This window comes from Pseudomonas marginalis (assembly GCF_024169655.1).
Classification (GTDB): domain Bacteria; phylum Pseudomonadota; class Gammaproteobacteria; order Pseudomonadales; family Pseudomonadaceae; genus Aquipseudomonas; species Aquipseudomonas paraveronii.
Genome location: NZ_JALJWV010000001.1, coordinates 1,762,774 through 2,675,287 on the forward strand (window position 1 = coordinate 1,762,774; position 912,514 = coordinate 2,675,287).

793 protein-coding genes, 11 tRNA genes, 3 rRNA genes, 24 pseudogenes and 2 riboswitches (2 of these 833 running past the window's edge) are annotated in these 912,514 nt (G+C 61.7%); of the genes and pseudogenes, 426 read left to right on the forward strand and 405 right to left on the reverse strand.

Going from position 1 to position 912,514, the window contains the following annotated elements; genetic code table 11:
- Together J2Y83_RS07935 and J2Y83_RS07940 are read right to left on the reverse strand one after the other, a co-directional pair.
- Nucleotides 1-526: the beginning of a 3-deoxy-7-phosphoheptulonate synthase gene (locus J2Y83_RS07935; RefSeq protein WP_247401696.1), read on the reverse strand. The gene continues 551 nt to the left of window position 1, outside the view; the window shows 526 of its 1,077 coding nt (coding positions 1-526); its start codon is at nt 524-526; the stop codon falls past the left edge of the window.
- Between the two features lie 131 nt (nt 527-657).
- Nucleotides 658-1,092, reverse strand: a complete 435-nt coding sequence (locus J2Y83_RS07940; RefSeq protein ID WP_253394304.1) for a PilZ domain-containing protein — start codon at nt 1,090-1,092, stop codon at nt 658-660.
- Between J2Y83_RS07940 and J2Y83_RS07945 the strand changes: the two genes are divergently transcribed.
- The 5 genes from J2Y83_RS07945 to cysB all read left to right on the forward strand — a co-directional run bounded on the left by J2Y83_RS07945 (nt 1,091) and on the right by cysB (nt 5,010).
- A complete protein-coding gene (locus tag J2Y83_RS07945) occupies nt 1,091-1,477 on the forward strand; it encodes a thioredoxin (RefSeq protein WP_253394306.1) in 387 nt (128 codons plus the stop codon). The two genes, J2Y83_RS07940 and J2Y83_RS07945, sit on opposite strands and share 2 nt — an antisense overlap.
- Nucleotides 1,474-2,427, forward strand: coding sequence for a putative 2-dehydropantoate 2-reductase (locus tag J2Y83_RS07950; protein ID WP_253394308.1), 954 nt, complete (start codon nt 1,474-1,476; stop codon nt 2,425-2,427). The genes J2Y83_RS07945 and J2Y83_RS07950 overlap by 4 nt, the downstream gene beginning before the upstream one ends.
- A gap of 15 nt (nt 2,428-2,442) precedes the next feature.
- A complete protein-coding gene (locus tag J2Y83_RS07955) occupies nt 2,443-3,360 on the forward strand; it encodes a 5'-nucleotidase (RefSeq protein WP_247401690.1) in 918 nt (305 codons plus the stop codon).
- Nucleotides 3,361-3,430: 70 nt separating this feature from the next.
- Nucleotides 3,431-3,931, forward strand: a complete 501-nt coding sequence (locus J2Y83_RS07960) for a universal stress protein (RefSeq protein WP_253394310.1) — start codon at nt 3,431-3,433, stop codon at nt 3,929-3,931.
- Nucleotides 3,932-4,035: 104 nt separating this feature from the next.
- The gene (gene cysB / locus J2Y83_RS07965; protein ID WP_017849520.1) at nt 4,036-5,010 is read left to right on the forward strand and encodes an HTH-type transcriptional regulator CysB; all 975 of its coding nucleotides are present in this window, start codon (nt 4,036-4,038) and stop codon (nt 5,008-5,010) included.
- A 5-nt stretch (nt 5,011-5,015) separates the two neighbouring features.
- Here the strand turns inward: cysB and J2Y83_RS07970 are convergent, their stop codons facing one another.
- Together J2Y83_RS07970 and J2Y83_RS07975 are read right to left on the reverse strand one after the other, a co-directional pair.
- Nucleotides 5,016-5,504: a GreA/GreB family elongation factor gene (locus tag J2Y83_RS07970; RefSeq protein WP_253394312.1), complete on the reverse strand. Its 489-nt coding sequence runs from the start codon at nt 5,502-5,504 to the stop codon at nt 5,016-5,018.
- A gap of 12 nt (nt 5,505-5,516) precedes the next feature.
- Entirely contained in the window at nt 5,517-5,885 is a 369-nt protein-coding gene (locus tag J2Y83_RS07975) for a hypothetical protein (RefSeq protein WP_253394314.1), read from the reverse strand.
- A gap of 132 nt (nt 5,886-6,017) precedes the next feature.
- Between J2Y83_RS07975 and earP the strand changes: the two genes are divergently transcribed.
- The gene (gene earP, locus J2Y83_RS07980; protein WP_253394316.1) at nt 6,018-7,151 is read left to right on the forward strand and encodes an elongation factor P maturation arginine rhamnosyltransferase EarP; all 1,134 of its coding nucleotides are present in this window, start codon (nt 6,018-6,020) and stop codon (nt 7,149-7,151) included.
- 49 nt (nt 7,152-7,200) lie between these two features.
- Entirely contained in the window at nt 7,201-7,773 is a 573-nt protein-coding gene (locus J2Y83_RS07985; protein ID WP_247401685.1) for an elongation factor P, read from the forward strand.
- A 105-nt stretch (nt 7,774-7,878) separates the two neighbouring features.
- Here J2Y83_RS07985 and J2Y83_RS07990 read toward each other — a convergent pair whose 3' ends face one another.
- The 3 genes from J2Y83_RS07990 to J2Y83_RS08000 form a co-directional block, all read right to left on the reverse strand.
- Nucleotides 7,879-8,298 (reverse strand): organic hydroperoxide resistance protein, encoded by a 420-nt coding sequence (locus tag J2Y83_RS07990; RefSeq protein WP_010211852.1) that lies wholly within the window; start codon nt 8,296-8,298, stop codon nt 7,879-7,881.
- Nucleotides 8,299-8,475: 177 nt separating this feature from the next.
- Nucleotides 8,476-8,928, reverse strand: coding sequence for a MarR family winged helix-turn-helix transcriptional regulator (locus J2Y83_RS07995; protein WP_026140352.1), 453 nt, complete (start codon nt 8,926-8,928; stop codon nt 8,476-8,478).
- Between the two features lie 79 nt (nt 8,929-9,007).
- Nucleotides 9,008-9,958: a LysR family transcriptional regulator gene (locus J2Y83_RS08000; protein WP_253394318.1), complete on the reverse strand. Its 951-nt coding sequence runs from the start codon at nt 9,956-9,958 to the stop codon at nt 9,008-9,010.
- A gap of 108 nt (nt 9,959-10,066) precedes the next feature.
- On the opposite strand from J2Y83_RS08000, the gene J2Y83_RS08005 reads away from it, so the two are divergent.
- Nucleotides 10,067-10,816 carry a sulfite exporter TauE/SafE family protein gene (locus tag J2Y83_RS08005; protein ID WP_247406231.1) on the forward strand — a complete coding sequence of 250 codons (750 nt, stop codon included), beginning with the start codon at nt 10,067-10,069 and terminating at the stop codon, nt 10,814-10,816.
- Here the strand turns inward: J2Y83_RS08005 and J2Y83_RS08010 are convergent.
- Nucleotides 10,806-11,687 carry a LysR family transcriptional regulator gene (locus tag J2Y83_RS08010; RefSeq protein ID WP_253394320.1) on the reverse strand — a complete coding sequence of 294 codons (882 nt, stop codon included), beginning with the start codon at nt 11,685-11,687 and terminating at the stop codon, nt 10,806-10,808. The two genes, J2Y83_RS08005 and J2Y83_RS08010, sit on opposite strands and share 11 nt — an antisense overlap.
- A 70-nt stretch (nt 11,688-11,757) precedes the next feature.
- Here J2Y83_RS08010 and J2Y83_RS08015 point away from each other — a divergent pair, with 70 nt between their 5' ends.
- Both J2Y83_RS08015 and J2Y83_RS08020 read left to right on the forward strand, forming a co-directional pair.
- On the forward strand, nt 11,758-11,964 hold the full coding sequence (locus J2Y83_RS08015; RefSeq protein ID WP_247406222.1) for a DUF1127 domain-containing protein: 207 nt from the start codon (nt 11,758-11,760) through the stop codon (nt 11,962-11,964).
- A gap of 45 nt (nt 11,965-12,009) precedes the next feature.
- Nucleotides 12,010-13,233, forward strand: coding sequence for a winged helix-turn-helix domain-containing protein (locus tag J2Y83_RS08020; protein WP_253394322.1), 1,224 nt, complete (start codon nt 12,010-12,012; stop codon nt 13,231-13,233).
- Nucleotides 13,234-13,264: 31 nt separating this feature from the next.
- Here the strand turns inward: J2Y83_RS08020 and J2Y83_RS08025 are convergent, their stop codons facing one another.
- Entirely contained in the window at nt 13,265-14,611 is a 1,347-nt protein-coding gene (locus J2Y83_RS08025) for a class II 3-deoxy-7-phosphoheptulonate synthase (RefSeq protein WP_253394324.1), read from the reverse strand.
- A 125-nt stretch (nt 14,612-14,736) separates the two neighbouring features.
- Between J2Y83_RS08025 and J2Y83_RS08030 the strand changes: the two genes are divergently transcribed.
- Nucleotides 14,737-15,492 carry a spermidine synthase gene (locus J2Y83_RS08030; RefSeq protein ID WP_253394325.1) on the forward strand — a complete coding sequence of 252 codons (756 nt, stop codon included), beginning with the start codon at nt 14,737-14,739 and terminating at the stop codon, nt 15,490-15,492.
- Between the two features lie 117 nt (nt 15,493-15,609).
- On the opposite strand, the gene J2Y83_RS08035 is transcribed toward J2Y83_RS08030, so the two are convergent.
- The gene (locus tag J2Y83_RS08035) at nt 15,610-16,401 is read right to left on the reverse strand and encodes a crotonase/enoyl-CoA hydratase family protein (RefSeq protein WP_253394326.1); all 792 of its coding nucleotides are present in this window, start codon (nt 16,399-16,401) and stop codon (nt 15,610-15,612) included.
- A gap of 423 nt (nt 16,402-16,824) precedes the next feature.
- On the opposite strand from J2Y83_RS08035, the gene J2Y83_RS08040 reads away from it, so the two are divergent.
- Both J2Y83_RS08040 and J2Y83_RS08045 read left to right on the forward strand, forming a co-directional pair.
- A complete protein-coding gene (locus J2Y83_RS08040) occupies nt 16,825-18,498 on the forward strand; it encodes a DEAD/DEAH box helicase (protein WP_247398418.1) in 1,674 nt (557 codons plus the stop codon).
- A 429-nt stretch (nt 18,499-18,927) separates the two neighbouring features.
- Nucleotides 18,928-19,932 carry a hypothetical protein gene (locus J2Y83_RS08045; protein ID WP_253394327.1) on the forward strand — a complete coding sequence of 335 codons (1,005 nt, stop codon included), beginning with the start codon at nt 18,928-18,930 and terminating at the stop codon, nt 19,930-19,932.
- A gap of 67 nt (nt 19,933-19,999) precedes the next feature.
- On the opposite strand, the gene J2Y83_RS08050 is transcribed toward J2Y83_RS08045, so the two are convergent.
- The gene (locus J2Y83_RS08050) at nt 20,000-20,767 is read right to left on the reverse strand and encodes a DODA-type extradiol aromatic ring-opening family dioxygenase (protein ID WP_253394328.1); all 768 of its coding nucleotides are present in this window, start codon (nt 20,765-20,767) and stop codon (nt 20,000-20,002) included.
- 102 nt (nt 20,768-20,869) lie between these two features.
- Here J2Y83_RS08050 and J2Y83_RS08055 point away from each other — a divergent pair, with 102 nt between their 5' ends.
- The gene (locus J2Y83_RS08055) at nt 20,870-21,526 is read left to right on the forward strand and encodes a thiopurine S-methyltransferase (RefSeq protein WP_253394329.1); all 657 of its coding nucleotides are present in this window, start codon (nt 20,870-20,872) and stop codon (nt 21,524-21,526) included.
- A gap of 71 nt (nt 21,527-21,597) precedes the next feature.
- Here J2Y83_RS08055 and htpX read toward each other — a convergent pair whose 3' ends face one another.
- Both htpX and J2Y83_RS08065 read right to left on the reverse strand, forming a co-directional pair.
- Nucleotides 21,598-22,485 carry a protease HtpX gene (gene htpX, locus J2Y83_RS08060; protein WP_253394331.1) on the reverse strand — a complete coding sequence of 296 codons (888 nt, stop codon included), beginning with the start codon at nt 22,483-22,485 and terminating at the stop codon, nt 21,598-21,600.
- Between the two features lie 304 nt (nt 22,486-22,789).
- Nucleotides 22,790-24,001 (reverse strand): pyridoxal phosphate-dependent aminotransferase, encoded by a 1,212-nt coding sequence (locus tag J2Y83_RS08065; protein WP_017849409.1) that lies wholly within the window; start codon nt 23,999-24,001, stop codon nt 22,790-22,792.
- 202 nt (nt 24,002-24,203) lie between these two features.
- Between J2Y83_RS08065 and msrB the strand changes: the two genes are divergently transcribed.
- The 3 genes from msrB (at nt 24,204) to J2Y83_RS08080 (ending at nt 25,670) form a co-directional block, all read left to right on the forward strand.
- A complete protein-coding gene (gene msrB / locus J2Y83_RS08070) occupies nt 24,204-24,596 on the forward strand; it encodes a peptide-methionine (R)-S-oxide reductase MsrB (RefSeq protein ID WP_253394332.1) in 393 nt (130 codons plus the stop codon).
- A 127-nt stretch (nt 24,597-24,723) separates the two neighbouring features.
- The gene (locus tag J2Y83_RS08075) at nt 24,724-25,209 is read left to right on the forward strand and encodes a glutathione peroxidase (protein WP_253394333.1); all 486 of its coding nucleotides are present in this window, start codon (nt 24,724-24,726) and stop codon (nt 25,207-25,209) included.
- Nucleotides 25,206-25,670: a MarR family winged helix-turn-helix transcriptional regulator gene (locus J2Y83_RS08080; protein WP_253394334.1), complete on the forward strand. Its 465-nt coding sequence runs from the start codon at nt 25,206-25,208 to the stop codon at nt 25,668-25,670. Before J2Y83_RS08075 ends, J2Y83_RS08080 begins: the two co-directional genes overlap by 4 nt.
- Here the strand turns inward: J2Y83_RS08080 and J2Y83_RS08085 are convergent.
- Nucleotides 25,651-27,960, reverse strand: a complete 2,310-nt coding sequence (locus tag J2Y83_RS08085; RefSeq protein WP_253394335.1) for a response regulator — start codon at nt 27,958-27,960, stop codon at nt 25,651-25,653. The genes J2Y83_RS08080 and J2Y83_RS08085 overlap by 20 nt on opposite strands.
- A gap of 170 nt (nt 27,961-28,130) precedes the next feature.
- Between J2Y83_RS08085 and J2Y83_RS08090 the strand changes: the two genes are divergently transcribed.
- A complete protein-coding gene (locus J2Y83_RS08090; protein WP_253394336.1) occupies nt 28,131-29,021 on the forward strand; it encodes an ATP-binding protein in 891 nt (296 codons plus the stop codon).
- Entirely contained in the window at nt 29,018-29,500 is a 483-nt protein-coding gene (locus J2Y83_RS08095; protein ID WP_247398444.1) for a GAF domain-containing protein, read from the forward strand. The genes J2Y83_RS08090 and J2Y83_RS08095 overlap by 4 nt, the downstream gene beginning before the upstream one ends.
- Nucleotides 29,501-29,539: 39 nt before the next feature.
- Here the strand turns inward: J2Y83_RS08095 and J2Y83_RS08100 are convergent, their stop codons facing one another.
- The 4 genes and pseudogenes from J2Y83_RS08100 to J2Y83_RS29785 form a co-directional block, all read right to left on the reverse strand.
- Nucleotides 29,540-33,175, reverse strand: coding sequence for a transporter substrate-binding domain-containing protein (locus J2Y83_RS08100; RefSeq protein ID WP_253394338.1), 3,636 nt, complete (start codon nt 33,173-33,175; stop codon nt 29,540-29,542).
- Nucleotides 33,176-33,183: 8 nt separating this feature from the next.
- A complete protein-coding gene (locus J2Y83_RS08105; RefSeq protein ID WP_253394340.1) occupies nt 33,184-33,807 on the reverse strand; it encodes a response regulator transcription factor in 624 nt (207 codons plus the stop codon).
- 249 nt (nt 33,808-34,056) lie between these two features.
- Entirely contained in the window at nt 34,057-34,449 is a 393-nt protein-coding gene (locus J2Y83_RS08110; RefSeq protein ID WP_247398453.1) for a response regulator, read from the reverse strand.
- A gap of 194 nt (nt 34,450-34,643) precedes the next feature.
- Nucleotides 34,644-34,770: pseudogene (locus J2Y83_RS29785) on the reverse strand (hypothetical protein); the annotation flags it as partial.
- 234 nt (nt 34,771-35,004) lie between these two features.
- On the opposite strand from J2Y83_RS29785, the gene J2Y83_RS08115 reads away from it, so the two are divergent.
- Entirely contained in the window at nt 35,005-36,357 is a 1,353-nt protein-coding gene (locus J2Y83_RS08115) for a deoxyguanosinetriphosphate triphosphohydrolase (protein ID WP_247398459.1), read from the forward strand.
- A gap of 165 nt (nt 36,358-36,522) precedes the next feature.
- Here J2Y83_RS08115 and J2Y83_RS08120 read toward each other — a convergent pair whose 3' ends face one another.
- The 4 genes from J2Y83_RS08120 to J2Y83_RS08135 form a co-directional block, all read right to left on the reverse strand.
- Nucleotides 36,523-37,686 carry an EAL domain-containing protein gene (locus J2Y83_RS08120; RefSeq protein ID WP_253394342.1) on the reverse strand — a complete coding sequence of 388 codons (1,164 nt, stop codon included), beginning with the start codon at nt 37,684-37,686 and terminating at the stop codon, nt 36,523-36,525.
- 91 nt (nt 37,687-37,777) lie between these two features.
- The gene (locus J2Y83_RS08125) at nt 37,778-38,119 is read right to left on the reverse strand and encodes a hypothetical protein (protein WP_253394344.1); all 342 of its coding nucleotides are present in this window, start codon (nt 38,117-38,119) and stop codon (nt 37,778-37,780) included.
- Nucleotides 38,116-38,505, reverse strand: a complete 390-nt coding sequence (locus J2Y83_RS08130; protein WP_247407249.1) for a phage holin family protein — start codon at nt 38,503-38,505, stop codon at nt 38,116-38,118. Before J2Y83_RS08130 ends, J2Y83_RS08125 begins: the two co-directional genes overlap by 4 nt.
- 4 nt (nt 38,506-38,509) lie before the next feature.
- Nucleotides 38,510-38,824, reverse strand: coding sequence for a DUF883 family protein (locus tag J2Y83_RS08135; protein WP_017849423.1), 315 nt, complete (start codon nt 38,822-38,824; stop codon nt 38,510-38,512).
- A gap of 346 nt (nt 38,825-39,170) precedes the next feature.
- On the opposite strand from J2Y83_RS08135, the gene J2Y83_RS08140 reads away from it, so the two are divergent.
- Nucleotides 39,171-40,379: an ammonium transporter gene (locus tag J2Y83_RS08140; protein ID WP_253394345.1), complete on the forward strand. Its 1,209-nt coding sequence runs from the start codon at nt 39,171-39,173 to the stop codon at nt 40,377-40,379.
- On the opposite strand, the gene J2Y83_RS08145 is transcribed toward J2Y83_RS08140, so the two are convergent.
- Nucleotides 40,366-42,102: a cation:proton antiporter gene (locus J2Y83_RS08145; RefSeq protein ID WP_253400360.1), complete on the reverse strand. Its 1,737-nt coding sequence runs from the start codon at nt 42,100-42,102 to the stop codon at nt 40,366-40,368. The two genes, J2Y83_RS08140 and J2Y83_RS08145, sit on opposite strands and share 14 nt — an antisense overlap.
- 146 nt (nt 42,103-42,248) lie before the next feature.
- Here J2Y83_RS08145 and J2Y83_RS08150 point away from each other — a divergent pair, with 146 nt between their 5' ends.
- The 3 genes from J2Y83_RS08150 to J2Y83_RS08160 all read left to right on the forward strand — a co-directional run bounded on the left by J2Y83_RS08150 (nt 42,249) and on the right by J2Y83_RS08160 (nt 43,857).
- On the forward strand, nt 42,249-42,485 hold the full coding sequence (locus tag J2Y83_RS08150) for a glutaredoxin family protein (protein WP_253394346.1): 237 nt from the start codon (nt 42,249-42,251) through the stop codon (nt 42,483-42,485).
- 74 nt (nt 42,486-42,559) lie between these two features.
- Complete coding sequence (locus tag J2Y83_RS08155) at nt 42,560-42,895, forward strand: transcriptional regulator (protein WP_253394347.1); 336 nt, start codon at nt 42,560-42,562, stop codon at nt 42,893-42,895.
- Nucleotides 42,896-42,966: 71 nt separating this feature from the next.
- Entirely contained in the window at nt 42,967-43,857 is an 891-nt protein-coding gene (locus J2Y83_RS08160; protein WP_253394348.1) for a pseudouridine synthase, read from the forward strand.
- A 54-nt stretch (nt 43,858-43,911) separates the two neighbouring features.
- Here the strand turns inward: J2Y83_RS08160 and J2Y83_RS08165 are convergent, their stop codons facing one another.
- On the reverse strand, nt 43,912-44,133 hold the full coding sequence (locus tag J2Y83_RS08165) for a YgdI/YgdR family lipoprotein (protein WP_253394349.1): 222 nt from the start codon (nt 44,131-44,133) through the stop codon (nt 43,912-43,914).
- A 79-nt stretch (nt 44,134-44,212) separates the two neighbouring features.
- Nucleotides 44,213-44,815, reverse strand: a complete 603-nt coding sequence (gene mobA, locus J2Y83_RS08170) for a molybdenum cofactor guanylyltransferase MobA (protein ID WP_253394350.1) — start codon at nt 44,813-44,815, stop codon at nt 44,213-44,215.
- A gap of 76 nt (nt 44,816-44,891) precedes the next feature.
- On the opposite strand from mobA, the gene moaB (J2Y83_RS08175) reads away from it, so the two are divergent.
- Both moaB (J2Y83_RS08175) and J2Y83_RS08180 read left to right on the forward strand, forming a co-directional pair.
- A complete protein-coding gene (gene moaB, locus J2Y83_RS08175; protein ID WP_017849430.1) occupies nt 44,892-45,431 on the forward strand; it encodes a molybdenum cofactor biosynthesis protein B in 540 nt (179 codons plus the stop codon).
- Nucleotides 45,415-46,641, forward strand: coding sequence for a molybdopterin molybdotransferase MoeA (locus tag J2Y83_RS08180; RefSeq protein ID WP_253394351.1), 1,227 nt, complete (start codon nt 45,415-45,417; stop codon nt 46,639-46,641). Before moaB (J2Y83_RS08175) ends, J2Y83_RS08180 begins: the two co-directional genes overlap by 17 nt.
- A gap of 129 nt (nt 46,642-46,770) precedes the next feature.
- On the opposite strand, the gene J2Y83_RS08185 is transcribed toward J2Y83_RS08180, so the two are convergent.
- The gene (locus J2Y83_RS08185; protein ID WP_065939955.1) at nt 46,771-47,100 is read right to left on the reverse strand and encodes an EscU/YscU/HrcU family type III secretion system export apparatus switch protein; all 330 of its coding nucleotides are present in this window, start codon (nt 47,098-47,100) and stop codon (nt 46,771-46,773) included.
- Nucleotides 47,097-48,680 (reverse strand): flagellar hook-length control protein FliK, encoded by a 1,584-nt coding sequence (locus J2Y83_RS08190; protein WP_253394353.1) that lies wholly within the window; start codon nt 48,678-48,680, stop codon nt 47,097-47,099. The genes J2Y83_RS08185 and J2Y83_RS08190 overlap by 4 nt, the downstream gene beginning before the upstream one ends.
- 200 nt (nt 48,681-48,880) lie before the next feature.
- Between J2Y83_RS08190 and ccmA the strand changes: the two genes are divergently transcribed.
- From ccmA to phnN, 12 genes are all read left to right on the forward strand, one after another.
- Nucleotides 48,881-49,516, forward strand: coding sequence for a cytochrome c biogenesis heme-transporting ATPase CcmA (ccmA, locus tag J2Y83_RS08195; protein WP_253394355.1), 636 nt, complete (start codon nt 48,881-48,883; stop codon nt 49,514-49,516).
- Nucleotides 49,513-50,181, forward strand: a complete 669-nt coding sequence (ccmB, locus tag J2Y83_RS08200; RefSeq protein ID WP_017849435.1) for a heme exporter protein CcmB — start codon at nt 49,513-49,515, stop codon at nt 50,179-50,181. Before ccmA ends, ccmB begins: the two co-directional genes overlap by 4 nt.
- Nucleotides 50,182-50,271: 90 nt before the next feature.
- Nucleotides 50,272-51,027, forward strand: coding sequence for a heme ABC transporter permease (locus tag J2Y83_RS08205; protein WP_253394358.1), 756 nt, complete (start codon nt 50,272-50,274; stop codon nt 51,025-51,027).
- On the forward strand, nt 51,024-51,200 hold the full coding sequence (gene ccmD / locus J2Y83_RS08210; protein ID WP_253394359.1) for a heme exporter protein CcmD: 177 nt from the start codon (nt 51,024-51,026) through the stop codon (nt 51,198-51,200). The genes J2Y83_RS08205 and ccmD overlap by 4 nt, the downstream gene beginning before the upstream one ends.
- Nucleotides 51,197-51,652 carry a cytochrome c maturation protein CcmE gene (gene ccmE / locus J2Y83_RS08215; protein ID WP_253394361.1) on the forward strand — a complete coding sequence of 152 codons (456 nt, stop codon included), beginning with the start codon at nt 51,197-51,199 and terminating at the stop codon, nt 51,650-51,652. Before ccmD ends, ccmE begins: the two co-directional genes overlap by 4 nt.
- Before the next feature lie 3 nt (nt 51,653-51,655).
- The gene (locus J2Y83_RS08220) at nt 51,656-53,644 is read left to right on the forward strand and encodes a heme lyase CcmF/NrfE family subunit (protein WP_247403086.1); all 1,989 of its coding nucleotides are present in this window, start codon (nt 51,656-51,658) and stop codon (nt 53,642-53,644) included.
- A complete protein-coding gene (locus J2Y83_RS08225; protein ID WP_253394363.1) occupies nt 53,641-54,177 on the forward strand; it encodes a DsbE family thiol:disulfide interchange protein in 537 nt (178 codons plus the stop codon). Before J2Y83_RS08220 ends, J2Y83_RS08225 begins: the two co-directional genes overlap by 4 nt.
- Nucleotides 54,174-54,647: a cytochrome c-type biogenesis protein gene (locus tag J2Y83_RS08230; protein ID WP_253394365.1), complete on the forward strand. Its 474-nt coding sequence runs from the start codon at nt 54,174-54,176 to the stop codon at nt 54,645-54,647. The genes J2Y83_RS08225 and J2Y83_RS08230 overlap by 4 nt, the downstream gene beginning before the upstream one ends.
- Complete coding sequence (gene ccmI / locus J2Y83_RS08235) at nt 54,640-55,824, forward strand: c-type cytochrome biogenesis protein CcmI (RefSeq protein ID WP_253394367.1); 1,185 nt, start codon at nt 54,640-54,642, stop codon at nt 55,822-55,824. Before J2Y83_RS08230 ends, ccmI begins: the two co-directional genes overlap by 8 nt.
- 15 nt (nt 55,825-55,839) lie before the next feature.
- A complete protein-coding gene (locus J2Y83_RS08240; protein WP_253394370.1) occupies nt 55,840-56,235 on the forward strand; it encodes a hypothetical protein in 396 nt (131 codons plus the stop codon).
- Nucleotides 56,236-56,590: 355 nt separating this feature from the next.
- Nucleotides 56,591-57,187 carry a LysE family translocator gene (locus J2Y83_RS08245; protein ID WP_253394372.1) on the forward strand — a complete coding sequence of 199 codons (597 nt, stop codon included), beginning with the start codon at nt 56,591-56,593 and terminating at the stop codon, nt 57,185-57,187.
- A gap of 191 nt (nt 57,188-57,378) precedes the next feature.
- Nucleotides 57,379-57,942, forward strand: coding sequence for a phosphonate metabolism protein/1,5-bisphosphokinase (PRPP-forming) PhnN (phnN, locus tag J2Y83_RS08250; protein WP_253394374.1), 564 nt, complete (start codon nt 57,379-57,381; stop codon nt 57,940-57,942).
- On the opposite strand, the gene J2Y83_RS08255 is transcribed toward phnN, so the two are convergent.
- Entirely contained in the window at nt 57,931-58,812 is an 882-nt protein-coding gene (locus J2Y83_RS08255; protein WP_253394376.1) for a LysR family transcriptional regulator, read from the reverse strand. The two genes, phnN and J2Y83_RS08255, sit on opposite strands and share 12 nt — an antisense overlap.
- Nucleotides 58,813-59,273: 461 nt before the next feature.
- Here J2Y83_RS08255 and J2Y83_RS08260 point away from each other — a divergent pair, with 461 nt between their 5' ends.
- Nucleotides 59,274-60,794: a M57 family metalloprotease gene (locus J2Y83_RS08260; protein WP_253394378.1), complete on the forward strand. Its 1,521-nt coding sequence runs from the start codon at nt 59,274-59,276 to the stop codon at nt 60,792-60,794.
- Nucleotides 60,795-60,824: 30 nt separating this feature from the next.
- Here the strand turns inward: J2Y83_RS08260 and J2Y83_RS08265 are convergent, their stop codons facing one another.
- The 6 genes from J2Y83_RS08265 to gcl form a co-directional block, all read right to left on the reverse strand.
- A complete protein-coding gene (locus tag J2Y83_RS08265) occupies nt 60,825-62,021 on the reverse strand; it encodes an MFS transporter (protein ID WP_253394380.1) in 1,197 nt (398 codons plus the stop codon).
- Nucleotides 62,022-62,343: 322 nt separating this feature from the next.
- Nucleotides 62,344-63,348 carry a sulfate ABC transporter substrate-binding protein gene (locus J2Y83_RS08270; protein ID WP_253394382.1) on the reverse strand — a complete coding sequence of 335 codons (1,005 nt, stop codon included), beginning with the start codon at nt 63,346-63,348 and terminating at the stop codon, nt 62,344-62,346.
- Nucleotides 63,349-63,443: 95 nt separating this feature from the next.
- On the reverse strand, nt 63,444-64,268 hold the full coding sequence (locus J2Y83_RS08275) for an ion transporter (protein ID WP_253394384.1): 825 nt from the start codon (nt 64,266-64,268) through the stop codon (nt 63,444-63,446).
- Nucleotides 64,269-64,471: 203 nt separating this feature from the next.
- On the reverse strand, nt 64,472-65,362 hold the full coding sequence (locus tag J2Y83_RS08280) for a 2-hydroxy-3-oxopropionate reductase (protein ID WP_253394386.1): 891 nt from the start codon (nt 65,360-65,362) through the stop codon (nt 64,472-64,474).
- Between the two features lie 84 nt (nt 65,363-65,446).
- The gene (gene hyi, locus J2Y83_RS08285; RefSeq protein WP_253394388.1) at nt 65,447-66,229 is read right to left on the reverse strand and encodes a hydroxypyruvate isomerase; all 783 of its coding nucleotides are present in this window, start codon (nt 66,227-66,229) and stop codon (nt 65,447-65,449) included.
- A 10-nt stretch (nt 66,230-66,239) separates the two neighbouring features.
- Nucleotides 66,240-68,015 (reverse strand): glyoxylate carboligase, encoded by a 1,776-nt coding sequence (gene gcl, locus J2Y83_RS08290; RefSeq protein WP_253394390.1) that lies wholly within the window; start codon nt 68,013-68,015, stop codon nt 66,240-66,242.
- Between the two features lie 265 nt (nt 68,016-68,280).
- Here gcl and J2Y83_RS08295 point away from each other — a divergent pair, with 265 nt between their 5' ends.
- Entirely contained in the window at nt 68,281-68,721 is a 441-nt protein-coding gene (locus tag J2Y83_RS08295; protein ID WP_253394392.1) for a GlcG/HbpS family heme-binding protein, read from the forward strand.
- Between the two features lie 135 nt (nt 68,722-68,856).
- On the opposite strand, the gene J2Y83_RS08300 is transcribed toward J2Y83_RS08295, so the two are convergent.
- Nucleotides 68,857-69,462: a TetR/AcrR family transcriptional regulator gene (locus J2Y83_RS08300; protein ID WP_253394394.1), complete on the reverse strand. Its 606-nt coding sequence runs from the start codon at nt 69,460-69,462 to the stop codon at nt 68,857-68,859.
- Nucleotides 69,463-69,597: 135 nt separating this feature from the next.
- Between J2Y83_RS08300 and J2Y83_RS08305 the strand changes: the two genes are divergently transcribed.
- From J2Y83_RS08305 to J2Y83_RS08325, 5 genes are all read left to right on the forward strand, one after another.
- Nucleotides 69,598-70,512 carry a DUF808 domain-containing protein gene (locus tag J2Y83_RS08305; protein ID WP_253394396.1) on the forward strand — a complete coding sequence of 305 codons (915 nt, stop codon included), beginning with the start codon at nt 69,598-69,600 and terminating at the stop codon, nt 70,510-70,512.
- Nucleotides 70,513-70,699: 187 nt separating this feature from the next.
- Complete coding sequence (locus J2Y83_RS08310) at nt 70,700-71,452, forward strand: transporter substrate-binding domain-containing protein (protein ID WP_253394397.1); 753 nt, start codon at nt 70,700-70,702, stop codon at nt 71,450-71,452.
- A gap of 17 nt (nt 71,453-71,469) precedes the next feature.
- A complete protein-coding gene (locus J2Y83_RS08315; protein WP_253394399.1) occupies nt 71,470-72,186 on the forward strand; it encodes an ABC transporter permease in 717 nt (238 codons plus the stop codon).
- Nucleotides 72,183-72,905, forward strand: a complete 723-nt coding sequence (locus J2Y83_RS08320; RefSeq protein WP_253394401.1) for an ABC transporter permease — start codon at nt 72,183-72,185, stop codon at nt 72,903-72,905. Before J2Y83_RS08315 ends, J2Y83_RS08320 begins: the two co-directional genes overlap by 4 nt.
- A 29-nt stretch (nt 72,906-72,934) precedes the next feature.
- Nucleotides 72,935-73,699: an amino acid ABC transporter ATP-binding protein gene (locus J2Y83_RS08325; protein ID WP_253394403.1), complete on the forward strand. Its 765-nt coding sequence runs from the start codon at nt 72,935-72,937 to the stop codon at nt 73,697-73,699.
- 71 nt (nt 73,700-73,770) lie between these two features.
- Here J2Y83_RS08325 and J2Y83_RS08330 read toward each other — a convergent pair whose 3' ends face one another.
- Complete coding sequence (locus J2Y83_RS08330; RefSeq protein WP_253394405.1) at nt 73,771-74,559, reverse strand: MlaA family lipoprotein; 789 nt, start codon at nt 74,557-74,559, stop codon at nt 73,771-73,773.
- Nucleotides 74,552-75,850 carry a serine/threonine protein kinase gene (locus J2Y83_RS08335; protein WP_253394407.1) on the reverse strand — a complete coding sequence of 433 codons (1,299 nt, stop codon included), beginning with the start codon at nt 75,848-75,850 and terminating at the stop codon, nt 74,552-74,554. The genes J2Y83_RS08330 and J2Y83_RS08335 overlap by 8 nt, the downstream gene beginning before the upstream one ends.
- A 235-nt stretch (nt 75,851-76,085) precedes the next feature.
- On the opposite strand from J2Y83_RS08335, the gene J2Y83_RS08340 reads away from it, so the two are divergent.
- On the forward strand, nt 76,086-76,454 hold the full coding sequence (locus J2Y83_RS08340) for a hypothetical protein (protein ID WP_253394409.1): 369 nt from the start codon (nt 76,086-76,088) through the stop codon (nt 76,452-76,454).
- 47 nt (nt 76,455-76,501) lie between these two features.
- Here J2Y83_RS08340 and J2Y83_RS08345 read toward each other — a convergent pair whose 3' ends face one another.
- On the reverse strand, nt 76,502-78,055 hold the full coding sequence (locus J2Y83_RS08345) for a glycosyl hydrolase family 17 protein (RefSeq protein ID WP_253394411.1): 1,554 nt from the start codon (nt 78,053-78,055) through the stop codon (nt 76,502-76,504).
- 331 nt (nt 78,056-78,386) lie between these two features.
- On the opposite strand from J2Y83_RS08345, the gene J2Y83_RS08350 reads away from it, so the two are divergent.
- The 3 genes from J2Y83_RS08350 (at nt 78,387) to J2Y83_RS08360 (ending at nt 81,465) form a co-directional block, all read left to right on the forward strand.
- Complete coding sequence (locus J2Y83_RS08350; protein WP_253394413.1) at nt 78,387-79,238, forward strand: glycine betaine ABC transporter substrate-binding protein; 852 nt, start codon at nt 78,387-78,389, stop codon at nt 79,236-79,238.
- A gap of 260 nt (nt 79,239-79,498) precedes the next feature.
- Entirely contained in the window at nt 79,499-79,810 is a 312-nt protein-coding gene (locus tag J2Y83_RS08355; protein WP_253394414.1) for a DUF485 domain-containing protein, read from the forward strand.
- The gene (locus J2Y83_RS08360; RefSeq protein ID WP_253394415.1) at nt 79,807-81,465 is read left to right on the forward strand and encodes a cation acetate symporter; all 1,659 of its coding nucleotides are present in this window, start codon (nt 79,807-79,809) and stop codon (nt 81,463-81,465) included. The genes J2Y83_RS08355 and J2Y83_RS08360 overlap by 4 nt, the downstream gene beginning before the upstream one ends.
- A 391-nt stretch (nt 81,466-81,856) precedes the next feature.
- Here J2Y83_RS08360 and gltA read toward each other — a convergent pair whose 3' ends face one another.
- Nucleotides 81,857-83,146, reverse strand: a complete 1,290-nt coding sequence (gene gltA, locus J2Y83_RS08365; protein ID WP_253394417.1) for a citrate synthase — start codon at nt 83,144-83,146, stop codon at nt 81,857-81,859.
- Between the two features lie 363 nt (nt 83,147-83,509).
- Here gltA and sdhC point away from each other — a divergent pair, with 363 nt between their 5' ends.
- From sdhC to J2Y83_RS08420, 11 genes are all read left to right on the forward strand, one after another.
- Nucleotides 83,510-83,884 carry a succinate dehydrogenase, cytochrome b556 subunit gene (sdhC, locus tag J2Y83_RS08370; RefSeq protein WP_253394419.1) on the forward strand — a complete coding sequence of 125 codons (375 nt, stop codon included), beginning with the start codon at nt 83,510-83,512 and terminating at the stop codon, nt 83,882-83,884.
- A complete protein-coding gene (gene sdhD / locus J2Y83_RS08375; protein WP_247396440.1) occupies nt 83,878-84,246 on the forward strand; it encodes a succinate dehydrogenase, hydrophobic membrane anchor protein in 369 nt (122 codons plus the stop codon). Before sdhC ends, sdhD begins: the two co-directional genes overlap by 7 nt.
- Nucleotides 84,247-84,249: 3 nt before the next feature.
- Nucleotides 84,250-86,022 (forward strand): succinate dehydrogenase flavoprotein subunit, encoded by a 1,773-nt coding sequence (gene sdhA, locus J2Y83_RS08380; protein ID WP_247396442.1) that lies wholly within the window; start codon nt 84,250-84,252, stop codon nt 86,020-86,022.
- 11 nt (nt 86,023-86,033) lie between these two features.
- Nucleotides 86,034-86,738 carry a succinate dehydrogenase iron-sulfur subunit gene (locus tag J2Y83_RS08385; RefSeq protein ID WP_247396444.1) on the forward strand — a complete coding sequence of 235 codons (705 nt, stop codon included), beginning with the start codon at nt 86,034-86,036 and terminating at the stop codon, nt 86,736-86,738.
- A 261-nt stretch (nt 86,739-86,999) separates the two neighbouring features.
- Entirely contained in the window at nt 87,000-89,831 is a 2,832-nt protein-coding gene (locus J2Y83_RS08390) for a 2-oxoglutarate dehydrogenase E1 component (RefSeq protein WP_253394421.1), read from the forward strand.
- A gap of 44 nt (nt 89,832-89,875) precedes the next feature.
- Nucleotides 89,876-91,102, forward strand: coding sequence for a 2-oxoglutarate dehydrogenase complex dihydrolipoyllysine-residue succinyltransferase (odhB, locus tag J2Y83_RS08395; RefSeq protein ID WP_253394423.1), 1,227 nt, complete (start codon nt 89,876-89,878; stop codon nt 91,100-91,102).
- A 101-nt stretch (nt 91,103-91,203) separates the two neighbouring features.
- Nucleotides 91,204-92,640 (forward strand): dihydrolipoyl dehydrogenase, encoded by a 1,437-nt coding sequence (lpdA, locus tag J2Y83_RS08400; RefSeq protein WP_253394425.1) that lies wholly within the window; start codon nt 91,204-91,206, stop codon nt 92,638-92,640.
- 203 nt (nt 92,641-92,843) lie between these two features.
- The gene (gene sucC, locus J2Y83_RS08405) at nt 92,844-94,010 is read left to right on the forward strand and encodes an ADP-forming succinate--CoA ligase subunit beta (protein ID WP_053255233.1); all 1,167 of its coding nucleotides are present in this window, start codon (nt 92,844-92,846) and stop codon (nt 94,008-94,010) included.
- Nucleotides 94,010-94,891: a succinate--CoA ligase subunit alpha gene (gene sucD / locus J2Y83_RS08410; protein ID WP_003172813.1), complete on the forward strand. Its 882-nt coding sequence runs from the start codon at nt 94,010-94,012 to the stop codon at nt 94,889-94,891. Before sucC ends, sucD begins: the two co-directional genes overlap by 1 nt.
- A gap of 369 nt (nt 94,892-95,260) precedes the next feature.
- Nucleotides 95,261-96,574 carry a branched-chain amino acid transport system II carrier protein gene (brnQ, locus tag J2Y83_RS08415; protein ID WP_253394428.1) on the forward strand — a complete coding sequence of 438 codons (1,314 nt, stop codon included), beginning with the start codon at nt 95,261-95,263 and terminating at the stop codon, nt 96,572-96,574.
- Between the two features lie 158 nt (nt 96,575-96,732).
- Nucleotides 96,733-97,473: a DUF599 domain-containing protein gene (locus tag J2Y83_RS08420; RefSeq protein WP_253394430.1), complete on the forward strand. Its 741-nt coding sequence runs from the start codon at nt 96,733-96,735 to the stop codon at nt 97,471-97,473.
- Nucleotides 97,474-97,594: 121 nt separating this feature from the next.
- Here J2Y83_RS08420 and J2Y83_RS08425 read toward each other — a convergent pair whose 3' ends face one another.
- Nucleotides 97,595-97,846: a hypothetical protein gene (locus J2Y83_RS08425; RefSeq protein WP_253394432.1), complete on the reverse strand. Its 252-nt coding sequence runs from the start codon at nt 97,844-97,846 to the stop codon at nt 97,595-97,597.
- A gap of 157 nt (nt 97,847-98,003) precedes the next feature.
- On the opposite strand from J2Y83_RS08425, the gene J2Y83_RS08430 reads away from it, so the two are divergent.
- The 4 genes from J2Y83_RS08430 to J2Y83_RS08445 all read left to right on the forward strand — a co-directional run bounded on the left by J2Y83_RS08430 (nt 98,004) and on the right by J2Y83_RS08445 (nt 101,716).
- Complete coding sequence (locus J2Y83_RS08430; protein ID WP_253394435.1) at nt 98,004-98,480, forward strand: PaaI family thioesterase; 477 nt, start codon at nt 98,004-98,006, stop codon at nt 98,478-98,480.
- On the forward strand, nt 98,477-98,929 hold the full coding sequence (locus tag J2Y83_RS08435) for a PaaI family thioesterase (protein ID WP_247396466.1): 453 nt from the start codon (nt 98,477-98,479) through the stop codon (nt 98,927-98,929). The genes J2Y83_RS08430 and J2Y83_RS08435 overlap by 4 nt, the downstream gene beginning before the upstream one ends.
- Before the next feature lie 89 nt (nt 98,930-99,018).
- A complete protein-coding gene (gene htpG / locus J2Y83_RS08440; protein ID WP_253394437.1) occupies nt 99,019-100,923 on the forward strand; it encodes a molecular chaperone HtpG in 1,905 nt (634 codons plus the stop codon).
- A gap of 64 nt (nt 100,924-100,987) precedes the next feature.
- Nucleotides 100,988-101,716, forward strand: a complete 729-nt coding sequence (locus J2Y83_RS08445; protein WP_253394439.1) for a dienelactone hydrolase family protein — start codon at nt 100,988-100,990, stop codon at nt 101,714-101,716.
- Nucleotides 101,717-101,813: 97 nt separating this feature from the next.
- On the opposite strand, the gene J2Y83_RS08450 is transcribed toward J2Y83_RS08445, so the two are convergent.
- The 7 genes from J2Y83_RS08450 to J2Y83_RS08480 all read right to left on the reverse strand — a co-directional run bounded on the left by J2Y83_RS08450 (nt 101,814) and on the right by J2Y83_RS08480 (nt 110,278).
- The gene (locus tag J2Y83_RS08450; RefSeq protein WP_253394440.1) at nt 101,814-102,680 is read right to left on the reverse strand and encodes a pirin family protein; all 867 of its coding nucleotides are present in this window, start codon (nt 102,678-102,680) and stop codon (nt 101,814-101,816) included.
- Nucleotides 102,681-102,744: 64 nt separating this feature from the next.
- Nucleotides 102,745-103,161 (reverse strand): OsmC family protein, encoded by a 417-nt coding sequence (locus J2Y83_RS08455; protein WP_253394441.1) that lies wholly within the window; start codon nt 103,159-103,161, stop codon nt 102,745-102,747.
- Between the two features lie 170 nt (nt 103,162-103,331).
- Nucleotides 103,332-104,552, reverse strand: coding sequence for a beta-ketoacyl-ACP synthase I (gene fabB / locus J2Y83_RS08460; protein WP_253394442.1), 1,221 nt, complete (start codon nt 104,550-104,552; stop codon nt 103,332-103,334).
- 11 nt (nt 104,553-104,563) lie between these two features.
- On the reverse strand, nt 104,564-105,079 hold the full coding sequence (gene fabA, locus J2Y83_RS08465; protein WP_247396474.1) for a 3-hydroxyacyl-[acyl-carrier-protein] dehydratase FabA: 516 nt from the start codon (nt 105,077-105,079) through the stop codon (nt 104,564-104,566).
- Nucleotides 105,080-105,328: 249 nt separating this feature from the next.
- A complete protein-coding gene (locus J2Y83_RS08470; protein WP_253394443.1) occupies nt 105,329-107,230 on the reverse strand; it encodes an ATP-binding protein in 1,902 nt (633 codons plus the stop codon).
- Nucleotides 107,227-108,156: an ABC transporter substrate-binding protein gene (locus tag J2Y83_RS08475; RefSeq protein ID WP_253394444.1), complete on the reverse strand. Its 930-nt coding sequence runs from the start codon at nt 108,154-108,156 to the stop codon at nt 107,227-107,229. The genes J2Y83_RS08470 and J2Y83_RS08475 overlap by 4 nt, the downstream gene beginning before the upstream one ends.
- Nucleotide 108,157: 1 nt before the next feature.
- On the reverse strand, nt 108,158-110,278 hold the full coding sequence (locus J2Y83_RS08480; RefSeq protein ID WP_367399735.1) for a TonB-dependent receptor plug domain-containing protein: 2,121 nt from the start codon (nt 110,276-110,278) through the stop codon (nt 108,158-108,160).
- Between the two features lie 195 nt (nt 110,279-110,473).
- On the opposite strand from J2Y83_RS08480, the gene J2Y83_RS08485 reads away from it, so the two are divergent.
- The 9 genes from J2Y83_RS08485 to J2Y83_RS08525 all read left to right on the forward strand — a co-directional run bounded on the left by J2Y83_RS08485 (nt 110,474) and on the right by J2Y83_RS08525 (nt 118,342).
- The gene (locus J2Y83_RS08485; protein ID WP_247396483.1) at nt 110,474-111,499 is read left to right on the forward strand and encodes an NAD(P)H-dependent glycerol-3-phosphate dehydrogenase; all 1,026 of its coding nucleotides are present in this window, start codon (nt 110,474-110,476) and stop codon (nt 111,497-111,499) included.
- Nucleotides 111,500-111,509: 10 nt separating this feature from the next.
- Nucleotides 111,510-111,857, forward strand: a complete 348-nt coding sequence (locus J2Y83_RS08490) for a DUF4389 domain-containing protein (protein ID WP_253394447.1) — start codon at nt 111,510-111,512, stop codon at nt 111,855-111,857.
- On the forward strand, nt 111,854-112,303 hold the full coding sequence (gene sixA / locus J2Y83_RS08495; protein ID WP_253394449.1) for a phosphohistidine phosphatase SixA: 450 nt from the start codon (nt 111,854-111,856) through the stop codon (nt 112,301-112,303). The genes J2Y83_RS08490 and sixA overlap by 4 nt, the downstream gene beginning before the upstream one ends.
- A gap of 85 nt (nt 112,304-112,388) precedes the next feature.
- The gene (locus tag J2Y83_RS08500) at nt 112,389-114,044 is read left to right on the forward strand and encodes an AMP-binding protein (protein WP_253394452.1); all 1,656 of its coding nucleotides are present in this window, start codon (nt 112,389-112,391) and stop codon (nt 114,042-114,044) included.
- A gap of 29 nt (nt 114,045-114,073) precedes the next feature.
- Complete coding sequence (locus tag J2Y83_RS08505; protein ID WP_253394454.1) at nt 114,074-114,517, forward strand: hotdog fold thioesterase; 444 nt, start codon at nt 114,074-114,076, stop codon at nt 114,515-114,517.
- Nucleotides 114,518-114,614: 97 nt separating this feature from the next.
- Nucleotides 114,615-115,418, forward strand: a complete 804-nt coding sequence (locus tag J2Y83_RS08510; RefSeq protein ID WP_253394455.1) for an alpha/beta fold hydrolase — start codon at nt 114,615-114,617, stop codon at nt 115,416-115,418.
- Nucleotides 115,415-116,269, forward strand: coding sequence for an alpha/beta hydrolase (locus J2Y83_RS08515; RefSeq protein ID WP_253394456.1), 855 nt, complete (start codon nt 115,415-115,417; stop codon nt 116,267-116,269). Before J2Y83_RS08510 ends, J2Y83_RS08515 begins: the two co-directional genes overlap by 4 nt.
- A gap of 114 nt (nt 116,270-116,383) precedes the next feature.
- Nucleotides 116,384-117,202: a DUF4892 domain-containing protein gene (locus J2Y83_RS08520; protein WP_253394457.1), complete on the forward strand. Its 819-nt coding sequence runs from the start codon at nt 116,384-116,386 to the stop codon at nt 117,200-117,202.
- A gap of 72 nt (nt 117,203-117,274) precedes the next feature.
- Nucleotides 117,275-118,342 (forward strand): AI-2E family transporter, encoded by a 1,068-nt coding sequence (locus J2Y83_RS08525; protein WP_253394458.1) that lies wholly within the window; start codon nt 117,275-117,277, stop codon nt 118,340-118,342.
- 63 nt (nt 118,343-118,405) lie between these two features.
- Here J2Y83_RS08525 and J2Y83_RS08530 read toward each other — a convergent pair whose 3' ends face one another.
- Nucleotides 118,406-119,440 carry a sensor histidine kinase gene (locus J2Y83_RS08530; RefSeq protein ID WP_253394459.1) on the reverse strand — a complete coding sequence of 345 codons (1,035 nt, stop codon included), beginning with the start codon at nt 119,438-119,440 and terminating at the stop codon, nt 118,406-118,408.
- Nucleotides 119,440-120,204, reverse strand: a complete 765-nt coding sequence (locus J2Y83_RS08535) for a response regulator (protein ID WP_253394460.1) — start codon at nt 120,202-120,204, stop codon at nt 119,440-119,442. Before J2Y83_RS08535 ends, J2Y83_RS08530 begins: the two co-directional genes overlap by 1 nt.
- 259 nt (nt 120,205-120,463) lie before the next feature.
- Here J2Y83_RS08535 and pyrF point away from each other — a divergent pair, with 259 nt between their 5' ends.
- The gene (gene pyrF / locus J2Y83_RS08540; RefSeq protein ID WP_253394462.1) at nt 120,464-121,162 is read left to right on the forward strand and encodes an orotidine-5'-phosphate decarboxylase; all 699 of its coding nucleotides are present in this window, start codon (nt 120,464-120,466) and stop codon (nt 121,160-121,162) included.
- A 59-nt stretch (nt 121,163-121,221) separates the two neighbouring features.
- Here the strand turns inward: pyrF and J2Y83_RS08545 are convergent, their stop codons facing one another.
- On the reverse strand, nt 121,222-122,229 hold the full coding sequence (locus tag J2Y83_RS08545; protein WP_253394464.1) for an NADP-dependent oxidoreductase: 1,008 nt from the start codon (nt 122,227-122,229) through the stop codon (nt 121,222-121,224).
- 227 nt (nt 122,230-122,456) lie between these two features.
- Here J2Y83_RS08545 and J2Y83_RS08550 point away from each other — a divergent pair, with 227 nt between their 5' ends.
- The 4 genes and pseudogenes from J2Y83_RS08550 to J2Y83_RS29795 all read left to right on the forward strand — a co-directional run bounded on the left by J2Y83_RS08550 (nt 122,457) and on the right by J2Y83_RS29795 (nt 126,915).
- Nucleotides 122,457-123,218, forward strand: coding sequence for an SDR family oxidoreductase (locus tag J2Y83_RS08550; protein WP_253394466.1), 762 nt, complete (start codon nt 122,457-122,459; stop codon nt 123,216-123,218).
- A gap of 202 nt (nt 123,219-123,420) precedes the next feature.
- Nucleotides 123,421-124,833 (forward strand): PLP-dependent aminotransferase family protein, encoded by a 1,413-nt coding sequence (locus J2Y83_RS08555; RefSeq protein WP_253394468.1) that lies wholly within the window; start codon nt 123,421-123,423, stop codon nt 124,831-124,833.
- Nucleotides 124,834-125,892: 1,059 nt separating this feature from the next.
- Nucleotides 125,893-126,054: pseudogene (locus J2Y83_RS29790) on the forward strand (HAMP domain-containing protein); the annotation flags it as partial.
- A gap of 18 nt (nt 126,055-126,072) precedes the next feature.
- The gene (locus J2Y83_RS29795; protein WP_425262846.1) at nt 126,073-126,915 is read left to right on the forward strand and encodes a methyl-accepting chemotaxis protein; all 843 of its coding nucleotides are present in this window, start codon (nt 126,073-126,075) and stop codon (nt 126,913-126,915) included.
- A 38-nt stretch (nt 126,916-126,953) separates the two neighbouring features.
- Here J2Y83_RS29795 and J2Y83_RS08565 read toward each other — a convergent pair whose 3' ends face one another.
- Both J2Y83_RS08565 and J2Y83_RS08570 read right to left on the reverse strand, forming a co-directional pair.
- Complete coding sequence (locus tag J2Y83_RS08565) at nt 126,954-127,766, reverse strand: alpha/beta fold hydrolase (RefSeq protein ID WP_253394473.1); 813 nt, start codon at nt 127,764-127,766, stop codon at nt 126,954-126,956.
- 117 nt (nt 127,767-127,883) lie between these two features.
- A complete protein-coding gene (locus J2Y83_RS08570) occupies nt 127,884-128,654 on the reverse strand; it encodes a hypothetical protein (RefSeq protein ID WP_247398767.1) in 771 nt (256 codons plus the stop codon).
- Between the two features lie 357 nt (nt 128,655-129,011).
- On the opposite strand from J2Y83_RS08570, the gene J2Y83_RS08575 reads away from it, so the two are divergent.
- The 4 genes from J2Y83_RS08575 (at nt 129,012) to J2Y83_RS08590 (ending at nt 129,424) form a co-directional block, all read left to right on the forward strand.
- A tRNA-Glu gene (locus J2Y83_RS08575) sits at nt 129,012-129,087 on the forward strand.
- Between the two features lie 2 nt (nt 129,088-129,089).
- Nucleotides 129,090-129,165, forward strand: a tRNA-Gly gene (locus J2Y83_RS08580).
- A 104-nt stretch (nt 129,166-129,269) separates the two neighbouring features.
- Nucleotides 129,270-129,345 (forward strand) — tRNA-Glu (locus tag J2Y83_RS08585).
- Nucleotides 129,346-129,348: 3 nt separating this feature from the next.
- A tRNA-Gly gene (locus tag J2Y83_RS08590) sits at nt 129,349-129,424 on the forward strand.
- Between the two features lie 283 nt (nt 129,425-129,707).
- On the opposite strand, the gene J2Y83_RS08595 is transcribed toward J2Y83_RS08590, so the two are convergent.
- Nucleotides 129,708-131,330: an acyl-CoA synthetase gene (locus J2Y83_RS08595; protein WP_253394475.1), complete on the reverse strand. Its 1,623-nt coding sequence runs from the start codon at nt 131,328-131,330 to the stop codon at nt 129,708-129,710.
- 261 nt (nt 131,331-131,591) lie between these two features.
- On the opposite strand from J2Y83_RS08595, the gene J2Y83_RS08600 reads away from it, so the two are divergent.
- The gene (locus J2Y83_RS08600) at nt 131,592-133,091 is read left to right on the forward strand and encodes a PAS domain-containing sensor histidine kinase (protein ID WP_253394477.1); all 1,500 of its coding nucleotides are present in this window, start codon (nt 131,592-131,594) and stop codon (nt 133,089-133,091) included.
- A 16-nt stretch (nt 133,092-133,107) separates the two neighbouring features.
- A complete protein-coding gene (locus J2Y83_RS08605; protein WP_017846815.1) occupies nt 133,108-133,743 on the forward strand; it encodes a response regulator transcription factor in 636 nt (211 codons plus the stop codon).
- 6 nt (nt 133,744-133,749) lie between these two features.
- Here J2Y83_RS08605 and J2Y83_RS08610 read toward each other — a convergent pair whose 3' ends face one another.
- Nucleotides 133,750-134,364 carry a TetR/AcrR family transcriptional regulator gene (locus J2Y83_RS08610; RefSeq protein ID WP_253394479.1) on the reverse strand — a complete coding sequence of 205 codons (615 nt, stop codon included), beginning with the start codon at nt 134,362-134,364 and terminating at the stop codon, nt 133,750-133,752.
- Nucleotides 134,357-135,208, reverse strand: coding sequence for a 3-hydroxybutyryl-CoA dehydrogenase (locus J2Y83_RS08615; protein WP_253394482.1), 852 nt, complete (start codon nt 135,206-135,208; stop codon nt 134,357-134,359). Before J2Y83_RS08615 ends, J2Y83_RS08610 begins: the two co-directional genes overlap by 8 nt.
- Nucleotides 135,209-135,369: 161 nt before the next feature.
- Between J2Y83_RS08615 and J2Y83_RS08620 the strand changes: the two genes are divergently transcribed.
- Nucleotides 135,370-136,416 carry an AraC family transcriptional regulator gene (locus J2Y83_RS08620; RefSeq protein WP_253394484.1) on the forward strand — a complete coding sequence of 349 codons (1,047 nt, stop codon included), beginning with the start codon at nt 135,370-135,372 and terminating at the stop codon, nt 136,414-136,416.
- A 1-nt stretch (nt 136,417) separates the two neighbouring features.
- Here J2Y83_RS08620 and J2Y83_RS08625 read toward each other — a convergent pair whose 3' ends face one another.
- Nucleotides 136,418-137,437 carry an AraC family transcriptional regulator gene (locus tag J2Y83_RS08625; RefSeq protein WP_253394486.1) on the reverse strand — a complete coding sequence of 340 codons (1,020 nt, stop codon included), beginning with the start codon at nt 137,435-137,437 and terminating at the stop codon, nt 136,418-136,420.
- A 259-nt stretch (nt 137,438-137,696) separates the two neighbouring features.
- On the opposite strand from J2Y83_RS08625, the gene J2Y83_RS08630 reads away from it, so the two are divergent.
- Both J2Y83_RS08630 and J2Y83_RS08635 read left to right on the forward strand, forming a co-directional pair.
- Nucleotides 137,697-139,475: an acyl-CoA dehydrogenase gene (locus J2Y83_RS08630; RefSeq protein ID WP_253394488.1), complete on the forward strand. Its 1,779-nt coding sequence runs from the start codon at nt 137,697-137,699 to the stop codon at nt 139,473-139,475.
- A 43-nt stretch (nt 139,476-139,518) separates the two neighbouring features.
- On the forward strand, nt 139,519-141,024 hold the full coding sequence (locus J2Y83_RS08635; RefSeq protein ID WP_253394490.1) for an acetyl-CoA hydrolase/transferase family protein: 1,506 nt from the start codon (nt 139,519-139,521) through the stop codon (nt 141,022-141,024).
- Between the two features lie 52 nt (nt 141,025-141,076).
- Here J2Y83_RS08635 and J2Y83_RS08640 read toward each other — a convergent pair whose 3' ends face one another.
- Nucleotides 141,077-142,816 carry a dipeptidase gene (locus tag J2Y83_RS08640; RefSeq protein WP_253394492.1) on the reverse strand — a complete coding sequence of 580 codons (1,740 nt, stop codon included), beginning with the start codon at nt 142,814-142,816 and terminating at the stop codon, nt 141,077-141,079.
- 215 nt (nt 142,817-143,031) lie between these two features.
- Nucleotides 143,032-143,658 carry an alanyl-tRNA editing protein gene (locus J2Y83_RS08645; protein WP_253394495.1) on the reverse strand — a complete coding sequence of 209 codons (627 nt, stop codon included), beginning with the start codon at nt 143,656-143,658 and terminating at the stop codon, nt 143,032-143,034.
- Between the two features lie 89 nt (nt 143,659-143,747).
- On the opposite strand from J2Y83_RS08645, the gene J2Y83_RS08650 reads away from it, so the two are divergent.
- Complete coding sequence (locus J2Y83_RS08650; protein ID WP_253394497.1) at nt 143,748-144,698, forward strand: LysR family transcriptional regulator; 951 nt, start codon at nt 143,748-143,750, stop codon at nt 144,696-144,698.
- Between the two features lie 71 nt (nt 144,699-144,769).
- Here J2Y83_RS08650 and J2Y83_RS08655 read toward each other — a convergent pair.
- From J2Y83_RS08655 to J2Y83_RS08665, 3 genes and pseudogenes are all read right to left on the reverse strand, one after another.
- Nucleotides 144,770-144,967, reverse strand: a pseudogene (locus J2Y83_RS08655) (PA2817 family protein); the annotation flags it as partial.
- A gap of 81 nt (nt 144,968-145,048) precedes the next feature.
- Nucleotides 145,049-145,456, reverse strand: coding sequence for a PA2817 family protein (locus tag J2Y83_RS08660; protein WP_017846829.1), 408 nt, complete (start codon nt 145,454-145,456; stop codon nt 145,049-145,051).
- Nucleotides 145,457-145,530: 74 nt separating this feature from the next.
- Nucleotides 145,531-147,978, reverse strand: a complete 2,448-nt coding sequence (locus J2Y83_RS08665) for an acyl-CoA dehydrogenase (protein ID WP_253394499.1) — start codon at nt 147,976-147,978, stop codon at nt 145,531-145,533.
- Nucleotides 147,979-148,180: 202 nt separating this feature from the next.
- Here J2Y83_RS08665 and J2Y83_RS08670 point away from each other — a divergent pair, with 202 nt between their 5' ends.
- The 4 genes from J2Y83_RS08670 to J2Y83_RS08685 all read left to right on the forward strand — a co-directional run bounded on the left by J2Y83_RS08670 (nt 148,181) and on the right by J2Y83_RS08685 (nt 151,357).
- A complete protein-coding gene (locus J2Y83_RS08670) occupies nt 148,181-148,840 on the forward strand; it encodes a transglutaminase-like domain-containing protein (RefSeq protein WP_253394502.1) in 660 nt (219 codons plus the stop codon).
- 56 nt (nt 148,841-148,896) lie between these two features.
- Complete coding sequence (locus J2Y83_RS08675) at nt 148,897-149,514, forward strand: glutathione S-transferase family protein (RefSeq protein ID WP_253394504.1); 618 nt, start codon at nt 148,897-148,899, stop codon at nt 149,512-149,514.
- A 134-nt stretch (nt 149,515-149,648) separates the two neighbouring features.
- On the forward strand, nt 149,649-150,581 hold the full coding sequence (locus J2Y83_RS08680; RefSeq protein ID WP_253394506.1) for an ABC transporter ATP-binding protein: 933 nt from the start codon (nt 149,649-149,651) through the stop codon (nt 150,579-150,581).
- Complete coding sequence (locus J2Y83_RS08685; RefSeq protein WP_253394508.1) at nt 150,578-151,357, forward strand: ABC transporter permease; 780 nt, start codon at nt 150,578-150,580, stop codon at nt 151,355-151,357. The genes J2Y83_RS08680 and J2Y83_RS08685 overlap by 4 nt, the downstream gene beginning before the upstream one ends.
- 133 nt (nt 151,358-151,490) lie before the next feature.
- Here the strand turns inward: J2Y83_RS08685 and J2Y83_RS08690 are convergent, their stop codons facing one another.
- Nucleotides 151,491-152,033 (reverse strand): TetR/AcrR family transcriptional regulator, encoded by a 543-nt coding sequence (locus tag J2Y83_RS08690; protein ID WP_253394510.1) that lies wholly within the window; start codon nt 152,031-152,033, stop codon nt 151,491-151,493.
- 91 nt (nt 152,034-152,124) lie between these two features.
- Here J2Y83_RS08690 and J2Y83_RS08695 point away from each other — a divergent pair, with 91 nt between their 5' ends.
- From J2Y83_RS08695 to J2Y83_RS08705, 3 genes are all read left to right on the forward strand, one after another.
- The gene (locus J2Y83_RS08695) at nt 152,125-153,318 is read left to right on the forward strand and encodes an MFS transporter (RefSeq protein WP_253394512.1); all 1,194 of its coding nucleotides are present in this window, start codon (nt 152,125-152,127) and stop codon (nt 153,316-153,318) included.
- 107 nt (nt 153,319-153,425) lie between these two features.
- Nucleotides 153,426-154,574, forward strand: a complete 1,149-nt coding sequence (locus J2Y83_RS08700; protein WP_253394514.1) for a TDT family transporter — start codon at nt 153,426-153,428, stop codon at nt 154,572-154,574.
- Nucleotides 154,575-154,632: 58 nt separating this feature from the next.
- Nucleotides 154,633-156,507 (forward strand): MFS transporter, encoded by a 1,875-nt coding sequence (locus J2Y83_RS08705; protein WP_253394516.1) that lies wholly within the window; start codon nt 154,633-154,635, stop codon nt 156,505-156,507.
- Between the two features lie 117 nt (nt 156,508-156,624).
- Here the strand turns inward: J2Y83_RS08705 and sugE are convergent, their stop codons facing one another.
- From sugE to rdgC, 3 genes are all read right to left on the reverse strand, one after another.
- The gene (sugE, locus tag J2Y83_RS08710; protein WP_017136389.1) at nt 156,625-156,939 is read right to left on the reverse strand and encodes a quaternary ammonium compound efflux SMR transporter SugE; all 315 of its coding nucleotides are present in this window, start codon (nt 156,937-156,939) and stop codon (nt 156,625-156,627) included.
- A 106-nt stretch (nt 156,940-157,045) separates the two neighbouring features.
- Nucleotides 157,046-158,011 carry a bile acid:sodium symporter family protein gene (locus J2Y83_RS08715; protein WP_253394518.1) on the reverse strand — a complete coding sequence of 322 codons (966 nt, stop codon included), beginning with the start codon at nt 158,009-158,011 and terminating at the stop codon, nt 157,046-157,048.
- 154 nt (nt 158,012-158,165) lie between these two features.
- Nucleotides 158,166-159,086, reverse strand: a complete 921-nt coding sequence (gene rdgC, locus J2Y83_RS08720) for a recombination-associated protein RdgC (protein ID WP_247405496.1) — start codon at nt 159,084-159,086, stop codon at nt 158,166-158,168.
- A 159-nt stretch (nt 159,087-159,245) separates the two neighbouring features.
- Here rdgC and J2Y83_RS08725 point away from each other — a divergent pair.
- Nucleotides 159,246-159,321, forward strand: a tRNA-Val gene (locus J2Y83_RS08725).
- A 19-nt stretch (nt 159,322-159,340) separates the two neighbouring features.
- Nucleotides 159,341-159,417: transfer RNA gene (locus J2Y83_RS08730), tRNA-Asp, on the forward strand.
- Nucleotides 159,418-159,540: 123 nt separating this feature from the next.
- Here the strand turns inward: J2Y83_RS08730 and J2Y83_RS08735 are convergent.
- The 5 genes from J2Y83_RS08735 to J2Y83_RS08755 form a co-directional block, all read right to left on the reverse strand.
- The gene (locus J2Y83_RS08735; RefSeq protein WP_169864037.1) at nt 159,541-159,933 is read right to left on the reverse strand and encodes a hypothetical protein; all 393 of its coding nucleotides are present in this window, start codon (nt 159,931-159,933) and stop codon (nt 159,541-159,543) included.
- A 68-nt stretch (nt 159,934-160,001) separates the two neighbouring features.
- Complete coding sequence (locus tag J2Y83_RS08740) at nt 160,002-161,735, reverse strand: FAD-dependent oxidoreductase (protein WP_253394520.1); 1,734 nt, start codon at nt 161,733-161,735, stop codon at nt 160,002-160,004.
- 68 nt (nt 161,736-161,803) lie between these two features.
- Nucleotides 161,804-162,124 (reverse strand): NIPSNAP family protein, encoded by a 321-nt coding sequence (locus J2Y83_RS08745; protein ID WP_079443204.1) that lies wholly within the window; start codon nt 162,122-162,124, stop codon nt 161,804-161,806.
- Nucleotides 162,093-163,871, reverse strand: coding sequence for an FAD-dependent oxidoreductase (locus tag J2Y83_RS08750; RefSeq protein ID WP_079443205.1), 1,779 nt, complete (start codon nt 163,869-163,871; stop codon nt 162,093-162,095). Before J2Y83_RS08750 ends, J2Y83_RS08745 begins: the two co-directional genes overlap by 32 nt.
- 35 nt (nt 163,872-163,906) lie before the next feature.
- Nucleotides 163,907-164,725, reverse strand: a complete 819-nt coding sequence (locus J2Y83_RS08755; protein ID WP_079443206.1) for a shikimate dehydrogenase family protein — start codon at nt 164,723-164,725, stop codon at nt 163,907-163,909.
- Between the two features lie 145 nt (nt 164,726-164,870).
- Between J2Y83_RS08755 and J2Y83_RS08760 the strand changes: the two genes are divergently transcribed.
- Nucleotides 164,871-165,644: an IclR family transcriptional regulator domain-containing protein gene (locus J2Y83_RS08760; protein ID WP_169864044.1), complete on the forward strand. Its 774-nt coding sequence runs from the start codon at nt 164,871-164,873 to the stop codon at nt 165,642-165,644.
- A gap of 29 nt (nt 165,645-165,673) precedes the next feature.
- On the opposite strand, the gene J2Y83_RS08765 is transcribed toward J2Y83_RS08760, so the two are convergent.
- Both J2Y83_RS08765 and J2Y83_RS08770 read right to left on the reverse strand, forming a co-directional pair.
- Entirely contained in the window at nt 165,674-167,431 is a 1,758-nt protein-coding gene (locus J2Y83_RS08765; protein ID WP_253394522.1) for an FAD-dependent oxidoreductase, read from the reverse strand.
- On the reverse strand, nt 167,428-168,282 hold the full coding sequence (locus J2Y83_RS08770; protein WP_079443209.1) for an IclR family transcriptional regulator: 855 nt from the start codon (nt 168,280-168,282) through the stop codon (nt 167,428-167,430). Before J2Y83_RS08770 ends, J2Y83_RS08765 begins: the two co-directional genes overlap by 4 nt.
- A 384-nt stretch (nt 168,283-168,666) precedes the next feature.
- Here J2Y83_RS08770 and J2Y83_RS08775 point away from each other — a divergent pair, with 384 nt between their 5' ends.
- The 6 genes from J2Y83_RS08775 (at nt 168,667) to J2Y83_RS08800 (ending at nt 172,368) form a co-directional block, all read left to right on the forward strand.
- Nucleotides 168,667-169,491: a sugar phosphate isomerase/epimerase family protein gene (locus tag J2Y83_RS08775; RefSeq protein WP_253394524.1), complete on the forward strand. Its 825-nt coding sequence runs from the start codon at nt 168,667-168,669 to the stop codon at nt 169,489-169,491.
- A gap of 70 nt (nt 169,492-169,561) precedes the next feature.
- On the forward strand, nt 169,562-170,491 hold the full coding sequence (pcaQ, locus tag J2Y83_RS08780; RefSeq protein ID WP_253394526.1) for a pca operon transcription factor PcaQ: 930 nt from the start codon (nt 169,562-169,564) through the stop codon (nt 170,489-170,491).
- A gap of 130 nt (nt 170,492-170,621) precedes the next feature.
- Nucleotides 170,622-171,341 carry a protocatechuate 3,4-dioxygenase subunit beta gene (pcaH, locus tag J2Y83_RS08785; RefSeq protein ID WP_247401654.1) on the forward strand — a complete coding sequence of 240 codons (720 nt, stop codon included), beginning with the start codon at nt 170,622-170,624 and terminating at the stop codon, nt 171,339-171,341.
- A gap of 12 nt (nt 171,342-171,353) precedes the next feature.
- Nucleotides 171,354-171,956: a protocatechuate 3,4-dioxygenase subunit alpha gene (pcaG, locus tag J2Y83_RS08790; protein ID WP_253394528.1), complete on the forward strand. Its 603-nt coding sequence runs from the start codon at nt 171,354-171,356 to the stop codon at nt 171,954-171,956.
- Nucleotides 171,957-172,196: 240 nt separating this feature from the next.
- Nucleotides 172,197-172,272 (forward strand) — tRNA-Val (locus J2Y83_RS08795).
- Nucleotides 172,273-172,291: 19 nt separating this feature from the next.
- Nucleotides 172,292-172,368: transfer RNA gene (locus J2Y83_RS08800), tRNA-Asp, on the forward strand.
- Between the two features lie 222 nt (nt 172,369-172,590).
- On the opposite strand, the gene J2Y83_RS08805 is transcribed toward J2Y83_RS08800, so the two are convergent.
- The 10 genes from J2Y83_RS08805 to J2Y83_RS08855 all read right to left on the reverse strand — a co-directional run bounded on the left by J2Y83_RS08805 (nt 172,591) and on the right by J2Y83_RS08855 (nt 186,580).
- Complete coding sequence (locus tag J2Y83_RS08805; RefSeq protein WP_253394530.1) at nt 172,591-173,544, reverse strand: sensor domain-containing diguanylate cyclase; 954 nt, start codon at nt 173,542-173,544, stop codon at nt 172,591-172,593.
- Between the two features lie 3 nt (nt 173,545-173,547).
- Nucleotides 173,548-174,561 carry a response regulator gene (locus J2Y83_RS08810; protein WP_301294948.1) on the reverse strand — a complete coding sequence of 338 codons (1,014 nt, stop codon included), beginning with the start codon at nt 174,559-174,561 and terminating at the stop codon, nt 173,548-173,550.
- Between the two features lie 324 nt (nt 174,562-174,885).
- Complete coding sequence (locus J2Y83_RS08815; RefSeq protein WP_247401650.1) at nt 174,886-175,578, reverse strand: response regulator; 693 nt, start codon at nt 175,576-175,578, stop codon at nt 174,886-174,888.
- Nucleotides 175,575-178,226 carry a sensor histidine kinase gene (locus J2Y83_RS08820; RefSeq protein WP_253394534.1) on the reverse strand — a complete coding sequence of 884 codons (2,652 nt, stop codon included), beginning with the start codon at nt 178,224-178,226 and terminating at the stop codon, nt 175,575-175,577. Before J2Y83_RS08820 ends, J2Y83_RS08815 begins: the two co-directional genes overlap by 4 nt.
- A 130-nt stretch (nt 178,227-178,356) precedes the next feature.
- Entirely contained in the window at nt 178,357-180,426 is a 2,070-nt protein-coding gene (gene kdpB, locus J2Y83_RS08830; protein WP_253394537.1) for a potassium-transporting ATPase subunit KdpB, read from the reverse strand.
- Between the two features lie 12 nt (nt 180,427-180,438).
- Nucleotides 180,439-181,098, reverse strand: a complete 660-nt coding sequence (kdpC, locus tag J2Y83_RS08835; RefSeq protein WP_247405546.1) for a K(+)-transporting ATPase subunit C — start codon at nt 181,096-181,098, stop codon at nt 180,439-180,441.
- A 10-nt stretch (nt 181,099-181,108) separates the two neighbouring features.
- Nucleotides 181,109-182,815 (reverse strand): potassium-transporting ATPase subunit KdpA, encoded by a 1,707-nt coding sequence (gene kdpA, locus J2Y83_RS08840; RefSeq protein ID WP_253394539.1) that lies wholly within the window; start codon nt 182,813-182,815, stop codon nt 181,109-181,111.
- A gap of 107 nt (nt 182,816-182,922) precedes the next feature.
- Nucleotides 182,923-183,021 carry a K(+)-transporting ATPase subunit F gene (kdpF, locus tag J2Y83_RS08845; protein ID WP_074851717.1) on the reverse strand — a complete coding sequence of 33 codons (99 nt, stop codon included), beginning with the start codon at nt 183,019-183,021 and terminating at the stop codon, nt 182,923-182,925.
- A 587-nt stretch (nt 183,022-183,608) separates the two neighbouring features.
- Nucleotides 183,609-184,739 (reverse strand): catalase family protein, encoded by a 1,131-nt coding sequence (locus J2Y83_RS08850; RefSeq protein WP_373423732.1) that lies wholly within the window; start codon nt 184,737-184,739, stop codon nt 183,609-183,611.
- A gap of 29 nt (nt 184,740-184,768) precedes the next feature.
- Nucleotides 184,769-186,580: a di-heme-cytochrome C peroxidase gene (locus tag J2Y83_RS08855; protein ID WP_253394543.1), complete on the reverse strand. Its 1,812-nt coding sequence runs from the start codon at nt 186,578-186,580 to the stop codon at nt 184,769-184,771.
- A gap of 247 nt (nt 186,581-186,827) precedes the next feature.
- Here J2Y83_RS08855 and J2Y83_RS08860 point away from each other — a divergent pair, with 247 nt between their 5' ends.
- From J2Y83_RS08860 to J2Y83_RS08875, 4 genes are all read left to right on the forward strand, one after another.
- Nucleotides 186,828-187,559, forward strand: a complete 732-nt coding sequence (locus J2Y83_RS08860) for an FKBP-type peptidyl-prolyl cis-trans isomerase (protein ID WP_247404708.1) — start codon at nt 186,828-186,830, stop codon at nt 187,557-187,559.
- Nucleotides 187,560-187,874: 315 nt separating this feature from the next.
- Nucleotides 187,875-188,333, forward strand: a complete 459-nt coding sequence (locus J2Y83_RS08865) for a YkvA family protein (protein ID WP_253394545.1) — start codon at nt 187,875-187,877, stop codon at nt 188,331-188,333.
- A gap of 92 nt (nt 188,334-188,425) precedes the next feature.
- On the forward strand, nt 188,426-188,764 hold the full coding sequence (locus J2Y83_RS08870) for a helix-turn-helix domain-containing protein (protein ID WP_253394546.1): 339 nt from the start codon (nt 188,426-188,428) through the stop codon (nt 188,762-188,764).
- Complete coding sequence (locus tag J2Y83_RS08875; protein ID WP_247404699.1) at nt 188,761-189,132, forward strand: hypothetical protein; 372 nt, start codon at nt 188,761-188,763, stop codon at nt 189,130-189,132. The genes J2Y83_RS08870 and J2Y83_RS08875 overlap by 4 nt, the downstream gene beginning before the upstream one ends.
- Here the strand turns inward: J2Y83_RS08875 and J2Y83_RS08880 are convergent.
- Both J2Y83_RS08880 and J2Y83_RS08885 read right to left on the reverse strand, forming a co-directional pair.
- Entirely contained in the window at nt 189,129-190,898 is a 1,770-nt protein-coding gene (locus J2Y83_RS08880; protein ID WP_253394548.1) for a bifunctional diguanylate cyclase/phosphodiesterase, read from the reverse strand. The two genes, J2Y83_RS08875 and J2Y83_RS08880, sit on opposite strands and share 4 nt — an antisense overlap.
- Nucleotides 190,899-191,022: 124 nt before the next feature.
- Nucleotides 191,023-193,104, reverse strand: coding sequence for a carboxy terminal-processing peptidase (locus J2Y83_RS08885; protein ID WP_253394549.1), 2,082 nt, complete (start codon nt 193,102-193,104; stop codon nt 191,023-191,025).
- Between the two features lie 138 nt (nt 193,105-193,242).
- On the opposite strand from J2Y83_RS08885, the gene J2Y83_RS08890 reads away from it, so the two are divergent.
- Nucleotides 193,243-194,205, forward strand: coding sequence for a zinc-binding dehydrogenase (locus tag J2Y83_RS08890; protein ID WP_253394550.1), 963 nt, complete (start codon nt 193,243-193,245; stop codon nt 194,203-194,205).
- A 143-nt stretch (nt 194,206-194,348) separates the two neighbouring features.
- On the opposite strand, the gene J2Y83_RS08895 is transcribed toward J2Y83_RS08890, so the two are convergent.
- The 6 genes from J2Y83_RS08895 to J2Y83_RS08920 all read right to left on the reverse strand — a co-directional run bounded on the left by J2Y83_RS08895 (nt 194,349) and on the right by J2Y83_RS08920 (nt 199,636).
- The gene (locus J2Y83_RS08895; RefSeq protein ID WP_253394551.1) at nt 194,349-195,002 is read right to left on the reverse strand and encodes an HAD family hydrolase; all 654 of its coding nucleotides are present in this window, start codon (nt 195,000-195,002) and stop codon (nt 194,349-194,351) included.
- 31 nt (nt 195,003-195,033) lie between these two features.
- Nucleotides 195,034-196,023 carry an ABC transporter ATP-binding protein gene (locus tag J2Y83_RS08900; protein WP_253394552.1) on the reverse strand — a complete coding sequence of 330 codons (990 nt, stop codon included), beginning with the start codon at nt 196,021-196,023 and terminating at the stop codon, nt 195,034-195,036.
- Nucleotides 196,020-196,820 (reverse strand): ABC transporter permease, encoded by an 801-nt coding sequence (locus J2Y83_RS08905; RefSeq protein WP_253394553.1) that lies wholly within the window; start codon nt 196,818-196,820, stop codon nt 196,020-196,022. Before J2Y83_RS08905 ends, J2Y83_RS08900 begins: the two co-directional genes overlap by 4 nt.
- A complete protein-coding gene (locus J2Y83_RS08910) occupies nt 196,807-197,643 on the reverse strand; it encodes an ABC transporter permease (RefSeq protein ID WP_247405200.1) in 837 nt (278 codons plus the stop codon). Before J2Y83_RS08910 ends, J2Y83_RS08905 begins: the two co-directional genes overlap by 14 nt.
- Before the next feature lie 5 nt (nt 197,644-197,648).
- Entirely contained in the window at nt 197,649-198,455 is an 807-nt protein-coding gene (locus J2Y83_RS08915; protein ID WP_253394554.1) for an alkaline phosphatase family protein, read from the reverse strand.
- 113 nt (nt 198,456-198,568) lie between these two features.
- On the reverse strand, nt 198,569-199,636 hold the full coding sequence (locus J2Y83_RS08920) for an ABC transporter substrate-binding protein (protein WP_253394556.1): 1,068 nt from the start codon (nt 199,634-199,636) through the stop codon (nt 198,569-198,571).
- Nucleotides 199,637-199,987: 351 nt separating this feature from the next.
- Between J2Y83_RS08920 and J2Y83_RS08925 the strand changes: the two genes are divergently transcribed.
- Nucleotides 199,988-200,713 carry a UTRA domain-containing protein gene (locus J2Y83_RS08925; RefSeq protein WP_253394558.1) on the forward strand — a complete coding sequence of 242 codons (726 nt, stop codon included), beginning with the start codon at nt 199,988-199,990 and terminating at the stop codon, nt 200,711-200,713.
- Here J2Y83_RS08925 and J2Y83_RS08930 read toward each other — a convergent pair.
- The 7 genes and pseudogenes from J2Y83_RS08930 to soxR all read right to left on the reverse strand — a co-directional run.
- Nucleotides 200,694-200,831, reverse strand: a pseudogene (locus J2Y83_RS08930) (metal ABC transporter substrate-binding protein); the annotation flags it as partial. The gene J2Y83_RS08925 and the pseudogene J2Y83_RS08930 overlap by 20 nt on opposite strands.
- A pseudogene (locus tag J2Y83_RS08935) lies at nt 200,809-201,089 on the reverse strand (DUF6162 family protein); the annotation flags it as partial. The pseudogenes J2Y83_RS08930 and J2Y83_RS08935, both read right to left, overlap by 23 nt.
- Nucleotides 201,086-201,415, reverse strand: a complete 330-nt coding sequence (locus J2Y83_RS08940; RefSeq protein WP_253394560.1) for a hypothetical protein — start codon at nt 201,413-201,415, stop codon at nt 201,086-201,088. The gene J2Y83_RS08940 and the pseudogene J2Y83_RS08935, both read right to left, overlap by 4 nt.
- Nucleotides 201,412-201,948 (reverse strand): thiamine pyrophosphate-binding protein, encoded by a 537-nt coding sequence (locus J2Y83_RS08945; RefSeq protein WP_253394562.1) that lies wholly within the window; start codon nt 201,946-201,948, stop codon nt 201,412-201,414. The genes J2Y83_RS08940 and J2Y83_RS08945 overlap by 4 nt, the downstream gene beginning before the upstream one ends.
- Nucleotides 201,945-203,147, reverse strand: a complete 1,203-nt coding sequence (locus tag J2Y83_RS08950) for a PepSY-associated TM helix domain-containing protein (protein ID WP_253394564.1) — start codon at nt 203,145-203,147, stop codon at nt 201,945-201,947. Before J2Y83_RS08950 ends, J2Y83_RS08945 begins: the two co-directional genes overlap by 4 nt.
- Before the next feature lie 279 nt (nt 203,148-203,426).
- On the reverse strand, nt 203,427-203,888 hold the full coding sequence (locus J2Y83_RS08955; protein ID WP_253394566.1) for a VOC family protein: 462 nt from the start codon (nt 203,886-203,888) through the stop codon (nt 203,427-203,429).
- 187 nt (nt 203,889-204,075) lie between these two features.
- Nucleotides 204,076-204,516 carry a redox-sensitive transcriptional activator SoxR gene (soxR, locus tag J2Y83_RS08960; RefSeq protein ID WP_253394568.1) on the reverse strand — a complete coding sequence of 147 codons (441 nt, stop codon included), beginning with the start codon at nt 204,514-204,516 and terminating at the stop codon, nt 204,076-204,078.
- Nucleotides 204,517-204,616: 100 nt separating this feature from the next.
- Between soxR and J2Y83_RS08965 the strand changes: the two genes are divergently transcribed.
- Nucleotides 204,617-204,982, forward strand: a complete 366-nt coding sequence (locus tag J2Y83_RS08965; RefSeq protein ID WP_253394570.1) for an antibiotic biosynthesis monooxygenase — start codon at nt 204,617-204,619, stop codon at nt 204,980-204,982.
- On the opposite strand, the gene J2Y83_RS08970 is transcribed toward J2Y83_RS08965, so the two are convergent.
- The 4 genes from J2Y83_RS08970 to msuE all read right to left on the reverse strand — a co-directional run bounded on the left by J2Y83_RS08970 (nt 204,971) and on the right by msuE (nt 209,062).
- Nucleotides 204,971-206,074 carry a sigma-54 interaction domain-containing protein gene (locus J2Y83_RS08970; protein ID WP_247402608.1) on the reverse strand — a complete coding sequence of 368 codons (1,104 nt, stop codon included), beginning with the start codon at nt 206,072-206,074 and terminating at the stop codon, nt 204,971-204,973. The two genes, J2Y83_RS08965 and J2Y83_RS08970, sit on opposite strands and share 12 nt — an antisense overlap.
- A gap of 10 nt (nt 206,075-206,084) precedes the next feature.
- Nucleotides 206,085-207,272 carry an acyl-CoA dehydrogenase family protein gene (locus J2Y83_RS08975; RefSeq protein WP_253394572.1) on the reverse strand — a complete coding sequence of 396 codons (1,188 nt, stop codon included), beginning with the start codon at nt 207,270-207,272 and terminating at the stop codon, nt 206,085-206,087.
- Nucleotides 207,273-207,349: 77 nt separating this feature from the next.
- Nucleotides 207,350-208,489 carry an FMNH2-dependent alkanesulfonate monooxygenase gene (ssuD, locus tag J2Y83_RS08980; RefSeq protein WP_078833079.1) on the reverse strand — a complete coding sequence of 380 codons (1,140 nt, stop codon included), beginning with the start codon at nt 208,487-208,489 and terminating at the stop codon, nt 207,350-207,352.
- A gap of 9 nt (nt 208,490-208,498) precedes the next feature.
- On the reverse strand, nt 208,499-209,062 hold the full coding sequence (gene msuE, locus J2Y83_RS08985) for an FMN reductase (protein WP_253394574.1): 564 nt from the start codon (nt 209,060-209,062) through the stop codon (nt 208,499-208,501).
- Nucleotides 209,063-209,461: 399 nt separating this feature from the next.
- Here msuE and J2Y83_RS08990 point away from each other — a divergent pair, with 399 nt between their 5' ends.
- From J2Y83_RS08990 to J2Y83_RS09000, 3 genes are all read left to right on the forward strand, one after another.
- Nucleotides 209,462-209,728, forward strand: coding sequence for a hypothetical protein (locus J2Y83_RS08990; RefSeq protein ID WP_253394575.1), 267 nt, complete (start codon nt 209,462-209,464; stop codon nt 209,726-209,728).
- A gap of 231 nt (nt 209,729-209,959) precedes the next feature.
- On the forward strand, nt 209,960-211,120 hold the full coding sequence (locus J2Y83_RS08995; RefSeq protein ID WP_253394576.1) for a cysteine desulfurase family protein: 1,161 nt from the start codon (nt 209,960-209,962) through the stop codon (nt 211,118-211,120).
- Nucleotides 211,121-211,169: 49 nt separating this feature from the next.
- Complete coding sequence (locus tag J2Y83_RS09000) at nt 211,170-212,978, forward strand: aminopeptidase P family protein (protein ID WP_253394577.1); 1,809 nt, start codon at nt 211,170-211,172, stop codon at nt 212,976-212,978.
- A gap of 133 nt (nt 212,979-213,111) precedes the next feature.
- Here J2Y83_RS09000 and J2Y83_RS09005 read toward each other — a convergent pair whose 3' ends face one another.
- Both J2Y83_RS09005 and rhtA read right to left on the reverse strand, forming a co-directional pair.
- Nucleotides 213,112-213,393: a hypothetical protein gene (locus J2Y83_RS09005; protein WP_253394578.1), complete on the reverse strand. Its 282-nt coding sequence runs from the start codon at nt 213,391-213,393 to the stop codon at nt 213,112-213,114.
- 166 nt (nt 213,394-213,559) lie between these two features.
- On the reverse strand, nt 213,560-214,447 hold the full coding sequence (rhtA, locus tag J2Y83_RS09010; RefSeq protein ID WP_253394579.1) for a threonine/homoserine exporter RhtA: 888 nt from the start codon (nt 214,445-214,447) through the stop codon (nt 213,560-213,562).
- Nucleotides 214,448-215,146: 699 nt separating this feature from the next.
- On the opposite strand from rhtA, the gene J2Y83_RS09015 reads away from it, so the two are divergent.
- The 7 genes from J2Y83_RS09015 (at nt 215,147) to mrdA (ending at nt 223,082) form a co-directional block, all read left to right on the forward strand.
- Nucleotides 215,147-216,683: ribosomal RNA gene (locus J2Y83_RS09015) — 16S ribosomal RNA — on the forward strand.
- Between the two features lie 82 nt (nt 216,684-216,765).
- Nucleotides 216,766-216,842, forward strand: a tRNA-Ile gene (locus tag J2Y83_RS09020).
- 27 nt (nt 216,843-216,869) lie between these two features.
- Nucleotides 216,870-216,945, forward strand: a tRNA-Ala gene (locus J2Y83_RS09025).
- 247 nt (nt 216,946-217,192) lie between these two features.
- Nucleotides 217,193-220,083: ribosomal RNA gene (locus J2Y83_RS09030) — 23S ribosomal RNA — on the forward strand.
- Between the two features lie 157 nt (nt 220,084-220,240).
- A 5S ribosomal RNA gene (rrf, locus tag J2Y83_RS09035) occupies nt 220,241-220,356 on the forward strand.
- Together the 16S, 23S and 5S rRNA genes with 2 tRNA genes alongside form the textbook arrangement of a ribosomal RNA operon.
- Nucleotides 220,357-220,579: 223 nt before the next feature.
- Nucleotides 220,580-220,960, forward strand: coding sequence for a cupin domain-containing protein (locus tag J2Y83_RS09040; RefSeq protein ID WP_253394580.1), 381 nt, complete (start codon nt 220,580-220,582; stop codon nt 220,958-220,960).
- A 229-nt stretch (nt 220,961-221,189) separates the two neighbouring features.
- The gene (mrdA, locus tag J2Y83_RS09045; protein ID WP_253394582.1) at nt 221,190-223,082 is read left to right on the forward strand and encodes a penicillin-binding protein 2; all 1,893 of its coding nucleotides are present in this window, start codon (nt 221,190-221,192) and stop codon (nt 223,080-223,082) included.
- A gap of 1 nt (nt 223,083) precedes the next feature.
- On the opposite strand, the gene J2Y83_RS09050 is transcribed toward mrdA, so the two are convergent.
- Nucleotides 223,084-223,485, reverse strand: a complete 402-nt coding sequence (locus J2Y83_RS09050) for a GFA family protein (protein ID WP_253394584.1) — start codon at nt 223,483-223,485, stop codon at nt 223,084-223,086.
- Nucleotides 223,486-223,583: 98 nt separating this feature from the next.
- On the opposite strand from J2Y83_RS09050, the gene J2Y83_RS09055 reads away from it, so the two are divergent.
- From J2Y83_RS09055 to J2Y83_RS09070, 4 genes are all read left to right on the forward strand, one after another.
- Entirely contained in the window at nt 223,584-224,057 is a 474-nt protein-coding gene (locus tag J2Y83_RS09055) for an SRPBCC family protein (protein ID WP_253394586.1), read from the forward strand.
- A 93-nt stretch (nt 224,058-224,150) separates the two neighbouring features.
- Nucleotides 224,151-226,508, forward strand: a complete 2,358-nt coding sequence (locus tag J2Y83_RS09060; RefSeq protein ID WP_253394588.1) for a DNA polymerase II — start codon at nt 224,151-224,153, stop codon at nt 226,506-226,508.
- A gap of 79 nt (nt 226,509-226,587) precedes the next feature.
- The gene (locus J2Y83_RS09065; protein ID WP_253394591.1) at nt 226,588-227,220 is read left to right on the forward strand and encodes a glutathione S-transferase family protein; all 633 of its coding nucleotides are present in this window, start codon (nt 226,588-226,590) and stop codon (nt 227,218-227,220) included.
- A gap of 164 nt (nt 227,221-227,384) precedes the next feature.
- Nucleotides 227,385-227,969 (forward strand): DUF4174 domain-containing protein, encoded by a 585-nt coding sequence (locus J2Y83_RS09070; RefSeq protein ID WP_253400361.1) that lies wholly within the window; start codon nt 227,385-227,387, stop codon nt 227,967-227,969.
- Between the two features lie 3 nt (nt 227,970-227,972).
- Here J2Y83_RS09070 and J2Y83_RS09075 read toward each other — a convergent pair whose 3' ends face one another.
- Nucleotides 227,973-229,427, reverse strand: coding sequence for a mannose-1-phosphate guanylyltransferase/mannose-6-phosphate isomerase (locus J2Y83_RS09075; RefSeq protein WP_253394593.1), 1,455 nt, complete (start codon nt 229,425-229,427; stop codon nt 227,973-227,975).
- Nucleotides 229,428-229,593: 166 nt separating this feature from the next.
- Nucleotides 229,594-230,274 carry an isonitrile hydratase gene (gene inhA, locus J2Y83_RS09080; protein ID WP_253394595.1) on the reverse strand — a complete coding sequence of 227 codons (681 nt, stop codon included), beginning with the start codon at nt 230,272-230,274 and terminating at the stop codon, nt 229,594-229,596.
- Between the two features lie 89 nt (nt 230,275-230,363).
- On the opposite strand from inhA, the gene J2Y83_RS09085 reads away from it, so the two are divergent.
- Nucleotides 230,364-231,332, forward strand: coding sequence for a GlxA family transcriptional regulator (locus tag J2Y83_RS09085; protein WP_253394597.1), 969 nt, complete (start codon nt 230,364-230,366; stop codon nt 231,330-231,332).
- Here the strand turns inward: J2Y83_RS09085 and J2Y83_RS09090 are convergent.
- Both J2Y83_RS09090 and J2Y83_RS09095 read right to left on the reverse strand, forming a co-directional pair.
- A pseudogene (locus tag J2Y83_RS09090) lies at nt 231,329-231,580 on the reverse strand (alpha/beta fold hydrolase); the annotation flags it as partial. The gene J2Y83_RS09085 and the pseudogene J2Y83_RS09090 overlap by 4 nt on opposite strands.
- Nucleotides 231,581-231,755: 175 nt before the next feature.
- The gene (locus tag J2Y83_RS09095; RefSeq protein WP_253394598.1) at nt 231,756-233,582 is read right to left on the reverse strand and encodes a glycoside hydrolase family 15 protein; all 1,827 of its coding nucleotides are present in this window, start codon (nt 233,580-233,582) and stop codon (nt 231,756-231,758) included.
- Between the two features lie 479 nt (nt 233,583-234,061).
- Here J2Y83_RS09095 and J2Y83_RS09100 point away from each other — a divergent pair, with 479 nt between their 5' ends.
- Nucleotides 234,062-234,901, forward strand: a complete 840-nt coding sequence (locus tag J2Y83_RS09100) for a hypothetical protein (protein ID WP_253394600.1) — start codon at nt 234,062-234,064, stop codon at nt 234,899-234,901.
- Between the two features lie 554 nt (nt 234,902-235,455).
- Here the strand turns inward: J2Y83_RS09100 and J2Y83_RS09105 are convergent.
- On the reverse strand, nt 235,456-236,607 hold the full coding sequence (locus J2Y83_RS09105; protein ID WP_253394601.1) for an MFS transporter: 1,152 nt from the start codon (nt 236,605-236,607) through the stop codon (nt 235,456-235,458).
- 352 nt (nt 236,608-236,959) lie between these two features.
- On the opposite strand from J2Y83_RS09105, the gene J2Y83_RS09110 reads away from it, so the two are divergent.
- Nucleotides 236,960-237,964: a diaminopimelate epimerase gene (locus J2Y83_RS09110; protein ID WP_253400362.1), complete on the forward strand. Its 1,005-nt coding sequence runs from the start codon at nt 236,960-236,962 to the stop codon at nt 237,962-237,964.
- A 53-nt stretch (nt 237,965-238,017) separates the two neighbouring features.
- Here J2Y83_RS09110 and codA read toward each other — a convergent pair whose 3' ends face one another.
- The 5 genes from codA to J2Y83_RS09135 form a co-directional block, all read right to left on the reverse strand.
- Nucleotides 238,018-239,253, reverse strand: a complete 1,236-nt coding sequence (gene codA, locus J2Y83_RS09115) for a cytosine deaminase (protein WP_253394602.1) — start codon at nt 239,251-239,253, stop codon at nt 238,018-238,020.
- An 84-nt stretch (nt 239,254-239,337) separates the two neighbouring features.
- Nucleotides 239,338-240,606 (reverse strand): cytosine permease, encoded by a 1,269-nt coding sequence (gene codB / locus J2Y83_RS09120; protein WP_253394603.1) that lies wholly within the window; start codon nt 240,604-240,606, stop codon nt 239,338-239,340.
- Nucleotides 240,607-240,797: 191 nt separating this feature from the next.
- Entirely contained in the window at nt 240,798-241,421 is a 624-nt protein-coding gene (locus J2Y83_RS09125; protein WP_253394604.1) for an NUDIX hydrolase, read from the reverse strand.
- A 31-nt stretch (nt 241,422-241,452) separates the two neighbouring features.
- Nucleotides 241,453-241,809 carry a 6-carboxytetrahydropterin synthase QueD gene (gene queD, locus J2Y83_RS09130; RefSeq protein WP_017736453.1) on the reverse strand — a complete coding sequence of 119 codons (357 nt, stop codon included), beginning with the start codon at nt 241,807-241,809 and terminating at the stop codon, nt 241,453-241,455.
- A gap of 77 nt (nt 241,810-241,886) precedes the next feature.
- A complete protein-coding gene (locus J2Y83_RS09135) occupies nt 241,887-242,966 on the reverse strand; it encodes a patatin-like phospholipase family protein (RefSeq protein ID WP_253394605.1) in 1,080 nt (359 codons plus the stop codon).
- A gap of 155 nt (nt 242,967-243,121) precedes the next feature.
- Between J2Y83_RS09135 and J2Y83_RS09140 the strand changes: the two genes are divergently transcribed.
- From J2Y83_RS09140 to J2Y83_RS09155, 4 genes are read left to right on the forward strand one after another with little or no spacing between them, the layout of a single operon-like run.
- On the forward strand, nt 243,122-243,424 hold the full coding sequence (locus J2Y83_RS09140) for a PepSY domain-containing protein (protein ID WP_253394606.1): 303 nt from the start codon (nt 243,122-243,124) through the stop codon (nt 243,422-243,424).
- Nucleotides 243,424-243,735 carry a PepSY domain-containing protein gene (locus J2Y83_RS09145; RefSeq protein ID WP_253394608.1) on the forward strand — a complete coding sequence of 104 codons (312 nt, stop codon included), beginning with the start codon at nt 243,424-243,426 and terminating at the stop codon, nt 243,733-243,735. Before J2Y83_RS09140 ends, J2Y83_RS09145 begins: the two co-directional genes overlap by 1 nt.
- Nucleotides 243,735-244,403 carry a response regulator transcription factor gene (locus J2Y83_RS09150; protein ID WP_253394610.1) on the forward strand — a complete coding sequence of 223 codons (669 nt, stop codon included), beginning with the start codon at nt 243,735-243,737 and terminating at the stop codon, nt 244,401-244,403. Before J2Y83_RS09145 ends, J2Y83_RS09150 begins: the two co-directional genes overlap by 1 nt.
- Complete coding sequence (locus J2Y83_RS09155) at nt 244,400-245,713, forward strand: sensor histidine kinase (protein ID WP_253394612.1); 1,314 nt, start codon at nt 244,400-244,402, stop codon at nt 245,711-245,713. Before J2Y83_RS09150 ends, J2Y83_RS09155 begins: the two co-directional genes overlap by 4 nt.
- Before the next feature lie 737 nt (nt 245,714-246,450).
- Here J2Y83_RS09155 and J2Y83_RS29800 read toward each other — a convergent pair.
- Both J2Y83_RS29800 and J2Y83_RS29805 read right to left on the reverse strand, forming a co-directional pair.
- A complete protein-coding gene (locus J2Y83_RS29800) occupies nt 246,451-247,206 on the reverse strand; it encodes a methyl-accepting chemotaxis protein (RefSeq protein WP_373423798.1) in 756 nt (251 codons plus the stop codon).
- Between the two features lie 102 nt (nt 247,207-247,308).
- Nucleotides 247,309-248,598: pseudogene (locus J2Y83_RS29805) on the reverse strand (HAMP domain-containing protein); the annotation flags it as partial.
- 242 nt (nt 248,599-248,840) lie between these two features.
- On the opposite strand from J2Y83_RS29805, the gene J2Y83_RS09165 reads away from it, so the two are divergent.
- The 3 genes and pseudogenes from J2Y83_RS09165 to J2Y83_RS29815 all read left to right on the forward strand — a co-directional run bounded on the left by J2Y83_RS09165 (nt 248,841) and on the right by J2Y83_RS29815 (nt 251,912).
- On the forward strand, nt 248,841-250,160 hold the full coding sequence (locus J2Y83_RS09165) for a Na+/H+ antiporter family protein (protein ID WP_253400363.1): 1,320 nt from the start codon (nt 248,841-248,843) through the stop codon (nt 250,158-250,160).
- A 72-nt stretch (nt 250,161-250,232) separates the two neighbouring features.
- Nucleotides 250,233-251,054, forward strand: a pseudogene (locus J2Y83_RS29810) (cache domain-containing protein); the annotation flags it as partial.
- A gap of 102 nt (nt 251,055-251,156) precedes the next feature.
- Nucleotides 251,157-251,912: a methyl-accepting chemotaxis protein gene (locus J2Y83_RS29815; protein WP_373423800.1), complete on the forward strand. Its 756-nt coding sequence runs from the start codon at nt 251,157-251,159 to the stop codon at nt 251,910-251,912.
- Nucleotides 251,913-251,918: 6 nt separating this feature from the next.
- Here the strand turns inward: J2Y83_RS29815 and trhP are convergent, their stop codons facing one another.
- Nucleotides 251,919-253,241, reverse strand: coding sequence for a prephenate-dependent tRNA uridine(34) hydroxylase TrhP (gene trhP, locus J2Y83_RS09175; RefSeq protein WP_253394618.1), 1,323 nt, complete (start codon nt 253,239-253,241; stop codon nt 251,919-251,921).
- A 161-nt stretch (nt 253,242-253,402) separates the two neighbouring features.
- Between trhP and J2Y83_RS09180 the strand changes: the two genes are divergently transcribed.
- Nucleotides 253,403-254,470, forward strand: coding sequence for an AI-2E family transporter (locus tag J2Y83_RS09180; RefSeq protein WP_253394620.1), 1,068 nt, complete (start codon nt 253,403-253,405; stop codon nt 254,468-254,470).
- A 3-nt stretch (nt 254,471-254,473) separates the two neighbouring features.
- Here J2Y83_RS09180 and J2Y83_RS09185 read toward each other — a convergent pair whose 3' ends face one another.
- The 3 genes from J2Y83_RS09185 to J2Y83_RS09195 form a co-directional block, all read right to left on the reverse strand.
- Nucleotides 254,474-254,647, reverse strand: a complete 174-nt coding sequence (locus J2Y83_RS09185) for a hypothetical protein (RefSeq protein WP_247406673.1) — start codon at nt 254,645-254,647, stop codon at nt 254,474-254,476.
- 91 nt (nt 254,648-254,738) lie between these two features.
- Nucleotides 254,739-254,933 (reverse strand): hypothetical protein, encoded by a 195-nt coding sequence (locus J2Y83_RS09190; protein WP_247406676.1) that lies wholly within the window; start codon nt 254,931-254,933, stop codon nt 254,739-254,741.
- 245 nt (nt 254,934-255,178) lie between these two features.
- Complete coding sequence (locus J2Y83_RS09195) at nt 255,179-255,532, reverse strand: hypothetical protein (protein WP_065907126.1); 354 nt, start codon at nt 255,530-255,532, stop codon at nt 255,179-255,181.
- A gap of 156 nt (nt 255,533-255,688) precedes the next feature.
- Between J2Y83_RS09195 and J2Y83_RS09200 the strand changes: the two genes are divergently transcribed.
- Entirely contained in the window at nt 255,689-256,507 is an 819-nt protein-coding gene (locus J2Y83_RS09200) for a shikimate 5-dehydrogenase (RefSeq protein WP_253394622.1), read from the forward strand.
- 60 nt (nt 256,508-256,567) lie between these two features.
- Here J2Y83_RS09200 and J2Y83_RS09205 read toward each other — a convergent pair whose 3' ends face one another.
- Nucleotides 256,568-257,218: a YceH family protein gene (locus J2Y83_RS09205; protein WP_253394624.1), complete on the reverse strand. Its 651-nt coding sequence runs from the start codon at nt 257,216-257,218 to the stop codon at nt 256,568-256,570.
- A 116-nt stretch (nt 257,219-257,334) separates the two neighbouring features.
- On the opposite strand from J2Y83_RS09205, the gene J2Y83_RS09210 reads away from it, so the two are divergent.
- Nucleotides 257,335-257,844: a DUF1993 domain-containing protein gene (locus J2Y83_RS09210; protein WP_253394627.1), complete on the forward strand. Its 510-nt coding sequence runs from the start codon at nt 257,335-257,337 to the stop codon at nt 257,842-257,844.
- 79 nt (nt 257,845-257,923) lie between these two features.
- On the opposite strand, the gene sstT is transcribed toward J2Y83_RS09210, so the two are convergent.
- Nucleotides 257,924-259,144 (reverse strand): serine/threonine transporter SstT, encoded by a 1,221-nt coding sequence (gene sstT, locus J2Y83_RS09215; protein WP_253394629.1) that lies wholly within the window; start codon nt 259,142-259,144, stop codon nt 257,924-257,926.
- Nucleotides 259,145-259,374: 230 nt separating this feature from the next.
- On the opposite strand from sstT, the gene J2Y83_RS09220 reads away from it, so the two are divergent.
- Nucleotides 259,375-260,529: an MFS transporter gene (locus tag J2Y83_RS09220; protein WP_253394631.1), complete on the forward strand. Its 1,155-nt coding sequence runs from the start codon at nt 259,375-259,377 to the stop codon at nt 260,527-260,529.
- 4 nt (nt 260,530-260,533) lie between these two features.
- Here the strand turns inward: J2Y83_RS09220 and nhaR are convergent, their stop codons facing one another.
- A complete protein-coding gene (gene nhaR / locus J2Y83_RS09225; protein WP_253394633.1) occupies nt 260,534-261,436 on the reverse strand; it encodes a transcriptional activator NhaR in 903 nt (300 codons plus the stop codon).
- Between the two features lie 134 nt (nt 261,437-261,570).
- On the opposite strand from nhaR, the gene J2Y83_RS09230 reads away from it, so the two are divergent.
- The 4 genes from J2Y83_RS09230 (at nt 261,571) to mnmH (ending at nt 264,835) form a co-directional block, all read left to right on the forward strand.
- Nucleotides 261,571-261,822 carry a hypothetical protein gene (locus J2Y83_RS09230; RefSeq protein WP_247404422.1) on the forward strand — a complete coding sequence of 84 codons (252 nt, stop codon included), beginning with the start codon at nt 261,571-261,573 and terminating at the stop codon, nt 261,820-261,822.
- 28 nt (nt 261,823-261,850) lie between these two features.
- Nucleotides 261,851-262,600: a TerC family protein gene (locus tag J2Y83_RS09235; protein ID WP_253394635.1), complete on the forward strand. Its 750-nt coding sequence runs from the start codon at nt 261,851-261,853 to the stop codon at nt 262,598-262,600.
- A 97-nt stretch (nt 262,601-262,697) separates the two neighbouring features.
- The gene (gene selD / locus J2Y83_RS09240; protein WP_253394636.1) at nt 262,698-263,732 is read left to right on the forward strand and encodes a selenide, water dikinase SelD; all 1,035 of its coding nucleotides are present in this window, start codon (nt 262,698-262,700) and stop codon (nt 263,730-263,732) included.
- Nucleotides 263,732-264,835 carry a tRNA 2-selenouridine(34) synthase MnmH gene (gene mnmH / locus J2Y83_RS09245; RefSeq protein ID WP_253394639.1) on the forward strand — a complete coding sequence of 368 codons (1,104 nt, stop codon included), beginning with the start codon at nt 263,732-263,734 and terminating at the stop codon, nt 264,833-264,835. The genes selD and mnmH overlap by 1 nt, the downstream gene beginning before the upstream one ends.
- 38 nt (nt 264,836-264,873) lie before the next feature.
- Here mnmH and J2Y83_RS09250 read toward each other — a convergent pair whose 3' ends face one another.
- Both J2Y83_RS09250 and J2Y83_RS09255 read right to left on the reverse strand, forming a co-directional pair.
- Nucleotides 264,874-265,929 carry a permease gene (locus tag J2Y83_RS09250; RefSeq protein WP_253394640.1) on the reverse strand — a complete coding sequence of 352 codons (1,056 nt, stop codon included), beginning with the start codon at nt 265,927-265,929 and terminating at the stop codon, nt 264,874-264,876.
- A 58-nt stretch (nt 265,930-265,987) separates the two neighbouring features.
- Nucleotides 265,988-266,689: a histidine phosphatase family protein gene (locus J2Y83_RS09255; protein ID WP_253394642.1), complete on the reverse strand. Its 702-nt coding sequence runs from the start codon at nt 266,687-266,689 to the stop codon at nt 265,988-265,990.
- Nucleotides 266,690-266,939: 250 nt separating this feature from the next.
- On the opposite strand from J2Y83_RS09255, the gene J2Y83_RS09260 reads away from it, so the two are divergent.
- The 3 genes from J2Y83_RS09260 to hemB all read left to right on the forward strand — a co-directional run bounded on the left by J2Y83_RS09260 (nt 266,940) and on the right by hemB (nt 269,576).
- The gene (locus J2Y83_RS09260) at nt 266,940-267,638 is read left to right on the forward strand and encodes a glutathione S-transferase N-terminal domain-containing protein (protein WP_253394644.1); all 699 of its coding nucleotides are present in this window, start codon (nt 266,940-266,942) and stop codon (nt 267,636-267,638) included.
- A gap of 4 nt (nt 267,639-267,642) precedes the next feature.
- Complete coding sequence (locus J2Y83_RS09265) at nt 267,643-268,485, forward strand: PhzF family phenazine biosynthesis protein (protein WP_253394646.1); 843 nt, start codon at nt 267,643-267,645, stop codon at nt 268,483-268,485.
- A gap of 116 nt (nt 268,486-268,601) precedes the next feature.
- On the forward strand, nt 268,602-269,576 hold the full coding sequence (hemB, locus tag J2Y83_RS09270) for a porphobilinogen synthase (protein WP_253394648.1): 975 nt from the start codon (nt 268,602-268,604) through the stop codon (nt 269,574-269,576).
- A 58-nt stretch (nt 269,577-269,634) separates the two neighbouring features.
- Here hemB and J2Y83_RS09275 read toward each other — a convergent pair whose 3' ends face one another.
- Nucleotides 269,635-270,249, reverse strand: coding sequence for a LysE family translocator (locus J2Y83_RS09275; protein WP_253394650.1), 615 nt, complete (start codon nt 270,247-270,249; stop codon nt 269,635-269,637).
- A 145-nt stretch (nt 270,250-270,394) separates the two neighbouring features.
- Here J2Y83_RS09275 and J2Y83_RS09280 point away from each other — a divergent pair, with 145 nt between their 5' ends.
- Nucleotides 270,395-271,480 (forward strand): DUF1615 domain-containing protein, encoded by a 1,086-nt coding sequence (locus J2Y83_RS09280; protein WP_253394652.1) that lies wholly within the window; start codon nt 270,395-270,397, stop codon nt 271,478-271,480.
- 126 nt (nt 271,481-271,606) lie between these two features.
- The gene (locus tag J2Y83_RS09285; protein ID WP_253400364.1) at nt 271,607-272,023 is read left to right on the forward strand and encodes a PaaI family thioesterase; all 417 of its coding nucleotides are present in this window, start codon (nt 271,607-271,609) and stop codon (nt 272,021-272,023) included.
- Nucleotides 272,024-272,082: 59 nt separating this feature from the next.
- Here J2Y83_RS09285 and J2Y83_RS09290 read toward each other — a convergent pair whose 3' ends face one another.
- From J2Y83_RS09290 to J2Y83_RS09300, 3 genes are read right to left on the reverse strand one after another with little or no spacing between them, the layout of a single operon-like run.
- Nucleotides 272,083-273,264, reverse strand: a complete 1,182-nt coding sequence (locus J2Y83_RS09290; RefSeq protein WP_253394654.1) for an acetyl-CoA C-acetyltransferase — start codon at nt 273,262-273,264, stop codon at nt 272,083-272,085.
- Between the two features lie 11 nt (nt 273,265-273,275).
- Nucleotides 273,276-273,935 carry a CoA transferase subunit B gene (locus J2Y83_RS09295; protein ID WP_253394655.1) on the reverse strand — a complete coding sequence of 220 codons (660 nt, stop codon included), beginning with the start codon at nt 273,933-273,935 and terminating at the stop codon, nt 273,276-273,278.
- A 36-nt stretch (nt 273,936-273,971) separates the two neighbouring features.
- Nucleotides 273,972-274,670, reverse strand: a complete 699-nt coding sequence (locus J2Y83_RS09300; protein ID WP_010566044.1) for a CoA transferase subunit A — start codon at nt 274,668-274,670, stop codon at nt 273,972-273,974.
- Between the two features lie 134 nt (nt 274,671-274,804).
- Between J2Y83_RS09300 and J2Y83_RS09305 the strand changes: the two genes are divergently transcribed.
- Complete coding sequence (locus J2Y83_RS09305) at nt 274,805-275,707, forward strand: LysR family transcriptional regulator (RefSeq protein WP_046384021.1); 903 nt, start codon at nt 274,805-274,807, stop codon at nt 275,705-275,707.
- Between the two features lie 57 nt (nt 275,708-275,764).
- Here J2Y83_RS09305 and J2Y83_RS09310 read toward each other — a convergent pair whose 3' ends face one another.
- The 6 genes from J2Y83_RS09310 to J2Y83_RS09335 form a co-directional block, all read right to left on the reverse strand.
- A complete protein-coding gene (locus J2Y83_RS09310) occupies nt 275,765-276,094 on the reverse strand; it encodes a hypothetical protein (protein WP_253394657.1) in 330 nt (109 codons plus the stop codon).
- Between the two features lie 518 nt (nt 276,095-276,612).
- A complete protein-coding gene (locus tag J2Y83_RS09315; protein ID WP_253394659.1) occupies nt 276,613-277,458 on the reverse strand; it encodes an NAD-dependent protein deacetylase in 846 nt (281 codons plus the stop codon).
- Nucleotides 277,459-277,466: 8 nt separating this feature from the next.
- Nucleotides 277,467-277,907 (reverse strand): CBS domain-containing protein, encoded by a 441-nt coding sequence (locus tag J2Y83_RS09320; RefSeq protein ID WP_253394661.1) that lies wholly within the window; start codon nt 277,905-277,907, stop codon nt 277,467-277,469.
- 131 nt (nt 277,908-278,038) lie between these two features.
- Entirely contained in the window at nt 278,039-279,988 is a 1,950-nt protein-coding gene (locus J2Y83_RS09325) for a DNA topoisomerase III (protein WP_253394663.1), read from the reverse strand.
- Nucleotides 279,989-280,154: 166 nt separating this feature from the next.
- Nucleotides 280,155-281,777, reverse strand: coding sequence for an MFS transporter (locus tag J2Y83_RS09330; protein ID WP_253394665.1), 1,623 nt, complete (start codon nt 281,775-281,777; stop codon nt 280,155-280,157).
- A 115-nt stretch (nt 281,778-281,892) separates the two neighbouring features.
- Complete coding sequence (locus J2Y83_RS09335; RefSeq protein WP_253394667.1) at nt 281,893-283,560, reverse strand: GMC family oxidoreductase; 1,668 nt, start codon at nt 283,558-283,560, stop codon at nt 281,893-281,895.
- Nucleotides 283,561-283,689: 129 nt separating this feature from the next.
- Here J2Y83_RS09335 and J2Y83_RS09340 point away from each other — a divergent pair, with 129 nt between their 5' ends.
- Nucleotides 283,690-284,583 (forward strand): LysR family transcriptional regulator, encoded by an 894-nt coding sequence (locus J2Y83_RS09340; protein ID WP_253394669.1) that lies wholly within the window; start codon nt 283,690-283,692, stop codon nt 284,581-284,583.
- Nucleotides 284,584-284,806: 223 nt separating this feature from the next.
- Here J2Y83_RS09340 and J2Y83_RS09345 read toward each other — a convergent pair whose 3' ends face one another.
- Genes J2Y83_RS09345 through J2Y83_RS09355 form a run of 3 tightly spaced genes read right to left on the reverse strand, consistent with a single transcriptional unit; the run spans nt 284,807 to nt 287,838 of the window.
- Nucleotides 284,807-285,904: a DNA alkylation repair protein gene (locus J2Y83_RS09345; protein ID WP_253394671.1), complete on the reverse strand. Its 1,098-nt coding sequence runs from the start codon at nt 285,902-285,904 to the stop codon at nt 284,807-284,809.
- 18 nt (nt 285,905-285,922) lie between these two features.
- Entirely contained in the window at nt 285,923-287,269 is a 1,347-nt protein-coding gene (locus J2Y83_RS09350) for a glutamine synthetase family protein (RefSeq protein WP_253394673.1), read from the reverse strand.
- A gap of 11 nt (nt 287,270-287,280) precedes the next feature.
- On the reverse strand, nt 287,281-287,838 hold the full coding sequence (locus J2Y83_RS09355; protein ID WP_253394676.1) for a helix-turn-helix domain-containing protein: 558 nt from the start codon (nt 287,836-287,838) through the stop codon (nt 287,281-287,283).
- A gap of 133 nt (nt 287,839-287,971) precedes the next feature.
- Between J2Y83_RS09355 and J2Y83_RS09360 the strand changes: the two genes are divergently transcribed.
- Nucleotides 287,972-289,165, forward strand: a complete 1,194-nt coding sequence (locus J2Y83_RS09360) for an MFS transporter (RefSeq protein ID WP_253394678.1) — start codon at nt 287,972-287,974, stop codon at nt 289,163-289,165.
- Here the strand turns inward: J2Y83_RS09360 and J2Y83_RS09365 are convergent.
- Together J2Y83_RS09365 and J2Y83_RS09370 are read right to left on the reverse strand one after the other, a co-directional pair.
- Nucleotides 289,128-289,400 carry a DUF1652 domain-containing protein gene (locus J2Y83_RS09365; RefSeq protein WP_253394679.1) on the reverse strand — a complete coding sequence of 91 codons (273 nt, stop codon included), beginning with the start codon at nt 289,398-289,400 and terminating at the stop codon, nt 289,128-289,130. The two genes, J2Y83_RS09360 and J2Y83_RS09365, sit on opposite strands and share 38 nt — an antisense overlap.
- A 130-nt stretch (nt 289,401-289,530) precedes the next feature.
- Nucleotides 289,531-291,027: a PAS domain S-box protein gene (locus J2Y83_RS09370; protein ID WP_253394681.1), complete on the reverse strand. Its 1,497-nt coding sequence runs from the start codon at nt 291,025-291,027 to the stop codon at nt 289,531-289,533.
- Nucleotides 291,028-291,194: 167 nt separating this feature from the next.
- On the opposite strand from J2Y83_RS09370, the gene J2Y83_RS09375 reads away from it, so the two are divergent.
- The gene (locus tag J2Y83_RS09375; protein WP_247398239.1) at nt 291,195-291,815 is read left to right on the forward strand and encodes a transglycosylase SLT domain-containing protein; all 621 of its coding nucleotides are present in this window, start codon (nt 291,195-291,197) and stop codon (nt 291,813-291,815) included.
- 12 nt (nt 291,816-291,827) lie between these two features.
- Here J2Y83_RS09375 and J2Y83_RS09380 read toward each other — a convergent pair whose 3' ends face one another.
- The gene (locus J2Y83_RS09380; RefSeq protein WP_253394683.1) at nt 291,828-292,715 is read right to left on the reverse strand and encodes a nitrilase family protein; all 888 of its coding nucleotides are present in this window, start codon (nt 292,713-292,715) and stop codon (nt 291,828-291,830) included.
- 313 nt (nt 292,716-293,028) lie between these two features.
- Here J2Y83_RS09380 and J2Y83_RS09385 point away from each other — a divergent pair, with 313 nt between their 5' ends.
- From J2Y83_RS09385 to J2Y83_RS09420, 8 genes are all read left to right on the forward strand, one after another.
- Nucleotides 293,029-293,280, forward strand: coding sequence for a hypothetical protein (locus J2Y83_RS09385; RefSeq protein WP_253394684.1), 252 nt, complete (start codon nt 293,029-293,031; stop codon nt 293,278-293,280).
- 281 nt (nt 293,281-293,561) lie between these two features.
- Nucleotides 293,562-293,906, forward strand: coding sequence for an FKBP-type peptidyl-prolyl cis-trans isomerase (locus J2Y83_RS09390; RefSeq protein WP_247398250.1), 345 nt, complete (start codon nt 293,562-293,564; stop codon nt 293,904-293,906).
- A 12-nt stretch (nt 293,907-293,918) separates the two neighbouring features.
- Nucleotides 293,919-294,518: a GNAT family N-acetyltransferase gene (locus tag J2Y83_RS09395; protein WP_253394685.1), complete on the forward strand. Its 600-nt coding sequence runs from the start codon at nt 293,919-293,921 to the stop codon at nt 294,516-294,518.
- A 582-nt stretch (nt 294,519-295,100) separates the two neighbouring features.
- Nucleotides 295,101-297,806, forward strand: a complete 2,706-nt coding sequence (mgtA, locus tag J2Y83_RS09400; protein ID WP_253394686.1) for a magnesium-translocating P-type ATPase — start codon at nt 295,101-295,103, stop codon at nt 297,804-297,806.
- 84 nt (nt 297,807-297,890) lie between these two features.
- Complete coding sequence (locus tag J2Y83_RS09405) at nt 297,891-298,607, forward strand: MgtC/SapB family protein (RefSeq protein ID WP_253394687.1); 717 nt, start codon at nt 297,891-297,893, stop codon at nt 298,605-298,607.
- A gap of 300 nt (nt 298,608-298,907) precedes the next feature.
- Entirely contained in the window at nt 298,908-299,534 is a 627-nt protein-coding gene (locus J2Y83_RS09410; protein ID WP_253394688.1) for a response regulator transcription factor, read from the forward strand.
- A gap of 1 nt (nt 299,535) precedes the next feature.
- A complete protein-coding gene (locus J2Y83_RS09415; protein WP_253394689.1) occupies nt 299,536-303,153 on the forward strand; it encodes a transporter substrate-binding domain-containing protein in 3,618 nt (1,205 codons plus the stop codon).
- Between the two features lie 133 nt (nt 303,154-303,286).
- Nucleotides 303,287-303,709, forward strand: coding sequence for a chemotaxis protein CheY (locus tag J2Y83_RS09420; protein ID WP_253394690.1), 423 nt, complete (start codon nt 303,287-303,289; stop codon nt 303,707-303,709).
- Here the strand turns inward: J2Y83_RS09420 and dkgB are convergent.
- Together dkgB and J2Y83_RS09430 are read right to left on the reverse strand one after the other, a co-directional pair.
- Entirely contained in the window at nt 303,706-304,524 is an 819-nt protein-coding gene (gene dkgB / locus J2Y83_RS09425; RefSeq protein WP_253394691.1) for a 2,5-didehydrogluconate reductase DkgB, read from the reverse strand. The two genes, J2Y83_RS09420 and dkgB, sit on opposite strands and share 4 nt — an antisense overlap.
- A gap of 172 nt (nt 304,525-304,696) precedes the next feature.
- A complete protein-coding gene (locus J2Y83_RS09430; protein WP_253394692.1) occupies nt 304,697-305,773 on the reverse strand; it encodes a 3-deoxy-7-phosphoheptulonate synthase in 1,077 nt (358 codons plus the stop codon).
- 619 nt (nt 305,774-306,392) lie between these two features.
- Between J2Y83_RS09430 and J2Y83_RS09435 the strand changes: the two genes are divergently transcribed.
- Nucleotides 306,393-307,160 carry a carbon-nitrogen hydrolase family protein gene (locus J2Y83_RS09435; protein ID WP_253394693.1) on the forward strand — a complete coding sequence of 256 codons (768 nt, stop codon included), beginning with the start codon at nt 306,393-306,395 and terminating at the stop codon, nt 307,158-307,160.
- Between the two features lies 1 nt (nt 307,161).
- A complete protein-coding gene (locus J2Y83_RS09440; RefSeq protein ID WP_253394694.1) occupies nt 307,162-307,611 on the forward strand; it encodes a GNAT family N-acetyltransferase in 450 nt (149 codons plus the stop codon).
- Between the two features lie 52 nt (nt 307,612-307,663).
- Here the strand turns inward: J2Y83_RS09440 and J2Y83_RS09445 are convergent, their stop codons facing one another.
- Nucleotides 307,664-307,903, reverse strand: a complete 240-nt coding sequence (locus tag J2Y83_RS09445; protein WP_253394695.1) for a DNA-binding protein — start codon at nt 307,901-307,903, stop codon at nt 307,664-307,666.
- 83 nt (nt 307,904-307,986) lie between these two features.
- Between J2Y83_RS09445 and J2Y83_RS09450 the strand changes: the two genes are divergently transcribed.
- The 6 genes from J2Y83_RS09450 to J2Y83_RS09475 all read left to right on the forward strand — a co-directional run bounded on the left by J2Y83_RS09450 (nt 307,987) and on the right by J2Y83_RS09475 (nt 312,092).
- The gene (locus tag J2Y83_RS09450; RefSeq protein WP_253394696.1) at nt 307,987-308,343 is read left to right on the forward strand and encodes a helix-turn-helix domain-containing protein; all 357 of its coding nucleotides are present in this window, start codon (nt 307,987-307,989) and stop codon (nt 308,341-308,343) included.
- 165 nt (nt 308,344-308,508) lie between these two features.
- Entirely contained in the window at nt 308,509-309,150 is a 642-nt protein-coding gene (gene gacA, locus J2Y83_RS09455) for a response regulator transcription factor GacA (RefSeq protein ID WP_247407148.1), read from the forward strand.
- 1 nt (nt 309,151) lies between these two features.
- Nucleotides 309,152-310,975, forward strand: coding sequence for an excinuclease ABC subunit UvrC (gene uvrC / locus J2Y83_RS09460; protein ID WP_253394697.1), 1,824 nt, complete (start codon nt 309,152-309,154; stop codon nt 310,973-310,975).
- Nucleotides 310,976-311,007: 32 nt separating this feature from the next.
- On the forward strand, nt 311,008-311,568 hold the full coding sequence (gene pgsA / locus J2Y83_RS09465; RefSeq protein ID WP_247406081.1) for a CDP-diacylglycerol--glycerol-3-phosphate 3-phosphatidyltransferase: 561 nt from the start codon (nt 311,008-311,010) through the stop codon (nt 311,566-311,568).
- A 63-nt stretch (nt 311,569-311,631) separates the two neighbouring features.
- Nucleotides 311,632-311,707, forward strand: a tRNA-Gly gene (locus J2Y83_RS09470).
- Between the two features lie 64 nt (nt 311,708-311,771).
- Nucleotides 311,772-312,092, forward strand: a complete 321-nt coding sequence (locus tag J2Y83_RS09475) for an Arm DNA-binding domain-containing protein (protein ID WP_094989695.1) — start codon at nt 311,772-311,774, stop codon at nt 312,090-312,092.
- Between the two features lie 208 nt (nt 312,093-312,300).
- On the opposite strand, the pseudogene J2Y83_RS29820 reads toward J2Y83_RS09475, so the two are convergent.
- From J2Y83_RS29820 to J2Y83_RS09540, 14 genes and pseudogenes are all read right to left on the reverse strand, one after another.
- A pseudogene (locus J2Y83_RS29820) lies at nt 312,301-312,399 on the reverse strand (type II toxin-antitoxin system RelE/ParE family toxin); the annotation flags it as partial.
- Nucleotides 312,400-312,522: 123 nt separating this feature from the next.
- Nucleotides 312,523-312,729: a helix-turn-helix domain-containing protein gene (locus tag J2Y83_RS29825; protein ID WP_373423801.1), complete on the reverse strand. Its 207-nt coding sequence runs from the start codon at nt 312,727-312,729 to the stop codon at nt 312,523-312,525.
- A gap of 145 nt (nt 312,730-312,874) precedes the next feature.
- The gene (locus tag J2Y83_RS09485; protein ID WP_253394699.1) at nt 312,875-314,257 is read right to left on the reverse strand and encodes an LLM class flavin-dependent oxidoreductase; all 1,383 of its coding nucleotides are present in this window, start codon (nt 314,255-314,257) and stop codon (nt 312,875-312,877) included.
- Between the two features lie 232 nt (nt 314,258-314,489).
- Nucleotides 314,490-316,976: a TonB-dependent receptor plug domain-containing protein gene (locus J2Y83_RS09490; RefSeq protein WP_253394700.1), complete on the reverse strand. Its 2,487-nt coding sequence runs from the start codon at nt 316,974-316,976 to the stop codon at nt 314,490-314,492.
- Nucleotides 316,977-317,012: 36 nt separating this feature from the next.
- Nucleotides 317,013-317,510, reverse strand: a complete 498-nt coding sequence (locus tag J2Y83_RS09495) for a RidA family protein (protein ID WP_253394701.1) — start codon at nt 317,508-317,510, stop codon at nt 317,013-317,015.
- Nucleotides 317,511-317,535: 25 nt separating this feature from the next.
- On the reverse strand, nt 317,536-319,110 hold the full coding sequence (locus J2Y83_RS09500; protein ID WP_253394702.1) for a flavin monoamine oxidase family protein: 1,575 nt from the start codon (nt 319,108-319,110) through the stop codon (nt 317,536-317,538).
- A 62-nt stretch (nt 319,111-319,172) separates the two neighbouring features.
- The gene (locus J2Y83_RS09505) at nt 319,173-321,305 is read right to left on the reverse strand and encodes a TonB-dependent receptor (RefSeq protein WP_253394703.1); all 2,133 of its coding nucleotides are present in this window, start codon (nt 321,303-321,305) and stop codon (nt 319,173-319,175) included.
- Between the two features lie 418 nt (nt 321,306-321,723).
- A complete protein-coding gene (locus J2Y83_RS09510) occupies nt 321,724-322,683 on the reverse strand; it encodes a D-isomer specific 2-hydroxyacid dehydrogenase family protein (protein WP_083333794.1) in 960 nt (319 codons plus the stop codon).
- Nucleotides 322,680-323,867, reverse strand: coding sequence for an acyl-CoA dehydrogenase family protein (locus J2Y83_RS09515; RefSeq protein ID WP_253394704.1), 1,188 nt, complete (start codon nt 323,865-323,867; stop codon nt 322,680-322,682). The genes J2Y83_RS09510 and J2Y83_RS09515 overlap by 4 nt, the downstream gene beginning before the upstream one ends.
- Before the next feature lie 36 nt (nt 323,868-323,903).
- The gene (locus J2Y83_RS09520; RefSeq protein WP_083333792.1) at nt 323,904-324,920 is read right to left on the reverse strand and encodes an ABC transporter substrate-binding protein; all 1,017 of its coding nucleotides are present in this window, start codon (nt 324,918-324,920) and stop codon (nt 323,904-323,906) included.
- Entirely contained in the window at nt 324,917-326,263 is a 1,347-nt protein-coding gene (locus J2Y83_RS09525) for an LLM class flavin-dependent oxidoreductase (protein WP_253394706.1), read from the reverse strand. The genes J2Y83_RS09520 and J2Y83_RS09525 overlap by 4 nt, the downstream gene beginning before the upstream one ends.
- A 12-nt stretch (nt 326,264-326,275) precedes the next feature.
- A complete protein-coding gene (locus J2Y83_RS09530) occupies nt 326,276-327,244 on the reverse strand; it encodes an ABC transporter substrate-binding protein (protein WP_083333790.1) in 969 nt (322 codons plus the stop codon).
- A gap of 127 nt (nt 327,245-327,371) precedes the next feature.
- Complete coding sequence (locus J2Y83_RS09535) at nt 327,372-328,970, reverse strand: rhodanese-related sulfurtransferase (protein WP_083333789.1); 1,599 nt, start codon at nt 328,968-328,970, stop codon at nt 327,372-327,374.
- The gene (locus tag J2Y83_RS09540; RefSeq protein WP_253394708.1) at nt 328,967-329,575 is read right to left on the reverse strand and encodes a cysteine dioxygenase; all 609 of its coding nucleotides are present in this window, start codon (nt 329,573-329,575) and stop codon (nt 328,967-328,969) included. Before J2Y83_RS09540 ends, J2Y83_RS09535 begins: the two co-directional genes overlap by 4 nt.
- A gap of 230 nt (nt 329,576-329,805) precedes the next feature.
- Here J2Y83_RS09540 and J2Y83_RS09545 point away from each other — a divergent pair, with 230 nt between their 5' ends.
- Nucleotides 329,806-330,711, forward strand: a complete 906-nt coding sequence (locus J2Y83_RS09545; protein ID WP_253394710.1) for a LysR family transcriptional regulator — start codon at nt 329,806-329,808, stop codon at nt 330,709-330,711.
- 127 nt (nt 330,712-330,838) lie between these two features.
- Nucleotides 330,839-331,633 carry a class II aldolase/adducin family protein gene (locus J2Y83_RS09550; RefSeq protein ID WP_169886297.1) on the forward strand — a complete coding sequence of 265 codons (795 nt, stop codon included), beginning with the start codon at nt 330,839-330,841 and terminating at the stop codon, nt 331,631-331,633.
- Between the two features lie 127 nt (nt 331,634-331,760).
- On the opposite strand, the gene J2Y83_RS09555 is transcribed toward J2Y83_RS09550, so the two are convergent.
- Both J2Y83_RS09555 and J2Y83_RS09560 read right to left on the reverse strand, forming a co-directional pair.
- On the reverse strand, nt 331,761-332,708 hold the full coding sequence (locus J2Y83_RS09555) for a Dyp-type peroxidase (protein ID WP_253394711.1): 948 nt from the start codon (nt 332,706-332,708) through the stop codon (nt 331,761-331,763).
- A 266-nt stretch (nt 332,709-332,974) separates the two neighbouring features.
- Nucleotides 332,975-334,063, reverse strand: a complete 1,089-nt coding sequence (locus tag J2Y83_RS09560) for an LLM class flavin-dependent oxidoreductase (protein ID WP_253394713.1) — start codon at nt 334,061-334,063, stop codon at nt 332,975-332,977.
- A gap of 362 nt (nt 334,064-334,425) precedes the next feature.
- Here J2Y83_RS09560 and J2Y83_RS09565 point away from each other — a divergent pair, with 362 nt between their 5' ends.
- The 7 genes from J2Y83_RS09565 to J2Y83_RS09595 all read left to right on the forward strand — a co-directional run bounded on the left by J2Y83_RS09565 (nt 334,426) and on the right by J2Y83_RS09595 (nt 339,832).
- Nucleotides 334,426-335,298: an ABC transporter permease gene (locus J2Y83_RS09565; RefSeq protein WP_094989689.1), complete on the forward strand. Its 873-nt coding sequence runs from the start codon at nt 334,426-334,428 to the stop codon at nt 335,296-335,298.
- Nucleotide 335,299: 1 nt separating this feature from the next.
- On the forward strand, nt 335,300-336,088 hold the full coding sequence (locus tag J2Y83_RS09570; RefSeq protein WP_083333782.1) for an ABC transporter ATP-binding protein: 789 nt from the start codon (nt 335,300-335,302) through the stop codon (nt 336,086-336,088).
- Nucleotides 336,089-336,125: 37 nt separating this feature from the next.
- The gene (locus J2Y83_RS09575) at nt 336,126-337,151 is read left to right on the forward strand and encodes an ABC transporter substrate-binding protein (RefSeq protein ID WP_169886298.1); all 1,026 of its coding nucleotides are present in this window, start codon (nt 336,126-336,128) and stop codon (nt 337,149-337,151) included.
- A 47-nt stretch (nt 337,152-337,198) separates the two neighbouring features.
- A complete protein-coding gene (locus J2Y83_RS09580) occupies nt 337,199-338,020 on the forward strand; it encodes an energy transducer TonB (RefSeq protein ID WP_253394715.1) in 822 nt (273 codons plus the stop codon).
- A gap of 86 nt (nt 338,021-338,106) precedes the next feature.
- On the forward strand, nt 338,107-338,829 hold the full coding sequence (locus J2Y83_RS09585) for a MotA/TolQ/ExbB proton channel family protein (protein ID WP_083333779.1): 723 nt from the start codon (nt 338,107-338,109) through the stop codon (nt 338,827-338,829).
- Between the two features lies 1 nt (nt 338,830).
- Nucleotides 338,831-339,232, forward strand: a complete 402-nt coding sequence (locus tag J2Y83_RS09590) for an ExbD/TolR family protein (protein ID WP_083333778.1) — start codon at nt 338,831-338,833, stop codon at nt 339,230-339,232.
- A 234-nt stretch (nt 339,233-339,466) separates the two neighbouring features.
- Entirely contained in the window at nt 339,467-339,832 is a 366-nt protein-coding gene (locus tag J2Y83_RS09595; protein WP_253394717.1) for a hypothetical protein, read from the forward strand.
- Nucleotides 339,833-340,664: 832 nt separating this feature from the next.
- On the opposite strand, the gene J2Y83_RS09600 is transcribed toward J2Y83_RS09595, so the two are convergent.
- The 4 genes from J2Y83_RS09600 to J2Y83_RS09615 all read right to left on the reverse strand — a co-directional run bounded on the left by J2Y83_RS09600 (nt 340,665) and on the right by J2Y83_RS09615 (nt 346,998).
- Nucleotides 340,665-342,833: a TonB-dependent siderophore receptor gene (locus tag J2Y83_RS09600; RefSeq protein WP_095021391.1), complete on the reverse strand. Its 2,169-nt coding sequence runs from the start codon at nt 342,831-342,833 to the stop codon at nt 340,665-340,667.
- 92 nt (nt 342,834-342,925) lie between these two features.
- The gene (locus tag J2Y83_RS09605) at nt 342,926-343,945 is read right to left on the reverse strand and encodes a GNAT family N-acetyltransferase (protein ID WP_247406075.1); all 1,020 of its coding nucleotides are present in this window, start codon (nt 343,943-343,945) and stop codon (nt 342,926-342,928) included.
- A 160-nt stretch (nt 343,946-344,105) separates the two neighbouring features.
- A complete protein-coding gene (fhuB, locus tag J2Y83_RS09610) occupies nt 344,106-346,094 on the reverse strand; it encodes a Fe(3+)-hydroxamate ABC transporter permease FhuB (RefSeq protein ID WP_253394718.1) in 1,989 nt (662 codons plus the stop codon).
- Nucleotides 346,087-346,998, reverse strand: a complete 912-nt coding sequence (locus J2Y83_RS09615; RefSeq protein WP_253394719.1) for an ABC transporter substrate-binding protein — start codon at nt 346,996-346,998, stop codon at nt 346,087-346,089. The genes fhuB and J2Y83_RS09615 overlap by 8 nt, the downstream gene beginning before the upstream one ends.
- Before the next feature lie 199 nt (nt 346,999-347,197).
- Here J2Y83_RS09615 and J2Y83_RS09620 point away from each other — a divergent pair, with 199 nt between their 5' ends.
- The 10 genes from J2Y83_RS09620 to fhuF all read left to right on the forward strand — a co-directional run bounded on the left by J2Y83_RS09620 (nt 347,198) and on the right by fhuF (nt 384,892).
- Nucleotides 347,198-348,844: a cyclic peptide export ABC transporter gene (locus J2Y83_RS09620; RefSeq protein ID WP_253394720.1), complete on the forward strand. Its 1,647-nt coding sequence runs from the start codon at nt 347,198-347,200 to the stop codon at nt 348,842-348,844.
- A 171-nt stretch (nt 348,845-349,015) separates the two neighbouring features.
- Nucleotides 349,016-349,759, forward strand: coding sequence for a thioesterase II family protein (locus tag J2Y83_RS09625; protein ID WP_253394721.1), 744 nt, complete (start codon nt 349,016-349,018; stop codon nt 349,757-349,759).
- 39 nt (nt 349,760-349,798) lie between these two features.
- Entirely contained in the window at nt 349,799-350,779 is a 981-nt protein-coding gene (locus J2Y83_RS09630; protein WP_198865928.1) for a TauD/TfdA family dioxygenase, read from the forward strand.
- Nucleotides 350,780-350,828: 49 nt separating this feature from the next.
- Entirely contained in the window at nt 350,829-355,304 is a 4,476-nt protein-coding gene (locus J2Y83_RS09635; RefSeq protein WP_253394722.1) for a condensation domain-containing protein, read from the forward strand.
- Between the two features lie 11 nt (nt 355,305-355,315).
- A complete protein-coding gene (locus J2Y83_RS09640; protein ID WP_253394723.1) occupies nt 355,316-358,462 on the forward strand; it encodes a non-ribosomal peptide synthetase in 3,147 nt (1,048 codons plus the stop codon).
- A 48-nt stretch (nt 358,463-358,510) separates the two neighbouring features.
- Nucleotides 358,511-366,244, forward strand: a complete 7,734-nt coding sequence (locus J2Y83_RS09645; protein ID WP_253394726.1) for a non-ribosomal peptide synthetase — start codon at nt 358,511-358,513, stop codon at nt 366,242-366,244.
- Nucleotides 366,241-378,558: a non-ribosomal peptide synthetase gene (locus J2Y83_RS09650; protein WP_253394728.1), complete on the forward strand. Its 12,318-nt coding sequence runs from the start codon at nt 366,241-366,243 to the stop codon at nt 378,556-378,558. Before J2Y83_RS09645 ends, J2Y83_RS09650 begins: the two co-directional genes overlap by 4 nt.
- Before the next feature lies 1 nt (nt 378,559).
- On the forward strand, nt 378,560-382,618 hold the full coding sequence (locus J2Y83_RS09655) for an amino acid adenylation domain-containing protein (protein WP_253394730.1): 4,059 nt from the start codon (nt 378,560-378,562) through the stop codon (nt 382,616-382,618).
- A gap of 72 nt (nt 382,619-382,690) precedes the next feature.
- A complete protein-coding gene (locus J2Y83_RS09660) occupies nt 382,691-384,046 on the forward strand; it encodes a lysine N(6)-hydroxylase/L-ornithine N(5)-oxygenase family protein (protein ID WP_253394732.1) in 1,356 nt (451 codons plus the stop codon).
- A gap of 90 nt (nt 384,047-384,136) precedes the next feature.
- Entirely contained in the window at nt 384,137-384,892 is a 756-nt protein-coding gene (gene fhuF, locus J2Y83_RS09665) for a siderophore-iron reductase FhuF (RefSeq protein ID WP_253394734.1), read from the forward strand.
- A gap of 161 nt (nt 384,893-385,053) precedes the next feature.
- On the opposite strand, the gene J2Y83_RS09670 is transcribed toward fhuF, so the two are convergent.
- Entirely contained in the window at nt 385,054-385,821 is a 768-nt protein-coding gene (locus tag J2Y83_RS09670) for an ATP-binding cassette domain-containing protein (RefSeq protein ID WP_095021401.1), read from the reverse strand.
- 175 nt (nt 385,822-385,996) lie between these two features.
- Nucleotides 385,997-386,221 carry a hypothetical protein gene (locus J2Y83_RS09675; RefSeq protein ID WP_253394736.1) on the reverse strand — a complete coding sequence of 75 codons (225 nt, stop codon included), beginning with the start codon at nt 386,219-386,221 and terminating at the stop codon, nt 385,997-385,999.
- Between the two features lie 241 nt (nt 386,222-386,462).
- On the opposite strand from J2Y83_RS09675, the gene J2Y83_RS09680 reads away from it, so the two are divergent.
- Nucleotides 386,463-386,849 (forward strand): hypothetical protein, encoded by a 387-nt coding sequence (locus tag J2Y83_RS09680; protein WP_098952667.1) that lies wholly within the window; start codon nt 386,463-386,465, stop codon nt 386,847-386,849.
- A gap of 524 nt (nt 386,850-387,373) precedes the next feature.
- On the opposite strand, the gene ppk2 is transcribed toward J2Y83_RS09680, so the two are convergent.
- Complete coding sequence (ppk2, locus tag J2Y83_RS09685; protein WP_253394737.1) at nt 387,374-388,291, reverse strand: polyphosphate kinase 2; 918 nt, start codon at nt 388,289-388,291, stop codon at nt 387,374-387,376.
- Nucleotides 388,292-388,475: 184 nt separating this feature from the next.
- Between ppk2 and pstS the strand changes: the two genes are divergently transcribed.
- The 6 genes from pstS to J2Y83_RS09715 all read left to right on the forward strand — a co-directional run bounded on the left by pstS (nt 388,476) and on the right by J2Y83_RS09715 (nt 393,688).
- Complete coding sequence (gene pstS, locus J2Y83_RS09690; protein WP_253394739.1) at nt 388,476-389,504, forward strand: phosphate ABC transporter substrate-binding protein PstS; 1,029 nt, start codon at nt 388,476-388,478, stop codon at nt 389,502-389,504.
- Between the two features lie 73 nt (nt 389,505-389,577).
- A complete protein-coding gene (gene pstC / locus J2Y83_RS09695; protein WP_253394741.1) occupies nt 389,578-390,543 on the forward strand; it encodes a phosphate ABC transporter permease subunit PstC in 966 nt (321 codons plus the stop codon).
- Nucleotides 390,540-391,457: a phosphate ABC transporter permease PstA gene (pstA, locus tag J2Y83_RS09700; RefSeq protein WP_373423791.1), complete on the forward strand. Its 918-nt coding sequence runs from the start codon at nt 390,540-390,542 to the stop codon at nt 391,455-391,457. Before pstC ends, pstA begins: the two co-directional genes overlap by 4 nt.
- A gap of 76 nt (nt 391,458-391,533) precedes the next feature.
- Nucleotides 391,534-392,295: a phosphate ABC transporter ATP-binding protein PstB gene (pstB, locus tag J2Y83_RS09705; RefSeq protein WP_244652093.1), complete on the forward strand. Its 762-nt coding sequence runs from the start codon at nt 391,534-391,536 to the stop codon at nt 392,293-392,295.
- Nucleotides 392,296-392,399: 104 nt separating this feature from the next.
- Nucleotides 392,400-393,101 (forward strand): hypothetical protein, encoded by a 702-nt coding sequence (locus J2Y83_RS09710; protein ID WP_253394743.1) that lies wholly within the window; start codon nt 392,400-392,402, stop codon nt 393,099-393,101.
- Nucleotides 393,098-393,688, forward strand: coding sequence for a hypothetical protein (locus J2Y83_RS09715; RefSeq protein WP_253394746.1), 591 nt, complete (start codon nt 393,098-393,100; stop codon nt 393,686-393,688). Before J2Y83_RS09710 ends, J2Y83_RS09715 begins: the two co-directional genes overlap by 4 nt.
- A 316-nt stretch (nt 393,689-394,004) precedes the next feature.
- Here J2Y83_RS09715 and J2Y83_RS09720 read toward each other — a convergent pair whose 3' ends face one another.
- On the reverse strand, nt 394,005-394,460 hold the full coding sequence (locus J2Y83_RS09720) for a VOC family protein (protein ID WP_253394748.1): 456 nt from the start codon (nt 394,458-394,460) through the stop codon (nt 394,005-394,007).
- Between the two features lie 56 nt (nt 394,461-394,516).
- Complete coding sequence (locus J2Y83_RS09725; protein ID WP_253394750.1) at nt 394,517-395,908, reverse strand: NAD-dependent succinate-semialdehyde dehydrogenase; 1,392 nt, start codon at nt 395,906-395,908, stop codon at nt 394,517-394,519.
- A gap of 375 nt (nt 395,909-396,283) precedes the next feature.
- Between J2Y83_RS09725 and adhP the strand changes: the two genes are divergently transcribed.
- On the forward strand, nt 396,284-397,294 hold the full coding sequence (adhP, locus tag J2Y83_RS09730) for an alcohol dehydrogenase AdhP (RefSeq protein ID WP_253394752.1): 1,011 nt from the start codon (nt 396,284-396,286) through the stop codon (nt 397,292-397,294).
- 193 nt (nt 397,295-397,487) lie between these two features.
- Entirely contained in the window at nt 397,488-398,249 is a 762-nt protein-coding gene (locus J2Y83_RS09735; RefSeq protein WP_253394754.1) for an SDR family NAD(P)-dependent oxidoreductase, read from the forward strand.
- Between the two features lie 86 nt (nt 398,250-398,335).
- On the opposite strand, the gene J2Y83_RS09740 is transcribed toward J2Y83_RS09735, so the two are convergent.
- Both J2Y83_RS09740 and baeS read right to left on the reverse strand, forming a co-directional pair.
- Complete coding sequence (locus tag J2Y83_RS09740) at nt 398,336-399,019, reverse strand: response regulator (protein ID WP_253394756.1); 684 nt, start codon at nt 399,017-399,019, stop codon at nt 398,336-398,338.
- Between the two features lie 3 nt (nt 399,020-399,022).
- Nucleotides 399,023-400,408 carry a sensor histidine kinase efflux regulator BaeS gene (gene baeS / locus J2Y83_RS09745; protein ID WP_253394758.1) on the reverse strand — a complete coding sequence of 462 codons (1,386 nt, stop codon included), beginning with the start codon at nt 400,406-400,408 and terminating at the stop codon, nt 399,023-399,025.
- A gap of 144 nt (nt 400,409-400,552) precedes the next feature.
- Between baeS and J2Y83_RS09750 the strand changes: the two genes are divergently transcribed.
- The 4 genes from J2Y83_RS09750 (at nt 400,553) to J2Y83_RS09765 (ending at nt 407,053) form a co-directional block, all read left to right on the forward strand.
- Nucleotides 400,553-401,737, forward strand: a complete 1,185-nt coding sequence (locus J2Y83_RS09750) for an efflux RND transporter periplasmic adaptor subunit (protein WP_253394760.1) — start codon at nt 400,553-400,555, stop codon at nt 401,735-401,737.
- Between the two features lie 2 nt (nt 401,738-401,739).
- Nucleotides 401,740-404,874, forward strand: a complete 3,135-nt coding sequence (locus J2Y83_RS09755) for an efflux RND transporter permease subunit (RefSeq protein ID WP_253394762.1) — start codon at nt 401,740-401,742, stop codon at nt 404,872-404,874.
- A complete protein-coding gene (locus J2Y83_RS09760) occupies nt 404,871-406,265 on the forward strand; it encodes an efflux transporter outer membrane subunit (protein WP_253394763.1) in 1,395 nt (464 codons plus the stop codon). Before J2Y83_RS09755 ends, J2Y83_RS09760 begins: the two co-directional genes overlap by 4 nt.
- 86 nt (nt 406,266-406,351) lie before the next feature.
- The gene (locus J2Y83_RS09765) at nt 406,352-407,053 is read left to right on the forward strand and encodes an MlaA family lipoprotein (protein WP_253394764.1); all 702 of its coding nucleotides are present in this window, start codon (nt 406,352-406,354) and stop codon (nt 407,051-407,053) included.
- Between the two features lie 95 nt (nt 407,054-407,148).
- On the opposite strand, the gene J2Y83_RS09770 is transcribed toward J2Y83_RS09765, so the two are convergent.
- The 9 genes from J2Y83_RS09770 to J2Y83_RS09810 form a co-directional block, all read right to left on the reverse strand.
- Nucleotides 407,149-408,147: a helix-turn-helix domain-containing protein gene (locus J2Y83_RS09770; protein ID WP_253394765.1), complete on the reverse strand. Its 999-nt coding sequence runs from the start codon at nt 408,145-408,147 to the stop codon at nt 407,149-407,151.
- A 71-nt stretch (nt 408,148-408,218) separates the two neighbouring features.
- Nucleotides 408,219-409,697, reverse strand: coding sequence for an aldehyde dehydrogenase family protein (locus J2Y83_RS09775; protein ID WP_253394766.1), 1,479 nt, complete (start codon nt 409,695-409,697; stop codon nt 408,219-408,221).
- 72 nt (nt 409,698-409,769) lie between these two features.
- The gene (locus J2Y83_RS09780; protein ID WP_253394767.1) at nt 409,770-410,618 is read right to left on the reverse strand and encodes a VOC family protein; all 849 of its coding nucleotides are present in this window, start codon (nt 410,616-410,618) and stop codon (nt 409,770-409,772) included.
- 22 nt (nt 410,619-410,640) lie between these two features.
- A complete protein-coding gene (locus J2Y83_RS09785) occupies nt 410,641-412,287 on the reverse strand; it encodes a bifunctional 3-(3-hydroxy-phenyl)propionate/3-hydroxycinnamic acid hydroxylase (RefSeq protein WP_253394769.1) in 1,647 nt (548 codons plus the stop codon).
- 30 nt (nt 412,288-412,317) lie between these two features.
- Nucleotides 412,318-413,130, reverse strand: coding sequence for an IclR family transcriptional regulator (locus tag J2Y83_RS09790; RefSeq protein ID WP_253394771.1), 813 nt, complete (start codon nt 413,128-413,130; stop codon nt 412,318-412,320).
- 3 nt (nt 413,131-413,133) lie between these two features.
- The gene (locus J2Y83_RS09795; protein ID WP_253394773.1) at nt 413,134-413,985 is read right to left on the reverse strand and encodes a fumarylacetoacetate hydrolase family protein; all 852 of its coding nucleotides are present in this window, start codon (nt 413,983-413,985) and stop codon (nt 413,134-413,136) included.
- 232 nt (nt 413,986-414,217) lie between these two features.
- On the reverse strand, nt 414,218-415,663 hold the full coding sequence (locus tag J2Y83_RS09800) for a carotenoid oxygenase family protein (RefSeq protein WP_253394775.1): 1,446 nt from the start codon (nt 415,661-415,663) through the stop codon (nt 414,218-414,220).
- 45 nt (nt 415,664-415,708) lie between these two features.
- On the reverse strand, nt 415,709-416,890 hold the full coding sequence (locus tag J2Y83_RS09805) for an MFS transporter (RefSeq protein WP_253394777.1): 1,182 nt from the start codon (nt 416,888-416,890) through the stop codon (nt 415,709-415,711).
- Between the two features lie 15 nt (nt 416,891-416,905).
- A complete protein-coding gene (locus J2Y83_RS09810; protein WP_253394781.1) occupies nt 416,906-417,898 on the reverse strand; it encodes a SphA family protein in 993 nt (330 codons plus the stop codon).
- A 385-nt stretch (nt 417,899-418,283) separates the two neighbouring features.
- Between J2Y83_RS09810 and J2Y83_RS09815 the strand changes: the two genes are divergently transcribed.
- The 3 genes from J2Y83_RS09815 to J2Y83_RS09825 all read left to right on the forward strand — a co-directional run bounded on the left by J2Y83_RS09815 (nt 418,284) and on the right by J2Y83_RS09825 (nt 422,144).
- Nucleotides 418,284-419,546 carry a serine hydrolase domain-containing protein gene (locus J2Y83_RS09815; protein ID WP_253394787.1) on the forward strand — a complete coding sequence of 421 codons (1,263 nt, stop codon included), beginning with the start codon at nt 418,284-418,286 and terminating at the stop codon, nt 419,544-419,546.
- Nucleotides 419,547-419,662: 116 nt separating this feature from the next.
- Nucleotides 419,663-421,000, forward strand: a complete 1,338-nt coding sequence (locus J2Y83_RS09820) for an alginate export family protein (protein WP_253394792.1) — start codon at nt 419,663-419,665, stop codon at nt 420,998-421,000.
- A gap of 40 nt (nt 421,001-421,040) precedes the next feature.
- Nucleotides 421,041-422,144: a polyamine ABC transporter substrate-binding protein gene (locus J2Y83_RS09825; RefSeq protein ID WP_253394794.1), complete on the forward strand. Its 1,104-nt coding sequence runs from the start codon at nt 421,041-421,043 to the stop codon at nt 422,142-422,144.
- 26 nt (nt 422,145-422,170) lie between these two features.
- Here the strand turns inward: J2Y83_RS09825 and J2Y83_RS09830 are convergent, their stop codons facing one another.
- The 3 genes and pseudogenes from J2Y83_RS09830 to mhpT (J2Y83_RS09840) all read right to left on the reverse strand — a co-directional run bounded on the left by J2Y83_RS09830 (nt 422,171) and on the right by mhpT (J2Y83_RS09840) (nt 424,431).
- Nucleotides 422,171-422,782: a TetR/AcrR family transcriptional regulator gene (locus J2Y83_RS09830; RefSeq protein ID WP_253394796.1), complete on the reverse strand. Its 612-nt coding sequence runs from the start codon at nt 422,780-422,782 to the stop codon at nt 422,171-422,173.
- A 95-nt stretch (nt 422,783-422,877) separates the two neighbouring features.
- Nucleotides 422,878-423,017: pseudogene (locus tag J2Y83_RS09835) on the reverse strand (helix-turn-helix domain-containing protein); the annotation flags it as partial.
- Nucleotides 423,018-423,201: 184 nt separating this feature from the next.
- Nucleotides 423,202-424,431 carry a 3-(3-hydroxy-phenyl)propionate transporter MhpT gene (mhpT, locus tag J2Y83_RS09840; RefSeq protein ID WP_253394801.1) on the reverse strand — a complete coding sequence of 410 codons (1,230 nt, stop codon included), beginning with the start codon at nt 424,429-424,431 and terminating at the stop codon, nt 423,202-423,204.
- A 310-nt stretch (nt 424,432-424,741) separates the two neighbouring features.
- On the opposite strand from mhpT (J2Y83_RS09840), the gene J2Y83_RS09845 reads away from it, so the two are divergent.
- A complete protein-coding gene (locus tag J2Y83_RS09845) occupies nt 424,742-426,067 on the forward strand; it encodes an OprD family porin (protein WP_253394803.1) in 1,326 nt (441 codons plus the stop codon).
- A gap of 5 nt (nt 426,068-426,072) precedes the next feature.
- Here J2Y83_RS09845 and J2Y83_RS09850 read toward each other — a convergent pair whose 3' ends face one another.
- Nucleotides 426,073-426,561, reverse strand: a complete 489-nt coding sequence (locus J2Y83_RS09850) for a MarR family winged helix-turn-helix transcriptional regulator (protein ID WP_253394808.1) — start codon at nt 426,559-426,561, stop codon at nt 426,073-426,075.
- A gap of 213 nt (nt 426,562-426,774) precedes the next feature.
- Here J2Y83_RS09850 and J2Y83_RS09855 point away from each other — a divergent pair, with 213 nt between their 5' ends.
- The 6 genes from J2Y83_RS09855 (at nt 426,775) to J2Y83_RS09880 (ending at nt 434,905) form a co-directional block, all read left to right on the forward strand.
- Nucleotides 426,775-427,605 carry a p-hydroxycinnamoyl CoA hydratase/lyase gene (locus J2Y83_RS09855; RefSeq protein WP_046483783.1) on the forward strand — a complete coding sequence of 277 codons (831 nt, stop codon included), beginning with the start codon at nt 426,775-426,777 and terminating at the stop codon, nt 427,603-427,605.
- A 109-nt stretch (nt 427,606-427,714) separates the two neighbouring features.
- Complete coding sequence (locus J2Y83_RS09860) at nt 427,715-429,163, forward strand: aldehyde dehydrogenase (RefSeq protein WP_253394815.1); 1,449 nt, start codon at nt 427,715-427,717, stop codon at nt 429,161-429,163.
- A 62-nt stretch (nt 429,164-429,225) separates the two neighbouring features.
- A complete protein-coding gene (locus J2Y83_RS09865) occupies nt 429,226-431,100 on the forward strand; it encodes a feruloyl-CoA synthase (RefSeq protein ID WP_253394819.1) in 1,875 nt (624 codons plus the stop codon).
- Nucleotides 431,097-432,338 carry a thiolase family protein gene (locus J2Y83_RS09870; RefSeq protein ID WP_253394821.1) on the forward strand — a complete coding sequence of 414 codons (1,242 nt, stop codon included), beginning with the start codon at nt 431,097-431,099 and terminating at the stop codon, nt 432,336-432,338. Before J2Y83_RS09865 ends, J2Y83_RS09870 begins: the two co-directional genes overlap by 4 nt.
- Nucleotides 432,339-432,381: 43 nt before the next feature.
- Nucleotides 432,382-434,136, forward strand: coding sequence for an acyl-CoA dehydrogenase family protein (locus J2Y83_RS09875; protein WP_253394823.1), 1,755 nt, complete (start codon nt 432,382-432,384; stop codon nt 434,134-434,136).
- 55 nt (nt 434,137-434,191) lie between these two features.
- The gene (locus J2Y83_RS09880) at nt 434,192-434,905 is read left to right on the forward strand and encodes a GntR family transcriptional regulator (RefSeq protein WP_247406362.1); all 714 of its coding nucleotides are present in this window, start codon (nt 434,192-434,194) and stop codon (nt 434,903-434,905) included.
- A gap of 6 nt (nt 434,906-434,911) precedes the next feature.
- Here the strand turns inward: J2Y83_RS09880 and J2Y83_RS09885 are convergent, their stop codons facing one another.
- The 10 genes from J2Y83_RS09885 to J2Y83_RS09930 form a co-directional block, all read right to left on the reverse strand.
- Nucleotides 434,912-435,862 (reverse strand): PDR/VanB family oxidoreductase, encoded by a 951-nt coding sequence (locus tag J2Y83_RS09885; protein WP_253394825.1) that lies wholly within the window; start codon nt 435,860-435,862, stop codon nt 434,912-434,914.
- 29 nt (nt 435,863-435,891) lie between these two features.
- Nucleotides 435,892-436,953, reverse strand: a complete 1,062-nt coding sequence (locus tag J2Y83_RS09890; RefSeq protein WP_253394827.1) for an aromatic ring-hydroxylating oxygenase subunit alpha — start codon at nt 436,951-436,953, stop codon at nt 435,892-435,894.
- Between the two features lie 256 nt (nt 436,954-437,209).
- The gene (locus J2Y83_RS09895; protein ID WP_253394829.1) at nt 437,210-438,481 is read right to left on the reverse strand and encodes an OprD family porin; all 1,272 of its coding nucleotides are present in this window, start codon (nt 438,479-438,481) and stop codon (nt 437,210-437,212) included.
- Nucleotides 438,482-438,549: 68 nt separating this feature from the next.
- On the reverse strand, nt 438,550-439,755 hold the full coding sequence (gene mhpT / locus J2Y83_RS09900) for a 3-(3-hydroxy-phenyl)propionate transporter MhpT (protein ID WP_253394831.1): 1,206 nt from the start codon (nt 439,753-439,755) through the stop codon (nt 438,550-438,552).
- An 84-nt stretch (nt 439,756-439,839) separates the two neighbouring features.
- Nucleotides 439,840-440,850 carry a 4-hydroxy-2-oxovalerate aldolase gene (gene dmpG, locus J2Y83_RS09905; RefSeq protein ID WP_247408211.1) on the reverse strand — a complete coding sequence of 337 codons (1,011 nt, stop codon included), beginning with the start codon at nt 440,848-440,850 and terminating at the stop codon, nt 439,840-439,842.
- Between the two features lie 10 nt (nt 440,851-440,860).
- A complete protein-coding gene (locus tag J2Y83_RS09910; RefSeq protein ID WP_253394833.1) occupies nt 440,861-441,796 on the reverse strand; it encodes an acetaldehyde dehydrogenase (acetylating) in 936 nt (311 codons plus the stop codon).
- 32 nt (nt 441,797-441,828) lie between these two features.
- Nucleotides 441,829-442,635, reverse strand: coding sequence for a 2-keto-4-pentenoate hydratase (gene mhpD, locus J2Y83_RS09915; RefSeq protein ID WP_253394835.1), 807 nt, complete (start codon nt 442,633-442,635; stop codon nt 441,829-441,831).
- Nucleotides 442,636-442,649: 14 nt separating this feature from the next.
- Nucleotides 442,650-443,513, reverse strand: coding sequence for an alpha/beta fold hydrolase (locus J2Y83_RS09920; RefSeq protein WP_253394837.1), 864 nt, complete (start codon nt 443,511-443,513; stop codon nt 442,650-442,652).
- A gap of 17 nt (nt 443,514-443,530) precedes the next feature.
- The gene (gene mhpB / locus J2Y83_RS09925) at nt 443,531-444,484 is read right to left on the reverse strand and encodes a 3-carboxyethylcatechol 2,3-dioxygenase (protein ID WP_253394840.1); all 954 of its coding nucleotides are present in this window, start codon (nt 444,482-444,484) and stop codon (nt 443,531-443,533) included.
- 1 nt (nt 444,485) lies between these two features.
- A complete protein-coding gene (locus J2Y83_RS09930) occupies nt 444,486-446,144 on the reverse strand; it encodes a bifunctional 3-(3-hydroxy-phenyl)propionate/3-hydroxycinnamic acid hydroxylase (RefSeq protein WP_253394842.1) in 1,659 nt (552 codons plus the stop codon).
- 133 nt (nt 446,145-446,277) lie between these two features.
- Here J2Y83_RS09930 and J2Y83_RS09935 point away from each other — a divergent pair, with 133 nt between their 5' ends.
- On the forward strand, nt 446,278-447,054 hold the full coding sequence (locus tag J2Y83_RS09935; RefSeq protein ID WP_253394844.1) for a DNA-binding transcriptional regulator: 777 nt from the start codon (nt 446,278-446,280) through the stop codon (nt 447,052-447,054).
- Between the two features lie 24 nt (nt 447,055-447,078).
- On the opposite strand, the gene J2Y83_RS09940 is transcribed toward J2Y83_RS09935, so the two are convergent.
- Nucleotides 447,079-449,478, reverse strand: coding sequence for a DUF3772 domain-containing protein (locus J2Y83_RS09940; protein ID WP_253394847.1), 2,400 nt, complete (start codon nt 449,476-449,478; stop codon nt 447,079-447,081).
- Nucleotides 449,479-449,718: 240 nt separating this feature from the next.
- Here J2Y83_RS09940 and J2Y83_RS09945 point away from each other — a divergent pair, with 240 nt between their 5' ends.
- On the forward strand, nt 449,719-451,236 hold the full coding sequence (locus J2Y83_RS09945) for a trypsin-like serine peptidase (RefSeq protein ID WP_253394849.1): 1,518 nt from the start codon (nt 449,719-449,721) through the stop codon (nt 451,234-451,236).
- Between the two features lie 6 nt (nt 451,237-451,242).
- Here the strand turns inward: J2Y83_RS09945 and J2Y83_RS09950 are convergent, their stop codons facing one another.
- A complete protein-coding gene (locus tag J2Y83_RS09950; RefSeq protein WP_253394851.1) occupies nt 451,243-452,181 on the reverse strand; it encodes a LysR family transcriptional regulator in 939 nt (312 codons plus the stop codon).
- A gap of 110 nt (nt 452,182-452,291) precedes the next feature.
- On the opposite strand from J2Y83_RS09950, the gene J2Y83_RS09955 reads away from it, so the two are divergent.
- Nucleotides 452,292-453,791, forward strand: coding sequence for a CoA-acylating methylmalonate-semialdehyde dehydrogenase (locus tag J2Y83_RS09955; RefSeq protein ID WP_253394853.1), 1,500 nt, complete (start codon nt 452,292-452,294; stop codon nt 453,789-453,791).
- A gap of 420 nt (nt 453,792-454,211) precedes the next feature.
- Here J2Y83_RS09955 and J2Y83_RS09960 read toward each other — a convergent pair whose 3' ends face one another.
- A complete protein-coding gene (locus tag J2Y83_RS09960) occupies nt 454,212-454,520 on the reverse strand; it encodes a DUF6124 family protein (RefSeq protein WP_102719507.1) in 309 nt (102 codons plus the stop codon).
- A 467-nt stretch (nt 454,521-454,987) separates the two neighbouring features.
- Between J2Y83_RS09960 and J2Y83_RS09965 the strand changes: the two genes are divergently transcribed.
- The 3 genes from J2Y83_RS09965 to J2Y83_RS09975 are packed head-to-tail and all read left to right on the forward strand — an operon-like array spanning nt 454,988 to nt 457,762.
- Nucleotides 454,988-455,935, forward strand: a complete 948-nt coding sequence (locus J2Y83_RS09965) for a TauD/TfdA family dioxygenase (RefSeq protein WP_253394855.1) — start codon at nt 454,988-454,990, stop codon at nt 455,933-455,935.
- 55 nt (nt 455,936-455,990) lie between these two features.
- Nucleotides 455,991-456,839: an EamA family transporter gene (locus J2Y83_RS09970; RefSeq protein WP_017847904.1), complete on the forward strand. Its 849-nt coding sequence runs from the start codon at nt 455,991-455,993 to the stop codon at nt 456,837-456,839.
- Nucleotides 456,839-457,762, forward strand: a complete 924-nt coding sequence (locus tag J2Y83_RS09975; RefSeq protein WP_017847903.1) for a LysR substrate-binding domain-containing protein — start codon at nt 456,839-456,841, stop codon at nt 457,760-457,762. The genes J2Y83_RS09970 and J2Y83_RS09975 overlap by 1 nt, the downstream gene beginning before the upstream one ends.
- A 186-nt stretch (nt 457,763-457,948) precedes the next feature.
- Here J2Y83_RS09975 and J2Y83_RS09980 read toward each other — a convergent pair whose 3' ends face one another.
- From J2Y83_RS09980 to xylA, 4 genes are all read right to left on the reverse strand, one after another.
- On the reverse strand, nt 457,949-459,085 hold the full coding sequence (locus J2Y83_RS09980) for a sugar ABC transporter permease (RefSeq protein ID WP_253394857.1): 1,137 nt from the start codon (nt 459,083-459,085) through the stop codon (nt 457,949-457,951).
- The gene (gene xylG, locus J2Y83_RS09985) at nt 459,086-460,630 is read right to left on the reverse strand and encodes a D-xylose ABC transporter ATP-binding protein (RefSeq protein WP_253394859.1); all 1,545 of its coding nucleotides are present in this window, start codon (nt 460,628-460,630) and stop codon (nt 459,086-459,088) included. It lies immediately after the preceding gene.
- 135 nt (nt 460,631-460,765) lie between these two features.
- Nucleotides 460,766-461,764, reverse strand: coding sequence for a D-xylose ABC transporter substrate-binding protein (xylF, locus tag J2Y83_RS09990; protein ID WP_253394861.1), 999 nt, complete (start codon nt 461,762-461,764; stop codon nt 460,766-460,768).
- A gap of 101 nt (nt 461,765-461,865) precedes the next feature.
- On the reverse strand, nt 461,866-463,182 hold the full coding sequence (xylA, locus tag J2Y83_RS09995; protein ID WP_253394863.1) for a xylose isomerase: 1,317 nt from the start codon (nt 463,180-463,182) through the stop codon (nt 461,866-461,868).
- 139 nt (nt 463,183-463,321) lie between these two features.
- On the opposite strand from xylA, the gene J2Y83_RS10000 reads away from it, so the two are divergent.
- The 3 genes from J2Y83_RS10000 to J2Y83_RS10010 all read left to right on the forward strand — a co-directional run bounded on the left by J2Y83_RS10000 (nt 463,322) and on the right by J2Y83_RS10010 (nt 465,594).
- Entirely contained in the window at nt 463,322-464,509 is a 1,188-nt protein-coding gene (locus J2Y83_RS10000; RefSeq protein WP_253394864.1) for a XylR family transcriptional regulator, read from the forward strand.
- Nucleotides 464,510-464,597: 88 nt separating this feature from the next.
- The gene (locus tag J2Y83_RS10005; protein ID WP_253394865.1) at nt 464,598-464,876 is read left to right on the forward strand and encodes a hypothetical protein; all 279 of its coding nucleotides are present in this window, start codon (nt 464,598-464,600) and stop codon (nt 464,874-464,876) included.
- Nucleotides 464,863-465,594 (forward strand): zeta toxin family protein, encoded by a 732-nt coding sequence (locus J2Y83_RS10010; RefSeq protein ID WP_253400366.1) that lies wholly within the window; start codon nt 464,863-464,865, stop codon nt 465,592-465,594. The genes J2Y83_RS10005 and J2Y83_RS10010 overlap by 14 nt, the downstream gene beginning before the upstream one ends.
- Before the next feature lie 21 nt (nt 465,595-465,615).
- Here the strand turns inward: J2Y83_RS10010 and J2Y83_RS10015 are convergent, their stop codons facing one another.
- From J2Y83_RS10015 to J2Y83_RS10025, 3 genes are all read right to left on the reverse strand, one after another.
- Nucleotides 465,616-466,893 (reverse strand): carbohydrate porin, encoded by a 1,278-nt coding sequence (locus tag J2Y83_RS10015; protein WP_253394866.1) that lies wholly within the window; start codon nt 466,891-466,893, stop codon nt 465,616-465,618.
- 57 nt (nt 466,894-466,950) lie between these two features.
- Nucleotides 466,951-469,359 carry a glucose/quinate/shikimate family membrane-bound PQQ-dependent dehydrogenase gene (locus J2Y83_RS10020; RefSeq protein ID WP_253394867.1) on the reverse strand — a complete coding sequence of 803 codons (2,409 nt, stop codon included), beginning with the start codon at nt 469,357-469,359 and terminating at the stop codon, nt 466,951-466,953.
- A gap of 164 nt (nt 469,360-469,523) precedes the next feature.
- On the reverse strand, nt 469,524-470,567 hold the full coding sequence (locus J2Y83_RS10025) for an LLM class flavin-dependent oxidoreductase (RefSeq protein ID WP_253394868.1): 1,044 nt from the start codon (nt 470,565-470,567) through the stop codon (nt 469,524-469,526).
- A 188-nt stretch (nt 470,568-470,755) separates the two neighbouring features.
- Here J2Y83_RS10025 and J2Y83_RS10030 point away from each other — a divergent pair, with 188 nt between their 5' ends.
- Complete coding sequence (locus tag J2Y83_RS10030) at nt 470,756-471,034, forward strand: hypothetical protein (protein WP_253400462.1); 279 nt, start codon at nt 470,756-470,758, stop codon at nt 471,032-471,034.
- A 10-nt stretch (nt 471,035-471,044) separates the two neighbouring features.
- Here the strand turns inward: J2Y83_RS10030 and J2Y83_RS10035 are convergent.
- The 9 genes and pseudogenes from J2Y83_RS10035 to purU (J2Y83_RS10080) form a co-directional block, all read right to left on the reverse strand.
- Nucleotides 471,045-471,119 (reverse strand): annotated as a pseudogene (locus J2Y83_RS10035) (flavin reductase family protein); the annotation flags it as partial.
- Between the two features lie 160 nt (nt 471,120-471,279).
- Nucleotides 471,280-471,354: pseudogene (locus J2Y83_RS10040) on the reverse strand (flavin reductase family protein); the annotation flags it as partial.
- Nucleotides 471,355-471,735: 381 nt separating this feature from the next.
- Nucleotides 471,736-472,221, reverse strand: coding sequence for a flavin reductase family protein (locus tag J2Y83_RS10050; protein WP_253394869.1), 486 nt, complete (start codon nt 472,219-472,221; stop codon nt 471,736-471,738).
- A 335-nt stretch (nt 472,222-472,556) separates the two neighbouring features.
- Entirely contained in the window at nt 472,557-473,126 is a 570-nt protein-coding gene (locus tag J2Y83_RS10055) for a sarcosine oxidase subunit gamma (protein WP_253394870.1), read from the reverse strand.
- Between the two features lie 3 nt (nt 473,127-473,129).
- A complete protein-coding gene (locus J2Y83_RS10060; protein WP_253394872.1) occupies nt 473,130-476,027 on the reverse strand; it encodes a 2Fe-2S iron-sulfur cluster-binding protein in 2,898 nt (965 codons plus the stop codon).
- A complete protein-coding gene (locus J2Y83_RS10065; RefSeq protein ID WP_253394874.1) occupies nt 476,024-476,323 on the reverse strand; it encodes a sarcosine oxidase subunit delta in 300 nt (99 codons plus the stop codon). Before J2Y83_RS10065 ends, J2Y83_RS10060 begins: the two co-directional genes overlap by 4 nt.
- A gap of 13 nt (nt 476,324-476,336) precedes the next feature.
- Entirely contained in the window at nt 476,337-477,578 is a 1,242-nt protein-coding gene (locus tag J2Y83_RS10070; protein WP_253394875.1) for an FAD-dependent oxidoreductase, read from the reverse strand.
- A complete protein-coding gene (folD, locus tag J2Y83_RS10075; RefSeq protein ID WP_253394877.1) occupies nt 477,560-478,465 on the reverse strand; it encodes a bifunctional methylenetetrahydrofolate dehydrogenase/methenyltetrahydrofolate cyclohydrolase FolD in 906 nt (301 codons plus the stop codon). The genes J2Y83_RS10070 and folD overlap by 19 nt, the downstream gene beginning before the upstream one ends.
- A complete protein-coding gene (purU, locus tag J2Y83_RS10080; RefSeq protein ID WP_247405642.1) occupies nt 478,462-479,328 on the reverse strand; it encodes a formyltetrahydrofolate deformylase in 867 nt (288 codons plus the stop codon). Before purU (J2Y83_RS10080) ends, folD begins: the two co-directional genes overlap by 4 nt.
- Before the next feature lie 311 nt (nt 479,329-479,639).
- Between purU (J2Y83_RS10080) and J2Y83_RS10085 the strand changes: the two genes are divergently transcribed.
- A protein-coding gene (locus J2Y83_RS10085; RefSeq protein WP_253394879.1) for an IS3 family transposase occupies nt 479,640-481,015 on the forward strand; the annotation gives its coding sequence in 2 pieces (ribosomal slippage) (nt 479,640-480,140 and nt 480,143-481,015; 1,374 coding nt in all).
- A gap of 117 nt (nt 481,016-481,132) precedes the next feature.
- On the opposite strand, the gene J2Y83_RS10090 is transcribed toward J2Y83_RS10085, so the two are convergent.
- Entirely contained in the window at nt 481,133-481,732 is a 600-nt protein-coding gene (locus J2Y83_RS10090) for a helix-turn-helix domain-containing protein (RefSeq protein WP_046383917.1), read from the reverse strand.
- A 282-nt stretch (nt 481,733-482,014) separates the two neighbouring features.
- On the opposite strand from J2Y83_RS10090, the gene glnT reads away from it, so the two are divergent.
- The 5 genes from glnT (at nt 482,015) to J2Y83_RS10115 (ending at nt 487,801) form a co-directional block, all read left to right on the forward strand.
- Nucleotides 482,015-483,349 (forward strand): type III glutamate--ammonia ligase, encoded by a 1,335-nt coding sequence (gene glnT / locus J2Y83_RS10095; RefSeq protein WP_253394881.1) that lies wholly within the window; start codon nt 482,015-482,017, stop codon nt 483,347-483,349.
- 22 nt (nt 483,350-483,371) lie between these two features.
- Nucleotides 483,372-484,277: a class II glutamine amidotransferase gene (locus J2Y83_RS10100; protein ID WP_247405636.1), complete on the forward strand. Its 906-nt coding sequence runs from the start codon at nt 483,372-483,374 to the stop codon at nt 484,275-484,277.
- 11 nt (nt 484,278-484,288) lie between these two features.
- Nucleotides 484,289-484,963, forward strand: a complete 675-nt coding sequence (locus tag J2Y83_RS10105; protein ID WP_253394883.1) for a protein glxC — start codon at nt 484,289-484,291, stop codon at nt 484,961-484,963.
- A gap of 15 nt (nt 484,964-484,978) precedes the next feature.
- Nucleotides 484,979-486,301, forward strand: a complete 1,323-nt coding sequence (locus tag J2Y83_RS10110; RefSeq protein WP_253394885.1) for an FMN-binding glutamate synthase family protein — start codon at nt 484,979-484,981, stop codon at nt 486,299-486,301.
- 174 nt (nt 486,302-486,475) lie between these two features.
- Nucleotides 486,476-487,801 (forward strand): ammonium transporter, encoded by a 1,326-nt coding sequence (locus J2Y83_RS10115; RefSeq protein ID WP_253394887.1) that lies wholly within the window; start codon nt 486,476-486,478, stop codon nt 487,799-487,801.
- 548 nt (nt 487,802-488,349) lie between these two features.
- Here J2Y83_RS10115 and J2Y83_RS10120 read toward each other — a convergent pair.
- The 9 genes from J2Y83_RS10120 to J2Y83_RS10160 form a co-directional block, all read right to left on the reverse strand.
- The gene (locus J2Y83_RS10120; protein ID WP_253394889.1) at nt 488,350-489,297 is read right to left on the reverse strand and encodes a bifunctional 5,10-methylenetetrahydrofolate dehydrogenase/5,10-methenyltetrahydrofolate cyclohydrolase; all 948 of its coding nucleotides are present in this window, start codon (nt 489,295-489,297) and stop codon (nt 488,350-488,352) included.
- Nucleotides 489,298-489,360: 63 nt separating this feature from the next.
- Nucleotides 489,361-491,040, reverse strand: coding sequence for an APC family permease (locus J2Y83_RS10125; RefSeq protein WP_253394891.1), 1,680 nt, complete (start codon nt 491,038-491,040; stop codon nt 489,361-489,363).
- Between the two features lie 88 nt (nt 491,041-491,128).
- Nucleotides 491,129-493,438: a DUF1989 domain-containing protein gene (locus J2Y83_RS10130; RefSeq protein ID WP_253394893.1), complete on the reverse strand. Its 2,310-nt coding sequence runs from the start codon at nt 493,436-493,438 to the stop codon at nt 491,129-491,131.
- Between the two features lie 13 nt (nt 493,439-493,451).
- On the reverse strand, nt 493,452-494,819 hold the full coding sequence (locus tag J2Y83_RS10135) for an NAD(P)-binding domain-containing protein (protein ID WP_253394895.1): 1,368 nt from the start codon (nt 494,817-494,819) through the stop codon (nt 493,452-493,454).
- 21 nt (nt 494,820-494,840) lie between these two features.
- The gene (purU, locus tag J2Y83_RS10140) at nt 494,841-495,707 is read right to left on the reverse strand and encodes a formyltetrahydrofolate deformylase (RefSeq protein WP_253394897.1); all 867 of its coding nucleotides are present in this window, start codon (nt 495,705-495,707) and stop codon (nt 494,841-494,843) included.
- A 30-nt stretch (nt 495,708-495,737) separates the two neighbouring features.
- Complete coding sequence (locus J2Y83_RS10145; RefSeq protein ID WP_253394899.1) at nt 495,738-496,868, reverse strand: aminomethyltransferase family protein; 1,131 nt, start codon at nt 496,866-496,868, stop codon at nt 495,738-495,740.
- 27 nt (nt 496,869-496,895) lie between these two features.
- Complete coding sequence (locus J2Y83_RS10150; protein ID WP_253394901.1) at nt 496,896-497,912, reverse strand: heme-dependent oxidative N-demethylase family protein; 1,017 nt, start codon at nt 497,910-497,912, stop codon at nt 496,896-496,898.
- Nucleotides 497,913-497,923: 11 nt separating this feature from the next.
- Nucleotides 497,924-498,853 (reverse strand): PDR/VanB family oxidoreductase, encoded by a 930-nt coding sequence (locus J2Y83_RS10155; protein ID WP_253394903.1) that lies wholly within the window; start codon nt 498,851-498,853, stop codon nt 497,924-497,926.
- Entirely contained in the window at nt 498,850-499,296 is a 447-nt protein-coding gene (locus J2Y83_RS10160; RefSeq protein WP_253394905.1) for a dimethylamine monooxygenase subunit DmmA family protein, read from the reverse strand. Before J2Y83_RS10160 ends, J2Y83_RS10155 begins: the two co-directional genes overlap by 4 nt.
- 248 nt (nt 499,297-499,544) lie before the next feature.
- Between J2Y83_RS10160 and J2Y83_RS10165 the strand changes: the two genes are divergently transcribed.
- Genes J2Y83_RS10165 through J2Y83_RS10175 form a run of 3 tightly spaced genes read left to right on the forward strand, consistent with a single transcriptional unit; the run spans nt 499,545 to nt 501,963 of the window.
- Complete coding sequence (locus J2Y83_RS10165) at nt 499,545-500,591, forward strand: sensor histidine kinase (protein ID WP_253394907.1); 1,047 nt, start codon at nt 499,545-499,547, stop codon at nt 500,589-500,591.
- Nucleotides 500,560-501,219: a response regulator gene (locus J2Y83_RS10170; protein WP_253394909.1), complete on the forward strand. Its 660-nt coding sequence runs from the start codon at nt 500,560-500,562 to the stop codon at nt 501,217-501,219. Before J2Y83_RS10165 ends, J2Y83_RS10170 begins: the two co-directional genes overlap by 32 nt.
- Entirely contained in the window at nt 501,220-501,963 is a 744-nt protein-coding gene (locus tag J2Y83_RS10175) for a PAS domain-containing protein (RefSeq protein WP_253394911.1), read from the forward strand.
- 105 nt (nt 501,964-502,068) lie between these two features.
- Here J2Y83_RS10175 and J2Y83_RS10180 read toward each other — a convergent pair whose 3' ends face one another.
- From J2Y83_RS10180 to ribBA, 5 genes are all read right to left on the reverse strand, one after another.
- Nucleotides 502,069-503,223 (reverse strand): ABC transporter ATP-binding protein, encoded by a 1,155-nt coding sequence (locus tag J2Y83_RS10180; RefSeq protein WP_253394913.1) that lies wholly within the window; start codon nt 503,221-503,223, stop codon nt 502,069-502,071.
- A gap of 17 nt (nt 503,224-503,240) precedes the next feature.
- Entirely contained in the window at nt 503,241-504,050 is an 810-nt protein-coding gene (locus J2Y83_RS10185) for an ABC transporter permease (protein WP_247406707.1), read from the reverse strand.
- 6 nt (nt 504,051-504,056) lie between these two features.
- Complete coding sequence (locus J2Y83_RS10190) at nt 504,057-504,974, reverse strand: ABC transporter permease (RefSeq protein WP_253400367.1); 918 nt, start codon at nt 504,972-504,974, stop codon at nt 504,057-504,059.
- Entirely contained in the window at nt 504,971-505,996 is a 1,026-nt protein-coding gene (locus J2Y83_RS10195) for an ABC transporter substrate-binding protein (protein ID WP_247408482.1), read from the reverse strand. Before J2Y83_RS10195 ends, J2Y83_RS10190 begins: the two co-directional genes overlap by 4 nt.
- Nucleotides 505,997-506,222: 226 nt before the next feature.
- The gene (ribBA, locus tag J2Y83_RS10200; protein ID WP_253394915.1) at nt 506,223-507,332 is read right to left on the reverse strand and encodes a bifunctional 3,4-dihydroxy-2-butanone-4-phosphate synthase/GTP cyclohydrolase II; all 1,110 of its coding nucleotides are present in this window, start codon (nt 507,330-507,332) and stop codon (nt 506,223-506,225) included.
- A gap of 68 nt (nt 507,333-507,400) precedes the next feature.
- Here ribBA and J2Y83_RS10205 point away from each other — a divergent pair, with 68 nt between their 5' ends.
- Nucleotides 507,401-507,694: a DUF1330 domain-containing protein gene (locus J2Y83_RS10205; RefSeq protein WP_046383894.1), complete on the forward strand. Its 294-nt coding sequence runs from the start codon at nt 507,401-507,403 to the stop codon at nt 507,692-507,694.
- Between the two features lie 652 nt (nt 507,695-508,346).
- Here the strand turns inward: J2Y83_RS10205 and J2Y83_RS10210 are convergent.
- The 10 genes and pseudogenes from J2Y83_RS10210 to J2Y83_RS10250 all read right to left on the reverse strand — a co-directional run bounded on the left by J2Y83_RS10210 (nt 508,347) and on the right by J2Y83_RS10250 (nt 516,767).
- A complete protein-coding gene (locus J2Y83_RS10210) occupies nt 508,347-508,910 on the reverse strand; it encodes an NUDIX hydrolase (RefSeq protein WP_253394917.1) in 564 nt (187 codons plus the stop codon).
- Nucleotides 508,911-508,912: 2 nt separating this feature from the next.
- Entirely contained in the window at nt 508,913-509,665 is a 753-nt protein-coding gene (locus tag J2Y83_RS10215) for a GntR family transcriptional regulator (RefSeq protein ID WP_247407890.1), read from the reverse strand.
- A gap of 23 nt (nt 509,666-509,688) precedes the next feature.
- Nucleotides 509,689-510,078, reverse strand: coding sequence for a carboxymuconolactone decarboxylase family protein (locus tag J2Y83_RS10220; RefSeq protein ID WP_247407889.1), 390 nt, complete (start codon nt 510,076-510,078; stop codon nt 509,689-509,691).
- A gap of 13 nt (nt 510,079-510,091) precedes the next feature.
- The gene (locus tag J2Y83_RS10225; protein ID WP_010567340.1) at nt 510,092-510,577 is read right to left on the reverse strand and encodes a flavin reductase family protein; all 486 of its coding nucleotides are present in this window, start codon (nt 510,575-510,577) and stop codon (nt 510,092-510,094) included.
- Between the two features lie 12 nt (nt 510,578-510,589).
- A complete protein-coding gene (locus J2Y83_RS10230) occupies nt 510,590-512,071 on the reverse strand; it encodes an aldehyde dehydrogenase (RefSeq protein ID WP_253394919.1) in 1,482 nt (493 codons plus the stop codon).
- The gene (locus J2Y83_RS10235) at nt 512,068-512,901 is read right to left on the reverse strand and encodes an alpha/beta fold hydrolase (protein WP_253394922.1); all 834 of its coding nucleotides are present in this window, start codon (nt 512,899-512,901) and stop codon (nt 512,068-512,070) included. The genes J2Y83_RS10230 and J2Y83_RS10235 overlap by 4 nt, the downstream gene beginning before the upstream one ends.
- A 41-nt stretch (nt 512,902-512,942) precedes the next feature.
- Nucleotides 512,943-513,533 (reverse strand): amino acid synthesis family protein, encoded by a 591-nt coding sequence (locus J2Y83_RS10240; protein WP_253394924.1) that lies wholly within the window; start codon nt 513,531-513,533, stop codon nt 512,943-512,945.
- A 267-nt stretch (nt 513,534-513,800) separates the two neighbouring features.
- Nucleotides 513,801-514,337: pseudogene (locus J2Y83_RS29830) on the reverse strand (methyl-accepting chemotaxis protein); the annotation flags it as partial.
- A gap of 327 nt (nt 514,338-514,664) precedes the next feature.
- Nucleotides 514,665-515,744: pseudogene (locus tag J2Y83_RS29835) on the reverse strand (HAMP domain-containing protein); the annotation flags it as partial.
- A 132-nt stretch (nt 515,745-515,876) separates the two neighbouring features.
- Complete coding sequence (locus tag J2Y83_RS10250; RefSeq protein ID WP_253394928.1) at nt 515,877-516,767, reverse strand: bestrophin family protein; 891 nt, start codon at nt 516,765-516,767, stop codon at nt 515,877-515,879.
- 179 nt (nt 516,768-516,946) lie between these two features.
- Between J2Y83_RS10250 and J2Y83_RS10255 the strand changes: the two genes are divergently transcribed.
- Both J2Y83_RS10255 and J2Y83_RS10260 read left to right on the forward strand, forming a co-directional pair.
- The gene (locus J2Y83_RS10255; RefSeq protein ID WP_253400368.1) at nt 516,947-517,210 is read left to right on the forward strand and encodes a hypothetical protein; all 264 of its coding nucleotides are present in this window, start codon (nt 516,947-516,949) and stop codon (nt 517,208-517,210) included.
- Nucleotides 517,207-517,965: a Fic/DOC family protein gene (locus J2Y83_RS10260; RefSeq protein WP_253394931.1), complete on the forward strand. Its 759-nt coding sequence runs from the start codon at nt 517,207-517,209 to the stop codon at nt 517,963-517,965. Before J2Y83_RS10255 ends, J2Y83_RS10260 begins: the two co-directional genes overlap by 4 nt.
- 45 nt (nt 517,966-518,010) lie before the next feature.
- Here the strand turns inward: J2Y83_RS10260 and J2Y83_RS10265 are convergent, their stop codons facing one another.
- A complete protein-coding gene (locus tag J2Y83_RS10265; RefSeq protein ID WP_373423807.1) occupies nt 518,011-518,346 on the reverse strand; it encodes an ArsR/SmtB family transcription factor in 336 nt (111 codons plus the stop codon).
- A 53-nt stretch (nt 518,347-518,399) separates the two neighbouring features.
- On the opposite strand from J2Y83_RS10265, the gene J2Y83_RS10270 reads away from it, so the two are divergent.
- Complete coding sequence (locus J2Y83_RS10270) at nt 518,400-519,491, forward strand: NADH:flavin oxidoreductase/NADH oxidase (protein WP_253394935.1); 1,092 nt, start codon at nt 518,400-518,402, stop codon at nt 519,489-519,491.
- A 164-nt stretch (nt 519,492-519,655) separates the two neighbouring features.
- On the opposite strand, the gene J2Y83_RS10275 is transcribed toward J2Y83_RS10270, so the two are convergent.
- Entirely contained in the window at nt 519,656-520,378 is a 723-nt protein-coding gene (locus J2Y83_RS10275; RefSeq protein ID WP_253394937.1) for a FadR/GntR family transcriptional regulator, read from the reverse strand.
- A gap of 47 nt (nt 520,379-520,425) precedes the next feature.
- The gene (locus J2Y83_RS10280) at nt 520,426-522,162 is read right to left on the reverse strand and encodes an IlvD/Edd family dehydratase (protein WP_253394940.1); all 1,737 of its coding nucleotides are present in this window, start codon (nt 522,160-522,162) and stop codon (nt 520,426-520,428) included.
- A gap of 193 nt (nt 522,163-522,355) precedes the next feature.
- Here J2Y83_RS10280 and J2Y83_RS10285 point away from each other — a divergent pair, with 193 nt between their 5' ends.
- From J2Y83_RS10285 to araH, 7 genes are all read left to right on the forward strand, one after another.
- Complete coding sequence (locus J2Y83_RS10285; RefSeq protein ID WP_253394942.1) at nt 522,356-523,678, forward strand: MFS transporter; 1,323 nt, start codon at nt 522,356-522,358, stop codon at nt 523,676-523,678.
- Between the two features lie 15 nt (nt 523,679-523,693).
- Nucleotides 523,694-524,686 (forward strand): AraD1 family protein, encoded by a 993-nt coding sequence (gene araD1 / locus J2Y83_RS10290; RefSeq protein WP_253394944.1) that lies wholly within the window; start codon nt 523,694-523,696, stop codon nt 524,684-524,686.
- A gap of 11 nt (nt 524,687-524,697) precedes the next feature.
- Nucleotides 524,698-526,278 (forward strand): aldehyde dehydrogenase (NADP(+)), encoded by a 1,581-nt coding sequence (locus J2Y83_RS10295; protein WP_253394946.1) that lies wholly within the window; start codon nt 524,698-524,700, stop codon nt 526,276-526,278.
- Nucleotides 526,279-526,314: 36 nt separating this feature from the next.
- Nucleotides 526,315-527,178, forward strand: coding sequence for an SMP-30/gluconolactonase/LRE family protein (locus J2Y83_RS10300; RefSeq protein WP_253394947.1), 864 nt, complete (start codon nt 526,315-526,317; stop codon nt 527,176-527,178).
- 153 nt (nt 527,179-527,331) lie between these two features.
- Nucleotides 527,332-528,336, forward strand: coding sequence for a substrate-binding domain-containing protein (locus J2Y83_RS10310; protein WP_253394950.1), 1,005 nt, complete (start codon nt 527,332-527,334; stop codon nt 528,334-528,336).
- A complete protein-coding gene (araG, locus tag J2Y83_RS10315) occupies nt 528,333-529,835 on the forward strand; it encodes an L-arabinose ABC transporter ATP-binding protein AraG (RefSeq protein ID WP_253400369.1) in 1,503 nt (500 codons plus the stop codon). The genes J2Y83_RS10310 and araG overlap by 4 nt, the downstream gene beginning before the upstream one ends.
- A 9-nt stretch (nt 529,836-529,844) precedes the next feature.
- Entirely contained in the window at nt 529,845-530,813 is a 969-nt protein-coding gene (gene araH, locus J2Y83_RS10320; protein WP_253394952.1) for an L-arabinose ABC transporter permease AraH, read from the forward strand.
- A 15-nt stretch (nt 530,814-530,828) separates the two neighbouring features.
- Here araH and J2Y83_RS10325 read toward each other — a convergent pair whose 3' ends face one another.
- Nucleotides 530,829-531,617, reverse strand: a complete 789-nt coding sequence (locus J2Y83_RS10325; RefSeq protein ID WP_253394954.1) for an AraC family transcriptional regulator — start codon at nt 531,615-531,617, stop codon at nt 530,829-530,831.
- 85 nt (nt 531,618-531,702) lie between these two features.
- Between J2Y83_RS10325 and J2Y83_RS10330 the strand changes: the two genes are divergently transcribed.
- The 3 genes from J2Y83_RS10330 (at nt 531,703) to aqpZ (ending at nt 534,849) form a co-directional block, all read left to right on the forward strand.
- The gene (locus tag J2Y83_RS10330) at nt 531,703-532,701 is read left to right on the forward strand and encodes a bile acid:sodium symporter family protein (RefSeq protein ID WP_253394956.1); all 999 of its coding nucleotides are present in this window, start codon (nt 531,703-531,705) and stop codon (nt 532,699-532,701) included.
- Between the two features lie 137 nt (nt 532,702-532,838).
- Nucleotides 532,839-534,023, forward strand: coding sequence for a sugar transporter (locus J2Y83_RS10335; RefSeq protein WP_253394958.1), 1,185 nt, complete (start codon nt 532,839-532,841; stop codon nt 534,021-534,023).
- Nucleotides 534,024-534,144: 121 nt separating this feature from the next.
- A complete protein-coding gene (aqpZ, locus tag J2Y83_RS10340; RefSeq protein WP_253394960.1) occupies nt 534,145-534,849 on the forward strand; it encodes an aquaporin Z in 705 nt (234 codons plus the stop codon).
- 102 nt (nt 534,850-534,951) lie between these two features.
- Here aqpZ and J2Y83_RS10345 read toward each other — a convergent pair.
- Both J2Y83_RS10345 and J2Y83_RS10350 read right to left on the reverse strand, forming a co-directional pair.
- Nucleotides 534,952-535,347 (reverse strand): annotated as a pseudogene (locus J2Y83_RS10345) (thioesterase family protein); the annotation flags it as partial.
- 182 nt (nt 535,348-535,529) lie between these two features.
- Nucleotides 535,530-535,676, reverse strand: a pseudogene (locus tag J2Y83_RS10350) (thioesterase); the annotation flags it as partial.
- Between the two features lie 108 nt (nt 535,677-535,784).
- On the opposite strand from J2Y83_RS10350, the gene J2Y83_RS10355 reads away from it, so the two are divergent.
- Nucleotides 535,785-536,744, forward strand: coding sequence for a GlxA family transcriptional regulator (locus J2Y83_RS10355; protein WP_253394962.1), 960 nt, complete (start codon nt 535,785-535,787; stop codon nt 536,742-536,744).
- Nucleotides 536,745-536,804: 60 nt separating this feature from the next.
- Here the strand turns inward: J2Y83_RS10355 and J2Y83_RS10360 are convergent, their stop codons facing one another.
- Together J2Y83_RS10360 and J2Y83_RS10365 are read right to left on the reverse strand one after the other, a co-directional pair.
- The gene (locus tag J2Y83_RS10360) at nt 536,805-537,191 is read right to left on the reverse strand and encodes a hypothetical protein (protein WP_253394964.1); all 387 of its coding nucleotides are present in this window, start codon (nt 537,189-537,191) and stop codon (nt 536,805-536,807) included.
- 144 nt (nt 537,192-537,335) lie between these two features.
- Nucleotides 537,336-538,058, reverse strand: a complete 723-nt coding sequence (locus J2Y83_RS10365) for a pirin family protein (protein WP_253394966.1) — start codon at nt 538,056-538,058, stop codon at nt 537,336-537,338.
- A gap of 180 nt (nt 538,059-538,238) precedes the next feature.
- Between J2Y83_RS10365 and J2Y83_RS10370 the strand changes: the two genes are divergently transcribed.
- Together J2Y83_RS10370 and J2Y83_RS10375 are read left to right on the forward strand one after the other, a co-directional pair.
- A complete protein-coding gene (locus J2Y83_RS10370; RefSeq protein WP_253394968.1) occupies nt 538,239-539,189 on the forward strand; it encodes a GlxA family transcriptional regulator in 951 nt (316 codons plus the stop codon).
- A gap of 150 nt (nt 539,190-539,339) precedes the next feature.
- Nucleotides 539,340-540,791, forward strand: a complete 1,452-nt coding sequence (locus J2Y83_RS10375; protein ID WP_253394970.1) for a winged helix-turn-helix domain-containing protein — start codon at nt 539,340-539,342, stop codon at nt 540,789-540,791.
- Here the strand turns inward: J2Y83_RS10375 and J2Y83_RS10380 are convergent.
- Together J2Y83_RS10380 and J2Y83_RS10385 are read right to left on the reverse strand one after the other, a co-directional pair.
- Entirely contained in the window at nt 540,738-543,500 is a 2,763-nt protein-coding gene (locus tag J2Y83_RS10380; RefSeq protein ID WP_253394972.1) for an ATP-binding protein, read from the reverse strand. The genes J2Y83_RS10375 and J2Y83_RS10380 overlap by 54 nt on opposite strands.
- A 58-nt stretch (nt 543,501-543,558) precedes the next feature.
- Nucleotides 543,559-543,954 carry a helix-turn-helix domain-containing protein gene (locus J2Y83_RS10385; protein WP_253394974.1) on the reverse strand — a complete coding sequence of 132 codons (396 nt, stop codon included), beginning with the start codon at nt 543,952-543,954 and terminating at the stop codon, nt 543,559-543,561.
- A 203-nt stretch (nt 543,955-544,157) separates the two neighbouring features.
- On the opposite strand from J2Y83_RS10385, the gene J2Y83_RS10390 reads away from it, so the two are divergent.
- The 5 genes from J2Y83_RS10390 (at nt 544,158) to J2Y83_RS10410 (ending at nt 549,717) form a co-directional block, all read left to right on the forward strand.
- The gene (locus tag J2Y83_RS10390; protein WP_253394977.1) at nt 544,158-545,069 is read left to right on the forward strand and encodes a LysR substrate-binding domain-containing protein; all 912 of its coding nucleotides are present in this window, start codon (nt 544,158-544,160) and stop codon (nt 545,067-545,069) included.
- A 110-nt stretch (nt 545,070-545,179) separates the two neighbouring features.
- Nucleotides 545,180-545,770 carry an antibiotic biosynthesis monooxygenase gene (locus J2Y83_RS10395; RefSeq protein ID WP_253394978.1) on the forward strand — a complete coding sequence of 197 codons (591 nt, stop codon included), beginning with the start codon at nt 545,180-545,182 and terminating at the stop codon, nt 545,768-545,770.
- The gene (locus J2Y83_RS10400; protein ID WP_253394979.1) at nt 545,767-547,605 is read left to right on the forward strand and encodes an amidohydrolase; all 1,839 of its coding nucleotides are present in this window, start codon (nt 545,767-545,769) and stop codon (nt 547,603-547,605) included. Before J2Y83_RS10395 ends, J2Y83_RS10400 begins: the two co-directional genes overlap by 4 nt.
- A 24-nt stretch (nt 547,606-547,629) precedes the next feature.
- The gene (ycaC, locus tag J2Y83_RS10405) at nt 547,630-548,247 is read left to right on the forward strand and encodes an isochorismate family cysteine hydrolase YcaC (RefSeq protein WP_159935861.1); all 618 of its coding nucleotides are present in this window, start codon (nt 547,630-547,632) and stop codon (nt 548,245-548,247) included.
- 582 nt (nt 548,248-548,829) lie between these two features.
- Nucleotides 548,830-549,717 (forward strand): LysR family transcriptional regulator, encoded by an 888-nt coding sequence (locus tag J2Y83_RS10410; RefSeq protein WP_253394980.1) that lies wholly within the window; start codon nt 548,830-548,832, stop codon nt 549,715-549,717.
- On the opposite strand, the gene J2Y83_RS10415 is transcribed toward J2Y83_RS10410, so the two are convergent.
- Together J2Y83_RS10415 and J2Y83_RS10420 are read right to left on the reverse strand one after the other, a co-directional pair.
- Complete coding sequence (locus J2Y83_RS10415; RefSeq protein WP_253394981.1) at nt 549,704-550,741, reverse strand: AraC family transcriptional regulator; 1,038 nt, start codon at nt 550,739-550,741, stop codon at nt 549,704-549,706. The two genes, J2Y83_RS10410 and J2Y83_RS10415, sit on opposite strands and share 14 nt — an antisense overlap.
- A gap of 1 nt (nt 550,742) precedes the next feature.
- Entirely contained in the window at nt 550,743-551,657 is a 915-nt protein-coding gene (locus tag J2Y83_RS10420) for a GGDEF domain-containing protein (RefSeq protein WP_253394982.1), read from the reverse strand.
- A 379-nt stretch (nt 551,658-552,036) separates the two neighbouring features.
- Here J2Y83_RS10420 and J2Y83_RS10425 point away from each other — a divergent pair, with 379 nt between their 5' ends.
- The 5 genes from J2Y83_RS10425 to J2Y83_RS10445 all read left to right on the forward strand — a co-directional run bounded on the left by J2Y83_RS10425 (nt 552,037) and on the right by J2Y83_RS10445 (nt 558,521).
- Nucleotides 552,037-554,550: a TonB-dependent receptor gene (locus J2Y83_RS10425; protein ID WP_253394983.1), complete on the forward strand. Its 2,514-nt coding sequence runs from the start codon at nt 552,037-552,039 to the stop codon at nt 554,548-554,550.
- A gap of 144 nt (nt 554,551-554,694) precedes the next feature.
- Nucleotides 554,695-556,560: a phytase gene (locus tag J2Y83_RS10430; protein WP_253394984.1), complete on the forward strand. Its 1,866-nt coding sequence runs from the start codon at nt 554,695-554,697 to the stop codon at nt 556,558-556,560.
- A 49-nt stretch (nt 556,561-556,609) separates the two neighbouring features.
- The gene (gene tolQ, locus J2Y83_RS10435; protein WP_253394986.1) at nt 556,610-557,302 is read left to right on the forward strand and encodes a protein TolQ; all 693 of its coding nucleotides are present in this window, start codon (nt 556,610-556,612) and stop codon (nt 557,300-557,302) included.
- 14 nt (nt 557,303-557,316) lie between these two features.
- Complete coding sequence (gene tolR / locus J2Y83_RS10440) at nt 557,317-557,763, forward strand: protein TolR (RefSeq protein ID WP_253394988.1); 447 nt, start codon at nt 557,317-557,319, stop codon at nt 557,761-557,763.
- Entirely contained in the window at nt 557,760-558,521 is a 762-nt protein-coding gene (locus J2Y83_RS10445; protein ID WP_253394990.1) for an energy transducer TonB, read from the forward strand. Before tolR ends, J2Y83_RS10445 begins: the two co-directional genes overlap by 4 nt.
- Before the next feature lie 185 nt (nt 558,522-558,706).
- On the opposite strand, the gene J2Y83_RS10450 is transcribed toward J2Y83_RS10445, so the two are convergent.
- The 5 genes from J2Y83_RS10450 to J2Y83_RS10470 all read right to left on the reverse strand — a co-directional run bounded on the left by J2Y83_RS10450 (nt 558,707) and on the right by J2Y83_RS10470 (nt 565,467).
- Complete coding sequence (locus tag J2Y83_RS10450) at nt 558,707-560,332, reverse strand: methyl-accepting chemotaxis protein (protein ID WP_253394992.1); 1,626 nt, start codon at nt 560,330-560,332, stop codon at nt 558,707-558,709.
- A 198-nt stretch (nt 560,333-560,530) separates the two neighbouring features.
- Nucleotides 560,531-561,874, reverse strand: a complete 1,344-nt coding sequence (locus tag J2Y83_RS10455) for a TolC family outer membrane protein (protein ID WP_253394994.1) — start codon at nt 561,872-561,874, stop codon at nt 560,531-560,533.
- A gap of 23 nt (nt 561,875-561,897) precedes the next feature.
- Nucleotides 561,898-563,415: a DHA2 family efflux MFS transporter permease subunit gene (locus J2Y83_RS10460; RefSeq protein ID WP_253394996.1), complete on the reverse strand. Its 1,518-nt coding sequence runs from the start codon at nt 563,413-563,415 to the stop codon at nt 561,898-561,900.
- Nucleotides 563,412-564,479 carry an HlyD family secretion protein gene (locus J2Y83_RS10465; protein ID WP_253394999.1) on the reverse strand — a complete coding sequence of 356 codons (1,068 nt, stop codon included), beginning with the start codon at nt 564,477-564,479 and terminating at the stop codon, nt 563,412-563,414. Before J2Y83_RS10465 ends, J2Y83_RS10460 begins: the two co-directional genes overlap by 4 nt.
- A gap of 259 nt (nt 564,480-564,738) precedes the next feature.
- On the reverse strand, nt 564,739-565,467 hold the full coding sequence (locus tag J2Y83_RS10470; protein WP_253395001.1) for an AraC family transcriptional regulator: 729 nt from the start codon (nt 565,465-565,467) through the stop codon (nt 564,739-564,741).
- Between the two features lie 300 nt (nt 565,468-565,767).
- Between J2Y83_RS10470 and J2Y83_RS10475 the strand changes: the two genes are divergently transcribed.
- A complete protein-coding gene (locus J2Y83_RS10475) occupies nt 565,768-566,418 on the forward strand; it encodes a hypothetical protein (protein ID WP_247398601.1) in 651 nt (216 codons plus the stop codon).
- Here the strand turns inward: J2Y83_RS10475 and J2Y83_RS10480 are convergent.
- A complete protein-coding gene (locus J2Y83_RS10480; protein ID WP_253395003.1) occupies nt 566,380-566,589 on the reverse strand; it encodes a phosphomannomutase in 210 nt (69 codons plus the stop codon). The genes J2Y83_RS10475 and J2Y83_RS10480 overlap by 39 nt on opposite strands.
- Nucleotides 566,590-566,925: 336 nt before the next feature.
- Between J2Y83_RS10480 and J2Y83_RS10485 the strand changes: the two genes are divergently transcribed.
- The 18 genes from J2Y83_RS10485 to J2Y83_RS10570 all read left to right on the forward strand — a co-directional run bounded on the left by J2Y83_RS10485 (nt 566,926) and on the right by J2Y83_RS10570 (nt 586,250).
- On the forward strand, nt 566,926-567,366 hold the full coding sequence (locus J2Y83_RS10485) for a low molecular weight protein-tyrosine-phosphatase (protein WP_247398609.1): 441 nt from the start codon (nt 566,926-566,928) through the stop codon (nt 567,364-567,366).
- Nucleotides 567,367-567,404: 38 nt separating this feature from the next.
- Nucleotides 567,405-569,624 carry a polysaccharide biosynthesis tyrosine autokinase gene (locus J2Y83_RS10490; protein ID WP_253395005.1) on the forward strand — a complete coding sequence of 740 codons (2,220 nt, stop codon included), beginning with the start codon at nt 567,405-567,407 and terminating at the stop codon, nt 569,622-569,624.
- 6 nt (nt 569,625-569,630) lie between these two features.
- Nucleotides 569,631-570,968, forward strand: coding sequence for a hypothetical protein (locus J2Y83_RS10495; protein ID WP_253395007.1), 1,338 nt, complete (start codon nt 569,631-569,633; stop codon nt 570,966-570,968).
- The gene (locus tag J2Y83_RS10500; RefSeq protein ID WP_253395009.1) at nt 570,965-572,155 is read left to right on the forward strand and encodes an O-antigen ligase family protein; all 1,191 of its coding nucleotides are present in this window, start codon (nt 570,965-570,967) and stop codon (nt 572,153-572,155) included. The genes J2Y83_RS10495 and J2Y83_RS10500 overlap by 4 nt, the downstream gene beginning before the upstream one ends.
- On the forward strand, nt 572,152-573,315 hold the full coding sequence (locus J2Y83_RS10505; protein WP_247398587.1) for a polysaccharide pyruvyl transferase family protein: 1,164 nt from the start codon (nt 572,152-572,154) through the stop codon (nt 573,313-573,315). Before J2Y83_RS10500 ends, J2Y83_RS10505 begins: the two co-directional genes overlap by 4 nt.
- Nucleotides 573,312-573,863 carry a putative colanic acid biosynthesis acetyltransferase gene (locus J2Y83_RS10510; RefSeq protein WP_247398584.1) on the forward strand — a complete coding sequence of 184 codons (552 nt, stop codon included), beginning with the start codon at nt 573,312-573,314 and terminating at the stop codon, nt 573,861-573,863. Before J2Y83_RS10505 ends, J2Y83_RS10510 begins: the two co-directional genes overlap by 4 nt.
- A 14-nt stretch (nt 573,864-573,877) precedes the next feature.
- Nucleotides 573,878-574,837, forward strand: a complete 960-nt coding sequence (locus J2Y83_RS10515; RefSeq protein WP_247398581.1) for a nitroreductase family protein — start codon at nt 573,878-573,880, stop codon at nt 574,835-574,837.
- Between the two features lies 1 nt (nt 574,838).
- Nucleotides 574,839-575,774: a glycosyltransferase family 2 protein gene (locus tag J2Y83_RS10520; RefSeq protein ID WP_253395011.1), complete on the forward strand. Its 936-nt coding sequence runs from the start codon at nt 574,839-574,841 to the stop codon at nt 575,772-575,774.
- A 69-nt stretch (nt 575,775-575,843) separates the two neighbouring features.
- Complete coding sequence (gmd, locus tag J2Y83_RS10525; RefSeq protein WP_247398576.1) at nt 575,844-576,965, forward strand: GDP-mannose 4,6-dehydratase; 1,122 nt, start codon at nt 575,844-575,846, stop codon at nt 576,963-576,965.
- 2 nt (nt 576,966-576,967) lie between these two features.
- A complete protein-coding gene (fcl, locus tag J2Y83_RS10530; RefSeq protein WP_253395013.1) occupies nt 576,968-577,945 on the forward strand; it encodes a GDP-L-fucose synthase in 978 nt (325 codons plus the stop codon).
- Nucleotides 577,945-579,153, forward strand: a complete 1,209-nt coding sequence (locus J2Y83_RS10535) for a glycosyltransferase WbuB (RefSeq protein ID WP_253395015.1) — start codon at nt 577,945-577,947, stop codon at nt 579,151-579,153. The genes fcl and J2Y83_RS10535 overlap by 1 nt, the downstream gene beginning before the upstream one ends.
- A 5-nt stretch (nt 579,154-579,158) precedes the next feature.
- Entirely contained in the window at nt 579,159-579,617 is a 459-nt protein-coding gene (locus tag J2Y83_RS10540) for a GDP-mannose mannosyl hydrolase (protein ID WP_247398568.1), read from the forward strand.
- Nucleotides 579,618-579,639: 22 nt separating this feature from the next.
- Entirely contained in the window at nt 579,640-581,049 is a 1,410-nt protein-coding gene (locus tag J2Y83_RS10545) for a mannose-1-phosphate guanylyltransferase/mannose-6-phosphate isomerase (RefSeq protein ID WP_253400370.1), read from the forward strand.
- Between the two features lie 251 nt (nt 581,050-581,300).
- Nucleotides 581,301-581,540: a hypothetical protein gene (locus J2Y83_RS10550; RefSeq protein ID WP_253395017.1), complete on the forward strand. Its 240-nt coding sequence runs from the start codon at nt 581,301-581,303 to the stop codon at nt 581,538-581,540.
- Between the two features lie 88 nt (nt 581,541-581,628).
- Nucleotides 581,629-582,741 (forward strand): polysaccharide biosynthesis/export family protein, encoded by a 1,113-nt coding sequence (locus J2Y83_RS10555; protein WP_247398547.1) that lies wholly within the window; start codon nt 581,629-581,631, stop codon nt 582,739-582,741.
- A gap of 13 nt (nt 582,742-582,754) precedes the next feature.
- The gene (locus J2Y83_RS10560) at nt 582,755-583,414 is read left to right on the forward strand and encodes a YjbF family lipoprotein (RefSeq protein WP_253395019.1); all 660 of its coding nucleotides are present in this window, start codon (nt 582,755-582,757) and stop codon (nt 583,412-583,414) included.
- Complete coding sequence (locus J2Y83_RS10565; protein ID WP_253395021.1) at nt 583,411-584,178, forward strand: capsule biosynthesis GfcC family protein; 768 nt, start codon at nt 583,411-583,413, stop codon at nt 584,176-584,178. Before J2Y83_RS10560 ends, J2Y83_RS10565 begins: the two co-directional genes overlap by 4 nt.
- Nucleotides 584,175-586,250 carry a YjbH domain-containing protein gene (locus J2Y83_RS10570; protein ID WP_253395023.1) on the forward strand — a complete coding sequence of 692 codons (2,076 nt, stop codon included), beginning with the start codon at nt 584,175-584,177 and terminating at the stop codon, nt 586,248-586,250. Before J2Y83_RS10565 ends, J2Y83_RS10570 begins: the two co-directional genes overlap by 4 nt.
- 37 nt (nt 586,251-586,287) lie before the next feature.
- Here the strand turns inward: J2Y83_RS10570 and J2Y83_RS10575 are convergent, their stop codons facing one another.
- From J2Y83_RS10575 to J2Y83_RS10590, 4 genes are all read right to left on the reverse strand, one after another.
- Nucleotides 586,288-587,679, reverse strand: a complete 1,392-nt coding sequence (locus J2Y83_RS10575; protein ID WP_253395025.1) for an undecaprenyl-phosphate glucose phosphotransferase — start codon at nt 587,677-587,679, stop codon at nt 586,288-586,290.
- 251 nt (nt 587,680-587,930) lie between these two features.
- Nucleotides 587,931-588,602 (reverse strand): winged helix-turn-helix domain-containing protein, encoded by a 672-nt coding sequence (locus tag J2Y83_RS10580; protein ID WP_253395027.1) that lies wholly within the window; start codon nt 588,600-588,602, stop codon nt 587,931-587,933.
- 29 nt (nt 588,603-588,631) lie between these two features.
- Nucleotides 588,632-589,387, reverse strand: coding sequence for an EAL domain-containing protein (locus tag J2Y83_RS10585; protein WP_253395029.1), 756 nt, complete (start codon nt 589,385-589,387; stop codon nt 588,632-588,634).
- 4 nt (nt 589,388-589,391) lie between these two features.
- Entirely contained in the window at nt 589,392-590,108 is a 717-nt protein-coding gene (locus J2Y83_RS10590; protein WP_253395031.1) for a winged helix-turn-helix domain-containing protein, read from the reverse strand.
- A 449-nt stretch (nt 590,109-590,557) separates the two neighbouring features.
- Between J2Y83_RS10590 and J2Y83_RS10595 the strand changes: the two genes are divergently transcribed.
- From J2Y83_RS10595 to J2Y83_RS10630, 8 genes and pseudogenes are all read left to right on the forward strand, one after another.
- The gene (locus J2Y83_RS10595) at nt 590,558-591,589 is read left to right on the forward strand and encodes an isopenicillin N synthase family dioxygenase (RefSeq protein WP_253395033.1); all 1,032 of its coding nucleotides are present in this window, start codon (nt 590,558-590,560) and stop codon (nt 591,587-591,589) included.
- 16 nt (nt 591,590-591,605) lie between these two features.
- Nucleotides 591,606-592,397 carry a MetQ/NlpA family ABC transporter substrate-binding protein gene (locus tag J2Y83_RS10600; RefSeq protein ID WP_253395036.1) on the forward strand — a complete coding sequence of 264 codons (792 nt, stop codon included), beginning with the start codon at nt 591,606-591,608 and terminating at the stop codon, nt 592,395-592,397.
- A complete protein-coding gene (locus J2Y83_RS10605; protein ID WP_253395038.1) occupies nt 592,394-593,140 on the forward strand; it encodes a methionine ABC transporter ATP-binding protein in 747 nt (248 codons plus the stop codon). The genes J2Y83_RS10600 and J2Y83_RS10605 overlap by 4 nt, the downstream gene beginning before the upstream one ends.
- Nucleotides 593,137-593,802 (forward strand): methionine ABC transporter permease, encoded by a 666-nt coding sequence (locus J2Y83_RS10610; RefSeq protein ID WP_253395040.1) that lies wholly within the window; start codon nt 593,137-593,139, stop codon nt 593,800-593,802. Before J2Y83_RS10605 ends, J2Y83_RS10610 begins: the two co-directional genes overlap by 4 nt.
- A gap of 190 nt (nt 593,803-593,992) precedes the next feature.
- Nucleotides 593,993-594,115 (forward strand): annotated as a pseudogene (locus tag J2Y83_RS29840) (LysE family translocator); the annotation flags it as partial.
- Between the two features lie 82 nt (nt 594,116-594,197).
- Nucleotides 594,198-595,256 carry a diguanylate cyclase gene (locus J2Y83_RS10620; protein WP_253395042.1) on the forward strand — a complete coding sequence of 353 codons (1,059 nt, stop codon included), beginning with the start codon at nt 594,198-594,200 and terminating at the stop codon, nt 595,254-595,256.
- A gap of 47 nt (nt 595,257-595,303) precedes the next feature.
- Nucleotides 595,304-596,533, forward strand: coding sequence for a M20/M25/M40 family metallo-hydrolase (locus J2Y83_RS10625; RefSeq protein WP_253395044.1), 1,230 nt, complete (start codon nt 595,304-595,306; stop codon nt 596,531-596,533).
- Between the two features lie 130 nt (nt 596,534-596,663).
- Nucleotides 596,664-597,530 carry a pirin family protein gene (locus tag J2Y83_RS10630; protein ID WP_253395046.1) on the forward strand — a complete coding sequence of 289 codons (867 nt, stop codon included), beginning with the start codon at nt 596,664-596,666 and terminating at the stop codon, nt 597,528-597,530.
- Nucleotides 597,531-597,730: 200 nt separating this feature from the next.
- Here J2Y83_RS10630 and J2Y83_RS10635 read toward each other — a convergent pair whose 3' ends face one another.
- The gene (locus tag J2Y83_RS10635) at nt 597,731-598,957 is read right to left on the reverse strand and encodes an MFS transporter (protein ID WP_253395048.1); all 1,227 of its coding nucleotides are present in this window, start codon (nt 598,955-598,957) and stop codon (nt 597,731-597,733) included.
- A 224-nt stretch (nt 598,958-599,181) separates the two neighbouring features.
- Between J2Y83_RS10635 and J2Y83_RS10640 the strand changes: the two genes are divergently transcribed.
- Nucleotides 599,182-600,627, forward strand: a complete 1,446-nt coding sequence (locus J2Y83_RS10640) for a mechanosensitive ion channel family protein (protein WP_253395049.1) — start codon at nt 599,182-599,184, stop codon at nt 600,625-600,627.
- Nucleotides 600,628-600,632: 5 nt separating this feature from the next.
- Here J2Y83_RS10640 and J2Y83_RS10645 read toward each other — a convergent pair whose 3' ends face one another.
- Entirely contained in the window at nt 600,633-601,070 is a 438-nt protein-coding gene (locus tag J2Y83_RS10645; protein ID WP_253395051.1) for an Rrf2 family transcriptional regulator, read from the reverse strand.
- A 143-nt stretch (nt 601,071-601,213) separates the two neighbouring features.
- Here J2Y83_RS10645 and J2Y83_RS10650 point away from each other — a divergent pair, with 143 nt between their 5' ends.
- Nucleotides 601,214-602,098, forward strand: coding sequence for an NAD(P)/FAD-dependent oxidoreductase (locus J2Y83_RS10650; RefSeq protein ID WP_253395053.1), 885 nt, complete (start codon nt 601,214-601,216; stop codon nt 602,096-602,098).
- Between the two features lie 28 nt (nt 602,099-602,126).
- On the opposite strand, the gene gudD is transcribed toward J2Y83_RS10650, so the two are convergent.
- Together gudD and J2Y83_RS10660 are read right to left on the reverse strand one after the other, a co-directional pair.
- The gene (gene gudD, locus J2Y83_RS10655; protein ID WP_253395055.1) at nt 602,127-603,476 is read right to left on the reverse strand and encodes a glucarate dehydratase; all 1,350 of its coding nucleotides are present in this window, start codon (nt 603,474-603,476) and stop codon (nt 602,127-602,129) included.
- Between the two features lie 12 nt (nt 603,477-603,488).
- The gene (locus J2Y83_RS10660; RefSeq protein WP_253395057.1) at nt 603,489-604,838 is read right to left on the reverse strand and encodes an MFS transporter; all 1,350 of its coding nucleotides are present in this window, start codon (nt 604,836-604,838) and stop codon (nt 603,489-603,491) included.
- Between the two features lie 319 nt (nt 604,839-605,157).
- Between J2Y83_RS10660 and J2Y83_RS10665 the strand changes: the two genes are divergently transcribed.
- Both J2Y83_RS10665 and J2Y83_RS10670 read left to right on the forward strand, forming a co-directional pair.
- A complete protein-coding gene (locus tag J2Y83_RS10665) occupies nt 605,158-605,859 on the forward strand; it encodes a FadR/GntR family transcriptional regulator (protein WP_253395058.1) in 702 nt (233 codons plus the stop codon).
- A gap of 78 nt (nt 605,860-605,937) precedes the next feature.
- Nucleotides 605,938-606,525: a LysE family translocator gene (locus J2Y83_RS10670; RefSeq protein WP_247396973.1), complete on the forward strand. Its 588-nt coding sequence runs from the start codon at nt 605,938-605,940 to the stop codon at nt 606,523-606,525.
- On the opposite strand, the gene J2Y83_RS10675 is transcribed toward J2Y83_RS10670, so the two are convergent.
- Entirely contained in the window at nt 606,467-607,360 is an 894-nt protein-coding gene (locus J2Y83_RS10675; protein WP_253395059.1) for an AraC family transcriptional regulator, read from the reverse strand. The two genes, J2Y83_RS10670 and J2Y83_RS10675, sit on opposite strands and share 59 nt — an antisense overlap.
- Nucleotides 607,361-607,613: 253 nt before the next feature.
- Between J2Y83_RS10675 and J2Y83_RS10680 the strand changes: the two genes are divergently transcribed.
- Nucleotides 607,614-608,171, forward strand: a complete 558-nt coding sequence (locus tag J2Y83_RS10680) for a hypothetical protein (protein ID WP_253395060.1) — start codon at nt 607,614-607,616, stop codon at nt 608,169-608,171.
- A gap of 11 nt (nt 608,172-608,182) precedes the next feature.
- On the opposite strand, the gene J2Y83_RS10685 is transcribed toward J2Y83_RS10680, so the two are convergent.
- The 5 genes from J2Y83_RS10685 to J2Y83_RS10705 form a co-directional block, all read right to left on the reverse strand.
- Entirely contained in the window at nt 608,183-608,608 is a 426-nt protein-coding gene (locus J2Y83_RS10685) for a GNAT family N-acetyltransferase (protein ID WP_253395061.1), read from the reverse strand.
- A 258-nt stretch (nt 608,609-608,866) separates the two neighbouring features.
- Entirely contained in the window at nt 608,867-609,004 is a 138-nt protein-coding gene (locus J2Y83_RS10690) for a hypothetical protein (RefSeq protein ID WP_253395062.1), read from the reverse strand.
- A gap of 172 nt (nt 609,005-609,176) precedes the next feature.
- Nucleotides 609,177-609,518, reverse strand: a complete 342-nt coding sequence (locus J2Y83_RS10695) for a hypothetical protein (protein ID WP_253395063.1) — start codon at nt 609,516-609,518, stop codon at nt 609,177-609,179.
- A 322-nt stretch (nt 609,519-609,840) separates the two neighbouring features.
- Entirely contained in the window at nt 609,841-610,332 is a 492-nt protein-coding gene (locus tag J2Y83_RS10700; protein WP_253395065.1) for a GNAT family N-acetyltransferase, read from the reverse strand.
- Between the two features lie 259 nt (nt 610,333-610,591).
- Complete coding sequence (locus J2Y83_RS10705; RefSeq protein WP_253395067.1) at nt 610,592-612,007, reverse strand: purine-cytosine permease family protein; 1,416 nt, start codon at nt 612,005-612,007, stop codon at nt 610,592-610,594.
- 216 nt (nt 612,008-612,223) lie between these two features.
- On the opposite strand from J2Y83_RS10705, the gene J2Y83_RS10710 reads away from it, so the two are divergent.
- Nucleotides 612,224-613,135: a LysR substrate-binding domain-containing protein gene (locus J2Y83_RS10710; RefSeq protein WP_247396955.1), complete on the forward strand. Its 912-nt coding sequence runs from the start codon at nt 612,224-612,226 to the stop codon at nt 613,133-613,135.
- Between the two features lie 83 nt (nt 613,136-613,218).
- Here the strand turns inward: J2Y83_RS10710 and J2Y83_RS10715 are convergent, their stop codons facing one another.
- From J2Y83_RS10715 to J2Y83_RS10735, 5 genes are all read right to left on the reverse strand, one after another.
- Nucleotides 613,219-613,542 (reverse strand): hypothetical protein, encoded by a 324-nt coding sequence (locus J2Y83_RS10715; protein ID WP_253395069.1) that lies wholly within the window; start codon nt 613,540-613,542, stop codon nt 613,219-613,221.
- Between the two features lie 203 nt (nt 613,543-613,745).
- Nucleotides 613,746-614,888, reverse strand: a complete 1,143-nt coding sequence (argE, locus tag J2Y83_RS10720; protein ID WP_253395070.1) for an acetylornithine deacetylase — start codon at nt 614,886-614,888, stop codon at nt 613,746-613,748.
- Nucleotides 614,885-615,562, reverse strand: a complete 678-nt coding sequence (locus J2Y83_RS10725; protein WP_253395071.1) for a DUF1028 domain-containing protein — start codon at nt 615,560-615,562, stop codon at nt 614,885-614,887. Before J2Y83_RS10725 ends, argE begins: the two co-directional genes overlap by 4 nt.
- A gap of 10 nt (nt 615,563-615,572) precedes the next feature.
- Nucleotides 615,573-615,983, reverse strand: coding sequence for a RidA family protein (locus tag J2Y83_RS10730; RefSeq protein ID WP_253395072.1), 411 nt, complete (start codon nt 615,981-615,983; stop codon nt 615,573-615,575).
- Nucleotides 615,984-616,005: 22 nt separating this feature from the next.
- Nucleotides 616,006-617,337: a flavin-containing monooxygenase gene (locus J2Y83_RS10735; RefSeq protein ID WP_373423808.1), complete on the reverse strand. Its 1,332-nt coding sequence runs from the start codon at nt 617,335-617,337 to the stop codon at nt 616,006-616,008.
- A 194-nt stretch (nt 617,338-617,531) separates the two neighbouring features.
- On the opposite strand from J2Y83_RS10735, the gene J2Y83_RS10740 reads away from it, so the two are divergent.
- The 3 genes and pseudogenes from J2Y83_RS10740 to J2Y83_RS10750 form a co-directional block, all read left to right on the forward strand.
- Nucleotides 617,532-618,329 (forward strand): helix-turn-helix transcriptional regulator, encoded by a 798-nt coding sequence (locus J2Y83_RS10740; protein WP_253400371.1) that lies wholly within the window; start codon nt 617,532-617,534, stop codon nt 618,327-618,329.
- A gap of 46 nt (nt 618,330-618,375) precedes the next feature.
- Nucleotides 618,376-619,749: an aspartate aminotransferase family protein gene (locus tag J2Y83_RS10745; RefSeq protein ID WP_253395074.1), complete on the forward strand. Its 1,374-nt coding sequence runs from the start codon at nt 618,376-618,378 to the stop codon at nt 619,747-619,749.
- A pseudogene (locus J2Y83_RS10750) lies at nt 619,736-620,008 on the forward strand (aldehyde dehydrogenase family protein); the annotation flags it as partial. The gene J2Y83_RS10745 and the pseudogene J2Y83_RS10750, both read left to right, overlap by 14 nt.
- A gap of 81 nt (nt 620,009-620,089) precedes the next feature.
- Here J2Y83_RS10750 and J2Y83_RS10755 read toward each other — a convergent pair.
- A pseudogene (locus tag J2Y83_RS10755) lies at nt 620,090-620,251 on the reverse strand (LuxR C-terminal-related transcriptional regulator); the annotation flags it as partial.
- An 88-nt stretch (nt 620,252-620,339) separates the two neighbouring features.
- Between J2Y83_RS10755 and J2Y83_RS29845 the strand changes: the two are divergent.
- Both J2Y83_RS29845 and J2Y83_RS10765 read left to right on the forward strand, forming a co-directional pair.
- Nucleotides 620,340-620,483 (forward strand): hypothetical protein, encoded by a 144-nt coding sequence (locus J2Y83_RS29845; RefSeq protein ID WP_373423809.1) that lies wholly within the window; start codon nt 620,340-620,342, stop codon nt 620,481-620,483.
- Between the two features lie 200 nt (nt 620,484-620,683).
- The gene (locus J2Y83_RS10765; RefSeq protein ID WP_253395075.1) at nt 620,684-621,013 is read left to right on the forward strand and encodes a DHCW motif cupin fold protein; all 330 of its coding nucleotides are present in this window, start codon (nt 620,684-620,686) and stop codon (nt 621,011-621,013) included.
- Between the two features lie 15 nt (nt 621,014-621,028).
- Here J2Y83_RS10765 and J2Y83_RS10770 read toward each other — a convergent pair whose 3' ends face one another.
- Together J2Y83_RS10770 and J2Y83_RS10775 are read right to left on the reverse strand one after the other, a co-directional pair.
- Nucleotides 621,029-621,496: a copper chaperone PCu(A)C gene (locus J2Y83_RS10770; protein WP_253395076.1), complete on the reverse strand. Its 468-nt coding sequence runs from the start codon at nt 621,494-621,496 to the stop codon at nt 621,029-621,031.
- Complete coding sequence (locus tag J2Y83_RS10775) at nt 621,496-622,101, reverse strand: SCO family protein (RefSeq protein WP_253395077.1); 606 nt, start codon at nt 622,099-622,101, stop codon at nt 621,496-621,498. Before J2Y83_RS10775 ends, J2Y83_RS10770 begins: the two co-directional genes overlap by 1 nt.
- A 181-nt stretch (nt 622,102-622,282) precedes the next feature.
- On the opposite strand from J2Y83_RS10775, the gene J2Y83_RS10780 reads away from it, so the two are divergent.
- From J2Y83_RS10780 to hemN, 6 genes are all read left to right on the forward strand, one after another.
- On the forward strand, nt 622,283-622,666 hold the full coding sequence (locus J2Y83_RS10780; RefSeq protein ID WP_253395079.1) for a DUF2946 domain-containing protein: 384 nt from the start codon (nt 622,283-622,285) through the stop codon (nt 622,664-622,666).
- A gap of 62 nt (nt 622,667-622,728) precedes the next feature.
- Nucleotides 622,729-623,274: a putative natural product biosynthesis protein gene (locus J2Y83_RS10785; protein WP_253395081.1), complete on the forward strand. Its 546-nt coding sequence runs from the start codon at nt 622,729-622,731 to the stop codon at nt 623,272-623,274.
- Nucleotides 623,275-623,497: 223 nt separating this feature from the next.
- Nucleotides 623,498-624,814, forward strand: a complete 1,317-nt coding sequence (locus J2Y83_RS10790; protein ID WP_253395083.1) for an OprD family outer membrane porin — start codon at nt 623,498-623,500, stop codon at nt 624,812-624,814.
- Between the two features lie 95 nt (nt 624,815-624,909).
- Complete coding sequence (locus J2Y83_RS10795) at nt 624,910-625,353, forward strand: CopD family copper resistance protein (RefSeq protein ID WP_247405576.1); 444 nt, start codon at nt 624,910-624,912, stop codon at nt 625,351-625,353.
- Between the two features lie 90 nt (nt 625,354-625,443).
- Nucleotides 625,444-626,763, forward strand: coding sequence for a coproporphyrinogen III oxidase (locus tag J2Y83_RS10800; protein WP_253395085.1), 1,320 nt, complete (start codon nt 625,444-625,446; stop codon nt 626,761-626,763).
- Complete coding sequence (gene hemN / locus J2Y83_RS10805; protein ID WP_253395087.1) at nt 626,750-628,135, forward strand: oxygen-independent coproporphyrinogen III oxidase; 1,386 nt, start codon at nt 626,750-626,752, stop codon at nt 628,133-628,135. The genes J2Y83_RS10800 and hemN overlap by 14 nt, the downstream gene beginning before the upstream one ends.
- Before the next feature lie 68 nt (nt 628,136-628,203).
- On the opposite strand, the gene J2Y83_RS10810 is transcribed toward hemN, so the two are convergent.
- Genes J2Y83_RS10810 through nirS form a run of 11 tightly spaced genes read right to left on the reverse strand, consistent with a single transcriptional unit; the run spans nt 628,204 to nt 637,038 of the window.
- Nucleotides 628,204-629,658, reverse strand: coding sequence for a cytochrome D1 domain-containing protein (locus J2Y83_RS10810; protein ID WP_253395089.1), 1,455 nt, complete (start codon nt 629,656-629,658; stop codon nt 628,204-628,206).
- Nucleotides 629,655-630,479 carry a uroporphyrinogen-III C-methyltransferase gene (cobA, locus tag J2Y83_RS10815; RefSeq protein ID WP_253395091.1) on the reverse strand — a complete coding sequence of 275 codons (825 nt, stop codon included), beginning with the start codon at nt 630,477-630,479 and terminating at the stop codon, nt 629,655-629,657. The genes J2Y83_RS10810 and cobA overlap by 4 nt, the downstream gene beginning before the upstream one ends.
- Nucleotides 630,480-630,523: 44 nt before the next feature.
- Nucleotides 630,524-631,705 carry a heme d1 biosynthesis radical SAM protein NirJ gene (gene nirJ, locus J2Y83_RS10820; RefSeq protein WP_253395093.1) on the reverse strand — a complete coding sequence of 394 codons (1,182 nt, stop codon included), beginning with the start codon at nt 631,703-631,705 and terminating at the stop codon, nt 630,524-630,526.
- Nucleotides 631,706-631,717: 12 nt separating this feature from the next.
- A complete protein-coding gene (gene ahbB, locus J2Y83_RS10825) occupies nt 631,718-632,218 on the reverse strand; it encodes a siroheme decarboxylase subunit beta (RefSeq protein ID WP_253395095.1) in 501 nt (166 codons plus the stop codon).
- On the reverse strand, nt 632,193-632,636 hold the full coding sequence (locus J2Y83_RS10830; protein WP_247407493.1) for an Lrp/AsnC family transcriptional regulator: 444 nt from the start codon (nt 632,634-632,636) through the stop codon (nt 632,193-632,195). Before J2Y83_RS10830 ends, ahbB (J2Y83_RS10825) begins: the two co-directional genes overlap by 26 nt.
- Nucleotides 632,629-633,117, reverse strand: coding sequence for a siroheme decarboxylase subunit beta (gene ahbB / locus J2Y83_RS10835; RefSeq protein WP_301295142.1), 489 nt, complete (start codon nt 633,115-633,117; stop codon nt 632,629-632,631). The genes J2Y83_RS10830 and ahbB (J2Y83_RS10835) overlap by 8 nt, the downstream gene beginning before the upstream one ends.
- Before the next feature lie 23 nt (nt 633,118-633,140).
- Nucleotides 633,141-633,599: an Lrp/AsnC family transcriptional regulator gene (locus tag J2Y83_RS10840; protein WP_247407497.1), complete on the reverse strand. Its 459-nt coding sequence runs from the start codon at nt 633,597-633,599 to the stop codon at nt 633,141-633,143.
- A gap of 1 nt (nt 633,600) precedes the next feature.
- Nucleotides 633,601-634,770 carry a cytochrome D1 domain-containing protein gene (locus J2Y83_RS10845; RefSeq protein ID WP_253395097.1) on the reverse strand — a complete coding sequence of 390 codons (1,170 nt, stop codon included), beginning with the start codon at nt 634,768-634,770 and terminating at the stop codon, nt 633,601-633,603.
- Nucleotides 634,767-635,084, reverse strand: coding sequence for a c-type cytochrome (locus J2Y83_RS10850; RefSeq protein WP_301294963.1), 318 nt, complete (start codon nt 635,082-635,084; stop codon nt 634,767-634,769). The genes J2Y83_RS10845 and J2Y83_RS10850 overlap by 4 nt, the downstream gene beginning before the upstream one ends.
- Before the next feature lie 16 nt (nt 635,085-635,100).
- A complete protein-coding gene (locus tag J2Y83_RS10855) occupies nt 635,101-635,415 on the reverse strand; it encodes a c-type cytochrome (protein ID WP_253395099.1) in 315 nt (104 codons plus the stop codon).
- A gap of 24 nt (nt 635,416-635,439) precedes the next feature.
- Entirely contained in the window at nt 635,440-637,038 is a 1,599-nt protein-coding gene (gene nirS / locus J2Y83_RS10860) for a nitrite reductase (RefSeq protein WP_253400374.1), read from the reverse strand.
- Between the two features lie 270 nt (nt 637,039-637,308).
- Here nirS and J2Y83_RS10865 point away from each other — a divergent pair, with 270 nt between their 5' ends.
- The 14 genes and pseudogenes from J2Y83_RS10865 (at nt 637,309) to J2Y83_RS10925 (ending at nt 653,281) form a co-directional block, all read left to right on the forward strand.
- Entirely contained in the window at nt 637,309-638,085 is a 777-nt protein-coding gene (locus J2Y83_RS10865) for a CbbQ/NirQ/NorQ/GpvN family protein (protein ID WP_253395101.1), read from the forward strand.
- Nucleotides 638,069-638,632 carry a cytochrome c oxidase subunit 3 gene (locus J2Y83_RS10870; RefSeq protein ID WP_253395103.1) on the forward strand — a complete coding sequence of 188 codons (564 nt, stop codon included), beginning with the start codon at nt 638,069-638,071 and terminating at the stop codon, nt 638,630-638,632. The genes J2Y83_RS10865 and J2Y83_RS10870 overlap by 17 nt, the downstream gene beginning before the upstream one ends.
- 7 nt (nt 638,633-638,639) lie before the next feature.
- Nucleotides 638,640-638,870, forward strand: a complete 231-nt coding sequence (locus tag J2Y83_RS10875) for a cytochrome C oxidase subunit IV family protein (protein WP_253395105.1) — start codon at nt 638,640-638,642, stop codon at nt 638,868-638,870.
- A gap of 265 nt (nt 638,871-639,135) precedes the next feature.
- Nucleotides 639,136-643,479 (forward strand): RHS repeat-associated core domain-containing protein, encoded by a 4,344-nt coding sequence (locus J2Y83_RS10880; protein ID WP_253395107.1) that lies wholly within the window; start codon nt 639,136-639,138, stop codon nt 643,477-643,479.
- Nucleotides 643,464-644,138, forward strand: a complete 675-nt coding sequence (locus tag J2Y83_RS10885; protein WP_132849943.1) for a hypothetical protein — start codon at nt 643,464-643,466, stop codon at nt 644,136-644,138. The genes J2Y83_RS10880 and J2Y83_RS10885 overlap by 16 nt, the downstream gene beginning before the upstream one ends.
- 6 nt (nt 644,139-644,144) lie before the next feature.
- A pseudogene (locus J2Y83_RS10890) lies at nt 644,145-644,503 on the forward strand (RHS repeat-associated core domain-containing protein); the annotation flags it as partial.
- A gap of 77 nt (nt 644,504-644,580) precedes the next feature.
- The gene (locus tag J2Y83_RS10895) at nt 644,581-645,144 is read left to right on the forward strand and encodes a hypothetical protein (RefSeq protein ID WP_253395109.1); all 564 of its coding nucleotides are present in this window, start codon (nt 644,581-644,583) and stop codon (nt 645,142-645,144) included.
- 128 nt (nt 645,145-645,272) lie between these two features.
- Nucleotides 645,273-645,371: pseudogene (locus tag J2Y83_RS29850) on the forward strand (hypothetical protein); the annotation flags it as partial.
- Between the two features lie 135 nt (nt 645,372-645,506).
- Nucleotides 645,507-646,882 (forward strand): IS3 family transposase gene (locus J2Y83_RS10900; protein ID WP_253395110.1). Its coding sequence is split into 2 segments (ribosomal slippage): nt 645,507-646,007 and nt 646,010-646,882, totalling 1,374 coding nucleotides; the frame shifts between segments, so codons are not numbered across the junction.
- Nucleotides 646,883-646,971: 89 nt separating this feature from the next.
- Nucleotides 646,972-648,918 (forward strand): type VI secretion system Vgr family protein, encoded by a 1,947-nt coding sequence (locus J2Y83_RS10905; protein ID WP_253395112.1) that lies wholly within the window; start codon nt 646,972-646,974, stop codon nt 648,916-648,918.
- 15 nt (nt 648,919-648,933) lie between these two features.
- Complete coding sequence (locus J2Y83_RS10910) at nt 648,934-649,368, forward strand: DcrB-related protein (RefSeq protein ID WP_253395114.1); 435 nt, start codon at nt 648,934-648,936, stop codon at nt 649,366-649,368.
- Nucleotides 649,369-649,508: 140 nt separating this feature from the next.
- On the forward strand, nt 649,509-649,949 hold the full coding sequence (locus J2Y83_RS10915) for a c-type cytochrome (protein ID WP_017849342.1): 441 nt from the start codon (nt 649,509-649,511) through the stop codon (nt 649,947-649,949).
- Nucleotides 649,950-649,952: 3 nt separating this feature from the next.
- Nucleotides 649,953-651,374 (forward strand): cbb3-type cytochrome c oxidase subunit I, encoded by a 1,422-nt coding sequence (locus J2Y83_RS10920; protein WP_253395116.1) that lies wholly within the window; start codon nt 649,953-649,955, stop codon nt 651,372-651,374.
- Between the two features lie 65 nt (nt 651,375-651,439).
- Nucleotides 651,440-653,281, forward strand: a complete 1,842-nt coding sequence (locus J2Y83_RS10925; protein WP_253395118.1) for a nitric oxide reductase activation protein NorD — start codon at nt 651,440-651,442, stop codon at nt 653,279-653,281.
- On the opposite strand, the gene J2Y83_RS10930 is transcribed toward J2Y83_RS10925, so the two are convergent.
- The 3 genes from J2Y83_RS10930 to J2Y83_RS10940 form a co-directional block, all read right to left on the reverse strand.
- Nucleotides 653,275-653,466, reverse strand: coding sequence for a hypothetical protein (locus tag J2Y83_RS10930; protein ID WP_017849339.1), 192 nt, complete (start codon nt 653,464-653,466; stop codon nt 653,275-653,277). The two genes, J2Y83_RS10925 and J2Y83_RS10930, sit on opposite strands and share 7 nt — an antisense overlap.
- A complete protein-coding gene (locus tag J2Y83_RS10935) occupies nt 653,463-654,146 on the reverse strand; it encodes a Crp/Fnr family transcriptional regulator (RefSeq protein ID WP_253395121.1) in 684 nt (227 codons plus the stop codon). The genes J2Y83_RS10930 and J2Y83_RS10935 overlap by 4 nt, the downstream gene beginning before the upstream one ends.
- A gap of 132 nt (nt 654,147-654,278) precedes the next feature.
- The gene (locus J2Y83_RS10940) at nt 654,279-654,878 is read right to left on the reverse strand and encodes a hemerythrin domain-containing protein (protein WP_373423815.1); all 600 of its coding nucleotides are present in this window, start codon (nt 654,876-654,878) and stop codon (nt 654,279-654,281) included.
- Nucleotides 654,879-654,942: 64 nt separating this feature from the next.
- On the opposite strand from J2Y83_RS10940, the pseudogene J2Y83_RS10945 reads away from it, so the two are divergent.
- The 7 genes and pseudogenes from J2Y83_RS10945 to J2Y83_RS10975 form a co-directional block, all read left to right on the forward strand.
- Nucleotides 654,943-655,908: pseudogene (locus J2Y83_RS10945) on the forward strand (sigma 54-interacting transcriptional regulator); the annotation flags it as partial.
- A 134-nt stretch (nt 655,909-656,042) separates the two neighbouring features.
- The gene (nosR, locus tag J2Y83_RS10950) at nt 656,043-658,175 is read left to right on the forward strand and encodes a transcriptional regulator NosR (RefSeq protein WP_253395124.1); all 2,133 of its coding nucleotides are present in this window, start codon (nt 656,043-656,045) and stop codon (nt 658,173-658,175) included.
- A gap of 11 nt (nt 658,176-658,186) precedes the next feature.
- Complete coding sequence (gene nosZ, locus J2Y83_RS10955) at nt 658,187-660,088, forward strand: TAT-dependent nitrous-oxide reductase (protein ID WP_253395126.1); 1,902 nt, start codon at nt 658,187-658,189, stop codon at nt 660,086-660,088.
- Nucleotides 660,089-660,229: 141 nt separating this feature from the next.
- A complete protein-coding gene (locus tag J2Y83_RS10960) occupies nt 660,230-661,495 on the forward strand; it encodes a nitrous oxide reductase family maturation protein NosD (RefSeq protein ID WP_373423814.1) in 1,266 nt (421 codons plus the stop codon).
- Nucleotides 661,495-662,418: an ABC transporter ATP-binding protein gene (locus tag J2Y83_RS10965; RefSeq protein WP_253400377.1), complete on the forward strand. Its 924-nt coding sequence runs from the start codon at nt 661,495-661,497 to the stop codon at nt 662,416-662,418. The genes J2Y83_RS10960 and J2Y83_RS10965 overlap by 1 nt, the downstream gene beginning before the upstream one ends.
- Nucleotides 662,415-663,245 carry an ABC transporter permease gene (locus J2Y83_RS10970; RefSeq protein WP_253395128.1) on the forward strand — a complete coding sequence of 277 codons (831 nt, stop codon included), beginning with the start codon at nt 662,415-662,417 and terminating at the stop codon, nt 663,243-663,245. Before J2Y83_RS10965 ends, J2Y83_RS10970 begins: the two co-directional genes overlap by 4 nt.
- A 30-nt stretch (nt 663,246-663,275) precedes the next feature.
- The gene (locus J2Y83_RS10975) at nt 663,276-663,791 is read left to right on the forward strand and encodes a nitrous oxide reductase accessory protein NosL (RefSeq protein ID WP_253395130.1); all 516 of its coding nucleotides are present in this window, start codon (nt 663,276-663,278) and stop codon (nt 663,789-663,791) included.
- 13 nt (nt 663,792-663,804) lie between these two features.
- Here the strand turns inward: J2Y83_RS10975 and J2Y83_RS10980 are convergent, their stop codons facing one another.
- The 3 genes from J2Y83_RS10980 to J2Y83_RS10990 all read right to left on the reverse strand — a co-directional run bounded on the left by J2Y83_RS10980 (nt 663,805) and on the right by J2Y83_RS10990 (nt 667,462).
- A complete protein-coding gene (locus J2Y83_RS10980; RefSeq protein ID WP_253395131.1) occupies nt 663,805-664,485 on the reverse strand; it encodes a Crp/Fnr family transcriptional regulator in 681 nt (226 codons plus the stop codon).
- A gap of 530 nt (nt 664,486-665,015) precedes the next feature.
- Nucleotides 665,016-665,663, reverse strand: coding sequence for a two-component system response regulator NarL (gene narL, locus J2Y83_RS10985; protein ID WP_247401775.1), 648 nt, complete (start codon nt 665,661-665,663; stop codon nt 665,016-665,018).
- On the reverse strand, nt 665,660-667,462 hold the full coding sequence (locus tag J2Y83_RS10990; RefSeq protein WP_253395132.1) for a HAMP domain-containing protein: 1,803 nt from the start codon (nt 667,460-667,462) through the stop codon (nt 665,660-665,662). The genes narL and J2Y83_RS10990 overlap by 4 nt, the downstream gene beginning before the upstream one ends.
- Before the next feature lie 311 nt (nt 667,463-667,773).
- Here J2Y83_RS10990 and J2Y83_RS10995 point away from each other — a divergent pair, with 311 nt between their 5' ends.
- The 12 genes from J2Y83_RS10995 to J2Y83_RS11050 all read left to right on the forward strand — a co-directional run bounded on the left by J2Y83_RS10995 (nt 667,774) and on the right by J2Y83_RS11050 (nt 683,971).
- A complete protein-coding gene (locus tag J2Y83_RS10995; RefSeq protein ID WP_253395133.1) occupies nt 667,774-669,030 on the forward strand; it encodes an MFS transporter in 1,257 nt (418 codons plus the stop codon).
- Between the two features lie 2 nt (nt 669,031-669,032).
- Nucleotides 669,033-670,430, forward strand: coding sequence for a NarK family nitrate/nitrite MFS transporter (locus J2Y83_RS11000; RefSeq protein WP_247401779.1), 1,398 nt, complete (start codon nt 669,033-669,035; stop codon nt 670,428-670,430).
- A 57-nt stretch (nt 670,431-670,487) separates the two neighbouring features.
- Nucleotides 670,488-674,261 carry a nitrate reductase subunit alpha gene (locus J2Y83_RS11005; RefSeq protein WP_253395134.1) on the forward strand — a complete coding sequence of 1,258 codons (3,774 nt, stop codon included), beginning with the start codon at nt 670,488-670,490 and terminating at the stop codon, nt 674,259-674,261.
- Between the two features lies 1 nt (nt 674,262).
- Complete coding sequence (narH, locus tag J2Y83_RS11010; protein WP_017849323.1) at nt 674,263-675,801, forward strand: nitrate reductase subunit beta; 1,539 nt, start codon at nt 674,263-674,265, stop codon at nt 675,799-675,801.
- A gap of 3 nt (nt 675,802-675,804) precedes the next feature.
- Entirely contained in the window at nt 675,805-676,560 is a 756-nt protein-coding gene (gene narJ / locus J2Y83_RS11015) for a nitrate reductase molybdenum cofactor assembly chaperone (RefSeq protein ID WP_253395136.1), read from the forward strand.
- Nucleotides 676,553-677,233, forward strand: a complete 681-nt coding sequence (gene narI, locus J2Y83_RS11020; protein WP_253395138.1) for a respiratory nitrate reductase subunit gamma — start codon at nt 676,553-676,555, stop codon at nt 677,231-677,233. Before narJ ends, narI begins: the two co-directional genes overlap by 8 nt.
- A 10-nt stretch (nt 677,234-677,243) precedes the next feature.
- Nucleotides 677,244-678,170 carry a peptidylprolyl isomerase gene (locus J2Y83_RS11025; protein WP_253395140.1) on the forward strand — a complete coding sequence of 309 codons (927 nt, stop codon included), beginning with the start codon at nt 677,244-677,246 and terminating at the stop codon, nt 678,168-678,170.
- Between the two features lies 1 nt (nt 678,171).
- Nucleotides 678,172-679,158 carry a GTP 3',8-cyclase MoaA gene (gene moaA / locus J2Y83_RS11030; protein WP_253395141.1) on the forward strand — a complete coding sequence of 329 codons (987 nt, stop codon included), beginning with the start codon at nt 678,172-678,174 and terminating at the stop codon, nt 679,156-679,158.
- A gap of 243 nt (nt 679,159-679,401) precedes the next feature.
- A complete protein-coding gene (locus J2Y83_RS11035; RefSeq protein WP_253395142.1) occupies nt 679,402-681,402 on the forward strand; it encodes a ribonucleoside triphosphate reductase in 2,001 nt (666 codons plus the stop codon).
- A 31-nt stretch (nt 681,403-681,433) separates the two neighbouring features.
- Nucleotides 681,434-681,589, forward strand: a complete 156-nt coding sequence (nrdD, locus tag J2Y83_RS11040; RefSeq protein WP_253395143.1) for an anaerobic ribonucleoside-triphosphate reductase — start codon at nt 681,434-681,436, stop codon at nt 681,587-681,589.
- Complete coding sequence (locus tag J2Y83_RS11045) at nt 681,586-682,281, forward strand: anaerobic ribonucleoside-triphosphate reductase activating protein (protein WP_301294966.1); 696 nt, start codon at nt 681,586-681,588, stop codon at nt 682,279-682,281. Before nrdD ends, J2Y83_RS11045 begins: the two co-directional genes overlap by 4 nt.
- A 70-nt stretch (nt 682,282-682,351) precedes the next feature.
- Nucleotides 682,352-683,971, forward strand: coding sequence for a methyl-accepting chemotaxis protein (locus tag J2Y83_RS11050; RefSeq protein ID WP_253395145.1), 1,620 nt, complete (start codon nt 682,352-682,354; stop codon nt 683,969-683,971).
- Nucleotides 683,972-685,433: 1,462 nt separating this feature from the next.
- Here the strand turns inward: J2Y83_RS11050 and J2Y83_RS11055 are convergent.
- The 4 genes from J2Y83_RS11055 to J2Y83_RS11070 are packed head-to-tail and all read right to left on the reverse strand — an operon-like array spanning nt 685,434 to nt 688,491.
- Nucleotides 685,434-686,786, reverse strand: coding sequence for a 4Fe-4S binding protein (locus J2Y83_RS11055; RefSeq protein ID WP_253395146.1), 1,353 nt, complete (start codon nt 686,784-686,786; stop codon nt 685,434-685,436).
- Nucleotides 686,783-687,622, reverse strand: coding sequence for an FTR1 family iron permease (locus J2Y83_RS11060; RefSeq protein WP_253395148.1), 840 nt, complete (start codon nt 687,620-687,622; stop codon nt 686,783-686,785). Before J2Y83_RS11060 ends, J2Y83_RS11055 begins: the two co-directional genes overlap by 4 nt.
- Before the next feature lie 15 nt (nt 687,623-687,637).
- Nucleotides 687,638-687,961, reverse strand: a complete 324-nt coding sequence (locus tag J2Y83_RS11065) for a cupredoxin domain-containing protein (protein ID WP_253395150.1) — start codon at nt 687,959-687,961, stop codon at nt 687,638-687,640.
- Nucleotides 687,961-688,491: an iron transporter gene (locus J2Y83_RS11070; RefSeq protein WP_247406847.1), complete on the reverse strand. Its 531-nt coding sequence runs from the start codon at nt 688,489-688,491 to the stop codon at nt 687,961-687,963. The genes J2Y83_RS11065 and J2Y83_RS11070 overlap by 1 nt, the downstream gene beginning before the upstream one ends.
- Before the next feature lie 178 nt (nt 688,492-688,669).
- On the opposite strand from J2Y83_RS11070, the gene J2Y83_RS11075 reads away from it, so the two are divergent.
- Together J2Y83_RS11075 and J2Y83_RS11080 are read left to right on the forward strand one after the other, a co-directional pair.
- Complete coding sequence (locus tag J2Y83_RS11075; protein WP_017849308.1) at nt 688,670-688,879, forward strand: DUF3079 domain-containing protein; 210 nt, start codon at nt 688,670-688,672, stop codon at nt 688,877-688,879.
- A gap of 78 nt (nt 688,880-688,957) precedes the next feature.
- Nucleotides 688,958-690,118 carry an alpha-hydroxy acid oxidase gene (locus J2Y83_RS11080; RefSeq protein WP_247406829.1) on the forward strand — a complete coding sequence of 387 codons (1,161 nt, stop codon included), beginning with the start codon at nt 688,958-688,960 and terminating at the stop codon, nt 690,116-690,118.
- A 193-nt stretch (nt 690,119-690,311) separates the two neighbouring features.
- Here the strand turns inward: J2Y83_RS11080 and J2Y83_RS11085 are convergent, their stop codons facing one another.
- Entirely contained in the window at nt 690,312-691,508 is a 1,197-nt protein-coding gene (locus tag J2Y83_RS11085; RefSeq protein ID WP_253395152.1) for a GGDEF domain-containing protein, read from the reverse strand.
- Between the two features lie 113 nt (nt 691,509-691,621).
- Between J2Y83_RS11085 and J2Y83_RS11090 the strand changes: the two genes are divergently transcribed.
- The 6 genes from J2Y83_RS11090 (at nt 691,622) to J2Y83_RS11115 (ending at nt 701,113) form a co-directional block, all read left to right on the forward strand.
- Nucleotides 691,622-692,209: an NUDIX domain-containing protein gene (locus tag J2Y83_RS11090; protein ID WP_253395154.1), complete on the forward strand. Its 588-nt coding sequence runs from the start codon at nt 691,622-691,624 to the stop codon at nt 692,207-692,209.
- Between the two features lie 506 nt (nt 692,210-692,715).
- Nucleotides 692,716-693,333, forward strand: coding sequence for a transcriptional repressor LexA (lexA, locus tag J2Y83_RS11095; protein ID WP_253395156.1), 618 nt, complete (start codon nt 692,716-692,718; stop codon nt 693,331-693,333).
- Entirely contained in the window at nt 693,333-693,947 is a 615-nt protein-coding gene (gene imuA / locus J2Y83_RS11100) for a translesion DNA synthesis-associated protein ImuA (protein ID WP_253395158.1), read from the forward strand. The genes lexA and imuA overlap by 1 nt, the downstream gene beginning before the upstream one ends.
- A gap of 7 nt (nt 693,948-693,954) precedes the next feature.
- Nucleotides 693,955-695,370 carry a Y-family DNA polymerase gene (locus J2Y83_RS11105; protein WP_253395160.1) on the forward strand — a complete coding sequence of 472 codons (1,416 nt, stop codon included), beginning with the start codon at nt 693,955-693,957 and terminating at the stop codon, nt 695,368-695,370.
- Nucleotides 695,346-698,438 carry an error-prone DNA polymerase gene (locus J2Y83_RS11110; RefSeq protein WP_253395162.1) on the forward strand — a complete coding sequence of 1,031 codons (3,093 nt, stop codon included), beginning with the start codon at nt 695,346-695,348 and terminating at the stop codon, nt 698,436-698,438. The genes J2Y83_RS11105 and J2Y83_RS11110 overlap by 25 nt, the downstream gene beginning before the upstream one ends.
- 155 nt (nt 698,439-698,593) lie before the next feature.
- On the forward strand, nt 698,594-701,113 hold the full coding sequence (locus J2Y83_RS11115; RefSeq protein ID WP_253395164.1) for an excinuclease ABC subunit UvrA: 2,520 nt from the start codon (nt 698,594-698,596) through the stop codon (nt 701,111-701,113).
- A gap of 125 nt (nt 701,114-701,238) precedes the next feature.
- Here J2Y83_RS11115 and J2Y83_RS11120 read toward each other — a convergent pair whose 3' ends face one another.
- Nucleotides 701,239-702,417 (reverse strand): integrase core domain-containing protein, encoded by a 1,179-nt coding sequence (locus tag J2Y83_RS11120; RefSeq protein ID WP_425262813.1) that lies wholly within the window; start codon nt 702,415-702,417, stop codon nt 701,239-701,241.
- Between the two features lie 445 nt (nt 702,418-702,862).
- Nucleotides 702,863-703,114 carry a hypothetical protein gene (locus J2Y83_RS11125; protein ID WP_253395166.1) on the reverse strand — a complete coding sequence of 84 codons (252 nt, stop codon included), beginning with the start codon at nt 703,112-703,114 and terminating at the stop codon, nt 702,863-702,865.
- 174 nt (nt 703,115-703,288) lie between these two features.
- On the opposite strand from J2Y83_RS11125, the gene J2Y83_RS11130 reads away from it, so the two are divergent.
- Nucleotides 703,289-703,513 carry a DUF465 domain-containing protein gene (locus tag J2Y83_RS11130; RefSeq protein ID WP_253395168.1) on the forward strand — a complete coding sequence of 75 codons (225 nt, stop codon included), beginning with the start codon at nt 703,289-703,291 and terminating at the stop codon, nt 703,511-703,513.
- 174 nt (nt 703,514-703,687) lie between these two features.
- On the opposite strand, the gene hglS is transcribed toward J2Y83_RS11130, so the two are convergent.
- The gene (gene hglS / locus J2Y83_RS11135) at nt 703,688-705,064 is read right to left on the reverse strand and encodes a 2-oxoadipate dioxygenase/decarboxylase HglS (protein WP_253395170.1); all 1,377 of its coding nucleotides are present in this window, start codon (nt 705,062-705,064) and stop codon (nt 703,688-703,690) included.
- 194 nt (nt 705,065-705,258) lie between these two features.
- Between hglS and J2Y83_RS11140 the strand changes: the two genes are divergently transcribed.
- Complete coding sequence (locus tag J2Y83_RS11140; protein WP_253395172.1) at nt 705,259-707,889, forward strand: MGH1-like glycoside hydrolase domain-containing protein; 2,631 nt, start codon at nt 705,259-705,261, stop codon at nt 707,887-707,889.
- A gap of 139 nt (nt 707,890-708,028) precedes the next feature.
- Here the strand turns inward: J2Y83_RS11140 and J2Y83_RS11145 are convergent, their stop codons facing one another.
- Both J2Y83_RS11145 and J2Y83_RS11150 read right to left on the reverse strand, forming a co-directional pair.
- The gene (locus tag J2Y83_RS11145) at nt 708,029-708,343 is read right to left on the reverse strand and encodes an SCP2 sterol-binding domain-containing protein (RefSeq protein WP_253395174.1); all 315 of its coding nucleotides are present in this window, start codon (nt 708,341-708,343) and stop codon (nt 708,029-708,031) included.
- A gap of 56 nt (nt 708,344-708,399) precedes the next feature.
- The gene (locus J2Y83_RS11150) at nt 708,400-709,110 is read right to left on the reverse strand and encodes a histidine phosphatase family protein (RefSeq protein ID WP_253395176.1); all 711 of its coding nucleotides are present in this window, start codon (nt 709,108-709,110) and stop codon (nt 708,400-708,402) included.
- A gap of 195 nt (nt 709,111-709,305) precedes the next feature.
- On the opposite strand from J2Y83_RS11150, the gene sohB reads away from it, so the two are divergent.
- Nucleotides 709,306-710,331, forward strand: coding sequence for a protease SohB (gene sohB, locus J2Y83_RS11155; RefSeq protein WP_247405249.1), 1,026 nt, complete (start codon nt 709,306-709,308; stop codon nt 710,329-710,331).
- A 115-nt stretch (nt 710,332-710,446) separates the two neighbouring features.
- On the opposite strand, the gene J2Y83_RS11160 is transcribed toward sohB, so the two are convergent.
- Nucleotides 710,447-711,955, reverse strand: a complete 1,509-nt coding sequence (locus tag J2Y83_RS11160) for an MFS transporter (protein ID WP_253395178.1) — start codon at nt 711,953-711,955, stop codon at nt 710,447-710,449.
- A 150-nt stretch (nt 711,956-712,105) separates the two neighbouring features.
- On the opposite strand from J2Y83_RS11160, the gene J2Y83_RS11165 reads away from it, so the two are divergent.
- Nucleotides 712,106-712,978 carry a LysR family transcriptional regulator gene (locus J2Y83_RS11165; RefSeq protein ID WP_253395180.1) on the forward strand — a complete coding sequence of 291 codons (873 nt, stop codon included), beginning with the start codon at nt 712,106-712,108 and terminating at the stop codon, nt 712,976-712,978.
- Nucleotides 712,979-712,982: 4 nt separating this feature from the next.
- On the opposite strand, the gene dhaL is transcribed toward J2Y83_RS11165, so the two are convergent.
- The 7 genes from dhaL to J2Y83_RS11200 all read right to left on the reverse strand — a co-directional run bounded on the left by dhaL (nt 712,983) and on the right by J2Y83_RS11200 (nt 720,257).
- Nucleotides 712,983-713,627, reverse strand: coding sequence for a dihydroxyacetone kinase subunit DhaL (dhaL, locus tag J2Y83_RS11170; protein ID WP_253395182.1), 645 nt, complete (start codon nt 713,625-713,627; stop codon nt 712,983-712,985).
- Between the two features lie 3 nt (nt 713,628-713,630).
- Nucleotides 713,631-714,632: a dihydroxyacetone kinase subunit DhaK gene (locus J2Y83_RS11175; RefSeq protein ID WP_253395184.1), complete on the reverse strand. Its 1,002-nt coding sequence runs from the start codon at nt 714,630-714,632 to the stop codon at nt 713,631-713,633.
- A 59-nt stretch (nt 714,633-714,691) separates the two neighbouring features.
- A complete protein-coding gene (locus J2Y83_RS11180) occupies nt 714,692-715,807 on the reverse strand; it encodes an MDR/zinc-dependent alcohol dehydrogenase-like family protein (RefSeq protein WP_253395186.1) in 1,116 nt (371 codons plus the stop codon).
- Between the two features lie 27 nt (nt 715,808-715,834).
- Entirely contained in the window at nt 715,835-716,590 is a 756-nt protein-coding gene (locus J2Y83_RS11185; RefSeq protein WP_253395188.1) for an SDR family oxidoreductase, read from the reverse strand.
- 160 nt (nt 716,591-716,750) lie between these two features.
- Nucleotides 716,751-717,758: a substrate-binding domain-containing protein gene (locus tag J2Y83_RS11190; RefSeq protein ID WP_253395190.1), complete on the reverse strand. Its 1,008-nt coding sequence runs from the start codon at nt 717,756-717,758 to the stop codon at nt 716,751-716,753.
- A gap of 37 nt (nt 717,759-717,795) precedes the next feature.
- A complete protein-coding gene (locus J2Y83_RS11195; RefSeq protein ID WP_253395192.1) occupies nt 717,796-718,773 on the reverse strand; it encodes an ABC transporter permease in 978 nt (325 codons plus the stop codon).
- Nucleotides 718,770-720,257, reverse strand: coding sequence for a sugar ABC transporter ATP-binding protein (locus tag J2Y83_RS11200; RefSeq protein WP_253395194.1), 1,488 nt, complete (start codon nt 720,255-720,257; stop codon nt 718,770-718,772). Before J2Y83_RS11200 ends, J2Y83_RS11195 begins: the two co-directional genes overlap by 4 nt.
- A 283-nt stretch (nt 720,258-720,540) precedes the next feature.
- On the opposite strand from J2Y83_RS11200, the gene rpiB reads away from it, so the two are divergent.
- The 3 genes and pseudogenes from rpiB to J2Y83_RS11215 all read left to right on the forward strand — a co-directional run.
- On the forward strand, nt 720,541-721,002 hold the full coding sequence (rpiB, locus tag J2Y83_RS11205; protein ID WP_247401295.1) for a ribose 5-phosphate isomerase B: 462 nt from the start codon (nt 720,541-720,543) through the stop codon (nt 721,000-721,002).
- A 63-nt stretch (nt 721,003-721,065) separates the two neighbouring features.
- Nucleotides 721,066-722,046, forward strand: a complete 981-nt coding sequence (locus J2Y83_RS11210) for a sugar-binding transcriptional regulator (RefSeq protein WP_253395196.1) — start codon at nt 721,066-721,068, stop codon at nt 722,044-722,046.
- A 371-nt stretch (nt 722,047-722,417) separates the two neighbouring features.
- Nucleotides 722,418-723,713: pseudogene (locus J2Y83_RS11215) on the forward strand (TerC family protein); the annotation flags it as partial.
- Between the two features lie 44 nt (nt 723,714-723,757).
- Here J2Y83_RS11215 and J2Y83_RS11220 read toward each other — a convergent pair.
- Nucleotides 723,758-724,078 carry a thioredoxin family protein gene (locus J2Y83_RS11220; protein ID WP_253395197.1) on the reverse strand — a complete coding sequence of 107 codons (321 nt, stop codon included), beginning with the start codon at nt 724,076-724,078 and terminating at the stop codon, nt 723,758-723,760.
- A gap of 359 nt (nt 724,079-724,437) precedes the next feature.
- On the opposite strand from J2Y83_RS11220, the gene J2Y83_RS11225 reads away from it, so the two are divergent.
- The 8 genes from J2Y83_RS11225 to J2Y83_RS11260 all read left to right on the forward strand — a co-directional run bounded on the left by J2Y83_RS11225 (nt 724,438) and on the right by J2Y83_RS11260 (nt 731,028).
- Entirely contained in the window at nt 724,438-725,286 is an 849-nt protein-coding gene (locus tag J2Y83_RS11225; protein WP_247401362.1) for a transporter substrate-binding domain-containing protein, read from the forward strand.
- A 52-nt stretch (nt 725,287-725,338) separates the two neighbouring features.
- A complete protein-coding gene (locus J2Y83_RS11230) occupies nt 725,339-726,001 on the forward strand; it encodes an amino acid ABC transporter permease (protein ID WP_247401364.1) in 663 nt (220 codons plus the stop codon).
- 11 nt (nt 726,002-726,012) lie between these two features.
- On the forward strand, nt 726,013-726,675 hold the full coding sequence (locus tag J2Y83_RS11235) for an amino acid ABC transporter permease (protein WP_253395198.1): 663 nt from the start codon (nt 726,013-726,015) through the stop codon (nt 726,673-726,675).
- On the forward strand, nt 726,672-727,454 hold the full coding sequence (locus J2Y83_RS11240) for an amino acid ABC transporter ATP-binding protein (RefSeq protein WP_253395199.1): 783 nt from the start codon (nt 726,672-726,674) through the stop codon (nt 727,452-727,454). Before J2Y83_RS11235 ends, J2Y83_RS11240 begins: the two co-directional genes overlap by 4 nt.
- Nucleotides 727,455-727,477: 23 nt before the next feature.
- The gene (locus tag J2Y83_RS11245) at nt 727,478-727,867 is read left to right on the forward strand and encodes a RidA family protein (RefSeq protein ID WP_253395200.1); all 390 of its coding nucleotides are present in this window, start codon (nt 727,478-727,480) and stop codon (nt 727,865-727,867) included.
- Between the two features lie 152 nt (nt 727,868-728,019).
- A complete protein-coding gene (locus J2Y83_RS11250) occupies nt 728,020-728,784 on the forward strand; it encodes an IclR family transcriptional regulator (RefSeq protein ID WP_253395201.1) in 765 nt (254 codons plus the stop codon).
- A gap of 9 nt (nt 728,785-728,793) precedes the next feature.
- Nucleotides 728,794-730,002 carry an amino acid deaminase gene (locus J2Y83_RS11255; protein WP_253395202.1) on the forward strand — a complete coding sequence of 403 codons (1,209 nt, stop codon included), beginning with the start codon at nt 728,794-728,796 and terminating at the stop codon, nt 730,000-730,002.
- Nucleotides 730,003-730,119: 117 nt separating this feature from the next.
- Entirely contained in the window at nt 730,120-731,028 is a 909-nt protein-coding gene (locus J2Y83_RS11260) for a sugar kinase (protein WP_253395204.1), read from the forward strand.
- A 105-nt stretch (nt 731,029-731,133) separates the two neighbouring features.
- Here the strand turns inward: J2Y83_RS11260 and J2Y83_RS11265 are convergent, their stop codons facing one another.
- The 11 genes from J2Y83_RS11265 to J2Y83_RS11315 all read right to left on the reverse strand — a co-directional run bounded on the left by J2Y83_RS11265 (nt 731,134) and on the right by J2Y83_RS11315 (nt 745,424).
- Nucleotides 731,134-731,409, reverse strand: coding sequence for a peptidylprolyl isomerase (locus tag J2Y83_RS11265; protein WP_247401393.1), 276 nt, complete (start codon nt 731,407-731,409; stop codon nt 731,134-731,136).
- A 31-nt stretch (nt 731,410-731,440) separates the two neighbouring features.
- On the reverse strand, nt 731,441-733,246 hold the full coding sequence (locus J2Y83_RS11270; protein WP_253395206.1) for a response regulator: 1,806 nt from the start codon (nt 733,244-733,246) through the stop codon (nt 731,441-731,443).
- Between the two features lie 139 nt (nt 733,247-733,385).
- On the reverse strand, nt 733,386-735,341 hold the full coding sequence (locus J2Y83_RS11275) for an acetoacetate--CoA ligase (protein WP_253395208.1): 1,956 nt from the start codon (nt 735,339-735,341) through the stop codon (nt 733,386-733,388).
- Nucleotides 735,342-735,514: 173 nt separating this feature from the next.
- Nucleotides 735,515-736,288 (reverse strand): 3-hydroxybutyrate dehydrogenase, encoded by a 774-nt coding sequence (locus J2Y83_RS11280; protein ID WP_253395210.1) that lies wholly within the window; start codon nt 736,286-736,288, stop codon nt 735,515-735,517.
- 7 nt (nt 736,289-736,295) lie between these two features.
- A complete protein-coding gene (locus J2Y83_RS11285; protein WP_253395212.1) occupies nt 736,296-737,687 on the reverse strand; it encodes a GntP family permease in 1,392 nt (463 codons plus the stop codon).
- Between the two features lie 285 nt (nt 737,688-737,972).
- Nucleotides 737,973-739,373, reverse strand: coding sequence for a sigma-54 interaction domain-containing protein (locus tag J2Y83_RS11290; RefSeq protein WP_253395215.1), 1,401 nt, complete (start codon nt 739,371-739,373; stop codon nt 737,973-737,975).
- A 108-nt stretch (nt 739,374-739,481) separates the two neighbouring features.
- Nucleotides 739,482-741,059, reverse strand: coding sequence for an ABC transporter ATP-binding protein (locus tag J2Y83_RS11295; protein WP_253395217.1), 1,578 nt, complete (start codon nt 741,057-741,059; stop codon nt 739,482-739,484).
- 10 nt (nt 741,060-741,069) lie between these two features.
- Nucleotides 741,070-742,092, reverse strand: a complete 1,023-nt coding sequence (locus J2Y83_RS11300) for an ABC transporter permease (RefSeq protein ID WP_247407106.1) — start codon at nt 742,090-742,092, stop codon at nt 741,070-741,072.
- Nucleotides 742,092-743,153 (reverse strand): microcin C ABC transporter permease YejB, encoded by a 1,062-nt coding sequence (locus J2Y83_RS11305; RefSeq protein ID WP_253395218.1) that lies wholly within the window; start codon nt 743,151-743,153, stop codon nt 742,092-742,094. The genes J2Y83_RS11300 and J2Y83_RS11305 overlap by 1 nt, the downstream gene beginning before the upstream one ends.
- Nucleotides 743,153-745,012, reverse strand: a complete 1,860-nt coding sequence (locus J2Y83_RS11310) for an extracellular solute-binding protein (protein ID WP_253395219.1) — start codon at nt 745,010-745,012, stop codon at nt 743,153-743,155. The genes J2Y83_RS11305 and J2Y83_RS11310 overlap by 1 nt, the downstream gene beginning before the upstream one ends.
- A 130-nt stretch (nt 745,013-745,142) precedes the next feature.
- A complete protein-coding gene (locus tag J2Y83_RS11315) occupies nt 745,143-745,424 on the reverse strand; it encodes a peptidylprolyl isomerase (RefSeq protein ID WP_247408156.1) in 282 nt (93 codons plus the stop codon).
- 161 nt (nt 745,425-745,585) lie between these two features.
- Here J2Y83_RS11315 and J2Y83_RS11320 point away from each other — a divergent pair, with 161 nt between their 5' ends.
- The 8 genes from J2Y83_RS11320 (at nt 745,586) to ubiT (ending at nt 752,188) form a co-directional block, all read left to right on the forward strand.
- A complete protein-coding gene (locus J2Y83_RS11320) occupies nt 745,586-746,776 on the forward strand; it encodes an NnrS family protein (RefSeq protein WP_253395220.1) in 1,191 nt (396 codons plus the stop codon).
- A 9-nt stretch (nt 746,777-746,785) separates the two neighbouring features.
- Complete coding sequence (locus J2Y83_RS11325) at nt 746,786-747,205, forward strand: hypothetical protein (RefSeq protein ID WP_253395221.1); 420 nt, start codon at nt 746,786-746,788, stop codon at nt 747,203-747,205.
- Nucleotides 747,206-747,305: 100 nt separating this feature from the next.
- The gene (gene pdxH, locus J2Y83_RS11330; RefSeq protein ID WP_253395222.1) at nt 747,306-747,953 is read left to right on the forward strand and encodes a pyridoxamine 5'-phosphate oxidase; all 648 of its coding nucleotides are present in this window, start codon (nt 747,306-747,308) and stop codon (nt 747,951-747,953) included.
- An 84-nt stretch (nt 747,954-748,037) separates the two neighbouring features.
- Nucleotides 748,038-748,592 carry a molybdenum cofactor biosynthesis protein B gene (moaB, locus tag J2Y83_RS11335; protein WP_253395223.1) on the forward strand — a complete coding sequence of 185 codons (555 nt, stop codon included), beginning with the start codon at nt 748,038-748,040 and terminating at the stop codon, nt 748,590-748,592.
- Complete coding sequence (locus J2Y83_RS11340; protein WP_253395224.1) at nt 748,589-749,821, forward strand: molybdopterin molybdotransferase MoeA; 1,233 nt, start codon at nt 748,589-748,591, stop codon at nt 749,819-749,821. The genes moaB (J2Y83_RS11335) and J2Y83_RS11340 overlap by 4 nt, the downstream gene beginning before the upstream one ends.
- A gap of 9 nt (nt 749,822-749,830) precedes the next feature.
- Nucleotides 749,831-750,826, forward strand: coding sequence for a ubiquinone anaerobic biosynthesis protein UbiU (ubiU, locus tag J2Y83_RS11345; protein ID WP_253395225.1), 996 nt, complete (start codon nt 749,831-749,833; stop codon nt 750,824-750,826).
- Between the two features lie 10 nt (nt 750,827-750,836).
- Nucleotides 750,837-751,727: a U32 family peptidase gene (locus J2Y83_RS11350; protein ID WP_253395227.1), complete on the forward strand. Its 891-nt coding sequence runs from the start codon at nt 750,837-750,839 to the stop codon at nt 751,725-751,727.
- Nucleotides 751,721-752,188 carry a ubiquinone anaerobic biosynthesis accessory factor UbiT gene (gene ubiT, locus J2Y83_RS11355; RefSeq protein WP_253395229.1) on the forward strand — a complete coding sequence of 156 codons (468 nt, stop codon included), beginning with the start codon at nt 751,721-751,723 and terminating at the stop codon, nt 752,186-752,188. Before J2Y83_RS11350 ends, ubiT begins: the two co-directional genes overlap by 7 nt.
- 49 nt (nt 752,189-752,237) lie before the next feature.
- On the opposite strand, the gene J2Y83_RS11360 is transcribed toward ubiT, so the two are convergent.
- The 7 genes from J2Y83_RS11360 to gloB all read right to left on the reverse strand — a co-directional run bounded on the left by J2Y83_RS11360 (nt 752,238) and on the right by gloB (nt 762,110).
- Nucleotides 752,238-753,842, reverse strand: a complete 1,605-nt coding sequence (locus J2Y83_RS11360; protein WP_253395230.1) for an ABC transporter ATP-binding protein — start codon at nt 753,840-753,842, stop codon at nt 752,238-752,240.
- A 1-nt stretch (nt 753,843) separates the two neighbouring features.
- A complete protein-coding gene (locus tag J2Y83_RS11365; RefSeq protein ID WP_253395231.1) occupies nt 753,844-754,863 on the reverse strand; it encodes an ABC transporter permease in 1,020 nt (339 codons plus the stop codon).
- 1 nt (nt 754,864) lies between these two features.
- The gene (locus J2Y83_RS11370; protein ID WP_253395232.1) at nt 754,865-755,938 is read right to left on the reverse strand and encodes a microcin C ABC transporter permease YejB; all 1,074 of its coding nucleotides are present in this window, start codon (nt 755,936-755,938) and stop codon (nt 754,865-754,867) included.
- Nucleotides 755,939-757,771 (reverse strand): extracellular solute-binding protein, encoded by a 1,833-nt coding sequence (locus tag J2Y83_RS11375; protein WP_253395233.1) that lies wholly within the window; start codon nt 757,769-757,771, stop codon nt 755,939-755,941.
- A complete protein-coding gene (locus tag J2Y83_RS11380; protein ID WP_253395234.1) occupies nt 757,768-759,597 on the reverse strand; it encodes an extracellular solute-binding protein in 1,830 nt (609 codons plus the stop codon). Before J2Y83_RS11380 ends, J2Y83_RS11375 begins: the two co-directional genes overlap by 4 nt.
- Nucleotides 759,598-759,831: 234 nt before the next feature.
- Nucleotides 759,832-761,244 (reverse strand): lytic transglycosylase domain-containing protein, encoded by a 1,413-nt coding sequence (locus tag J2Y83_RS11385; protein WP_253395235.1) that lies wholly within the window; start codon nt 761,242-761,244, stop codon nt 759,832-759,834.
- Nucleotides 761,245-761,342: 98 nt separating this feature from the next.
- The gene (gloB, locus tag J2Y83_RS11390) at nt 761,343-762,110 is read right to left on the reverse strand and encodes a hydroxyacylglutathione hydrolase (RefSeq protein WP_253395237.1); all 768 of its coding nucleotides are present in this window, start codon (nt 762,108-762,110) and stop codon (nt 761,343-761,345) included.
- A gap of 65 nt (nt 762,111-762,175) precedes the next feature.
- On the opposite strand from gloB, the gene J2Y83_RS11395 reads away from it, so the two are divergent.
- The 5 genes from J2Y83_RS11395 (at nt 762,176) to J2Y83_RS11415 (ending at nt 767,333) form a co-directional block, all read left to right on the forward strand.
- Nucleotides 762,176-762,934, forward strand: a complete 759-nt coding sequence (locus J2Y83_RS11395) for a class I SAM-dependent methyltransferase (RefSeq protein ID WP_247399351.1) — start codon at nt 762,176-762,178, stop codon at nt 762,932-762,934.
- A gap of 87 nt (nt 762,935-763,021) precedes the next feature.
- Nucleotides 763,022-763,474 carry a ribonuclease HI gene (gene rnhA, locus J2Y83_RS11400; RefSeq protein ID WP_069075857.1) on the forward strand — a complete coding sequence of 151 codons (453 nt, stop codon included), beginning with the start codon at nt 763,022-763,024 and terminating at the stop codon, nt 763,472-763,474.
- Between the two features lie 70 nt (nt 763,475-763,544).
- Complete coding sequence (dnaQ, locus tag J2Y83_RS11405) at nt 763,545-764,285, forward strand: DNA polymerase III subunit epsilon (RefSeq protein ID WP_253400378.1); 741 nt, start codon at nt 763,545-763,547, stop codon at nt 764,283-764,285.
- Nucleotides 764,286-764,487: 202 nt separating this feature from the next.
- Nucleotides 764,488-766,743: an Orn/Lys/Arg decarboxylase N-terminal domain-containing protein gene (locus J2Y83_RS11410; RefSeq protein ID WP_253395239.1), complete on the forward strand. Its 2,256-nt coding sequence runs from the start codon at nt 764,488-764,490 to the stop codon at nt 766,741-766,743.
- Between the two features lie 20 nt (nt 766,744-766,763).
- Nucleotides 766,764-767,333, forward strand: a complete 570-nt coding sequence (locus tag J2Y83_RS11415; RefSeq protein WP_253400379.1) for a GNAT family N-acetyltransferase — start codon at nt 766,764-766,766, stop codon at nt 767,331-767,333.
- A 5-nt stretch (nt 767,334-767,338) separates the two neighbouring features.
- On the opposite strand, the gene J2Y83_RS11420 is transcribed toward J2Y83_RS11415, so the two are convergent.
- A complete protein-coding gene (locus tag J2Y83_RS11420) occupies nt 767,339-768,232 on the reverse strand; it encodes a LysR substrate-binding domain-containing protein (RefSeq protein ID WP_253395241.1) in 894 nt (297 codons plus the stop codon).
- Nucleotides 768,233-768,402: 170 nt separating this feature from the next.
- On the opposite strand from J2Y83_RS11420, the gene J2Y83_RS11425 reads away from it, so the two are divergent.
- On the forward strand, nt 768,403-768,747 hold the full coding sequence (locus tag J2Y83_RS11425) for a hypothetical protein (RefSeq protein WP_253395243.1): 345 nt from the start codon (nt 768,403-768,405) through the stop codon (nt 768,745-768,747).
- 64 nt (nt 768,748-768,811) lie between these two features.
- On the opposite strand, the gene J2Y83_RS11430 is transcribed toward J2Y83_RS11425, so the two are convergent.
- Nucleotides 768,812-769,048, reverse strand: a complete 237-nt coding sequence (locus J2Y83_RS11430; protein WP_247399382.1) for a hypothetical protein — start codon at nt 769,046-769,048, stop codon at nt 768,812-768,814.
- Nucleotides 769,049-769,275: 227 nt separating this feature from the next.
- Here J2Y83_RS11430 and J2Y83_RS11435 point away from each other — a divergent pair, with 227 nt between their 5' ends.
- Nucleotides 769,276-769,833: an NADPH-dependent FMN reductase gene (locus tag J2Y83_RS11435; protein WP_247399385.1), complete on the forward strand. Its 558-nt coding sequence runs from the start codon at nt 769,276-769,278 to the stop codon at nt 769,831-769,833.
- Nucleotides 769,834-769,937: 104 nt separating this feature from the next.
- Here J2Y83_RS11435 and poxB read toward each other — a convergent pair whose 3' ends face one another.
- Both poxB and J2Y83_RS11445 read right to left on the reverse strand, forming a co-directional pair.
- Nucleotides 769,938-771,662, reverse strand: coding sequence for a ubiquinone-dependent pyruvate dehydrogenase (gene poxB, locus J2Y83_RS11440; RefSeq protein WP_253395245.1), 1,725 nt, complete (start codon nt 771,660-771,662; stop codon nt 769,938-769,940).
- 77 nt (nt 771,663-771,739) lie between these two features.
- Entirely contained in the window at nt 771,740-772,972 is a 1,233-nt protein-coding gene (locus J2Y83_RS11445; RefSeq protein ID WP_253395247.1) for an NADH:flavin oxidoreductase/NADH oxidase family protein, read from the reverse strand.
- 70 nt (nt 772,973-773,042) lie between these two features.
- Here J2Y83_RS11445 and J2Y83_RS11450 point away from each other — a divergent pair, with 70 nt between their 5' ends.
- Entirely contained in the window at nt 773,043-773,447 is a 405-nt protein-coding gene (locus tag J2Y83_RS11450) for a MerR family transcriptional regulator (protein ID WP_253395249.1), read from the forward strand.
- Between the two features lie 41 nt (nt 773,448-773,488).
- On the opposite strand, the gene J2Y83_RS11455 is transcribed toward J2Y83_RS11450, so the two are convergent.
- The gene (locus J2Y83_RS11455; RefSeq protein ID WP_247397716.1) at nt 773,489-773,983 is read right to left on the reverse strand and encodes a DUF934 domain-containing protein; all 495 of its coding nucleotides are present in this window, start codon (nt 773,981-773,983) and stop codon (nt 773,489-773,491) included.
- Nucleotides 773,967-775,625, reverse strand: a complete 1,659-nt coding sequence (locus J2Y83_RS11460; RefSeq protein ID WP_253395250.1) for a nitrite/sulfite reductase — start codon at nt 775,623-775,625, stop codon at nt 773,967-773,969. Before J2Y83_RS11460 ends, J2Y83_RS11455 begins: the two co-directional genes overlap by 17 nt.
- A gap of 421 nt (nt 775,626-776,046) precedes the next feature.
- On the opposite strand from J2Y83_RS11460, the gene J2Y83_RS11465 reads away from it, so the two are divergent.
- A complete protein-coding gene (locus J2Y83_RS11465; RefSeq protein WP_253395253.1) occupies nt 776,047-777,114 on the forward strand; it encodes an ABC transporter substrate-binding protein in 1,068 nt (355 codons plus the stop codon).
- On the opposite strand, the gene J2Y83_RS11470 is transcribed toward J2Y83_RS11465, so the two are convergent.
- Nucleotides 777,111-777,329 carry a DUF2970 domain-containing protein gene (locus J2Y83_RS11470; protein WP_247397725.1) on the reverse strand — a complete coding sequence of 73 codons (219 nt, stop codon included), beginning with the start codon at nt 777,327-777,329 and terminating at the stop codon, nt 777,111-777,113. The two genes, J2Y83_RS11465 and J2Y83_RS11470, sit on opposite strands and share 4 nt — an antisense overlap.
- Before the next feature lie 51 nt (nt 777,330-777,380).
- The gene (gene metH / locus J2Y83_RS11475; protein ID WP_253395255.1) at nt 777,381-781,091 is read right to left on the reverse strand and encodes a methionine synthase; all 3,711 of its coding nucleotides are present in this window, start codon (nt 781,089-781,091) and stop codon (nt 777,381-777,383) included.
- Nucleotides 781,092-781,257: 166 nt separating this feature from the next.
- Here metH and J2Y83_RS11480 point away from each other — a divergent pair, with 166 nt between their 5' ends.
- The gene (locus tag J2Y83_RS11480) at nt 781,258-783,552 is read left to right on the forward strand and encodes a fatty acid cis/trans isomerase (protein WP_253395256.1); all 2,295 of its coding nucleotides are present in this window, start codon (nt 781,258-781,260) and stop codon (nt 783,550-783,552) included.
- A gap of 94 nt (nt 783,553-783,646) precedes the next feature.
- Nucleotides 783,647-784,231: a Fe-S biogenesis protein NfuA gene (gene nfuA / locus J2Y83_RS11485; protein WP_253395257.1), complete on the forward strand. Its 585-nt coding sequence runs from the start codon at nt 783,647-783,649 to the stop codon at nt 784,229-784,231.
- 248 nt (nt 784,232-784,479) lie between these two features.
- On the opposite strand, the gene cobM is transcribed toward nfuA, so the two are convergent.
- The 4 genes from cobM to J2Y83_RS11505 all read right to left on the reverse strand — a co-directional run bounded on the left by cobM (nt 784,480) and on the right by J2Y83_RS11505 (nt 786,590).
- Entirely contained in the window at nt 784,480-785,226 is a 747-nt protein-coding gene (gene cobM / locus J2Y83_RS11490) for a precorrin-4 C(11)-methyltransferase (RefSeq protein WP_253395258.1), read from the reverse strand.
- Nucleotides 785,227-785,296: 70 nt separating this feature from the next.
- Nucleotides 785,297-785,689: a cobalamin biosynthesis protein gene (locus J2Y83_RS11495; protein ID WP_253395259.1), complete on the reverse strand. Its 393-nt coding sequence runs from the start codon at nt 785,687-785,689 to the stop codon at nt 785,297-785,299.
- Complete coding sequence (locus J2Y83_RS11500; protein ID WP_253395260.1) at nt 785,686-786,390, reverse strand: CbtA family protein; 705 nt, start codon at nt 786,388-786,390, stop codon at nt 785,686-785,688. The genes J2Y83_RS11495 and J2Y83_RS11500 overlap by 4 nt, the downstream gene beginning before the upstream one ends.
- A gap of 11 nt (nt 786,391-786,401) precedes the next feature.
- Nucleotides 786,402-786,590, reverse strand: coding sequence for a CbtB domain-containing protein (locus J2Y83_RS11505; protein WP_138815786.1), 189 nt, complete (start codon nt 786,588-786,590; stop codon nt 786,402-786,404).
- A gap of 96 nt (nt 786,591-786,686) precedes the next feature.
- A riboswitch (cobalamin riboswitch) is annotated at nt 786,687-786,896 on the reverse strand.
- A 41-nt stretch (nt 786,897-786,937) separates the two neighbouring features.
- Nucleotides 786,938-787,137: riboswitch (cobalamin riboswitch) on the forward strand.
- Between the two features lie 92 nt (nt 787,138-787,229).
- Here J2Y83_RS11505 and cobW point away from each other — a divergent pair.
- From cobW to J2Y83_RS11530, 5 genes are all read left to right on the forward strand, one after another.
- Entirely contained in the window at nt 787,230-788,291 is a 1,062-nt protein-coding gene (gene cobW, locus J2Y83_RS11510; protein ID WP_301294970.1) for a cobalamin biosynthesis protein CobW, read from the forward strand.
- 3 nt (nt 788,292-788,294) lie between these two features.
- Complete coding sequence (gene cobN / locus J2Y83_RS11515; RefSeq protein ID WP_253395265.1) at nt 788,295-792,056, forward strand: cobaltochelatase subunit CobN; 3,762 nt, start codon at nt 788,295-788,297, stop codon at nt 792,054-792,056.
- Entirely contained in the window at nt 792,056-793,057 is a 1,002-nt protein-coding gene (locus tag J2Y83_RS11520) for an ATP-binding protein (protein WP_253395267.1), read from the forward strand. The genes cobN and J2Y83_RS11520 overlap by 1 nt, the downstream gene beginning before the upstream one ends.
- A gap of 53 nt (nt 793,058-793,110) precedes the next feature.
- On the forward strand, nt 793,111-793,713 hold the full coding sequence (locus J2Y83_RS11525; RefSeq protein ID WP_253400380.1) for a vWA domain-containing protein: 603 nt from the start codon (nt 793,111-793,113) through the stop codon (nt 793,711-793,713).
- 111 nt (nt 793,714-793,824) lie between these two features.
- Nucleotides 793,825-794,529 carry a type VI secretion IcmF C-terminal domain-containing protein gene (locus J2Y83_RS11530; protein WP_253395268.1) on the forward strand — a complete coding sequence of 235 codons (705 nt, stop codon included), beginning with the start codon at nt 793,825-793,827 and terminating at the stop codon, nt 794,527-794,529.
- 32 nt (nt 794,530-794,561) lie between these two features.
- Here the strand turns inward: J2Y83_RS11530 and J2Y83_RS11535 are convergent, their stop codons facing one another.
- Nucleotides 794,562-795,509, reverse strand: coding sequence for a DUF1853 family protein (locus J2Y83_RS11535; protein WP_253395269.1), 948 nt, complete (start codon nt 795,507-795,509; stop codon nt 794,562-794,564).
- A 143-nt stretch (nt 795,510-795,652) separates the two neighbouring features.
- Here J2Y83_RS11535 and J2Y83_RS11540 point away from each other — a divergent pair, with 143 nt between their 5' ends.
- The 10 genes from J2Y83_RS11540 to J2Y83_RS11585 all read left to right on the forward strand — a co-directional run bounded on the left by J2Y83_RS11540 (nt 795,653) and on the right by J2Y83_RS11585 (nt 805,169).
- Complete coding sequence (locus J2Y83_RS11540) at nt 795,653-796,543, forward strand: NAD(+) kinase (protein WP_003217892.1); 891 nt, start codon at nt 795,653-795,655, stop codon at nt 796,541-796,543.
- Nucleotides 796,543-797,514: a metallophosphoesterase gene (locus J2Y83_RS11545; RefSeq protein WP_253395270.1), complete on the forward strand. Its 972-nt coding sequence runs from the start codon at nt 796,543-796,545 to the stop codon at nt 797,512-797,514. The genes J2Y83_RS11540 and J2Y83_RS11545 overlap by 1 nt, the downstream gene beginning before the upstream one ends.
- Complete coding sequence (locus tag J2Y83_RS11550; protein WP_253395271.1) at nt 797,511-798,383, forward strand: rhomboid family intramembrane serine protease; 873 nt, start codon at nt 797,511-797,513, stop codon at nt 798,381-798,383. The genes J2Y83_RS11545 and J2Y83_RS11550 overlap by 4 nt, the downstream gene beginning before the upstream one ends.
- 12 nt (nt 798,384-798,395) lie before the next feature.
- Nucleotides 798,396-798,656 carry a YeaC family protein gene (locus J2Y83_RS11555; protein ID WP_253395272.1) on the forward strand — a complete coding sequence of 87 codons (261 nt, stop codon included), beginning with the start codon at nt 798,396-798,398 and terminating at the stop codon, nt 798,654-798,656.
- Nucleotides 798,653-799,483 (forward strand): DUF2797 domain-containing protein, encoded by an 831-nt coding sequence (locus J2Y83_RS11560; RefSeq protein ID WP_253395274.1) that lies wholly within the window; start codon nt 798,653-798,655, stop codon nt 799,481-799,483. The genes J2Y83_RS11555 and J2Y83_RS11560 overlap by 4 nt, the downstream gene beginning before the upstream one ends.
- Nucleotides 799,484-799,496: 13 nt before the next feature.
- On the forward strand, nt 799,497-802,154 hold the full coding sequence (gene pepN / locus J2Y83_RS11565) for an aminopeptidase N (RefSeq protein WP_253395276.1): 2,658 nt from the start codon (nt 799,497-799,499) through the stop codon (nt 802,152-802,154).
- A gap of 132 nt (nt 802,155-802,286) precedes the next feature.
- Entirely contained in the window at nt 802,287-803,003 is a 717-nt protein-coding gene (locus J2Y83_RS11570; protein WP_247395734.1) for a helix-turn-helix transcriptional regulator, read from the forward strand.
- 51 nt (nt 803,004-803,054) lie between these two features.
- Entirely contained in the window at nt 803,055-803,390 is a 336-nt protein-coding gene (locus J2Y83_RS11575) for a nuclear transport factor 2 family protein (protein WP_247395736.1), read from the forward strand.
- A gap of 15 nt (nt 803,391-803,405) precedes the next feature.
- Nucleotides 803,406-804,512 (forward strand): cell division protein ZapE, encoded by a 1,107-nt coding sequence (zapE, locus tag J2Y83_RS11580; protein ID WP_253400381.1) that lies wholly within the window; start codon nt 803,406-803,408, stop codon nt 804,510-804,512.
- 165 nt (nt 804,513-804,677) lie between these two features.
- Nucleotides 804,678-805,169 (forward strand): GNAT family N-acetyltransferase, encoded by a 492-nt coding sequence (locus J2Y83_RS11585; RefSeq protein WP_247395738.1) that lies wholly within the window; start codon nt 804,678-804,680, stop codon nt 805,167-805,169.
- A 73-nt stretch (nt 805,170-805,242) separates the two neighbouring features.
- Here the strand turns inward: J2Y83_RS11585 and J2Y83_RS11590 are convergent, their stop codons facing one another.
- From J2Y83_RS11590 to J2Y83_RS11600, 3 genes are all read right to left on the reverse strand, one after another.
- The gene (locus tag J2Y83_RS11590; protein ID WP_253395278.1) at nt 805,243-807,480 is read right to left on the reverse strand and encodes a TonB-dependent siderophore receptor; all 2,238 of its coding nucleotides are present in this window, start codon (nt 807,478-807,480) and stop codon (nt 805,243-805,245) included.
- Between the two features lie 127 nt (nt 807,481-807,607).
- Nucleotides 807,608-809,350, reverse strand: coding sequence for a phosphoethanolamine transferase CptA (locus J2Y83_RS11595; RefSeq protein WP_253395280.1), 1,743 nt, complete (start codon nt 809,348-809,350; stop codon nt 807,608-807,610).
- A gap of 152 nt (nt 809,351-809,502) precedes the next feature.
- The gene (locus J2Y83_RS11600; RefSeq protein ID WP_301294971.1) at nt 809,503-809,679 is read right to left on the reverse strand and encodes a DUF6026 family protein; all 177 of its coding nucleotides are present in this window, start codon (nt 809,677-809,679) and stop codon (nt 809,503-809,505) included.
- Nucleotides 809,680-809,948: 269 nt separating this feature from the next.
- On the opposite strand from J2Y83_RS11600, the gene gnd reads away from it, so the two are divergent.
- From gnd to J2Y83_RS11615, 3 genes are read left to right on the forward strand one after another with little or no spacing between them, the layout of a single operon-like run.
- Nucleotides 809,949-810,932, forward strand: a complete 984-nt coding sequence (gnd, locus tag J2Y83_RS11605; protein WP_253395282.1) for a phosphogluconate dehydrogenase (NAD(+)-dependent, decarboxylating) — start codon at nt 809,949-809,951, stop codon at nt 810,930-810,932.
- Nucleotides 810,929-812,452, forward strand: a complete 1,524-nt coding sequence (zwf, locus tag J2Y83_RS11610; RefSeq protein ID WP_247395748.1) for a glucose-6-phosphate dehydrogenase — start codon at nt 810,929-810,931, stop codon at nt 812,450-812,452. Before gnd ends, zwf begins: the two co-directional genes overlap by 4 nt.
- On the forward strand, nt 812,449-813,297 hold the full coding sequence (locus J2Y83_RS11615; protein WP_253395284.1) for an HAD family hydrolase: 849 nt from the start codon (nt 812,449-812,451) through the stop codon (nt 813,295-813,297). The genes zwf and J2Y83_RS11615 overlap by 4 nt, the downstream gene beginning before the upstream one ends.
- A gap of 74 nt (nt 813,298-813,371) precedes the next feature.
- Here the strand turns inward: J2Y83_RS11615 and J2Y83_RS11620 are convergent, their stop codons facing one another.
- On the reverse strand, nt 813,372-813,632 hold the full coding sequence (locus J2Y83_RS11620; protein WP_253395286.1) for a hypothetical protein: 261 nt from the start codon (nt 813,630-813,632) through the stop codon (nt 813,372-813,374).
- A 345-nt stretch (nt 813,633-813,977) separates the two neighbouring features.
- On the opposite strand from J2Y83_RS11620, the gene J2Y83_RS11625 reads away from it, so the two are divergent.
- Nucleotides 813,978-815,303, forward strand: a complete 1,326-nt coding sequence (locus tag J2Y83_RS11625; RefSeq protein WP_253395288.1) for a sigma-54 dependent transcriptional regulator — start codon at nt 813,978-813,980, stop codon at nt 815,301-815,303.
- 64 nt (nt 815,304-815,367) lie between these two features.
- Here J2Y83_RS11625 and J2Y83_RS11630 read toward each other — a convergent pair whose 3' ends face one another.
- The 7 genes from J2Y83_RS11630 to J2Y83_RS11660 all read right to left on the reverse strand — a co-directional run bounded on the left by J2Y83_RS11630 (nt 815,368) and on the right by J2Y83_RS11660 (nt 821,366).
- The gene (locus tag J2Y83_RS11630) at nt 815,368-816,678 is read right to left on the reverse strand and encodes a hypothetical protein (RefSeq protein WP_253395290.1); all 1,311 of its coding nucleotides are present in this window, start codon (nt 816,676-816,678) and stop codon (nt 815,368-815,370) included.
- 50 nt (nt 816,679-816,728) lie between these two features.
- The gene (locus J2Y83_RS11635) at nt 816,729-817,478 is read right to left on the reverse strand and encodes a hypothetical protein (protein WP_253395291.1); all 750 of its coding nucleotides are present in this window, start codon (nt 817,476-817,478) and stop codon (nt 816,729-816,731) included.
- 41 nt (nt 817,479-817,519) lie between these two features.
- Nucleotides 817,520-818,197: a C39 family peptidase gene (locus J2Y83_RS11640; RefSeq protein WP_253395293.1), complete on the reverse strand. Its 678-nt coding sequence runs from the start codon at nt 818,195-818,197 to the stop codon at nt 817,520-817,522.
- Nucleotides 818,198-818,259: 62 nt separating this feature from the next.
- Nucleotides 818,260-818,964, reverse strand: coding sequence for a heme utilization protein (locus J2Y83_RS11645; RefSeq protein WP_108526584.1), 705 nt, complete (start codon nt 818,962-818,964; stop codon nt 818,260-818,262).
- 67 nt (nt 818,965-819,031) lie between these two features.
- Nucleotides 819,032-819,595: an adhesin gene (locus J2Y83_RS11650; protein WP_253395295.1), complete on the reverse strand. Its 564-nt coding sequence runs from the start codon at nt 819,593-819,595 to the stop codon at nt 819,032-819,034.
- Nucleotides 819,592-820,029, reverse strand: a complete 438-nt coding sequence (locus J2Y83_RS11655) for a hypothetical protein (protein WP_253395297.1) — start codon at nt 820,027-820,029, stop codon at nt 819,592-819,594. The genes J2Y83_RS11650 and J2Y83_RS11655 overlap by 4 nt, the downstream gene beginning before the upstream one ends.
- A gap of 341 nt (nt 820,030-820,370) precedes the next feature.
- The gene (locus tag J2Y83_RS11660; RefSeq protein WP_253395299.1) at nt 820,371-821,366 is read right to left on the reverse strand and encodes a FecR family protein; all 996 of its coding nucleotides are present in this window, start codon (nt 821,364-821,366) and stop codon (nt 820,371-820,373) included.
- Between the two features lie 266 nt (nt 821,367-821,632).
- Between J2Y83_RS11660 and J2Y83_RS11665 the strand changes: the two genes are divergently transcribed.
- Nucleotides 821,633-822,667, forward strand: a complete 1,035-nt coding sequence (locus J2Y83_RS11665) for an Ldh family oxidoreductase (RefSeq protein WP_253395301.1) — start codon at nt 821,633-821,635, stop codon at nt 822,665-822,667.
- Nucleotides 822,668-822,725: 58 nt separating this feature from the next.
- Here J2Y83_RS11665 and J2Y83_RS11670 read toward each other — a convergent pair whose 3' ends face one another.
- Nucleotides 822,726-823,046 carry a DUF883 family protein gene (locus J2Y83_RS11670; RefSeq protein ID WP_253395303.1) on the reverse strand — a complete coding sequence of 107 codons (321 nt, stop codon included), beginning with the start codon at nt 823,044-823,046 and terminating at the stop codon, nt 822,726-822,728.
- Between the two features lie 162 nt (nt 823,047-823,208).
- On the opposite strand from J2Y83_RS11670, the gene J2Y83_RS11675 reads away from it, so the two are divergent.
- The gene (locus tag J2Y83_RS11675) at nt 823,209-823,463 is read left to right on the forward strand and encodes a hypothetical protein (protein ID WP_017848398.1); all 255 of its coding nucleotides are present in this window, start codon (nt 823,209-823,211) and stop codon (nt 823,461-823,463) included.
- Here J2Y83_RS11675 and J2Y83_RS11680 read toward each other — a convergent pair.
- On the reverse strand, nt 823,435-824,355 hold the full coding sequence (locus J2Y83_RS11680) for a LysR family transcriptional regulator (RefSeq protein WP_253400383.1): 921 nt from the start codon (nt 824,353-824,355) through the stop codon (nt 823,435-823,437). The two genes, J2Y83_RS11675 and J2Y83_RS11680, sit on opposite strands and share 29 nt — an antisense overlap.
- 92 nt (nt 824,356-824,447) lie before the next feature.
- Here J2Y83_RS11680 and J2Y83_RS11685 point away from each other — a divergent pair, with 92 nt between their 5' ends.
- Nucleotides 824,448-825,374, forward strand: a complete 927-nt coding sequence (locus tag J2Y83_RS11685; RefSeq protein WP_253395305.1) for a carbon-nitrogen hydrolase family protein — start codon at nt 824,448-824,450, stop codon at nt 825,372-825,374.
- 16 nt (nt 825,375-825,390) lie between these two features.
- Here the strand turns inward: J2Y83_RS11685 and J2Y83_RS11690 are convergent, their stop codons facing one another.
- Together J2Y83_RS11690 and J2Y83_RS11695 are read right to left on the reverse strand one after the other, a co-directional pair.
- Nucleotides 825,391-825,852: an LEA type 2 family protein gene (locus J2Y83_RS11690; RefSeq protein WP_253395307.1), complete on the reverse strand. Its 462-nt coding sequence runs from the start codon at nt 825,850-825,852 to the stop codon at nt 825,391-825,393.
- 13 nt (nt 825,853-825,865) lie between these two features.
- On the reverse strand, nt 825,866-827,293 hold the full coding sequence (locus J2Y83_RS11695; RefSeq protein WP_253395310.1) for a nucleobase:cation symporter-2 family protein: 1,428 nt from the start codon (nt 827,291-827,293) through the stop codon (nt 825,866-825,868).
- Between the two features lie 234 nt (nt 827,294-827,527).
- Here J2Y83_RS11695 and J2Y83_RS11700 point away from each other — a divergent pair, with 234 nt between their 5' ends.
- On the forward strand, nt 827,528-829,153 hold the full coding sequence (locus J2Y83_RS11700) for a methyl-accepting chemotaxis protein (RefSeq protein ID WP_253395312.1): 1,626 nt from the start codon (nt 827,528-827,530) through the stop codon (nt 829,151-829,153).
- Between the two features lie 114 nt (nt 829,154-829,267).
- Here the strand turns inward: J2Y83_RS11700 and J2Y83_RS11705 are convergent, their stop codons facing one another.
- The 10 genes from J2Y83_RS11705 to J2Y83_RS11750 all read right to left on the reverse strand — a co-directional run bounded on the left by J2Y83_RS11705 (nt 829,268) and on the right by J2Y83_RS11750 (nt 841,015).
- Nucleotides 829,268-830,245 carry a 2-hydroxyacid dehydrogenase gene (locus J2Y83_RS11705; RefSeq protein ID WP_253395314.1) on the reverse strand — a complete coding sequence of 326 codons (978 nt, stop codon included), beginning with the start codon at nt 830,243-830,245 and terminating at the stop codon, nt 829,268-829,270.
- On the reverse strand, nt 830,242-831,540 hold the full coding sequence (locus tag J2Y83_RS11710) for an MFS transporter (protein ID WP_253395316.1): 1,299 nt from the start codon (nt 831,538-831,540) through the stop codon (nt 830,242-830,244). Before J2Y83_RS11710 ends, J2Y83_RS11705 begins: the two co-directional genes overlap by 4 nt.
- Nucleotides 831,541-831,585: 45 nt before the next feature.
- Nucleotides 831,586-832,527 (reverse strand): sugar kinase, encoded by a 942-nt coding sequence (locus J2Y83_RS11715; protein WP_253395318.1) that lies wholly within the window; start codon nt 832,525-832,527, stop codon nt 831,586-831,588.
- Nucleotides 832,520-833,302 (reverse strand): sugar phosphate isomerase/epimerase family protein, encoded by a 783-nt coding sequence (locus J2Y83_RS11720; RefSeq protein ID WP_253395320.1) that lies wholly within the window; start codon nt 833,300-833,302, stop codon nt 832,520-832,522. Before J2Y83_RS11720 ends, J2Y83_RS11715 begins: the two co-directional genes overlap by 8 nt.
- A gap of 68 nt (nt 833,303-833,370) precedes the next feature.
- Nucleotides 833,371-834,390: a LacI family DNA-binding transcriptional regulator gene (locus J2Y83_RS11725; protein WP_253395322.1), complete on the reverse strand. Its 1,020-nt coding sequence runs from the start codon at nt 834,388-834,390 to the stop codon at nt 833,371-833,373.
- 103 nt (nt 834,391-834,493) lie between these two features.
- Nucleotides 834,494-835,093 (reverse strand): LysE family translocator, encoded by a 600-nt coding sequence (locus tag J2Y83_RS11730; RefSeq protein WP_253395324.1) that lies wholly within the window; start codon nt 835,091-835,093, stop codon nt 834,494-834,496.
- A 54-nt stretch (nt 835,094-835,147) separates the two neighbouring features.
- On the reverse strand, nt 835,148-835,987 hold the full coding sequence (locus J2Y83_RS11735) for an AraC family transcriptional regulator (RefSeq protein WP_253395326.1): 840 nt from the start codon (nt 835,985-835,987) through the stop codon (nt 835,148-835,150).
- A gap of 74 nt (nt 835,988-836,061) precedes the next feature.
- Nucleotides 836,062-836,703: a DUF1345 domain-containing protein gene (locus J2Y83_RS11740; RefSeq protein WP_253395329.1), complete on the reverse strand. Its 642-nt coding sequence runs from the start codon at nt 836,701-836,703 to the stop codon at nt 836,062-836,064.
- Between the two features lie 52 nt (nt 836,704-836,755).
- Nucleotides 836,756-839,845 (reverse strand): efflux RND transporter permease subunit, encoded by a 3,090-nt coding sequence (locus J2Y83_RS11745; protein WP_253395331.1) that lies wholly within the window; start codon nt 839,843-839,845, stop codon nt 836,756-836,758.
- A gap of 12 nt (nt 839,846-839,857) precedes the next feature.
- Nucleotides 839,858-841,015 carry an efflux RND transporter periplasmic adaptor subunit gene (locus tag J2Y83_RS11750; protein ID WP_253395333.1) on the reverse strand — a complete coding sequence of 386 codons (1,158 nt, stop codon included), beginning with the start codon at nt 841,013-841,015 and terminating at the stop codon, nt 839,858-839,860.
- A 224-nt stretch (nt 841,016-841,239) separates the two neighbouring features.
- Here J2Y83_RS11750 and J2Y83_RS11755 point away from each other — a divergent pair, with 224 nt between their 5' ends.
- From J2Y83_RS11755 to J2Y83_RS11770, 4 genes are all read left to right on the forward strand, one after another.
- Nucleotides 841,240-841,941: a response regulator transcription factor gene (locus tag J2Y83_RS11755; protein ID WP_253395335.1), complete on the forward strand. Its 702-nt coding sequence runs from the start codon at nt 841,240-841,242 to the stop codon at nt 841,939-841,941.
- 3 nt (nt 841,942-841,944) lie between these two features.
- Nucleotides 841,945-843,249 (forward strand): ATP-binding protein, encoded by a 1,305-nt coding sequence (locus J2Y83_RS11760; RefSeq protein WP_253395337.1) that lies wholly within the window; start codon nt 841,945-841,947, stop codon nt 843,247-843,249.
- A 58-nt stretch (nt 843,250-843,307) separates the two neighbouring features.
- On the forward strand, nt 843,308-844,078 hold the full coding sequence (locus J2Y83_RS11765) for a class I SAM-dependent methyltransferase (RefSeq protein WP_253395339.1): 771 nt from the start codon (nt 843,308-843,310) through the stop codon (nt 844,076-844,078).
- Between the two features lie 91 nt (nt 844,079-844,169).
- Nucleotides 844,170-844,955: a sulfite exporter TauE/SafE family protein gene (locus tag J2Y83_RS11770; RefSeq protein WP_017848418.1), complete on the forward strand. Its 786-nt coding sequence runs from the start codon at nt 844,170-844,172 to the stop codon at nt 844,953-844,955.
- Nucleotides 844,956-844,998: 43 nt separating this feature from the next.
- On the opposite strand, the gene J2Y83_RS11775 is transcribed toward J2Y83_RS11770, so the two are convergent.
- Complete coding sequence (locus J2Y83_RS11775) at nt 844,999-846,099, reverse strand: peptidase C39 family protein (RefSeq protein WP_253395341.1); 1,101 nt, start codon at nt 846,097-846,099, stop codon at nt 844,999-845,001.
- A 94-nt stretch (nt 846,100-846,193) separates the two neighbouring features.
- Between J2Y83_RS11775 and J2Y83_RS11780 the strand changes: the two genes are divergently transcribed.
- Both J2Y83_RS11780 and J2Y83_RS11785 read left to right on the forward strand, forming a co-directional pair.
- Nucleotides 846,194-847,780, forward strand: a complete 1,587-nt coding sequence (locus J2Y83_RS11780; RefSeq protein ID WP_247407095.1) for a RimK family protein — start codon at nt 846,194-846,196, stop codon at nt 847,778-847,780.
- 6 nt (nt 847,781-847,786) lie between these two features.
- The gene (locus J2Y83_RS11785; protein ID WP_253395343.1) at nt 847,787-848,725 is read left to right on the forward strand and encodes a magnesium transporter CorA family protein; all 939 of its coding nucleotides are present in this window, start codon (nt 847,787-847,789) and stop codon (nt 848,723-848,725) included.
- Between the two features lie 24 nt (nt 848,726-848,749).
- On the opposite strand, the gene map is transcribed toward J2Y83_RS11785, so the two are convergent.
- Together map and J2Y83_RS11795 are read right to left on the reverse strand one after the other, a co-directional pair.
- Complete coding sequence (map, locus tag J2Y83_RS11790; protein WP_253395345.1) at nt 848,750-849,505, reverse strand: type I methionyl aminopeptidase; 756 nt, start codon at nt 849,503-849,505, stop codon at nt 848,750-848,752.
- Complete coding sequence (locus J2Y83_RS11795) at nt 849,505-849,705, reverse strand: ParD-like family protein (protein WP_247407098.1); 201 nt, start codon at nt 849,703-849,705, stop codon at nt 849,505-849,507. Before J2Y83_RS11795 ends, map begins: the two co-directional genes overlap by 1 nt.
- Before the next feature lie 272 nt (nt 849,706-849,977).
- Between J2Y83_RS11795 and ilvA the strand changes: the two are divergent.
- Nucleotides 849,978-850,979 (forward strand): annotated as a pseudogene (ilvA, locus tag J2Y83_RS11800) (threonine ammonia-lyase, biosynthetic); the annotation flags it as partial.
- A 264-nt stretch (nt 850,980-851,243) separates the two neighbouring features.
- Nucleotides 851,244-851,513, forward strand: a complete 270-nt coding sequence (locus J2Y83_RS11805; RefSeq protein ID WP_247408013.1) for a DUF1652 domain-containing protein — start codon at nt 851,244-851,246, stop codon at nt 851,511-851,513.
- Nucleotides 851,514-851,596: 83 nt separating this feature from the next.
- Here the strand turns inward: J2Y83_RS11805 and J2Y83_RS11810 are convergent, their stop codons facing one another.
- The 9 genes from J2Y83_RS11810 to J2Y83_RS11850 all read right to left on the reverse strand — a co-directional run bounded on the left by J2Y83_RS11810 (nt 851,597) and on the right by J2Y83_RS11850 (nt 862,440).
- A complete protein-coding gene (locus tag J2Y83_RS11810) occupies nt 851,597-852,535 on the reverse strand; it encodes a carbohydrate kinase family protein (protein ID WP_253395349.1) in 939 nt (312 codons plus the stop codon).
- Between the two features lie 12 nt (nt 852,536-852,547).
- Complete coding sequence (xylB, locus tag J2Y83_RS11815) at nt 852,548-854,029, reverse strand: xylulokinase (protein WP_253395351.1); 1,482 nt, start codon at nt 854,027-854,029, stop codon at nt 852,548-852,550.
- A gap of 136 nt (nt 854,030-854,165) precedes the next feature.
- Nucleotides 854,166-855,647, reverse strand: a complete 1,482-nt coding sequence (locus J2Y83_RS11820; protein WP_253395353.1) for a mannitol dehydrogenase family protein — start codon at nt 855,645-855,647, stop codon at nt 854,166-854,168.
- 16 nt (nt 855,648-855,663) lie between these two features.
- Complete coding sequence (locus tag J2Y83_RS11825; protein WP_253395355.1) at nt 855,664-856,767, reverse strand: ABC transporter ATP-binding protein; 1,104 nt, start codon at nt 856,765-856,767, stop codon at nt 855,664-855,666.
- 38 nt (nt 856,768-856,805) lie between these two features.
- Complete coding sequence (locus J2Y83_RS11830; RefSeq protein ID WP_017848429.1) at nt 856,806-857,636, reverse strand: carbohydrate ABC transporter permease; 831 nt, start codon at nt 857,634-857,636, stop codon at nt 856,806-856,808.
- Between the two features lie 10 nt (nt 857,637-857,646).
- The gene (locus tag J2Y83_RS11835) at nt 857,647-858,537 is read right to left on the reverse strand and encodes a carbohydrate ABC transporter permease (RefSeq protein WP_253395358.1); all 891 of its coding nucleotides are present in this window, start codon (nt 858,535-858,537) and stop codon (nt 857,647-857,649) included.
- Between the two features lie 134 nt (nt 858,538-858,671).
- Nucleotides 858,672-859,994 (reverse strand): ABC transporter substrate-binding protein, encoded by a 1,323-nt coding sequence (locus J2Y83_RS11840; RefSeq protein WP_253395360.1) that lies wholly within the window; start codon nt 859,992-859,994, stop codon nt 858,672-858,674.
- 178 nt (nt 859,995-860,172) lie between these two features.
- Complete coding sequence (locus J2Y83_RS11845) at nt 860,173-861,078, reverse strand: AraC family transcriptional regulator (protein WP_253395362.1); 906 nt, start codon at nt 861,076-861,078, stop codon at nt 860,173-860,175.
- Between the two features lie 72 nt (nt 861,079-861,150).
- A complete protein-coding gene (locus J2Y83_RS11850; RefSeq protein ID WP_253395364.1) occupies nt 861,151-862,440 on the reverse strand; it encodes a glycosyltransferase in 1,290 nt (429 codons plus the stop codon).
- A 170-nt stretch (nt 862,441-862,610) separates the two neighbouring features.
- On the opposite strand from J2Y83_RS11850, the gene tpx reads away from it, so the two are divergent.
- The 5 genes from tpx to J2Y83_RS11875 all read left to right on the forward strand — a co-directional run bounded on the left by tpx (nt 862,611) and on the right by J2Y83_RS11875 (nt 872,309).
- A complete protein-coding gene (tpx, locus tag J2Y83_RS11855) occupies nt 862,611-863,111 on the forward strand; it encodes a thiol peroxidase (protein ID WP_253395366.1) in 501 nt (166 codons plus the stop codon).
- Between the two features lie 231 nt (nt 863,112-863,342).
- Nucleotides 863,343-864,641 (forward strand): MdtA/MuxA family multidrug efflux RND transporter periplasmic adaptor subunit, encoded by a 1,299-nt coding sequence (locus tag J2Y83_RS11860; protein ID WP_253395368.1) that lies wholly within the window; start codon nt 863,343-863,345, stop codon nt 864,639-864,641.
- Nucleotides 864,638-867,739: an MdtB/MuxB family multidrug efflux RND transporter permease subunit gene (locus tag J2Y83_RS11865; RefSeq protein WP_253395370.1), complete on the forward strand. Its 3,102-nt coding sequence runs from the start codon at nt 864,638-864,640 to the stop codon at nt 867,737-867,739. The genes J2Y83_RS11860 and J2Y83_RS11865 overlap by 4 nt, the downstream gene beginning before the upstream one ends.
- On the forward strand, nt 867,736-870,843 hold the full coding sequence (locus J2Y83_RS11870; protein ID WP_253395372.1) for an efflux RND transporter permease subunit: 3,108 nt from the start codon (nt 867,736-867,738) through the stop codon (nt 870,841-870,843). The genes J2Y83_RS11865 and J2Y83_RS11870 overlap by 4 nt, the downstream gene beginning before the upstream one ends.
- Nucleotides 870,840-872,309 (forward strand): efflux transporter outer membrane subunit, encoded by a 1,470-nt coding sequence (locus J2Y83_RS11875; RefSeq protein ID WP_301294975.1) that lies wholly within the window; start codon nt 870,840-870,842, stop codon nt 872,307-872,309. The genes J2Y83_RS11870 and J2Y83_RS11875 overlap by 4 nt, the downstream gene beginning before the upstream one ends.
- Before the next feature lie 65 nt (nt 872,310-872,374).
- Here J2Y83_RS11875 and J2Y83_RS11880 read toward each other — a convergent pair whose 3' ends face one another.
- A complete protein-coding gene (locus J2Y83_RS11880; RefSeq protein WP_253395374.1) occupies nt 872,375-872,833 on the reverse strand; it encodes a hypothetical protein in 459 nt (152 codons plus the stop codon).
- Entirely contained in the window at nt 872,823-873,749 is a 927-nt protein-coding gene (locus tag J2Y83_RS11885; protein WP_253395376.1) for an NAD synthetase, read from the reverse strand. The genes J2Y83_RS11880 and J2Y83_RS11885 overlap by 11 nt, the downstream gene beginning before the upstream one ends.
- 500 nt (nt 873,750-874,249) lie before the next feature.
- On the opposite strand from J2Y83_RS11885, the gene J2Y83_RS11890 reads away from it, so the two are divergent.
- Nucleotides 874,250-874,996, forward strand: coding sequence for an SDR family oxidoreductase (locus tag J2Y83_RS11890; protein WP_253395378.1), 747 nt, complete (start codon nt 874,250-874,252; stop codon nt 874,994-874,996).
- 14 nt (nt 874,997-875,010) lie between these two features.
- On the opposite strand, the gene J2Y83_RS11895 is transcribed toward J2Y83_RS11890, so the two are convergent.
- The 5 genes from J2Y83_RS11895 to J2Y83_RS11915 all read right to left on the reverse strand — a co-directional run bounded on the left by J2Y83_RS11895 (nt 875,011) and on the right by J2Y83_RS11915 (nt 879,073).
- Nucleotides 875,011-875,388: a hypothetical protein gene (locus J2Y83_RS11895; RefSeq protein ID WP_253395380.1), complete on the reverse strand. Its 378-nt coding sequence runs from the start codon at nt 875,386-875,388 to the stop codon at nt 875,011-875,013.
- A 154-nt stretch (nt 875,389-875,542) separates the two neighbouring features.
- Entirely contained in the window at nt 875,543-876,952 is a 1,410-nt protein-coding gene (gene mapR / locus J2Y83_RS11900) for a GntR family transcriptional regulator MpaR (RefSeq protein ID WP_253400385.1), read from the reverse strand.
- Nucleotides 876,953-877,046: 94 nt separating this feature from the next.
- Nucleotides 877,047-878,462 carry a cytochrome c oxidase accessory protein CcoG gene (ccoG, locus tag J2Y83_RS11905; RefSeq protein WP_253395382.1) on the reverse strand — a complete coding sequence of 472 codons (1,416 nt, stop codon included), beginning with the start codon at nt 878,460-878,462 and terminating at the stop codon, nt 877,047-877,049.
- Nucleotides 878,463-878,646: 184 nt separating this feature from the next.
- Nucleotides 878,647-878,886 carry a DUF3203 family protein gene (locus tag J2Y83_RS11910; protein ID WP_253395384.1) on the reverse strand — a complete coding sequence of 80 codons (240 nt, stop codon included), beginning with the start codon at nt 878,884-878,886 and terminating at the stop codon, nt 878,647-878,649.
- 13 nt (nt 878,887-878,899) lie between these two features.
- On the reverse strand, nt 878,900-879,073 hold the full coding sequence (locus tag J2Y83_RS11915; RefSeq protein ID WP_253395386.1) for a hypothetical protein: 174 nt from the start codon (nt 879,071-879,073) through the stop codon (nt 878,900-878,902).
- Between the two features lie 205 nt (nt 879,074-879,278).
- On the opposite strand from J2Y83_RS11915, the gene J2Y83_RS11920 reads away from it, so the two are divergent.
- From J2Y83_RS11920 to J2Y83_RS11935, 4 genes are all read left to right on the forward strand, one after another.
- The gene (locus tag J2Y83_RS11920) at nt 879,279-881,267 is read left to right on the forward strand and encodes an alpha-1,4-glucan--maltose-1-phosphate maltosyltransferase (protein WP_253395391.1); all 1,989 of its coding nucleotides are present in this window, start codon (nt 879,279-879,281) and stop codon (nt 881,265-881,267) included.
- 70 nt (nt 881,268-881,337) lie between these two features.
- Entirely contained in the window at nt 881,338-884,685 is a 3,348-nt protein-coding gene (gene treS, locus J2Y83_RS11925; protein ID WP_253395393.1) for a maltose alpha-D-glucosyltransferase, read from the forward strand.
- Nucleotides 884,682-886,919 carry a 1,4-alpha-glucan branching protein GlgB gene (glgB, locus tag J2Y83_RS11930; RefSeq protein WP_253395395.1) on the forward strand — a complete coding sequence of 746 codons (2,238 nt, stop codon included), beginning with the start codon at nt 884,682-884,684 and terminating at the stop codon, nt 886,917-886,919. Before treS ends, glgB begins: the two co-directional genes overlap by 4 nt.
- Nucleotides 886,920-886,970: 51 nt before the next feature.
- Nucleotides 886,971-888,137 (forward strand): GGDEF domain-containing protein, encoded by a 1,167-nt coding sequence (locus J2Y83_RS11935; protein WP_253395396.1) that lies wholly within the window; start codon nt 886,971-886,973, stop codon nt 888,135-888,137.
- 3 nt (nt 888,138-888,140) lie between these two features.
- Here J2Y83_RS11935 and J2Y83_RS11940 read toward each other — a convergent pair whose 3' ends face one another.
- The 3 genes from J2Y83_RS11940 to J2Y83_RS11950 all read right to left on the reverse strand — a co-directional run bounded on the left by J2Y83_RS11940 (nt 888,141) and on the right by J2Y83_RS11950 (nt 892,738).
- On the reverse strand, nt 888,141-890,327 hold the full coding sequence (locus J2Y83_RS11940; protein WP_253395398.1) for a GAF domain-containing hybrid sensor histidine kinase/response regulator: 2,187 nt from the start codon (nt 890,325-890,327) through the stop codon (nt 888,141-888,143).
- A 160-nt stretch (nt 890,328-890,487) separates the two neighbouring features.
- Nucleotides 890,488-891,342 (reverse strand): CAP domain-containing protein, encoded by an 855-nt coding sequence (locus tag J2Y83_RS11945; RefSeq protein WP_253395400.1) that lies wholly within the window; start codon nt 891,340-891,342, stop codon nt 890,488-890,490.
- A 193-nt stretch (nt 891,343-891,535) separates the two neighbouring features.
- Entirely contained in the window at nt 891,536-892,738 is a 1,203-nt protein-coding gene (locus J2Y83_RS11950) for an MFS transporter (RefSeq protein ID WP_253395402.1), read from the reverse strand.
- Nucleotides 892,739-892,850: 112 nt separating this feature from the next.
- On the opposite strand from J2Y83_RS11950, the gene J2Y83_RS11955 reads away from it, so the two are divergent.
- Complete coding sequence (locus J2Y83_RS11955; RefSeq protein ID WP_253395404.1) at nt 892,851-893,732, forward strand: LysR family transcriptional regulator; 882 nt, start codon at nt 892,851-892,853, stop codon at nt 893,730-893,732.
- A gap of 117 nt (nt 893,733-893,849) precedes the next feature.
- Entirely contained in the window at nt 893,850-894,527 is a 678-nt protein-coding gene (locus J2Y83_RS11960; RefSeq protein WP_253395406.1) for a GNAT family N-acetyltransferase, read from the forward strand.
- A 10-nt stretch (nt 894,528-894,537) separates the two neighbouring features.
- Here J2Y83_RS11960 and J2Y83_RS11965 read toward each other — a convergent pair whose 3' ends face one another.
- On the reverse strand, nt 894,538-895,149 hold the full coding sequence (locus J2Y83_RS11965; RefSeq protein WP_253395408.1) for a TetR/AcrR family transcriptional regulator: 612 nt from the start codon (nt 895,147-895,149) through the stop codon (nt 894,538-894,540).
- A gap of 69 nt (nt 895,150-895,218) precedes the next feature.
- On the opposite strand from J2Y83_RS11965, the gene J2Y83_RS11970 reads away from it, so the two are divergent.
- Nucleotides 895,219-895,818 carry an NAD(P)H-dependent oxidoreductase gene (locus tag J2Y83_RS11970; protein ID WP_253395410.1) on the forward strand — a complete coding sequence of 200 codons (600 nt, stop codon included), beginning with the start codon at nt 895,219-895,221 and terminating at the stop codon, nt 895,816-895,818.
- Between the two features lie 73 nt (nt 895,819-895,891).
- On the forward strand, nt 895,892-896,155 hold the full coding sequence (locus tag J2Y83_RS11975) for a hypothetical protein (protein WP_253395412.1): 264 nt from the start codon (nt 895,892-895,894) through the stop codon (nt 896,153-896,155).
- A gap of 67 nt (nt 896,156-896,222) precedes the next feature.
- On the opposite strand, the gene J2Y83_RS11980 is transcribed toward J2Y83_RS11975, so the two are convergent.
- The 3 genes from J2Y83_RS11980 to J2Y83_RS11990 all read right to left on the reverse strand — a co-directional run bounded on the left by J2Y83_RS11980 (nt 896,223) and on the right by J2Y83_RS11990 (nt 898,544).
- On the reverse strand, nt 896,223-896,609 hold the full coding sequence (locus J2Y83_RS11980) for a hypothetical protein (RefSeq protein ID WP_253395414.1): 387 nt from the start codon (nt 896,607-896,609) through the stop codon (nt 896,223-896,225).
- Nucleotides 896,610-896,641: 32 nt separating this feature from the next.
- On the reverse strand, nt 896,642-897,898 hold the full coding sequence (gene aroA, locus J2Y83_RS11985) for a 3-phosphoshikimate 1-carboxyvinyltransferase (protein ID WP_253395416.1): 1,257 nt from the start codon (nt 897,896-897,898) through the stop codon (nt 896,642-896,644).
- A 91-nt stretch (nt 897,899-897,989) separates the two neighbouring features.
- The gene (locus J2Y83_RS11990; protein WP_253395418.1) at nt 897,990-898,544 is read right to left on the reverse strand and encodes a UPF0149 family protein; all 555 of its coding nucleotides are present in this window, start codon (nt 898,542-898,544) and stop codon (nt 897,990-897,992) included.
- A gap of 203 nt (nt 898,545-898,747) precedes the next feature.
- On the opposite strand from J2Y83_RS11990, the gene J2Y83_RS11995 reads away from it, so the two are divergent.
- Both J2Y83_RS11995 and nudC read left to right on the forward strand, forming a co-directional pair.
- The gene (locus J2Y83_RS11995) at nt 898,748-899,560 is read left to right on the forward strand and encodes a crotonase/enoyl-CoA hydratase family protein (RefSeq protein WP_253395420.1); all 813 of its coding nucleotides are present in this window, start codon (nt 898,748-898,750) and stop codon (nt 899,558-899,560) included.
- 5 nt (nt 899,561-899,565) lie between these two features.
- Nucleotides 899,566-900,399, forward strand: a complete 834-nt coding sequence (nudC, locus tag J2Y83_RS12000) for an NAD(+) diphosphatase (protein ID WP_253395422.1) — start codon at nt 899,566-899,568, stop codon at nt 900,397-900,399.
- On the opposite strand, the gene J2Y83_RS12005 is transcribed toward nudC, so the two are convergent.
- The 5 genes from J2Y83_RS12005 to J2Y83_RS12025 all read right to left on the reverse strand — a co-directional run bounded on the left by J2Y83_RS12005 (nt 900,367) and on the right by J2Y83_RS12025 (nt 905,275).
- The gene (locus J2Y83_RS12005; protein ID WP_253395424.1) at nt 900,367-901,146 is read right to left on the reverse strand and encodes a TSUP family transporter; all 780 of its coding nucleotides are present in this window, start codon (nt 901,144-901,146) and stop codon (nt 900,367-900,369) included. The genes nudC and J2Y83_RS12005 overlap by 33 nt on opposite strands.
- A gap of 119 nt (nt 901,147-901,265) precedes the next feature.
- Entirely contained in the window at nt 901,266-901,982 is a 717-nt protein-coding gene (pcsA, locus tag J2Y83_RS12010; RefSeq protein WP_247406854.1) for a phosphatidylcholine synthase, read from the reverse strand.
- 148 nt (nt 901,983-902,130) lie between these two features.
- Nucleotides 902,131-903,057, reverse strand: coding sequence for a class I SAM-dependent methyltransferase (locus J2Y83_RS12015; RefSeq protein ID WP_253395425.1), 927 nt, complete (start codon nt 903,055-903,057; stop codon nt 902,131-902,133).
- Nucleotides 903,058-903,481: 424 nt separating this feature from the next.
- The gene (locus J2Y83_RS12020) at nt 903,482-903,970 is read right to left on the reverse strand and encodes a DUF1289 domain-containing protein (protein WP_253395426.1); all 489 of its coding nucleotides are present in this window, start codon (nt 903,968-903,970) and stop codon (nt 903,482-903,484) included.
- A 54-nt stretch (nt 903,971-904,024) separates the two neighbouring features.
- Nucleotides 904,025-905,275, reverse strand: coding sequence for a ribonucleotide-diphosphate reductase subunit beta (locus J2Y83_RS12025; RefSeq protein WP_253395427.1), 1,251 nt, complete (start codon nt 905,273-905,275; stop codon nt 904,025-904,027).
- 359 nt (nt 905,276-905,634) lie between these two features.
- On the opposite strand from J2Y83_RS12025, the gene J2Y83_RS12030 reads away from it, so the two are divergent.
- From J2Y83_RS12030 to J2Y83_RS12040, 3 genes are all read left to right on the forward strand, one after another.
- Nucleotides 905,635-906,153, forward strand: coding sequence for a sigma-70 family RNA polymerase sigma factor (locus J2Y83_RS12030; protein ID WP_017847246.1), 519 nt, complete (start codon nt 905,635-905,637; stop codon nt 906,151-906,153).
- Nucleotides 906,150-907,070, forward strand: coding sequence for a FecR domain-containing protein (locus tag J2Y83_RS12035; RefSeq protein WP_253395428.1), 921 nt, complete (start codon nt 906,150-906,152; stop codon nt 907,068-907,070). The genes J2Y83_RS12030 and J2Y83_RS12035 overlap by 4 nt, the downstream gene beginning before the upstream one ends.
- Nucleotides 907,071-907,238: 168 nt before the next feature.
- Nucleotides 907,239-907,454 carry a TOBE domain-containing protein gene (locus tag J2Y83_RS12040; protein WP_003173733.1) on the forward strand — a complete coding sequence of 72 codons (216 nt, stop codon included), beginning with the start codon at nt 907,239-907,241 and terminating at the stop codon, nt 907,452-907,454.
- Between the two features lie 54 nt (nt 907,455-907,508).
- Here the strand turns inward: J2Y83_RS12040 and J2Y83_RS12045 are convergent, their stop codons facing one another.
- Nucleotides 907,509-908,654 (reverse strand): MalY/PatB family protein, encoded by a 1,146-nt coding sequence (locus J2Y83_RS12045; protein WP_253395429.1) that lies wholly within the window; start codon nt 908,652-908,654, stop codon nt 907,509-907,511.
- Nucleotides 908,655-908,834: 180 nt separating this feature from the next.
- Here J2Y83_RS12045 and ggt point away from each other — a divergent pair, with 180 nt between their 5' ends.
- Entirely contained in the window at nt 908,835-910,559 is a 1,725-nt protein-coding gene (ggt, locus tag J2Y83_RS12050; RefSeq protein ID WP_253395430.1) for a gamma-glutamyltransferase, read from the forward strand.
- 109 nt (nt 910,560-910,668) lie between these two features.
- Here ggt and J2Y83_RS12055 read toward each other — a convergent pair whose 3' ends face one another.
- The 3 genes from J2Y83_RS12055 to J2Y83_RS12065 all read right to left on the reverse strand — a co-directional run.
- Nucleotides 910,669-911,187 (reverse strand): AAA family ATPase, encoded by a 519-nt coding sequence (locus J2Y83_RS12055; RefSeq protein WP_247396943.1) that lies wholly within the window; start codon nt 911,185-911,187, stop codon nt 910,669-910,671.
- The gene (pnuC, locus tag J2Y83_RS12060; protein ID WP_253395432.1) at nt 911,184-911,750 is read right to left on the reverse strand and encodes a nicotinamide riboside transporter PnuC; all 567 of its coding nucleotides are present in this window, start codon (nt 911,748-911,750) and stop codon (nt 911,184-911,186) included. The genes J2Y83_RS12055 and pnuC overlap by 4 nt, the downstream gene beginning before the upstream one ends.
- A 107-nt stretch (nt 911,751-911,857) precedes the next feature.
- A protein-coding gene (locus tag J2Y83_RS12065; protein WP_253395434.1) for a methyl-accepting chemotaxis protein crosses the window boundary here: on the reverse strand, nt 911,858-912,514 show its 3' end. The gene runs 978 nt beyond the window's last position; 657 of the gene's 1,635 nt are visible here — the last part of the coding sequence; its start codon lies beyond the right edge, outside the window — the gene reads right to left on this strand; its stop codon occupies nt 911,858-911,860.

Consider the following 912,514-nt stretch of genomic DNA (forward strand, 5'->3'; position numbering starts at 1 on the left):
TTTCGCGGTGGGTTTGCGATTCGGTGGTGCGCGCGCCGATGGCCGACCAACTGATCAGGTCCTGCAGGTACTGCGGGGAGATCGGGTCGAGGGCTTCGGTGGCGGTGGGCAGGCCCATTTCGGCCAGGTCCAGCAGCAGCTTGCGACCGATGTGCAAGCCGTCTTGGATCTTGAACGAGTCGTCCAGGTACGGGTCGTTGATCAGGCCTTTCCAGCCCACGGTGGTGCGCGGTTTCTCGAAATAGACGCGCATGACCAGGTACAAGGTGTCGGACACTTCTTCGGCCAGCGCCTTGAGGCGCTCGGCGTATTCGTGGGCCGCCTTGAGGTCGTGGATCGAGCACGGCCCGATTACCACGAAGAGGCGGTGGTCGGTACCGTCGAGAATGTCACGAATGACTTCGCGACCCTTGGTGACGGTCTGCAGTGCAGCGTCGCTCAGGGGGATTTCGCGCTTGAGCTGATCGGGCGTGATCAGGGTCTCGTTGGATTCGACGTTCAGGTCGTTGATCGGTAAATCAGCCATCGTGTTACTCGTCAGGGTCACGGGTGCCGGCCGCCAGCCATTCCCGTGCGGCGGAGCACAGCATGATTTGAATGCAGGGGGGAGGAACCTTAGCGCGTAATACCGGCCCGCGACAATGGGCAAAGCCCGCTTTAATCCAGCGCTGGCGCCACAAACGCCTCATGGGAGAACTCACCGGCATGCCGCGCCACCCACTCGCGGGCCATGGTTTCGAACTGCGCGGGCGTCGACTCGGCGTCTTCGTGCTGGCGGCAGTAACGCTCTATCCGGCATGCTTGCTCACCCATGCGTGCGCCGAACAACGCATGTTCATCGGTGAACGAGATGCCGACACGATAGCCGTTTTCCACCTTGCGGCACCATGCCACATAGCCCGGATAGCGGGCCCCGGCGCCCAGGGATGGGATATGCAGATCAACCGCCGTACCTTGGCGCCAGGCACGCGGGCAATTGCAGGCGATGCCGCCCAGGCCGATAGTGTGCAGGCGTTGGCGGGGAATGGGAGGGGAGGGACGTTGGATCAATAGGGCAGCGACATCATCAGGATGAGGTAAAAAACGACCCATGTACACGGACTCCGAGCACCGTCCAGTCGACGGCGGTGGCAGCAGTATAGTGAAGGAACAGGCATTGACCGACCTGGATATTGACCAGCAACTGCTGGGATTACCAGGCATTTCGCTCGTGGTGTTCACCAGCGTGGGCTGTTCCAGTTGCCGTTGGGCGCATCAGCAACTACCGGGCTGGCATTTGCCGGTGGATCGGCTGTGCTGGGTGGATGCCGGGCACAACGGCGGTGCGGTGGAACGCTATCAGGTCTTTCATTTGCCGGCGTTGTTCGTGGTGTGCGAGGGTCAATTCCTTGGGCAAATACAGACACGCCTTACGCCTTCCGACCTTACCGACGCTATTCATCAAGCGCTTACCCGTACTCCAGAGGATTTGCCATGACAGCATTGTCGCCACGCATTGGCATTATCGGCACCGGCGCCATCGGTGGTTTCTACGGCCTGATGCTGGCGCGTGCCGGCTTCGACGTGCATTTCCTGTTGCGCAGCGAATATGCAGCGGTCAGTGAGCGCGGCCTGCGCGTCAACAGTCGCGTGCATGGCACTTTGCATCTGAACCCGGTGCAGGCCTACGCCCGCGCGGCCGACATGCCACCGTGCGACTGGCTGCTGGTGGGCACCAAATCCACGGGCAATGTCGACCTGGCCCCGACCATCGCCCAGGTCGCGGCGCCCGACGCCAAGGTGGTGTTGCTGCAAAATGGTCTCGACGTCGAAGACAGCCTGCGTGAACACCTGCCGGCGTCCCTGCATCTGCTCGGCGGGCTGTGCTATATCGGCGTACACCGTTCTGCCCCCGGCGTCGTCGAGCATCAGGCGTTGGGGCGGGTCAACCTGGGTTATCACAGCGGCACCGCCGCCAACGACGAAGCGCGCCAGAAGGCGATTGTCGAAGCGGGCGCCGCGTTGTTTCATCAGGCCGGCATCGAGTCCCAGGCCATGGCCAACGTACACCAGGCGCGCTGGCACAAGCTGGTGTGGAACGTGCCTTACAACGGTCTCTCCGTACTGTTGGGCTGCGGCACCACAGCGATGATGGCGGATGAGTCCAGCCGCGAACTGATCCAGGCGCTGATGGCCGAAGTGGTGAAGGGCGCCCACGCCTGTGGCCACGACATCCCGGCCAGCTATGCCGAGCAGATGTTTGCCATGACCGAAACCATGGACGACTACCTGCCCAGCATGTACCACGACCATATCCATAAACGCCCGCTGGAACTGGCGGCGATCTACGCCCGCCCACTCGCCGCCGCCAAGGCCGCCGGCTGCGAGTTGCCGCGAATGCAGGCGTTGTATCAGGCCTTGAGTTTTATTGATCGGCATAACCGCTGATTGGGGGGAACCACCATGGCAAAGGGATTGGGCGACAAGCTGGTACTGGCGATTTCATCGCGGGCGCTGTTCGACTTGAGTGACAGCCACAAGGTCTACCTGGCCCAAGGCGTGGAGGCCTACCGCAAATACCAGATCGAGCACGAAGAAGAAACGCTCGAACCGGGCGATGCCTTCCCGCTGGTCAAGAAGCTGCTGAGCCTCAACGCCAGCCTGGGCCGGGCCCGGGTCGAGGTGGTGCTGGTATCGCGCAACAGTGCTGACACCGGCCTGCGCGTGTTTAATTCGATCCAGCATTACGGCCTGGACATTTCCCGCGCCGCTTTCGTAGGAGGGCGTAGTCCATATCCTTATTTGGCGGCGTTTGGGTGCCATCTGTTCCTTTCGACCCATGCTGAAGATGTGCGCAGTGCGCTCGATGCCGGGTTTGCTGCCGCGACGATTCTGTCAGGCGGCGCGCGCAGGGCATCGAGCGAGGAACTGCGGATCGCATTTGATGGCGATGCGGTGTTGTTTTCCGACGAGTCGGAGCGCGTTTATCAACTGGGTGGGCTGGAAGCGTTCCAGGCCAGCGAGCGCGAATCGGCACGCCAGCCGTTGCATGGCGGCCCTTTCAAGGGCTTCCTCGCGGCGCTTAACTTGTTGCAGCGTGAGTTCCCGGACGAGGCATGCCCGATTCGCACCGCGCTGGTCACGGCGCGGTCGGCGCCGTCCCACGAGCGGGTGATTCGCACCTTGCGCGAGTGGGATATCCGCCTGGACGAGTCGTTGTTCCTCGGCGGCCTGGAAAAATCCGCGTTCCTGGAGGCGTTTGCCGCCGATGTTTTTTTCGATGACCAGGCTGGCCATTGCGAGAAAGCCAGGGAGGTGGTGGCCACCGGGCATGTGCCCCATGGCATCAGTAATGAGGTGAAGATTCAGACGTCGAGCTAAGTCAGTCAAACTCCCCGAGGCGCTGCTAAGCTCATTCAATCTCCGCCATCCTGGCTGTCCAGGAGGTTTTATGATCCGGTCGATGCTGTATGCCACGGACCTCGGTCTGTATGCGCCTTATGTGATGCAACATGCGCTGGCGCTGGCGCGAACGTTCAAGGCTGAGCTGTCGGTGGTTCATGTGGTCGAACCCATGGGCCTGTTCGCCGAGTCGGTGTTGCAGAGCTACCTTGATGAAAAGGCCCTGAACGAATGGCAGAGCCAGGGCCTGAATACGGTGATGGCGACGATCGAGCAGCGGGTGCTCGACAGTTTTCGCGAGGAGCTGGGGGACGGCGCGCAAGACTTGCAACTGATCCACTCGGTGCGGGTGATCCAGGGTGACCCGTGCGAGGTGATTCTCGACCAACTGCGTAAACTTTCCGTGGATCTGTTGATCGTAGGCAGTCACAGCCACGCAACTGCCGCGGCCACCCCCCTTGGGCGCACCGCTGCACGGGTGTTGCAGCTGTCTCCGGTGCCGGTTTACCTGGTGCCGTCGTTACAACGTCAACGCAGTGATGACGTGTGAAGGGAAAGGGTAGATAAAAAGTTCTAGATTTATCTGTCTAACCTTTAATATAGTTATATACCGTCGCTGATACCCGTGGCGTCTATCTGCTTTGAGGGACACATATGAAGCTTCAACAACTGCGCTACATCTGGGAAGTGGCGCACCACGATCTCAACGTTTCCGCTACCGCTCAAAGCCTCTACACCTCGCAACCGGGTATCAGCAAGCAGATCCGCCTGCTCGAAGACGAGCTGGGTGTCGAAGTGTTCGCCCGCAGCGGCAAGCACCTGACCCGCGTCACCCCGGCCGGTGAACGCATCATCACCACCGCCGGCGAGATTCTGCGCAAAGTCGAGAGCATCAAGCAGATCGCCCAGGAGTTCTCCAACGAGAAGAAGGGCACCCTGTCGATCGCCACCACCCACACCCAGGCCCGCTATGCGTTGCCGCCGGTGATCCGCGACTTCATCAAGCAATACCCGGATGTGGCCCTGCACATGCACCAGGGTTCGCCGATGCAGATCGCTGAAATGGCCGCCGACGGCACCGTCGACTTCGCGATTGCGACTGAGGCCCTGGAGTTGTTCGGCGACCTGGTGATGATGCCGTGCTATCGCTGGAACCGTTGTGTGGTGGTGCCCCAAGGTCACCCACTGGCCAAGCTGCCGAAGCTGACCCTGGAAGCCCTGGCGGAATACCCGATCGTGACTTATGTGTTCGGTTTTACCGGCCGCTCCAAGCTCGACGAAGCCTTCAGCCATCGTGGTCTCACGCCGAAAGTGGTGTTCACCGCAGCCGACGCCGACGTGATCAAGACTTACGTTCGCCTGGGCCTGGGCGTGGGAATCGTCGCCAAGATGGCGGTCGACACCCAGCTCGATAAAGACTTGGTCGTGCTCGACGCCAGCGAGTTGTTCGAGTCCAGTGTGACCAAGATCGGTTTCCGTCGCGGCACGTTCCTGCGTGGTTTCATGTGCGACTTCATCGAGAAATTCGCCCCGCACCTGACGCGCGAAGTCATGGCCAAGGCGATCCAGTGCCACAACAAGCAGGAACTGGAAGAGTTGTTCGACGGCGTAGAACTGCCCGTCCACTGAGTGGTTTATTTGGCCTCGGTAACCGTAAAGTGTTGCCGGGCGCCCGCCACTAGAATCTCCACCTCATCACCGTCGAACTTGCCCAGCAGGCTGTTGCCCAGGGGCGAGCGCGGGGTGATGACGGTGACCGGTTGCCCCACCACCTCCACTTTCAAGCCCGCAGCATCCGGCGCCAGGAACAACCATTGCTGGCGACCGTTTTCGTCTTCCAGGCCTACTAGCGCGCCGACTTCTATGCCCCGTTGCGCATCGTATGCACGCAGTTGCAGTTGCAGGTTCTGGCACAGCGTCAGCGACTGCTTGATTTCCTCCACCCGCTTGGCTTGCCCGGCCGCCAGGTAAGACGCTTCCAGCCCGAGGGTGTCGTATTTGTTTTCCGCGATGTTTTCTTCGTGGGTCGCGGTTTCGTAGGCGGTTTGCGCGGCGCGTTGGGCGATGTCGAGGTCGACGCTGAGTTTTTCCAGGATCAACTGGAGGACGGCGTGTTTATTCATGGTTGGGTTTGATCATTCGCAAAATTGCAGGACATTCGCCCGGCTCTTTTCATTGGGCGCGTTCTGGTCCTGTTGCAGCCAGAACTGGCATTTGGGGTTGGACAGGTTGCGCGCGTTGTTGCGGGCCTGATCCAGGGTTTGCTGTTGTTCCTGCTTGCGCAGGTTCTCTTGATACTGCTCAAACATGCGGTTCGGCGGTTCCGGTGCAACCGGCCTGGGTTTGCCGAGTTGTTGAACGGCCTGGGCGACGGGCGCCAGGCTTTGCGGGAACAGATAGCGAGACGCCAGCCAGGTGGTCAGCGCAATGGCGATAAACCCCAGCCACACGCCCAGGGCGATGGCGAGACAGAGTTTGAACAGCGACAGCGGGCGGTCAGACATGGCGGTCTCCTGGTGGGCATTTGCGGCGTGGCGGCGATTGTCGCACAGCCACCGTGCAGAATAATCGCGATCAAGCCTTCTGCATCGGGGCATTTATGCGGACAATCGAGCCTTTGAGCGTTGGAGCCCGGAATGAAAGCCCGCTGGGATATTTTTTGCAGCGTCGTCGACAACTACGGCGACATTGGCGTGACTTGGCGCCTGGCCCGGCAATTGGTGGTGGAGCACGCTTGTGACGTGCGTTTGTGGGTCGATGACCTGCGGGCCTTCGAGCGCATGTGCCCGCAGATTGATGTGCAACGGGAGCAGCAATGGCAAGAGGGCGTCGACGTGCGCCATTGGCCGGCGCAGTGGTTGGCCACGCCATCGGCGGATGTGGTGATCGCCGCGTTTGCCTGCCAGTTGCCGCCTGAGTACATGGAGGCGATGGCCGCGTGCGAGCGTGCGCCGTTGTGGATGAACCTGGACTACCTGAGTGCCGAAGACTGGGTGGTGGGGTGTCATCGCCTGCCGTCGGTGAAGTTCAAGGGCGTGCAGAAGTACTTCTTTTTCCCCGGCTTTCGGTCGGGCACCGGTGGCCTGTTGCGTGAGGCGGGGTTGCTGCAACAGCGCCAGGCGTTTCAACAGGATGCGCGCGCACAGCAACAATTCCTGCAAAGCCTGGGCGTATTTCCCGCAGCCGGTGCGCGGTTGATGTCGCTGTTCGCCTACGAAAATGCCGCGCTTGCCGGTTGGCTGGACGTGTTGGCGACGGACGGGCGCGCCACTCATCTGCTGGTGCCGGAAGGGCGCATCCTCGGCGATATGCAGCGCTGGCTCGGCGTGGATCGGCTGGCGGCTGGCGATATACACCGGCGCGACGGCCTCACCGTGCAGGTGCTGCCGTTCGTGCGCCAGGAGCAATATGACCGCCTGCTGTGGTGTTGCGAGTTCAACGCCGTGCGCGGTGAAGACTCCTTCGTTCGCGCTCAATGGGCCGGGCGCCCGTTGCTGTGGCACATCTATCGCCAGGACGAAGACATCCATCTGGACAAGCTCGACGCCTTTCTGGAACTGTACACCGCAGCCCTCTCGCCGGCGGCAAAAGCCGCAGTGGTGGCGCTTTGGCAGGCCTGGAACACCGAGGGCGATATGGCCCAGCCGTGGAAAAAGCTGCTGGAACACTGGCCGGAAGTGGCTGCACACGCCGAAACATGGTGTCTGGAACAGGCCTTGCAGGCGGATCTTGCGACGGCGCTGGTACAGTTTTATGAAAGTTGGATATGATACGCGACCTTGATTTTTGTAAACCCCATCCAAATTTCGGATATCTGCAATGAAAACTGGTAAAGAACTGAAACCCGGTATGGTAATCCGTATCGACAACGACCCTTGGTTGGTTCAGAAAGCTGAGTTCACCAAGTCGGGCCGTAACAGCGCGATCATGAAGACCAAGCTGAAAAACCTGCTGACTGGTTACAAGACCGAAACCGTTTACAGCGCCGATGACAAGCTGGACGACGTGATCCTCGACCGTAAAGAAGCGACCCTGTCCTTCATCAGCGGCGACGCTTACACGTTCATGGACACCACTGACTACACCATGTACGAGCTGAACGCTGAAGATATCGAAGCCGTTCTGCCGTTCGTTGAAGAAGGTATGGACGACGTCTGCGAAGCTATTTTCTTCGAAGACCGCCTGGTTTCCGTAGAGCTGCCGACCACTATCGTGCGTAAGGTTGCCTACACCGAAGGTTCCGCTCGCGGCGACACTTCGGGCAAAGTCATGAAGCCTGCCAAACTGGCTAACGGTACCGAACTGCAAGTGGCCGATTTCATCGAAATCGACGACATGATCGAGATCGACACCCGTGAAGGTGGTTCGTACAAAGGTCGCGCCAAGAAGTAATTCTGGCCCCTCCGATACGAAAAAAAGCCCGACCTTGAGTCGGGCTTTTTCGTGGGCGTTTAGTTGTCACTTCAGGTGTGGCTTCAGCATCATCAGCAGTACGGGTCAGACGGTGACGTGCAGACGCACATCGACGTTGCCACGGGTGGCGTTTGAGTACGGGCAGACTTGGTGGGCGGCGTCGACCAGGCTTTGCGCATCATCCTGGGCCAGGCCCGGCAGGCTGATATGCAGGTCGATATCCAGACCGAAGCCGCCGGGGATTTGACCGATGCCGACATGGGCAGTGATCGACGCATCATCCGGGATTTTGCGTTTGGTCTGGCTGGCGACGAATTTCAGTGCGCCGATAAAGCAGGCCGAGTAGCCGGCGGCGAACAGTTGTTCCGGGTTAGTGGCCTGACCGCCAGCGCCGCCGAGTTCCTTGGGGGTGGAGAGTTTGACGTCGAGGATGTTGTCGTTGGAAACGGCACGACCATCACGGCCGCCGGTGGCGGTGGCTACTGCGGTATAGAGCGTTTGCATGGTGTTGTCCTCTTGGTGTTTTGCGCTAAATATTTGCGCGCTAAGTAGTTGGTGAGATGAATGTATAGCGCTAATGTTTAGTGCGCAAGATAAATTTCAGGATTTTTTCGTAAGGGCACCTCAAAACCACCTGTGGGAGGGGATTGCCCCCTCCGCAGGTATTGGGCTTGGGTGTGTTTAGACCGCGCCTTGCAGATTGCCCCGCAACGCAATCAAATCAGCTTGCAGCTTGCGCAGTTGCTCCAGCTCCAGGCCGCTGGCGCCGAGGATGCACTGAGGAATGCCCTTGGCCTTGTCTTGCAAGGCACGGCCAGCGTCGGTCAGTTCCACCACCACCACTCGCTCGTCTTCGCGACTGCGCGTGCGGCTGAGCAGGCCTTCGGCTTCCAGGCGCTTGAGCAGGGGGGTCAGGGAGCCGGGATCGGTCAGCAGGCGGCTGCTGATTTCGCCGACGGTCAAGCCATCCTCTTCCCACAGCACCATCATGGCCAGGTACTGCGGATAGGTCAGGCCCAAGGCTTGCAGCAGCGGTTTGTAGACCTTGGTCATCAGCAATGAGGTGGAGTGCAGGGCGAAGCACAGCTGGTTATCCAGCAACAGGGATTGGCAAGGATCGGGATTTTTGCTCATGGCGCGGCCTCAAAAAAACGTGTCTGGCTGGAATCTAGCGGGCAAGTCTTTAATGCGCCAGATAATTCTGTGCGAGTGGTCAGACCAAGCCGCTTTGCAGCGCCAGGTCCCAGGGCGGCACCGGGCTGAAGCGCGATTTCAGGTATTCGAGCAACAAGCGACTGCGTGCGTTCGGCTGTTGTTCCAGGCGCAGTGCGTAGATGCCGGTGGTTTCCGGGCTGGGCAGGCCGTTTTCGCAAAACAGCGGCAAGAGTTCGCCGCGGACCAGGTATTCACTGGCCAGCCAGGTGGGCAGGTGCGCGATGCCCAGTCCGGCCAGGGCGCCGGAGAGCAGGGCTTCGGCGTTGTTGGCGCTCATGCGGATGCGTTGCGGGCGATAGGTGGCGCGGCGCCCGTCCAGTTCGAAGCGCCAGGCGAACATTGGTGCCAAGCCATCCCAGTCCAGCCCGTCGTGTTCGCTGAGGTCTCGCGGATGGGTCGGCGTGCCACGGTTTTTCAGGTAGGCCGGGCTGGCGCAGGCAATGCGCACGATACTGGCCAGCGGCGTGGCGATCAGCCGGGTGTCGACGATATGCCCGGCGCGCAGCACTAGATCGACCTTGCCCAGGTGGGCGCCCTGCATGTCCACAAAGCTATCGATCAAGTGCAGGTGTACATCCAGCCCGGGGTAGACGTTCAGGAAGTCGGCGATCACCGGCGCCAGATGCCGTCGACCGAACGCCGCCGGTGCATCCACGCGAATCAGGCCCTCCGGCGCATGGCTCAACGACACCGCTTCCGCCCGCGCCAATTGCAACTCGGTGACGATGCGCCGCGCCCGCTCGGCGAACGCCAGGCCGGCCGGTGTCGGCAGCACCGCATGGGTGCTGCGCTGGAACAAGCGGCTGCCCACCGAGCTTTCCAGGCTGTCGATGCGTCGGGCCACGGCCGAAGGTGTCAGCGGATGGCGACGTGCGGCGGCGGAAAAACTGCCGGTTTCCAGTACATCGAGAAACAGGCTGAGTTGATCGGTCAGAATATTCGGGTTCATCGGTCGATGCTTATGCGAGATTGGCACAGCCATTGTGCGTTGCTGTGCGTATCCGCGCCAGAGCGGACTGCGTAGCATGCAAGGCTTGGGATGGTGGAGTAATGCGTGGTGTTGGATTTAGCGATGTACCTGGTATTAGGCGCGGCATTGGGCACGGTGGGCGGCCTGTTTGGCATTGGCGGCGGGTTGATTGCCATCCCGGTGCTCGGCGTGCTGTTCGGCCTCGATCAGCAGATCGCCCAAGGCACCGCGCTGGTGATGGTGGTGCCCAACGTGATGCTCGCGCTGTGGCGTTATCACCAGCGCAATCGCATTGAACTGCGCCACGCGCTGCCGCTGGGGGTGATGGGTTTCAGCTTTGCCTGGCTCGGCTCGATCTGGGCCGTGGGCCTGGATGCCGGCGCGATGCGCATCGGCTTTATTGCTTTTCTGGTGGCACTGTCGGCCTACAACCTGTTGCGCATGTTTACCCGCAATGCGCCGCCGACGGCACAGATGCGCCATGCCTGGCCGTGGCTCGGCGTGTTGGGCGCGGTCTCCGGCTCCATGGGCGGTTTGTTCGGTGTCGGTGGTGCGGTGGTCGCCACGCCGGTGCTGACCAGCGTGTTCGGCACCACCCAGGTGGTGGCCCAAGGCTTGTCCCTGGCCTTGGCGTTGCCCAGCACCGGGGTGACCCTCGTCACCTACGCCTGGCACCACGAGGTGGACTGGATGATCGGCATCCCCCTGGCGGTCGGCGGCCTGCTCAGCATCAGTTGGGGGGTGAAAGTCGCCCACGCCCTGCCGGAGCGCCTGTTGCGCGGTTTGTTCTGCGGTTTCCTGGTGGTGTGCGCGGTGATGCTGACGTTTAAAGTTTGAAGCCTTCGATGATGTACTCCGCCAGGCAGTCGGTGATGGGCGACGTCATCAGCGGGTTACGCAACAAGCGCAGATTCATCGACGGCAAGGGTGGGAAACCATCGTCGCTGCCGAGCACGCGCAGGTCATCGGTCACCAGGCTTTCCATGCTGACCATCGCCGCCAGGCCGGCGCTGACCACGGCCTGGATCGCCGCGCCGTTGGAACTGTTGTAGGCCAGGCGATAATTGCGCCCGGCGGTGTCCAGTGCGGTACGGGCCCACTGGTTGTAAAGGCAGTCGGCGCCAGGCAACGCCAGCGGCACGGCGTCGTGTTCGTCCACGCAGAAGCACGGCGCCGCCGCCCACACGATGCGCTCGGTGCGCAACAACTCGCCGATATCATTGCCGGGCTCGCGGCTGATTACCGTCAACGCGAGGTCCCGCCGTTGCATCAGCACCGTTGACGCCTCGCAGTGCATCTCGATCTGGATCAGCGGGTACGCCTTGGAAAACTGTTTCAGAATTCCCGGTAGGAAGCGCATCACATAGTCGTCCGGGGTGCCAATGCGCACCAGCCCGACCATATGCGGTTCGCGCAAGGTATTGAACACCTCGCTGTGCAGTTTCAGGATGCGCCGCGCATACCCCAGCAGCACCTGGCCCTCGGGTGTCAGCCGCACTTGCCGACCGTCGCGTTCGAACAGTTTGCGCTGCAGCACGTCTTCTTCCAGACGCTTCATCTGCATGCTCACCGCCGATTGGGTGCGGTTGACCTGCTCGCCGGCACGGGTAAACCCGCCCTGGTCGGCGATGGCGACGAAGGTGCGCAGCACGTCGGTGTCGATGCTTGGGTAGGGAGCCAAATGATCAATCTCCGAGATGTATTTCATAAGAAACATTCGTTGGATTGATCATAGCCTCCGACACACACTTGCGTCATCCCCATGGGAGGGCGAGAAGATGAAAGGTCAAACAGGTTTTGTAGTAGTGGCGAAGCGGCCGTTTCGCGGGCTGTTCCAGGCGATTGCACGGTGGCAGACGCTGCATCACGAGCGGCGGTTGCTGGCCACCTTGAGCGATGCGGCGCTCAAGGACATCGGGCTGAGCCGCGCCGACGTGGAGCGCGAAACCCATCGGCATTTCTGGGAAGATCCGCTGCGAAAATGACCGAGGATGCAGTAGGGTAGTGGGCAGGCTCATACGGAGATGCCCATGCCCGCCGACCTGTCTTTTTCCCTCAAGCAAGCGCGCCGCATGGCACTGGCGGCGCAGGGGTTTTCCGGGCGCCAGGCGCCCGCGTTGATCAAGGCCACGCACCTCAACCGCTTGATTGAACGCCTGGGCGTGGTGCAGATCGATTCGGTCAATGCCGTGGTGCGTTCCCATTACCTGCCGTTATTTTCCCGCCTTGGCCAGTACCCCCCGTCATTGCTTGAGCAGGCCGCGTGGAGCCAGGGCCGACAGCGTTCGTTGTTCGAATATTGGGGGCATGAGGCCTCGTTGTTGCCGATGGCACTGTACCCCTTGATGCGCTGGCGCATGGAGCGGGCAAAACAGGGGCAGGGCATCTATGCGCAGATGGCGCGCTTTGGTCGCGAGCAGCAGGCCATCATCCAGCGCGTCTTGAACACCGTCGAACAACAGGGCGCCCTGGGCGCGGGCAGTCTGTCGACCCGCGAAGAGCGCGCCGGCCCCTGGTGGGACTGGAGTGATGAAAAGCACGCGCTGGAATGGCTGTTCGCTGCTGGCCTGGTCACGGTTGCCGGTCGGCGCGGGTTTGAGCGGCTCTACGATTTACCTGAGCGCGTCATTCCCGGCGACAGGCTTTACCACGCCCCGCTGAGCGAGGCCGAGGCTCAGCGCGGTTTGCTGCTGCACAGCGCGACCGCGCTGGGCGTCGGCAGCGAAAAAGACCTGCGCGATTACTTCCGTCTGGAGCCTGCCGACACTCGCAACCGCTTGGCCGAGCTGGTCGAAGACGGCCAATTGCTGACGTGCCGGGTGCAGGGCTGGAAGCAGCCGGCCTATTGCCTGCCGGAGCCGAAAGTACCGCGCAAGGTGCCGGCCAGCGCACTGCTGTCGCCGTTCGATTCGCTGATCTGGGAGCGCAGCCGCACCGAGCGTTTGTTCGATTTCCGTTATCGGCTGGAGATCTACACCCCGCAAGACAAGCGGGTGTACGGCTACTACGTGCTGCCGTTTCTGCACAACGAGCGCATCGCCGCGCGCGTCGACCTGCGCGCCGAACGTGCGCACGGGCGCCTGGCCGTGCATGCGGTACACGAAGAAGAGCCGGGGCTGGATGAGGAGGGGATGCGTGCGTTGGCGCTGAACTTGCGGCAAATGGCCGACTGGCTGGGCCTGGAACAGGTGCAGCTCAATTGTCAGCGGCCGAGTGCCGACCGACTAAGGGCGGCGATGCTCACACAACTGTAGGAGCGAGCAGGCTCGCTCCTACAGAATGCGCTCACCGTTTTACTTGCTTCAACGTTTCGGCGATCAGGAACGCCAGCTCCAGCGACTGGTCGGCATTCATCCGCGGGTCGCAGTGGGTGTGGTAGCGGTCCGACAAGCCGTCTTCGGTGATTGGCCGCGCACCGCCGATGCATTCGGTGACGTTCTGCCCGGTCATCTCGATATGAATCCCGCCGGCATAGGTGCCTTCGGCTTCGTGTACCTGGAAGAATTCCTTCACCTCGCCGAGGATCTGCGCAAAGTCGCGGGTCTTGTAGCCGCTGCTGGCCTTGATGGTGTTGCCGTGCATCGGGTCGGAGCTCCACAGCACCTGCTTGCCCTCGCGCTGCACGGCGCGAAGCAGCGCCGGCAGGTGGTCGCCGACCTTGTTGGCGCCCATGCGCGCGATCAGGTTCAAGCGGCCGGGGTCGTTGTCCGGGTTGAGGATGTCGATCAGGCGGATCAGGTCGTCCGGATTCATGCTCGGGCCGACCTTGACCCCGATCGGGTTGTGTACCCCGCGCAGGAACTCGACGTGGGCGCCGTCCAACTGACGGGTGCGATCACCGATCCACAGCATGTGGGCCGAGCAGTCGTAGTAGTCGTTGGTCAGGCTGTCGCGGCGCACGAAGGCTTGTTCATAGTTGAGCAGCAGCGCTTCGTGGGCGGTGAAGAAGCTGGTTTCGCGCAGTTGCGGCGAGCTGTCCATGCCGCAGGCGCGCATGAAGGCCAGGGTTTCGTCGATGCGGTTCGCCAGTTGGCTGTACTTCTCGGCCAGTGCGGAGTTGGCGATGAAGTCCAGGTTCCACTTGTGTACCTGATGCAGGTCGGCAAACCCGCCCTGGGCGAAGGCGCGCAGCAGGTTAAGGGTGGCGGTGGACTGGTGGTAGGACTGCAGCAGGCGGTCGGGGTCCGGCACGCGGTTTTTTTCGTCGAAGCCGATACCGTTGACGATATCGCCACGGTAGGCCGGCAGGGTGACGCCATCGATGGTTTCATCGTTGGACGAGCGCGGCTTGGCGAACTGGCCGGCCATGCGCCCGACTTTCACCACCGGGCAGCCGGCGGCGAAGGTCATCACGATGGCCATCTGCAGCAGCACCTTGAAGGTGTCGCGGATTTTTGCGGCGGAGAACTCGGCAAAACTCTCGGCGCAATCGCCGCCTTGCAGCAGGAAGGCGCGCCCCTGGGTCACCTCGGCAAACTGACGGCGCAACTCGCGGGCCTCCCCGGCAAACACCAGCGGCGGGTAGCTGGCCAGGCTCTGCTCCACCTGCAACAGGTGCGCAGCGTCCGGGTACTGGGGTTGTTGCTGGATCGGCAGGGCGCGCCAGCTGTCGGGGCTCCAGGGTTGGCTCATCGTGAACTCGATAGGGTGATTGACGGTCGGGCGCCAATGTTATCAGCAATTAGTGCGTGACCTGTTGCCGCTGGTTGGCCGACAATCGCGCCTTTGCCGTGGGGTTAGACCCTTTAGGAGTTGAGATGACCGAGGAGCGTGTCGAGCGCCTGCTGGCCGAGGTCCATGATGACTTCGGCATTGTCCGTGTGCTCGAAGTGGCCGATTACCGTTTTCTCGAGTTTGGCGACGCCATCGAGCAAAGCTGCGTGTTCACCGCCGACCCGAGCTGGCTGGAGTACGACTACACCCGTGCGATGCTGATCGGTGCGTTGTGCCATGAGCAGCCGGAGAGCGCGTTGTTCCTCGGCCTGGGCGCCGGCACGCTGACCCAGGCGTGCCTCAAGTTCCTGCCGCTGGAGGATGTCGAGGCCATCGAGCTGCGCCCCGATGTGCCGCGCCTGGCCATTGAGTACCTGGGGCTGGACGACGATCCACGCTTGTACATCCGCATTGGCGACGCTCTGGAATTGCTCGAAACCGCCGAAACTGCCGACCTGATTTTTGTCGACCTGTACACCGACGTCGGCCCCGGCGTCGGGCACCTGGCCTGGACCTTCCTGGAAAACTGTCAGAAGAAACTCAACCCCGGCGGTTGGCTGGTGATCAACCAGTGGGCCACCGACGATGGCAAGCCTTTGGGTGCGGCTTTGTTGCGCGGGTTGTATCACCGGCATTATTGGGAGCTGCCGGTGAAGGAGGGCAATGTGATCCTGCTGGTGCCTTCGGAGTTGGATCAGGAGCTGGACCATGCCGCGCTCTCGGCCCGCGCCGAAGCGCTGGCGCCGCGACTGGGCTATTCGTTGCAGCCATTGATCAAGGCGATTCGGCCGGCAACCTAGTTGTCTGAACGGGCGTCATCGCAGGCAAGCCCACTCCCACATTTGACCGAGCACATCCTGAAGGAATGCGGTCGATGTGGGCGCGGGCTTGCTCGCGATGACGGCGGCACGGCCAACTCAAATTCCCCTGAATACCCCTGGGCGCTTCTCGAGCATGGCGCGCACGCCTTCCTTGGCGTCTTCGCTGTTGAGCAATTGCTCGACCACCGGCGGCAATGCGGCCGCCGCGACGGCTTCGCCCTCCATGCGCGCCAGGCGGGCCGACATCAAGGTGGCCTGCACGCCGAGCGGCGCCTGGCGTGCGATGCGGCTGGCCAGTTCGACGGCGCGCGGCAGCAAGTCTTCGCTGGCCATCACCTCCTGCACCAACCCTAGGCGCAGGGCTTCGTGGGCATCGAACTCATCGCCGGTGAGCAGCCAGCGCATCGCGTTGCCCCAGCCGGCAATCTGATGAAAGCGCAACGTCGCACCGCCAAATGGAAAGATCCCACGCTGTACTTCCATTTGCGCGAAGCGGGTGTTGCTCGCGCAAAGATTGATATCCGCCGCCAGCATCAACTCGATACCAAGAGTCAGGCAGTAGCCCTGGGCGGCGACGATCACCGGTTTGCTGACCCGTGGGCCGGCGAATACGCCCCAGGGATCGCAGCCCCCGAGTGGCGGTTGCCAACCTCCTGCCATCACCCCACTGACGTTGGCCAGGTCCAGCCCGGCGGTGAAGTGGTCGCCGTGGGCGAACACCACGGCCACCCGCGCATCGTCATTTCGATCAAATTCGCCATAGGCCAGGCTCAGTTCGTTGAGTAGCTCCAGGTTAAAGGCATTGCGCTTGGCGACCCGATCCAGGCCCAACAGCAGGACATGGTCCTTGTATTCACGGCTGACGAGGCTGCTGCTGGCTTGATTCATCGGGTGTGCCCTCGGGCGCAGGGAAGGGTTTCGGACCAAAGGAGCTGAGTGGGCGGGTGAACCGTTTAAGCGTTTTAACCCACAAGGCCGGGCACTTGAAAAATAGACCTTGGCGCTCATCTGCGCAAAGACGGTGAAGCAGCGCGGTTTATCGGCGCTTTGCGATAAAAAAAGCTCCCTTTTTCAGCTATTTCCGGTATAGTGCGCGCCGGCCTTTAACCGGGCCGCGTTTAGGTAGCGCAATTCCCCGAAGTCAGCTTCGGCTGCACGTCCGTACAGCGGACTCTTCCTTGACGAATCTTTTTCATTCATTCGTTTTCGCAAATCCCCGCCGACAAAGCAGCCAGGGCGACTCTTGAGTCTCAACACGGCATGCGCAGCTTTGGAGCATGGGTCTTTGCGGATGCACTTAGAGGCAGACCCATGACCCAGGAAACCGGCGGCTTCGCCGCTTTTAATCTTAACCCGAACATTCTTGCTGCCGTCATTGCGACTGGCTACGAAGAACCTTCGGCGATTCAGCAGCAATCGATCCCGATCATCATGGCCGGCCAGGACATGATTGGCCAGGCGCAAACCGGTACCGGTAAAACCGCCGCGTTCGCCCTGCCTATCCTGCACTGCATCGATCCTGCCAAGCGCGAACCGCAAGCCCTGATCCTGGCGCCAACTCGTGAGTTGGCGCTGCAAGTAGCAACCGCTTTTGAAACCTACGCCAAGCAAATGCCAGGCGTAACCGTTGTGGCCGTCTACGGCGGCGCGCCGATGGGCCCGCAACTCAAGGCTATCCGTAATGGTGCACAGATCGTTGTCGCCACCCCGGGTCGTCTGTGCGACCACCTGCGTCGTGACGAGAAAGTCCTGTCGACCGTGAACCACCTGGTTCTGGACGAAGCTGACGAAATGCTGAAACTGGGCTTCATGGATGACCTGGAAGTCATCTTCAAAGCGCTGCCAGCGACCCGTCAGACCGTGCTGTTCTCGGCCACCCTGCCGCAGTCGATCCGTGCCATTGCCGAACGCCACCTGCGCGATCCGCAACATGTGAAGATCCAGACCAAGACTCAGACCGTTACCGCGATCGAACAGGCTCACCTGTTGGTTCACGCTGACCAGAAGACCTCGGCTGTATTGAGCCTGCTGGAAGTCGAAGACTTCGACGCGCTGATCATGTTCGTGCGCACCAAGCAAGCGACCCTGGACCTGGCCAGTGCCCTCGAAGCCAAAGGCTACAAAGCCGCTGCGCTGAACGGTGACATCGCCCAGAACCAACGTGAGCGCGTGATCGAGTCCCTCAAGGATGGCCGTCTGGACATCGTTGTGGCGACCGACGTTGCTGCGCGTGGCCTCGACGTTCCGCGTATCACCCACGTGTTCAACGTTGACATGCCTTACGATCCAGAGTCCTACGTTCACCGTATCGGCCGTACCGGCCGTGCCGGTCGCGAAGGTCGCGCACTGCTGCTGGTGACGCCACGTGAGCGCCGCATGCTGCAAGTGATCGAGCGTGTGACCGGTCAGAAGGTTGCTGAGGTCCGCCTGCCGGATGCCCAGGCCGTTCTCGATGCCCGCATCAAGAAACTGACCAACAGCCTGTCGCCGCTGGTGGCTGACGCTGAATCGACCCACGGCGAGCTGTTGGATCGCCTGACTGCCGATATCGGTTGCACCCCGCGTGCCCTGGCTGCAGCCCTGCTGCGCAAGGCAACCAACGGTCAGGCCCTGACCCTGGCAGCGATCGAGAAAGAACGCCCACTGGTACCGAACAACGCTCCGCGCGGTGATCGTCCAGAGCGTACTGGCGACCGTCCGGACCGTGGTGATCGTGAGCGTCGCGCTCCGGTGCCATTGGCTGAAGGCCGTGCTCGCTGCCGTACCGCGCTGGGCGCGCGTGACGGTATCGCCGCCAAGAACCTGCTGGGCGCTATCCTCAACGAGGGTGGCCTGGCACGTGAAGCCATCGGTCGCATCCAGGTCCGTGACAGCTTCTCCCTGGTGGAGCTGCCGGAAGACGGTCTGGAAAAACTGCTGACCAAGCTGAAAGACACTCGCGTTGCCGGTAAGCAGCTCAAACTGCGTCGCTACCGCGAAGATTGATCCGCCTCTGGGCTGATTGATCGCACATAAAAAATCCCCGACTGGTTCGGGGATTTTTTTTGCCCGGCGCTTGGCCAGAGGAGGCCGCTGGAAAGACCGGGGGAGGGCGGCGTTTTCACCAATGCAGTCGCGACTGTCAGCTGCCGATCTCGCTGGTTTTAGGAAAAGTCCGGGCGTCTGAGCGGTTTTTCTGGCTGCCTACTTGGGTGTAAACCACTTATTGTTGAGTGATGAAGTGTTGCGGATAAGTGAGCATTGCATCGATCAAGATTGTTGAAATATCTGGGCATTACGGCGGTTGTTGAGCCGATGTATATCGAGCATGTTAGGGATGCAACTGGGAAAGGTTGGTGTGTCGTCCTGCCGACGGACAGGCAGCGAATTTGAAGTCTATTGATTGTTTTTTTCCGGAAAAGGTTTGTAGCTGTTATGCGTGTTAATTATTCACAGTTTTTTCCACAAGTAATTCCTGAACCTGTTGTTTATCCGCCCACGTTGCCGCCAGTTAATGGGGCGGGAGTACAACGAAGCGACCACAACGAAGAACGCAGTTTGCAGCAGGCAAAGCGCACGTTCATTTCGGATGCTGTGCCCACTCGCTTGACAAGAAGTACGCCAGCAGTGCCTGTGGAGCGTACGACCACGACCTCAACGCTGAATAGGGTGAGCGATCCAAAACCCGAAATTAAGAATGTGTCCACGTCACCCAATGGGCTGTATTACGTGAAGTATTCACTTCCCGCGCCTGGCGCCGGGTTGAGCAATATCACATTTCCAATGAGTATCGACGAGGGCCAGCAGCGAAAGGGTAGCGAGGGTGCGGGGATTTATTATGCGATGCATTTCCGCGTTAACGATGAGCAAGGTGCGCGTCTGGGCCGTGGTTATATTGGCCTGCAGCCACGGGGGGATGGCAAGGCGCTGATTGTGTTTTCTGGAAACGGCGAGCATTTCAAGGCGCCACAAGGCCGCGACGAGTTTGATGGAGGAGTGGGGGCCAGCAATAGCACACTGGTAGATTTTAAGTTTGGGAACAAATATAACCTGACCGTGGAGCGCGATGCTGAAAATCCCCGGAAGCTGAGAGGGTTTATTCAGGATGTCACGGACCCCGATAAGCCAGGGCCCAAGCAACATGTTAAAGATATTTATGTCGATCAGAACGCGGCGTTGGCCGGTAATGAGGTAGGGTTCGTGGAACACTACGGCGCGAAAATAAACCAGAGTTCACAGATTGCCCCCACTCGCGGTAGTTTTTCCGCACCCTTCACTCAAGATGATAAGGGCAATATCAAGGTTGGCGAAATCAAGAGTGGTGGACTCTATGGCAGGTACAAGAACTCACTGGTAGGTAACCAGCAGGTTATCAGCGAAGGCGGTAAAGGTAAGGAGATACACTTTTCTTTACAGGGAGCGGGTTATGAGAAAGCCTGAAAACCCTCGAAGATGAGGGCTTCCGGTTTTTCCCTGGCGTTTCGCCGCTGTCACCGTGGGCGTGGTGTCAGCCGAAGCGATAGATGTCCATGCCCAGCGCCCCCATCGTGAACCCCTGGTGCGCCACGCTGAAGTCACCACCGGCGCCCCGCGCAAAGTACAGCGGCAACAGATGCTCATCAGTGGGATGACTACGCACGGCGTGGGGCGCCTGGCGCCGATAATCGTGCAATGCGGCCTCGTCGTTGGCCGCGAGCTTGTCCACCATCCAGTCACGGAACGCCCGCGCCCACGGTTCGATGCTTTCGGGCCCGGCGTGCCAGTCCAGTTCACCGAGATTGTGGGTGATGCTGCCGGAGCCGATCAGCAACACGCCTTGTTCGCGCAGGCCGGCGAGGGCGTGACCGACCCGGGTCTGCAGGGCCGGGCCCATACGGCTGGGCAAGGACACTTGCACCACCGGGATATCCGCCGCCGGGTACATCAGCGACAGCGGCACCCAGGTGCCGTGGTCTAGGGGGCGGCGGTCATCGATGCGCGCACTCAAGCCATCGGCGTGCAGCAATTCGACGATATCGCGCGCCAATTGCGGGTCGCCCGGCGCTGGGTACTGCACGGCAAACAGTTCGGCGGGAAAGCCGCCGAAGTCATGCAGGGTTTCCGGTGCGGCGCTGCCGCTGACCAGCAATTCCTGACTTTCCCAGTGCGCCGACACCACCACAATCGCCTTCGGCCGTGGCAGTTCAGCCGCCAGGCGCTGAAGGGCCGGGCCGCTGGCGCCGGGTTGCAGGGCGAGCATGGGCGAACCATGGGAGATAAACAGAGTGGGGAGCATAGGACGGGCCCTCAGGGTTAACATGCCCTATCTTCAATCAGATCAATGATCTAAATCTAATATAAGTTTTAGCGCTTTTTGATCGAATTTTTAGGGTGATGTATGGATTCTCAGTTTTGGCGGGAACGCTGGGCGCGTAATCAGATCGGCTTTCACTTGCCCGAGGTCAACCCGTACCTGCAACGGCACTGGCCGCAGCTGGCCCTTGCGCAAGGGGCAAAGGTGCTGGTGCCTTTGTGTGGCAAGAGCCTGGATCTGGTATGGCTGGCGAGCCAAGGGCATCGTGTGCTCGGGGTGGAGCTGTCGGAGCAGGCGGTTGAGGCATTTTTCAGCGAGCAGGGGCTGACACCACGTATCAGCCAGCGCGGCGTGTTCAAGGTGTACCGGGCGGATGTGATCGAGGTGTGGTGCGGTGATTTTTTCGCGCTGGACGCGGATGCGTTGCGCGATTGCACGGCGCTTTATGACCGCGCGGCGTTGATCGCGTTGCCGCCGCTGATGCGCGCGCGTTACACCGAGCACCTCAATGTTCTTCTGGGGGCTGGTTGTAAGGGGTTACTGATTACCCTCGACTATGACCAGGCGCAAAAGGCCGGCCCACCGTTTGCGGTGACCGATGATGAGGTGAAATTGCTGCTGGGGGCACACTGGGCGCTCGAAGTCCTTGAGGAACAGGATGTCCTGGGTGAGAGCTGGAAGTTCGTTCAGGACGGCGTAACCCGGTTGGAAGAGCGAGCCTACCAACTCACAAGGCGCTGATTAGGGGGCTGGCGCGGCGCGCACAAAAAAGGGGCGATCAGATCGCCCCTTTCCGTTTCGCTGCCAAGCGGTCAGCCGCGACGACGCAGTGCGTCAATCCGCTCTTCCAGCGGCGGGTGGCTCATGAACATGCGTGCCAGGCCCTGCTTGATGCCGCCGTTGATGCCAAAGGCGGTCAGGCTGTCCGGCATATGCACCGGCAGGCCCTGTTCGGAGCGCAGGTGCTGCAAGGCCGCGATCATTGCTCCGGTGCCGGCCAGGCGGGCGCCGGCTTCGTCTGCGCGGAACTCCCGTTTGCGCGAGAACCACATCACGATCGCGCTGGCCAGGAAGCCCAGCACCAGTTCAGCGAAGATGGTCGCCCCGTAGTAGGCAATGCCGCGGCCTTCTTCGTTCTTGAAGATCACCTTGTCGACGAAGTTGCCGATGATCCGTGCGAAGAACATCACGAAGGTGTTCACCACGCCCTGGACCAGCGCCAGGGTGACCATGTCACCGTTCGCCACGTGGCCGATCTCGTGGGCCAGCACCGCCTTCACTTCATCGTAAGAGAAGCGCTCCAGCATGCCCTGGCTCACTGCAACGAGCGCGTCGTTCTTGTTCCAGCCGGTGGCAAAGGCGTTGGCTTCATAGGCCGGGAAGATCCCGACCTCGGGCATCTTGATACCGGCCTCACGGGACAACTGCTCGACGGTCTGCAGCAACCATTGCTCATGCCGGGTGCGTGGCTGAGTGATGACCTGGGTGCTGGTGCTCATCTTCGCCATCCACTTGGAGATGAACAGCGAGAACAGCGAGCCGGCAAAACCAAAGACCGCACAGAAGATCAGCAGCTGATTGAGGTTCAGATCAACCCCGTTGGCCGCCATGAACCCGTTGAAGCCGAAAAGGCTCAGGGTGATGCTGGCAATCAGCACGACCGCCAGGTTAGTGGCCAAGAACAGCAGGATGCGCATCATGGTTGTAGAGTTCTCCTCATGCTAAATATGTCGCGTACTGCGGGGTATATAAGGTGCGGCCTGGGGCGATTCAACCGAGCGACTATTTCAAACTGTGTCCTACAGCCTGAAGGTAGAGTCTTGAAGGGAATTTCCCACCTGCAATCCTCCGTCTGATCAGCCTCTTGTTGCCCCGCGGCCCTTTGATTATAGGGGTCAAGCGCCGGGAGAGGGGCAACCGCAGTGCTGCGCGGGAGAATGGGCAGAGAAGTGTTGCCAGATAATCGCTGTACGACCAGATCCCGGTCGTACAGCGGCATAGTCGTTACTGGCGATAGGACTTGAGGAAGTTGCCGATGCGACCGATGGCCATGTCCAGGTCATCCACACGCGGCAAGGTCACCACGCGGAAGTGATCCGGCCACGGCCAGTTGAACGCCGTGCCTTGGACCACCAGCAGCTTTTCCGACAGCAGCAGGTCGAGCACGAACTTCTCGTCGTTGAGGATCGGGCAGACTTTCGGGTCGATGCGTGGGAAGGCGTACAGCGCACCCATCGGTTTCACACAACTGACGCCGGGAATATCGTTGAGCAGTTCCCAGGTACGGTTGCGTTGCTCCAACAGGCGGCCCTGAGGCAACAGCAGATCGTTGATGCTCTGGTAACCGCCCAGGGCAGTCTGGATCGCGTGCTGGCTCGGTACGTTGGCGCACAGACGCATATTGGCCAGCATGTCGATGCCTTCAATGTAGCTCTGGGCGTTGTGCTTAGGCCCGGAGATGGCGACCCAGCCGGAGCGGAAACCCGCCACGCGGTAAGACTTGGACAGGCCGTTGAAGGTCAGGCACAGCAGGTCTGGCGCCAGGGAGGCGGTGCAGATGTGGACGGCATCGTCGTAGAGGATCTTGTCGTAGATCTCGTCGGAGAACACCACCAGGTTGTGCTGGCGCGCCAGCTCGAGCATGCCCAGCAGCACTTCCCGCGAGTACACGGCGCCGGTCGGGTTGTTCGGGTTGATGATCACCAGGGCCTTGGTGTTCGGGGTGATCTTGGCCTTGATGTCGGCCAGGTCCGGGAACCAGTCGGCGCCTTCGTCGCACAGGTAGTGTACCGGGCGGCCACCGGCCAGGGTCACCGCAGCGGTCCACAGCGGGTAGTCCGGTGCCGGCACCAACACTTCGTCGCTGTTGTTGAGCAAGGCCTGCATCGACATCACGATCAGTTCGGACACGCCATTGCCCAGGTAGATGTCTTCGATGCCGACCCCTTCGACCTGTTTCTGCTGGTAGTACTGCATCACCGCCTTGCGCGCACTGAACAGGCCTTTGGAATCGCTGTAGCCCTGGGCGGTGGGCAGGTTGCGGATCACGTCCTGGAGGATTTCGTCTGGCGCTTCGAAACCAAAGGGCGCCGGGTTGCCAATGTTCAGCTTGAGGATGCGATGGCCTTCCTCTTCCAGGCGTTTGGCGTGCTTGAGCACTGGGCCGCGAATGTCGTAGCAGACGTTGGCGAGCTTGTTCGATTTGCTGACCTGCATGGCGATGTGATCCTGAAAATGAACGATCCAGACGGTGCGGCGCCTACCGTGCTGAGAATCCTGCGTTGGTCGCACCCATAAATACGTTTGAATGCAGCTAACGCGGGTGCCAGACTGCCGGGTTGAAGAGGCGCAATCATACGTGCCGCCTGATCCCTGGAAAAGACACAGATCAGGGTTTTTCAGTTGCCGAGGTGTACTGATGGAAAAGCTGCAGAAAACCATTGATGAATGGAAAGCGATGCTCGATCCGGAGCAATACAACGTGTGCCGCCTGAAGGGCACCGAACGGCCGTTTTCCGGCAAGTACAATGCCACCAAGACCGACGGTGTGTATCACTGCGTCTGCTGCAATGAGCCGCTGTTCGACTCTACGACCAAATTCGATTCCGGCTGTGGCTGGCCTAGCTTCTACGCACCGATTGGCAAAAACGCGATGATCGAGATCCGCGATATCAGCCACGGCATGATTCGCACCGAAGTCACCTGCGCCAAGTGCGATGCCCACCTGGGGCATGTGTTCCCGGACGGCCCGCAGCCGACCGGCCTGCGCTATTGCATCAATTCGGTGTGCCTGGACCTCGTACCGCGCTGAGCATGAGTCGCCCCTGTGTCTTGTGCAGGGGCGATGTATACCGGGTTATCAGTTTGATCAATTCAATTGCACACAATTAAATTGCTCGCTATGTTTTTCCTTCTTTCCCCATATTCGAGGCATTGCCATGAGCGACAACCTGCTGAGCATCCCTTGCACCACCATCAAGGGTGAGCAAAAGACCTTGGCCGACTTCGCCGGCAAGGCCATTCTGGTGGTCAACACCGCCAGCAAATGCGGCTTCACCCCGCAGTACAAAGGCTTGGAGCAACTCTGGCAGCAGTACAAGGACCAGGGCCTGGTGGTGCTGGGGTTTCCGTGCAACCAGTTCGGCAAGCAGGAACCGGGCAATGAAAGTGCGATTTCCGAGTTCTGTGAGCTGAATTTCGGCGTCAGCTTTCCGTTGTTCAAGAAGATCGACGTCAATGGCAGCGCTGCTCATCCGCTGTTCGTACAGTTGAAAAAGCAGGCTCCGGGTCTGCTGGGTTCCAAGGGCATCAAGTGGAACTTCACCAAGTTCCTCATCGGTCGCGACGGCTTGGTGGTCAAGCGTTTTGCGCCAACCACCAAGCCCCAGGAGTTGACCCAAGCGATCGAAGCCCTGCTCAAATGACCCACCTGCCCACCGTGTCCCTGGCCCTGGACAACCAGCTGTGTTTCAAGCTCTACGCCGCGTCACGGGCGGTGACCCGCGCCTACAAGCCAATGCTCGATCAGTTGGGCCTGACCTACCCGCAATACGTGGTGATGCTGGTGTTGTGGGAATGGCACCAAGCAGCCCCGGCCCAACCCACGGTCAAGGCCCTGGGCGAGCGCCTGATGCTTGATTCGGGTACGCTGACGCCGCTGCTCAAGCGCCTGGAGCAGCTTGGGTTAGTGAGGCGCCAGCGCAGCGCGCAAGATGAGCGTGAAGTGCATTTGAGCCTGAGCCAAGCCGGTGTGCAACGGCGCGACCAGGCCCATCAATTGAAAACCCGCTTGCTGTGCGACAGCGGCGTCGACCTCAACCAGGCCGACGCCCTGCGCGAGAGCTTGGACCAATTGCTCGCGCAGATCAGAGACTTGTCGTCTTAGGCACCCACAGGTCCAGCAACGCGTTGAGTTCTTCGCGGCGAAACGGCTTGGCCAGGTAGTCATTCATCCCCGCCGCCCGGCAACGCTCGCGTTCTTCCGACAGCGCGTTGGCGGTCAAAGCCACAATGGGCAGGTCCGGCCAACGCCCGCTGCGACGAATCTGCCGACTGGCCTCGTAGCCATCCATCACCGGCATGTTGCAGTCCATCAGCACCATGTCGAAGCGCTGTGCTTCGAGGAGTTTGAGCGCTTCGCCACCGTGGGCGGCGACGATCACTTCGCAGCCCAACTTGCTGAGCATGCCCTTGGCCACCAGTTGATTGACCGGGTTGTCCTCCACCAGCAGGATACGTGCCCGCTGGGCGAGGGGCGCGGCGTCCAGCGGGATTGGATCTTGGATCAAGCGCGCATCGCTGCGCAGATTGCGTTGCAGGATCTGGTACAGCGCGTTGCGGCTCAAAGGGCGCGCCTGTTGCTGCAACGGCGCGAAGGCCGCGACTTCCTCGCTGGGCATGAAATTGCCATAGGCGGTCACCAGCAGGATCGGTGCCGTGATGGTCGGCCGCAGGCGAAACAGGCACTCCGGGCAGTCTGTGATGAGTAAATCAGGGGTTTTTCCGCTCAAGTCCTCATCAAGAGAATAGCAACGCGGTGTCAGCCCCCAGTGAGGTAGCAGGGTGTTGAGCAGCTCCGCCAGGCCGCTGTCGCCGCTGGTGATTGCAATGACTTCGCCCACCAGCGGCGCGAGCCGGGTCGCGGGCAAATGGGCGGGCAGCGGCAGGTCGGCGCAGAACTGGCTGCCGAAGCCGACTTCGGAACTGATGCTCAGCCGGCCGTGCATTGCTTCGCACAGGTTGTGGGTCAACGCCAGGCCCAGGCCGGTGCCGCCAAACTGGCGGGTGATGCCCGCACCGGCCTGTGTGAACGGCTGGAAGATCTTCACCTGCGCGTCCTGGGCAATGCCGATCCCGGTGTCGCACACTTCGACTTTCACTCGGCCGTCCTGGGCGCTGAGGCGCACATCCACGCGGCCGAAGCGCGTGAACTTCAAGGCGTTGGACAGCAGATTACTGACGATCTGTCGCACACGTGTCGGGTCGCCGAGCACCTGGGCCGGAAACTGCGGATCGATCAGGCACGTCAGTTCGACACTCGGCGCGGCGTTCTGCGACAACAGGTTGGCAGTGTCTTCCACCAGCGAGCCGAGGTCGAACGGGATGCGTTCCAGCTCCAACTGGCCCGCGTCGAACTTGGACAGGTCGAGGATATCGTTGAGCAGTTCCACCAGCACCTTGCCGGAGTCGTGGGCGATCGACAGTTGCTGGCGCTGTTCCGCGTTGAGCGGGCTGTCCAGCGACAGCGCGATCATGCCCAGCAACCCGTTGAGTGGCGTGCGGATTTCGTGACTCATATTGGCCAGGAACGCCGCCCGCGCTTGAGCCATGCCGAGGGCGGTCATTTTCGCCGCTTCCAGCTCATCGTTGGACTGACTCAAACGTTGGTTGCTGGCCTTGAGCTCCAGTGTGCGCGCCGAGACGATGTCTTCCAGTTGCCCCAGGTATTCGGTGAGGCGGTCTTCGGCATGGCGGCGTTGCTGGATCTCGGTTTCCATGCTGTCGAATTGCTGGTTGGCAACGCTGACCAGCACGCCGATTTCATCGTGTTCATGCCCTGGCGGGCAATCCAGGCGTGTCTGTCTGCGCGTGCTCAGCTCGCGAATGATGCGCACCAGGGGTTGGGTCAATATCACGTAGAACAGGCCCAGCAAGATGCCGCTCAGCAACAGGCTGCGCGCAAACCCATTGAGCAGGGTTATCTCGGCGCGGCGCAGGAAGCGGCTGCCAAAAGCGTAGGTGTCTACGTCCAGGTGCAGTACGCCAAGGGATTCGTTGGGCATATGGCTGAGATACAGCCGGTCTTCGAACTGGCGGTTGGCGCCGAACAGGAAATCGCTGAGGGGCCGGTAGGTACTTTCCTTGCGCGGCCGTTCGACGTCGGCCAGTACCACGCCGTTGTTGTCGGTCAAACGCGCCTGAATGATGGCGGGGGAGTGCAACAGGCCGAGGGTCAGCTCCTGGGCCAGTTCGGTGTCGATGTTGTAGGCGATGCGCGACGCCGGGTTGTGGCTGATTTCAATCAGTGAGCGAATTTCACGGTTGATGGACGCGTCTTCGCTGGCATAATCAATGCCGATCTGGATCAGGCTGAGCAAGGTTCCCAAGACGAGACCGACCAGCACCGTCAATCTGGCTTGTTTATAAGACAAGCGGTGGGCGAACTTGATATCCATCGAGTGTTGAACCACTTCACGTTTCCCTTCGCCCGGCAAGCATAGTTGAACATCCACAAGCTCACGCTTGCCCGGCACGTATCGTCAGTTTTTTGGAGGGTAGCCCGGAGCGCTTAGCCACAGGGTTGCCAATACGCCATCTTTTGCAAGAAGTTGCCAGAGGAATAGTCGTGGATTCTCGATTGAATGCCTTTCTTGAGCGTGCCGACGCTGTACTCGCCCGCCTGGAACCCTTGTTGCCCGCCCCACGCCAAGTCATAGACTGGAACCAGTGTCTCGCCGCCCGTTGGCAGCGCGAAGGCCGTAGCGGCTTCCTGTTGCCGCTGGAGGTCAGCCTGGACATGCGCCTGTCCGATCTGATCGGTGTGGACAAGCAGCGTGAAACATTGGCGCGCAACACCCAACAGTTCCTCGACGGCCTGCCCGCCAACCATGCGCTGCTGTGGGGCTCGCGGGGCACGGGGAAATCGTCCATGGTGCGCGCCTTGCTCGCCCAGCATGCCAGCGCCGGTTTGCGCTTGATTGAAATCGAACGCGATCACTTGGCCGATCTGCCGCGTGTGGTCGAACAACTGCTCAAGCTGCCGCAGCGCTTCATCCTGTTCTGCGATGACCTGTCGTTCGAGGCCGGTGAAGGCGATTACCGTGTGCTCAAGAGCGTGCTGGACGGCTCCCTGGAACAGGCGCCGGAAAACGTGCTGCTGTATGCCACATCCAACCGTCGTCACCTGGTGCCGGAAAACCAGAGCGACAATGACAACTGGAAGCGTGTGGATGGCGAGCTGCACCCGAGTGAGGCGGTGGAAGACAAGATCGCCTTGTCCGACCGTTTTGGCTTGTGGCTGTCGTTCTACCCGTTCACCCAGGAGCATTTCCTCGACGTGGTGGAGCACTGGATCGGCGAGCTGGCGCGCAAGGCCGGCCTGCAGTGGCAGCGTGATGAAGCCCTCGATATTCTCGCCGTGCGCTGGGCCACCGGGCGTGGCAACCGCAACGGCCGTTGCGCGTATCAATTCGCCCGTTACTGGGTGGGCCTCAAATTGCTGGAGCGTCAACCATGATCGATTTGCAACAGGCCGGCACCGGCCTGGATGGGTATGCCATGTTGTGCGCGCAGTTGGAGTCGCTGCTGGCCGATGAGCGAGATTTCATCGCCAACAGCGCGCAGTTCTCTGCGTTTTTGTTCAACCAGTTGGATGATCTGAACTGGGCCGGTTTCTACCTCAACCGTCATGAAGAATTGGTGTTGGGGCCGTTCCAGGGCCAGATCGCATGTGTGCGCATTCCGTTCGGTCGTGGCGTGTGCGGTGCGGCGGCCGCGTCGCGCCAGACCCAGCGGGTGGAGGATGTGCATGCGTTCCCCGGGCATATTGCCTGCGACAGCGCGTCGAACAGCGAACTGGTGGTGCCGCTGGTCAAGGATGGCCAACTGATTGGCGTCCTTGACCTCGACAGTCCGTCGCTGGCCCGTTTTACCGCGCAGGACCAGGCCGGTATCGAGCAGTTGGCGGCAATTTTCCTGCGCTTGACCGACTGCTGATCGACCGTTGCGGGGGCGAGCCGACCGGTGCGCCCCTGCCTATCCTGGAGAACCCAGGCCGTTGAGTTGCATGTGCAGCAGGCGCTCCAGTTCCAGCATGCACTTTTCCAGGGCCTTGATACCGGTTTCGATCACCACCCGATCATCGTCGCGGGCGCAGGCCTGCTCCAGCGCTTCGCATTGCGCCGCCAGCACACCGGCCTGGACGATGCGCGCGGCGCCCTTGATCTTGTGGGCCTGCTCGATGATGTCCTGCGGTGGGGCCTGCTGGGCCCACAGCGTGACCAATATCTGGCGATCGTGACAACTGCTGCTCAGCAGTTCCTCAAGCAGCCGCCGACTCAGTTGTGGGTCGCCGCCCGTCAGCGCATCCAGGTTGCTGAGGTCTAGCCGCGAGCCGGACGGCTGCGGCGTGATCTGCGCCAGTTGCCGTTCCAGCGCTGTGAGGCTGATCGGTTTGAACAGGCAGTCGTTCATCCCGGCTTCGGCGCAGCGCAGTTTCTCTTCGGGCTGGGCATTGGCGGTAAACCCCAGCACCACGCAGGGTGTCAGTTGTTCCCGCTGTTCGTACTCGCGGATCGAGCGGCTCAACTCGTAGCCGTTCATGATGGGCATGTTGCAGTCGGCGATCACCAGGTCGAAGCGCGCCTGGCGCCAGGCCTGGAACCCGGCGGCACCATGCTGGGCCGCGGTGAACTGGTGGCCCAGGTAACCTAGCTGCTGGCACATCAGCAGGCGATTCGCCGGATGATCATCCACCACCAGCACGTTGAGCACCGGCGCCGGTGCGGGCGCGGCCGGCTTGGGTTCGTCTGCGGCCTGGATGGGCTGCAGGCAGTTCATCTTCAGGCTGACATGCACCTGGGTACCGACCATGGGCACGCTGCTCAGGCTGAGTTGCCCGCCCATCATCGCGCACAGGCTGCGGCAGATCACCAGCCCCAGGCCCGCGCCGCTGCGGGCCAGGTGCCCGGAATTGTCGGCCTGGGCAAAGGGTTCGAACAGACGCAACTGGTCGTCGCGGCTGATACCGATCCCCGTGTCTTCGACCACCAGCTTCATTTCGACCTGCTGCGGCAACTCGGTGGCTTGCACCTGTACCTTGATCTTCACCTGCCCGCGCTCGGTGAACTTGATCGCATTGCTCACCAGGTTGGACAGCACCTGCTTGAAGCGCAGCGGGTCGATCAGCACATCGGTGTCATCGAGCTCAGGCTGGAACTCCAACAGCAAACTGAGGGTTTTCTGGCGCGCCAGGCCGTCGAATACCCGCACCACCGACTCAATCACTTCCCGCAGGTTCACGCGTTCCGGTGCGAGGCTCAGGCGACCGGATTCGATCCGTGCAATGTCCAGGATATCGCCGATCAGCTCCAGCAGGTCTTTGGCGGAGTGGTAGGCCACTTCGATCGCCGGACGGTCAAGGTGTCCCTGGTCAGCGCGCTTGAGGGTCAGTTCCAGCATGCCGATCACCGCATTCATGGGGGTGCGGATTTCGTGGCTCATGGTCGCAAGGAAGGTGCTCTTGGCGCGGTTGGCTTCGTCGGCACGCTCCTTGGCGGCGCGCAGCTCATCGAACAGCTGGCGTCGTTCGCTGATGTCGATCCAGCCGCCGATGACGCCCTGGACTTCGCCGGTGGAGTCGCGGTAGGGCAGTATCCAGTGGTAGATCGTCAGTTTTTTGCCATTGATCAGCAGGGTGCGATCAAGGATCAGCGGGTTGCCCTCGGCGACCACGCGCAGATAGTCGGCGTGATACTGAGCCGCTTCGGTTTCCAGGGCCGTGCTCATCTGCATCGCACTTTTGCCGATGACCTCTTCGCGCTTGACGCCGAACACTTGCAGGTAGCTGTCGTTGCAGGTTTGCAGCAGGCCATCGCGGTCGCGCACGTAGATCGGGTGCGGGGTTTCATTGACCAGCGCGCGCATGAATTCGAACTGGTCGTTGAGGGCGCGTTCGGCCATCTTGCGGTGTTTGATCTCCCGGCGCATGTACGCGTTCCAGGTCAGGGAAATCAGCAGCAGCAGGCCGGTGACGATGATGATCTGGGCAATCAGGTGGTGGTAATTGCGCCAGTAGCTGTCGGAGGCGGCGGTGTAGCCTCGCCAGCGGCTGTTGATCACGCCGAGTTCATCGGGGGCGATGCTGAGCAGTGCCTTGTCCAGGATTGAGCTCAACTCGGTGGCGCGCCGTGACGTGGCCAGTGCGAAGACCGCGGGAAGGGTGCCGATGCTGCTGCTGATCTGCAGTTTGTCCTGAAATACTTGGGAGGACAGGAAATAGTTGGCGATCACCAGCGAATTCACCGCGCCTTCCACATGCCCTTGGGCCAGCAGTTCCGAGGCCTTGAAGGTGTCACTGGTTTCCACCAAGTGAATGTGCGGGAACTCCTTGCGCAGAATGGTTTCCAGGGGGTTGCCCTGGGTGATCGCCAGACGCTTGCCTGCCATCTGTTCAAGATTCGATGGGGCGCCGGGCTCTTTGCGCGTGAGCAGTACGTAGGAGTTTTCCAGGTAGGGACGACTGAAGTTCAGTTGAGCTTCCCGTTCCGTGCTGGGAATGATGGCGCCGATGAGATCGGTTTTGCCGGCTTCGACTTGCTCGATCATCGCGTTGACATCACGCGCACGCTGGACCTCGAAGCGCAACCCGGTGCGCAGGCGGATCAGCTCCAGGAGGTCGGCCGTGATACCGCGGAAGTTGCCGTCGGCATCGAAGAAGGTCAATGGCGCGAAGGTTTCGTTGGCGATCACCCTGACCACCGGGTGCGCTTTCAGCCAGCGCTCCTCGCGTTGCGTCAGTTGCAGTTTTTGCGCAGTGAGCAGGACATCGCTGCCCGCACTCCAGCGTTTGGCAATGCTGTCCTGTTCATTGGTCGGCACCGCCGCCAGCACGGCGTTGAGGATGCTCAAGAGGGTGTGTTGGTCCTGGCGCACGGCGAAGCTGAAGCCATAGGCCTCGTGCTTGCCGAAGTTGGCCATGCGGATATTTTTCAGGTAGCCCTTGTTGATCATGTAATGGGTGGAAATGGTGTCGCCAAGAAACACATCCGCCTGGTCGAACGCCACCGCATTCAGGGCGTTCTGATAAGACGGGTAGGCGCGAATCATCGCTTCGGGATACAACTTTTCGACTTCGCCCAGGGGCAGGTAGTGATAGACCAGGCTCAGACGCAGTCCCGCCAGGCCGTCACTGAGGCTGCGGGTTTCGCCCTCACGCGTCACCAGCACGGGCTGGTCCACGGCATACGGTGCTGAAAGGGTGAGCAGCGGGTTGGCGGCCTCAAAGCCATTGGACGAGCCCAACAGGTCTATTTCACCGGCTTCGAGCGCCTGGATGGACGCTTCCCGGTTGGGGTAGCGCAGCACTCTGATCGGTAGCGCCAGCGCCTTGGCCAACAGCCCGGCGTAATCGGCGGTGAGCCCCTCATAATCGCGTCCGCTGGACGTGAGGTCGAAGGGCGGGTAGTCGGGAGCCGCGGTGCCGAGCACCAGTTCGCGTTTGTTCTGCAACCACTGGCGTTGCGTCTTGTCGAGTTGAGTGTCCAGTTGAACGGCGCCTGCGCGGCTCAATAAGGTGAAGTGTTCCGGTTCCGTTTGAGCAGCGAGCACAGAGGTGCTCAAGCACACGCCTGCGCTCAATATGATCAGATAGTCCTTTATACGCCTGGGCATCCGCTTTCTCACACTAGCGCGTTTCGTTTTGCCAACTCGATAAGTTCTACCAAGGACTTGGCTTTGAGTTTTTGCATAAGCCTCTTTTTATAGGTGCTGACCGTTTTGTTACTGAGAAACATACCCTTGGCAATTTCCTTGTTGGTGCGACCTTGTGCAAAAAGTTGCAAAACCATTAACTCACGGTCATTCACTGCCTTAAACAATTCCAGTTCCTGGGAGTTGCCTTCCGGGCCGCTGGCATTCAATGCCTGGCTGGGGAAGTAGTTGTAGCCGGATAATACCGCGCGTATCGCACTCAGCAGCTCACTCAGGTCGCCCTCCTTGCACACATAGCCATCGGCGCCCGAGCGCATGCAGCGTGTAGCGAACAGCGTTGGACATTGAGCCGTCAGAATGAGGGTTTTCATCGAGGTGTTCATTGCGTTAAAACGGCACAGCACTTCGAGGCCATCAAGTTTCGGAATACTGATATCCAAAATGATCAAGTCTGGAAGGCATTCGCGAACCATTTGTATCGCATCACAACCATTATCCGTTTCGCCGACGACTTTATAGCCTTCGTGTTCCAACAACATTCGAATCGCCAACCTGATAACAGGGTGGTCGTCAATGATGAAAACTGTGTTCATAATCACATTCCATGCAAGTGCAAATAAAGCGGGCACATTAGCTCAGAAGGCGAGGGGGTAGCATGAAGGTCAGGGGGTGTAAGTACAGAACAGGAAATTTCCTACATCAAAAAAAGTATTGCCTTACGATCTGTCAAGGCTTTGTGGGCGTTTGTGTCAGAATTCGGTCGGCAGCGAGGAACACGACCTCTGTCCACGTTTTAGACGCTTTTTCTGGTAAGTTTTTCCTATAGGTGGGTGTTTAAATTCCTACATGTTTAGCGGGTTTATCAGTGTCATTAAATCGTCCCGGTTTAATGGTTTTGATAAGTAGCCAAGTAACGGTAAGTTGCGTTTAAATGCTTGAGCCTTCAGATTCGCCAGTTCGAGTAGGGGCAGCCCGCTCAGCAAGATAGCCCCTGCGATAAAACCTCGACGACTGGCGATCTCGACTAACTCAAGCCCAGGCAGATCAGGCAGGCATTGGTCGCACAGCATGAGGTCGAAGGGCCGCTCAGACTGGATCATCAACCGGATCGCCTGTTCGGCGTTTTCCGCCAGTGTCAGGTGCTCGAAGCCGAAGCTGTTGAGCAGACACCGGGTTGCCAGGAGCTGAAAGGGGTGATCCTCCACCAGCAGGATGCGAAGGCAGTTCTTGAACATAGGAAGGGCACACGGTGAGTCAAGCGGCGATTGGGCGGGGCGTAGGAAGGTGCCCCATGCCCTTTAAGAGCGTGCGTGATTATTCATCGGGTGTTTGTACTGATTCGATCAGGCCGCTCTGTTCCCCTCGTAGGTAGATTCTGTTCAGGGAACAGGCCGCTGGATCAGTCATCTATTGCGGGCTGGAACGCCCGGTCGATTAGTGCGTAGCAGATGTCGTCCGCAGCCTCCATCAAGTGCACCGAGGGATGGCGCGCCCAGCGTTGTTCTTCCCGTTGCGGCAGACCGAGATTGTGCGGCGATCTGCTCAAGGATCGGCAATCCATTACATGCAACCAAGCAATTAGTTTGGGTTTTTTAATATATTTTTGGTTTGTGTCATGTGTGACGTGGTTGAGTACTTCGCGCTGTCACAATATTACAATGCTGGGTTCTTAGAGTTGCGATCGCTTTAGATCGATTTTTTAGACTGGATTTTTATGATGGGTTGAATTTTTGCTATTTGCGAAAGATAACTATAGTGTTGGAGTTTTTGCGGGGGGTTCTATGGGAAGCATGAGCTGGGACAGGTTGTTGAATAATACTCGCCTTGGTGGTCGGCCTCCTAAATCTGAGCTAGGCCGCTCACCTTTCCACTCAGACCATGACAAGGTCATCTTCTCCGGGGCTTTCAGGCGCCTTGCAAGAAAGACACAGGTTCATCCTCTCGCCACTAATGACCATGTTCATAATCGCCTCACACATAGCTTGGAAGTCGCTTGTGTCGGTCGGACGCTGGGCGTGAGAGTGGGCCAAGAACTTCTAAATGAAAGACTTATCCCTGAGCAACATTCAGCTTCTGATATTGGTGATATCGTCCAAACTGCTTGCCTGGCTCATGACATTGGCAACCCTCCCTTTGGACATACTGGTGAAGAAGCTATTCGTCACTGGTTCTCCAATGATGTGGGGGCAAAGATGATTGAGCAGTTGCCATTCCATGAGGCTACTGACTTGCGCAGGTTTGAAGGTAATGCCCAAGGGTTCAGGGTTTTAACGACCTCGGAATATCATCCCAATGAAGGGGGAATGCGTCTGACCTATGCGTCACTCGGGGCTTTCATTAAGTATCCTTGGCTGGCGGGTGATGCTGTTAACATGCAACGGCCTATCCAGAACAAATATGGCATTTACTGCTCTGAATTGGGTTTGTTCAATGAAGTGGCCGATGCGACTGGTTTGATAAAATTGGGTGAAAGTTGGCGGTGCCGCCATCCTCTGGCTAATTTGATGGAAGTCTCCGATGACTTCTGCTACGCCATTCTTGATTTAGAAGATGGTGTAGAGATGGGTATCCTTGAATGGGATAAGGTCTTTGAAATCTTGTGCCTTGTCCTTGGTGACCATCAGAAGAATCAGCTTGTCAAAGAAATACAGGGCATGAAAGTTGGCCGAAGACTTTCTATGGTGCGTGGAAAAGTCATTTCAGCTTTTGTAGATGCTGGGGCGACAGCGTTCATGAGCAACCACAACGAAATCATGACTGGCAAGGTGTTAGGCATCTTGGATCTTTGCGATAAGAACGTGCGTGAATGTGTAACCGCCGCCAAAGGTCTTGCGCGTGATGAAATCTTCCAACATCCAAGGAAAGTTGAGTTGGAAATCGGAGCTTACAGCACGATTTCTACGTTGCTCAGCGTTATCTGTTCTGCTGCTTTGGATTACGTCAAAAAGGGCGGTGTAGCGGATTCCAAGACTAGAAGGGTGGCAGAGCTTATTGGTCTGGATCTGAAAGCGCTAGATGATAATGTTGGCGTGTCAAAAGAGTACGGCGCAATTATGCAGGTTTTGGATTACGTGAGTGGTATGACGGATAACTATGCTATCCACTTGGCTCGCCAGTTCAGTGGGATGGGTGGGGAACGTTGAGTTTTGAGTACTGATCTATTTATATATTTATTTTGTTATCGCTATCTAGCGGCGGAGAAAATGATGCGGTCGTGGTCCTTGTGACACGAGCTACGGCTTAATGCTTCTCTGCGCGAAATGACCCGCCCAGATTCCCGGTGCCGGGTGGGCGGGGCAAGCGAAAATCTACAGGCCGACCGCGTCGATATCGATTAACAGCAAGCGCTGGCCGTTATCGAAGAATTGTCCGGCGGTCAGGCAATACTGGTTGGTGGTGGCGTCGCGGTAGGTCGAAGACAGCGTCAGGCGACGCTCCTCCCAGCCTTCGGCCAGCAGATGATAGAAGTATGGGCGCCATGACCAGTTGTGACCGAGGTAGCGGCTGTCGGCTTGCCAGGCATCCTGGCGCCATTCGAAGTTGGGGGTCAGTTGGGTGCCATGTCGGTCGCACTGGTAGAAGCGCAGCAGCCAGGGAAAATCCGGCAATTGCGGCAAATGGCTCAGCGGTGCCTGGCCCTGGGCCCAGGTCTGGAGGATTTTCATCAGTTCGGTCAATTGCTGGCGTAACTGCATGATGCGTCCGCGTTCGGCGAGTTTTTTCTGCACGTAAGCGCTACGCAGTTGGGCAAAGCGCGGTACGAAAGCATCGGCGGCGAACCAGTCCAATTGCGCCTGGGCAAACAGATAACCCTGCACGTACCGCGAGCCGCACTCCAGCGCAAAGCTCAACTGCGCTTCGGTCTCCACGCCTTCGGCAATGATCCAGCAGCCGGTTTTTTCCGCCATTTGCGCGAGTGCCCGCACGACTTCACTGCTGGGGCCACCTTTTGCAGCTTCCTGAAACAGGCGCATGTCCAGCTTGAGAATGTCCGGCTGCAACGCCAGCACGCGGTCGAGCTGCGAATAGCCGGCGCCGAAGTCATCGATGGCGATGCGTGCGCCGGCCTCGCGATAGCGCGCCACCACGTCGGCCAGGCGTTGGATATCGCCGCCCAGTTCAGTGATCTCGAACACGATGCGCTGTGGGTCGACGCCGTGGGCCTGCACCTGTTGCAGGCTGGGCAAGGCTTGGCCGGCACGCAGGCGATTGATCCAGCGCGGCGAGATGTTCAGGCTCAGAAACCAGTCCTGCGGTGCCTCGTGCAGACGGCTTAACGCGTTATCGCGGATCTGCCGATCCAGGCGGCGCAAGGCCACGCCTGGGGTGCGCGGGTCGGCGAACAACGGGCCGACCGACAGCAGGCGACCGTCAGCCTGGCGCAGGCGGCCAAGGGCTTCGACGCCGGCAATGCGCCCGGTGGCGGTGTCAATGAAGGGTTGGAAGCAGGCGAGCGGTTGCCCGTCGATCACGGGGCCTCCTTAACGCGTTGGCAAGAAAAGACCCGGCCTTCGTTGACGAGGGCCGGGCCGATTGTGTTTGCAAGAATGCAGCCAGCAGGCCTCAACCTTTGCGTGAGGCGCCCTGCATGGCCAATTTGATCAGCGGGATCAAGCCGGCGCCCAGCCGCACCAGGCGGGTCAGGCTGCTGAGACTGCCACCCTTGGCGCCCTTGCCGGTGAAGAAACCGATCAGCGTCACTGCCGCCACGCCCCACAGCGGCGCGTGCTTGATACCCAGGCTGTCCTGCCAGTTCTGGCCCATGTTGCGCACTTTGTGCAGGGGCGCCATCAGTTGCTGGGACTCATGGCGGATTTCCTGGCGGTGCATTTCCATGCGCAGGCGGATCAGCGCCTTGCGCATTTCCTGGCGCGAGTGGGTGTGCGGGAATTCAGTCAGGCTCATGGCAGCAGGCGCTCCCGGTCATTGGCCAGCTCTTCGAGCGTGGCGTGGAACGGCGTGGATTCATCGAATACCGCCGCCTTCAAGCGCACAGCGCAGAACACAGCGGCCAGGGTATAGAACACACAGAGGCAGATGATTCCGGTCAGGCGGTAGCCGGTGTCCCATACCAGAATCATCACCAACGTCGACAACCCCACCAGCAATAGCAGGGCAAACACCAGGGCCAGCCCGGCAAACAGCAGCAGGCTGACGGTGCGGGCCTTCTGCTCCTGCAACTCGATGCCGAACAGTTCGACATGGCTGTGCAGCAAGCCCAGTACGGCTGCGCCCAGGCGTCGGGACGTTGAACTTGGGCCCGTGGACGAGCCGGATTCGCCGATAGACATAGGATTAGCGCCTTGTAGCAAGCAGGCCGATCAAAAAGCCCACGCCAGCGGCAATGCCCACCGACTGCCAAGGGTTGGCCTGCACATAATCTTCGGTCGCGGTGACGGCGGCCTTGCTGCGGTCGCGCAGGGAGTCTTCGGTCAGTTGCAGGGTTTCACGGGCCTTGAGCAGGCTGTCGTGGATCTTGGCGCGCAGTTCGTCGGCCTGGTCGCCGGCCAGGATGGCGGTGTCGTCCAGCAACTTTTCGGTGTCACTGACCAGGGTCTGAAAATCCGCCATCAGTATTTCTTGAGCCGTCTGTGCTGTTTTGCTGGCCATGGATATCTCCGTGAGTGGCTGATCGGTACGTGTGGTTTCGAGTCACCGGCATCGGTGAAGGTTCATTGCAATTGTCTGGTACAACTTTTGCTTTTCCTTGGTGCGCAGGCTCCGGGGCCTGCGCTGAATCTGGGCGGTTGGGCCGCAAACCGGTGAAAACCTTACCCTATATAACTGAAACTCGCGGAAAAACCCTGTCGGGAATGCCCGGTTGTGCTGATCGCTGCGCTAAAGCGGTTCACGCCCTCAGAAGAGGGGCGGAGCCGGTGGTACCAATTTAGTGCGCGAAACGCCGGCTTGAACCGCTTTGGTGCTTTTTGCCTTTATCGCAGGCCTGCCAACCTCCATGGAAAATCTGCAAAGCGCAGTGGACACCCTCGTCCACAGTTCTAACACCCTATTTATTCTGATTGGTGCGGTCATGGTCCTCGCCATGCACGCCGGTTTCGCCTTCCTCGAAGTCGGCACCGTGCGCCAGAAGAACCAAGTCAACGCTCTGTCGAAAATCCTCAGTGACTTCGCGATCTCCACCCTGGCCTATTTCTTTATAGGCTATTGGATCTCTTATGGCGTGAGCTTCATGCAACCGGCAGCGGTGATCAGTGCCGATCACGGTTATGGCCTGGTGAAGTTCTTCTTCCTGTTGACCTTTGCCGCGGCGATTCCGGCGATCATTTCCGGGGGCATTGCCGAACGTGCACGATTTGTTCCGCAACTGTGCGCTACCGCGCTGATTGTGGCGTTTATCTACCCGTTTTTCGAAGGCTTGGTGTGGAACGGCAATTTCGGCGTGCAGGCCTGGTTGCTGGCGACCTTCGGTGCCAGCTTCCATGATTTTGCCGGTTCCGTGGTGGTACATGCCATGGGTGGCTGGCTCGCGTTGGCGGCGGTGCTGTTGCTCGGGCCGCGTAACGGGCGTTATCGCGAAGGTCGCCTGGTGGCCTTTGCACCGTCGAGCATTCCGTTCCTGGCGCTGGGTTCGTGGATTCTGATTGTCGGCTGGTTCGGCTTTAACGTGATGAGCGCGCAGACCCTGAATGGCGTCAGCGGCCTGGTGGCGGTCAATTCGTTGATGGCCATGGTCGGCGGTACAGTCGCGGCGCTGGTGATTGGCCGCAATGACCCGGGTTTCCTGCACAACGGCCCGCTGGCCGGGCTGGTGGCGATCTGTGCCGGCTCCGACCTGATGCATCCGGTGGGTGCATTGGTCACGGGCGTTGTCGCCGGCGGTCTGTTTGTGTGGTGCTTCATTGCTGCTCAGGATCGTTGGAAGATCGACGACGTGCTGGGTGTCTGGCCGCTGCATGGCCTGTGTGGCGTGTGGGGCGGGGTTGCCTGTGGCATCTTCGGCCAGACTGCCCTTGGTGGGTTGGGCGGGGTCAGCCTGATCAGCCAATTGATCGGCACCGCGTTGGGTGTGGCGGTGGCGTTTACCGGCGGCCTGCTGGTGTACGGCGTGATCAAGCGCGTACACGGGCTGCGCCTGAGCCAGGAAGAGGAGTACTACGGCGCGGACCTGTCGATCCACAAGATCGGTGCGATCAGTCAGGATTGATCGGCGCCTCTTCGTCAGGGGTCGCCCGCGGGTAAAAACCGTGTAGCAGACGGTAGCGGTTATGCCGCACGTCATCGACCCGCGCTTGCACCTGCTGGTCTGGTATGCCCAGCAGGATCAGGGCGTGGGAGGCGAGCATCAGGCTCGACTCCAGAAGTTCGGGCACCACTTCGCTGGCGCCCGCGGCTTTCAGCTCGGCCAATTGGCTGTCGTCGCGTGTGCGCACCAGGATCGGTACGTCGGCGTTGATCCGGCGGGCCTCCTTCAGTACCACGAGAGCGACCTCGGTGTTATCCACGGCGATCACCACCAGGCGCGCACGGTCCAGGCCGACCGCACTGAGCAGGGCGCCACGACGGCAGTCGCCATAATGCACGCTGCTGTCTTCGGTAGCGGCTTCCTGCACCCGTTCCGGGTTGTCATCCAGTGCGATAAACGCCTGTTGTTCAAGGTGCAGAAAGCGCCCGATCGATTGCCCGACGCGGCCATAGCCGCAGATCACCGCATGGTCACGTAACTCGGCGTTGAGCGCGGTGATGGCTTCGAGTTGCACCTGTTGGTTGGGCTTGCGGTGCAGGCGCAGGGCAATGCTCGGTGCCGCCCGCAGCAACAGCGGGGTCAGCAGCATCGAGCAGAAGGTGACGGCCAGCAGCAACCCGTTGAACTCATCCGGTATCAGTCGGCTCTGCTGCATCTGCGCCATCAGCGCAAAACAGAACTCGCCGCCCTGAGCCAGGGCCAGGCCGCTGCGCCAGGCGGTTTCTCGGTCGCTGCCGCGCAGTTTGACCAGTGCCGCGACCACGCAGCCCTTGGTCAGCATCAGCGCCAGGGTCAGGCCGAGGATCAGCAGGCCGTGGCTGATGAACAATTGCAGGTCGATGAGCATGCCGATGCTGACGAAAAACAGCCCCAGCAGAATGTCGCGAAACGGTCGGATATCCGCCTCGATCTGATGCCGGTAATGGCTTTCCCCCAGCAGCATGCCGGCCAGGAACGCACCTAGCGCAGGGGAGAGGCCCAGCAGGTGAGTGAGCCAGGCGGTCAGCAACACGATCACCAGCGCCAGCAGCACAAACAGCTCGGCCGAATGGGAGGCGGCGACTTCACGGAACAAACGCGGCAATAACCAGCGGGCGGCGAGCAGCAGGCCGACGAACAACAACAGCGTCTTGCCCAGCGTCAACGGCAGAGCCCAATACCAGGCCTGCTCGCTGCTGCCGGCGAACACCGGGACCAGGGTCAGCAGCAACACCGCTACCACATCCTGGAACAGCAGCACCCCAATCGCGTTCTGGCCATGGCTGCTGAAGATTTCCCCGAGGCTGCCCAGCTCTTTGCTGACGATGGCCGTGGACGACAACGCCAGCCCCGCACCGAGCAGCAGGGCGATGTTCGGCGACACGCCAAAGGCCATCAACAGGCCCCCCAGCAGCACCCCGCACCCCAGCACCTGCAGGCTGCCCAGGCCAAATACCACGCGGCGCAGGGCGAACATTTTGCTCAGCGAGAACTCCAGGCCCAGGGAAAACAGCAGGAACACCACGCCCAGTTCGGCGAGGTCGGGCAGGTGTTCGCTGTCATTCACCCAGTCGAGGGCGGTCGGCCCCACGGCCAGGCCCACGCACAGGTAGCCCAGCACGGGCGGCAATTGCAGCCGGCGAAACAGCGCAATCACCACCAGGGATGAGGCGAGAATGATCAGCAGGTTGGCGAACACAAGCATCTCCATTGTAGGGCGCGCGGACAAAAAGCCGCGAGAGTCGCTGAATCAGTTATAGGCCGTGGTGACCTGGGTCAGGGTTTATCGGCTCGCCAGCGCTATTGAGTCGGCCTAAAATGGGCGCCTATCCCTGATCAGGTTCTATCGTCATGCCTCCTGAATGCCAGTTGTTCACTACTCTGGGCTGCCATCTGTGTGAGCTCGCCGAAGAAGAAATCATGCCGTTGGTCGAACACGGGTTGATGGTGGAACTGGTGGACATCGCCGATTCCGAAGCCCTGTTCGAAGCCTACGGCCTAACGATTCCGGTGCTGCGCCGGGTAGACACGGGGGCTGAACTGGCTTGGCCGTTCGACACCAAGCAGGTCGTGTCCTTCCTACTCTAGCGCTTGGGCGATGGCAGCTTTCTCAATATTGGGTTACTGTATGTTTGTACAGCGATTGAATAGAGGGAACGCCCGTGGTGAATGTTGAACAACTGAAAAGCAGCGTTAATCGCATGTCCGCCGATATCGTGCGCGACGCGGTGAACGAGCTGCGCCTCGATGGCCTGGTCACGGAAGGCAAGACGCCGTTTAACAAAGTGCATTTCAATACCTGCTTTGCCGAGATCGAAGCGTTGTTCCAGCGCGCCGGTTATCACAGGCAGTTGGATGTGGTGGGTTACCAGGGCTTGCTGTACGCGCTGTATGATCCGGGCCGTTGGGAAGCGGTGGACGTATTGCGCTGGCTCAAGGAATTTACCGAGGCCGCCAGTGCTTCGCCGATCCTGCGGGCACAGTTAGCCAAGGCCTGAGATCCGCCCTAGGCTCAATCCCGCTTCATGCGGGATAATGCCGGCCTGTTTCCCAGGCTTCGAGCATCTGCATGTCCACTTCCGGTTTTTCTGCGTCCCAGCATCAAGCCAGCACCTTGTATTTGCCGCCTGGCCCTTGGGCGACGGTGCTCGATTGCCTGTGCGAGCATTTCCCGGCGATCGGCCGCGCGCAGTGGCTGGACCGCATCGCCCGTGGCCGCGTGCTGGATCTCCAGGGCAGTCCGATCCGTCTGGACCTGGCCTACAAGGAAGGTCTGTGCATCTATTACTTCCGCGAAGTGCCGAACGAAAAAGCCATCCCGGTGCAGGAAACCATCCTGTACGCCGACGAACACCTGGTGGTGGCGGACAAACCGCACTTTCTGCCCGTCACCCCGGCCGGTGAGTACGTCGAGCAAACCCTGTTGCGCCGCCTGATTCGCCGCCTGGACAATCCGTCCCTGGTGCCCCTGCACCGCATCGACCGGCATACGGCGGGGCTGGTGCTGTTCTCGGCCAACCCGCGAAGCCGCTCGGCCTATCAGCAGTTATTTCCCACTCGTAAAATCGACAAATTCTACGAAGCTATCGCCCCGGCCTTGCCGAACCTGACCTTCCCCCTGGTCCATAAAAGCCGCCTGGTGGATGGCGAGCCATTCTTTCGCATGCAGGAAGGGCCAGGCACCAGCAACACCGAAACGGCCGTGGAAGTGCGCGAAACCCACGGCGATTTATGGCGCTATGGCCTGTTCCCCGTGACCGGCAAGAAGCACCAGTTGCGGGTACACATGACGGCCCTCGGGGCGAGTATCTGCAATGACCCGTTCTACCCCGACGTGATCAAGGATGCCGTGGACGACTACGCCAACCCCTTGAAGCTGCTCGCCCAGGGCGTGCGTTTTATCGATCCGGTAACGGGTGAAGAACGCAGTTTCCGCAGCCAAATCACCCTCGACTGGTAACCCCGGAAACGACAAGGCCCGCGCGAGGCGGGCCTTGTGTGCAAGCGTTGCGGCTTACAGGTCTTTAACGGTACGCACTTGATCTTTGTTGATGCGGGTACGCTTGCCGTCAAGCTGTTCGAATTCGTAGAAGCCCGAAGTCTTGTCATATTCTGGGGTGTCGACAGCCTGGATTTCGCGACCGTCATTCAGGGTGATCACTGTTGGCGAGGCGCAACCGGCAAGGGTAGCGAGGCCCAGTGCAAGCATGAGAGCGGCGATGGTCCGTTGAGTCATGGGTGTGTCTCCGAGAGAATTCTTTTTGAGTGCTGACTGTGTGACGCGTGGCGCGTCGACAAAGTTCCTTGTGCGAGGTTCATTCTGACATGCCAGGCCCTGTGTGTAACAGCGCAGGCGTGTTCAGGTTGGCCAGGCGCGGATCATCTGCCGGGCATTCCAGCCCGACGCCACCCAACTGCAGGAAAATCTTGCGCGGGCTGCGCTCACCGGCTTGCCAGGCCTGTTCTACCGCGCTTTGCAGGTAGGTGGGGATGATGCAGATCAACGGTTCCCAGAATTCTCCGTGGCGCACCATCACCGGCAGCCGCGGATTGCGCTGCGCCGTCTCGCGCAGATCGGCGAGCAGTCGGGCGTCAAGGTGCGGTACATCGCACGGTAAGATCAGCACGTGCCCATGGCGGGCGGCGCTCAATCCTGCGCGGATACCGGCCAGCGGTCCGGGGAAATCCGCGCTGTCGTCACTCACCAGCTGGTCGGCATAGGGCGCGTACCGCTCCAGGTTGCGGTTGCACGAGATGATCAGGTCGTCGGTCAGTGGGCGCACCAAGTGTTGCAAGTGCGCAATCAGCGGCTGGCCGTGCCATTCCAGCAAGCCCTTGTCTTGTCCGCCCATGCGTTGGCCGCGGCCACCGGCCAACAGCAGAATCGAACAGGGCAGGGGCGAAGAGTCGTCGGGCATGTGGGTTCCGCTGCGGCAGGTAAATAGGGGCCTGTGATATAACATCGGGCTGTTCCTTCGACAACCGGACCGTGCCATGAAAGCCAAGGCAGATGCGCCCTTCGTACCCCTGAATATCGCTGTACTGACCGTCAGCGACACCCGCACCCTGGACACCGATACCTCGGGCCAGGTTTTTGTCGACCGCCTGATCGCCGCCGGCCACCTCCTGGCCGAGCGCGTGCTGCTCAAGGACGACCTCTACAAGATCCGCGCCCAGGTGGCTCACTGGATCGCCGAAGACGTGGTGCAGGTCGTACTGATCACCGGCGGCACCGGCTTCACTGGCCGCGACAGCACGCCTGAAGCGGTGAGCTGTCTGCTCGACAAGCAGGTCGATGGTTTTGGCGAGCTGTTCCGTCAGATATCCGTGGCCGACATCGGCACCTCCACCGTGCAATCCCGCGCCCTGGCCGGCCTGGCCAATGGCACCCTGGTGTGCTGCCTGCCGGGTTCCACCAACGCCGTGCGCACCGGCTGGGACGGCATCCTCGCCGAGCAACTGGACAACCGTCACCGTCCCTGCAACTTCGTACCGCACCTGAAACAGGCCGAACCCTGTGAATCCCGTGGATAAGCCGGGCAAGACCGGCGCCTTGATGCCGGTGGAAGAAGCCCTGCAACGCTTGCTCGAGATAGCCGAAGCCGCACCGATCCGCGAGCAGCAGGTGTTGCCCCTGGCCGCGTGCGATGGCCGCGTATTGGCGCAGGATCTGATCGCCACCCTCGACCTGCCGCCCTGGCCCAACAGTGCCATGGACGGTTATGCCCTGCGCCTTTGCGACTGGGTCGGCGAGCCGTTGGTGGTGAGCCAGCGCATCTTCGCCGGTCAAGCACCCGCGCCATTGGCCGCTGGCACCTGCGCGCGCATCTTCACCGGAGCGCCCGTGCCGGAAGGCGCTGACTGCGTGGAAATGCAGGAAAACGCCGTGGTCCACGCCGATGAGCGGGTGAGCTTTACCGAGCCGTTGCATATCGATCAGAACATTCGCCCGCAAGGGCAGGAAACCACCGTCGGCGAATTGGTGTTGGCCGCGGGCACGCGCCTAGGCCCGATCGAACTCGGCCTGGCCGCGTCCCTCGGTCTCGACCATTTGGCTGTGGTACGCCGCGTGCGGGTCGCGGTGCTGTCCACCGGCGATGAGTTGATCGAGCCCGGTTTGCCCCTCGGTCCGGGGCAGATCTACAACAGCAACCGCCGCGTGCTGTGCAGTTGGCTGGAGCGCCTGGGGTGTGAAGTGATCGATGCCGGCATTCTTCCGGATGACCTGGAACAGACGCGCACGCGCTTGGCCGGCCTGGGCGCAGTTGACCTGATTCTGTCGACCGGCGGTGTGTCGGTAGGCGAGGCGGATTTTCTCGGCATTGCTCTACGTGAAGAGGGCGAGCTGGCCTTGTGGAAGCTGGCGATCAAGCCCGGCAAACCGCTGACCTTCGGCCATTTTCGTGGCGTGCCGGTGATCGGCCTGCCGGGCAATCCGGCGTCGACGTTGGTGACGTTTGCCCTGTTGGCGCGCCCCTATCTGCTGCGCCGCCAAGGTGTGGCTGAAGTCCAACCGCTGCGGTTTGAGGTGCCGGCAGGGTTCGTCTGGCCCAAGCCGGGCAACCGCCGCGAGTACCTGCGCGGGCGCATCGAGCAGGGCAAGGCGGTCATCTACCGCAACCAGAGCTCCGGCGTGCTGCGCAGCGCGGCGTGGGCGCAAGGGTTGGTGGAGGTGTTGGAGGGCACTACGCTGGAGATGGGGGATCGCGTCAATTTCATCCCGCTGAGCGAAGTCCTGAACTAAACATCGATTCAAGTGTGGGAGGGGGCTTGCCCCCGATGGCGGTGTATCAGCCACAGATGTGTTGACTGAAACACTGCCATCGGGGGCAAGCCCCCTCCCACATTTGGATTGGTGTCTGTCTGGGGCTACTCAGTAGTCGTCGCCACGCTCGGTGACATCGCGCTCGACCGGCCCCGCGTCCGGGTCGTACCCCACCGGAAACTTGCCCTTCAACGTCCAGGCAAACGCGATGATCTCGGCGATCGTGCGGTACAACTCTTCCGGGATACTGTCGCCCAACTCCATGCGCGCCAGCAGCTTCACCAGCTCGGCGTTTTCATAGATGGGCACTTCATTTTCCCGCGCCAGCTTGAGGATCGCTTCGGCCAGGGCATCGTCGCCCTTGGCGGTCAGGGTCGGCGCTTGTTGGCCGTCATACTTGAGGGCGATGGCCTGGCGCGGCGGGTTGGCGTTGTTCATGCGGTTTCGTCCACCCAGCGTTGCTCCAATCCGGTTTTCGGCCCGCGTGGCGGGGTGCCGAGGTGGCAGTCGAGGTCGCCGACATTGATGCCCGACGTCACCAGGCGCTCGCGCAAACTGCCCAAGTGACTTTCGATCAAGCTGGCGGTGAACGGTCGGGTCGCCCACAACTGGCTCGACAGTTTGCCCTGCGACAATTGCGCCTGGACCTGTAACGGGCCCAGCGGCTCCATGTCGAAGGCCAGTTCCACGCGCCAGAGCATCTGTTTCGGGTCTTTTTTGTCTTTGCGTTCGGGCTGGTCCTTGTCCGGCGCGGGGTCTTCGCGCTGGAACTTGACCTGCAGCGGCACGATGTCCTGCAGGGTACGCATGGGGATTTCCAACTGCCAGGTGGTTTGCAGGCGGCCATCGGCAGTGGTGCCGGTCTGTTCCAGGCTCGACAGTTGATGGCTCTGTAGTCGCGAGATGGCACCGGCGGCCAGGCGCAGCAGGTTTTCCAGGTCGCCTTCGCCCTCCAGGCGTTGCATCAGCCGCGCCGGCAATGGAAAACCGGCGGGTGCCTGGCGGGCGCTGACTTGCCCGAGGGTGTTCAGCGGGCTGCGCACGAAGTTGGGCAGCATCTGGGCCAGGGTGTTGGCGGCGAGTATGGCATTGAGGTTGGTGCTGGCGGGCAGGGCGGGCATCAGATCGGCGACCAGGCGCAGCAGGGCACCTTTCATATCCAGTGGTGGGATTTGCGGGTTTTGCCCGGCCAGTAACTTGGCTTCAAGAAACGCGCCGCTGTTCTGGATCACTTGAGCCAGCACCTTGGGATTGCTGACTTGTGCGAGGTCGGGCAACGCGGCGAGCAAACGGTCGGCGGCCGCGCGCAGCTCGACGGAAGTGCTGTCGCCCCGGGGCAGGGTTTGCAGCGCGGTGAACACCGCATCCAGCGAGCCCTGGCGACTTTGCTGGGTGGCGAGTTGCTGGGTCACGGCCAGTTGATCCTTGAGCCCGCTCAAAGGCACGAAGTTCAGGGTCTGCGCATCCTGCACCACGGCGCTGAGCAGGCTGCCGATACGCAGGGGTTGCGGGCTCTCCACGGTCAGGGTCGTACCGGCCAGGGCGTTGTTGAGCACCGTCACCAACGAGCGGTAGATCGTCGGTTGCGTGGTGCCTTGGGGCAGCATTTGGCTGGTCAGGACTTTGGCTTGCAGCAAGGTGCCCGCCGGCATTTGCGTGGTGTCGATGCGGGTGAGGGCGGCGACGTTGGCACTCAAGGCTTGCTGCAGGCTGAGGGTCAGGTTGCCGGCAGGCGTCTGGCTCACCGCCACATTGCTGCCCAGCGGCAAGGGTTGCGGGCTGCTGGCCTGGACCAGCGTCTGGCGGCCACCGTCGAGGGTCAATTTGAGTAGCAACTGAAAGGCTTCACCGCCTTGTTTAAGTGCGATGACTTCGGCGTTCGCGGTTTTTCCCGGGTCGATCAAGCCGATCTGCGGCTCCAGCAGTTTCAGCAACTCACCGCTTGCCGGCGCTGGCGCAGGGGCCGGCCCGGCTGTCGGGGCAGGAGGAAGCGTAGGAAGGTTGATCTCACCGGTCATCGTGCGCGTCGTCTCAGGGGAAATAGCCCTCTTTAGCGTAGGGCATCGCATGTATAATGCGGCCCGTCTGCCATGAGAGCGGTAAAAACCTCACAACTATTTGATCCAGCTCTCTAAAATCGGTCGCCAAAGTCGTTATTGTGCTCCTTTCTATAACGGCCGCCGCACCGCCGACTTGAACCGTAAAGGCCCGCGATCTTTTGACCAGCCCTCTTCTTGAAGCCGTAGCGCTTGCCTGTGAACGTGACCTGCGCCTGCTGTTCGAGCACCTCGACCTGCGCCTGGCGGGCGGCGACATGGTGCAGATCAGTGGTCCCAACGGCAGCGGCAAGACCAGCCTGCTGCGTTTGCTGGCCGGGTTGATGCAGCCTACGGCGGGCGAAGTGCGGCTCAACGGCAAACCGTTGAACGAACAACGCACCGAGCTGGCCCGCAATCTCACCTGGATCGGCCACGCCGCCGGGATCAAAGACGTGCTCAGCGCCGAAGAAAACCTCAGTTGGCTCAGCGCCCTGCATCATCCGGCCAGCCGCGAGGCGATCTGGCAGGCACTGGCCGCCGTCGGCCTCAAGGGCTTCGAAGACGTGCCCTGTCACACCCTGTCCGCCGGCCAGCAGCGCCGCGTGGCCCTGGCGCGCCTGTATCTGCCCGGTCCGCCGCTGTGGATTCTCGACGAACCCTTCACCGCCCTCGACAAACAAGGCGTCGCCCAGTTGGAAGAGCATCTGGCCCGGCATTGCGAGCAGGGTGGCCTTGTCGTGCTGACGACGCACCACAGCCTGACGCGCCTGCCCGCCGGTTACCGCGACCTGGACCTGGGGCGGTGGTCGGTATGAGTGTGTTCGCCCTGTTGGTGGCCCGCGAGGCGCGGCTGTTGTGCCGTCGTCCGGCCGAGCTGGCCAATCCGCTGGTGTTCTTCGCGATTGTCATCGCGTTGTTCCCGCTGGCGGTCGGCCCCGAGACTAAACTGTTGCAAACCTTGTCTCCGGGACTGGTGTGGGTGGCGGCCCTTTTGTCCGTGCTGCTCTCGCTGGACGGGCTGTTTCGCAGTGATTTCGAGGATGGCTCCCTGGAACAGTGGGTCCTTTCGTCGCACCCCCTGCCGCTTCTGGTATTGGCCAAGGTACTGGCACACTGGGCGTTTTCCGGCTTGGCGCTGGTGTTGCTCTCGCCGTTGCTGGCAATGATGCTAGGGTTGCCCAGCGAATGCCTGCCGGTATTGCTTATGTCCTTGTTGCTCGGCACGCCGGCGCTCAGCTTGTTGGGCGCGGTGGGCGCGGCGCTGACGGTGGGTTTGAAACGTGGCGGCCTGTTGCTGGCCCTGTTGATTCTGCCTTTGTATATCCCGGTGTTGATCCTCGGCAGCGGCGCTTTGCAAGCCGCGCTCATGGGCATGCCGGCGACCGGTTACCTCTTGTGGCTTGGCAGCCTGACCGCCCTGGCGGTAACCCTGACACCCTTTGCCATAGCGGCCGGCCTGAAGATCAGCGTCGGCGAATAATGAAGTCGGGTTACGCGTAACCCGTTCTTCAACATAAGAAAGGCCCTACGCTTCTTGCAACCACAAGACGCAACCGTGATGGAAACAGCAATGAACTGGACCTGGTTTCACAAGCTCGGCTCGCCCAAATGGTTTTACGGCATCAGCGGCAAGCTGCTGCCGTGGTTGAGCGTCGCCGCCGTATTGCTTATCGGCCTCGGCCTGGTCTGGGGCCTGGCCTTCGCACCGCCGGATTACCAGCAGGGCAACAGCTTTCGCATCATCTATATCCATGTGCCTGCCGCGATGCTCGCCCAGTCCTGCTACGTGATGCTGGCGGTGTGCGGCATCGTCGGCCTGGTGTGGAAGATGAAGCTCGCGGACGTCGCCCTGCAATGCGCTGCGCCCATCGGTGCGTGGATGACCGCCGTGGCGCTGGTCACCGGCGCGATCTGGGGCAAACCCACCTGGGGTTCGTGGTGGGTGTGGGATGCGCGACTAACGGCCATGCTGATCCTGCTGTTTCTGTACTTCGGTCTTATTGCCCTTGGCAATGCGATCAGCAATCGTGACAGCGCCGCCAAGGCCTGTGCGGTGCTGGCGATTGTCGGCGTGATCAACATCCCGATCATCAAATACTCGGTGGAGTGGTGGAACACCCTGCACCAGGGCGCCACCTTCACCCTGACCGAAAAGCCGGCCATGCCCGTGGAAATGTGGGCGCCGCTGTTGCTGATGGTACTGGGGTTCTACTGCTTCTTCGGCGCTGTGCTGCTGATGCGCATGCGCCTTGAAGTGCTCAAGCGTGAAGCCCGCGCCAGTTGGGTCAAGGCCGAAGTGCAAACCAGCCTGGGAGCGCGTGGATGAGTTTTGCTTCTTTCAGTGATTTTCTCGCCATGGGCCACCATGGCCTGTATGTCTGGACGGCCTATGGCATCTGCCTGGCAGTACTGGCCCTCAACGTCGCCGTGCCGATCCTGGCCCGCAAGCGTTACCTGCAACAAGAGGCGCGTCGTCTGCGCCGGGAGACCGATAAGTGAATCCGCTGCGTAGAAAGCGTCTGTTGATCATCCTTGCCATTCTGGCCGGCGTAAGTATTGCCGTGGGCCTGGCGATGAGTGCCCTGCGGGAGAACATCAACCTGTTCTACACCCCGACCCAGATCGCCAATGGCGAAGCCCCGCAGGACACGCGCATCCGCGCCGGCGGCATGGTGGAGAAGGGCTCCTTGAAGCGTTCCGGCGACTCCCTGGACGTCACCTTCGTGGTCACCGACTTCAATAAGGCCGTGACCATTACATATCGCGGCATCCTCCCGGACCTGTTCCGTGAAGGCCAGGGCATCGTCGCCCTGGGCAAACTGAATGCCGATGGCGTGGTGGTGGCCGATGAAGTACTGGCCAAGCACGATGAGAAATACATGCCGCCGGAAGTTACCAAAGCGTTGAAAGACAGCGGCCAATCCGCCCCAACTCCAGCCAAGGAGGGCTAAGTGATGACGTCCGCATTGTATATTCCGGAGCTGGGCCACTTGGCGATGATCCTCGCCCTGTGCTTCGCCATCGTCCAGGCCGTGGTGCCGTTGCTCGGCGCGTGGCGTGGCGACCGTCTGTGGATGAGCCTGGCGCAGCCCGCCGCCTGGGGCCAGTTTGCCTTTCTGGTGTTCGCGTTCGGCTGCCTGACCTACGCCTTTATGACCGACGACTTTTCCGTCGCCTATGTGGCCAGCAACTCCAACAGCGCCTTGCCCTGGTATTACAAATTCAGCGCCGTGTGGGGCGCCCACGAAGGTTCGCTGCTGTTGTGGGCCCTGATCCTCGGCGGTTGGACCTTCGCCGTGTCGATCTTCTCCCGGCAACTGCCGCAAGTCATGCTGGCGAGGGTGCTGGCGGTGATGGGCATGATCAGCATCGGCTTCCTGCTGTTCCTGATCATGACTTCCAACCCGTTCAGCCGCATCCTGCCGCAGGTCCCGGTGGACGGGCGTGATCTCAACCCGCTGCTGCAGGACATCGGCCTGATCGTCCACCCGCCGATGCTCTACATGGGCTATGTCGGCTTCTCCGTGGCCTTCGCCTTCGCCATCGCCGCCTTGCTCGGCGGGCGTCTCGATGCGGCCTGGGCGCGCTGGTCGCGGCCATGGACCATCGTCGCCTGGGCCTTTCTCGGCATCGGTATCACCCTGGGTTCGTGGTGGGCTTATTACGAACTTGGCTGGGGCGGCTGGTGGTTCTGGGACCCGGTGGAAAACGCGTCCTTCATGCCTTGGCTGGTGGGCACCGCGCTGATTCACTCGCTGGCCGTCACCGAAAAACGCGGCGTGTTCAAGAGCTGGACCGTGTTGCTGGCCATTGCGGCGTTTTCCCTCAGCCTGCTCGGCACTTTCCTCGTGCGTTCGGGCGTTCTGACTTCGGTGCATGCGTTTGCGTCCGACCCTGCGCGCGGCGTGTTCATCCTGATCTTCCTGCTGTGTGTGGTCGGCGGTTCCCTGACCCTGTTCGCCCTGCGCGCGCCGGTGGTCAAGAGCCAGGTCGGCTTCAACCTGTGGTCGCGGGAAACCCTGCTGCTGGGCAATAACCTGGTGTTGGTGGTGGCTGCGTCGATGATCCTGCTCGGCACCCTGTACCCGCTGGTGCTGGATGCGCTGACCGGCGCCAAGCTGTCGGTCGGCCCGCCGTATTTCAACGCCTTGTTCATTCCGTTGATGGGCTTGTTGATGGTGGTCATGGCCATCGGCGTGCTGGTGCGCTGGAAAGACACCCCGGTGAAATGGCTGGTGGGCATGCTGACCCCGGTGCTGCTGGGCAGCGCCGCCTTGGCTGTGATCGCCGGTATTGCCTATGGCGATTTCAACTGGGCGGTCCTCGCCACGTTCATGCTCGCCGCCTGGGTGTTGCTGGCCGGTATGCGCGACATTGTCGACAAGACCCGCCACAAAGGCCTGATCAAGGGCCTGCCCACCCTGACCCGCAGCTACTGGGGCATGCAGGTCGCGCATATTGGCATCGCCGTGTGTGCCCTCGGCGTGGTGCTCTCCAGCCAAAACAGCGCCGAGCGTGACCTGCGCATGGCCCCCGGCGAGTCCATGGACCTGGCCGGTTACCACTTCATCTTCGAAGGCGCCAAGCACTTCGAAGGGCCGAACTTCACGTCCGACAAAGGCACCGTGCGCGTGGTACGCAACGGTAAGGAAATCGCCGTGCTGCACCCGGAAAAACGCCTGTATACCGTGCAGAGTTCGATGATGACCGAAGCCGGGATCGACGCTGGTTTCACCCGTGACCTTTACGTCGCCCTGGGTGAACCGCTGGGTGAGGGCGCCTGGGCGGTGCGCGTGCATGTCAAACCGTTCGTGCGCTGGATCTGGTTCGGCGGTTTGATCACCGCTTTTGGTGGTGTGCTCGCGGCGCTGGACCGGCGCTATCGGGTCAAGGTCAAGAGCCGGGTGCGCGAAGCTCTCGGTCTGCAAGGAGCGGCGGTATGAAGCGTTGGTTGATGGTCGTGCCGCTGGGGTTGTTTCTGCTGATGGCGGTGTTCCTGTATCGCGGGTTGTACCTGGACCCGGCCGAGTTGCCCTCGGCCATGATCGGCAAGCCGTTCCCCGCCTTCAATCTGCCGACGGTGCAGGGCGACAAAACCCTGACCCAGGCTGACCTGCTGGGCAAACCGGCGCTGGTCAACGTGTGGGGCACCTGGTGCATCTCCTGCCGAGTCGAGCACCCGGTGCTGAACAAACTGGCGGAGAAGGGCGTGGTGATCTACGGCATCAACTACAAGGACGACAATGCGGCGGCCTTGAAATGGCTGGCGGAATTCCACAACCCGTACCAACTGGATATCCGCGATGAAGACGGCAACCTCGGTTTGAACCTTGGCGTCTACGGCGCCCCGGAAACCTTCTTTATCGACGCCAAGGGCGTGATCCGCGACAAGTACGTCGGCGTCATCGATGAAACGGTCTGGCGCGAACAACTGGCCGCCAAGTACCAGGCTCTGGTCGACGAGGCCAAGCCATGAAGCGCTGGTTAGCTGCTGCCGTATTGGCCCTGGGCCTGGCGGGCGTGGCCCACGCCGCCATCGACACCTACGAATTCGCCAACGACGCCGAGCGCGAGCGTTTCCGCGACCTGACCAAGGAACTGCGCTGCCCCAAGTGCCAGAACCAGGACATCGCCGACTCCAACGCCCCCATCGCCGCCGACCTGCGTAAAGAGATCTTCCGCATGTTGGGGGAGGGCAAGGACAACCAGCAGATCATCGACTTCATGGTCGACCGCTATGGCGATTTCGTTCGCTACAAACCGGCGCTCACCGGCAAGACCGCGCTGCTCTGGTTCGGCCCCGCCGGGCTGCTGCTGGCCGGCGTTGTGGTGATGGTGGTGATCGTCCGCCGTCGCCGCGCCGCCCCTACCGATGGTTCCGACGCGCTATCCCCCGAAGAGCGCCAACGCCTCGACCAATTGCTGGACACCAAGACTGATGATTGATTTCTGGCTCGCAGCCGGCTTGCTGCTTCTGATTGCCCTGAGTTTCCTGTTGATCCCTGTATTGCGTGGCCGTCGTGCCCAGCGTGAAGAGGATCGCACCGCGCTGAACGTGGCGCTCTATCAAGAACGCGTGGCCGAACTGCAAACCCAGCAGGACGAAGGCGTACTCAACGCCGCGCAACTCGACACCGGCCGTGCCGAAGCCGCGCGCGAATTGCTGGCCGACACCGAAGGCGCAGAAAAGCCTCGCGAATCGCGTTTGGGCAAGCCGCTGCCGTTGCTCGCTGCGGTTTTAGTGCCGGTGCTGGGCCTTGGCTTGTACATGCACTTCGGCGCCAGCGACAAGGTCGAACTGACCCGCGAATTCTCCCAGCCGCCGGTGTCCATGGAAGACATGACCCACCGCCTGGAACGCGCCGCGGCGGCTCAACCGGATTCCGCGGAAGGCTTGTACTTCCTCGGCCGTGCGTACATGGCCCAGGACCGTTCCGCCGATGCCGCCAAGGTCTTCGAACGCACCGTGGCCCTGGCCGGGCGCCAGCCGGAGCTGTTGGGGCAGTGGGCTCAGGCCCAGTACTTTGCCGACAACAAGCAATGGTCGCCCAAGGTTCAGGCCCTGACCGACGAAGCCCTCAAGCTCGACCCGAGAGAAGTCACCAGCCTCGGCCTGCTCGGCATCGTGGCCTTTGAAGGCCAGCGCTACCAAGAGGCGATCGATTACTGGAGTCGCCTGCTGGCGCAATTGCCACCGCAAGACAATTCCCGCGTCGCCCTGCAAGGCGGGATTGATCGCGCGGCAGAAAGGCTGAAAGCGAACGGTGGCACCGTCGCCCAAAAGGCCGTGATGAAAGTGCGTGTGGACCTGTCCGCCGACATCAAGGCCAAGGCCCTGCCCGGCGATAGCGTGTTCATCTTCGCCCGCGCCGTCTCCGGCCCGCCGGCGCCGCTCGCGGCCAAGCGCGTGACCGTCGCCGACCTGCCCGTCACCGTCGAACTGGGCGATGCCGACGCAATGATGCCGCAGTTGAAACTGTCCAACTTCCCCGAAGTCCAACTGGTTGCGCGCATATCCCGGGCCGGTAAACCGACCAGTGGCGAGTGGATCGGCCGCAGCCAACCCTTGGCCAGCACCACCACTGCGCTGCAGCAGCTGACCATCGACAGTCCGGACAAGTAATTCGAGGAAACGCCTATGACCGCCCTTGCACGCATCACCCTGCTCAGCCTGGTATTGGGCTTGAGCGCTTGTGCGGTCCACCGCCCACCTCCCGCGCCCACCGGCCCGACCATCCCACCGTCGGGCCCGTCGACCCAACCCGGCACCAGACCTTCCAGCCCGGTCACCGCCCCAGCGAAAGCGCCACCGAGCAAGTCGCCAACCTTCGCCCCACCACCGGGCGCGGCCAGCCACTGGGACGGCAAGATGCAGGTGTACGTGCTGGAAGACCAGCCCGACACCTTCTACCGCCAGCGCACTTACTACCGCTGGAGCAACGGCTGGAGCCGCTCCATCAGCCCGGACGGGCCGTGGGAAGAGACCGACGTGCAGGGCGTGCCGCCGGGGTTGAGCAAGCACTACGCGCAGTGACAAAAGGCGACCTTTGGGTCGCCTTTTTTTCGTAGGCTTCGTAGGGTGGTCGTTCAAACACTGGAGAGCCAATGCCGGGGCCGGACTTGCCCGAGATAGATGCCTGTCAGATAAAAATGATTTCCGAAGTCAGCGCTAGGCGTGCGTGGCATTAGGTGTCTTCAACGTGCATTTAGCGACGAGGATTGCCAGCACTGCCAAACTGAAGGTTGCCCAGGCCATCATCCACGGTCACCAGCAAGACCGGTAGCATCAGTATCGCTAGAGCCAACCACCGCCCGGAGAGTGGTTGCTGGTTTAAACGTCAGCCGTTAATGACATCAGCGACACCTTATCAAGAAAGGTTCTGAGTTAGATGCAGGGATTTTTGAGTTCCATGCTATTCGCCATAATGCTTTCCATAGGTTTTGGACCGATAGCCTTGATCATCCTGAGGCAATCCATCGCCGGTGGCTTTCGCAGCGCGTTACCTGGGGCTCTAGGTGCGGCAGTTGCAGATGCGGTTTTTGCGGCTGTCGCATTTTCTGGTTTGCAGACAATTAAGGCATTTTGGTTAGCCAACAACCGTCTATTGACCTGGGTGGCAATTGCTTACCTGTTTTATCTGGGGGCCATCACATTTGCAAAACATGCAGTTGTGGCACAACTAAGACCTACCGCAGGATTTATCCCAGTCTTTTTACTGACACTAACGAACCCACTCACGATCGTAGCGATCTCCTCCTATGTGATTGCCAGCGGCACGGTGCTTGAGGGGCAGGGACTGTACCTGAGCCTTGCAGGTTTTCTGGTGGGCTCATTTTCAGGTCAGATGTTATATGCGCTGGGCGGCAACGTTATCAGGACTGCGCTGGTCGATCATCCTGATCTCGGTTTGATCAATCGCATCAGCGGTGGGCTATTGATTGGCTTTGCGGCCTGGCAATGTGCGCGCATTTTGTCTGGAGGCTGATCCTCTGCCATCCGCGAAACCCTGCGCAGTTGCCTGCAACCGAACATGAAATTGCTGACAGGCACGCCTGACCGGGTGCGTGGCGCATCGCAATCCGATACTGTGGCCGCCGCCGGGCTGGTCCAGGTCAGGCGCCGTGATGCGTAGCCGGCCAGGTAACAAATCTGCAGATAAGCGAAGAGGGTGTATTGATGGCGGGCAGGTTGATCTATCTCATCGGGCCATCGGGTTCGGGCAAGGACAGCCTGTTGGACGCTGCACGATCACGTTTGGCCGAGCGTGGCTGCCGTATTGTGCGTCGGGTGATTACCCGCTCGGCGGAAGCGCTGGGCGAGGCGGCGCAGGGGGTGAGCGCCGAGCAGTTTGTCGCGATGCAAGCCGAAGGTGGGTTTGCGCTGAGTTGGCAGGCCAATGGGTTGTCCTATGGCATTCCCAAGGAGATCGATGCGTGGCTGGCGGCGGGGGCGGATGTGCTGGTCAACGGCTCTCGTGCCCACCTGGCGCAGGCCCGCGAGCGTTACCCGACGTTGCTGGTGGTGTTGCTGAGTGTTGATCAGGCGGCACTGCGCCAGCGCTTGCTGGCGCGGGGGCGTGAGTCGGTGGCGGATATCGACGCGCGCCTGGCGCGCAATGCGCGGTTTACGGCGCAGTTGCTGGCCGGCATGGAGGCGGGGTTGCTCGTGCTGGATAACTCCGGCCCGCTGGAGCATACGGTCGAGTGTTTGCTGCGTTGCCTGGACCCGTCAGCGGTTTAACAACCGTTCCACATACTCCACAAACGCCCGCGCCTTGGCGCTCGCCATCCGGCCTGTCGGAAACACGGCCCATAAGTCCCGCGCCGGCAAATGCCAGTCGGTCAGCACCGGCTTCACCGCGCCACTGGCCAGTTCCGGCGCGAACATCCAAGCCGACGCCAGGGTCAGGCCCAGGTGGTTCAGCACGGCTGCGCGTACCCCTTCCGCCGCCGTGACGTGCAAGCGACCATGGGCGACGATCGGGTATTCGCGGGCGTCTCGGGTAAACGTCCAGCGCGCACCTTCGCCCTGGGTATAGATGACCGCCGGGTGTTGCAGCAGATCGGCGGGCGTAGCGGGTTCGCCGAAGCGTTCGAAGTAGGCCGGGGTGCCCAGGATATGGCAGGGCGAAGCCCCGATCTTGCGTGCAGTCAGCCCCGAATCGCTCAGGTTGCCCATGCGCAGGGCGACGTCGATGCCTTCTTCCACCAGGTTTAGGCTGCGATCGTCGAGCACCACTTCGATGTTCATCCCAGGGTACTGCTCCAGAAACGGCCCCAGGTGCGGCAGGATATGCAGGCTGGCAAAGGTCACGGCGGCGCTGATGCGCAAGTTGCCCGACAGCCCGGCGCCCGCGCTGCGGGCAGCGTCGTCGGCCTCGTTGGCCTCATCGATGGCGCGCTTGGCTTTTTCGAAATACGCCAGGCCCGCTTCGGTCGGCGTCAGGCCTCGGGTTGAACGCAACACCAACCGCACTGCCAGGCGCGCTTCCAATTGCGCGACGCTCTTCGACACGGCGGGCTGGCCGATGCCCAGGCGTTTGGCGGCGGCGGAGAACGAGCCGGTTTCGACAACGTGGACGAAGGTTTCCATGGCGGTCAGGCGGTCCATCGGGTGTCCCTTGCTTGTGATTGAGCGCATCGCGACGCAGTACGGCGCACAAGCCTACGGGGAATAACCATGACTTGTCATCCGCTCCTAAACGGCGTTTATCGTATTGAAGAAGGTTGAATGGTTATGTCCTTGTCAGTGGAAGATTGGCGTAACTCACCTGCGGGTATTTCTTTAGATAATATTTTTTTAGTGTAAAAACAACCTGATATTCGCGAGGTATTTGTGTGGTTGAATATTTAAATTGCAAATGAAATCTTAGTTATCTAACTGGGTGTTACGTAGCGCGGGGATGTTGCGGCTGAAACTAAAATGGAGTTGGTCTGATGTTTTTCACTGTGCGAGATTGTCAGCGATGACGATGAGCCTGGCTCAACTAGTTTGCGTCTATCGATACTTGATCTCCGGGTCGATTTGATTCGGTCTCTTTATTTATTCGTTAACAAAGCGAGTGCCGCACAATGAATGGATTTGATCTGCGTTCTGTTACTTCCCGTGCTGGTTTACCGATATCGGACCCCGGCCCGTTTGGTGCGGGCGCCACTCAGAAACCGTCCTTTACAACTGACCAGGCAGCCAAACAAATCACCCGGGAAAATCATCGTTTTCGCGACCGTAACGGCGATCAGAAGATCGACTTGCACTACACGGTCGACGCAAGTTTCACCGCCCAGCAGAAACAGCGCGTGCGCCAGGCAGTGCAAGCCTGGCAGGATGTGGCCAATATCAATTTCCGCGAGCAGTCAAACGGTACGGACGGAACGCTCAGTATCCGCAACAACCCTCGCGGCGACCGGGGAGTTGCCGACATGCCTCATGGCGGCACGACCCGTACATCGGCCACGATCGGCACCGCGGGAAGTGCGAGTTCGCCTGCGCTGGGCAGTCACTTTTCGGTCACGGCTATTCATGAAATCGGTCACGCCATCGGCCTGCAACATCCGGGAAACTATAACGGCGGCGGCGCCAACTACCAAAACGGCGCGGCCTATGCGCAGGACACCAAGGCACGCACCGTGATGAGTTACTGGTCGGAACGCCATCAACCCGGCCATGACTTCAAGTCGCTCAATCCGTCCGCTCCGATGATGGACGATATCGCTGCGGCACAACGCCTGTATGGGGCCAATCACCAGACCCGCAAGACCGACACCGTCTATGGTTTCAACTCCAATACCGAGCGCGAAGTGATGAGCCTTACCAGCGCCAGGGACAAACCGGTGTTTTGCGTTTGGGATGGCGGCGGTGTGGATACGCTGGATTTTTCCGGGTTTTCCCAGGATCAGAAGATCGACCTGAATGCGGAGTCGTTCTCTGACGTGGGCGGCTTGAAGGGCAATGTGTCCATCGCCAAGGGGTGCATTATTGAGAATGCGATCGGCGGTGCCGGCCGTGATGCTTTGATTGGCAATGACGCGGCCAATCGGCTCAAGGGCGGTGGCGGTGCTGATACGTTGAGAGGCGGAGGCGGGGCGGATACGTTTGCCTACGATAACGCCAGCGACTCTACCGCGCAGAGCCCCGACCTGATCGAGGACTTCACCAGCGGCACCGATAAGATTGACGTCTCGGGTGCGTTAAAAGCGGCGGGTATGCGTGCCCTGGTGTTTACCGACCGGTTCAGCGGCCGTGCCGGTGAAGCGGTGCTAAAACATGATGCCAGTACGGGACGGTCGAGCCTGGCCATTGATCTGAAGGGAACGGGCAACGCGGACATGGTGATCAACAGCAAGGGGCAGATCAAACCGAGCGATGTACGGTGGGGTGGACCGCAGCCTGTGCCATCGCCATCGCCATCGCCATCGCCATCGCCGACGCCGACGCCGACACTGACACCGACGCCAACCCCAACCCCGCCGCCGGGTGAAACCCCAAACGGGCCGTCCGCACTGATCGAAATGCTTGCCAAGACACTGTCAGCGCTCGTGTTACAGCTGCTGCAGTTTATCGCCCCATCGTCCAGTGGAAGGCCACGGTCGTAACCCCACCTACGATCCCGGCGCATCATGCCGTCAGGCAGTGACCACCGAGGTGTGGCGCGAAGCACTGAGAAAGCGCAGCAACGCCACCAGCGGGAACGCACTGCCCACCAGCATCACGCCCAGCCAGCCGCCGTGTTCGTACACGCTGCTGGCAATCGCCGAGCCGAAGGCACCGCCGATGAAGATGCTGGTCATGTACAGCGCGTTCAGGCGGCTGCGGCTGTTGGCATCGAGGGCGTAGATGGCGCGTTGGCCGAGGACCATGTTCATCTGCACGCAGAAGTCGAGGACCACGCCGGTCACTGCCAGGCCGATCACGCTGTACAGCGGGTGGATGAAGGCCGGCAGGAAGCTCAACACCGCAAACACCATGGCCAGCAGCGACGCACGGTGGGTGTGGCCGGCGTCGGCCAGACGCCCGGCGATGGGCGCGGCGATGGCGCCGATGGCACCGACCAGGGCGAAGATGGCGATCTGGGTCTGGCTCAGGCCATGATTGCGCACCAGCTCCAGCGGCGCGGCGGTCCAGAACAGGCTGAAGGTGGCAAACATGCAACCTTGATAAAAGGCGCGCTGGCGCAGCAGCGGTTGTTCACGCAGCAGGGTGCCGAGGGAGCGCAGCAATTGGCCATAGCTGGCGCTGTGGTCGGGCTGGCGCTTGGGGATGGTCATCAGCAAGACCACGCTGATAACGGCCATCAACGCGGCGGCGGCCATGAACATTGCACGCCAGCCGAAGTGGTCGGCGACCACGCTGGACACCGGCCGTGCCAGCAGGATACCCAGCAACAGGCCGCCCATGATGCTGCCGACCACGCGGCCACGGGACTCGGCAGGTGCCAGGTGCGCCGCCAGCGGGATCAGGATCTGCACCGACACCGAACTGAAACCGATCAACAACGAGACCAGCAGGAACAGGTTCGGTTGCTCGGTAAACGCCGCACCCAGCAGGCTGGCGATGGCGATCACCGTGGTGCTGATCATCAGCTTGCGGTTTTCCAGCAAGTCACCCAGGGGCACCAGGAAGAACAGGCCCAGGGCGTAGCCGATTTGTGTCAGCGATACGATCAGGCTGGCCATCGCAGGCGTCAGGCCGATGTCCGGTGCGATCAGTTCGATGATCGGCTGCGCGTAGTAAATGTTGGCGACGATGGCGCCGCAGCAAAACGCAAACAGCATCACCATCCCGCGGGTCATGGTGCTCGTAGCGTGGGGAGTAGCGTTCATGGTGTTCTCATAAAAGCGAAGGAAGATGGCGAGCGAGAGTAAAGACAAGACTCGGCGGCGAGTAGGCTGTTGGCGGTGATATCACTCATGCCGTGAAATGATGACTGAAGCCTTGGCGTTGGCTTCGAGCCCCCATGATACATTCAGACACACCTGCCGAAACAGGCTATCCGGCAGCCTGAGAAACACGCTGAACACCAAACAAATGTGGGAGCTGGCTTGCCTGCGATGTGGACACCCCGGTGTATCTGACACACCAGGGCGACGCTATCGCAGGCAAGCCAGCTCCCACACGTGCTCGCCTTCCTTCAGTGGGCGCGGCTTACTGCCCGCTGTAGATCTGGTCAAACACCCCGCCATCGTTGAAGTGGGTTTTCTGCACGGTGCGCCAGTCGCCAAAGGTCTTCTCGACCGACAGGAAGTCGACTTTCGGGAAACGATCGGTGTACTTGGCCAGCACTTTCGGGTCACGCGGGCGCAGGTAATTGTTGGCCGCGATTTCCTGGCCTTCCGGCGACCACAGGTACTTCAGGTAGTCTTCGGCGACTGCACGCGTGCCTTTCTTCTCGACCACTTTGTCCACCACCGTGACCGGCGGCTCGGCTTCGGCGGAGACGCTTGGGTAGATCACTTCGAACTGATCGCGGCCGAATTCGCGGGCGATCATTTCCGCTTCGTTTTCAAAGGTCACCAGCACGTCGCCGATCTGGTTGGTCATGAACGTCGTGGTGGCGGCACGGCCACCGGTGTCCAGCACGGGCGCTTGTTTGAACAGCTTGCCGACAAAGGCCTTGGCCTTGTCTTCGTCGCCACCGTTCTTCAGCACATAGCCCCAGGCCGACAAGTAGGTGTAGCGGCCGTTACCCGAGGTTTTCGGGTTGGGCACGATCACTTGCACGCCATCTTTGAGCAGGTCCGGCCAGTCTTTCAGGGCTTTCGGGTTGCCCTTGCGCACGATAAACACGGTGGCCGAGGTGAACGGCGCGCTGTTGTTCGGCAAGCGGGTGACCCAGTTGTCTGGCACCAGTTTGCCATTGTCGGCCAGGGCGTTGATGTCGGTGGCCATGTTCATGGTGATCACATCAGCCGGCAGGCCGTCGATCACCGAGCGTGCTTGTTTGCTGGAGCCCCCGAAGGACATCTGCAAGGTCAGCTTGTCGTTCGGGTGCTCGGCTTCCCAGTGTTTCTGGAAGGCGGTGTTGTAGTCCTTGTAGAAATCGCGCATCACGTCGTAGGAGACGTTGAGCAGGGTGGTCGGTGCGGCCTGGACGACGCCGGCCAATGCAAGGCCGGCGGCCAGGAGAGAGGCGCTAACGAGTTTTTTCACTGCTCATTCCTTGTTGTTCGAGAGTAGAGAGACGCACTTTGCCAGCGACTATAGCTGGGGGGGCATAGTCGTTTAAAGATTAAAAAGATCTTTGCTTATTCCTGCTTCTTAAACAGCGCGTTGCCACACCGCGAACAAAACGCCGCGTTCGCGTCATGGGTGTTTTTCTTGCACACCGGGCAGTCCGTTTGCAACTGTTCACCGCGCATGGCATTGGCCAGTTCGGCGGTGAAAATCCCGGTGGGCACGGCGATGATCGAGTAACCGGTGATCATCACCAGCGACGAAATCACCTGGCCCAGCGGGGTTTTGGGCACGATATCGCCAAAGCCCACGGTGGTCAGGGTCACGATCGCCCAGTAGATGCCCTTGGGGATACTGGTGAAGCCGTGCGCCGGCCCTTCGATCACGTACATCAAGGTGCCGAACACCGTTACCAGGGTGCAGACGCTGAGCAGGAACACCACGATCTTCTGTTTGCTGCCGCGCAACGCCGACATCAGGTAGTTGGCCTGCTTGAGATACGGCCCGAGCTTGAGCACCCGGAAGATCCGCAGCATGCGGATGATGCGGATGATCAGCAGGTACTGGGCGTCGCTGTAATACAGCGCGAGGATGCCGGGGACGATGGCGAGCAAGTCCACCAAACCATAGAAACTGAAGGCATAGCGCAACGGCTTGGGCGAGCAGTACAGGCGCAGGCCGTACTCGATGGCGAAGATGACGGTAAAGCCCCACTCGATGTAGGCCAGCACGTTGGCGTAGTTGTCGTGGACTTCCTGAATGCTGTCGAGGATCACCACCACCAGGCTGGCGAGAATGATCAGCAGCAGGGTGCTGTCGAAACGCCGCCCGGCGGGTGTGTCGCTCTGGAAAACCATGACGTAGAGACGCTGGCGCCAGTCGTTGTTGCTGTCCATAACTCTCGCCCCTATCGGATATCGGGCAAGCCTAGGGGGATTCGAACGGGCTGTCCACGCAGGCTTTGTGCCGCATCCGGCGGCCGGCGCTGTAGGATAATCTGGCTGAACCCGGGGGGCGCATGATGGGTAAGTCAATGAGCCCGAGTTGTCCTCATCGCAGGCAAGCCAGCTCCCACACTGGCTCGCATTTCACCGCGCGCTTACTGATCGCGAATCGAAAAATTCGCCATATGCTCCAGCCCCTTGATCAGTGCCGAATGGTCCCAATTACCGCCACCGAGGGCGGTGCAGGTGCTGAACACTTGCTGGGTGCCGGCGGTGTTCGGCAGGTTGATCCCCAGCTCCTTGGCCCCGGCCAGCGCCAGGTTCAAATCCTTCTGGTGCAGGTTGATGCGAAAGCCCGGATCGAAGGTGCCCTTGATCATGCGTTCGCCGTGTACTTCAAGGATCTTCGACGCGGCGAAGCCGCCCATCAGCGCTTCACGTACCTTGGCCGGGTCGGCGCCGTTTTTCGCGGCGAACAGCAGCGCTTCGGCCACCGCCTGGATGTTCAGCGCGACGATGATCTGGTTCGCCACTTTCGCCGTCTGGCCGTCGCCGTTGCCACCGACCAGAGTGATGTTCTTGCCCATGCTCTGGAACAGCGGCAAGGCACGCTCGAAGGTCTGCGGCTCGCCGCCGACCATGATGCTCAAGGTGCCGGCCTTGGCCCCGACTTCACCGCCGGACACCGGCGCATCGAGGTACTGCGCGCCGGTCTGGTTGATCCTCGCGGCGAACGCCTTGGTCGCGGTGGGGGAGATCGAACTCATGTCGATCACCACTTTGTTCGGCGACAGACCGGCGGCTACACCATCGGCGCGGAACAGCACGTCATCGACCTGCGGGGTATCGGGCACCATGACGATGATGAATTGCGCTTCCTGGGCAACTTGCTGCGGGCTGGCCAGCGCGATGGCGCCGGCCGCGATCAACTCGGCTGGCGCCTTGCCGTGGTGTTCGGACAGGAACAGTTGATGACCGGCTTTCTGCAGGTTGGCGGCCATGGGTTGGCCCATGATGCCGGTGCCGATAAATCCGATTTTAGCCATGAAGACATCCTCTTTTTATTAGATAGAGCGCGGTCCGCCAAACACAGGGGTTCCCAATGTGGGAGGGGGGGCGTGTCGTGCCTCTCAGATCGCGTTGTGGGTCTTGAGCCAACCCAAACCCGCTTCGGTGGTGGTCAACGGCTTGTATTCACAACCGACCCAACCCTGGTAACCGATGCGGTCCAAATGCTCGAACAGGAACCGATAGTTGATCTCCCCGGTCCCCGGCTCGTTGCGACCCGGGTTATCCGCCAGTTGGATATGGTTGATCTCATTCAAGTGCGCGGCCAAGGTCCGGGCCAGATCGCCTTCCATGATTTGCATGTGATAGATGTCGTATTGCAGGAACAGATTGTCACTGCCCACCTGCTCGCGAATCGCCAGGGCCTGCGCGGTGTTGTTCAGGTAGAAGCCAGGGATGTCGCGGGTGTTGATTGCTTCCATCACCAGCTTGATACCCACCGCTTGCAGCGTGTCGGCGGCGTATTTGAGGTTGGCGACAAAGGTCTTTTCTACGGTGGCATCGTCCACGCCTTGTGGCCGGATACCTGCCAGGCAGTTGACCTGGGTGTTGCCCAGCACCTGGGCGTAGGCGATGGCCAGGTCGACCCCGGCGCGGAATTCCTCGACCCGGTCCGGGTGGCACGCCAGGCCCCGTTCGCCCTTGGCCCAGTCGCCGGCCGGTAGGTTGAACAACACTTGGGTCAGGCCGTTGGCGTCCAACTGCGCCTTGATTTCGGCAGAGCTGAATTCGTAGGGGAACAGGTACTCGACGCCTGCGAAGCCGGCATCGGCGGCCGCTTTAAAACGAGCGAGAAAAGCCTGTTCGGTGAACAGCATGGACAGGTTGGCGGCAAAGCGCGGCATAGGGTTCTCCTTAATCGAGCAGGGAAATGGCAGTCGGCGCATCGTTGCCGACCAGGGCCAGGTCTTCGAATTCGTTGACGGCGTTGATCTCGGTGCCCATGGAAATATTGGTCACGCGCTCCAGAATAATCTCAACGATCACCGGAACCTTGAATTCTTCGAGCATTTCCTGGGCACGGCGCAGTGCCGGCTGGATCTGGCCCGGCTCGAACACGCGCAGGGCCTTGCACCCCAGTCCTTCGGCGACCGCGACGTGGTCGACGCCATAGCCGTTGAGTTCCGGAGCGTTGAGGTTGTCGAAAGACAACTGCACGCAGTAGTCCATTTCGAACCCGCGCTGGGCCTGGCGTATCAATCCCAGGTAGGAGTTGTTCACCACCACGTGGATATACGGCAGCTTGAACTGCGCACCCACGGCCAGTTCTTCGATCATGAACTGGAAGTCATAGTCGCCGGACAGCGCCACCACCTTGCGGCTCGGGTCGGCCTTGACCACGCCGAGCGCCGCCGGGATGGTCCAGCCCAACGGGCCGGCCTGGCCGCAGTTGATCCAGTGGCGTGGCTTGTAGACGTGCAGGAATTGCGCACCGGCAATCTGCGACAGGCCGATGGTGCTGACGTAGCAGGTGTCTTTGCCGAACACCTGGTTCATCTCTTCGTACACCCGTTGCGGCTTGACCGGCACGTTGTCGAAGTGGGTCTTGCGCTGCAGGGTGGCCTTGCGCTGCTGGCAGTCATGCAGCCAGGCGCTGCGGTCCTTGAGTTTGCCGGCGGCTTTCCACTCGCGGGCGACTTCGATGAACATCGTCAGCGCTGCACCGGCGTCGGAAACGATGCCCAGGTCCGGGGTGAATACGCGACCGATTTGCGTCGGCTCGATGTCGACGTGGATAAATCGGCGCCCCTCGGTGTACACCTCCACCGAACCGGTGTGGCGGTTGGCCCAACGGTTGCCGATGCCGAGCACCATGTCCGATTTCAGCAGCGTCGCGTTGCCATAACGGTGGGAGGTTTGCAGGCCGACCATGCCCACCATCTGCGGGTGATCGTCGGGGAGGGTGCCCCAGCCCATCAGGGTCGGGATCACCGGGATGCCGGTCAGCTCGGCGAACTCCATCAGCAGGTCGCTGGCATCGGCATTGATCACGCCGCCACCGCTCACCAGCAGCGGGCGTTCGGCCTGGTTGAGCAGGGCCAGGGCTTTTTCCACCTGGATGCGCGTGGCCACGGGTTTGGCCAGGGGCAGCGGCTGGTAGGCGTCGATGTCGAATTCGATCTCGGCCATCTGCACGTCGAACGGCAGGTCGATCAGCACCGGGCCAGGGCGGCCGGAACGCATTTCATAAAAGGCTTTCTGGAACGCATACGGCACCTGGCCGGGTTCGAGGACGGTGGTTGCCCACTTGGTCACCGGCTTGACGATGCTGGTGATGTCCACGGCCTGGAAATCTTCCTTGTGCATTCGCGCCCGGGGGGCCTGGCCGGTGATGCACAGGATTGGAATCGAGTCGGCCGAGGCGCTGTACAGGCCGGTGACCATGTCGGTGCCCGCCGGGCCCGATGTGCCGATGCACACGCCGATATTGCCGGCCTTGGTGCGGGTGTAGCCCTCGGCCATGTGCGAGGCGCCTTCAACATGGCGAGCAAGGACGTGATCGATGCCACCCACCTTCTGCAAGGCCGAATACAGCGGGTTGATCGCGGCGCCTGGAATACCGAAGGCGGTGTCGACTCCTTCGCGGCGCATCACCAGAACGGCGGCTTCGATTGCTCTCATTTTGCTCATTATTTTGGTGCCTCTTGCGTTTTGTAATTGTATACAAGTTGCGTCTGCGTAAAGTGTATTCATGGCGAGCGGCGCAGGTCAATGCATTTTATTCGGCGGTCTTTGCGTTTGTCTTGGTGCATTTTTAGGCTGGTTTTCCGACGATACGCGGACAATTTTGATTTTTTGTATACATAAAGCGTGATTATTGTGTTCTATTTATTGTGTTTTGTGGCTGCTGAAGAAGAGCCCACGGCTTTCCCATAACAAGATAAGGACGGCACCCATGAGCGCGTTAACCTTGAACATCGCAGTCAACCTGGCCGGCCAGGCCCTCGCCGCAGGCCGCGCCATTGCCGCAGCACCGCTGACCATTGCCGTGCTCGACGGCGGCGGCCACCTGATCACCTTGCAACGGGAAGACGGCGCCAGCCTGCTGCGCCCGCAGATCGCCATCGGCAAGGCCTGGGGCGCGATTGCCCTGGGCAAAGGTTCACGCCTGCTCGCGCTGGATGCGCAGCAGCGCCCGGCATTTATCGCTGCGTTGAACAGCCTGGGGCAGGGCAGCGTGGTGCCGGCGCCGGGCGGGGTGTTGATTCGGGATCAGGAAGGGTTGGTGCTGGGGGCGATCGGGATCAGCGGGGATACGTCGGATATTGATGAGCAGTGCGCGATTACGGCGATCGAGGGGGTGGGGTTGTGGGCGGATGCGGGGGTGTCAGCCTGATTTTTGGATGATTGCCAGGGCCTCATCGGGAGCAAGCTCCCTCCCACCTTTGACGGTATTCACAAATAGACATGTGTAAACCCGATCAAATGTGGGAGGGCGCTTGCCCCCGATTGCCACAGGCGCCTCGGTGTCTCAGTCCGGCGCACAGCCCTTGAGCACCAACCGAATAATCGTCTGCGCCGCCGCCTCGTAATCCGCCTCATCCAGCTTGGCTTTACCCGTCACCGCCGAAATCTGCCAATCAAAATCCGCATACGTCTGGGTTGCGGCCCAGATGCTGAACATCAAGTGATTGGGCTCAATCGCAGCGATCAGCCCGCGATCGACCCAGTGCTGGATACAGTCGATATTGTGCTTGGCCTGGGCGTTGAGTTGCTCGACCTGCTCGGCGCTCAGGTGCGGGGCGCCGTGCATGATTTCGCTGGCGAACACCTTGGAGGCGAAGGGCAGGTCGCGGGAGATGCGGATTTTCGAGCGGATGTAGTTGCTCAGCACCACCGCCGGCTCGCCCTCCCGGTTGAACGGCGTGGAGGCCGCCAGGATCGGCTCGATAATGCTCTCGAGCACTTCGCGGTAGAGGTTGTCCTTGGACTTGAAGTAGTAGTAGACGTTGGGCTTGGGCAGCCCGGCCTTGGCGGCGATGTCGCTGGTTTTGGTCGCGGCGAAGCCCTTGTCGGCAAACTCCTCGCTTGCCGCCCGCAGGATCTTTTCTTTATTGCGCTCGCGAATGCTGCTCATAAACCAGAGGGTTCCTTGCCATGACAGGCGGTTGCGCATGGTAGCACCGGCCATCCGCGAGCCTCAACAATGTGCCCGCAACGCCCATGGCCGCGTTATGCTCGCGCCATCTCACCCTTGATGGAAGCCCGATTCATGGCAGGAAGCAGCTTGTTGGTTTTGATCGACGATATCGCCGCAGTACTCGATGACGTTGCACTGATGACAAAGATGGCCGCCAAGAAGACCGCCGGCGTGCTCGGCGATGACCTGGCGCTCAATGCCCAGCAAGTCTCCGGGGTGCGCGCCGAGCGGGAAATCCCGGTGGTGTGGGCGGTGGCCAAGGGGTCGTTTCTCAACAAGCTGATCCTGGTGCCGACGGCGTTGTTGATCAGTGCGTTTGCGCCCTGGGCGGTGACGCCGTTGTTGATGCTCGGCGGCGCCTATTTGTGTTTCGAGGGCTTTGAGAAGCTCGCTCACACGTTTCTGCATAGCAAAGCCGAAGACCAGGCCGAACACGCCCAGTTGGTCGCCGCCGTGGTGGACCCGGCGACCGATCTGGTGGCGTTCGAAAAGGACAAGATCAAAGGCGCGATCCGCACCGACTTCATCCTCTCGGCCGAAATCATCGCCATCACCCTGGGCACCGTTGCCGATGCGCCGTTGACGCAGCAGGTGATCGTGCTATCGGGCATTGCCATTGTGATGACCATCGGCGTCTACGGCTTGGTGGCCGGCATCGTCAAGCTCGATGACCTGGGCCTGTGGCTGACCCAGAAGCCTGGGCAGATGGCGCGCAGTATCGGCGGTGCGATCTTGCGCGCGGCACCGTACATGATGAAAAGCCTGTCGGTGATCGGTACAGCGGCGATGTTCATGGTGGGCGGCGGCATCCTCACCCATGGCGTGCCGGTGGTGCATCACTGGATCGAGGCGGTCAGCCAGAGCACCGGTGGCCTGGCGTGGTTGATGCCGACCTTGCTCAACGCGGTGGCCGGCATTATTGCCGGGGCGCTGGTGTTGGCACTGGTCGCTGTGGCGGGCAAAACCTGGCGCGCCGTGCGCGGTTGATTGGGTATTCAGGGTTTTGCCTACAAAAAACTCAGAAATGGACCATCTGTAAAAAATAGATTATTTGTGCAAGTTGGCGTAGTGTCCGCTTGGTCAGTGACTGAGCCTGCGTCAATTACCCGTATCCCTTCAGGTTAATCAGGCCTCAGGCACTACCCAGAATAAAAATAATTCGGTAGGTGCCTTCATGAAACACGTCAAACAGACGCTCTATGCCGTAACGATCACCCTCGGGCTGCTGTCGGTGGCCCACGCGCAACCGCTGCGTTTCGCCACGGAGGGCGCTTATCCGCCGTTCAACTACGTGGACTCGAATAACCAACTGCGTGGTTTTGACGTCGATATGGCGAACGCCCTATGCGCCAGGCTCGGCGTCGAATGCACGATTGTTGCCCAGGACTGGGAGGGCATCATCCCGGGCCTGCTCGCGAAAAAGTACGACGCGATCATCGCCTCGATGGCCATCACCGAAGAGCGCCAGAAGACCGTCAGCTTCACCCAGCCCTACAACCGCACGCGCATGGTCCTGGCAGTGCCCAGGGGCAGCGACATTCAGGACACTGCACCGGCCACGCTGGCCGGCAAGACGGTCGGCGCTCAATCGTCCTCGACCCAGGGCATCTACAACCAGGATGTCTATGGCGCCAATGGCGCGCGGGTCAAGTTGTATGTCGGGCAGGACGAGGCCAACAGTGACCTGCTCAATGGTCGCCTGGATGCGGTGGTCAACGACAGCGCGCCGATGCAGGAGTGGTTGAAGAGCACCGACCCGCAGTGTTGCCGGGTGCTGGCTATCCCCGGTACGCAAAGCGATGCCGGTATTGCCGTGCGCAAGGCTGATGAGGCGTTGCGCATCAGGCTGAACCAGGCCATCGCGGATGTGGTCGCCGACGGCACGTATCGACAGCTCAAGTTGGCCCATGGCCTTGAGGATGATTAAGCACGGGAGTGTCTTCCATGTTCGAGTCATTGGGGTTGTTGTCGTTGGGCGCGGGCGGTTGGGGCGGCGCGCTGCTGGCGGGCGCTGGGGTCACGATGGCGCTGGCATTGGCGTGTGTGCCGCTGGGGTTGCCATTGGGCTTGTTGGTGGCGTTGTGCAGCAAATCGCCTAACGCAACGGTGAGGGCGATGGCGGCACTGTTCTCCACGTGTTTTCGTGGCTTGCCGGAGTTGCTGACGTTATTGATCGTGTATTACGGCATCCAGATCGCGCTACAGAAATTCCAGGCGTATTGGGGCGGTTCGGCCGAGTTTTCCATCAACGCGTTTGTGGCGGCGGTGATCGCGTTCAGCCTGGTGCTGGCGGCCTTTTCCAGCGAAGTGTGGCTGGGTGCGCTGAAGACCGTGGCACGCGGTCAGTATGAAGGCGCCCAGGCACTGGGCTTGAGTCGCAGGCAGACGTTTTTCAAGGTGGTGCTGCCGCAGGTGATGAGGATCGCCTTGCCGGGGCTGTCGAACAACTGGTTGAGCCTGCTCAAGGACACGGCGTTGGTGTCGACCATTTCCCTGGTGGACTTGATGCGCCAGACCAGCCTGGCGGTGAATGCCACCAAGGAGCCGATGCTGTTTTATCTGGCGGCGTGTTGTCTGTACCTGCTGCTGTCATCGATCTCGGGTTTTTGCATCGCGCAGCTTGAAAAGCACTACGGCCAGGGCCGGGAGCGTGCCTCATGACGGCGGGCGAGCGCTTTGCCGAGTGGCTCGGGCTTGAACTGTTTCAGCGCTATGGGGCGCAGTTGCTCGATGGTTTGTTGCTTACCCTGCAATTGGTGGCGCTATCGAGCAGCGTCGGGATGGTGCTCGGCGTGCTGTTGGCGTTGGGCAGGACTTCGCGCTGGCGTTCGTTGCAGTACGCGTGCAGGGCCTATGTCTACTTTTTCAGGGGCTCTCCACTGCTGGCGCAACTGTTCCTGATTTATTACGGCTTGGGTTCCTTCCATGGTTTTTGGCGCGACCTTGGCCTGTGGGGGTGGTTCGGCGACCCATGGTTTTGCGCTTTGCTGGCGTTCACCTTGAATACGGCGGCCTACCAGGCCGAGATCTTTCGTGGCGGGTTGCTCTCCGTGCCGCGTGCCTACTATGAGGCCGCGACGGTGTTGGGGTTGAACCGCACCACCACGTTTTTCAAGGTGACTTTGCCGCAGGTGCTCATCGTGACGGTGGGGCCACTGGGCAATGAACTGATTTTGATCATCAAGGCCAGCGCGATTGTGTCGCTGGTGACCTTGCTGGATTTGATGGGCGTGGCGAAGCTGGCGTTCTCACGCACTTTTGATTTCCAGGTGTATGTGTGGGTGGCGCTGGTTTACCTGGTGGTGGTCGAGTGTGTCCGGCGCGGGGTGAAGCGTCTTGATCGTCGACTTACCCAGCATCTGCGGCCAACTGACGAATGATAGAAGAGGGCGGGCACATGGGGTCATCAATGGAGTTAAAGCAGTTGATCTGCCCACCTGCGCCGGTGGTCATCGACGTCGAAGGGCTGAGCAAATGGTACGGCCCGTATCAGGTGTTGCACGGCATCGACCTGCGGGTGGTGCAAGGCGAACGCATTGTGCTGTGCGGTACCTCGGGCTCCGGCAAGTCCACGTTGATCCGTTGCCTCAATCGTCTGGAGCCGGCGCAGCAGGGCCGAATCCAGGTGCTGGGCACCGACTTGAGCGCTTCGCCGACGCTCTGCCGGGCAGCCTTGCGTGAGGTCGGCATGGTGTTTCAGGGCTTCAACCTGTTTGCGCACCTGACCGTCTTGCAAAACTGCATGCTGGCGCCGATGTCCGTGCGCGGCATGCCCCGCGACAGTGCACAGGACCAGGCCATGGCGCTGCTGAAAAAAGTCGGGATTGATCAACACTGGAAAAAATACCCGTCGCAACTGTCGGGCGGCCAGCAACAACGGGTCGCGATTGCCAGGGCATTGTGCATGGCCCCAAAAATCATGCTGTTCGATGAGCCGACGTCAGCGCTGGACCCGGAGGCTGTCGGCGAGGTGCTGGACGTGATGGTCATGCTCGCCGAAAGCGGCATGACCCTGCTCTGCGTCACTCACGAAATGGGCTTTGCCCGGCAAGTCGCCGGGCGTGTGCTGTTTCTCGATGGCGGGCGGATCATCGAAGACCAGCCGCCGGAGGCGTTTTTCACTGCGCCGCGAACGCCACGTGCCCAAGCGTTTCTGGCGCAGGTGCTGGGGTAGGCGGCTGGCATCGAGCAGGCAAAAAAAAGCCATTCGAGCGCGTCGAATGGCTTGTTTACCGCGCGCTGCGCTTATTCGGCAATCTGCAATTTGCGCGATTCCGTATAGATGTAGCGCACCTTTTCGTACTCGAACGGCGAGTTCAACTGACCGTAGCGGAAGCTGGTCTGATAACGCTTGTCGACCACGCGCAGGGCCCAGATCTCCGGATGGTTGGAGCTGACTTCGGAGACGTTCAGGAAGTTGATTTGCGATTCGGCGCTGTAGTCGACCACCAGGCCGGTGGTATCGCGCAGGTTCGACGGGCCCAGGATCGGCAGCACCAGATAGGCGCCGCCAGGCACGCCATAGAAGCCCAGGGTCTGGCCGAAGTCTTCGCTTTGGCGCGGCAGGCCCATGGAGGTGGCCGGGTCCCAAAGGCCGGCGACGCCGAGGGTGGTGTTGACCAGCAGGCGCCCGGTGGTTTCCAGGGAACGGTGGCCCTTGAGTTGCAGCAGGCTGTTCAACAGGTTGGGCACATCGCCCAGGTTGTTGAAGAAATTGCTCACGCCGGTACGCAGGAAGCTCGGCGTGACGTAGCGGTAACCGTCGACTACCGGCAGAAACACCCATTGGTCGAAGCGGTAGTTGAAGTGGTACACGCGGCGGTTCCACGACTCCAACGGGTCATACACGTTGAGGGCGGTCAGCGACGAGCGTTCGAATTCGCGCTGGTCCAGGCCTGGGTTGAACTTGAGCTTGCTCAGCGGCTCCTTGAAGCCGTCGGCACCTACTACGGTGGGCGCGTGAGCCTTGCTGTTGTCGGCATTGGCCACGCTTGCGCACATCAGGGCGGCAAGCAGCAGAAGATATTTAGCCACGGAAAAACTCCAGCATGGCGTCGGCGTTGACGCGGTAATTGAGGTTGCCGCAATGGCCGCCCAGCGGGTAGACGGTCAAGCGATCGCCGAAGGTTTGACGCAGGAAGCCGAGGTCGCCCGGGCCGAGGATCACGTCGTCGGCGTTGTGCATGACGGCGATTTTCGGGCTGGTGTGCAGGTAGTCCTTGAGGGCGTACAGGCTGACCTGATCGACCAGTTGCAACAGGCTGCCGCCATCGGAACGGGCGCGCCACATCGGGATGACCTGTTCGGTGAGGTAGCAATCGAAGTCACATTGCAGCGCGCGCTTGAGGAACGGCGTGAGGCTGGTGCCTTCGGTGATCGGGTACTTCGGTGGGATGATCAGGCCACGGCGATTGATCAGGTCCGAGGTGAACGCGATGTCGGCCGACGAAAAGCGGAACGTGGTGCCGATCAGCATGGCCATTTGTTCGTTGGTCAGGTGTTGCTTGGAGTTCTGGAAGTCGTAGAGCAGGGCGTCGTTAAGGTCTATGTAGCCCTTTTGCTGGAAGTAACGGGTCAGTTTGTTCAACACCAGCTCATAAAAGGTTGTGGTGTTGTTGATGCCCTTGACCTCGGTTTGCACCAGCTTGTCGAGGTTGGTGATTGAGGTGTACAGGTTGACCGGCGGGTTGAGCAGCAGCACTTTCTTGAAGTTGAAGCTGCGGCGGGTTTCGTCGAGTTTGCTGACAAAGGCCGCATCCAGCGCGCCGAGGCTGTAGCCGCTGAGGTAAAAGTCGGTGACCGGCAGCGAGGCGTTCTGCGCGCGCACTGCTTGCATCACGCGGTACATATCTTCGGCGTCTTCCTGGGTGATGCCAGGCGTGGCGAAGCGCGAGGCGGCGCTCATGAAGTCGAAGCTGGTCGGCGATGACAGTTGCACGACGTGGTAGCCGGCCTGGTAGTAGAGTTTTTTCAGGTACTCGTTGATGCTGCTGTCAAACCGCGCACCGGTGCCCGCGATCAGGAAGATCAGCGGCGCAGCGCGGTCTTGCTTGGCGATGCGGTAGGTGAGTTTCTTCACCGCCCAGAAGTTGTCGGGCAGGCTGAATTCTCGCTCGGGGCGCATGTTCAGGGTGTAGTCGGACTGGTTGATTTCGTCGTTGCTCGGCAAGCTGGGCCGAAGGTCAGGCGGCGTGGTGGCAATGGTCGCTTCGAACGGGTTGGTCAAAGGGAAGCCATAGCTGGCCTGGTCGATGTCGACGGCCAGTGCTGACGCACTCAAAAAAAGGCTGCCTAGCAAGGCAGCGCAGCGCAAGGAACGGAGCATGACTTAATCCCTAAGAGGAAACGTGCTGAATGAAGTTCGCAGGCTATGACCACCGCGTTGCCACCGAAGTGCCAGCCTTCGGCACGAAAAATCGGAAAAAAACGTCGGAATCGGGGTGATAGTCGCCAGAAGATACACTTTGCGACGCAATGATGGACACTTATCTGCGTACACATCTTGCTAACGGCCGCCGGGGGATTAAGCTGAGCGCCGTTTTTGCCTATCGGAGTGCTCCATGTCCCGCCGCTTGCCGCTGATCCTGCTGCTTATTGCCCTGCCGTTATGGCTGGCCGCCAGTTATGCCGCACGTTACGGCTTTATGGAGGATGGCCGGTGGGTCGGTATTTGTGCGGATGAAGCCAGCCGCTGGGAATGCCAGGTGCGTTCGAACCTCGGTTTGATGATTCACTTCAAAATGATGGGCTGGGCGGCGCTGATGACGTCGATGCTGGCGTTTTTCGTGCCGGGGCGCGCGGGGTGGGGGTTGGCGGTGCTGGGGCTGGTGTTCGGGTTGCCAGCGCTGGCGTTGTACAACACCACGTTTGCGGTGTTTGCAGTGGTGATTGCGGGGTTGCGGTTGGTCCGCAAGCCTCGGGGCGCCTGATAGGGCCAATCGGGGGCAAGTCGAATCGTCGCACCCCGATGGCGCTCTTAAGCCTTGCGCATCCGCAAGCAGCGCCACAAAGCCACAACCATCAACCCGCTGACCAGCGCCCAACCCCACGCCTGCTGGTTCAGCAGACCTTCGCGGAACAGCTGAGGCGCAATGCCGGCACCGATGATAAAGGTCAGTAGGGCGATTTCCCGACGTGGCCCGGTCACGGGGCGAACCAGATAGACCAAGGCGGGCAGTACCAGCGCCGCACTTGGGAAGCTGCGATAACGTGGGTCAAACACCAGCGCCAGCATCATGACCGCACCCGCGAACCCGGCGATTGCCACCAACCAGCCTGCGCGCTGCTCCAGCCAGTTGAATGCCTGTGCACGCCAACCCTCGCGGTCGCTCAAGGCCAGGGCTGCGTGTGCCAGTACCAACAGGTTCAACGCGACCAGCAGCCCCGCCCACACCCATTCATCATTGAAGCGTGCAGTTACGCGGGTCAGTTCGGCCCAGGTGCCGATGGAGCAGGCGGCGACGGCCCCGAGCAGCGGTAGCAGCCAGGCGGCGCGCAGGCTGCGCACCCGCCCACCGAGCGCCAGCGTGCCCAACAGGATGATTCCGCCCACGCCCAGCCACAGCGGCCAGTACGGCACGTTGGTCACTGGGCCGGCGAGGATGCCCTTGTCCTGGCGGTCGGCATCGAACAAGCCCCAGTACCCCCCGACAGCGCCTTCACTGGCACGCTTCCACGGCTGATCAAAGGCTTCGATCAGGTTGTAGTGCCAACCATTGGCTTCGGCCATGGCCACGAAGCCGCGCATGAACTTGGCCTCATTGACCCGGCTCGGCACCGCAGTTTCGCGCTGGCGGCCTTCGCTGGGCCAGCCGGTCTCGCCGATCAGTACGTCCTTGGGCGCAAATTTGTTGCCGAAGGTCTGGCGCACATCGCCGACATGCTTGAGTGCCTGGTCGATCCCCGCGGGATCGTCTTCCCAGTAGGGCAGCAAGTGGATGGTCAGGAAATCCACCGCCGGGGCTATTTCCGGGTGTTGCAGCCAGAACTCCCAGACGTCGGCATACGTGACCGGTTGCTTGATCTGGCTTTTGACCTTATGGATCAGCTTCACCAACTGTGCGGCCGTGACTTCCTTGCGCAGCAGGGTTTCGTTGCCGACGATCACCGAGGTGACCACGTCGGCGTTGGCGTTGGCCGAGGCGATCAAGGCATCCACTTCTTTCTCGGTGTCGAGCGGGTTGCCGTTGACCCAGGCGCCGATCATCAGTTTCAGCCCGTGCTTGCGCGCCAGGTCCGGCAAGGCTTCCAGGCCGGTCATGGAGTAGGTGCGGATGCATTCGAAGCGAGTGGCCAGCAGGGCCAGGTCGGCGTCCATGCGCTCGGGACGCAGCGTGAACGGCTGGTCGAACGGCGATTGGTCCTTGTCGAAGGGCGTGTAGGAGGCGCATTGCAGCTTGTGGCTGGCGCTGGCCACGTCCGGCAACACCACCGGCCGGCCGAGGCCGTACCAGTACCCGATCAGCGCGAGCAGGCCGAGGATCGAGGCGAAAAAATAGGGCAGGGCAGGGAAGCGGGCAGTCGCGGGCATGGTCGGCTTATCTGGGGAGCAAAGGCGCGCATCTTACCCGGATTTGTCGGGTCCCAGTGGGGCTGCATGATTTAGACATGCAAAGTTCGGGCGGGGTATGCGGCGAGTGTCCCATAAAAGCGCTAGCTGGCGATGTGATGTCGTTTCTTGCTTAGCTGAGGTCGCTGACAGAGCAGGACAAAGGCCCCGGCAGGTTGATGATCGAAGTGTCAGCACTCCACTGATGTCGTAGCGGCCGGAAAGATGCGCGTGAAGGGGGCGCGGCGCACCACATAACAACAGGTTGACGTCGCTCGACATCCGTCGGGCGCAGCACTTTCGGGGAAGTACGATGAAGATGCGACGACTCTTGGGCGCAGTTGCCACTCTGGTAGTTGCGATGAGTTCCACACTGGCCAGCGCCGACAGCAAAACCCTGAGCATCGGCTATGTGGACGGTTGGTCCGACAGCGTTGCCACCACCCATGTGGCGGCAGAGGTGATCAAGGCAAAGCTCGGTTATGACGTCAAACTGCAAGCGGTCGCCACCGGGATCATGTGGCAAGGCGTTGCCACGGGCAAGCTCGACGCCATGCTCTCTGCCTGGCTGCCCGTGACCCATGGTGAATACTGGGCCAAGAACAAGGACAAGGTGGTCGACTATGGCCCCAACTTCAAGGATGCGAAGATCGGCCTGATCGTGCCGGAGTACGTCAAGGCCAAGTCCATCGAAGACCTCAAGACCGATACGACCTTCAAGAACAAGATCGTCGGTATCGACGCCGGTTCAGGTGTAATGCTCAAGACCGACGAAGCGATCAAGGCCTATGGCCTGGAGTACAAGCTGCAAGCCAGTTCTGGCGCCGCGATGATCGCCGAACTGACCCGTGCCGAAGACAAGCAGGACTCCATTGCGGTCACCGGGTGGGTGCCGCACTGGATGTTCGCCAAGTGGAAACTGCGTTTCCTGGACGATCCAAAAGGGATTTATGGCGCGGCTGAAACCGTCAACAGCATCGGCAGCAAGGGCCTGGAGACGAAAGCGCCGGAAGTCGTGGCGTTCCTGAAGAAATTCCAATGGGCTTCCAAGGACGAAATCGGTGAAGTCATGCTCGCCATTCAGGAAGGCGCCAAGCCTGATGCAGCCGCCAAAGACTGGGTCGCCAAGCACCCTGAGCGGGTTGCCGAGTGGCTCGCCAAGTAACCCTCCTTTGATGTAACCCCTTGTGGGAGGGGGTTTGCCCCCGATAGCGATGGATCAGTCAGATCATCAGCGACTGACACACCGCAATCGGGGGCAAGCCCCCTCCCACATTATTTTCGCCGCCCGCAAATGTTTCTGCGCCCTCGCAAACCCTCGCTACACTCCCTCCTAATACTAAGGTCGTCTGGAACGTGTCCCGCAGTCGCATACAGTGGATATTGTTTCAATAATAACAAAGCTGTGCTGCGAGGATAAAAACAATGAACGACAGCATTTACCTCTCGATTCAAAACAGCCCGCGCTTCAAGGAGCTGGTTAGAAAAAGGGAAAGGTTCGCCTGGATTCTCTCGGCGATCATGCTAGGGCTTTACTCCGGATTCATCCTGTTGATCGCCTACGGGCCACAATTGCTGGGGGCTAAGATCAGCCCCACTTCGTCCATCACCTGGGGAATCCCTCTCGGTGTCGGGCTGATTCTTTCGGCCTTTGTCCTCACTGCGATCTACGTGCGACGCGCCAACGGCGAATTCGACGACCTGAACAATGCGATTCTCAAGGAGGCTGCGCAATGATCCGTCGTCTATTGGCTGTACTCGGTGCTTCGGTCTTCGCGCCTGCTGTATGGGCGGCGGAGGCATTGACGGGTGAAGTGCAAAAACAACCGCTGAATATTCCAGCGATCCTGATGTTCGTGGTCTTTGTCGGCGCGACGTTGTGCATCACCTACTGGGCGTCCAAGCGCAACAATTCGGCGGCCGACTATTACGCGGCCGGCGGCAAGATCACCGGTTTTCAGAACGGCCTGGCGATTGCCGGCGACTATATGTCTGCCGCGTCCTTCCTGGGTATTTCCGCACTGGTATACACCTCCGGCTACGACGGCCTGATCTACTCGATCGGCTTCCTGGTGGGCTGGCCGATCATTCTGTTCCTGATCGCCGAGCGCTTGCGTAACCTGGGCAAATACACGTTTGCCGACGTGGCGTCCTACCGCCTCGGGCAAACCCAGATCCGCAGCCTGTCGGCGTGTGGTTCGCTGGTGGTGGTAGCGTTCTACCTGATCGCGCAGATGGTCGGCGCGGGCAAGCTGATCCAACTGCTGTTCGGCCTCGATTACCACATAGCGGTGATCATGGTGGGTATCCTGATGTGCATGTACGTGCTGTTCGGCGGCATGCTGGCGACCACCTGGGTGCAGATCATCAAGGCAGTATTGCTGCTGTCTGGTGCTACGTTCATGGCCGTAATGGTGATGAAGCACGTCAACTTCGACTTCAGCACGCTGTTCTCCGAGGCGATCAAGGTTCACCCTAAAGGTGAGGCGATCATGAGCCCTGGCGGCCTGGTGAAAGATCCGGTCTCCGCGTTCTCCCTGGGCTTGGCACTGATGTTCGGTACCGCCGGCCTGCCGCACATTCTGATGCGCTTCTTCACCGTGAGCGACGCCAAGGAAGCCCGCAAGAGCGTGTTGTACGCCACTGGCTTCATCGGCTACTTCTACATCCTGACCTTTATCATCGGTTTTGGTGCGATCCTGCTGGTCAGCACTAACCCGGCGTTCAAGGATGCTGCAGGCGCCTTGCTCGGTGGTAACAACATGGCAGCGGTTCACCTGGCCAACGCGGTGGGTGGCAGTATCTTCCTGGGCTTCATCTCGGCTGTGGCGTTTGCCACCATCCTCGCGGTGGTTGCGGGCTTGACCCTGGCCGGTGCTTCGGCGGTGTCCCACGACCTGTATGCCAGCGTGATCAAGAAAGGCAAGGCCAACGACAAGGATGAGATTCGCGTCTCGAAGATCACCACTATCGCTTTGGCGGTGCTGGCAATCGGTCTGGGTATCCTGTTTGAAAGCCAGAACATTGCGTTCATGGTCGGCTTGGCCTTCTCCATCGCGGCTAGCTGTAACTTCCCGGTGTTGCTGCTTTCCATGTATTGGAAGAACCTCACCACCCGTGGCGCAATGATTGGTGGCTGGCTCGGTTTGATCAGTGCCGTGGGCCTGATGGTCCTGGGGCCGACCATCTGGGTGTCGATCCTGCATCACGAAAAAGCCATCTTCCCGTATGAGTACCCTGCGCTGTTCTCGATGATCATCGCGTTTGTCAGTATCTGGTTCTTCTCCATCACCGACAAGTCGGCGGCGGCAGTCAAGGAACGGGCGCTGTACTTCCCGCAGTTTGTGCGTTCGCAGACTGGCCTGGGGGCGAGTGGGGCGGTTGCTCACTAAGGTTGTAGCTCAATAGGAAATGCCCCGGTCGAAAAACCGGGGCATTTTTTTGGCTGGGGGTTTGTGTTGGCCGGGCTATTGTCATCGGGAGCAAGCTCCCTCCCACATTTGACTGCATTCCAAGGTGGGTAGTCGGGCAAATGTGGGAGGTTGTCGCTCAATAGGAAAAGCCCCGGTCGACAGGCTGGGGCATTTTTTTGCCTGGGCATTGCCATCGGGAGCAAGCTCCCTCCCGCATTTGACTGCATTCCAAGGCGGGTACTCGGTCAAATGTGGGAGGGGGCTTGCTCCCGATAGCGGCGTTTCAGACAAAACAGTTTCTCGGTTCCTGCACAAATAAAAACGGCCTCCATGAAGGAGGCCGCTTTTTTATTACGCGTCAGTCAGATGCTTACTTGCGATCTTCCAACTTGGTAATGTCACGCGACTCGTAGCCGGTGTACAGCTGGCGCGGGCGGCCAATCTTGTACGGGCTGGAGAGCATTTCTTTCCAGTGGGAGATCCAGCCCACGGTCCGCGCCAGGGCGAAGATCACGGTGAACATGCTGGTTGGAATGCCGATCGCCTTGAGGATGATCCCCGAGTAGAAGTCGACGTTCGGGTACAGCGAGCGTTCGATGAAGTACGGGTCGGTCAGGGCGATCTCTTCCAGGCGCATGGCCAGTTCGAGTTGCGGATCGTTCTTGATGCCCAGTTCTCTCAACACTTCGTCGCAGGTTTTCTTCATGACGGTGGCGCGCGGGTCGCGGTTCTTGTAGACCCGGTGACCGAAGCCCATCAACTTGAACGGATCGTTCTTGTCCTTGGCCTTGGCGATGTATTTGTCGATGTTCGAGACATCGCCGATTTCATCGAGCATGGTCAATACGGCTTCGTTCGCACCGCCGTGGGCAGGGCCCCACAGTGCGGCGATACCGGCGGCGATACAGGCGAACGGGTTGGCACCCGAAGAGCCGGCCAGGCGCACGGTAGAGGTGGAGGCGTTCTGCTCGTGGTCGGCATGGAGGATGAAGATCCGGTCCATTGCCTTGGCGAGCACCGGGCTGATCGGTTTGATCTCGCACGGGGTGTTGAACATCATGTGCAGGAAGTTTTCCGCGTAAGTCAGGTCGTTGCGCGGGTACATCATAGGTTGCCCCATGGAGTACTTGTAAACCATTGCGGCCAGGGTCGGCATCTTGGCAACCAGGCGGATCGCGGAAATTTCGCGATGCTGCGGGTTATTGATGTCGAGGGAGTCGTGATAGAAAGCCGACAGGGCGCCGACTACGCCGCACATGACTGCCATTGGGTGGGCGTCGCGACGGAAGCCGTTGAAGAAAGTCTTCAACTGCTCGTGAACCATGGTGTGGTTCTTTACGGTACTGACGAACTCGGCTTTCTGCTCGGCGGTTGGCAACTCGCCATTTAGTAGCAGATAGCAGGTTTCCAGGTAGTCCGATTTTTCAGCCAGTTGCTCGATCGGGTAGCCCCGATGCAGCAAAATGCCATTGTCGCCATCGATATAGGTAATCTTCGACTCGCATGAAGCGGTCGACATGAAGCCTGGGTCGAAAGTGAAACGGCCCGTGGCCGTAAGGCCCCGTACGTCGATAACATCAGGACCAACGGTGCCGGTTAAAATGGGCAGCTCGACGGGGGCTACGCCCTCGATGATCAACTGCGCTTTTTTGTCAGCCATGTGGCCTCCTATTTATGCTTCAAATCATCAGACAGACCCCCCACGCAGGGCCCGGACCACTATAGTGAGATAAATTCAGATGTCAATTTGCCTAAAGTCTTGCTCCAGAAGGCTTTCACAGGACTTTTTCCTCGAAATTTACCGCCATTTACGCCTTTTATTCCGCCAGCGCAATGCGCTATTAGCGTGAGGTCAGCGCGTTGTCATTAGTAGCCTAACTGTCTATACTCGGCCACCGACCGCCAAGGGCTTTTGGGCTTGCTTTCATTGGGGGTCGCACTCCCTGGGTGGCGTTACCTGACCAGTACACTCCCCAACAACTTTGCCCTGATTGTTAGGGGCTCTTCAGTGTGAAAAAAAGCCGTGAATAGCCAACGACCTGTAAACCTAGACCTAAGGACCATCAAACTCCCCATCACCGGCGTTACGTCGTTCCTGCACCGTGTTTCCGGCATCATCCTCTTCCTGGGCTTGGGCTTCATGCTTTACGCATTGAGCAAATCCTTGGGTTCCGAGGAAGGTTATGCCGAGGTGAAGGCATGCTTGACCAGTCCGCTGGCCAAGTTCGTAGCATGGGGTCTCTTGTCCGCTCTGCTGTATCACTTGGTAGCCGGCGTGCGCCACTTGATCATGGATATGGGCATCGGTGAGACGCTGGAAGGCGGCCGCCTGGGCTCGAAAATCGTCATCGCCATTTCCGTGGCGCTGATCGTTCTGGCAGGAGTTTGGATATGGTAACCAGCGTAACGAATCTGTCGCGTTCGGGCCTCTATGACTGGATGGCACAGCGTGTGTCTGCGGTCGTTCTCGCGGCTTATTTCATTTTCCTGATCGGATACCTCGTCGCAAATCCGGGCATCGGCTATGAACAATGGCATGGCCTGTTTTCCCACAATGCGATGCGAATCTTCAGTCTGCTGGCCCTTGTAGCCCTGGGCGCTCACGCCTGGGTCGGCATGTGGACCATCTCGACCGACTACCTGACGCCAATGGCGCTGGGCAAGTCTGCGACAGCAGTACGGTTTCTCTTCCAGGCAGTATGCGGCGTCATGATGTTCGCTTACTTCGTCTGGGGTGTGCAGATTCTTTGGGGTATCTGATCCATGGCTAACATTCCAACTATTTCCTTCGACGCCATCATCATTGGTGGCGGCGGCGCCGGCATGCGCGCAGCGCTGCAACTGGCTCAGGGCGGTCACAAGACTGCCGTGATCACCAAGGTGTTCCCGACGCGTTCCCACACCGTATCGGCTCAGGGTGGCATCACCTGCGCCATCGCCTCCGCCGACCCGAACGATGACTGGCGCTGGCACATGTACGATACCGTCAAGGGTTCCGACTATATCGGTGACCAGGACGCTATCGAATACATGTGTCAGGAAGGCCCGGCCGCCGTGTTCGAGTTGGACCACATGGGTCTGCCGTTCTCGCGTACCGAGCAAGGTCGTATCTACCAGCGTCCATTCGGCGGTCAGTCGAAGGATTACGGTAAAGGTGGCCAGGCTGCCCGTACCTGCGCTGCGTCCGACCGTACCGGTCACGCGCTGCTGCACACCCTTTATCAGGGCAACCTGAAAGCTGGCACCACGTTCCTGAACGAGTACTACGCGGTTGACCTGGTGAAAAACCAGGACGGCGCATTCGTCGGCGTGATCGCTATCTGCATCGAAACCGGTGAAACCACCTACATCCGCGCCAAGGCTACTGTTCTGGCGACTGGCGGTGCAGGTCGTATCTACGCATCGACCACCAACGCCCTGATCAACACCGGTGACGGCGTTGGCATGGCGCTGCGTGCTGGCGTGCCGGTGCAAGACATTGAAATGTGGCAGTTCCACCCAACCGGTATCGCCGGTGCCGGTGTACTCGTCACCGAAGGTTGCCGTGGTGAAGGTGGCTATCTGATCAACAAGCACGGTGAGCGTTTCATGGAGCGTTATGCTCCGAACGCGAAAGACCTTGCTGGTCGTGACGTTGTTGCCCGCTCCATGGTCAAGGAAATCATCGCCGGCAATGGCTGTGGCCCGAATGGCGACCACGTAATGCTGAAGCTCGATCACCTCGGCGAGGAAGTGCTGCACAGCCGCTTGCCAGGTATCTGCGAGCTGTCCAAGACCTTTGCTCACGTTGACCCGGTGGTTGCTCCGGTTCCGGTTGTTCCGACTTGCCACTACATGATGGGCGGCGTGCCGACCAACATTCATGGTCAGGCGATCACCCAGAACGCCGAAGGTGTGGACGAGATCATTCATGGTCTCTTCGCAGTAGGCGAAGTGGCTTGCGTATCGGTACACGGCGCCAACCGTCTGGGCGGCAACTCGCTGCTCGACCTGGTGGTATTCGGCCGCGCTGCCGGCCTGCACCTCGAGAAGGCGCTGACCGACGGCATCGAATACGATGACGCCACTGACGCCAACATCGAAGCTGCCCTGGCCCGTCTGAACGCTCTGAACGAGCGTACCGATGGCGAAGACGTGGCTACCCTGCGTCGCGAGCTGCAAAGCTGCATGCAGAACTACTTCGGTGTATTCCGTACCGGCGAATACATGCAGAAGGGTATCGCCCAGTTGGCCGACCTGCGCACGCGCATCGCCAACGTCAAGATCAACGATAAGAGCCAGGCGTTCAACACCGCTCGTATTGAAGCCCTTGAACTGCAAAACCTGTTGGAAGTGGCTGAAGCGACTGCGATCGCCGCCGAGGTTCGTAAAGAATCCCGTGGTGCTCACGCTCGTGAAGACTTTGAAGATCGCGACGACGAAAACTGGTTGTGCCACACCCTGTACTTCCCGGGTGACAAGCGCGTAACCAAGCGTGCCGTTAACTTCTCGCCGAAGACGGTTCCGATGTTTGAACCGAAAATTCGGACTTACTAAGGGTGGCTGCCATGTTGAAAGTCAGTGTGTATCGCTACAACCCTGATCGGGACGCTGCGCCGTTCATGCAGGATTTCCAGGTCGATACCGGTGGTAAAGACTTGATGGTGCTGGATGTGCTGGCCCTGATCAAAGAGCAGGACGAAGGTTTCTCCTATCGTCGCTCTTGCCGTGAAGGTGTTTGCGGTTCCGACGGCATGAACATCAACGGCAAAAACGGCCTGGCGTGCATCACGCCGCTGTCCGCCGTGGTTAAAGGCAACAAGCTGATCGTTCGTCCTCTGCCAGGTTTGCCGGTTATCCGTGACCTGGTCGTCGATATGAGCATCTTTTACAAGCAATACGAGAAAGTTAAGCCATTCCTGCAGAACGACACGCCGGCTCCGGCCATCGAGCGTCTGCAGTCCCCGGAAGAACGCGAAAAGCTCGACGGTCTGTACGAGTGCATCCTGTGCGCTTGCTGCTCGACTTCCTGCCCGTCCTTCTGGTGGAACCCGGACAAGTTCCTGGGCCCAGCCGCTCTGCTGCAAGCGTATCGCTTCCTGGCAGACAGCCGTGACACCCATACGTCCGAGCGCCTGGCTTCACTGGATGACCCGTTCAGCGTATTCCGCTGCCGCGGGATCATGAACTGCGTCAACGTATGTCCCAAAGGCCTGAACCCGACTAAGGCCATTGGTCACATCCGTAACATGCTGCTGCAAAGCGGCGTGTAATAGACGTTGTAGCAAAGCAGGACCGTTGTGCCCGTAAATGCTACGGCGCAGGCTTCAACCGGCGCCGTAGTCTTAACTTGAGCAGCGACTTACAAAGCCGCGGCTCTTATTTTGAAGAAATGAGACAAGCAGGGGCATTCGGGTTGGTACCCGAACTATCAGCGTGATCCTAAGTGGCTTGTTTTGGTCGCTGCACTGGGCCTTTTGCAAGCAAACTCGGTGTCGCCGCCGGTGGTGTCCCCAAATCGAGGGTGACCAAGCATGCAAGAAAGCGTGATGCAGCGCATGTGGAACAGCGGCTATCTTTCAGGTGGTAACGCTGCCTATGTGGAAGAGCTTTATGAGCTCTACCTGCACGACCCTAACGCTGTGCCAGAAGAATGGCGCACCAAATTTCAGACGTTGTCTTCAGACGGCAACGCTGCCACCGATGTATCGCACGCAACAATTCGCGATCAGTTCGTGCTGCTGGCAAAGAACCAGCGCCGCGCCCAACCGGTTTCAGCCGGGAGCGTGAGCAGTGAGCACGAGAAGAAGCAAGTTGAAGTACTGCGACTGATCCAGGCCTACCGTATGCGCGGCCATCAGGCGGCCCAGCTCGATCCGCTGGGCCTCTGGAAGCGTCCTGCACCTGCAGACCTGTCGATCAATCATTACGGCTTGACCAATGCCGATCTTGATACGATCTTCCGTGCCGGCGACCTGTTCATCGGCAAAGAGGAAGCGAGCCTACGTGAAATTCACGAAGCGTTGCAGCAGACATATTGCCGCACCATTGGCGCTGAGTTCACGCACATCACCGACTCCGAACAGCGTCACTGGTTCCAGCATCGCCTGGAAGGCGTGCGTGGCCGTCCGGTGCTGTCCGCCGATGTGCGCAGCCACCTGCTGGAGCGCGTGACCGCAGCCGAAGGCCTGGAAAAATACCTGGGCACCAAATACCCGGGTACCAAGCGTTTCGGCCTGGAAGGCGGCGAGAGCCTGATTCCGATGCTCGATGAGCTGATCCAGCGTTCCGGCTCCTACGGCACCAAGGAAATCGTGATCGGCATGGCCCACCGTGGCCGTCTCAACGTGCTGGTCAACACCTTCGGCAAGAACCCGCGCGACTTGTTCGACGAGTTCGAAGGCAAGAAAAAGGTCGAGCTGGGTTCCGGTGACGTTAAATACCACCAGGGCTTCTCGTCCAACGTGATGACCACCGGCGGTGAAGTTCACCTGGCCATGGCCTTCAACCCATCCCACCTGGAAATTGTTTCTCCAGTGGTCGAGGGTTCGGTGCGGGCTCGCCAGGACCGTCGTAACGACACCACCGGTGAGAAGGTTCTGCCGATTTCCATCCACGGCGACGCGGCATTTGCCGGTCAAGGCGTGGTTCTGGAAACCTTCCAGATGTCGCAGACCCGCGGCTTCAAGACTGGCGGTACCGTTCACATCGTCATCAACAACCAGGTGGGCTTCACCATCAGCAACCCGTTGGACGCGCGTTCCACCGAGTACGCCACCGACGTTGCCAAGATGATCCAGGCACCGATCCTCCATGTGAATGGTGATGATCCGGAAGCCGTGCTGTTCGTGACCCAACTGGCTGTCGACTACCGCATGCAGTTCAAGCGTGACGTGGTGATCGACCTGGTTTGCTACCGCCGTCGCGGTCACAACGAAGCGGACGAACCAAGCGGCACCCAGCCGTTGATGTACCAGCAGATCACCAAGCAGCGCACTACCCGTGAGCTGTACGCCGAAAGCCTGACCAAGGCCGGTGTGGTTGACGAAGTGCGTGTTCAGGCGAAAGTCGACGAATACCGCAACGCGTTGGACAACGGTCTGCATGTTGTAAAAAGCCTGGTCAAAGAGCCGAACAAAGAGCTGTTCGTCGACTGGCGTCCGTACCTGGGCCACGCCTGGACTGCGCGTCACGATACGTCGTTCGATCTGAAGACTCTGCAGGAACTGTCTGCCAAGCTGCTGGAAATTCCGGATGGCTTCGTCGTACAGCGCCAGGTTGCGAAGATCTACGAAGACCGTCAGAAAATGCAAGCCGGCGGCCTGCCGATCAACTGGGGTTACGCTGAAACCATGGCGTACGCGACCCTGGCGTTCGAAGGTCACCCGATCCGCATGACCGGCCAGGACATCGGCCGTGGTACGTTCTCGCACCGTCACGCGGTTCTGCACAACCAGAAAGACGCGGGCACCTACATCCCGTTGCAACACCTGTACGAAGGCCAGCCACGTTTCGACCTGTACGATTCGTTCCTGTCCGAAGAAGCCGTGCTGGCGTTCGAATACGGTTACTCGACCACCACGCCTAACGCGCTGGTGATCTGGGAAGCCCAGTTCGGCGACTTCGCCAACGGTGCCCAGGTGGTTATCGACCAGTTCATCACCAGCGGCGAGCACAAGTGGGGCCGTCTGTGCGGTCTGACCATGCTGCTGCCACACGGTTATGAAGGTCAGGGTCCGGAGCACTCCTCGGCCCGTCTGGAGCGTTACCTGCAACTGTGCGCCGAGCACAACATCCAGGTGTGCGTGCCGACTACCCCGGCCCAGATCTACCACTTGCTGCGTCGTCAGGTCATTCGCCCGCTGCGCAAGCCGCTGGTAGTGCTGACACCGAAATCGCTGCTGCGTCATAAATTGGCCATCTCGACCCTGGAAGATCTGGCGGAAGGCTCGTTCCAGACCGTGATTCCAGAAATCGATGCACTGGATGCGGCCAAGGTCACTCGCCTGGTCCTGTGCAGCGGCAAGGTCTATTACGATCTGCTGGAAAAACGCCGTGCCGAAGGCCGCGAAGATATCGCCATCGTGCGTATCGAGCAGCTTTACCCGTTCCCGGAAGATGACCTCATGGAGATCATCGCGCCTTACACCAACCTCACTCATGTAGTGTGGTGTCAGGAAGAACCGATGAACCAGGGCGCGTGGTACAGCAGCCAGCATCATCTGCGTCGCAGCATTGGTAACCACATCAAGGGCTTGGGCCTGGAGTACGCCGGTCGCGATGCTTCTGCCGCGCCTGCATGTGGTTATGCATCGATGCACGCTGAGCAGCAGGAAAAACTCCTGCAAGATGCTTTCACTGTCTAACGCCTTCGCGCTGACTGAAACCGAATTTTAAGGACCCACAGATAATGGCTATTGAAATCAAAGCCCCGACATTCCCGGAATCGGTTGCCGATGGCACCATTGCCACTTGGCACAAGAAACCAGGCGAGGCTGTAAAACGTGACGAACTGATCGTCGACATCGAGACCGACAAAGTCGTTCTGGAAGTGTTGGCCGAAGCTGACGGCGTGCTGGGCGCGATCATTGCCAATGAAGGCGATACCGTCCTGTCCAACCAGGTACTGGGCTCGATCGAAGCGGGCAGCGCTGCTGCTGCTGCTCCGGCCGCCGCACCGGCTGCTGCTTCTGCTCCAGCTGCTGCTGCTGCTCCGGCTGCTGGTGGCGAAGATCCAATCGCCGCACCGGCTGCTCGTCAACTGGCCGAAGAAAACGGCATCAACCTGGCTTCCATCAAAGGCACCGGCAAAGATGGCCGTGTGACCAAGGAAGACGTGGTTGCTGCAGTTGAAGCCAAGAAAAACGCTCCAGCAGCTGCACCTGTCAAGGCTGCAGCGCCTGCTGCCGCTGCTCCTGTGTTCGCCGCTGGCGACCGCACCGAGAAGCGCGTTCCGATGACCCGCGTGCGTGCCACCGTGGCCAAGCGTCTGGTTGAAGCCCAGTCGAACATGGCGATGCTGACCACCTTCAACGAAGTCGACATGACCGAAGTCATGGCCCTGCGTTCGAAGTACAAGGATCTGTTCGAGAAGAGCCACAACGGCGTGCGCCTGGGCTTCATGTCGTTCTTCGTGAAAGCGGCCACCGAAGCGCTGAAACGCTACCCGGCAGTCAACGCTTCCATCGACGGTAGCGACATCGTTTACCATGGCTACGCAGACGTCGGCGTTGCCGTGTCCAGCGACCGTGGCCTGGTGGTTCCGGTTCTGCGTAACGCCGAGCTGATGAGCCTGGCTGAAATCGAAGGCGGCATCGCCGGCTTCGGCAAGAAAGCCCGTGATGGCAAGCTGACCATCGACGAGATGACCGGCGGTACCTTCACCATCACCAACGGTGGTACCTTCGGTTCGATGATGTCGACCCCGATCGTCAACCCACCGCAAGCCGCGATCCTGGGCATGCACAACATCATCCAGCGTCCGATGGCTATCAACGGCCAAGTCGTGATCCGCCCAATGATGTACCTGGCGCTGTCTTACGATCACCGCCTGATCGATGGTAAAGAAGCCGTGACTTTCCTGGTGACCATCAAGAACCTGCTGGAAGACCCAGCTCGTCTGCTGCTGGATATCTGATAGAAGCAGCTGCCGGCCTCAAGTGACAGGCTGCCGGAAACGGCAGTCGGGCTTGGGGCTTGCGGCTTGAAAGCTTGCTGCTAAATAGAGGAACTATTTTCATGTCGCAGAAATTTGACGTTGTAGTGATTGGTGCAGGTCCTGGCGGCTATGTTGCCGCCATCAAGGCCGCACAACTGGGCCTCTCGACTGCTTGCATCGAAAAATACACCGACAAGGAAGGCAAACTGGCACTGGGCGGTACTTGCCTGAACGTTGGTTGCATTCCTTCCAAGGCGCTGCTGGACAGCTCCTGGAAATTCCACGAAGCGCAAAGCGGTTTTGCCATCCACGGCATCAACCACGCTGGCGTGACCATGGACGTACCCGCGATGGTCGGCCGTAAAGCCAACATCGTTAAAGGCCTCACCTCCGGCGTTGCGACCCTGTTCAAGGCCAACGGCGTAACTTCCCTGCAAGGTCACGGCAAACTGCTGGCCGGCAAGAAAGTTGAAATCACCAAGCCGGACGGTTCGGTAGAAATCATCGAAGCCGAAAACGTGATCCTGGCCCCAGGTTCGCGTCCAATCGACATTCCACCAGCACCTGTTGACCAGAACGTGATCGTTGATTCGACCGGCGCCCTGGAATTCCAGGCAGTTCCTAAGCGTCTGGGCGTGATCGGCGCTGGCGTGATCGGCCTGGAACTGGGTTCGGTCTGGTCCCGTCTGGGTTCCCAAGTCACTGTTCTCGAAGCCCTGGATACGTTCCTGCTGGCTGCTGACACCGCAGTGTCCAAAGAAGCGCTGAAAACCCTGACCAAACAAGGTCTGGACATCAAGCTGGGCGCTCGTGTGACCGGCTCGAAGGTTAACGGCGAAGAAGTTGTCGTGACCTACACCGACAAGGATGGCGAGCAGACCATTACTTTCGACAAGCTGATCGTAGCCGTTGGTCGCCGTCCAGTGACCACCGACCTGCTGGCTTCCGACAGCGGCGTGAACATCGACGAGCGTGGTTTCATCCACGTTGACGATCACTGCGCTACCACCGTTCCAGGCGTCTACGCCATTGGCGACGTGGTTCGCGGCATGATGCTGGCGCATAAGGCTTCCGAAGAAGGCATCATGGTTGTCGAGCGCATCAAGGGCCACAAAACCCAGATGAACTACGACCTGATCCCATCGGTTATCTACACCCACCCGGAAATTGCATGGGTCGGCAAGAACGAACAGCAGTTGAAAGCTGAAGGCGTTGAAGTTAACGTCGGCACCTTCCCGTTTGCTGCTTCTGGCCGTGCCATGGCAGCCAACGACACCGGTGGTTTTGTCAAAGTCATCGCTGATGCCAAGACTGACCGCGTATTGGGCGTCCATGTGATTGGCCCAGGCGCAGCAGAACTGGTCCAGCAGGGCGCAATCGGTATGGAATTCGGCACCAGTGCCGAGGACATTGGCATGATGGTTTTCTCCCATCCGACTCTGTCCGAAGCATTGCACGAAGCCGCGCTGGCAGTGAATGGTCATGCCATTCACATCGCGAACAAGAAGAAGCGCTAAAACGAGATAATAAGAAACCACGGCGGCTGCCCGTCGTGAGCCTTGCGCGCAAGACTCACCGCGGAATGTCCGCTGGACGCAGTCTTGCGCAGCTTGACCGGGCTTAAGTCCGGCAAGTTGCGTAAGCAGCAGTCACAGGTGGCGCGGCACTCATAATGAGCGCAGCGCCGAATGCGCAGTACCTAACGAAGACGGTAAAAAGCATGAATCTTCACGAGTATCAGGGTAAGCAGCTGTTCGCTGAATACGGCCTGCCAGTATCCCAGGGCTACGCAGTAGACACCCCGGAAGCAGCAGCAGAAGCTTGCGATAAAATCGGCGGGACCGAATGGGTTGTAAAAGCCCAGGTTCACGCAGGTGGTCGCGGTAAAGCGGGCGGCGTTAAGCTGGTTCGCAGCAAAGAAGACGCCAAGGCCTTCGCACAACAGTGGTTGGGCAAGCGTCTGGTGACTTACCAGACTGATGCCAATGGCCAGCCAGTCACCAAGATCCTGGTTGAATCGTGCACTGATATCGCTAAAGAGCTGTACCTGGGCGCTGTCGTTGACCGTTCGAGCCGTCGTATCGTGTTCATGGCTTCCACCGAAGGTGGCGTGGACATCGAGAAGATCGCTCACGACACTCCAGAAAAAATTCTCAAAGCCACTATCGACCCACTGGTTGGCGCTCAGCCATTCCAGGGTCGCGAGCTGGCTTTCCAGTTGGGTCTGGAAGGCAAGCAAGTTGCCCAGTTCGCCAAGATCTTCGTAGGTCTGGCCAAACTGTTCCAGGATCACGATCTGGCCCTGCTGGAAGTGAACCCGCTGGTGATCAAGGCTGACGGCGATCTGCATTGCCTCGACGCCAAGATCAACATCGACGCCAACGCCATGTACCGTCAGCCTAAGCTGAAGACTTTCCACGATCCGTCGCAAGACGATCCGCGCGAAGCGCACGCTGCCAAGTTCGAACTGAACTACGTAGCGCTGGAAGGCAACATCGGCTGCATGGTCAACGGTGCTGGCCTGGCCATGGGTACCATGGACATCGTCAACCTGCATGGCGGCAAACCAGCCAACTTCCTCGACGTGGGCGGTGGTGCTACCAAAGAACGCGTAACCGAAGCCTTCAAGATCATCCTGTCCGACGCCAACGTCGCTGCAGTACTGGTCAACATCTTCGGCGGCATCGTTCGTTGCGACATGATTGCCGAAGGCATCATTGGTGCAGTGAAAGAAGTCGGCGTGAAAATCCCGGTGGTTGTTCGCCTTGAAGGTAACAACGCTGAACTGGGCGCTAAAGTACTGGCAGAAAGCGGTTTGAACATCATCGCGGCTACCAGCCTGACCGACGCTGCTCAACAAGTTGTCAAAGCTGCGGAGGGCAAATAATGAGCGTCCTGATCAATAAAGACACCAAAGTTATCTGCCAGGGTATTACCGGTTCGCAAGGTAGTTTCCACACCCAGCAAGCCATCGAATACGGCACCAAGATGGTGGGTGGTGTAACTCCGGGCAAAGGCGGCACCGAGCACCTGGGCCTGCCCGTGTTCAACACCGTGAAAGACGCTGTAGCAGCCACTGGCGCCACCGCCAGCGTGATCTATGTTCCAGCTCCTTTCTGCAAGGACTCGATCCTGGAAGCGGCATTCGGCGGCATCAAGCTGATCGTGTGCATCACCGAAGGCATTCCTACCCTGGATATGCTGGACGCCAAGGTCAAGTGCGACGAGCTGGGCGTGGTCCTGATCGGCCCTAACTGCCCAGGCGTGATCACTCCAGGCGAATGCAAGATCGGCATCATGCCCGGTCACATTCACTTGCCAGGTAAAGTCGGTATCGTTTCCCGTTCCGGCACCCTGACCTACGAAGCTGTGAAGCAGACTACTGACGCCGGTTTCGGTCAGTCGACTTGCGTCGGCATCGGCGGTGACCCGATCCCAGGCTCGAACTTCATCGACATCCTGAAGCTGTTCCAGGAAGACCCGAAGACCGAAGCGATCGTAATGATCGGTGAGATCGGCGGTTCGGCTGAAGAAGAAGCGGCTGCCTACATCAAGGCACACGTGACCAAGCCGGTTGTTTCCTACATCGCTGGTGTGACTGCCCCTGCTGGCAAGCGCATGGGCCATGCTGGCGCAATCATCTCTGGCGGCAAAGGCACTGCAGACGAGAAATTCGCTGCACTGCAAGACGCAGGCGTAAAAACCGTGCGTTCGCTGGCAGACATCGGCAAGGCCTTGGCCGAGCTGACCGGTTGGGCAGTCAAGTAAGCCTCGCGCTTAACTGACGCTTCACCAGCAAAGGCCACCTTCGGGTGGCCTTTGTGCATTCTGGGCGGCCCATTTATTGAAATGTACTTGGTCCCATGTGGGAGGGAGCAAGCTCCCTCCCACATTTTTTGTCTGTATCGCCACATTAAGTATGAAAACACGACATTCCAATGTCGCTTATCGGACAGTCCGCCCTGCAACAGTGCGTTTATCGGCCAAATTCTGTACCCTTGCCGCCTCTTTAAAGCGTCCGCATCCCAAAAGGAAGCCGCGCTAGACCGGTTGGTGCCCATAAGGGCCGACAGCATTTCCCTCATCCATAGGGAAGCCCTCTCTAAATTCCGATTCAGTAGTGTGGTATTTCCTCAAATGAAAGTGTTGAAAAGCCAGGACATCCTGGCGTTGGGCTTTATGACCTTTGCCCTGTTCGTGGGCGCCGGCAACATCATCTTCCCGCCTATCGTTGGTTTGCAGTCCGGGCCCCATGTCTGGATGGCGGCGTTGGGTTTCCTGATCACTGCAGTCGGGCTACCGGTGGTCACGGTAATCGCCCTGGCCAAGGTCGGCGGCGGTATGGACGCGTTGAGCAGTCCGATCGGCAAGATCGCCGGTGGCGTGCTGGCGGCGGCGGCGTATCTGGCGGTAGGGCCGCTGTTCGCCACCCCGCGTACCGCGACCGTGTCCTTTGAAGTGGGCCTGGCGCCGTTGACCGGCGAAAGCCCGCTGGCCCTGTTCCTCTACAGCTCTGTGTACTTTCTGGTGGTGTTTTTCGTCTCCCTGTACCCCGGCCGCTTGCTGGACACCGTGGGCCGTTTCCTGGCACCGCTGAAAATTATCGCGCTGTCCATCCTCGGTATCGCCGCGTTTGCCTTGCCGGCCGGTGAAGTGGGGGTCGCGACCCCGGAATATGTGTCTGCGCCGTTCTCCCAAGGCTTTATCAATGGTTACCTGACCATGGATACCCTGGGCGCGCTGGTGTTCGGCATCGTGATCGTCAACGCGATCCGTTCCCGTGGGGTCGAATCGCCCAAGCTGATCACCCGTTACGCGATCATTGCCGGGTTGATCGCCGGCGTCGGCTTGGCGCTGGTGTACATCAGCCTGTTCCGCCTTGGAGCGGGCAGCCATGAAGTCGCTGCCGGTGCCGCCAATGGCGCCGCTGTTCTGCATGCCTACGTGCAACACACCTTTGGCTCCCTGGGCAGCGGCTTCCTGGCTGTGCTGATCTCCCTGGCCTGCCTGGTCACCGCCGTCGGCCTGACCTGTGCCTGTGCCGAGTACTTCAGCCGAATCCTGCCGCTGTCCTACAAGACCCTGGTGGTGATCCTGGCGCTGTTCTCGCTGTTCGTGTCCAACCTGGGCCTGACCAAACTGATCGCGTTCTCGATCCCGGTGCTCACCGCGATCTACCCGCCGTGCATCGTGCTGGTGGCTTTGAGCTTCTGCAAAGACTTTTGGCAGGAGCAGAGCCGCATCGTTGGCCCGGTGATGCTGGTGTCGTTCATCTTTGGCTGCATCGATGCGCTCAAGGGCGCCGGCCTGGCGGGCTGGATGCCGTCGCAATTGGCCAACCTGCCGTTGAGTGAGCAGGGCCTGGCGTGGCTGGTGCCATCGGTGATGATCCTGGTGGTTGCTGTGGTGGTGGACCGTATGCTCGGCAAGCGCAGCGAAGCCATCGCGTAACGCACGCTTCAGGCTGTACCGAAATGCCCCGTATCAATCGATATGGGGCTTTTTTCTGCGTGACGGGCAGTGTCTTTTCCAGTGGGCTAACGTCGAAGGGGTAACGAAAAGCTCCAGCCAGCTCCCACAGTTTCCCTCTGCTGTGTATAAGGACCCGCATGCCGTTTATCGAAGCCAATCTGATCCACCTGCTTGCCGCACTTTGGTTTGTTATCTGTTGGGGCGGCTACACCCGTTACGCGACCTGGAAAGCCCGCGACACTGCCTGCCTGGCCAGTGTGTTGCACCTGTATCGCGAAGACTGGATGCGTCGCATGCTGCTACGCGACAACCGCATCGCCGACGCCAGCGTGATCGGCAACCTGGAGCGTAACGCCTCGTTCTTCGCTTCGAGCACCTTGATCATCCTTGCCGGCATTCTCACGGTGCTGGGGGCGTCCGAGCGAGCCGTGTCGTTGTTGGCGGACATCCCCATGGTGCAGCAGGCGTCCCAGGGCATGTCGGAGATCAAGTTGCTGTGCCTGGCGCTGGCGTTCGTCTACGCGTTCTTCACGTTCAGCTGGTGCATGCGCCAGTACAACTTCGCGGCCGTGCTGGTGGGGTCGGCGCCGATGATCGGTGAGCGGCACGTGTCGGAGCAGGAGCGCAAGGCGTTTGCCCTGCGGGCGGCGCGGGTCATTTCGATGGCGGCCAACCAGTTCAACTTTGGCCTGCGCGCTTACTACTTCGGCATGACCATGCTGGCGTGGTTTGTCAGCCCCTGGCTGTTCATGTTGATGAGTGCCGGGGTGGTATTGGTGCTGTATCGCCGGGAGTTTCATTCCGACGTACTGCAAGTGATGGTGTATACGCAGACCGACGCGCCGCTGCCGGACGTGGCGAAAGAACCGCTGGTATAGAACACTGCGGGTTTTGTCCGACTTATCGCGCCTCGCCCAAGTGCTAAATACATCAGGCAAAGTAAAGCCCGCTATCTAAGCGGGCTTTCTTTTTGCAGCCAAGCTATTTCAAGCCCCGGTATCAAGAACCGGTTGCTGGGGTAGCAGGGGCTGCTTCTTGTGTTGCAGCTTTGTTCGATTCGGCCTGAGCTTTGGCAGCATCGGCGTTTTCTTTCGCAGCGTCGTTCACTTTATCTTGTGCGTTCGCCATATCTTTCTGAGCTTGCTCGGAATGCGCGGCGGCATCTTGGGCTTTGTCTTCGGATTTTTTATCGCAGGCAGCCAGACCGAGGGCGGCGGCCAACATCATGGAAATAGCTAAAGTCTTGCGCATGGGTGTTTCTCCTTAGTGAAGATATCTACTGGCCTTTCGAGCATATGGGGCCAGCATTAGTTCCTTTTATCCCACAGATATATAAAGCATTTTTCCAAGGAACTTTCCCCGACGGTCCATACTCCGCCGGACCCACACTCATAAGAGCCTGAACCGAATGACCGAAAACTCCTTGTTGGAGCGTGCCAAACGCTTTATTTCGGCTCTGCGCCATTGCCAGGTGCTGGGCATTACCGTTCATCATGCCAGCGAGGAGGGGATCACCCTGGTCCTGCCCTACGGCCCGACGATCGTTGGCGACCCCCAGACGGGCGTCATCCATGGTGGCGCGTTGACTTCATTGATGGACACCGCCTGCGGCATGGCCACCCTCTGTGTGTTGCCGGAGTTCGAGGTGTGCCCGACCCTGGACCTGCGCATCGACTACATGCATCCCGCCGAACCGCACAAACCGGTGTATGGCTTCGCCCAGTGTTACCGCGTGACCACCGACGTGATTTTTACCCGTGGTTTCGCTTACCAGGACGACCCGCAACAACCCGTCGCTCACGCGGTGGGCACGTTCATGCGCATGGGCAAGCGCCTCAAGGGCGCACAAGGGTTGGGCAACACGATCAAGGGAGTGCAGGCATGACTCATTCATTCAAGACGCGTCTGGAGCAGGCCCATCAGTGCGGCAACTATGAGGCGCTGCTCGACCTGATCCCCTATGCCAAGCTGATCGGCATCGAATGCACGCGGATAGGCGATGAGCTGCTGTTCCGCCTGCCGGCGAACAAGGACAACATTGGTAACCCGATATTGCCGGCGCTGCACGGCGGCGTGATTGCAGGCTTTATGGAGCTCTGCGCTGCGTTGCACCTGCTGGTGTTCACCGGCGCTCCGGGTCTGCCGAAAATCATCGACTTTTCTCTGGATTACCTGCGTGCCGGCCAGTTTCGCGACACATACGCCAAATGCCAGGTCTGGCGCCAAGGTCGACGGGTGGCAAATGTGGCGATCACCGCCTGGCAGAGCACTGCGGCCGAACCCATTGCCACCGCTCGCGCGCATTTCAAGATCGAGGAAGTGCCCCGCCCTTGAAATTCTGCTCTTAGCCCCCAACTTTGATGACAACCCGCCGCCAACCCTCTAGGGCGCGGCCACTGCCATCCAATTGGAGTTTGATGACCATGAGTGTGGAAACTCAAAAGGAAACCCTGGGCTTCCAGACCGAGGTGAAGCAACTGCTGCACCTCATGATCCATTCGCTGTATTCCAACAAGGAAATTTTCCTTCGCGAATTGATCTCGAACGCCTCTGACGCTGTCGACAAATTACGTTTCGAAGCCCTGTCCAAGCCGGAGTTGCTGGAAGGCGGCGCCGAACTGAAAATCCGCGTGAGCTTCGACAAAGACGCCAAGACCGTCACCCTCGAAGACAACGGTATCGGCATGAGCCGCGAAGAGGCGATCACCCACCTGGGGACCATCGCCAAATCCGGCACCGCCGACTTCATGAAGCACCTTTCGGGCGACCAGAAGAAAGATTCGCACCTGATCGGCCAGTTTGGTGTGGGCTTCTACTCGGCTTTCATCGTCGCCGACAAGGTTGAAGTGTTCAGCCGCCGCGCAGGCCTCGCCGCCAGTGAAGGTGTGCATTGGTCTTCGAAAGGCGAGGGCGAGTTTGAAATCGCCACCGTCGAAAAGGCTGATCGTGGTACGCGCATCGTGCTGCACCTCAAGGCCGCTGAAGATGAATTCGCCGATGGCTGGCGCCTGCGCAACATCATCAAGAAGTACTCCGACCACATCGCCCTGCCGATCGAGCTGCCGAAAGAGCAAGCAGCCGCCGAAGGCGAAGAAGCGCCAGCCGTTGAGTGGGAAACCGTCAACCGTGCCAGCGCCCTGTGGACCCGTCCGCGTACCGAGATCAAGGACGAGGAATACCAGGAGTTCTACAAGCACATCGGGCACGACTACGAAAACCCGCTGAGCTGGAGCCACAACAAGGTCGAAGGCAAGCTGGAATACAGCTCGCTGCTCTACGTACCGGCCCGCGCGCCGTTCGACCTGTACCAGCGCGAAGCGCCAAAGGGTCTGAAGCTCTACGTGCAGCGCGTGTTCGTGATGGACCAGGCGGAATCGTTCCTGCCGCTGTACCTGCGCTTTATCAAAGGCGTGGTCGACTCCAACGACCTGTCGCTGAACGTGTCGCGGGAAATCCTGCAGAAAGACCCGATCATCGACTCCATGAAGTCGGCGCTGACCAAGCGCGTTCTCGACATGCTGGAAAAACTGGCGAAGAACGAGCCTGAGCAATACAAAGGTTTCTGGAAAAACTTCGGCCAGGTCATGAAAGAAGGCCCGGCGGAAGATTTCGCCAACAAGGAAAAAATCGCCGGCCTGCTGCGCTTTGCGTCCACGCTGGGCGAAGACGGCGAGCAGGTGGTGTCCCTGGCCGAGTACCTGGCACGCGCCAAGGAAGGTCAGGACAAGATCTACTACCTGACTGGCGAAACCTACGCTCAGGTCAAGAACAGCCCGCACCTGGAAGTCTTCCGCAAGAAAGGCATCGAAGTGCTGCTGCTGACTGACCGTATCGATGAGTGGCTGATGAGCTACCTCAGCGAATTCGACGGCAAGACCTTTGTCGACGTGGCGCGTGGTGACCTGGACCTGGGCAACCTGGATTCCGAAGAAGACAAAAAAGCCGCTGAAGAAGTGGCCAAGTCCAAGGAAGGCCTGGTTGAGCGGATCAAGGCTTCCCTGGGCGATGCCGTCAGCGAAGTGCGGGTTTCCCACCGTCTGACCGACTCCCCGGCGATCCTGGCCATCGGCGAGCAGGACCTGGGCATGCAGATGCGTCAGATCCTCGAAGCCAGCGGGCAGAAGGTGCCGGACTCCAAGCCGATCTTCGAATTCAACCCGGCTCACCCGCTGATCGAGAAACTCGACGGCGAACAGAGCGAAGAGCGTTTTGGCGACCTGTCGCACATCCTCTTCGATCAGGCGGCCCTGGCCGCTGGCGACAGCTTGAAAGACCCGGCCGCTTATGTGCGCCGACTGAACAAGCTGTTGGTTGAACTGTCAGTTTAAACCCGCTGTAGAAAAACCCGCTTCGGCGGGTTTTTTCATTTGTGCCCCTCAACTGGAGTAAATGATGAGCCAAGTCACTGTGCGTTCCGTGGTCTATCAGATTGATGGCCAATCCTATGAAAGCCGCCTGGCCTTCGATGCCAGCCAAACCGGCCCGCTGCCGGGACTGCTGATGGCGCCGAACTGGATGGGGGTGAGTGCGGGGGCCGAAGAGATTGCCAAGCGCGTCGCCAGCCAAGGCTACGTGGTGCTGATCGCCGACCTGTACGGGCAAACCGTGCGCCCGTCGAATAACGATGAAGCCGGTGCGGCGATGATGCCGTTGAAGAATGACCGCCCGTTGCTGAACAAGCGCATGCAGGCCGCGTTAGCGCAACTGCAAGGCCAGAGCGAAGCTGCGGTGGATACGTCCAGGTTGGCCACCTTCGGTTTCTGCTTCGGCGGTTGCTGTGCGCTGGAGCTGGCGCGCACCGGCGCACCGTTGAAGGCTGCGGTGTCGTTCCACGGCACCCTCGACACACCAAACCCGGCGGATGCGAAGAACATCAAGGGTTCCGTGCTGGTGTTGCATGGTGCTTCCGACCCGCTGGTGCCAAAAGCGCAACTGCCGGCGTTCGAAGATGAGATGAACGCGGCCGGTGTGGATTGGCAACTGCTGAGCTATGGCGGTGCGGTGCATTCCTTCACCGACCCGCAGGCCAATGTGCCGGGCATGATGATGTACGACGCGAAGACCGCTGCGCGGGCGTTCCAGTCGATGCATAACTTGTTGGATGAAGTGTTCAAGGGCTAAGTCTCTAGCGTCTGTCCTGGCCTCGTCGCGAGCAAGCCCGCTCCCACATTTAGCCGCGTTATGCGGTGGAATGTGGAAGCGGGCTTGTTCGCGAATGCTATCTCACCGGCAACTCAATTCTTTCGGTTTCACCGGGAACCGTCGGCCAATCCCCCGCCGCCCAACGCTGCCTGGCCTGCTCGATCACGGCCGGATCGCTCGCCACAAAATTCCAGTTGATCCGGCGTGGCCCATCCAGCGGCGCGCCGCCGAACACCATCAGGTGACAATCGGTCTCGGCAGACAGAGTCATCTCCTGTCCGCTCGGCAACACCACCAGGCTGTGTGCCTCAAGCGGCTCACCGTCCAACTGCGCGTCACCCTCCAGCACGTACACCGCGCGTTCCTCATGCTCGTCTGGGATCAGCAGGGTGGTGGCCGTCTGCATCTGCACGTCGGCATACAGCGTGGGCGACAGGACCGGCACCGGTGATTTGAGGCAGAAGCCATTGCCCGCGATCAGGCGGATCTGCACGCCCAGGTTGTCACTGGCCGGCAAGCTAGCCGCCGGATGGTGGCTGTAGTGCCCTGGCCCGGTCTCGTGGTCCTTGGGTGAGGCGAGCCACACTTGCAGCCCATGCAGGCTGAATCCCTTGGCCTTGAGTGCTTCGGGCGTGCGTTCGACATGGGCAATCGCGCTGCCGGCAGTCATCCAGCTCACGTCGCCGGCCGCCACCAACTGGTCCGAACCGAGGCTGTCCTTGTGCTGCAAGGCGCCTTCAAACAGGTAGGTGAGGGTCGACAGGCCGATATGCGGGTGCTGGCGGATATTCATACCGCTGCCCGGCGCATAGCGGGTCGCCAGCATATGGTCGAAAAACACGAACGGCCCGACGCTGCGACATTCCCGCGATGGCAGCGGGCGCAGGATGGGCTGGCCTTCGACATCTTCGAGGCGAGGGCGGATCACGGTGAGGGTGGTCATGGTGCGTCCCTGTCGGAGCGGGTTGGATAGCCCAGAGCATAACCCGCTCGACCGGAGGTTGCCGCTATTGGCTGAAGGCACCTTCCGACAATTTCGTTTCGATACTCACCTCGGCGGAGGTCATCAGCTTGTGTATCGGGCAGCGGTCGGCGATGCGGTGCAGTTCGTCGCGTTGCTGATCGGTGAGCACGCCCTTGAGCGTCAGCTTGACGTTGAGCACGTACTTGCCCTTTTGCTCTTCGCTGTCGTCGTGGGTGACTTCCACGGTTACGCCGGTCAGCGGGATGCCCTTTCTCTGCGCATACAGCTTCAGGGTCAGGGCCTTGCATGACGCCAGGGCCGCATCGAAATAGTCATGGGGCGAGGGGGCGGAGTCGTCACCGCCCAGGCTTTTGGGCAGATCGGTGAACAGCTCGTGGTTATCGATGTTGAGGCTGTGGCGGAAGTTGTCGGCATTCAGGGTGTTGACGGTAACGGTCATGGCGAACCTCTCAAGCGTGGCAGGAAGAAAGTCATGCAGTTATAGAACATGCTGGCACTCAGGTGTTCCAGGATTTTTTCCAGGACGCGGCGGGCATTACTCCCGTCATCAAGCCCAAAAAAAACGCCCCGAACCAGTCGGGGCGTTTTCATCTGATCAAGCTGCGGGGCTTACTTGCCCTGCCAGCGTTTCAGCACCAGGGTGGCGTTAGTGCCACCGAAGCCGAAGCTGTTGCTCATCACGGTGTCGACTTTTACGTTTTCAACGGTCTTGGTCAGGATCGGCATATCGGCGACGACCGGGTCGATCTCTTCGATATTGGCCGAGCCGGCCATGAAGTTGCCTTCCATCATCAGCAGGCAGTAGATCGTTTCGTGAACGCCGGCGGCGCCCAGGGAGTGACCGGACAGGCTCTTGGTGGAGCTGATGGCGGGTGCCTTGTCGCCGAATACCGCGCGCACACCTTCCATTTCCTTGGCGTCGCCGACCGGAGTCGAGGTGCCGTGGGTGTTCAGGTAGTCGATCGGGGTATCCACGGTGGACAGGGCCATCTGCATGCAGCGGATGGCGCCTTCACCGCTTGGCGCAACCATGTCGTAGCCGTCGGAAGTGGCGCCGTAGCCGACGATTTCCGCGTAGATCTTCGCGCCACGGGCCAGAGCGTGTTCCAGCTCCTCGACCACCACCATGCCGCCGCCGCCGGCGATGACGAAACCGTCACGCTTGGCGTCGTAGGCGCGGGAGGCCTTTTCCGGGGTGTCGTTGTACTGGGTGGACAGGGCGCCCATGGCGTCGAACAGGAACGACTGGCTCCAATGTTCTTCTTCACCACCGCCAGCGAACACGATGTCCTGCTTGCCCAGCTGGATCTGCTCAACCGCGTTACCGATGCAGTGAGCACTGGTAGCGCAGGCGGAGGAGATCGAGTAGTTCACGCCCTTGATCTGGAACGGCGTGGCCAGGCAGGCGGAAACGGTGCTGCCCATGGTCCGTGTGACACGGTACGGGCCAACGCGCTTCACGCCTTTCTCGCGCAGGATGTCCAGCGCTTCCATCTGGTTCAGGGTGGACGCGCCGCCGGAGCCGGCGATCAGGCCGGTACGCACGTTCGAGACCTGATCGTGGCTCAGGCCGGAATCGGCGATGGCGTCCTTCATGGCCAGGTAGGCGTAGGCGGCAGCGTGGCCGACGAAGCGGTAGATCTTGCGATCTATCAATTCTTCGAGGGGCAGGTCGATGGAGCCGGAAACCTGGCTACGCAGACCCATTTCGGCATATTCCGGGTTGAAGCGGATGCCAGGGCGACTTGCACGCAGGTTAGCGGTGACGGTCTCTTTGTCATTGCCCAGGCAAGAAACGATGCCCAGACCAGTGATAACGACGCGGCGCATGCGGATAACCCTTAAAAGTTTTCAGTGGAAGTGAATACGCCGACCCGAAGGCCTTCGGCAGTATAGATCTCGCGACCGTCGACAGTCACCGAACCGTCGGCGATGGCCAGGTTCAGCTTGCCCTTGAGGACGCGCTTGATTTGAATGTTGTAGGTGACTTTCTTGGCGCTTGGCAGAACCTGGCCAAAGAACTTCACTTCGCCCGAACCCAGGGCGCGACCGCGGCCCGGCAAGCCTTGCCAGCCGAGGTAGAAGCCGACCAGTTGCCACATGGCGTCGAGGCCCAGGCAGCCCGGCATGACAGGGTCACCTTCAAAATGGCAGGCAAAGAACCACAGGTCCGGAGTGATATCCAGCTCGGCGACCAATTCACCTTTGCCGTACTTGCCACCCTCTTCGCTGATATGGGTGATGCGATCCACCATCAGCATGTTCGGGGCGGGCAGTTGCGCGTTACCTGGGCCGAACAGCTCACCGCGACTGCAGCGCAGCAGGTCTTCCCGAGTAAAGGCGTTTTGTTTGGTCATGCGAGCTCCTCAATAATCCCATGCGGCAGGGTAGGGCAAATCTTCCCGGTACCGACGACGCGTTCATGCCTCATATCGGCAGCCTACACATAGACTATTGCGTTGTAGTGAAAGTCACAGCGTCAAGGCACTCAATGTACACTTGTTCACTGAAATTATAAACCGGGCCTGTTTAGCGGTCCGTTCGGGTGCCTAAGACTGCCGCACTTTCGTCTTTCACGCCAGTCGCAGTTGGCTAATGGCGTGGCGCTATTGCACCCAGCGCTGCAGGATTTGCTGCAAATCCGTGCGTTTGAACGGCTTGGCCAGGTAATCGTTCATTCCGGCGGCCAGGCAGAGTTCGCGGTCACCCTGCAAGGCGTTGGCGGTGAGGGCGATGATCGGCAGGTCGGCACAGCCCGGCAGGTGGCGAATCTGCCGGGTGGCTTCGTAGCCGTCGATCAGCGGTAACCGGCAGTCCATCAGGATCGCGGTGAAAATCAGGCTCTCGGCGCTGCGGATAGCCTCGGCGCCGTCGGTGGCCAGGCTCACTTCAAAACCCAGGCTGCGCAGCATCGCTTCGACCACGGTACGGTTGACCGGGTTGTCTTCCACCAGCAACACATGCCGGCCATTGCCCGCGCTGGCTTTGCCTTCGGCGTTGGCGGCAATGGCCGGCACGCTGTGCTGGTCGATGGCCAGCGGGATTTCCAGGGTGAACACCGAACCACGGCCTTCTTCGCTCTGCGCGCGCAGGGTGCCGCCCATGCGTTCGGCCAGGGTCCGGGCGATGGGCAGGCCCAGGCCGGTGCCGCCGTAACGTCTTGAAATGGAACTGTCGGCCTGCTGGAAGGCATCGAACATCAGTTCCAGGCGCTCGGCGGAAATGCCAATGCCGCTGTCGCGCACGGTGCAGGTGAACCACACCAGTTCATGGTCGAGGGGTTGCCAATGGGGCTCGACGCTGACGCTGCCGTGCTCGGTAAACTTGAGCGCGTTGCCGATCAGGTTCACCAGAATCTGGCGGATACGCGTCGGGTCGCCCTTCACGCGCAACGTGTCCAGGCCCTGCGGGATCGGCAATTCAAGGCTCAGCCCGCGCTGCTGGGCGCTGTGCTGGAAGGCCTGGGCGCAGCTGTTGATCAGGTCCGCGAGGTTGAACGGAATGTGTTCCAGCTCCAGAGCGGCGCGTTCGATGCGCGAAAAGTCGAGGATGTCATTGATGACCTTGAGCAAATGCTCCGTGGACTCGGAGGCCAGCGCCGCATATTCGGTCTGCTCTTCGGTCATCTCGGTGGTTTCCAGCAGTTGCAGCATGCCCAGCACACCGTTCATCGGCGTGCGCAGCTCGTGGCTCATCATCGCCAGGAAATCCGACTTGGCGTTGTTCGCCCGCTCGGCTTCCTCGCGGGTCTGGATCAACTGGGCCATGGCCTGTTGCTGTTCGCGGCTGGCCTGGTTGAGGCCTTCGGCAAGGTTGTTGATGTGTCGCGAGAGGTCGCCGAGCTCCGAGTCATCGACAATCGGCAGCGGGGTCTTGTAGTCGCCTTGCTGGATCGCCTTGACCGCATGGCCCATGGCGCTGATCGGCTGCGACAGGCTGGCGGCCAGGCGCCGCGCGAGCAGGAAGGTAAACAGCAGGGCGAACAGCGCGAGCACGCCGGCCTTGAACAGAATCTCCTGCTGGCGCTGGCTGAAGGCATCGTTGGACATGCCGACGATCACCCGGCCCAGGTAGTCGGCACGCGGCGCCTTGGGTTCGTTGAGGTTGTCCTGGAAAAAATCATTGCCCAGTTGGATATGTTGCAGGCGGATCGGTGCCTGGAACACTTTGACCGACAGCGAACGGTCGTGATTTTCCGAGGGTTGCTCGACGTACACCAGAATGTTCTCGGCGCTGTCCTGAATCTCCAGAAAACGCACATGGGGCGTGGCCAGCGTCGCGCGCAGCAGGCTGTCGAGCACGTCGTTGTTGCCGGAGATCACCCCATATTCGGTGGCCGGTGCCAATTGGTTGGCGATCAGTTGGCCGGTGTGGTCCAGTTCCTGGCGCAGGTCCTGGATGCGCACGAAGGTGAAGAAGCTGATCAACAGCAACGTCAGTAACAGTGCCGGGCCCAGGGTGATGAGCTGGGTGCGGGTGTTGATGTCCCAACGACGACGCAAGGTCATGGGCGTTTTTCTCCTTCGGCCAGGCGGGCGGCGACGTTGGCTTCGTCGACCTGTTCGATGCCCAGTGAGCGTGCGACTTGCGGGTTGCCCATGACTTTGAAGTGTTCCGGGTACAACGTGCGCGGCCAGCCAGCGGGCGGGTGGTCGAGCAGGCGGTCGAGCACGGCCAGCCAGTCGGTCTGGTCGCTGTAGGTGCTGGCCAGGCTACCGGCCTTGACGAACCCGGCATTCGGCCCCACCAGCGGCAGTTGCCGGGCGTAACTGCTCAGCAGCAGGTTCTTCGCGGTTTTCGGGTTGTATAGCTGCGGGTCGTCAAGGCCGAGCAGCACATCGCTGTTTCTGAACAAATGCAGCAGTGGGCGGCTGTCGTTAGTGTCGTCCCAGCGTTGGGGCACGATCTCCAGGCCCATCGGCGCGGCGTACTGGCGCAACTCGCGGAGCAGGAACTCACTGTCGGCGCCGTAGAGCACGCCGATGCGCCTGGCCTGGGGCAGGATTGTGGCGATCAGCCGCAGTTGGCGCTCCAGCGGCGGGTCACTCCACAGCAGGCTGATTTTGGCCGGTACGCCCTGGCCCAGGCGCTGGCGTGCCTGCAGGCGGCTGATGCGCAACACCAGGGTCGACGGGCCTTGGGCATCCTGCAGGCGCCAGTCGAGGCTGGGCAGGTCCAGCAGGATCAGGCGCGTACCGGCGGGTAATTGGCTTGGGCCGGGTAGGTCGGTGAGCGGCGTGAAGGTCACGTGGTCGTCGGGGCGCTGCAGGGCAAGCGCCTGGACGAACGCCTGCACCCCGGCGCCGTCTTCGGCGGCGGTCAGCAGGATATCGGCGCTCCAGGCCGGTACGCTCAGCAGCAGGCACAGCAGCAGCAGGCCGCGTTGCCAGCGTCTGGGGAGAGAGAGGAGGATCGTCCGTGACTGATCGCCCATGTCAGAACTCTAACTCCGCGCTGAAGTAGAGCACTTGGCGATGGTCGTAGTTGTTGTCGGCCCAGGTGGTGGGCTGGTCATCCAGGCGTTGTTGCAACATGCCGGCCAGCTCCACGTTGGCTTTGCCCAAGGCGATGCGCTTGGCGACGCGCAGGTCGACCCGTTCGAAGCGATAGCGGTTAAGGGCGTCGTCGCCATAGTAGAACAAGGCGCTGGACCAGCCTTGCCCCCATTCGCGCAACCAGCCGGCTGAACCGCTGTTGCGTGCGGTTTGCGCCTTGTCCAGCGGGTTGGTGGAGCTGGCGTCGACGTAAGCATAGGTCAGCCGCAGGCGATCGGCGTTGCTCATGCGCCAGTCGAATTGGGATTCCGCGCCGGTAAAGCGCGAGCTGTTGGCGTTGCTGGCAATGTACTGATTGTTGCGCAGCGGCGAGCTGATCATGTCGGTGATTTCGTCGTAGAACAGTTTCACGTCCATGTTCAGCCCGATGTCGGCAAAAAAGCCGTTATAGCCCAATTCGCGGGATTTCATCAGCTCTTTATCGAGGTTGCCCGGGCCGCGTGTCGCGACGAAGTACTGTCCGGAATTTTGTCCGTAGGCCGGCGAGCTGAGGTTGGTGACGCGGTAGCTCCAGTTGACGTTGTTCTCGAACATGTCCGGCGAACGGATCGCTTCGGAGTACACCGCGCGCAGGCCGTGGCGCGGGTTGATCAGGTAGTTGACCGCCACCCGCGGCGTCAGCGAGTTGCCGCTCAGGTGGGTGTCTTCGTACATGGTGCCGCCCTGCAGCAACCAATGCTCGCTGGCGCGCCATTCAAGCTGGCCGAACAGGCGCCAGGTGGTGTCATCCAGGGTGCCGTTGAAATAGGTGTCGGAGTCGGCGCGGTCATAGCGATAGTTCATACCGCTGACCAGGCGCAAGCTGTCGGACAGGCTCAGGGTGTCCTGGACCTCCAGGTCGTAGCGGCTTTCGCGGGTGCTTTGGTCGATGTCGCCGCACACCGGGTCTTTACCGCCATTGCCCCATTGCTTCAGCACTTGCTCGGCTAGTGCCTGCTCGGCGCTACTGCCGGGCGGCGGTTTGTCTGGGGTGTAAGCGTCCATGTGCCGGGCCAATCGCTCGGCGTAATTGGGGTTGAGCTGCCACAGTCGGGTCAGTTCCGGGCTGAACGACACCTTGGCATCACAGGCTTTCCAGATCTGCCGGCGGTCCCATTGTTGGGCCGAGCCCTGGATATACAGGCTGTGTTCGGGATTGAAATCGAAATTCCAACGCAGGGAACCGGCATAGTCCTTGGCGGCGACGTCGGAATTGTTGCCGCCTTCGGTAATCCCGGCGAATACCGGCGCGTAGGTATAAGGACGCTGATTGGTCCCTTCCTTGGCATTCAGTTGCCAGTCGATGCTCTGTTGCGCGTTCAGCGTCTGGCTCACCGCCAGACTGAAGCGGTTGAGACGCCGACCGTCACGGCGGTCGGCGCCCACCGCGTCGTTGTCAAAGCCATCATCCTGCTGCCCGGACATCGACAGGCGCAGGTCGCCGGTTTCCCAGCCCACGCCCTGGCTGGCATAAAAATCATTGATCCCGCGCTCGCCGCGTACCACTTTTATCCTTGAGCCGTGGCTGTTAGCCGGTGACCGCGTGAGGATATTCACCACCGCCATCAACGCGTTGGCGCCGTAGCTGACGGTGTTGGGCCCGCGAAACACTTCGATCCGCTCGATATCTTCCATGGCCACGGGAATATCACTCCAGTCCACCGTGGCCAGGCCGGCACGGTAAACCGAGCGGCCATCGATCAAAACCTGCATGCGTCGCGCATCACTGGCATTGGTGCCGTGGTAGTTCACTGCCGCCTGATTGCCGCTGGTGTAGCCGACCATCATGCCCGGCACCAGCCGCAGCAGCTCGGCGATGTCGCGTGCGCCGCTGGCCTTGATCAGTTCGCTGTCGATCACGGTCATGCTGCCGGGCACGGCGGCGGCCGATTGTTTGAGGCGTGTGGCGGTCAGCACCTGCGGCAGCGGTTGGTTGTCGAGGAACAGGTCGTCGGCGAGCGCCGCACCGCTGCACAGCAACATCAACCACAGAGATGAACGGGGAGTAGGGCCCAAATACACGACACGGCCTTGATAATTACGAATAGCCGACCATGTTAACCGAGGCTGGGCCATTTGCCAGTCGTTGTCCTTGCAATTCCCCCGCGCCGGTATGGCATTTTCCGACAGGCATGTGAATTGATACGAGGGCTGGCCGCAAGCGGGGGGCTCCGTATAATGCTGCCATCGCCACTGGTATGGATTAACGGATTGCATATGACTGAACAGCGCCCTATTGCGGTCCTGGGAGGCGGAAGTTTTGGTACCGCCGTGGCTAACCTGCTGGCTGAGAACGGTCATCCGGTGCGCCAGTGGATGCGCGATCCCGAACAGGCCGAGGCCATTCGCGTCCATCGAGAAAACCCGCGCTACCTTAAAGGCATCAAGATTCATCCGGCGGTCGAGCCGGTCACCGACTTGCAGGCGACCCTGGAGGCCTGCGAGCTGTGTTTCGTCGCGCTGCCTTCCAGTGCCTTGCGCTCGGTGCTCGCGCCCCACGCCGAACGCCTGGCGGGCAAGCTGCTGGTCAGTTTGACCAAGGGCATCGAGGCGCACACCTTTAAGCTGATGAGCGAAATCCTCGCAGAGATCGCCCCGCAGGCGCGCATCGGCGTGCTGTCCGGGCCGAATCTGGCGCGGGAAGTGGCCGAACATGCACTGACCGCCACTGTGATCGCCAGTGAAGACGAAGCCCTGTGCGAGCGGGTCCAGGCCGTGCTGCATGGCCGTACCTTTCGCGTGTACGCCAGTGGCGATCGCTTCGGCGTCGAGCTGGGCGGTGCGCTGAAAAACGTCTACGCGATCATTGCCGGCATGGCGGTGGCGTTGGGCATGGGCGAGAACACCAAGAGCATGCTGATCACCCGCGCCCTGGCGGAAATGACCCGCTTTGCGGTGAATCAGGGTGCCAACCCGATGACCTTCCTGGGGTTGGCGGGCGTGGGCGACCTGATCGTCACCTGCTCGTCGCCGAAAAGCCGCAACTATCAGGTCGGTTTTGCCCTCGGCCAGGGCTTGAGCCTGGAAGACGCGGTGACGCGCCTGGGCGAAGTGGCCGAGGGGGTCAATACCCTCAAGGTGCTCAAAGCCAAGTCCCAGGAGGCGGGTGTGTACATGCCGCTGGTCGCCGGGCTGCATGCGATCCTGTTTGAAGGGCGCACCCTGAACCAGGTCATCGAATTGCTGATGCGCGCCGAGCCGAAAACCGATGTCGACTTTATTTCCACCAGTGGTTTCAACTGAGGAACGCGTCATGAACGATCCGAAAGCAGCCCCCAAGTACGAGTCCATTGTCCTGCGCATCCTGTGGATGCTGGTGTTTGCCCTGGTGTGGCAAGTGGCGCAGTTCCTGCTCGGTGCGCTGGTGGTGGTGCAACTGATTTACCGGCTGGTCTACGGCGCGCCGAACCTGGGCCTGATGAATTTTGGCGACAGCCTCAGCCAGTTTTTCGCGCAGATCGGCCGCTTCGGCAGCTTTCACACTGAGCAAAAGCCCTGGCCATTCGCCGACTGGCCGACGCCGCGTGCGCCGGACGGCGAAGCCGCCCACAGCGTGCCGCCGGCACCGCACCCGGTACGTGATGAAGAGCCAAAACTGTGAAACTGTGGATTTTGCGCCACGGCGAAGCCGAAGGGCACGCCCGCACCGATGCTGAGCGCAAGCTGACCGAGCAGGGCCGGGCCGAAGTCTTGCGCAGCGCGGCGCACCTGATCGGCCAGCCCGTCAGCGCGATCATTGCCAGCCCGTATGTACGGGCGCAGCAGACCGCGCAGCTGGTGCGTGAGGCGCTGGGCTTCGCGTCGGACATCCGCACCGTGCCCTGGCTGACGCCGGACTGCAACCCGCAGCAGGTGCTGGAGAAACTCGACACGGATGACAATGTGCTGCTGGTTAGCCATCAGCCGCTGGTCGGCAGCCTGATCAGCTTTTTGCAGCATGGCCATCAGCGTCAGCCGTCGCCGATGTACACCGCCAGCCTGGCGGAGTTGGAGGGGGAATTCCCGTTGGCGGGGCTGATGAGCCTGGTCAGCGTGAAGCATCCGTAGGCACTTTCGCTGCTTTGTGTGTGCTATATAGTCAACCGAGCAAGTGCTTGGTTGGCTATCATCGGATCACAAAGGAGCGCGTCCCATGCCCGTCGCTTTTCGTTTGCCGTTGCAGGTCTTCTTCGAACGTGAAGCGCGGCATCCGCGCAAACCCTTCCTGGTGCAGCCTGTCGGCGGCGGCGAGGTGCAGACCCTGACCTGGGGCGAGGTCGGCCACCAGGCCCGCTGCGCCGCCCACTGGCTGCGCGCCAGGGAACTGCCCCAGCGTTCGCACATTGCCCTGATCTCGAAAAACTGCGCGCACTGGATCATTGCCGACCTGGCCATCTGGATGGCCGGGCATGTCTCGGTGCCGCTCTATCCCAACCTCACCGCCGATTCCGTCGCCCATGTGCTGAAGCACTCCGAGGCGGTGCTGGTATTGATCGGCAAGCTCGATGACTGGCCCGCCATGGCGCCCGGGGTTCCAGCCGACGTGCCAACCATCAGCCTGCCGCTGTGCCCGGCGGGCGACTTCGATTTCAGTTGGGCCGACCTGCAAGCCTATTCACCGATCCAGGATGAGCCGCGACCTGCCGCTTCGGACCTGGCCACCATCCTCTACACCTCCGGCACCACCGGTCTGCCCAAAGGCGTGATGCACAGCTTTGATGCCTTGGGCTTTGCCGCCACGCGAGGCACCGAATTGTTCGGCCTGGGGGAGGACGACCGGCTGCTGTCGTACCTGCCCTTGTGCCATGTGGCGGAGCGGATGTTTGTGGAGATGGCTGCGATCTATACCGGGCAAACCGTGTATTTCGCCGAAAGCCTCGAGACTTTTCTGGCGGACCTGCGTCGGGCGCGTCCGACGGCGCTGTTCGGGGTGCCGCGTATCTGGACTAAATTCCAGATGGGCGTCTACAGCAAGATCCCGGCAAAACGCCTGGACCGCCTGTTGCGGCTGCCTTTCATCGGCAAGCGCGTGGGCCGCAAGGTGCTCGCCGGTCTGGGCCTGGACGCGGTACGCATTGCGCTGTCCGGTGCGGCGCCGGTGCCTGAGGCCTTGCTGCGCTGGTATCAGCGTCTGGGGCTGGATGTGCTGGAGGTGTATGGCATGACCGAGAGTTGCGGCTATTCCCATGTGTGTCGTCCCGGCCAGCAGACGATCGGCTGGATCGGCCTGCCGTGTCCGGGCGTTGAAGTGCGCATCGACCCGCAGGGCGAAGTGCAGGTGCGCAGTGGCGCGACCATGCTCGGCTACTTCAAGGACCCGGAAAAAACCGCCGAAACCCTCACCCCCGACGGCTTCCTGCGCACCGGCGACAAGGGCGAGCAGGACGCCGAGGGCCGGCTGCGCCTGACTGGGCGCCTCAAGGAGATCTTCAAGACCAGCAAGGGCAAGTACGTGGCCCCGGCGCCGATTGAAAACCGCCTGGCCGAACATGCGCGGATCGAACAGGTGTGTGTGGTCGGCGACGGCCTGCCCGCGCCGATGGGCCTGTGCGTGCTGTCGGCGGTGGGGCCGGCGGATGTGCGCCAGGCTTTGCACAGTAGCCTTGAGCGCTGGCTGGAACAGGTCAACGCGGCGCTGGACAAGCATGAGCAACTGCGTCAATTGGTGGTGGTGAAAGACAGTTGGGCGGTGGAGAACGGCTTTCTGACGCCGACCTTGAAGATCAAGCGCAACGTGATCGAATCGACCTACGGCCCGCAGTTTCAGGTGTGGAGCGAGCGCACCGAAGTCATTCTGTGGCAGGATTAGGGCCATCATAAAACCAATAGGACAACGGTATGAGCCTGTGGCGCACCCAACCCGATATCGAGCAACTCAACGCCCAGCAGAAAAACACCATCGGTGAGCTGCTGGATATTCGCTTCGAAAGTTTCGACGACGAGTCCCTGACCGCCAGCATGGTCGTCGATCACCGTACCCATCAGCCCTACGGCCTGCTGCACGGCGGCGCGTCGGTAGTCCTGGCCGAAAGCGTTGGTTCAGTGGCGGCCTACCTGTGCATCGATACGAGCAAGTTCTATTGCGTCGGCCTGGAGGTCAACGCCAACCACTTGCGCGGGGTGCGCAGCGGGCGGGTGACGGCGGTGGCCAAGGCGATTCATATCGGCCGCACCACCCAGGTGTGGGACATCCGCCTGACCAATGATGATGGCAAGTCCAGCTGCGTCTCGCGCCTGACCGTGGCCGTGGTGCCCCTGGGCGAGAACCCGCCGGCGCGATAGGTGTGGCGTGAGTGTCATCATTCCTGGCGGTTACGGTCATTGCTGTAACGGCCAGGCGTGGTGACAATCAGTGTCTGTTTTTATAGATGGAACCGGTATGTCGCAGCACGTGTTTTTTGCCCACGCCAATGGCTTCCCTTCGGCCACCTACGGCAAGTTGTTTGCCGGCCTGGCCCCGGAATATGCAGTCGCGCACCTGCCGCAGCACGGCCACGACCCCAGGTTTCCGGTGGACGACAACTGGCAGAACCTGGTGGACGAACTGATCCACCATCTGGAGCAGCAGCCCGAGCCGGTGTGGGGCGTGGGCCATTCCCTCGGCGGCGTATTGCATTTGCACGCGGCCATGCGCTGCCCGCAGTTGTATCGCGGCGTGGTGATGCTCGACTCGCCGGTGCTGACCCGGGCCGACCGCTGGGTGATCCGCGCCGCCAAGCGCTTTGGTTTTATCGACCGCCTCACCCCGGCCGGGCGCACCCTGGGCCGCCGTGAAGAGTTCGCCGACCTGGACGCCGCGCGCAGTTACTTCGCCGGCAAGACCCTGTTTCGCGGCTTCGATCCGGAATGCTTCGACGCTTACCTGCAACATGGCCTGCATCAGGTCGGCGATCGCCTGCGCCTGCGCTTCGACCCGGCCACTGAGATCAGCATCTACCGGGGCGTGCCCCACACCAGTCCAGGCCAGGTGCGCCAGTTGAAAGTGCCGCTGGCGGTGGTGCGCGGGCGCCAGAGCCGGGTGGTGATGCGTCACCACGCCAGCGGCGTCGGTCGCCTGCCCATGGGGGAAATGCTCACCATGCCCGGCGGGCACATGTTCCCCCTCGAACGCCCCCAGGACACTGCGACCTTGCTCAAGCAACTGTTCGCCCGCTGGGAAGCTCGTGAGCGCAGTTGCGCATGAGTACGCCGGTCGAAGAAGTGCGCCTGAGCTTGCCGCATATCGAATTGGCCGCGCATCTGTTCGGTCCCGAAGACGGCCTGCCGGTGATTGCCCTGCATGGCTGGCTGGATAACGCCAACAGCTTCGCGCGGTTGGCGCCGAAACTGCAGGGGATGCGTATCGTCGCCCTCGACATGGCCGGCCACGGGCATTCGGCGCATCGTCCGACGGGGGCCGGTTATGCGTTGTGGGATTACGTCCACGATGTGCTGCACGTCGCTGAACAACTGGGCTGGAAACGTTTTGCATTACTTGGTCACTCCCTCGGCGCCATCGTCTCCCTGGTATTGGCCGGTGCCTTGCCGGAGCGGGTGACGCACCTGGGTTTGATCGACGGTGTGATCCCGCCGACCGCCACCGGCGAGAACGCCGCCGAGCGGCTGGGCATGGCGTTGCAGGCGCAAATGAACCTGCAGGGCAAGCGCAAGCCGGTCTACAGCAGCCTTGATCGCGCCGTCGAAGCGCGGATGAAAGGGCTGGTGGCCGTCAGCCGCGAAGCCGCTGAACTGCTGGCCCAGCGCGGTTTGATGCCAGTGCCGGGCGGTTACACCTGGCGCACGGACAGCCGCTTGACCCTGGCATCGCCGATGCGTCTGACCGACGAACAAGCCATGGCTTTCGTGCGCCGCGTAGGTTGCCCTACACAGCTGGTGGTCGCCGCTGACGGCATGCTGGCGAGGCATCCCGAGTTGCTTTCCCAGCTACCCTTTACGGTGACGACCCTGCCCGGTGGCCATCATTTGCACTTGAATGACGAGGCTGGCGCGGTCCTTGTTGCAGACTGTTTCAATCGGTTCTTCTCTGCGCCTTGACTTGACGCGGTCAACTGCCGAGGCTGGGCGGATTGAAAGGGAGTCAACCATGAACGATCTCAACACCGATCTTGAAACTGCTGCGACCTCCGATGGCCAGGGCTCAACTATCCGATGAGCGTGCGTAAAGGCTGTATCCGTGTCCTGGGCCTGTGTGTGTTCAGCCCGTTGGTGTTCGCCGCCGACGTGCCGGGTAGCCAGGACTTGCCTGCCGTGGCCCGCCAGGTCGACGCGCAAATCGTCGATTACCGCCCCGCCGAAGCAAAAGAGCGCATTTACCCCATGGGCGCGGTCCGCAAGATCAGCGGCCAGTTGCGCTACGAGGCCCAGGCCACCACGCGCGGCCAGGCCACTGCCATCACCTATGAACTGCCCGCCGAGCACACATCCAGCGCTGCGTTCACCGCCACGCGTGAAGCGTTGCAGCAGCAGGGCGCGCAACTGTTGTTCTGGTGCCAGGCCCGCGACTGCGGTGAAAGCAGCCTGTGGGCCAATGAAGTGTTCGGTAACGCCAAGCTGGTCGGCGCCGATGGCCAGCAGGAATACCTGCTGCTGCGTCTGGCCGCCCCGCAGGACAATTCCCTGGTGGCGTTGTACGGCATCACCCGCGGCAATCGCCGGGCTTACCTGCATGTCGAACAGATCGATGCCAGCGCACCGCTCGGGGAGCTGCTGCCGACCTCCGCCACGCTGTTGCGCGAACTCAAAAGCACCGGCGAGCTGGACTTTCCGGCATTGGGCGCGGACCCGGATGCCACCTGGTTGACCCTGATTTCCCGCGGGTTGAACCTCGACACCACCCTGCGTGTCAGTTTGACCGGCCCTCATGCCGAAGCGTGGCGCCAGGCCCTGGTTGACAAGGGCGTGCGGGCCGCACGCCTGGAAACCGGCACTGAGCCAGCCAAAGGCCTGCACCTGCATCTGATACGCTGACCGTAACAGGGCGAACGGACCCGCGCCGTTCGCCTAAACTAGCTGCCTACAGCCTTATCCTAGAGAAAATCCATGCTCAATAACGATCGCCTGCTGGTGCAAATCCTGCTGCTGGTGCTGTTTGGTGCCAGCTTCTGGGTGATGGCGCCGTTCTGGTCGGCGCTGTTCTGGGGCGCGGTGCTGGCGTTTGCCAGTTGGCCGCTGATGGTGTTGCTGACCCGCTGGTTGGGCGGCCGTGAATCCCTGGCCGCCGGCATTCTGACCTTGGGCTGGATGCTGCTGGTGGCGGTGCCGCTGGTATGGCTGGGGTTCAACCTCGCGGACCATGTGCGCGATGCGGTGGCGTTGATCAAGGATATTCAGGTCGACGGTTTGCCTGCGGCGCCGGCCTGGTTGGGGTCGATTCCCTTTGTTGGAGAACGGCTGGTGGCGATGTGGGGCAGTATCGACGAGCAGGGCGCGGCGCTGATGGTCAGCCTCAAACCGTACCTGGGGCAGGTGGGTAATTGGCTGCTGGCGCGCAGCGCGCAGATCGGCGGCGGCATCCTCGAACTGACCCTCAGCCTGGTGTTCGTATTCTTTTTCTATCGCGACGGGCCGCGCCTGGCGATGTTCGTACACCGCCTGCTGGAGCGCTTGATCGGCGACCGTGCCGGTTACTACATCGAGCTGGTGGCCGGCACCGTGCAACGGGTGGTCAATGGCGTGATTGGTACGGCGGCGGCCCAGGCCGTACTGGCGCTGATCGGCTTCCTGATCGCCGGTGTGCCGGGCGCGCTGGTGTTGGGTATTGTCACTTTCCTGCTCAGCCTGATCCCCATGGGGCCGCCACTGGTGTGGATTCCGGCCACGGCCTGGCTGGCGTGGAAGGGCGATTACAGCCACGCGGTGTTCCTCGGCGTGTGGGGCACGTTCATCATCAGCGGCGTGGACAACGTGCTCAAGCCGTACCTGATCAGTCGTGGCGGCAACCTGCCGCTGGTGATCGTGCTGCTCGGGGTGTTCGGCGGCTTGATCGCGTTTGGTTTCATCGGCCTGTTTATCGGCCCGACCTTGCTCGCGGTGGCATACAGCCTGCTGATGGATTGGAGTGCGACCCAGGCCCAGGCCCAGGGCCGCCGCGAAGACAAGCCGCTGTAGCTGATTGGCGACGGCCGGTGTGGGGGCGAGCAAACCCGCGCCCACATTGACTGGCATTGGCCTTCAGGCGCGGGGCAACCACATCACCGCGGTCAACCCGCCGCCAGGGGTTTCCTCCAGGCTCAAGCGCCCGCCCAGGCGCTCCACCGCGTCCTTGGCGATGGTCATGCCCAGGCCCACGCCGCCGGAGTTGCGGTTGCGCGAGCCTTCCAGCCGATAGAACGGCTCGAATACCGCCTCGCGCTTGTCGGCGGCAATCCCGGGGCCGTGGTCGATCACACGGACGACCAGGGCCTCGCGGCCGTCTTCCAGCTCCACGCGGGCGGCGCCGGCGTAGCGCAAGGCGTTGTCGATCAGGTTATTGAGGCACGAGCGCAACGCCATCGGTTGTACCTGCAACGGCGCACTGGTACCGGCACATTGCACATCCGCACCTTGGTCCTGGGCGTTCTCACTGATCGACTCGACCAGCGCCTGCACATCCAGCCAGTGTCGGCTTTCGCTGGTGCGTTGTTCGTGCAGGTAGCTCAAGGTGGCGTCGAGCATGCCGATCATGTCGTTCAGGTCCTGGCGCATCTGGCCTTGCAGCTTGGTGTCTTCGATCTGCTCCAGGCGCAGCTTGAGGCGCGACAGCGGGGTGCGCAGGTCATGGGAGACCGCGCCGAGCATGCGCGCGCGCTGGCCGACTTGTTCGCGAATGCGTTTTTGCATCAGGTTGAAGGTCGACGCGGCCTGCCGTGCTTCGCGGGGGCCGGATTCGTCGAGGGGCGGGCTGTCGAGGTCCAGGCTCAAGCGCTCGGCGGCCTCACTCAGGCGCTGGATCGGCCGGCTCAACAGTTTGGCGCCATACCAGGCGGCGATGATCAGCGAGAAAAACTGAAACGTTAGCGGCACCACTGGTCCGCCAAACCGCGGGCGAGGACGTATATGCAGGGGCTTCATCGTACCGTCCGGTTGCTCGACGAAGGTTTCCTGGGGCGGCGGAGGCGGCGGGCCGTAGTGGACGTACCAGAAAAATGCCAGCGCATGGGCCAGTACAATCGCCACCAGCAACACACCGAACAGCCGCCCGAACAGCGTGTTGAAGGCGTTGCGCATCAGCCGATATCCCGTGCGTCGAACAGATAGCCTTCACCGCGCACGGTCTTGATCAACTGCGGTGCTTTCGGATCATCGCCCAGCTTCTGGCGCAGGCGCGAGACCAGCAGATCAATGCTGCGATCAAAGGCCTCGATGGAACGACCGCGGGCAGCATCCAGCAACTGTTCGCGGCTCAATACCCGGCGCGGACGCTCGATAAACACCCACAGCAGGCGGAACTCGGCGTTGGACAGCGGCACCACCAGGCCATCGTCGGCCACCAGTTGGCGCAACACGCTGTTGAGCCGCCAGTTATCGAAGCGGATATTGGCGCGCTGCTCGGTGCGGTCATCGCGCACCCGACGCAGGATGGTCTGGATGCGCGCCACCAATTCACGCGGCTCGAACGGCTTGGACATGTAGTCGTCGGCGCCCAGTTCCAGGCCGATGATGCGGTCGGTGGGCTCGCAGCGGGCGGTGAGCATCAGGATCGGGATGTCCGACTCGGCGCGCAGCCAGCGGCACAGCGTCAGGCCGTCTTCGCCCGGCAGCATCAGGTCGAGCACCACCACATCAAAGGTTTCGGCTTGCATCGCCACGCGCATCGCGGCGCCGTCGGTGACGCCGGTGGCGAGAATATTGAAGCGTGCCAGGTAGTCGATCAGCAGTTCGCGGATCGGCACATCGTCGTCGACAATCAGCGCGCGGGTGTTCCAGCGCTTTTCATCGGCGCTCACTGCACCTTTGGGCTCGTCGTTCAGCGGGACGGAAGGGATATGCATAGTGCGATCATCTGCCTGGTGGTGGCGGTCAGCATAGGCGCCCAGCCACATGGCTGGAAGTGCTGGTCGGTGGGTCGTGCGGGCGAGGCTAGCGGTAGGGCGTGTTGGGGGCATGTCGTGAATGTATCTGTTTTGATACAAATAGCTGAAATGTCCGCTTGAGCGCGCTTGGTCAGTATTTACCGATCATCGGATCCCGCAACGGCGTCGCTTGCGCTACAATCCGCGCCGATTTCGACTTGCCTGAGAGCCCATTCCAATGTCCGTCTGCCAGACTCCTATCATCGTCGCCCTGGATTACCCCACCCGTGACGCCGCACTGAAGCTGGCTGACCAGTTGGACCCGAAGCTGTGCCGGGTCAAGGTCGGCAAGGAACTGTTCACCAGTTGCGCGGCTGACATCGTCGGCACCCTGCGTGACAAAGGCTTCGAAGTGTTCCTCGACCTGAAATTCCACGACATCCCCAACACCACCGCGATGGCAGTCAAGGCCGCCGCCGAGATGGGCGTGTGGATGGTCAATGTACACTGCTCCGGCGGCCTGCGCATGATGACCGCCTGCCGTGAAGTGCTGGAACAGCGCAGCGGCCCTAAACCCTTGCTGATCGGTGTGACCGTGCTGACCAGCATGGAGCGCGAGGACCTGGCCGCGATCGGCCTGGATATCGAACCGCAGGAGCAAGTGCTGCGCCTGGCGGCCCTGGCGCAGAAAGCCGGCCTCGACGGCCTGGTCTGTTCGGCGCTGGAAGCCCGGGCCCTCAAGACCGCCCACCCGTCGCTGCAATTGGTCACCCCGGGGATTCGCCCGGCGGGCAGCGCCCAGGATGACCAGCGCCGTATCCTCACGCCGCGTCAGGCGTTGGACGCGGGCTCGGACTACCTGGTGATCGGTCGCCCGATCAGCCAGGCGGCCGATCCAGCCAAAGCGTTGGCCGCGGTCGTCGCCGAAATCGCCTGATCGATCACCGATCAACAATGTGGGAGGGGGCTTGCTCCCACATTTACATCTGCTGTGTATCAGCTGACTTTCAGTACCAGCTTGCCGAAGTTCTCCCCGTTGAACAGCTTCATCAACGTCTCTGGGAACGTCTCCAGCCCCTCCACGATATCTTCCTTGCTCTTGAGCTTGCCCTGCGCCATCCAGCCGGCCATTTCCTGCCCGGCGGCGGCAAAGTTCGCCGCGTGATCCATCACCACGAAGCCTTCCATGCGTGCGCGATTGACCAGCAATGACAGGTAGTTGGCCGGGCCTTTTACGGCTTCCTTGTTGTTGTACTGGCTGATCGCGCCGCAGATCACCACGCGGGCTTTCAACGCCAGGCGGCTGAGCACTGCGTCGAGAATGTCGCCGCCGACGTTATCGAAATACACATCCACGCCCTTGGGGCACTCGCGCTTGAGTGCGGCGGGCAGGTCGTCGTGTTTGTAATCGATGGCGGCGTCGAAGCCCAGTTCATCGACCAGGAACTTGCACTTGTCGGCGCCACCGGCAATGCCCACCACGCGGCAGCCTTTGATCTTGGCGATCTGTCCGGCAATGCTGCCCACCGCCCCCGCTGCGCCGGAGATCACCACGGTGTCACCGGCTTTCGGTGCGCCGGTGTCGAGCAGCGCGAAATAGGCGGTCATGCCGGTCATGCCCAGCGCCGATAGGTAGCGCGGCAGGGGCGCAAGCGTGGGGTCGACCTTGTAGAAACCACGCGGCTCGCCGAGGAAGTAGTCCTGCACCCCCAGGGCACCGTTCACGTAGTCGCCGACGGCGAATTTCGGGGTGTTCGAGGCGATCACTTTGCCCACGCCCAGCGCCCGCATCACTTCGCCGATGCCGACCGGCGGAATGTAGGATTTGCCCTCATTCATCCAGCCGCGCATCGCCGGGTCGAGGGACAGGTATTCGTTGCGCACCAGTACCTGGCCGTCCTGTGGGGTGCCCAGCGGCACTTCCTGGTAGGTGAAGGTCTCCCGCGTGGCCGCGCCGACCGGGCGTTTGGCGAGCAGGAACTGGCGGTTGGTCTGGGCAGTCATGGCAAGGACTCTTGAGAAATGAAGCCTGATTGATAGACCCATACTGGCGTGCGGGCAAGGTCGGCCGAGGGCTGCGAATGCTCGTCGATAGGCCTCGATGATAGTGACGCAGGCGGTCTTATCATTGTGATTCATGCAGCGCTAACCGGTCTTCTGATAGTGCTGACGCGCGCGTCCCGGGGTTGGCTAGACTCGCGCCACGGCTATTTCTCCCATAGGACATCCCCATGAGCATGACGTTTTCCGGCCAGGTCGCCCTGGTCACCGGCGCCGCCGCCGGTATTGGCCGCGCCACCGCGCAGGCGTTTGCCGCCGAAGGTTTGAAGGTAGTGGTTGCCGACCTCGACGTGGCGGGCGGCGAAGGCACTGTCGCGCTGATCCGCGAGGCCGGTGGCGAAGCGCAGTTCGTGCGCTGCAACGTCACGCTGGAAGCCGACGTGCAGCAATTGATGGCGCAGACCATCGCCACGTATGGCCGCCTGGACTACGCCTTCAACAACGCCGGGATCGAGATCGAGAAAGGCAAGCTGGCGGACGGCACCCTCGATGAGTTCGACGCGATCATGGGCGTCAACGTCAAGGGCGTGTGGTTGTGCATGAAATACCAATTACCGTTGCTGCTGGCCCAGGGTGGCGGAGCGATCGTCAACACCGCGTCGGTGGCGGGGCTGGGCGCCGCGCCAAAGATGAGCATCTACGCCGCGTCCAAACACGCTGTGATCGGCTTGACCAAATCGGCGGCCATCGAATACGCGAAAAAGAAAATCCGCGTTAACGCGGTATGCCCGGCAGTGATCGATACCGACATGTTCCGTCGTGCCTATGAAGCTGACCCGCGCAAAGCTGAATTTGCCGCCGCCATGCACCCGGTTGGGCGCATTGGCAAGGTCGAGGAAATCGCCAGTGCCGTGTTGTACCTGTGCAGCGACGGTGCGGCTTTCACCACCGGCCAGGCTCTGGCGGTGGACGGCGGCGCCACCGCGATCTAGGACTCCAAGCCGCACCGCTCTCGAAAAAGTTTGAGGTGCTGTGGGGCGTTTCCATAGCTGGCAAAACGCCGTGATCCAATGTGTATCAGGAGGTAAATAAGTCAATAAAATCAATACTTTAGTAACTGTTGGTGGCCTGTTTTGGCGGGCTTCTGTGCTTAACTGTTTTGGGTTGAATAACAGATAGTTAAGTGAGTGGCTCATGGATTTAGGGATCGATCGACAAGCCCTTGTACCGGTGGTGCAGCAAATCGTCAGCGCGGTGGCGGAATGGATTCGCAAGAGCGGGGTCAGCCCCGGCACACGCTTGCCGTCCATCCGCCAACTGGCCCTCGACAACCTGCTCAGCCAGTCCAGCGTGATCGAGGCATTCGAGCGCATGGAGGCCCAAGGCCTGCTGACCTCGAAGCAGGGCTCTGGGTTTATGGTGGCGCAGCCGCCGGTGACTCAGGAACGCCACTGGTATGAAGGCGCGGAGCGAGAGTGGGGCGCTTTTACCGACAGCCCGGTGGGCGAGTTGAAATTGGGCTGCGGCTGGTTGCCGGACGCCTGGCGCGAAAGCGATGACATCAGCTACGCGATCCGCGAAGTCAGCCGCACCGATACCGAGGGCCTGTTCAACTACAGCACGCCACTGGGGCTGCCGGCGCTGCGCGAGCAATTGCTCAAGCGCCTGACCCGGATTCACGTGGTCACCAGCCTCGACCGCATCCTCACCACCCATGGCGCCAGCCACGCTCAGGACCTGTTGATCCGCACGTTGCTCAAGGCCGGCGACACCGTGGTCGTAGAAACCCCTGGTTATGGCAACCTGTTTCGTCAGTTGGCCTTCCACGGCGTCACGCTGCTGGAAGTACCGCGCACCCAGGGCGGCCCGGATATCCCGGCGCTGGAAGTTCTGCTGCGCCGTCATCGTCCCAAGTGCCTGTTTATCAGCAGCCTGTATCACAACCCCACCGGCACCAGCCTGTGCCGCAAAGTGGCCGAACGTTTGCTGGAGCTGGCGCACAGCGAAGACTTTCTGATTATCGAAGAAGATGTCTACGCCGACCTGCAACACGCCAGTTGCACGCGACTGTCGGCGCTGCCCCATGAAGATCGGGTGATCTATGTCTCGAGTTTCTCCAAGACCCTCAGCAGTGCCTTGCGCGTCGGCTACCTCAGCGCCAGTTCGCCGATCATTGCGCAATTGGTACACCTCAAGACCCTCACCGGCATCGGCACCTCGCGTTTTGCCGAAGCGGTGATGGCCACGTTGCTGGCCAACGGCACCTATCGCAAATGGGTGCAGCGCCTGCGCAAACGTCTGAACACGCAAATGGCCGCGACCTTGCAGGTATTGGAGGATGAGGAATGGCAGGTGTTCGCCGTGCCCGCCGGGGGCATGTTTGTCTGGGCACGGCCCTGCGTGGGCGACCGTTCGCGGTTGCAGGCGTATGCACGGCAACTGGGTGTGCTGATGTCACCGGGGGCGCTGTTCAGCCCTACGGGTGAACACAGTGAGTGGCAGCGCATCAATGTGGCCTATGCTGCTGATCAGCGGGCCCTGGCGTTGTTCCGCGCTACGGGGCCTGCCAGATCGACCTCGACCATTCTGAAAACGACGAGAGTGTAGCTTTTTGCCATTATTGTGGCGCCAACGACTTGTGTTCAGTGCCTCGTGGTTGCGAATCTCGCTGCTGGGAAACCGGGCTTGATGGCATCCGCCATTGCAAGAGGATTCAAGCGCATGATTTCGGCCGTGCAACGACGTTTCGCCAACCTCGGTATGGCGAAAAAACTGGGTTTGGGCTTCAGTCTGGTGCTGCTGTTGACTGCGTTGGTGGCAGCGATCGGCGTGTGGTCCCTGCAAACCGTTGGCCTGCGTTTCGAGGGCCTCAAGACCATGTCTGCGCTCAACAGCGGGCTGCTCAAGGTGCGTTTGATCGAGCAGGACTACGCGCTGCACGCCGACCCCAAGTCCGTCGACGCCCTACATGAGCGTGTCGACGCCTTGGCTGCCCTGGCCGGCAGCCTCAAGGCCGGGTCCGCGGCCAACGTGCCGCTGATGACCGAGGTCGAGCAGGCCTTGGCCGCTTACCGCAAGGCGTTCGATGAGTTCGTCGAACTGACCCAGACCAAGGACCTGGCGCTGGAAATGGCCAGTTGGTCGGTGTCCAGCGTGGCCAATAACCTCGATGTGTTGCAGGCCGGTCTGGCCGACGATGGCGCCTATGGCCTAAAGGAAAGCCAGGGCAAGGAGGGCGCCGAGTTTATCGAGCAGGCGGGGCAGGTCAGCCAGGTTTCACGGTTGATGTTGCAAGCCATGAACGAAGCCCATGTGCGCCTTGATCAGAGCCGCAAAGGCGAGGATGACAGCGCCGAACAAGGCAAAATCGAACAGGCCGAGCAGGCGCTGGCCCAGGTCGAGCTATTGAAAACTTCGGTCAAGGACTCCGGTTACCAGACGGTGCTCAATGAGGTCGCCGGGCATATCGCCGCGTTCAGCGAAAAACTCGGCGAATACACCGGCCTGCTGGCCCAGGAAAAAGTGGTCTACAAACAATTGCATGATCGCGCCGACCAAGTGGTCAGTCAGGTCGACCAGGCGTATGCCGCTGAAGACCAGTCGATGCAAGCACAACTGAAGGAAAGCGCGCTGCTGATCATCGGCTCGTCGGCCCTGGCGCTGTTGATGGGGTTGATTGCCGCGTGGGTGATTACCCGGTTGATCGTCGCACCGCTGCGCCGTGTGATCGCGGTGGCCCAGCAGATTGCGGCCGGCGACTTGAGCGGGCGCATGGAAGTCAGCCGCCGCGATGAAATCGGCCAGTTGATGCAGGCGATGCAACAGATGGGCAGCGGTTTGAGCCAAATGGTCAGCGGGCTGCAAGCGGGTATCGAGCAATTGGCCAGTTCGGCCCATTCGCTGTCCAGCGTCACCGAGCAGACCAACATCGAGGTCAGCAGCCAGAAGGAAGAAACCGAACAGGTTGCCACGGCGATGAACCAGATGACCGCCACGGTCCATGATGTGGCGCGCAACGCCGAAGAGGCTGCACAAGCGGCGCAGACCGCCGATGACAAAGTCGACAGCGGCCAGCAGGTGGTGCGCCAGAGTTTGCAGCGCATCGAATTGCTGGCCACCTCCAGTACCCGCGCCAGTGCCAGCATCGAAAGCCTCAGCGTCGAAATCCAGAACATCGGCAGCGTGTTGAGCGTCATCAAAAGCGTGGCCGAACAGACCAACCTGCTGGCACTCAACGCGGCCATCGAGGCCGCGCGCGCCGGTGAGCAAGGCCGTGGTTTTGCGGTGGTGGCCGATGAAGTGCGGGCGCTGGCCAAGCGCACCCAGCAATCGACCGAGGAAATCGAACGCCTGGTCGGCACCTTGCGCAGCGCGGCGCAATCGTCGGTGCAGCAGATCCAGCAGAGCGGCGAGTTGGTGAAGCTGGCCGTCAGTGATGCGCTGGAAACCGAAAGCGCCCTGGGCAGCATTGCGGTCGCGGTGTCATTGATCCAACAGATGAATCAGCAGATTGCGGCGGCGGCCGAGCAGCAGAGCTCGGTGGCCGAAGAGATCAACCGCAGCGTCACCAGCATTCGGGCGAGTGCCGATCAATCGGCGTTGAGCATGCAAGGCAATGCCGCGTCGAGTATTGAACTGGCGCAGTTGGGCGCGGAACTCAAGGGCATGGTGGGGCACTTCCGCCTTTGATCGCCGCTGGCAGGCCGCGATCAAAGGGCAGGGGGCAATCAGGCATGGTTGGCGAGGAAGGTCAGCAGCGCTTCATTGACGAAGTCCGGGTTCTCGCGACTGGAGATATGCCCGGCGTCGGGAATCAGGCTCAGGCTGCAGCCGATCAGGCTGGCCATCTGCTCGGATTCGGCGGGCGGGCGCGGTGTGTCCTGTTCGCCGCACAGCACCAGGGTGGTGTCGGCGTCCAGGCGTGACAACTGCTCCAATGCATCTTCACGGCTGAAGATCAGCCGGCCCAGGGGCACGATGCTGTCTAGCAGGCGCGCCGCGGGGTAGTCCTGCAAGACCTTGCGGAAATTTTGGTACAGCGCCGATTCGCGGTCGATGCCCGGGCGGAAAAAGATCGGCGCGACCCCATCCAGCAGCGGCTCCGGGATAGCGCCGGCGTCTTCAATCATCTTGAACAGCGAGAAGTAGTGCTGGCGCGTGGCCTCGGGCTCGGCGCCGAGGTAGGTGTCCATCAGCACCAGGCTGTTGACCCGCTCGGGTGCCCACAGGGCCAGGCGCGCGCCCCACATGCCGCCGACCGACAAGCCCACCAGGTTGACCCGGGTAATGTGTAACTGGTCGAGCAGTGCCAGGGCCTGGCGCGCCAGGTCGTCCAGGGATCGCGTGTATGTCGGCAGCGGCCCGGACTCGCCATGGCCCCATAGCTCGGGGACGATCACGCGATACTGGTGCGACAGCGCTTCGATCTGCGGTGCCCACATGTCGCGGTCCCACAGGTAACTCGAACCCAGCAGGACGACCGGGCCGCAGCCCTGGTCAACATAGTGCAGCGGTTGTCCATCAATCACGGCGACAGGCATAACAGGCCTCCAACTTCACGAAGTGAGGGACACTTTTGTACGCGAGTCGACGGCCAGCGGATAGGTACTAAATGATGGCATGTGGCGAGGGAGGGCTCGCCACATGGGGAGGGGCGGTCAGTCGTAGATGACTTTTTTCTTCCACTCGGCGTCGGTTTCGGCGACTTTCAGGCCTTCGGTCAGTTCGTTGACTTCGTCTTCCGCAGGCTTGCTGTTGGTCAGCACCGTAGAGTTGGCGCGCACCAATTGACTCTCCAGCAATTGCAGTTGCTCTCTGTAGAGCGCGGGCTCGGGCTGCTTGCGCAGGTACTGCACGCCGCGCTCGAAGGCCAGGCGCGCCTGGCCAGGCTGGTTCTGTTGCAAGGCATGCTGGCCGAGGTTGTTGAAGAACTCGATGTGCAGCAGTACCAGGATGTGGCGAATTTCCCGGATCCAGTGCTTGGCTTCATTGGTCGGCAGGAAACCGTCCTGGGCGGCGCGGGTGACTTGGCCGTGCAGGGCTTCCAGCAGGAACCGCACGTCCTTGGCCTTGGCTTCGGTCTGGATCGGGCCGGGCGGGTTGTTGATCGGGATCGATTCGCCTTGGGCCACCAGCGCATTCAGTTCGGCGATCCGCGCCTTGAGCGGTGCGCTGGTCTTGTTGAGGTGCAACAAGCGTTGGTTGACGTTGAGCTCCAGGCGGGTCAGCAGCAGCTTGAGCGCTGGGGTCATCAACTGGCCAGGGAAGGTCTCGGTGATCTCACCACAGCGACGCAGCCGGTCATTAAGCTCGATCACGGCGCGTTGCTTTTCCAGTTTGTTGTTTTCCACCGCGTGGTTCATGTAGCCAATGGCGATCAGTATTACGATCCCGGCTATTACCAGCAGGGTGATCATGAGTGGTGTCACCGGTGTGACCTCTTTATAGGGTTTGCTGTGGAGTGTAGTGACTGGGACATCTGTCGGATAGGACTGTTCGACCAGTTGCCCAGGTAGTTTCTTCTATATACGTAAGCATTCCCTGCGTAGATGCACAATGCCATCAGTTGCTGGATGAACTATAGCGTCTTGTCGGGCGCCAGAATATAGGCGTCAAGGCGCGGACATGCAGAATGCCAGCGCGGGCCGGAAAACGGGGGCGAAGTCATTGATTTAAATAAATTTATCCTTGGGGGTTGACGACCTTTCAATCCATCCATAGAATGCGCGCCACTTACAGCGTAAAGCACACAGCGAAACGCGGTAGGGAGTGAATGTTGTACGTGTGTCCCCTTCGTCTAGTGGCCTAGGACACCGCCCTTTCACGGCGGTAACAGGGGTTCGAGTCCCCTAGGGGACGCCAATGCGGGAATAGCTCAGTTGGTAGAGCACGACCTTGCCAAGGTCGGGGTCGCGAGTTCGAGTCTCGTTTCCCGCTCCATTTTTAAGCAGTGTTGCCTTCGGGCGGCATTGAGTGAAACCAGGACCAAGTCTTCGGACAAGGCCTCTGGGCACTGAAATACACACCATGTGTTTCAGTAGCGTGTCCCCTTCGTCTAGTGGCCTAGGACACCGCCCTTTCACGGCGGTAACAGGGGTTCGAGTCCCCTAGGGGACGCCATTTGCGGGAATAGCTCAGTTGGTAGAGCACGACCTTGCCAAGGTCGGGGTCGCGAGTTCGAGTCTCGTTTCCCGCTCCAATTTTTGATTCGCAGTGTCCATTGGACCTGGGGGTCAGCGAAAAAAAGACGCTTCGGCGTCTTTTTTCGTTTCTGCGATAAATCAAATATTGCATCTGCTGAGGGTGGCTTGAGCGCTTCGGGCTATCCGACACACCTCAACCGCGCCTGCACAAAAAACAATGCCCTCCATAGAGGAGGGCATCTGTTTAAGGTTGGCTGCATCAATCCCGTCAGCTAGCGTCCATGCCGTTCAATCGGACACGAGCGTGTGCGCGCAGCGTTCAGGCTTGATGGAAATGGCCTAGAGCTCTTTCGCCATGTCACGCAGCAAAAACTTCTGGATCTTACCGGTCGAAGTCTTCGGCAGCTGTGTGAACACCACCGTGCGCGGCACCTTGAAGCCTGCCAGGTGTTCGCGACAGAAGCTGATGATGTCGGCTTCGCGGATGTTCTGGTGGTCGGCCTTGAGTGTGACGAAGGCGCACGGCGTTTCACCCCATTTTTCGTCGGGGCGGGCGACGACGGCGGCTTCCAGGATTGCCGGGTGCCGGTACAGCACACCTTCAAGTTCGATGGTGGAGATGTTCTCGCCGCCGGAGATGATGATGTCCTTGAGCCGGTCGCGGATTTCGACATAGCCGTCGGGATGGGTCACCGCCAGGTCGCCGGTGTGGAACCAGCCGCCTTCGAACGCTTCAGCAGTTGCCGTTGGGTTCTTCAGGTAGCCCTTCATCACCGTATTGCCGCGCATGAAAATCTCACCGATGGTGTGGCCATCATGAGGGGTTGGCTCGAGGGTTTTCGGGTCGGCGACCATCACGCCTTCCAGGGTCGGGTAGCGCACGCCCTGACGCGCCTTGATCTGCGCGCGTTCGTCCAGGGGCAGTGCATCCCATTCCGAGTGCCAGGCGCACAGGGTCACAGGGCCATACACTTCAGTCAGGCCGTAGACGTGGATCACCTTGATGCCCATTTCTTCCACGGCGCCGATGACTTTGGCGGGTGGCGCCGCGCCGGCGACCATGGCGTTCACCGGGTGGTCGATGGTGGCCTTGGCCGAGTCGGGCATGTTCACCAGAGCGTTGAGCACAATCGGCGCACCGCACAAGTGAGTGACCTGGTGCTCGCGGATCAGGTTGAGGATTTTCTGTGGGTCGACGCGGCGCAGAAACACATGGACCCCGGCCAGGGCCGTGATGATCCAGGGGTAGCACCAGCCGTTGCAGTGGAACATCGGCAGCGTCCACAGGTACACGGGGTGGTTGCCGATCGCCCAGATCATTTGGTTGCCCAGGGAATTCAGGTAAGCCCCGCGGTGGTGGTAGACCACGCCCTTGGGGTTGCCGGTCGTGCCTGAGGTGTAGTTCAGCGAGATGGCCTGCCATTCATCTTCAGGCCACTGCCAGGCGAAGTCCGGATCGCCCTCGGCGAGAAACGCCTCGTAGTCCAGGTCGCTGACGGGCTGGCCTTCGCCGTATTCCGGGTCATCGACATCGATGACCAGGGGCGGATGGTCAAGCATGCCGATGGCCGCATGCACCACGTCGTGGAACTCACGGTCGGCAATCAGTACCTTGGCTTCGCCGTGCGCGAGCATGAAGGCGATGGCCTCGGCATCCAGGCGCACGTTGAGGGCATTGAGTACTGCGCCAATCATCGGCACGCCAAAATGCGCTTCGAGCATGGCCGGGATGTTGGGCAGCATGACGGCCACGGTGTCGTTTTTGCCGATCCCGCGACCGGCCAGGGCCGAGGCCAGGCGCCGGCAACGGCTGTAGGTTTGCGCCCAGGTGGCGCGTATCGATCCGTGGATCACGGCAGGGTAATCGGGATAGACGCTGGCAGTGCGTTCAATGAAGCTTAAAGGCGAAAGAGCAATGTGATTAACGCTGGTCGGCTCGAGGCCTTGGTCGAAAATTGACATGGTGCGGATACCCGGTGGCTGATTATTAGCTCTATTGTTCGAGACGCTGGTAACGGCAGTTAAGCTGACGGTGCCGGCCTTGAGGCTTTATCGTTGGCACGCCGGTCCCTGCGGGAAAAGCGCAATGACTTCTCCGGCGGCTTTTATATACTGTCCGCGCGGATGTATGGAAGTACTACCTGTGTTGTATAGTATATGTACTATATCTTGCTTAAACGCTTCCGCTGACCTCGACGTCGCCCTCCCTGTATAGGTTTCAAGATGATCGGCAATTCCGTGCGCTTACCAAGCGGCTCGCCGCTGCTCGGGCATGACCCGCAGCCGAGTCTCCTGCTGGATGCCGAGGCTCGGCCGCTGGAGCTCAACGCGGCGCTGTTGGCGTTGCTTGAGCAGTTGTCCCTGGCCGATTGTGTGAGCCTGTTGCCGGTCAATTGCTTGCCGCTGGTGCAGGCGTGCCTGGGGCAGCAGCGGGCGATCGAAAACGTCGAGGCGCAGTTCGCCGAGCGCATTCTGGTGTGGACGTTTATTCCCGACCCTGGCGAAAACCGCGTGCTGGCGCGTTGCCGGGACTCCAGCGCGCAGATCGTCGCCGAGCGCGAATCCACCAAGGCCCGGCGCCTGTATCGGCTGATCATCGAAAACACCACCGACCTGATTTCCCGGCACACCCCGGATGGCGCTTTTCTCGACGCTTCTCCGGCTTCCTGGGCCTTGCTGGGCTATTGGCCGGGGGAATTGCGCGGGACTCGGGCACAGCGCCTGTTCCATCGGCAGGGCTTGGCGGGGTTGGTGCGGCGCGCGCGGGAGGGCCTGGAGCAGGACGGTTATTACACCATGACCTATCGCATCCGCCATCGCGAGGGCCATTACCTGTGGTTCGAAACCGCCTGCCGGGCGATCCGCGAGACCTACACCGGCGCGGTGGTGGAGGTGGTCAGCGTGTCCCGCGACATCACCGCCAGGGTCCAGGCCGAGGAAACCACCCTGACCGAGCGCAAGCTGCGCGAGGCCCAGCAGCGTCATCACCAGGACGAACTGGCGCACACTGCGCGCCTGGTGACCCTGGGCGAACTGGCGTCGGGTATCGCCCATGAAATGAATCAGCCGCTGGCGGCGGTGGTCAATTACGCCAATGCCAGCCAGCGTTATCTGGCCGCGATGGGCAGCGATTCGCCGGCGGCCGAGCGGGTGGCTCAAGGCCTGGAGCGGATCTCGGTGCATGCCAACCACGCCGCGCAAGTGATCAAGCGCTTGCGCGCGTTTCTGCGCAAGGGGCGCAGGCGCATGGAGGCGCTGAACCCCGGCGAGGTCGCCCGCGAAGCCGTCCGCCTGTGTGCCTGGGAGGCCAGCGATTGCCAGGTGACGATCGAGGATCGCTTGCCGGATAATCTGCCGCTGATTTACGCCGACCGGGTGCTGCTGGAGCAGGTGCTGCTGAACCTGCTGCGCAATGCCATCGATGCGAATCGCGAAGCCCATCCCGGCCAGCCTTCGCTCATCGTCATGAGTGCGCTGGCGCAGCGTGACGGGTGGGTGCAGATCGACGTGAGCGATCAGGGCCCCGGTGTCTCGCCGGCGCAGTTGGAGCAGATATTCACGCCGTTCTATACCAGCAAGGCCAATGGCCTGGGCCTGGGCTTGTCCATGAGCCGCAGCATCATCGAAGGCTTCGGTGGCGAGTTGCAGGCCGAGCCGATGCCGGTCGGGCTGCAAATGTGCTGCCGCCTGCCCGCACTCGCCCAGAGCGGTGCCCCACAATAAGAAGAGGAATCAAGCGATGGTGAGCGTGACGGAGCAGGTGGTGTATGTGGTGGATGACGACCAGGGGATGCTCGATTCGACCGTCTGGTTGCTGGAGTCGGTGGGCCTCAAGGCGCTGCCGTTTACCAGTGGCCGCGAGTTTCTCGACGCCTGCGACAGCCGCCTCAACGCCTGCGTGCTGCTGGATGTGCGCATGCCGGGGATGGGCGGTCTGAATGTGCAGGAGCACATGCGCAGCCGCGACCTGCACCTGCCGGTGATTTTCGTCAGTGGCCACGCCGATGTGCCGATTGTGGTCCGTGCGTTCAAGGCCGGGGCGCATGACTTTATCGAAAAACCCTACAACGAACAGTTGCTGCTCGACAGTGTCCTGCAGGCCCTGAGCAAGGCCGATCATCGCCAGAGCCTCGGTGAAGGACCGGCGCGGGTGCAGGCGCGGCTGCAGCAACTCACGCCACGCGAGCGTGATGTGCTACTCCCGCTGGTGCAGGGTTATACCAATCGGGAAATTGCCGAGCAGTTGGGCGTCAGCGTCAAGACCATCGACCTGTATCGCGCGCGGGTCATGAAACGCATGGCGGCCAGCCATTTGCCCGAGCTGGTGGGCATGGCGATTGCCGCCGGCCTGGTGGACCCCCTGCAATTGCGCTGATCGGCCTCAGGCCACGGCAATCTGCAGGTTCGGCCGCTCGCTGGCCCGTGTTGCCAGTACGCGCTCGATGGCGCCGGTCAGCAGGTTTTCCAGTAGCTCGGTGCGTTCTGCATCATCCAGCGTCTGCCCGGCCAGCCAGCTCGGCGCATTGTTCAGCAGTGTGGCGATGGCGTGGCCGGCGGCTTGCAGGGCGTGCGCACTCAGCCGCCGCGGTCGCCCGAGCATTTGCAGCAGGCGCTGCTCGTATTGTTCGCGCAACTGCCGGACCCGCAGTTGCTGGTCCTCCGTGAGGCAGCCGCAATCACGCTCCACCAGGCGGAAATGCCACGGCATCTCTTGATGCAAGTTCAGGTGGGCATGAATCAGCCGCTGCAGATTGTCCTGGCGTGAGCGCGGCCGTTGTTCGACGCGCCCCAGGGTGGTCAGCAGTTCTTCGTAGAACTCTTCGATCCAATCCAGCAGCAGGTGCTGTTTGCTGGGGTAGTGGTGGTACAGCGAGCCCGGGGTCAACCCCAGGCTGCTGGCCAGCTCGCGCATGCCGACTTGACCGAAGCCTTTACTGGCGAGCAACTCCAGGGCCTTGTTGCGGTGTTCGCACAGGCGCGAGCGATACTCAGCCATAGGTATGGAAGCCGCGCCCGGTCTTGCGCCCCAGGTAACCGGCGGCGACCATTTCCTTGAGCAGCGACGCGCTGCGGTATTTGCTGTCCTGGAAGCCCTCATAGAACGCCTCGAGGATCGCCAGCAAGGTGTCCAGGCCGATCAGGTCGGCCAGGGCCAGCGGGCCGATAGGCTGGTTGCAACCCAGGCACATGCCGGCGTCGATGTCTTCGGCACTGGCCAGGCCTTCCTGGAACACCAGGATCGCTTCGTTGATCATCGGCACCAGAATCCGGTTGACCACAAAACCTGGGCGGTTGCCGGCGGTGATCGCGGTTTTGCCCAGGTGCTGTGCCAGCTTAATGGCCTGGGCGTGGGTCTTATCGCTGGTCTGCAGGCCACGGATCACTTCGATCAGGCCCATCACCGGCACCGGGTTGAAAAAATGCAGGCCGATAAAGCGCTCGGGGGCGTTAACGCCGGCCGCCAGTTCGGTGATGGACAGCGAAGACGTATTGGATGCGATCACGCACTGCTCATCGACGTGAGCGGCGATCTGTTGCAGCACGCGCCGTTTCAGTTCGAGGTTTTCCGTGGCCGCCTCGATGACCCATTGGGCATTTGCCAGGCTGGCGTAGTCGGTGCTGGTGCGGATCTTGTCCAGGGCCGTATGCTTCTGGGATTCGCTGAGGGTGCCCTTGCTGACTTGGCGATCGAGGTTCTTGCTCACGGTGGCCAGGGCTTTTTCCAGGGCGCCGGCGGAGATATCCAGCAAGGTCACGTTGATGCCGGCCACCGCGCAGATCTGGGCGATGCCGTTACCCATGGTGCCCGCGCCGATCACGCCGATATTTTGCAGATTCATCGTCAGTCTCTCTTCAAATGTGCGGTGCCGTTGCACGGCAGACATGCCTTGCAATACGGTCCATTGGGCGAGAGTCTAGGGCCCGACAATGGGGCGGCCTATGCCGAAACCTGTCAGTTGTATTGGCGTTTATTACCATGTGTACGCTACAGGAACTCAGAATGATGCCCACGCGGGAAAAGGATTCGGTTGCCGTCTACTTCGTGCAGGTCATGATCCATGCACTGCGCGATCAGCCCGAGCGGCTGGCTGCGGTGCTGTGCGAAGCGGGCATCGAGCCTGCGCTGTTGACCCAGCCCGAGGCCCGGGTGCCGGCCAGCGCGTTTGCGGCGTTATGGCTGATTCAAATTCGTGAGTTGAACGACGAGTTCTTCCGCCTGGATTCCCACGGCATGCCGCCGGGCAGTTTCGCCCTGATCTGCCGTGGCCTGATCCAGGAGCCGAACCTGGGCAAGGCGCTCACCCAGTGCCTGGCCAGTTTCGCCCTGTTCCTGCGCGACTTTCGCGGCCGCCTCAGCGTGCATGGCAAGCGTGCGGTACTCAGCCTGGAAGTCGGCGGCGGCGATGAGGACACACGGCGTTACGGTGAGGAAACCTTTCTGGTGCTGATGATCAGCCTGCTGTGCTGGCTGGGCGGACGCCGCGTGCCCATCGATCGCGCCGACTTTCGCCATGCGCGTGCGCCGCTCAGCGACGATCAGTTGCTGTGGGGCTACAACCTGACGTTTGGCGCGGCCCGCACCGAAATCGAATTCGCCAGCAGCTACCTGCGTCTGGCCGTGGTGCAGGACCTGGCGTCGCTCAAGGTGTTTCTGCGCAGCGCGCCGCAATGGCTGGTGATCCGGTTTCGCAACCAGGACGGCGTGGCGACTCAGGTCTATCAACGCCTGCGTGGCAGCCACTACAGCTTGTGGCCGGCGCTGGAGGACTTGGCCGTGGACTTGCACATGAGCCCCAGCACTTTGCGCCGGCGTCTGGAGCGCGAAGGTTGCTCGTTTCAGGAGATCAAGGATGAAGTGCGCCGCAGCCTGGCGCTGGAACTGCTCTGTCAGACGCGGGCGAGCATCGGTGAAATCGCCGCGCAATGCGGTTTTCAGGAGCCCAGCGCGTTCCATCGGGCGTTCAAGAAGTGGACCGGCGAAAGCCCTGGGCGTTATCGCGAGCGGGTCCAGGGCAAAGTGTCTCGGCCTGCGCGCCTGGACGCCTGAGTCATTTGCGGTTGAGTGCCGCGTCGCGGTAAGTCCTGGGTAACTCGCCGGTCCATTGGCGAAAGGCCCGGGTGAACGCCGACGGGTCCGAGAAACCCAGCTGTTGCGAGGTTTGATTGATCGACATCGACGTCTGGCTCAAGTAATGAATGGCCATGTCGCGGCGTACCCCGTCCTTGAGTTTCTGAAACTTGCTGCCTTCGGCCAAGAGCTTGCGCCGCAGTGTTCTTTCCGTCAGGTGCAGCTCGCTGGCGGTGCTCTGGATGGTGGCCTTGGCGAGATCGTCGACGTTCTCCAGGTGGTCCAGCACCCGCCGTGTGTAAACCGGGTAATAGGCGGGGCGGGTGAACCAGTCCACCGGCGCTCGCTGCAGGTGATAGGCCAGGGTTTCTGCGGTTTGCACCAGCGGCGCGGTGAGAATCGCGGCGTCGAACACCAGGCAAGTCTCGGGTTGGTCGAAGTGCGCGGGGCACGGAAACATCAAGCGGTATTCCGCTGAATGGGCGGGCTCGGGATGATCGAACGTCACCCGCTTGAGCGTGATCCGCTGGCCAATCAACCAGCTTGGGAACCGATGCCAGAGCAACAGTAAAAACCCCCTCAGCAGGTAGCCGGCGTCCAGGCTCGGGTCACTCAAAGCCATTGAAAACAGGGCCTCATCACCGACGACTTTCAGCTCCAGGTGCAGGGAGTCGTTCATCACGTTGTAGAAATGGCTGAGCTTGTAATACACCGAATGCAGGTTGTGCGAGTGGATCACTTGCTTGGCCATTATCGCGAAGCAGCCCTTCGGACAGCGCTGTGAACCCGCGCCGAAAAACTCGTCATCACTCAAGCGCCAGACGGCCTGCATCAAGCGACTGAACTGGTCGGGGGTGATGCGCAGGTGCAGGTTGTCCAGGCGCTTGCGGCTGATGCCGGCTTCCTTGAGCAAGACGTCTTCGTCCAGCGCGAGGCGGCGTGCGGCCGTCATCAGGATGTGGGCGAAGTACATGGAAATGGAATAGCGCTCGATGCCCATCGTTCAGCAGTCCGGCAGCAGGGGAGGCTAGTTTAGCCAAAAGTGACTGTCCGTTTATGTCTGTTTTTCGACTGATTTGGTAATTGCCACCCAGGGCCGGATCGGAGGAAGCTGAATAGAGCTATGCACTACGGGCTCCGTCCCTGCTTGCAACCGTCCCAGGTTTTTTGGGTAATGGCCGTTTTGGTTAATTGCCCTGCATGGGGGAGTGGGCGAGGGGTGTAGCGGCCTGTCTAACGAGTGAATGAGGAAAATAACAATGAGTGGTTATGCCCATCCGTACCGCGACACCGAATTCGTGCTGGAGGCGTTGGTCGGATTTGAGCAGTTGTGCGCGAGCGCCCAGCTTCAGGATGTCAACAGCGAGCTGGTCAGCGCCATCTTGAGCGAGGCAGGCCGCTTGGGCTCCGGCGTGCTGGCGCCGCTCAACCGGGTCGGTGATACCCAAGGTACGCACCTGGGGGAACAGGGCGTGCAAGAAGCACCGGGGTTTGCCGAGGCGTATCGGCAATTCCAGGAAGGCGGCTGGCCCTCGTTGACCGCTGCGGAACAACACGGCGGGCAGAACCTGCCGAACGTGATCGGCACGGCCGTCAATGAGATCTGGCACTCAGCCAACATGGCATTCGCCTTGTGCCCCATGTTGACCCAGGGCGCCATCGAAGCCATCGCCCATCACGGCTCGGCCGAACTGCAAGGCGCCTACCTGGAAAAACTGGTGAGCGGCGAGTGGACCGGGACGATGAACCTGACCGAGCCGGATGCCGGCTCCGATCTGGCGGCCATCAAGAGCCGCGCCGTGCCCCAGGGCGACCACTATCTGATCACTGGCCAGAAGATTTTCATCACCTGGGGCGATCACCAGATGACCGACAACGTCGTGCATTTGGTCCTGGCACGCCTGCCGGATGCGCCGGCGGGCGTCAAAGGCATTTCGCTGTTCGTGGTGCCTAAGTTCTTGCTCGATGCCCAAGGCCAGCCGGGCGTGCGCAATAACGTCCAGTGCATCTCCCTGGAACACAAATTGGGCATTCATGGCAGCCCGACCTGCGTGATGAATTTCGGCGACCCCGAGGGGGCGGTCGGGTATCTGCTCGGCGAGCCGCACATGGGCCTGACCTGCATGTTCACCATGATGAACCATGCCCGCCAGAGTGTTGGCTTGCAGGGCTTGTCGATTGCCGAGCGCGCTTACCAGCAGGCCCGTCAATACGCCAAAGACCGTCTGCAGGGCACGCGCAAGGACGGCAGCCGTTTCTCGATCATTCGCTTTCCCGATGTGCGCCGGATGCTGTTGCAGATGAAAGCGTCCATCGAAGCGATGCGCGCGTTGTCGCTGGTGGCCGCCGCCGAAGTCGACCGTGCCGCGCATGCGCCCACGCCGGAACTTGCGCGCCATCACCAGGGGCGCGTCGATGTGTTCACCCCGATCGTCAAAGGCTGGCTGACCGAACTGGCTCAGGAAGTCACCTCCCTCGGCGTGCAAATCCACGGCGGCATGGGCTTCATCGAAGAGACCGGCGCGGCGCAGCATTATCGCGATGCACGCATCCTGACCATTTATGAAGGCACCACCGGCATTCAGGCGCTTGACCTGGTGGGGCGCAAGACCCTGCTGAACCAGGGCGCGTTGCTGAACAGCCTGCTCGAGGAAATGGATCAAACCGTCGAGCAACTGCGTCACATCGACGCCCTCGACTATCAGGCAGTGGCGTTGGCCGCCGCGCTTGGCGCCGGGCGCGAGGCCTTGTCGCGGTTACTCGACAACGCCAAGCACGATGCGGATTGGGCCGGCAGCGTCAGCGTCAACTTCCTGATGCTCTTCGGCTACCTGTCGGGCGGCTGGCTCATGGCGCGTTCTGCCGTGCAGGCGCACGCACAGCTGCAAGCCGGCACGGGCGATGCGGCCTTCCTCAAGACCAAAGGCGTCAGCGCACGCTTCTACGCGGAGCAATTGTTGCCGCGGGTACATGCGTTGTTGGCGGCGATCAGCGCTGGGAGCGCGAGCATCATGGCGCTGGATGAAGAACAGTTCTGACACCGCGTTGGTTTTTGTGCCTAACTTTTTTGAGGTTCACCCCATGCATCACCAGCGCATTCGCCTGGATTCCTTGCACGAAAAAATCATGAGCGCGGCGCAGGCCGCCGCGTTCATTCAAGACGGCATGACCGTGGGCATGAGTGGTTTCGGTGGCGCAGGGGACGCCAAGGCCGTGCCACTGGCGCTCATCGAGCGCGCCCGGCAGTGTCCGCTCAAGATCAACCTGATCACCGGCGCGAGCCTCGGGCGTGGCCTGGACGGGCAGATGGCCGAGGCCGGGCTGCTGGCGCGGCGCATGCCGTTTCAAGGCGACCCGGTGCTGCGCAAGGCGATCAACGAAGGCCGCGTGGTGTTTATCGACCAGCACCTGAGCGAAGTGGTCGAACAACTGCGCGACGGTAGCCTGCCGACTCCGGATGTCGCGGTGATTGAAGCGGTGGCGATCACCGAACAGGGGCATATCGTGCCGACGTCTTCGGTCGGCAATTCGGCCAGTTTCGCCCAGACGGCGCGGCAGGTCATCGTTGAGCTGAACCTGGCCAGCAGCCCTTATTTTGAAGGGATGCACGATATTTATCAGCCCCACGGGCGCCCTGGCCGCGGGCCGATTCCGGTCATCAGCCCGGATGATCGCATCGGCACCCAGGCCATTGCGATTGACCCTGCCAAGATCGTCGCCATCGTGCTGTGCAATACGCCGGAATCTGCGATTCCCATGCTGCCGCCCGATCATGAGACCCAGGCGATTGCCGACCATCTGGTGGCGTTTTTCGAGCAGGAAGTGGAGCACAAACGCTTGGGCAGAAGCCTGGCGCCGTTGCAAGTCGGCGTCGGCTCCATTGCCAACGCCGTCATGTGCGGGCTGATCGATGCGCCGTTCACCGACCTGGTGCAGTACTCGGAGGTGTTGCAGGATTCGACCTTTGAATTGCTCGACGCGGGCAAGCTGAAGTTTGCCTCCGGCTGTTCGATCACCCTGTCCGGCCCCTGTGGCGAGCGGGTGTTCGGCAACCTGGAAAAATACGCCGACCGCCTGGTGCTGCGCCCCCAGGAAATCTCCAATCACCCGGAAGTGATTCGACGGTTAGGCGTGATTGCCATCAACACCGCGCTGGAATTCGACCTGTACGGGAACGTCAACTCCACCCACGTCTGTGGTACGCAGATCATGAATGGCATCGGTGGCTCGGGAGACTTCGCCCGTAACGCGCTGCTGTCGATTTTCGTGACCAAGTCGATCGCCAAGGACGGTGCGATTTCCCGCGTGGTGCCGATGGTCAGCCATGTCGACCACACCGAGCATGACGTCGATATCCTGGTGACGGAACAAGGGCTGGCGGACCTGCGTGGTCTGGCGCCGAAAGAACGGGCCGAGTTGATCATCAACCACTGCGTGCACCCGGATTATCGCGAGGCGTTGCGCAGCTACTTCAAGGCCGCGTGCGCCAAGGGTGGGCATACGCCGCATGTGTTGAGCAAGGCCTTGAGTTGGCACATCAATCTGCAGGAAACCGGTTCGATGCAGGCGGCCGCCGTCGGCGTCTAGGCTGGGTTTGCACTTGAAACAAGCCCGCCATTGCGGCGGGCTCCTGCCACACTCAGAGCTTCGGTAGCTGACCGACTCGGCCCATCATTTCGGTGACGATCTGCAGGTCGAGGAGGAACTGCTCGACGGTCTTGAACTCATTGTCGGTGTGCCCGGTGTACTTCACTTCCGGGCGTGCCAGGCCGAACTGCACGCCGTTGGGCAGTTCATGCACGGAGGTGGCGCCGGCCGAACTGCCGAACGCGTGTTTCATGCCCAGGTTTTCCGTGGACACCGCCAACAAGGCCTTGACCCACTCACCTTCCGGGTTGCGGTACATCGGTTCGGCGACCGAGTAGGTGAAGTTCACGTTGACCTTGGTTTTCTTGTCCCAGGCGCTGAGCTTGTCGGCAATTTGCGCTTTGAGTTTCTCCGGCGATTTACCCTTGGGTACGCGCAGGTTCACCGCCAGCTTGAAGGTTTTGTCGTCCAGGTCGACGAACGTCAGCGAGGTGGTCAGCGGCCCCATGAAGTCATCGGCGAAGCCCACGCCCAATTTGCCGCCCAGGTAATCCAGGCCCCAGTTGTCGGCGGCATAACGCGCCGCGTCGGTGATGTGGTTGTGCTTGAGGGCGATCTTGCCGTCGACGCTGTGGATCAGCTCCAGCATGCGCGCGACCGGGTTCACCCCGGATTCCGGTTCGGACGAGTGCGCGGAGACCCCGGTGACTGTCAACTGCACTTCTTTGCCGACCACCTTGGCGCTCACCTGGAAGTCAGCGCCATTGCGCTGGGCGTATTGCGCACCGGCCTCTTGCAGGCTGGCGGCCAACTCGGCGGGTTTGTCGCTGAGCAACGTGGCGACCGACGCCGAGGGAATCTGGTTGGTCGCTTTGCCGCCGGTCATGGCGATGATTTCCGCGCCTTTGCCTTCACCTTTGCGGCGCGGGAAAGTGGCCATGACCGTGCCGTAGCCTTTTTCGGCAATGACCACCGGGTAGCCGCCATCCAGCGCCAGGTTGTACGGCGGCGTCGGGTTGCGTTCGAAGTAATAGGGGATCGCGTCGCCGGAAGTTTCCTCGGTGGTGTCCACTAGCAGCTTGAACGTGCGCGCCAGCGGCAGCTTCTCTTCCTTGATCACCTTCATGGCGTACATCGCCACCACGATGCCATTTTTGTCGTCTTCAGTCCCGCGGCCGTACATGCGGTCGCCGATCAGCGTGACCTTGAACGGATCGAGCTGGGTGCCGTCTTTCAACACCCAATTTTCCGGCGTCACCGGCACCACATCCGCATGCGCGTGGATGCCCACCACTTCATCGCCGCTGCCTTCCAGGGAGATTTCGTACACGCGGTTGTCGATGTTACGGAAGTTCAGGTTGAAGTCTTTCGCCAGGCCCTGCAGCTTGTCGGCGATCTTGAGGAATTGCGGGTTTTTGTACTGCGGCACGCCGTCGACGTTGAACGTCGGAATTTCCACCAGCTCGCGCAGAGTCTCGGTGGCGGCCTTGGCGTATTTCACTCGCGCATAAATGCCCAGCAGGCGATTGATTTCGTTCTGTTGCTCAGCGCTCAGGGTTTTGTGCCCGAGAAAGGCGCTGATCGCCGGGCCGACATCGCTGGTTTTACCCAGCTCGCCCTGGGCCAGGGTGCCGAGGAAACTGTTGAAGTCAGTCACCGAGGTTTCGCTGAAACCCTTGAGAATCGCCGTGCTCTGCTGTGGGGTGATGTTGGCGAAAGCGGGGCTGACGAAGGTCGAGAGGCTCGCGGCGAACACGCTGGCGGCAGCCAATTGCTTGAGTGGAAAGTACATGGCGGGACGCATTCCTTTGCTGGTAGTGAGTAGGGCGTTTCTGATCGTTAGATCAGAAACATTTCCACACACTACCATCACCTTGCTTGAGAGTGGCAGACCTTGGTGTAGGAAATTTCTTGGTCAAGCTGCCCAGTTGGCGAGAACCGTCCACATGGGTTTGTGGTGGGTGTTCAGTCACGTTTAGGTCAAGGGCGCGCCGGCGCGAGCGCGGTTTAATCCAGGCTATAACGCACCGACAGCGTGCCCTTTTTCTCCGACAGGGCCAGGATCGTCACCTGGCCCAATTCGCCTAACGCCTGCACATGCGTGCCACCACAGGCATACGCGGGCAATTCGCCGAAGCCGACTTCGCGGGTGCCGTCTTCCAGGCGCATCTGGCGCGGGTAGTCGGCGGCGATCCATTGGTTGATCTGCTGTTGAATCGCGTCGGCGTCCATCGTGTGTGCGCTTTCACCGCGGATAAAGGTGATCTTGCCTTCGCCCGGCCAGTGGTGGGCCTTGATCGGCATCCAGCCCAAGGCCTCGCCAGCGTTGCCGATCAGATGCCCGGCGGAATGCAGGCGGGTGTGCAAGGCGCGGCGCTCGGCATCGACCCGTGCGTTGATCGGGCCAGGTTCTACGGGCTGGTCGAGGTAATGCACCACGCGCTCCGCCTCTTGGGTGACCCGCAGCACCCGGCTGTCGCCCAGCCAGCCGGTGTCGAATGGCTGGCCGCCGCCCTGGGGGTGGAAAATCGTCGACTGCAGCGTGACCGCAAACTGCTCTTCGTGGGCGGTGCAGCTCAGCACTTCAAGCTCGGCGGTCAGGTGGTCGTGGGTGAAAAACAGGCGCTCGGTCATCGTCTACATCCGCATCAAGGTTCTGCGGGCAGTATAAATAGTGCGCAGATGGGTGATAATCCGTTCAATTATCAATGGACTTGTGCGTCATGAGCATCAATCTTCCTTTGTCGCTGCTGGGTGAAATGGCGATTTTCGTCAAAGTGGTGGAAGCCGGCAGTTTTTCTGCGGCAGCGCGACAATTGAGCGTGTCGCCTTCGGCGGTGAGCCGCAGCATCTCGCGTCTCGAACAGGCGTTGGCCACGCGCCTGCTGCAACGCACCACGCGCAAGCTGCGTTTGAGCGAGGGCGGCGAAGAGGTGTTCAAGCGTTGCCAGGAGATGGTCAACGCGGCGCGTTCGGTGATGGAAATCAGCGGCCAGTTCACCCACGAGGCCGAGGGCCTGGTGCGGGTCAGCGTGCCCAAGGCGGTGGGGCGGTTCGTGGTGCATCCGCATATGCCGGAGTTTCTGCGGCGCTATCCCAAGGTCGATGTGCAACTGATCCTTGAGGATCGGCAGGTGGACCTGATCGATGACAATGTCGACCTGAGTATCCGTATCACCGACAGCCCGCCGCCGGGTCTGGTGGGGCGGCAATTACTGTCCATCGAACACGTGGTGTGTGCGACGCCGCAGTACCTGGCCGAGCACGGCACGCCGAGTCATCCCCATGATCTGCTGGCGCACAGCTGCATCTACCTGGGCGAAACCCCGGGGGACTCACGCTGGAAGTTTCGCCGGGCGGCGGGCAAGGCGGTCACCGTGGCGGTGCGTGGGCGTTATGCGGCGAACCACACCGGCGTGCGCCTGGATGCGGTGTTGCAGCATGTGGGGATTGGCAGCTTGCCGTATTTCACGGCGCGGCATGCGTTGGATGAGGGGCGCTTGGTGCAGGTGTTGCCCGAGTGGGATTTTATTGCGTCCTACCATGGCGAGGCCTGGTTGCTGCATTCGCCGACGCGTTACCTGCCGCCGAAGGTGCGGGTGTTCATTGATTATCTGGTGGCGTGCATGGCCACCGAGCCGACGCTGGTGTGGGAGGGGGCTTGCCCCCGATAGCGGTGGATCAGTCATGCATGTATTGGCTGACACACCGCCATCGGGGGCAAGCCCCCTCCCACATTGAATGATCAGTGCTTGCTCTGGTCCTGCGGCATGGCCAGCAGTTGCTTTTCCTGGTTCCAGTCGAACGGTTCGTCGTTCTGTTCGGCTTCAAAGCGCCGCTCTTCCAGGGCCTGGTACAGGTCCAGTTCTTCGTCGGGCAGGATGACCTGGCTCATCATGTCCTGGCCCAGGTACTGGCTCTCGGTAGTGTGGGAGGGGGCTTGCCCCCGATAGCGGTGGATCAGTCATGCATGTACTGGCTGACACACCGCCATCGGGGGCAAGCCCCCTCCCACATTGAATGATCAGTGCTTGCTCTGGTCCTGCGGCATGGCCAGCAGCTGCTTTTCCTGGTTCCAGTCGAACGGTTCGTCGTTCTGTTCGGCTTCAAAGCGCCGCTCTTCCAGAGCCTGGTACAGGTCCAGTTCTTCGTCGGGCATGAAGTGCAGGCAATCGCCGCCGAAGAACCACAGCAGGTCGCGTGGCACCAGATGGGCAATTTGCGGGTAGCGCAGGATGACCTGGCTCATCATGTCCTGGCCCAGGTACTGGCTCTCGATCGGATCGATCGGCAGCAGGGCGCGCAGTTCATCGAAACGTTCCAGGAACAGCAGGTGGCTTTCCTCGGGCACCTGTTCGGCTTCGCCGACGGCAACCAGGATGCTGCGCAGGTGGTCGAGCAAGACGAGATGATCGGCAACGACGTTGGACACGAGATAAGTCCTCAAAGCAAAAACGGGCGCGAGAGTATATAGCCCAAGCGCCCGTAATTATATGGCCTGTGGGATCAGCGGACTTTACCCGCGGCCTGGGTCAGCTCTTCCTTGCTGAAATCATCCACGTCGATCACCTTGCGCCGTGCCGCTTCGGCATCACGCAGGCTTTGCGCTTCGGCCGGTTGCAGTACGCCTGCGTGCAGGGCAGCGTCGATCGCATGTTCGCCGGCAGCCGGTTTGACCTGGCCGCTTTTGAGGGCAGCGTGCAGTTTTTTCTGCAGCGGATGGCTGGCGCCGAGCAGGTCGCAGGCATGTTGCAGGGCGCCCACCGGGTCTTCCACCGCTTGCGGGCGGTAGCAGCCGGCGAGCATTTCTTCCAGGGTCGGGTCGCCTTTGGCGCGGCCCATAACGGCGGCCACTTCGGCATCCAGTGCATCGGACGGCCCGGTATGGCGACGCCCGAACGGAAACACGATGACTCGCAGCAAGCAGCCGAGCAGCTTGTTCGGGAAGTTGCTGAGCAGTTCATCCAGCGCGCGTTCCGATTCTCCCAGGCTTTCTTCCATGGCCCAGGTGAACAGCGGTTCCAGGTGATCCGGCGAATCCAGGTCGTGATAACGCTTGAGCGCCGCCGATGCCAGGTACAGATGGCTCAGCACATCGCCCAGGCGTGCCGACAGGCGTTCGCGGCGTTTCAACTCGCCGCCGAGCAGCATCATGCTCAGGTCGGCGAGCAGGGCGAATGCGGCAGCCTGGCGGTTCAATGCGCGAAAGTAAGCCTGGCTCAAGCGGTTGCCGGGGGCTTTTTCGAAGTGGCCGACACCCAGGTTAAGCACCAGGGTGCTGGCGGCGTTGCTCACGGCAAAACCGATGTGCTGCATGAGCAGGCTGTCGAATTCCTTGAGCGCCTGGTCGTGGTCTTCGCGACCGGCCAGGGCCATTTCCTTGAGCACGAAAGGGTGGCAACGGATCGCACCCTGGCCAAAGATCATCAGGTTGCGCGAGAGGATATTCGCGCCTTCCACGGTGATGAAGATCGGCGCGCCTTGCCAGCTACGGCCCAGGTAGTTGTTCGGGCCCATGATGATGCCCTTGCCGCCGTGGACATCCATGGCGTGGCTGATGCACTCGCGCCCGCGCTCGGTCAGGTGGTACTTGAGGATCGCCGACAGCACCGACGGCTTTTCGCCGAGGTCGACGGCGTTGGCCGTGAGCATGCGCGCGCTGTCCATCAGCCAGGCGTTGCCGCCGATGCGCGCGAGGGCTTCCTGAATACCTTCGAAGGCCGCCAGCGGGACGTTGAACTGTTCACGCACCTGGGCGTATTGGCCGGTCACCAGGCTGGTGAACTTGGCCGCGCCGGTGCCGACCGCCGGTAGGGAAATCGAGCGGCCGACCGACAGGCAGTTCATCAACATCATCCAGCCCTTGCCGAGCATGTCCTGGCCACCGATCAGGTAGTCCAGGGGGATGAACACGTCTTTGCCGGAGTTGGGCCCGTTCATGAACGCTGCGCCCAGCGGCAGGTGACGACGGCCGATGTGGACGCCGGGGGTGTCGGTGGGGATCAGCGCGAGGCTGATGCCCAGGTCTTCTTCTTCGCCCAGCAGGTGGTCCGGGTCATGCGCCTTGAACGCCAGGCCGAGCAGGGTCGCGACCGGGCCCAGGGTGATGTAGCGTTTTTCCCAGTTCAGGCGCAGGCCGAGGGTTTCCTTACCTTGCCATTCACCTTTGCAGATCACCCCGGTGTCGGGCATGGCGCCGGCGTCGGAGCCGGCCAGTGGGCCAGTCAGGGCGAAGCAGGGAATATCGTCGCCACGGGCCAGGCGCGGCAGGTAGTGGTTGCGTTGTGCATCGGTGCCGTAATGCAGCAGCAGCTCGGCGGGGCCGAGGGAGTTGGGGACCATCACGGTGGACGCCAGGTCACCGCTGCGCGTTGCGAGTTTCATCGCCACCTGGGAGTGGGCATAGGCGGAGAAGCCCTTGCCGCCATACTCCTTGGGAATGATCAGCGCGAAGAAACCGTGGGTCTTGATGTGTTCCCAGGCGGCGGGCGGCAGGTCCATGGCCTGGCCGATTTCCCAGTCGCTGACCATCGCGCACAGTTCTTCGGTAGGACCGTCGATAAACGCCTGTTCTTCTTCGGTCAAACGTACCTTGGGGTACGCCAGCAACTTGTCCCAATCGGGGCGGCCGCTGAACAGCTCGCCGTCCCACCAGACGGTGCCAGCGTCGATGGCATCGCGCTCGGTCTCGGACATGGGTGGCAAAACCTTCTGAAACCAACTGAACAGCGGTTTGGTGAAGTATTGGCGGCGCAGGTCGGGCAGCAGCAGGGGCGCGGCCACGATCGCAATCAACACCCAGAAGATCAGTAGCAGCCAACCCGGTGCGTGGCTCCAGGCGCCCATCGCCAGCAGGTAAACGGCGACCACGCCCAGGGCGGGCAGGGGCGCGGTGCGCCGGTGTGCCAAATAGGCAATGCCGACCACCAGAACCAATATCCACAACAACAACATATTCAATCCTCCATGAAACCAGGGGCGAAACCACCAAAGAGCTTAGTCGGCATCCGAGAAAGCGCGGTGATCAGGGTGTGGCGAGTTGCACTGGGAGCGCCTTGGGATCACCGATCACCAGGCGCTGGCATTTGGCCGAATCGTCGTTATCTCTGTGGCAGACCTGTCGTTAGACTTAAGGCTTCCCCCGGAGATCAAACGCATGGAAACCTACCTGAATCCCAGCCGCTTCATCGATAGTGACCACCCAGCGGTGGTGGAGTTCGCCGAAAAACATCGCGGTTCCAGCGCGAATTCAGGTGACCAGGCAGTCAGTCTTTATTACGCCGTGCGTGAGGCGGTGCGCTACAACCCCTACACCTTCAGCCGCGACCCCAACACCCTGAACGCCAGCTTCGCCCTGGCTGCCGGCCAGAGCTACTGCGTGCCCAAGGCCACCTTGCTCGCCGCCTGCGCGCGGCACTGCGGCATTGCGGCGCGCATCGGTTTGGCGGATGTGCGCAATCACCTGTCGACGCCACGCCTGATCGCATTGCTCAAAAGCGATGTGTTCGCCATGCACGGTTATACCGAGCTGTACCTGAACGGTCGCTGGGTCAAAGCCACGCCGGCGTTCAACCAGCAATTGTGCGAACTGTTCGATGTGCCGCCGCTGGCGTTCGATGGGATCAACGACAGTGTGTTCCACGCGTTCAATCGCCAGGGCCAGCGCTCGATGGAGTACGTGGTGGACCATGGGCAATTTGCGGATGTGCCCGAAGATTTCTTCTTTGCCCACCTCGAGAAATGTTACCCGCACCTGTTTGGCGAGCAGATGCCGAGCGTGCTGGGTGACATGCAGAGCGATTTAAGCCGCCCATGAACCGGCGTATGCTGCTGCGTTCATCAAGCCATGTTCATCAACAATAAGGCGCGGTCATGCTGAAGATCTGGGGGCGTAAAAATTCATCGAACGTCAGGAAAGTCCTGTGGTGCGCCGAGGAACTCGGCCTGGACTATGAGGCCATCGATGCGGGCGGCGCTTTTGGTGTGGTCGACACGCCGCAATACCGTGCATTGAACCCCAATGGCCGGGTGCCGATGATCGAAGACGGCGACTTCGTGCTGTGGGAATCCAACACCATCGTGCGTTACCTCTGCGCCAAGCAGGCGTCGAATTGGTACCCGAGCGATGTAAAGGCGCGGGCCAGCGCCGAAAAATGGATGGACTGGACCACCTCGACCCTCGCCGAGCCGTTCAAGGCGGTGTTCTGGGGCATGGTGCGCACCCCGGCGGAAAAGCGTAATTGGGACGCCATCAACGCCGGGCGCCAGGCCTGCATCGATGCGCTCGGCACCGTGGAGAAGGCGCTCGCCGCACAGCCCTACCTGTCGGGCGATGACATCGGCATGGGCGATATCCCCTTGGGCAGCTTTATTTACGCCTGGTTTGAAATGCCCATCGAACGGCCTGCGATGCCCAACCTAGAGGCCTGGTACCAGCGCCTGCAACAGCGGCCGGCTTACCGCAAAACGGTGATGACCGCGTTGACCTGATACTGACTATTAATACAGGTGACTGTACTTGTGCGGCGCGGGCAAGCACCATGCTCGTCTTGCGCCGCCGTTGAACGACGTGCGGTGTAGCCTCATCTATTGTTTCTATTCCCTTCTTTGGTGCGTATTCCGATATGAGTTCCGCTCTGTCCATCCGGCAGCTAACCAAAACCTACGGCAACGGTTTCCAGGCCCTGAGTGGTATCGATCTGGACGTTGCCGAAGGTGATTTCTTCGCCTTGCTCGGCCCCAACGGCGCCGGCAAATCCACGACCATCGGCATTCTCTCGACCCTGGTCAACAAGACCAGCGGCACGGTGAATATCTTCGGGCATGACTTGGACAAATCCCCGGCGGCGCTCAAGCGTTGCATCGGTGTGGTGCCCCAGGAATTCAACTTCAACCAGTTCGAAAAGACCTTCGACATCGTCGTGACCCAGGCCGGCTACTACGGCATCCCGTCGAAAATCGCCAAGGAACGCGCCGAGCAGTACTTGACCCAACTGGGCCTATGGGACAAGCGCGACGTGCCTTCGCGCTCGCTCTCCGGCGGCATGAAGCGACGCTTGATGATCGCCCGCGCGCTGGTTCACGAACCGCGCCTGCTGATCCTCGACGAGCCGACCGCCGGGGTGGATATCGAACTGCGTCGCTCGATGTGGACTTTCCTCACCGAGCTGAACCAGAAAGGCATCACCATCATCCTCACCACCCACTACCTGGAAGAGGCTGAGCAGCTGTGCCGCAACATCGGCATCATCGACCACGGCACCATTGTCCAGAACACCAGCATGCGCAACCTGCTGGGCCAGTTGCATGTGGAAACCTTCCTGCTCGACCTGAAGAACGAACGGTCGGCGCCGCCGCAACTGCTCGGCTATCCATGCCGCCTGGTGGACAGCCGCACCCTGGAAGTCCAGGTGGATAAAGCCATGGGCATCACCGCGCTGTTCGGCCAGTTGGCCACACAGAACGTCGAAGTGTTGAGCCTGCGTAACAAAACCAATCGCCTTGAGGAGTTGTTCGTGTCCCTGGTGGAAAAAAACCTGGCGAAGGTGGCGGTATGAGTTCTGAACTGCAACCCAACCTCATCGCCCTGCAAACCATCGTCTACCGCGAAGTGAAACGCTTTACCCGGATCTGGCCGCAGACCCTGCTGCCGCCGGCGATCACCATGGTCCTGTACTTCGTGATCTTCGGTAACCTGATCGGCCGGCAGATCGGTGGCATGGGCGGTTTCACCTACATGGAGTACATCGTGCCGGGCCTGATCATGATGTCGGTGATCACCAACTCCTACGGCAACGTGGTCTCGAGTTTCTTCGGTAGCAAGTTCCAGCGCTCCATCGAAGAACTGATGGTCTCGCCGGTCTCGCCGCACACCATTCTGATCGGCTACACCCTGGGCGGCGTGCTGCGTGGCTTGATGGTCGGCGTGATCGTGACCTTGTTGTCGCTGTTCTTCACCCAGCTGCAAGTGCATCACCTCGGCATCACGCTGGTGGTGGTGCTGCTGACGGCGACGATCTTCTCGTTGCTGGGCTTCATTAACGCGGTGTTTGCGCGCAACTTCGATGACATCTCGATCATCCCGACTTTCGTGCTGACGCCGCTGACCTACCTGGGCGGGGTGTTCTACTCCATCACCTTGCTGCCGCCGTTCTGGCAGACCGTATCGCTGGCCAACCCGGTGCTGCACATGGTCAATGCCTTCCGCTACGGCATCCTCGGGGTGTCGGATATCCGGATCAGCGTGGCGATCACCTTCATGGTCGTGGCCACGGCGGTGTTGTACATCGGTTGCGCACGGTTGCTGGTGAGCGGGCGCGGGATGCGCACGTAACACCGGATTGCACGCGGTAAAAAATGTGGGAGCGCGCTTGCTCGCGATAGCAGTGGATCAGTCAGCGATACAGTGACTGACCTCGCGCAATCGCGAGCAAGCCCGCTCCCACATTGGGTTCTGAGTGCAGTGTTTACCCCTGCAGCGCCAACTCGATCAGTGCGTGCAGCTCGTCCACCGCCAGCGGCGCGGTGGAGAATAGAATGCGAAACACCGTCGGCGCCGCCAGCAGGTTGACCAGGCGGTCCACGCTCGGCAGCGGTGTAGTGTTCGGGTAGCGCTCGACAATCGCTTGAAGCTGCCCGCTCAGGATGCTCACGCAATACCCTGGCGTCTGGCTGGATTGCACATCGCGCATCATGTTGCGCCCCGGCGCCGAACTCATCTCATCCAGGTATTGCTCGGCCCACGCCCGCAAGTCGCCGCGCAGGCTGCCGGTGTTGGCCGGCTCGCTGTCCGGGCGCATGCGCGCCAGGGCCACATCGGCGAGCAGTACGGAGAGGTCGCCCCAGCGGCGGTAGATGGTCGAAGGCGTGACACCCGCACGCGCCGCAATCATCGGCACAGTCACGCTGGAACGCTCATGGGCTTCCAGCAGTTCGCGCACCGCCGAATGGACGGATTCTTGTACCCGGGCACTACGGCCCCCCGGGCGGAGGCCTTCTTTTATCGCCATGCGTGTGACCTTAACACAAAGAATTTGCTTTAAGCGTCGGCCAGTAGCACACTCAGCAAAAGCAAAATATTAGCTTTAGCGGAGCGTGCCCATGTCCAGCCTCACTTCTCATCGTTCCAGCCTGGTGTTCCTGGCGATCACCTTGCTGACGTTCCTGGCGGCGTCCAGTGCGCCGACGCCGTTGTATCACCTGTACCAGGAAGGCCTGCATTTTTCCTCGGGCATGCTCACATTGATCTTCGGGGTTTACGCCTTGAGCTTGTTGGCGGCGCTGTTGACCGTGGGCTCGCTGTCGGATCACCTCGGGCGCAAGCCGGTGATTTTTGCCGCGCTGGTCCTGAATATGCTGGCGATGTTGCTGTTTATCAATGAGAGCGGCGTGGCCTGGCTGATCGCTGCGCGGACGCTGCAGGGGTTCGCCACCGGCATGGCCACCGCGGTGTTGGGCGCGGCTTTGCTCGACACCGACCGCCAGCAGGGGCCGCTGGTCAATAGCGTTGCGCCCTTGCTGGGCATGGCTTGTGGTGCGATGGGCAGCAGCCTGCTGGTGGAATTCGCGCCGCTGCCCACCCAGTTGATCTACTCGACGCTGCTCGCGCTGATGTTCGGGCAGGCCGTGTATGTGTGGCGCCTGCCGGAGACCGTCAGCCGCATCCCCGGCGCGCTGGCGTCATTGCGTCCGACCCTGCACGTGCCGCCGCAAGCGCGCCGCGCGTTATGGCTGTCGTTGCCGGTGGACGTGGCGGTGTGGGCCATGGGCGGCTTCTATCTGTCCCTGGCGCCGTCGCTGGTGCGGGCGGCGACTGGCTCGACTTCCAACCTGATCGGTGGCGGCTTGGTCGCGGTGTTGACCTTGAGCGGCGCGCTGATGATCTTCAGCCTGCGCAATCGCCCGGCCAATAAGGTCCTGCGGTTGGGCGCCAGCCTGCTGGCCGTTGGTGTGGCGCTGATCCTCGTGGCGGTCCACAGCGCCAGCCTGCCGCTGTTTTTCATTGCGACGTTGATCGCCGGCAGTGGTTTTGGCGCGGGCTTCCTCGGGGCCTTGCGCAGCGTGGTGCCGCTGGCCTTACCCCATGAGCGGGCGGGGTTGATGTCGGCATTTTATGTGCTGAGCTACCTGGCGTTCTGCCTGCCGTCTTTGCTGGCGGGCAATCTGATCCGCAGTTTTGGCCTCATCGCTACCACGGACGGCTACGGCGCCGTGCTGATCGTGCTGACCCTCGGCGCCCTGGCCGGGTTGCTGCGCCAGGACGTGCTGCGCGTCGGGTGCAAGGGCAGCGCCTGATGCTATATTGGTAAAATAGATAACAGTTAGAGATATTACCCGTTATATAGATATACGCTCAGGTTCTACCATGGCCTCAACCTCATGCGAGGAAGAGGATTGCCATCATGACCTGCTCGACCACCCTGAACTACAAACCCTTCAGCCACCTGACCCGACCGCGGGAAGTGATTCGCCAGTTCACCCCGAACTGGTTCGCCGCCACCATGGGCACCGGAGTGCTGGCGTTGGCCCTGGCGCAACTGCCGGTCAAACTGCCGGGTGTGTACGCCATCGCCGAAGGATTGTGGCTGTTCACCATCGGCCTGTTCATCCTGTTCAGCGCCTTGTATGCGGCGCGCTGGGTGATGTTTTTCGACGAGGCGCGGCGGATCTTCGGGCACTCTACGGTCTCGATGTTCTTCGGCACCATTCCCATGGGCCTGGCCACGCTGCTCAACGGTTTGCTGTTGTTCGGCCTGCCGCGCTGGGGCGCTGGCGTGGTGCCGCTGGCCGAAGCGCTGTGGTGGCTGGACGTGGCGATGGCAGTCGCCTGCGGCGTGCTGATCCCGTTCATGATGTTCACGCGCCAGGAACACAGTATCGACCAGATGACCGCCGTCTGGCTGTTGCCGGTGGTCGCCGCCGAAGTCGCCGCCGCCAGCGGTGGCCTGTTGGCGCCGCACCTGGCGGATGCTCACGGGCAATTGGTGATGCTGGCGACCAGCTACGTGCTGTGGGCATTTTCGCTGCCGGTGGCGTTCAGCATTCTGACCATCCTGATGCTGCGCATGGCCCTGCATAAGCTGCCCCACGCCAACATGGCCGCGTCGAGCTGGCTGGCGCTTGGCCCGATTGGCACCGGTGCCCTCGGTATGTTGCTGCTGGGCGGCGATGCGCCGGCGATCTTCACCGCCAATGGCTTGCCCGCTGTCGGTGAAATCGCCAACGGCCTGGGCCTGATAGCCGGTATCACCCTGTGGGGCTTCGGTTTGTGGTGGATGCTGATCGCGGTGCTGATCACCCTGCGTTACCTGCGCGCCGGTATCCCGTTCAACCTGGGCTGGTGGGGCTTCACTTTTCCGCTGGGGGTCTACGCCCTGGCCACGTTGAAGCTGGCGAGCGTGTTGCACCTGGGGTTCTTCAGCGTATTTGGCGGTGTGCTGGTGCTGGCGTTGGCGCTGATGTGGCTGATCGTCGCCAAACGCACGGTGCAGGGCGCCTATAAAGGTGAGCTTTTTGTTTCACCGTGTATTGCAGGATTAGCGAATAAGTAAGCGGGATTAGGTAAAGTCGTGGCCTGAAAAAAAACCAGGCCACGCAGGAACACGGACGATGAGCCACCCCTCACAATTCACCTTGCTGCGCACGCGGCGCTTTCTGCCGTTCTTCATTACCCAATTGCTGGGTGCCTTTAACGACAACATCTTCAAGCAATCGCTGATCCTGGCGATTCTCTACAAGTTGACCATCGACGGCGACCGCGCCATCTGGGTCAATCTGTGCGCCTTGTTGTTTATCCTGCCGTTCTTCCTGTTCTCGGCGCTGGCCGGGCAGTTTGGCGAGAAATTCAACAAGGACGCGTTGATCCGCGCGATCAAGGTCGGCGAGATCATGATCATGGCCGTCGGCGCCACGGGCTTTTTGTTCAATCATCTGGAACTGATGCTGCTGGCGCTGTTTGCCATGGGCACCCACTCGGCGCTGTTCGGCCCGGTGAAGTACTCGATCATGCCCCAAGCCCTGCACGAGGAAGAGCTGGTGGGCGGCAACGGTCTGGTGGAAATGGGCACGTTCCTGGCGATCCTGGCTGGCACCATCGGCGCGGGGATCATGATGTCGTCCACCAACTACGCGCCCGTGGTGGCGGTGGCGATTGTCGGCGTGGCGGTGTTGGGCTACCTGGCCAGCCGCAGCATTCCGCGGGCCGCAGCGTCTACGCCGCAACTGCGGCTGGACTGGAACATCTTCAGCCAGTCCTGGGCCACCCTGCGCCTGGGCCTGGGGCAGACCCCGGCGGTGTCGCGTTCGATCGTCGGCAACTCGTGGTTCTGGTTTGTCGGCGCGATCTACCTGACGCAGATCCCGGCCTACGCCAAGGAATGGTTGTACGGCGACGAAACCGTGGTGACCCTGATCCTCACGGTGTTCTCAGTGGGTATCGCGCTGGGTTCGATGCTCTGCGAAAAACTTTCCGGGCGTAAGGTGGAAATCGGCCTGGTGCCGTTCGGCTCCTTCGGCCTGACGGTGTTTGGCCTGCTGCTGTGGTGGCATTCCGGCGGCATGCCGCAGAACGTGCAGGCCAACGACTGGCTGGCGGTGCTCGGGTACGGCCAGGCCTGGTGGGTGTTGTTCGATATTCTGGGCCTGGGGGTGTTCGGCGGCTTCTATATCGTGCCGTTGTACGCGCTGATCCAGTCGCGCACCGCCGAGAACGAACGGGCGCGGGTGATCGCCGCCAACAATATTCTCAACGCGTTGTTCATGGTGGTCTCGGCGATTGTGTCGATCCTGCTGCTGAGCGTGGCCAAACTGTCGATCCCCGAACTGTTTCTGGTGGTGTCGCTGCTCAACGTCGCGGTCAACGCCTACATCTTCAAGATCGTCCCCGAGTTCACCATGCGTTTCATGATCTGGCTGCTCAGCCATTCCATGTACCGCGTCGAGCATCGCAACCTGGAGCTGATCCCGGACGAAGGCGCGGCCTTGCTGGTGTGCAACCACGTATCGTTCGTCGATGCGCTGTTGATTGCTGGCGCGGTGCGTCGGCCGATTCGCTTTGTCATGTACTACAAAATCTACCGCTTGCCGGTACTCAACTTTATCTTTCGCACCGCCGGGACGATTCCGATTGCCGGGCGCAATGAAGACATCCAGATCTACGAAAAAGCCTTCACACGGATTGCGCAGTACCTGAAGGACGGCGAGTTGGTGTGCATCTTCCCGGAAGGCAAGTTGACCGCCGATGGCGAGATGAACGAGTTCCGTGGCGGCGTGACGCGCATTCTGGAAGAGACGCCGGTGCCGGTGATTCCGATGGCGTTGCAGGGGTTGTGGGGGAGCTTTTTCAGCCGCGATCCTGACAAGGGCTTCTTTCATCGGATCTGGTCGCGGGTGGTGTTGGTGGCGGGTGAGCCTGTTGCGGTAGAGGCGGCGACACCTGCGCAGTTGCAGGCGGTGGTTGGTGTTCTGCGTGGGGGAGTCAGGTAGTTCTGTGCTGGAGGTACCGGCCTCATCGGGGGCAAGCCCCCTCCCACACTAGACCGCGCTCGTCAGAACAACTCGGTCAAATGTGGGAGGGGGCTTGCCCCCGATGGCGGTAGCGGCCTAAGCGCTGATCTTAAGCCCGACAAGCCCGCAAATGATCAACGCCACACTGGCCAGCCGGAACAACGCCATGGATTCCCCAAACAGGATAATCCCGGCGATCACCGTGCCCACTGCACCCACGCCGGTCCAGATGGCGTAGGCGGTGCCCAGCGGCAATTCCTTCATGGCCAGCCCCAGCAGGCCGAGGCTGATGGCCATGGCGGCAATCGTCAGGGCGGTGGGCAGTGGCTTGCTGAAACCGTCGGTGTACTTCAAACCGACGGCCCAGCCGACTTCAAACAGCCCGGCGAAAAACAGAATGATCCAGGACATGATGACCTCCCTCTCTAAAAGCGGGGTCGTCCCCTGATGTGTACGCGATAGCGTCGCGAGGTCGTCCCCGCGGCGCTCGGTAGAGTGCCGAAGATTGATCGGTCGATCAAGTTTTCGCGGTGTTCTCCAGTGCGCGGCGGTCTTGCTTTTCGCTCATGCGGCGGAAGTAAGTCGACAGCAGCGCCCCGGAAATATTGTGCCAGACGCTGAACAGCGCACTCGGCACCGCAGCCAGCGGTGAAAAATGCGCGCTGGCCAAGGCCGCGCCCAGCCCGGAGTTCTGCATGCCCACTTCCAGCGCCAGCGACTTGCGTTGCGCCAACGGCAGCTTGAACAGGCGGCCGGTGAAGTAGCCCAGCACGTAACCGAAGCTGTTGTGCAACATCACCACGGCCATGATCAGCAGGCCCGACTCGGCGATCTTCGCCTGGCTGGCGGCCACCACGGCGGCGACGATGATCACGATGCTGACCACCGACACCAGCGGCAGCACCTCCACCGCATGGCGGACCCGCTCGCCGAGCACGCGTTGTGCGACGACGCCGAGCACGATCGGCAACAGCACCACTTGCAGGATCGACCAGAACAACTCCATGAACGACACCGGCAGCCAGGCCGAAGCCAACAGCCAGATCAGCGCCGGGGTCAGTAGCGGGGCGAGGAGGGTGGTGACGGCGGCGATGGCCACCGACAGCGCCAGGTCGCCACGGGCCAGCCAGGTCATCACGTTGGACGAGGTGCCGCTTGGGCAGCAGCCGACCAGGATCACCCCGACGGCAATTTCGGGCGGCAGGTTGAAGGCCTGGCACAGCAACCAGGCCACGCCCGGCATGATTACAAAGTGCGCGACCACGCCCAGGGCCACACGCCACGGATGGCGGGCGACTTCGGCGAAGTCTTCGAGTTTGAGGGTCAGCCCCATGCCGAACATCACCAGGCCCAGCAGCGGGACGATGGCGCTTTTCAAGCCGATGAACCAGCCGGGTTCGAAGAAGGCCAGCACGGCAAAGATCAACACCCAATAGGCGAAGGTATTGCCGACGAAGCGGCTCAAGGCGGCGAGTGCGCGCATGGGGCGGTCCTTATTATTAGGTGTACGGAAAAACCATTGTAGGAGCGAGCTTGCTCGCGAAAATCGTCAACGATGACGCGGGCATGTTGAATGCACGCGGCGCGCTCAGGTTTTTCGCGAGCAAGCTCGCTCCTACAGTAAGGCGATAGTGCGCTTAGATACCCTGTGGGGTCTCTTCGCCGCCCAGTGCTTCGATCAGCGCCGGCAGGAATTCGCCGAAGGTCAGCATCATCAGGGTAAAGCTGGCGTCCAGTTGGCCCAGCGCTTCGTCGCCGCCGTCCTGTTCAGCCTGGTCCTGCAGCAGGTCTTCGAACTTCAGGCGCTTGACGGTCATCTTGTCGTCGAGCATGAAGGACAGCTTGTCCTGCCAGGCCAGCGACAGTTGGGTCACCACTTTGCCGGTGGTCAGGTGCAACTGGATTTCTTCGCCGGTCAGGTCCTGGCGCTTGCAGCGCACGATGCCGCCGTCTTCGTGGGTGTCGCGCAGTTCGCATTCGTCGAGGACGAAGAAGTCATCGGCCGGTTTCTGGGTGGTGACCCAGTCGGTCATGATCGCGGTTGGCGCGGTTTTCACGGTGAGTGGGCGCACCGGCAGGGTGCCGATCACTTCACGCAGGGTCGACAGCAGGTCTTCGGCGCGTTTCGGGCTGGCCGAGTTGACCAGGATCAGACCCTGTTTCGGCGCGATCGCGGCGAAGGTCGACGAGCGACGGATAAACGCGCGCGGCAGGAAGGCCTGGATGATTTCATCCTTGATCTGGTCCCGCTCCTTTTTATAGACCTTGCGCATTTGCTCGGCTTCGATCTCTTCGACTTTCTCTTTCAGTGCGTCACGCACCACGCTACCCGGCAGGATGCGTTCTTCCTTGCGCGCAGCGATCAGCAGGAAGTCACCGCTGACGTGAACCAGGGGAGCGTCTTCGCCTTTACCGAAAGGCGCGACGAAACCGTAAGTGGTCAACTCCTGGCTTGCACAAGGGCGCGCCAGTTTGGTGGCCATTGCAGTTTCCAACGCCTCGGCATCAACAGGCAGATCTTGGGTCAGGCGATAGATAAGCAGGTTCTTGAACCACATGGGGTGAGTCTCTCCTTTATACAAAGGGGGGCATTATTGTCTTGATAGCGGCTCAGGCCAACCCTGCCTAAGCCATTGGAAGGGCTGAAAAAAAAGATTTAAGAAAGTGCTTGCCAGACCTTGGGTCGCTCCGTAGAATGCGCGCCACACCGAAACGAAGGGTGATTAGCTCAGCTGGGAGAGCATCTGCCTTACAAGCAGAGGGTCGGCGGTTCGATCCCGTCATCACCCACCATTCGCTTCATGTGTTACGCGCAGCGGTAGTTCAGTCGGTTAGAATACCGGCCTGTCACGCCGGGGGTCGCGGGTTCGAGTCCCGTCCGCTGCGCCATATTCGGTCACCTGGAACGCTGAACGCCAGGTCACCACAGAAAGCCCGCTCATTGAGCGGGCTTTTTTTTGCCTGGGATTCAGCTCGGCGATCTCAAGGTCAGCTTATCGCCGTTTATTGGATCTAGAAGAAATCAGCAATCACCAAGATTTTTTCCGTGGCGAAAAGTGACTCATATATCGCTTCATGTGGAACTTCACGCGCTAACCAAGCGCTTGCGTTGTAGACCCGCGCCTTGTTGAAAAACACTAGGTGCGTCTCGTCTCCACGCTCAAACAGTTTGAATTGTTGCTCCTCCATGTCGGCGCAAAGCTCGTCGAATAGCGTGGGGTCTCTTTTTGACAGCGCGACGAGGATATCGGCCCTGTCCAGGCCGGCTTCACTGGCCGCCCATAAGACGATACGCGTTGCCACCTCCATTTTTTCGCTTGGGGTGCCAGCGTTCAAAGCGTGTTGGACATCGGGGTAGCTGGAGGCCAGGCGCGAAGCAATGGTCTTTTTTCTCGTGGCGCTCATGACTGACTCCCGATGACTTTTCTCGATGACTTCGCGTGCGTTCATCTACCCCGGCGATCTGTTCCCCTTTAGACAGGGTCCGGTTGACCGGCTGGCTTTCCGTCTACGGCCTGGCCGGCAAGAACGCGTGCGGCGATATAACCGAAGGTCATGCCGGGACCGAGTGTGATGCCGCCGCTGGGGTAATGGCCGTTCATGATGCTGTTCATATCATTGCCCACAGCGAACAGCCCCGGAATCGGCGTGCCGTGTTCGTCCAATGCGCGGGCATAGGCGTCGGTGTTCAGGCCGGCGAAGGTGCCGAGGCTGCCGGGCACCAGCTTCACCGCATAGAAGGGGCCTTTGTGCAGGCTGCCGAGGGACGGGTTCGGCCCGTGCAGAGCGTCGCCCTGTGCTCTGTTGTACAGCGATTCACCGCGCTGGAAGAGCGGGTCGTGACCTTGTTCCGCACCCAGATTGAAGGCGCTGACGGTCACTTCCAACTGTTGCGCATCGATGCCGCATTTGTGTGCCAGTTCGATCAACGTCGGCGCCTTGAACAGGTAGCCCGCGCGCACGTACTTTGCGGTCGGAAACGGAAAGGGTTTGGACCAGCCCAGGCCATAGCGACGTTGGGCGCGGTGATCGCAGATCAGCCAGGACATCGGCGTTTCTGCTGGCCCCGTGGCGTTAAACAGTGCGCACATGTAGTCGTGGTAGGAGTCAGCTTCGTTGACGAAGCGTCGGCCATCCTGGCGCACGGCAATGAAGCCGGGTTTGGCACGTTCCATCAGGTGCGGAAAACCGCTGAAACCACCGTCTTCGCGCGGCACCCGGGACACGGGTGCCCACGCGGCCGCATGGGCGAAGTCGGACGCCACGCAGGCCCCGACGCGCTCGCCCAGTCGCAGGCCATCGCCGGTATTGCCCTTGGGCGCTGCGCTCAAGTGTTCGGTGCCGTTGGGAGCCTGCTTGAACAGGCGGGCGATGCGCTGCTGGTCGTGGGGGAACCCACCGCAAGCGAGCACCACGCCACGTCGAGCGCGGATCTCGATCAGGCGCCCGGCAGATTCGACGCGAGCCCCGAGCACGCGCTCGCCGTCACGCAGCAGTTCGCGCACGGGCGTGTCAGTCAGCAGGCGCACCTTGCGATCCAGCGCGCTTTTGAGCAGCCGGGCAACCAGCGCGTTGCCGTTCACCAGGTGCAGACCACGGCCATGAAGCAGCAGGTCGCGGGCATGGCGTAACAGGCGCTTGCCGGCGTAGAGCAATGAGGACGGCGACTGGCGCGCGTTGAGAAAATGATTGAGGTCGGCACCGCCGGCGATGCCCATTCCTGCCAGGCTGATCACGTCGAGCGGGCGTCGGAGTTTATTGATCCAAGGGCCGAGGCGACGACCGTCGAACGGTTGCGCACAGACCGAACGGCCGCCTTTTGCGTAACCTTCGCTGGCGTGAAAATCAGGCATTTTACTGCCGGAGAAAAACTGCACCTCGGTGTGGCGTTGAAAAAAATCGACCATCTGCGGGCCTTGTGCGAGGAACATCTCCACGCGCGGGTCGAGCACTTCGCTGCGCAGTTCATGGCGCAGGTAAATCCGCGATTGTTCCAGGTCTTCAACGATACCGTCGGCGACGGCCAATGGGTTGCGCGGAATCCACAGCCAACCGCCCGACCAGGCGCTGGTGCCGCCTAACTGCGGCTCCTTCTCCACCACGATGACGTCGAGGTTCAGGTGCGCGGCGGTCACCGCCGTTGCCAGGCCGGAGGCGCCGGAGCCGACGACCAGAACATCACACAGTAGGGGAGCGTTGATGGGCATAGGCATTACCGCGAGAAGAAATGAGGTTGGCCGCTCCCGATCAGAAGCGGCGCAACGCTGCGATGGGGTTATTTGAGCGGCGAAAAATCGGTCGGACGCAGCAGCCGTGATTCCAGCGTCACCACGGCGTCCAGTTCCTTGTTCTGCCGTGCGAAGTCCTGCCAGCGGGGATCGGCCGCCATGGCATTGCGGCGGGTCATGCGCTCGTCAAGGCTGGCGTAGCCCCAGATGTGCACCACTTGATTGACTTCACCGATTTCGGTGGTGAAAAAGCCGACCAGATTGCCCAAGTGCTCTTGCTGCACGGCTAAGGCGGCGCTTTTGTACAGGGCCAGCCAGTCGCCGAGCTTGGTGGGTTTAATCGTGTAGGTGCGCAGTTCGTAATACATGCTGTTCTCCAGTGTGGGATGGGTGTGCGCGGCTGTGGTCGAGCCGCTGAGCGATATCGCTGGCGGCGAGGTAACCGAACGTGATGCCTGGGCCGAGGGTGATACCGGGGCCGGGGTAAGTGCCGTCCATGATCGAATTCATTTCGTTGCCCGCCGCGTAGAGGCCGGGGATCGGTGCGCCGCTGCGATCCAGCACGTTGGCCTGGGCGTTGGTGACCAGGCCGCGTGCCGAACCGAGGTCGCCGGTAAATAAACACACGGCGTAGAAGGGCGCCTTGCGCAGGGCTTTCAGGCAGGGATTGGGCTGATGCAGCGGGTCACCCATGTAGCGGTTGTAGGCCGTACTGCCCTTGCCGAATTGGCGGTCGACGCCTTGATCGGCATCCGCGTTGTACTGCGCCACGGTCTGCTCCAGCGTGTTCGCCTCCAGGCCGGCGATGAGTGCCAATTCGCCGAGGCTGTCGGCACGCAGCAGATAACCGGCGTCGATCAGTGCGCTGTTGTCGACGGGGCGCGGACGCGCCAGGCCCATGCCGTAGCTGTTCATCGCTTCGCTGTCACAGATCAGCCAGCAGGGCGCATTGGCGCCGCCATTGGCGAACATGGCTTCGACGAAACAGTGATAGGAGTTGGATTCATTAACGAAACGCCGCCCGGCCCGGTTGACCGCAATAACGCCGGGTTTGGCGCGGTCGGTGACCAGATGCGGAAAGCGCTCCACGCTGCCGTCGCTCTTGTGCAGCACCGAAACCGGGGCCCAGAAGAAATTCGCCGCCAGGTTGTCGCCGATTGCCGCGTTGACCGAGGCCGCCAGGCGTTGCCCGTCACCGACGTTGGCCGGCGGCGACATGCTCCAGTGCTCCGAATCAGTCGATGGCCGCTGTTCGGCGGCGTGTGCGCTTGCGGCAAACCCCCCCATGGCCAGCACCACACCGCCACGCGCGAACACGGAATGAGTTGTTCCGCGCCTGGAAATCTGCACGCCCTTGACCGAACCCTGTTCAACGATCAAGGCCTCGGGGGTTGCTTGCAGCCACAGGTCGACACCCTTGGCCAGCGCAGTGGTGGCCAGGCGTGCGATCAAGGCATTGCCCACGGTCAGGCGGGTGCCGCGTGGATGGTTGAGGCGGTCGACGGCGTAACGTCCTATCAGTTTAAGGCAGTGCCAGAGGGATTTGGGCGAACGCTTGAAGCTGAGGAAGTGCTGGATATCGACACGATTGACCATCATGCCGCCGAAAAGCAGCATGCCGTCCGGCGGGCGTTTGAGGTCTTTGAAATGCTCACCGAGGTGGCGGCCGTCGTACTCGTCGATTTCCAGCGCGCGACCTGTTTGCGTGCCACCCGGCAAGTCCGGGTAATAGTCGGGCGACAACGGTCGCAGGCTGTACTTGAGTTCGCTGTGGGTTTCCAGGTAACGCAGGGCTTCACGGCCGTGTTCGATGAAGGCATCGATCAATGGCGGGTTGTAGCCGCTGCCGATCACCTCTTTCAGATAACGGCGCATCTGTTCGGCAGGCAGGCAATGCCCGGCGGCTCGGGCCTGGTCGGTGTCGTGCAGCCACACCGCACCACCGGAAATCGCCGACGTACCGCCGAAGGCCTCGGTCTTTTCCACCAACAACACCTTGAGGCCGCGGCAACTGGCAGTCACCGCTGCGGCGAATCCGGCCGCGCCGCTGCCCAGGACAATCACGTCATAGGTCAGCTCGGCATGGGCGGAGGGCAGGGAAGTCTTCGTGTTCATTATTGTTATCGCCTGTTAAGGACGCCCCCGGAGAGTCAGATCTCCAGCGGCGTCACGCCCATGAAGTGACCGAGGTTGCCCAACTGCGCCAACGCCATTTCCGGCCCGGTCTGGATCGGGCAGCCGAGGCGTCGGGCCATGGCGAGAAACGGGGTCACCGCCGGCGATGTCACGACATCCGCCACCAGGGTTTTGCCGTTCAGGGTTTCCATCAGCGCAGTCGGCAACGGCATCGGGCCGTTGTCATTGGTTGCACTCATGCCGACGGGCGAGGCGTTGACGACCAGGTCGAAATGCTCGAGCGACGCCGGGCTGGCGCTGATCACAATCTGCGGGAAGGCACTGCGTAGAAGGTCGCCGAGCACCTCGACGCGCGCGTCGTTGATGTCGCTGATGACCAAATGGCTGACCCCGGCCTGGCACAACGAATACGCAATCGCGCTGCCGACGCCGCCGGTACCGATCACCAGAACCTGTTGGTCCTTGGGGTTGAAACCGTGTTTGCGCGCAGCGTTGAGAAAGCCTTCGCCGTCGACGATATCGCCCACCAGTCGACCGTCGGTCTCGCGGCGGATCACATTGACCGAGCACAGCGCCGCCGAGCGTTCACTGACGCCGTCCAGGCGGCTGGCCAGCAGTTGCTTGTAAGGAACGGTGACCACGCATCCGCGCAGGTTTTGCCAGCCGCGCAGGGTCTGGACGAAATCATCCAGGGCGCTCTGTGCAAGGTCGATGGCAAGCATGGCGACGTTCTGCTGGTGGTCGGCGAACCAGCGATTGAAGTTTTCCGGCGATTTCACCTGGGCTACAGGTGAGCCGACGATGGCGACCAGTTCAGTCGAACCCTGAATCATGGGAGGTACCCGCTTATTAGCTGTGTTGTGCCGCTGATACTGCAAGCGGTGAAGGCAGCGAACAATCGAGCTTGTGAGGGATTAGGTTGATAATCGCAGTGTCAGTGCGATAATCGCAGTCTATGCGCGATAAAGAATCCGAGTGATGAAAAAACCCACCATCCACCCGCGGGATTTGATCGTCGGCCTGCAAAAAGGCCTGGCGCTGCTGCAGTTGTTTTCCCAGGAGCATCCGCGCCTGAGCGTGCCGCAAGTGGCGCGCATGGCCGATATGACCCAAAGCGCCGCGCGGCGTTTTTTGCTGACCTTGGTGCATGACGACTTTGCGCAGACCGATGGCCGCCATTACTGGCTGACCGCGAAGGCCTTGCGTATTGGCCAGGCTTACGTCGATTCCGCGATACTGCCGCGCATGCTGCGGCCCATCGTCGAGCAGGTGGCGCGGACCACCCAGGAGCATGTGTCGGTGGGTGTTCGCGACGGTGATGACATTGTGCATGTGGTGCGCAGTCGCTATAGCCACATCACCTCGATGTCGATTCGTCCCGGTTCACGGGTGCCGATGTATTGCACCGGCAGCGGACGGCTGTGGTTGGCGAGTTTTTCGCCAGAGGCGCTGTGCGCTTACTTCCAACGCAACCCGCCTCGAGCCATCACGCCTTATACGCTCACCGACGAAGCCCTGATCCGCCGCGAAATCGCCCTGGCGGGCGAGCGTGGTTACGTGATGGTGGATCAGGAATATGAAGTGGGCATGCGGGTGCTGAGCGTGCCGCTGCTGGATCGGGAAGGGCAATTGCAGGCAACGCTGACGCTGACGACTCACGCGTCGCGCATGACGGTTGAGGACATGCGCGAGCGGTATCTGTCGCCACTGTACGAAGGGCAGGCGCTGCTGCGGCCGATCATGACACTTTGAATGTCAGAACAGGCTTCAGTTGAACGGCGTTACGCGACGTCCTGGGCGTTCGAACTCGCATCGGTTGAATGCTGCGCAGCGGCCGCATGAAGCCCGGCGATATAGCCGAACGTCATGGCCGGCCCGAGGTTGATCCCACCGGAAGGGTAGTAACCGCCCATGACGCTCGCCATGTCGGTGCCGACTGCGTAGAGCCCGGTGATGGCGGCTCCACTGCGGTCCACTACCTGGGCATGGCCATTGGTCTTGAGGCCCGCGAATGTGCCGAAGCTGCCAGGGCGGACCTTCACGGCATAGAACGGGCCGTGTTCGATCGGGGCCACACAGGGGTTGCCTTCGGTAATGAGGGGATCGCCTTGTTTGCGGTTGTAAGGCGTGGAGCCACGACCGAACGCAGGGTCCTGACCGTTGCGGGCGTGCTCGTTGAAGTTGCGTACCGTTTCAGACAACCCCGCCGGATCGATACCGCAGGCTTCGGCCAGCGCGTGGATGGATGCGGCGCGGTGTAAATACCCACTGCGTACCGACGGCCCCACCGGCAGCGGGAACGGCCGCGAATGACCCAGCCCGAAGCGGCGCTGGAAGCGGTGATCGCAGATCAGCCAGGACGCCACTTCTTCACCTTCAGGCGCCGCGGTCATCATGGCCGCGGTGTAATCGTAGTAGCCGTCGGCTTCGTTGACGAAGCGCTTGCCGGTGGACAGCACGCCAATCAGGCCGGGTTTGGCGCGGTCGATGATGTGGGGGAAATGCCCCGTGCTGCCGTCCGCGTGCGGGACCAACGAAACCGGGGCCCATGCGGCGGGTGATGCAACGTCTACCTCCAGCACGCCGCCGGCAGATTCGCCCAGTGAAATGCCATCGCCCGAACAATCGACAGGGGGCAAGGCCAGGTGGTCGTTGTCTGTCGGCGTGCGCGGGAAAAGCGCCTTGCGCCGACGCATGTCGTTGGGGAAACCACCGGCTGCCAACACGACGCCTCGGGTGGCATAGATGTGCGTGGTGCCGTCGGGCGTGTCGACGATAGCCCCCAAGACGGTGCCTTGATCCAGGATCAATTGGCGAGCGGGGGCGGACTCGATCAGCGTCACGCCGCGATCGATCGCCGATTTGGCCAGGCGTGCGACCAACGCCTGGCCGTTGACCAAGTGCATGGCCCGACCGTGGAGGGCCAGATCTCGCAGGTGGCGTAGAAAACGCTTGCTGACATGGATAAAGGATTTGAGCGATTGGGTCATGCTCAAAAAGGCCGCCAGATCAGGCCCGGCCATGATCGGCATGCCGAGAAAAGACGTCTCTCTCATGGGTTTGCGCATGCGTCGGATCAACCGCCCCATGTTTCTCGCATCGTAGGGCGCCGCGATCACCTGATGGCCTTGAACGGCGGCGCCGGGAACATGCCCATGAATGTCGGGGATGCCGTTGCCATCGACCCATTTTAACGCGGTGTTTTCTTCAAAAAACGCCACCATCCGTGGCGCATTGTCCAGAAAAGCATCGACCCGTTCGGCGTTGTAGCGTGAACCCAGTTCATTCTTCAAATAGGTGCGCGGTTGCTGTGGATCTTCATCAATACCCGCGCGCTTGGCCAATGGATTGCCGGGAACCCACAGCCATCCACCCGACCATGCTGTCGCGCCGCCGAATGTTGCATGCTTTTCCACCACGATGACCTTAAGGCCCTGGGACGCGGCGGTCACGGCGGCGGCAAGGCCGGAAGCGCCGGAGCCGATCACTAACAGATCACAATCGAGACGTCTTGACCTGGGGTTGTTCTGGGTGTTCACACTGAGTCACCTTGACTGATATTAATTGCGGTGAGCCCTGGACTCATCAGGGCGGGAGACCCCGGAATCAACTGCTGGATTTCTGCTACGGCAGCGATGAGTGACGGGGCGATTTGATGCAGCCGCGCTTCGGAAAGCCGGAAAACCGGGCCCGCAACACTGACCACCCCAATCACCTTGCGGCTGATTGGGTGAAACAGGGGGACAGCGATGGCTGACATCCAGTCGGCAAATGTCTGAATGGCCATCGCATAGCCGAGGGTCCGTGCCGATTCGATTCTTGGCAGCAATGCCTCAACGGTTTGCGGGGCAGAGGGGCCATAGTCCTGGACCAGACCGAAGCCCTGTCGACCGACCAGCGCCAACGCCTGCTCGTTATCCATGCTTGCCAACCACGCATAGCCGCTCGCGGAGCATGAGAGCTTGGCCGCCATGCCCATGTCCGGGTCATAACGCAGCCCGGAGCGTGCGCCTTGCGCACGCGCAACCCATGTCAGGCGATCCTCGTCCACCACGGACAACCGCACCAGCTCACCGACGTCTGCCGCCAGACGATTGAGCACCGGCTGCACCGCATCAACCGTGCCGTCGGCGCTCAGGTGGGTGAAGGCGAGGACCTGCAACTTGGAGGTCAGCACATACGTGCCACGTTCCTGCTCCTGGCGTGCATAGCCGGTTTCACACAAGGTGTTCAGCAGACGATGGGTTGCGCTTCGAGGGATGCGCAGCTGTTCCGCAATCGCGGTCAGGGGAATCCCTTCACCGCTGTTGGCCAGCATTTCCAGAATGGCCAGACCACGGTCAAAGCGCCCTACATAACTGCTTTCGGTGTGACTCGCTGCGCTTGGCATAACCTGGCTCCTCATTGGTTTTGTGACGCCCGTCGTTTCGCTGGAATTGGTTTTTGGTAATTCTGGAAAACTATTCCAGTTCCAGCGGCAGTGTCAATTCGCCCCGTTGCGCCGACAGGGCGCAAGTCCCGGATTACGGGGGCTTCGGGGGGGAGTCTTATTTAGTGTTCGGTTTTTAAGGAAGAATGATCAATCGGAAAATCAGGCTTTTGTGCGGTTATCGAACACAAACCAAGCGCGAAAATCGCTTTGCTCCACGCGTGTTTTTTCCACTTGATTTAAAACTGGAACTCAGTTCTAACTAAAAAAGACAGCGGCTCAGGTCGTCACTTTTCGTGACCGAAGCACGTCGCTTTTTTTGGAATTCGAGAACGAGAGTCGACCATGAGCGAACAGATATTTTCCCTGGCTGCCCTGACCGTGCTGGAGCTGTCGCCTCCGGACATGGTCGAGGTCGCTGCCCGCGCCGGATATAGCCATGTCGGCTTGCGGCTGGAACCGGCAACGCCGCAAGAACATCACTTCCCCTTGATGGCAGATGCCGAGTTGCGGCATCGAACGCACCAGCGTCTGCGCGACACCGGGATCAAGGTGCTGGACATTGAGATCCTGCGATTGAAGCCGGAAACCCGCGTGCAGGATTTCCTTGGCCTTCTGGAAGTCGGTGCCGAGTTTGGCGCGACTGAATTGTTGATCGCCGGCAACGACCCGGACGAAGCCCGCCTGCGCGATAACTTCGCGGCGCTGTGCGACATGGCGGCACCGCTCGGCATCCACCCGCACCTGGAATTCATGCCTTGGACAGACGCACGCGATCTTTCGCAGGCATGGCGCATTGTCGAGAGCGCTGCACGTCCCAACGGTGGGGTTCTGATTGACGCGTTCCACTTCGATCGGTCTGGCTCATCGCTCACGGAACTGGCCGACGCCACGGCCAAGGCGCCGCATCGTTTCCGCTACGCACAGCTGTGCGACGTAGCGGGACCGCGCCCCGACGATATGGATGAAATCCTGCGTCAGGCGCGTAATGAACGACGTTTCCCGGGTGACGGCGATTGTGACCTGGACGGTCTGTTGAGCGCGCTGCCCGCCGGTATCCCGCTGAGCCTGGAGACCCCCTCTCGACAGTTGTTGGAGCAAGGCGTTAGCGCGTTCGACCGGGCGAAGAGGGCGCTCGACAAGGCTCATCACGTATTGCAACGGCGCTGATCGGCAGCGTCGCCCGGACATCGGGCGTACACTTTCGCGGCACCGAACACCTCGAAGGCGGCTAAATACGTTGAATATCGACACCCGAATCAAATTCCGCCATCTGGTGTGCTTTCTCGAAGTGGCGCGCCAGGGCAGCCTGGCGCGCGCCTCGGAAAAACTGGCGATCAGCCAACCGGCGCTGTCCAAGACCCTCAAAGAACTCGAAACCCTGCTGACCGCCACGTTATTCGTGCGCAGCAAAAGTGGCGCGGCGTTGACTGAAGCCGGAGTGGCTTTCCTGCGTTATGCCGGGCCGAGCGTACAAGCGCTGCGGGAAGGGGTGAATAGCCTGCGTTCCGGCGAGCATGAGCCCTTCACCGCGCGGCTCGGCGTGCTGTCCACCGTGGAAAGTTTGCTGGTGCCCGAGGTCGTCTGTCGTTTGCATGCCCGGCATCCGGCGTTGGTCGTGAGCGTGGTGACCGGGCCAAGCGCGTACCTGTTGTCGCAATTGCGTGTGGGGGAACTGGACCTGGTGGTCGGCCGCATGACCGATAGCCCGCAGATCCTGGGGCTGATGTTCGAACATCTGTACAGCGAATCCATGACCCTGGTGGTGCGTAACGGCCATCCGCTATTGGCTGACCCACAGGCGCATGAACACATCGAAAATTATCCGCTGGTATTGCCGCTGGCGGGGACGACGATTCGCAAATTCGCCGACAGCCTGTTTGTGCAGCACAGCATCAGCCCACCGCGCCAGCGTCTGGAAACCCTGTCGTTGATCTTGAGTCGGCGTTATGTGCAGTGCAGTCAGGCGATCTGGGTCGCGCCTTTTGACGCGGTCAGGCAGGACCTGAGTCGAGGTGACCTGGTTGAGTTGGAGTTGGGTATTCGCGAACCCGGTGGTTCTGTGGGGCTGTGCAGCAATCCTGCGTTGACGATGTCCATGGCGGCTCAATGGTGCGTGGAGGTGTTGCGCGAGGTGGGCGAGGAATATCGCGAGGGTTGTTATCCATAACCATTCGGATATGGATAGGGTCGGTTTTTTCAGTTTTGGATGGCGTCTTATCAAGGGAGACTAGGTCGTTGATTGCTGTTTAGGCAGCGTTAACCGCTGATTTTTATCCATAACAAAAAAGGAAACCGACATGTCTGATGCGGACAACAGCCGTTTCGTCATTCGTGACCGTAATTGGCACCCCAAAGCCCTGACGCCTGACTACAAAACCTCAATCCTGCGTTCCCCGCGTCAGGCGTTGGTGAGCATCCCTCTATCCCAGTCGGAAACCAGCGGCCCGGACTTTTCCCACCTGAAGATGGGGCAGCACGATAACGATCTGCTGCTGAACTTCAATCACGGGGGCTTGCCCATCGGCGAGCGCATCATCGTCGCCGGTCGGATCTGTGACCAATACGGCAAGCCGATTCCCCATACCCTGGTGGAAATGTGGCAAGCCAATGCCGGTGGTCGCTATCGGCACAAGAAAGACAGCTATCTGGCGCCCATCGACCCTAACTTCGGCGGCGTCGGCCGGGCCTTGACCGACCGCGATGGCAACTACAGTTTCCGCACGGTCAAGCCCGGCCCGTATCCGTGGCGCAATGGTCCCAACGACTGGCGCCCGGCGCATATTCACTTCTCCATCAGTGGCCCGTCGATTGCCACGCGATTGATCACCCAGCTGTATTTCGAAGGTGACCCACTCATCCCGATGTGCCCGATCGTCAAGTCGATCGCCAATCCGGATGCGGTGCAGAGCCTGATCGCAAAGCTTGATATGAGCATGGCCAATCCCATGGATTGCCTGGCTTATCGCTTTGATATCGTTCTGCGCGGTCAGCGCAAGACCCACTTCGAAAACCGTTGAGGAGGCACGCCCATGCCCGTTGAACTTCTGCCTGAAACCCCGTCGCAAACCGCCGGTCCTTACGTGCATATCGGCCTGGCGCTGGAGGCGGCGGGCAACCCGCCCCGCGAGCAGGAAATCTGGAACGAAATGGCCAAACCCGGCGCGCCGGGGGAGCACATCCTGTTGCTGGGCCATGTCTATGACGGCAACGGTCACCTGATCCGCGATGCGTTCCTGGAATGCTGGCAGGCTGACCACGAAGGTGTTTACGACAGCGACTACAACCTGGAAAAGCCCTTCAACAGTTTTGGCCGCACGGCGACCACGGACACTGGCGAGTGGCAGGTCCATACCGTCAAGCCGGGCACCGTGAAGAACGCTGCGGGTGTGCGGATGGCGCCGCACGTCAATGTTTCGCTGTTCGCGCGGGGCATCAATATTCATTTGCAGACCCGCGTGTACTTCGACGACGAAGCCCAGGCCAATGCGGTCGATCCGGTGCTGAATCTGATCGAGCAGCCGCAACGTCGGGAGACGCTGGTCGCCAAGCGTTGCACGGTTGATGGCAAGTTGGCTTATCGTTTCGATATCCGCATACAAGGCGAAGAAGAAACGGTGTTCTTCGACTTCTGATGGGGCACCACGGGAAGCCCGCTGATTGAGCGGGCTTTTTGCGGTCTTGGCTTTGGAAAACCCGGTGCGGGGTGGCCTGATAACGGGCCATCGGGTAAACGCAATAGCGCCGCGTTTGGCCCAGCAGAAGCCCGTTTTTACCGGGGCGCGCCGCTCATTGGAAAATATTTAAAATAAATTGCATTTAAATCAACACATTGCAGATTTTTCGTATATGATGCGGCCCACACCGAAAGTGAAGGGTGATTAGCTCAGCTGGGAGAGCATCTGCCTTACAAGCAGAGGGTCGGCGGTTCGATCCCGTCATCACCCACCATTCGCTTTATGTGTTACGCGCAGCGGTAGTTCAGTCGGTTAGAATACCGGCCTGTCACGCCGGGGGTCGCGGGTTCGAGTCCCGTCCGCTGCGCCATATTCGGTCACCTGGAACGCTGAACGCCAGGTCACCACAGGAAGCCCGCTCATTGAGCGGGCTTTTTTTATGTCTGGGATTCAGCTCGGCGATCCCATTTTCTATTGGCGGGACAAGCAATTGCGTATTTCCCTGGGCACCTATCGCCGACGCGAGCCTCAAGTCGGCTAGTCGATGCAGAAAAGCCGCGCAGCCGGCGTAAAACCAGGCACTACGATCACGCTACTCATACACCGACACCCGATTGCGCCCGGCCTTCTTCGACGCAAACAGCGCATGGTCCGCCCAGGCGATCAGGTCGGCGTAGTTGATCGAGGGCTGGCTCAGGTCGGCCACCCCCAGGCTGATGGTGAAACGGATGCTCTGGCCGTTGTGCAGCACTTCCAGCCCTTCGACTGCCTTACGCAGACGCTCGGCGAACACCCATCCGTTGGTCTTGTCGGTGTCCGATAGCACCACGCCGAACTCCTCGCCACCATAACGCCCAGCCATATCGGTTTCGCGCACATGCTCGTGGATCAGCCTGGCGATTTCCTCGATGACCTTGTCGCCCGCCTGATGACCATAGGTGTCGTTGATCCGCTTGAAGTGGTCGATATCCAACATCACCAGGCTGGTGGCATTGCCGTAACGCTGGTGCCGCGCATAGGCACCTTTCAGGCTTTCTTCCCAGTGACCGCGGTTGTACAAGCCCGTCAGCCGATCGGTCCTCGAGAGTTGCTGCAATTGCGTATTGGCGGCCTGGAGTTGATGCCGGTTGGTGGCGACGTCGGTGACGTCATAGATCACCAGGCAAATATGCTTGATTTTGCCGTCGGTGGAGCGCAGCGGTAAAAATGTGGTGTTCTGGTACATGAACTCTTCCTGGCCGGTGATCGGCTGGTAGTTCTTGAACCGCACCAGATACGGGCGCTGCTCCCAGATAGTGAACGCGGGTGTGCCCAGGGTAGCGACGCTTTCCACCTTGCGGCTGAACCATTGCGGGTCGATTTCGGGAAACAGATTCAAAAAATTCTGATTTTGGGCGTCCTTGGGCTGCAACCCGGAGCGATTCTCCATGAAGGTGTTCCAGACCTGCACGCAATAGTTACGGTCGAGTACCACAACACCGACGTCGATGTTCTGGACGATCGCCAGCAACCAGTGAAACTCGTTCAGATCGAGAGAATCGTTCATGGCTCAGTTCGTCAAGTAGGCGAGTTTGTGGGTCAATCGTTCGATTGAGTCTTCTGTGAACAGCAACAGCAGGTCGAAACGAATGTCATGCCCTTCCAGGCTGTAGCTGATTTCCACGGCCAGGGTCTTTTTCCAGCGCTTGCGGTTGACCTGGATCAGCTCATCGATGCTCGCGTGCTGGCCGAGGATCTGCGGGTGACCTTGAGAAAACACCACATCGATTTGCTCGGCAATGCTGCTCAGGCAAGCACCGATCAGAACGCTGGAGAGGTCTAGCAGCATTTCCAGGTCCGAATAATCGCTGCTCTGGCGCTGCATCAATTGCGCTATGTCGGTGATTTCCGCGTCGTGAAACATCAGCAGAGCTTCGCCAGCGATGCCACTGCCGATAAAGCCCTGGCAAATGGCTGTGAGTTCCTTGCAACTGCTGGCGTCGGTCAGCGCCATGTGCAACTCGCCGACTTCGAGGATGTTCACGTTCGGTACTGGCAACTGCACAAAGACGCCCAACACCTTGGCTATCAGGGCGGCCGCCCGGCCGATGGCAACGTTGATCGTTTCGCGGAACACATCGTGAAAACTGATGACCGTGTTCGCTGCCCGATGATTCCCCGGTGAAGGGTGGCCGGGTTCTGTCAGTAGCCCCACCTGACTGAGTGTCTGGCGCAGTTCGCTTTCGTCGAAAGGCTTTTTCAGGAACGCCAGCGCGCCCAGCTCAAGCACGCGGCGCACCGCTTCTTCCTGAATGTCACCGGAGATCACGATGACTAGCGCCTTCAATCCTTCGGCGCGTAAGGCGCTCAATACCTGATAACCATCCATCTCTGGCATGGTCAGGTCGAGCAGCACCACCTGTCCCAAACCCCGGCGTATGGCATCCATAGCCTCGCGACCGTTCCCTGCCTCGGTGACCGAAACCGGCCAGTCCGCCGGTAGCGCCCGTAATACCTGCTTACGGGCCATGATGGAGTCGTCACATATTAGTAGGGGAATCACTGACAAAAGATAGGCACTCATCGGTGTTGAATATCAGGCGAAGCACAACAGCCCATCATGCCCCATAAGCACACCAATACCACCTTATTAAACAGTGCTTTATTGAGCGCGACATCCTAGCCAGTCACTATTGGCCCGCCAACCCCGGCGCCAAACGAATGATGAAGTGATCCAAGTTTTCAATAAAGGCCCTGAACGTCTGCTTGCATGTCCGGATTTTTCGATTACACCGGGTCATCGTGCGCACGGTTGAGTCTGATGATGTGAGGTTCTGATAGACGCTCGGGCATTGCATCAAGACGCTGCGGTGCGCACATTGCTGTCTGGGGTTTGATCGCTGTCAGCTCAAGGCGCAATCAGCCGGTAGCCCACCTGCAACTCGGTAATGAAGTACTGCGGCTGCGCCGGGTCCTCCTCCAGTTTTTGCCGCAAATGCGCCATATGCACACGTAGATAGTGAGCGCGGTCGACGTAATCCAGGCCCCACACTTCCAGCAGCAGTTGCCGGTGAGTCAGTACCCGGCTCTGACCGCGAATCATCGCGCAGAGCAAGCGGTATTCAATGGGCGTCAGGTGTACCGGCTGGCCCGAGCGCGACACTTCATGGGTGGCCAGGTCGACCTCGATCTCGCCAAACGTCACCTTGCTGGTCGCCACCACGGTGCCGGTCTGCCCATGCCGACGCAGTTGGGCACGGATGCGTGCCAGTAGCTCGGGCACGCCGAACGGCTTGGTCAGGTAGTCATCGGCACCCGCGTCCAGGGCGGCGACTTTTTCTTCTTCGCGGTCACGCGCCGACAGCACCAGGATCGGCACTGCGAGCCAGCCGCGCAGTTCGCTGATCAGTTGTTTGCCATCGCCATCCGGCAAGCCGAGGTCGACGATCACCAAGTCCGGCTGACGGCTGGCGGCGTGGATCAGCGCACGTTTGACGCTGTCGGCCTCGAACACCTGAAAACCTTCATCTTGCAGGGCAATGCCGACAAAGCGGCGGATGTTGGCCTCGTCTTCAACAATCAGAATGCGTGCAGTGCTCATAGGAGTTCCATGGACGGCGGGGTGCCCGCCGGTAGCGTGATGATGAAATGCATGCCGCACACGCGGCCGGGGTTGGCGTCGATGCGTCCGCCGTGGGCCTCGACGATGCGTTTGGCCAGCGCCAGGCCCAGGCCGATGCCGGCGACGGACGATTCCTGCTGGCCGCGCGTGAAGGGTTCGAACAGATTGGCCGGGGCGCTACCGGGGCCGGTGTCGCTGACCTCCAGCACAATGCTCTCGCCGACCTGGCTGGCGGCCACGCTGATGAGCGTGCCCGGCGGGGTGTACTTGGCGGCGTTGTCCAGCAGGTTGACCAGCACCCGCTCGATCAACAGCGCGTCGACTTCCACCAGCGGCAAGTGTGCGTCGAGCGTGGTGTTTACGCGGTGCTGCGCCAATGGCTCGCGCAATTGGCGCAGGGCGCTGCCGACGATTTCTTCCAGCGAGTGCCATTGGCGGTTCAGGCGCACGCCGCGCTCTTGCATGCGTGCCATGTCCAGCAGGTTTTCGATCAGGCGCTGCATGGACGTGGCTTGTTCGTGAATGCCGTGCAGCAGTTCGGTCAGTGGCCCCGGCGGGGCGTGGGGCAGGGCGGTGTCGGCGGCGCCGATCAGCGTGGTCAGCGGTGTGCGCAGGTCGTGGGAAATTGCTGCGAGCAGGGTGTTGCGCATTTTTTCGCCTTCCATCTGCACCAACGTGCTTTGCGCCACTTCAACGAAATGCACGCGCTCCAAGGCAATCGCCAACTGGCTCATGCAGGCTTCCAGCAGGCGGCGTTCCTGCGGATCGCTCAAACGTTCGCTCTGGGCCAGTTCCAGCACCAGCACACCGCGCACGCGCATCGGCGCTTTGAGCGGCAAATAGCAGCCCTTGGCCGCCGACAGGGTGTCGGTGCCGTGGCCGGCGGGGTGGCCGTGGTCGTAAGTCCATTGGGCGATGCTGTCGTCGATCGGCAGCCCGCCCGCGCTGACGCTGTGTACGCCATCGGCGGCGTCCGGCAGGGCCAGGCCGACCCGTGCTTCGAACACGCCGCTGAAGGTGCGCAGCGCGACTTCGCTGATTTGCTCCACGGTCAGCGCGGCCGACAGGTCGCGGGCCAGGCGCGCCAGGGAGGTCGCGCGGCGTTCGCGCGCGGCGGCGGTGCGCGCTTCGTGGCGCAGGCGCGCGGTGAGTTGGCCGGTGATCAGGGCGATGCCGAGCATCAACGCAAAGGTGAAAAAATACTGGGTGTCGTTGACGGTGAATGAATAGCGCGGCTGTACGAAAAAGAAGTCGAAACACAGCACCGCGAGCATCGCGGCCCACACGCCGGGGCCGCGTCCATAGCGCAGCGCCACCAACACGACCGTGAGCAAAAACAGCATGACCACGTTGGCCAGGTCGAACACCTGCAACAGCAGGGCGGCGACGGCGCTGGCGGCGAAACAGGCGAGGCTGGCCCAGACGTAGGCCAGTCGAATGCCGGGCCGCGCGGCGGGTTTTTCGAGCACGGCGGGCTTGCCCGGCAGCAGGCCGTGGGCGATCACGATCTGATCGATTTGCGGATGGTGGCGGCTGATCCGGTCGCTGACCGACTGATGCCAGAACTGCCACCTGCGGCGCGGATGATGGCCGAGTACCAGGCGATTGGCGTTGTGCTCGCGGGCGCAGGCAACCAGGGCTTCGGCGACGTCCATGCCCGGCAGTGTGGCCGTATCGGCGCCGAACTCGCTGGCCAGGGCCAGGGTTTTCATTGCGCTCAGGTAGCGCTTGGCGCCGCGCCCTTTGGCCGAAGCGACGTGGACGACAATCCAGTCCGCTTCCAGTTTCTGCGCCAGGCGCGCCGCTTCACGCACCAGGCGTTCATCGCCGGCGTCACCGGCCACGCCGACCAGCAGCCGTTCGCGGGCCGGCCACAGGGTCTTGATCGATTGTTCGCGGCGGTACACGCGCATCTGCGTGTCGACCCGGTCGGCCGTGCGCCGCAGTGCCAGTTCGCGCAGCGCCAGCAGGTTGCCTTTGCGGAAAAAATTTTTCGACGCACGCGCAGCCGCCGGGCCCAGGTACACCTTGCCGTCCTTGAGGCGTTGCAGCAGATCGTCCGGCGGCAGGTCGATCACCACCACTTCGTGGGCGTTGTCGAACACATGGTCGGGCACGGTTTCCCGCACGCGGATGCCGATGATCCCACTGACCAGGTCATTCAGGCTTTCCAGGTGTTGGACGTTGAGGGTGGTCCAGACATCGATGCCGGCGCTGAGCAGTTCTTCCACGTCTTGCCAGCGTTTGGGGTGGCGTGAGCCGGGCACATTGCTGTGGGCCAGTTCATCCACCAGCACCACGGCGGGGTGGCGGCGCAGGGCGGCGTCGAGGTCGAATTCACTGAGTGCGAACTCGCGATGCTGCAGTTCGGCGCGGGGCAGTTGTTCCAGGCCATGCAGCAGCTCGGCGGTTTCTGTGCGGCCATGGCTTTCCACCACCCCGGCCAGCAGGTCGCGGCCCAGGGCGACTTCGCGTTGCGCTGCAGCGAGCATGGCGCAGGTCTTGCCCACCCCGGCGTTGGAGCCGAAGTAGATACGCAATTTGCCGCGCAAGGCGGCCTGTTCTTCTTGTTGTACCCGCGCCAGCAGGGCGTCGGGGTCGGGGCGTTCGTCGTTTAAGGCGGGCATATTCTTCCTCTAGTTGTCTGTAGGAGCGAGCTTGCTCGCGAAAAACCTGAGGGTGCCGTTGGGTGTCAGGTTTCCCGCGTTATCGTTAACGCCCTTCGCGAGCAAGCTCGCTCCTACAGTGGATGGGGCGCTATACGAGGCCCAACCCCGTCAGCAACAGGTCGATGAGCTTGATCCCGGCGAACGGCACCAGCACCCCGCCCAGGCCATAGATCAGCAGGTTGCGGTTGAGCAACGCCGCCGCGCCGATCGAGCGGTAAGTCACGCCGCGCAGAGCCAGGGGGATCAGCGCAACAATGATCAGTGCGTTAAAAATCACCGCACTGAGAATCGCCGAGTTGGGGCTGGTCAGGTGCATCACGTTCAATGCGCCGAGCTGTGGATAGGTCGCGACAAACGCCGCCGGGATGATTGCAAAGTACTTCGCCACGTCGTTCGCCACGCTGAAGGTGGTGAGGGCGCCGCGGGTCATCAGCATCTGTTTGCCGACCTCGACCACTTCGATCAGCTTGGTCGGGTTGCTGTCGAGGTCGACCATGTTGCCGGCCTCTTTGGCGGCCTGGGTGCCGCTGTTCATCGCCACCGCCACGTCAGCCTGGGCCAGTGCCGGTGCGTCGTTGGTGCCGTCGCCGGTCATGGCCACGAGCTTGCCCTGGGCCTGGTAGTCGCGGATCAATTGCAGCTTGTCTTCCGGGCGGGCCTCGGCGAGGAAGTCATCCACGCCAGCCTCCACCGCAATGGCGGCGGCGGTCAGGCGGTTGTCGCCGGTGATCATCACGGTCTTGATGCCCATGCGCCGCAGTTCGGCGAAGCGCTCCTTGATGCCGCCCTTGACCACGTCCTTGAGTTCCACCACACCCAGCGCCTTGGCGCCATCGCTGACCACCAGCGGCGTGCTGCCGCGCCGCGCGACTTCATCGACCTTGGCTTGCAAGGCTGTCGGAAAACTGCCGCCCAAGGCCTCGATATGGCTGCGAATCGCGTCCGCCGCGCCCTTGCGAATCGCCCGGCCTTCGGGCAGGTCGACGCCGCTCATGCGGGTTTGCGCGGTGAAGTGGACAAAGCTGGCGCCGAGCTGGTTGATGTCCCGCGCGCGGATGTCGAACTTCTGTTTGGCCAGGACCACGATGCTGCGGCCTTCCGGGGTTTCATCGGCCAGGGATGCCAGTTGCGCGGCGTCCGCCAACTCGGCCTCTTTTATCCCTGGCGCCGGCAAAAAGCTGCTGGCCTGACGGTTGCCCAGGGTGATGGTGCCGGTCTTGTCCAGCAGCAATACGTCGACGTCGCCCGCCGCTTCGACCGCCCGCCCGGAGGTGGCGATGACATTGGCCGACATCATCCGGCTCATGCCCGCCACGCCGATGGCCGAGAGCAGGCCGCCGATGGTGGTGGGGATCAGGCACACCAGCAACGCCACCAGCACCGTGGCGCTGACCACGCTGCCGCTGCCGCTCATGGCCACGGCGAAGATCGAGTAAGGACTGAGGGTGGCGATCACCAGCAGGAACAACAGGGTCAGGCCCACCAGCAGGATGTTCAGGGCCACTTCGTTCGGGGTCTTCTGGCGCTTGGCCGATTCGACCATCGAGATCATGCGGTCCAGAAACGACTCGCCGGGGTTGACGCTGATGCGCACCACCAGCCAGTCCGACAGCACGCGGGTGCCGCCGGTGACCGAGGAAAAATCGCCACCGGCCTCGCGAATCACCGGCGCCGATTCGCCGGTGATCGCGCTTTCGTCCACCGACGCCACGCCTTCAATCACGATGCCGTCCAGCGGCACCAGGTCGCCGGCTTCGATCAGCACCACCTGATCTTTGCGCAGCAGCGTCGCTTCCGTTGGCAGCCACGCCGCGCCGTGCTTGGGCTGTTGCAGCAACTTGGCCAGGGTCTGGCGTTTCATGCCGCGCAGGCTCGCGGCCTGGGCGCGGCTGCGTCCTTCGGCCAGGGCCTCGGCGAAGTTGGCGAACAGCACGGTGAACCACAGCCACAAGGTGATGCTGAGGATAAAGCCGCTGGGCGCTTCACCCTGGCCACCCAGGGACTGGAACCACAGCAGGGTGGTGAGGATGCTGCCCAGGTAGACCACGAACATCACCGGGTTTTTCCATTGCGCCTGGGGCAGCAGTTTCTTCAGCGCATCCCCACACGCGGTGAGCACGATGGCGCGATCAAACAGAGGTAAACGAGCATTCTTCATGAGGGAAATCTCTTACTCACTGGCCGCAATAGGGGGCTGACGCGATGGCAGGCGGGCGTCCAGCGCAAGGTTGAGTTGCAGCACATTGACCCGCGGTTCGCCGAGCAGGCCGAAGGTGCGCGCGCTGGTGTGTTGGTCGACCAGTTGCAGCAGCTCGGCTTCGGGGATTTGCCGCAGGCGCGCCACCCGTGGCAATTGCAGTCGCGCATTGGCCAGCGAGATATGCGGGTCGAGGCCTGAAGCGGAAGCGGTGACCGCGTCCACCGGCACCTGGGCGTCGGCGGCCAGGCCGTTGTCCTGGCGATAGGCCTGGACGCGTGCGGCCACCTGGTCCAGCAGTTTCTGGCTGGTCGGCCCCAGGTTGCTGGCGCCGCTGGAACCGGCGTTGTACGGCTGCGACACGCTTTTGCTTGGGTCTTGCGGGTCGGCGCCGAGGGTCATGCTCGGGCGGCCATGGAAGTACTCCGGCCGGGTGAAGTGCTGGCCGATCAGGGCCGAGCCCATGACCAGGCCGTCGCGTTCAATCAGCGAGCCACGGGCCTGGAACGGGAACACCAGTTGTGCAGTCACGGTGGTGAGCGCCGGGTAGGCGAACCCCGTCAACAGCATGAAAAACACCGCCGAAACCAGCACCGGGCGCAACAGCCCTTTGAATATCGATTGAGTCGTCATCCACGTGTCCTCAGTTGTACGTCTGGCCGGACAGCAACTGCAGTTGCTCCACCAGCGGGCCGAGCGCGAGCGCTGGCAAAAAGGTCAGGCCGCCGACCACCAGCACCACGAACACCACCAGCAGCATGAACAGCGGGGTCGCGGTGGGAATGGTGCCGGCACCGGCAGGTACGGTTTTCTTCATTGCCAGGGAACCGGCCACGGCGAGCATCGGCAGCATGGTGAAGAAGCGGCCGATCAACATCGCCAGGCCGATAGTGGTGTTGAAAAACGGCGTATTCGCGTTCAAGCCGGCGAAGGCCGAGCCGTTGTTGGCGGTGCCGGAGGTATAGGCGTAGAGCACCTCGCTGAAACCGTGGGGGCCGAGGTTGTTCAGGCTGGCCATGGTGTCGGGCCACAGGGCGGCGAGGGCGGTGAAACCGAGGATGCTGATGGGGTGCGCGAGCACCGAGAGCATCACCAGTTTCATCTCCCGCGCCTCGATTTTCTTGCCGAGGAACTCGGGGCTGCGGCCGATCATCATGCCCACCAGGAACACCGTCAGCAGGGCGTATTGGATCAGGTTGATAAAGCCCACGCCGTCGCCGCCGAACACGCAGTTGAGCATCATCTGCGCCAGGGGCACGAAACCGCCCATGGGGGTCAACGAGTCGTGCATGGTGTTGACCGAGCCGGTGGTCGCCGCTGTGGTGGTGGCGATGAACAGGCTGCTGTCGGCGATGCCGAAGCGCAGTTCCTTGCCTTCCATGTTGCCGCCGCTTTGTTCCAGCGACAGGCTCTGGTTGGCGCCGGCCTGGGTCAGCAGCGGGTTGCCGTTTTGCTCGGCGCCGTAGACCAGGGCGAGGAAGCCGATGAACATCACCAGGAAGGTGCCGAAAAACACCCAGCCCTGGCGACGTTGCAACAGCATGCTGCCAAAGGTGTAGGTCAACGCCGAAGGGATCAGCAACATGCTGAGGATGTGCAGGGCGTTGGTCAGCGGCGTCGGGTTTTCGAACGGGTGCGCAGCGTTCATGCTGAAGAAGCCGCCGCCGTTGGTTCCGATGTGCTTGATCGATTCAAAGCTGGCCACTGCGCCGACAATCAACTGTTGCTGCGCGCCTTCGAGCGTGGTGACCAGGGCCTGGGAGGCGAAGGTCTGCGGCATGCCCTGCCAGACATACACCAGCGCCATACCCACGCACAGCGGCAGCATCACGCGGTAAAGCGTGCGGGTGAAGTCGACCCAGAAGTTGCCGATATCGCCCGAGCTGGAGCGGCTCAAACCGCGAATGAAGCCGGCCGCGGCGACCACCCCGGAGGTGGCGCCGACGCACATCAAAAAGGTGATGACCGCCATCTGGCTGAAGTTCGACAGGCTGGTCTCGCCCGAGTACGCCTGCCAGTTGGTGTTGGTAATAAAGGAAACGGTGGTGTTGAACGCCAGGTCCGGCGTTTGTGCGGCCAGCCCCAGCGGGTTGATCGGCATCACCGCCTGCAGGCGCAGGACCACATAGCCGAGCAGCATCATCGCCGCGTTCGACAACAACAGCGCCGAACCGTAGCGGGCCCAGCCCATGGTTTCCCGTGGGTCAATGCCCAGCAGGCGATAGGTATAACGTTCCGGCAAGGCATGCTGAGCCCCGGTGAACACCCGGGTCAGCCATTTGCCCATCAGTACCGCGAGTCCCGTCATTACCCCCAGGACCAGCGCAAATTCCAGCAGCGTGCTTAACATGTCGTGGCTCCGTTCAAATCTTGCCCATGGCGACAATGGCCATGGCAGTCGCAACAAAAAACACCAGGGAAAGGCCAATAAACATCAGGTCGTACATGGCGAACTCCCTAGAATTTTTCTGCGCGAATAAGGGCGTAGCCCAAGTAAGCGAACAGCCCCACGGCGCAGAGGCCGCTGGCGATATAAATGAACGTGAGTGTGAGCACGGTGTAACTCCCCTGAATGAATAAGCCGCAATGGCGGACGCGGGGAGGTTAATCGCTGGGGTATCAAGCCCAGGCACTGATTACAGGCGGCGGTATTAAGACGGTATATAGGTGGATTTATACGGGGCGAACGAAAAAAAGGGATAGCCCGCCGCCCGGGTATCCCTTGAAAAACTGGGGTTCTGCTGATGTTGACGCGCCGCTTATTTGGCTTTCTTTTTCTTCTCGCTGCGGGTAGCGAGGTGTTCGAAGCAAAACGCGGCGGTGCCGAAGAGCGCAATCATTGACAGGACGATCATGCCTAAAGTTGAACTTTCCACGATGACTTCCTACGGCTGTTTGGGGGTAGGAAGTGACGGTAAAGTGTTCGGGCTTAGTGACTCAATAGAGTCGACGTAATCGTTATGTCGAATCGGAAAACTATACGAACTCTTTACGGGGGAGTGGGTAAGTACACAACTTTGCTGCTGTATTGGCTCGGTCCATGTGGGACATCAGCTAGATGTCCATCAATCTTCAGGCCGCCGCGGGAGCAAGCCCCCTCGCCACAGGTCCTGTGGAGGCCTGGGCGCTGATGACCGCCGGCCTTACAAATTTCGGCTGTGCCGGTAATCGCTGACTGCCTCATACACCGCTTTACGCAACCGGTTGATCCCGCCGATGGGACGGTGCGCTTCCAGCCCGAACCACGGGTTGAAGGACTGGTTGTCGCATGCCAGGTTCAACGCCGGCGTATCGAAATCCTGAGCGGGAATCGTCACCTTGGCCACAGTTTCATAGGGCGCATCGCTTTCTTTCCATTCGATGCTGGTGTCTTCGATCGGCATGAACTTCTGCGGGTTCTGTCGCTGGATCTGCAGCACGAAACACGCTGGCACGCGGTCGGTGGACAGTTGCTGGTTCAGGGCGCTGCGCAGGAAGTTCGGCAGGTCCTGGTTCTGTTTGGGCGGCACATAGTCCGGGCAGCTTTGCGGGTCGGGCGCGACGCGGAACTTGGCGTTGGCCGCGCCGAACTTGTAGGGCGAGACGGAAAAGTATGTGGTCTGGGTCGGGCTGGCCGGTGCGGGGGCCAGGGTCGCCAGGGCGATGAACAGGTGGCGCACCTGCCAACTGCGGGGGTCGAGCTTGGGGAAAAACGCCAGGACTTTCTTGCCGTCCGCCTGGGCGCCGATGTTCTGCGCGTACTCGGCCACGTCGCTGACAAAGAAGTTCGGGTGGCTGAACATCACAAAGTCCTGCTCGGCCCGCGCTTGCTGGTCGGCGAGCAACTGTGTGCCCGGCACGTCGAGCAGCTTGATGGCCATGCCGCGCGCATCGCGGATGCTGTCGAATTGCGGGTAGGCGTTGCCGTTGGACAGCCGCATCATCGCGTGCCAGGTCTTGCCCGGTTCGGCGAATACGCCTTGGCGCAACGCCGGGTCGAGGTCGGCCAGCACACTGACTTCGGCCTTCACGCAACCGTGGGCCTTGGCATGGGCATCGCGTAGGTAACGTGTGCCTTCGCGGTGTTGGTCAACGATACGCACTGCCGTCTGGATAATGCCTTGGGTCATTGCGGCTTCACCGGACGGAATCTGCTCGTCCGGCGACACCGGGCCGCTGTGCTGCCAGGCGTACCAAGCAGTGGCCGCCAGCCAGCCGAGCAGGCCAAGGGCCGCCAGCCATAACAGGGTTTTGCCGAGCACGGCGCCGAGGCGCAGCCACAGGCGAGCAAGCATGGACGGTTGCGGGTTATGCGAGTGGATAATCATGGCAGTTGTTGCTCCAGCGGGCCGCCGAGGACTTTGAGGTATTCCAGCAGTGCCCAGCGTTCCTGCGGCAACAAGCCGCGGCCGATGACGCCGTTGCCACGTTGGCCAGCGCGGAATTCATGGCCGCTGTTGTGGTTGCCGGTGATGCGCGTATCGAACAGGAAGGCATTGTTGAACGCACCGGTCTCAAAGCCCAGGTGGCGCGGGTCGTAGTTGAAGGTGCCTTTATAGAAGGTGGTGTTGCGCTCGTCCTGGGGCGAGAGCAACTGGTAAATCGTCGGTACCGAGCCGTTGTGCAAAAACGGCGGGGTGGCCCACACGCCGGCCAGCGGCCGCGCTTTGTAGGCGCGCAACTCGCGCACGCCGATGGGCAGGCCGTAACCGTCCAGGCGCGGGCGCTCGGCCGGGGTGACGCCGGCGGCGCGGTAGGCGTGGTCCTCAACGAACGCGGTGACGTAGGCCAGCCCCTTGGCCACGGAGATTTTTTTCAGGTCCAGCGGTTCGGTGGGCGTGGGGTGCAACTCGACGTTCAACTGGGCCAATTCTGCCGGGTCCCACTTCAAGGCGCTGAGGTCATAGCGCTGGTCGGCGATATTGCTGGCGGTGCTGGGGTCGGTGCCGATGTAGTCCACCGGGAGCATTTTCAGTTGCTGCACCGGGCGGCCATTTTGCTGGGTGACGGCCGGCACATGGCAGCCGGCGCAGTTTTCGGCGAACAGCGTGCGGCCCTGGGCGGCGAGGGGCTTGTCGATGGCACCGAACAGGTCTTCCGGCCAGGTCGGCGGCTTGAGACGCTGCAGGGTTTCTTCGATCAGGTTCAGGTCGCGCACCCGCACGCTCGACGGGTAGCGTGCGTCGCCCTGAAGCGGTTGGCCGGCGCTGTCGAAGAAGCCCAGGGTCGCCCCCACGCCGAGGGCTTCGCCGATATTGCGGGCCATCGGTTGTTGCGCCGAACCGTTCCATTGCACCCAGTCGAACGTCCAGATATCCCACAGCTGCGGGTAGTCCACGGGCGCGTTGGCAACGCGGTAATTGTCCGGCGAGATCGCGTCGCCGAAGCTGGCGTTGGCGATGCGGCCGAAGGCATCGGTGCGCCCCGGGCCTTCCTCGGTGGGGTAGAGGCCACGGTGGGTATCGTTCCAGGCGACTTTGATGAACTGGTTCAGCGACTGTTTGAAGTCTTGGCGCAGCAGGTCTTCATTGTGGTCATCGTAATCGTGGCCGAGCACCTGGCGGGCGAAGCGTTCGAATTTCCACGGGTTGTAATACGTCGCGGCGAGGCTGGCCACCAGGGCCTGGCCGAAACTGCCGCCGCGCAAGGTCGGCACGCTGGAGGGCAGCACGTGCTGGGCCGAACCGCCGTCGATGCGCAGGGCCTGGCCGTTGAAATGCAGTTCGCCGGTGTGGCAGGCGGCGCAGGTGATGTCCAGGTATTCGGTGTTGCTGCCGGCGTTCTTGTGCCGGGCGAAGCCGACCGGCAGGTTGCCGGGGTTTTGTGGGCTGGGCACTTGCCTGGGGTCGACCAGGAAACCGAAGCGTGCCAGGTACTCCGGCGTGGCGAAGCGCTGTTCGGAAAACGGCAGTTCCAGGGCGGTGAACCAGTCGTAATGCAGGCCTTTTACCTGGGTGCCCTGGGGCGTGAAGTAGTAGGTCTGGCGGTCGGCGGCACTCCATTGATCCTGGTAATGCACCTGTTCCACGGGGACGTAGTCCGGCAGCCTGGGGTTGGCGGTGTAATAGAGCACCACTGCCAGGATCAGGCCCAGCAGGGCGAGGATCAGCAGTGAAACACGGGAAAAAATGCGCAAGATAACTATCCTTGTCGAGTGATTGCGTTGTTATGCCACTACGCCACAGGTGCGGCAAGTGGCCATGATCTTGGTGGCTGGCGGTCCCGCGATCCGTCGCGGGCGTCCATCATGAATGAAAATGCTTTTAAACACGTGAACTTATCAGAAGTTTCCTGCTCAGATGCCGGTAGCCATTGGTCGTGGCCGCCTGATAAGCTCGCGACTTTATTCGATTGCCCTTTTGGCGCATGAACAAGGAAATAGCATGAAACAGCATCGGTTGGCGGCGGCGGTGGCCCTGGTTAGCCTGGTACTTGCGGGTTGTGATTCGCAGACCAGCGTAGAGCTGAAAACCCCGGCGCAGAAAGCTTCCTACGGTATCGGCCTGAACATGGGCAAAAGCCTTGCCCAAGAAGGCATGGACGATCTGGACTCCAAAGCGGTAGCCCAGGGCATTGAAGATGCCGTCGGTAAGAAAGAGCAGAAGCTGAAAGACGACGAACTGGTTGAAGCGTTTGCCGCACTGCAGAAGCGTGCTGAAGAACGCATGACCAAAATGAGCGAAGAGTCGGCAGCCGCCGGCAAGAAATTCCTCGAAGACAACGCCAAGAAAGACGGCGTAGTCACCACGGCTTCCGGCCTGCAGTACAAGATCACCAAGAAAGCCGACGGCGCCCAGCCTAAGCCGACCGACGTGGTCACTGTGCACTACACCGGCAAGCTCACCAACGGCACTACCTTTGACAGCTCCGTGGATCGCGGCAGCCCGATTGACCTGCCGGTCAGCGGCGTGATTCCGGGTTGGGTCGAAGGCCTGCAACTGATGCACGTCGGCGAAAAGGTCGAGTTGTACATCCCATCCGACCTGGCCTACGGTGCCCAGAGCCCGAGCCCGGCGATCCCGGCCAACTCCGTGCTGGTATTCGACCTGGAACTGCTGGCCATCAAGGACCCAGCCAAGGCTGAAGCCCCTGACGCACCAGCCGCCAAGAAGTAATCGGCGCCTGAACACCCAACGCCCCGTCTCGACGGGGCGTTGTTGTTTGTGCAGGGTGCTTTCACACTCAGCCTGTGCAAATCCAAACGAACAACCGTCACTTGCAACAGTCTGATAAAAGACTCGAGTGCGGGTAGCCGGACGCAAGCGCCAAGTCAATGAATTCTTGGGTTTTTTTGATGTGCGCAAAAAACGCCCGATCTGACTAAGAGCCTTGTAAACCGTGGCTTTCAGCCATGAAAATGGGCTCTGTTCACAAGGTTATCCACAATTTGTGTGGATAACCTTCTCTGACCCATGGAACTGGAGTGCCGAATGAAACCACCCTTCAATTTCGCCCGTTTCCTGCCCATGGCCGCGCGCCTGCTGGGGCGTGGGCGCTTGCCGACGTTGTTGTTCGCCGTGGCGGCCAAGGGCGCAAGCCAGGGCAACCGCCTCGGTAAGCTCAAGGATGACCTCAAGTTGCTCCAGGCCCTATGCCTGGCCTACTGGCGGGGCGAGTACCGGGCGATCAGCCCGAAGGCGCTGGTGTCGGTCGTGGCAGGACTGATGTATTTCCTCAGCCCGATCGACGCGATACCGGACTTTATCCCCATGTTCGGCATGCTCGACGACATCGCCGTGCTGGCCTGGGTCATGAAGAGCCTGAGCGCCGAACTGAGCGCCTTTCGCGCCTGGCGTGAGGCGCAGCGTCCGGAAAAGCTCGCCGTGGTTGAGCGCCTGCCGGCGACGCCCGCGCTGCTGGCCCAGGAAAACCCGCAAAAAGCCCCATGACACGGATATCCCCCTGCGACCTTTGTGGCTGTTAGGATTACACTCCTAAGAAAGTGCTTACTTAGTAAGTGTTGTTATCCTACGGGGCTGTCATGGATATTCAGATAATTTCACGGAATGGCGAGCCCGAGTATGCGGTGTTGCCATGGGATCAGTACCAGGCGCTGCTAAAAGCCGCCGGTCAGCAGCAACCTGCGCCAACACCTTCTTCTACTGCCCAAGTCGCGCCTCCTCAGGACCTGCACCCGCTTGCAGACCTGCGCGGCTTGCGCGAAGCCAAGGGGCTGGCCATCGAAACCCTGGCCCGCACCGTGGGGATCAGCCCCTCGTACCTCGGATTGATCGAAAGTGGTGAACGCCAGCCGGATGCCGCGATCCGCCGCAGCCTGGCCTGGGAATTGGGCGTGGCAGGTTGGAGGGATGAATCTTGAGCCTACGTATCAGCCGTCAACACTGGGATGGGTTACTCAACGAACTGGACCAGGCGCGCCGCCAGCGCCACTTGCTGACCTACCGTGCGCTGCTGGAGCGCCTGCAATTTCCCACGCCGGCGATGCAGACACTCACCGCGGCCCTGGAACACCTGGCGGCGCTGGACGCCAAAGCCGAGCAGCCATTGCGCAGTTCCCTGGTGATCAGCCAAGGCGCCAGCCGCCTGCCGCGTACCGGTTTCTTTGAATGCGTGGAGCGCCTGGGACGCTTTTGCGGGCCTTCCGATGGCGTGGCCGCTGCGTCCTGGCACGCTTCGGAAGTGGTGCGCGTGTTCGAGTACGAGTACCCGGAATCTGCCGAGGCTTAAATCGGCAGGGGCAGCATGTCCAGGCTGTCGATCACATGGATGCTGTAACCGGGCACATCCTTGGCATGATGCTTGGCCTGGGATGCCAGCTCCGCCAATTGGCTGGCATCGAGTTGTCCACAGGCCTGTGGATACAAATGCACCACGCCGATGGACAGCGACAGCAGTGCGTATTCCTGGCGCACACCCTGGCGGTTCGAGGCCACAAAACAGCCGGCGTCCAGGTGTTCTACGCGATAAAAGCGCCGGCATTGGGTGTGGAAATCATCCAGCAGTTGATTGAGCCGTTTGCGCCAATCCTGCGGCCCGAGCACCAGCAAAAAATCATCGCCGCCGATATGCCCGACAAAGTCGCGGCTGGGGTCGACCCGGTCGTTCAGGCATTGCGCCAGGCACAGCAACACTTCGTCGCCACGCCCGTAGCCATAGATGTCATTGAACGGCTTGAAACTGTCGATATCCACGTAGCAAATCACCGACTCGCGTTGTTGTTGCAACAGCCGCGTCAGGCATTGCTGGATCGGCACGTTGCCGGGTAGCAGGGTCAGCGGGTTGGCGTAGCGTGCCTGCTGGATTTTCAGCTCGGTGATCAGTTTGAGCACATCGATCACCCGACCCAGGCCGAGGTAGTCGCCGTTCAGCGTGATGATGAAGTCTTCCTCGATGCGTTGCCGGGCGCGGCTGGTCAGCAGCCGGCTGACCTGTTGCAGGGACTGGCTCAACTCCACCGCGAGAAAATCATCGCTCATCAAGCGGCTGATCGGCTTGCGCGCAAACAGGTCGGTGGCGAACGGCTTGAGCAGGGCGTCGGACAACGAGTGGCGATGCACAATCCCGACCGGCCGGCCGCATCCATCCAGCACTGCCAGGGAGTTGAGGTTGGCCTGGCGGCGGAAGGACTCCAGCACCAGGGCGGTGGCGGTGTCCTGATCCACTGCCGGCTGCTCGTTGAGCAGGGCACTGAGGTCACTGCCTTCTTCGCTGAGGGCAATGTTGGCGTTGTCGGGTTTGGGTAGCATTAGGCGCGCTTCCTGCGGCGGGTGTTCTTGGGGACGACAGAGCAAGTAACCCTGGACCAGATCGACGCCCATCTCGGTCAACACCGCCAACTCTTCCGGTAGCTCGATGCCTTCGGCAATCACCTGGGCGCGCGACGCCCGGGCGATCTGCAGGATGGAGCCGACAAATTCGCGCTTGAGCGCGTCCTGGTGGATGCCGTCGATAAAGTGCCGATCGATCTTCACGTAGTCCGGACGCAGTTCCGACCACAAGCGCAGGCTGGAATACCCCGCGCCCAAGTCGTCGAGCGCGATGGCGAAACCCATGTCGCGGTAGTGATGCAGGGCGGTTTGCAGCAGGTCGAAATCGTCGGTGGGCGTCTGCTCGGTGAGTTCGATCACCACCTGGCTGGGTGGGATGCCGAAGTCCCGCAACAGTTGCAGGGTGCGGCCGGGTTGGTGCGCGGTTTCCATCAGGGATTCCGGCGAGATGTTGAGAAACAGCTTGCCCGGCAACTTCTGCGCGCTGAACCGCCGACACGCGCTTTCGCGACAGGCTATTTCCAGTTCGCTGAGGCGCCCGGCATGCCTGGCCACGGCAAACAGGGCGACGGGGGAGTGCAACGGGCTGTTGGACGGGCCACGGCTCAGGGCCTCGTAGCCGAGGATGCGCCGTTCGGACAGGCAGATGATCGGTTGGAACAGGCTGTGCAAACTGCCTTGAGCCAGGATAGAGCCCAATGCATTCAGCTGTTCGGTCATGGTCATGGCGATCTCGATCTCGATCGAAAAAAAAGGACCGCAGGCGGTGAGCCAGCGGTCCTATATTTCACGACAGAATGATGTCTATATGATGACACTCCGCAGAGCGATCACATTAAATCGCCATCATCTACTGCTTGGCCACCTGTTTGGTCACTTTCAGGTAGTCCAGCAGAATCCGGCCTGTCTCGGCCAGGTAGGCGTCGTCTTCCGGCTTGGTTTTGTCCGCCTCGGTCGGCAGCGCGTCTTCATCTTCTTTCTTCAGTTCCTTGAGTGGGTCTTCGCCCTTGGCCTTGCGGCGGACGTTCTCCAGCACCAGTTGCTGATTCTCGATGTCGGTGTGCTGCTTGCGGCGATCGATTTCGTTGAGGCTGACGGTTTTTTCTTCCATCAACTTCTTCCCCAGGGCCAGCTTGTCGCGGATAAACACGAACTCGGCATCCTTGGCGGAGCGGGTGTCGTGGTCAGCCTTCAACTGCGCCAGGAACGGTTTGAACGGGTCCGACGCCGGCTTGATCGCAGGACGGATGGTGTCCCACGGCATGGCTTCGGGCAGGGCGCTCTCGCCGATTTCCTTGGTGTCGATGATCGACGGGAAGTCGATGTCCGGCAGTACGCCCTGATGCTGGGTGCTCTGCCCGGAAACCCGGTAGAACTTGGCCAGGGTCAGCTTCAGCTCGCCATGGTTCAGCGGCTGGATGGTCTGCACGGTGCCTTTGCCGAAGGTCTGGCCGCCGATGATCAAGGCGCGGTGATAGTCCTGCATGGCACCGGCGAAAATCTCCGAAGCCGAGGCCGACAAGCGGTTGACCAGCAATGCCATCGGGCCTTTGTAGAAGGCACCCGGGTTCTCGTCTTCGAGCACGTCGACGCGGCCGTCAGCGTTGCGTACCAACACGGTCGGACCCTTGTCGATAAACAGACTGGTCAGCTCGGTGGCTTCCTGCAGGGAGCCGCCGCCGTTGTTGCGCAGATCGATGACCACGCCGTCGACTTTTTCTTTCTGCAGCTCGGTCAGGATTTTCTTAACGTCGCGCGTGGTGCTCTTGTAGTCCGGATCGCCGGCACGGAAGGCCTTGAAGTCCAGGTAGAAAGCCGGGATTTCAATCACGCCCAACTTATAGTCCTTGCCATCCTGCTTGAGGCTGAGGACTTTCTTCTGCACGGCCTGGTCTTCGAGCTTCACCGCTTCACGGGTGATGGACACGATTTTGCTGGTCTGGTCGTTCGGTGCATTGGTGTGCGGAATCACTTCCAGGCGCACCACGCTGCCTTTCGGCCCACGGATCAGCTTGACCACTTCGTCCAGGCGCCAGCCGACCACATCTACCATCTCTTTGTCGGCCTGGGCCACGCCGATGATCTTGTCGGCAGGTGCAACCTGCTTGGTCTTGTCCGCCGGACCTGCCGGAACCAGACGCACGATCTTCACTTGGTCATTGTCGCTTTGCAGGACGGCACCGATGCCTTCCAGCGACAGACTCATATTGATATCGAAATTTTCCGCGTTATCCGGCGACAGATAATTGGTGTGCGGATCGTAGGACATCGCGAAGGTGTTGATGTAGGCCTGGAAGATATCTTCGGCACGGGTCTGGTCCAGACGTGCCAACTGATTCTTGTAGCGCTTGGTCAACAGCTCTTGAATGGCCTTCGGCTCTTTGCCGGCGATCTTCAGGCGCAGCACTTCGTCCTTGACGCGTTTGCGCCACAGGTCATCCAGGGCGGCGGTGCTGGTCAGCCAAGGGGCGTCCTTGCGATCCACCAGAAGGCTTTCCTTCTCGGCGAAGTCGAGCTTGTCGACGCCTTTGTTCAGCTCACCGAGGGCGAAGTCCAGACGCGCTTTGACACGGTCCAGGTAGCGCTTGTAGATGGTGAAGCCGGGCTGCAGGTCGCCGCTTTTGAGGAAGTCGTCGAACTGGGTCTTCCACTTGTTGAACTCAGCGATATCGCTGGCCAGGAAGTAGCTGCGCGACGGATCCAGCAGCTTGAGGTAGCTGTCATAGATGATCACCGAGCGAGCGTCGTCCAGCGGCGGCTTGCTGTAGTGATGGCGCTTGAGCAACTCGACGACGTTAAGGCTCGCAATCACCTCGTCGCGATCAGGCTGAAGGTTGTCCCAGCTGTTGGCTGCGAACGTATTGGTCGACATCGACGACAGGCCGAGACCAATGAAAAGAGCTAGGGCGGTGCTTGGGAACAAATGCTTCATGCTGATTCGACGCGGGGGCAATTGATAACGCATATTAGGCCGTCTTTGAAGTCGCCGGTTCCATATGGGCCGGTCGCATAATGCAAAAAGCCCGGCGATACAGCTACGGGCTCAGTCCAGACTCACTATGGAGGCACTGTGAAAGCATTGCAAGGCGTTGAAGGTCATGTGGAGTGGTTGGAAGAGCCAAGTCCTACATGCGATGTAGGTCAGGTTCGCATTCGGGTGGCGGCTGCGGGACTCAATCGCGCCGATTTATTGCAGCGAGCGGGGCTTTATCCGCCACCGCCGGGCGTCAGCACGGTGTTGGGCCTGGAGTGTTCCGGGGTGATCAGCGAGGTCGGCGCGGGCTCGTCCTGGCAGGTCGGCGACCGCGTCTGTGCGCTGCTGGCCGGGGGCGGCATGGCCGAGGAAGTGGTGGTGGACGCCCGCCATGTGCTGCCGGTGCCGGAAGGCCTGTCGTTGACCGAAGCGGCGGCCTTGCCCGAGGTATATAGCACCGCGTGGTTGAATCTGTTCCAACTGGCGGGCCTCAGGCCCGGTGAAAAGGTGTTGCTGCATGCCGGCGCCAGTGGCGTGGGCTCGGCGGCGATCCAGCTGTGCAAGGCGTTTGGCAGCCCGTGCTGGGTCAGTGTCGGCTCGGCGGATCGGCTGGCCTACTGCGAAGCGCTCGGCGCCCAGGGCGGTGTGGTGCGCACGGACGGTATTGAAGGGCTGCGGGATTTCGGGCCGTTCGATGTCATCCTCGACCCGGTTGGCGCCAGCTACGCGGCGCTGGACCTCAAGCTGCTTGCCCTGGACGGTCGTTGGGTGTTGATCGGCCTGATGGGCGGGCGCGAGGCGCAGTTGGACCTGGCGCAGGTGCTGGGCAAGCGAGTGCAACTGCTGGGCTCGACCCTGCGCAGCCGCGACGATCAGTTCAAGGCCGACCTGTTCAGTGATCTAAGCCAGCATGTCTGGCCGTTGTTTGCCGAAGGCCGCTTGAGCCCGCAACTGGCCAAGACCTTCCCGATCAAGGATGCCGAGGCGGCGTTTGCCGAGCTTGCGACCAACCAGATTTCCGGGAAATTGGTGTTGGTGATCGACGACAGCCTGATCTGACCTCGAATTGGAATGTGGTCAATGTGGGAGGGGGCTTGCCCCCGATGGCGGTGGATCAGATGAAATATTCTTCACTGACACACCGCCATCGGGGGCAAGCCCCCTCCCACATTTGATTGGATTTCAAGTTGAGAGGCTCGGCGTCAGGCCCAGTGGTGGATTGGCCAGCCGGCTTTTTCGGCGTGCTCGCGCAATACCGGGTCGGGATTCACCACCTGCGGATGATCCACTTTCAGCAGTAACGGCAAATCATTGCGCGAATCCGAATAGAAGTACGCGCCTTCCAGGGTTTCACCTTGCTGTTCCAGCCATTCGAGCAAGCGCGTGATCTTGCCTTCGCGGTAGGTCAGGACGCCGACGGTACGGCCGCTGTACACGCCGTGGCTGACATCCAGTTCAATCCCCAATACTTCATCGATACCGATACGCGCCGCAATCGGCGTGACCAGGTGGGTGCCCGACGCGGAAATCACCAGGACCCGGTCGCCGTTCGCGCGGTGGCGGGCGATGGTGCGGGTGGCGTCGCTGTAGATCAGCGGTTCGATCACGTCCTCGACCCATGGCTCCACCAGATGCTCGATCTCCTCCGGTGTGCGGCCGATCATCGGCTCCAGGCTGAAGTCCATGAACGTTTCCATGGCCAGCTTGCCCTGGCTGTAGGCGTCCATCAGTTCGTTGTTCTTGCGCATGAACGACTCGGGGTCGACCCAGGCCAGGCGGCCCATCTGCTCGCTCCACAGGGTGGCGCAGTCGCCGTGGATCAGGGTGTCGTCCAAATCAAAAATTACCAATGCCATCCGTTACGCTCTCTCATTAATGCAATGCCGCTCAGGCTACTTCACACAGTGCGCTTGGGTCGATGGAAAGTGCCAGGCGCTGGCCGTCAGGGTGCAGATCGTCCGCCGAGCGGTTGAGCACGTCCACCACCAATTCCACGCCGCGCGCTTCGATGCGGTAGCGAATCACGTTGCCCAGCAGGCTGTGGCTGCGCACCAGGGCGTCGAGTTCGCCGCTGCGGCTCAGTTCGATGGCTTCCGGGCGAATCGCGATGCGCCCGCTGATCGGCCGTTGCAGCAGTTGGCTGGCCTTGTCCGCGTCGAGCAGGTTGTAGTTGCCGATGAACCCGGCGGCAAACGCATCCACCGGCGCGGTGTAGAGGGTTTCGGCATCGCCGCTTTGGACGATCTTGCCCTGGTTCATCAGGAAGATCCGGTCGGACATGGTCAGCGCTTCTTCCTGGTCATGGGTCACGAAGATCGTGGTCAGCCCCAGTTCGCGCTGGATCTGGCGGATCTGCTCGCGCAGGTGCTTGCGAATGCGCGCATCCAGCGCCGACAGCGGTTCATCCAGCAGCAACAGGCGCGGGCGGGTGACCAGGGAGCGGGCGAGGGCCACGCGCTGGCACTGGCCGCCGGACATCTGGTGCGGATAGCGCCCGGCCAGGTCCTTGAGTTCCACCAGTTGCAACACGTCCTGCACGCGTGTGTGGCTGTCGTCGGCGTTGACCTTTTGCATGCGCAGGCCGAAGGCGACGTTTTGTTCCACGGTCATGTTGGGGAACAGCGCATAGCTCTGGAACACCATGCCGATCTGCCGTTTCTGCGGGCTCAGGGGCACGATGTCGTGGCCGTCGAGGAGGATCTGGCCACTGTCCACCGACGTCAGGCCGGCGATGCAGCGCAGCAAGGTGGACTTGCCACAGCCGGACGGGCCGAGCAGGGTGACGAATTCGCCCTTGGCGATCTCGCAATTGATGTCACTGAACACCGGGGTGCCGGCGTAGCCTTTTTGCAGGTGTTGGACGCTGACGAAGCTCATTGGCTTTTGTCCTTGTTCAAGATGTTGGCGGCCCAGGTCAGCACCAGCACAAAGAAGAAATAGGAAATGACCACGGCACTGGTGAAATGGCCGCTGCTGTTGCGCATGTTGTTCAGGTACACCTGCAGGGTTTCGTAGCGCGTGCCGACGAGGATATTGGCGAACACGAACTCACCGAACAGGAACGAAAACGACAGCAGCAACGCCACCATCAGGCCCTTGCGCAGGTTCGGCAGCACCACCAGGATCGCCGCCTGCCAGGTGCTGGCGCCGAGCAGTTGCGCGGCGTCCATCAGGTCGCGCAGGTTGATGGCTTGCAGGTTGTTGGTGATCGCGCGGTACATGAACGGCAGCGCCACGGTGAAGTAGCAGCCGATCAGAATCCACGGCGTGCCCACCATCGCCAGCGGCCCGGAACCATAGAGTTGCAGCAGGCCCACCGACGACACCACCGGCGGCACCGCGAAGGGCAGCAGGATCAGGATGTTCATCAGCGCGTCGAGCCTGGGGAAGTGGTAATGCACCACGAACAGCAGCGGCAGGATCAGCACCACCGATAAAATCAACGCGCCCACGCAGACCAGCAGGGACTGGCCGAAAGCCATCAGAAAGCGCGGGTCACTCCATAGCTGCACGTACCACTTCACGGTAAAACCGGCCGGCAAGATCGTCGCCGACCAACTGCTGGCAATGGAGTAGACAAAGGTGCCGATCAGCGGCAGCACCAGGATCGCGAACAACAGGTACACCACCACCCGGTGGTAGAGGGTGGCTGGGCCGGCTTCAGCGCGAGACATGGTAGCTCCTCTTGAGCAGCAGTTGATGGACCACGGTGACCACGGTCATCAGCGCCACCAGCACAACGGCCAGCGCGCTGGCCATGTTCGGGTCCAGGGAGATGTCGCCGGAGACCATCGCCGCGATCCGGATCGGCAATACGTTGAAGTTGCCGGTGGTCAGCGCGTAGACCGTGGCGTAGGCGCCGAGGGCGTTGGCCAGCAGGATCACGAAGGTGCCGAGCAGCGCCGGGGTCAGCACCGGCAGGCCGATGTGGCGCCAGAACTGCCAGCCGTTGGCGCCCAGCAGGGCGGCGGACTCGCGCCAGTCTTCGCGCAACGCATCGAAGGCCGGGTAGAGCAGCAGCACGCCCAGCGGGATCTGGAAGTAGGTGTAGAGAATGATCAGGCCGGTCTTGGAGTACAGGTTGAAGTCCTGAATGATCCCGGCTTGCTTGAGCATGAGGGTGATACTGCCGTTGAAACCGAGCAGGATGATGAAGGCAAAGGCCAGGGGCACGCCGGCGAAGTTGCTGGTCATGTTGGCGAAGGCGGTGACGAAGTTGCGCAGCGGCGAGTCCACGCGGCGCAACGAGTAGCTGCCGAGCACCGAAATGATGATGCCGAACACGCTGGAGTAGAAGCTGATCTCCAGGCTGTACTGGATCGCCTGCAGGTAGAACTTCGAACTGAAGATTTTGCTGAAGTTGGCCAGGCCCCAGCCGAACTCTTCCGATTGCAGGCTGTTGATCATCACCCACGCCAGCGGGGCGATTTCAAACACGATGAAGAACAGTGCGAAGGGCACCAGGCAGAGGATTGCCAGCCATTTACTGCGGGTCATGGCACTCACTTCAACAGCTCCCGGCAGACAGGTTTGTCGTGGGGCACGCCGAGCAACGCGCAGACGGTGCCGCACAGCTCGGTTTGCCTGGGCGTGGCGTCGGGATCGAACGTGAAGGCCGAGCCGAGCACGAACAGCGGCACCTCGCGTTCTTCCGGCAGCAGGCCGTTGTGGGAGCGGTCGTTGTTCATGCCGTGGTCGGCAGTCACCAGCACCTGATAGCCGGCGTCGAGCCAGCCTTGCAGGTAATCGGCGAGGAGGATGTCGGCCGAGCGTGCGCTGTTGCGGTATTGCGCGCTGTCGAGGCCGTGCTTGTGACCGGCATCGTCGATGTTCATCGGGTGGACCACCAGCAGGTTCGGCGCGTGTCTGCAGCGCAGGCTTTCGGCGTCGGCGAACAGGTGCGAATCCGGGTAGTGGTCCTGCCAGTAGAAGTGCCCGTGCTGGATCGCCAGGGTTTTGTCGTCGGTATGCCGGTCACGGGCGGCGATAAAGGGCGTGCGGTTATACAGCTCGCTGACCCAGTGATAGGCCGCCGCCGCAGTGGTGAGACCGGCGTCGCGGGCGTAATGGAACAGGCTGCGCTGGTTGGACAAGCGCGAGACATGGTTGTGGACGATGCCGCTGTCGATCGGCGGCACGCCGGTGAAGATGCATTCGTAGAGCGGCCGGGAAAGGGACGGCAGTTCGCATTCGAGTTTGTACAGTGCTGCGCGTCCTGCGCCGACGTAGGCTTGCAGATGCCCCATGGCATGACGGGCAACCTCGAAGTTCAGGCCGTCGAGCACCACAAGGATGACGTTGTGCTTCATAGGGGGAGACGCTCCGCAACAGATGGGGTTGGATCGGGTTTGCGGTTGGAACCGGAACAAATGTGGGAGCAGGCAAGCCTGCTCCCACACTGACCGCATCTACAGTTCAGGCATTACTGCATATTGATGATGACTTCTTCCTGCCACTTCTGCGGCAGTGCCTTGGAGCTCTTCTCCCAGGCGTCGGCATCCTTGATCGGGGTGACGTGCTTGTATTGCTCGTTCGGCAGCAGCTTGTCCTGTACTTCCTTCGGCAACGTCAGGTGTTCGGCGCGAATCGGCCGCGCATTGCCCTTGGCCAGGTTGATCTGGCCGGCGTCGCTGAAGATGTATTCGCGGGCCAGTTTGGCGGCGTTCGGGTGCTTGGCGTATTTATTGATGATGGTGGTGTAGCCGGAAATCACCGAACCGTCCGATGGGATCAGCACCACGTAGTCATCCGGGTTGGCCATCTTGGCTCTGTAGCTCAAACCGTTGAAATCCCAGACCACGCCGACTTCCACTTCGCCTTTTTCCATGGTGGCGATGGTCGGGTTGGCGAGGGACAGGCGACCTTGCTTGGCGATGTCGGCGAACATCAGCAGGGCGGGTTGCAGGTTTTTCTCGTCGCCCTTGTTGGCGATGGCGGCGGCCAAGACACCGTTGGCGGCTTGGGCGGCGGTGCTCACGTCACCGATGGAGACTTTGTATTTACCGCCCTTCAAGTCAGCCCAACTGGTTGGCACGTCCGAGCCGTGCAGCAGTTTTTTGTTGACGATAAAGGCGATGGTGCCGGTGTAGGCCAGGGCCCAGTTGCCGTCTTTATCTTTCGCCCAATCCGGGACCTGGGCCCAGGTGCTTGGCTTGTACGGCTGAACCACGCCCTGTTTCACCGCGATCGGGCCGAAGGCGGCGCCGACGTCGCCGATATCGGCACTGGCGTTGTCTTTCTCGGCGGCGAACTTGGCGATTTCCTGGGCCGAGCTCATGTCGGTATCGATGTGCTTGAGGCCGTAGGTCTTGGCCAGGTCATCCCAGGTGCCTTTCCAGTTGGCCCAGTCATCGGGCATGCCGACGCTGTTGACTGCGCCTTCCGCTTTCGCGGCGGCTTCGAGCGTTTTTAGATCGGTATCAGCGGCCATGGCGGCGGTGCACATGGCAATGGTCGAGCCTAACAGTGATGCCAGGAAAAGCTGTTTCATCCGAAGCTCCTTTGGGCGTTTTCAACGCGGCGTTTTATATGAACGTTAGCGGTGGTGTTGGTCTAGGTCAGCAATACCTGAGCCAATCTAGGCGGGATGGATGACAGTTTCGTGTCGATGTCGTTTTTAGCGCGCCGATGTCGCTCAGCGCAGGTTTAGCGTAGACCATGCCAAAGCGCCCGCAGGCCTTGGACTTGGCCGATGGATTGCAGGGTTCGTCGCAAGGCTCGACAGGGGCTGTCATCTGTCGGTCATCTGCAATGCCTAGGCTGGCACGCAGAAGCACAAGCCCAAATATCGAGCGATTTATGCACCTGAACGGTGCTGGTCTAGTCCAGGTAGGTAACGTTGATGCGTGATGAGGCAATCAAGGCGGTGACATCCATCGGCCTGGCGCTGCAAGAGCAGATCGACCACGGCCTGTTGCCGCCAGCCAGCAAGCTGCCCGCCGAGCGCAAGCTCAGCGAGTTGTTTGGTACCACCCGGATTACGGTGCGGGAAGCCTTGTTACAACTGGAGGCCCAAGGGCAAATCTATCGCGAGGAGCGCCGTGGCTGGTTTGTCTCGCCGCCGCGCCTGGCCTACAACCTGATGCAGCGCAGCCACTTTCACGCAATGGTCAGCGACCAGGGGCGCGTGGCGTCGACCGAGGTGATCAGCGCACGGCTGCAACCGGCGTCGGCAGCGGTGTGCGCGTGGCTGCAATTGCCGGCGCTGTCCAGCGTGATCCAGATTTGCCGCCGGCGCAGGATCGACGGGCGCCTGGTGCTGTATGTGGAGCACTACCTGAACCCGCAGTATTTTCCGGGGATTCTGGCGTGCGACCTGAACCAGTCGATGACCGAGCTGTACGCCCGCAAGTACGACTTGCACTACGGGCGGGTACGTTTCGAGATTGTGCCGACCTCACTGCCGGTGGAAGCCGCCGCCGCGTTGCGCGTGTCGGTGGGCAGCCCGGGTTTGCGCATCGCGCGGGTCAACTATGACCAGCATCAGCGCTTGATCGACTGCGACCTGGAGTTCTGGCGGCATGATGCCATCCATGTGGGCGTGGATGTCATGGGCTCAGCGTCTTGATCAGTTGATCCACATTGCTTTCCAGCGCCGTCACCGGGTCGGCGCCGTCGACGTTCAATACCAGCAGTTGCGCGCCGCCGGCCGTCACTGCGGTTTTCACCGCCGCGCTGGGCGGGCGTCGGCAGGGCGTTTTGTTCCTGCTGCAGCCAGTGGATCTCATCCAGGCTCACGCGCAGGTCGGCGTAGATGCCTTGCTCGGCGGCGCTGAGGTCGCGGCGGGCGTCCAACTGGTGGCTGGGCACGGCGACCACGGTCTGGGTTTCACCGTGCAGGGCCATCACCGTACCGGCCACCGCCAGGATGATCAGGCACAGCAGCAGCACATAGAGGTTTCGTGGCCGGCACCGGCGGGGCGTACAACCTGTGTCGTGCTCATTGAGGCTGGATATCCGCTTGGTCGATTTCAACCACGTGACCGGGGCCTGCGTCGAACAGCACATAGAACTCAGCGGACGGCTTCTTGAAAGTCAGCGTCGAATCCGCGCCGAGCTTGCCGGGCACCAGGATGGTTTCGTCGTAGCCGATCACATCCAGGGTCACGCCGGGGGCGCCGCTGCCGTCGGAAAAACCGCCGCTGCATTCGATCTGTTCGCCGGGGATTTCCTTGCATTCGCACATCGGGTTGTGGGCCACGGCTGTGGGACAGAAACCGGCGCACAGCAACAGCGCGGCGCAGGCGCGGCTCAGGCGTATCAACGTCATGGTTTGACTCCTTGCTGGTTCAGCCAGGCAATGGTGGCAGGCGAGGCCTGGCTCAGCGCAATGGAACCCTGGTGCATCGTGCCGTCCCAGCCTTCCATGGTGACCCACAGTTCGGCGTCGGCCGGCGTGCGCTCGGGCACCGGCAGCAGCGCGCCCATGCGGTATGGCGTGCCGAAGAAGATCACCCCGGCGGCGCGCAGGCTGCGGGGTTTGCCGATGCGCAGGTAGGTTGCCTTGACCTGGTCGGCACAGGCGGCGCACAGGGCGGCGTTGAAGAATTTCATCGGGCCGGCCGGGTCCGGGCGCGGGCCTTCGTTGCGAAACTCGGCGAGGGTCAGGCTCCAGGGGCCTACCTGCACCTCGCCGGCCACCCGCTCGCCGATGCCGCTGTCACCGCGAAACAGTGCGGCGTCGGCAAAGTACTTGGGCATGAAGCACAGGGGCACCAACAACAGCAGGACGTTGATGTGGAAGCGCCATTTCAGCCAAACGGCCCGCAGCGGCGAAGGCGTTGCAGCAGCGAGCTTGCTCATCGGTTGCCCTCCGAAGTTTCAGCCCGCATGGCCGGGATGGATGCCGCTTGGCGTGGCGCCTTATGGCTGCGCTTGAAGGCGTGGAGGGTGGCCAGGGCTGTGCGTTTGGTCCAGATCAGCAGGCCGCTCAATACCATCATGCTCAGCACCAGGCCGAAGAATGCCCAGATCAGCTTGATCCACAGCCCGCCAAAGTCGCCGGTGTGCAGCGGGCGCATGGACTCGGTGACGAACTCCAGCGCCGAGCGGTTGGACAGCAGGTGCGAAACCGCCACTTCGCCGGTGTAGGGGTTGATCTGCGCGGTCTGGAACATCAACGGGTACCAGCCCCGCCCGCCGATCTGCAGATGGCTGTAGGCATTGAGTGGCAGGAACACAAAACTGGTCTCCAGCCCCGGAATCCGTTGGCTGGCGATTTCGATCGCGTCGTCCAGGGCAATCATCGGCGCCGGCACGCCGGGGGCGGACGTTGGCACGTTCTCCCGGGCAATCACCGGCACGACGGGTTCGCTGGAGATGGAAATCTGATTATCCCCCAGGATCGCTTGAATCAGGAACCAGGTGCCGGTGATGGAAATGACCGCGATAAACCAGATCGACCAGATACCGCTCAGGCGGTGGAAGTCGCCCCAGAAGATTCGCGCGCCCTGGCGGATGCGCAGGGTCGGGCGCAAAAAGCCCTTCCAGAAGCGTTTGTACACCACCAGCCCGGTGATCAACGACGCCAGTAACGGCAGGCCGAGCGCGGAGACCAGGTACCAGCCCCAACTGAACCCATTGCTGAACGGCACCAGCCACCAACCATGCAGGGCGCGGGTGAATTGTTTGAAGTCGAACGCCGGGCTGATGCCCTGGATCGCCCCGGTGTACGGGTTAACGTAGACCTCCACCGAGCGCCCGTCGGGGTAGCTGAGGTCGACACTCAGGGCGAAGTGCGACTCGTCCGGGCGGACGATGGATTGCACGATCACCTGGGGCTCGGCGCGTTTGATGGCGCTGATCACCTGGTCATAGCTCAGCGGCTCGGCATCATCTGACGGCTGGCTTGCGCGAATTTCCGGGTTGGCCAGCCAGACGATTTCCTGGCTGACCACCGCCAGGGTGCCGGTGACGCAGACGATCAGTACAAAGAACCAGATGGGTAAGGCCAGCCAACTGTGTACGAGGAACCAGAGTTTTGAGCGCGACTTCTTCGACATGTGAATGGGGGTCTTGATCGGAGGGGGCAATGAGCGCCCGAAAAAGGCCGGTCGTAGCTTTTGCTGACGCGACGGGCTGTATCTAAGTTAAGACGGATGAGAATGAGAAATCCCTAACCGAGATATGAAAGCAAATGTTTCAGGTTCACATTTAGGGCGCTTAAGGTAACGCCGACCCTCGATCAAACGGTGGAGGTCGGCTTGCCCGCGATAGCAGTGGGTCAGGCACCGAATGCATCGACTGACACGCCGTCATCGCGAGCAAGCCCGCTACCAGGCTCAGCCTTGCTTGAACATCTCTTCGGCACGCTGGCGGATTTGTGCTTCGCTCAGATCCTCTTTGCGCGTGGCCAAGAACCACACATGACCGAACGGATCTCTCAACGTGCCGGAGCGGTCGCCGTAGAACTGGTCCTTGGGTTCGGAAATGGATATACCGCCGGCAGCGATCGCTTGTTTGTACTGCGCGTCCACATCGCCCACATATAAATGCAGGGCGACACTGGTGTGGCCATCGCTTGGGCTGCCAAAGGCCATTTCACCGCAGGGCGAGGCGAGCATGATCGCCGAGTCTCCGATACGCAGTTCGGCGTGGCCGACCGTGCCGTCGGGCATGTCCAGGCGCATGACTTGCGTGGCGTTGAAGGCTTTTTTGTAGAACTCGATGGCTTCGGCAGCTTTTTCGACGCCCAGGTAGGGCGTGATGCTGTGATAGCCCTCGGGGATAGGTTTTACGCTCATATCGTTCTCCTTGAATTATGGTTATGGGGGCAGGCTCTTTCACTATAGGCCACGCCAACCGTGGCTTGCGGCCAACCGACGAGGTGTTGCCCCGGCAACAGCGAACAGGCAGATCGTTTCGCCATCAGTGCTGCGGCGGGCGCTGTCCCAGGGTTTAAGGTGAACATTTCCCACAGGGAGCGGTTTTTCAGCTGGGCTCCAACAACTGAGCCCCCGGCCCACGCGCACCGAGTTGGTCGCCCTGGTTGCGCAACGGGCATGCCTCCAGCGACAAACACCCACAACCAATACAGCCATTGAGCTTGTCGCGCAGGAGCATCAGCTTGTTGATGCGTTCGTCCAAATCCTGCCGCCACGAGGCCGACAAACGCTGCCAATCTTTAGCGGTAGGCGTGCGTCCATCCGGCAGGGTCTGCAATGCTTCACCAATTGTCGCCAGCGGAATCCCCAGGCGCTGGGCGATTTTGATCACCACCACCCGGCGCAGGACGTCGCGGGGGTAACGCCGTTGATTGCCGGCATTGCGATTGCTTTTAATCAGCCCCTTGGTTTCGTAAAAATGCAGCGCCGTGACCGCCACGCCGCTGCGGGCCGACAGTTGGCCGACAGTGAGCTCCTTGGTAACCATGAAAAACTCCAGATAGACGCTTGACCTTGACTTAACTAGAGGTTTTACCCTGCGTGGCATCGAATCGCAAGATTCTGCCTACGTAGAAAGGGGAGTGTTCATGCAGGTATCAGAGAAGAATCTCAGTTTCACTCAATTGATTGAGTTTCAGGTCGAGCCCCAACAACAGCTCGCCCTGGTCGCGGCGTTATCCACCCAGAGTGAGCGCCTGGCCCAGGGGCACGGCGGCTTTCTCAACGCGAGTGTGCAGGTCAGCGATGACGGGCGGCGGGTACTCAATTACCTGCAATGGCGCTCACGCGAGGACGGCGAGGCGGCCTTGCAGTGCTTTGAGCACGGCGAGGAAAATTTCTGGACACTGATACGCGCCCACCAGGCCACGGCCGTGACCTTCGGTTCGTTCCAAGTGCTGCACAGTTTCGAGCGCAGCCATGACAATGCGTTGCACTGCCGTCTAAATGGATAGGTGCAGCATACGCTCACCTTGTACGTTTTCCCCCGGACGGCGCTTGTTCACCGCCAGCTCGCCGATTTTGATCAGGCGCGTGCGCGTGACGTTGCGGCTCAGGCCCAGCAGGTTGGCGGTGTGGACCTGGTTGTAGTGGCTGAAGCGGTAGGCGGCACGCAGCAACGCGTCCTCGACTTTTTCATGCAGGGCGCCGGCCTGTTCCTCGAACAGCTTTTGAAAGGCCCGTTCAAGCAAGGCTTCGGCACTGTTGTCGGTGCTGTGCTGGCTGTCGTCCTGACGCTCGATGCGCAGGTTCGACAGGCGCAAATCGTCGCGTTCGATCAGACCATTCCGGCAGATCAGCAAGGTGTGGTGAATCACGTTTTCCAGCTCGCGGATATTGCCCGGCCAGCTGTAGCTTTTTAGCTTGTGTTCGGCCTCGCGACTGAGGGTGATCGGGCCGTAGCCCAGGCGCTGGCTGTAGGCTTGGATGAAGTGGCGGGTCAGCGGCAGGATGTCGCCGGGACGCTCGCGCAACGGGCTGAGCTCCAGGCTGACCACGTCGAGGCGGTAGTAGAGGTCTTCGCGGAAATGCCCGGCGTTGATGGCTTTTTCCAACTGCACGTTGGTCGCCGCCAGCACGCGCACATCGATGGGAATGCTCTTGCGCGAGCCCAGGCGCACCACTTCCCGCTCTTGCAGCACGCGCAATAATTTGACCTGGATCGCCATCGGCAAATCGCCGATCTCATCGAGAAACAAGGTGCCGCCGTCGGCCTCTTCGAACCAGCCGGCCTTGGCGCTGAGGGCGCCGGTGAAGGCGCCTTTTTCATGGCCGAACAGTTCGGCTTCCACCAGCGATTCGGAAAACGCCCCGCAGTTCACCGCTACAAAGGGCCGGTTACGCCGTGCGCTGAGGTTATGAATATGACGCGCCACCAGCTCTTTACCGGTCCCGGTTTCGCCGATGATCAACACGCTGGCTTCGCTGGGCGCCACTTGCTGGATATGGTCGAGCAGCGCCTGGGATTTCGGGTCTTCGAAGACCTGGGCCGTGGCGCGGATCGAGGTGGCGAGGGCGGGCGAGGGCGGTAAGGTTAAAAGCTGCATGGGCACCTCTTTATGAATAGAACGTAGGAGTCGGCAGGGACTGGTTCAACGCCCAGTCCCCCAGTTCGTGGAGTTTGTAGTCCACCGGATCGTGCAGGCTTTGCGTGCGCAGGTTGCGCCAATGGCGATCCAGGCGCAGTGACGCATGGGTGGAGCGCGCGCCGGTGACTTCAAATAGACGGCTGCACAACTCCAGGCCCTGGCGGCTGGCGGCGACCTTGGCGGTGGCGATGGCGATGGCCAGTTGGCCGCGTTCGTTTTCGCTGAGGTTCGGCCCCTTGGCCCAGGCTTGATCGAGCAGCGTGGCGGCGCGTTCCACCAGTAGGCGTACACCTTGCAAGGCCACCCAGAATTCGCCGTAGTGGTGCAGTACGTAAGGGTCCTGGCGCACATCCTCGGCGGTGGATTTGTGCCACGCGCGGGTTTCGGTGAGGGTGTAGTTGCGCGCTTCGTCAAAGGCACCTTCGGCGATGCCGAGGAACATGTGCGTGAAGGTCAACTGTGCGATCAGTGGGCGTAGGCAGGCGAAGGGTGTGCTCAGTGGACCCGGGTCGAGCAGCAACTCCGATTCCTCGACGCGTACCCGTTCGAAACTGGCGCTGCCGCTGTCGGTCTGGCGCTGGCCGATATTGTTCCAGTCGTTGTGCAAAGTGATGCCGCTGCGTCCACTGGGGATGGCGGCGATCAGCAATTTGCCGCCGGCGCTCTCATCCACCGCCGAGGCGATCAGCATTTCCGAATCGCTGGCGCCGGAGCAGAAACTCTTCTTGCCGGAGAACTCACGCCAGCCGCCGAAATCCTTGACCAGTGTGCGCGTGTCCAGCGGGTTGAGGGCGTTGCCCCAGAACCAGTTTTTGCGCGCGGTCTGTTCGAACCAGGGTTGCCATTGGTCCGGGCGCGAAAACAGACGGACCGTGGCGAGCATCAGGTGGTGGAAACCGAAGACGTGGGCGATGGAGCTGTCGACCTTGGCGAATTCACGCACGATGCCCAGGGTGTCGCTCCAGCGTCCACCGAGGCCGCCGTATTGAGCGGGAATGCTCAGCGCCAGCAGACCGCTTTGGCGCAGGGCATCCCGTTCGGTTTTTGGCGTGCCACCGCGCTCGTCGCGTTCGACGGCGGTGAGGGCGAATTCGGCGGCGAGCTGTCTGGCGGTCTGCAAAGGTGAGGGCAGGACGCTGTGGGGTTTGGCTGTCACGCGGTATTCCTCATAGGGCTCTAATGCCGTGTGCGATCTATTGGGCAATGAAGATCAAAGGTGGGATCTCAGCGTTCTCAGGCCTTGGCTGGCAGCACATCATTGGCAATCATTTCGCCAAACGGCCCCGTCAGATTGGTGACGCCGCGTCCGGCCAGGCTGGCGTAGGGCTCCGGTAATAGCGGGAACACCAACTCGGCGAAGCGATAGGCTTCTTCGAGGTGCGGGTAGCCGGAGAAGATGAAACTCTCGATGCCCAAGTCCGCGTATTCCTTGATCCGCTCAGCCACTTGCTGCGGGTTGCCCACCAGCGCCGTACCGGCACCGCCACGTACCAGGCCGACACCAGCCCAGAGGTTGGGGGCGATTTCCAGGTTGTCGCGGCGCCCATCGTGCAAGGCGGCCATGCGGCGCTGGCCTTCGGAGTCAAAGCGCGAGAAGGATTTTTGCGCGGCGGCGATGGTCTCGTCGCTGATGTGTTCGATCAGTTTGTCGGCGGCTTTCCAGGCGTCTTCTTCGGTCTCGCGCACGATCACATGCAGGCGGATGCCGAATTTCACGGTCCGCCCGTGGCGCGCGGCACGTTCACGCACATCCGCGAGCTTTTCGGCGACGGCGGCAGGTGGTTCGCCCCAGGTCAGGTACACGTCCACCTGTTCGGCGGCGAGGTCGTGGGCGGCGTCGGAAGAACCGCCGAAGTACAGTGGCGGATAAGGCTTCTGCACCGGTGGGTAAAGCGCCTTGGCATTCTGTACACGCAGGTGCTTGCCTTCGAAGTCCACCGATTCGCCCTGCAACACGCGGCGCCAGATCCTGAGGAATTCGTCGGAGACTTCATAGCGTTCACTGTGGTCGAGGAAGCTGCCGTCGCCGCGGTTTTCGTCGGGGTCACCGCCGGTCACGACGTTGATCAGCAGGCGGCCGTTGGACAGGCGATCCAAGGTCGCCGCCATGCGCGCCGACACCGTGGGCGAGATGATGCCTGGGCGAATTGCCACCAGATAGCGCAAGCGTTCCGTCAGCGGCACCAGTGCCGAGGCGATTACCCAGGAGTCTTCGCACGAGCGCCCGGTAGGAATCAGCACGCCGTAGTAGCCAAGGCTGTCAGCAGCCTGGGCGACTTGCTTCAGATAATTGAGGGTGACCGGGCGAGCACCTTGGGTGGTGCCCAGGTAATGACCGTCACCGTGAGTGGGCAGAAACCAGAAAACATCCATGACGAATCCTTAAGCGATTTTCAGCAGAGAGGGGGAGTGCGCGGCGAACAAAGGCGCTGCGCGTTCTGCCGCAAGGCGAATACGGCTTTTCAAGGCTTCGTTGGTGATTTGGTAATCGGTGAAATCGGCTTCGGTGGCATACACGCCGATCGGCAGGGTCAGGGCCTGGAAGAAGCTGAACAGCGGGCGCAACTGGTGATCGAGTACCAGTGCGTGACGTTCACTGCCACCGGTGGCGGCCAGCAGCACCGGGGTGTCGATCAACGAATTTAGGCCAACCAGGTCGAACAGGTGTTTGAGCAGGCCTGGATAAGAACCGCGATAGACCGGTGCGGCGACGATCAGCAGGTCGGCCTGTTCGATGGCCAACAGTTGGGATTCGACCTCGGCCGGCAACTCATCGCGCGAGAGTGCGCCGCCCAGTGGCCGGGCGATATCGCCGAGCTCGATAAGAGTGGTCTGGATCGGCAATACTTTTGCCAGTTCGGCCAGCACGGCCTGGGTCAACACCAGGGTGCGGGACGGGCGCCAGGTTCCGCCGGAGAGGGCAACGACATTCAGGGGACGGGTCATGAACAGTTCCTTTTTCAACAGTGGTTCATCGCAGGAGAAGTGAGTCGGTCTGAGCAAGAGCTGTACCAACGGCTGCAGGCCTTGAATCGCTTGGGCTGCGTGCTTACTGCTGAAAACGGTGCTGTTGTCTGCCTGGTGTTTTGTTGAATGGCTGTTGCCTGGGCAACAGTTGCGTGGCGAACAGTGTCGGGTTCGCGTGGAGCCATTTATAGAGGGTTCCTTTTATTCCGTAAATGAACGTATTTCTATATTTATAGATCTTATTGGAATATGTGTGCTGCCCTATCGAGGGTGTGGCCTCGGTTGATAGCGACTATCACGGATGATGATTTTTCTCCGTTCAAGGTCGGGAGTAGCCTGTGTTCATTGACTTGAGACCTCCTTCGCAGAGCCACCGCCATGAACCGATTTCTTGCTGTTTGCGTATTACTTGTCACTTCTGTCGTTGCCGGTTGTGCGACCCATCCCTCGCCTGAATTGCGCCCTTACACGGCACAAGAAACCCGGGAACTGGCGCTGGAGGCGTTGAGCCGTCGCGGGTTGTCGTTTGACGAGTATCAACAGCAGCGGGCTGCCCTGACCCAGGCACAGAAGCCTTTCGGCTTTGATCACCAGGGTGAAATGAACGCCGAACGTAATGTGACCCTGCATGGTCGTCCCAGTTGAGCCGGTGCTCAGTGCCAAAAAGCCCGAGGTTTCTCAAGAAACCTCGGGCTTTTTGTTTGCCATGGCGCTACTTCAGCCTGTTAAGCTGAATTTCAGGAGCGTTCCTACGCACATTTACGTCAAGTGGTCCTTTTTTAATGGCATTCGATCGGGTAAACCTGACGACCTCTGTTCCGGTCGATGCCCCTGAGACGTTGCTCTCGGGAACCAGCTCTGCGAGTCCCCAAGGTTATGAATAAACGTCCGTTGTATTTCGACTATGCCGCCACCACCCCGGTGGATGAGCGGGTCATCCAGGTGATGATCGAGTGCCTGGGCTTCCATGCCAATTTCGGTAACCCTGCGTCCAGTTCCCACGCATTCGGCCAAGCGGCCCGGCAAACGGTTGAGCGGGCGCGTCGCCAGGTGGCCGAGTTGGTCGGTGCCGAGTCGGAGCAGATCGTCTGGACGTCCGGCGCGACCGAGTCCAACAACCTCGCGATCAAGGGTGTAACTCAAGCACGGGGCGTGGCGGGTGGGCATATCATCACCAGCCAGATCGAGCACAAGGCCACGCTGGATACCGCGCGGCAGATGCAGGAAGCCGGTGTAGCCGTGACCTACCTGGTGCCGGACGCCGATGGGTTGATCAGTGCCGAGGCGGTGAGTGAAGCACTGCGTGAAGACACCTTCCTGGTCTCGCTGATGCTGGTGAACAACGAATTGGGCACGCTCAACGACATCCCCGCCATCGGCGCGCGGGTGCGTGAACACGGCGCGTTGTTGCATGTGGACGCGGCGCAAGGAGTGGGCAAGGTGGCAATCGACCTGGCGCAATGGCCGGTGGATTTGATGTCGTTTTCCGCGCACAAGGTGTATGGCCCCAAGGGGATCGGCGCGTTGTATGTCGGGCCGCGGGCGCAGCAGAAGGTGATGGCGCAGATTCACGGCGGTGGTCATGAGGGCGGCTTGCGCTCAGGCACCCTGGCGACCCACCAGATCGCGGGCATGGGCGCGGCGTTCGCCCTGGCGGCGCAGGCTTTTAGCGAAGAGCAGGCGGCAATCGTGGCCTTGCGCCAGCGCTTGCTGGATCAACTGGCGACGGTTGCCGGTGTGCGTCTCAATGGCAGCGCCACCCAGCGCATTCCTCACACCCTCAGCCTCACGTTCGGTGAAGGCGAGTTCGACGCTGCAGCCTTGAGCGCGGGCATGGCTTTTTCCGCGACCTCGGCCTGCAATTCGGCAAGCAATGCGCCTTCCCACGTGCTGCTGGCGCTGGGGCATGACGCCCGCAGCGCCGGTCGAACCGTTCGCTTGAGCCTGGGGCGGTTCACCACCGAGCAGGACATCGACCAGGCCGTGCAATTGATCAAGGTCGCCCTTGCCAGTGCGCCGGCGTTCTGGGCGGTTTGATTCTTCATTCGCAACACATAACAATTATTCGTGGTTAGCAGGAGACACAATGAGTACTCAGCCTTTGACCCATGGAGCGGTTCCCCAGCGCCTGGCGCATACCCGTGAACTGATGCGCCGCGAAGGCATTCACGCCTTGCTGGTGCCGTCGGCTGACCCGCACTTATCCGAATACTTGCCGGGCTACTGGCAGGGGCGTCAATGGTTGTCGGGGTTCCACGGGTCAGTGGGGACGCTGATCGTCACCGCGGATTTCGCCGGTGTCTGGGCCGACAGCCGCTACTGGGAACAAGCGACCAAGGAGCTCAAGGGCAGCGGTATCGAACTGGTGAAACTGCAGCCGGGTCAACCAGGTCCGCTGGAATGGCTGGCCGAGCAGACGCCGCATGGCGGTGTGGTGGCGGTCGATGGTGCGGTGATGGCCGTGGCTTCGGCGCGTACTTTGGGCGGTAAACTTGCAGAGCGCGGCGCACGCCTGCGTACCGATATCGACCTGTTGAATGAAGTCTGGAACGATCGCCCGACGTTGCCGAATCAGCCGATCTACCAGCATCTGCCACCGCAGGCCACCGTCAGCCGTGGGGAAAAACTCGCTGCGCTGCGCGCCAGTTTGAAAGAAAAGGGCGCCGACTGGCATTTCATCGCGACCCTGGATGACATCGCCTGGTTGTTTAACTTGCGCGGTGCCGATGTATCGTTCAACCCGGTGTTTGTGTCCTTTGCCCTGATCAGCGCACAACAGGCCACTTTGTTTGTGGCGCTGAGCAAAGTCGATGCCGAGCTGCGCGCTGTGCTTGAGCAGGATGGCGTGATCTTGCGCGATTACAGCGAAGTCGCCGATGCGCTGCGGGCGGTGCCGTCGGGCGCGAGTGTGCAGGTTGATCCGGCACGCGTGACCGCCGGCTTGCTGGAACACCTGGATGCCAGCGTCAAGCTGGTGGAAGGGATGAATCCGACTACGCTGGCCAAATCCCGCAAGAGCCTGGCCGACGCGGAACATATCCGCCAGGCCATGGAACAGGATGGCGCGGCCCTGTGCGAATTCTTCGCCTGGCTGGAGAGTGCGCTGGGCCGTGAACGCATCACTGAACTGACCATCGACGAACACCTGACGGCTGCACGTACCCGCCGGCCCGGTTATGTGTCGCTGAGTTTCAACACCATCGCCGCGTTCAACGCCAATGGCGCGATGCCGCATTATCACGCCACCGAAGAAGAGCATGCGCTGATCGAAGGTGATGGCCTGCTGTTGATCGACTCGGGCGGCCAGTACTTGGGTGGTACTACCGATATCACGCGGATGGTGCCTATCGGAGCGCCGAGTGATGAACAGAAGCGTGATTGCACCCGCGTGCTCAAGGGGGTGATTGCGCTGTCCCGTGCTCACTTTCCCAAGGGCATTATGTCGCCATTGCTGGATGCCATCGCACGAGCGCCGATCTGGGCCGAAGGTGTCGACTATGGGCATGGCACAGGTCACGGCGTAGGTTATTTCCTCAATGTGCATGAAGGTCCGCAGGTGATCGCCTACCAGGCGGCCACTGCGCCGCAAACCGCGATGCAGCCGGGCATGATCACTTCCATTGAGCCGGGTACGTACCGTCCGGGGCGTTGGGGCGTGCGTATCGAGAACCTGGTGTTGAATCGCGAAGCAGGCAAGACCGAGTTTGGTGAGTTCCTCAAGTTCGAAACCCTGACCTTGTGCCCTATCGACACCCGTTGCCTGGAGCCGTCGTTGCTAACGGCGGAGGAGCGCCAGTGGTTCAATGCGTACCATGCAGAGGTGCGTCAGCGTTTGAGCCCATTGCTCAGTGGCGCCGCGTTGGAGTGGTTGCAGGTGCGGACTGCGGCGATTTGATCGGTCGCTGCTCGGCAGATGCCGCTTGCGATCTGCGCGCAAGCGGTTAGCCGCAGCGTCGCGAAGGGCTGCGTCGGTTCGAGGCGTTCAAGGTGGGCGGTGCGGAGCAGTCGGAAGTGGACTGCTCAGGCCGTCATTTACAGATGACGATCATGCTCCGGCTGGTGTAGCCGGCAGGGTTGAGGCCGAAGGGATAGTCCCCAGGCTCCTCGGAGTTGTCACCGGACTTGGCGATAACCCGGTAGCCTTTGGCACCGCATGAATTGACTGCACTGGTGTAGCACTGGTCCCAGGAGGAGGACAGGCCGGAACAGTTGATATGCAGCCCTTTTTTGCCCCGTTTCACTTCTGTTTTGGTGGTCGCGGCACAGCCAGCAATGGCCATGACCATTAACAGTATCAAAATTCGCTTCATTCCTATCCTTAATAGCGGCTTCGAAAAAATGCATGAAGCCAGCTTTACTCGCTCTCGATTGTAGCGTTCGCGCTGTCCTTGTCGAAACTCTCCATGAATGACATTTGGTTGCGGCCTAAACATGGCCTAAATGAGCGGCAAATACCAGAGCTACCGTCAAAGATGATTAATCGGCTGGTACCAGAGGTTTAGCCTCGTTTCGCATGGTCAGCGTGGCGCCAACGGAGGCCAGGATAATGCAGGCGATGGCCATCCACTGTGCAAGCGACAAATGCTCCAGCAGGAAGAACAGGCCCGAGAGTGCGCCGAATGCGGGTTCGATGCTCATCAACGTGCCAAAAGTACGGGCGGGCAGGCGAGTCAGCGCGACCATCTCCAGGGTGTAGGGCAGCGCGGTGGACAGGATGGCGACGCCGATGGCGACCGGAATCAGCGCGGGCGTCAGCAGCGTCACACCCGCATGGACGATGCCGATGGGGGCGACGAACAAGGCAGCGATCATGACGCCCAGGGCCGCCGTTTGTACGCCGTTATCATTCCCCGCCTTTTGGCCGAATAGAATGTAGAGCGCCCAGCAAACACCTGCGCCTAATGCATAAGCCGCCCCGACCAGGTCGATGCCAGTGCTGGCTTCTCCCATGGGAACTAACAGCAGAAGACCGACGACTGCGAGGGCGATCCACAGAAAGTCCACCGCCCGGCGCGATGCGTAGAGGGCGACCGCGAGCGGCCCGGTGAATTCCAGGGCTACCGCAATACCAAGGGGGACTGTGCGCAGCGACATATAGAAGAGGAAGTTCATGCCGCCCAGGGCCATTCCGTAGACGATCACGGTGCGCAGGGATTTGGCCGTCAGCGTGGCGCGCCATGGGCGCAATATAAGCAACATGATGATGCTGGCGAAAATCAGACGCAGCGTGGTGGTGCCTTGGGCGCCTACGATAGGGAACATGCTCTTGGCCAGCGAGGCGCCGGACTGGATGGAAGCCATGGCGATCAACAGCAGACCGACGGGAAACAGTGCCGAGGCCAGGCTGCGGGGGGAGGTGGTCATTGGGGGTGTTCGTCCGAGGTCATATTTGAGTAGCAGAGAGCCCTATGATGCTTAACTGTGCGGCATTGAGCAATATATTGCTCAATCATCAATCGGCGGGCCTCTATATATAGAGGGAGTTCAGAGGTTTTCGGCTGTTTGATAGAAAAACCAAATTAAGGGTTGACGGCAAATCCTGGACGTCTATAATTTGCCCCACTTCCGGCGCAGTCGAAACGGAAAACTCCTTGGTAAACAAAGAGTTATGCGAGATTCGACAGCGGCCTGCTTCAGTTCATCGAGGCCTGGAAGGAGTTGGTAGAGCAATGTTGTTTGGCTCTATTAACGTTTCGATCTTCTCGGTCGAAAGCGGAGAAAAAGAGGTGTTGACAGCAGCGTGTAACGCTGTAGAATTCGCCTCCCGCTAACGAGAGATCGGAAGCGCAAGTGGTTGAAGTTACAAAGGAAACTTTGAAAACTTCTTAAAATAATCACTTGACAGCAAATGAGGCTGCTGTAGAATGCGCGCCTCGGTTGAGACGAAAGATCTTAACCAACCGCTCTTTAACAACTGAATCAAGCAATTCGTGTGGGTGCTTGTGGAGTCAGACTGATAGTCAACAAGATTATCAGCATCACAAGTTACTCCGCGAGAAATCAAAGATGTAACCAACGATTGCTGAGCCAAGTTTAGGGTTTCTTAAAAACCCAAAGATGTTTGAACTGAAGAGTTTGATCATGGCTCAGATTGAACGCTGGCGGCAGGCCTAACACATGCAAGTCGAGCGGTAGAGAGAAGCTTGCTTCTCTTGAGAGCGGCGGACGGGTGAGTAATGCCTAGGAATCTGCCTGGTAGTGGGGGATAACGTTCGGAAACGGACGCTAATACCGCATACGTCCTACGGGAGAAAGCAGGGGACCTTCGGGCCTTGCGCTATCAGATGAGCCTAGGTCGGATTAGCTAGTTGGTGAGGTAATGGCTCACCAAGGCGACGATCCGTAACTGGTCTGAGAGGATGATCAGTCACACTGGAACTGAGACACGGTCCAGACTCCTACGGGAGGCAGCAGTGGGGAATATTGGACAATGGGCGAAAGCCTGATCCAGCCATGCCGCGTGTGTGAAGAAGGTCTTCGGATTGTAAAGCACTTTAAGTTGGGAGGAAGGGCAGTTACCTAATACGTGATTGTTTTGACGTTACCGACAGAATAAGCACCGGCTAACTCTGTGCCAGCAGCCGCGGTAATACAGAGGGTGCAAGCGTTAATCGGAATTACTGGGCGTAAAGCGCGCGTAGGTGGTTAGTTAAGTTGGATGTGAAATCCCCGGGCTCAACCTGGGAACTGCATTCAAAACTGACTGACTAGAGTATGGTAGAGGGTGGTGGAATTTCCTGTGTAGCGGTGAAATGCGTAGATATAGGAAGGAACACCAGTGGCGAAGGCGACCACCTGGACTGATACTGACACTGAGGTGCGAAAGCGTGGGGAGCAAACAGGATTAGATACCCTGGTAGTCCACGCCGTAAACGATGTCAACTAGCCGTTGGGAGCCTTGAGCTCTTAGTGGCGCAGCTAACGCATTAAGTTGACCGCCTGGGGAGTACGGCCGCAAGGTTAAAACTCAAATGAATTGACGGGGGCCCGCACAAGCGGTGGAGCATGTGGTTTAATTCGAAGCAACGCGAAGAACCTTACCAGGCCTTGACATCCAATGAACTTTCTAGAGATAGATTGGTGCCTTCGGGAGCATTGAGACAGGTGCTGCATGGCTGTCGTCAGCTCGTGTCGTGAGATGTTGGGTTAAGTCCCGTAACGAGCGCAACCCTTGTCCTTAGTTACCAGCACGTCATGGTGGGCACTCTAAGGAGACTGCCGGTGACAAACCGGAGGAAGGTGGGGATGACGTCAAGTCATCATGGCCCTTACGGCCTGGGCTACACACGTGCTACAATGGTCGGTACAGAGGGTTGCCAAGCCGCGAGGTGGAGCTAATCCCAGAAAACCGATCGTAGTCCGGATCGCAGTCTGCAACTCGACTGCGTGAAGTCGGAATCGCTAGTAATCGCGAATCAGAATGTCGCGGTGAATACGTTCCCGGGCCTTGTACACACCGCCCGTCACACCATGGGAGTGGGTTGCACCAGAAGTAGCTAGTCTAACCTTCGGGAGGACGGTTACCACGGTGTGATTCATGACTGGGGTGAAGTCGTAACAAGGTAGCCGTAGGGGAACCTGCGGCTGGATCACCTCCTTAATCGACGACATCAGCTGCTCCATAAGTTCCCACACGAATTGCTTGATTCATTGAAGAAGACGATAAGAAGCAGCCCGAAATTGGGTCTGTAGCTCAGTTGGTTAGAGCGCACCCCTGATAAGGGTGAGGTCGGCAGTTCGAATCTGCCCAGACCCACCAATTTTGTGTGGGAACCTGTAGAAATACGGGGCCATAGCTCAGCTGGGAGAGCGCCTGCCTTGCACGCAGGAGGTCAACGGTTCGATCCCGTTTGGCTCCACCACTACTGCTTCTGAAGTTTGAAAGCTTAGAAATGAGCATTCCATCGTGATGATGGTGAATGTTGATTTCTAGTCTTTGATTAGATCGTTCTTTAAAAATTTGGGTATGTGATAGAAAGATAGACTGAACGTTACTTTCACTGGTAACGGATCAGGCTAAGGTAAAATTTGTGAGTTCTCTTAATTGAGAAATTCGAATTTTCGGCGAATGTCGTCTTCACAGTATAACCAGATTGCTTGGGGTTATATGGTCAAGTGAAGAAGCGCATACGGTGGATGCCTTGGCAGTCAGAGGCGATGAAAGACGTGGTAGCCTGCGAAAAGCTTCGGGGAGTCGGCAAACAGACTTTGATCCGGAGATGTCTGAATGGGGGAACCCAGCCATCATAAGATGGTTACCTTACACTGAATACATAGGTGTAAGGGGCGAACCAGGGGAACTGAAACATCTAAGTACCCTGAGGAAAAGAAATCAACCGAGATTCCCTTAGTAGTGGCGAGCGAACGGGGACTAGCCCTTAAGTGGCTTTGAGATTAGCGGAACGCTCTGGAAAGTGCGGCCATAGTGGGTGATAGCCCTGTACGCGAAAATCTCTTAGTCATGAAATCGAGTAGGACGGAGCACGAGAAACTTTGTCTGAATATGGGGGGACCATCCTCCAAGGCTAAATACTACTGACTGACCGATAGTGAACTAGTACCGTGAGGGAAAGGCGAAAAGAACCCCGGAGAGGGGAGTGAAATAGATCCTGAAACCGTATGCGTACAAGCAGTGGGAGCCTACTTGTTAGGTGACTGCGTACCTTTTGTATAATGGGTCAGCGACTTATTTTCAGTGGCGAGCTTAACCGAATAGGGGAGGCGTAGCGAAAGCGAGTCTTAATAGGGCGTCTAGTCGCTGGGAATAGACCCGAAACCGGGCGATCTATCCATGGGCAGGTTGAAGGTTGGGTAACACTAACTGGAGGACCGAACCGACTACCGTTGAAAAGTTAGCGGATGACCTGTGGATCGGAGTGAAAGGCTAATCAAGCTCGGAGATAGCTGGTTCTCCTCGAAAGCTATTTAGGTAGCGCCTCATGTATCACTGTAGGGGGTAGAGCACTGTTTCGGCTAGGGGGTCATCCCGACTTACCAAACCGATGCAAACTCCGAATACCTACAAGTGCCGAGCATGGGAGACACACGGCGGGTGCTAACGTCCGTCGTGAAAAGGGAAACAACCCAGACCGTCAGCTAAGGTCCCAAAGTTATGGTTAAGTGGGAAACGATGTGGGAAGGCTTAGACAGCTAGGAGGTTGGCTTAGAAGCAGCCACCCTTTAAAGAAAGCGTAATAGCTCACTAGTCGAGTCGGCCTGCGCGGAAGATGTAACGGGGCTCAAACCATACACCGAAGCTACGGGTATCACTTAGGTGATGCGGTAGAGGAGCGTTCTGTAAGCCTGTGAAGGTGAGTTGAGAAGCTTGCTGGAGGTATCAGAAGTGCGAATGCTGACATGAGTAACGATAATGGGTGTGAAAAACACCCACGCCGAAAGACCAAGGTTTCCTGCGCAACGTTAATCGACGCAGGGTTAGTCGGTCCCTAAGGCGAGGCTGAAAAGCGTAGTCGATGGAAAACAGGTTAATATTCCTGTACTTCTGGTTATTGCGATGGAGGGACGGAGAAGGCTAGGCCAGCTTGGCGTTGGTTGTCCAAGTTTAAGGTGGTAGGCTGGAATCTTAGGTAAATCCGGGATTCTAAGGCCGAGAGCTGATGACGAGTTATCTTTTAGATGACGAAGTGGTTGATGCCATGCTTCCAAGAAAAGCTTCTAAGCTTCAGGTAACCAGGAACCGTACCCCAAACCGACACAGGTGGTTGGGTAGAGAATACCAAGGCGCTTGAGAGAACTCGGGTGAAGGAACTAGGCAAAATGGCACCGTAACTTCGGGAGAAGGTGCGCCGGTGAGGGTGAAGGACTTGCTCCGTAAGCTCATGCCGGTCGAAGATACCAGGCCGCTGCGACTGTTTATTAAAAACACAGCACTCTGCAAACACGAAAGTGGACGTATAGGGTGTGACGCCTGCCCGGTGCCGGAAGGTTAATTGATGGGGTTAGCTAACGCGAAGCTCTTGATCGAAGCCCCGGTAAACGGCGGCCGTAACTATAACGGTCCTAAGGTAGCGAAATTCCTTGTCGGGTAAGTTCCGACCTGCACGAATGGCGTAACGATGGCGGCGCTGTCTCCACCCGAGACTCAGTGAAATTGAAATCGCTGTGAAGATGCAGTGTATCCGCGGCTAGACGGAAAGACCCCGTGAACCTTTACTATAGCTTTGCACTGGACTTTGAATTTGCTTGTGTAGGATAGGTGGGAGGCTTTGAAGCGTGGACGCCAGTTCGCGTGGAGCCAACCTTGAAATACCACCCTGGCAACTTTGAGGTTCTAACTCAGGTCCGTTATCCGGATCGAGGACAGTGTATGGTGGGTAGTTTGACTGGGGCGGTCTCCTCCTAAAGAGTAACGGAGGAGTACGAAGGTGCGCTCAGACCGGTCGGAAATCGGTCGTAGAGTATAAAGGCAAAAGCGCGCTTGACTGCGAGACAGACACGTCGAGCAGGTACGAAAGTAGGTCTTAGTGATCCGGTGGTTCTGTATGGAAGGGCCATCGCTCAACGGATAAAAGGTACTCCGGGGATAACAGGCTGATACCGCCCAAGAGTTCATATCGACGGCGGTGTTTGGCACCTCGATGTCGGCTCATCACATCCTGGGGCTGAAGCCGGTCCCAAGGGTATGGCTGTTCGCCATTTAAAGTGGTACGCGAGCTGGGTTTAGAACGTCGTGAGACAGTTCGGTCCCTATCTGCCGTGGACGTTTGAGATTTGAGAGGGGCTGCTCCTAGTACGAGAGGACCGGAGTGGACGAACCTCTGGTGTTCCGGTTGTCACGCCAGTGGCATTGCCGGGTAGCTATGTTCGGAATAGATAACCGCTGAAAGCATCTAAGCGGGAAACTAGCCTCAAGATGAGATCTCACTGGGACCTTGAGTCCCCTGAAGGGCCGTCGAAGACTACGACGTTGATAGGTTGGGTGTGTAAGCGCTGTGAGGCGTTGAGCTAACCAATACTAATTGCCCGTGAGGCTTGACCATATAACACCCAAGCAATTTGACTACTCGAAAGAGCATCAGATTGCGGTGTGTGAAGACGAAACGAACCGAAAGTTCGACTCTTACAAAACACCGAAAGCTATCACATACCCAATTTGCTGAAGCGAGGCCAACTGGTCACGACTCAGTACCCGAATTTCTTGACGACCATAGAGCATTGGAACCACCTGATCCCATCCCGAACTCAGCAGTGAAACGATGCATCGCCGATGGTAGTGTGGGGTTTCCCCATGTGAGAGTAGGTCATCGTCAAGATTAAATTCCAGAACCCCTGTTTGCTTACGCAGACAGGGGTTTTGTTTTGGGCGCTTGGAAAGTGCGAAGAGGCTCATCGCGATAGTCTTCAGTGCGTCCTTGCCGTGGTTTAGTAAAGGTCCTTTGAGCATTTGTGCCGCGATCTTCAAGCTGCAAGATCATACAAGAACGGTTGACCCTTCCTTCGATAGCCTGACAATTCTCACCTACCAGAGGATTGGTCATGGCTCAGCAACAGCACTCAGCACAACCTGTAAATCTCGCGCAAAAGGCTTCGCTCATCAGTGAACAGTGGAGCCCGAGAGTCGTAGCCGAGATGAACGACTACCAGTTCAAGGTTGTACGCATCGAAGGCGAGTTCATCTGGCACTCACATCCAGAAACCGACGAGGCGTTTCTCGTGCTTGAAGGGATACTGCGTATCGACCTTCCGGAAGGTCCCGTGTATGTGGCGCCGGGGGAGTTGTATGTCGTTCCTCGCGCAATAGAACACCGGACGGCCGCCGAAGGCGAAGCCAAACTGATGATGATCGAACCTCGCGGCATCTTGAACACCGGCCATGAAGGGGGAGACCGCACCGCCATGAACGACCAGTGGATCTGAAATCCATCTGCTGTTCGAGGCCACCGTCGTCATCTGGCAACAGTGGCCTCATCCCCCGATGCTCGGTGCCGCCTGACTCAACGGCACCACAAGGCCCTTCCAGGCTACCGTTTGGGAAATCGATGCAAAGTGTTTCTGCATTTTTGCTATGGTTCAGCACATTTTCACAAGGATTGATCTTTCATCCGCAGGACGCGGCGTCGACCTTTTTCAACGAGATGCTGTAGAAATGCCTGAACCGATACCGATCAAAGACCACGAAAACGAAAACCGCCTGGTCAACAAACGCCTGCTCGCCTGCGCCTTGTTGGTGATCGGCATCACCTGCGCCCTGGTGGGCCGCCTGTATTTTCTGCAGGTCGTGCAATTCGACTATCACTCGACGATTTCTGAAAACAACCGTGTCCACGTACTGCCCATCACGCCGACTCGTGGCTTGATCTACGACCGCAACGGCGTTGTGCTGGCTGACAACCGCCCAAGTTACAACCTGATCATCACCCGCGAGCGCACCACCGACCTCAAGGGCGAGCTGGACGCGATCGTCAGTCTGCTGCACCTACCAGCAGAAGACCGCGCCGTGTTCGACAAGGCGCTGAAGCAGGCGCGGCATCCTTTTGTGCCGGTTACGTTGTTTTATGAGCTGACCGAAGAACAGATCGCCGAACTCGCCGTCAACGAATTCCGCCTGCCCGGCGTAGACGTCGAACCGCAATTTGTTCGCCACTATCCCCTGGGCGCGCACTTCGCTCACTCCATCGGTTACGTTGGCCGCATCAACGAAAAAGAATCCAAGACCCTCGACTCGGTGGAGTACCGCGGCACGCAGTCCATCGGTAAGACTGGCATCGAGCGGTTCTACGAGTCAGAGCTGCATGGCCATGTCGGCTATGAAGAAGTCGAGACCAACGCCCAGGGACGCGTACTGCGCGTGCTCAAGCATACCGACCCGATCCCCGGCAAAAACATCGTGCTGAGCCTCGACGTCAAACTCCAGGAAGCGGCTGAAGAAGCCCTGGGCGATCGCCGTGGCTCCGTGGTGGCCCTCGACCCGCAAACCGGCGAAGTACTGGCCATGGTCAGCAAGCCCAGCTTCGACCCCAACCTGTTCGTCACCGGCATCAGTTTCAAGGAATATGCCGCCCTGCATGATTCTATCGACCGTCCGCTGTTCAACCGGGTCCTGCGCGGTCTCTATGCGCCGGGCTCGACCATCAAGCCGGAAGTGGCCATCGCGGGTCTCGACAGCGGGGTAGTGACCGCCCAGACCCGTGTGTTCGACCCCGGTTACTACCAATTGCCCGACTTTGACCACAAATACCGCAACTGGAACCACAGCGGTGATGGTTGGGTGGATATGGACGCGGCCATCATGCGCTCCAACGACACCTATTTTTACGACCTGGCCCACAAGCTGGGCATCGACCGCCTGCATGACTACCTGGCCGAATTCGGCCTGGGCCAGAAAGTCTCCCTGGACATGTTCGAGGAGTCAGCTGGCCTGATGCCGTCCCAGGCCTGGAAGCGCGCGACACGGCGCCAACCCTGGTTCCCGGGCGAAACGGTGATCCTCGGCATCGGCCAGGGTTATATGCAGGTCACGCCGCTGCAATTGGCCCAGGCCACCGCGTTGATTGCCAATAAAGGCGTGTGGAATCGACCGCGCCTGGCCAAGACGATCAACGGCGTGGCGCCAGTGGACGAGCACCCGATGCCCAACGTGGTCCTCAAGGACCCGCGTGACTGGGAACAGGTCAACCACGGGATGCAACTGGTGATGCACGATCCCCGCGGGATCGCCCGGGCGGCCGCGCAGGGTGCTCAATACCGGATTGCCGGCAAGAGTGGTACCGCGCAGGTGGTGGCGATCAAGCAGGGTGAGCGCTACAACCGCGACAAAACCCTGGAGCGCCACCGTGACAACGCGCTGTTTGTCGGGTTTGCGCCGGCGGAGCACCCTCAAATCGTGATTTCGGTGATGATCGAAAACGGCGAGGCCGGTGGCCGGGTCGCAGGCCCGGTGGTGCGCCAGATCATGGACGCCTGGCTGCTCGACCACGAAGGCCACCTGAAGCCGCAATATGCGACGCCGAGCAAAGCCCCCGGCGATCCCCACGTCTGACTCACACCTGCCATTCGTCCCACTGCGCCACGCCCTCATGTGCCAGCCACGGCACATCATGGGCCGTCCAGATATGCGCGGTGGGCCTGACACCCGGATCATCGTCCAGCGTCGCCACCCGCACAATCACATGGGGCTGATGCCCACGCTCGGCCATCAGATGTGAGCCACAGCGGGAGCAGAAGCGCCTGAATTTGCCTGGCGAAGATTCGAAGGCCGCCAACAGTTCCTCGCCCTGCGTCCAGCGAAAATGTTCACGCATCACGCCTGCGGTGCTCACAAACGCCGCCGCATGCGCCTTGCGGCAGCTATCGCAGTGGCAGTGGCTGATGGGCATGTCCAGGCTGTCCACCTGGTAGCGCACGGCTTTACACAAGCAACTTCCATTCAACGGGTCAGTCATAACCTATGGCCGGGTCAACAATGGGGGCATCATCATCGCGCAGAACCCAAGGTTGCGCATTGGTCGATGTCGCCTACTGTCAATGGAGGAGGTGACGTATGCACGTATCAGATCGAATCGAACGGAAAGTCCTACTGAACGCTCCACGCAAAAAGGTGTGGGAGGCGCTCACCGATGCCGAGCAATTCGGCCGCTGGTTTGGCATCGCCCTCAAGGGCAAGACCTTTGTCGCCGGGGAAACGATCGAAGCGCCGATCACTTACCCAGGTTACGAACACGTGATCTGGAAGGCCAGGATCGAACACATCTTGCCGCAGACGCGGTTTTCGTTCTCGTGGCACCCCTTCGCCGTAGAAAAAGGCATCGACTACGACAAGGAAACACCGACGCTGGTGGAGTTCACCGTTGAAGACCGCGCCCCGGGCATTTTGCTGCGGGTTGTTGAATCCGGCTTCGACGCAGTGCCCGAAGCCCGCCGCCTGAAAGCCTTCAAAATGAATTCCCGCGGATGGGACGAGCAAATGCGCAATATCGAAGGCTACCTGAGCCACTTCCACCAAGGCATCGCCTGAGGCGATTGCGCGCTGTGTGCGCGTTAACGTGCCGCGTTTGGCCGGATGCCGGGTAGAATCACGCCCTGAAAGTGATTCCTGAGGTGCGGCACGGTGGATTTACAGCAGGGTTTTGTCCTGACCCGGCATTGGCGCGATACCCCGGCGGGGACGCAGGTCAGCTTCTGGCTGGCCACCGACCAGGGGCCGAGGTTCATCCGCCTCCCCGTGCAAAGCTCGGTGATGTTCATCCCCGAAGCCCATCGCAAACCGCTGGATTGGCTGCTCAAGGGCGAGCGCGATATCGAATTGCGCCCGCTGGAGCTGTGCGATTTCCATCACCGCAAGGTCTTGGGCCTCTACACCCGCCAGCATCGGCAACTGATGGACCTGGAAAAGCGCCTGCGCGCCGCCGGTGTCGATGTCTACGAAGGTGACGTGCGCCCGCCCGAGCGTTACATGATGGAGCGTTTCATCACCGCCCCCGTGTGGTTCGACGGCACGCCCGACGCCACGGGCGCGCTGCTCGACGCGCAGATGAAACCCGCGCCCGACTATCGCCCGCCGCTCAAACTGGTGTCCCTGGACATCGAGACCACCGCCCAGGGCGATCTGTATTCCATCGCCCTCGAAGGCTGCGGCGAGCGCCAGGTGTACATGCTCGGCCCGCCGAACAAAACCGATGCGGTGGACTTCAAGCTCGACTACTGCGACACCCGTGGCCAATTGCTCGAACGCCTCAACCAATGGCTGGCCACGCATGACCCCGACGCGATCATCGGCTGGAACGTGGTGCAGTTCGACCTGCGCGTGCTCCACGAACACGCCCAGCGCCTCAACGTGCCGCTTCTGCTCGGCCGTGGCGAAGAGCCCATGACCTGGCGCGAACACGGCAGCCGCAATCATTACTTCGCGGCCGCGGCGGGGCGGCTGATCATCGACGGTATTGAAGCGCTGCGCTCGGCCACCTGGAGTTTTGAATCCTTCAGCCTGGAAAACGTCGCGCAAACCCTGCTCGGCGAAGGCAAAGACATCTCCACGCCCTACCAGCGCATGGACGAAATCAACCGCATGTTCGCCGAGGACAAGCCGGCCCTGGCGCGTTACAACCTCAAGGACTGCGAACTGGTCACGCGGATTTTCGAGAAGACCGAGCTGCTTAAGTTCCTGCTGGAACGGGCCAGTGTCACCGGCTTGCCGGCCGACCGCAACGGTGGCTCCGTGGCCGCATTCACCCACCTGTACCTGCCGCTGATGCACCGCCAAGGCTTCGTCGCGCCGAACCTGGGCGACAAACCGCCCCAGGCCAGCCCCGGCGGGTTTGTCATGGATTCGCGCCCCGGCCTCTACGAATCGGTGTTGGTGCTGGACTACAAAAGCCTCTACCCGTCGATTATCCGCAGCTTCCTGATTGATCCGGTGGGCCTGGTCGAAGGCCTCAAGCACCCCGATGACAGCGCGTCGGTGGAAGGCTTTCGCGGCGCCCGGTTTTCCCGTACCCGACACTGCCTGCCCGCCATCGTCGCGCGCATCTCCGAAGGCCGCGAAGAGGCCAAGCGCGAACACAATGCACCGTTGTCCCAAGCGCTGAAAATCATCATGAACGCCTTCTACGGCGTACTCGGTTCCAGCGGTTGCCGGTTCTTCGATACGCGCCTGGCGTCGTCGATCACCCTGCGCGGCCATCAGATCATGCGCCAGACCCGCGAACTGGTCGAAGCCCAGGGCTATGAAGTGATCTACGGCGACACCGATTCCACTTTCGTCTGGCTCGGCAGCGCGCATTCCCAAGAGGACGCCAGCCGCATCGGCCAGGCGCTGGTGCAGCACGTCAACGATTGGTGGCGCGCGCATTTGCACACCGCATTCGGCCTGCACAGCGCCCTGGAGTTGCAATACGAAACCCACTTCACGCGCTTCCTCATGCCGACCATTCGCGGCGCCGAGGAGGGCAGCAAGAAACGTTACGCCGGGTTGGTGGTGCGCGGCGATGGCAGCGAAGAAATGGTCTACAAAGGCCTGGAAACCGTGCGCAGCGACTGGTCGCCCCTGGCCCGGCAATTCCAGCAGGAGCTCTACCATCGTATCTTCCACCGCCAGCCCTATCAGGATTACGTGCGCGACTACGTGCGGCGCACCTTGAGCGGCGAATTCGACGAGCTGCTGATCTACCGCAAGCGCCTGCGCCGGCGGTTGGACGACTACGAGCGCAACGTCCCGCCCCACGTGCGCGCCGCGCGCCTGGCCGACGACTACAACGACGGCATGAACCGCCCGCGCCAGTACCAGCGCGGCGGTTGGATCAGCTATGTGATCAGCGTCAACGGCCCGGAACCGCTGGAAGTGCGCCAGGCCCCGATCGACTATGACCACTACGTCACCCGGCAATTGCAGCCTGTGGCCGATGCGATCCTGCCGTTTGTGAATGACGACTTCGGTACCCTGGTCGGCGGGCAAATGGGCCTGTTCTAAACTGTTTGCCTCGCGCGGGTGAGCGTCTACGCTGTTGGCGTGCTCGGCAATTGCTACGCGACACCAAGGAGGAAACCCCATGTACACGCTCTATGGCACCGACGACTCCGGCTCATGCATGATCGAAATTGCTCTGCAGCGTTGCGCGGTGCCATGGCATCGGGTAGACGCCAGCTCCTGGCAGGACGGCGAGGGCAGCGAAGCGCTCGCGCGTATCAACCCGCTCAAACAGATCCCCACGCTGGTAACCCCCGATGGCCAGGTGCTGACCGAAAGCGCGGCGATCCTGATCCACCTGGGCCTGGAATTCCCTGCCGCCAACCTACTCGCCGGCAACCGCGGCCAGATCCTCCGCGGCCTGGTGTACATCGCCGCCAATTGCTACTCGGCAATCGGCATCATTGACTACCCGACACGCTGGCTGGGCGACGCCGATGAGGCCGCGCAAGCACAATTGATCAGCGGCACGCGCTGCTACCTGCACCGGGCCTGGTTGGTGTTCGCCGATCAGTTTGCCGACCAATTGTTCGCCGCCGATCAGCAGCCGAATGCCCTGGGCATCATGGCGGCGGCGGTGTCGCGCTGGGATGCGGCGCGAGAAGCGCTGCACGCCTCGCGGCCGGCGTTTGCGCAGACCCTGGACAGGGTGGATGCCGATCCGCTCGTGGCGCCTGTGTTTGCTCGGCATTGGCCGGAGTGGGAGGTCTCTTAATGTTTCGGCAACCAAAAGAAACAATGGCCGCCAAACCGCCCCATCCCTTGCGTAGCCGGCGTCCTGGCCTACGCTTTCTCAAGGTGGTGTAGGAATCATCCTTGAATTTGGCTGTCGCAGACATGAAACTCAAGAACCCTGCATGGAATTCAAAGGAGGTGCGCATGCTCATCCGGTCGCTGACCCTGGCTACCTTGATGGCTTTTACGGGGCCGCTGTTGGCTGCTGCTGATATCAACCCGCTCAAGCAGGATTTGGGCAAAGCCCGGCCGCTGGTGGTGGTGGAGCTTGATTCCGGCAATGAAACATTGGTCAAGCTCAAGAAACAGCTGGACGAGCCCGCCACCAAGCAGTCCTTTGAAGAGCGCGGCATGGTGTTGTACACCGTGAAGTTCGGCAGCATCGGTGCCGAAGGGGAGATGTTCGCCAAAGACCCGAAGGACAACAAGAAGCTCACACCGCCTGAAACCAACGCGCTGATCCGCGCCCTCAAATTAGGCGCTGGCAGCGGCACCAAAGTGATCCTGGTGGGCAAGGATGGTGAGAAGAAAGTTGAGAAGACCGTGCCACCGGATGCCCTCGACTTGAAGGACTTCTTTAGCGCCATCGATCAGATGCCGATGGCCGAGAAAGAAGCGGCTGCCGCTGCAGAGCCCGAACCTGTCGCACCCGCTCCGGCCAAGGGCGCCAAGCCCGCCAAACCGGCAAAACCTGGCAGCAAACCGGCCCCTCAGCCATTGGATGACTGAGGCCTATCCTTCTGCGGGCGCGCGCCCGTAGATATCGTCAAAACGCACAATGTCGTCTTCGCCCAGGTACTCGCCGCTCTGCACCTCGATCATCACCAACTCGATGATGCCGGGGTTGGTCAGGCGGTGTTTGTGCCCGGCCGGAATGTAGGTGGACTCGTTGGCGTTGATCAGCAATTCCCGCTCGCCATTGGTGATCTGTGCGGTACCGCTGACCACCACCCAGTGTTCGCTGCGGTGGTGATGCATCTGCAACGACAGTGACGCCAGCGGCTTGACCACAATGCGCTTGATCTTGAAGCGCGCACTTTCCTCCAGCACGGTGTAGGTGCCCCATGGTCGCGTCACTGTGCGGTGCAGATTGTACGCCGGATGGTTCTGGCGCTTGAGCTCGGCCACGATGTGGCGCACATCCTGGCTGCGATTGGCATCGGCGATCAGCAGGGCGTCGGCGGTGTCGACGATGATCAGATCGCGCACGCCCACCGCGCCGAGTACGCGCTTGGGCGAGTCGATGTAGCAGTTGTGTACGTCATGCAGAATCGCTTCGCCATTGACCTGGTTGCCCTGGGCATCGCTGGGGGTGAGCTGGCGCAGCGCTTCCCAGGAGCCGATATCGCTCCAGCCAATGTCACAGGGCACCACGGCCACCTGCGCGGACTTCTCCATCAGCGCCACGTCGATGGACAGGTCCGGTGCGTGGCCGAAGCCTTTGGCATCCAGTTCACGCTGGCGCGAGGTTGTATTCTGCAGGCTCTGGCTGTGCGCCAGCGCAGCCTTGGCGGCCGCCAGCACCTGCGGGGCGTGGGTGGTCAGCTCGTTCACCAGGGTGCTGGCCTTGAAGCAGAATATGCCGGCGTTCCACAGGTGCTTGCCGCCGTCGAGGTAGCCTTGCGCGGTGGCGAGGTCGGGTTTTTCGACAAAGCGGTTGACCCGGTTTCCCACACCCAGCGCGGCACCTTGTTCGATATAGCCGAAGCCGGTTTCGGGGCGATCAGGCTCAATACCAAAGGTCACCAGATAGCCGGCTTCGGCCAGCTCGCGGGCCTGGCTCACGGCCACGGCAAACGCGGTTTCATTGAGGATCAAATGGTCGGCGGGCATCACCAGCAACGGGGCGTCGTCGCCAAAGTGCTCCTGCACATGCAGCGCCGCCACGGCAATCGCCGCTGCCGTGTTGCGGCCGAAGGGCTCCAGCAACAAGTCCAGGCGCAGTTGTGCGTTGTTCACCAGACGGTAGTCATCCAGGGTGCGAAACAGCAGGTCACGGTTGGTGACGGTGAGCACGCTTTCCACACCGGGCAGGCGGCTGGCGCGCAGGAAGGTTTTCTGCAGCAGGCTCTGGCCATCGCGCATGTGCATGAACGGCTTGGGCATGTTCTGTCGGGACACTGGCCACAGTCGGGTACCCGAACCGCCGGAAATGATGCAGGGAATTAATCCGTCGTGGGTATTCATCAATGGACTTCTTGGGTGGAAAGGACGGCCCACGCCTTTGGGATCAAGTGTGATCGCAATCGCGCTGACCCGCATCATCGGCGACTAGCCGCGCAGCGGCAACTGCGACGTGTTGAGCATCAGGCAGGTGTTCAGCGCGCCTGCCCGCGCTGAACGGCGACGCGTGTCAACCCAGTCGAGCTGCCGCCCGCGCAGTGATCTCGCCCCGGACCTTGCGCGACTCGGTCGTGCGCTTGTTGGCTTCTTCCAGCACAGACGTGGGCGCGGTATCCGGCCGGCCTGAATTGAACGGCGGCGCCGGTGCGTATTCGATCTGCAACTGCACCAGTTGCGCGGTCGCTTCGTCGTACAGCTCAGCCGCCAGGGTCAGGGCGAAGTCGATCCCTGCGGTAATCCCGCCGCCAGTGAACAGGTTGCCGTCACGCACCACGCGCGCCTGAACCGGGATGGCGCCGAGCGGGGCGAGCAGGTCGTGGTAGGCCCAATGGGTGGTGGCCTTGCGACCGCGCAGCAAGCCGGCTGCACCGAGCACCAGCGAACCGGTGCACACCGAGGTGACATAACGCGCGGTGAGCGCCTGGGCCTTGAGGAAGTCGAGGGTCTGCGGGTCTTCCATCAACGGGCCGACGCCGCTGCCGCCGGGGACGCAGAGCACATCCAGGTGCGGGCAATCGGCGTAGGTCATGGTCGGCGTGAACACCAACCCGGTGCTGGATGTGACCGGCGCCAGGTCTTTCCACACCAGGTGCAATTTCACATCCGGCAACGAACCCAATACGTCATAGGGGCCGGTGAGGTCGAGTTGTTGGATGCCGGGGAACAACAAAAAGCCGATCTGCAAGGTCATGAACGAAGCTCCGATAAAGGGTGGACGGCTTCACTCTAGAGGCCTAGGCTTTGGCGAATACGCCATTGAACCCACATATCACGCCAATCATGCCTCGACTCATTTACGTACTCGCTTTTGATAATGCCCAAGTGCTCGACGTGACCGGGCCTTTGCAGGTGTTCGCCTCGGCCAACGACCTGGCGCGCCAGCGCGGTGCGCCGTTGCCCTACGCGGTCTCGGTGATCGCCGCCCAGGCAGCGCCGGTGATGACCTCTGCCGGCCTGGCGCTGGTGGCCGAGCCGTTGCCGGCCGTCGACACGCCTTGCGACACCCTGATCATCGCCGGCGGCTGGGGCGTGTACGGCGCCGCCGAAGATCCGGCGCTGGTGGACTGGGTGCGCGAAAAAGCCCGGCACACCCGGCGTATGGCGTCGGTGTGTACCGGGGCTTTTCTGTTGGCGGCCAGTGGCTTGCTCGACGGCTGCCGCGTGGCGACCCATTGGACGCGCTGTGAAGAGCTGGCGCGCAAATTCCCGGCGCTGACGGTGGAGTCCAACCCGATTTTCATCCAGCAGGGCGCGGTGTGGACGTCGGCCGGAGTGACCGCCGGTATCGACCTGTGTCTGGCCCTGGTGGAAGAAGACCTGGGGCGTGCCGTGGCCCTGGAAGTGGCGCGGCACCTGGTGGTGTTCCTCAAGCGTCCCGGGGGGCAATCGCAATTCAGCGTGACCTTATCATTACAAAAAGGCGACAGCCGCTTCGCCGAGTTGCACGCGTGGATCGCGGAACACCTGACCCTCGACCTGAACCTCGCTACCCTGGCCGCCCAGGCCGGCATGAGCGAGCGCAGTTTCGTGCGCCATTACCGCGCCGAAACCGGCCAGACCCCGGCGCGCGCGGTCGAGTTGATCCGCGTTGAAAGCGCCCGCCGGCAACTGGCGGACAGCAGCGCATCGATCAAACGCATCGCCGTGCAGTGCGGGTTCGGCTGCGAAGAGACCTTGCGGCGCAGCTTCCTGCGGGTCTTGTCAGTGACGCCGCAGGCCTATCGCGAGCGCTTTTCGCCAGTGGCCTAGGCGAGTAATTCCAGGAGCGCCGCAAGGGTCGCTTGCGGCGCTTCCTGGGGAATATTGTGGCCCACGCCGGGCAGCACCTGCCGCCGATAGACGCCGCTGAAGTGCTGCGCGTCTTCATCCTCCAGCGGCGGGGGGCCTACGCCATCGTCGGCGCCGCACAGCGAAATCGTCGGCACCGTGATCGTCGGTTGCAGCGCCAGCGCCTGTTCGATGGACGCCAGTGCGGGATCGCCCGGCGCGTACATGAGCATAGAGGTGCGTATGTGAAGCAGCGGAGGGGCGATGCGCATGGTGGGCTCCTGTCGGCTGGGCGATGATTGCTGATGAAACTAGTGCCGATCCGCTCAAGCCACAAGTCTGAGAGCGTCGAGGATCAAGTGTGTCCTGCATCCAGGTTGGCTGACTCACCGCCAGCGTTGGCGTTCAAGGTTGCCACACCGTCTTCTCGCCGCTCAATTTGCGGTCCAGAAACGTCGCTGCGCTGATCAGCGCCAAATGGCTCAACGCCTGAGGCATATTGCCCAAGTGCCGCGCCTGGTTGTCGAACTCTTCGGCGTACAACCCCAGCGGGTTGGCATACCGCAGCAACTGTTCAAACTCCAGATGCGCCTTTTCCACCTGCCCGGCGCGGGCCAGGCATTCGACGTACCAGAACGAGCAGGCGGCAAACGCGCCTTCGGTGCCTGGCAGGCCGTCGATCTGGCTGTCGTCGTTGCGATAGCGATAGACCATGCCGTCGCGCACCAGGCTTTTCTGGATCGCTGCGAGGGTCGAGAGCCAGCGCGGATCGGTGGCGGCGACGAAGCGCACCAGCGGCATCAGCAGCATCGACCCGTCCAGCGCGGTGCTGCCGGTATGCTGCACAAAGTGCCCGCGTTCTTCGTTCCAGAAGTTACCCCAGATATCCGCGTAGATCGCCTGGCGCGTCTGGTCCCAGCGCGCGAACGGCGCCGGTAGCGAGCGCTTGGACGCCAGGCGAATCGCACGGTCCAGCGCGACCCAGCACATCAGTCGCGAATGCAGGAAGTGGTGCTGCTCGCCGCGCATCTCCCAGATACCCACGTCTTTGCGGTTCCAGATGTCGCAGACCTGATCCGCGAGCTCGACCGTGTGTTTCCAGCCTTCGTGGGAAATGGCTTCGCCGTATTTGTTGACCAGGTAAACCGCGTCCATCAACTCGCCGTAGATGTCCAGTTGAACCTGGTCGAACGCCTCGTTGCCGATACGCACCGGCGTCGCACCGCCATGCCCGCGCAAGTGCGTCAGTTGGGCTTCCGGCAGTTCCTGGCGGCCGTCGATGCCATACAGGATGTTGATCTTGGCGGGCTGGTCGCTGCAGTCGCTGACCCGGCCTCTGAGCCAGCGCATGTAGTGATTGGCCTCTTCGACAAAACCCAGGCGCATGAAGGCGTAGACCGTGAACGAGGCGTCGCGTATCCAGGTGTAGCGGTAGTCCCAGTTGCGCTCGCCGCCGGGCGATTCCGGCAGGCCGAAGGTGGCGGCGGCGATGATCGCGCCATGCTTGCGCGAGGTCAAAAGTTTCAGGGCCAGGGCCGAGCGATTGACCATTTCGCGCCAGCGCCCGCGGTAGTTCGATTGCGCGATCCAACCTCGCCAGAATTTCAAGCTATGCGCCAGCGCCAGGTCGGTGCAACTGCTGTCGACGCGTGGGTCGTCTTGCCCGCCGAGGACGAATTCGGCGCCTTCTTCCTGGGCCAGGACGAAGCTGGCCACTGCGGCGTTGTCGTCTATCTGCATGGGGTGGCTGCTCGACAGGCGCAGGCCGGGCTGGCCGTCGGCGGCGAAACACACGGTGCCGTTGTCGAGGCTGGCATGGGTGGGCGTGCGCGCATAGTCGTGACGCACGGCGCAGCGCAGGTGGATCGTCACCCGGCCGCTGACCGCACGCACGCGGCGAATCAACAGGGGCAGGTCGTCGATCTCCTCACTGATGGTCAAAAAGTCAGTGATTTCCACCACGGAGTCATCGCTGAGCCAGCGGGTTTGCAGCACGTTGGTGTCGGGCAGGTAGATCTGCTCGCGGCGGGCGTTGGGCAGGTCCGGTGTCAGTTGGAAAATGCCGGCGTCGGGGGTGTCGAGGAGCGCGCAGAAAATCGAGGGGCTGTCGAACTCAGGCCAGCAGAAAAAGTCGATGCTGCCCTTGTCGTTCACCAGTGCGGCACTGCGCATGTCGCCGATGATGCCGTGGGCATCGATGGCGCTCTGAGGCTCGTTCTTGAAATCAACCATTGCCGCGATACTCCGGGAAAAGGCGCAAGCCGCCCTCGATAAACAAGGTGCTGCCAGAACGGGCAGCGGTGACCCAAGCGACTTGTTGCTCCAGCGAGAAATGCATCAGCTACCGACCTTTGAGTTGCGTTCAGTTAGCTGACTGGCAGGGCACCGCACAAGTTCACGTAAAAAAGCCCGTCAGCTCAGCCGGCGGGCATTCGCCGATTGAGCACGCTCTTGATGACTGAGCCTTTACGCCGACCCCGGCGATGGGGCGGGTTGCGCCGAAACCGCTTGGGAGGGGGATGAGTTCCTTATCCCGGCAGATGCTCTTCCTACCCGGCAGTTGGAAACTTTCAGCTCTCTCAGGAACCGACTCCCACAGTTCTGCCACACAGGATAAGCCTGCTTCCGCTGGTTTCCTTTACGATTTGTCGATCGTTGGGCGGCTGGGACGGTGAGGTAAGGCGTCTGATCAAACCGAACTGGAGAACTAAATGTCGGTATCAGTATTCCATCAGTCTGTCGCTCATTCCTCTGATGAGAAGTCTCTCAGAGGCCACATGTCCACTGCCGAGTGGTCTACGACCTCGTCAGCCAGCCAGAGCTCGTTCTGGGATTCGTATCACTTCGGCTCGGCATTCGGCAGCGCGGCGTCACGCCCGCACTTTGGCCACGGTCATTTTCACCCGGGGCCGCCGCCACGTCCGCTGCCTGATGCTGTGCGCCCGAACCCAGGCCCACCTCCGCGCCCAACTCCCGAGCGGCCGGACCCGTATTACTCGAAGCAAAGCAACCAACAACTGGCCCAGGCGCTGCTGAGCAATTATGGCGCGTTCAAGGGGGGACAGTATTCGCGGAAAGTCACGCTCGAAAGCGTGAAACAAATGGCCAATCGACCGTTGACCGGTAATCCCCAGATGGACGCCAATATTCGGCTGGCGAAGGAACTGATGCGGCGTCCCGATCTGCTGCGGGCGCTCGATCGAAACATGAGTACCGGGGCTTCGGATGGTCGCTTGTCCAAGGACGATATTCTGAGCCTCATTGGTTCAGATAACCCCTTTAAACTCAAAGACGACAAACAACTGGTCAAAGAAATGCTCGGCCATTTCCATCAGTTGAAGGGGAGCAGCCGAGGCGACACCATAAAGCTCGACAAGCTCAAAGAACTCGCGGCGCAACCATTGACGGGCAAACCCTCCACTGACCATCTCATCCAATTGGCCAAGGAAGTCATGTCCCGTTCGATTCTGCAGGGGCGGATGGATAACGTTGACGAGTGGCAGCGTGACGGCAAGATTTCGCGACGCGAATTGCTGAAACTGCTGCGTTAACTCTGGCACAGCCGAATGCCGCGTCACCCGCGGCATAGGTTGGCGAGCGTGTTGAGCAGGAAGCACCACTTCAACCAGGCAGGAACCGCTTGCGAGGTTTTACCACGAGGACATTGCCTTCAGCCGTTGAATGGCTATTGGTGTCTTCATCTACCGAATCAGGTGTGGACGATGAATCCGACATCATTTGAATCTCAACCCTCCCAATACACTGTTGCGACCTTGGCGATACCTGCACGGGAAGCCGGAGTCCAAAGCAAATCCCGTTCGCAGGCGCTCAACCTCACGTCGTCGCCGAAGTTCAGCTTCAGGGCGCCCACTGCCGAAGATTTCGATAAAGGTTCTCGAGCGCTCATGGAAGAACCGGTGTCCAACCCAGTGCTTTCAACGCTCGCCGGTTTATGGAGCAAGTTGTCCTGCCGTCCCGCCAATAACGCCGACCGGCATTTAGGCTAGCCGTTGTACCGTTCTGCCCGGGAAAACGATAAGGCAGAGAAAAAGCGATCAGGCGTGCATGAGCTACTTGAAGGATTCAGGCCGCTCATGTCTTTTGTTCATACCCGCAGTATTTTGCCGCTGACCGCCACCGCTGCCAGCAATCCCCCGATCAGCAGGAAGGCGGTCGCCAGGCTGCTGCCATGGGCAATGAAGCCGATCACCGCAGGCCCGGCCAGAATGCCGGCATACCCGAGGGTGGTGATGGCCGGCACGGCAATGTGTTCCGGCATGACGGTCTGCTTGCCGACCGCGGAGTAGAGTACCGGGACGATATTTGAGCAGCCGGCGCCGACCAATGCGTAGCCCAGCAGAGACATTTCCCAGGCTGGCGACAGGGTGGCGAGGAAGATCCCGGCCGCCGCCAGCGTTCCGCCTGCGACGATCACCCGCGCAGCTCCCAGTCGACGCACAATCCGGTCACCGCTCAGACGGCCGGCGGTCATGGTCAGGGCAAAGGCTGCATAACCCAGGCCGGCATAGGCTTCATCCAGGCCGCGTTCAGCGCTGAGGAACACCGCGCTCCAGTCGAGCACGGCGCCTTCGGCCAAAAATACGATGAAACACAAGCAACCGATAAACAGCACCACGCCATGGGGAATGGCAAACGGCGGCCCTGAGCTTTCACTGCCGTAGGGCAACCAATGCGGGCCGGCCTTGAGCAGCGCCAGCGCCATGATGACGATCACCACCAGAGTCGCCTGCAGCGGCGAAAACCCCAACCCCAGCAGCCCGGAGACCCCCGCGGCACCGACGATGCCCCCCAGGCTGAACAACCCGTGGAAGCCCGACATCATGGTTTTGCCGCTGGCGCGCTCAACGATTACCGCTTGCAGGTTGACCGTGGAATCGACCGTGCCCAGGCCCGCGCCGAACAGGAACAGAGCGGCGATCAGCAGTGGGATCGAACTGACGGTGGCCAGCATGGGCAGGGCCAGACAGAGCAGAATCGTCCCGGCGCTCAGTACGCGCCGGCAACCATAACGAGAGGCCAGTGCGCCGGCCATCGGCATGGCGATGATTGATCCGACGCCCAGGCACAACAGCAACAGGCCCAGGGTGCCCTCGTTGAGTTGGGCGCGGGCCTTGGCATACGGCACCAGCGGTGCCCAGGCAGCGATGCTGAAGCCGGCGATGAAGAAGGCAATACGGGTCGACATTTGCTCCAGCCGCCCGGGAACCACGGGCGCTGGGGTGGGGATGGCAGTCATGGAAAATCCTTGGTTTTGCGTTCAGCGAACGATGTCCGGCGCGACATCCTTGCACATCAGGCCCCAGCGAGCGAGCCAGGTTCGCGCGGGGTTCACGCCGACTGCGGATTTTATTTTCTCCATCACGGAACGCTCTGGCCGCTCGCAGCCACCTAGAGGTCATCGCGCTGTAGGAGGTGTTCTGGAAGGTGCGTAATCCCCGTGAGAATTGCTGAACCCCAGGCTTCTTGCGGCGGATGACGCACCTTCCAGACCACTTCCCACACGTCGACCGTTCTGTAATACGCTGCTGCTTCTGTGTGCAGGTGACTTGACGGACGAAGCGATGAAGGACTTTCAGGCAGGCGACAACATGACCCGGTTCTACGATGCCCGCGGCAATATCTATGGGGTGGTCAGCCCGGCCTGTTTGCGCCGCCACGGTGTCGAGGTGCCCGACAATGCAGCGCTCGCGGCGAGCAGGCGGGACGCGTGGGCACTGCCGGCGATTGCCGCCGAATGTGGCTGGGGGCTTTCGCCGCGTCCGGCCGGTGCCAAGGCGCACCGGTGTGATGGGTTGTTGGTGGGACCGTTTCAGGCGGCGCCGCCGTTTGATCTGTTGATCGTCAACACGGACGGCTCCCTCGCGGAGCGCAGTGGCAATGGTCTGACCATCTTTGCCCAGGCGCTGAGCGATCAGGGTTTGATGACGCAGGGCTGCGAGCTGCGGGTGCATCACGACAAACCGGATGCGAGGTCGCCGCTGGCGACTTATGTGGAGCCGGCGCTGTACGAGCAGGTTCGCGGGTTCTGGCTGGCCTTGGGGCAGCCGGCGTTCGGCCCGCTGGCGGTCGGCGCGGTGGGCGTAGACCCGCTTGTCGCCGAGGGTTGTGCGTTCAGCCATGTGCCCGCGCTGGCGGCAATCAACCCGCAATGGACGCGCAGCCAGTTTGTCCGGGTGGGCAACCCCCATTGTGTGACGTTGGTGACGCAGGCCGCTGCACTGCCGGACAATCAGCCGATGCTCCAGCCCGCGCTGTTCGAGCCATTGCAGGCGATTGCATTTGCGCCACCTGCCGGGCGTGGCCAGCCCTGCGTGGCCGGGGTCAATTTGCAATGGGCCGCCCGGGCGTCCGGCAATCGAGTACTCGCGCGGGTGTTCGAGCGGGGAGAGGGGCCGACGGCATCCTCCGGGACCAGCGCCTGTGCCGTGGCGTGCGCGGCGTGGCGCGCTGGTTGGGTCGAGGGCGCGGAGGTCGCGGTGGTGATGCCGGGCGGTACGGTGCCGGTTCGGTTGCAGACGCAGGCTGAGACAGTGCTGAGCGTCAGCCTGTTCGGGGCTGCACGGGCGCAGATCGAGGCAGGGCCGCGCGGCTGATCGATTCGAGTCGCAAACACAGCGTACTCGATTCGATCGTCGCCCCCCGCGTTCTACAAAAACGCCACCTGCGCGGGCTGGCGCTTCATCAATACCTTGCCGTTGCGGATCGAGTACAGCGCCAGGCCCTGGCTGCGAATCACCTCGTAGTCGCTGTCTGCCGAAAGGATCAACAGATTGGCCGGCCGGCCGGGCTCCAGGCCGTAGCGATCACCGAGGGCCATGGCCTTGGCGCTGTTGTCCGTGACTAGGTCCAGCGCGCTTTGCAGGTTGCGGTAACCGAGCATGTGGCAGATGTGCAACCCGGCTTCGAGCACCCGCAGGATGTTGCCGTTGCCCAGGGGGTACCAGGGATCGACGATGGAGTCCTGGCCGAAGCACACGTTCATGCCGGCTTCCAGCAGCTCGTTGACGCGGGTCACGCCGCGCCGTTTCGGGAAGCTGTCGAAGCGCCCTTGCAGGTGAATGCTTTCGGTGGGGCAGGAGACAAAGCTGATACCGGAATGCCCGAGCAGGCGGAACAGTTTGGCGCAGTAGGCGTTGTCGTAGGAGCCCATGGCCGTGGTGTGGCTGGCGGTGACGCGGGCGCCCATGTCGCGGCTGCGGGCTTCTTCGGCCAGCACTTCGAGGAAGCGTGAGTGCGGGTCGTCGGTTTCGTCGCAGTGAACGTCCACCAGGCAGCCGCTGCGTTCGGCCAGGTCCATCAGGAACTTCACCGAACTCACGCCTTGGTCGCGGGTGTATTCAAAGTGAGGGATGCCGCCGATCACGTCGGCGCCCAGGCGAATGGCTTCCTCCATCAACTCGCGGCCGTTGCGGTATGACTCGATGCCCTCCTGGGGAAAAGCGACGATTTGCAGGTCGATCAGGTGCGTACTGTCTTCGCGCACTTCGAGCATGGCTTTGAGCGCGGTGAGGTTCGGGTCGGTGACGTCGACGTGGGTGCGCACGTGCTGGATGCCATGGGCGGCGAGGGCCTGGATGGTTTTTTTGGCGCGGGCCTTGGTGTCTTCGTGGGTGATGGTGGCTTTGCGTTCGCCCCAGCACTCGATCCCTTCGAACAGGGTGCCGCTCATGTTCCAGCGCGGTTCGCCGGCGGTGAGGGTGGCGTCGAGGTGGATGTGCGGTTCGACGAAGGGCGGTATCACCAGGTTGCCGGCGGCGTCGAGGTCGTCGGGCGCGGCCGTGAGCGCTGTCGTTTGCGGCGTGATGCTGGCGATCCGGCCGTGTTCCAGGTGCAGATCATGCAGGCCTTCACGGTTGCGCAGGCGGGCGTTGATGATGTGCATGGGCAAGTTCCTCTTGGCTAAAATCAATCAGGCAGGCGGCCGCCAGGTTACCATTTTGGTGAAACCGGGCGTCGAGGGTCGGTATCATGCCTGGACGTCAGCCAACGCTGCCCGCCCGCGCAGTACGGCGCTGAGTAGCATGTAGGTCAGCGACGCGGCCACGATCCCCACCAGCGGTGCCACCCAGGGCGAATTGAACGCCAGTACGGTGCCCACGGCGTAGGCCGTCAGCCCCGGCCAGTTGAACGCGGGCAGGCGCGCCTCGGCCAGGCGCGGGTAGCGGCCGCGATAGCGATAGAAGAAGTCCGCCATGATCACCCCACCAATCGGTGGAATCACCGTGCCCAGCAGGATCAGGTACGGCACCAGCATGTCGTACATGCCGAGCAACGCCAGCAGCGTGCCAATCACCGCACCGGCCAGGGTGACTGTCTTGCGGCGGCGGGTGCGCAGCAGGTTGCAACCGGCCACGGCGAAGTTGTAGATGGTGTTGTCCTGAGTGCTCCAGATATTGAGCAGCAACATGGCCATCGCGGCCGTGGCAAAGCCTTGCAGCAGCAACACCTCCACCACGTCGGGCTGTTGATAGACGATGGCGCCATAAGCCCCGATCAGCACCATCAAGCCGTTGCCGACAAAGAAACCGATCAGGCTGGCGAGCACCGCGACCTTGGCCGAGCGCGAAAAGCGCGTCCAGTTGGTGGCCTGGGTCGCGCCGCTGACAAAGGTGCCGAACACCAGCGTAATCGCCGTCGACAAGTCCAGCTCCGACGTCGGCACCACCGCCAGCAACCCCTGCAGCCCGCCGACTTTCACCGTGGCGACCCACATCGACAGGCACAACAGAATGCCCATGGCCGGCACCGCGATGTAGGACAGAATCTCCAACCCGCGATAGCCCACGTAGGCCGTGGCGCAGAACAGCAGGCCAAACAGCACCATCAGCACCAGCACGTTGCCCTGGCTCAGCTCGAAATATTTGCCCAACACCACGGCGGCGGTAGCGGTGCCCCAGGCGTACCAGCCGATCTGGGTGAAACCGAGGATCAAATCACTGAGCTTGCTGCCGACTTCGCCAAAACAGAAGCGCCCCATCAACACCGAGTTCAGGCCGCTCTTGAATGCGATGTAACCCAAGCCTGCGGCATAAATGCCCAACAGCAGGTTACCCAAGGCCACGACGCCGAGCATGTCGACGAAACTGAACGCCACGCCCAGCTTGCCGCCGGCAAACATGGTCGCGGTAAAAAAGGTAAAGCCCAGCAGCACCATGGCGGTGGACGCCAGGCCCTTGCGTGCATGCATCGGGACTTCGCTGAGGGGGTAATCGTTGCCCGGTTCTTGCTGCGTCATGTGCCTTGCTCCCTGAATGAGTGACGCAGGCCTATTGCACCGCGCGTGCCAATTCAGCCGCAGTGACGGGCGCACGGTGGGCGTTGTGCAGCGTGCACAGGATTTATTGCCAAACAGGCGCGGAGCACGGGCGGGAGTGGTCGCGGTGCCCAATCGGGCACGAAAGCGGTGCAGCGGTGATACACATTGGATCAGTCGAACAGCGTTTGCGTGGTCTCGCCGCGATGAAAGGCAAAGGCCGCCTCAAGATCACTTTCGATGGTGCGCCCACGGGACAGCGGCGGCAGGTCGTCGAGGGCGAAGAACCCCACCTCGGTGGTTTCGAACCCGGCCGTCGGCGCCAGTTGGTCGACCCGTTCACACAGGAAATACAGCTTGTAGAAGTCCCGCACATCCGCGCGGTACAAGCCCTTGGCTTTGTGCGTGACGCTGTAGAGCGCCCGCGCGGTCACCGTCAGCCCGGCCTCCTCGCGGATCTCCTTGACGATGTTTTCCGCCGCCGACAGACCGATATCGGCATAACCCCCCGGCAGCGCCCAGCAACCATCGGTCGCCTCGCGCACCAGCAGAATGCGCTCGCCGTCGATCACCGCGCCGCGTACATCGATCATCGGCGTCGAGTAGCGCTGGGCGAAATCCGAGACCAGCCCGGTGATGCGTTCCAGCGGCACATTGCCCAATTGCGCGAGCATGCTGTGGGCGATCTCGGCAATTTCCTCCAGGCGCTCGCGTTCGAAGTCGTCGGTGCAAAAATGCAGCCCCGTGGAAGCCAATGCCTGCAAGCGTTTGGCCTGGGCCAGCCAGGTGTTTTCCATAGGGCGCTCCGACAGGGCGTTGACGTGAGGTTTACTCGCCGCGATAGATGCAGCCGCTGGTGCAGGTTTCATGGATGCGAATCGCGCTGAGTTCGGGCAGCAGGGGTTTCAATTCGGTCCAGATCCACTTGGCCAGTACTTCGCTGGTGGGGTTTTCCAGGCCGGGGATGTCGTTCAGGTAGTTGTGGTCGAGGCGTTCATAGAGCGGCTTGAAAATCGCCTTGATCTCCGAGAAGTCGCGAATCCAGCCGGTATGGGGGTCCAGGTCGCCGCTCAGGTGGATCGCCACCTTGAACGAATGTCCATGCAGGCGCCCGCACTTGTGGCCGTCTGGCACGTGGGGCAGGCGGTGGGCGGATTCGAATGTAAATTCCTTGAAGATTTCCACAGTATTTTTCAGCTCGGTCAGGTTTCTGGCAGGCGGCGAGTTTAACAGCTACATCGCGCCTCGCGCATACCGCTGGGTCAAAGCGTCTGCAAGCGCTCGCCCAGGCCACCCTGGTCGGCCAGTTGCAGAAACTCATCGCCCAGGCGCCGGCTCTCGCTCATTGCGGTTTGCCAGTACTTGTTGCGACTCGCGTCATCGCCCAGAAAGCGCTTGAAGTCGCTGCGGTCCGGCAGTTTGCCGTGGGGCAGGCGGGCCAGGTAGTCCTTCGACGGTGCCAGCAGCAACACGTCCTGCAAGCCTTGTTGATTGCTGCGTCGCCATGGCAGGCTCTTGTCGAACCAGCCGGGGATGACGCGGTCGGTGAAGTGCGGGTACAGCACGATGTCATCGCCGTGGTAGGGCAGGTCGAGGTGGTAATCCAGCAGGCCGCCGTCGCGGTAGGTGCCCGCGCCCGCGCCAGGCAGGTCGCGCACGCCTTGCATCACCATGGGGATTGAGCCAGACGCCAGCAGCGCCTGGCGCAGGTTGCCCAGGTTCAGGTCGAGGAAGCGCGACGGGAAATCCTGCAGCGCATGCACCGGCGGCGCCTGGCGTGGGTCGTGGAGGATCAGCCGTTCGAAATGCCGCGCCAGCCGTGCGCGGCCGCGCAGGTTGTCGGCAATTACCGACGATAAGCCCAGGCCCAGGCGCCCGCGGTGATCGTCGGCGAGCAGGCCGTGGCTCTTGACCACCATGATGTTCAGCCGATAGTCGGGGTTGTCCAGCACCCGCGCATCGCGCCCGGCCAGCAGGTCATCGAGCATGCGCCGGCAGCTCTGGCTGACCTCGGCCATGGTCACGCCTTTGGCAAAGCGCTGTTCGTTGTACAGGCGGCCGAGGTCGAGCAGGCCTTGCACCGGGTCGGGCAGGCAGGCGCTGGCAAACCGCCAGGAACCGATGGAGGCACCGATCAGCGCGCGTTCGCGCGGCGAGCGGGGTAGCCAGTCGCCGAACAGCGCCAGGTCCAGGCCCTGGATGCCCAAGGCCTTGGGCCCGCCCGCCGCACCGGGAAGGATACCGACATCGGCAGGCGTGAGGCCTTGCTCGCGAATGCGCGCAAAGGCGCGCTTGCCGGCCTTGAGTGTCAGGGCGGGAAACTTGATGTGGATGGCTGTCATACCGGTCTCTGTTGAAGCGAGCGGGGCAGTATAGAAAATCTCGCCGGGTGAAGGAAAACGCGGGTGACGCGAATTGCCATGGTGGCAATTCAGCTTCAGTTAAGTTGCCGCGGGTATGGTGGCGTAGGACAAATATCGTGAAGCGGAGACTTATCATGAAGCGCCTTACAGTGCTGGTCGCCGCCGGGATCGTCGCCTCTTTGGCGGCACAGGCCCAAGGAGTGGACCCCGACAAACCACTCCGCGTGCCCGGCACTGTTACTATTGTCGCCTTCGACCAGCTTGAAGCCACGGCCCTGGCCCTGCATCCCGGTTCTACCCTGCTGGACACCGACCTGGATGAGGAATATGGCAAGTACCTCTACCAGGTCGAACTGGAGGATGCCGACGGCATCGAATGGGAGGTTGAATTGGACGCGCTCACCGGGCATGTTCTCAAGAATCATCAGGATACGTAATGAAGGTATATCGACGCGCCGTTGGCTGGGTGGGGCTGGTGCTCCTGGCGTTTTGCTCAAGCCTGCCAGCCCGCGACCTCAACCAGGATGAAGCCCTGGCTCTGCGCCAGCAGGGGGTGATCCTGCCGCTCGAGCAACTGTTGCAGCAGGCCATGGCGCGCCACCCCGGCTCGCGGCTGCTGGAGGCTGAGCTTGAGAAAAAGGACGGCCAATATGCGTATGAAGTGGAACTGGTGACGACCGAAGGCGTGGTGCGCGAGATCAAACTCGACGCGACCAGCGGTGCGCTGATCAAAGACGAGGAAGACTGATGCGCCTGCTGTTGGTGGAAGACAATGTACCGCTGGCCGATGAGCTGATGGCCGGCCTGCAGCGCCAGGGCTATGCCGTCGATTGGCTGGCCGATGGGCGCGATGCTGCGTACCAGGGCCGCAGCGAACCCTATGACTTGATCATCCTTGACCTCGGCCTGCCCGGCTTGCCCGGGCTTGAGGTGCTGGCGCAATGGCGCGCGGCCGCGCTGGCCACCCCGGTGCTGATCCTCACCGCCCGCGATTCCTGGGCCGAGCGCATCGAAGGGCTCAAGGCCGGGGCCGACGATTACCTGAGCAAGCCGTTTCATCCCGAAGAGCTGCACTTGCGCGTCCAGGCGCTGTTGCGCCGCTCCCACGGCCAGGCCAACCAGCCGACCTTGCAAGCGGCCGGCCTGCACCTGGATGAAGGGCGTCAATGCGTGCTGCGCGACGGCGACGAAATCCAGCTGACCGCCGCCGAGTTCCGCCTGCTGCGCTATTTCATGCTGCACCCGGAACAGATCCTCTCGAAAAGCCATCTGGCCGAGCACTTATATGACGGCGAGACCGAGCGCGATTCCAATGTGCTCGAAGTCCACGTCAACCACCTGCGCCGAAAATTGGGCCGCAGTGTGATCGAAACCCGGCGCGGCCAGGGGTATCTGTTTGGCGCCAGTCCTGCATGAGGTCGATCCAGCGGCACCTGAGCCTGGGGCTGATCAGCGTGATGGTGGTGGTTGGCGTGGTGCTGGCGCAAACCAGCCTATGGTTGTTCGAAGCCGGTTTGCAGCGCTATTTGGAAGCCGGTTTGCGCAACGACAGCGAGAACCTGCTGGTCGCGCTGGTGCGCGGGCCGAATGGTGTGCAACTCGACGAGCAACGCTTGTCGCCGGCCTATCAGCGGCCGTTCTCGGGGCATTATTTCCGTATCGATTTCGCCGACACCCGCTGGCGCTCCCGCTCATTGTGGGACCAGGAGCTGCCACGCCTGCCCGAGGTCGGGCTCAAGGGCAACCTGCAACTGGGGCCGGAAGGCCAGCAACTGTTGGTACTGCGCTCGGACTACAAGCGCTTCGGCCAATCGATTTCCATCAGCGTGGCCCAGGACTACACGCCCGTGCGGGAAAGTTTTCGGCTGATGCGTCAGATCGGCCTGGTGCTGGGGGTGGCGGCCCTGTTGCTGGTGTTGATCCTGCAACGGGTCACGGTCCGTCGCGCTTTGCGCCCGCTGGAAGTTGCGCGCAACCAGATCGCCCAGCTGCAACAGGGCCAGCGCTCGCAACTCGACACCCAGGTGCCGCTGGAGCTGGAGCCGCTGGTGGCGCAGATCAACCACCTGCTGGCCCACACTGAAGACAGCCTCAAGCGTTCACGCAATGCCCTGGGCAACCTCGGCCACGCGCTGAAAACCCCGCTGTCGGTGCTGTTGAGCGCGGCGTCGAGCGAAGCGCTCAAGGATCAGCCGCACTTGCGCACGCTGTTGCGCGAGCAGCTTGAACAGGTGCAACAGCGCCTCAACCGCGAACTCAACCGCGCGCGCCTGGCCGGCGAAACCCTGCCGGGCGCCTTGTTTGATTGCGCAAAAGAACTGCCGGGCTTGCTGGCGACCCTGAACATGGTCCACGGCGACCACCTGGACTTGAGCCACCACGCCGCTCCAGGCCTGCAATTGCCCTGGGACCGCGAAGACTTGCTGGAGCTGCTCGGCAACCTGCTGGACAACGCCTGCAAATGGGCGGATGCCGAGGTGCGCCTGAGCGTCAGCGAGACGCCGCACAGTTACCTGCTGGCGGTGGAAGACGACGGCCCCGGCATTCCCAAAGCCCAGCGTGACCAGGTGTTCAGCCGTGGCACGCGCCTGGATGAACAGATCGACGGCCACGGCCTGGGCCTGGGGATCGTGCGCGATATCGTCGAGGTATGGGGCGGGGTGTTGCAGTTGCAGGAAAGCCAACTGGGTGGGCTCAAGGTGCTGATCGAACTGCCCAAGCGCTGACGCCGATCAAAAAGGTGGGAGGGGGCTTGCCCCCGATAGCGGTGAATCAGTCGATGTAGCCTTTGACTGACCCACTGCAATCGGGGGCAAGCCCCCTCCCACATTGGATCTCCTTCAGTGTCGGCGTTGATCACTCACACTTGGAAATGATCCATCAACCCCTGTTGCTGATTGGCCGGGCGGTGAGTCACCAAATGCTGGCCCCGATCAAAAAGGTGGGAGGGGGCTTGCTCCCGATAGCGGTGAATCAGTCGATGTAGCCTTTGACTGACCCACTGCAATCGGGGGCAAGCCCCCTCCCACATTGGATCTCTTTCAGAGTCGGTGGCGGTCACTCATACCCGGAAATGATCCATCAACCCCTGTTGCTGATTGGCCGGGCGGTGAGTCACCAAATGCTGACGCCGATCAAAAAGGTAGGAGGGGGCTTGCCCCCGATAGCGGTGAATCAGTCGATGTAGACTTTGACTGGCACGCTGCAATCGGGGGCAAGCCCCCTCCCACATTGGATCTCCTTCAGTGTCAGCGTTGATCACTCACACTTGGAAATGATCCATCAACCCTTGTTGCTGATTGGCCGAGCGGTGAGTCACCAAACGCTGACGCCGATCAAAAAGGTGGGAGGGGGCTTGCCCCCGATAGCGGTGAATCAGTCGATGTAGCCTTTGACTGACTCACTGCAATCGGGGGCAAGCCCCCTCCCACATTGGATCTCCTTCAGAGTCGGTGGCGGTCACTCACACTTGGAAATGATCCATCAACCCTTGTTGCTGATTGGCCAAACGGTTCAACGCCTGGCTGACCCGCGCCGATTCGTTGGCCTGTTCCGACAGCGACTCGGTCACATCGCGGATCGTCGCCACGTTGCTGTTGATCTCTTCGGCCACCGCGCTTTGCTCTTCGGCGGCACTGGCGATTTGCAGGTTCATGTCGCTGATCACCGTGACCGCTTCGCCGATCTGGCGCAGGGCGGTGACTGCCTCGCCGACTTGTTCGACGCTGCCCTGGGCCTGGCGATAGCTGTTGCCCATGGCGCCGACCACATCGGTGGTGCCGCTTTGCAGTTGCTCGATCACCAGGCGGGTTTCTTCCACCGATTCCTGGGTTCGTCGGGCGAGGTTGCGCACTTCGTCGGCCACCACCGCAAACCCACGGCCGGCCTCACCGGCGCGGGCGGCTTCGATGGCGGCGTTGAGGGCCAGCAGGTTGGTCTGCTCGGCGATGCCACGAATCACTTCGAGCACTGAGCCGATCTTCGCGCTGTTGGTCGCCAGGCCTTCAACCTGGGTCATGGCGGTGCTCATGTCCGCTGCCAGATGGCCGATGTTGGTGGTGGTGCGGTCGATGACTTTCAGGCCGTCACGGGTGGCCTGGTCCGCATCGCGTGCGGCTTGGGCGGCCTGGGCCGCACTGCGGGCGACGTCCTGGGCGGTGGCGCTCATTTCATGGGAGGCGGTGGCCACCTGGTCGACCTGGCGGTATTGCTGTTCCATGCCGGCGCTGGTCTCGCTGGCGATCGCGGCGGATTGGTCGGCGGTGCCACGGGCGTCCTGCACCGAGCGTTTGACCTCGGCGATGATCGGCTGCAGTTTGTCGAGGAAGCGGTTGAACCAGCCGGCCAGTTGCCCCAACTCGTCCTGTTTGTCGTAGGCCAGGCGGCGGGTCAGGTCGCCTTCGCCGCTGGCGATGTCTTCGAGCATGTGCGCCACGCCCAGGATCGGCCGGGTCACGCTGCGCGCCATCAGCCACACCAGCCCCAGGCCGATGACGGCGGCGAGCAGGCCCAGGCTCAATTCGAGCAAGGTGCCGCGGGTGTTATCGGCGTCCAGTTGCGCCTTGAGCGCTTCGGCCGGGCCCACCAGGATTTTTTCCGGCACATCCAGCAACACGCCCCACGGTTTGCCGTCGGGGATCGGCGTAAACGGCGCCAGGACCTTGAGTCGATGGTCGGCCCGCAGGCTGCTGATCCGCGTACTGCCGGCCAGGGCGCTGATCAATTGCGCGCCGCTGGCGGGGTCGACCTGGTCGAGGCGCTGGCTGAGTTTGCTCGCATCCGCGCTGTAGCCGGCCAGCAAGCCGGTGGGGCTGAGAATGCTGACCTGGGTCTGGCCGTCATACAGCTTGTGGCTCGCCTGTTGGCTCACCGCCTGCAGGCTGTTGAGGTTGATGTCCACCGACAGCGAGGCGATGACTTTGCCATTCACCGTCAGCGGGAACACGATGCTGGTCATCAGCACGTTTTGGCCGTCGATGACATAGAAGTACGGTTCGATCACGCACGGTTTGAGGGTGGTGCGCGGGCAGGTGAACCAGGCGTTGGCCTTTTCCCCACTCGGACCGATGCTGGTGTCGGACATGTCGCTTTCGGGCAGCGACATGGCGGTGAGTTTGCCGGGCGTCGGCTGTGACCAATAGAGGGCGAACCGGCCTTTGTCGTTGCTGCCCAGCTCTGCCTGGTTGACGAACAGCTCATCCTTGCCGTCCAGGGCATTGGCTTCGAACACCAGGGACAACCCGAGCAGGTCGGGGTTGGCCTGCAAGGCGGCCTTGACCTGGCGGGTCAAGTCTTCACGGGTGTCGAAGGCATCGATGAAGCGCTTTTCTGCCTGTTCACGCAGGAACAGCACCTGGCGGGAAAACCCATGACCGTATTGATAGGCATCCATGAACTGCCGGCGGATGCCCAGCGCCTGCGCTTCGCCCTGGGCTTCGATACGCGCCTGGGCCGCTTCATCGAGCATGTGCATGCTGGAGGCTTTGACCCGTTGCGAACTCTGTTCCATGCGATACAGCGACAGACCCACCAGCAGGGTCACGATTCCCAGCAGGCAGAGGCCTGCGAGCAGGGTGATTTTCCATTGAATGGACAGCTGTCTGAGGGACATCGCGGGGCATCCTTAACCTGAAAACATAGAGAGCCTTGTATCGGCAGCTATGGGTTTTTCTTTATTCAAACGTTCAATTTAAATCTGTAAGCGACGCCGTTTTTTGACATGCGAGCGCGCCTGCTGCAAAGTGCGCGCCCTCTAATAAGACCTCCTTTAAGCCTGCACGCCGGCAGTCATCCTCGATGGCCGCCAGCGCGCGGGCATGCCTGTTGTTTGTTTTTTTGCTTGAGGTAACCATGATTAACGCAGTCATCGCCGCAGTCGGCACCATGCTGGTGCTCAGCCTGTCCCGCGTGCATGTGGTCATCGCCATTATCGTCGGCGCCCTGGTGGGCGGGCTGACCGGTGGCCTGGGCATCGACGCTACGCTCCAGGCCTTCAACGGTGGGCTGGGTGGTGGCGCGACGGTGGCTTTGTCCTACGCATTGCTCGGTGCTTTCGCGGTGGCGATTGCCAAGTCCGGCCTGGCCCATGCCCTGGCGGACAAGGCGCTGCTGCTGGTTGATCGCCAGGAAGCCAGCGGCGGCAGCCATGTCAAATGGTTACTGATTGGCCTGCTGTGGGGGGTGGCGATTGCCTCGCAAAACATCCTGCCGATTCATATCGCGTTTATTCCGCTGCTGGTGCCGCCGTTGTTATACGTGCTGACCAAACTGCAACTGGACCGCCGCCTGATCGCCTGCGTGATGACCTTCGGTTTGATCACGCCTTACATGTTCCTGCCGGTGGGCTTCGGCAACATCTTCCTCAACCAGATCCTGCTGGCCAACGTGGCCAAGAGCGGCGTGGACATCAGTCAGGTCAACGTGACCCACGCCATGGGCCTGCCGGCGCTGGGCATGGTGGTCGGCCTGCTGGTGGCGGTGTTTGTCAGCTACCGTAAAAAACGCGTGTACGACCTGGAGAAAATCGAGCGAGTCGAACAGGTCGCGGTGCAGTACAACCCGCTGACGCTGCTAGTGGCCGGCCTGGCGATTGCCTCGGCGTTCATCATTCAACTGTGGCTGGACTCGATGATCATCGGCGCCTTGGCCGGGTTCCTGATTTTCTCGGTGTCGGGCATCGTGCGCTGGCGCGAGACGGACGACTTGTTCACCGAAGGCATGAAGATGATGGCGATGATCGGCTTCATCATGATCGCCTCCTCAGGGTTTGCCGAAGTGCTCAAGGCCACCGGTGACGTGCGCTCGCTGGTGGAAACGTCGGCGGCGTTCATCGGCCATAGCCGTGGGGTAGGGGCGTTGCTGATGTTGCTGGTGGGGTTGCTGGTGACCATGGGGATCGGCTCGTCGTTTTCCACGGTGCCGATCCTGGCCGCGATTTTCGTGCCGCTGTGTGTGCAATTGGGCTTCAGCCCGCTGGCGATCGTCTGCATCGTCGGCACGGCCGGTGCCTTGGGCGATGCCGGTTCGCCGGCGTCGGATTCGACCCTGGGCCCGACCTCCGGCCTGAATATCGACGGCCAGCACCACCATATCTGGGACACCGTGGTGCCGACGTTCCTGCATTACAACATCCCGCTGCTGGTGTTTGGCTGGGTGGCGGCGATGACGCTCTGACGAGGCCGTCCTACAGAATCCGCGCAGTTGGCCGTTAACCTCTCAAGCCGCCACTAATAAGAGAGAAAAGCCATGCGTCTGAGCCTGAAGGTCAAAGTCCTGTGCCTCGCCATAGTGCCGGTGCTGTTGTTTGCGTTGGTGATCAGCCTGACCACGGTGTGGATCCTCAAGGGGCAAGCGCGCAACGAGGTGGATGAGACCCGCCAGCACTTGCTCGACGCCGCCAAAGCCACTCTGCAGAGTTATGTGGAAGTGGCCATGAGCACCATCAAGCCGCTCTACGACGCCGCCGCCCCGGGTGATACGGCGGTGCGTGCCGAGGTAGTCAAGCTGCTGTCCAATACCAGCTACGGCAAGGACGGCTACTTCTTCGGCTACGACTCCGAGACCATCCGCCTGTTCAAGGGCAACAGCCCGGACGGCGTGGGCAAGAGCTTCAAGGACAACCGCGACCCCAATGGGGTCTACGTCAACCGCGACCTGGTCAAGGTCGGCAAGGATGGCACTCACTACCTGCAATACAGTTCGACCCAGCCCGGGCAGACCGAATTGGTGCCCAAACTGGGTTATACCGAGTACCTGCCCAAGTGGGACATGGTCATCGGCACCTCGGTCAACCTGGATGGCATCGACGCCCAGGTCGCGGTGGTCGAGGCCAAGGTCCAGAAGCGCATGGAGGGCGTATTGCTGAGTATCCTCGGCGTGGCTGTGCTGGTGTTGCTGGTGATTGCCGCAGCGGGCATGGTCCTGGCCAATACCATCCTGCGTCCGCTGCACCTGATGAAAGCCAACCTCGACGACATCGCCGCCGGCGAAGGCGACCTGACGCGGCGCCTGGCTATCACCAGCCAGGATGAGCTCGGCGATCTGGCCGGGGCGTTCAACCGTTTTGTCGACAAGATCCACGGCCTTGTACGCCAGATCACCGAAATGACCGCGCAACTCACCGGGCTGGTGGGCCAGGTGTCCGACCAGGCGCAGCGCTCGGAACAGGCCATGGAGCGTCAGCGTCACGAGACCGACCAGGTGGCCACCGCGATCAATCAGATGTCCGCCGCCGCCCAGGAAGTTGCGCACAGTGCCCAGGGTGCCTCCGTCGCGGCGCAACAGACCGACGCCGAGGGCCAGGCCGCCAAGCGCGTGGTGGACCGCAGCATCGCGCAGATCCATGCGTTGGTGAACGATATCCGCAGCAGCGGCGTGTCCCTCGACAGTCTGCAGCAGGACGTGTCGTCGATTGTCAGCGTGCTCAGCGTCATCCGCTCGATTGCCGAACAGACCAACCTGTTGGCCCTTAACGCCGCGATCGAAGCGGCGCGGGCGGGGGAGGCCGGTCGCGGGTTCGCCGTGGTTGCCGACGAAGTGCGCGCCCTGGCCAGCCGCACCCAGACCAGCACCCAGGAAATCCAGGGCATGATCGACCGCCTGCAAAAAGGCACCGTAGCCGCCGTGGAGGCTATGCGCCGTTCCAGCGACGCTGGCGACGGCACCTCGGTCCAGGCCAACGAAGCCGGGGCGTCGTTGGACACCATCGCGCAGTTGATCGGCACCATCAACTCGATGAACGCGCAAATTGCCAGCGCCGCCGAAGAGCAGACCGCCGTGGCCGAGGAGATCAACCGCAGCGTGCATCAAATTGCCGTGGCGGTAGACAGCGTGGCCGATGAAACCCAGTTGGGCGCCCAGACGTCGCGCAGCCTGGCGGACCTCGGCCAGCGCTTGGGCCAACTGGTGGCCCAGTTCAGGATCTGAGGGGGGTTACTCGACGTCGCGCATCAACAGGCCGAAACGCAGATCCATCTCCGTCGGCAAGGGCACATACACCGTGTGCCCATCCCCCGGCGCCACCTCGATGGCTTCGCCCTTGGCGTTGTGCAGTGTGGCCAGGTCGAAGTGAAAATTGCCGGCGGGGGTCATCAATTCCAGGTGATTGCCCAGCGCAAAACGGTTTTTCACCTTGACCTCGGCCAGCTCGCCCCGGCGCTCGCCGGTCAATTCCCCGACGAACTGCTGACGCTCCGACACCGAACTGCCGTTCTGGTAGTTCTGGTATTCGTCGTGTACATGGCGGCGCAGGAAACCTTCGGTGTAGCCGCGTTGCGCGAGTGACTCCAGGTTGGTCATCAGGCTGCGGTCAAACTCGCGACCCGCCACCGCATCATCGATGGCCTGGCGATACACCTGGGTGGTGCGCGCGCAGTAGAAGTGGGACTTGGTACGGCCTTCGATCTTCAACGAATGCACACCCATGCGCGTCAGGCGCTCCACATGCTGCACCGCGCGCAGGTCCTTGGCGTTCATGATGTAGGTGCCGTGCTCGTCTTCGAAGGCGGGCATCTGTTCATCCGGGCGGTTGGCCTCCTGCAACAGGAACACCTGATCGGTCGGTGCGCCAATGCCCAGTGTGGGTTCCGGCCGGTATTGCTGGACAATATCGCCGGTGGCGTTTTCCACTGCCGGCGTGGCCTGGTATTTCCAGCGGCAGGCGTTGGTGCAGGTGCCTTGGTTGGCGTCGCGCTTGTTCATATAGCCCGAGAGCAGGCAGCGCCCGGAATAGGCCATGCACAAGGCGCCGTGGACAAACACTTCCAGTTCCATGGCCGGCACCTGCTCACGGATTTCGCCGATCTCTTCCAGGGACAATTCCCGCGACAGAATCACCCGGCAGATCCCTTGCTGTTGCCAGAATTCCACACTGGCCCAGTTCACTGTATTGGCCTGCACCGACAAGTGGATGGGCATCTGCGGGAAGTGGCGACGCACCAGCATGATCAGCCCCGGGTCGGACATGATCAGCGCATCCGGGCCCATGGCGATCACCGGGGCCAGGTCCTTGAGGAAGGTCTTCAGCTTGGCGTTGTGCGGCGCGATGTTGACCACCACGTAGAAACGCTTGCCCAGTGCATGGGCTTCCTCGATGCCCAGGGCCAGGTTGGCGTGGTCGAATTCGTTGTTGCGCACGCGCAGGCTGTAGCGCGGCTGGCCGGCGTATACCGCATCGGCGCCGTAGGCAAAGGCGTAGCGCATGTTTTTCAGGGTGCCCGCGGGGGCAAGCAGTTCGGGGGCAAGGACGAGAGACATGGGGAGTGGGACCCAAAAGGTCGCGAGCGTAGCCGAAGGCGAACAGGGATTTATTGATCCAGGTCTACGCTTGCTGCAACAAAGAGGGCACTCCCAGCGATTGCGACGGACTAAGCATTTGGACGCAAACGCGCGTCCGGCTTTTTTGACATGGATCGGACATGAATCAAACCAACCTGCAATTCAAAACGCTGCTGTTACTGCTGGTCCTGGTGACCGTCGCCTTTATCTGGATATTGCTGCCGTTTTACGGCGCGGTGTTCTGGGCCGTCATCCTGGGTATCATCTTTGCCCCGATGCAGCGGCGTCTGCAGGTGAAAGTCGGCTGGAACCGCAACCTGACCTCCCTGGCCACCCTGATGGTGTGCCTGGTGATTGCGATTCTGCCGGTGATCATCACCAGCGCCTTGCTGGTGCAGGAGGGGGCCACGCTGTACAAAAATGTCGAAAGCGGCAAGCTGGACGTGGCCGGGTATATCGAACAGTTCAAGAACTTCCTGCCACCTTACTTTCAGCACCTTCTGGACCGCTTCGGCATGGGCAACCTGGAAGGCCTGCGCGAGAAAATCGTCAAGAGCGCGATGCAGGGTAGCCAGTTCTTTGCCAGCCAGGCGTTCAGCTTTGGCCAGGGTACGTTCGATTTCCTGGTGAGCTTTTTCATCATGCTGTATCTGCTGTTTTTCCTGCTGCGTGACGGCCCGGAGCTGGTGCGAAAAGTCCGCACGGCGGTGCCGCTGGCCGAGCCGCAAAAGCGCCGTCTGCAACTCAAGTTCAACCGCGTGGTGCGCGCCACGGTCAAGGGCAACGTGCTGGTTGCCGTGACCCAAGGGGCGTTGGGCGGTTTGATCTTCTGGTTTCTGGACATTCCCAGCGCGTTGCTCTGGGCGGTGTTGATGGCGTTTCTCTCGCTGCTGCCGGCGGTGGGCGCAGGGATCGTGTGGGGGCCGGTGGCGGCATACTTCCTGTTGAGCGGGGCGATCTGGCAAGGCGTGGTGCTGGGCCTGTTCGGCGTATTCGTCATCGGCCTGGTGGATAACGTGCTGCGCCCGATTCTGGTGGGCAAGGACACCAAGATGCCGGACTACCTGATTCTGATCTCGACCTTGGGCGGCCTGTCGGTGTTCGGCCTGAACGGCTTTGTGATCGGGCCGCTGGTGGCGGCGTTGTTCATGTCCAGCTGGGCGCTATTTGTCGAAAGCAAGCCACGGGTCAAGTTGCCGTTGCCCTAGGCCTCAGGCGCGGAGCCTGAAGGTTGCCGCTTGTTGCTCGGCAGCCGATAACGAAGTGAGTGGGCCGCTGACGGGCTCGCCATCGTGCATCAGGTACCAGCAGGCGAGTACACCCAGCTTGCGCAGGGGGGCAGGAACGGCGCTGCCGATGACGGACATGATCTGAACAGTGGGCATAAGGACCTCCAATCGCTATGGGGGTCACCTTACGGGGTGCCAGCGTCGAGGAAAAATCACCCGGCTTGATAGTCGACATCAACGCCAGGTGTCACTCCACCACTTGGTCGAGCATGTTCACCACTTCCTGCTCATTGAGCAGGCCTTTGCGCACCAGGCTTTCGGCCAGCAGTGCGAGGAATTTTGCGTTGCGGTGGCCTTCCAGGTGCTTGAGTTCGGTCAGTGCGCTGTAGACCTTGCTGGACGTACAGAGTCCGGCAACGTGGTGTGGGTTTTGCGTGGGCATGGTCAGCCGTCCTTGTTGTTATCGGGTTCAGAGGTGGGATAGTGAAAGTGAGTCGTGACATAAACATGACAGCGCGAGACCCGGTCGGGCAAGTAGACTTTCGGCTTCAATGATGTGGGATTGCGGCGCGGCCATTGTCCTCATAGCGACCTTGGTGCGATCAAACCGGACGATTTTCGATAAACCGCTGCGCAAAAAAAGGCCCCGCGGGTGGGCGAGGCCTGTTCAGGCAGATCGATTCAAACTTACCAGCCGCGGCCATAGTAGCCGTGGGGAGGGCCGTAATAGCCACGCGGTGGGCCGTAATACACCGGCGCCGGGCGGTAATAGACCTGTTGTTGCACATACACCGGCGGTGGCGGTGCGTAGTACACCGGCGGTGGTGCGGCGTAAACCGGTTGCGGTTGCACATACACTGGCTGCTGCACGTAGACCTCACGAGGTTGGCTGGCAACCACGGAGCCCACGACAGCGGCGCCGACTAACGCACCCAAGACGGCCGGACCACCCCACCCACCACCGTGGGCGGAGGCTTGGCCTGCCATAGCGAGTGCACCGATAAGCAAGGCGATCTTGGGGATTTTACGAATCATGGTCATTCCTCGGTTAGCCCCTGCGCTTGTGGCCTGCAATCAATTAGCTCAAGTAATGTCGCGGGGATACTTTTAAGACAACGTATTTCTGAAAAACAGCACGGCCGATAGGTAAAGGTTGTGTAAGGTCTGTACCGATTTGCTTACTTCAAGGAGTTACCCATGCAGATGCACCCCAACAAGGATACCCAACTGTGCATGTCACTGTCGGCGCGTCCCGGGAATTTCGGCCTGCGATTTCATAACCATTTGTATGAACAACTGGGTCTGAACTTCTACTATAAAGCCTTCAGCAGCCAGGATTTAGCTGGTGCGATCGGCGGTATCCGGGCGTTGGGGATTCGCGGTTGCGGGGTGTCGATGCCGTTCAAGGAGGCCTGCATTGCCCTGGTGGACGAACTGGACAGCTCGGTCAAAGCCATCGCATCCCTCAACACCATCGTCAACACGGCCGGCCACCTCAAGGCCTACAACACCGACTACATCGCCATCGAGCAACTGCTGAAAACGCACGCAGTACCGACAGAATCGACCTTTGCCCTGCGCGGCAGTGGCGGCATGGCCAAGGCCGTGGCCAGTGCCCTGCGTGACGGCGGGTACGCCAATGGCGTGATCGTGGCGCGTAACGAAGCGGCGGGCAGGGCGCTGGCGCAGAGCCTGGGCTATCAATGGCAGGCGCAATTGGGCGATCTGCGCCCGCAGATGTTGATCAACGTGACGCCGATCGGCATGACCGGCGGGGCCGAGGCCGATCAGCTGGCTTTCGAGGCGGACGCCGTGGACCAGGCGCAGACCGTGTTCGATGTGGTGGCGATCCCGGCGGAAACGCCGTTGATCGTGCGTGGACGTGCCCAAGGCAAGCGTGTGATCACCGGGTTGGAAGTGATCGCGATCCAGGCGCTGGAGCAGTTTGTGTTGTACACCGGCGTGCGGCCGACCCAGGCACAGTTCGAAAAAGCCGTCGCTTTTGCGCGAGGCTGAAGAACATTGCACATCAACTGTAGGAGCAGGCAAGCCGGCTCCTACAGGGTTTTGACCGTGTCAGGCCTGTTCCAGCTGTGCCAGCCGTTCTTCGAGCGCCGCAATCCGCGCTTCCAGCTCTTCGATGCGCTCGACTGAGACCCCGCCGGCCCCGCGCTCCACCGGGCTGCCGCGCGCGGCGATAATCGCCTCGATATCCGCTGGATCGCCGAGCGCGTGGGTATAGCGATCCTCGCGCTGCCCCGCCTGGCGCGGCACCAGCACGGCCAGCCCGCGCGCAATCAGGCGTTCCAGTTGGTGGACGACCTGGTCGGCGTCTTCGAAATCATGCATGCGCCCGCTGCGGGTCAGTAACTCGTTGACCGTCTGCGGCCCACGCAGAAACAGCAGCCCGGTCAGGATCACCTGGGCCGGCACCAATTCCAGGGCCTTGTCGACCCGGTGTTCCCAGCGGTCGGCGCGGCTGCCCATGACCAGGCGGGTGAACCCCTGGCCTTCCAGCACACGCAGGCTTTGGCCGACCTGGCCTTGGCTGAGGTTCATCACCGGCTCGCGGCTGGTCTTCTGGTTGCAGGCCAGGACCAGGGCGTTGAGGGTCAGGGGGTAGGTTTCCGGGTTGGTCGCCTGTTTTTCGATCAGGCAGCCCAGGATGCGGATTTCCGTGCTGTTCAGGCGCGGCTCAGGGGTGTCGGTGTCGTGCTCAGCGGTCATCGCGCTTTCCCTATGCAGTGAACGCACTAGCCTAATCCTGAAAAAATAAAAGACAAGCGGCCGGCACGGCTATAATCGCCGCTGGTTCCAACCCCGCCCTTATCGATGAGACTGTCATGACTATTTCCCTGTACGCCGCTTCCGTCCCAGTCTTCAAGCAAATGCTCACCGCCCTGAGCGGTGTGCTGGACAAAGCCGAAGCCCACGCCACCGCGAAAAACATCGAACCCAACGCCTTGCTGCAAGCGCGCCTGTTCCCGGACATGTTCCAACTAGTGCGCCAGGTGCAGATCGCCGTCGACTTCGCCAAGGGCGTTTCCGCGCGCCTGGCCGAGATCGAACTGCCGAAATACGAAGACAACGAAGTGACCTTTGCCGACCTGCAAGCGCTGATCGCCAAGGTCCTGGCGTTTATGGACAGCATCAAGCCCGAGCAAATCGACGGTAAAGAAGGCATCGAGATCATCACGCGCCCAGGCACGCCGAAAGAGAAGCGCTTCAGCGGCCAGTCCTACCTGCTGACCTACGGCCTGCCGCAGTTCTTCTTCCACGTCACCACCGCCTACGCACTGCTGCGTCACAACGGTGTGGAAGTGGGCAAGCGTGATTACATGGGCGCGTTCTAAATAACCGTGTTTTAAGCGCATAAAAAAAGCCCGGGGTCGTTCCTTTGAGAGCGGCCCCGGGCTTTTTTGCGAGCGCTGTTTAAACCGGCTGCTCGTCCTTGCCCAGGCACGCTGCCGCAGTAAACAGCACATCGGTGGACGAGTTGAGTGCGGTTTCCGCAGAGTCCTGCAACACGCCGATGATGAAACCGACCGCCACTACCTGCATGGCGATATCGCTGGGAATGCCGAACAGGCTGCATGCCAGTGGAATCAGCAGCAGCGAACCACCGGCCACGCCCGACGCACCGCACGCGCAAATGGCGGCGACCACGCTGAGCAGCACGGCGGTGGGCAGGTCTACGCTGATGCCCAGGGTGTGTACGGCCGCCAGGGTCAACACGGTGATGGTGATCGCCGCACCCGCCATATTGATGGTGGCGCCCAGGGGGATCGACACCGAGTAGGTGTCTTCATGCAGACCCAGGCGTTTGCTCAACGCCAGGTTCACCGGAATGTTCGCCGCCGAACTGCGGGTGAAGAACGCCGTGATGCCGCTTTCGCGCAGGCACAGCAATACCAGCGGGTAGGGGTTGCGGCGCAACTTCCAGAACACGATGGCCGGGTTGATCACCAGCGCCACGAACAGCATGCAGCCGATCAGCACCACCAACAGGTGGGCGTAGCCGAGCAGGGCACCGAAGCCGGAAGTGGCCAGGGTCGAGGCTACCAAGCCGAAAATCCCCAGGGGCGCGAAGCGGATCACCACGCGCACGATCAAGGTCACGCCGTTGGACAAGTCATCGAGCACCGTGCGGGTGGTTTCGCCGGCATGGCGAATCGCTATACCCATGCCGATGGCCCAGGCCAGAATGCCGATGAAATTGGCGTTCATCAGCGCGCTCACCGGGTTATCCACCACGCTCAGCAACAGGCTCTGCAACACCTCGCCGATGCCGCCCGGAGCACTCACAGTGGCGTCGTGGGTGGCGAGCACCAGCGGCGAGGGAAACAGCGTGCTGGCGATCACCGCAACCACGGCGGCCGCGAAGGTGCCCAGCAGGTACAGGAACAGGATCGGCTTGATGTGGGTTTCCTGGCCGTGTTTATGGTTGGCGATTGACGCCATCACCAGCACAAACACCAGGATCGGCGCCACGGCCTTCAGCGCGGTGACAAACACTTTGCCAATGAAACCGGTGGCCTTGGCCGCCTCGGGCAACACGAGGGCCAGCAGAATGCCGGCGATCAGGCCGATGACGATTTGCGTGACCAGGCTGACGCGCGCGAGTCGTTGGAAAAGGGAAGGAGCAGCAGTCATAAACGGTTGTCTCTGGTTTTTTTAGTAGGACGCAGCATTGCAGGTGGAGCGCGCTGTAGGAAGCGGGCGCGGAGTCTATCATGCTGTAGGAAATGTCCCGATTGGTGCGGCATTCCGTCACCCATTTGCGGCCAATTCGCACAGATCCTGTTAATATCGCCGTCTCTCATCTTTCCTCTTCGTCAGCGGGCCTCCGGGCTTTCGTTGATGTTGTCGTTTCTGGAGTTTTCATGCTGTTTCCCATCCTGCTGCTGTCGGCCGCCGGTTTTACCGTGCTGACCACAGAATTCATTATCGTCGGCCTGTTGCCGTCGATTGCCCGGGACCTGAATGTCAGCGTGTCCCAGGCCGGGCTGCTGGTGACGCTGTTTGCGTTCACCGTGGCGGCGTTCGGCCCGTTTCTCACGGCCTACTGCGCGCGGTTCCAGCGCAAGCGCCTGTTCATCACGATTTTGATCATGTTCGCCGTGGCCAATGGCGTGGCGGCACTGGCACCGAACATCTGGGTGATGTCCCTGGCGCGCTTGATTCCGGCGTTGGGTTTGCCGGTGTTCTGGGCCTTGGCCAGTGAAACGGCGGTGGACATCGTCGGCCCGGAATACGCCGGCCGGGCCATCGAGAAGATCGGCTTCGGGATCGTCTGCGCCACCGTCTTCGGCATTCCGGTGGGCACGCTGATTTCCGATATGTTCGGCTGGCGCAGCGCGTTTGCCATCCTCGCGGTGATTGCGTTGGCCAAGGCACTGCTGCTGTATGTCTACCTGCCGGTGACACAGGCGAAGAACGCGCAGGTGACGTTGCGCTCGCAATTCAAGCTGTTGCGCAGCCCGTTGATGCAGGGGCACATCCTGCTGTCGATCCTGGTCTTCAGCGGCATGTTCACCGCCTACACCTACCTGGCGGACATCCTTGAGCGCCTGGCCGGGTTCGACGGTACGCTGGTCGGCTGGTGCCTGATGGGCTTTGGCGCAGTCGGGCTGATCGGCAACTCCCTGGGCGGCCGCGCGGTGGATCGCCACCCCTTGATCGCATCGATGGTGTTCTGCGGGTTCATGATCGGCGGCATGGTTGCGGTGGTGCCGGCGATTCATTCCACCATCGGCCTGGCGGCGGCGATGGCCGTGTGGGGCGTGACCCAGGCGGCGATGTTCCTGGTCAGCCATGTGCGGCTGATGAAGGCCGCCCCGCATGCGCCGGCGTTTGCCGCGTCGTTGAATATTGCCGGGGGTAACCTGGGTATTGGTCTCGGTGCCTTGGTCGGAGGGCATGTGATCGACACTCTGGGCCTGGCCAGCCTGGGCTTGGCCGCGTCCGGGTTTATCCTGGTGTCGATGCTGCTGGCGTTGTGGCTGATGGGCGTCAAACCGTTGCCGACCAGCGCCTGAACCCTCAGGGCAGGGCGGTGAACAGTTCCCGCCTGGCACCTTCGGTAATTGCCACGATGCCGGGGTGCTTGACCTTGCGTTCTACCGAAATTGCATAGAACGACTCGGTCACCGCATCCGTCTGGCCAATCAGCGCGACGCCATACTGGCGCACCACCTCATCGGCGATCACGCTGGGGGCGATAAAGATCCCGCTGCCGGATTGGCCGAATGCCTGCATCAAGGCGCTGTCGTCGAACTCGCCGATGATCTTCGGTTGGATCTGCTGTTCGGCAAACCAGCGTAGCAAGCGGCTGCGCACCACCGTCTCCGCCCCCGGAATCAGCAATGGCGCCCCCTGTAAACACTGTGGGAAAACGCCGCGGTGTCGGTCAGCCAACGCTTGAGTGGCGAAAAAACTGATGCCACATTCGCCCAACTTCTGGCTGTAGCCTTTGATGTCCAGATGCGTGGGCATGGGGCTGTCGGAAATCACCAGATCGAGGCGCTGGATCGCCAGGTCGGCGAGCAGGCGTTCGAGTTTGTCTTCGCGGCAGGTGATGCGGATCGGCTCGCTGAGCTCCATGGTCGGCGCGATCAGCCGGTAGACGATGGATTTGGGCACCACATCCGCCACCCCGACCCGAAACAGGATCTGCTGTTCATCCGGCTGCGCGCGCAACATCGCCTCCAATTCATTGCCGGTCTGGAACATCTGCTCGGCGTAGGGCAGGGCCTGGCGCCCGGCCTCGGTCAGCTCCAGCTGGCGGCCGACCCGCTGAAACAGGGCGATGCCGAAGGTTTGCTCGAGCAGACTGATTTGTCCGCTGATGGTCTGGGGCGTGAGGTTCAATTGCTCACAGGCGCGCACGATGCTGCCGGTCTTGGCTACCACCCAGAAGTAATGCAATTGTCGGTAATTGAGCATGCCGGCCTACACTTCGTTAAAACCGAAGTATACGCGAGAAAAATACGAATTTTCCTGAAGTGTCCCTCTGCCTAGAATGCGTCGCTATCGAGGGGCCACTATTTGGACCCAATGGTTCTAACGAGGAAAACATCATGAAACTCAATTCCCTGGGCGCGGCATCGTTGCTTGCGCTTTCATTGGTGGTGGTCAGCGGCTGTGATCAGGTCGAAAAAAGCGCACAGCAGGTGATGGGCAAGGCCACCGAATCGGCCAAGCAAGTGATCGATGAAACCCACAAGGCCGCCGAGCAGGCGTTGAGTGAAGCGACCCAGGGCCTGATCAGTCCGCAGAAAAAAGACGATCAGCCGCAAAATGAGTCTGAATCGACACGTAAAGAAGCCTAATTTTCCAGCACAACGTCAGGATTGATCTATGGACTACCTTGTACAACTGGCCGCCAGCCCCACCGCCTGGGTCGCATTGGCCACCTTGATCGTGATGGAAATCGTGCTGGGCATCGATAACCTGATTTTTATCTCGATCCTCACCAACAAATTGCCCGAGCAGCACCGTGCCAAGGCGCGACGCATCGGTATCAGCATGGCGTTGGTATTGCGCCTGGGTCTGTTGAGCACCATTGCGTTCATCGTGCAGTTGACCACGCCGGTGTTTGAAATCTTCGGCCAGGCGTTTTCGTGGAAGGACATGATTCTGATCGCCGGCGGCCTGTTCCTGGTCTGGAAGGCAACCACCGAGATCCATCACAGCATGGACCCGGAGCCTGAAGAGAAGACCAGCACCGGCAATGCCGTGTCCATCGGCTTTGCCGCAGCCATCGGCCAGATCCTGATGCTCGACCTGGTGTTCTCCATCGACAGCATCGTCACCGCCGTGGGCATGACCGAGCATTTGCCGATCATGATCGTTGCCGTGGTGACCTCGGTCATCGTGATGCTGGTGGCGGCTGAACCGCTGGCCAAGTTCATCAACGACAACCCGACCGTGGTGATGCTGGCCCTGGGCTTCCTGATCATGATCGGCATGACCCTGATCGCCGAAGGCTTCGGCGCCCATGTGCCAAAAGGCTACGTGTATGCGGCCATGGCGTTCTCGGCGGCGATCGAGTGCTTGAACATCGCCCGGCGCAACCGTCACAAGCGTTTGCTGGCCGCTCGTCAGTAATCGCAGCAACCCCAAAAAGGCCGGCTGGGCTCGTAAGAGCCCCGCCGGCTTTTTGCCGTCTGTTAGAATCCGCGCACTTGATAGCTTGAGGTCCACCATGAACGAGCCGATTCGCCTTACCCAGTACAGCCATGGCGCGGGGTGTGGCTGCAAGATTTCGCCCCAGGTATTGGAAGTGATCCTCGCCGGCAGCGGCGCACAGAACCTTGACCCCAACCTGTGGGTGGGCAACGCCTCGCGCGACGATGCGGCGGTGTATGCCATCGACGACGAGCGCGGTGTGGTCTCCACCACTGATTTTTTCATGCCGATTGTCGACGATCCGTTCGACTTCGGCCGGATTGCCGCCACCAACGCGATCAGCGACATCTACGCCATGGGCGGCGACCCGTTGATGGCTATCGCCATTCTGGGCTGGCCGGTAAATGTATTGGCGCCTGAGGTTGCTCGCGAAGTGATCCGTGGCGGCCGCTCTGTGTGCGACGAGGCCGGTATTCCCCTGGCCGGCGGTCACTCCATCGATGCGCCGGAGCCCATCTTCGGCCTCGCCGTGACCGGTATCGTGCAAAAGCGCCATATGAAGCGCAACGACACCGCCACCGTCGGCTGCCGTTTGTACCTGACCAAACCCCTGGGCATCGGCATCCTGACCACTGCGGAAAAGAAGGGCAAATTACGCGAGGCGGATATCGGCCTGGCTCGTGACTGGATGTGTACCCTCAACAAGCCTGGCAGCCGCTTCGGCAAATTGGCCGGTGTAACGGCAATGACTGACGTCACCGGCTTCGGTCTTTTGGGCCATTTGGTGGAAATGGCTGACGGCAGCGGCGTGACGGCGCGCATCGAATACGACAAAGTCCCACGCCTGCCCGGGATCGAGGACTACCTTGACCAGGGCTGCATGCCGGGCGGCACCTTGCGCAACTTCGACAGTTATGCGAGCAAACTCGGGCGCCTGCAAGAGCTGCACAAACGCGTGCTGTGTGACCCGCAGACCAGCGGCGGCCTGTTGATCGCCGTTACGCCCGCGGGCGACGCCGAGTTTCATGCGGTCGCCCGCGAACTGGGCCTGACCCTTGAGTCCATCGGTGAATTGGTTGAGCGACAGACCCACGCGGTAGAGGTGTTTTGATGGCGACTGACATCACCGACTACCGCGACATCTTCCTCAACGACCGGCCGATGATGGATACCCGTGCGCCCGTCGAGTTCGCCAAGGGCGCCTTCCCGGGCGTGGTCAACCTGCCACTGATGACCGACGACGAGCGTCAGCGGGTCGGCACTTGCTACAAGCAGCAGGGCCAGCAAGCGGCTATCGTGCTCGGACACGAGCTGGTGTCCGGGGCAATCAAGGCCGGGCGCATTGAGCAATGGGCGCGGTTCGCCCAGGCCAATCCGGACGGCTATCTGTACTGCTTTCGTGGTGGGCTGCGCTCGCAGATCGTGCAGCAATGGCTGAAAACCGAAGCCGGTATCGAGTATCCCCGCGTCGGCGGCGGCTACAAAGCCATGCGCAGCTTTTTGCTGGACACCGTCGAACAGGCTGTCACCGAGTGTGATTTCGTGTTGCTGGGCGGCATGACCGGCACCGGCAAGACCGAAGTGCTTGGCCAACTGCGCAACGCCCTGGACCTGGAAGGCCACGCCAATCATCGCGGTTCCAGCTTTGGCAAGCGAGCTACGGTGCAACCGTCCAACATCGACTTCGAGAACCGCCTGGCAGTGGACCTGCTGAAAAAACGTGCGGGCGGCGTCGAGCAGTTTGTGGTCGAGGATGAGAGCCGCATGATCGGCAGTTGTGCACTGCCGTTGCCGTTGCACAAGGGCATGCAGACCTTTGCGATGGTGTGGCTGGAAGACAGCATCGAAGGCCGTGTCGAACGTATCCTGCGTGATTACGTGGTCGACCTTTGCGCCGAATTCATCGCGGTATTTGGCGAAACCGGCTACGCCCTGTTTGCCGAGCGCCTGACCCAGAGCCTGGCCAATATCCACAAGCGCCTGGGCGGCGAGCGCTTCCAGCGGTTGCAGGCGATTCTGCAGGACGCCCTGGCGGAACAGGCCCGTAGCGGCGCCGTGGACCTGCACCGCGTATGGATCGAAGGGTTGCTGCGTGAGTATTACGACCCGATGTACGCCTTCCAGCGCGAAAGCAAAGGCGCACGCATCGAGTTTGTCGGGGAGCAGGCGGCGGTGGTGGAGTATTTGCGCGAGCGTGGTGCTTTGCGAGGTTGATGCTTGCCTGTGACAAGGCCCTCAACCTCACCCATTACCTAAAGGATCGCCGCTCCAATCAAACCGCAGACCACGCCCACCAGCATGGTCAAGCCTGCCACCGTGAGCAGCACCCGCGCGTCGAAATCCTTGCGCAACATGAGCAGTGACGGCAGGCTCACGCTCGGCAGGGTCATCAACAAGGCCACGGCCGGGCCGCTGCCCATGCCCAGCGTCATCATGGTTTGTACGATCGGTATCTCCGCGGCGGTCGGAATTACGAACAGCGTGCCGACAATCGCCAGCGGCACCAGCCACAGCAGGCTGTCGGTCATCGCCCCATCCACGTGGGGAAACAGCCAGACCCGCGCCGCGCCCAGCACCAGCACCGCCAGGATGTAGACCGGGATCGTGCTCCAGAACAGTTGCCACAGGGTGCGCAACCAGCGGCTGAAAAACGGTTGCGACTCGATCACGCTGGCCTCGGCCACCGCCCCCAGCGCCGCTTCCGGCACTTGCTCCGGGCGTGCGATCCGCTGGGCCACCAGGGACACGCCGACCACCAGCACAATCCCTGCCACCAGCCTTAACGCCGTGAAGCCCCAACCCAGCACAAACCCCATGAATACCAGGGTGGCCGGGTTCAGTACCGGGTTGGCGATCCAGAACGCCAGCGCCGCGCCTACTGACACTTGCTGCCGACGCATGCCTGCCGCCACCGGTGCCGCGCAGCAACTGCACATCATTCCGGGCAAGGCGAACAGCCCGCCGCGCAGGGTCGAACCCAGCCCGGCACGACCAAACAGGCGCAGCAGCCAGTCGCGGGGGATCAACACTTGCAGCAACGAGCCGAGGATCACCGCTAGAACGGCGGCTTTCCAGATCGCCAGGAAATACACCTGGGCATAGGCCAGCGCCGCCGCCAGTGGCGAGGTTTGCTGGTCATTGAGAATTGAGGCGCCGATGCTGTGGTTGTCGGCGGCGACAAACGCCTTGAAGTAGTAGGGCGACCACTTCACGTAGTAAAGGCCGATGCAGGCGACCAGCAGGAACAGCGCTGGTTTCCACCAGAACGACCAGCCCCGGTTGGGCTGGGTGGAGACGAGGTTGGACATGGTGTTGATCCGCAGATGAGTCAATAGCCGCGCATCATACGCCCCTATCGCTCAGGCTTCAGAGATCTGCGCTGACCTGGGTCGCATCCGGGCAGGTTTGTTCGCCATTATTCAGGCCCTGCTTATAGTTGCGGCTCAGCAACGATGCCTTGCCGTTGTGCCAGGTGAGTGTCAGTACATACAGCGTGTCGTAGTCATTGCCGGACCAGTCTTCGGTGATGGTGTGCTTTTCGCCCACCGCTTCACTGGCCACCTTGTTGATCAACTCCGGCAGATAGCCGTGGGACCAGGCAGTGTAGATGATGGCGTTGTGATACTTGTTTTCCACCAGTTCGTCGGCGAGGGCGTTGGTGTCATTCGCCGAAAACTTGATGTTTACCGGCAACCCGAGCTTGATTGCGCTGGGGCTGATGGTCATCAGAGGGCGAATGTAGCTGTAGGAATTGTCTTTTTCGCCTTCCTCGACATTGCGCGTCGGGTTGGCGGCGAAGACGAAGTTGGCCTTACCGAACTTTTCCGGCAGCACGGTGGCCAGGTTCATCGCGCGGTTCAGGCCCTGGCAATTGAGCTGGCCCAGGCCGCCGGCGGGTTTTTCGCCGTGGCGCAGGAACACCAGGGTTTGCACGCCGTCCACCGGCTCGGCGCTGCTGATGCGCGATTGCAGGGTCAGGTCGAGGACGCCGCCGACCAGCAACAGCGGCAATATGATGTATGAATATCGTTTGAGGCGTTGCGCAAGGCACAGAGGCTTGATTGTCATTAGGTTTGAGTCTTCAGTGCATCGGATTAAGGCGGACAAGCCCGGCCCCAGTGACGCATGCTGCGTCCTGCGGTGTTCCGTGTGGTTCTGCAAGGTGCCTCCATTCACCGTTCAGGCGCACTTAAGAGTCCGCGAGGTCACTTTGGTTCGCCCGTGGGGGAGATTAGCGAGGGGATGTTGCGCAATGATGACCCATGCAGGATGCCGGGCAGATGATTATCATGGGGGTTTTCCGCCGAGGGATATCCCGATGAATTCACTCGCCGCTTTCCCGATCAACCGCAAATGGCCCGCCCAGCATCCGGAGTGTCTGCAACTGTATTCGTTGCCCACGCCCAACGGGGTAAAAGTCTCGATCATGCTCGAAGAACTGGGCCTGCCCTACGAGGCGCACAAGGTCAGCTTCGAGACCCAGGACCAGCTGTCGCCCGAGTTCCTGTCGCTGAACCCGAACAACAAAATCCCCGCGATCATCGACCCCGACGGCCCCGGCGGCCAGCCGTTGGCGCTGTTCGAATCCGGTGCGATCCTGCTTTACCTGGCGGAAAAAACCAGCCAATTGCTTTCCGAAGACCCGGCGACACGTTATGAAACCATTCAGTGGCTGATGTTCCAGATGTCCGGTATCGGCCCGATGTTTGGCCAGGTGGGGTTCTTCAACAAGTTCGCTGGCAAGGCCTACGAAGACAAGCGCCCGCGTGACCGCTACGTCGCCGAGTCGCGGCGCTTGCTGGAGGTCTTGGAAAAACGCCTGCTGGGCCGCACCTGGATCATGGGCGACGACTACAGCATCGCGGACATCGCGACGTTTCCGTGGATCCGTAACCTGATCGGGTTCTACGAATCCGGCGACTTGGTCGGCATCGCCGATTTCCCCAATGTGCTGCGCGCGCTGGACGGCTTTATCGCACGTCCGGCGGTGATCCGTGGCCTGAACATTCCGAGCTGAGCCCATGCCGACTTTCGATTTTAAACAACTGGATGTCTTCAGCAGTGTGTCGCTCAAAGGCAACCCGCTGGCAGTAGTGCTGGGGGCCGACAGCCTCAGCGAGCAACAGATGGCCGACTTCGCCAAATGGACCAACCTCAGCGAAACCACGTTTTTACTCACGCCCCGCGATCCACGGGCTGACTACCGGGTAAGAATCTTCACCACCTTGCAGGAACTGCCGTTCGCCGGGCACCCGACGCTGGGCAGTTGCCACGCGTGGTTGCAGGCGGGGGGGATTGCGCAAGGGGAGGAGATTATCCAGGAGTGCGAAATCGGCCTGGTGCGTATCCGTCGCCAAGGCGATGAGCTGGCGTTCATCGCGCCGCCGTTGTTGCGCTCGGGCCCGCTGGAGGCGGCGTTGCTGGAGCGCGTGCGGCTGGGCTTGGGCCTGGCGCCCGAGGCCATTGTGCGCAGCCAGTGGGTCGACAACGGCGCGGGTTGGCTGGCGGTGATGCTGGCCGACCGCCAGGCGGTGCTCGATCTGCAGCCCGATTATGCGCAATTGCTCGGCCTGGCGGTGGGCGTGATTGCACCCTGCGATCCCGAACGCGACGCTGTAGACGCGCACTTTGAAGTGCGCGCGTTCATTGCCGGCGACGGGTTTCCCGAAGACCCGGCCACCGGCAGCTTGAATGCCGGGGTGGCCCAATGGTTGTTGGGCGAAGGCCTGGCGCCGAGCCGCTACGTGGTCAGCCAGGGCACGGCGATGGGGCGCGCGGGGCGTATCCGCATCGAGCGCCAGGGCGATGAAATCTGGGTCGGCGGTGCCGTGGCGGTGTGCATCGAAGGGCGTCTACAGCTCTAGATCAATGCAATTGTTGTGGGCCTTGCCATAAACTATTGTCTGCCTGGCATTTGCGCTGCCGGGGTCGGGGGGCATACGCTTTCGCCCCAACGTTTTTAGCCTTATTCAGGACAGCCATGACCAGCCAGTTCCCTCAAGCCCGCCCACGCCGTCTGCGCCGCTCCCCGGAGTTGCGTAGCTTGTTCCAGGAAACCGAGTTCACCCTCAATGATCTGGTGCTGCCGATTTTCGTCGAAGAAGAAATCGATGATTTTGTGCCAATCACCAGCATGCCGGGTGTGCTGCGCATCCCTGAGAAAAAGCTGGCCGGGGAAATCGAGCGTTATGCCCGCGCCGGGATCAAGTCGGTGATGACCTTTGGCGTGTCGCACCACCTGGACGCCACTGGCAGCGACACTTGGAAAGAGCGTGGCCTGGTCTCGCGCATGTCCTCGATCATCAAGGACGCGGTGCCGGAAATGATCGTGATGTCCGACACCTGTTTCTGCGAATACACCGATCACGGCCATTGCGGCGTGATGCATGGCGCCCATGTCGACAACGACGCGACGTTGGTCAACCTCGGCAAGCAAGCTGTGGCGGCGGCCCGTGCCGGTGCCGATGTGATCGCGCCGTCGGCGGCGATGGACGGCCAGGTCCAGGCGATTCGCCGGGCGTTGGATGACGCCGGTTTCACGCATATCCCGATCATGGCCTACTCCACCAAATTCGCTTCGGCCCTTTACGGTCCGTTCCGTGAAGCGGGTGGCAGCGCGCTCAAGGGCGACCGCAAAAGCTACCAGATGAACCCGATGAACCGCCGCGAAGCCGTGCGTGAATCGCTGCTCGACGAGCAGGAAGGCGCGGATGCGCTGATGGTCAAACCGGCCGGTGCCTACCTCGACATCATCCGCGACATCCGCGAAGCCTCGCGCCTGCCGGTGGCGGCGTATCAGGTCAGCGGCGAGTACGCGATGATCAAGTTCGGTGCCCAGGCAGGCGCGATCGATGAGGACCGGGTGGTGCGGGAAACTTTGGGTTCGATCAAGCGCGCTGGCGCGGACCTGATCTTCACTTACTTCGCCATGGACCTGGCGCTGGCAGGCATCTAAAGCACCCAACTTGTGGGAGCGGGCAACCCCCCGCTTCCACAGTGGGTTGTAGCGTTTTTCAGCGCTGTGCAAGCGCCAGGTTCAACCCCAACCCTGCAAAGGCCGCCGCAAAACTGCGCCGCAGCCAATTCTGAACCCGTGGTGACTCGATCACCGCGCGGCGAAACACATTGGCCAGCAAGCCATACACCACAAACACCGCAAACGTCATGGCCATGAACACGCCGCTCAGCACCAGCATTTGCAAGGCCGGCGCCGTGCTGGCCGGTGTGACGAACTGAGGCAGGAAGGCCAGGAAGAAAATCGTCAGCTTGGGGTTGAGAATATTCAGCAAAAACCCGCGGAGCATCAGGCCACGGGCCGTGGTTGCCGTTGGCGTGTCATTCATCGCGAAGGCCGAACGATCGCGCCACGTGGCGTAGGCCAGGTACAGCAAGTAGGCGGCTCCGGCGAATTTCAGCGCTTCGAACGCCAATGCGCTGGTGTGCAGCAGCGCGGAAAGGCCGAGGATGGATGCCAATAAGTGCGGGATGATCCCGGCGGTACAGCCCAGCGCGGCGAACACGCTGGCGCGCTTGCCGGCCATGAGGCCCGTGGACACGGTAAAGATCACGCCGGTGCCGGGAATCAGCACAACGATCAGGCAGGTGATGAAAAAGTTCATGCTGAGCATGGCATTCAAACTCCTTGTACGAATGGTTGATGAAAGATCCTGTCATATTCGCATTACGTTGGCGAGGGGAGCACAGGGCGAACCCGCGTTAGACTTACCGGTCGATATCAGCAATGCCCGGCTCATCGCCCTTCAAGGAAGCCCCATGTACCTACGCCACCTGATCCTGTGTCTCATGCCCTTGGTGGTGCTGGCAGGTTGCTCGACCGCACGCGGCCCGCAACAGCCGGAGCGCAGCGAAGCCGAGGTCAAAGCGCAGATCGTGCGCCTGCTGCCCGCCAAGGTCGCCGATCGCAACGGTTGGGCCAAGGATATCTACACCGCGTTCGACACCCAGCACATCTACCCCAGTACCGAAAACATCTGCGCCGTGCTGGCGGTGACCGAGCAAGAGTCCACTTACCAGGTCGATCCACCCGTGCCGAATATGGGCAAGATCGCCCAGGATGAAATCCTGCGCCGTGCCGGTAAGGTGCATGTGCCAGCGGTGTTGGTCCGCACGGCACTGCAACTGCGTTCGCCCACCGGTAAGTCCTACGCCGATCGCTTGAACGCTGCGCGCACGGAGAAGGACTTGAGCGGGATCTTCGATGACTTCATCAGCATGGTGCCCTTGGGCAATACGCTGTTTGGCGGCTTCAACCCGGTACACACCGCCGGCCCGATGCAAGTGAGCATCGAGTTTGCGCAGAAGCAGGCGCGGGGTTATCCCTACACGGTGGACGGCACGATCCGACGGGAAGTGTTCACCCGACGTGGCGGTATGTACTTCGGCATCGCTCATTTGCTCGGTTATCCGGTGAGTTATGACCGGCCGCTGTACCGGTTTGCCGACTTCAACGCCGGTTGGTACGCCAGCCGCAACGCGGCGTTCCAGGCCGCCGTCAGCCGCGTCTCAGGCACCGAGTTGGCGCTGGACGGGGATTTGATCCGCTACGGCTCGCTGTTGCCCGGCAGCACCGAATTGGCGGTGCGTTCCCTCGGCGCCAGGCTGGACATGCGCAACCCCAGCATCCGCAGTCAGCTGGAGCAGGGCGAGCAATTGGATTTTGAGCAGACCACGCTCTACAAACGCGTGTTTGCCCTGGCCGACACAGCGGCGGGCAAACCGCTGCCGCGGGCGATCCTGCCGGGCATTGTGCTCAAAAGCCCGAAGATCACCCGCAACCTGACCACCGCCTGGTTCGCCCAGCGGGTGGATGAGCGCTATCAGCGCTGTATGAGGCGCTGAGGCCAGCCCTGAACGGGGTTGGTGAATCAGCCCCAGGCATCGCAACGGATATGCGCGGCTGATGGTAATGGTCGCCGCGTGGGGGCTGGAGTACACCTCATGCCTGACTCCAAGGAAGAACCCGCGATGATCGCTCACGCCGTGCCCGAAGGTTTTGTCTCACTGCCGCGCAGCAGCCCGCTCCTCGACTTGTTAGGTCCGGCCTATTGCCGGGGTGACGGCTTGCAACTGGAAATCGGCCTGCGCGCCGACAACCGTCACGCCAATGGCCGTGGCACGGTGCATGGCGGGGTGTTGGCAACCTTGGCGGATATCGGCATGGGCTATGCGATGGCGTTTTCCAGTGAGCCGCCGTTGCCGTTGATTACCGCGAGCATGACCGTGGATTACCTGGGCGCGGTGCAAGTGGGGGAGTGGATTGTGGTGCGCCTTGAGCATCACAAGCGTGGCCGGCAAATGGCATTTGCCACGGTGAGTCTGCAGGTGGGGGACAAAATCGTGGCGCGGGCGAACGCGGTGTTTGCGGTGCCGCGTGCGGACTGAAAGCGAAAAAAAGGCCCGGTTTTTCGTGGAACCGGGCCTTTTCGTGTGTTGCTCTTGAATCAGCTGCGCTCAAGGGCCAGGGCTACGCCTTGGCCGCCACCGATGCACAGCGTCGCCAGGCCTTTCTTGGCGTCGCGTTTGATCATTTCGTGCAGCAGGGTCACCAGAATGCGGCAGCCTGACGCGCCGATCGGGTGGCCAATGGCGATCGCGCCGCCGTTGACGTTGACCTTATCGGCGTCCCATTCCAGCTCTTTGGCCACCGCCAGGGATTGCGCGGCAAAGGCTTCGTTGGCTTCGACCAGATCCAGGTCGGCCACATTCCAGCCGGCTTTCTCCAGGCAACGGCGGGTGGCCGCGACCGGGCCGATGCCCATGATGGCCGGGTCGACGCCGGCATTGGCGTAGCTGGCGATACGCGCCAGCACGGGCAGGCCGAGGGCCTTGGCCTTGTCGGCGCTCATCAACAGCACGGCGGCCGCGCCGTCGTTGAGGCTGGACGCGTTGCCAGCGGTGACGCTGCCGTCTTTCTTGAACGCGGGTTTGAGCTTGGCCAACGACTCGGCGGTGGTGCCGGCGCGCGGTTGTTCGTCCACGGCGAAGGCCACCGGGTCGCCCTTGCGCTGCGGGATCAGAATCGGGGTGATCTCATCGGCAAAGCGGCCGGCTTCGATAGCGGCGGCGGCTTTTTGCTGGGACGCGGCGGCGAAGGCGTCCTGGGCTTCACGGCTGATGCCGTACTTGTCCACCAGGTTCTCGGCGGTGATGCCCATGTGGTAGTCGTTGAATGCATCCCACAGGCCGTCGGTGATCATGCTGTCGATCATCTTGGCGTGGCCCATGCGCAAACCGGTGCGCGCGGCGGGCAATACGTAGGGGGCCAGGCTCATGTTCTCCATGCCGCCGGCAATGATCACGTCGGCATCGCCACAGCGGATGGCCTGGGCGCCCAGGTGCAGGGCCTTGAGGCCCGAACCGCAGACCTTGTTCAAGGTCATCGCGGGTACGGCATGGGGCAGGCCGGCGAGGATCGACGCCTGGCGCGCCGGGTTCTGGCCTGAGCCTGCAGTGAGCACGTGACCGAGGATCACTTCATCCACCTGGGCCGGGTCGAGGCCGGTCTGCTCCAGCAGGCGACGGATCACGGCAGCGCCCAACTCCGGTGCCGGGATGTTCGCCAGCGAACCTTGAAAGCTGCCTACCGCGGTACGGGTGGCAGCAACAATCACAACGTCTTGCATGGAATGTGTCCTCACTGGAATTGCATTTCTGGAACATGGTCGGGGACGATCAGTTTACCGGCTGTCTTGCTGACAATCTCTTCAATACTGACCCCTGGGGCACGCTCCTTTAGGATAAAGGCGCCGTTGTCGATTTCCAGGTAGGCGAGGTCCGTCAGCACACGCTTGATGCAGTGGGCACCGGTCAGCGGCAGGGTGCATTGGCTGAGCAACTTGGACTCACCGTCCTTGGACGCGTGGGTCATGATCACGATGATGTTTTCCGCGCCGGCCACCAGGTCCATGGCGCCGCCCATGCCCTTGACCAGCTTGCCGGGGATCATCCATGAGGCGATGTTGCCCTGTACGTCCACTTCAAACGCGCCGAGCACGGTGAGGTCGACATGGCCGCCGCGAATCATTGCGAAAGATTCGGCGGAGGAGAAGATCGAGGCGCCGATGCGCGCGGTCACGGTTTGTTTGCCGGCGTTGATCATGTCGGCATCGATGGTCTCTTCAGTGGGAAACGGGCCCATGCCGAGCAGGCCGTTTTCCGATTGCAGCATCACTTCCATGCCTTCGGGGATGTAGTTGGCCACCAGGGTCGGAATGCCGATGCCGAGGTTGACGTAGAAACCGTCCTGCATTTCGCGGGCGACGCGTTGAGCCATTTGTTCGCGGGTGAGAGCCATGGTGCTGTTCCTCTTATTCTCTTCGGGCTGGAGGGATTATTTGCGGACGGTGCGCTGTTCGATGCGCTTCTCGAAGGTGCCGCAGATGATCCGGTCGACGTAGATGCCAGGGGTGTGGATCTGCGACGGTTCCAGCTCGCCCGGTTCGACGATTTCCTCGACTTCGACCACGGTGATCTTGCCGGCGGTGGCGGCCAGCGGGTTGAAGTTCTGGGCGGTGTGGCGGTAGATGACGTTGCCAAAGTGGTCGGCTTTCCAGCCTTTGACAATGGCGAAGTCGCCGGTGATGGATTCTTCCATCAGGTACGGGCGACCGTTGAATTCGCGGGTTTCCTTGCCTTCGGCAACCGGGGTGCCGACGCCGGTGGCGGTGAAGAAGGCCGGAATGCCGGCGCCGCCAGCGCGCATTTTTTCCGCCAGGGTGCCTTGAGGGGTGAGCACCACTTCGATCTCGCCGCTGAGCAGTTGCTTCTCGAACAGGGCGTTTTCGCCCACGTAGGACGCGATCACTTTGCGGATCTGCTTTTCTTCCAGCAGCACGCCCAGGCCAAAACCGTCGACGCCGCAGTTATTGGAAACCACCGTCAGGTCGCGGGTGCCTTTGCGTTTGATCTCGGCGATGAGGTTTTCCGGGATGCCGCACAGGCCAAAGCCGCCGGCGAGTACGGTCATGCCGTCTTCCAGGCCTGCCAGTGCCTCTTCATAGGACGCAACGCGTTTATCGAAACCTGCCATATAGCACCTCTTTTATTGTTTGTGGGCCAGTCAATGTTCCGAGTGTTGCGCCGACGGATTGATTTGTTAAGTTGTTTTTTAAGGTTGATTGATTTAAAAAACTGCATAGTCGAGCCGTCATCCGGAGTAACGTCATGACCGTCAAACAGATGCGTGCCTTTCTGGCCGTGGCACAGAGCCTGAGTTTTGCTGCTGCCTGCGAGCGGCTGCACCTCTCTCAATCGGCACTGAGCCTGACCATCAAAGGCCTGGAAGAAGGGCTGGGCGGGCGCTTGTTCAGCCGCAATACCCGCAATGTCGCGCTGACCCCTGAAGGGGAATCTTTGTTGCCGCTGGCGCGTCGGTTGATTGCCGATTGGGACAACGCCGAGGATGAACTGCGCCAGCGCTTCACCCTGCAGCGCGGGCGGGTAACGGTGGCAGCGATGCCGTCGTTTGCAGGCAACCTGTTGCCGCCGATCCTGAAGATATTCCGTGCGCGTTACCCTCATGTGAACGTGACGGTGCATGACCTGATCAACGAACAGGTGCTGGAGATGGTCCGTGATCGCCAGGTCGAGTTGGGCGTGGCGTTCGAACCGTCCGAAGGTTCGTCGCTGGCGTTTACGCCGTTATACCTGGACCGTTTCATTGCCGTGGTGCCCATGGATTCACCCTTGGCACTGCGTGCTGAAATCGACTGGAAAAGCCTGTTGGAACAACCGTTCATTGCCCTGCAACGACCCTCGACGGTACGGGTGATGCTGGAGGAGCATCTGGGCGCCTTGCAGATGAAATTGCCGGTGGCGCTGGAGAGTCATCAATTGGCGACGGTGGGCAAGATGGTTGCCAGTGGCCTGGGGGTCAGCGCCGTACCGGCATTATGTGCGCAGCAGATGCAGGAGGCGGGCGCCCATTGCATCACCTTGACCGATCCGGTGATCGAGCGGCCGATTGGTGTGTTGACCAAACCGGGGCATGAACTCTCGGCGGCGGCACAGGTGTTGTTTGATATTTTTCGCGATGAGGCGGGGAAAGGCCGTTACCCCAACTTTTGAAGTTGCATAAAAAATGTGGGAACTGGCAAGCCAGTTCCCACATTAGTTGAGTTGTACTTAGGAGTAGCGGTCGATTACTTTAACTTGTGCGCTGTCTTTGAAAGACGCCCACGCGTGGTTAAGTGTGTCGAACACCTGCTCGATAAAGTTACGATCGGCCGCCGCTTTCTTGCCGACATAACCCTGGCCACGACGATACACCTTCAGGCGCGCCGCCAGTTCACGGTTATTTCTGTCGAACTCGGCTTCTTCGGTGTGGGGCGCCAGGCAGTCAATTTGGACTTTGCCCGATTTACCAATCCACAGGATATGGTCGTCGAGTGTGTCTTTCTGCGCTGCGAACATCTCAGCCAATTGTTCGATAGTTGGTTGGTTGTTCAGATTCATGTGTAAGCCCCTTGACCAGTTGGCGATCTATCAATTGATTCGTTAAAACTGCTTAGTTGTCTCCGGTTCCGAAAACCGGGCGTCAGTGACGGTCTGCCGAATACGGGCAGGGTCTTGAACCTGATGCATGTAGTCTTGCTGATGAACTGCTACGCAATGGTTTCATAACGAAGACAAGCAGCGTTTGAGCTCCTTGTACCGAACCCTTTGGGTCGGTCAGCTTCATCAATCTGCCTTGTGGGCAGTGCACATCCGGAAAAAACAGCTCGGCGGTCAGACGAGCTTGTTCAAAACGCTTGTTACCAACGCTCCCGATCCGGGAGACGTCTAGATCATGCAAGGACAAAAAGGTTACGTCAACGGTTATGTAGTGATTATTTTTGATCACTACATAAATCGTCGTGGGGACGGGGCCGTGCGGGGAAGTGTGACTTGGGCGTCATTTTTTGTGCGGTGGGTCGCCGGAGCTCGTTAGCCTGGCCGGGTTGCCCACTCATTTTTGATGCGCAGTGTTCTGGTTATCCCAGGCGCTCTGCCAATAGCGGCAACAACCGCTCGCAGGACGCCGCGATCTTCATCTGCAACAACTCATCCCCACGGGTCTTGCCCAGATTGATGGCAATCACCGGCTTGCCTTGCTCGACCATCGCCTTGCACAGGCGAAACGCCGAGTAGGCCATCAGCGACGACCCCACCACCAATAAACCCTCGGCTTGCTCCACCGCCGCCATTGCCCTGGCGGCGGTGGCCTGGGCAACGTTCTCGCCGAAGAACACGAGGTCCGGTTTCAGCCGTTCGCCGTTGCAGTGGGGGCAGCGGGGCACGCGAAAGCGTTGTTCAAAAGCAGGATCAAGCAGGGTATCGCCGTCGGGTGCCTGCACGGCATCGACGCCGGCCAGGTAGGGGTTCTCGGTTTCCATCAACCGTTGGATCACATCGCGTGCGCAGGGCCGCTGGCAATCCAGGCATAGCACGCGATGCAAGCTGCCGTGCAGCTCGATCACATCATGGCTACCGGCCTGGTCATGCAACGTGTCGACGTTTTGCGTGATCAGCCCGCTGATACGCTGGCGGTGTTGCAAGGCGGCCAGCGCCAGGTGGGCCTGGTTCGGCTGCGCAATGCGCACCCGTGGCCAGCCCAGCATCGCCCGCGCCCAATAACGGCGGCGCGCTTGTGGGGTGGCCAGGAACTCCTGGTACATCATCGGCGCCTTGCCCCGGCGTATGCCCTCGCTGTCCCGGTAGTCCGGGATACCCGACGACGTGCTGATTCCCGCCCCGGTCAGCACCAGAAAACGCCGTTCGGCCATGGTCCGGTGCAGGATATCGAGGTGGTCTTCCTGATGTTCGAGCATGTCGAGCATGGGGTCTCCTATTCGCCGCGAATGTATTGCTCCAGTTGCTTGATCAGGTTGGCTTGTTCGGCAATGGCCTCCTTGACCAGATCGCCGATGGAGAGCAAACCCAGCAGTTTTCCGTCGACGACCACCGGCAAGTGGCGCAGGTGACTGTCGGTCATGATGTTCATGCATTCTTCGACCGTTTTATGGGCATCAACCGTTATGACTGGAGAACTCATGACCTCATGGACTTTGGTGGTGACTGAAGAGAGGCCTTTGAGTATCAGTTTTCGTGCGTAGTCACGTTCGCTGATGATGCCAACCACCTCGCCCTGCTTGACGACCGGCAAGGCCCCGACATTTTTCGATGACATCACCACCAACGCTTCGAATACGGTGTGGTCCCATTCAATGGTGTGGACTTCCTGGTTTTGCTTGTCTTTGGCTTTGAGTACTTCTGAGACGGTTTTCATGGCGGCCACTCCGATGTTGTTGTTGGGAAGTCTGCAATCCCCTACAGAATCCTAGACGGCTCGCGCGGGAGCAAGGACCAAAGCGGCGTTAAACCCGTCAAAAAACGTCATACCCCGGATTTATTCATGGTTTACCCGGTACTTGTCGGCTTTTTCGCTCGCTTCGGGCTGGCCGCCGTCTTGCGGGGTGCGGCCGTGCGTTTCTTTTTCCACGGTGTGGCGCCGCGGCCTGCCGGGCTGGCAGGGCCGGTGATGGTCATGCGCATACCGTTGCAGCGGGCCACTTGCTTGCTCATCCAGGCCGCTTGTTTGGCGACGAATTCTTCCAGGCTCATTTCGCCGCTTTGCACCATGTCCAGCGCCTGTTCCCAGATCGCGGTGGTGCCCGGGTCGGCGATGGCGCGGGGCACTGCGTCGATCAGGCTGAACGCCGCCGGGGTGGCCGAGAGTGCCTTGCCGTTCTTCATCAGGTAGCCCCGGTCCAGCAGGCCCTGGATGATCCCGGCGCGGGTGGCTTCGGTGCCGATGCCGGTGGTGTCCTTGAGCTTTTGCTTGAGCAGCGGATCTTCCACCAGCTTGGCGACGTTTTTCATCGCCTTGATCAGGTCGCCCTCGGTGAAGGGTTTGGGCGGCTGGGTCCACAGGTCCTTGAGATTGACCTTGGCGACGGCGTAATCCTGGCCTTGCACCAGTGCCGGCAGGGCTTGCGGTGCTGGCGCCTCACGGCCTTTGGCCGGTGTAAGGGCTTCGGGCAGCGCGCGCTTCCAGCCCGCTTCGATGACGACTTTGCCCACCGCGCGCAGCGCCTGGCCTGCGCAGTCGAAATCCGCCTGGGTGCGATCATATTCGTGGTTGGGCAGAAACTGCGCCAGGTAACGTGCGCGAATCAGTGTGTAGACCGCCCGATGCTTGCCGGTGAGCTGCCCGACATCCTTGCCGGCGCCGGTGGGAATGATGCCATGGTGGGCGCTGACCTTGGCGTCGTTCCACGCCCGCGAGCGGCGTTGGGGATCGATATGCGGCATCAGTTCGTTGACGGCCGCGTCGGCACGGCCCAATGCGGCAAGGATCTTCGCCGCGTCGCCATGTTGACTCAAGGGCAGGTAGCCGCAATCGCTGCGCGGGTAGGTGATGGCCTTGTGGGTTTCGTACAGCGATTGGGCGATGTCCAGGGTTTCCTGGGCGCCGAGGCCGAGCTTCTTCGAACAGATTTCCTGCAGCGTACCCAGGTCGAAGGGCAGCGGGGCGACCTCGCGCATGCGTTCGGTGCGCAACTTCACCAGTCGCGCGCTGGCAGCGCGGGTCATGGCGTCGGCGGCATCCCGGGCGAGTTGCGGGTTGAGGCAGCGGCCTTGGTCGTCACAGGCATCGTCGACGGCGCGCCATTGGGCGGTGAAGATCATGTGCGCGTGGCGCAGGTCGACATCGATGGCCCAGTAGGCCACCGGTACGAAATCGGCGATGCTGCGGTCACGGTCCACCACCAGGCGCAGGGTCGGAGTTTGCACGCGACCCACCGGCAGCACGCCCTGGTAACCGGATTGACGGCCGAGCAAGGTAAACAGGCGGCTCATGTTCATGCCGATCAGCCAGTCGGCGCGAGACCGGCCGAGGGCCGAGTGGTACAGACTGAAGGTTTCGGCGCCGGGTTTGAGCGCGGCCAGGGCCTTGCGAATGGAAGCGTCGTCCAGCGCCGACAGCCATAGCCGCTGGATCGGCCCGCGATAGCGGCAATGCTCCACCAGCTCGCGGGCGATCATTTCACCCTCACGGTCGGCGTCGGTGGCGATCACCAGCTCCTGGGCTTCGCCCAGCAGGCGCTTGACGGCCTTGAACTGGCTGGCGGTCTTGGGTTTGACCCGCATCTTCCATTTGTCCGGGATGATCGGCAGGTCGGCGAGCACCCAGCGCTTGTACTTGGCGTCGTAGGCATCGGGCGGGGCGGTTTCCAGCAGGTGGCCGATGCACCAGGTGACGGTCACCCCGTTGCCCAGCCAGCAACCGTCGCCACGGCGAGTGGCGCCGAGCACGGCCGCAATATCCTTGGCCTGGGAGGGTTTTTCACAGAGGAACAGCCGCATGGTCATCACATCAGATCAGGTTGATGCCTTGCAGGATGCGGAGTCCGAGGGATTTGAGCAACCATTATCTGTATGGATGTACAGCAATTTGTGTGGCGCCGCAGAGCAGATGTGGGAGGGGGCTTGCTCCCTCCCACAGGGGACCTGCGGTGTTCAGGCGGTCGGGTCAGTTGTTATCGATATCCACGTGCCGCGTTTCCTTGAGGCAGAACATCCCGACAATCAGGCTCACCCCGGTCACGACCACCGGATACCACAAGCCGTAGAAGATATCGCCGGTGTACACCACCAGCGCAAACGACACGGTTGGCAGGAACCCGCCAAACCAGCCGTTGCCGATGTGGTAGGGCAGGGACATCGAGGTGTAGCGGATGCGTGTCGGGAACAATTCCACCATCAGCGCCGCCAGCGGGCCGTAGCACATGGCCGCGATCAGGATCAGCACAACGATCAGCACCACCACCATCACCTTGTTGACCTGGGCCACATCCGCCGATGTCGGGTAGCCGGCCAGGGTCACGGCAGCGCGCAGGGCCGCCTCGTCAAAGCCATCGATGCGCACGTCGCCCACGCTCACCTGCACCGGGCTGCCCGCGGGGGCGGCGGCGCTGCTGTAGGGCAGGCCTTGCTTGACCAGGAAGGTCTTGACCTTGTCGCACGGGCTATCAAAACGCGCCTTGCCGACCGGGTCGAACTGGAAGGTGCAGGTGGCCGGGTCGGCCAGCACGGTGATCGGCGCCTGGCGACTGGCCTGGTCCATCGCCGGGTTGGTGTAGTGCGCCAGGCCCTTGAAGATCGGGAAGTACAGCGCGGTCGCCAGCAGCAGGCCGAGCATCAGCACCGGCTTGCGTCCGACCTTGTCCGACAGCCAGCCGAAGAAGATAAAGAACGGTGCCCCAATCACCACGCTGATGATCAGCAGCATATTGGCCAGGGCCGGGTCCATCTTCAGGAACTGCGTGAGGAAGAACAGCACATAGAACTGTGCCGCGTAAAAGGTCACCGCTTGTCCGCCGTTGATGCTGAACAGCGCAATCAGCACCACCTTGAGGTTTTCCCATTTACCGAAGGACTCACGGATTGGCGCCTTGCTGGCCTTGCCTTCCTCTTTCATTTTCAGGAACGCCGGCGATTCATGCAGGCTCATGCGAATCCAGGTGGAAATGCCCAGCAATACGATGGAAAACAGGAACGGAATGCGCCAGCCCCACACTTCGAACTGGTCACCGGTGAAGTAGCGGCAGGCCAGTACCACCAGCAAAGACAGCAGCAACCCGAGGGTAGCGGTGGATTGAATCCAACTGGTGTGCAGGCCGCGCTTGCCGGCGGGGGCGTGTTCGGCCACATAGGTGGCTGCGCCGCCGTATTCACCGCCCAGCGCCAGGCCTTGCAGCATGCGCAGGACGATCAGAATGATCGGCGCCGCGATGCCGATGCTGGCATACGTCGGCAACAGGCCGACACAGAACGTCGCCACGCCCATCAGGATAATGGTCACGAGGAACGTGTACTTGCGCCCGATCATGTCGCCCAGCCGGCCAAATACCAGCGCACCGAACGGGCGCACTACAAAGCCGGCCGCGAAGGCCATCAAGGCAAAGATAAACGCCGTGGTGTCGTTGACCCCGGCAAAGAACTGTTTGCTGATCACCGCCGCGAGGGCGCCATAGAGGAAAAAGTCATACCACTCGAACACCGTCCCCAGGGACGAGGCGAAGATGACTTTTCTCGATTCGCTACCGGTGCTCGCGCTGACCGCCGAGCCCAGGGTTTGAGCATGTTCTGACATTGGGTATCCCTCACAGTGATTATTTATTGTTGTTCCACTGTCGGCGCCAACCTCAGCGCCGGTCTGTTTTCCGTTCCCCTGTAGGAGCGAGCTTGCTCGCGAAAATCGCCAACGATTACGCGGGAAATCTGGATGAACGCGGCGCCTTTGTGCTTTTCGCGGGCAAGCTCGCTCCTACAGTGTTCGGCGAAAGGATCAGTTGCGCGGCTTTCTCCGCGATCATCAGCGTCGGTGAGCAGGTATTGCCGGACGTGATGCGGGGCATGATCGACGCATCGGCGATGCGCAGTCCCGGCACGCCGTGGACCCGCAGTTGCGCGTCGACCACCGCGTCCTGGTCACTGCCCATGCGGCAGGTGCCCACCGGATGGAAAATCGTCGTGCCGATGCGCGCTGCGGCTTCGTGCAGTTGCTCTTCGGTTTGCAGTGCATCGCCGGGCAAGTATTCCACCGGTTTGAACGCACTCAGGGCCGGCGCGGCGACGATGCGTCGAGTCAGGCGAATCGCATCGGCGGCCACCTGCAGGTCTTGCGGATGGCTGAGGTAATTGGGCTGGATCAGCGGCGCATCTGCCGGGTTGGACGAGCGAATATCGATACGCCCACGGCTTTGCGGGCGCAGGTCGCAAACCGACGCGGTAAACGCCGGGAACGCGTGCAACGGCTCGCCAAAGCGCTCCAGGGACAGCGGTTGCACATGGTATTCAAGGTTGGCCGAGGTTTGTTCCGGGCCCGAGCGCGCAAACGCGCCGAGCTGGCTGGGCGCCATCGACAGCGGGCCGCTGCGGTCATACAGGTAGCGCAGGCCCATGCCCATCTTGCCCCACACGGTGCCCGCGATCTGGTTCAGGGTGCGCGCGTTTTCCAGCTTGTAGATCAGGCGCAGTTGCAGGTGGTCCTGCAGGTTGCCGCCGACGCCCGGCAATTCATGCAACACATCAATGCCGAGCGGTTTGAGCACGTTGGCCGGGCCAATCCCCGAGCGTTGCAAAATGCCAGGCGAGCCCACCGCGCCTGCGCACAACACGATTTCCTTGCGCGCCTTCCAACTGAGCTGTTGGCCGTGCTGACGCCCGAGCACTGCCGACGCGCGGCCGTTTTCCAGCAATACGCGGTCGACTTCCACCTCGGTCAACACGGTCAGGTTCGGCCGTCGGCGGATCGGCTTGAGGAACGCCTTGGCCGCATTCCAGCGCACGCCGGCCTTCTGGTTGACCTGGAAGTAACCGCAGCCTTCGTTATCGCCCTGGTTGAAGTCGCTGATGTTGGCGATGCCGCTTTGCGCCGCAGCCTCACGGAAGGCATCCAGAATCGGCCACGACAGCCGTTGTTGTTCAACCCGCCATTCGCCGCCATCGCTGTGAAATTCCGAATCGCCGGCAAAATGGTTTTCACTCTGCTTGAACAGCGGCAGCACGTCTTTCCACGCCCAGCCGGCGTTACCTTCCGCCGCCCAGCCATCGTAATCCTGGGCCTGGCCGCGCATGTAGATCATGCCGTTGATCGACGAACAACCGCCGAGCACCTTGCCCCGTGGGTAACTCAGGGCGCGGCCTTGCAGGCCGGCCTGGGCTTCGGTCTTGAAGCACCAATCGGTGCGTGGGTTGCCGATGCAGAACAGGTAGCCGACGGGGATATGAATCCAGGGGTAGTTGTCGCGTCCACCGGCTTCAAGCAACAGCACACGGTGGGCGGGGTTGGCGGACAGTCGATTGGCCAGCAGGCAGCCTGCGGGGCCGGCGCCTACGACAATGTAATCGTATTCAGCAGTTGCAGTGGGCATCTGAGGTCTCGCTTGTTTTTCTTATTGGCTCCATCCTAGTTGTTAGTTTTCGTCTTAAAAATGTTAGTTTTTACCCAGCCGCTGTGCGTTTTTAAACAGCGCGGCCCAGGCTCACGGATTGGAGGCGCTATGTTCGACTGGAATGACCTGCGGTATTTTCTCGAGTTGCAGCGCAGCGGCCGCCTGCTCACCGCCGCGCACCGTCTGAAAACCACCCACGCCACCGTGGCGCGGCATATCGAGGCCATCGAGAAAAGCCTCGGCACCGCGTTGTTCGTGCAGCACGCCCACGGCTATGAGTTGACGCCGTCCGGTGAGGCTCTGCTTAAACATGCCGAAGCCATGGAAAACGTCGCGCTGCTGGCTGAAGACGAACTGACCCACACCGCCGCGCCCCTGGGCAAGATCCGCCTGGGCGTGGCCGAAGGGCTGGGCGTGATGTTCCTCGCCAGCCGCATGGGCGGGCTGTTTGAGCGCTACCCGGGGTTGGAAGTGGAACTGGTGGCCGTGCCGCGCTTCGTCAGCATCCTCAACCGCGAAGCCGAGATCAGCATCCACCTCGAACGCCCCAGCGTCGATCAACTGGTCACGCGCAAACTCACCGACTACCGCCTGGCGCTCTATGCCAGCCGCGCTTATCTGGCGCGTAACCCGCCGATTGAAAAACGTGAAGACCTTGCCGGCCATGCCTGGATCGATTACGTCGACGACCTGCTGTTCAGCCAGGAACTGAAATTCCTCAGCAGTTTCTGTCGCAACCCCAAGGTGGTGTTCCACAGCACCAGCGTGATCGCCCAGCACCAGGCGGCGCGTTCCGGCCTGGGGATTGCTGTGTTGCCGTGCTTTATGGCGGCCAGTGACCCGGACTTGGTGTCGTTGCTGCCGGGGGAGGGGATTCAGCGCAGTTATTGGATCAGCTCGCGCAGGGAATTGCACAAGTCGGTGCGGCTGCGGGTGCTGTGGGATTACGTGGTGGAGTTGTGCGCGCGCGAGCAGCCACTGTTGCTCGGCGAGTCCACCTGAAGAAACCGGATCAAAAATGTGGGAGGGGGCTTGCCCGCCGATAGCCGTGTGTCAGCCAAAACATGCATGACTGAAGCACCGCTATCGGGGGCAAGCCCCCTCCCACATTTTTGACCTGGTTCAGCTTCCAAGATCAGGTCGGCTATAAGGCCAAGCAAGAGCAAAAGCAGATCAGGGTCTATCTGATCTATGGAGATCCAAATGTGGTGTTGCTTGAACTGAGTCAATCGCGCAGTTCGAATTCCGCACTGCCCAGCCGTTCGCCGTTTACCAGCACATGCACCGCGTGCTTGCCGGGGTAATGTTTGCGCGTGGTCAGTTCACGGATATGTTGTTCGCGGCTGATGCGCTGGTGCTCGCCTGCGCCAAGGGTAAAGGCCTTGAGTTTGAACACTTTGGCCGCGCTGTGGCCGGCGCTTTTTACATAGTCGATGGCGTAGTCCACCACCAGTTTCTGTGGCGCAGCGGCGGTGGATTCGAGGCTGAAGGTCAGGTTGATCCGCTCCCCCAGTTTGATCACCGCCGGGGTGACGCGCAGGTGATGAATCTTGACCTCGGCCTTGGCTCCTGCGCCGATGATCGTCAGCGCGCGGGTGTTGCCTTGCTTGATCAGGCTGCGCAGCGCATGGCGGGCGATCCACGCAGTGTGCGGGTTATCCAGCGACCAGCCTTCGATCCGGCTGAGCACCCAATCGGGGTGGTCCTTGGTGATGTCGTTGAGGTGGTTGGCCACGGACTTGCGCACATAGAGGCTGCTGTCGGCCTTGAGGCTGTCGAGGATCGACGCGCATAGCTCGGGGTTGGCCTGCACGTCGGCCAGGCGAAATGACCACGGCAGTCGCGGTCGCGAGCCTTCGCTGGCGAGACGGCGCACGTGTTCGTTGTCATCCAGCGCCCACTCTTGCATCACCGCCAGGGTGCGCTCGAAGTCGTGCAGCAAGAAGTGCCGGATCGCGAATTCGGAGGAACCAAAGGTCGTGAAGTATTTGAGCGCAGCCATGGAACGCTTGAAGTCATCCCGGCCATGACTTGCCACGTAGTGTGGCAGGAACAGGCTGACAAACCCGCTGTTCAAGCGCGGTGCGAGCGCATAGAGCAGCTTGAGGGTCTGCGGGTAATCCAGCGGGATCACCGCATGCAGGCTGTCGCTGACCCGCGCCATGCGCTGCATCACCGACAACTCGGCCAGCCCGGCCTTGGCGTGCTTGAGAAACCCCGTGGCGTCGAACGCCGGGTACACCGCCGTCATCTCGGTGGCAATGTGTTGCAGGCGTTCGAGGTTGAAGATTTCCTTGAGGGCCGGGGCGCTTTGGTCGGTCATCGGTGATTCCAGGGGGGGTTAGAGAAACCAGCGGTATTCCCGCGTGTTGATCTCCTGTTGAAACGCCAAGTGGTCCTGGCGTTTGTTCTCGCAGTACACGTCGACAAATTCTGCGCCCAGCTTATCGCGCAATACCGCTTGATGTTGCATGGCGCGCACGGCTTCGAGCATTTCCAGGGGGAAGTCGGTGCCGCTGTTGCGGTCGTCGTTCAGTGGGGCGATGGGTTCGCGCTGGGCTTCAAGCCCGTGCTCCAACCCCGCCAGAATCGCCGCCAACACCAGATAGGGGTTGGCATCGGCGCTGGCCAGGCGGTGTTCGATGCGCAGGTTGCGCGGGTCGGATTCCGGGATGCGCACGCACGCATCGCGGTCTTCAAAGCCCCAGCTCGCACGGGTGGCGGCGTTGACCGTACCGCCCAGGCGGCGGAAGGCGTTGTGGTTCGGCGAGAAGATCGGCATGCAATGCGGCAGCAGCTCCAGGCAACCGGCCACGGCGTGGCGCAGGGGCTGCTGTTGATGGGCGGCGAGCAAGTTGTTGCCGGCGCCGTCGTACAGGCTGACATGCACGTGCATGCCGCTGCCGGGGAATTGCAGGTAGGGCTTGGCCATGAAGCTGGCGCGGTAGCCGTGCTTGAGCGCAACGCCACGGGTGCTGCGGCAGAACAGGGCGGCCCAGTCGGCGGCGCGCAGGCCATCGTCCAAGTGGCCGAAGTTGATCTCGAACTGGCCGGGGCCGAGTTCGGCGGTGATCACCGTGATGTCGATGCCTTGGTCCTTGGCGGTTTGTGCCATATCGTCGAGCACCTCGCTGAAGCGCGACAGTCGCTCGATATGCAGGTTGGGCTGGTCGTCGGCGTCTTCACTCAACGGGTCGCGGGCGAATTGCGGCAGGCCGTTGTCGAGCTTCTTGTCGAACAGGTAAAACTCCAGTTCGAAGGCCACCACCGGATGAATGCCCTTGTGGTGCAGGCGTTCCAGGACTTTGGCCAATACTTCTCGCGGTTCGAATTCGATAGGCGCTTCGGTGCCGTCCGAGGTGATCAGCATCTGGCCCAGTGGCTGCGATTCCCAGCTCACCGGCATGAGTGTGCCGGGCACCAGGCGGCGGTTGGCATCGGGGTCGCCGTCGTTGAAACAGTAATCGCCGATCTTGAACAGCCCGCCCTGAACCCCCAGCAGCACGGCGTTCTGCGGCAGCTTCAACGGGCCGCCGGCGGCGACTTTTTCCAGCATCTCCACTGGGTAGCGCTTGCCGTAGAAATGCCCGGGGATGTCCAGGGCGATCAGGTCAACGTAACGCACGTCGGGGTGGTTCTGGCGAAAGCTCCGTACTTCGGCCAGCAGCGTGGAGGAATGGCTTTTCACGGGTGTAGCTCCTAGTTGTAAACCCACAGCACGCGGGCGGGCAGTTCGGTCAGGTTGGCGTAGCGGCAGCGGGCGAAACTGGCCAGGTGGAAGCTGTCGCCCTGGCGCAGGGTGACCGAATCGGCTTCCCCTTCCACCCACAGCGTCAGCTCGCCCTCCAGCACAAACCCGGCCTGTTCGGCGCGGTCGCTCATGGTCTGCTCACCGCTGTTGGCGCCGGGGGCCAGCAGGCTGTCGAGCATCGAAAACGCACCGTTCATGTTGGGGGAGACCAGGATGTCGGTGATGCCATTGGCGTAATACACCGTGCGCCGCTCGTTGGGGCGCGTCACCCAGTTGATGGCCTTGGGCTTGCTCAGGCTGTAGAAATAGGTGGTGGGTACGTCAAGGGCGTGACTGATGGCGGTCAGGTCCGCCACGGTCGGGCGTGACAGGCCACGCTCGACCTGAGACAGGAAACCCACCGAGCGCTCGATCTTTTGCGCCAATTGCGCGAGGGTGAGTTTCTTGTACTTGCGCAGGTCGTGGATCAGGATCGCGAGGGCTTCGAGTTCTTCTTGTTGGCTCATGAAATTTATTTCGTTAAATTTCATGAAAAACTACATGAATATTTTCACGATGGCAACGCCTGCTTTTTTTCAGGTTCCTGAGGTAAGGTAACCGGCTGCAATGGTCGCGTTACCTTCATGGAATGAGAGCAGGATGCTTGCCACCCTAAGACACTACCCCCGCACCGTGAACCTGTTGCTGTCGGCCACGTTGATGCTGACGCTGGCCAAGGCGATCACCTTTCCATACCTGGTTATCTACCTCACCCGTCACTTTGCCCTGGACATCACCCAAGTCGGCCTGGTGATCGGCAGTTCGCTGATCGTCGGCTCGTTGCTCAGCGTGTACGGCGGGTTTCTCGTCGATCGCATCAGCAGCTATCGGTTGCTGCTGGGCTTGAGTGCGCTGTTTATGGTGGGCTTTATCGGCACGGTGCTCGCGCAGAATATCTGGGCGTTCTATGGCTGCCTGATCCTGATCAACCTGGCTTACGCGGTCATCGATATTGCGATCAAAGCCGGCTTTGCCAGCCTCCTGCCGGAAGACGCGCGCAGTGAAGTGTTTTCGATCAAGTACACCCTGACCAATATCGGCTATGCGCTGGGGCCGTTCTTTGGCGCGATGGTGGCCAAGCTGGATATCAGCTTGCCGTTTATGCTCTCGGCGCTGTTGGGGGCGGGGTTTTTCCTGGTGTACTGGCGCTGGGGCGATCGTGCGCTGGCGACTGTCGATACCACGCAAAAGCCGGTGTCGTTCCTGGCCGTCGGCCGCGTGTTGTTAAAGGATCGGCGGCTGGTGTGCTTCACCGTTGGTGGCTTGCTTAGCGCGGTGGTGTTCGGCCAGTTCACGGCGTATCTGTCGCAATACCTGGTGACCACCACCACTGCTGAATACACCTACAAGGTCATCAGCGCCGTACTTACGACCAACGCCGTGTTGGTGATTGCCCTGCAATACGTGATTGGCCGCCGCATCTCGCACCGTTACTTGAGCCAGTGGCTGATCTTCGGCTTGAGCATGTTCATGCTGGGGTTGATCGGCTTTGCGCTGTCCACCAGCGTGCTGTGGTGGGTGCTGGCGATGGCGGTGTTCACCGTGGGGGAAATCGTCGTGTTCCCGGCCGAGTATATGTTTATCGACCGCATTGCCCCGGACCACCTGCGTGGCATGTATTACGGGGCGCAGAACCTGTCCAACCTCGGCGCCGCGCTGGGGCCGGTGCTGTGCGGGCTGGTGTTGGCCAGTCAGCCGGCTCCGTTCATGTTCTACATGCTGGGGGCGTTTATCATCGGCGGTGGGGTGTTCTATTTCATGGGTGCGAGGCTGAAGGCAAGTCATCCAGGGTGAGTTTGCCCAGGTGGTTGCTCTGCAGCTCGTAGCGTAATTCTTCGACCATCTTGTCCACTTCTTGCGGGGTCTGCAGCCGTTTGGTGCTGATCCCGGTCACTACCAGGTCGACGCGGCCGGTTTCGGCGTCGAAGACTTTGAGGGTCAGCGAGGCGTCGCGGCACAGGGTGAATTCGCAGGTCAGCGGCGACAGGCCTTCTTCGATGCAATTTCGCAGTTGAGACAGGGTAAACATGCTAATTCCTTCCGGGTGTCGAGTAGGACGACACAGCCTCTAAACCCTGTGTCCACCTCCGGAAGGTTAAGCATTACGCCCACGCGCAATAAGGCGAATTCGCACTAGCGGCACTAGTGCATTTGCACGTTCAACGTTTGTTTTTAAGGCGCAATTCACCGGCGAACAGCCCGCGTTCACGGGCCCAGACGATCGCCGCGCTACGGCTATGCACCCCCAGTTTTGAATACACCGTGGCCACATGGTTGCGCACCGTGTTGGGTGCCAGCTTCAGGCGCGAGGCGATCTCTTTGTCGGCCAGGCCTTCGCAAATCAAACCCAGTACATCGCGCTCGCGCGCGGTGAGGTCGGTGAAGGCAATGCCCGGCACGTTGGGGCGGTTGACGCTTTTGGCGTTGGCCAGTTTTTCGATCAGGGTCTGGCTGAACCAGGAGGCGTCCTGCATCACTTCCTCGATGGCCGCCACCAGCTCCAGTTCCGAGCGTTTGCGTTCGGTGATGTTCATCAATACCAGCAGGTAGCAGGGCACATCCTGGATGCTTACGGTATCGGCGGACACCACGCAGTCGATCACCTCATCGCCTTTCTTGCGCACCTTCAGATCCAGCCCGTCGAGGTTGCCGGCTTTTTCCAGGGTGGCGAACAACTGCGCGCAGGCCTGGGCGCTGTCGATGAAGTTGATGTCTTCGATGGCTTTGCCGATCAGCTCTTCGCTGGTGTAGCCGGTCATGTTCATGAAGGCTTCGTTGATATCCAGTACTTGCTGGTTGGCGGCGCTGCACACCAGGGTCGGCACGGGCGAAAGGCGGAACGACTTGGCGAAGCGCTCCTCACTCTGGCGCAGGGCGATTTCCGCCTTGCGCCTAGGTTCCAGGTCGGTGAAGGAAAACAACATGCAGTCTTCCTCGTTCATGTCCAACGGCTGGCCGGCCACGATCACCAACTTGCTGCCGCCCTCGGGCAATCTCAATTCGGCCTGCATCTGCGGGATGGTTGCACCTTCGGCCAGGCGCTGGATGGCCAGGTCCTTGCGCTCGGCGTGTTCCAGTACGTCGAGTTCGTACACCGAACGGCCGATCACCTGGTCGCGGTTGAAGCCGGTCATCTCCAGAAAGCCCTGGTTGACCTTGATGTAGCGCAGGTCGCTGAGGCGGCAGATCACGGCGGGGGCGGGGTTGGCGTTGAACGTCTTCTCGAAGCGCTGCTCGGCGCTCGCCCATTCGGTGGCGTCGCTGAGGATCAACACCAGCAACTCCGGTTCACCGCGTGAATCGGTCAGCACCAGGCTGCGTAGGCGATGGACCCAACTGCGCTCGCCGTCGCCGGTGGACGTGACTTCCACGACCACGTCGCTGAACGCTTCGCCGGCCGCCAAACGGCTGAGGGGGTAGCTGTCCAGCAACAGCGGGTGGTTATTGCGATAGCGCAGGGCGAACCGCTCGGCATACGCCTGATTGTTCGCGCCCAGGTGCTCGACCGCGCTGACCCCGTGCATGCTCAGCGCGGCTTCGTTGGCCCAGAGGATGGTCTGGTCGAGCTCGGCCAAGATCACTCCGTCGGACAACCCGGAGATGATTTGCTGCAATTGGCGGCGATTGGTTTCTTTGGCGAGGACGTCCTGGCTCATGGTTTCTCCGGGGAATGGGCGCATGGGAGTTACGACACCCGGGCTTTGGGATAGTGCAGAGCAATTGTGCCGTGCGACCTGGCACACGTTGGCGAGGCTGTTTTTCCACCGGCCGCATTGAAGGCGTAAGATGCCGGCCTTTTTAGCGTATCCCGCAAAGGTGCATCTTGAGCGCAGGCAAAGCCGTCGGATTGTTAATACTCACTTCTCTACTGGCGGCCTGCGGCACCTCGCCGCCACGCACGCCCAACGACCTCTGCGGCATCTTTCGCGAAAAGGCGGACTGGTACGACGCCGCCCAAGTCACCCAAAAGCGCTGGGGTGTGCCGATCCAGTTGCCGTTCGCCATCATGTACCAGGAGTCGGCCTTCCGGCAGGACGCCAAGGCCCCGCGCAACTACCTGTTGTGGATCATCCCCTGGGGCCGCGTCTCCACCGCCGCCGGCTACGCCCAGGCCAAGGATGAAGTGTGGAACGACTACCGCAAAAGCACCGGCCGCAGCGGGGCCAGTCGCCAGGACTTCGACGACGCCATCGACTTCGTCGGTTGGTACATGGACAAGACCTACACCCTCAACGGTGTGTACAAGTACGACGCCTACGGCCAATACCTGAATTACCACGAAGGCTGGGGCGGCTATCGCCAGCGCACCTACGCCGGCAAAGCCTGGCTACCGCCCGTGGCCAGCAAGGTGCAGGCCCGCTCGCAGTTGTATGCGCAGCAATATGCGGGTTGCAAGAATGACTTGGGGCGCGGGTTTTGGAGCCGGTTTTGGCATTGGTTGTGAGGCCAGTCGTGCTCAACGCGGTAATGCACGATGCTGCATGTAGCCCAGCATCTGATCGTACAGGTCAACCCGCCGATCCCTTTGCAGATCATTGAGGCTGTTCCAGATGGGCGCACTGCGCGCGCTGCTCAGGTCGATATCGGCGAACAGAATCTCCTGACGATTGGCCGACGCCACCTTGCCGATCGGCCACCCATTGGTCCCGGCAATCAACGAACACCCCAGGTAACGGGCATCGCGTTCTTCGCCGATTCGGCTGGCGGCGGCGATAAACACGTTATTGACGTGCGCAGCCGTCATCGTCAGGTAAGACGCCATGCACTTGCCGGCGTCGTCGAACAATGGGGGCGGCGTCCAAACCCAGTTGTTCAGGCTGCAAATGATATCGGCACCTTGCTGGCTCAGAATGCGCGGCACTTCGGGGAACCAGATGTCCCAGCAGATCAGCATGCCGATCCGCCCGATGGGTGTCTCAAAGACTGGAAAGCCGGTGTTTCCAGGGGTGAACCACAGCTTCTCGAGGTTCCATAAATGGGCCTTGCGGTACTTGCCGATAAAACCATCCGGGCCGAGCAGCACCGCCGTATTGAATAATTGCATGCCGTCGATTTCGCTCAGGCCCGCCACCAGATAGACCTGGTACCTGCGGGCAAAGTCGATCCATGCCCGCATACTCGACCCGCCCGGCACTGCTTCGGCGTGATCGAAGGCATCTTTGCGACAGGAAAAGAAGTAACCGCAGTTGGAAAGCTCCGGCAGCACGATCAGATTGGCGCCGCCGTTCGCCGCCTCGGCTGCCAGCTCCAGGCTGCCTCGCAGGTTTGCGGCACGGTGGTCCACGCCGACCTGGGGATCGAATTGCACGACAGAAACACGTACAGGGCTTGTGGTTTGGTTCATTGCGGGTGACCTCTTTGGGTGGATACCGCCGGAGTGGCTGGCGCTCCATAAGAGGTGATCTGACGGGCGAGAGAAAATCGGGCGCTTCCGGTTGAGGTGTCAGTGGGCTCTTGATAGTTCGCTGCCCCTATTCGTGGAGAGAGGTCAGGTCTTTCGGTCCCTGCGAAATTGGATCGACACGCACTGGCATTGGTTGTGAGAACGACACCCGGCAACTGGTACAGACCTGTGAACTCTGACAGTAGGCAAGATGCAGTGAGCTTCTTAAGCTGCTGCGTGTGCCCTCACGGATTGTTGAAGAAGGAAACTGGCAATGAAAAAGTCTGAATTTAGCGCTTACCTTGATAAAGAGATTAATACTGTCCAGGGCCGTATCTCACCCAAGGACAGCAAGTCCGATAAGGTCGATTCGGGCCGGGTGGAGTTTTTGACAGCGTTGAAGGATGTTGTCGATGGGAAGCCCCAGCCTAAAAATGTGGGCGTTGTCGGCGCCGTCAATGACGTGTTGCAGACACTAGGTCTGCTCTCTCGCGACAAAACCTTACTGTCCGGCCTTGAGCTTTGAGGCGGTGATTGCTTTTGTTGTGGTGAGGCAATCATCCCTCATCACAACGCGTGCCGCCGGTGCAGCGCGGCTGCATGCACTCCAGTGATCAATTCACCGCCCCCCCGATTATATTCACCGAGTGCGATCTCGAAATAGCGCCTGTGCGCGAGGTGCTGCCCAGCCGGCGGAAACGCCCCGCAGGTTAAAGAGAAATGTCATTGATCTGACGCTTCCTACACTTGCCAAACCCCGCTGATTCTGGGAAAACCCAGCCTTTGCGCAGTCAACGAGAGCCCCCCATGAGCGACGAACAACTCCAGATCACCGACATCCGCCCCGGCACCGGCAAGGCCGTGGTCAAGGGTGCGTTGATCACCACCCAATACACCGGCACCCTGGAAGACGGCACGGTGTTCGATTCGTCTTGGGAGCGGGGCAAGCCGTTTCAGTGTGTGATTGGAACGGGTCGGGTGATCAAGGGCTGGGATCTGGGGTTAATGGGCATGCAAGTTGGCGGCGTGCGCACATTGTTCGTGCCGGCGCACCTGGCGTATGGCGAGCGCTCGATGGGCGCGCATATCAAGCCCAACAGCCCTTTGCGCTTTGAAATTGAATTGCTGGAAGTGCTGACGCGCGATGATTGAGGGCGGCTGAACATGGACGTTGATTTGCACGCGTTACCTGGCTGTTCCATCGAGGGCGTCGCGGTGGTTGAGCTGCTGGACGCTGATGAAGCCGAGCTGCAGGATTTTTTTGAGCGGTCGCCGAGTTACTTCCTGGCGGTGAATGGCGAACCGGCCACGTCGACCGAAGCTCGGGACGAATTACAGGGCCAGTTGCCGGCCGGCTGGAGTTGCCGCCGGATGTATTGGCTGGGCTATCGCGACAGCGAACAGCAACTGGTGGCCGTGGTGAATATCGCGGCGGATATGCTCGCGAGCGGGGTGTGGCATATCGGCTTACTGCTGGTGGATACGCGCCTGCATGGCAGCGGGCTGGCGCAACGGTTGCACGCCGACCTCGAAGCATGGGCCGTCACGCAGGGTGCCGAGTGGCTGCGCCTGACGGTGGTGGTCGGTAATCGCAAGGCCGAGCGCTTCTGGCCGAAACTGGGGTATGTGCCGGTGCGTATTCGCGAGGGGATCAGGATGGGGCGACAGCTGAATACGGTGTCGATTCAGGTCAAGGCGCTGGTGGGTGGGCAGGTGGATGATTACCTGATACGGGTGCCGCGAGATCGACCTGTTGCACCTTAGCTGCGGATAGACACATTCAACCTGTGGGAGGGGCGGTGCGACGACTCGACTTGCTCCCGATGGCGGTGGGGCAGTTAGCTTATCTCTAGCTGCACCATCGCCATCGGGAGCAAGCTCCCTCCCACATTTAAGCGTCGGAGGGCTTCAAGATAGGGGTTCCTGAACCCATCCTGAAGAATTCTCCTATTCATGATGTAGGTACTTTCCTGCGGTTTACTCTCCTGTAGTCGGGGCGTAAGCTTCGCGCGTTTTCATCAATAGCGGAGACCCTCAGTGGGTACTTGTTCAAGTGACAGTTGTCGGCCGGTTTCGGTAACCGGCACAGACTTGGCAAGGTAACGCGCATTGTTCCGATGCCGTTGTCTCGCCAAACAGCGAGAAGCGGCATCCCGGCGGCGACCAGTTCTGGCGCCTGTCTTGATCCCCTCTCATCGACGCTGACCAGCACCTGACTCACCTCAGGCTGCTACGGACGCGCCTGCCTTTTTGCGGCAGGCGGGCCCGGCTGGCTGTGCCTTCTTAATCGGGCGCGGTTTAGCTGGCCGTACCTGCACGACGGTTTCCTCGCGCAGGAGTAACACCATGAACTTCACTCTGTTGAAAGAGTTCTTCGCCGGCTTCCTACGGACCCGGCATATCGCCCGGCATTTCCGTCGCCTGGCACTGCTCGACAGCGTCACCGACGCCAGCGTCAGCCGCGAAGTCCCGCCGACTCTGGCACAGACCCTGGTGGTCGCCGCCAACAGTAGCGCGGAGCAACTGCTGGGCACCCTGGGCAGTCATGCCGAAGGCTTGAACGCCCAGGAAGCCGACGCGCTGCGGGAGCAATACGGCCTCAACGAAGTCGAGCATGAGCAGCCGCTGCCCTGGTGGGTGCATGTGTGGCACTGCTACAAAAACCCCTTCAACCTGCTGCTGACCTTGCTGGCGGTAATCTCCTGGCTGACCGAAGACATGAAGGCCGCCACGGTGATTTTTTCCATGGTGGTGCTGTCGACCCTGCTGCGGTTCTGGCAGGAGGCCAAGTCGAACAAGGCTGCCGATGCGCTCAAGGCCATGGTAAGCAACACCGCGACGGTGTTGCGTCGCGAGGTAGGCAAACCCATCGAACTGCCGATCAAGCAACTGGTGCCGGGCGACCTGGTCGTGCTGTCGGCCGGCGACATGATCCCCGCCGACTGCCGCGTGCTCAACGCCAAGGACCTGTTCGTCAGCCAGGCGGCAATGACCGGCGAATCGATGCCGGTGGAGAAGTTCGCCCAGCAGCAGGACGCCAAGACGCGCAACCCGCTGGACCTGGAAAACATCCTGTTCATGGGCACCAACGTGGTGTCCGGCGCGGCGACGGCGGTGATCCTGACCACCGGCAACAGCACCTATTTCGGCGCGTTGGCCCAGCGTGTCACCGCCACTGACCGTGCAACCACCTCGTTCCAGCAGGGCGTCAACAAAGTCAGCTGGCTGCTGATCCGCTTCATGTTCGTGATGGCACCGCTGGTGCTGTTCATCAACGGTTTCACCAAGGGCGACTGGACCGAAGCGCTGCTGTTCGCGCTGTCGATTGCCGTGGGCCTGACCCCGGAAATGTTGCCGATGATCGTCACCTCGACGTTGGCCAAGGGCGCGGTGTTTCTGTCGCGCAAGAAGGTCATCGTCAAGCGCCTGGACGCGATCCAGAACTTCGGTGCCATGGACGTGCTGTGTACGGACAAGACCGGCACGCTGACCCAGGACAAGATTTTCCTGGCGCGCCATGTGGACGTGTGGGGCGAAGAATCCGACGACGTGCTGGAAATGGCCTACCTCAACAGTTACTACCAGACCGGCCTGAAAAACCTGCTGGACGTGGCGGTGCTGGAGCATGTGGAGGTGCATCGCGAGCTGAAAGTCGCCACCGCGTTCCAGAAGGTCGATGAGATTCCGTTCGACTTCAACCGTCGCCGGATGTCGGTGGTGGTGGCCGAGCAAGGCCAGCCGCACCTGTTGATCTGTAAAGGCGCGGTGGAGGAGATTTTGTCGGTGTGCGGCCGGGTGCGCCACGGCGACACCAATGAAGCGCTGACCGATGAGTTGCTGGCGCGCATCCGCCAAGTGACCGCGGCCTTCAACGAAGAAGGCTTGCGGGTGGTCGCGGTCGCCGCGCAGCCGATGTCCGACGGGCGCGATACCTACAGCCTGGCAGATGAAAACAACCTGACGCTGATCGGTTACGTCGCCTTCCTCGATCCACCGAAGGAAAGCACCGCGCCTGCCCTCAAGGCTCTGAAAGCCCACGGCGTGACCGTCAAAGTGCTGACGGGCGATAACGAACTGGTCACCGCCAAGATCTGCCGCGAAGTGGGCCTGGAGCAGCAAGGTCTGCTGATGGGCAACGACATCGAGGACATGACCGACGCCGAGTTGGCCAAGGCCGTGGAAACCACCAACGTGTTCGCCAGGCTGACGCCGTCGCACAAGGAGCGCATCGTGCGCTTGCTCAAGGCCAACGGCCATGTGGTGGGCTTCATGGGCGACGGGATCAACGACGCACCCGCGCTGCGCACTGCCGATATCGGTATTTCAGTGGACAGTGCGGTGGACATCGCCAAGGAAGCGGCTGACATCATCCTGTTGGAAAAGAGCCTGATGATCCTGGAGGAGGGCGTGCTCGAAGGCCGGCGCACCTTCGCCAACATGCTCAAGTACATCAAGATGACCGCCAGCTCCAACTTCGGCAACGTGTTTTCGGTGTTGGTCGCCAGTGCGTTCATTCCGTTCCTGCCGATGCTGCCCATGCACCTGCTGGTGCAAAACCTGTTGTACGACATTTCGCAGATCGCGATTCCATTCGATCACGTCGATGAAGAAATGCTCGCCAAGCCGCAACGCTGGCAACCGGGGGACGTGGGCCGTTTCATGCTGTTTTTCGGGCCGATCAGTTCGATCTTCGACATCACCACGTTCGCACTCATGTGGTATGTGTTCGATGCCAACACGCCGGACCACCAGACCCTGTTCCAGTCGGGCTGGTTCGTGGTGGGGCTGCTGACCCAGACGCTGATCGTGCACATGATCCGCACCCCGAAAATCCCATTCCTGCAAAGCCGTGCGGCGATGCCGTTGATGGTGATGACGGGGGTGATCATGGCCGTGGGGATTTTCCTGCCGATGGGGCCGCTGGCGCACTACTTCAAACTGCAGGCGCTGCCGTCGCTGTACTTTGTGTTCCTGCCGGTGATTCTGTTGGCGTACATGGCGTTGACCCAGGCGGTGAAGGGTTACTACATCCGCAAGTTTGGCTGGCAATAACACGCGCTATCAAACGCTCCTGGACCCGGTTCCCTGCGGGTCCAGGGGTGGTTTCAATTTGCCGCAGCATTCATGGAGTTTTTTATGCAGGCAATCAACAACATCAACCTCAACTCCCTGATCGATACCGTGGTCAGCCTTACCGCGGCGTTTATCCTCGGTGGCTTGATCGGCTTCGAGCGCCAGTACCGCCAGCGCACGGCGGGCTTGCGCACCAACGTGCTGGTCGCAGTGGGCGCGGCGATTTTCGTCGACATGGCCAACCGCCTGGGCGGCGCGGAAGGCGCGGTGCGGGTGGTCGCGTATGTGGTGTCGGGCATCGGCTTTCTGGGGGCCGGTGTGATCATGCGCGAAGAGGGCAATGTGCGCGGGCTCAACACCGCCGCCACCCTCTGGGCCTCGGCGGCGGTGGGCGCCTGTGCCGGTGCCGACCTGATCCTCGAAGCGCTGCTGGGCACGCTGTTTGTGCTGGCGGCGAACACGTTGCTGCGGCCGATCGTCAATAACATCAACCGCCAGCCGCTGGATGTGGTGTCGGCGGAGGTGACCAACATCCTCTATGTGATTGCACAGCGCAGCCAGCAACAGGCGGTCATGGTGTTGCTGGAAGCCGAGCTGGCGCGTAGCAACTACCCGGCCAGTGATGTCGATGTGCGATCGTTTGGCAGTGAAGAAGTGGAGATCGAAGCCACCCTGGTCGCCACCTCGGTGGACGGTGACGAGCTGGACGCCCTGGTGGCGCGTATTTCCACCTCGAGTCTGGTGGTGCAGGCTTTCTGGAGCCCAAGTACCACCGATTGATCGACCCTAGCCAAGCCTGGACCTGCCAAGGGTTGGCTATGCTCTTGTGAGGAAAGGTCCTACACGCAGCCAGGATTATCCCTTCGTATGAAACGTCACTCCATTGCTAAGGTTGATCGCTGCGGCTTTCCAGCAGCAATGATATGGCTTCAAGTGTTCGTGGTGGTTTTCAAAGGAAGGGACCAGGCACCCGCCTTCTGGCGAGCTGAGGGGCAGTACCGTTTGTCGGAACTGTCAATTCTCACAGGTGGCTGGGTTCCGTGTGATGTGTCAGCGTACTTTGTCCTGTCAGGGGTTTTTATGAGCAAAGCGTTAATAGTGGATGACCACCCGTTTATCCGTGCCACTGTCAAATTTCTGTTGAAACAGGAAGGTTTTACTGAAATCGATGAAGCCGGTAATGGTGCGGATGCCGTGCAGAAGGCCAGGGAAGGGCGCCCGGACCTGGTGATTCTCGACCTGGCGATGCCCAAGTTGGGTGGCCTGGAGGTCATCAGTCGGATCAAGGCCTTGGGTCTTCCATGCAAGATCCTGGTGCTTACATCCTATTTGGCGGTGTTTTTTTCTACCCGTTGCATGCGGGCGGGCGCCATGGGGTTTGTCGCCAAGACCGGTGAGCTGGACGAACTGCAAAAAGCAATCAAGGCCGTGATGTCCAACTACAGCTGCTTTCCCAGCCTGCCCACCAGTTCGGTGCGCCGCGATGATTTGCAAACGACTGAGTGCGAGTTGGTGGAAGCCCTCTCGGATCGCGAGTTGACGGTGCTGCAGAAGCTGGCCCTGGGCCTGAGCAACAAGGAAATCGCCGAGGACATGTTGCTGAGCCACAAGACCATCAGCACCTACAAGACTCGGCTCAAGGAGAAGTTACGCATGTCGTCGGTGGTGCACTTATCCAAGTTTGCCCAGCGCAATCATCTGATCTGAAATGACCGCCACTGCGTTTAAGCGGTTCGCCGCGATCTTGTTGATGGGCCTGTTGCCCATGATCGCAGTGGCCGTCGATGAGTCACACGCACTGCGCTTGTTGGGGCACTCTCAGCTCGAAAACGCCAGCCTGATGCTGGATGAAACCGACTGGCGCTGGCTACGTGAGCGGCGCACGTTGGTGATGGGGGTGTCGGCGCCGGATTATGCGCCATTCGACCTGAGCAACAACAACGACGAGCTTGAAGGCATTACCGCCGATTATGCGGCGCTGGTGGCGCAGGCGTTGAATGTCACCGTCGAAGTGCGGCGCTACCAAACCCGCGATGAAGTGATTGAAGCGCTCAAGCAAGGCGCGGTGGATTTCGTTGGCTCGGCCAACGGCTATGAAGCCGCGGACCCGCAGTTGGTGCTGTCGCGTTCATACGCCAACGATCAACCCACCCTGGTCACCCGTATCGGCGACACCCAGGCCCTGAGCGCAGACTTGGCCGGTAAGCGTGTGGCCATGCTGTATCACTACATGCAGCCCGATGCCGTGCAGCAGTTCTACCCCCACGCGCAGTTGCAGCTATTTGCCTCGACCTTCGAAGCCATCGGTGCGGTGGCGTTCGGTCGGGCCGATGTCTACCTGGGGGATGCCATCAGCACCCGGTACCTGATCAACAAGAACCACCTCAATAATGTGCGCGTGGCAGATTTTTCCGGCCTGGAGGTCAACCCTTTCGGGTTCGCGTTCACCAAGGATAATGTTCGCCTGCGCAACATCGTCAACACCGCGTTGGCCACCGTGCCGGTCAACCAGCAGATGGATATTCTGCGCCGCTGGAGTGCTGGCGGCAGCGGTTACATGGAAGCGGAACGGCTGCGCCTGAGTGACAGTGAGCAGCGCTGGCTGGAGAAACACCCGCGTGTGAAAGTGGCGGTGCTCGACAAGTTCGTGCCGTTGTCGTTTTTCAATGAGCGAGGGCAATTCGAAGGGTTGAGCTCCGAGGTGCTGTCGCGGATCAGCTTGCGCACGGGCCTGAAGTTCGATGTGGTGAAGGGCAGTTCGCTGCCTCGACAAATTGACGAGGTCAACGCTGGCCAGGCGGACATGTTGGCGGTGATTACCCCCAGCGTCGAGCGAACCGAGAAGCTGCGCTTCACCCGGCCTTACCTGTCCAACCCGTATGTGTTGGTGGTTCGCGCCGAAGACGAGCGGCTGGTGACCCTGGAAGACTTGCCCGGAAAACGCCTGGCGTTCATTCGCAGCAACAGCCTGGGTGAGCAAATCGCGCGGGATTATCCCAGCATCGAGTTTGTCGACAGCGCGAACCCTGAGGCGGCCATGGAACTGGTGGCCAATGGTGGGGCCGATGCGACCGTGATTTCGCTCATCAGTGCGCGCTATATGATCGCGCGTCACTACCGTGACCGCTTGCGTATGACCAGCACCGTCGGCACGGAGCCGGCGCGGATCACGTTTGGCGTCAACCGTAGCCAGTTGGAGTTGTATTCGATCCTCGACAAGGCGTTGTTGAGTATCACGCCTGAAGAGCTGGATGAGCTGACCAATCACTGGCGCAGCGAGATCATCATTGAAGACAGCTACTGGCTGCGCCATCGCAACGCAATCATCCAGGGCTTCAGTCTCGCTGCGGTGCTGTTGTTGATTACCCTGTGCTGGGCCTTTTACCTGCGCAGCCTGATTCGCAAGCGCGCCCAGGCCGAGCGCGCGTTGAGCGATCAGATGCGCTTTATGAGCGTGTTGATCGACGGCACGCCTCACCCGATTTACGTGCGCGATCGCCAGGGGCGGTTGATGGCCTGCAACAATGCCTACCTCGACGTATTCGGTTTCAAGCTCGAAGACGTGATCGGCAAGACCGTGGTGGAAACCGACACTGGTAACCCGCCGCAAGCCCAGTCGTACCATGACGACTACCTGAAGTTGATGGCGCGGGGCGAGCCGCAGATTCATGACCGGATCCTCAGGGTGCCGGGCGGCGAAGTCCTCACGATTTACCATTGGATGCTGCCGTACCGCGACGGCGACGAGAAGGTCGTGGGCATGATTGCCGGCTGGGTGGATGTGAGTGAGCGCCACCGCTTGCTGGGCCAGTTGCAGGAAGCCAAGGACGATGCCGACGCCGCCAACCGCGCCAAGACGACGTTCCTGGCCACTATGAGCCACGAGATCCGGACACCGATGAACGCGGTGATCGGCATGATCGAGTTGGCGCTCAAAAGCGCCGAGCAAGGTCGGGCGGATCGCGATGCGCTGGAGGTGGCGTCGGTGGCATCGCGGGGCATGCTGGAATTGATCGGCGATATTCTGGATATCGCACGGATCGAATCCGGGCATCTGTCCCTGGCCCAGGAGCCGGCCAACCTGCATGAGTTGCTGGCTTCGGTGGTGCGGGTATTTGAAGGACTCGCGCGAGCCAAGGGGTTGGCGCTGCGCGTGACACTCGATCCGGCGCTTGATCGCCCGGTGCTGATCGATCCGCTGCGCTTCAAGCAGGTGGTCTCGAACCTGCTCAGCAATGCCATCAAGTTCACCAGCAAAGGCCAGGTGCAACTGGGCGCCCAGGGGGACGTTTCGGAGGATCGACTGCTGCTCAGGTTGTGGGTGCAAGACACGGGTATGGGAATCAGTGCTCAGGATCAGCAGCGGCTGTTCAACCCGTTTATCCAGGGCAGCAACGCTGAACAGTCGGCACGCAGCGGTTCAGGACTGGGGCTGGTGATCAGCCGCAGTTTATGCGAGATGATGGGTGGTCAGTTGCACCTGAGCAGTGTGCTGGGGCAGGGCACCCGAGTGGACGTGAGCGTGGCGCTGACCCTGGCGGCCGCGATGCCGGCGCCGGCTTCGGCGCCTGTCCCGCACGGCCCGCCGACGCGCGCGTTGAGTATCCTGGTAGTGGATGACTACCTGGCCAACCGTTTGCTGCTGGCCCGGCAATTGAGCTTCCTGGGGCATCGCATCACCACGGCGGAGGACGGTGTTCAGGGGCTGGCGTTGTGGCAGGCCGGGCACTTCGATGGGGTGATAACCGACTGCAATATGCCCCTGAAGGACGGTTACACATTGGCCCGGGATATTCGTACACAAGAGCGCGAGCGAGGCCTGGTGCCGTGTCTGCTGCTAGGGTTTACCGCCAATGCCCAACCCGAAGAAGCCGAGCGCTGCCGCCAGGCAGGCATGGACGGGTGCCTGTTCAAGCCCACCGGGCTCGAAGATTTGCGATCGGCCCTGGTCCCGCGCATGGCAAGCCCATGCGAGCCGCAAGCCGAACCGGCGTTTGATCTGGGGACGCTGATCATCCTGACAGGGGACGATCGCGCCGCGCTCAACGAATTGTTGATGCCGCTGCTCGACAGTCTGGAAGCCGATCACAGGCTATTGCCGTCGTTGCGACGCCAGGCCGACTTCGCCAAGTTGCATGATCTGGCACACCGCGCCAAAGGCGGTGCGCGGATGGTCAAGGCGCACGTGCTGATCACCTGTTGCGAAACCTTGGAGGCCGTGTGTGAACGGCACGACCTCCAGGCGCTGGGTGGGGCGGTTGAGGGCGTCGACCAGGCGATCAATGATTTGCATCACAGCCTGAGCGTTTATTGCAATCAGCCTTGACGCAGGGAGATGTCATTCGGTGAATTTGGGACAACTCCTACACGAAGGGGGAACATGCCTGATTTTGTCTGCGGGATATGTCTGGAAAATGGGCCGCTCTCACTCAACGAGCACTGCCTGCCAGGGGTTTGCCATGCCGAACAAAGCACTGACCATCCTGATTGCCGATGAACAGCACCTGCAACGGCTGTATATCGAAAAAATGCTCAACCGTTTGGGGTATCACCGGATTGTGCCGGTGCAAACTTTTGAGGAGGTTCAGATCCTCACGGCGATTCCGGCTGAACCCTTTGACGTGCTGATCGTCAATGCAGGGTTGGTGGCCCATACCGGTGGGCCGCAGGCCCAGGTGCGCCACGTGCTGGTCTATGATCACCTGGACTTGGACGTACCCGTAGGCTCGACACCGCAGGTACTGGTCCGTTTGCCCGGGGTACCGGATAACGTCAATCTTGAACACTTCATGGACATCATCGACCCACCCGAGGCCACTACTGGCCTGCGGGTATTGCCATGGCTGCGGGAGTTATCGCGCATGCCGGTGGCTGGGGTTTAGTCCCACTTCGGCGCGATACCTTGGGGGCTGGTCAGGCGCTGGCCCCGTTCCAGCCCGGCAATTTGCGCCATGTCGGCAGCGCTCAAGGTCAGATGCAGGGCCTTGAGGTTGCTTTCCAGGTTGGCGCGTCGGGTGGACGATGGGATTACCGCGTAGCCCAATTGCATGGCCCAGGCCAGAGCCACTTGCGCCGGGGTGGCTTGATGGCGTTCGGCGATCTGTTGAATTACCGGGTCTTTCAGCACCTCGCCGTAGGCCAGGGTCATGTACGAGGTGATCTGGATGCCATGGTCGGTGACGAAATCCACCACCTTCTGGTTTTGCAGGTAGGGGTGCAGCTCGATCTGGTTGGTGGCGATGTTGTCCGCGCCTACCGCAGCAATCGCCTGCTGCATCAGATCGACAGTGAAGTTGGAAACGCCGATCTGACGGGTCAGGCCCAGGCGCTTGGCTTCCAACAACTGGTCCATGAATACGGCGACGGGCACCTGGTCTTCCGGCGATGGCCAGTGGATCAGAGTCAGGTCCAGGTAGTCGGTCCTGAGCTTGCGCAGGCTTTCCCTGAGGCTTGGTATCAGTTGGCCTTCGGCGAAATTGGCGATCCAGATCTTGCTGGTGATAAACAGCTCGTCACGCGGCACACCGCTGGCGGCGATCGCTTGGCCGACGTCGGCTTCATTGTCGTAGATCTGTGCGGTGTCGATGACGCGGTAGCCCAGTTCCAGGCCGTTGCTCACGGAGTCGATCACCACCTGGCCTTGCAGGCGGAAGGTGCCGAGGCCGAAGGCCGGGACGTTGTGCGTGGGGATAGACATCAGTAACTCCTGAGGGGGGTGAACAATAGCGTCGAGTATCCGCCCGTCGTTCCTTCGGAAAAACCGTCCAATCCGAAAAGGACTCTTTACCGCAAGTCACGAATGGCCAGACGGCTGATCGTTGCGGCCGCCTGGCTTGTCCGCGCGTTGCGGGCAAGCCAGCGTCCATTGCTCAGCCGATGGTGTGTTCGCGCAAGCGCTCGGCTGCACTGCGCAACAACTGCTCGGTGCTGTCCCAGCCCAGGCAACCGTCGGTCACCGACACACCGTATTTCATCGCCGGGCCTAATGGCTGGCAGCCTTCGAACACGTGACTTTCGAGCATCATGCCGATCAGCGAAGTGTCGCCCTGCAGGCGTTGTTCCAGCACTTCATTGAACACTGCCGGCTGACGCAGTGGGTCTTTGCCGCTGTTGGCGTGGCTGCAATCGACCATGATCCGCGCGGCTACCTTGGACTTGGCCAGGTCTTGTTTCACCTGGGCCACGCTCTGCGCATCGTAGTTCGGCCCACGGTGACCGCCGCGCAGCACCAGGTGCGTGTCGGGGTTGCCCGGGGTCTGGATGACCGCCGGGTGGCCCTGGCTGTCGAGGCCGAAGTGCCGGTGCGGGTGGGACGCCGAGCGCATCGCATCGCAGGCAATGGCGACACCGCCGTCGGTGCCGTTCTTGAAGCCGACGGGCATGCCCAGGCCGCTGGCCATTTCGCGGTGGATCTGCGACTCGGTGGTGCGCGCACCGATGGCGACCCAACTGAGCAGGTCGTCGAAGTAACCGGCGGCCATGGGTTGCAGCAACTCGGTGGCGACCGGCAGGCCCAGGCGCAGCATTTCGCGCATCAGTTCGCGGGACAGGCGCAGGCCAGCCGCCATGTCATCGCTGCCATCCAGGTGCGGGTCGTAGGCCAGACCTTTCCAGCCGATGGTGGTACGCGGTTTTTCGACGTAGGCGCGGATTACCAGCAGCATCTGGTCGCTGACTTCCAACGCCAGATTCTTCAGGTTGCGTGCGTACTCCATGGCCGATTCCGGGTCGTGGATCGAACACGGGCCAACGATCACCAGCAAACGTGAATCTTCGCCATTGAGGATGGCGCGCACGGCTTGGCGATGGGCGTGGATTTGTTCATTGAGGAATGGGCTGAGTGGCAACTGGTGCTTGAGCTCAAGGGCGCTGGGCAAGCGCAGGGTCAGTGCTTCATTGGCGCTGGTCAGGGCAGAAACGGGCAGAGCGGCGACGGAGGAGTTCATCTTCAAGGCTTCCTGGGCAAGCGGCGGGCGATTCCCGCGCGCTCTGCCCTACTGGGGTGTTCGACAATTGGCCGTAGTGGCTACGTGTGCTGGCTTGCCACCGATAGGTGACCGATCGGAGGCGGCAGGCTGTCCCGAGCGGAGCTTGCTAAATCGCCATGCGGTGCTGGTGTCGTAGCGGTAATAGGTGGCGTAGTTCATGTCGTGATTCCTTTAAATGTTCTTGATCAAACAAAGTGTTCAGGGCTGAAAAAGCAAAACCCCCGATCGGGGAGCCGACCGGGGGTTAGATTTCTCTGGTAGGCGACCCCTTGAACAGTGGGCGCCGATTTCAGGTATCAGGCGCGCCAGTGGCTAAACCAATACCCAAAATAAAAGCTGACTCGTGCACTCAAACCGTTCACACGGGTAGCCGACACCGAGCGCGAGGCGCTGGCAGCAGGACAAACCTGAGTGTGGGTGAGTTGCAACATGGTGTTTCTCCAAATGATGGTGGGAGCTTACTAGAGGCGCACGGGTGGATTCAATCAGTAATTTCTATTGTGTCGAGGTACTTACGGCTATGGGGTGAGTGCCGATATGCTGGTCGCCACTCGATAATGATTGCTGGGACGCGACCATGACTGCCTTGACCCTTGCGGTTGCTCAATCCATTTCCATCGCGGGCGACGTGCCGGCCAATATCCAACGGCACCTGGCGTTCATGCGCGCAGCGGCTGAGCATGGCGTGCAACTGCTGGTGTTTGCGGAGTTGTCGTTGACCGGCTATGAGCCGTCCTTGGCGGGTGAATTGGCGATAGCCCCCTCGGACGCACTTTTAACACCGCTGCGCGAGATGGCGCGGGAGCTGCGCTTGACCGCCGTGGTGGGCATGCCGATCCGCTTGGCGCCAGGGGCGGGCGTGTTGATCGCCGCACTGGTGCTGGGGGCAGACGGTTCGCTTGCGGTATACACCAAGCAGCATCTGCATCCCGGCGAAGAGGTGGCGTTTGTCGCGGGGCAGGGCGGTGTTGCACTCGAGTGGGGGGATGAGCGAATTGCGCTGGCGGTCTGCGCAGACTTCTCCCACGCCAGCCATCCACGTCAGGCCGCACAAGCGGGCGCCACGGTATACGCCGCCGGCGTGCTGATCAGCGAAGGCGGCTACGCAACGGACAGTGCGCTGCTTCAGGGCTATGCCGCCGAGCATGGCCTGGTGGTGTTGATGGCCAATCACGGTGGCCCATCGGGCGGCTGGGCGTGCGCGGGGCGCAGTGCTATCTGGGCTGCCGATGGGCATGTGCTTGCCGCCGCGCCGGGTGTGGGCGATGCACTGGTGATTGCTCATCGCGACAGCGGGCGCTGGACCGGCCGATCAGTAGTGCTGTGTGCTGAAGAGGTTCGATGACATGACGTTTCACTTGCGCGCGGCGACTGAACAGGATCGCTCATTTGCCCGGACGCTGACCTACGAAGCCATGCGTGGCTACTACGCGCAATACGGTTTGCTGTGGTCCAACGATGGTTTCGATGTCGCCTGGGCAGGGCGCGAGAATTGGCTGATCTGCAGCGACGACACCGTGATGGGCTTTATCAGCCTGAGCCGCGATAGCCAGGCGCTGTATATTCGCGAGTTGCATATTCTCGAACCTTTGCGTGGGCGCGGAGCAGGCAACTGGGTACTGGAGCAAATGGCGCTCAAGGCATGCGGTCAAGGCCGCGGTCTTTTACGGTTGACCGTATTTAAAACCAATCCGGCAAAAAGGCTTTATCAGCGCAAGGGTTTGCAGGTTGCGGGTGAGGAAGCGTGCTTCTGGCGCATGGAGCGCGACTGTCGGCCCAAACCTGTGGACCAATAAGTGACTCATCTGCGCAAAACAGGCACAGCTGTTTAATAAGCGCATACTGCGTTTAGGACATTATTTCCTGTTCCTGCCTCAGGGGCTCATTCTCGGCAAGAATGACGCCTTCTTTCATGCCCAGAAGGACCGCTACCTTATGGGCCTCTCCACGCCGTCCTTTCTTGCGCCCAGCGAGCACCTGATAAGTGGTTGCCGGGTCGACACCGTGTTCCCGGGCGAACGCTTGAACTGACTTACCTTGATGTTCAAGCCAAGCCTTGGCTTGTGCAGCAGTACGAATTCCGGGCATAGTTCAAAACCGTTCAAGTTTGTTTAATCAAGGGATGAACATATCACCTCTTGAAGGGTGCCAATTTAGGATCATACATCCAAATGAGTGGAATCGGTTCGCGTTTACGGCAAGAAAGAGAGCGGCTTGGCTTGTCGCAAAAAGTGTTTGGTGAAATTGGAGGCGTAGAAGCGAACGCACAAGGGAAATATGAAAACGGTGGGCGTGCCCCGAAAGCCGATTATTTATCGCGTGTGGCCGAAAGAGGGGTGGATCTCCTTTACGTATTAACGGGAGCACCCACACCGGCTCAAATGGATAATCTGAGTCATATCGAAGAAAAAGTGCTGGGCGACTACCGGTCGATGTTCAAAGAGGACCAGGATGCAATCAGCCGGTTGACCTCAACCTTGGCCGAGCATTCGGCAACCATGAAAGTGAACGGCAAATTCAAGCTATAGCCCGCAATTCCTGACCTTTCGCCCAGAAAACAGCGCTGCTCGTCGTTCGGCGGGCACGCTCTTCGCGCTCAAACGCTATATATATGACACTTGCAACTAGGTCTGCGCCTTGGTTTTTTGCTAAGGTGTTCAGCAACCTATAAGACCATATCGCGAGGTGTCTGCTTGATTAGGGTGCTAGTAGTCGATGACCATGATCTCGTTCGTACAGGCATTACACGAATGCTGGCTGACATCGATGGCCTGCAAGTAGTCGGCCAGGCTGAATCGGGGGAGGAGTCCCTGATCAAGGCCCGGGAGTTGAAACCCGATGTGGTGTTGATGGACGTCAAGATGCCTGGGATCGGCGGTCTTGGTGCCACTACCAAATTGTTGCGCAGCCATCCGGACATCAAAGTCGTGGTGGTTACCGTGTGCGAAGAAGACCCGTTTCCTACACGCCTGCTGCAGGCGGGTGCAGCGGGTTACCTGACCAAGGGCGCAGGCCTGGCGGAGATGGTACAAGCCATTCGCCTGGTATTTGCCGGCCAGCGCTACATCAGCCCGCAGATCGCTCAGCAGTTGGCGATCAAATCCTTCCAGCCCACCAGCGACTCGCCGTTTGATGTGCTGTCCGAGCGGGAAATCCAGATCGCCTTGATGATTGTCGGCTGCCAGAAGGTGCAAGTCATCTCCGACAAGCTGTGTCTGTCACCCAAGACCGTCAACACCTACCGCTATCGCATTTTCGAGAAGCTCGCCATCAGCAGTGATGTTGAATTGACCCTGCTCGCAGTGCGCCACGGCATGGTGGACGCCAGCGCCTGACATGACCACACCGTTTGATCCGAGTGCCTTTCTCTCGACCTGCAGCGGCCGCCCCGGCGTGTACCGCATGTTCGACAGCGAGGCGCGCCTGCTGTATGTGGGCAAAGCCAAGAACCTGAAAAGCCGCCTGGCAAGTTACTTTCGCAAGACCGGCCTCACGCCGAAAACCGCCGCCCTGGTGGCGCGTATCGCCCAGGTCGAAACCACCATCACCGCCAACGAAACCGAGGCGCTGCTGCTTGAGCAGACGCTGATCAAGGAATGGCGGCCGCCCTACAACATCCTGCTGCGTGACGATAAATCCTACCCCTACGTGTTTTTATCTGACGGCAACTTCCCGCGCCTGAGTATTCATCGGGGCGCGAAGAAGCAGAAGGGCAAATACTTTGGACCTTACCCAAGCGCCGGTGCGATTCGCGAAAGCCTGAGCCTGCTGCAAAAGACCTTTTTCGTGCGTCAGTGCGAAGACAGTTTCTACAAGAACCGCACCCGGCCGTGCCTGCAATATCAGATCAAGCGTTGTAAGGCGCCCTGTGTCGGCCTGGTTGAGCCGGCGGAGTACGCCGAGGATGTGCGCCATTCGGTGATGTTTCTCGAAGGGCGCAGCAATGCCCTCACCGACGAACTCTCCGGCGCCATGGAGCAAGCCGCGAGCACCCTGGATTTCGAACGAGCCGCCGAGTTGCGCGACCAGATCTCCCTGCTGCGCCGTGTGCAGGACCAGCAAAGCATGGAAGGCGGAACCGGCGACGTCGATGTGATCGCCGCGTTCGTCAACCCGGGTGGCGCCTGTGTTCACCTGATCAGCGTGCGTGGCGGTCGGGTGCTCGGCAGCAAGAACTTCTTCCCGCAGACCGGTATTGACGAGGAGGTTGCTGAAGTCATGGCTGCGTTCCTGGGCCAGTATTACGTCAGCAGCCCCGAGCGCGATTTGCCCTCGGAACTGATCGTCAACGTCGTGCATGAAGACTTCCCGACGTTGATCGAGGCCATCCACGCGTTGCGTGGCCGTGAACTGGACATCAGCCACCGCGTGCGCGGCACGCGTGCACGCTGGCAGCAGTTGGCCGTGACCAACGCCGAGCAGGCCCTGAGCGCGCGCCTGGCGAATCGACAGCACGTGGCTGCGCGCTTCGAGGCACTGGCCGAAGTCCTCAACCTGGACGAGCCGCCCCAGCGCCTGGAGTGCTACGACATCAGTCACTCCAGCGGCGAGGCCACCGTGGCGTCCTGCGTGGTGTTCGGGCCGGAGGGACCGATCAAATCCGACTACCGGCGCTACAACATCGAAGGCGTCACCGCCGGCGACGACTACGCCGCCATGCACCAGGCCTTGACCCGCCGCTTCAGCAAATTGAAGGACGGGGAGGGCAAGCTGCCCGATATCCTGCTGGTGGACGGCGGCAAGGGCCAGCTGTCCATGGCCCGCGACGTGCTCAACGAACTGGCGGTGCCCGACCTGATCCTGCTCGGCGTGGCCAAGGGCGCCACGCGCAAGGCCGGCTTCGAGACGTTGTACTTGAATGATGCCGCCCATGAGTTCACTTTGAAGGGCGACTCGCCTGCGCTGCACCTGATCCAACAGATCCGTGATGAAGCCCACCGTTTTGCCATTACCGGCCATCGCGCCCGTCGCGGCAAAACCCGGCGAACCTCAACCCTGGAAGGCGTGGCCGGGGTAGGTCCGACACGCCGACGCGACCTGCTTAAACATTTTGGTGGCTTGCAAGAGCTCTCCCGTGCCAGCATTGACGAAATAGCCAAAGCACCCGGTATCAGTAAAAAGCTCGCTGAGTTGATTTATGCAAATCTGCACAGCGAGTAGAATGCCTTCTCACCTCGCAGCCAGTTGTGCCGATGAATATCCCTAATCTGATCACCGTTCTACGCGTCCTGCTTATCCCGATTTTCATTTTGTTGTTCTATTTGCCTTACGAATGGAGCTACATGGCCTCCAGTTCGGTGTTCGCCGTTGCTGCCGCCACCGACTGGCTTGACGGCTACCTGGCCCGCCGCCTGGAACAGAGCACGCCGTTCGGTGCGTTCCTCGACCCGGTGGCTGACAAACTGATGGTGGCCGTCGCCCTCGTGTTGCTGGTGCAGGAACACGGCAACCTGTGGCTGACCCTGCCGGCTGCGGTGATCATCGGCCGCGAGATCGTCGTTTCGGCCCTGCGTGAATGGATGGCCGAAATCGGCGCTCGCGCCCACGTCGCCGTGTCGAACATGGGCAAATGGAAAACCGCCGCGCAAATGCTCGCGCTGGTGATCCTGCTGGCCAACCCGTCGGACTTCTCCTTCTGGGTCTTGCTGGGCTACGCCTTGCTACTTGTCGCCGCCGGCCTGACGCTGTGGTCCATGCTCCAGTATTTACGCGCTGCCTGGCCTCACCTGCGGACCACCGTTGAAAAAAAATAAAACTTTTTTGAATCAAGGGGTTGACGGGTGCTGAGGATTCTATAGAATGCGCATCACCAAGACGCGGGAATAGCTCAGTTGGTAGAGCACGACCTTGCCAAGGTCGGGGTCGCGAGTTCGAGTCTCGTTTCCCGCTCCAAGCATTCACAAAAACGCCACTCAGTAGAGTGGCGTTTTTGTGTGCGTGACATTTACGTTCGGCGTTGAAAAGCGAGGCTTCGGCCCCGACTCTCACCGATACCCGAGTCCGAAACGCCAAACCCCGTGCCAAGGACTACACCCTCCCTGACTACAACGGCCTCGCCCTCTTCGTTAGTACGAAAGGTGCAAAGTGCTGGCACTTCCGCTTTTCCTGGGCGGATAAGCAACCCCGTATTTCTCTCGGTACCTACCCTGAAATTAGCTCAGGAGATGCTCGTGCTCTGCGTGATGCCCCGAGGGCACTGGTCGTCAGGGGCGCCAATCCGCGTGTCCTTCGGCAGCTGGAGCGTAATGCCAGGCGCCTGGCCGCGGCAAACGCCTAAGAAGCGGTTGTTCAGCATTGAAAGTGGTACGCAAAGTTGAGCATCGTGTTTCTGGTGGTGGGTCTCGATAGTCCGGTCGGACCCGGAACCTCGCGCTTCAATTGGCCGCCGAGTCGGCTGGCAGCGAGGGCGCTCAGGTTGAGATGTAGAGGGGGGCGCCTTACCTTCGCTGTTCATGGCCAGTTAAACCGTTGGGCCAGGTCGGTGATCAGTAGTTGGGCAGGTGCAGCTGCACCTCCATGGCGTCATGAAGGAGTCTGACGACCTCAATCACGTCGTCGTTTGCCATGCGATAGAACACGACATGGCTTGATCTCCAGCGAGTCCCAGCCGACTGCGCGCAGTCCGATCCTTCCTATCAGTAGCTCGAACAATCGCAATGCTATTTTGTCGCGAACCTCGCGAAAGGGGCGTGGGCGGGCAATCAAACTTAAATCCGGGTTAAGCCCATTGCTGCCAATTTTCCTTGCCGAGGCTCGTTCCTGCCGGAAGTCTGGCGCTCTCGCCGCCATTGTCCAGGTGACACACCTGTAGCGGCTTTGAACGCGCGGCTGAGCGCGACGTCGCTGCCGTATCCAGCCTGCTCCGCCGCGACTGCGATCGAACCCGGTTGAATCTGCAGCCAGGCCGTGAGCATCCATTGTTCATCTGCGCCCGGCAGCGCGATCAATCCCGAGTCTGGACCTTGGCGCTGTTTCTTACGCTGTAAACGCTGATCCCCCGCGACGTTTTCCTCGAACGGTCGGCGACTGCTTGATAACGCTTGAGCAGTCGCCTTCGGGCTAAAGCGCCTTGCCGAAACGGAATGAAGCGCCATAAGCCGAGTCGGGTAAATGGCTGCGGCCATCTGCCCTTAACCTGGACCTGAAGGTACCGCTTTGCGGCTGGGTCCTGTAGAGGCCGCGCTTTTGTAATTCGGGAATGATCAACTCCACGAAATCTTCGAGTGTGCCAGGGCTGATCAACGGATTGATCATGTAGCCGCTGGTGCCGGAAATGCGTGCGTGTTCTTCGATCCGGTCGGCTACCTGTTGTGGGGTACCCACCAGGATCAGGTCGCTGCCGCGGGTGACTTTGGCAAAACGTTGCTTCACATCCCCAGCGGTCAACGGCTTACCACTGCCATCGGGGTGCATGACATAGGACGTCAGCCCTTCGGTGTGGGTCGACAATGCATCGCTGTCGGCATAGCGACTGATATCGATGCCCGTGTCGCCCGCATAACTGACCAGTTGCGCTTGAAGATGGTAGTTGCTTTGCAACGCGTCATATTTGCGCTGCGCTTCAATTTCGGTTTTGGCGGTGACGATGCGCAATACAGTCAGGGACTTCACATCCTCTCGCTGGCGACCGAGAGCCTGGGCCTTGGTCCATATGTCCTCCAGGCCCTGACGGATTTCCTGAGGGTTGGACTTGGCAATGAAGATCAGCTCGGCATGCTTGGCGGCGAACTCGCGACCGCGACCCGACCAGCCGGCCTGGATCAGTAGCGGTGTGCGCTGCGGCGACGGTGAGGTGAGGTGCGGACCGGCGACTCGATAGTGCTCGCCCACGTGGTTAATCGGCCGTACCCGATCACCCCGGGCATACAGCTGATGAGCTTTGTCCGCGACTACCGCATCGTCGGCCCAACTGCCTTCCCACAGCTTGTACACCACATCGAGAAATTCTTCGGCGCGTTCGTAGCGGTCATCGTGTTTGATCATCTGTTCAAGGCCGAAGTTACGCGCGGCGCTGGACAGGTAAGAGGTCACGATGTTCCAGCCCACCCGCCCGTTGGTGAGGTGGTCCAGGGTGCTGAAGCGCCGAGCGTGGGAGAAGGGGTGTTCATAGCTGGTGGTGACCGTGACGCCGAACGCAAGGTTTTCGGTGACCGCGGCCAGGGCGGGAATGATCATCAATGGATCGTTGGCCGGAGCTTCCACAGCCCATTTCATTGCGGCATCGGCATTGCCACCAAAGACGTCGTAGAAACCCAGCACGTCGCCGAAGAACAGCATGTCGAGGTTGGCCTGGTCGGCAATGCGCGCCAGGTTCGACCAGTAGCCCAACGAGTTGATTGCCAGGCGTTCGTCAGCCGGATGCGTCCAGAGGCTCGGCGCACCTCCACAGCCCACACTGGCTTGTTCGTAGAGTGCAAACAACAGAGGTTTTGGATCGGACATCATGGCTCCTGAAAAAATTGAAGAGGCGTATCTGTATCAACTCAAACGCATAGATTGAAACGCACTATAAAAGTAATTTGTACTTCTGTAATGGAATAAGAGCCTTGTATCAGGCTATATGGAAACCTAAGCCTCAGGCGCCATCCTTGCCGGAGGCGGCACCGCTCAGAATGAATGGCCGCGCTTCGAAATACCCTGCGATCTTTTGTTCTTGCTCTACGCGCCCGAGGAGTCAGAACGCGTATTGCACGCGGGTGTAGTAGTAACCGCCGGTGAAGCCGAAGGGTGAAAAACTGCCCCAGTTATCGCCGAATGAAGAGTTGCTTACGCCGATATGGTCCGGGTACTTGTCGAACAGGTTCTGCGCGCCGACGGCGACGGTCAGTTGTTTGTTGAGCGCATAGGCCACGTCCAGGTCGGTGATCCATTTGGCCGAATACTCGCGGTCCAGGCTTGGATCGCTCGAGCTGTTGACCTCGGTGTAGGTGCCATAACGGGTCAGCCGCAGGTTGACGTCGAAGTCGCTGATCGCCCAGTCAGCGGAGAAGATCATCTTGCTGCTGGGCGAGGTTTTGGTAATCAATGCTCGCGATTGGCGTCCGAGCAGCTGGAAGTCGCCCAGGGCGGTCAGTTGTGACGGTGTGTCGTTGACGCTGAGGATTTTCGTGTGGTTGTAGTTCAGTGCCGCAGTCCATCTCACCGAGCCGAACTGGTTCAGGTTCTGCCGGTAATTGCCGACCACATCGACCCCGGACGTCCGGGTGTTGGCGCCGTTGGTGAAGTACTGCGCGCCAGCGGTGGCCGGCACACCAATGCTGTCGAGCAGGGCGGCGACGCCCGGGCCCTGGAAACGTTCGCTGAGCACCAGACGGTCGCGCAGGTTGATGACGTAGCCGTCCACGGTCAGGCTCAGGTTTTCGCTGGGAGTCAGAGCGAAACCGAGACTGAAGTTGGTCGAGCGTTCGGGTTTCAACGACTCGGCCCCAAGAGCCTGGGCGCCGGCCGAATCCACCGGCAGAATCACGTAGTTGTAAGACTGGTAGACACCATTGATGGTGTCGAACCCGGTCGAGCGCGCGGTGAAAATCTGATTGGCCAGCGACGGCGCGCGAAAGCCATTACTGATGGTGCCGCGCACCGAAAACACCGGGTTGAATTCGTAGCGGGTGCTGAGTTTGCCGCTGCGGGTGCCACCGACGCCTTCGTTGTAATGCTCGTACCGTGCGGCGACGCCGAGGTACCACTGTTCGACGGGGTAGAAGCCCAGGTCGATGTAGCTGGCGACGCTGTTGCGGCTGACTTTCTGTGCGTCTTCAGGACTAATGCCGTTGGTGACCTGGGCGCCCGGATCGGGACGCTGCCCGGCGCGCGGATGGCTGGCGGGGAACACGTAACCGCCATCGATATACGAGGCTTCGGAGCCGGCGCGGGTCTCGTAGCTTTCACGTCGGTGCTCGAAGCCGAAGGCGACATCCAGCGGCTTGGCCAGGCCGATTTCGTAGCTGTTTTTAAGATCCAGATTACTGGTCAGTTGGTCCGCGATGTAAATGCCGGAGGTGAACTTGTTCGGGGTGTTTTCGCCCAGCGACGGGTTCTGGTTGTTGTAGGTGCGTTGCTTGGCGTAGTTACGCCCGTAGGTGCTGCTCAGGTCCCAGGCCCAGCCGCTGAAATCCTCGCCCTTGGCACCGAAAGCGGACTGGAAGTCGGTTTCGTTGATCAGCCAGTAAGGACTGTAACCGTCGGGATAGCCATTGGGGCCGGTGGTGATGGTGTTGCGCCCGTTGGGCAGGCGGAAATTCTGGCCGTCGTTGTTCTCCCGGGTGGCCAAGGTCGAGAACGAGTAGAGCGTGACGGCATCGTTCAACGGCAGGTCGAGGTTGTAGGCGACATCGGCCAGTTGACTGCGGGGCAGTCCGTAACCCTTGTAAGTGTGGTGGCTAGCGTTGGCCTCACGCGGGTCGGGCGAGCCGTCGGCCTGCGGATAGTAATGCGTGCTATAGCCGTTGCTGCCGGCCTTGTTGTCGCGTTCCTGATAGCGGGTGTCGAGCGAGACATTGAGTACACCGGCTTCGCCGATCTGAAAACCATAATTGAGCGCCTCCTGCGCGGTCCCGCGTTTGCCGTCATAGCCTTGGCCGAGGGTGGTGTCGGAACTGCCGCCGGTGGTTTGCTTGAGGATGATGTTGATCACCCCGGAAATGGCATCCGAGCCGTACTGTGCCGCTGCGCCATCGCGCAGCACCTCGATGTGATCGATGGACGCCACCGGGATCAGGTCGAGGTCGCTGGGTGCCGCGCCGCTGTTGATGCCGTTGATGTTCAACGTGGCGCTGGTATGCCGGCGCTTGCCGTTGACCAGCACCAACACATGGGACGCTGTCAGCCCCCGCAGGGTGGCCGAGCGCACTACGCCGCTGGCGTCCCAACCGGCGCGGTCGGGCAGGTTGAAGGACGGGATGAACTTGCTCAGCGCCTCCAACAGGCTCGGTTTTCCGACCGAACGCAATTGTTCGCCGGTCACCACGTCGATCGGAATCGGGCTGGTGGTGACGGTGCGTTGGACGGTGCCACGGTTACCCGTGACGACTACCGTGTCGAGAGTCGGTGAGTTGCTTTCGGCGGCCTCGATATTGAACGAGGCCAAGCCACAGGCAATCGACAGGGGCAGCAATAACGGGCGGTAGGCAGGCGCGGCAAGGCGCGTTTGGCAGGTGAGCATGAGAGTGAGGCTCCTGAATGTCGGCTAAGGTCCGTGTCACTTCTTGCGAGCGGCGACGGCTTCGATTTCGACCAAGCCGCCCGGTAGCGGCAGGGCGACTACCTGCACGGCGGTGCGTGCTGGTTTGTTCGGTTGCGCGGCGCTGCCGAAGAACGGCGTATAGCCTTCCTGCAACCCGGCGAAATCGAGCTTGCCGCCCTTGGCCGGATCGCCCACCAGAAACACCCGAAGTTGCACCACATCACCCAGGTCCAGGCCTTGGCTTTGCAGCACGCCTTTGAGCTTGTTGAGAATCGAGGTGGTCTGCGTCGCGGTGTCGCCATAGGCAGCGAAGGAATCCTTCGGCGCTTTCGGGTCGTGCAGGTCGGCGAGCAGGCCGCTGACAAACAGCAGGTCGGTCTGTGCCGGAACCGACACCGCCAGCGAAATCGGGAAACTCGAATTGGGCAGGGCGATGCGCTTGATCTCGTCGGCGTGGCTGGTGAGGGCGGTGGCGGTCATGAGGAGTCCTGTGAGCAAAGTCATGGTTTTCATCGGTCAGTCCTTTATTGAAAAAAAGTCAGGCGGCAACGCCCGCTTGCTGGCGTTCGGCATGGCGGCCGATCAGGGAAGCGATGCGTCGCGCCGAGTCGGCGGCGCTGTTCTGCCAGATGCCGACGCCGCCATGGGCGAGGGCGTCGCTGGCCAGATACGTGCGGCCCTGAGGCTCGTTGAGGATCTGGTAAGCGCTCTCGCCGACCTCGTCGTTGACGATCCACGGGCCTTTGCTGAAGGGCACCTTGGCCCAGTTGATCGCCACCGGTTTTTGCAGCTTGGTGCTGTGTCCGGGGTGCAGCAGTTCCACGGCTTGCCGCGAGGAGGCGAACTGTTCGGCGAGGGATTTCTTGCTGAAGGCCTGGGCTGATTGGCTGGTGTTGTAGGCCGCGACCAGAATCCCCTGGGCACTGTTCAACCGGTCGCTGGGGTACCACAAACCTTTGACTTCATGATCCAGGTACGACAATCCGCCGTAGATGTTGAAGTCGGTTTCCCAGAAACGCGGCGACTGCCAGGCGACTTTGTTCGCCTGATCGCTTTGCGCGCTGAGAATCGCTTGCTTGAACGGCTGGCTGAAGTTACTCGGCAGCTTGGCCAGCAACGGCAAGGGGACCGTGACGATGGCGTAATCGGCGCTCAGCGTCTGGGTGGTGCCGGTCTTGCGGTCCCGGTAGGTGATGCGGCTGCCGTTTTCGGAGGTCTGAATGTCGCTGACCTCGGCGTTGAAACGCACCGCGTCCTTGAGCTTGTCGTAGAACGCGTAGGGAATCCGGTCCATGCCGCCAACCGGTTGGAACATGGTTGAGGAAAACTCCGGGATCTCATCGAACACCAACGCGCCCCAGAGCTTGGGATTGAGCAGGGTCTGTAGCTCCAGCGGTGCACGGGTGATGCCGGTTTGATCGCCGGCACCGGGGATACGGGTGTACCCCGAGCGCACCGAGCCTTTGTATTTGAAGTCGGCGTTAAGATCGCCATAGACCTTGAGAAAATTGAGCAGCGCCTTGCGATCATCAACGCTCAAGTCCTGGTCCAGGGCCTTGCGGCTGACGGTGCGCGCCAGCAGTTCAGACAGTTGGCCGCGGGTGTCGTTGACCGCCTGGCGTAACTGGAACGCCGGTTTGGTCGGATCGGGCAAGGCCAGCGCATTGCGGCTGCTGTTGACCAGCACTTGCAGCTCGACACCCAGTTCGCGGCAGTAGCCGAGGATCGTCTGGTGATGGCTGGGAATACGTGCAGGACCGGCGTTGAAAAACTGCCCGTCGTCGAAGTCGACGGTCTGGCTGACGCCATCGTCGAAATCGACTTTGGTGCCGCGCCGCAGAGTCCAGTTGCGTCCACCCACTCGCTCGCGCGCTTCGAGAATGGTCACGGTGAAGCCAGCCTTGCGCAGCTCGTAGGCGCTGACCAGCCCGGATATACCGGCACCGACCACCACCACGTGCTTGCCTTTGCCACTGCTGCCCAGTTGCAGCGGATTGAATGTTGCCGCCACGGCCTGAGGCGTGAGCCCCAATGCACCGAGGGCGCTGACAGCGGCGGAATAGCCACCGACGGCGGCAATGCGGGAAATCAGTTCTCTACGGGTAACAGCCATCGTGGTGCTCCTTGGCATTAAGCGATATCGAATCCGGCGTAGGGGGGGCGTCGTTAGGGGGGTCAGAGGTCGTAGCGCACGGACAACAACAGGGTTCGCGGGTCGTTGATGGAGTAGAAGCGGGCGCCGCTGGAGGGCACGTAGCCGACCGACTGCGGGTAAGCGCGATCGAGCAGGTTTTTCACGGCCAGCGTGGTGGTCCAGTGACCGTCGCCGGAGAGGTAACGGGTGTTGGCGTTCCAGAAGGTCTGCTGAGGGATTTCCTGGACGTCGTCGTTGAGCGCGTTGGCGTAGGACTTGGTCTGGAACTGCGCATCGGTGCCCGCCAGCCAGGTACCGGGCAGTCCGGCCGGGATGGTGTAGTTCAGGCCGACGCTGGCGTTCCAGCGCGGCGAGAACACCAACTGTTTGCCGTTGGCATCGACCCCAGCGCCGCTGGCATTCTCGAAGTCGTCGTACTGGCTTTCCAGGTAGCCGACATTGGCGGTCAGTTGCAGATCGCGGGTCAGCGCAGTCAGGGTTTCCAGTTCTACGCCATAGGTGTGTGCCTGGCCGACGTTGGTCCGCAGGCTGACACCCAGCGCCGGGTCGTAGGCATTGGTCTGCAGGTCTTTGTAGTCGTTGTAGAACAGTGCGACGTTGGCTCGCAGGCGCTGGTCGAAGAAGTCACCCTTGAAGCCGGTTTCCCAGGTCGTCACGTCCTCGGGCGAAAACGCCTGTTCGGCAGCGGCCTGGGTCGGCGCGCGATTGTCGTAGCCGCCGGCCTTGAAGCCTTTGGCGACGTAGGCGTACTGGTTGAGGTGCGGTCTCCAGGCGTATTCGAAGCCGAGTTTCGGGCTGGTGGATTGCCAGGATTTGCTTGAATCGGCGCTGAAATTGGTACCGGTGATCTGCCGGTCGGTGTTGACCACGTAGTTGGTGTAATCGAAGTTCTTGTGTTCGCGGGTGAACCGTAGGCCGGCGATCAGCGACAGTTGCTGCGTGACTTTGTAACTGCCCTGGCCATACAACGCATAACTTTCGGTATTGGTTGTGCTGTATTGCCCCTGGCCGATCACCCGGTTGCGCGCAATCGAGTAGGTCAGGCTGTCGCGCTCGGCGTCGAATTTTTCCCGGTACAGGTATAGGCCAGTGCTGAAACTGAAATCGTCGTAGTCGCCGTTGAGCTGGAACTCCTGGGTGGCATAGTCCTGCTTGTAGGTGATCAGGCTGTTCTGAATGAGGGCGGCCTGCCCGGAGTTGTCATAGTCCACAGGCTGGTTGAAGGCGGAATAGGCGGTCACCGATTTGAAACTCAGATGATCGTCGAGGGTGTAGATCGCCCGCAGCACCGAGCTGCCTTGGTCGAGTCGGTTCTTCGGATCGAGGCTGCTGTAACTTTTGAATTTGTCGAAGTGGCCGTCGGCATCAAACGGCGTGTAGCTGGTGGTGTCGCCACGGTCGAAGGTGCCGGCCAGGGTCAGTTGCACATCCCACGGCGAATCGATCGGGTTGAAGCGCAACTTGCCGCGGTAGGACTGGATGTCGACGTTGTTCACATCCTCACCGCGGGTCGGGTTGGAGACGGTGCCGTCACGGGTCAGGCGAATCGCCGAAAAACTGCCGAACAACGCGTTGTCCACCAGCGGGCCACTGATCAGCAATCGGCCGTTCTGCGCGTTGTAGTTGCCGGCGCCGAGCTCGAAGAAACCCCGGGTTTCCTGGTTCGGATCGCGGGTGATCACGCGGATCGCGCCGGCGCTGCTGTTGCGTCCATACAGCGTGCCTTGCGGGCCGCGCAACACTTCGACGCGCTCGACGTCGTTGAAGTCGAGCATCGAGGAAATCGCCCGCGGGATGTACAGGTCATCGGCGTACACCGCGACGGCGGATTCCTGGATCGGGTCGGTTTCGCCGATGCCACGAATCCCGTAGGTCTGGGCGCTGTAGGAGATCGACTGACGGCTGAGGGTCAGGTTAGGCACTTGCCCGGAGAGGTCGCGGATGCTTTTGATCTGCTTGTCTTCCAGGGCTTTTTCGTCGAACGCAGAAATCGCCAGCGGGGTTTTTTGCAGGTCTTCGCTGTGGTGTTCGGCGGTGACTGTGACAACGGGGAGGGCACCATCCATGGTGTTTTCTTCGGCGTGGGCCGACAACCCGAACGTCGCCAGCGACACGGCCAGCGTCAAACGGTTTGCAGTGAAGGTGTTATACATGGTGAACCCCAGGTGTGTAGATGCAGCGTTGGCGTTGTTGTGTTTTTTTTGGCAAAGCGTTGCCGGGGCCATGATTCGAAAGCCATGGCGGCGGGGGCTTGAGCCGTTTTCAGGTTTTTGGGTGTGGCAGTTGACCGTGGAGTGGTGTCGGCCGGAAAAACTGCAGTTCCGTGGGCCTCCACCTGGTCAGGGGTCGGTGATGGTTGTAACAATATTTGTATAATACGGCGCTGTAAAAGTCCGATTAGTTATAAGTTAATTATAAAAAACAGGCATTAAGTTTTTAAGTTAAATGCGTAAATCTGATGTTTTGTCTTTGGCTGACATGACGCAATCGCGGGCAAGCCACGCTCCTACAGGTTATGTACATGACCTGTGGGAGCGTGGCTTGCCCGCGATGACGGTGGTTCGGCTGGATTCAATACCCGCGTTGTACGTTCGCCTGATTCTCCAACGCCAAACCGTTGAGATAACGCTCAAGGTTGGCCAGGAAACTGTCAGCAATCTCATGGCCACTGTTGGTGGAAATCGCCGAGGTATGGGGTGACAAGCGCACCCGTGGATGGGTGTAGAGCGGATGTCCGTCCGGCAGTGGCTCGGGATCGGTGACGTCCAGCGAAGCCAGGCCGATTGTTCCGCTGTCCAGTGCTTCAAGCAACGCCCCGTGATCCAGCAGACCGCCGCGGGCGATGTTGATCAGGTGCAGGCCGGGTTTGGCGCTGGCGAGCACCGCGCTGTTGACGATATGCCGGGTCGCGCCGGTCAACGGCGCGGCCAGCACCAGATGGTCGGAACGGGCAAACAGGTCATGGATATCTCGCGCGGCTTCGACGCCTTCCACCTCGAACGGCGTCTGACTCTGACGCAACGCCAGCACATTGATGCCCAAGGCGTGGGCCTTGCTCGCCAAGCTGCGGCCAATCGCACCGAAGCCGAGAATCCCCAACGTGGTGCCCTTGAGCGGCGTCAGTGCGGTGAAATTCCATTGCGAGTCATGCACCCAAATGTCCGGCAGACGCTTCGCGGCGGCGAAGATCGCGGCCAGGGCAAACTCGGCGATGTTCTCGGCGGCGCTGCCGCGCGAAGTGCTCACCGGCGGGCCGTTGAACAGCCATTGGGGGTAGAAGTCGATGCCGGAGGACACTACCTGAACCCACTTCAAACCGTAGGGCCAACCCGGCGGCGGTGTGTCCGGCGCCAGATAGCCGCGAACATTGATTGGCCGCGCCAACAAAATACTGACTTCAGTCGGCAGATCGCTGGGTACGCCGCTCGGCACATCGATTAACCGGGCGTCAGGATGCGTGTGTGCAAGGCGCTGACGAATCACATCGTTGAAGTCTTCATCCAGTTGGCTGGCGATAATGAGCTGGCTCATGGACGTTCCTTTTGCTGGCGCTGGGCGAAGACCGCTTTGCCGACACCTTGCAGCACGGCATCGTTCTGCGGCGTGTGAACACGGCTGCACAGCACATCGCGGTAATGCCGTTGCAGCGGATTTGTGCGGGACAGGCCGGGGTTGCCAGACGCCTCGATGGCCAACTCGACGGCGCGGATGGCGTTGCCGGTCACCAGGTACTTCAGTTGCGCGGCGTTAATGGCCGGCGTGCGTCCTTCGGCGGCGCAATCCAGCAGGCTGCGGTTGGCGAACAACAGCGTGTCGATGTGCCCGACGGTTTCCTGGAAGCGCGGAAGGGTGGAGAGCGACGCGCCGAGGTTGGATGGCTTGCGTTGTTCCAGCCAATCCACCAACCAGTCGCGAGCGGCTTGGGCGACGCCGTCGTAAACCGACGAGAGCAACACCGACATCCACAGGAAGCCGTCGCCATCGAGTTCGGGTTGCGGTGCGCTCCAGAGGCTGACGCTGACGGCGTGATCCAGCGGCACCAGTACATTGTCGAACACCACTTCATGACTGCACGTCGCGCGCATGCCCAGATGGTCCCAATCCTCGATGATGCTGATGCCGGGCGTGTCCTTGTGCACCAGCCAGGCACCGACCAGCGGATCTTCATCGGTGCTGCGCGCCCAGACGCTGAACCATGTCAGGCCATGACTGCCGGTGGAGTAGATTTTTCGGCCACTGATGCGCCAACCGGCGGAGGTGCGCCGGGCAACGGTCGCTGGCAAACCACCGCGAGCCGGGGTGCCGAGGTCGGGCTCGACCCGCAGGGCGTTGATCAACGCGCCTTGCTGGACGGCGTCTTGCGCCACTTGCAGGCGCAATGCTTCGGGCCAGGTTTTACTGTCTTGCAGGCGCGCGTGCTGGATGTACTGCATCACCAGGATCAACGCCGTCGAGGGTTCACCCTTGGCGATTGCGCTGATCGCCTTGCGCGCCTGGGCCAGATTCGCGCCACCACCGCCGAGAGCTTTGGGCACGGTCAGTGCGACCAGACCGTGCTCCTGCAGCAGCTTGAAATTGTCCTGGGGGAAGGCGCCGCTTTCGTCATAAAGGTGCGCCGTGGCGCTGAGTTGTGCGCCGATGTTTTCCAGCAAGGCGTCGAAATTCGCCGCCTCGACAGATCGCAGTAAGGGCGGGTGTTGAGAAGAAAGACTCATGGTGGATTCACTCGATCAAAAAGGCTGGGAATCGGCTCATAGCGCTAGCAACCGGAAACTTTTGTCCCACAACGGACTGACATCCAGCCGTTCGCTCAACACACCCGCAGCGAAGAACAAATCCGCGACCTCCTGTTGCGAGGCTATCGCCTGGTCGTCCACTTCGATGACTTTCCACGGCTGGCTGCGGCTGTTGTACATGTCGAGAAACACCGCTTTGTCGACGCCCAGTAGCTGCGCGGATTTGGCGGCCCAGGGATCGGGGTTGTTATTGATCCATTCCAGCGTGCGCGCCGTGCGCTGCAAGTAGTCCTGAATCGCTTGTTTGCGCAGCGGGTCTTCGAGGGCCGCGGGGCGCGCCGCCATCAAGTAGTTGCCGGACAAATAACCCTCAGCTGTTTTCAACACCCGGGCGCCACTGCGGAATTTCGCTAACTGGATAAACACCCCATAAATCACCCAGGCATCGAGCTGACCGCTCTGGAAAGCACTGAAACCATCCTGCGGCGTGAGCGCTACCGCCGTGATGTCGTTCATCGTCAGGCCCTGTTCTTTCAGTGCCTTGATCAGAAAGTAATGCGAGGTGGTCGAGCGCACGTACCCGACCCGTTTGCCGCGCAACTGCCCGACCGATTCGAGTTTCGAGTCCTTGGGAATCAGGAACACCTGGTTGTTCACGTCGCCTTGTATCACTGCGATGAGTCGCGGTTGGCGATGGCTCTGGATAGAGAAGATCGGTGGGATCTCGCTCATGGAGCCGATGTCCAGGCTGCCCGAGGCCAGCGCTTCGACGATCAGGTTGCCGCCGGCAAATTCCGCGTAATCGACTTTGTAAGGGCGGTTAGCGGTGCCGGCGTCTTCGGTGAAATACGACTCCTGGCCGCGATAAGTGGCGACGCCCAGGGTCAGGTCCGAAAGCGAGGTGTTTTGCGCGAACGCACGTGACGCCAATCCCATCGAGGACAACCCCAACGCCCCGATGGCGAGTGAGCTGGCCGTCAGGAAGCCGCGACGATTAAACTGCCCCGGCAGGCGATTAAAGGATTCGCTCATGCCAGTGCCTCGCTCTTCTGGTGAACCTGGGCGGTTGTGTAACGGTTGGCGGGTGCTTCGAGCCCTAGGTTGTCGCGCAGGGTCGTGCCGCTGTATTCATCGCGAAACAGACCGCGCTGTTGCAGCACAGGCACGACAAGCTCGGTGAAATATTGCAGGCCGTCCGGCAGCACCGAATTGATGATGAAACCGTCAGACGCGCCTTCTTCGAACCAAATTTGAATGGCATCGGCAACCTGCTCAGGCGTCCCGACGAAATCCCGCCGTGGCCGGGAGAAACGCAGGGCCACTTCGCGCAAGGTCAGGCCTTCGTCTTTGGCCAGTTGTTTGATCCGGTCCGAGCCGCCTTTCTGGCTATTGGAGCCTAAGTCACCCAGCTCGGGGAATGGCGCATCCAATGGGTACTGGCTGAAATCATGGTCATTGAATGGCCTGCCGAGGGCGACAATCGCATCCTCAATACTCACCAGTTCCACCGCTTGCTGATAGCGGCTTTCAACTTCTGCTTCATCGCGGCCAACGATCGGACGGATGCCCGGCAGGATCGACAGCTCTTGTGCATCCCGGCCGAAGCCGCTGGCGCGCTTTTTCAGGTCTTGATAGTAGGCGCGTGCTTCGTCGAACCCCTCGGGGCTGACGAAAATCGCATCGGAATTCTCCGCGGCGAAATTACGTCCGTCCTCAGAGGTACCGGCCTGGAAAATCACTGGCTGACCTTGTCGGGAGCGGGCGATGTTGAGCGGGCCTTTCACCGAGAAAAATTCACCTTTGTGCTCCAGCGCATGCAGTTTGCCGGGGGTGAAAAACTCGCCGCTTTGCTTGTTGTAGGCGAAGGCGTCGTCTTCCCAGGAGTCCCACAACCCCTTGACCACATTCACATGCTCCTTGGCGATGCGGTAGCGCACCGCATGGGGCGGGTGCTCGGCCTTGCCAAAATTATCGGCGGTGCCGCTGAGCCAGGAGGTCACCACGTTCCAGCCGGCACGACCGCCGCTGATGTGGTCCAGGGACGCAAACTGGCGCGCCACCTGGAACGGTTCGGTGTAGCTGACGGTGACGGTTGCCACCAGGCCGATATGGCGAGTGGTCGCGGCCAGCGCCGAGAGGATGGTCAGCGGCTCGAAGCGATTGAGGTAGTGCGGGCTCGACTTCTCATGGATGTGCAGGCTGTCGGCGATAAACACGAAGTCGAACTTCGCCGCTTCAGCCAGTTGCGTTTGCTGCTGATAAAAACCGAAATTCACGCTGGCATTGGGCAGGGCTTGCGGGTGGCGCCATTCGCCCCAACCATGGCCGACGCCATGGACCATCGCCCCGAGTTTGAGTTGGCGTTGTTTGCTCATGGTTCTACTCCTTTAGCGCGAAGCTTGGGTAAGTGGGGGACGTTTGGTGTTGAAGCTTTTGTCGAAGCCTTGGGAGACGTCGATGTGTCGGGTCAGCAAGCCTTCTTCCTGATAGATGTCGGCGGTGGCCTGCAAGCCGCTGACGACCGCGTCGTCAATAACCACCGGCTGCATGTGGGTCGCCTTGGCCACGGCCACATGCACCGCCAGGGGCAGGCCGGTGATTTTGGCCTGGGCGGCGGCGTACTCATTGGGGTGCTCGTTGCTCCAGCGGTAGGCCCGGTCGACCCGGGCGACGAAGTCGTCCAGTTGCTGGCGCTTATCGACGATGGCCTGGTCGGTGGCTGCGAGATAAAGGTGATTGCTCAGCAGGTTGCTGCCGCTGACCAGGATCTTGGCTTGACTCTGAGAGGTGACGACGGTGGTGTAGGGATCCCACGTGGACCAGGCATCCGCGGTGCCGTTATCCAGCACCAGTCTTGACTCGCTGGGCAGCAGGAAAACGAACTGCACATCCTGGGTGCTCAGGCCGGCGTCGCGCAGGGCCTTGATGGCCAGGTAGTGTCCGATCGAGCCGCGCGTGGTGACGATGCGCTTGCCCTTGAGGCCTGAGACATCCTTGATCGGTGAATCCTTGGGCACAAGAATGGCAGTGGTATTGCGCCCCTCGGCATGAATGATACTGACCACTTTGAGCGGCGCACCGGCGCCGAGGGCGAACACATAAGGGGCATCGCCCAGGGCGCCGATGTCCACCGCTCCTGCGTTCAACGCTTCACCTAACGGCGCGGCGGCGGGGAACTCGGAGAACTGGATCTCGTAGGGCACATTTTTCAGTTCACCGGAGACCTCCAGCAGTACCTTGATCGTGGACTTTTGATTGGCCACCAACAGCGGTTGCAGGTCGGCGGCGTGAGTGACGGCGCCAAAGGTGAGGGCGGTGGCGATCAGCAGATATTTGAATGGCTGGGTGAAACTCATAACAGCATGCTCCAGGCGGGTCTTGATGCTTCTTGTCACCTCCGCCTGGAGAAAGGGGTCGGGCTGAATTCAACGTTGGGCGTATCAAACGGCGCTGCCCGGTATACGGTGCAGAAGCCTTAAGGGCTCAGATCACAAAAAAGCCATGGGTTGCGTCGCGGGCCAGTTGCGCCACCAATCCATATTCCCAGTCCAGATAGGCTTGCATTGCTTCGCGAGGATTGTCGGTGCCTTCATAGGGGCGGCGATAGCGATCAATGCGCGGTGAAGCCAGATGAGTTTCACCGTCTTGCAGTGGCAGTTGCGCAGCGATCCAGCTGGCCGTGCCGCCCTTGAGCAGGAACACCGGCTTGCCGGTCAGGGCCTCGACATCAGCGACAGCCAGCCGTGCCAATTGGCTGCTGCCACAGGTCAGCACGTAGCGTTGTGCGGCCGGTACGTTGGCCAGCGCTTCGCGCAATTGCCCGCGCAGTGCCCACCATGCACCGGGGATATGGCGTTTGACGTAGTTGGCGCTGCTGGTGAAATCCAGCACCACACTGTCGCGATGGGTCAGCCATTCGGCCAGGGTTTCGGGGCTGATTTCCTCGGCTTGCTGCGGCGTGGGGACCGGCGCCTGCCAGGCACCTTTTTCGCTGAAATGCGAAGGCTGCACGTCATCCAGCACATGCACCTCCCATCCCAATTGCGAAAGCCAGGACGCCGACATGTCGGCCCTCACGCCATCGTCATCGACCAGAACCAGACGCGCGCCGCGGACACTCGCGAAGTGATCGGTTTCCTGCACCAGTTGGCCGCCCGGTGTCGAGCGGGCCGAGGGCAGGTGGCCGGTCTCGAATTCTTCCGGGGTGCGGACGTCGAACAGGTAAGTGCTGCGGGTTGCTTCTTGTTGCCAGCCTTGCAAGTCGGTCAGAGTTGCACGGCCGACGAGGGCTTTGTCGGCAACGCGACGGGCATCCTGAGCGGCGATGTGTCGGTATTCTTCGCTGGTCGGCGCAAAACGGCGCGACTGGCCGTGTTGCAGTTTTTGACCGGCCAGGGTCCAGCCGATGGTGCCGTTGCGCAAGGCGGAAACCGGGTTGGGGATGCCTGAGTTGATCAACGACTGCGTGCCGATGATGCTGCGGGTGCGCCCGGCGCAGTTGACGATGATCCGCGTCGCCGGGTCCGGTGCCAGTTCTCGGGCGCGCAATACCAACTCCGCGCCCGGAACGCTGATGCCGGTGGGAATGCTCATGGTCTGGTATTCATCGAAACGCCGGGCGTCGAGCACCACCACATCGGCTTCGCTGTCGAGCAGCGCCTGCACTTCTTCCGCCGCCAGGGATGGCGTGTGACGCTGGCTCTCCACCAGTTCGCCAAAGGCCTTGCTCGGCACGTTGACGTCGATAAACAGCTCGCCACCGGCACGGCGCCAACCGTCCAGGCCACCCTCCAGCAAGCCGACATTGATGTAGCCGAGTTCTTGCAAGCGCTGAGCGGCGATCTGCGCCAGGCCTTCGCCGTTGTCGTAGACGGTCACCGGGGTATCCAGCCGCGGGATCCGCGAGTACACCTCCAGCTCAAGCCTGGACAGTGGAATGTTGGCGGCGAACAACGGGTGCGCCTCAGCGAAAGGCGCCTCTTCACGCACATCGACGAGGGCCAGTTCTTCTTTGCTCAACAGTGCCTTTCGAATCTCGGCGAAGGAGCGGATCAGCTCTTTTTTTACAGGGCTTGTACTCATAAGGCTTGGCTCTCTTTGGACAGATCCCAGATGTTGGGGAGAAAGGCGTTGGAATAACCGGAGATAAACAGTTTTTCGCTGCCATCGGGCTGATACACCGCGCGGCGCACGGCGCCGATGTTGGCGCCATAGACATGGATGCTGATGGACACCTGATCATCAAAGGCATTGCTGACTTGATGAATGTCGCCAATCTTGGGTGACACCGCTTCGACCTGACCGGGTTGCAGATGAATCCGGTTGCCCTCGGCCACCAGCGTGCCGTCGGTGTGGCGGGCGAAACCTTGGGAATATTCGGCACCGCGCAACATGCCGATCAGGCCCCAGACCCGATGATCGTGGATTGGCGTGCGTTGCCCTGGCCCCCAGACAAAACTTACGACGCTGAAGCGCTGCCGTGAATCGGCATGCAACAGGTATTGTTGATAATGCTGCGGGTCAGGGCGGGCAAAGTCTTCCGGCAGCCAGTCGTCGTGGCTGACCAATTGGCCGAGCAGCTTGCCACCGCGATGCAACAGGTCGCCCTCGCGCGGGTGGCTGTCGATTAGTTCAGCCAGGGCGCCTATGAATACTCTGAGTCTCTCCGGGTGTCGGGCCTGGGTCATGGCGATTCCATCGTTCGTTTCGAAGGTTGTTGTGATTATCTAAGCATAATGATTGTTGTTAATATGCTATTTTTTAATGATTAGGTTATAGCTGAAAGGAATTAAGAACTCGATTGAATAGCGTTAGACGTTATCGATAGGAGCCAAGGAGCGCTCTGGGCTATCCAGATTCCAGCAATAGAACTATGCTTTTCAGACATCTTATTGACTGTTCTCTATGTGCGGGCCAAATGAAAATTGATGATATCGATGCCTTTGTCGAGGTGATTCGTTGCCAGTCCATCAGCCATGCGGCCGAGTCGTTGCAGCTGACCCAGCCGGCCATTACCCGGCGTGTGCAGAACTTCGAGCAAGCATTGGGCGTGGAGCTTTTCGACCGCAATACCAAGCCGCTCAAGCCCACATTGATCGGCACGCGGGTTTATGAACAGTGCCGTTTGATCCTGCGGGAAATGGACGCGTTGCGCGAACTCGTGGCCACTGATGCGCCGCCCACCGGGCTGCTGCGCCTGGGCGTTCCGCAAACCATCGGCGATGTGGTGCTGCTCGATGCCCTCAAGCATCTGCGCGTCGAATACCCCGAATTGCGCGCGCAGGTGGCAACAGGGTGGGGCAGTCAACTGGTCGGCAAGATCGAACGCGGTGAACTGGATGCTGCGGCGGCGCTGTTCCCGGCGGGTAAGATTTTTCCGGACAACATCGTCGGTGAGTCCATCGGCAAGATGGAATTGGTGGTGGTCTGCGCCAAGGCGCAAGTGCCCAAGCGTGCGTGCAAACTCGCCGACGTTTACCAGAGTGGCTGGATTCTCAATCCTGACGGCTGTGGTTTCCGCGCCGGGTTGCAACGCACTCTGTCAGATCAAGGACTGGCTCTGCGGGTCAATCTGGAAACCTTCGGTACCGAGTTGCAGTTGGGCCTGGTCGCCGACGGAATGGGGCTCGGCCTGGTACCGCGTCCGTTGCTGGAGCGCAGTGCGCATTTCGATCAGTTGGCGGTGATGCCGCTCAAGGATTTCAAACCGCTAATGGATCTGTGGCTGATCTATCCGCACTTTCTCGGCAACCTGCAAGGGCCGGTCGATGCCTTTGGCAAACTGGTCGCTGGATCGTTGCAGAAGATCAAGCGCGCGGCGTGATGAGCGGAGAGGGCGGTTTATAATAAAAAAAAATAATAATTAGCTTAGATTAAAATGTGCTTTTTATTATTTTTTGGCATCCCCTAGGCTGGCGTGAAATCCTTAAGGCCATCCAGGAAGTTTTGCCATGAGCAGCGTCAGCCCGTTATCCAGCGTCTCGAAAAATGTTCGCCAGCGCGTCACTCCCGAAGAATGGGAAGTGCGGGTCAAACTGGCCGCAGCCTATCGGCTCGCGGCGTTGTTCAAGTGGACTGACCACATCTACACGCACTTTTCCGCGCGGGTGCCGGGACCTGAGGAACATTTCCTGATCAATGCCTTCGGGTTATTGTTCGATGAAATTACTGCGTCCAACCTGGTCAAGGTCGACATCGACGGCACTATCGTCGACGACCCGACCGGCCTGGGCATCAACTACGCCGGGTATGTGATCCACAGTGCCATTCACGGCGCGCGTCCCGACCTGCAAGCGGTCCTGCATACCCACACCCGCGACGGCATCGCGGTATCGGCGCAGCGCGATGGGCTGTTGCCGATCTCGCAGCATTCCATCGGTTTTTCCGGGCGGGTGGCCTATCACGGTTACGAAGGCATCGCCCTGGACCTGGACGAGCGTGAACGGCTGGTGGCGGACCTGGGGGACAAAAGTGTGCTGATCCTGCGCAACCACGGGCTGCTGACTGCCGGTGTCAGCGTTGAACACGCCTTCCAGCAACTGCACGGCCTGGAACGTGCCTGCAACATTCAGATCGCGGCGCAGGCCGGTGGCAATGCCGACTTGATCTTCCCGCCGGCCGAAGTGGTGGCCAAGGTCGAGAAGCAGGCCGAGGTGTTCAAAAGTGGTGACGGGCCGGGTGTTGCGCGGCACTGGGATGCGCTGATCCGGCAGTTGGAGCGTAGTGATACAGCTTACAAAGAGTGAGTTCAACACCACATTCCCTGTGGGAGCGGCTTGCTCGCGAAGGCGTCGTCACATCCAGCATCACCGGCGCCTGGTACTCCGCTTTCGCGAACAAGCCCGCTCCCACAGGTTGTGCATCCTTGACCGATTAAGGCGCACGATCCGCCAACTCTTCAAGCAAATCCGCCGAAGGCACGAAGAACAAGCCACCCGTGACCGCCGTGCTGAAATCCAGCAAGCGGTCATAGTTGCCCACGGGCCGGCCGACAAACATATTCTCGAGCATCAGCTCGATCGGCTCTGGCGACCGGGCATAGCCGATAAAGTAAGTACCAAACTCCCCCGCACCTGGCCGGCCGAACGGCATGTTGTCCCGGAGGATTTTCACCTCCTGGCCGTCCTTGGTGATGGTGGTCAAGGCGCTGTGGGAATTGGTCGGTTTGGCTGCATCATCAAGTTCAATATCGGACAGTTTGGTGCGGCCGATCACGCGTTCCTGAGCCTCGACGGACAGCCCGTTCCACGCGTCCATCTTGTGCAGGTATTTCTGCACCAACACATAGCTGCCGCCGGCAAACGCTGGATCTTCATCGCCAATGATCGTGAATTTGGCCATGTGTCGATCATCCGGATTCTCCGTGCCGTCGACAAAACCGATGATGCTGCGCATGTCGAAATAGCGGAAACCCTGGACCTCATCCACCACCGAAACCGCATCGCCCAGCGCTGAAAGCAGTTGCGTCGCCAACTCAAAACACAGGTCCATCTGGTCTGCACGTATGTGCAGCAGAACGTCTCCCGGCGTCGACACCGCGCGACGCCCCTCGTCACCGAATTCGCGAAAGGCGTGCAGCGAGGTCGGGCGCGGGCCGCCGAAGAGCGTGTCCCAGGCACTGGAACCAAAGCCGCAGACACAGGACAGGTAACCGGTAGGCACGCGTTTGCCGACGGAGCGGGTAAGGGCGGTGATGTCGGCGCACCAGCCTCGGACTTTCTCGGCGGCATCGCTGCCGGGCGCCAGTGTGGCGACGATGAAGATTGCGCTTCGGGTGATGGGGGCGCAGACGGCTTGAGGATCAGGCGTTGGGTTGGTCATGGGCGTGAAGGCTTCATCGATGCAAAGTGCAAAGACAGTAGCAAAGAAAAGTGGCGAAAGGATTTCTTGTTGCGAGGGGGCTTGCCCCCGATCGGCTGCGAAGCAGTCGACAATCCAGACCACTCGATCTGAATGAAAGGGCGCAGGGGTCGCTATGCGACCCGACGGGGGGCAAGCCCCCTCGCCACAGGTTTAATGCCAGGCATTAATAATTGGAGCTTACCGCAAGGTAAGCTCCTTTTTATTACGTGCGGAATCGCTACTGATCAAGCCACTTTTTCTGCCGCTTGCCGTTCACGCTCGGCCACCAATTGGCGGGTCAGCGGGATCAGGCGCTTGCCATAATCGATGGCATCGTTGAGTGGGTCAAAGCCGCGGATCAGGAACGTGGTGATGCCCAGGTCGTAGTAGTCGAGCAGGGCTTCGGCGACTTGTTCCGGGGTGCCGACCAGAGAGGTCGAATTGCCTTGTGCGCCGAGCAGGCCGGCGATCCCGGTCCACAGGCGCTTATCCAGACGCGAGCCCTGGGCTGCGGCCGCCAGCAAGCGCCGGGAGCCTTCGTTCGGTGGTTCGTGCCGAACAAAGCCGTTCTGTTCGGCCAATGCTGTGGCTTGTTGCAGGATGCGCTCGGCACGTTCCCAGGCTTGCGCTTCGGTGTCGGCCAGAATCGGTCGCAACGACAGGCTGAAACGAATGCTGCGCCCATGTTTGGCCGCCTCGGCGCGCACCTGATTCACCACTTCGCGCACCTGTTCGTATGTTTCGCCCCACAGCGCGTAAACGTCCGCATGCTTACCCGCCACCGCGATGGCCGCCGCCGATGAGCCACCAAAATACAGCGGTATGTGTGGCTGTTGTGGCGACTTCACTTGCGAGTGCGCACCCTCGACCTGGTAGTACTTGCCCTGATAGTCGAAGGGTTTTTCGCGGGTCCATTCCTGACGTAGCACGTCGAGGTATTCATCGGTGCGGGCGTAGCGCTCGTCTTTGCCGATGTAGCTTCCATCGGCGCGTAATTCACGATCATCGCCGCCGGTGATGATATGCACGGCAGTGCGCCCACCATTGAACACGTCGAGGGTGGTGAACTGTCGTGCGGCCAGGGTCGGGGCGGCGAATCCCGGTCGATGGGCAATCAGGAACTTCAGCTTTTTCGTCACGCTGGCGGCATGGGAGGCAATCAGCGTGCTGTCCGGACTGTTGGAGTGGAACGCCACCAGGGCGCGGTCGAAACCGGCTTCCTCATGGGCGCGGGCGACGGTCTCCACATATTCGGGCTGCAACACCGGGCCGCTGCGCGGCTGGGTTTCCGAGGATTGGTGGCCACCGATGTAACCGATAAATTCGATGCTCATGCTGGGTTCCTTGTCTTTGGATAGGCGTGATTCAAGCCTCCACCGGGCAGGGGGTCGGTCTGTGACGTCGAAAGTAGGCGCAGGGGGGCAGGGCTGTGAAATGCCGTTTTGTTCTAAGTTAATTATTAATTAAATGAATCATAAAAAATAATAGATATCAGGAATGCGCATTTTAATCGGCGTCAGGAATGCATCCGCCACAGGACGTGGGTTGCAGCGTTTAATTATGCAAATAATTTATCTGGATTATTTTATATCTGATTTTTAATCATATTAGGTTATTCCTAAAAAGAATTTCACTGGCGTTTTTTATGCGAATAGCATGAATCCGAAGCCATATTCTTGATGAGGAAGGAAGCCTGATGACCGAAAAGACCTTCGATACGCAGAGCACTAGTAGCTCGTTTTCCGTCAGCAAGGCTGTTGAAAGCCAGGGTGCGTCGAAGCTGATCCCCGACTGGCTACACAACTGGCGAACCCCCGAAGTCTTTCTGCGCCTGCTCAGCCCGATTGCGTTGCTGCTCTTGTGGGAACTGGCGTCGCAGCTCGGCCTGATCCCACAACGGATCATCGCCGCACCCTCGCAAATCGGTGGCACCCTTTGGGCGATGATTGTGTCCGGGGAGCTGGGCAAGCATTTGCTGGTGTCGCTGCAGCGCGCGCTGCTGGGCTTGAGTATCGGCGTCAGCGTCGGTGTCGTCGCGGCACTGATCACCGGCCTGTCCAAGCGCGGTGAGGTAATCCTCGATTCGCCGATGCAGATGCTGCGCACCATTCCTTCCCTGGCACTGGTGCCGTTGTTCATTCTCTGGTTTGGCATCGGCGAGTTCACCAAGATCGCGCTGATCGTCACCGGTACGACCTTCCCGGTGTACCTGAACCTGTTCGCCGGGATTCGCAACATCGACCCCAAATTGATCGAGGCCGCCAACACCCTGGGCCTGAATCGTCGCGAGTTGATCTGGCATGTGATCCTGCCGGGCTCCTTGCCCTCATTCTTTGTTGGTTTGCGTTACTCGCTTGGAATTTCCTGGCTGGCCCTGGTGTTCGTCGAACAAATCAACACTACCGCCGGCATCGGTTTTCTGGCCAGTGATGCGCGGGACTTCATGCGCACCGACGTGATCGTCATTTGCCTGCTGATTTACAGCGTGCTCGGTTTGCTGATCGACGGACTGATCCGCACGCTGGAGCGTTTTGCCCTGGCCTGGCGCCCATCTTTTGTGAGGAACTGACATGTCGACTATCGCGGCAAAAAACCTGCAGTCAGAAGCACCGGTGCAACTGCGTAATGTGGTGCGCCAATTTGGCCAGCAGCGGGTCATCGATGGCCTGGACCTGGACATCGCACCGGGCGAATTCGTCGCGCTGCTCGGGGCCAGCGGTTCGGGCAAGACCACCTTGCTGCGCAGCCTGGCTGGCCTGGACAGTATCGACAGCGGTCATCTGCTGGTGCCCAAGGCACGGGCCGCGGTATTTCAGGAGCCCCGATTGATGCCGTGGAAGCGCGCCTGGAAGAATGTGATTCTCGGTCTGCACACCCCGGACGCCAAGGCTCGTGCGGTGCAGGCGCTGACGGAAGTGGGACTGGCCCATAGGCTTGAAGCTTACCCGGCGACGCTTTCCGGCGGTGAAGCGCAACGCGTGGCACTGGCCCGTGGGCTGGTGCGCGAACCCAAGCTGCTGCTACTCGACGAACCGTTCGCTGCGCTTGATGCACTGACGCGGATTCGCATGCATCGGCTGATCATCGAGTTGTGGCGCAAACACAACCCGGCGGTGCTGTTGGTCACCCATGACGTGGACGAAGCCATCCTGCTGGCCGACCGGGTGATCGTGCTGGCCAACGGCAAGATCGCCGAACAATTGTCGATCGATCTGCCGCGAGCTCGAGACACCGGTCAGGAGGGTTTTCAGGAAATCCGCGCGCGCTTGCTGAGTTTGTTGGGGGTTGAAGTGGAAACCGTTGCCGTGGCTGAACGTCAGCTCACGAACAGCACTGTCCGGCGTTTTGCCCATGGCTGATGCAGCTTCCAATTCATTGACACGGGAATGTTCTGTTATGCCGATCCTCGTTCGGAAATCTGCGTTGGTGTTGTTGTCCAGCGTCGCGTTGTTGCTCGGCGGTTGCGGTGACACGGTTGCGCCTCAATCTTCATCCGCTGCCAAGTCAGACTTGTCCGGCGTGAAGCTGATTCTGGGCGATCAAGCCAAGGGCTTGCGCACCGTGGTCGAGGCGGCGAATGCGTTGGAGGGTATCGACTACAAAGTTGAATGGGCGAACTTCCAGGGTGCTGCTCCCTTGTTCGAAGCTTTGCGCGCCGGTGCCGTCGATCTGGGGCCGGCTGGTGACACCCCGGTGCTTGCCGCCGCGACCGGGGGCACGCCATTGCGCATCGTAGCGGTACGGCGTAGTCAATCAAGGGGCATTGCGATCCTGGTTCCAGCCGATTCGGATATCCGCACCGTTGCCGATTTGAAAGGCCGAAATGTCGTGGTGTCTTCGGCCCGCGGCAGTATTTCCCAATACCTGTTGATTCGCGCGCTGGCCAACGCAGGTGTTGATGAACAGGACGTCAAGGTCGGGTTCGTCCTGCCGACCGACGCTTTATCCGCATTCAACGCCGGCAAGATCGAAGCCTGGGCCACCTTCGGTATCTATCAGGCATTTGCCGAGCAGCAGGGCGCGCGGGTGCTGATCAGCGGCGAGGGGATCAACACCGGGCTGACCTTCATCACGGCTTCCGATGAAGTGCTCACCGACCCGCTCAAGCGCAAGGCGCTGAGCGACGTGTTGCAGCGTTTCGCCAAGGCCTTCGAGTGGGCCCGACAGAACCCGGACGAGTACGCTCGGGTCTTCGCCAAGGTCAACGATATCCCGCTTGAAGTCTCTCAACGGCTGCGCAGTTGGGGCGACGAGTCGCTGTTGCCGGTGGAGCCGAGGGATGTGCAGGCGTTGCAGCAAGTCGACGATTTGTTCGTGGAAAAGAAGATCTTTCCGCATCGCGTCGAGGTGGAAAAGTTGACGGACACTGAGGTGTTCTCCCTGACGCCTTTGACGGTGACTCAATCGGTGCCAGCGCGGTAATCCGGTGCCGGCGCATGTTCTATCCAAAGGCTAACAGGAGTAAATAAATGGGCAATGTCCAGAGCGCCACCAATGCCTTCGAGGTGTTCCGACACCCGGCATCCCGCGGCGAACTGCTCGACCTTGGCCGGGTCCTCCGGGAACCCCTGGCGCTGTCGCGGCTGCACAGCACGCCCAAGCGGGTGTTGAGTCGCCGTGAAGGAGTCTTGCTCGGGGTGTTTGCCTTGGTGTTGCACGGCGCGGTGATTGTCTGGGTCAACCAGAACCCACCGCCGGCACTGCCCGTGGTGCCGCCGGAGATCCCGCCGATGACCATTGAGTTCTCGCAGCCAGCGCCACCGGTGGTGGAGCCACCACCGCCCGAGCCGATTCCGCAGCCAGTGGTCGAACCGCCACCGCCGGTTGAAGATGAGCTGGCCGTGAAGCCGCCACCTCCGAAACCGATTCCAAAGCCCAAGCCTGTGGTTAAACCGATTCCCAAACCCGTGGCCAAACCTGTGGAGCAGCCACCCGCACCGCCAGCACCGCCAGCACCGCCGCAACCGGTCGCCACCCCAGCGCCACCCGCACCGCCAGCGCCGAAACCGGTGACCCCGGCGTCGGCCAGCGCCGGTTACTTAAAGAACCCGGCACCGGAATACCCGTCGCTGGCGATGCGTCGCGGCTGGGAAGGTACAGTGATGTTGCGGGTGCATGTATTGGCCAGCGGCAAGCCCGGTGAGATCCAGATCCAAAAAAGCAGCGGCCGCGATCAACTCGACGACGCCGCACTGGCAGCCGTCAAACGCTGGAGTTTCGTGCCAGCCAAGCAGGGCGATGTCGCCCAGGACGGCTGGGTCAGTGTGCCCATCGACTTCAAAATAAAGTAATTCAATCCTATAGACAGACACCGCGGGCCACCTGACAAAAGGCGCATCGCTACAACCGATTTAATGCCTAGTTGGAGAGCCTGACCATGAACCTGATCGCATCCCCCTTCGAATCCATCGAACACACCGTCATCTGGCTATTAATCCTCTTCTCCGTTGCGACCTGGGGCCTGGCCTTGTTAAAGGGCGTGCAGTTCACCCGACTCAAGACGCAGGATCGAAAATTCCATAAGCAATTCTGGGCCGCTTCAAGCCTTGACTCTGCCGCCGATTTCGCCAACAGCCTGCCTGGCGCTGCGGCCCGTGTGGCGCTGGCAGGTTATGCGGCCATTCAGGTTAGCGACCACCAGAACGCCGACCTCAGCCAGTCGATCAATCACCAGGACCGTCTCGAACGTGCCTTGCGTCAGCAGATCGTGCGTGAACGACGCTCGCTGGAAACGGGCCTGGCGATCCTCGCCAGCATTGGCAGCACCTCGCCCTTTATCGGTCTTTTCGGGACTGTTTGGGGCATCATGTCGGCCTTGAAAGGCATCAGTGCGGCGGGCTCGGCGAGCCTGGAAACCGTGGCCGGACCGATTGGTGCCGCACTCGTCGCCACCGGTGTGGGGATCGCTGTCGCGGTGCCGGCGGTGCTGGTTTACAACTACTTCCTGCGTCGTCTGAAACTGACCTCCGCGGACCTGGATGACTTCGCCCACGACTTCTATAGCCTGGCGCAGAAACATTCATTCCGCGTGCTGCTGCACCCGGTGCTGAGCAAGTCCGGCGCCACCGTCGCCGGGCAGAAAGTCAAGGAGGCCTCCTGAGATGGCCTTCTCCACACAAGACAGCGATGAAGTGCTGAGCGAAATCAACGTCACGCCTTTGGTGGACGTCATGTTGGTATTGCTGGTGGTGTTCATCGTCACCGCGCCGCTACTGACTAACGCGATCCCGATCAACCTGCCGAAGACCGAAGCGGTGGCGCCGGTGGAACAGAACGATCCGCTGGTGGTGAGCATCGACGACAAGGGCAAGGTGTTCATCAACAAGGACGAAATCCAGCCGAATCTGCTCGAGTTCAACCTGCAAGCCGCCAAAGCGAAAAACCCTGACGTGCGCGTGCAATTGCAAGCCGACAACGGGGTGAATTATGGCGAAGTGGCGCGGGCGATGGCCTCGATCGAGCGGGCGGGGATTACCAAGTTGTCGGTGATTACGGCGAAATAGGATTCGGGTTTATAGCATTAGAGGTGGGGCGGTGAATTATGGGGGAGGCCGCGTTTGGCGAGCGATCTCTGCTAGCTGTTTGTAAGCGGGCGGTGAATCCATCTTGCTTTTTATCGTCGTGAGTTCGAAGCTCCAGAGACAGCCAAAGCAGTGCCTGCATCAGATCAGTCGCGACAAAATGGCTTAAGATAATCAGGCTGGAATGGAACATATCGACTAAAGGACTCGTCATTTATGGAAACTCCCTTTTCACAAATCAGCGATCGTCTGAACAATCACCGATTTACGGTAGCGGACAACGCCCACGGACTATCCGGTGCAGGTACAGTATTTCACTACCATGTCGAGGAAAATGCCATTTCGGGCACTTACCAAGGCGGCCGAATTCGCATGGGTAATCAAGTCGGGCGCGCGACAGGCCCCGATACCATTGAGCTTCTTTTTCAGTGCTTGACTACGGATGGCGAGATTCTTGCCGGCTGGTCGCGTGGCACGGTAGGCGTTGATCACGCAGGGCGCACCACGCTGACCTTCGTATGGGGGTGGTTGTCGGGTGCGACTGGAGGAGGGGAGTCTAGCTACGTCGAGCTTGCCGCATAGCGGCTAAGGATTATTAGATTACAGATCGAAGAACTTGCGCTTAGCACATGCAGCCAATCTCGATGACGCCGAGTGCAAGGCTGGCTTTGTAGCCGCCAAAATCGTCATTTGGCTATAGGTAGAATCCAATAGCGTGGCGTGGATTCACTCCTTTTTTGCTCTTGATACACCCTGAAAACAAGTCCAGAATCAAGTCCATTCCTACTTCAGGAATAAACGAAACCCCTTATATTTCAATGGGTCGGACACCAGGTACGAGTCTCGTTTCCCGCTCCAAACATAGCGCTGCAGAGTTCCACTGAATTCTGTAAGCGATTGAAATAAGGACCTTCGGGTCCTTTTTTCGTTCCGGCGGGAACCACTGAAATCCAGCACTATCCGGTGCGTTTGAGTCCAGGATTCTGACGCGTGCGGAATCGGTTTGTTGCTGGAGCAGTTTGCGTAGCGAGATGAGCATCTGGCCCTGACTCTGTTCAGGCGCTCGCGATGGTATTCTCAGAAATGTCTATTCGGCACGCCCGAATCACGGGTATTGACTACGCAGTTTGCGCTGATTGAAAACTGCCCCACCCGCGTTGCGGATGAATCTGGTGTTTGCGCTCGAAGCATTCGGCCACGGCGGGTTGACGCCGCTTCCTCACTGACCGTGTTTGTTGCCGGCACAGCGTTTAGACCATTGGCCTGGGTCGAGTAAGTTCTGTTGAGCAGACATAAAAAATCCGATGCCAGAGGTCTGGCATCGGATGTTCAGATAAGCCCGGCTTGGACTCAAATGCTCAAGTGAATGGCATTCCCCATCAAAGAGCGTTCTCGTTGGGTTGCGATCAGCCTGTTACCAGCGATAGTTGACCGATCCGATCAGCGTGCGCTCGTCGCCGTAGCGGCACGAGGCGTTGCAGAACAGGTACTTTTCATTGGTCAGGTTTTGCGCCTTCATGGCCACAGTCCAGTTCTTGTCGACTTCGTAGCTGACTTTGGCGTCGAACAGGGTGTAGGCATCAACCTTCTCGTCGTTGTCCGAGCTGGAAGTACGGCTGGTGCCCATGTAGCGGGCGCCACCGCCGATCACGACCTTGGACAGGCCCAGAGCGCTCAAGCGATAGTCGGCCCACAGGTTGGCCATGTGGTAAGGCACGCCGTCGATGCGTGTCCCCACCCGGCTGGCGACGGAGTCATCGGTGATCTTCGAGTCGGTGTAGGTATACGATGCGGTGGTGCTGAGGTTAGGGGTAATCTCCGCCTTTGCCTCCAGCTCGAGACCGCGTGAACGGGTTTCACCAAACTGCACGGTGTTGCCGGAGAGGTCGGTGCTCAGCGAGTTTTTCTGCTTGAGGTCATACACTGCGGCGCTCAACAGTGCATTGGTCCCTGGCGGGGTATAGCGCACGCCCACTTCGTACTGTTCGCCCTCGGTCGGCTTGAACGAGGTGTCGGCGTTGGCGTTGAATACGTTGGCCGGCAGGAACGATTGACTCCAGCTGACGTATGGGGCCAGGCCATTGTCCGCTTCATACACCAGGCCTACGCGGCCAGTGGCTTTCTTGTCGGTGCGTGGAGTGCGTGCGCCGGTGGCATTGGCGTAGGTGCGGCTTTCCGCCCAATCCTGGCGACCGCCCAAGAGCAGGGTCCACTTGTCGAATTTGATCTGGTCCTGCAGGTAAACGCCTGACTGGGCGCTATGCAGGTCCGAGCCGCTGTCGGCGGAAGTGATGCGCGTCGATGCGCCGTACACCGGGTTGGCCGGGTTGAAGATGGAGTTGGCGCTGGAGAAGCGATGCGAATCGTAGGTCTTGTGGTAGTAGTCCACGCCAGCCAGCAGAGTGTGCTGCCACCCGCCGCTGTTGAGCGTCCATTCCACGTTGTTGTCACTGGTCCAGCCTTCGGAGCGCTCGCGGCGGATACTCGCCCGGCGTGCCAGCAGGCCCTGGTTGCGCAAGGCGGTGCTGCCGGTATCGGCGACTTGCATGTAGTCCCAGCTCAGGTCGGCATCGAAGTGGCGCAGAGCGTGACGGACTTTCAGGTCAGGCGTGAAGTTATGTTCAAACAGGTAGCCGACCGTGGTCGTGTAGTTGTTGTAATGATCAAAACCGCGCTCGCCAGTGTACAAATCGCGGTCGACCTTGGGGTAATTGGCGCTTGACGAGGTCGTCAGGTCAAAGTCCAGCGGTGGTGCAAAACCGGTACGCGTTTCTTGATAGCTGGCCAGCACGGTCAGCGAGGTGTCCTCGTTTGGGCGCCAGGTGAAGGCCGGTGCGATGTAGCGGCGGTCGTCGTCGGCGTCGGTGGTCTGGGTGTCGCTGTCGCGCCACAGGCCTGTGAGGCGATAAGAGAACTTCCCCTCGTCGTCGATTGGGCCGCCCAGGTCGAAGCTGTACTGCTTGCGCGCATGGCTGCCATATTCAACGTTGATTTCATGCAAGGGCGTGTCGGTCGGACGCTTGGTGATGGTGTTGATCAGGCCGCCCGGCGACAGTTGGCCGTACAGCACCGAAGAGGCGCCCTTGACGACTTCCACGCGCTCCAGGCCGTAGGGTTCGATGCCCCCGTCATACACGCTGCCTTGCAGTTTCATGCCATCGCGCAGGATACCGCCGGTGCCCGAACCCACGTTGAAACCACGGATCACGAAGTCATCAGCTACGCGACTGAAACCGCCCGGCTGTGCAATCACGCCCGGCGTGTAGCTCAGGGCTTCAGCCAGGGTGTCGGTCTTGCGGTTGTCCATTTCATCGCGAGTGATGACCGAAATCGACTGCGGAATCTCCTTGATCGCCGAGTTGGTTTTGCTCGCGCTGGTGCTACGCGTCGCTACTGGGCCGGTGACCTGGCCGGTCGGGTTCTCGATCGCCTTCGCATTAATGTTGGTTTCCTGCAGCACCAGCGTGCCGCCTGGCGCCGCAGTATCGCTGCTGTCGGCGGCGTGGGCTGCGGTCAGTGACAGGCTGCTGAGAAACAAGGCTAGCGCCAACGGATGATAGTCGAAGACGTTTTTTGCGTGCATGGAGGCTCCTGAATGTGGTGTTTTTAGTGGGTAAGCATCAGGCCGCTCGTTACTCGATCCCCATCAGGCAGCGGGCGGCCAACGGTGAGCGGTCAGGGGTAGTAATCGTCGAAGAACGTCTCGCGTTCCAAGCGCAGCAGGGCGGCTTTCTTGTGCGGCAGGGTGATGGTCTTGAGCCGGCCGTAGCCTTGAGATTCGAGGAAACCGATCTGCCGGGAGTGGTCGATCCGCGGCTCGCCGAGGATGCGCTGGGTGCGTGGTTCGTCGATGAACATGTAGTGCATGAGTGAGCGGAACCAGCCCTTGAGCTTGCCGGCGCTTTGGTGCTTGCTCTCGCCAACCACTACGTGCCAGCCACGGTCGTGGTCTTGCACATCGTAATAGGGTGCGATGCGATCTTCCTTGCACCAGTAGATCTCGAAATAGGCGAAGGGCTCGTCGTTGTAGCTGCCGATCAACGGCAAGACACGCGGGTCGTCAAGCATCTGCTGCAGGTACTCAGCATGCTCGTCCAGGCTGCCGGTTTGCTCCCAGAAGAACGCGACTTGCTCCAGGTTCATCCAGCGGTTGAAACGCTCCAGGTCGAGTCCGATGTCTACGGTGCGCAGGCTGAAGGTGGTGTTCAGGCCGGGCAGTTCGCGGCGATAGACCTCGCCGTGTGGGATCGGAGGGCGCTGCGGGTGACGTTTGTCGCCGCTGAAGGTGTAGCGCACCGGCATACCTGCGGCAGAACTGGTGGTAAGCCAGGGCAGGGGGTGTTGCCAGAAACTGCTGCGCGCGCATGCCAGGCGGGCCGTATGGCCGTCATGGCCAAGCAGGGTGTCGAATACGCCTTGGCGTATGGCATCGCGTGCGCGCTCGAGGGCGAGCGGGGCGCTGATTTCCAGCATCGGGACGCGGGACGAATTGCAGAAGACTTGGCCGAGCAGCGCCAGCAGGCCACTGATGGGGAACGCTTCGGGCATGTTTTCCAGTAGCACGTACCCGTCTTGCCGACGGAAATGCACCGGGTCGATGCCCGCGATGGCCAGGCTGCCGTTGCCATCGTCCGACACTTGGGCGATCACGCTGCGGCCGTCAGCCAGATGTAGGGTGAAGTTCGGCGTGGTCATGATGATTCTCCATTAGTGGTTTCTCACGTATGCCGACCCGCAGGAACCTGCTGGGTCTTGACCTGCTGAGTTCGTCCAGGCCATAGCTTATGTAAGTTTTTAACGAATGGGAATCTTAACTATTTAGATTTTTATTAAATTAGCCTGCATTCAAGCTCTGTCAGCGTTTACGTGCCAGCAACCACATGAAATACGGACCGCCGATGAAGGTCGCGAACATCCCGGCCGGGATTTGCCACGGGAACACCAGGTTGCGCCCCAACCAGTCGGCCAGCACCAGGAGCGTGCCGCCCAGCAGTGCCGAGAGCAGCAATTGCGCGATAGGCCGTTGCGCGCCGAGCAGGCGCGCCATGTGCGGTGCGATCAGGCCGATGAAGCTCAGCGGGCCTACCACCAGGGTGGCGGCGGCTGTCATTACTGCGGTGAGTAACAGCAAGACCAGGCGGCTGCCGGACAGGGAAATACCCAGCGCTCGAGTGCGCTCGGCGCCCAGTGGCATGATCGAAAGCCAACGGTTGCACAGGGGGGTTACCAGCAGGAACAGCACCGCCAGGGCACTGATGACTACCGCCTGGCTGGCGTCGATACGATAGGTCGAGCCGGTCATCCAACTGAGCATGAGTAACACTCGGGAATCGCCGCTGACCATGAACAGTGCGGCGAAAGCATTGAGCAAAGTGCTCAGTGCGACACCGGTAAGTAGCATGCGGTCCGGCGCGAAGGCGCTGCGCCAGCTCAGAGTGACAATGGCCAGCAGGGCAAGCAGGGCGCCGAACGTGGCCGCCAGCAGCAGTATTAATGGGTTGAAACCGGGGACTACCAGCAAGGCAAGAATACCGCCCAGCGCGGCACCGGAACTGACACCGAGCATTTCCGGGCTGGCCATGGGGTTGCCTGTCATGCGTTGCATCAGAGTGCCGGCGAGAGCCAGCAGGATGCCCGCGGCGAACGCGGCGGCCACCCGTGGCGCACGCCATGGCAGCAAGGCGTCGAACTCCGCGCCGCCGCTGAAATACCAGCCATCCGGGCCGCGTCCCCAGGTCAGCGCCAGACACGCGGACGCTGCCAGCACCGCGAGCAGTATCCACGCCGTGCGTTTAAGCGAGGTAACGTGAGCAGCGGCGCGTTGGGTTGGTGGAGCGACGCGGGTTTCATGCAGGCGGGTCAGCAGCACCAGTAGCAGCGGTGCGCCGAGGAATGCAGTGAAGATGCCGGTGGGCATTTCTCCGCCCAGCAGTGCTGCTGACGCCTGCACCACTTGATCGGCGAGCAGCAGCAGCAAGGCCCCGAACAGGGGGGCCCAGACCAGCCGCTGGCGCAAGGTGCGGGCGCCGGCCAAGCGGGTCAGGGCAGGGGCGGCCAGACCGACGAAGCCGATCACTCCGACGCTGGCGATGGCGCTGGCGCTCAAGCCCACCGCTACCGCCAGGGCCAACAGGCGCAGGCGGTTGGGCGACAAACCGAGGCTGCCCGCCGCCGCATCGTTGAGGCCGAGCAACGCCAGCGGGCGGGCGAGCAGGGCGGCGAGCAAGGCTGCCACCGCCAGGCGCGGTGCCAGGTGATACACATCCTGCCAACTGTTCTGGTTCAGCGAACCCGATTGCCAGATGAACAGATTGCTCAAGACCTCGTGGTTGGCCAGCACCAGCAAGGTGCTCAGGGTCCCGCAATACAGGTTGATGATCAGCCCGGAAAGAATCAGCGCCACCGGCGACAAGCGCCGGCTCCAGGCCAGGCCCAGCACTGCCAGCATGCCCAGGCCGGCACCGGCCAGCGCTACGCCTTCCTGCCCGCCGTCGAGCAGGCTTGGCGCATAGATCGCGCAGGCGGCCAGCGCCAGGTGGGCGCCGGAAGCGACGCCGAGGGTGGTCGGCTCGGCGATGGGGTTGCGCAGTACTTGCTGGAACATCACCCCGGCCAAGGCCAGGGCCGCGCCCACCAGCAGGCTCATGACCAGGCGCGGCAGATAGCTGTAGCGCAACAGCAACGTGGGCAGATCGCTGGGTGACACTGGGCCGATGGCATTTTCCCAAGAGGCATCGGCCAGCAGCGAATTGCCTTGGTGGGCGCTCAGGGCCAGGGCGATGAATAACAGGCCGAGGGCCAGCCATACCGGTTGGCGGCGCAGGCGTGAGGTGCTGTCAGGCATGGTTGGCTTCCATGGTGAGCAGTTGCTCGGTGATCGACAGGGCCAGGTGTTGTGCGGTCAGCAAACCGCCACTTGGGTAGAAGCGGGGCAGCACCTGGATGCGGCCCTCGCGGATCATCGGCAAGGCGCGCCAGATTGGGCTGTTGCTCAGCCGGCGTTGCGCCGCCACGGCTTCGCGGGGGTTGGTGTAATACAGCAATGAGGCCTCCGGATGTTCCAGTAGCGTCTCGATGCCCACCGCGGGGCTGCCGCCCCATGCGTTGGTGCGCCCCTGGTAGGCGTTGCGCAAACCCAACCTTTCGAGGACGGCCTGGTACATGCCCTTGGCGCCGAACAGCAGTAGGTGGCGGCCGTCTGGATTGAGGCGTGCGATATACACCGGACGGTCGCTGATCGACGTGAGCTTGGCGCGTAAGTCGTCGAGCAGGCGGTCAGTCTGTTCCAGCAAGGCGCGCGCTTCGTCGCGTCGATCCACCAGGGCGCCGAGGTCCAGCATCACCTGGCCGGCGTTGCGATAGGGCTGGGCGTTCGAGGTGTAGATATCGAAGGTGCGCAACGGCGCGATGCGGCGCAGCAAGGTACCTTCCAACTGCCAGGAAGTGCCGATGATCAAGCCAGGCTTCAGGCGTTGCAGGTACTCCAGGTTTGGCTCGATGCTCGGGCCCAGGTCCAGGACGTCGTCGGGCATTTCCGGATAGGCGACGAACTCGCGATAATAACCGGCGTTGACCACTGCCATGGGGGCTACGCCCAGGCCTAGCAGGCTTTCGGTGAGGGCGGGCTCGAAACTGACGATATCGACTTTCGGCAATCTAGGGCCAGCGGCGCGGACCAGGGTCGAGGCGCACAGCGCGACCGGCAACAACGCGAGGCCGGTCAGGGCTCGACGACGGGTAATGAGCATTGCAACAGACTCCGAAGCAGGCAGGTCGCCTCTTGACGAGAATACGAGTCTATAGCAACAGCATATAATTCCCAATACCTGTAATAATGCCGCCGGCGCAGCCTAAAGAATCTCCCGCAGGCTTCGTTTACTCCAGTGACCCCACTCTATCGACGGCGACGGCGTGACGGCCTGCGCCAGCCGACCCCAAGGAGACACCATGTCATTGTTCGGTATGCTGGTCCGCGCTTCGCGCACAAGGTTGGCCGTGGCCATTGGCGCAAGCCTGGTCTGCGGTTTGGCCAACGTGCTGCTGGTGGCGCTGATCAACCAGGCCCTGAATGCACCGCTGGACGGCTTGGCCGGCTACGCGTTGCCTTTCGTATTGGTGATAGCGCTGGTGATGGGCAGCCAAGTGCTGTCCCGCACGCTGTTCGCCCACCTCAGCCAGCAAGGCCTGGCCACCCTGCGCCTGCACATCTCGCGGCATGTGGTTGCCGCGCCCCTGCGCGGTCTGGAAAAGGCCGGGCGCGGGCGCATCCAGGCCGCCCTGGCCGACGACACCACCACCTTGTCGAACTTCTTCACCGGTTTCCCGATGTTGGTGACCAGTGCCGTGGTGGTGCTCGGTTGCCTCGGGTACCTGGCGTACCTATCGTGGGCGATTTTCCTGGTCTCGGTGCTGGCCATCGGTCTTGGTTCGCTGGGTTACCACCTGTGCCATTCGCACATGCTCCAGTACTTCCGCAAGGCGGGTTCCAGCCAGGACGAACTCTTCAGTCACTTCGACGCCATGGTCTCGGGTGCCAAGGAGCTCAAGCTCAACCGTTCCAAGGCAAGGCGCTTTCTCGATGAAGTGCTCGTCAAGGCTGTCGAGCAAGTGCGTCACAACCGTGCCAAGGGCCTAATGCTGTTCGCCATCACTGGCGGCTGGGGGCGCTTGCTGTTCCTGGTGCTGATCGGCGTGGTGCTGTTCCTGCGCTTGTGGATTCCTTCCGATACGGCGGTGATCACCGGCTACGTGATGGTGTTCCTGTACATGATGGGGCCGCTGGAAGGGGTGCTGCTGAACCTGCCGCAGATGAGCCAGGCGCGCGTCGCCAGTGCGCGCATCGAAACGACGCTCGCGGAGTTGAAGGCTGAAACCCAACTGCAAACCCCGATTCCTGACGTGCTGCCCAAAGGCGTGACAGTGGAGCTGGATGGCCTGACCCATGGTTATTTCAGCGAGCGAGAGGATGAGGTGTTCACCCTCGGCCCGGTGGCGCTGACCCTAAACCCTGGCGAGATTACCTTTCTGGTTGGTGGTAACGGCAGTGGCAAGACCACCCTGGCCAAGCTGATCGCCGGCCTGTACCGGCCGGAAAGTGGTGAGGTGCGCGTCGATGGCCGGCCGGTGGCGGCGGGTGAGTGGGACGATTATCGCCAGCTGTTCTCGGCGGTGTTCTCGGACTTCCACCTGTTCGATACCCTGCTCGAGGCCCCTGATTCCAGCCTGGATACCCAGGTGAGTGAATGGCTGGCCAAGCTGCACCTGGACCACAAAGTCAGCGTCAGTAACGGTTCGTTCTCCACCCGTGAATTGTCCCAGGGCCAACGCAAGCGTCTGGCGTTGATCGTCGCCTGCCTCGAAGGGCGGCCAGTGATCATCTTCGACGAATGGGCCGCCGACCAGGACCCGGCGTTCCGCGAGGTGTTCTATTGTGAGCTGCTGCCCGAGCTGCGCGCCCAGGGCAAGACGCTGCTGGTCATCTCCCATGACGACCGCTACTTCCACCTGGCCGACCAGTTGATCAAGCTCGAGCGCGGCCAGATCGTCCAGCACCAGGTGCCTGTCGTGGCGGCTGGGTTGCAGCCGGTAGTTTAAAAATTGTGGGGAGGCACGAGACATCCCTCCCCACAATCCAGTCCAATCCTGCCCCGCAAATAACAATATTTATCAAAGACACTTAATTCCCCGCGCATTTCTTTCGTCCTTATTAGCAGTGTTCCAGGCAAGGCCGGTCCGGCTTGTCGATTGCTTCCAAGGAGATTTGCCGTGTCTGTCGCCCCCGATCGCATCCGCCTGTTCTGCTTCGCTTGTTCTGGTGCGAGCGCCATGGCTTTCGCACCGTGGCGTGCCGCCTTGCCGGCCTGGCTCGATGTACAGCCAGTCGAGCTGCCCGGCCATGGTCGCCGTGGTGATGAGCCGTTGCAGGTGGACATGCCCAGCCTCGCGGCGAGCCTGGCGAGCGAGTTGGCGCCGCTGATCGACGGTCCTTACCTGATGCTCGGCCATAGCGTCGGTGGTGTCGTTGCCCTGGAAGTGGCCCATGCGCTGGGCGCCCTGGGGATTGAGCTGCCCAGCGGCTTGATCGCCGTGGCCAGTACCGCGCCCAGCCAGCGCGACGGCAAGCCGGATGCGCAACCCATGAACGATGCCGAGTTGATTGCCGAACTGCGCCGCCTCGACGGTACACCCCAGGCAGTACTCGATGACCCCGAATTGCTGGCCATGGTGCTGCCAGTGCTGCGTGCCGACTTCCTGCTTGGCGACCGCTATCAACCGCCTTGCCGCGGGCCTTTGTCGTGCGCGCTGCATGTCTTCGGCGGGCGTGACGACAGCGTCGCGGTCAGTGCTCTCGCGGCCTGGGAAGCTGAATGCAGTGGGCCGTTCCAGCTGGATATGTGCGCCGGTGGACATTTCTTCCTGCACCGCCAGCGCGACGATTTCTTACGGCGCCTGGTTGCGCTGGCCCAGGCACAACGTCCCTCACTCCCTTCCTTGCGCGCCCTGGGCTGACCCATGCCGCACCGTCTTCCTCGTTTCGCGGAGTCTTCCATGCTTGATTCACGTTTCGACATCCGGCCCCTGCGCCACGCCAGTACCCCGTTGCCCCTGCTGATCGAGGCCCGTGAGCCCGGCCTTGATCTGTCGGCTTGCCTGCCCGATCTGCGGGCGTTGATCGATGAGCAACTGCTCAGTGCCGGTGGCGTGCTGCTGCGTGGCTTTGACGTGCAGACCGCCGAGCGTTTTCGCCGTTTCGCCGTGGGCTTCGGTTCGGACCTGCTCACCTATGAATTCGGCTCCACGCCGCGCAGCAACGTCGCCGCCGGGATCTATACCTCCACCGAATACCCGCCGCACCAGCATATCCCGCTGCACAACGAGCAGGCCTACACCCGGGACTGGCCCATGAAAATCTGGTTCTTCTGCCAGCAGGCATCGCCGGTGGGTGGCGCGACGCCGATTGGTGACAGCCGCGCGATCTACCGGCGGGTTGGCGAGCAGATTCGCGAGCGGTTCGCCACCAAAGGCCTGATGTACACCCGCAACTACGGCAACGGCCTGGACGTGTCCTGGGAGCAGGTGTTCAACACCGAGGACCGCAGTGTCGTGCACGCCTACTGCGAGGCCCATGGCATCAGCTTGGAATGGAAGGAAGAGGGTGGCCTGCGCACGCGTCAGGTCTGTCAGGCGGTGGCCACCCATCCGCGCACCGGCGACGCGGTGTGGTTCAACCAGGCGCACCTGTTTCATGTGTCCAACTTGCCCGAGGAAGTACGCGAAACGCTGCTCGACCTGGTCGAGGAGGAGGACCTGCCGCGTAACGTCTATTACGGCGACGGCAGTCCGCTGGAAGAGACCCTGCTCGAAGACATCCGTGGCGTGATGCAGCAGGAGCAAGTCGAGTTCGCCTGGCAGGACAACGACGTTCTGATGCTCGACAACATGCTCACCGCCCACGGCCGTGGGCCCTTCCAGGGACCGCGCAAGGTGGTGGTAGCCATGGCCGAGCCGCATGGCGCCGACGTGCGCTGAACAGCCCTCGACTTTTACTGAATTTTTTGCGATTGCAGGAGGACGCCCCATGGCCATCCCACATCAGCCTCAACCCCAATCCCTCATCGAGATGCTGGCGCAGCGCGCCGAACAACAAGGCGAGCAACTGGCCCTGCGCTTTCTCGGCGATGGCAACGAAACCACCGAGCTGTTCACCTACGCCCAGCTCGACGCCCGGGTCCGTCACCTGGCCGCCTGCCTTGGGCAACGCGCCGAGGAAGGTGATCGGGTGCTCCTGCTGCTGACCAACGGCCCGGAGTACATCGTGGCGTTTTTCGCCTGCCTGTATGCGGGGTTGATCGCGGTGCCAGCCTATCCGCCGGAGCGCAATCGCCAGTTCCATACCGAGCGCCTGCAAGGCATGGCTATGGATGCGGAGCCCTCGCTGATTATCTGCGAGCAGGCGGCCCTGGAAGCCTCCCTGCTATTGCGTGACGGCCTCGCCCTGGCGAACCTGCCGGTTGTGGCAAGCGTCCAGGACCTTGAGGCCCAGCCGGCCCAGATCTGGCAGTCACGTGAAGTGCCGGGCGACGCCATCGCCATGCTTCAATACACCTCTGGCTCCACCTCCGAACCCAAGGGCGTTGAAGTCACTCACGCCAACCTGTTGGACAACCAGCGCCTGCTGCAAATGGGCTTCGGCACCCGGCCGGGCGACGTATTTGTCAGCTGGCTGCCGCTGTACCACGACATGGGCCTGATCGGCGGCATGCTGCAACCGATCTACGCCGGCGTGCCGCTGGTATTGCTGACCACCCAGCACTTCCTCGCCCGGCCGGCGCGCTGGCTGGAAGCGATCCACCGCTATGGCGGCACCTTGAGCGGCGGTCCGGACTTTGCCTTCCGCCTGTGTACCGAAAGCGTGCGCGACAGCCTGCTCGCCGAGCTCGACTTGAGCCGGTGGCGTGTGGCGTTCTGCGGCTCCGAACCGGTACGTGCCGATACCCTGGCCGATTTCGTTGCGCGCTTCTCGCCGGCGGGGCTGTCGGCAACCACGCTACACCCTTGCTACGGCCTGGCCGAAGCGACCTTGATGGTCACGAGTAATACCCGGGGTGGCCCCTACTACACACTGCATGTCGACCACGAAGAACTGGCCCATGGCCGGGTGGTGCCCGATCCGTCCGGCACCGAAGTGGTCAGCAGCGGCGGGCTGTTGTTCGACGATCAGGTGCGCCTGATGGACCCGCAAACCCTGCAACCCGTCGCGCAAGACACGGTCGGCGAAATCTGGGTGCGCGGCCCTAGCGTCGCGCGTGGCTACTGGCGCAATCCCGAGGCCACCGCCAAGACCTTCCTTGACTTGCCCGATGGGCGTTGGCTACGCAGCGGTGATCTGGCGTTTCTCCACAACGGTGGTCTGTTCATCACCTCGCGGGCCAAGGACGTGATCATCATTCGCGGCCAGAACCGTTACCCACAAGACATCGAAAAAGCCGTGGAGCAGGGCGTCGAAGCGGTACGCAAAGGCCGCGTCGCCGCGTTCCCGGTACAGGTCGACGGCCGAGAATGCATCGGCATCGCCGCCGAGATTGGCCGCAACGTGCAAAAGAAATTCGACCCGCAGACGTTGATCGATGCCATCGACCGGGTGGTCAGTGAAACCCAGCAGGAACCCGCCAGCGTCATCGCCTTGCTGGAGCCGGCTGCGTTGCCCAAGACCACCAGTGGCAAACTGCAACGCTCGGCCTGCCGCCAGCGCCTGGAAACCGGCGAACTGGGCGCCTATTACGTCTACCGCCGTCCGGTACTCGGCCGGGTCCCCACCGGGCACGGCGGCGCGCCCCAAGGCGATACCGAACAGCGCCTGGCGGCGATCTGGTCCGAGGTGCTTGAGGGTGTTGAGATCAGCCGCGACGACGTATTTCTCGCCAGGGGCGGTCATTCCCTGGCCGCCGTGCAAGTCGTGTCGCGAGTGCGTGCCGAGTTCAATGTCGAGTTACCGCTGAGCGCGCTATTCGCCGCAAAACCGCTTGCCCAGTTGGCCGCCATGGTTGACGCCGCGCCGCGTCTGGCCGTCGGCGTGCCGTTGCAGAGCATGCATGCCAGCGGGCCGCAGCCCATGTCGCCGGTGCAGCGCAGTCTGTGGTTGGCACAGCAGTTGGGCGGCGAACAGGGCCGGGCAGCCTATAATATGGTCGCCCGATTACGCCTGTGCGGCGACCTTCGGGTGGACGCCCTGCATGCCGCATTGGGCGATTTGATGCAGCGCCAAGCGAGCCTGCGCAGCGCCTTCGTGCCGGGGTCGGATGGCGTGGCGCTGGTGCACTGTGCCAACCGGGTTGAGCTGGCGTTGCCGCTGCTCGACCTAAGCGGTCTGCACGACGCCGAACAGGCCACCGCCCTGGCCGTGGCCGAAGCCGAGGCAGCGGGGCAACCGTTCGATCTGCAACGGCCGCCGTTGCTGCGCGTTACGCTGCTGCGACTGAACGGCCAAGAGCACTGCCTGTTACTGAGCATGCATCACCTGATCGGCGATGGCTGGTCATTCGGCGTACTGGTCCAGGAACTGGGCGCGCTTTACCAGGCACAATTGACGGGCAGCGAACCGTCGCTTGCGCCATTGAACATCCAGTACAGCGATTACGCGGCGTGGCAGAACGCCAAGGCCGGCAGCGCCGAGCGTCAGCGTGAACAAGATTTCTGGCGTGATTACCTGCGCGGCGCAGCGCAGCAACTGGCCTTTCCCACCGACCGTCCGCGCCCGGCGACGCAACAGACCGCCGGTGCGAGCGTGACCTTCCAGCTCAGCGCCGAGCAAGTCGCGCGTCTTGAAATACTCGGCCGGGCCCACGGCGCCAGCCTGTTCATGGTCCTGCGCGGGGCCTTTGACTGGCTGTTACATCGCGTCACCGGCCAGGACGATTTGGTCTACGGCACGGATATCGCCGGTCGACCGCGCGCCGAGCTGGAAAAAATCATCGGCTTCTTCGTCAACATCGTTCCGCTGCGTGCGCATGTCCGTGAGGAGCAGTCGTTCAGCCAATGGTTGGCCCACGTCAGCGAGGATTCTCTGGCGGTTTTCGAACAGGCGGACTTGCCCTTCGAGCAGATTCTCGACGCCAGTGGCGTCGCTCGCGAACGCCAGCGCAACCCGCTGGTGCAGGCGCTGTTTGTACTGCACAGCATGCCGCGCGGGCAGTTCGCCGTGCCGGGGCTGAGCGCTGAGTTACTCGCCGTGCCGGCGCAAACCTCGAAGTTCGACATGGCCCTGTTCCTCACCCCCAACGCCCAAGGCTTGGGTGGCGAGTGGGTGTTTGCCACCGCGATCCTCGACGAGGCTCGGGTACGCTGCTGGGCCGATGCCTGGGTCGACCTGCTCGAACAAGTTCTCGCCGCGCCCGACCAGCCTCTCGCCGCGTTGACCCTCCGCGCCCTGCAACCCCTGCCTGTCGCCCCGGCCAGTGGTCGCTCGCGGCTGGAGGCCAAGCGCGACAAGCTCAAGTCCTTCACCCGCCAAGCCGCGCCGTCCGCTGCCGAATCTGCGGTACGTTGCACGCCGCTGAATGCCGACAGTCAGTTCCCCCTGGTGATCGAGCCGGTCAGCGCCGACCTCGACCCTTGTGTCTGGGCCAGCCAGCATCGCGAGTTCATCGAAACCAAGCTGCGCTGTCATGCCGGCTTGCTGTTCCGTGGCTTCGGTTTGAGCACCGCGCAGGATTTTGAGGCCTTCGCCGAGGCCATCCAGCCGGGCTTGTATGGCGCCTATGGCGACTTGCCGAAGAAGGAAGGCGGGCGCAACACCTACCGCTCCACGCCTTACCCCGAGCAGCAGATGATCCTGTTCCACAACGAAAGCGCACACCTGCGCCGCTGGCCGCGCAAGCAGTGGTTCTTCTGCGAGCTGCCATCGCCGGTCGGTGGCGCCACGCCCATCGTCGACTGCCGGGCCATGTATCGCGCCTTGCCGGCCGAGCTGGCCGAGATCTTCGAGCGTAAGGGTTTGTTGTACGTGCGCACCTTCACTCCGGGCTTCGACGTCGATTGGCGCGACTTCTACAAGACCGACGAGCGTGCCGTGGTCGAGGCTGCGTGCCGCGAGCAAGGCGTGGAGCTCGAGTGGTTGGCCAACGGCGGCCTGCAGACCCGCACGCCTTGCCCTGCGGTGATCCGCCATCCGTACACCGGGGAAAAGTCATTCTTCAATCAGGTCCAACTGCACCACGACTATTGCCTGCAAGCCGATGTGCGCCGCGACCTGCTAGGCATCGTCGGTGCCGGGCACATGCCGCGCCAAGTGTATTTCGGTGACGGCACGCCAATCGACGACGCGGTGATGGAGCAACTGGGCCAACTCTACGAAGCCTGCGCAGTGCGCTTCGAGTGGCGGCGTGGCGACGTGGTGATGCTCGACAACATGCTCGTCGCGCATGCCCGCGACCCGTTTGAAGGCCCACGGCGGATCGTCGTGGCCATGGGCGAAATGACTGACCGCAGCGTGTTTGACAGCGCTGCCGAAGGCACCGTCGAGCGCTCTGGCCAGTCGGCCGGCCTCTCTGTTTAAGGACATCCCCGATGAACGATCTGAGCCTTGATTTGACCGCGCAACACACCCTGGCCTTGAGCCCCGAGCAGCGCGCCTGTTTGCTCGGCCACGACCCTGCGCGTCCTGACGCGGGCAGCCACCGGCTGCGCATCGCGATAACCGCGGCGGATGGGGCGGCGAACCTCCAGACGGCACTGCAACGCTACGCGGCGAGCAAGCCGATCCTCGGCGCGCGTTGGCTGCAAGTCTCCGGTTTCCGGGGCTGGCGCCAGGCCTTGCCGAATCAGGGGGGCGCGGTGCGCTGGGTTGAGCTGGACACCACGGCGCCAGCGTTGGCGCTGCGCGACGACGAAGTGCTCGCGGTCAGCCGGCGGGCGCTGGCGGATGGCGCGTTCGAAGTGGAATTCGTGGCCGCCGCACTGGCCCTGGACCCGTCGAGCCTGGAGCGCCTGGCCGCCGATGTGCTGGCGCTGGCACGCGGCGACACGCCGGTCTCCAGCGAAGTGGGCTATGAACACTACGTGCAATGGCGTCAGGACATGGCCGCCGACGAAGAGGCTGCCCAAGGCCGTGCCTATTGGCAACACGCCCAGGTCGATCCCGCCCAGGGCGCTGCCTTGCACCTGGGCCTGCGCGGCAACCCGGCGACGGCTCAGGCAGAGCGCCTGAACGTGCAGCTCGAATTGCCGGGGTCACGACTGCGCGCCCTCCAGGCCTTGGCGGATGGCCTCGGCCAACCCCTGGACGTCGTCCTGCAAGGCGTGTGGTGGGCACTGTTGGGGCGTCTGAGCGGTCAGCAGAGCTTCGTGGGCGGTTGGCTGCACGATTGTCGCGGCGACTATGATCACTTCGAACACACCTTGGGCGTATTCGAGAAAGTCCTGCCGTTGCGCGTCGAGCTGGACCCTGCGTGCCGTTTCGCCGACTGGCTGCAGCAGGCCGAAGGTCGCTTGGGCGATCATCTCGGCTGGCAGGAATACTGCCCAATCGAGGCGCCGACCAGCACCGCGCCGTTGTTGGCGGGGTTCGTCTTCGAACAGGCGCGCCTCGCGCCACGCCAGGTGCTTGCCTACCCAAGCCGCCCGGCCTTCGAACTGCTACTGCGCGTTCGCGCTTGGGGCGAAACCCTGCAAATCAACCTCGAAGCCAACAGCGCTGCGTACAGCACGGCTGGCCTTGAGGTACTGCTTGAACAATTGCGCACGCTACTGGAGACCCTGCCGGCCGACGGCGTCATTGCCCTGGCCGACCTGGAGCCGATTGGGGCAGGGGAGCGCGAACGCCTGCTGGCACTGGCCCCGAATCATCCCGCTCCGAACGGTGAGTGGCTGCCGCAACGCCTGGCCCGACATGCCCGGCAAACCCCACAGGCCATCGCCCTCAGCGATGGTCGGCAGCGCCTCGATTATGCCGAGCTGCAGCACACGGTCACACGCATGGCCGGCTGGTTGCAAGGCCAGGGTGTCGGCGTTGGACAGTGCGTGGCCATCGAAAGCGCACGCTCGCTGCAAGGCGTGCTGCAGGTCCTCGCCGTCCTCAGCGCCGGTGCTTACTACTTGCCGTTGGAACCGGCCTGGCCGGACGAACGTCGCCATGACCTGCTGACCCGCGCCGCGCCAGCCTTGGTGCTGTGCGACCCGGCCTCCAGCAGCGCCCAAGGTCCATGGCCGAGCGCCAGCCTGGAGCAAGCGGCAAACGATGCGGAACTGCCATTCCAGCCGCCGCTTCTCAGTGACCATCACGCGGCCTACCTGTTGTTTACTTCCGGCTCGACCGGTGTGCCCAAAGGCGTGCTCATCGAGCATGGCGCGCTACGCAACTATGCACAGGCGGCCTGCACGGCGCTGGGCCTGGAACCTGGCATGCGCCTGGCCTTGACCAGCCCGCTGACCGTCGACCTGGGCCATACCTTACTGTTCGGCGCCTGGCAGGTGGGCGCCGAGCTGGTTATCGCCGCCCAGGACGATCTCGCCGAGGGTGCCGCCTTCAGGCGCTTCCTGGCCCGGGAGCGTCCGGACGTGGCGAAGTTCGTGCCGTCGCACTTGGCGGCCTTGCTCGAAGGCGACGCACCGCAGTTACCCGGCACCCTGATCCTCGGCGGCGAAGCCACGCCGCGCCGGCTGGTCGAGCAACTGTTCGCCCACGCGCCGACGTTGCGCCTGTTCAACCACTACGGCCCCACCGAAGCTACCGTCGGCGTGTTGTTTCACCCACTACGGGCCGACGCGCCGGACCGCGATGACCGGGTGCCGCTGAGCCGCGTCCTCGACGGCAACCGCGTGTACCTGCTCGACGACCGCCTGCGCCTGGTGCCCACCGGCGCCTTGGGCGAGTTGTACATCGGCGGCGCGCAACTGTGCCGTGGTTACTTGGGTGAGACCAATGCCGAGCGCTTCGTTGACGACCCCTTTATGCCGGGCCAGCGCCTTTATCGCTCCGGCGATCTGGGCCGGTATCGCGCAGAGGGCGGCCTGCAACTGGTCGGCCGCCAGGACCATCAGGTCAAGTTGCGAGGCCAGCGCATCGAGCTGGGTGAAGTCGAGGCGGCATTGTTGACCTTGCCTGGCGTTGACCAGGCCGTGGCGCGGCTGTGGTCGCCCAGTGAAGGTGCGGCCAGCCTGATCGCCTACGTGGTGCTCGCCCAAGGCGTTGCCGACGATGCCTTGCAACCGTTGCTGGCGGCCTTGGCCGAACGCCTGCCCGATGCGTTGTGCCCGGCGCGCCTGCTCGCCTTGCCGAGTCTGCCCCGTCTGTCTAACGGCAAGGTCGATCGCCACGCCTTGCCCGATCCGGACCAACTGGCGCGTCGTCAACCCGCTCGTGCGCCGGCCAGTGAGCTGGAAGCCAGCCTGCGCGATGCCATGGCTGAACTGCTGGGCTGTGCGCCGACCGCCTTGGGCGTGGATGACGACTTCTTCGAAGCCGGTGGCCATTCGCTGCTGGTGATCAAGCTGTTGGCGCGCTTGCGCACGATGTTCAAGCTCGAAGTCCCGCCGGGCGTGGTCTTCGACCACCCCAACGCGGCCAGCCTGGCCGTGGCCCTTGGCGAGCTTGCCGACCCGGCGCGCCTGGAAAAGATTGCCCGCCTGCGCCGCGAACTGGACAGCCTTAGCGATCAGGAACGCGCAGAGCTGCTGGACAAGGCCCGCACCGCCAAAGGCCTGGCGACCCACTGACAATGGACCGGCTGAGGCCGGTCCCCTTTATTCCGGATTGGATTGACCATGACCGATATCGACCGCGATGAACTGCTTGCCCTGTTACTTGATGATGAAGCGCCAGCCGCACCCACCGGGCCGGGCCGACGCACCGAGAATGGGCCGGCGCCGCTGTCGTTCGCCCAGCGCCGCTTGTGGTTTCTCCAACAATACGACGTGGACAGCCCGGCCTATAACTCGGCACGGGCGCTACGCATTCATGGCCAGCCGGATGTCGCGGCATTGCAGGCTGCCTTGTGCCGGCTGATCGAACGCCACGCCAGCCTGCGCACCCGCTTCGTGCTGGTCGATGATCGGCCAATGCAGGTCATCGAGCCCAGTGTGGATTTCCACCTCGAATGCGTGAAGCTGCCAGCCGATGCCAACCTCGAAGCGGAACTGCGCCAGCGCGTCGCCGTGCCATTCGACCTCGGCCAGGCGCCGCTGCTGCGCGCCAGCCTGTTGTGCGACGAGGAGGGTGCGGTGTTGCTGTTGTGCCTGCACCATATCGTCGCCGATGCCTGGTCCAACCCGCTGCTGATCGCCGACCTGGGCCAGGCCTATGCCGCAGCATTGGGCGGCAACGACCGCGCATTGCCGAGCCTGCCCCTGGATTACGCCGACTACGCGACCTGGCAGCACCAGCGCTTTGCCGGCCAGGGTACCACCGAAGGCCAGGCGTATTGGCGCGAGTATCTGGGCCAGGACGTGCCCGTATTGGAACTGCCCAGCGATCGCCCACGTAGCGCCGCGCCACGTCTGCAAGCGGCGCGGCACGATGTTCGCGTGCCGGCCGCCACCGCCCACGCCGTGCGTGAATTCTGCCGCCAGCAGCATTGCTCGCCATTCGTGTTGTTGCTTGGCGCCTGGCAAGTGTTGCTGGCGCGCTACAGCGGTCAACTCGACTTCGCCGTCGGCGTGCCCAACGCCGCACGCAGTCATGCCCAAGTGCAAGACATCGTCGGCTTCTTCGTCAACACCCAAGTCTACCGCGCCCGACTCGAGCGCCAACTGACCACCCGACACCTGTGCGGCCGCCTGCGCGCTGAAAGCCGCATCGCGCTCGAACAGGCGGAATTCCCGTTCGAGTGCGTGCTGGACGGTTTGAACCTGACCCGCGACCTGCATCACACGGCGCTGTTCCAGGTGCTGTTCAACTTCCGCCATGCCCGCGACGCCCAGGCCTTGCACCTGCCGGGGTTGAACGTGGAGGTGCTGGACATCGAGCTGGAAAGCGCGCGCTTCGACCTGACCCTGGACGTCATCGCCGGCCCCGACGGCATTGATTGCCGGCTGGAGTACGTCACCGCGCTGTATGACGCCGCGACGATCGACCAACTTGGCCGGCATCTGTGCCAGTTGTTGCAGGGCATGGTCGCCGCGCCCGACCGCTCGGTGTTCAGCCTGCCGCTGCTGGGCGTTGCCGAGCGGGAACAATTGAGCGTTTGGAACGCCACTGACATCCGCTACCCGCAGTCTCCAAGCGTGCCTGCGCTGATCGCCGAACAGGTTCGTGCCACGCCTGACGCGTTGGCGCTGGTGTATGGCGACACACGCCTGAGCTACGCCGAGCTGGACGCCCGCGCCAATCAACTCGCCCATTGGCTGCAAAGCCAGGGCGTGGGGCCGGAGGTGTCGGTTGCCGTTTCGGCCGAACGTTCGGTGGAGTTGGTGGTAGCGCTGCTGGGCGTGATCAAGGCCGGTGGTGCGTATTTGCCGCTCGACCCGGACCTTCCGCGGGAGCGCCTGCAAGGCATGCTCGCCGACAGTGGCAGCCCGTTGCTGTTGACTCAAACCCACCTGCTCGACAAGTGGGCTGGCGAGGCCGGCGTGGCGGTGCATGTCCTCGAAAACTTGCCATTAGCGACGCAGTTGCAGACCGCACCGAGCGTCGATATCGGCCCGGAAAACCTGGTTTATTGCCTGTACACCTCCGGCTCCACCGGCAAGCCCAAAGCGGTCGGTAACCGCCACGCTGGCTTGCTCAATCGCTTGCAATGGATGCAGGCCGAATATGGCCTGAGCGCGAGCGACCGCGTGCTGCAAAAGACCCCGTACAGCTTCGACGTGTCGGTGTGGGAGTTCTTCTGGCCGCTGCTCAGCGGCGCGGCGCTGGTCATGGCGCCGCCGGGCGCGCACCGTGATCCGCAGTGGCTGCGCGAGTTGATCGTCGAGCACGGCATCACCACGTTGCACTTCGTGCCCTCGATGCTCCAGGCGTTCGTTTCGGCGGGAGAACTGCCAGCTTGCACGTCGCTCAAACGCATCATTTGCAGCGGCGAAGCCTTGCCGGCGGAATTGCAGCGCCAAGTGCTGGCACAAACCGCCAGCGAGTTGCACAACCTGTACGGCCCGACTGAAGCGGCCATCGACGTCACGTCCTGGGCATGCCGTGAGGACGGTAACAGCGTGCCGATTGGCCGACCGATTGCCAATACGCAGATCCATATCCTAGACGCCGACCTCAACCCTGTCCCCGTGGGCGTAGCAGGCGAGTTGTACATCGCCGGCGTGAACCTGGCGCGCGGTTATCAGGCGCGTCCATCGCTGACCGCCGAGCGCTTCGTGGCCAACCCCTACGGCGCGCCAGGTGCGCGCATGTACCGCAGCGGTGACCTGGCGCGCTGGCGTGCCGATGGTGCGATCGACTACCTCGGTCGCCTCGATCATCAGGTCAAGTTGCGCGGCTTGCGTATCGAGCTGGGCGAGATCGAAGCGGTGCTGCTCGCCCATGCCAACGTGCAGGAAAGCGTGGTTATTGTCCGCGACGACAAGCTGATCGGCTACTGGGTGGGCGACGCGACCGAAGAGGAAGTGCTCAAGGCGCATCTGGCCCGGCACGTCCCTGAATACATGCTGCCGTGGCGATTGATGCAGGTGCCGGCGATGCCGCTTTCGGCCAACGGCAAGCTGGATCGCAAGCAACTGCCGCAGCCTGAAGGGCAGGTCGCTGTCGAGGGTTATGTCGCGCCGCGCAGCGAGGTTGAGCAGGCCCTGGCGGCCATCTGGGCGGAGGTGTTGGGCCTGGAGCAAGTCGGTATTGCCGACAATTTCTTCGAGCTGGGTGGCGACTCTATCCTGTCGTTGCAAGTGATCAGCCGGGCGCGACGTGCCGGTTGGCAGCTCAACCCCCGCGACCTGTTCGAGCATCAGCAAATCGCTGCCTTGGCGCGAGTCGCCGTGCCCCTGGATCAAGCCCGCGTTGACAGCGGTCCTGTGCAGGGCGAGGCGCCCGTCACGCCGATCCAGGCGCACTTCTTCGCCCAGGCAGTGCCGGTCCCAGGCCACTGGAACCAGGCGTTGCTGCTGCGTCCGCTGCACAACCTGGAGCCTGGCGCGTTGGGCGAGGCGCTGGTGGCGCTGTTTGCGCATCACGATGCCCTGCGCCTGCAATTCCAGCGCGTCGAGGACCATTGGTGCGCCCGCCATGGGCAGGGCACAGCATCGCTGCTGGATTGCCGAACCTTGAGCGGGTCCGAACCCGAGGCGATCAGCGCGGTATGCGCAGAAGCCCAACGTGGTTTCGATCTGGGCCAAAGCGCTCTGTTCAAAGGGCTGCTGATGCAGTTGGCCGATGGCGAACAACGTCTGTTACTGGTCGCTCATCACTTGGTGGTGGACGGTGTGTCCTGGCGCATCCTTCTCGAAGACCTGGCGCAGCTCTATACCCAGGCGCTCGCCGGTTCGCCCATGGCGCTCGCCTCGCGCACCAGCAGCTTCAAGGCTTGGGGCGAGTACCTCCAGAGTTGGGCGCGTCAGGGCCTGAACGACCCCGAGCACGCCTACTGGCAGGCATATTCCGAGACGCCGGCCACCGCGTTGAGCGTGCAACGCCCGCAAGGCAGCCGCGCCCTCGGCGCCACAGCCCAAGTGCGTGTGCAACTCGACCCGGCGCGCACCCGTGCACTGCTGGGCGCGGCCCACGGTGCTTATCGCACGCGCATCGATGAGCTGCTGTTGGCCGGGCTGGCCCAGACGTTGTGCCAATGGAGCGGCCAGCCGGCGGTGGACATCCTCCTCGAAGGCCACGGCCGCACGCCGGCCGCGGATGCCCCCGTGGACCTGGACCTGAGCCGCAGCGTGGGCTGGTTCACGGCGCTGTACCCGCTGCAACTGGTGCCTGGCGGTGATTCGCCCGCGCACGCCATCAAAGCCATCAAGGAGCAACTGCGCCAAGTCCCCGGCCAAGGTCTTGGCTACGGCGTGTTGCGCTACCTGAACGAGGGCGCGCTGGCTGGCCAACTGGCGGCCCGGGCGAGCCCGCAAGTCACCTTCAACTACCTTGGCCAGTTCGACCCAGGCCGCTCGGCGGGTGGCCTGTTTGCCTGGGCCGAGGAAAGCCTCGGCGCGTCCCTGGACCCGAGCGCTGACGCTGACAGCGAATGGGTCATCACCGGCCAGGTGCGCGACGGCTGTCTGCAACTGAGCTGGCGCTACGGCACCGAGCGTTTCGACCGCGACGTGGTGCAAGCCTTGGCCGAGCGCTACCTGGCAACCCTGGGCGGTTTGATCGACCATTGCCTGAGCCCCGATGCTGCGGGCGTCACGCCCTCGGACTTCCCTCTGGCGACCGTCAGCCAGTCCCAATTGGACGCGCTGCCGGTGGCCGCCGCCAACCTCGAAGACCTTTACCCGTTGTCGCCGCTGCAACAGGGCATGCTCTTTCATGCCTTGCAGGGCGGGGCCAGCAGCGCTTATGTGAATCAGGTCTGCGTGCCGCTGAGCGACGTCGACGGCCCGCGTTTCGCTGCGGCCTGGGAGCGGGTCACCGAGGAACACGCGATCCTGCGCGCCGGTTTCGCCTGGGAAGGCGACTTGCCGCAGCCGCTGCAATGGATCCATCGCCGGCTGCCATCCCCGGTGCGGCACTTGGACTGGCGCGCACGATCGGCCATACAGGCTCGATTGGACTTGGCCGAACTGGCCGATGCCCAGCGCGACCAAGGCTTCGACCTGCGCCAGCCGCCGTTGCAGCGGGTGTTGCTGGTACGCCTGGGCGAAAGCGACTACCAGTTGATCTGGACCCGCCATCACATCCTTCTCGATGGCTGGGCCACGGCGCGGCTGATCGAAGAAGTGCTGCTGCATTACCGAGGCGAATCGCCCGTCGCGAGCGCTAGCCGCTACCGGGATTACCTGGCCTGGCTAGGCTGCCAGGACGCTAATTCGAGCCAAGCGTTCTGGAGCGAACAACTGCGTCAGTTGGATGAACCGACCCGGCTGGCCGACGCCTTGCCAGCGGTGCAGGCCCAGGCGGGGCATGGCGACCTGCGCCTGCAATTGGACCCCAGTGTCACCTCGGCGTTGGTGGCGTTTGCGCGCCGTGAGCGCGTGACGTTGAACACCTTGGTGCAAGGTGCCTGGAGCCTGCTTTTGCAGCGCTACACCGGACAGCGCAGCGTTGCCTTCGGCGCCACCGTGGCCGGGCGCCCGACTGCACTGGTCGATGCCGAGCGCGTGCTCGGGCTGTTTATCAATACCTTGCCGATTATCCAGGCGCCCGGCCCCGAGCGTTTGCTGGGTGACTGGCTGCGTGACCTGCAATCGCTGAACCTGGCGGTCCGCGAGCATGAGCACACGCCACTGTTCGATATCCAGCGCTGGGCCGGGCAGGGCGGCCAGGCGTTGTTCGACAGCGTGCTGGTGTTCGAAAACTACCCGGTGGACAGCGCCTTGCGCAGCGGCAGTGGCGTGCGGTTCGGCCAGGTCGTCTCGCGGGAAACCACCCATTACCCGTTGACCGTGGTGATTCATGCCGGCGATACGCTGAACGTGCAGTTGAGTTATTTGCTAGGCGCCTTCGATGCGGCCAGCGTGGTTCGCCTCGGCGAGCATTTCAACAACCTGCTGCTGGCGATGGCATCCCAGGCGCCGGGTGCGTCCCCGGTGCGCCTCGGCGAGTTGCGCATGCTCGATACCGCGGAACAACGGCAATTGTCGGACTTGAATGCCACCCACTTCCAGTACCCGTCATACCGGAACCTACCCGCGCTGCTCGACGCACAGGTTCGCGCCACACCCCACGCCTTGGCGTTGGTGTATGGCGACACACGCTTGAGCTACGCCGAATTGGACGCCCGCGCCAACCAACTCGCGCATTGGCTGCAAAGCCAGGGCGTGGGGCCGGATGTGCCGGTCGGCGTTTCCGCCGAGCGCTCGGTGGAGTTGGTGGTGGCACTGCTGGGCGTGATCAAGGCCGGTGGCGCGTATCTGCCGCTGGACCCGGACCACCCGCGTGAGCGCCTGCAAGGCATGTTGGCCGACAGCGGCAGCCCGTTGCTGCTGACTCAAACGCACCTGCTGGACACGTGGTCGGGCGATGCCGGCGTGCCGGTGCATGCGCTGGAAAACTTGCCCTTGGGCATCCAGCCGTCGACCGCACCGACCGTCGATATCGCCCCGGAAAACCTGGTCTACTGCCTGTACACCTCCGGCTCCACCGGCAAGCCCAAAGCGGTCGGTAACCGCCACGCTGGCTTGCTCAATCGCCTGCAATGGATGCAGGCCGAGTACGGTCTCACTGCCAATGACCGTGTGCTGCAAAAGACCCCGTACAGCTTCGACGTGTCGGTGTGGGAGTTCTTCTGGCCCCTGCTCAGCGGCGCGGCGCTGGTCATGGCGCCGCCGGGTGCGCACCGTGATCCGCAGGCGTTGCGCGAGCTGATCGTCGAGCACGGCATCAGCACGTTGCACTTCGTGCCGTCGATGCTCCAGGCGTTCGTTTCGGCGGGAGAACTGCCGGCTTGCACCTCGCTTAAACGCATCATTTGCAGCGGCGAAGCCTTGCCGGCGGAATTGCAGCGTCAAGTGCTGGCACAAACCGCCAGCGAGTTGCACAACCTGTACGGCCCGACTGAAGCGGCCATCGACGTCACGTCCTGGGCATGCCGTGAGGACGGTAACAGCGTGCCGATTGGCCGACCGATTGCCAATACGCAGATCCATATCCTCGACGCCGACCTCAACCCTGTCCCCGTGGGTGTGGCGGGCGAGTTGTACATCGCCGGTGTGAACCTGGCGCGCGGTTATCAGGCGCGTCCATCGCTGACCGCCGAGCGCTTCGTGGCCAACCCCTACGGCGCGCCAGGCGCGCGCATGTACCGCAGCGGCGACCTGGCGCGCTGGCGTGCCGATGGTGCGATCGACTACCTCGGTCGCCTCGACCATCAGGTCAAGTTGCGTGGCCAGCGTATCGAGCTGGGCGAGATCGAAGCGGTGTTGCTCACCCATGGTGCCGTGCGTGAATGCGTGGTGGTTGCCGGGGACAATCAACTGCTGGGTTACTGGGTCGGCGCCGATGCCGATGAAGCCGCGCTTAAATTTCACCTCGCCCAGCACGTTCCTGAATACATGGTGCCGTGGCGATTGATGCAATTGCCGGCGATGCCGCTCTCGGCCAACGGCAAGCTGGATCGCAAGCAGTTGCCACAGGTCGAGGCGCAGGCCGCCGCTACAGGCTATGTCGAACCGCGCAATGACGCCGAGCGTTGCCTGGCCAGGATCTGGTCCGAGGTGCTGGGCGTGGAGCGGGTTGGTGTGACGGATGACTTTTTCGAGCTGGGTGGGCATTCGTTGCTCGCGACCCGCCTGGCCTCGCAGATCCGCCACCAGTTAGGCGTACAGATACACCTCGGCGCGGTGTTCGACACACCGACGGTCGAGGCGCTTGCTCGGCACCTGGAGCACATTCCGGCGCACACCCCCGAAGACGAGGTGGACGCCATGACCCAATTGCTGAACGAACTGGAGCGCATTGAATGAACGACCTGAGCCAAGCCCACGGCCCCAGCTACCGTGACGATCCGTTGCGCCCGCTGGCCGAACGGCTCAACGCTCTTCCTGCCGAAAAGCAGCGGATATTCCTGCAGCAGTTGCGTGAAAAAGGCATCGACGCGCGCCGTCTGCCTATCGTCCCGGCGCCTGCCGAGGCGAAGTCCTCGTTGTCCTACAGCCAGCACCGGCTATGGCTGCTCTGGCAGTTGGAGCCGACCGCCAGCGCTTATCACATCACCGGCGGCCTGCAACTCACCGGTGAACTGAACGAAGCGGCGCTGGATGCGGCCCTGGCCAATATCGTCGCCCGTCACGCGGTACTGCGCAGCGACTTCCCCAGTGAGGACGGTGAGCCGGTGCTGCGTGTACATGCCGCCGATGCCTGTGCCGTGATTCTGGGGCGCGAAGACCTCAGCGATTTGTCGACCCAGGCCCAGGACGCGGCCTTGACGCGCCTGGCCCAGGCTCAGGCCCGACAACCGTTCGACCTGACCCAGGGGCCTTTGCTGCGCTTGTGCCTGGTGCGCTGTGACGCCGAGCGGCATGCCTTGCTGGTCACGCTGCACCACATCGTCGCCGACGGCGTCTCGGTGGAGCTGTTCGTGCAAGAGCTGGCTAGCGGCTATGCCCGTTGCCTGCAGGCCGTCGACAGTCCGTTGCCCAGCCTTGACGTGCAATACAGCGACTATGCGCGCTGGCAGCGCCTATGGCTGGAATCCGGGGAAAGTGAGCAGCAACTGGCCTATTGGCGTGAGCGCCTGGGCAGTGACGAGCCGGTGCTGGAGTTGCCAGCGGATCACCTGCGTTGCGGCTTGCCCACCTATCGCGGGGCGCGGGTCGGCAAGCCGTTGTCTGACGCCACCAGCCGCCGCTTGCGGCAGTTCGCCCGTAGTCAACAAGCCACGCCGTTCATGGTTTTGCTCGCAGCCTATGGCGTGTGGCTAAGCCGCCTGTGCGGCCAGGCAGAATTGCGCGTCGGCATCCCGGTTGCCAATCGCGAGGCCGTCGCGACCCAGGGTTTGATTGGTTGCTTTGTCAACACTCAAGTCTGGCCGTTACGCGTCTCGCGCCGTGAATCCTTCATCGACCAGCTTAAGGCCGTGCGCGAGCAGGCATTGCAAGCCCAAGCGCATCAGGATTTGCCCTTCGAACAACTGGTTGAAGCACTGCAACCCCAACGCAGCATGGGCCGCAACCCGCTGTTCCAGGTCATGTTCAACCACTTGCAGCGCGGCGACAGCCAGCTGGACGCGGGCGGGCTGGTCTTCGAGCGCCTGGACCAGGCCGCTGAAACCGCGCAGTTGGACCTGACCCTGACCACCGAGGAAAACCGCCAGGGCCAGATCACCGCGACCTTCAGCTACGCGACCGACCTGTTCGAGGCCTCCACCGTACAAGCCTGGCACGCGCATTTCCTGTTCCTGCTCGAGCAACTGCTGGAACAGCCCGAGCGTGCGTTGCACGAACTGCAGCAACTGACCCCCGCCGAGCAACAGCAACTGTCCGGTTGGAACGCAACCCAGGAAAACTACCCCTCATACGCGAATCTGCCGGCGTTGATCGACCAGCAAGTGCGCGCCACGCCTGATTCACTGGCACTGGTCTGCGGCGACACACGCCTGAGCTACGCCGAGCTGGACGCCCGCGCCAATCAACTCGCCCATTGGCTGCAAAGCCAGGGCGTGGGGCCGGATGTGCCGGTTGCCGTTTCCGCCGAGCGTTCGGTGGAATTGGTGGTAGCGCTGCTGGGCGTGATCAAGGCCGGTGGTGCGTATTTGCCGCTCGACCCGGACCTTCCGCGGGAGCGCCTGCAAGGCATGCTCGCCGACAGTGGCAGCCCGTTGCTGTTGACTCAAGCCCACCTGCTCGACAAGTGGGCTGGCGAGGCCGGCGTGGCGGTGCATGTCCTCGAAAACTTGCCATTAGCGACGCAGTTGCAGACCGCCCCGAGCGTCGATATCGGCCCGGAAAACCTGGTTTATTGCCTGTACACCTCCGGTTCCACCGGCAAGCCCAAAGCGGTCGGTAACCGCCACGCTGGCTTGCTCAATCGCCTGCAATGGATGCAGGCCGAATATGGCCTGAGCGCGAGCGACCGCGTGCTGCAAAAGACCCCGTACAGCTTCGACGTGTCGGTGTGGGAGTTCTTCTGGCCGCTGCTCAGCGGCGCGGCGCTGGTCATGGCGCCGCCGGGCGCGCACCGTGATCCGCAGGCGTTGCGCGAGCTGATCGTCGAGCACGGCATCACCACGTTGCACTTTGTGCCGTCGATGCTCCAGGCGTTCGTTTCGGCGGGAGAACTGCCGGCTTGCACCTCGCTTAAACGCATCATTTGCAGTGGCGAAGCCTTGCCGGCGGAATTGCAGCGCCAAGTGCTGGCACAAACCGCCAGCGAGTTGCACAACCTGTACGGCCCGACTGAAGCGGCCATCGACGTCACATCCTGGGCATGCCGTGAGGACGGTAACAGCGTGCCGATTGGCCGACCGATTGCCAATACGCAGATCCATATCCTCGACGCCGACCTCAACCCTGTCCCCGTGGGCGTAGCAGGCGAGTTGTACATCGCCGGTGTGAACCTGGCACGCGGTTATCAGGCGCGTCCATCGCTGACCGCCGAGCGCTTCGTGGCCAACCCCTACGGCGCGCCAGGCGCGCGCATGTACCGCAGCGGCGACCTGGCGCGCTGGCGTGCCGATGGCGCGATTGACTACCTCGGTCGCCTCGATCACCAGGTCAAGTTACGCGGCTTGCGTATCGAACTGGGCGAGATCGAAGCGGTGCTGCTCGCCCATGCCAACGTGCAGGAAAGCGTGGTTATTGTCCGCGACGACAAGCTGATCGGCTACTGGGTGGGCGACGCGACCGACGAGGAAGAACTCAAGGCGCATCTGGCCCGGCACGTCCCTGAATACATGGTGCCGTGGCGATTGATGCAGGTGCCGGCGATGCCGCTCTCGGCTAACGGCAAGCTGGATCGCAAGCAACTGCCGCAGCCTGAAGGGCAGGTCGCTGTCGAGGGTTATGTCGCGCCGCGCAGCGAGGTCGAGCAGACCCTGGCGGCCATCTGGGCGGAGGTGTTGGGCCTGGAGCGCGTCGGTATTGCCGACAATTTCTTCGAGCTGGGTGGCGACTCTATCCTGTCGTTGCAAGTGATCAGTAGGGCGCGTCAGGCAGGCTGGCAATTGAGCCCTCGCGATCTGTTCCTGCACCCGAGCCTGGCAGCCTTGGCTCATGCAGCGCGAAGTGCTCGCCAGTGTGCCGAGCAGCAGCCGGGCGTGACCGTAGGGCCCGCACCACTGACGCCGATTCAGCAGTATTTTTTCAGTCAGGAAATCGCACAGCGCCAGCACTGGAACCAGTCAGCCTTACTGCGGCCGTTACAGGCCTTGCAAGCCGAACCCCTGCGCGCCAGCCTTGCAGCCCTGACTGAACACCACGCCAGCCTGCGTCTGCGCTATCAGCAGGACGCTCATGGCACCTGGCAACAAGGCTACACAGCGTTTTCTGACGACAACCTGCTGGTGGAAATTGATGCCTCGGACGCCGAGATCTTTCTTCACGAAGCCGAGCGCCTGCAAACCAGTCTCGATCTGAACAACGGTCCATTGTTGCGCGCCGCCTTGCTGGGCTTGAGCGATGGCAGCCAACGGCTGTTGATCGTGGTCCATCACCTGGTGGTGGATGGCGTGTCCTGGCGAGTGCTGGTGGAAGACTTGCAGCAAGCCTATCGGCAGCAGACCGCTGGCCAGGCGGTGACGCTGGCGCCGGTGGGTGCCAGCTTTGCCCAGTGGGGTGAGCGCTTGCAGGCATTCGCGCAAAGCCCGGCGCTGTTTGATGAGCTGGATTACTGGCGCGCGCAGACGCTTGGGCAACCGGCACGGGTGCTGGGGTGTGAAGGCCAGGCGGTGGAACGCCGACTGCGCCTGCCGGCCGAACTGACCCGGCGCCTGCACAAGGAAGCGTCAGGCGCCTATCGCACGCGTCTGGATGAACTGCTGCTCGTAGCCTTGGCCCGAGTGCTCTGCCGACAAAGCGGGCATGCGTCGCTAAGCGTTGCCCTGGAAGCTCACGGACGCGATGCGTTGCCTGCGCCCTACCACGAAGGCCTGAATATCGAGCGCAGCGTCGGCTGGTTCACCAGCCTGTACCCGGTGCGCCTGAGCCCAGGCCTTGGCGACCTGGGTTCGGCGATCAAAGCGGTCAAGGAGCAACTGCGCCAGGTGCCGAACAAGGGCATTGGCTACGGTGTGTTGCGCTACCTCGGCCCGGCGTCTGCCCAGGCATTGCTCGCCGAGCAGGCCCCGCCGCAAGTGATGTTCAACTACCTGGGGCAATACGACGGCAGCCTCGATGGCCAGCGTCTGTTTGGCCTTGCCAGTGAACCGCAAGGCCGTCAGCGCGACGATGCCGCGCCCCTCAGTCACGCGCTGACGGTCAATGCGCGGCTGGTTGAAGGCCAGTTGCAATTCGAAGGCCGCGCCGATACTGGACATTACAGCGCCTCGCAACTGGAGTGTCTGCTGGACGACCTGCGCGCCGAACTGAGCCTGCTCGCCGCCCATTGCCTGACCCCTGAAAATGCTGCCCTGACGCCTTCCGACGTCCCACTGGCCGGGCTGACTCAGGCCCAGCTTGACGCCTTGCCCCTGGCAGCGCGCGACGTAGAAGACCTGTATCCGCTGTCGCCACTGCAACAGGGGCTGCTATTCCATACCCTGCAAGACGATGCTGAATCGGCCTACGTCAATCAGATCGACGTGGTGCTCGAAGGTCTCGACCCGCAACGCTTCCTTCAAGCCTGGGACACGACCGTGCAACAGCACGCCACGTTGCGTAGCGTGTTTCTCTGGCAGGGCGAACTCAGCGTGCCGCTGCAAGCGGTCCTGCGCCGTGGCCCGGCAGTGGCGCAACTGCATGACGCCCGCGGGCTCAGCCAGCAGGCGCTGGACGAATGGGCCAACGCCGAGCGCGTTCAAGGTTTCGACCTGACGCGCTTGCCGCTGCAACGGGTGCAACTGTTACGCCTGGATGCCACCCGCTGCCGCATGATCTGGACCTTCCACCACATCCTTCTCGATGGCTGGAGCAGTGCGCGGCTGATCGGCGAGGTGCTGCAACATTACGCGGGCGAACGCCCACTGGCGCCGCGCAGTCAGTATCGCGACTACATTGCCTGGCTGGGCGCCCAGGATGGACGGGCGGCCCAAACCTACTGGCAAGCGCGCCTGGCGACTATGGAGGGCCCGACGTTGCTCGCCGAAAGCCTGCCAGCCCGGGATACCCAAGGGCTTGGCGATGCGATCGGGCATGGCGTGATCCGCAGCGGCCTGTCGGTTGCAGACAGCCAGCGTCTGCGCCAGTTTGCCCGCCGCCAACGCGTGACGCTCAACACCCTGGTGCAAGGTGCCTGGGCCCTGCTGCTGCAAACCTATACCGGGCAATCACCGGTAGCATTTGGCGCGACCGTAGCGGGACGGCCGAGTGCTCTGGACGATGCCGAAGCGGTGGTTGGTCTGTTCATCAACACCGTGCCGGTGATCGCCGGTGGCGAAGCGGGCCAGGGGGTGGGTGATTGGTTGCGTGAACTGCAAACCCAAAGCGCCGAGGCGGGTGAATTCGAACACACGCCGCTGGCGGACATCCAGCGATGGGCGGGGTTGAGCGGACAAAGCCTGTTCGACAGCCTGCTGGTGTTCGAGAACTATCCGGTCGATCACGCCATGCGCCAGCGCAGCGGCGTACATATCGAAGCGTCGAGCACGCTGGAAGCGACCCACTATCCGTTGTCTCTGGCGATTTTTGCCGGTGAAACGCTGGACATCACGTTCGGTTACCGCCGAGATGCGTTCGCCACCGCCCGGGTCGAGGCGCTGGCCGGACATCTCAACAGCCTGTTGCTTGGCCTGATCGCCGATGCCCACCGGCCGTTGGCTGCGATCAGCCTGCTAAGCGATACCGAACACGCTCAACTCATGGCCTGGAGCACGTCGGACTACGCGCCGCCGGCTTTCGCCAGCGTGCAGCAACGCATCGCTGCCCACGCTGCGGCCGATCCGCAGCGCGTCGCCCTTATCTGTGCGGGTCAGAACCTGACCCGTGGCGAACTGGAGCAACAGGCCAACCGCCTGGCCCACGCGTTGATTGCCCGTGGCGTCTGCGCCGAAACGTGTGTCGGTGTGGCTTTGCAGCGGTCCAACCGGCTGTTGGTGGCGTTGCTGGCGGTGGCCAAGGCCGGTGCGGCATTCGTACCGTTGGCGTTGGACTACCCCCGCGAACGTCTCGGCTATGTGCTGGAAGACAGCGGCATGAGCCTGCTGATCACCGAGCAGATGGCCCTGGAACGTCTGCCCGCAGCGCCGGGCCTGGCGTTGCTTGATCTCGACACGCTAGACCTGGACGGCTACAGCGACCAGGCCCCCGACGTCGAGGTGCACGCGCAAAACCTCGCGTACCTGATTTACACCTCAGGCTCCAGCGGGACCCCCAAAGGGGTGGCCGTGGCCCATGGCCCGCTGGCCATGCATTGCGACGCCACCGCGCCGTTGTATGACATGAGCGCGCAATCCCGTGAGTTCCACTTCATTTCCTTTGCCTTCGATGGCGCCCATGAGCGCTGGCTGACCGCGTTGACGTGCGGCGCCAGCTTGGTGCTGCGCGACGAGGAGCTGTGGTCTGCGGCGCGCACCTTGCAGGCATTGGCGGAACATCAGGTCACCAACGCCGGCTTCCCTCCGGTCTACCTTGCCCAGATGGCTGCCGAAGCCCAGGCCCAAGGCTGCGCCCCGGCATTGGATCTGTACTCCTTTGGCGGCGAAGCCATGCCTCAGGCCAGCTTCGAGCGCATCCGCCAGACCTTGGCGCCGCGTACCCTGATTAATGGCTACGGGCCGACCGAAACCGTGGTCACGCCACTGGTATGGAAAGTGCCGGCCAGCCAGGCCTGCCTGTCGGCCTACGCCCCGATCGGCCGTCCTGTTGGCGACCGCCGCGCCTACATTCTCGACGCGTACCTGCAGCCGGTGCCGGCCGGGGTTAGCGGCGAGCTGTACCTGGGCGGCACGGGCCTGGCCCGCGAATACCACGGCCGACCGGGGATGAGCGCCGAGCGTTTTGTGCCGGACCCATTCGGCGCGCCCGGTGCGCGCATGTACCGCAGCGGTGACCGTGTGTTGTGGGGGGCCGATGGAGTGATCGAATACGTCGGTCGCATCGACCAGCAGATCAAGATTCGAGGCTATCGCATCGAGCCCGGTGAGGTCGAAGCGCGCATCCAGCAACACCCTGAAGTCGAGACCTGCGTGGTGCTGGCCTTGCCTTCGCCGACCGGTCCGCGGCTGGTCGCCTATGCCGTGGCCACAGTGTCGGCGGATGAGCCGAGCCTGGAGGCGCGCGTCAAGCAGGCGCTGGCCGGGCAGTTGCCGGACTACATGATTCCGGCGCGGCTGGTGTGGTTGCCAAGCCTGCCGGTCACCCCAAACGGCAAGCTCGACCGGGCTGCGCTGCCGAGCCCGGACTGGCATGTCCAGGACGGCGAATTCATTGCGCCTCATGGCGAGGTGGAAACCTTGCTGGCTGGCCTCTGGCAACAGTTGCTGGGCCATTCGCAGGTCGGCGCGACCGAAAACTTCTTCGAGCTGGGCGGCGACTCCATCGTGTCCCTGCAACTGGTGGGCCGTGCGCGTCAGGCTGGCGTGCTGCTGACGCCCAAGGATGTATTCGAACAGCAGACTATCCGGGGCCTGGCCCAGGTGGCCAAGGTTCAGGAAAACGTCGACCAGGCACAAGGCCCGGTCACGGGTTCTGCCGCGTTGACGCCGATCCAGGCCTGGTTCTTCGAAAGCCCGATCAATGCCCGTCAGCACTGGAACCAGTCGGTACTGCTGCAACCGCGAGAACCATTGGACGCGACGCTGCTGAGTCGCGCGTTGCAGGCTTTGGTGGCTCACCACGATGCCTTGCGCCTGCGCTTTACCCAGGACGCCGGCGGCCTCTGGCAGCAGAGCCACGTCGAGACGGCTTCGGTGCCGCTGGATCATGTGCAGGTGACTGACGCCACACAATTGGCCAGCGCCTGTAGCCGCATTCAAGCCGGGCTGAACCTCAGTGCGGGTCCTTTGCTGCGCTGTCTGCTGCTGGATAGTCCGCAGGGGCAGCGTCTGTTGCTGGCCGCTCATCACCTGGTGGTGGACGGTGTGTCTTGGCGCATTCTTCTCGAAGACCTGCAACGTGCCTATGGCCAGCTCCAGGCTGGCCAGCCGCTGGATTTGGGGCACAAAACCAGTGCTTTCCAGCGCTGGGGCGAAGTGCTCCAGGCTCAGGCACCCTCGCGTGTGGCGGAACTGGACTTCTGGCGCGCCACTCTGGCAACAGGCGTGGCCAGCCTGCCCTTGATGGATGAAATGGGCAGTCGTCGCCGTGACCAAGTGCGTGAGTGTCAGGTGCGCCTGGACGAGCCACTGACGCGCCAATTGCTGACCCAGGCGCTACAGGCCTATCGCAGCAGAGTCGATGAACTGCTGCTCACCGCGCTGGCCCGTGTGGTCCTGCGCGCGACGGGTGGCGAGAGCCTGCTGGTAGGCCTGGAGGGCCATGGCCGTGAGGTCCCGGCCGATTACCGCGATGTTGACCTCAGTCGTAGTGTGGGCTGGTTCACCAGCCTGTACCCGGTGCGCCTGCACGCCGACCCCGCAGCGCCAGCCGGTGTGGCGATTCGTGGCATCAAGGAGCAACTGCGCCAAGTGCCTGATCAAGGTATGGGGTATGGAATCCTGCGCTACTTTGGCGAGCCTCAGGTGCGTGTCGAACTGGCCGGTGGCCCGCAACCGTCGATCACGTTCAACTACCTTGGCCAGACCGACCGTGGCCTGGATGCCCAGGGATTGTTCAGCATCGCGCCCGAGCGTGGCGGTGATGATCAGGCGGCCGATGCGCCGTTGGGCAACGAACTGATCATCAATGCTCAGGTGCGCCAGGGCGAGTTACACATGAATTGGCAGTACAGCGGCGCGCGGCTTGCTTCGGCCTGGGTCGAGCAATTGGCGCAGGCATGCCGTGCCGAGTTGCAAGGCTTGATCGAGCATTGCCTTAGCCCGGACGCGCAACGCTTCACCCCCTCGGACTTTCCGCTGGCAGGGCTGGACCAAGGCACGCTGGAAGGCCTGCGGTTGCCCGTCGATACCGAGTTGCTTTATCCGCTGTCGCCGTTGCAGCAGGGCATGTTGTTCCACGCCTTGCAGGCCCCAGACGAAAGCCACTACCTCAACCAGTTGAGTCTGGCCATCGACGGCCTCGACGCTGCGCGCTTCAAACACGCCTGGGACACCACGGTGGCGCGGCATGACGTGCTGCGCACCCTGTTCCTTTGGGAAGGGTTGAGCCAGCCATTGCAAGCAGTACGTCGCAGCGTGCCGTCTCCGGTGCGGCTGCTCGACTGGCGCGAGCGGGCGGACCGCGAAATAGCCGTCGAGGCGCTGGCGCAGCAGGAGCGTAATGAGGGCTTCGATCTGGGTACCGCGCCCTTGCTTCGAGTGCTGTTGGTACGTCTGGGTGAGCAACGCTATCAGTTGATTTTGACCAGCCATCACTTGTTGCTCGATGGCTGGAGCTCATCGCGACTGATCGCCGAGGTCTTGCAGCACTACCGGGGCACACCACCTGCGGAGGTGGCAGGGCGCTTTGTCGATTACGTGCAATGGCTGCAGCAGCATGATCTGGCGCAGCGCCAGGCTTTCTGGCGCGAGCGCCTGGTCGATCTGGATGAACCGACCTTGCTGGTCAACACCGTGACCGGCGTGGGCGAGGGTGTTGGTCACCGCCAGCACCACTGGCAATGCGATGCGGCGATGACCGCGCGGCTGATCGCCATCGCCCGCCGCGAGCGCGTGACCCTCAACACCTTAGTGCAAGGCGCCTGGAGCCTTTTACTGCAACGCTATAGCGGGCAGGCCACGGTAGCATTTGGCGCCACTGTGGCGGGCCGTCCGGCACAGTTGCCTGATTCCGAACGCACGCTGGGGCTGTTCATCAACACGTTGCCGGTGATTCAGACGCCGCCCGCTCAGCAGCCTTTGGGCGAATGGCTGCGTCAGTTGCAAGGCTTCAACAGTGCGCTGCGCGAACATGAACATACGCCATTGTTCGAGATCCAGGGCTGGGCCGGGCAGGGTGGCCAAGCCCTGTTCGACACCTTGCTGGTGTTCGAAAACTACCCAGTGGAACAGGCCCTTGGTGAAGCCAGCGGCTTGCGTTTCTGGCCAGTGCAGCGGCACGAAACCACGCACTACCCACTGACCCTGGTGATTCATGCCGGCGCGCAATTGCAGATTGAATTCAGCTACCGTCAGGACGCTTTCGCCGAAGCCGAGATAGTCCGTTTCAGCGAACACTTGGCCGGATTGCTGGCGCAGTTCGAAGACAGCCGTCGTCCGTTGGCTAGCCTGACCTTGTTGAGCCCTGTCGAGGTTCGCCAGATCGACGCGTGGAACGCCACCGATACCCGCTATGCGCAGTATTCGAGCCTGCCCGCATTGATTACTGAACAGGTTGGTGCCACGCCTGATGCCTTGGCGCTGGTGTATGGCGACACACGCCTGAGCTACGCCGAGCTGGACGCCCGCGCCAATCAACTCGCCCATTGGCTGCAAAGCCAGGGCGTGGGGCCGGAGGTGCCGGTTGCCGTTTCCGCCGAGCGTTCGGTGGAGTTGGTAGTAGCGCTGCTGGGCGTGATCAAGGCCGGTGGTGCGTATTTGCCGCTGGACCCGGACCTTCCGCGGGAGCGCCTGCAAGGCATGCTCGCCGACAGTGGCAGCCCGTTGCTGTTGACTCAAACCCACCTGCTGGATAAGTGGGCTGGCGAGGCAGGCGTGGCGGTGCATGTCCTCGAAAACTTGCCATTAGCGACACAGTTGCAGACCGCACCGACTGTCAATATTGGCCCGGAAAACCTGGTTTATTGCCTGTACACCTCCGGCTCCACCGGCAAGCCCAAAGCGGTCGGTAACCGCCACGCTGGCTTGCTCAATCGCCTGCAATGGATGCAGGCCGAATATGGCCTGAGCGCGAGCGACCGCGTGCTGCAAAAGACCCCGTACAGCTTCGACGTGTCGGTGTGGGAGTTCTTCTGGCCGCTGCTCAGCGGCGCGGCGCTGGTCATGGCACCGCCGGGTGCGCACCGTGATCCGCAGTGGTTGCGCGAGTTGATCGTCGAGCACGGCATCACCACGCTGCACTTCGTGCCCTCGATGCTCCAGGCCTTCGTTTCGGCGGGAGAACTGCCGGCTTGCACCTCGCTCAAACGCATCATTTGCAGTGGCGAAGCCTTGCCGGCGGAATTGCAGCGCCAAGTGCTGGCACAAACCGCCAGCGAGTTGCACAACCTGTACGGCCCGACTGAAGCGGCCATCGACGTCACGTCCTGGGCATGCCGTGAGGACGGTAACAGCGTGCCGATTGGCCGACCGATTGCCAATACGCAGATTCACATTCTCGATGCCGACCTCAACCCCGTCCCCGTGGGTGTGGCGGGCGAGTTGTACATCGCCGGCGTGAACCTGGCGCGCGGTTATCAGGCGCGTCCATCGCTGACCGCCGAACGCTTCGTGGCCAACCCCTACGGCGCGCCAGGTACGCGCATGTACCGCAGCGGCGACCTGGCGCGCTGGCGTGCCGATGGTGCGATTGACTACCTCGGTCGCCTCGATCATCAGGTCAAGTTGCGTGGCTTGCGTATCGAGCTGGGCGAGATCGAAACCGTACTGGTGGGGCATGAGGCCGTTCGCGAAGCGGTCGTCATTGCCCAGGACGACAAACTGATTGGCTACTGGGTCGGTGATGCCTGTGATGAGGCGGCGCTTAAATTTCACCTCGGCCAGCACGTTCCTGAATACATGGTGCCGTGGCGATTGATGCAGGTGCCGGCGATGCCGCTCTCGGCTAACGGCAAGCTGGATCGCAAGCAACTGCCGCAACCCGAAGGGCAGGGCGCGCCGAGTGGGCATGTGCCACCGAGCAGCGATGCTGAACGGGCACTGTCAGCTATCTGGGCCGAAGTGCTGGGCCTGGATCAGGTTGGGGTCACCGACAGCTTCTTCGAGCTGGGTGGGCATTCGCTGAGCGTCATGCAAGTGCGCGCCCAATTGCAACAACGCCATGGCTGTCACCTGCCGATCAACGCCTTCTTCGATCACGTCACCGTGCAGAAGTTGGCCGAGCAACTGCCGAGCGATTTGTTCGCCGCAGCGGTCGAGCAGCGTGAGCGCCTGGATGACATGGCTCGCTGGTTGGATGAATTCGAGGTTTGAGATGAGTATCGATCCGCACCAAATCGCCCGGCGTTTCGCCGAGCTGACCCCTGAACGGCGCCAGGCCTTCCTCGCCAAGCTCGAGGAAAACGGTATCCGCTTCACCGACCTGCCCATGGTCGCGCTGCCTCGACCGGACGTATCGCCGTTGTCCGCTGCCCAGCGCGGCCTGTGGATCGCCTGGCAGCGCGAGCCCGACAGCCCGGCCTACAACCTGGCGGGCGTGCTGCGCCTGGGGGGGGTGTTGAATGTCGGCGCCCTGGAGCAGGCTTGCAACGATTTGCTCGTGCGCCACGAAGCGCTGCGTACGTCCTTCACTCAGGACGCCGACGGCGAGCCTCAGCAATACGTCAACCCCGCTCGGTTTCAGGCACTGGCGTACCTCGAACCGGACGAGGAAGCATCGCGGCAGCGGGCCCAGGCACTGACTTGCGAGCCATTCGACCTGCTAGCCGGACCGGCACTGCGCCTGGAGTTGCATCGCCTGGACCTACAGCAGCATCGGCTGGTCATCGTCCTGCACCATATTCTCGCCGATGGCTGGTCCATCGGCCTGATCATCGAAGACCTGGCCGCGGCTTACGCCGCGCGCTGCCAGGGACAGGCTGTGCAATGGTCGCCGCTGGCCGTGCAATACGCCGATTACGCCGGTTGGCAGCAACGCTGGCTGGATGCTGGAGAGCAGGCCCGGCAACTCGATTATTGGCGAAAGCAACTCGGCGACGATCACACACCCTTGGCGCTGCCGCTGGACCGCCCACGCAGCGCGGTTCGCGACCCGCGTGGGGCGAGCGTGCGCGTGCAATTGCCAGCGCACACCAGCGAACGCTTGCGCAGCCTTGCCAAGGCCAACGGCGCGACCACGTTCATGGCCATGCTGGCGCTGCTTAACCTTTTGCTCGCACGCCAGAGCGGTGCCGACAGGGTCAGCATCGGCTCGCCGCTGGCCAACCGCAGCCGTGCCGAAACCCAGCGCGTGGTGGGCTACTTCACCACCTTGAGCGTGTTGAGCACCCGCGTCGACGAGCTATGCAGTTTTACCGTGCTACTGAATCAGGTGCGCGGCACCTTGCTCGAGGCTCAGGAACATTCCCAACTGCCGTTCGACCAATTGTTGCAGGCCCTGGCACCACCCCGTGAGGCGGGCACGCATCCGCTGTTTCAGGTTAAGTGCACTGAGCAGTCGGCCAGCCGACCACAGCGCTTCGCCGACCTGTCCATGAGCCTCGACGGGCTGGCGGCGGGCGACGTGCATTTCGACCTGAGCGTGGATTTCACTGGCCGTGCCGATGGCATCGACGTGCTGATCGCCTACGCCTGCGACCTGTTCGACGACGAGCGCATCAAGACCTTGGCCGCTAGTCTGTCTGCATTGGCCGACGCCGTCAGCCTGGCGCCGGACCGACCGTTGCTGGAACTGGCCGTCGGGCCTGTAGACCGCGCCGATGCCCCGACAATCGCCGCTGAAGATGTGCTTGTCGGCTGGCAGCGCCAGCATCGTCTCAACCCTGACGCCGCAGCCTTGACCTGCAACGGTACTACCTTCAGTCGCGCACACATCGACCATGCCGCCGAGGCCCTTGGCCAACACCTGCTGGCCCGTGGCGTCGGTCCCGGTGCCAGGGTGGCGTTGCTGACCGGACGCACGCCGGGACTGGTGACCGGCATCCTGGCGGTGCTCAAGTGCGGCGCTGCCTATGTGCCCATCGATGTGCGCTGGCCGGCCGAACGCCGCGCTGCGGTGTTGGCCGACAGCGGTGTGTGCTTGGTATTGGGTGACGACCCTCAAGTGCCTGGCCTGGACTGGCTGGCGCTGGATCTGGACGTGCCGATGCCCTCGTCGCTGGCAGCCTGGCCGATCCAGGTGCCGCAGTTGCCGGCCTATTTGATCTACACCTCGGGTTCCAGCGGCGCGCCGAAGGCGGTGGTCGCCAGTCGCGGCAACTTGGCCGCGTATGTCGCAGGGCTGGGCCAGCGCCTGCAATGGCCTGCGAACAGCAGTTTCGCCATGGTCTCGACAGTGGCCGCCGACCTCGGTCATACGGTGCTGTTCGCCGCCCTGAGCCAGGGTGGCCTGCTGCACCTGGCCGACGATGAGCATGTCTTCGACCCCGACGCCTTTGCCCAGTGGCAAGGCGAGCAGGGCGCCGACGTACTGAAAATCACCCCAAGTCATTTGCAGGCCTTGCTTAACGCCCGCGAACCGGCCCAAGTGCTGCCACGGCACACGTTGATCCTCGGCGGCGAAGCCACTTCCTGGCGGCTGCTCGATGAGATTCGCAAGCTCGCCCCGCAATTACGAATTTTCAACCACTACGGTCCCACCGAAACCTCGGTTGGCGCGCTGTGCCAGGACGCCGCCAATGCGGATCGCCTGCACGCCCGCACGTTGCCCATCGGCACCCCGCTGGCTGGCGTCGAGGCCCGGGTCCTGGATGCCTATCTGAATCCGGTGGCGAGGGGCGTGATGGGCGAGTTGTACCTGGGCGGCCCTGGCGTCACCCAGGGTTATTCGGGCCGGCCGGGCTTGACCGCCGAACGCTACGTGCCGGACCCGTATGGCGCGCCCGGTGCGCGCCTGTATCGCAGCGGTGATCGCGTGCGCCGCCTCGACGATGGCAGCCTGGAATATCTGGGCCGCAGCGATGATCAGGTGAAAATCCGTGGCTACCGGGTTGAGCCTGGCGAAGTCAGCACCGCTATCCGCCATCTGGCCGGGGTGCGCAACGCGGCGGTGATCGCCGTGCCCGGTCAAGACGGCGGTGACCAGTTGCATGCCTATCTGGTGCTGGCGGCCGGGACTGCCGTGGAAACCGTGCGCCAGTCCTTGGCTATCCAATTGCCGGACGCCTTGGTGCCATCCCACTGGACAGTGCTGGAGCAACTGCCACTGACCGCCAATGGCAAACTCGACCGTCGCGCATTGCCGACGACGCAGACCACCCTGCCGGTGAGCGATGGCCCGCGCGGCCCGGTGGAACAGGCGCTGGCGCAGTTATGGAGCGACCTGCTGGGGCGTAGCGATATTTCCCGCGACGCATCGTTTGGCGAACTGGGCGGCGACTCGTTGCTCAGCCTCAAATTGCTTGCGCGCATCCGCAAGCAGGGCCTGCAAGGGGAGCGCAAGCTGAGCCTGGCCGACCTGCTCAATGCCCCGAGCCTCGCCGCCTTGGCCGAACGCTTGACCCCACCGCCAGTGACCGACCCGGACGTGGTGTTTTTGTCGCGTTCGGGCGACGGCGTGCCGCTGTTTTGTCTGCCGGGGTTGATCGTCAACAGCAGCGAATTCAAGCCGCTGGTGGATGCCCTGGGGGGGCAACGGCCGGTGTATGGCTTTGTCAGCCATGTCTATACCGAACAACGTTGGCGTGGCTACGACTTGCCAGCGCTGGCCGGCGAGTACGCGGACTACATTGCCCGCACCGTCAAGGGCGGACGCTGCGCCTTGCTCGGCTGGTCGTCCGGGGGCGAGTTGGCCCTGGAGACCGCGCGCTTGCTGCAAGGGCGCGCCCAAGTAGATGTGCTTTGCTTGGTGGATGTGTTCGAGTCGGTGCCATTCCATCCACGGCAGCCGCTCGACAAGGCCGCGCGCGCCCAGGCGCAACCACTGCTGGACAGTTGGCTGGCCCGCTCGACCATGGCTGCCCAGTGGCGTGGGTTGTTCGCGCTGATGGACGACCCTGAGCGCGATGCCCTGGCCGAACATGTGCTGGCTTGCGACGGGCAATTGCCCAGCGACGGGCCGGATCTACTGTCTCGGGAATTCGAACAGTGGGCGTTGCTCGACAAGCGATTGAAAGCTGCCCGCCATGTGCATGCGCCACTGGCAATAGACGCGCATGTCTGGCAGGCCGCCGACTCCCTGACCCGCAGCGAACGCCTGCGCGACTGGAGCACCCTGGTCAACGTCGTCGAGCAGCACTGCGTGGCGGATGCGCACCACCTGGACATTATCCGCCACCCGGGATTCATGACCGACCTGGCGCGGTCCTTAGCGGCCCTTGAAGCAGCTAAGCGACCAGAGGGCGCTAAATTTGCCAAGGCCGCGAGCGTCTTCTAAGAACACGTTATCTGGCGGCCGGCCCCGATGTTCCGGCCCGCTCTCTCACCCTCTCTGGAAGGAATCGGTCACATGACCCAGCACCTCACCCCGGCGGCTCCCCACGACCTGATTGGCATCGGCTTCGGCCCTTCCAACCTGGCCCTGGCCATTGCCTTGCAAGAGCGCGCGGAGCAGGGCGGCAAGGCCTTCGACGCGCTCTTCCTGGAGCGCCAGTCCGACTATAACTGGCACGGCAACACCCTGGTCGCCCAAAGCGAACTGCAGATTTCCTTCCTCAAGGACTTGGTGACCCTGCGCAATCCGTCCAGCCGTTTCTCGTTCGTCAACTACCTCAAGGTCCATGGCCGGCTGGTGGACTTCATCAACCTGGGCTCGTTCTATCCGTGCCGCATGGAGTACAACGACTACCTGCGTTGGGTCGCTATGCAATTCGCCGAGCAGAGCCGTTATGGCGAGCACGTGCTGCGCGTCGAACCGGTGGTCGAAGCGGGCGGTCGGGTGCGGCATCTGAATGTCATCAGCCAGAACTTGCACGGTCGCGAAGTGAGCCGCCAGGCCCGCTCGGTGATCGTCAGCACGGGTGGCACACCGAAGGTTCCCCAGGCGTTTGCCGGCTTCAAGGACGACCCACGGGTGTTCCACCATGGCCGTTACTTGTCGGCCATGGCCACCCAGCCGTGCACCCGTGGAGAGCCGATGCGTATCGCCGTGGTCGGTGCCGGGCAGAGCGCCGCCGAGGCGTTCATTGACCTCAATGACAGCTACCCGAACGTGCAGGTCGACATAATCCTGCGCGCTGGCGTGCTCAAGCCTGCTGACGACAGCCCGTTCGTCAACGAAATTTTCGGCCCCGATTACACCGACCTGGTGTTCAACCAGCCGGAAACCGAGCGCGAGCGGCTGATCCGCGAGTACCACAACACCAACTACTCGGTGGTGGACCTGAGCCTGATCCAGCGCATCTACGGAATTCTTTATCGCCAGAAAGTCTCCGGCATCAATCGCCATGGTTTCCTCTGCCGGCGAATGATCGAAAGCGCCAGTGAGGTTGATGGCCGCGTGCAATTGCAACTGCGCGACCTCGGCACGGGCAGCACCGAGGCGCGGCGCTACGACGCGGTGATCCTGGCTACCGGCTACGAACGTCGTTCGCATCGCGAACTGCTCGCCCCACTCAAAGACTATCTGGACGACTTCCAGGTCGATCGCGATTATCAACTGCTGGCACGCCCGGAGCTGGAAACACCGGTCTTTATCCAGGGCTTCAGCCAGCAGTCCCATGGCCTGAGCGACACGCTATTGTCTGTGCTGCCGGCACGCTCCGGGGAGATCGCCGCCGCCCTGGAGAAGCGACTGGAGGGCATTCGTCAGCCCCAATCGGCCCCTGACGCCCGCCGCGCGGCCGGTCTAAGCGTCTCGGCCTGATGGCTGAATATTGGCGGCCGATCGGGTATGCTGGGTAAATGATGTTGTTTCTCATTTGTCCATTTTCATGAACAAGGGTGCCAGGGGCTGATGATCGACGTGCTTGCACCGCTGTTTCGTGGTGATTTCGAAACCTACCGGGAAGTGTTGGTGCTGGACGACGATCCTCGTCCGGCCACCCCCTACCACACGCTGTTGGCGCCCAGCGCTTTTGGCGACTTGCAAGGCCGCTTCGGCCAGCGCTACAGCGGTAGCGACCGCCGTGCCTTGGCGTCGTTGTGGGCGAAGCACTACATCGTCAAGCTGCTGCCACCCGTGATGGGGGCCACGTTGCTGTTGCGCTGGCGTCTGCCGCTGTCTCTGGCCGACACAGCCCTGGTGTTGGATGAGGAGCTCTTGCCCCAGGCGTTTCGCCTGATCGGCAAAGGCGAGCCGTTCGCGGCCGATGTAAGCGATCCGTTCGAGCTGTTCTCGGGCTTGCTGGACGATCACTTGCAGCCGCTGTTCCAGGCCATGGCCAGTCAGGTGAAGCTGTCGCCCAAGGTGCTGTGGAGCAATGCGGGCAACTACTTCGAAAACCTGCTCAACCTGATGGCCAAGGCCGGCATGCCCGCCGAACGCCTGGCGCCAGGCCGCCTCTTGCTGGAAACCAAGACCCGCCCCGATGGTACCCGCAATCCGCTTTTCCAACCGGTGCAGTATCTGCCCATCAACGATGAACACGGTCAGGCCAGCTTGCGCCGCGAGCGTAAGGTCTGCTGCGTGCGCTACCTGTTGCCCGAGCTCGAGCTATGCGGCAACTGTCCGCTTAAGGTCAAGCCATCCGGCAAGCGGGTTTGTGCCTGAAGGACACATGTGGGGATTTGATCCCGCTGCGCGCCAAGCGAATGGATTGTATGTGGCGCGCACGTGTTCACGAGGCTGCGTTGCTGACACATGGATTCGCTAGCAAGATGCCATCCCGGTTAACGCCGCCCCCCGAAAAAACTGCGACCCGGTGGAATCACTCAGTAGTGAAAACTGATTGCCGATCCATCGCGCGGGTGCGGCATGACGCCCATGCTGATGCCGTAGATGGACTCCAGGACTTCACTGTTCATCAAGTCCGCCGGTGGGCCCTGGATCAGCAACCGGCCGCTGTGCAACGCCACCAGGTGGTCGCAGTAACGCGCAGCCATGTTGATCTCATGCAGTACCACGACCACGCCGAGGTCCAGCTTGTGGCTCAACTCGCGAATCAACCCCAGTACCTCGACCTGATGAGCAATGTCTAAAGCCGAGGTCGGCTCGTCGAGCAGCAGATAGCGGCTGTTCTGTGCCAGCAGCATGGCCAGCCAGACCCGCTGGCGTTCGCCGCCAGAGAGGTTGTCCACCAGGCGGTCGGCATAAGCAGTGGTGTGAGTCAGTTCCAGGGCCTGTTCGACCTGCGCGTGATCCTGCTCGCTCAAGCGTCCCAGTGCGCCATGCCACGGGTAGCGGCCAAAGCGCACCAGTTCGCGCACGGTGAGGCCGTCGGCGGCGGGCAGTTGTTGCGGCAAGTAGGCCACCTGCCGTGCGAACTCGCGGTTTTTCCAGGCCGACAACGGCACGCCATCGAGCGTTACCGTTCCCTGGCTCGCGGCTTGCTGGCGGGCAAGCAACTTGAGGAGGGTCGATTTCCCGGAGCCGTTATGCCCGATCAAACCGATGATCTGGCCATCGGGCAGGGTCAGGTCCAGCGGGTGCAGGAGGGTGCGCTCGGGGATTTCGAAAGAGACGGCCTGCAACTCGAACATTGGAAGGTCCTAGGGCAAAAAAGACACTAATTTAGAGCAAACAAGAAGCATTATCAAAGGTTGTGTGGTGCGCGTCGGTGAAGATGGCGCGTTATCCTCGCAGGGTTCATTCGTTGTTTCTTGAAACCATCGGTTTGCGGCTCTCCACTCAAATGTGATGAGCGTCGTTCACCTTTCAGACGTTGCTTGCAATGTGAGCTTCGATAAATGGGCGGATAGCTGCCTTCAGGTCGGCGACGCGGGTGAAGGTGCCCCGGTGCGAAGTTGCACGCCACTTGACCACCCGTTTGCGTTCGACCTGACCCGCGATTGCGTCGGATTTGACCGGCATGCGTTGAAACCATGATCGGCAGAGAACGGCCGATTGTGTTGAAAAAGTCGATCCTTCCAGGCTGCGCATGTACTGACTGCTGAAGATGCCTTTCTTGTGCGCGGCTACGCGAAATCTGAGCCCGGAACCCTCTGCTCAAAGTAAAGATTTCAATCTCAAGCGCATACTTTTCTGCCGTGGAAACCATGGCCGACTTTTTCAACACAATCGGCCAGGAGCAGACATTCAAACCGCTAGCCAAATACACTGTCGAGAAGATCGCATTCAGAAATTTTGGTGCAAGTGTGCAGCCAAGGAAAAGGGAGGATTCATGAGTCTTGATCTATGCTTGGAAGCTGATAATACGCTCACAATTTCGACGCTGAGCAAAGCACTTGCGAATGCTGGTGCCTGGGAAATAGAGGTCGCAGGAAATGGGCTATACGCTGAATTTAACTCGGGACTTAAATTGAGTACCAAAGACGTACTCGATGACCCTACGATTTATGCTGAGAATACAATGGGTATCGCCTTCCCTGTCGCGGTGCGTTGCACCATCAGAATAAAAGGGCCCGAACCAGAGGGGGAGTCGGCTATGGAAGATTTGGATAAAATCGCTCAGTCCATATTTCAATCGTGTTCGGCCTTCTTTCTTATTAGCTTTCAGTTCGAACAAACCTTGTACTGGCGAGATGCGACAGGACTGCATCGTCCTTGAGGTAGGTGCCTGCGCGTCCTCTTTCAGACATTTCTGAATGGTGTTTTTCGGACGAAAACGCCCCTGAATTGAGGAGCTGCTTTTGGCCGTTGCTGCTCCTCGGGGTAACACGCCAGATGCTAAGACGGAACGTATCGGAAGAGTGTTATGACAAACAGCAAAAAGCCGCAACACTGCACGATCTGCGCACGCCTACTCGACAATACGGAAGATCCCCTATCAGGCAATACCGGCGGGGATTGCTGGGCATGCATAGGCGCTATCGAGGCGGAAATGGGATGCGCAGAGTCGCTCGACTACGTACGCCAAGAATACGAGGCAGGACTTCGGCCTGGCTGGATCGATCCGTTCAAGCCATGACTCGAAAGCTGGATTACGACTGCTTTGGGCCGTTCTCTCCCGATCATGCCCACGAATCGTACTGGTCAAATCCGATGCAAATGACTGGTCAGGTCGAATGCAAATGGGTGGGCAAGTCCGTGCAATTACCCACCCAGGCACAGAGCGCTTCAGTGCGGCCTGTATTAATAAACCTGAGGCACGATGAGTTCCGGTGGTGTCGGACTGCGGGAATAGTCCTCCTGTCTGACGCGTTGCGGCAGTTCGATCACCGGTAGCTCCACTTCTTCATAGGGCATCTGCCCGAGCAGGTGAGAGATGCAGTTGAGCCTGGCTTTCTTCTTGTCATCGGCGTGCACCACCCACCACGGCGCTTCTGCGATGTGGGTGCGTTCGAGCATGATTTCCTTGGCCTTTGTATACGCTTCCCAGCGCCGCCGAGACTCCAGGTCCATGGGGCTGAGCTTCCATTGCTTGAGCGGGTCGTGAATGCGACTGAGAAAGCGCAGATGCTGTTCCTGGTCGGAAATCGAGAACCAATACTTGATCAGTTGGATGCCGGAGCGGGCTAGCATGCGCTCGAACTCGGGTACGGTGCGGAAGAACTCTTCGTACTGATCTTCGTCGCAAAAACCCATGACTTGTTCGACGCCTGCGCGGTTGTACCAACTGCGGTCGAACAGCACGATTTCACCGGCTGCCGGCAGGTGTGAAACATAGCGTTGGAAGTACCATTGCGTCCGTTCACGGTCGTTGGGGGCGGGCAGGGCGGCGACGCGACAGACGCGAGGGTTGAGCCGTTGGGTAATGCGCTTGATCACACCGCCTTTGCCGGCGGCATCGCGTCCTTCGAACAGGATGACGACTTTGGCGCCAGTCTTGACAACCCAGCTTTGCAGCTTCACCAGTTCGCCTTGCAGGCGGAACAGTTCACTGAAGTAAATCCTTCTGGCGGCCTTCTCGCTGCCTTCTTCTACCTGTTCATCAAACAGGGCGTTCAGGTCGTGCCCGTCTTCGGATAATTCCAGTTCCAGCTCTTCGTCACTGTGATCAAGCAGCTCACGGTGGATGCGCTGTATCAAGGCGTCTTCTGTGGAGAGCATGGGCGGAACTCGCGTCGTGGGGATGGCAAAGTCTTAGTCGAAATTTGTTACGAGGCAATTACAACAAAATATGTCGCTGCCTCGGCAAAAGGCGAAAAGAGTGCTGTTTGCCATTCATTTTTCATAAAAACGTAACAAGGCTGCTGCAGAGTTCGGTAGCCCGTAATCACAAGGATTTTCCTGAATGAAACGTCTGATGAAGTCTGCTGCACTCGCCGTTGCGGTTTCTCTTAGTGCCACCTCGGTATTTGCTGCCGAGAATGTTCGTCTGACCGGTTCCGGCGCCAGTTTTCCTGCACCGATCTACCTCACCTGGTTCAAGGATTTCAGCAAAAAAACCGCAGATGTCACTGTGGATTATCAATCCAAGGGCAGCGGCGCGGGTGTGCAGGATTTCCTGAATAAAACCGTGGATTTCGCGGCCAGCGACTCGGCCATGAAAGACGAAGATATCGCCAAGGTTGCCGAGGGCGTGCAGTTGCTGCCGATGACGGCAGGTGAAATCGTGCTGGCCTATAACCTGCCAGGCAATCCCAAGGGCCTGAAGCTGCCGCGCGATGTCTATTCCAACATCTTCCTGGGCAAGATCACCAAGTGGAACGATCCGCAGATTGTCGCCGCCAACCCTGGCCTGAAGCTGACCGATACGCCGATCACCGTGGTGGTGCGTGCCGACTCCAGCGGTACCACTGCGGTATTCACCAAGCACCTGTCAGCGATCAACCCGGAATTCCAGAAGGCGCTGGGTGAAGGCAACACCGTCAACTGGCCAGCCAGTGACAAATTCATCAAATCGCCCAAGAACGATGGGGTGACCGCCACGGTTCGCCAGACCCCGGGCGCTATCGGTTATATCGAATACGGCTTCGCCAAGTTGGCCAAGGTTGACTTCGCCCAGTTGCAGAACAAGGCCGGACAGTACGTTGTGCCGAACGCCGAAAGCGGTGCCGAAGCGCTGGCCGCGGTGAACATGCCGAAAAGCCTGGTGGCCTGGTTGCCGGACCCGGACGGTGCCAAGTCCTACCCGATCACTTCCTACACCTGGATGATCTTCCGTAAGGACAACGGTAACCCGGCCAAGGCCAAGGCCATGCGTGAAATGGTCGAGTACAGCCTGACCGAAGGGCAGAAAATTGCCGACTCGATGGGTTACATCCCGCTGCCACCGTCGGTTGTCGATCAGGTTCGCAAAGCGTCCGCCAACATCCAGTAACGCTCATGAGGCCTCTTTCGGTGTGTGCGCTCAGCCATGCCGGAAGAGTTTCCCCCCGCTCCGGAATTAGCCAATGAACACACCTTTTGTCGTACCGGTTAACCCGGATTCTGCCTGCCAGCCGCCCTCTACGAAGGATTTGCTGGTTGATCGCACCTTCCGTGCGCTTGCGCGAATAGGGGGGATTTTGATTCTGGCGTTGGTCTTCGCCTTGGTCTTCGAGGTAGGACGCAAGGCCCTTCCAGGCATGGAAAAGCACGGTTTTGACGTGATTTTCGGCAGCGTCTGGGACGTTAACCAAGGTAAGTACGGCATTCTGCCGGCTATTTGGGGCACGCTTTACAGCGCCCTGATCGCGTTGCTGATCGCAGGTTTTTTCGGCGTCAGCATGGCGATTTTCCTGACACAGGATTTCCTGCCTGCGAGATTGGCAGCCGTCTTTCGCACCATTGTCGAATTGCTCGCAGCCATCCCCAGCGTCGTCTATGGGCTGTGGGGGATTTACGTGGTGATCCCGGCGATTCGCCCGCTCACGGCGTGGTTGAACAGCGAACTGGGTTGGATTCCTTTCTTCGGCACGTCCTTGAGCGGGCCGGGCCTACTCCCTGCGGCGCTGGTATTGGCCATCATGATTTTGCCGACCATTGCCGCCGTTTCGCAGGACGCGCTTACCAGTGTACCGATGAAAACCAAGCAGGCCGCCTACGGCATGGGGACCACCCATTGGGAAGCGATTCTCAAAGTGATGGTGCCGTCCGCTGCCACTGGCATTTTCGGCTCCTTGGTCCTCGGCCTGGGCCGTGCGCTGGGTGAAACCATGGCGCTGGCCATGCTGGTGGGTAACGCGAACAACATTTCGCTTTCTCTGTTTGCCCCTGCCAATACGCTGGCCGCCTTGTTGGCGCTGAACTTCCCCGAAGCTGGGCCTAACGAGATCGAGGTGTTGATGTACGCCGCACTGGTGCTGATGTTCATCACACTGGTGGTGAACATCCTCGGCTCCATGATCATGCTTTACGCCCAGCGGGGTACCAAATGATGACTGACCTCACTTCTCCTGCAAGCAGTTTGAGCTCGCCGGTGGGCGTCTTGCCCAGCCTGCAGCGCAAGTTCGAAGGCCGCGCCCTGCGCAGTCTGGTGTTGACCACGCTGGTCTGGGCTGGCGCGCTGCTGGCCAGCGTGCCGCTGATTTCCGTGCTCTATATGCTGATCACTCGCGGCGGGGCGCGCCTGAGCCTGGAGGTATTCACCGAGTTGCCGCCTACCGGTTTCGAGACGGGTGGCGGTTTTGGCAACGCGATGGCAGGCACCTTCGTGATGGTCGGTATTGCGGCTGCGATCGCGGTACCGGTCGGCATCATGGCCGCCATCTTCCTGGCGGAACTTGGCCCCGACAGCAAGATGGCAAGCGCCGCGCGTTTTGCCGCCAAGATGCTCACGGGCCTGCCTTCCATTCTGGCCGGGGTGTTTGCCTACGCCCTGGTGGTCATGACCACCGGTACCTACTCGGCACCGGCCGGTGGCGTGGCATTGGCGGTACTGATGCTACCCATTGTCGTGCTGACGGCTGAAGAGTCGATGCGGATGGTGCCTAAGATCATGAAGGACGCGGCCTACGGCATGGGCTGCACCCGCTCGCAGGTTATCTGGAAAATCATCTTGCCTACCGGCATGCCGGCGATCCTTACGGGCGTGATGTTGGCTGTGGCACGTGCCGCTGGCGAAACCGCACCGTTGTTGTTTACTGCGCTGTTCAGCAACTACTGGATCTACCACGACGGCAGCCTGGCGGTGATGAATCCGACAGCATCGCTTGCCGTACTGATTTACAACTTCTCTGGCATGCCCTTCGACAACCAACTCGAACTCGCGTGGGCGGCTTCGCTGGTGCTGGTAATGATCGTGCTGGTCGTGAACGTTGTCAGCCGTATTTTCGGCAAGCCCAAGTACTGAAAACGGGAGCATCTGAATTTTGAACGTATCAACTGCGCAAATAGCCGCTCCGTTTGTCACGCAGACACCTGTGGTCATGGACTGCAAGCTTGACAAGATTTTCTATGGCAACTTCATGGCTGTACGTGACAGCCACGTGCCAATTGAAAAGAACAAAATCACCGGGTTTATCGGTCCTTCCGGCTGCGGAAAAAGTACCGTGTTGCGTAGCCTCAATCGCATGAATGATCTGGTCAAGGGCTTTCGTTTTGAGGGGCATGTGCATTTCCTTGGGCAGGACGTTTATGGGAAGGGCGTCGATCCCGTGGTCGTGCGCCGCTATATCGGCATGGTGTTTCAACAGCCCAACCCGTTCTCGATGAGCATCTTCGACAACGTTGCTTTTGGTCTGCGTCTCAATCGCTACAAGGGCGACCTGGGCGACCGCGTAAAGCACGCCCTGCAAGGTGCTGCGTTGTGGGATGAGGTCAAGGACAAGCTCAAGGTCAGCGGCCTGTCCCTCTCGGGCGGTCAGCAGCAACGGCTGTGCATCGCCCGGGCCATTGCGACCGAGCCGGAAGTGCTGTTGCTGGATGAGCCGTGTTCGGCACTCGACCCGATCGCTACCCGTCGGGTCGAGGAGTTGATGGTCGAGTTGAAGAAGGACTACACCATCGCCCTGGTTACCCACAACATGCAACAGGCCATCCGTGTGGCTGACACGACAGCCTTCTTCTCGGTGGATATCTCCCAGGGCACGCGCACGGGTTATCTGGTGGAGATGGGTTCCACTGCGCAGATTTTCGAAAACCCGAGAGAACAGATGACTGGCGATTACATCAGCGGCAAATTCAGCTAGGCAACACACGCCCGATCAAGACCGCATGCCGCCAACGCTGATAAAACGGCCTTGGCCGGCCCCGGTTGTTTTGCTTTGTTATCTACTGTTTCTCAGGAACGCCAATGTCTGCAATGCGTCGTCTTGATTTACCCGCGATTGAACGCGCACTGCGTAAGGTGCAGGGCCGCTTTGCCGAGCTCAGCCGGCACTTTACCGAGCAGCGCGATCCCTTGACCGACGAGGTGTTGCAGAATGTGCTTGAAGGCTATGCGCTGATTGATGACTATGTCGCGCGGGGCGTCGATCTGTTCAACCTTCAGCAACTGAACCTGATGCTGGAGATCAATGCCACCGTTCTGTGTGGCCGAGACCCGGCACGCCGGTTGGAATACGCTGAGCACTTGGCAGCTACCGAGGAACACTTCTTCAACAATGTTGAGGGGGGAATAAAGGACTTGTACAACTGGTATTGCGCCTATCGCAGCGAGTCGGTGTGGAAGCGCGCGGCCGGTGTGTATGTCCGCATCCTCAGCAAGCCGCAATTGTTCATTGAAGGTAACAACCGCAGCGGGTCGCTTATAGTCAGTTATTTGCTCATGCGTGCAGGCTTGCCACCCTTCGTGCTGACCCTGGAAAACGCCGAGGGCTACTTCAACCCCTCATCGGTGATACGCAACTCTGCCAAGCATGGTGTAAAGGCCTTGTACGAATTGCCCAAGATCAAGAAAAAATATGCAGCCTTCCTGGAAGAACAAGCACCTGATCCAGAGGCGTTTTTTCTGAGCAAGACGCCATTGCCCGTCTCCCAGGGGGACCACGGATGAGCCGGTATCCAATCCTGGCGACATGTCGTGTTTTTAGCGCGCGGGCGTGGCGGGCCACCAAGACTTGTCTGCCGATACCACTCACCAGGCGCCAGCGCATCCGTATTTCGTTTGATATCGATGACACCTTGGCTTGTCAACTCCACCACTGTGCCGTTGAACACAGCCGCCTGCCTGCCTGTGTCCACCGCTGGCTGGGTGAGCCGTTGCGCATGGGCACACGCTCCCTGACCCGCGAGCTACGGCGCCAGGGCTGCAGTATCTGGGTATACACCTCGTCTGGCCGGGCGCCGTCCTACATCAGGCGCTGGTTGTTGTTGTACGGCATCCGCGTCGACGGCGTGGTCAACAGCGTGCTGCACAGCCGCGCCTTGACCGCGCATGGACTGTTGAACTCGCCCTCGAAATTTCCGCCAGCATTTGATATCGACTTGCATGTCGATGATTCCGAGGGCGTGCGGCTTGAAGGGCATGATCACGGCTTTCGTGTTGTTGTCGTGAAGCCAGAGGATGAGAGCTGGGCGCTGCGGGTCCTAGATGCCGTCGCTGAAGTGCAGGCGCAACTGGCCTGGCAGCGACCGCAATAAACGCCAACCCGCTCGCATCACGTCGCCGGCATTTTGATAACGACCGAACTGAGCCAGGTTCTGGATAGCCTGTTCCTGGTCAGGGGGCATAACATTTCGCGTCGACATGATTGGCTCGAGCCTTGGGCAATCATGTTCTTTCGAGCATTGGCAGATCCTGCCGTTGTGCCCGCCAGCACACCGTTGGGATTGGTATTCGACGAACTGCGCATTGGCGTGGGTGTTGCGCCGTCAGCCTGGCCAAGCTGTGTTTTATGTGTGCGGCGTTCTCGCCAATCGAGTGACGCGAGTTACGCACTGAACAAACCTTGGGCAGTTATTTCTGGTGATCACTTCTTCGTGATTTGCCGAGCAAGCGCCGCTTTTGTTTTTCCAGGAAAAACATCACCTCGAGCTTCAGATCATCGGGGTCGAGGAAATAGACCGCATAGTAGCCCTCGCCATAATCCGGATAGTCAGCGGGTGCGTCGACAATCGTAACCGCCTGATCCAGCAGGAACGCGTAGAGCGCATCGACGTCCTCACGCGCGCCCAGCTCGAACGCATAGTGGTGATAGCCCACATCGCCGGTCCGGTGCTTATGTTTGCGACCCTGGGCATCGGCTTCGGTGATCCAGAACAGGGTTTCGCCGTTGGTCCAGCCAATAACCCGGTCGAACTCCCACTCGATGGTGAATCCCAGGAAACCGAGTACCTGATCATAGAACGCCCTGGAGCGTTCCAGATCACTGACACGAATGGCCAAGTGATCGATCCCGATGACGTTCACCATGTCAGGTCTCCTCGATTTCGGTTTCGGTTTCTAGGGACAAAGAGCGCTGTTGAAACTCAGAACGGTGCGTCGATATCGACCACGACAATCAGCTTGTGGTTGACGAACTCCTTGAGCCCGAGACCGATCAGCTCGCGGCCGTACCCCGAGCGGCGCACGCCACCGAAAGGCAGATCGGCTTCGACCTTGGTCGGGTGGTTGACGAACACCATCCCCGTGGAGATTTTCTTCGCGACTTCTGCGCCATGCGCCGTATCCCGGGTGAACACCGAGCCGCCGAGGCCGAACGGCGAGTCGTTGGCGATGCGTACTGCATCGTCTTCATCCTTGGCGCGGAACACCATGGACACCGGGCCAAAGAACTCCCAGTAACGAGCGGGGTTGTCCTCGGCGACATCGGTCAGGATCGTCGGCTGCACGAATGCCCCATCGACAGGCACGGGTGGCCCGACTTCTTCGGCCTTGGCGCCGAGCTTCACCGCGTCGAGGATCTTTTGCTTGACCTCATTGGCGGCGCTTTGCGAGGAGAGCGGCGCCAGGGTCGTCTTCGCATCGAAGGGATCGCCGGCGACCAATTCCGCGACGCCCTTGCGATAGAGCGCGAGGAAGTCGTCATAGACCGCATCGACCACGATCATGCGCTTGGAGGACACACAGACCTGTCCGGCATTCCAATGCCGGCCGAACACCGCCCATTGGCTGGTTTTCGCCAGGTCCGCGTCAGCCAGCACGACGAAGGCGTCGGCGCCGCCGAGTTCCAGGGTGGACTTTTTCAGCGCTTTGCCCGCTTGTGACGCCACCACCGCGCCGGCGCCTTCCGAGCCGGTCAAGGCGACGCCCTGCACGCGGGCATCGTTGATGATCAGCTCGATCTGCGAACGCGTGGCGTACAGATTACGGAAGGCGCCATCAGGCAAACCGGCATCCTTCATCAACTTTTGAAAGCGCGCCGCGCTTTGCGGCACATTCGCCGCGTGTTTCAGCAGCACGGTATTCCCGGCAGAAAGCTGCGGCGCCAGAATGCGGGCGATCTGGTAATAAGGGAAATTCCACGGCTCAATCGCCAGCAGTACGCCGAGCGGTTCGCACACGAGCACAGCCTCACCCTCGGCAGGGTCGAGAACCGGGAGTTTCTCCGGTTTGAGCAGGGTTTCGGCATTGCGCACGTAGTATTCGAAGATTTTTGCCGACAGCTCGACCTCAGCTTTCGCCTCTGCAAACAGCTTGCCCATCTCCAGCGTCAGTACCTTGGCAAAGGCGTCGCTGTCCTTGCGCAGGATATCGGCGGCATTCTGCAGGATGCGTGCGCGCTCGGCGAAAGGCGTGTCCTTCCAGGCCAGGAAGGCCTCATGGGCCTTGGCGATGGCTGCGGTGACCTCTGCATCGGTCGCATCGGGAAAGGTCTGCAGTGTCTCGCCGGTATAGGGATTGATCGTTGCATATGCCATGTAAAAGCTACTCCAGAACCGTTTCGACTAATGGGCCAACCCGCCGCTGAGTGCATGTGCCGGGACTGATGAAGGTACACGAGGAACGGGTTTCAAGCATGGAGCGAAAGGTCGCATGTCCATAGACACACGACATGCAGGGGAATTCACTTGACTTCAAGGGCTGCGACGACCATCACTAAAAGATGCGTGTCGCTCTGCCGATCCGCGTCGCCAGTTGTCCGCCGTCAGCGGTGGCGAGCATTGCGCCAGACCTCGGACTGCTTGAGCGGTTGGGGTTTCGGATGACGCTTATGGCGATTGGCTGCTGTCATCCTTTGTCACTTGTTGGACCTACTGCAACGCAAGCTCACTCACGGATACAAGGAGATAAGTATGAAAGCTGCTGTTGTTGCCCAAGGGCAACGCGTGAACGTGACCGAAAAAACATTACGGCCTCTGAAACATGGTGAGGCTCTCCTCAAAATGCAGTGCTGCGGGGTCTGCCATACTGACCTGCACGTCAAGAACGGTGATTTCGGTGATAAAACCGGGGTGATCCTTGGCCATGAAGGCATCGGTATCGTGCAGGCGGTAGGACCCGGCGTCACCTCGCTGAAGCCCGGTGATCGTGCCAGCGTAGCGTGGTTCTTCCAGGGCTGCGGGCACTGTGAATACTGCAACAGCGGCAACGAGACACTCTGCCGCGACGTCAAAAACTCCGGTTATACCGTGGATGGCGCAATGGCCGAAGAGTGCATTGTCGTCGCCGACTACTCAGTGAAAGTGCCTGATGGGCTTGATTCTGCGGCGGCGAGCAGCGTGACCTGTGCTGGCGTCACGACGTATAAAGCCGTCAAGGTTTCCAATATTCGCCCGGGGCAATGGATTGCGATCTACGGGCTGGGCGGCCTGGGGAATCTGGCGCTGCAGTATGCAAAAAATGTCTTCAACGCCCGGGTTATTGCCGTGGACATCAACGATGATCAACTGCAGTTCGCCAGGGAAATGGGCGCCGATCTGGTCATCAACTCTCGCAACGAGGATGCCGCAAAAGTTATCCAGGAGAAGGTCGGCGGAGCTCACGCGGCTGTCGTGACGGCCGTCGCCAAAGTCGCGTTCAACTCTGCGGTGGATGCCCTGCGTGCCGGTGGACGCCTGGTCGCAGTCGGCCTTCCGCCTGAAGCCATGAGCCTCAATATTCCTCGGTTGGTGCTTGACGGGATCGAGGTGGTTGGCTCGCTGGTCGGCACTCGACAAGACCTCGTTGAAGCCTTCGAGTTTGCCGCGCAAGGCAAGGTGGTGCCGAAGGTAACAATGCGTCCGATCGAAGATATCAATCAGATTTTCGATGAAATGCAGGAGGGGAAAATCAAAGGCCGCATGGTGATTGATTTGAGTCATTAACGGGCCATTGGCAGCCGCTTAGGCGGCTGCCAATGTAGTGGTCTAATGAAACCGGACACCCATTTAGGCGAGAATGCTCGCCAGATCGAGGTGTCAGATGACCAAACAATGCCGCTCCTTTACGGCTGAATTCAAACGCGAGGCTGCCGACCTCGTGCTGATGGTTTTCTAGCAACCCATTCGAGATATCCCTATGAAACCCAATCCGACAATCGATAACGTATTACGCGTCGCGTTGGTTACAGGGTCCACTTCCGGTATCGGCGCAGCCATTGCACGTGCACTAAGCCGGGCAGGCTATGCAGTGGTGCTCCATTCGCGAAACTCTGCGGATACGGGACGCGCTATGGTTGCCGAGATGAAGCAGGCTATTTACGTGCAAGCTGATCTTGCTTTCGAAGCTGACAGGGTCAGGCTTATTAACGAGGCGATCGCCGCGTGGGGGCAGCTCGACGTATTGGTCAATAACGCCGGTATTAGCAGAGTCATTCCGCACGGCGACCTTGCCTCGGCCAACTCGACGGTGTGGCACGAACTTAACGAGATTAATGTCGTGGCGCCGTTCCACCTCGTCGCATTGGCCGAGTCGGCGTTGCGCGATGCCGCCCGTTACCGTCGAGCAGGTTGCGTCGTAAACATCAGTTCGCATGCCGGTATCCGTCCTAAGGGCGCATCGATTCCCTATGCGGTAAGCAAAGCTGCGCTTAATCACATGACCCGCTTGCTCGCGGTATCGCTTGGGCCAGACATTCGCGTAAACGCTGTGGCGCCTGGCTTGGTCGACACGCCTCTGACCGCAGAGTGGACAGAGGCCCAAGAGTTGTGGCGAACTCGCGCACCCATGCGCAGGGCCGCTAGCCCAGACGACATCGCAAAAGCTGTTGTAATGCTGGTCGAGTCGGACTACTTAACCGGCGAGATACTCCTCTCCGACGGCGGGTTGAATCTGACCTAGGTTTAGCGTGCTCCGGTATCTGGAGATGGTTGCAGGCGTTCCGCTTGCGCCTCGTTGACGGTGCCGATGCGTATTATTCCGAGATATCAGGCCTCGGAAAGCTGAAACCGATAACCGACCCCATACAACGATTCGATGGGCGTTTCCCCTGGGCACGCCTGCTCCAGCTTGCGCCGCAAGTTTCGGATATGGCTGTCCACCGTGCGGTCGGTGACCACGCGGTGGTCGGAGTAGATCTTGTCGAGCAGTTGGTCACGGGAAAATACCCGCCCGGCGGAACGTGCAAAGGTGCTGAGCAGTCGCAGCTCCAGCGGGGTGAGGTCCAGGGCGATGCCGTCTATTGACGCGCGATATTGCGCTTCGTCGATCAGCAGTCGCGGCGGGGCGTTGACCAGCAGTTGGGGGCCGCGGCGCAGGATGGCCTTGACCCGGGCCACCACCTCCCGGGGGCTGAAAGGCTTGCAGATGTAGTCGTCGGCGCCCAGGTCCAGGCCCAGCAGGCGGTCCACCTCTTCGACGCGGGCAGTGATCATGATGATTGGCACGGCGCTGAAACTGCGCAGGTCCTGGCAGACTTGCATGCCGTCACGCCCAGGCAGCATCAGGTCGAGCAAGATCAGGCGCGGTGTTTGCGCACGCACTGTCGGCACTACCTGTAAGCCGTTGTCCAGGCACTGGGTCGAGTAGCCTGCCGCGACCAGATAATCCTGCATCAAGGCGGCCAGCTTCGGTTCATCTTCGACAATCAGGATCGGGCTTTTGTCGCTCATGGTTCAGATATTCCGTGGCAAGCGCAGGGTCAGCCAAAGGCCACCGAGGGGAGAGTGAGCGGCGCTAAGGCTGCCGCCGTGGGCGAGGGCGATGTTGTGACAAATCGCCAGGCCCAGACCGGCTCCGCCACTGGCACGGTTGCGCGATGATTCGCCGCGATAGAAGCGCTCGAACAGGCGCGGCAACTGCTCGGCCGAAACCCCGGGGCCGGAGTCGATGAAGTCGATGCACACGTGGGTGCGATCGACGACGGCGCGGATGCGTATGAGCCCGTTCGGGTCGGTGTAGCGCACGGTGTTTTCCAGCAGGTTGGAAAACAGTTGCTGCAGGCGATTGGCATCGGCCAACAGTTCCATAGGCTGGGGCGGCAGTTCCAGTTCGACGCGCAGGTGCCGGTCGTTCAGGCGCTCCTGGAACATCGACACGCTGGCTTGCAGCAGTTGATCCACTGCGCACGCGCTCTTGCGGTAGGTCAGCGCACCCACATCCGCCAGGGACAGTTCATACAGGTCATCCACCAGCTTGCTGAGCATGCTGACCTCACCTTGCAACGACTTCATCGAGCCTGGGTTCAGGCTGCGTACACCATCCTCGATGGCCTCCAGCTCGCCGCGCAACACCGACAGCGGGGTGCGCAACTCGTGGGAGACATCAGCCATGAATTCGCGGCGCATCTGTTCATTGCGCTCCAGGGTGTAGGCGAGTTGGTTGAAGTCACGGGCCAATTGGCCCACTTCATCATTGGAGGCGACCGCCACCCGGCCACTGTAGTCGCCGCTGGCCAGACGGTGGGTCGCCGCGGCCACCCGTTTGACCGGCTCCAACAGCGTGCGGGCGATCCACCAGGCAATCAGCATCGCCAGCACCAGCGAAAAGGCGCCCATGACCAGGCTGGTGCGTAACTGGTATTGCTGGAACCGTTCGCCGCCGGCTTCGGTCACGCTCTGGAACGGGGTCACGGCCAGCCAGCCAACGGTTTCCTCGGCCACCACAATCGGGCGTAACAGGGCGTCGTCGCCGATATCCGGGTAGCCGTTCACGCGTTTTTTGTGTTCATCCAGCAAGGCGATGCGAAACAGCGCGCCTGTCAGGTCCGACGCCATGGGCGCACGCAAGTCATTCTTCGCCGGATCTTCGCCGACCTCGGGCCGCATAATGTCGAACCAGCGATCCGACCGGTTGCGCAGGAACTCCCAGCTGCCTTCACGCGCATAGGCACTGGCCAGGCGCGGCAGCACGGGGGCCATGCGCTCCAGCGCCTGCTCATTGAGATAACCGAGAAAGCCCCGCCCAAAACTCCAGCTCGTCGCCACACCCATGCTCAGGATGACCAGCAACACACCGGCCAGTACCGCAATAAACAGCTTGGTGGAGATACTCAGCTTCATGAAGGAGGGCCGTTAAGAATGGATCGGACCATTTAGGCCCTGGCGAAGAAAAGATTCAACCCGGCCGGGCAATCTTCAATTTTCCTGCACATTTGCCTTGCACGATAGCGCTGACTCAAGCAATCCCGTCTTGTAGAGGCCGTTATGTCGACGAAAATCATCGCCAAATACCTGGTAACCGCCGCGGTTTGCCTGTCTTTGTTCATTCTGGTCCTGCTGGGCGGTTGCTCCGGTGGCGAGCCGGCACCTCAAGCGATCACCCCCAAAGTTTCGGTGATCAGCGTAAAACCTCAGAGCCAAGTGCTGACCACCGAGTTGGCGGGACGCACCCAGGCCTTCATGGTGGCGCAGATTCGTCCGCAAGTCGGCGGTATCGTCCAGCGGCGGTTGTTCGTCGAGGGGGCGGATGTCAAGGTCGGGCAAGCGCTGTACCAATTGGATGCGGCGTCCTATACCGCCGCGCTGGCGCAATCCGAGGCGAGCCTGGTCAAGTACCGCGCCACGCTTAAATCGGCGCAGACCACCGCCAAGCGCGACGCCGAACTGGTGAAGATCAATGCCATCAGTCAGCAAACCAACGAGGACGCTCAGGCGACCTTGCTGACGGCCGCCGCCGACGTGCAAGTCGCCGAGGCGGAAGTCCAAACCGCACGGATCAACCTGGCTTACACGCGCATCACCTCGCCGGTCAGCGGGCGCATTGAAACGTCCACGGTGACCCCAGGCGCGCTGGTCGTCGCCAATCAGGACAGCGCATTGACCACCGTGCAGCAACTCGATCCGATCTATGTGGACGTGACCCAATCGACCACGGAACTGCTGCGGCTCAAGCGTGACCTGGCCAGCGGCGGGTTGCAGTCCAATGGCAACGGCGAGGCGCGGATCAGCCTGAAGCTGGATGACGGCACCACCTACAACCAGACTGGGCGGCTCAAGGTCAGCGGGGTGAGTGTCAACGAAGGCACGGGCACCGTCACCCTGCGTGCCGAATTCGCCAACCCGGACCACCTGCTGCTGCCGGGCATGTATGTACGCGCGGTGCTGGAACAGGCGCGCGATGACCAGGCCATTCTGATCCCGCAAAAAGCCGTGAACCGCAGCGCCAGCGGTGTGACCACGGCGTTGCTGGTGGTCGATGGCAAGATTGAACAACGTGAGCTGACCGTCGATCGCGCGGTGGGTAATCAGTGGTGGATCACGGCGGGCCTGAAGGCCGGTGATCAGTTGGTCGTCGAAGGTGGACAAAAAGTCCGTGCCGGCGCCGCCGTCCAGGTGCAGGACGCCAATGCTCAGGCGGCCACGCCGTCCACCCCTGCGAAGGAGGGTTAAGCGTGGCGCACTTTTTTATAGATCGACCGATTTTCGCCTGGGTCATCGCCATCGTGATCATGCTCGGTGGCAGCCTGTCCATCAGCCAGTTGCCGCTGGAGCAATACCCGGACATCGCGCCGCCCACGGTGAAGATTTCCGCGACCTACACCGGGGCCTCGGCCAAGACCGTGGAAGACTCGGTGACCCAGGTCATCGAGCAGCAGATGAAAGGCCTGGATAACCTGACCTACATGTCGGCCACCAGCAGCTCGGCGGGCAGCGCCAGCATCAGCTTGACCTTTACCGCCGGCACCGACCCGGATGTGGCCCAGATGCAGGTGCAGAACAAGCTGCAACAGGCCGAGTCGAGGCTGCCGCAATCGGTACAAAGCGAAGGCCTGACCGTGACCAAGGGCGGCTCGGACTTCCTGATGATCGTCGCCCTGGCATCGGATGACCCCAGCGTTACCGGCACTCAGATCGGTGACTACATTTCCACCACCTTGCTCGACTCCATCAGCCGCATAGACGGCGTCGGTGATGTGCAAACGTTGGGATCAGGCTACGCCATGCGTATCTGGCTGGACCCGGCCCTGTTGGAAAAATACGCGCTGATGCCTTCGGACGTCAGCAGTGCCCTGGAGGCGCAGAACACCGAAGTCTCCGCCGGGCAGCTCGGTGGCTTGCCGGCGATCAAGGGGCAGCAGTTGAACGCGACGATCAGCGCCCGCAGCAAACTGCAGACCGTCGAAGAGTTTCGCAATGTGGTGGTCAAGTCCAACAGCGAGGGTGCCGTGGTGTTGCTGGGCGATGTCGCAACCTTGGAGTTGGGCAGTGAAAGCTACGACATCAGCACCGCCCTCAACGGCAAGCCCGCCGCTGCCATGGGGGTGCAGTTGGCGGCAGGCGCGAATGCGCTGAACGTCGGCAAGGCGGTCAAGGCCAAGCTCAAAGAAATGGAGCCGTTCTACCCGACTGAAATGCAGCTTAAAAATGTGATTGCCTACGACACCACGCCGTTTGTCAGCCTGTCCATCGAGGAAGTGGTCAAGGCCTTGGGCGAGGCCATCGTGCTGGTGGTGTTGATCATGTTCCTGTTCCTGCAAAACCTGCGCGCGACGCTGATCCCGGCGATTACCGTGCCGGTGGTGCTGCTGGGCACGTTCGGCGTGTTGGCGATGTTTGGCTATTCGATCAATACCTTGACGATGTTTGCCATGGTCCTGGCGATCGGCTTGCTGGTGGACGACGCCATCGTGGTGGTCGAAAACGTTGAGCGACTGATGGGCGGCGGACTATCGCCCGTGGCGGCCACGCGTCAATCGATGCGTGAAATCACCAGCGCATTGGTCGGCATCACGATGGTGCTGAGCGCGGTGTTTATCCCCATGGCGTTTTTCGGCGGTTCCACCGGGATTATCTATCGGCAGTTTTCGGTGACCATTGTCTCGGCCATGGTCTTGTCGGTGTTGGTGGCGATGACCCTGACACCCGCACTCTGCGCCTCGTTGCTCAAAGCGCGCGACGGCCAGGGGCATGGTGCCCAGCACGGGTTCTTCGGCTGGTTCAACCGTACCTTTGAGCGTGCCAGCGCCGGTTACGAGCGTTGGGTGGGTGTGGTGTTGCGGCGCTGGGGGCGCAGCCTGTTGCTCTATGGCGGGGTGCTGGTGGTCATGGCGGTGGGCTACACGAGCCTGCCCACCTCGTTTCTGCCGGACGAAGACCAAGGGATCCTCCTGGCGCAGATCCAGTTACCGGTCGGCGCGACGGACAGCCGTACCCAGGACGTGATCAAGCAGTTCGAGGACTACATCCTCAAACAGCCCGAAGTCGAAGCGATGATCAGCATCAGCGGGCTGGGCATGGGCGGTAACAGCCAGAACACCGCACGGGCGTTTATCCGCCTCAAGGACTGGGACGAACGCGGTGGGCCTGGCCAGGGTGCGGCGGCGATTGCCCAACGGGCGACCATGGCGCTCTCCAGCATCGGCGATGCCAACGCTTTCGTCATGCAACCTCCGACCGTGCGCGGTCTGGGCCAGAGCTCGGGGTTCGACCTGCAACTCAAGGACCTCGCCGGCCTGGGCCATGATGCGCTGGTGGCGGCCCGCGAACAGTTTCTTGAGCTGGCCAGAAAAGATCCGCGCCTGCTGGGGGTTCGCAGCAACGGCCTGGACGATGCGCCGCAGCTCAAGGTCAGCATTGACGACCGCAAGGCCGGCGCCCTGAGCCTGAGTACCAGCGATATCAACACCACCTTGTCGACGGCGTTGGGCGGTACTTATGTGAATGACTTTCTCAACCAGGGCCGGGTGAAAAAAGTCTATGTGCAGGGCCAGGCATCCGCGCGCATGCAGGCTGCGGACCTTGATCATTGGTTCGTGCGCAACAGCAGCAATGAAATGGTGCCGTTCTCATCGTTTGCCAGCAGCACCTGGAGTTACGGCTCACCCTTGCTGGAACGCTACAACGGCAACGCCTCCCTGGAAATCGTCGGTGACCCCGCGCCAGGCGTGAGCTCCGGCGACGCCATGGACGCGGTGGAAGCCATCGTCCGGCAATTGCCCCAGGGCATCGGCTACGAGTGGACCGGGCAGTCCTATCAATTGCGCCTGTCCGGGTCCCAGGCCCCGCTGCTCTATGCACTTTCCGTATTGTTTGTGTTCCTGTGCCTGGCTGCGCTCTACGAGAGTTGGTCGGTGCCGTTTTCGGTGATTCTGGTGGTGCCCCTGGGGGTGATCGGTGCGGTGCTGGCGACCCGCGTCGCCGGGTTGAGCAACGACGTGTATTTCCAGGTGGGGCTGTTGACCACCGTGGGCCTGGCCGCGAAAAACGCGATCCTGATCGTGGAGTTCGCCAAGCACCTGCAAGAGCAGGGCAACAGCCTGATCGACGCGACGCTGATCGCGGTGCGCCAACGCCTGCGGCCGATTCTGATGACGTCGCTGGCCTTCATGTTCGGCGTGTTGCCGCTGGCCTTGAGTACCGGCGCAGGCTCCGCCGGGCGCCAGGCCATCGGTACGGGCGTGCTGGGCGGTATGTTCAGCGCCACGGTGCTGGGGATCTTCTTTGTACCGCTGTTTTTTGTGCTGATCCGCCGCCGTTTCGGCCGCGAGCGCAGCGCTAATCAATCTGCTCCGACAGGTGATGCATGATCAAGTCACACTGGCCTTTGCTGGCCGCCATGGTCCTGGGTGGCTGCGTCAACCTGGCGCCCCAGTATGAGCGGCCTGAAGCGCCCGTCTCCGGGCAATGGCTGCCGGCGGCCAGCCTGCCGAAAGGGCAGGTGGGTGCCGATGTCAAATGGCAGCAGTTCTTTACCGACAGCCGCCTGGCGCAGTTGCAGGCGTTGGCGCTGGCCAATAACCGCGATTTACGCCTGGCCAGCCTGAATGTCGAAAAGGCCCAGGCGCAGTACCGCATCAAGCGCGCGGACCTGTTTCCCACCATCGATGCGAGCGTCAGCGGCACCCACAGCCGTACACCCGGGTCGTTGTCCAACACCGGCACGGCGGCCACCACCCACGATTACAGCGCGCAATTGGGGCTGAGCAGTTATGAACTGGACGTGTTTGGTCGGGTACGCAACCTTCGGGATGAGGCGCTGGAAGACTACCTGGCGCTGACGGAAACCCGCCGCAGTACGCAAATCAGCCTGGTGGCCGAAGTAGCCACCGCCTGGCTGACCCTGGCCGCCGACAACGAACGGCTGCTGCTGGCCCAGGAAACCCTGACCAGCCAGTTGGCCACCTACGACCTGACCCAAAACAGCTATGCCTTGGGCGGCTCCTCCGCGCTGTCGGTGGCGCAAGCCCAGACCACGGTCGAGTCGGCGCGCGGCGATGTGGCGTCCTACGAGAGCCAGATTCTGCAGGACCGCAATGCCTTGCGCCTGTTGGTCGGCAGTGACCTTCCCGAGGCACTCTTGCCGGGCACGCACTTGGAGTCGGCGGCGGTGCTGGTGGACATACCGGCGGGGCTGCCGTCGAGCCTTTTGCAACAACGCCCGGATGTGCTGTCGGCGGAACACACGCTCAAGTCGGCGAATATCGACATCGGCGCGGCCCGTGCGAAGTTTTACCCCAGCATCAGCCTGACCGCCAACGCCGGCTCGTCCAGCTCGGCATTGGCCGGCCTGTTCAAATCCGGCAGCGGTGCCTGGACCTTTGCCCCGAGCATCAGCGTGCCGATTTTCGACGGCGGGAGTAACCGCGCGACCCTGGATTCGGCCAAAGTCGAGCGCGACATCCAGATACAGACTTATCAGCAAACCCTGCAGACCGCGTTCCGCGAAGTGGCCGACGCGCTGGCCGTGCGCAGCACCCTGGATCGCCGGATCGCCGCGCAACAGGCGCTGACCGACGCCAGTCGCAAAAGTTTCGAACTCTCGGACGCCTTGTATCGGGGCGGGTCGCAAAGCTACCTGGAAGCCTTGGATGCGCAACGCTCTCTCTACAGCGCCCAGCAGGACCTGATCACCCTGCGTCTGACCGAGCAGAGCAACCGCATCACGTTGTACAAAGTGTTGGGGGGCGGTTGGAATTAATGGCTCTGCCCGTTGCACACAGAAGCGCAGCGATGGAACGGCTTGCGTGCGTCAAATCGGCTAACTTCATTCAATGGGAAATAAACATGCGTGCCTATCGTTCCAATTTAAGCCGTTGCGTTCAGGTACTGACCTGCGCCTGTTTTATCACGCTTTCACCCCTTTCCCGGGCAGACTCCGACAAGGACCCCTGGGAACGGATTAACCGCCCCATCTTTTCATTCAATGACACGCTGGATACCTACGCACTGAAACCACTTGCCCAGGGTTATCAATTTGTCACCCCGCGCATTGCGCAAGACGGCATTCATAATTTTTTCAACAATCTGGGGGAGGTCAAGAACCTGGCGAACAATGTACTTCAAGCCAAGTTCCATAGCGCCGGGGTTGATACCAGTCGCTTGTTACTCAACAGCACCCTTGGCCTGGCGGGGTTGATCGATGTCGCGACGCCCATGGGGCTGCAGCGCAATGACGAAGACTTCGGTCAAACCCTCGGTTACTGGGGGGTAGGCAGTGGTCCTTATCTTGTACTGCCGCTCTTGGGGCCAAGCACGCTTCGCGATGCGCCGGCGATCTTTCCCGATATCTACGCCAACCCGGTTCGTTATATCGGCGACGTGCCTACGCGTAATAGCCTGTACGCCGTGGGCATGATCGACGGACGCGCTCAATATATAAAATCTGAAAAGCTCATCAGCGGGGATAAATACAACTTCATTCGAAGTGTTTATCTACAACACCGAGAGTTCAAGATTAACGATGGACACGTAAAGGACGACTTTTGATCGGTGCGTTTTGCACCTTGAGAGCAAGATACGCGCTGACACGATCCAACTGCGCCGTCCATCAAAGCCTGGGCTTCGATGGACGGCAACTGGCGTCATGCCGCACTGGGTTTCACGCGGGCGTCGCTGGCGGTTTCACGAAACAGCCGGGGCGACATGCCGAATGTCGATTTGAAATGCCGGCTGAAGTGAGAACTGCTGCCATAGCCCCACGCATAGGCGATCTCGGTGAGTGAGCGATGGGCCTGGTCGTGGTTGCGCAGGTCCTCGGCGCAACGGGACAAGCGCCGCTGCCAGATGTACTCGCTGACACTGCACCCCAGTTCGTCCTGAAATGCCCGATGCAAACTGCGCACCGAGCACTGCTCGGCATTGGCGATGCGTTCTATGCTCAAGTCGCGGTCAGCCAGGTGACGCTCGATATACGCCTTGAGGCGATTCTGTTTGAAGAAGCGGAAGTCGTGGTCGAGTTGCTTTTCATCTTGCTTGTTCTTCAGCGCATTGTTCAGCAGCCCCGCGATACTGTCGCCGATCAGCCCGGCCGACTGGCTGTTGAGCAAGGGATATTGGTGGTAAGCGTCGCTGATCAAGTGCATCAACATGCGCCCCAGCCCGTTACGGCCGTTCAAGTGCATGTTGCCGGTCTGCGTCAGTTGCCCGGCGGTGCCCTGGAATAACAGGATAAAGTGCTCGCAGCCCTGGGTACTGGTGACGCTGAAGGGTTTGCCGCAGTCGACCAGGAGCATTTCGTCCGGCGCGACGCTGCTGTTTTGCTGGCCTTGCTCGAAGTGACTGACGCCGGCGACTTGCAGTATCAACATACGCGGCGTGTCGATGACATCGAGCGCCTTGCTCAGGTGGCGTGAATAGCGATGGGCACTGGCGGTCATGCGGCAGAAACGCAGCTGGCCCAAGTCACCGTATTCCAGGCGACCCTGGAAGTTGCCGTTGTGCAACGGGTCGATGTTGGTGGACTCCAGGCGCTTTATATACTCGGGCGTGCGACCCAGGTGATCGCTCATGAACTCCTTCCACTTCATCAGCCGATCAGAGCGAACGACCTGATCAGTGGACACGCAGGCTAGATTATTCATTGTTTCGCCTTTTGTTTTTTGTTTTGGGCTGAAGGGGCAAGGTGTGAGCCTTGCCCGTTCCGGACAGACGATCAGAAAGGGTAATTATGGCTCCCGGCTTGCCAGGTGACCCAATGGGCCCGGGTAAACTCATCCAGTGCATAGTGACCGTTGAAGCGCCCAAGACCGGAATTCTTTTCGCCGCCAAACGGTGCGTTGGGCTGATCATCGACGGTGATGTCGTTGATATGGGTCATGCCCGCCACGATGCCACGGGCAAAACTCAGGCCGCGCGCCATATCACGGGTAAACACCGCGCTGGACAAACCGTACTCGCTGGCATTGGCCAACGCCAGGGCATGGGCCTGGTTGTCGGCGATCAGCAGCGGCAGCAACGGCCCGAAGGTTTCATCGCGGGCCAAGGCCTGGTCGGGGCTCACTTCGCCGAAGACATGGGCCGGCAGCACCAGCCCGCGAGCCTGGCCGCCACACAACTGCTTGAGACCGGCGCGCTCGGCGGCGGCGATCTTCCCCAGCAGACCATCGAGCTGACTCTGGTTGACCACCGGCCCGATCACCGTGTCGGCCTTGGCCGGGTCACCGGTTTTGAGCTTGCGTACACGCTCCACCACCAGGGCCGCGAAGTCGGCATACAGCGAGCGGTCGACAATGACCCGGTTGACGCTCATGCAGATCTGGCCCTGATGCAGGAAGCGTCCGACGACTGCGGCATGCGCCGCTATCTCGATGTCCGCATCTTCCAGCACCACCAGCGGCGCGTTACCGCCCAGCTCCAGGGCCACGCGCTTGATGTGCTTGCCGCCGGTGGCGATGCGCCCGACATTGCGTCCCACGTCGGTGGAGCCGGTGAAGGAGATCAGGCTCGGTATCGGGTGCTCGACGAACGCATCGCCAATCTCCGAACCCGCGCCGACCACCACGTTCAGCGAGCCCGCCGGGAACCCGGCTTCTTCGAACAGATGGGCAATCAACAGGCCGCCGGTAACTGCCGTATCACTGGCGGGCTTGAGCACCACGGTATTGCCCAGCGCAAGGGCCGGCACCGCCGAGCGCATGCTCAGGTACAGCGGGAAGTTCCACGGGCTGATTACACCGACCACCCCCAGCGGCTCGCGAAATACGAAGCTCTGTTCGCCAGGCTTGTAGCTGGTCAGGATCCGGCCTTCAACCTGCATCGGCAGCGTTGCGCACTCGCGAACCAGGTTGAGGGTGAACTGCCACTCCATGCCCGCCTTGATGCGGGTACTGCCGGACTCGCGGATCAGCCAGTCGATGATTTCTTCGCTGCGGTTCTGGATGACCTGGGCGAGTTTTTCCAGCTGCGCACTGCGCTGGGTCGGGTGCAGCGCTGCCCAGTCGGTTTGCGCGCGCTGGGCAGCCTGGTAGGCGTCATCCAGGTCGGCCACCGAGGCCAGGGGCATTTCCAGCAAGGCTTCGCCGTTGAAGGGGTTACGGTCGTCCAGGCGTCGTGCAGAACGACCTGCACGCCAGGTGCCGTTGATGTATTGATCGCCGTTGATGGCGTAGGCCGCGAGTATTGGAGTTGTCATAGTCTTACCTTAGAGGCAGGTAGCCGCGTCGATTGAGGGTGGGTGAGGGCAGACCCTTTAGGTTGTGCGTATTCAGCTTCGGATCCAGGCGCGTCCCCAGGCGTTGAGGGTGTATTCCTCCTGCGGCCAGACGCCAGGCGGGCGCGTGGCCTCGGTGATCTCCAGCTCGGCCGAGAACTCCAGGCGGTTGCGGTCGGCATCGACCACCATGAAGAACAGGTTGTTGCCTGGGCCATGGCGTCCCGGGCCGAAGAACAAGGTGATGCGTTCCTTGGCGAAGCGGTCGCCCCAGTCGCGAATGTCGTTCCATTCGTTGGTTTCGTAACAGTGGTGATCCCACTCGTTTTTCGACCCGCGGAAGAACGCCAGGGAATGGTGTTCATCGTCCGAACGCAGGAAGCAGGTGGTGAGCTGGCCGCTTTGCTCGTCGACGACATTGTCCGAGACGGTGAAGCCCACGGTGTTGACGTAGAAGTCGATCATCGCTTCCAGCTCCGTGGTCTGGAACACCACATGTTGCAGGCGGCCCGGCATGCCGTTGCGGTCGAGCGTGGACGCGCCGCGAGACACGCCAAATAGGGTTTGTCGACCCTGGGGGTCACGGATTTGAAAGGCACCCGTTTCCAGCAGCGGCGAGTCGAGCGCTTCGACGTTACAACCGTTGCCGAGCAGGCGCGTGCGCAGTGCGCTCAAGTGCGCTTGGCTGCCCAGGTCATACGCCGCCGCGAGCAGGCCGCTATGGTCGGCGGGCGAGATCAGCATGGCCCGTTGAGGCCCCTGGAGCAGCCAACTGCCGTCAGCCTGCGCCAGGCCGTCCATGTCCAGCAGGCGCCGATAGAAGTCGACTTGCTGCTGTGGATCTTTGCTCGCCAGGTGCAGGTAGCACAGGCGGGCGGGGGTGGAAGTCTGCAAGGTTTGCATAAACACCTCTGGGTCTGAAGGTTCAGGGGTAGACGGGCGCCATGCCCGGCTCAGCTGCGCAGTGGCTTGTCAGCGTGATGCCGAACAACGACTGCAAGGATTCGGCGACCTGATCGTGCGTGGTCCTGTCGAAGATGGCGGCGACATAGCGATCCGGGCGCAGCAGCAGAAACTTCTGGCTGTCGCCGAGCAGCTCCTTGAGCGCGTTCTCACGGTCTTGCAGCACGGTGCAGCCGGGGATCGACGGCAGCGTCTGAACGTGCGCGGGCAGGATCAGGATGCGTTTGGCCTCCAGGTGGTCCCACAGACCGTGCCGTAGTTCATCAAGGCGTTGGTGGGTCGGGTCGCCATATTGGATCAGGGCAAAACCGGCACCGATGGTCGTGTCCAGCAGTTGTGTGTGGCCTTGGGCATCGGTCAGCAATGGCTGAGCAAACATTTGCCCGCAGGCCAGCTTCCCGGCCTTGCCTTCGGGCAATACCAGGCCTTTGGTAAACCGTGGTTTGGGCTTGAAGCGCATTTGCAGGAAATAATCGCGCAGCGGCGGCACCAGGCCGATTAATGCGAATGCCGTGCTGATCAGGCGCGCCCGCAGCACGGTGGCCGGCGCCATGACCACGCCAAGGTTCAGGGCCAGCTTGATCAAGGCCCAGGCATGGTCGCGTCGCTCGCTTTCGTAGGACAGCAGGGCGGTCGCGGCCATTTGGCCCTTGAGCACGGCGATCAGCTTCCAGCCCAGATTGTGCGCATCGCGAACGCCGCTGTTCATCCCTTGCCCGGCGTAGGGTGGGGTCAAGTGCGCGGCATCGCCGGCAAGAAATACGCGGCCGACCTGCCAACGCTCGGCGACGCGGGCATGAAAGGTGTAGACCGTCTTGCGCACGATGGACACCGGGGCATCGCCCTTGAACGGACGCAGCAGCGTGTGCAGGCATTCGGGGCTGAGCACCTGCGCATCGGTTTCGCCCGACTTGAGCTGGAACTCAAAGCGCCGAGTACGGTGCGGGCCGGGCACTTCCACCACCGGGCGGCGGGCATCGCAATACACGCGGGTCTGCCAGAAGGGGTCGTCATCCTGGTCGGTATCGACCACCAGCCAGCGTGAGGAGAAGCTCGACCCTACCATCTCGATCCCCAGTTGCTTGCGCACCGGGCTGCGACCGCCGTCGCAGGCGATCAGGTAGCTGGCCTTGACGTCGAGCAGTTGGCCATCGGCATCCTTGATCAACGCGCGCACGCCATGCGGGTCTTGAGTGAACTCGAGCAGTTCGTGATTGAAGCGCGCTGTCAGGTTCGCAAAACGTTCAAGGCCGACCTTCAGCGTGCTTTCGAACAGCGGCTGGCGAAACGCATTACGCTTGGGAAACCCATATAACCTGCCGGTGGGCTCGACCTTGCCGAAGCAACGCCCGCCCGCGCGGGTGAAGTAATGCACGCCATAGCCGGGCACCACATCGCGCAACACGGCGTCATCCAGCCCGATGGCTTGCATAGTGCGCAAGGATTCATCGTCGATCGAGACGGCGCGTGGTTCGGTCACGGTGCCGGGTTTGCGGTCGATGATCAGGGTGTCCACATTGGCCTGGCCGAGGAGGTTGGCCAGGGTCAGTCCGGTAGGACCGGCACCGATGATCAAGACTTGGGTGCTGAAGCTGTTGAGGGTTGTCATTGTTATTCCCTTCCAAAGTTTTCAGTCTGGCTACGCGGGGTGGTGGGTGAGCGTCGCCATGCGCTGCGACAACGCCTGCGCGAGGGCCTGCATGTGTGCCCCTTGTTGCGCTTCCAGTGCGTTGTCGCGCTCCTGAATCGGACGAAGGCAACTGATGCTGCCGACCACCTTGCCGTCGCTGTCGAAGATCGGTGCCGCGAGGCCGTAGACGCCGGGATCAATTTCAGCCGCGCTGGCGACATACCCCTGACGGCGCAGTTGCTGCAGCGAGCGGCGGAACTGTTCCCAGGTCTGCCCCAGATGGCTGGCGCGCACTTCATCGGGGTTTTCCAGAAACAGCTGGCTGTGCTGGCGCGACGTCATGTTGGCGAGGATCGCCTTGGAGGTCGCGCCGCGGAACAGCGGGCGGGGTGAACCACGGGAGTAGCTGACCTCGCTGAACAAGTCGCCGTGCTGGTGGATACACACCACCTGGTCCTTGAACAGTCGACAGATCAGCCACACCTGTTGCTCGCTCCAGCGTGGCAGGTCCTGCTCCAGGGCGTGTGCTGCGCGCACCAGCGGGTCGCTCAGGCGCAGTTGGCGGTCCCAGGTGATAATCCGCGCGCCCAGCGCGTAGCGGCCGGCTTCGACCTGAAACAACAGGTTCGCCTCGGCCAACTCGCGCACGTAGCGGTAGATGGTCGACCGCGTGTAACCCAGCGCAGCGCCCATCTCGTCGACCGCCCAGATCGGGCTGGCCTCGGTAAATAAGTCCAGCACCCGCAGCATGCGTTCCAGGCTTGAGCCTTTGCTATCGGCGTCCTGCTCGGGCAGGTGCTCTGATTCAGGCAATAACTTCATGGCTTACTGCTCATCGGCGATGCTGTTGCGCAGGATGCCGATGCCCGAGATCTCGACCTCGACGGTATCGCCGGGCTTCATCCATACCGGCGGTTCGCGGAATGCGCCGACGCCACCGGTGGTGCCGCTGACAATCACATCGCCGGGCGCCAGTTCGGTGAAGGTGGAGCAGTATTCGATCAGGTGGCGCACGTCGAAAATCATGTCGCTGGTGCGGGTGTGTTGCATCACTTGGCCGTTCAGGCGCGTGGTCAATTCCAGGTCTTGCGGGTCGCCGATCTCATCTGAGGTCACCAACCAGGGACCGAAGCCGCCGGTGTCCGGGAAATTCTTGCCCGGCACGAACTGGATGGTGTGCTTCTGCCAGTCACGGACGCTGCCATCGTTGTAGCAGGCATAACCGGCCACATACTCCAGCGCATCTGCGGCCTTGACGTGGCGCGCGGTTTTGCCGATGACCACGGCGAGTTCGCCTTCGAAATCCAGCTTGTGCGAAGCCTTCGGACGAATGATCGGTTGCAGGTGCGCAACCTGGCTGTCGGCGAAACGCGTGAAAATCATCGGGTAGGTCGGCATTTCACGACCGGTTTCACGCACGTGGGTGGCGTAGTTGATGCCGATGCACAGCACTTTGCCCGGGTTCTCGATCACCGGCAGGAACGTGACGTCCGCCAATGCTACGCGTGGCAGCGGGGCCAGGACGGCCGGCGTCAGTTCACCCAGGCGATTGATGGCGATGGCCTGCTTGAGGTCGGTGCCAAAGGTGGGTTTGACCGATTCCAGGTCAATCACCTGAGCACCCTCAACCACGCCGTAGGTGGTACGGCCTTGAACGATAAAGCTCGCGAATTTCATGAAGTGTCCTCTCGGAAAGGGGAGCGGGGGTGGACTGCAATGGACTTAATCTAGTCTTGCGAATTAATCCTGTAAAGTGGGATTTTTGTAGAAATCCTGCATTTCGGAATAAATGAATTTTTTCTGTTCGGTGATCGGATCGCGGCCCGAAACGCCAAACAGCCCGTGCCATTCCAGCAAGTGGATGGCTACGGGCGTGGCGATTGGAGGAGGGGGGGAACGCTATGCCGCTTTAGCGCGGTGCCCAGCAGCCATGCAGCGACATGCGCATACGGAATGGGACTTTGATACGGGCGATGGGGCCGGCCGCCATGTCAGTGGAGTCCAGCACCACCAGCTCGCTGCGGCCTTCGGCAATGAGGTTGAGCAGGCAGACCACGTAGCCATCGCCTTCCGCGGCCTCAGCGGAGCGTGGAATGAAAATGGGTTCCTGAAAGCACCCGCTGTCCCCGGGAAACCAGGCATCGGTGACGCCGGTTGTCAGGTTGATGTGAGCCAGCAGGTTAAAGAATTGAAACGGCATCGGTCCATTCGCCGAGTTATAGGGCCGCTCCGGATCAAAGGCGAGCAGGAATCCGTGTTCATACTTGCGACCGATGTAACGGTCATCGCAACGGGGAAACTCACAGGGATAGTCCGTCAGCGCCTGCGGTTGCAGTTCGTCCTGTGCGCTGCTCAGGTCAAAGACCCAGCGCATCAGGCTGGCCGCCAGGGTTTCCGGCGGCGGTACGAAACCGTCTGCCTGGGGGAAGAAGTAGAAGACGTTGCCACCGGTGACCGGCATGTCCAGATAGACCTTACCGTCTTCGTCGAACGCATTCAGGGTATGGCCCTGGAAGCCGTCCTTGGGCCCTTTGAACCACCGCACGTCGCGCGCGTCGCCGTGGCGCGGCACCACGGCAAACAGTTGGGGCAGCTCGGGTTGCCACTGGAAATGCTGGCCGCCTTTTTTCATGCGCTCGACGTCCACCGTCAGGGGGATCAGCGGGAACACCACATAGTGCTCGGTGACCGCGAAGTCGTGGACCATCGCGGCGTAGGGCGCCTGGAACCAGATCTGGTGCAGCAGTTTGCCCTGCGGTGAAATTTCGAAATACGCCATGTCCGGTGTGCCGTCGCCTTTGGCTTCGTAGCTGAAGGCCAGCAGGTTTCCGGTCAACGGGTCGAGCTTGGGATGGGCGGTGAAGGTGGCTGACTCGATCTGCCCGTCGAAATTCCACTCGCCGAGGGTTTCCAGCGTGTGTGGGTCCAGCGCCCACGGCATGGCATCTTCCTTGAGTGCCAGCAGCACGTTGTTGTGCGGGATCACGGAGGTGTTTGCCGTGGTGTTGTTTTTTGCCGCGAGCGGGTCGTTGGTGTAGGCATTGCGATAAACGCCGTTGAGCGAACGCCCTTCACGGCGCTGGGCGACCAAACGATCGGTGAGCACATAGCGCCGACGCAGCGAGACCCTGCCATCGGCAAAATAGAAGCCGCTGACCATGGCGTCGCCGTTGAAGAAGATATCGGTGCCCAGCATGGGCGGGTATTGCGGGTCCGGCGAGACTTGATAAAAGGTGCCGCGGATCGCCTCGGGAATGCCGCCTTCGATCTCAAGGTCGTACACCTCGCCCTCTACGCGGCTGGGGGCGTACAGCGCGCCGGAAAACTCGGGGGTTTGGGGAAATGGAATATTCATCGCGTCATCTCATTGATCCAGTGGGTTCACGTCAGGGCAGGGTATTCAGGCAGATTGCGGCGACAGGGCCGGTGTGCGCGGTTTGACGCCTCGACGAAAGCGCGCCACCACCAGGCACGAAATGATCAAGGCCACGACATACGCCGAGGCTGCCAGCCATCCCACCGCCCGAAAATGCCCTTCGCCGACCACCAGCGCGGCGCCAAACGGCCCCAGCCCTTGACCGACAAAAATCGCCGCATTGCCCAGGCCGGCCAATCGACCGGAAGGGTCCAGTTCGGCCGCCATCGACAGCAGGTAGGGCAGGCTGAAAAACCACACCATATGGATCAGGCACGCGGTGGCGGCAAACGCGACGGTACTGTCGCCGTAGACCATGACCAGGGTCGCCAGCAACGCGGTACCAAAACTCAGCAGTTGCGGAAACAACAGGCCCAGACGGCGCCCCAACAGCCCGGAGAGCCCGGCGCCCAGGGCACCGGCAAGGATGCTGCCGCCGAGGATGGCGCCGATTTGCTGGGGCTCCAGGCCAATGCTTTTACCAATGCGTTCCTGATACACCCACAGCGCCGAGTGTCCGAAAAACAACAGTGCAAACAGCATGATCAACAGCACAGAGGTCAGCCCGAACGGCTGAGCCGCACCATGGGCGATGCGATGGGCATCAGGGTAGTGCCTGGGGATTTTCCAGCAACCCAGCGCCGCGAGCAGGCTGGTGATGGCCAGCAAGCAAAACGCGCCCTGCACACCAAACGCCTGCAAGAGCGTGGGCATGGACGTCACCAGCAGCATGCCCCAGAGCAGGTTACCGATATTGATCACGGCAAACGTCGCGTCTTTCGACCTGCGCAGCGCAGCGGTCGCATACACCACCGCCATGACCGCGCCCCCGCTGGCGCCGCAGATGATCCTGAACACCACCAGCCAAGTCTGGCTGTGCAGTTGCGTGCTTGCCAGGTTGCCGGCGGCCAGGATCAGCAAGGCAACCAGCGCAAAGCGGCGGCGGTCGACCCGTGCCATAAACAGCGCACAGACGCCGCAGGCCATTGCCATCGCTATCAGCTCGGCGGCGAAGATCGCGCCGATGGCATTGAGCGGCAGCCCCAGTTGATCAATCAGCGCGCCGCCCAGGATCGGCTGGATCTGCAGCGTTCCCAGGGAAATGACCATCATCAGGCAAATAGCGCCCAGTGATTTCTTGCTGTCGATGGAGTCGAGCGCATTCATCACACATCACCTCAGTCAGAACTTGTGAACATAGCGGACTTGCACGGCGTAATCCGTTTTGCTGCGGTTTTCCACGCCGGTCTCTTTATAGGTATTGAGCCAGAAGGCCTTGTCTTCGGTCATTTTCCAGAACAGGCCGGGACCAATGCCCAGTACTTTTTCGCGAGAATTACTCAGGCGGTCGCCGTTGACCTGGTCATCCGAAATCTGCCTGAAGTAATAGCCGTTGATCCCGACTGAAACCTTCGGGAACACCTCATACGAAGCCGTAAAGTTGGCCCAGGCCGATTGCCCTGATTGGGTGTCGCGCACCGGCCGTCCTTCAAAAACCTGCGTCGAACTGCTTGCCGGGTCGTTGTTCTTGAAGTTGTACAAGTAATTCAGGCGCCAGCTCACTTCCCAGCGCGGTGCCGGCATCAAGGTCGCGGCCCAGTAGGGGTTGAAGGAGAAGTAATTGGAGCCGGTATTCAAGTCCTTGTGTTTGTCGTACTTGCCGGTGGGCAGGATCGTATCGAAGGCCACGCGCTGCACAAACACCGGGCGGCCTTCGGCGTTGACGATCGGATCGAACTGGATCTGCGGGCCGACAGTGATGTCGCCCAGGCCGACGCCGTTGTCCTTGAGTTTGGCGCCGTTGTCGCCAAACTCGCCGTCCAGTGAGATCACGGGTACCAACAGGCTCCAGCCCAGGTGCGCGCCGCCGCCGATGGTGTCGGGTGAGTAATAGCTGAATTGGTTGATCAAGCTGATGACATTGATCTTCGGGTTATCGAAGTTGCGGTTGTCCTTGCCGCCATTGTCACGAATGCTGCTGGCCGTACTGAACTTCAGATAGGTCTGATGCGTTAGCCCGGGTGGTCCGGCGAACCCGTCGTAGAAGCTGGTGCCGCCTAGGTTGATGCCGCTGGGTTGGCTGACCGTGGGCGGTGGTGGGCCATCGGCGGCGTGCACGGTAAAGGCGATGAGGCTGAGTGCCAGGCAAGCCGGCAGGGATCGAGTCAAGTTCATTGCGATGGCTCTATTATTGGAATTGTGAGCGGGGGTTAACACCCCTGGCACTTCGACTGTAGTGCCCGGGCAGACGCAATGCTTGAGTGCAACGGCCAGATTTGACTGAGCGTGCCACAGGCGGTAAACGCGCAGGCACGGTAGCGTCATACCGCGCATTTTTCACCGGGGTCTGCGCGCGTCGGCCGCCGTTGATTTCCGAGACCGGTGTGGATCGTGCTTTTCAGGTCGCCGAAGGTGGCACTCACAGCAGGCAATCAGCTCGATGCGGAGACAGTGGAGGTTGTATTATCGAGTAAAAAGTTTTATTGACTAAAAATAAATATCGGGTAATTATTTCTGTGCATCTGCTTTCATGCAGAGTCATCTCCAGGGTTATCTCCCGATGAGTCATCAACCCCCGTCTTTTCTTGCGACGCTTTACGTCGAGGCCACTGAATCGTCGTCGGCCACTTGCGTGGCCCCTTTGCTGATGCATGGCTTTCCCGCCGAGCCGAAACACCGAGTCACGTGGCACAACTGGATGCGTCCGCCCTTCAGCCAGTGGGGGTTCCGCAACCTGGCGCGACTGCGCCCCACCATTGACGTACCGGCGGGTCCAGGGCCGGTCGCTTCGCTCAAGCAGGCGCCCAAAGCGCTGGACGAGCTGTGTTTCGACAGTGAGTGTGGGCTGAGCATCCGCGTTATCGATCACCTCAACGCCAGCCAGACCGACGCCTTTTTGGTGATGCAGGGCGACACAGTCTTGTTCGAGCGCTACTTCAACGGTCAGCAGGCTTGCGACCGGCACATCATGTTTTCGGTGACCAAGTCGCTGATCGGCACCCTTGGCGAACACCTGGTTTGCAGTGGCGTGCTCAAGCCTGGGTTACCCGCCGCGTACTACGTGCCCGAGTTGGTGGGCAGCGCGTTTGGCGATGCGACGGTGCGCCAGTTGTTCGATATGGCCGTGGGCATCGACTACAGCGAGGTGTATGACGATCCCAACTCGGAGAGCTCGCAGTACGGTTACGCCTGCGGGTTTCAACCGGCACCGGCGCAATACGTCCAATTCGAGTCGTTGTACCAGTACCTGCCGTCCCTCAAAAAACGCGCTAGCCACGGTGGTTTTTTCCATTATGTGACCGCGACCACTGAAGCCTTGGCGTGGGTCATGGAACGCGCCTCGGGCAAGGCCTGCAGTCAGTTGTTGGGGGAAATCTGGAGCCGGTTGGGCTGTGATCGCGACGGCTATTTCATGGCTGATCCCTGGGGGCGTAACGTCGCCGGGGCGGGTTTCAGTGCGACGTTAAGAGACATGGCGCGCTTCGGCCGTCTGCTGGCCAACGATGGCTGTCATGAAGGGCGGCAGTTGCTGTCGCCCGAGACCGTGGCACGTATCGCCGCCGGCGGGGATCCCGCGATCTACGCGCAAAATGCCGAGTTCTCCAACTGGACACCGGGTGCTTCCTATCGAAGCCAGTGGTACGTGTTCAACGATCACAGTCAGGCCCTGATGGCCGGCGGTATCCACGGTCAGTACCTGTTCATCGACAAGCCCTCCGGCGTGGTGATCGTCAAGCAATCGTCGTTGACCGATGCCGTCGGCCCGTTCGATGCCGATAGCGTGCGCATGCTGCGCGCTATCAGCGCTCACCTGAGTCACTGAGACACCCCGAAAAATAAGAGTCTTGCGTTCTATTCACCTGGCTTTGCCAGGTGTTGGCGGCGCTTTGCGTCGCCATTGACTGCCCTGTAACAACAATAATCACACAGGAGCTTCTTATGGTTTATATCAAGCGTTTCTCTCGAGCGCTCTTAGCGGTCGGCTTACCCTTGACCACCCACGTCGCGTTGGCGGGCTACACCTTTGAGGACGGCGATCTCAAAGGCGAAGTCAACCTCACCGTAGGGGGCGCGACGCTATCAACCCGTGGCGTCAACTTCGGCAGCGGCCGGGTCGATGCGCGCAACAGTAAAAATGGCGGCACCAAGATCGACTGGCAAGAGTTCTACGTAAAGCCTGGGGTCAAACTCGAGTATGCGTTGCAACCCGATTTCAGCCTGCTGGCTGGCGGTTCGCTGGTCGCGGCAAGCACGTTCGGCGATGGCGATGCGGGCGGCTTTACCCGCAGTTCCGACGGCAAGGTTGCCGCTGAAGAACTGTACGGCGGGTTCCGCGCCGGTGAGTGGACGTTCACGGCTGGCCGCCAGAACTACATGGTCGGTACGGGGTTCATCGTCATGGACGGTAACCTGGACCAGCTCAAGGACGGCGCCTACTGGTCGGGGCCTCGAACCGCCTTCAAGGATTCGGCGATTCTGGCCTGGGAGCATGGCGCGTTGAAGTCTCAGGCATTCACCCTGCGCACCGACGATGACCTGGGTGATTTCCGCATGACCGGCGTCAACCTCGATTACAACGTCGATGACCAAGTGACACTGGGTGCCATGGCCATGCGGGTCAACGCCCTGGGGCCAAAAGGCAGTACGCTGCCTCGTCGTCGCGACGGCATGCAGGTGTACAACCTCCGCGCGCTCAATGCCAAGGTGCCCGGCGTACAGGCATTGACCCTGAATGCGGAGTACGCGTTGGAGCGCGGTAGCGGCGAGGGGGTCGATTACGATGCCAACGCCTGGTACGGCCAGGCCGACTATGCCTTCAGCGCGTTGCCGTTGACGCCCGTGATCGGTTATCGCTACGCGAGCTTTTCCGGTGACGACAACCCGAGCGATAACCGCCAGAAAGCCTGGGACCCGCTGAGCAAGGGCTTCGTCGACTGGGGCACGTGGCTCGTCGGCGACGTGGTCGGCAACTACCTGCTGTTCAACAGCAACGAAAATGTCCAACAGTTCTCGCTCAAGACCCACCTCAACGAGACCCTGACCCTCGGCGCGATTCACTACCAGTTCTGGCTCGACGAGAAAAACTACATGGGCGCAGCGGTCAGTGATCGGCGCTTTGCCGATGAGAGCGTGATATTCCTCGACTGGACCCCAACGCCGTCGTTTTATACGTCGCTGTCCTATAACTGGGTCAAACCACTGGCCGCTGCCAAGCAGGTATTTGGTGACGACCAGACCTTCAGTGCGTTGGAACTGTATTTCACCTATCGCTATTAAGTGCCGCGAGCCTTTGCGGCCGCGCTGGAGTGTTTTTATCATGAACCGTTTTTTGCGTAATACCGTGTTGGGCACTGTCGCTTCGTTGTTGATCAGCGGTTTTTGCCTGGCCGAAGAACGAACCGTAAGGATCTACAACTGGATCGAATACCTGCCGCCGGAAGTGCTCAAGAGCTTCCAGGAAGAGACCGGAATCCGCCCGATCTACGATGTATTCGACAGCGCCGAAACCATGGAGTCCAAGCTGCTGACGGGAAACTCCGGGTATGACGTGGTATTCCCCGGCTCCGCCAACCTCGGGCATCTGATCACCGCCGGTGCCGTCCAGCCGTTGGACCGCGCGCAGTTGCCGAACTGGCAGCACCTGGACCCCGAGTTCATGAAATCCCTGGAAGCGGTGGGTGACTCCGGCAATCGCTATGCCGCGCCTTATCTGTGGGGCACCACGCTGATCGGCTACAACGTCGACAAGGTGCGCAAAGCCCTGGGCGCCGACGTGCAGATGAACAGCTGGGACATCATCTTCAAGGAAGAAAACCTCGCCAAACTCGCCAGTTGTGGCGTGGGTTTCCTCGACGCCGGCAACGAGATCCTGCCGATTGCCTTGCACTACAAGGGCCTCGACCCCAATAGCCAGAAGCGTGAGGACTATGTGCAAGCCCAGGCCGTGATGATGAAGATTCGCCCTTACGTCACTTACTTCAACTCGTCGCGCTACGGCATGGACCTGGCCAACGGTGATATCTGTGTGGGCGTGGGCTGGTCCGGCGGTGTCGCATTGGCCACGCGACTGGCAGATGCCGCCGGCAAGGGCGTCAAGGTCGAGATGGCACTGCCCAGGGAAGGCGCGCCGATGTGGTCGGACGTGATGATGATCCCGGCCAATGCGCCCGATACTGCAGAGGCCCATGCGTTCATCAATTACATCCTGCGCCCGGACGTGATTGCGCGCATCAGCAACAAGATCGGCTACCCCAACCCGAACAAGGACGCCACTGCGCTGGTGGACGCCAGCATCCGCAACGACCCCAACATGTATGTGCCGGAGGAAGCGCGCAAGACCCTGTTCGCCCTGGAGCCGATCCCGGCCGCCGCGGAGCGCATCCGTACCCGCACCTGGACCGCCATCAAGAGCAACCGCTGATCAGTATGGCCTGACCCTGCAATGGGTCAGGCCTGCATGCCGTAAAACAGCAACTCGGTGATACGCCTGACCTGGGTAGAGTGCGCGTCGATATCCGGGTGTTCCTGGTTCACCAGCCGGAACAGTTGCAAGTGTGAATAGTCGTTCAACAGGAACGCGGCCAATTCCACATCGAGTTGCGGACGCAACTTGCCGGCCAGTTGCAGTTCCCTGAGCAGTTGGCTGATTTCGGCCCTGAGCGCATCGTTCATGGCCCGATAACCGGCAGGCAGTTCATTGTTGCCACCGAACAGGATCAACGGCAGCAGTTCGCGCCACAGGCTGGGGTGCATGACTTCCAACGCATAACCGGTAAGAAGGCGTTCCAGGTGGCAGAGCGCCTCGACCGGGTCGTCTATTTCCTGGATCCGGCTGCGGGCGTCGGTGATGGCGCGTTGATCGGCGTGGTGCAGGATTTCCAGGATGATTTCCTGCTTGTTGCCGAAGTACTTGAACACCGTCGGCGCCGACACGCCGGCCTGGTTGGCGATCTGCTCGATGGTGGTGTTCTGGAAACCCTGGCGTTCAAACAGTTCGATTGCCGCCTTACTGATGGCTTGCCGGCGTTCGGCTTTCTGACGTTCACGCAGTCCGCTCACGGAAGATCCTTGTCGCGATGAAAAAGAGGCGTATGCCGCCCGTTACCCCTGCAAAATACTTAATTGGGTAAATCTTTTAAAGCACTAATTGCCATTCAAGGGGTTTGCCGTTGATGCTTCTTCAACCGGTAAGCGAATTGAGCGCGGCTGAGCCCCACGAGCCTGGCGGCGGCCAGGTTGCCGGCGTGGCGTTGCGCGCTTCATTGATCAGGTTTGATTCAAGGTCTTCGACGGAGCAAGACACCGAAGTGGATGGGCACGCCGTCAATCAGCGTCGAGAAAAGGTCTGGGCCACTGGCCCAGACCTGCTTGACGTCATCTACGAGGAAAACGCGCTGTCGCTGAACGCTGACTTCGAGCAACAGGCTGATAACCGCACCGAGGGCAACCAGGGGGGGGCTCGATTGGCGGCGCACGCTCTAGGCTTTCGTATGCCGGGCAACGCCAAGCTCGGGTAGGTTCAGTGGCGCCTTACGCACCATGACGCTGATGATGGCCAGCGCCGCGATCGCCACTCCGGGGGAGGTCGCCAGCAGGACTCCCGTGGTGCCTGCACCTGCGGCGAGCAGTTGTCCCGCCGCCAGCGGTCCGGCTACCGAGCCCAGCCGGCCGATGGCAACGGCTGCACCGACGCCAGTGGCGCGCACCGCCGTTGGATAGGACGGTGGTGCCGACGCATAGAGCACCAACTGCGCGGCCATCACGAACAAACCCGCGGCGAAACCGGCGATGGCCATGGGCACGATACCCACCGACAGCCCGACCCCGGCCAAGGCCGCGAGCAGCCCGGCATACACGAACAGCACCACTCTGAGGGCATTGCAGCGGTCCAGCAGGACACCACCGAGCAATGAGCCAAGGGCGCCGCCAATGTTGAACAGCATCTGCACCATGCCCGCCTGGGGTTTGCTGAAGCCTTGTTCGAGCAACAACGACGGCAGCCAGTTGAGCAGCATGTACATCACGGTCAGGGTGAAGAAGTAGCTGAGCCACAACGCCAGCGTGGTGCGCGCGCGGCCTTCGCCGAACAGCGCCTGGCGGGTGGAGGGACGAGCACTGAGGGTCTTGTCGAGCTGTTGGCGAAAGGCGTTGGACTCGGGCAGCAGCAGGATCATCAATGGCACGGCCAACAAGGGCGCCAGGCCGCCGATGATAAAGGTGGTCTGCCAGTGTTCACTGGAAAACATCGCCACCACCGCCGCCAATGCGCCGCCCAACGGCACGCCGCAGTACATGACACTGATGGCGGTGCCACGGTTGCGTTCGCTGGCCGCTTCGGCGCACAGGGCGATCAGGTTGGGCAGCGCGGCGCCCAGCCCCAGACCGGTCAGAAAACGCACCAACAGCAGGCTCGAGTAGCTTTCGACAAACGCGGTGCAAAGCGAGAACAGCCCGAACAGCAGCACGGCGATCACCAGGATTTTCTTGCGCCCGATTCGGTCGGCGACCCAGCCGCCGAAGAACGCCCCCGGCAGCAGGCCAATGATCCCGATGCTGAATACCCAGCCGAGCATCTTCGGGTCCAGGGCAAAACTCTGACGCAACCCTGCGGCGGTGGTTCCGGCGGCTTGCAGATCGAACCCCTCGATCAGCGCAACGATAAAGCACAACGCGATAGTCAGCGTCGAACGACGCGATGGACTGTCCATGGGCAAACCTCATTGTTGTTGTTTTTGTTGTGGTGGCGAGCGCAAGTGGCTGCTGCGATTAAGATAACAAAGATAACTAAAAAATGAATGGCGTATTGGAAATACAAAAATCGATAAATAAGTACTTTAAATTCATAGTGTTGAGATGTGTATCTGTGATGATCTTAAAAGTAGATAGCTTTATTAATGTTCGATTATCGGTCATTTGCGGTTGACGAGCACCGTCGGCTGTTTCCATTCTCTGTTCGCGAAGCCGACTGGGCCGAGCGTGTGCCACCCCAAAAACAACAACAAAAAATGGACAATGAACATGCCAAAACTCCCTATGGAGGACGCCGTTGCAGTGGCGTCCGTCTCCTGTGTGTCGAACCGCAAGCCAAGCCTGGTCATGGCGTTACTGGCCTTGAGCGTGCTGCCCACCCCGCTGTGGGCGGCCGGCTTTATTGACGACAGCCACGGCACCTTGACCCTGCGCAATTACTACCTGGACCGCGACTACAAGGACGATGGTGCGAAGACCGCTGCGCGGGAATGGGCTCAGGCGTTCATCCTCAACCTGGAATCGGGATACACCCCAGGGCCGGTGGGCTTTGGCCTGGATGTGCGCGGGCTGATGGGGGTCAAGCTCGACTCTTCGCCGGACCGCAGCGGCACCGAGTTGTTGCCGGTGTCGGCCAGCGACAAGCGTGCCGCCGATGAGTACTCGCGCCTGGCGCCGACCGCCAAGCTGCGGTTTGCACAAACCACCGTGAAGACCGGTGACGTGTCGATCTTCCTGCCGTTCGCCTTTGCCAGCCCGTCGCGGCTGCTGCCGCAAACCTTTCGCGGCACCACCTTGAGCTCCAAGGATATCGACGGCCTGACTCTCAATACCGGCTACATCGACCGCATCAACAAGCGCGACTCCACCGACTACCAGGCCATGACCATCGCCTCGCCCAACCGGCGTTTCAACGCCACCGCCACCACCTCGCACCTGGCTTACGTCGGCGGTGACTACCAGGTCAACAAAGACCTCAGCCTGCGCGCCTATCACTCGCAGATCGCCGACCTCTACCAGCAGGACACCCTGGCGTTGCTGCACAATCTGCCCGTGGGCGATGGTGTGCTCACCAGCGATCTGCGCAGTTTCTTCAGTCGCGAGGACGGCAGCGCCAAGGCCGGGAACGTGGATAACCGCAACCTTTCGGCGTTGTTTGGCTACCGCCTGGGCGGTCACAAATTCAGCCTGGGCTACATGCATTCCAGTGGGGAGACGGCCACGCCCTATATCTCGGGGACGGAGCTGATGGGCATGAGCGAACTGACCATGAGTTCGGACTTTCTCAACGCCAAGGAGCGCACCTGGCAGGCGATCTATGACTATGACTTCGCGGCTTCCGGTTTACCGGGCCTGAAGGGCCGGCTGCGTTATGTGCGCGGCGATAACATCGAGCTGGCGGCGTTCAATGCCGAGGATCGCAAGGAGCGTGAGTTCCAGATGGAGCTGGGCTACGTGATCCAGAGCGGCCCGCTGAAGAACGTCGGGCTGATGGCGCGCAAGTCGATCTATCGCAATGACTTCCCGAGCGGCGCGGCGTTTCGCGATGAAAACCAGACCCGTTTCCTGGTGCTCTACACCGTGGCGCTCTGGTAGGCCTGTCAGTCCTGATACACCTTCTTCAGCAAGCGCAGCAGCTCTGCACGTTCTTGACCGTCCAGGGCTGCGGTGGCGTCCAGGTCACTCTGGGCGGCGATCTCTTTGAGCGTCTTGAGCAGGGTTTCGCCGGTCTTGCTGAGGAAGATCCCATAGGAGCGCTTGTCCGGCTTGCAGCGCACACGCACGGCGAGGGCGCGGCTTTCCAGCTTGTTCAGCAACGGCACCACCTGGGGCGGCTCAATCGTCAGGGCGCGGGCGAGGTCGGCCTGCATCAGGCCGGGGTTCTGCTCGATGATCGCCAGGGCCGAGAACTGAGCCGGGCGCAGGTCGTGCTCGGAAAGTCGACCGATCAGGTTCTGGAACAGCTTGAGCTGGGCGCGACGCATGGCGTAACCGATCAGGTCGTCCAGGGCCGAATCCAGCGGCGCACGCCCCTCGGTGGTGTCGGGCAGGGCCAGGTTGGCGTCGGCGATGTTGGAAGGCTTGGCCATTAACAGTGCAATCCTCAGAAGGTGGAGGTTAAGAAAGCTATCTAGTTTGCCGAGGTTGGCGCGCCATGGCTATGCCGGCTTTTCATAACGCTTGAGCAGCTTAGGTTTTACAGGGGGAAAATATTGGTTATCAAGATTAATAGTTAATTGACATAACTATATTTGCAGTTTAATTTCGAATCATCTTCCAACCCAGAACAAGAGCGTACCGTCATGAGTAATTACGAAGGCCGTTGGACCACCGTCAAGGTTGAAATCGAGGAAGGCATTGCCTGGGTCATTCTCAATCGCCCGGAAAAACGCAACGCCATGAGCCCGACCCTGAACCGCGAAATGATCGACGTTCTGGAAACCCTGGAGCAGGACCCTGCCGCTGGCGTGCTGGTCTTGACCGGTGCCGGCGAAGCCTGGACCGCCGGCATGGACCTCAAGGAATACTTTCGCGAGGTGGATGCCGGCCCGGAAATCCTCCAGGAGAAAATCCGCCGCGAAGCCTCGCAATGGCAATGGAAACTGCTGCGCATGTACGCCAAGCCCACCATCGCCATGGTCAATGGCTGGTGCTTCGGCGGCGGCTTCAGCCCATTGGTGGCGTGCGACCTGGCGATCTGTGCCGACGAAGCCACCTTCGGTCTCTCGGAAATCAACTGGGGCATCCCACCGGGCAATCTGGTGAGCAAGGCCATGGCCGACACCGTGGGCCATCGTCAATCGCTGTACTACATCATGACCGGCAAGACCTTCGGCGGGCAGAAGGCCGCCGAGATGGGCCTGGTCAACGAAAGCGTACCGCTGGCGCAACTGCGCGAAGTGACCATCGAACTGGCGCGCAACCTGCTGGAGAAAAACCCGGTGGTGCTGCGGGCGGCCAAGCATGGCTTCAAGCGTTGCCGTGAACTGACCTGGGAGCAGAATGAGGATTACCTCTACGCCAAGCTCGATCAGTCGCGTTTGCTCGACACCGAAGGCGGCCGCGAGCAGGGCATGAAGCAGTTTCTCGACGACAAGAGCATCAAACCCGGCCTGCAGACGTACAAACGCTGAGGCTTGCCGGCGAATAGTGGGCCGCATCCCGCTGTTCGCTGCCTCACGCTGGCGCTACTGTGACATCGCTTGAACGCATTCCCCATAAAGACAATAAAGAGGAATCACCATGCTGGACGTGCCCCTGTTGATCGGCGGCCAGTCGTGCCCCGCCCGTGACGGTCGAACCTTCGAGCGTCGCAACCCGGTGACCGGTGAAGTGGTTTCGCGGGTTGCCGCCGCGACCCTGGAAGATGCCGACGCCGCCGTGGCGGCGGCCCAGGCGGCGTTCCCCGGCTGGGCCGCATTGGCGCCGAATGAACGCCGCACCCGCTTGCTCAACGCAGCCGAGCAATTGCAGGCGCGCAGCGCCGAATTCATCGCCGCCGCCGGCGAAACCGGCGCCATGGCCAACTGGTATGGCTTCAACGTGCGCCTGGCGGCCAATATGCTGCGCGAAGCGGCGTCGATGACCACCCAGATCACCGGTGAAGTGATCCCCTCCGATGTTCCCGGCAGTTTCGCCATGGCCCTGCGTCAGCCTTGCGGTGTGGTGTTGGGTATCGCGCCGTGGAATGCCCCGGTCATCCTCGCCACGCGTGCCATCGCCATGCCGCTGGCCTGCGGCAATACCGTGGTGCTCAAGGCCTCGGAGCTGAGCCCGGCGGTGCATCGCCTGATTGGCCAGGTGTTGCAGGATGCCGGCCTGGGCGATGGCGTGGTCAACGTCATCAGCAATGCCCCGGCGGACGCCGCCGCGATTGTCGAGCGGCTGATCGCCAACCCGGCCGTGCGCCGGGTCAACTTCACCGGCTCGACCCATGTCGGACGGATTGTCGGCGAACTCTCGGCGCGTCACCTCAAGCCGGCGTTGCTGGAGCTGGGTGGCAAGGCGCCGTTGCTGGTGCTCGACGACGCCGATCTGGATGCGGCGGTTGCCGCAGCGGCGTTTGGGGCCTATTTCAACCAGGGCCAGATTTGCATGTCCACCGAACGCCTGATTGTCGATGCCAAGGTCGCCGATGCGTTTATCGCCAAGCTGACCGCCAAGGTCGCCAGCCTGCGCGCCGGTGACCCTGCGGCGGCGGATTCGGTCTTGGGTTCCCTGGTGGACGCCAGCGCCGGCACACGCATCAAGGCGCTGATCGACGATGCCCTCGCCAAGGGCGCCCGGCTGGTCGCGGGCGGCCAGTTGGAGGGCAGCATCCTGCAGCCGACCCTGATCGATGGCGTCACCGAGCACATGCGCTTGTACCGCGAAGAATCCTTCGGCCCGGTGGCGGTGTTGCTGCGCGGTGACGGTGATGAGGCACTGCTGCGCCTGGCCAACGACTCCGAGTTCGGCCTGTCGGCGGCGATCTTCAGTCGCGACAGCGGGCGTGCGCTGGCGCTGGCACAGCGGGTGGAGTCGGGCATTTGCCACATCAACGGCCCGACCGTGCATGACGAGGCGCAGATGCCTTTTGGCGGGGTCAAGTCCAGCGGTTACGGCAGCTTTGGCGGCAAGGCGTCGATTGAACACTTCACGCAATTGCGCTGGGTGACCTTGCAGAACGGGCCGCGGCATTACCCGATCTGAGTCGGCGGCGCGACATAACAATAACAAGGCGGCTGTGATCCGCCTTGCTGGAGGACACCCTTGTGAGTTCCGAATTCAGACCGCAACCCCAATCCGCACCGCGCTACCGCGCGGTCTCCATCGGCCATGCACCGGTGGAAGTCACTGAAGAGCAGGGCGTGCTGCATATGCGTTCCCTGGAGCCATTGGCCGAGTTGCCGGCGCGCTTGCTCGATCGTCTGGTGCATTGGGCCCGGGTGCGTCCGGAGCAGACCTTCATTGCCGCCCGCCAGGCCGATGGTGACTGGCGTCGCGTCAGCTACGCGCAGATGCTTGAGAGCGTGCGGGCGATTGCCCAGGCCTTGCTGAGTTACGGCCTGTCGGCAGACAAGCCGCTGGCGTTGCTGTCGGGCAACGACATCGAGCATTTACAGGTGGCCCTCGGCGCGATGTATGCCGGTATTCCTTATTGCCCGGTGTCGCCGGCGTATTCGTTGTTGTCCCAGGACTTCGCCAAGCTGCGGCATGTCTGCGACCTGCTGCAACCAGGGCTGGTGTTCGTCAGCGATGCGGCGGCCTACCAGCGCGCGATCGACGCGGTATTGCCGGCCGAGACGCCGCTGATCAGCGTGCGTGGCCACGTGCCCGGACGCGCCCAGGTCAGCTTCGCGAGCCTGCTGCAAACCCCAGGCGGCAGTGCGGCCGATCAGGCGTTCAAGGCCACCGGCCCGGACAGCATCGCCAAGTTTCTTTTCACCTCGGGCTCGACCAAGTTGCCCAAGGCAGTGATTACCACGCAACGCATGCTCTGCGCCAACCAGCAAATGCTGTTGCAGACATTTCCGGTGTTCGGTGAAGAACCTCCGGTGTTGGTGGACTGGTTGCCGTGGAATCACACCTTCGGTGGCAGTCACAACGTCGGCATCGTGCTCTACAACGGCGGCACCTTTTACCTCGACAACGGCAAGCCCACGGCCCAGGGGTTTGTCGAGACCCTGCGCAACCTCAAGGAGGTATCGCCCACGGCCTATCTGACGGTGCCCAAGGGCTGGGAAGAATTGGTCAGCGCCCTGGAGCAGGACGCCGAGTTGCGCGAGTGCTTTTTTGCGCGGATGAAATTGTTTTTCTTCGCCGCCGCCGGCCTTTCGCAAAGTGTCTGGGACCGCCTCGACCGCGTGGCCGAACAGCACTGCGGCGAACGCATCCGCATGATGGCCGGGCTGGGCATGACCGAAGCCGCGCCGTCCTGCACCTTCACCACCGGGCCGTTGTCCATGGCCGGTTATATCGGTTTGCCCGCGCCGGGCTGCGAGGTGCGCCTGGTGCCGGTGGACGGCAAGTTCGAAGGGCGATTTTGCGGGCCACACATCATGCCGGGGTACTGGCGGGCGCCCGAGCAAACTGCTGAAGTGTTCGACGAACAGGGGTTTTACTGTTCGGGAGACGCAATCAAACTCGCCGACCCCAATCGGCCGCAACTGGGGCTGATGTTCGACGGGCGCATTGCCGAGGATTTCAAACTGTCCTCCGGGGTGTTTGTCAGCGTCGGGCCGTTGCGCAATCGCGCGGTGCTCGAAGGCTCGCCCTATGTGCAGGACCTGGTGATTACCGCGCCGGACCGCGAATGCCTGGGCGCCCTGGTCTTCCCCAGGCTCTACGAATGCCGCCGGCTGGCGGGCTTGGACGCCGACGCGAGCGACGCCGACGTACTCGCCAGCGCGTCGGTGCGCCAGTGGTTCGGCGACTGGTTGCAGCGCCTCAATCGCGACGCCAGCGGCAATGCCAGCCGTTTGGAATGGATTGCCTTGCTCGACGAGCCGGCGTCTATCGACCGTGGGGAAATTACCGACAAGGGCTCGATCAACCAGCGTGCGGTACTGCAATGGCGCGCGGCCAAGGTCGAGGCGCTGTATCGCGGTGAAGATGCTGCGATCCTGCGTGCCGAGCCCAGGCCTTGAGCGGCGTCGGGCAATATTCGGCGTTTGCCGACGTAGCGCTTTACGCGGCGGTACGCACGCCGTGGGTCGACCTCGGTGGCGCTCTGGCCCAGGTGTCGCCCATCGACCTGGGGATCAAGGTCGGCCGTGAAGTCCTGGCCCGTGCCGGTGTTGACCCGCTGGCGGTGGACAGCGTACTGGCTGGGTCCATGGCCCAGGCCAGCTTCGATGCGTATTTGCTGCCGCGACATGTCGGATTGTATAGCGGTGTGGCGCAATCGGTCCCGGCGCTGGGGGTGCAGCGCATCTGCGCCACGGGCTTCGAGCTGTTGCGCCAGGCCGCTGAGCAACTGCGCGACGAGGTGCAACTGGCCTTGTGCGTGGCCAGTGAGTCGATGTCCCGCAACCCGATTGCGGCCTACACCCACCGGGATGGGTTTCGTCTGGGGGGCGAGGTGCAATTCAAGGATTTTCTCTGGGAGGCCCTCTACGACCCGGCCCCGGGACTGGACATGATCGCCACCGCGGACCACCTGGCGCGCCGCTATGGCCTGAGCCGCGAGGCCGTGGACCGTTACGCCTGCGAGAGCCATCAACGCGCATTGCAGGCGCAGCGTGACGGCGCTTGGGCCGAAGAGATCGTGACGGTCGATAACCAAGTGTTCGAGCTGGAGGGGTATCAGCCGCGCGGCATCAGCCTGGCGCACCGCGCCGCTGCCGTCACCCAGGACAGCCACCCACGGCCCACCGATCTTGCGGCCCTGGCACGCTTGCGTGCCGTGCATGCCAATGGCGTGCAAACCGCTGGCAACAGCTGCGCGGTGGTCGATGGCGCGGCGGCAGCCCTGGTCGGGCGCGCGTCGGCCTGCACGCGTCCGGCCCTGGCCCAACTGCTGGCCAGCGCGGTGGTCGGCGTGGCGCCGGAGTTCATGGGCATCGGCCCGGCGCCGGCGATCCGTCTGCTGCTGCAGCGCAGCGGGTTGAGCCTGGATGAGATCGGCCGTTTCGAGATCAACGAAGCACAGGCGGCCCAGGTCTTGGCGGTGGCCCAGGAACTGCAGTTGGACAGCGCCCGGCTCAACGTCCAGGGCGGTTCGCTGGCGGTGGGGCATCCACTGGCCGCCACTGGCCTGCGCCTGGTCATGACGCTGGCCCGGCAATTACGCCGGCACAACCTGCGCTACGGGATTGCCGCGGCGTGTGTCGGCGGTGGGCAGGGCATGGCGTTGTTGATCGAGAACCCGGCCTATCGCGGTTGAGCGTTCAACGGTGTAACTCCTTTTTTATTCGATGAGGTTTGCCATGTGGAGCTATCAGGCGCCGCTGCGCGATATGCAATTTGTGCTTGAACATTGGCTGCAAGCACCCGAGGTGTGGAGCCAATGTTCGGCGTTCGAGACGTTGGACATGTCACTCGCCGTGCAGGTGTTGGAGGAAGCGGCGCGCTTCAGTCAGCGGGTGCTGGCGCCCCTGAACGCCAGCGGCGATCGTCAAGGCTGTCGCTGGAACACCGGTCAGGTCAGCACGCCGGACGGTTTCGCCGAGGCCTATCGCGCCTATGTCGACGCTGGCTGGCCGGCCTTGGCGTGCGCCGAAGGGCAGGGCGGCCAAGGGTTGCCGCAACTGCTCGACGCGGCGCTGCAAGAGATGCTCTACGCCAGCAATCACGCATGGGCCATGTACACCGGGATCGCCCACGGCGCCTACCTCTGCCTCAAGACCCACGCCGCGCCCTGGTTGCAGGCGCGCTACTTGCCCGAGATCGTCAGCGGGCATGCCTTACCCACCATGTGCCTGACCGAGCCCCAGGCCGGCAGCGATGTCGGGCTGCTGCGCTGTCGCGCGACCCCCGAGGGCGACGGCCGTTATCGCCTGCAGGGCAACAAACTGTTTATCTCCGGCGGCGAGCACGACCTCACGGCCAATATCCTGCACCTGGTGCTGGCGCGCTTGCCCGATGCGCCGCCGGGCAGTCGCGGCCTTTCACTGTTCCTGGTGCCCAAGCTGCTGGACGATGGCCAGGCCAACGGTGTGCATTGCGACGGCATTGAACACAAGATGGGCATCAAGGGCAGCGCCACGTGCTCCCTGGTGTTCGACGCCGCCCAAGGCTGGCTGATCGGCGACGCCAATCGCGGCTTGGCGGCGATGTTCGTGATGATGAATTCGGCGCGCCTGCATGTCGGCCTGCAAGGCCTGGGGCATGTCGAGGCGGCTTGGCAGAACGCCCACCAATACGCCGCCGAGCGCGTGCAAATGCGCGCGCCATCAAGGCCGCAAGGGGTGCCTGCGCAAGCGGCTGACCCCATCCTTTATCACCCGGCCATGCGCCGCGTGTTGCTGGAATTGCGCACGGCCAGCGAGGGGATGCGCGCCATCGGCTATTGGGCCGCGCATTTACTCGATCAGGCCGAGCATGACCCCAACCCACAGGCGCGGGAGTGCGCCGGGCAACTGGCGCAGTTGCTGACGCCGATCATCAAGGCGTTTTTCACCGAGCAGGGTTTCCGTCAGGCCAGCAATGCCTTGCAGGTCTTCGGCGGTTACGGCTACGTCGCCGAGTTCGCCATCGAGCAAACGCTGCGCGACAGTCGCATCGCGATGATCTATGAGGGCAGCAACGAGATCCAGGCCAATGACCTGCTGCTGCGCAAGGTGCTGGGCGATGAAGGACGTGCCTTCGGCCTGCTGCTGGCAGTGCTGCGCGACGAGGCCGGGCAGGGCGGCCAATGCGCCGCGTGTGCAGGTTTCGCCGACGCGCTGGACAACCTGTGTGACGCGCTGGCCCGTGTGGTCGAGGCCATACGTGAGCGGTCGCTGGAGGACAGCGAGTACCCCTATCGGGCCGCGCCGGACTTTCTCCAGTTATGTGGCGTGGCCCTGCTGGCCCTGGCATGGGCGCGGGCCGCACGGGTTTCCAGGGCATTGCCCGAAGACGATCCGTTGCGTGCCGCCAAGCTGCAAAGCGCCGGGTTCTTTTTCGATTACCTGCCGTCGCGGTTGGCGCAGCACCTGGGCGCGATAGACGCGGCACGCGCGGCGTTGGCGTTCGTCTGACGCGGTCGGATGCTTGCGGTACTATGGCGACTCACGTTTTCTGGAAGTTGCCTGGATGAGTAAACCCGGTCAATTGGTGCTGGTTGCACTGCGCAAGATGATCGCCAGCGGCGAGTTGGCGGCGGGTGAGCGGCTGATGGAGATTCCCACGGCGCAACTGTTCGGTGTGTCACGCATGCCCGTGCGCATGGCGTTCCGTACCCTCGAGCAGGAAGGGCTGCTGGTGCCGTTTGGCGGGCGCGGGTATCAGGTGCGTTCGGTCAGCCCGGACGACATTGCCGGCGCCGTCGAAGTGCGTGGTGTGCTCGAGGGCCTGGCTGCGCGTCAAACTGCCGAGCGCGGTTTGTCCGACGCGGCGCGTGCGACGCTTGAGCGCTGCCTGGTGGAAGGCGATCAACTGTTCGACAAGGGCTACGTGACCGAGGACGACCTTGAGGTCTATCACGACCTGAACATGCGCTTTCACCACGTCATCGTTGAAGGTAGCCACAACCCGGCGATCGCCGATGCGCTGGCACGCAATGATCATCTGCCGTTCGCGTCGGTCACCGCGCTGGCGGTGGATCGCGAGGACATGGTCCGCGAATACCGGCGTTTCAACTATGCCCACATGCAACATCACTCGGTCTTCGATGCCCTGGTCAATCGCCAGGGCGCACGGGCCGAAGCGATCATGCGCGAGCACGCCAACGCGACCTTGCGTTATGCCGAGATCTTCGGTTCGGCGACCGCCAATGCGCGGATGAAGGTCATTCTGCCCACGGCCTGACGCCTTTCAGAGATCGAGCACCAGCAGCGCGGTTTTCGCGCGCGAGCAGCAGGGGGTGAACTGGTCGTTCAGCGCTTGTTCCTGCTCGGTGAGGAACAGGTCGCGGTGCTCCGGGATGCCTTCGAGCACGCGGGTCAGGCAGGTTCCGCAAATCCCTTGTTCGCACGACACGGCAATCTCGATGCCGTGGCTTTCCAGGACCTGGACCACGCTCCGGTCGGCGGGTATGTCGAAAACCTGGCCGCTGCTGGCGAGCTTCACCGAAAAACTCCCGTCGAGGCGGCTATCCACTGGCGCCGCCGCGAAGTATTCGCGATGCAGGCATGCCTCCTGCCAGCCCTGGGCCAGAGCGCTGTCGAGCACATGCTGCATGAAGCCGCCGGGGCCGCAGACATACAGGTGGACGTTGGCGTCGGGCGCCGCCAGCACCTGGGCGGTGTTCATTGCCGTAGGGGGCTGCTCGTCGAAATGCAGGAACACGCGCTCGGCGAACGATGCGTTCTTGAGGCGTTGCACAAAGGCCGCGCGTTCACTGGCGCGGGCACAATAATGCAGTTCGAAGTCGGCGCCGATATGGGCCAGGCGCTCGGCCATGCACAGGATCGGGGTGATGCCGATGCCGCCGGCGAACAGCAGGCTGCGTCGGGCTTCGTGCGCCAGCGGGAACAGGTTGCGCGGTGCGCTGATCTGCAGGCGGGCGCCCGGGTGTATGTGTTCGTGCAGGCAGCGGGAGCCACCCCGAGAGGCTGGATCCTTGAGCACCCCGATCAGGTAGCGATGCTGTTCTTCAGGGTGATTGCACAGGGAATATTGGCGGATCAGCCCGTCCGGCAGATGCACGTCGATATGTGCGCCAGCGCTGAAGGCCGGCAGCGCCTGGCCATCGACGCGGGCCAATTCAAAGCTGCAAATGTCCTGGGCTTCGTTGTTGCGGGATACCACCACCACATCGATCATGTTCAGTCCTCGTAGGGTTATCGCGCCGTTCAGGCGCTGGTGGTGGCGATCAGTTGCGCTGCGAGGGCGCGCTCCTTGGCGATCAGCCGTTCGAGGACCTTGCGTGACTGCACGCCACCGGCATCGATATTGAGCTTGAGCAGAGTGCGCGTCGGGTGGGCCAGCAGGTTCTGTTGCTGGCGTTCAAGCATCTCCAGGTCTTCGCTGAAAATCTTGCCCTGGCCTTCGCGAATGCTCGCGGTCAGTGCCGGGTCCTGAGGATTGAAGCTGCGCGCCATGCCCCAGAAGTACCAGATCGACGTTTCGGTTTGCGGGGTGATGAAGTCCACCACGATGCTCGCGGCCTTATGCTCAGGCGCGGCGTGGTAGCCGCCCTTGCCGGCGTGGGCCACGCCGACTTCGATCAGCACGTGGCTGGGCGGGGTGAAGCGGCAGATCTGCCAGCGGTCCACCGGCACGTCATCGGCGAGGTTATTGCCACGCAGGGCCATGCGCCAGAACGGCGGGGCCATGATGTTTTCCATGTGTCGGGCGGTGACGACTTCATCGCCTTCGACCGTGGTCACGGGGGGCGCTTCGTCGATTTCCTTCTGGCCGATGCTGGAGGCGTGGACGTAGGTTTCGTGGGTCAGGTCCATCAGGTTGTCGATCATCAGGCGGTAGTCGCACTGGATGTCAAACAAGCCGCCGCCATAGGCCCACTGGTCACTCACGGCCCATTCCAAGTGGTGGATCAGCGCCGGGTCGGCCAGGGCCTGATCGCCGGGCCACACCCAGATGAAACCGTAGCGTTCCACCGCGGCGAAGGTCTTGTTGCAGGGAAAACCGCGCACCCGCTGCCCAGGCATTTCGACGGTCTTGCCGTCGCCACCCATGACCAGGCCGTGGTAGCCACAGACCAGCTTGCCGTTTTCGACATAGCCCAACGAGAGCGGCGCGCCGCGATGCGGACAGAAGTCCTCGACAGCCACGACGGCGCCTTCCAGCCCGCGATAAAACACCATTTTTTCACCGCAGATCTGCCGACCCAGCGGCTTCTGTGCGATTTCATCGGGGGTGCAGGCGACATACCACGTGTTCTTGGGGTACATGGTGACTCTCCAGGCGAGTGATTGTTCTTATTTAATGGATCCATTAAATGAAGCGCTTCACTTTGAGTCAACATGCAGTGTGGTTTTAGCGAGATTTATTTGGGCGATTATCGATCATCTTTTTGTTTTTGGATCCATTGATCGCGTCTTTGCGGGATGGGTAACCCGGCCCGAGGCCGGGTTTTTGTTGCTCCAGAAGGCCTATCCGATGGCCACATTTGAACGATCTAGCCCAGGTGGATCACGGGGCGGTCACTCACCAGAGCTTCCAGGTGTAATCGACATTCACCCGTAGCTCATTGTCATCCCGATGACTGGCCTGGGCGATGAAGTCATTGCGGTACCAGGCGTTGCGCACACGCAGGGTCAGGCCTTTAAGGGGCGTGCCCTGAAGCACATAGTTCAGTTCGATGTCTTTTTCGCTTTCCTTCAGGTTGCTGCCGCCCAGCTTGGGTAACTCGATGTTGTCGCCGCTGACGTAGCGCAGCATGCCATTGAGCCCGGGCAAGCCCAGCGCGACAAAGTTGTAGTCGTAGCGCACCTGCCAACTGCGTTCCTTGGGGTTGAGGAACTCCGAGCTCAGCGTGCCTTCGGTGATGACCAAGGGCTCGGTGCCGAACAGGTAAGGCATGGCGGTCTTGCCGGTCAGTTGCATGTAGCCGGCGCCGAATTTGTGCGCGCCCAGGCTGTACGTCAGCATCAGGGCGGCGTTGCGATTGTCCACCGGGCCGGCCTTGGCGGCGCCGTTCTCGCCGGTGACGAACAGGCGAACGTCGCTTTTCAGGCTGCCGGGGCCTATCGGGCGATTGTCGACGAAACCGTAGAAATCCTTGCGGTAAAGGTCAGCCAGTTCGGCGTGGTAGTACTTCAACGTCAGTTGCGGCGACCAGGCATAGTCGCCGCCGAGGAAGGTAAAACGGTCGGATTCGGCGGCGCCGTTGAAGCGGCCGTTGGGCGAGGCCACCGACATTTTCTGGTAGTTGGTGGAGTCGCGCAGGTTGATGCGATCGAGCCAACCGACGTGCAGGGTCAGGTTGTCGATTTCCTGGGACTTGAGGTACGCGCCGCGAAAAGTCTGCGGTAGCAGACGGGTGGGGCTGGCGAAGGCGATTGGCAAAAACGTGCTGATGGTCCCCAGTTGCAACTCGCTCTTGGAGGCCCGGGCCTTGGCTGTCAGGCCCAGCTCCGAATATTCACTGGCCGGTTCACGGGTCGTGGGGTTGTACGATAGCAGGCCGGTCCCCGTGCGCGCGGGCGAGGAGTCCAGACGGACCCCCAGCAAACCCTGGGCGTCCAGGCCGAAGCCGACAGGCCCTTCGGTATAACCCGAGCGCACGTTGAGAATGAAGCCCTGCGCCCACTCGCGGGCAGCCGCCTGCGGCGTGGCGTTCACGTAATTGCGATCAAAGTAATAGTTGCGTATCGCCAGATCGGCCTGGCTGTCGTCGACAAAACCGGCGGCGCACGCCTGGCTTACGGAAAAAACGCAGGTGCAGGCGCTGACGCCCCGAGAGAAATTCCTGAGCATGGCAGTGTTCACTTTTATTGTTGTTGGAGTAACCCCCGCGCCATCGTGGCGCGGAAGTGGAGTGCGAATCAGTCAGCCGGTGAGCGGTTGCGGCGTACCGACAGGTAAAACATCGCCAGCGCCGCAATCACAATGCCGGGTGCCGAGGCCATCATCACGCCGGCGGTGCCCGTGCCCAGTGCGAGCATCTTGCCGGCCACCAACGGCCCACTCATCGCGCCCAGCCGGCCAATGGCGACGGCGCTGCCGACGCCCGTGGCGCGAATTGACGGACGATAGAAATGCGGGGCCAACGCATACAGCACGCATTGCCCGCCCGTGGCGAAGAAACCGGCGACGAAGCCGGCCGCCAGCATGCTGTGCCATTGGGTGGCCATGCCCAGCGCAGTCAGTGACGCGAGAATGCCGAGGTAAATCAGCGCCGACAACGCCCAGGCGGGCAGACGATCCATGACCCAGCCCAGCAACAACGTGCCTGCCGCCGCGCCAAATTGCAGCGCGAGCATCACCCAGCTTGCCTGAGAACCGCTGAAGCCCTGGCCGACCAACAGGCTTGGCAGCCAGTTGATCAGGATGTAAACCACCATGAGCGTAAAGAAGTAGCTGACCCAGATCATCAAGGTCGGCCATGCCGCGCCCCCGCGGAACAGGCCGCTGACCACACTGATCGGCGCGGCGTCGCGCACGCTGCGAAACGCCGCGGATTCCGGCAGATAAACCCCCAGCAGCGGCACGATCAGCAACGGCACGATACCGCCGACGTAGAACACCACTTGCCAGCCACCGGCCAGTTGCGCAATGCCAATGCTGGCCGCCAGCGCCGCGCCCAGGGGCACGCCGCAATACATCAGGCTCACGGCGCTGCCACGTAGGCGGGGGCCAGCCACTTCACTGGTCAGCGCGATCAGGTTAGGCAGTGCCGCGCCCAGGCCGACGCCCGTGAGGCAGCGCGCGACCAGCAGGCTGTTGAAGTCCCAGGCCATGGTCGTGACCAGCGAGAACAATCCGAATAGGGCCACCGAGGCCATCAACACCCGTTTGCGGCCGATCCGATCAGCCAGCAAACCGCCGAGAAACGCTCCGGGCAGCAGGCCGAAAATGCCGGCGCTGAAGACCCAGCCCATGTGTAGTTTGTCCAGTTGGAACGCGGCCGCCATGCCTTGGGCGGCGATGCCCGAGGCTTGCAGGTCGAGGCCTTCCATCAGGGCGACGAGGAAGCACAGACCGATGGTCCGCGCCATGTACAACGGTGTCAGCACGTTTAGCGATGTCATGGGAAATACCCGTTTTATTGTTGTAATGGGCACAGCAAAACCGTCCGGCCGCTGCGTGGGCGACCGGACGGGGGGATGCACGGTTCAGCGTTTGAGCAGGTCCAGCGCGACGTCGACGATCATGTCTTCCTGGCCGCCGACCATGCGCCGTTTGCCCAGCTCGACGAGGATGTCCACGGTCTTCAAACCGTACTTGGCCGCGGCGATTTCGGCATGGCGCAGGAAGCTCGAATAGACCCCGGCATACCCCAGCGCCAGCGACTCGCGGTCGACCCGCACCGGCCGGTCCTGTAACGGCCGCACAATGTCATCCGCCGCGTCCATCAAGGTGTAGAGGTCGGTGCCGTGGTTCCAGCCCAGGCGTTCGGCGGCGGCGATGAACACTTCCAGCGGCGCGTTGCCGGCCCCGGCGCCCATGCCGGCGAGGCTGGCGTCGATGCGGTCGCAACCTTCCTCGACCGCCGTGATCGAGTTGGCCACGCCGAGCGAGAGGTTGTGGTGGGCGTGCATGCCGGTTTCGGTGTCGGGTTTGAGCACGGCCTTGAACGCGCGGAAGCGATCGCGGATGTCCTGCATGTTCATCGCGCCACCGGAGTCGGCCATGTACACGCAGGTCGCGCCGTAGCTTTCCATCAGCTTGGCCTGGGCGGCGAGCTGCTCGGCCGGGATCATGTGGCTCATCATCAGGAAACCGACGGTGTCCATGCCCAGTTCGCGCGCGTATTCGATGTGCTGTTTCGACACGTCGGCCTCGGTGCAATGGGTGGCGATGCGCACCACGCGGGCACCGGCATTGTAGGCCGCCTTGAGGTCATGCACCGTGCCGATGCCGGGCAGCAACAGCGTGGTGATCTTGGCGTGGCTGATCACGTCGGCGGCGGCTTCGATCCATTCCAGATCGGTGTGCGCGGCGAAGCCATAGTTGAAGCTCGAACCTTGCAGGCCGTCGCCGTGGGCGACTTCGATCGAGTCGACCTTGGCCTTGTCCAGCGCACGGGCGATGTCCTGCACGTTCTGCAGCGAGTACTGATGGCGCACCGCATGGCTGCCGTCGCGCAGGGTCACGTCGGAGATGTAGATTTTCTTACCGTTCATGTCGCTCTCCTCAGGCCTGTTGCATCGACTGCGCCATGCGCTCGGCGGTAGCCAAGGCAGCGGAGGTCATGATGTCGAGGTTGCCAGCGTAGGCCGGCAGGTAATGGGCGGCGCCTTCGACTTCGAGGAACACCGAGGTCTTCAGGCCGGAGAATTTACCCAGGCCGGGGATGTTCAGCGGCGCGTCTGCCGGGATCACATCGAACTGCACGTTTTGCTTGAGGCGATAGCCCGGCACATAGGCCTGCACGGCCGCCGCCATCTCGACGATGGAGGCTTCGACCAACGCCTGATCCGCCGCTTCGGAGAGCACAAACACCGTGTCGCGCATGATCAGCGGTGGCTCGGCCGGGTTCATCACGATGATCGCCTTGCCCTTGGCCGCGCCACCGATCACTTCGATGGCCTTGGAGGTGGTTTCGGTGAATTCGTCGATGTTGGCGCGGGTGCCGGGGCCGGCGGATTTGCTGGCGATCGAGGCGACGATTTCGGCGTAATGCACCTTGGCCACGCGTGACACCGCGGCGACCATCGGGATAGTCGCCTGGCCGCCGCAGGTGACCATGTTGACGTTGAGCTGATCGAGGTTCTGTTCCAGGTTGACCACCGGCACGCAGTACGGGCCGATGGCTGCGGGCGTCAGGTCGATCAGGCGGATGCCGGGTTTGATCGCGCGCAGGAACGCATCGTTCTGCACATGCGCGCCGGCCGAGGTGGCATCGAAGACGAAGTCGATGTGCTGGAACACGTCCATGCGGGTCAGGCCTTCGACGCCTTCGTGGGTGGTGGCCACGCCCATGCGCTGGGCGCGGGCGAGGCCGTCGGAGGCCTGATCGATACCGACCATCACCGCCATTTCCAGGTGTTTGGCGTTGCGCAGGATCTTGATCATCAGGTCGGTGCCGATGTTGCCGGAGCCGACGATGGCGACTTTGAGTTTATTCATTGTTATTGCCTCATATGCACGCAAGTCGCCGATCACTCGGCGCGACTGTCTACCGAGAAGTTCACACCAACCCGGCCGATGCCCTCGATCTCGGCCTCGAACCGATCACCGGCAGCGACCGCCACCATCGGCCCCAGCGCGCCGGTGAGAATGATGTCGCCGGCCCGCAGCGGATCGCCCAGGCGCGCCATGGCGCAGGCCAGCCAGACGGCCGCGTTGAGCGGATGACCAAGGCATTCGGCGCCACTGCCGCTGGACACTTCTTCAGCGTTGCGGGTCATCCGCATACTGGCCTGGCGCAGGTCGAGGCCATCGAGACGTCGAGCCGGGCCGCCCAGTACAAAGCAGCCGCTGGACGCGTTATCAGCCACGGTATCGACGAAGCGGATGTTCCAGCCCTGGATGCGACTGCCGACGATTTCCAGTGCCGGCACGACCCAGCCGGTGGCCGCCATCACGTCGGCGAATGTGCTGTCGGCGCGGGGCAGGTCGCGTTCGAGGATCAGGGCGATTTCAGCCTCGATCTTCGGTTGCAGTACGCGGCCGGTTGGCACGGTGGCGTTGTCGCCGTAGCACATGTCGGCAAACAGGGTGCCGAAGTCCGGCTGGTCCACGCCCAACTGGGCCTGGACTTTGGGGTTGGTCAGGCCGATCTTGCGGCCCACCACGCGGCGCCCGTTGGCCACGCCGTGGTCGACGTTGAGGCGCTGGATGGCATACGCGGCGGCGGCATTGTCTTCACCGATCCGCTCGCGCAGCGGCCCGATGGCTTCGCCGTGGTCTTCGGCCTGGCGCAGGTCGGTGGCGAGTTGTTGCAGGGTGTCTTGAGTCAGTGTCATGTCAGCCTCGATGATCAGTGGGTCAGGAAGTCCAGGACCATCCGGTTGAATTTCTCGGCATGTTCCCATTGCGCCCAGTGGCCGCAACGGTTGAACACGTGCAATTGCGCCCTGGGCAGGCCGGCCAGCAGGCGCAAGCCGGTGTCCATCGGCACGAAGCGGTCCTCGCGGCCCCAGACGAGCAGGGTGTCGGCGTTGATTTCGTGCAGGCGGTGGCTGAAATCCGGAAATTGCTTGGGGTTGAGCGTGCTGCTCTTGACGAAGTTGTCCAGGTGATCGCGGCGCGACAGGAGGTTGTCCAGGCGGGTCTGGAACAGTTCGTCGGTGAGGCCGCTGGCGTCGAAAACGAAGACGTTCATCATCTTCTTCAGGTTTTCGATGGTCGGGTCGCGGTACAGCGCGCCGATCAGTTTGATGCCTTCGGTGGGCTGCGGCACGAAGGCACTCGGGCCGCCGGTGCCGCCGCCCATCAGGATCAGTTTGCCGATCCGCTCGGGGTATTCCAGGGCGAAGGCGACGGTGCTGTGGGCACCCATCGAATTGCCGATGATGTGGACGCGGTCCAGCCCTAGCACATCGAGCAGGCCCTTGAGCGCTTGGGCATTGAGGTTCGAGCGCGAGCCTTGGCTGACGATTGTGTCGCTTTTGCTCCAGCCCGGGCAATCCATCAGGATCACGCGAAAACCGGCATTCACCAGCGGTTCGATATTGCGATTGAAGTTGGCCCAGCCGCTCGCGCCCGGCCCGGAGCCGTGCAGCATGACCACGGTTTCGGCACCTTCGCCAAGGTCGTTGTAGTGCAGTTGCAGGTCCAGGTCGCCTTCCTTGATACGGGCAAAGCGGCTGGTGGAGGCTTCACTGAAAGCAGTGGTGGTCATGGCAGTGTTCCTTGAATTCATGGGTGAGGGGTCAGCGGCTGTGCGCCAAGCGCACCGAAACCTGCGATCCACTCGGGAATCGGGCGGTAGTAGCGGCCTTCGGTCTGATACGGGCCGAAGGCACTCAGGGCAGCGAAGGCGGCGACCCAGGTTTTCACCTCGTGGGTCGACTTGCCGGCCAGCGCCGACAACGCGTCATTGCTCAAGCTGTCGAGGTCGCGCATGCGGCCCTGTTCGAGGCTGTCGAGAAACTGCTGATCCCAAGCCGGGTTCAGCGGGTGCAGGCTGTGCGGGTCTTCGACGAAGTCTCGCGCGGCTTGAATCACCCGGTTCTGGCGGGCCTGTCGTTCATCGGCGGGGAGCTGGCGCCCGCTGCCCATCAGACGGTCAGCCATGCGCGCATCGACCTTGGCCAGTTCCGGTACCGGCGGTTGATGGGACAAACCGCCGGAGGCCAGGAACAGCACGCGTTTATCCAGCGCTTTGGCCCATTGGCCGATCGCTTCACCCAACAGTCGGGCGCGTTTGAAACTCGGCAGCGGTACGGCCACCGAGTTGATAAACACCGGAATCACCGGGCAGCGCTGCAAGCCGCCGAGCAACAGTTCCAACGGTTGCGCGAACCCATGGTCGACCTGCATGCGATACGACACCGCGGCATCGACACCGGCATCCAACACCGCCTGGGCGCAGGATTCGGCCAGCGCTTTAGGCACGTCCAGCGGGCCGGCGGCGGTGTCGAAATCACCAATCGCGTCGGCCGCCATGCCGATGCAAAAGGCCGGCATCACGTCGTAGAAAAACCCGTTGTAATGGTCGGGAGCGAACAGCACCACCAACTGCGGGTCGAAGCGCGCGATGCGCTCGCGAGCGGCGTTGATCACGCCATCGACTTCGGCCAACACATGCGGCGCCGGATCGACGTAGCCCACCAACGGCGTATGAGACAAACAATGCAGAAAGGCGCTCATGTCACGCGACCTTGCTGACAACAGCGTTCGCCGAGGTGTGTGGCAGGGCTTTGAGCGCCCGGGCCAATTCATCGCAGGCCTGGCCAACGGTTTGCGGGATGGCCAGCCCGGCGAGGAAGCGGTCCGGACGCACCAGGGCGATGGACGATGTGCCGAGGGCGAACCATTCTTTCAACCGACCGCTGCTGTCACCCACGCGGATCACGTCGTGGCCGGCATCGCTCGGGACTCTGAGCTGCACGTCCGGCAACACTTGGATGAAGCGCGTGCCCAGGGCTTTCCATTGCGCGATTTGCGTGGCCGACAGGCCCCAGGTCGGATCGCAGCCCCAGGCGATAATCGCAAAGTTGTCGCCAATCACTTCATCCAGCAGCACCGTGGTGCCGGCGTCCGTCAAGACCTTGGGCTGAATGAACATCTTGCCGACCGGCGAGTCCTTTTCATTCGGCACGATCAACGCGCCGCGGGTGTATTGCGGCATCGGTTTGAAGCGCATTTCGACGAAGTAGCGCTTGACCGGCGGCAGGTAGTTGAGCAGCCACGACACCCCATCGCGCAGGGTGCCTTGCCAGCGTTTCGGCGGCGCCAACACGTGGCCGGCGAGCACGGAGAGATTGATCATCGCCTTGGCGTGGTCGCGGCGTTCCTCTTCGTAGCTGTCGAGCAGGTTATCGGCGGCCAGGCCCTTGATCACCAGCGCGAGTTTCCACGCCAGGTTCGAGGCATCGCGCATGCCACTGTTGTACCCCTGGCCTTGCCATACCGGCATGATGTGCGCGGCATCGCCGGCCAGCAGTACCCGGCCCTGACGGAACCGCCCGGCCAGACGTGCGTTATGGGTATAGACGCGGCTGCGGATCAGCTCGATGCGGTCCGGGTTCGGCAATACTTTGCTCAGCAGCTTGCGCAGGTTCTCGGGCTTGCTCAGCTCGGTCTCGGTTTCGCCGGGCATCACCATGAATTCGAAACGACGCACGCCATGGGGCAGGGCGGCGGACACGTAAGGGCGCACCGGGTCGCAGCACAGATAGACATGGGGCGTGGCCAGCGGGTCGTTGGCGATGTCGACCACGATCCATTGATTGGGCGCGGTCTTGCCCTCGAAACTGATGTCCAGGCTGCGCCGCACCAGGCTGTTGCCACCGTCGCAACCAATCAGGTAGCGCGCATTCAGGCGTTCGCTGCGGCCATGCTGATCCTTGAGGTTGAGCACCACCGCGCTGTCGCTTTGTTCAAAACTGCCGAGCTCACGGCTGAACAGCACCTTGACGTTGTTGAAGCGCTGCAGGCCGTCGAACAGCACGCGGTCGGCCAAGGGCTGAATGAACGCGTTGCGGCGTGACCAGCCGAACTCGTCGGTTTTCGGTTGAATATCGGCAAAGCAGCGACCCTTGGGGGTCAGGAAGCGCATGGCGTGCCAAGGCGTGGTATGCGGCAGCACCTCGTCCGCCAGACCGACAGCCTGGAACGTGCGCAGGCTTTCGTCGTCCAGGCCGATGGCGCGGGGGTAGTCGATCAGGGTGTCGAGCTTTTCCACCAGGGTGACGTTCACGCCACATTGCCCCAGGTAGTTGGCGATCATCAAGCCGACGGGGCCGGCGCCGACGATGGCAACGTCGGTGGTCAGCTCCAATGTGGAAGGCGTGGGTGCAAGACTCATGGGCATCTCCGTACAGCGTTTTTGGATTTCTTGTGGGGCGCAGTATGGAAATCACGAGGCTGGTGGACAACGAAAACCCCTGCTAGGGTGCACTAGGTGCACAGCATTGATTTTAAAAGAGAATGGAGCGTCCATGAGCGAAACAGAATACAAGAGCGTTCGTGGGCTGATGCGTGGTTTGGCCCTGATCAATGGCTTGAATCGTTTTGATGGCGGGGCCAGTACGGCGCAGTTGGCCGAGCAAAGCGGGCTACATCGGACCACGGTTCGTCGATTGCTGGAGACCTTGCAGGCCGAGGGGTACGTGCGCCGCAGCGAGTCGGATGACAGCTATCGCCTGACGTTGAAAGTCCGCGAATTGAGCGAGGGGTTTCGCGACGAGCAATGGATTTCTTCGATTGCTGCGCCGCTGCTCGGCGAGCTGCTGCAACAAGTGGTCTGGCCCACCGACCTGTGTACGCTGGACGGCGATGCCATGGTGATACGCGAGACCACGCATCGCTTCAGCCGCCTGTCGTTTCACCGCTCCATGGTCGGTCGGCGTTTACCCTTGCTCATGACCGCCACGGGGCGCGCGTACTTTGCGTTCTGCCCGCCGGCCGAGCGCGAAGAGCTGATCGAGTTGTTGATCAGCCGCGAAGATGAACAGTCGGCGCTGGCGGCGGATCGCGGCTTTGTCGATCGGCTGGTGGAGCACACCCTCGGCAAGGGCTACGGCGAAAATAACTCCCATTGGGGCCTTGAGCGCAAGATCGCCGCGATTGCGATTCCGGTCATGCACGAGGAGCGGGTGATGGGTTGCCTGAATCTGGTTTACATCGCCAAGGCGATGTCGGTTGAGGAAGCCGCCCGCCGTTATCTGCCGGCGATGCAGGGTGTGGTGGAGAAAATCAGGGCTCAGTTGGCGTAGGGGTGGTGCTTGGCATTGGGGACTCTAATCTGCCGGCGGCGCTTTTTCCGCCGCCTCATTGATCAGCACCATACTCTGCGGCGAAGACAGCGCCACGCCAAGTTCGCGCAGGCGCCCGAGGACGGTGAACAGCAGGTCGCTGCGGGCTGTCCCCACCGAGCGCGGGCTGTTGACGTAACCGCTGACGGCGATGACCAGTCCGTTGGCGGTCAGGTCCTTGAACGTCACCGAAGGCGCCGGCGTGTCCAGCACGGCTTCGTGTTCGGTGAACGCGCTCAACAGCAGATCGCGGATCTGCAGCACGTCCGTTTCCAGCGGCAGGGTCAGCGTAATGCCGACGACGCCCAGCGCATTGCCCATGGTCACGTTGCGCACGTTCTGGGTGATGAACTGCGAGTTGGGCACGATCACCGTTGAACGGTCGGACATCTGGATTTCCGTGGCGCGCACGTTGATGCGGCGGATATCGCCTTCGACACCCGCGAGGCTGACCCAATCCCCGACCTTGACCGGGCGTTCGGTGAGCAGGATCAGGCCCGAGATGAAGTTCTGCACGATCGCCTGCAGGCCGAAACCGATGCCCACCGACAGGGCGCTGACCACCCAGGTCAAGTTGGTCAGGCTGATATTCAGCGTGGACATCACCACCACTGCGACCAGCACGAAGCCGATGTAACCCACCAGGGTCACCAGCGAGGCGCGCATGCCGGCGTCCATGTTGGTTTCCGGCAGCAGCCGTTCGCCGAGCCAGTCTTTGAGCACGCGCACGCCGAACAGACCGATCACGAGCAGGGCAAGGGCCAGCAGAATATCGCCGGGGGCGATGGTCAGGTTGCCCAGCGGCTTGCTGCCCAGGTCGAGTTGCGTCAGGCCCGCCAGCAGCTCGCCCGGGCTGGAGCCGGAGGGCAGGAACGCCAACAGGACCGCGGTGAACATCAGCAGGGTGCGGCCCACGCCCGCGAGTAGCGTGCTGGCCTGTGCCTGGTGGCGCTCGGACAGGCCCAGGGCCGAACCGAGCGCCAGGCCGCCAGGTTGTTTCGGCGAGAGCAGGGTCTCGCAGAAATCGCCGAAGCAGGCGATCAGCAGATAAGCCGTCGCCGCGACCACGCTCATCCACAGCAGTTTGACGGTGAGGAAGTAAGCCAGGGTCAGGTAGCCGCCCAATAGCGCCAGCAGGCTGATCCCGATCCAGGCCCCGACGACAAACGGAATCAGCCCGGCGACGCCGCTCATGCGCTCAAGCGTGTAGCGGCGGCGGGTGCGGTGGTAACGCAGCAGGGCAAAGAAGAACACCAGCGCGACGGCCAGCGCGGTCAGGCCGTTTACCGCCACAGTCAGTGCCAGGCTACTGTCGATGACGCTGTTGATGCGTTCCTGGGTGCCGATCACCATCAGGGCCAGCCCCAACAGCACAGGGAACGGGCCCAGGGCGACAGCGATCTGGTCGGGGATCTGGGGCAGGCGCCAGGACGGATGCGCACGCATCAACAGGGCGCGGCCGAGGCCGACAATGAAGGCGCAGAACACCACCAGGGTCTGCAATTGATCGAGCAACGTGAGCATATCGGCGCTGGGCACGGTGTCGCGTGTCAGGCCCCAGCGCAGCAGTGAGGCCGCCACGCTGATGGTCAGCACGCTGGCCAAGCCCACCGCCAGCGCCAGCGCGCTGCGTCGCAGGCGGCCTTCGGGCAGCCAACGCACCGTCAGCCGCACCAGCGCGTGCTCCAACACCCGTCGTCCCGCCACCCAGATCAGCAGCGCACTTAACAGCATGCTCACGAAAAACCAGCGGTTTCCCGGCGCCACGGCGGTGTCCGTCACGCTGCGTGCGTCGACGTACAGGCTGCGTAAACGGCTGAGGTCGTCGTCGGTCGGGCGGATGATGTTGGACCAGAACACCACACTGATCGGGCTCGCCGAGCGGGTGCTGATCTGTGAGTCGAAGAGGCTGCGGCGCAGGCTGAAGATCTGCACGGCGAGGTCGCTGGCTGATTGGCTCAGGTTGCTGGCCTGGCGCTGCTCGGCGAGCAGGGCGTTCTTCTGCCGGGTCAGTGCGGTGCGTTGCTGGGTGAGGCTCGGGGGCGCATCGGCCTGTAGCGGGCCGAGCACGTTGAGCTGGTCATCCAGGTGTTCAAGATCGATGGCTTGTTTGGCGGCCAGGGTGTCGGCCTGTTTTTGCACCTGCAAGGCGGCCTGGCGCAAGGTCGAGAGCAGGTCGTCATTGGCGCTGCCCGAGACTTTCTGGCGGATCAGGTCGAGTTGCTCGTTGAGGTCTTGCACACTGGCGTCTTCAGCCAGCAGCGGCACACTGCGCGGGTCGCTGGTTGGGGAGGGCGCAGCCTGCACGAGGGCGGGCAACGTGGCGCATAGCATCAGCAGGGCGAACAGCCCGGTGAAAAAACGGCTCGTGGTGACTCTGTGCATGCGTTTGCCCTTTGACCGTTGCGCAAAATGGCTAAGCGTTACCACTCTATGAGGCGAAGGCAAGCCATTCGTGCGAATTTTTTGCGGAAGCCAGCCGGGCAATCGCGCGTAAGTGCTAGATGGCAGACTCTTGGATAACGTCGGCATCCGCCACGGTCTTCCCCTATCTATGTAGGTCACCCGTTCGCCAAGCCTCAAGTACGTTCGGCACTCCCCCTATTGCCATACGGACGCTCGATCATGCTGACCCGCTGTATCTTTCCCCTTTTGTTACTGCTGTTGCCTTGCCTTGTCGGCAACACCCAAGCCCAAGCCAGAGACCTGGCCCAGGGCCTGAGCGACGGCAGCGCCTCTATCGCGCTGCAGAATCGCGACCAGCGTTATGCGTTGTGGTCCGGTATCGGTTTGTTGAAAAACGCTATCGGCCAAACCTGCACCGCAGTGCTGCTGGATACCCGCAACCGCCAGGGCAAGGCCGTCGGCCCGGCGTATGTCTTGACCAGCGGGCATTGCGTGTACTTCAGCTTCGGCACGGCCCATATCAACCAAGCTATCGAGGCGAGCATCACGTTCAACTATTTCCACGATACGCTGGCGCAACAGCGCACGTTTCGCATTAAAACGGCGCATTGGACCAGTATGGTTGGCACTGATCTGGCGGTGCTCGAGCTGGATACGTCACTCGCCCACCTGATCACCGACGGCATCATGCCGCTCAAGCTCGCCACCCATCAAAGTACGGGGGAGCGTGAGGTCGTCAATGTCGGTTCCCCGAGCGGCTTTCGTCAGAAGGGCTTGCGCATGAGCGCCTGCAAGGAAACGCCGACCAACAGCTTTGTCGAGCATCCCGGGGTGTTTCCCGGCGCCCTGAAAAACCGCTGCAATGACCTGCAGTACGGCAGTTCCGGCAGCCCGATGCTGGACCGGCATACCAACGAAGTCACCGGCATTGTCAGCAAAGTCGCCGCCGTCATCAAAAAGGACATCCTCAACAACTGCCAGAACGTCTCGGCGTGTGAAGCGGCCAAGTTCAACTACAGCTATCCGGCCAACGACTTGCACCGTTGTTTTGTCGAGGGCCAATTCTTGAACAATACGACGGATTGTCAGCTCAAAGCCGTTGATATCCTCCTTGAGGAGCCCTGGAAGCTGAACCCCTATGTCCATATGCAACTGGGTGAACTCGGGCAGAGTGTGCAGCCCACGTGGAACATCCGGTTCTCGATCCAGGACCCGTTCTATCGCTTCAAGGCCGTGCGCAACGTCAATGAATGCAGGTTTCCCAGTGGTTATCAAAGTGCGACAGCGTCAACCGAGGGCTACATCAACCAAGCCATCGGTCCGGCGCTGGGCGCTTATGTGCTGTGCATCATCGGCGTCCAAACCCCCGGCGAGGCGTTGACGCCGGCCTTGCTGCACAATGCGTTCACCCATTCGGTGTTCTTGACCGACCCGGCGCCGGCCCCGCGCATCGGCCTGAACTACAGCGTCAACTGGGACGACCCGCAAACCGCGTTCAGCCATCATTACTTCTATGTGGACACCTCGGCTGAAGCCACCTGCCGTGACACCGACGACGTCCGCTACCTCCTGGCCACTGGCGGTACGAACTACCCGGTCTCGCAACTGCCCGTCACCCTGTGCAGTTTTGCGCGTAACCAGGCCGGGCAACCTTCGGCCATACGCACGGATGTCATCGAGCGATCCGCCTACCTGCCGCCCACCCAAACGCGCCAGCCGGCACCTGCTGCACAATGAGAGCGGTCAACCTTCGACCCGAAAGCCCCCGGACAGTTTTTCCTTCAGATAACCCACCAACGCACTCACGGATTTGGGCACATGGGGCGAGTAGGGTCGAATCAAGTAAATCTCATCGGCAAACGCGCCCTTGAGCGTCCAGCCCTTGAGCACCTGCACCAACGTGCCGCCGGCCAGTGCCGCGTGGGCGCTGAAGTCCGGGAGCAGGGCGATGCCCAGGTGATTGAGCGCCGAGTCGCGCAAGGCTTCGCTGTTGTTGGTGGAGAAGCTCCCGGCGATCGGCACGGTGACCCGCTCGAGCTTTTTGCTGCCGCGCTCGAAGGTCCAGGCGGGCTGATCGGTGCCGCGCGGATAGTAGAGGCAGTTGTGCGCGCTGAGGTCACCGGGCGTGCGCGGTTCGCCGTGGCGTTGCAGGTAGTCGCGGGTGGCGACCAGCACCGAGGTGGTGTCGCACAGCTTCCACGCCACGTGGGTTTCCGGCACCTGAAAACCGTGGCGCACCGCCAGGTCGTAGCCTTCGGCAGCCAGCGAACTCAAGGCATCCGACACATCCAGCTGGATACGTACCTGCGGGTACCGCTGCAGGAATCCCGACAGGTGCGGCACCAGTTGCTGCCGGGCGAACGCGACCGGTGCGGTCAGGCGTACCAGGCCGCGGATTTCCCCGGCGGCGTCGCGCACCGAAGAAAAGCTGCGGGCGATCTGTGCGTAGGCGCTGCGCACGTCCCGCGTCAGTGACTGCCCGGCGTCGGTCAGGCGCACGCTGCGGGTGGTGCGGGTGACCAGGCGCGTGCCGGTGGCTTTTTCCAGGTCGCTGATGCGCTGGCTGACCGCCGACTTACTCACCCCCAGGCGCGCGGCGGCGGCGGTGTAGGTGCCGTGTTCTTCCAGCACCGAGAGCCAGTGGATGTGGGTCCACAGCCCTTCGATCTCAGACTTTTCCATGGGCTTTATTGTTCGCTTTTGAGGACAATCAGTTCTGGATTCTGCTCTGGTTTGGAACAAACCGAAAGCCTATCGTGTGTCCCAACGCTACCCACCAGGGATCGACTGCCATGACTACAACCCTCGAGCACTACATCAACGACCAACGCGTGAGCCGCGATGATCGCTATCAGGACGTCTACAACCCGGCCACCGGCGCCGTGACCGGGCGCGTCGCCCTGGCCAGCCGCCAGACCGTCGGCGAAGCCGTCGCCGCCGCGCAAGCCGCCTTCGCCGACTGGGCCGACACCCCGCCGATCCGCCGCGCCCGCGTCTTGTTCCAATACCTGCACCTGCTGCGCGAACGCAAGGACGACCTGGCGCGCATCATCGTCGCCGAACACGGCAAGGTGTTTACCGATGCCCAGGGCGAAGTCGACCGTGGCATCGACATCCTCGAGTTCGCGTGTGGCATTCCCAACCTGCTCAAGGGCGAACATTCCGATCAGGTCTCGCGTGGCATGGACAACTGGACGATGCGCCAGCCCCTGGGTGTAGTCGCTGGCGTCACGCCGTTCAACTTCCCGGTGATGGTGCCGATGTGGATGTACCCGATCGCCATCGCGGCGGGCAACACCTTCATCCTCAAGCCCAGCCCGACCGACCCGAGCGCCGCGCTGTTCATGGCCGAACTGCTGCGTGAAGCCGGTCTGCCCAAAGGCGTGTTCAACGTGGTGCAGGGTGACAAGGAAGCGGTGGACGCGCTGATCGAGCACCCGGACGTCAAGGCCGTGAGCTTTGTCGGTTCCACGCCGATCGCCCAATACATCTACGAAACCGGCGCACGCCACGGCAAGCGCGTCCAAGGCCTGGGCGGCGCGAAAAACCACATGGTGGTGATGCCCGACGCCGACATCGAACGCACCGTCGACGCGCTGATGGGCGCGGCCTACGGCAGTGCCGGCGAACGCTGCATGGCGATCTCGGTGGCGGTGCTGGTGGGCGATGTCGGTGACAAAGTCATCGCCGCCCTGACCGAACGGGCCAAGACATTGCGCATCACCGACGGCCGCGACCTCAAGGCCGAAATGGGCCCGATCGTCTCGCGCGCCGCACTGGAACGCATCAGCGGCTACATCGAACAAGGCGTCCAGGCCGGCGCGCAGCTGCTGCTCGACGGGCGCGATTACGTGCCGACCGAACCCGGCCTGGAACACGGCTTCTGGCTTGGCGCGACCTTGTTCGACCACGTGACTCAGGAGATGAGCATCTACCGCGAAGAAATCTTCGGCCCGGTGCTGGCCTGTGTCCGGGTGAATGACTTTGCCGAGGCCGTAAAGCTGGTCAACGACCACGAATTCGGCAACGGCGTCAGTTGCTTCACCCGCGACGGCAACATCGCCCGCGAATTCGCGCGGCGTATCGAAGTGGGCATGGTCGGCATCAACGTACCGATCCCGGTGCCGATGGCCTGGCACGGCTTTGGCGGCTGGAAGAAAAGCCTGTTCGGCGACATGCATGCCTACGGCACTGAGGGGGTGCGCTTCTACACCAAGCAGAAGTCGATCATGCAGCGTTGGTCGGAGAGCATTGAGCAAGGCGCGGAGTTTGCGATGCCTGTCTCCAAGTAAGGTCTTACAAACACTGCAGGACCTCATGTGGGAGGGGGCTTGCCCCCGATGGCGGAGTGGCAGTCAACAACGACTTGGCTGACCCGCCGCCATCGGGGGCAAGCCCCCTCCCACAGAGGTTATGCGGTGTCGGTGAGAATGGGGTTTATCGGCGACCTGCCCGCGTACTCACATTCACCCACACCGCCAGCACCAACATGCTGCCATTCACGATCATCTGCCAGTAACTGTGGATACATGACCAAATGCCACTTACCCCGCCGATCAATCGGTGGAATACGGTCAATGTGGGAGGGGCGGTGCGACGGTTCGACTTGCCCCCGATGGCGGAGTGTCAGTCGACAACGACTTGGCTGACCTGCCGCCATCGGGAGCAAGTCGAACCGTCGCACCGCCCCTCCCACATTTTTTTGTCCGTGGTCAGGCAGTGGTCTTCGTGGGCCTGAGGCACTCGATGGAGCGGTCAACCGTGGTCTTGGCGATTTCCAGCAAATGCCACACCGCGAGGATCTTCGCCCGCTCCGGTTTCTCCAGCAGCTCCCCGCAATCCAGCGCCGTCGCCGAAGCGCTGTCCAGCAAACTGGCGGTGTAGAGCAGGGCGTCTTCGAAGCTCAGGTCTTCGTTGACGGCGTGGAAACCTTGGGTGGGCAGGTAATGGTCGATGGCGCGGTTGAAGGCGGCGCGGTCTTTGGTGGGATCGATGGGTGGGTCGGGTAGGGCTTTGTTCATGGTGTAACTCCGAATTTTGAGTAAGGAGCCGAACCGGTCGCGACTAAACGAAGGTGGCGGCTGTACGCAGGTTAGTCGACCGGCCAAAATCGGAAACTCCGGCGCACCCAAAGGCGCCCTGCGCACAGCCACCATAAACTGCATGGACCATTGCGCCGAATTTGGAATCCGGGCGACTAAACCCGATCACTGATTTGGCAGTGACGGACCGCAGACTAGCCATCGATTCCAACAGGCACAAGGCGGCGCAGATTGTCTAGGAAACGTCCTGCAATTTAAAGCGACCCGGCTTGCTGGCCCTTTAAAAACCATGACCAAATGCCACTAACGAACACGTGATGGTTTCTATCTGTAGGAAAGATCTGCCATGACGGAACTTGATGGCAGCGCTGACGACTTTTCGCTTTTTCAGGGTGTAGTGGGCCGAGTTAAATATCGACGCCAACTAACCTCCGTAAAGGATTGCGATGAACATAAACGTCAGTAATTTTCGCCAAACAGTATCTAAGATCAGGCTCTCAAACGCAGCATTTGAAGAGTTGCTGAGTGCCAGCGCGATGTTGGGTGCAGAAACCAAAACCGGTCGATTCGATATAAAACACGCTTGCATTGATCCGTTTTATTCGCAGTCCCTTGGCGAGGCGTTGCGCAATATACGAAACATTATTGAACATGAAAGTCATGTCTTGATCCTTGATGGATTTAGGACGGATAACCTTGCAAGTTTCAAATCACTGGTGTGGGCATTTGGATCTTTGCTTGGTACGCCAATGGTGCAAAATCATCTTGGTCATAAGGTTATTGAGGTTTACGACCGAGGCGGTAAAAGCATTGAAGAGGGTGCGAGGTACCATCAGACCCGTCAGGGCGCCTACGTACATAACGATGGCGTCAGCGACCCTCTCCCTATCGACTATTTGATTCTGGCTTGTGGACAGAAAGCGCTTCTGGGAGGCGAGAGCATTCTTATTGATGCAAGCGCGGTATATGCGGAGCTGATGGCATTTCCGGAAGTTCTCGAGGAGCTTAAATGCGATTTCTATTTTGAAAATAGAGGCATGTCAGAGGACGAGTGCCTATTTAAAGCGCCCATCCTGAGTTTTTCCAATGAAGGTATTCCCTTGATAAGGTACTTTCGCGTCTACATTGAATCGGCTCACCTTAAAGCGAAAATGCCGTTGACGTTGGCGCAGGTTCAAGCATTGGATTTTCTGGATACAGTTCTCGATCAATCATCTGTTCAGCATCGTGTATTGCTTGAGCCTGGTCAGGTGCTTATTTCCGCGGACAACAAGTTTCTCCATACCCGAACGCATTTCATCGATATGCATTCTCCACGCTCGGAAATTGATGATGCCGAGCCTTTAAACGCCTTGAATCGCTACATGTTGCGGATGTGGTTACGCAAGCAATGATGCCCATGTCACGCATGGCGCGCGACCTTTATACCCACTCAAAAGCCGAGCCCTCATGGACAACGCCAACATAGCCATCACCCTGGTCTTGATCTCCGCCTTCATGCACGCCACTTGGAATGCCGTTGTCCGTGCCGGCAGCAGCCGTTTCATGACCTTGGCCATGGTCGATGGCACCGCATTAGTGATCTGCCTGGCGGCGCTGCCGTTGGTCAACGTACCGAGCCTGGAGGTGTGGGGCTATGTGCTGATTTCTGTGATGCTCAATACGGTCTATCGATTGTTCCTAATCAAGGCTTATGAAACAGGCGACTTCGGCCAGGTCTACCCGGTGATGCGTGGCGTGCCGCCGGTGTTGGTTGCGGTGTTTTCCTACTTCCTTTTGCATGAACAGCTGTCGTTCCCGTCGATGGCGGGAGTGCTGCTGATTTGCGCGGGGATCATCAGCCTGACGTTTGTGCGCAGGATGACCGCGCAGATGTTCAAACCAATTCTGATGGCCGTGTGTGCGGGGGTGTTCATCGCGTCCTACACGGTGGTGGATGCCAAAGGTGTAAGAGCCAGTGAGACGGTGCTGCAGTACATCATCTACCTCACGCTGTTCCAGAGCATTCCGATTCCGATGCTGGCGTTTTTCAAGACGCGATCAGCACTCACCCAGGCTGTGCGCGACCACTGGCGGGTAGGTGCAATGGGCGGTGTTTTTTACTTGGCGTCCTACGGTTTGGTCCTGTTTGCGCTGTCGCTGGACGCAGTGGCCAAGGTCTCAGCCCTGCGGGAAACCAGTGTTATTATCGGCGCCATCATTGCTGCGCTGTTCTTCCGGGAGCAGTTCGGCTGGCGACGGATGCTTTCGGCATTCGTCATTGTCTGTGGGATCATCCTGATCAAAGTGAGCACCTGATGGCCCAGCGCCCGCCACCCACTCCCATGCTTCAAGCCTTCGTCAGCGCCGCGCAAACGGGCAGTTTTGCGCGTGCTGCGTTCGAGTTGAACCTCACCGCCAGTGCCATCAGCCATCAAATTGCGGGCCTGGAAGAATGGTGGGGGGTGCAGTTGTTCGAGCGGCATTCGCGGGGGGTCAAACTCACGACAGCGGGGCAGGCCTTGTTGCCAGTGACCGATGGTTTTTTCAAAGAACTGGATACGGTGCTGCATTCGCTCAACCCGAGTAGATCCCAGCCACTTTACCTTTCATGCACCTCCTCTCTTTGTGCAACCTGGCTGATTCCCAGAATGCATGGTGCTCACGCCGAAGCGGCATTCAACCTTGATCTGGTGTTGACCAGCGCGGACATAAGCAGCGCTAGCTTAAGTGCTCACCCGTTCGATGTCGCGGTGGTGATGGGGTATGGCGACTACCCGGATCATCATGCCGAACTGCTGATGCGCGATGCGGTGTTCCCTGTGTGCTCGCCGGAATTCAAACGTGTGAATGGTGATATTGCGCTGGAGGAAATAGCGCGGTACCCGCTGATTCATCGCGTCGACGATCAGGTATGCCCAGGGTGGGAGAGCTGGTTTGCATTTCAAGGGCTAGAGGCACCGCCGTATCACCATGGGCCGCGCTTTCCAGATTCCAGCCTGGCCATCAGTTTGGCAGTGAAAGGCGGTGGGATTGCGCTGGGCAGGACGGCACTGGTGTATGACCAATTGAAAGACGGTGAATTGGTTGCGTTGGAGGCCCCCTTAATGATGTCGCCTGCTGCGTACTACATCATTTGTCGAAACGGACGACAATCAGAGCCCGATATCGCCCGTTTGCTTGATTGGCTCAAGGCCCAAGCGCATCAGTTTATGGGGGAGGTGCAGCGTTCCGGTAAATGACTCACCGGCGACCTGCCCGCGTACTCGCATCCACCCACACCGCCGCTCAAACAATGGAATGCGGTCAATGTGGGAGGGGCGGTGCGACGGTTCGACTTGCTCCCGATGGCGGTGGTTCAGGCACTCATGCAGTGACTGACCCACCGCCATCGGGGGCAAGCCCCCTCCCACATGGGAGAGTGGGGCTCACCGCCGACCCGCCCGCGTACTCACATCCACCCACACCGCCAGCACCAGAATGCTGCCTTTCACAATCATCTGCCAGTAACTGTCCACATCCAGCATCGACATCCCATTATCCAGGCTGGTAATCACCAACGCCCCGAGCAGCGCGCCATACACCGTGCCCGAGCCGCCGCGCATGGAGGTGCCGCCGATAAAGCACGCGGCGATGGCGTCGAGTTCGCCCATGTTGCCCGCCGACGGTGAACCGGCGGCGAGGCGTGCGGTGTTGACCAGGCCGGCGAGGGCGCACATTACGCCCATGATGCCGAAGATCCACAGTTTCACCGCCTGCACGTTGATGCCCGACAGGCGCGTGGCTTCCATGTTGCTGCCCACCGCATACACGCGGCGGCCGAAGACGGTCTGGCTGGTGACGTAGCTGAACACGCCGAGCAGCACCAGCAATAGCAGCACCGGCACCGGGATGCCGTCGTAGCTGTTGAGCGTGGTGACGAACCCGGCCAGCACCGCGCCGATCACCCCCACGCGCAGTACGTCGCGCACCAACGAATGCGCGGCCAGCCCGTGCAGTGCGCGGTTGCGCCGTTGTTTCCAGGTCAAGAACAGCGTCAGGGCCAACAGCAAAACCCCGAGGCCGATGCCCACCGCATGCGGCAAATACCCCTGGCCCACATACACCAGCGACGGCGACACCGGCGCGATGGTGGTGCCGCCGGTGATGCCCAGCAGAATCCCGCGAAACGCCAGCATGCCGCCCAGGCCGACGATAAACGACGGGATGCGCAGGTAAGCGGTCATGTAGCCGTTGGCCAAACCGATCATCAACCCGCACAACGCCACCAGGCTGAGGTTGGCCAGCAGCGGCAGGTGATAGACCACGTCCAGGATCGCCGCGAGCCCGCCCAACAGCCCGAGCATCGAGCCCACCGACAAATCGATCTCGCCGCTGATGATCACCAGCACCATGCCGCACGCCAGAATCCCGGTGATCGACATCTGCCGCAGCAGGTTGGACAGGTTGCGCGGCGTGAGGAAGCCGCCTTCGGTCTGCCAACTGAAAAACAGCCAGATGAACGCCACGGCGATCACCAGGGCGAGCATTTTGTAGCGGGTAAACAGCTGTTTGAGCTGATTCATCTAAGCGGTCTTCCGATCATTATTATTTTGGCTGAGCGCGGCGGCGAGGACCTGTTCCTGGGTGAGCCCTGCATTGATGAAATCCCCACGCAACTGGCCGTCGCCGATCACCAGCACGCGGTTGGACACGCCGAGCACTTCGGCCAGTTCCGAGGAGACCATGATGATCGCCACGCCTTCGGCCGCCAGCGCGCCCATCAGTTTGTAGATCTCATACTTGGCGCCCACATCCACCCCGCGCGTGGGCTCGTCGAGGATCAGCACCTTGGGCTTGGCCATGAGCATTTTTGCGAGTACGGCCTTTTGCTGATTGCCGCCGGACAGGCTGGTGATCGGCAAAAACGGGCTGGCGGTCTTCAGGTGCATGCGCGCGATCTGCCGGTCGATGCTGCCCAGTTCGGCTTCGGCGTCGATGCGCGTCAGGTGCGCGTAGGTGTCGAGTACCGCCAGGGTGATGTTCTGGCCCACGCCCAGGTCGGGAATGATGCCCTGGCGCTTGCGGTCCTCGGGCACCATGCACAGCCCGGCGCGGATCGATTTGAGCGGCGTGCGCGTGTCGATCCGTTGGCCGTCCAGCCACACCTCGGCGCTGTAGCGGCCCGGGTAGGCGCCGAACAGTGCCGACACCAACTCGGTACGCCCGGCGCCGACCAGCCCGGCAATGCCAAGGATTTCCCCGCGTTTGAGCACGAAGGAAATATCGTCGACGCGTTTGCGCTTGGGGTTGTCGACGTCGTAGCAGGTGACGTGGCGTGCTTCGAACATCACCTCGCCGATCTCATGGGGCTCGGTGGGGTAGAGGTTGCTCATTTCGCGCCCGACCATCTGCGTGATGATCCGGGGGATATCCATGTCGGCCATGGCCGTGGTCGCGATGTGCTTGCCGTCGCGGATCACGGTGATGGTGTCGCACACCGCTGCCACTTCATCGAGCTTGTGGGAGATGTACACGCAGGCCACGCCCTTGGCCTTGAGCCCTTTGATGATGTCCAGCAGCACCTCGATTTCCGAGCGGGTCAGGGCCGAGGAGGGCTCGTCGAGGATCAGCAGGCGCGCCTGTTTATTCAGGGCCTTGGCGATTTCCACCAGTTGCTGGTAGCCGCCGCCATACTGCGACACCGGCAGCGCGACGTTCATGTCCGGCACCTTCAGCTCGCGCATCAACGCTTCGGCGCGGTGCAGCATCGCCGGGTAGTTCATGCGCCCGCCGGGCAGGGTCAGCTCGTGGCCCATGAAGATGTTCTCGGCTACCGACAGGTCCGGCACCAGGGTCAGTTCCTGGTGAATGATGACGATGCCGGCGGCCTCGGTTTCGCTGATGGACTGGGCCTTGAGCGGCTGGCCGTCCCAGAGGATTTCGCCGTCCCAGGTGCCATGGGGATAAACCGCCGACAGCACCTTCATCAAGGTGGATTTGCCGGCACCGTTCTCGCCGCACAGGCCGACACATTCCCCCGGCCGCACCTTGATATCGATGCCATTGAGCGCGTTGACACCGCCAAAACTTTTGACGATGCCGTTCATTTGCAGCAGGTAGTGCGACATGGCGATGGCTCACACAAAAGGCCGAAGAAACGCGGGTTCCTGTAGGAGCGAGCTTGCTCGCGAAGAACCCGAGGACCCCGCGTTCATCCTGAATGCCCGCGTCATCGTTGACGTTTTTCGCGGGCAAGCCCGCTCCTACAGGCCGATCTGCTCTTTGGTGTAGAACCCGTCCTTCTCCAACAGGTCGATATTGGCCTTGGTCAGCGGAGTCGGGGTGAGCAGGATGGTGTCGACTTTCTTGCTGCCGTTGTCGTATTGCGAGCTGTAGGTGGGCTTTTCATTGCGTGCAAGCTGCACCGAGAGCTTGGCGGCTTCGGTGGCGATCAGCTTGAGCGGCTTGTACACGGTCATGGTCTGGGTGCCGTCGATCACGCGCTTGACGGCGGCGAGGTCGGCGTCCTGCCCGGAGATCGGCACCTTGCCCGCCAGCTTCTGCGCGGCCAGGGCCTGGATCGCACCGCCGGCGGTGGCGTCGTTGGAGGCGACGATGGCGTCGATCTTATTGTCGTTCCGGGTCAGGGCGTTTTCGACGATGCTCAGGGCTTCGGTCGGGTTCCATTCCTTGACCCACTGCTGGCCGACAATCTTGATGTCGCCCTTGTCGATGGCCGGTTGCAGCACCTTCATCTGGCCTTCGCGCAGCACCTTGGCGTTGTTGTCGGTGGGCGCGCCGCCGAGCAGGAAGTAGTTGCCCTTGGGCGCCGCCTGCAGCACGCCATTGGCCTGCATCTCGCCGACCTTTTCGTTATCGAAGGAGATATAGGCGTCGATGTCGGCGTTGAGGATCAGACGGTCATAGGACACCACCTTGATCCCGGCCTTCTTGGCTTCGGCGACGGCGTTGGTCAGCACGGTGGCGTTGAACGGCACGATCACGATCACATCGACGCCGCGTGAAATCAGGTTTTCGATCTGGGATATCTGCTTTTGCTCGTTGGCATCGGCTGACTGCACGAAGACCTTGGCGTCGAGTTTTTCCGCCGCCGCGACGAAGTAGTCACGGTCGCGGGACCAGCGTTCCAGGCGCAGGTCGTCGATGGAAAAACCGATTTTCGGATGCGCGGAATCGGCCATCACCGGCAGGGCGAGCAGGGCCAGGGCGCTGGCGAGCAGCGTGCGTTTGAATGATTTCATGGTGGTGCGTCCTTTTATTGTTGTTGGAAAGACACAGCGTGATGCGGATAGAACTGTAGAGCGTCCCTCGACGCTCGGTGCGCAGATTTGTCGCGCAAATGTCACCGATAGATAAACCGATTGACCACGCCTTCGAGCATCTCCTGCCGGCCACTGACGGCCTGCGGGTTGAACTCGTGGGCAAACGCGTGTTCGGCCAGGGACTCAAGGCTGAACTCACCCGCCAGGACCGCCTGGCCCAACGGCTGCTGCCAACCGGCATAGCGCTGGTCCTTGAACTGCTGCAACCGATCGTTCTGCACCATTGCCGCCGCGCGTTCCAGTGCCAGGGCGAGTACATCCATGGCGGCGACGTGGCCGTGGAACAGGTCGATCTCGTCCAGGCTCTGGCGGCGCACCTTGGAGTCGAAGTTGTAGCCGCCGTTCTTGAAGCCGCCGGCCTTGAGGATTTCATAGGTCGCGAGGGTCATTTCCTCGACGCTGTTGGGGAACTGGTCGGTGTCCCAGCCGTTCTGCGGGTCGCCACGGTTGGCGTCGATGCTGCCGAAGATCCCCAGGGACACGGCGGTGGCGATCTCATGATGAAAGCTGTGCCCGGCCAGGGTCGCGTGGTTGGCCTCGATATTCACCTTGATCTCGTGTTCCAGGCCGTATTCATGCAGGAAGCCGAACACGGTGGCGCTGTCGTAATCGTATTGGTGCTTGGTCGGCTCCTGGGGCTTGGGTTCGATCAGCAGGTCGCCCTTGAACCCGATCTTGTGCTTGTGCTCCACCACCATGCGCATAAAGCGCCCGAGCTGTTCGCGCTCGCGCTTGAGGTCGGTATTGAGCAGGGTTTCATAACCTTCACGGCCGCCCCACAGCACGTAATTGGCACCCTTGAGCCGCAGGGTTGCGTTCATCGCGCTGAACACCTGGGCAGCGGCGTAGGCAAACACCTGCGGGTCCGGGTTGCTCGCGGCACCGGCGGCAAAACGCGGGTTGCTGAAGCAGTTGGCGGTGCCCCACAACAGCTTGATACCGGTCTGTTCCTGATGGCGCTCCAGGTGGTCGACCATCTGCGCAAAGTGGTTGCGGTACTCCTTGAGCGAACTGCCTTCCGGCGCAACGTCGGTGTCGTGAAAACTGTAGTAGTCGATGCCCAGCTTGGAGAAAAACTCAAAGGCCGCGTCAGCCTTGCCGATGGCCACGTCCATCGGCTCGCCGCTGCGCTGCCACGGGCGCTTGAAGGTGCCCATGCCAAACATATCGGCGCCGGGCCAGACGAAGGTGTGCCAATAACACGCAGCCATGCGCAGGTGCTCGCGCATCGGTTTGCCGAGGATCAGCTTGTTGGCGTCGTAGTGACGAAAGGCGAGGGAGGCATCGCTGCTGGGGCCTTCGAAGCGAACCTTCTCGACACCGGGGAAGTACGGCATGGCGTTTTCCTTATTGTTCTTGGCGGTGTCTGGATACTAGCAACGGCACCTGGCCCGCTGATTATGAAAATCACCAAGGTGTAGTGCGATTTTGAGTGGTGGGGGCTAGTCTGTTGCCACTGGCCTCAGGACAAAAACAATGAAAACCCTACCGCCCGTCCACCGCATCGCCCTGTTGTTCAACGGCAGCAAAATCTACGACCGTGGCATCATCACCGGCATCGGCAATTACTTGAGCAGCACCCGCGCGTCCTGGGATTTGTTCCTCGAGGAGGATTTCCTCTGTCGCTTGCGCGGTATCGAGCGCTGGCAGGGCGACGGGATCATTGCCGACTTTGACGACCCGCTGATCGGCGAGGCGCTGGCCGACATTAAGTTGCCGGTGGTGGCGGTGGGCGGTTCCTATGAGGATGCGTGTGCCTACCCCGAGGGCATTCCCTATGTGGCCACCGACAACCATGCGCTGATGAAGCTGGCGTATGAACACCTGATCGAAGCCGGGCTGACCCGGTTTGCCTGTTTCAGCCTGCCGCCAGCCCAGGCCAATCGTTGGGCCCAAGAGCGCGAAAAGGCCTTCAAGCATCTGCTGCAACGCGACGGCTTGCCGGTGGAGGTGTATCGCGGCCTGGGCACCAGTGCGCCGTTGTGGGACAGCGCGGTGGAGCAGCAGATCGCCTGGCTGCACAGCCTGCCCAAACCCATCGGTATCATCGCCGTCACTGACGCCCGCGCCCGGCAACTGCTGCAAGCCTGCCTGACTGCCGGTATCGCCGTGCCGGAGGAAGTCGCGTTGATCGGCATCGACAACGACCCGCTGACCCGCACCCTCACGCGGGTGCCGCTGAGTTCGGTGATCCAGGGCACGGAAACCATGGGCCGCACGGCCGCCGCGTTGTTGCATCAGATGCTGCACGGCAAACCCTGCACCGGCACACAGATCCTGGTACCGCCGGAGGCAATCAATGTGCAGGCCTCCAGCTTGCATCAGCCGTTGGGCAATCCGTATGTGATGCAGGCGCTGCTGTTTATCCGCCAGTACGCCTGCCAGGGCATCAAGACCGCGCAGGTCGCGGCGTATGTCGGCGTGTCGCGCTCATCCCTGGAAGCGCACTTTCGCAAGGAGCGCGGGTGCAGCGTGCATGACGAGATCCTGCGCTTCAAACTCGCCGCCGCCGCCAAGGGCCTGGAAAACCATGGCCTGGCAATTGCCGATGTGGCGCAGCAGTGCGGCTTCAAGTCGGCGCAGTACCTGCACACGGTGTTTCGCCGTGAATTTGGCTGTACGCCGCGCGAATACCAGCAAGGCGCTTACGCCCAGGCTTGCTAAGGTCGATGCACGGCCCTTTTTAAAGGGTGGCGTCGGAGCTATCATCCAGCCCAGAGGTGCAACAGTGCAGCTTGCCGGGAGAATCTCTATGAAACAAGAAGCGAAGAAGGTTTCAGACCGCGAAATAGAGGCATTGGAACTTTTGGTTCCAAGCCAAGCGAGTAAAGCCACTCACTCCGCGTATTTTCGAGCACTGTCGGTTAGTCAGCGAGGTGTTCTATGCATTGAAGCCGGGAATTTGGTCCGCGTCGCGCAGGACGGCAGCAAAATCATCGTGGAGAAAGCCAAACCACGTCGCAAAGTTACGGTGGATGAAGTGATCACCGTGCGTAAGGTCGACAGGCATGCGGCAGGTGGTTGTGCCTAGACTTCGTGTATTTGCTGGTCCTAACGGCTCAGGTAAAAGCACGATCAAAGGTGAATTGGACCCTGCTTTAATCAAGACGTATGTGAACGCTGACGAGCTGGAAAAAGAGGCCAAAGCCAGTGGCTTCGTCGATCTTTCGCCGTTTGATATCGAAGTTGCACTGCCTGAACTGCTCGCGTTCCATACCGAGCACCATCTGCTCGTTAAAAAGGGGTTGATGGGCCAGGCTGAAAAGCTAGGCCTGCAAGGTTCTAAGGTTGACTATCGAAATGTCCAGATCGACTCGTATTTTGCGTCGGTGATCGCTGACTTCATTCGGCAGCGTTTGCTGGAAAAAGGTGTGAGCTTCACATTTGAAACGGTGATGTCTCATCCCAGCAAGGTTGAGTTCATGCAGGACGCGCAGACTCGCGGGTATCGGACCTACCTCTATTTTGTTTCAACGGAAAACTCAGACATCAACATTGACCGTGTGGAAATCCGCGTTCGGGAAGGTGGTCATGGGGTTGAGCCTGAGAGAGTGCGTGAGCGATATATAAAATCGTTGAAACTGCTACCGCAGGCGGTTGCCGCGAGTGATCGAGCCTACATCTTCGATAACTCCGGTGACAGTTCCGTGCTGCTGGCGGAAATTACTGGCGGAACCCGACTCCAGTACCGCACAGAAGATGTTTCAGATTGGTTCTTCCGATCATACGTCGATGAAGTGGGTTCCTGACACGCGCCGGTCCAGCCTTATTCAGAACACCGCCTTGACCTGCAAGCCCAGCACCAGTGCGTTGTCGATGTCCTTACCGGAAAACGCCCCAGGCGCGAGGATGTATTGCACATCCGGGCGCAGGTTCAGCCATGGCGTGGCCTGGTAGCCGTAACTGAGTTCGATCAATTGTTCGGCGTTGTCGAGGTTGGGGTAGCTGGTACCGGCGTTGAAGGCGGCCAGCTCCTGCACATCGCGGCTGCGCGGGTTTGGCACGGCGCGGCCATAACCCAGGGCGAGGGTGTCGCGTGGCCGGCCTTCGAACGGTTTGTACAGCACGACGCCCGCGCCATACCACTTGGTGAACGGCGAGGCCGCTTCGCTGGCGGCGGAGTATTGGCCGAAGGCGTGCAGCACGCGACCTGCCGACGCGCTGGACGCCCAGACTGCCTGGTCGATCAGCAGGTAGTGACCGCCGCGTCCGCTGACCTTCTCAGTGCTGCCGATGCGTTTCACATCGGAGCTGTCGTAGTAATAGCCCAACTTGTATTCACCCGGCAGCGTGCCGGCCGGTTTGTACACCAACTCAATCGGTACCACAGTGCCGGTGGTGTGCTTGGGGCTCAGCTTCCAGGCGCGGCTGGAGTTGCCATTACTCTCCGGGTCCACGTTGAACGCGGCCACGCGCAGTTGCCAGGACGGCGAAAAGTCGTATTTCACCCGTGCGCCCAGGCGGGCATTCGGGTAGTTGGTCCAGCCGCTGCCGCCGGACATGTTCAGCGGGTGCCCGCAGAAACCGGCGTTCATGAAATTGCATAGGATGCCGCTGTCCAAGCCTCCCAGGTCGTTGCCCATCGCCATATAACCGAGCTTGAGGTTCAACGCCGGGGTGAACAGCGTGCGCTCGTAGCTCAACTCGGTCAGGCGGGTGTAGAGGCCGCCGTAGTTTTCCTGGATCGGCAGGCGGTTGCCTACCAGGTCCTCGGAAGCGCTGTTGCCGCGTCGGTCGTTGATGGTCAGTTGGATGCGGTCGCCGTTGTTCAAGCCGTACAACTTGCCCAAGTCGAACTGCACGCCCAGCTTGATGTTTTGCGAGTAGCGTGCCGAACGGTGTAGGCCGCCGTGGGCGTTGTACGCGGTTTCGCCGCTGTAGTCGCCGGTGAAGCGAACGCCTTGCTCGTCGAGTTCACGGCGCAGGCCGCCCCAGTCGCCGGTCAGGGTGGTGTCATCGGCTTGGGCGGGCAGGACAGCACCAAACGCCAGGCCCAGCAGCAGGCGCCCAACGAGGTTGTTGGGTAAAAAGTGAGAAGCAGGAGGCATGCGTGGTCTTCCAGAAACACAACGCGCGGTACGGGGGCACCGCGCGAAAGGGCAGGGTTATGGCAGGGCGTAGGCGATCACAGAGTCGCCACGGTCGGTGGACTGGCGCGCACCGCCGGCAGTGATCACGACGTACTGTTTGCCGGTTTTCGGCGACACGTAGGTCATCGGGCCGCCTTGGCTGCCGACGGGCAGGCGGGCCTTCCAGATTTCGTCACCGTTGCCGCTGTTGAAGGCGCGCAGGTAGAAGTCCTGGGTGCCGGCGATAAAGATCAGGCCGCCCTGGGTCGACAGCGTGCCGCCGAGGGTCGGCAGGCCGATCTTGATCGGCAGGTGCATGCGGATGCCCAGGGGGCCGGTGTCTTCCACGGTGCCGACCGGCACTTGCCAGGCGATTTTCTGGGTCTTCATGTCGATGGCGGTGAGGGTGCCGAATGGCGGCGCCTGGCACGGGATGCCGGCCACCGACAGGAAGCGGTTTTTATTCACCGCATACGGCGTGCCCTTGAGTGGCACCGCGCCCATGCCGGTGTTCAGCGCTTCGCCACCGGACGTGGCCTGGGCCTTGTTCTGCGATGGGATCATCTGAATCCACAGGCCCAGGCGCATGTCGTTGACGAAGATAAAACCGTGTACCGGGTCGGTGGAAATACTGCCCCAGTTCATGCCGCCCAGGGAGCCGGGGAAGCTCAGCGATTTGTCGGTACCCGGCGCGGTGTACAGGCCGTCGTAGCGCATGCCTTTGAAGTCGATGCGGCACAGCAACTGGTCATAGGGCGTGGCGCCCCACATGTCCGACTCGGTCAGGGTCTGCGCGCCGATCTGCGGCATGCCCAGGGATTTGGGCTGGGTTGGCGAGTACGGTTCGTTGGGGATATTCGCCGCCTTGACCGGCACTTCCTGCACGTCGGTCAGCGGCTTGCCGGTGGCGCGGTCGAGCACATAGATCTGCCCGGCCTTGGTGCCGATCACCACCGCCGGTACGGCTTTGTCGCTGCCCGGCGGGGTGAAGTCGATCAGGCTCGGTTGCATCGGCAGGTCGAAGTCCCACAGGTCATTGTGGACGGTCTGGTACACCCACTTTTCAGCACCGGTGGAGGCGTCCAGCGCCAGCACGGAAGCCCCGTATTTGTGGTTCAGCTGGGTGCGTTCCACACCGTAGATATCGGTGGACGAGCTGCCCATTGGCAGGAACACGGTGTTCATCAGTGGGTCATAGGACATCGGCGCCCAACTGTTGGGCGTGCTGCGCACATAGGTGCTGCCTGCTGCCGGCGCTTGTTTGTCGTCCGGATTGCCCGGGTCGAAGGCCCAGCGCATTTGCCCGCTGATCACATCGAAGCCACGGATCACGCCACCGGGCATGTCGGTCTGCACGTTGTCGGCCACGCGGCCACCGACCACCACGGTGGTGCCGGCGATCAACGGCGCCGAGGACAATTGGTAATAACTGTCGGGCACATCGCCCAGGCCGGCCTTGAGATCCACCTGGCCGTGGGTGCCGAAGTCTTCGCAGAATTTACCGGTGTCGGCATCCACGGCGATCAGGCGCGCATCGATGGTGTTGGTCAGCAAGCGACGCTGGCACTGCGCACCGGCTGCCACGCTGGCGGCGATGATCGGCGAGCTGTTCGGCTGGGTCGGCTGTGCGATCGGCGCGCTGGCATCGAAATACGCCATGCCTCGGCAACGCTGCCATACCGCCGACTTGGCGTTTATTGCGTTCTTCCACAGCTCTTTGCCGGTGTCGGCGTCCAGGGCGATCAGGTTGTTGTGCGGCGTGCAGATAAACACTTTGTTGCCGATCTGCAGGGGCGTCAGTTGGTCTTCGGCACCATTGCCGTCGCTGATGGCCACGTCGCCGGTGTGGTAGGTCCACGCCACTTTGAGTTTGTCGATGTTGTCGCGATTGATCTGGTCCAGCGCGGCAAAACGGCTGCCCCCTTCGGTGTTGCCGTAGTGGGCCCAGTCTTTCTGTGCATCGGCTGCGGCCACTGGCGTGATGCCAGGGCCTTTACCTGTCGGCGCTACGCTTGGGTGAGCCACGAACATATTGCCCGCCGCGACCGCCACGCCCACCGCCAGGACGGCGGCGATGCCATAAGCAGCGCGCGCAGGTCGGCCGGCCAGCAGCGGATACACCAGCGCCACCACCAGGCCGACCACCGCGAACATGAACAGCCGCGAAAACAGCGGCCAGAACACCAGCCCCACCTCCGCCACCGCCCAGATCGCGGTGCCCACCAGGAACGCCGCAAACAACCACGCGCCAGCGGTTTTGCACTGGGCAATCAACAGCCCGGAAACGGCCATGACCACGCCGCCGATCAGGAAGTACCAGGAGCCGCCCAGGCTGACCAGCTTGAAGCCGCCAACGGCTAGCGCGAGGCCGAGCAGGGCGATGATCACGCCCAGGCCCAGGAGGAGGAATCTAGAGGCGCCAGTGGCGCGCGATGCTCGTTTCATGTCGACAGGACTCGAGTGGGAGGGGCAAAACGCGATTTTAGCAAGATAAGTAACTGGTTAGTACATTTGGCTCGGTAATAGACTCTTCCCTGTAGGGTGATGATAGCCGGGCGCAAAAAAGCCGCTTGCTCCGTGAAGAGGCAAGCGGCTTGGTTATTCAGCGATCAACGAAACGCTGGCACGACCTGCTCGATAAACAGCGCCAAGGACTTTTTCTTCTCGGCATGGGGCAGGCTGTTGTCGCACCAGAAGCTGAACTCATCCACGCCCAGCTCCTGGTAGTACTGGATACGCGGGATGATTTCTTCGGCGGTGCCGATCATGGCGGTCTTGTGCAGGCTGTCCAGCTCGAACTCCGGGCGGCCGGCGAATTTCTCTTCCGGGCTCGGCGCCAGGAAACCGTTGACCGGCACCTCCTTGTTGCCGAACCAGGCATCGAAGGTGCGATAGAACTTGGAGATCGCCTTGGCCCCGACTTTCCAGCCTTGCGGGTCGTCGGCGGCGTGTACGTGGGTGTGGCGCAGCACCATCAATTGCGGGCGCGGCACGCCGGGGTTGTTGTCGAGGGCGGTCTGGAATTTGTTTTTCAGGTCCAGGACTTCTTCGTCGCCCTTCATCAGCGGCGTGACCATCACGTTGCAGCCGTTGGCCACCGCGAAATTGTGGGAGTCCGGATCGCGGGCGGCGATCCACATCGGCGGGTGGGGTTTCTGCACGGGTTTGGGCACGCTGGTGGAGGTGGGGAATTTCCAGATATCGCCGTCGTGGGCATAGTCGCCTTGCCACAACGCGCGCACCACCGGGACCATTTCGCGCAGCGCCTGGCCGCCGCTGGAAGCGGGCATGCCGCCGGCCATGCGGTCGAACTCGACCTGGTAGGCGCCGCGGGCCAGGCCGACTTCCATGCGGCCGTTGCTGATCACGTCGAGCAAGGCGCATTCACCCGCCACCCGCAGCGGGTGCCAGAACGGCGCGATGATGGTGCCGGCGCCCAGGTGAATGGTGGTGGTCTTGGCCGCGAGGTAAGCCAGCAACGGCATCGGGCTTGGCGAGATGGTGTATTCCATGGCGTGGTGCTCGCCAATCCATACGGTGCTGAAGCCACCGGCTTCGGCCATCAGGGTCAATTCGGTCAAGTCTTCGAACAACTGGCGGTGGCTGATGCTCTCGTCCCAACGTTCCATGTGTACGAACAGGGAAAACTTCATGACGCTTACCTCGGATCTATTGTGATCGGCCTGTCGACCACGGGCCCTTAAGTGCTCTCACCGTTGTAACGCTTGCCTTGGATAACGGCTGTTCGGCGGATTGATTGTTGGTATACCATAATATGGAATATCCACAAAGCTTTTCTCTCCAACGGTTACACCCTCACCTCACAAGGAAGGTGAGCCCGATGAACATAAAACAAAAACTGATCCTGGCCTTTGCGGTGATTGCCAGCCTACCGGTGATTCTGGTGGCTGTGCTGATCATCCTCAACGTGCATGAGGTTCTTCACCGAGCCGACCATGATCGCGTGGTCGCTCACGCCACTGGAGCGGGGCGGACACCCCGCAATCAAACTGTGGGAGGGGGCTTGCCCCCGATAGCGGTGGGTCAGTTACAGATAAGCTGGCTGTTCCTCCGCCATCGGGGGCAAGCCCCCTCCCACAAAATTTTGTGTGTGGCTTAGGCTGGCATGGGCAATACACCAGTGGCCCGGCGTTCTGCTGGGGCACGATGAGGTTCTTCACCGAGCCGACCATGATCGCTTGGTCACTCACTCCACTGGGATGGGGCTGACACCCCGCAATCAAACTGTGGGAGGGGGCTTGCCCCCGATAGCGGTGGGTCAGCTACAGATAAGCTGGCTGTTCCTCCGCCATCGGGGGCAAGTCCCCTCCCACAAAGTTTTGCGTGTGGCTTAGGCCTGCATGGGCAATACACCAGTGGCCCGGCGTTCTGCCGGGGCACGATGAGGTTCTTCACCGAGCCGACCATGATCGCTTGGTCACTCACTCCACTGGGACGGGGCTGACACCCTGCAATCAAACTGTGGGAGGGGGCTTGCCCCCGATAGCGGTGGGTCAGCTACAGATAAGCTGGCTGTTCCTCCGCCATCGGGGGCAAGCCCCCTCCCACAAAGTTTTGTGTGTGGCTTAGGCTGGCATGGGCAATACACCAGTGGCCCGGCGTTCTGCCGGGGCACGATGAGGTTCTTCACCGAGCCGACCATGATCGCGTGCTCGCTCACGCCACTGGAGCGGGGCTGACACCCCGCAACCAAACTGTGGGAGGGGGCTTGCCCCCGATAGCGGTGGGTCAGCTACAGATAAGCTGGCTGTTCCTCCGCCATCGGGGGCAAGCCCCCTCCCACAAAATTTTGTGTGTGGCCTAGGCCGGCATGGGCAGGGCGCCCATCTTGCCGTGGCAATACACCAGTGGCCCGGCGTTCTGCTGGGGCACGATGAGGTTCTTCACCGAGCCGACCATGATCGCGTGGTCACCGCCTTCATACTCGCGCCACAACTCGCATTCGATCACCGCCGTGGCATTCGCCAGGATCGGGTTGCCCAGCTCGCTGAGCGTCCACTCGATGCCTTGGGCCTTGTCTTTGCCCTTGCGCGCAAAGGCATAGGCTTCGGTTTGCTGCCCGCCGGAGAGCACATGGATGGCAAAGCGTTTGTTCTTGATCAACACCGGGTACGAGTCGGAGCTGTAGTTGGGGCAGAACAGCACCAGCGCCGGGTCCATCGACAATGAACTGAACGCGCTGGCGGTCAGCCCGACGATTTGCCCGTCGTCATCGAGCGTGGTGATCACGGTGACCCCGGACGGAAACGAACCCATCACTTGTTTGTAGAGAGCGGCATCGATCATGGGACGGTCCTCGGCGGTAGAGCGGTTTTTATAGGTTTGTAAGTATGATGGTATACCGTAATACAAAGCATGCAACTGCTTTTTCAAGCGCCCGATGAACGTCAGTTCTTGGTCTTTTAACCAATAAATGCTGGGGTAAAGGTGAGAGATGGCTATTGGCCATGTATCGCATTAGCAGATCAGATAAGCGCCAGAACTACGGATCAGTCTTGTGAAAAAATCGGGCTGCGTGTGGCGCTGTCGGGCGACGCGTCAGCGCCCGCCCGCTCCCACCTGTTTGACCGATATCGACATGAGATGCCCGTTGCTTCTTAGGCCACGGGGGCACGTCTGCTTCATCTGCTGTGTAGGCCGTTCCCGCCAAACTCCTCCAACGCATCCATTAACGCACCTTCGAAGTACTCCTTCGAGGCGCGGTCCCAGAGGATATGGAACGCTGGCGCCTCCACGCTTCCCGAGTGGATGACGATCACATTGATCCGCGCCGCCGCCGTCTGCGCCACCGCTCCCGGCTTGAAGGCCGGAAAACTGAGGTCGACGCCGCACAGCTTGGCCATCACCTGGGCAATCGCGCCGCCGCTGAGCAACACGCAGGCGTGACTGTCCTGGCGCGGCAGCAGGTAGTGGGCGCGGTGGTCCAGTTCCCAGCGCGCCTCTTCATCGGCGATGCGCTGGCCCTGATCCTTCGGGCTGCCCAGCAACAGGTATTCGTTCTGCGACAGGCGCGCCACCCAACCGCCGTCCGCTTGCGCGCTGGCTTGGTTGGGCGCAGCGGGCAGGCTGAAGCCTCGCGCCGTGAGGTAATCGGCGCTGTGTGCGCCGCGAAAGCCGACCCGGGGCAGGTCGGTCTGGTCGATCAGGCGGCAGGGCGGCGTGAGCAATTCGTGGGCTTTCAGACTGGTCATGGCTTAACCCTCCTGGCGTTGGTTGGTGGGGTCGAAGAACGGTAGCTGCACCACTTCGGCCTGGACGACGATGCCGCCTTCGACGCGAATCGGAATGCATTGCCCCGGCGTGCTCTGGTCGATCCCGGCATAGGCCAGGCCGATGATCCGGCCCAGGCTGGCGGAGTATTCACACGAGGTGACGTTGCCGCTGATGTCCGGGCCGTTGAGCACCAAGTGGCCTTCCAGCGGTTGCACGCTGCCCTTGGGCAAGCTGAAGCCCACCAGTTTGCGTTTCAGCGGCTGGGCTTCGAGGATGTCCACCGAGCGGCGGCCGACGAAGAACGGTTTGTTGCGACTGACCGCCCAGCCCATGTCGATTTCCGCCGGATGGGTCATACCGTCGGTGTCCTGGCTGATGATCACGTGGCCTTTTTCCAGGCGCAGCAGACGCTGGGTTTCGACGCCGAAGGGGCGAATATCAAAGGCTTTGCCGGCGGCCATCAACGCATCCCATAACGCCAGGCCGTGGCGTGCAGGCACGTGGATTTCATAACCCAGTTCGCCGACGAAGCCGACCCGCAGCAGTCGCGCCTTGATCCCGGCCACCGTGCCCTGGCGCACGCCGAGGTAAGGGAAACCCTCGGCGCTCAGGTCGAGGTCGCTGCACAGCTGTTCCAGCACCTTGCGCGAATCCGGCCCGGCCACGTTCACCGCACAGATCGCGGCGGTGACGTTGGTCACATCCACGTCCAGGCGCCATTGCGCGTTCCACTTGAGCATCTGCTGGTAGATGCGGTCGACGCCGCTGGTGGTGGCGGTGACGTAGAAGTGCTTGTCGGCCAGCCGCGCGCACACGCCGTCGTCGATCACCACCCCGTGTTCATTGGTCATCAGCGCATAACGCGAACGGCCCACCGGCTGCTTGAGAAACGCGAAGGTGTACATCCGGTTGAGCAGTTCGGCGGCATCCGGGCCACGCACGTCCAGGCCGCCGAGGGTCGACACATCGATCAGCCCGACCTTGTTGCGCACATGCAGCGCCTCGGCCTGCATGCAGGCGTCGCGGTCCTCGGCCTTGCCGTAATAGGCCGGGCGTTGCCAGATGCCGGCGGGCATCATCTTCGCCCCGGCCTGCAGGTGCCGCGCATGCATCGGCGTTTGCCGGTAAGGGTCGAAGGCGCGCCCGGCCACATGGGCGAGTTTCTCCGCGACAAACGGCGGCCGTGCGGTGGTGACGCCGGTTTCGCTGATGTTGCGCTGGGTCGCCCAGGCCACCAGGCGTGCGGTCGGCAGCGCCGAGTGGCGGCCCTGGGACGGGCCCATGCCGACGGTGGAATAGCGTTTCACCAGTTGCACATCGCGGTAGCCGATGCGGGTGGCGTTGACGATATCCGCCACTTGCAGGTCTTCGTCGAAGTCGACGAAATCCTTGCCCTTGGGGTGCGGGAAGATCGGCCAGTTGAAGTTGACCTGGGCTTCGGCGCGCAGCGGTACGGGCGCGCTGGCCGTGATCAAACCGAGGGCGAGGGCGACGGTGTTGGCGGCGTTGGTCGCGTCTACCAGCACGTTGTCCAGTTGGTGCCGACCGTGGACCGAACCGGCCACATTCAGGTTCTGCGGCAGGCCGCTGAGGCTGAACTCCGCACGCGAGTCCTCATAGGCCAGCTTGCCGCCGGCCTGGCACAGCAGTTGGTACACCGGCATATAGCCGGCCGACATGCACAGCAAGTCGCAGTCGATCACCTGCCCATTGTCGCTGACCTGGCCTTGAGCGGTGATCTGGCGCACATCGACACCCTTCACATGGCGCAGGCCTTTTTCATGCAAGGCCTCGAACACCGTGCTGTTGGGCAGGCAACGGATCTTGCGCTGCGCCAGCGCGCCGGCCAGGGCCTGGTCGGCGGCGGCGTGGCGCAGGTCGATCACGGCGGCGACGTCCACGCCCTGGTCATGCAGGTCGAGGGCGGCGAGGTAGCCGTCATCGTTGCCGGTCAGCACCACCGCGCGTTTGCCGGGCTTGACGGCGTAGAGCCTCATCAGGCGTTGCGCGGCACTGGTCAGCATCACCCCCGGCAGGTCGTTGTTGCGAAAGATCACCGGCTGGTCGAACGAACCGCTGCACACCAGGCACTGCTGCGCGCGCACTTTGTACATGCGCTTGCCCTGGATCACCGGCAGGTAGTTGTCGGTGAACCAGGCGTTGCAGGTGGCCTCGGTGAGCACCTGGATATTCGCGTGTTGCTGCACCGCGCCGAGCAATTCGCGGCGCAGGCTGTCGGCGCGGGTGCCGGCGATATCGAAGCGCGCATAAGTCAGCGAACCGCCGAGGATCGGCTGCTGCTCGATCAGCAGCACTTTGGCCCCGGCATCGGCGGCGGTCAGCGCCGCCTGCAAACCGGCGGGGCCGGCACCGATGACGGCCAGGTCGGTGAACAGGTAAGCCTTGTCGTAGTACTCGGGCTGGAAGTTCAGGTCGAGCACGCCCAAACCGGCCTTTTTACGGATGATTGGCTCCCACACTTTCCACATGCCCTTGGGCTTGTAGAACGAACGGTAATAGAACCCCACCGGCATGAATTTGGAGAACTTGCCCATATAGGCATCGCGGTCGTTGTCCAGCGTGCCATTGACGTTCTGCGCGCTCACCGCCAGGCCGTTGGTCAGCGCGTGGGCATCGGCCAGCACGTTGGGTTCCTGGGGCAATTGCACCAGGCTGTTGGCGTCCTGGCCGGCCATGCTCAGCGGGCCGCGTGGACGGTGGTATTTGAACGAACGCGACATCAGGAAGCGCCCGTTGGCAAGCAGGGCGCTGGCGATGCTGTCGCCCTGCAAGCCTTGGTAGGGGTGGCCGTCGAAACTGAAATCGAGTGGCTGATCGCGTTGGATCAGCAGGCCCATGGGGGCGGGGAGGCGGTTCATCCGGCGATCTCCTTGGCGGCGTTGAAGTCGACACGCGTGTTGAACACTTCCCTGGGGTCGAAGGTGCGCTGGATTTCATCGGTGACGGTGTGGCGCTCGGCGAGGAACCAATAGCTGGACGGCGTGTGCATCCACCATTCGCGCACCACACCGGCGAGGTTGTCGGTGTTGAACACGTAGTCGGCCCATTCGGCGTCGCTGCAGTTGACCGGATCGGGCATAGACTTGAACTCGCCGCCGTAGGTGAACTCGCTGATATTGCGCGGCCCGTTGAGCGGGCAAATCATGATTTTCATAGTCCGCTCTCCATCAATGGCTGGCCGCCGTGGCGCCCATTTCGTTGACTTGCTGGAAGGTCGAGAAACGTTCGAGGCCGAAGGGTTTGATCAGCTCCGGCACCTTGCCGCCGCTGGCGACCAACTCGGCCATGGTCTTGCCGCAGATCGGCGTGGCCTTGAAGCCCCAGGTGCCCCAACCGGCGTCGAGGTAGTAATTGTTCACCGGCGACAGGCCCATGATCGGGCTGTAGTCCGGGGTCATGTCGGTGATCCCGGTCCACTGGCGCATCAACTTGGCGTTGGCCAGGAACGGGAACATCTCGATGGCATGGGCCAGCAGGCTTTCCTTGAGGTCCAGGGTCGAGCGCGTGTTGAACAGCGGGTAGGGATCGGAACCGCCGCCGAACACCACTTCGCCGCGACTGGTTTGCTGCACGTAGCAGTGCAGGGCCGAGGAACTCACCAGCGGGTCGAGGAACGGCTTGAACGGCTGGGTCACCATGGCTTGCAACGGGAAGGTCTGGATCGGCGAGCGGATGCCGGCCTTGGCCATCAACAGCGAACTGTGCCCGGCAATCGCCTGCACCGCGCAACCGCACCGGATGGTGCCGCGATTGGTTTTCACGGCGGTGATGGCGCCGTTCTCGATGATCAGGTCTTGCACTTCGGTGAGTTGATGGATTTCCACGCCGCGCTTGGCCACCTGCTTGGCGTAGCCCCAGGCCACCGCATCGTGGCGCGCGGTGGCGCCGTCGATGTGCCAGAGCCCGGCGAGCACCGGCAGGTGGCCGGGGTCGAGGTTGAGGCTGGGCACCAGTTCGCGGATCTGCTGGCGGTCGAGCATCTCGGTGCGCCCGCCGAAGTGCTTGTTGACCTCGGCGCGCTGGCGGAACGAACGCACCGTGGCGTCGGTGTGGGCCAGGGTCAGTTGGCCGCGCTCGGAGTACATGATGTTGAAATCGAATTCATTGGACAGCGCCTGGAACATCTTCACTGACTCGGCGTAGAAGCGCACCCCTTCGCTGGTCAGGTAGTTGGAGCGGATCACCGCCGTGTTGCGCGCGGTATTGCCGCCGCCCAGGTAGGACTTTTCCAGCACGGCAATGTTGCTGATGCCGTGGTACTTGGCCAGGTAGTAGGCGGTCGCCAGGCCGTGGCCGCCGGCGCCGATGATCACCACGTCGTAACTCGACTTGAGCTCTTTGGGCGGTGGCAGATCCACCTCCACCGGGTACTCCGAACTCAGCCCGTATTTCAATAGATTGAATGGCATACGGCCTCCGATTGGCTGCGTAGGGCGTGATGTTGCGCAAGGGCGGCGGTCACGGTGTTTTTCATCAGGAAGGCAATGGTCATCGGGCCGACACCGCCGGGGACCGGGGTGATGGCGGCGACGTGGGGCAGGGCGGCAGTGAAGTCGACATCGCCGACCAGGCGGCTGCGGCCGTTGTCGTCAATGCGGTTGATACCGACGTCGATCACCACCGCGCCAGGCTTGAGCCAACTGGCATCGATCAAGCGTGGGCGGCCCACGGCGGCGATCACGATGTCGGCCTGGCGGCACAGGGCTTGGGCGTTGTGGCTGCGCGAATGCAGCACCGTCACCGAGCAATCGGCCTTGAGCAGCAGCGCCGCCATGGGCTTGCCGACGATGTTCGAACGGCCGACCACCACCGCGTGTTTACCGCGCAGGTCGCCACAGGTTTGCTCCAGCAGATACAGGCAACCGCCGGGGGTGCAGGGCGTGAGCACGGCGCGCCCCTGGCTCAGGCCGCCGACGTTCTGGCTGTGGAAACCGTCCACGTCCTTGTGCGGTGCGATGGCTTCCAGGGCGCGCAGTTCGTCCATCTGCGCCGGCAGCGGCAATTGCAGGAGGATGCCGTGAATCGCCGGGTCGGCATTCAACTGGGCGATCAGGATCAACAGTTGTTCGGTGCTGGTATCGTCGGGTAGCCGATGCTCCAGGGAGCGGATGCCCACTTCTTCGGCACGCAGGACCTTGTTGCGCACATAGACCTGACTGGCCGGGTCGTTGCCCACCAGGATCACCGCCAGGGCCGGTTGAATAGCTTGCGCATGCAGACGCGCTACGTCCTCGCGGACCTGCAGCAGCACCCGCGCAGCGGCGGCTTTGCCATCGATCAGTTTAGGCTCGTTCACCGGAACACCACCGTTCTGTCCTGGTTGAGAAACACCCGGTGCCCCAGGTGGTACTTGACCGCCTTGGACAGGGCCACGGTCTCGGTGTCACGGCCGATAGCAACCAGGTCGTCGGGCTTGTACACATGGTCGACGCGTTGTACTTCCTGCTCGATGATCGGACCCTCATCCAGGTCGCTGGTGACATAGTGCGCGGTGGCGCCGATCAACTTCACGCCACGCTGATAGGCCTGGTGATAGGGCTTGGCGCCTTTGAAGCCGGGCAGGAACGAATGGTGAATATTGATCGCACGCCCCGACAGTTGCCGACACAGGTCGTCGGAGAGGATCTGCATATAGCGCGCCAGCACCACCAGTTCGGTGCGGGTGTCGTCGACGATCTTCATCAGTTCGGCTTCCTGCGCGGCCTTGGTGTCCTTGGACACCGGCAGGTAGATAAAGCGGATGCCCTCGCGCTCGGCCATGGGCCGCAGGTCGAGGTGGTTGGAGACGATGGCGGTGATGGTCATGTCCATCTCGCCCTTGTGGTAGCGGTAGAGCAGGTCGGTGAGGCAATGGTCGAACTTGCTCACCATCAGCAGCACGCGCATCGGCTCGCGGGTGTCGTAGAGCTCCCACTGCATGTCGAAGGCCTGGGCGACGTCGGCGAAACCGGCGCGGATCTGTTCCAGATCGCCTGCGTGGCCATCGTTGAAACGGAACACGGCACGCATGAAGAAGCGGCCGCTGAAGTCATCATCGAACTGCGCCATCTCCCCGATGTAGCACGCGTTGTCCGCCAGGTACGTGGTGACGGCAGCGACAATGCCGGACACCGCGGGACAAGTGACCTTGATGATGAAATGGTTTTTTTCGTGTTGCATGACACGTCCTCGGGATGATGGCGGCAGCTCATCGCATAGCGAAAAAACGTCAGAGGACAGCAGGCTCGTTCCGTGAGCGCATTTTCTTGTGAGGAATAAAATATTCCTGAGTTGGCTTTATAGGGGAATGGACGCGGGGCGTCTAGGGGTTTTGGGAAAGTTTTTTAACTGAGGGGAAATTTTTATCGGGGAGGACGGCGTCGAACGCGGTCAAAAATGTGGGAGGGGGCTTGCCCCCGATGAGGGGGGGTCAGTGAAAGATGAAGTGCGCCCCAAAAGTTGGACACTCATCCAACTCCTGGGGCTTTTTCATGAGCAAGTACACCGCGCAGTTCAAACTTTCCGCCATTACCGCCTTCCTAGAGCGAGGCCGAGGCTTTCGCCATATTGCAGCCCGATTTCAAATGGACCCCACTTTGCTTCGCCGCTGGGTGGAAGCTTACCGGCTGCACGGTGAGGCCAGTCTGAGTAGTTCCGGTGGACGTTATAGTGCTTTGTTCAAGTTCTCCGTTCTGCAACGCATGTGGCGTGACTCCCTCTCTTTTCGCCGCGCAGCGGCACTCTTCAATCTGGGTGACTCTACCCAAGTGGGCAGATGGCAGCAGCAGTATTACAGTGGCGGTATTGAAGCCCTGGCCTCAGGGGAAAAAGGATTGAATATCGCTATGTCCAAACCACCAGCTAAACCTCGAAAAACGGCTGCCCCACTCACCGACCAAGAGCGTGCTCACAAGGCTTTACTTGATGAACTCCAGTATTTGCGCATGGAGAACGCCTACCTAAAAAAGCTTGGGGAGTTAGGCGAGGCGGTAATGAGGCGCGAGAAAGAAGCGAAGAAAAAGCCCGATTAGTCTCTGAGTTGAGGCAAAGCTTCCCTTTGGACCCTTTGCTCAAACTGGTTGGGCTCGCCCGCAGCACGTACTACTACCAACTCAAGGCGATGGACGGATCAGACCGGTTCGTTTCGCTGAAAGCCTCTATCCAGAGCCTTCAAGACGAGCATAAGGGGCGCTTCGGCTATCGTCGTATGACTTTAGCTCTGCGCAGCAACGGACAGTTGATCAACAGTAAAACGGTGCGGCGACTGATGGGGGAGTTGAGTCTGAAATGTACGGTACGACCGAAGAAATACAGATCGTATCGAGGGCCGATGGGAAAAGTCTCGCCCAATACCCTGGCTCGTCAGTTCGAGGCTGAACAACCGAATCAGAAATGGGTAACGGATGTCACCGAGTTCAAAGTGGCTGGCGGAAAGCTGTATCTGTCTCCAGTTTTAGACTTGTACAACGGAGAAATCGTGGCTTATCAGACCGCCACGCGCCCCCAATATGCGTTGGTGGGCGACATGCTGGAACAAGCTCTTGAGCGCTTGCCTGAGGGCGTCAAACCCATGCTGCACTCGGATCAGGGTTGGCACTATCGATACCCAAAGTACCGGGATCAACTAGAAAAAGCAGGGTTGGAACAGAGCATGTCACGCAGAGGAAACTGCTATGACAACGCCACAATGGAGAGCTTCTTTGGTACGTTGAAGTCAGAATTTTACTACAGGGAAAGCTTCGACAGCGTGGCTCAGTTGCAGGCTGGACTGGCTGAATACATCCATTACTACAACCATAAACGAATCAAAACGAAGCTTGGCGGACTGAGCCCTGTAGCGTACAGAGCCCGGTCCGCTGTAGCCTAACAATCACTGTCCAACTTTTGGGGCGCACTTCAAAGATGCATTCACTGACACTCCCTCATCGGGAGCAAGCCCCCTCCCACAATTGGATCTCTGTGCTTCAGGTGTATCGAGTCCGGATTACTCTTTGTCGTTGCCGTAGTTCATGATCGACAGCAGGCGAATCGGCACCCGCACCAACTCTTCCGGCCCATGGGGAATCTCGCCCTCGAACGTCAGGCTGTCGCCGGCTTCCATCCGATACAGCTGATTCCCATGCCGATAAATCAGCTCCCCTTCCAGCAAGTGCAGAAACTCGGTCCCCGGGTGGGCAAAGGTCGGGAACTCCTCGCTGGCGTCATCCATGCTGACCATGTACGCCTCAAAGCTCTTCTTCGGCCCCCGCGTATGGTTGAGCAGATGGTAGGTATGCCCCTTTTCCGTCCCCCGGCGCACCACTTCCATGCCTTGGTCGGCTTTGACCAACAAGGCACTGCCATCTTGTTGATCGTATTCGGCGAACAATTTCGACAACGGCAGCCCGAGCACGTCGCACAGGCGACTCAGGGTGTCGAGGCTGGTGGAGACCTGGGCGTTTTCGATCTTGCTCAACATGCCCTGGCTGATATCGGCAATCTTCGCCACGTCGGACAGCTTCAGGTCCTGGGCCTGGCGCTGGCGTTTGATCTGCAAACCCAGGTATTGCTCCAGCTTGAGGCGGGGGGCGGTTTCGGTGGACATAGTCATCAGATCCTGCACGCTTTCCGTTCAGTAATATTAGTTTCGCACTAGGAAAGTGCAAGCGACGGCGCTTGGCGGCCGCGCCCCGGCACGTATTCCCACGGGGAAAAGAATTTTCCCATATATACAGCACAAAAGCGCTTTCACCGGCACTTCGATCGGCCGCTCGCGAATCTGGCAAGGGTATTGCATTCCTGTGGGGAAACTAACTTTCTTTTTAAGAATAAAAAGACAGTCTAGGCCCACCCACACGGTTTTGCCTTTCGCGAGGAGTGACACGCAATGTTGCCAGCAGAAACCCAGCGCATCATCGACAAGTACGGCATCAAGTACGTGCTTGCGCAGTTTGTGGATATACACGGTGCGGCCAAGACCAAGTCGGTGCCGATTTGCGGGCTCAAGACGGTGGCCGAAGAGGGCGCCGGGTTTGCCGGGTTTGCCATCAGCGGCATGGGCATGGAACCCCACGGCCCTGACTTCATGGCGCGGGGTGACCTGTCCACGCTGACCCCGGTGCCCTGGCAGCCGGGTTACGGGCGCGTGGTGTGCGTCGGGCATGTCGACGGCAAGCCCCATCCCTTTGATAGCCGCTACGTGCTGCAGCAGCAGGTGCAGCGCCTGCAAGACAAGGGCTGGACGCTGAACACCGGCCTGGAACCCGAATTCAACCTGATGCGCCGCGATGAACAGGGCAAGCTGCAACTGGTCGACCCCAGCGACAACCTCGACAAGCCCTGCTACGACTACAAGGGCCTGTCGCGCTCGCGGGTGTTCCTGGAGCGCCTGACCGAAGCCTTGCAGGCGGTGGATTTCGAGGTCTATCAGATCGATCACGAAGACGCCAACGGCCAGTTCGAGATCAACTACACCTACAGCGACGCCCTGACCTCGGCCGACCGCTTTACCTTCTTCCGCATGGCCGCCGGCGAGATCGCCAACGACCTGGGCATGATCTGTTCGTTCATGCCCAAGCCCGACCCGAAACGCGCCGGCAACGGCATGCACTTTCACCTGTCGATCAGCAGCGCCGAGAACAAAAACCTGTTCCATGACGCCAGCGACCCGAGCGGCATGGGCCTGTCGAAACTGGCCTATCACTTCGCCGCCGGCCTGCTCGCCCATGGCCCGGCGCTGTGTGCCTTCGCCGCGCCCACCGTCAACTCCTACAAGCGCCTGGTGGTGGGCAATTCGCTGTCCGGCGCCACCTGGGCCCCGGCCTTTATCGCGTTTGGTGCCAACAACCGTTCGGCCATGGTGCGCGTGCCTTACGGCCGCCTGGAGTTTCGCCTGCCGGATGCCGGCTGCAACCCTTACCTGGTCAGCGCCGCGATCATCGCGGCGGGCCTGGACGGCATCGATCGCGAGTTGGAAATCGACCACGTCTGCAACGAAAACCTCTACAGCCTGAGCCTGGAGCAGATCGCCGAGCGCGGCATCAAGACCTTGCCGCAATCCCTCAAGGAAGCCTGCGACGCGCTGGAAGCCGACCCGCTGTTCGCCGAGGTGCTGGGCCCGCAGATCGTGGGTGAGTTCATCAAGCTCAAGCGCATGGAGTGGGTGGAATACAGCCGCCATGTGAGCGACTGGGAAGTCCAGCGCTATACCGAATTTTTCTGACACCGTGTGACGGAGACTTGATATGTGTGGAATCGTAGGTCTGTACCTGAAAAACCCCCGATTGGAACCCCAGCTCGGCCAGTTGTTTGAACCGATGTTGCAGGCCATGACCGACCGTGGCCCGGACAGTGCGGGTTTTGCCATCTACGGTGATGAAGTCGCCGACGGCTGGGTCAAGCTGACCCTGCAAGCGACCACCGAGGGCTTCGACTGGAAAGCCCTGATGGGCGAACTGGAAGGGCGCCTGGGCTGTTCGCTGGACTGGTTTCAGAACGCCAGCGCCGCCGTGTTGAAGATCCACGCCGACGAAGCCCCGGTGCGCCTGGCCTTGGCCGAACTGGCGCCGAGCGTGCGCGTCATGAGCGCCGGGCAGAGCATCGAGATCCTCAAGGGCATGGGCCTGCCCCAGGAAATTTCCCAGCGCTTTGGCCTGGCGAGCATGCAAGGCAGCCACATCATCGGCCACACCCGCATGGCCACCGAAAGCGCGGTGACCATGGAAGGCAGCCACCCATTTTCCACCGGGGCCGACCTGTGCCTGGTGCATAACGGTTCGCTGTCGAACCACTTCCGCCTGCGCCAGGAACTCAAGCGCGAAGGCATCCATTTCGAAACCGACAACGACACCGAAGTCGCCGCCGGCTACCTGACCTGGCGCCTGCAACAGGGCGATTCGCTCAAAGAGGCGTTGGACCACGCCCTGGAAGACCTCGACGGCTTCTTCACCTTCGCCATCGGCACGCGCAACGGTTTTGCGGTGATCCGCGACCCGATCGCGTGCAAGCCGGCGATCCTCGCCGAGACCGACGACTACGTCGCCATGGCCTCCGAGTACCAGGCGCTGTCGAGCCTGCCAGGCATCGAGAACGCCCGCATCTGGGAGCCCGCACCGGCCACTTTGTACATCTGGGAACGCCAGTCAGCTTAAGGAGCGCACACATGAAAATCATCGATCTTTCCACCGCCACCGTGCGTGACCTCAACCAGGCGCTGCACGCGCAGGCCATCGACAACGAATGGCGCGTCACCCACTCCAACGGCAAGCACAACCTGGCGGTCGGGGTGAATCAGGCGGTGTCCATCGATATCGAGGGTCACGCCGGCTACTACTGCGCGGGCATGAACCAACAGGCGTCGATCACCGTACACGGCAACGTCGGCGTGGGCTGCGCCGAGAACATGATGTCTGGTTCGGTGCGCGTCAAAGGCAGCGCGTCCCAGGCGGCTGGGGCCACGGCCCATGGCGGCTTGCTGGTGATCGAAGGCGACGCGGGGGCGCGTTGCGGGATTTCCATGAAAGGCATCGACATCGTGGTCGGCGGCAGCATCGGCCACATGAGCTGCTTCATGGGCCAGGCCGGGCGTTTGGTCGTCTGCGGCGATGCCGGCGACGCGCTGGGCGACTCGCTGTACGAAACCCACATCTACGTGAAGGGCACGGTGGAGTCGCTGGGCTCCGATTGCGTCGAAAAAGAGATGCGCAGCGAGCACCTGCACGAGCTGCAAGAGCTGCTCGATCGCGCCGGTTTCGCCCACCGCGCTGCGGATTTCAAGCGCTACGGCTCGGCCCGCCAGTTGTACAACTTCAAAGTCGATAACGCCTCCGCGTACTGAACCAGGAGCTACACCATGAGTGAAAAAACCCCTCCAGTGTTGCGCGAGTCGGCCACCTTCGACCGCCTGACCATCCAGGAAATCCAGCGTGCCGCCGAAACCGGCATCTACGACATTCGCGGTGGCGGTACCAAGCGCAAGCTGCCGCACTTCGATGACTTGTTGCTGCTGGGCGCCAGCGTGTCGCGTTACCCGCTGGAAGGCTATCGCGAGAAGTGCGGCACCGACGTGATCCTCGGCAACCGCTTCGCCAAGAAGCCGATCCACCTGAAGATCCCGGTGACCATCGCCGGCATGAGTTTCGGTGCGTTGTCGGCCAACGCCAAGGAAGCCCTGGGCCGTGGCGCGAGCATCGCCGGCACCAGCACCACCACCGGTGACGGCGGCATGACCCCGGAAGAGCGCGGCCAGTCGCGGCACCTGGTGTACCAGTACCTGCCGTCGCGCTACGGCATGAACCCCGATGACCTGCGCAAGGCCGACGCCATCGAGATCGTTCTCGGCCAGGGCGCCAAGCCCGGCGGTGGCGGCATGTTGCTGGGCATGAAAGTCACCGAACGCGTGGCCGGCATGCGCACTTTGCCGATCGGCGTGGACCAGCGCAGCGCCTGCCGCCACCCGGACTGGACCGGCCCGGACGACTTGGCGATCAAGATTGCCGAGTTGCGCGAAATCACCGATTGGGAAAAACCGATCTACGTGAAAATCGGCGCCAGCCGGCCGTATTACGACGTGAAGCTGGCGGTCAAGGCCGGTGCCGATGTGATCGTGCTCGACGGCATGCAAGGCGGCACAGCCGCCACCCAGGAAGTGTTTATCGAGCATGTGGGCATCCCGATTCTGTCGGCCATCCCCCAAGCGGTACAGGCTTTGCAAGAGATGGGCATGCACCGCAAGGTCCAGTTGATTGTGTCGGGCGGGATTCGCAACGGCGCCGATGTGGCCAAGGCCATGGCGATGGGCGCGGATGCGGTGGCCATCGGCACGGCCGCGCTGATTGCCCTGGGCGACAACCACCCGCGGCTGGACGCGGAACTGAAAAAGATCGGCTCGGCCGCCGGCTTCTACGACGACTGGCAGAACGGCCGCGACCCGGCCGGCATCACCACCCAGGACCCGGAGCTGTCGAAACGCCTGGACCCGGTGGAAGGCGGGCGGCGCTTGGCCAACTACCTGCGGGTGATGGTGCTGGAAGCCCAGACCATGGCCCGTGCGTGTGGCAAGTCGCACCTGCACAACCTCGACCCCGAGGACCTGGTGGCGCTGACGGTGGAGTCGGCCGCCATGGCCCGGGTGCCGTTGGCGGGGACCCGTTGGGTGCCGGGTTCCGGTTACTGAGTTACGAGCCGGCTTGCCGGCTGTTACGGCGTTCCACCCCTGTAGGAGCGAGCTTGCTCGCGAAGGTCGTTAACGATAACGCGGGGATCCTGGATGCCCGCGTTGTCTGGACGTTTTTCGCGAGCAAGCTCGCTCCTACCAGCATCTCCCCTATCTTTTGCAGGAGCTTTGAACATGATCAATCGTCTTCTCGGCAAATCCCTCTTCGGCTTATTGGCCGCCGGTGCCTTCGCACCCTTGGCCCAGGCCGCCGATGCGCCCACCTTGAACACCGGCAGCACCGCCTGGATGGTCACCGCCGCGGTGCTGGTGCTGTTCATGTGCCTGCCGGGGCTCGCGCTGTTCTACGGCGGGTTGGTCCGGGCGAAAAACATGCTCTCGCTGTTCACCCAGTGTTTTGGCGTCGCCGGGCTGGTGGGCGTGCTGTGGGTGATCTACGGCTACAGCATGGTGGTGGACACCACGGGCATGGTCGAAGGGCAGGTGACCTTCAACAGTTTTGTCGGCGGCCTGAGCCGCGCGTTCCTGGCGGGCATGACCCCCGACAGCCTGGTGGGGGATATTCCGGAAGGCGTGTTCGTGACCTTCCAGATGACCTTCGCGATCATCACCCCGGCGCTGATCGCCGGCGCCTTCGCCGAACGCATGAAGTTCTCGGCGGCGCTGCTGTTCATGGCCATCTGGTTCACCCTGGTATATGCCCCGGTGGCGCATATGGTCTGGGGCGGTCCGGGGGCCTTGATGCATAACTGGGGCGTGCTCGACTTTGCCGGCGGCACCGCCGTACACATCAACGCCGGTGTGGCCGCGCTCGCCGCATGCCTGATCCTCGGCAAGCGCAAGGGCTACCAGAACACGCCGATGCCCGCGCATAACCTGAGCCTGACCATGGCCGGTGCGGCGATGCTCTGGGTCGGCTGGTTCGGCTTCAATATCGGCTCCGGCGGCGGCCTCAACGGCACCTCGGGGATTGTCATGCTCAACACCCAACTGGGCGCCTGTGCGGGGATTCTCGGCTGGATGTTCACCGAGTGGTTCAAGGTCGGCAAACCCAGCGCCCTGGGCCTGGCCAGCGGTGCATTGGCCGGCCTGGTGGGGATCACCCCGGCGTGCGCCTATGTCGGCGTCGGCGGCGCGTTGGCCATCGGTTTGCTGTGCGGGGTGTTCTGCTACTTGAGCGTGACCGTGTTGAAGCGGCGCTTCGGCTACGACGACAGCCTCGACGTATTCGGCCTGCACGGCATCGGCGGCATGATCGGCGCCGTGCTCACCGGGGTGTTCTGCGTGCCGTCCATGGGCGGCCTGGTGGAAGGCGTGACCATGGGCGCGCAGGTGGTGGCACAGCTCAAAGGGGTGGCGCTGACCACCGTATACTGCTTCGTGGTCAGCTGGATCATCCTCAAGGTGGTCAATGCCCTGGTCGGCCTGCGCGCCCATGAGTCGGTGGAAGAGATGGGTCTGGACCTCGCCGAGCATAACGAGCGGGCCTACAACCACTGATCCTCCCCCCGAGTAAACGCAGCTCAAAATGTGGGAGGGAGCTTGCTCCCGATGGCGCCGGATCAGTCAGCTTGTTTGTAGCTGACCCACTGCCATCGGGGGCAAGCCCCCTCCCACAGTTGCCTTGCTGTGCCACGGTGGATGGGGTTGGACCTGGCCGAGCATAACGGGCGGGCTTATAACCACTGATCCTCCCCCTGAGTAAACGCAGTTTTTTAATGTGGGAGGGGGCTTGTTGCGCCACGGTGGATGGGGCTGGACCTGGCCGAGCATAACGAGCGGGCTTACAACCACTGATCTTCCCCCTGAGTAAACGCAGCTCAAAATGTGGGAGGGAGCTTGCTCCCGATGGCGCCGGATCAGCAGCTTGTTTGTAGCTGACCCACTGCCATCGGGGGCAAGCCCCCTCCCACAGTTGCCTTGCTGCGCCACGGTGGATGGGGTTGGACCTGGCCGAGCATAACGGGCGGGCTTATAACCACTGATCCTCCCCCTGAGTAAACGCCGCTTTTTAATGTGGGAGGGGGCTTGCCCCCGATGGCGCCGGATCAGCAGCTTGTTTGTAGCTGACCCACTGCCATCGGGGGCAAGCCCTCTCCCACAGTTGCTTTGTTGCGCTGCAACTGGCTGGCCACCAGGGTGTTCTTCAGCAGGTAGGCAATCGTCATCGGCCCCACGCCCCCCGGCACCGGTGTAATCGCGCTGGCCACGGTGCGTGCGCTGGCATAGTCCACATCGCCCACCAACCGTGTGCCGGTCTCGGTGCTGATGCGGTTGATCCCCACGTCGATCACCACCGCGCCGGGCTTGAGCCAATTGGCATCGATCAACTGCGGCCGCCCGACGGCGGCGACGACGATGTCGGCCAAGCGGCACAACGCCGGTGCATCGACGCTGCGCGAGTGCACCACGCTGACCGAGCAGTTGGCCTGCAACAGCAGGGTCGCCATCGGTTTGCCGACGATGTTCGAGCGACCAATCACCACCGCGTGCAAGCCACTCAAATCGCCGCAGGTTTCATGCAGCAGGCGCATGCAGCCGCTGGGCGTGCAGGGCGTGAGGACCTCGATGCCTTGCACCAGGCCGCCGACGTTCTCACGGTGGAAACCGTCCACGTCCTTGATCGGGTCAATCGCATGGATCACGGCCGCCTCATCGATATGCGCCGGCAACGGCAACTGCACCAGCACGCCGTTGACCGACGCGTCGGCGTTCAACTGGGCAAGCAGGTCGAGCACTTGCGCCTGGCTGGCGTCATCCGGCAGCCGGTATTCAAGGGAGCGAATCCCGACTTCCTTGGCCCGTAGCAGTTTGTTGCGCACATACACTTCGCTGGCCGGGTCGTTGCCCACCAGCACGACGGCCAGGGCCGGGAAGATTTTTTGCGTGGCAAGCAGCAGGACCTCGTCGCGAACCTCGTCGAGAACCTGGGCAGAAATGGCCTTGCCGTCGATATCGCGGGCAAGGGAGGAGAGTGTGCTGGTCAAAAGCGTCACCGTTGTCTGGAAAAATAGGGGAGCTGAGGGATAAATCCCTCAGCGATAAGCCGCCCAGGGCATTCAGGCTACCAGTTGATGGCAGGCATACACCACCAGCACACCGGCGATCAGCGTGGCATAGGGCAGCCAGCCGGCGCGGCGTTGGCCGTCATCGGCCTGGAGATACAGGTCGCTGAGCATCGCCGCGGGGAAGCGGCCTTTGTCCTGCACATAGTGGCGGTAGCAGAACACCGGCAGGATCAGCAGCGCCAGCAGCAAGCCGGTGACCAGCGTGCCCGCGCCCCAGATATCCGCGCCCAGGCCCATGCACGCCAGGTTGACGAAGCTCAGCACGCCGCCGGCCGCCAGCAGCACGGTGGGGGCTTTGTACGGGCGCACCCAGTCGGGGCGGTCGAGGCGGTGGATCCAGCCGGCGTTGAGGTTGAGGAAGTTGAAAATGATGTAGCTGACGTTGGACGCCGCCAGCACGAACACATAGTCCGACATCAGCAACAACAGCAGGTTGAACGACAGGTCGGTCCACATCGCCGCCGTGGGCGCGCCGTGTTCGTTGGTGCGGCCCAGGTACTTGGGCAGCCAGCCATCCACCGATGCCTGATACAGGGTGCGCGACGAACCCGACATCGAGGTCATGATCGCCAGCAACGTGGCCAATACCAGCATGATCAGTACGATATTGGCGACCACCTTGCCGCCGCCGATGCTGTCGGCCATCACCTGACCAACGCCCATGCCGCTGTAGATCGCTGGCGACAGCAGGCCGCTGTACACCGCCGGTGTCACCACCGCGCCGCTGGCGTCGAGCACCGCCGGGGTCACCAGTTGGCCGAGCCCCAGGCTGCCTTGAAACGCCAGCGGCACCAGGGTGAACACCAGGATGCACAGCAGGCCGGCGTAGAAGATCGCCTTGAAGGTGTCACGCTTGGGGTCCTTGAACTCGCGGGTGTAGCACACCGCCGTTTCGAACCCGTAGGTGGACCACGCGGCCATGAACAGCCCGCCGGCCATCAGCGACCAGCCGGACATATCCCACGGGCCGTCGATGACTTGCCCGGCTGCGTCATGGGCCAGCGGGTACAGCGGCAGGAAGTTGGCTTGGGTCGCGTCCCCGGTGAACAACGGCACCACGCCCACCAGCAACAGCGGGATCAGCGAGGTGACCCCGAGCACCAGCGTCAGGCGCGCCGAGCGCAGGATGCCGCCATGCTGCACGGCAAACACCGTAAGCAGGATCAACAAGCCAATGGCGAATGTCGCGTTGATGCGCAACGACAGGCCGCTCTTGACCCAACCCAGGTCGAGCAGGGTCAGTTGCCAGGTGTTGATCAGCGCGTCGGCGGGAAACAGCGCGGTGAGGATATACCCCGCCGCCAGCCCCGAGCCGATGGACAGCACCGGCGACCAGGCCAGCCAGTTGCACCACACCGACACCGGCGCGATCAACTTGCTGTAGCGCACCCAGGCCACCGCGCCGTACACCGACGCGCCGCCGGACTTGTGCGGGAACAGCCCGGCGATCTCGGCATAGGTGAAGGCCTGGATAAACCCGAACAGGATCGACACGATCCACACGATCCAGGCCGGTTTGCCCACCGTGGCGGCAATCGCGCCGATGGAGAACAGCACCAGCGCGGGGACGCCACTGGCGACCCAGAATGCACCGCGCCAATCGATCTTGCGGTGCAGGCTGCCCACTGAGCTGGCAGCCTGCGGTACAGCCTCGAACGTCGTCGCTTCCATCTTCGTATTCCCATGTCTGAGTAGCGGTTAAGAAGGGCAATCAAAGTGGGCAGTCAAAGTGGGGTGGCACACATCGCTATTGGGACGATCAGCTACGCACGCGGCTCTTGTCCGGGTCATAGAAAATCGCTGCGCTGACCGTGGCGCTGATGCGCTTCTGTAGGCCATCGACTTTGCCGATCTCAAGCTGGGTGCCGGGCTCGGCGCAGCTCACGTCGACCCGGCACAGCGCGATATTGCTGGCCAGCAACGGTGAGCGGCAGGCACTGGTGATGACCCCGACCTGGGCGCGGCCGTGGTACACCGGGTCGCCGTGATGGGCGGCCTCGTTGCCGCGCAGGTGCAGGCCGACCAGTTTGTGGCTGGGATGGGCGCTGCGCCGCAACAGGGCGTCGCGGCCGATAAAGTCATCGGTCTTGCTCTTGAGTGGCACGCTGAAGCCGATGCCGGCCTCGAACGGGTCGGTCTGGTCGCTGAACTCGTAGCCGGCAAAAATCAGCCCGGCTTCGATGCGCAACAGGTCCAGCGCTTCCAGGCCGAGGGGCACCAGGCCCAAGGGTTGGCCGAGTTGCCAGATGCGGTCCCACACCCGTTCGGCGTCTTCGGGCTGGCACCACACTTCAAAGCCCAGTTCGCCGGTGTAGCCGGTGCGCGAAATCATCAACGGGCAGCCCTCGAAACCGTCCAGCCGGCCGACCAGGAAGCGGAACCAGCCGAGGCTGTCGACGCTCGGTTGGGTGGGCGGCGTCCAGACCATCTGCTTGAGCAGCTCGCGGCTGAGCGGCCCTTGCACCGCCAGGTTGTGAATCTGCTCGCTGGCGGACTTGACCCACACCTTCATACCCAGTTTTTCGGCCTGCTCGCGCAGCCACACACCGGCGTAGTCTTCGCCGCAGATCCAGCGGAAGTTGTCCGGGCCGAGGCGCAGCAGGGTGCCGTCGTCGAGCATGCCGCCGTGCGCGTGGCACATCGCCGAATAGACCACTTGGCCCACCGCCAGGCGCCGCACGTCGCGGGTCAGGCAGTATTGCAACAGGGCTTCGGCGTCGGGGCCGATGATCTCGAACTTGCGTAGGGCGGTCAGGTCCATCACGGCCACGCGTTCGCGGCAGCCGAGGTATTCCTCGGTGGCGCCGTAGCCGTCGTAGCGCAGCGGCAGCCACCAGTTGCGGTAGTCGGTGAAGCTGCCGGTGAGGGCGCTGGTGCGTGAGTGGAACGCGGTCTCACGGGTCAGTATCGGGTCGGCATCGGCCGTGGTTCGAGTGCTCATGGCGATGGAAAAACGCTCCTTCTCGCTATAGATACGGACATGGATATCGGTCGGGTTCCAGCCATTGGCCGGGTCGATGTCATCCGGGCACGAGGTACTGCCGCACACCAGTTCGGTCATGGCCCGCAGCAGCACGTAGTCACCGGGCCGCGACCACGGCTCATCCAGGGTCATCTGTTGGTGTGCATCAATGCCGGTGTTGAAGAAGAAATTGATCGCCGGCCAGCCGTTGCGCGCCTGCACCCCGTAGGGCGCGAGTACGTGGCTGAGGTTGTCGCTGCAGTTGTCGTGCCCGAAATAGCCATGGGATTCGTAGTAGCGCGCCGCGCAGGCCAGGGCGAAGGCGTCGTGGCGCCCGACGGTGTCCTGCACCACCTCCAGCATCGGCTGCATCCGGCGGTCGAAAAACTTCGAGAACAGCCCCGGTGCCGGGTAGGCGCTGCCGTTCAGCGTGCGCGTCACGGTCTGGTCCAGGTCCAGCTCCACGCCGCGATCCAGGGCGCGGCGGTCGAGGGCGACGAAGTCCGAACACTGGCGGCCGGCGACGTCCAGCACCTGCACGTACTGGCCCTTGGCGACGGTGTAGCTGCGGGCCGTGCCCGCGTGCAGGGTGAACTCGTCCAGCACCTCGCCCAATGGCTCGGGCAGGGCGGGCATCAGCAGGGGCGACGGGTTGGCCCGTGTCACCTGCAGGCGCAGTTCGCTGGGCCGGTATTGCCGGTCGACGGCGGTGGGCCCGGCAGGGGCGGCGACGATCACCAGCAGGCGATCATCGGCGACGAACTGCCGGGCGTGGCCGGGCGGGCTGTCGTCGTCCCACAGCGCGGCGGCCAGGGGCAATGCCTGCGCGTCGATGCCGCGCCGCTTGAGCGCCTGGCCGACACGCAGGGGCACGTGGCAGGCGCTTGAGCCGCTCAGCCCCCAGCTCGCCAGGGCACTGCGACCGCTGGCGTCGAGGGCCAGCAGTGCGCAGGTTTGCCGGCCTTCGACGTCGATCACCTGCAGGCCGTCGCCGGGCTGCAGGTCGACCAGGGTCACACCGCCTGCGGCCACGCGGTAGCGTTCCAGGTTCGGCGCCCGGGCAAACAGCCCGGGTTCTCGCGGGTGGGAAACACGCGGAGCATTCATCATGGGCACCCGCTCAGCCGACTGACTTGATGGGCGTTGCGGGCTCGCCCAGGTACGCCGCCATCGAGTCGTCCAGGGCCTGCAGCCACGGGGTGTGGTGCGGCGGCGACTGGGTGCCGGTCATCAGCGAGCGGTAGGACTTGTCGCGATAACCCATGATGTTTTCGGCCTTGTCGTGCTTCCAGTGCAGGAAGGTCTCGTTGACGGCGGCAATGTCGAAATTCGGGTAGTCGGTGGCGTCCACCAGGTGCTGGATGTAGGCGCCCTGGAACTCGAACATCTGCTGGTTGGTTTCCAGGGTCAATTCCCGTGCCTGCCATTGCTGGCTGTCGGCGATCATCGCGGCCTGGCTGGGCAATGGGATACGCCCCAGGATCACATCGCGGGCATACCAGGCCTGGGCGTCGAACATGTTGAACGAGTACCACTGGTCTTGCATGCCGAGGTAGATCAGCCGCGGGTTGGGTTCCCAGAACACGCCTTTGTAGAGGTTCATCGGCCACAGGCGGTTGTCGGTCCTGAGGCTCAGCTCATCCGGCAGGAACGGGAAGTGGTGCTTGTAGCCGGTGCACAGGATCACCGCGTCGACGTGTTTGCTGCTGCCATCGGCAAAGAATGCGCGGTTGTTTTCCAGGCGCTGCAGCAGCGGTTTTTCCTCCCAGTTGTCCGGCCAGGCATAGCCCATGGGCGTGGTGCGGTAGCAACTGGTGATGCTGCGCGCACCGTATTTGTAGCATTGCGAGCCGATGTCCTCGGCCGAATAGCTGCTGCCGACGATCAGCAGGTCCTTGTCCTTGAATTCCAGCGCCTCGCGAAAGTCATGGGCATGCAGGATGCGCCCGGCGAACTGCTCGAAGCCTTCGAAGTACGGCACCTTGGGCGTGGAGAAGTGGCCGCAGGCGTTGATCACGTAGTCGAATTCTTCACAGGTCAAGGTGTCGTGGGTGTAGTCGTGGGCGTACAGGGTGAAGCGCTGGGTCTGTTCGTCGAAGGTGACCTGGCGCACCACATTGTTGAAGCGGATGTAGTCGCGCACGCCGGCCTTTTCCACCCGGCCCTTGATGTAGTCCCACAGCACCTCGCGGGGCGGATAGGAGGCGATGGGCCGGCCGAAATGTTCTTCAAAGGTGTAGTCGGCGAACTCCAGGCATTCCTTGGGGCCGTTGGACCACAGGTAGCGGTACATGCTGCCGTGTACCGGCTCGCCGTTTTCGTCCAGGCCGGTGCGCCAGGTGTAGTTCCACATGCCGCCCCAGTCCTGCTGCTTCTCGAAGCACACCAGTTCGGGAATAGCGGCGCCTTTGTCGCGGGCCGACTGGAAGGCGCGAAGTTGTGCCAGGCCGCATGGGCCGGCGCCGATGATTGCTACACGTAGCGTCATGAACGTGTCTCCTGAAGGGTTTCAGCGAAAGATCACTGTCTTGTCGTGGTTGATGAACACCCGGTGTTCCAGGTGGTATTTCAGGGCTTTGGAAAGGGCGACGGTTTCGGTGTCGCGGCCGATGGCGACCAGGGAATCGGGCAAGTGGGTATGGTCGACGCGCTGGATTTCCTGCTCGATGATCGGCCCCTCGTCGAGGTCGCTGGTGACGTAGTGGGCGGTGGCGCCGATCAGCTTCACCCCCCGGTCATAGGCCTGGTGATACGGCTTGGCACCCTTGAAACCGGGCAGGAACGAGTGGTGAATGTTGATCGCGCGCCCCGAGAGTTGCTGGCACAGGCCGTCGGACAGGATCTGCATGTAGCGCGCGAGCACCACCAGGTCGGTCTGGGTGTCTTCGACGATGCGCATCAGTTCGGCTTCCTGGCTGGCCTTGGTGTCCTTGGTGATGGGCAGGTAGATGAAGCGGATGCCTTCACGCTCGGCCATTGCCCGCAGGTCCAGGTGGTTGGAGACCACGGCGGTGATGGTCATGTCCATTTCGCCTTTGCGGTGACGGTAGAGCAGGTCGGTGAGGCAATGGTCGAACTTGCTGACCATCAGCAGCACGCGGGTCGGCTGGCGTGAGCTGAACAACTGCCACTGCATGTCGAAGCCGCCGGCGAGTCCGCCCAGGTCTTCGCGCAGGGCGCCGACATCACCGCTGACGCCCTTGTTGAAGCGGAACACCGCGCGCATGAAAAACTGCCCGGTGAACTCGTCATCGAATTGCGCCAACTCGCTGATGTAGCACTGCTGCCGGGCCAGGCAGGCGCTGATCGCGGCGACGATCCCGGACGCTGCCGGGCAGGTGATCTTGAGAATGTAATGTTCGCTTGAGGCGTCCATCGAAGGCTCCTGAATAAGATGAAGGAAGACTCAGCCCTTGGCCGTGCGCTTGGTTTTTTCCGGGTCGTCGAAAGGCAAGGCGTGAGTGGTGGCGGCGCCTTCGAGGCTGCCGCGCACCTGCAATGCGATGCCGGGTGTGGAGCAGGCGACGCTCATGCGCGCGAGGGCCATCGAGCGTTTGCTCAGGCGCGAATACATGCCGCAGGTGATCACGCCGACTTGCTGGTTGCCTTGCCACAAGGTGTCGCCAGCCTCGGCCGGGCGCACGCCGTCGAGCAGCACGCCGGTGATCCTGAAGCGCTCCTGGCCGCGCAGGCGCAGGTGTTCCTCGGCGCCACGGAACGCTTGTTTGCCGGGCGAAACCGTGAAGTCCAGGCCCATTTCCCACAGGGTGTCGCCGGCCTTCTGGTCGGCGAAGGGGTACATCTGCGAGTTGTCGTAGGGGAAAAACATCAGCGAGCTTTCCACCCGCAGCCAGTCCAGGGCGGTGAAGGCGCAGGGAATGATTCCCAGGCTCGCGCCCTGTTCGAGGATGCTGTCCCACAGAAACGGGGCGTCAGCGGCCTTGCAGAAAATCTCGTAGCCGCGCTCGCCGGTGTAGCCGGTGCGGGAGATCATCACCGGGCGCTCGAACAGGCGCGTTTGCAGGTGATGGAAGTACGGCAACTGGCGGATGCCAGGCACGTGCTCGGCGAGAAAATCCACCGCCAGCGGGCCTTGCAGCGACAGGTCGTGCAGGTCGTCGTCGAACAGCACCGCCACTTGCCGGCCCTGGGCCGAGCGCACGAGCATTTCATGCCCGGTGCCGGCGCCATGCACGACCATGAACGCATTGGGCCCGGTGCGATAGACAATGCAGTCATCGACGAATTTGCCGTCCTCGTCGAGCATCGATGCATACACCGATTTGCCGGGATAGAGCTTGGCGATGTCGCGGGTGGTGGCCCACTGCAACAGGCTTTCGGCGTGCGGGCCTACGTAGTGGACTTTTTTCAGGCCCGATACGTCCATCAGGCCGGCGCGGGTGCGGATCGCTTCGTGGTGGTCGGCCAGCGCGCTGTTGTAGGTCCAGGCAGTGCCCATGCCGTTCCAGTCTTCGAGGTTCGAGCCGAGGGCGCGGTGCCGCTCGGCCAATGCAGAAATACGCCAGGAGTGGGTCATGTGATGTTCCTCGTCGGGAAAAGAAGGTCAGGCGAGTGGATCGAACTGGCTCAGCCACTCGACCAGTGGCTGTCGATAGCGGGTCATGCCCTTGTAGTCGGCGATGGCATCGGGCAGGTCGCGCAGCACGCGGTGCAGGCGGCAGCCCCAGCCGGGTTGGGTGGCCAGTTCGTCCAGGCTGATCAGGTAGGTACGAATGCTGAACATCACCGCGTTGCTGCGCGGCAGGCGCGCCATCACTTGCAGTTCGACCCGCAGGTGTACCTGTTGCCCGACGTTCTGCGCGGTGATCCGGCCGCGGTCGGCGCCCCATTGATGGAAGGTTTCCGGGGATGAATCCAGGCGCGGGTTGATGGTCAGGGTCCAGTTCAGGCGCCGGACCGGCTGGCCGGCCTGCAGGTTGAGCAGGTACTTCAGCGCACGGTCGAACACGCCCATCTGGTTGGCCATGGGCACCGGTGCATGCCACTGCTTGAAGCTCATGCCGGCATCGAACGCCAGCGACCAGTCGGCCGGGCTGGTGACCAGGCCGGCGTCCATGTACAGGTCGCCGTCGCGCTGGTCGAGCAGGGCGAAATCCCCTTGCACCTGGCGGCCGATGTATTCCAGCGGTGCGCAGGGCAGGCTGGCGGCATCGCCGAAGATGAAGCGCTGATCGATCTGCAGCAGGTGGTTGCGCCAGTGCCAGCGGTCGCCGTCACGCACCAGGCTGAACCACTGCGGGTAGTCGACGGCGAGGTTTTCCATGAGCATGTGCAGCGCATCCCAGGCCGCCGCTTGCATGTGCGGCATCACCAGGTAGCGGCGTGGGTCGTTGTCCAGGATCAGGGCGCGTTCGGCCATTTCCGAGCGGTAGTGCTCGTCGATGTCGAAGGCGTGCTCGTAGACGGAACCCGGGTCGCGGGAGGTGGCCGGTTCGATGTTCACCGAGTACCGGTAGCTGTCCTCGATAAACGGGAAGGGGAAGCGACGGATCGCCGCCGGGCTGTTGCGAAAGCTGAAATCGTCGCGATAGCTCAGCACAGGGCTCGATTGCAGGGGCATGGCACTCACTCCTATAGGTCCAGCGAAACGCAGGGGCCGCTGCCGCGTGAGACGCAGGGCATCAGAAATTCGGCCTGCTCGGCCGGGCTGAGGAAACTGTCGCGGTGTTCGATGGCGCCGCCTTGATGGCGCGTGATGCATTGGCCGCAGACCCCGCCACGGCACAGGTTGGGCACCTGCAACCCCGCGTGTTCCAAGGCTTCGAGCAGGCTCTGCTCGGCCTCCACGCGCAGGGTGCGGCCACTGCGCAGCAGTTGCAGGTCGAACGGCTGGCCCGGTTGCGCGCCTTTGAATGCCTCGGCGTGCAGCCGATTGCGCGGCCAACCGAGGCGATCGGCGTGTTGCTCGACCGCCTCGATCAAGGATTGCGGGCCACAGGTGTAGACGTGGCTGCCCAGCGCCCGGTTGGCGAGGATGCGGCTCAGGTCCGGGCGGCGGTCGTAGGCGTGCAGGCGCGGGCCGAGGCGCTGTTGCAACTCCTCAAGGTAGGCATCGCTCAAGCCTGGCCGGAACAGGTAGTGCAGTTCGAAATCGGCCTGCTGCTGTTCCATCGCGGCGATATAGGCCATGAACGGCGTGATGCCTATGCCGGCGGCGATCAGGATGTGCAGGCGTGCGGTGCCATGGGGCGCGAACAGATTGGCTGGCGGAGAAATTTGCAGGGTGTCGCCGACTTGCACCTGGCGATGCAAGTACTGCGAACCGCCGCGAGAAGCGTCCTGCAGGCGCACGGCGATGCGGTAGTGCCGGGTGTGCGCCGGGTCGCTGGTCAGCGAGTAGGCGTTGCGCACGGTGCCCTCGGCCAGCGGCAGATGCACCTGTACGTGGCTGCCGGGCGAGAAAGCGGGCAGGGCGCCGTCGCAGGCGGTCAGGGTGAGCTCGCGCACCACGGGCGTGAGCATTCTGGCCGCGCTGACCTGGACCTTGAGGGCGGCGCTCACGGCTGGAACCCCGCATAGGGCTGGTCGGGGTTGCTGCATACGCCGAGGTAAGCCCCCAGGCGCCGGGAAAAATGTGTGCGCACTTCCAGCCCGACGTTGCAGCCGATGCAGTTCAACACCGGCGCTGGGCCTGCGCTCTGGGTCAGCCCGCAATGGGCGCAATACACCTGGCGCAGGCCCGGCGTCGTGCAGGTCATGCCGATCTCGGCGTCTTCCAGGCCAGCGGCGCGGGCCTCAGCGTGAATGCGCCAGACAAAGGCTTCATCGCCTAGCAGGTGGAGTCGACAGCCCACGGTGGCGCTGGCCAATGCCTGTTGCAAGCGCCGGGCAAAGTCGGGTTGTTCGCCGCTCAGCAGCAACGGGTTGTCCAGTTCGGTGACCCCCTGCGTGAAGGCGGTTGCCGATTGCATCACCACGATGGTGCGGTTGTGGGTGTGCGTCATGCGGGCTCTCCAAGGTGCGTTTTGTTTCCTGTTGGGAGAGATACTTTCCTATGAGGAAAATCTTCTCAATCTGGAAAAAGGGCTATGCCTTTGGAGATAAGCCTTGCCGCACCACCGTTCGGGGCATGGAAGTTGCTGGTCTTGCATTAACGCTCAGCAACCGGACGGGGAGTTATCGAAGAGTGCGAACACGACCGAAGGGCTGGCCGCTCTGGTTGGGGCCTGTGCGCCCCGAACAGGCGCGTAGCGTGCGCAGGCTGTTGGCCGGGTTGCCCCTGCACGCGGACGGTGCCTTGTCGGGTTTTCTGGACCGTTTCGACGCACTGCTGCCCGCCGCCAGGCTCAATTTGATCCTCGGCGGCGAAGACCTCAGCCCGACGCGGCGTGGCTTGATCGAGGGCTGCCAGGGCGTGGCGCACTGCCCCTGGCGCGACGCGAGTGCGATGGACACGCCCCAGGCGTGCGGTCCTTGCCGGCAACGGGGTGTGCACCGATTGGTGTGCGCCTTGCCCGAGGGTGAAAAGGGCGCATTACTGCTCGATACCCCCAGACGGGCCGGTGCCAGTTGGCGTCAGTTGCTGGAGGAAGCGGCGCACGCCGTGGCGGTCACCGTGCGTCTGCGCAGCGACAACCGTGAGCAGCAGCGCAGACAAGCGACGTCGCGCCACGGCGCGCTGGCCCGTGAGTTGCACGATTCGGTGGCGCAGCAGTTGGGTTACCTGGCATTCCAGGCCCACGGCTTGCAGTCACAGCTGGGCGCGCCTGCCCTGCAGGACCTGTGCGCCGGCCTGAGCCAGTTGCAGCGCCAGGTGCGCGAGCTGATCACCAGCGCGCGCCTGACCATGGACGGACGCTCGCTGCGCCAGGCCCTGGCCGACTCGGTCGCGGAGTTTTCGCGGCGCTGCATCATCGTGTTCGAGTTGGACAACCGCCTGGCCGACGATGCCCTGAGTCCGGAAACCGAGTTGCAGATCCTGCAGATCGTGCGCGAGGCCCTGGCCAATGCGGTGCGCCATTCCCACGCGCGGCATGTGCGTATTGAACTGCGCCAGACCCAGGACGGCGATGCCTCGGTGTCGGTGGAGGACGATGGCATCGGCTTGAGCCCGGCGTGCGATGAGCACAACCATTTCGGCCTGGCAATTATCCGCGAGCGCGCCGCCAGCATCGGCGCGCGGCTGAGCATTGAAGCGATCCGCCCGCACGGCGTGCGCGTGCACCTTGGCCTGCGCCGCCACCACGACCTGCCACAAGGGAGTCTCGATGGACTGCACGACCTTATTACTGATCGATGATCACCCGCTGTTTCGCAAAGGCCTGGCGCAACTGTTCGATGCCAGCGACGACTTCGAAGTGGTGGGGCAGGCGGCCAGTGGCCGAGAAGGCATCAACCTGGCCGTGAGCCTGACGCCGCAGCAGGTCTTGCTGGATCTGCACATGCCTGGCCTGAGCGGCCTGCAGGTGCTGGACGAACTGCGCCAATTGCGCCTGGACTGCCAGGTGGTGGTGCTCACGGCGTCGATGGACCGCGCCGAATTGCTCAGCGCCTTGCGCCTGGGCGCCAGCGGTTACGTGCTCAAGGAAACCGAGCCCGAGGCATTGCTGGCGTATATGCGCAACTGTCACAAGGGCGCGATCATGCTCGACTCAACCCTGATCGCCTTGCTCGCCGACCCGGCCGAGCCCAGGCCACACGGCGAGACGCCGGGCGGTGAGCACCTCACCGAACGCGAAGGCCAGACCCTGGCGCTGATCGCCGCCGGCATGAGCAACAAACAGATCGGCAGGGAGCTGGGGATCAGCGACGGCACGGTGAAAATCTATGTGCGCAGCCTGTTGCAGAAACTCAACCTGCATTCGCGCCTGGAGCTGGCCGCCCGGGTGCACAGCGGCGCGTTGCTCAAACACGAGGAGCGTCATTAGATGAGGGAAAGCCCTGACGCTTGGGTGCAGACACCGCCCGCGCACCTGATGGATTGTTTTCCCGCCGCCTTGCTGCACCTGCGCGACAACGGCCAGATCGCCCACTTCAACCTGGCCTGGGCCGAGTTGATGGGCGCGCCGGGCGCGGAGCGCAACCTGGTCGACTACGTGCACCAGGAAGACCGCCCGCTGTGGCGCCAGGCTTTGCATGAGCTGCGTCGACGTCCCGAGACCTCGTTCAACCAACGCCTGCGCTTCGTGCATCCGTGCGGCGAGCTGCGCTGGTTCGAGATCAGCCTCAAGCGCGGCCCGCAGGGTTTCTACCTGGTGGCCGGGGATGTCACTGCGCACAAGCGCCGCGAAATCGCCTTGCTGGCCAGCCAGCGCAGCAGCATGAGCTTGCTCGATAGCATGCCTGGGCTGATCTATCGCGGCCGTAACAACCGCGATTGGACCATGGAGTTCGTCAGTGCCGGCTGCCTGCAATTGACCGGCTACCCCGCCGAGCGGCTGGTGGACAACCATGAGTTCACCTACAACAGCCTGATTCTGGCCCAGGACGCCGACTACGTATGGCGCGAGGTGCAATATGCGTTGTCACGCCATGAACCGTTCGAGCTCAATTACCAGATCCGCTGCGCCGACCAGTCGATCAAGCATGTGTGGGAGAAGGGCGTGGGGATCTATGCCGATACCTGCGAGGTGCTGGGCATCGAGGGGGCGATTTTCGAGCGTAGGACGTAGTTCAAAATGTGGGAGGGGGCTTGCCCCCGATTACGGTGGGTCAGCTACAGATAAACTGACTGTTCCACCGCCATCGGGGGCAAGCCCCCTCCCACAATGGGTGACTCAGTGGGCGCCGGCAGCCTTGTTCAGATCGCTTTCCGCCCACTCGGTGTACACACAGGCATCCGCGGTGGCCCAGCGCACGCGCACCGGGTCGCCGGCCTTGAGCGGCATGCCGGCAGCGGACAATGCCTTGACCGTCATCGAGGTGCCGCCCAGGGTTTTCACGCTGCAGGTCTGGCTTTCGCCGAGGAACAGCACTTCGCCAACGAGCGCCGACACCTCATTCCAACCGGCGGCCAGGGGCTGTTCGGCGGCCTGTTCGACGCTCAGCGCCAGGGCTTTTTCCGGGCGCACCATCAGCAGCACATCCTGCTCGCTGCGCAGGCCGCCGGTCAGGCGGATCGACACGGATTGGCCTTCGAATGACGCCGCCGCGTTGCCCTGGGCCTTGAGCTTGAGGAAGTTGGAGTTGCCCAGGAATGAGGCGACAAACGCGTTCGGCGGGTTCTGGTACAGGTCGAAACCGCTGCCCAGGCCGACGATCTTGCCATGGCTGAAAATCGCGATGCGTTGCGACAGGCGCATCGCTTCTTCCTGGTCGTGGGTCACATAGACGATGGTGATGCCCAGGCGCCGATGCAACTGGCGCAGCTCGTCCTGCAAGTCTTCACGCAGCTTCTTGTCGAGGGCGCCGAGCGGTTCGTCCATCAGCAGGATGCGCGGCTCGTACACCAGCGCCCGGGCGATGGCGACGCGCTGTTGCTGGCCGCCGGACAGTTGCGACGGGCGGCGATGGGCGAATTGTTCCAGTTGCACCAGCTTGAGCATGGCGTCGACACGCTTCTCGCGCTCGGCGCTGGCCAGTTTGCGGATCGCCAGGGGGAAGGCGATGTTGTCGCGTACCGACAGGTGCGGGAACAGCGAGTAGCGTTGGAACACCATGCCGATGTCGCGCTTGTGCGGCGGTACGTTGACCAGCGATTGACCACTCACCAGGATCTCGCCGCTGCTCGGCGTTTCAAAGCCGGCGAGCATCGACAGGGTGGTGCTTTTGCCCGAGCCGCTGGAGCCGAGGAAGGTGAGGAATTCGCCGTCCTTGATGTCCAGCGAAATGTTGTCCACGGCGCAAAATTCGCCGTAGTACTTGTTCAGGTTGCGCAGGCTGACCAGGGGTTGGCCCGGGTTCTGCGCGGCATCTTGGATCACTGCACTCATGTTCTGCTCCTGGGCGCTCAAGCGCGGGTTTCTGTGCGCCGGCGGACGGCGGCGGCGATGACCATGACCAGCACCGAGAGGCCGATCAGCAGCGTCGAGGCGACGGCGATCACCGGTGTCAGGTCCTGACGCAGGGTGGTCCACATTTTCACGGGAAGGGTTTGCAGGGTCGGGCTGGCCATCATCACGCTGAGCACCACTTCGTCCCATGACACAAGAAAGGCGAACAGCGCACCGGCCACCATCCCCGGGCGAATCGCCGGGAAGGTCACCTTGAACACCGCCTGCAGGCGCGACGCACCGCAGATCACCGCCGCGTCTTCAATCGACTGATCGAACAGTTTCAGCGAGTTGATGATCGAGATGATGGTGAACGGCAACGCGACAATCACGTGGCTGACCACAAAGGCGAACATCGTGCCGGTGTAGCCGAGCTTGAGGAACAGCGCGTACACCGCCACGGCGATGATTACCAGTGGCACGATCATCGGCAGGGTGAACAGGCCGTAGAGCAGCTCGCGGCCGGGGAAGCGCCCGCGCACCAGGGCAAATGCGGTGGGCAGGCCCAGCGCTACGGCGAACACGGTGGTCAGCACGGCGACCTTGAGGCTGGCCAGCGCCGCGTTCATCCAGTCGGCGTTGGAGAAGAACTGGCCGTACCATTTCAGCGTCCAGCCCGGTGGCGGGAACACCAGCCATTGCGACGAGCCGAACGACAGCAGCACGATAAACACGATCGGCAGCAGCAGGAACAGCCCAATCAAACCGGTGGTGGTGTAGAGGCCCAGGCGCATCCTGCGGCTCATGGCATTCGGAGTCAGCAGCATGACGGCTTACCTCGCATTGCTCGCGCCAACCGGGGATTCCGGCTGAAGCTTCAGGTAGAAGTAGAACAGCACCAGCGTGATGAAGATCAGCAACGCGGCACCGGCACTGGCCAGGCCCCAATTGAGGAACGATTGCACCTGCTGGATGATGAACTCGGGCAGCATCATGTTCTGCGCACCGCCGAGCAGCGCCGGGGTAACGTAGTAACCGAGGGACATCACGAACACCATCAACCCGCCAGAAAACAACCCCGGCCGGCACAGCGGCAGGAACACCCGGAAGAAGTTGGTCCACGGGCTCGCGCCGCAGATGGAGCCGGCCTGCAGGATCATCGGGTCGATGGCTTGCATGGTCGCCTGCAACGGCAGCACGATGAACGGGATCATGATGTAGCTCATGCCGATCACCACGCCAGTGAGGTTATGCACCATCTCCAGGGGCACATCGATGATGCCCATGGCCATCAGCGCCTTGTTGATGACCCCGGAGGCTTGCAGCAATACCAGCCAGGAATAGGTGCGGGCCAGCAGGCTGGTCCACATCGACAGCAACACGATATTCAAGATCCAGCGGCCCCAGCCGCGTGGCACCAGGGTAATCGCCCAGGCCAGCGGGAAGCCCAGCAACAGGCTGAACAGGGTCACCAGGCCCGCCACCGAAAAGGTGTTGAGCATTACCCGGGCGTAGGCCGAGTTGGCGAACAGCTGTTCATAGTTGCCCAGGCCCGGCACCGGTTCCAGTACACCGCGCAGCAACAGCCCGATCAGCGGTGCGAGGAAGAACAGGCCGAGGAACAGCAGGGCCGGGATCAGGTTGCCCGCGCCCCGCCAGCGCTGGGCCAGGGACGGCGCTACGGCGTTGCTGCAAACCGCGCCGGCAGCGCCGAGGGCGCTCCCGGTCGGTGTAGTTGCCGTCATTTTCATTTGACTAGCCATTCATTCCACCGTGTCGCAATGGCCGAACCGTTCTTGGCCCAGTAGGCGAAATCGAGGGTGATCTGGTCCTTGGCATACGCCGTCGGCAGGTTGGACGCCAGGACTGAATCCAGGCGCTGCACGCTGTCGATATTCACCGGTGCATAGGCGGTCAGGTTGGAGAAATCGGCCTGGCCCTTGGCGCTGCTGGCACTGGCCAGGAACTTCATCGCGGCGGCTTTGTTTTTGGTGCCCTTAGGCACGACGAGGATGTCGGCCATGACCAGGTTCTGCTTCCAGCTCACGCCCACGGGTGCGCCGTCTTCCTGCAGGGCGTGGATGCGACCGTTCCAGAACTGGCCCATGCTGACTTCGCCGGAGGCCAGCAGTTGCTGCGACTGCGCACCACCGCCCCACCAGACGATGTCTTTTTTGATGGTGTCGAGTTTCTTGAAGGCGCGGTCCAGGTCCAGGGGGTAGAGCTTGTCGGCCGGTACGCCGTCGGCCAGCAGGGCCAGTTCGAGCACGCCAGGGCTGGGCCATTTGTAGAGGGCGCGTTTGCCGGGGTAGGTCTTGGTGTCGAACAGCGCGGTCCAATCCTGGGGTTTGCCGGCGCCGAGTTTGCTTTCGTTGTAGCCCAGCACAAAGGAGAAGAAGAACGAGCCGACGCCATGGTCGGAGACGAAGCGTGGGTCGATCTTGTCGCGTTGGATTACCGAGAAGTCCAGGGGTTCGAGCAGGCCTTCGGCGGCGGCGCGCAAGGCGAAGTCGGCCTCGACATCCACCACGTCCCACTGCACGTTGCCGCTTTCGACCATGGCCTTGAGCTTGCCGTAGTCGGTCGGGCCGTCCTGTACAACGGTGATGCCGCTGGCCTTGCTGAAAGGGTCGGCCCACGCCTGTTTCTGCGCATCCTGGGTGCTACCGCCCCAGCTCACGAAATTCACGCTTTCGGCCGCCAGGGCCGCGTGAGTGGCCGTAGCCAATAAACCCGCGAACAGCACAGCGGTTGCACGTTTGTTCAACACCATTTTCACGCCCTCATTTGTTTTGTTATTGAGCGGGCTTGGTAATGCCCGCCTATCGGGAGCAGTAGGTCCATCGGAGCCTCTAATCGAGGCCCAAAAGGCGACCGTGCCAAGGGCTGTTATTGGTGCTGTCCCTGGCGGGCGCACTTGGCGAAAGCGTTCGGTCTATGGAATATCATATTATGGTATTCCAAACTTTGTGCAAGCATTTTGCCTTACCGGTTATCCGTCATTCGGTGAAGGGAATGCTCTCGACCACCTCCAGGTCGTAGCCGGTCAGCCCGGCGTATTTCAGGGGCGGGCCGAGGTGACGCAACTTGCCGACGCCCAGATCCTGCAATATCTGCGCCCCGGTGCCGACTTCCGAATAAATCCGCGACTGCGAACGGTTGAACTGGCGCGGTGCCTGGGTCAGTTGCGGTACGCGCTCCAGCAGCGCCTGGGACGATTCATGATTGGCCAGCACCACCACCACGCCACGGCCTTCGGCCGCGACGCGTTGCAGGGCGGCCCACAGCGTCCAGTTGGACGGACCGCTGTACTCGGCGCCGACCAGATCGCGCAGCGGGTCGATCACATGCACGCGCACCAGCGTAGGTTCATCGCGGCGCAATGGGCCCATCACCATGGCCATGTGTACGCCACCGTCGATGCGGTCTTCAAAGGTAATCAGGCGGAACGTGCCATGCACCGTGGGCAGGTCGCGTTCGCCAATGCGCACCACGGTGCGTTCGGTACTGAGGCGGTAGTGAATCAGGTCGGCGATAGTGCCCATCTTGATCCCATGCTTGCGCGCGAAGATTTCCAGGTCAGGCCGGCGGGCCATGGTGCCGTCGTCGTTCATCACTTCGACGATCACCGAGGCCGGTGCATGCCCGGCCAGGCGGGCCAGGTCACAGCCGGCTTCGGTGTGGCCGGCGCGGGTCAGCACGCCGCCATCTTTGGCGCGTAACGGAAAGATATGCCCCGGCTGCACGATATCGGCAGGCCCCGCGTTGACGTCCACGGCCGCCGCCACCGTGCGTGCGCGGTCGGCGGCAGAGATACCGGTGGTCACGCCGCTGGCCGCTTCGATGGACACGGTAAACGCGGTGCTGAACGCGCTGCCATTGCTCGGCACCATCTGCTCCAGGCCCAGGCGCTGGCAGTGTTCGTCGGTGAGGGTCAGGCAGATCAGGCCACGGGCTTCGCGGGCCATGAAACTGATAGTCTCGGCGGTGCAGCACGCTGCAGGCAGCAGCAGGTCGCCTTCGTTTTCCCGATCTTCGTCGTCCACCAGGAGCACCATCTTGCCTTGGCGGTAGTCTTCGATGATGTCTGCGATGCTGTTGAAGGACATGTTGGGTGCTCGACTTGTTGGTTGTGTGTATTATGGTATACCACAAAATCAGGCGAGAGGATGTCACGATGAAGGCCTATTGGATTGCCCATGTAGATGTGTCCGATGCAGAGCAGTACACGCAATACACCCAACGCGCGCCGGCGGCGTTTGCGCAGTTTGGCGGGCGGTTTCTGGCCCGGGGCGGGCGCAGCGAAGCGATGGAAGGCGGGCCGGCGCGGCAGCGTAATGTGGTGATTGAGTTCGATAGCTATGAGCAGGCGGTGGCGTGTTACGAATCCGCCGAATATCAGGCGGCGAAGGCGCACCGTGAGGGGGTGGGGCAGGCGCAGATCATCATCGTGGAAGGGCTGGCGCCTTAGTTTTTTTCAGGTGTAAATCGATTCAAATGTGGGAGGGAGCTTGCTCCCGATGGCAGTGGTTCAGTCACCTCATTCAGTGGCTGACACACCGCCATCGGGGGCAAGCCCCCTCCCACATTGGGTTCGGTGGTGTGGAATAGGCTGCGTTACAGCGCCCTGATTTCGAGGATGAGCAGGGCTGATTCACGCGCTTCAAACTGTGGGAGGGGGCTTGCCCCGATAGCGGTGTGTCAGCCAACGGCGATGTTGAATATGCCACTGCCATCGGGGGCAAGCCCCCTCCCACATTGGGTTCGGTGGTGTGGAATAGGCTGCGTTACAGCGCCCTGGTTTCGAGGATGAGCAGGGCTGATTCACGCGCTTCAAACTGTGGGAGGGGGCTTGCCCCGATAGCGGTGTGTCAGCCAACGGCGATGTTGAATATGCCACTGCCATCGGGGGCAAGCCCCCTCCCACATTGGGTTCGGTGGTGTGGAGTAGGCTGCGTTGCAGCGCCCTGGTTTCGACGATGAGCAGGGCTGATTCACGCGCTTCAAACTGTGGGAGGGGGCTTGCCCCCGATAGCGGTGTGTCAGCCAACGGCGATGTTGAATATGCCACTGCCATCGAGGGCAAGCCCCCTCCCACATTTGAACCGAGTTCAGCCTGAAGATCAGCGGATGAAATGGATCTTGCCGCTGTCGTCATTGCCGATGTAGATGCCATACACCCCGGCCTGGCGTTCCTCGATGTAGCGTTCGAGGATCTGCCGGATCGCCGGGTAGTAGATGCTGTCCCAGGGAATGTCCTCGGGCGCGAAGAAATGATAGTCGAGGGTTTCCGGCCCGAACTGGCCGGTGATCTCCAGCGCAATGGCGCGGAAGATGATGTACACCTCGCTGATCTTCGGCACGCTGAAGATCGAGTAGGGCGAGAGGATCTCCGCGCGCACGCCGCTTTCTTCCCAGACTTCGCGCAACGCCGCTTGTTCAGTGGTCTCGCCACCTTCCATGAACCCCGCCGGCAGTGTCCAGGTGCCGGGGCGCGGTGGGATCGCGCGTTGGCACAGCAGGTACTTGCCGTCCTGCTCGATGATGCAGCCGGCGATGATCTTGGGATTGATGTAGTGGATATAGCCGCAACCGCGGCACATCAGGCGCTCATGCGTATCGCCCGGTGGCAGCTGGTGACCGAGGTCACTGCCGCCGCATTTGGGGCAAAAGCTTGGCCTGAACACGGTCAGTGACCTATGCGCGGTTCTTTGAGGGCGATGGGCAGGGTGATCTCGGGGATCTTGCCGGTCTCTTCCTGTTTGCGCTTGAGGTAATCCAGGGCCACGGCTGCTGCCGCGCGCACGTGGTCGACGCAGGCCTGGTGGGCGGCGAGCGGGTCGCCGCTCTTGATCGCCTGGACCATGCGTTCCATTTCCTGATTGCTGGTGCCGCGACGGTTTTCCTGGGACACCGACGTGGCGCGCAGGTAGCTGATACGCGCCTGCAACTGACGCAACTGGGTGGCGGCCACGTGGTTACCGGAGCCTTCAAGCAACACGTCGTAGAACCCCTGTACCGAATCGATGACCTGTTGCAGTTCGCCGTCCTTGAGGGCCTTGCGGTTTTCCTCCAGGGCTTTTTCCAGGGCCTTGATGTCCTTGGCCTTGGCGCGCAGGGTGAACAACTGCACGATCAAGCCTTCAAGCACGCAGCGCAGTTCATAGATGTCGACGGCGTCGGCCAGGGTAATGATCGCCACCTGAGGGCCCTTGGCATCGGCGAATTCCACCAGGCCTTCGGACTCCAGGTGACGCAAGGCTTCGCGCACCGAGGTGCGGCTGACGCCGAGGCGGTCGCACAGGTCGCGCTCCACCAGGCGGTCACCCGGCAGCAGCTGGAAGTTCATGATGGCGCTGCGCAGTTTCTCCAGCACGATTTCGCGCAGGGTGATCGGGTTGTGATTGACCTTGAAGCTGTCGTCGAGTGGCAGGCGTTTCATGGGGGCTGCTCTGAATGGGACGGTTAACGGGAGGCCTCGGCATCGGCTTCGGCGAAGGCTTCCCGGGCCAGCCGGAAGCTGTCCACGGCGGCGGGAACCCCGCAATAGATGCCGACCTGAAGCAGAATTTCGCGTATTTGTTCACGACTCAGCCCGTTACGCAAGGCGCCGCGCACGTGCAGCTTGAGCTCGTGGGGCCGATTGAGGGCCGAAATCATCGCCAAGTTTATCATGCTGCGTTCTTTAAGCGACAAACCCTCCCGGCCCCACACATGGCCCCAGCAGTATTCGGTGACCATCTCCTGCAGGGGGCGGGTGAAGTCGTCGGCGTTCTCGATCGAACGCTGTACGTAGGCTTCGCCCAGCACCTGGGTGCGGATCTTCAGCCCCTGCTCATACTTTGCGTTGCTCATTGCACACAGCTCCTCAGGCCAGGGTGGGCAGCGGGCCCAGCTTGCCTTTGTGATAGATCATCGGCGTGACCGGTTGCTCGGGCAGGATCAGGTTCTTCACGGCGCCGACGATGATCGCGTGATCGCCGCCGTCGTACTCGCGCCACAGCTCGCACTCGATGATCGCCGTGGCCTTGGCCAGCAGCGGGTTGCCCAGCTCGCTCAAGTGCCACTCGATGCCCTTGGCTTTTTCCTTGCCTTTGCTGGCGAAAGCGTAGGCTTCGGCGGTCTGGTCGGCGGACAGCAAGTGAATCGCAAAGCGCTTGCTGTCACGCAGGATCGGGTAGGTGTCCGACGCATAGTTGGGGCAGAACAGCACCAGGGCCGGGTCGATCGACAGCGCGCTGAACGCGCTGGCGGTGATGCCGACGATGCCGCCGTCCGGGTCGAGGGTGGTGACCACCGTGACCCCGGACGGGAACGAGCTCATGACGTCTTTGTATATGCCGGGTTCGATCATGGTTGTGGACTCTTAACGCATCACAAAAGGATCAGGCATGGGCGCCTGGGAGAGGTTGATCCACACCGTCTTCAGCTCGGTGTAGGCCAGCACCGAATCGATGCCGCTTTCGCGTCCGTAGCCACTGTTCTTGAAGCCGCCGATGGGCGCCATGGCCGAGACCGCGCGGTAGGTGTTGACCCAGATGATCCCCGAGCGCACATCGCGCGCCAGGCGGTGGGCGCGCCCGAGGTCGCGGGTCCAGATGCCGGCAGCGAGGCCGAACTGCGAGTCGTTGGCGATGGCCAGTGCTTCGGCTTCGTCCTTGAAACGGATGACCGAGGCCACCGGCCCGAACACTTCCTCTTGCATGATCTTCATCGAGTTGCGGTCGCACTCGAACAGCGTCGGCTCATAGAACCAGCCTTCGCCGAGGTTCTGCGGGCGTTTGCCGCCAGTGCGCAGGCGTGCGCCTTCGGCGATGGCGTCCGCCACCAGGCCTTCGACCACGGCCAGTTGCTGCGCGGTGGCCATGGGGCCCATTTCGCTGGCGTCGTCTTGCGGGTTGCCGATGCGGATGCGTTGGGCGCGCGCTACCAGGCGTTCAACGAATTCGTCGTAGATAGCGTCCTGCACCAGCAGGCGCGAACCGGAGACGCAACTCTGCCCGGATGCCGCGTAGATGCCGGCGATTGCACCATTGATGGCGCTGTCGAGGTCGGCGTCGGCAAAAATGATATTCGGCGACTTGCCGCCCAGTTCCAGGGAGAGTTTGGCGAAGTTCTCCGCGCTGCTGCGCACCACATGCCTTGCCGTGGCCGCGCCGCCGGTAAAGGCGATCTTGCGCACCAGTGGGTGGCGGGTGAGGGCGGCGCCGGTGCTGGGGCCAAAGCCTGTGACCACGTTGACCACGCCCGCTGGAATGCCGGCTTCGAGGGCCAGGCGCGCCAGTTCCAGGACGGTCGCCGAGGCATGTTCCGAGGGCTTGATCACGATGGTATTGCCCGCCGCCAGGGCCGGTGCGAGTTTGATCGCCGTCAGGTACAGCGGGCTGTTCCACGGAATGATCGCGGCGACCACGCCCATGGCTTCATGCACGGTGTAGGCGAACAGGTCTGGCTTGTCCAGCGGCAGGGTGCCGCCTTCGAGCTTGTCGGCAAGGCCGGCGGTATAGTGGAAAAACTCCGGCAGGTAGCTGACCTGGCCACGGGTTTCGCGGATCAGCTTGCCGTTGTCGCGGCTTTCCAACTGGGCCAGGTGTTCCTTGTTCTCAGCGATCAGGTCACCCAGGCGGCGCAACAGTTTGCCCCGTGCGGTAGCCGTGAGGCCACGCCAGGCCGGGCTGTCGAAGGCGCTTTGCGCGGCCTGCACGGCGCGCTCCACGTCGGCTTCGTCGGCGTCGGGCAGTTGCGCCCAGGGTTCGGCCAGGGCCGGGTTGAGGCTGTCGAAGGTCTTGCCGGAGAGGGCATCGACCCATTCACCGCCGATGCACATCTGGAAGCGTGCGAGTGTCATGCAACGATCCCCTTAATTGGAGTGTTTTGGGCGTACACCGTGTCGAGGAACCCCAGCAGCAACTGGTTGACCAGGCGCGGTGACTCTACCGGCATCATATGCCGTTGCTCGGCCAGCACCGCAACGCTGGCGCCGGGAATACGGTCGGCCAGTTGCCGGGCCATGTCCGGGGTCGAGCCAGGGTCGAGTTCGCCGGTGGCGACCAGGGTCGGTGCGCGCAACCCCGGGAGGTCGTCGGCACGGTACATGTCCTGGGTCGCAAACAGTTCATAGGTGGTCAGGTAACCCTGGGGGTCGTTGCCCGCCAGGGTTTCCCGCAGCGCGGCGATCTGCGCCGGGTTGGCCGCCTGGTATTCGCGGCTGAACCAGCGCGACAGTGCGGCTTCGGCATTCGCGTCCGGGCCGTGTTCGGCGGCCTGGGCGGTACGTGCGATCACGCCGGCACGCTGTTCAGGGCTGCGGTTGAACACACTGTTGAGCACCACCAGGCCCTTCAGGCGTTCGGGGTAATGCAAGGCAAACGCCCGCGCGACCAGGCCGCCCATGGAAAATCCGATCACGCTGGCCTGGGGCAGTTGCAGGTGGTCGAGCAGTTCCAGCAACTGGTCGGCATAGCCGAGCAGCGGGGTGTCGGCGGCCGGGCGCGGGCTGGCGCCATGGCCGAGCATGTCATAGGTAATCACGCGGTAATTCGTGGCCAGGCCAACGACTTGTCCGCCCCACATTTCTTTATTCAGGCCCACGCCGTGGATCAAAACCACAGGCTGGCCTTGGCCGGTCGCCAGATAACTGGTGCCAGCCGGGGTGCGTTCAGCGGTGAGCCGAATCATGGAGCGCTCCTGCATGCTTTTTGTTGGGGGGCCGGTCTTGCTTATTGGGCTTTTTCAGCCGCCAGCTCTTCCAGGTCGATATAACGGTTGCCGATGCGCGGATGCAGGCGGCCGCCATCGGCGCAACCGAGTACCACGACGATTTCGTCGGCACGCGGCGCATCTTCGATCTGCATTTCCAGGGTGATGTAGTGCGAGCGCAGGCCTTCGTCGTCCTTGTGCATCATCGGGATCTGGATCGACGTGCCCGGGCCGCCGCGCTTGTTGGTAAAGCTCAGGTAGCTCTTGGCCTTGACCGCCTCACGGTAATGGTTGCCGAAGCGCAGGGTATGGATGATCGCGCTGGCATGTTCGATCTCGCCGTCGGCACCGACCACTGCCGCCTTGCCGTAGGCCTCGATTTTTTCCGCGCCGCCGATGATGCCCACCAGGCGCTCGACCATCAGCGCGCCGAGGTCGGAGCAGTTGGCACGGATCTCCGGCTTGAGGTCTTCGACGAAACCGCGACCCAGCCAGGGGTTTTTCAGCACCACGGCCAGGCCGACCATGGTCACGGGAGTGTCCGAGGCCTTGCCGCCTTCGATAAAGGTTTCTTCTGCGTAGCTGACGATCTTGCGGATTTCGAAACTCATGGGCTGCTCCGTCTGATGTGAGAGGTCTGCGTATGATGGTATACCATAATACGAGAATCGCAATAGACGTCAGCGCGTTCGAATGATCGACGGTTGTACGCCGCCCTCATCTGCGGATGCGGACAGTGCCACCAAGGTCGGCGGGATGTGCGGGAGTGTGCGGATGTACCTTGAGGCAACCGGCTGCGCGGTCGAGCTCAAGGTGAAGGCTGGCGTGGGGTCAGCAGCAGAGGCGGTGAGTGGCTCACCGCCTTGCATTGGCGGGGGTTAGAACTTGAAGCGGCCTACCAGGCCCTTGAGCTGACCGGAAATATCCGTCAGGCGGCCAGAGCCGGTCTGTGCCGAGTGGGCAAAGTCTTCTACTAGCTGGGCATCGGCATGGATCTGCGCGATGTGTCGGTTGATCTGTTCGGCGACTTGATGCTGTTCCTCGGCGGCGGTGGCGATTTGGGTGTTCTGGTCGCGGATCGAGTCCACCGAGCCTTGGATCTTGTCGAAGCTGTCGCGGGCCTGCTGGATGCGTTCCACGCTGGTTTGCGACACCTGCAGGCTGCCCTGCATCTGCAGGGTGACTTCCTGGGTGCGGCGCGCGAGGTTGCCGAGCAGGCTGTCGATTTCGCCGGTGGAGTCGGCGGTGCGGCGGGCCAGGGCGCGGACTTCGTCGGCGACGACTGCAAAGCCTCGGCCCTGGTCACCGGCGCGCGCGGCTTCAATCGCTGCGTTGAGCGCCAGCAGGTTGGTCTGCTCGGCAATCGAGCGGATGGTGTCGAGGATGGTGTTGATGTTTTTGCTGTCCTGCTCCAGCAACTGCATGGTCTGGGTCGATTTTTGCAGTTCTTCGCTCAATTTGAGCACGCTGCCGGTGGCTTCGCCGATGTGCTGCTGGCCGTCATGTACATCGCGATAGCCTTCGTCGGCACTCGACGCGGCGGCGCTGCAGGAGCGTGCGACTTCGTTGGCGGTGGCCACCATTTCGTTGAACGCGGTGCTCACCAGTTCCACCGCTTCACGCTGGCGGCCGGCGGCCTGGTTCATGTTGTTGGCCACTTCGCGGGTGTCGGCGGCGGCGGTTTGCAGGTCGGATGAAGCACTGCCGATGCGCTGTACCAACTGGGCGATCATGCTCAGGAACTGGTTGAACCAACCGGCCAGGCTGGCGGTTTCGTCCTTGCCTTGCACCTTGAGTTGACGGGTGAGGTCGCCTTCACCTTCGGCGATTTCTTGCAGGCCGTCGGCGACCCCGCGAATCGGGCGCACGATCATGCTGGCGAAGCTCGCACCGACAATCGCGAAGACGACGGCGAGTACCGCTGCGATGGCCGCGATCAGCCAGGTCAGACGCGTGGCGTCGGCCATCACTTCGTCGCGCTTGATCAGGCCGATAAAGCGCCAGCCCAAGTCTTTGGAACTGACCACGTTGGCCATGTAGGCCACGCCATCGATATCGACTTGGGTCACGCCGTCGCCGCGCTTGGCCAGTTCGGCGTAGTTGGCGCCGAGTTCGGTCATCGGCTTGAAGTTGTGCTTGGCATCGCTGGGGTCCACCAGCACGTTGCCGTTGGCTTCCACCAGCATCAGGTAGCCGCTGTCGCCCAGCTTGATGTTGCGCACCAGCTCGGTGAGCTGCTTGAGCGAGACGTCCAGGCCGACCACGCCGAGCAGGGTGCCGCTGGCGTCGACCACGGTATGGACCGTGCCGATCAACACCACATCGTCCGGCGCCCAGTAGTAGGCCCCGGTCCGCACGGTGGTGCCCGGTGCGGCCACGGCGGCTTTGTACCAGGGGCGCACGCGCGGGTCGTAGTTGTTCAGTTTGGTGTCGTCAGGCCAGCTCGCATAACCGCCATCGCTCAGGCCCAGGGACAGGTAGGCGGTACTCGGATGGCTTTTGGCGAACTGCTCGAATATCGCCAGCAGCTCTTTATTCGTCGGCGTCAGCGCGATTTGCGCAGCGTCGGCACCGGCGTAGTTCTTCAGCTCCTTGGCCGCGACAACGCGCGGGTCTTTGGCCACGTACTCGACGTTCTGGCTGATGCCGTCGAAGAACTGCTTCATGCCGTTATCGATCTGACGGATCTCGCGGCCGCTGCTGTCGAGGAAATTGGCCACAGCCGCCTCGCGCAGGTTCAGCACCACCAGCACCGCCACCAGGATAACCGGCACGCACGCGATGGCCGCAAACGCCCAGGTCAGCTTTTGCTTGATATTCATGACTTCTCCCGCGGGTATTTATAGTTTTGGCAAGGGGAAAACAGTAGCGTCGCATGTGTTTTTATGAGGGGTGCGGCCATGCGTACCCCTTATATCGACCGCCGGGGCACGCACTTGAGGCCGTGGGTGCGTTCAGCCGATACGGTTGCCGCCCAGCGCATCACGCTGCATCGACTGCAGGTTGTTCTCGATGGTTTCGCAGATGGTTTCCATCTGGATCTGGTGTTCGCTGGAGTGAAACGGGCTTTGCAGGTCGGTGCCGATGCGTTCGATGGCCAGCAGCATGAAGCCCACCACCGTGGACGCCAGCGGGGTGAACCAGCCCAGGGATTCGACCAGGCCCACCGGCACGATCAGGCAGAACAGCGAAATGAACAGGCGCGGGAAGTACACGTAAGGGTAGGGCAGCGGGGTATTGGCGATGCGTTCCATGCCGCCCTGGGCGTTGGACAAATCCACCAGGGTCGACTCCAGCCGCGCCAGACGGATACTGTCCAGGCGCCCGGCCTTGTATTCCCTGGCCAACAGCGCCGCCGAGCCGGTGAGGATGTCATTGGCGAAGTTGTTGGTGGCGCCGTTGCGCGCAAATTCCTCGGCCGGGATAAACGCCCGCACCTCATCGGGGCACGGCTGGCCCTTGAGGTGGGAGGCCAGGCAGTTCACGTAGGCCACATGGCGGCGCAGCAGGGTGGCCTTGACCGGGTTCGCGTCGCTGCCAAGGTCATCCAGCAGCGTCAGCACCTGCCGCGCGAAACTGCGCGAATTGTTAACCATGGCGCCCCATAAGGTGCGCGCTTCCCACCAGCGGTTGTAGGCACTGCTGTTACGAAAACTGATCAGCACCACCAGCGCTGAGCCGAGCAAGGTCAGCGGCATCAACGGCAGGTTGATCTTGGCGGTGAGAAACAGCATGAAGTCTACGGTGACGGCGACGTCCCACAGCAACAGCCAGAACAGGGCCCAACCGACATACCCCATGGTTTTGATGATCAGGCGGTATTTTTCGATGATGGCGGCTTTCAAACGGAGACCTCGCGGCGAGCGATAAGCAACAGTGCCTAAGCTCGGACGGTGGTTTGCGGTGAAAGGTTCGGCGGCGGGGGCAACGCGTCGGATCAAATCAATGATTGCGCCCGTCGAGCGGGGTAGAGAGCAAGGACCACCGCCATGCTATGCTCGAAAAGCTCACTGAGGGATTTCAAATGACGAGTACAACCGATGTCAGTATTGCCAGCAAAGTGCTCAGGCTGGCTAAAGCGCATCATGTCACCGCCGAACGTGACAGCATCAGTCGAATGGCGGTTGCTATCACCGGACTGGCTGGCGATGTGGTCGAATTGGATGGCGTGGAACAGTTATTGGTCAACCTTAAGCGCAAGGGTATTTTGAGCAAGTCGGAAACCCTCGCACTTCAGGGCAGTTATCTTCAGGAGAAGCGCCGCGCCAAGAAGAAACTCAGCGCATGAGTTTTGATCCTTTTGGAGACTTCGATACCGCTGGATATCTTCAGAATGCGTTACAGCTTAAAGATCCTGTAGAGGTCAAGGAATCCGAGCATCTCTCGTTTGAGCTGAGCATGGAAGATGCACTGGATTATTTGGCCAGGAAAAAACCGATTGATTACAAGTCGGTGCTCAAAGTACACCAAATCTTGTTCTCTGATTTCTATCACTGGGCGGGTAAAGATCGAAATGATCTGGTGCCGCATCTTGCCGTATTCAAGGCTTTCCACGACGATCCTCGGCATACTGTTTTTGAGCATCCGGGCTCAATCAAACGCTCGATTGACTATGCGCTTGAACTGGCGTCGAACAAGAAACGCTTTAGAGAACGCCCTGGCGATGTGATGGGGCAATTGGCATTTGCACACCCTTTTCTTGATGGTAATGGGCGCACGATTTTGCTTGTTTTCATGGAACTTTGTTATCGAGCAAAGTTCGCTATTGAGTGGTCGAAAACGAGTAAGGACGATTATCTTCGCGCACTTAGCGAAGAGATTGGGGCACCTTTCAAAGGGCATCTGAATAACTACTTGAAACCCTTTGTTGTCGATATCGCCCACCGTGATGAATGGCCTGGGATGATAGGTGGCATCAAGGGGCTGGATGGTCTGGATAAAGACGGGATAACTTACGAAAATCTAGACGATCCTGAGGTTCAACAGATCTACAAAGCCTATCGAGCGCAGATGATCGATACGCTCCCGCCCGCAAAAAAATAAAGTAGTGATGTAATGCTCTCGGATCAGTTGTACTGATCCTATCGTTTACCGTTGAGCCAAAATACTCGCCAGCAACCCAGGAAAGCGCGCCTCAAGCACGTCCGCGCGCAGCGAATTCAGATGAGTGGTGCCGACGCTGCGGGTGTGGACCAGCCCGGCATCGCGCAACACGCGAAAGTGGTGGGACATGCTGGATTTCGGCCGCCCGCCGTCCAGTTCGCCGCAGGTGGCTTCGGGTACGCCGGCCAGGCAGCGGACGATTTCCAGGCGCACTGGGTCGCTCAAGGCGTAGAGCACGCGTTCGAGGGTCAGGTCTTGTTGGGCGGGGTGTTTGAAGGCTCGCATAAAACAAATGATAACAGGGCTAGCGTTGAATACCATAGTTCGAATACCATCGAACTATCGAATCACGCACTTGCCCCTGGAGATTCCCGATGGCTGCTCTGTTTGAACCCTACAAGCTTAAAGACGTGACCTTGCGCAACCGCATCGCGATCCCGCCGATGTGCCAGTACATGGCCAACGACGGCATCGTCAACGACTGGCACCACGTTCACCTGGCCAGCATGGCCCGTGGCGGCGCGGGTTTGCTGGTGGTCGAAGCCACCGCAGTGTCCCCTGAAGGCCGTATCACCCCCGGTTGCGCGGGTATCTGGAGCGACGCCCACGCTCAGGCGTTCGTGCCGATGGTCAAGGCCATCAAGGCTGCTGGCGCGGTACCGGGCATTCAGATCGCCCATGCCGGTCGTAAGGCCAGTGCCAACCGCCCGTGGGAAGGCGACGATCATATCCCCGCTTCAGATGTGCGCAGCTGGGAAACCATTGCACCGTCGGCCATTGCGTTCGGCGCCAACCTGCCTAACGTGCCGCGCGCCATGACCCTGGACGACATCGCCCGGGTGCGCCAGGATTTCGTCGACGCCGCCCGCCGTGCCCGCGACGCCGGTTTTGAATGGATCGAACTGCACTTTGCCCACGGCTACCTGGCCCAGAGCTTTTTCTCCGAGCATTCCAACCAGCGTACCGATGCCTACGGCGGCAGCTTCGATAATCGCAGCCGTTTCCTCCTGGAAACCCTGGCCGCTGTGCGTGAAGTCTGGCCGGAAAACCTGCCGTTGACCGCGCGTTTCGGTGTGATCGAATACGACGGCCGTGACGAGCAGACCCTGACCGAATCCATCGAGTTGGCCCGTCGCTTCAAGGCCGGTGGCCTCGACCTGCTGAGCGTCAGCGTCGGCTTCACCATTGCCGACACCCAGATCCCGTGGGGCCCGGCGTTCCTGGGGCCGATCGCTGAGCGCGTGCGCCGCGAAGCCGGTATCCCGGTCACTTCGGCCTGGGGGTTTGGCACGCCGCAACTGGCAGAAGGTGCGTTGCAGGCCGGGCAGGTGGACTTGGTCTCGGTGGGGCGTGCGCATCTGGCTGATCCGCATTGGGCGTACTTTGCCGCCAAGGAGCTGGGGGTAGAGAAAGCGTCCTGGACCTTGCCTGCGCCGTATGCCCATTGGTTGGAACGCTATCGCTGAGGCAGTCGCTCAGCAAGACCTGTGGGAGATGTTGAGCCCCGGCGAGGCCGCGATAGTGGTGTGTCAGGCAGCAACAATGCTGGCAGAACCACCGTCATCGAAGCCTCGCTGGGGCTCGACATCTCCCACATTTGATCTTCATGGCCGTCGAACGAGGGTGGGGCTTATAACGGCGTCAGCACATTCATCACCGTATCCAGCGCTACCCGCGTGTCATCCAGTTGCACCAGCGAAGCATGCCGGGCGCCGAGGGCGTCGCGGTTCTGGATCGCGGTGAGGATCGCCTTGTGCCGGGGCAGGCTCAGGCCCTGGATATCCGGGCGGCGGTTGGTGATGTTGATCGACTCGCGCAGCGGCAGCGACAGCATGTTGCACATGTACGCCAGCAGGTCGTTGCGCGTGGCGTCGGCAATCGCACGGTGGAAGTCCAGGTCGGCCTGCAACAGCGCGTCGTGGGTCTGCGCGGTTTCCATGCCGAGGTAGGCTTTTTCGATGGTGGTGATGTCTTCGTCGGTGGCCGTGGTCGCGGCCATGGCGGCGATTTCCGGTTCGAGGATGCGCCGCACACCGGCCAGGGTGTTGAAAAACTCGCTATGGGGCGTGGACTGCATCAACCAGGACAGCACATCCGGGTCGAGCAGGTGCCACTTCACCCGAGGCCGCACCACCGCGCCCACCCGTGGCTTGGAATACACCAGGCCCTTGGCGCTGAGCACTCGCGTGGCCTCACGCAACACCGAGCGGCTGACCTTGTACTCCTCGCAGAGCGTGGCCTCCATGGGCAGTCGTTCTTCTGGTTTGAAGCGACCGGAAACGATGTGCATGCCCAAGTCCTGGACGATCTGGGCATGCATGCTCTTGCGCGGCTTGGACGGCTGGTGATCCATAACGACAGGGATGCTCTGGCTAAATAGGCGGCATCATAGCATCCCAATTAGTGGGAATGACGTGGGACTTCGGCCCCACGGCAACCCACCAGGAAATCGAAGTCGCAGCCCTGGTCCGCCTGCAGCACATGGTCGATGTACAGCTGGCGATAGCCGCCGACGATCAACTTTTGCGGGGGTTTCAGGTCGGCCATGCGCGCCGCCAGCTCGGCGTCGGGGATGTCCAGGTGCAAGCGCCCGTTGGCGCAGTCGAGTTCGATCCAGTCACCTTCCTGCACCGTGGCCAACGGCCCGCCGGCAGCGGCTTCCGGTGCCACATGCAAGACCACCGTGCCATATGCCGTGCCGCTCATGCGCGCATCGGAAATCCGCACCATGTCGGTCACGCCCTGGGCCAGCAGCTTGGCCGGCAGGCCCATGTTGCCGACTTCGGCCATGCCCGGGTAACCCTTTGGCCCGCAGTTCTTCATGACCAGGATCGAGTTGGCGTCCACGTCCAGGTCCGGGTCGTTGATGCGCGCCTTGTACATGTCGAAATCCTCGAACACCACGGCGCGGCCACGGTGCTGCATCAACGTCGGGCTGGCGGCCGACGGCTTGAGCACCGCGCCCAGCGGGGCGAGGTTGCCGCGCAGCACACAGATGCCGCCGTCGGCGCGGATCGGGTTGTCGAGGGTGCGGATCACTTCGTCCTGGCCGTAGATCGGCGAATCCTTGGTGTTCTCGCCCAACGACTTGCCGTTGACGGTCAAGGCGTTCGGGTGCGGGATCAGGTTGGCTTCGCCGAGACGGCGCAGCACCGCCGGCAGGCCGCCAGCGTAGTAGAACTCTTCCATCAAGAAACGCCCGGACGGTTGCAGGTCGACGATGGTCGGCATGCCGCGCCCGATGCGCGTCCAGTCGTCCAGATCGAGCTCGACACCGATGCGTCCGGCGATGGCTTTGAGGTGGATCACCGCATTGGTCGAGCCGCCGATGGCCGCATTCACGCGGATCGCGTTTTCAAAGGCTTCCTTGGTGAGGATCTTCGACAGCTTCAAGTCTTCGCGCACCATCTCCACCGCACGCATGCCGGACATATGCGCCAGCACATAGCGCCGTGCATCCACCGCCGGGATCGCCGCGTTGTGCGGCAGCGACGTGCCGAGTGCCTCGGCCATGCAGGCCATGGTCGACGCGGTGCCCATGGTGTTGCAGGTGCCCGCCGAACGCGACATGCCGCCCTCGGCCGCGAGGAAGTCATCCAGGGTGATGGTGCCGGCCTTGACCTGTTCGCTGAGCTGCCACACCACCGTGCCCGAGCCGATGTCCTGGCCCTTGTGTTTGCCGTTGAGCATCGGCCCGCCGGTGACCACGATGGCCGGCACGTCGCAACTGGCCGCGCCCATCAGCAGCGCCGGGGTGGTCTTGTCGCAGCCGGTCAGCAGCACCACGCCGTCGATGGGGTTGCCGCGAATCGCTTCCTCCACGTCCATGCTCGCCAGGTTGCGCGTGAGCATGGCGGTGGGGCGCAGGTTCGATTCGCCATTGGAAAACACCGGGAACTCCACCGGGAAGCCGCCGGCCTCGATCACGCCGCGTTTGACGTGCTCGGCGATTTGGCGGAAGTGGGCGTTGCACGGGGTCAGCTCGGACCAGGTGTTGCAGATACCGATGATCGGTTTGCCATGGAACTGATGGTCGGCGATGCCCTGGTTCTTCATCCAGCTGCGGTACATGAAGCCGTTCTTGTCGGCGGTACCGAACCACTGGGCGGAGCGCAGGCCAGGTTTTTTATCAGACATGATGGTTTCTCTTATTGTATGACTATATGTTCTCTGTGCGGCTAAACATAAGCGCAAAATGTTCGGTTTGGAAGTGTTGTTTCGTAAATAGTACTACTATATAGTCGATCTCAACTGAGGTATTGCCCTGGCGGATTTTCGCGAGAGGCGTCCCCCGAGCTTCTATAAAAACAACAATCGGAGATCGACTCCCATGAGCCAGGAACTGCGGCTTATACGGCGCATCACGCTGAAACTGATTCCCTTCCTCATCCTGCTGTACCTGATCGCCTACGTGGACCGCTCCGCCGTGGGGTTCGCCAAGCTGCACATGGGCGCCGACGTCGGCATCGGTGATGCGGCCTACGGCTTTGGCGCAGGCCTGTTCTTCATTGGCTATTTCCTGTTCGAGATCCCCAGCAACCTGATGCTCGATCGCTTCGGCGCACGGCGCTGGTTCGCCCGGATCATGATCACCTGGGGCACCATCACCATCGGCATGGCGTTCGTGCAGGGGCCACAGAGCTTCTATGTGATGCGCTTTCTGCTCGGCGCGGCGGAGGCGGGGTTCTTTCCCGGCGTTCTGTACTACATCACTCAGTGGTTCCCGGTGCGCCATCGCGGCAAGATCCTCGGGCTGTTCATCCTCTCGCAACCGATCGCAATGATGATCACCGGCCCGGTCTCCGGCGGCCTGTTGGGCATGGACGGCACCCTCGGGCTGCACGGCTGGCAATGGCTGTTCATCGTCATCGGCACCCCGGCGATCCTGCTCACCTGGCCGGTGCTGCGCTACCTGCCGGACGGCCCCAAGCAGGTCAACTGGATGAGCGAGGACGAAAAAGCCTGGCTCACCGGCGAACTGGCCAAGGACCTGCAAGCCTACGGCCAGACCCGCCACGGCAATCCGCTGCACGCCCTCAAGGACAAGCGCGTGTTGCTGCTGGCGCTGTTCTACCTGCCGGTGACCCTGAGCATCTACGGGTTGGGCCTGTGGCTGCCGACGCTGATCAAGCAGTTCGGCGGCACGGACCTGGTCACCGGCTTTGTCTCGGCGGTGCCGTATATCTTCGGGATCATCGGGCTGTTGATCATCCCGCGCAGTTCCGACCGTTTGAACGATCGCTACGGCCACCTGGCGGTGCTTTACGTACTGGGTGCCATCGGCCTGTTCTGCAGTGCCTGGCTGAGTGTGCCGGTGCTGCAAATGGCGGCGCTGTGCCTGGCGGCGTTCGCGATGTTTTCCTGCACGGCGGTGTTCTGGACCCTGCCCGGGCGGTTTTTTGCCGGTGCGAGTGCGGCGGCGGGCATTGCCTTGATCAATTCGGTGGGCAACCTCGGCGGCTATATCGGCCCGTTCGTGATCGGCGCGCTCAAGGAATACACCGGCAACCTGGCCTCGGGCTTGTACTTCCTGTCCGCAGTGATGGTGTTCGGGTTGCTGCTGACCGGCGTGGTCTACCGTCTGCTGGAGCGCAAGCATGTGCTGCCGGCCGAGCAATTCGCCGCCAGTGCCCGTGGCGCCACACGTACTTAATCGAGGAGAAGTTTCATGCGTTTAGTTCAGTTCGAGGTGTCCAACGGCGAGCGCCGGGTCGGCGTGGTGGAGGGCAGCCAGGTGCGCGAAGTACTCGCCACGCACAGCGTGCGCGAGTTGGCGCTGGCCGCGATCGAAGCGGGTGTGGGCCTGGCGCAGCAGGTGCAGAGCCTCGGCCTGGGCGCCAGTCACACCTACGCCGAGCTGCTCGCCGAGCTGAAGATCCTGCCACCGCTGGACCACCCGGACCCGGCCCATATGCTGATCAGCGGCACCGGCCTGACCCACCTGGGCAGCGCGTCGGCGCGGGACAAGATGCACCAGCAGGGCGGTGACGACAGCGCGTTGACCGACACCATGCGTATCTTCAAGTGGGGCGTGGAAGGCGGCAAACCGGCGGCCGGCCAGGCGGGCGTGCAACCGGAGTGGTTCTACAAGGGCGACGGCAGCATCGTCGTGCGCCCCGGCGCGGCGTTCCCGGTGCCGCCTTTTGCCGAAGACGCCGGCGAAGAGCCGGAGATCGGCGGGCTGTATGTGATCGGCCACGACCGCAAGCCCTATCGCGTGGGTTTTGCGGTGGGCAACGAGTTCTCCGACCACGTGATGGAACGCAAGAACTACCTGTACCTGGCCCATTCCAAACTGCGCAGTTGCAGCTACGGCCCGGAGTTGCGCGTGGGCGAGTTACCGCAACATCTGGCCGGCACCAGCCGCATCCTGCGCAACGGCGAAGTGATCTGGCAGAACGAATTCCTCAGTGGCGAGGCCAATATGTGCCACAGCCTGGAAAACCTTGAGTACCACCACTTCAAATACAGCCAGTTCCTCAAACCTGGCGATGTACACATTCATTTCTTCGGCACCGCGACCCTGTCATTCGCCGACGGTATACGTACCCAACCGGGCGATGTGTTCGAGATCAGCCAGGCCGAGTTCGGCGCGCCGCTGGTCAATCGTGTCGGCAGTGTTAACGCCGTCTTCGCACCCGGCGACGTCATCACCCTTTAAAGGAGAGCCACATGTCCCAGTTCCTTGGCCACAACTACATCGGCGGCCAGCGCAGCGCCAACGGCAGCCTCAAGCTGCAGAGCGTCGATGCAGCGACCGGCGAAGCCTTGCCCCAGGATTTTTACCAGGCCACGCCGCAGGAAGTCGACGCCGCTGCCAAGGCGGCGGCGGCGGCTTACCCGGCGTACCGCGCCTTGAGTGCAGCGCGCCGTGCGCAGTTCCTTGAGGCAGTGGCCGATGAGCTGGACGCGCTGGGCGATGACTTCGTCGAGCTGGTCTGCCGTGAAACCGCACTGCCCGCTGCCCGTATCAAAGGCGAGCGCGGCCGCACCAGCGGGCAGATGCGGCTGTTCGCCACGGTGTTGCGCCGCGGCGATTTCTACGGCGCGCGCATCGACAAGGCACTGCCGGAGCGCCAACCGCTGCCACGCCCGGACCTGCGCCAGTACCGCATCGGCCTGGGCCCGGTTGCGGTGTTTGGCGCGAGCAACTTCCCCCTGGCGTTTTCCACGGCGGGCGGGGATACCGCCGCCGCGCTGGCGGCCGGTTGCCCGGTGGTGTTCAAGGCCCACAGCGGGCATATGGCCACGGCCGAGCGCGTCGCCGATGCGATCATTCGCGCGGCCGAGGCTACCGAGATGCCGGCGGGCGTGTTCAACATGATCTTCGGCGGCGGCGTCGGTGAAGCGCTGGTCAAGCACCCGGCGATCCAGGCGGTCGGCTTTACCGGCTCGCTCAAGGGCGGGCGCGCCTTGTGCGACATGGCGGCGGCACGGCCGCAGCCGATCCCGGTGTTCGCCGAGATGTCGAGCATCAACCCGGTCATCGTGCTGCCCCAGGCCCTGCAGGCGCGGGCGCAAACCGTGGCCCGCGAGCTGACGGCCTCGGTGGTGCAAGGCTGCGGCCAGTTCTGTACCAATCCCGGTCTGGTGATCGGCCTCGCGTCGCCGGCCTTCAGCGCGTTCACTCAGCAGGTGGCGCAACTGATCGGCGATCAGCCGGCGCAGACCATGCTCAATGCCGGCACCTTGAGCAGCTATGGCAAGGGCCTGGAAAAACTGCTGGCACACCCCGGTATCCAACATCTGGCCGGTCAGGCTCAAGCCGGGCATCAGGCGCGGCCGCAGTTGTTCAAGGCCGATGTCAGCCTGCTGATCGACGGCGATGAAGTGCTGCAAGAGGAAGTGTTCGGCCCCACCACGGTGTTCGTCGAAGTCGCCGACCAGGCCCAGCTCAGCGCCGCCTTGCATGGCCTGCACGGCCAGCTCACGGCGACGATCATCGGCGAGCCGGCCGACCTGCAGCAGTTCGCCGAACTCACGCCGCTGCTGGAGCAGAAAGTCGGGCGTATCCTGCTCAACGGCTACCCGACCGGCGTGGAAGTCTGCGACGCAATGGTCCACGGCGGCCCGTACCCCGCGACGTCGGATGCGCGGGGTACCTCGGTCGGCAGCCTGGCCATCGACCGCTTCCTGCGCCCGGTGTGTTTCCAGAACTACCCGGACAGCCTGCTGCCCGACGCGTTGAAAAACGCCAACCCGTTGCGTATCCAGCGCCTGGTGGATGGCACGCCGTCACGCGACGCGCTGTAACGCGCACCTGAGAACAATAACAATCCAGGAGGCAACATGTCGTTTCACGCCGTCAGCGCACACCGTGCGCAACTGGGGGAGGGCCCGTTCTGGGACGTGCCCACCCAGGCCCTGTATTGGGTCGACATCGCCGGCAAACAGGCGCTGCGCCTGATGGACGGGCAATTGCAGGCCTGGCAGTTGCCGGAGCATGTGTCCGCGTTTATCCCGTGTGAAAGCGGCGATGCGCTGGTGACCTTGAGCAGCGGCGTGTATCGACTGAACCTCGCGACCGAAGCCTTGCGCCTGTTCTGCGTGGCCGACCCGCACGCGGGCAACCGTGGCAATGAAGCGCGCTGCGACGCCCAGGGTCGCCTGTGGCTGGGCACCATGCAGAACAACCTCGGCGAACAGGGTGAAGACTTGCCCGTCACGCGTCGTTCCGGCGGGCTGTTTCGCGTGGATGCCGATGCGCGGGTCACGCCGTTGCTGCACGGCCTGGGCATTCCCAACACCTTGCTGTGGAGCGCGGACGGCGCCCAGGTGCATTTCGGCGACAGCCTCGACGGCACGCTGTATCGGCACGCGATCCAACCGAACGGCCAACTCGACCCTGGCCAAGTGTGGTTCGGCCCGCACGGGCGCGGCGCGCCGGACGGCTCGGCGATGGACAGCCAAGGCTATCTCTGGAACGCACGCTGGAACGGCAGTTGCCTGCTGCGCCTGACGCCGGACGGTGAAGTGGATCGCATCGTCGAACTGCCCGTCAGCCGCCCCACCAGTTGCGTGTTCGGCGGCCCCCACCTCACCACCCTGTACATCACCAGCGCCGCCAGCCCTCTTGATCACCCCCTGGATGGCGCGGTGCTTGCCATCGAGGTCGATGTGCCCGGTAAACCCTGTCACCGCTTTGCCGGCTAAACGCTATACCGCTTCACCCCTGTAGGAGCGAGCTTGCTCGCGAAAAACGTTAACGATGACGCGCGCATCCTGAATGCACGCGGCGCTCTCTGGCTTTTCGCGAGCAAGCTCGCTCCTACAAAAAAAAGAAAACAACAATAAGGAGTCAACCGTATGAATCGTCGTCGTGCTATCCGTTCCTTGTGCTGCGCCGCTGTGGCGGTCTCGGCCATCAGCTTGAGTGGGCTGTCGCTGGCCGCTGAAGCAGTAAAAATCGGCTTTTTGGTCAAACAAGCCGAAGAACCCTGGTTCCAGACCGAATGGGCCTTCGCCGAAAAAGCCGGCAAGGAACATGGTTTCAGCGTGATCAAGATCGCCGTGCCCGACGGCGAGAAGACCCTCTCGGCCATCGACAGCCTGGCCGCCAACGGCGCCAAGGGTTTTGTGATCTGCCCGCCGGACGTGTCCCTCGGCCCGGCGATTGTCGCCAAGGCCAAAGCCAACGGCTTGAAAGTGATTGCCGTGGATGATCGTTTCGTCGACGCCAAGGGCAACTTTATGGAGGACGTGCCGTACCTGGGCATGGCCGCTTTTGAAGTCGGCCAGAAGCAAGGCGCGGCGATGGCCGCCGAGGCGAAGAAACGCGGTTGGGACTGGAAGGACACCTACGCGGTGATCACCACTTTCAACGAACTCGACACCGGTAAAAAGCGCACCGACGGTTCGATCAAATCCCTCGAAGAAGCGGGCATTCCCAAGGACCACATCCTCACCGCCGCGCTCAAGACTCTCGACGTGCCCGGCAGCATGGACGCCACTAACTCGGCCCTGGTCAAGCTGCCCAGCGGCGCGAAAAACCTGATCATCGGCGGCATGAACGACAACACCGTGCTTGGCGGCGTGCGCGCTACCGAAAGCGCCGGCTTCAAAGCCGCCAACGTGATCGGTATCGGTATCAACGGCACCGACGCCATTGGCGAGTTGAAGAAAGCCAACAGCGGCTTCTTCGGTTCGATGCTGCCCAGCCCGCACATCGAGGGCTACAACACCGCGCTGATGATGTACGAGTGGGTCACCACCGGTAAGGAACCGCCGAAGTACACCGCGATGGACGAAGTGACGCTGATCACCCGCGCCAACTTCCAGGAAGAACTGACCAAGATCGGGCTGTGGAAATGACCGCAGCGGCACTGCGCTTTGACGGCATCGGCAAAACCTTCCCCGGGGTCAAGGCGCTCGACAGCATCAGTTTCACTGCCCACCCGGGGCAGGTCCACGCGCTGATGGGCGAGAACGGCGCGGGCAAGTCGACGCTGCTGAAAATCCTCGGCGGCGCCTACATCCCGAGCAGCGGCAGCGTGCAGATCGGCGCGCAGACCATGGCCTTCAAATGCGCGGCCGACAGCATCGCCAGCGGCGTCGCGGTGATCCACCAGGAACTGCATCTGGTGCCGGAAATGAGCGTCGCCGAGAACCTGTTCCTCGGGCATTTGCCGGCGCGCTTCGGCGTGGTCAACCGCCGGCGGCTGCGCGAGCAGGCGCTGGCCTGCCTCAAGGGTCTGGCCGATGAAATCGACCCGCAGGAGAAGCTCGGCCGCCTGTCCCTGGGCCAGCGCCAACTGGTGGAAATTGCCAAGGCGCTGTCGCGTGGCGCGCATGTGATCGCTTTCGATGAACCGACCAGCAGCCTGTCGGCCCGCGAGATCGACCGGCTGATGGCGATCATCACGCGCCTGCGCGACGAGGGCAAAGTGGTGCTGTACGTGTCCCACCGCATGGAAGAAGTGTTCCGCATCTGCGACGCGGTGACGGTGTTCAAGGACGGCCGCTACGTGCGCACCTTCGACGACATGAGCGCGCTGACCCACGACCAACTGGTCACCTGCATGGTCGGTCGCGATATCCAGGACATCTACGACTACCGCCCGCGGGAGCACGGTGACGTGGCGCTCAAGGTCGACGGTTTGCTCGGCCCAGGCCTGCGCGAGCCGATCAGTTTTGACGTGCGCAAGGGCGAGATCCTTGGCCTGTTCGGCTTGGTCGGCGCCGGGCGCACCGAGCTGTTTCGCCTGCTCAGCGGCTTGCAGCGCGCCACGGCGGGGCAGTTGGAACTGTGCGGCGAAAGCCTGAACCTGCGCTCACCCCGCGACGCCATCGCCGCCGGCGTGCTGCTGTGCCCGGAGGACCGCAAGAAGGAGGGCATCATCCCGCTGTCCAGCGTGGCCGAGAACATCAACATCAGCGCGCGCGGCGCCCATTCCCGGTTCGGCTGGCTGCTGCGCGAGGGCTGGGAGCAGGGCAACGCCGGCCGGCAAATCAGCGCGATGAAGGTCAAGACCCCAAGCGCCGAGCAGAAAATCATGTACCTGTCCGGCGGCAATCAGCAGAAGGCCATTCTCGGCCGCTGGCTGTCGATGCCGATGAAGGTGCTGCTGCTGGACGAGCCGACGCGGGGCATCGACATCGGCGCCAAGTCGGAGATCTACCAGATCATCCATGACCTCGCGGCCAGCGGTATCGCGGTGATTGTGGTGTCCAGCGACCTGATGGAGGTGATGGGGATTTCTGACCGCATTCTGGTGCTGTGCGAAGGCACTTTGCGCGGCGAACAACGGCGCGAACACGCCACTGAATCCAACTTGCTGCAACTGGCCTTGCCGCGTGGCCTGGCGAACTGAGAGACGATTATGACGACCCAACACAACGCGTTGCCGACGGCACGCAAACCCTTGGATATGCGCGCGCTGCTCGACAACTGGGCGATGTTGCTCGCGGCACTGGGGATTTTTCTGCTGTGTGCCTTGCTGATCGACAACTTCCTCTCGCCGCTGAACATGCGCGGGCTGGGCCTGGCGATTTCCACGGTGGGCATTGCCGCCTGCACCATGCTGTTCTGCCTGGCGTCGGGGCACTTCGACTTGTCGGTGGGCTCGGTGATCGCCTGCGCCGGTGTGGTCGCGGCGATTGTGATGCGTGACACCGACAGCGTCCTGCTCGGCATCGGCGCGGCGCTGCTGATGGGCCTGATTGTCGGGCTGATCAACGGCATCGTCATCGCCAAGCTGCGGGTCAATGCGCTGATCACCACCTTGGCGACCATGCAGATCGTGCGCGGCCTGGCCTATATCTTTGCCGACGGCAAGGCGGTGGGGGTGTCCCAGGATCAGTTCTTCGTGTTCGGCAACGGCCAGTTATTGGGCGTGCCGGTGCCGATCCTGATCACCATCGTCTGCTTCCTGTTCTTCGGCTGGCTGCTCAACTACACCACCTACGGGCGCAACACCATGGCCATCGGCGGCAACCCGGAAGCCGCGTTGTTGGCCGGGGTCAACGTGGACCGCACGAAGATCCTGATCTTTGCCGTGCATGGCCTGATCGGCGCGTTGGCCGGGGTGATCCTCGCGTCACGCATGACCTCCGGCCAGCCGATGATCGGCCAGGGCTTCGAGCTGACGGTGATTTCCGCCTGCGTGCTGGGCGGGGTGTCGTTGAGTGGCGGCATCGGCATGATCCGCCATGTGATCGCCGGGGTGCTGATCCTGGCGATCATCGAGAATGCGATGAACCTGAAGAACATCGACACCTTCTACCAGTACGTGATCCGCGGTTCGATCCTGCTGCTGGCGGTGGTGATCGACCGCATGAAGCAACGCTGAGCACCTTCCTCGGCATTAGCGGAAGAACTCGCCGGGAGTGGCGTCGAATTGTTGGCGAAACGCGTTGATAAACGCCGACGTGGATTCATACCCACACGCCAACGCCACATCCGTCACCCGCTCGCCTTGCTCCAGGGCGGGCAGGGCGCTGAGCAGGCGCAAGCGCTGGCGCCAGGCGCGGAAGGTCAGCCCGGTGTCACGCAAAAACAGGCGGCTGAGGGTTTTCTCGCTGACCGCCAGCTTGCGGCTCCAATCCCCCAGGGTCGTGGGTTGCTCCGGGTGCAGGTTCAAGCTGCGATAGATCTGCCGCAAGCGCGGGTCCAGGGGCAACGGCAGCATCAAATCGACCTGGGGCGCCGCCGCCAGTTGGTCCAGTATCACCTGGGCGAGCCTGCCGTCCGGTCCCGCTTCGGCATATTCCACCGGCAGTTCACTGAAGCGGCGGATCAACTCGCGCAACAAACTGCTCACCGCCAACACCTGGCAACGTTCGTCCGCCCACCCAGTGACGCTGCAATCCAGGTACAGGCTGCGCATCTCCGTGTGCGGCGAGCTGTAGACCCGATGCGGCATGCCCGCCGGAATCCACACTGCGCGCTGCGGCGGCGCGACGAAGCGGCCGACGCTGGTCTGAATCTCCAGCACCCCGGAAATCGCGTAGGACAACTGCACCCACGGGTGGCTGTGCCGGCGGGTCAGGGCGCGGTTGGGCAAGGATTCGGTGCGCCCGTACACCGGGCGTGGCAGGCTGGAAAGCCCGGGCACGCTGCGGCGGACGGTCTTGTCATGTCCTTTAGGCGGCATTTACTGGCTCATTGGCGTTAGTCGGTAATAAAGCGTTACGTTAGAGTCGTGATGACGCTCTTGGCAACCCCGGAAGATCCTGCTTATGACTCGCCCGCGCTTTCTGCCCGACAATTTCACCCTGACCCTGATCGCCACGGTGGTCCTGGCGTCCTTGCTGCCCGCCAGCGGCCAGACCGCCGTGGCCTTCGGCTGGGTGACCAACCTGGCCATCGCGCTGTTGTTTTTCCTGCACGGCGCCAAGCTGTCGCGCCAGGCCATCGTTGCCGGGGCCGGTCACTGGCGCCTGCACCTGTTGGTGTTCAGCCTGACCTTTGTGCTGTTCCCGCTGTTGGGCCTGGCGCTCAAGCCGCTGTTGTCGCCGCTGATCGGCAAAGACCTGTACATGGGCATGCTCTATCTGTGCGCGTTACCGGCCACGGTGCAGTCGGCGATTGCCTTTACGTCCCTGGCGCGCGGCAATATCCCGGCGGCGATTTGCAGCGCGGCGGCGTCGAGCCTGTTCGGGATCTTCCTCACGCCGTTGCTGGTGACGCTGCTGCTGAATGTCCACGGCGAGAGCGGTTCGACCGTCGACGCCATGCTGAAAATCAGCGTGCAACTGCTGCTGCCGTTCATCGCCGGGCAGATCGCCCGCCGTTGGATCGGCGAGTGGGTCGGTCGCAACAAGGCCTGGCTGAAGTTCGTCGACCAGGGCTCGATCCTGTTGGTGGTCTACGGCGCGTTCAGCGAAGCGGTCATCCAAGGCATCTGGCAGCAGATTCCGCTGTGGGAACTGGGCGGCCTGGTGGTGGCCTGCTGCGTGTTGCTCGCTCTGGTATTGGTGGCGTCCACGCTGTTGGGCAAGGCCTTCGGCTTTAACCAGGAGGACCGCATCACCATCCTGTTCTGCGGTTCGAAGAAAAGCCTGGCCACCGGGGTGCCCATGGCCCAGGTGCTGTTCGCCGGGGCGACCATGGGCGTGTTGATCCTGCCGTTGATGCTGTTTCACCAGATCCAGTTGATGGTGTGTGCGGCGTTGGCGCAGCGTTATGCCCAGCGCCCGGAAAGCATTCCGGAACTGATGGGGCAGGTCGACCCGTGAGTGGGCTACGCTGATCCTGCCGAGGGCGATTTATCCCGGATGAGCGTCAACAGCCGAGCGAGAAACCTATAGAATGTTCGGCGGCGGCGCTTGTCCTGGGTGGCCGTTCGATCATCGTCAGAGTGCCTCGCCCTTCAATGAGCCTTTCAACCGCAACGCCCCGTGCCAACTGGCAACCGGTCATCGCCCTCGCGCTGGCCGCCTTTGTGTTCAATACCACTGAATTTGTGCCCGTTGGCCTGCTCAGCGCCATCGGCGCCAGCTTCGACATGCCGATCGCCAGCGTCGGCCTGATGCTCACGATCTATGCCTGGATCGTGTCGCTGACCTCACTACCGGTGATGCTGCTGACGCGCAATATCGAACGGCGCAAGCTGCTGATCGTGTTGTTCGGCCTGTTCATCGCCAGTCACATCCTCTCCAGCGTCGCCACCAGCTTTGGCCTGCTGATGGTCAGCCGGATCGGCATCGCCTTGTCCCACGCGTTGTTCTGGTCGATCACCGCGTCCCTCGCGGTACGCCTGGCGCCGGCTGGCAAACAAGTGCAAGCCCTCGGCCTGCTGGCCACCGGCACGTCGCTGGCGATGGTGTTGGGCATTCCCCTTGGTCGCCTGCTCGGCGAAGCGATGGGCTGGCGCACCACGTTCCTGGTGATTGCGGCATTCGCCGCGGCCCTGGTGTTCTGGCTGGCGCGGACCTTACCGCTGTTGCCGAGCCAGAACTCCGGCTCCCTGCGCAGCCTGCCGCTGCTGTTCAAACGCCCGGCACTGGTGGCGCTCTACGTGCTCACCGCCATGGTGATCACTGCGCAATTCACCGCCTACAGCTATATCGAACCGTTTGTCGAACGCGTCGCCGGCCTGAGCGGTAACGTCGTGACCCTGTTCCTGCTGGTGTTCGGCGGTGCGGGCATCATCGGCTCGCTGTTGTTCAGCCTGGTACACCGGTTCAGCCCGCATCTGTTCGTGGTCGGCGCGGTGTTCCTGCTGGCCGCGTGCCTGGCACTGATGCTGCCGTTGAGCGGGGCCGAATCCTACCTCGTCGGCCTGAGCGTGTTCTGGGGCATGGCGATCATGGGCTTCGGCCTGGCCATGCAGTCCAAAGTCCTGGTGCTCGCGCCGGACGCCACCGACGTGGCCATGGCGATGTTCTCCGGGATCTACAACATCGGTATCGGCGGCGGCGCGTTGATGGGCAGTTGGGTCGGCAGCCACTTCGGCTTCGCCTGGATCGGCGCGGCGGGCGGGTTGTTGGCGGCGCTGGCGTTGATCGGCTATTGCCTGGCGATCCGGCGGTTTGGGCAGGGCGTCGCGCGCGACTAAAACCAGACAAATCTTACAAGGCGCCTTGACGCCCGTTGCTACCGTCACCCAGGACCTCCCACATCCTGTGGTGACGGCGATTGCCACGCCCTTCGAGCAGGGCCGTGGCGTTTGAAAAGCAATGGAGTCGATTGTGCAAAAGCGTTTGACCGCAGAGTTTGCAGGTACCTTCTGGTTGACGTTCGGCGGGTGTGGCAGTGCCATTCTGGCGGCGGCATTCCCGGAACTGGGGATCGGTTTTCTGGGCGTGTCCCTGGCGTTCGGGCTCACTGTACTGACCATGGCCTACGCGGTCGGCGGTGTCTCGGGCGGGCACTTCAACCCGGCGGTGACCATTGGCCTATGGGCCGGGCGCCGCATTCCCGGCGTCGATGTGCTGCCCTACATAGCCGCTCAGGTCGCGGGTGCGATCGTTGCCGCCGCCGCCCTGTTTGTGATTGCCAGCGGGCAGCCAGGCTTTGAAGTGGGTGGTTTTGCCGCCAACGGCTATGGCCCGCTGAGCCCTGGCCAGTTCGACATGAAGGCGGCGTTGCTGGCCGAACTGATCGCTACGTTCTTCTTTGTGCTGATCATCATGCGCGTGACCGCACCGGGCGCGGTTGCCGGCTTTGCGCCGATTGCCATCGGCCTGGCGCTGACCTTGATTCACCTGATCCTGATCCCCGTCACCAACACCTCGGTCAACCCCGCGCGCAGCACCGGGCCGGCGTTGTTCGCTGGCGTCGAGTACCTGGCGCAACTCTGGGCGTTCTGGCTGGCGCCGATTGCCGGTGGCGTGTTGGGTGCGTTGGCGGCGCGTGGGTTGGAGGAGCGCAGCCCGGTTTGAATCGAGAACGGGGGAATCAAGCGCATTCCCCCGGCTAAAGGGTCCCTGTACGTTGCGAGAGACGGCGCTGGCGCCAACGTGAAGACGCTGGCTTCCGCCGGTTCACGCCTGTTCCTCGCCTCGCAACTGCACGCTCATCGCATCGCAACTCTGCGCCCAGTCGCTCAGCCACTGCGGCATGGGCGGCGAGGCTTCGTCCAACCCCAGTTCACGCAAAAAATCCGCCGGGGGCAGGGTGCCCTTGGCTGAGCGGAACAGCCCGCGCATCACCACCACGCCGACCACCCGACCTTTGCTGACGAAACGGTGCTCCATCAGGCTCCACTTGTGGTCCCAGCCGAGCATGCGGGTGTGTACCTCGAACACCTCGAATAACTTGAGCTCGCGGCGAAACTTGCCCCAGGTATCGCCCACGATCGGCAGCGCCTTGTTGCGCAGCGCCACGCGAAACGCGCCGGTGCGCAAGACAAAATCCATCCGCGCAACGTCCGCCAGGGAGAGATTGTGTTGAAAAAGTCCGGCTTGGTTCCCACGGCTGAAAAGTACACGTCTGAGATTGAAATCCTTACCTTCAGCAGAGGCTGCCTGACTCGGATTTCACGTAGCAGCGTGCAAAAAAGGTGTTTTCACCCATCAATATTCGAGCAGTTTTGGAAAACCGACTTTTTCAACAGAATCGAGAAGTAGCGGCCATTGGTGACATGCCGGTTGAGATCCAGGTCCAGCGGCCACACCCGCATGCGCACCACGGTGGTCGCCAGGCCATGGGCAGGTTTGCGCCAGGGGCGACGGCAGAGCATGTACAGCAATCGAAACCAGAGATTCATAGAGACGCCAAACAGTTAATCAGTGGCAGCACTGTAAGGGCGCCAAATCGGCTAAGGTAGGTGCGCAAATGACTTATTACATGCCAAAAGCGCAAAAAAGGTCCATGAATGCACATTACCTTGCTCCTGGCCGATCACTGTTCCGCCGCCAGCGCCACCCTGGCCCTGGAAATGCTCAGCGCCGCCAACCTGTTTGCCGACAGCCCGCCCTTCGAGGTTGTGGTCGCGTCCCTGGACGGCCAGGCCGTGAACGCCTGGGGCGGGCAGCGTCTGCAAGTGGACTGTTCGACCGCGCAGATCGGGCAGACCGAGCTGGTGTTGATCCCCGGCTTTCTCTTCACCTTGAAAGAGGCTTTGCCGACGTTTGCCGCCTTCGGCCCCTGGCTGCGCGAACAGCATGGGCGCGGCGCTGTGCTGGCTTCGATGTGTACCGCCGCCTTTGTGTTGGCTGAAGCCGGTGTACTGCAAGGCTTGCATGCCACCACCCACTGGGCCTTTGCCGAACTTTTCCGGCGACGCTACGCGGACGTGATCCTCGATGACGCGCAGATGCTCTGCGAAGAAAACCGCGTGATTACCGGTGGTGGTGCGAGTGCGGCGATGGACCTGATGCTTCACCTGATCCGCCGCTTCGGCTCGCCGGAACTGGCTCACACTTGTGGCAAATACCTACTGATCGACACGGTGCGCACGGTGCAGTCGGTGTACGCCATGTGGTCGTTGCCCAAGAACCATGGCGACGCGCAGATACTGCGCGTGCAGCATTGGCTGGAGCAGCACTGCGCCCAGACGCTGGCGATTGACGACGTGGCCGGGCGCTTTGGTTTTGGTGTGCGTAATTTCAAGCGGCGTTTCAAGGAAGCCACCGGTTATACACCGATCGCCTATGTGCAGACCCTGCGCCTGGAGCGCGCCAAGCAGATGCTGGAATCGACGCGCATGACCCTCGAAAGCATCACCTACGCGGTGGGCTATGAAGACAGCAACTCGTTTCGGCGCCTGTTTCAGCAGCGGGTGGGGATGCTGCCGGCGGCGTATCGCAAGCGATTTCAAGCCAACAACCGATGAGCAGACGAAAAAAAACCGGCTGATCAGGCCGGTTTGGGGTGTTCCGCAAACAGCGCGGGGTCAGGCGTTGTTGCTGTGCAGGCGATCAGCACCGCCTTCGGCCAGGCCACGTTCCTGCAGGCGATCAGCACCGCCTTCGGCCAGGCCACGTTCTTGCAGGCGATCAGCACCGCCTTCAGCCAGGCCACGTTCCTGCAGGCGATCAGCACCGCCTTCGGCCAGGCCACGTTCCTGCAGGCGATCAGCACCGCCTTCGGCCAGGCCACGTTCCTGCAGGCGATCAGCACCGCCTTCAGCGACACGGTTGCCTTGCAGGCGATCCGCACCACCTTCGGCGACGCGATTTTCGTTGAGGCGATCAGCGCCCCCTTCAGCGACGACAGGGTGGGCAAAAGCGTTTGCTGCAAGTACCGAGAAAGCGAGGCTAAGCAAGAGTTGGCGTTTCATGAGAGTGTGCTCCGAGTGTTTGATTAGGGTGTTGCCTGGTGTGGGTTTGATGTTACGCGTTGCTATTTTTAAGAGAACTTCATTGGGTTAATGGTGACTATCGATGCCAGCGATAGCCCGTGTGGGCGGGCTATCGCGCAGCGGTCACGGCATCTGCGGCAGTTCCAGGGGGCGCAGGTCAAACACCAGTACTTCGGCATCCTCACCGTGGCTCAGGTGGATCTGACGCTCATCACGCACGCGGGCACCGTCGCCTTCCTGCAGGCGCTGGCCGTTGATCTCGACGCTGCCACGGGCCACATGGATGTACACGTGGCGGTCCGGCGCCACGTCCAGGCGTGCGCTTTCGTCGGCGTTGAACAGCCCGGCGTACACCCGTGCATCCTGACGCACGTGCAGGGAGCCGTCGGCGCCATCCGGCGAGATGATCAACTGCAAGCGTCCACGTTTCTGCGCTGCGCTGAAGTGCTCTTGCTGATAGCGCGGCTCGGCGCCGGCCACATTCGGCACGATCCAGATTTGCAGGAAGTGCACGCCACGGCTCTGGCTATGGTTGAACTCGCTGTGGGCTACGCCGCTGCCGGCGCTCATCAGTTGCACATCGCCGGGACGGATCACCGAACCGGTGCCCAGGGTGTCCTTGTGTTCCAGGGCGCCTTCAAGCACATAGGAGAAAATCTCCATGTCGCGGTGCGGGTGCTGGCCGAAGCCACGGCCTGCGGCGACGCGGTCATCGTTGATCACCAGCAGGTCGGAAAAACCCTGTTCGGCGGGGTTCCAGTAGTTGGCGAACGAGAAGGTGTGGAACGACGTCAACCAACCGTGATTGGCGGCGCCGCGGTCGGAGGCTTTGCGAAGGGTCAGCATGGTGGTGTCCTCAAGTCAGAGCGGGCTGCGAAATGCAGGGCGCTTGCGTTGAGAAGAAGGTTACTGGTTACTGAAATATTCATTAAGGAGCTGATATTTGAATAACTGTCACGTTTAAGTTGACAGTCTCAGGCGTGGCATAATGGCCGCTGCCTTCCTTCCTGATGGACGTCTCTCTCTATGAACACCGTGGCCATGGCGCTGTTTCCAGACTTCCTCCTGCTCGACATGGCCGGTCCGCTTGAAGTGTTTTCGATTGCCAACCGCTACCTGCCAGCGGCGCAGCACTATCAGATCCTGACCGTCGGCACCGAGCCCGGCCCGCTGCGTGCGTCCAATGGCGTGGTCGTCCAGCCCGACCTGCTGCTGGCCCAGGCGCACGAGGCCTATGACCTGCTGTTGGTGCCGGGTGGCCCCGGTGCCTATAACGAATGCCACCCCGACCTGTTGCCCTGGCTCAAGGCCGCCGCCCCGCGCGCGCGGCGCTTCGGCTCGATCTGCACCGGTGCCTTCGTGCTCGGGCATGCCGGGCTGCTCGACGGCCACCACGTGACCACCCACTGGCATTACACCGAGCGGCTGATCAAGGCTTTCCCCCAGGCCATCGTCGAAACCGATCGCATCTACCTGCAAGACGGTCGCCTGATCACTTCGGGTGGGGTGACGGCGGGCATCGACCTGGCGCTGTCGGTCGTCGCTCAGGACCACGGCAAGCAGGTGGCAGTGGACGTGGCCAAAGTGCTGCTGGTGGTGATGAAACGCCAGGGCGGGCAGGCCCAGTTCAGCCCGATGACCGCCGCCGTGGCGCCCCAGGAAACCGCGATCACGCGGGTGCAGAACCAGGTGCTGGGGCATCTGGACCAGCCGTTCACCATCGAATCCATGGCGGCGCTGGCGGGCATGAGTGCGCGGCACTTTGCGCGATTGTTCGCCAAAGAAGTGCAGATGACGCCCATGGCGTTCCTGCAAGGCGCGCGCATCGACCGCGCCCGGCACTTGCTGGAAACCACCGACCTGCCGCTCAAGACCGTGGCCTTTCACGCAGGCTTCGGCAGCGTGCGACATATGCGCTTTCTGTTCAGTGAAAAACTCGGCCTTAACCCCACCCAATACCGCCAGCAGTTCAGTTAACGACAGGATGTCCGTCTCGCGCACCCGATTGTCCGTATCGCTCCCCGTGCCAGCATTGCCCTGTCACGGCGAGCTGGCAAGATAACGGCAGGCCCATGGAAGAAGGATGCGCAGGCGCCCAAGCTCGGGTGTTTCAGCGCTTTTACGCAGATGAACAACGACCATGCGATGCGCTTTGGCCCCTACACCTTTCACCGCCAGCAGCGCCTGGTCAGCAAGGCGGGCATGCCTGTGCCGTTGGGCGGGCGCGCGTTGGATATCCTGGCGGTGCTGCTCGAAGCGCCGGGGCAATTTGTCGGCAAAGACACCCTGATCGCCCGCGTCTGGCCGTGCAGCGTGGTGGAAGAGAACAACCTGCGGGTGCATATCGCCGCCCTGCGCCGTGCATTGGACGGCCGTCGCTACATTCTCAATGACCCCCAGCGCGGCTATTGCTGCGCCGCGCCGCTGCAGGATGCCGCCCGCCACGTGGCACTGCGGCACAACCTTGCGACCCGACTCAGCCCGTTGATCGGCCGCGACGAACTCTTGGGTGCGCTGGTCCGGCGCCTGTCCGGGCAACGCCTGATGACCTTGACCGGAGGCGCCGGCGTCGGCAAGAGCAGCCTGGCGCTGGCGTTGGCCGAGCGCGTGTTGCCGCGTTATCGCGACGGCGTATGGTGGCTGGACCTGGCCAGCGTCGATGCGCCCACGGCAATCCTGCGTCACGTGGCCCAGACCCTTGGGCTCGAGGCGTGTGACAGTGCCTCGGCGTTATCCCGTCAATTGGCCTCGCGCCAGTTACTGTTGGTGCTCGATGGTGCCGACGTATTGCTCGGTGCCTGCCGTCATCTGGCGCGCGCGCTGCAGGCCAGCGCGCCCGGAGTGACGCTGTTGTTGAGCAGTCGCGAAGCCTTGCGGGTGCCCGGCGAGTGGGTGCAGCGCGTGCCTCGCCTGGCGCTGCCGATGCCGTCCGCCTGGGGCAGTGTCGAGCAGGCGATGGCCTACTCGGCGGTGCAGGTGTTCGTTGCGCGGGTGCGCGCCAGTCAGCAAGGGTTTGCCCTGCGCTCCCAGGACTTGCCGGCGCTGCGCGATATCTGCCGCCGGCTCGACGGTATCCCTTTGGCCCTGGAACTGGCAGCCGCCCAGGTCGACGCCCTCGGCGTGCAGGGCTTGCAGGTGCAATTGCGCAGTGGTCTGCAAGTGCTGGCGCGCGGTCGGCGCACGGCGGTGGAACGGCACCGATCCCTGGCGGCGGCCCTGGATTGGTCATACGAGCGCCTGAGCCTGCCGGAGCGCTGGATGTTCCTGCAACTGGGGCTGTTCAAGATGGCGGTGAGCTTGCCCGCCCTGACTCAGTTGATCGCCGGCACCGAGTTGGCCCACGCCGACCTGGCTTACCTGCTGCGGCGACTGGTCGACACCTCGCTGCTGAGCGTGGAACCCGGTCTCGGTCCCGAGCGTTATCGCCTGCTCAACAGCGTGCGCAGCTACGCCCTGGCGCAACTGCGCGACCCGCTGCAGGTGGCGCAGTTGCAGCAAGGGTATGGGCATTATCTGGGCGCGTTTTCAGGCCGGCCGTTTGTCTTGCAACTCGTCGAGCAGGCGGCGCACGCCGATTAGGTCCTGGGTGGCGAACCCTTCGGTGAATCGCGCGTAGACCGCGTTCAGCAGCTCGTGGGCCGCTTGCCGGCGGTCCTGGCGCTGCCACAGCCGCGCCAGTGCGGTCGCACTGCGTAACTCCCAGGCCAGCGCACCTTGCTGGTGCGCCAGGCCCAACGCGTCGAGCAGCAGTGCTTCTGCCGCCTGGGGATCGTCGATGTGCTCGGCGCGCACCCGCAGAATCTCCGCAGTACACCAGCCGGCCGCGCCGTTTCTGGCGCGTTCGAACATCGCCGTGTCCACCGCAGTCGCGTTGAAGGTCACCAGGGTGTCTGCGACCAGGCCGAGCCCGTGCATGTCTTGCTCTGGCGCCGTGCCGGCGTAGTGTCTGGCCCAGGTGTGAAACAGCTGCACCGAGTGTTTTTGCGCTTGTTGCATCAACAGGTCCAGCAGTGAATGCGCCGTGGTCGCGTCGCCGTTGTAGCGGGCGATGACCACCCCGGCCAGGGCCAGGGTGTAGCAGATCGAGGTGCCGTGGTTGATCTGCAGCGCCAGTTCCAGGGCCTGGTTCGCGGTGCGCCAGGCGCGCTCCGGGAAGCCCCGCAGCCACAGGATGCGGGCGAGGATCGTCAGAGAGGCGACGCTCTGGTCGTACTGCACGCCGAAGCCATGGGTGAACCGGTTCAGATGGCCGCTGTGGGCCATGCGCTGGATCACCTGTTCGGCATTGTGCTGGGCCAACGCCTGGTCACCCGCAAAGTGCTGGGCCAGTACCCGCAGGCGTTGGGCGCTGAGGTCGAGCAAGGGGACGGCCTGGGGGCCGAGTTGATCGAAGTGCAGGCTTTGCGCAAGCGCCTGGCGATAGTTGCCGCAACACAGGTTGACCGCCATGTGGCCCGACACCGCACGCAACTGGCCGCTCAGGTCATTGTTCGTTTCGGCCAGGCGCCGCGCGCAGGCAAAGGCGTCAATGGTCTGCGGCGTACCGCCCTGGGTGTGATACGAGAAACTGCCCAGCGCCAGTTGCAACGCCATGTGCAAGTGCGGGTTAGGCGTCGGCGATTGCGCCAGCCGCGCGAGCGCCTTGCCCACGTACAGCCCGTGCTCCCTCAGCAGTGACAGCTCCTGCCACAACGGCATCGCGCTGACCGTCAGGCGAATCCCCAACAGGTGCGCGCCCTGGTCGCCGAGGCCCCAATCCAGCGCGGTGCGGATGTCTTCGCGCAGGGGCGCATAGCGGTCGATCCAGGGCTGGGTCGCGGTCCGTTCCCAATCTTCCCGTGCCTGTTCCATCAAGGCCAGGCAGCGTGCGGCGTGGCGCTCGCGGGTGGTGTCGAGTTCAGCGGCCACGCTGAGCTTTTCCAGGGCGTAGGTGCGGGTGATGTCGAGCAGGCGGTAGACCATTTCGTCATCGCCGGGCTCGACATTGAGCAGCGACTTGGCAACCAGTTGGGTGATCGAACCCAGCACCTCGGCCGGCGCAATCTGCTCCCCGGCGATCACCGCCGCCGCGCTGGCCAGGCTGAAGCCGCCACGAAACACCGCCAGGCGGCGCAAGCAGATCTGTTCGCAGGGCGAGAGCAGGTCGAAACTCCAGTCCAGCGTGGCGCGCAAGGTCTGCTGACGGGGCAGGGCGCTACGGCGGCCACGGGTCAGCAGGCGAAAGTTGTCTTCCATCTGCACCAGCAGGCCCGGCAGGCCGAAGCGTTCGATCTGCGCCGCCACCAGCTCGATGGCCAGCGGGATACCGTCGAGGCGCTGGCAGATGTCAATCGCCAGCGGCAGTTCGGCTTCGCTGAGCGCGAAGCTGTCCTGATGGGACATGGCCCGTTCGATCAACAGTTGCAGGGCTGGATAGCCCAGGGCCTGGGCACGGTTGCCGGTGGCGGGCGGGCAGGCCAGCGGCTCCAGGCGCTGCACGTATTCACCCTCGGCACGCAGTGCTTCACGGCTGGTGGTGAGGATGTGCAGGTCGGGCGCGTGGCGCAGCAGGGTTTCGCTGATCAGCGCGATGTCGTCGAGCAGGTGTTCGCAGTTGTCGATCACCAACAGCAACTGGCGCGCCTGCAGGCTGCGCGCCAGGGTGAGCAGCGGCGCGTGTTCGGCGAGTGTGAGGTCGAGCAGGGCGGCGAGGTTGGGCAGGATCATCGACGGCGTGCTGAGGGGCGCCAGGTCCAGCAGGCGGATACCGTCGCGGTAGTGCCCGATCAACAATTCGGCGACGCGCAGCGCCACCGTGGTCTTGCCGATGCCCCCCGCGCCGGTCAGGGTGATAAAACGTTGTTGCGGCAATTGCTGCACCAGCGCATCGATCAGCGCCTGGCGGCCGATCATCCGCGTGCGGCGCAGCGGCAGGTTATGGGCCTGGCTTTGGGGAATACCGTCGGCTGGAATGGTCATCGGTTCGATGCTCAGTGGCGCCACAAAACTGTAACCGCGCTGGGCCACGGTGACGATATAGCGCTGCCCGGCCTGGCCATCGCCGAGGGCCTTGCGCAACGCCGCCATATGCACCCGCAGGTTGCCGTCTTCGACCACGCTTTTGGGCCAGACCCGCGCGATCAGTTCCTGCTTGCTCACCACATTGCCGGCCTGTTCCAGCAGGATCAGCAGGATCTCCACCGCCCGCCGTCCCAGGCGCAGCGGCCGGCCCGCCTCCAGTACCAGGCGTTGGCGTGGGTGGATCCGGTACGGGCCGAAGTGCACGGCCTGTTCGCTGAGGTCGCTCATGCCTGCGCATGCTCTGAGACAAGGGGCTGCTCAGCATATTCCACGCGTGCAGCGAGCACTAGGCCGCGATGACCTGCTTGTGGCGCAGTTGGTGATTGCGCCAGGTCATCGGGTTGACGCCTTCGCTGCGGGTGAACATATGGCAAAAGTGCGCCTGGTCGCAGAAGCCACATTCCAGGCTGATTTGCGTCAGGCTCAAGGACGTACCGGTGATCAATTCCTTGGCGCGCTGGATGCGCTGTTGGCGAATCCATTCCTGTGGCGACAGCCCGGTGGTGCATTTGAAGGCGCGGGAGAAGTGGCTGCGTGACAGGGCGCAGGCCTGGGCCAGGTCGGCAATCGTCAGGCTTTCGCCGAGGTTGGCGAGGATCAGTTGCTTGGCGATACGCTCGCGCCGGGGGCAGAGGCCGCCGGTCGCGCAGATGCTTGGAGCACGGTGCTCAAGTCGGGCCATGACGAATATCCGTGGTCGATGGGAGCGTTCCCGGTGAATGGATGAGTGTAGACGGCGTCATTTTTGGAACCGAACCGCCCGGCTGACGAGTTAATCGTTGTTAATTTCGCCAGGTGCGGGCGTAAAAAAGACAGCACAGGTGTGCAATCGCGCTCGCCTGCCGCGTGCTTAGCTAGTGCTCTGCTAACTGTTTGGATACCGCCATGAACCGCAACGACCTGCGCCGTGTCGACATGAACCTGCTGGTGATTTTCGAAGCGCTGATGTTCGAGAAGAACCTGACCCGGGTCGCTGAAAAACTCTTCATGGGCCAACCGGCGGTGAGTGCGGCCCTGGGCCGTTTACGTGATTTGTTCGACGACCCGTTGCTGCTGCGCAACGGGCGGGGCATGGAGCCCACGCCACGCGCAATGGCGATACTCAAGGAGCTGCAACCGGCCATGGACACCATCTCAAGCGCCGTCAGCCGCGCCAAGGATTTCGACCCTTCCACCAGCTGTGCGGTGTTCCGCATCGGCCTGTCCGATGACGCCGAGTTCGGCCTGTTCCCGCCGTTGCTCAGCCAACTGCGTGACGAGGCACCGGGGATTATCCTGGTGGTGCGCCGCGCCAATTACTTGTTGATGTCGTCGCTGTTGGCCAGTGGCGAGATCACTGTAGGCGTCAGCTACACCACGGATCTGCCGGCCAATGCCAAGCGCAAGAAACTGCGCGACATACCGTGCAAGGTGCTGCGCGGCGATGGCGGCATAGAACCGCTGACCCTGGACGAATACTGCGCGCGGCCCCATGCCATGGTGTCGTTCTCGGGGGACTTGAGCGGCAATATCGACCTCGACCTGGCGCGTATCGGCCGAGCGCGCCGGGTGGTGCTGGCGGTGCCGCAATTCAGCGGATTGCGTGCGTTACTGGCGGGCACGCAGATCATCGCGACGGTGCCGGACTACGCGGCGTGTGCCTTGACCGAAGGCACCACGTTACGCGCACAAGACCCGCCGTTTGCGATCGATGCGGCGGAGTTGTCGATGGTGTGGAGCGGGGTGCATGACAACGACCCGGCGGAGCGTTGGTTGAGGAGCCGGATCAGCGCGCACATGTCCACTTTCCCTGTGTAGGCGCCCCCTGAAAGGTCGCCCCGCCAAACAGCACAAACATCCAATTCCGAATTGCCCGTCGCCGCCAAACTCCCTCCATCGCTCAGCTCTCCAGGGGGGAAGAACACAGCATGAACCCAACACTCGAAACCAGCCCCGACGAAGTCGTCACCCTGATCGTCAAACACCGGATCAAATCCGGCAGCGAGGCTGACTACGAAGCCTGGCTACGGCGCATCGTGCGCATCGCCGGCGAGCGTCCCGGCCATCTCGGTGTCGACGTCGTGCGCGGTAAACAGGATGGCCTTGCGCTGTTCACCTGCGTGTTGCGCTACCGCTCCACCGACGACCTGCAACGCTGGCTCGACTCTCCGCAGCGCAAGACCCTGATCGAAGAAGCCGCGCCGATGTTGGCCGACGGCGACCACACCGAAATCGGTGCGGTCAACGAGTTCTGGTTCACGCCGCAAACCGACAGCGTCGCCAAACCGCCGCGCTGGAAACAGGCCGTGGTCACCCTGTGTGTGATCCTGCCGCTGACCCTGCTGGTGCCGATCGCGTGGGGTCCGATACTGGCTCTGCATCCGTTGCTGTCCAACTACGTGGTCGCCACCTTCCTGGTGACCGTGACCATCGTCGTGCTGGTGGTGTACCTGCTGATGCCAGCGGCTACCCGCCTGTTCGCTCCCTGGCTTGAAGCCTCTGTAAAGGAAACCCTATGAACGCCGATCTGATTCTGTTCAATGGCCAGTTCCACACCGTGGACCGTGAAAATCCACGCGCCACCGCCGTCGCCATTCACCAGGGGCGCTTCGTGGCAGTGGGCACCGACGGTGAAGCCATGGCCCTGCGTGGCAGCGCCACCCAGGTCATCGACCTCAAAGGCCGCACGGTGATCCCCGGCCTCAACGACTCGCACCTGCACCTGATCCGTGGTGGCTTGAACTACAACCTCGAACTGCGCTGGGAGGGCGTGCCGTCCCTGGCTGACGCGCTGCGCATGCTCAAGGATCAGGCCGACCGCACCCCCACGCCGCAATGGGTACGCGTGGTGGGCGGCTGGAACGAATTCCAGTTCGCCGAAAAGCGCATGCCGACCCTGGAAGAACTCAACCAGGCGGCGCCGGACACCCCGGTGTTCGTGTTGCACCTGTACGACCGTGCCTTGCTCAACCGCGCCGCCCTGCGCGTGGCCGGCTACACCAAGGACACGCCCAACCCGCCGGGCGGCGAGATCGTGCGCGACAGCCACGGCAACCCCACCGGCATGCTGGTGGCGCGGCCCAACGCAATGATTCTCTACTCGACCCTGGCCAAGGGGCCGAAACTGCCGCTGGAATACCAGGTCAACTCGACCCGTCAGTTCATGCGTGAACTCAATCGCCTCGGCCTGACCAGTGCAATCGACGCCGGCGGCGGTTTCCAGAACTACCCCGATGACTACGCGGTGATCGAGCAACTGGCCAAGGATGAACAGTTGACGGTGCGTATCGCCTACAACCTGTTCACCCAGAAGCCCAAGGAAGAACTCAGCGACTTCAAAAACTGGACCGGCAGCGTCACCCTGCACCAGGGCGACGACTACCTGCGCCACAACGGCGCCGGCGAGATGCTGGTGTTTTCGGCGGCGGATTTCGAAGACTTCCTCGAACCACGCCCGGACCTGCCGCTGAGCATGGAGCAGGAACTGGAGCCGGTGGTGCGCCACCTGGTCGAGCAGCGCTGGCCGTTCCGCCTGCACGCCACCTATAACGAATCGATCTCGCGCATGCTCGACGTGTTCGAGAAGGTCAACCGCGATATCCCGTTCAATGGCTTGCCGTGGTTCTTCGACCACGCCGAAACCATCACCCCGCACAACATCGAGCGCGTGCGCGCCCTCGGCGGCGGGATTGCGATCCAGGACCGCATGGCGTTCCAGGGTGAGTACTTTGTCGAGCGCTACGGCGCCAAGGCCGCCGAAGCCACGCCGCCGATCAAGCGCATGCTCGCCGAAGGCGTGCCGGTCGGCGCGGGCACCGATGCCACGCGGGTCTCGAGTTATAACCCGTGGACCTCGTTGTACTGGATGGTCAGCGGCCGCACCGTGGGCGGCCTGGAGTTGCACGCCGAAGGCCTGCCGCGCCTGACCGCGCTGGAACTGTTCACCCATGGCAGCGCCTGGTTCTCGTCCGAACAGGGCAAGAAGGGCCAGATCAAGGTCGGCCAGTTGGCGGATGTCGCCGCGCTGTCGGCGGATTTTTTCAGTGTCGATGAAGAGGCCATCAAGTGGATCGAATCGGTGCTGACCGTGGTCGGCGGCAAGGTGGTGTATGGCGCCGGCGACTTCGAAGATTTCGCGCCGCCGCGCGTGCCGGTGCTGCCGGACTGGTCGCCGGTAGTCAAGGTGCCGGGGCACTGGCGTCCGACGTCGCCGCTGCAAGCCCAGGTTCACCAGTGCAGCGGCCCGTGCGGCGTGCATTCCCATAGCCATGAAAAAGCACGCCTTTCCAGCGTGCCGGTCAGCGACTTCCAGGGTTTCTGGGGCGCGTTTGGCTGTTCCTGCTTTGCTTTCTAATCAACCCACAAAGGAGCTACTCCCATGACTTACAAACGCCTGAATAAAGATGACGCAGTCGTGCTGTTGGTGGATCACCAGACTGGCCTGATCTCCCTGGTGCAGGATTTCTCCCCCAACGAATTCAAGAACAACGTGCTGGCCCTGGCCGACGTGGCGAAGTTCTTCAACCTGCCGACCATCCTCACCACCAGCTTTGAAAGCGGCCCCAACGGCCCGCTGGTGCCCGAGCTCAAAGAACTGTTCCCGGACGCGCCGTACATCCCGCGCCCTGGCCAGATCAATGCCTGGGACAACGAAGACTTCGTCAAAGCGGTGAAGGCCACCGGCCGCAAGCAGATCATCATTGCCGGTGTGGTGACGGATGTGTGCGTAGCGTTCCCGACCCTGTGCGCCCTCGACGAAGGCTTTGAGGTGTTTGTGGTCACCGATGCTTCCGGCACTTTCAACGAAACCGTGCAACAGGCTGCCTGGGCCCGTATGACCGCTGCCGGCGCGCAACTGGTGAACTGGTTCTCCGTGGCCTGCGAGCTGCAAGTTGACTGGCGCAACGACATGGAAGGCCTGGCCAACCTGCTGTCGCCGCGCATTCCCAACTACCGCAACCTGATGAACAGCTACTCGGCGTTCACTGCCAAGTAACCCGACCTCACGAATGTAGGTAATCAATGTGGGAGGGGGCTTGCCCCCGATAGCGGTGTGTCAGTCACGCATGCATTGGCTGACACCCCGCCATCGGGGGCAAGCCCCCTCCCACATTTGATGGTGTTCACACGTTGGGTTTGTGGTCACCGATGCTTTCGGCGCTTTCAACGAAACTGTGCAACAGGCTGCGCGCATTCCCAACTAGCTACTCGGCGTTCACTGCCAAGTAACCCGACCTCACGAATGTAGGTAATCAATGTGGGAGGGGGCTTGCCCCCGATAGCGGTGGGTCAGTCACGCATGCATTGGCTGACACCCTGCCATCGGGGGCAAGCCCCCTCCCACATTTGATGGTGTTCACCCGTTGGGTTTGTGGTCACCGATGCTTCCGGCACTTTCAACGAAACTGTGCAACAGGCTGCGCGCATTCCCAACTAGCTACTCGGCGTTCACTGCCAAGTAACCCGATCTCGGGAATCTCAGTAATCCCCTCCCACATTTGATGGTGTTCACACATTGGGTTTGTGGTGTGGTCACTGACAGGCTATAAGTCAGCAAAATGTCCACCGAGAAGCGACAATGAACCCCTTCGAAGACATGCGCCTGTTTTGCCAGGTCATGGAATCCGGCAGCTTCACCGCCGCCGCCGAACAACTGGGGCTGTCCAAGCAATTCGTCAGCCGTCGTCTGATCCAGCTCGAAGACCGCCTCGGCGTGCGCTTGCTCAACCGCTCCACCCGCCGCCTGGATGTCACGCCCCTGGGGCAGAGTTACTACGAGTCGGCCTTGCGCCTGCTCGGTGAAGTCGAGCAAGTGGAGCAGGGCATCGCCGGCCAGAACAGCGAGCCACGCGGCACGATCCGCCTGAGTGCGCCGTTGTCGTTTGCCATGGCCCACCTGGGCTGCCTGCTGCCGGCGTTTTTGCAGCGCTATCGGCAGGTATCGGTGGAAGTCGACCTGAGCGACCGCCCCGTGGATTTGATCGGCGAAGGCTACGACCTGGTGCTGCGCATTGGCATTCTCGAAGACTCCACCCTGATCGCCCGCCGTATCGCCAGCGTGCAGCGTGTGTATTGCGCCAGCCCCGAGTACCTCGCGTTGCACGGTACGCCGCAGAAACCTGACGACCTGGCCGACCACGATTGCCTGCCCTACGGCCACGGCCGCCAAGTGCAATGGCGGTTCCAGAACAAGGGCAAGCTGCAGTCGCTGAACGTCAGCGGGCGCATGCGCGTGAACAACGGCGAGCTGCTGCGCGACACCGCTATCGCTGGCCTGGGCATCACCTACCTGCCAACCTTTATCATCGCCGATGCCTTGAAGGACGGGCGCCTGGTGACGCTGCTGGAGGACTTCGCCCCCGACGCCCTGACCCTGTCGGCGGTGTACCCGCAGCACCGGCAGAGTTCGCGGCCGGTGCAGGCGCTGGTGGACTTCCTGCGTGAGCGCCTGGCTAGCGGCTGCTGAATAGCTGACGGATCAGGTTCGGCGTGGTACCCGTCCAGCGTTTGAACGAGCGCCGGAAGTTCGCCGCATCGTTGAAGTTCAGGTACGCGGCCACTTCATCGTTGCTGAACCCCTTGACCTGATACAGGTGCAACGCGACGTGCTTGCGCACCCGATCCACCTGCTGTTGAAAGCCGGTGTCGTGCTTGTGCAGTTTGCGCTTGAGGGTCGCCGGGCTCATGGCGAACGCCTGGGCCGCCTGTTCCAGGCTGGGCGGCTGACGCACCTGTTCGCGCAGGTAGTCGTAGAGGCAATCGAGAAAACTGTCGGCAAAGCCGAGCGTTTCGACCTGCTCGCGGGCCTGCTGCCGCGCGACTTGGCCGGCGGTGGCCGACGCGCCGGGCCAGGCCATGACCAGGTATTCGCGCGGGATGCACATCATGTCCAGCGGGCGGGCGAAGCGCGTGTGTTCCCCCAGGTGTACCCAATATTGTTCGACGTAGTGCGGCTCGCCATGGCTGAAGCTGCATTGCCACGGCAGGCGTTGGCCGCTGAGCCATTGGCTCATTGCGACCAGCGACGTCATGCTGGCTTCCAGCAGGAACCGCCAGTGTTCGCCTGCGCCGCAACTGTCCCGCCAGTACAGGTAGGCGTGGTGCTCATCGAGCTCCACTTGCAGCGTGACCAACGGGCTGAGCAATACCTGTTGCTGGATCAGGATCTCCAGCGCCTGATCGAGGTTTTGCGCGTGGCCCAGGGCATGGCTGGCGGCGCCGTAATAGCCGGGCAGCAGGCGTTGGCCAAACAGAAAGCTGCTCTCATCGGCATCGAGCAGGCGCCGGCTGTTGCCGATCAATGCGAGAAACTGCTGCGGGCTCAGTTGCGCTTTACCGGCGAGGATGTCCTCGTGGAACAGCCCGGTGCCGCGCAGCAGCCGATGGCTGTCGATGTCGCGGGACAACGCCAGGTCGATCAGCGTGGCAGGTTGGTAATGCCCAGGGATGAAGCGGCTGTCGGCTTCATACCAACGGGTTTTCACGGCCATCTCAGGCGCTTTTCGCAAGCGGTTGTTTGGCCCGGGCGAGCGCCAGGTTCAGGCGCTTGAGCAGGTCCTGCGGCGGTTCTTCCAAGGCCATTACCACGGCCAGGGTCGCCGCCAGTTGCAGGCGCTCGCCGTGTTGCCGCGTCTTGTGCGCCAGGCTGCGCACCGCTTGCTCCAGCTCCAGCGCCAGCACCTGGGCCTGGCGCTCGCCGGTGTTGGGCAACACCACCACAAAGCGGTCGCCGGCCAGGCGGCAAAGTAAATCCTGACGGCGCAGGTTGAGCAGCAGCACATGGCTGAGGGCTTGCAACACCGCATCGCCCTCGGCGTGGCCGTAGGCCTGGTTGATGGAGGTGAAGTTGTCCAAGTCCAGGGCCAGCAGCGACAGCGGTTGTTGCTGGTCACGGCTGTCTTGCAGGCTGTGGGCCAGTTGGCGCTTGAGGTAATCGGCGCCACCCAGGGGCGTGAGTTTGTCGAACAGCCGATGCTCGCGAAACAGCCGCTCGCGTTTTTCCATTTGCGCGCTGATCGCCAGTTGTTCGCGGTGCCAGTGGTAGATGCCGAGGGTCAGCAGGATCATGCCCACCGGCATCGGCCCGGACTCCAGCCAGTGATCCCAGGTGATGCTGGCGGGCAAGCGAATGAATTCGTCGAGGCTGTCGATCCACCAGGAGAAAAAGATGCACGACAGGCCCAGTGCCAGGTAATTGGTGACGCGCCCGGCGGGGCGGCTTTTCAGCACCAGGCCCAGCCATACCAGGGCGAGCAGGGCGGAGCCGCCCTCGCCGATGATATCCAGCCATACCCACTCGTTGATGCTTTTCAGCTCGCCGCAGGCCAGGAACAGCAGCAGGCCGAGGTTGGCGGCGATCAGCAGCAGGGCGAGTTTCCAGCGGTGGGGTTTGAGCACGGAAAACATGGCCGCGAGTCCTTGGGCAAATGAGCGATGGGCGCCAGCACAGCAGATGGATGTGACGGTTGGATGACGAGGGGGGAGGGTCGAATCAGCTCACCCCACACGCGATGAAAACCAACGGTGGGAGGGGGCTTGCCCCCGATTGCGGTGTGCCAGATGGCTTATCTATTGACTGACCCACCGCTATCAGGGGCGAGCCCCCTCCCACCGTTGACCACCAGAGGTCATTTCGGCTCATTCCACGTTGAGAACCAGGCAAAACTCACGATTTACGGGCTCCACGGTCGATCCCTGTCACAGAACCGTCATCCCTCATCCCTAGCTTGCCCTCCCAGTTGCCGGGCCCCTTGCCTGGCGCCAACGGACTCTTGGGGAGGATTTCATGTACAAGCGCACCGGGCTCGTCAGCTTTACGCTTACCGCCTTGGCCCTGGCGATGGCCAGCGAGCGGCTCCAGGCGGCCGACATCGCCAATATCGAGCACGTCGACGTGGTCGGCCAGGCTGCCGCTATCGACCAGGCGCTCAAGGAGCAGCGTTCTTCCGACAGCATCAAGAGTGTGGTGCATGCCGACGGCGTGGCCCAGTTGCCGGATGAAAACGTCGCCGAAGCCGTGCAGCGCCTGCCCGGTGTCAGCGTCGAGCGCGACCAGGGCGAAGGGCGTTTTGTCAGCGTGCGTGGCCTCGGCCCGGACCTCAACAGCGTGACCATCAACGGCACCCTGGTGCCTTCGCCCGAAAGCGAACGTCGCGCCGTGGCCCTCGATGTGTTGCCCTCCGAGCTGGTGCAGTCGCTGTCGGTGATCAAGACCCTGACTCCGGACATGGACGCCAACTCCCTAGGTGGCACCGTCGATGTGAAGAGCTTGTCGGCGTTCGACCACAAGGGCCTGTTCTACACCGGCAGCACTGAGGCCAGCTACGACAAGAACACACGCCAGACCAGCCCGAAATTCTCCGGCGCGGCCAGCAATCGCTTCAGCCTTGGCGATGGCATCGACAACTTTGGCGTCGCCGCAGCCCTGAGCTGGCAGAAGCGCGACTTCGGCTCGGACAACGTCGAAACCGGCGGCGCCTGGGACTTCAGCCAGGGGGCCAAACTCAGCGAGTTCGAGCAGCGCGACTACGACATCAGTCGCGAGCGCGCCGGTGGTGGCCTGAACTTCGACTACAAGCCCGATGACCTCAGCAGCTACTACCTGCGCACCCTCTACAGCCGCTACACAGACACCGAGACCCGCAACGCCGCCAGCCTCGAATTTGCCGACCCCCAGGCGCCTGGCGAGCTCGGCGTGGCGGAGGGCAAGCGCAAGTTGAAGAACCGTGAGGAAACCCAGGAAATCCAGTCCTACGTGTTCGGCGGCGAACGCATGCTCGGCCTGTGGACCCTCAGCGGCCAGGCCGGCTACAGCCAATCCAGCGAAGACAGCCCGGCGCACATCGCCGGCGCCACCTTCGATGGCGGCGACTTTGCCGACAGCGGCTTCTACGACACAGACAAACCACGCCCCATCGTCGGCGCCGGCTTCTACGACGCGAGCAACTTCACCCTGGACAAGGTCGACTGGGAAAAACAGAACACCCAAGACACCGAGAAGAACCTGCGCCTGGACCTGGCCCGCGACTACGACCTGAGCGGCTACGCGTCCCAGGTCAAGTTCGGCGGCAAGGTCAGCCGGCGCCACAAGGACAACGATCTGGAAGCCTGGGTTTATAAGAACTTCGACACCCTGGGCTTTACCGACGAACAGCTCAACCTCACCCAGTTCCAGACGGGCAACGTCGACTACCGCCTCGGCAATTACGGCCCGGGTATCAGCGCGGGCAGCATCAAGCAACTGATCGGCAGCCTTAACCGCGATGACTTCTATGACGAGACCGAATCCCGGGTCAACGACTTCACCATCCGCGAAGACATCAACGCCGGCTACCTGATGAACACCGTCGACATCGACGACTGGCGTTTCATCGCGGGCATGCGCTACGAAGGCACCGAGTTCGAAGCCAAGGGCACCGGCGCCACCGACGGCCAGTTCAGCGCTACCGAGACCAAACGGCGCTATCACCATTGGTTGCCGGGCCTGCATGCGCGTTACCAGATCGACAAGAACACCCAGGTGCGCGCGGCCTGGACCAAATCCGTGGTGCGCCCGACCTTTGGCCAGTTGGCGCCGGGTTTTGTGATCGACGATGACGAAGCGACCTTCGGCAACCCGGACCTCAAGCCCCTGGAGTCGAGCAACCTGGACCTGGGTATCGAGCACTTCATGGGCCGTGCGGGCACCGTGTCGGCGTTCGTGTTCTACAAAGACATCAAGCACTTTGTCTACAACACCGACGTGGCCGGCACCGGCGCCTGGACCAACTTCGCCGAGGCCCACACCTATGCCAACGGCGACAGCGCCAAGCTCTACGGCCTGGAACTGGCCTACTCACAGAAGTTCGACTGGCTGCCCGCGCCGTGGAACGGCCTGCTGGTCGGTGCCAACACCACGTTCAGCCGCTCCAGCGCCGATATCGAAGGCTTCGACGCCGCCAGTGGCAGCAACCGTAAACGCAACATCAGCCTGCCCAACCAGTCGGACACCGTCGGCAACCTGATGCTCGGCTGGGAAGACGACAAGCTCAGCCTGCGCCTGTCGGCCAACTACAAATCGGACTACCTGTATGAACTGGCTTCGATCAACGACAAGGCCCACGACCTGCACGTCGACGCACAGACTTTTGTCGACTTCAGCGCACGCTACTCGCTGACCAAGAACCTGCAAGTCAGCTTCGAGGCGCAGAACCTGACCGACGAGTCGTACTTCGTCTACACCGGCCACCGCAGCTACAACGGCCAGTACGAGGAGTACGGCCCGACCTACAAGCTCGGCCTGACCTTCACCCATTTCTAACCAACACCTCAATCCGAATGTGGGAGGGGGCTTGCCCCCGATAGCGGTATGTCAGTCGCCGGATTCATTAGCCGAACCACTGCCATCGGGAACAAGCCCCCTCCCACATGGGTTCTTCATCGTTTTCGAAGGATTTGCCTGTTCATGAGATTTTCCAAGCTATACCTGCTGATGGCCCTGGCCACCTGCGGCCATGCGTTGGCCGCCGACCTGGCCCTGACTCGTTGGGCACCGAACCTGAACGCCGAGGCGCTGGCCTTCCTGCCCAACGGCCCTGAACGCCTGGCCGCCAGCACCCGCGACGGCCTGTTGCTGCTCGACGACAAAGGCGCCGAACTGGCGCGTTTCAAGGGTAACTTCAGCAGCCTCGACAGCCGCGCCGCGGGTGCCCAGGTGCTGGTGGCAACCCTGGACAACCAACGCCAGCAGGCCATGCTGATCAGCCTGGATAGCGCCGGCAAACGCTGGGGCGCGCCGCTGTACCTGCCGACCCGCGACTATCCGGTCAACGGCCTGTGCCTGTATCGCGACTCGGCGGCCAACCTGTTTGTGTTCCTGGTGGGCGAAGAGGGCAAGGGCGAGCAATGGCTGGTGGGCAATGGTCCGACATTGCTGGCACAACCCCAGCGTGTACGCGGCTTGCCGCTGCCGCCGTCGGCGCAGTTCTGCCAGGTGGACGATGCCGCCAATCAGTTGCTGGTCAATGAGCAAAACGTCGGCTGGTGGGCCTACCCGGCGCACCCGGAAGCCGAGGTGAAACGCACCCCGGTCGCGCTGTTTGATAATCCCAAGCGCGCAGCCGGTGCCATGGCGCTGGTGCCCGGTGGTGTGGTCGCGCTTGATCCAAAGACCGCGCAACTGCAGCTGTTCCAGCAGGAGGGCGAACGCTGGGTCGCACAATCGAGCCTGCGCCTGCCGGGCGTGACGGAGCCGGAAAACCTCGCAATCAAAGGCCGGCAACTGCTGCTGCGCGACGACGACACCGGCAACCTCTATCAGGCTGAACTGACGTGGCAGGCCAAGCCTGTCGCGCCGGCGCCAGTGCTGCCGGAAGTCGCCGCCCAGCGCCAGACCGACCCGGTCGGCCGTCAGGGCGATGCGGCGGATGACCCGGCGATTTGGATTCACCCGGAACAGCCGGCGCAGAGCCGCGTGCTCGGCACCAATAAGAAACAGGGGCTGCTGGCCTACGATCTCGACGGCAAGCTGTTGCAGGAGCTGGCGGTGGGGCGCCTGAACAACGTCGATGTGCGTCCCAACTTCAAGCTCGGCCAGCAGACCGTCGACCTTGCCGTGGCGAGCAATCGCGACCACAACAGCCTGAGCCTGTTCAGCATCGACCGTCGCAGCGGCGAGTTGCGCGAAGCCGGCGAAGTGCCGACGCCCCTCAAGGAAATCTACGGTATCTGCCTGTTCCAGCCGCCCAGCGGGGACATTTACGCGATCGCCAACGGCAAGGACGGCACCTTCCTGCAATACCGCCTGAGCGCGCCGGATGGCCGGGTGCAGGGCGAGTTGGTGCGTCAGTTCAAGGTCGACAGCCAACCCGAAGGCTGCGTGGCCGACGACCAGCGCCAGCGCCTGTTCATCGGTGAAGAAGATGTCGGCGTCTGGGCCGTCGACGCCCGTGCCGATCAGCCGGCGACGCTGACCAGCGTGATCAAGGTCGGTGCGCAACTGCATGCGGATGTCGAGGGGCTGGCGCTGTACCAGAGCGGCGCGCGCGATTACCTGGTGATCTCCAGCCAAGGCAATGACAGCTACCTGGTGGTGGATGCCGAACCGCCGTTCGCCGCTCACGGCGCCTTTCGCGTCGGCTTGAACGCTGAAGCCGGGATCGACGGCGCGTCGGAAACCGATGGCCTCGAAGTCACCGCCGTCAACCTCGGCGGGCCGTGGAGCCAAGGCATGCTGGTGGTGCAGGACGGGCGCAAGCGCATGCCCGAGCAAACCCAGAACTTCAAGTTCGTGCCCTGGCGCGATGTGACTGGCGCCCTGAAATTGCCGTGAGCCGTCATCACTTGGTCATCACTTTTTAATCGAATAGGAGTTCACCACCATGCACGCGACGATGGAACATATGACGATCTGGGGTTTGATCAGCGACGCCAGCCTGTTGGTCAAGGCGGTGATGGTCACGCTGCTGTTGGCGTCCTTGCTCAGTTGGTACCTGATTATCCAGCGTGGCAGTGTGCTGCGGCGCCTGGAGCGCCAGTTGAACGGGTTTGTGCCGCGCTTTCGTGCCGCACCGGACGTGCAGGCGTTGTACCGCGACAGCGTGCAGGCGGGCGAGGGCGGCGTGGCGACGATCTTTATCGCCGGCGTTCAGGAATACCAGCACCTGCACAGCCACGATCCGGCGGTGCTGGAAGGGGTGGAGCGCGCCTTGCAGGTGGCGATCACCGAGCAGGAAATCGAGCTGGAAAAAGGCCTGCAATTTCTCGCCACCGTGGGCTCGGTCAGCCCTTACATCGGCCTGTTCGGTACGGTGTGGGGCATCATGAATTCCTTTCTCGGCTTGTCCCAGGTGCAACAGGCCACGCTGTCCACGGTGGCGCCGGGCATCGCCGAGGCGTTGATCGCCACGGCCATTGGCCTGTTTGCCGCCATCCCGGCGGTGATCGCCTACAACCGCTTTTCAGCGCGCAGCCAGACGCTGCTCACCCGCTATTACGCCTTCGGCAATGAACTGCAAGTGCGCCTGCATCGCAGTCTGCGCGGCATGCCGAGCCACCTGGCCACGGCCGCCTGAACAGGAGCAAGCCCATGTTAACCAGGCCGCAACGCAAGCACGGGCCCAAGGCCGAGATGAACGTGGTGCCTTACATCGACGTGATGCTGGTGCTGCTGGTGATCTTTATGGTCACCGCGCCGATGCTGACCCAGGGCGTGAAGATCGAACTGCCCAAGGTCGCCGCCGAGGCGCTGGCCACCGATACCCGTCAACAGATCCTCACGCTGTCGGTAAAGGCCGACGGCGGTTACTACTGGAACCTCGGCGGCGAGCTGGACACGCAGCACCAGACCGACAGCGCCGTGAGCCTGGAGGAGATGGGCGCCAAGGTCATGCAGGTGGTGGCGGCGCGCAGTGATACGCAGGTCTATATCCGCGCTGACGAAGACGCGGGTTATGGGCGCGTGGTCGCAGCGATGGCGGTGTTGCAAAAGGGCGGCGTCAGCAACCTGGGGCTGGTGACCGAGGCCCCGCAATGACGGCGATGATCATGCACAGTTCGACCCTGGTTGTGGCACCCCGGGATTTCAGCGGGTGGTGGCGCAAGGGTATGGCGGCGAGTCTGGCCGTTGCGCTGCATGTGGGCGTGGTGGCCGCGCTGATGCTGGGCTGGTCACCGGTGAAACCGAGGGTGCAGGCGCCTCAGGTGATGCACACCCAACTGGTGATGCTGCCGCCGGCGCCCGTGCCCGAACCGGTGGCTGTGGCGCCGCCACCGCCTGCGCCCGTGGTGGTCCCGCCGCCGCTCAAACCCACACTCGACCCGCAGGTCCAGGCGCAAAAACTGGAGAAGGCTGCCTTGGCGCGTAAACGGGTCGAGGACAAAAAACTTGAGCAGCAACAGGAGCGCTTGGCCTCCGAACAGCGCAACCGCGAGCTGGAGCTGGCGCAACAACGGCTGAACCAGGACCGGCTGGCCGCTGAAAAACCGCGAGTCGCCACACCCGCTCCGGCCCCGGCGTTCGACAGTCGTCAATACCTGCCGCTGAGCAAAGAAGCACCGGAGTACCCCGAGCGCGCCCTGGATAAAAACATCGAAGGCGATTGCTCGGTGGAATACACCGTCAACCCCCAGGGCCGCGTGGAAAACCCCAAGGTGCTGGACGGCTGTCACCCGCTGTTTATCCGGCCGTCACTGGCGGCGGCGAATACGTTCCGCTACCAGCCGAGGATCGTTGAAGGCAGGGCGGTTGCGGTGCCGGCGGTGCGTAATACCTTTCACTACCGCATCAAGTAGGGACCGGCGCCGGCCCGGCCCTTGATCGTGGACTTCTGATTCGCCGCCCGCAGCGGTTGCAGGTCGGCGGTCGGCGATCGTCAAAGGCTTCGCTTACCTGCGCCTGGAGAAGGGGGCGGTGCGCAGTTCACGTTATGTCCATTGCATTGGGTGGCGTGTCGGTCTGTCTGGGCGAGCCCGCAGGATCAGGTACGAAAGCGCCCCACCAGCCCGCTCAGTTCGGCGGCCAACTTCGACAGTGCATGGCTTGCCGCGTTGGTCTGCAAGGCGCCCGCTGCCGATTGCGCCGACAGGTCGCGGATCGCCACGAGGTTGCTGTCCACCTCACGGGCAACCTGGGCTTGCTCTTCGGCGGCACTGGCAATCACCAAGTTGCGCTCATTGATCTGGCCGATGGCGGCGAAGATATCCTCCAGCACTACCCCCGACGCCTGCGTGATCTCCAGCGTGCCTTGCGCCCGCGCCGTGCTGCTGCGCATCGAATCCACCGCCTGTTCGGCAGTGCTCTGCACGCTCGCAATCATCTGCTCGATCTCGCGGGTCGACTCCTGAGTGCGGTAGGCGAGGGTGCGCACTTCGTCGGCCACGACCGCAAACCCCCGACCGGCTTCACCCGCCCGGGCGGCTTCGATCGCTGCGTTGAGGGCCAGCAGGTTGGTCTGCTCCGAGACGGCTCGGATCACGTCCAGCACCTTGCCGATGTTGCGCACTTCATCGGCGAGGTGCTGGATACGTTCGGCGCTGCCCTGAATCTCGGCGGTCATCGATTGCGTACCGTTGATGTTCTCGCGTACCTGCTGACGGCTTTTTTCTGACAGCGTATTGGAGGCGGTGGCCGCTTGCGAGGTAGACACCGCGTTGCGCGCCACTTCTTCGACCGCACTGGTCATCTGGTTAACGGCGGTTGCGGCCTGTTCGAGCTGCATGTCCTGCTGCTGGAGGCCACGGTTACTTTCTTCGGTGACGGCGTTGAGTTCTTCAGCGGCCGAGGCCAACTGCGTGGCTGAGTCAGCGATCTGGATCAGTGTTTCACGCTGGCTGGCTTGCATGCGTTGGAGCTCAAGGAACAACTCGCCAATTTCGTTGCGGCCAGGCGAGACGACCTCGCGGGTCAAATCGCCCCCGGCAATGCGCTTGAAGTGCTCGCCGGCTGCGCGCAATGGGCGCAGGACGGTGCCCGAGATGAATATCCAGCAGACGACAGCCAGTGCCAGGGTCAGCAGGATCAAGGCAATGGCCAGGGTTTGCGAAGTCTGTAGCCGCGCAGCCGCCTGCGTGTTGATCTCCTGAGTACGGGCATCCAATGCGCCGACCAGCTTCATGCGAATGTCCTGGAGCTTGGTCATGCTGTTGCCGGCATCGATGTTGACTTGAAAATACTGTTTGGCGGAGCGCGCGCGAGCGGCGGCGCGCTGACCGACGATGGCCACGCCGTATTCGGCGAACGCATGCTTGAGATCTTCGGCGAGGGCCTTCAACTTCGGGTCACGCAAGTCTGTGGTAGAGGCATTGACCTTGGCGATGGCTTCACTCCAGATCGCCTCGCTGCGAACCAGCCGGGCTTCAGCGTCATCGAAACGCTCGCCGACGGTCTCGATGAACGCCGAGGACACGTTGGCGCTGGTACGGATTGCCAGCAGCAACGCATTGTTGATGCCGTCGATTTGTCGCGAGGTACGCCCCAACTCGTCAATCTGATCGTAACTGAGTACCGCCGACCGCCAGCCGTTAAGGGTCGAAAACAACAGTGCAATGGCGAACAGCAGTAGCACCCCGATCATGCCGGTGCGAATTTTCAGATGGGCAAACATGGGAGTACTCCGCGGACCACTTGATTGATATTGATCGAACTATCCGCATTCATCCCCGGAACTTAAATGGCAGAAGTGGAAACCCGTTCGATTATCGAACCAAGCGTTCAAGGGGTCGGGTGCGCGGGCTGAGTGGGGTTTGCGACGCAGCCGTTTCACCCGCTTCGCTGACAAGCCGTATGGCATGCCCGCAAGGCTTCAATCCAGCAGGCGACTGACCTCCCGCAGACGCACGTCGTTCAGGTTCCCCGTAGACGCCAGCAGGTTCAACTGCGCGAGCAGAATTCCATAGCGCTGCTGGGCCAGACGTTGCTGGGTATCCGTGACTTTCTGCTGTGCGTCCAGCACATCCGTGTTGATGCGCGAACCGGCCTCAAAGCGCTGGGTTACCGACGTGAGGTTGACTTGGCTGGATTTCAGCGCCTGCTTGAGCGCCCGGTATTGGCTCATGCCGCTGGTCACTTGCAGGTAGGCCTGGCGGGCCATCAGCCCGGCGTTGCGGCGCGCGTCTTCGAGCTCATCCAGGGCCTTGCTCTGCAACGCATGGGCTTCACGCACGCGGCTGCTGGTACGGCCACCGCCATACAGTGGCACGCTCAGTTTGACCCCGACCACCGTGTGGTTGTAACGATTCTCGGGCAGGGTGACGTCGTACACTTCGCCGCCCACCGAGGCAAAACGGCCATGGGCGGCGATCAGGTCAAGGGTCGGCAAGTGGCCGGCTTGTTCCTTGTTGATGTCCTTTTCGGCCAGGCTCAGGGCAATCTGCGCCTGCTGCACGGCGAGGTTGCCTTGTTGCGCGGTGGTCGCCCAGGCGTCGATGGCGGCGGGCACCGGGGCACTGAATTGCGGCTCCTTGCCCGACCACGGGAGCGCCTGGGCGGCAGTCAATTGGGTGAGGGCTTCGGTGGCGATATCCAGCGCGCCGCGTGCGGCGATTTGCTCGGCGAAGGCCTGGTCGTACTTGGCCTGCACCTGTTCGAGCGCGTTGTGGGTGCTGGCGCCATCGGCCAACAAACGCCGGGTGCGGTCCTGGCTCTCCTGCAGGGTTTGCAACTGTTGCGTGCGGGTGTTGAGCAGTTCCTGGTTGAGCAGCACATCAAAGTAGGCGCGGGCGACACGCAGCATCAGGTCCTGGCGCGCCTGTTCGGTCTGTATTTCGCTGACGCTGATCAACAGTTTGCTTTGGTCGTGGGCGATCACCTTCTGCCAGCGCAACAACGGTTGGGTGAGGACCACGGCATAGGCGTTGGTGTTATTGCGGTTGCGATGGTAGTCGGACGAATCCTCGGCATCGACCCAGGCCGCGCCGCCGGTGAGTGACAGGTCCGGCAACAGGTTGGCGCGGCTTTGCGGTTCTTTTTCCGCCGTGGCCAATTGTTGCGCCTGTGCGGCGGCGAACTTCATGTCGTGGGTCAGCGCCTTCTGGTACAGCTGGTACAAGTCTTCCGCCGAGGCGTTGGCCGGGCAGCAGGTGAGGGTGAGGCCGCACAGGAAAGTGAGCAGTGTGATGGGGTCGAGATGCAGCCCTGGAATACGCAAGGGGATGTGCTCCACTGGAAAATTTATCGGCTGAGGGTGCTTCTGCGCATCATCAGTACCATGGGAATGCCGATGGCCATGACCGCCCCCAACGTGCCGAACAGCATGCTGAAGGCCAGCATTTGCGCTTGTTCACGTGCTTGCAGGTAAGGCATCAGCGCCAAGGCTTGTTGATGGCTTGCAAGGTTCAGGGACAGAAACAGCGGGTTGGATTCCACGCCGCCCCAGCCACTGGCAACCAGGCTGGACTCGGTCACATGCTCGGACAGCAGGCGATAGCGCTCCCACGAAAACCGCGTGAGCAGGGTCGCGGCAATGGCGATGCCGACGCTGCCGCCCAGTTGGCGCATCAGGTTGAGCACGCCCGAGGCGCCCGAGATCAACGTCAGCGGCAGACGGCGCATGGCCAGGTTGGTCAGCGGTACGAAGATCATGCCCAGGCCCAGGCCGCGAATCACCAGGGGCCAATAGAGCGTGTCCGGGTTACTGTCGAGGGGGAATTGGGTGTGCAGGAACATCGCGTAGCAGTACATGACGATGCCCAAGGTCACGAACACGCGCTCGTCGATCTTGTTTTCCTGGGACAGCTTGCCGATCACCAAGGTGCTGATGGCACTGGCCACCGCCCCGGGGAAAATCACCAGCCCGCTCTGGTACGCGCTCTGTGCCAGCAACGTCTGCAAAAACAGCGGCACCATGAATAAGGTGCTGTACAGCCCGAAGCCCACGCAAAACGCGCAGATGCAGCCCATCAAAAACTCGCGGTTCTGAAACAGCGCCACATTGACGATCGGGTTGGTCGCGCGCCGTTCCCACCAGAAGAACCCCACCAGGCTGAAGCTGCTGAGCAACAGACAGGCGACCGTCCAGTTGGATTCCATCCAGTCCCAATGCTCGCCGCGCTCCAGCAGGATCTGCAGGCTGCCGACGCCCAGGGCCAGCAGGCAGAAGCCGCTGTAGTCGACGCTGCTGGGTTTGCTTTCATTGGCTGAATCGCCGATGCACAGCCAGCACAGCAGCAGGGCTACGGCCCCGATAGGCACATTGATCAGGAATATCCAGTGCCAGGACAAGGTGTCGATCAGATAGCCGCCGACGGTGGGGCCCAACGTCGGCCCCATCATCACGCCAACGCCGTACAACGCCATGCCGCTGCTGACCTTCTCCTTGGGGAATACGTCGTAAATGATTGCCTGGGAAATCCCCAGCAACCCGCCGCCCGCCAAGCCTTGCAGTACGCGGAATGCCACCAGTTGCCAGAGTTCGGCGGAAAAGGCGCAGCCCACGGATGCCAGTACGAACACCGCCGTGGAGACCAGGTAATAAGTGCGCCGCCCAAACCAGGCCGACAGCCAGCCGCTGACCGGCAGGATCACCACGTTGGCCACCACGTAGCCGGTAGACACCCAGGAGATTTCATCGACCGACGCCCCGTAGGTGCCCATCAGGCTGGGAATCGCTACGTTGACGATGGTGACGTCGAGCAGCTCCATCATCGACACCAGCGTCACGGTCAGCGCAATCAGGTACGGCGACCTCATAGCGTTTGGCTACCGTGCTGTAGCGTGGCGACTTCGACGAAGGCGCTCATGCCGGGGCTCAACAAGGCTTTGTAGTCATCCGTCACGTCTTTGAGGGCAATCCTGACCTGGACGCGCTGCACCACCTTGGTGAAATTGCCGGTGGCGTTCTCTTGAGGCAGCAGTGAAAACTTTGCACCGGTAGCCGGTGCGAGGCTTTCGACCACCCCGTCGAATGTGTGCCCGGGAAACGCATCCACGCTGACTTTGGCGTGCTGGCCGACTCGCACGCGCCCGACCTGGGTTTCCTTGAAGTTGGCGGTAATCCACAGTGGGTCGGTGGCAATCAGGCTCAACAGCTTCTGCCCGGCGACCACAAATTGGCCGGGTTCCACTTCTTTTTTCGAGACAATACTGCGCACCGGCGCGGTTTGACGGGTGTCGTGCAACTTGATCCGGGCCTGTTCCAGTTCGGCTTGCGCCGCCGCGATCCGGTAGTCCTGCACCTTGAGTTCGGCTTTGTTGGCCAAGGTGCTTTGCGCGGCAGCCTGGGCATTGCTGCGTGCTACTTCCTGGGCGTGGCTCAGGGCGTCGAAACGCGCCTTGGCCACCTCAAGATCCTGGGTGCTCAACACGCCTTGGGCGCCCAGGCGGCGGGCGCGCCCATAGTCGTTGCGCGCCTGCTGCAGATTGGCGCTGGATTGTGCCAGCGCCGCTTGCGCCGCCTGGCGCATCGCGACCGCGCCGAGGACCTGGCTGTCCAACGCGCCCGGGCCGCCGCCACGCCCTGCGGCGGCAAGCAACGCCTGCCATTGCGCCTCACGCTGCTCGACCTGGTATTGATATTCGCTGTCGCGGATCTGAAACAGCAGATCACCGCTTTGCACCGTGACGTTGTCCGTCACCGGCACGCTCACCACCACCCCCGAGAGCTTGGCGCGCACCGGAATGATCACGCCATCGAGCTCGGCGTTATCGGTACTCACGTAAGCGTTGGAATACTGCCAACGCTGCCAGCCGAGCAGCAGTAACCCACCGACCACAACGCCGCACAGTGTCAGTTTTATCAATTTACCTTTGGTCATGTCCTGTTCCCTGTGGTCATGCGAGGCGCTCAAGCAGTGAATCACCGAGTGCGCGTTTGCCACCGGTGAGAAGGACGGTCGATGCTTCCTGCGGAGTCATAGAAAGAATTAACGGCGCGTTCCACCGAATCCCGGGCATGGAGCCCCCTGGCGAACACGCTTGTGTTCACTGTCGTTGGCGCTGAGGGGCTTGGTGACGCAGGCAATCAGCGCTTAACGTTTTCGCGAATAAGGCCCGATCGATATTGGTTTTTTAATATCAGTGCGTCTTGAACGAAACGCTTGTCTTTCGCAAAACCATGGCGGCGGTGCGGGGCGTCATGCCAATCATGCGGCGCATCATGCGGGCTAAGTGCGCCTGGTCGGAAAAGCCGCCGTCGGCGGCGGCGTCCGACAAGCTGGAGCCGTCAGCGAGGGATTTGGACGCTCGCTCGAGTTTGTTCCAGATGATCCATTGGGAGAGGGACACGCCCATCTGGTGCGTGGCGACATAACGCAAACGCGGGCCGGACAGGCCGACTGCATTGGCGGCGCGGCTGACGGAGCCAGGACCGTCGTGGTCCAGGCGCAGAATGTTCAAGGCTTTGTAGAGGCGTTGGTCGATGGGCGACACAATCGCCAGCAATCGCCCCAGGGCTTCGACGAACTGGGGCAGGGAGGTGGTGCGGTGAAAGCACTCCAGCAGTTCGTCACTGGCCAGGGCAATGCCATTGTCTTGCAGCAATGCGTTGAGCGCACGGCCCAACGGGGTGTCCGCGTTGACGTACACAAAGGCCACCGGATGACTATCGGCCACGGCGCGGTGTTCGACATTGGGCCCGATGATCACGCCGGCCGCACGGATCAGCTGGCCGGGCAGTTCCAGGGTGACTGGCTGGTGTACGCCGATGCACAACTGAATCGCAACATGAGAATGTGCAGTGTTTTGATCCGCGCGACCCATGTAGCCGGCCCATGAATCACCAAAGGTAACATTGCCATCCCACATGTAAGGTCTTCCTGACTCGGAGGGTGAATAGTGCGTGTGCAGGGTAGGCCTGCACAAATCTTGATTCAAGCACTGGGCGCCGGGTCTCTCTGCGACGCTGCGCGCATGCCTCCCAATTTGATACAGGTTTCGTCGTATTCGCTAGCAGGGTCGGATGGTTCTCTTGCCCACGCACGTCGGGTTTTCGCGCGCTGCGGGAAAGGGTTGCAAGGGTTTTAGTCTGACCGTAGATAACGTTGTATTTTTCCCAGGCCTGCGGTCAGATGGGCGCGGAAAATTAGTGGGTCAGGTTGGTCACTCATGCGCGCAGAACTCGCACACTATGGCGGTATTACCGTCATGATTCCGGCCGCGCTGGTCATCGCTGTGTGGCTGCGCTATTCATCGCCGCAGGCGTTCAGGTGGTGGGTAGTCACCGTCACTTGCACTTATTCAATCGTGGCGTTCAGCAAGTTGCTGTTCAAGGGCTGGGGCGTTTCGTTTCAACACCTTGATATTGCCGTGCTCAGTGGCCACGCCATGAACACGTGCCTGATGGTCACCGTGGCAATGAGTTTGATTGCACGCCAGTTCAACCTGGCCTTTCGCTGGCCGGCGGCGCTCGCCGGATTGATCGCCACCGGCTGGTTCAGTGCTTATTGTGTCGCGCCGTATATTCACCCTCTGAACGAGGCGTTGGCGGGCGGGTTATTGGGCGCTGTGGCTGCGCTGGCTTTCTTGTGGCGAATAGACGTCGCGCCGGTCAATGTGCCGCCGTCGCTGATCGGCGCTGGGCTAGTGGTCGTGTTATTGAGTGCGCTGGCGCCCAAGTACAACGCCGAGCGCCTGCTTAACCATTTAGCCGTCAGCGTCTCGGGGGCGCAACACGCCCACCAGGAGCCCGCGTGGCGCGCCTTGACTGGCCGTACAGGTTCACGAGTGCCCCTCGGCGCTGAAGATGTGCGCCAGTAACTCGTCGGTCTTGGCTTGCATGAAATGGCGGTCGCCACGGCTTTCTACGCACAGGCATACGGACAGGGGATTACTGACTTGCAACTTGAAGCGCCAGTCAGCGAAGACCATGGACAGTCCGGAGCCGGACTCGTCGAAGTCTAAAGAGTTGCCGGCATATAACACGTGCATACGCTCAACTACCGTTGTCGAGTTGTCGACGTTGAGATGAATGTTTCCCGAAGAAGGGAATAGGCCAATACGCTCTACGAGTAACTTTGAACTTTTCATGGCCGTGCCCCGTCGCTATGTTCAGTGGGCACTTTATTATGAAGAAGAACAAAAGTAAGCGAATGTTATTTTTAGTCAGACAATGCAGTTGTTGTTATTTATTGTCCTGCTCGATAGATGGTCGCCCTCTGTCAGCTGTGATCATAATTAAAGGGTCGTAAGTTATCTATTCTTGGAAGTTTGAGATAAGGCAGTCCCTTTGCCGATTTATTACTGTGCGGTGTGTGGGAGGTTGCCTTGTTCAAAAAAGTTTTGATCGTGTGTATTGGCAATATTTGCCGCAGTCCCACTGCGCAACAACTGCTGGGGGCCGCCCTTCATTCATCCGGTATCAAGGTGAGTTCGGCGGGCCTGGCGGCTTTGTCTGATCACCCGATGGAGCCCACGGCAGACGAAGTCCTGCAAGAGCATGGGCATGCTCCCCAAACGCACAGGGCCCGGCAACTGAGCGTCGAGGCCGTGAGCGAGGCTGATCTGATTCTGGTGATGGAAAGGCATCACATCGACGGTGTACTCAACCTCGCTCCCGAGGCCCGGGGCAAAGTGTTCCTGCTGGGCAAGTGGCAGCAAGAGCTTGAAATCCGGGACCCGTATCGACAGGGAAAGCCGGCCTTTGTGCAGGCCTATGCCTTGATTGAGCAGGCGGCACACGCCTGGGCACAGCGCTTGGCGCGATGACGCCCCTTTTAATGATTACAAGGACGAAGACTCGATTTATGTATTCACCCCAGAACGCCTCTGCTGACAATCCGCACCGTGACGAGATCGATGTACTCGGCATGCTGGGCACCCTGATCGATCACAAATGGTTGATCGCTGGAGTCACCGGTACCTGCATGTTGATCGGCGCAGCCTACGCAGTCCTGGCGTCTCCGGTGTACCAGGCCAACGCCTTGATCCAAGTGGAACCGAAGAAAAACGACATGCTCGGTTTCTCCGATGTGAGTAGTTTGTTGGGCAAGGAATCACCGGCGGTGACTGAGATCGAGCTGATCAAGTCGCGCACGATCATTGGCAAGACGGTCGATACCTTGAAGTTGGACATTACCATCACCCCCCAGCACTTCCCGTTGATCGGCGGTTTTCTTGCCCGGCGCTATGCGCCACAAACCCCGGGCGATATTGCGTCGCCGCTGTTCGGCATCAGCCGATATAACGCGGGTGGTGAGCGCCTGAGTCTGGCGACGCTGAAGCTGCCGGCCGCATTGTTGGGTACCACACTGGTGTTGGTGGCCGGAGATGACCAAAGCTATCAACTGTTTGACGAGGACGGCCGGCAGATCGCTGCGGGCCGCGTCGGCGAGCCGTTCGCCGAGGATGGCGTGGAGGTGCTGGTCGAAGCCCTGCGGGCTAACCCGGGTGCGCGCTTCAAGATTGTACGCAAACCACGCCTGGATGCAGTGGCTGATTATCAGGACCTGCTCAATGTGGTGGAGCGCGGTAAGGAATCGGGAATCATCAGCCTATCGCTGGAGAGCACTCACCCGGCCTTGGCGGTGCGCACGCTGAATGAAATTTCCAACCTGTATGTGCGCCAGAATGTTGACCGCACTTCGGCCGAGGCGGCGCAGAGCCTGGCGTTCCTCAATGATCAATTGCCACAGGTGCGCCGCGACTTGGAGAAGGCTGAAAGCGCGCTGAATCGCTTTCAGACCCGTAGCAAATCCATCGACATTAGTCTCGAAGCCAAGGCCGTGCTCGATCAGGTGGTTGCCCTGGACACCGGGATCTCCGAACTCAAGCTGCAACAGGCCGAAATGGACCGCAAGTTCACTCGTCAACATCCGGCTTATCGCGCGTTATTGGCCAAGCTTGATGAGCTCAACGGCAAGCAGGCGCAATTGACCAAGCGGATCGAGGGTCTGCCCAGCACCCAGCAAGAACTGTTGAGCCTGACCCGGGATGTGCAGGTGGGCACCGAGATTTATACCCAACTGCTCAATCGTTCCCAGGAACTGGATGTGATGCGGGCCGGCACCGTGGGTAACGTGCGTTTGATCGACAGCGCCGACGCAAACATCAGCAAACCCGTTGCGCCGCGCAAGGTCATTGTGGTGCTGCTGGCGATGCTGCTCGGTGGCATGTTTTCGGTGGGACTGGTGCTGGTGCGCAGCCTGCTCAATCGTGGCTTGGAAAACCCCGATGACATCGAGAAGCTCGGCTTGCCGGTATATGCCTCAATCCCATTCAGTCCGTTGCAAAAGACCGCGGAAATCCGTGCCCTCAAGGGCCGCTCGGCGATGCCGCAGCTACTGGCCCTGAATCATCCTCATGATCTGGTCATGGAGGCGATGCGCAGCCTGCGCACCAGCCTGCATTTCGCGATGCTGGAGGCGAAGGACAATCGCCTGATGATTTCTGGCCCCAGCCCGGAGGTGGGCAAGACGTTTGTCTCGGCGAACCTGGCTGCGGTGGTGGCCCAGTCCGGGCAGCGGGTACTGCTGATCGATGCGGATATGCGCAAGGGCTATATGCACAAAATGCTCGGCACTACCGCGCAAAACGGTTTGTCGGATCTGTTGGTCAAACGGTGCCAATTGCAGGAGGCGATTCAAAAAACCGATTTGGAACTGTTCGATTTCATCGGGCGCGGGCAGATTCCGCCCAACCCGTCCGAATTACTGATGCACCCCAATTTTGCTGTGTTGTTGGCCGAGGTCAGCGAGCTGTATGACCTGGTGATCATCGATACGCCGCCATTGCTGGCGGTGACGGACGCCGCCATCGTCGGGCGTCAATCCGGTACAAGCCTGCTGGTGACCCGTTTTGGCGTCAACTCGGCGAAGGAAGTCGAGTTGACCCTACGGCGCTTCCATCAGAACGGTATCGAGCTCAAGGGCGCAATCTTCAATGGTGTGGAAAAACGCCGCTCTGCCAGTTACGGCTACGGCGACTACGGCTACTACCACTATGCCTACCACTCTGACAAAGCCTGACGACTTATGAGCAAGGTTCTTGAGAAGCCGCTGCTGGTGCAACGTTCGTTGTCGAGCCGGTTTCGCCTCAACGTTTTGAGCTATGGCTACACCCAGTTGGTGACACTGGCGGCGCAGTTGGTACTGGTGCCGTTCTTCCTGCACGCCTGGGGGACTGGGCGTTATGCCGATTGGTTGGTACTCACCGGTATTCCGTCGATGCTCAGCCTGCTGGACCTGGGTGTTGCCCAAGCCTCGGCCACCCGCGCTACGGTGCGCGCAAGCCAAGGGGATGTGCCAGGTGCGCGGCGCAGCGTGCAGACCGCGTTGGCATTTACCCTGGTGGTGGTTGCGCTGGTATCGCTGTTCGCGTTGACCTTGGGCCGGTGGATCGACTGGGTCGGGTTACTGAAGCTCAAGAGCCTCGACCCTGGCCAGGCAAGCCTGGTGGTGGTGTGCATGTCCGGTTACCTGTGTACGCGTTTATTGGGTGGGCCGATCGAAGCATGGTTCCGGGTGATCGACAAAACCGTCGGCGGTGTCTTGATCATGGCCAATCGCAGAACGCTGGATATCGTGCTGTCGATTCTCATCCTGATGCTGGGCGGTACCGAGCTGCAGTTGGCCCAAGGCATGTTCTTCAGCCAAGTGCTGTTCCTGGTGTTAGTGACGCTGTTTGTGCGACGTATTTCGCCCTGGCCGCTGCTTGGATTGGCGTCGGCCTCCTGGGCAGAGTTTCGCGGCATTTGGAAACCCGCCGTGGGCAGCGCAGCCATCCCGCTGGCGCAGTTGATCACCCTGCAAGGCGGTTTGCAGCTGCTGAACCAGATCGCCGGCCCAGGCGTGGTGGTGGGTTACACCATGGCACGTACCTTGATGCGGCTGATCATCCAGTTGGGCATCACCTGCAGCAATGCGCTGACCCCTGAAATCTCGCGCCTGGCCGGGCGCGGTCAGTTCGAGGAGGCTCGGCGCTTTACCCAGCGCGCCAGTTCTCTCGTACTGGGTGCGTGCGTGCTGGTTTACGGCGCCGGTATCTGGGCCGGCCCGCAAATTATTACGCTGTGGAGCCATGGTTTGGTGCAGATCGACCGGGTGTCATTGGCGCTGATCGGCTCCCATACAATTTTGAACGTGGCCTGGTTCATTCTCGCGGCAATGTTGATCTCCACTAATCGTCACACCCGGACATCGGTGATTTACGCCCTGAGCAGCTTGGCGGTGTTGCTGTTGTGGATGCTGTGCATCGACCGGATTGACCCGTTGTTGGGGGCTTCGCTGTTGCTGTCGCTGCCGGAGTTGGTGGTGTTGGTGTACCTGCGGTTGATCAGTAAGGTGCAGTTCGCTGGGGAGGTGTGCCCATGATGTTGTCCCAGGCGCGCCTGACCCTGTACCTGCCGCTGACGTTTTTCGCCTTGCCGTTGGCGTTGAGCAATAACCTGTCGCAGCCCTTGGCATTGCTGCTGCTATTGCCCTTTGTGGTGTATGCGGCGCGCGGATTCACCCGGGCAGCGGCTTTGCTGGCGTTCGTGGTCGGCGCCAGCATCCTGCAGGTGCTGGTGTCCAGCGGCTCGAAAATCTCCTTGTATCAATTTTTGCGTTCCGGCATTCCGTTTCTCTATTTTGTGCTGCTGTTGGCCGGCTATCGCTATGCGCTGGCCAACGTGGAGAAAATCGCACGCGCCCACAGCGTCAGCTATCGCCGCATCATCGAGCGGGCGATCTACATTTTTGCCCTGGGTCAGTTGCTGCAAGTGAGCCTGTATGGCGTCGGCATTGATCTTACCAACGCGGCCTCCAAGTCCAGCGACGAGGTGGGCCGGATCATGCTGTTTCCCACCAGTTCGGCCGTGCTGCTGTTTTTCTACGCCTGTTGCCAGCGCAAGATCGCGTTGATGCTGATCCTCGCAGTGACACTGCTGGCGGCGGGTTCCAAGACCATCCTGGCGGCAATGGCGGTAATGATCCTGTTATCGGCGATCACCCAGCGCAAGCTCAAATCCCTTGCGGTGCTGGTAGTGGCCATCGGTGCCTTGGGCACGCTGACGTTTTATGCCAGCCCCCTGGCGGTGTCGCGTTTTGCCGCGTATCTGTTTGAGGAGAAGGGCGAGGACGTCACCCGTGCCTTCGAGATCTCTCATGCCAAGGCGTCCTTTCTGGAGAACCCGGCCACGGTGTTTCTCGGCAATGGCCTGGCGAAGCAATTGACGCCGGGGGTACCCACCAATGACGAGCGTTGGTTCGAGAATTCCAAGTTCGATATCGAGAACGGATATTGGGGCGTACTCGCGAAGTTGGGCGTGGTGGGGGTCGTGCTGTTTGGCCTGCTATTCAGCGCCTTGCCACGCAACCCAGTGTTGCTGGCGGTGGGGGCGATCCTGCTGATCTTCTCGTTCAAGACCAGTTACCAGTTTTTCACCACGTTTGACGGCAGCTATCTGCTGGTGTGGTCGATATTCATCGGGCTGCTCAATAACGCAGCACCTGCGCGCCAGGCCTTTGTCCTGCCTATACCCCCTACACATTCCTCGTTAAAACAGGCTGGATCATGAGCGCATCTGTACGCCCCGTCAGGGCCGGGATACTGACGTACCATTTCAGTGAGAACTTCGGCGCTGTGTTGCAGGCCTATGCGTTACAGCGCTGGCTGCAGCAACAGGGCTTGCAGGTCAGTTTGATCAACTACCATCCGGCTTACGTCGAAGACGGCAGCGAGCTCAAACAACTGCTGAATCCACGTCACTTCAAGGGCAATCTCAAGGCGCTGTACTTGAAAACCCTGTCTTTGAAAACCTGGGTGTTTGGGGCTAACGCTCAATCTCGTCAGTTTGAGGCGTTCAAGGCGCGCTTCCTGAATATCGACGGGCCGCGCTATACCCGTGCAGATCAGCTCAACCAAGCGGTCCGCAACCAGCAGTTGTTGGTGGCAGGCAGTGATCAGATTTGGAACCCATCGGGCCAGACGGGCCTGGACCCTGCGTATTTTCTTGCTTTCGATTGCGACAAGGCGATTCGACGCATCTCTTACGCCGCAAGCTTTGGCAAGGAGTACCTGGAGCCTGAGTACCATGCGAAAGCCGAGGTGCTGCTCAAGCAACTGTCAGCGGTCAGCGTGCGTGAAGAGAGCGGGGTGGCAATTGTCCAGCAAGTTTCGGGGCTGGCGGCCCAGTGTGTGCCCGACCCGACGCTGCTGCACCGCGATTACTCGGCGTTGCTGGCCACGTCCACGCAGACCCGCAGCGGCCATGTGTTCTGTTATGCGTTGCGTACCGGCGTCGGTGTCAGGGAGGTCGCTCAGGCGTTGTCCCAGCACGTCGCCGGGCCGATTGTTTCGCCCTATAACGCGCACCGGCGCTGGCGGCAGATCGGCCAGACCGTGCAAGTCGGGCCGCAGGACTGGCTCAAGTTGTTGAAGGAGTCGGCGTATGTGGTGACCAACTCTTTTCACGCAACAGTGTTCGCGATCATTTTCGAGAAGCCGTTTATTGCCGTCGGTTTGCCGGGCAGCAAGGCCTCGCTCAACGCCCGCGTGTGCAACCTGCTGGCAAAGCTGGAACTGTCCCAGCGCTTTTTGCCGGCGGACAACGCCGATCAGGTGCAGCGCTTGATCGCTGCGCCGATTGACTGGGTCGCGGTGCGCGCCCGGCGCCAGGCGTTGCAGCAAGTGGGCGAGCGCTATTTGTTGGAACAACTCGCGGCGATCAAGTCATGAGTGGCTTTGAACGCCTGAAGTATGTGGACACCTTGCCCCGCAGCGACAAGGCTCGGCGCCTGGTCTGGGGCGTGGTGTATCGGTTGCTGTTTCGCCCTACGCCACGGTGGATGCTGCATGGCTGGCGGTGTTTTCTGCTGCGCTGTTTCGGCGCCAGGATCGGTGTTGGTTGCCGCATCGCACCCACCTGCTGCATCTGGGCACCGTGGAACCTTGAAGTCGGTGACTTTACGGCCATCGCCGATGGAGTGGATGTGTACGCCATGGCCAGGATCACCATTGGATCAAAAGTCGCCATCAGCCAACGCAGCTTTTTATGCACGGGCACCCATGACACTCGCAGCCTGCTGCGGCCGCTGGTGACTCGGGCGATCGTCATCAAGGACCATGTATGGGTTGCCGCCGAGTCCTTCATCCATCCGGGTTGCGTGGTGGGCGAGGGCTGTGTGGTTGGCGCGCGCTCGGTGGTCACCACCGACTTACCGGCCTGGATGATTTGCGTCGGTGCGCCCTGCCGCTCCATCAAACCGAGAGACATCGCACAATGAAACAGGTAAAGCGCATGATGGATAAGACATGGAAGTTGATGTTTTTTTTCAGCGAGTTTTTTCGCGACATGTACACGTTTATTCGCCACAACGGGTATTCGCCGTTGGCGAGCCGCAACAAGAAGTTGTTTTACAAAATCCTGATTGAAACCCACACCGTTGAAAAAGGCCTGTCGCTCAAGGAGCCCAAGCCGCTGTTCGGCAAGGATAAGATCAACGGTATCATTCATATGCTCAACGAGTACGACCGCACCTACTCGTCGTTACCGCTGGAAATGGCGCTGGGCGCCTTCCAGGGCTATCTCGACCTGCATCGCACCCTGGGTTTGAGCGATGACTTCCTGTTTTACCTGGATGCTTATGTCGAGCATCTCAAGCGCGACGGTACCTCGGGCAATGGCGGCACCAAGCGCGCCGCGCCGTGGCTGGGCAATGGCGGGCTTGACGCCAAGGCGTTCCTGGAGTCGCGCTCCAGTTGCAGGATGTTCCAGCCCGGCAAGCTAGACAGCCGCTTGCTGACCTCGCTGGTGGAGCTGGCGCAGTCGGCGCCGTCGCAATGCAACCGCCAGTCGTCGCGGGTGCATGTCTACCAGGACCGCGCGGTGATTGCGCAATTGCTTGAGCTGCAAGGCGGATCGCGCGGCTTCGCGCATTCCGTGGACAACCTGTTCGTGGTCACCTCGGAAGTGACTGCCTGGGGCGGTGCCGGCCAGCGTAACCAGCTATATGTCGACGGTGCATTGTTTTCCATGGGCCTGCTGCTGGCGTGTCATGCCAATGGGCTGGGCGCTTGCCCGTTGAACCTGGCGATCCTGAACACGGTGGAAAAGAAAATCTGCAGTGTGGGCGGTATCGAAGCCAGCGAGCGGTTGATCATGATGATCGCGGTGGGCAAACCCCTGGAAAGCCACTTCCGGGCCGCGCGTTCGCCACGGCGTTTGACCGCCGAAATTCTGCAACTGCACGGTGGCTGACATGAAACGCGAAACCGTCAGTGTGATCATCCTTACCTACAACGAAAGCCTGCATATCGCCCGTGCGATCGAATCGGTGCGCGCCTTCAGCGACGAAGTGCTGGTGGTCGACTCGTTCTCCAGCGACGACACCTGCGAGATCGCCCGGCGCCACGGTGCCCTGGTGGTGCAGCACGCGTTCGTCAACCAGGCCAAGCAGTTCCAGTGGGCGCTGGATAACTTGCCGGTCACCGGTAACTGGACGATGCGCCTGGATGCCGATGAAATCATCGAGGCCGACCTGGCCGCGCAGATCAACACGCGGCTACCGACGCTGGACAAGGACATCACCGGCATCAACTTCAAGCGCAAGCATATTTTCATGGGCCGCTGGGTGCGCCATGGCGGCCGCTACCCGTTGCAGATGCTGCGGCTATGGCGCACGGGGCAGGGGCGCATCGAAGATCGTTGGATGGACGAGCACATCTCGGTGGCCGAGGGCCGCACCATCACCCTGGAAGGCGGGTTTGCCGATCACAACCTGCATGACTTGACGTTCTTCACCCACAAGCACAACCAGTACGCGACCCGGGAAGCGATTGAGATCATCAACTCGCGCCTGGGGTTATTTGCGGTGCGCCATGAATTGAATGAGGGGCACAGTTCGTTCCAGGCCAGGCTCAAGCGCCTGGTTAAAAACCGTGTGTATAACCGCGTGCCGTTTACCTTGAGTTCGACCGCGTACTTTCTCTGGCGCTACTTCATTCAACTGGGTTTTCTCGATGGCCGCAGCGGCCTGGTTTATCACGTGCTCCAAGGTTACTGGTACCGCTTTCTGGTGGGCGCCAAGGTGCTTGAACTGGAAAGCGCGATTGCTCACTTACGCGATAAGGACGCAATTATCCGCGAACTTTCAACGTTGACCGGACATAACTTGACGCTGCCCACACCGAAGTAACTGACCGTTTTTAACAAACACCCAAGTTCGGGTGTCGGCCTTCGTTCGCCTATTATTTGGGAGATAGACATGAAAAAAGTCGCGCTTATTACCGGGGTTACCGGGCAGGATGGTTCTTACCTGGCGGAACTGTTGCTGGAAAAAGGCTACGTGGTGCATGGCTTGAAACGCCGCTCTTCGTCGTTCAATACCCAGCGCATCGATCACATTTACCAAGACCCCCAAGCCCCGCATAAAAACCTGATCCTGCACTATGGCGACTTGGCGGATGCGTCCAACCTGACGCGCATCATCCAGCAGATCCAGCCGGACGAAATCTATAACCTCGGCGCCCAGTCCCACGTGGCCGTCAGCTTCGATTCGCCGGAATACACCGCCGATGTGGATGCCCTCGGCACCTTGCGCATCCTCGAGGCGATCCGTCTGCTCGGCCTGGAAAAGAAAACCCGTTTCTACCAGGCCTCCACCTCCGAGCTGTACGGGCTGGTGCAGGAAACCCCGCAAAAGGAAACCACGCCGTTCTATCCGCGTTCGCCCTATGCCGTGGCCAAGCTGTACGCCTACTGGATCACCGTGAATTTCCGCGAAGCCTACGGGCTGTATGCCTGCAACGGCATCCTGTTCAACCACGAATCGCCGCGTCGTGGCGAAACCTTCGTCACCCGCAAGATCACCCGGGCCTTGACCAACATCGCCCTGGGCCTGGAGCAATGCCTGTACATGGGCAACATGGACGCCTTGCGTGACTGGGGCCACGCCAAGGACTACGTGCGCATGCAGTGGATGATGCTGCAACAGGACAACCCCGAGGACTTCGTGATCGCCACCGGCGTGCAGTATTCGGTGCGCGACTTCATTCGCTGGTCGGCGGCGGAGTTGGGGGTGCGTTTGCGTTTTGTCGGGGAGGGCGTGGAGGAAGTCGGGGTGGTCGAGCACATCGACGGCGACCAGGCGCCCGGCATGCTGGTGGGCGACGTGATTGTGCGGGTGGACCCGCGCTACTTCCGCCCGGCGGAAGTCGAGACGCTGCTGGGCGACCCCTCCAAGGCCAAGCAGAAACTGGGCTGGGTGCCGGAAATCAGCGCCCAGCAGATGTGTGCGGAGATGGTGCGTGAAGACCTGAAAATCGCGCGGCGCCATGCGTTGCTGCGCCTGCACGGCCACGATGCGCCGATTGCCGTGGAGAACTGAGCATGGCACGTGATCTGAACGCGCGGATCTTTGTCGCCGGCCATCGCGGCATGGTCGGCTCGGCCATCGTGCGCCGCCTCTGGGCCTTGGGTTATACCCGGATCCTCACCGCCAGCCGTGATGAACTGGACCTGTTGGACCCGGTAGCGGTGCAGGCGTATTTCGCCGAGCAACGGGTCGACCAGGTGTACCTGGCCGCGGCCAAGGTCGGGGGGATTCATGCCAACGCCACGTACCCGGCCGATTTCATCTACCAGAACCTGATGCTCCAGGCCAATGTGATCCACGCCGCCCACACGCATGGGGTGTTCAAGTTGTTGTTCCTCGGCTCATCGTGCATTTACCCGGTGCTCGCCGCCCAACCGATGACCGAACAAGCGCTGCTCTCGGGCGCGCTGGAGCCGACCAACGAACCCTACGCCGTGGCCAAGATCGCCGGCATCAAACTGTGCGAAAGCTACAACCGCCAGCACGGGCGCGATTACCGCAGCGTGATGCCGACCAACCTGTACGGCCCGGGCGACAACTACCACCCGCACAACAGCCATGTGATCGCCGGCTTGCTGCGCCGTTTCCATGAGGCGGTGCAGCGCGGTGATGAAGAGGTGCTGATCTGGGGCAGCGGCGCGCCACGGCGCGAGTTCCTGCATGTGGATGACATGGCGGCCGCCAGCGTGCATGTGATGGAGCTCAGCCAGGAGCGCTATGGCGAACACACCGAACCCATGCGCTCCCACGTCAACGTCGGCACCGGCGTGGATTGCACCATCCGCGAACTGGCCGAGGCGCTGGCCCGGGTCACGGGCTTCAAGGGGCGTTTGCGTTTCGACACCAGCAAACCCGACGGGGCGCCGCGCAAGTTGCTCGATGTCAGCCGTATCAACGCCCTCGGCTGGGAAGCCTACGTGCCGTTGGAAGAGGGCCTGCGCGATGCCTACAACGCGTATCGCGCTGCCCTCGAACAGCCTCGGGGCCAGTGATGAAGATCCTTCTGTATGGCATCAACTACAGCCCCGAGCTGACCGGCATCGGCAAGTACAGCGGTGAACAGGCGCGTTGGCTGGCCAGCAAGGGCCACGCGGTGCGGGTGGTCACGGCGCCGCCGTATTACCCGCAATGGCAGGTCAGCGAGGGCTACTCGGCGTGGCGTTTTCGCACCGAGCAGGTCGACGGCGTGACGGTGGTGCGCTGCCCGTTGTACGTGCCGCGCAAGCCCACGGCGCTGAAGCGCTTGCTGCACCTGATCAGTTTTTCCGCCAGCTCGTGCCTGGCGGTACTGGGGCAACTGCGCTGGAAGCCGGACCTGGTCATCCTGGTGGTGCCCACCTTGTTCTGCGCGCCCCAGGCGTTGCTGTTGGCCAGGCTGTGTGGCGCCAAGTCGGTGCTGCATATCCAGGATTATGAAGTCGATGCGATGTTCGGCCTGGGCCTGGGCGGCAGCCCTTTACTGCGGCGACTCGCGTGGGGGGTGGAGCGCGGCTTGCTGCGGCGCTTTGATCGGGTCTCGACGATATCCAGCGGCATGCTCGATAAGGCCGCCGGCAAGGGCGTCGAGGCTCAGCGCCTGCTGTTCTTTCCCAACTGGTCGGAGACCGAGCGGTTTCTCGATGTGCCGCGCAACAGCGGGCTGCTGGAACGGCTCGGCGTGCCGGCGGGAAAACGGGTGCTGTTGTACTCGGGCAACATCGGCGAGAAGCAGGGGCTCGAATTGATCCTCGATGCCGCCCAGGCCCACGCCCATCGCCCGGAGCTGGTGTTTCTGATCGTCGGCCAGGGCGCCGGCAAGGCCCGTCTGCAGCAGCGCGTAGAGCGCGAGGGCTTGCACAACGTGGTCTTCGCCCCGTTGCAGGCCTATGAAGACTTGCCTGCGCTGCTGGCCTCGGCGGACGTCCACCTGGTGATCCAGAAACGCGGCGCGGCGGATTCGGTATTGCCCTCCAAGCTGACCAATATTCTGGCCGTCGGCGGCAATGCAATCATCACCGCCGACCCCGAAACCACCCTTGGTCGCTTGTGCGATGAGCATCCGGGCATTGCCGTGCGGGTCGAGCCCGAATCGGTCACCGCCCTGAATGAAGGGATTGCGCGGGTGCTGGCATTGCCGGCGCACAACGCGGTGGCGTTGAACTACGCCGCAGAATTTCTCGATAAAGAACGCATTCTCCAACGCTTCCTGGCACAGGTTTGACGCTTATGTGGCTTGATTTACCGACCTTCAATACGGTCGTGGCATCGACGCCGTTGGTGGCCATCGACTTGGTCGTGAGCAAACCCAGCGGTGATACGTTGCTGGGCTTGCGGATCAATCGGCCGGCCTATGGCTTCTGGTTCGTCCCTGGTGGGCGTATCCAGAAAAACGAAACCCTGGACAACGCCTTCCGCCGCCTGACCCGCGAAGAACTGGGCTGTACCTTTGAACGCGCCGATGCGCGGCTGCTGGGCGTGTTCGAGCACTTCTACGACGACAGCGTCTTCGCCAACACCGGGAGCGGCCCGGACACCCACTATGTGGTGCTGAGTTATTGCCTGACCCTCGCCGAGGATCAGGTGCTGGAACCGCCCACCGAGCAGCATCGGCACTACCGCTGGTGGTCGCTCGATGAGCTGCGCTACAGCCCACGTGTACACGAGAACACCCGTGCCTATTTCTGACCCTCTATCGAAGGACGCCTTCATGTTATTACCGGTGATCTTGGCGGGAGGTTCGGGTTCGCGCCTGTGGCCGCTCTCGCGGCAACTCAACCCCAAGCAGTTCTTGCGCCTGACCCATAAAAACCTGTCGATGTTGCAGCAGACCATCGGCCGCCTGGAGGGCGCGGATGTCGCCTTGCCGCACGTGATCTGCAATGAGCAGCACCGTTTTCTGGTGGCCGAGCAATTACGTCAATTGGGCATGGAGCAGGCGCGCATCCTGCTGGAACCCATGGGGCGCAATACGGCGCCGGCGATTGCGTTGGCGGCCTGCAAGGCGGTCGACGAGTCCCATGACCCGATCCTGCTGGTGCTGGCGGCGGATCATCTGATTGAAGATGTTCCCGCGTTTCATGCCAGCCTTGCGGTGGCGCGGCCCCTGGCCGAGGCCGGCAAGCTGGTGACGTTCGGCATCACGCCGACCTGCGCGCACACCGGATATGGCTATATCGAACAGGGCGCGGCGGTGGGCGAGGGCGGGTACGCCGTGAAGCGTTTCGTCGAGAAGCCGGACGCCGCCACCGCTGCGGACTACGTGGCGCGGGGCGATCATTACTGGAACAGCGGCATGTTCATGTTCCGTGCCAGCCGTTACCTGGACGCCTTGGCACGCTTGCAGCCGGCGATTCTCGCGGCTTGTCGCGCGGCGTTGGCTGCGGGTAGCCAGGATCAGCTGTTCACCCGGGTCGATGAGGCGCTATTCGCCGCCTGCCCGGACGACTCCATCGATTATGCCGTGATGGAAAAAACCAGCGACGCGATCATGGTGCCGTTGCAGGCCGGTTGGAGTGATATCGGCTCCTGGTCGGCGTTATGGGAAGCCAGCGAGAAGACCGACGGCGGCAACGTGCTGCAGGGCGATGTGCTGCAACTGGATACCCGCGATACCTACGTGAACGCCGACAGCCGCCTGGTCGCGACGGTGGGTGTGCAGGACCTGATCATCGTTGAAACCAAGGACGCGGTGCTGGTGGCGCACAAGGACCAGGTGCAGCAGGTCAAGGGCATTGTCGACCAACTCAAGCGCGACGGGCGTCATGAACACCTCAACCATCGTGAGGTCTACCGGCCCTGGGGCATGTATGACGCCATCGACAGCGGCCACCGCTACCAGGTCAAGCGCATCACCGTGAAGCCCGGCGCCAAGCTCTCGGTGCAGATGCATCATCACCGTGCGGAACACTGGATCGTGGTCAGCGGTACGGCCAAGGTCACCAATGGCGAGCAGACGTATCTGGTCTCGGAAAACCAGTCGACCTATATCCCGATTGGCCAGGTGCATGCACTGGAAAACCCGGGCGTGATTGCGTTGGAGTTGATCGAGGTGCAATCGGGTTCTTATCTGGGCGAGGACGATATTGTGCGCTTTGAAGACAAGTACGGCAGGGCCTGAGGTTTTCCGACAATTAATAACATTTGCCTCAATGTTAAATTGCCAGCCTTGTTAACTTCGCGACCTCAATGTGTTGATACACGGGGGCTGGCGTCGAGAAATGTTATTTTCGAATGAATACGTTCAACTTACCGGGTAATGGCCGGGCTGGAGTATGGCTGGTGCGCTGTTTACTTGAGTGGCACTATCAAGGCGTACTTCAGTGGCACACGCTCGTTTGCTGAATACTCACTATCGATAAGGAGTCTGATATGAGAAAACAACTGGCTATTATTGTGCTCAGTCTTTTGAGTACTTCTGCCCTGTCTGCCGAGTTGCCGCTTGGTCTGAGTACCGCAGTGGTGGGATCTGTGACGGTGGGGGAAACCCTGCTGGTCGGCACGGCACTGGTAGCGGGCGTCGCCGCCGCTTCCAGCAGCGGTGGCAGCTCCAACGGTGGTACTACCACAGGCACTACAGGCACCACGGGTACCACCGGTACCGGCAACTAATAGAACGCCTTCCGCTTTATAAGACTGCTTGGAAACCCCGCCCAAGTAGTCTTTTTTTCTTGTCGTTTATCGCGAGTGTCTTAGCCCTATGATGCGTATTTTTTCTGTGGCGGTCGTGGCCTCCGCATTGTTACAAGGCTGCATGTTTGCGCCCGGTCAATATATGGATACCGAGGCAATGACCAAGGAGGGCGGTGCAGAAAGCAGTCGCGTGGAGTTGATCCCGATTACGCCAAAGTTGCTGGCCATGGACGCAGCGACTCAAGTGTCTTATGCGCTTCCCAAAGAACTGCTCGATTATAAACCCGGTCCCTATTTGATCGGCCCAAATGATGCGTTGTACATCACGGTCTGGGATCATCCGGAGTTGACCGCGCCTTCCGGTCCGCAGCAGCAAATTGACGCCAACGGGCGTCTGGTCAACCCCGATGGCAATCTGTTCTACCCCTATGTGGGCGAAGTGGCTGCCAAGGGCCGCACCCTTACGGCGTTGCGCAGCGAAATCAGCGACAAGCTACGTCAGTACATCGACAGCCCCCAGGTCGATATCAGTGTGCTGCGGTTTGCCAGCCAGAGAGTGGTGATCACCGGGGCAGTGCTCAAGGCCGGGCCTGTACCGATCACCACCATCCCGATGAGCGTCATGGAGGCCATCGGTGCGTCCGGCGTCGATCCGATCAATGCCGACCTCTCGAACCTGACGCTGACCCGCGACGGCAAGCGTTACACGCTCGACCTCGACATGTTGAATCTCAACCCGTCGCGCTTGAACGATATCTACCTCAAGGACGGTGACCAGTTGTACCTGCCCTACAACGACCGCAAGCGCATCTATGTGATGGGCGAGGTCATGCAGCCTCGCGCGCTGAGTTTCAAGACACGCAGCATGAACCTCTCGGATGTGTTGGGCTCGGTGGGCGGCATCAACCAGAACACCTCGAACGCCGATGCGATCTACGTGATCCGCGGTGCGCAGAACCTGGACGCGCAACCGGCCAAGGTCTTCCATCTGCAAGCCGGTTCCGCAGCGGCCATGGCCCTGGCCACGCGCTTCGATGTGCAGCCCCAGGACGTGGTGTTTGTCGGCCCCGCCAATATCACCCGCTGGAACCGGGTCATCAGTCAGTTGTTACCTTCTGCCTCGATCATCGGCACCGGTGCTTCCACCCAAAACAACCTGAGCGAAGCCAACAGCCGATAAGGGTGGAACCAGCGTGGACAGTGTGAAAATCGGTATTTACGTGTGTCTTGCGTGGCTGTTGTGCGGCTGCAATCCGCTGATGCAGGCCTCGCTCGATACCTTCAAGGCGGCCGTCGTCGGGCCTGCGCCATTGGCGCTGAGCCAGGCCCAGGTGGACGCCGTGCCGTTTCCCCAGATCAAAGTGACCACGGTGTCCAGCGAAGGGGTGATGGCGATGATTCGCCAGCGCGATGACCTGCAGTTCTGGGTCGCCTCCGGCAAACAGGTGCTGTTGATGCGCGATGGCCTGGTAGTGCGCACCGTTGGCCTGGGCACTGATCTGGATGGCACACGCTGGCAAGGGCAGTCGCCGTTCCAGCAGGGGCTGCACCGCGTGCCGGACGGCTACCGCAGCAGCCGGCAGATCGACCTGGTGGAGGGCTATCGCGTCGGCATCACCGTCACCAGCCGCCTGACCCGCGAGGGCATGGAGACGCTCGAGATCCTCGACAAGCCTTACGCCCTGCTGCGCGTCGATGAAGACATCGAAGCCGAGGCCCTGGGGTTTCGTGCGCGCAACCGTTATTGGGTCGACCCCACTGACGGCTTCATCGTGCAAAGCGAACAGCACCTCAGCCCCCGCCTCACGTTGAAAATCACCCAACTGCAACCCGCCCGCCAGGAGGCCCGATGACCGCTCGCAAACGATGGGTGCTGGCGCTGTTGTGGAGCGGCGCCAGTGCCTGCCAGGCCGCCGTGACGGTGAGCGGTCAAGTCCTGCACCCCGGGCCGATCACCCTGCCACCCGAGGCGCGCCTGCTCGACGCGATCACCGCGTCGCAACCGGATGCCCAGGGCTACTGGCTGGCGGCGGCCTGGCTGCACCGGCCATTGATCGAGCCCCAGGCCCGGCTCAAAGCCGGTGTGCTGTTTGATCTGGATACGTTGCGTCAGGCCGCATTGGCCGCCGGGCGCGACGGCAGGGCCGACGTGGCGGCGCGCGTCTATCGACAGGTGCAGGCCTTGCCGGTGACCGGCCGGCAACGCGCGGTGCTGGACCCGGTGGCCGTGGAGGTCGGCTTTGCGCCCAACCTGCGGGTCAGCGAGGGTGATCAACTGATCTACCCGGAAAGGCCCACGAGCGTGCGCGTCGTGGGCGCCGTTGCGGCCCCTTGCACCTTGGCGTTCCAACCGATGCGTGCGGCGCGCGACTACCTCGACGAATGCCCGGCGGTGGCGGGTGCCGATCTCGACTACGTGTGGCAGATCCAGCCCGACGGCCAGGTCACGCGCCTGGGCATTGCCCCGTGGAACCGCGAGACAGCTGCCGCGCCTGCACCGGGCAGCACATTGCTGGTGCCGCTGCGCAGCGACGACCTGGAACCGCCCACGCCTGAGCTGAACCAACAACTGGCCGAGTTTCTTGCCACCCAACCCCTGGCTGAGGTCACGCCTTGAAATTATGTATTGCAGCCGTGCTGCTGGTGCCCTGTGGCGTCGCGCATGGCGATCCGCGTTACACCCAGAGTGATTTTGGCGGGGTCGGGCTGTTGCAAACGCCGACCGCACGCATGGCCCCGGCCGGCGAACTCAGCGTCAATGCCAACCGCACCGAGCCTTACAGTCGCTACAGTTTTTCGGCGCAGCCGCTGGACTGGCTCGAAGGCACCTTTCGCTACACCGCCATTACCAACCGGCCTTATGGCGCCGAATCGTTCAGTGGCAGCCAGAGCTACAAGGACAAAGCCATCGACGCCAAAGTGCGCCTCTACGAGGAAAGCCACTGGTTGCCCCAGGTCGCAGTGGGGATGCTCGACCTGGGGGGCACCGGGCTGTTTTCCAGCGAGTACCTGGTGGCCAACAAGCGGTATGGCGAATTCGATTTCAGTGCGGGCATCGCCTGGGGCTACCTGGGCAGCCGTGGCGATTTCGGCAACCCGTTGGGCGCGCTGAGTGATCGGTTCAACGAGCGGCCTACCGCCGAAGGTTCCGGCAACTTTTCCAACGGTTACTTCCGCGGCCGGCCCGCGCTGTTTGGCGGCGTCGCCTACCAGACCCCCTGGGCACCGTTGAGCCTCAAGCTGGAATACGAGGGCAACGACTACCAAAGCGAGCCCCGAAACAACAACCAGCGCCAGGACTCGCCGGTCAACCTCGGGCTGGTCTACAAGGTGGCCGACGCCGTCGACGTGAGTGCCGCCTGGGAACGCGGCAACACGGCGATGTTCGGCATCACCCTGCACACCAATTTCGTCAGCCGCAAGGCGCCGGTCAAAACCTACGACCCGCCGGCCCCCAAGCTGCCCGCCCAGGCGCCGACCGTCGCCATGGATCAGGTGGATTGGGCCGCGGTGTCCAGGCGCTTGCAGGACAATGCCGGCTATAGCGTCGAGCGGATTGCCCAGCGCGGCCCTGAGCTATTGGTGTATGGCGAGCAGCAACGCTATTTCTCCAGCGCCAAGGCCGTGGGCCGCGCCAGCCGGATCCTGGACGCCAGCGTCAATGACCAGATCAGTTGGTTCACCCTGGTCAGCGAGCGGTACGCCATGCCGATCGAAGAAACCAGCGTACCCCGCGAGACGTTCCGCGAGGTGATCAACCAGCGCGAGGCATTGCAAACCCTGCGTCGCCAGACTGAAGTCAACCCGCCTGGCGCCCAGGCGCAAACGCTGCTCTACACCCAACCCCCCAAGCCCTTGAGCTACGGCGTCGGCCTGGGATACAAGCAGAACGTCGGCGGGCCGGATGGCCTGCTGTATCAGATTTCCGCCGACCTCGACGCCGAATACCGCTTCACCCGCAACACCTGGTGGAGCGGCCTGCTCAGCGTCAACCTGCTGAACAATTACGATGGCTTCACCTACGACGCCCCCAGCGGCTTGCCGCGCGTGCGCACCGATCTGCGCAAGTACATGACCAGCTCCGATGTAACCTTGCCGACGTTCCAGCTCAACCATGCGGTGCGACTGGATCAGGATCTGTACGGCATGGTCTATGGCGGTTTACTGGAGTCGATGTATGCCGGTGTCGGCAGTGAAGTGCTGTACCGGCCGATGGGCCAGCGCTGGGCGCTGGGCGCTGATCTGAACTACGTGCGCCAGCGCGGATTCGAGCAGGACTTCAGCCTGCGCGACTACCGCACGGTCACGGGGCATATCACCGGCTACACCGACTTGCCGTTCAACACACAGGGGGCGCTGAGTGTCGGTCGCTACCTGGCCCGCGATTGGGGCGTCACCCTGGACCTGTCGCGCGAGTTCAACAATGGCGTGCGGATTGGCGCGTGGGTCACCCGCACCACCGCGTCAAAAGAAGCCTACGGCGAAGGCAGCTTCGACAAAGGCCTTTATCTGTCGATTCCCTTCGATGAGTTGATGAGCCTGTCGACGATGCGCCGCGCCAACCTGGTATGGGCGCCGCTGACCCGCGATGGTGGTGCGCGGCTCAATCGCGCGTATTCGCTGCATACGATGACCGACGGCCGCGACAGTGACCTGTTCTACCGGAACTTCGAGAAAGTCACTGAATAGGCGGGGAAGGGGGACGTGAAGTCCCCCTTTTTTGATCTTAGTAAATGTCTTTGGACAGCAGGGTGAACGGCGTTTTCAGCAGGATCTTGATGTCCAGCCACAGTGACCAGGTGTTGATGTAGCGCAGGTCGATGTCGACGCGTTTTTGCATCTTCTCCAGGGTCTCGGTCTCGCCCCGGCACCCATTGATCTGCGCCAGCCCCGTGATGCCGGGCTTGATACGGTGGCGCGCCATGTACGCGTGAATCTTCCCCGAGTAGTAGTCGTTGTGCGCAACCGCATGGGGCCTTGGACCGACCAGGGCCATGTGTCCTTGCAGCACGTTGAACAACTGCGGCAGTTCATCGATGGACGTGCGGCGTATGAACCGCCCCACGGGGGTGATGCGCGAATCGTGGCGGCTGGCCTGGCGTACCTCCTGGTCGTCATGCACACGCATCGAGCGGAATTTCCACACCTTGATCACCTGACCGTTCCAGCCGTGGCGGTCCTGCTTGAAAATCACCGGGCCGGGGGAGGTCAGTTTGATCAGCACGGCGAACAGAAACAGCAGCGGGCTCAGCAGGATGATCGCGAGCAAGGCCAGGCTTTTGTCCAGCAGCGACTTGCTCAGTGCGGCGGTCGGGCGGCTGGTCAGCGGGCTTTCATTGAGGAAAATAGCTGGCAGGCCATCCACCTCGGCCACGCAGTGATTGAGCAGCAGCATGTTATTGAGGTCGGGGACCCAAATGACGTCCACGCTGATCTCCAGCAGGTTGATGTACAGCGCCTCGATGTGGGTGGCTTCCTGCAGCGAATGGGTGATGTACAGCCTGCGGATACCGTGCTGCCTGATCAACTGCGGCAGGTCCTGCAGCTCGCCGAGTATCTGCGATTGTACGCCTGGGGAGGCGGACGCCGTGGTGCCGACGAGGCCAACCAGCGGCGAGCGTTTTTGCCGGGAAAGTGTTCTCGCAAGGTCGGCGGCAAGTTTGCCGGTGCCAATTATTAACGACTTATGCCGCTCGTGAAGTTGCCCATGATAATAGCGGGAAAGACTATGGATAGGGATGTAACAGAGCGCCAGCACGGCATAACTGGTTGCCGCCCACAGCAGCAGTATTTCGATGGGGAATAAGGCATCGGCATTGCAGGCGATGCCCACCGCAAGCAGTATCAGCAGGGTAAGTAACCAACCCATAAAAAGTCGGCCTAATCCCACGCCGTAATCATCTTTCTTGCTATAAACGTCACACAGCATATAGGCCGGAATCGAGGCCAATATGCTAAAGGCGGCCAAAACCCGGTAGTGATACTCCAGTTGGCCGGTCTTTAAAATAACCAATGCAAATAACAGCGCGACGACCAAACTTGAGGCCAGTGTCCACTGCCCCCAAAAGGTCAGACCTTTGGGGGTTAGGTGACGATGCATTCTCCGGTTATTTAGCATACTACTGCTCCCAGTGGTGACCACTCGCGGTGGCAGGCTTAAGCGAGACGTGGCGTTAAAGCGGCCAAATGACAGGCACACGTAAGCGCGCACAGATTGATATTAATCAACGGCAGGGGGCAGTAGCTGACGACTTATAACAGGCGCATAGCGGTAGTTAAGTGGTTGTTGGGTGAGACGGATTGTTATAAAAAGGCAGATATACGAGCGTGATCAACGCCAAGATTGACGATTTTGGAATTATTGTTTTTTTAACGGAGTTGCTGGGAAAGCTCCATGGGCTTTTTTATTCTCTGGGTCAAACAATAACCACGATTTCTCACCGAGCGGAACAAACGCTCGCCATCGTTGATGCGCTTGAATTTCTCCTGAAGTCGGCTGAGGCACATTTCCAGGCCGCGGTACAACTCAGGTTCGCGACCAATATTGCGAATAAGTTCTTCTTTGCTCACCACGCGTTCTTCATGGTGTAACATTTTTTTGATAAGTGCTGATTCAATGGTGGTCAGGGAAATGCGTAGGCCGCCCTTGCTCAACATTCGATCATGTTGCGTAAGTATCCAGAAGTCGGGTGCCTGTACCGGAGGTTTTTCGGTGTGTGTCGCCAGTGTTTTTTGATGCCGGTCGGCCTCGCAAAGTTGAACATTGAGTTCAAGTTTATTGTAAGGTTGTAATGTTCTATAAATAACAGATTTCGCTGCGGTATTGGGACTGTCGAGTTTTTTGAACGCGGGGTAATGAGCGTGCTGTGGATTGAAGTAATGGTTGGCAAGCGATGGTGTGTGGGGTGCCTGATCCTCAGTTGCCTGCGTTAGTGGCAGCCAAGCGATGTCACCATAGAGTAACTCCGCGTTCGACGCAAAGTCGGGCAGCGGGATAAAAGCGGAGGGCGCGGTGGGTAGGTGTTTCTTGAGTGAGCTCATAGTGGTTACCATGGTCAGGTGGGTAGGAGTTATAAACTTTCAGGCGGCGAGTAGTAACTGCCCTGAAAGTGATTGAAAGGCAAGCGCTTAGCGAGTGTCGCACTGTCGGAAAACTCAACCTTGTCCGCAATGAACGAAATTCGAGTGGCGCTTATCAGCTCTAGCATGCGGTCATAGAGGCGGTCGAACAGGTCTGAGCGAGTATTCAAACTCAACCTCAGGGCAGCATCCGGAAATGGCATTTTTATATAGTCATAGAGCTTTAGTTCGATCAGCAGGTCAGCCTGCTTTGTATCCAGAGTGTAGTTATTGTAGGCGAGCTTGATACTGCTTCGGTCTTTCAGGGCATAAAGCTGGCGCACCATCGCGCGGCGTTCTGTGGGGCCGGGGAGTGCGTCCAAGGGGTTCTCCACACTGATAACGAGTTGTTGTTTATAGCTTTCCAAGACATTCGCGACATGGATAAGTTCATTTAGCGTATCTTCGGACATAAGCGCCGATTGGTCGATGCGCAGAAATTTATGAGTTGCAGGCTGTGCCGAAGCAAGGCGACGGTGACTGAAGTCGGCAGTCGTGCGCGGGGCGATGCGCAATAACGCGTCACGGTAGGCGCATTTAAGTTGCTCGCGATATATGGGGTGCAAATGCTCTGGAAGGTTGAGCGGATTACATGCGCTAGTTACGCGAATCTCATTGCCCCAAAGTGTGCAGCTTCGTTCAACTATCGCTTGCCTGAAGAGCTTGGGGTGCGCTATTCCGGCAGGCGATATTTTCTCGTTATTCACGATGCTAGCTCTCTTGGGTCGGGTGTAAATGATGGGCGGAAATAATTCCGCGGCTCAATTTATAGCCGTAGCCACGGATGTTCTGAATGATGTTTTCGCCATAACATGCCTTGATTTTACTGCGCAGGCGGCTGATGGATTTCTCCAGGGCGCGAGAGTCGTAGAATTTGGTATTGAGTCCCATAACGCTGGCGATTTCATCATGACTGAGCAGCCGACTATGGATCAGTGCCTCAAGGACTTTCATTTCGACGAAGGAAATCTCGAGTTTCTGGCCGTTGCCGTAAAGGCACATCCGATCCTGATCCAGGATGAGTTTGCAGTAGTTCAAACGATACGTTTCATTGAGAAACGCCTCGACTAAACTCAACTTTTCCTCCGGCGAGGTGTCTGTCACTTTTAGACAGTAGTCCGCACCGGCCAAATAATATTTGGTTTTGCTTTGAGTTGAGGCGAACGTGATGAAAATAACTATTAGACAGGCCGGATTTTTAGTCCTGGTCTTTTTTATGATGTCCAGGGTTTGACTGCTGGCAGAAGGGGTGTCGATTTCTATGACAATGGCGCGATAATCGGCGTGATCTTCCTGATGACCGACTAGTTGACCGTAGCTGCGTGTATCGACTTTTAAATCATTCGGTACAGTGCGAACTATAAGTGCTCTGAAATCCTCGGTTTTAGACGTAGTCCGTGCAATAGCGAGGACGTTGGAAAAATGCATCACCTACTCCCTTTTCTGGCATGCAAGGCCGACAGTTCAATCGCTGCTAGCGTTAGATACTAATCGAATTGATTCCGCCAAAACGTGACAAATTTTAACATTCGTCACTTTGTTCTAAAGGCTGCAGCGGGGTGACGGGGGCGTGTTGCGGGGCCGCATTTGCGCGGGTGTACACATATGCTAGTGCAGATTGTTAGTATGCGGTAAGTGTCTTAGGTCAATTGGTTTTTAGGCCTATGGTGATTTAATTTTTTCTATAAATGAGGCCGGGTGGCGGGGCGACGAATAGCCTGAAAATGCCAGCGCGGTGCCGTCGATTCCGCGCTGGCATGAGTGATCCTGCCGGGACCAATGACTGCTTAAGCTAATTCTAAAAAGGTATTTATTACCGCTTTTTAAGATCGTTTAGCTTGGTCGCTCCCCCAAGACACTCATGGAGTGAGCCGCCGATGCTGCAATCAATCAACGCCTTGCCGCTGCTGGACCTGTCGCTGCTCGATGGCAGCCCGGCGCAGCGCGGCGCATTTCTCGATGAGCTGCGTTTTGCCGCGCGGCACATCGGCTTCTTCTACCTCACCGGTCACGGTATCGATCCGGCGCTGCTGGCGCAGGTGCAGCAGCAAGCGCGGGCTTTTTTCGCCTTGCCCGAGGCAGAAAAACTGGCCGTCGGCATGCTCAACTCCGCGCACTTTCGCGGCTATAACCGCGCAGCGTCGGAAATCACCCGCGGCCAGCCGGACCTGCGTGAGCAGTTCGACGTCGGTGCCGAGCGCGAACCCTTGGCCGTCGATCAGCACCCTGCGGCCTGGGCACGCCTGCAAGGCCCCAATCAATGGCCGGCGGCGTTGCCCGAGCTCAAGCCCTTGGTGTTGGCCTGGCAGCAGGCGATGACCCAGATGTCGTTGCGCCTGCTACGTGCGTTCGCCCAGGCCTTGTCCCTGCCCGAGAACGCGTTCGACGCGCTGTACGGCGACACGCCCAACGAACATATCAAGCTGATCCGCTATCCCAGCCGCCATGCCGGTCAAAGTCGCCAGGGTGTCGGCGCGCACAAGGACTCCGGCTTCCTGAGTTTCCTGCTGCAAGACCAGCAGGCCGGTTTGCAGGTAGAAGTGGAGGAGGGCCGCTGGATCGATGCCGCGCCGCGTCCCGATACGCTGGTGGTGAATATCGGCGAATTGCTGGAACTGGCCAGTAACGGCTATCTGCGTGCCACGGTCCACCGCGTGGTGTCGCCGCCGGTGGGCAGCGAACGCTTGTCCCTGGCATTTTTCCTCGGCGCGCAACTGGATGCGGTGGTGCCGGTGTACCAACTCGCGCCCGAACTGCTGCGCGATGCCCACGGCCCCACCAGCGATCCGCGCAACCCGTTGCTGCGCGACGTCGGCTGGAACTACCTCAAGGGCCGCCTGCGCTCCCACCCGGATGTCGCCCAGCGTTTCTACGCCGACGCCACGTTGCCCCACGCACTGTCCGCCTGATCAGGAGATCACTCAGTTGAAGACATCCGCACTTACCCTGGCGGCCTTGCTGGCCGCTTTCAATGTGTCGGCCGCCGATGCCTTGCGCGTCGCCGCCGACCCGATTCCCCATGCGCAAATCCTCGAATACGTGCAGACGCTCGACCCGAGCCTGAAGCTGAACATCATCGAGATCCCCAGCGGCGTGAACTCCAATGAGTTGTTGGCCCATGGCGATGTCGACGCCAATTACTTCCAGCACCTGCCGTATCTCAAGTCCCAGGAACAGGCGCTCGGCCAGAAGTTCGCCGTGGCGGCCACCGTGCATATCGAACCGTTGGGGATTTATTCGCACCGCCACACCCGCTTCGACCAGGTGCCCGACAACGGCACCGTCGCCGTGCCGAATAACGTCACCAACCTCAGTCGCGCCCTGTACCTGTTGCAAGCCAATGGCCTGATCACCCTCAAGCCGGGCTTCAACGATGCGGCCAAGGACCAGGCCACGCCCAAGGACATTGCCGAGAACCCCAAGCACCTGAAGATCCTGGAAATCGAATCGCCGCAAATTCCCCGGGCGCTGGAGGATGTCGACCTGGCGGTGATCAATGGCAACTTCGCCCTGGAAGCCGGGCTGCAACCGGCCAAGGATGCGTTGGGGCTGGAAAAGGCCCAGGGCAACCCTTACGCGAATATTCTGGTGACCACGCCCAAACTGGCGCAGGACCCGCGCATCCAGCAACTGGCCAAGGACCTGCGCTCGCCGGCGGTGGCCCAGTTCATCAGCGAGAAATATGCCGGTTCGGTGATCCCGGTGGCGCTCGAATGATCGTCGTCGAGGGCGTCAGCAAAACCTACGCCGACGGCCAGCCGGCGGCGCTGGATAACGTGTCGCTGCAGATCGCCGACGGCTCGATCTTCGGCATCGTCGGCCGCAGCGGCGCGGGTAAAAGCACCTTGCTGCGCTGCCTTAACCTGCTGGAGCGGCCGACCTCCGGGCGCATCCTCATGGATGGCCAGGACCTGACCCGCTTAACCGACAAGGCGCTGCGCCAGCAACGCCAGCGCATCGGCATGATCTTCCAGGGGTTCAACCTGCTGCACTCGCGCAATGTGGCGGATAACGTCGCGGTGCCGTTGGAGATTGCCGGGCTGCCCAAGGCCGAGCGTGCCGTGCGGGTGGAGGAGTTGCTGGCGTTGGTTGGCTTGAGCGACAAGGCGGCGGCGTTTCCTTCGCAACTTTCCGGTGGGCAAAAGCAGCGCGTCGGCATCGCCCGCGCATTGGCCGCGCGCCCGGCGTATCTGCTGTCGGATGAAGCCACCAGCGCCCTGGACCCGGAAACCACGGCTTCGATCCTGGCGCTGTTGCGCGACATCAACCGGCAACTCGGGGTGACCATCGTGTTGATCACCCATGAACTGGAGGTGGTCAAGGCGATCTGCGACAGCGCGGTATCCCTGGCGGCGGGGCGCGTGGTGGAAAGCGGCACGCTGCTGCAACTGCAGGCTGACCCGTCATCGCGCCTGGGCCGCTCGCTGGCGCCCAGCCTGCACGTGGTGAGGGCCGTATGAAAACCGACTGGTATGAGGTGCTCCAACTGCTGCTCAACGCCACCGGCGAAACCCTCTACATGGTGCTGCTGGCGGGGCTGTTCACCTTGTTGATCGGCCTGCCGCTGGGCGTGTTGCTGTTTATCAGCCGCCCGGCTGGGCTGTTCCCGCTGCCACGGCTCAACCGTGTGTTGGGCGCGGTGATCAACCTGGGGCGTTCGTTGCCGTTTGTGGTGATGTTGATCGCGCTGATTCCGCTGACCCGCCTGATTGTCGGCACCACCTTGGGCAGCACGGCCGCCGTGGTGCCGATCACCATGGGTGCTTTTCCATTTTTCGCACGCATTGTCGAGGCCGCCCTGGACGAAGTGGACGCGGGCCGCATCGAGGCGATCGTGGCGATGGGCGGCGATATCCGGCATGTGATTTTCAAGGTGCTGCTGCCCGAAGCCTTGCCGGCGCTGGTGGCCGGGGTCACGCTGACCCTGGTGATGCTGATCGGCTTTTCGTCCATGGCCGGGGTGATCGGTGGTGGTGGTTTGGGCGACTTGGCGATTCGCTACGGCTACCAGCGTTTCAACAACCAGATCATGGTGGTGACGGTGGTGGTGTTGGTCGTGCTCGTGCAGGGCGTGCAAAGCCTGGGGGATCGCTGCGTGAGGTCGTTGGCGCATCGCCGATAAACGCTTAATGTTGATCGCGGCATGCTCAACGGTCGCGCACGGCCTTGAGCAACAGCGTTTCGAAGGCTTGCTGCACCCCAGGCCCATCAGTGTGGGCCAACTGTTCACCGTTCACCCCTGGCGGCAGGCTGGCCCAGATGAACATGCCGCCTACATCCTCTACCTGGCCTACAAACAGTGGACTGGCGGCTATCTCGGCCAACGCATCAAGCCCGTGCTGGAAACCCCCCGGCGGCGGGTATGGCTGCAACGGGTCACGGCGTTGTTGCTGCTGGGCGTTGTCGGGATGCTGGCACGGGGCTTTTCCGACTGACGACGGAGAGTTTATGAGCGGTAGTGGTGATATGACGTTGCCCTGATAGACTCCAGGCACTCTCTCAGGATCGCATCCCACCATGCCTGCCCCCGGAGGAAATGGAGTTCCGCTCGCTACCCGCTTGTACAAATCCCGCATGTTGGGGCTGACGCTTGGCTTTGCCTGCGTGGCGTTCGGCATGTATCCGCTCAACCCACCGTCATGGGTGTGGGTGTTGATGGTGATCAACGGCTTTGTCTGGCCGCATCTGGCTTATCAATGGTCGCGCCGTACCGCCAACACCTTGCGGTGTGAGCGCCGCAACCTGCTGTTCGATTCGTTTTGCGGCGGCTTCTGGGTCGGCGCCATGCACTTCAACCCACTGCCCAGCGTCACCACCCTGTCGATGATGACCATGAATAATGTGGCCATCGGCGGTACCCGTTTCATGCTGGCGGGCTGGGTGGCGCAGGCGTTGGGCGTCGGCGTGGCGCTGCTGATCTTCACCCCGGCGTTCGTCAGCATGACCACCCAGGCGCAGCTGTACGCCTGCTTGCCGATCCTGATGCTGTATCCGCTGGCCCTGGGCTGGATTTGCTATCGCCAGGCCGTGAGCCTGGCCGGGCACAAGCGCGAGCTACTGGCCCTGAGTCGTACCGACAGCTTGTCCGGCCTGCTCAACCATGGCGCGTGGAAGGACCATCTGGACATCGAGTTCCAACGCTGCCACCGCGAACCACAGGGCGCGGTCATTGCCCTGATCGACATCGATCACTTCAAAGCGATCAACGACACCTACGGCCATGTCACTGGCGATATCGTCCTGTGCCAGCTCAGTAAAGTGCTGCGCCAGAACCTGCGTGCCACCGACCTGGCCGGGCGCTACGGCGGTGATGAGTTCTGCGTGATTCTGCCGGGCGTGCCGCTCAATCGGGCCACGGAAGTCATGGATACCCTGCGTGATCGCTTCAATGCGCTGGCCTATGCCCAGGACCCGACCCTGCGTGCCAGCTTGAGCATCGGCCTGGCGCCTTATCAGCCTGGGCATGCCGATTCCACCAGTTGGCTCAACGATGCTGACCAGGCGTTATACGAAGCCAAGAGCAGCGGGCGCAACCGGGTCAGCGCGGTGCAGGGCCCTTGGTTGAGGTCGGTCTAGTGGGGTAGGGTGTGACGATCCCTTCCAATAAAAACAAGGATCAATTCATGCTCTTCACCTTCCCCCGTACTCTTTTGGCCGCGACCCTGGCCGTGTCCTTCGCACTCCCGGCCTACAGTGCCGAACCCCACACACAGATCCAGGCGGCTGCCGAACAGTACCAGGCCGACGCGCTGAAACTGCTCGAACGTCTGGTCAACATCGACTCGGGTTCCGGCTACGGGCCGGGCCTGACCCAGGTCAGCGACATCGCCGTCGATGAGCTCAAGCAGTTGGGCTTCAGTATCGAACGCGTGCCCGATGCCGCGGCCAACAGCAGCCATGTGATCGCCACCCTCAAAGGCACCGGTAAGGCCAACATCCTGCTGATGGCCCACATGGACACCGTATTCAAAGAGGGCTCGGCCGCCGCACGTCCGTTCCACATCAAGGACGGTCGCGCCTACGGTCCCGGCGTGATGGATGACAAGGGCGGTATCGTCGCCGGTATCTACGCGCTGAAAGTCCTGAAAAACCAGGGCTTCACGGACTACGCGCGGATCACCTTCCTGCTCGACGCCAGCGAAGAAACCGGTTCCGACGCCGCCTCAGCGCTGATCCGCAAAACTGCCAAGGCCCACGATGTGACCTTGAACCTCGAGCCCGGTCGCCCGGCGGATGGCCTGGTGGTCTGGCGCAAAGGCAGCGCCACTGCGGTGGTCGAAGTCAAAGGCAAAGCCGCTCACGCCGGCGTCGCACCGGAACTGGGGCGCAACGCCGCGATGGAAGCCGCCCATCAGATCCTGCAACTGGGCCAGCTGGGCGATGCAGAAAAGAAAACCACCATCAACTTCACCGTGCTTCAGGCCGGTGATCGCGTCAACGTGATTCCTGACCAGGCGACGGCCAAGGCCGATGTGCGTGCGGCGTTGCCGGAAGAGTTCGACCGCATCGAGAAAGACCTGGCGCGGGTATCGGCCAACAAGTTGATCCCCGAGACGCAAGTGAAGACCAGCCTGCAGCGCGGTCTGCCGCCGATGCCACAGACGCCGGAATCGGACAAGTTGGTGGCGATTGCCCAAGGCATTTATGGCGAGCTGGGGCGCACGCTGACTATTGAAGGCAGTGGTGGCGCGGCGGATGCGAGTTTGTCGGCCGGGGTAGGAACGCCGACCCTGGATGGGTTTGGGATTGTCGGTGGGAATATCCACACGCCCGAGGAATATGCGGAGGTGGGGAGTGTGGCGCCGCGCATCTATTTGTTGAGCCGCATGATCATGGAGTTGGCGAAGCGCTGACTTGAGGTTCTCCGGGATCGTTCTGTGAGGACCTGCTGATTGTCCTATGCATAGAACGAACAAGGTCGCGTTTACCGGCTAGTCCCCAGGGCTCGAGGGGCTTAGGGTGTAGGCACTTTGGAGGTACACCATGAAAAAACTCATCGGCATCTACACCAGCCCCCGCGCCCATTGGGTCGGCGACGGTTTTCCGGTGCGCACGCTGTTTTCCTACGACACCCTGGGCAAGCACATCAGCCCATTCTTGTTGTTGGACCACGCCGGTCCGGCGGATTTCACCCCGACCGCACAACGTCGCGGTGTCGGCCAGCACCCGCATCGCGGCTTTGAAACCGTGACCATCGTCTACGACGGCGAAGTCGAACACCGCGACTCCACCGGGGCCGGCGGCACGATCGGCCCCGGCGACGTGCAATGGATGACCGCCGCCAAGGGCATCCTCCACGAAGAGTTCCACTCCGAAGCCTTCGCCCGTAGCGGCGGGGTGCTGGAAATGGTGCAACTGTGGGTCAACCTGCCGGCCAAGGACAAAATGGCCGACGCCGGCTACCAGACGATTGTCGACGGCGATATTCCGCTGCTGCCGTTGGCCAATGAGGCCGGCCAACTGCGCCTGATTGCCGGTGAATTCGCAGGTACAAAAGGCCCGGCACGCACCTTCACGCCCATCGACGTGTGGGACCTGCGCCTCAACGCCGACAAGGCGCTGACCCTGGATCTGCACGCCGGACGCAACACCGCGCTGGTGATCTTGCGCGGTACGGTGCTGGTCAATGGCGCAGAAATCGCGCGCCAGGGGCAATTGGCACTGTTTGAGCGCGACGGCACGCAACTGTCCCTGGAGCCCAGCGACGATGCCAGGGTGCTGCTGCTCAGTGGTGAGCCGATCGACGAGCCTATCGTCGGGCATGGGCCGTTCGTGATGAATACCGAGCAGGAAATCCATCAGGCGTTTGCTGATTTTCACTCCGGTCATTTCGGGCAGATGCAGCGCTGAAAGGTTGACGCCAAGCCTAATGTGGGAGCGGGCAAGCCCCCACATGCGTAATTGCATGGACTTGACCAGTGAGGCCGAGAGTGGTCGTTATGCTGTAAACGTTCGGCGGCGATCATGAGTTCGAACCGGCAGACTCTTCTTTGCGGACATGATCCGTATGCTTCCTTGGAATAGGCTTACAAGCCTGCCGACGCAACTTTCTATTTTCCGGCTTCTTGGTCAGCTTCGAGAATCAAGCTCGGGGATGGGCCGCGAGCCTTTGCGAACCACCACATGGCAAATGTCCCAAGAATAGTCGTTAACACGGCCAAAATCAGGATTACGGTCTGGGTGCCCAAGGGCGCAGCTAACAAAGCCACCAGTAAACCTGCCAGAGGCTGGGACATGTTATTCAGCAGCGTGATCACACCTACCGTCTTGCCGAAGTCCTGAGGCGGTATCACCCGCTGCCGGATAGTGCGTATGTAGACGTTGAACATTTTGTCGAAGCCTGCGATCAACAGGAAACCCAGCACATAGCCGAGCAGACTCGGACTCAGGGCGCTGATGAATGCCCCCGTTGCGATCATCGAATATCCGACACCCCCGAGGACTCGCAGAGGCAGCACCACCCGAGCGAGAAGGAACAGGATCACGATTGTTGTCACCGCACCCGCCGCCTGAAGCCCTGCATAGCTATCCTTGCCGGCGCTGTACTGGCCGATCACCATGGCCGCCGAAGTTGCCAAGGTGACACCAACGATCAGGTTGACGCCTACCGCCAGAATGATGATTTTTTTCAATTCCGCCAGGCTACGGATATGCCCAAAAGCGATCCGCAACGGCTGCAGCCAGATGTCTTGATGCTGCTCGAACACGTCCAGCGTCATACGGCCAAGACGTTGCCACGCCAGCATGCTCAGGTCTGCCAGCAGGAACAATCCGGCGATCCAAAGCACCACCCAATGCCAAGCCCAAACCTCAAGCATCAGTGCCGCCACCAGAGGCCCGAGGACCAGTCCCGTCTGGTCGGCGATCTGGGAGTAGGACAACGTCTTGGTGTAGCTGTAGTGCTGGAAGATATGCGGCATCAGCACTTCGCGAGCCATGATGCCTTGCGTGGTCAGCACTCCGCACAGTGCCGACAGCACCACTATCCAACCGATGCCACCAAAGATTCCGTAGAGCACCACCCCCAGCACACAGAGCCATGCCCGGTAGACCTGACTGATATGCAGGATCTTAATAGGCGGGTACTTGTCGCACAGCGCGCCGCACAGCGGGAACGCGAGAAATCGCGGTAGCGATTCGACGAAGAACGCTAGCCCTGCCCATGAAGCGCTGTTGGTGGTCTGGAACACCACCAGCGGCACAATAAACAACAGGATCTGATCCGCCAGCCTCGATAGAAAGAGCGAGATAAAAAAGGCGAGGTAATCCTCACGCATAGGGAACTCCTTTGTGTAAGCGACGTGGCATAGCGGTCTGAAGAAACATCAGTATGAGTTTACAAGGTGTCTAGATAATCCGGCGCGATGCAAACGCCTGGTCAGTGCTGATGCAATCAGGTGGTCAGATACGGTGCAATTTCCCACCCGCATTTCGCTCCGCGCTATACCCCCACATCCCCATTTCATGCGATCTTCTCGGCATTCACCCTGGAGTCGTCTGGATGCCCTCATTTATCGCTGATCACCCCATGTTGTGCGCCCTGGCGCTGATCTTTATCGACATCGGTGTGTGGCGCCTGATTTCCGCTGACCTGGCCAACTGGAAGCTGGCGGCGCGGCTGGTGATTTTTGCGGTGTTCAGCGCCGTGTTGTTCAACGACGGCATGAACCCGATGCTCGTCGCGCCGTATGCCGACAACACCGCGTTGCACCTGGCCGCCACCGCGTTGCAGATCGGTTGGTGGCTGTTCGCGGCGCGGACCCTGACGGTGTTGCTCGGTGCGGTGATGATGCAGCGCGTGGGCCATACCGGTCGGCTGTTGCAGGACCTGCTGGGCGCGGTGATTTTCCTGATTGCGATCATCGCCGCCATGGCCTACGTGCTCGACCTGCCGGTCAAGGGCGTGCTTGCCACCTCCGGCGCGGTGGCGATCATCGTCGGCCTGGCGCTGCAAAGCACCCTCAGCGATGTGTTTTCCGGGATCGTGCTCAACACCACCAAGCCGTACCAGCTCGGTGACTGGATTTCCATCGACGGCACTGAAGGCCGCGTCACCGATATCGACTGGCGCGCCACGCGGTTGCAGACGTCCCAGGGCAGTATGGCAGTGATCCCCAATTCGTTGGCGGCCAAGGCCAAGATCATCAATTTCTCGCGCCCGGCGGATATGTTCGGCCTGTCGGTCTGCCTGCAAGTCAGCCCCCACGCACGTCCGCAAACCGTGATCGAGGCGTTGGAACGGGCGATGCAAGGTTGCCGGCCGCTGCTGGCAAAGCCGGCGCCGAACGTGGCGTTCAAAACCTCGTCCAGTGGCGGCGTCGAGTATGAAATCAGCGGTTTTGTACCGGCGATGCTACTCAAGCGCGAAGTGCGCAATCAGCTATACGACCTGGCTTTCCGGCACCTGCAGGCGGCAGGTGTCGGTCTGCTGTCGGCCACCGAAAGCAGCACGCCGCTGGCGCTGTCAGGTGCGCGGGCGTTGCTGGAGCGTTCGTCGATTTTCTCCACCTTGCGCCAGGAAGAGAAGGACACCTTCAGCCAGAACATGACCCTGCACAGCTACCGTGCTGGCGAGATGATCCTGCCGGCGGGGGAAGTCAGCGATCATTTGTTTATCGTCGAAACCGGCGTGGTCTCGGTGATGCTGAACAAGGCTGGGCACACGTTCGAAGCCGGGCGCATGGGGCCGGGGGAAGTGATCGGCGAGGCCGGGATCTTGTCCGACGAGGCCACGCTGGCGGACTTCAGCGCCAAGACCTACTGCACGCTCTACCGCGTCGAGAAGGAATACCTCAAGCCGTGCCTGGATGCGCGGCATGACATCGGCGAAGCGATGAAAGCGCTGCTGGATTTTCGCGTACATACGGCGCAGACCCTGACCCAGGAAGCGCCGGTGGTACCGGTGAAGAAGGGCTTCCTGCAGTGGTTGCGCAAGCGCGGGTTGTAGCGCGATCAGGGCGCCGGGGCGAGGCGGCAACGCTCGTCGAAATCTTCGGCCAACTGCGCCAGCGTCACATCCCCCAGCCGCGCCAGTAACAGAGCCTGGGCCTGGTCGAACGCGTCGCTCAGCGCCGCGTTCACTGCCTGTTCCACCAGGCATTGCGGGTGGTCGGTGGACAGTCCGATGGCGAATATCGACGGTGTGCCCAAGGCATTGTGAATATCCAGCAAGGTGATTTCACTCAAGGGTTTGCCCAGCGTCCAGCCGCCCTGATGGCCTTTTTCCGAGCGTACATAGCCTTTTTCCTTGAGCAGCCCCAGTGTGCGCCGCACCACCACCGGGTTGGTGCCGAGCATCTGCGCGATGGTCTCCGAGGTGGCGCGCGCTTTATGGCGGTCCATATGGATCAGTACATGCAGCATGCGCGAGAGGCGGGTGTCGTTTCTCATCAAAAAACCTCAAGTCGATTGGGTCGAAAGTATCCTTTGTAACCCAAAAAGTTGCGAGACACTTGACGCGCTATTTTTACGTAACTTATGGTGTGTCGTGAAAGCGCGCGGATGACCGTGCGCACCTGACAAGGGGCACTTTCATGATGCATGACGTCATTATCGTGGGCGGCAGCTATGCTGGCTTGTCCGCCGGCCTGCAGTTGGCGCGGGCGCGACGCAAGGTTCTGGTGATCGACGCGGGGCAGCGGCGCAATCGGTTTGCCGCCACCGCCCATGGCTTTCTCGGCCAAGACGGCGAGGCGCCGGACGTCATTGCCGCCGAAGGTCGCAGTCAATTGATGGAATATCCGAGCGTCACCTGGGTGCAGGACAGCGCGATCCAGGCCGGCCCGGTGCAAGGTGGTTTCAGCGTGCGCACGCAGTGCAACGCAGAGTTCAAGGCCCGCCGCCTGATCCTCGCCACCGGGGTGGTGGACGAATTGCCCGCTCTCGAAGGCTTGGCGGAACGCTGGGGCAAGCACGTGTTCCATTGCCCTTACTGCCATGGCTATGAGCTGGATCAAGGCCGCATCGGTGTGTTGGCCACCTCGCCGCTGGCGATGCACCATGCGCTGATGTTGCCGGACTGGGGCACCACCACCTTGTTCACCAATGGCGTGTTCACCCCGGATGCAGAGCAACAGGCGCAGTTGGATCGGCGCGGGGTTCGCGTGGAGCACACGGCGGTGACGCGGATCAGCGGCGAGCGCGTGGATCTGGAACTGGCTGATGGTCGCGTGATTCAACTGGACGGCGTATTCACGATGTCCCGCACTCGCCTCAGCCCCTTGGCCGAGCAGTTGGGCTGTGCGCTGGCCGACGGCCCTACCGGCCCGTACCTGCACACCAACGAAACCCGCCAGACCTCCGTGGCCGGGGTGTTTGCCTGTGGCGATGCGTCCCTTGCCGCCGGTTCCGTGGCGCTGGCGGTGGCCGAGGGCGTGCGCGCCGGGGTGGGCGCGCACGTTTCGTTGATCCACGGTTGAGGTCGGCCGGGCTGGCCGGGATCGGCGCTCAGCGCACCAGGCACGGGCGCTTGTTATCGAAACTCCAACCGGGAATCAGGAACTGCATGGCCACGCTGTCATTGCGCGCGCCCAGGCCCATGCCTTTGTAGCATTCGTGGGCCTGGGCCACGGCGTCCATGTCGATCTCTACACCCAGGCCTGGTTTGGTCGGCACCTGGATGTGACCGTCGACAATCTGCAACGGCGCCTTGGTCAGGCGCTGGCCGTCCTGCCAGATCCAGTGGGTGTCGATCGCGGTGATAGCGCCCGGTGCGGCGGCCGCCACCTGGGTAAACATCGCCAGGGAAATATCGAAGTGGTTGTTGGAATGCGAGCCCCAGGTCAGGCCCCATTCATGGCACATCTGCGCGACGCGCACCGAGCCTTGCATCGTCCAGAAGTGCGGGTCGGCGAGGGGGATGTCCACCGATTGCAACTGGATCGCGTGGCCCATTTCGCGCCAGTCGGTGGCGATCATGTTGGTGGCGGTAGGCAGGCCGGTGGCGCGGCGGAATTCAGCCATGACTTCGCGGCCCGAATAGCCGTTTTCCGCGCCGCACGGGTCTTCGGCGTAGGCCAATACGTGATGTTGGTCGCGGCACAGGGCGATGGCTTCCTTGAGTGACCAGGCGCCGTTCGGGTCCAGGGTGATGCGTGCGTCGGGGAAGCGCTCGGCCAGGGCGGTGACCGCTTCGATTTCTTCGGCGCCGCGCAACACGCCGCCCTTGAGCTTGAAGTCGTTGAAACCGTACTTGGCCTGGGCGGCTTCGGCCAGGCGCACGATGGCGTCCGGGGTCAGGGCCGGTTCATGGCGCAGGCGAAACCAATCGTCGCCGTCGGCTTCGCTGCGGTAGGCCAGGTCGGTCTGCTGGCGGTCGCCGATATAGAACAGGTAGCCGAGCATCTTCACCGCGTCGCGCTGCTGGCCTTCGCCGAGCAGGGCGGCCACTGGCACTTCGAGGAATTGGCCGAGCAGGTCGAGCAGCGCCGCTTCCATCGCGGTGACGGCGTGGATGGTGATGCGCAGGTCAAACGTCTGCAGGCCGCGACCCGCGCTGTCGCGGGCGGCGAAGGTGCGGCGCATGGCATTGAGGATGCTCTGGTACTCGCCGATCGGTTTGCCGATCACCAGGCTGCGTGCGTCTTCCAGGGTTTCGCGGATGCGTTCGCCGCCCGGTACTTCGCCCACGCCGATGTGCCCGGCGCTGTCCTTGAGGATCACGATATTGCGCGTGAAAAACGGCCCGTGGGCGCCGCTGAGGTTGAGCAGCATGCTGTCGTGGCCGGCCACCGGGATCACTTGCAGGTGGGTGACGATTGGGGCGTGGCTGGCGTGGTGCTGATGTTCTGTGTTCATGAAAACGCTTCCTTATTTGCTCAAGACGGGGGCGGGGTGCAGCACGCTCGGGCTTTGGGCGCCGGGCCGGGTCTTGGCGAAGAACACCAGGATCGCCGCGAGGATCGAGGTGCCGGCCAGCCCATACAAACCGCCCTGGATCGACCCGGTGGTCTGCTCCAGAAACCCGAAGGTGGTGGGTGCGACAAACCCGCCGAGGTTGCCGATGGAATTGATCAGTGCGATCACTGCCGCCGCGATGCGCGCATCCAGGTAGCCCTGGGGAATCGGCCAGAACAGCGAGGACGCCGACTTGAACCCAATCGCCGCAAAACAGATGGCGACAAAGGCAAAGATCGGCCCACCGGTGGTGGAGAAAAACATCCCCGCTGCGGCAATCAACAGCGCCGTGGCCACCCACGCCTGCTGGTGCTTGTACTTGCCGGCCAGGGCCGCGAACGAGTACATGGCGATGATCGAAATCAGCCAGGGGATGGAGTTGTAGAAGCCCACCTGGATGTCACTCAGGTCGCCCATCTTCTTGATGATGCTCGGCAGCCAGAACGTGGCGGCATAGATGGTCAGTTGGATGCAGAAATACAGGGCGCAGAACAGCATGATCTGGCGGTCCTTGAGCAGCGTGCCCAGGGTTGGCTTGACCGTGTTGGCGGCGTCACGCTCGCGTTGTTCGCGCTCGATCTCGCCGACCAGCGCGTCCTGTTCTGCGCGGCTGAGCCATTTGGCATCGTGGGGTTTGGAGTCGAGCCAGAACCACACGAAAAAGCACAACAGCACCGAGGCCATGCCTTCGATGATGTACATCCATTGCCAGCCGTGCAGGCCCAGCCCGTTGATTTGCAGCAGCACGCCGGACAGTGGGCCGGAGATCAGCGAGGCCAGGGCCGAGCCGCTGAGGAAGATCGCAATCGCCTTGCCGCGTTCCACCCCAGGCAGCCAGCGGGTGAAGTAGTAGATCACGCCCGGAAAGAACCCGGCCTCGGCCACGCCCAGCAGAAAACGCAGGATGTAGAAGTGGGTTTCGTTCTGGATAAAGGCCATCAGCGTCGCGGTGATGCCCCAGGTGAACATGATGCGGGTCAGCCAGATACGCGCGCCGACTTTTTGCAGCAGCAGGTTGGAGGGCACTTCGAACAAGGCATAGCCGATAAAGAACAAGCCGGCACCGAAACCATAGGCGGCCGCGCCGATGCCCAGGTCGTGTTCCATGTGAGTGCGTACAAAGCCGATGTTGACGCGGTCGATGTAGTTGACGATGAACATGATCACGAACAATGGCAGCACATGCTGCTTCACTTTCTTGATCGCGCGGGCCAGGACGGGGTCGAGGGCGGGCGCAGCTGTCGCAGGGCTGGAAGCGGTCACGGGGTAGAACTCCCACGGATTATTGTTGTGCGGGGATGGGTTCAGGGCTGCCGGAGATGTCTGACAACTTGATGGACATCATACAACTGCTTTTTTCCATGTAGCAACGTAAATTTCGGCAGTATGAGTGCGCTGTGGGAGCTTTATTTCCTAAGGATTAGGCGTCATTGTGCTTGATTTCAACCGCGTCGACGCAATCCAAGGCAAGCCTACTCCCACAAAAATCGTGGCCAGACATAGTGGAATTTGTTTGTTGTCATACAAGTAGGTGGTCGGTGGAGGTGTTAGTATTGGCCGGGCCTAACCCATGGAATGACCGATGCACACCGACGCCCCCCGCAAGCGCTCCCAGGGCCTTGCCCATGACATCGTCACTACGTTGACCCAGCGCATTCTCCTCGGCCAAATGGCGCCGGGCGAAAAGCTGCCCTCCGAGTCGGCCATCGTTGGCGAGTACGGCGTCAGTCGCACGGTGGTGCGTGAGGCGTTGTCGAAGTTGCAGGCGGCGGGGCTGGTGGAAACCCGGCATGGGGTGGGCACCTTTGTGCTTGAGCGGGACCAGCGCCAGGGCCTGCAACTGAACCACGACACCGCCGTCAGCGTGCGCGGCATTCTTGAGTTGCGCCTTGGCCTGGAAACCCAGGCCGCTGCCCTGGCTGCGTTGCGTCGCAGCGAGGCGCAGTTGCAGCTCATGCGCCAGGCCCTCGACGACTACCAGGCCTCGCTGGCCAACAATGACAGCAGCGTCGAACCCGACGTGCGCTTCCATCAGTTGATTGCCCAGGCCACCGGCAACAGCTACTTCACCGATGTGATTTATCACTTGGGCAACTCGGTGATCCCGCGCACGCGCATCAATGCCGAGGAGCGCGGCGATATCGACCTGATGAAGCTGGGCCAGTTGGCCAACCTGGAACACGAGGCGATCCTCAAGGCGATCCGCCGCCAGGACCCCGACGCCGCCCGCGCCGCCATGTTGTTGCACCTGAGCAACAGCCTGGAACGCATGACCGGCGAGTAGCAGGGGTATTTTCTTCAATACCCGGCTCGTCGGGGTGTTTACCGTGGCCCTTGTTCATCACCACAACAAGGAACCGCAATGAGCTTGATCCTTTCCATGGCCGCCTTCGCGTTGGCCACTTCCATCACACCGGGGCCGGTGAATGTGGTCGCCCTCAGTTCGGGCGCACGCTTCGGGTTTGCCGCCAGCCAGAAACACGTGTTCGGCGCCGCCGCCGGCTTCACGCTGTTGCTGGTGCTGATCGGCCTGGGGCTGCATGAAGTGCTGGTGCGCTGGCCCATCCTGACCCAGTTGATTCAGTGGGGCGGGGTCGCTTTCCTGCTGTACATGGCCTGGAAACTCGCGGTGGACGATGGCCGCCTGGACGCCGAAGGCACCGCAACGGCGCCGTCGATGCTCTACGGCGCGATCATGCAATGGCTTAACCCCAAAGCCTGGCTGGCCTGCGTGGCGGGGATGGGGTTGTTTGTCGCCGATGGCGACGCCAGGCAAGTGTGGCTGTTTGCGGCGCTCTACCTGGTGATCTGCTATCTGTCGGTGGCGTGCTGGGCCTATGCCGGCACGTTCTTGCGACGTTACCTCGGCAACCCGCAGGGCGTGCGGGTGTTCAACCGTTCGATGGCCGCGTTGCTGGTGGCCAGTGTGGGTTATTTGCTGATGGCTTGAGCAAGTCGCGGTACTGCCCCGGCGTGGCGGCGAAGTGCTGCTTGAAGGTGCGCTGGAAGTGCGCCTGGTCGGCAAAGCCGGCGGCCAGGGCCACGTCGGCGATCAGTTCGCCGTTGCGCAATTGGGTGCGGGCAAACTGGATGCGCCGGTTCACCAGGAACGCATGGGGCGTCAGGCCGTAATACAGCTTGAACGCGCGGATCAGATAAGACGGCGACAGCTCGGCCGCCAAGCAAATGTCTTCGAGTTTCAAGGCCTGAGTGCAGTGTTCGCGGATGTACTCAGCGGCGCGCTCCAACTTGTGGTTGACCTCCCGCACCGGCGTGTTCGAAGGGTTCAGGCGCTGCTGCACCTCACTGAAGTAACTCACCAGCACGCTCTGTTTTTGCAGCAGTTCGGCCTGCTCATCCAGCAGCACCCGGTACAGTTCGATCAGGCCGTTGTACAACACCGGATCGCGGGTATAGGGCGTATTGAACGGTCGATAACCCTGGTCGGTGCTGAAACCCAATTGGTGTTGCAGGTCCGTCAGCCAGGGGGTGTCGAGGTAGAGCATGTGATACGACCAGGGCTGGTCGTGGATCGGGTTGCACGCATGCACATCGCCGGGGTTCATCAACACCACCGTGCCGGCACTGATCTGAAAGGTGTCCGCACCGTAGTGGTAATCGCTGCACCCGGTGGTGATCGCGCCGATGGAGAAATGCTCGTGGGCGTGGCGGGTGTAGGTGACCTTACGCCCATCGGCGATGGTCCGCGCTTCGATGAACGGCAAGCGCTCGTCGCGCCAGAAGCGCGGCGCTTGTGCGGGGTGAGTGGCAGTGTTCAGCGACATGGCGGTGGCTCCATCCCTCGAGAGATCGAGGGAGGATCATTGCACAGACGGCGAGGGCCGTCAGCCGGGAAGTCCGATTTAGTCGCCAGTTGCAGGCTGCGCGGTACGCCGTGGAACCCGGTGCCTTGCTGGTCGATGCCGAGGGTCAGCAGGGTGTCGGGCGTAAGGTCTGCTTCAGGATGGCGTATCGATTGCCTAAAGAAATCAGTGGTGATGTCGATAGGCTATCATCACCCACAAGGACCGTTACCCGATGAAATGGCTGAAGCTCACTGCCGTACTCACCTTGCCACTGCTTGGCGCCTGCTCCGACTACCACTACAAAAACTATCAGGGCGACTGGGCCCCGGAAAAGCTCCAGCCTGTCGACCTCTCCAATGGCGCGCCCGACGCCGCGCTGGTGTACTTCGACACCTGGCGTGAACGTGAGCTGGGCGTGCCGTTTCACCGCCTGGCCCTGGCGATGGAAGTCGACGGTGTGCCATTGCCTGGTGCGGGTCGCCACTCGATCCTCAACGTCACCGGCGAACAAGCCCTGAAACTGGCCCCCGGCAAACATTCGCTACGTTGGTGCAACGTGTCGATGAATGCCCTCGGCACCGGTGGTGCGTTCTGCAACAACGGCGCGGACGACGTGGAGTTCAAGGCCGGCCAGCGTTACGTGGTGACCTACCGCCTGACCGCAAGCACCAAGGGCATCGGGCCGAACTACAGCACCCAATACCACACCTATTCGAGCATCAAGAACCTGGATACCCAGGAAATCATCTATCCGCCTGTCGGTACCGGCACGTTGATTTCCAACGAGTAAACGCTTGAATCTCACAGCTGTTTAGACAGAAACACCCGGCTGCTGCCCTCGGGTTCACAGGGTATTTCGCCAAACCGCACCCAGCCGTTCTTCTCATAGAACCCCGGCGCCTGGAAGCTGATGGTGTAGAGCACGGCATTGCGGCAACCCCGGCGCCGGGCTTCGTCTTCGAATGCGTGCAGCAATTGGCTGCCGATGCCTGCACCGCGCAACGTGGCGGGTAGGTGGAAGAGGTCGAGGAAGGCCATGCCGAATGCGCTCCGGCCGGTGATGCCGCCGAGCACTTGCTGGGTGTGCGGGTCTTTGACCAGCACCGTCAGCGGGCGTCGGTCATGGTAGCCGGTGGCTTGTTCGTTGAACGCCGCCAGGCCGTTGGCAAGGATGCGTTCGGCGTCGGGGTTGGGTTGGTCGCTGATTTCAATGAGGGGGTGCTGCATCGCGCTGGATTCCTTGTTGTGCTGAGCCTTGACTCTGTCCCTGGAGGCAGACTTTATGCTTTTTTCGTTGCGTCTGCCGTAGGATTTCCTACGCGAATTCCTGTGGTGTTTGCGGGTGTCGTTACCGTAGAGGTTGCCGGCTGCGACTTTTTGGGGACGCGAATCGCGTTGCTGCTTTGGGTGAGCACGCAGTAGGCCGATTGTTCCTTTGGCCTCGAGTGCGGCGGCCATCACGTCGAGACGACCTATAGCAGTCGCCTAGCTCGACAACGTATAAAACCCCAGCAGGGCGCCCGGTCCGGTAAAAATAACGCTGAGCGGCGCCCAGAAGGTCAGCACCCGTTTGAGGTTCTTTTTCAACGCCTGTTGAAAGGTGAGCGGTCTTGCGATGATCACGTTGCAGTTCCTTCCCCGGACTTAAAATGAGCGGCGCTGATCGTTACTGAGCCTTGCGTGCCACGCCATCCCGCTGTGATCCGACGCCGAGGGTAGCACCGCGCGACAGCCCTATGGCGTGCTGGCGGGGCGGAACTGGGGAGGATGAAACCGCCCCAGCCCGCCAGTTGCCTTACGCCCGCTGCCAGCCGCCCATGTTATCGGGCTTGATCTCGAAATCGATGGCCTCGCGGTAAGGATCGCCAAGCGGGGCGTATTGGCCGTTGCCGGCTGCCTGGGTGGGTTGCCAGCTTTGGGTATTCGGATCGAAGACCTCGGCATCGTCCCCGGCCGTGCTATCCAGCGGGTTATGGCGTGGAGCGTCGTTATCGTAGCCGCCCGGTTTGGCTATCAGGATGTCATTCCCTTTCGTTGGACCCTGTGAGTTGTGGCTTGAATTGTCGTTATTGAACCTGCTTGCGTCTGACGCCGGGTAAAGCGCGGGGTATAGGTTGGAACCGCCGATGGAAGACATGAGTACACCTCGTAGATGGGGAATGAAAAGATCCGCCAGACCCCGGTCTGGTTGATCGCATCGGCAGGCTACCGAGTCATGAAGGGGCGCTCAATAAGGTGAATTCGGGCGGATGTAACTGGTTAAAACCGGCGCTGGACGCATCCACAGAATGCGCGACGTGGCTGTAGGGCGTGTCTGGGTCAGACTGCGCCGCGTCAGGAGTAGCGTCAGATGTTGGGCATGCAGATAGGGGTTTTTCGGGTTGAAATACATTTGCCGACTGGGCGTTCGCTGACGGTTAGATGTTTTGACACATAAATGCGCCCCACGCGGCGCCGACCTAAAGGTCCATCACCATCTCATGCCACGCCATCCCGCCATGATCCGACGCCGACGGTTGCACATAGCGGTAGCCCATGCGTGTGTACAACTCGACATGGCGGTCTTTGCACATCAAGTGAAGGGTTTGCTTGCCCATCGCGCGCATGCGCTGCACGAACTCGCGCATCAACGCGGTGGAATAACCCTTGCCCTGGTGCGCCGGAGCGACCACCACCGACATGATCACCGCATTCGGTGCCTCGGCCGAATGCCCGACCAACTCCTTGAACGCCTCATCTGACATCACCACCTTGTGGGCGCAGCCGCTGTTGATGAAGCCCACCACCTCGCCATCTGCCTCCAGGATCAAAAAGCCTTGCGGGTACAACGCAATGCGCGTGGCGATCTTTTCCAGGGTTGCGGCTTCGTCGCCTTCGTAGGCGCTGATTTCGATGTCAAAGCAACGGGCGGCGTCGCTGGGGAGGGCGTTGCGGAAGGTGAGGGCGGGCATGCGGATTCCTGGGGTGTTAAGCGAAGGGCCACATCATAGCGGGGTGTCAATAGCGTCGCCATCGCGGCCTCGCTGGGGTTGGATGGCTCCCACAGGGTGAGCTTCGGCAAGCGGGATTTTTTGCGGGCAATGCAGTTCTCTTGTGGCTTGGCCAGAGCAAAAGCCGAACTCGGTCAGAAATGTGGGAGGGGCAAGCCCCCTCCCACATTTTTGACCGAGTTCGGCTTTCAGTATCAGGTCGGCTATAAGGCCGCCTGAATCAAACCTCACCCACCAACGTCCCCGCATCCATCCGCCGCTTATACGCACTGTCCCGACTCGCCAACCAGAAATACAACGGCGACGTCACCACCAACCCCACCACCCACGACAAATCCGCGCCGTTGATGTGCTCCGAAATCGGCCCCACGTACAGCGGCGTGTTCATGAACGGAATCTGCACCGCAATCCCCACCGCATACGCCAGCAGCGCCTGGGGGTTGTAGCGTCCGTAAATCCCGCCGTCCACGCGGAAGATCGACGCGATGTCGTACTTGCCCTTATGGATCGCGTAGAAGTCGATCAGGTTGATCGCCGTCCATGGCACCAGGACCACCAGCAGCACCAGGACCATGTCGACGAAGTGGCCGATAAAGTCTTTCGAGGCGAATACCGCGGCAACCGAGCAGGCCGCGAGCACGATGATCGAGATCACGGCGCGGCTTTTCGCGGTGGGGATCCAGCGGTAGGCGAAGGTCTGCACCAGGGTGATGATCGACAGCACCGCGCCGTACAGGTTGAGCGCGTTATGGCTGATCACGCTGAGCAAAAACAGCACCAGCATCAGCGGGCCGATGGCGCCGGTGGCGAGTTTGACCGCGTCCATGGTGTCCATGCCTACCGGGGTGGCGAGCACGGCGACGGCGCCGAAGATGAATGACAGGCTCGAACCCAGGGCCGAGCCCAGGTAGGTGGTCCAGAAGGTGGCGGCGACGGGTACGTCGGCCGGCAGGTAGCGCGAGTAGTCGGAGACGTAGGGCGCGAACGCGATCTGCCACAGTGCGGCCAGGGACACGGTGGCCAGCCAACCGGAGAGGTTGAAGCTGCCGCGGGTCAGAAAGTCCGTGGTCTGCACATGCGTGAAGATGTAGCCGAAGCCGAGCACGATCCCCGCGCCCAGCACCCAGGTGCCGATGCGGTTGAGCACGTGGATGAAGCGATAGCCGATGATGCCGATGATCCCGGAGCCGATGGCGCCGATCACGATGCCCACCGGCACCGGCACGCTGTCGACCACGCCGTGCAGGGATTTACCGGCGAGTACGATGTTGGAGGCGAAGAAACCGATGTACATGACCCCGGCGATCACCACCACCAGCAACGCGCCGAGGGAGCCGAATTGTGCGCGGCTCTGGATCATTTGCGGGATGCCCATTTGCGGGCCCTGGGCCGAGTGCAGTGCCATCAGCACGCCGCCGACCAGGTGGCCGACGAGGATGGCGACGATGCCCCAGATCAGGTTGAGGTGGAACAGTTGCACGCCCAGCGCACCCGTGACGATCGGCAACGGCGCGATGTTGCCGCCGAACCACAGGGTGAACAGGTCTCTTACCTTTCCGTGGCGATCTTGTGGGGGCACGTATCCAATCGTGTGTTTTTCGATAAGCGGGGCGGATGATGTTGCAGTGGTAACCATGACGAGCTCCAAGGCAAGGTGAGTACGTTGACGTACTTCGCTGTGCGCCGCTCAGCGGCGCTTTGTTGTTGGAGTGATCATCTGCAATGGGTGCGGGGAGGTAAATTAGTAAGTTTGTTGCTATAGACCTTAAAAAAAGTATCTCGCGTGGCCATGCGCTCCGGTATGTTGCCTGCTTGTGTTTTGGGGCGAAGTCCCACATTTGCGGAGGGCCCGATGGCTGCCTATAACCTGCGCCAGCTCAGATATTTCGTCACCACGGCCGAGTGCGGCAGCGTCGCCGAGGCGTCGCGCAAGCTGTATATCGCGCAACCGTCGGTGTCCACCGCGATCAAGCAGTTGGAAGATAGCTTTGGCGTGCAGCTATTCATCCGCCATCACGCCCAGGGCGTGTCGCTCACCCCCAGCGGCGCACGGTTTTATCGCAAGGCGCTGGAGCTGCTGCGGGTGGCCCACGAGTTCGAACAGAACGCCCTGGCCGACAATGACGTGGTGGCGGGGCAGATCGATATCGGCTGCTTTGAGACCGTCGCACCGTTGTACCTGCCGCGCTTGATCGCCGGTTTCAAGGCGCGCTGGCCAGGGGTGGAAATCCGCATTCGCGATGGCGAGCAACAAGAGTTGGTGCAAGCGCTGACCGCTGGCAGTATCGACGTGGCGATGCTGTTCGAGCATGACCTGGGCGCCACCATCGAGACCACGCCGTTGATGCCGCCGCAGCAGCCGTATGCGTTGCTGCCGGCTGATCATCGCTTTGCGCAGCAGGCCAAGGTGTCGCTGGCGGACCTGGTGCTGGAGCCGATGATCCTGCTGGATGTACTGCCGAGCCGCACGTACTTCGTGAGCATCTTTGAAGAGCGTGGGTTGACGCCGAACATCGTGTTCAGCTCGCCGTCGATCGAGATGGTACGGGGCATGGTGGGGCGCGGGTTTGGCTTTTCGATCCTGGTGACCAGGCCGTTTACCGAGTACACCTATGACGGCCAGAAAGTCGTGTGCCTGCCGCTGGCGGAAACCGTCACCGGTTCGGGCTTGTCCGCCGTGTGGTTGCGCCGCGCACCACTGACCAAGCCGGTGCAGTTGTTCGTCGATTACTGCCGCGAGGAGCTGGCGCGTTTGCTCGCCTGATCGGCGCGCTCAAGCCAGGGCCGACAACGCATCGGCCTGGCTGTGCTGAGTCATGCAGGCGTTAACCCTGATCAGCGATGGGATTACTCGCTGGGTCCGACGTTTTGGATGTTCAGTTGCTTCAGCCGTGCGTCGAGTTGCGTGCCGAAGTTGTTGACCGCCTTCAAGTGCTCCGGGCTGTAGGTGTCATCCGGACGGTCCGGGCGGAAGTGCACGGACAGCGGCACCACGTTGCCCGGCGGGTTCAAGTTGTTATCGAAGTAGGGCTTGCCGTGGTGCGGGTTCAGATCGTTGATGCCGTTAGCTTCTGCCACGTCAAAAAAGGTATCCAGCGTGCGGTATGCGTCCTCTTCTCTTACGCCCATGCGTATGGTTTCCCGGTCAGGCGCACCTGCTTGGGGGCGCATACGCAACTCTTCGGGTGGCGCAGCGTTGAGCGGGCTGTTCGACGGCGAGTGCGGTGGAATTCCTATCATGGTCAATACTCAAAGGCTGTTGAAGTGAAAACGGCTATTAGCCGTTTCCCTATGTGGGCAGCCTTCAAATACGGTTCCGTCAGCTGCGGGCGGCGATTGATGCAGGTTATGTCGTCCGCACCGCAGAGGGGCGGTCAACGCAGCGAGTTCAGCAGTCTTTGCAACATCTGATCACACTGCGCCAACTGCGCCACGCTCACAAACTCGTCCGGCTTATGCCCCTGGTCCATGCTGCCAGGCCCGCATACCACCGTGGGAATGCCCGCCGCGTCGAACAAGCCGCCCTCGGTGCCAAACGCTACCGTGCCGAACGCTCGCGAGCCGCAAAATGCCGCGATCAACTCGGCAGCCTCGCTCTGCTGATCAGTCATCAGCCCCGGATACGCCGACAACTCAGTAAAGCGAATCGCACTCTGCGCGCTCACCGCCTGCATGCGCGGCAATACCTGTTGCTCGGCGTAGGCGCGCAACTCATCAGCCACTGCTTGCGGGGCCTGGCCCGGCAGCGCGCGGATCTCAAAATCAAACTGGCAATCGGCGGGCACGATGTTCAGCGCCTTGCCCCCGCCAATCACCCCGGTCTGCACCGTGCTGAACGGCGGATCAAACCGCGCATCCTGCTGGTCTTGCAGGCGCTGTCCGATGCGTCCCAGCTCGCCGATCAATTCGGCGGCATGCTCGATTGCATTCACGCCATGGGGCGCATACGCCGAATGGCAGGCCGCGCCGTGGACATCGCAGCGCATCGCCAGTTTGCCTTTGTGGCCGAGCACCGGCTTGAGTTCGGTCGGCTCGCCGATGATGCACAGCATCGGCTTCACCGGCCGCTGCGCCAGCACGCTGAGTAACGAGCGCACGCCCAGGCAACCGACTTCCTCGTCGTAGGAGAGGGCGATATGCACCGGCCGCCGCAAAGTGGCCGCGACCAGCGCCGGCACCAGGGCCAGCACACAGGCGATGTAGCCCTTCATGTCCGCAGTGCCCCGGCCAAACAGCTTGCCGTCACGCTCGGTCAATTCAAACGGCGGCACGCTCCACGGCTGGCCATCCACCGGCACTACGTCGGTATGCCCGGACAGCACAATCCCGGGCAGCTCCACCGGGCCAATGCTGGCAAACAGGTTGGCCTTGGTGCGGGCCTCGTTGTAGATCAGCTCGCTGGCCACGCCGTGACTCGCCAGGTAATCGCGCACAAAGGCGATCAACCGCAGGTTGGATTCGCGGCTGGTGGTATCGAACCCCACCAGCGTCTGCAACAACGCGCGGCTGCGGCTCATCGTTCGTCCCCGGCGACGCCATAGCCGGGCGCGCGGTCCGGCGTCAGGGCGCGGTCGATGTAGGCTTGCACCTGTGGGCGATAGGCGTCCCACAGCGTGTGCAGTTGGCCGATCGGGTTGGTGTCGGCCCAATCCACCCGCAGGTCGATGATCGGCCAGGTCAGCTCGCCCACCACCTGCAACGCGGCCGAATGCACCGGGCCGGCTTCGCCACCGGCGGCGATGGCAGCATGCAGTGCGGCCAAGAGTCGATCGGCCAGTTGGCCTTCGCCTTGCTCGAAGGCCTGGACCATCGCCTCGATCACCGCACGGTCGGCGAGCATATTGCCGGCCGCGACGCACTGTTCGCCCGACACGGCGTGGTGCTTGCCGAGGGTTTGGCTGCCGCTGAAATGCACGCTGCGGCCCAGGTGATCGATCGCAGTCAGTTGGCGGTATTGGCTGTAGCCGTTGCGGGTCAACGCCTGGTCGATCGCAGCGGCGGGGGCCAGGCCTTGTTGCAGCAGGTCGAGCACGTCCGGGCCGAGTGCCGGTAGCGTGATGTTCTGGGTCGCGACTGCCCCGACACCGGGCCGCAGCCAGGGGCAGCGTGCGCCCACGGCGATGCTCGAAGAGCTGATGGCAATGCCCAGTTGGCCGGTGTCGGCGCAACGGCCGACGATTGAAAAGGTCATGTGCGGCTCCTTACTCGGGAATCACGGCGATCACATCGATTTCCATCAGCCACTGCGGCTGGCCGAGGGCCGATACCACCAGCCCGGTGGAAATCGGAAACACGCCTTTAAGCCATTTGCCGACTTCCTGGTACACCGGCTCGCGGTAGCGCGGGTCGATCAGGTAGGTGGTGGTCTTGACGATATGGCTGAGGTCGCTGCCGGCTTCTTCCAGCAGTTGCTTGACGTTGCGCATGGCCTGCTCGGCCTGGGCACGCGGGTCGCCGAGGCCCACCAGGTTACCGTCGAAATCGCTGCCGACCTGGCCGCGTACATACACGGTGTTGCCGGCGCGCACGGCCTGGCACAGGTCGTTGTCCAGGCTCTGGTTGGGGTAGGTTTGCTGGGTGTTGAACATGCGGATACGCGTGTGGGTAGGCATCAAAAAACTCCGGGGAAAATGATCAGGCGCTGACAGGGGACGGGCGAACGACCGGGGCCGCGACGCGATACTCGAGGTACTGACGCTGGGTGGCGATGTGGTCGGCCAGGTACTTGGCGTCGTGCCACACGCCCCAGATAAACGACGAGCCACGGCGCGACTGCCAGGGCAAGCCGAGGAAGTAGATGCCGGCTTCGCTGGACACGCCGCGCTGGTGCTGCGGCTTGCCGGCGGCATCGAACGCATCGACCTTCAACCAGCTGTAATCCACGGCAAAACCGGTGGCCCAGATGATCGAGGTGATGCCGGCCCGGGCCAGGTCCAGTTCCAGGATCGGCTGTTTCACGCACTCGGCATCGGCGAAGACGCGCCGGGCTTCGGGCTCCACGGGCAGGTCGAGGCCGTTGCGCTCGATATACGCATCCGCCGCATCCAGCAGGGCCAGGTAGTTCTCATCGCCGCGTGCCAGGTTTTCCACCAGGTTGGCTTGGAAGGTCGCCACGCTGCCGTTGAACGACTGGGTGAGCCCGACCAGGGTGATGCCTTGCAGGGCCAGTTCACGGAAGTCGATGGTCTTGCCGCCGTGGGCGCCGCTGACGGCAATGGTCACGTGTTCGCGGCCAGGTTTCATCGCCGCCTGGTCCCATTCGCCCAGCACACCGAGCCACCAGCAGAAATCGCGCTGGCGATAGGCGCGAGGCGGGCGGTCGTGGGCGCCGACCGACAGGTACACCTGGCGACCGGAGCGTTGCAGCTCATCGGCGATCTGCACGCCGGAGGAGCCTGCACCCACCACGAGCACGGCGCCGGTCGGCAACTGCGCCGGGTTGCGGTAGTCGGCGGAGTGAATCTGATGCAGCGCGGTGTCTTTAGGCGCAATCGCCGGAATTACCGGCGTCTGGAACGGCCCGGTCGCCGCCACCACGCGGTTGGCTTCGATCACGCCGTCGCTGGTGTGTACGGTAAAGCCTGGGCGACCCTCATTGCGCACTACAGAGGTCACCTCCACGCCAGTGCGGATTGGCGCATTGAACTGGCGTGCATAGGCTTCAAAGTAATCCGCCACGCGCTCTTTCGGCGCGAACGCATCGGGGGCCACACCTTCGAACGCCAGGCCGGGAAAACGGTCATGCCAGGCCGGCCCGTTGGCCACCAACGAGTCCCAGCGCGCGGTGCGCCAGCGCTCGGCGATCCGGCTGCGTTCCAGCACCAGGTGCGGCACGCCTTGCTTGCTCAAATGCTCGCTCATGGCCACGCCGGCTTGGCCGGCGCCCACCACCAGGGTGTCTGTTTGTGTGATTGCTTGCGTCATGTGTCTGTCCTTGCGTAATGCAGTTGGATTCAGCTTGGGCATGACTTCAAGGTAGGGGGCGGGCGGTTTTTAATAAAATATTATTAAGCTGGGAAGTGAGCATAAATATCGGATGCAACCTCACCCTATCGGGTGATTTCGATGACGGGGTAGGTGTGTGACCATTCCTGCAGTTCTTTGAGCGAGTCTTTGAAGTGGAAAACGACCGGCTTTCTTCAGTGCAATGGTTCGAACAGATGGCCCGGGTGACCGAGAGCCTCGGGCAAGCGGGCTTCGCCGCCACCTTGTTCGAGGCCCTCGGTTATATCCAGCCGATTCAGGCCACGACGCTGTATTTTTACCCGCGCGGCGGCATGCCCAGCGCGCTGTTCGAGTTGGAAGGGCCGTGGTTGCCACAAGGTAATGTGCGCCAGTACTTGTCCGGCTTCTATTTGCTCGACCCCTTTTACGGCGCGTGCGTGGAAGGCGTCCGCTCAGGCTGTTACGACCTCGCCGACGTCGCCCCCGATCACTTTGAGCTCAGCGAGTACTTCCAGTCGTTCTACCGCCACTCGCACCTGGAGGATGAACTCAACTACATCCTGCAGTCGAGCAACGGGTCGAGCCTGGCGGTTTCACTGGCCTTTACGCAAAAACTCGACGCCGCCACCACCCAGCAGTTCAAGCGTATTGCGCCCTGGGTGCTGGCGGTATTGGGTAAGCAATTCGTTGGCCTGGATGCCCACGGTGCCCGCTTCGAAAACGTGTTGGAACAGCGTATTCACGCGGCGCTCAACAACTTCGGCTCATCGATATTGACCGAGCGTGAATGCCGCATCGCTCAACTGATCCTGCGCGGGCATTCCACCCGCTCGCTGGCCGAGCGCCTTGAAGTCTCGGAGGATACGATCAAGTCCCACCGCAAACACATCTACACCAAGCTCGACATCTGCGCACAGTCGGAACTGTTTGCCTTGTTTATCGACTCGTTGGCCGAAGCCCAGGGCGTGCTGAGCAAAGACCCCCTTGAAAGCTACATGAGCAAGAACCGCTGAGCGGCGTTGCTCCTCCTTGCATCATCACTAACAAGAGAGAAAAGCCATGAATCTACCCGCTCAACCGAACCGTCTGACCAAGGACTATCAGAAGGCCGATGCAGCCCACCATATCCATGGGTTTGTGGACCAAAAGGCGCTGAATGCCGAAGGCCCGCGTGTGATGGTGCGTGGTGAGGGGCTGTACCTGTGGGACAGCGAAGGCACGCGCTACCTGGACGGCATGTCCGGCTTGTGGTGTACCCAGCTGGGTTACGGCCGCAAGGACTTGACCGCTGCCGCCGCGGCGCAGATGGACCAGTTGGCCTACTACAACATGTTCTTTCACACTACCCACCCGGCGGTGATCGAGCTGTCGGAGCTGCTCTTCAGCCTGTTGCCGAGCCACTACAGTCACGTGATCTATACCAACTCCGGCTCCGAGGCCAACGAGGTGTTGATCCGTACCGTGCGCCGCTACTGGCAAGTGGTCGGCCAGCCGCAGAAAAAGATCATGATCGGGCGCTGGAACGGCTATCACGGCTCCACCCTGGCGGCTTCTGCGCTGGGCGGCATGAAGTTCATGCACGAGATGGGCGGCCTGATTCCTGACGTCGCACACATTGACGAGCCTTATTGGTACGCTCATGGAGGCGAGCTGACCCCCGCTGAATTCGGCCATCGCTGTGCCCGGCAGTTGGAAGAGAAAATTCTTGAGCTGGGCGCTGAGAACGTCGCGGGCTTTATCGCGGAGCCGTTCCAGGGCGCCGGTGGCATGATTTTTCCGCCGCAAAGCTATTGGCCCGAGATCCAGCGCATCTGCCGTCAATATGATGTGCTGCTGTGCGCCGATGAGGTGATTGGGGGGTTTGGCCGTACCGGCGAGTGGTTCGCCCATCAACACTTCGGCTTCGAGCCGGACACCTTGTCCATCGCCAAAGGGCTGACGTCCGGCTACATGCCGATGGGTGGCCTGGTGCTGAGCAAACGCATGGCCGAAGCGCTGGTGGAGCGCGGCGGCGTGTTTGCCCACGGGCTGACCTATTCCGGCCACCCAGTGGCGGCGGCGGTGGCGCTGGCCAACCTCAAGGCCCTGCGCGATGAAGGCATCGTGCGCCAGGTGAAGGACGACACCGGGCCGTACTTGCAGAGCATCCTCCACGAGGTGTTCGACAACCACCCCATGATCGGCGAGATCCAGGGCGCCGGACTGCTGGCAGCCTTGCAGTTTGCCGAGGACAAGACCACGCGCAAACGCTTCGACAATGAAAACGACCTGGCCTGGCAGTGCCGCACCTTTGGCTTTGAAGAGGGCGTGATCATCCGCTCGACACTCGGGCGAATGATCATGGCGCCGGCATTGGTGGCCACGCGCGCGGAGTTGGACGAGTTGGTCGAGAAGACCCATATTGCCGTAGACCGCACCCATCAGTGCCTTTGATACGGAAGCAGAGGCAATACAGCGCGCCAATGACAGCATCTATGGGCTGGCGGCGTCGGTATGGAGTGATGACCTCAACCGCGCCCACCGTGTGGCTCGCGCCCTGAATGCCGGGACTGTTTCGGTCAATACCGTCGATGCGCTGGATGTCGCGGTGCCCTTCGGTGGCGGCAAGCAATCGGGGTTCGGTCGTGATCTGTCGCTGCATGCCTTTGACAAGTACACGCAGTTGAAAACCACCTGGTTTCAGCTGCGTTAATACAGGCTGTCGTCCGGTCGTGCATGCATGAGTGCACGACCGCCTTGCCTTCACTCGCCCCAGCAACGAAAACGCCTGTAACTCTCCGGAATACTTGACCGCAGGCGCTGCATGCAACGACAGTTTCAAACTGTGCAGCGGCGACGACACATGAATGCGCACGGTAAACGGCGAGAGATCCAGGGCCTTGGCGATGTCCCAGTGGGTCTTGCCCTGGGCGCTCAGGCGCAGCACCTCTTGCTGGCACGCGTTGGAAGGGCTGGGGAATATCGCGCGGGTCGAATAGCACACGTGGGATAACGGCATGTTGAGATCATGGAAGGAGCTAGGGATGTTGGAGATCAAGCGTGCCAACCAAGCGGACGCCCAGGCGGCGTTCGACATCCGCCTATATGTGGGGCACGATGAGGCGATTTATCACTCGCCGTCGGGGTTGCAGTTGGCGTGTATTCCGATGGTCAAGCGACTCAGCTGAGCGCACCGGAAAGCCCCTGGAGGCGCCGTTGAGCTTCAGTGAGGCCGCGATGACGGAGGGGCTGGCAAAAAATGGGGCGTTGGAGCGCCAGGATAACCAGCACGGTCGCCTGTATCCCGCAAAAGCCGGCGATCTGTGTCTGTCGCGCATCGTTCCAAGTGGCTAGGGTCGAGTCACGTTAACTGACGAGCGAGCCCACCATGGAACTCACCGCTGTCCCGTTTGGCATCACCGATTGGTCCATCCTTGAGCCCGAGCTTCATCCCGGCGTTACGGGCAGTGCCTGGTGGCGCACTTGCCACTTTGGCACTACCCGTGTGCGCATGGTCGAATACACCCCCGGCTACCTGGCCGATCACTGGTGCTGGCGTGGGCATGTGCTGCTGTGCCTTGAAGGTGAGTTGCAAACGGAACTCGAAGATGGCCGCCAGTTCACGCTGACGGCCGGGATGAGTTATCAGGTGGGTAATGATATGGAAGGGCATCGCTCATCGACGCGGGTTGGCGCCAAGCTGTTCATTGTGGATTGAGCCTGCCCGTGTCCCTCAATGCATCTTGCCAGGGTCCATGGCACCCAACCCACGGGCAGCCGCCTTGACCTCGACGCTTTGCTGCTCGCCCTTGGCGTTTTCCACGGTCAAGGTCAGCGGCACCTGGTCGCCTTCCTTGATCTGCCCGGTCAGGCCCATCAGCATCACGTGATAACCGTCCGGGTCGAGCTTGACCGCTGTGCCTGCGGGCAGGGCGATTGAGTCCACCGGGCCCATGCGCATCACGTCGTCCTTCATGCTCATTTCATGGATCTGTACGTCCTTGGCCACCGGCGAGGCGACGCGCAGCAGTTTGCTGTCGCTGTCGGCCGTCACGGTCATGAACGCGCCGCTGGATGGCTGGCCCGGCACCGTGGCGCGCACCCATGCGTCGCTGACGTGGACCTGGGCGCTGGCGTGCGCTGCAAGGCCCAGCAGGGACAGGCCGATCAGGGTGCGCTTGAGGTGTTGAACGGCAGTCATTAGCAGACCTCCATGACGGTGAGCAGGTCTTCTGCGCACTCTTTAGCGGTAAGGGATGCCGACAGGCCCAGGCGCAGGTTGCCGCGGGTGTCGAACACGAAACTGGTGGCGGTGTGGGACAGGGTGTAGGTGTCGCCGGCGGGGACCTTTTCATAAAAGATCCCGAATTCCTTGGCGGCCACGGCGATTTCTTCCGGGGTGCCGTACAGTGCTTCGAAGCTGGGGTCGAAGGCTTTGACGTACTTGTCGAGAATCTCCGGCGTGTCGCGCTCGGGGTCGAGGGTGATAAAAATCACCTGCATGATCTCGCCGTCGCGGCCCATCAATTTCTTGGCCTGGGCGGCGCGGGCGAGGGTGGTCGGGCACACGGCCGGGCACTGGGTGAAACCGAAAAACACCACCGGCATCAGGCCACGGTACGAACTCAGGGTGACGGTTTCACCCTGGGTATTCTTGAGTTTGAAGGTGCGGCCCATGATCTTGTCGCTCAAGTCCTTGCCGTACTTGAAATTCAACTTGGGGCTGTTGTCACAACCGGCCAGCAGGCCCAGACCCAACAGGCCCATGCCGGTCAGGACGTTGCGGCGGGTGAATAACGTACTCATCAACTGTGCATCCTGTGAAGCGCCTGCCTTGCTCTGGATCTATACGCCAGGCGTTGAAAAGGAGTAAACGCGGAGGGCGCCAAGTCTACCAACCCTGGCCGATGCGCGTAATCTGCGACGTTCTGCCACAGGGGCGCGTTGCGCTTCATCCCTTCGGGGCTTCGATGCTAGAGTCGGCGCCATGAAATTGCGCCACTTCGACCGTTCGCTGATCGCCTGGACCCTGTACGTCTGCGTCCTGCTGAACCTGTTCGTGTGCGGTTTGGGCCATGGCCAGATGTTGGGCCAGCAACTCAATGGGATAGGTGGTGCGTTCTGTTCGGTGGACGGCAGCCAGGCGCCACTTTCCGACAAAGGGTTGGGCAGCCCGGCGTCCGGCAATATCTCGAACTACTTTGCCTGCCCGGTGTGCGCCGCCGTGAGCGTGGCCATCGTGTTTCTGATCGGCCTGGCCTGGCTGCTGGGCCTTGGCCAGACCCCACGGCCAGCCCATGACCGGCGCTACAAGGCGCCGCCGCGTTATTCCTGGCCTTCGGCCAACCCCCGCGCATCCCCCGCAGTCTGACGTGTGCCTTGGGCTTCCTGTGATCAGGAGGCGTTTTATCGTCACGACTGTGAGTGCGTTTTATGAACCCTCTATTGCCTACCGGCGCCAGCCGCTTGGTCAGCAAGGCGTCCCGTCGCCTGCGCGCGGAACCGGCGGGGCCGCAATACCCGAGCAATTCCCGCAGCTTCGTGCATCTGGATGCACGCCTGTTGCCCTATTGGCACACCTTGTTCGATATCTGCCCGGCACTGCTCAAGCTCGACCCACCCGAAGGCTTGAACCTGTTTCGCAGCTTCATGACCTGGGCCTACCGCAACCAGCCGGCGCAGGACTGGACCTGGCACCTGAACGTCTGCCGCTGGCTGCTGGGCTCGTCATACCGCGCGCAGATCGACGATGAACCGATCGACGCGTTCATGGCTGCGGCGGCGGCGCGGTGGGTGCACACCGATGACAGTCTGGCCCAGGGGGTGGTCCTGGCCTGGCAGGGTGCGGAAGTCTTCGATTGGAAGGGGCGCGCGTTTGCGCTCGTCGAACATCGGGCATTGCCAGCCCCCGCATGGGACTTCGCCTGGTGCCCGTTGACCCGGCGGGACGGCTTCAGCGGTTGGTTGCCGGTGCCATGAGGTGCCCACAGGCGGCTGCCCGTGGGGGCTTGCGAGCCCCGGCGAGGCCGCCGCGCTGGTGGGATTGTTACAAAAAATGAAAAACTGAATGACGGTTTTAGCGACTATTTCCCGGCCGCCCAACGCTATACCGTGCGCGCACCCGTTAAAGGCAGCACCACCCGACCTACAAAGAACAGGGCTGGGCTGTGACGGGTTGCCTCAATTACTTTCAGGAGCCTTCATGAATCACAAGACTTGCATGGCGCTCGCCGTCTCTCTTGGCGCTGCGCAGCAGGTGGCTGCGTCGGGTTTTATCGACGACAGCAAAGCCACTCTCGACCTGCGCAATTTCTACTACAACCAAGACACTCGTAACGCCAAGGCCCCTACGGATAAGGAGTGGGGCCAGGCGTTCATGTTCAACTACCAGTCCGGTTTCACCGAGGGTCTGGTCGGTTTTGGCCTGGACCTGCAAGCCATGTACGGCCTGCGCCTGGACGCCTCGGGGCGCGCAGGCAAGGCCGGTGAAGACAACACCCCCGGCAGCGTTTTTCCGTTGTCCGATGGCAAGGCCGCCAACGACTTCAGCAAAACCGGCGCCACCGGCAAGATGCGCATCTCCCAGACCCAGTTCAAAGCCGGCACGCTGATGCCCAAGCTGCCCGTGCTGACCACCGAAGACGGCCGGCTGTTGCCGCAGACGTTCCGTGGCTATCAAGTGGACTCCAAGGACCTGCAAGGCTTCAACCTGATCGCGGGTAAAATCGAGCAGGTACTGGACCGTAACTCCAGCAACGGCCAGGGCATGTCCATCGTCGGTGCGAATGATCCGGTCAAGGGCAAGTTCAGCAACCAGTTCTACTACGGCGGGGTGGATTACGCCGTCAGCAAGCAACTGCAACTGCAGTACTACTACGCCAGCCTGGAGAACTTTTACCAGCAGCACTTCTTGGGCCTGATCCACAACTGGCAGTTGCCGGTGGGGCAGTTCAAGACCGACCTGCGCTATTTCTACAGCACCGCCGACGGCAAGAACGCCAGCGCCGCCGGGCGTGGCGAAGGCTATGTCAGCTCGGGGTATTACGGCGCGGGCGTCAACACCGGCAAGGTCGACAACCGCCTGTGGAGTGCGCTGTTCACCTACGGCCTGTACGGGCACTCGGTGAGCCTCGGTTATCAAAAGACCACCGGCGAAAGTGACTTCCCCCATATCAACCAGGGGCAGGGCCGTTCGCTGTACCTGATCACCAACTCCCAATCGCTGAAGTTCGTCAATGCCGGGGAACAGGCCACGGTAGGCAGCTACGCCTACGACTTCACCAGCCTTGGCATTCCGGGCCTGCGCTCGAGCGTGACCTATATCCACGGTAGCCACATCCAGGCGGCGCGTCGCGATAACAGCGAGTGGGAGCGCGACCTGCGTGTCGATTACGTGATCCCCTCGGGCACGTTCAAGGGCCTGGGCCTGACCTGGCGCGGTGCGGTGTGGCGCGGTAACGACACGGCCGACAAGGACGAGACGCGACTGATCGTCAGCTACAGCATCCCGCTGCTGTAAGCCGCGCCGTCGCAACGCTTGATCGGTATCAAGGCCACGCGTTGCGCCAGGCCGCACACTGAAGTCCCAACGGCCGGTCCCCTTGAGAGGCCACCATGCTTTACCCCCTGTTTCTAGTGGCTCACCTGTTCGCCGCGCTGATCTTCATCGGTACGGTGTTTTTCGAGGTGCTGATCCTGGGGCACCTGCACCGGCAATTGCCTGCGCGGGTGATGGTATTGGTGGAGCAGGGCGTCGGCCAGCGTGCCCGGGTATTGATGCCGTGGGTGTTGCTGGTGCTGTTCGGCGCGGGCCTGGGCATGGTCTGGTTGCGTTACCTGCCAGTGCTGGCTGCGCCGTCGGCGTCTGCTTTCGGCACCTTGTTGACCCTCAAGCTGATCCTGGCTGCCAGTGTGCTCGTGCATTTTCTGCTGACCATGGCGCGCATGCGCTGGGGCTCGGTGAGTGCGCGCTATGTCCGCTGGGTGCATCTGAGCCTGTTCGCACACATGGTCGCCATTGTGCTGCTGGCCAAGGGCATGTTTTACCTGAGCTGGTAGACAGGCGGGGCTGCGACCTTGACGCATATCAAGGTGCGTTGCCGGGTCGCACCGGACAATGCACCACCGCCGCCCGAACCGGAGTCTGTCATGCGCACCCATCTTCATCCCGCTCGCTTTCGTCACGATCAAGGCGTGTTGGACCTGGCTTGCCAAACGGACACCCGCCGCTTCCATGCCGGTGTCGGCTCCCTCGACCTGTTGCGCGCCTTGCGCGACAGCCGTCAGCGCCAGCGGCCCCTGGCGCTGAACCTGCACTGGCCGACGAGTGACGTTGGCGGTGACTATTGGCACAGCCTCGCCCAGGAAATCCACCTGATCAGCTGCCAACTCGGCAACCGCCAGCCGGTCGATCACTTTCACCTGCGCGGCACCACACCGGCGTTCGCCCAGGTGCAGCAGTTGATGGCGCTGTTGCATGAGCGCTTCAACTTTCTCGACCACGACCGGGGCGACTACTGCATCGACCTCGACCCCTGGCACATGGACTGGGCCACGATGGGCCTGCTCCGCGGACAAGGCTTCAACCATGCAAGCATCGGCGTGCCGGACGCCAACCGCGAGGGGCCGCTGTGCCAGGCGCGGTATCAGGACCCGGCGCCGATCGAGTCGCTGGTGGATGCGGCCCGCACCTTCGGGTTTCGCTCGGTGAACATCGACCTCGGCTACGGGCATGCCTGGCAGACCCCAGCCAGTATCGAGCTGAAACTGACCAGCCTGATCGCCCTGGAGCCGGATCGCTTGCAAGTATTCGATTACGCCCACGCGCCTGTGCGCTATCAATCCCAACAACCCCAGGCGTTCTGCAGCGAGTCGGATAAGAGCGCCATGCGCCGTCTCTGCTTTCAGCACCTGGCGGCGGCGGGCTATCACTACATCGGTCTGGGCCAGTTCGCCCGCGCCGACGATGACCTCAAGCAAGCCCAGGAACGCGGGCGCCTGAGCCGTAACTGCGAGGGCTTCACCCTGCACGGTTATTGCGACCACGTCGGTTTCGGCCTCGGCGCCATCAGCCAGATCGACACCCTGTGCGTGCAGAACACGGCCGATGCCCGCGAGTACCGCGAACAGTTGGGTAATGCTCAGCTCGCCACGCAGCGGGGCTGGTTCCGCGAAACCTCTGACCCGGTGCGCTTGCACGTGGCCGAACGCCTGGCCTGTGACCTGGAACTGGATGTGCAGGCGGTGGAGCGGCGCTACGGCCTGGTGTTCGCGCGCTATTTCGCCTACCTGTGGCCGCTGCTGGAAGCCCTGCACCGCGACGGTCTGATCGAGCTGTCCCCGACGTTCATCTGGTTGCTGCCGGCCGGCCTGCCGCAGGTGGACGGTATTTGCGCATTGTTTGAACGGGCTGTGCTCGCCACCCCGGTCAGCGCCAACGACGAGGTGATCGACCATGAGTGCGTTTGAATTCGACCGTGCCCTGGTGCACAAATACGACCGACCGGGACCGCGCTACACCTCGTACCCGACCGCGCCGCAGTTCAACAGCGCCTTCGCCCTGGATGACTATCATCAGGCGGTCCGCGCCAGTCACCAGGTGGCCACGCCCAAGGCGTTGTCGGTGTACATCCACATCCCGTTTTGCCAGAGCCTTTGTTATTACTGCGGTTGCCACAAGATCATCACCCGCAAGACCCACCGGGCCGTGGAGTACCTGGCTTACCTCAAGCGCGAGATCCAGATGCAGGCGGCGTTGTTCGAGCGTTCCCGGCGCCTGACCCAGTTGCACCTGGGCGGCGGCACGCCGACCTATCTGGACGATACGCAACTGGCCGAGCTGATGGCCTGCCTGGCCGAACACTTCACCCTGGATGACAGCGACGCCCATGAGTTCTCCATCGAGGTCGACCCGCGCACCATCAGCGTCGAGCGGATCAACACGCTGCGCCGCCTGGGCTTCAATCGCCTGAGTTTCGGCGTGCAGGACTTCGACCCCGACGTGCAGGCGGCGGTCAATCGCGTGCAAAGCGAAGCGCAGATTCTGCAACTGGTGGCCGCAGCCCGTGAGGCACACTTCAAATCGGTGAGCGTCGACCTGATCTATGGCCTGCCGCTGCAAACCGTGGCCAGCTTCGACGTGACCTTGAGCAAGCTGATCGCCCTGCGCCCCGACCGTGTGGCCGCCTACAGTTACGCGCACCTGCCGAGCCAGATCCGCGCCCAGCGCATGATCCGCCCCGAAGACATGCCACCGCCGGCGCGCAAGCTGGAACTGCTGGAACTGACTATCCGCCGCCTGACCGAGGCCGGTTACGTCTACATCGGCATGGACCACTTTGCCTTGCCCGACGATGAACTGGCGCTGGCCCGCGCCAACGGCACCTTGCAGCGCAACTTCCAGGGCTATTCGACCCATGCCGACTGCGACCTGATCGGCCTTGGCGTATCGGCCATCGGCAAGGTCGGTGACAGTTACAGCCAGAGCGTCAAGGAGCTGTCCCAGTACTACGCCCGACTCGACGCGGGGATGCTGCCGGTGCAGCGCGGTTATCGGCTCAACCCGGATGACGTGCTGCGCCGTGAAGTGATCAACGGCCTGATGTGTGACGGCCGGGTCGACTTCCCACGGATCGAGGCGGACCACGGCGTGCGCTTCAACGACTATTTCGCCGAGGCACTGCTGCAATTGGACGAGCAGGTAGCGGACGGGCTATTGCTGATCCAGGCCGATGCGCTGCAACTGTTGCCCAAGGGCCAACTGATGGTGCGCAGCGTGGCCATGGCCTTTGACGCCTACCTGGGAGGCGCGCACAAAGGCCAGTTTTCCCGCACGGTTTGAGCGGATAGGACTGTATCCCCTGTGGGCGCTCGACAGCGCCCACAGGGGATTTTCATTTCAATTCCTGTTCAGTGTGACGTGCCTTCGGCAAATTCAACCTTGTTGCCCACGTTGTACTTGCCCGATGGTTTGTTCATCGGGATGCGCTTGATCTCCTTGAGTGTCTGGCTGTCATAGACGATCAACGCGCCATCGGTGGCCCAGATGCTCAGCAACAGGTAGCGACCATCGCGGGTGAATTCCACGTGGGCGGCGGTCTTGCCTGGCATTGGGCGCAGGGTGTGGGCGATTTCCAGGGTCTGTTTGTCGATCAGGTGAATCGCATCGTTGTCCGGCCCGAAAAACACATCGCTCCACACGTAACGCGAGTTCGCATGGCTGCGCATGAAAAACCCCGGGCCGAGGGTGGGGATCTGCTTGATCAGTTTCCAGGTCTTGAGGTCGATCACCGAGATTTGCCCCTTGCTGATATTCGGCGTGGCAAACACCCACTGGCCATTGCGCTGCCAATACGTGCCCGAACCCAGGTGCGGCATGCCGGACAGCGGGATGTCGGTGACCACGTGGCCGCTGTCCAGATCGATGACCTGGCCGCCGCCGGCCTTGCGTGAGGTGGCGATCAGTTGGCGGTAGTCGGGGGAAAACGAAAAGTCATCGAGCACGTCCTGGGCCTGGATGCGTCGGGGTTCGAAGCTCGGCTGGGCGGCGGCATAGGACAGCTCCCAGACTTCATTCACGTCCTTGAGCGCCACGATAAAGCTGTTGCGCGGCGGTGCGGTGTACACCGCGCTGACCCGGGACGCGGTGTCCAGGGTCTTGACCAGCGACAGGTCGCGGGCATCCAGCACCACCAGGTTGCCCGGCAGGTAATTGCCCACCAGCACCCAGCGTCCGTCCTTGCTCACCGCGAGGTTGCGCGTGTTGAGTGCCACGCGGGTCTCGGCGATCAGTTTCAGGTTGTGCAGGTCGTACAGGCTGATCCAGCCGTCGCGCGAGGCGAAGTACACAAAGCGTCCATCCGGTGAAAATTTCGGCCCGCCGTGGACCGCGAAATGGGTCGGGAAGCGGTCCAGCACGGCAAAGGTGTCACCGTCGAGAATGTCGATGTGATGGTCGCCGGACTCCACCACCACAAACAGGTTGAGCGGGTCGGCGTGATGCGAAGGCGTGGTCGGCAAGCGGCTCAGGTCTGCCAGCAGGGTGTGGCTGTTATGGATGTCCTGCGCGTTCCAGGTCGCCGGTGTGGCGGGCGGTTGCTGCAGGAAATTCGCCAAGCCGTCGATCTGCGCGGCACTCAGCTGTGGCGCAAACGCGGCCATCTGACTGGCCGGGCGTCCTTGCTCGATGACCTTGCGCACTTCCTCGGGCTTGATCCGCCCCAGGCTTTCCGGCAGCAGCGCCGGGCCGCTGGCGCCGATGCGGTTGAGGCCGTGGCAGCTTGCGCAGTGACGCTGGTAGTCCTCGGCCGGCGTGCCGTGGGCGGTGGTAGCCCAGAGCAAGGGCACCAGCAGCAGGCGTTTCATACCGCCACCGCTTCGCGGGCCGGCGACAGGCTGGCGGGGAAGTGCAGGGCGGCCCCGGCGAACAGGTTCACCACCTGGCCAATTACCGTCAGGGTCGGCACACCGGGTTCGCAGTCGGCGGCCATTGTCGGCAATTGGCGCAGGGTGCCACGCGCCACGTGCTGGTCGGCGCGCGCGCCGTTGCTGATCAGCGCCGCCGGGGTGTCCGCCGGCAGGCCGGCTGCCACCAGGTGTTCGGCGATCAGCGCGAGGTTCGACAGGCCCATATAGAACACCAGCGTCTGGCTCGGCTCCGCCAGGCTGGCCCAAGGCAGCTTCAACGCGCCGTCGCGTTGCAGGTGCCCGGTGACGAAGCGGCAGGAGTTGACCAGGTCGCGGTGGGTCAGGGGGATGCCGGCATAGGCGCTGCACCCGGACGCGGCGGTGATGCCCGGTACCACCTGGCAGGGCACGCCGTGGGCCAGCAGGTATTCCAGCTCCTCGGCGCCACGGCCGAAGATAAACGGGTCGCCGCCCTTGAGGCGCACCACCCGTTGGCCCTGGTCGGCCAGTTCTACCAGCAGCTCGTTGAGCTCATCCTGGGGCAGGCTGTGGCAGCCGCTGGCCTTGCCCACGTAATGGCGCGCGCAAGTCAGCGGGATCAGCGCCAACAACTCGGCGCTGACCAACCGATCGAAGACCACCGCATCGGCCTGCATCAGCAGGCTCCAGGCGCGCAGGGTCAGCAAGCGCGGGTCGCCGGGGCCGGCGCCCACCAACGCGACTTCGCCGGGGTGGAAGGGGCTGTGCAAACTGGCAGGTAAGGCGGTCGGAGTGTGCATGAGACGTCCTTGGTACATCATCAGGTGGGCTGCCCCCGGTTGTGTCACCGGGTGGTCGAGCAAGGGATCAGGTTGCAAGGCTGCAGGGCGATCTCGGCGTCGCTGAGGTGGCAACCGGGGTCGGGGCCCCAAAGGTCGCCGTCGGCCCAGGCGCGGGTGCGCGTATTGCCGTTGCAGATCGGTAGCCAGCGACACTCGGCACACCGCCCGCCGATGGTCCGCGGGTGTTCGCGCAGGCGCAGCAGCAACGGGTCGGGTTGGTCCAGCCAGAGTTGGCGGAACGTGGTGTTGCGCACGTTGCCTACCGAGTGCTGCCACCAGTACGTGTCGGGGTGGACCTCGCCGGTATTGTCGATGTTGGCGACGCCGCTGCCCGAGGCATTGCCGCCCCAGCCGTGCAGCAGGTGTTCCAGTTGCGGGTAATGCTCGGGCAGATGCTGGTGGACCCACTGCAGCAACAGCACCGCGTCGGCATCGTTGTTGCCGCTGACGAAGTCACTGTCGACGCCGTTTTCGATGTCGTGCCAGGCCTGCTGGAATATCAGCGTCATCGCATCGCGGCTCATCTGCCGGTGCGCGTCCAGCTGGCGGCTGCGTTTGCCGCGCCCGCTGTAGTTGAGGTGCGACAGGTAGAACTTCTGCACATCGTAGTCACGCATCAGCGCCAGCAGTTGCGGCAACTGCCCATGGTTTTCCTGGGTCAGGGTGGTGCGCAGGCCCACGCGAATCCCGGCCTCGCGGCACAGGCGGATAGCGTGCATCGAGCGCTGGAAACTGCCCTGCAACTGGCGAAACGCATCGTGGGTCGCCTGTAGACCGTCGATGCTGATGCCCACGTAATCGAAACGCGCGTCGGCGATCTGCTGGATATTCTGTTCGTCGATCAGCGTGCCGTTGCTCGACAGCGCGACAAAAAAACCTTTGTCGCGGGCATAGGCGCTGAGCTGGAACAGGTCTGCACGCAGCAGCGGTTCGCCGCCCGACAGAATCAGCACGCGCACCCCGGCCGCGTGCAAGTCATCGATCACCTGGAGTGCGGCCGGGGTGTCCAGTTCATCGCGAAACACACTGTCGGCGCTGGTGGCGTAACAGTGTTTGCAGGTGAGGTTGCAGCGCCGCAGCAGGTTCCAGATCACCACCGGCGGCCGGTCCTTGCCGGGCGGCGAGGTGCGGGGCGGCGGGCATTGTCCGGCCAGGGTACGCAGGTACTGACTGATCCGCAGCATGGGACGCTCCTTCTAGGTTGCCGGCGTCAGGCGCAGGCCGGTTTTTTTCAGGATGCGGCTGCTCACCAGCATCTCGTCGGCGCGGCAGGCATCGCCGAGCAGGTAGCGCAGGTGCTCGCGGTAGCTGTCGATTTCTTCGCGGCTACGCCCATGCACCATGGCGAACAGGTTGTAGGGCCAGTCGGGACGGCGCGGGCGGCGGTAGCAATGGCTGACAAACGGCTGCGCCCCGATCAATTCGCCCAGGCGCGGCATCTGCACGTCGGCCACGTCCCACACGGTCATGCCGTTGTGGCGATAACCCAGGCGGTAATGGTTGGGCACGGCGGCGACACGCCGGATCGCGCCCTCGGCCTGCAGGCGCTTGAGCAGGTCGAGGGTCGACTCGACGCTGATGCCCAACTGCTCGGCGAGCCAGGCCCAGGGATCGTCCAGCAGCGGCAGGCCAGCCTGGGTGAGGGCGACCAGGCGCAGGGCCAGGTGGTCATCAGACCGGGAAATACAGACCGACATGGTAGGTTTGCTCCTTCGGCAGATTGAGCACCGCCAACCCCGTCAGGGTCTCGATGCGGGACAGGGTGGCGGCCAGTTCCGCCTCGGTGCCGCAGGCCAGCACGAACCACATGTTCCAGCGGTGTTCGCGGCGGTAGTTGTGGGCCACCTGGGGCAATGCGTTGAGTTGTTCGGCGACCGCCTCAAACCGCGCCTCGGGCACAGTCAACGCGGCCAGGGTGAAGGCGCCACCGAGGCGCTCGACATCGAACATCGGACCGAAGCGCGTCAGCACTCCGTCTTCGAGCAGGTCATGCAGGCGGTCGAGCACTTCACTCGGCTGGCTGTGCAGTTCCTGCGCCACCTGCTGCCAGGGATCGCGCACCAGTGGCAGGCCGTGTTGCAGGCGATTGATCAGGCGCCGGTCGAGATCATCCATGGGCCCACACCTGCGACGACGGCGGCGTAAAGCGCCCGCCGCATTGCTTGAAGGCGCGGGTGCTGAACAGCAGTTGGTGCGGCAGGTCACTCAATTGCTGCTGTTCCAGCACCAGCTGGATATGCGCCGTGACCTCCTTGCGTTCGCGGCCATGCACCATGCAGAACAAGTTGTAGCGCCACTGCGGCAGGCGGCGCGGGCGCTGATAACACAGGTTGACGCCGGGCGCGTGGCCCAGGCGGTTGCCGACTTCATCCACCAGCGCATCGGGCACATCCAGCACCAGCATCGCATTGGCGACAAAGCCCAGGGCGCGGTGATTGAGCACCAGGCCGACGCGGCGGAACAGGCCTTGTTCCTGCCATTGCTGCATCTGTTGCAACACCTGGTCATGGTGCGCGCCGATCTGTTCGGCGAGGTTGTCGTAGGGCCGCGTCACGAGGGGCAAACCGCGCTCCAGGCATTGGCGCAGGTCGAGCATCTGTTCTTGGCTCAGCGGGACGATCACGGATGCGCTCCCAGGGAAAACCCGAGGTCGATGCGGTAGGCGGTGAGCATCGGCAGGTCCAGGGGGATGAGGCCGGTGTCTTGCTCCAGCTCGTCGAGGATCTGTTGCAGGTGCTGACGGTGCGGGCCGGTCAAGACAAACCACAGGTTGTATTGATGCTCGCGGACATAGTTATGGTTGACTTCCGGGTACTGGTTGACGCGCCGCGCCACCTGTTCCAGGCGTTCGACCGGCACCGCCAGGGCGGCCAGGGTGCTGGCGCCGGCGCGGGTGTGTTCGAACACCGGGCCGACCCGCGACAGCGAGCCGGCCAGTTCCAGGCGGTGCAGGCACGTCATCAACTGTGCCTCGCTGCAGCCCAGCACCTGGGCCATTTCGCGATAAGGTTCGGCGCACAGCGGCATGCCGTGCTGGTAGCGTTCGATCAATTGACGGCTGAGCAGGTCAAGGTCCATCTCAATACCCCATTTTTTGCGCGCGATTGCTGAAGAAAATTCCACTGGGACTCAAGGCCGGCAGGGTCTTGAGCAAGGTCATGCGATACGGGTCCCAGACCTGTACCTGCTCACCGTCGCGCACCGACAGCCACAGCTGTTCGCCACGCCCGGTGAACTCCATGTGCAGCACGCCGGGGCCGGGGCGCAGGTCGGCCACCACCTGGTGGGTCTCGGTGTCGATCACCTGCACGCGGTCGTTGTCCGGGTAGGCGAAATTGACCCACAACTGGCGCCCGTCCGGGCGTGCGGTGACGAAAATCGGTTGGCCGGCCACGTCGATGGCGGCGGTCTGCTGCCAACTGCGCGCATCCATCACCAGCACCTGGTGATGGCCGACGGCGGGCACAAAGGCTTGGTTATCGGCCACGGCCCAGCCTTCGAGGTGGGGCATCTTGTACACCGGCAGTTTGGCCTGGCCGCGCCCGTAATCCGCGAGCACGCGCTTTACGCCGCGCTCCGGATGCCACAGGTCGAGTTGGGCCATGCCGTCCTCACCGAACAGCCCGGCCATGTAGTAACGGCCGTCGGCGGTGATCAGCGCGTCATAGGGTTGCTCGCCAATGCCCTGGTACCGCGTGATCCGCGGGGTGTTGCCCTGGCTGAAGTCGGCGCTCCAGATCTCGCCGCTGTCGAACAGGCTGAACACGAAGCGCTGGCCGGGCGCATCCACCAGGCCCACCACCCGCGAGCGTTTGCCGTCGGCCAGGGGCGTGGCGGGAATGTCGGCGACCTGGGCCAGGGTCTGCGCATCGAACACCTTGACCCCGCCGGGTTGGTAGTTGGACACGGCAATCAGGCGCCCGTCCTGGCTGATCGCGCCGCCGATGCTGTTGCCGCCCTGGAGGATGCGTTTTTCAACGCGTTGGCGCAGCAGGTCGACTTTGCTCAGGCCGCCATCGCGGCCGAAAATGTAGGCATAGCGCTGGTCGCGGGAAAACACCGCCGAGGCGTGAGACAGGTCGCCCAAACCGTCGATCCGCCCCAGCTCCGTCATCCCGCTGGTTTCGATGATTTGCACGCTGGCGCTGGCGCGTTCGATCACCAGGCCCAGGTCGCCAGTCCCGCGCAGCGGCGGTTGGGTACAGGCGCTGAGCAGCAGGCACAGCGATAGAAGAGTGGGACGCATCATGGTGCGGGGCTTCCTTGCAGGAGGCGTTCGACCAGCCAGGCGATCTCGCCGGCACTGAGCAACGGCGCCCAGCCGGGCATCGCACGGGCAGGGCGGCCATAGGTAATGGTGGCGGTCAGGCTGTCGCGGCTGTGCCCGGCGAGAGCCGCCGGGGTGAGGGGCGGACCCAGGCCGCCGGTGAGGTACAGGCCGTGGCAGGCGCCACAGTCCTGGGTCAGCAGGTGTTCGAGGCGGGCGGCGTCCGGTGTGGCCAGCGCCCGCGCGGGAATCAGCAGGAGCAGCGCCATGGCCGTACCGATCATCGATGCATTCATGGCGCGCTCCTTGTGCTTATTTCAAGGTCAGGACCCATTCGGCCAAGACCTTGGCTTCGTCTTCCGTCACCTGATTCGGCGGCATCGGAACCGGTCCCCAATTGCCCTGGGTGCCGTTCTTGATGTGGCTGGCCAGGGTCACGGCGGCGTCTTTCACGCCGGCGTTCTTGGCTGCAACATCCTTCAAGGCCGGTCCCACCAGCTTGCTGCCCACCATGTGGCAGCCGACGCAGGGTTTGCTGTTGAACAAGGCCTGCCCATCTTGGGCGAGGGCCGGTTGCAGGCTGAATGCAGCGGTGCAGGCCAACAGTGCGAAGAGAGTATTTTTCATCGGAAGTCCTTGTGTTGATGGGGCTCAATAAATGTCGTGTTGGGTGTTGTAGACATTGAATTTTCCGGTCGGGGTGATCAGGCGCTTGTCCTTGATCACGGCTTTGAGCTTCAAGGTCTGGTCGTCGATCACCACCAGCGCCGATTCCTCGGTCTGGCCGTTCCACACCGAGAACCACACCTCGTCGCCGGCCTTGTTGTATTCCGGCTGCACCACGCGCAGCGCGCCTTGCTTGATGCCGGCGTACTCGGCGATCGGCAGCACGGTGTAGCCCTTGTCCAGATGGTCGATATCAAATACCGCTGCCGATTGGCTGAGCTTGGCGTCGGGGTTGAGGGTGGTGTCGACATACAAATGCCGGGAGTTGGGATGGGTCTTGATGAACAGCGAGCCGCCGCCCTGGCCCTTGAGCGATTCCACCTGTTTCCAGGCGAATTGCGGGTGGTCGACCGGGTCGGTGCCGATCACTGAAATGCCGCCGTCGCCCAAGTGGCTGGTGGCCCAGACCGGCCCGTAGGTAGGGTGTACGAAGTTGGCGCCACGGCCTGGGTGCGGGGTCTTGCCGACCTCGACCAACGCAGTGAGCTTGCGTTCCTTGGAGTCGATCACCGCGACCTTGTTCGAGTTGTTGGCCGCCGTCATGAAGTAGCGGTGCGTGCTGTCCCAGCCGCCGTCATGCAGGAACGGTGCGGCGTCGATGGTGGTGACGGTGAGGTTCTTGATGTCTTGGTAATTGACCAGCATCACCTTGCCGGTTTCCTTGACGTTGACGATGAACTCCGGCCATTCGTGGGAGGCGATGATCGCCGCGACGCGGGGCTCGGGGTGATATTCCTGCTTGTCGACGGTCATGCCGCGGGTGGAGACGATCTGTTTGGGCTCCAGGGTCTCGCCGTCCATGATTGTGAACTGTGGCGGCCAGTAGGAACCGGCGATGGCGTACTTGTCTTCGTAGCCCTTGAACTTCGAGGTCTCCACCGAGCGCGCCTCGATGCCGACCTTGATCTCGGCGACCTTGGTCGGTTCGGCAGGCCACAGGTCGATCATGTCGATCTTGGCGTCGCGGCCGATCACCAGCAGGTAGCGGCCCGAGGCGGAGATCCGCGAGATGTGTACGGCATAGCCGGTGTTGATCAGTTTGACGATTTTCTTGCTGTCGCCATCGATCAACGCGATCTTGCCGTCGTCGCGCAGGGTCACGGAGAACAGGTTTTCCAGGTTGAGGCTGTTCAGCTGTTTCTTCGGCCGGTCTTCGGGCTTGACCAGCACTTTCCAGGTCTTGAGGGTTTCGGCCATGCCCCATTCCGGTGGGGTTGGTGCGGTGTGCTGGATAAAGCTGGCCATGTGGGTGATCTGGGTTTTGGTCAACGCATTGGAGGTGCCCCAGTTCGGCATGCCGGCGGGGGAGCCATAGGTGATCAATGCTTCCAGGTACGCCTGGCCACGGGCCTGGGTGATGTCCGGGGTCAGTGGTTTACCGGTGGCACCCTTGCGCAGCACGCCGTGGCAACCGGCGCAGCGCTCGAAGTAAATCTGTTTGGAGGTGTCGAAGTCGGCCTGACTCATGTCCGGCGCGCCGGCGCTTTTCACTTCTGTCGGCTGGGGTGCGCCATGGGCGCTCATGGGCAGTGCCAAGGCCAGCGCGCAACTCAGTGCGGCGAGGCTCAGGGTGAAGGGTTTTCTGTTGCGAGTCAGCATTCCATTTACTCCTCAGGCGGGACCTTTACGGTGCCTCGCAACGCGGTGCGGGGCGCAGGTTCTTCGTGCCGGCACAGACTATGGCGCCATGCCGGAATACCCGCTTGACCGCGATCAAGTTCGCCGCAGGCGACGCTTGCCAGGTTGTCGCAGGCGCCCGTAGCGTGGCCGTCAAACCCGCTGTGGATGCCTGTCATGACTGAGCCCTTCTACCAACCCCTGGACAATGAACAGCTGCTGTTCGAACACGCCTGGCGCCACCGCATGCCGGTGCTGATCAAAGGCCCCACGGGCTGCGGCAAGACCCGTTTCGTGCAGCACATGGCGCATCGTCTGCACTTGCCGCTGTACACCGTGGCCTGCCACGACGACCTGAGTGCCGCCGACCTGATCGGCCGCCACCTGATCGGCGCCGAGGGCACCTGGTGGCAGGACGGCCCACTGACCCGCGCCGTGCGCGAAGGCGGCATCTGCTACCTGGACGAAGTGGTCGAGGCGCGCCAGGACACCGCCGTGGTGCTGCACCCGGTGGCCGACGACCGCCGCGAGTTGTACCTGGAACGCACCGGCGAAGTGGTCAAGGCGCCGCCGTCATTCATGCTGGTGGTGTCCTATAACCCCGGTTACCAGAACCTGCTCAAGGGCATGAAGCCCAGCACCCGCCAGCGTTTCGTCGCGATGCGCTTCGATTACCCGGCCGTCGAGGGCGAGGCGCGCATCGTCGCGCGTGAGGCCCAGGTGGACCTTGCCCTGGCGACCCAGGTGGTGCGCCTCGGCCAGGCCCTGCGCCGCCTCGATCAACACGACCTGGAAGAAGTGGCCTCCACGCGCCTGCTGATTTTTACCGCGCGCCTGATCGCTGCCGGCATGCCCATTCGCGAAGCCTGCCTGGCGTGCCTGGCCGAAGCGCTGACGGACGACCCGCACACCGTGGCCGCCTTGATGGACGTGGTCGATGTGCACTTTGCCTGAACCGCGCCGCCTGCCGGGCGACCTGGCGATGTGGTTTTTCATCCTCGCCGAGTTGTCGGTGTTCGCGATTCTGATCCTCGCGTTTGCCGTGACCCAGGTGCTCAAGCCCGAGGTGTTTGCCGAAGGGCGCGCGCAACTGGACACCTCCACCGGGCTGGCGATGACCTTGAGCCTGTTGACCGCCGGGTTGCTCGCCGCGCTGGCGTTGCAGCAGGTGCGATTGCAGCGCGGGCGACGCGGCGCCGGTTTGTTCGTCGCGGCGCTGTTGGTGGCGTTGGTCTATGTGGCGATCAAGCTCACCGAGTACGCCCACCTCGGCGCGGCCGGACTGGGCCTGGAGCACAGCACGTTTTTTACCTTGTACTGGATACTCACGGGGTTTCATTTCCTGCATGTGCTGCTGGGCATGGTGATTCTCGCGTGGCTGGCGCTGGGCTGCTGGCGCGGCGGGCTGTCGGTCGGCGGGTTGGAGTCGGGGGTGCTGTATTGGCACATGGTGGACCTGGTGTGGGTGGTGCTGTTTCCGTTGGTTTACGTGATTGGATGAGGTGCCGATGACCGCTTCCCAAGGGCTGATCGTGTGTTGGGCCGCGTTGGTGGTGCTCAGCGTCGGCACCGTGCTGGCCGGCGGCTCCGGGCTGTGGCTGGTGGTTTTGCTGCTAGCGGTGGTCAAGGCGTGGATGATTGCCGATGGGTTTATGGAGTTGCGGCATGCTCCAGGGTTTTGGCGCGCTCTGGTGCTGGGCTGGCCTGTCGTTTTGGTGTTGGTGGTGGGGCTTGTCTAGGCTCGGAGTGCCCAAGATCAAAAGCCAAAGCGAGGCGGCCGTATAGCCGACTTGATCCTGGAAGCCAGGCCTGGTCACCTGTGGGAGCTGGCTTGCCTGCGATGGCATCGCCTGGGTGGACCTGATGGACTGAGGTGTCTGCATCGCAGGCACCTCCGCTCCGCCTGTTTTGGGAAAAGTCTTACGCCCCTCTGGGAAAGTCTCACCTGAGCAACACGTTAGTCGCGTGATTTGATTCCGGCCTTTTCAGGCAGGGATTGCGGGCATGACTGACGCGTTTTGGGCCGCCCGCGAGGGCGACGCGCTGCTGCACACCTCAATGATGGCCGATGTCCTCGGCGGTGTGCTGGAAGTCGCCGCCTATGCCGCCATCACGTCCGTGGGCTGCCTGGCCGCTGGCGCGTTGATCGCTGCAGCGACCGGCGTGACCATCGCCACTGGCGGCGTTGGCTGCGTCGCCCTGGGGCTGGCGGTCGGCGCGGTGGTGGGGGTCACCGCCGGGCTCTCGGGGGCTGACGTGAAGATCTCCAGTTGGTGCGAAACCGCCGCCAACTGGGTTTTTCCGCCGGTGATCGAGGCCTTTATCACCAGTGGCTCAGACGACGTTTTCATCAATGGCAAACCGGCCGCCCGGGCCGCCGGAAAGATGATGGCGGTGCCGGTCGCGCGCAGTGAGCCCCCGGCCCCCAGTTTTCTGGACATGGCACAGGGATTTTTCTCACAACTGTGGCGCCCGACGGTCGCCACACCCGCTGCCGGTACCGTGCCGTGTGCGCTGGACACGGTCGCCTGCAGCAAGCACCCACCCATGCCCGAGCAATTCATTGCCGAGGGTTCCAGTTCGGTCTTCATCAACGGGCAACCGGCCGCCCGCAGCGGTGACCGCAGCACGTGTGGCGCCAAGATCGGCAGCGTCGAAGGGCTGATTTCTGCCGATGTGCGTATCGGCGGCGACCCCGTCGTGGTGCGCGAAATTCGCAGTGGCAAGACACCGGGCGTCGGTTTGGCGATTGCCGCGCTGCTCGCCCTACGCGGCAATGTGCGGGGCTTTAGGAGCGCATTGCCATGCCTGGTCGGCGGCGCGCTGGCGGGCGGGGCGGTGGCGTATGGAACCGGCAAGCTCACCTCGGCACTCAACAGTGCGGTCAACGGCTCGCCCAACCCGGTGCATAGCCCGACCGGCGCCAAAATCCTCGGCGCCGAAGAAGAACTGGACTTCGTCCTGCCAGGCCTGCTCCCCATCGACTGGCAGCGCTTCTACAGCAGCCTCGATCAACGCCACGACGGCCTTTTCGGCGCCGGCTGGAGCGTTGCCTATGAGGTCGCCGTCGAGATCGATCAAGATGACCACCTCACCTACATCGACGAACAGGGGCGCCGTATAGACATCGGCTACATCCCGTTGTCAGGCGGCGCCTTCAGCCCCGGCGAAGGCCTTGCGGTCAGGCGCAGCGCCGACGGCGCCATCCTGATCGAAAGTATCGACGGCCTGTATCGGCTCTTCGAGCCCGACCCTCTGAACTCCTTGCGGATGCGCCTGCATTTGCTGGGCGATCGTAACGAAGGGCGCATCTTTCTGGATTACGACGCGCAAGGGCGCCTGTGTCGCCTGCGCGACAGCCACGAGCTGATGCACGTCGACGTGAGCTACACCGCCGAGCATCCGCGGCGCGTGAGCCATATCGAGCGCCGTTACCTGCATCGGCAACATTTTGCTGGGCGCAGCGACGTGCTGGTCAGCTATCGCTACGACACCCACGGCAACCTGGCCGAAGTCCTCGACGCACAAGGCACGCGGCAACGACGTTTTGCTTACGACAGCGCGCGGCGCATGGTCGAACACCAACTGCCGAGCGGCTTGCGCTGCTTCTACCAATGGCGCGCAGTGTCTGGCCCGCAGGGTGAAGAATGGCGCGTCAGCCGGCATTGGACCGATGCCGGCGATGCATTCACCTTCGACTACGACCTGGATGCCGGTATCACGCGCGTCACCGATGGCCTGCAGCGGGTCAGCACGCGCTATTGGAACCCGCAGTACCAGATCACCCGCTACGTCGATAACCTGGGCCATGCCTGGCAATTCGAATGGAGCGAAGATCGCCAATTGCTCGGCGCGATTGACCCGCAAAACGGCCAGTGGCGCTTCAGTTACGACGACTCCGGCAACCTCAGCGCAGTGACCGATCCTCTGGCCAGGATCAGCAACACACAGTGGCTGGCGCATTGGGCATTGCCCGAAGTGGAAACCGACCCGGCGGGTAACCGTTGGCATTACCGCTACGACCGGCATGGCAACTGCATCGAAGAGATCGACCCGCTGGGCAACCGCACCCGCTACGTCTACGACGATTTCGGCCAGCCGGTGCAGATCATCGATGCCACCGACAAAATCCGGAAGCTGCACTGGAACGAGTGGAGCCAACTGATCGAAGAAGTGGATTGCTCGGGCTACGCCACCGGCTACCAGTACGATGCGTTCGGCAATGTGCTGGTGCACACCAATGCTGAAGGTGAGTCGGTGCGCTATCAGTACAACCGGCAAGGGTTGTTGCTGGAATGCCGACTTTCGGACGGGCGCCTTGAGCATTTCCAGCGCAACGCCAGTGGTTATCTGACGGGCTATGTCGACCCCGCTGGCAACACCTACCGCTATGCCTACGACCGGCGCGGCCAGGTCAAGCAACGCTGGGACGCGCACAACCGTTGCGTCACCTTCGACCACGACGCCTACGGGCGACTGCTGAAACTGACCAATGAAAACGGCGAAAGCTATCGCTTTGAGTGGGACGCGGCCGACCGCCTGGTGCACCAACAAGACCTCGACCACAGTCGGCGCTGCTATACCTATGACCCGCTGGATAACGTCGTCGCCGTCGCTTACCTGCCGGGAAGCGAAGGCGAGGCGGTAGACGCGCTGACACACCAGTTCCAACGCGACCCGCTCGGGCGCCTGGTCAGCAAAGTCACCGCCGACGGCACCACCGTTTATAAGCACGACCTGAACGACCAACTGGTCGCGGTCACCTTCACCGCCCTCGACGGGCGCGAGCAAGCACTTGGCTTTAGCTATGACGCGCTGGGGCAATTGCTCGAAGAACACAGCTCGGCGGGGTGTCTGCAACACCATTACGACGCATTGGGCAACCTGACTCAAACCCACTTGCCTGACGGACGCTGGCTCAATCGCCTGTACTACGGCAGCGGCCACCTGCATCAACTGAATCTCGACGGCCACGTCATCAGCGACTTCGAACGCGACCGCCTGCACCGCGAACTGCAACGCACCCAGGGTCAACTCAGAACAAATACCGACTATGACCGCAGTGGCCGGGTCCGCTCACGCCAGCGTCGCAGCATCGACCAACCGTGGCAGTTGCCGCCCCTGGTCGAAACCCACTACAGCTACGACCCCAGCGACAACCTGATCGGACGCCGCCGTACCGACTGCCAAGAGCACCTGACCTACGACAGTAGCGGACGTATCCTCGTCAGCCAACAGATAGGCCGGATCGAAACCTATGCCTACGATGCGGCGGCCAACCTGCTCGACGGGCCACAACAAAGCGGCCTGGTACGGCATAACCGGCTGCTGACGTATCAAGACAAGCGCTATACCTACGACGCTTTTGGGCGAATGGTTGAAAAGCGTAGCGCTGTGCGTGGTTTGCAGCGCTTTGCCTACGACGCCGAAAGCCGGTTGGTTGAAGTACGCAATGACAACGGCAGCGTGGTCAGGATGGCCTACGACCCGCTGGGCCGGCGCATTGAAAAAACTGAACACGACAGCGATGGCTACCCGCTGGGCGAAACCCGGTTCACCTGGGATGGCCTGCGGTTGTTGCAGGAGCATAAACACAGTCAGACCAGCCTTTATCTCTACGATGGCGACAGTTACGAGCCACTCGCCAGGGTCGACGGTAACGGTGAATACCAACGCGTGCGGTATTACCACAACGACCTGAACGGCTTGCCGGAGCAACTCACCGAGGCCGACGGCCATGATGTCTGGCGAGCGACTTATCGGGTGTGGGGCAATACGCGGGAGGAGGTGCGGGAACCTTACTTCATTGAAGAGCAGAATTTGCGGTTTCAGGGGCAGTATCTGGATCGGGAGACGGGGCTGCATTTTAATACGTTTAGGTTTTATGATCCGGATGTGGGTCGCTTTACAACAACCGACCCTATTGACTTGATGGGTGGGTTCAACCTTTATCAATACGCTCCTAATCCTTCGGGATGGATAGACCCATTGGGTTGGGCATGCTCCGCTGCACAGCGACGGCAGAATAAGGTCAATGGTTTAGCAGCGGAGAACCTGGTTTATCAGAGGCTCATGAAAAACCCTAATGTTACCGTGCTCGGTAGGCAGGTTTATGTAAGAACGCCAGGCGCAGGGCGGGGCCGCTACGTAGATATTTTAATAAGAAATAACAAAACACAAAAAATCATTTCTGTCGAAGTTAAATCAGGCCGTGCAATACGCTCTAAAGCCCAGCTTGCAAAAGATAAAGTCATCACTAATGGGCAGGGGGTATTTGGGCATTCCGGGAAAAAAGCAACAGGTGTTACTGTGAGTGAGGCTAGGGTGCCACTATGGAGGCTGCCGTAATGATTGGAAGTGTCGAGAATATGTTGAAATTACTGACCTCAGGTATAGCTGAGACGTTTGAAAACCATGGGTTCACGCAAAAAAAAGACCGTTTTTTTGAAAAAACCGACAATAAGGGTCGAATCAGGCGCTACTCAATGGGGCTTTCCAAGCAAAAAGGATGGTTTTCTCTCCACTTGACGCTGCAGCTTCTCGATCCGACACTGATGGTGCATGTGAATACAGTCCTTGAAAAGGCACTGAGAGATGACAAGTTCGAGTATCCGGAAAGTTGGTCAAAATCAATTATAGAGAAATCTATAAAAACTCGCACATCCAATCAGGTTGTCGCCGAACTGACCGATTGGCGGATACTGAAGGAATCCAGCGAATCACTTCAGCACTTCAATGAGAGGTTTTCGATATGGCTATATTCATTCGAAACTCCGGATGAAAAGCCGGGCTGGAAAGAGCAGTTACTGACCAGCGTTGAGTTAGCACTCAAGTGGTTTGATGAAGTAGATTCAAATGAATGGATTCGCTCCAATACCGTGTACCCTGCTCTATACTTACTCGCTACTGAGGGGCTCAAGCAGAGAGTTGAGGAGCACTACAAGGCGGCGTTAAAATCGCTTGAAGATCCGCATGAGGTCGAGCTTTTTTATCGATATTTAGTTTAAAGGTAACACAGGCACACCCAGACCAGCCTCAATATTTACGAAGACGAAGGCCATGTCCTCCTGGCTCGCATCGACGGTAGTGGGGCGCTGCAGAAAGTCCGCTACTACCCACCGATCTCAACGGGCTGCGTGAACAACTGACCGAGGTCGACGGCCACGACATCTGGCGGGCGACTTATCGAGTGTGGGGCAATACGTTGGAGGAAGTGCGTGAGCCATATTACATTGAAGAACAGAAATTGCGGTTTCAGGAGCAGTATCTGGATCGGGAGACGGGGCTGCATTTTAATATGTTTAGGTTTTATGATTCGGATGTGGGGAAGTTTACCACAATCGACCACATTGACTTGATGGGTGGGTTAAATTTTTCCGACAAAAGGAAAGGTGCATAATACAAATATGCTATTTTTGACTTCTTCACACAACACCAGGGGCTAAAGTAGTGACTCAGTTCTTAACCATTGCCTACAACTTAAGCGCTATAGATAATCACGCGTACTTTTTTGATGGAGCACCTGATAGTATTTTTTGCAAAACCTGTGGTTGCTGCATTGATCAAAGCTATCTGCCTAGAGAACTGAAAACACCAAACAAGGCTGATATTGGTGCAACTTATGATGGGCGCTTCATCGCGTCGCTACGTTTCAAGGAATACATCGAAAATTTAAAATTGAGTGTTGGATTTTCATTAGTCAATGAAAAAAATCAGCTGTTCATGATGCAGCCTCAAAAAATCATCAAATACAGTGCTCAACAGTTGGAAAACCTCTGTAGTACGTGTGGTCAATATTTTGACTGTGTGGTTCCCATCCCGAGTTTCTATCAAGAAACTGGAAAGCCTCTGGAATATGGAATGTTTTTCACAAGTATTGGCTTCGGTAGCGGGAAAGAAAAAAGCCCGGCCATTATTCTCGGCATCGAAACCGCACTTGAAATAAAGAGCGCAATAAAATCATTGAAATTAAGAGGCGCTGATATCAGTGAGGTTTTTATGCCTAATGACTAAGACTATCGCTCAGCGCTTATCGCCCAGGCGCGTAAGACGGGATAGGTCTATTTGTTATTTGGTCTGTTTATTTTCTGGCCACTTAAGCGAGTGCAAAAAGGCATAAATAAAACGGTCCTGAAGGGCATGAATTCCTCTCGCGCATGCTCGAAGGCAAGGCGCTGGCGGGTGTGCGGATCAGCAGCCGGGAAAACGAACTGCACTACGACTTCAGCGACACCGAATAACGACTGTTGGAATGCAATGCAAATGTGGGAGGGGGCTTGCCCCCGATGGCGGTGAATCAGTCACCACATGCATCAACTGAAACACTGAAGTGCGCCCCAAAAGTTGGACACTCATCCAACTCCTGGGGCTTTTTCATGAGCAAGTACACCGCGCAGTTCAAACTTTCCGCCATTACCGCCTTCCTAGAGCGAGGCCGTGGCTTTCGCCATATTGCAGCCCGATTTCAAATGGACCCCACTTTGCTTCGCCGCTGGGTGGAAGCTTACCGGCTGCACGGTGAGGCCAGTCTGAGTAGTTCCGGTGGACGTTATAGTGCTTTGTTCAAGTTCTCCGTTCTGCAACGCATGTGGCGTGATTCCCTCTCTTTTCGCCGCGCAGCGGCACTCTTCAATCTGGGTGACTCTACCCAAGTGGGCAGATGGCAGCAGCAGTATTACAGTGGCGGTATTGAAGCCCTGGCCTCAGGGGAAAAAGGATTGAATATCGCTATGTCCAAACCACCAGCTAAACCTCGAAAAACGGCTGCCCCACTCACCGACCAAGAGCGTGCTCACAAGGCTTTACTTGATGAACTCCAGTATTTGCGCATGGAGAACGCCTACCTAAAAAAGCTTGGGGAGTTAGGCGAGGCGGTAATGAGGCGCGAGAAAGAAGCGAAGAAAAAGCCCGATTAATCTCTGAGTTGAGGCAAAGCTTCCCTTTGGACCCTTTGCTCAAACTGGTTGGGCTCGCCCGCAGCACGTACTACTACCAACTCAAGGCGATGGACGGAGCAGACCGGTTCGTTTCGCTGAAAGCCTCTATCCAGAGCCTTCAAGACGAGCATAAGGGGCGCTTCGGCTATCGTCGTATGACTTTAGCTCTGCGCAGCAACGGACAGTTGATCAACAGTAAAACGGTGCGGCGACTGATGGGGGAGTTGAGTCTGAAATGTACGGTACGACCGAAGAAATACAGATCGTATCGAGGGCCGATGGGAAAAGTCTCGCCCAATACCCTGGCTCGTCAGTTCGAGGCTGAACAACCGAATCAGAAATGGGTAACGGATGTCACCGAGTTCAAAGTGGCTGGCGGAAAGCTGTATCTGTCTCCAGTTTTAGACTTGTACAACGGAGAAATCGTGGCTTATCAGACCGCCACACGCCCCCAATATGCGTTGGTGGGCGACATGCTGGAACAAGCTCTTGAGCGCTTGCCTGAGGGCGTCAAACCCATGCTGCACTCGGATCAGGGTTGGCACTATCGATACCCAAAGTACCGGGATCAACTAGAAAAAGCAGGGTTGGAACAGAGCATGTCACGCAGAGGAAACTGCTATGACAACGCCACAATGGAGAGCTTCTTTGGTACGTTGAAGTCAGAATTTTACTACAGGGAAAGCTTCGACAGCGTGGCTCAGTTGCAGGCTGGACTGGCTGAATACATCCATTACTACAACCATAAACGAATCAAAACGAAGCTTGGCGGACTGAGCCCTGTAGCGTACAGAGCCCGGTCCGCTGTAGCCTAACAATCACTGTCCAACTTTTGGGGCGCACTTCAACACTGCTATCGGGGGCAAGCCCCCTCCCACATTTGTTCAGCTATTAGGGTACTTCGATGCTATTCAACCAAACCTCACGCCTAACCAAAATCACCAGCCCCCTCGGGCCGGACGTGCTGCTGCTCAATCAAATGGGCGGCGGCGAAGAGTTGGGAAGGCTGTTCGCCTATGAGCTGCAACTGACCTCCCTGGACGCCAACATCGACCTCAACCAGTTGCTCGGCAAGCCGATGAGCGTCGGCCTGCAACTGGCGGACGGTGGCGAGCGGTATTTCCACGGGATCGTCGCGCAGTGCAGCCAGAGTATCGACCAGGGCCAGTTCGCCAGCTACCAGGTCACGCTGCGCCCGTGGCTGTGGCTGCTGAGCCGCACGTCGGACTGTCGGATTTTCCAGAACCAGAGCATCCCGCAGATCATCAAGCAGGTGTTCCGCGACCTGGGTTTTTCCGACTTCGAAGACGCCCTGAGCCGGCCGTACCGCGAGTGGGAATACTGCGTGCAGTACCGCGAAACCAGCTTCGATTTCGTCAGCCGCTTGATGGAACAGGAAGGCATCTACTACTTCTTCCGACACGAACAGGACCGTCACGTACTGGTGCTGGCCGATGCCTACGGCGCCCACGCCACGGTGCCGGGCTACGCGTCGGTTCCGTACTACCCCAAGGACGAGCAGCAACGCGAACGCGACCACCTGCACAACTGGCACCTGGCGCAGCAAGTGCAGCCGGGCTCGCTGGAGCTTAACGACTACGACTTCCAGCGCCCCAGCGCGAGCATCGACGTGCGCTCGGCCATGCCGCGCCCGCACACCGCCGGCGACTATCCGCTGTACGACTACCCCGGCACCTACGTGCAAAGCGCGGACGGCGAACACTACGCGCGCACCCGCATCGAAGCGCTGCAAACCCTGCATGAACAAATCGAATTCAGCGGCAACGCCCGCGGCCTCGGTTCCGGCCACCTGTTCAGCCTCACCGGCTTCAGTCGCCAGGACCAGAACCGCGAATACCTGATCGTCGGCATCCGCTACAACATCCATCAGGAAAGCCTGGAAAGCGGCGGCGGCTCAAACTCTGCGCAGTACGAAAGCAGCCTCACCTGCATCGATGCCCAACAAAACTTCCGCCCGCTGGCCAACACTCACCGGCCCATCGTCAAAGGCCCGCAGACCGCGCTGGTGGTCGGCCCCAAAGGCGAAGAAATCTGGACCGACCAATACGGCCGCGTAAAGGTGCATTTCCACTGGGACCGCCACGACCAATCCAACGAAAACAGCTCGTGCTGGATACGCGTGTCGCAATCCTGGGCCGGCAAGAACTGGGGCTCGATGCAGATCCCACGGATCGGCCAGGAGGTGATTGTGAGCTTTCTGGAAGGCGACCCCGACCGGCCGATCATTACCGGGCGGGTGTACAACGCGGAGCAGACGGTGCCCTACGATTTGCCGGAGAACGCGACCCAGAGCGGCATGAAAAGTCGTTCGAGCAAGGGCGGCACGCCGGCCAACTTCAATGAAATCCGCATGGAGGACAAGAAGGGGTTGGAGCAAGTGTATATCCATGCCGAGCGGAATCAGGACGTCGTCGTCGAAGTGGACGAAAGCCACTCGGTGGGGCATGACCGCAACAAGCGCATCGGGCACAACGAGACGGTGACGATTGGCGCTAATCGCCTGCGCGTAGTACGCAACAACGACACCCTGCTGGTGGGCGGCGCCAAATCCGACAGCGCCGCCACGCGCTATACCGTCGAAGCTGGAGACAGTATTCGCCTGGTGTGTGGTGACAGTGTGATTGAGCTCACGGCAGACGGAGCCATCAACCTGACCTGTGGCTCGTTCAATCTGTTTTCCTCCGGCAGCAGCAAGATCCAGACACAAGGCAAACTGGATATCAACCAGGGCAGTGACAAGGGCACATCACCCGGTCAGCAGGGTGTGCGAGCCACTATCCATAACGCCGTCGAATCAACATTTGCGGACAAGCCGGGCGCCGGCCAATAACGAGATACTTACACCATGAACTACTTGATCAATGAAGCCCAATTCACCTTGCCCGATGCAGCCGTACAGGATGCCTCGATCAATATCCTCAAGTTCGCCCACCTGGGCACCACGCTGGTCGTCAGCCGTAGCCCGCTGGCGGACGGCGAAACGTTGCGAAGTAACTTCGAAGCGCAGCTCAAGACGCTCGAACAGCAGGAGACGTACCTTCGTTACTCGCCAGTGCAAGCCATAAAGGTGGGGACCGCACAGGATGTCGATGCCTATGAAGTGCAGAACAGTTTCAACAAAGGCAGCGACAGCTTTTACCAGTACCAGTTGGCGCTGCAACTACCGGGCACACGCCGCCTGATCGCGTTGAGTTACGTCAAGACCCAACCCCTCGGGCCAGCCGAAGCGGCTCACTGGGCAACGCTCAAGAGCACGCTTAACTGCTTCGCTGCGCCCTGAATCAAACGGAGCCAAACCAACCGCTACTCAATCCCCCAAGAATACCCGACCACCCCGATCAACAATTCTTGATCGCCATCAAGCGGTTTTCACCCCCCACCTTCCTATCATGGCCACCGCCAAGCCATGAGGAAGCGACCATGTCAGAGACCTTCACCAAGGGCATGGCCAGGAACATCTATTTCGGAGGAAGCGTGTTCTTCTTCCTGATTTTCCTGGCCTTGACCTACCACACCGAACAAACCTTTCCCGCCCGCAGCAACGTCGACCAGCTCACTGAATCGGTGATCCGCGGCAAGAGCGTCTGGGAGCGTAATAACTGCGTCGGTTGCCACACCCTGTTGGGCGAGGGCGCGTACTTTGCGCCGGAGCTGGGCAATGTGTTCAAGCGTCGTGGGGGTGACGAAGGGTTCAAGCCGTTCCTGCACGCCTGGATGAAAATGCAGCCCCTTGGGGTGCCGGGGCGTCGGGCCATGCCGCAATTCAACCTCAGCGACCAGGAGGTGGACGACATGGCCGAGTTCCTCAAATGGAGCTCGAAGATCGATACCAATAACTGGCCACCGAACAAGGAGGGCTGAGCCATGCGCAGCGCCAATCCCTATCTGAAATTCCAATCCCAGGCCGTGGCCAAACCCTACTTTGTGTTTGCCTTGATCCTGTTCGTCGGCCAGGTGCTGTTTGGCCTGATCATGGGCCTGCAATACGTGGTGGGCGACTTTCTGTTCCCGTTGATCCCCTTCAACGTGGCGCGGATGGTCCATACCAACCTGTTGATCGTCTGGCTGTTGTTCGGCTTTATGGGCGCCGCCTATTACCTGATACCCGAGGAGGCCGACCGCGAGCTGCACAGCCCCAAACTGGCGATCGTGCTGTTCTGGGTGTTTGCCGTGGCCGGGGTGTTGACCATCCTCGGTTACCTGCTGGTGCCGTATGCGGCGCTGGCCAAGCTGACCCATAACGAACTGTTGCCGACCATGGGTCGCGAGTTCCTCGAGCAACCGACCATTACCAAAATGGGCATCGTGGTGGTGTGCCTGGGCTTTCTCTACAACATCGGCATGACCCTGCTCAAGGGCCGCAAAACCACGGTCAGCATGGTGATGATGACCGGCCTGATCGGCCTCGCGGTGTTCTTCCTGTTCTCCTTCTACAACCCCGGCAACCTCGCACGGGACAAGTTCTACTGGTGGTGGGTGGTGCATCTTTGGGTCGAAGGCGTGTGGGAACTGATCATGGGCTCGATGCTGGCATTCGTGCTGATCAAGGTCACCGGCGTCGACCGTGAAGTGGTGGAGAAATGGCTGTACGTGATCATCGCCATGGCCTTGATCACCGGGATCATCGGCACCGGGCACCACTTCTTCTGGATCGGCGCACCCGAGGTGTGGCTGTGGGTCGGCTCGATCTTCTCGGCCCTGGAGCCGCTGCCGTTCCTGGCGATGGTGATGTTCGCCTTCACCATGGTCAAACGTCGGCGGCGCCAGCACCCGAACCGCGCGGCCACCTTGTGGGCCAAGGGCACCACGGTGACGGCGTTCTTCGGCGCCGGGGTCTGGGGCTTCCTGCACACCCTGGCACCGGTCAACTTCTACACCCACGGCACCCAGCTCACGGCGGCCCACGGCCACCTGGCGTTCTTCGGGGCCTACGCGATGATCGTGATGACCCTGATCAGCTACGCCATGCCACGCTTGCGCGGCCTCGGCGAAGCACCCGATGCGCGTTCGCAGACCATTGAAATCTGGGGCTTTTGGCTGATGGTGCTGTCGATGGTGATGATCACCCTGTTCCTCACCGCCGCCGGCGTGGTGCAGGTGTGGTTGCAGCGCTGGCCGGTGGACGGTGTGGCCTTGCCGTTCATGGCCACGGTCGAGCATTTGACTGTCTTGTTCTGGGCGCGGTTGGCCAGTGGCGTGGTGTTCCTGCTGGGGCTGCTCTGCTACCTGTACAGCTTCCGCCAACGCCAAGCCGTCGCCGGTGCGCCGGCACCGATTGTGTATTGATCGTCAATCCCTAAGAGGGCGGCCCGGCTGGTACAGCGGGCCGTTTTACGTTTGGAGCACACGTCATGGCCTTTACCCTGGAATTGGAAGAGTGGGTCGGCAGCGTCTGGCACCGCTTTATCACCCGCCGTGCCAATGTGGATTTCCCCGAGGCGCAGGTCGTGCTGACGGATCATCAGCGCAGCCTGGCCCTGTTGTTTCGCGCCCTGGGCGGCGCCGGCGGGATGGCGCTGGAGGCGGCCTGCGAGCGCGACCTGTTGCTGCGCCGCAACCTGTTGATGCGTATCGCCGGCACCTGCAAGCAAGCCCCCCTGGCGTCCTGCGACGGCAACCGCTTGCGCTTGCCGGCACGCCTGGCGGTGTTTCCCGACGCGGCGCTGAATCACGAGTTGTACCGCTGGCTGGCGCTGCTCGCGGCCCACGCCGGGCCGATGAGCCATTGGGCGCGTGACAACCAACGCTGGACCTGGCTGCTGTTGCAGCGCTACCCGGCGATGCTGCCGCGCTACCAACGCCTGGTGGAGGCGCACCTGCAACTGCGCCCCGACCCCGCCAGCCTCAAACCCGACGAAGCCGCGCTGGAACGGGCCTTGCGCAAGGCCCTGCGCGAACCCGGCAGCGTGCGTCACCTGCCGCGCAGTGCGCGAGCCGCCTGGCCGTTGCCGTTATGGCTGTACCCGGCGCTGCAGTTGGACACCGCGCAAAATACCGACCTGGAAGAGGAGGGCGACGACCTCTCAGCCCCACCCGGCGAGCAACTAGGCGGGCCCAAGCGCGCCACCCGTATCGACGACGCGAGCCGCGATGGCGGCCTGTTGGTGGTGCGCCTGGAAAACCTGTTCAGTTGGAGCGAACACGTCGACCTCGATCGCTGGTCCGACGATAGCCAGGACCCGGACGCCGCCCGCGTCGCCGAAGACCTCGACCAGTTGAGCCTGTCGCGCCAGCGCGTGCGCAAGAGCGGCGGGCTCAAGCTGCACCTGGATCTGCCGCCCGCCGATGTCGACGACATCCCCTTGGGTGAGGGCATCAAGTTGCCCGAGTGGGACTACCGGCGGCAGTGCTTGCAGGCAGGCTTCGTCAACCTGCAATTGATGCAGCCGCGTTGCGACGCGCCGCAACCCTTGCCCGCGCGGTTGCAGGCCCAGGCCCAGCGCCTGCGTCGGCAATTCCAGAGCTTGCGCACCGACCGCCAATGGCAGCGCCAGCAGCCTCAAGGGTCAGAGGTGGACCTGCAAGCCTGGCTGGATTTTCATGTGCAGCGCCAGCAGGGCGCCTGCGCCGAGCGCGGTCTGTTTCTTGAGCAGCGCCACACCCACCGCGACCTGGCGTGCCTGTTGCTGGCCGATCTGTCGATGTCTACCGATGCCCATGTCAACGATGAGCAAAAGGTCATCGATGTGATACGCGACAGCCTGCTGCTGTTCGGCGAAAGCCTGGCCGGGGCCGGGGATCGCTTTGCGTTGTATGGGTTTTCTTCGCTGCGTCGGCACCAGGTGCGCTTGCAGGTGCTCAAAACCTTCCAGCAAGCCTATGACGACCGCACGCGTGGCGCGATCCAGGGCCTCAAACCGGGTTACTACACGCGCATGGGCGCGGCCATCCGCCAGGCCACCCAGTTGCTGGGCGCCTGCCCGCAGCGGCGCAAGTTGCTGTTGTTGATCACCGACGGCAAGCCCAATGACCTGGACCTGTATGAGGGCCGTTACGGCGTGGAGGACACGCGCCAGGCGGTGGTCGAAGCGCGGCGCCAGGGCTTGATTCCGTTCTGCATCACCATCGACAAACAGGCCGGCGACTATCTGCCGTACATGTTCGGCGCCCATGGTTTCACCCTGATCCATCGCCCCGAACAATTACCGCAACGCCTGCCGCAGCTGTATCGGCAGTTGACCGAGACTCAGTAAAAGTCCCTGGGCAACCAGAAGAACATCACCACGCAGAACAGCGTCAGGCCCAGGCAGAACCACTGGAAACGCTTCAGTCGGCGCGCCTGGGTGCTGGCGTGGGCCTCGGGCAGCGGTGTGGCGCAGCGCTCGCACAGGTCGCGCTCCACGGCGTTGCCGTGCTGGCAGACCAGGCAGGTTTTCACTCGAATTGCTCCAGGCGCGGGCGGTCGAGAATCGCGATTTGCCGGCCGTCCTGGGTGATGATTTTCTCGTCGATCAAGCGCCGGATAATCCGCGAAAAGGTCTCCGGCTGGATCGACAGGTGCCCGGCAATCAATTGCTTGGCCATCGGCAGCTCGAAGCTGCAGTTGGTGCTTTGCAGGCGCACCAGTTGCGTGAGCAGGTAGCGCACCACGCGGTGGGTGGCGTTTTTCAGCGACAGGGTTTCGATCTCGTTGACCCGCTGGTGCAGGCGCACGCACAACGTGCCGAGCAGGGCGAAGGTCAGGCGGCTGTTGCTCTGCAGCAAACGCATGTAGGTGGCGTTGGACAGCCGGTACAACTGCGTGGGGCACACCGCTTCGGCGCACGCCACGTAGTTGGGCGTATCCATCAGCATCATGGCTTCGGCGAAGGTCTGCCGTTCGCCGATCACCTCGAACACCTTCTCCTGGCCGTCCGGGGTGAGGCGGTAGATTTTCACTGCGCCGGCGATCACGAAGTAGAACGCGTCGGCCGGTTCGCCCTGGCGAAACAGCGGTTCGCCTTTGTCGACACTGAGCAATTGGCTGCTGCTCATCAGTTCGTTCAGTTGCGCCTCGTCCAGGGGCTCGAACAAGTGGTGGCTGCGCAGGATTTGGTGATGAACACGATGGAGCACCATCTTGACCTCGGGGGATAACGGGAAGGGATGCCCGAGGATAATCCTGTTGGCGTCGGCCGTACTTGATCCGCGACAAGGGCAGCGCACAGGCAACGCTGCACGATCGTCGCAGTGATCGGTTGTGAAAGTGCGCTATGCGCGGGCCGGGACGAGGCCGGGCGCGGCTTTGGCGAACAGTATGTCGTTCTCCAGGTGGATGTGTTCGCGCAGGTCGGCATGAAAGGCGCTCAGCTCGCGGTACAGGCTGCGCCAGGTATTACAGGCCTCGGCCGGCGGGGTGATCTGGTTCGTCAAGCTCAACAGTTGTTCCAGCGCCTCGGCGTGCTGGTCGTGCTCATGGCGCATCACCTGGATCGGCATCGCCGCCTGCGGCCCCATGCCCATTTGCAGCATCGGGAACAGCACCTGTTCTTCCTTGAGCATATGGTTTTCCAACTCCTGTTGCATATCGCGCAGCAGGTCGGCCAGGCCGGTGGGGCATTGCAGGTGCTGAGCGTGGACCTGTTCGACGCGGCTCGCCATGCGCACCAGTTCCGGCAACTGCTCGCGATGACGTGCGTGGTAGCGCGCCAGCAGATGGTCGATCAAGTGGTCCTGGGGTTGGGTGTTCCAGTCGCTCACGGTCATCGGGCTTTCCTCATCGGCAGTACGGATATGAACCGGTGATTGCAGGTCGCGTGCCAACTTCAACTTATTGAAAAGTAACGCTATATCCCGGAGTAAGGTAATCATGACCACAGGTTGTCAGGGTGCTGTGAACCCCAGGAGGGTCGAAATGACCGCGCCGCCCGACGGCATTCTCGGCCAAAGCGCGGTGTTGCTGCAGTTGCTCGACGAGCTGGCGCTGCTGGCCGAAACGCAGTTGCCGGTGTTGTTGCTCGGCGAAACCGGGGTCGGCAAAGAGCTGTTCGCACGGCGCCTGCATCGCCTGTCGCGCCGCGGCAACAAGCCTTTGGTGCAGGTCAACTGCGCGGCGCTGCCGGAGGCGTTGGCCGAAAGCGAGCTGTTCGGTCACGTCAAGGGTGCTTTCTCCGGCGCCACCCACGACCGCGCCGGGCGGTTCGATGCGGCCAACGGCGGCACCTTGTTCCTCGATGAGGTCGGCGAGTTGCCCTTGAGCGTCCAGGCCAAGCTGCTGCGCACCCTGGAGAATGGCGAGATCCAACGCCTGGGCGCCGATCGGCCATTGCATGTGGACGTGCGCATCATCGCCGCGACCAATCGCCACCTGCCGGACAGCGTGCGCGACGGCCTGTTTCGCGCCGACCTGTATCACCGGCTGTCGGTGTACCCGGTGCCGATCCCGGCGTTGCGCGAGCGTGGCGAGGACGTGTTGTTGCTGGCGCGGCATTTCGTCGAACTCAACCGTGAGCGCCTGGGCTTGCGTGACCTGCAGCTATCGCCAGCGGCGCAACGGGCGCTGCTCGATTACCCCTGGCCGGGCAATGTGCGCGAGCTGGAGCACGTGATCAGTCGCGCCGCGTTGAAACAGCTCAGCCGTGCTGAACCGCGCAGTCCGGTGATCTGCCTGGAGCCGCACGCCCTGGGCCTGGATGCGGCCGTCGTCGCGGTTGAATGCGCCTTGCCCGCGTCATCGATTGAGGCCTTCCAACCCTTGGCGGTGGCGGTGGATGAGTGCCAGCGCTGGAACATTCGCCACGCCCTGGAACACTGCGCCGGCAATTGGGCGAGTGCCGCGCGCTTGCTTGGCGTGGACGCCAGCAACCTGCACAAACTGGCGCGGCGCCTGAAGCTCAAGTGAGGGGTGCGACAACGCGCCAGCCGTGCGTATTCGTCGCACCGCCTACTGGCCGGACTTGATTCTGGTCAAGGGCCACCCGCCATCATCGCCCCTACCATCCGTCCCATCTTCAGCCCGACGCCTCAAGGGACTCCATGACTCGCTCCGCGCGCTTGACACGCCACTGGCTGACTGTGCTGGTGGTGTTGCTCATCACCAGCTTCACCGCCCAGGCCCGGTCTTACGGCGACATCGAACAGCAGCGTATCGAACGCACCTTTCCCGCCCAGGATGCGGTCTCCGCACCGGACGGCCCGTTCAAGGTGCGCACCATTTCGAGCGCCGGCAAGCCCATCGGTTACGTGTTCCAGAGCCTGGATGTGGTGGCGATCCCGGCGTATTCAGGCAAGCCGATCAACACCCAGGTGATCCTCGACAGCGCCGGGGTGATCCGCGATGCCTACGTGCTGGAACACCACGAGCCGATCCTGTTGATCGGTATTCCCGAGATCAAACTGCACGAATTCACCGCGCACTATTCCGGCGTCGATGTACGCCAGCGCGTGGTGGTCGGACGTTCCAGCGACCCGAAGGCCGTAACGGTGGATGCGATTGCCGGTGCGACCGTGACCGCGATGGTGGTCAATGAAGTGGTGATGCGGGCGGCCCATGACGTGGCGGTGTGGCTCAAGCTGATCGACGGCAAGGCCGCTACCGCGCAGAAAGTCGCGCTGATCCGCACCGATCGGTTTGACCCCGCCACCTGGGCGCAATTGACCGGCAATGGCGCGATCCGCCGCCTGCTTTTGACCCGTGGCCAAGTCGACGCGGCCTTCAAGGACACCGCCGCCGAAGGCGCCGAGGCGGCGGACGAAACGTTCATTGAGCTTTATATGGCCGACATCAACCCGCCGAGCATCGGCCGCAATCTGTTGGGCGAAGAACACTACCGCAGCTTGATGCAGGGGCTCAAACCCGGCGAACAGGCCATCGCCGTGTTCGGCCGCGGGCTGTTTTCATTCAAGGGCTCGGGTTATGTGCGCGGCGGGATTTTCGACCGGGTGCAGTTGCGCCAGTTCGGCAACGTGATCAGCTTCCGTGACCTCGACCACCAACGCATCGACGACGTCTACGCCGAGGGCATACCGGCCTTCGACGAGATGTCGGTATTCATCGTGCGTCCGCAGGCCGGCTTCGACCCAGGTTCGGCCTGGACCCTGGAGTTGTTGGTGCGGCGCCAGACCGGTCCGGTCAGCGGCACGTTCAGCAGCTTCGAACTGCCTTACCAGATGCCCGAACAGTACCTGGAACGGCCGCTGCCCACCGCCGCCGAACAAGCCGCGCTGGATGAGGCCAGCCGCCCGCTGTGGTTGAGCATCTGGTACCAGAAGCAGGTCCAGGTCATGGTGCTCGGCGTCGCGCTGCTGCTGCTCACTGCGATCCTGTTCCTGCAGGACAGCCTGGCCCGGCGCCCGCGTCTGCTGCACTGGCTGCGCCGGGGTTATCTGGTGTTTACCGTAGGGTTCATCGGCTGGTATGCGCTGGGGCAGTTGTCGGTGGTCAATGTGCTGACCTTCGTGCATGCGCTGGTCCAGGACTTCCGCTGGGAGCTGTTCCTCACCGACCCGCTGATCTTTATGCTCTGGGTCTTCACCGCCGCCAGCATCCTGCTCTGGGGGCGTGGGGTGTTCTGCGGCTGGCTGTGCCCGTTCGGGGCCTTGCAGGAACTGCTCAACGAAGCCGCGCGCCGCCTGAAGATCCGCCAGTTCGAATTGCCTTTCGCGGTGCATGAACGGCTGTGGGCGATCAAGTACCTGATCCTGCTGGTGCTGTTCGGCCTCTCGCTGGAATCGATGGCCACCGCCGAACGCTTTGCCGAAGTGGAACCGTTCAAGACCGCCATCACGCTCAAGTTCGACCGCCAGTGGTGGTTCGTGCTCTACGCCGTGGCGTTGCTGGTGATCAACCTGTTCACCCGCAAAGTCTACTGCCGCTACCTCTGTCCCCTCGGCGCTGCCCTGGCGATTCCGAGCAAGTTCCGCCTGTTCGACTGGCTCAAACGTCGCCAGGAATGCGGCAACCCATGCCAACTGTGCGCCAAGGAATGCGAGATCCAGGCGATCCACCCGGACGGCCATATCAACGCCAACGAATGCCACTACTGCCTCGACTGCCAGATGACCTGGCACAACGAAAACAAGTGCCCGCCGCTGATCAACAAACGCAAGAAGCGCAACAAGGCGGCGCCCGAACAGATTCCCGTAGTGCAGATAAATCCCAACACTTGAAGGAGCAACCCATGAACGATACAGACGATAAACATGACGGCCTGACCCGGCGCAGTTTCCTCGGCACCGGTGCGGTGACCGGCGCTGTGCTGGCGGGTGCGTCGGCCCTCGGCGGCGCGGTGTTTACCCGTGAATCCTTCGCGGCGGCGGCCAAGGACGCCAAATCGAAAATCCATGTAGAACCCGGCCAGCTCGACGATTACTACGGCTTCTGGAGCGGCGGCCACCAGGGCGAAGTGCGGGTGCTGGGCATCCCGTCGATGCGCGAGCTGATGCGCATCCCGGTGTTCAACGTCGACTCGGCCACCGGCTGGGGCCTGACCAACGAGAGCAAGCGCATCCTCGGCGACGGTGCCAAGTACCGCAACGGCGATTGCCACCACCCGCACTTGTCCACCACCGATGGCCGCTACGACGGCAAGTACCTGTTTATCAATGACAAGGCCAACAGCCGGGTGGCGCGCATCCGCCTGGACATCATGAAGTGCGACAAAATCCTCACCGTACCGAACGTCCAGGCCATCCACGGCCTGCGCCTGCAAAAGGTGCCCTACACCAAGTACGTGTTCTGCAACGCCGAGTTCATCATCCCGCACCCCAATGACGGCCACAGCTTTGACCTGCAGGATCGCAACGCCTTCACCATGTTCAATGCCATCGACGCCGAGAAAATGGAAATGGCGTTCCAGGTGATCGTCGACGGCAACCTCGACAACGCTGACATGGACTACACCGGCAAGTACGCGGCGGCCACCTGCTACAACTCGGAAAAGGCCACCGACCTGGCCGGCATGATGCGCAACGAGCGCGACTGGGTGGTGGTGTTCAACATCCCGCGCATCGAAGCAGCGATCAAGGCCGGTAAGTTCATCAGTGTGGACGGCGTCAAGGTGCCGGTGGTGGACGGGCGCAAATCCGAGGACGGCAAGGACAGCGAGTTCACCCGCTACATTCCGGTGCCGAAGAACCCCCACGGCTGCAACACCTCGCCGGATGGCAAGTACTTCATCGCCAACGGCAAGCTGTCGCCGACCTGCACCATCATCGCCATCGACAAACTCGACGACCTGTTCAGCGGCAAGATCCCTGACCCGCGCGGCGTGGTGGTCGGTGAGCCGGAACTGGGCCTGGGCCCGCTGCACACCACCTACGACGGGCGCGGCTTTGCCTACACCACGCTGTTCATCGACAGCCAGGTGGTCAAGTGGAACATCGCCGAGGCCATTCGCGCCTATGGCGGCGAGAAGGTCAACTACATCAAGCAGAAGCTCGATGTGCAGTACCAGCCGGGTCACAACCATGCGTCGTTGACCGAAACCCGCGACGCCGACGGCCAGTGGCTGATGGTGCTGAGCAAGTTCTCCAAGGACCGCTTCCTGCCCACCGGCCCGCTGCACCCGGAGAACGACCAGTTGATCGACATCTCCGGCGATGAAATGAAACTGGTCCACGATGGCCCGGCCTTCGCCGAGCCCCATGACTGTGTGATGGCGCGCCGCGACCAGATCAAGACCAAGAAAATCTGGGAGCGCAACGATCCGTTCTTCGCCGAGACGGTAGCCATCGCCAAGAAGGACGGGATCAACCTGGAAACCGACAGCAAGGTGATCCGCGACGGCAACAAGGTGCGCGTGTACATGACCTCCATGGCCCCGGCTTACGGGCTCACGGAGTTCACCGTCAAACAGGGCGATGAAGTCACCGTGACCATCACCAACATTGACATGATCGAAGACGTGACCCACGGCTTTGTCATGGTCAACCACGGCGTGAGCATGGAGATCAGCCCGCAGCAGACCTCGTCGATCACGTTCATTGCCGACAAACCGGGGCTGCATTGGTACTACTGCAGCTGGTTCTGCCATGCCCTGCACATGGAAATGGTCGGGCGGATGAAGGTCGAGCGCGCCTGACACAAGGACACAGCAGGACAAAGGTGGGAGGGGGCTTGCCCCCGATGGCGGTGAATCAGCCAAGGATGCATCAACTGATACACCCTCATCGGGAGCAAGCTCCCTCCCACATTTAGCCGCATTCAGTTTAAGGACATCACTGTGGCTCGATCACTCATCACCTTGATAGGGCTCGCACTGCTCTCGTTCGGGGTGAACGCTGGCGTGCGCCCCATCACCGACTTGCCCCTGCAAGCCGACGGCCCCAACCACTGGCGCCTGCCTGCCGGCGAATACCGGGGCTCGTTCCGCATCGACCAACCGCTGCAATTGACCTGCGCCCCCGGCGCCATCTTCCAGGCCGAAGGGCAGGGCAACGGCCTGCTGATCAGCGCGCCAGATGTCAGTGTCCAAGGCTGCACGTTCCTCGATTGGGGCGACGACCTCACGGCCATGAACGCCGCTGTGTTCATCCAACCCCAGGCCCGCGGTACACAACTGCTGGGCAACCGCCTGCAAGGCCAGGGCTTTGGCATCTGGGTCGACGGCACCCAGGACGTAAGCCTGATCGGCAACCGCATCCAGGGCGATACCTCGGTACGCTCCCAGGACCGTGGCAACGGCATTCACCTGTACGCCGTACACGGTGCCCGCGTCATCGATAACCAGGTGCGTGACACCCGCGACGGCATCTACATCGACACCTCCAACGGCAACCTGCTGCAAGGCAACACCCTGGAAGACCTGCGCTACGGCATTCACTACATGTTCGCCAACGACAACCAGGTCCTGGGCAACACCACGCGCCGCACCCGCACCGGCTATGCGTTGATGCAAAGCCGCAAGCTGACGGTGATCGGCAATCGTTCCGAGCAGGACCAGAATTACGGCATCCTGATGAACTACATCACCTATTCGACTTTGCAGGACAACGTCGTCACCGATGTGCGCGACGGCTCCACCGGCGACACCATGATCGCCGGCGGCGAAGGCAAGGCGCTGTTCATCTACAACTCGCTGTTCAACCGCATCGAACACAACCGCTTCGCGCGCAGCGCGGTGGGCATTCATCTGACCGCCGGCTCCGAAGACAACCGCATCGCCGGCAACGCCTTCATCGACAACCAGCGTCAGGTCAAATACGTCGCCAGCCGCTTGCAGGAATGGTCGGCGGACGGCCGGGGCAACTACTGGAGCGACTACCTCGGCTGGGACCGCAACGGCGATGGCCTGGGCGATGTGGCTTACGAGCCGAACGACAACGTCGACCGCCTGCTGTGGATGTACCCCCAGGTGCGGCTGTTGATGAACAGCCCCGGCATTGAGTTGCTGCGCTGGGTGCAACGTGCGTTTCCGGTGATGAAGTCGCCGGGAGTGATGGACAGCCACCCGCTGATGCAAGCCCCCACGCATAAGGAACCTGCATGATGAATGTCGTCGAGATCGAAGGCGTCAGCCAGCGCTACGGGCGTGCCACGGTGCTGCACGACCTGAACCTGAGCCTGGCCCCCGGGGAAGTGCTGGGGTTGTTCGGGCACAATGGCGCGGGCAAGACCACCGCGATGAAACTGGTCCTTGGCTTGCTGCGCGCCAGCGCCGGCGAGGTGCGGGTGTTTGGCCGTGCGCCGAGTGATCCCCACGTGCGCCGCTGGCTCGGTTACCTGCCGGAAAACGTCACGTTCTACGCGCAGTTGAGCGGCGTCGAAACCCTGCGCCACTTTGCCCGGCTCAAGGGCGCGCCGATGCATCAGGTCGACAGCCTGCTGGACGACGTCGGCCTGACAGCGGCGGCGGGTCGGCGGGTCAAGACCTATTCCAAGGGCATGCGCCAGCGCCTCGGGCTGGCCCAGGCCTTGCTCGGCGAGCCACGCCTGTTGCTGCTCGACGAACCCACAGTGGGCCTCGACCCGTTCGCCACCCAGGACCTGTATCGCCTGCTCGACCGCCTGCGTGCGGCCGGCACCAGTACCATCCTGTGTTCCCATGTGCTGCCGGGCGTCGAGGCGCACATCAACCGCGCGGCGATCCTCACCCAGGGCCGCCTGCTGGCCTTGGGCAGCCTGGCGCAGTTGCGCGCCGAGGCCGGCTTGCCGACGCTGATCCGCACCAGCGGCTTGCAGCGCGTCGAGCTGCTGCAACAACGCTGGAACGCCGCCGGCCATGTGACCCGGCGCTGGGGCGTCGAAGGGCTGCAAGTGGCGGCGCACAACGGCAGCAAGGTGCAACTGCTGCGCCAACTGCTGGCCGAAGACAGCCCCAGCGACGTGGAAATTCTGCCGCCGTCCCTTGAAGACATCTACCGGCATTACATGGACAGCGCGATGGTCACGGCACAGGAGGCGGCCTTATGAACCCGATCTGGAACATGGCGCGCAAAGAGTTCTGCGACGGCCTGCGCAACCGTTGGCTGTTGGCGATCAGCCTGTTGTTTGCGGTCCTGGCCATCGGCATCGCCTGGCTCGGCGCCGCGGCTGCCGGGCAACTGGGCTTCACCTCGATCCCGGCGACCATCGCCAGCCTGGCCAGCCTGGCGACGTTTTTGATGCCGCTGATCGCGCTGTTGCTGGCCTATGACGCGATCGTCGGCGAAGACGAGAGCGGCACCTTGTTGTTGCTGCTCACCTACCCCTTGGGGCGCGGGCAGATCCTGCTCGGCAAGTTCGTCGGCCATGGGCTGATCCTTGCGCTGGCCACGGTACTCGGCTTCGGCTGCGCGATGCTCGCTATTGCGCTGCTGGTCGACGACGTGGATTTCGCCATGCTGCTCTGGGCCTTCGGCCGGTTCATGCTGACCTCGGCCTTGTTGGGGTGGTGCTTTCTCGGGATGGCCTATGGCTTGAGCAGCCTGTGCGCAGAAAAATCCACCGCCGCCGGGCTGGCGCTGGGCGTGTGGTTCTACTTCGTGCTGGTTTTCGACCTGGCGCTGCTGGCCTTGCTGGTGCTCAGCAAAGGCCAGTTCAACCCGCAGGGGCTGCCCTGGTTGCTGCTGCTCAACCCCACCGATGTGTATCGGCTGATCAACCTTTCCGGTTTCGGCACGGGCACCCAGTCCGTGGGGGTCATGGCCCTGGGGTCGGACCTCGACGTGCCGCCGCTGGCCCTATGGGCGTGCCTGCTGGCATGGGTGGCCGTGCCGCTGGCGCTGGCCTACGGGCTGTTCCGGCGCCGCGCGGCGTGAGGACTTTTTATGACTGTTGGAGTGAGTGATATGGGTTTCAAGACACGGTTAGTCGCGGCCTTGCTGGTCGGCTTATTGATAACCGCCTGCGACAAGGCGCCGGAGTCGAGCTTCAGCGAAGCACCGGTGGCGTTTCATCCCAACGACGAGTGCCACGTATGCGGCATGGTGATCAATCAATTTCCCGGGCCCAAGGGCCAAGTGGTAGAGCATGACGGGGTGAAGAAATTCTGTTCCACCGCCGAAATGCTCGGCTGGTGGTTGCAACCGGAAAACCGCCACGACGACGCCAAGCTGTACGTGCACGACATGGGCCGCAGCCAGTGGAATGCACCGGACGACAAGCACCTGATCGACGCCCGCACCGCCTACTACGTGATCGGCACCGGGCTCAAGGGCGCCATGGGCGTGGTGCTGGCTTCGTTTGCCGATGAGGCGAAGGCACAGAAAGTCGCGGCGGACACCGGTGGCCGGCTGTTGCGTTTCGAGCAGATCGACCTGGCGCTGTTGCAGCAACCGATGCCGATGATGCACAGCGGGCATTGACCGCGAGGGGGTATCAACCGGCTTGATACCCCATCAACTGCTCTTCGTTGAGGATTCGAATGGTGCGCTGGCGCACCTCGATCAACCCGCCTTCCACCAGCCGATGCAGAATCCTCGAAAACGTCTCCGGCTGAATCCCCAGCTTCGACGCCACCAGGCGCTTGGGCACCTGCAACACCACCTCGCTGTTGACGCCGTCGCGCTCCTGGAACAGGAAATTGATCACCCGGCGACTGGCATTGGCCAGGGTCAGGGTGTCGATGTCCTGGAGGCGCTGATGCAGGTGAATACTCATGCTCGCCAGAATCGCCAGGCAAATGGCCGGCTGATCTTCCAGCGCCCGTCGATAGTGTTGGCCTTCGATACTCACCAGGACGCTGTCCTTGAGCGCGGTGCCACTCACCGGGTACGCCTTGGCCTGGGTGAACAGCAGCGCTTCGGCAAACGTCTGGCCGGGGTGGATGACTTCCACCAGATGCTCCTGACCCTCGCCCGTGACCCGGTGCAGCTTGATCTGGCCGCTGACCAGCAGAAAGAACCGATCGGCGGGATCGCCCTGATGCATGAGCGGGGTGTGATTGGGCAAACGCCTGAGACTGGCCAGGGTGCAGACATCCTGAAAGGTTTTTTCAGGCAGCCGGCTGAACAGGTGATGCCGGCGCAAGGTTAGAACGATTTGGGGATGGGTGAGCATAAGGGCCTCCACGGGTCATCAGGGTAGGGCGGCCCGGGGTTTGGGGATATGCCTCGAAGGGGGTACCTCTTCCCGCGTTCGGTCAGCTTGGGTTAAAGAGGCGGCCTTAATGTGGGAGGGGGCTTGCCCCCGATGGCGGTGGATCAGTCATGTATGTAGTGGCTGACACACTGCTATCGGGGGCAAGCCCCCTCCCACATTTGGATCTCTATGGGTCAGATAGACCTTATTCTGCATGTGCTCTTGGGCGCGGCCTTATAGCCAACCTGATCCTGCAAGCCGAACGCGGTCAAAAATGTGGGAGGGGGCTTGCCCCCGATGGCGGTGGATCAGTCATGCATGGAGTGGCTGGCATACTGCTATCGGGGGCAAGCCCCCTCCCACATTTGGATCTCTATGGGTCAGATAGACCTCATTCTGCATGTGCTCTTGCCCGAGCATTAGCGAGGTGCCGAGTGTTGGGGCAAGAGCGGAGCCACCAGCCGCCGCTATCGAAGAAACGGATATGTACCCAATCCCCCGAAAAACCATCAACCCGCTTGCCGCAAATGCTCCATCGCCCAAACCGCTGCCTCCACCCGCGACCGCAACCCCAACTTATGCAGCAAATTCTTCACGTGTACCTTCACCGTCCCCTCGGTAATCCCCAGCTTATGCCCGATCACCTTATTGCTATACCCACTGGCAATCGTGCGCAGCACCTGGCGCTCCCGCTCCGTCAAATCCACCGCCGCATGGGGTTGCGGCGAGCGCAGCGCCTGGGCCAGCACCCGCGTCAACCCGGGGCTGATCACCAACGCCCCATGCAACGCATCGCGGATGAACTCCACCACCAACTCCGGCTCCATGTCTTTGAGCAGATACCCGTTGGCATCCAGGCGTAGCGCGTCGCGAATGTCATCCTCGGCATCGGACACGGTAAACAGCAGCACCTTGCCCGCATAGTTCATGGCACGCAGGCGGCGCAGGGTTTCCAGGCCGTTCATCTGCGGCATGTTGTTGTCCAGCAGCACCAGGTCCGGTTGCAGGCTCTCGATCTGGTCCAGGGCTTCCTGGCCATTGCCGGCTTCGCCGACCACCTGCAAATCGTCTTCCAACTCGAGTATCTGACGCATGCCGCGGCGCATCATCGGGTGATCGTCGACCAGCAGGATACGGTGGCGGGGGAGTGTGCTCATGGGTGGTTGCCTTGTAGAGGTTGCCCGAGAAATTCCGGTTGAAAGCGCATTTGCACCCGCGTGCCCTGGGGCTCGCGGGGGACGATGTCGAGTTGGCCGTGCAGGCTGCGTGCACGTTCGTCCATGATGGTCAGGCCGTGGTGTTCACGTTGGTCGACGGCGCCGCAAAAGCCACGGCCGTCGTCCTCGATGCTCAGGCTTACGGTCTCGCCCTCCTGGCGCAGTTGCAGCCAGGCGTTTTGCGCATGGGCGTGGCGCAGGCAGTTGGACAGGGCCTCGCGGGTGATTTGCAGCAAGTGGATCTGCTCGCTGGCCGACAATTGGAAGGCGAGCGCGTCGACGTGCAGGTGCACCTGGAATTCGCCGCGCCGGGAGAACTCTTCGGCGGTGTCCGACAGTTCCTGTACCAGCCCGGCATCGTGGATTTGCAGGCGGAAGGTGGTCAGCAGCTCGCGCAGTTGGCGGTAGGCGTTGTTCAGGCCGTCGCGCAGTTCGGCGGTGACGGTGGCCAGGGTCTCCACCGGCTCGCCACGGCGGATCAGGGTTTGCATGCGGCTGACTTGCAGCTTCATGTACGACAGCGCCTGGGCCAGGGAGTCGTGCAGTTCCCGGGCGATGATGGTGCGCTCGTCAAGCAGCAGCAAACGATGATCCTGTTCGCGCTGGCGTTTGAGCGACAGCGAGGTGCCGATCAGGTTGGCCAGGGCCTGGATCAATTGCTTCTCCCAGTCCTGCGGGGGATGGCCATCGTCGAAGTGGGCCTTGAGTTCGCCCAGTTCCGAGCCCTGGTTGCTGATGCTGAATACCTGCGGCGGCGCGACTTTGTGTTTATGGCAGCTCGCGCAATCGCCGATGGCGCAGATGTTGCGGCTGTCGCCGCCGTGCAAGGCGAGCATCTGCTGGGCCGGTGCGAGGAAGTGGCCTTGCAGGCACAACGACAGGCGCAACCCCGGCAGGCGTTTCTGGAAGCGCCGGATCAATTCGTCCAGGCCTTCGGCATTGGCCAGGCGCGTGGCCAGGCTACTGCTGCTCTGGTACAGCAGTTCGAGGGCGGCGTTGGCTTGTTGCAGGTTGAGGGTCTTGAGGCGCACCTGGCTTTCCAGGGTACGGTGGGACGCCTCGATGGTCTCGGCCATGGTGTTGAAGCTCAGGGCCAGTTGCCCCAGCTCATCGTCGGAACGGTGGTTGACCCGGGTCTTGAAGTCGCCGTCACGAAAGCGCCGGGTGGCCTGTACCAGTTCCTGCAAAGGGTTGACCACGCCGTACTGCAATTCATGCAGGCCGATCAACAGGATGATCAGCGTGCTGAACAGCGCCAGGCCCTGGATGCCTTGCTGCCAGCCTTGTTTTTGTTCGCTCTGTTGCTGCAACAGGCTGACGAATTGATTCATTTGCTCGACGAATGCCGGTGCGCTGGCCTGGAACAGCGCCGCATCACCGCGCACCAGGGCCGGGTGCAGCTCGTCGTTCCAGCGTTGCTGGATCTGTTGGTAGCTCTGCAGCAGGGCGCTGTTCGGGCCGTCTTCCAGCACCGCCTTGAGCGACTGGCTGTCGAGGCGCCCTTGCAGGCTCTGGGTGATGGCGTCGATCTCCGCAACCGGCGCGGCAGCGGCGAGTCGCCAGCTCAGGTGGTAGGTCTCCATGCGCACGGAACCGGCAGTGTTGATCGCTGCGGCGTCGCCCTGGCTGAACCAGGCGATCAGCCCCGCGCTCAAGGAACTGGCGAGGGCCAGGATGGCGATCAGGATCACGGCCAAGCCGGCGCGCGCGGGCAGGGAGCTGCGCAGCCAGTTAAACATCACGGCGTATTCGGAGGGGGGAGAAAGCCTGCATGGCGGCACCTGAAAAGGAAAAACGAGCTGGGAAAGCGCGATCCCTGGCGCACTACCTCTAAAGAGTTGCCGGCAAACCCTCCCACGGGAAAACGCCGGCACAAGAGATCAATCCATTGATAAATAAAGACTTTCTCTTGTCATAGGGACTACCTCCTTAGAGGTATGTGCGGTCAGCATAGCCTTATACCCCCCAGGTGGACGTTGATCTGCGTCAAGTTCTGCGGGGGGGCCGCCCCTAACCTGCGCTCATGAAATCACCTTCTGGAGCGCATACCGTGACTCAACCCCGTATAAGACAAGGCTTGGTGCTGGGCATGAGCACGCTGGCCTTCACCGTCTGCTTTATGGTGTGGATGATGTTCGCCGTGTTGGGCGTGCCCATCAAAGAGCTGCTGCAACTCAACGAAACCCAGTTCGGCCTGCTGGCCGCCACGCCGGTCTTGACCGGTTCCCTGGTGCGCTTGCCATTGGGCTTGCTGACTGACCGTTTCGGCGGGCGCATCGTGTTCTTCCTGTTGATGCTGGCCTGCGTGCTGCCGCTGTACCTGATCACCTACGCCACCGCCTATTGGCAGTTCCTGGTGCTGGGCCTGTTTGTCGGTCTGGCCGGTGGTTCGTTCTCGGTGGGCATCGCCTACGTCGCCAAGTGGTTCGACAAGGACAACCAGGGCTTCGCCATGGGCGTGTTCGGCGCCGGTAACGCCGGGGCTGCGGTCACCAAATTCCTTGCCCCGGCGCTGATCGCCCTTGGCACCTGGCACCTGGTGCCCAAGGTGTTCGGCGCGATCCTGTTCATCACCGCGCTGCTGTTCTGGTTCCTCACCAGCGAAAACAAGGCCCACCGCAGTGCCGGCGGCGCCACCTTGCGCGAGCAACTGCGGTGCCTGAAAGACCCGGCCGTGTGGCGCTACTGCCAGTACTACTCGATTGTCTTCGGCGGCTACGTCGGCCTGGCGTTGTGGATGACCAAATACTACGTGCAGGAATACGGTTTCAGCCTGCAAAGCGCCGCGCTGCTGGCCGCCTGTTTCTCCCTGCCCGGTGGCGTGCTGCGCGCAGTCGGCGGTTGGATGTCCGACCGCTGGGGCGCCCAGAGCGTGACCTGGTGGGTGTTGTGGGTGAGCTGGATCTGCCTGTTCCTGCTCAGCTACCCGCAGACCCAACTGCAAGTGATGACCGTCAACGGTCCGCTGGATTTGCACATCGGCCTCAACCCCACTCTGTTCACCGTGCTGCTGTTCGTGATGGGCATCGCCTTCGCGTTCGGCAAGGCCTCGGTATTCAAGTACATCGCCAATGACTACCCGCAGAACATGGGCGCGGTGTCCGGCATCGTCGGCCTGGCCGGTGGCCTCGGGGGCTTTGTGCTGCCGATTCTGTTTGGCGCCCTGGTGGACCTCACCGGCGTGCGCTCGTCCTGCTTCATGTTGATGTACGGCGTGGTCTGGGTGTCCCTGACCTGGATGTACCTCAGCGAAATCCGCAAACAACCGCTGCTGGGCCACACCGCCCAACGTCTCCAAGGAGAATGAACATGTCCATCGCGCAAAAGCCCGAGTCGGGCCCGGTGATTCACGACTGGCGCCCCGAGGACCCCGCGTTCTGGGGGGCCAGCGGCAAAAAAACCGCTACCCGCAACCTGTGGATCTCGATTCCCGCACTGCTCCTGGCCTTCGCCGTGTGGATGGTGTGGAGCACGGTGATCGTGCGCCTGAACGCCATCGGCTTCAGCTTCACCACCGACCAGCTGTTCTGGCTGGCGGCGTTGCCCGGCCTGTCCGGCGCGACCTTGCGGGTGTTCTATTCGTTCATGGTGCCGATCTTCGGCGGACGCCGCTGGACCGCCCTGAGCACCGCGTCGCTGCTGCTGCCGGCGCTGTGGATGGGTTTCGCGGTGCAAGACCCCAACACCCCTTACAGCGTGTTCGTGCTGATCGCCTTGCTGTGCGGGTTTGGCGGCGGCAACTTCGCCTCCAGCATGTCCAACATCAGTTTCTTCTACCCCAAGTCGCAGCAGGGCACGGCCCTGGGCCTGAACGCCGGCCTCGGTAATCTTGGCGTGTCGGTGATGCAGTTCTGCGTGCCGCTGGTGATCACCTTCGGGGTGTTCGGCATGGTCGGTGGGCAAGCGCAAACCCTGCCCGACGGTAGCCAGTTGTGGCTGCAAAACGCCGGGTTCATCTGGGTGCCGTTCATCCTCACCGTCACCGTGGCGGCCTGGTTCGGCATGAATGACCTGTCCAGCGCTCGCGCTTCGTTCAGCGAGCAGGCGGTGATCTTCAAACGCAAGCACAACTGGCTGATGTGCTGGTTGTACCTGGCGACCTTCGGTTCGTTCATCGGCTTTTCGGCGGCGTTCCCGCTGCTGATCAAAACCTCGTTTCCGGACGTGGTGGCGTTGAAGTTTGCCTTCCTCGGCCCGCTGGTCGGCGCCCTGGTACGCCCACTGGGCGGCTGGCTGGCGGACAAACTGGGCGGCGCGCGGGTGACCCTGTGGAACTTCGTGCTGATGATCGTGATGGTGTTCGGCGTGCTGCACTTCCTGCCGCAGAACGGCCAGGGCGGCAATTTCTACGGTTTCCTCGGGATGTTCATGTTGCTGTTCATCACCACTGGCGTGGGCAACGGCTCCACCTTCCGCATGATCCCGGTGATCTTCCGCACCCAGCACGAGAAAGCCAGCGCCGGTAAATCCGCCGCCGAGCGCGAGCAGGCGATCAAGAATGCCGGCAAGGAATCGGCCGCCGTGCTGGGGTTCAGTTCGGCGATGGGCGCCTTCGGTGCGTTCTTTATTCCCAAGTCCTTCGGCACCTCCATGGCCGCCACCGGCAGCCCGGCGATGGCCTTCTACATGTTTGTCGGTTTCTACCTGAGCTGCATCGTCGTGACCTGGTGGTGGTATGCCCGCAAAGGCTGCGCCACACCCTGCTAGTCCGACCTGAATTCGCGGGGCAACGCACCCCGCAGCACGCCTGATGAGGAAAGCACCATGAGTCATTTATTGGATCAACTGCGGTTCTTCAACCGCAAACAAAACGAATTCTCCGACGGCCACGGTGAGACTCGCAAAGAGTCCCGTGACTGGGAAAACGTCTACCGTTCGCGCTGGCAGTACGACAAGATCGTGCGTTCCACCCACGGCGTGAACTGCACCGGCTCCTGCTCGTGGAAGATCTACGTGAAGAACGGCCTGATCACCTGGGAAACCCAGCAGACCGACTACCCGCGCACCCGCAACGACCTGCCCAACCACGAACCCCGCGGCTGCCCGCGTGGTGCGAGCTACAGCTGGTACATCTATAGTGCCAACCGGCTCAAGTACCCGAAGATCCGCAAGCCGCTGCTCAAACTGTGGCGTGAAGCGCGCCAGACCCTGGCGCCGGTGGAAGCCTGGGCGAGCATTGTCGAGGACAAGGCCAAGGCCGACTCCTACAAGAGCAAGCGCGGCATGGGCGGTTTCATTCGCTCGAACTGGGAGGAGGTGAATGAAATCATCGCCGCCTCCAACGTCTACACCATCAAGCAATACGGCCCGGACCGCATCGTCGGCTTCTCGCCGATCCCGGCCATGTCCATGGTCAGCTACGCGGCGGGTTCGCGTTACCTGTCGCTGATCGGCGGCGTGTGCCTGAGCTTCTACGACTGGTACTGCGACCTGCCACCGGCCTCGCCGATGGTGTGGGGCGAGCAGACCGACGTGCCGGAATCGGCCGACTGGTACAACTCCAACTACATCATCGCCTGGGGTTCGAACGTTCCGCAGACCCGTACCCCAGACGCGCACTTCTTCACCGAGGTGCGTTACAAGGGCACCAAGACCGTGGCGATCACCCCCGACTATTCGGAAGTGGCCAAGCTCACCGACCTGTGGCTCAATCCTAAGCAGGGCACCGACGCCGCGCTGGCCCAGGCTTTCAACCATGTGATCTTCAAAGAATTTCACCTGGACAAGCCGAGCGCCTACTTCACCGACTACGCCAAGCGCTTCACCGACTTGCCGGTGCTGGTGATGCTCAAGCCGATGACCGGTTTCGCCCCGGGCGCAGGCTACCAGCCGGACCGCTTCCTGCGCGCCTCGGACCTCACCGGCAACCTCGGTCAGGACAACAACCCGGAATGGAAAACCATCGCCCTCGACGAGAGCGGCGAACTGGTCTCGCCGCAAGGCTCCATTGGCTATCGCTGGGGCGAGAAGGGCAAGTGGAACATCCTCGCCAAAGAGGGCGGCGAAGGCCGCACGATCGACCTGAAACTCAGCCTGATCGGTGACGACGTCGCCGAAGTCGCGTTCCCGTATTTTGCCGGCGAAGTCCAGGAGCATTTCCAGCACGTGGCCGGCGAGGCGGTGCAGTACCGCCGCGTGCCGGTGCACAACGTGACCCTGGCCGACGGCAGCGTGGCCAAGGTGGCGACCGTGTTCGACCTGTCGGCGGCCAACCTGGCCATCGACCGTGGCCTGGGCGGCCACAACGTGGCCAAGGACTACGACGACGCCAGCGTGCCGGGCACCCCGGCGTGGCAGGAAGCGATCACCGGCGTCAGCCGCGAGAAAGCCATCCAGATCGCCCGTGAGTTTGCCGACAACGCCGACAAGACCAAGGGCCGCTCGATGATCATCGTCGGCGCGGCGATGAATCACTGGTACCACATGGACATGAACTACCGCGGGCTGATCAACATGCTCATGCTCTGCGGTTGCGTCGGCCAGACTGGCGGCGGTTGGGCGCACTATGTCGGCCAGGAAAAACTGCGCCCGCAATGCGGCTGGTTGCCCCTGGCCTTCGGCCTGGACTGGAACCGCCCACCGCGCCAGATGAACGGCACCAGCTTCTTCTATGGCCACAGTTCGCAATGGCGTCACGAGAAAATGAGCATGCACGATGTGCTCTCGCCACTGGCCGACAAGTCGCAGTTCCCCGAACACGCGCTGGATTACAACATCCGCGCCGAACGCGCCGGCTGGTTGCCCAGCGCGCCGCAGCTCAACACCAACCCGCTGCACATCTGCCGTGAGGCGGCCGCAGCCGGCATGACGCCGAAAGACTACGTGGTCAAATCCTGGCAGGACGGCAGCCTGCGCTTTGCCTGCGAACAGCCGGACAGCCCGGTGAACTTCCCGCGCAACATGTTCATCTGGCGCTCCAACCTGCTCGGTTCGTCGGGTAAGGGCCATGAGTACATGCTCAAGTACCTGTTGGGCACCAAGAACGGCGTGATGAACGAAGACATCGGCCACAGCACCGAGTGCAAACCGACCGAGGCCGAATGGGTCGAGGACGGCGCCATCGGCAAGCTCGACCTGGTGACCACGCTGGACTTCCGCATGTCCTCCACCTGCGTGTATTCCGACATCGTCTTGCCGACCGCCACCTGGTACGAAAAAGACGACATGAACACCTCGGACATGCACCCGTTCATCCACCCATTGTCGGCGGCTATCGACCCGGCGTGGGAATCGCGCTCCGACTGGGAAATCTACAAAGGCATCGCCAAGGCGTTCTCGGCCATGTCGGTCGGCCACTTGGGTGTGGAACAAGACCTGGTTACCGTACCGCTGATGCACGACAGCGTCGGCGAACTGGCCCAGCCGTTTGGCGGCACCGACTGGAAAAGCGCACGCGTGGCCCCGGTACCCGGCAAAAACGCGCCGAACATCGCAGTGGTGGAACGCGACTACCCGAACATCTACAAGCAGTTCTCGTCGCTGGGCCCGATGCTGGAAAAACTCGGCAACGGCGGCAAGGGCATCAACTGGAACACCGATGAAGAAGTCGAGTTCCTCGGCGAACTCAACCATCACGAAAACGATGCCGGGATCAGCCATGGCCGGCCGAAAATCGACACCGCTATCGACGCCGCCGAGGTGATCCTGTCCCTGGCCCCGGAAACCAACGGCAAGGTCGCCTTGAAAGCCTGGGCCGCGCTGTCGGAATTCACCGGCATCGACCACAGCCACCTGGCGATCTCCAAGGCCCATGAAGCGATCCGCTTCCGCGATATCCAGGCGCAGCCGCGCAAGATCATCTCCAGCCCGACCTGGTCTGGCCTCGAAGACGAACACGTGAGCTACAACGCCGGCTACACCAACGTCCATGAAAACATCCCATGGCGCACCATCACCGGCCGCCAGCAGTTCTACCAGGATCACCCGTGGATGCAGGCGTTCGGCGAGCAGTTGATGAGCTACCGGCCACCGGTCAACACCAAGACCATCGAAGGCGTGAAGGGCAAGCGCAGCAATGGCGAAACCGAGATCGTGCTGAACTGGATCACCCCGCACCAGAAGTGGGGCATCCACAGCACCTACAGCGACAACCTGCTGATGCTCACCTTGAGCCGTGGCGGCCCGATTGTGTGGCTCTCGGAAATCGACGCCAAGCGCGCCGGGATCGAGGACAACGACTGGATCGAGTGCTTCAACGTCAACGGCGCACTGACCGCCCGTGCAGTGGTCAGCCAGCGCGTCAAGGAAGGCATGGTGATGATGTACCACGCCCAGGAACGCATCGTGAACGTGCCGGGTTCGGAAACCACCAAGACCCGTGGCGGCCACCACAACTCGGTAACCCGCGTGGTGCTTAAGCCGACCCACATGATCGGCGGCTATGCCCAGCAGGCCTACGGTTTCAACTACTACGGCACGGTCGGTTGCAACCGCGACGAGTTTGTCGTGGTGCGCAAAATGGCCAAGGTCGACTGGCTCGATGGTTCCACCGGCGATGACTTGCCGCGCCCATTGCCGACTGATATCGAGGAGAACTGAGATGAAGATTCGCTCACAGATCGGCATGGTCCTGAACCTGGACAAATGCATCGGCTGCCACACCTGTTCCATCACCTGCAAAAACGTCTGGACCAGCCGTGAAGGCATGGAATACGCCTGGTTCAACAACGTCGAGTCCAAGCCCGGCATCGGTTACCCCAAAGAATGGGAAAACCAGGACAAGTGGAAGGGCGGCTGGGTGCGCAACGCCAACGGCTCGATCAACCCGCGCATCGGCGGCAAGTTCCGCGTGTTGGCGAACATCTTCGCCAACCCTGACCTGCCGAGCCTGGACGACTACTACGAGCCGTTCGACTTCGACTACCAGCACCTGCACACCGCGCCTTTGGGCGAGCACCAGCCGACCGCGCGCCCGCGTTCGCTGGTGTCCGGCAAGCGCATGCAGAAAATCGAGTGGGGCCCGAACTGGGAAGAAATCCTCGGCACCGAGTTCGCCAAGCGCCGCAAGGACAAGAACTTCGACCAGATCCAGGCCGACATTTATGGCGAGTACGAAAACACCTTCATGATGTACCTGCCGCGCCTGTGCGAGCACTGCCTCAACCCGGCGTGCGCGGCCTCGTGCCCGAGCGGTGCGATCTACAAGCGTGAAGAAGACGGCATCGTGCTGATCGACCAGGAAAAGTGCCGCGGCTGGCGCATGTGCATCAGCGGCTGCCCGTACAAGAAGATCTACTTCAACTGGAAGAGCGGCAAGTCCGAGAAGTGCATCTTCTGCTACCCACGCATCGAAGCCGGCATGCCTACCGTGTGTGCCGAAACCTGCGTCGGCCGGATCCGCTACCTCGGCGTGTTGCTCTACGACGCTGACCGCATCAGCGAAGTGGCGAGCACCGCCAACGAGCAGGACCTGTACGAGAAGCAGCTGGAAATCTTCCTCGACCCGAATGACCCGGCGGTGATTCGCCAGGCCCTGGCCGATGGCGTGCCGCAGTCGGTGATCGACTCGGCGCAGCGCTCGCCGGTGTACAAAATGGCCGTCGATTGGAAACTCGCACTGCCGCTGCACCCGGAATACCGCACCTTGCCGATGGTCTGGTACGTGCCGCCACTGTCGCCGATCCAGAACGCTGCCGCTGCCGGTACCGTAGGCATGAACGGGGTGATCCCGGATGTCGACAGCCTGCGCATTCCGCTGCGTTACCTGGCCAACCTGCTGACCGCCGGCGATGAAAAACCGGTCAAGCGTGCGCTCAAACGCCTGTTGGCGATGCGTGCCTACAAACGCTCCCAGCAAGTCGACGGCGTGCAGGACCTGCAAGTGCTCGAAGACGTCGGCCTGAGCGTGGAACAGGTGGAAGAGATGTACCGCTACCTGGCGATCGCCAACTACGAAGACCGCTTTGTGGTGCCGAGCGCGCACCGTGAAGACGCCATGAGCGATGCGTTCGCCGAACGCTCCGGCTGTGGTTTCAGCTTCGGCAGCGGTTGCAGCGGCAGCTCCGACACCAACATGTTCGGCGCCAAGAAGGCCAACCGCCGCGACGTGCTGAAAACCGTCCAGATCTGGGAGGACTGAGCCATGCGCATTCTTAAAGTGATTTCGTTGCTGCTGGACTACCCCACCGAAACCCTGGTGAACGGCCGCGACGAACTGGAACAGGCGATTATCGAGTCGCGGGAAATCAGCCCCAAGCAGCGCGGTGCGTTGTTCGAGTTGCTTGAGCTGATCTGCGCCAATGACCTGATGGATGGCCAGGAACACTACGGCGCGCTGTTCGGCCGGGGGCGCTCGCTGTCGCTGCTGCTGTTCGAACACGTCCACGGCGAGTCCCGCGACCGTGGCCAGGCCATGGTCGACATGATGGCCCAGTACGAAGAGGCCGGGTTTGCCATCGGCGTCAAGGAGCTGCCGGACTATATCCCGCTGTACCTGGAGTTCCTCTCGACCCGCGAAGACATCGAGGCCCGCGAGGGCCTGGCGGATGTGGCGCACCTGCTGGCGCTGCTCGCCGCACGTCTGGACGAGCGCGAGAGCGCCTACGCCAGTTGCTTCCGGGCATTGCTGCAGATCTCGGGTGCCGAGCCGCACCAGGCCGTGGCCGAGCTGCGCGCCCAGGTCGCCGCCGAGCCGCGTGACGACTCCCTCGAAGCCCTGGACAAAATCTGGGAAGAGGAAGCGGTGGACTTTATGCAGGCCGAACAACAGGACCGTTGCAGCTCGATGCCCAGCGCACCGGGTAAAGCCCGCGAAGAAAGCGCGGTGCCGTTGCACTGGGTGGATTTTCAGCAAGAAGGGCAGGCCGCAGTGCCAGCCGCGGAGGTGGGTAATGTCTAAGTGGAATTTGCTGGTTTTCGGGGTGTACCCCTATGTCGCCCTGGCGATCTGCCTGTTGGGCAGTTGGGCGCGGTTCGACCTGTCGCAGTACACCTGGAAGGCCGGCTCCAGCCAGATGCTCAACAACCGTGGCATGCGCGTGGCGAGCAACTTCTTCCACATCGGCGTGCTGTTCGTGCTGGCCGGGCACTTTGTCGGCCTGCTGACCCCGGCGTCGGTCTATCACCATGTGATCAGCACTGAGCACAAGCAATTGCTGGCGATGGTCTCCGGCGGCGTCTTTGGCCTGCTGTGCCTGGTGGGCTTGCTGATGCTGGTCAAGCGCCGCCTGAGCGACCCGCGTGTACGTGCCACATCGAGCCCGTCGGACATCCTGATCCTGCTGGTGCTGCTCGCGCAGTTGGTGCTTGGCTTGCTGACCATCGTCGCCTCCACCGGGCATATGGACGGTTCGGTGATGGTGATGCTCGCCGACTGGGCGCAGAACGTGGTGCTGTTGCGGCCGGTGGACGCGGCGGCGTCGATCGAGCCGGTCAGCCTGATCTACAAGGCGCATGTGGCGCTGGGCTTGACCCTGTTCGTACTGTTCCCGTTTACCCGCTTGGTGCATATGGTCAGCGCGCCGATCTGGTACTTGGGGCGTCGTTATCAAATCGTGCGGCAGAAGTATTGAGGAGAACGTCATGACAACTGGATGCGGATGTGGTGGCGGTAAAGGCGGCAGCGGTGGTTGCGGCTCGTCGGTCAAAGAACCGCTGGTGGCCGAGGTTGCGGCCCCGGCGCTGTTCGAGGAACTCAAGGCACCGGAGTTGATCGCCAGCAGTGAACAGGAATGGCCGATCATCAGCGTCAACGGCGTGCCCGTCACGCCGGAGGCCATGGCCCTGGAGTTGCAATATCACCCGGCCGAAAGCCGCGAAGAGGCGGTGTATCTGGCCGCCCGTGCGCTGGTGATCCGCGAGCTGTTGCAGCAGCGGATCGCCGAGCTGGGCCTGGCGGTGGAGATCGCCGCTGGCGAGAACGAAGAAGAAGCCGCCACGCGCTTGCTGCTGGAGCGTGAGGTCAAGGTGCCCGAGTGCGACGAGGCCACCTGTGTGCGTTACTTCGAGAACAACCGCGGGCGCTTTCACAGCGCGCCGTTGCTGGCGGTGCGGCACATTCTGCTCGAGTGCGCGCCGGACGACGCCGAGGCGCGCCATCTGGCGCACACCCAGGCAGAAGTGCTGCTGGCGAACCTGAACGAGCAGCCCGGCCACTTTGCCGAGCTGGCCCTGCAGTATTCGGCGTGCCCGTCCAAGGCCCAGGGCGGTTCGTTGGGTCAGGTGAGCAAGGGCCAGACCGTGCCCGAGCTGGAGCGTCAGTTGTTCACCCTGGCGCCGGGCCTGGCCAGTAAGCCACTGGAAAGCCGTTACGGCTGGCATGTGATCAATGTCGATCAGCGCATCGAAGGCCAACCGCTGCCGTATGAAGCGGTGGCGGTGGCGATCCGCACCCAGTTGCAGCAAGGGGTGTGGCAAAAGGCATTGGTGCAGTACCTGCAAACCCTGATCGGCGCGGCGGATATTCGTGGCATCGCGCTGCAGGGCGCCGACTCGCCGCTGGTGCAGTGACATGAGCCTGGTGGATGGGGTAGGCCGTTCGATCGATTACCTGCGCTTGTCGGTGACCGACCGTTGTGATTTTCGCTGTGTGTATTGCATGGCGAAAAACATGACGTTCCTGCCGCGCCAGCAGGTGCTGACCCTGGAAGAGCTGGAACGCCTGGCCGCGCTGTTCGTCGGCCAAGGCGTGCGCAAGATCCGTCTGACCGGCGGCGAGCCGTTGATCCGCCCGGGCATTGTCGGGTTGTGCCGCAACATCGCGGCACTGCCGGGCTTGCGCGAACTGGTGATGACCAGCAACGGCTCGCAGTTGGCACGCCTCGCGCAGCCGCTGGTGGATGCCGGGGTCAAACGCATGAACATCAGCCTCGACAGCCTGGATCCGCAGCGCTTTCGCGCGATCACTCGCAACGGTGATCTGCGCCAGGTGCTGGACGGTATCGAGGCGGCGCGAGCGGCCGGGTTCGAGCGGGTCAAGCTCAATTGCGTGGTGATGAAAGGGCGCAACTTCGATGAAGTGCCGGCGCTGGTGCAGTACGCGATCGACCAAGGCATCGACATCAGCTTTATCGAGGAAATGCCCCTGGGCGACGTGGGCCGTTCCCGCGGCGAGACGTTCTGTGCCAGTGATGAAGTACGCGCCGTGATCGCCCGTCACCATGCCGTGCTCGACAGCACCGAAAACAGCGGCGGCCCGGCGCGCTATGTGCGCCTGGCACGGCATCCGGGCACGCGCATCGGCTTTATCTCGCCCAACTCCCACAACTTCTGCGGCAGTTGCAACCGCGTGCGCATGACTGTCGAAGGGCAATTGCTGCTGTGCCTGGGGCAGGACAACGCGGTGGACTTGCGCGCTTTGCTGCGGCGTTATCCGTTGGACGATGGGCCGTTGATCGAGGCCTTGCACAAGGGGTTGAAAGGCAAACCGCTGCGGCATGATTTCACCGGGGCAGGGGAGGTGCAGGTGGTGCGCTTCATGAACATGAGCGGCGGTTGAATGTGGCAGGGGGCTTGCTGTGGGGGGGGCTTACTGTGGGAGGGGGCTTGCCCCCGATAGCAGTGTGTCAGCCAATACATGCATGACTGATCCAACGCTATCGGGGGCAAGCCCCCTCCCACATTTGGATCTTCGTTCAGACTTGACCTTGATCAATGGCAGCCCAAACGCTTGACCGTAATATCACTGCATATTGTGTTTAAAAGATTTATTAAATCTATATGTAGTGTCTGGAGCCTTCCAATGCAAAGCATGCTCAGCCCGCTGGTCAGTAACCGCCTGCACAAACGCGACGGCAGTCTCGTTGCCTTCGACGCCGAAAAAATCCGTCAGGCGCTGATCGCCGCCGGCAATGCCACCGGCGAGTATCGGGAGGCCGAGGTCGACCTGTTGCTCGGTGCGGTACTGGCGCGGCTGCGCGGCATCGAACGGCTGGATGTGGAGCAGATCCAGGACAGCGTCGAGCGGGTGTTGATGGATGCCGGTTACTTCCTGTCGATGCGCGCGTATATCGTCTACCGCGAACAACACGGCCGCCTGCGCCGCGATCGCAAGACCCTGGTGGAAGTCGCCACCTCGATGAACGAATACCTCGACCGTGAAGACTGGCGCGTACAGGCCAATGCCAACCAGGGGTATTCCCTCGGCGGGCTGGTGTTGAACGTGTCGGGCAAGGTGACTGCCAATTACTGGCTGGACGAGGTCTACAGCCAGCAGATTGGCCGCGCACACCGTGAGGCGGATCTGCATATCCATGACCTGGACATGCTCGCCGGCTACTGCGCCGGTTGGTCGCTGCGCTCGTTGTTGCACGAAGGCCTCAATGGCGTGCCCGGCCGCGTCGAAGCGGGGCCGCCCAAGCATTTGAGCAGTGCCCTGGGGCAGATGGTCAACTTCCTCGGCACCCTGCAAAACGAATGGGCCGGTGCCCAGGCGTTCAGCTCGTTCGATACGTATCTTGCGCCCTACGTGCGCAAGGACCAGCTGAGCTACCCCGAGGTGCGCCAGGCGGTGCAGGAGTTCATCTACAACCTCAACGTGCCGTCGCGCTGGGGCACGCAGACGCCGTTCACCAACCTGACCTTCGACTGGGTCTGCCCGGAAGATTTGCGCGAGCAGATCCCGGTGATCGGTGGTGAGGAAATGCCGTTTGCCTATGGCGACCTGCAAACGGAAATGGAGCTGATCAACCGTGCCTACATCGAAGTGATGCAGGCCGGGGATGCCAAGGGGCGGGTGTTCACCTTCCCGATTCCGACCTACAACATCACCCATGATTTCCCCTGGGACAGCGAGAACGCCGACCGCTTGTTCGAGATGACGGCGCGCTACGGTTTGCCGTATTTCCAGAACTTCCTCAATTCCGACATGCAGCCCAACCAGGTGCGCTCCATGTGCTGTCGCTTGCAACTGGACGTGCGCGAGCTGCTCAAGCGTGGCGGCGGGCTGTTCGGTTCGGCGGAGCAGACCGGCTCGCTGGGCGTGGTGACAATCAACTGCGCGCGCCTCGGTTACCTGTTCAAGGGCGACACCAGCGGCTTGCTGCAGCGCCTGGACAGCCTGATGGAAATGGCCATGGAAAGCCTGGAGGTCAAGCGCAAGGTGATCCAGCACCACATGGACGCCGGGTTGTACCCGTACACCAAGCGTTACCTGGGTACCTTGCGCAACCACTTCTCCACCATCGGCCTCAACGGCATGCACGAGATGCTGCGCAATTTCACCGATGACACGCAGGGCACGCACACCGAAGAAGGCCGCGCGTTCGCCCTGCGCCTGCTTGACCATGTGCGCGCCACCTTGCTGCGCTTCCAAGAAGAAACCGGTCACCTCTACAACCTCGAAGCCACGCCGGCGGAAGGCACCACCTACCGTTTCGCCAAGGAAGACCGCAAGCGCTACCCGGACATTCTGCAAGCCGGCAGCGTGGATGCGCCGTACTACACCAACTCGTCGCAACTGCCGGTGGGCTTTACCGAAGACCCCTTCGAAGCCCTCGAACTGCAAGACGAACTGCAATGCAAATACACCGGCGGCACCGTGCTGCACCTGTACATGGCCGAACAGATTTCCTCGGCCCAGGCCTGCAAGCAATTGGTGCGTAAAGCGCTGGGGCGTTTCCGCCTGCCGTACCTGACCGTGACCCCGACCTTCTCGATCTGCCCGGTGCACGGCTACCTCGCCGGCGAACACGAGTTCTGTCCCAAGTGCGATGAAATCCTCGCGCTTGCTGCCCAGTCCTGAACCTGTTTTTCAACCCGCAAGGAGATTCACCATGCAAGCATCTCAGCCACAACGTCAGCGCTGCGAAGTCTGGACCCGGGTGATGGGTTACCACCGGCCGGTGTCCGCGTTCAACCCCGGCAAACAGTCCGAGCACAAGGAGCGTGTTCACTTTACCGAAGCGGCTTGTGCGGCCGGACGCCAATGAGTCGAATGCTACGGGTTGGGGGCATGGTGCCCCTGACCACCCTCGACTACCCTGGCATGCTCGCCTGCGTGCTGTTCTGCCAGGGTTGCGCCTGGCGCTGTCGTTATTGCCATAACCCGGACCTGATCGGACCGCGCGGAAGCGCGGAGATCGATTGGCGCCGGGTTTTGCTGTTTTTGCAGCGCCGCCAGGACCTGCTGGACGCGGTGGTGTTCAGCGGCGGTGAGCCGACCCTGCAGGAAGGCTTGCCGGCGGCGATGGACGAAGTGCGCGCCATGGGCTTTCGCGTGGGCCTGCACAGTGCAGGGATCAAGCCGGCAGGCTTTGCCAATGCGCTGCGCCATGCCGACTGGGTGGGCTTCGATGTGAAGGCCCTGGTCGAGGACTATCAACTGGTCACCCAGGTCAAAGGCAGCGGCGTCGCCAATTGGCGCAGTTTGGAGACCTTGCTGGCCAGTGGCGTGGACTACGAGTGCCGCACCACGGTGCATTGGCATCTGATCGATACGTCGCGCCTGTTGCGCCTGGCCCAGCGTTTGCAGGCCAGTGGTGTCAAGCGCTTCGCTGTGCAGATGGTCCGCACGGCAAGCATGCTCGATGAGCAACTGCCGATTGCCCCGGCACAGATGGCGTTGCCGGAGTTGTGGGGCCACATGCGCGAGTTGTTTCCGGCTTTTGTATTACGAGGGTGACCGATCGCCCTCCCAGGATTTTTAAAGATGCTGCCCGTTTCGGGCAGGTATTCATCAAGGAATGTTTAGAATGACGCAGTTAACCACGGCACAACGCATTGTCATCGGCTTCGCGATTGCGCCGCTGGCTCTGGTCGGTTTGGTGTTTTACGCCTTGCACGACCTGGCAACCCTCAAGCAACAGTCCGAACAGATCGTGCAGCAGGACTGGCCGAAAATCGCACCGATCATGGTGATCGCTACCGGCGTGCGCGATAACGGACGCAACACCCGCGACCTGCTGATCGACCAGGATAACCAGCCGGCCCAGGAGGCCATCGGCACCACCCGGCAGCGCATTACCCAGGCGTTCGCCGCCCTGGAGCCGCTGTTCGATACCGCCGAAGGCAAGGCAGCCTATGCCGCGTTGAAAGCCCATCGGGAAACCTACGTCGCGGCCTTTACCCAGGTGCAGGCGCTGATCAAGCAGGGCGCCCACGACCAGGGCCTGGCCCTGCTCAAACAGCAGGTGGTGCCGGCCGAACTTGAGGTGTTCAAGAGCCTCGATGCGTTGATGGCCATGCAAGGCCGGCTGTTCGTCGAGCGCGAGCAAGCTGCGCAAATCCTCTACGACGATGCGCGCCGCATGATGATCGGGCTGTTGCTGCTGTGCGTGAGCCTGGTCGTGGTGGCCGCCGTAATCGTCACCCGCAGCGTCACCCGACCTTTGGGCGGCGAGCCGGACGAGGTGGCGCGGGTGCTCAACCATATCGCCCAGGGCGACCTGACCATCGACGTGCCGCTGGGCAACAGTGCCGACGGCAGCGTGATGCGCAACCTGCACCAGATGCAGCAGAACCTCAATCAGATGGTCCGGCAGATCGCCGCCTCGGTGGATGGCGTGGCCAGCTCGTCGGAAGAGTTGAGCGCGGTCAGCAGCCAGACCAGCAGCAGCCTGCAGTTGCAGGGCCAGGAAATCGAACAGGCCGCCACGGCGGTGAACGAAATGACCGCCGCCGTCGACGAAGTCGCGCGCAACGCGGTGAGCACCAGCGAAGCCTCGCGCCTGTCGGAACAGACCGCCCAGCTTGGGCGGGCGCAGGTGCAGGAAACCGTGGCCTCGATCAACACCCTGGCCACCGGCGTGGTGGAAACCTCCGAACGTATCCAGCAACTCGCCGGCCGCGTGCAAGACATCAGCGGCGTGCTGGACGTGATCCGCAGCATCGCCGACCAGACCAACCTGCTGGCCCTCAACGCCGCGATCGAAGCGGCCCGTGCCGGCGATGCCGGGCGCGGTTTTGCGGTGGTCGCCGATGAAGTGCGCGCCCTGGCTCATCGTACTCAGACCTCGACCCAGGAGATCGAGCAGATGATCGGCAACATCCGCCAGGACACCGAACACGCCGTGGCCGCCATGCACGACAGCAGCGAGCGGGTGCAGGCGACCTTGGGCGTGGCGCAGCGTTCGGGGGAAGCGCTGGATGAAATCACCCGGTCGATTTCGCAGATCAATGAGCGCAATTTGATGATCGCCAGCGCCACCGAAGAACAGGCACTGGTGGCGCGGGAAGTGGATCGTAACCTGGTGGGGATACGGAACCTGTCGCAGCAGGTGTTGCAGGGAGCTTTGCATACCGAGACGGCGGGGCATGATCTGGCGGGGATGGCGGGGGAGCTGCATCAGACGGTGGCGCGGTTTAAGGTTTAGGTGGTGTGGCGATGCGTTTCTTCGGTAATGGCCAACCCGAAAAGTAACCAACGCGCGGCGGCCTTATAACCGACCTGATCCTGAAAGCCCAACGCGGTCAAAAAAATGTGGGAGGGGGCTTGCCCCCGATGGCAGTGTGTCAGTCACTACATGCATGACTGATCCACCGCTATCGGGGGCAAGCCCCCTCTCACATTTTGATCTCCATGGATCAGATAGAACTCGTTCTGCTCTTGCTCTTGGGCGCGGCCTTATAGCCAACCTGATCCTGCAAGCCGAACTCGGTCAGAAATGTGGGAGGGGGCTTGCCCCCGATAGCAGTGTGTCAGTCACTACATGCATGACTGATCCACCGCTATCGGGGGCAAGCCCCCTCTCACATTTTGATCTCCATGGATCAGATAGAACTCGTTCTGCTCTTGCTCTTGGGCGCGGCCTTATAGCCAACCTGATCCTGCAAGCCGAACTCGGTCAGAAATGTGGGAGGGGGCTTGCCCCCGATAGCAGTGTGTCAGTCACTACATGCATGACTGATCCACCGCTATCGGGGGCAAGCCCCCTCCCACATTTTGATCTCCGTGGATCAGATAGAACTCGTTCTGCTCTTGCTCTTGCTCTTGGGCGCGGCCTTATATCCGACCTGATCCTGCAAGCCGAACTCGGTCAAAAATGTGGGAGGGGGCTTGCCCCCGATGGCAGTGTGTCAGTCACTACATGCATGACTGATCCACCGCTATCGGGGGCAAGCCCCCTCTCACATTTTGATCTCCATGGATCAGATAGAACTCGTTCTGCTCTTGCTCTTGGGCGCGGCCTTATAGCCAACCTGATCCTGCAAGCCGAACTCGGTCAGAAATGTGGGAGGGGGCTTGCCCCCGATAGCAGTGTGTCAGTCACTACATGCATGACTGATCCACCGCTATCGGGGGCAAGCCCCCTCTCACATTTTGATCTCCATGGATCAGATAGAACTCGTTCTGCTCTTGCTCTTGGGCGCGGCCTTATAGCCAACCTGATCCTGCAAGCCGAACTCGGTCAGAAATGTGGGAGGGGGCTTGCCCCCGATAGCAGTGTGTCAGTCACTACATGCATGACTGATCCACCGCTATCGGGGGCAAGCCCCCTCCCACATTTTGATCTCCGTGGATCAGATAGAACTCGTTCTGCTCTTGCTCTTGCTCTTGGGCGCGGCCTTATATCCGACCTGATCCTGCAAGCCGAACTCGGTCAAAAATGTGGGAGGGGGCTTGCCCCCGATGGCAGTGTGTCAGTCACTACATGCATGACTGATCCACCGCTATCGGGGGCAAGCCCCCTCCCACATTTTGATCTCCATGGATCAGATAGACCTCATTCTGGATCTTGATCTTAGGCGCCCCGTTAAACCACGCTGGCCGAACGCAGGCGAGGCACCCCCAAAAAACGGATATGTACACAGCCGCCATCACCGAAAAAACGGCACTCAACCCCACCCCCAAAACTGCAACCACCACCCACACCCCACCAACCCCGTACTCAGCAACACGCACAACCCCGCAAGGCAACGCGACCCGCGCCCAACCCCCCGAAGCTGCCGCCACCCCAACCACAAACACCACCCAACCGCCGCCATCAACAACACCGCCCGCGCCGATTGCACCCAAGCCAACCCCAACCCCTCATACCGCAACAACTTCACCGTGGTCGCCGACAATCCGAGGAACAACCCTGCACCACCCAGGGGCGTCAGCGTCAGTACCAGGGGCCGAAACAGCGCGCGATCCCCCGCCACCCACGCCGCCAGCCGCAGCAGCAGCCAGCAGCCACCCCCGAACACCAACGAACTCCCCCCCAGATACAGCACAATGCACACGCCATCCAACCAACTGAAGCTGTCATTGAGCTGCGGATAATGAGTCAGCAACCACCACGGCGCGTTGTCTTGCAGTGGCCATAACCAGTCATGGCTGACCAGCCACGTCGCCAGGCTTTGTTTAAGCGCGATAAACCACGGACTGACGGTCCATTGAAAAGCCCCCATCGCCAAACCGATCACACCAAACAGCAACAAACGCGCGTCCCACACCGAGCCTTGCTGATGGGGCGCCTGCAGGATTTCCTGATTGCACGAGCGGGCGATCAGTTGCACCGCGCCACGTTGTCCGCTGCAGCGGCCGCAGGCGTGGCACTCGCTGGCCCCTTGCAGACGGCGGATATCCAGCAGTGGCGCGCAGTTGGGCAGCGGCAGGCGCGGTGCGTCGTTGGCTTTCCAGCGTTGTTCATCCACCGCGAAATGCACCGGCGCCAGGCGGGCGAGCAGGGCGAAGACGCCGCTGACCGGGCACAGGTACCGACACCACACGCGCTTGCCGCGCACGAACAACAGGCCGGCGATCACCGCAGCCAGGGTCGAGCCGCCGAGGATCAGCAGGGCGGCCTGGGCGTAGTCATACACGCTGATCAATTGGCCGTAGAGGGTGGTCAGGCAAAAGCCCAGCGTCGGCCAGCCACCCCAGCGTACCCAGCGCGGAATGCCGAGGCCGCGCCCGTGCTGGCTGGCCCATTCGCTCAGGGAGCCTTCCGGGCAGAGCACGCCGCACCACAGGCGCCCGAACAGCACCATCGAGAGCAACACGAACGGCCACCAAAGGCCCCAGAAGATGAATTGCGCGAGCAGCGTCAGGTTGTTCACCAGGCGTGCCTGGCTGTCCGGCAACGGCAGCAGCGCCGGCAGCACCAGCAGCACGGCGTAGATCAGTACCACGGCCCATTGCACGGCACGGATCAACCGGGCATGACGACGCATGCCATCGCCCAGGCGCTGCAGCCAGCTCATGCTGCGTGCCGCGAGCGGCGCAGGCCGTTGCCCACCCACAGCCAATAACCGAGCAGCACCAGCACGGTGACCAGGCTCGGCGCGGCGCGGTAGCCGACAAAGTCTGCCAGCAGCGCGCCCAAGCCGTGGCTGTCGCTGAGCAGGGCGCTGCTGTCCCAGCGGCTTTCACCGAAGCTGGAATAAACCCACTCGGGCATGTCCATCGCCAGCAATTGCCCGCTGATACGGTCCACGGCCGCCACCAGCAAAGCCCCGCCGAGCAGCAGCAACAGCGCTTCGCTGAGGGCGAAAAACAGCGACCAGGAAATGAAGCGCCGCGTACTGCGCAACAGCAGCACCGTGAGCCCCGCCAGCACCAGGCCCAGCACGCCGCCGATGGCGAACAGGTTCAGCGCCGGGCCCTGTAGACGCGCGCCGGCACCGTACAGAAACACCACGGTTTCACTGCCTTCGCGGCTCACCGCCAACAGCGTCAATAGCAACACGCCCCAACCGCCCTGGCGGGCCAGGCGTTCATCGGCTTCGCGTACCAGGGTGTGTTTGAGCGTTGCCGCGTGGCGATGCATCCAGAACACCATCTGCACCATCAGGCCGCTGGCCAATAACGTCAGCGCCGCTTGCAGCCATTCGCCCTGGGGGCCGGTCATGGCCTCACCGGCCCACAGCATCAGGCCGGCCAAGCCTGCGGAGCAAAACAACCCCAGGACCACCCCGGCCCACAGGAAACGCCCCAGGCGCGAGTGCGCGGTCTGGCGGCTGATCCAGACCTGCAGAATGCCGATCACCAGCAGCGCCTCGACGCTTTCGCGCCAGACAATAAACATCGATTGATTCATCAACGGCTTCCGGGGCTATTGGGCGAGGATGCTGCCTTCGGGCAACTGTGGGTTGAACTCGTCAAAGAACGGATACAGCCCTGGCGTGAGCGGGTGGATCACCACGAAGGTGGTCACACCGGGGGACAAGACTTTCTCCACGCGCAGCGGTGTGCTCTCGAATTCGGCCGGGCCTTGGCCGAGGTTGTGCAGCACGATCTTGAAGCGCTCACCGGCCTTGACCGTGAGTTGCGGCGGGATGAAGTGGCCGTCCTGCAAGGTCAGTTCATAGGTCGGCAACGGCGCCGCCAGGGCCGCGCCGCTCAGCAGCAAGCTGCCCAGCAGCAGGGCGCGGGGCATCAGTAGCCGCCTTTCTTGCCGATGCCGGCGTAGACGAATTCGTAATGCACTTCGCAGCGTTCGAACCACGGTGCGACGCCGGTTTCCTTGTCGGTATGGCGGCCCAGGGACTGGTGGCCGCTGGGCGGCAATACGCTGAAGGTCAGGGTGTATTTGCCCGGGCCTTGAAGCTTGACGTTGTCGCCGTAGTGCGGCCCGTCATTGGCGACCATGGCGTGGAAATCACCGGTGATCGGCGTGTCGCTGCCTTGCTTTTTCAAGGTAAAGGACAGGTTCAGGTACGGCACGAAACTGCCTTCCTGGAAGCCTTGGGCATTGTCCGCCGTGGCGCGTACATCGGCTTCAAGGTGGACGTCGGAGTCGGCGGTGGCGCGCATCATACCGGCGGGCGCCATCTCGATCGGTTGCAGGTACACCGCGCCGATTTCCAGCCCCGGGCAGTGCTGCGGTTCGCCGATCGGATACTCCTTGGCGAACGCCGCAGAGGTGGACAACAGCAGGACCAGGGACAATGAAGAAGGGATACGCATGGAGGCTTCCTGACGGGGAGGGGAGAAAACCCGAGTCTAGAAAGGTTGATCGTAAACAATAATGATTCTTGTCAAGTTTAGGCGATATTTCATGTTGACCGACCTTGACGGCGGTCAAGGCCATCCACCCTTGCTCAGGTTAGGTTGGCTCTATCGTTCGCCGGTAGGGAACCTCGTCATGGCCAAGCCTTTTCCGCTGCACCCCAAGCACCCCGAGCGCATCTGTTGGGGCTGCGACCGCTATTGCGCCACGACCGACCTGGCCTGTGGCAACGGCGCCGACCGCACCATGCACCCGGCCGAGATGATCGGTGATGACTGGTACGAACACGGCGACTGGGGGCTCACCCCCGAACCACCTGCCACGGACGAGCCGTCAGCGGCCTGATCACAATGAACGCAATGGCTGGTTGTACGGCCGATGGGCGGTTACTCTCTGTGCTCAGTTCAGGGAGAGGTGACCCCGATGTCGTTGATCACAACCATCGAAGACTTACGCAAGCTGGCGCAAAAACGCGTTCCAAGGATGTTTTACGATTACGCCGATTCCGGCTCTTGGACTGAAAGCACTTACCGGGCAAATGAAAGCGATTTTGCCCAGATCAAATTCCGCCAACGGGTGGCGCGCAATATCGATGAGCGTTCGATCCGCGCCACCATGATCGGCCAGGACATGGCCATGCCAGTCGCCCTGGCGCCCACCGGCCTGGCCGGGATGCAGCATGCCGATGGTGAAATTCTCACGGCCCGCGCCGCTGCAGCCTTTGGCCTGCGCTACACCTTGTCGACCATGAGCATTTGCTCCCTGGAAGACATCGCCGAACAGGTCGGCCAGCCATTCTGGTTTCAACTCTATGTGATGCGCGACCGCGCCTTTATCGAGCAGTTGATCGAGCGCGCCAAGGCCGCCGGTGTCGATGCGTTGGTGTTGACCCTGGACCTGCAGATCCTCGGGCAACGTCACAAGGACCTGATCAACGGCCTGTCGGCGCCACCCAGACTGACCCTGCCGAATATCCTCAACATGATGACCAAGCCGCGCTGGGTGATGGGCATGCTCGGCACCAAACGCCATGGCTTCGGCAATATCGTCGGGCATGTCAAAGGCGTGGCCGACATGAGTTCGCTGTCGTCGTGGACCGCCCAGCAATTCGACCCGCGCCTGAGCTGGGACGATGTGGAGTGGATCAAGAAGTGCTGGGGCGGCAAGCTGATCATCAAGGGCATCCTCGATGTGGAAGATGCGCGCCTGGCCGCGAATGCCGGCGCCGATGCGTTGGTGGTGAGCAACCACGGCGGTCGTCAGCTGGATGGCGCGCCGTCGAGCATCAGCCAATTGCCGGCGATCGTCGAGGCGGTGGGCGAGCGTATTGAAGTGTGGCTCGATGGCGGTATCCGTTCCGGCCAGGACGTGCTCAAAGCGATGGCATTGGGCGCCAAAGGCACCATGATCGGTCGTCCGCATTTGTACGGTTTGGGCGCGATGGGTGAAGCGGGCGTGACCAAGGCGCTCGAGATCATCGCCCGCGAGTTGGACGTGTCGATGGCGCTGTGCGGGTATAACGATATACGCGATGTGAATCGCGATATTTTGCTGCCTGGCACCTTTCCCCAAGGTGCGGGTTGAGCAAAAAAATCGTAAAAAAATAAAAAGAGTTGTCCACGAAAACCGTGGGTATCTCTGTGGATAACTTTGCGCGGGCCCGGCGGGGGTTGGCGATTCAACCCAAGGTCAATATTTGATCAACTTCTGGCGCGGGCCAGCATAGGCTGGGTTTGCGCTTGACAGCCCCGCGCGAACCCAGTGCCGAAAACACATTTTATGAGGCGTTGGTGTGTTCGGTTGAGTGGGTGACGACCTGTGTCGGTATCTTCGTCATCACCTGCACCCGATTGCGTCCATGAGCCTTGGCCTGGTACAGCGCCTGGTCGGCCTGGGACAGTAAGTGCGAGAGGTCGTGGCCGGCCGCCGTGGTGGTCACGATGCCGATGCTCACGCTCAAGAACCCCGGCGTCAGCAGGTCCAGTTCGGCAAACCCGCGGCGGATACGCTCGGCCACTTCAAACGCACCGGCCGCATCGCTGTCGACCAGCAGGCAGGCGAACTCTTCACCGCCGATACGCGCAAACACATCACCGCTGCGCAGCGTTGCCCGGGTCACCTGGCTGAAGGCGATCAGCACCTGGTCGCCCATGGGGTGGCCGAAACTGTCGTTCACGCGCTTGAAGTGGTCCAGGTCGCACAGCAACAGGGCTGCGCTGCGCTGGCGACGGTTGCAGTCGGCCAGCAGTTTTTCGCCCTTGAGCATAAAGGCGCGGCGGTTGCCGGCGCCGGTCAGTGCATCGCTGAAGGCGGCGGCCTTGAAGCGCAACTCGGCGCGCTCCTTGACCATCGCCAGGGTGACGTAGGCAATGCCGATGGCATACAGCATCGATTCAAACAGCATGAACGAGAAAAACGGCACGCCTTCGCCCCCCGAGGCCTGGGCGTTTTTCATCGGCAGGCCGGGGTCGGTGAGCGCGCGTATGCCGTAGAACGCGGTATGCAAAAGGGTCAGCACCAGGGCGGGGGCGTAGGCAACTTCCAGGGTCGCGCGGTTGCGCCACAGCTCCAGGGCCGACAGCACGCCATAACCGGCCGCCAGCAGCGAATACAGGGTGACCCGCGCCGACAGCGAACCATAGAACTGCGGCAGCAGGCACATCAACAGCCACACGCCACACCCGGCAAAAATCCCCGGCAGGCTGGGCTTGCGTTGCACGAAGGTGCGCATGGCGGTCCAGTTCATCGCGGCGCTGAGCAACAGCACGACATTGCCCAGGATCAATGCGACAAAGTCCACGCCCACGCCGCGCACCACGATCAGCCCGGTACCCAGGGAGGCGAGCAGCAGCATGATGCCGAGATAGCCCAGGGTTGGCTCGCGGCCACGGCTCCAGGCATGCACGGTGAGCAGGCCCATCAGGCAGAACACGAACACGGCCACTATCAGTAGCGTCGGGATATGCAGCGACATTGCCTTGCCCTTGGAGAGACCTTTTGTGGGCGCGATTGTAGCGGTATGCGACCCGCTTGACGCTGACCTTGCCACCGCGACATGCTCCTGCTCCTTTGAGCAAAGGCCCGACCATGGACAACAGCCCCGTTCGCATCACCGCCGAAGAGACGCTTTCGGACAATTGGTACCTGCTGAAAAAATACAGCTTCGACCTACGCCGCCGCGACGGCAACTGGCAGGCCCAGACCCGCGAGGTGTACGACCGGGGCAACGGCGCGACCATCCTGTTGTACAACCGCGCACAGCGCACCGTGCTGCTGATCCGGCAGTTCCGCATGCCCACCTTCGTCAACGACTACCCCGGTTACCTGATCGAAGCCGCGGCCGGGTTGCTGGACAACGCCAGCCCCGAGGAACGCATTCGCCTGGAAGCCGAAGAAGAGACGGGCTATCGGGTGGGGCATGTGGAGAAGATCTATGCAGCATTTATGAGCCCGGGGTCGGTGACTGAGCGGATTCACTTTTTTCTCGGTGAGTACCAACCGGGGGATCGGGTGGGCACGGGCGGTGGGATTGAAGAGGAGGGTGAGGATATCGAGGTGCTGGAATTGGGGTTCGAGCGGGCGCTGGTGATGGTGGAGAGTGGGGAGATTGTGGATGGGAAGACCATCATGCTGTTGCAGCATCTGGAGTTGCGGATGTTGAAAGAGGGGTGGTGAGAGTGGGGCGTGTCGATATCCGCTTTTTAGATAAAAGTAGCCAACACTAGGCTCGGTGTGCCCCAGATCAAAAGCAACGCGGCCTTGTAGCCGACCGGATTCTGCGAGCCGAACGCGGTCAAAAATGTGGGAGGGGGCTTGCCCCCGATGGCAGTGTGTCAGTCACTACATGCATGACTGATCCACCGCCATCGGGGGCAAGCCCCCTCCCACATTTTGATCTCCATGGATCAGATAGAACTCGTTCTGCTCTGGCTTTTGCTTTTGATCTTAGGCGCCCCGTAAAACCACGCTGGCCGGAGTGAGGGCATACCGAGCACTAGCGAGGTGCCGAGTGGTGGGGCAAGAGCCCTTTGGTTACTTTGAGGCTTTTTTTTCCAAAGTGACCTGCTGTAAGAGCGGAACCATAAGCCGCCGTTACCGAAAAAACGGATATGCACACGGTCACCAATCCCACCCCAACCCCGACTACCGGCTATTGTCAGAAATTTCCCACAGGAGTACAAATGTACTCCATGACAACCCTAACCCCCCGCCGCACCGCCATCCTGACCTTCATCCGCGACCGCATCGCGCAACAAGGCCAACCCCCCAGCCTCGCCGAGATCGCCGAGGCATTCGGCTTCGCCTCCCGCAGCGTCGCGCGCAAACACGTGGTGGCCCTGACCGAAGCCGGCTTCATCGAGGTCAACCCCCACCAGGCCCGTGGCATTCGCCTGCTCAACCCGCCAGCGCGGCCTGAATGGCTGGACGTTCCGGTGCTCGGCCGAGTCGCCGCCGGCTTGCCCATCGGCGCCGATGCCGAAGTCCACAGCCGCCTGCAACTCGACCCGGCCACTTTCGCGAAGACCCCGGACTATCTGTTGCGGGTACAGGGCGACTCAATGATCGAAGACGGCATCCTCGACGGCGATTTGGTGGGCGTGCGCCGCAGTGCCGAAGCGGTGAACGGGCAGATTGTGGTGGCGCGCCTGGACGGTGAAGTCACCATCAAGCGTTTCGAACGCAAGGGCGACAGCGTGCGCCTGCTGCCGCGCAACCCTGCGTATCAACCCATCGTGGTCAGGCCCGATCAGGAGCTGGCCATCGAAGGCGTGTTCTGCGGCCTGGTGAGGCAAGGCTGATGGGCGCCGTCGTTGCCCTGGACGCGCTGTTCAATGGCGGGCGCGTGTGGAAGGGCCGGCCTGCCGCGCCACCGGCCAGTGTCCACCCCACGGGGCTCGCGGCGCTGGATGCGGTGCTGCCCACGGGCGGCTGGCCGGAGTCGGCCCTCAGCGAAATCCTCATGGCCAAGGACGGCGTGGGCGAACTGCAACTGGTGTTGCCGACCCTGGCGCGTTTGTCGGCGGCGGGGGAACGCATAGTGCTGGTGGCGCCGCCCTACACGCCGTACCCCCACGCCTGGCAGAACGCCGGGGTGGATGTGCGTCAGCTCGCGGTGGTCCGGGCCGAGGAGCGGGATGCGTTGTGGGCGGTCGAGCAGTGCCTGCGTTCGGGCAGTTGCGGTGCGGTGTTGTGCTGGCCGCGCAAGGCCGATGATCGTGCCTTGCGGCGCTTGCAGGTGGCGGCGGAAACCGGGCAGACCCTGGCGTTTGCCTGGCGCGCCTTGAGTGAAGCGCTCAACGCCTCGCCGGCCGCCTTACGCCTGGCGGTCGACGCCCGGCCCGCGCAAGTGCGGGTGCTCAAGTGCCGGGGCGGGCTGGCCCACCCGGCGCCGATTGCGCTGGTCGGGCACTGAGGTTGGCATGCGCTGGGTGTGTATTGTTTTTCCGCAATTGGCGCTGGACGCGGTGCAGCGTATGCATCCGGCGCCGCACGAGCCGCTGGCACTGCTGGCCGGTACGCCGCAGCGGCGCGTCCTGCAAACCGTCAATGCGGCCGCGCACACGTTGGGCCTGCGCCCTGGTCAATCGCTGACGGCGGCGCATGCGCTGGTCAAAACCTTTGCCTGCGCCGAATACGACCCCGTGGAAATCGAACGTTGGCAGCAGTTTCTGGCGGCCTGGGCCTACCAGTTCAGTTCCCAGGTCAGCGTGTTTTACCCGCGCGCCTTGCTGTTTGAGATCGAGTCGAGCCTGGGCCTGTTCGGGCCTTGGCCGCGCTTTGAGGCACGCCTGCGCAAAGAGCTGAGCGAGCTGGGCTTTCGTCATCGCATCGTCGCCGCGCCCAACCCGGCGGCGGCGCGGGTGCTGGCGAACCTCTACGATGGCCTGGCCGTGGCCGATGATCAGGCATTGATGCAGGCCTTGGCGCCGCTGCCCATTGACCGCGCCGGCCTGGATCCGCAGGCCGCTATCGCCTTGTCGCGCATGGGCTTGCGCCGCCTGGCCCAGGTGCAGGCGTTGCCCCGGCACACCCTGGCGCGGCGCTTTGATGCGGCGTTGCTCAAGCATCTGGATGCCCTGAGCGGGCAGCGGCCGCTGGCCCTAGGGTTCTATCAACCGCCGGACCGCTTCGATGTGCGCATCGAGCTGAACTTCGACGTGCAATCCCACCAGGCCTTGCTATTTCCGCTGCGCCGTCTGACCGGTGACCTGTCCGCCTTCCTCTGTGGCCGCGACAGTGGCGTGCAGCGTTTCGCCCTGCACCTGGAACACGCCCAGGCCCCGGACAGCGTGATCAAGGTCGGCCTGCTCAGCGCCGAGCGTGATGCGGCGATGCTGTTCGAACTGGCCCGCGGGCGCCTGGAGCAAGTGCAAGTGAGCGCACCCGTGCGCGGTGTTCGCTTGGTGGCCCAGGACCTACCGGTGTTCGTGCCGCAACGCCAGGACCTGTTCGATGACCGCCCGCAACAGACCCTGCCCTGGGAACAACTGCGCGAACGCCTGCGCGCGCGGCTTGGCGATGAAGCGGTGCAAGGCCTGCGCTTTCACGCCGACCACCGCCCCGAATGCGCCTGGCAAGCGGCGGCCGATAAAAACCCGTGCCCGACCTTGAACAACGTGCAACGCCCCGGCTGGCTGCTCGCCGAACCGACCTTGCTGGCCGAGCCGGGCGTGCAGATCCTGAAGGGCCCGGAGCGCATTGAATCGGGCTGGTGGGATGGCGCCGATATTCGCCGCGACTATTACCTGATCCAGAACCGCGCCGGTCAGCAAGGCTGGGCCTACCGCACCGTGGGGCAAAGCGATGGGCTGTGGCTGCAAGGCTGGTTCGCATGAGTTACGCCGAGCTGCATTGCCTGTCCAATTTCAGCTTCCAGCGCGGTGCCTCCACGGCGCTGGAGTTGTTCGAACGGGCCAAGCGCCAGGGCTACAGCGCCCTGGCGATCACTGACGAATGCACCCTGGCCGGCATCGTGCGCGCCTGGCAGGCGGCGAAGGCAGTCGGCTTGCCGCTGATTATCGGCAGTGAGATGCGCCTCGAAAACGGCCCGAAACTGCTACTGCTGGTAGAAGACCTCAGCGGCTACCAACACCTGTGCCGCTTGATTACCCTGGCCCGGCGGCGGGCGGAGAAGGGCCGTTATCGCCTGCTGCCAGAAGACTTCGACCAACCGCTGCCCGGCCTGTTGGCGCTCTGGATCGCCGAAGACAGCGACACCCAGGCCTCGATCCAATGGTTGCGCCGTACCTTCGCCGAGCGCCTGTGGCTGGCGGTGCATCTGCATTGCGGGCAGGACGATGCGCGTCACCTGGAGCAACGCCTGGCACTGGCCGCCAGCCTGCAGCTCCCGGCAGTGGCCTGCGGCGATGTGCATATGCACGCGCGCGGCCGCCGCGCCCTGCAAGACACCATGACCGCCATCCGTCATCACGTGCCGGTGGCCGAAGCCGGCACGCGCCTGCATCCCAATGGCGAACGGCATCTGCGCAGCCTGCCGGCGTTACAGGCGCTGTATCCGCCGTCGTTGCTCGACGAAACCCTGGTCATCGCCCGCCGCTGCACCTTCGACCTCAGCCAACTGCGCTACCAGTACCCGCGTGAGCTGGTGCCTGCCGGCCATGACGCCCGATCCTGGCTGCGCGCCGTCACCGAAGAAGGCATCGCCCGGCGCTGGCCGCAAGGGGTCGACGCCAAGACCTTGCAGCAGATCAATAACGAACTGGAGCTGATCAGCGAGCTGGGTTACGAAAGCTATTTCCTCACCGTGCATGACATCGTGCGCTTTGCCCGCAGCCGTTCGATCCTGTGCCAGGGCCGGGGTTCGGCGGCCAACTCGGCGGTGTGTTTCGCCCTGGGCATCACCGAGATCAACCCGAGCCTGATGAACATGCTGTTCGAGCGCTTCCTGTCCAGGGAGCGTAACGAGCCGCCGGACATCGACGTCGACTTCGAACACGAACGCCGCGAAGAGGTGCTGCAATACGTGTTCAAGCGCTATGGCCGCACCCGCGCCGCACTGACGGCGGTGGTCAGCAGCTACCACGCTGCCGGCGCGGTGCGCGACGTGGCCAAGGCCCTGGGTTTGCCGCCGGACCAGGTCAATGCGCTGGCCGAGTGCTGCGGGCGCTGGAGTGACGATGCACCGCCCGTGGAGCGTTTGCGCGAAGGCGGTTTCGACCCCGACAGCCCGGTGCTGCGCCGCGTGCTCACGCTGACCCAGCAACTGATCGGCTTCCCCCGACACCTGTCCCAGCACCCCGGCGGCTTCGTGATTTCCGAACACCCGCTGGACACCCTGGTGCCGGTGGAAAATGCGGCGATGGCCGAGCGCACCATCATCCAATGGGACAAGGACGACCTCGACGCCGTCGGCCTGCTCAAGGTGGATATCCTTGCCCTGGGCATGCTCAGCGCGATCCGCCGTTGTTTCGACCTGCTGCGTCGCCACCGCAGCCTTGACCTGTGCCTGGCGACGATCCCCAAGGAAGACCCGGCCACCTACGCGATGATCAGCAAGGCCGACACCCTCGGTGTGTTCCAGATCGAGTCACGGGCGCAGATGTCGATGCTGCCCAGGCTCAAGCCGCAGACCTTTTATGACCTGGTGATTGAAGTTGCCATCGTGCGCCCGGGTCCGATCCAGGGTGGCATGGTGCATCCGTACCTGCGGCGGCGGAACAAAGAGGAGCCCACCACCTATCCGTCGCCGCAGCTTGAAGCGGTACTCAAACGCACCCTCGGTGTGCCGCTGTTCCAGGAACAGGTGATGCAGATCGCCATGGTCGCCGCCGATTACGGCCCTGGCGAAGCTGATCAGTTGCGCCGTTCCATGGCGGCCTGGAAACGTCACGGCGGCCTTGAACCGCACCAGCAACGCTTGCGTACCGGCATGCTCAAAAACGGCTACAGCGAAGCCTTCGCCGCGCAGATCTTCGAGCAGATCAAGGGTTTTGGCAGCTATGGCTTTCCCGAGTCCCACGCGGCCAGTTTTGCCTTGTTGACCTACGCCAGTTGCTGGCTCAAATGCCATGAACCGGCGGCCTTCGCCTGTGCGTTGATCAACAGTTGGCCCATGGGGTTCTACAGCCCGGACCAGATCCTGCAGGATGCGCGGCGCCATCGTTTGCAGATCCGCCCGGTGGACGTGCAGGCCAGTGACTGGGAGTGCAGCCTGGAACCCATCGACGGCGCGCAACCGGCGATTCGCCTGGGGTTGCGCATGATCGCGGGGTTTCGCGAAGAGGATGGGCGACGGATCGAAGCGGCGCGCGAGCACCGTGCATTCAGCGACATTGCCGACCTCGACCGACGCGCCGGGCTGGACTCCCGCGCCCAAGCCTTGCTGGCGGATGCCGGGGCCTTGCGGGCCTTGGCCGGCAACCGGCACACGGCGCGCTGGGAAGTGGCGGGGGTACACAAACAACTCGGGCTGTTCGCCGGCCTGCCCAGCCCCGACGAAGCACGGGTGGAACTGCCGGCGCCCACGCTGGGCGAGGACCTGCAGGCCGATTACGCCACGCTCGGCACCACCCTCGGCCCGCATCCATTGGCGTTGTTGCGCGATGAATTGCGCAAACGGCGCTGCCGCAGTTCCCGTGAGCTGATGGCGGTGGAACATGGCCGCACTGTCAGCGTCGCTGGGCTGGTGACCGGTCGCCAGCGCCCCGGCACCGCCAGCGGCGTGACCTTTGTGACGTTGGAGGATGAGTTCGGCAACCTGAACGTGGTGGTCTGGCGCGACCTGGCAGAGCGCCAGCGCCAGGCCTTGGTAGGCTCGCGCCTGCTCAAGGTGGACGGGCGCTGGGAGGCGGTGGGCGAGGTGCGGCACCTGATCGCCGGGCGTCTCACCGATCTGTCGCCGTTGCTGGAAGGCGTCGCTGTGCGCAGTCGGGATTTTCACTGAGCGCAGTTGCCCTGGCCTGCGTGGATAAGCTATATGCAATGAAACGAAATCCCCCACCTGCTGAGCCCCGACATTCATTTGCTGAGCAAGCCCTATAACCGCGAAACCCAGACGCATCGGGTGCGCAGCGTGCTTGCCGCGCCACAAGGTTGACCATGACTTCATCGCGCAACATCCCTCAGATCACCAGCCAACCCCTCGGGTTCGTGCGGGTTCGCGGCGCTCGCGAACATAACCTGCGTAACGTCGATGTGGATATCCCACGGGATGCCCTGGTGGTGTTTACCGGCGTGTCGGGTTCCGGCAAGTCGTCCCTGGCCTTTTCCACGGTGTATGCCGAGGCCCAGCGCCGCTATTTCGAATCGGTGGCGCCTTATGCGCGGCGCCTGATCGATCAGGTCGGCGTGCCCGATGTGGATTCCATCGAAGGCCTGCCGCCCGCCGTGGCCTTGCAACAACAGCGCGGCACGCCGAGTGCGCGTTCGTCGGTGGGCAGCGTGACCACGTTGTCCAGTCTGATCCGCATGCTGTATTCGCGCGCCGGCAGTTATCCGCCGGGGCAGGCGATGCTGTATGCCGAGGACTTTTCGCCAAACCTGCCCCAGGGCGCCTGCCCGCAATGCCACGGCCTGGGCCGCGTGTATGAAGTGACCGAGGCGCTGATGGTGCCCGATCCCTCGCTGACCATCCGCCAGCGCGCGGTGGCATCCTGGCCTTTGGCGTGGCAGGGCCAGAACCTGCGCGACATTCTGGTGACCCTGGGCTATGACGTCGACATCCCGTGGCGCGACCTGCCGAAAAAGCAGCGCGACTGGATCCTGTTCACCGAAGAAACCCCGACCGTGCCGGTGTATGCCGGCTTCACCCCGCAACAGACCCGCGAGGCGTTGAAGCGCAAGCTGGAGCCGAGCTACCAGGGTACGTTCAGCGGCGCGCGGCGCTATATCCTGCATACCTTCAGCCACACCCAAAGTGCGCTGATGAAAAAGCGCGTCGCGCAGTTCATGCAGGGCAGCGCCTGCCCGTTATGCGCCGGCAAGCGGCTGACCCAGGCGGCGTTGTCGGTGAAGTTCGCCGGGGTGGACATTGGCGAGCTGTCGCAACTGTCGCTGACCCAGTTGGCCGAGCTGCTGCGGCCGGTGGCGGCGGGGCAGGACACGATGACGCTGTCGGTGGAGAAACGCCTGGCCGCCCAACGCATCGCCGAGGATTTGCTCGAGCGGGTCAGCACCTTGACCGAGTTGGGCCTGGGCTACCTGTCCCTGGAGCGCAGCACGCCGACGTTGTCGTCCGGCGAGTTGCAGCGCTTGCGGCTGGCCACGCAACTGGGTTCGCAGTTGTTCGGCGTGATCTATGTGCTCGATGAGCCGTCGGCGGGGCTGCACCCGGCGGATGGCGAGGCGCTGTTCACGGCACTCGCGCGTTTGAAAGCCGCCGGCAATTCGTTGTTTGTGGTGGAACACGACCTGGAAACCATGCGCCGCGCCGACTGGCTGATCGACGTCGGCCCGGCGGCCGGAGAACACGGCGGGCAAGTGCTGTACAGCGGGCCGCCGGCGGGCTTGGCGCAGGTTGAAGCGTCGCAGACCCGTGAATATCTGTTTGCCGAACGGCGCCCGGCGAATCCTCGGCGCCGGGAAGCGACCGGTTGGCTGAGCCTGGAGGGTGTGACGCGCAATAACCTCAAGGCGGTGAGTGTCGATTTTCCGCTGGGTTGCTTCACGGCGGTGACCGGTATTTCCGGCTCGGGCAAATCCAGCCTGGTCAGCCAGGCGCTGCTGGAGTTGGTGGGCAGTGGCCTCGGCCGCGTGCTGGAAAGCGACGATGAGCCGAGCCTGGAAGATGACACCCCGCAAACCAGCGGCGGGCGTATCAGCGCCGGGCTGGAGCAGATTCGCCGGCTGGTGCAGGTGGACCAGAAACCCATTGGCCGCACCCCGCGCTCCAACCTGGCGACCTACACCGGGCTGTTCGACAACGTGCGCAAACTGTTCGCTGCCACGTCGGCCGCGCAGCAGTGTGATTACGATGCGGGGCAGTTCTCGTTCAACGTCGCCAAGGGCCGCTGCGCGAACTGTGAAGGCGAAGGGTTCGTCAGCGTTGAGTTGCTGTTCATGCCCAGCGTGTATGCGCCGTGCCCGACCTGCCACGGCGCGCGCTACAACCCCGAGACCCTGGCGATCCAATGGCAAGGCTTGAACATTGCCCAAGTGCTCGGCTTGACCGTCGAGCAAGCGGTGGCGGTGTTTGCCGAGCAGCCAGGGGTGCTGCGTTCGCTGCTCGTGCTGCGCGATATCGGCTTGGGCTATCTGCGCCTCGGCCAACCGGCGACGGAACTGTCCGGCGGCGAAGCGCAACGCATCAAGCTGGCCACCGAGCTGCAGCGCAATGCCCGGGGCGCCACCTTGTATGTGCTGGACGAACCGACGACCGGCTTGCACCCACGCGATGTGGACCGTTTGCTTAGTCAGTTGAATCATTTGGTCGACGCGGGGCATACGGTGGTTGTGGTGGAGCACGAAATGCGCGTGGTGGCCCAGAGTGACTGGGTGATCGATATCGGGCCGGGCGCTGGGGACCTGGGCGGCAAGGTGGTTGCCAGCGGCACGCCGCAACAGGTGGCGAAGAGTAAGAAAAGCCGCACCGCGCCGTTCCTCGTTCGAGAGCTGATCTGACCATTAAAGGAGATCAACTGTGGGAGGGGCGGTGTGACGATTCGACTTGCTCCCGATGGCGGTGGTTCAGGCACTCATGCAGTGACTGACACTCCGTCATCGGGGTGTACGGACGGAGACATCCTTTACAAACGAGACCGGGGACATCCTTTACGTTTCTGGGTGCTGGATAGCCGGCTTGCACCGCTGTCTAGCCTACCCAGTGGATAGTTACATAGGTACATGTCCCACACGTTGTCGTCCACTTCTCGCAGTCCAACGGACTCTCCTACCAGTGACTCACTCAAAAAGATCATCCTGCCCCTCCACTTCATTGACCCGTCTGTTCTGACTTTGCGTACCTCCATATCCGCTCCATATTCGGCAGGAGGTACCCAGCCTGTATAGATCCTTGGCGATTTATCGTACAGATCGTTCGGCACCTTCATGTCTAACGCCTCGTGCGGCCGATCATGATTGAATTCCTGTCGAAATCGTTCAAACGCCAACTGCTGCTGGACCATATTGGCTTCTGGCGTCTTCAGTAACGCGGCCTTGAGTGAGCGATGCATACGCTCATGCCGCCCGTTCTGATCGGGTCGCCCCGGCTGAATACGCTCTGGGTAGATACCCAGTCGTATCCACCAGACGGCCAGACTGGAGAGCCTGCTGAGACCGGTTGAGGCGAAGGGTGAACCGTTGTCAGTCCGGATGACATCAGGCAGACCGTACTCGCGAAAAGCCCAGTCAAAACCCTCGCGGGCCCCAGCCACACTGGGCTGCGCACGACACAACAATATGAATCTGCTGGCCTGATCCGTGAGTGTCAGCGGGTAACAGCGTCGGCCATCCGCCATTAAAAAGTCGCCTTTGAAGTCAGCGGCCCACGTTTGATTGGGGAGATCTGCCGGGCGAAGTTTGACGGGGCCGGTAGGCGGGCGATTGCGCTTGCGCCGCTCTTGAACCAGTCCCGCTCGTTTGAGCCATTCCCCTGCCGTGCTGGGTGCCGGCCAATGACATTCCGGATAGCGATTGGAAAGGACCTTGACCAGCTTTTTGGGGCCCCAGTCATGGTGTTGATGCTTGAGCTCGATTAGAGCAGCAATATGCGCATCGCACGTTTGAAAAGGGCTTGAGAGTGGACGGCGTGAGGCGTCCTTGAGCCCGTCCAGGCCAGCAGTGGCATACCGTTGCAGCCACTTGTCCAAGGTCGGTCGACTAATGCCGTAGCTCAATGCCAGTTGACGTTTTGAATAGGCGCCGGACAGCCAGTCGCCTATCAATCTGACTTTTTGATCCATCGGGGACTCTCGATTCCATGACATGGCCAGTTACCTCCTGGCCATGATTAATACATGTAAACGATGTCTCCGGTTTCAAACGTAAAGGATGTCTCCGGTCTGTACCGGGGCAAGCCCCCTCCCACATGGGTTAGGCGGTGTTCGTGAGAGTGGGGCTCCCCGCCAGCACCGGAATGCTGCCCTTGACGATCATCTGCCAGTAACCCCGCCGATCAAACAAGGGAATGCGGTCAATGTGGGAGGGGGCAAGCCCCCTCCCACAGGGGTTAGGCGGTGTTCATGAGAGTGGGGCTCCCCGCCAGCACCGGGATGCTGCCCTTGACGATCATCTGCCAGTAACCCCGCCGATCAAACAAGGGAATGCGGTCAATGTGGGAGGGGGCTTGCCCCCGATGACGGAGTGTCAGGCACAGATACTGTGACTGAACCACCGAGTCGAACCGTCACACCGCCCCTCCCACAGTTGTGATCAATGTCCGTTCAGTTGGATCTGTTGCTTGGCCAGCTTCACCACATTCTCCACGGTAAACCCGTACTTCTCCTGCAACTGGGTCAGGTGCTCGATCGGCTGGTGCGTCGGGCCGTCTTCGCCGACGCCGATCGAGTCATGGGTAATGGGCGTGCCGGGGTGGCCGGAATTGGCCTTTTGCACGGCATCCATGGCCAGGGTGCGCAGGGTGTTGATGCATTGGGTGTCGACAGCGGTGGCGGCGTGATTCATGAAACCGGTCTCCCTCGGGTGGCGATCTACAGTGGAGGGCAGGGTGCGGCAAAGGTTTGATTGCGTCGCCGATGTAGCGACGAACGGAACTGGTTTGCCCGCAAACATGACAAGACCCCTTGGAATGGGCTAGCTTCAAGGGCGTAATCATTGATCAACTTGCGGAGGTAGGCCATGCCAGTGAAACACGACCTGTATCAGGACTTGGGTTTGAGCAAGGACGAAGTCGATGGGCACCGGGCGCAAAATCCGCGTCTGAACGCGCTGTTTGATAAATACAACGCCGTCGATGACTTGGTGGTGAGCGCTGAAAAGGCAGCGGGCAGCGATGAGGAGCTGAAGAAGTTAAAGGAAAAACGCTTGTTGGTTAAAGATGAGATCAAGGATTTGCTGCAGTAAAACGGGCGATCCATTCACTACTGAGGGAGCGCATCAGTCGCTCCCTTGCACATTTTTTCAGAATTGACTGAAAGACATCATCCCCGCCGATACTTATGATCCCCGCCGCCCACCCGGCTCTGGGGGCTTATAGGGCGCGAGGACTGCGCTGCTGAGCCGGGTGGGCAGTTTGTTTCAGGCCAGTAGCGTGTGAGTGCATTCATCCATCGAGCGCTGTTGCGTCTCGGCATACAGCGCCAACTCATCAAGGGTCTTGCGCCCCAGCGCCTGTTCGAATTCGGCCTGGTTCGAATTGGCCGCGTAGTGACTCTGCGCCGCGTCTCCCAGGTTTGACTGAAAGATCCCTGCCGCACTCACTGGCAGAAAATCCTCATACACCAGCGGTTCTACATCGACGTGACCGGCGGCGATCAGCGCGTCCAGCGTGCGCGGTTGGTCGGCTTGGCCGCGTGCCGCGAGGCCTTTGTCGGTGGCGAAGTAGCGGAAGTAGGCCAGGCCTTGTTCGCGCATCTGCGTGTGGTCATCCGGGAAGGCCTGGAAGTGCTGTTCCATCAATTGCATGTAACGCGCAGCGTTGGCCTCGTTGGGGAAGGCGCCGAGGGCGTCGCGGGCGGCGTTCAGCAGTTGGTCGTACAGCGTGCGGCCCTTGGGCGTGAGGGCGACGCCGCGTTGTTCGATTTCGCCGAAGCGCGCGCTGTGGCTGCCTTGGGCGTCGGTGAAGGCGATGGTTTCGTCGAGGGCCTTGAAGCTGGTCTGGCGCAGCAGGATCGGGCAGTCGCGACGCGGCGGGCCTTCGATCACGGCTTTGGGGGTGATGCCTTTGCCGGGCATGGCGGCCTGGACCTGGTCGATATCCAGGGTGCGCGGGGTCAGGTGATTGATGTGCGGGCCCTTGAAGGCCACCACGTCGGCGATCAGGCGGTGCTGGTCGCTCAGTTGTCGGTACTGCGCGGCGGTGACGGTGGCGGTGTGGTGCCAGCGGAAGGTTTCCAGGGCCTGGCGGATGAATGCCTCGGCGTCGCTGGCGTTGAGGCCGCCGTCGCGTTCGGCTTGTTCGATCAGGGCGAGGGCGCCGGGGGTGAAGATCGAGCGCTTGGCCAGGGCGGCTTCGGCGAAGGCGCGCAGTTCGGGGCTTTCGATCAGTTCCAGGCGCAGCAGCGAGGTGAACACGCGGAACGGGCTGGTTTGCAGCGCACGTTCATGCACGGCGCGAAACGCGGTGGAATGCACCGGCACGCCGGCCGGGGTCAGGTCGTAGTAGCCCACCGGTTGCATGCCCATCACCGCGAACAGGCGGCGGATGGTCGTCAGTTCGGCGGCGGTACCCAGGCGAATGGCGCCGTGGCGTTCCATGTCCAGGCGCTGGATTTCGCCGGTCCGTTGCAGGTGTTGCGCCAGGCTCGGGTCGGCGTCGAGCACGCGCTGGTTGATGTCGGCCACCAGCTCCATCAGCGCGCCGTACAGGGGCACTTCATCGCGGTACATGTCGGACATGGCCTTGGAAAAGCCTTTGCGGATGTCGTCGGGGCTGATAAACGCGGTGGTGGGCATAGAAAAATTCCTGGCTGCTGTAAGAGTAATGAATGCCGTTATCCTGATTCTGTTGGGCGCCGCAGACCCGCGCAAACGAAGATTCCTCTGGACTTCATTCTGCAAACGAATGATTGAGGTAAAACCGTCTTCATGTGCATCTGAGCGTGGATGGGTTCTACACTGGCCTTACGCGATGGCTGGGGGAGGGTTGGATGAGCGCCACAATTGTGCAAACCACTGAAGGCCAGCGCCTGGCCGCCGAGACGGTCGAGCGCTGGCGCGAGTGGGGCCCGTACCTGAGCGAGCGCCAATGGGGCACGGTGCGCGAGGACTACAGCGCCGATGGCGATGCCTGGCGCTACTTCCCGCACGAACATGCGCGCAGCCGCGCTTACCGCTGGGGCGAGGATGGCCTGGCCGGGTTCAGTGACAAGGCGCAACGCTGGTGCATGGGCCTGGCGCTGTGGAACGAGCGTGACGCGATCCTCAAAGAGCGCCTGTTCGGCCTGAACAACGCGGAGGGCAACCACGGTGAAGACGTCAAGGAACTGTACTTTTTCGTCGACGGCGTGCCGAGCCATGCCTACATGCGTATGCTCTACAAATATCCCCATGCGGCGTTTCCCTACGCTGACCTGATCGCCGAAAACGCCCGACGTGGGCTCGCGGATGCCGAGTACGAAATCCTCGATACCGGCGTGTTTGAAGACAACCGGTATTGCGACGTCAGCGTCGAATACGCCAAGCACCAGCCCGACGATATCTTCATGCGCGTCAGCGTCCACAACCGCTCGGACCAACCGACACGCCTGCAAGTGCTGCCCCAGGTCTGGGCGCGCAATGATTGGAGCTGGACCGTCGGCGCGCCGAAACCGCAGTTGCGGCTGGACGGCGACCGCGTGCTGGCGCGTCATCATGAATTGCCCGATCACCACCTCAGCGCCTGGGGCCAGGACGGCGTCGAATGGCTGTTCTGCGAAAACGAAAGCAACTTCCCCAAGCTGGACGGCAAACCGGCGCCGGGGCCGTTCAAGGATGGGATCAACGATTACGTGGTGGCGGGACAGGAAAGCGCGATTCGCCGCGACAGCGGCACCAAGGCGGCCGCGCGTTTCATCCTGGCGTTGGCGGGCCTGGAGCGCAAAGCCGTCTATTTGCGTTTTGCGCCCAAGGACGCGCCCCAGGTCAATGCGCGCAAGCTGTTTGAACAGCGCCGCCAGGAAGCCGATGACTTCTACGCCGCGTTGCAGCAGGGCATCGCCGACGCGGATGCGCGTAATGTGCAGCGCCAGGCCCTGGCCAGTTTGCTGTGGTCCAAGCAGCTCTATTATTTCGACGTGAACCAATGGCTCGACGGCGACCCGACCCAACCCGCGCCGCCGCCCGAGCGCCTGCAACGGCGCAATAGCCATTGGCGGCACCTGTCCAACTTCGACATCCTCTCCATGCCCGACACCTGGGAATACCCGTGGTACGCCTCCTGGGACCAGGGCTTTCAGGCGGTGGCCATTGCGCTGATCGATCCGGGGTATGCCAAGCAACAGCTGTTGCTGCTGGTAAAGGACCGCTTCATGCACCCCAATGGTCAGTTGCCGGCCTATGAATGGCGCTTCGACGACGCCAACCCGCCGGTGCATGCCTGGGCCAGTTGGCGGGTGTATCAGCAGGACAAGGCGTTGACCGGCGTAGGTGACATGGATTTCCTGGAGCGGATTTTCCACAAGCTGCTGCTGAATTTCTCCTGGTGGGTCAACCGCAAGGATGCCGAAGGACGCAACCTGTTCCAGGGTGGGTTCCTGGGGCTGGACAATATCGCCTTGTTCGACCGCTCGGCCACGCTGCCGCCGGGTTATCAGTTAGACCAGGCCGATGGCACCGCGTGGGTTGCCGCCTATGCACTGGACCTGATGCGGATGGCTCTGGAACTGGCCAGGCGCAATGTCGTGTACGTCGATATCGCGGTGAAGTTTTTCGAGCACTTCCTGTATATCGCCGGCGCCATCAACCGTGTCGACGACAGCGCCGAGGGCCTGTGGGACGAGCAGGACCTGTTCTTCTACGACGTACTGCGCCGTCCCGACGGCCAGAACGAACCGGTGCGCCTGCGCTCCATCGTCGGCCTGATGCCGCTGTTCGCCGTGTTGGTGCTGGAGCAGCGCGAGCATGAAGGCCTCGAAGGCTTGCGTGAGCGGCTGTTGGGCTTCATGCACCACCGGCCGGAACTGGCCAAGCTGGTCTCGCGCTGGAACGAGCCGGGGCAGGGCAATCGCCTGTTACTGGCGCTGTTGCGCGGCGAGCGCACCAAGGACTTGCTGCGGCGCATGCTCGATGACGATGAGTTTCTTTCGGCGTTTGGCGTGCGTTCATTGTCCAAGGCCTTCGCCGACCAGCCCCTGGCGCTGAAGATGAATGGCGACACGCTGTGCGCACGTTATCAACCCGGTGAATCCGATTCACGTCTGTACGGCGGCAACTCCAATTGGCGCGGGCCGTTGTGGATGCCGGTGAATTACATGCTGATCGAATCGTTGCGCGAGTTTCATCGGTACTACGCGGATAACTTCTCGGTGGAGTACCCGACGGGCAGTGGTTATCTGTCGTCCCTGGAGGAAGTCGCCGACAGCCTCAGCCAGCGTCTGAGCCGATTGGTCCTCAGGGATGACAATGGCCTGCGTCCGTCGATGGCCGGGTATGCGCAGTTGGAGGCGGACCCGGCCAGCCGTGACCTGGTGTTGTTCCATGAGTATTTTCATGGGGAAACCGGGCGTGGGTTGGGCGCGTCCCACCAGACGGGGTGGAGTGCGTTGGTGGCGTTGCTGTTGCATGGGCCGTCCACGCATTGAAGGCGGGTAAATTCGCCGTCCTGGCCTTTACAAAGATGTCGATCATGGCGAGCGCCGCTGCTGACCGCTGGCCCGGAAACGACAAATCCCGCCAGTCGCGGGATTTGTCGTTTCAATGCGTGCTTTACAGCCAGCGTTCTCAGGAAGGGAACAGCTCGCTCAGCTTCATCGCCAGCATCATGTCGCCTTCGGTGCGCAGCTTGCCGCTCATGAAGGCCTGCATGCCGTCGGTGTCGCCGCTGACGATGCCTTTCAGTGTTTCGCCGTCCATGACCAGGGTCACCTGAGCGTCAGAGTTTTCGCCTTCCTGCAATTCGCAGGCGTTGTCTTTGACGATCAGCGAGAAGTGTTCGCTGTCATCGATACAGAAACCGAATACCAGGTCCAGGCCGGCAGCAGCGGCTGGGTTGAATTTGGCTTTCATTGCTTCTACGGCTTTAGCTACGTCAGTCATGGTTTCGATCCTTTAGGGTAGAGTCCAGCGACCTTGGGGTCACGGTTGGCCGCACTTCATCGGAAAGTGATGAGCTGCGGCGCCTTCAACAGTTGCAAGTGGGTATGACTGTTGAAGGAAGCCAGTGCCACCTCGCGACCGCGGAATTTCAGCTGGTTGAGCGAGGTGTTAACAATTTGCCAGTTCAGTTCGAAGGCCTGGGCGGCAGGCATTCGGGTAATCAGGTGGAGCAGGGCGGTAATGGTGCCGCCGGAGGTGAACACGGCGATCTTGTGCGTGTTGTCGGCCGCTTCCAGCAGACGCTGCAGGCCACCCTGGACGCGCTCGACAAACCCCAGCCAGCTTTCCAGCCCCGGCGTATCGTAAGTGCCGGCCACCCAGCGCTCGATGATCAGGGCGAAGATGCGCTGGAATTCGCTGCGGTTCTGCGCGGCGTTGCGCAGGATGTCCAGGGCGTCGGGTTCGCGGGTGAGCAGGTCGGGGAGCAGGGCGCGGATGATCGCGTCGGCGTCGAATTCGTTGAAGGCGCTGTCGACTTCCAGGGGCGGAACCGCCAGGCCAAGGGCGCTGTACTGATCGAAGGCGGCCGTGGCGGTGTGCTGTTGGCGGCGCAGGTCGCCGGCGACGCAGCGGTCGAACGTCACGCCCATGTCTGCCAGGTGGCGACCGAGGATTTGCGCTTGTTCCACGCCAACGGGCGACAGGACGTCATAGTCGTCTGCACCGAAGGAGGCCTGGCCATGTCGAATCAGATAGATGCTGCCCACGTCCGTTTTCCCGGTACGTTGAAAGTCTGGCGAGGTTATGAGGATGCCTGCGAGCTGTCAATGAAAAAACATACGCTTGTTTTAAAAGTGCGTTAGAGCGCTTGCCTGCTGGCGGTTTGAGCACTGGCCCCCCGGCGGTCCCGTCGGTATGCTTGGGCGATCCGCGCCTGGCGCCGTGCATTGTTAAGGAGACACATGGATTTTTTGGCTGAATACGCGAGCTTTTTGGCGAAGACCGTCACCCTGGTGGTCGCGATTCTGGTGGTACTGATCAGCTTCGCGGCACTGCGCAGCAAAGGTCGTCGCAAATCCGCCGGCCAGTTGCATGTCAGCAAGCTGAATGATTTCTACAAAGGCCTGCGTGAACGCCTTGAATCGACCCTGCTCGACAAGGATCAGCTCAAGGCCCTGCGCAAGTCCGAAAGCAAAGCCGAAAAGAAGAACAGCAAAAAGAAACCCGAGGCCAAGCCACGCGTGTTCGTGCTCGACTTCGACGGCGACATCAAGGCCTCGGCCACCGAGAGCCTGCGCCATGAAATCACCGCCTTGCTGAGCCTGGCCACGCCCAAGGACGAAGTGGTGCTGCGCCTGGAAAGCGGCGGCGGTATGGTTCACAGCTACGGTTTGGCGTCGTCGCAACTGGCGCGGATTCGCCAGGCGGGCGTGCCGTTGACCGTGTGCATCGACAAGGTCGCGGCCAGCGGCGGCTACATGATGGCGTGCATCGGCGAGAAGATCATCAGCGCACCGTTCGCGATCCTCGGTTCCATCGGGGTGGTGGCGCAGTTGCCCAACGTCAACCGCCTGCTGAAAAAGCACGACATCGACTTTGAAGTGCTGACCGCCGGCGAATACAAGCGCACCCTCACCGTGTTTGGCGAAAACACCGAGAAGGGCCGGGAGAAGTTCCAGGAGGACCTGGACATCACTCACCAGTTGTTCAAGAACTTCGTGTCGCGCTATCGCCCGCAACTGGCGATCGATGAAGTGGCGACCGGGGAAGTGTGGCTGGGTGTCGCAGCCCTCGACAAGCAACTGGTCGACGAGCTGCAAACCAGCGACGAATACCTGGCCACCAAGGCCAAGACCGCCGAGGTGTTCCACTTGCATTACGCCGAGCGCAAGAGCTTGCAAGAGCGCGTGGGCCTGGCGGCCAGCGGTTCGGTGGACCGCGTGCTGCTGACCTGGTGGAGCCGGTTGACCCAGCAGCGGTTCTGGTAAGCCTCTTCAGAGGATAGGTAATACCTGTGGGAGGGGGCTTGCCCCCGATGGCGGCGGGTCAGTCACAGTTGCATTTACTGACACACCCTCATCGGGGGCAAGCCCTCTCCCACATTTAGTTCGGTGTGGGTATCGGCTTGCGCATCAGCCTCCCCACCACCAGCGCTCCGAGCAGTCCCAATAACCCTGCCACCCACAGCACCCCGCTGAACCCGCCCACAAACGCCTGCCGCGCCAGCGGTTGCACCCTTACCCGCGCCGCCTCGGGCACCAGGTTCAGCGCCGCCGGCATATCACCCGCCACCACCCGCGAAGCAATTCCCGCCACCTGCGCCTGCCATTGCGGGTCGATACTTGCGCGCAACAACTGTTCGCTGTGGCTGCTCAGCAGTGCCCCATACACGCCAATCGCCAACATGATCGCGCTGAACCGCATGGTGGTGCTCATGCCCGACGCCATCCCCGCACGCTCCCGTGGTACGCAGGCCATGATGTTTTTCTGCGTATCGCCATTGAGCAGGCCCGCCCCGGCGCCCGTGACGGCTATCGCCAGGGCGAAGGGCAGGTAGCCGCCGACATTCAGCGCCCAGGCGCTCAGCAGGTTACCGCAGCCGACGAGGGTCAAACCGCTGGCCATCATCGTCGCCGGCGCAAAGCGCCCCGCCAGGCGTGCGCCGATCCGTGGGCAAATCAGCATCGTCAGCGCAAACGGCAACATGCCCAGGCCCGAGGCAATCGCCGAAAAGCCCAGGCCGTTCTGCAGGTAAAACGGCAGCAACGTCATCATCACCTGGGCGCAGCCGGCGTAGGCGAACATGCCCAGCAAGGCACCGATAAAACGCGGGTGGCGGAACAGCTGCAGGTCGACCATCGGCCGCTGCTGCAACCGCTCGACCAGCACAAAGATGCCCAACAGCAACCCACCGCCGAGCAGGCGCGTGTAGGTCTGCGGGCTGTCCCAGCCGATGCGGTTGGCCTCGATCAACCCCCACATCAAACACACCAGGCTGGCGCTGAACGCCAGGCTGCCCCACGGGTCGAGGCGTGCGGCCTGGGTATCACGGGACTCGGGGATGGCGTGCAGCACCAGCGCCATCAGCGCCAGGCCCACCGGCAGGTTGAGGTAGAAAATCCAGCGCCAGCCCAGGTACTCGGTGATCAAGCCGCCGAGGGTCGGCGCGGCGGTCATCGCCACGCCCATGCACGCGCCCCAGAACGCCCAGGCCTTGGCCCGTTCCACTTCGTCGTGGAAGGTGTGGCCGATGGAGGCGAGCGCCGAAGTGAGCAACAGCGCGGCACCGACGCCTTTGATGGCGCGGGCGATATCCAGCCACAGCGCGCTGGGCGCCGCGCCGCAGCCGAGGGACGCGAGGATGAAAATGCCCAGGCCCCAGATCAGGCTCTGCTTGCGGCCGAAGCGGTCGGCGATGCTGCCGGCGGGCAACAACAGCGCGGCGAAGGCCAGCATATAGGCGCTGACCACCCACTCGATATCCGCGAAGTTGGCCCCCAGGTCGCGGGCGATGCTCGGCAGGGTGACGGCGACGATATTGGTGTCGAGCACGATCAGCGAGCAGACGCCGGAAGCGGTCAGCAGTGTCAGGCGCGGGCTGACCCGGCTCATAATGTAATTACCCTATGGGCAATACGGAAAAGGCAGTTGACGGACATCGCAAGGGCTCTCTACTGTTGAAGTACCTTGAGCTTATCCCCGTGCGCTGCTGCCTTTATTAGTCGTGGTGAGCCACTTCATTACCTTTGAGCTAATCCTCGTATGGATATCCGCCACTTTCGCTACTTCCTGGCCGTGGCCCGGCAGCGCAACTTCACCCGTGCCGCCGAGCAACTGGGCATCGCACCGCCGACCCTGAGCCGGCAGATCCAGGACATGGAAACCAGCCTGGGCACGCGCTTGTTTATCCGCCAGCAGCGCGAAGTCAGCCTGACCGAAGCCGGTGCCGCGCTGCTGGTCGAGGCCGAAGCCACCGTGCGTCAATTCGAGTTCGCCCAACGCAGTGCCCAGCGTGCCGGGCGTGGCGAGACCGGCCACATCGAATTGGGCTACGTGGCTTCGGCGGTGTATTCCGGGCTGTTGCAGCGGCAAATGCACGGGTTCAGCCAGGCGTTTCCCGACGTCAGCGTGAACGTGCGCGAATGTGCGATGGCGACCCTGCCCGGCGCGGTGGCGGATGGGCGCTACGACATTGGCTATGTCCGTTCGCCGATGACCCTACCCGACGGCGTGGAGGCGGTGCGCCTGCACAGCGAAGGTTTCGTGCTGGCGCTGCCCCAGGATTCCTGGCTGCTGGGGTTGAAGGCCATCGGTTGCGAGCATCTGCAAAACGAGACGTTTATCCTGCCGGAGCAAATCAGCGGCACCCTGCACGTCGCCGCCCAAGGCGGCTACGCGCCGCGCCTGGGACCGCAGCCGGGCGGGTTGGTCGCGGTGGTGGCGTTGGTGTCATTGGGGCAGGGCGTGGCCGTGGTGCCGGCGTCGGTGGTCGGGCATGTGAGTCTGCCGGGCGTGGTTTATCGCAGCATTCAGGGCAGTGACGCGGCGTCGTGGCTGTCGTTGATTCACCGGCGCTTTGAGCAAGCGCCGGCGGTGGCGCGGTATATCCAGCAGGTCAAGCAAACGCCAACCTGAGGCGTTACACCAGTCGCGGCTGCACGGAGTCCGCCAGGCGCGTGAGGATCAGGCAGCACGACACTGCACCGGCATCCAACACGCCCAGCGAGCGTTCGCCCAGGCGGCTGGCGCGGCCGATCTTCGCCACCAGGTCCTTGGTCGAGTCGCGGCCCTGTGAGGCGGCGGTTTTCATCGCATCGAGCGCATCGTGGAAGGACGCCCCGCGCGCATGGGCGTGCTCAAACGCTTCGACCGCCGGGATCAAGGTGTCCATCAGGCACTTGTCGCCCACGCCGGCCTCGGTGATGTCCTGCAATGAGGTCAAGCCGCCGCGCAGCAGGTGGGCGAAGGTGGCCGCGTCGATGTCTTCGCTGCTACGCACTTCATCGGCCATGCCGATAAACAGGCTGCCGTACAGCGGCCCCATGGAGCCGCCAATGCCTTCCATCAGGCTCAGGGTCAGTTCGTCCAGGGCTTCGGCCAGGCTCAGTTGGCGGCCTTCGATCGTGCGCCCGCAATGCGCGAAACCCTTGGCCATGTTGATGCCGTGGTCGCCGTCGCCAATCGCGCCGTCGACTGCGCTGAGGTACTCACGGTTGGCCACGATCACGCTGACCAGGTCGGCGACGATGGCGCTGCCGTCGCGGGTGGAAAAATGCTCGCTCATGGTTCACTCCGCCTGGGTCATGCCGATGGAACGGCAGGGTTGGTCGATCAGGGTTTTCAACTCAAAGTCGAGGCCGAGCAGGGTCAGGGTCACGCCCATCATTTCCAGGGACGTGAAGTAGTTGCCCACGTAGCAGCGGTGGATCTTCAAACCCTTGGCGGTGAGTTGGCGTTCCACCTCGGCGTAGAAAATATACAGCTCCATCACCGGCGTGGCGCCGAGGCCCGAGACCAGCACCACCACGCTGTCGTCCTGGCTGAAATCGCGGTCGGCGAGGATCGGCGCGAGCATGCGCTCGGCCATGGCGGCGGCGGGTTCGATCGGGATGACTTCGATGCCCGGTTCGCCGTGATGGCCGATGCCCAGTTCCATCTGGCCGTCGGCAATCTGGAAATTCGGCTTGCCCACGGCGGCAATGGTGCAGGGGGTGAGGCCAATACCGATCGAGCGGCAGTGGTCGACGGCTTTTTGGGCGACGCGGATCACACCGTCCAGGTCGTAGTGCTGGGCGGCAGCGGCACCGCCGATCTTCCACATGAAGATCTCTCCGGCCACGCCGCGCCGCTTGGCGATCTCGGCCTTGGGCGCGGACGCGACGTCGTCGTTGGCGACCACGGTGCGGATGCGCATGTCTTTGCTGGCGGCCATTTTCATCGCCAGCTTCACGTTCATGTTGTCGCCGGCATAGTTGCCGTACAGGCAGGCCACGCCGGCGCCGTGGTCGGCGGCGCGGAACGCATCGAAGAAGCTCTTGGCGGTGGGCGAGGAGAAAATCTCGCCGACGGCCACGGCGTCAACCAGGCCGGGGCCGACGTAGCCGAGAAACGCCGGCTCATGGCCCGAGCCGCCGCCGGTGACGATGCCGACGCGGCCTTGGCCCGACGGTTTGGCTTTGACGATGACCCGTGGATTGGCTTCGTATTGGCGTAACTGCGGGTGCGCGACCAGGATGCCGCGCAGCATGTCCTCGACCACGTGGTCCGGATCGTTGATGACTCGATTCATAACGCGGGTTCCTGTGTTCTTGTTTTATGGGTTCACAGCTGTTCAGTGTGGGAGGGGGCTTAGGGTTCGAGTACGACCTTGAGTGACTTGTCGCCTCGCTCCATCACCGCAAACGCCTCCTTGAAGTCCGCCAGGGCAAATTTGTGGGTCACCACGTCACGCATGTCGATCTTGCGGTTGCCGATAAAGTCGATAGCGCGTGGGTACATGTACGGGCCCAGGTGCGAACCGAGGATGTCCAGTTCCTTGCGGTCGCCGATGATCGACCAATCCACCGTGGCCTCGTCGTTGAACACGCTGAACTCGACGAAGCGCCCGAGTTTGCGCAGCATCGCCAGGCCCTGGTTGACGGCCTTGTGATGACCGGTGGCCTCGATATAGATGTCGCAGCCGTAGCCCTCGGTCATCTCGCGAATCTTCGCCAGCACGTCCACCTCGGCCGGGTTCCACACTTCGTCGGCGCCCATGCGCAGGGCGAGGGCGGCGCGTTCGGGTTTCATGTCGAGCACGATCAGTTTTTTCGGATTGCGCAGGCGTACCGCGCCGATGATCCCCAGGCCCAGGGTGCCGGCGCCGGCGACCACCACCACGTCGTCGAAATCCACATTGGCGCGCTCCGCCGCGTGCAGCGAACAGGCCAGCGGTTCGATCAGGATCGCTTCGTCCGGCGCGATCGAGTCCGGCACCTTATGGATGATGCCTTCCTTGGTGAAGATCATGTACTGCGCCATGGCGCCTTGCACATTGTTCTGGAAGCCATACAGGTCGTGCTTCTGGCACATCCAGTACTGACCGTGGTTGCAGAAGCGGCAGCCCCAGCACGGCACGATCTGCTCCGAGATCACCCGGTCGCCGACGTTCACCCCGCGCTTTTCCGCGCCGGGGCCGAGAGCTACCACGCGACACACGAATTCGTGGCCGGGGATCATCGGCGGCTTGACGTAGCGCGGTTGCTCGGCGTCGCCCCAGAACGACGGGGCGCCGCGATAGGTCTTGATGTCGCCCATGCAAATGCCGCACAGCTCGACCTTGGTGAGGATTTCATCGGGGCCGGGAGTCGGCACGTCGACGGTTTCCAGACGGTAGTCTTCCGGGCCGTGGCAGACCACGGCCTGCATGGTTTTCGGGATGATCGGGGCGAGTTGCTCGGGCGTGCGTTCGGTAACGGTGGACATGACAAAACCTCACGACAAATAGATCAATTATTGAATGCTGTAGCCGCCGTCGATCACCATGTTGGCGCCGGTGATCATCTGCGCTGCGTCGCTGAGCAGGTACAACGCCAGCCCGGCGATTTCTTCCGGCTGGGCAAAGCGGCCCGCCGGGATCTGCAATTTGGCCCGCTCGCCGACTTCGCCGGCCCAGGCCTGCTTGCCCAGGGCGGTCTCGACGATGGTGGGGGAGATGGCGTTGACGTTGATCTGCGGCGCCCATTCCATGGCCAGTACCTTGGTCATGCCGACGATGGCCGCTTTGCTCGCGCAATACGCGACATGCCGGTCCAGGCCAATCACGGCGGCCTGGGAGGCCAGGTTGACGATGCGCCCGCCGCCCTGGACGAGCATGTGCCGGGCACAGGCCTGGGCGACGAAGAAGCTGGCCTTGAGGTTGATGTTGAGGGTGGTGTCCCAGGCGCTTTCGCTGACGTCGATGGCCTTGTCCAGCAAGGCCACGCCGGCGCTGTTGATCAGGTAATCGAGGCGTTGGAAGTGCTCGAAAACCCGGTCGACGCTGTGTTGCACCTGGCTGATCTGGCTGAGGTCGACGGCAATGCCCAGATGTTCGGCGCCGAGGCTGGCGGCCACGGCCACCACCGCCGGGTCGCGGTCCAGCAGCGCCACGCGTGCGCCGCGCTCCACCAGCAGGCTGGCGCAGGCCAGGCCGATGCCGGCAGCGCCGCCGGTGATCACCGCGCAACGGCCGCTGAGGTCGAAGGCTTGGTTCCAGAATCCAGACATGAATGACTCCTCTTTTAATAGCACTGGAGATTCAATGTGGGAGGGGGCTTGCCCCCGATGGCGGTGTGTCAGTCACCTGATCTATCACTGTTACACCGCTATCGGGGGCAAGCCCCCTCCCACACTGGCTCCCACACTTGAGTGTGTTTCAAGCCAATAGCTACTTGCCGCCGCTGACTTGTTGGTACAGCGCGTCGGCGTTGGCGTTGGTCACCGGTACCCACGGCAGGATGTAGCTCTTGGCGGTGCCGTCGGCCCATTTCACGTCCTTGGCATAGCGCTCCCAGATCACCGACTGCGGCTTGTAGTCCTTGCCGGCCAAGGCGCGCAGGGCCACGTCCAGCGCGCCTTGGGACTGGGCCTGGGCGTCCTGTAGGAAGGTGGTGACTTCGTCTTTCTTTGCCGCCTGGATCGCATCCGGCATGCCGTCGATCGAGGTGACGGGCACGTCCTTGGATGTCAGGCCGTGGGATTTCAGGGCCTGCACGGCGCCGAGGGCCATGTCGTCGTTCTGCGCGATCACGCCGTTGATGCCTTTGGGGTGAGCGTTGAGCCAGTCTTCGGTCAGCGCCAGGGCCTGGGCGCGGTCCCAGTTGGCGGTTTTTTTCTCGATGATTTTGATGCCTGGGTGTTTGCCGAGCACTTCCAGTTCGCCTTTTTCCCGGTCGATCTGTGCCGACTGGCCGATCGGGCCCTGGATGATCACCACGTTGCCCTTGCCGTTGAGCTTGTCGACCATGGCCTGGGCCTGCAGGCGGCCGCCTTCCACGTCATCGTTGCCCACGTAAGGCACGGCGGCGTCGGCGACTTTTGTATTGGACGCGATCACCACCACGTCGTTGCTCATGGCCTGCTTCACGGTGCCGACGCCGGCCTTGGTGTCGATGGGCACGAACAGAATCGCGTCGTAGCGCTGGGTCACCATGTTTTCGATCTGGTTGTTCTGCGTCAGGGCGTCGTAGTTGCCGTCGAACACGGTCAATTGCACGGTGCCGTCCTTGACCGCCGGGTGTTCCTTGAGCTCGCGGACCCAGTTCTGCATGAACTGACCCTTGAGGCCGTAGACGGCTGCGCCGACCTTGTAGGTCTTGCCGTCGGCGGCCAGGGCGATACTGCTGGCGAGCAGGGAGAGGGCCGCCACGGCAGCCAGGGTGGTACCAAGTTTCATGAGGGGAACTCCGTTATTGTTGTAGTAGGGTCGTTCTCTAGCGTTTTTTCTTGCGCCACACGTCGATCAGTACTGCAAACACGATAATCAGGCCCTTGGCGACCTGCTGGTAATAGGACGACACGCCGAGCAGGTTCAGCCCGTTGTTGATCACGCCGATCAGCAGCGCGCCGAACAGCGTGCCGACAATGCTGCCGGTGCCGCCCGACAGGCTGGTGCCGCCGATGACCACGGCGGCAATCGCGTCCAGCTCATAGGACGCCCCGGCCTGGGGCAGGGCGGAAGTGGTGCGCGCCGACAGCACCACGCCGGCCAGCCCGGCGAGCAGGCCCGAGACCACGTACACCGAAAACATCACCTTGCGCACGCCGATGCCGGAGGTGCGCGCGCTCTTTTCATTGCCGCCCACCGCGTACACATAGCGGCCGTAGGTGGTGTAGCGCAGGACCATCCAGAAGATCAGCGCGACCACGGCAAAGATGATGATGGGGATGCCGATCGGGCCGATCTTGCCGATACCCAGCGCCAGGTACGCGTCGGGCAGGTCGGTGATCGGGCTGCCGTCGTTGAGGATGAAGGTCATGCCCCGCGCAATGCTGAGCATGCCGAGGGTGGCCACGAACGGCGGGATCGACAGGTTGGCGACCATGAAGCCATTCACCACGCCGAGCATCGCCCCGGCGAACATCCCGGCGCTCACCGCCGCCAGCAGGCCGTAACCCTGGGTCGCGACCATGGCACTGCACAGGCCGGCAAACGCCAGGATCGAACCCACGGACAGGTCGATGCCCTTGGTCAGGATCACGTAGGTCATGCCCACGGCGAGGATGCCGTTGATGGAGGTCTGGCGCAGGATGTCCATCCAGTTGCGCCAGGTCATGAAGTATTCGCTGGAAAACGCCATCACCACGCACAGCAGGATAAACACCAGCGGCAGGCCGAAGCGGTCCAGGGACAAGCGCAGGCGGTGGCGCGGCGCGGCGGTGAGGGGGGAGGCAAGGGTTTTTGCGTTCATGAGGCAAGACTCAGCAAGGCTTCCTGGGAAAGGGCGGTGTCGGTGCTGATGGTCACCAGCCGGCCGCCTTTGAATACCGCGATGCGATCGCTCAAGTGCAGCAGTTCCGGCGCTTCCGACGACACCACGATGGCGGCGCCGCCGGCACGCACGAACTGGTCGAGCAGGTGGTAGATCTCCTGCTTGGCGCCTTCGTCGATGCCGCGAGTGGGCTCGTCGCACAGCAGGCACACCGGTTCGGTCGACAGGCATTTGGCGAGCACGACTTTCTGCTGGTTGCCGCCGCTCATGGAGGCCACCGGCAGCTCCAGGGAGGTGGTCTTGATCTGCAGGCGCTTGACCATGTCCTGGGCCAATTGGGTTTCCTTGCGTGCATTGATCAACGACCAGCTCGACAGGCGCTTGTAGGCCGACAGCGCAATGTTCGACAGAATGCTGCTGCTCAGCACCAGGCCGCTGTCTTTGCGGTCTTCGGTGACCAGCGACATACCGGCATCGATGGTCGCCTTGGGCAGCCCGATCGGCATGGGTTTGCCCTGCAGGGTGACGCTGCCGGAATCGGCCACCGTCAGCCCGTAGATGCAATTGAGGAACTCGCTGCGCCCCGAACCCATCAGGCCATAGATGCCCAGGATCTCGCCCTGGCGCAGTTGCAGGCTGATGTCGTGGAACTCGCCTTTACGGCTCAGGTTGTCGACCTGCAGGCAAGTGGCGGCGGCGCATTCGCGGCCGACCTTGTGGTCGATGCGCGTCAGTTCCTGGCCGACGATGCCGCGCACCAAGTGGTCGCGGTCGATATCCGCCATGCGCCCGCTTTCCACGAAGGCGCCGTCGCGGAAGATGCTGTAGTCATCGGCGATCTGCGCCAGTTCGCTCAAGCGGTGCGACACATACACGATGCCGGCGCCACGGGCGGTGAGGCGGCGGATCGCCTTGAACAGCGTCTGCGCTTCGTGCTCGCCGATGGCCGAGGTGGGTTCGTCCATGATCATCACCTGGCAGTCATGGCTGAATGCCTTGGCGATTTCCACCAGTTGGATTTGCGCCACGCTGAGGCGGTGCATCGGGCTGCTGGCGTCGACGTCGAACTCCAGGCTTTCGAGCAGCTCGCGGGTGCGCTGGTTCAGCGCTTTGTTGTCGACGATGCAGCCGGCGCGGCGTGGTTCGCGGCCCAGCCAGATATTTTCGGCGACGCTCATGTAGGGGATGGGTTCCAGCTCTTGGGTGATCATCGCGATCCCCGACGCCAGGGCTTCACTCGGGCGGTTGAACTGCACCGCTGTGCCGTTGAGCAGGATGGTACCGGCGTCACGCGCGGTGATGCCCATCAGAATGCTCAGGAACGTCGACTTGCCCGCGCCATTGCCGCCGCACAGCGCATGGACGCTGCCAGCCCGCAGAGAGAGGCGCCCGTCACGCAGGGCAGGGATACCGGCGTAAGCCTTGGCGACGTGTTCAGCCTGGAGCAGTAATGGCGTGGCCATCGGCGTGTCCTCGTGCTGTGAATTCTTATTAGGTCGCACAGTCATGTTTCGCTGTGAGCATATGTGTATCAAATGAAATTCTGATCAGTCAATCTCTTTCATGTAAAAGCTGTGATTCTCATCTTTAGCCTCAATAACGCCTTTTTAGACGGCTTTGACTGCCGGGTCAGTTAAATCATGCTTGACAGAGGGGGGTGGTTGCCCGCGAAATGCCTGAGCGAAATTTCAGTGAGTGATCATCTGATCAGTCATAAGCACGACCTCGGCAGCGGAGCCAGACGCCATGAACACACCTTTCCCGGTGGCTATCGGATGCGATGAAGCGGGTTTTGAGCTCAAAGAGTTGTTAAAGCGCCATATCGAGGCGCTGGGTCACCCGGTGACCGACTTCGGCACCCATTCCACCGCGCCAGTGCTCTATCCGGACATCGCGCTGGCCGTGGCCAATGCCATCAATGCCGGGCAGCAGCGCCTGGGCGTGCTGGTGTGCGGCACCGGGATCGGCATGGCTATCTCGGCGAACAAGGTGTTGGGGATTCGCGCGGCCCAGGCCCACGACACGTACTCGGCGGAGCGTGCGCGCAAGAGCAACGATGCGCAGATCCTGTCCATCGGCGCACGGGTGATCGGCGCGGAGCTGGCCAAGAGCATCGTCACCGCGTTCCTCGCGTCGGAGTTCGAGGCGGCGCGTTCCGGGGCCAAGGTCGAGCGCATCAATGCGATTGAGCGCGATGGGCATCAGTAGTAGACGTGGCGGGGCAAGAGTCGGGAGAATGCGCCTTTGACGCCGAAACGGAAGCCCGTCCCCATGAGTGACAGTACCCAGCGCATGGCCAGTGATATCGATCAGATGACCGAAGTGGCGATGCTCTATTACCTCGAGAACGTCACTCAGGAAGCCATCGCCAAGCGCTTTGACCTGTCGCGGGCAAAAGTCAGCCGCCTGCTCAAACGTGCGCGAGACGAGGGCATTGTCGAAGTGCGCGTGTTGCAGCACCCAGCGATGAACAATGAGCTGGAACGTGCCCTGGTGGAGCGCTTCAAGCTCGATCGCGCGCTGATCGCCGTCGACCACAGCGACCCCGACACCCAGCGCTCGGCCGTCGCCAGCCTGGTGGCCAATTACCTGAACAAGACGTTGAGCGACGGCATGATTGTCGCCGTGGGCATGGGCCGTAACGTTGGCGCGGTGGCTGATAACGTGTTCCTGCCGGTGACGCGCAATTGCACATTTGTCTGCGCCATCGGCGGTTCGCTCAAGGCCGGCGAATACATGAACCCCGACCATATCTGCCGGCGCCTGGCCCTGCGCTTTGGCGGCGAGAGTGAAAGTCTGTACGCGCCGGCCTTGGTGGCCAACCCGGAACTGCGCGGCGTGCTGATCAATAACGACACGGTGCGCTCGACCCTCGATCGCGCGCGGCGGGCGGACATTGCGCTGATCGGTATTGGCGACATGAGCGAGAACAGCAATATGGTGCGTATGGGCTGGTTCTCGCCCCAGGAAATTGCCCAGGCGCGGTTGTCCGGCACGGTGGGCGACATGATGGGGTATGACTTTATCGATATCCACGGGCAGCCGGCGGTCAACGCCATTCAGGGGCGGGTGATCGGGCTGACGGTACAGGAGTTGTTTCGGATTCCGGATGTGGTGGCGATTGCCAGTGAGAACACCAAGGCGGCGGCGACGCTGGGGGCGTTGCGGTCGGGGGTGATCAATACCCTCGCGACTACGGTCACTAATGCTCATACCATATTGGCGCTGGATGAAGCGACCAGAAAGTCCTGATTCAACATGGCTCAAAATGTGGGAGGGGGCTTGCCCCCGATAGCGGTCTTTCAGATAAATATATGCTGGCTGATACACTGCCATCGGGGGCAAGCCCCCTCCCACATGGTGTGTGTGGGCTTTGGGGACAGGTTTTGTAATGGTTTTGTGTTGTAGGGAATTTGGGTTTCGACTGTAGGATTCAAGTCCTTTTGTTAATTCAGGACGTGCATGAACATCCTCTCGGAGCCCCCCAGTCGTCTTTCCCCAAGACAACCGCTGCTGCTGTTCCCGCTGAAGCACCCCGTATTCCAACTGCTAACCCTGTCCCGGTCCCCTGACCGCGCTTTGCCGTGCCCGGCATTCTGAACACCGATAAAGAGACTCTATAAATGGAATGGTTAGCGGACCCCACGGCCTGGCTCGGCCTGTTGACGTTGATTGTGTTGGAACTGGTGCTGGGTATCGACAACCTGGTGTTTATCGCGATCCTGGCGGACAAGTTGCCGCCGGAGCAGCGCGACCGTGCGCGGTTGATCGGCTTGTCCCTGGCTTTGCTGATGCGCCTGGGCTTGCTGGCGAGTATTTCCTGGTTGGTGACCCTCACCCAGCCGTTGTTCGAGGTGTTCGACAAGAGCTTCTCCGGGCGTGACCTGATCATGCTGTTTGGCGGTGTGTTCCTGCTGTTCAAGGCCACCATGGAATTGCATGAACGCCTTGAAGGCCATGTGGCGCAACGCTCGGGCAATGTGGCCTATGCGATGTTCTGGCCGATCGTCGCGCAGATCGTGGTGCTCGACGCGGTGTTCTCCCTCGACGCGGTGATTACCGCCGTGGGCATGGTCGATGAGCTGGCGGTGATGATGATCGCGGTGATCATTTCCATCGGCCTGATGATTGTCGCGAGCAAGCCGCTGACCCGTTTCGTCAATGCGCACCCGACGGTGATCATGCTGTGTCTGGGCTTTTTGATGATGATCGGTTTCGCCCTGACCGCCGAAGGCTTGGGCTTCCACATTCCGAAGGGCTACCTGTACGCGGCGATTGGTTTCTCGATCCTGATCGAGGTGTTCAACCAGATTGCCCGGGCTCGGCGCAAGAAGGTCGCGCAAGGCGTATTGCCCATGCGTGAGCGCACCGCCCATGCGGTGATGCGCTTGCTCGGTGGTCGCAGCCTGGCAGAGGAAGAGGTGAGCGAAGAGGTGACCGACCTGTTGGGTGAGCCGGATGTGACTCAGGGCCCGCTATTTGACCGGCGTGAGCGGGTGATGATCAGCGGCGTGCTGCAACTGGCCGAGCGGCCGATCCGCACTTTGATGACGCCACGGGCCAAGGTCGACTTTATCGACTTGGCGGACGATCTCGACACTATCCGCCTAAAACTGATGCATTCGTCCTACTCGCGGCTGCCGTTGATCCGCAACGGCGCTGTCGATGAGCCATTAGGTTTTGTACAAAAAAAGGAGTTGCTCAAGGAATACCTGGCCGGCAACGAACTGAACCTTGAGCACCTGGCGCGCCGGGCGATCAACCTGCTGCAGAGCTGCTCGATCCTCAACGCCCTGGAGCAGATGCGCCAGGCCTCGACCCACATCGCCTTCGTGATCAACGAGCGCGGTGATTTCATCGGCGTGTTGAGCATGACCGACATCCTTGAGTCCATCGCCGGTGAATTGCCGGATGCCACGGGGCATGCAGGTTTTCCGGGGGCCGTTGCCACCGGCGTAACCGCCTAGGCTCGGGTGTACTGCTCGAAGGCTTTTTCCAGCGCGTCTTCGCGAAGGCCGGGCAGGGCGTCGAGCAGTACCTGGTCGCGGTAGATCAGCAGCATCGGGATGCGGTCGACGCGCGGATGTTTGGGCGTGTTGATGCAGTCAAGGATCAAGACTTTGACCTGGCCCTTGTAACGCTCGCTGATTTGCAGGAACCGCGGCATCGCGTCACTGCACGCGGTGCAGGCATGTGACATGAACACGATAAACACAGGCTGTGGGGTATCCAGTTCCCGTTCAAACGCAGCCTTGTCCTCAACCACGGCGTTGACATAGTTCATGAGGGCTTCTCCCGGTTGCTCATGTGCTTACGCTAGGTGGGGAGATCACCTACGTCTACTGTCAATCTTCACAGGTCACTCCCGGTTCAAGGTGTGGGAGCGCGATAAAGGTGCACGGTAACGCCAGGGCGGTGCGCTCATGTGGACGTGTCACGGGGTGTGGGGCCTTGGGTAGCAAAGGGGTCGCCGCTACTCGCGTTACGCCGTATGCCGCATCAATATGTATGCCGCTGATTTAAAACGACTTTATTCCCAGCGTATTTTTCCATTACCGCGTATGGCACACTTTCTGCTGTCTATTCCGTTGTTACATACCAAGTTCCGGTATAGCGGAATACACAACTCCTGGAGTGCTTGTCATGCATCACCGACCTTCCGTGTTCAAAGCGTGTGTTTTTCTCTTCGCCGCATCGGCTTCCCTCGCAAGCACTGTGCAGGCGGCGGGCAGCAAGCTCGATGATGTGCTCAAGCGTGGGCATCTGGTCGTGGGTACCGGCAGTACCAATGCGCCGTGGCACTTCCAGGGAGCGGATGGCAAGTTGCAGGGGTTCGATATCGACATCGGTCGCATTGTGGCCAAGGGCTTGTTCAACGACCCAAGCAAGGTCGAGTTTGTGGTGCAGTCGTCCGACGCACGGATTCCCAACCTGCTGACCGATAAGGTCGACATGAGTTGCCAGTTCATTACCGTCACCGCCAGCCGAGCGCAGCAGGTGGCGTTTACCCTGCCGTACTACCGCGAAGGCGTCGGCCTGCTGCTGCCGAACAACAGCAAATACAAGGAAATTGAAGACCTGCAAGCCGCTGGCGACGGCGTCACCGTGGCCGTGCTGCAAAACGTGTACGCCGAAGAACTGGTACACCAGGCGCTGCCCAAGGCCAAGGTCGACCAGTACGACAGCGTTGACCTGATGTACCAGGCGGTGAACTCCGGCCGCGCCGATGCCGCCGCCACCGACCAGTCTTCGGTCAAATACCTGATGGTGCAGAACCCTGGGCGCTACCGCAGCCCGGCTTACGCCTGGAGCCCGCAAACCTACGCGTGCGCGGTCAAGCGCGGCGACCAGGATTGGCTGAATTTCGTCAATACCGCGCTGCATGAAGCCATGACCGGTGTGGAATTTCCCACCTACAAGGCCTCGTTCAAGCAATGGTTCGGTGTCGACCTGCCGGAGCCTGCGATCGGTTTCCCCGTCGAGTTCAAGTGATTCGTGAAAATCGGGGCGCCGCGAACGGCGTCCCCATCAGGTACTGTCGACCATGAACTATCAGTTGAACTTTGCCGCCGTGTGGCGCGACTTCGACACCTTGCTGGCGGGGTTGTGGCTGGGCCTCGAACTGGCGCTGCTGTCGATCGCCATCGGTTGCGTGATCGGCCTGCTGATGGCGTTTGCCATGCTGTCCAGACACCGCGCGTTGCGCATGTTGGCCTCGGTGTATGTGACGGTGGTGCGCAATACGCCGATCCTGGTGCTGATCCTGTTGATCTACTTTGCGTTGCCGAGCCTGGGCATCCGCCTGGACAAGATCCCTTCGTTCATCATCACCCTGTCGCTGTACGCCGGCGCCTACCTGACCGAAGTGTTCCGCGCCGGGCTGTTGAATATTCCCAAGGGCTTGCGCGAAGCCGGGCTGGCCATCGGCCTTGGCGAGTGGCGCATCCGCGCTTATATCACCGTGCCGGTGATGCTGCGCAACGTACTGCCGGCGCTGTCGAACAACTTCATTTCGCTGTTCAAGGACACCTCGCTGGCGGCTGCGATCGCGGTGCCGGAGCTGACTTATTACGCCCGCAAGATCAACGTCGAAAGCTACCGGGTGATTGAAACCTGGCTGGTCACGACCGCGCTCTACGTGGCCGCCTGTTACCTGATCGCCATGCTGCTCCGTTACCTGGAACAGCGTCTGGCGATCCGTCGTTAGAAGAGGCTCGCATGTACCAATCCCCCAGCTGGCTGCATGAGTTGTGGATCGCCCGGGACACCCTCTGGGCGGGGTTCCAGGCCAGCGTGTATGTCTCGGCGCTGGCGATTAGCTTCGGCACCCTGATCGGCATCGTCGCCGGGTTGATCCTGACCTACGGCAGATTCTGGATGCGCGCGCCGTTTCGCCTGTATGTCGACCTGATCCGTGGCACGCCGGTGTTTGTGCTGGTGCTGGCGTGTTTCTACATGCTGCCGGCGCTCGGTTGGCAGATCAGCGCGTTCCAGGCCGGTGCGGTCGGGCTGACGCTGTTCTGCGGCTCCCACGTCGCGGAGATCGTGCGCGGCGCGCTGCAAGCCATTCCCCGTGGGCAAATGGAAGCGGGCAAGGCGATTGGCCTGACGTTCTACCAGACCCTGGGCTACGTGCTGCTACCCCAGGCGCTGCGGCAGATCCTGCCGACCTGGGTCAATTCCTCCACGGAAATCGTCAAGGCCTCGACCCTGCTCTCGGTGATCGGCGTCGCCGAGTTGCTGCTCAGCACCCAGCAAGTGATTGCGCGCACCTTCATGACCCTGGAGTTCTACCTGTTCGCCGGTTTTTTGTTTTTTGTCATCAACTACGCCATCGAGTTATTCGGGCGCTACATTGAAAAGCGGGTGGCCTTGCCATGAACCAACCTCAAACGACCCAACCGCTGCTGGACATTCGCGGCCTGCGTAAACAATACGGCCCGGTGGAGGTGCTCAAGGGCGTCGACCTGGCCATGCAGCGCGGCAACGTGGTGACGTTGATCGGCTCCAGCGGCTCGGGCAAGACCACGCTGCTGCGCTGCGTCAATCTGCTGGAAAAATTCCAGGGCGGGCAGATCACCCTGGACGGCGAGTCCATTGGCTACAGCGACATCGCCGGCAAGCGCGTGCGCCACCCGGAGCGGGTGATCGCCCAGCACCGCGCCATGACCGGCATGGCCTTCCAGCAGTTCAATCTGTTCCCGCACCTGACGGCGCTGCAGAACGTCACCTTGGGCTTGTTGAAAGTTAAGAAAATGCCTAAGGACGAAGCCGTGGCTTTGGCGGAAAAATGGTTGGACCGTGTAGGACTCCTGGAGCGCCGCAATCACTTCCCCGGCCAGTTGTCCGGCGGCCAGCAACAGCGCGTGGCCATCGCCCGTGCGATTGCGATGAACCCGAGCCTGATGCTGTTCGACGAAGTCACCTCGGCCCTCGACCCCGAACTGGTGGGCGAAGTGCTCAGCGTGATCAAGGGCCTGGCGGAAGAGGGCATGACCATGTTGTTGGTGACGCATGAGATGCGCTTTGCCTACGAAGTCTCGGACAAAATCGTCTTCATGAACCAGGGCCGTATTGAAGAACAGGGCTCGGCGAAGGACATCTTCGAACGCCCGCAGTCGCCGCGCCTGGCGGAATTCCTGAAGAACATTCGTTTTTAACTGTCAGTCAAGGAGCACTATTTATGAGCATTACGCGTTACGGCACCGGCAGCACCGCCGGTGGTGGCCAGCCCCGTCCTTTCGCCCGCGCGGTGGAAGCGGACGGCTGGCTCTACGTCTCGGGCCAGGTGCCGGCGGTGGACGGTGAAATCATCAACGGCGGCATCGTCGAGCAAACCCGCCAGACCATGCGCAACGTGGTGGCGATTCTCGAAGAGGCCGGCTATGAGTTGAAAGACGTAGTGCGCGTCGGCGTATGGTTGGAAGACCCGCGGGATTTCTGGAGTTTCAACAAAGTCTTCGGCGAATACTTCAGCCCCGAACACGCCCCGGCACGCGCCTGCGTGCAGGCCAACATGATGGTGGATTGCAAGGTCGAGATCGATTGCGTGGCCTACAAGAAAAAGGGCTAAATGCCCCACTCTCAAAACCCCATCAAATCCAATGTGGGAGGGGGCTTGCCCCCGATAGCGGTGTATCAGCAACAGATGTGTCTAATGGCACACCGCCATCGGGGGCAAGCCCCCTCCCACAAGGGATCACCTTTCAGCGGACCGAAACTCCCATGACCGAAGACACCATCAAACGCCGCGCCAAAGGCCTGGACCGTGCATTCGACATCCTCGACTTCCTCAAGGAAATCGGCCAGCCCCTGCGCCCGAATGATATTGCCAGCGGCATCGGCAGCCCCAAGTCCACGGTCTACGAGTTGGTCGCCTCCTTGCTGGAACGCCGCATCCTGGAAACCGTGGGCAAGGACGGGCACGTCTACCTCGGCCGCCAGCTGTACTTCCTCGGTCAAGCGCACCTGCGCCATTTTGACCTGACCCGCGAGGCCGACCATGCCTTGCAGGCGATCGTCAGCCAGACCCACGAAACCGCGCAGATGTGCCTGCTCAACGGGCGCAAATACACGGTGGCGCTGATGCGTGAAGGCGAGCGGCATTTCCGGATTTCCTCGGACATCGGTGAAAACGCACCGATCCCGTGGACCGCGTCCGGGCGCCTGTTACTGGGGCACTTGAGCGACCAGCAGATCATCGACCTGATCGACCCTGACGACTTCATCCTGCCGGACGGCCAGCGCTTGCCGCTGGAGACTTTCCTCGCGCAGATCCGTCAGGCCAGCGTCGAGGGCTTCTTTTCCTTCGACAGCGTGGCCGACACCTTTACCCATTGCTTTGCCGCCCCGGTCCGGGACGCGCAGGGCGTGAGCATTGCGACCCTGTGCATCGTCGCCCCCCGCGCCGATGCCAGTAAAAACTACAATGACTACCGCCGGGTGTTGATCGAAAGCGCCAACAACCTGGCCCGTCGCATCAACGAATAGGAGCTTTCCATGTCTGCCATCAACGCCGTTGCAAAAGGCGCCGCCGCTGTCGGCGCCCATCTGGTCCGTGACGTCAGCCTGCCGGCCCTGGTGCTGCACCGCGACGCCCTCGAACACAACATTCGCTGGATGCAGGCCTTTGTCAGCAACAGCGGCGCCGAGCTTGCGCCCCATGGCAAGACCAGCATGATGCCGGCCCTGTTCCAGCGCCAGATCGCCGCCGGTGCCTGGGGCATCACCCTGGCCAGTGCGGTACAGACCCGCGCCGCCTATGCCGGCGGCGTGCGCCGGGTGTTGATGGCCAACCAACTGGTGGGTGCGCCGAACATGGCGTTGATCGCCGAGTTGCTGGCCGACGCGGACTTTGACTTCCACTGCCTGGTCGACCACCCGGACAACGTCGCCGACCTGGGCCTGTTCTTCGCCGCCCGTGGCCTGCACCTGAACGTGATGATCGAGTACGGCGTGGTCGGTGGCCGTTGTGGTTGCCGCAGCGAGCAGGCAGTGCGCGACCTGGCCAAGGCGATCAAGGCCCAGCCGGCGTTGGTGCTGACCGGTATCGAAGGCTACGAAGGCGTGATCCACGGCGAGCATGCGATCAGCGGCATCCGCGAATTCGCCGCGAGCCTGGTGCGCCTGGCCGTGGACCTGCAGAACAATGGCTCGTTCGACCTGGCCAAGCCGATCATCACCGCGTCGGGATCGGCCTGGTATGACTTGATCGCCGAGTCCTTCGAAACGCAAAACGCCGCCGGTCGTTTCCTCAGCGTGCTACGTCCCGGCAGCTATGTAGCCCATGACCACGGCATCTACAAAGACGCGCAATGCTGCGTGCTCGACCGGCGTAGCGACCTCAATGAAGGCCTGCGCCCGGCGCTGGAAGTCTGGGCCCATGTGCAATCGTTGCCTGAGCCTGGCTTCGCGGTGATCGCCCTGGGCAAGCGCGATGTGGCCTACGACGCCGGTCTGCCGGTACCGCTCAAGCGCTACAAAGCCGGGATTGTGCCGACGCAAGGCGATGACGTGAGCGCGTGCAAGGTCACGGCGGTGATGGACCAACATGCGTTCATGAGCGTGGCACCGGGGGTTGAACTGCGCATCGGTGACATCATTTCCTTCGGCACTTCCCACCCGTGCCTGACCTTCGACAAGTGGCAGGTCGGTTGCCTGGTGGATGAGCAACTGCAGGTGATCAAGTCCCTGCATACCTGTTTCTAGACCGCGTCGCCTCTATCGTGAGCAAACCCGCTGCGCCCTTTGGATGTGCGAACACATTCAAAGGTGGGAGCGGGCTCGCCCGCGAAGGGGCCATCAGCCGCACCGGAGACAACAGGCATGAACACAACACCCCGCATCGCCCTCATCGGCGAATGCATGATCGAACTGCAACACCGCGCCGACGGCAGCCTGCACCAGAGCTTCGGCGGCGACACCCTGAACGCCGCGGTGTACCTACGCCGTGAGCTGGGCGCGCTCGGCAGCGTCGACTACGTCACCGCCCTGGGCGATGACAGCTTCAGCGACGCCATGTGCCAACAGTGGACCACCGAAGGCCTTGGCCTGGGCATGGTCCAGCGCCTACCCGGGCGGTTGCCGGGGTTGTACTGCATCCAGACCGACGCCAACGGCGAGCGCAAATTCCTCTACTGGCGCAACGAAGCGGCCGTGCGCGACTGCTTCACCACGGCCGCCGCTGCACCGATTTTGGCCGCGTTACCGGGCTATGACGTGGTGTATTTCAGCGGCATCACCCTGGCGGTGCTGGGGGAAGTCGGGCGTGAGCGTTTGTTGCACGCCTTGATCGAAACCCGTCGGCGCGGCGGTCGGGTGGTGTTCGACAACAACTACCGACCGCGTTTGTGGGCCAGTGTCGAGGCCGCGCGTGCGGCCTATCACAAGGTCTTGGCCGAAGTGGATATGGCCTTGCTGACCGAGGATGACGAGTGCGCGTTGTTTGGTTATACCGACAGCGAGCAGGTGTTCGCGGCGTATCCGGCAGTCGCGGAAGTCGTGCTCAAGCGCGGTGCCGAGGACTGTTTGATTCGTTGCGCAGGCCAGCGCTTTGCCGTGCCGGCGTTGAAGGTCGAGACGGTGGTCGACACCACGGCGGCGGGGGACTCGTTCAGTGCGGCGTACCTGGCCAGTCGGCTCAAGGGCGGTGCGCCGCAAGAGGCGGCCTTGGCTGGGCATCGGTTGGCGAGCCGGGTGATCCAGGTGTCGGGGGCGTTGATTCCTCGGGGGTGAATGGCCGCCTGCGGCGGATCGGGGGCAAGCCCCCTCCCACAGTTGACCGCATTGCGCTCACTGTGGGAGGGGGCTTGCCCCCGATAGCGACCTAAAGCCAACCCCTCAATCCCGATAAAACACCTGCACCAAGTGATACCCAAACTTGCTCTTGACCGGCCCATGCACCACCCGCAGCGGCTTCTTGAAAATCACCGCATCAATCACGCCGACCATCTGCCCCGGCCGAATCTCGCCCAGATCTCCGCCGCGCTTGCCGGACGGGCAAGTGGAGTACTTCTTGGCCAGCACATCAAACGCTTCGCCCTTGGCGATGCGCTGCTTGAGCTGTTCGGCTTCTTCGCTGGTTTTCACCAGGATATGACGGGCTTGGGCTTTCATGGTTCTCTACCAAGTGTGCGACGGCGCGCGATTATGCCTTAACTGAATCATCGACGCTGATCATGCTGCGAATTTTGGTGGCGAGCAGGTCGATGGAAAACGGCTTGGAGACCATGTCCATGCCGTCCTCCAGAAGGCGCTGGCGTTCGGTGGCTTTTTGCGCATAACCGGTCATGAACAAGATGCGCAGGCCCGGGCGATGCTGACGGGCGATTTCCGCCAGTTGCCGGCCGTTCATGCCCGGCAGGCCGACATCGGTCACCAGCAGGTCCACGCGCAAGTCCGATTCCAGCAGCGGCAAGGCCGTGCGCGCATCCGCTGCCTGGTGCGCGGTGTAGCCCAGTTCATCGAGTACATTCACCACCAGCATGCGCACGGCCGGGTCGTCCTCGACCACCACCACGGCCTCTCCGGCCAGGGCCACCGGCGCCTCACTGAGGCTGGTCGGCAAGCTGCTTTCCAGGGCGGTGCCGTGCAGGCGTGGCAGATACAAGCGCACGCAGGTGCCCTGGCCCGGTTCGCTGTGGAGGGTCACATGGCCGCCGGATTGCTGGGCGAAGCCATAGATCATCGATAGCCCGAGGCCGGTGCCCTGGCCGATGGGTTTGGTGGTGAAAAACGGATCGAAGGCCTTGGCGAGGATTTTCGGCGCCATGCCGGTGCCGTTGTCGCACACGCCGAGCATCACGTAATCACCGGCCTTGACCGGTTCCAGCGTGGTGATGTCGGTGCCGTCCAGGTAGCTGTTGGCGGTTTCGATCAGCAGTTCGCCACCTTCGGGCATGGCATCCCGGGCGTTGATCACCAGGTTGAGCAAGGCGTTTTCCAACTGGCTGGCGTCGGTGTTCACCGGCCAGATATCGTTGCCCAGTTGCACCTTGAGCGTGATGTGCGCGCCCTTGGTGCGCCGGAACAAGTCTTCCAGCGAGGCCACCAACTGGTTCGGATCGAGCGGGCGGCGGTCCAGCGACTGGCGCCGCGAGAACGCGAGCAGGCGGTGGGTGAGGGCGGCGGCGCGATGGGCGGAGGCCACGGCGGCGTCGGCAAAGCGGCCGATGTCGTCGCTGCGCCCGGCGGCGATGTAGCGTTGCATCAGGTCCAGGCTGCCGATGATGCCGGTGAGCATATTGTTGAAGTCATGGGCGATGCCGCCGGTGAGCTGGCCCACCGCTTCCATCTTCTGCGCATGGCGCAGGGCGTCTTCGGCACGTTCGCGTTCGACCATCTCGTTTTGCAGGCGCTGGTTGGCCTCGGCCAGTGCCAGGGTGCGCTGGGCCACACGCTCTTCGAGGTTTTCGTTGAGGTGGCGCAGGCGTTGCTCGGTGCTTTGCTGGGCTTTGAGGCTGGCTTCGGAGCGCTGTTGCAGTTCCTGGGTGAACTGGCGGCGTTCGTTGGTTTCGATGGCGGTGACGAGGATGCCGCACACGCTGGCGGATTCATCGCGGATCGGGCTGTAGGTCAGGTCGAGCCAGATCTCGGTGTCGCGCCGGTTGCGTTGCAGGACAAAGCGCTGCTCGCTGAAGGAGCGCACCTGGCCACTGAGAACCGCGTCATAGATCGGTGCGGTGAAACTGTGCAATTCCGGCCAGGTCTGGTGCGCCGGTTGGCCCATCGCGTCAGGGTGCTTGTTGCCCGCCAGCAGGGCGAAGGCGTCGTTGTAGAGTTGGATGAGTTCGCTGCCCCATAACAGCAGCATCGGCATCGGCGAGTGGACGACAATATCCACGGCGGTGCGCAGGCTTTGCGGCCAATCATTGGCCTCACCGAGGGGGCTTTTGGCCCAGTCCAGCCGCGCAATCAATGCGGCGGCTTCGCTACCGGTGGATGTTTCCTTCATAAAAAGCCCTGAGCGTAACGCTTTGAAAAATGACAACACCCATTATCCGGTGGGACAACGATGGGTGACTACCCCCGAAAAATAGCATGCATTGGGGGTTTGTCTTCAAATGAGTGCGTTGGCGCTGAAACCTTTCACCTTAAAATGCCAGTTCAGGCCGGTCGCGGAACTGTGCCAGGGCCTCCGGGTTGGCCAGCGCGTCGGTGTTTTTCACCGGTTCGCCATGTACCACATTGCGCACCGCCAGTTCGACGATCTTGCCGCTGATGGTGCGCGGGATATCGCTGACGGCGAGGATCTTCGCCGGTACATGGCGTGGCGTGGTGTTGGCGCGGATCACCTGGCGGATCTGCTGTTCGAGGGCGTCATCCAGCTCGACGCCATCGTTGAGCCGCACGAACAGCACCACCCGCACATCGTCCTGCCAGCGTTGACCAATGGCCAGGCTTTCCAGCACCTGCGGGACTTTTTCCACCTGTCGATAAATCTCGGCGGTACCGATCCGCACGCCGCCAGGGTTGAGCACCGCGTCGGAGCGCCCGTGAATCAGCAGGCTGCCGTTGGGCCGCTGTTCGGCGTAATCGCCCTGGGCCCAGACGCCGGGGAATTGGCTGAAATAGGAGGCACGCAGTTTTTTCTGCTGCGGGTCGTTCCACAGGCCGATGGGCATGGCGGGGAAGTGCCGGGTACACACCAGTTCGCCCTTTTCACCGACCAGTGGCCGCCCCTGGTCGTCCCACACCTCGATGGCCATCGCCAGGCTCTTGCACTGCATTTCACCGCGGCGCACCGGTAACACCGGATTGCCGATGACGAAGCAGGAGACGATATCGGTGCCGCCGGACATCGAGGACAGGCACACCTCGCCCTTGATCTCGCGGTACACGTAGTCGTAGCTCTGGGGCGACAGCGGCGAGCCAGTCGAAATCAGGCCCTTGAGGCTGCTCAGGTCATGGCTCCGGCGCGGCTGCAGCCCGGCCTTTTCCAGGGTGACGAGGTACTTCGGGCTGGTGCCGAACACGCTGATCCGTTCCGCGTCGATCAGGTCGATCAAGCGCTCGGGACCAGGGTGAAACGGCGAGCCGTCGTACAGCACCGCCGTGGCGCCGAGCGCCAGCACCGAGACCAGCCAGTTCCACATCATCCAGCCGCAGGTGGTGTAGTAGAACAGGCAATCCTCACGGGACAGGTCCGCGTGCAGGCCGTGTTCCTTGAGGTGGGTGAGCAGCACGCCGCCGGTGCCGTGGATGATGCACTTGGGCACGCCGGTGGTGCCGCTGGAATAGAGGATATACAGCGGATGGTCGAACGGCACCGCGACAAACTCAGGCGCGCCGCCGGGTTGATAGAAGTCACTCCACAGCGCGACGTTGGCGGCGCTCCGATAGTCCTCGACCCGCGCCTGGGGCCGTGCATACGGCACGATGATCAGTTGCTGCAGGGACGGCAGGCGTTCGAGGATCTCGTTGAGCTTGGCGCTCTGGTCGATGGTCTTGCCGGCGTAGCGGTAACCGGCGCAGGCGATCAGCACCTTGGGTTCGATCTGGCCGAAACGGTCGATCACGCCTTGGGTGCCGAAGTCTGGCGATGAGCACGACCAGATCGCGCCCAGGCTGCTGGTGGCGAGCATACCAACCAGGGTTTGCCAGGTGTTGGGCATGCACGCGGCGACCCGGTCGCCCAGCCCAACCCCGGCTGCCCGCAGGCTGCGTTGCAGGCCGGCGACGTGGGCGGCCAGTTCGGCGTAGCTCAGTTGCTCACGCTGGCCGTCTTCGCCGATGGCGACTACCGCCGGGTGATCGTCGCGACGGCGCAGCAGGTGTTCGGCAAAGTTCAGGGTTGCGCCGGGGAACCACTGGGCGCTGGGCATCGCGGCGTCTTCGATCAACACCGCGCTGGGCGGGCTGCGAAACTGCACGTCGAAAAACGCCACGAGCGCCTGCCAGAAGTCGGCGCGCTGGTCGATGCTCCACTGGTGCAACGCCGGGTAGTCGTCGAGCTGCACGCTGTAGCGGTCATTGATAAAGCGCCGGAACTGGTCCATCCGGGTGTGGCAGATGCGTTCGGGGGAGGGTTGCCAGAGGATCTCGGACATAAGCACGTCTCTTATTCTTGTACAGGTCTTCCAAACAATAGCGTTCCAATGTGGGAGGGGGCTTGCCCCCGATGGCGGAGTATCAGCTAGCACATGCGGTACTGACCCACTGCCATCGGGGGCAAGTCGAATCGTCGCACCGCCCCTCCCACATTGGATTTTCTGTGTTTGGTCTATTGGGCCAGCCAACCACCATCGATGTTCCATGCCGCGCCGCGCACTTGGGCACCGGCCTCGCTGCACAAAAACAATACCAGCTCGCCCAGTTGCGGCGGGGTGACGAACTCCAGCGACGGCTGCTTCTCCGCGAGCAAATCATGCTGGGCTTGTTGCGGGTCGACGCCGTTGGCGGCGCGATCATCGATCTGCTTCTGCACCAGCGGCGTCAGCACCCAGCCGGGGCAGATCGCGTTGCAGGTCACGTTGCTGGTGGCGGTTTCCAGGCCGACCACCTTGGTCAGGCCAATCACGCCATGCTTGGCCGCCACATACGCGGCCTTGCCCACCGACCCCACCAGGCCATGCACCGAGGCGATATTGACGATGCGCCCCCAGCCCTTGGCCTTCATGCCCGGCAGGCTCAGGCGCGTGCTGTGGAACACCGACGACAGGTTGATCGCGATGATCGCATCCCAGCGTTCCACCGGGAACGCTTCCACCGCCGCCACATGCTGGATGCCGGCGTTGTTGACCAGAATGTCCACGCCGCCGAATTCGCGCTCGGCGTAGGCGATCATGTCGGCGATCTGCGCCGGGTCGCTGACGTCCGCCGGGTGGTGCCCGACCTTGCCGCCGAACGCCTGCACCTGGGCGATCACCGCGCTGGCGTCGCCGAAGCCGTTGAGGATCAGATTGGCGCCGGCCTCGGCCAAACTCAAGGCGATGCCCAGGCCGATGCCGCTGGTGGAGCCGGTGACCAGGGCGGTCTTGCCATTCAAGTTCGTCATAGAAACCTCACACAATGCCGGTGGCGTAGAAAGTACCGATCACCACGAACACCGCGAGGGTCTTGATAATCGTGATGCCGAAGATGTCCTTGTAGGCTTCGCGGTGGGTCAGCCCGGTGACCGCCAGCAACGTGATCACCGCGCCGTTGTGGGGCAGGGTGTCCATGCCGCCGCTGGCCATGGCCGCGACCCGGTGCAGCACTTCAAGCGGGATATTGGCCGCGTGGGCCGCTGCAATAAAACTCTCGGACATCGCCGCCAGGGCGATGCTCATGCCGCCAGACGCCGAGCCGGTGATACCGGCCAGCAGGGTCACGGTAATCGCTTCGTTGACCAGCGGGTTGGGGATGCCCTTGAGCCAGTCCGCCAGCACCAAAAAGCCCGGCAGCGAGGCGATCACCGCACCGAAGCCGTATTCCGAAGCGGTGTTCATCGCCGCCAGCAGCGCACCGCTGACCGCGCTTTTACTGCCTTCGGCGAGCTTGCTTTTGATCGCTGACCAGCCGAACACCAGCACCATGATGATGCCCACCAGCAACGCGGCCTGCACCGCCCAGATCGCGGTGAGCTTGGCGATTTCGGTGGTCACCGGCGCGCTCATGCCGGGCAGGCTGAGGCTGTGGGTCTTGCCGTACCACTGCGGAATCCAGTGAGTGAACAGCAGGTTCATCACCCCCACCAGGATCAGCGGCGACAGCGCGATCCAGGGGTTAGGCAGGCTCAGGTTTTCGGCAGTCTCCGGCTCGTTGCGCAGCTCGGTGCCATAGCCTTCACCGGCCCGTTGCGCTTTGTTGCGCTGGCGCGCCAGGTAGAGCATGCCGGTGCAGAACACGAAGACCGTGCCGATCAGCCCCAGCCACGGCGCGGCCCAGGCGGTGGTGTTGAAGAACGTACTGGGGATGATGTTCTGGATCTGTGGCGTGCCGGGCAGCGCGTCCATGGTGAACGAGAACGCTCCGAGGGCGATGGTCGCCGGAATCAGGCGCTTGGGGATGTCGCTCTGACGGAACATCTCCGCCGCGAACGGGTACACCGCAAACACCACCACGAACAGCGACACGCCGCCGTAGGTGAGCAGGGCGCAGACCAGCACGATCACCAGCATCGCTTGGCGCGTGCCGAGCAAACGGATCGCGGCAGCGACGATGGAGCGCGAGAAACCCGACAGCTCGATCAGCTTGCCGAACACGGCACCGAGCAGGAACACCGGGAAATACAGTTTGATGAAACCGACCATTTTCTCCATGAACACCCCGGTAAACGCAGGGGCGACGGCGGATGGGTCGGTGAGCAGGACGGCGCCGAGGGCGGCGATGGGGGCAAACAGGATAACGCTATAGCCACGGTAGGCAGCCAGCATCAGCAGCGCGAGGGCTGCCAGGGCAATGATCACACTCATGGTGTGTCTCCATCGGATTGTTATTTTTGTGGAGTGAAGCTGTGGAGGAAGGCTATAGCGAGATGTGTGCCATGTTCATAACCTATTGAAATAAATAGATATTATTTTATCGGTGAACAGGTTTTTCAAATACTGTCTCAATTTAGAGACAAAAACAGATCAAAGGTGGGAGGGGGCTTGCCCCCGATAGCGGTGGGTCTGCAAAGAATAGGCTGACTGAGGCACTGCTATCGGGGGCAGGCCCCCTCCCACAAGGATTGTCTTTATATTGAGATTTTTGTCTCTTTATTGAGATGTGGCCAGCCCCAGCGCGACCATTTTCTTGTACAAGGTCGACCTGCCCAGCCCCAAGCGCTGGGCCGCATCCACCACATTCCCGTCGCAGGCCTTGAGCGCCGCCCCGATCACCTGCCGATCAAAGCGCTCGCGCGCCGCCGCAAACGTCTCGCCCTCGACGGTCTCCACCGCCCCGCGCGCCACCGGGCTGAACGTGCCGATCGCGGCGCGAATCTCTGCCGCATCCAGTACCAGGTCATCGCTCAACAACGCCGCACGTTCCAGCACGTTGCGCAGCTCGCGGATATTCCCCGGCCACGCATGCTGCGCCAACAACGCCAGGGCCTCGCGATCCAGTTCGTGGTGGCTGCGCAGGTCTTCGAGGATCGCTTCGCTCAACGCCGGAATATCCTCCAGCCGCTCGCGCAACGGTGGCACCCGGATCGGCAGCACATTCAGCCGGTAATACAGGTCCGCACGAAACTCGCCGCGCTTGATCGCCGCTTCCAGGTCCATGGACGTGGCGGCAATCACCCGCACATCGCTGTGCAGCATCTCGTTGGAGCCGACCGGTTCGTATTCCTTCTCCTGCAACACCCGCAGCAACTTGCTTTGCAGCGGCAGCGGCATGTCGCCGATTTCATCGAGAAACAGCGTGCCGCCCTGGGCGATCTGCAACTTGCCGGGCCGGCCTTTGCGGTCGGCGCCGGTAAACGCGCCTGGCGCGGTGCCGAAGAACTCGGCTTCGAGCAAGTCATGGGGAATCGCGGCGCTGTTGATGCTGACAAATGCCTTGTGCGCGCGGGGCGATGCACCGTGAATCGCCTGGGCCAGCAGCTCTTTGCCGGTGCCGGTTTCGCCGAGCAGCAATACCGGCGACTCCGCGCTCGCACTGCGCCGCGCACGGCGTTTGACTTCCAAACTGGCGGCGCTGGTGCCGATAAAGTGCGCAAAGGTGTACTTGCTTTGGCGCGAACGCAGCAGCGAGCGGGTCGACGCCAGCTCCTGCTGCATGCTCAGGTAGCGCTCGATCAGCGGCGACAGGTTGCGCAGCTCATCGAACAGCGCAAAGCCGATGGCGCCGATCACCGCGCCGGCATCGTTGTGGATCGGCAGGCGCATCACCACCAGCGGTCCCTTGGGCGTGTCCTGGATATCCAGCAGGATCGGCAGGTCTGTGCGTACCACCTGGCGGAGCAGGCTGTTGGAGATGACTTTTTCGCAGGGTTGGCCGATGGCTTCGTCGGCGCTTTTAAGGCCGAAGCGCTTGGCGTAGCGCTCGTTCATCCACACGATATTGGCGTCGCGGTCGACGATCACCGTGCCTTCGCTGGACTGCTCGATGATCTCGAACAGCGACTGGATGGCCAGGCCGCGAACCTGTTGGTAGTCCTTGAGGCTGGTACTCATGCGTGCAGAATCCTGTAGGAGCGAGCTTGCTCGCGAAAAACGTTAACGATGACGCGGGCCTGCTGGTTGAACGCGGTGTCCTTGCGCTTTTCGCGAGCAAGCTCGCTCCTACAAGGGGATGTGTGCGGCGGCCAGCAGTTCCTGGGTGTAAGGGTGTTGCGGCGATTCGAATACGTCATGGCTGGCGCCACGCTCCACGACCTTGCCGTCCTTGATCACGATCATGTCGTGGGCCATGGCGCGGACCACGGCCAGGTCATGGCTGATGAACAGGTAGGTCAGGCCGTATTTGTCCTGCAGTTCGCGCAGCAACGCCACCACTTGCTTCTGCACCGTGCGGTCGAGGGCCGAGGTCGGTTCGTCGAGCAGCATCAGCGCCGGTCTGAGCACCAGCGCGCGGGCGATGGCAATGCGTTGGCGTTGGCCACCGGAAAACTCGTGGGGGTAGCGATGCCGGCTGGCCGGGTCGAGGCCGACGTCCTTGAGCACCTGGATCACCTGCGCGTCGCGCTCGGCGAGGCTGCACGGCGCATGCACCTCCAGGCCTTCGCTGATGATCTGCTGCACCGACATGCGCGGGCTGAGGCTGCCGTAAGGGTCCTGGAACACCACCTGCATCTGCTTGCGCCATGGGCGCATCTGCTTGTGATTGAGCGGGTCGAGGGCCACCCCCTGGAAGCGGATGCTGCCGGTGGAATCCAGCAGGCGCAGGATCGCCTGGCCCAGGGTGGATTTACCCGAGCCCGACTCACCGACGATGCCCAGCGTCTTGCCGCGCTGCACGCTGAGGCTGATGCCGTCCACCGCGCGCAGGTAGGTCTTGCGCTGAAACAGGCCGCCGCCGAGGGGGAATTGCACGCTCAGGTCGTCCACCTGCAACACCGTTTCACGCGTTTCGCTGCACAGCGCCTCGCCCGCCGGTTCAGCATCCAGCAGCAAGCGGCTGTAGGGGTGTTGCGGCGCGGTGAACAAGGTCTCGCAGTCGGCCTGCTCGACGATCTCGCCGGTATGCATCACGCACACCCGCTGCGCCATGCTGCGCACCAGGTTGAGGTCGTGGCTGATCAGCAGCAGCGACATGCCCAAGCGTTGTTGCAGGGACTTGAGCAGCAGCAGGATCTTGCGCTGCACGGTCACGTCCAGCGCGGTGGTCGGCTCGTCGGCGATCAGCAGTTCCGGCTCGCAGGCCAGGGCCATGGCGATCATCACGCGCTGGCGTTGGCCGCCGGAGAGTTGGTGCGGATAGGCCTTGAGCCGTTCCTCGGGCTTCTGGATACCGACCAGTTCCAGCAGTTCAATGATGCGCGCCTGCGCCGCCTTGCCGCCCAGGCCCTTGTGCAACAGCAGGGTTTCGCCGATCTGCTTTTCGATGCTGTGCAGCGGGTTGAGGGAGGTCATCGGCTCCTGGAAGATTATGGCGATGCGGTCGCCGCGCAGCTTTTGCAAGGTGGCGGGCGACGCACCGATCAATTCCTGGCCGCGATAGCGCACGGAGCCGCGGGTGTGCGTGCCGGCTTCGGGCAGCAGTTGCAGAATCGAAAGGGCCGTCACCGACTTGCCCGAGCCCGACTCGCCGACCAGCGCCAGGCACTCACCGGGGCGTACATCCAGGCTCAGGTTGTGCACCACGGTCTGGCCGCTGAAGGCGACGCAGAGGTCGCGGATCTCGATCAGGTTGTCGCTCATACAGACTCACTCATGAACGGGGGTCGAAGGCATCACGCAACGCCTCGCCGATAAATACCAGCAGCGACAGGATCAGCGCCAAGGTGAAAAACGCCGTCAGGCCCAACCAGGGCGCTTGCAGGTTTTGCTTGCCCTGGGCGATCAACTCACCCAACGACGCGCTGCCTGCGGGCATGCCAAAACCGAGGAAATCCAGGGCGCTTAAGGTGGAAATCGCACCGGTCAAAATGAACGGCAGGTAGCTCAGGGTGGCCGTCATGGCATTGGGCAGGATATGCCGGCGAATGATCTTGGCGTCACCCAAACCCAACGCCCGCGCCGCCTTGACGTACTCCAGGTTGCGCCCGCGCAGGAACTCGGCGCGCACCACGTCCACCAGGGCCAGCCAGGAAAACAGCGCCATGATCCCCAGCAGCCACCAGAAGTTCGGTTCGACAAAACCGGACAGGATGATCAGCAGGTACAGCACCGGCAACCCGGACCACACTTCCAGGAGGCGTTGGCCGAGCAAGTCGACCCAGCCGCCGTAGTAACCCTGCAACGCGCCGGAAGCGATGCCGATGCTCGCACTGATCACCGTGAGCGCCAGGGCAAACAGGATCGACACCCGCGCGCCGAAGATCACCCGCGCCAGTACATCGCGCGACTGGTCATCGGTGCCCAGCCAGTTCACCGCTGAAGGCGGGCTGGGGGCAGGGCGGGTCAGCTCGTAGTTGGGCGTGTCATCGCTGAACGGCACCGGCGGGAACAGCATCCAGCCGCCGTCCTGCTTGATCAGCTTTTGCACGTAGTCGCTGCGATAATCCGCCTGGAACGGCAATTGCCCGCCGAACTGCTGTTCGGTGTAGCGCTTGAACACCGGGAAATACAGCTCGTTCTTGAAGCTCAACACCAGGGGCTTGTCGTTGGCGATCAGCTCGCCGCCCAGGGTCAGGATAAACAGGCCGATAAACAGCCACAGCGACCACCAGCCGCGCCGGTTTTTCTTGAACCGTTCGAAACGCCGGCGGGCCACGGGAGACAGATTGAGCATCAGGCGTTCCTCGCGGCGAAGTCGATACGCGGGTCCACCAGGGTGTAGCAGAGGTCGCCGATCAGTTTTATCAGGAGGCCGAACAAGGTGAAGATAAACAACGAGCCAAACACTACCGGATAGTCGCGGGACACGGCGGCTTCGTAGCTCATGCGCCCGAGGCCATCGAGGGAGAAGATCACTTCGATCAGCAGCGAGCCGGCAAAGAACACGCTGATAAACGCCTGGGGAATCCCCGAAATCACCAGCAGCATCGCATTGCGGAACACATGGCCGTACAGCACGCGGCGTTCGCTCAAACCTTTGGCGCGGGCGGTGACTACGTACTGGCGCGTGATCTCATTGAGGAACGAGTTTTTCGTCAGGATGGTCAGCGTGGCGAAGCCGCCAATCACCAGCGCCGTGACCGGCAAGACCAGGTGCCAGAAGTAGTCGGCGATCTTGCCCACCGTGCTCAGTTCGTCGAAGTTTTCCGAGACCAGGCCGCGCACCGGGAACCAGTTCAGCGACGTGCCGCCAGCGAACACCACGATCAGGAACATCGCAAACAGGAACGCCGGCATCGCATAGCCGATCACGATCGCGGTGCTGCTCCACACATCGAAGCTGCTGCCATGGCGCACTGCCTTGCGAATCCCCAATGGGATCGACACCAGGTAGGTGATCAGCGTGGCCCACAGGCCGAGGGAGATGGTGACCGGCATTTTTTCCAGGATCAGGTCGGTGACTGTCGCGCCGCGAAAGAAGCTGTTGCCGAAGTCCAGTTGGGCGTAGCTCTTGAGCATCAGCCACAGGCGTTCCGGTGCCGGCTTGTCGAAACCGTATTGTTTTTCGATGTCCTTGATCAGTTTCGGGTCCAGGCCCCGGCTGGCCCGCGAGCCGCTGCTGAGGCCTTCGCCTGCGGAGCCGCCGATGGCACCGCCGCCGATGCCTTGCAGGTGGGCGATCGCCTGTTCCACCGGCCCGCCGGGCGCGGCCTGTACGATCACGAAGTTGACCAGCAGGATGATCACCAGCGTCGGGATGATCAACAGCAGGCGGCGCACGATATAGGCAAACATCAGTGGGCTCCTCCGCGTTTTTTAAGCTGCGCGTTCATTTGTTCGTTCGTCAGTGGCGTGGGGCTGATTTCCCACCAGGTTTCCAGGGCTTCGTCATTCTTCGCCTCGATCGCCGGGCGGCCGAAGCGGTTCCACCACGCGGCGGACGTGCCGGGCGGGTAGTAATTGGGGATCCACAGGTAGTTCCATTGCAGCACCCGGTCCAGCGCATGGGCGTAGGTGAGCATCTGCGCCTGGGTGTTGGCTTTCACCAGGCCCTTGATCAGGCTGTCGATGGCCGGGTCCTTGAGCACCGTGTAGTTGTTGGCGCCCGGGTCGAACGCGGCGGTGGAACCGAAGTAGTTGTACAGCTCCATCCCCGGCGACATGGTGACCGGGAAACCGGTGACGATCATGTCGTAGTCCCGTGTCATCAGCCGGTTGACGTACTGCGAGGAGTCGATGCGGCGGATGTTCAGGGTGATGCCGATCTGTGCCAGGTTGCGCTTGTACGGCAGCAACAGGCGTTCCAGGCCGGCCTGGGCATTGAGGAAGGTGAACTCCAGCGGCTCGCCCTCGGCGTTGACCAGCTTGTCGCCATCGGGTTTCCAGCCGGCTTCTTCCAGCAGGGCCAGGGCTTGCAGTTGCTTGTCGCGGATCATGCCGCTGCCGTCGGTGACCGGCGCCTTGAAGACCTGGGTGAACACCTCGTCGGGCACCTGGCCGCGCAGCGGTTCGAGGATCGCCAGCTCTTCTGGAGTGGGCAATTGGCTCGCGGCCAGCGGGCTATTGGAGAAGTAGCTCTGCTGGCGGATGTACAGGTTGCGCATCATCTGCCGGTTGGCCCATTCGAAATCCCACAGCATCGCCAGGGCCTGGCGCACGCGACGGTCCTTGAACATCGGGTTCTGCACGTTGAACACATAGCCCTGGGCCGGTTGCGGCATCTCTTTGGCCAGGTGCGCACGTTGCAGGCGCCCGTCATCCAGCGCCGGGCCGTTGTAGCCGATGGAGTAGCCGGTGGCGGAGAACTCGCGGTTGAAGTCATACGCGCCGCCACGCAGCACCTGGCGCGCCACTTCGGTGTCGCCGAAATATTCCAGGCTCAGGTGATCGAAGTTGTACAGGCCACGGCTGACTGGCAAGTCCTTGCCCCACCAGTCAGGGTTGCGGGTAAAGGTGATGGTGCTGCCCGCGTCGATCTTGCTGACCTTATACGGGCCGCTGCCCAGCGGCGCTTCGTAGCCGCCGCCGTTGGCGAAGTCGCGGGTTTTCCACCAGTGCTCGGGGAACACTGGCAGGGTGGCGATATCCAGCGGCAGGGTGCGGTTTTCATCGCTGGAAAAATCGAAGCGCACCTGCCGCTCGCCTTCGACTTCGACGTGTTTGACGTCGGCGAACAGCGTGCGAAAGCGCAGGCTGCCCTGGGTCATCAGCAAATCGAAGCTGTAGCGCACGTCTTCGGCGGTGATCGGTGTGCCATCGGCAAACCGTGCCTTGGGGTTGAGGTAGAAGCGCAGCGACAGGCCGTCGTCCGCACGTTCCATCTTCTCGGCGACCAGGCCGTAAACGGTGTACGGTTCATCCAGGGAACGCAGGGCCAGCGGCGAATACAGCCAGCCGTCGATCTGGGACACGCCGATGCCTTTGTCGATATAGGGCAGCACATGGTCGAAGCGCCCGATCTCGATGGCCGAGCGCCGCAGGCTGCCGCCCTTGGGCGCGTTGGGGTTGGCATAGTCGAAATGGCTGAAGCCGGCGGCATACTTGGCCGGTTCGCCATACACGGTCAGGTAGGTTTGCGGGGCTGCGATCACAGCGGTACTGGCCAGCAGCAGGGCCAGGGTGGAGCTAAATAGAGTCGAAAAAACCAGTCGCATTATCAGCCTTGAGCGCCGGGTGAAGAAGAATAGGGATTTGTACGCTAACGGCCTGAGCATCGCCAGTCATCCCATGCACAACGGCCCACCAAAAGGCGGGCCGTTGTTTCAAGCATCAGCGCGGACTGAATCAGTCCTGACGGCTGGTGACTTCCAGCAGGTGATAACCGAACTGGGTTTTCACCGGGCCTTGCACAGTGTTGACCGGGGCGCTGAACACCACGGCGTCGAATTCTTTAACCATCTGGCCTGGACCGAACGAGCCCAGGTCGCCGCCTTGACGGCTGGAGGGGCAGGTGGAATTGGCTTTGGCAACGTCTGCGAAATCGGCGCCGCCTTCGATTTGGGCCTTGAGTTCATTGCACTTGTCTTCGGTGGCAACGAGGATGTGACGGGCGGTGGCTTTGGCCATGGGAATTAACTCCTTGAGTAAAAACGCTGAGCGTACCGGATTCAGTCGGTTATTTCCCGGCAAAGTTCCCCTGTTCGTGGCGGGCGTGCTTGATCTACGACAAGGGCAATGCGCAGGCGACAGCGCAAGATTGTCGCATTCATCCGTTTAGGAGCCGTGCTATGCAAGTGCTTGATCGACGCAAGGCCATGGCCATTCCCCCTTTGTTTCGCCTGGCGTTCCGCCCGTTTTTCCTCGGCGCCTGCCTGCTGGCGGTGCTGGCAATTCCGCTGTGGTTGTTTGCCCTGGGCGGCGCCACCGGTACTTGGCAACCGGCCGGCGGCTGGTTGGCCTGGCACCGGCATGAGCTGCTGTTCGGCTTTGGCGTGGCGATCATCGCCGGCTTTTTGCTGACGGCGGTGCAAACCTGGACCGGCCGCCCCGGCCTCAGCGGCGCGCCGCTGGCGCTGCTCGCCGGTCTATGGCTGGCGGCACGCCTGGGTTGGTTGGTTAACCTGCCATGGCCGCTGCTGGCGGTGCTGGAGCTGAGTTTTCCGCTGGCCGTGGCTGGGGTGATGGGCTGGACGCTGTGGAAGGTCAGGCAAACCCGCAACTACCCGATTGTATTGGTGCTGGGCCTGCTCGCCGTGGCAGACGCGTTGGCGCTCTATGGGGTGCTGCGCCAGGACGAAGGCATGCAGCGCCAGGCGGTGCTCACGGGTTTGTGGCTGGTGGCGGCGATGATGGGGCTGATCGGCGGCCGGGTGATTCCGTTCTTTACCCAGCGTGGCCTGGGCCGGGTCGATGCGGTCAAGCCGTGGCCGTGGCTGGACCGCGTATTGCTCGGCGGTTCGATCCTGATAGCGTTGCTCTACGCCAGCGGGCTGGCGGTGTTCCCCAGTGGCTGGAGCGGCGCGCTGTTCGCCGTGCTTGGCCTGGGCCACCTGCTGCGCCTGGTGCGCTGGCATGACCGTGGCCTGTGGCGCGTGCCGCTGCTGTGGTCGCTGCACCTGGCATATGCGTGGTTGGCTGTGGCCTGTCTGGGCATGGCGCTGTGGCATTTCGGCGCGCCGCTCAACCCGAGCCTGGCCGTGCATGCGCTGACGATCGGCGCCATGGCCGGGATGATCCTGGCGATGGTGGCGCGGGTCAGCCTGGGCCATACCGGTCGGCCGTTGCAGCCGCCGGGCGGGATGACCCTGGCGTTTGCACTGTTGAACCTGGCCGCAGTGTGCCGGGTGGTGCTGGTGTTGATCTGGCCCGTGGCGGCCTTGTGGCTGGCGGGGATTTGCTGGACGGTCGGCCTGGGCCTGTACCTGTGGCGTTATGCGCCGATGCTGTGGCAAGCGCGGGTCGACGGGCATCCCGGTTAGGAGCATTGCATGCTGTATTCGTGGTTGTTGATCGTGCATCTGCTGGCGGCGATCGCCTTTATCGGCACGCTGTTTTTTGAAGTGATGATCTGGCACAGCGCCCGCGAGGAGCTGGCCTGGTCGGCGCGCTTCACTGCCGAACACGCCATCGCCCGGCGTTCGCGGCGGGTGCTGCATGGCGTGGTAGTGCTGCTGTATGGCGCGGGCATCGGCCTGGCCTGGCATTACCGCGGCATGCCCTGGAACAGTCATTTCGGACTGTTCCTGAGCCTGAAAATCCTGCTGGCCCTGAGCATCATCGGGCACTACCTGCTGCTGGCCTACTGGCTGACCCACGAGCGCCTGAGCCCCAAGCGTGCGCTGTGGATACGACGCAGCATTCTCGCGCACATGGTGGTGATCGTGGTCCTGGCGAAGTCATTGTGGTGAGCGGCGTGCGGCGCCATGCCGCGGCGGATTGTTGATCGTGATCAAGGGATAGAACCTGCGCAGTTCCCACACTGTGGCGAATTCTCTGGAGGTCCGTCCCATGCCCCTGTCCCTCGCGCAACTGCGCCGCAACTACACCCTCTACGGCCTGCGGGACGACGGCGAGCAGGACGATCCGCTGGTGTTGTTCGGTCAGTGGCTGAGCCAGGCCCGCAAAACCGAAGTGCCTCCCGCCGAGGCCAACAGCATGGCCCTGGCCACGGTCGACAGTGAAGGGGGCGCCCATTGCCGCATCCTGCTGCTCAAGGGCTTCAGCGCCGAGGGCTTTGTGTTTTTTGGCAATTACCAGAGCGCCAAGGGCGAGGAACTGGCGAGCAACCCCCAAGCGGCGATGACGTTTTTCTGGCCGGGCCTGGAGCGCCAGGTGCGCATTGAAGGCGCGGTCGAGCGCCTCGATCCGGCGCTGTCGGACGCCTATTTCGTCGCCCGTCCGGCCGCCAGCCAACTCGGCGCCTGGGCCTCGCCGCAGAGTCAGCCCCTGGCCCACCGCAGCGAGCTGGAAGGTTTGCTGCGTGAGGTCACCGAACGTTTCGCCGGCCAGCAGCCGCCACGGCCCGAGCATTGGGGCGGGTACTGCCTGAAGCCGCGCCGCATCGAGTTCTGGCAAGGCCGCCCTGACCGCCTGCATGACCGCCTCGACTACCGCCTGCAAGACGGCGCCTGGCAGCGCACGCGGCTGGCGCCCTGACGAGGTACCTCCTTCGAGGAATAGGCCCTGCGCCCGTTGCGGCGCAGGCTGAGCGCATCTTTTTATCTGCCTGGAGCCTTGATCATGGCCCATTTGACCCAACGCAGTTTTGTCTCCCTGAACATCGCCGTGCTGACCATCAGCGACACCCGCACCTTTGACACCGATACCTCCGGGCAGACTCTGGTAGAGCGCCTTGAAGGTGCCGGCCATGTGCTGATCGACCGTGGCCTGGTGATGGACGATATCTACCAGATCCGCGCCCGTGTCTCGCAGTGGATCGCCGACCCTCAGGTGCAAGTGATCCTGATGACCGGCGGCACCGGCTTCACCGCCCGCGACAACACGCCACAAGCGGTGTTGCCGCTGCTGGATAAACAGGTGGACGGTTTTGGCGAGCTGTTCCGCCAGGTGTCCCTGGCGGAAATCGGCATGTCCACCTTGCAGTCCCGCGCGCTGGCGGGCATGAGCAACGGCGTGCTGGTGTGTTGCGTGCCCGGTTCGCCCGGCGCGTGCCGCACCGCCTGGGACCAGATTCTGGTCAGTCAATTGGACAGCCGCACCGGCCCGTGCAACTTCGTTGCGCACCTCAAGCCCCAGTTCGAACAGACGCTCAGCGCCTGTGAGGCGCGGTCATGAACACCCGCGTGTGTGACAGCGGGTCGTTGATGCCGGTGGACGAGGCGATCGCGCAACTGCTGGCCCAGGCGCCGCCTGTGCCAGTCACCGAAGTGATCCCCCTCGGCCAGGCTGCGGGCCGGGTGATCGCCGAAGAACTGTTTTCCCCCCTCGACTTGCCGGGCTGGGACAACAGCGCCATGGACGGCTACGCCCTGCGCGCCGCCGATGTGCCGGAGCAGGGCGGCTACCTGGTGTTGGCCGGGCGGATTGCCGCCGGGCACAGCAGCGATGTGCCGTTGCAGGCCGGGCAAACGGTGCGGATTTTCACCGGCGCGCCATTGCCGCCCGGCGCCGACAGCGTGGTGCCCCAGGAGCGTTGCCGCGTCTACGGCCAGCGCATCTGGTGCCCACCGCTGCGTCTGGGCGAACACGTGCGCAAGCGCGGCGAAGAGCTGCAACGCGGGCAAAGCCTGTTGCGTGTCGGCCAGCGTCTGCGCGCCCAGGAAGTCGGTCTGCTGGCGTCGGCCGGCATCCCTTGGGTCAAGGTCTATCGCCCTCTGCGCGTGTGCCTGCTGAGCAGCGGCGATGAACTGCGCGAGCCGGGCGAGTCACTGGCGCCGGGACAGATCTACAACAGCAACCGCCACCTGGTGACCGCGTTATTGCGCGGCTGGGGCGTGGAGGTGCTCGACTACGGGGTGATGGCCGACGCGCTGGCCGCCAGCCGCGACGCGTTGATCCTGGCGTCCTCCGAATGCGACCTGCTGCTGACCACCGGCGGCGTGTCGGTCGGCGAGGAGGACCATCTCAAGCAAGCCATCCAGGAGCTCGGTCGCGTGGATTTCTGGCGCCTGGCGATCCAGCCCGGCAAGCCCCTGGCGTTTGGCGAAGTCGCGGGCAAACCGTGGATCGGCCTGCCCGGCAACCCGTCCGCCGCGCTGATCACCACGTTGGTGGTGGTGCGTCCGTTCCTGTTGCGCGCCCAGGGTGTCGAGCGCGTATTGCCGGTGCCGATCCAGGTGCCGGCCGGGTTTGAATGGTCCACCCCCAACAAGCGTCGCCAGTACCTGCGCGCGCGCTTGAGCCCGGGCGAGGATGGGCAATTGCGCGCCGTCCTGCACCCCCAGCAAAGCTCGGCGATGCTCACTGCCGCCTGCTGGGCCGATGGCCTGGTGATCGTCGAGCCCGAGCAACTGTTGCTCAAGGACGCACCGGTGCCTTTCCTGTCTTTCGCCGAGTTTCAATGAGGAGTCTCCATGCAACTGGTCTGCCCGGCAGGCAACCTGCCTGCGCTGAAAGCCGCGGTGCGCCAAGGCGCCGATGCGGTGTATGTCGGTTTTCGCGATGACACCAATGCCCGGCATTTCGCCGGGCTGAACATGGACGACAAACAGTTCGATGCCGCCGTCGCCCATATCCGCCAGCACCAGCGCAAGCTGTATGTGGCGGTCAACACCTACCCGCAACCGAAGATCTGGTCACGCTGGCAGCGCGCCGTCGACCGCGCGGCCGATCATGGCGTGGATGCGCTGATCGCCGGCGACCCCGGTGTGCTCGGTTACGCCGCTGCGCGCCATCCGCAGATGGCGTTGCACTTGTCGGTGCAGGGCTCGGCCACCCACGCGGCGGCGCTGAAGTTCTACGTCGAGCGTTATGGCATTCGTCGCGCGGTGCTGCCGCGGGTGCTGTCCCTGGCCCAGGTGCGGCAGGTGGCGGCGAGCAGCGTGGTGCCGATCGAAGTGTTCGGCTTCGGCAGCCTGTGCATCATGGCCGAAGGGCGTTGCCACTTGTCGTCGTATATCACCGGTGAGTCGCCCAACCTGTGCGGCGTGTGCTCGCCGGCCAAGGCGGTGCGCTGGAGCGACGACGCCGATGGCCTCAGCGCACGCCTCAGTGAAGTGCTGATCGACCGCTACACCCCGGAGGAACCGGCCGGCTACCCGACCTTGTGCAAAGGCCGCTTCCTGGTCGGCGGCAAGCGTTTCCACGCCCTGGAAGAACCGACCAGCCTCGACACCCTGGACCTGTTGCCCGAACTCAGCGCCATTGGCGTGGCAGCGGTGAAGATCGAAGGCCGGCAACGCAGCCCGGCCTATGTGGAACAAGTCACCCGAGTCTGGCGCGCCGCCCTCGACGCCCACCGCAGCGCCCCGGCCAATTTTGTGGTCAAGGACCAGTGGCGCCAGGTGCTGGCCGGACTTTCCGAAGGCAGCCAGACCACCCTGGGTGCTTACCATCGCGCATGGCAGTGAGGAATTACAGATGAAACTCAGCCTGGGACCGGTGCTGTTTTATTGGGATAAGGAACACCTGGGGCGCTTCTATTCAGACATGGCCGGCTTGCCCCTGGACGTGATTTACCTGGGGGAAACCGTGTGCTCCAAACGCCGCGCGTTTTCGCTGGATCAATGGTTGGGCCTGGGCCGCGAGTTGCAGTCGTGCAGTCCGGCGCAGATCGTGCTGTCGAGCCTGACCTTGATCGAAGCCGCCTCCGAGCTGTCGAGCCTGCGCCGCCTGTGCGACAACGGCGAGGTGCTGGTTGAAGCCAACGACATGGGCGCGGTGCAGTTGCTGATCGAGCGCAAGCTGCCCTTTGTCGGCGGCCCGGCGCTCAACCTGTACAACGGCCACGCCCTGGTGCAATTGCTCGATGCGGGCATGCAGCGTTGGGTGCCGCCGGTGGAGTGCTCGCAAAGCCTGATCGCCGATGTACTGGAGCAGGTGCGCGAACTCGGCCGGCCGTTGCCCGAAGTGGAGATCTTCGCCTACGGGCATTTGCCGCTGGCGTACTCGGCCCGTTGCTTCACCGCCCGCGCGGAAAACCGGCCCAAGGACGATTGTCAGTTCTGTTGCATCAACTACCCCGATGGCATGGCCCTGACCAGCCAGGAAGGGCAGCCGCTGTTCACCTTGAACGGGATTCAGACGATGTCGGCCGATGTCACCAACTTGCTCGCCGATTACCCCGGCCTGGTCGCGTGTGGTGCTGACCTGTTGCGCCTGAGCCCACGGGCTGAGGGCATGGTCGGCGTGGTCCAGGCTTTCGATCAGGTGCGCCAGGGCGCAATGCCGCCGTTGTGCGTCGACGGCTGCAACGGTTACTGGCACGGCCAGGCCGGCATGCTGCGGGTCGAGGAGGTGGGCCTGTGTTGAGTCGCAAACAATGGCTGCTCAAGGGCGCCGATCGCTTGCTGCCGCTGGTGCGCCACGTGCCGTTCCGGGTGCAGCGCCTGGCCTTGCAGCAAGGTCTCAACCGCTGCCTGGCCGAGCCGTTGCGCGACGGCGGCTTTGACCTGCTGCGCGGGCGCTGGATGTGCTTGCGCATCCCGGATCTCGGGCTGTGCTGGTACCTGACCCTGGCACGGGACGGTTTGCGCCTTGCCGAAAAAGCCGAGGCCCAGGTGACGATCAGTGGTAACTGGCGCGAGTTCTTGTTGCTGGCCAGTCGGCAGGAAGACCCGGACACCTTGTTCTTCCGGCGCCGCTTGGTGATTGAAGGCGATACGGAGTTGGGGCTGGGCTTGAAGAACCTGATCGACAGCCTCGACTCCGATGTGCTGCCGCCCTGGTTGTGGCGCAACCTGGAGCGGGCAGGGCGCGGGCTGGCGGCCTGACGCGAGCGACCTATCCCTTCGCAACGAGCGGATAGGTCACTGTCACGTGCTAAGGCGTCGGCACCAGAAACGCCGCCTCCAGCAACTGCCGGGTATAGGCATGTTGTGGGTTGGCGAAAATCGCTGGGGCATCGCCCTGTTCCACCACCTGCCCGTGCTTGACCACCATCAACTGGTGACTTAGCGCTTTCACCACGGCCAGGTCATGGCTGATGAACAGATAGGTCAGGTTGTACTTGGCCTGCAAACCGCGCAGCAATTCCACCACTTGGCGCTGTACCGTGCGGTCGAGCGCCGAGGTCGGTTCGTCGAGCAGAATCAGGCGCGGTTTGAGTACCAGGGCGCGGGCAATGGCGATGCGTTGGCGCTGGCCGCCGGAGAACTCGTGGGGGTAGCGATGCCGCGATTGCGGGTCGAGGCCGACTTCCTTGAGCGCCGCAATAATCGCCGCTTCCTGCTCCGCCGGGCTGCCCATCTTGTGAATGCGCAGGCCTTCGCCGACGATCTCACTGACGCACATGCGCGGGCTGAGGCTGCCGAACGGGTCCTGGAACACCACCTGCATTTCCCGGCGCAACGGGCGTACCTGTTGCTGGGTCAGGCGGTCGAGTTGCTGGCCTTCGAAGCGAATCCCGCCTTTGCTCGCGATCAGACGCAGGATCGCCAGGCCGAGGGTGGACTTGCCTGAGCCGCTTTCGCCGACGATGCCCAGGGTTTGCCCCTGGGGCAGGCTGAAATTGATGCCGTCGACCGCCTTGACGTAGTCGACGGTGTTGCGCAGAAAGCCTTTTTTGATCGGAAACCAGACTTTCAAATCATCGACTTCTAGCAACGGCGGCCCGACGGCCGTGTCGGCCGGCCCACCGCTGGGTTCGGCGGCGAGCAGTTCCTGGGTGTAAGGGTGCTGCGGCGACTGGAACAAGGTTTCGCAATCGGCTTGTTCGACGATGCAACCCTGCTGCATCACGCACACCCGGTGGGCAATGCGCCGCACCAGGTTCAAGTCGTGGCTGATCAGCAGCAACGCCATGCCCAGGCGCGCCTGCAGTTCCTTGAGCAGTTCGAGGATCTTCAACTGCACCGTCACGTCGAGGGCGGTGGTCGGTTCGTCGGCGATCAACAGCTCCGGCTCGTTGGCCAGGGCCATGGCGATCATCACCCGTTGGCGCTGGCCGCCGGACAGTTCGTGGGGCAGGGCCTTGAGGCGTTTATGCGGCTCGGGAATGCCCACCAGTTCGAGCAACTCCAGAGTGCGTCGGGTCGCGACTTTACCGGTCAGCCCTTTGTGCAGGCCGAGCACTTCGTTGATCTGCTTCTCGATGCAGTGCAGCGGGTTCAACGAGGTCATCGGCTCCTGGAAGATCATCGCAATGCGGTTGCCGCGAATATGCCGGATGGTTTTTTCTTTGAGGGTCAGCAGGTCCTGGCCGGCGTATTCGATGGTGCCGGCGGGGTGCCGCGCCAAGGGGTAGGGCAGCAGACGCAGGATCGAGTGGGCGGTCACCGATTTGCCGGAGCCGCTTTCGCCGACCAGCGCCAGGGTTTCGCCGCGCTTGATGTCGAAGCTGACGTTGTTCACCACGCGGTGGTGATGCTCGCCGGTGACGAACTCGACGCAGAGGTCGCGGACTTCGATCAGATTGTCCTGATTCATCTCATTTCCTCGGGTCGAAGGCATCGCGAGCGGACTCGCCGATAAACACCAGCAAGCTCAACATGATCGCCAGCACGGCGAAGGCACTCATGCCCAGCCACGGCGCTTGCAGGTTGGATTTACCCTGGGCCACCAGTTCTCCCAGCGACGGCGAACCCGCCGGCAGGCCGAAGCCGAGGAAGTCCAGGGCGGTCAGGGTGCCGATGGCGCCGGTGAGGATGAACGGCATGAAGGTCATGGTCGAGACCATGGCGTTGGGCAGGATATGCCGGAACATGATTGCGACGTTCTGCATGCCCAGTGCCCTGGCCGCGCGCACGTATTCCAGGTTGCGCCCGCGCAGGAACTCGGCGCGGACCACGTCCACCAGGCTCATCCACGAGAACAGCAGCATGATCCCCAGCAGCCACCAGAAGTTGGGCTGTACGAAGCTGGCGAGGATGATCAGCAGGTACAGCACCGGCAAGCCCGACCAGATCTCCAGGAAGCGTTGCCCGGCCAGGTCGACCCAGCCGCCATAGAAACCCTGCAGGGCACCGGCGATCACGCCGATGATCGAACTGAGCACGGTCAGGGTCAGGGCAAACAGCACCGACACACGGAAGCCGTAGATCACCCGTGCCAAGACGTCGCGGCCCTGGTCATCGGTGCCCAGCAGGTTGACCGAAGACGGCGGCGCGGGGGCCGGCACCCTCAGGTCGTAGTTGATGCTCTGGTAGCTGAACGGGATCGGCGCCCACAGCGTCCAGGCGTCCTTGGCCTTGAGCAGTTCCTGGATATACGGGCTCTTGTAGTTGGCCTCCAGGGGAAATTCGCCGCCGAAGGTGGTTTCCGGGTAGCGCTTGAGCGCCGGGAAATACCAGTCACCGTCGTAATGCACCGCCAGCGGTTTGTCGTTGGCGATCAGCTCGGCGCCCAGGCTCAGGCCGAACAGGATCAGGAACAGCCACAGCGACCACCAGCCACGCTTGTTCGCCTTGAACCGCTCGAATCGGCGGCGATTGAGGGGGGACAGTTTCATCTCAATGCTCCCGGCTGGCGAAGTCGATACGCGGATCGACCAGGGTGTAGGTGAGGTCACCGATCAGTTTCACCACCAACCCGAGCAGGGTGAAGATAAACAGCGTGCCGAACACCACCGGGTAATCGCGGTTGATCGCCGCTTCAAAGCTCATCAGGCCGAGGCCGTCGAGGGAGAAGATCACTTCCACCAGCAAGGACCCGGTGAAGAAAATCCCGATGAACGCCGACGGGAAACCGGCGATCACCAGCAGCATGGCGTTGCGGAACACGTGGCCGTAGAGCACGCGGTGGTTGGTCAGGCCCTTGGCCTTGGCGGTGACCACGTACTGCTTGTTGATCTCGTCGAGAAAGCTGTTTTTGGTCAGCAGCGTCATGGTCGCGAAGTTGCCGATTACCAGCGCGGTGATGGGCAAGGCCAGGTGCCAGAAGTAGTCGAGGATCTTGCCGCCCCAGCTCAACTCATCGAAATTGTTGGAGGTCAGCCCGCGCAAGGGGAACCAGTCGAAGTAACTGCCGCCGGCAAACACCACGATCAGCAGGATCGCGAACAGGAACGCCGGGATTGCGTAGCCGACGATGATCGCCGAGCTGGTCCATACGTCGAAGTGGCTGCCGTGTCGCGTGGCCTTGGCGATTCCCAGCGGGATCGAGACCAGGTACATGATCAGCGTGCTCCATAACCCGAGGGAGATGGACACCGGCATCTTTTCCTTGATCAGGTCGATGACCTTGGCGTCACGAAAGAAGCTGTTGCCAAAATCCAGCCGGGCGTAGTTCTTGACCATGATCCACAAGCGTTCCGGTGCCGACTTGTCGAAACCGTACATGGTTTCGATTTCCTTGATCAGCGCCGGGTCCAGGCCTTGGGCGCCACGGTAGCTGGAACCGGCCACCGCGACTTCGGCACCGCCGCCGGCAATACGGCTGGTGGCGCCTTCGAAGCCTTCGAGTTTGGCGATCATCTGCTCCACCGGACCACCGGGGGCGGCCTGGATGATGATGAAGTTGATCAACAGAATCCCGAACAGCGTGGGGATGATCAGCAACAGGCGGCGAACAATATAGGCCAACATTTAATCGCCTCCGCTCGCCGGGTCGGCGCTCGTGTCTAGGGTGATGGCAGGTTTGACGTCGGGTTTGGCCCACCAGGTGGCGGTGCCGACGTCATAGCGCGGTGCTACCTTCGGATGGCCGAGGTGGTCCCAGTAGGCCACGCGGAAGGTCTTGATGTGCCAGTTGGGGATCACGTAGTAGCCAAATTGCAGCACGCGATCCAGGGCCTTGGCATGGGCGACCAGGCTTTGGCGCGAGTCGGCGTCGATCAGTTCCTCTACCAGTTGGTCGACGGCCGGGTCCTTGAGGCCCATGTAGTTGCGGCTGCCGGGTTTATCGGCGCTGGAGGATTTCCAGAATTCGCGTTGTTCGTTACCCGGCGAGGTGGACTGCGGGAAGCTGCCCACCAGCATGTCGAAATCCCGCGAGCGCAGGCGGTTGACGAATTGCGAGACGTCGACCCGGCGAATTACCAGGTCGATACCCAGGTCCGCCAGGTTGCGTTTGAAGGGCAGCAGGATACGTTCGAACTCGGTCTGCGCCAGCAGGAATTCGATGGTCACCGGTTTGCCGGTGGCGTCGACCATCTTGTCGTCGACGATGCGCCAGCCGGCTTCCTGCAACAGTTGGTAGGCCTCGCGCTGCTGGGTGCGGATCATGCCGCTGCCGTCGGTTTTGGACGGTGCAAAGGCCTGGGTGAAGACTTCGGCGGGGATCTTGTCGCGCAGCGGTTCGAGGATGGCCAACTCGTCCGGGCCGGGCAGGCCGGTGGCGGCCATCTCCGAGTTCTCGAAGTAGCTGCGGGTGCGGGTGTAGGCGCCGTTGAACAGCTGTTTGTTGCTCCACTCGAAATCCAGCAACAGGCTGATGGCCTTGCGCACGCGCACGTCCTGGAACATCGGCTTGCGCGTGTTGAACACGAAACCCTGCATGCCGGTGGGGTTGCCGTTGGGGAGCTCTTCCTTGACCAGGCGCCCTTCGGCCACCGCCGGAATGTTGTAGGCGTTGGCCCAGTTCTTCGCGCTGAATTCCAGCCAGTAGTCGAACTGCCCGGCCTTCAACGCTTCCAGGGATACCGTGCTGTCGCGGTAATAGTCGGTGATGCGCTGATCGAAGTTGTAGAAACCCTGGGTGATCGGCAGGTCCTTGGCCCAGTAGTCCTTGACCCGCTCGTAGCGAATCATGCGCCCGGCCTTGACCTCGGCGACCTTGTACGGCCCGCTGCCCAGCGGGATTTCCAGGTTGCCCTTGGTGAAGTCGCGGGTGGCCCACCAATGCTTGGGCAATACCGGCAATTGCCCGAGGATCAGCGGCAATTCGCGGTTGTTGGTGCGCTTGAACTTGAACAGCACGCGCTGCGGGTCTTCGGCCACCACTTCGTCGACGTCGGCGTAGTAGGTGCGGTAGAGCGGCGAGCCGTCCTTCATCAGCATCTGGAAGGTGAACACCACGTCTTCGGCGTGGATCGGGTGGCCATCGTGGAAGCGTGCTTCGGGGCGCAGGTAGAAGCGTACCCAGCTGTTGTCCGGGGCTTTTTCGATCTTGCCGGCCACCAGGCCGTATTCGGTGATGGGTTCGTCCAGGCTCTGCATGGCCAGGGTGTCGTAGATCAGGCTGATATTGTCTGCCGGCACGCCCTTGCTGATGTAGGGGTTGAGACTGTCGAAACCGCCCATGCTCGATTCGCGAAAGGTGCCGCCCTTGGGGGCGTTGGGGTTGACGTAGTCGAAGTGCTTGAAGTTGGCGGGGTACTTGGGCGGCTCGTTGTAGAGGGTCAGCGCATGTTGCGGGGCGGCGTTGACCGCCGTGCATAGCAACAGACTGCCGAGCAGTGCAGTACGCAAAGACATCATTGGGCTTTCTCCGAAGCTTTCAGCCACCATGCGCTCAGGCCCAGGCTGTAGGGCGGCGTGGTGACAAAGGCGAACCGGTTGCGGTACGCCAAGCGATGATAGTTGAGGTACCAGTTGGGAATGCTGTAATGCTGCCACAGCAGGACCCGGTCCAGAGCCCGGCCGGCGGCCAGTTGTTCGTCGCGGGTCTGTGCCGACAGCAGGTGTTCGAGCAGGCGGTCGACCACCGGATTGGCGATGCCGGCGTAGTTCTTGCTGCCCTTGATCGCCGCCTGGCTGGAGTGGAAGTACTGCCACTGCTCAAGGCCGGGGCTGAGGGTTTGGTTGAGGGTCATCAGGATCATGTCGAAGTCGAACTGATCGAGGCGCTGTTTGTATTGCGCCCGGTCGACTGTGCGCAGGTGCGCGTCGATGCCGATACTGTTCAGGTTTTCCACATAGGGCTGCAGGATGCGCTCCAGGTTCGGGTTGACCAGCAGGATCTCGAACCGCAGCGGTTGCCCGTCCTTGTTGAGCAGGCGTTGCCCGGACAGCTTCCAGCCGCCTTCGCCGAGCAGGGCCAGGGCGCGGCGCAGGGTCTCGCGGGGGATGCCGTGCCCGTCGGTCTGGGGCAGGCTGAACGGTTGGGTGTAGAGATTGGCCGGCAGTTGGTCGCGGTAGGGTGAGAGCAGCAACCATTCATGGCCGACCGGGACGCCGGTCGCCGAAAATTCGCTGTTGGGGTAATAGCTCAAGGTGCGTTTATAGGCGCCGCTGAACAGGCTGCGGTTGGTCCATTCAAAGTCGAACATCAGCCCCAGGGCTTCGCGCACCTTGGCCTGACTGAAGGTCGGGCGCCGGGTGTTCATGAACAGGCCCTGGCTTTGGGTCGGGATCTGGTGGGCGATCTGCGCCTTGATCACGTCGCCGCGGTTGATCGCCGGGAAGTTGTAGCCATTCGCCCAGTTCTTGGCCTGGTGCTCGATATAGATATCGAACTCGCCGGCCTTGAAGGCTTCGAAGGCGACGTCGCTGTCGCGGTAGAACTCCACTTCGACCTTGTCGAAATTATAGAAACCCTGGTTGACCGGCAGGTCCTTGCCCCAATAGTCCTTGACCCGCTCGAACACCAACTGCCGGCCAGGGGTGACTTTGCTGAGGCGATAAGGCCCGCTGCCCAGCGGTGGTTCGAAGGTGGTGGCCTTGAAGTCGCGGTTTTTCCAGTAGTGCTGGGGCAGCACCGGCAGTTCGCCCAGGCGCAGGATCAGCAACGGGTTGCCCGCGCGCTTGAATACAAAACGGATACGGTGGCGGTTGAGGATGTCGACCCGCGCCACTTCCTGCAGGTTGGTGCGGTACTGCGGATGACCTTCGGTCAGCAGGGTGCGATAGGAAAACGCCACGTCATACGCGGTGATCGGCTTGCCATCGTGAAAGCGCGCTTCCGGGCGCAGGTTGAACACCACCCAACTACGGTCCTCGCTGTACTCCACCGACTGGGCAATCAGCCCGTAGCTGGAGGTCGGTTCATCGCCGGACGGCGCGTACTGGCCAGTGCCGACCATCAACGGTTCGTTCAGCTCATTGACGCCGTATTGCAGGAAATTTGGCGTGGAAACCGGGCTCGAACCCTTGAAGGTATAGGGGTTGAGGGTGTCGAACGTGCCAAACGCCATGACCCGCAACGTCCCGCCTTTCGGCGCTGCAGGGTTTACCCAATCGAAGTGGGTGAATTTGGTCGGGTACTTGAGCGTGCCGAACTGCGCATAACCGTGGCTTTCGGTAATCGTCGCGTGCGCAGCAAAGCTCAAGGCCAGACTTATTAGTAGAAGGAGGGGACGCGTCAAGTCAGAGATCCGATCCAGGCAGCTTGGGCTTTATGATCGGTACAGTAACAGCTTGTTCCCGTTGGAAAAAGGCTGTTGGAAAGGGTGGCATGAGGCTGGCGGGGTATTGAACGGCGTAGAGATCAAATGTGGGAGCTGACTTGCCTGCGATGGCATCACCCTGATGTAACTGATACACCTCGGTGTCTGCATCGCAGGCAAGCCAGCTCCCACAGGAGCGCGCTTGCCTGCGGTTTATCTTGGCCCGGAAACCACCAGCATCTGCCCAGGCTTGAGCGCCATGCCAGTGCGTGGGTTCCAGCGCTTGAGATGTTGCATCTCAACGTTGAAACGCTTGGCGACGATATACAGCGAGTCGCCTTTCTTGACCTTGTACTGCGCTGGTTTCTTGCTGTCGGCCTTGGCCACCAGCTTGCGCGTGTCCTGCATCACCAGGGTCTGGCCGACCTTGAGCGCCTGGCCGTTGAGCTTGTTCCAGCGCTGCAGGTCATGCACGTCGACCTTGTTGGCTTTGGCGATCAGCGTCAGGTTGTCGCCGTTGCGCACCTTGTAGTTGCGGGTACGGCCAGCCACGGACCGGGTCTCGACTTCGTCGAATACCGGCTTTTTCGGGCGCAACGCCAGCAATTCTTCAGGCTTCATCGCCGAAAGGCTGCTGGTCAACAGTTGTGCCTTGGAGCTGGGCACGAGCAAATGCTGGGGACCGTCCAGGGTGGTGCGTTGTTTCAGCGCCGGATTGAGCTGGAACAGTTCGTCTTCGTCGATCTCGGCCAATGCGGCGACCCGTGACAGGTCCATGCTTTGCTTGACTTCAACCATTTTGAAATACGGCGTGTTGGCAATCGGGTTCAGGTTGACGCCATAGGCTTCGGGGGCCAGCACTACCTGGGACAGCGCCAGGAACTTGGGCACGTAGTCCTTGGTTTCCTGGGGCAGGGGCAGGTTCCAGTAATCGGTTGGCAGACCGAGCTTCTCGTTGCGCTCGATCGCCCGGCTTACCGTGCCTTCGCCGGCGTTATACGCTGCCAGGGCCAGCAGCCAGTCGCCGTTGAACATGTCATGCAGACGTGTCAGATAGTCCAGGGCGGCGGTGGTGGAGGCGGTGATATCGCGACGACCGTCGTAGGCGCGAGTCTGGCGCAGGTTGAAGTAGCGTCCGGTGGAGGGAATGAACTGCCACAAGCCGACCGCATCGCTGCGCGAATAGGCCATTGGGTTATAGGCGCTTTCAATCACCGGCAGCAGCGCCAGCTCCAGGGGCATGTTGCGTTCTTCAAGGCGTTCGACGATGTAATGAATGTAGAGGCTGCCACGTTCCCCGGCGTTCTCCAGGAAGGACGGGTTGCTGGCGAACCACAGGCGCTGTTGCTCGATACGCGGGTTGACGCCGACGCCGTCCTGCAATTGAAAGCCCCGACGCATGCGTTCCCAGACATCCTGGGGGGCTTCGGGGCTGGGCTTCTCTGAGAGCCAAATAGGTTTTTGCTTGATCTTGGCAGCAAGATTCGGTTTGGGTTGCACGGTGGATTGTGCAGCGAAATTGGTCGATTGGCAGCCCGCCAGAGTCGCGGAGACAGCCACCGCCACGGCTTGAGCCAGGCGGGTCAATGCGTCTGAATGATTGGATTTACGAGTAGATGACGACATTGGCTGGAAGTAAGTTCCGGGCAAAAATGTCGGGCGATTCTAGAAAGCGCTTTGGTTCCGGTCAACCATTCAGAAATTTCGTATCAGACTGCGTCACGTTAGAACTTATCTTTCCAAGCCCTCAAGCTAGCAAACACCTCGGCTCCAGAGCGGTTGTCGCGGCCATTCCGTTCGTCAGCTTTTTGTTTAACGGATGTTTCAGCGGTACGCAGGAACGGGTTGGTGCGCTTTTCCAGGGCCAGGTTGGAAGGCAGCGTGATCTCGCCACGGGCGCGCAGTTGGTTGACGCTTTCCAGCCGTTCGGCGATATCGGCGTTGTCCGGTTCCACCGCGTGGGCAAACCTGAGATTACTCTGCGTGTATTCATGGGTGCAGTACACCAGGGTGTCGGCCGGCAGGGCAGCCAGGCGTTGCAGCGAGGTGTGCATTTGCGCTGGCGTGCCTTCGAACAGGCGACCGCAACCGGCGGCGAAGAGGGTGTCGCCGCAGAACAGCACGCCCTGGTGATAGAAGGCGAGATGGCCGAGGGTATGGCCGGGGACGGCGTACACGGCGAAGTCCCAGCCCAGCACGGTGATGCGGTCGTTGTCCTGCAGGGCAACGTCCCGCGCTGGGATCGTTTCGCTGGCTGGGCCGTAGACCTTGGCACCGGTCACACGTTTCAGTGCTTCGACGCCACCCACATGATCATGGTGATGGTGAGTGATGAGGATGTCGCTGAGCGTCCACTCCGGGTTCTGCTCGAGCCAGGCCAGCACGGGGGCCGCATCGCCGGGGTCGACCACGGCACAGCGGCGGGTTTGGGGTTCCTGTAACAACCAGATGTAGTTATCGGTGAAGGCGGGCAGGGCACTGATCTGTATCATTCTTCGATTCGCCAAGCTGAACACATTGGTGCATCTTAGAACGTCTAGGCGAGTTGGAGAATGCAATGACTGATAAAGCGTTCGCCCAGGCCGATCCTGAATGGCTGGCCCTGATCAGCGCAGCCCGTGACTGGCTGTCCGGGCCGATCGGGCAATTTTTGCTGGATGAAGAACGGAGCATGCTCGAAGACGAGCTGGGCCGGTTCTTTGGCGGTTACCTGGTGCATTACGGTCCGTCGGCCCAGACGCCGCCGTCCGCGCCGCAGGTGCAGCGCAATGTGCGCCTGGGCGCGCCGTTGCCGGGGGTGGAGATCGTCTGCGAAGAGCAGGCCTGGCCGTTGAGCGAGCACGCTGCCGATGTGGTGGTGCTGCAGCATGGCCTGGATTTCTGCCTGTCACCCCACGGTTTGTTGCGCGAAGCTGCCAGCAGCGTGCGCCCAGGTGGCCATTTGCTGATTGTCGGCATCAACCCCTGGAGCAGTTGGGGCCTGCGCCATGTGTTCGCCCATGACGGCCTGCGCCAGGCCCGTTGCATCTCACCGTCGCGAGTGGGGGACTGGCTGAACCTGCTGGGCTTCGCACTGGAGAAACGCCGCTTCGGATGCTATCGTCCGCCGCTCGCGTCGACCAAGTGGCAGGGCCGTCTGGCCGGCTGGGAGCGTCGGGCGGGGGCCTGGCAACTGTCGGGTGGCGGCTTCTATTTACTGGTTGCACGCAAGATCGTGGTCGGGCTGCGGCCGGTGCGTCAGGTGCTACGCCAACCCATGGGCAAGCTGGTGCCGATGCCGATGGCCAAGGTCAACCGCAAGCAAAGCGAACCGTAGAACCCTCTTTTTGATTTCAGGCCGAATCATTCGGCCTCGGGATGCTGTTGGCCTATGCCCGGCGACCCGTTTTGATGGATGCAACCGATGACCGATAGCGTTGAACTCTTCACCGATGGCGCCTGCAAAGGCAACCCTGGCCCCGGCGGCTGGGGCGCCTTGCTGGTGTGCAAGGGCGTGGAGAAGGAACTCTGGGGCGGCGAAGCCAACACCACCAACAACCGCATGGAGCTGATGGGCGCCATTCGCGGCCTGGAAGAGCTCAAGCGGCGTTGCGACGTGCTGCTGGTGACCGACTCGCAATACGTGATGAAGGGCATCAATGAGTGGATGGTCAACTGGAAGAAGCGCGGCTGGAAGACGGCGGCCAAGGAGCCGGTCAAGAACGCCGACCTGTGGCAATTGCTCGATGAGCAATGCAACCGCCATAACATCACCTGGAAATGGGTGCGCGGGCACATCGGCCATCACGGCAACGAGCGCGCCGACCAGTTGGCCAACCGTGGCGTCGACGAAGTGCGGGGCTACAAGCAGAGCTGATGCTGGCTGACGTGTTAAGATTGCGCCCCTTGAAATACACCACACCGTTGAGAGCTGAACCCTGATGGCCATCCGATCTGTTGTACTCGATACCGAAACCACCGGCATGCCGGTGACCGATGGCCACCGGATCATTGAAATCGGCTGCGTCGAATTGATGGGCCGTCGCCTCACCGGCCGTCACTTTCACGTCTACCTGCAACCGGACCGGGACAGTGACGAGGGCGCGATCGGCGTCCACGGTATCACCGACGAATTCCTCAAGGGCAAGCCGCGCTTCGCGGAAGTCGCCGACGAGTTCTTCGAGTTCATCAACGGCGCGCAGTTGATCATCCATAACGCGGCGTTCGACGTCGGCTTCATCAATAACGAATTTGCCCTGATGGGGCAGACGGATCGCGCGGATATTTCCCGGCACTGCTCGATCCTCGACACCTTGATGATGGCCCGTGAACGTCACCCGGGCCAGCGCAATAGCCTGGATGCCTTGTGTAAACGCTACGGCGTCGACAACTCCGGCCGTGAGCTGCACGGCGCGTTGCTCGACTCCGAGATCCTGGCCGACGTTTACCTGACCATGACCGGCGGGCAGACCAGCCTGTCCCTGGCCGGCAACGCCTCCGACGGTGCCGGTTCGGCGGAAGGTTCGGGCAATCGCCCTTCGGAAATCCGTCGTCTGCCGGCTGATCGCAAACCGGCGCCGATCATCCGCGCCAGCGCGCAGGACCTGGCTGAGCATGCGGCGCGTCTGGAAGCGATTGCCAAGTCGGCGGGCGCGCCGGCGTTGTGGACCCAACTGACCCAGCAATAATCTGGCTGAGCGCAGTCAAACACTGTGGGAGGGGGCTTGCTCCCGATAGCGGTGGATCTGTGGCATCAATGTCGACTGGCACGCCGCTATCGGGAGCAAGCTCCCTCCCACATTGGTGAGTCGCTGCCTTCAAAATCTTCATTCGCTACATCCGCTCACAGCTTCTACCCTGAGTGCATCACCCTCAGGACTAAAAGCACTCATGTACAAAGACCTGAAGTTCCCCATCCTTATCGTGCATCGCGACATCAAGGCCGACACCGTTGCCGGCGACCGGGTCCGAGGTATCGCTCAAGAGCTGGAACAAGAGGGCTTCGGTATCTTTTCTGCGGTGGACTACGCCGAAGGCCGGCTGGTGGCCTCGACCCACCATGGCCTGGCATGCATGTTGATCGCTGCCGAAGGCGCAGGGGAAAACACGCATCTGCTGCAAAACATGGTCGAACTGATCCGACTGGCGCGTCTGAGGGCGCCCAACCTGCCGATTTTTGCCTTGGGTGAACAAGTCACCCTGGAAAACGCCCCCGCCGATGCGATGAGCGAACTCAACCAACTGCGCGGGATTCTTTACCTGTTCGAAGACACTGTGCCGTTTCTTGCCAGACAAGTTGCCCGCGCCGCACGCACTTACCTCGATGGCTTGTTGCCGCCCTTCTTCAAAGCCCTGGTTCAACACACCGCCGACTCCAATTACTCCTGGCACACGCCCGGTCACGGTGGTGGCGTGGCCTATCGCAAAAGCCCGGTGGGGCAGGCGTTTCATCAGTTTTTCGGGGAAAATACGCTGCGCTCCGACCTGTCCGTTTCTGTGCCGGAGTTGGGCTCGCTGCTCGATCACACCGGGCCGCTGGCCGAAGCAGAAGCGCGCGCCGCGCGTAATTTTGGCGCCGATCACACCTTCTTTGTGATCAATGGCACCTCGACCGCCAACAAGATCGTCTGGCACTCGATGGTCGGTCGTGATGACTTGGTGCTGGTCGACCGCAACTGCCACAAGTCGGTGTTGCACTCGATCATCATGACCGGCGCGATCCCGCTGTACCTGTGCCCGGAGCGTAATGAACTGGGCATCATTGGCCCGATCCCCCTCAGCGAATTCAGCCCCGCGTCGATCCGCGCCAAGATCGAGGCCAGCCCGCTGACCCGTGGCCGGCCGGCGAAAGTGAAGTTGGCGGTGGTCACCAACTCCACCTACGACGGCCTGTGTTACAACGCCGAGCTGATCAAGCAGCAATTGGGTAACAGTGTCGAGGTGCTGCACTTTGACGAAGCCTGGTACGCCTACGCGGCGTTCCACGAATTCTTCGCCGGGCGCTATGGCATGTGTACTTCACGCACGCCGGACAGCCCGCTGGTGTTCACCACGCATTCCACGCACAAGTTGCTGGCGGCGTTCAGCCAGGCGTCGATGATTCATGTGCAGGACGGCGGCGCGCGGCAGTTGGATCGCGATCGGTTCAACGAAGCGTTCATGATGCATATCTCTACCTCGCCGCAATACAGCATCATCGCCTCGCTGGATGTGGCTTCGGCGATGATGGAAGGCCCGGCGGGGCGCTCTCTTTTGCAGGAAATGTTCGACGAAGCCTTGAGTTTCCGCCGCGCCCTGGCCAACCTGCGCCAGCACATCGCCGCCGAGGATTGGTGGTTTTCCATCTGGCAGCCGCCGTCCGTGGCCGGCATCGACCGGGTCGTCACGGCAGATTGGCTGTTGCAGCCGCAGGATGATTGGCATGGCTTTGGTGACATAGTCGAAGATTACGTGCTGCTGGACCCGATCAAAGTCACGTTGGTGATGCCCGGCCTCAATGCCGGCGGCGCGTTGAGCGACTGCGGGATTCCTGCTGCGGTGGTCAGCAAATTCCTCTGGGAGCGTGGTCTGGTGGTGGAAAAGACCGGGCTTTATTCGTTCCTCGTGCTGTTTTCCATGGGGATCACCAAGGGCAAATGGAGTACCTTGCTCACCGAGTTGCTGGAATTCAAGCGCAACTACGACGCCAACGTCAGCCTCGCCAGTTGCCTGCCTTCGGTATTCGCCCAGAGCCCGGCGCGCTATCAAGGGCTGGGGCTGCGCGACCTGTGCGATCAATTGCATAGCTGCTACCGTAGCAACGCCACCGCCAAACACCTCAAGCGGATGTACACCGTTTTGCCCGAAATCGCGATGAAACCGGCCGACGCCTATGACCAATTGGTCAGGGGGGAAGTGGAGGCGGTGCCCATTGATGCCTTGCCAGGGCGCATCGCCGCCGTGATGCTGGTGCCTTATCCGCCGGGCATTCCGTTGATCATGCCGGGCGAGCGCTTTACCGAGGCAACGCGTTCGATCATCGACTACCTGGCGTTTGCCCGCACGTTCGATAGCAGTTTCCCCGGTTTTGTCGCGGATGTTCATGGGTTGCAACACGAAGATGACGGCAGTGGTCGTTGTTATACCGTCGATTGCATTAAGGGTTAAGGATGTTTATGCAAGCTGTAATGAACCCGAAGTATCCAGGGCTCAGTGTGCGGGTCGCCGACGAGGGCTTCGACGCTTACGTGTGGGGCAATGATTTCAGTTTTGAGGTCAGCGCCTATGGCGTGCCGGAGATGGGCAAGCGGGTCGAACAGTGGCCCGTGGAGCGCATCCTGCCCTATCGTAAGTGCTACGGCATCGACCCGGAGGAGTTCGCCAGTTTTCGCGACGCGCCCGACAGCGCGATCTTCATGGCCTTTCTCGACGATCGAGCGGTCGGGCATGTCGTGGTGAGTACCAATTGGAACGGTTTCGCGCACGTTGACGAGCTGGCCGTGGCGTTGCCCGCGCGCCGTCATGGCGTGGCCAAGGCGCTGTTGGACGTGGCGCAGTTCTGGAGTCGCAAGAAAAACCTGACGGGCATGATGCTGGAGACCCAGAACAACAACCTCGGCGCCTGCCGTCTGTATGAGCGTTGCGGGTATGTGATGGGCGGGATCGATCACCTGCGCTATCGCGGGATCGACCCGCAAACCCGCGAGGTGGCGATTTTCTGGTATCGCTTGTTCAAGACGGAAGTCGAAGCGGTCTGACGCGTTCAGCTCGCCAGCAGGCCTTCAGCTTTCTGCGTGACAATCTCCAGCAGCGCATTCAATGCCGGTGACGTCACGCCGTCCCTGAGGGTCAGCGCATACAGGCTGACCATGATCGGCGGCGATACCGGGCACGCGTCCAGCCCGGCCTCCCGGGCGCCGAACGCGGTGAACGGGTCGACAATCGCCAAACCTTCACCGGCCTCCACCATGCTGCGCATCATCTGGTAGGTCTGCACCCGTGTCTGCACCACCGGCAACGGGCGCAGGGCTTGCAGCTTGGCGTCGAGCAGGCGACTGAGCGGGTCTTGGCCCTCCAGCCCGATCATCGACTGCCCGGCCAGGTCCTGCAGGGCGATGTACTTCTGCTTGGGTTTGAGCCAGCCATGGGGCGCGAGCAATTGCAGTTTGCCCTGGGCCAATACGCTGCTTTGGATCTGCGGATGTTCCGGGTCATGCAGGCTCAGGCCCACATCGGCCTCGTGCAGCAACAGGCTCCTGACGATCTCGCGGGTCGGCTGGCTCGACAGGTTGCACGGCGTGTCCTGGAAGCGCCGGCGCAGCACGGCAATGCTGTGTGGCAGCAGTTGATTGGCCAGGGGCGGCGTACACAGGGCGCGCAGGGTTGGCGCGTGATGGTGTTTCAGGCGGCTGGCCAGGCGTTGCAGCGGCTCCAGCGCTTCATACACATGGGCGATTTGCGCCTGCAACTCCAGGGTTTCCCGTGTTGGCTGCAGGCGTCCGCGCACGCTGGCGAACAACATAAAGCCCAGTTGCTGCTCGGCGTCCTTGAGCGCTGCGTCCACATCGCCCACGGGGAGTTGCAACCATTCGGCGGCCGTGCCGAGGTGTCCGGTCTGCAAGATGGCCTGAATCACTTCGATATGACGTAAACGCATGGCCGGAGTCTATGTGCAGTGGGGTGGGGATTCAATGGTTCAAGCCGGCGCGCAGAAAAAACACTGCGGCATCTGGCGTTCGGCCCAGACCTCACTAGAATGGCTCGTCTGATCATCAACGACCAATGCCGGTTACCCGGCACTTACAACAAAAACAGGTCTGGTCTCAAATGCCGATGCCCACGAAACTTTTCGGGGTAACGGCCAGGCAACTGCTGGTCCTGGTGACCGTGGGGTGCGTGGCCGCTTATCTCTTGAGCAATCCCGACGACACTACGCCCGAAAACCTCGCACTCGATGCGTTCATCCGTTCCCAGGAACAGGTGGGCGAGCAGGTGGGTACGGTATTGGGCATCACGCTGGTCAGGCAGGTGGTGGCGTATCCCGCGTATGGCACGCCGGGCTACAAGCGCTTGATGTATGCCGTAGAGGGCGAGAAGGGGCGACTGATGGTCACGCTCAAACAGACTGAAGGGGACCCGGGGATTGAAGTGACGGAGGTGCGCCGCCCGTGATCGCCCGGCCCAGTCAATGCCGTCAATGGCCAGGACTGAGCTGGTACGCTCGGGGGGATCAAACTTATTGCGCGCGGATGGTTTCCGATTCGCGGACGATAATGGTCCCCGACTGAATCAATCTGAATTCATCGCCGTCCAGTTTTTCTACACGGTCGCCAATGGCCAGCTTGTAGGTTGTGGTGGGCGCCGAGCCAGCCAGGCCGTCTAACGGTGGGATGGATTCCTGGAACTCATGCACCGAATAAACGCGACCTTCCGCGTCTCTGGCATGGAACTGTCCGACAAGTACTGCTGCCATCTGTTTAGAACCTCTGGAGATAAACACTCGATTTGCGGTTCTGTAGACCGTCATGGAGCGGGGTAGTTTACCTATGGAAAAAAAATACTATTCGCTGAAGTTTTCAGACGCTTCCTACGCAGGCGATCGCGAGGCAGACGCCGGGGTGGATATCAGAACCTTCTGGTGAACACGCCGCGAAGTCTTTATAACTACACACTCCTTTAGTCAGACGTCGGGAAACCTCAATGAGCAAGGTCTACACGATTGCCGTCCTGGTGGGCAGCTTGAGAAAAGAGTCGATCAACCGCAAGGTCGCCCTGGCATTGGCCGAACTGGCCCCCGCCAACCTCACATTGAACATTGTCGAAATTGGCGATTTGCCGCTCTACAACGAGGACATCGACGGGGCATCGCCGCCCGCAGCCTACAGTACTTTCCGTCAACAAGTGCGGTCATCCGACGCAGTGCTGTTCGTGACCCCGGAATACAACCGCTCCGTGCCCGCCCCGCTGAAGAATGCCATCGATGTGGGCTCGCGCCCTTATGGGCAAAGCGCCTGGAGTGGCAAGCCGGGGGCGATCATCAGTGTCTCGCCGGGGGCGATTGGCGGCTTTGGCGCCAACCACCATCTGCGCCAGTCCCTGGTGTTCCTCGATGTGCCGTGCATGCAGCAGCCTGAAGCCTATCTGGGTGGCGCGGGCAGTGTGTTTGATGAGGCCGGCAAACTGTCGGAGAAGACCAAGCCGTTTCTGCAGGCGTTTATCGATGCCTACGGCAAGTGGGTAGAAAAACAGCACGGCTGATCGCCGATGTGGGAGCGGGCTGGCTCGCGATGGCGATGTATCAGTTGAAGATGCATTCACTGAAGCAGCGCAATCGCGAGCCAGCCCGTCAGCCTGTGTTCACATCAGCGCAACCAGTGGGTACGCGCCAACTCGATCACTTCATCGCCGCGCCCGCTCATCACTGCCTTGAGCATGTACAGACTGAAACCCTTGGCCTGCTCCAGCTTGATGCTGGGTGGCATCACCAGTTCCTGGGTCGCCGTCACCACGTCTACCAGCACCGGGCCATCATGGGCCAGGGCGCGACGCAGGGCCGGTTCGAGGTCTTCGGATTGCTCCACGCGAATGCCCAGGATGCCCATGGCATTGGACATCGCCGCGAAATCCGGGTTTTTTAGCGCGGTGCCGGTGTCAAGGTAGCCGGCAGCTTTCATTTCCATGGCGACAAAACCGAGTGACGCGTTATCGAACACGATGACTTTCACCGGCAGTTTCAACTGCGCGAGCGAGATGAAATCCCCCATCAACATGGTAAAACCGCCGTCGCCGGACATCGAAATGACCTGCCGCCCAGGGAAGGCCGCCTGCGCGCCGATGGCCTGGGGCATGGCATTGGCCATCGAGCCGTGGTTGAACGAGCCGATCAGGCGGCGCTTACCATTCATCTTCAGGTAGCGTGCGGCCCATACGGTGGGCGAGCCCACGTCGGCGGTGAAGATCGCGTCGTCGTCGGCCAGTTCGCTGAGCAAGCGCGCCACGTATTGTGGGTGAATCGGTCGGTTGGGCTTTGACGGTTGTGCCAGGTCGTCGAGGCCCTGGCGGGCTTTCTGGTAGTGCTCCAAGGACGTTTCGAGGAAGCTGCGGTCGGTCTTGCGGGTCAGGTGCGGCAGGAGTGCATCGAGGGTCTCGCTCACGTCAGCGGCGATGCCCAGGTCCAGGGTGGCGCGCCGGCCCAGTGCCTGGGGGTTGCGATCGACTTGGATGATCTTCGCGTCGGTGGGGTAGAACTGGCGATAAGGGAAGTCAGTGCCGAGCATGATCAGCGTGTCGCAATTGAGCATGGCGTGGTAGCCGGAGCTGAAACCGATCAGACCGGTCATGCCCACGTCGAACGGGTTGTCCCATTCCACATGCTCCTTGCCGCGCAAGGCGTGTACCACCGGCGCGCCCAAGGCATCCGCCAGGGCCACCACTTGGGCATGGGCGCCGGCGCAACCGCTGCCGCACAACAGGGTGGTTTTCTGGCTGCTGTTAAGGATTTCGCGCAGGCGTTGCAGGTCCTGTTCTGCCGGCAGGGTGCGCGGCGCATGCAGGGGCGGCCAGGGTTTGAGCGTGTCTTCCACTTCCAGCAGCGACACATCCCCAGGGATCACCACTACCGCCACGCCGCGGTTGAGGATCGCCGAGCGCATGGCCCGATGCAGCACCTGGGGCATCTGCTCGGGGTTGGTCACCAGTTCGATAAAGTGGCTGCACTCCTTGAACAGTTCCTGGGGATGGGTTTCCTGGAAGTAGTTCAGGCCGATTTCGGAAGACGGGATTTGTGCGGCGATGGCCAGCACCGGCACGTGGTTGCGATGGCAATCGAACAGGCCGTTGATCAAATGCAGATTGCCCGGCCCGCAGCTGCCGGCGCACACCGTCAACTCGCCGGTGGCGGCGGCTTCGGCACCGGCGGCGAAGGCGGCGACTTCCTCGTGGCGCACATGCATCCATTCGATGCTGTCCATGGTGCGCAGGGCGTCGGTGAGGCCGTTGAGGCTGTCGCCGGTCAGGCCCCAGATGCGCTTGATGCCCGCCTGTTCAAGGGTGGACGCCAATTGCTGGGCCAAGTTGATTTTCGCCATGAAGAACTCCAATCGTCAGTGAGGTTAAAAGTGGCTGATCAATAGAGGACAGTTCGATCACGGCGAATGCTCCGTGCTTAATGTGAAGATTGCGTCATGGTTGTGCGGTATTGGCGAGTGCGCCGGGCGATAAACCATTGGTCGCGGAGCAGCGCCATGCAGGGCGCGACTTTGCGATTGGGGCGCTGGCCGCGGCTCAGGCGGCGCATCTGGTCACGCACCACGGCCAGGGTGGCGAGGGCGGCGAGAGGCTTGCGCTGCCAGCTGATCGGTTTCAGTTGCGGGTTGAGGTCGCGCCCTTCGCGCCAGTGTTTGATCAGTTGCGGTTCCAGGGTCAGGGCGGTGGCAATGCCGGCCATGGCGATGCCGCTGTCGAGGACTTGCTGCACCACCGGCAGGCGACGAATGCCACCGGTCACCATCACGGGCATTTTGGCGATGGCCGCCAGTTCGCGGGCCATTTCCAGGAAATACGCTTCGCGGGCCAGGGTCCGCCCGTCCCGGGCTTCGCCTTGCATGGCCGGTGCTTCATAGCTACCGCCGGACAGCTCCAGCAGGTCGATGGGTAGCGGATTCAACAACTCGACCACGGCGCGCGCATCGTCTGCGTCGAAGCCGCCGCGCTGGAAGTCTGCCGAGTTGAGTTTCACCCCCACGCAAAATGAGGGGCTGACACTGGCACGAACGGCCTTGATCACTTCAAGCAGCAAGCGCGCGCGGTTTTGCAGGGAGCCGCCCCAGTGATCGGTGCGCCGGTTGCTCAGGGGCGAGAGAAATTGGCTTAGCAAGTAGCCATGCGCGCCGTGGATCTGCACGCCGCTAAAGCCCGCTTTCTCGGCCAGGTGCGCGCTGGTGGCAAAGCGCGTGATCACGTTCTGTATCTGGTCTTCGGACATGGCCTTGGGCTTGGCGAACATTTTCGAAAAACCACCCAGGTCGAGGGCTACGGCGGAAGGCGCCAAGGCTTGCTGGCGCAGGTTGGCCGGCGTCTGGCGCCCCGGATGATTGAGCTGGACCCAGAAGTGCCCGCCCTTGTTTCGCCCGATGGCCGCCCATTCGCGAAAGCTGTCGAGCTGCTGCTCGTCTTCAAGGACCACGCCGCCGGGGCCGGTCATCGCGCGGCGGTCGATCATCACGTTGCCCGTCAGCAGCAAGCCAGGCTCGCCATCCGCCCAGGCCTGGTACAGCTGCTTCAATTCGCTGGACGGCGCTTGTTGGGCGTCCGCCATGTTTTCCTCCATCGCGGCCTTGGCGATACGGTTGGCAAGGACTTGGCCGTTGGGCAGTTGCAGGGGTTTGAAAGGTGACATGGTTGACTCCTGAGCGGGTGAGGCCTCAGGCTAAGATTAAAGTTAACTTTAATGTCAAGCAGGCGTGACGATGAATATTGGCGAACTGGCAAAACAGAGCGGGCTGGCGGCGTCGCGTATTCGCTTTTATGAAGCCGAAGGGTTGATCAGCCAGGTGGGGAGGCAGGCCAACGGCTATCGGCGTTATGCACCCGAAGCGCTGCAAACCCTGCAACTGATCCAGAGCGCGCAACAGGCCGGGTTTACCTTGCAGGAACTCAAGGCATTGATGCCGGCCCCGGGCGAGCACAAGCGCGAGGAACTGATTGAGGCGTTGGAGCGTAAGGTGCAGCAGATCGAAGGGATGCAGGCGCAACTGGCGCACAGCAAGGCGCAGCTGCTGGGCGTGATCGAGGCGGTGCGGGCGCAGCCGGAAGGTGTGCCGTGTTCCATGGGGCAGAAACAGGTGCTGGCGTCGATCAAAATCAAAGCATAAAAAAAGCCCTGGCATGCCAGGGCTTTTCACGACGTTAACGCTTAACGTCGACGGAACAGCGGCAGCGGTTCGTCCGTTGCAGCCTGGTACGTCACGGAGAAATCCTTGAGGCTCTCCAGCGCTTCATACGGGTCTTTGTCGGCGCGCAAGGCGAAGGCATCGAACCCGCAGCGGTGCAGGTAGAACAGCTGGTCGCGCAGCACGTCGCCAATCGCGCGCAATTCGCCCTTGTAACCATAGCGGTCACGCAGCAGGCGCGCGTTGGAGTAGTTGCGCCCGTCGGTGAAGGCCGGGAAGTTCAGGGCGATGACCTGGAAGTGAGCCACGTCGTCACCGATCTCTTCGGCTTCTTCATCGGCGTCCAGCCACACGCCCAGGCCGCCGTCGCGGGCCTTGAGCGCATGGCCGTGCTCGCGCCACAGGGCCAGCGGCACGATCAGGTCGTCGCAGTTGGAGATGCCGTCGAAGGTCGCGTCCTTGGGCAGCAGGTGCCAGGTTTCGTCGACGACTTCGTTGTTCTTAATGATTCGCTGCATAGACGCGCTCCTTGAACAGGTCAATGCCGATGCGCTGGTAGGTGTCGATGAAACGCTCATCTTCGGTGCGCTGCTCGATGTACACATCGATCAGTTTGCCGATCACCTCGGGCATGGCTTCCTGGGCGAAGGATGGGCCGAGGATCTTGCCCAGGCTCGCATCGCGGCTGGCGCTGCCACCCAGGGACACTTGGTAGAATTCTTCGCCTTTCTTGTCCACGCCCAGGATGCCGATGTGGCCGACGTGGTGGTGACCACAGGCGTTCATGCAGCCGGAAATGTTCAGGTCCAGCTCGCCGATGTCGAACAGGTAGTCCAGGTCGTCAAAACGGCGCTGGATCGATTCGGCAATCGGGATCGACTTGGCGTTGGCCAGGGAGCAGAAGTCGCCGCCCGGGCAGCAGATGATGTCGGTCAGCAGGCCGATGTTCGGCGTGGCAAAACCCCCTTCGCGCAGTTCGCCCCACAGGGTGAACAGTTGGCTCTGCTCCACGTCCGCGAGAATGATGTTCTGCTCGTGGGAGGTGCGCAGTTGACCGAAGCTGTAGCGCTCGGCCAGGTCGGCCACGGCGTCCAGCTGCTTGTCGGTGATATCGCCGGGGGCGACACCGGTAGGCTTGAGCGACAGGGTCACGGCGATATAGCCCGGCTTTTTATGCGCCAGGGTGTTGCGTGTACGCCAGCGAGCGAAGCCTGGGTGCTGCTGGTCGAGCGCGGCGAGTTCGGCGTCCTGATTGCTCAGGGCCTTGTACTCGGGGTCGACGAAGTGCTTGGCCACACGGTGGACTTCGGCTTCGGTCAGGGTGGTCTGGCCGCCGCGCAGGTGTTCCATCTCGGCGTCGACTTTCTGGGCGAACACCTCAGGGGTCAGCGCTTTGACCAGGATCTTGATCCGGGCCTTGTACTTGTTGTCGCGACGGCCGTAGCGGTTGTAGACCCGCAGGATCGCGTCGAGGTAGCTCAGCAGGTCCTGCCACGGCAGGAACTCGTTGATAAACGCGCCGACCACCGGGGTACGCCCCAGGCCGCCACCCACCAAGACACGGAAGCCAAGCTCGCCGGCGGCGTTGTGGACCGGCTCCAGGCCGATGTCATGCACTTCGATCGCCGCACGGTCCGACGTCGAGCCATTGATGGCGATCTTGAACTTGCGCGGCAGGTAAGCGAATTCGGGGTGGAACGTGGTCCATTGGCGGACGATTTCACACCAGGGGCGCGGGTCGATCAGTTCGTCGGCGGCAACCCCGGCGAATTGGTCGGTGGTCACGTTGCGCAGGCAGTTACCGCTGGTCTGAATGGCGTGCATCTGCACGGTGGCCAGTTCAGCCAGGATGTCTGGCACATCTTCCAGCGCCGGCCAGTTGAACTGTACGTTCTGGCGGGTACTGATGTGGGCGTAGCCCTTGTCGAAGTCGCGGGCAATCTTGGCCATCATGCGCGTCTGGCGCGAAGTCAGTTGGCCATAAGGCACGGCCACCCGCAGCATCGGCGCAAAGCGCTGCACATAAAGGCCATTTTGCAGGCGCAGAGGGCGGAACTCTTCTTCGCTCAGTTCACCTGCTAGGTAGCGTCGGGTCTGATCACGGAACTGCTTGACGCGGTCCTCGATGATGCGCTGATCGTATTCGTCGTATACGTACATATAGGTCCTGTTCTCGGCAAATCTGCGCGCACGGCCGCGCACTCCCAACGGAGCCGGGGCACGATACCAGTTTGCGTTTATGCGCAAAAGTGATGTTTGAGTATATGCAAAGAACCAAATCGACTAATGGGTACGATTTTTAGCATACCCACATTTGTCATGCGGGCAATCATCGACTTTACTGTGGGCGAGTCTGAATGCAATCACCTATAAAACCGACAAGAGGCGATGCGATGAGCAATTCGACAAAAGCCCGTAAACCCGACAGTACTGTGGACGCCTGGGCCATTCTATTCCTGATCATTCTCGTGGTAGGGACTGCGGTGTTTTGGGTCGGCCATCAATAAGAGCGTTGACTGAGCCTCGAATGACTGTCTGATTGCCAGTATCATGGCGGCCAATGTTCAAGGCTTGAATAACCATGTTGAAGGTTTTGTTTACGTGCGTGTGGTTGCTGGTGCCGGCGTTTTGCGGAATGGCCCAGGCGGCGTCGGTGGTGTTTCTCAACCCGGGCACGTCGACGGAAACCTTTTGGGTCAGCTATGCGCAGTTCATGCAGGCCGCGGCCAAGGACCTCGGCCTGGATTTGCGTGTGCGCTATGGCGAGCGCGATCCCCACAACACGCTGACCCAGGCCCGAGAGGTGCTGCAAGGCAGCGAGCGGCCTGATTACCTGGTACTGGTGAATGAGCAGTATGTTGCACCGCAGATTCTGCGCATGGCCCAGGGCAGTGGCGTCAAATTGCTGGTGGTGACCAGTGCGCTGACCTCCGACCAAGTGCGTTTGTTGGGTGCCCACGATGGCATCAATTTGATTGGCAGCCTGGTAGCCGACGACGAACAGGCTGGCTACTTGATGCTCAAGGACATGTTGCGCCAGCACGGTCGAGTTGCGCCCGGCGAATCCCTCGACCTGTTGGCATTTTCCGGCATCAAGACCACCCCCGTTGCCCTGTTGCGAGAACAAGGCATGCACCGAGCACTGGCCGAGCATCCCGAGGTGCGCCTGCGTCAGTTGGTCTATGGCGAGTGGAGCCGCGAGCGCGCCTTTGAGCAAGCGACGCAGCTGTTCAAGCGCTACCCGCAGACGGCGCTGGTGTGGTCGGCCAACGATCAGATGGCGCTGGGTGCCATGCAGGCGTTCCAGGACAGCGGGCGGTTGCCCGGCAAGGACGCGCTGTTCAGTGCGGTCAACAGCTCGCCGGAGATCTTGCGCGAGCGTCTAAACGGCCGGTTGTCGTCCTTGGTCGCCGGGCATTTCACCGTGGGCGGGTGGGCGATGGTGCTGATCCATGATGATGCCAAGGGCGTGGACATTGGCGCCTATGGCGGGCGCGACCGCCGTGAGGCGTTATTCCAACTGATCGATGCCGCCCAGGCGCGGCGATTGTTGGGACCCACGCCGACGGTGAATTTTCGTGCACTGTCCGCCGTGGGCAAGCCCGCGTCCTATCGCTATCCCTTCAGCATGCAACTGCTGCTGCGCTAAACGCCGGCCAGCAGCAACACCAGCTTGACGATGCCGAACAGGGTCAAGGCAAACACCGCCGTGAACAGAATGCCCAGAACCACAAAGTGGCTGGGCTTGCCATGGGTGAAGTCGCGGGCGCGGTTCTTGCCGCTCTGTACGCCAAAGGCGGCGGCGACGACGCTGTGCAGCATCTGCCACAGGGTAGGCGGCTTGTTGTTGGCTGGATCGTCCATACGTGCCTCGACACAAGGTGTGTGAGGCAAGCATAGACAATCTGCGCGCGCTTAGTTGTCGTAACCCAGGTTCGGTGCCAACCAGCGCTCGGTCACGGCCAGATCCTGGCCTTTACGCGCGGTGTAGCTCGCCACCTGGTCTTTGTCGACTTTGCCCACGGCGAAGTATTGCGCCTGCGGGTGGGCGAAGTACCAACCGCTGACCGCTGCCGCCGGGAACATCGCGTAGTGTTCGGTGAGGAACACACCGCTGCGACCGGCCTGCATCTCGCGGGCCTCGGGGTCCAGCAGTTGGAACAAGGTGCCTTTCTCGGTGTGGTCGGGGCACGCCGGGTAGCCGGGGGCAGGGCGGATGCCGCTGTACTGCTCTTTGATCAGCGCCTCGTTATTCAGTTGCTCGTCCTTGGCATAACCCCAGTAGTTTTTGCGCACCTGCTGGTGCAGCCATTCGGCGCAGGCTTCGGCCAGGCGGTCGGCCAGGGCCTTGACCATGATCGAGTTGTAGTCGTCGCCCGCGTCCTGGTAAGCCTTGGCCACTTCCTCGGCGCCGATGCCGGCGGTGGTGATAAAACCACCCACGTAGTCGGTGATGCCGCTGTCTTTAGGCGCGACAAAGTCGGCCAGGGAGAAGTTCGGCTTGCCGTCGGTCTTGATGATCTGCTGGCGCAGGTGGTGCAAGGTTGCCAGGGGCTTGCCGTCTTCGCCGTAGACTTCCAGGTCGTCGTCCTTCACCTGATTGGCTGGCCAGAAGCCAAACACCGCGCGAGCGCTGATCAGCTTCTCGTCGATCAGCTTGGCGAGCATTTCCTGGGCATCGGCATACAGCGCGGTGGCGGCTTCACCCACCACTTCATCGGTGAGGATGCGCGGGAACTTGCCGGCCAGGTCCCAGGAGATAAAGAACGGGGTCCAGTCGATGTATTCGGCCAGCACCTTGAGGTCGATGTTGTCCAGCACCTTGGCGCCGGTAAAGGTCGGCGTGACCGGCGTGTAAGTGCTCCAGTCGAATTGCGGCTTCTTGGCGATCGCCGCCGGGTAGCTCAGGCGTTCGGTGCGCGCGCTGCGGTTCGAGGTGCGCTCGCGGACTTCGATGTATTCCAGGCGGGTCTTCTCGACGAAACCGGCCTTCAACTCCTTGGACAGCAGTTGCGTGGCCACGCCCACCGCGCGCGAGGCGTCGGTCACATAGATCACCGCATCGTTGCTGTACTTGGGCTCGATCTTCACCGCCGTGTGCGCCTTGGAGGTGGTGGCGCCGCCGATCATCAACGGCAGGTGGAAGTCCTGGCGCTGCATTTCGCGGGCGACGTGGACCATCTCGTCGAGGGACGGCGTAATCAGGCCGGACAGCCCGATGATGTCGCACTTCTGTTCCTTGGCCACCTGCAGGATCTTCTCCGCCGGCACCATCACGCCCAGATCGACGATGTCATAGCCGTTGCACCCCAGCACCACGCCGACGATGTTCTTGCCGATGTCATGCACGTCGCCCTTCACCGTGGCCATCAGGATCTTGCCCTTGGCTTCCGGCTTGTCGCCTTTCTCCAGCTCGATGAACGGGATCAGGTGGGCCACGGCCTGTTTCATGACGCGTGCGGACTTGACCACCTGGGGCAGGAACATTTTGCCGGCGCCAAACAGGTCGCCGACGATGTTCATGCCGGACATCAGCGGGCCTTCGATCACTTCGATCGGGCGCGCGAACGACTGCCGGGACTCTTCGGTGTCTTCAACAATGTGCGTGGTGATGCCCTTGACCAGCGCGTGTTCCAGACGCTTGTTGACTGGCCAGCCGCGCCATTCCTCGGTTTCGGCTTCTTTGACGCTGCCGTCGCCCTTGTACTTGTCGGCGATGGCGAGCAGGGCGTCGGTGCCGTCCGGGGTACGGTTGAGCACCACGTCTTCCACCGCGTCGCGCAGTTCGGCGGGGATCTGGTCGTAGATCTCCAACTGGCCGGCGTTGACGATGCCCATGGTCAGGCCGTTGCGGATCGCATACAGCAGGAACACCGAGTGGATCGCCTCGCGCACCGGGTTGTTGCCGCGGAACGAGAACGACACGTTGGACACGCCACCCGACGTCAGTGCATACGGCAGCTCGTCGCGGATGTAGGCGCAGGCGTTGATGAAGTCGACCGCGTAGTTGTTGTGCTCTTCGATACCGGTGGCGACCGCGAAGATGTTCGGGTCGAAGATGATGTCTTCCGGCGGGAAACCGACTTCATTGACCAGGATGTCGTAGGAGCGTTTGCAGATCTCTTTCTTGCGCGTTTCGGTGTCGGCCTGGCCGGCTTCGTCGAAGGCCATCACCACCACGGCCGCACCATAGCGTTTGCACAGCTTGGCGTGATGGATGAACTGCTCGACGCCTTCCTTCATGCTGATGGAGTTGACGATACCCTTGCCCTGGATGCACTTGAGGCCGGCTTCGATCACTTCCCACTTGGAAGAGTCGATCATGATCGGCACGCGGGAGATGTCCGGCTCGCCGGCAATCAGATTGAGGAAGGTCACCATGGCCTTCTTCGAATCGAGCATGCCTTCGTCCATGTTGATGTCGATCACCTGGGCGCCGGCTTCCACCTGCTGCAGGGCGACTTCGAGGGCTTCGGTGTAGTTGTCTTCGCGGATCAGCCGGGCGAAACGCGCGGAGCCGGTGATGTTGGTGCGTTCGCCGACGTTGACGAACAGCGACTGGCGATCGATGGTGAACGGCTCCAGGCCCGACAAGCGGCAGGCCTTGGGAATGTCCGGGATCTGGCGCGGCGCGTAACCGGCCACGGCGTTGGCGATGGCTTCGATATGCCCCGGCGTGGTGCCGCAGCAGCCGCCGACAATGTTCAGGAAACCGCTCTGGGCGAATTCCTCGATGACGTTGGCGGTTTGTGCCGGCAATTCGTCGTACTCGCCGAATTCGTTGGGCAGGCCGGCGTTGGGGTGCGCGGACACATAAGTGTTGGCTTTGTTCGACAGCTCTTCGAGGTATGGACGCAACTCGCTGGCGCCCAGGGCGCAGTTGAGGCCCACGGAAATCGGCTTGGCGTGGCGGACCGAGTTCCAGAACGCTTCGGTGGTCTGGCCCGACAGGGTACGGCCGGAGGCGTCGGTGATGGTGCCGGAGATCATGATCGGCAGTTCGAAGCCCAGTTCCTCGAACACGCCCTGCACGGCAAAGATCGCAGCCTTGGCGTTGAGGGTGTCGAAAATGGTTTCGATGAGAATCATGTCCGCACCGCCTTCGATCAGGCCCTTGGTGGCCTCGGTGTAGTTCTCCACCAGTTCATCGAAGGTCACGTTGCGGTAGCCGGGGTTGTTCACATCCGGCGACAGCGAGCAGGTACGGCTGGTCGGGCCGAGCACGCCGGCGACGAAACGCGGTTTGTCCGGGGTCTCCAGGGTCTTGGCGTCGGCCACCTTGCGCGCCACACGGGCGCCCTCTACGTTCAGCTCGTAGGCGAGCGACTCCATGCCGTAATCGGCCTGGGACACTTGGGTGGCATTGAACGTGTTGGTTTCGAGGATGTCGGCGCCGGCATCCAGGTACGCCTTCTCGATGGAGGCGATGACGTCCGGGCGGCTGAGCAGCAACAGGTCGTTGTTGCCCTTGACGTCGCTGGGCCAGTCGGCGAAGCGTTTACCACGATAGTCTTCTTCCTCCAGCTTATAGCTTTGGATCATAGTGCCCATGCCGCCATCGAGGATCAGGATACGTTCCTTGAGGGCTTGGTGAAGGGCTTGCAGACGAGCGCTACGATCGGACATGGGACTACTCTGGTCAGGCATTACGGAGGGCGTGGATCATAGCAAACCTGTGTGGATTTGGAGCATGTGCAGGTTTTGCATGAATATCGTTCATGTTGATGTCAGTGTTAGACCGGTAGAATCCGCCGGGTTTTCTATTTTGGCTTTATATATTGGGACCAGGCTCATGCCGTATCGCATCATCATCAGCTTCATTCTGTTGCTGATTGGCAGCACCGCACAGGCCCAAGATTCCGCTCCGGCGATTTCCTACACCCGTGATATCCAACCGATCTTCACTGAGAAATGCGTAGCGTGCCATGCCTGCTACGACTCGGCCTGCCAGTTGAACCTGGGCAGCGGCGAGGGCGCAGCGCGGGGGGCGACCAAGGTGCTGGTCTACGATGGTGATCGCAGCCAGGCGACCAAGCCGACGCGCCTGTTCTACGACGCGTTCGGCAAGGCCGCCTGGCGGCACGAAGGCTTCAGTTCCGTGCTCGACGCCCAAGGCAGCCAGGCCGCGCTGATGGCGCGCATGCTCGAACTGGGCCACCGCCGCACGCCGTTGCAGCCCAACGGCAAGCTGCCGGACGACATCGTGCTGGGCCTGAACCGCGAGAACATGTGCCCGCTGCCAGGGGAGTTCGACGCTTACGCCGACGCGCACCCCAATGAAGGCATGCCGCTGGCCGTGACCGGTTTGAGCGACCAGCAGTATCAGACCCTGCGACGCTGGCTGGCCTCCGGTGCGCCGATTGACCAACAGGGCGTGGCGCCAAGCGCCCTGGAAGCCGCGCAGGTGCTGCAGTGGGAAAACCTGTTCAACGCCCCCGGCGCCCGCGAAAGCCTGGTCGCCCGCTGGCTGTTTGAACACCTGTTTATCGCCCACCTGTATTTCGAAGGCGGTGAGCCGGGGCATTTCTTCCAGTGGGTCCGTTCGCGCACCCCCAGTGGTCAGCCGATCGACCTGATCAATACCCGTCGCCCCAACGACGATCCCGGTACCCGGATCTACTACCGGCTGTGGCCGATACAAGGGGTGATCGTCCATAAGACCCACATCACGTACCCGCTCAGCGCGGCGAAAATGGAACGGGTCAAAGCCTTGTTCTACAGCGGCGACTGGCAGGTCACCGCCTTGCCGGGCTACGGCCCTGGCCGTCGTGCCAACCCGTTCGAGACGTTCGAGGCGATTCCGGCCCAGGCGCGCTACCAGTTCATGCTCGATAACGCCGAGTACTTTGTCCGCACCTTCATCCGCGGCCCGGTGTGCCGGGGCCAGATCGCCACGGACGTGATCCGCGACAATTTCTGGGCACTGTTCCAGGCCCCCGAACACGACCTGTACATCACCGATCCGCTCTATCGCGGTCGGGCCACGCCGTTGTTGGCAATGCCCGGGCAGAACGACGACGTGGGCAGCGTGCTCAGCCTGTGGCTCAAGTACCGTGACAAGCGCAACGAGTACGAAGCGCTGCGTCGGTACCGCTATGGCGAGTTGCCTGCGCCCGGTTGGTCGACGCTGTGGGTCGGCAATGACAATGCGTTGTTGAGTATCTTCCGTCACTTCGACAGCGCGTCGGTCAACAAAGGCCTGATCGGTGAAGTCCCGCAGACGCTGTGGTTGTTCGATTATCCGTTGCTGGAGCGCACCTACTACCAATTGGTGGTCAACTTTGACGTGTTCGGCAACGTCTCCCATCAGGCCCAGACCCGCTTGTACTTCGACCTGATCCGCAATGGCGCGGAACAGAACTTCCTGCGCCTGATGCCGGCCAATTCGCGGGAGGATTTCCTCGACGATTGGTATCAGAACGGCGGCAAGGTCAAGTTGTGGATGGACTATGAGTCGATCGACGACGATAAACCCACCGGTCTGAAGCTGAATGAAACGGACCCGAAACGCGATTTCGTCAACCAGTTGCTGGCCCGTTATGGCGACCTCAATGCCAGCCCGGACCCGATCAATCGCTGTGTCGGCGCCTATTGCTCGCGGCCGAGCCTCGAACCGGTGCTGCGCGATGCCGAGCAGGCCCTGAGTCGCCTGACATCACGCCCGGCGGCGGGGCTCAAGGTTATCGACCAATTGCCGGAAGCAACCATGCTGCGCGTCGAAACCCGCACCGGTCATCGTGAGGTCTACAGCCTGCTGCGCAACCGTGCCCACAGTAATGTCGCGTTCATGCTGGGTGAGGCTTCTCGCTATCAACCGGGCCTGGACACGTTGACGGTCTACCCCGGCGTGCTGAGCAGTTATCCGAACTTCATGTTCAATATCCCGGCCGAGCAGGTGCCGGCGTTTGTCGCGGCGATGGAAAGTGCCCGGGACGCCCAGCACTTCGAGAAAATCGTCGATCGTTGGGGTGTGCGCCGCAGTCATCCGCAGTTCTGGGAGTACTTCCACGATCTGTCGACCTACATCCGCGAAACCACGCCGGTGGAAGAGGGTGTGCTGGATATGAATCGCTATGAAAACCTCTGACGACGATGGCGAGGCTTTTCCGACAAAATTACTGGGGCTTTGTATCTGCGTAATATTTTGGCGTAAACTGCCAGCAAGCCTGTGAGGAGTTTCCATGACTGCCATAACCATTACCGACGCCGCCCACGATTACCTGGCTGACCTGCTGTCCAAGCAGAACACCCCGGGTATCGGCATCCGCGTCTTTATCACCCAGCCTGGCACCCAGTACGCCGAGACGTGCATCGCCTACTGCAAGCCAGGCGAAGAGAAGCCGGAAGACACCGCGCTGGGGCTGAAAAGCTTCACCGCGTATATCGATGCCTTCAGCGAAGCGTTCCTCGACGACGCGGTGGTCGACTACGCGACCGACCGCATGGGCGGCCAATTGACCATCAAGGCGCCGAACGCCAAGGTGCCGAACGTCAACGCCGACAGCCCGGTCAACGAGCGTATCAATTACTACCTGCAGACCGAGATCAACCCTGGCCTGGCCAGCCACGGCGGGCAGGTCAGCTTGATCGACGTGGTGGAGGACGGTATCGCCGTATTGAAGTTCGGCGGCGGCTGCCAGGGCTGCGGCCAGGCGGACGTGACCCTGCGTGAAGGCATCGAGCGCACCTTGCTCGAGCGCATTCCGGAGCTCACGGGTGTACGTGATGTGACTGACCACACGCAGAAAGAAAACGCCTACTACTGAGTCAGGTGTTCACTGCGAACTAAAAAACGGCGCCCCGTGAGCGCCGTTTTTTTATTTAATTTCAGTTGGTTACGACTTTTGTCTAACGCTAAGGATTAAGTGTGGGAGGGGGCTTGCCCCCGATAGCATCCTGTCAGTCTCCTTATTAAGCGACTGATACACCGCTATCGGGGGCAAGCCCCCTCCCACAAATTTTTGTATTTATTTATTTAAAACAGTGTGTTGATAACAACTCATGAAGTTTTGGATTAAGGTCGGTACACGTGCGCATGCCCGGCCCGATACAGCGACGACGCGCTGAAACTGTCACTGGCCAGCACCCGACCCACCACAATCAGCGCCGTGCGCCTGAAGCCCTTGGCCGCGACCTTTTCGGCGATGTCCGCCAAGGTGCCGACGGCCCAATCCTGATCCGGCCAGGTCGCACGGTGTACCACGGCAATCGGGCAATCCGCGCCGTAGTGCGGCAGCAGTTCGGCAACGATCTTCTCCAAATGATTGACCCCCAGGTGAATCGCCATGGTTGTGCCATGACGGGCCAGGCTGTCGAAGTCTTCACCGGCAGGCATGCGGGTTTTGTCCGCATACCGGGTGAGGATCACGCTCTGGGCGATGTCCGGCAGCGTCAGTTCGGTCTCCAGCAGCGCTGCGCAGGCCGCTACGGCGGTGACCCCGGGGATGATCTGGAACGCAATGCCCAACTCGCGCAACTGCCGGATCTGTTCGCCAATCGCCCCATACAGGCTTGGATCGCCGGAGTGGACCCGCGCCACATCCTGGCCCTTGGCATCGGCGGCCTTGATCACGTCGATAATCTGTTCCAGGTGCAGTTCGGCGCTGTTGATCACCTGTTCGGCCTGATGGCCTTCCAGTACCGCCGCCGGCACCAGCGACCCCGCATAGATGATCACCGGGCAACTGCGGATCAGCCGCTGGCCTTTGACGGTGATCAATTCCGGGTCGCCGGGGCCGGCGCCGATGAAGTAGACGGTCATGGAGAATTCCTGTGGAAAAGCGGGCGAGCATGAAGATTGCTCATGATCGGAAGCGGCGATTATCGCGATTTCAGTCGGCGCAGGCCAATGCCAACGTGGCTCGGGCGGATTTTTTGCGCGGGATCAGTAAGCGGGCAGGGGCGCCGCTGAGCTGTTCGGCCAGGGCCAGGGCCGCGCTTTCGGCGATGCCATAACAACCGGTATGGGTAAAGGCGACGGCAGATCTATGGCTCAGGCGACCTTCATACGCCGCCAGTTGCGCGGCGCTGAAGCATTGCAGTGGCAGGTTCAGGACTTGCGCCAGAGCTAACAAGCCCGGCTCGTCCTGCTTGCGATCAATGCTGGCCAGCGCCGTGATGCGGTGGCGCTCGATACCGCCCTCGGCGAGGGCGGCGTCCAGCAGGTCGAGCAGGGCTTGCAGCGCGCAGCCGCGCTGGCAGCCCAGGCCGACCACCAGGTTCATGCCGAGTATCGATCGTCGCGATTGCGGCGAAACAGCCAGGCGCTGATTAGGCCCAGCGCCAGCCAGAACGCGACGTTGGTCAGTTGCGAGGCGATCTTGAACTGCGCTTCCAGAGCCTCAGGGGCCAGCATCGAATGCACTTCAGGTTGCGGTGCGCCAATCACATGAGGTACCACGAGGATCGCCGCGCCCAGCGCTTTGAGCAGCCAGTTGCCTCCGAATACCAGCAGCGCGATACCGGCTGCGGTTGAGGCCGCAGTACCGATCCACCAGATCTGCCGTTGCGCCAGGTCGGCGGCGGCAGTGCCCGGCAATTCCGGTGGCAGGCCCAGGGTTGGCGCCAGAACAAAGGTCGCGTAGCCGGCCAGGCCCCACAGCAGCCCTTGAGCCGTGCGGGTCGGCGCGCGCAGGGTGTAGAGACCGGCGAGCATCAGCGCGAAACCGACCGCCACCACCAGGTTGCCGCCGGTGGTGGACAGCACGCGTTGCCAGCCGTCTTCCGGCTCCCAGGCTTCGGCGTCATGAGTGTGCGCGGTTGTACCGGCGGCGTGCTCATGCACCACTTCCGTCGCGGCCGGGGCTTTTTCAAAGGTTTCCGCCTGCATGATCAGCGGGGCGACCCAAAAACTTTGCAGCAGAGTCAGCAACAGGGCGGCCAGCATCCCGCTGAAACCTGCGGTTTGTGCAATACGCTTAATCATGTCGGCAGGTCTCAATGGCACGGGAACGCGGCGCTGTGGCGGGTATCGTGGGCGGCGTTGTGTACCGCTTCGATATGCGAGAACCCGGCGAAATACACCAGGCACGCGCCGAGGATCGACGCGCCGATGGCGGCGCTCAGGCGTTGGCTCAGGGTGGCGGTACTGCTAGCGGTATGCGAGGTGCTGCTGATGATCGACATGGCGCGTCCCTTCAGGGTTTCAGGGTGACACGAGCGCATGAAAACCCCGCGAGCCAGGCACGCAGGATTCAAACAGCGCCCGCCCACCGCGGGTTTGTTGGATGATTTTTTCGGGCCGGTCTCCGGGCTTGCGAGGGGGCTCTTGAACTGAGTCCTGAAAGCATCGCCTTCCCATGCACAAAGCACAGTGGCTGTGACGCTTCGCTCGCTTACCGTTGCGGGGGCAGCACCGGACTGGTCATATCGCTATGACGCACCGGTTTCCCGTTTCACCCTGTGAAGGGCACCCGAAACAAGGTGAGTAGGAAAGCATGCAGGGCGACGGTAGTCAAATTGACCGAGCACCTGTAGCCTTGCACCTTCGAGGTTCTTCGGCCCAGGCCGAAGCTAAGAAGGGAACGCGGTTCAAGCCGCGGCTGCCCCCGCAACTGTGAAGGGTTTATCTGACTGCCACGCCACTGCCATCAAGGCGGGAAGGCGCAGCCAGCGCCGGTCGCAAGACCCGCAAGCCCCAAGCCAGGAGACCTGCCTCGCAACCGATTTTTCAATTCAACCGGGCGGGGTGATCCGGTGACGAAATCTGCTGCTGCGCGCTGCGCAGGGCCTATCGTCCCGTATGCCCGCCCCCAAGGGCATCCGATGAAAACACTGGCCAAACTCCCCGTCACCATCGTTACCGGCTTTCTCGGCTCGGGCAAAACCACCTTGCTGCGCCATATGCTCGATAACGCCCAGGGCCGTCGCATTGCGGTGATCGTCAACGAGTTCGGCGAACTGGGCATCGACGGTGAAATCCTCAAGCAGTGCTCCATCGGTTGCACCGAGGAAGAAGCCAACGGGCGCGTGTATGAGCTGGCCAACGGCTGCCTGTGCTGCACCGTGCAGGAAGAGTTCTTCCCGGTGATGCGCGAACTGGTCGCCCGTCGCGGCGACCTCGACCATATCCTCATCGAAACCTCCGGCCTGGCCCTGCCAAAGCCCTTGGTGCAGGCGTTCCAGTGGCCGGAAATCCGCAGCGCCTGCACAGTCGACGCGGTGATCACCGTGGTCGACAGCCCCGCCGTGGCGGCCGGCACCTTCGCCGCGTTCCCGGACCAGGTCGACGCCCAGCGCAAACTCGACCCGAACCTGGACCACGAATCACCGCTGCATGAGCTGTTCGCCGACCAACTGGCCAGCGCCGACCTGGTGATCCTCAACAAGTGCGACCTGATCAACCCCGAGGACCTGGCCCGCGTGCGCCTGGAAGTCGCCGAAGAGTTGCCGCCGGCGGTGAAGATCATCGAAGCCAGCAGCGGTCGTGTGCCGCTGGACGTGTTGATCGGCCTGGGCGCCGGCTCCGAAGCGCACATCGACGCTCGCCACAGCCATCACGATCATCATCACGAAGGTGAAGACGATCATGATCACGATGCGTTCGACTCCATTTCCATCGACCTGCCCCAGTCCGACGAAGCGCTGCTGCTCGACGCCCTGACCCAACTGGTGGTGCAGCACGGCATCTTGCGCGTCAAAGGCTTTGCGGCGATCCCGAACAAGCCGATGCGCCTGCTGATCCAGGGCGTGGGCACGCGCTTCGACAAGCACTTCGACCGCGCCTGGAGCGCCGACGAAGCGCGCATCACGCGCCTGGTGCTGATCGGCCAGGAGCTGGATGCGGCGGGCCTCGAAGCGCAATTGCGCGCCGCCCTCAGCGTTTAACCCATGCACTTGCTCAGGACCCAGCCCGGCGGTTTCGTCGCGGACGACAATATTGCCGACCTTGGACAAACCCCCGCCGAGCTGGTGATCCTGTGCAGTGGCGACTCCAGCCTGGCGCTGCTCGCTGAAGCGGCCCAGCAATTGCCCGAGGACTACCCCAGCTTTCGCCTGGCCAACCCGATGCAGGTGCAGAACCATGCCTCGGTGGACTTGTACGTCGACGAGGTGCTGCGCCACGCCAAGGTCATCCTGATTTCCCTGCACGGCGGGATCGGCTATTGGCGTTACGGCATCGAGCGTCTGGTGGCGTTGGCCGAGCGCGGGGTCACGCTGATCCTGGTGCCGGGGGATGATCGCGCGGACCCGGAGCTCAGCGGCCTCAGCACCGTGGATGCCGCAGCGCGTGAGCGCCTGTGGCAGTTCCTGCGCCAGGGCGGCCTGGGCAACGCGCTGGATTTTTATCGCTGCCTGGCCAGCGGCTATCTGGGCCGCGACTATGCCTGGGCCGAGCCGAAAACCCTGGCGCGCAGCGCGATTTATCACCCGCACAAGGCCAATGCGTGCCTCAGCGACTGGCAGTTGGACTGGAATCCCGAGTTCCCGGTGGCGGCCGTGCTGTTCTACCGCTCCCATCTGCAAGCGGCCAACACCGGTTTTATCGATGTGTTCTGCCAGCGCCTGCAGGCGGCGGGCCTGAATCCGTTGCCGATGGCGGTGGCCAGTCTGAAGGAGCCCGGCTGCCTGACGGCGGTCGAGGATTGGCTGGATGAAGTGCAGGCATCGGTGATTCTCAACACCACCGGCTTTGCCCAATCCAGCCCAGAGGCGCCACATTTGCGCCCGTTTCGCCGCAATATCCCGGTGATTCAGGCGATTTGTGCCCAAGACAATCAACCCGGCTGGCAGGCCAGTGAACAAGGCCTCGGCCCGCGTGACCTGGCGATGCACATTGCCTTGCCGGAACTGGATGGTCGCATCATCAGCCGGCCGATCAGCTTCAAGGACCTGGCCTGGCGCAGCGAGCGCAGCCAGTCGGACGTGGTGTGCTATCGCGCAGCGCCGGAGCGCATGGACTTTGTCGCTGAACTGGCGCGCCGTTGGGTCGAACTGGCGCGGGTGCCGAATGCCGACAAGCGCATCGCTCTGATCCTCGCCAACTACCCAACGCGCGACGGTCGCATTGGTAACGGTGTGGGCCTGGACACGCCGGCGGCGGCGCTGAATATCCTGCGGGCCTTGCAGGCCGAGGGTTATCCGCTGCCCGAAATCCTGCCGGAAAGCGGCACCGCGTTGATCCACGAACTGCTCGGTGGCGTCACCAACGACCTGGACAACCTCGACCTGCGCCCGTGCCACCAAAGCCTGGGCCTGGACGACTACGAGGCGATGTTCAAGCGCCTGCCCGAAGCCAACCGCCAGGCGGTGCTGGAACGCTGGGGCACGCCCCACAACGACCCGATGTGCCGCGACGGCCGCCTGATGATCGCCGGCCTGCGCCTGGGCTTGACGTTTATCGGCATCCAGCCGGCCCGCGGTTACCAAGTGGACGCCAGTGCGGTGTACCACGACCCGGACCTGGTGCCGCCCCACGCCTACCTGGCGTTCTATTTCTGGTTACGCCACACCTACGGCGCCCACGGCGTGATCCACGTCGGCAAGCACGGCAACCTGGAATGGCTACCGGGCAAGGGCGTCGGGCTGTCGGAAAATTGCTGGCCCGACGCGCTGCTCGGGCCGCTGCCGAATATCTACCCGTTTATCGTCAACGACCCGGGCGAGGGCGCCCAGGCCAAACGCCGCACCCAGGCGGTGATCATCGATCACTTGATGCCGCCGCTGACCCGTGCCGAAACCTACGGGCCGCTGCGCGACCTGGAGCTGTTGGCGGACGAATACTACGAAGCGCAACTGCTCGACCCGCGCCGCGCCCGCGAGCTGCAAAAGGACATCCTCAAGCTGGTGCGCGAAACCCGCATCGACCAGGAACTTGAGCTGGACAGCGATGCCGATGCGGCGATCTGGTTGCCGCGTCTGGATACCTACCTGTGTGACTTGAAGGAATCGCAGATCCGCGACGGCCTGCATATCTTCGGCGAGTCGCCCCAGGGCCGCTTGCGCGTCGACACGTTGCTCGCGTTGCTGCGTATCCCCCGTGGCGACGGTCGAGGCGCGCAATCGAGCCTGTTGCGGGTGTTGGCCAAGGCCTTCGAACTGGCGTTCGATCCGCTGGACTGCGCCCTGGCCGAACCTTGGACCGGTCGCCGTCCAGAGGTTTTGCAAAGGATCGATCCCCAGCTGTGGCGCACGGCCGGTGATACCCGCGAGCGCCTGGAACTGTACGCCGCGTGGTTGATCGAGCGCGCGCTGGAAGGGCCGCTGGAACAGTTGGAAGTGCCCGGCTGGGAGGACGTCAAGTCGGTCATCGAAAGCCTGCGCAGTGTCGTGGCGCCGCGCCTGGATGCGTGCGGCCCGGCGGAAATGCGCGGCTTGCTCGACGCCCTGGGCGGCCGCTTTGTACCGGCCGGCCCAAGCGGCGCGCCGAGCCGCGGGCGCCTGGATGTGCTGCCCACCGGGCGCAATTTTTTCAGCGTCGACGTGCGCAACCTGCCGACCACTACTGCTTGGCGCATCGGTTTTCAATCGGCCAACCTGATTCTGGAGCGGCACCTGCAAGACCACGGCGACCACCTGCGCCAGCTCGGCTTGTCGGTGTGGGGCACCGCCACCATGCGCACCGGCGGCGACGATATCGCCCAGGCCATGGCCCTGATGGGTGTGCGCCCGGTGTGGGCCACGGGCAGCCAGCGGGTGGACGACTTCGAAATCCTGCCGATCAGCCTGCTGGACCGTCCGCGTGTCGACGTGACCTTGCGCGTGTCCGGGTTCTTCCGGGATGCCTTTGCCAACCTGATCCGCCTGTTCGATGCAGCGGTACAGGCGGTGGCGGCGCTGGACGAGCCCGACGACATGAACCCGCTGGCCGCCAAGGTCCGCAGCGAGCGCCAGGCTCTGCTTGAGTCTGGGCTGGACGAAGCCGCAGCGGCGAAACAGGCCGGTTGGCGTATTTTCGGCGCCAAGCCCGGCGCCTACGGTGCGGGGGTGCAGGGCGCGATCGATGGTCGCCTGTGGCAGAGCCGCGAGGACTTGGCCGAGGTCTACCTGAACTGGGGTGGCTACGCCTATGGTGGTGCCGACGAGGGCACCGCCGCCCGCGGGCAATTCGCCCAGCGCCTGAGCCAGGTGCAGGCGGTGCTGCAAAACCAGGACAATCGCGAGCACGACCTGCTCGACTCCAACGATTACTACCAATTCCAGGGCGGCATGCTCGCCGCCGTGGAAACCCTGAGCGGCGACAAGGCTGCCAGCTACCATGGCGACCATAGCCAGCCGGACTTGCCGAAAATCCGCACCTTGAAGGAAGAGCTGAACCGGGTGATCCGTTCCCGCGCCGCCAACCCCAAGTGGATCGAAGGCGTGAAACGCCATGGCTATAAAGGCGCATTCGAGATGGCGGCGACCGTGGACAATCTCTTCGCGTTCGACGCCACTACCGCGCTGATCGACGATCATCAATACGCCTTGCTCGCCGACGCCTATCTGCTCGACCCTGACACCCGCGCCTTTGTGCAACAGCACAATCCCGATGCCCTGCGGGATATGACCGAGCGCATGCTCGAGGCCCAACAGCGCGGCATGTGGCAGGCGCCGGGGGCGTATCGCGAGGCGTTGGAAAACCTGTTGCTGGATATAGAAGAAGACAGCTGATGACTGAGATACCCCATTTTCCGCTGTCGGCCGTGGTCGGCGCCGACGACCTGAAGCTGGCGCTGTGCCTGACCGCCATCGACCCGAAGATCGGCGGTGTGCTGATCGAAGGCCCGCGCGGCATGGCCAAGTCCACCCTGGCGCGTGGGTTGGCAGACCTGTTGGCCAGCGGTCAATTCGTCACCTTGCCGTTGGGCGCCACCGAAGAACGGCTGGTCGGCACCCTGGATCTGGATGCCGCATTGGGCGAAGGCCGCGCGCAGTTTTCACCCGGCGTGCTGGCCAAGGCTGACGGCGGCGTGTTGTATGTCGACGAGGTCAACTTGCTGCCCGATCACTTGGTGGACCTGCTGCTGGACGTGGCCGCCAGCGGTACCAACCTGATCGAACGCGATGGCATTTCCCACCGGCATTCGGCGCGCTTTGTGCTGATCGGCACGATGAACCCGGAGGAGGGGGAATTGCGCCCGCAGTTGCTTGATCGCTTCGGTTTCAACGTGGCCTTGAGCGGGCAAACCGTACCGGCCGAGCGTGGGCAGATCATCCGCCGACGCCTGGACTTCGACAGCGACCCCGCAGCGTTCTGCGCGCAGTGGGCGCAGCCGCAGTCGGCATTGCGCGAACGCTGCACCCAGGCGCGGGCCTGCCTCGACAGCATTGCATTGGATGACGCGGCGTTGGCACAGATCACCGAGCGCTGCTTTGCCGCGGGCGTGGATGGTTTGCGCGCCGACCTTGTCTGGTTGCGTGGCGCCAGAGCGCATGCCGCCTGGCGCGGCGCGACGGCCATCGCCGAGGAAGATATCGAAGCCGTGGCCGAGTTCGCCTTGCGCCATCGTCGCCAGGCGCAGTCCCCACCGGCAAGCCCACCCAACCCTGAGGGCCAGGCGCCCCAAGCGTCCGACACTTCACCCGGCCAAGGCCAGTGGGGCGATATGCCTGCGCCGGCCTTGCCCACGGGCGCTCGCCGAGACGTGCCCGCCTGGCCAAAAAAGCCCTAGGCATCCGCCCCCGACCTGACGCGGGGGCGGATGCCCGGCCCAAGGCGGGGCGACTGGATAAAGGCAGGCACGGCAAGCCGCGCAGCGCACAGCACGGCGCGATCAACTGGCCGGGCACCTTGCTCGGGGGGCGGCCGCAGTGCCGTGAGGATCTGCGCTTGCACCTGCGCAGCCGCTCGGCCCAAGAGTTATGGTTGGTGATTGTCGACGCGTCGGCGTCCACCCGACGGCATCGTGCGTTGACCGATGCCAAAGGGCTATTGGCCCAACTGTTGGATGACGCCTACCGGCAGCGGGCGCGCATGGCATTGCTGACGGCGAGCGGACAGTCGCCGAAGTGGCAGGTGCAGGGCCTGAAAGCCGCGAAGAGCCTGACGGGTTGGCTGGATCAGCTCGGCGCGGGTGGCGGTACGCCGCTGTTGGCCGCGCTGAGCGAGGCGGCACAATGGCTGGCGGCGCGCAGAAAACGCTACCCCACCGAGCAGCAGCGGTTGCTGGTAATGACCGATGGGCGGCTCAAGGAGATTGTCACGTTGCCAGCGCTGGATTGCCCGGGGTTACTGGTCGACATCGAACGCGGGCCGATTCGGTTGGGGAGGGCACGAGAGCTGGCTCAGCGCCTCTATTTGGATTATCGACATATCGATAGTTTTTAGGCTCTAAAGCCGGATCGGGAAGCGTCACTTTTGTAAAGTCGAATTTTCCGACATCAATCACCGATAACAAATATTTACTCTCTGAATCCTCTCGCGTTCAGGAGTAAAGGGATGACTTCCAGCGTATTACCGAGCGTTTTCTTCGACCACAGTCGACACACCCTGAGCGTGCGCAACGTCGAGGCTCGTCTTGACGTATTGGCCTTCGAGGGCCTGGAATACCTGAGCCAACCCTTCACCTATCGCATAGCGTTCACCAGCACCGAACATGACCTCGCCGCCGAAACCCTACTCGGCCAGGACTTCCTTTTCAGCCTGGTGCGTGAATACCCCAAGCGCGAACAGGTCATGCAGTATGGCGAGAGCGATCTGGCCTTCATCTCGCGTCTGCTGGCCGACGGCGGCATGGGGCTGAGCTTTGAACTGCAAGGCAAACCCGTGCGCGACGTGGTGCAAACCACCTTCATCCTCAACGGCGACCGACACCAGTACTTCAACCAGAAAGAAAGCTGGCAGCGTTTCAACTGGCCGGGTCGCAGCGACTATCCCGGCGTGAGCCTGAGCTGGACCAGCGTGCATGCCGGCGAGCGGTTATTCGGCGATTACCCCGGCACCTGGGGCCTGATCCGCCTGCTGGAGAACGCCCAGGTTACGCCGTTGGACGACGGCGACAGCCGCTACCGCCTGGCCCTCAAGGCGCCTGACGGTTTGAACCTGACGTGGCACCTGCGCACCGAACTGGATGCGGGACCGTTGGCGTTGCTCAAGCTGCGCAGCTTCACGTTGCCGCAACAGATATTCCTCAACGAGGGCTGAGCCATGGCGTCGGTGAGGCGGCTCCTTGCCGGTCAGGAAGCGCCCGGCACATTCGGCCAAAGATCCGCCACCAAAAACAACCGCTCAGCTTCCTCCCAGTCCTCGCCGTTCTGAACCAGCCGCACCAGCAACTGAGCCGGGGCCATTGGCGCCAGGTCCGCCAGCCATCCTTGCATCTGTTCTTCGCTCCACACCGCTTCTGCCAGGTAATGCGCTGGCGCCAGCCACGCATGCCGGGGCAGGGGCTGCCAGCGACCGGGCGCACTGGCGCTGACAAAGTCCCGCCAATCACGCTGATGCAGCCAGCGCCCACGCAAATGCTCTGGGTGAGCGCCGTGGGGCGGTTCCGCCTGGCCAGGCCAGGGATAGAGCAAATAGCCGCCGAGCCACAAGTGCGCATCGAACTGCTCGATGCCCAGCGCCGCCAACGCCTCGTGGCTCTCCGGGCGTGCCGAAATCGGCAGCTGATGCTGGGCCAGGTGCGCCAGCTTGCGATCCAGCCGATCATGACAACCCGGCCCCAGCCACCGTGCGGTGTCCTGGCCGTTGCCGTCCTGCGGACCGAGGTAGAGTTTGATCGCCAGTTCCAAGTGATGCACGCCGTCGCGGTCGCGCAGGAGCATGTCCAGTTCACCCAGAGTATGCCCGGCGCGGCGGATCGGCAGGTTGGCGGCCAACAGTTCCACGCCCGGCGCATGCTGCACTGCGAACTGCCACAGGCGTTCGTAATAAAGGCCCAGGCGCCGGGTGCGTGCCAGATTCAACCAATGCTGCAGGGGGCTGCTGTCCTGGTCCAAGTGCCGCAGCCAGTGCTCGAGACGGTCGGGCGCCTGTACCCAGTCGCTGCCGGCCAGCGGATGGCGTTGCGGCCACGGCGTTTGCGCGAGCATGGGCGGGGCGAGCATTACCCACGCCAAGTCGCGCACCTCGGGATGGCGCAGTTGGCGGGGAAGGTTGTGCAAGTCGGGGAAGACGGTCATGGTCCGAGCATAGCCTTTTACACAGGGGAGGGTGGCTGAGAAGCGTTGTCATCAAGGCTTCACGGCGACAAAGGATTTTGCCTGACGCGGCCTTTCGCCCATAATCGTTCTTTTTTGCCACACCCCAATCCCGCAGGAGCCCCATGGAGCAATTTCGCAATATCGGCATTATCGGTCGCCTGGGCAGTACCCAGGTGCTGGACACCGTCCGCCGGCTGAAAAAGTTTCTGCTCGAGCGCCACCTGCATGTGATCCTCGAAGACACCATCGCCGAAATCCTCCCGGGCCATGGCCTGCAAACCTCGTCGCGCAAGATGCTCGGTGAAGTGTGTGACATGGTGATTGTGGTCGGCGGCGACGGCAGCCTGCTCGGCGCCGCACGGGCGCTGGCACGGCATAACGTGCCGGTGCTGGGGATTAACCGTGGCAGCCTGGGGTTCCTGACCGATATTCGTCCCGATGAGCTGGAAGTTGAAGTGGCCAAGGTGCTCGACGGCCATTATCTGGTGGAGAACCGTTTCCTGCTGCAGGCCGAAGTGCGTCGCCACGGCGAAGCCATTGGCCAGGGCGATGCCCTCAACGATGTGGTGCTGCACCCCGGCAAATCCACGCGGATGATCGAATTCGAGTTGTATATCGACGGCCAGTTCGTGTGCAGCCAAAAGGCCGATGGCCTGATCGTCGCCACGCCCACCGGCTCCACCGCCTATGCGCTGTCGGCGGGTGGCCCGATCATGCACCCCAAGCTTGATGCCATTGTGATTGTGCCGATGTACCCCCATATGTTGTCCAGCAGGCCTATCGTGGTCGACGGCAACAGTGAGCTGAAAATCGTGGTTTCCAAAGACATGCAGATTTACCCGCAAGTCTCCTGTGACGGGCAGAACCACTTCACCTGCGCCCCCGGTGACACCATCACCGTGAGTAAAAAGGCGCAGAAGCTGCGGCTGATCCATCCGCTGGACCACAACTACTATGAAGTGTGCCGCACCAAGTTGGGCTGGGGCAGCCGCTTGGGGGGTGGAGGCGACTGATGCTCGATCCCGCGCGTAGCTACGACCTGATTGGCGATGTGCACGGTTGCGCCCACACCCTTGAGCACTTGCTCGACCAGTTGGGTTACCACAAGCACGCTGGCACCTGGCGCCATCCATCACGCATGGCGGTGTTCCTCGGCGACATCATCGACCGTGGCCCGCGGATTCGCGAGGCGCTGCATATCGTCCATGACATGGCCGAGGCCGGGCAGGCGTTATGCATCATGGGCAACCACGAGTTCAATGCCCTGGGCTGGGCCACGCCCGCGCCGCCGGGCAGCGGCAAGCAGTTCGTGCGCGAACACACGCCACGGCACGAGCGGTTGATCCACGAGACCCTGACCCAATTCGAGCATCACCCGGGCGACTGGCACGACTTCCTTGGCTGGTTCTATGACATGCCGCTGTTTGTCGACGCCGGACGTTTCCGCGTGGTGCATGCGTGCTGGGATGACGGGTTTATCCAGCCGCTGCGCGCGACTTTTCCCGACGGCTGTATCGATCAGCATTTCCTGCAGGCCGCCGCCGTACCGGGCAGTTTCGCCTGCAATGCCTTTGATCGCCTGCTGCGCGGCACCGACATGCGTCTGCCGGACGGTTTGACCCTGACCGGCGGCGATGGCCTGACGCGTTCGTTCTTTCGCACCAAGTTCTGGGAAGAAGACCCGAAAACCTACGGCGACATCGTGTTCCAGCCCGACGCATTGCCGGAGCCGGTGGCGCGGACACCGTTGTCGTCGTCTGAAAAGAATTCCCTGCTGCGCTACGGCGTCGACGAGCCTGTGCTGTTCGTCGGGCATTACTGGCGCAGCGGCAAACCGGCGCCGATCCGTCCGAACCTGGCCTGCCTGGACTACAGCGCGGTGCTGTACGGCAAGCTGGTGGCGTATCGACTGGATCAGGAAACCCGCCTTGATCCGCATAAATTCGTATGGGTCGACGTTGAGCGACCCGAGGTAATTACATGAGTGCCGTGCCCGTATTACGCTTGCCGCTGAGCGTCGACCTGGGCGGTTTCGTCAAACTGTTGCAACGCATGCAGGTGCCCCATCGCGTCAGTGAAGAAGCGGGCGAGCAGGTGTTGTGGGTGCCCGCGACCATCAGTGACGACGTGCGCGTCTTGTATCAACGTTTTCCGGCCGGCGATCCGGACCAGCAACTGGATATTCCCGAGCAGGCGCCGGTCACGCGCCCAAGTTTTGTCCAGCAAGTACGCCACAGCCCGGTGACGGCGCTGGTGCTGCTGGCGAGCCTGATCGTCGGCGCGGTGACCTTGCTCGGTGAAAACCTGCAAGCCATGAGCTGGCTGACCTTCCTGCCGTTCCGGGTGATGGGTGAGTACATCCAGTTCACGCCGCTGGCCGATACCTTGGCCTCGGGCCAGTGGTGGCGGCTGGTCACGCCGATGTTGATCCACTTCGGCATCCTGCACCTGGCCATGAATGGCATGTGGTACTGGGAGCTGGGGCGACGTATTGAAGCGCGCCAGGGCAGTATCAACCTGCTGGGCCTGACGCTGTTGTTCAGCCTGGCCTCCAACTTCGCTCAATACACCTATGGCGGCCCGGGCCTGTTTGGTGGCTTGTCCGGCGTGTTGTATGGGTTGCTGGGACACTGCTGGATCTATCAACTCCTCTCGCCCAACCCGGCCTATCGCCTGCCCCGTGGGGTATTGGTGATGATGCTGGTGTGGCTGGTGCTGTGCCTGTCGGGGCTGGTCTCGATGATCGGTTTCGGCGAAATCGCCAACGCCGCCCATGTCGGCGGCCTGGCCATCGGTTGCCTGACCGGCTTGTTGGGCGGTTTATACAGTCGTCGCAAATCCACTATTCGTTAAGGAAGAGCCTGAATGTCCTCTTTTGCTGAAATGATCGAAAACATCACCCCGGACATCTACCAGAGCCTCAAGCTCGCCGTGGAAATCGGCAAATGGTCCGACGGCCGCAAGCTCACCGCCGAACAGCGCGAGCTGTCGCTGCAAGCGATGATCGCCTGGGAAATCCAGAACCTGCCGGAAGACCAGCGCACCGGCTACATGGGAACGCAGGAGTGTGAATCGAAGTCGATCACGGTGCCGAACATCCTGTTTAAGTCGGATGCGATCCATTGATTGAAATTGGTCGCGGTGCAGTCAGCAAAATGTCGGCGCAACTCGGTGAGCCGACTGTTCAATACGCGTTTCGTCTGGGCGATACCGAGGTGCCGGTCAACCCCTTGATCGGCACCCATGTGCGCCTGGAGTACCTCGGTGCGATCCATTGCAGCCATTGCGGCCGCAAGACCAAGACCAGCTTCAGCCAGGGTTATTGCTACCCATGCATGACCAAGCTGGCCCAGTGCGACCTGTGCATCATGAGCCCCGAGCGTTGTCATTACGCCGCGGGTACCTGCCGTGATCCTGCGTGGGGCGAGCAGTTCTGCATGACCGACCATGTGGTTTACCTGGCCAATTCGTCGGGGATCAAGGTCGGCATCACCCGCGCCACCCAATTGCCCACGCGTTGGCTGGACCAGGGCGCCAGCCAGGCGCTGCCGATTGTGCGTGTTTCCACGCGCCAGCAGTCCGGTTTTGTCGAAGACCTGTTCCGCAGCCAGGTGGCCGACAAGACCAACTGGCGTGCCTTGCTCAAGGGCGATGCGCAATCGGTCGACCTCAAGCAGGTGCGCGATGAGCTGTTTGCGTCTTGCGCCGACGGCCTGGTGAGTTTGCATGAACGCTTTGGCCTGCAAGCCATCCAAACGATTGCCGACATTGAACCGATCGAAATCCGTTACCCGATCGAGCAGTATCCGACCAAGATCGTCAGTTTCAACCTGGACAAGAACCCGATTGCCGAAGGCACGCTGCTGGGGATCAAGGGCCAATACCTGATCTTCGACACCGGCGTCATCAATATTCGTAAGTACACGGCCTACCAGCTCGCCGTGCATCAGTAAAAGGATGCCACCCATGCGCACCGAACAACCGAAGATGATTTACCTGAAGGACTATCAGGCGCCGGACTACCTGATCGACGAGACGCACCTGACCTTCGAGTTGTTCGAGGACCACAGCCTGGTCCACGCGCAGTTGGTGATGCGCCGCAACCCCGAGCGTGGCGCCGGCTTGCCACCGTTGGTGCTGGACGGCCAGCAGCTCGAGCTGTTGAGCGTGAACCTGGCTGACCAGGAGTTGACGGACGCTGACTATCAGTTGACCGACAGCCACCTGACCGTGCAGCCCACGAGTGAGGCCTTCACCCTCGACACCAGCGTCAAGATCCACCCGGAAACCAACACCGCCCTCGAAGGCTTGTACAAGTCCGGCGGCATGTTCTGCACCCAGTGCGAGGCCGAAGGGTTCCGCAAGATCACTTACTACCTCGACCGTCCGGACGTGATGAGTACCTTCACCACCACCGTGATCGCCGAGCAACACAGCTACCCCGTGCTGCTGTCCAACGGCAACCCGATTGCCAGTGGTCCTGGCGAAGACGGTCGGCACTGGGCCACCTGGGAAGACCCGTTCAAGAAGCCGGCGTACCTGTTCGCGCTGGTGGCCGGTGATTTGTGGTGTGTCGAAGACAGCTTCACCACCATGACCAGCCGTACCGTGGCGCTGCGTATCTATGTCGAGCCGGAAAATATCGACAAGTGCCAGCACGCCATGATCAGCTTGAAAAAATCCATGCGCTGGGATGAAGAGACCTACGGCCGGGAGTACGACCTCGACATCTTCATGATCGTCGCCGTCAACGACTTCAACATGGGCGCCATGGAGAACAAGGGCCTCAATATCTTCAACTCCAGTGCCGTGCTGGCCCGCGCCGAAACCGCTACCGACGCCGCCCACCAGCGGGTCGAGGCGATCGTCGCCCATGAGTACTTCCACAACTGGTCGGGCAACCGCGTGACCTGTCGCGACTGGTTCCAACTGTCGCTCAAGGAAGGTTTCACCGTGTTCCGCGACTCGTGCTTCTCTGCGGACATGAACTCGGCCACGGTCAAGCGCATCCAGGATGTGGCATACCTGCGCACTCACCAGTTCGCCGAAGACGCCGGCCCCATGGCCCACGCCGTGCGCCCGGATAGCTTTATCGAGATTTCCAACTTCTACACCCTGACCGTGTACGAAAAGGGCTCGGAAGTGGTCGGTATGATCCACACGTTGCTCGGCGCCGAAGGCTTCCGCAAAGGCAGCGACCTTTATTTCGAGCGCCATGACGGTCAGGCCGTGACCTGCGACGACTTCATCAAGGCCATGGAAGACGCCAACGGCGCCGACCTCAGCCAGTTCAAGCGTTGGTACAGCCAGGCCGGTACGCCACGCTTGGCGGTGAGCGAGTCCTACGATGCGGCGGCCAAAACCTACAGCCTGACGTTCCGCCAAAGCTGCCCGGAAACGCCGGACAAGGTGGAGAAGCTGCCGTTCGTAATTCCGGTGGCATTGGGCCTGCTGGACGCCAAGGGCGCCGCTATAGCGTTGCGCCTGGCCGGTGAGGCAAGCGCTGCCGGCACGTCCCGCGTGATTTCGGTGACCGAGGCCGAGCAGACCTTCACCTTCGTCGATATCGTCGAACAACCACTGCCTTCGCTGCTGCGCGGTTTCTCGGCGCCGGTGAAGCTGAGCTTCCCATACACCCGTGATCAGCTGATGTTTCTGATGCAGCACGACAGCGACGGCTTCAATCGCTGGGATGCCGGCCAGCAATTGTCGGTGCAGGTGTTGCAGGAGCTGATTGGCCAGTATCAAGCGGGTCAGCCGCTGAAGCTGGATCAACGCCTGATCGACGCATTGCGCACAGTATTGAGCGATGAAAGCCTGGACCAGGCGATGGTCGCCGAAATGCTCTCGTTGCCGGGTGAGGCCTACCTGACGGAAATCAGCGAAGTGGCCGATGTCGACGCCATTCACGCCGCCCGTGAATTCGCCCGCAAGCAACTGGCCGACCAGTTGTTCGACGGTTTGTGGCTGCGCTACCAGGCCAATCGCGAACTGTCCAAGCAAACCCCGTATGTGGCGGCTGCCGAGCACTTTGCCCGGCGTGCCTTGCAGAACATTGCGCTGTCGTACCTGATGCTCAGCGGCAAGCCGCAAGTGCTGGCGGCAACGTTGGACCAGTTCGACACCAGCGACAACATGACCGAACGCCTGACCGCATTGGCCGTGTTGGTGAATTCGCCGTTCGAGGCGGAAAAAGCCAAGGCCCTGGCGACGTTTGCCGAAAACTTCAAGGACAACCCGCTGGTCATGGACCAGTGGTTCAGCGTGCAGGCCGGCAGCGTGTTGCCGGGCGGGCTGGCTCGGGTCAAGGCGTTGATGGAGCATCCGGCGTTCACTATCAAGAACCCGAACAAAGTGCGCGCGCTGGTGGGCGCGTTTGCCGGGCAGAACCTGATCAACTTCCACGCTGCGGACGGTTCGGGCTATCGCTTCCTGGCGGACCTGGTGATTCAGTTGAACGGCTTCAACCCGCAGATCGCCTCGCGTCAGTTGGCGCCGTTGACCCGCTGGCGCAAATACGACAGCGCGCGGCAGGCGCTGATGAAGGCGGAGCTGGAGCGTATTCGTGCCTGCGGTGAGCTGTCGAGTGACGTGTTCGAGGTGGTCAGCAAGAGCCTTGCGTAAACCCCGTAATTAAAAAAACGGCCGGCAGGCCGTTTTTTTTCGCCGCGGATAATTGGCGGCCGAGCGGCTGCTGACATTTTCTGACAGGGTGCTCTGATAAGCTGCCCACTTTCCTTTTTCGGTGGGCTCAATGTGTCGCGTACCACTCGTCTACTGACTTTGCTCCAGGCCCTGCGGGGCAAGAAGCGTCCGGTGACCGCCGCCGTGCTGGCGGCACAGTTGGAGGTGTCCGAGCGCACGCTGTATCGCGACATCGCCGAATTGACCGCGCTGGGGGCGCCGATTTTTGGCGAGGCCGGGGTAGGGTATGTGCTGCGCAGCGGGCTGTTTCTGCCGCCATTGATGCTCAACGCCGAGGAAACCGAAGCCATCGTACTCGGTCTGCGCTATGTGGATCAGCGTGGCGACGACGTCTTGAGCCATGCTGCGGCCAATGCCTTGGCGAAAATTGCCGACGTGCTGGACCCCGCCGCCCAGGAAGCGTTACGCAACCCGACACTGCTACCTGGCCCGCCAGGGTTCGGCTACCCGGAAAACCGCGTACCGCTCAATGTGTTTCGCGAAGCCATTCGCAATCAGGCCAAATTGCACGTCGATTACGCCGATGCGAGCCAGACTCAGAGCCAACGGCTGATCTGGCCCCTGGCGCTGGGCTTTCTCAATGAGGTGCGGGTGATTGTGGCCTGGTGCGAACTGCGCGGTGCGTATCGCACCTTTCGCACCGACCGCGTGGCGGCCGCCGAGGCCCGCGGCGAGCGTTATCCGGGGCGCCGCAGTGACTGGCTGCGGGCCTGGCGCAAGTTGATGGAGCAGCAGCAATCCTCGCCGTTTACTCCTGACAAAAACTGACACAGCCTTGGTTTAGCATCGCGTCATAAATCACCACAAAGGAGCTGTGACATGTCCCTCGCAGAACTGGCCCCGGCCATCGCGGCCTATATTGCGGCAACCAATGCCCGCGACACCTCGGCCGTCGCCCACTGTTTTGCCGACGACGCCAACGTGTTCGATGAAGGCACGCACCAGGTCGGCACCGCTGCCATCGCACGTTGGATGGAAGACACCGCGCAGCGTTATCAGCCCAGGGTCGAAGTACTTAACGTGCAGCATCGTACCGGCAAGGTATTGGTCAACAATGTGGTTTCCGGGAACTTCCCCGGTAGCCCGCTGGAGCTGCGCTATACCTTTCGCTTGAATGAACAGGGCAAGATTTCACGGTTGGATATCTCGTTGTAAGTCATAATGGCGCGCATGACTTTCGACTCGCCTCTCGCTGCTTATCAATACGCCACTGCCCAGTTAGGCTTCGTCGCCGACGATGCCCAGCGCCGCGCGGTGGATGCCCTGCAGGCCTGCCACCAGGCCTTGCACCTGGGGCGCTCGCCGATCCTCGGGGTTTACCTCTGGGGGCCGGTGGGGCGGGGCAAAACCTGGTTGATGGACCAGTTCTACCTTAGCCTGCGCGTGCCAGCGCGGCGCCAACATTTTCATCACTTCATGGGCTGGGTACACCAGCGTTCGTTCCAGCTCACCGGCACCCATGATCCGTTGCAAGCGTTGGCCCGTGAGTTGGCCCAAGAGGTGCGCGTGCTGTGCTTTGACGAGTTGTTCGTCAATGACATCGGTGACGCAATCATCCTCGGCCGCTTGTTCCAGGTGATGTTCGAAGAGGGCGTGGTGATGGTCTGCACGTCCAATCAACCGCCCGAGCAGCTCTATGCCGGCGGCTTCAATCGCGAGCGCTTCCTGCCGGGCATTGCGGCGATCAAGCAGCACATGCAAGTGGTGGCCGTAGACGGTGGCGAAGACCATCGCTTGCACCCGGGTGTCGGCGTGCAGCGCTATTGGGTCGATCAACCGGATGCACTGGCCGCGGTGTTCAAGCAATTGAGCGAGGGCCAAGCGGTGCGCCACGGGGTGGTCAGTGTCGGTCATCGCTGCATTGTGGCGGTGCAGGCCAGCGACACGGTGCTGTGGTGCCGGTATGCCGACCTGTGCGAGCAACCTTTGGCGGCGATGGATTTCATGCTGCTGTGTGATCGTTTCAAGGCGATCCTGCTGGGTGAGGTCCCCAACCTGAGTGCGCAAAAGCGTCCGGGGCGGATCGCCCGAGGCACCGAGGACGGTGTCCAGCGGGTGGCGGCCGGTGATCGCGAATTGCCCGAGTTGTCAGTACACGATGACAGCGTGCGGCGCTTTATCGCCCTGGTGGATGAATGCTATGACCGCAAGGTGCCACTGTTCATCGAGGCTAAAGTGCCGTTGGAAAGCCTCTATACCGAAGGCTATCTGGAATTCCCTTTCAGGCGAACCTTGAGCCGCTTGCAGGAGATGCAATTGCAGCGCTTTGGGGTGTAGGAAAAAGCCTCGTGCAAGGCCTATAGCGGCTTTCGATGCGGAAAACCTTCGCGCTTTCCGGCAGCTTTTTGTAGCTAATCTCCTTCATCTAGCGCCTGCTCCACGCTTACAATCGTTCTCCTCAGAGGGAGCTGATTCCCTTGTTTGTCGTTATCGAGGAAGGAAATGGACACCCCTGACATCCTGGTGCTGCAAGCCAGCTACACCAATCCTGTGCATGCCGAGGCCATCGCCCTGGTGCTCAATCATTACGCTGAAGACCCTATGGGTGGCGGCCACAGCCTGCCAGCCGACCTGCTGCAACAACTGCCGGCTGAACTGGCCAAGCGCCCGCATGCGTTCAGTGTCTTGGCATTCGTGGGCGGCGAGCCTGCGGGGTTGGTCAATTGCTTTGAAGGGTTTTCCACCTTCGCTTGCCGCCCGCTGGTCAATGTCCACGATGTGGCCGTGATGAATCAGTTTCGGGGCCTGGGGCTGAGCCAGAAAATGCTGCAGAAGGTCGAGGAAATCGCCCGTCAGCGTGGCTGCTGCAAGATCACTTTGGAAGTGCTCGAGGGCAATGCTGTGGCGCAAGCGGCGTACCGCAAGTACGGTTTTGACGACTCGGTATTTGATCCGGCCCATGGGCGTATGTTGTTTTGGAATAAGCCGTTGTAATAAGTCACAGGCAAAAAAGGCGCCATTCAATGGCGCCAAGTTAGCCCTCTCGCAAACTTTGAGAGCCGGGTGGTTAGAGTTTCCAGTCCAGTGCCAAGGTGATCGAACGAGGGTCTCCCCAGTACACACCGTTATAAAAGCCGACGCGTTCATAATATTTTTTATCGAACAGGTTGTTGACGTTAACCGACGCCGAAACATGTTCGTCGAACGAGTAACGCGACATCAGGTTGACCACGGTGTAGGCCTGCTGGCTGATCTTGGTGGATTCGGTGAGCAGGTAGCCATCCTGGTCCCGACCGCCGATCGGCCGCTCGGCGAAGTCGTAGAAGTCGCTCTGCCAATTGATTGCGCCGCCCACCGTCAACCCGCGCCATGCACCTGGCAGGCGATAGGCGGTCGACATCTTCAGCATGTTCATCGGCTGGTCGGTGTTGTTGCGCTGCTTATCGCCGTTGAGCGAATGGGTGTAGGTGTAGCCCGCCGTGAGGTTCCAGTCCGGCATGATTTCGCCCGATACCTCCACTTCAAAGCCTTGCACCTTGTTGCCTTTGCCGCCGGATTTGTAGAACTGCTCGCGGGTGACCGGGTCTGGCGGGGCCGCATTGTCGAGTTCGGCGACGTTATCCTGGGTGCTCCAGAAATACGCGGTGGACAGGTTCAAACGCTCATTGAGCAGGCTGCCCTTGAGGCCGATTTCATAGTTACTGCCGACCACCGGTTCGAGATATTTTTTGCTGGCGTCCCGCTCGTCCTGCGGGTTGAAGATATCGGTGTAGCTGGCGTACACCGTGTATTCCGGCGTCAGGTCGTAGAGCAGGCCTGCGTAAGGTGTCCACATATCCGTGTGGGTCTGGCTGGATTTGGTTGAGGCGGTCAACTGGTTATCGAGGTTGTATTTGGGAGAGACGCTTTCGGTTTCCCAACTGCCATATCGGCTGCCCAGTACTGCGTGCCACTTTTCGGTCAGGCTCAAACGTGTGGCGAGGTAGCCGGCCTTCTGTTTTTTGCTGCTGTGTTCACCCTTGAGGCCGGTGGTGCGGTCGGCGAATTTGCCGATGCCGCCCATGTGCTTCCAGTCTTCGATGGTTTCGTAGCCTTGGGGCGTTACAAAACGTTGGAAGGGGGACGTGTCGCGCTGCTCGGATTCGCCATAACCCACCATCAACTCATGTTCGCGCCCCAACAGCGAATAGGCACCCGCCAGGTTAAAGTCCACCGCATCCATTTTCGAGGTGCCGACCATCTGGTTGGTCCAGGCCGTCATGCCGCTGCCATCTGCATTCGGAAAACCGGCGCCGCCGTAATATACCTTGCCGTCGGTATCGCTTTGCCGATGGGTGTAGGCGGCTTTCAGGCGCCAGTCCGTCGACAGGTTGTGGTCGATGGAGGCGAAGGTGGTCTTGTCCTTCAGTGGCCAGGAACTCCAGTCGGCGGCGAGGTTGGCCGAGCGCGAGAGAGTGGCCTTGCTACCGTCGCTGTTCCAGTAGGGCAGGGTGCCCCAGGAAGTGCCTTGTACGTGTTTGTTCTGGTAGTCGAAGCCTACGGCTACCACGGTGTCGTCCGTCAGGTCGGCTTCCAGAATGCCGTAGCCCACTTCCCGTTGCAGCGCGTAGTTGTCGCGAAAGGATTGGCTGTCACGGTAAGCCATCACCGTGCGCCCGCGCAGGCGTCCGTCAAAGGCCAGTGGGCCGCCCACGTCCAGGTAGCTGTAGTAGTTGTCATGGCTGGAGCCGCTGATGCCGGTCTTGGCTTGCCACTGCGTGGTCGGGCGTTTGCGGACCATGTTGACGGTGGCGGAGGGATCGCCGGCACCGGTCGTTAGCCCGGTGGCGCCGCGTACTACTTCGATACGGTCGTAGATGATGGTGTCCGAGTCGGACTTCATGCGCCCGAACGTATTGAGCATGCCATCCACCTGGAAGTTATTGATCGAATAACCCCTGGAGGAATAACTGGCCCGGTCCGAATCCAGATGCTGAACCGTCACGCCGGTGGTCTGGCGCAAGGCGTCGGTCAGGGTATTGAGATTGAAATCGTCCATCTGCTGGCGGGTGACCACCGAAATGGATTGAGGGGTTTCCTTGATCGACAGGTTCAGCCGGGTAGCGGTGCTCATCGAGCCGGTGGTGTAGGCCCCGGTATGTTCGGTATTGGCACCCAGGCCTTCGGCGGTGATGTTGGTGCTGCCTAGCTCCAGCGTGGGGGGCGGCATCTGTTCGGGGTCGGTTTCAGCCAGCAGGTCCGGGCTCAGCGCCAGGCTGAACAGGCTGAGGGTAAAGGTCATGGAGCGGGTAAAGGGCGCGAACATCGCGGAAGACTCCTTGTCGTCTTTGCGACCTTCTCAGTAAGAGAAGGCCTTGGCTCAAAGACGAAAGGAGGCGCGGAACTTTAGGTTTAAACGAGAACGATTGTTAACTTTCTATTGTGAAGCCTGTTTACTTGAGCACCACGTTGGCAGTGTCGGCCGTCTTCGGTTTGATCAGGCTGAAGTCGATCAGGGCTTTCTGCTGGCGCTCGTAGGGGTTGCCGATCAACAACGGGCGCGGTTTGAAGCTGTCGCTGACCAGGCTTTTGCTGTGGTCCAGCTCATCGAAACTCAGGCCGGCCAAGTCAGCCCAGGTGTGGATCAGCTGCGAGCTGCTGTAGGGCCGTTGCAGGTCGCCGGCAAATTTCCAGTCGTGGCTTTCGCGCCATTTCGGTGAGGCGTAGGCCATGAATGGGATGGTGTACATCGGCGCTGTCGGCTTGCCTTCGTTACGGCCCAGGGTGCTGTGGCCTGCGGAGTCGAACACGTCTTCACCGTGGTCCGACAGGTACAGCAGGAAACCGTTGGGGTCGGTCTTGGCGTAGTCCTTGATCAGGCTCGATACCACGAAGTCGTTGTACAGCACCGCGTTGTCGTAGCTGTTGTAGATCGGCAATTGAGCATCGCTGATAGCGTCCGGAACGCCCTGGCGATCGGTGAACTTCTCGAAGGTTGGCGGATAGCGGTACTGGTAGCTCATGTGCGTGCCCAGCAGGTGGACCACGATGAGCTTGCGCTCGGCGGTGTCGGCCAGGGCCTTGGCGAAGGGCGCCAGCACGTCGCCGTCGTATTGGCGGGCGTTCTGGTTGCGGTTGTTGTTCAGGTAGACCTGCTCGTCGGCCTGTTCGGAAAAGGTCGTGAGCATGGTGTTGCGCTTGGTCATGGTCTGCTGGTTGGTGATCCAGAAGGTCTTGTAACCGGCCTGTTTCATCACGCTGACAATCGACGGCGTCTTGAGGTAGAGGTCCGGGTTCTCTTCGTCGGCGAAGGTCAGTACCTGTTGCAGCGCTTCAATCGTGTAGGGGCGAGGGGTAATGACGTTGTCGAACACCGCCAACTGGTCACGCAATTTGTCCAGTTCCGGCGTGGTACTGCGCGGGTAGCCATAGAGGCTCATGCGCTGACGGTTGGTGGACTCGCCGATCACCAGCACCAGGGTCGAAGGCTGGCCGGCCATGCTGTCCTTGAGGTTTTTCAACGGCGGGATCTGGCTGGCGCTGGTCAGCATGCCTTGCATGTTGTCCAGTTGCTCGGTGTAGCGGCGGTAGGCGACGATCATCTGCCACGGTACAGCTGGCTCGATGCGGGTTTCGAAGCGGTCGATGGCCAGCTCCATGGTTTCGCTCGTGGCGATCTGCTTGACCAGCGGGTAGCCGACGACGGCCAGCACAATGGCTACCGCGGCCAGTATCGACTGACCGCGAGGCAGGTAAACCGGGCGCAAGCGCGTCCACAGGAAGATGGCGAAGGCGGTGTGCGCAATGAACGCCAGCACGATCCACCAGGCGAAATATTGCGTGGCGTATTCGCCCGCTTCAGAAATGTTCGACTCGAACATGATGAAGATGACGCTCTGGGAGAATTCCTGCTGATAGATGAAGAAATAACCCAGGCTGGCCATGGAGCAAGCCCACAGCACCACACCAATCACTGCGGCGAGCAGGCGTGTATGGCGCGCGAACAGCAACATAGGCGCCAACCACAGCGCGCTCATGAAGAAGGCTTGGCGAAAGCCACTGAAACCGGAAGTGCCGGTCAGTTGAATCAGCAGTTGGGTAATACCCGAGAAGTACCAGAAAAACAGGAACAGCCAACCCAAGCCGGCCCAATCAAAACCTTTCGCAGACGTAGTGCTGCGTTTGAACATCGCCATCCAGCGCTCCAACCCGATAATTTTTCAGCTGATGCGCAGGGACGCACGCAACAGAGGCCGCCCTTGTGTGAGGCGGCCCTTCGGGCGGGAGTATCGTGACGGGAATGTGAAAAATTCGTGAGTTTTTTGTAAGGATTACCTTACAGCGTCACTCAGCAGAGGGTGGGCTGTGGGCTGGAAGGCTGATCCAGCTGGCCTTGCAGGTGTGAGCGCAGGCGCAGGACTTCCTGTTGCAGTTGGTCGCGTTCGGCCTTCAATTGGCGCAACTCGTCACGACGGATGCTGACGTAGAGGGTCTGTGGCGGGCGGGTCATCTGTGCTGTGCTCATTGCTTACCTCGCAAATAGCCGGTAGATCGCGGTGCCAGAACGCATGATTCAAGATTCTCGGCATCAGTCGGAAGCAATTCTGAATTCTTTTCAGTATCAATGGAACTTTTATATTTTTAGTGGTCGTGTGACTTTTGCGGGGGTGATGGTGAAATGCTGGCTACTTTTTTGTCATGAAACTACACCGATCCGCTCTGGACTAACCCTCATTAGCCTCGTTGCGCTATAAACTATGCCACACATTTTTTAGTAGTTAGGAGCATCAGCACATGCAACTGGGGATTATTGGACTAGGCCGCATGGGCGGTAATATTGCACGGCGCCTGATGCTCAACGGGCATACCACCGTTGTTTACGACCGTAACGAAGCATTTGTCAAAGGCCTGAGCGAAGAGGGCGCCACCGGCGTCGCCGATTTGAAGGCGCTGGTTGCCGGGCTGCAAAAGCCTCGCGCCGTGTGGGTGATGCTGCCGGCAGGCGACCCCACCGAAAACACCATCAATGAGTTGAGCGAGCTGTTGGACGACGGTGACGTGATCATCGACGGCGGCAACACCAACTACAAGGACGACGTGCGTCGCGCCAAGGCCCTGTCGGAAAAAGGCCTGCACTATGTCGACGTCGGCACCTCGGGCGGCGTATGGGGCTTGGAGCGTGGCTACTGCATGATGATCGGTGGCGACACCGAGACCGTGCAGCGCCTTGACCCGATCTTCGCCAGCCTGGCGCCGGGCCTGGGTTCCATCCCACGCACCAAGGACCGCTCCGCCGTCGCTGACCCCCGCGCCGAGCACGGTTACATTCATGCCGGCCCTGCGGGTTCGGGGCACTTCGTGAAGATGATTCACAACGGCATCGAGTACGGGATGATGCAGGCGTTTGCCGAAGGCTTTGACATCCTCAAGACCAAAAACTCGGAAAACCTGGCAGAAGACCAGCGCTTTGACCTGAATGTTGCCGATATCGCCGAAGTCTGGCGCCGTGGCAGCGTGGTGTCGTCCTGGCTGCTGGACCTGACCGCCGACGCCTTGGCCACCGACCCTAAACTCGACGGCTACTCCGGCTCGGTTGCCGACAGCGGTGAAGGCCGCTGGACCATCGAAGCGGCCATGGAACAAGCCGTGCCGGTGCCGGTGTTGTCCACGTCTTTGTTTGCGCGTTTCCGCTCGCGTCAGCAGAGCACCTACGGTGACAAGATGTTGTCTGCCATGCGCTTTGGCTTCGGTGGTCACGTGGAGACTTCCAAAAAATGACCGCCAACGGCAAGAAATCCAAGGCCGAACCCGCGCCCCCCACTACGCTGTTTCTGTTTGGCGCCCATGGCGACCTGGTCAAGCGCCTGCTCATGCCGGCGTTGTACAACCTGAGTCGTGACGGGCTGCTGGGCAATGGCCTGCGCATTGTCGGCGTTGATCACAACGCTATCAGCGATGCCGACTTTGCCAAGAAACTCGAGGACTTCATTCGCACCGAAGCCGCGAGCAAGGTCAAGGGCAATGCCGACAACGCACTGGACCCGCAGCTGTGGGCGCAGTTGGCCAACGGTATCAGCTACGTCGAGGGTGATTTCCTCGACGACGGCACCTACGCCGACATCGCCAAGAAAATCACCGACAGCGGCACCGGCAATGCGGTGTTCTACCTGGCCACCGCGCCGCGCTTCTTCGGTGAAGTGGTGCAGCGCCTGGGCAGTGCCGGTCTGTTGACGGAAACCGATGATCACTTCCGCCGCGTGGTGATCGAAAAGCCGTTCGGTTCCGATCTGGCCACCGCCGAAGCGTTGAACGCCTGTTTGCTCAAGGTGATGAGCGAGAAGCAGATCTATCGCATCGACCACTATCTGGGCAAGGAAACCGTACAGAACATCCTGATCAGCCGTTTCTCCAACGTGTTGTTCGAAGCGTTCTGGAACAACCATTACATCGACCACGTACAAATCACCGCCGCCGAAACCGTCGGCGTGGAAACCCGGGGTAATTTCTTCGAAAAAACCGGGACCCTGCGCGACATGGTGCCAAACCACTTGTTTCAACTGCTGGCGATGGTCGCCATGGAGCCGCCGGCGGCGTTTGGCGCCGACGCAGTGCGGGGTGAAAAGGCCAAGGTGATCGGTGCCGTGCGTCCCTGGTCCGCAGCGGATGCGCGGGCTAATTCGGTGCGTGGGCAGTACGCCGCCGGTGAGATTGGCGGCAAGCAGGTGCCCGGCTACCGTGAAGAAGCCAATGTCGCGCCCGACAGCAGCACTGAGACGTTCGTCGCCCTGAAAGTGATGATCGACAACTGGCGCTGGGTAGGCGTGCCGTTCTACCTGCGCACCGGCAAGCGCATGAGCATTCGCGATACCGAGATCGTGATCTGCTTCAAACCCGCGCCCTATGCGCAGTTCCGCGACACCGAGGTGAGTGAACTCAAGCCCACTTTCCTCAAGATCCAGATCCAGCCCAACGAAGGCATGTGGTTCGACCTGCTGGCGAAAAGGCCAGGGCCGACCTTGGACATGGCTAACATTGAGTTGGGGTTTGCCTACGAAGACTTCTTCGAAATGCAGCCGTCGACGGGTTACGAAACCTTGATCTACGACTGCATGACCGGCGATCAGACCCTGTTCCAGCGCGCCGACAACATCGAAAACGGCTGGCGTGCGGTGCAGCCGTTTCTCGATGCGTGGAAGGAAGACGACGGGATTCAGGCCTACAAGGCCGGTGAAGATGGCCCTGCAGCGGCCGATGCGTTGCTGGCCCGCGATGGCCGCGCCTGGCACTCGCTCGGATGAGTGATGCAACGAATCATCCCATCCGGTTTGTATTGAGTGATATGGACGGCACTTTATTGCGTCCGGATCACACCCCGACCCAGCGCACCCTTTCAACGGTTCGCGCTTTGCGTGAAGCGGGCGTGTTGTTCAGCCTTGCCAGCGGGCGTCCGCCCAAGGCCATGTTGCAGATGATCCAAGCGTTTGGCATCGACGTGCCGGTGGCGGGCTTCAATGGCGGCACGCTGGTCAACCCTGACGGAACTGTGCTGGTGGCGCACCGCCTGCCGGCAGAGGCGGCGCTGGTGACATTGGCGCTGTTTTCCGGGGAGCCGGACGTGGAGGTCTGGCTGTTTGCCGACGGCGAATGGCTGCGGCGCGATCCGCCTGGGCCGATGGTCGCGGTCGAAACCGCTGGCCTGGGGTATGGGCCGCTGGTGGTGGAGAGTTTCGAACCTTACCTGGATCGGGTCGACAAGATCGTCGCCGCCAGTCGCAACACGCAATTGCTGGTGGAGCTGGAAGCGCAGTTGCAGCCCAAGGTGCAGGGCTTGGCCCAAGTGTCGCGTTCGCAACCGATCTACCTGGATGTAACCGCCATGAAGGCCAACAAAGGCGAGGCCTTGAAAACCTTGGCCGCGCACCTCGGGGTGCCGTTGGCACAGACGGCGGTCATCGGCGATGGTGGCAACGACCCGGCGATGTTTCATGTGGCCGGGTTGTCGATTGCCATGGGCCAGGCTGAAGAAACCGTCAAGCGCCAAGCCGATGTCGTCACTGGCAGCAATCTCGAGGACGGTGCGGCGCAAGCGATCGAGCGGTTTATTCTCAAAGTGCCACACACCGTGTTCGATACGCCAAGTTAGAGCATCGGCGTTTTAATACTGAACTGGCGAGCCCTGCCGTTTACAACGCAGTGTTCGCCAGTTGCAGTTTCGAATTACTTCGGCATGGCCCAGGACTGCAACTGGTGGCCATCTTTATCGAGCTCGGCGCGCGCCTGCAACAACAAATCTTCTAGTTGCGCCGGATCGGTATAGGTACTCGATGACAGCTGTTTAGTGCCGATACGGGTATTGGTGCGGTCGATGACGCTCAGGCTGAGGGCACCGTTGCCATCATGCCAGGCCACGCACTGGAAGGGCCGGAAAGCACGGTCTGCGATCAAAAGAGCTTCGTTGATGCGGAGCGGGGCGTTCATGTAGGTCTTCTCTCTAAATGCCCAATCAAGTGAGTGCCGTCGGTTGGGCTGACCGTGCGGCAAGTTACTTGTACTGATGCGCGATGACGGGGTACGGGTCACATGTTAGAGCAACAAATTTCAACTTTCCGTGATTAGCATCATGTAAGCGGCTGTTTTGAAAGCCGAATACGGTACTCAGCGGGAACGGCTTTTTTTGTGGGAAGTGACGGTGGAGTGGCTTTTTGCCAAGACATATAGCAAAACGATACAAGGCAACTGTCAAGATTTTGATACTGTAACTTACAAACATCGCAAATCGTTGTTTATAAATAACTTTAGCAATTCTGGCGCCAAGGAATAGTCATGATTGGTACACCTGCGCAACGCCGCTTGCTCGTGGTCGACCCCTGTGATGATTGCCATGAGCTGATGCCAGGCTTACGTGCGGCGGGATGGGAAGTGGACAGCTGTACATTGGCGGCCGTGGGTGATCGATCCTGCGATGTGGGGTTGCTGCGTTTGCAGCCGTACCACCTGGAGCGGCCCGAAGCCGTCAAGGAGCTGATCAGCCGCAGCGGCACTGAGTGGATCGCGGTGCTCACCCAGGATGTGTTGCGGCTGCAGAACGTCGGGGATTTTGTCTGCGAATGGTTTTTTGACTTCCATACCTTGCCGTTTGATGTGTCCCGGGTGCAGGTCACCCTTGGCCGCGCCTTTGGCATGGCAAGGCTGCGGGGCAAGGGCTATACCGCGGTGGACGAGCCCGAACATGAGCTGCTGGGCGACAGCCGACCGATCCGTGAGCTGCGCAAGTTGTTATCCAAGCTGGCGCCCACCGAGTCCCCGGTGCTGATCCGCGGCGACAGCGGCACTGGCAAAGAGCTGGTGGCCAAAACCCTGCACCGCCAATCCCAGCGCCATGCCAAACCGTTTGTTGCGATCAACTGCGGCGCGATCCCCGAACACCTGATCCAATCCGAACTGTTTGGCCACGAAAAGGGCGCATTTACTGGCGCCCATCAGCGTAAGGTCGGGCGGATCGAGGCGGCCAATGGCGGCACATTGTTTCTTGATGAGATCGGCGATTTGCCGATGGAGCTGCAGGCCAACCTGCTGCGATTCCTGCAGGAAAAACAGATCGAGCGTGTCGGCGGCAGCCAGCCCATCCCGGTGGATGTGCGGGTGCTGGCGGCGACTCACGTCGACCTGGAAGCCGCCGTGGCAAAGGGTACGTTTCGTGAAGACTTGTATTACCGTTTGAATGTACTGCAAGTGGTCACTGCGCCGTTGCGCGAGCGCCACGGCGACGTTGCCATGCTGGCCAACCACTTTGCGCGCTTCTACAGCCAGGAAACCGGGCGCCGTCCGCGCAGTTTCAGCGAAGACGCGCTGGTGGCCATGGGGCACCACCCTTGGCCGGGCAATGTGCGTGAGCTGGCCAACCGTGTGCGTCGGGGCCTGGTACTGGCCGAAGGGCGGCAAATCGAAGCCGTTGATCTGGGTTTGCAAGGTCAGCAGGCAATTTCGTCGCCGATGGCTACACTGGAAGATTACAAACACCGCGCCGAACGCCAGGCGCTGTGCGATGTGCTCAACCGGCACAGCGACAACCTGAGTGTCGCGGCCCGTGTGCTGGGGATTTCCCGGCCGACGTTCTACCGGTTGTTGCACAAACACCAGATCCGCTAGGGCGGGTAAACCGAAAAGCCCCGCAACGACCCTTATCGTTGCGGGGCTTTTCCTTGTGCGCGGTTTAGAAGTAGTACGGGAATTTCAGGCTGAAGGTGAAGTCCGGCGCATCATCCGTCATGCCAATGGCCAGGTTCGGCACGATCGTCAGGTTATCCGACGCCGCGATGGTCATGCCCACGTTGAAATAGCCGGCGTTGGCGTCGCTGGAGACCACCGATTGCCAATCCGCGCCGCTTTGCTTGACCTTGCTCTTGCGTTGCACGAGGTCGGACACCGAGAACGACATACTCATTTTCTCGTTGAGGGCGAAGGCGACACCGACCCCTAACTGGAAGCTGTCGCCCAGACTGACCTTGCCGGGGATTTTCTGGTTGACGTTGGGGCTGATGTCGCTGAACGAATCCTCGAAGTTATGGGTGTAGGACAGCGAACCGAACAGCACCGCCGGGTCGAAGGTCTTGACCAGGGAGATACCCGGCGTCACCGACCACACGCCGTTACCGGTCGGCAGGGTTTCCGGCACGGCGAGGTTGGTGTTGGTCGGCGATTCGATCAGCTTGATGCCATAAGGATCTTTGCCGGTAGGCGCCTTGACCCGAAACGACACCACCGCATCCGGCAGGCTGGCGCTTTCGTCGAGAAATTTATACGCAATGCCGAAGTTCACATCGCCGATGGTTGGGTCTCGGGTAACCGAGCCTTCCGATGTGGTGTTGGCGCTGCCGCCGGCACCGCCGGACTGGTACGTCGACTCGCGATACACCACCGGCACGTTCACATCGAACTGCCAGCGGTTGTCCACGTTGTAGCGCCCGGTCAGGTCCAGGGTCCAACTGTCGGACTTGATTCGGTCCAGGTTGATATTACCGAGGAAGATCGAGTCCAGTGCCAGAAAGCCGTTAAGGGATAACTGGCGTGCGTCATAGCGGGCATAGGTGACGCCGGTTTCAAAGCTGAACTTGCCATTGCCGAAGAAGCCACTGGCCTCGTTGTACAAGTTGCTCACGCTTTGTGCCGGCGCCGAGTCATCCTTCAGGCTTTGCCCATAGGAGCTGCCACCGCCGGCGCCGCCCGATGCCGCCGCCGCGCCCACCCCAGGCGCGTTGCCGGCCACGGTGGTGCCGCCTTTTCTCAAGTCGGCAGGCGACTTGACCAAGCGTCTAGGCGCGGGTGTTGCGGGTTGGTCTTCTACTTGTCGAACGCGTTGCTCCAATACTGCCAGTGCTTTTTGCTGCACTTCATAACGTTGCTTGAGCTCCAGAAGTTCCTGTTTCAAGGTTTCAATATCGGTGTCCGGTGCGGCATATAGCGCGGACGCCGGCAGGAGCGTACTCAAACAAATCACGGCACGTAACGATAACGATCGATGCATGAAATAAGCCGTCCCATTCCTAATGCGTAAGTGTCGTGGCTCAGCGTAGTTCAATAACCGGAAGGGCGAAGGCCTTTGAGTTGATCTAGGTTAAGATTTTGCGTGATATTGTTCAGACCACTGTTTCCCATCACTACATTGAGTTGGGTCAGATTGTTCACGAAGTTGCTGTTCCCTTGGATGACCGTGCCTTGCAGGACGTTGCCGCCGCCAATTTGCTGCACGACGTTGCCTTGATTGTTGCTGGCCAGCAGCGCCATCTGCAGGCCGCCGTTCTTGGCGCTCACTGTGACCTGGCCAGCGGCAGTGCTGCCGGTAATCGGCTGGCCGGCCAGTAACGCCTGGCCTGACTGCACATAGTTGGCCGGAGTCAAGCCGTCTTTGGTGACGTTGATGTCAACGCCGTTGGTGGCTGTGTTGCCATCACCCGCCGCGCGCACGCTTTGAACCACGCCCTGGCCGGTGCCGAGGCCGGAGCCGCCGACGACGGTGCCGGTGCCGGTAGGCTGCTGGGTCGTGCCGTTGCCATCGCTGCCGGTAATCTGCACGTAAAATTGCGGCGTGATGGTGGTGGAGTTGACTTGCATGTTGGCAGTGCCGGTCACGGTGGCACCGGCGGCGTTAGTCCAGGTACTGCTCATCACAATGCCAAAGCTGACAATCCGCCCCGGCATCACATAGCGGCCGCGCAACTCGGCCATTTCCGAATCCTTGAGTTCAATCGGCTTGAACGCCGATGAAGCATAAACAGGTGCTGAGGCTGCCAGGCACATGACTGTCAGCCAACGGAGAGTATTCATCGTTTGCTCCTGGAGCTTCCTACCCCTTATTGCGCTTCTATCTAGAAGAAGTCGCTCTGGATAAAACCGAAGTCCATCAATTCGCTGTCGCGCACCGGGCTGAACTCGTTCAGCTTGTTCTTGGCAGTCAGTGGCGTGGGTGGGTCGAGCAAGACGTTGGCCTTGTCGTAGCCTTCACCCAGTACGGCGAATACGATGCCGTTCCAGCCCTTGATGAAATCGTCCTTGGCATAACGCTTGTGACCCAGCACGGGATCGCCGATATACACCCAGTCTTTGTCGGCGCGCTGCAACACCACGAAGTGCTTGTAGCCGCGAATATCGAGCAGCACGACGACCGGCACTTTGACCGTGATCAGCACTTCCGGAGTGATCCGGTAGCCCCTGGCGCGCATGTGGATGCTTTCCAGGTAGCGCTTCATGTCGAGCATGGAAAAGCCCTGGGTACGCACCAGATCCTGGTCGGCGTTGGCCAGCATGCCTTTGATGACGTGATCTTCATCCACGTCCATCCAATAGGCTTGGCGCAGGATGGTCGCCAGTGCGGCGGCCCCGCAGCTGAAATCGGTTTTCTGTTCCACCAGGTTGGCGAACTTGCGCTCGCGGATGCTCTCGACCTTTTTGTAGATCAACCCACCGCCGGGCATGACCACGGCCATTTGCCCTGCCCAGGTCGGGCCGGTGAGTGCTAACAGCAGGCAGAAGGCAACGAGGCGCATGATCGTATGACCTGTTGGACACTGGAAATAAAAAGGGCCTTGTTGCCAAGGCCCGATCTGGATCAGAAGCGAGTGGTGGATTGGACCACTACGTTGTTCTGACCTTGGTTGTTGCTGCCCGACAGAACGTTGGAGTTCGACACCCCAGAGCTGTAGTTCATCGAGTTGTTCACGCTGGCGTTGTTGACAACGGGTTTGGCGCTCCAGCTGTGGCCGCTGCTGATGTTGAGCGTCAGGTTGCTGGATACTTCCTGCACGCCATTGACGGTTGCGAGGCCGCCAGAACCGTCTTTGTTCGACTGAACGACAGTGCTGTTGCTGGCTTGGTTGGAAGTGCCCGCGGCGGCGTTCAACTGAATGATGCCCGAAGCGTTGTTACCGCTATCGTTGAGAGAGGCATTGTTTTTGGTGCCGCTGTTGATCACCAGGTTACCGGTGTTCGATTGTGCGGAGTTCACGGCGGCGAACACGAAATCAGCATCGGCAGACTGAACGACTACGTCGTTTTTGCCTTGGTTGTTGTCACCGCTGAGAACGTTGCCGTTGGCTACGCCGCTGCTGTGGTTGTAGGAGCTGTTGGCCGACGCGTTGTTTTGGGTTTTGTCATTGATCACCACGTTGCCATGGTTGCTTTGACCGTCATTGGCGGCCGCGGCAGCGACGGTTGGTGGTTGTGGATGATGATGAGTCTGACCCGCTTGAGCAGCAACAGCCATGAGAGCAGCGAGAGCGAAAGCCAGTGGTTTAAGAGCCATTGTAGGTTTCATGGTGTATCTCCTTGCTTCTATTTAGTTGGTTAAGTGTTGGTACGGTGTAGCTGGCGACTCAGCTCCATCAGTTGAGTCGTAGATTCAGGGTGTTAGCCACTCGGTTCCCCACCCCGGCGCTCTGGTTGACCTGTACCACTCCACGGCTGCCGGTGAAGGCCTGGTCGCTGGTAACGACCTGGCGGCTGCCAGTGGTAGGGTTCAACCCGGAGTCTGTTGCAAGCGCAACGTTCTGTTGCGACATGACACTGTCGTCGATGCTCTGCGGGCCAGCGTTGATGCTGATTCGCACGGCATTGATCATCTGGTTCTGGGCCCCGGCCGACTGGTTGACACTCAGTACACCGTTGCCATTGCTGAAGGAGGTGCCGTGGATCGCCGCTGTGGCATCCATGGCGCGGTCTGCGGCAGCGCCGCTGATTTTTTGCGTGATGGCGATGTTCGCCTGGGCGTTGTGGCCCACCGCGATCGCGACGTTGTTGCTCAGTTGTTGCTGGTCGCCTGCGGCCTGGTTGAGCGTCACGACGCCGTTGTATTGCTTGGCCGAGTTATCGATCGTTGCGTTATTACTGCTGTCGGCCATTGCCGCCGTGCAGCTGAGTACGGCGAGGAGCATCCAGGAGGCGTTCATTTCATCGCTCCCCCGATCATGCCGCCGATATTGTTCAGCGGGGCGAGGCCGCTGGATACCGCGCTGTTGACCGTGCCGGCGACACCGCCGCCGCCATGGCCGGCTGCGCTGCCAGCGCCCAGGCCAAGGCTATTGGTGTTGGTCAAACCGGCCAGCTCGCCATTGGGCATGATGCTGCGAGTGATGCTGACGCCACTGCTCACACCGGCGAAGTCGTTGTCGCTGACTTCGCTGTTGATGGTCGCCGAGGGATTGGTATTGACCGTGGTGGGGTAAGGGTCGGTGCCGCGTGTCCGGCCTATCGCATAAGGTTGGACTTGACGTTGAATCACGATCACACCATCGCCTGCCGCGAGCACTGGAAGGCTCACGCCGGTACTCAGTACGCAGCTAATCAGCAGGAGGCTCAGTGAGCCTGGATTATGTGTGTCCATGGCAAAATTCCTTATTCGTAGCGCTGACCCTAAACAGCGCTGTAAGGAATAGAGCAGGAGGCGTGCCGCTTTCAATTTATTGTTGTTAATCAAACAGCTATGAAACTTAGCAGGCTAAGTGATGGCCACGCTGTTTCAGCGCTGATACAACCTGCCGACGCCGGCCGGCAATTCCCGATATACCTGGCCCGCAGGCGGTGAGTTCGGGAGCCTGTATCAGTGATGTAACACTGTGTGTGACAAAACGATGAATCCGCGCAGGCCGGGTCGTTCAGGACAGAGAGGTGTTTCAAAAATGGACACAGCAGGCGCAAGCAAACCCACGGATGCTGGCAACAGGCTCAGCCCTTGGGCGCTCTACGTGGGATGGAGTTGAGGACGGGATTGCCATCCTGGTTCTGGGTCAGGTAGACCGGCAAAACCTTGGGCAAGGAGGGCACGAGGTTGTTGACCTCGCTGATGTTGTAGGTGCCGTCGATACGAATCGTCCCGGTCTCGGTATCGGCCAGCATCACGGGCTTGTTCAGGTAGCGGTTGATCAGTGGTAACGCATCGGCCAGGGCCAGGTTATCCAGGACCAATTTACCCTGGCGCCAGGCGAGGGCGCTGTCGCCGAGGTTGATCGAGCGCACACGCGGGGTGGTATCGCCCTGTTGATAGCTGGCTTGCATGCCCTGGGTCAGTGGCACGCTGCTGTGTGCCGGGTCGCTGGAAATCTGCACCGAGCCTTCGAGCAACATCACCCGCACCTGGTCTTCGTATTTCCACACGTTGAATTGGGTGCCGGTTACTCGTACCTGTCCCTCACCGGCCCTGACGACAAATGGATGGGTGCTGTCATGACTGATCTTGAAAAACGCCTCGCCCTTGCTCAGCGTGACCCTGCGCTGGTCCCTGTAATTGGCGTAGATCAGTTCGGTGCCCAGGTTGAGCTCTAGCTGGCTGCCGTCGTCCAGCGTGACTTGGCGCAAACCATTGCGGGTTTCGAACCGTTCATAGGCACTTGGCAACCACCCCGCTTCCCAGCCGGTGAACGCCGCCAGGGGCAGGGCCGCCAGGCACACCGAGGCTGCCACGGCATAAGTACGCAACCGGCTGCGCGGTTTGAGCGGCACTAAAACGGGGGCAGGGGCGTGGCGTGGCAAGTGACCGGCAACGTCCCAGATTTCCAGCATTGCGGCGTACTCGAAAGCATGCAGCGGATGAGCATCGTGCCACCGTTGAAAGGCCTGTCGTTCGTCCGCCGTGCAATCACTTGCATGCAGGCGCATGCACCAATCCGCGGCGGCGTCGGTGATGGCGTCATATTCGGCTTCTGAAACAGACTTTTCGGTCATTAATTCATCCTGATTTCCCACATTCTAACCTCCCGAGGCAGATGGCGAGAACAGCGATGATGGCGATTGCACATCAATTGAGCGTTATTCTCGTTGGACACGCCTAAAACGGCTCGGTGACGGAGTCGCGGCCCACGGTAATGGGCGGCGAAGCGCGCAAGGCAGCAGATAGCTCAAGCGCCCGTTGACAGCAGGCACGGGAGGCGTTGTTTAATCGTTGGTCTGGATTCTAGTTGTCTCTTCCAATTACAAAATCGGAGCTACAGATGTCTGCCCAGTCCCCGATAGTGGATAGTTCTTCAGCGTTTATCGGTTTTAACGAGCTGGTGGGGTTGCTGCACGCGGTGTTTGTGAAACACGGCACGTCGCCGGAAGTGGCGCAGATCCTCGCGCACAATTGCGCCAGCGCCGAGCGCGACGGCGCTCATAGCCATGGCATCTTTCGGATTCCCGGTTATGTCAGCACGCTGGACAGCGGCTGGGTCGACGGCAAGGCCACGCCGGTGGTCACGGATGTCGCTTCCGGCTTTGTGCGGGTCGATGCCGCGAACGGCTTCGCCCAACCGGCGCTGGCCGCGGCCCGCGCCCTGCTGGTGGACAAGGCCCGCAGCGCCGGTATTGCGCTGTTGGCGATTCACAATTCCCATCACTTCGCCGCGTTGTGGCCGGATGTCGAACCCTTCGCCGAGCAAGGCCTGGTAGCGCTGAGCGTGGTCAACAGCATGACCTGCGTGGTGCCCCATGGCGCCGATCGCCCGTTGTTTGGCACCAACCCGATCGCGTTTGCCGCACCACGCGCGGACGGCGCGCCCATTGTCTTCGACCTGGCCACCAGCGCCATTGCCCATGGCGACGTGCAGATCGCCGCGCGCAAGGGCGAACGTCTGCCGCCGGGCATGGGCGTGGACAGCCTGGGCCAGCCGACCCAGGACCCCAAGGCCATCCTCGAAGGCGGTGCGTTGTTGCCGTTCGGCGGGCACAAAGGCTCGGCGTTGTCGATGATGGTCGAGTTACTGGCTGCAGCCTTGACCGGCGGCAACTTCTCGTTTGAGTTCAACTGGGCCGATCATCCGGGGGCGCGCACGCCGTGGACCGGCCAACTGTTGATTCTGATCGACCCGAGCAAAACCGCCGGGCAAAACTTCGCCGAGCGCAGCCAGGAACTGGTGCGGCAGATGCACGCGGCGGGGTTGCGGCGGTTGCCGGGGGATCGACGTCATCGCACGCGGGCGAAGTCGTTGGAGGCCGGCATTGAAGTGGATGCGCACGCATTGAATCAGTTGCGTGAGTGGGCCGTCTGAAAACCACGTAGCCGCTGCCTCGCCAGGGCGCGGCAGCGGCTACGCAAGGTGCATAGTATTAGTTGCGACGACCGAGCAGCAGGCCGACCACCAGGCCAAAGCCTGCGGAAATCGCCACGGTCTGCCACGGGTGACCACCGATGTAGGTTTCGGTGGCATCCACCACCGGCTTGCTGCGCTCGCGCACATGGGACACCGAATCGAGGGCTTGCTTGAGCTTGATCGCGACCTGCTCGCGCAAGGTTTCACCTTCTTCGCCCACCAGGGAAGCGCTGCTTTTGAGCAGTTTGTCTGACTCTTCGATCAGCGCAGTCAGTTCGCTGAACGCTTGATCCTTGATTTGATCTTCGACGACTTGGGCGGCAGATTTACGGGCCATTGGGTGACTCCTTGCAGGTAAATGTGACAGTGAACAATGGAGTGTCGGGCGGCGGCAAAAGTTGCAGTTTTTTGCTGGCCGCTGTGGGTATGCGAAATCCGAATCAGGAAACGTAGACCTACAGTGTAAGATGTCACCTATTTGTGCAGCAGGAAATTCAACATGAGCTTCAATCTCGCCAACAAGACCCTCGCCGAACGCGCCGAGCTGGAAGATGAAAAGTCCCGTCTCTATGACCTCTGGCAAAGCAACCTGGGCAAGGCCAAGGGCGAAGCCGCGCGCCTGTTCGGCGAGCGCGCCAAGCGCAAGGGCAAGTGGGCCGAATGGGTCCGCGCGGAACTCGACGGCATGTCGCCGCCGGAGTTCTCCAATATGGTGCGCAGCGAAGTCAACAAGCTGATGGCAGCGGCGAAGTAAAGCTGGCGACAATCGCTTCGCGGACTTTCAGCAACATCGGATCAAGTTGAGCCTGGGTGCGCCAGCCCAGTTCCACCGGGTAGCGCGGCAGCGCCAACGGGCAAGGCAGCACCTGCAAGCCCGTCATGCGTGCGATGGCTTCGGCGGCGTGCCCGGGAATGGTCGCCACCGCCTGGCTGCCCTTGAGCAGAAACGGCAGCGCAGCGAAGTGGCTGGTGGAGGCGCACACCTGGCGGCTCAGCCCTTGTGCTGCCAACCCTTCATCGGTAATCCCGATAAACCCGCCGGATGACACCAGCACATGCTCGCGGGTAACGAACGCTTGCAGGTCGATGCCTTGCTGGCCTGGCGCCAGGCTGTGCGGGTCGACCAGGCAGCGGTAATCACCTTCCCCCAACACCTGCCGGCTCAACCGGCGTTCGGCAAAGCCTCCGGCGGTAATCGCCAGGTCGAGGCTGCGGTCGAGCAGGGCGGCGGCGACGATCTGGCTGTGGGTCTGACGGAAAATTACGCGCAATTTCGGCATGCGCTGGGCAATTTCCTCCATCAGGCGGCGGCCGTAGGCAATCTCGAAATCGTCGGATAAGCCCAGCACCACGGAGCGTCCCTGATAGTGCTGGGTGTCCGGGTGGGTCATCGCCAGGCTCTGCCGACAGCGGTCCAGCGCCTCACTGATCACCGGCTTCAACTGATTGGCCCGCAAGGTCGGCGCCAGGCCGCGGCCGGTGCGCACGAACAGTTGGTCGCCATACACCTCGCGCAAGCGCCGCAGGCCCGCACTGATCGCCGATTGGGTCACGCCCAGGCGCAACGCCGCGCGGCTGGCGCTGGATTCGTCGTGCAGGGCTTCGAAGGTTTTCAGCAGGTTGAGGTCGACTTGGGTGATATTTATCTGGCTCATATCATTCAGCACTGGGGTGGGCTTTATTCATGATCCGGGCTGGCCGGAGAATGGGCAACCCCTCATTGTTCGGAGTGATCCTGATGCCTGTTTCTACTGTGGCGGCTTTGCAAATCGGTTCCTTGCCCGGCGGCAAGGCCGATACCCTGGCGCAAATCCTGGCCTATGAAGATCCGATCCTGCGCAGTGGCGCGCAATTGGTGGTGATGCCCGAGGCGCTGCTGGGCGGTTATCCCAAAGGCGAAGGCTTCGGCACGCAACTCGGTTATCGCCTGCCCGAAGGCCGCGAAGCCTTTGCGCGATATTTTGCCAACGCCATCGACGTGCCCGGCGCCGAAACCGAAGCGTTGGCCGGTTTGTCGGCGCGCACCGGTGCCAGCCTGGTCCTGGGCGTGATCGAGCGCAGTGGCAGCACGTTGTATTGCACCATGCTGTATTTCGAACCGGCGGACGGCCTGGTGGCCAAGCACCGCAAGCTGATGCCCACCGGCACCGAACGGCTGATCTGGGGCAAGGGCGATGGCTCCACATTACCGGTGGTCGACGCGGCGGTCGGGCGCATCGGCGGCGCGGTGTGCTGGGAAAACATGATGCCCCTGCTGCGCACGGCGATGTACGCCAAGGGTGTGCAGGTGTGGTGTGCGCCCACGGTGGATGAACGCGAGATGTGGCAGGTGAGCATGCGCCACATCGCCCACGAGGGTCGCTGTTTTGTGGTCAGTGCGTGCCAGGTACAGGCGTCGCCCGCTGCGCTGGGCGTTGAGGTGGCCAACTGGCCTTCAGACCGCCCGTTGATTGCGGGCGGCAGTGTGATTGTCGGTCCCATGGGCGACATCCTGGCCGGGCCGCTGCTCGGCGAAGCCGGGCTCTTGACCGCGCAGATCAATACCGACGATCTGGTGCGCGCACGGTATGACTATGACGTGGTGGGGCATTACGCCCGGCCGGATATTTTCGAGTTGAGCGTGGATGAGCGGGCCAAACCGGGCGTGCGCTTCATGACCGACTGATCACATGGCCTGAGGTCTACCAGGTAGCGGTGTTCGGCAGATCCAACGTCCCCCGATCCACAAAGCGCAGGGTGCCGAACAGTCCACCGGCCAATTTTCCGCGCAGGACGTAGGGCAGGTTGTTCAAGCTCTGGGTCTGGCTCAGGCCGAGGGTTTGCCGCAACACGGAAAATGCTGAAACGCTGACCGGCACCGTCAGAATGGCCTCGGAAAAGCGTGGGATGCTTCCGTGCTGATCACTCACCCCTGACGCCAGCGGCCGGCCATTGACCTCCAGGTCCAGGGCCACGCCGTTGTAGTCGATCGCCGTTTCATTGGGGTTCTGCACCCGCAGTTTCACCGCGAAGCGCACTTCCAGGTCCTGGCTTTGCAGCGGTTCGATGCCCACCACGTTGATAGTGACCGGGTCGCGGTTGGGGAACAGGGCGCAAGCGCTCAAGGTCAGCAGCAGTATCGATAGAACCATGAGCTTGCGCATACGAAGGTGCTCCTTAGTGCGTGACGTCCGGGTCCTGCATCACTTTGAGGGTAGAGGACTCCGGATCAAATTCATCTTCTTCCAGCGCTAAGAACTCTTCCGGCAGGAAAATGTTCAGCAGGATTGCACAGAACGCGCCCACGGTGATCGGCGACTCGAAGATGTTGTGCAGCGCCTTGGGCAGGTCGCGCAACACTTCCGGCACGGCGGCGACACCCAGGCCCATGCCCAGGGAGATCGCCACGATCAGCATATTGCGGCGGTGCAGGCCGGCTTCGGCGAGGATCTTGATCCCGGCCACGGCGACGGTGCCGAACATGATCAGCGTCGCGCCGCCCAATACCGGCTTGGGCATCAGTTGCAGCACCGCGCCGATCATCGGGAACAGCCCCAGCAGCACCAGCAGGCCGGCAATGAAGTACGCCACATAGCGGCTGGCCACGCCGGTCAGTTGGATCACACCGTTGTTCTGGGCAAACGTCACCATCGGCAGGCTGTTGAAGGTCGCGGCCATCGCCGAGTTGAGGCCGTCGGCCAGCAGGCCGGACTTGATGCGCTTGATGTACAGCGGGCCCTTGACTGGTTGTTGGGAAATCATCGAGTTGGCCGTCAGGTCACCGGCGGCTTCCAGGGGCGAAATCAGGAAGATCACCGCCACCGGGATAAACGCCACCCAGTCGAATGAGAACCCATACTTGAACGGCACCGGCACGCTGATCAACGGCACGTGGGGCAAGGCCGCCATATCCACGCGGCCCAGCCACCAGGCCACGACGAAACCCAGGGTCAGGCCGATCACGATCGAACCCAGGCGCAGGAACGGGTTGCTGAAGCGGTTAAGTATCACGATGGTCAGCAGCACCAGCGCGGCCAGGCCCATATTGCTTGCGGCGCCGAGGTCGTTGGAGCCAAAGCCGCCGGCCATGTCGGTGACTGCCACCTTGATCAGCGACAACCCCATCAGGGTAATGATGGTGCCGGTCACCACCGGGGTGATCAGCTTGCGCAATTTGCCAATGAACTGGCTGAAGACGACTTCGATAAACGCCGCAAAAAAGCAGATGCCGAAAATCGTCGAGAGAATCTCATCGGTGCCGCCACCCCGGGCCTTGACCATGAACCCGGCGCTGAGAATCACGCTGATAAACGAAAAACTGGTGCCCTGCAGGCACAACAGGCCCGAACCGATCGGGCCGAACGTGCGCGCCTGCACGAAGGTGCCGAGCCCGGACACGAACAATGCCATGCTCACCAGGTACGGCACTTCGCTTTCCAGGCCCAGCACACCGCCGACGATCAGGGTAGGGGTGATGATGCCGACGAAACTCGCCAACACATGCTGCAAGGCGGCAAATATAGCCGCAGTGAAATGCGGGCGGTCTTCCAGGCCATAGATCAGGTCGGATTTATAGCGCGGGCGCGGGGCTTGAGCGTCAGACAAAGTGCGGGCTCGGGTCAGAAAATGGAGGCGCAGGATGCCAGAAACCGGTGATCGTCAGAAGTGTAAAAAAATATTTATGGAAGCCCTGCTAAAACCGCTGGCCCTGCCGATATCGTCTATAGGCCCACCCAACAATGACAACAAGTGGTGACCAAGGTCAGAGCGGCGTGTTGACGCCAACTGATCATTCCGCTGCACGGATGCGCGCAGACACTCCTTCTTGAGAATACCTCTATGTCTCTTCGTCATCTGAATATTGCTCCTCGAGCTTCTCTCGGCTTCGCATTCATTGCGTTGTTGGTGGTGGTATTGGGCGTGTTTGCAGTCAATCGCATGACGCTGATCCGTCAGGCGTCGGTGGATATGAGCAGCAACCAACTGCCCAGCGTGGCCTACTTGGGCAATCTCACGGAAAACGTCTTGCGCATGCGTATCTTGTCGTTTCGCGTGCTGGTCAACCGTGAACCGGCCGCGTTGCAAGAGGCGCAAACGCGCATCGCCGCACTGATCGACAAGGTCAGAGCCGCCCAGGCCGGTTATTCAGCGTTACCTTCCGTGCCTGAGGAAGCGGCCCTGTACAAGACGTTTGTCGGCACCTTGGACAACTACCTGACGGCCCAGGCCGAGATGCTGGCCCTGTCCCAGCAAAACAAGGTCGATGAGATGCGCGACTTGATCAATACCCGGATCAAGAACGGCACCGATCAGATGGGCGAGCAGTTGAACAAGCTGATCGCCATCAATTCCGCCGGCGCCAAGCAAGCCAGCGACCAGGCGGGCCAGAGCTACGACAGCGCGATCACCGGCATCGTCGTCGTCGCGGTGGCCGCCGCCTTGCTCACGGTGCTGTTGGCCTGGTTGCTGACCCGCAGCATCGTCACGCCGCTGCGCAAAGCTGTGGAAGTGGCGGAAACCATTGCTGGCGGCAACCTGAGCAAAGTCATTGAAGATGATGGCAAGGATGAACCGGCGCGGCTGATCAGCGCGTTGTCGACCATGCAAACCAACCTGCGCCAGACCATCCAGCACATCGCCGGTTCGGCCACGCAATTGGCCTCGGCCGCGGAAGAGTTGAGCGCAGTCACCGAAGAAGCCTCCAAAGGCTTGCAGCAACAAAATAATGAAATCGACCAGGCAGCCACCGCCGTCAATGAGATGACCGCCGCCGTGGAAGAGGTGGCGCGTAACGCGGTGTCCACCTCCGAAGCCTCCACCCAGTCCAACCAAGCGGCCCGGGAAGGCCGTGACCGCGTGGTCGAGACCGTCGGCGCGATCCAGACCATGACCCAGGATGTGCAAAACACCTCGCTGCTGATCGAAGGCCTGGCCACCCAGGGGCGGGACATCGGCAAGGTCCTCGACGTGATCCGGGCGATTGCCGAGCAGACCAACCTGCTGGCGCTCAACGCTGCGATCGAAGCCGCCCGAGCCGGTGAAGCCGGGCGCGGCTTCGCGGTGGTGGCGGACGAGGTGCGGGCGCTGGCCCATCGCACCGCGCAGTCGACCCAGGAAATCGAGAAAATGGTCGCCGGTATCCAGAACGGCACCGGTGAAGCCGTGCAATCGATGCAACAGAGTAACCAGCGGACCCATAACACCCTGGAACTGGCCCGTGCGGCCGGCGTGGCACTGGAGCAGATCACCCAGTCGATCAGCCTGATCAACGAGCGCAACCTGGTGATCGCCAGCGCGTCGGAGGAGCAGGCCCAGGTGTCGCGTGAAGTGGACCGCAATCTGGTCAACATCCGCGACCTGGCGACCCAGTCGGCGGCCGGCGCCAACCAGACCAGCGCGGCCAGCCATGAGCTGTCGCGCCTGGCGGTGGATTTGAACGCGATGGTGGCCAGGTTCGTTATCTGACCTGAAATGCGCTAAAAAATGTGGGAGTGGGCTTGCCCGCGATAGCGGTGTGACAGTCAGCGCATTTAAAGCTGACCCACCGCAATCGCGGGCAAGCCCCCTCCCACATTTGCGCTATTGCGCCCAGGCGCCTGGATTGACCAGGTTTTTCGGCTTCTGACCCGCTAGCGCCGCGAGCAGATTATCCACCGCGCACTCGGCCATCGCTTCGCGCGTTTCATGGGTCGCCGAGCCGATATGCGGCGTTGCCACCACATTGTTCAAACGCAGCAACGGCGAATCGTGGGGCAGCGGTTCGCGCTCGAACACATCCAGCCCCGCCGCGCGAATCGTGTGTTGCTGCAAGGCTTCGATCAGCGCGGCCTCATCCACCACTTTGCCGCGTGAGATATTGATAAAGATCGTCTGCGGCCCCATCAGCGCGAATTCTTCAGCACCGATCAACTGCTCGGTTTCGGCGGTGAGCGGCAGTGTCAGGCAGACGAAGTCCGCTTGTTGCAGCAAGTCTTTCAGGCTGCGGTACTGCGCGCCGAAGCGTTTTTCCACCTGCGGCTTGGGCGAGTGGCTGTGGTAGAGCACCGGCATGCCAAAGCCAAAATGCCCGCGCTGGGCCAGTGCTTCACCAATGCGGCCCATGCCGATGATGCCCAGGGTCTTGCCATGCACATCGCTGCCGAAGTGCGCCGGGCCGATATTTTTATTCCACTGGCCGGCACGCACCATATCGGCCAGTTCGACCACCCGGCGCGCGGTGGCGAGGATCAGCGCGAAGCCGGTGTCGGCGGTGGTTTCGGTCAGCACATCGGGTGTGTTGCTGAGCAGGATGCCGCGCCGGGTCAGGTACTCGACGTCGTAGTTGTCGACGCCGACGGACACGCTGGCCACCGCCTCCAACTGCGGTGCCAGGTCCAGCAGGGTGGCGTCCAGGCGCAGGCTCGCACCGAGCAAACCGTGGGCGCCGGGGAGGGCGTCGCGCAGCTTGGCCAGGCCGGGTGCGTCGAGCGCGTCGATCAGCGTGACCTCGGCGCGCGCATGCAGACGAGCCATCAGCGGCGCGGAGAGTTTTTTGTACAACACGACAGACTTTTTCATCCGGTCTTCACCTTTAATTCGAGGGTATGCAACGGCGCGCGCTCACGGTCGCTGGCGCCGGGCTTGAGGAAAATCGTCAGCACCACCGAGAACATCAACGCGCCGCTCATCAGCAGGTAAGAGGCGCCGGGTGAACCGGTGCTGCTATTGAGGTAACCCACCAGGTACGAGCCGCCGAACGAGCCGAGCGCGCCCATGCTGTTGATCAATGCCATGGCGCCGCCGGCGACGTTGGCCGGCAGGATTTCCGGGACAATCGCGAAAAACGGCCCATAGGGCGCATACATGCACGCCCCGGCAATCACCAGCAGCGTGTAGGACCACCAGAAGTGTTCGGCGCCGAGCACGTAAGACGCATAGAAAGCGATGGAGGCGATCAGCAACGGCGGCCACACAAACCGCTTACGCTTTTGCAGCTTGTCCGACCCCCACGACACCACCAGCATGCCGATCACCGCCGCCAGGTACGGCAGCGCCGACAACCAGCCGGCCTCGACCATGTTCATCTGCAGCCCGGCCTTGAGGATCGACGGCAACCACAGCACAAACCCGTACACGCCGATGCTCCAGCAGAAGAACTGCAGCGCGAGGATGATGACCTTGGGCGAGCGAAACGCTTCGGCGTAGTTCTTCACCGCTTTGATCCCCACCTGTTCGGCGGCGAGGGCGGTTTCCAGTGCGCGCTTTTCGCTGTCGTTCAGCCACTTGGCATCCTTGGGCCGCTCATCGGCCAGGCGCCACCAGATAAACGCCCACAGCACCGCCGGCAAGCCTTCGACGATGAACATCCAGCGCCAGCTGAAATGCTGCACCAGATAGCCAGACACCACCGACATCCACAGCATGGTCACCGGGTTGCCGAGGATCAGGAACGTGTTGGCCCGCGAGCGTTCGGCACGGGTGAACCAGTGGCACAGGTACACCAGCATCGCCGGCATCACTGCGGCTTCGACCACGCCGAGCGTGAACCGAATGGCGATCAGCATGTAAGCGTTGGACACCACGCCCGTCAGGGTGGCCAGGCCGCCCCAGAGGATCAGGCTGACGAAAATCAACTGCTTCACGCTGCGCTTTTGCGCGTAGATCGCCCCCGGCACCTGGAAGAAGAAGTAGCCGAGGAAAAACAGGGCGCCGAGCAAGGACGACATGCCCGGCGTGATCATCAAGTCTTCGGCCATCCCGGAGGCGGCGGCGAAACCGTAGTTGGCGCGGTCCAGGTACGCCAGGCTGTAGGTGATAAAGACGATGGGCATGATGTACCACCAACGGCGGGTGGCGAGTTTAAAGGTATCCATGGGGTTGCTCCTGAGCTTGTTGTAGTTGTGGCAACAGGGAGTGGGTCAAGCAACGGATCGGGTCGGCAGCTCCGCACGTGTGGGTAAGCCTTCCATATCGCCGCGGCTCTGCACGGCACGGCTGCCGATCCAGTTGCCGCGGTGTACCGCCTCGCGGAAGCTGAGGTTTTCGAGCAGGGCGCTGATCATGCCGACGGCAAAGCCATCACCGGCGCCGACGGTGTCGACCACCTTGTCCACGCGCACGGCGGCGACAAAGCCCTGGTCCATTTGGGTGCGGTAATACGCGCCTTCCGGGCCGAGCTTGATGGCCACCGCTTCGGCGCCCTGGTCCAGGTAAAACGCGGCGATATCCGCCGGGTCGTCGAAACCGCTGAGTAGCCGACCTTCGCTCAAGCCTGGCAAGACCCAATCGGCCAAGCCTGCGAGGGCGTTGATTTCGCGGATCATCTGCGGCTGGCTGGCCCACAGCGCCGGGCGCAGGTTCGGATCGAACGACACGCTGCGCCCGGCCTTGCGCATTTGCGTCATCAGCTCGCGGGACAACTCCCGCGTGGCCTCGGACAAGGCCGGCGGAATGCCGGTGGCGTGCAGGTGACGGGCGCCCAGCAGCGCCGGGCTGATGGCCGCAGTGGACAAGTGGCTGGCCGCCGAGCCCTTGCGGAAGTACTCGACCTGGGGATCAGCGCCGGTTTCTTCGCGGGACTTGAGCTGAAAACCGGTGGGATGCAGCGGGTCGACCGCCACGTGCCGGCAATCCAGGCCTTGTTGTTTGAGCGTGTCGAGCACAAAGCGGCCCAGGGAATCGTTACCCACCCGGCTCAGCCAGGCGACGTTGAAACCCAGGCGCGACAGGCCAATGGCGACATTGCTGTCGGCCCCGGCGATGCGTTTGTGGAAGTGGCCAACCTGGGCCAGGTCGCCGGTCTGTTCGGCGACAAACATCGCCATGGTTTCACCGAACGACAGGATATCGATCTCAGACATGGGCGTACTCCGCACGGGGTTGGCCAAGCAGGGCGAGGGTGGCGACCTGCTGGGCGGTGACTTCGACCAGGTCGTCGCCTTGCAGCGGGAATTCCACCGCCCGGGTAATACCTTGAGTCATGTGGCCCAGCAGTTGTTCCCACAGATGCAGGTCGGTGGCGCCGGGCGGCAGTGCCACCAGCTTGCCGTCCGCGCGACGGGTCACAGCCTTGCAATGCAGGTAGTCGACATGTCGGCCGAGCAGGCGCGCGGCGGTGAGGGCGGATTGGTCCTGCCAGTGCCAGTTGCCGATGTCGAAGGTCATCTTGACCGGCAGGCCAAGGCGCTCGACTTCGCTGAAGAAGCGCTGCAGCGGTTCGATGCGGCCGCCGTGCAGGGTCTGGTCGTTTTCCACCAGCAACTTGACCGGGTGGCGGCTGAGCAGGGCGTGCAGGCTTTGCAGGTCGTTGGTGTCGGTGAAGTAGCCGAGGGAGACTTTCAGCCAGCGCGCACCAAAAGCCTGGGCGCGGTCAAGGGTGGCGGCGAGCTCGGCATTCGGCTGGGCGCGGCCGGCGACCCACAGTTCCAACGGGGATGAGAACACGCACTCCAGGCCCTGCTCGGCAGCCGCCTGGGCCAGTTGCGCGGGTTGCTCAATAGTCAGCAGTTCCTCGCGCCACTCGATGCGCCGGGCACCGGCAGCCGCCAGCAGCGCGACAAAACTCAATTGGCCCTGCTGGCGCACGAGGTCGGCGCCGTAGCTGGAAAGGCTGATGGAGACGGGGTATTCATGCATTGTTGTGTCCCTCTGAAACCGGTTTCATTTTTTTGTGTTATTCACGCTAAGCGCCAGCAAGCCGGCAACTACACGGGGTTTGTCGAGCCTCGGATGATCAGCTCGGGCAGGAAGTCCAGGGTGCGCGTCGGCGCCCTGTCACCGCGCAGCCGTTTGAGCAGACAGTCGAAGGCACTGGCGCCAATCGCCTGAGTCGGCTGGGCGAGGGCGGTGATGCCGGTGCCCACCAGCGGGTACCAGTCCAGGTCATCCAGGGCGATCAGGCCAACGTCCTCGAACAGGTTGCAGCCCAAGGTCTTGAGCGCGCGGGTGCAGGCCAGTGCGGCGATGCCGTTGGCGCAGAACAACGCTTTAGGTCCGGGTTTGGCGAGAAAGGTGCGCAGGCGGTTTTCCAGCGCGTCATCCAGTTCCAGCACCGCGCCGCTCAACGCCGGGCGGCGGGCAATTTCGGCCATGAAACTGTCAAGACGCTCCAGGCGCGAGCTGGTGCCGTCGGTGGCCTCGCTGACCAGCAACACGTCGCGGTAGCCCTGTTGCTCCAGGTGTTCCACCGCCATGCGCACCGCAGCCGGGTTATCCAAACCCACCAGGTCGCTGTGCAACGGTGCGACCTTGCGGTCCACCAGCACCAGGGGCATTTCCCGTTGCAGCTCCAGCAGTTGTTCGAGGTGGTGGCCGAGGGTGTTCACGATCAGCCCTTCGATGTTGTACGAGCGCAGCGCCGCCAGATGCTGGCGCTCCTGCTCGTCATCGCGGTCGGTGTTGCACACCACCAGGCTGTAGCCGTGCTGGCGGCAGGCGGTTTCGACGCCGTGCATCACGGCAATGGAATAGGGGTTGCGGATATCGGCCACCAGCATGCCGATCAGACGCGTGCGCCCGCGTTTCAAACCACGGGCCATCTGGTTGGGGCGGTAGCCGAGTTGATCGATGGCCTGCTCGATGCGCAGCGCGATGGCGTCGGAGAGCAGGGCGCGGTCGTCGCCGATAAAGCGCGACACGCTGGCTTTGGACACGCCAGCGCGCTGGGCGACGTCAAGCATGGTCACGCGGCTGCGCTGGGCGGCAGAGAAACTGTTCACGGTCATCGACCTTCTATTTTTATTGGAATGACTGAAACCGGTTTCAGGAAACCACTAAAGTACGAAAGTCGTCAAGAAGTTGTAGGACAAAGCCAGATGACTGGTGCGTTCAGACCAATACGCTTACCCAGGCCGCCGCCAACAGCAGCAAAGCCATGCCGCGGTTGAAACGCTGCATGGTATTGGTCGAACGCAACATCTGTGCGGTTCCGGCACCCAACAGTGCCCAGGTGCCCAGGCAAGGGAGCGAGATCAGAAAAAATGCCAGGGACAGGTAGACCACCTGGCTCTGGCGCTCCGCACCATTGCCGGCAAAAACGCTGACTACCGCCAGTGCCATCATCCAGCTTTTCGGGTTGATCAATTGCAGGCTGGCGGCGCCGATCAGGCTCAGGGGCTTTTGGCGTGTATCCGCTTCGATGGCTTGGGCGGGGGCGCTGAAAATCTGCCAGGCCAGGTAATTCAGCCAGGCGATGCCGATCCATTGCATGGCGGTTTGGACCTTGGGTAGCTGCACCAAGGACCGGCCAAACCCCGACCCCACCACCAGCACGAGCAGCGCAGCACCGGCGCAGGCGCCCAGGATGATTGGCAGCGTGGCCCTGAAACCGAAGCGTGCGCTGTTACTCAGTACCAGAATATTGGTCGGGCCGGGGGTGATTGAGGCGACGAAGGCAAACAGCATGAAAGGCAGTAGCGTGGACAGCATGGTGGACGACTCCGACAGACCCATCGATGGCGTCGATCTTCACAAGCCCGCGTATCACCTGTCTGGAAGATTTGAGCAGCGCTTGCGGTAGGCGGCCGGCGTCAGGCCATAAGCGCGCACGAACCAGCGGCCCAGGTGGCTCTGGTCGGCAAAGCCCAGGGTGATCGCCACATCGGCCGGTTGTTCGCCCTTGGCCAGCAAGTGCCGGGCGCGGGCCAGGCGCAGTTGCACCAGATAAGCATGGGGCGGCAGGCCAAACGCGCTCCTGAACGCACGGGTCAGGCGGAAGCGGTCGACACCGCAGGCCAGCGCCAGGGCATCCATGCCCACATCGTGATGCAGGTGGGCGTGCAGGTATTCCCGCGCCTTATGGGCGACCAGCGGCAGGCGTGGGTCGTCACGGTAACGGGTGCGCCAGTGGAGCTGGCCGGTGAGGCGTTCGAGCAATTGGTCCATGGCCCGTTGCCGCACGATGCGCAACTCACCGCTGTGCAGGGTGCGAAAGGCCTGGCTGGTGGCGAGGGCCAGGCGTGGGTCGCTGGTCAAGGTCGTGGCAAAGCTCAGCTGGCTGTTGACCGGAGCCTCTTCGAATACCGCGCTCACTTCCCGCGCCAACCACTGCGGGTCGAGGTAGAGCATGTGGTAGGTAAAACCGTCCGCCGTGGGCGCGTCGCCGTCATGCAGCTCGCCGGGTTCCACCAGGAACACCTGGCCGGGCACGCTGTTGTGGCGCGTGCGGCGGCAGTTGAATTGCTGTACGCCTTGTTCGGTTACGCCGATCAGGTAGCTGTCGTGCCAGTGGGGATCGTAGGCATGGCCCTCGAAATGCGCGCGCAGGGTTTCGATGCCGGTGTCGGCGTCCTGGGACAGATCGATCCAATTGTGCGCGGCCATCACAACACCGAGGCGGAAGAGACGATGCTATTAGCGCCCACTGATGCGTGGGCGTCTAGAAGGTTTGTGCAGCGTCAACTGAACAATCCCGCCGCAATATTGATCGAGAAACCGAGGATCGCCGTGTTGAACAGAAACCCGATCAGCGATTGCCCCAGCACTACCTTGCGCATGGCGCGGGTGGCAACGCCTACGTCTGCTGTTTGCACGGCGACGCCGATGGTGAAGGAAAAGTACAGAAAGTCCCAATAGTTGGGGGTCAACAGCCCCTCGGCAAAACGCAGCGCCGGCTCTTTGCCGGCCCAGGTGTAATAGAGCCGGGCGTAGTGAACGCTGAAGATCACCCCGATCAACAACCATGAACCGATTATCGTCAGGCCGGTAAAGCCGTAGTGCAACAGGCGCTCGGCGGTGCTCAGGTCCTTGCTGCCGACCAGTTCGAGGGTGATCGTGGCCAGGCTGGCGATAGCCGCAATGCACACCGTGAACAGCACCAGGCCGGCGTTTTCGTCCTCAATCTCAGCGATGCGTTTGACGTCTTCGGCCTTGGCTCGGATGGTCAGCCACAGCATCAGCACCAGATAGGTCCAGACCCCGGCGTTCCAGCCGATCAGGACTTTGCTCGCGAGTGTATCGGCGGGTACCAGGATGCCAACGGCAAGGCCCAGGACGGCGGCGCAAGAGAGGCGAGGGTGGGTGCGGGCGAGGAAGGGCATGGGTGCTCACAACAAGGGCGGTTGTGAGCACCATAGCGCATTTTTTCGCGGGTTATGGACGCTTGCGCACCAACTTCATGACGACCACAAAGAACACCGGCACAAACAGCACCGCCAGCGTTGCGGTGATCATCCCGCCGATCACGCCCGTACCAATCGCTTGCTGGCTCGCCGAGCTGGCACCGGTGGCAATCGCCAGGGGCACCACGCCGAGGATGAACGCCAGCGAGGTCATGATGATCGGCCGCAAGCGCAGCCGGGCGGCCTTCACGGTGGCGTCGAGCAAGTCTTCGCCCTGGTCGTACAGGTCCTTGGCGAACTCGATGATCAGGATCGCGTTCTTCGCGGACAGGCCGATGATGGTGATCAGCCCGACCTTGAAGAACACATCGTTGGGCATGCCGCGCAAGGTCACGGCCAACACCGCGCCGAGCACGCCCAACGGCACCACCAGCAGCACCGACGTCGGGATCGACCAGCTTTCATACAGGGCGGCCAGGCACAGGAACACGATCAGCAGCGACAGGCCCAGCAGCAATGGCGCCTGGGCACCGGACAGGCGCTCCTGCAACGACAGGCCAGTCCATTCCTGGCCCAGGCCCGCCGGCAGTTGGCTGACCAGGCGCTGGATTTCTTCCATCGCCTCGCCCGTGCTGTGCCCCGGTGCCGCTTCACCGGAAATGGCGATGGCCGGGTAGCCGTTGTAACGGGTCAACTGCGAAGGACCCTGAGTCCACTTGGCTTCCACGAATGCGGACAACGGCACCATCTTGCCGGCGTTGTTGCGCACGTTGATCTTCATCAGGTCCGCGACCTGGCTGCGTTGGTCGCCTTCGGCTTGCACCACCACGCGCTGCATGCGTCCCTGGTTGGGGAAGTCGTTGATGTAGGCCGAACCGATGGCCGACGACAGCACATTGCCCACATCGGCAAAGGACACGCCCAGTGCGTTGGCTTGCTTGCGGTCGACCTGCAGTTGCACTTGCGGCGCTTCGGCCAGGGCGCTTTCGCGCACGTTGGCCAGGATCGGGCTTTTTTCGGCGGCCGCCAGCAGTTCGCTGCGCGCCGCCATCAACGCCGCATGGCCGACGCCGCCACGGTCCTGCAAGCGGAACTCGAAACCGCTGCTGGTGCCGAGGCCGTCCACCGGCGGGGGCAGGATCGCGTAGGCAATCGCGTCCTTCAGTTCGCTGAACGCCATGTTGGCACGGTCGGCAATCTCGGCGGCCGAATCCTCGCTGCTGCGTTGCGACCAGTCCTTGAGCGTGGTGAACGCCAGCGCCGCGTTCTGCCCGGAGCCGGAGAAGCTGAAGCCCATGATCATGGTGGTGTCGCCGACCCCAGGCTCTTCGGCGTTGTGCGCTTCGATCTGCTCGGCCACCTGCACCGTGCGGTTCTTGCTCGCGCCCGGCGGCAGTTGGATATCGGTGATGGTGTAACCCTGGTCTTCCACCGGCAGGAACGAGGAGGGCAGGCGACTGAACATCAACCCCAGGCCGACCAGCAGCACCAGGTAGATCACCAGGTAACGGCCGCTGCGCTTGAGGGCATACGCCACCCAGCCTTCGTAGCGGTCGGTGAACCGTTCAAAACGCCGATTGAACCAGCCGAAGAACCCGCCCTTGGCGTGGTGGTCATCCTTGGCGATCGGCTTGAGCAGGGTCGCGCAAAGTGCCGGGGTCAAGGTCAGGGCGAGGAACGCCGAGAACAGGATCGAGGTGGCCATCGACAGCGAAAACTGCTGGTAGATCACCCCCACCGAGCCTGGCATGAACGCCATCGGCAGAAACACCGCGACCAGCACCAACGTAATGCCAACGATGGCCCCGGTGATCTGGCCCATGGCCTTGCGTGTGGCTTCTTTGGGCGACAGGCCCTCGGTGACCATGATCCGCTCGACGTTCTCCACCACCACAATCGCATCGTCCACCAGGATACCGATGGCCAGCACCATGCCGAACATGGTCAGCACGTTGATCGAGAACCCCAGCAACAGCATGGTGGCGAAGGTGCCCATCAACGCAATCGGCACCACCAGGGTCGGGATCAGCGTGTAGCGCACGTTCTGCAGGAACAGGAACATCACCGCGAACACCAGCGCCATCGCCTCGAGCAAGGTGTAGACCACCTTGGTGATCGAGACTTTGACGAACGGCGAGGTGTCATACGGGATCTTGTATTCGACATTGGCCGGGAAGTAGCGCGACAGCTCATCCATCTTTGCCCGCACCAGGTTCGCGGTGTTCAGCGCGTTGGCGCCCGGCGCCAGCTGGACGCTGACGGCGGTGGACGGCTTGCCGTTCAGGCGCGTGGAGAACTGGTATTCCTGGCTGCCGATTTCCACCCGCGCTACATCGCCGATGCGCACGGTGGAGCCGTCGGGGTTGGCCTTGAGCACGATATCGGCAAATTCCGCCGGGGTCGACAACTGGCCCTTGACCAGGATCGCCGCGGTGATTTCCTGGGTCTTGGTGCCCGGCAAATCGCCGATGCTGCCGGCCGACACCTGGGCGTTCTGCGCGCTGATCGCGGCATTCACGTCGGCCGGGGTCAAGTTGAAACCGATCAGCTTCTGCGGGTCGATCCAGACGCGCATGGCCCGCTCGGCGCCATACAGCTGGGCCTTGCCTACACCGTCGAGGCGCTTGAGCTCGTTCATCACGTTGCGCGCCAGGTAATCGCTGAGCGCTACGTCATCGAGCTTGCCGTCGCTGGAGGTCAGGGTCACCAGCAGCAGGAAGCCGGCGGAGACTTTCTCCACCTGCAACCCCTGCTGGGTCACCGCCTGGGGCAAGCGCGGCTCCACGGCCTTGAGGCGGTTCTGCACATCGACCTGGGCCATTTCCGGGTTCGTGCCCGGCTGGAAGGTCGCGGTGATGGTGGCCGAGCCGAGGCTGCTCTGGGATTCGAAATACAGCAGGTGATCGGCGCCGTTGAGCTCCTGCTCGATCAGGCTGACCACGCTTTCATCCAGGGTCTGCGCCGAGGCGCCGGGGTACACCGCGTAGATTTCGACTTTCGGCGGCGCGACGTTGGGGTACTGCGCCACCGGCAACTGCGGGATCGCGAGGGCGCCGGCCAGCAGGATAAACAGGGCGACCACCCAGGCGAAGATCGGGCGGTCAATAAAGAACTGCGGCATTGTCAATGATCCTTATTGGCCGGAAGCCTGGGCGGGCGGCGTCGGGCTGTCATCCACCAGGACTTTTTCACCGGGACGTGCGTGTTGCACGCCCTCGACGACGATACGGTCACCGGCCTTGAGGCCGCTGCTGACGACCCAGCGATCATCGATCACCGCGCCCAGCTCTACCGGTTGCAGGCTCACCACCTGTTCGGCGTCCAACAACAGCACCATCGGGATGCCGGCGCTGTCACGGGTGATCGCGCGTTGCGGCACGCTGATACCTTGTTTGTCGACCGCCTGTTCCAGGCGCACGCGCACAAAACTGCCGGGCAGCAGGTCGAGGTCCGGGTTGGGGAACTCGCTGCGCAGGATGATTTGCCCGGTGCCGGGGTCGACGCTGATCTCGGCGAAGAGCAATTTGCCCGGCAGCGGATACAGGCTGCCGTCGTCTTGGATCAGCGTGGCCTTGGCCTGGTCCTGGCCGACCTGCTTCAAGCTACCGGCGCGGAAGGCGCGGCGCAGGTCGTTCAGTTCACGGGTGGACTGGGTCAGGTCGGCGTGGATCGGGTCCAGTTGCTGGATGATCGCCAGCGGCGTGGCCTCGTTCTGGCCGACCAGCGCGCCTTCGGTCACCAGCGCACGCCCGATGCGCCCGGAAATCGGCGCGGTGACGGTGGCGTAGCCCAGGTTCAATCTGGCCCGTTCGACGGCGGCCTTGTTCGCGGCGACCTCGGCGTTGGTCTGGCGCAGGGCGGCGCGGGCGTTGTCGTAGTCCTGGCCGCTGATGGCGTTGCCTTCGACCAACTGGCTGTAGCGCTGTTCTTGCAGGCGCGCCTGGAACGCATTGGCCTCGGCCTTGCTCAGGTTGGCCTGAGCGCTGTCCAGATCGGCCTTGAACGGCGCCGGGTCAATGCGAAACAGCACGTCGCCCTGTTTCACGTCACGGCCTTCCTTGAACACCTGCTGCATCACCACGCCGGCGACCCGCGCCCGCACTTCGGCAATGCGCGGCGCGGCGATGCGCCCGCTGAGTTCGCTGCTGATAGACAGGGGTTTGGCCGCAAGGGTTTCGATGCGCACGTTGGCCAGGGGCATTTCCGGCGCCTCGGCGGACGACTGGTCACACGCACTCAGGGCGAGTGTCAGGGCCAGCAGGCAAAACGGCGCAAACAGATTCTTCGACATGCTCTTATCCCAATATTGACTGGCGCATCCTAATGGCACCTGCGCCGTGGTGCTGTGAAGCTGTGTAGGTCGTCTGTGAAGAAATGTAAGGCGCGGCCCATGTTCGGCTGCGGGCGTATATCCTTGCACGACCTTGCAAACACTGAAGATCAAATGGGGCAGGGGCTTGCTCCCTGCCACAGGGGATTTGTGTAAGACCCATAACCGCATTATTTGGAAACACCATGCCCAACATCCTCCTGGTCGAAGACGACGCCGCACTCTCCGAGCTGATTGCCAGCTACCTGGAGCGCAATGGCTATCACGTCAGCGTGCTCAGCCGGGGCGACCATGTCCGCGAACGCGCGCGCCTCAACCCGCCGGATCTGGTGATCCTCGACCTGATGCTGCCCGGCCTCGACGGCCTGCAGGTGTGCCGCTTGCTGCGTGCCGACTCGGCGGGCCTGCCGATCCTGATGCTGACTGCCCGCGACGACAGCCACGACCAGGTGCTGGGCCTGGAAATGGGCGCCGACGATTACGTCACCAAACCCTGCGAGCCCCGCGTGCTGCTGGCCCGGGTACGCACGCTGTTGCGCCGCAGCAGCTTGTCCGAACCGCAGGTGGCCAACGACCAGATCGTCATCGGCAACCTGTGCATCGACCTGTCGGAACGCACCGTGACCTGGCGCGAGCAGGCGGTGGAGTTGTCCAGCGGCGAATACAACCTGCTGGTGGTGCTGGCGCGGCATGCCGGTGAAGTGCTCAGCCGCGACCAGATCCTGCAACGCCTGCGCGGCATCGAGTTCAACGGCACCGACCGCTCGGTGGACGTGGCTATCTCCAAACTGCGCCGCAAGTTCGACGACCACGCCGGCGAGGCGCGCAAGATCAAGACGGTGTGGGGCAAAGGCTATCTGTTCAGCCGATCCGAGTGGGAATGCTGAACCATGTTTCGTGTGCTGCTGCGTCTCTATCTGATCACAATCGTCACCTACAGTGCGGCGATCTACCTGATTCCCACGCTGGTGATCCAGGTGTTCGAGCACCGCTATGTGGACTACAACATCGAACAGTCCCGCGGCCTGCAGACTCTCATCGTCAAGCAATACCAGCGGGCGCCGGTGGAGCGCTGGTCCCAGGTCACCGAGCAACTGGGCCGCGACTTCGCGCCGCTCAAGGTCGAACTGCTGCTGCACCAGGACGCCCGTTACACCCCCGAAGAAGAGCAACTGCTGGCCCAAGGCAAGCCGGTGATCCGTCTGGGCGAGTGGGGGTGGATGGCCGAGGTCAGTGCGCCGATCAACCCGCAGTTCGCGGTCAAGCTGACGATCCCGCCGGACCCGTTGGACATGAACCTGCTGTACTGGTCGATGAACGTACTGATCGGTGCCGCGCTGCTGGCCTGCCTGCTGGTATGGCTGCGCCCGCACTGGCGCGACCTGGAGCGCCTGAAAAGCACCGCCACGCAGTTGGGCAAGGGTAATTTTTGCGAACGCACGCGCATTCCGCCGAGTTCCAACATCGGTAGCCTGGCGACGGTGTTCGACACCATGGCCGACGACATCGAACACCTGCTGAATCAGCAGCGTGACTTGCTCAACGCAGTCTCCCACGAACTGCGCACCCCGCTGACGCGCCTGGATTTCGGCCTGGCCCTGGCGCTGTCCGAAGACCTGCCCCAGGCCAGCCGTGAGCGCCTGCAAAGCCTGGTGGCGCATATCCGTGAGCTGGATGAGCTGGTGCTGGAACTGCTGTCCTACAGCCGTCTGCAAAACCCTTCGCAACTGCCGGAGCGGGTCGAGGTGGTGCTCGATGAGTTTATCGACAGCGTGCTGGGCAGCGTCGATGACGAGCTGGAGAACCCCGAGATTGTCATCGACGTGGTGCTCGACTGCAGCGTCGAGCGCTTCAGCCTCGACCCGCGCCTGACCGCCCGTGCCCTGCAAAACCTGCTGCGCAATGCCACGCGCTACTGCGACAAACGCATCCAGGTGGGGGTCAAGGTGTGCCCCAAGGGTTGTGAAATCTGCGTGGACGATGATGGCATCGGTATTCCGCTGGAGCAGCGCGAACGCATCTTCGAGCCGTTCTATCGCCTGGACCGCAGCCGCGACCGCTCCACCGGCGGGTTTGGCCTGGGCCTGGCGATCAGCCGACGTGCCCTCGAAGCCCAGGGCGGCACCTTGACCGCGCAGGCTTCACCGCTCGGCGGCGCACGGTTTCGCGTGTGGTTGCCCAGTGTGACTGATTAGAAAAACCGGGTGGGAAGGCGCACACTGTGCCCCCGCTTTACCCGAGGAGAGATTGGCAATGTCCGGTGTTCACACGTCTGCGCAACAGGGGTTTTCGACCCAGGCCGTCACTTACGCCCAGGGCCGACCGAACTATCCACGGCAACTCACGGGCTGGCTGGCTGACGTACTGCGCATCGACGCGCAGTCGACGGTGATCGACCTGGGCGCCGGCACCGGCAAATTCACGCGCCTGCTGAACGCCCTGGCGCCGAGCCTGATTGCCATCGAGCCCGTGCAGGCGATGGCTGCGCAGTTGGCCAAGCTGTTGCCGGATGTACGCCTGGTCAACGGCACCGCCGAGTCCATTCCCCTGGCGTCCGCCTGCGCCGATGCGCTGGTCTGCGCCCAGTCCTTCCACTGGTTCTCCACCCAGGCCGCGCTCGCGGAAATCCACCGCGTGCTCAAGCCTAACGGGCGTCTGGGCCTGGTGTGGAATGTGCGGGATGAATCGGTGGACTGGGTAGCGGCGATCACCGCGATCATCACGCCTTACGAGGGCGATACACCGCGCTTTCACAGCGGTAAATGGCGCGAGGCGTTCACCGGCGAGTATTTTTCCGCCCCCGAAATGACGTGTTTTCCCTACAACCATGTCGGCAGTCCGCAGGAAGTGATCATGGATCGCGTCCTCTCCGTCAGCTTTATCGCGGCACTGCCCGCCGCTGAAAAAGCCGAGGTCACCGCGCAATTACGCAACCTGATCGCCACTCACCCGGCGCTGAAAGGCCACGATACAGTGGCCTTTCCCTATCAGACCCAGGCCTACGTTTGCCACCGACTGACGTAAAAGGCATAAAGTCAGATCATATTGATATAAGTGGTTATAAGAAAAATCGCTATCCTGCGGCCAGAATTTTATATGGCCGCAGGTAGTTGTAATGGATGTGGGTAACGTTGGTTTCGTAGTTGCTGGCCTGATCGTTGGTTTTATCGTCGGCATGACCGGTGTCGGCGGGGGCTCATTGATGACCCCGATCCTGCTGTGGTTCGGCATTAACCCGGCCACTGCCGTGGGCACCGACTTGTTGTACGCCGCGATCACCAAGTCCGGTGGGGTGCTGGTGCATGGCAAGAACAAGAACATCGACTGGACGATCACCGGCTGGCTCACCCTGGGCAGCGTGCCCGCCGTGCTGCTGACCCTGTGGTTCCTCGCCAGCCTGCACACCGACCCCAGCGCAATGAACGCCGTGATCAAACAGGCCTTAGGTGTGGTGCTGCTGCTGACCGCCCTGGCCATTCTGTTCAAGCATCGCCTGTTGGCCTTCGCCCAGCGCCATGCCGGCGATGATTACCACATGCACCCGCGCAACCTGAACGCGCTGACGGTGGTCACGGGGGCGGTCCTCGGCGCCATGGTGGCACTGACCTCCATCGGCGCCGGTGCCCTCGGTACCGTCGCATTGTTTATCCTTTACCCCTTCCTCGCCACGCGGCGCCTGGTCGGCACCGAGATCGCCCACGCCGTGCCCCTTACGCTGGTGGCGGGCCTGGGCCACGCCGGCATGGGCAATATGGACTGGCACCTGCTGGGCTTTTTGCTGATGGGGTCGCTGCCGGGGATCTACATCGGCAGCCACATGGCCGGCAAAGTCCCGGACGGCGTGCTGCGTCCGTGCCTGGCGATCATGCTGATGACCATCGGCTATAAACTGGCTTTCTAAGGTACGCGGTCGCATATTGCCGCGGCTGCGCGAACTGCAAGCATCAAGCCGGTGGCTTGAACAGCACCACCGCCGCGCGCAGTTTGTTGTTGCCGAACCGGCACATGCGCTCGAACTCCGCGTGGCTGACCGGCAGGTGCTGGCAGTCCAGGGGCTGGCGGTGCTGGCTGTGGTCCACATCCGGGTCGTGCAGGTAGACGAAGTCGTCGTCGCAGTCGGTGACCATCACCCAATGCGGCGACTTGGAGCGGGTCAGGCGATAGCTGCTGATCAGCACCAGCGGCTGCCCGCCGTCGCGCAGTACCCTGGGCAGATCCAGCGCGCCGCCGAGTACTTGTTCGACCGTGCTGGCGGCCAACTCTTCCTCGAAGGCGTCATGCACTAAACGCATGACGTCCTTTTTATGCTGATCGCGCACGCCGTCGAGAAACAACGGCCCACGCACGTTCACCTGCATCCGCACGCGAAAGCCCCGACGCCAGGCGGCCAGCGCCAGCCCCTGGGGGCTGCAGCCGCCATGGCCGGCGGTCATGAACACGGTGGTCGCTTCCCGCCAGATCTGCAGTTCTTCGCGGCGTGCGGCGACGCGTTCCGGCAGCAACGCGCCCATGGCCATCAGCAGGCAGGCGGCGCCACAGGTGAAGTCGGTGGTTTGCTGGTAATACGGCACACGTTGCACGCGCGCGTCCTGGTGCTGGACGATGCGTTTTTCCAGGCGCAGGGCGGGGGCGTGGTCTTCGTAGTAATCGTTGATCAACGCAAAGCGCCGGTAGCCGTTGCGCTCATACAGGGCGAGGGCGCCGGGGTTGTCGGTGCGTACTTCCAGGCGCAGGTACGCACAGTCGTGCTCCACCGCGCAGGCCTCGATGCGGCTCAACAACTGCTTGCCCAGGCCGAGGCCGCGCGCGTGTTCGGCGATGGCAATCGAGTACAGCCGCGCCAGGGAGGTGCCGCGATGAAACAACACCAGCGCATACCCGAGCAATTGCCCGTCCTGTTCGGCCACCAGCAACTCGGCGTGGGCGCGGCTGATCATCCATTGAAAACTGCGTGGCGACAGCCTGTCGGTGGTGAAACAGTGCTGTTCCAGTGCCACCAAAGCCGGCACATCGCAGGGGGTTGCAACGCGAAAGAAAAGAGCCATATGACCGCCGTAAAAGTTACGTAACGAAACGGGACTTCTCTAAAAGATCGTGCTTAATAGAAAAGGTCGAGTTCTCTAAAGCGGATCAAATATTATGTCTGCGGTACAAAGTCATTGGCGTGAAGTATCCGAGCAAAGCGTCGCGGCGACAATAACTTCCAAAGGTTATTTTTCTGCTCCACCCAGAGGTGCAAGTCAAGTAGTGATCATTGTCGAACGCAAGGAAGACTGGGCCTCCTACTTCCCCAGCGAAGACATCGTCACGGCCCAGGAGTACCTCGAACAAACCCGCGAAAGCGAGACCGGCAAGCGCGTGCAGGTGATCAACCTGTGTCGCAGCTACAAGTACCTGGGGCACGGTTACTACTGTTCGCTACTGGCCGAAGCACGCGGGCACAAGGTGATTCCATCGGTGCGCACCATCAGTGAACTGACCAAGAAGTCACTGTATGGGCTGGCCCTGGACGACCTGGATAAAACCCTCGATAAAGCCTTGAGTCATCATCTTTACAGCAATACCGAAGGCTTTACGCTGACGCTTTACTTTGGTCGAACCAATATTGATCCGTTGCAGGAGTTGGCGCGCCAATTGTTTGAAGCGTTCCCGTGTCCGATCTTGTTAGTTGAATTCAAAAAGAATAACGGCTGGCATATCGAAGGGGTCAAGTCCGGCGTATTACACAAACTACGTGATGACCAGGAAGATCAATTCGCCCACGCCCTCGACAACTTCAGCCGCAAGATCTGGCGTCAGCCGCGCTCGCGCCGATTGGCCCGCTATGACCTGGCGATCCTTCACGACCCCCAGGAGCAACTGCCGCCCTCCAACGCCAAGGCCCTGGAAAACTTCGTGCGGGTCGGTAAAGGTTTGGGCATCGATGTGGAACTGATCGAGCGCAAGGACTACGCACGTCTGGCCGAATACGACGCCTTGTTGATCCGCGAGACCACCAGCGTCGACAACCATACCTACCGCTTCGCCAAGAAAGCCGAAAGCGAGGGCCTGGTGGTGATGGACGACCCCGCATCGATCCTGCGCTGTACCAACAAGGTCTACCTCACCGACCTGCTCAACAGCCATCAACTGGGCATGCCGGCCACCGAGATTCTCTACAAGGAGCGACCGGAAGACTTCGAACGGGTCGGCGAGCGCCTCGGCTTTCCCTTGGTGCTGAAAATCCCCGACGGTTGTTTCTCCCGCGGGGTGATTAAGGTCGAAAGCCAGGAGGCCTTGCTCAAGGCCACCGCTGAACTGTTCGAGCATTCGGTGCTGCTGCTGGCCCAGGAGTTTTTCTACACCGAGTACGACTGGCGCATTGGCGTACTCAACCGCAAGCCGATCTTTGCCTGTCAATACTTCATGTCCAAGGGCCATTGGCAGATCTACAACCACAAGGCCATCGGCCAGGACATCAACGGCGAATGCCGCACCCTGGCGGTCCACGAAGCCCCCAAGGCCGTGGTGGAGTTGGCCGTGAAGACTGCCAACCTGATTGGCGACGGCCTCTACGGCGTGGACCTCAAGCAATCGGGCGACAAGGTGGTGGTGATCGAGGTCAACGACAATCCCAACCTGGATGCCGGTATCGAAGATGCCTACTTGCAGGACGACTTGTATGGCCTGGTGCTAGAGGAGTTCGTCCGGCGCCTTGAGTTGAAGCGTCAGGGCCAGGTCTGGTGAGTCGCGATGATCCAGCGCTTTGAATTGATCGATGGAAAGTTGCGCAGCGGGGAAGGCGACGAGGCCCCGATCATGTTGTTCAGCAACCCTGACCATGCCGAGCGCAACTGGCTGCTTGAGCACCACAAACTGGACGAGCATGCCCTGGCCTCGGCGCTCGACCCGGACGAAGTCTCACGCATCGAATTTCACCCCGACAACCTGTTTCTGATCTGGAAGCGCCCGGAAAACTACTCCGGCGGTGGCACCCTGGTGTTTGAAGTGTCGTCCTGCGGCCTGCTGTTTTCACCCGGCCGGCTGTTGGTGATCGCCACCGATGAAACCCCGCTGTCCGGGCTCGGCGCCCGGCGTCCGTTGCACACGCCGCTGGATGTGCTGCTCGATCTGCTGCTCAACAATATTCACCACTACCTCGGCCACCTCAAGGTGATCAAGCTGGTCGCGCGGGAGCTGCAGCAGCAGTTCAACGCGTCCATGAGCAACCATCATCTGATGCAGATGTTCAACCTCAGCGAAAGCCTGATCTATTACATCAACGCGCTGCACAGCAACGGCGCCGTGCTGTCGCGGCTGCGCAACCACGGCGAGAAGGAGCATTTCAGCGCCGAGATTCTCGGCCTGATCGACGACCTGATCATCGAGAACCACCAGTGCTACAAACAGGCCGAGATCTATTCCAACGTGTTCTCCGGGCTGATCGACGCGCGCGGCAACCTGATGAACAACAGCATGAACAACCTGTTGCGCAAGCTGACGTTGATCAACGTGGTGTTTCTGCCGCTCAACCTGATCGCCAGCATCGGCGGTATGTCGGAGTTCAGCATGATGACGGCGGGTACGCCGTGGTGGGTGTCGTACCCGCTGTTTCTGTTAGCGATGGGCCTGGGCGCCGGGTTGATGGTGCTCGGGCTCAAGCGGATAGCAGGCGGCGCGAATGTGATGTGAAGCCCCACGCCTGTGGGCGCTGGCTCAGGAAGCGGGTTGCAGGGTGAGCACCTCGAACCCGTTCGCCGTCACCGCCACGGTATGTTCCCACTGCGCCGACAGGCTGTTGTCCTTGGTCACCACCGTCCAGCCGTCCTTCAGGCTGCGCACCTTGGCGCTGCCCTGGTTCAGCATGGGTTCGATGGTAAACACCATGCCTTCGCGCAGCTCCAGCCCGGTACCGGGGCGGCCGAAGTGCAGGACCTGGGGTTCTTCATGCATCTGCCGGCCGATGCCGTGGCCGCAGTATTCGCGCACCACACTGTAGCCATTGGCCTGTGCGTGGCTCTGGATCGCGTGGCCGACGTCGCCCAGGCGTGCGCCGGGTTTGACCTGGCGGATACCGGCCCACATGGCCTCGAAGGTCATCTCCACCAGGCGACGTGCCTTCGGCGAGACGGCGCCGATCATGTACATCTTGCTGGAGTCGGCGATAAAGCCGCCTTTCTCCAGGGTGATGTCGATATTGATGATGTCGCCGTCCTTGAGGATCTGCGTGGCGCTGGGCATGCCGTGGCACACCACTTCGTTGATCGAGGTGTTGATGGAGAAGGGGTAGTCGTATTGCCCGAGGCTCGCCGGGCGGGCTTTCAACTCGTGGCGGATGAAGGCTTCGACGGCGCTGTCCAGTTCCAGGGTGGAGCGCCCGGCGGCAACAAAGCCGTCGAGCATGCTGAACACCTGGGCCAGCAGGCGCCCGGATTCGCGCATCACGGCGAGTTGTGCGGTGGTTTTGATCATCAGCTGCGCCCCCGGATCAGGTCGGGTTTGTCCAGCAACAGCTTGTTGATCAGCTCGTTGTAGGGCAGGTGCGGATTGAGTTCGGCGAGCAGGCCGATCTTGATCCAGAACTCGGCCTGGGCGTTGATGGAACGGTCCATGGCCGCACTGGCCAGGCGCAGTTGTTCGTGTAATTGGTCGCTGATCTTGACGATGCCCATGTGCTTCACTGTGTTGGATTGATATACGAAGCGTATACGTTTCGTATGTCGCCCGTAAAGCCCCCTCAGCTAAATGGCCCCTGGCCATTGACTTGCCGGGCAGCCGCCGGGTAATTTCGTCACATGACATTTCAAACCTTGTATCGCCAGCCAAGCATTATTACCGCCATTCCTCATTTGGCGGGATAGCGCTCGGCTGCACCCAAACCCGCCCTAGAGGCGGGTTTTGTTTTTCCGTCTCCAGGTGCCCTTACCAAAGCCAGGAGACACCCATGCGCACTTGCCCCGTCCCACAGACCGCTGCCCCGGGACTGCTTGAGCACTACGTAAAAAAAATCCTTGCCGCGCCGGTCTACGACTTGGCCGTGCGCACGCCCTTGCAAGTCGCCCCGGCGCTGTCGCTGTTGCTCGACAACCAGGTGCTGCTCAAGCGCGAGGACCTGCAACCGACCTTTTCCTTCAAGATTCGTGGCGCGTACAACAAGCTGATGCAGCTTAGCGCCGAGCAGAAGGCCTGCGGCGTGATCACCGCGTCGGCGGGCAACCATGCGCAAGGCGTGGCGCTGGCGGCGCGGGAGTTGGGGATCAAGGCGACGATCGTCATGCCCCGCAGCACGCCGGAGTTGAAGGTGCTCGGCGTGCGCTCGCGAGGGGCGCACGCGGTGCTGCACGGTGAGAGCTTTCCGTTTGCCCTGGCCCATGCGTTGCAACTGGCCGAAGCGTCCGGTTGCACCTTTGTCTCGCCGTTCGACGATCCGGACGTGATCGCCGGCCAGGGCACGGTGGGCATGGAAATCCTGCGCCAGCAACCGGGCGCGCTGGACGCGATCTTCGTGCCGGTGGGCGGCGGCGGCCTGATCGCCGGGATCGCCGCCTACGTCAAATACCTGCGGCCCGAGGTGCGTATTGTCGGCGTCGAACCCGAGGGTTCCAGTTGCCTGTTAGCGGCCTTGCGTGCCGGCGAGCGCGTGGTGCTGCCCTGTGTGGACGGGTTTGCCGATGGCACGGCGGTGGCGCAGATCGGCGCCTATGGCTTTGAAATCTGCCGGGATTGGGTGGATGACGTCATCACCGTCAGCAACGACGAACTGTGCAGTGCCATCAAGCTGATCTACGACGATACGCGCTCCATCGTCGAGCCTTCCGGCGCATTGGCCGTGGCGGGCATTCGCAGCTATGTCGCGCAAAACCGTGTGCGCGGGCAGACGCTGGTGGCGATCAACTCGGGGGCGAATATCAACTTTGATAGTTTGCGACATGTTGCTGAAAGAGCGGCAGCGCACAGTGCTGGTTAATACCAAGGCCAGGGTTAAACGTTTAATCGGAGCTGTTCGCCGATGATGGCCGTCGAGTGAATTGAGGTGGGTCCAATTTATACAAGACGGTGTATTGCTTATGAGGAAAAGTTACAACGAGAACGGATTTTGCCGAGTAGGCTGATTGATTGTAAGCGTCTTCCAGGGTTGGCAGGACGCGGCAGGCGAGCGCCTGCAAGACTTATAACAATCGATTGGCAGTCTGGAAAGGAGAGGTTGACCATGCTTTCGGAATTAGAACTTCGCAGTATCATTGAAGGAAGTTTCCTGCCTAAACGGTGTGAATGCACCAAAGCTGAAGATGCCTCGCTGACGATCAAGGTGTATGACGACCTTGATCGTGACCGCGTGCATCTGGAAGTCAAAGGTATCAACGCTGACAGACTCGACAGCAGTCGAGCCATTTGCAACCTGATCACCGGGTTGCGCGAGGACCTCAAGCAATCGCATGGGCCCGCGCTGCAAAAAGCAGCAGGGCGCGCCCTCTATTAAGGCTGTTGGTATCGTCGATGGATGGGCCTGGTCAATACCAGGCCCAATGTTGTTTATGCCCGCTGCAGCCGGTGATCGCGGGTTCATTCCAGTTGTTGACGATACGGCAGGTCCGGGCCGGTCTTGCCGCAGGTGAGCGCGGCGGCACGAATTGCAAAGCCCAGCATCGCGTCGATTTGTGCGCGGGTCAGGTGTTGCAGGCCTTCGACCGAATCCAACTGCTGCTCGGTCAGCCAGGCAATCAGCGCGGCCTGGAAGGTATCCCCGGCGCCCACGGTATCGGCCATCACCACCTTCAGCGCGGGTTGCGACCAGTGGCCGTGCTGGCGGCTGAACACGCTGGCGCCATTGCTGCCACGGGTGAGGAATACCAACTGGCAGCGGTGTTGCAACCAGCCCTCAAGCACGCTTTCCGGCGATTGGTCGGGGTAGAGCAGGTGCAGGTCTTCATCGCTGACCTTGATCAGGTCGGCATGCTTGACCAGTTCGGCCACGCGGTCGCGCCACAGCTGGATATCCGGCTGCGGGTTGAGCCGCACGTTGGGGTCGAGGCTGATCAGGCGCTTGCCGCTTTCGCGCTGGACCAGGGCCAGCAGGGTGTCGCCAATCGGTTGCACCACCAGGGAAAACGAACCCACATGCAGCCCGCGAACCTCATCGCCCAGGGTCGGCAGGTGCGCGCGCGTCAATTGGCGGTCGGCGCAGCCTTCGCCGCGAAAGCTGTATTGCGGCGAGCCATCGGCGCCCACGGCGACCATTGCCAGGGTGGTCGGCGCGGCGAATTCCACCAGGAACTGCGGGTTGACGCCTTCGTCCCTGAGCACCTGCAACAGGCGCTGCCCGAGGAAGTCGGTGGACACGCCGCCAAACAGCGCGGCCTCGATGCCGAGCCGGCGTAAACCGACGGCGACGTTGAACGGTGAGCCACCGGCAATCGCCTTGTAATTGACCTTGGACGCCTGCCCGCTGGGATCTTCCTCACTGAAAAAATCAAACAGCGCTTCACCACACACCAGATACATAGTCGTTCGCTCTTAAAGGGTTGCCACGTGCTGCTGATAGCGCTCGTAGGCGTGTTGATAGGCGCTGACATTGTCGGCCACCGGCAGGGTACGGCTGGCCGGGTCGACGCTCACGCATTTCTCGCACAGGCTGGCCAGGGATTCGCCGGACTGGCTCCACGCGGCCTGGATCGCCGCGCCCAGGGCCGCCGCTTCGCTTTGTTCGGTGCAGATCACTTCGGTGTGCATGATATCGGCAACCATCTGCCGCCACACCGGGCTTTTCGAACCGCCGCCGATCAGGCGGATGCTCTGGCTGTGCAGGCCGGTCTGGCGCAACAGGTCGAGGCCGTAGCGCAAGCCGAAGGTGGTGCCCTCGACCACGGCGCGGCACAGGTTGGCGCGGGTCAGGTTGGTCATGGTCAAGCCGTGCAGGCTGCCGGTGGCGTGGGGCAGGGCGGGCACGCGTTCGCCATTGAGGAACGGCAGCATGCTCACGCCGTCGGCACCGATCGGCGCCTGCTCGACCAGGGCGTTGAAGGCGTTGAGGTCGAGGTCGAACAGCTCGCGAATCACCCCGGTGGCGTTGGTCAGGTTCATCGTACAGATCAATGGCAACCAGCCGCCGCTGGAGGAACAGAAGGTCGCGACCGACGCCTCGGGGCTTACGTTGGGCTGGTCGGAAAAGGCATACACGGTGCCCGATGAACCCAGGCTCATGGTGATCACGCCGGGGGCGATATTGCCGGTGCCGATGGCGCCCATCATGTTGTCGCCGCCGCCGCTGGACACGATGGCGTCGGGGTTGATACCCAGGCGTTCGGCGATGGCCGGCAGGATCGTGCCGACGGCGTGGTCGGCTTCGATCAGCGTCGGCAAGGCGGCTTGCAGGCGGCCACTGGGGTCGATGTGCTGGAGCAGCGCCACGTCCCAGTCACGGCTGCGCACGTTGAAGTAGCCGGTGCCCGAGGCATCGCCGTATTCCGCGACGGCGCGGCCGGTGAGCCAGTAGTTGAGGTAGTCGTGGGGCAGCAGGATATGCGCGATGCGCGCGAACACCTCGGGGTGCTGCTCGCGGGTCCACAGCAGTTTGGACACGGTGTAGCCCGGCGCAATTGCCACGCCGAGACGCTCCAGCGAAGCGCTTTCGCCACCCAGGTACTGCAACAGGCGCTCGTTTTCGGCGGCGGTTTCGGTGTCGCACCACAGCTTGGCCGGGCGCAGCACCTGGCCATGGTCATCGAGCAGTACCAGGCCGTGTTGCTGGCCGGACACGCCGATGCCGAGGATGGCCTGGCCGTCCACACCGGCCTGCTGCAAGGCGCGGTGGGTGGCTTCGGTAAAGGCGTCCAGCCACTCCTGGGTGTGCTGCTCGCGCCGGCCGTTGGCGCCGCTGATCAGTGTGTGTGCCGCGGCGCCCAGGCCCAGCACCTTGCCGCTGGAAGCGTCGAGGACGATGGCTTTGGTGCCTTGGGTGCCGCAGTCGATGCCGAGGAACAGGTTTTGCTGGGTCATGAGGGTTTGCTCAGCATTGTTGTTGGATTGTAAATGCGCTCCAAATGTGGGAGGGGCTTGCCCCCGATGGCGGTGTTTCAGTGTCAATGTTCGTTACTGACCCACCGCCATCGGGGGCAAGCCCCCTCCCACAGGTTTAAGCCGGTTTCTTCAGGAGTTGCTGCAGTGTTTTTGTGACGCCGTTGCTGCGCAGGCTCGCATAGCATCGCTCGAACGCTGCCACAAACTCAGCCGACTTGGGAATAGCCGTGCCGAAAATCTCCTCCACCCCGAGCAGGCGCTGACTGATCCGCGCATCATCACCCACCAGCCCCTGGCAAAACTCGGCGCGCGGGTCCGGAATTTTGTAGGCCACGCCATTCTCATCGACACCCTTGAGGTACAACGCCCAGGCAGCCACCACCAACGCCGCGCGCTCGGTCTCGCGCCCATCGGCAATCAACCGATTGATCGTCGGCACGGTGAACTTGGGAAATTTCGACGAGCCATCGGAACACACGCGCTCCAACTGGTCGGCAATCGCCTGGTTGGAGAAGCGATCGACCAGGGTCTGCTTGTACTGCGTGAGGTCGATGCCGGGCACCGGCGCCAGGTTCGGCGTGACGTCCAGGTCCATGTACGCGCGCATATACGCGACGAACAGCGGGTCATTCATGGTCTCGTGAACGAACCGATACCCCTTGAGAAACCCCAGGTAAGTCAGCGCCAGGTGGCTGCCGTTGAGCAGGCCGATCTTCATTTCTTCATAGGGCGTCACGTCGGCGGTGAACTGCACGCCGACCTTTTCCCAGGCCGGGCGCCCGTTGACGAACTGGTCTTCCAGGACCCACTGCACAAAGGGCTCGCACACCACCGGCCAGGCATCGTCGATAGCGTGCTCATCGTGCAATTGCAGGCGATGCGCGGTACTGGTCATCGGCGTGATGCGGTCGACCATGGCGTTGGGGAACGTCACGTTGGCTTTGATCCAGTCATGCAGTTCGGCGTTGTGCAGGGCGGCGAAGGCCAGCAGTGCCTTGCGCGTGACGGCGCCGTTGTGCGGCAGGTTATCGCAGGACATTACGGTGAACGCCGGAGTGCCGGCGGCGCGGCGCTGGGTCAGCGCGGCGCAGATAAAGCCGAACACGGTTTTCGGCGCCTGCGGGTGCGCCAGGTCGTGCTGGATCTGCGGCAGGTGGGCCATGAATTCGCCGTTGCTGTCGTCGATGCAATAGCCGCCTTCGGTGATGGTCAGCGAGACGATGCGGATCTGCGGGCTGGCCAGTTTGTCGATCAACGCCTGGGCGCCGTCCTCGGCCAGTAGCATGTCGCTGATCGAGCCGATCACGCGCACTTCGGTGTCGTCGCTGTCGCCCAATTCATACAGGGTGAACAGGTAATCCTGGCCGGCCAGGTCGTCGCGGGCCTTGCGGTCCTCGGCGCGCAGGCCGACGCCGCAGATGCTCCAGTCCAGGCCCTCGCCGGTATTCATCAGCGCATCGGTGTAATACGCCTGGTGCGCACGGTGGAAACCGCCGACGCCGATATGGGCGATGCCCTGACGGGTATCGGCAATGGCGTAGGCCGGGATTTTCACTTCCGGCGCCAGTTGGGTGAGGTTCTGTTTATTCAGTTTCATCACAAATCTCGCGAAATCAGGCGGCGGCGCGCAGTGGGCGGGTAACGGCCACGCCGTCGGTGTCGAACAGATGGCAGTGCGCCGGGTCCAGGTGCAGGTGCAGCGTCTCGCCATACTGGCTGGCCATGTCGCCACGAATGCGCAGGGTCAGCGGCTCGCCGTTGGCGGTGATGACGTGGCAGAAGGTATCGCTGCCCAGGCGCTCGCCGACGTCGGCGGTGACGGTCAGGCTTGTCTGGCCCGGTACGGCGAGTTCCAGGTGCTCCGGGCGAATACCCAGGGTCACCGCGCTGCCCACGCTCAGGGTGGCGCCGCTCAGCGGCAGGCTGATCAGCGTACCGGCGTCCAGTTGCACCTCGCAGCCCTGGCCCTCGACCCGCGTGACCTTGCCCTTGAGGAAGCCCATCTTCGGCGTGCCGAGAAAGCCCGCGACAAACAGGTTGGCCGGCTGGTGGTACAGGTCCAGCGGCGAACCGACCTGCTCGATGCGGCCGCTGTTGAGCACCACCACTTTGTCGGCCAGGGTCATCGCTTCGACCTGGTCGTGGGTCACATAGATCATGGTCGCTTGCAGCTCTTTATGCAGGCGCGCCAGTTCCAGGCGCATCTGCACGCGCAGCGCGGCGTCGAGGTTGGACAGCGGCTCATCAAACAGGAAGATCTTCGGGTTACGCACAATCGCTCGGCCGATCGCCACGCGCTGGCGCTGGCCGCCGGACAGTTGCTTGGGCTTGCGCTCCAGCAGCGGGCCCAGTTCGAGGATGCGCGCCGCTTCGCTGACTTTGCTCTCCACCAGCTGCTTGTCGACGCCCGCGAGGTCCAGGGCAAACGACATGTTCTTGCGCACGCTCATGTGCGGGTACAGCGCGTAAGTCTGGAACACCATCGCCAGGTCGCGTTTGGCCGGGGTCACTTCGGTGATGTCGCGGCCATCCAGTTCGATGGTGCCTTCGCTGACTTCTTCCAGGCCGGCGATCAGCCGCAGCAGCGTGGATTTACCGCAGCCCGACGGGCCGACGAAGACCACGAATTCCTTGTCGTTCACTTCCAGGTCGATGCCCTTGATGATGGAAAAGCCTTCGAAGCCTTTTTGCAGATTCTTGATTTTCAGGTTGGCCATGGGATGGGCCTCCGCTTGGAATTTTTATAGGAAAGCCGTTATTTCACGGCGCCGAAGGACAAACCGCGCACCAGCTGTTTCTGGCTGATCCAGCCAAAGATCAGGATCGGCGCGCAGGCCAGGGTCGAGACGGCCGACAATTTGGCCCAGAACAAGCCTTCGGGGCTGGAGTAGGAGGCGATCAGCGCGGTCAGCGGCGCGGCATTCGACGAGGTCAGGTTCAACGACCAGAACGCCTCGTTCCAGCACAGGATCAGCGACAGCAACACCGTGGATGCCAGGCCGCCTTTGGCGATCGGCAGCAGTACGCGGACCATTTCCTGCCACAGGGTGGCGCCGTCCAGGCGGGCCGCTTCGAGGATGTCTTTGGGGATGTCCTTGAAGTAGGTGTAAACCATCCACACCACGATCGGCAGGTTGATCAGGGTGTAGATGATGATCAGCGCGATACGCGTATCCAACAGGCCGAAGCTCTTGGCCAGCAGGTAGATCGGCATCAGCACGCCCACCGGCGGCAGCATCTTGGTCGACAGCATCCACAGCAGCGTGCCCTTGGTGCGTTGGGTCTCGTAGAACGCCATGGAGTAGGCCGCCGGCACCGAGATCAGCAGGCACAAGGCGGTGGCGCTGAACGAAATCAGCACCGAGTTCCACGCGTAGCTGAAGTAGTTGCTGCGCTCGTTGATGTGCAGGTAATTCTCCAGCGTCGGCGTGAAGATGAACTGCGGCGGCGTGGCAAAGGCGTCGATCTCGGTCTTGAAGCTGGTCAGCACCATCCAGAAGATCGGGAAGAAGATCAGAATCGCGATGGCCCAGGCCAGGGTGCCGAGTAACAGGCTTTGCAGGCGGCGGGATTGTTGAAGCGTCATGGCGCGGCCCTCAAGGCTTGTCAGTCAGGTTTTTGCCGATCATCCGCACCAGGATGATCGCCGCGATATTGGCGATGACCACGGCAATCAAGCCGCCGGCCGAGGCCATGCCCACGTCGAACTGCACCAGCGCCTGGTTGTAGATCAGGTAGGCGAGGTTGGTCGAGGCGTAGCCGGGGCCGCCGTTGGTGGTGGTGAAAATTTCGGCGAATACCGAGAGCAGGAAGATGGTTTCGATCATCACCACCACGGCAATCGGGCGCGCCAGGTGGGGCAGGGTCAGGTGCCAGAAAATCGCAATCGCGCCGGCGCCGTCGAGGCGTGCGGCTTCCTTTTGTTCCTGGTCGAGAGACTGCATGGCGGTCATCAGCAGCAGGATGGCGAAGGGCAGCCATTGCCACGAGACAATGATGATGATCGACAGCAGCGGGTAATGCGCCAGCCAGTCCACGGGCTGGGCGCCGAAGAACTTCCACACGGCGGCGAGGATCCCCGACACCGGATGGAAAATCAGGTTCTTCCAGATCAGCGCACCGACGGTGGGCATGATGAAGAACGGCGAGATCAACAACACCCGCACCAGGCCGCGGCCGAAGAACTCACTGGCCTCCAGCAGGGCGCTGATCAACACGCCAAATACCACGCTGATCAACAGCACGCTGCCGACCAGCAACAGGGTATTGGTGGCGCCGGGCAGGAAGCCCGAATCGGTGATGAAATAGGTGAAGTTCTCCAGCCCCACGAACTGGTTTTCGCCGGGGTAGAGCAGGTTGTAGCGGATCAGCGAAAAGTACAGGGTCATGCCCAGCGGCACGATCATCCACAGCAGCAGCAAAGCTACCGAGGGGCTGACGAGAAACCAGCCGGGGTTGGCCAGGCGGCTTTTACGTATTGTATTCATGGTGATCAAGACCGATTAGAGGCAGGTGCGCAAAACTCCTGTAGGAGCGAGCTTGCTCGCGAAGGTATTTCAGGCGCATGTCGGCGTCGGATGTACCTTTTTCGCGAGCAAGCTCGCTCCTACAGAATCGGGGGTTACTTGGGATAACCGGCCCGCTTCATTTCACGCTCGGTGGTGGTCTGCGCGGCGCTCAAGGCTTGATCCACGGTTTGCTGACCGGTCAGCGCACCCGAGAAGAACTTGCCGACCTGGGTACCGATTGCCTGGAACTCTGGAATGGTCACCAGTTGGATACCGATATACGGCACCGGTTTGAGCGTTGGTTTGGTCGGATCGGCGACTTTCAGCGATTCCAGGGTGACCTTGGCGAACGGCGCGGCCTTCATATATTCGTCGCTGTAGGTCGACTTGCGCGTACCCGGCGGGACGTTGGCGATGCCGTCGGTCTTGGCGACCAAAGCGCCGTATTCCTTGGAAGTCGCCCAACTGGTGAACAGCTTGGCAGCGTCCTTGGCCTTGGAACTGGTCGGGATCGCCAGGCTCCAGGAGTACAGCCACGAGGTGCCTTTGTCGGTCTTTTCGTGCGGGGCGAAGGTGAAACCGACATGGTCCGCCACCTTGCTTTGGGTCTTGTCGGTGACGAACGAACCGGCCACGCTGGCGTCGACCCAGATCGCGCACTTGCCGCTGTTGAACAGCGCGAGGTTTTCGTTGAAACCGTTGCTCGACGCACCCGGCGGGCCGGACTTCTTCATATTGTCGACGTAGAAGTTCAGCGCGTCCTTCCATTCAGGGCCATTGAATTCAGGCTGCCATTTCTCGTCGAACCAGCGCGCCCCGTAGCCGTTGGCCAGGGTGGTGATCAGCGCCATGTTTTCACCCCAACCGGCTTTGCCGCGCAGGCACAGGCCGTATTGCTCTTTGGTTTTGTCGGTGAGTTTTGCCGCGTATTCGCCGATCTGCGTCCAGGTTGGGTGCTCGGGCATGCTCAGCCCGGCGTCCTTGAACAGGTCGGTGCGGTAATAGGTGATCGAGCTTTCCGCATAGAACGGCAGGGCGTACAGCGAACCCTTGACGGACAAACCGTCACGCACGGAAGGGAACACATCGTCTAGGTCGTAGGATGCCGGCAGGTCTTTCATCGGTTCCAGCCAGCCCTTGGCGCCCCACAGTGCGGCTTCGTACATGCCGATGGTCAACACATCGAACTGCCCGCCCTGGGTAGCGATGTCGGTGGTCAGGCGTTGGCGCAGGACGTTTTCTTCGAGCACCACCCAATTCAACTTGATGTCCGGGTGCTCGGCCTCGAAGGTCTTCGAGAGCTTTTGCATACGGATCATGTCGCTGTTGTTGACGGTGGCAATGGTCAGGGTTTGCGCGCCAAGGCTGACGGCGCTGAGGGTCATGCAGGCCGTCATGCAAGAACAGGCAAGCAGTGTTTTTGCTGTGAACTTCATCGCGCACTCCTTTTCTGCGCCCAGGGGCTGCAGAAGGACAGTTATTGTTGTTGTGTCTTCCCACGCGGAGTCAGGAAGAGTGTGCGTTGATTACAGCCCTCAAATGGGGGGTGTGACAAATCCTTGGGCGCACTGGGACTGATACTTTTTTGTACTCGCTCACCAAAAGCCGAATCGATTAAGCCAGGTTCTGTTCGGTGAGCCGCTGCACCGCCAGGCGCCGGTAGTGGGAAGGGGTCATGCCTTTAAGTTGCTGGAAGCGGCGATTGAAGTTGGAAATGTTGTTGAACCCCGACTCGAAGCACACATCGGTGACGGCCTTGTCGCCATCGGCCAGCAGTTCGCAGGATTTGCTGATGCGCAGGCGATTGACGAATTCGATAAACGTGCGCCCGGTGGCCTGCTTGAACACCCGCGAGAAATACGTCGGTTTCATCCCCAGGTAGTCGGCCACTTCCTCCAGTGACAATTCCCGCGCGTAATGCGCAAAGATGTAGTCCACCGCCCGGTTGGTGCGGTCGATGCTGTGTTCGTCGGCCAGTTGCGGCGTGGTCACGCCGGAGAGCAGTTGGTAGTCTTCACACGCGCTCAACACTTCCAACAGGATAAAGAAGTGCCCCAGGCGCGCCATGCCCTGAGCGTCCTCGATGCGTTGCATGAGGGTCATGGCCTGGGCGATGGTCTTTTTGCAGCGAAACTCGATGCCGGATTGCGCTCGTTCCAGTAGCGGCGCCAGGGTCTTGAGTTCGGCAAAAATGTGACTGCCGTTCTCCAGCAGCTCATCGGTGAAGTTCACCAGCATGTCGCGCTTGGGCACCACTTCGTCTTCCTCGACCTGGCTGATCCAGTTGTGAGGCAGGTTGGGGCCGGTGAGAAACAGGCTTTCCGGGTAGAAGTTGCCGATGTAGTCGCCGATGAACACCTTGCCGGAACTGGCGACGATCAGGTGCAGCTCGTACTCCTTATGGAAATGCCAGCGCACCAGGGGGCAAGGGAAACCGTGCTGGCGATAGATGATAGACAGACCGTTGTGATCGTCCATCAGCTCGTAGGAAGGGTCGGTGATTCGCGTTGCTCGGGTCATGCTGCCGTCGCTTTATTGTGGTTGCGATTTGAATAATGCCCCGTTGCGTGCGACCCGGCCAGCGTCAAGCGTTTAAAGGTTACGGTTTTTTGCCTCGATCCACTGGGACATGTACTGGGTACTTTTGTGGGCGTGGTGACGCAGCATGCTGCCGGTGAAATTCTCCCGGCGATGCGCGTCGAGGCGGCTGCGACAGTGTTCCAGGCACTCTACCAGTGCGGGGCCGTGGCGGTGCAGGTCATAGCGGCGGGCCAGCAATTGCCGGCCGTGCTCCTGGGCCTGGGTCCAGCGCTCGCGGTCCTGGTACAGCGCCACCGCAGCGGCGGCAAGGGTGGCGGCGCTTTGTTCGATCAGGCCAGGCCATGGCTGCTCGTCGCCCATGGCTTCGGCGCCGACCGGTGTGGTGATATTCGGCGTGCCGCAGAGCATGGCATCCGCCAGCTTGCCCTTGATCCCGGCGCCAAAGCGCAGCGGCGCCAGGCAGATGCGCGCAGCCGTCATCACTTGCAGCGCATCTTCGGCCCAGTTCATTACATGAAAGCCCTGGGCCGGGTTGTGCAGCGCGGTGGCCTTGGGCGGGGTGTAGGCGCCGTAGACATGCAATTGGGCACCCGGCAGTTGCTGGCGGATCAACGGCCAGACACTGTTCTTCATCCACAGCACCGCATCCCAGTTGGGCGCGTGGCGGAAGTTGCCGATGCTGAGGAAGTGCGCGCGCTCGTCAAACGGTGCGAACGCCTCGGTCGGCGGTTCCAGCATCAATGGGCACCAGTGGAGCAGGGCGGCGGGCACCTTGAACTGCTCGGTGAGCAGGCGGATTTCCATGTCGGAGATCATCAGGCTGATGTCGCAGCGATAGATGGCTGCGATCTCGCGCTTGGCCAGGTCGGTGTCGGCCATGCGCTGGAACTCGTCTTCCAGGCCCGGTGCGAACAAGGCGCTGAAGTCATCGTTGTCCGGCTGGGCCTTGAGGTGGTCCTTGAACCGCTGTTGGCGTGCGTCGCGCAGGCTTTGCAGGTCGGAGGTTTCCAGCACCCGCAGGGCAGTGGGGCAGTGCTTCTCGACGCGCCAGCCGAACTGTTCTTCCATCATGAAACGGTCGAACAGCACGATGTCCGGGGCCAGTTCGCGGATAAAGTCATCGAAACTGCTGTTATTGAGTTCGATGGCGCATTCGGCGATTCCCAGTGCCGGTAGGTCGGCTTTGTGTTCGCCAATGGTCGCCGGGCTGCTGAAGGTAATATCCCAACCTTGTGACAGAAAAGTTTCGAGAATCTGCATCATATGCCCGCCTGCAGCCGAGGAACGCGGTTCCGGCCAGACATAACCAATGACCAGGACTTTGGTGGCGGGCTGATTCATCAACAACGGATTCCTTGAGCGGGGACGAAAAACGCGCAATTAAACCACAACCGCCCGCGTGCCCGGCGTGACATGACAATTTGTGTCAGGCGGTAGGTCGTCACGGCACTTTGTGGTTAACTTCCGCCTCTCGAATTCGTTTAATCAAAACCAGCATAAGGATTCCGTTCATGGCTCAAGTCACCCTTCGTGGTAATCCAGTCCAAGTTGAAGGCGAACTGCCGCAAACCGGCTCCAAAGCGCCAGACTTCACCCTGACCGCCGGCGATCTGTCGGACGTGACCCTGGCCACCTTCGCCGGCAAGCGCAAAGTGCTGAACATCTTCCCAAGCGTCGACACCCCGACCTGCGCCACGTCGGTGCGCACGTTCAACGCCCAGGCCAACAATGTGAGCAACACGGTTGTACTGTGCATTTCCTCTGACCTGCCGTTTGCCCAGAAACGTTTTTGCGGCACCGAAGGCCTGGACAACGTGCAGAGCCTGTCGGACTTCCGCAACGCTGATTTCGCCGTTGACTACGGCGTTTCGATTGCCGACGGCCCACTCCGGGCTCTGACCGCCCGTGCCGTCGTCGTGTTGGATGAAAACGACAACGTACTGCACAGCGAATTGGTGCCTGAAATCGGCCAAGAGCCAAACTACGAGGCAGCCCTGGCTGTTTTGAAGTAACTGTTTCGGCGCATTACTGTCGTTTTGCAGTAACACGCGTGGTGCATGATTGCGGCCTGGCCTAGTCCAGGCCGTTTTTATTTGCTGGTCAGATGTTTAGCGAAATAGCCGGCGGACTAAGCTCAACAGTTAAAAGTTGTAAGCCCAAGGTAAATAGCCGGTAAATGCGCTTTTCTTAACGCGCCCCAGTGCTTATCTTTCAGCCTCCCAAAGAAGAAGCTCTCGCGCCCAATGGTTGATCACTCCATGCAATCCTCCCCCCGCAACTCCCGTCGCTGGCTGTTCGGCCTGCTCGTGCTGCTGGTTATCGCCGGCCTGTGCTGGAAATTCTGGCCCACCGGCGCTACCCATCCAGAAGCGCCAGCCGGCCGTACCGGTAAAACGGGCATGGCGCGCCCGGGCTTCGGCGGCTCCACCGGCCCGGTGCCGGTGCGTGTGGCGCCGGCGGTGCTGGGGGAATTCCCGGTGTACTACAAGGCGTTGGGCACGGTCACCGCGCTCAACACCATCAATGTGCGCAGCCGGGTGGGCGGCGAGTTGGTGAAGATCGCCTTTGAAGAAGGGCAGACGGTCAAAGCCGGCGACCTGCTGGCGGAAATCGACCCGCGCAGCTACCAGAATGCCTTGCTCCAGGCCCAGGGCACGCTGATGCAGAACCAGGCCCAGTTGAAAAACGCCCAGGTCGACGTCGAGCGTTATCGCGGCTTGTATGCCCAGGACAGTATCGCCAAGCAAACCCTGGACACCGCCGAAGCGCTGGTCCTGCAATACCAGGGCACGGTCAAGACCAACCAGGGCGCAGTGGACGACGCCAAGCTCAACCTCGAATTCACCAAGATCCGCGCGCCGATCGCCGGGCGCGTCGGCCTGCGTCAGCTCGACGTCGGTAACCTGGTGGCCGCCAACGACACCACCGCGCTGGCGGTGATCACCCAGACCCAACCGATCAGCGTGGCCTTCACCCTGCCGGAGAGCACCCTGGAAACCGTGCTCGCCCGTTACCACGCCGGCAACAAACTGCCCGTGGAAGCCTGGGACCGCAGCGACGCCAAGCGCCAAGCCACCGGCGTGCTGCAGAGCCTGGACAACCAGATCGACGTCACCACCGGCACCCTGAAATTCAAGGCACGCTTCGATAACAAGGACCAGGCGCTGTTCCCCAATCAGTTCGTCAACGTGCATTTGCTCGCCGACACCCTGCATAACGTGGTGCTGGCACCGTCTGCCGCTATCCAGTTCGGCAACGCCGGTACGTTTGTCTACAAGCTCGATGGCGACAAGAAGGTCAAGGTGCAGCCCCTGGTGGTCGGCGATACCGACGGCGACAACACGGTGATCAAGCAAGGCCTGGTCGCCGGCGACCGCGTGGTGCTGGAAGGCACCGACCGCCTGAAAGACGGCAGCGAAATCGAAGTGGTCAACGACAGCAGTCAAGTCCCGACCACCCCGACCGAGCACCTGCAAGGCAAGCCCGCCGCAAAAGGGGAGACCGGCGCTGACGCCGGCAAGGCGCAAAAGGTCGGTTCATGAACCTGTCGCGGCTGTTTATCCTTCGCCCGGTTGCCACCACGCTGAGCATGCTGGCGATTGTCCTGGCAGGGATCATCTCGTACCGCTTGTTACCGGTCTCGGCCTTGCCCCAGGTGGATTACCCGACCATCCGCGTGATGACCCTGTACCCCGGCGCCAGCCCGGATGTGATGACCAGCGCAGTCACCGCGCCCCTGGAGCGCCAGTTCGGGCAGATGCCCGGCTTGACCCAGATGGCCTCGACCAGCTCCGGCGGTGCGTCGGTGCTGACCTTGCGCTTCAACCTCGACATCAATATGGATGTCGCCGAGCAACAGGTGCAGGCCGCGATCAACGCCGCGACCAACCTGCTGCCCAAGGACTTGCCGGCGCCGCCGGTGTACAACAAGGTCAACCCGGCAGATACGCCGGTGCTGACCCTGGCGATTACCTCCAAGACCATGCTGCTGCCCAAGCTCAATGATTTGGTCGATACGCGCATGGCGCAAAAGATCGCGCAGATCAGCGGCGTCGGCATGGTCAGCATCGCCGGTGGCCAGCGCCAGGCCGTGCGCATCAAGGTCAACCCTGAGGCCCTGGCGGCCAACGGCTTGAACCTGTCGGACGTGCGCACGCTGATCGCCGCGTCCAACGTCAACCAGCCCAAGGGCAACTTCGACGGCCCGACCCGCGTGTCGATGCTCGACGCCAACGACCAACTGGTGTCGCCGCAGCAGTATGCCGAACTGATCCTGGCCTACAAAAATGGCGCACCGCTGCGTCTGAAGGACGTCGCGCAGATCGTCGACGGCGCCGAAAACGAACGCCTCGCCGCCTGGGCCAATGAAAACCAGGCCGTGCTGCTGAATATCCAGCGCCAGCCCGGTGCCAACGTGATCGAGGTGGTCGACCGCATCAAGGCGCTGCTACCGAGCATCACCGATAACCTGCCGGCGGGCCTGGATGTGACGGTGCTGACCGACCGTACCCAGACCATCCGCGCTTCGGTCACCGATGTGCAGCACGAATTGCTGATCGCCATTGCCCTGGTGGTGATGGTGACTTTCCTGTTCCTGCGCCGCGTCAGCGCCACCCTCATCCCGTCCATCGCCGTGCCGTTGTCGCTGGTGGGCACCTTTGGCGTGATGTACCTGGCGGGTTTCTCCATCAACAATCTGACGCTGATGGCCCTGACCATCGCCACCGGGTTCGTGGTCGACGATGCCATCGTGATGCTGGAGAACATCTCGCGCTATATCGAGGAAGGTGAAACCCCGCTGGCCGCTGCGCTCAAGGGCGCCAAACAGATCGGTTTCACCCTGATTTCCCTGACCCTGTCGCTGATCGCCGTATTGATTCCGTTGCTGTTCATGGGCGATGTGGTCGGGCGCCTGTTCCGCGAGTTCGCCATCACCCTGGCGGTGGCGATCCTGATTTCCCTGGTGGTGTCCCTGACCCTGACGCCGATGATGTGCGCGCGCCTGCTCAAGCGTGAACCCAAGGAAGCAGAGCAGAGCCGTTTCTACAAGGCCAGCGGGGCCTGGATCGAGTGGTTGATCGCAGCCTACGGGCGCAAGTTGCAGTGGGTGCTCAAGCACCAGCCGCTGACCTTGCTGGTGGCCATCGCTACCCTGGGCCTCACCGTGGTGCTGTACCTAGTGGTGCCCAAGGGGTTTTTCCCGGTGCAGGACACCGGGGTGATCCAGGGCATTTCCGAGGCGCCGCAGTCGATTTCCTTCGCTGCAATGAGCCAGCGTCAGCAGGAACTGGCGAAGATCATCCTGGCCGACCCGGCGGTGGAAAGCCTGTCGTCCTACATCGGTGTGGATGGCGATAACGCCACCCTCAACAGCGGTCGCTTGCTGATCAACCTCAAGGCCCATGGGCAGCGGGATTTGAGCGCGGCCCAGGTGATCACCCGCCTGCAGCCGGAAATCGACAAGCTGGTGGGCATCCGCCTGTACATGCAGCCGGTGCAGGACCTGACCATCGAAGACCGCGTCAGCCGCACCCAGTACCAGTTCAGCATGTCGTCACCCGACGCCGAGTTGCTGGCGCTGTGGAGCGAAAAGCTGGTGCATGCCTTGAGCCAGTTGCCGGAACTCACCGACGTCGCCAGCGACCTGCAGGACAAAGGCCTGCAGGTATACCTGGTGATCGACCGCGATGCCGCCTCGCGCCTGGGCGTCAACGTGTCGACTATCACCGATGCGTTGTACGACGCCTTCGGTCAGCGGCAGATTTCCACCATCTACACCCAGGCCAGCCAATACCGCGTGGTGTTGCAGGCCCAGTCGGGCGAGACCCTGGGGCCGGATGCGCTGAACCAGATCCACGTCAAGACCACCGACGGCGGCCAGGTGCGCCTGTCGAGCCTGGCCCGCGTGGAACAGCGCCAGGCGCAGTTGGCGATTGCGCATATCGGCCAGTTCCCGGCGGTGATGATGTCGTTCAACCTGGCCCCCGGTGTCGCGTTGGGCAAAGGCGTGGAGTTGATCAACCAGACCCAGAAAGACATCGGCATGCCGGTGGGCGTGCAGACCCAGTTCCAGGGTGCAGCCCAGGCGTTCGAAGCCTCGCTGTCGAGCACCTTGCTGCTGATCCTGGCGGCGGTGGTCACCATGTACATCGTGCTCGGCGTGCTCTACGAGAGCTACATCCACCCGGTCACCATCCTTTCGACCCTGCCTTCGGCGGCGGTAGGGGCGTTGCTGGCGTTGCTGCTCAGCGGCAATGACCTGGGCATGATCGCGATCATCGGCATCATTTTGCTGATCGGTATCGTCAAGAAGAACGCGATCATGATGATCGACTTCGCCCTCGACGCCGAACGCAACCAGGGCCTCGACCCGCAGACCGCGATCTACCAGGCGGCGCTGTTGCGCTTCCGGCCGATCCTGATGACCACCCTGGCCGCGCTGTTCGGCGCGGTGCCGTTGATGCTGGCCACCGGTTCCGGTGCGGAGTTGCGTCAACCCCTGGGCCTGGTGATGGTCGGCGGTTTGCTGGTGAGCCAGGTATTGACGCTGTTCACCACGCCGGTGATCTACCTGTACTTCGATCGCCTGGGTCGGCGCTGGCGCAAAGAGCCGCAACGCCTGGAGCCGGTTGAGTCATGAACCTGTCCGGACCTTTCATTCGCCGCCCGGTCGCGACCATGCTGCTGAGCCTGGCGATCATGTTGCTGGGCGGGGTCAGCTTCAATCTGCTGCCGGTGTCGCCGCTGCCGCAGATCGACTTCCCGGTGATCGTGGTGTCAGCCAGCCTGCCCGGCGCCAGCCCGGAGGTGATGGCGTCCACCGTGGCCACGCCGCTGGAGCGCTCATTCGGCGCGATTGCCGGCATTACCACCATGAGCAGTTCGTCGAGCCAGGGTTCGACCCGGGTGATCCTGGCGTTCGACTCCGACCGTGATATCAACGGCGCGGCGCGGGAAGTGCAGGCGGCAATCAACGCTTCGCGCAACCTGTTGCCCAGCGGCATGCGCAGTATGCCGACCTACAAGAAGATCAACCCGTCGCAGGCGCCGATCATGGTGCTGTCGCTGACCTCGGACGTGTTGCAGAAGGGCCAGCTGTACGACCTGGCCTCGACCATCCTTTCGCAAAGCCTGTCCCAGGTGCCGGGCGTGGGTGAAGTACAGATCGGCGGCAGTTCGCTGCCGGCGGTGCGCATCGAACTCGAACCCAAGGCGCTCGACCAGTACGGCGTGGCCCTCGACGATGTGCGCAACACCATCGCCAACGCCAACCAGCGTCGGCCCAAGGGCTCGCTGGAAGACGCCGAGCGCAACTGGCAGATCCAGGCCAACGACCAGCTGGAAAAAGCCAAGGACTATGAGCCGCTGCTGATCCGCTACCAGAACGGCGCGGCCCTGCGCCTGGGCGATGTGGCGAAGATCAGCGACGGTGTGGAAGACCGCTACAACAGCGGCTTCTTCAACAACGATTCGGCGGTGCTGCTGGTGATCAACCGCCAATCCGGCGCCAACATCATCGAGACCGTCCGGCAGATCAAGGCGCAGTTGCCGGCATTGCAGGCGGTGCTGCCGTCCAGCGTCAAGCTGAGCCTGGCGATGGATCGCTCGCCGGTGATCACCGCCACCTTGCACGAGGCCGAAATGACCTTGTTGATTGCCGTTGGGCTGGTGATCCTGGTGGTCTACCTGTTCCTCGGTAACTTCCGCGCTTCGCTGATTCCAACCCTGGCGGTGCCGGTCTCGCTGGTGGGCACCTTCGCGGTGATGTACCTGTTCGGTTTCTCGCTGAACAACTTCTCGCTGATGGCGCTGATTCTCGCCACCGGCCTGGTGGTGGACGATGCCATCGTGGTGCTGGAGAACATTTCCCGGCATATCGACGAGGGTGTGCCGCCGATGAAGGCGGCGTACCTGGGTGCCCAGGAAGTCGGCTTTACCTTGCTGTCGATGAACGTGTCGCTGGTGGCGGTGTTCCTGTCCATCCTGTTCATGGGCGGGATCGTCACCAGCCTGTTCCGTGAGTTTTCCATCACCTTGTCGGCGGCGATCATCGTGTCGCTGGTGGTCTCGCTGACCCTCACGCCGATGCTCTGCGCGCGTTGGCTCAAGCCTCATATCAAAGGGCAACTGACCGGTTTGCAGCGTTGGAGCCAGAACGTCAACGACCGCATGGTCTCGACCTACGCCACCAGCCTGGACTGGGTGCTGCGCCATCGGCGCCTGACCTTGCTCAGCCTGCTGATCACGGTGGGGGTGAATATCGCGTTGTATGTGGTGGTGCCGAAAACCTTCATGCCCCAGCAGGACACCGGGCAATTGATCGGCTTTGTGCGCGGCGACGACGGGCTGTCGTTCAGCGTGATGCAGCCGAAGATGGAAATTTTCCGCAAGGCCGTGTTGCAAGACCCGGCGGTGCTCAGCGTGGCCGGTTTCATCGGCGGCAACAGCGGCACCAACAACGCGGTGATGCTGGTTCGACTCAAACCCATCAGCGAACGCAAGGTCTCCGCCCAGGCGGTGATCGAGCGCCTGCGCAAGAGCGTGCCACTGGTGCCGGGCGGGCGGCTGTTCCTGATGGCTGACCAGGACCTGCAATTTGGTGGTGGCCGTGACCAGACCAGTGCGCAGTATTCCTACATCCTGCAAAGCGGTGATCTGTCTGCGCTGCGCCTGTGGTACCCGAAGGTCGTGGCCGCACTGCGTGCGTTACCCGAACTCACCGCCATCGACGCCCGCGAAGGCCGGGGTGCGGCCCAGGTGACGCTGGTCGTCGACCGCGACCAGGCCAAGCGCCTGGGCATCGACATGAACATGGTCACCGCGGTGCTGAACAACGCCTACAGCCAGCGGCAGATCTCCACGATCTATGACAGCCTCAACCAGTATCAGGTGGTGATGGAGGTCAACCCGAAATACGCCCAGGACCCGATCACCCTGAACCAGATGCAGGTGATCACCTCCACGGGCGCGCGGGTGCCGTTGTCGACCATTGCCCATTATGAGAGCAGCCTGGCGGACGACCGGGTCAGCCACGAAGGCCAGTTCGCCTCGGAAAACATCGCCTTCGACATAGCCCCCGGCGTGACGGTGGAGCAGGGCACTGCGGCCATCGAGCGGGCGATTGCCAAGGTGGGCTTGCCGGAGGACGTCATCGCCAAGATGGCCGGCACCGCCGATGCCTTTGCGGCGACCCAGAAAGGCCAGCCGTTCATGATCCTCGGCGCGCTGGTGGCGGTGTACCTGGTGCTGGGCATTCTGTATGAAAGTTACATCCACCCGCTGACGATCCTCTCGACCTTGCCGTCGGCCGGCGTCGGGGCCTTGCTCTCCATCTACCTGCTGGGCGGCGAGTTCAGCCTGATCTCCTTGCTCGGCTTGTTCCTGTTGATCGGGGTGGTGAAGAAAAACGCGATCCTGATGATCGACCTGGCGCTGCAACTGGAGCGCCATGACGGCCTGAGCCCGCCGGAATCGATTCGCAGCGCCTGCCTGTTGCGGTTGCGGCCGATCCTGATGACCACGCTGGCGGCGATTCTCGGCGCCTTGCCGTTGTTGCTCGGCAGGGCCGAAGGCGCGGAAATGCGCCAGCCCCTGGGCCTGACCATCATCGGCGGGCTGGTCTTCAGCCAGATCCTGACCCTTTACACCACCCCGGTGGTTTACCTTTATCTCGACCGCGCGCGCCATCGTTTCAACGCTTGGCGCGGCGTGCGTACCGATGCTGCCCTGGACTCTGCGCTATGACCGATTCGACCTTTGCCACATTGGCCATGACCCGTGGTTCCCGCGTCGCCAGCCTGCTGCTCTGCGGGGTGTTGCTCAGCGCGTGCGCGGTCGGCCCCGACTACACACGTCCGGCCGTCATCGAGCCTGCGCAGTTCAAACAAGCCGAGGGCTGGCGCCAGGCCACGCCGAGCGACGCCCTGGCCCGTGGCGCCTGGTGGGAACTGTACGGCGACCGTCAGCTCAATGACCTGGTGCTGCGCCTGAACAACGCCAACCAGACCGTGGCCCAGGCCGAAGCGCGCTTCCGTCAGGCCCAGGCGCTGGTGAGCAGCTCCCGTGGGGCGTTTTACCCGACGGTGGACCTGAGTGTCGGGAAAACCCGCGCCAGCCAGGGTACCGGCAGCAGCAACGCCAGCCTCAGCAGTTCCAGCAGCGGCATCCGCGACACCCTCAACGCGCAGTTGGGCGTGAGCTGGGAAGCCGATGTCTGGGGCAAGTTGCGCCGGGGCCTGGAAGCCAAAGAAGCCAGCGCCGAAGCCAGCTCGGCGGACCTGGCCGCGATGCGCTTGAGCCAGCAGTCGGAGTTGGTGCAAAGCTACCTGCAACTGCGCGTCATGGATGAGCAGACCCGTCTGCTGCAAGCCACGCTGGACACCTACCAGCGCTCCCTGCAAATGACCGAAAACCAATACCGTGCCGGGGTCTCCGGCAAGGACGCCGTGGCCCAGGCGCAAACCCAGCTCAAGTCCACCCAGGCCAGCCTGATCGACCTGATCTGGCAGCGTGCCCAACTGGAAAACGCCATCGCCGTGTTGATCGGCGAGGCGCCAGCCAACTTCAACCTGGCCGTCAGCAAGGACATCCCGGCCTTGCCGCAGATCCCGGTGAGCCTGCCGTCGCAATTGCTCGAACGTCGCCCCGACATCGCCTCCGCCGAGCGCTCGGTGATCGCCGCCAACGCCGATATCGGCGTGGCCAAGGCCGCCTATTACCCGGACCTGAGCCTGAGCCTGGCCGGTGGTTATTCCAGCAGCACCTACGCCGACTGGATCAGCCTGCCAAACCGCTTCTGGTCGGTCGGGCCGAAACTGGCGACGACCCTGTTCGACGGTGGCCAGCGCTCGGCGGAAGTCGACCGCACCGTCGCCAGTTACGATGAAACCGTGGCCAAGTACCGCCAGACCGTACTGGATGGTTTTCGCGAGGTGGAAAACTACATGGTCCAGCTCAAGGTGCTGGAAGACGAAGCCGTGGTCAGCAACGAAGCGCTGGAGGCCGCGCGCGAGTCGCTGCGCTTGACCCAGAATCAGTACAAGGCGGGGCTGATCGCTTATCTGGATGTGGTCACCGTGCAGGCGACGGCGCTGAGTAACGAACGCACCGTGCTGACCTTGCTGCAGACGCGATTGGTGGCCAGTGTGCAACTGATCGCCGCGTTGGGTGGCGGTTGGGATGGGCAGACGCCGATTGCCGAGAAGGATTGATCCTGCTAGGCCATACGCGACCGAAAGTAGTTGGGTTGCCTGCTCAACCACTCTCCTGCGGTTGGCTACGGAAATTCCGCATTGGCTCTGATTTTGCGCCGACGTTTGACGCGCAACATGCTGGTGTAGCGGCGGTGGTTTTTTGAGTTGAGGACCAAGATGTAGAGTAGGGCTGTAAACAGAGGGAACACGCTGATCAGCGTCAGCGGGTGGCTGCTCAAATAACCTATTGCGAGCAGGGTGTTTACGATCGCTATGGGTACGAGTATTCGTGGCGCATAACGAAATCCCTCACATAACATTATTTGCCCTACGTTAAAAATCACACAAAGTGCCATGCCGATACCGAAAGCCAATTCGGTTGGCATTTGAAAGATCTCTGCGTAATAAGGCAGGCTAAGCGCCATATTGGTCGTGATGTTGTTCAGGCCAAGCAGCAGACCACCGCCAAAGGACGGCAGGAATCGATACGCGTACCGGCGCCAAATTCGATATTCCCGGAAGGGGTCAATGCTATAAGTCATGATCGTTGAACTCTTCATACAGCGCGATGAGTACATGGTTGATGTTTCCACTAAGCGTGCTGCCTCCAATACCTAAAGTGGCTCCAACTTGATCACTGATCTGAGTGAGGATACCCAAACGCAATTGTGCATTGCTGTAGCGTTTAGGCAATTTCCCGGCAAGCTGCTTTAAACGAATTATCTCGCGAGGATGGCGAGGGTTTTGCAGCCGCAGAACTTCATTGGTCAGTTTTGCACGCTCTTGGCGGCTCATGCGTCTCAAGATGTCTGTCAAGTTGCGGCCCGTCGAGCTTTTGATGGCCATCACTGTTTTGACTGTAGCGAAGGTCGTGGCCCCTGCTCCTATTAGTGAAATACCATCCAAAGCAACGGTCATGGCTTGATACCAGGCTAGACTGTCGTAATAGTCGTTCTGGGCGGGATTAGTTATTTCTGTGGCGGTTCTCCATAGCCCATTGCCGCACTGCAATGCGCTTGCAGCTGCAGCCGTGTAAGCAATGTAGGTCACAGCGAGACTGAGGCCGGCAGTAAAAGGCGCCGCTGCAATGCCTGTTTTTGCAACGATATAGCCAATCACAGCCCCTCCACAGGAAAACACCATCCCTGCTGCCTCCTTCCATAGCTGTGATTCTCGCGGCGAACTTGCCGCCAACTGCGCATATTCATCGGCAGTCACCAACGGTCCCGCCACCTCCCGCAAAATCACGCGCTTGGGCTTGATGCTGCACAGCGGCATGAACTCGCGTAACACCGTCACCCGATAATCACTGCCGATATGCACCACCCCGGCTCCAACGATGGCGGGATCGGCGTCGATGGTTCGATAGAGTTTGGGCAGGTCCAATAGACTCGTCAGTCGTTGACGGGTGGTGGTGTGCGCATCCGGCACACCGCTACGCAGGAAATCGCTTGGCATCCTTTCACCTGTGGGTCGATAGAGGTGAAAGAGCTTGGGGATTAGTTCCCGGTTTTTATGTCGGGCCGTTCGCTATATTTTGTAGGACCATACCTGCAAGTTGTCGGGTGGCTCTGAGTCGGTAGATTCGCGTCAAAATGCGATTAATGGGCCTCTGATAATTAATCACCTGTTCAAGAATTAGTCTCTCTACAATCCGCGACTTTTCCATCCGGCGCGGGCTTTTTCAGCCCGTCGGTCTAGAGTCGGCCCATGCTTATTGCTAGTTACTCCCCCCCGCTGGACGCATCGCCAAGGCCAAGGGTCGCGCGATCTATTTGTGGATGCCGTTCGCCCTCGGCTTTGACCTGGACATTACTGTGCTGCGCATGATGCCGGCATCTGTTACCGGAGGATGGTTTTATGGCGGACATCCAGCGCAGACGCCTGACAAGCACAGCACTTGACGGGTATTCTTGGCGCCAACGCTAAACATTTGGTTGATTCAGGAGACTGTAGGCATGGACAAAGTCCTCATCATCACCGGGGGCAGTCGTGGGATTGGTGCTGCGACGGCATTGCTGGCCGCTCGCCAGGGCTATCGCATTTGCATCAACTTCCAGTCGGATGAAGAAGCCGCTCACCGCGTTCTCGAACAGGTCCGCGCGCTAGGCGCCCAAGCCATTGCGGTGCGCGCCGATGTGAGCATCGAGGACGAAGTGATCGCATTGTTCCACCGCGTTGACACTGAACTGGGTCGCGTCACGGCGTTGGTCAACAATGCAGGCACGGTGGGGCATAAATCTCGCGTTGATGAGATGTCCGAGTTCCGCATCCTGAAGGTCCTGAAGACCAACGTACTCGGCCCGATCCTGTGCGCCAAGCACGCGCTGCTGCGTATGTCGCCTCGGCATGGCGGGCAGGGCGGCAGCATCGTCAATGTGTCGTCGGTGGCGGCACGTCTCGGTTCGCCGGGTGAATATGTCGACTACGCCGCCTCCAAGGGCGCGCTGGACAGCTTTACCGTAGGGTTGGCGAAGGAAGTGGCGGGCGAGGGTATTCGTGTCAACGCGGTGCGTCCCGGCTATATCTTCACCGACTTCCACGCCCTGAGCGGTGACCCGGACCGGGTCAGCAAGCTGGAGTCCGGGATCCCGATGGCCCGTGGCGGCCGGCCGGATGAAGTGGCAGAGGCGATTGTCTGGCTGTTGTCAGACAAGGCCTCCTATGCCACCGGGACGTTCGTTGACCTGGGCGGCGGGCGTTAAGCCCCCCCCGGCCATCAAGCCGGCAGATGGCGCAGCACTTCATAGCCGTTAAGCGAGAACGCCTTGAGCAGGCTGGCTTCGGAGTTATCCAGGGTGCTGTAGCCGTCGTTGAAGAACCCATCGATACGCCCGTTGCGGGCATGGCTGCCATTCAAGGTGCGGTCGTCAAGGTTATCGAGAAACCGCAGCACTTTTTCCAGGTTGTAGGCCGCGTCAGCACGCGCATCCGCGGCTGCGTTGGATGGGGTCCAGTCACCGATCTGCTGCTTAAGGTCATCAGCGATCGCGTAACTGTCGCGGCCCTGCAGGAAGCGCCTCATGACCGGGCTCTGTTCGATGATTTGCTCTGCCGAACGATGGTCGCCGGCCGGTCGGCCTGTCGGACCGCGCATTGTGCGGACCTGTTGTTGTTCGGCCGCTCGCATGTAGTTGGGTGGAACGGGCAAGGGTGTAAGCCCTGCGGGTAAAGCAACGTGCATAAGGAATCTCCGATTCGAACCAGGAAAGGCGCTCCCTATGTGGTTCGTTCGGCCGTCTGGTTCCGGTTCAAAACGACCGCACAATCCGTCCCAAGGTCTCCATCGCTTTTTCCGAGGCCTCGGACCACGGGCTGCCGTAGTTCAAGCGGATACAGTTCCTGAAACGCTGGGTCGCCGAGAAAATCGGCCCCGGTGCGATGCTGATGCCCTGGGCCAACGCCATCTGGAACAACTTGAGCGAGTCTGTCTGTTCCGGCAGTTCCAGCCAGAGGAAGTACCCGCCGGCCGGCTGGCTGACCCGCGTCTGCGCCGGAAAATATCGCGCAATGGCCGCGAGCATCGCGCTTTGCTGTTCTTCCAGGGCATAGCGCAACTTGCGCAAGTGCCGGTCATAGCCGCCGTGTTGCAGGTAGTCGGCAATCGCAGCCTGAGCGGGCATCGATGGGCATAGCGAGGTCATCAGCTTCAGGCGCTCGACCTTTTGCGCATAGCGCCCGGCCGCCACCCAGCCAATGCGATAGCCCGGTGCCAGGCTCTTGGCGAAGGAGCCGCAGTGCATCACCAGGCCCTCGGTGTCGAAGGCCTTGGCGGGTTTCGGCGCCTGTTGTCCGTAGTACAACTCTGCGTAGACGTCGTCCTCGATCAACGGCACCTGATGGCGGCGCAGCAGTTCCACCAGTGCCTGTTTCTTCGCTTCCGGCAGCGTCGCGCCGATGGGGTTCTGAAAGCTGGTCATGGTCCAGCAGGCTTTGATCGGGTAGCGCTCCAGGCTTTGCGCCAAGGCGTTGAGGTCGATGCCATCGCGCGGATGCACGGGAATTTCCACCGCTTTGAGTTTCAGGCGTTCCAGTACTTGCAGGCAGGCATAAAACGCCGGCGCTTCAATGGCCACCAGATCGCCCGGCTCGGTGACGGCCTGCAGGCACAGGTTCAACGCTTCGAGGGCGCCGTTGGTGATCAGTAGCTCCTCCATCGGCAGCATCAGGCCGCCGACCATGTACCGCAGGGCAATCTGCCGACGCAGTTGCGGGTTGCCCGGCGACATGTCGGTCACCACCAGGCGCGGGTCCATTTCACGGCCGGCGCTGGCCAGGGAGCGGGCCAGGCGCGGCAGCGGGAACAGCATCGGGCTGGGGAAGGCCGAACCGAACGGCACGGTATTCGGGTCTTTGATGGAGTCGAGGACCGAGAACACCAGTTCGCTCACATCGACTTCGGTGGACTCATGCACATGTTCACTCACCACCGGCTCGGAAAACGGGCTGGGCGCGTGGGTGTTGACGAAATAGCCGGAACGCGGCCGCGCCCGGATCAGGCCGCGGCGCTCCAGCAAGTAATACGCCTGGAACACCGTGGACGGACTGACGCCGTAGGTCTGGCTGGCATAGCGCACCGAGGGCACTCGCTGGCCAGGGCCGAGCACGCCGGAGCGGATCAGTTCTGCAATGTCGTCGGCGAATTTTTCGTAGCGTTTCAGGGTGGCCAAATTATTCTTCTCAGGATGTACGCAGGGCGAAATGTGGCAGCCGGCAAGCCAGCGGCCACATTTTATCTTTTATGCAGGCGAACCCTCAGCGGTTCAACGGCGCCACGAAGCGGCTGTCGGCAGCGCTATAGACCCACGGTTCGTCGACGTCCGTGACCTTGAAGCGCAGGGTCTGCGAACTGCTCGCCGGCTTGTCCGCCAGTAAGGCCACCGACACCGGTACATCGCTGATTTCCCCGGGTGCCAGGCTGATCTGGGTCTTGCCTTGCAACTGGAAGCCCTCGGCATCCACCAGCTCCAGGCGGTAATCCTGGCGTTGCTGGGTCTTGTTGATGACCTTGAGGCTGTAGATGTTTTCGATCTGGCCCTGGCTGTTCTCGCGGAACATGCCGCGGTCCTTGGTCACGTCCAGCGACACCATCGGCCTTTGCACCAGCGCCACGACCAGCGCGGCGATCATCACCAGCAGCACCGCACTGTAGCCGATCAGGCGTGGCCTGAGCAGGTGGGTCTTGCCGCCTTGCAGTTGATGTTCGCTGGTATAGCTCACCAGGCCGCGAGCGTAGCCCATTTTGTCCATGATCGAATCGCAGGCATCGATGCATGCCGCGCAGCCGATACATTCCATTTGCAGGCCATCGCGGATGTCGATGCCGGTGGGGCACACCTGCACGCACAAGTGGCAATCGATGCAGTCGCCCAGGCCGACGTCGGCTGGTTTGGCCTCACGCTTGCGCGGGCCGCGGTGTTCGCCACGGGCTGCATCGTAGGAGATGGTCAGGGTGTCCTTGTCGAACATCACGCTCTGGAACCGCGCATATGGGCACATGTGCATGCACACCGCTTCGCGCATCCAGCCGGCGTTGATGTAAGTGGCGGCGGTGAAAAACACCACCCAGAACAGGCTCACGCCACCCAGTTGCCAGGTCAGCAGTTCGGCGGCCAGCGGGCGTATGGGCGTGAAGTAACCGACAAAGGTCAGCCCGGTCAGCACGCTGATACCCAACCACAGCGTATGTTTGGCCGAGCGCCGCGCCAGTTTGTTCAGGCTCCAGGGCGCCGCTTGCAGCTTGATGCGCTGGTTGCGTTCGCCTTCGGTGACTTTTTCACACCACATGAACAGCCAGGTAAACGAGCTTTGCGGGCAGGTGTAACCGCACCACACCCGGCCGGCGAACACGGTGATCGCAAACAGGCCGAAGGCACAGATGATCAGCAGCGCCGACAGCAGGATGAAGTCCTGCGGCCAGAAGGTCGCACCGAAAATGTGGAACTTGCTTTCGGCCAAGTCCCACAGTACGGCCTGGCGACCGCCCCAGTTCAGCCACACGGTGCCGAAAAACGCCAGGAACAGAAAGCCTGCACCGGCGACGCGCAAGGTGCGGAACAGGCCGGTAAAGCTACGGGTATGGATCGGGTTGTCGCTGGATTGGGCCTTCACCTTCTTCGGGTGTGCAGGCTCGTGGATTTCCACGGTTCGGACGGGGATTATTTCGCTCATGGTCGTTCGCTCATCAGCCTCCATCAGGCCGACGAACTATGCTCGCCGTGCTGTTTGCATAACAGACTCAGGTGTGGCGATAAAAAGCGGATCAGATGCGCTGCCAAAGCGCCACTGCGACAATGTGCTGCACCCCGTGGCGCCTGGGGCGCAGCTCGGTTCAGCGTGTGCTGACACAGATCAATCAAATCACCGAATCACTGTCGCTGGCCTTCAGGTGTTTGCGCCCATCCTTGGCGCCGGCGACGGTCAGTGCATCGGCCTCGACCTCGGTGATGTAGATCCGGTCGTCGTTCAACGCCACGAAAGACATGGATTTTTCGCTGTCGGTACTGACGGTGACTTGGGACGCGGGCAGGCTTTGTTCCTGGCCGTTGTCATCGACCGTGAAGTAGCAGATCTGGTTTTCGATACGTACAGGCATGGTGAACTCCTTGTCATCGTCTGGTGATGGTGAGGGGATAGCATTGGGCTGAGGGTTCCTCCACCCGCACGGGCGGGTCTTGCGGCGGTTCCTCCTCAGGAGGCGCAGCCGGGTCCGGTTCGGTGGGCGGCAGGGTCGGCTTGTCGATATTCGGATCGGGCGTTTGCGCGGGAATCGGGATATTCATCGGTGTGGCCTCCTTTGTGCTTTGCTCTATCGGTGGACAATTGCCTGGGGGAATTGATTCCCCCCGTCGATGGCGGCACATCCACCTGAACTTTTCACCCGGACCCGGGCTCGGACCTTATGTGGCCCTGCTCAGGGAGAGCGGTGTCGTATCAGAATTCGGATCAAGCAAAGAGCGTCCACAGGGCGTAAGGGGAAGATGCTCGATGACTGCTGAAACACTGACTCCAAACGATTACATACTGCCGCTGTCCCAGGCGTTGTTGCTGCCTCGCATCGCGATTGAAAGCACCACGCCGGTGATCGACGGCGGCGAATTTGCCGTCAAGGCCGTGGTCGGCCAGCGCATCAACGTCACCAGCAAGGTGTTCGCCGATGGCCACGACAAGCTCGCGGTACTGATCCGCTGGCGCGCCCTGCACGATGAGAGCTGGCACAGCGAGGTCATGGCCGATATCGGCAACGACGGCTGGGAGGGCGCATTTACTGTCACCGTCCAAGGGCCCCATGAATATTGCATCGAAGCCTGGCTCGATACCTTTGCCAGCTTTTGCTACGAACTGCGCAAGAAACACGAGGCCGGCGTGCCGGTCAGCCTTGAGTTGCAGGAAGGCCGCAGCCTGGTGCTGCTGGCCGCCGAGCGCAGTGACAATGAGCTGCGCGAGCGCCTGATGCGCTTGCACCACGAGCTCTCCGGCCTGCTGGAAACCGAGCAGGTTGCGCTGTTCCTGCACGAAGACAGTGCGTACCTGATGACCCGGGCTGACCACCGCGCCTATTTGAGCATCAGTAACGTGTACCCGATCGATGTGGAGCGCGAGCGTGCGCAGTTCGCCAGTTGGTACGAGCTGTTTCCCCGCTCTATCACCGACCATCCAGCGCGTCACGGTACATTCCTCGACGTGCATTCGCGCTTGTCGATGATCCATGACATGGGGTTTGACGTGCTGTACTTCCCGCCGATCCACCCCATCGGCCGCCGCCACCGCAAAGGCAAGAACAATGCCTTGAGTGCCGGCCTGGACGATCCGGGCAGCCCCTACGCAATCGGCAGCGAGGAGGGCGGCCACGACGCGATTCACCCGCAACTGGGCAGCCGCGACGATTTTCGGCGCCTGGTCAAGGCTGCCGCCGACCATGGCCTGGAAGTCGCTCTGGACTTCGCCATTCAGTGCTCCCAGGACCACCCATGGCTCAAGCAGCACCCGGGCTGGTTCAACTGGCGCCCGGACGGCACGATCAAATACGCGGAAAACCCGCCGAAAAAGTACCAGGACATTGTCAACGTCGATTTCTACGCCGCCGATGCGATCCCCAGCCTGTGGACCGAGCTGCGTGACGTGGTGATCGCTTGGGTCGAGGAGGGCGTGAAGACATTCCGCGTCGATAACCCTCACACCAAGCCGCTGCCATTCTGGCAATGGCTGATCAGCGACGTGCGGTCCAAGTACCCGGAGGTGATCTTCCTCGCCGAAGCGTTCACCACGCCGGCAATGATGGCGCGCTTGGGCAAGGTCGGTTACTCCCAGAGCTACACCTATTTCACCTGGCGCAACACCAAGGCCGAGCTGGGCGAGTACTTGGCGCAATTGAACGAGTCGCCATGGCGCGAGTGCTACCGGCCGAACTTCTTCGTCAACACCCCGGACATCAACCCCGCGTTCCTGCATCAATCCGGGCGCCCGGGCTTTTTGATCCGCGCCGCGCTGGCGACCATGGGTTCAGGCTTGTGGGGCATGTATTCGGGTTTTGAGCTGTGCGAAGCCGCGCCGGTGCCGGGCAAGGAAGAGTACCTGGATTCGGAGAAATACGAGATCCGCCCACGGGACTTCACCGCGCCCGGCAACATCATCGCCGAGATCGCCCAACTCAACCGCATCCGCCGGCAAAACCCGGCGTTGCACACCCACCTGGGGCTCAAGCTCTACAACGCCTGGAACGAGAACATCCTGTACTTCGGCAAGCGCAGCGAAGACGGCAGCAATTTCATCCTGGTGGCGGTCAACCTCGACCCGTTCAATGCCCAGGAGGCGCAATTCGAATTACCGCTGTGGGAGCTGGGCCTGCCGGACGACGCCCACACCCAGGGCGAAGATCTGATGAACGGCCATCGCTGGACCTGGTACGGCAAGACCCAATGGATGCGGCTGGAGCCGCAGATGCCGTTTGGGATCTGGCGCATCACCACGTACTAAGCGTAGTAGGGCTCCTTGCACATCGAGCCGGTTCAGTCTGCAAGCATTCTCGAGTTTTCAGGAGTTTCCAATGGCGAAGAAACCCAAGGCTGCCACCTTTATCAAAGACCCGCTGTGGTACAAAGACGCAGTGATTTATCAGGTTCACGTCAAATCCTATTTCGATTCCAACAATGACGGCATCGGTGACTTTCCCGGGCTGATCGCCAAACTCGACTACATCGCCGACCTCGGTGTGAACACCATCTGGCTCTTGCCGTTCTACCCCTCGCCACGTCGTGACGACGGCTATGACATCGCCGAGTACCGTGGCGTCCACAGCGACTACGGGACCATGGCCGACGCTCGGCGCTTTATCGCCGAAGCCCATAAACGCGGGCTGCGGGTGATCACCGAGCTGGTGATCAACCACACCTCCGACCAGCACCCGTGGTTTCAGCGGGCGCGCAAGGCCAAGCCCGGTTCGGCGGCGCGGGACTTTTATGTGTGGTCCGATGACGACCAGAAGTATGACGGCACCCGCATCATCTTCCTCGATACCGAGAAGTCCAACTGGACCTGGGACCCGGTCGCTGGCCAGTACTTCTGGCACCGTTTCTATTCGCACCAGCCCGACCTCAACTTCGACAACCCGCAAGTGATGAAAGCCGTGCTGTCGGTGATGCGCTACTGGCTGGACATGGGCATCGACGGCCTGCGCCTGGACGCCATCCCTTACCTGATCGAGCGTGACGGCACCAACAACGAAAACCTGCCAGAGACCCACGACGTCCTCAAGCAGATCCGCGCCGAAATCGACGCCCACTACCCCGACCGCATGCTGCTGGCCGAAGCCAACCAGTGGCCGGAAGACACGCAGTTGTACTTCGGCGACAAAAAGGGTGACGACGGCGATGAGTGCCATATGGCCTTTCACTTTCCGCTGATGCCGCGCATGTACATGGCGCTGGCCCAGGAAGACCGTTTTCCGATCACCGACATCCTGCGCCAGACCCCGGAAATCCCGGCCAATTGCCAATGGGCGATCTTCCTGCGCAACCACGATGAACTGACCCTGGAAATGGTCACCGATAAAGAGCGCGACTACCTGTGGAACTACTACGCCGCCGACCGTCGCGCGCGCATCAACCTGGGCATTCGCCGGCGCCTGGCGCCGTTGATGGAGCGTGACCGCCGTCGCGTCGAGCTGCTCAATAGCCTGCTGCTATCGATGCCCGGCACGCCGACCCTGTATTACGGCGATGAAATCGGCATGGGCGACAACATCTACCTCGGCGACCGCGACGGCGTGCGCACGCCGATGCAGTGGTCCATCGATCGCAACGGCGGCTTCTCCCGCGCCGACCCGGCCAGCCTGGTGCTGCCGCCGATCATGGACGCGCAATACGGCTACCAGTCGGTCAACGTCGAAACCCAGGCCCAGGACCCGCATTCGCTGCTGAACTGGACCCGCCGCATGCTCGCGGTGCGCAAGCAGTCCAAGGCGTTTGGCCGGGGCAGCTTGAAGATGCTCTCGCCGAGCAACCGCCGCATCCTCGCCTATACCCGGGAATTCACCGGGGACGACGGCCGCACCGAGATCATCCTGTGCGTGGCCAACGTTTCGCGCAGCGCCCAGGCGGCCGAGTTGGACCTCTCGGCCTTCGCCGGCATGGTGCCGGTGGAGATGCTCGGCGGTAATGCGTTCCCGCCCATCGGTCAGTTGAATTTCCTGCTGACCCTGGCGCCGTATGGCTTCTATTGGTTTGTGCTGGCGGCGGAAAACCAGATGCCCAGCTGGCATGTGGAACCGGTGCAAAGCATGCCGGACTTCACCACCCTGGTATTGAAAAAACGCATGGAAGAGCTGCTCGACGAACCGTGTCGCACCGCCCTGGAGCACACGTCGCTGCCGAGTTGGCTGCCCAAGCGCCGCTGGTTCGCGGGCAAGGACACGGCCATCGACAGCGTGCATATTGCCTATGGGGTACGGTTCGGCGACCCGCAGCACCCGGTGCTGCTCAGCGAAATCGAGGTGAGTGCCGGTGGCCAGGTCAGCCGCTATCAACTGCCGTTCGGCTTCCTCGGCGAAGACCAGTTCACCAGCGCCTTGCCGCAACAACTGGCCCTGGCCCGTGTGCGACGCGTGCGTCAGGTCGGGTTGGTGACCGATGCGTTCAGCCTGGAACACTTCATCCGTGCAGTGATCCAGGCCTTGCAGGTGGGCACAGTATTGACCACCAGCCAAGGCGAGTTGCGCTTTGAAGCCACGCCGCACCTGGCCAACCTGCAACTGAGCGATGAATCGGCAGTGCGTTACCTGGCCGCCGAGCAGTCCAACAGCTCGGTGGTGGTGGGCGAGAGCCTGGTGCTCAAGCTGATCCGTAAAGTCAGCGCCGGGGTACACCCGGAACTGGAGATGAGTGCCTATCTGACCGCAGCCGGTTACCCGAACATTTCGCCGTTGCTCGGTTCGATGATTCGGCGTGACGCCGAAGGTCAGGACAACCTGTTGATGATTGCCCAGGGCTACCTGAGCAACCAGGGCGACGCCTGGGGCTGGACCCAGAACAACCTGGAACGCGCCATACGCGACGAACTGGCCGAAGCCATCTCCGAACAGGAGCAGCACTACAACGCCTTGGGCGAGCTGGCGGACTTCGCCGGTTTGCTCGGGCAGCGCCTGGGTGAAATGCACGGCGTGTTGGCGGCGTCAACGGCCAACCAGGATTTCAACCCCGAAGTCACCACGGCCAAGGATGCCCAGGCCTGGGCCAAGGATATCGGTGCGCAGATCGAGCGCGCCCTGCAATTGCTCAAACTGCATCAAAGCCATTTGAACCCGGCCGATCAGGCGCGGGTCAGTGAATTGCTGGATCAGAAAAAAGCCATCGCCAGTCATGTCCAGGCGTTGGCACAGGCCACGTTGGGCGGGCTGCGCATTCGCGTGCATGGTGATTTGCACCTCGGCCAGGTGCTGGTGGTGAAAGGCGACGCCTACCTGATCGACTTTGAAGGAGAGCCGGCGCGGCCGCTGCACGAGCGGCGCGGCAAGCACAGCCCGTATAAAGACGTCAGCGGTGTGCTGCGCTCCTTTGATTACGCGGCGGCCATGGCCTTGAATGTGCAGGGCGTGGACCAATCACCCGCGGCGCACGCCGCACGCCAGCGTGTGACCGAGCGCTACCTAAGTGAGGCGCGTCTGGCATTTATCAAGGTTTATCACGCGACGACGGCTACACTGGCGCATGACTGGCAGGATGCCAAAGGCCAAGACGCAGCGCTGACGTTGTTCAGCCTGGAGAAGGCCGCGTACGAAGTGGCCTATGAAGCGGAAAACCGCCCGACCTGGCTGCCGGTGCCCTTGCAGGGTTTACACGGTTTGCTGAGCGGGCTCATACCTGGATCGAAATCTGTACGCGGTGGGGAGACGTCATGAGCTTTACAAATAAAGAACCGCTGCAGCCAAAACTGACTGCAATGCCGGCGTCCAAGGACGTCGAAGCGCTGGTGCGCGCCGAGCACCATGATCCGTTCTCGGTTCTCGGGCCCCATGATGATGAGCACGGCGGCCAGTTTATCCGTGCGTTCCTGCCGGAGGCCTTGAGCGTCCAGGTGCTGAGTCGCGACGGCGGCGAGCCGATCGGCAGCCTCGACGCGACCTCGGTGCCGGGCTTGTTTATCGGGCATTTCAGCAGTCGCCAGGCCTACGTGTTGAAGATCCAATGGGCCGGTGGCGAACAGATCACCGAGGACCCTTACAGCTTCCAGCAACTGCTGCTGGGGGAAATGGACCTGTACCTGTTTGCCGAAGGCAATCACCGCGACCTCAGCAACTGCCTGGGTGCCCAGGTGACCACGGTCGATGGCGTGCAGGGCGTGCGCTTCGCCGTATGGGCGCCGAACGCCCGGCGTGTTTCGGTGGTGGGCGACTTCAATATCTGGGATGGCCGGCGCCACCCGATGCGCCTGCGGCATCCATCCGGCGTGTGGGAGATCTTTATCCCGCGCCTGCAACCGGGCGCGGCCTACAAGTACGAAATCCTCGGCGCCAACGGCATCTTGCCGCTCAAGGCCGACCCGATGGCCCTGGCCACCCAGATGCCACCCGACACCGCGTCGAAAGTCGCTGCGCCGCTGCAGGTCGACTGGCAGGACCACGCGTGGATGCAGGTGCGCACCGAAAAGCAGAAGTCCACCGCGCCGCTGTCGATTTATGAATTGCACGTCGGCTCCTGGCAGTGCGAACTGGACGAGGCCGGTGAGGTTTCGCGCCAGTACGGCTGGCGCGAACTGACCGAGCGGCTGATTCCGTATGTGCAGCAACTGGGGTTCACCCATATCGAGCTGATGCCGATCATGGAACACCCGTTCGGCGGCTCCTGGGGCTATCAAGCGTTGTCCCAGTTCGCGCCGACTGCGCGCTTCGGTTCGCCGCAAGAGTTCGCCGAGTTCGTCAATGCCTGTCACCAGGCCGACATTGGCGTGATCCTCGACTGGGTGCCGGCGCATTTTCCCACCGATACCCACGGCCTCGCGCAATTCGATGGCACGGCGTTGTACGAATACGCCAACCCGCTGGAAGGCTTCCACCAGGATTGGGACACGTTGATCTACAACCTGGGCCGCACCGAAGTGCATGGCTTTATGCTGGCCTCGGCGCTGCATTGGCTCAAACACTTCCACGTCGATGGCCTGCGCGTGGATGCCGTGGCCTCGATGCTGTACCGCGATTATTCGCGCAAGGCCGGCGAATGGGTGCCCAACCGCTATGGCGGCCGCGAGAACCTGGAAGCCATCGACTTCCTGCGGCACTTGAACGACGTGGTCGCCCTGGAAGCGCCTGGCGCGCTGGTGATCGCCGAAGAATCCACGGCCTGGCCGGGCGTCAGCCAGCCGACCCAACAGGGTGGCCTGGGCTTCAACTACAAGTGGAACATGGGCTGGATGCACGATTCCCTGCATTACATCCAGCAAGACCCGGTGTACCGCGCGCACCATCACAATGAACTGAGTTTCGGCCTGGTGTATGCCTGGTCCGAGCGCTTCATCCTGCCGATCTCCCACGATGAAGTGGTCCATGGCAAGCACTCGCTGATCGACAAGATGCCCGGCGACCGCTGGCAGAAATTCGCCAACCTGCGTGCCTACCTGAGTTTCATGTGGATGCACCCGGGCAAGAAGCTGCTGTTCATGGGCTGCGAGTTCGGCCAATGGCGCGAGTGGAACCACGACCAGCAACTGGACTGGTACCTGCTGCAATACCCCGAACACCGTGGGGTACAGAAGCTGGTCGGTGACTTGAATCGCCTGTACCGCGAGGAGCCGGCGCTGTATGAGCAGGACGACGCGCCCCAGGGTTTCCAGTGGCTGATCGGCGACGATGCGATCAACAGCGTCTATGCCTGGCTGCGCTGGAGCAAGGACGGTCGCCCAGTGCTGGTGGTGGCCAACTTCACGCCGGTGCCCCGTGAAGCCTACACGGTCGGCGTACCGTTTGCCGGGCGTTGGAGCGAGGTGATCAACAGTGATGCGGACACGTATGCCGGTTCCAACTATGGCAATGGCGGCGGGGTGTTCACCGAAGATGAGCCGCGGCATGGGCAGCCGGTGTCGCTGTCGTTGAATTTGCCGCCATTGGGCGTGCTGATTTTGCGTCCCCAAGACAGTTAAGCGCGCTAAGGTGCTGGATTCTATTGTCCGCGCTAGTGGCAGGGTGCCACAATGGCGCCTTTGTCGCGGCAGTCGAATCAGGCGGATTTCATGAATGGCCTTGGGCATAAGCAAGACCAGGATTGCGTTATAGAAGAGCAGGTGCGAACCGACCGTTTGCATCAGTTGTTTCGTCAGTCGTTTGCGGCCATTTTTGGCAGTTACCTGGGCGCATCGATGCTCTGCTGGCTGTGCTGGGACCGTTTTGACCACCACGTCATGCAGGTATGGCTGGTGTTGCTGGGGGCGTCATCGCTGCTGCGGGTGAAAATGTTCCTGGAGTGGTTTCGCAGCCCCAACAGCGAGCGCACGCCGGAACGCTGGGAGCGCCGTTACTGGATCACCTTGATGCTGTCCGCCAGCATCTGGGGCGCCGGTGCTTTTGCGGTAATGCCCAGTGACGACCGGATGTCCCAAGTGCTGGTGATGCTGTTTACCGTGGGCATGTCTGTCAGCGCTGTGTCGTGCTATTCGGCTTATCGTTACATGACGATGGTGTCCATGGGCCTGGTGCTGCTGCCGTGTACGCTGTGGCTGCTGTTTCAGCCATCGTCGATGCAGGTCGGGGTGGCGATTGCGGTGCTGGTGTTTTCTTCGTTTGTGGTCAGCGCCACGCGCAAGTTATCCGACGCCCTGGAAAAAGCTTTCCGCCTGACTCGGCAAATGGAACGTGCCCACATTATTTCAACGCATGCCGCACAGACCGATGAACTCACCGGGCTGATGAACCGTCGTGCGTTTTTCGAGCATGCGCAGTTGTTGTACACCCAGTGTCGTCTCAACGAGCAACCGCTGTGCGCGTTGATGATGGACATGGATCACTTCAAGCAAATCAACGATACCTACGGTCATCAGGCCGGTGACCAGGTGTTGCGGCAGATCGGCGGAGTGATCTGCGCGTCGTTTCGCCAGGCCGATGTGTATGGTCGCCTGGGGGGTGAGGAGTTTGCGGTGTTGCTGCCCAATACGTCGCTGGAAACCGCTCGGAGTATCGCTGAGGAACTGATCAAGGCTATCTCCGGTATGGTGTTCGAACCTGTACAGGGCCTGACTGCCAGCCTCGGCGTGGCGTCGACCCATACTCGGGATGAGGACCTGCACGCGCTGATGAATAGCGCCGACAAGGCGCTCTATCGCGCCAAGGCCCTTGGCCGCAATCAAGTGGCTGTGGCGGAGTAGGGCTCAGTCCCTCAACAAGACCTTCGCCAGCGCCCGCGCCACCTGGTCGGCGGAGTAGGGCTTGGCCAGGAACTCGAACCCCTCGTAGCCGCTTTCCGCCAGTTCTTCGCTGTAGCCTGAAGTGAGCACCACCGGCAGGTCGGCGCGGCGTTGGCGTAGAACCTTGGCCATCGCCACGCCCGTCATGCCCGGCATCACCACGTCCGAGAAAATCGCGTCGAACCCCGTGGCGTCCGGACCGACCAGCGCCAGTGCCTGTTCGGCATCGGTCGCCCAGGTGGTCTGGTAACCGAGGTCCTGGAGAATCTGGTTGGCGAAACGGCCTACCTCCAGGTTGTCTTCCACGATCAGGATGTTGTGCAGGGTCGTGTCATGGACAGGTGCCTGGTCCCTGGGGCAGGGCTCGCAACGGGGGGCCTGCGGTTCAACCTCGGGCAGGTACAGGGTAAACACCGTGCCCTGGCCAAGACGGCTGGCCACGTCGACGTTGCCGCCGGACTGCTTGGCGAAGCCGAACACCTGCGACAACCCTAGGCCCGTGCCTTTGCCCATGGCCTTGGTGGTGAAGAAGGGCTCGAAAATGCGTTCGAACGTCTCAGCCGGAATACCGCTGCCGGTGTCGGCCAGGACCACCGTGACAAACGGCTGGCGAGCTTCGGCATCGCCACGGATGCGCGGCAGCGCGTCCACCGTGGCGACGCGCAGGGTCAGGGTGCCCTGGCCGTCCATGGCATCGCGGGCGTTGAGCGCGATATTGATCAGCGCAGTTTCGAACTGGCTTGAGTCGACCCGCACGTGGCACGGCCGCTCGGGCAACTGGACCTGCACCTGAATGCGTGCGCCGGTGACACTGTCGAGCATCTCGCCAATGTTTTTGACCCGCTGCGCTACATCGAAGACTTCCGGGTTCAGCGGTTGGCGGCGCGCAAACGCGAGTAACTGGCTGGTCAACTTGCTGGCGCGCTCGACGGTGTCGGACACCGCGCACATGTAGCGTTGGCGCCGCTCTTCGGACAGCCCGGGTTGGCGCAAAAAATCCACCGACGAACGAATGATGGTCAGCAGGTTGTTGAAATCATGGGCCACGCCGCCGGTCAATTGGCCGATGGCTTCGAGTTTCTGCGATTGACGCAGTGCCGCTTCGGCCTGGGCCAGCGCAGTGGTGCGTTCCTCCACGCGCTGTTCGAGGGTGGCGTTCAATTCGGTAAAGGCCGCCAACCCCTCGCGCACGGCGGCGTTGGCGCGCACCCGTTCGATGTGTGCCCAGGACCGTTCGGTGACTTCAGCCAACAGTGCCAGGTCATACGGCGACCAGGTTCGCTGCGTTTTGCTGTGAACGGTCATCAGGGCGGTGAGGCGAGCGTTTTTGATCAGCGGCATGCAGATCGTGGCGGTGGCGCCCAGGGTTTGGAACGTCATGGCTTCTTGCGTGGGCAGTTCGAGCAGGTTATTGCCGATCACCAACGGCTCACCGGCCAGCAGGCAGTTGACTGCGGTTTGCCCGAAGTCTTGCAGACTGTAGTGGCCGACGATGCTGGGGGCACCTGGGGCCGTCCAGTTGTCACGGATGGTAAAGCCGTCTTCATCGGCGTCCATATCGGCGTAAGCGCAGATGGACACCTGCAGATGCTGCGCCAGCAGGCGGGTGGTGGCGGTCATGATGGTTTCGGCATCGACGGCGTTGGCCACCGCGCTGCTGATGGTATCCAGCACGGCAAGGCGGCGCGAAAGGAACACCGTGGCGGTGCTTTCGGTCACGGTATCGAGCATACCGACGACCTGGCCCTGCGGGTCGCGGATCGGGCTATAGCAGAACGTGAAGTACGCCTGTTCCGGCGCTGCGCCACGTTCGATCATCAGGGGGAAGTTTTCGATGTAGGTCGCATGGCCCTGGAAGGCCGCATTGGCGATGGGGCTGATGTCGTCCCATACCTCGCTCCAGATCTCGCTGAACGGACGTCCCAAGGCGTAGGGTTTATTCCCCAGGATCGGAATGAACGCGTCGTTATAGAGGGTCGTCAGTTGAGGCCCCCACACGATGGCCTGGGGGAAACTTGAGGCAAAGCACAGCGCCACGGTGGTCTTGAGCACATCCGGCCAGTGTTCCAGCGGCCCCAGGGGGGTATTGGCCCAATCGTGCTGGCGTACCCGCTCGGCCATGTCGCTGCTGCTTTGCAGCCAATTCATCATCGGGTGAACACCTTGTTTGCCACGGTCTGTTTTGGATACCTGAAGCGGTCACGCTAACAAGCTACAGACCGGAATGATTGCTGCCAGTTCAGCGCAATTATCTATGGGATGGCATTTTGACGCTCCGTCCATCTGGATAGATATCATCGCCGGTGTCCACTTATTGTTGTGTGCCGAAGACCCCCGTCCAATAAATGCCGGCATCGCTCTTCGGGTCCATGGCATAGGCGGCGCCCAATTCACGGAATTGCGGGTTCATCAGGTTGGCGCAATGGCCGGGGCTGGCGAGCCAGCCGTCCACCACTTTGCGCGGGGTGTCGAGGCCGGCCGCGATGTTTTCGCCGATGTTCTTCGCGCTGTACCCGGCCAGATCGGCACGGTCGCCCGGGGTGCGGCCGTCGTGGTCCAGATGGTCGAAGAAATTGCCATTGGCCATGTTGCGTGTGTGGCTGTTGGCGGCACTGGCCAAGGTGTCGTTCCACGACAGCGGCGTGGTCGCGGTGAACGCCTGCGCGCCGCACTGGCGCGGTTGTGTGCGGGCGGCGTTGATCAGGTTCAGCAGTTGCTTGCCTTCGGTCTGCCAATCGCCCAGGCCGCTGGACAACAGCGGGCGGGCGAGCACGATGCGCCAGTCCTGGCCGCTGTTGCTCACGCCGATGTCGACGAATTGCGGGTCCAGCACCACGCGGCAGAAACTCTCGCGCACGGCTTTCATGGCGGCCAGGGCATCCTTGGGGCCGGACAGGCTGATTGCCTGCACGTTGACCATCGGGTACGCCGCCCGGGCCAAGGCCTGCTGCAAGTCGCCGACATTGCTGGCCGGCAGCACCAGGCGCGTATCGCTGGCCAGCGGAGGCAGTTCCTGAGAACCCTGGTCGCCGCAGCGTTGTACCTGGCTGCGGTAAGTGTTGATCTGTTGCACCAACTGACTTTCTTCATTCGCCATCGCGCTGGCGCAGTACACCAGGCTGGCGGCCAGCGTCGTCAGACTCATCATCAATGACAGCACGCGCATGGACGTTACCCTTGAGCTTGAAAGCGCCCATGATGCGCGATGTAGGTGCGTCCATGCACCCGTTGGTCCGAACTTTTTTCCTCAGTTCATGAATGGCGAATGTTTACGGCCCTGGTCGCACAAGGCGAAGGCCACCCACTGCCGCGCGGATAGGGCGAGGATGATTACCGCGCCATGGCCGACGATGTTCGGTTCACGTCGGCCGACGCCGGTTCTGTCGCTGCCATGCCAGGGCGGTGGCAAGCAGGATCAAACCTAATGCCAAGGCAAAGGTGGCGTGCAGGCCATCAGCCACGGATTGAGGCGTGGCATGGGTGAGATCGGGGGTTGTCCAGGCGAACATCGCGCCCAATACCGACGCTCCGAAAATCAGGCCAAGGTTGCGTGACAGGTTCAACAAGCCCGAGACCGTGCCTCGGTGTGCTGCATCGACCGCGCTCATCACCGCCGTGTTGTTGGCGGCCTGGAACAGGCTGTAGCCCGCCGTCAGCGTGATCAGTGAGCCAAGGTAAGTGACCAGCCCGGATGTCAGGCACAGCGACAGGGCGCCGCTGGCCATGACGGCCAGCCCCATGAGCGTCGCGGGTCGGCTGCCGAACCGTTCAGTCAGGCGCCCTGCGGGAATGCCAGTGAGCGCCGCCACACCGGGGCCGACGGCCATTGCCAGGCCCATCGAGGCCGGATCGAGATCCAATCCATGGGACAAGTAGAACGGCCCGACCACAAAGGTGGCCATGATGACCGCAGACACCAACGCGCTCATCGCCAGGCCGGCGCGCAATGATGCCGACTGCAATGACCGCCAAAAGCGGGCGCCAGTGGCTAACGGTGCAGGTGGCTGATCGACGGGTAAGTAACGACAGGCGAGGGCGGCTGCCAGCAACCCCAGAGGCGCACCCACCAGAAACAGCGCCCGCCAGCCCCACGCACTGAGCAACAGGCCGCCCACGCCGGGGCCCATGGCGGTGCCGACGGCCGACATCGTGCCGAGCAAACCCATCACGCGTGCGGTACGCGCTCGGGTGACGGTGTCGCCCACCATCGCCAATGTCATCGCCATCATGATCGCTGCACCCAGGCCTTGCAGGGTGCGCGCTGCAATCAGCCAAGGCAGGGAAGGCGCGGCACCGCATAACCCACAGGCCAACGCAAACAGCAGCAACCCGGCAATCAACAGCCGCCGTCGCCCCAGCCGATCGCCCAAGCGCCCCGCACTGACAATGACCGCCGTGATCGCCAGCAGGTAGGCCAGCACCACCCATTGCGTTGCGTGAAAGGACGCATTGAATGCCTGCGTGAGGCTGGGCAGGCCGACATTGGCGATGCTGGTACCAAGGGCGGCCAGCAACATGGACAGGGACAGGCTGACAAGACCGCCGCGTGAGGAGGTGTGCATGGAGATTCCTTGAATGAACGCAACTGTCACAAATCTACGGTGTCGCCTAACATGGCGGAAGGCGCATGAATTGCACTAAATACCTGCATGTGACGCCTGATATGGAGCGCTGATGCCCGACCTCAATTTGCTGATCACCCTGGATGTATTACTCGCCGAAGGCAGCGTCGCGCGCGCGGCCAAGCGCTTGCGGTTGAGCCCTTCGGCCATGAGCCGGGCGCTGGCGCGCTTGCGTGACACCACCGGCGACCCGTTGCTGGTCCGCGCTGGCCGTGGCCTGGTGCCGACGCCACGGGCGTTGGAGTTGCGCAAACAGGTCAGTCGGTTGGTGCAGGACGCCCAGGCCGTGCTGCGCCCGGTGCAAGCTCTGGCGATGGCCCAGGTGCTGCGTACCTTCACCCTGCGCACCAGCGATGAATTCGTCGAACGCTTCGGCCCGGCGCTGCTCGACCGTATTGCCAAGGACGCCCCCGGTGTGCGCCTGCGTTTCGTCAGCAAGACCGACAAAGACACTGCGTTGCTGCGCGAAGGCAGCGTCGACCTGGACATCGGCGTGGTCGACCCCACGGCCAGCCCCGAAGTGCTGACCCAGGCGCTGTTTCGCGATCGCCTGATCGGCGTGGTGCGCAGTGACCATCCCCTGAGCCAGGGCGACGTCAGCGCTGCACGCTTTGCCGAGGGCCGACACATCTACGTGTCCCGCCGCGGCCAGGACCGTGGCCAGATCGACGACGCTCTCGAAGCCCAAGGCCTGACGCGGCAGATCGGCAGCATCGTCGCCAGTTTTTCCACCGCCATCGCCCTGGCCCGCAACACCGACCTGATTGCCTCGGTGCCCGAACGCTATACCCCAGACCGGCGCGACCTGTTCTGTTTTGCGCTGCCGGTGGCGTTGCCCGCGTTTACCGTGGCGATGCTCTGGCACCCACGGTTGGACGCCGACCAGGCCCATCGTTGGTTGCGCGGGTGTTTGCGCGAGGTGTGTGGACGATGACGGTGCGGATCTATCTGAGCGGTGCAGCCGGCGCGGGTGGATGCCAGCCTATCGATCCCGAACCTGCTGCAACAGGTACAATCGCGCCTGTCTTGACGCGAAACCCCAGGAATTTGCATGTTCAGCCTTACCCGCTACACCACGCCGTGCCCCGAGCCGATCAACAGCCAGATCCTGCAGATGGTGGTGGACAACCTCACCGACATCAGCAGCGTCGCTTTGCCGCCGAGTAACCTGCTCTACAACATTTACCAATATGCCATCGGCTTTGAAGTGCATTTGTACCTGCAGGCGCTGGACGGGTCGAAGGGGATCGCGGTCGAACTGATCGTTGCGACGTCTGCCCAAGACCCGGAACACGTCATTGGTTTTTTGCTGTACTTGCCGGTCAAGGACGATCCTGAAGCCTGCGGTGTGGCGTTCATGGCCGTACAGGCAGGCTTCAGGCGCCAGGGTGTGGCGCGGGGAATGATGCAGGACGTGCTGGCGCGTTACCCTCACGCCGAATTGGCGTGTGCCGTGGAAAAAGTCCCGGCCTTCGCGGCGATGGGCTTTCAGGTGCGCGGCGCCCGCGGCACGCAGGTGCTGATGAACACCCGCGACTACGCCACCGATGGCTTGATGGGCGTGCTGGACGTGGCCTCCATCTATAACTCATTGGAAGTGCGGCAGATTCATACCTACCTGCTGCAAAAGCACGGCAAACGCGCCATGGTGGATGCCGAGAAGCAACGCGACCGGCACCTGGATCAACTGACGCATAAGGTCCGGCTGTTTGTGCAGGGGCGAGGCTGAAAAAAGCCTTTCACCTGGCGCTGCGTGCCCCACGATTGACCATCGCCAGAATGGTCGCCAACAACTCCTGCTGCGCCTCTTCACGGCTGAGCTCACCGCTGGCCGCCGCGTGGGACAAGGCTTCCGCTGCCCCCAGCATGGCCCGCAGCCCGGCCTGGGACACGCTACCGCCGGGGCTAAACGGGGCCAGTGCATCGCGGCACTTATCGAGAAAGATCGCTTCGTACTTGCGCTTGAGGGTTTCCAACTCCGGCGAACTGCTCAGCGCTGCAATGACCCCCGGAATTTCCCGACCTTGCAGTAACACGCAGTCGACATAGGACGAGGCGATCACCCACGCCCGATTCTCCAGGGTCGGGCTGCTGGCTTCGATCGCGTCGGCAAACACCTGGTTCTGGCGCCCATCGAAATCCTCATACAACGCCGCCAGCAACCCGGCACGAGTAACGAAATGGTCATAGACCACCGGCTTGGTCACGCCCGCGCGTTCCGCCAGGTGGCCGAGGGTCAGGGCTTCGGTGCCTTCTTCACGCACCAGTTGCCAGGCCACGTCCAACAATTGACGCAGACGATCTTCACGCGACAGACGGCGACGCGGGGCAGGGGATTCACTGCTTGACATGCTTATATACCAAAAGTAACTTACCAAAGGTAACTTAAGCCCAGCATAAACCCAATGAGAGTCACTGTCATGCACGCACTGATCGTTGTAGCTCATCACGACCCGCAATCCCTCACCCACAGCCTGGCCGCGCAAGTCGCCGCAGGGCTGAGCGCGTCCGGCCATACGTTCGAAATCGCCGACCTCGCCGCCGAAGGCTTCGACCCGCGCTATACCGCTGCCGACCAGCGCGTACACCGTACCCGCGCTGCACCTCCGGCCGACGTCCTCGCCGAGCAAGCCCGCATCGACCGCGCCGACGCCCTGGTATTGGTGTTCCCCATTTACTGGTGGTCGCTGCCGGGCCTGCTCAAGGGCTGGATCGACCGCGTGTTCGTCAACGGCTGGGCGATCGACTACGGCCCTGACACTCCGGTGGTGAAGAAACTGCGGCACTTGCAGGTTCACCTGCTGGCCCTCGGTGCTGCCGATCAAAGCGCGTTTGAACGCCATGGCTATGCCAAGGCCATGCACACGCAGATCGACTACGGGATCTTTGATTATTGTGGCGCGCAGGTGCTGACGTCAGCGTTGCTGCTGGACTCGGAAAGCGGCGAGGCGCAGGCGCATCTGGATCACGCCAAGGCGGTGGGCCAGAGGCTGTTCGAAACCGAGACGGTCGCCGGATGATTCAGCTGCGAGCAGGGAACCAGAAACCGTTGGACGACCAATCAAGGCGTTCACAATCACTGGAGATTTGATAATGACTTCAATTTCTGCTGTACCGGGTTCCGCACTGCTTGCTCCTACCATTGACACATCCAAGGGAAAACCCACGGTAGATCAAGTGAGACAAGAGCTGCAAAACAATGCGAACCACAACAGTCAGTTTCCAAATATATCGCCTGACGAAGTTCAACGTTTGAACTCCGAGCAAATGGACAGGCTTAACAAATATCCCACGCTGACTTACCAAGACGTGCTGAATGGGCATGGCGTGAAAGGTGGCGATAATTTCGTCTGGTAACTACGTTACTTGCGGCTCGCGTCAGGCCTGGAGCAGCAGCTTGGTGCCGATGCGCTGAAAGGACCGACTAGAGTCCAAGCAGGTCATGTGCATCCAGCAGCCGGTAGGCAATCTCCGGCCGTTTCTCCAGGCCCCGGCGAATCGCCGCCGGGATCGATTGTCGGGTCTTGCGGCACAGGCCGGGCAGTTCGTCGATGACGATTTGAATCCCGCGCATGCTCTTGACCTCGGTGTGCCCCGGCGCGACATGCACGCGGATACCCAACAGCGCATACATCCGCTGTTGCAGGCGCTCCAGGTCCTGCAGGCTTTGCAGGTCTTCGAGGCGTTCGATCAGACGTTTTTCTTCCTGGCGCGTCAGGTTGAGGATGCGCAGGTCGGCCCCTGGGGTTTGCAGCAGTTGTTCGCGGTCACAGACACAGGCGCCGGGTGGGCAGGGTTGGCGAATGGTCATGATCAAGCCCTCCCCATCTCGACGCCGTGGACTCAGTAGGTCAGGGCAACACCCAGGCTGCCCAGTGCCTTCCAGTAGTCAGGATAGGTCTTGGCCACGCAGTCCGGGTCCTGAATGCGGATGCCCGAGACTTTCAGGCCGGCCAACGCGAAGCACATGGCGATGCGGTGGTCGGCGTGGGTGTCAATCAGGGCATTGCTCGCCGTGCCTGCCAATGCCGGATCGCTGGCCACCAGCAGGTCATCGCCTTCGATGCGGGCCAGGCCTGGGCGGATCTGGTTGAGGCCGTCGTGCAGTGCCTGCACGCGGTCGCATTCCTTGACGCGCAGGTTGGCCAGTTCGGTGAAGCGCACCGGGGTGCTGTTGAACGCGGCCAGTACGGCGAGCGTCGGGATCGCGTCCTGCATTTGCGAACCCACCACCGTGGCTTGCATGTTCGGGAACTGCGCGATCACTGCCTGGGCCTTGGCGTCCGGCTGGGTGAAGTGTTGCGCGGCGACGCCGATATCGATGTGGCCGCCGGTCAGCACTTCAGCCGCCCACAGGTAGGTGGCGGCGGAGGCGTCCGGTTCGATCAGGTAGTCATGGGCGGTGTAGCCGCTTGGGGCGACGCGCCAAGTGGTGTCGTCGACCACGTCGACCTGTGCGCCGAATGCACGCATGCAATCAAGGGTCAGGTCCACATAGCCGCGTGCGCCGATGTCCTTGCCGGTCAGCGCCACTTCAATCGGCGCTTCACCGCAGGCCGCGAGCATCAGCAAGGCCGATACGTATTGGCTGGACAAACCGCCGTCGATTTCAAAGCGCTTGGCCTGGACCTTGCCCGTGCCATGCACGGTGACTGGCGGGCAACCGGTCGGGCTGTCGACCTGGATGCCGTTCTGGCCGAGGGTGGCGAGCAGCGGGCCGATCGGGCGTTTGCGCATGTACTCGTCGCCGTCCAGCACCACGGTGCCTTGCACAGTGGCCACGGCGGCAGTGAGGAAACGCATCGCGGTGCCGGCGTTGCCGAGGAACAACGGCTGCGCGGGCAATTGCAGCTTGCCTTGGCCCGTGACCACGAAGGTGGTGTCGTCCGGCTCATCGATGGTTACGCCCATCTGGCGCAGGGCCACCGACATATGCCGGGTGTCATCGCTCTTCAACGCGCCGCTGAGGCGGCTGGTGCCCTTGGCCAGGGCCGCGAGCAACAGGGCGCGGTTGGTAATGGATTTGGAGCCGGGGGGCGCGACCTTGCCATTGAGGGGGAAGTTGGGCGGTGTAACGGTCACGGTTTTCTGCGAACTCAAGGTACAAGGCTCCTGATTCAAGGCAAGGTGGTACGGAGTGGCCGACGGGCGGACCCGAATAATCGGGCATATACGCCAGGCTTGTCGAGGCTTAGCGCTTGGCGAGCCAGTAATCATGCAGCGCGCGCGCCGCCGGTTCGATTTCGCTGACGCGCTGCTGATGCGCCTGCACGTCGAGGTCTGCTGGCAATTCGAAGTTGTCCTGTTCGGCGCACCAGGAGATTTTCTCCAACTGTGCGGCCTGTTCGACGGGCAGTTCAGGCCAGTTGCCGATCGCGGCGCCACGGATATAGCCAAAGCACCATTCTTCAGCGAGGGTCAGGGTCTGGCCCTGATGTTCGGTGTCGTCGAAGCGCGCCCGGAAACCCTCGGCATCGGTGGCCAGTTGCGCGGCACGGCTGTTCATATGGCGAACGCACAGTTCGAGGAACTGTTTGGCCTCCTCGGCACTTTCCCACTGCGGGTTCTGCCCACCCCAGATGGCCGGGAACCACTCGGCGATATCCACTTGTGCCGGGCTGGACACCAGTGCGCAGAAGTAGCCGTCGAGTTCGGCGAGGTTCAGCACCGAGTGGTCGTCACCGTACTTGAGCAGGGTTTCTTCGATCAGGTCGAAATCGGCGGGGGCCAGAGGTTGGGTGAGCATGGGCGTATCCTTTAAACGTCGAGCGCCGCTGCGGCAGCGGCTTAAAGCGCGAAGGATGGCGCCTGAAGCGGTTTTTATCCAGCGTTTTCAAGGCTGGCACCACGTCGTGGAGGATTGTTGCCAGTCCCGTTTTTGGCTGATGCGCCGTTGCTCACCCTTGTTATAGTTCGGGCCTTATCACTCTCCAGTCAGGGATCACTGCCATGTCCGAATACCAAGCCTTCGTCGTCGAACTCATTGGCAGCGTTGCCCATGTGCAGATCAATCGGCCGGAGAAGATCAACGCGATGAACGCGGCGTTCTGGACCGAGATCATCGATATCTTCCAGTGGGTCGACGACACCGACGCCGTGCGTGCCGTGGTACTCAGCGGTGCCGGCAAGCATTTCTCGTCCGGCATCGACCTGATGATGCTGGCCTCGGTGGCCAACGATTTCGGTAAGGACGTGGGCCGCAACGCACGCTTGCTGCGGCGCAAGATCCTCGAACTGCAAGCCTCGTTCAACGCCGTCGACAACTGCCGCAAGCCGGTGCTGGCGGCGATCCAGGGCTACTGCATCGGCGGCGCCATCGACCTGATCAGCGCCTGCGACATGCGCTACGCCGCCGAAGACGCACAGTTCTCCATCAAGGAAGTCGACATCGGCATGGCCGCCGACGTCGGCACCCTGCAGCGCCTGCCGCGCATCATCGGCGATGGCATGCTGCGCGAGCTGGCCTACACCGGCCGCCAGTTCGGCGCCGAGCAAGCGCGCAGCATCGGCCTGGTCAATCGCGTGTACCCCGATCAGGAAAGCCTGTTGGCCGGGGTACTGGAAATCGCCCAGGAAATCGCCGCCAAGTCGCCGATTGCCGTGACCGGCACCAAGGCCATGATCAGCTACATGCGTGACCATACAGTCAATGATGGTTTGGAATACGTTGCCACCTGGAACGCGGCTATGTTGCAATCCAACGACCTGCGCGTGGCCATCGCGGCCCATATGAGCAAGCAGAAACCCGAATTCGTGGATTGACTGACATGACCCCAGGCTGGATTACCACCACACTGCTGGACAACCAAACCCCCGGCGGCTGGGCCGTCGCCCGTAGCCGCGAGGGCTTTTTACACGACGGCAATGGCCCGCTGTTCCCGCGCGAATGGCTCAAGCGCCAGGACCTGTCGGTGTTCGCCGAACACGGCATTGGCCATCTCGACGGCGAGCCGGTGTACCTGCTGGAACTCAACGCCGCCAGCGCCGTGCCTGGTTGCAGTTGGCAAGGCCTGCGCGGTTTTCTGCTGCAAGGTGATCACACCGTGTACAAAGTGCTGGGCTACGCCGCGCAGATCGGCACCTGGGCGCGGGAGCATCGTTTTTGTGGCAGTTGCGGCCAGGCCATGGTCCAGGTGCCCCGGGAGCGGGCGATGTTCTGCGAGGCCTGTGACTTGCGCAGCTACCCGCGCATCTCGCCGAGCATGATTGTGCTGGTGACCCGTGGCGATGAGGTCCTGCTGGCGCGTTCGCCGCGCTTTGTCCCCGGGGTCTACAGCACGCTGGCGGGGTTTGCCGAGCCGGGCGAATCGGCCGAAGACTGCCTGATCCGCGAGGTGCGCGAAGAAGTGCAGGTAGAGGTCAGGAATATCCAGTACATGGGCAGCCAGTGCTGGCCGTTTCCGCATTCGATGATGCTGGGTTTCCATGCCGAGTACGCCGGTGGCGATATCGTGCCCCAGGCCGATGAGATCGAGGACGCGCAGTGGTTCAACATCCACGACCTGCCGCCGTTGCCGGCGTCACGCTCGATTGCGCGTTACCTGATCGACCTCTACGTGGCCCGCCGCTTAGGCCACGCTGAACCAGTGTTGCCAGGCTAGGCGCACCGTCAGGCCGAGGACCACGGTGATAAACACCGGGCGAATGAACTTGGCGCCGCCGCTGATTGCGCTGCGTGCGCCAAAGAACGCGCCGCCCATCACCGAAACGCCCATGGCCAGCCCGACGATCCAGTCCACCGAGCCGTTGATGATAAACACCGACAGCGCCGCCGCGTTGCTGACGAAGTTCATGCTGCGCGCCACGCCGCTGGCTTTGACCAGATCGATGGGGTGCAGCAGCATCGTGCTCACCGTCCAGAACGCGCCAGTGCCGGGGCCGGCTACGCCATCGTAGAAGCCCAGGCCGAAGCCTTGGGTGGCTTGCCATTTCTTCTTGATCGGAGCGTCGCCCTCCAGCGGCGCCTTGGGCGTACCGCCGAACAACAAATACAGGCCACAACCGAAGACGATCACCGGGAGCATCTTGTTCAGGGTTTCGGCGGGCAGGTAGTGGGCGACGATGGCGCCGGCCAGGGCGCCGACAAACGTACCGACGATGGCATGTACCCACTGACGCGGGTGAAACAGCTTGCGCCGGTAGAACGTGAAGCTGGCGGTGGCTGAGCCGAAGGTGGAGCTGAGTTTGTTGGTGCCCAGCACCAGGTGGGGCGGCATGCCGGCCGTGAGCAGGGCCGGGGTGGTGAGCAAGCCGCCACCGCCGGCGATGGCGTCGATGAAGCCGGCGATGAACGCGACGACGGCCAGGATGCCGAGGGTGGTGAGGTCTACGCTGAGTTCGAAGGGCATTTGGCAGGGCTTATAGTTGGCAGGGCGCTATGCGAGAGGCCGCCATCTTACCTGCCTGATGTACGCAGCTCCAAATGTGGGAGGGGGCTTGCTCCCACATTCAAACAGTGCCGGCCTGGCTATTTGTGGGTGCCCAGCCACTCCAGCGCGGTGCGCCAGATGCAGATCCCGAGGAAGTACGCCGACATCAGCGACCACAACCCAAACGTCCACGGGTTGGTGTTCGGGTAATCCACCACCATCAAAAAGCTGCACAGCAACCAGATCGTGGTCACCGCGATGTTGATCGGCATGAAGCGCTTGACCCGGAACGGGTGCAGGAACTTCATCGGCGTCACGGTCAGCAGCGCCAGGCCAATCACCGTCAGCAACGTCACCCACGCGGCGGGCTGGATGATATACACGCAGAGGGCAACCACGTTCCAGGCGGCGGGGAAGCCGACGAAGTAGTTGTCCTTGCTTTTCATGTTCACGTTGCAGAAACAGAACAGCGACGACACCAAAATCACCGACACCGTGAACAGGTGGGTAAAGTCCGGCAGGTCGATATAGCGGTAGATAAACAGTGCCGGAATAAACACGTAGGTCAGGTAATCGATCACCAGGTCCAGCACCGAGCCGTCAAAGCTAGGCAGCACCGTGCTGACATTCACGCGGCGGGCCAGGGAACCGTCGACGCCATCGACCACCAACGCCAGGCCCAGCCACAGCAGGCACGCCTTGGGCGAATTTTCCAGCAGCGCCAGTGTGGCGAGGAAGGCCAATACCACACCGGTGGCAGTAAAGCCGTGGGCGCCCCAGGCTTTCAGTCTGGCTACATGCAGGGTCGATATCACGGGCGGTTCTCCAAAGGGTGAAACGGGGCAGCCGACGCTGTGACAGCGTCGAGTCTGGCCAGGGAATGCAGGTATCGACCGGGAAGGGGGGGATAAGGTTCACCACCCCGGTAATTGCTTAGCGTAGCAAGCGTGGGAAGTTTCGGCATCAGCCCTGGCGGAATACCAAGGCTTTCAAGCCACTTTGCCGATCGATATCCGGGAATTCCGGCGGGTTTTCCAGCCGTTCGACAAAGCGCAGGCCCGGTGCTTCGCGGGTGACGCCGTCGATCAGGAAGTCCTCGCCAAACGCCGGGTCATTCATGCACGCCAGCACCGTGCCTTGTGGCGTGAGCAACTCCGGCAGGCGGCGCAGCACGCGCTGGTAATCCTTGGTCAGCAGGAAACTGCCTTTCTGGAAGGACGGCGGATCGATGATCACCAGATCATAAGGGCCGTTGTGGATGACCTTGGCCCAGGACTTGAACAAATCATGGCCAAGAAAGGTCACGCTGCTCAGATCATGACCATTCAGGCGATGGTTGTCGCGACCGCGGCTCAGGGCACCGCGGGCCATGTCCAGGTTCACCACATGCTCGGCGCCGCCTTCGATGGCCGCCACGGAAAAACCACAGGTGTAGGCGAACAGGTTGAGTACCCGCAGCCCGTTGGCCTGTTCGCGCACCCAGTTGCGGCCGTAGCGCATGTCGAGAAACAGCCCGCTGTTCTGTTTTTTACCGAGGTCGATCAGGTAGCGCAGGCCGCCTTCGGTAATGGTCAGCTCATCGATGGCGTCGCCCACCAGCCACTCGGTGGTGCTTTGCGGCAGGTAGCGGTGTTGCAGGGCGACCGTGTGGGCGCCGTACTGCGCCCATTCGAACTGAACCAGCAGCTGTTTCAGCGCTTCCAGTTGCGTTGCTTCCGGTTCCTTGAACAGCGCGACCAGCACCACGCCCTGCAACCAGTCCACGGTCAGTTGCTCTAGGCCCGGCCAGCAACGGCCGCGCCCGTGGAACAGGCGCCGGGTTTCAGTCGGTGCGTTGGCCAGGGCGGTCAGCAGGTGGGCGTGCAGTGTGGCGAGGGCGTCTGGGTTCATCGTTGAGCGTCGTTCATTGAGCGGGCGGCATTTTAAACACAATGGCGGGGTTTCGGGGGGGTGGAGCGCAACGTGCAGGGAAACGTCTGATTGGCAGTGATTCATGCTCAAAATACGCTTTGTCGCGCCTTGCATCAGGCAAAAAAACCTCAGCCATCGACATAAACTGAAAAAAAGCCTGGAGGTGCCCATGAATGGTTTTGCGAGTGCAGTGAATCACACCACAACCGATCAGCTCGCTGGTGATCAAGTCGAGCAGGACGAATGGCGGCACCGACGGCGTTGGCGGAGCAGGGCGGTCTGGATCGGCAGGTATGCCAGCAGGCTATTGAGCGCTATGGCTTACAGGCGGATCGCGCAGCTTCCTGAGTCTAAATGTGGGAGGGGGCAAGCCCCCTCCCACATTTTAGGTTTGTGGTGTGTTTTAGAGCGTGGCGATCAGGGCTGGCCCAAAGGCCTCTTTCAAGAACACGGGGGAGATATACCGCTGGTAATGCGCCTCGGACAGCAGGAAAAACTCGCGGTCAATCCCATCGCGCAAATCCGCCAGGCTGTGCTCGCGAAACTCCGGCAGCAGCACCAGGCCATACGCATCCAGCTTGGAAATCACCCGCGCACCCCGGGCAATCAACTGGTAGGCCCAGCAATACGGCGACTGGTGCGGCATAAAGCGAATCTTGCGGCTTTCCAGTTGCTGGCGCAGGCGCTGTGGGTCGAACACGTCCAGCTTGGAGGCCATCACCTGCACCAGCAGTTGCTCAAGGCGCAACCACACGGCGTGCTTTTCCTCTGTGTTGTAGCCATTCCACTGGATGACTTCATGGTGATAACGCTTGCACCCGCGGCAGACCAAGTCACCGTAAACGGTGGAGCACAGGCCGACGCAGGGGGTCTTGATGGTTTGATTGGGCATAAAAAAACATCGGCAGGTGAAACAACACGGCCCCTGAAGGGGCCGTTTTTTCAATCAATCCCAGCTCAACGCACCGCCAGTCTGATACTCGATCACACGGGTCTCGAAGAAGTTCTTCTCTTTCTTCAAATCCATAATCTCGCTCATCCACGGGAACGGGTTGGTCGTCCCTGGATACTCTTCCTTCAAGCCAATCTGCGACAGACGACGGTTAGCGATGAACTTGAGGTAGTCCTCCATCATCGCCGCATTCATGCCGAGTACACCGCGTGGCATGGTGTCGCGTGCGTATTCGATCTCCAGTTGCGTCCCTTGCAGGATCATCTGGGTCGCTTCTTCCTTCATCTCGGCGTCCCACAGGTGTGGGTTTTCGATTTTGATCTGGTTGATCACGTCGATCCCGAAGTTCAGGTGCATCGACTCATCGCGCAGGATGTACTGGAACTGCTCGGCCACGCCGGTCATTTTGTTGCGGCGGCCCATGGACAGGATCTGGGTGAAGCCGCAGTAGAAGAAGATGCCTTCGAGGACGCAGTAGTAGGCGACCAGGTTGCGCAGCAGTTCTTTGTCGGTGTCGACGGTGCCGGTTTCGAATTTCGGATCGGAGATGGAGCGCGTGTATTTGAGGCCCCAGGCGGCTTTTTTCGCGACCGATGGGATCTCGTGGTACATGTTGAAGATCTCGCCTTCATCCATCGCCAGCGATTCGATGCAGTACTGGTAGGCGTGGGTGTGGATCGCTTCTTCGAAGGCCTGGCGCAGGATGTACTGGCGGCACTCCGGGTTGGTGATCAGGCGGTACACGGCCAGGACCAGGTTGTTGGCGACCAGCGAGTCGGCGGTGGAGAAGAAGCCGAGGTTGCGCATGACGATGCGGCGTTCGTCGTCGGTCAGGCCATCGGGGTCTTTCCACAGGGCGATGTCGGCGGTCATGTTGACCTCTTGCGGCATCCAGTGGTTGGCGCAGCCGTCGAGGTATTTCTGCCAGGCCCAGTCGTACTTGAAGGGCACAAGTTGGTTGAGGTCGGCGCGGCAGTTGATCATGCGCTTTTCGTCAACGGCGACACGGGCGGAGGCGCCTTCGAGCTCGGCGAGGCCTTCGGCGATGTCGAGTTTGTCGAGAGCGGCCTTGGCGCGGATGATCGCGGCGGAGTCGTTGGCGGTGACGGCGCGGGCTTCGATGGCAGCGGCGGCGCCGGCACCGTCGAGGCGGTCCATGTTGGCTTCGGTGGCGTGGCCGGCGTTGGCGCCTCTGATCACCGCTGCACCGGTGTCTTCGTTGTCGACTTCATCCCAACTCAGCATTGAAATACTCCTTCCTGGTCTGTGCTGACGGCGTGTGACCCCGTCTAAAAATAGGTGATTTGCAGGCTTCAAGGCATTGAAATACTGCGCATAGTGTGGTCAGCATTTTACGAGTTCGCACACTATGTAGTGGTTGTTTGTTGGTGTTGGCACACTATATGGGGTGTGATCAGCATGGTCAACGGACAACGTGTGCGGTTTTAGGTCGCTGCCAGGCGTGCCTTTGGTAACAACGCCTGGGTTCGCTGGCTTTCGTTGGCCGCATAAACACCCAGTTGAAAAGATCATGGTGTCTCGTCGCGATATTAATTAGAATTAATCTCATTTGAGACTCAATCGCGCTGCGCAGGTTGCTTGCCATGAATGATGCTGTTGTCCCTTCGCACGCCGCCGAACCGACGTTGTCGAGCCTGTATCGCGACCATCGCAGTTGGCTGGAAAGCTGGCTGCGGCGGCGCCTGGGCAATGCCTGGGACGCGGCTGACCTGAGCCAGGACACTTTCGTGCGGGTGCTCGCCAGCGCCCAGCCGCTCGCGCAGATGCAGGAACCGCGGGCCTACCTGGTGACGGTGGGCAAGCGCCTGCTGGTCAATTTTCATCAGCGACGCAGCCTTGAGCAGGCTTATCTGACGGCTCTTGGCAACCTGCCGCCAGCCTGCGTGCCATCTCCCGAGCAGCGCTGGCTGGTGTTGGAAACCCTGCAAGCCCTGGATGAATTGCTCGACGGCTTGCCTGCACTGGTGCGCCGGGCGTTTCTCTGGAGTCAGCTGGAGGGCCTGGGCTATCGAGAGATTGCCGAGCGGCTTGAGGTGTCGGAACGCACGGTCAAGCGTTACATGGCGCAAGCCTATGAACATTGCCTGCTGGTGGACCTGTGAGCCGTGAGGTTGCGCGCGCAGCCGCCCAATGGCTGGCGCTGCTCGAGTCGGGCGCGGCCACTGACCGCGATCACGCGGCGTTGCAGTACTGGCGCGACAGTCATCCGCAACACGAACACACCTGGCAGAAAGCCCAAGCGCTGCGCCAGCGTTTCAGCGAGTTGCCCCAGGCGTTGGCGATGGCCAGCCTCGACCGCCCGCAAGCGGGGCGGCGGGCGTTGCTCAAGCGGGCGTTGGGCGTGGCGGCGCTGGTGCCGGCGGCGTGGTTGATCAGTCGCCAGTTACCTATAGATAGTTGGCGCGCCGACCTGCACACCGCCACCGGCGAGCGCAGACGCCTGCCGTTGGCCGAGGGCGGCAGCCTACAACTGAATACCGCCACGGCCGTGGATATGGACCCGGCGCAACGGCGCATCACGCTGGTGGACGGCGAACTGGCGCTGAACGTGCCGGGCGCACACGCGATGACGCTACGCACGCGCTACGGCGAAGTATTGGTCAGTCAGGCCGAGGTGTGCGTGCGCCAACTGGCCGCCGGCTGCCGGGTGTCGGTGCTCAAGGGCCGTGTGCAGGTGCGCGACGTGAACGGGCAACTGGCGACGTTGCAGGGCGGCCAGCAAGCGCCATTGAGCGCCGGCGGGCTCGGCGCGTGGGTGCCGTTCGATGTGCTGCAACTGGGCTGGCGCGACGGTGTGCTGACCGCACAGAACCAGGCACTGGGGGACTTTCTGCGCGAGCTGGCGCGCTATCGTCCAGGCGTGTTGCGCTGGGCGCCGAACCTGGAGACGTTGCGGGTGACGGGCAGTTTTCGCCTGGATGACACCGACCGCATCCTCAAGTTGCTGGCTTCGAGCCTGGGGCTCGAAGTGCAGGCGCGGACGCGGTATTGGGTGACGTTGGATAAAGCGCCGGCCTAGATCGGATGTACGTACCACACCTTCCAGGATCGGCAAGGCCAGTGCTTGTATATATCTGTATCGTCTAAATAAATGCTTATATATTCCTTTTAATGTCTGCTGGGGCGGCGCATTTTGAGTGCCTGCGCATTCGTGCGGATTGACCCAACAGCCAGAAGGAAAGCCGACATGACTATTAAAGCGATCAACGTGCGCAACCAGTTCAAGGGCGTGATCAAAGAAATTCTGCTGGGGGAAGTGGTGTCCGAAATCGACGTGCAAACTGCGTCCGGCATCGTCACCTCGGTGATCACCACCCGTTCGGTGCGTGACCTGGAATTGAAAGTCGGCAGCGAAGTGATTGCGTTTGTGAAGTCCACCGAAGTATCGATCGCCAAACTGTGACACCGACTTGATGTGGGAGCGCCGCTCCCACATGCATTCTGCCGAGGCCGCGCCCTAGCGCTGGCGCAGCGCACGTTCCATCCGCTGCAGACCCTCTTCCAGCAACGCCCGCGGGCAGCCGAAGTTCAGGCGCACGAACTGCTGGCTGTCATCGCCGAATTCAATCCCCGCGCTCAGACCGACCTTGGCCTGTTCAAGGAAGAACTGCTGCGGGTCGTCCAGGCCCAGGGTGCTGCAATCCAGCCACGCCAGAAAGGTGCCTTGGGGCGCGTGCATGACCACGCCGGGCAGGCGGCTTTTTACCGCGTCGAGCAGGTAGTCGCGGTTGGCTTGCAGGTACTGCACCAACGCCTCGAGCCATTCGCTGCACTGGCTGTAGGCCGCGCGGGTGGCTTCCAGGCCCAGGGGGCTGACGCTGTCGACCATGCCGCAGCGCGCCTGGTTGAAGCGCTCGCGCACTTCGGCGTTTTGCACCACGGCAAAACAGGTCTTCAAGCCGGCTACGTTGTAGGCCTTGCTCGCGGACATCAGGGTGATGGTGCGCTGCGCGATTTCCGGGCTGAGGCTGGCGGTGGGGATATGGCGACGACCGTCGAAGCACAACTCGGCGTGGATTTCATCGCTGATGATCAGCGCGCCCTGTTCCAGGCAGGCGTTGGCCACGGCCAGCAGTTCTTCGCGCGGGAAGACTTTGCCCATCGGGTTATGCGGGTTGCTCAGCAACAATGCGCCGGCCCCTGTCAGCGCCTGGCGCAGCAGCGGCATTGGCGTGATGTACTCAGCGTTGATCAGCTCGAACGGCACTTCGATGCGCGGCAGGTTCCAGTTGCCGGGCGCCAGGCGAATCGGGCGATAGTTGGGGGTTTGCAGCACCACCGGTTGGCCGGGCTGCACAAAGGCATGCAGCGCCATGTTGAAACCGGGTTCTACGCCCGGCAGGAACAGCAACTCGTCCGGCTGCACACGCCAGGCGTACTTGGCCCACAGGTCGGCGACGATGGCCTCGCGCACGTCCGGGCCGGCCACGCTGTAGCCGAGAATCTGCTGGTCGAGGCGTTGGTGCAGGGCCTGAAGCACGGCGGGTGGCGCGGCGATGTCCATGTCGGCGATCCACATCGGCAACACGTCTTGCGGGTAACGGCTCCACTTGGTACTGCCGGTGCCGAGGCGTGGGTGGATCGTGTCGAAATCAAAACTCATGGGGAGGCTCGTGTCGGAGAGTCAGGTGAAGAATGGCGCCGATTCTAGCGCCATTGGCCGTCGAGGCCAGCGCTGAATCGTTCCGTGACCGACAGGTTCTGTCATAAAAACGCCACTGCGCTGGGGATTGCACCCAAGTCGGGCTATTTTGGTGCATCTCAATAACCCGAGTAGCCAAGGATGAAATACCAACCCTTCAGCCGTACTTTGATTGCCACCGCCCTGGTGTTGACGGTCAGCGGTGTGCAAGCCGCCTCCCAGGCCCCGGTGGCCGGTGAAAATGGCATGGTGGTAACGGCCCAGCATTTGGCCACGCATGTCGGTGTGGATGTACTCAAGGCCGGCGGCAACGCGGTGGATGCCGCCGTGGCCGTGGGCTATGCGCTGGCGGTGGTGTACCCGGCGGCGGGTAACCTGGGCGGCGGCGGCTTCATGACCGTGCAACTGGCCGACGGGCGCAAGACCTTCCTCGACTTCCGCGAAAAAGCCCCGCTGGCCGCCACCGCCGACATGTACCTGGACAAGGCCGGCAACGTCGTCGAAGGCCTGAGCGCCAAGGGCCACCTGGCCGTCGGCGTCCCTGGCACCGTGTCCGGCATGGAGCTGGCCCTGAGCAAATACGGCACCCTCAAGCGCGCCCAGGTGATTGCTCCGGCGATCAAGCTGGCGGAAAACGGCTTCGCGCTGGAGCAGGGCGATATCGACCTGCTGCACACCGCCACCGGCGAGTTCGAAAAAGACAAGGACCTGCGCGCAATCTTCCTGCACAACGGCCAGCCGCTGCAGGTCGGCCAGAAGCTGGTGCAGAAAGACCTGGCCAAGACCCTCAAGGAAATCTCGGCCAAGGGCAGTGACGGTTTCTATAAAGGTTGGGTTGCCAAGGCACTGGTGGATTCCAGCCAGGCCGGCAAAGGCATCATCACCCAGGCCGACCTCGACAAATACAAGACCCGCGAACTGGCGCCGATCGAGTGCGACTACCGTGGCTACCACGTGGTCTCGGCACCACCGCCGAGCTCCGGTGGCGTGGTGATCTGCCAGATCATGAACATCCTCGAAGGTTACCCGATGGCGGACCTGGGCTACCACTCGGCCCAGGGCCTGCACTACCAGATCGAAGCCATGCGCCACGCGTATGTGGACCGCAACAGCTACCTCGGCGATCCGGACTTCGTCAAGAATCCGATCGAACACCTGCTGGACAAAAACTACGCAACGAAACTGCGTGACGCGATCGAACCGAACAAGGCTGGCGACTCCCAGGCGATCAAGCCGGGTGTAGCACCCCATGAAGGCAACAACACCACGCACTATTCCATCGTCGACAAGTGGGGCAACGCGGTCTCGGTGACCTACACCCTCAACGACTGGTTCGGTGCCGGGGTGATGGCGAGCAAAACCGGGGTGATCCTCAACGATGAAATGGACGACTTCACCGTCAAGGTCGGCGTGCCGAACATGTACGGGCTGGTCCAGGGTGAAGCCAACGCCATCGCACCGGGCAAGGCGCCGCTGTCGTCGATGAGCCCGACTATCGTGACCAAGGATGGCAAGGCGGTGATGGTGGTCGGCACGCCGGGCGGCAGTCGCATTATTACGGCGACCCTGCTGACCATTCTCAACGTCATCGATTACAAGATGAACATCCAGGAGGCCGTCGACGCGCCGCGCTTCCACCAGCAGTGGATGCCGGACACCACCAACCTCGAGACCTTCGCGGTCAGCCCGGATACCCAGAAAATCCTCGAAAGCTGGGGCCATAAGTTCGCCGGGCCACAGGATGCCAACCACTTGGCGGCGATCCTGGTGGGCGCACCGTCATTGGGTGGCAAGCCGGTTGGTAATAACCGTTTCTACGGGGCGAATGACCCGCGTCGCAATACCGGCCTGTCGCTGGGCTACTAAGCGCCGCAACTCACTGTAGGAGCGAGCTTGCTCGCGAAGAGCGTCAACGATAACGCGGGCGTTCTGGATTAACGCGGTGTTCTTGCGTTTTTCGCGAGCAAGCTCGCTCCTACAGTATCTGTTTGACGGCCGCGAAGGCTTTGACGCGGCGCTCTTCCCAATTTCCCCTGATCACCACCACGGCCTGTTGATGCTGCTGCATCCAATCCTGGCTGCCCTGGAAAAACGCCCGACGATCCGCCAATTCCGGTTGGCAACGCTGTCCGTCGGCCGTCCATTCCACGTCTTCGGGGGACAGCAACAGGTGCAAGTCGTAGTGGCGGGCCAGCAGTTCATCGTCAAGCCACGTCGGGTAGTCGCCGAACAGGGTCTGGCTCCAGAGTTTGTTGGTCAGCAGGTGCGTGTCGAGGATCAGCAGCGCAGGGCGCTCGGCGCGGGCGGCATCTTCCCAGGCCAGTTGACCACGGGCGATGGCCGGGATGTCGGCCAGCGTGGTGTCACGCTGATGGTGGTCGATGAAGTGCCGCACGTATTCGCCCACCATCAGCCCGCCAAAGTGCGCTTGCAACTGCGCGGCCAGCCAGCTTTTGCCGCTGGATTCGGGGCCGGCCAATACCACCACCTTCATGCGCGCAACGCCGGATCGGCGCGCCATTCACGCCAGCCCTGCACGGCGATCAGGGTGAACAGCGCGTAGAGTGCGGCGGTGAGGTAGAGACCTTTGTAGAGGAACAGCCCGACGAAAATCACATCCACGGCAATCCACAATGGCCAGCACTGCACGCGCTTTTGCGCCATCCACATCTGTGCCACCAGGCTGAAGCCGGTGAGGGCTGCGTCGAGCCAGGGTTGGGCCGCGTCAGTCCAGTGGGCCATGGCGGCGCCGAGCAGCAGGCTGCCGACTGCGCCGATAGCCAGGCTGGTCATGATCGCGGGCCAGCCCAGGCTGGTGACTTGGCGCCCTGGCTTGATGTCCCCGGCGCGTCGGGTCCACTGCCACCAGCCGTAGACTTGCAGGGCGGCATAGACCACCTGCAACAGCATGTCGGAATAGAGTTTCACGTCGTAGAACACCCAGGTGTAGAGCAGCACCATGACCAGGCCGATGGGCCAGCACCAGGGGTTTTGTTTGACCGTCAGCCAGACAGCGATCACCCCCAGCGCGGCGGCGAACAGTTCAAGCCCGGACATGGCGGTTCCTTGGGAGAGAGGGAGAGGGCGGGGATTGTAACCAATCTTCAAAACGCAGGAAGGCAAATGTGGGAGGGGGCTTGCCCCCTCCCACATGTTGAGCAGCGCTAGATCTTGAACTGACGCAGCAGGCCGTCGAGTTGCTCGCTCAACCCGCGCAAGTGCGCGCTGGCCACGCTGGACTGTTCCGCCGCGACTGCGGTGCTGTGGGATAACCCGGCGGCCTGGGTCACGTTCTGGTTGATGTCCTCGACCACGTGGGCCTGTTGCAGAGTGGCGCTGGCGATCGAGGCGTTCAGGCCATTGAGATTGAGCAGGGCCTGGCCGATGGCGGTGAGGCTGGCACCGGCCTGGCCGGCCTGTTCGATGGTCAGTTGCGAAGCGCTGTGACTGTCGCTGATGACCTTGACCGCCGCTTCCGAGTGACCTTGCAGGCGCTCGATCATGGCCTGGATTTCAGCGGTGGATTTCTGCGTGCGTTGGGCCAGCAGCCGCACTTCGTCCGCCACCACCGCAAACCCGCGCCCTTGCTCACCGGCACGCGCGGCTTCGATGGCGGCGTTGAGGGCGAGCAGGTTGGTCTGGTCGGCAATGGAGCGGATCACTTCGAGTACGCCACCAATCTGCGTGCTTTCGCTCGACAGGGTACGAATCACTTCCACGGCCTGGCTGATGGTGGTGGACAGTTGGTTGATCTGCTGCAAGCTGCTGTCGATGTTCACTTGGCCTTGCTCGGCCTGGGCCTGGGCGTCGCGCATTTCGCT

Bases quoted from the DNA above. Each gene is read 5' to 3' on its own strand.
- J2Y83_RS08190 (WP_253394353.1), bottom strand. From the start codon at position 48,680: ATGACCGGTGAGATCAACCTTCCTACGCTTCCTCCTGCCCCGACAGCC.
- J2Y83_RS11810 (WP_253395349.1), bottom strand. From the start codon at position 852,535: ATGTATCTGGTGTGTGGTGAAGCGCTGTTTGATTTTTTCAGTGAGGAA.
- J2Y83_RS10110 (WP_253394885.1), top strand. From the start codon at position 484,979: ATGAGTGAAAAAACCCCTCCAGTGTTGCGCGAGTCGGCCACCTTCGAC.
- J2Y83_RS29845 (WP_373423809.1), top strand. From the start codon at position 620,340: ATGTTGGAGATCAAGCGTGCCAACCAAGCGGACGCCCAGGCGGCGTTC.
- J2Y83_RS08520 (WP_253394457.1), top strand. From the start codon at position 116,384: ATGAGCGTGCGTAAAGGCTGTATCCGTGTCCTGGGCCTGTGTGTGTTC.
- J2Y83_RS11180 (WP_253395186.1), bottom strand. From the start codon at position 715,807: ATGTCCACCGTTACCGAACGCACGCCCGAGCAACTCGCCCCGATCATC.
- J2Y83_RS10510 (WP_247398584.1), top strand. From the start codon at position 573,312: ATGAGTGGCTTTGAACGCCTGAAGTATGTGGACACCTTGCCCCGCAGC.
- J2Y83_RS09345 (WP_253394671.1), bottom strand. From the start codon at position 285,904: ATGACCGACCAAAGCGCCCCGGCCCTCAAGGAAATCTTCAACCTCGAA.
- J2Y83_RS12040 (WP_003173733.1), top strand. From the start codon at position 907,239: ATGACTATTAAAGCGATCAACGTGCGCAACCAGTTCAAGGGCGTGATC.
- xylB (WP_253395351.1), bottom strand. From the start codon at position 854,029: ATGACCCAGCAAAACCTGTTCCTCGGCATCGACTGCGGCACCCAAGGC.
- J2Y83_RS08760 (WP_169864044.1), top strand. From the start codon at position 164,871: ATGAAAAAACCCACCATCCACCCGCGGGATTTGATCGTCGGCCTGCAA.
- uvrC (WP_253394697.1), top strand. From the start codon at position 309,152: ATGACCACACCGTTTGATCCGAGTGCCTTTCTCTCGACCTGCAGCGGC.
- J2Y83_RS11590 (WP_253395278.1), bottom strand. From the start codon at position 807,480: ATGTTCGCGCCCTTTACCCGCTCCATGACCTTTACCCTCAGCCTGTTC.
- J2Y83_RS10470 (WP_253395001.1), bottom strand. From the start codon at position 565,467: ATGTGGGATGGCAATGTTACCTTTGGTGATTCATGGGCCGGCTACATG.
- J2Y83_RS11220 (WP_253395197.1), bottom strand. From the start codon at position 724,078: ATGAACTATGTCAACGCCGTGGTTGAGGACAAGGCTGCGTTTGAACGG.
- nudC (WP_253395422.1), top strand. From the start codon at position 899,566: ATGACCCCAGGCTGGATTACCACCACACTGCTGGACAACCAAACCCCC.
- J2Y83_RS08625 (WP_253394486.1), bottom strand. From the start codon at position 137,437: ATGGGCATCGAGCGCTATTCCATTTCCATGTACTTCGCCCACATCCTG.
- J2Y83_RS11240 (WP_253395199.1), top strand. From the start codon at position 726,672: ATGAACCAACCTCAAACGACCCAACCGCTGCTGGACATTCGCGGCCTG.
- J2Y83_RS08135 (WP_017849423.1), bottom strand. From the start codon at position 38,824: ATGGCCAGCAAAACAGCACAGACGGCTCAAGAAATACTGATGGCGGAT.
- J2Y83_RS10050 (WP_253394869.1), bottom strand. From the start codon at position 472,221: ATGATCGATGCCGCTCTCTACAAACAAGTGATGGGTTCGTTTCCGTCC.
- J2Y83_RS09070 (WP_253400361.1), top strand. From the start codon at position 227,385: ATGCTCATCCGGTCGCTGACCCTGGCTACCTTGATGGCTTTTACGGGG.
- J2Y83_RS07985 (WP_247401685.1), top strand. From the start codon at position 7,201: ATGAAAACTGGTAAAGAACTGAAACCCGGTATGGTAATCCGTATCGAC.
- J2Y83_RS08925 (WP_253394558.1), top strand. From the start codon at position 199,988: ATGCGTGATGAGGCAATCAAGGCGGTGACATCCATCGGCCTGGCGCTG.
- J2Y83_RS11980 (WP_253395414.1), bottom strand. From the start codon at position 896,609: ATGACCATTCGCCAACCCTGCCCACCCGGCGCCTGTGTCTGTGACCGC.
- J2Y83_RS10135 (WP_253394895.1), bottom strand. From the start codon at position 494,819: ATGACGCTACGTGTAGCAATCATCGGCGCCGGCCCATGCGGCCTGGCA.
- J2Y83_RS09855 (WP_046483783.1), top strand. From the start codon at position 426,775: ATGAGTAATTACGAAGGCCGTTGGACCACCGTCAAGGTTGAAATCGAG.
- J2Y83_RS11945 (WP_253395400.1), bottom strand. From the start codon at position 891,342: ATGCGCGTGCTGTCATTGATGATGAGTCTGACGACGCTGGCCGCCAGC.
- J2Y83_RS11280 (WP_253395210.1), bottom strand. From the start codon at position 736,288: ATGACGAACTTGAATGGCAAGACCGCCCTGGTCACCGGCTCCACCAGC.
- J2Y83_RS09785 (WP_253394769.1), bottom strand. From the start codon at position 412,287: ATGACAACCCTCAACAGCTTCAGCACCCAAGTCTTGATCATCGGTGCC.
- J2Y83_RS11075 (WP_017849308.1), top strand. From the start codon at position 688,670: ATGGCCAAGCCTTTTCCGCTGCACCCCAAGCACCCCGAGCGCATCTGT.
- J2Y83_RS11745 (WP_253395331.1), bottom strand. From the start codon at position 839,845: ATGCCGCAGTTCTTTATTGACCGCCCGATCTTCGCCTGGGTGGTCGCC.
- J2Y83_RS10710 (WP_247396955.1), top strand. From the start codon at position 612,224: ATGGCTGCCTATAACCTGCGCCAGCTCAGATATTTCGTCACCACGGCC.
- J2Y83_RS11505 (WP_138815786.1), bottom strand. From the start codon at position 786,590: ATGTCGATCATCAGCAGCACCTCGCATACCGCTAGCAGTACCGCCACC.
- J2Y83_RS08430 (WP_253394435.1), top strand. From the start codon at position 98,004: ATGACCGAAAACTCCTTGTTGGAGCGTGCCAAACGCTTTATTTCGGCT.
- fabA (WP_247396474.1), bottom strand. From the start codon at position 105,079: ATGACCAAACAAAACGCCTTTACTCGGGAAGACCTGCTGCGCTGCAGT.
- J2Y83_RS09365 (WP_253394679.1), bottom strand. From the start codon at position 289,400: ATGTTTACCCTGTCTCAACTGCGAAATTGCATCGAAGAAGGCCTGTCG.
- J2Y83_RS08525 (WP_253394458.1), top strand. From the start codon at position 117,275: ATGCTCAATAACGATCGCCTGCTGGTGCAAATCCTGCTGCTGGTGCTG.
- gloB (WP_253395237.1), bottom strand. From the start codon at position 762,110: ATGATACAGATCAGTGCCCTGCCCGCCTTCACCGATAACTACATCTGG.
- J2Y83_RS11975 (WP_253395412.1), top strand. From the start codon at position 895,892: ATGACTTCAATTTCTGCTGTACCGGGTTCCGCACTGCTTGCTCCTACC.
- htpG (WP_253394437.1), top strand. From the start codon at position 99,019: ATGAGTGTGGAAACTCAAAAGGAAACCCTGGGCTTCCAGACCGAGGTG.
- J2Y83_RS09555 (WP_253394711.1), bottom strand. From the start codon at position 332,708: ATGACCAACCCAACGCCTGATCCTCAAGCCGTCTGCGCCCCCATCACC.
- J2Y83_RS11435 (WP_247399385.1), top strand. From the start codon at position 769,276: ATGAGCAAGGTCTACACGATTGCCGTCCTGGTGGGCAGCTTGAGAAAA.
- J2Y83_RS11825 (WP_253395355.1), bottom strand. From the start codon at position 856,767: ATGGCCAACCTGAAAATCAAGAATCTGCAAAAAGGCTTCGAAGGCTTT.
- J2Y83_RS09150 (WP_253394610.1), top strand. From the start codon at position 243,735: ATGCGCCTGCTGTTGGTGGAAGACAATGTACCGCTGGCCGATGAGCTG.
- J2Y83_RS10675 (WP_253395059.1), bottom strand. From the start codon at position 607,360: ATGTCGCTGAACACTGCCACTCACCCCGCACAAGCGCCGCGCTTCTGG.
- gltA (WP_253394417.1), bottom strand. From the start codon at position 83,146: ATGGCTGACAAAAAAGCGCAGTTGATCATCGAGGGCGTAGCCCCCGTC.
- J2Y83_RS08010 (WP_253394320.1), bottom strand. From the start codon at position 11,687: ATGAAATACATCTCGGAGATTGATCATTTGGCTCCCTACCCAAGCATC.
- map (WP_253395345.1), bottom strand. From the start codon at position 849,505: ATGATCAAAACCACCGCACAACTCGCCGTGATGCGCGAATCCGGGCGC.
- J2Y83_RS11830 (WP_017848429.1), bottom strand. From the start codon at position 857,636: ATGACGCTTCAACAATCCCGCCGCCTGCAAAGCCTGTTACTCGGCACC.
- pstS (WP_253394739.1), top strand. From the start codon at position 388,476: ATGAAACGTCTGATGAAGTCTGCTGCACTCGCCGTTGCGGTTTCTCTT.
- J2Y83_RS09445 (WP_253394695.1), bottom strand. From the start codon at position 307,903: ATGCCCGGAATTCGTACTGCTGCACAAGCCAAGGCTTGGCTTGAACAT.
- xylA (WP_253394863.1), bottom strand. From the start codon at position 463,182: ATGCCGTACTTCCCCGGTGTCGAGAAGGTTCGCTTCGAAGGCCCCAGC.
- J2Y83_RS08895 (WP_253394551.1), bottom strand. From the start codon at position 195,002: ATGGCATTGGTAATTTTTGATTTGGACGACACCCTGATCCACGGCGAC.
- phnN (WP_253394374.1), top strand. From the start codon at position 57,379: ATGGCGGGCAGGTTGATCTATCTCATCGGGCCATCGGGTTCGGGCAAG.
- J2Y83_RS11480 (WP_253395256.1), top strand. From the start codon at position 781,258: ATGCCGTATCGCATCATCATCAGCTTCATTCTGTTGCTGATTGGCAGC.
- J2Y83_RS10990 (WP_253395132.1), bottom strand. From the start codon at position 667,462: ATGTTTAACTGGCTGCGCAGCTCCCTGCCCGCGCGCGCCGGCTTGGCC.
- J2Y83_RS09040 (WP_253394580.1), top strand. From the start codon at position 220,580: ATGGCTCAGCAACAGCACTCAGCACAACCTGTAAATCTCGCGCAAAAG.
- J2Y83_RS11465 (WP_253395253.1), top strand. From the start codon at position 776,047: ATGTTGAAGGTTTTGTTTACGTGCGTGTGGTTGCTGGTGCCGGCGTTT.
- J2Y83_RS11365 (WP_253395231.1), bottom strand. From the start codon at position 754,863: ATGAAACTGTCCCCCCTCAATCGCCGCCGATTCGAGCGGTTCAAGGCG.
- J2Y83_RS11805 (WP_247408013.1), top strand. From the start codon at position 851,244: ATGCTTTCGGAATTAGAACTTCGCAGTATCATTGAAGGAAGTTTCCTG.
- J2Y83_RS10780 (WP_253395079.1), top strand. From the start codon at position 622,283: ATGAAATTGCGCCACTTCGACCGTTCGCTGATCGCCTGGACCCTGTAC.
- J2Y83_RS09360 (WP_253394678.1), top strand. From the start codon at position 287,972: ATGCTTGCCACCCTAAGACACTACCCCCGCACCGTGAACCTGTTGCTG.
- selD (WP_253394636.1), top strand. From the start codon at position 262,698: ATGAACGAGCCGATTCGCCTTACCCAGTACAGCCATGGCGCGGGGTGT.
- J2Y83_RS10630 (WP_253395046.1), top strand. From the start codon at position 596,664: ATGAAAAAACTCATCGGCATCTACACCAGCCCCCGCGCCCATTGGGTC.
- ribBA (WP_253394915.1), bottom strand. From the start codon at position 507,332: ATGTCCTTCAACAGCATCGCAGACATCATCGAAGACTACCGCCAAGGC.
- J2Y83_RS09805 (WP_253394777.1), bottom strand. From the start codon at position 416,890: ATGAATGCGCTCGACTCCATCGACAGCAAGAAATCACTGGGCGCTATT.
- J2Y83_RS08240 (WP_253394370.1), top strand. From the start codon at position 55,840: ATGACCGCCCTTGCACGCATCACCCTGCTCAGCCTGGTATTGGGCTTG.
- J2Y83_RS10430 (WP_253394984.1), top strand. From the start codon at position 554,695: ATGAGATTTTCCAAGCTATACCTGCTGATGGCCCTGGCCACCTGCGGC.
- J2Y83_RS09780 (WP_253394767.1), bottom strand. From the start codon at position 410,618: ATGCAAACCTTGCAGACTTCCACCCCCGCCCGCCTGTGCTACCTGCAC.
- zapE (WP_253400381.1), top strand. From the start codon at position 803,406: ATGACTTTCGACTCGCCTCTCGCTGCTTATCAATACGCCACTGCCCAG.
- J2Y83_RS08355 (WP_253394414.1), top strand. From the start codon at position 79,499: ATGAACGACAGCATTTACCTCTCGATTCAAAACAGCCCGCGCTTCAAG.
- J2Y83_RS10580 (WP_253395027.1), bottom strand. From the start codon at position 588,602: ATGAGCTCACTCAAGAAACACCTACCCACCGCGCCCTCCGCTTTTATC.
- J2Y83_RS10490 (WP_253395005.1), top strand. From the start codon at position 567,405: ATGTATTCACCCCAGAACGCCTCTGCTGACAATCCGCACCGTGACGAG.
- J2Y83_RS10575 (WP_253395025.1), bottom strand. From the start codon at position 587,679: ATGCTAAATAACCGGAGAATGCATCGTCACCTAACCCCCAAAGGTCTG.
- J2Y83_RS10005 (WP_253394865.1), top strand. From the start codon at position 464,598: ATGAAACAAGAAGCGAAGAAGGTTTCAGACCGCGAAATAGAGGCATTG.
- J2Y83_RS08770 (WP_079443209.1), bottom strand. From the start codon at position 168,282: ATGCCAAGCGCAGCGAGTCACACCGAAAGCAGTTATGTAGGGCGCTTT.
- J2Y83_RS09330 (WP_253394665.1), bottom strand. From the start codon at position 281,777: ATGTCAGAACATGCTCAAACCCTGGGCTCGGCGGTCAGCGCGAGCACC.
- J2Y83_RS11950 (WP_253395402.1), bottom strand. From the start codon at position 892,738: ATGCACACCTCCTCACGCGGCGGTCTTGTCAGCCTGTCCCTGTCCATG.
- J2Y83_RS09630 (WP_198865928.1), top strand. From the start codon at position 349,799: ATGCTTGATTCACGTTTCGACATCCGGCCCCTGCGCCACGCCAGTACC.
- J2Y83_RS10670 (WP_247396973.1), top strand. From the start codon at position 605,938: ATGAGCTTGATCCTTTCCATGGCCGCCTTCGCGTTGGCCACTTCCATC.
- J2Y83_RS10685 (WP_253395061.1), bottom strand. From the start codon at position 608,608: ATGCAGCACCCCCTCATTGAAATCAGCGACCAACCCAACCCCGACGCC.
- J2Y83_RS10680 (WP_253395060.1), top strand. From the start codon at position 607,614: ATGAAATGGCTGAAGCTCACTGCCGTACTCACCTTGCCACTGCTTGGC.
- tpx (WP_253395366.1), top strand. From the start codon at position 862,611: ATGGCTCAAGTCACCCTTCGTGGTAATCCAGTCCAAGTTGAAGGCGAA.
- pcaH (WP_247401654.1), top strand. From the start codon at position 170,622: ATGTCTGATGCGGACAACAGCCGTTTCGTCATTCGTGACCGTAATTGG.
- J2Y83_RS10255 (WP_253400368.1), top strand. From the start codon at position 516,947: ATGACGAGTACAACCGATGTCAGTATTGCCAGCAAAGTGCTCAGGCTG.
- J2Y83_RS09255 (WP_253394642.1), bottom strand. From the start codon at position 266,689: ATGACAATCAAGCCTCTGTGCCTTGCGCAACGCCTCAAACGATATTCA.
- mnmH (WP_253394639.1), top strand. From the start codon at position 263,732: ATGGCGACTGACATCACCGACTACCGCGACATCTTCCTCAACGACCGG.
- J2Y83_RS09260 (WP_253394644.1), top strand. From the start codon at position 266,940: ATGAATTCACTCGCCGCTTTCCCGATCAACCGCAAATGGCCCGCCCAG.
- J2Y83_RS10055 (WP_253394870.1), bottom strand. From the start codon at position 473,126: ATGACCAGTCTGAAAGCCCACGAATTGCTCACGCCGCCCTGCCGCCTG.
- J2Y83_RS11615 (WP_253395284.1), top strand. From the start codon at position 812,449: ATGAGTGATGCAACGAATCATCCCATCCGGTTTGTATTGAGTGATATG.
- J2Y83_RS11120 (WP_425262813.1), bottom strand. From the start codon at position 702,417: ATGTCATGGAATCGAGAGTCCCCGATGGATCAAAAAGTCAGATTGATA.
- J2Y83_RS10170 (WP_253394909.1), top strand. From the start codon at position 500,560: ATGGACTGCACGACCTTATTACTGATCGATGATCACCCGCTGTTTCGC.
- J2Y83_RS29815 (WP_373423800.1), top strand. From the start codon at position 251,157: ATGGAGCGTCAGCGTCACGAGACCGACCAGGTGGCCACCGCGATCAAT.
- J2Y83_RS10395 (WP_253394978.1), top strand. From the start codon at position 545,180: ATGAACCCAACACTCGAAACCAGCCCCGACGAAGTCGTCACCCTGATC.
- J2Y83_RS08160 (WP_253394348.1), top strand. From the start codon at position 42,967: ATGTCCACTTCCGGTTTTTCTGCGTCCCAGCATCAAGCCAGCACCTTG.
- J2Y83_RS10745 (WP_253395074.1), top strand. From the start codon at position 618,376: ATGAATCTACCCGCTCAACCGAACCGTCTGACCAAGGACTATCAGAAG.
- dkgB (WP_253394691.1), bottom strand. From the start codon at position 304,524: ATGTCTATCCCCACGCACAACGTCCCGGCCTTCGGCCTCGGCACCTTC.
- J2Y83_RS11885 (WP_253395376.1), bottom strand. From the start codon at position 873,749: ATGCCAAGCGATTTCCTGCGTAGCGGTGTGCCGGATGCGCACACCACC.
- J2Y83_RS10705 (WP_253395067.1), bottom strand. From the start codon at position 612,007: ATGGTTACCACTGCAACATCATCCGCCCCGCTTATCGAAAAACACACG.
- J2Y83_RS11420 (WP_253395241.1), bottom strand. From the start codon at position 768,232: ATGCGTTTACGTCATATCGAAGTGATTCAGGCCATCTTGCAGACCGGA.
- J2Y83_RS09110 (WP_253400362.1), top strand. From the start codon at position 236,960: ATGACCCGGTTCTACGATGCCCGCGGCAATATCTATGGGGTGGTCAGC.
- J2Y83_RS11785 (WP_253395343.1), top strand. From the start codon at position 847,787: ATGATCCAGCGCTTTGAATTGATCGATGGAAAGTTGCGCAGCGGGGAA.
- J2Y83_RS08055 (WP_253394329.1), top strand. From the start codon at position 20,870: ATGGATTCTCAGTTTTGGCGGGAACGCTGGGCGCGTAATCAGATCGGC.
- J2Y83_RS11140 (WP_253395172.1), top strand. From the start codon at position 705,259: ATGAGCGCCACAATTGTGCAAACCACTGAAGGCCAGCGCCTGGCCGCC.
- J2Y83_RS10385 (WP_253394974.1), bottom strand. From the start codon at position 543,954: ATGGCCCGACTTGAGCACCGTGCTCCAAGCATCTGCGCGACCGGCGGC.
- J2Y83_RS09760 (WP_253394763.1), top strand. From the start codon at position 404,871: ATGATCAAGTCACACTGGCCTTTGCTGGCCGCCATGGTCCTGGGTGGC.
- J2Y83_RS09140 (WP_253394606.1), top strand. From the start codon at position 243,122: ATGAAGCGCCTTACAGTGCTGGTCGCCGCCGGGATCGTCGCCTCTTTG.
- J2Y83_RS08490 (WP_253394447.1), top strand. From the start codon at position 111,510: ATGAACGATCCGAAAGCAGCCCCCAAGTACGAGTCCATTGTCCTGCGC.
- J2Y83_RS09770 (WP_253394765.1), bottom strand. From the start codon at position 408,147: ATGAATAATCTAGCCTGCGTGTCCACTGATCAGGTCGTTCGCTCTGAT.
- cobW (WP_301294970.1), top strand. From the start codon at position 787,230: ATGAAAACACTGGCCAAACTCCCCGTCACCATCGTTACCGGCTTTCTC.
- J2Y83_RS09075 (WP_253394593.1), bottom strand. From the start codon at position 229,427: ATGAATACCCACGACGGATTAATTCCCTGCATCATTTCCGGCGGTTCG.
- J2Y83_RS08450 (WP_253394440.1), bottom strand. From the start codon at position 102,680: ATGACCACCCTCACCGTGATCCGCCCTCGCCTCGAAGATGTCGAAGGC.
- J2Y83_RS09620 (WP_253394720.1), top strand. From the start codon at position 347,198: ATGTCATTGTTCGGTATGCTGGTCCGCGCTTCGCGCACAAGGTTGGCC.
- J2Y83_RS12045 (WP_253395429.1), bottom strand. From the start codon at position 908,654: ATGAGTTTTGATTTCGACACGATCCACCCACGCCTCGGCACCGGCAGT.
- J2Y83_RS11320 (WP_253395220.1), top strand. From the start codon at position 745,586: ATGCAAGTGCTTGATCGACGCAAGGCCATGGCCATTCCCCCTTTGTTT.
- J2Y83_RS09975 (WP_017847903.1), top strand. From the start codon at position 456,839: ATGGCCCAGCGCCCGCCACCCACTCCCATGCTTCAAGCCTTCGTCAGC.
- J2Y83_RS11195 (WP_253395192.1), bottom strand. From the start codon at position 718,773: ATGAACGCAAAAACCCTTGCCTCCCCCCTCACCGCCGCGCCGCGCCAC.
- J2Y83_RS10915 (WP_017849342.1), top strand. From the start codon at position 649,509: ATGTCAGAGACCTTCACCAAGGGCATGGCCAGGAACATCTATTTCGGA.
- J2Y83_RS09290 (WP_253394654.1), bottom strand. From the start codon at position 273,264: ATGCAAGACGTTGTGATTGTTGCTGCCACCCGTACCGCGGTAGGCAGC.
- J2Y83_RS11145 (WP_253395174.1), bottom strand. From the start codon at position 708,343: ATGACTGACGTAGCTAAAGCCGTAGAAGCAATGAAAGCCAAATTCAAC.
- J2Y83_RS09065 (WP_253394591.1), top strand. From the start codon at position 226,588: ATGTACACGCTCTATGGCACCGACGACTCCGGCTCATGCATGATCGAA.
- J2Y83_RS11845 (WP_253395362.1), bottom strand. From the start codon at position 861,078: ATGACCCGAGCAACGCGAATCACCGACCCTTCCTACGAGCTGATGGAC.
- J2Y83_RS10725 (WP_253395071.1), bottom strand. From the start codon at position 615,562: ATGACCTTTTCAATCGTCGGCCGTTGCGCCGACACCGGCCAACTGGGC.
- J2Y83_RS11735 (WP_253395326.1), bottom strand. From the start codon at position 835,987: ATGGCCGCGCACAATTGGATCGATCTGTCCCAGGACGCCGACACCGGC.
- J2Y83_RS08255 (WP_253394376.1), bottom strand. From the start codon at position 58,812: ATGGACCGCCTGACCGCCATGGAAACCTTCGTCCACGTTGTCGAAACC.
- J2Y83_RS10355 (WP_253394962.1), top strand. From the start codon at position 535,785: ATGCACATTACCTTGCTCCTGGCCGATCACTGTTCCGCCGCCAGCGCC.
- J2Y83_RS11840 (WP_253395360.1), bottom strand. From the start codon at position 859,994: ATGAAGTTCACAGCAAAAACACTGCTTGCCTGTTCTTGCATGACGGCC.
- J2Y83_RS09845 (WP_253394803.1), top strand. From the start codon at position 424,742: ATGCCAAAACTCCCTATGGAGGACGCCGTTGCAGTGGCGTCCGTCTCC.
- J2Y83_RS08820 (WP_253394534.1), bottom strand. From the start codon at position 178,226: ATGCCCGCCTTAAACGACGAACGCCCCGACCCCGACGCCCTGCTGGCG.
- ppk2 (WP_253394737.1), bottom strand. From the start codon at position 388,291: ATGCTCTCCACAGAAGACGCCTTGATACAGCGCATCCACCGTGAGCTG.
- J2Y83_RS10810 (WP_253395089.1), bottom strand. From the start codon at position 629,658: ATGAAACGCCTGCTGCTGGTGCCCTTGCTCTGGGCTACCACCGCCCAC.
- J2Y83_RS08420 (WP_253394430.1), top strand. From the start codon at position 96,733: ATGCCGTTTATCGAAGCCAATCTGATCCACCTGCTTGCCGCACTTTGG.
- J2Y83_RS09355 (WP_253394676.1), bottom strand. From the start codon at position 287,838: ATGAGCCAACAAGAAGAACTCGAAGCCCTCGCGATCCTGATCCACGAC.
- J2Y83_RS11690 (WP_253395307.1), bottom strand. From the start codon at position 825,852: ATGCGCAAGCTCATGGTTCTATCGATACTGCTGCTGACCTTGAGCGCT.
- codA (WP_253394602.1), bottom strand. From the start codon at position 239,253: ATGCACATCATCAACGCCCGCCTGCGCAACCGTGAAGGCCTGCATGAT.
- J2Y83_RS11795 (WP_247407098.1), bottom strand. From the start codon at position 849,705: ATGGGCATCGTCAAGATCAGCGACCAATTACACGAACAACTGCGCCTG.
- J2Y83_RS11705 (WP_253395314.1), bottom strand. From the start codon at position 830,245: ATGAAAAAGTCTGTCGTGTTGTACAAAAAACTCTCCGCGCCGCTGATG.
- J2Y83_RS08165 (WP_253394349.1), bottom strand. From the start codon at position 44,133: ATGACTCAACGGACCATCGCCGCTCTCATGCTTGCACTGGGCCTCGCT.
- J2Y83_RS11645 (WP_108526584.1), bottom strand. From the start codon at position 818,964: ATGAAACCTACAATGGCTCTTAAACCACTGGCTTTCGCTCTCGCTGCT.
- J2Y83_RS08555 (WP_253394468.1), top strand. From the start codon at position 123,421: ATGGATTTAGGGATCGATCGACAAGCCCTTGTACCGGTGGTGCAGCAA.
- J2Y83_RS08295 (WP_253394392.1), top strand. From the start codon at position 68,281: ATGAGCGCGTTAACCTTGAACATCGCAGTCAACCTGGCCGGCCAGGCC.
- J2Y83_RS09710 (WP_253394743.1), top strand. From the start codon at position 392,400: ATGTCTGCAATGCGTCGTCTTGATTTACCCGCGATTGAACGCGCACTG.
- J2Y83_RS11675 (WP_017848398.1), top strand. From the start codon at position 823,209: ATGAGCTTCAATCTCGCCAACAAGACCCTCGCCGAACGCGCCGAGCTG.
- rpiB (WP_247401295.1), top strand. From the start codon at position 720,541: ATGAACACACCTTTCCCGGTGGCTATCGGATGCGATGAAGCGGGTTTT.
- J2Y83_RS09050 (WP_253394584.1), bottom strand. From the start codon at position 223,485: ATGACTGACCCGTTGAATGGAAGTTGCTTGTGTAAAGCCGTGCGCTAC.
- purU (WP_253394897.1), bottom strand. From the start codon at position 495,707: ATGGACGCCTCAAGCGAACATTACATTCTCAAGATCACCTGCCCGGCA.
- J2Y83_RS07970 (WP_253394312.1), bottom strand. From the start codon at position 5,504: ATGAATAAACACGCCGTCCTCCAGTTGATCCTGGAAAAACTCAGCGTC.
- J2Y83_RS09850 (WP_253394808.1), bottom strand. From the start codon at position 426,561: ATGGCCAAGCCTTCCAACATCGCCGACGCCAACCTGGCCCTGCCCGAC.
- J2Y83_RS10270 (WP_253394935.1), top strand. From the start codon at position 518,400: ATGGCTGCTCTGTTTGAACCCTACAAGCTTAAAGACGTGACCTTGCGC.
- J2Y83_RS09575 (WP_169886298.1), top strand. From the start codon at position 336,126: ATGCCGATCCTCGTTCGGAAATCTGCGTTGGTGTTGTTGTCCAGCGTC.
- J2Y83_RS10070 (WP_253394875.1), bottom strand. From the start codon at position 477,578: ATGCCATTCAATCTATTGAAATACGGGCTGAGTTCGGAGTACCCGGTG.
- mhpD (WP_253394835.1), bottom strand. From the start codon at position 442,635: ATGACACTGACTCAAGACACCCTGCAACAACTCGCCACCGACCTGCGC.
- J2Y83_RS08995 (WP_253394576.1), top strand. From the start codon at position 209,960: ATGAATAAACGTCCGTTGTATTTCGACTATGCCGCCACCACCCCGGTG.
- J2Y83_RS09715 (WP_253394746.1), top strand. From the start codon at position 393,098: ATGAGCCGGTATCCAATCCTGGCGACATGTCGTGTTTTTAGCGCGCGG.
- J2Y83_RS10295 (WP_253394946.1), top strand. From the start codon at position 524,698: ATGTCCCAGTTCCTTGGCCACAACTACATCGGCGGCCAGCGCAGCGCC.
- J2Y83_RS08310 (WP_253394397.1), top strand. From the start codon at position 70,700: ATGAAACACGTCAAACAGACGCTCTATGCCGTAACGATCACCCTCGGG.
- J2Y83_RS10495 (WP_253395007.1), top strand. From the start codon at position 569,631: ATGAGCAAGGTTCTTGAGAAGCCGCTGCTGGTGCAACGTTCGTTGTCG.
- J2Y83_RS08665 (WP_253394499.1), bottom strand. From the start codon at position 147,978: ATGTTGTTGTTGTGGATATTGGTTCTGGTGGTCGGCATTGCCTATTTG.
- J2Y83_RS10880 (WP_253395107.1), top strand. From the start codon at position 639,136: ATGACTGACGCGTTTTGGGCCGCCCGCGAGGGCGACGCGCTGCTGCAC.
- J2Y83_RS07960 (WP_253394310.1), top strand. From the start codon at position 3,431: ATGATCCGGTCGATGCTGTATGCCACGGACCTCGGTCTGTATGCGCCT.
- J2Y83_RS09540 (WP_253394708.1), bottom strand. From the start codon at position 329,575: ATGACCCAGGCCCGACACCCGGAGAGACTCAGAGTATTCATAGGCGCC.
- J2Y83_RS10830 (WP_247407493.1), bottom strand. From the start codon at position 632,636: ATGGATGATCTCGACCGGCGCCTGATCAATCGCCTGCAACACGGCCTG.
- J2Y83_RS08900 (WP_253394552.1), bottom strand. From the start codon at position 196,023: ATGAGCTTCGTCAGCGTCCAACACCTGCAAAAAGGCTACGCCGGCACC.
- J2Y83_RS11720 (WP_253395320.1), bottom strand. From the start codon at position 833,302: ATGCATGAATACCCCGTCTCCATCAGCCTTTCCAGCTACGGCGCCGAC.
- cobA (WP_253395091.1), bottom strand. From the start codon at position 630,479: ATGCACACTCCGACCGCCTTACCTGCCAGTTTGCACAGCCCCTTCCAC.
- pstB (WP_244652093.1), top strand. From the start codon at position 391,534: ATGGACTGCAAGCTTGACAAGATTTTCTATGGCAACTTCATGGCTGTA.
- J2Y83_RS10980 (WP_253395131.1), bottom strand. From the start codon at position 664,485: ATGCTCACCCATCCCCAAATCGTTCTAACCTTGCGCCGGCATCACCTG.
- J2Y83_RS10425 (WP_253394983.1), top strand. From the start codon at position 552,037: ATGTACAAGCGCACCGGGCTCGTCAGCTTTACGCTTACCGCCTTGGCC.
- J2Y83_RS08515 (WP_253394456.1), top strand. From the start codon at position 115,415: ATGAGTACGCCGGTCGAAGAAGTGCGCCTGAGCTTGCCGCATATCGAA.
- J2Y83_RS10605 (WP_253395038.1), top strand. From the start codon at position 592,394: ATGATCGTCGTCGAGGGCGTCAGCAAAACCTACGCCGACGGCCAGCCG.
- J2Y83_RS10785 (WP_253395081.1), top strand. From the start codon at position 622,729: ATGAACCCTCTATTGCCTACCGGCGCCAGCCGCTTGGTCAGCAAGGCG.
- J2Y83_RS09105 (WP_253394601.1), bottom strand. From the start codon at position 236,607: ATGACTGCCATCCCCACCCCAGCGCCCGTGGTTCCCGGGCGGCTGGAG.
- J2Y83_RS08865 (WP_253394545.1), top strand. From the start codon at position 187,875: ATGAAACCACCCTTCAATTTCGCCCGTTTCCTGCCCATGGCCGCGCGC.
- J2Y83_RS11500 (WP_253395260.1), bottom strand. From the start codon at position 786,390: ATGATTAAGCGTATTGCACAAACCGCAGGTTTCAGCGGGATGCTGGCC.
- J2Y83_RS29825 (WP_373423801.1), bottom strand. From the start codon at position 312,729: ATGCTCACGGCCTGGCTGCAGATTCAACCGGGTTCGATCGCAGTCGCG.
- J2Y83_RS09410 (WP_253394688.1), top strand. From the start codon at position 298,908: ATGAGCAAAGCGTTAATAGTGGATGACCACCCGTTTATCCGTGCCACT.
- J2Y83_RS08335 (WP_253394407.1), bottom strand. From the start codon at position 75,850: ATGCTCCGTTCCTTGCGCTGCGCTGCCTTGCTAGGCAGCCTTTTTTTG.
- J2Y83_RS11035 (WP_253395142.1), top strand. From the start codon at position 679,402: ATGCAAAGCATGCTCAGCCCGCTGGTCAGTAACCGCCTGCACAAACGC.
- J2Y83_RS08735 (WP_169864037.1), bottom strand. From the start codon at position 159,933: ATGAGCGCCACGAGAAAAAAGACCATTGCTTCGCGCCTGGCCTCCAGC.
- J2Y83_RS10925 (WP_253395118.1), top strand. From the start codon at position 651,440: ATGGCCTTTACCCTGGAATTGGAAGAGTGGGTCGGCAGCGTCTGGCAC.
- J2Y83_RS09230 (WP_247404422.1), top strand. From the start codon at position 261,571: ATGAAACTCAATTCCCTGGGCGCGGCATCGTTGCTTGCGCTTTCATTG.
- J2Y83_RS10180 (WP_253394913.1), bottom strand. From the start codon at position 503,223: ATGAGTGCAGTGATCCAAGATGCCGCGCAGAACCCGGGCCAACCCCTG.
- J2Y83_RS08910 (WP_247405200.1), bottom strand. From the start codon at position 197,643: ATGACCCGCAGTAAATGGCTGGCAATCCTCTGCCTGGTGCCCTTCGCA.
- odhB (WP_253394423.1), top strand. From the start codon at position 89,876: ATGGCTATTGAAATCAAAGCCCCGACATTCCCGGAATCGGTTGCCGAT.
- J2Y83_RS09420 (WP_253394690.1), top strand. From the start codon at position 303,287: ATGCCGAACAAAGCACTGACCATCCTGATTGCCGATGAACAGCACCTG.
- J2Y83_RS12055 (WP_247396943.1), bottom strand. From the start codon at position 911,187: ATGAAGGTGGTGGTATTGGCCGGCCCCGAATCCAGCGGCAAAAGCTGG.
- J2Y83_RS09295 (WP_253394655.1), bottom strand. From the start codon at position 273,935: ATGGCTCTCACCCGCGAACAAATGGCTCAACGCGTCGCCCGCGAAATG.
- J2Y83_RS09370 (WP_253394681.1), bottom strand. From the start codon at position 291,027: ATGAGCCAGGACGTCCTCGCCAAAGAAACCAATCGCCGCCAATTGCAG.
- J2Y83_RS08565 (WP_253394473.1), bottom strand. From the start codon at position 127,766: ATGCCTGTCGCCGTGATTGATGGACAACCGCTGCACTATGTTGACCAG.
- sstT (WP_253394629.1), bottom strand. From the start codon at position 259,144: ATGACTGCTGCTCCTTCCCTTTTCCAACGACTCGCGCGCGTCAGCCTG.
- J2Y83_RS09155 (WP_253394612.1), top strand. From the start codon at position 244,400: ATGAGGTCGATCCAGCGGCACCTGAGCCTGGGGCTGATCAGCGTGATG.
- J2Y83_RS10160 (WP_253394905.1), bottom strand. From the start codon at position 499,296: ATGACGCACACCCACAACCGCACCATCGTGGTGATGCAATCGGCAACC.
- ccmB (WP_017849435.1), top strand. From the start codon at position 49,513: ATGAGTGTGTTCGCCCTGTTGGTGGCCCGCGAGGCGCGGCTGTTGTGC.
- J2Y83_RS11130 (WP_253395168.1), top strand. From the start codon at position 703,289: ATGCCAGTGAAACACGACCTGTATCAGGACTTGGGTTTGAGCAAGGAC.
- J2Y83_RS09450 (WP_253394696.1), top strand. From the start codon at position 307,987: ATGAGTGGAATCGGTTCGCGTTTACGGCAAGAAAGAGAGCGGCTTGGC.
- J2Y83_RS10625 (WP_253395044.1), top strand. From the start codon at position 595,304: ATGCTCTTCACCTTCCCCCGTACTCTTTTGGCCGCGACCCTGGCCGTG.
- J2Y83_RS09310 (WP_253394657.1), bottom strand. From the start codon at position 276,094: ATGAATCTGAACAACCAACCAACTATCGAACAATTGGCTGAGATGTTC.
- J2Y83_RS09000 (WP_253394577.1), top strand. From the start codon at position 211,170: ATGAGTACTCAGCCTTTGACCCATGGAGCGGTTCCCCAGCGCCTGGCG.
- J2Y83_RS10610 (WP_253395040.1), top strand. From the start codon at position 593,137: ATGAAAACCGACTGGTATGAGGTGCTCCAACTGCTGCTCAACGCCACC.
- J2Y83_RS09800 (WP_253394775.1), bottom strand. From the start codon at position 415,663: ATGAATATTCCATTTCCCCAAACCCCCGAGTTTTCCGGCGCGCTGTAC.
- J2Y83_RS11270 (WP_253395206.1), bottom strand. From the start codon at position 733,246: ATGAAGGAAACATCCACCGGTAGCGAAGCCGCCGCATTGATTGCGCGG.
- J2Y83_RS08755 (WP_079443206.1), bottom strand. From the start codon at position 164,725: ATGATTCAGGGTTCGACTGAACTGGTCGCCATCGTCGGCTCACCTGTA.
- J2Y83_RS09395 (WP_253394685.1), top strand. From the start codon at position 293,919: ATGGACGTTGATTTGCACGCGTTACCTGGCTGTTCCATCGAGGGCGTC.
- J2Y83_RS10540 (WP_247398568.1), top strand. From the start codon at position 579,159: ATGTGGCTTGATTTACCGACCTTCAATACGGTCGTGGCATCGACGCCG.
- gmd (WP_247398576.1), top strand. From the start codon at position 575,844: ATGAAAAAAGTCGCGCTTATTACCGGGGTTACCGGGCAGGATGGTTCT.
- ssuD (WP_078833079.1), bottom strand. From the start codon at position 208,489: ATGGATGTTTTCTGGTTTCTGCCCACTCACGGTGACGGTCATTACCTG.
- cobM (WP_253395258.1), bottom strand. From the start codon at position 785,226: ATGACCGTCTACTTCATCGGCGCCGGCCCCGGCGACCCGGAATTGATC.
- J2Y83_RS08080 (WP_253394334.1), top strand. From the start codon at position 25,206: ATGACCCACCTGCCCACCGTGTCCCTGGCCCTGGACAACCAGCTGTGT.
- J2Y83_RS08320 (WP_253394401.1), top strand. From the start codon at position 72,183: ATGACGGCGGGCGAGCGCTTTGCCGAGTGGCTCGGGCTTGAACTGTTT.
- lpdA (WP_253394425.1), top strand. From the start codon at position 91,204: ATGTCGCAGAAATTTGACGTTGTAGTGATTGGTGCAGGTCCTGGCGGC.
- J2Y83_RS10875 (WP_253395105.1), top strand. From the start codon at position 638,640: ATGACCGCTTCCCAAGGGCTGATCGTGTGTTGGGCCGCGTTGGTGGTG.
- J2Y83_RS08860 (WP_247404708.1), top strand. From the start codon at position 186,828: ATGAAACAGCATCGGTTGGCGGCGGCGGTGGCCCTGGTTAGCCTGGTA.
- J2Y83_RS08740 (WP_253394520.1), bottom strand. From the start codon at position 161,735: ATGCCCATCAACGCTCCCCTACTGTGTGATGTTCTGGTCGTCGGCTCC.
- J2Y83_RS08425 (WP_253394432.1), bottom strand. From the start codon at position 97,846: ATGCGCAAGACTTTAGCTATTTCCATGATGTTGGCCGCCGCCCTCGGT.
- J2Y83_RS11880 (WP_253395374.1), bottom strand. From the start codon at position 872,833: ATGACTTATAGCATTGACCCCTTCCGGGAATATCGAATTTGGCGCCGG.
- J2Y83_RS11455 (WP_247397716.1), bottom strand. From the start codon at position 773,983: ATGCAGCGAATCATTAAGAACAACGAAGTCGTCGACGAAACCTGGCAC.
- J2Y83_RS11080 (WP_247406829.1), top strand. From the start codon at position 688,958: ATGTCGTTGATCACAACCATCGAAGACTTACGCAAGCTGGCGCAAAAA.
- J2Y83_RS10205 (WP_046383894.1), top strand. From the start codon at position 507,401: ATGAAGGCCTATTGGATTGCCCATGTAGATGTGTCCGATGCAGAGCAG.
- ubiU (WP_253395225.1), top strand. From the start codon at position 749,831: ATGCAACTGGTCTGCCCGGCAGGCAACCTGCCTGCGCTGAAAGCCGCG.
- J2Y83_RS11350 (WP_253395227.1), top strand. From the start codon at position 750,837: ATGAAACTCAGCCTGGGACCGGTGCTGTTTTATTGGGATAAGGAACAC.
- J2Y83_RS08990 (WP_253394575.1), top strand. From the start codon at position 209,462: ATGAACCGATTTCTTGCTGTTTGCGTATTACTTGTCACTTCTGTCGTT.
- J2Y83_RS08650 (WP_253394497.1), top strand. From the start codon at position 143,748: ATGAGCATCAATCTTCCTTTGTCGCTGCTGGGTGAAATGGCGATTTTC.
- J2Y83_RS10565 (WP_253395021.1), top strand. From the start codon at position 583,411: ATGACCGCTCGCAAACGATGGGTGCTGGCGCTGTTGTGGAGCGGCGCC.
- J2Y83_RS10030 (WP_253400462.1), top strand. From the start codon at position 470,756: ATGAACATAAAACAAAAACTGATCCTGGCCTTTGCGGTGATTGCCAGC.
- msrB (WP_253394332.1), top strand. From the start codon at position 24,204: ATGGAAAAGCTGCAGAAAACCATTGATGAATGGAAAGCGATGCTCGAT.
- J2Y83_RS07995 (WP_026140352.1), bottom strand. From the start codon at position 8,928: ATGAGCAAAAATCCCGATCCTTGCCAATCCCTGTTGCTGGATAACCAG.
- J2Y83_RS11305 (WP_253395218.1), bottom strand. From the start codon at position 743,153: ATGTTTGCCTATATCGTGCGCCGCCTGCTGTTGATCATCCCGACGCTG.
- J2Y83_RS09580 (WP_253394715.1), top strand. From the start codon at position 337,199: ATGGGCAATGTCCAGAGCGCCACCAATGCCTTCGAGGTGTTCCGACAC.
- J2Y83_RS08340 (WP_253394409.1), top strand. From the start codon at position 76,086: ATGTCCCGCCGCTTGCCGCTGATCCTGCTGCTTATTGCCCTGCCGTTA.
- J2Y83_RS08920 (WP_253394556.1), bottom strand. From the start codon at position 199,636: ATGAAACAGCTTTTCCTGGCATCACTGTTAGGCTCGACCATTGCCATG.
- J2Y83_RS11460 (WP_253395250.1), bottom strand. From the start codon at position 775,625: ATGTACGTATACGACGAATACGATCAGCGCATCATCGAGGACCGCGTC.
- J2Y83_RS08550 (WP_253394466.1), top strand. From the start codon at position 122,457: ATGAGCATGACGTTTTCCGGCCAGGTCGCCCTGGTCACCGGCGCCGCC.
- J2Y83_RS10800 (WP_253395085.1), top strand. From the start codon at position 625,444: ATGCGCACCCATCTTCATCCCGCTCGCTTTCGTCACGATCAAGGCGTG.
- nirJ (WP_253395093.1), bottom strand. From the start codon at position 631,705: ATGCTGCGGATCAGTCAGTACCTGCGTACCCTGGCCGGACAATGCCCG.
- J2Y83_RS09305 (WP_046384021.1), top strand. From the start codon at position 274,805: ATGACCGTCAAACAGATGCGTGCCTTTCTGGCCGTGGCACAGAGCCTG.
- J2Y83_RS08945 (WP_253394562.1), bottom strand. From the start codon at position 201,948: ATGAGCAAGCTCGCTGCTGCAACGCCTTCGCCGCTGCGGGCCGTTTGG.
- J2Y83_RS10775 (WP_253395077.1), bottom strand. From the start codon at position 622,101: ATGAGTACGTTATTCACCCGCCGCAACGTCCTGACCGGCATGGGCCTG.
- J2Y83_RS11275 (WP_253395208.1), bottom strand. From the start codon at position 735,341: ATGTCCGAGATCCTCTGGCAACCCTCCCCCGAACGCATCTGCCACACC.
- J2Y83_RS09340 (WP_253394669.1), top strand. From the start codon at position 283,690: ATGTTCGACTGGAATGACCTGCGGTATTTTCTCGAGTTGCAGCGCAGC.
- cysB (WP_017849520.1), top strand. From the start codon at position 4,036: ATGAAGCTTCAACAACTGCGCTACATCTGGGAAGTGGCGCACCACGAT.
- J2Y83_RS08300 (WP_253394394.1), bottom strand. From the start codon at position 69,462: ATGAGCAGCATTCGCGAGCGCAATAAAGAAAAGATCCTGCGGGCGGCA.
- J2Y83_RS08455 (WP_253394441.1), bottom strand. From the start codon at position 103,161: ATGACCGTTACCGTCAACACCCTGAATGCCGACAACTTCCGCCACAGC.
- J2Y83_RS11650 (WP_253395295.1), bottom strand. From the start codon at position 819,595: ATGAACGCCTCCTGGATGCTCCTCGCCGTACTCAGCTGCACGGCGGCA.
- J2Y83_RS08915 (WP_253394554.1), bottom strand. From the start codon at position 198,455: ATGAAGCACAACGTCATCCTTGTGGTGCTCGACGGCCTGAACTTCGAG.
- hemN (WP_253395087.1), top strand. From the start codon at position 626,750: ATGAGTGCGTTTGAATTCGACCGTGCCCTGGTGCACAAATACGACCGA.
- J2Y83_RS10145 (WP_253394899.1), bottom strand. From the start codon at position 496,868: ATGACCCACTCCTGGCGTATTTCTGCATTGGCCGAGCGGCACCGCGCC.
- J2Y83_RS09275 (WP_253394650.1), bottom strand. From the start codon at position 270,249: ATGCTCAGCATGAACTTTTTCATCACCTGCCTGATCGTTGTGCTGATT.
- J2Y83_RS10265 (WP_373423807.1), bottom strand. From the start codon at position 518,346: ATGGTATTCAACGCTAGCCCTGTTATCATTTGTTTTATGCGAGCCTTC.
- J2Y83_RS10740 (WP_253400371.1), top strand. From the start codon at position 617,532: ATGGCCCGGGTGACCGAGAGCCTCGGGCAAGCGGGCTTCGCCGCCACC.
- J2Y83_RS10330 (WP_253394956.1), top strand. From the start codon at position 531,703: ATGACTCGCCCGCGCTTTCTGCCCGACAATTTCACCCTGACCCTGATC.
- J2Y83_RS08185 (WP_065939955.1), bottom strand. From the start codon at position 47,100: ATGAACAACGCCAACCCGCCGCGCCAGGCCATCGCCCTCAAGTATGAC.
- J2Y83_RS09810 (WP_253394781.1), bottom strand. From the start codon at position 417,898: ATGAACTTGACTCGATCCCTGCCGGCTTGCCTGGCACTCAGCCTCATC.
- poxB (WP_253395245.1), bottom strand. From the start codon at position 771,662: ATGGCGAAAATCAACTTGGCCCAGCAATTGGCGTCCACCCTTGAACAG.
- J2Y83_RS09725 (WP_253394750.1), bottom strand. From the start codon at position 395,908: ATGGCATATGCAACGATCAATCCCTATACCGGCGAGACACTGCAGACC.
- J2Y83_RS10975 (WP_253395130.1), top strand. From the start codon at position 663,276: ATGGGTTTCAAGACACGGTTAGTCGCGGCCTTGCTGGTCGGCTTATTG.
- J2Y83_RS11995 (WP_253395420.1), top strand. From the start codon at position 898,748: ATGTCCGAATACCAAGCCTTCGTCGTCGAACTCATTGGCAGCGTTGCC.
- J2Y83_RS10730 (WP_253395072.1), bottom strand. From the start codon at position 615,983: ATGCCTACCCACACGCGTATCCGCATGTTCAACACCCAGCAAACCTAC.
- mhpT (WP_253394801.1), bottom strand. From the start codon at position 424,431: ATGGACAGTCCATCGCGTCGTTCGACGCTGACTATCGCGTTGTGCTTT.
- sucC (WP_053255233.1), top strand. From the start codon at position 92,844: ATGAATCTTCACGAGTATCAGGGTAAGCAGCTGTTCGCTGAATACGGC.
- pcaG (WP_253394528.1), top strand. From the start codon at position 171,354: ATGCCCGTTGAACTTCTGCCTGAAACCCCGTCGCAAACCGCCGGTCCT.
- codB (WP_253394603.1), bottom strand. From the start codon at position 240,606: ATGACGCAGCAAGAACCGGGCAACGATTACCCCCTCAGCGAAGTCCCG.
- J2Y83_RS10700 (WP_253395065.1), bottom strand. From the start codon at position 610,332: ATGCCCGCCCTCACCTTCCGCAACGCCCTCCCCAGCGACGCCGCCCGT.
- J2Y83_RS09515 (WP_253394704.1), bottom strand. From the start codon at position 323,867: ATGAGTCTTTCTTCTCAACACCCGCCCTTACTGCGATCTGTCGAGGCG.
- J2Y83_RS09750 (WP_253394760.1), top strand. From the start codon at position 400,553: ATGTCGACGAAAATCATCGCCAAATACCTGGTAACCGCCGCGGTTTGC.
- J2Y83_RS09505 (WP_253394703.1), bottom strand. From the start codon at position 321,305: ATGTATAACACCTTCACTGCAAACCGTTTGACGCTGGCCGTGTCGCTG.
- J2Y83_RS10060 (WP_253394872.1), bottom strand. From the start codon at position 476,027: ATGAACCGCCTCCCCGCCCCCATGGGCCTGCTGATCCAACGCGATCAG.
- J2Y83_RS11575 (WP_247395736.1), top strand. From the start codon at position 803,055: ATGTCCCTCGCAGAACTGGCCCCGGCCATCGCGGCCTATATTGCGGCA.
- J2Y83_RS09680 (WP_098952667.1), top strand. From the start codon at position 386,463: ATGAGTCTTGATCTATGCTTGGAAGCTGATAATACGCTCACAATTTCG.
- J2Y83_RS09005 (WP_253394578.1), bottom strand. From the start codon at position 213,393: ATGAAGCGAATTTTGATACTGTTAATGGTCATGGCCATTGCTGGCTGT.
- J2Y83_RS11495 (WP_253395259.1), bottom strand. From the start codon at position 785,689: ATGAACCTGGTGGTCGGCCTGGGCTGCCAGCGCGGCTGCGCGCTGCAA.
- J2Y83_RS11370 (WP_253395232.1), bottom strand. From the start codon at position 755,938: ATGTTGGCCTATATTGTTCGCCGCCTGTTGCTGATCATCCCCACGCTG.
- J2Y83_RS11070 (WP_247406847.1), bottom strand. From the start codon at position 688,491: ATGCGTATCCCTTCTTCATTGTCCCTGGTCCTGCTGTTGTCCACCTCT.
- J2Y83_RS11260 (WP_253395204.1), top strand. From the start codon at position 730,120: ATGAACACAACACCCCGCATCGCCCTCATCGGCGAATGCATGATCGAA.
- J2Y83_RS10445 (WP_253394990.1), top strand. From the start codon at position 557,760: ATGACGGCGATGATCATGCACAGTTCGACCCTGGTTGTGGCACCCCGG.
- J2Y83_RS11395 (WP_247399351.1), top strand. From the start codon at position 762,176: ATGACTGATAAAGCGTTCGCCCAGGCCGATCCTGAATGGCTGGCCCTG.
- J2Y83_RS11835 (WP_253395358.1), bottom strand. From the start codon at position 858,537: ATGAATACAATACGTAAAAGCCGCCTGGCCAACCCCGGCTGGTTTCTC.
- J2Y83_RS08675 (WP_253394504.1), top strand. From the start codon at position 148,897: ATGCTGAAGATCTGGGGGCGTAAAAATTCATCGAACGTCAGGAAAGTC.
- J2Y83_RS09125 (WP_253394604.1), bottom strand. From the start codon at position 241,421: ATGGAAAACACCTGGCTGGCCCAGGCCAAACGCTTGCAGGCATTGGCT.
- J2Y83_RS08530 (WP_253394459.1), bottom strand. From the start codon at position 119,440: ATGCGCAACGCCTTCAACACGCTGTTCGGGCGGCTGTTCGGTGTGTTG.
- J2Y83_RS11870 (WP_253395372.1), top strand. From the start codon at position 867,736: ATGAACCTGTCCGGACCTTTCATTCGCCGCCCGGTCGCGACCATGCTG.
- J2Y83_RS11540 (WP_003217892.1), top strand. From the start codon at position 795,653: ATGGAGCAATTTCGCAATATCGGCATTATCGGTCGCCTGGGCAGTACC.
- J2Y83_RS08150 (WP_253394346.1), top strand. From the start codon at position 42,249: ATGCCTCCTGAATGCCAGTTGTTCACTACTCTGGGCTGCCATCTGTGT.
- J2Y83_RS08030 (WP_253394325.1), top strand. From the start codon at position 14,737: ATGACCGAGGAGCGTGTCGAGCGCCTGCTGGCCGAGGTCCATGATGAC.
- J2Y83_RS11025 (WP_253395140.1), top strand. From the start codon at position 677,244: ATGACAACTGGATGCGGATGTGGTGGCGGTAAAGGCGGCAGCGGTGGT.
- J2Y83_RS09180 (WP_253394620.1), top strand. From the start codon at position 253,403: ATGAATCAAACCAACCTGCAATTCAAAACGCTGCTGTTACTGCTGGTC.
- J2Y83_RS11000 (WP_247401779.1), top strand. From the start codon at position 669,033: ATGTCCATCGCGCAAAAGCCCGAGTCGGGCCCGGTGATTCACGACTGG.
- msuE (WP_253394574.1), bottom strand. From the start codon at position 209,062: ATGACCCGTCCCCTGAATGTCGTTGCCCTCTCCGGCGGAACCTGGCGC.
- J2Y83_RS09145 (WP_253394608.1), top strand. From the start codon at position 243,424: ATGAAGGTATATCGACGCGCCGTTGGCTGGGTGGGGCTGGTGCTCCTG.
- fabB (WP_253394442.1), bottom strand. From the start codon at position 104,552: ATGCGCCGCGTCGTTATCACTGGTCTGGGCATCGTTTCTTGCCTGGGC.
- J2Y83_RS08600 (WP_253394477.1), top strand. From the start codon at position 131,592: ATGATCGGCAATTCCGTGCGCTTACCAAGCGGCTCGCCGCTGCTCGGG.
- araG (WP_253400369.1), top strand. From the start codon at position 528,333: ATGACCGCAGCGGCACTGCGCTTTGACGGCATCGGCAAAACCTTCCCC.
- J2Y83_RS08965 (WP_253394570.1), top strand. From the start codon at position 204,617: ATGCAGGTATCAGAGAAGAATCTCAGTTTCACTCAATTGATTGAGTTT.
- mrdA (WP_253394582.1), top strand. From the start codon at position 221,190: ATGCCTGAACCGATACCGATCAAAGACCACGAAAACGAAAACCGCCTG.
- J2Y83_RS08110 (WP_247398453.1), bottom strand. From the start codon at position 34,449: ATGTTCAAGAACTGCCTTCGCATCCTGCTGGTGGAGGATCACCCCTTT.
- J2Y83_RS10935 (WP_253395121.1), bottom strand. From the start codon at position 654,146: ATGGTGCTCCATCGTGTTCATCACCAAATCCTGCGCAGCCACCACTTG.
- J2Y83_RS10735 (WP_373423808.1), bottom strand. From the start codon at position 617,337: ATGCCCAAGCTGAATCCAACTGCATTACGCAAGGACAGACACATGACG.
- J2Y83_RS11085 (WP_253395152.1), bottom strand. From the start codon at position 691,508: ATGTCGCTGCATATCCCGACGCTACTGATAGTGGCCGTGTTCGTGTTC.
- glgB (WP_253395395.1), top strand. From the start codon at position 884,682: ATGAGCTTTACAAATAAAGAACCGCTGCAGCCAAAACTGACTGCAATG.
- J2Y83_RS08885 (WP_253394549.1), bottom strand. From the start codon at position 193,104: ATGAAGCATTTGTTCCCAAGCACCGCCCTAGCTCTTTTCATTGGTCTC.
- J2Y83_RS08035 (WP_253394326.1), bottom strand. From the start codon at position 16,401: ATGAATCAAGCCAGCAGCAGCCTCGTCAGCCGTGAATACAAGGACCAT.
- J2Y83_RS10475 (WP_247398601.1), top strand. From the start codon at position 565,768: ATGCGCGCAGAACTCGCACACTATGGCGGTATTACCGTCATGATTCCG.
- xylG (WP_253394859.1), bottom strand. From the start codon at position 460,630: ATGTCGCACTACCTGCTGCAAATGAACGGCATCGTCAAAAGTTTTGGC.
- J2Y83_RS08000 (WP_253394318.1), bottom strand. From the start codon at position 9,958: ATGAACCCGAATATTCTGACCGATCAACTCAGCCTGTTTCTCGATGTA.
- J2Y83_RS08810 (WP_301294948.1), bottom strand. From the start codon at position 174,561: ATGAGTGCCTATCTTTTGTCAGTGATTCCCCTACTAATATGTGACGAC.
- J2Y83_RS11115 (WP_253395164.1), top strand. From the start codon at position 698,594: ATGACTTCATCGCGCAACATCCCTCAGATCACCAGCCAACCCCTCGGG.
- J2Y83_RS08535 (WP_253394460.1), bottom strand. From the start codon at position 120,204: ATGCATATCCCTTCCGTCCCGCTGAACGACGAGCCCAAAGGTGCAGTG.
- J2Y83_RS11730 (WP_253395324.1), bottom strand. From the start codon at position 835,093: ATGCTGTCCACGCTACTGCCTTTCATGCTGTTTGCCTTCGTCGCCTCA.
- J2Y83_RS10100 (WP_247405636.1), top strand. From the start codon at position 483,372: ATGTGTGGAATCGTAGGTCTGTACCTGAAAAACCCCCGATTGGAACCC.
- imuA (WP_253395158.1), top strand. From the start codon at position 693,333: ATGGGCGCCGTCGTTGCCCTGGACGCGCTGTTCAATGGCGGGCGCGTG.
- J2Y83_RS08715 (WP_253394518.1), bottom strand. From the start codon at position 158,011: ATGCGCGCACTCGCCGCCTTGAGCCGCTTCGTCGGCAATACCTTCGCC.
- J2Y83_RS11265 (WP_247401393.1), bottom strand. From the start codon at position 731,409: ATGAAAGCCCAAGCCCGTCATATCCTGGTGAAAACCAGCGAAGAAGCC.
- J2Y83_RS10965 (WP_253400377.1), top strand. From the start codon at position 661,495: ATGAATGTCGTCGAGATCGAAGGCGTCAGCCAGCGCTACGGGCGTGCC.
- J2Y83_RS09640 (WP_253394723.1), top strand. From the start codon at position 355,316: ATGAACGATCTGAGCCTTGATTTGACCGCGCAACACACCCTGGCCTTG.
- J2Y83_RS10285 (WP_253394942.1), top strand. From the start codon at position 522,356: ATGAGCCAGGAACTGCGGCTTATACGGCGCATCACGCTGAAACTGATT.
- J2Y83_RS09495 (WP_253394701.1), bottom strand. From the start codon at position 317,510: ATGAAAACCATGACTTTGCTCACAGGACTCCTCATGACCGCCACCGCC.
- J2Y83_RS09945 (WP_253394849.1), top strand. From the start codon at position 449,719: ATGCTGACCCGCTGTATCTTTCCCCTTTTGTTACTGCTGTTGCCTTGC.
- J2Y83_RS10640 (WP_253395049.1), top strand. From the start codon at position 599,182: ATGCCCTCATTTATCGCTGATCACCCCATGTTGTGCGCCCTGGCGCTG.
- J2Y83_RS08435 (WP_247396466.1), top strand. From the start codon at position 98,477: ATGACTCATTCATTCAAGACGCGTCTGGAGCAGGCCCATCAGTGCGGC.
- J2Y83_RS10000 (WP_253394864.1), top strand. From the start codon at position 463,322: ATGAAAACCCTACCGCCCGTCCACCGCATCGCCCTGTTGTTCAACGGC.
- J2Y83_RS07940 (WP_253394304.1), bottom strand. From the start codon at position 1,092: ATGGGTCGTTTTTTACCTCATCCTGATGATGTCGCTGCCCTATTGATC.
- J2Y83_RS11470 (WP_247397725.1), bottom strand. From the start codon at position 777,329: ATGGACGATCCAGCCAACAACAAGCCGCCTACCCTGTGGCAGATGCTG.
- J2Y83_RS11910 (WP_253395384.1), bottom strand. From the start codon at position 878,886: ATGCCTGTACGTATCGAAAACCAGATCTGCTACTTCACGGTCGATGAC.
- J2Y83_RS10790 (WP_253395083.1), top strand. From the start codon at position 623,498: ATGAATCACAAGACTTGCATGGCGCTCGCCGTCTCTCTTGGCGCTGCG.
- J2Y83_RS09235 (WP_253394635.1), top strand. From the start codon at position 261,851: ATGGACTACCTTGTACAACTGGCCGCCAGCCCCACCGCCTGGGTCGCA.
- J2Y83_RS09585 (WP_083333779.1), top strand. From the start codon at position 338,107: ATGAACCTGATCGCATCCCCCTTCGAATCCATCGAACACACCGTCATC.
- J2Y83_RS11375 (WP_253395233.1), bottom strand. From the start codon at position 757,771: ATGATGTCTTTGCGTACTGCACTGCTCGGCAGTCTGTTGCTATGCACG.
- J2Y83_RS09965 (WP_253394855.1), top strand. From the start codon at position 454,988: ATGAACATAAACGTCAGTAATTTTCGCCAAACAGTATCTAAGATCAGG.
- J2Y83_RS09955 (WP_253394853.1), top strand. From the start codon at position 452,292: ATGACTACAACCCTCGAGCACTACATCAACGACCAACGCGTGAGCCGC.
- J2Y83_RS11600 (WP_301294971.1), bottom strand. From the start codon at position 809,679: ATGAGCACAGCACAGATGACCCGCCCGCCACAGACCCTCTACGTCAGC.
- J2Y83_RS11225 (WP_247401362.1), top strand. From the start codon at position 724,438: ATGCATCACCGACCTTCCGTGTTCAAAGCGTGTGTTTTTCTCTTCGCC.
- J2Y83_RS09055 (WP_253394586.1), top strand. From the start codon at position 223,584: ATGCACGTATCAGATCGAATCGAACGGAAAGTCCTACTGAACGCTCCA.
- kdpC (WP_247405546.1), bottom strand. From the start codon at position 181,098: ATGACGACTCAATCGATATTCAAAGGGCTGTTGCGCCCGGTGCTGGTT.
- J2Y83_RS11715 (WP_253395318.1), bottom strand. From the start codon at position 832,527: ATGTCTGAGATCGATATCCTGTCGTTCGGTGAAACCATGGCGATGTTT.
- J2Y83_RS09605 (WP_247406075.1), bottom strand. From the start codon at position 343,945: ATGACCACGCCGAACTTCACCCTACATCTGGCTGACGGCCGCAGCGTG.
- J2Y83_RS10025 (WP_253394868.1), bottom strand. From the start codon at position 470,567: ATGAAGTTTTCCCTGTTCGTACACATGGAACGTTGGGACGAGAGCATC.
- J2Y83_RS08815 (WP_247401650.1), bottom strand. From the start codon at position 175,578: ATGAGCACTGCACGCATTCTGATTGTTGAAGACGAGGCCAACATCCGC.
- J2Y83_RS10550 (WP_253395017.1), top strand. From the start codon at position 581,301: ATGAGAAAACAACTGGCTATTATTGTGCTCAGTCTTTTGAGTACTTCT.
- J2Y83_RS09545 (WP_253394710.1), top strand. From the start codon at position 329,806: ATGAAAATTGATGATATCGATGCCTTTGTCGAGGTGATTCGTTGCCAG.
- J2Y83_RS11340 (WP_253395224.1), top strand. From the start codon at position 748,589: ATGAACACCCGCGTGTGTGACAGCGGGTCGTTGATGCCGGTGGACGAG.
- J2Y83_RS11555 (WP_253395272.1), top strand. From the start codon at position 798,396: ATGTCCTCTTTTGCTGAAATGATCGAAAACATCACCCCGGACATCTAC.
- J2Y83_RS10300 (WP_253394947.1), top strand. From the start codon at position 526,315: ATGTCGTTTCACGCCGTCAGCGCACACCGTGCGCAACTGGGGGAGGGC.
- J2Y83_RS11415 (WP_253400379.1), top strand. From the start codon at position 766,764: ATGAACCCGAAGTATCCAGGGCTCAGTGTGCGGGTCGCCGACGAGGGC.
- araH (WP_253394952.1), top strand. From the start codon at position 529,845: ATGACGACCCAACACAACGCGTTGCCGACGGCACGCAAACCCTTGGAT.
- J2Y83_RS08670 (WP_253394502.1), top strand. From the start codon at position 148,181: ATGGAAACCTACCTGAATCCCAGCCGCTTCATCGATAGTGACCACCCA.
- J2Y83_RS10370 (WP_253394968.1), top strand. From the start codon at position 538,239: ATGAACACCGTGGCCATGGCGCTGTTTCCAGACTTCCTCCTGCTCGAC.
- J2Y83_RS09940 (WP_253394847.1), bottom strand. From the start codon at position 449,478: ATGCACAGAGTCACCACGAGCCGTTTTTTCACCGGGCTGTTCGCCCTG.
- nirS (WP_253400374.1), bottom strand. From the start codon at position 637,038: ATGAGCGCCCATGGCGCACCCCAGCCGACAGAAGTGAAAAGCGCCGGC.
- J2Y83_RS11940 (WP_253395398.1), bottom strand. From the start codon at position 890,327: ATGATGAATTGGCTGCAAAGCAGCAGCGACATGGCCGAGCGGGTACGC.
- J2Y83_RS09335 (WP_253394667.1), bottom strand. From the start codon at position 283,560: ATGCCCACTGCAACTGCTGAATACGATTACATTGTCGTAGGCGCCGGC.
- J2Y83_RS09635 (WP_253394722.1), top strand. From the start codon at position 350,829: ATGGCCATCCCACATCAGCCTCAACCCCAATCCCTCATCGAGATGCTG.
- J2Y83_RS10480 (WP_253395003.1), bottom strand. From the start codon at position 566,589: ATGCACGTGTTATATGCCGGCAACTCTTTAGACTTCGACGAGTCCGGC.
- J2Y83_RS10400 (WP_253394979.1), top strand. From the start codon at position 545,767: ATGAACGCCGATCTGATTCTGTTCAATGGCCAGTTCCACACCGTGGAC.
- J2Y83_RS09960 (WP_102719507.1), bottom strand. From the start codon at position 454,520: ATGAACAAAGCCCTACCCGACCCACCCATCGATCCCACCAAAGACCGC.
- J2Y83_RS08275 (WP_253394384.1), bottom strand. From the start codon at position 64,268: ATGGACAGCAACAACGACTGGCGCCAGCGTCTCTACGTCATGGTTTTC.
- J2Y83_RS09935 (WP_253394844.1), top strand. From the start codon at position 446,278: ATGAGCGAAACAGAATACAAGAGCGTTCGTGGGCTGATGCGTGGTTTG.
- J2Y83_RS11290 (WP_253395215.1), bottom strand. From the start codon at position 739,373: ATGAGTACCAGCCTCAAGGACTACCAACAGGTTCGCGGCCTGGCCATC.
- J2Y83_RS11780 (WP_247407095.1), top strand. From the start codon at position 846,194: ATGTCTGCGGTACAAAGTCATTGGCGTGAAGTATCCGAGCAAAGCGTC.
- J2Y83_RS08350 (WP_253394413.1), top strand. From the start codon at position 78,387: ATGAAGATGCGACGACTCTTGGGCGCAGTTGCCACTCTGGTAGTTGCG.
- J2Y83_RS12030 (WP_017847246.1), top strand. From the start codon at position 905,635: ATGAATGATGCTGTTGTCCCTTCGCACGCCGCCGAACCGACGTTGTCG.
- J2Y83_RS10020 (WP_253394867.1), bottom strand. From the start codon at position 469,359: ATGAAACGAGCATCGCGCGCCACTGGCGCCTCTAGATTCCTCCTCCTG.
- pgsA (WP_247406081.1), top strand. From the start codon at position 311,008: ATGAATATCCCTAATCTGATCACCGTTCTACGCGTCCTGCTTATCCCG.
- araD1 (WP_253394944.1), top strand. From the start codon at position 523,694: ATGCGTTTAGTTCAGTTCGAGGTGTCCAACGGCGAGCGCCGGGTCGGC.
- J2Y83_RS09085 (WP_253394597.1), top strand. From the start codon at position 230,364: ATGCCTCGACTCATTTACGTACTCGCTTTTGATAATGCCCAAGTGCTC.
- ccmI (WP_253394367.1), top strand. From the start codon at position 54,640: ATGATTGATTTCTGGCTCGCAGCCGGCTTGCTGCTTCTGATTGCCCTG.
- J2Y83_RS11050 (WP_253395145.1), top strand. From the start codon at position 682,352: ATGACGCAGTTAACCACGGCACAACGCATTGTCATCGGCTTCGCGATT.
- J2Y83_RS09645 (WP_253394726.1), top strand. From the start codon at position 358,511: ATGACCGATATCGACCGCGATGAACTGCTTGCCCTGTTACTTGATGAT.
- J2Y83_RS11685 (WP_253395305.1), top strand. From the start codon at position 824,448: ATGCCTGTTTCTACTGTGGCGGCTTTGCAAATCGGTTCCTTGCCCGGC.
- J2Y83_RS10850 (WP_301294963.1), bottom strand. From the start codon at position 635,084: ATGAATGCATCGATGATCGGTACGGCCATGGCGCTGCTCCTGCTGATT.
- J2Y83_RS11970 (WP_253395410.1), top strand. From the start codon at position 895,219: ATGCACGCACTGATCGTTGTAGCTCATCACGACCCGCAATCCCTCACC.
- ccmD (WP_253394359.1), top strand. From the start codon at position 51,024: ATGAGTTTTGCTTCTTTCAGTGATTTTCTCGCCATGGGCCACCATGGC.
- J2Y83_RS10715 (WP_253395069.1), bottom strand. From the start codon at position 613,542: ATGCGCCCCCAAGCAGGTGCGCCTGACCGGGAAACCATACGCATGGGC.
- J2Y83_RS11105 (WP_253395160.1), top strand. From the start codon at position 693,955: ATGCGCTGGGTGTGTATTGTTTTTCCGCAATTGGCGCTGGACGCGGTG.
- metH (WP_253395255.1), bottom strand. From the start codon at position 781,091: ATGTCCGATCGTAGCGCTCGTCTGCAAGCCCTTCACCAAGCCCTCAAG.
- trhP (WP_253394618.1), bottom strand. From the start codon at position 253,241: ATGTCTCTCGTCCTTGCCCCCGAACTGCTTGCCCCCGCGGGCACCCTG.
- J2Y83_RS11450 (WP_253395249.1), top strand. From the start codon at position 773,043: ATGAATATTGGCGAACTGGCAAAACAGAGCGGGCTGGCGGCGTCGCGT.
- J2Y83_RS08065 (WP_017849409.1), bottom strand. From the start codon at position 24,001: ATGCAGGTCAGCAAATCGAACAAGCTCGCCAACGTCTGCTACGACATT.
- J2Y83_RS11160 (WP_253395178.1), bottom strand. From the start codon at position 711,955: ATGAGCCGGGTCAGCCCGCGCCTGACACTGCTGACCGCTTCCGGCGTC.
- nrdD (WP_253395143.1), top strand. From the start codon at position 681,434: ATGCAAGCATCTCAGCCACAACGTCAGCGCTGCGAAGTCTGGACCCGG.
- J2Y83_RS12015 (WP_253395425.1), bottom strand. From the start codon at position 903,057: ATGAACCCAGACGCCCTCGCCACACTGCACGCCCACCTGCTGACCGCC.
- J2Y83_RS08075 (WP_253394333.1), top strand. From the start codon at position 24,724: ATGAGCGACAACCTGCTGAGCATCCCTTGCACCACCATCAAGGGTGAG.
- J2Y83_RS10905 (WP_253395112.1), top strand. From the start codon at position 646,972: ATGCTATTCAACCAAACCTCACGCCTAACCAAAATCACCAGCCCCCTC.
- J2Y83_RS11990 (WP_253395418.1), bottom strand. From the start codon at position 898,544: ATGCTCACCCAACCTCTGGCCCCCGCCGATTTCGACCTGATCGAAGAA.
- J2Y83_RS11915 (WP_253395386.1), bottom strand. From the start codon at position 879,073: ATGAATATCCCGATTCCCGCGCAAACGCCCGATCCGAATATCGACAAG.
- rhtA (WP_253394579.1), bottom strand. From the start codon at position 214,447: ATGACCACCTCCCCCCGCAGCCTGGCCTCGGCACTGTTTCCCGTCGGT.
- J2Y83_RS10190 (WP_253400367.1), bottom strand. From the start codon at position 504,974: ATGAAAATGACGGCAACTACACCGACCGGGAGCGCCCTCGGCGCTGCC.
- J2Y83_RS11230 (WP_247401364.1), top strand. From the start codon at position 725,339: ATGAACTATCAGTTGAACTTTGCCGCCGTGTGGCGCGACTTCGACACC.
- J2Y83_RS09890 (WP_253394827.1), bottom strand. From the start codon at position 436,953: ATGTACCCCAAGAACACGTGGTATGTCGCCTGCACCCCCGATGAAATC.
- J2Y83_RS11425 (WP_253395243.1), top strand. From the start codon at position 768,403: ATGCCGATGCCCACGAAACTTTTCGGGGTAACGGCCAGGCAACTGCTG.
- J2Y83_RS11740 (WP_253395329.1), bottom strand. From the start codon at position 836,703: ATGCCCTTCCTCGCCCGCACCCACCCTCGCCTCTCTTGCGCCGCCGTC.
- J2Y83_RS09430 (WP_253394692.1), bottom strand. From the start codon at position 305,773: ATGAACTCCTCCGTCGCCGCTCTGCCCGTTTCTGCCCTGACCAGCGCC.
- pnuC (WP_253395432.1), bottom strand. From the start codon at position 911,750: ATGTCCGGGCTTGAACTGTTCGCCGCCGCGCTGGGGGTGATCGCTGTC.
- J2Y83_RS11965 (WP_253395408.1), bottom strand. From the start codon at position 895,149: ATGTCAAGCAGTGAATCCCCTGCCCCGCGTCGCCGTCTGTCGCGTGAA.
- J2Y83_RS09385 (WP_253394684.1), top strand. From the start codon at position 293,029: ATGAAAAAGTCTGAATTTAGCGCTTACCTTGATAAAGAGATTAATACT.
- gcl (WP_253394390.1), bottom strand. From the start codon at position 68,015: ATGAGCAAAATGAGAGCAATCGAAGCCGCCGTTCTGGTGATGCGCCGC.
- J2Y83_RS09510 (WP_083333794.1), bottom strand. From the start codon at position 322,683: ATGAGCCAGCTCATTATCGCCAGCCAACTGGATGAAGACTTCAACGAT.
- J2Y83_RS08545 (WP_253394464.1), bottom strand. From the start codon at position 122,229: ATGACTGCCCAGACCAACCGCCAGTTCCTGCTCGCCAAACGCCCGGTC.
- J2Y83_RS08620 (WP_253394484.1), top strand. From the start codon at position 135,370: ATGATGCCCACGCGGGAAAAGGATTCGGTTGCCGTCTACTTCGTGCAG.
- J2Y83_RS09435 (WP_253394693.1), top strand. From the start codon at position 306,393: ATGACTGCCTTGACCCTTGCGGTTGCTCAATCCATTTCCATCGCGGGC.
- J2Y83_RS08510 (WP_253394455.1), top strand. From the start codon at position 114,615: ATGTCGCAGCACGTGTTTTTTGCCCACGCCAATGGCTTCCCTTCGGCC.
- J2Y83_RS10275 (WP_253394937.1), bottom strand. From the start codon at position 520,378: ATGGATCACCAGCCGTCCAAGCCGCGCAAGAGCATGCATGCCCAGATC.
- aqpZ (WP_253394960.1), top strand. From the start codon at position 534,145: ATGGAGTCGATTGTGCAAAAGCGTTTGACCGCAGAGTTTGCAGGTACC.
- purU (WP_247405642.1), bottom strand. From the start codon at position 479,328: ATGCAACACGAAAAAAACCATTTCATCATCAAGGTCACTTGTCCCGCG.
- J2Y83_RS08485 (WP_247396483.1), top strand. From the start codon at position 110,474: ATGACTGAACAGCGCCCTATTGCGGTCCTGGGAGGCGGAAGTTTTGGT.
- J2Y83_RS08390 (WP_253394421.1), top strand. From the start codon at position 87,000: ATGCAAGAAAGCGTGATGCAGCGCATGTGGAACAGCGGCTATCTTTCA.
- J2Y83_RS11315 (WP_247408156.1), bottom strand. From the start codon at position 745,424: ATGGCCAAAGCCACCGCCCGTCACATCCTCGTTGCCACCGAAGACAAG.
- J2Y83_RS09325 (WP_253394663.1), bottom strand. From the start codon at position 279,988: ATGCGGCTGTTCCTCTGTGAAAAACCCTCCCAGGCCAAGGATATTGCG.
- J2Y83_RS11445 (WP_253395247.1), bottom strand. From the start codon at position 772,972: ATGTCACCTTTCAAACCCCTGCAACTGCCCAACGGCCAAGTCCTTGCC.
- J2Y83_RS08615 (WP_253394482.1), bottom strand. From the start codon at position 135,208: ATGAATCTGCAAAATATCGGCGTGATCGGCGCGGGCACCATGGGTAAC.
- J2Y83_RS09980 (WP_253394857.1), bottom strand. From the start codon at position 459,085: ATGAATCAGCTCAAACAGCTGTTTACCCGCTACAAAATGCTCGCCCTG.
- J2Y83_RS08130 (WP_247407249.1), bottom strand. From the start codon at position 38,505: ATGTCTATCGGCGAATCCGGCTCGTCCACGGGCCCAAGTTCAACGTCC.
- J2Y83_RS09320 (WP_253394661.1), bottom strand. From the start codon at position 277,907: ATGAAAACCGTCTCAGAAGTACTCAAAGCCAAAGACAAGCAAAACCAG.
- J2Y83_RS08205 (WP_253394358.1), top strand. From the start codon at position 50,272: ATGAACTGGACCTGGTTTCACAAGCTCGGCTCGCCCAAATGGTTTTAC.
- J2Y83_RS08115 (WP_247398459.1), top strand. From the start codon at position 35,005: ATGAGCTGGGACAGGTTGTTGAATAATACTCGCCTTGGTGGTCGGCCT.
- J2Y83_RS10365 (WP_253394966.1), bottom strand. From the start codon at position 538,058: ATGCTGACCCTTCGCAAAGCCTCCGACCGCGGCGCCGCCAATCACGGT.
- J2Y83_RS10505 (WP_247398587.1), top strand. From the start codon at position 572,152: ATGAGCGCATCTGTACGCCCCGTCAGGGCCGGGATACTGACGTACCAT.
- J2Y83_RS12020 (WP_253395426.1), bottom strand. From the start codon at position 903,970: ATGCCCAATCAAACCATCAAGACCCCCTGCGTCGGCCTGTGCTCCACC.
- J2Y83_RS11210 (WP_253395196.1), top strand. From the start codon at position 721,066: ATGAGTGACAGTACCCAGCGCATGGCCAGTGATATCGATCAGATGACC.
- J2Y83_RS08325 (WP_253394403.1), top strand. From the start codon at position 72,935: ATGGAGTTAAAGCAGTTGATCTGCCCACCTGCGCCGGTGGTCATCGAC.
- J2Y83_RS10105 (WP_253394883.1), top strand. From the start codon at position 484,289: ATGAAAATCATCGATCTTTCCACCGCCACCGTGCGTGACCTCAACCAG.
- J2Y83_RS09095 (WP_253394598.1), bottom strand. From the start codon at position 233,582: ATGGTTGATTTCAAGAACGAGCCTCAGAGCGCCATCGATGCCCACGGC.
- nosR (WP_253395124.1), top strand. From the start codon at position 656,043: ATGACTCGCTCCGCGCGCTTGACACGCCACTGGCTGACTGTGCTGGTG.
- ggt (WP_253395430.1), top strand. From the start codon at position 908,835: ATGAAATACCAACCCTTCAGCCGTACTTTGATTGCCACCGCCCTGGTG.
- J2Y83_RS08345 (WP_253394411.1), bottom strand. From the start codon at position 78,055: ATGCCCGCGACTGCCCGCTTCCCTGCCCTGCCCTATTTTTTCGCCTCG.
- J2Y83_RS10650 (WP_253395053.1), top strand. From the start codon at position 601,214: ATGATGCATGACGTCATTATCGTGGGCGGCAGCTATGCTGGCTTGTCC.
- J2Y83_RS08105 (WP_253394340.1), bottom strand. From the start codon at position 33,807: ATGAACACAGTTTTCATCATTGACGACCACCCTGTTATCAGGTTGGCG.
- J2Y83_RS08100 (WP_253394338.1), bottom strand. From the start codon at position 33,175: ATGCCCAGGCGTATAAAGGACTATCTGATCATATTGAGCGCAGGCGTG.
- J2Y83_RS29795 (WP_425262846.1), top strand. From the start codon at position 126,073: ATGGTCAGCGGGCTGCAAGCGGGTATCGAGCAATTGGCCAGTTCGGCC.
- J2Y83_RS09285 (WP_253400364.1), top strand. From the start codon at position 271,607: ATGATCGCTCACGCCGTGCCCGAAGGTTTTGTCTCACTGCCGCGCAGC.
- J2Y83_RS10855 (WP_253395099.1), bottom strand. From the start codon at position 635,415: ATGAAAAATACTCTCTTCGCACTGTTGGCCTGCACCGCTGCATTCAGC.
- pepN (WP_253395276.1), top strand. From the start codon at position 799,497: ATGCGCACCGAACAACCGAAGATGATTTACCTGAAGGACTATCAGGCG.
- J2Y83_RS10535 (WP_253395015.1), top strand. From the start codon at position 577,945: ATGAAGATCCTTCTGTATGGCATCAACTACAGCCCCGAGCTGACCGGC.
- J2Y83_RS10015 (WP_253394866.1), bottom strand. From the start codon at position 466,893: ATGCCTCCTGCTTCTCACTTTTTACCCAACAACCTCGTTGGGCGCCTG.
- J2Y83_RS08225 (WP_253394363.1), top strand. From the start codon at position 53,641: ATGAAGCGTTGGTTGATGGTCGTGCCGCTGGGGTTGTTTCTGCTGATG.
- ahbB (WP_253395095.1), bottom strand. From the start codon at position 632,218: ATGTCGGTCTGTATTTCCCGGTCTGATGACCACCTGGCCCTGCGCCTG.
- J2Y83_RS11960 (WP_253395406.1), top strand. From the start codon at position 893,850: ATGTTCAGCCTTACCCGCTACACCACGCCGTGCCCCGAGCCGATCAAC.
- J2Y83_RS11300 (WP_247407106.1), bottom strand. From the start codon at position 742,092: ATGCTCAATCTGTCTCCCGTGGCCCGCCGGCGTTTCGAACGGTTCAAG.
- J2Y83_RS08700 (WP_253394514.1), top strand. From the start codon at position 153,426: ATGACCTGCTCGACCACCCTGAACTACAAACCCTTCAGCCACCTGACC.
- J2Y83_RS07990 (WP_010211852.1), bottom strand. From the start codon at position 8,298: ATGCAAACGCTCTATACCGCAGTAGCCACCGCCACCGGCGGCCGTGAT.
- J2Y83_RS11185 (WP_253395188.1), bottom strand. From the start codon at position 716,590: ATGTCTGGATTCTGGAACCAAGCCTTCGACCTCAGCGGCCGTTGCGCG.
- J2Y83_RS08470 (WP_253394443.1), bottom strand. From the start codon at position 107,230: ATGACCTTGCGTCGTCGTTGGGACATCAACACCCGCACCCAGCTCATC.
- J2Y83_RS09195 (WP_065907126.1), bottom strand. From the start codon at position 255,532: ATGACCATGATTCGTAAAATCCCCAAGATCGCCTTGCTTATCGGTGCA.
- moaB (WP_017849430.1), top strand. From the start codon at position 44,892: ATGAAAGCCAAGGCAGATGCGCCCTTCGTACCCCTGAATATCGCTGTA.
- J2Y83_RS10620 (WP_253395042.1), top strand. From the start codon at position 594,198: ATGCCTGCCCCCGGAGGAAATGGAGTTCCGCTCGCTACCCGCTTGTAC.
- J2Y83_RS09135 (WP_253394605.1), bottom strand. From the start codon at position 242,966: ATGACAGCCATCCACATCAAGTTTCCCGCCCTGACACTCAAGGCCGGC.
- narH (WP_017849323.1), top strand. From the start codon at position 674,263: ATGAAGATTCGCTCACAGATCGGCATGGTCCTGAACCTGGACAAATGC.
- J2Y83_RS08905 (WP_253394553.1), bottom strand. From the start codon at position 196,820: ATGTCTCGCGCTGAAGCCGGCCCAGCCACCCTCTACCACCGGGTGGTG.
- J2Y83_RS11955 (WP_253395404.1), top strand. From the start codon at position 892,851: ATGCCCGACCTCAATTTGCTGATCACCCTGGATGTATTACTCGCCGAA.
- J2Y83_RS08605 (WP_017846815.1), top strand. From the start codon at position 133,108: ATGGTGAGCGTGACGGAGCAGGTGGTGTATGTGGTGGATGACGACCAG.
- J2Y83_RS11165 (WP_253395180.1), top strand. From the start codon at position 712,106: ATGGATATCCGCCACTTTCGCTACTTCCTGGCCGTGGCCCGGCAGCGC.
- fhuB (WP_253394718.1), bottom strand. From the start codon at position 346,094: ATGCCTGACAGCACCTCACGCCTGCGCCGCCAACCGGTATGGCTGGCC.
- J2Y83_RS11935 (WP_253395396.1), top strand. From the start codon at position 886,971: ATGGCGCCTTTGTCGCGGCAGTCGAATCAGGCGGATTTCATGAATGGC.
- J2Y83_RS09920 (WP_253394837.1), bottom strand. From the start codon at position 443,513: ATGACCACCACTGCTTTCAGTGAAGCCTCCACCAGCCGCTTTGCCCGT.
- J2Y83_RS11005 (WP_253395134.1), top strand. From the start codon at position 670,488: ATGAGTCATTTATTGGATCAACTGCGGTTCTTCAACCGCAAACAAAAC.
- htpX (WP_253394331.1), bottom strand. From the start codon at position 22,485: ATGATGCGCATCCTGCTGTTCTTGGCCACTAACCTGGCGGTCGTGCTG.
- J2Y83_RS09280 (WP_253394652.1), top strand. From the start codon at position 270,395: ATGTACCTACGCCACCTGATCCTGTGTCTCATGCCCTTGGTGGTGCTG.
- J2Y83_RS10595 (WP_253395033.1), top strand. From the start codon at position 590,558: ATGCTGCAATCAATCAACGCCTTGCCGCTGCTGGACCTGTCGCTGCTC.
- J2Y83_RS08635 (WP_253394490.1), top strand. From the start codon at position 139,519: ATGCATCACCAGCGCATTCGCCTGGATTCCTTGCACGAAAAAATCATG.
- J2Y83_RS11625 (WP_253395288.1), top strand. From the start codon at position 813,978: ATGATTGGTACACCTGCGCAACGCCGCTTGCTCGTGGTCGACCCCTGT.
- J2Y83_RS08610 (WP_253394479.1), bottom strand. From the start codon at position 134,364: ATGGCTGAGTATCGCTCGCGCCTGTGCGAACACCGCAACAAGGCCCTG.
- pdxH (WP_253395222.1), top strand. From the start codon at position 747,306: ATGCCCCTGTCCCTCGCGCAACTGCGCCGCAACTACACCCTCTACGGC.
- J2Y83_RS10970 (WP_253395128.1), top strand. From the start codon at position 662,415: ATGAACCCGATCTGGAACATGGCGCGCAAAGAGTTCTGCGACGGCCTG.
- J2Y83_RS08805 (WP_253394530.1), bottom strand. From the start codon at position 173,544: ATGAACGATTCTCTCGATCTGAACGAGTTTCACTGGTTGCTGGCGATC.
- J2Y83_RS10310 (WP_253394950.1), top strand. From the start codon at position 527,332: ATGAATCGTCGTCGTGCTATCCGTTCCTTGTGCTGCGCCGCTGTGGCG.
- J2Y83_RS11295 (WP_253395217.1), bottom strand. From the start codon at position 741,059: ATGAGCGACAACCTGATCGAGATCCGCGACCTCTGCGTCGCCTTCAGC.
- J2Y83_RS11655 (WP_253395297.1), bottom strand. From the start codon at position 820,029: ATGGACACACATAATCCAGGCTCACTGAGCCTCCTGCTGATTAGCTGC.
- J2Y83_RS29800 (WP_373423798.1), bottom strand. From the start codon at position 247,206: ATGGAACAGCAATACCGCCAGGTCGACCAGGTGGCCACCGCCTCCCAT.
- fcl (WP_253395013.1), top strand. From the start codon at position 576,968: ATGGCACGTGATCTGAACGCGCGGATCTTTGTCGCCGGCCATCGCGGC.
- J2Y83_RS10225 (WP_010567340.1), bottom strand. From the start codon at position 510,577: ATGATCGAACCCGGCATATACAAAGACGTCATGAGCTCGTTCCCGTCC.
- J2Y83_RS11890 (WP_253395378.1), top strand. From the start codon at position 874,250: ATGGACAAAGTCCTCATCATCACCGGGGGCAGTCGTGGGATTGGTGCT.
- mhpB (WP_253394840.1), bottom strand. From the start codon at position 444,484: ATGAGCGCCTTTCTGCATTGTTTGTCTCATACGCCGTTGGTGGGCTAC.
- J2Y83_RS12005 (WP_253395424.1), bottom strand. From the start codon at position 901,146: ATGCCCTTCGAACTCAGCGTAGACCTCACCACCCTCGGCATCCTGGCC.
- J2Y83_RS10520 (WP_253395011.1), top strand. From the start codon at position 574,839: ATGAAACGCGAAACCGTCAGTGTGATCATCCTTACCTACAACGAAAGC.
- J2Y83_RS08095 (WP_247398444.1), top strand. From the start codon at position 29,018: ATGATCGATTTGCAACAGGCCGGCACCGGCCTGGATGGGTATGCCATG.
- J2Y83_RS11860 (WP_253395368.1), top strand. From the start codon at position 863,343: ATGGTTGATCACTCCATGCAATCCTCCCCCCGCAACTCCCGTCGCTGG.
- J2Y83_RS09315 (WP_253394659.1), bottom strand. From the start codon at position 277,458: ATGCTCGACATGCTCGAACATCAGGAAGACCACCTCGATATCCTGCAC.
- J2Y83_RS09650 (WP_253394728.1), top strand. From the start codon at position 366,241: ATGAACGACCTGAGCCAAGCCCACGGCCCCAGCTACCGTGACGATCCG.
- J2Y83_RS09615 (WP_253394719.1), bottom strand. From the start codon at position 346,998: ATGCTCATTACCCGTCGTCGAGCCCTGACCGGCCTCGCGTTGTTGCCG.
- J2Y83_RS09950 (WP_253394851.1), bottom strand. From the start codon at position 452,181: ATGGAAAAGTCTGAGATCGAAGGGCTGTGGACCCACATCCACTGGCTC.
- J2Y83_RS09765 (WP_253394764.1), top strand. From the start codon at position 406,352: ATGCGTGCCTATCGTTCCAATTTAAGCCGTTGCGTTCAGGTACTGACC.
- J2Y83_RS09590 (WP_083333778.1), top strand. From the start codon at position 338,831: ATGGCCTTCTCCACACAAGACAGCGATGAAGTGCTGAGCGAAATCAAC.
- mgtA (WP_253394686.1), top strand. From the start codon at position 295,101: ATGAACTTCACTCTGTTGAAAGAGTTCTTCGCCGGCTTCCTACGGACC.
- narI (WP_253395138.1), top strand. From the start codon at position 676,553: ATGTCTAAGTGGAATTTGCTGGTTTTCGGGGTGTACCCCTATGTCGCC.
- J2Y83_RS08385 (WP_247396444.1), top strand. From the start codon at position 86,034: ATGTTGAAAGTCAGTGTGTATCGCTACAACCCTGATCGGGACGCTGCG.
- sdhA (WP_247396442.1), top strand. From the start codon at position 84,250: ATGGCTAACATTCCAACTATTTCCTTCGACGCCATCATCATTGGTGGC.
- sugE (WP_017136389.1), bottom strand. From the start codon at position 156,939: ATGTCCTGGATCATTCTGTTTTTCGCCGGGCTGTTTGAAGTCGGCTGG.
- J2Y83_RS11045 (WP_301294966.1), top strand. From the start codon at position 681,586: ATGAGTCGAATGCTACGGGTTGGGGGCATGGTGCCCCTGACCACCCTC.
- J2Y83_RS11055 (WP_253395146.1), bottom strand. From the start codon at position 686,786: ATGAGCTGGCTGCAGCGCCTGGGCGATGGCATGCGTCGTCATGCCCGG.
- fhuF (WP_253394734.1), top strand. From the start codon at position 384,137: ATGATCGACGTGCTTGCACCGCTGTTTCGTGGTGATTTCGAAACCTAC.
- J2Y83_RS11850 (WP_253395364.1), bottom strand. From the start codon at position 862,440: ATGAATCAGCCCGCCACCAAAGTCCTGGTCATTGGTTATGTCTGGCCG.
- mhpT (WP_253394831.1), bottom strand. From the start codon at position 439,755: ATGACATCGCTAAACGTGCTGACACCGTTGTACATGGCGCGGACCATC.
- J2Y83_RS09390 (WP_247398250.1), top strand. From the start codon at position 293,562: ATGAGCGACGAACAACTCCAGATCACCGACATCCGCCCCGGCACCGGC.
- adhP (WP_253394752.1), top strand. From the start codon at position 396,284: ATGAAAGCTGCTGTTGTTGCCCAAGGGCAACGCGTGAACGTGACCGAA.
- dhaL (WP_253395182.1), bottom strand. From the start codon at position 713,627: ATGAGCGAGCATTTTTCCACCCGCGACGGCAGCGCCATCGTCGCCGAC.
- J2Y83_RS09210 (WP_253394627.1), top strand. From the start codon at position 257,335: ATGACTATTTCCCTGTACGCCGCTTCCGTCCCAGTCTTCAAGCAAATG.
- J2Y83_RS11360 (WP_253395230.1), bottom strand. From the start codon at position 753,842: ATGAATCAGGACAATCTGATCGAAGTCCGCGACCTCTGCGTCGAGTTC.
- argE (WP_253395070.1), bottom strand. From the start codon at position 614,888: ATGAGCCGCAGCCGCGCGTTGTTGCAGACGCTGGTGGGGTTCGATACC.
- sdhD (WP_247396440.1), top strand. From the start codon at position 83,878: ATGGTAACCAGCGTAACGAATCTGTCGCGTTCGGGCCTCTATGACTGG.
- J2Y83_RS10125 (WP_253394891.1), bottom strand. From the start codon at position 491,040: ATGGAAGCGACGACGTTCGAGGCTGTACCGCAGGCTGCCAGCTCAGTG.
- J2Y83_RS11325 (WP_253395221.1), top strand. From the start codon at position 746,786: ATGCTGTATTCGTGGTTGTTGATCGTGCATCTGCTGGCGGCGATCGCC.
- J2Y83_RS11865 (WP_253395370.1), top strand. From the start codon at position 864,638: ATGAACCTGTCGCGGCTGTTTATCCTTCGCCCGGTTGCCACCACGCTG.
- J2Y83_RS08955 (WP_253394566.1), bottom strand. From the start codon at position 203,888: ATGAGCGTAAAACCTATCCCCGAGGGCTATCACAGCATCACGCCCTAC.
- J2Y83_RS11285 (WP_253395212.1), bottom strand. From the start codon at position 737,687: ATGAGTGTGATCATTGCCCTGGCAGCCCTCGCGCTGCTGATGCTGGCT.
- cobN (WP_253395265.1), top strand. From the start codon at position 788,295: ATGCACTTGCTCAGGACCCAGCCCGGCGGTTTCGTCGCGGACGACAAT.
- J2Y83_RS08645 (WP_253394495.1), bottom strand. From the start codon at position 143,658: ATGACCGAGCGCCTGTTTTTCACCCACGACCACCTGACCGCCGAGCTT.
- J2Y83_RS11385 (WP_253395235.1), bottom strand. From the start codon at position 761,244: ATGTCGTCATCTACTCGTAAATCCAATCATTCAGACGCATTGACCCGC.
- J2Y83_RS08970 (WP_247402608.1), bottom strand. From the start codon at position 206,074: ATGCAGCTTTTAACCTTACCGCCCTCGCCCGCCCTCGCCACCTCGATC.
- nosZ (WP_253395126.1), top strand. From the start codon at position 658,187: ATGAACGATACAGACGATAAACATGACGGCCTGACCCGGCGCAGTTTC.
- J2Y83_RS11765 (WP_253395339.1), top strand. From the start codon at position 843,308: ATGTCCGGTGTTCACACGTCTGCGCAACAGGGGTTTTCGACCCAGGCC.
- J2Y83_RS11585 (WP_247395738.1), top strand. From the start codon at position 804,678: ATGGACACCCCTGACATCCTGGTGCTGCAAGCCAGCTACACCAATCCT.
- J2Y83_RS08705 (WP_253394516.1), top strand. From the start codon at position 154,633: ATGAGCCACCCCTCACAATTCACCTTGCTGCGCACGCGGCGCTTTCTG.
- narL (WP_247401775.1), bottom strand. From the start codon at position 665,663: ATGAGCACACTCCCCCGCCACCGTATCCTGCTGGTCGACGATCACCCG.
- J2Y83_RS09880 (WP_247406362.1), top strand. From the start codon at position 434,192: ATGAGTAAACCCGGTCAATTGGTGCTGGTTGCACTGCGCAAGATGATC.
- J2Y83_RS09930 (WP_253394842.1), bottom strand. From the start codon at position 446,144: ATGAGTCTTGCACCCACGCCTTCCACATTGGAGCTGACCACCGACGTT.
- nfuA (WP_253395257.1), top strand. From the start codon at position 783,647: ATGACTGCCATAACCATTACCGACGCCGCCCACGATTACCTGGCTGAC.
- J2Y83_RS08025 (WP_253394324.1), bottom strand. From the start codon at position 14,611: ATGAGCCAACCCTGGAGCCCCGACAGCTGGCGCGCCCTGCCGATCCAG.
- J2Y83_RS11620 (WP_253395286.1), bottom strand. From the start codon at position 813,632: ATGAACGCCCCGCTCCGCATCAACGAAGCTCTTTTGATCGCAGACCGT.
- J2Y83_RS10515 (WP_247398581.1), top strand. From the start codon at position 573,878: ATGATGGATAAGACATGGAAGTTGATGTTTTTTTTCAGCGAGTTTTTT.
- rdgC (WP_247405496.1), bottom strand. From the start codon at position 159,086: ATGTGGTTCAAGAACCTGCTTATCTATCGCCTGACCCAAGATCTGCCT.
- J2Y83_RS10380 (WP_253394972.1), bottom strand. From the start codon at position 543,500: ATGAGCGACCTCAGCGAACAGGCCGTGCACTTCGGCCCGTACCGGATC.
- moaA (WP_253395141.1), top strand. From the start codon at position 678,172: ATGAGCCTGGTGGATGGGGTAGGCCGTTCGATCGATTACCTGCGCTTG.
- J2Y83_RS11640 (WP_253395293.1), bottom strand. From the start codon at position 818,197: ATGCGCCTCGTTGCCTTCTGCCTGCTGTTAGCACTCACCGGCCCGACC.
- J2Y83_RS10665 (WP_253395058.1), top strand. From the start codon at position 605,158: ATGCACACCGACGCCCCCCGCAAGCGCTCCCAGGGCCTTGCCCATGAC.
- J2Y83_RS10390 (WP_253394977.1), top strand. From the start codon at position 544,158: ATGAACCGCAACGACCTGCGCCGTGTCGACATGAACCTGCTGGTGATT.
- J2Y83_RS09600 (WP_095021391.1), bottom strand. From the start codon at position 342,833: ATGCACGCAAAAAACGTCTTCGACTATCATCCGTTGGCGCTAGCCTTG.
- J2Y83_RS07955 (WP_247401690.1), top strand. From the start codon at position 2,443: ATGGCAAAGGGATTGGGCGACAAGCTGGTACTGGCGATTTCATCGCGG.
- J2Y83_RS08505 (WP_253394454.1), top strand. From the start codon at position 114,074: ATGAGCCTGTGGCGCACCCAACCCGATATCGAGCAACTCAACGCCCAG.
- J2Y83_RS10765 (WP_253395075.1), top strand. From the start codon at position 620,684: ATGGAACTCACCGCTGTCCCGTTTGGCATCACCGATTGGTCCATCCTT.
- J2Y83_RS09205 (WP_253394624.1), bottom strand. From the start codon at position 257,218: ATGACCGCTGAGCACGACACCGACACCCCTGAGCCGCGCCTGAACAGC.
- J2Y83_RS08680 (WP_253394506.1), top strand. From the start codon at position 149,649: ATGAGTTCCGCTCTGTCCATCCGGCAGCTAACCAAAACCTACGGCAAC.
- J2Y83_RS08870 (WP_253394546.1), top strand. From the start codon at position 188,426: ATGGATATTCAGATAATTTCACGGAATGGCGAGCCCGAGTATGCGGTG.
- J2Y83_RS10360 (WP_253394964.1), bottom strand. From the start codon at position 537,191: ATGAAACGCCAACTCTTGCTTAGCCTCGCTTTCTCGGTACTTGCAGCA.
- J2Y83_RS11595 (WP_253395280.1), bottom strand. From the start codon at position 809,350: ATGGCGATGTTCAAACGCAGCACTACGTCTGCGAAAGGTTTTGATTGG.
- J2Y83_RS09380 (WP_253394683.1), bottom strand. From the start codon at position 292,715: ATGAACCAAACCACAAGCCCTGTACGTGTTTCTGTCGTGCAATTCGAT.
- sucD (WP_003172813.1), top strand. From the start codon at position 94,010: ATGAGCGTCCTGATCAATAAAGACACCAAAGTTATCTGCCAGGGTATT.
- J2Y83_RS08940 (WP_253394560.1), bottom strand. From the start codon at position 201,415: ATGACGTTGATACGCCTGAGCCGCGCCTGCGCCGCGCTGTTGCTGTGC.
- J2Y83_RS08245 (WP_253394372.1), top strand. From the start codon at position 56,591: ATGCAGGGATTTTTGAGTTCCATGCTATTCGCCATAATGCTTTCCATA.
- J2Y83_RS09860 (WP_253394815.1), top strand. From the start codon at position 427,715: ATGCTGGACGTGCCCCTGTTGATCGGCGGCCAGTCGTGCCCCGCCCGT.
- ccoG (WP_253395382.1), bottom strand. From the start codon at position 878,462: ATGAGCGAAATAATCCCCGTCCGAACCGTGGAAATCCACGAGCCTGCA.
- J2Y83_RS08230 (WP_253394365.1), top strand. From the start codon at position 54,174: ATGAAGCGCTGGTTAGCTGCTGCCGTATTGGCCCTGGGCCTGGCGGGC.
- J2Y83_RS11550 (WP_253395271.1), top strand. From the start codon at position 797,511: ATGAGTGCCGTGCCCGTATTACGCTTGCCGCTGAGCGTCGACCTGGGC.
- J2Y83_RS07975 (WP_253394314.1), bottom strand. From the start codon at position 5,885: ATGTCTGACCGCCCGCTGTCGCTGTTCAAACTCTGTCTCGCCATCGCC.
- J2Y83_RS10635 (WP_253395048.1), bottom strand. From the start codon at position 598,957: ATGCGTGAGGATTACCTCGCCTTTTTTATCTCGCTCTTTCTATCGAGG.
- J2Y83_RS11820 (WP_253395353.1), bottom strand. From the start codon at position 855,647: ATGAAACTGAATAAACAGAACCTCACCCAACTGGCGCCGGAAGTGAAA.
- J2Y83_RS11710 (WP_253395316.1), bottom strand. From the start codon at position 831,540: ATGGATACCTTTAAACTCGCCACCCGCCGTTGGTGGTACATCATGCCC.
- J2Y83_RS10150 (WP_253394901.1), bottom strand. From the start codon at position 497,912: ATGCCCCTGCAATCGAGCCCTGTGCTGAGCTATCGCGACGATTTCAGC.
- J2Y83_RS08950 (WP_253394564.1), bottom strand. From the start codon at position 203,147: ATGTCGAAGAAGTCGCGCTCAAAACTCTGGTTCCTCGTACACAGTTGG.
- J2Y83_RS10450 (WP_253394992.1), bottom strand. From the start codon at position 560,332: ATGTTTGCCCATCTGAAAATTCGCACCGGCATGATCGGGGTGCTACTG.
- J2Y83_RS11635 (WP_253395291.1), bottom strand. From the start codon at position 817,478: ATGAATACTCTCCGTTGGCTGACAGTCATGTGCCTGGCAGCCTCAGCA.
- J2Y83_RS08305 (WP_253394396.1), top strand. From the start codon at position 69,598: ATGGCAGGAAGCAGCTTGTTGGTTTTGATCGACGATATCGCCGCAGTA.
- J2Y83_RS10240 (WP_253394924.1), bottom strand. From the start codon at position 513,533: ATGAGTTTCGAAATCCGCAAGATCGTCAGCTACGCAGAAGAAACCTTT.
- J2Y83_RS10185 (WP_247406707.1), bottom strand. From the start codon at position 504,050: ATGCTGCTGACTCCGAATGCCATGAGCCGCAGGATGCGCCTGGGCCTC.
- J2Y83_RS08850 (WP_373423732.1), bottom strand. From the start codon at position 184,739: ATGCTTGCTCGCCTGTGGCTGCGCCTCGGCGCCGTGCTCGGCAAAACC.
- J2Y83_RS11125 (WP_253395166.1), bottom strand. From the start codon at position 703,114: ATGAATCACGCCGCCACCGCTGTCGACACCCAATGCATCAACACCCTG.
- J2Y83_RS09250 (WP_253394640.1), bottom strand. From the start codon at position 265,929: ATGTCCAACCTCGTCTCCACCCAGCCCAACCGGGGCTGGTCGTTCTGG.
- J2Y83_RS10325 (WP_253394954.1), bottom strand. From the start codon at position 531,617: ATGCCGCCTAAAGGACATGACAAGACCGTCCGCCGCAGCGTGCCCGGG.
- J2Y83_RS11725 (WP_253395322.1), bottom strand. From the start codon at position 834,390: ATGACCGTGAACAGTTTCTCTGCCGCCCAGCGCAGCCGCGTGACCATG.
- J2Y83_RS09440 (WP_253394694.1), top strand. From the start codon at position 307,162: ATGACGTTTCACTTGCGCGCGGCGACTGAACAGGATCGCTCATTTGCC.
- gudD (WP_253395055.1), bottom strand. From the start codon at position 603,476: ATGAACACAGAACATCAGCACCACGCCAGCCACGCCCCAATCGTCACC.
- J2Y83_RS08140 (WP_253394345.1), top strand. From the start codon at position 39,171: ATGGAAAATCTGCAAAGCGCAGTGGACACCCTCGTCCACAGTTCTAAC.
- J2Y83_RS07950 (WP_253394308.1), top strand. From the start codon at position 1,474: ATGACAGCATTGTCGCCACGCATTGGCATTATCGGCACCGGCGCCATC.
- J2Y83_RS12025 (WP_253395427.1), bottom strand. From the start codon at position 905,275: ATGCTGAGTTGGGATGAAGTCGACAACGAAGACACCGGTGCAGCGGTG.
- J2Y83_RS11255 (WP_253395202.1), top strand. From the start codon at position 728,794: ATGTCTGCCATCAACGCCGTTGCAAAAGGCGCCGCCGCTGTCGGCGCC.
- J2Y83_RS09520 (WP_083333792.1), bottom strand. From the start codon at position 324,920: ATGAGCGAATCCTTTAATCGCCTGCCGGGGCAGTTTAATCGTCGCGGC.
- J2Y83_RS10375 (WP_253394970.1), top strand. From the start codon at position 539,340: ATGAACAACGACCATGCGATGCGCTTTGGCCCCTACACCTTTCACCGC.
- J2Y83_RS10460 (WP_253394996.1), bottom strand. From the start codon at position 563,415: ATGAGGTCGCCGTACCTGATTGCGCTGACCGTGACGCTGGTGTCGATG.
- baeS (WP_253394758.1), bottom strand. From the start codon at position 400,408: ATGAAGCTGAGTATCTCCACCAAGCTGTTTATTGCGGTACTGGCCGGT.
- pstA (WP_373423791.1), top strand. From the start codon at position 390,540: ATGATGACTGACCTCACTTCTCCTGCAAGCAGTTTGAGCTCGCCGGTG.
- J2Y83_RS11750 (WP_253395333.1), bottom strand. From the start codon at position 841,015: ATGTCGAAGAATCTGTTTGCGCCGTTTTGCCTGCTGGCCCTGACACTC.
- J2Y83_RS11520 (WP_253395267.1), top strand. From the start codon at position 792,056: ATGACTGAGATACCCCATTTTCCGCTGTCGGCCGTGGTCGGCGCCGAC.
- J2Y83_RS10590 (WP_253395031.1), bottom strand. From the start codon at position 590,108: ATGCATTTTTCCAACGTCCTCGCTATTGCACGGACTACGTCTAAAACC.
- J2Y83_RS11770 (WP_017848418.1), top strand. From the start codon at position 844,170: ATGGATGTGGGTAACGTTGGTTTCGTAGTTGCTGGCCTGATCGTTGGT.
- J2Y83_RS09815 (WP_253394787.1), top strand. From the start codon at position 418,284: ATGAGTCATCAACCCCCGTCTTTTCTTGCGACGCTTTACGTCGAGGCC.
- J2Y83_RS09190 (WP_247406676.1), bottom strand. From the start codon at position 254,933: ATGCCCACGCAAAACCCACACCACGTTGCCGGACTCTGTACGTCCAGC.
- J2Y83_RS11430 (WP_247399382.1), bottom strand. From the start codon at position 769,048: ATGGCAGCAGTACTTGTCGGACAGTTCCATGCCAGAGACGCGGAAGGT.
- J2Y83_RS09790 (WP_253394771.1), bottom strand. From the start codon at position 413,130: ATGAAGTTATTGCCTGAATCAGAGCACCTGCCCGAGCAGGACGCCGAT.
- J2Y83_RS10920 (WP_253395116.1), top strand. From the start codon at position 649,953: ATGCGCAGCGCCAATCCCTATCTGAAATTCCAATCCCAGGCCGTGGCC.
- J2Y83_RS11700 (WP_253395312.1), top strand. From the start codon at position 827,528: ATGTCTCTTCGTCATCTGAATATTGCTCCTCGAGCTTCTCTCGGCTTC.
- J2Y83_RS10065 (WP_253394874.1), bottom strand. From the start codon at position 476,323: ATGAAAATCATGATTTGCCCGCTCAACGGGCCGCGCAATATCAGCGAG.
- J2Y83_RS10910 (WP_253395114.1), top strand. From the start codon at position 648,934: ATGAACTACTTGATCAATGAAGCCCAATTCACCTTGCCCGATGCAGCC.
- J2Y83_RS08360 (WP_253394415.1), top strand. From the start codon at position 79,807: ATGATCCGTCGTCTATTGGCTGTACTCGGTGCTTCGGTCTTCGCGCCT.
- inhA (WP_253394595.1), bottom strand. From the start codon at position 230,274: ATGACCTTGCAGATCGGCTTTTTGTTGTTCCCCGGCATCCAACAACTC.
- J2Y83_RS08145 (WP_253400360.1), bottom strand. From the start codon at position 42,102: ATGCTTGTGTTCGCCAACCTGCTGATCATTCTCGCCTCATCCCTGGTG.
- J2Y83_RS11535 (WP_253395269.1), bottom strand. From the start codon at position 795,509: ATGACCGTCTTCCCCGACTTGCACAACCTTCCCCGCCAACTGCGCCAT.
- J2Y83_RS10770 (WP_253395076.1), bottom strand. From the start codon at position 621,496: ATGACTGCCGTTCAACACCTCAAGCGCACCCTGATCGGCCTGTCCCTG.
- rnhA (WP_069075857.1), top strand. From the start codon at position 763,022: ATGACCGATAGCGTTGAACTCTTCACCGATGGCGCCTGCAAAGGCAAC.
- J2Y83_RS10415 (WP_253394981.1), bottom strand. From the start codon at position 550,741: ATGGCCGTGAAAACCCGTTGGTATGAAGCCGACAGCCGCTTCATCCCT.
- treS (WP_253395393.1), top strand. From the start codon at position 881,338: ATGGCGAAGAAACCCAAGGCTGCCACCTTTATCAAAGACCCGCTGTGG.
- J2Y83_RS10870 (WP_253395103.1), top strand. From the start codon at position 638,069: ATGTGCACTTTGCCTGAACCGCGCCGCCTGCCGGGCGACCTGGCGATG.
- J2Y83_RS10940 (WP_373423815.1), bottom strand. From the start codon at position 654,878: ATGATTACCTTACTCCGGGATATAGCGTTACTTTTCAATAAGTTGAAG.
- J2Y83_RS10335 (WP_253394958.1), top strand. From the start codon at position 532,839: ATGAGCCTTTCAACCGCAACGCCCCGTGCCAACTGGCAACCGGTCATC.
- J2Y83_RS11060 (WP_253395148.1), bottom strand. From the start codon at position 687,622: ATGAATCAATCGATGTTTATTGTCTGGCGCGAAAGCGTCGAGGCGCTG.
- J2Y83_RS08045 (WP_253394327.1), top strand. From the start codon at position 18,928: ATGCGTGTTAATTATTCACAGTTTTTTCCACAAGTAATTCCTGAACCT.
- J2Y83_RS10235 (WP_253394922.1), bottom strand. From the start codon at position 512,901: ATGATTCGGCTCACCGCTGAACGCACCCCGGCTGGCACCAGTTATCTG.
- J2Y83_RS10845 (WP_253395097.1), bottom strand. From the start codon at position 634,770: ATGATGCGTCCCACTCTTCTATCGCTGTGCCTGCTGCTCAGCGCCTGT.
- J2Y83_RS11235 (WP_253395198.1), top strand. From the start codon at position 726,013: ATGTACCAATCCCCCAGCTGGCTGCATGAGTTGTGGATCGCCCGGGAC.
- soxR (WP_253394568.1), bottom strand. From the start codon at position 204,516: ATGGTTACCAAGGAGCTCACTGTCGGCCAACTGTCGGCCCGCAGCGGC.
- J2Y83_RS09185 (WP_247406673.1), bottom strand. From the start codon at position 254,647: ATGCCCACTGTTCAGATCATGTCCGTCATCGGCAGCGCCGTTCCTGCC.
- J2Y83_RS08125 (WP_253394344.1), bottom strand. From the start codon at position 38,119: ATGAGCCTGACTGAATTCCCGCACACCCACTCGCGCCAGGAAATGCGC.
- dmpG (WP_247408211.1), bottom strand. From the start codon at position 440,850: ATGAACGGTAAGAAAATCTACATCTCCGACGTGACCCTGCGCGACGGC.
- J2Y83_RS11660 (WP_253395299.1), bottom strand. From the start codon at position 821,366: ATGACCGAAAAGTCTGTTTCAGAAGCCGAATATGACGCCATCACCGAC.
- J2Y83_RS09500 (WP_253394702.1), bottom strand. From the start codon at position 319,110: ATGGCTGTTACCCGTAGAGAACTGATTTCCCGCATTGCCGCCGTCGGT.
- J2Y83_RS11200 (WP_253395194.1), bottom strand. From the start codon at position 720,257: ATGGCCACGCCATTACTGCTCCAGGCTGAACACGTCGCCAAGGCTTAC.
- J2Y83_RS11250 (WP_253395201.1), top strand. From the start codon at position 728,020: ATGACCGAAGACACCATCAAACGCCGCGCCAAAGGCCTGGACCGTGCA.
- J2Y83_RS10175 (WP_253394911.1), top strand. From the start codon at position 501,220: ATGAGGGAAAGCCCTGACGCTTGGGTGCAGACACCGCCCGCGCACCTG.
- zwf (WP_247395748.1), top strand. From the start codon at position 810,929: ATGACCGCCAACGGCAAGAAATCCAAGGCCGAACCCGCGCCCCCCACT.
- J2Y83_RS08015 (WP_247406222.1), top strand. From the start codon at position 11,758: ATGAAAGGTCAAACAGGTTTTGTAGTAGTGGCGAAGCGGCCGTTTCGC.
- J2Y83_RS10280 (WP_253394940.1), bottom strand. From the start codon at position 522,162: ATGTCTGATAAAAAACCTGGCCTGCGCTCCGCCCAGTGGTTCGGTACC.
- J2Y83_RS09405 (WP_253394687.1), top strand. From the start codon at position 297,891: ATGCAGGCAATCAACAACATCAACCTCAACTCCCTGATCGATACCGTG.
- J2Y83_RS09795 (WP_253394773.1), bottom strand. From the start codon at position 413,985: ATGAAATTCGCGAGCTTTATCGTTCAAGGCCGTACCACCTACGGCGTG.
- J2Y83_RS09595 (WP_253394717.1), top strand. From the start codon at position 339,467: ATGGAAACTCCCTTTTCACAAATCAGCGATCGTCTGAACAATCACCGA.
- ycaC (WP_159935861.1), top strand. From the start codon at position 547,630: ATGACTTACAAACGCCTGAATAAAGATGACGCAGTCGTGCTGTTGGTG.
- J2Y83_RS11530 (WP_253395268.1), top strand. From the start codon at position 793,825: ATGACTTCCAGCGTATTACCGAGCGTTTTCTTCGACCACAGTCGACAC.
- J2Y83_RS08260 (WP_253394378.1), top strand. From the start codon at position 59,274: ATGAATGGATTTGATCTGCGTTCTGTTACTTCCCGTGCTGGTTTACCG.
- J2Y83_RS10500 (WP_253395009.1), top strand. From the start codon at position 570,965: ATGATGTTGTCCCAGGCGCGCCTGACCCTGTACCTGCCGCTGACGTTT.
- J2Y83_RS11760 (WP_253395337.1), top strand. From the start codon at position 841,945: ATGTTTCGTGTGCTGCTGCGTCTCTATCTGATCACAATCGTCACCTAC.
- J2Y83_RS11875 (WP_301294975.1), top strand. From the start codon at position 870,840: ATGACCGATTCGACCTTTGCCACATTGGCCATGACCCGTGGTTCCCGC.
- J2Y83_RS10260 (WP_253394931.1), top strand. From the start codon at position 517,207: ATGAGTTTTGATCCTTTTGGAGACTTCGATACCGCTGGATATCTTCAG.
- J2Y83_RS11665 (WP_253395301.1), top strand. From the start codon at position 821,633: ATGTCTGCCCAGTCCCCGATAGTGGATAGTTCTTCAGCGTTTATCGGT.
- J2Y83_RS08220 (WP_247403086.1), top strand. From the start codon at position 51,656: ATGACGTCCGCATTGTATATTCCGGAGCTGGGCCACTTGGCGATGATC.
- J2Y83_RS10695 (WP_253395063.1), bottom strand. From the start codon at position 609,518: ATGTCTTCCATCGGCGGTTCCAACCTATACCCCGCGCTTTACCCGGCG.
- kdpA (WP_253394539.1), bottom strand. From the start codon at position 182,815: ATGTTAAGCACGCTGCTGGAATTTGCGCTGGTCCTGGGGGTAATGACG.
- J2Y83_RS09220 (WP_253394631.1), top strand. From the start codon at position 259,375: ATGCTGTTTCCCATCCTGCTGCTGTCGGCCGCCGGTTTTACCGTGCTG.
- J2Y83_RS09530 (WP_083333790.1), bottom strand. From the start codon at position 327,244: ATGAGTTTCACCCAGCCATTCAAATATCTGCTGATCGCCACCGCCCTC.
- pyrF (WP_253394462.1), top strand. From the start codon at position 120,464: ATGTCCGTCTGCCAGACTCCTATCATCGTCGCCCTGGATTACCCCACC.
- J2Y83_RS08630 (WP_253394488.1), top strand. From the start codon at position 137,697: ATGAGTGGTTATGCCCATCCGTACCGCGACACCGAATTCGTGCTGGAG.
- J2Y83_RS10885 (WP_132849943.1), top strand. From the start codon at position 643,464: ATGGAGGCTGCCGTAATGATTGGAAGTGTCGAGAATATGTTGAAATTA.
- J2Y83_RS09265 (WP_253394646.1), top strand. From the start codon at position 267,643: ATGCCGACTTTCGATTTTAAACAACTGGATGTCTTCAGCAGTGTGTCG.
- J2Y83_RS11310 (WP_253395219.1), bottom strand. From the start codon at position 745,012: ATGCGACTGGTTTTTTCGACTCTATTTAGCTCCACCCTGGCCCTGCTG.
- J2Y83_RS09565 (WP_094989689.1), top strand. From the start codon at position 334,426: ATGACCGAAAAGACCTTCGATACGCAGAGCACTAGTAGCTCGTTTTCC.
- J2Y83_RS11775 (WP_253395341.1), bottom strand. From the start codon at position 846,099: ATGGCTCTTTTCTTTCGCGTTGCAACCCCCTGCGATGTGCCGGCTTTG.
- J2Y83_RS11065 (WP_253395150.1), bottom strand. From the start codon at position 687,961: ATGCCCCGCGCCCTGCTGCTGGGCAGCTTGCTGCTGAGCGGCGCGGCC.
- J2Y83_RS08020 (WP_253394322.1), top strand. From the start codon at position 12,010: ATGCCCGCCGACCTGTCTTTTTCCCTCAAGCAAGCGCGCCGCATGGCA.
- lexA (WP_253395156.1), top strand. From the start codon at position 692,716: ATGTACTCCATGACAACCCTAACCCCCCGCCGCACCGCCATCCTGACC.
- J2Y83_RS09720 (WP_253394748.1), bottom strand. From the start codon at position 394,460: ATGGTGAACGTCATCGGGATCGATCACTTGGCCATTCGTGTCAGTGAT.
- J2Y83_RS11410 (WP_253395239.1), top strand. From the start codon at position 764,488: ATGTACAAAGACCTGAAGTTCCCCATCCTTATCGTGCATCGCGACATC.
- J2Y83_RS10545 (WP_253400370.1), top strand. From the start codon at position 579,640: ATGTTATTACCGGTGATCTTGGCGGGAGGTTCGGGTTCGCGCCTGTGG.
- J2Y83_RS08685 (WP_253394508.1), top strand. From the start codon at position 150,578: ATGAGTTCTGAACTGCAACCCAACCTCATCGCCCTGCAAACCATCGTC.
- J2Y83_RS09535 (WP_083333789.1), bottom strand. From the start codon at position 328,970: ATGAGTACAAGCCCTGTAAAAAAAGAGCTGATCCGCTCCTTCGCCGAG.
- J2Y83_RS09895 (WP_253394829.1), bottom strand. From the start codon at position 438,481: ATGCTCAGGAATTTCTCTCGGGGCGTCAGCGCCTGCACCTGCGTTTTT.
- J2Y83_RS10555 (WP_247398547.1), top strand. From the start codon at position 581,629: ATGATGCGTATTTTTTCTGTGGCGGTCGTGGCCTCCGCATTGTTACAA.
- tolQ (WP_253394986.1), top strand. From the start codon at position 556,610: ATGCACGCGACGATGGAACATATGACGATCTGGGGTTTGATCAGCGAC.
- kdpB (WP_253394537.1), bottom strand. From the start codon at position 180,426: ATGAAGAATGCTCGTTTACCTCTGTTTGATCGCGCCATCGTGCTCACC.
- narJ (WP_253395136.1), top strand. From the start codon at position 675,805: ATGCGCATTCTTAAAGTGATTTCGTTGCTGCTGGACTACCCCACCGAA.
- J2Y83_RS08445 (WP_253394439.1), top strand. From the start codon at position 100,988: ATGAGCCAAGTCACTGTGCGTTCCGTGGTCTATCAGATTGATGGCCAA.
- J2Y83_RS11090 (WP_253395154.1), top strand. From the start codon at position 691,622: ATGGACAACAGCCCCGTTCGCATCACCGCCGAAGAGACGCTTTCGGAC.
- J2Y83_RS09820 (WP_253394792.1), top strand. From the start codon at position 419,663: ATGGTTTATATCAAGCGTTTCTCTCGAGCGCTCTTAGCGGTCGGCTTA.
- J2Y83_RS10865 (WP_253395101.1), top strand. From the start codon at position 637,309: ATGACTGAGCCCTTCTACCAACCCCTGGACAATGAACAGCTGCTGTTC.
- J2Y83_RS11245 (WP_253395200.1), top strand. From the start codon at position 727,478: ATGAGCATTACGCGTTACGGCACCGGCAGCACCGCCGGTGGTGGCCAG.
- J2Y83_RS09735 (WP_253394754.1), top strand. From the start codon at position 397,488: ATGAAACCCAATCCGACAATCGATAACGTATTACGCGTCGCGTTGGTT.
- mobA (WP_253394350.1), bottom strand. From the start codon at position 44,815: ATGCCCGACGACTCTTCGCCCCTGCCCTGTTCGATTCTGCTGTTGGCC.
- J2Y83_RS10090 (WP_046383917.1), bottom strand. From the start codon at position 481,732: ATGTCCACCGAAACCGCCCCCCGCCTCAAGCTGGAGCAATACCTGGGT.
- J2Y83_RS10465 (WP_253394999.1), bottom strand. From the start codon at position 564,479: ATGACCAAAGGTAAATTGATAAAACTGACACTGTGCGGCGTTGTGGTC.
- J2Y83_RS09970 (WP_017847904.1), top strand. From the start codon at position 455,991: ATGGACAACGCCAACATAGCCATCACCCTGGTCTTGATCTCCGCCTTC.
- J2Y83_RS09415 (WP_253394689.1), top strand. From the start codon at position 299,536: ATGACCGCCACTGCGTTTAAGCGGTTCGCCGCGATCTTGTTGATGGGC.
- J2Y83_RS09570 (WP_083333782.1), top strand. From the start codon at position 335,300: ATGTCGACTATCGCGGCAAAAAACCTGCAGTCAGAAGCACCGGTGCAA.
- J2Y83_RS09670 (WP_095021401.1), bottom strand. From the start codon at position 385,821: ATGTTCGAGTTGCAGGCCGTCTCTTTCGAAATCCCCGAGCGCACCCTC.
- J2Y83_RS08315 (WP_253394399.1), top strand. From the start codon at position 71,470: ATGTTCGAGTCATTGGGGTTGTTGTCGTTGGGCGCGGGCGGTTGGGGC.
- J2Y83_RS09825 (WP_253394794.1), top strand. From the start codon at position 421,041: ATGAACCGTTTTTTGCGTAATACCGTGTTGGGCACTGTCGCTTCGTTG.
- J2Y83_RS11545 (WP_253395270.1), top strand. From the start codon at position 796,543: ATGCTCGATCCCGCGCGTAGCTACGACCTGATTGGCGATGTGCACGGT.
- J2Y83_RS10130 (WP_253394893.1), bottom strand. From the start codon at position 493,438: ATGAATGCTCCGCGTGTTTCCCACCCGCGAGAACCCGGGCTGTTTGCC.
- J2Y83_RS10645 (WP_253395051.1), bottom strand. From the start codon at position 601,070: ATGAGAAACGACACCCGCCTCTCGCGCATGCTGCATGTACTGATCCAT.
- J2Y83_RS08690 (WP_253394510.1), bottom strand. From the start codon at position 152,033: ATGGCGATAAAAGAAGGCCTCCGCCCGGGGGGCCGTAGTGCCCGGGTA.
- J2Y83_RS09655 (WP_253394730.1), top strand. From the start codon at position 378,560: ATGAGTATCGATCCGCACCAAATCGCCCGGCGTTTCGCCGAGCTGACC.
- J2Y83_RS11630 (WP_253395290.1), bottom strand. From the start codon at position 816,678: ATGCATCGATCGTTATCGTTACGTGCCGTGATTTGTTTGAGTACGCTC.
- J2Y83_RS10195 (WP_247408482.1), bottom strand. From the start codon at position 505,996: ATGGTGTTGAACAAACGTGCAACCGCTGTGCTGTTCGCGGGTTTATTG.
- J2Y83_RS11175 (WP_253395184.1), bottom strand. From the start codon at position 714,632: ATGAATCGAGTCATCAACGATCCGGACCACGTGGTCGAGGACATGCTG.
- J2Y83_RS08265 (WP_253394380.1), bottom strand. From the start codon at position 62,021: ATGAACGCTACTCCCCACGCTACGAGCACCATGACCCGCGGGATGGTG.
- J2Y83_RS10220 (WP_247407889.1), bottom strand. From the start codon at position 510,078: ATGAGCAACGCAAAGTATGAGCAGGGGCTGAAGATCCGCACCCAGGTG.
- J2Y83_RS08745 (WP_079443204.1), bottom strand. From the start codon at position 162,124: ATGTATTACGAACTGCGCACCTACACGATTAAACCCACCAAGCTCGGC.
- J2Y83_RS11755 (WP_253395335.1), top strand. From the start codon at position 841,240: ATGCCCAACATCCTCCTGGTCGAAGACGACGCCGCACTCTCCGAGCTG.
- J2Y83_RS09525 (WP_253394706.1), bottom strand. From the start codon at position 326,263: ATGAGCAAACAACGCCAACTCAAACTCGGGGCGATGGTCCATGGCGTC.
- J2Y83_RS07945 (WP_253394306.1), top strand. From the start codon at position 1,091: ATGTACACGGACTCCGAGCACCGTCCAGTCGACGGCGGTGGCAGCAGT.
- J2Y83_RS11895 (WP_253395380.1), bottom strand. From the start codon at position 875,388: ATGCGCGGTCCGACAGGCCGACCGGCCGGCGACCATCGTTCGGCAGAG.
- J2Y83_RS08500 (WP_253394452.1), top strand. From the start codon at position 112,389: ATGCCCGTCGCTTTTCGTTTGCCGTTGCAGGTCTTCTTCGAACGTGAA.
- J2Y83_RS10115 (WP_253394887.1), top strand. From the start codon at position 486,476: ATGATCAATCGTCTTCTCGGCAAATCCCTCTTCGGCTTATTGGCCGCC.
- J2Y83_RS09875 (WP_253394823.1), top strand. From the start codon at position 432,382: ATGTGGAGCTATCAGGCGCCGCTGCGCGATATGCAATTTGTGCTTGAA.
- J2Y83_RS09550 (WP_169886297.1), top strand. From the start codon at position 330,839: ATGAGCAGCGTCAGCCCGTTATCCAGCGTCTCGAAAAATGTTCGCCAG.
- J2Y83_RS10840 (WP_247407497.1), bottom strand. From the start codon at position 633,599: ATGGACCTTGACCTGCTCAGCCGTCAATTGATCGAACGCTACCAGCAC.
- J2Y83_RS09660 (WP_253394732.1), top strand. From the start codon at position 382,691: ATGACCCAGCACCTCACCCCGGCGGCTCCCCACGACCTGATTGGCATC.
- J2Y83_RS08775 (WP_253394524.1), top strand. From the start codon at position 168,667: ATGAGCGAACAGATATTTTCCCTGGCTGCCCTGACCGTGCTGGAGCTG.
- J2Y83_RS09775 (WP_253394766.1), bottom strand. From the start codon at position 409,697: ATGACAACTCCAATACTCGCGGCCTACGCCATCAACGGCGATCAATAC.
- hglS (WP_253395170.1), bottom strand. From the start codon at position 705,064: ATGCCCACCACCGCGTTTATCAGCCCCGACGACATCCGCAAAGGCTTT.
- J2Y83_RS09485 (WP_253394699.1), bottom strand. From the start codon at position 314,257: ATGTCCGATCCAAAACCTCTGTTGTTTGCACTCTACGAACAAGCCAGT.
- J2Y83_RS09300 (WP_010566044.1), bottom strand. From the start codon at position 274,670: ATGGCAGGTTTCGATAAACGCGTTGCGTCCTATGAAGAGGCACTGGCA.
- sohB (WP_247405249.1), top strand. From the start codon at position 709,306: ATGGATTTTTTGGCTGAATACGCGAGCTTTTTGGCGAAGACCGTCACC.
- J2Y83_RS10420 (WP_253394982.1), bottom strand. From the start codon at position 551,657: ATGTTTTCCGTGCTCAAACCCCACCGCTGGAAACTCGCCCTGCTGCTG.
- J2Y83_RS11920 (WP_253395391.1), top strand. From the start codon at position 879,279: ATGACTGCTGAAACACTGACTCCAAACGATTACATACTGCCGCTGTCC.
- J2Y83_RS08640 (WP_253394492.1), bottom strand. From the start codon at position 142,816: ATGTACTTTCCACTCAAGCAATTGGCTGCCGCCAGCGTGTTCGCCGCG.
- hyi (WP_253394388.1), bottom strand. From the start codon at position 66,229: ATGCCGCGCTTTGCCGCCAACCTGTCCATGCTGTTCACCGAACAGGCT.
- gnd (WP_253395282.1), top strand. From the start codon at position 809,949: ATGCAACTGGGGATTATTGGACTAGGCCGCATGGGCGGTAATATTGCA.
- hemB (WP_253394648.1), top strand. From the start codon at position 268,602: ATGACCAGCCAGTTCCCTCAAGCCCGCCCACGCCGTCTGCGCCGCTCC.
- J2Y83_RS09560 (WP_253394713.1), bottom strand. From the start codon at position 334,063: ATGAGCATCGAATTTATCGGTTACATCGGTGGCCACCAATCCTCGGAA.
- J2Y83_RS11670 (WP_253395303.1), bottom strand. From the start codon at position 823,046: ATGGCCCGTAAATCTGCCGCCCAAGTCGTCGAAGATCAAATCAAGGAT.
- pstC (WP_253394741.1), top strand. From the start codon at position 389,578: ATGAACACACCTTTTGTCGTACCGGTTAACCCGGATTCTGCCTGCCAG.
- earP (WP_253394316.1), top strand. From the start codon at position 6,018: ATGAAAGCCCGCTGGGATATTTTTTGCAGCGTCGTCGACAACTACGGC.
- J2Y83_RS09100 (WP_253394600.1), top strand. From the start codon at position 234,062: ATGTCGGTATCAGTATTCCATCAGTCTGTCGCTCATTCCTCTGATGAG.
- ahbB (WP_301295142.1), bottom strand. From the start codon at position 633,117: ATGCTCGACCTGCGCCAATGCCTGGAGCGCGGTTTGCCCCTCGTGACG.
- J2Y83_RS09740 (WP_253394756.1), bottom strand. From the start codon at position 399,019: ATGAGCGACAAAAGCCCGATCCTGATTGTCGAAGATGAACCGAAGCTG.
- J2Y83_RS08280 (WP_253394386.1), bottom strand. From the start codon at position 65,362: ATGGCTAAAATCGGATTTATCGGCACCGGCATCATGGGCCAACCCATG.
- glnT (WP_253394881.1), top strand. From the start codon at position 482,015: ATGTTGCCAGCAGAAACCCAGCGCATCATCGACAAGTACGGCATCAAG.
- J2Y83_RS11190 (WP_253395190.1), bottom strand. From the start codon at position 717,758: ATGAAACTTGGTACCACCCTGGCTGCCGTGGCGGCCCTCTCCCTGCTC.
- J2Y83_RS10230 (WP_253394919.1), bottom strand. From the start codon at position 512,071: ATGACACTCGCACGCTTCCAGATGTGCATCGGCGGTGAATGGGTCGAT.
- J2Y83_RS08750 (WP_079443205.1), bottom strand. From the start codon at position 163,871: ATGAACACGAAGACTTCCCTGCCCTCCGCCCATGCCGAGCTGACCTAT.
- xylF (WP_253394861.1), bottom strand. From the start codon at position 461,764: ATGAAATCATTCAAACGCACGCTGCTCGCCAGCGCCCTGGCCCTGCTC.
- J2Y83_RS09490 (WP_253394700.1), bottom strand. From the start codon at position 316,976: ATGCTCACCTGCCAAACGCGCCTTGCCGCGCCTGCCTACCGCCCGTTA.
- J2Y83_RS08040 (WP_247398418.1), top strand. From the start codon at position 16,825: ATGACCCAGGAAACCGGCGGCTTCGCCGCTTTTAATCTTAACCCGAAC.
- tolR (WP_253394988.1), top strand. From the start codon at position 557,317: ATGTTAACCAGGCCGCAACGCAAGCACGGGCCCAAGGCCGAGATGAAC.
- J2Y83_RS09200 (WP_253394622.1), top strand. From the start codon at position 255,689: ATGCAGATGCACCCCAACAAGGATACCCAACTGTGCATGTCACTGTCG.
- J2Y83_RS10215 (WP_247407890.1), bottom strand. From the start codon at position 509,665: ATGAAACGCCTGCCACTCGACGACAGCTTCAAGGTCAATCACAACCCG.
- J2Y83_RS08050 (WP_253394328.1), bottom strand. From the start codon at position 20,767: ATGCTCCCCACTCTGTTTATCTCCCATGGTTCGCCCATGCTCGCCCTG.
- brnQ (WP_253394428.1), top strand. From the start codon at position 95,261: ATGAAAGTGTTGAAAAGCCAGGACATCCTGGCGTTGGGCTTTATGACC.
- J2Y83_RS08695 (WP_253394512.1), top strand. From the start codon at position 152,125: ATGTCCAGCCTCACTTCTCATCGTTCCAGCCTGGTGTTCCTGGCGATC.
- J2Y83_RS09910 (WP_253394833.1), bottom strand. From the start codon at position 441,796: ATGAATAAACTCAAAGTCGCCATCGTCGGCTCCGGCAACATCGGCACC.
- J2Y83_RS08085 (WP_253394335.1), bottom strand. From the start codon at position 27,960: ATGGATATCAAGTTCGCCCACCGCTTGTCTTATAAACAAGCCAGATTG.
- J2Y83_RS09675 (WP_253394736.1), bottom strand. From the start codon at position 386,221: ATGCGCAGCCTGGAAGGATCGACTTTTTCAACACAATCGGCCGTTCTC.
- nhaR (WP_253394633.1), bottom strand. From the start codon at position 261,436: ATGCTCAATTACCGACAATTGCATTACTTCTGGGTGGTAGCCAAGACC.
- J2Y83_RS09885 (WP_253394825.1), bottom strand. From the start codon at position 435,862: ATGATCGATGTGGTGGTGGTATCCCGCAACAACGAAGCCCAGGACATT.
- J2Y83_RS08880 (WP_253394548.1), bottom strand. From the start codon at position 190,898: ATGACCATGACCGAACAGCTGAATGCATTGGGCTCTATCCTGGCTCAA.
- J2Y83_RS10795 (WP_247405576.1), top strand. From the start codon at position 624,910: ATGCTTTACCCCCTGTTTCTAGTGGCTCACCTGTTCGCCGCGCTGATC.
- J2Y83_RS08595 (WP_253394475.1), bottom strand. From the start codon at position 131,330: ATGTCAATTTTCGACCAAGGCCTCGAGCCGACCAGCGTTAATCACATT.
- moaB (WP_253395223.1), top strand. From the start codon at position 748,038: ATGGCCCATTTGACCCAACGCAGTTTTGTCTCCCTGAACATCGCCGTG.
- J2Y83_RS08475 (WP_253394444.1), bottom strand. From the start codon at position 108,156: ATGGGCGATCAGTCACGGACGATCCTCCTCTCTCTCCCCAGACGCTGG.
- J2Y83_RS10410 (WP_253394980.1), top strand. From the start codon at position 548,830: ATGAACCCCTTCGAAGACATGCGCCTGTTTTGCCAGGTCATGGAATCC.